The organism is Methylophilus sp. Q8 (genome assembly GCF_000800115.1).
GTDB lineage: Bacteria > Pseudomonadota > Gammaproteobacteria > Burkholderiales > Methylophilaceae > Methylophilus.
In genome coordinates this window covers 1,782,005-2,704,750 of record NZ_JUHE01000001.1, presented here as the reverse complement: position 1 = coordinate 2,704,750, position 922,746 = coordinate 1,782,005, and the positions used below count along the sequence as shown (strand labels likewise).

Genomic DNA, 922,746 nt, shown 5'->3' with positions numbered 1-922,746 from the left:
TATGAGTTTGGCGATGATTTTGCTGCGCAGTGCATGTGTTGCCTCGGTACTTGCGGGGTGTGCTGCCAAGGCACCGGTAGTGAGCTCTGAGGCTGTGGTGTTTGATTGCCAGAATGGCGAAGTATTGCGTGTGCGCTTTGTGGCTGAGCCTGCCAGTGCGGTGCTCATGCGTGCGCAAAGTGAAATCAGCCTGCCACAGCAGCCCAGCGGTTCAGGATTTATCTACAGCAACGGGCCGAATACCATCCGCGGTAAAGGCAATGCCTTGACGGTAGAGATTGGCCGCATGCTGCCTATTCAATGCCAGGCCAGATAATCAAAGGCCTGCTCAGCAGGCCTTTGTGAGGCATTAAAAGTCTATTGTTGCTGAAAGCAGGGCCGTGCGTGGGGCACCCATGGTAATAAAGCTGCGCGATACTGAGTTCCAGTAGTTTTTATCTGCCAGGTTCATTACGTTGGCGCGTAACGTCACTTTGTTGCCCGAGAAGTGTGTGACATAACGTGCACCTGCATCAAAGGTCGTCCAGCCGGGAATGCTTTGTGTATTGGCATTATCCGCTTGTGCTTCGCTAAAGCTGGAAATTCGGCCAGTCAGCGTTAAACCGGGGAGCGCATAAATATCATATTCGCCATTGATCACCACATTGACTTTAGGTACGCCAATCGCATCTTTGCCATTGTTGATGCCGTTGAGTGTTTTTGTTTGTTCTGCATCAATAAAAGTGACGCCGCCAAGTAGGCGTAGTCCACTCAAGGGTTGACCAAAGGTTGACAGTTCCAGACCACGGTTGCGCTGTTCGCCGTCATCGACCAGACGGCCGGCTGTAGTGGTAAAGACATTGGGTTGCGTAATCTGGAAAACGGCGGCAGTGACACCAAAGGTTCCCGCATTATATTTCACTCCAACCTCATGTTGCTTGGCGACAAATGGCGGCAACTGTTCGTTAGGGTTGGACGCTGTGCTGGGTGCAATGGCTCCTTGAGATAAGCCTTCACTGTAATTGCCATACAAAGAGTAATTGCCGAGTTTAACCAGCAGCGCAGTCGTTGGTGTGACTTTGCTCTCATCATAAGCATTTACTTTAGAGCCGTTGTTAAAAATCCCGCTGTAAAGTGTTTGCTGACGTGCACCCAAGGTGAGTAACACATTGTCTTGGACAAAACCGAAGGTGTTGATGAGCCCAATGCTGTTTAATTGCAAGTCGCCGTTTTGTGGAATCACGCCAAAATTGACCGTGGGTTTAGGCAGATTAGGGCTTTGATAGATATTGCCGGTGTATGGCGCCGTGGCATGTGCGACGGCACCCCCAGCGGTACGGTTAAAGTCGTTGTAGACAAGTGCATAATTGTTGCTGACACTGCCCAGTTGCTTAAAACCACGCAAACCTACCTCGTAGGTGTCAACCTCATACCAGCCTCGATAACCACCGACACGTGCGGTGAAGTCGCCTGCACTGTTGATGATGCGGCGTCCTTGTGAGCCCGCATAAAAATATTCTTCATTGCCTTTGGCTTGCCCGTAGTTAATGTAAGCGGTGAAGGCGGGCGTGAATTCGTATTCGACTTTTGTCATCCAGTAATGCGAGTCGCCTTTAAAAAACTCCCAGTCATTGACAAAGTTTTTATCATTTTGCGGTGCACGTGGGAGTGCAAAGCCAGAACCGTAAGTGATGTTGGCTGAATAGCCTCTGGTTAAGCGATCCTGGCTTGCCAGGTCAAAGCTGGCGGTGAGTTTTTCACCGCGATAATCTACGGCCAGAGAGCCGATATGCATGCGGTCTGACTGGCGGCTGATCGGGGTATCGCCATCACGTGCCAGCAGATTCAGGCGTACGCCCCAGGCATTGTCTTCACCAAATCGGCGACCCAGATCAAGGTGTCCGCCAAACTGGCTGTCTGAAATGTAACTGGCAGTAAAACGATTAAGCGGCGTGTCGCCCGCACGCTTGGAGACCAGGTTGATATTGCCACCCGTGACGCCAAATGGGCTGCTGCCATTGAGCATGGAAGCAGGGCCTTTTAATACATCGACCCGTTCATAGAAGTCAGGCGCAATACGGCGCAGGTCGGTCATGCCATATAAACCATTAATACCCACCTGGTTGGTAAATAAAGGAAATCCGCGAATATGGTAGGTTTCACTGTCGCCATATTCCGCCATGGCGCTGCGGGTAGAAGGATCTGCAGCAATAATATCAGCCAGGCGTCTTGCTTGTTGGTCAAGCACGAATTCTTCGGTGTAGCTTTGTGTGCTAAATGGGGTATCAAAAATATCGACATTGCCAAGAATACCCATACGGCTGGCTTTTGCCACTTGGCCGCCTGCAAAGGGCTGAGACAGGGTGTTAGTGGCGCGTGAGCGGCTTGCGCTGACACTGACTTCGGGTAAGGTGTCGGTGTGTGCAGCGATTGGCCTTGGCACAATAATGATGGCGCCATTCGTGGCTTTGGCTTCTAAAGCGGTATCTTTCAGCAATTGTTGCAGGGCTTGCTCGCGCGTTAACAATTTTTTGATGGCACGCACCGTTTTGCCTTTGACCTGGTTTGCATCAAAGGTCAGGGTAATTGCTGATTGTTTTGCTAAGGCATTGAGAGCATCTTCAAGCTTGCCTGCCGGTAATTTGAAGTCAAACACCTGGTTCTCTTCGGCATAGGCCGCGTTGGAGTAGGTGGCGGTGAAACCAGCACTCACACTTGCAATCAATGCCGCATGCAAGGCGGTTGAAATATGTTTGCGGAAAAATGGTTTTTGTTGATGTGATTGCCCGGGCATTGCGTTAAACCTCTGTGTAAATGAGAGAAATAACCCTATGCCGAATAACTGGGCAAAAACCCGCAGATTTATTGGAATTATTTTTTTCTGATAAGCAATTGCCCGTGCTGCCGGGTGATGCGGATAGGCAAGGTGTGGCCCAATGTTTGTAAAGCATGTTCGGCCGGGTCATTACGATTGAGCTGAAATACGCCAGATACAACCAGGTTGCCGGTATTGTCTTCATAGCTGAGTGGCAGCGCCTGATAACGTGAGAGCTCGGTCATCAAGTGCTCCAAGCGCATTTGTTTGGCGATAATGACGCCATCTACCCAAGCCATTGGATCAGAATGCGGTGTCTCAGCTTTAATTGGTAAAGCGCTTGCCCCTTGCATGCGGTAGGTGTCATTGGCGTATGCTCTGACTTCTGGCTGCTGCGCGACATGCATGGCCACAATCCCCTCGGCCACATGCAGTTGAGTGGTATTTGCTTGCTGATATACCGAAAAGCGGGTGCCTATGGCTTCAAGTTTTGCCTGCGCCGTATTGACCCAGAAGTGGCGACGTCCAAACAACGCGTCAGTATCATGGCCCGTGATGAGATAAACTTCACCGTGGTTGAGCACAATTTCACGTTTCAACAGGGTGTAGCGCACATCTACACTGGAGTTGGTATTCAGCATGAGTTGCGTGCCATCTGCCAGTTGGAACGTCGCGCGCTGACCAATGTGGGTGGCATAGTGTATTGGCTGTTGCCATGGCGAAACTTGATTGATCAGGAAGGCGGCTGCAAGCAGTGTGACCGTCGTCATCGCCAACGCTTTGAGTTTAGGTTTGCGCGGCCTTGCCGTGATAGTTTGTGCATCAGCACGCGTAATGGTGTTCGCGACAAGCTGCCTGGCGTGTGCTGGAATAGCTGTGAAATTTTGCTCCATGGCATGCAGTGTTTGCCAGGCGTGTTCATGCATGGGATCAAAAGCCCGCCATTCCTGAAAACGCTGCTGGTCAACATCGCTTGCGGTGCCTGAATTTAACTTGACTGACCAGGCGATCAATTCATCCATAATGTCAGGGGGGATGCTGGCAGATGTACTGATTGGGCGAGCGTTGAGTGTAGACATGGGGCGTAGTTTGCTTTGGATGTATTAAGCGCGCGGCACGGTTAATAGGTGGCGTAGTGCCTCGGCCATGTAAGTTTCAACCGTACGCAAGGAAATACCGAGTCGCATTGCAATTTCAGGATAGGTCAGCCCTTCCAGTTTCGACAGTAAAAAAGCATTGCGCACATTCGGTTTTAGTCCACGGAATAAGAGATCTATCTGTAGCAGGATTTCAAGCATGGCAAGATGATCTTCTGGGGAGGGCGCCAAGGATACTGGTAAATGCCTGATCGCGTCCAGATAGGCTTGTTCTAATGCGCTTTTGCGAAATTGATCCACCATCAGCCCATGCGCCACGGTGCTCAAAAAAGCCCGTGGCTCCTGAATGTGCGTCAATGTGGATGGTTTGGCAACCAGCTTCAGGAACGTATCATGTGCAAGATCATTCGCATGATGAACGCAGCCAAGACGTCGTTTTAACCAATTGACCAGCCAAGTGTGGTGCGCATGATAAAAAGTGCGTAGCGCTTGTTGAGGAGTAGCATCCGCTGCGGGCATGAGGGCTTGTTGATGTAATGATAACTATTCTCATATGATATGCATGGAGCATACGACTGTCAACCAAGCACGGGTGACAGGCATTCTGTATGATTGGCATCTATGATGATACGCATGCTTGTTTTTCTGTGGACATTACCAACGACCTTGATAGGCCTAGCTGCTGGTCTGCTGTGGCTATTATTAGGGGCGAAGGTACGCATCAGCCATGGCGTGGTTGAGGTGCATGGTGGTCGGATGGCAACGTGTATGTTGCACCTGGGTGGATTCGCTGCCATGGCCTTGGGGCATGTGATTATCGGCTGTTCGCCTGGCGTATTGGATCAGTTGCGCACGCACGAACATGTGCATGTCAAGCAAGCTGAGCGCTGGGGGATATTGTTTATTCCAGCTTATTTGCTGGCAGGATTGTGGCAGCTATTGTGTGGCCGACATGCTTACTATGATCATCCGTTTGAGAGAGAAGCTTTTGCGGCAGAGCGCGCGGAAGGTTTTGCTTGTGATCAAAAAGGGGTTGAGTAGTGTTGTTTGACGTAATAAAAAAACGCCAGCTTGACTGGCGTTTTTTGGGTGCTAAATAAGCAACTAAATAATAGACAGGTTTAGTACAAACTTTCCCAGAATTTCCACCAGATCTTTTCATCTTCATTAATTTTACCGGTGATCATCGGATTTTCAGGGTAATTGGTTTTCAAAATACGCAGTGTGTCGCCTTTCAGGTCAGCCATATCCATCGCATCGTAGGCGCTAATCATGGTCACCAGGGCATCCTCCACCGAGCTAGAGTTCGGGTAGGTTTCCAAGACGTATCTGGAGCGGTTGAGTGCTGCGACATAGGCTTTGCGTTGCATATAGTAACGTGCCACGTGCATTTCATGCATGGCCAGCGTGTTTACCAGGTACACCATGCGCTGGGTTGAGTCTTTGGCATAACGGCTGGTCGGAAAACGCTCAACCAGTTCTTTGAATGCGTTAAATGAGACGCGCAAGGTTTTCGGGTCGCGGTCGTTGATTTCCTGCTTGGTGTATTTCTCCATAATGCCGCGCTCGTTAAATGTCGCCAGGCCTTTGAGGTAATAGGCGTAATCGAGGTTGGGGTGATTAGGATGCAGCTTGATAAAACGATCAACGGCGGATAAGCACAGCACCGGCTCAGATTTTTTATAGTAGGCATAAGCCACTTCCAGCTGCGCTTGCGTGGCATAGGCGCCATGCGGATAGCGTGCTTCCAGTTTCTGGAAATACTCAATGGCCTTGTCGTAGTTTTTGTCAGCCATTTTCTCCTGACCTGCAGCGTAGAGGCGTTGTTCTGCCCAGCCCTTGGTCTCATCTGGCGGATTCGGATTGCCGAAAATGGCACAAGCACTCAAAGCCAGCGCGGTGATCAAAATAAAAGCACGCGTGAACAGGGTGTTAAGCGGTAAAATGCGAAGCATGTTGTTTAATGTTGTTTTATCAAAGGAAACTCAGGGCATTATAACTGATGCTGTTTGAAAATATGAAAGAAAGCGCCTCCTTACATCTGGTCGTTCCTGGCAATCTTGGCGGGCAGCGTCTCGATCTGGCTTTGCAGCAAATGTTGCCGGATCATTCTCGCAGCCGATTACAGGCTTGGATCAAAGAAGGGCTGGTTTTGCTGGATGGCAAAGCACCAACGGCTAAAACCAAAGTCTGGGGCGGTGAGCAATTGCTAGTCACGCCGCCTAAAAACGCGCAGGAAAACGCGTTTGAACCTGAAGATATCCCATTGGACGTCGTTTACGAAGACGATACCCTGATTATTATTAACAAGCCAGCCGGCTTGGTGGTGCATCCGGCTGCCGGTAACTGGAGCGGCACGCTGCTCAACGCTTTGCTGTTTCACTGGCCGTCACTCAAAGAAGTGCCGCGGGCAGGTATTGTGCACAGGCTGGATAAAGATACCAGCGGCTTGCTGGTTGTTGCCAAAACGCTGGAAGCGCAAACCAGCCTGGTGCGCCAGTTGCAGGCACGTACGGTCAAGCGCGAATACCGCGCGATTGTGTGGGGGCAGTTGTGGCGCAACGGCAAGGTTGATCAGCCGGTTGGCCGTCACCCGCATCACCGTACCAAGATGGCTGTGATCCGTCGCGGCCGTCCGGCCATCACGCATTACGAAATCCTCGAGCGCTTTGGCACCAATACTTATCTGCGCTGTAACCTCGAAACCGGCCGTACGCACCAGATCCGCGTGCATTTGCAGCATCTGAAAGCACCTATGGTGGGGGATCCGATGTATGGTATCGGCAATATTATTCCGCACAAAATGATGACGCCAGAACTGCGCGAGGTGATTGGCAACTTTAAACGCCAGGCGTTACACGCTATTAAATTGGGCTTGATACACCCGGTGACCAATGAGCCGATGGAATGGCAGATTGAATTGGCCGACGATATGCGTGAGTTGCTGGAAGCCATGCGCGTGGTCAAGCCGGTGGAAGAACTGCCGCCCCCGGATTTTAATGTCGATGAAAACGGCCTGTTTGTCGGGGACGATGACGAAGATTGGGGCGACGACGACTTTGATGATGAGTCCGATGATGATATGGGCGAAGACTGGGGCGACGAGGACGAATAATGACTGGCTTAGCATTCATCACGCCTGACTGGCCCGCGCCTGCCAATGTGAAAGCCTTGCAAACTACACGCAATGGTGGGGTGAGCATGGGCGTGTATGCCAGTTTGAATTTAGGCGATCATGTCAAAGACCAGCCACAGCATGTGGCGGCCAATCGGCAATTATTGAGCGCTTATATGCCCAGCGAACCGGTATGGTTGAACCAGGTGCACGGTGTGCGGGTGATTGACGCCGCTTTGTCCTCTTGCCTGGAAAGTGCAGATGCCAGTTTTACCGGTCGCCAGCAGGTGGTGTGTGTGACCATGACCGCAGATTGCCTGCCAGTGTTGCTCTGTGACCAGGCCGGAACGGCCGTGGCGGCCATTCATGCAGGTTGGCGAAGTTTGTGCGATGGCGTGATTGAAGCGACCATCGCTGCCATGCCGGTGTCGGCTGGTCAACTCATGGCCTGGCTGGGGCCCGCCATTGGACCAGATGCGTTTGAAGTGGGCGGTGAAGTGCGGGCGCAGTTTATGGCGCAAGATACTCAAGCTGAGTCTGCGTTTAAAGCCAAAGGCGATAAGTGGCTGGGCGATTTATACACCATTGCCAAGCAGCGTTTGCAAACATTAGGCGTCACGCAGGTATATGGTGGCGGACGCTGCACATTTAGCGAGCCTGAGACTTTCTTCAGCTTCAGGCGCGATGGGGATACCGGCCGCATGGGTAGCTTTATCTGGCTCGAGTAAATTTCTTGCCACAGAGCGCACAGAGAAAAGCACTTTTACTGAAGCTGCCTAGGAGAGGCCACCATAAAGATGGTCTTTAGGTTTTCCTCTGTGTTCTCTGCGACCTCTGTGGCTAAATAATAAAAAAGTCATTCTTACGATTCACTCACAGTATTTATGAAACAGCATTTAATTTTTGATTTAGACGGCACATTGATTGATTCTGCGCCAAGCATCCTGCATTGTTTTGGCTTGGCGTTCAGCACCACCAATACGCCTTTGGCAGCACCGTTGACGCATGATGTGATCGGCCCGCCGCTGATGGAAACGCTGAAGCGGCTTTCAGGTAGCGATGATGCTACCTTATTAAACACACTGGCAACTGCTTTCAAGCAGCATTACGACAGCACGGGCTGTTTGCAGTCAGTGGTGTTTGACGGTGTGCCTGCCATGTTGCAGCAACTGAAAGCACAGGGCTACCAGTTATATATTGCGACTAATAAGCGCTTTTACCCGACCGAAAGAATCATGGCCCATCTTGGCTGGCAGGCGTTTTTCACCGGCGTGTATGCGCTGGATTATTTTAACCCGCCACTTAAATCCAAAGCTGAAATGATCGGGCGCGTGGTGGCAGACAACGGGTTGGTGGTAGACGATTGTTTGTATATTGGCGACCGTCTGGAAGACGGCATGTCAGCTGATGCGAACCAGATGGATTTTGCGCTGGTGAGCTGGGGTTATGCGGGCGATGTCGGCATGCGTAAACCACACTGGCAAAACTGCGCCAAGGTGCAGGACCTTGCTGGTTTAATCTCAACGCTATAGGTTCTGCTGATGATTAAACGATTACGTGCGCGCCGACATCCGGCAGCTGCCGGCACAGGTACGGAGACACTGTTGAGTGGTCAGCGTGCCTGGCCAAATATGTTGTTGCTGGCGATGGCCTTGGCGGCGTTAATCGCGACGGGCATTTATCTCGATTGGGATGCGCGTGTACTGGCGGGGATGGCTGTGCTGGTGGGATTGGTATCTGGGTTGTTTGTATGGCTGGTAGGCCTGATCGGCCTGGTACCACTGATTGGTCCCATTATCGTGAAAGTGTTGAGTTTCGGTTTTATCTGGTTGCTGAATGCGATGGGTTATCTGGTTTCTTATGTCGCGATCCGCCGCGGCTATTCACGTGATGTGCTGACTTATCGCGGGCTGACCATGGCCTTATTGATCGGTATTGTCATTGGCTATATCGTGGCGCAGTTTATTTAAGGCTTGATAGCCTGCTAAAACCTTGGTTCTGGTAAAGGTTAACTATTTGTTTATGCTTTGTTTTTTTGATAACTCACGTATAATGCGCGCCTTCCAGCGATAAACACTGCATGATTGCCTTGACCACATTACTTTCTGACATTTCACCCTTTACCGGCATGGTGCTGGCTTGTTTGCTGGGCGGAGTTTTAAGCGTCTGTGTCGCAGCGATCTTTGCGCTCAATGCCAAAAAACATTGGGTGCCTTTGTTGGTAAGTTACGCCATTGGTGCCTTGCTGGCTGCGGTGTTTCTCGAAATCTTGCCGCATGCGATTGAAACCAGCCCCAATATAGAAGCCATGACCGCCACCATGCTGTTTGGCGTGTTGTTGTTCTTTACCCTGGAAAAACTGGTGTTATGGCGCCATTGCCATGGTGAGCATTGTGAAATGCATGCCATGCATGATGAAGCGCATTGCCCTGAGTTGCACCCGGAACAGCAGGCGGGCAAGAAGCCACAAGGGGCGATCAAATTTAAATTGCCACAGGCTCAGCCAGCGCAGGTCGTCGGACATCATCATGCCCATGCCCACGATGGCGGCCGCAGTGGCTTGATGATCATGGTTGGCGATACCTTTCATAATTTTGTCGATGGCATCCTGATTTGTGCGGCCTTTATGGTTGATATGCAAGTCGGGTTGGTGACGGCATTGGCGATTATTGCGCATGAGATTCCACAAGAGGTGGGCGATTTCCTGATTTTGCTGCACTCCGGCTACAGCAAGAAAAAAGCATTCTTGTTTAATATAGGCTCCAGTCTGGCAACTCTGGCAGGTGGTTTGCTGGCCTATCTGGCCTTAAACCTGGTGCAGCAATGGGTGCCGTATATCCTCAGTTTGGCTGCCGCCAGCATGCTGTATGTGGCCGTGGCCGATTTGATCCCGGGCTTGCATAAACGCACAGCGTTACGCGATACCCTGAGTCAGTTATTGTTAATTGTGTTGGGTGTGGCGTCGGTCGCTGTCACCAAATGGTTGGTAGAAGGTTAAGAGAGAATCATTATGCAAAGTTCGCCTAAAGTCGGTTTTGTCTCCCTGGGTTGCCCAAAAGCAGGGTCTGATTCCGAGCGCATTTTGACCCAGCTGCGTGCTGAGGGTTATGAAATTAGTAATAGCTATGAGCAGTCTGACCTGGTGGTGGTCAACACTTGTGGCTTTATTGATTCTGCCGTGCAGGAATCACTGGATGCGATTGGTGAAGCACTCAACAAGAACGGTAAAGTGATTGTGACTGGCTGTCTGGGCGCCAAAAAAGACGTCGTCACCGGTGCGCACCCCAGCGTACTGGCGGTGACTGGCCCGCATGCGCTCGAAGAAGTCATGGGCCACGTCCACACACATCTGCCCAAGCCACATGATCCTTATGTTGACCTGGTGCCGCCACAAGGCATCCGCCTGACGCCCAAGCACTATGCTTACCTCAAGATTTCTGAGGGCTGTAACCACCGTTGCAGCTTCTGCATTATCCCGAGTATGCGTGGTGACCTGGTCAGTCGTCCGATTGGTGATGTACTCAACGAAGCCGAAAGCCTGGTCAACGCCGGTGTGTCCGAAATCCTGGTGATTTCACAAGATACGTCAGCGTATGGCGTGGATATGAAGTTCCGTAAAGGCTTCTGGAACGGCCGTCCGGTCAGGACCCATATGACTGAACTCAGTAAATCACTGGGTGAGCTGGGTGTGTGGGTGCGCTTGCATTATGTCTATCCATACCCGCATGTGGATGATGTAATTCCGCTGATGGCGGAGGGGGCGATTTTGCCGTATCTGGATGTGCCGCTGCAACACGCCAGTCCGCGCATTCTCAAGTCCATGAAACGCCCGGCCAGTAGCGAAAATAACCTGGCGCGCATCAAGGCTTGGCGCGATATCTGCCCTGAAATTGCCATCCGTAGTACTTTTATTGTTGGCTTCCCGGGTGAAACCGAAGACGACTTTAAAATGCTGCTCGACTTTATGGAAGAGGCGCAGCTGGACCGTGTGGGTTGTTTTGCCTATTCTGCCGTCGATGGTGCAGTGGCGAATGCCTTGCCGGATCAGGTGGCTGAAGAAATCAAGCAGGAACGTTTAAGCCGCTTTATGGAGGTGCAAGAGCGTATCAGCGCGGCCAAAGTGGCTGCCAAGATCGGTAGCCTGCAAACCGTGCTGGTGGATGAGCTGACTGAAGACGACGAAGGCAATGTCATTGCTATCGCGCGGACGAAAAGTGATGCGCCGGAAATTGATGGCATTGTTTACTTGCAGGATGCCGATGGCTTGAATCCAGGTGATTTTGTCGATGTGCAGATTGTCGACTCGCAAGGGCATGATTTGATCGGTGCGCCGCCAGAGGATTAATCAGCCAGGATGTTATCCGCTGAATCAAGTCGTAAAAAATGCCGCTATTGCGGCATTTTTTATTGTAGATGTCGCTTAGGCAATCACTGCCGGTCGTTCGCAATCGGCGCGCTCGGCAAATACATCTAGCGTAAACGGGCAGCGCTTGAGTTTTTGTTGCGCTGTTTTGCGTTTGCCAGCCTGTTGCAGATTGACATAAGGCGTTTGGCTTAAACGCACATAGCCGGATTGCAGCAATTTGCTGGCCGTGGTTTCAAACTGGCTCAACGGGTTATCCATATTTTGCAAGGTAATGCCTAGCTTGTGCACGGCGACCACATGATAAATCGCACTGGTCTGGCCAGGTGCGGCAGGTTTGCCATAAAGCTCGCCGACATGAATATCGTTGCTGAAAGTAGGGGATTGCGTCATGGCTGCATCATATCGCGTTTGCCTGCTGGCTTCAATCTGGTTGCGGCCATTTTGCACCAAGCTTAGGAGTCAGGCAGGAGTGCGGCTGCCATGTTAAAATGGCAGGCTTGAGCGTTCAGAGAGTCATCATGTCACCAGCTGTTAAAACCCGTTTTGCACCCAGCCCTACCGGATACCTTCATATTGGCGGCGCACGTACTGCCTTGTTTTCATGGGCATATGCCAAGCGCCATGGCGGGCAATTTATCCTGCGTATTGAAGATACCGATGTCGCGCGTTCAACGCCAGAAGCGGTGCAGGCGATTCTGGATGGCATGGCCTGGTTGCAACTGGATCATGATGAAGGTCCGTTTTACCAGATGCAGCGCATGGATACTTACAAGAAAATTATCCAGAAAATGCTGGATGAAGGCCATGCTTATTATTGCTATTGCAGCAAAGAAGAACTGGATGCCTTGCGTGAAACGCAAATGCAGCAGGGCGTAAAGCCGCGCTATGATGGCCGTTGGCGCCCGGAAACAGGCAAGGTCTTGCCTGATGCGCCCAAAGATGTGCCGCCTGTCGTGCGCTTTAAAAACCCGACTACTGGCGTGGTTGCATGGGACGATATGGTCAAAGGCCGTATCGAGATTGCCAATGCCGAGCTGGATGACCTGATTATTGCGCGTGCTGACGGCACGCCCACTTATAACTTCTGTGTGGTCGTCGATGACTGGGAAATGGGCGTGACGCAGGTGATCCGTGGTGATGACCACGTCAATAACACGCCGCGCCAGATCAATATGTTGCTGGCTTTGGGCGCGCAAGTGCCTCAATATGCGCATTTGTCCATGATCCTCGGTGATGATGGACAGAAATTATCTAAGCGCCATGGCGCCGTGAGTGTGATGCAGTATCACGAAGACGGTTATCTGCGTGAAGCGGTGCTTAACTACCTGGCACGCTTGGGCTGGTCACATGGTGATGATGAAGTATTCAGCATGGAGCAGTTCTGTGCATGGTTTGATCTTGACCATATCACGCCATCGGCTGCGCAGTTTAATACCGAAAAACTCAACTGGCTTAATGCGCACTACATTAAAAGCTTGCCACTAGCGCAAATTGCGGACGAAGTGAAGCCGCGCCTGGCTGCGCTGGGTATCACGGAAACGCAATCGCCGGATTTGCTGGCGGTGCTGAATTTATACCGTGAGCGGGCTAACAACCTGAATCAACTGGCAAAGGAAATTGCGTTCTTCTACCAGGTGCCAGCGATCAATGAAGCAGATGCGACCAAACATATCCAGGAAGAAACGTCTGCGTATATCGAAAGCTTTTTGCAAAAGACTCAAGATTCTGCCTGGACTGCCGATAACTTACACGATGCGCTAAATCAGGTCGTGGCTGAGCAACAGATTAAATTTCCCAAATTGGCCATGCCATTACGGGTGGCTTTAATCGGGATTGCACAGTCGCCCAGCATTGATCAGGTGATGTCGATATTGGGTAAAGAGGCCTGTTTGCAGCGTATTCGCGCATTATTTCCAAAAAAATAAGGTGCGGGGATTGAAATTGGAACAAATTAGTACAATCATAGTCATTATGAGGGATTGGTGTTCAAGATAATAAAACTCCAATACGATTAAAACAAACAAGGAGCAATTCTATGAATAATAAAGGCCAAATGTTACAAGACCCTTTTCTGAACGCCTTAAGAAAAGAACACGTGCAAGTGTCTATTTATCTGGTTAATGGTATCAAGTTGCAAGGTCAGGTTGACTCTTTTGACCAATATGTGATTTTGTTAAAAAATACAGTGACCCAAATGGTTTACAAGCACGCGATTTCAACCATCGTTCCAGCGCGTCCAGTCAGTTTGGCGCCACACGAAACAGCACAAGAATCTTAATGCATGTTTGATAGGCCAAGCGGCGGAGATGCCGTCGTTCTGGTCAGCGTCAATTTTGGTGATGCTGACTACGAAGAAAGTTTGCAAGAACTCCGCCACCTCGCCGGCACTGCCGGATTGAATATCTCAGCGACGCTGGAAGGCAAGCGTCAGGCACCCGATCCCAAATATTTTATCGGCTCTGGTAAGGCAGATGAGCTCAAGGCATTGTTGGCAGCGCACGATAGCAAAGTGGCTGCCTTTAACCATGATTTGAGCCCGTCGCAGCAGCGCAACCTCGAAAAACTGCTCGAAGCACGCGTTGTTGATCGCACCGGTCTCATCCTGGATATTTTTGCCCAGCGTGCGCAGTCGCACGAGGGTAAGTTGCAGGTAGAGCTGGCGCAGCTGGAGCATCTGTCTACACGGCTGGTGCGTGGCTGGACCCACCTTGAACGGCAAAAAGGTGGTATCGGTGTGCGCGGCGGTCCAGGTGAAACGCAGTTGGAGCTGGATAGACGTATGCTGCGCGTACGCGTCAAGCAACTGCGTGAAAAACTGGACAAACTCAAACAGCAGCGCGGGATGCAGCGGCGTGCACGCAAACGCTCCAACCTGATGACCGTGTCTTTGGTCGGCTATACCAACGCTGGTAAATCGACCTTGTTTAACCGTTTAACGCATTCTGGCGTCTATGCGGCAGATCAGCTATTTGCCACGCTTGATACCACTTCACGCAAAATGCATCTGCCTGATGGCTATCCCGTGGTGCTTTCAGACACGGTTGGTTTTATCAAGCATTTGCCCACCACACTGATTGAAGCATTTGGTGCGACGCTGGAAGAAGCGGCACAAGCAGATTTATTGCTGCACATTGTCGATGTCGCCAGCCCTAACCGCGATAATCAAATTGAGCAGGTCAACATTGTGCTGAACGAGATTGGTGCCGCCAATGTCCCACAGGTTCTGGTGTTGAACCAGATAGACCGCATGGGCATGGCGCCAGGAATTGATAGAGACGAGTATGGTAACATCCGTACAGTGCGCGTCTCGGCTAGAGAAGGCACTGGTATTGATGATTTACGCCAGGCGTTGTTGGAGCATCAGCAATATTTGAAAAAACTGAGCACTGAAGAGCGTGCTTATGTTTAAAAGATCAAAAAAAACACGGAGTACTAGCATGAGAAAATTCCCCGGCTTTTGGAATAAGAATAACGAAGGCCCGCCTGACCTGGATGAGGTATTCAAGGATTTGAATCAAAAGCTGAATCGTTTGTTTGGCAACAAAGGCGGACAGGGTGGCCCACGTGGCACCTCACCTGCACCGCAACCATTGCCAGTGGCGCCTATTTTAGGCCTGGTCGCGCTCATTTGGCTGGGCTCTGGCTTTTATATTGTTGATCAGGGTTCGCGTGGTGTGGTATTGCGTTTCGGCCAACATGTTGAGACCACCATGCCTGGTCCTCGCTGGCATTTGCCGTTCCCGATTGAAACCATCGAAAACGTTAACCTGGAGCAGGTGCGTACCATTGAAATGGGCTATCGCTCATTTGAAGGTGAGTCTGGCCGCAGCAAAGAGCTCAGAGAGTCTTTGATGCTGACCGATGATGAAAACATCATCGACTTGCAAGTTGCGGTGCAATATAACCTGAAGTCTGTTGAGGATTACCAGTTTAGCAACCGTTCGACTGAAGAAAGCGTACGTGGCGTAGCAGAAACCGCGATTCGTGAAATCGTCGGTAAAAGCAAAATGGACTTTGTGCTATATGAAGGCCGTGATGATGTGGCTGCTAAAGCCAAAAAGCTGATGCAGGACATGCTGGACAGGTATAAATCTGGCATCAATGTGGTTAACGTGACCATGCAGAATGCGCAACCACCAGAGCAGGTGCAAGCCGCGTTTGACGATGCAGTGAAAGCCAAACAGGATCTGGAGCGGCAGAAGAATGAAGGCCAGGCCTATGCGAATGACGTAATTCCTAAGGCGCGAGGGACTGCCTCTCGTTTGACCGAAGAGGCGGCAGGGTATAAGTTGCGTGTAGAAAACGAAGCCAAAGGTAATGCTGACCGATTCGAGCAGGTGCTGTCGCAATATAACAAAGCGCCGGAAGTGACACGCCAGCGTCTGTATCTGGATGCGCAAGAGCATATATTAGCCAATACCAGCAAAGTGCTGGTAGACCAGAAGGGTGGCAATAGCCTGCTGTATTTGCCGCTGGATAAACTCATGAGCATGAGTGGTGCAGGCAATAATGCGGCATCTGCACCTGCGACAACGGCTGACAAGCCGGTGCAGGAACCACAAGCCGACGCAAGCACCTCGGATCGCTCGCGTGATGCGATGAGAAGCCGCGATCGTGAATATCGCTAGATTGCCCTGAAGGAATATACATATGAGAAATATTGGAAGTCTGTTAATCGGGGTGTTTGTCCTGCTGGTGATCATTACCTCTTCGGCCTATACCGTTGACCAGCGTGAATACGCACTGGTGTTCCGCCTGGGTGAGATCGTGTCCGTCAAGAGCGAGCCTGGCCTCTACTTTAAGATGCCAATGGTGGAAAATATCCGCTATTACGATAAACGTATTCTGACGCTGAACTGGGAAGAGCCAGACCGCTTTATTACCAGCGAGAAGAAAAACGTCTTGGTGGATTCATTTGTAAAATGGCGCATTGTTGATCCGTCCAAATACTATGTGTCTGTGCGTGGTGACGAAGTGCAAGCTGAGCGTCGCCTGTCACAAATGGTGAATGATGGTTTGCGTGCCGAGTTTGGTAAGCGCACGATTCATGATGTGGTATCTGGCGAGCGTTCTGAAATCATGGAGATTCTGCGTCAGCGTGCCGACAAAGAAAGCCGTCAGATGGGTATCCAGATTCTGGATGTACGTTTGCGCCGTGTCGACTTGCCAAAAGAGGTGAGTGAGTCTGTGTATCAGCGTATGGAAGCCGAGCGTAAGTCGGTGGCCAACGAGTTGCGTTCACAAGGTGCCGCAGCGGCTGAAAAAATCCGTGCGGATGCCGACAGACAGCGTGAAGTGATTATTGCCGAAGCTTACCGTGATGCGCAAAAGGTCAAGGGCGAGGGCGATGCCAAGGCGTCTGAAGTCTACGCACAGGCATTCGGTAAAAATCCCGAGTTCTATGCTTTTTACCGCAGTCAGGAAGCGTATAAAAACAGCTTCAAGAGCAAGTCTGACGTGATGGTAATCGATCAAAGCTCTGACTTCTTTAAATATATGCGTAGCAGTGGCAAGAAGTAATTTCTTGCCTGTGGCTGCTTAGCTGACTTGTCGATGAACTGGTGGTGGCTGATTGGTGGGGTATTGCTGATTGAAGGCTTGATGCCACTGCTGTTTACGCGCGCATGGCGTCAAACATTTGAAAAGCTATTGCAGTTGCAAGATGGCCAGATACGCTTTGTTGGTTTTGCCTCTGCGGCGATCGGCCTGCTTATTTTGTGGCTGAACCGCTAAATACCAGCTTGAAGTAAAAAAGCACGCATGATGGCGTGCTTTTTTATTGGTTTTCTACGCAAGACCTGAAGATCGCCATTGCTAAAGCCGTGCTTTAGATAGGGGTTTGCGGGTATAATGGCGGGATGCATAATTGGTTACTTCCTGAATATATTGAAGACGTATTGCCTGCTGAAGCGGCGCGTCTTGAGTCTTATCGCCGACAATTGCTGGACTTGTTCCGCGTCCATGGTTACCAATATGTGGTGCCGCCGATGATGGAATACGTGGAGTCTTTATTGACCGGCACTGGCCATGATCTGGACATTGCGACCTTTAAAGTGGTCGACCAGTTAACCGGGCGCCTGATGGGTTTGCGCGCGGATACGACACCGCAAGCCGCGCGCATCGATGCGCATATGTTGAACCATCAAGGCGTTTCGCGCCTGTGCTATGCCGGTACGGTGCTGCGCACCAAGCCTGATGGTTTGGCACGCACACGTGAGCCACTGCAATTGGGCGCTGAGCTGTATGGTCACGCCGGGATTGAGAGCGATATTGAAGTGCAGCGACTGATGGTGAAAGCTTTGCAGTTGTTAGGCATGCGCACTTTGTTCGTAGACCTGAGTCACGCAGCGGTTTTTGCCAGCCTGTCGCATATGGCACAGTTAGGTGTACAGCAGGAGCAGGCGTTGCAGGCGGCTTTACAGGCAAAAGACATTACCCTGGTAGAGCAGCTAGTCATTAGTTTGCCTGAAAAATTCCGTCAGGCTTTTGTTGCGCTGACGCAGTTGAACGGTGGTATTGAGGTGCTGGATCAAGCGCGTGATGTGTTGCCAGAATCTGAAGAGATTGAACAGGCTTTACGTGAGTTGGAAGCCGTGGCTAAAACGCTGACCACGGATGATGTCACCGTCACCATTGATTTGAGCGAGTTGCGTGGTTATCACTATCACAGCGGCATGGTGTTTGCGGCATACGCCAAAGGCTATGCAGGCCCGATCGCATTGGGCGGGCGTTATGACGAAGTAGGCGCGGCATTTGGGCGTGCGCGTCCGGCAACCGGATTTAGCCTGGATTTGCGTGGCGCATTGCAAGCATTGGGCCCGGCAACATTGCATAAAGGGATTCTGGCGCCGGTGGCTACAGAACCCGAATTATTGTCACTGATAGATACCTTACGTTCTCAGGGGCAGATTGTGGTGGAAGCATTGCCCGATATGCCTGTGAACTATTCTGAATTGGCTTGTGACCGCACTTTGCAAAAAGTAGATGGCCACTGGCAAGTGGTGGCTGTGTAACACAGCGCACCCTTTTTTGTTTTTACAAGATATTGATTGAACATGACACAATTTAAGCAAGCAAAAAACGTCGTTGTGATTGGCACCCAATGGGGCGACGAAGGTAAAGGTAAAATCGTAGACTGGTTGACGGATCACGCCCAGGGCGTGGTGCGCTTTCAGGGCGGTCATAACGCCGGTCATACCTTGGTCGTTGGTCAGGGCGCTGCACAAAAAGTGTACAAGCTCAACCTGGTGCCTTCAGGCATTGTGCGTGATGGCGTCAATTGCTATATCGGTAATGGCGTGGTGCTCGATACTACGCATTTGCTGCATGAGATTTCTACCTTGGAGCAAGGCGGCCTGGATGTTAAAAACCGCCTGAAAGTCAGCCCTGGCTGCCCATTGATTCTGTCACATCACGTTGCTGTTGACTTGGCACGTGAAGCCAAGCGTAGCGCCGAGAAAAAGATCGGCACCACCGGTAAAGGCATCGGCCCTGCTTATGAAGACAAAGTTGCGAGACGTGCTTTGCGTGTGTACGACTTGTTCCATCCGGAACGCTTTGCCGAAAAATTACGTGAAGTCATGGACTACCATAACTTCGTATTGACTAATTACCTGGGTGCAGCGGCTGTCGACTTTCAACAGCAATATGATGCCAGTATGCAACACGCAGTCGCGTTGAAACCTATGGTGGCCGATATTTCAGCAGCTCTGTACGACGCCAATGCGCGCGGCGAACACCTGTTGTTTGAAGGTGCGCAGGGCACCTTGCTCGACGTTGACCATGGTACGTATCCTTATGTGACATCCAGTAACTGTATCGCTGGCCAAGCCTCAGCGGGTACCGGTGTCGGCGCCAATATGTTGCATTACGTATTGGGGATTACCAAAGCCTACACTACCCGTGTGGGTGGCGGTCCGTTCCCGAGTGAGCTGGATATCGATACCGAAGGCGCGCCTGGTCACCAGATGTCTAACAAAGGCCAGGAAATCGGTACCGTGACACGTCGCAAGCGTCGTTGTGGCTGGTTTGATGCCGCCGCTTTGCGTCGCTCAGCCCGTATCAACGGTTTAACCGGCTTGTGTATTACCAAGCTGGATGTGCTTGATGGCATTGAGTCACTGGATATTTGCACCGGGTACAAACTGGATGGCAAAATCGTTGACATGCTGCCAGTTGGCGCTGATGATGTCGCGCGTTGTGAGCCTATCTACGAAACTGTACCGGGCTGGACTGAAACGACTTTTGGCGCAAAAACCTGGGATGCACTGCCTAAAAATGCACAGCATTACCTCAAGCGTTTGGAAGCTGTATGCGGTGTGCCGATTGCGATTGTGTCTACCGGCCCTGAGCGTGACGAAACCATTGTCCTGCAACATCCTTTTGCTTAAGCATAAGAGTCCGTTGATATGAGTGCACAACGACTGGCCTGGGCAATTACGGGTTCTGGCCACTACTTGCGTGAATCATTGGCCATTCTGCAAACCTTGCAGGATGTGGATATCTATCTCAGTCGCGCTGCGTCTGAAATCATCCAGCAATACGGGTTCCAATCCGCGTTGGAAGCCACGGGTCACAAGGTCTATCAGGACAAAACGGCCAGCAGTGTGCCAGTCGAGCGCTTTTATGAAGGTGTGTATCACACACTGGTGGTTTCGCCAGCGACCTCTAATACCATCGCCAAAATGGCCTACGGATTTTCTGACAGCCTGGTGACCAACCTGTTCGCGCAAGCGGGTAAAACACGTGTACACAGCATTTTGTTTGCTTGTGATACTGCCCCAGAGCTGGAATCTGAAGCGCCGCGCGATCATGTCGTAAAAGTATTCCCGCGCCAGATTGACCTCGACAACGTGGCTAAGTTAAAGCAGTTTGCTGATACCACGGTGGTCGAGGATATGGCTGCTTTGCAAAATGCCATTATGCAGCGATTGGCTGCATGCCATGATCTGCATTTGCACGATGGCATACAGGTGCTAGATACGCTCACAGAGTAAACCCATGACACGGCTGCTGTTCCTCACCGGAAAACTGGCAGAACACAGTCTGCGCCAAATATTGCAGTCCATTCAGGCTGACAGTAAACAGTCTCCTTTCGAGTATGAAGTCAAACAAATTGGCGTGTCTGTTGCTGCTTTGATGACGCCGCCTTTAATTGCACGACGTCTGGCAAAAGTGGAGAATATAGACAAGGTCATTTTGCCTGGCTTATGCCAAGGCGATTTGGCACTGCTTGAGGCGCAATGGGGCGTGCCGGTGGAACGAGGACCAAAAGACTTGAAAGATTTGCCACAATACTTTGGCCAGCAAGGTAAAGCGCCAGACCTGACGCAACATAGCGTCACCATTTTTGCTGAAATTGTCGATGCACCAGACCTCACTGTTGCGCAAATTGTGGCTAAGGCCAGCCATTTTCAGCAACAGGGTGCGGACGTGATCGACCTGGGCTGTCTGCCGGGTAAAGCCTTTGCCCATATGACAGACGCAGTACAGGCACTGAAAACGCAAGGTTTTCAGGTCAGTGTAGATTCCATGCGCGATGAGGACTTACTGGCGGCGGGGAAGGCGGGTGCCGATTACCTGCTCAGTTTGCATGAAAAGAATTTGTGGATTGCTGATGAAGTCGCGGCCACGCCGATCTTAATTCCGGCAGTACCTGGCAGTTTTGCCAGCTTGCAACGTGCGATTGAGCATTGCTTAAAGCGCGGCCGACGTTTTATTGCTGACCCGATTCTGGATCCTATTCATTTTGGTCTGACTGACTCCATTGTGCGCTATCACAAATTGCGCAAAAAATACCCTGATATTGCCATCATGATGGGGGTTGGTAACCTCACCGAGTTGACCGATGCCGATACTACCGGCGTCAATGCCTTGTTGTTTGGCATGATCAGTGAGTTGAATATCAACGCCGTACTGGCAACGTCAGTGAGTCCACATGCCAGCGAAGCAGTGGCTGAGGCAGATGTGGCGCGCCGCGTCATGTATCGTGCCAGCCAGGATAAGCGCCTGCCGCGCGGCTATTCGAATGGTTTGCTTGGCTTACATGACCGCAAGCCGTTCCCTTATAGTGCTGAAGAAATCATGGCAATGGCGAGCCAGATCAAAGACCCCAGCTTTCGCATTATGGTGAGCGAGCAGGGCGTGCATGTTTATAATCGGGATGGCATTCAGCACGACACGGATCCATACCGTTTTTACCCGACATTAAACGTGCAGGATGACGCATCGCACGCGTTTTACCTGGGCGTTGAACTGGCGCGCGCGCAAATCGCCTGGCAGTTGAAAAAGCGCTATGTACAAGACGAATTGCTGGAATGGGGCGTGGCCTCGTTGCAACAAAACAAGAAAGCCAAAGTAGCCCACCGCGAGGCCTCTATCCAGGAACGTCTGGAGAACGCGCGCCCCAAATCTAATGACAATACAACGCCTGATAGCCCTACATCGGGCACGGAATAATTTTCATGATTTATGAAACGATAGTGACTAGCTGTTCGGTGGATGGTGATGTGCATGTCGCACCATTTGGTATTCAATGGCATGAGGGTAGAGTACTCATCATGCCTTTTAAACCGTCTACTACTTTGCAGAATATCTTGCAGACCGGCTTTGCCGTTTTGAATTTAACTGACGACGTACGCGTGTTTGCTGCGGCAATTGCCAGGAAAACCGCCTTTGCTACCGAGGCGATCGCTAGCGGTCAAGGCGTCAGGCTCAAAGATTGTTTGGCGCATCATGTACTCAGTTTGCAGCAGATTGAAGAGGATGATTTGCGTCCAAAACTGTGGATGCAAGTAGTGGAAAGTGTATCGCACGCACCATTTATGGGATTTAACCGCGCGCAGGCAGCGGTGATTGAGTTGGCCGTGCTGGTCAGCCGTTTGCATATGTTACCGGTTGAAAAAATCAGCCAGGAAATGCAGTACCTGCAAATCGCCATTGATAAAACGGCCGGGCCACGCGAGCAAGAAGCCTGGCAATGGCTGGTCGATTGTGTCAACAACCACTTGGCGCAACAAAGCGGCATGCAACAAGCGTGAGTCAGTCTATGCAAGTACTCGTGAGTGTGAATTCCGTTGCCGAGGCACAGCTCGTGCTGTCTGCCGGAGTGCCATTAATCGATCTCAAAGACACCAGTCATGGTGCATTGGCGGCATTGGATATAGATCGTTCAACTGCGATTATTGAGGCGATTCTCCAGCATAGGCAACAAACTGCGGCGACAGATATTGTCATCAGCGCAACGGCGGGCGATCATGGTGGCACGGTTGATGACCTTACGCAGATGATTACAAGCCGCCTGCAAATCGGGGTTGAGGTGATCAAGTTGCCAGAAGCTATCTGGGCTGAATCTCTCTATCAGCCAACAATTGTTGCCTTGCTTGCGCAGGGCCTTAAATTAATTGCTGTGATGCATCCTGACAGCCTGATGGCTGCCAATATGCAAGAGCGACTACAGACTTTGGCGCAACAAGGGTACTGGGGCGTGATGGTGGATACGACACAAAAATCACGCGCATTGCTAGAGATCGTACCTATCGCTGCGCTCGCTGATTTTGTGCAGGCCGCAAAATCAGCACGCTTATTCGTCGGCATAGCTGGCGGATTATTGCTGGCGCATATCGAGCCGCTGTCTACATTGGCGCCAGATTATCTGGGATTTCGCAGTGGTTTGTGCGAAGGCGCACAAAGAGCACAAGGCTTATTGGCAGAGCGCGTGCACAAGCTGATTGCAAGAGTGTCAGAAATTTGTTGAATAATTGGTCTCAAACCTAATAAATACGCCTTTGAGATGGCGCTTAGGGTTGCGTCTGTAGCGACCTTTGCGTATAGTTCAATTTGTAAGTTTTTTCAAAGATGTGGCAAAAAAGCCCAATAACGAAGGAGTCGATGAATGAAAAAAAGTTTTTTAGGCTTGGCAATTGCTTCTGCATTTGTGTTTGCATCGCAAGTTGCACAAGCTGAAGACATGTACCGTGGAGCTTGGTATGTTGTTCCAGGTGCAACCTACATGAACACTGACAATGATCTCGAAGCTGACAATGGCCGTGGCGGTTTTCTGTCTATCGGTAAAGAGCTGAGCGAGCACTGGGACATTCAAGGTCGTTTGGGCTACAACCGTGCTGATAATGATCTTGCCGGTGTGAGTGGTAAATACAAACAAACAGCTTTAGGTCTGGATGCATTGTATGTATTCAGCCGCGAAAAATTCCGTCCATTCCTGTTGGCAGGTCTTGGCGCAGCACGTAATGATGTTGATTACTCTGCTCCTGGTGCCGATATTGATGGTAAGAAAAATTCCTGGATGGCCAATGTAGGTTTGGGTGCTCAATACTTGTTTAACGATAAGTTCGGTATTCAAGCTGATTTGCGTCACCAGTGGAGCCGTGCAAAAGTTGATATCGCTGGCGTAGGTAGCGACACAGAAACGATTGGTAATACTTTGTTTAACTTGGGCGGTATCTTCCGCTTTGGCGCACCAGCACCAGTGGTTGCAGAGCCAACACCAGAGCCAACACCAGCACCATTGGCTGCGGTTGAGCCAGCACCGGCACCAGCGCCTGCTCCAGTGGCACCTGCTCCAGTATGTAAGCCACAAAACGAAACAGTAACCGTAAGCGCTGAAAAACTGTTTGGTTTCGACAAAGCTAACCTGCGTGAAGAAGGCCGTAAAGTTCTGGAAGAAACAGCTGCCAAGATCAAGGCTAACCCAGAAATTACTGCTGTGATCGTTACAGGCCACACAGACCGTATCGGTTCTGACGCTTACAACCAAAAGTTGTCTGAGCGTCGTGCTAAGCAAGTAGCTGATTACCTGATCGCTCAAGGTGTTGATAGCAATATCATCACTTCTGAAGGTAAAGGTAAAACTGAGCCAGTGGTTCAATGCGATGGCAAAAAAGTAAGCAAAAAATTGATTTCTTGCTTGCAACCAAACCGCCGCGTTGACATCCGCGCTGAAGGCACCAAACAAGTTGGTTGCCAATAATCAGAACTAGCTTCTGAATAAAAAGCCACGCGTCAGCGTGGCTTTTTTTATGCCGGTTGTTTTGAGTCAGCCTTTTGCATGACTGGCTCAGTTATAATTCTGCAATGGTTGATACACACTTTATTATTAAAGCACGCTGGGTGATTCCCATAGATGCGAACGTAGACGCGAACCATACCCTCTTAGAGCAGCATGCAGTGTTGGTGGAAGCCGGGCAAATTAAAGCCATTGTGCCCAAGACTGATATCCCGGCATGGGCAGCTGATTGGCCAGTGGTTGACTGCTCCCAGCATGTATTGATTCCAGGGTTGATTAATCTACACGCACACAGCAGCATGAACCTGTTAAAGGGATATGCTGACGATTATGCACTGATGCCCTGGCTCAATGAGCATATCTGGCCGGCAGAAAAGCAGTGGGTATCTAAATCGTTTGTGCATGATGGTAGCTTGCTGGCCAGTGCAGAAATGTTGAGTGGCGGTGTGACCACCTTCAATGACATGTATTTCTTCCCGCAAGCTACGATTGAGGCGGTGAAGCGAGCAGGCATGCGTGCCCATATTGGCCTGACCGTATTAGATTTTCCGACCAATTATGCAGCAACAGCTAATGATTACATCCGGCTAGGCACCGAGGTACGGGACCAATATAAAGCCGATCCGTATATCAGCTTCTCGTTTGCGCCACATGCCCCTTATACCGTGAGTGACCAGACATTTGAGCAAATCTCAACCCTGTCTGAACAGCTAAACCTCGGTATTCATACCCACTTGCACGAAACGCAGGCCGAGATCGCGCAAAGCCTGGAACAATATGGCGTGAGGCCATTGCAACGTTTGCGAGCACTGGGTGTGATTGGCCCGGCCACTGTATTGGCGCATGGTGTGCATCTTGAAACACAAGAGCTCGAATCATTATCGACATTAGGTGCACATATCGCCCATTGCCCGAGTTCAAATCTTAAATTGGCCAGCGGCATTGCGCCGGTCGCCGCTGCATTAAGGGCTGGTATCAATGTCGGTTTGGGCACGGATGGTGCCGCCAGTAATAACCGCGTCGATATGTGGCAAGAAATGCGCACGGCGGCATTACTTGCCAAAGTCGCAGATCAGAATGCAGAAGCCTTGCCTGCTTATCAGGCATTGGAAATGGCTACCCTGCATGGTGCACGTGCTTTGGGCTTGCAAGACAAGATTGGTAGTATTGCAGTCGGTAAACAGGCTGACCTGGTGGCAGTAAGGCTGGACGATTTAAACAGTTTGCCTTGCTTTGATCCCATTTCGCATTTGGTTTATGTTGCGGGGCGCGAGCAGGTTACCCACACCTGGGTAGGTGGTGCATTACGTTATCAGCGCACCGTGGACGGTCAAAGCCAGTTTGCAGGCATGGAAACTGAAGAATTACGGTCTATTGCATTGCAGTGGCAACTTAAGCTGCAATCCGCGCATAGCTAATCGCAGCAAATAAAGATCAAGCAAAAGGAGTGAGCATGGCGAATGTAGAAGCTGCAGAGGTAAACAAGTTTGCAGAGTTGGCGCATCAGTGGTGGGATATGCAAGGAGTATTCAAACCATTGCATCAACTGAATCCTTTGCGCCTGGATTATATCGATAGTCGCGCGCACCTCGCAGGTAAACAAGTACTGGATGTGGGCTGTGGCGGTGGTATTTTAAGCGAGTCTATGGCACTGCGCGGCGCACAGGTCACCGGTATCGACTTGGCAGAGAAGTCTCTGCAGGTGGCGCAACTACATGCCTTGGAAGCAGGTGTGACGCTTGAGTATCGCAATGTCGCAGTTGAAATTCTGGCGCAAGAAAAGCCGCAGGCTTTTGATGTAGTGACCTGCATGGAAATGCTGGAACATGTACCGGACCCTGCCAGTGTTGTGCGTGCCTGTGCTGCCTTGGTGAAGCCAGGTGGTCATGTTTTCTTCTCGACCTTAAACCGTAATGCCAAGGCCTATTTGATGGCGGTGGTTGGTGCAGAATATGTGCTGAATTTGCTGCCCAAAGGCACACATGATTACAGCAAGTTTATCAAACCTTCCGAATTAGCGGCATGGATGCGTCAATCCGGGCTGGAATTACAACACCAAACCGGTGTGACTTACCACCCGTTCAGCAAACAATATGCGCTGACGCTGGATACCAGCGTGAATTACATGTTGCATGCGATTAAAGAAGTCTGACAGGAAGTTAAATGCAAGCTGTTTTGTTTGATTTGGACGGGACGCTGGTTGATACCGCCCCGGATTTGGGTTACGCCCTGAATTTGCAACGGGAACGTCATGGCCTGGATTTTTTAGCGGATGCCACCATACGCCCGTATGCCTCACATGGTTCACGTGGCTTGCTTGAAATCGGCTTTGGTTTATTGCCTACCGATGCTCATTTTGAAGCCATGCGTACGGAATATCTGGACTTGTATACGCAAGTGATGACGCGTCAGCCTGTATTGTTTGACGGCATGGCCGAGGCCTTGCAGGCGATTGAGCAACGCGGCTTGCGTTGGGGCATCGTCACCAATAAACCACGCCGTTTTACCATGCCGATGGTGGCCCACATGGGGCTGGATGTCCGTGCCGGGGCCGTGATCAGTGGCGATGATGCGCCACAACCCAAACCCTCACCACAAACCCTGCTGCTGGCTTGCGAGCGTATGAATATAGATCCGCAAACCGTGTTGTATATTGGTGATGCCGAGCGTGATATACAGGCTGGCCAGGCGGCAGGCATGAAGACGCTGGTGGCCTTGTTTGGCTATTTGGCAAGCACTGACAACCCACAGGCGTGGGGTGCCGATGGCTGCATCCAGCAGCCTCAGGATTTGCTCGCGTATTTATAATCGCTGATCTGCACCTTACTTGCGTGCGCTGCTCAGCACAGCCATGGCCGCAATATTAATATCCGCGACCAGGATGCTTTCCAGCGTGCCTTGTTCATTGATAATTGGTAATGATACCGTGAGGCAGAAGTCTTCAGTCGCCGTAGACAGGTAAATGGTGGAAATATAAGGCGCATGTGACTCAGCCACTCTTTGGTAATACGCTTGCTGGCTGCGGTCTATGCCAGCACCGCCTGCCTTGATTTTTCCATACATATTCGGGTTGATCCAGTTGGCGTAACGCTGCACGCCATTCGGTTCGAGCTCAAAGATCACTTCAAAATAAGGGAATTCAGCAAAGCAGCTATCCAGATCATGTGACCCTGTTGAGCGCTGGATTTTCAATAACGATTGCAGGGCGGATAAGGCTCTCTGTTGCCAGTCAGAGTAAAACTCTTTTTTAGGTAATATGGTTTGTGGCGGGGTATCTTCTACCACTACGATACTGCCAAGATTGGCTTTGCCGATTTTCTTCAGCACGGCCGCGCGCTCGGCAGCCATGACGCTATTCTCCAGCAAGCCTTGTTTGCCATTCACCACCGCGATAGACACGCTGGCGACAGGGTGGTCTTTACCATCTTCGGTCGTGAAAAATCCACGCTCAAGATCACTGGCATCGTACAGGTGAACCGCTAAGGCCTGGAACTGGCTAATAATGTGCAGCAGGATATCGGTGAGTGTCGGGGCATTGTGATCGTAAATCAGCACAAAATCATCGCCGCCAATATGACCGACCATGACGCCGGTTTTGTCTTGAAATTCCTGGCGGATGATTTCAGACAATAATCGGATCATGGCATCGCCACGGATGAAGCCGTAGCGATCGTTGTAAGCTTTAAAGTGATCCAGGTCGATATACACTAACTGCGTATTGGGGTTGTTACGCAAGCTATTGTCCAGGGTCTGTCTTAAGGTCGGCCCGGTAGTGAGGTGGCTCAGCGGGTGTAGATTGCCGGTGGAGGCTTTACGGCTGATCAACTGGGCCATGATTTCCATGGGTTGCAGGATGCCGACATAGGCACCTTCTTCGTTCACCGTAATCCATATATCAGTATTGGCGCGATCGAGATAAAACAGTCGTGCAAGCACAGAAGAGGGGATGAGGTGATTAATCACCTTAGGCAGAGGATCGCAGCATGCGCCTAGTCCGGTGACTTTTTTGGAGAATACCTTGCCACGTCGTAATACGCCAAGTGGTGTTTTCCCATCAAGAACGACGGCGATAGCGACATCAATATGGATATTAAATAAACTTCTGGCTTCAGCGATTGAATTGCTGACATCAATGGTCAGGCCGTGACTAATGAACTCGCCAATGTGAAAGTCATCCGGCACGTGCGAGCGATGCGATTCGTCACGTGCAGGCAGCGCGGCTACCTGGTCGCTGGGGATGCTTTGCGGATGGGCAAAATAATGGCCTTGTGCGTAATGTAAGCCTAAGTCCTGGCAGTAGGTAATATCTTCTACGCGCTCCAGGCCTTCTGCAATAATGGTGCAGCCCAAACGTTGAGCCATGGAAATAATCGCTTCCAGCAGCACGGTTCTCACGCGGCTACCTTGTGCTTCATGCACAATTGCACGGTCTATTTTAATGAAATCAGCGCGGACTTCTGCCAGAATGCGCAGCCCGTTAAAGCCTGACCCCATATCGTCCAGGGCAATGCGCAGGCCATGCATGCGAATTTCATCGCAGTAGCGTGCCAGTACCTCAGGGTTGGTTTTCTCGCTTTCGACAATTTCTATGACGACATCACGTTTATCAATGTTTTGCTGTAGCAGAATTTGTAAGATGAAATCGAGCCAGCCAGGACTCATAATGGTTTGTGGCAACACATTAATAAAAATGGGTTTTTCCGCAGAAATGGATTGTGACTTACCAATCAAGGCCAGACGCTGGCAAGCCAGGTCTAACTCGTGGGTGCGCTTGACCTCGGCGGCCAATGCAAATGCTTCCATGCCGTTGAGCCACTTGCCTTCTGGTGTTTTAAGGCGGCACAACGCTTCAAAGCCGAATACTTTGCCGCCTTGGCCAAAATCGACAATCGGCTGGTAATGCATTTGCACATGCGGCTCAAGCTCAGACAATAACCACGGATATTTGTGCCGTGCGTAAAAGGTATTAAACGGCATGGTGGCCTGTAACGCTTGCATCGGGCCGATAGGCTGGTTGTCCTCAGAAACCAGCACCCAGGTGTCCTTAAGCGTATGCGCGGATTCCTCGGCAATCATCTGATCTAATATCTGCAATAGTTCAGCTTCAGTGTGATAACGCAACGATGTTTGATTCTGCCCTGAAAAGCGCGGGCTTTCCATGTTGGCATGACTGTTGGCATCGAAAATATGCAGAAATAGTTCCATGAAAAATCACTTTGCTTGTGAGAAGTTGGGTGCAGGCTTGCTTATGGCTAGACCTTACAGAGTCAGGCAAATACTGCGCTGGTTCTATGACAGGTCGCATCACTACTATAACGACAGGGGATGGAGTTTATTTGCGTGAAGAGCGGGCATAAAAGCCACGAAACAATCTAATTGTCTGCATCAAATTGGTGCGGAAAGCGCACGCGTATTAGGCCGTGTGCAGATGAAACGCTGTTGCTTGGGATGGAAACGGCTGGGTGAGTTGTTTAAGTGACTGACTTACGTTCCAGCAAAGCCGTGGATAAGGTGCCGCTGTCGACATACTCAATTTCACCACCCATCGGCAAACCGCGCGCGATACGGCTAACGCGGATGCCGCGCGATTTGAGCATCTGGCCAATGTAGTGGGCAGTGGCTTCACCCTCGGAGGTGAAGTTGGTGGCGACGATCACTTCGTGAATCGCGCTGTCTTGTGCGCGCTTGAGCAGGGTGTCGAGGTGAATATCTTTAGGGCCTATGCCATCCATGGGCGAGAGTTTGCCCATTAATACAAAATATTGGCCCTGGTAGCTGCGAGTATTTTCCAGCATCATGAGATCGGTAGGCATTTCCACCACGCATAAAATGGATTTGTCGCGGCTGCTATCCTGGCACAGGCTACATACACTATGTTCGCTAAAGTTGTTGCAGTAATCGCAATGGGCCAGTTTGTCCAAGGCTTGCTGCAAACTGGCCGCCAGTTTTTGTGCGCCTTCTCTATCCCGCTGCAACAGGTGATAGGCCATACGCGTAGACGACTTGGGGCCGACGCCCGGCAAGCAGCGCAAGGCACCAATCAGCTGTTCAAGTACGGCGGGATTGTTCAAGCGGGGTTTCCTGCGTTTAGAACGGCAGTTTGAAGCCAGCGGGCATCACGTTGCCCATTTTGGCTGTGCTGGTTGCTTCGGCCTTGGTTCTGGCATCTTTGAGTGCGATGAGAATCAGGTCTTCCAGTGTTTCTTTGTCATCCATCGCGGCGTCATCAATTTGCACGCGTTTGACATCATTGCTACAGGTCATGGTGATTTTGACCATGCCGTTACTGGCGATACCTTCGACTTCAGTGTTTGCGAGTTCGGCTTGTGCTTTCTGCATATTGGCCTGCATCATCTGGGCCTGCTTCATCATGTTGCCCATGCCACCTTTCATCATTGTCTGCTCCTAAAGTGTTGTGGTTAATGTAAGGGTTTTATTGAGTTTGGCACGATAGTCGCGCCCATTTCCTGCATCAGGCCTTGCACAAAGCGGTCAGCCATAATGGCTTCTGTGGCTTGATCCTGCAATTCGGCACGCTCAACGGCTAATTGCCTGGCAGGCGTATTCGCTTCTTGCCCAGTGACAATATTCAACTTCAGGCGGCGGCCAAAATGGCTGCTTAACGCGCTGTTAAGTTTTTCCAGGTAATTGGCACTGGCCAGATGTTTATGGGCTTCACCGATACGCAAGGTCATATTGTCTGCATCGTAGCTCACCAGTTCGCAGTTCTGCGCCAGTGCACGCACCAGCCCCAACTTGCTCAGGTGGTTTTCAACCAGCGCACGCCAGTTGCCATCCCATGCGAGTGAGGCTGAGTCACTCTGAGTGACTACCGGTTGTGAAAAGGCTTGTTGTGGAGTCTGTTCGATATCAGGTATCGCTTGCTCAGGCATGTCTGCTACATGCGTCGTCATAGCTTCTGGCGCTGCAGCGGGTACCGGAGCCGTAAACGTTTCTGCTTTCAACGCAGGCGCTGCCATATTCGGTGTAGCGGGTGTGACTGGCGGTGCAACTGCCTGAGTAGGCTCACTTGCAGCACTCATCTGGCGGCTTTGTGCCAGTGCTGCGCGGGCGCCACCGCCTGCATTGCCACGAGGCGTGCCTTCTGTGGGTGCGCTGCCGCCAGTGGCGGGTGCGGCTGATGGTGTCATGGCGTCTGCTTTAAACGCTAGCAGCCGCAGCAAGGTCATGGTAAAGCCGGCGTAAGCGTCAGGTGCCAGGCCAATGTCGCGGTGGCCTAGAATACAAATCTGGTAATACAGTTGCAGCATTTCCGCCGTGAGCTGCGAGGCCAGATCTAGCAATGTCTGGCGCTCTGGATGATCATCGGCAATGGCTTGCGGGCTGTATTGCGCCACAGCGAGTAAATGCAGCAAGGCCGCCAGGTCATTCAAGGCACTTTCAAAGCCAATGCTACGTGACTCCATCTGCTGGGCAATGCCAAGCAAACTTACCGCATCATTGGCAATCAGCGCGCGTAGCAGTTCGTATAAATAGCTCTGGTCAATTGCGCCCAGCATGCTGCGTACATCACTTTCGCGCACAGATTGATTACCGTAAGCAATCGCCTGGTCGGTGAGCGACAAGGCATCACGCATACTGCCATTGGCGGCACGTGCAATCAGTTGTAATGCTGGTGGTTCAAACGGCAGTTGCTCCTGGCCGAGAATATCCTGCAAATGTGCAGTGATCGTGCTACTAGCCATTTGGCGCAAGTTAAACTGCAAACAGCGTGACAGAATCGTGACCGGTACTTTTTGCGGATCAGTGGTCGCCAGGATAAATTTGACGTGCGCAGGTGGCTCTTCCAGCGTTTTCAGCATGGCATTAAACGCTTCCTTGGTCAGCATATGCACTTCATCAATCATATAGACTTTGAAGCGGCCGGAAGAGGGCGCATAAATCGCCTGTTCGAGCAGGCTGACCATGTCGGCAATACCGCGGTTAGACGCCGCATCCATCTCCACGTAGTCGACATAGCGGCCAATATCAATGGCACGGCAGGCTTCGCACTCACCACAGGGGGTGGCCGTGATACCAGTCACACAGTTGAGGGATTTGGCCAGGATACGTGACAGCGTGGTTTTACCGACACCTCGCGTGCCGGTAAATAAATAGGCATGGTGCAGACGTTGCTGGCTCAGGGCGTTGCTTAAGGCCTGAACCACATGGTCTTGTCCGACCAGACTACTAAAGGATTTTGGGCGCCATTTACGCGCCAATACTTGGTAAGACATCGCGCACTCTACTGATTAAATGCTATAAGGCAAACCCGTACTTTAGCTTAAATTGCCTGCTCATGCTTGACTCGATACCAACTAAATTAATGCGCGCTAAATGAATGCGTGTCTGGTGTAGGTCAATCAAAGGGCAATATGGGAAGGGGCGAGCCCAACCCCCGGCACTTGCTTGATAGTTGTGGCTGCTTGCTTCCGCACCTGACCAGGTTGGCTACCTTACAATGCGGGGAGGCCCGCGGCTGCTATTGTAACGCAAAAACTATTTGGCATAAGCTTCTTTTTAAATTGGCCATGACATGCGCTGCTTTTTCAAGCAGTGGAAATGACCAATAATCTACCTTCTTATAGTGGCATAACGCCCCGATTTTTCACTGCATAATGAGGCATATTTTTCATTCATTTATGATGTGATTCAAGGATGTGACTTAAGACTATGGCAGCCAACGGACCCTCCATGACCGCGTCGGAAATTGCCCGCGAAACCATTAAACAAATGGCCGTTCGCCGCGTAGAGCCGACCCCGGACAATTACACTCAAATTTATTTTGAGGTTGCCGGCAAGCCGGTTAAAGAAGATGCCGTTGGCGCATTGCGCAAAGCGCTTAAACAACTGCCGCATGATTCCCTGGAGCAGACCAACTGGATCAACCGTTGGGAAAAACTGCTCAAACAAGATAACTGGCAAGGGTTGGGTGAGTTGCTTACTGAGTCCATGCAGCAACAATTAAGTCATTCGACCAAATGGCCCAAAGCCATACGTACACTGCTGCAAGCCTGGGACGACAAGCGTAGCGGGGTTGATATCGCCAGAAAGCGCGAAACCCTGGAGCGCGTGCTGATCAACTTTGGTAACGACGAGTCACTGTCTGACAAACTGATCGGTATGGCGAATCACTGGCTGCCGTCTGATGCCGGCGGTGACGGCATTCCTTTAACCGATGGCACAGACACTGCGGCACCCGTAGCTGCGGTTGAGCCTGCCAGTACTGAAGGTTTGCCGAGTGATGTGCAGCAGTTTCATGGTGCATTTACCATCTTGCAAACCTCGCTAAAACAAACCTTGCAGCTCGGATTGATTCCGCGCCTGGAAGGCTATCCTGACTTGCAAACAGAGGCGGTTGCATTGCAGGAAAGCACCGAACGCGCTAAAAAGGTTAAAGAGTGGGAGGCGCTGGCCAAGTCACTCAAAGCCTTGTTGATGCGTGTGGAAGTGATTGGTGCCAAAGAGGATGATGTGCGTGGTGACATTATTGATTTGTTGCATTTGCTGCTCTCCAATATTGGTGAACTGGTGGCGGAGGATAGCTGGCTGAGCGGCCAGGTCTATGCCGTGCAATCAATTATCAGCGGCCCGCTGGATCGTGCCAAACTCAAGCAGGCAGAAAAAAGCCTGAAAGAGGTGGTCTACAAGCAGGGCCTGGTTAAGCATAGCCTGGTGGAAGCAAGAAACTCGTTTAAAACCTTGATTAGTACTTTTATTGATAAGCTGAAATACATGGGTGAGGCGAGTGAACTCTATAGCGGCAAAATTGAAAGTTATGCCCAGGAGCTTTCGCAGACCGATGACCTGATTAAAATTAATGAGCTGGTCAATCACTTGATGCGAGATACTTCTGTGATGCAGACGGATATCATGCGTTCACATGATGATTTGCTGAACCAGCAACGGGTGGCGACCGATACCCAGCAACGCATGGAGAAACTGCAGGAAGAGTTACAACAGTTAAGTGAGGTTGTCCGTATTGACCAACTCACTGGTGTACTCAACCGCCGCGGTATGGATGAGGCGTTTAGTACTGAAATTGCCCGCTATCGCCGCAGTGGCGAATTGCTGAGTATTGCTTTGCTGGATATTGATAACTTTAAAATGCTGAATGACCAACATGGGCATGCGGCAGGGGACTCTGCACTCAAACATCTGGCGGGTGTAGTCAAGCGCGCCGTCCGCCCGACCGATATCGTGACCAGGATGGGCGGGGAAGAGTTTGTCGTGATCTTGCCGAATACCAACCTGGAGGAGGCCGTCGTGACGATGAGCCGCTTACAGCGTGCGCTCACCAAAGAATATTTCCTTGGTAATAATCAGAAGTTGCTGATTACCTTTAGTGCAGGTGTGGCCTTGTTTAAAACTGAAGATGACGTTAATTCGATTCTGGCGCGCGCCGACCAGGCCATGTACCTGGCTAAAAAACGCGGTAAGAATCGCGTCATGACGGAAATCGACCTGCAAGCAAATCCTTAACGAACCTCGTGACTGGCCGGATACGCCAGTCATGACAGACATACCCAGCCTGGCGTGGGCATGATATGCTAATCGGCATCTTAAGCGAGGTGCCAAGTGTCCACTCCTGCCATCCATTCTGCTGCCGTCAGCCCCGCTGGCGCCAATTCACCTGCCGATAGTGTCAAAGATGCTTTGCATGAAAGCGAGCGCAGATTTTCTGCGATTGTGTCCAGCATCCCCGGCTTGGTGTTCCAAATGCATATGACTGCCGATGCGCAAGTGGTCTTTACTTACTTGAGTGAGGGCTGTGAGGCCTTGCTGGGTATCCCGGCAGCGGCGTTGTTAAAAGACGCACAAACGCTGTTTAATGCGATGGAAGAGCATTCAGCCAGTCAATTCAGGCATAACCTGCAAAAGTCGGCCAGGCAGCATAAACGGCTGGATTGGGAGGGCAAAATCTGGATCGCTGACTGGCAGGATATGAAGTGGGTCAATATTCGTGCCACCGTGCAGGATTTAGGCCATGGTGCCGTGCAATGGGACGGCATTATGCTGAATATTAGCCAGAGCAAACATGAGAAGCATGAAATTGAACAGGCCAGGCGTGATTTGCAGGCGCTTACGGCGCACATTCACCAGGTCAAGGAGCAAGAGCGCGTCAGTATTGCGCGCGAGATTCATGATGATCTGGGCGGCAATCTGACGGCGATGAAGCTGGGGCTGTCTACCATTATCCAGCAGATTGAAGGCGGCTTGCCCGTGAACCTGGAGCAGGCCACCATGTTACAGGCCATTATCAATCAGACCTTTGATGCCGTGCATAGAATCTCTGGTAACTTGCGCCCGAATATTCTGGACCTGGGCCTGGTGGATGCGCTGGAATGGCAAGTCAGCCAGTTTAAAAAGCAGTTGGGCGTGACAGCGAAGTTTGTCACTAACTGCCATGACCTGGAATGTGATGCCGATCAGTCCATGGCCTTGTTCCGCATTTGCCAGGAGGCCCTTTCCAATATCGCCAAATACGCGCAGGCAGATCAGGTGTCAGTCGAGTTGTCACTGGAAAAAGATGTGCTGTTGATGCGTATTGTTGATAACGGCATTGGCATTGCACCTGCGGATAAAATCAAACCGAATTCGTTCGGCCTGCGCGGTATGCAAGAGCGGGCGGCGGCATTGGGTGGAGAATGCCATATCGACGCTTCTGCCACTGGGCCAGGTACCTGCATTCATGTGCGCGCGCCATTGGTCACGGTTGCTTCGTGACAGAAGTGCGTATCCGATTTACAATCAATTAGATCATGCATGACATGACAGCCGTGCGAGCGAATTAGAGGGATCAGGGTGGATATACAAAAAATTAAAGTCATTATTGTGGATGACCATGCTATTTTACGTTCTGGGATCAAGCAGATATTGATCGCCAGTGGCGATATTGAGGTCGTTGGTGAGGCAGAAAATGTGGCGCAGGCGATTAAATGTGTCCGTGAGCTCGCGGCCGATGTCATGCTGCTCGATATCTCTTTGCCGGACAAAACAGGCATTGAGGCGCTGAAGCTGATTAAACGTGAAAATGCCGCGCTGAATATCCTTATGTTGTCCATGTATATGGAAGAACAATATGCCGTGCGTTCGATACGCTCTGGTGCTTCGGGGTATTTGTGCAAGCATACGGCTTCTGAGGAATTGCTGACCGCGATTCACACGCTGGCTAAAGGCAAAAAATACATTACACCCAACGTGGCGGAAATACTGGCGGAGCAGGTGGGGAATGACCATGCCGTGGCGCCACATGAAGCCTTGTCAGACCGTGAGTTTCAGGTCATGCGGCTGATTGCTTCCGGTAACTCTGTGAGTGAAATTGCGGATAAACTTGCTTTGTCAGTAAAAACGGTGAGTATGTATCGCACGCGTTTGCTTGAAAAAATGCACCTGAAGCACAATGCGGATATCACGCATTATGCAATTAAGAATCAGCTGGTCTAGTCGTTTAAAGCATGGTTAAAACGCAATAAAAAAAGGCCTCATTAAGAGGCCTTTTTTATTTATTAATCAAATTACTAGGATATTTTCTTCGCGTAATTGATTAAGCCGTTGGTTGAGCTGTCAAAGCTGGTCACCGCATCCGGTGTGGTCAACTGTGGCAGGATCTGGCTGGCAATTTGTTTGCCGTATTCCACGCCCCACTGGTCATAGCTGTTAATGTCCCAGATGATGCCTTGTACGAAAATTTTGTGTTCATACAGCGCGATCAGCTTACCTAAAGTGTAAGGCGTTAATTGCTTGAACACGATGGACGTCGTTGGGCGGTTACCTTCGAATACTTTGTGAGGCAGCAGATCTTCCAGCGCTTCGCCACTCAGGCCTTGTTTTTCCAACTCGGCACGAGCTTCTTCACGCGTTTTACCCAGCATCAGTGCCTGGGTTTGTGCCAGGAAGTTAGCCAGCAAAATTTTGTGGTGCTGGTCATCCGGGCTGCCAATTTTGTAATGGCTGTTAGCTGGCATCAAAAAGTCCGCTGGCACCATTTGCGTACCCTGGTGGATCAACTGGTAAAACGCGTGCTGGCCATTAGTACCTGCTTCGCCCCAGATGACCGGGCCGGTTTTGTAGCTGACACGGCTGCCATCACGGCAAATGAATTTGCCATTACTTTCCATGTCTGCCTGTTGCAGATAAGCTGCAAAGCGTGACATACCCTGGTCGTAAGGCAGGATAGCGTGTGTATCGACGTGGAAAAAGTTGTTATACCAGACACCGAGGAGGGCCATGATGACTGGCATGTTTTGTTCCAGCGGTGCAGTCTGGAAGTGCTGGTCCATGGCGTGACCACCAGCCAGTAACTGTTCAAAGTTGTCCATGCCGACATACAGCGCAATGGATAAACCAATCGCAGACCACAGGGAGTAGCGACCGCCAACCCAATCCCAGAAAGCGAACATGTTGTTGGTATCGATGCCGAAGGCTTGCACAGCGGTAGCGTTGGTAGACAGCGCCACAAAGTGCTTGGCCACGTGTTGGTCTTGTTTGGCTGCATTGAGGAACCAGCGACGTGCAGAGTGTGCATTCGTCATGGTTTCCTGGGTGGTAAAGGTTTTAGACGCCACAATAAATAGCGTGGTCTCAGGGTTGCAGTTCTCCAGCACACGCATCAGGTGCGCGCCATCAATGTTGGAGACAAAATGTGCTTTCAAGTCCGGGCTGGCATAAGGCTTCAATGCATCGCAAGCCATGACCGGGCCGAGATCTGAGCCGCCAATGCCGATATTCACCACGTCAGTGATGCGTTTGCCAGTGTAGCCAGTCCATTGACCGCCACGTACTTGCTCGGTAAAGCTGCGCATTTGTGCCAGCACGGCATTGACGTCAGGCATCACATCCTTGCCGTCGACCAATACAGGCGTGTTGCTGCGGTTGCGCAGGGCAGTGTGCAATACGGCACGGTTTTCAGTGATGTTGATTTTTTCACCACTGAACATGCGGCTTCGCCATTGCTCGATATTGGAGTCACGCGCCAACTGGAACAGTTGTGCCAGCGTTTCTTTGGTGATGCGGTGTTTCGAGTAGTCGAGCAGGATATCTTCGACGGTTAAGCTGAACTCTTCAAAGCGTTTTGGATTTTGTTTGAACAGGTCGCGCATTTGAATATCGCGCATTTCAATTTGATGCTGGTTCAGCGCGTGCCAGCTCGGGTGTGTGGTTAGTTTTGCCATGTTATGTTGTTGCTATCGTTTTCAAGTCAATTAATTTTATAGGGCGCGCAAACATTCAGTCTGCGCTGCCAAAATCTTTACTGCAAGCTTGCATTTTTAGCCAGTTTAACCAGCTATTGTAACTGAAGTATGACACCAGCCAGCGGCGGCAAGTTAAGGCTGATAGAGGCCGGATGTTCCATCCATGGGACGGAATCGCTTTGACAGCCATGACCATTACCGAAATTGCTGCCACCATAACAAGCGGCATCACTGTTTAACACTTCCTGATAGTAACCCGATTGTGGTACGCCCAAACGATATTGATGGCGCGGTACTGGTGTGAAATTTAACACTATTATAACAAAACTATGGTCATTGCCGCGTCTGATGTAGCTCAATATTGACTGGGTAGCATCCTCGCAATCTATCCACTGAAAGCCTTGCGCGTCAAAATCATGCGCATGCAGGGCAGGATGCTGGCGATAAAGTGCGTTCAGGTCGCGGTTTAATGCCTGTATGCCTCCATGCAAGGCATGGTCAGGAGTTGATGCTTCGAGCAAATGCCAATCCAGGCTCTGGTTGACGCTCCACTCGCGGCTTTGACCAAATTCGTTACCCATAAAGTTCAATTTCTTGCCTGGCATGGTCATTTGCATGGTTTGTAACAGCCGCAAATTAGAGAATTTTTGCCAGGCATCCCCGGGCATTTTCTCCAGCAAGGACTTTTTGCCATGCACCACTTCATCATGCGAGAACGGCAGCACAAAGTTCTCGGAGTAAGCATACATCTGCCCAAAAGTCAGCCGATTGTGATGATATTGGCGGTATACCGGATCCAGTTGCATATAGGTCAAGATGTCGTTCATCCAGCCCATATTCCATTTCATACTGAATCCGAGGCCGCCTGCATACACCGGGCGGGATACCGCCGGCCAGGCAGTAGACTCTTCAGCAATGGTAAGCACACCAGGAAAACGCTCGCCAACCATCATGTTGAGTTGCTTCAGGAATTCAATGACATCAAGGTTTTCGCGGCCACCATAAGCATTTGGCAACCACTCGCCGTCTTTGCGTGAGTAGTCGAGATAGAGCATGGAGGCGACTGCGTCCACGCGGAAGCCGTCAACATGGAACTCTTTTAGCCAATAGTAGGCGTTGCTGAGCAAAAAGCAGCGCACTTCATTGCGGCCATAATTGAAGATATAGGTGCCCCAGTCCATATGCTCGCCCAGCCTGGGGTCGGCATGCTCATAGAGGGCCGTACCATCAAAACGCGCCAGTGCCCAGTCATCCTTGGGGAAGTGTCCTGGCACCCAATCAAGGATGACGCCGATATTGGCCGCGTGGCAGCGATCAATAAAATATTTCAAATCATCCGGATTGCCATAGCGTTGGGTGGGGGCAAAGTATCCTGTGACTTGATAGCCCCATGATTCATTGAGTGGATGCTCGGCAATGGGCAATAATTCAATGTGGGTGTAACCCATGTCAGTTAAATGCGGAATCAGCGCATCTGCCATGGCGCGATAGCTCAGGAAGTGGCCATTGTGGTCGCGTTGCCAGCTGCCGAGATGCACCTCATAGCAGTTAAAAGGCGCATGTAACCAGTCACGCTGCTGGCGTTGTTCCTGCCAGCTGTCATCTTGCCAGGTGTAGTGGCTCTCGCAGATACGGTTGGCGGTGCCTGGCCTGGCTTCAAAGGCTTTGCCATAGGGGTCGGCCTTGACCATGATATGGCCATGTTCGCGATTGCGGATTTCAAATTTATATAAATCGTGCTCGGTCAAATGTGGAATAAATAATTCCCACACGCCACTGCTACCGAGTACGCGCATGGCATGTACGCGGCCATCCCACTGGTTAAAGCTGCCAACGACGCTGACACGCTCAGCATTCGGGGCCCATACTGCAAACCTGACGCCAGGCACAGCATTGACCGTCATGGGGATGGCGCCAAGTGTGTTGTAGGCCTCAAATAATTTGCCTTCGGCAAACAGGTGCAAGTCGTCTGCTGACAGGGTGCTGCCTAAGCTGTAGGTGTCGAACGTTTCATAGCTGGATGCCTGCTTATGCAATTGTATTTTGAGTGCAACCGGCGTATTGACAACTGTGGCTGACTTGTAAAGAAACAGGCCTTGCGGATGGCTGAGTGTCATGGCTTGCCAGGCATCATCGACCTTCACCCAAACCTTGTCGGCATTCGGCAGAAAAACACGTACATGCCATGGGCCTTGCTGGCTATCTGCATGTACACCCAAGTATTCAAAAGGGTTGTGATGTGTCGCGTCTAAAATACGTTGCAGATGCAAGGTGTCGGGATGGGGAGTGGCTGAAGGTTTGACTGTCATGCTAGCAATGTCCATTTGACTAGCCTCAATCCTATCAAAAAAAGTTAAGATTTACGTCATTTATCGCTGAAAATATCGTTGTCTTTACCCGAATTATCATGCAGACTGTGGGTGTCGGACCTGCGGTTACCAAGCGTTGTGTCGTCTCTACCGGAACGCACATCGCTGCGCATGACTTCGGGCTGATTTTCAGGATCAGAAAAACAGGAACAGCATCATGTCTCAAGCAGCAGAGTTTATCGAACGTCGTAAAAGCAACCGGCGGCAAGAACGTCCTTCTGACCGCTTTATCAGTAACCTGACAAAAAATACCGTCGCGATTATCCTGGCCGGTGGCCGTGGTAGCCGATTGAAAAACCTGACTGATTGGCGAGCGAAGCCGGCAGTGCAGTTTGGCGGCAAGTTCCGTATTATCGATTTCCCGCTATCTAATTGCATTAACTCTGGCATCCGCCGCATTAATGTCGCCACACAATACAAGGCGCAGAGCCTGATTCAGCACGTGCAGCGTGGCTGGGGCTTCTTGCGTGGCGAGTTTAACGAGTACGTCAACATCATCCCGGCACAGCAGCGCTTAGGCGAAGAGTGGTACAAAGGTACGGCAGATGCCGTATACCAAAATATCGACTTGTTGCGCGAGAATGGTGGCGAATATATTCTGGTGCTGGCTGGTGACCATATTTATAAAATGGACTACGGCAAAATGTTGGCCACACATGCGCGCAGCAATGCGGATATGACGATTGCCTGCATTAATGTGCCACTGGAGGATGCCAAAGGCTTTGGCGTGCTGGAGGTAGATAGTACGGACAGGGTGGTGGCGTTTGATGAAAAACCGGCGCATCCCAAGCCGACGCCCAATAACCCAGAGGTGGCGTTTGCCAGCATGGGTATTTATGTGTTTAACGCCAAATTCCTCTATGAACAGTTGATCCGGGATGCTTACGACCGTAAGTCCAACCACGATTTCGGCCAGGATATTATTCCCTATATCATCAAGAAATATAAAGTGCAGGCACACCGCTTTGTCGATAGTTGTGTCGGTGCGCAAAGCGATAATTATTACTGGCGCGATGTCGGTACGATCGATGCTTACTGGGAAGCCAATATGGAGCTGACCAAAGTGATTCCGGAGCTGAACCTGTATGACAGTGACTGGCCGATCTGGACTTATCAGGAGCAATTGCCACCGGCCAAGTTTGTGTTTAAAGACGAAGGACGTACTGGTAAGGCAACGGATTCACTGGTGTCTGGCGGTTGCCTGATCAGCGGCTCATGTGTCTCTAACTCGGTATTATTTTCAGGCGTGCATGTCGCTGATTATTCCGATCTGGATGGTGCGGTCGTACTACCAAAAGTCAAGATCAATGAAGGCGTGGTCATGCGTAATGCCGTGATTGACCGTGGTTGCGAGATTCCGGCCGGGATGCATATTGGCGTCGATCTTGAGCGTGACAGAAAGCGTTTTTATGTGTCTGAAAAAGGCATTGTCCTGGTAACGCCAGATATGCTGGGACAGGATTTGTACCGTGTGAAGTAATATCAATTGAGATGAGGTAACGATGGAAAAGAGGTTGAGGGATGTCCGATAAAAAATTGCTGTTGAATCTGTATTGGCACATGCATCAACCTGACTATCGCGACCTGGTCACCGGCGAGTATGTGCTGCCGTGGACCTACCTGCACGCACTCAAAGACTATAGCGATATGGCCTATCACCTGGAGCAGAATGCGGCAGCCAGAGTGAGTTTCAATTTTGTGCCGATTCTGGTTGAGCAGTTACAGGATTACGCTGACCAGTCGCGCACAGGTGAATGGCGTGACCCCTTGTTGCGCTTGCTGGCGAACCCGGATCTGGACAATATTACCGATGCCGAATGCCAGCTCATTGTAGACAGTTGCTTCAAGGCGCATCATGAAAAGATGCTGAGCCCGTTTCCGCATTACCAGCGCCTGCTGAAATTGTACGAACTGGTAGCGCCCATCATGCAAAACGGGCAGTTTCATTATCTATCAGCGCAATATAAAGCGGACTTGCTGGTCTGGTACCACCTGGCGTGGACGGGCGAGGGATTGCGGCGCAAAAACAAAACTGTGCAGGCACTGATGCAAAAGGGCTTGCTGTTTACGCTCAAAGACCGCCAGGCATTGCTGGGTGTGATCAGCGAAACCTTACAGGGCATTTTGCCGCGCTACCAGGCCTTGTTGGCAAAAGGGCAGATCGAGATGTCTACCACGCCTTACTACCATCCGATTTTGCCCTTGCTCATCGATTTGAAGAGCACACGCGATGCCATGCCGGAGGCGCCTTTGCCACATTCGGCGAATTATCCTGATGGGTATACACGGGCCATTGCCCATGTAGAGGCCGCCCAGCACTATCATGAAAAAATCTTTCACCAAAAGGCGCTTGGCATGTGGCCAGCCGAAGGCGCTGTTTCGCATGCGGCATTGTCGTTATTAGCCGAACAAGGTGTCGCTTGGGCCGCGACCGGACAGGGTGTGCTGGCCAATAGTTTGCGCAAATTGGGCCTGCCGCATGAGCAGCCGCAAGATTACCTCTATCAGCCATACAAAATCACCAATGGCCAGCAAGATATCGTCTGCTTTTTCCGCGACGATCACCTGTCTGACAAAATCGGTTTTGAGTACTCCAAGCAATATGCCAGCGAAGCTGTACATGATTTTGTGCAGTCGCTGGAGCACATTCTTGCCCACAGCGAAGATGAAACGCCGGTGGTCAGTGTGATTCTGGATGGCGAAAATGCCTGGGAGTATTACCCATACAACGGTTTTTACTTTTTGCAGGAGCTATATCACGCCCTGGCGACGCATGCTGATATCCAGATGACCACGTTTAGTGATGTGCTGGCCATGCAGCAAGCCAAGCAACTGCCGGAGCCCAAGTTGTTGAATGATATTTGTGCCGGTAGCTGGGTTTATGGCACCTTTAGCACCTGGATCGGCGAACCGGCGAAAAACCGTGCCTGGGATTTGCTGTGTGAAGCCAAACGGCAATATGACCAGCATGTGCATGAGTTATCTGCGACTGCCAAACAGAAATGCCAGCAACAATTGGCGCTTTGTGAAGGCTCTGACTGGTTTTGGTGGTTTGGCGACTACAACAATGCGCAAAGCGTGCAAAGTTTTGACCAGCTATACCGCCGCAATTTGAGCAACCTCTATCAGTTGCTGGGCCTGGTGCCGCCAGCGCATTTGTCTCAGCCCATTAGCCTGGGTGGCGGTGACGCCGAGAATGCCGGCACCATGCGTCGCGGGCAATCCTGACCGATTTTATTTTTTCTGAATGCCAATCTCATGACACAAGCTAGACAAGCAGGTGTGTTGCTGCACATCACTTCATTACCTGAAGGCAATCTTGGGCCGGATGCCTATCGTTTCGTCGATAAACTGGTGGAAATGGGGGTGGCCGTCTGGCAAACCTTGCCAGTCAACCAGCCACACGGTGACCAGTCGCCTTACCAAAGCGTGTCGGCGCATGCCGGGCATACCGGCATGATCAGTCCCAGGCAGTTGCTGCAAGAGGGCTGGTGCCAGCCTGAGGAGGCTGAGCTGCCATTACCCGCGTTAATCGCTAAAATCATGTTACGTGTGCAGTCTGGCAGCGCACCGTCTAAAGCGGATGGCCGCGGCTTTACCTGGTCGGGTTTTGCCCGGTTTTGCCAGACACAACATTACTGGCTGGAAGACTTTGCCTTGTTTTTGAGCTTGCGCGAGCAGCATGCGCAGCAAAGCTGGCAGCAATGGCCGGAGGCTTACAGGTTGCATGATGTACTGGCCCTGCAGGCCTTTACCGCTGCACACCAGGAGCAACTGACGCTGATTAAATTCACGCAATACGTGTTTTTTCAGCAATGGGCGCAACTTAAACTGTATGCCAACCAGCGCGGCATCAAGTTATTTGGCGATATCCCGATTTTTGTTGCCTACGACAGTGTCGATGTTTGGGCACATCCTGAGTGGTTCAAATTGGATGCCGAGCTGAATATGACGGTAGTGGCTGGCGTGCCGCCTGATTACTTCTCTGAAACCGGCCAGCGCTGGGGTAACCCACACTATGACTGGCAAGTGATGCAAGCCGATGGGTTTGCCTGGTGGCTGGGCCGCATTGATACCCAGGCGCAATTGTTTGATGTACTGCGTATTGACCATTTCCGTGGTTTGCAAGCCGCCTGGGAGATTCCTGCACTGGAGCCTACCGCGATCAACGGCACCTGGCAGGATGCCCCTGGGCATGCGTTGTTGCAAGCTATTACCGAGACCTTTCCACAACTTAGCCTGGTTGCTGAAGACCTGGGCATCATTACTGACGAAGTCGATGCTTTACGACATGCGTTTGAGTTGCCTGGTATGAAAATTTTGCAATTTGCTTTTGGTGGCGATGAGGATAATCCCTATTTGCCAGAGAATATCGAAGCAAACAGTGTTGCTTATACCGGCACTCACGATAACGACACCACGTTAGGCTGGTATCAGGCTGCGCCAGAACATGTACGCACCCACTTGCATCACTATTTAAGCCAGCATTTAAATCAAGAACAGCCTGACATGCCAACAGCGCTGATACAACTTACGTTTAATAGTGTGGCTAACCTGGCTATTGTGCCCATGCAGGATATTCTGGCACTAGACAGCCAGTCACGTATGAATACGCCGGGCACCATAGAGGGCAATTGGGCCTGGCGCATGCAATGGGCGCAGTTAAGCGATGATAAACTGCACTCTTTCAGACAATTAGTAGAAGAAAGTGACCGCGTGCATGCCTGAAGCAAATGCTGTGTATCGTTTGGGCTTGGATGTAGGCGGGACGAATTTACGCCTGGGCGTATTTTTTGACCTGGCGCTGGTTGAAGAAACACGCTTTCAGGCCAATTATTCTGCCATTTGCAAACAATATCCGCCAGCGCAAGCCTGGCAAACCATTTTGCAGGTGACGGCAGATGCCATTCGCCCCTTGCTAAACAAATATCCAGCCATTCAGTCCATAGGCATCGGTTTTCCCGGGTTTATTAACCCGCAAACCGGCATACTGGCGCAATCACCCAATTTGCCAGGGTTGCGGGATGTCAATCTAGGCCATGACCTGACGGACTTGCTGGGGATCAAAGTCCGCGTTGAAAACGACGCTAATGCGGCTGCCTATGGCGAGTATGGCCAATTAGGCCAACCAGCGGGTGGCCTGCTTTACATCGGCATGGGCACAGGTGTGGGCGCCGGATTGGTGGTGAATGGCAAAGTGTGGGCCGGGCATCATGGCTATGCGCTAGAGGCGGGCCATATTATTGTCGTGCCAGAGGGGCGTTTATGTGGTTGCGGTAATCAGGGCTGCGTCGAACAATATGCTTCTGCCACAGGCATCAGCCAGGCCTATGCTGACCTCACTGGCCAGACAATGACTGCCCAGGCGATTGCTGTGGCCGCTGATCAAGGCGATAGTCATGCTCAGGCAGTCTATGCAGATGCTGGCAGTAAACTGGCGCAAATGCTGGCCAGTGTGCTGAAAGTGGTCGATGTGGAAAATGTATTGATCGGTGGTGGTGTGGTGGCTGCCTGGTCATTGATGTCAGCCGCATTTCATCAACGCTTGGAACACGACTTGATTCCGGTGCTGCGCGGTAAAATCCAGATACATACTACGCGCTCGGGCGACGTTGCGGGCATGCTGGGTGCTGCATTGCTGGCGACAACACTATTGGCGGTTTAACCCGCTTTTTTCTGGTGTTGTGCCAATGCCCAGGCAACATGCTCCCTGATAAGTGCATTGCTATCGTCTTGCCGTGTCTCTAAGGCGGCAACGACGGCTGAAGAACTCGTCGCATTGCCCAGCCCGATAGCGATATTGCGCAACCATTGCACGTAGCCGATACGGTAAATGGCACTCCCCGCCATGCGCGCTTGAAATTCGGCCTCTGTCCAGGCAAAGCAATCGACCAAATCACTGCTGTCCAACCCATGTCTGACGGCAAAATCACTTTCCTGGCTCTTCACGGCAAATTTGTTCCATGGGCAAATCAGCTGGCAGTCATCACAGCCATAAACGCGGTTGCCAATCAGTGGCCGTAGTTCCAGTGGAATGCTGCCCTGGTATTCAATGGTGAGGTAAGAAATGCAGCGCCTGGCGTCCAGCTCATAAGGCGCCACAATGGCGCGGGTAGGGCAGATCTCTATGCAGGCTGAGCAACTGCCGCAATGCGCGCTCGTTGGCGGGTCGATGGGCAAGGGCAGGTTGGTATAAATTTCGCCCAGAAAGAACCATGAACCCTGTTGCCGGTTGAGCAACAAAGTATGTTTACCACGCCAGCCAACGCCAGCTTTAGTGGCCAATGCCACTTCGAGTACCGGCGCGCTGTCAGCAAACACACGGTATTCAAAACTGCCATAAGTCTCGGTGATGCGCGTACACAGTTGCTGCAACTTTTGCCGCATCACCTTATGGTAATCACGGCCCATGGCGTAGCGGGCAACATAAGCTTTGTCCGGATTCTCTAGCACCTGCCAGCCGTCAGCTGCATTTTCAGGCAAATAATTCAGGTTGACCGAGATTACCCGCAGTGTGCCAGGCACCAATTCTGCCGGACGGCTTCGCTTGGTGCCATGTTTTGCCATATAATCCATGTCGCCGTGGTATTGTTTGTCCAGCCAGTTTAAAAACTCGGGCTCAGCGGCAGATAAGTCAGTATCGGTGATGCCGATGCTGCCAAACCCCAATTCTCGCGCCCAGCCTTTGATGGTCGCTGCCATCTGTGCGGCGGCTTGATCATCAGGCAATTGAATGGGGACGGGATGTGATTGATGTGACATGACAGAAACGTATTCTACACAGATTTTAAAAGACGAAGCAGCGACTGTGCATGCCGCAGAAGTGCTGGCAACGCAATTGAGACCGGGGCAGGTGATTTACCTGCATGGCGACCTTGGTGCGGGCAAGACGACGCTGGTGCGCGGCATTTTGCACGCGCTGGGTCACATCGGCAAGGTCAAGAGTCCGACTTATACCATTGTCGAGCCATACAATCTGGCCATCGCTGCATGTTACCATTTTGACCTGTACCGCTTTCAGGACCCCGAGGAGTGGGAAGCTGCCGGATTCCGCGATTATTTCAATGCCGACAGTATTTGCCTGGTTGAGTGGCCTGAGCGTGCGGAGCAGGTATTGCCACAAGCCGATATAGAGATTCGATTTGATATTTTGCCGCACGGCCGCGTGCTGCATATCACCAGTCAGCACGCGCTGGCGTTGGAAGGACTATGCCAGTAATGCGCAAGATTTTAACCTTATGGCTGCTCACAGCCGTGTGTTCTCTTATTGGCGTGGCGCACGCCGCCGAAGTGATTCTGGCTAACCTGCAACAACATGGCAGCCAGGTGCAGGTAGAGTTACTGCTAGACCAGCAAGTCAAATACCGCGTATTCACACTGGATAACCCGTTCCGCGTGGTCATTGATATGGATGCAGTGGCGATCAGCCCCACACTCAAAGCCTTGCCATTTCAACTGGATGCGCAGCATCCTTATTTATCCAAAATCCGCATTGCACCATTTACTGAGCATACTACCCGCCTGGTATTCGATATCAAGTCCGACATCAAGCCATTGGTGACTGATATGAATGCAGGCAGCTCGCAACAACGCTTGGCCATTAGCATTGCGCCAGCAACCGGTAGCGCAGAACCTGCAGTTGCGACACCTGCGTTGACGCCCTCAAAACAGTTACAAGAGGTTCCGCCAGCCAATACTGATGAAAAGCCGGCTGAATCTACACCAGCACCATCTGCCATCAAAGAGCCTGCGAGTGAAACGTCAGCCGCTACGGCGAATAGCGAAAAGCCAGCAGACAAACCTGTTGTCGCTGATAAACCGAAACAAGCCAAGCCCGGCCAAAAGCTGATTACCATTGCTGTTGATGCCGGCCATGGTGGCGAAGACCCTGGTGCCAGGGGCGCCAATGGCAGCCATGAAAAAAACATCACGTTGGCGATTGCGCGCAAACTCAAGCAGCAGATAGACGCCGAAGACAATATGCAGGCGATTTTAATCCGTGATGGTGACTATTTCGTGCCGCTGGGTGATCGCGTGAAAAAAGCCCGTGCCGCCAAAGCTGACCTGTTTATTTCCATCCACGCCGACTCTTTCGTTAATAGCACGGCCAAAGGCTCATCGGTGTTTGCGTTATCTGAACGTGGCGCCACCAGTGCTGGTGCGCGTTATCTGGCGAAAAAGGAAAACGCGGTGGACTTGATTGGCGGTGTCTCGCTGGATACACGCGATATGGATCTGGCGCGTACGCTACTCGATTTATCACAAACCGCGACCATTCACGACAGTATCCGTATGGGCAAGGCCGTGCTGGGGCGCATTGCTAAAATTAATACGTTGCATTCCAAATACGTAGAACAAGCCGCGTTTGCGGTGTTGAAATCACCGGATATTCCGTCCATTCTGGTAGAAACGGCGTTTATCAGTAACCCAGATGAAGAGTCGAGGTTGAATGATGATGGTTACCAGGATAAGTTGGTGAATGCGATTTTATCGGGCGTGAAGTCGTACGTGGCGACGAATCCTTCGTTTGCTAAAAAGTAATTCTTGCATTGATCGGTGCTTTTTCGCCTCTAGGCGAGTCACTTTCTGATGCTTGCCCCTCAGAAAGTAACCAAAGAGGAGGGCACCCAGCCATCACGGCCTTCGGCTTCCTTGCGTTGCTCAACAAAGTGGGCGTCCATCGAAACTCGCCCTAGCGGCTTGCACACCCCGCAAGCCACCGCGGAACTCGAACAGCCGATGGCCGACTACCCCCACTTTGTCTCTGCTACTCAGCGTGATGGGATGGGATTTGTCTCGCCAAACTCACATCGTAGAAGTCTGGATGGTTCATAAAACAGATTCTTTTATTAAAACCGCTAAATGATGGCACTCATTTGGTGTTCGGGGTCCCCATCTGCCGCGCCGAGCAACGCAGGGTTGGTGGGAGCTTTCGGCCATCGGCTGTCCGAGTTCCGCAACAAGCCACGTTCTGTGTGGCTTGTCAGGGCGAGTTTCGATGGACGCCCGGCAAACCGAGTAGCACAGGAATCAAGCGGAAGCTGGGGGGCATTTCTTTTGGTTACTTATTCTTTGTGCAAGCAAAGAAAAGTAACTCGCTGTGAAAGCGAAAAGCAACCTGACAGTATGCTGCCATTTTTTAACGATACTGCGCTAACTCCGCTTCCCGCTGCGTCTTCCCATATCCCGCCTGTACCCGCAACGCTCTGCTGATATACGCATTCAGCTTTTTCCTCGCATCATCAATCAGCGCTCTATCCGGGAAAACCCGAGGATATTGATACGACAGCCAGCTATACAAACTCAAATGCTGGCAAATCAACTCAGCTTGTTCCAGGTGTTGCGCTTGCTGTCCATTCAGCCAATCCGGCATATTTGGTAATGAGCGGGGTTGCTGCGTGGCGACAGCGGTGACACATTGCATAAAATAATCCCTTGCAATCGGCACTTGTATTGCCAGCGGCGCGCACATGAGGCGGTATTTGTCGCGCATGCTGAGTGTGGGCGCGACTTCATCTATGAGTAAGGCTTGTTGATATTGCAATGCGGTGACTTGCCATTGCAAGTGCTGTTGGTCGTGTTGCCTGGCGTATTGGTTATGCAAATACTCTACACACTCAGCCAGCCGCCAAGTCGGGATTTGCTGGCTTAAAGTTTCAATATCACCACCGCCTAGCGCAATGGGTAGCGCAAACGGTGGCACGGTATCGTCGACTTGCAGCATGGCTTGCAAATGCCATTGCTCGTCATCTTCCAATACCGTTACATAGCCAGTGTCATAAAGTCCGTGACGGCCGGCACGACCCGCAATCTGGCGCATTTCGGTGGCGTTGAGCGGGCGTGGGGCGACACCGTCAAATTTATGAATATTGGCAAAGATCACGCGACGGATAGGCAGGTTGAGGCCCATGCCAATGGCGTCTGTTGCCACCAGTATTTGTGCTTCTCCATTGGCAAAGCGGGCAGATTCGCCACGACGGACTTCTGGCGATAGCGCGCCGTAAATGGTGGCGACGCTTAAGCCCCATTGACGAATGCGTACTGCGAGTGTCAGCACATCTTTGCGGCTAAAGGCGATAATCGCGTCGCCGGGTTGCAGGGCTTTATGTAATTTGGCCGCGTGGTAGCGTGCACCGCAAATGCTGTGATCTTCAATCAGCAAGGGTGTCATACGTTGCAAGTGGGTGAGGGTGTAAGGCTCATTTAAGGCGTCCAGCACACGCGTACAGCTTTCTGTCACGCTATTGGCACCACAAATAAATACCTGCTTGGCAGGCACGCCAACCAGTGCGGCCGTCCAGGCGCTGCCACGATCCGGATCCATCAGCATCTGGATTTCATCAATCACAGCGACGTCTACCGCCAGATCTGGCCGCAACATTTCAATGGTCGAGGCTGTATGTTTGGCGCCAGGCACCATCACGCGTTCTTCGCCAGTGACCAGGTTACACGGTACGCCAGCCTGCATCAGGCGGTCGCGCACTTCCATCGCCAGTAAGCGTAATGGCGCCAGGTAAACGCCAGACGCAGCCTGGCGTAAGGTCTCAAGTGCCTGGTAGGTTTTGCCGGAATTGGTCGGGCCCACGTAAAAGTGATGCTGGCGACCCAACTGGCGGGCGAGCGTAAAGCGGGATAAATATTGCTGAAATTCGTTGGCGAACATGCAGTCATTCTACCAAACGGTTTAAAATGGCAGGATGAAAATCCAACTACTGCCTGACCAACTCATTTCACAAATTGCTGCTGGAGAAGTGGTCGAGCGCCCAGCCTCGGCGCTGAAAGAATTGCTGGAAAACAGCGTTGACGCAGGCAGTACGCAAGTGCAGGTGGCCTTACAGCAAGGTGGCATGAAGTTACTCAAAGTGACCGACAATGGCCATGGTATTGCCAAAGACGAGCTAGAGCTTGCGCTGACGCGGCACGCCACCAGCAAAATTCAAAGCCTGGAAGACCTGGAGCAAGTCGGCAGTTTAGGCTTCCGCGGCGAAGCGCTGGCGAGTATCGCCTCCATTTCACGCACGGTGCTCACTAGTCGTCAGCAAGCGGCTAGCCATGCCTGGCAAATTGCCGCCGAGGGCACGCAAGGACAAACCGTGAGCCCGGCCGCACTGGATGCAGGCACGATCGTTGAGGTGCATGATTTGTACTTTAACACGCCGGCCAGGCGCAAGTTTTTGAAAACTGAAAACACTGAATTCGGTCATTGCGAAGGTGCGTTTACCCGTGTCGCTTTGTCACGGCCCAATGTCGGCTTCTTATTGCAGCATAATGGTAAGGCGATGACGCGTCTGGCGGCGAATACGCCGCAACAACGCATCACCGACGTGCTGGGCAGTGAGTTTGCCTCGCAAAGCGTCTGGCTGGAAGAAGAGAGCGGTGGCTTGCGCCTGTGGGGCATGACTGCGTCGCCGACTTACCAGCGTCACAGCCGCGATAGCCAATATGTGTTTGTGAATGGCCGTTTCGTACGCGACAAACTGATTGCCCACGCCATTAAACAAGCCTATCAGGATGTGCTGCATGGAGACAAACATCCCGCGTTTGTGCTGTTTTTAGAGCTCGATCCATCGCTGGTGGATGTCAACGTACACCCGGCCAAAACCGAAGTCCGCTTCCGCGAGTCGCAAGCCGTGCATCGTTTTATTTTCCATAGCCTGCATAAAGCCTTGGGTAAAACCTCGGCCGAAATTCAGGCTAGCCAGCCCGTGCAAGCGCCGTTTAACCCGTTTCGGCCTGGCAATGCGCCAGCTTTTAACATGCCACGTGAACAGGTTGAAATGCCTTTGCAAAGTCGCCCGGCGTTTGGTGGCAATTACCAACCAAGTGTGAGCAATGGCGCTGCGCTGGCGCAGCAGTTTTACGGCCAGCTCTATGGGGATTTAAAACCTGCAACAACAGCTGGGAATATGGAAGAAAGTCATTCTTCTGTCGGTTTGCAGGAAATGCCCATAGCCGAGTTAATTCAAGCAACAAGCGAAGCGCCACAACAATATCCTCTGGGCTTTGCGTTGGGACAGTTGCATGGCATTTATATCCTTGCTCAAAACACGCAAGGCATGGTGGTGGTTGATATGCACGCCGCACACGAGCGCATTATGTATGAGCGCCTGAAAAATGCGCTTAGTGAACAGGCGATCGCTACGCAACCCTTGCTGATTCCGATCAGCTTTTACGCTGAGAAAGTCGAAGTCGCCACCCTGCAAAGCCTGCAAGGTAGCGATACTTTGCAGCAGCTGGGTTTTGATCTAGCCACATTATCACCAACCACGATTGCGATCCGCGCCATACCGACCATGCTGCAAGGTGCAGATGCCGTGGCGTTGGCGCGCGCGGTATTGCGCGACCTGAACGAATACGGTGTCAGTCGTGTGTTGTTGGAACGTCAGAACGAGGTGCTGGGTACGATGGCCTGCCACGCAGCGGTGCGTGCAAATAGACAACTGACGATTACTGAAATGAATGCCTTACTTCGGGATATGGAAGCGACAGAGCGCAGCGGGCAGTGTAATCATGGCAGACCGACCTGGTTTCAGGTGAGTCTGAATGATTTGGACAAGATGTTTATGCGCGGGCAGTAAAATGGACTTATAGCGCTAACTTAAGCCATAGCGCATTGAGTTTTTCTTGGTAACGCTCTTTTTCTTCGGTAGGCTCTTCAGATAGTCCCTGAAGTTTCAAGTCAGATGGATTGAAAAGGTCATCCAATTGCACGTTGTTTAACTGTTTTGCATCACCGCTTTGGATTGTGAGGCTACCTTTGCTCTCAAACCAATTTAGGAATGTGATTTCGTCGTTGCTGTGTGCAAGCCTGATGTGTAGATTTTGGTTGTTGCGCGCGAGAGACACTTCACTGGCTGGAATATCTTGCCCGAGCGCTAGCGTGAGTTGTGACTGGTTATTTTGCTGTACGCTGTCTTGTCCATCACCACGGGTGAAAATGATGTGCGTTTTGCCTTTGAGGGCGATGAGATGGTCGTTGCCTCTTCCGCCAACCAGCGTATTGTTGCCTTCTTGGCCGTCGAGGATATCGTTTCCCTCTGCGCCTGTGAGTGTATTATCTCTGGCATTGCCAAAGATAATATTATCCAGTTGATTGCCGTTGCCATCTGTGCCATCTGGCAGCAATATCAGATTTTCAACGTGTTCAGGTAGCTGATATTGGTCTGTACTGCTGTAGACCGTATCATTGCCATCGTTTGCATTTTCTTTAACCATATCATGTGCATGGTCGACATAGTAGGTATCGTTACCAGCACCACCTATCATGATGTCTTCCCCCTCAGCGCCATCCAGTATGTTATTTGCCGGGTTGCCGATCAGGAGATTATCTAGTGAATTGCCATTGCCGTTGATGTGGCGGTTTCCTAATAATTGAAGCTTTTTAAACGCCTCAGGCAGTACGCAATGTTGTTCGCATGTAAAGCTCGTAGACGTTTCTGCTGTGCGGGAAGGGCCGTCCATTGAAAGCGTGACTTTTGCAGCCATGCGGTGGGATTGTTTGTACAGCAGATGGTAAATGGTTCTTGGTTTTTCTGGGTTTACAGCCTTAAGTATGTATTTGAAGTTAAAGGAAAAGTTGTTAGCGATGGTAGGCGAAAACACAATCTTGTTGTCAGATGTGAGCATAATGCTGCCTGCGTCAATATCTCCCATATTGTCCAAGCGGATTTCTTTACCATATTTGTCTGTAATGGCTTGTATTTTCAGTCGTCCAGGTTGCATGCTGAAGTCATTATTTGTCAGGCGATTCGCATCTATGACCATGACCTTGGTTGGATTGCCAAACGGTTTCATGATCTGAAAGTCACCGTCATGCAAAGTGATCGCATCCGCGACTGGGATAGGCTCAGGGATGGTCAGGTCCACCCAGCCGGTGTTCTTGAAGTACAGCGTTTCGATATTGACGAGTATATCGCTCCCGTCACGCGCATTTATTCGGTCGCTGATGCGCCAGCTGGCGTCGTTGAGTTTTTGTAAGCGGTATTCTTCCAGGTTGCCGGTAAAAGCGGCCATGTCCACTCCTTCGCTACCCTCCAGCGTATCGTCGCCAGCGCCACCTTCCAGTACATCGTTGCCTGTACTACCGTTGAGCTTATCGTCACCTTGCTGCCCAAGCAGAATATCATCTCCAGTCCCGCCGAGTAGCTGGTCCTGGCCTTCCCCGCCATATATCAGGTCATTGCCGGCGCCACCATCTACCAGGTCACTGCCCACGTCTCCGACCAGTACATCATTGGCGGCTCCGCCGATCACGATATCATCGCCTGCACCTGCGTTGATGTAGACGGAGCTTCTACCGCCGCCAATTAAAATATCATTGCCACGATGGCCAAATGCAATTTCAATGTCTGACTGTGCCAGATTCAAGACATTGCTTTGTGGTGAGGTAAAGACCACGCTATCTATGCCTTCACCGCCTTTTATATGTGACTCAGGATTTTCCACCAACAGTATGTCGTCTCCTGTGCCCGCGTCATAGCTATCAATGCCCGCAAGTCCAGCGAGCCAGTTATCGCGTTCATCTCCTGCCAGATAATCAGCCTCATGCGTGCCTATCAGCATGTATGCGGGGGAGTCTTGTATCTCCAGCGCAAGCAAAGACGGCTTTTGGGTAAATAGGATATGAGGGTTGTTGGCGGGGTTCCCGCGCCGGTTGGTTACGTAATCATAAAATAGCTGACGTTCCGGGTAGGTGGCTTGTAGCGTTTTTGCCAGAAAAGTAGACTGCTCTTCGCCCGCGATGATGGCCTGGATTAATTTGAAGGTGGTGAGGTCTTGTTTGTTGCCAACCAGGGCCAGTTGTTCAGGCGTGATGGCAATATGCCAGCCATGACCTTCTATTTCGATCAACCCTTCAGCCGCATGTCCGTTCTGGAGACAGAAAAGGGCCGTCCATACGAGCGCGTGTTGAGTTATGCGAGGATGCATCTCTGGCCTTTAATATTGATTGCGTGTAAGGATGCCACATTATTTGTGAATTTATCACCCGCTTTTATCAGGCCGTGCCTGAAAATCATATGGATGTGAGGGTGATGTTTCAATTTAACCTGTTGCAAATTAAGTTAAAATAAGTTAATAATAGTGGACTTTTATATTAATTTGGAGAGCTGAGATGAGATTGTTTAAACATGCATACAAGCGTTGCATAGCCACTGCATTATTAGCTTTGGTGATGGCGAGCGGTGTTGCCACCAGTGCACAGGCCGCGTCTGTTTCAGAAGGCGTCACGGTGATTCCGGGTACTTATTTATTCGATTTTGATACCGGGTCATTAACAACTGGTCCTGGTGCAGATGTGTGGTGGGAGCAAATTACGTCAACGAGCCGCGTATTGATGCCTTATTCAACGGCTCAACTCGCTTATGTCGGCCAAGTAGGTGTTGGTGGTTTGAGTTTTAATGCATTGACGGTGAGTGATCTTGAGGCGTTGACGTATTCTTCTACAGGGATTAGCGGTGGCGATGTCGGGAATTTGCTCACGGCTAACTCAGTATTTGCGGTTAAAACGGATGCAGGTAACTATGGCAAGGTATTAGTGACTTTTCCATTTTTTCAGGCTTATCAAAACAATGGGTTGGGCGTTTATTGGGTAACCATGACGCCAACGATACCGGTCCCCGAAGCTGACACTTTTAGCATGTTGCTGGCAGGATTTGGCCTGATGGCCTCTGTTGTTAGACGTCGCTCAGTCTGATTGATCGCTGGCTATGAAAAGCCCCGCTTGATGCGGGGCTTTTTTCTGCACTTAATTATTCATTATGCGAGTAGCAAAAACACGGTGGGTTTCTTATGCACATCCGGCAACGCTGATTTTTTCCAGTCGGCGATGGTTTTGGTCACAATCAATTCATCTTGTGCCGTTATATTGCATGCCACGCATAGCAGAGTGAGCGGTTGCAGGTTGGCAACCAGGTCTTCCAGCACATGCTGGTTGCGGTAAGGCGTTTCGATAAACAGCTGTGTGGCCTGTTGTTTTCTGGAGTCAAACTCAATGCCTTTGATGGTTTTGATACGCTCGTTTTTATCGCTGGGCAAATAGCCTAAAAACGTAAACCGCTGACCATTGAGGCCGCTGGCCATCAAGCTCAGTAACAAACTGCTAGGGCCGATTAAAGGCACTACACGTATGCCTTTGTGATGTGCAACCGCAGCTAATGCGGCGCCAGGGTCAGCAATGCCCGGGCAGCCAGCTTCGCTCATTAACCCTACGTCAGTGCCTTGCTGTATGGGTTGCAATAATTTAGCCAGGTCTTTACTCGGTGTATCTTTAGTGAGCACTGACAGGTTTAATTCGCGGATAGGCACCGGATGGCCGCTGGCGGCTAGGAACTGGCGCGCAGTTTTTTCATTTTCGACAATAAAGTGGCGCAGGCTGTGCATGCGTTGCACGACTTCTGGCGGGAGCACTTGTTGCGGGGTGGTGCCTTCAGCGAGAGGGACGGGGATAAAGTATAAAGTGCCGGCAGCCATAATATGATCGATAGGTTTTTAAAAGCCGGATTATCCCATGCAGGGCATAAAAAAAGCATTCTTTTGCAAGAATGCTTTTTCTGAGACTGCTTGGATGGCGCGAGATTAATACTTCACTTGTACACGATATTTAAGCGTCACATCACCTTCAGCAGGCACATTGACTTGCCAGGTGGCTTGGTGCGCGCTGGTTTTCTTATGCGCTTGTGATTCATTGAGGATTTTCCAGTCGCCATTGATCGGCTCTTGCACCGTCACTGTCACGGCTTCTTTTTTAGCGTTATGCAGGGTGATGGCATAAGCGCTTTCATAAAGTTGCGTCTGGTTTGGTTTGCTGAGGTTTTTAAAGTCGGTTTGCACGCGGTCGGCGGTAACATCAAACGCGTTGCCGAGTTTCAGGCGTACGGTATCGTTTTTCGGCGTATGGTCGATCTGGTCTTCCCCGACAAATTGTGCGGTGCCATCATTATCTTTTTTATACACCCGCATGGTGCCTTTAGGTAAAGGTAGGCCTAGCTTGCTGCTTTCTTTATTTTCAAACTCGACAAACACTTGCACCTTTTGTTTTTTCTCAACGTCGCGATACTGGCCCTGATAGTAATAATCGGCGCCCGTTAATACCAGCTCTTTACGTGCAGGAATACGCTGGGCAGAAAGCAGGGCGACTTGTTTGGTCTGGTTCTCGCCTATGGTCGTCGTGCGTGGTAGCGTATACAGGTGATATTCAAGCAGCCCTTGCTCGCTGGGCATGGCTGCATCAGCCATCATGGCTTCAGAGCGCATCATCATGGTTTTGGGGCGGATAGTTTCGCGCACACGGTTAACGTCACCTGCCACCAGTTGCACTTTGGCATTAGGATAAGCCGTGCCACTGGTATTGGTGAGTGTGACCCAGCCGGAGAGGTCAATGGCATCTTCTTTGCTGCTGAGTTCGGCTACGTAGTCGGCTTTCCATTGCAGGCCGCCGGTGAGGTAGCTTAATTCGAGGCTGGATTGCCCACTGTCTTTAGATTGATCGTTCCCTTTGTATTGCACCTGGGTGGTCAGGGTCGGGCGATCCTTGAGTTGCCCAGGCACGTTAGGGTAAACGAGGCGGCCAGGCATGCCGGTCTCAATACGGTTGCCTATTTTAAGCACAACGCCATCTTGTGCCGACAGTACAGTAGCGGTTTCTTGCGTCTCGGCACCTGTGCTTGGGTTAGTACGGATAATCGTGACTTGCTGGCCTACGTGTTTCTCCAGCAGTTTTTGTGGGGTGAGCAGGTCAAAGTCAAAGTTCTGCTCCAACACTTGCAGGCTGGTATTGGGCAACAGGCTACGCAACAAGGCCGTTTCGGGTTTGATTTGCGCACTGACATCACGGAATGACAAGGCAGATAAGCCATTATTCAAACTGAGTTTACGGCTATCTTTAACCAGCGCCAGGTCTTCGTTGTAGATGGTCACCGCGACGCTGGTCTGGTCTGATTGCGGACTGGTCGTCGTCATTTCTGCTTGTGCTAATGAACTGCTGCACAATGAAACACTACCCAGGGAAAAAAACAGCAGGGAGCTGAATCGCATGAATATCCTCTCGTTTTTTGTATATAAGCGTATACGCTTGAGACTGCCTTAACGCAACAGCCGTTCAAAAGTTAACACACGATTTTATTCGGCGCCAGAGGTAGCGGGGTTAAATCCTGGAGGTGGACAAGACATCAACGCCGGCTTGTTGCAGCATATTGACCAGTGCGATGACTGGCAGGCCAATCAGCGCATTGGGGTCGTCACCGCGCATATAGTCTAGCAGCGCGATGCCCATGCCCTCAGACTTCGCGCTGCCTGCGCAGTCGTAGGGTTGCTCCAGCCGCAAGTAGGTTTCAATTTGCAGGGCCGTTAATGCTTTGAATTTAACAAAGTAGGGCACATTAGTCGATTGCATGTACTGGCTGCTACTATCGTACAAACACAGCGCACTATGAAAAATCACCTCTTTACCACTAAGCATGGTCAGTTGTTTGACCGCATTCTCGTGGTTGCCAGGTTTGCCTATCTGCAAGCCATCGACTGTTGCCACCTGGTCGCAGCCAATAATCAGCGCATGAGGTTGGCTCTCGGCTACTTTGCGTGCCTTGCTCTCAGCCAGGCGTAACGAGGTGTGCTCAGGGCTTTCGCCATCAAGCGGGGTTTCATCAATTTCGGGCGAGATGCACTCAAACGGGATATGCAGCTTTTGCAGCACTTCGCGGCGGTAACGAGAAGAAGAGGCGAGAATGATAGATTTTGTCATGGCTAAAAGCAAAAATCCCTGAATTGCTTCAGGGATTTTTGTGCACTGGATTATTCCGGTTGAATTTCAATCAGTGTTTCATCCGGGGTGACGCTGTCACCTTTGGCGACATGGATCGCAACCACAGTGCCTGATTTGCTGGCCTGGATTTCGTTTTCCATTTTCATCGCCTCAATCACCAGCACGCCATCACCTGCGTTGACCTTGTCGCCGACATTGACTTTGACAGTAACAATGGTGCCTGGCATGGCGGTGGTGACGCAACCTGGGTGGCTAGGGCGTGGGCGGCCGCTGGCCGCCACAGACGCTTTTTTCTTGCCGCCAGCAGAGCCATTATTCGCACCACCACTGACTTCCATCTCGCTCAGCGTTTCTACAAACACCTCTTCCGAAATGCCATCGACTTTAACGTAGTAAGGCTTGCGCTCTTCACCAGCATGACCACTACCTGTCAGTTTGATATGGTAGGTTTCACCGTGCAGTGTGATGTTAAATTCGTTAGGCGCGTAGCGTGCGGCAGCGGTTTGCTGAGTCACGGCGTCTTTGCTCAGCAGCGGTTCTGGTGTCAATGAACCGGCATTGCGTTCTTGCAAGAAGGTCTGGCCAATATCCGGGAACATGGCGTAGGTCAGTACATCTTGCTCATTGTTGGCGAAACGCTCAGCTTCAGATTGCAGTCTTGCCAGTTCTGGTTGCAGCAAGTCTGCCGGACGGCAAGTGATGACTTCTGCATCGCCTACCGCCTGTTTGCGTACGTCTGCATTCACAGCAGCAGGCGCTTTACCATATTGGCCCAACAAGTAGTTCTTCACTTCGTTGGTGATGGACTTGTAACGGCCACCGGTCAATACGTTTAATACAGCCTGCGTACCCACGATTTGTGAGGTCGGTGTGACCAACGGAGGGTAGCCCAGGTCCTGGCGTACACGCGGAATCTCAGCCAGCACTTCATCCATACGGTTGAGTGCGCCTTGTTCTTTCAGCTGGTTAGACAGGTTGGAGATCATGCCGCCTGGCACCTGGTTAACCAGGACACGGGTATCTACGCCAGTGAATTCGCTTTCGAACTGCCAGTATTTCTTGCGTACTTCTTTAAAGTAAGCGGTGATTTCCTGCAGTTTGCCCAAATCGAGGCCGGTGTCGTACTCCGTACCTTTTAATGCGGCCACCAGGCTCTCAGTGGTCGGATGGCTGGCACCTTCAGAGAAGGATGAATTACAGGTATCAATAATATCCACGCCGTTTTCAACGCTCTTCAGCATGACCATGCTGGCCAAACCAGAGGTGGCGTGGCTATGCATGTGAACCGGTACGCTGACGGCGGCTTTCAATGCTTTTACCAGATCGCCCGCCAGGGTTGGTGTCAGCAAACCTGCCATGTCTTTGACACCAATACTGTCACAACCCAGGCCCTCAAGCTCTTTGGCCATGTTGACGAAGTAATTGATGTCATGCACCGGGCTGGTAGTAAATGAGAGGGTACCAATCGCGTGTTTTTTAACGTTTTTAACGGCTTCAATCGCTGTTTTCAGGTTGCGGATGTCGTTCATTGCATCAAAAATGCGGAACACATCTACACCAGTGTCAGCCGCCTGTTTGACGAAGGCATGCACGACATCGTCAGAGTAGTGACGGTAGCCCAGCAAGTTCTGGCCACGCAACAGCATGTTGATAGGTGTATTAGGTAATGCTTTACGCAGGCTGCGCAAGCGCTCCCATGGATCTTCTTTCAGAAAGCGCACGCAGGCGTCAAAGGTGGCACCGCCCCAGGCTTCCAGGGACCAGAAACCAATCTCATCCAGTTTGCTGGCAATCGGCAGCATATCTTCGGTACGCATGCGCGTCGCGATCAGGGATTGGTGTCCATCTCTTAAAACGAGTTCGGTGACATGTATTTTGCTCATAATCTTGTCGATCTAAATTAATATCTGCAATACGGTTAATCAAATGCCTTCGTGGGCAGCAATCGCGGCAGCAATTGCTGCGGCCATCAACTCTTTCGGTAATCCGACATCATATTCTGTCAGCTCGGGATGTTGTTCCACAAAGCTGGTATTGAAATCGGCTGCCCGGAAATCTGGGTGTAGCATGATTTGCTGGTAGTAAGGGATCGTCGTTTTGACGCCATACACCACCATGTCGTTCAGCGCACGGCGACCGCGCTCAATCACACCTTCCCAGTCCAAAGCCCAAACTGTTAGTTTGGCGCACATGGAGTCGTAGTAGGGCGGAATGACATAGCCGCTGTAAATTGCTGCATCCATACGCACACCGGGGCCGCCGGGTGCATAGTAGCGCGTGATCTTGCCAAAGCTGGGCAGAAAATCCTTTTGTGGATCTTCGGCATTGATACGGTATTCCATGGCAAAACCACGGAAAGCAATTTCGCTTTGCTTGTACTGCAGTGGCAAGCCGGCAGCGACACGAATCTGTTGTTGTACGATATCAACACCGGTAATGGTTTCAGTCACGGTATGTTCCACCTGCAAGCGGGTGTTCATTTCCATGAAGTAGAAATTATTGTCTGAATCGAGCAAGAACTCGACTGTGCCGGCATTTTCATAACCGACGGCTTTCGCGGCCTTGACGCCCAGGCCGCCAATGTAATCGCGCTGAGCTTGCGACAGTTGTGGCGAAGGTGCAATTTCAATCAGTTTCTGGTTACGGCGCTGGATAGAACAGTCGCGTTCAAACAAGTGGATGACATTGCCATGCGCATCGGCCAAAATCTGTACTTCAATATGGCGAGGATGTACGACACATTTTTCCAGGAAGACTTCAGGCTTGCCAAAGGCTTTGCTGGCTTCGGAAATGACGCGGTCGTAATTACTTAATAGTTCTTTTTCGCTATCGCAACGACGAATGCCGCGGCCACCACCACCATTGGTGGCTTTTAACATCACCGGATAGCCAATCTTTTTAGCCAGTTGCACAGCGGCATCTAGAGATTCCAGGTTGCCATCGCTACCCGGCACGCAAGGAATACCCGCATTGATCATGGCGTTACGCGCCTGAATCTTGTCACCCATCTGGCGAATCACGTCAGCTTCAGGGCCGATAAACTTAATACCGCGGCGGGCACAGACCTCAGCCAGCTCAGGATTTTCAGACAGGAAGCCATAGCCAGGATGCAAGGCATCACAGCCTGCAGCCACAGCAATGTTCACGATGTTGTGTGCGTTCAGGTAGCCTGCCACCGGGTCAGAGCCAATATTATAGGCTTCGTCAGCTTTCTTGACATGCAAGGCATGACGGTCGGCATCCGCGTAAATGGCCACCGACTTGATGCCCATTTCTGAACAGGCGCGCACAATACGTACCGCAATTTCACCGCGATTCGCGACTAAAATTTTCTTAAACACACATTACCCTTAAAGCAAGAAAAAAGGACAGAGTCTTTTAGTAACTCAACCGTTTATTTAGTTAGCAACTGCTTGTATTTAAAGCGCTTTGAGTTGGTTTGGTTGTGGTTTTGCACTAACAAGGCCGCCTGAGCGGATGGCCGATTATGCAAACCGGCACCATGAGTGCGCCCTTGATAAAGAGCGCCGCGTGATGCGACGTCATTATAACAACAAACCGAGGTCTTAAAAAGTAGAACGTCATTTTTGGCCGTGTCTGCTGCATGGCTGGTCGTCAAGATCGGCCGAGTTTGCTATAGTGTCATGCTTGTTTATATTTAGAGTTTTCTTAGCTTATGACGCGATTTCAGGAGCTGGCCCGGCAGCAAAAAAACAGTGAAGGTGAGTTGGCACTGTCATCTTTGCCGCGCTTGCAAGAAGCCTTGCAAGCATTGGGCGTCACTGATGCTGACGCATTGGGCGCGTTGCGCGTGCATTATCAATTACAAGGGTTGCCGTCGCGTTTTTTTAGCGAGACTGCCTTGCCTATGTTGTCCTTAGCGGTGCAGGCGGCGTTGCCGTTGGTGTGCCAGCGTTGTTTTGCCGCGTTGCCACAGGCGCTTGATTTGCAATTTGAGTTTGCATTGTGCGATGAGCCACCGGAAGCGCTACTTGAAGATGAGTACGTGGACTGGCTGGAAGAGGGTGACGAAACGACCATTGAGTCGTTGGTTGAGGATGAGTTGTTGATGGCTTTGCCAATTGCGGTGATGCATGAAGAAGCGTGCGTCAGTTTGCAGCAATCTGCCGGTGAAAAACCTAATCCGTTTGCGGCGCTCAAGCAGTTAAAGCTGGATAAATGATCGCTGAGCGTTTGGTTTGTGCATGCTGAAAATGCAAAAAAGCAAATCAAAAGCGATATTTGCAGGATTTATTTGCAGTTGTCTCTGGAATATTTTATAATTGCGGATTAGGTAGCATTTTAAGTTTATTTATAACTGCCCTTTAACTTCATTCTCTGAGGTGTGGCGGTTTGATTTTGGAGTATATAAATGGCAGTTCAGCAAAACAAAAAGACACCGTCCAAGCGTGGTATGCACCGTTCACACGACTTTTTGACAAACCCACCTTTGGCGATTGAGCCAACGACTGGTGAAGTACATTTGCGTCATCACGTGAGCCCTAACGGTTTTTACCGTGGCCGTAAAGTGATGCCAGCTAAAGGCGAATAATCGCTGCATTAAAGCGTCAAGCTTTAAAACACGCCGCGCACTAAAATGCGCGGCGTTTGTGTATCTGGCGTAAGCCTGCACTTGCCTGCATCTGAGTAATTGAGCACTGTGTTTTAATAACAGGTGCCGTGCATGGAAAGTAAATTTGGGAAATGACATGACAACTGGTCAACACGTGCATTCACAAGAAGTAGTGATTGCCATTGATGCCATGGGGGGAGATCACGGTCCACATGTGACTGTGCCTGCGGCAGTGCGTATTTTAAACGAAAATCCTAATCTCAATATTATTCTGGTTGGCTTGCAAGATGCGGTTGAGGCCGAATTAAAAGCATTGCATGTCTCGCCTAATCCGCGTTTGCGTGTGCACCATGCCAGCGAAGTGGTGTTGATGGATGAATCGCCGCAAAGCGCGATGAAAAATAAAAAAGATTCTTCCATGCGCGTGGCCATCAATATGGTCAAAACCGGTGAGGCGCAGGCCTGCGTCAGCGCGGGCAATACCGGCGCCCTCATGGCAACCGCACGTTTTGTGCTTAAAACCTTGCCTGGTATTGACCGTCCGGCCATTGCCTCAACTTTGCCTTCTGAAAATGGCAGTACGTTTATGCTCGACCTCGGTGCCAATGCTGACTGTACCCCAGAGCACCTGTACCAGTTTGCCATTATGGGCGCGATGGTGGTGAGCTGTATCAGCAATAAACCTAATCCTACTGTTGGCCTGCTTAATATTGGCTCTGAAGATATTAAGGGCAATGAAGTGGCCAAGCAGGCGGCGGAGTTGCTGCGTGGTAGCCATTTGAACTTTTACGGTAACGTTGAAGGCGATGATATTTTCAAAGGCACGACCGATGTCGTGGTCTGCGATGGTTTTGTCGGTAATGTGGCGTTGAAAACGACTGAGGGCCTGGCACACATGATGGGCAAGTTCCTGACGCAGGAATTCAAGCGCAACTGGTTGACCAAGTTGATGGCGCTCGGTGCTTTCCCGGTATTAAAAGCGTTCAAAAAACGCCTGGATCCGCGTCGCTATAATGGCGCCAGCTTTTTAGGCTTGCGCGGTATTGTGGTGAAAAGCCATGGTGGAGCGGACAGCGTCGGTTTTTACCATGCGATTCATGTCGCCATGGAAGAGGCGCAGAGCGGTATTTTGAAGCGTATTCAGGCACAGCTTGAGATCGAGCACCTGACGACTTCCGAGCAGTCCTGAGCTGCATTCGGCTAGGTAATTTGACCCAATTAAGGCATAATCGTACGGATGATTAACGCACGCATCGCAGGCACTGGCAGCTATCTGCCACCCACTATTTTAACCAACGCCGATCTGGAAAAGATGGTCGATACCACCGATGAGTGGATTTTTGCCCGGACCGGTATCAAGCAACGCCATCGTGTCACGGATGAGCGCACCAGTGATTTGGCTACGCATGCGGCACGCAATGCCATTGAGGCCGCAGGCATTCAGGCGCAGGATATTGACCTGATTATTGTGGCGACGACCACACCAGACAAAATCTTCCCCAGCGTAGCGACGATGGTGCAACGCAAGTTAGGCATCAGCGGCTGTCCGGCATTTGACGTGCAGGCCGTCTGTAGCGGCTTCGTCTATGCGCTGACCACCGCCCATCAATTTATCAAGTCAGGTCAGTACCGCAACGTGCTGGTCATCGGTGCAGATACGTTTACCCGCATCACTGATTACACCGATCGTAGCAACTGTATCTTATGGGGTGATGGCGCTGGTGCGGTGATTCTGCAAGCCAGCGAGCAACCAGGGGTGCTTTCTACGCATATCCATGCCGATGGTAATTACGAAACTTACCTGCATGTGCCACGTAATGCGGATGGTCCGGATACCGTGGTGATGGAAGGTAATGCTGTGTTTAAAATGGCGGTGAATACGCTGGACCAGATTGTGGATGAGACGCTGGCAGCGAACAATATGCAAAAGTCTGACATTGACTGGCTGGTGCCGCACCAGGCCAATATCCGCATTCTGCAAGCAACCGCCAAAAAACTGGATTTGCCTATGGAAAAAGTGGTGATCACGGTAGATAGACACGGTAATACTTCTGCAGCGTCTATTCCCTTGGCGCTGGACACTGCCGTGCGTGATGGCCGCATCCAACGCGGACAGATTCTGCTCATGGAGGCGTTTGGTGGTGGATTTACCTGGGGTTCGGCGCTGGTCAAGTATTAAACCAATGCAATTTCTGTGTGCAGGCGTCATGTATGTGATGACCTGCCTATTTTTTAGTCAATACGCGATCAAACATTATGTCTAAATTTGCTTTTTTCTTTCCAGGCCAGGGCTCACAGTCTGTTGGCATGATGCAGGGCTTGGAGGCACATGCCATCGTCAAGCAAACTTTTGATGAGGCTTCTTCTGTACTGGGTGTCGATTTCTGGAAAATGGCGACAGAAGCCAATGACGAAATTAACCTGACCGAAAATACGCAACCTATCATGCTCACTGCAGGGGTTGCTACCTGGCGCGTCTACCAAGCACTTGGTGGCAAGCTGCCAACAGCTATGGCTGGTCACAGTCTGGGTGAATATACTGCGTTGGTGGCTGCCGGTGCGATTTCATTTGCAGATGCCTTGCCATTGGTCAAGTTTCGCGCCCAGGTCATGCAGCAAGCAGTGCCGGAAGGTCAGGGCGCCATGGCCGCTATTTTGGGCCTGGATGATGATACTGTGCGTGCCGTGTGCACCGAAGCGGCCCAAGGCCAGGTGGTGCAGGCCGTGAATTTTAATTCACCCGGCCAGGTGGTGATTGCCGGTGACAAAGCCGCGGTTGAGCGCGGCATGGAGTTGGCCAAAGCTAAAGGTGCTAAACGTGCTTTGCCGTTACCTGTCAGCGTGCCATCGCACTGTGAGCTGATGAAGCCTGCGGCGGATAAACTGCGTGAATATTTACAAAACGTGGATGTGCAAGCGCCTGTGGTGCCAGTATTGCACAATGCGGACGTGGTGGCATATAGCGATGCCGCGCAAATTAAAGACGCACTGGTGCGCCAGTTGCATAGCCCGGTCCGCTGGGTAGAGACCGTGCAACAATTAGCCTCGCAAGAGGTGTTGAGTGCTGCCGAATGTGGCCCGGGCAAGGTGCTGGCTGGTTTAGCCAAGCGCATTGTGGCTGACATGACTTGTGTCGCACTGGTCAATGATGAATCTGTGCAAGCATTTGTTGCGCAATAAGGAGTGGATATGTTGAATCAACAAGTAGCATTGGTGACTGGCGCAAGCCGTGGCATTGGCGCAGCGATTGCGCAGACCTTGGGTAAGCAGGGCGCAACCGTGATTGGTACGGCGACTTCGGCCAGCGGGGCAGAAGCGATTACTGCCCACCTGCAGGCTGCCGGTGTGAATGGCGTTGGTTTGGCGCTGGATGTGACCCAGCCCGAACAAATCGAAGCCGTTTTAAAGCAGATAGCGGAACAGTACGGTGAAGTTTCTATTCTGGTCAACAATGCTGGCATCACCAAAGATACCTTGCTGATGCGCATGAAGGATGAAGACTGGGATGCTGTATTGAACACCAACCTGAAGTCCGTGTTCCGTATGAGCCAGGCGGTGTTGCGTCCGATGATGAAGGCGCGCCAGGGCCGCATTATCAATATTTCCAGCGTGGTCGGCCATATGGGCAATGCCGGGCAAGTGAATTATGCTGCCGCGAAAGCAGGGATGACCGGTTTTACCAAGTCCATGGCGCAAGAGGTTGGTAGCCGTGGCATTACAGTGAACTGTGTCGCGCCTGGTTTTATTGAAACCGACATGACGGCTGAACTACCAGAAGAGATTAAAGCCAAAATGCTGGAGCGCATTGCGGTTGGCCGTTTGGGTCAGGTCGATGAAATCGCCGCCACGGTTGCTTTCCTGGCGTCGCCTGCGGCTGCTTACATTACTGGTGAAACCATCCATGTCAATGGTGGGATGTACTGCGCTTAATATATAGTTTCTTTGGTATTCTGGGCAAGTTTTGCTAGAATACCGGTTTATTGAACACGACACTTATCAACAAAGGGGTATTTTAGATGTCCGACATCGAACAACGCGTAAAGAAAATCGTTTGTGAACAACTGGGTGCAAACGAAGCTGACGTTAAAAACACATCATCTTTCGTAGATGATCTGGGTGCAGATTCTCTGGACACCGTAGAATTGGTGATGGCTTTGGAAGAAGAATTCGATTGCGAAATTCCTGACGACGAAGCAGAAAAAATCACAACCGTGCAGCAAGCGATTGACTACGTCAACGCAAACCTCAAGTAATTCATTGACTTCATTCTTCAATCAGCCCTCGCAAGAGGGCTGATTTTCTATTATGACGAAACGCAGAGTAGTAGTAACTGGCTTGGGCGTGGTGTCTCCAGTAGGGATTGGTACCCAAACCGCTTGGGACAATCTGGTTGCTGGTCAATCAGGCATTACCCGCATCACCAAATTTGATCCCACACCATTCGCCTCGCAAATTGCAGGCGAAGTAAAAGGCTTTAACGCTGAAGATTTTATTCCGGCCAAAGATGCCCGCCGTATGGATACCTTTATCCAGTATGGCCTGGCAGCTGGCCTGGAAGCCTTCCGTGATTCTGGCCTGGAGGTGACTGACGCCAATGCCGAGCGCATCGGTGTCACCATCGGTTCCGGGATTGGTGGTTTGGGCTTGATTGAGTCCACTAACGACAGTTATGACGAAGGTGGCCCACGCAAGATCTCGCCATTCTTTATTCCTGGTACCATTATCAATATGATTTCTGGCAACCTGTCGATCATGCTGGGCTTAAAAGGCCCGAATATCGCCGTGGTGACGGCCTGTACCACAGGCACGCACAGCATTGGTGAAGCAGCACGCATGATTGAGTACGGCGATGCCGATGTGATGGTGGCTGGTGGCGCTGAAGCAGCGATTACCGAGCTGAGTGTTGGTGGCTTTGCCTCTGCGCGCGCCTTGTCTAATCGCAACGATGATCCGGCAACGGCCAGTCGTCCCTGGGATAAAGACCGTGATGGCTTTGTTATTGGTGAAGGTGCCGGGGTGATGGTGCTTGAGGAGTATGAGCACGCCAAAGCCCGTGGTGCCAGAATTTATGCTGAACTGGCTGGCTATGGTTTAAGTGCTGATGCCTATCACATGACCGCGCCAAATATGGATGGCCCACGTCGATCCATGGTAAACGCTCTGAAAAATGCAGGCGTTAACCCTGATCAAGTGCAGTTTATGAATGCACATGGCACATCGACGCCGTTGGGTGATGCCAACGAAACCAACGCGATTAAAGCGACGTTTGGTGACCACGCTTATAAACTGGTGGTGAACTCCACCAAGTCTATGACAGGTCACTTGTTGGGTGGCGCTGGTGGTTTGGAGTCTGTATTTACTGTATTGTCTATTTACAATCAGATTTCGCCGCCTACTATTAATTTGTTTAATCAGGATCCGGAGTGCGATCTGGATTACTGTGCCAACACCGCACGTGATCTACAGATCGAATATGCCCTGAAAAACAACTTCGGTTTTGGCGGCACTAACGGCAGCCTGTTGTTCAAGCGCGTTTAAGCGTCGTCTTAGCCAAATAAAAAAGCCAGCATCTGCTGGCTTTTTTATTGCGTGCTAATTGCTTATTTCAATACAGCCAGCGCAGCAGCATAGTTTGGCTCGTCAGCGATTTCGCCCACCAGTTCGCTATGCAATACTTGATTGTTTTCATCCAGCACTACAACCGCACGTGCAGTTAAGCCAGCCAGGCTGCTGTCAGTGATGAATACGCCGTAGTCAGTGGCAAATTTTGCAGTATCACGGAAAGTGGACAGGGTGACTACGTTTTCCAGACCTTCTGCGCCGCAGAAACGGCTTTGTGCAAACGGCAAGTCAGCAGATACACACAATACAACGGTATTGTTCACGCTGCTGGCTTCTTTGTTGAACGTGCGTACTGAAGTCGCGCAAGTTGGTGTATCAATGCTAGGGAAAATGTTCAGTACTTTACGCTTGCCGGCGTAGGCATCCAGGCCAACCAGATTGCGTTTGGCATCTGCCAGTTGAAAAGCCGGGGCAGCGTCGCCTGCAGCCAAAAATTTACCGCCAACGGCGACCGGGTTACCTTTAAGCGTTACGCTTGCCATAATCTTCTCCAAAACATGATGAATGAGTGTTAAACGAGCACTTTAACTTGTCAGCCAATGTCAATCAACCACATAAAAAGTAAGGGAATCATTTTTGCAGGGCAGCCAGGGCAGCATCGTAGTCGGGCTCACTGGTTAATTCTTTGACCAGTTCCACATGCAATACGCGGTCATGTTCGTCAGCGACCATCAGCACACGCGCAGGTAATCCGGCCAGTTTGCTGGTCATCATCAGCACACCGTAGTTCTTAAGCATGTCACGGCCACGCATGGTGGATAAATGAATGCCTGCAGACAGATTTTCTGCGCTGCAGAAACGTGTCATGGTGAAGGGTAAATCAGGCGAGATGTGCAGAATGACGGTATTCTCCAGGCTTGCTCCGATGCCGTCCAGCCTGCGTACGCTATTGGCGCTGGTAGAGGTGTCTATGCCTGGGAAAAAATGCAGGATTTTACGCTGGCCGCGAAAGGTGTCTAATGAAACATCTTCCAGCGCATGGTTCACCAGTTGAAAGAACGGCAGAGTTTGGCCAAGGCTGGGCAAGTCATCTTCAACCAGTATCGGGTCATCCAGTAAAGCGGTGGCATTAGGCATGATCAGTCATCTATTCACGAAAACGCCTGACATCATAGAGCATTATGCCTGGCGGATTAAATTTTTTATTGTTTGCGCTGCCACAGTCTTATCCTTTCCTTCGTTGGAATTTTAACGCTGTCAACCAGATTATTTGCACCCGTCATAGGTACAAAAAAGTGCGTTGGCGGTTAAAATAAAGCCATGGAAGCGTCTGAAATTCCCACCATTCAACCAGCATTTATTCATCTGCGCTGTCACAGTGAGTATTCCATTGTGGATGGCACAGTGCGCATTGACGACTATGTCAAAGCCGCCAAAAACGATGCGATGCCCGCTATCGCACTGACTGATCTCTCCAATCTGTTTGGCGCAGTCAAATTCTATAAAGCCGCCCGTGGCAAAGGCTTGAAGCCTGTGCTTGGCTGCGATGTCTGGATTGAAAATACGGTACAGCGCGATCAACCGCAGCGTTTGCTATTGCTGGTGCAAAACCAGCAAGGCTATCGCCATTTATGCGAATTACTATCCCGTGCTTATCTCGAAAACCAGTATCGCGAACGCGCAGAAATCAAGGCCGAGTGGTTGGTGGAGAAAAATGCCGGCTTGTTAGTGCTTTCAGGTTTTGCGGCAGGCGATGTTGGACTCGCCTTGCAGGCAGGCAATCAGGCGGTGGCTTTGCAATATGCGCAGCAATGGGCGCAGGTATTTGCTGGCCGCTATTATCTTGAAGTGCAGCGCGTGCATGAAGCTGGCACGCCTGAAGCTTACGCGCAAGAGCAACTGATACAGCAAACCGTGCTGGTGGCGCAGCAACTGGATCTGCCGGTGGTAGCGACGCACCCGGTGCAATTTCAAACAGCAGATGACTATATGGCGCATGAGGCGCGTACCTGTATTGCTGAAGGCTATGTGCTGGCCGATAAACGGCGTCCACGCAAGTTTGTCGCGACCCAATATGTGAAAACGCAGGCCGAGATGCAGGCCTTGTTTGCCGATATGCCATTGGCGTTACAGAACTCGGTGGAGATTGCCAAGCGTTGCAACCTGACGCTGACACTGGGTAAAAACTATTTGCCAGACTTTCCGACGCCGAATGGCGAAAGCCTGGATGCGTACCTGGTGGACCAGTCAAAACTGGGGCTGGAGCACCGCCTGGCCTATTTATATCCGGATGAGCAGCAGCGCGAAGCCAAGCGCCAGGAATACGAAGACCGCTTGCAGTTCGAGTGCAACATCATTGTGCAGATGGGCTTCCCTGGCTACTTCCTCATCGTGGCTGATTTTATTAACTGGGCCAAAAATAATGGCGTGCCAGTCGGGCCAGGCAGGGGCTCGGGTGCGGGCTCACTAGTCGCTTACAGCCTGGGGATTACCGATCTGGATCCACTCAAATACAACTTGCTGTTTGAGCGTTTTCTCAACCCTGAGCGGGTCTCCATGCCCGACTTCGATATTGACTTCTGTATGGAAGGACGAGATCGTGTCATCGATTACGTCAAGCATAAATATGGCTTGGCGTCGGTGTCGCAGATCGCCACCTTCGGTACCATGGCGGCCAAAGCGGTAATCCGCGATGTGGGCCGCGTGCTGGATTTACCGTTTAACTTCGTCGATGGCATCGCTAAGCTGATCCCGCTGGAGTTGGGCATCACGCTGGAATCAGCGTTGGAAAAAGAGCCGCAGTTACAAGAGCGACGCGAAAAAGAGGAAGAAGTCGCAGAGTTACTTTCCTTGGCGCTCCGCCTTGAGGGCCTGGTGCGTAATATCGGTATGCACGCTGGTGGCGTGTTGATTGCTCCAGGCAAGATTTCTGATTTTTCACCGGTGTATTGCCAACCGAATGGTGATAGCCTGGTCAGTCAATACGATAAAGACGATGTGGAAGCCGTTGGCCTGGTTAAGTTCGACTTTTTGGGCTTACGTACGCTGACCATTCTCAATATGGCGCTGGAAAATGCCAACGCCCAGCGCGCGCAAGAAGAGTTGCCACCGCTGAGTTTTGAGACCATCCCGCTAGACGATAAACGCAGTTACCACTTGCTGAAAACGGCCAATACCACGGCGGTATTCCAGCTGGAATCGCGCGGCATGAAAGACATGCTCAAGCAGGCCAAGCCGGACTTGTTTGAAGATATTATTGCCCTGGTAGCGTTGTACCGACCGGGTCCTATGGACCTGATTCCTGACTTCTGCCGCCGTAAACATGGTACGCAGCGTGTGGAGTATCCGCATGCGTCCACCGAGTCTATCCTGAAAGAAACCTACGGCATTGCCGTGTATCAGGAGCAGGTGATGCAGATCGCGCAGGTGGTGGCCGGTTATAGCCTGGGTGGCGCTGACTTGCTGCGGCGCGCCATGGGTAAGAAAAAGCCTGAAGAAATGGTGCAACAGCGCGAAATTTTCAACGAAGGCGCGCAGAAAAATGGCTTAACCCTGCAGCAGTCTAACGATCTGTTCGACTTGCTGGAAAAATTTGCCGGCTATGGCTTTAACAAGTCACACGCGGCGGCCTATGCGCTGGTTGCTTATCATACCGCTTACCTTAAAGCGCATTATCCGGCTGCATTCTTGGCTGCGACTATGTCGGCGGACATGAACAACACCGATAACGTGCATACGTTTTTTGATGACTGCGGGGGCAACCATGTTGATGTGCTGCCGCCGGATGTGAACGCCAGTATTTACCAGTTTAAGCCGCTGAGTGCACAGCAAGTATTGTATGGGCTGGGCGCCATTAAAGGCACTGGTTTGGCAGCGATCGAGCTGATCATGGCCTCACGCCAGGCACAAGGGCCATTCAAGGATATCTTTGATTTTTGCCAGCGTTTGGATCTGCGCAAAGTCAATCGCCGGGTGATTGAATCACTGATTCGCGCCGGGGCTTTCGACAAGCTGGAGCAAAATCGGGCCGCGTTGCTGGCCGGGCTGGATACAGCGATTAGTGTCGCCGAACAAAGTGCGGCGCATGCCGGGCAGGATTGCTTGTTTGGCGGCGTGGTTGAAACTCGTCACGCTTTGCCTGGCATCGCCCCCTGGAGCCCGGAACAGGCATTGATAGAAGAGAAAGTGGCGCTTGGTTTTTACCTGAGTGGTCACCCGTATTTGAGCTACAAACCGCAATTAGGCCCGTTTATTAAAGGTAATCTCAGCGAACTGGCACCGCAGGATCAGCCCAAATTACTGGCGGGTGTGGTGATGGGCGTGCGCGTACGCATGACCCAGCGCGGCAAGATGGCGATCGTCACGCTGGATGATGCTGTGGGTAGGGTGGATGTGGTGGTTGGCTCAGAGCTGCTCATGCAACACGCACAATGGATTAAAGATGACCAATTGCTGGTGGTAGAAGGCCGTATCAGCAATGATGAGTTCTCAGGCGGTATTCGTGTCAGTGCCAGAAAACTCTATGACCTGGCGGCCGTGCGCAACCGCTTTGCGCAAATGCTCACCCTGAATTGCAATGGCACTTCTGATGTGCAAAGGTTGATGAATGTGCTGACGCCTTACCGTTACGCGGGCGAAGAGCAAAAGCGCTGCCCGATTAAGGTGGACTACCATAACCAGTCGGCGCAAGTGAGCCTGATGCTGAGCGATGACTGGCAAGTCGTGCTGCATGACGACCTGTTGCAGAATTTGCAGGGCTGGTTGTCAAAAGAAAACGTCAAAATCCTTTATAATGCCTAAACTTTTTTTCTAAGAATTCACACTGGAATTCATTATGAGTGCAAAACGTCTCACGCCTAGTAAACTGACTTATCTCGATTTCGAGCAGCCCATTGCTGCCCTCGAAAAGCGTATTGAAGCTTTGCAAGTTTCACACGATGAACATGACTCGCTGGATATCTCCAAAGAGTTGGACTTGCTGCAAAAGAAAAATACCAAGCTGCTGCAAGATACTTACCAGAACTTGACTGCCTGGCAAATTTCCCAGGTCGCGCGTCATCCACAACGCCCTTATACCATTGATTACATCAGCGCCTTGTTTACTGACTTTCAAGAGTTGCACGGTGACCGTGCCTTTGCTGATGACCCGGCGATTGTCGGTGGCATTGCCCGTTTCAAAGGCATTCCTGTCATGGTCATGGGCCACCAAAAAGGCCGTGATATCAAAGAGCGTCAATACCGCAACTTTGGCATGCCGCGTCCTGAGGGCTATCGTAAAGCCTTGCGCTTATTCCGCCTGGCCGAAAAATTCCATCTGCCAATTATTACCTTTATCGATACCCCGGGCGCTTATCCTGGTATCGGTGCCGAAGAGCGTGGCCAATCCGAAGCGATTGCACGTAACCTATATGTGATGGCTGAGCTTAAAACGCCGATTATCGGCGTAGTCATCGGCGAGGGCGGTTCAGGTGGCGCGCTGGCTTTGGGCGTCGTGGATCATTTGAACATGCTGCAATATTCGACTTATTCAGTCATCTCGCCTGAAGGCTGTGCTTCTATTTTGTGGAAGAGTGCGAGCAGGGCACCTGACGCTGCCGAAACCTTGGGCATCACTGCAGACCGCCTGAAATCTCTGGGCCTGGTCGATAATATTATCAGTGAACCATTGGGGGGCGCCCATCGTAACTACGAAGAAGTGATGGAGCGTATTGGCCAGGCCATTGGCCAGCAACTCAAAACGTTACAAGCTAAAAAAGTACCGCAGCTGCTCGAGTCGCGCTACCAGCGTTTGATGAGTTACGGTAAATTTAAAACCAGCAGTGAAAAATAGCATGTCTTTACTATCTCAGTTAGAAAATGTCATTAAGACCTTTCTAGCTGGGGAGTCTGCCCCGCATTCTCAGCCACCCCATTTATTGCTTGCGCTTAGTGGTGGTGTAGATTCCATTGTGCTGCTGCACACCTTGTCACAACTGACGACCCCGTTATCGTTTACCTTGTCTGCCATGCATGTACACCATGGTCTCAGCCCGCATGCTGACGCCTGGCTACAGATGTGCGAACAACTTTGCGTTGATAACAGCATCCCTTTTTATAGTGAAAAAGTGCATGTTGATTTGCAAAGCGGCTTGGGCGTTGAGGCCGCTGCACGCGACGCGCGTTACCAGGCATTAGAGCGAGTACGCCAGCAATTGGCTGCGGATGCGATTGTCACGGCCCATCACATGCAAGACCAGGCAGAAACCTTATTGTTGCAGCTCATGCGTGGTGCCGGGGTAAAAGGCCTCAGCGCCATGAGCCATTGGGATGCGGAGCGTTATTTGCTCAGGCCGCTGTTAACAGTGCCCAAGGCTGAGCTACTGCAATATGCGACGATCCAACAGCTAAAATGGGTAGAAGACGAAAGCAATGCCGACATTAGCTATGACCGCAATTTCATGCGCCAAAAAGCCATGCCTGTATTGCGTGAGCGCTACCCGCAACTGGATAGCGCCTTGCTGCGTAGTGCCAGTCATCTTGCAGATGCCCAAATTTTACTAGACACGCTCGCGCAGCAAGACTTGCTGCAATGCGATGTGCGGGAGGAGTGGCTGGGACAGTCGATCGCTATCCCGCATCTGCACACGCTGGGCGACGTGCGTGCAAAAAACCTGTTGCGCTTCTGGTTTCAGCAACGCCAACTGCGTATGCCGAATACAGAACAACTGCACGATTACTGGAAACAGCTTTCCTCAGTGAAGCCGCACCGTTATTTACATTTGCCCTTACAAGGCCAGGCTGCGGATCATCGCGCTTATCTGCATCATTATCAGCAGCGCCTGTATTGTGTCGCCAAACCGGCCGCATTGCCGCAAACGCCCCTTGTTTGGCAGGGACATCAAACGCAAACCTGGGGTGACTGGCAAGTGCAGTTTAAAGTCAGTAAAGGGCGCGGGATCGCATTGGCCAGGCTGGGGATTTCTCCCGCCGCCATCACGCTAAACAAGCGTTATGGCCAGCCGATTCCATTGCCAGAGGGGCTGGCGCTGTTAGTTTCACCCAGAACGGGCGGTGAAGCGTTGCAGCCCGATGCAAAACGTCCAAGACGTGAATTAAAAGTGATTTTTCAAATGCTGGGGATTCCACCCTGGCAACGTGCTTTTTACCCCGTGGTTCAAGTCACCACTACTCAGCCTAGCACATCACAAACGCTGGTTGCTCTCGCTGCCATTGCAGTCGATGAAGCCTGGCGCCCTGGCCGTAATGCTTACGGCCTCGAAATCTTCCTTCAGCCTCGCTAAATTAAAATTGGTTGTAATAAACCAATTTAAACCATAAAATTGGTTTTAATGAACCATTTTTATGGTTTATATCCACCAAGAAACCCCTATTTAATTGATTTAAATGATCTTTTTTCAGTGGGCATAAACGGAACAGTTATTGCTGTTAATAAGTACTTTTAAGTAAAAAGTTATTCAATAAAAGTATTCTCGGGAAAAAGGATCATTCGTTATGAATAAAAATACTATCAAGCCATTGCTGCTCGCGATTGTGTCTGCCTATGCAGCGCAGGCGATGGCAGTGCATGCTGAAGACGTGAAGTTGGAAAAGGTTGAAGTGATAGGAACAACACCGTTACCTGGCGTTGGCTTACCGCTGGAAAAAGTACCTGCGAACGTGCAGCAAGTTAAACAAAAAGATTTAACTAAACAAAAAAACCTGACTTTGGGCGACTACATGAATCAAAACATGGTCGGGGTCAATGTCAATGAAACACAAAATAACCCATATCAACCCGATGTGAATTATCATGGGTTTACAGCATCTCCTTTGCTGGGAACGCCACAAGGCTTATCTGTATATGTTGATGGCGTTCGAGTGAACGAGGCATTTGGCGACGTGGTTAATTGGGATCTCATTCCAATGAATGCGATTAATCAAATGACCCTGATTCCTGGCTCCAACCCTTTGTTTGGTTTAAATACGTTAGGGGGGGCCATTTCAGTACAAACCAAGAGCGGCCGTACTAATCAGGGTGGCGCTGTCGAGGCTTACACCGGCTCTTGGGGACGTCATGTTATCAATGCTGAATATGGCGCATTGTCTGAAGATGGTTCTAAAGACTTCTTTATTTCTGGTAACAGTTTTGAGGAGGATGGCTGGCGCAGTTTTTCCGCCTCACGTGTGAAACAGCTGTTTACCAAAGCTGGCTGGCAGAATGAAAAAACCTCACTGAATTTGAGCTTGTCGCTCGCAGATAACAAAATGCGCGGCAATGGGATGCAGGCTGCAAGTTTGATTGATGGTTTAGGTTACAAGAGTAATTTTACGGTGCCTGACCAGACCAAAAATAAAATGGCTTTTTTGAACTTGAACTTAAGCCATTATTTTACTGACGATATTCAGTTAAGTGGAAATGTCTACTACAGGCATGTTCGTACTGCGACATTTAACGGCGACTTAAATGATGATTTTGACACTGCTACTGTAGATGCTGATGCAAGTGGAAACATTGACGCAGGTGAGCTGGCTGCTGCTAACGCTAACTGTCTTGCCGGCACAGATTCAGATGAGAACTGTTCAGGTGCGATTAATAGAACAAAACTCACTCAGAAGAGTTATGGCTTTACGTCTCAGCTTACCTTTTCTCAAGATATGTTTGGTTTGAAAAACCAGTTTATCAGTGGGTTGGGTTATAACCGAGGCAAAACAGATTTTTCTCAAAATACTGAATTTGGATTGTTAAACGGTTACCGCGGCATTGACGGTACTGGTGAGCTGAACGAGTTGGATGAGCAGGTTAAATTGAGTGGTACAAACCGTACCTGGAGTATATTCGCAACCGATACCTTGTCATTGAACCCATACTGGCATGTGACGGCTTCCGCGCGTTACAACACCACTAAAATTGACAACAACGACAAAATTTTACCTAGCGGTTCTGGTTCATTGAGTGGTACGCACTCCTATAACCGTTTGAACCCATCTTTGGGCATCAACTTTACACCAACCAAACTGTTGACTGCTTATGCGTCTTATAGTGAGAGCAGCCGTGCACCGACGACGGTTGAACTGGGGTGTGCCGATGAAAATAACCCTTGTAAATTGCCTAACGCAATGGCGGGAGATCCTCCGCTCAAACAAGTGGTTAGTAAAACGTATGAGGGTGGTTTGCGTGGCATGCTGACGCAAGAGATGGGCTGGAGCCTGGGGGCTTACCACACAATGAACACGGATGATATCCAGTTTATTACCTCTGCCACAGCGTTGAATAACGGCTCCGGTTTCTTCTCCAACATTGGTAAAACCCGTCGCCAGGGTATTGATGCAAGTTTGTTTGGCAAGGTTGACGCTTTTTCATGGAACCTGGGTTATAGCTACGTTCAAGCCACTTACCAGTCTTCTTTTGCGATTGCTAATGAGGTTAACACGAGTGCTGAAATAGATCCTGTCTCAGGAAACAGCTTTATTCAGGTGAAAAAAGGTGACTACCTAGCCGGTATTCCCAAGCATCAGTTCAAATTGGGCCTGGGCTACGACGTCACATCACAATGGAACGTAGGCAGTAACATTGTTGCATTTTCAAGCCAGTATTCCCGCGGCAATGAGAATAACAAAGATACCAGCTCTGGGGCCAAAGTACGCGGCTATAACGTAGTCAACCTGTTCACTAACTATCGTTTCGAAAATGGCTGGAATATTTTTGCACGAGTGAATAACGTTTTTGATCGCGAATACTATAGCCTGGGCATGCTTGGCCAGAATCCGATTGATCCAACGACTGGTGCTTTCACGGGCAACTCTGTCAATGATCCGTTCTATTCACCTGGCGCACCGCGCGCTGGCTGGATTGGTGCCCGCTATGATTTTGGTGCAAAGAAATCAGCGGTTAGCTATGACAAAGACTAAGTAAGGACAACGCGTGCTTTCACAAATTTCATCATCCACGGATAAATCGGTTTTTTTACCATTCAAGAAAAAAATTCTGTTGGTAGAAGACGAAGTGCTGTTTGCCAAGGCGGTGGTTAAACGCCTGCAAAAAGCCGGATTTGAGTGTGAGCACGCAGAGTCTTTGCATGATGCCAGATTGCTGGTGAAACAGTTTGAACCGGATATGGCGCTGCTGGATATGCGCCTGCCCGATGGCAATGGCCTGGATTTGTTATCAGACTTTGTCGCCAAGAATATCAATACCATCGTCATGACCGCTTTTGGCGATGTGACTGATGCGGTCAATGCGATCAAAATGGGTGCGATAGACTACTTGAAAAAGCCTATCGACCTTGAAGAATTACTGCTCATTATTCAAAAGAATGAGAAAACCACTGATTTACAAACCAGTCTGGACTACTCCAGGCAGCGCGATACTATCGTCAATGAGTCTGTGCAGCTAATCGGTGAAAGTGCCGCCATGCAAAGCGTGCGACAGCAGATTACCCGTATTGCGCAGTTGAGCGCACTCAGTGATGCCGTACAGCCTACGGTGTTGATTACCGGCGAAACCGGTACCGGAAAAGATGTGGTCGCGCGCTACTTGCACGCCAGTTGTGCCAATCATGACAAACCGTTTGTGCATGTCGATTGTGCTTCATTGCCAGCTGAGCTGATTGAAAGCGAGTTGTTTGGTCATGAGAAGGGCGCATTTACCAATGCTGTGGCTTCACGTCCGGGCTTGATTGAGTCTGCCGAAGATGGCACCTTGTTCCTGGATGAAATTGGCGAATTGCCACTGGGTTTGCAGGCTAAGTTGCTGAATGTGCTGGAGCGCAGAATGGTGCGACGCCTGGGTTCAACCAAAGAGCGCCCGGTGCAGGCGCGTATTATTGCGGCCACCAATCGTGATTTGTACCAGATGTCCAGTGAAGGACGTTTCCGCTCTGACCTCTATTACCGTTTAAACGTCATCACCATGCAGATGCCGCCGCTGCGTGACCGTGGCCAGGATGTGTTGCTGCTGGCAAATTACTTCAGGCAGATGACCGAGAAGCGCTATGCATTGCCACATCATGAATTTAGCGCGATGGCATTAATGGCGATACAAGGCTATCACTGGCCTGGTAATGTACGTGAAATGCGTCATCAGATCAGTCGTGCCGTGTTGATGTGTACGCAGGCGATGATTTCAGAGCATGACTTGGGCCTGCCGCAGATGGCGGCCGTCAATACAAACTCGTCAATGCAAGGCGAGGCACAAGTCACGCTGGATGATGCAGAAAAAGCCATGCTGTTGAATGCGCTGGAACAATCACGCCACAATGTTTCCAAAGCAGCCAGGCTGTTGGGCATTACCAGAATGACCATGCGTTACCGTATGGATAAGCATGGTATCTCAGTATAAGTAAGCATCCGCCTTCATCGCAGAATCCTTTTTTTGCTCAATGACTTAGTTGTCATAGCCCGGTTTTGATGGGCTATTGACAACGCTCAGGATTGAGCATAACGTCATCAAACATTTCTATAATATTTGATGAGGAGCGGGGTATGTCAGTCAGTCGATTATGTAGTGCATTGTTGCTCGCATTAACAGTTAGTCATCAGGCGTATGCAGCCACTTACAATGTGGATGCTTATGACAACAGCATTGCTCAAGGTGTAGGCAGTGGCCTGGATACGATTACCCTGAACGCAGGCGATGTGTTTAATATTTCTGTGAGTGTAGACGATTTGTGGAGTGCTGGTGCATTACCAAGATTTTCTACTGCCGATGGCTTGAATGGTAATTTGTATGCGACAGCAACAGATGATTCCGGTGAGGCGGTGGGTACGTTGATCGGAATTAACTATGGCCCAGTGACGATGGATGGCTTTACAGCCAATTTCGGCCAGCTGGTTGGCCGCATCGGCAGTACTTATATCGCGCTAGGCACCAGTTATAGTGGCGTTGCGGCTGAGAGTGGCGTGCTGAAGTTGTATTACTGGGATTCAAATTTCGGCGACAATGCCGGCAAGATTGCGGTCAATGTGACGACCGTGCCTGAGCCTGAAAATGCCGCCATGTTGTTTGCCGGTTTGGCGGCGATCAGCCTATTGGCAAAACGTAAGTCGCGTTAATGGCATGTTACTGTATTTAAAACCTCGCTTTAGCGAGGTTTTTTGTTATTGGCCTGGGCTTCGCCGCGTGACTGTCTCATGACATAAATCAATCCTGATCAGGCGCCAGCGAAATCGCCCATGGTATCATTGCACTTTTACAGTGGAGCTGAAAATGATTGGTACCCCGTTGAGCGCAAATGCGACCAAAGTCATGTTGTTAGGCAGTGGTGAGCTTGGTAAAGAGGTGATTATTGCCTTGCAGCGTTTGGGGGTGGAAGTCATTGCGGTGGATCGTTATGCACATGCACCGGGACATCAGGTTGCGCATCATGCTTATGCCATTGACATGACGGATGCCACGGCTTTGAAAGCCCTGGTGAATCAGGTGAAGCCACATTATATTGTGCCTGAAATCGAGGCATTGAATACGCAGGCATTGGCTGAAATCGAAGCGACGGGTGTGACTGTGGTGCCTACGGTGCGTGCGGTGCAATTGACCATGAACCGTGAAGGTATCCGTCGACTGGCGGCTGAAGAATTAGGTTTACCAACGTCGCCGTATGCTTTTGCACGCTCAGAAGCCGAGCTACAGGCCGCGATTGACGGCGGTATTGGCTATCCGTGTTTTATCAAACCCACCATGTCTTCATCAGGCAAAGGCCAGTCTCGCATTACGCAAGCCTCTGAGGTGAACACTGCCTGGGAATATGCCGCCAGTGGCGGCCGCGTGAATCAGGGCGTGGTGATTGTAGAAGGCCAGATTGACTTTGATTATGAAATCACCTTGTTAACGGTGCGAGCTAAAAATGTATCCGGCCAGATTGAAACACACTTCTGTGCGCCGATTGGTCATGTGCAGAAGCAGGGCGATTATGTAGAAAGCTGGCAGCCACAAGCCATGCATCCGCAAGCGTTAAAAAATGCACAAGACGTTGCCAAAAAAGTAACCGATGCTTTGGGCGGACAAGGCCTGTTTGGCGTCGAGTTGTTTGTCAAAGGGGAGCAGGTCTGGTTCTCCGAGGTTAGCCCGCGCCCGCATGACACGGGGATGGTGACTATGTGTACGCAGCGTCTGAATGAATTTGAATTGCACGCACGTGCGATTCTTGGCTTGCCGGTAGATGTGGCGCAGCGTGAAGCTGGGGCCAGCGCCGTGATTTATGGCGGTGCAGATGCACAGGCGCTGGAGTATCATGGCCTGGAAGCTGCGATGTCTGTGCCCAATAGTGAAGTTCGCCTGTTTGGCAAACCAGAGTCGTTTGTGCGCCGCCGCATGGGGGTTGCGCTGGCAACAGCAGACAATACCGAAGCGGCGCGTGAGTTGGCCAAGCAAGCGGCTGCCTTGGTGACGCCAAAAGTTGCAGGCTAATCAGCATGGCATTAGAGATACAAGAGCCTAATGCGGCCAAACAATCTTTGTTTGAATGGCTGGGCGGGGCTGAAAAGGGCGCTGAAACCATACGCAACCTGGTCGAGACCTTTTACGACACCATGGATACAGACCCTAAAGCGGCTGGTTTACGCGCCATTCATCAGCCGGATTTAACCGAGGCCAGAGAGAAGCTGTTTATGTTTTTAATGGGTTGGACCGGCGGCCCGCAGTTATATATTGAGCGCTATGGCCATCCGCGCTTGCGGGCGCGGCATATGCCATTCCCGATTGACGAGTCGGCGCGCGATCAATGGATGTACTGTATGATTAAAGCCATGCATACGCTGCAGTTTGAAGAGTCGCTCATGAAGCATATTGCCAACCAGCTCTACGGCGTGGCCGACTTTATGCGTAATCGCGAAGGCTAGCGGCCTTGATCGCCTCATCGTTATATTGCTTGCGCATTTCGTTGCACAATAAAGAAAGCCCCGCGAACGGGGCTTTTTTTACGACTGTGCGCTGATTGCTTCTACGGCTTCAGCCTGGGCAATGTCGCTAGCCTGGGCTTTCTGCCGCGGTTTATTCCCTGCGCCGCGCTTGGCCTGATTGCGTGTCTGCGGTGTGGCTTTAAAACCAAAGCCTCCTAGCAGGGCTGCAACTACTTTACGCTTGGCAGTAGAGGGCTTGGCTGGCACTTCTTTTGGTGCTGCCGCTGCCGCAGGTTGATAAGGTTGCTGGAACCAGCCTTCGTCTGCGCTTGTGGCTTTTGACGCGCGTGGTCGGCTAGCGGTGTTGATCGTGGCTTTTTCTTTTGGAATCTGCTTTTTAATCAACTTCTCGATGTCGTCGAAGTATTTGGTTTCATCTTCGTCGATCAGCGAGATGGCAATGCCTTTGGCGCCTGCGCGGCCGGTACGACCAATTCGGTGCACATAGTCTTCCGGTGCAGTCGAGATTTCATAGTTAATTACCAGTGGCAAGTCACTGATATCCAGTCCGCGTGCCGCCACATCGGTGGCAACCAGCGCGTGAATAGTGCCTGCTTTAAACGCGTCCAGGGCTTCAATACGTTCTTTTTGGGACTTATCCCCATGAATCGCACTGCATGGAATCTGGTCACGTTCAAGCGCACGCGCCAGCTTGCTGGCCGAGAGCTTAGTTTTCGTGAATACAATCACTTGCTGGTTGGCGTACTGCTTGAGTAGCTGCACCAGGAAGCGCTGTTTCTGGTCGCTATTCACCAGATACGCTTTTTGCTCGACATTGTCATTGGTCGCATTGCTGCGCGCCACTTCGATCAAGGTCGGGTTATTCAAAAAGGCATCCGCCAGTTTTTTGATTTCATCAGAAAAAGTCGCTGAGAACATCAGGTTTTGACGCTGTTTAGGCAGCAATGCCAGAATGCGTTTCAAGTCAGGCATAAAGCCCATGTCCAGCATGCGATCTGCTTCGTCCAGCACCAGAAACTGCACCTGGCTCAAAGACAAGGTTTTTTGCTCAACATGGTCCAGCAAGCGGCCAGGTGTGGCCACCAAAATTTCCACGCCTGTTTTCAGGATAGGCGTTTGTGTTTTGATATCCACGCCGCCATACACCACCAGGCTACGCAAATGCGTGTGTTTGGCGTAGGTTTTGATGTTGTCATAGACCTGTATCGCTAATTCACGCGTAGGGGCCAATACCAGCGCCCGGATAGGGTGCTTGGCAGGCGAAGTACTGCTGCTGGAAAGCGGCAGCAGGGTATGCAAAATCGGCAAAGAAAATGCTGCCGTTTTGCCGGTACCCGTTTGCGCACCTGCCATCAAGTCCATACGCTGTAAAGCCAGCGGAATGGCCTGCGCTTGAATCGGCGTTGGTGTGGTATAGCCAGACTCATCAATCGCTTTTAACAGCGGCTCGGCCAGGCCGAGCGCACGAAAATCTACTGTGGTTTGCTCAGACATAGGCGAGTCTTAGGCAAATGAACGTGGGCGTTTGGCACCACCATTGTCGCCAAATGACTTGCCTGCCGGACGTGGTTTGTTATTGCCACGGCTACCGTTAGGGTTGCCAAAACGCTCCTGGTTGTTGCCTGCCGGACGTGGACGGCGTTGACCAAATTCGTCAGCCAATGCGCGTGCAAACTGGAAGTCGGTATCTTTGTTGTAGTGCTTGCTGTTACCGTTAACTTCTTTGTCCTGTTTTGGCTCGGTTGTACGTGGTGCACGTGGCTTGTTGGCCTGTGCATCGCGATTGTTCTCGCGGTTGCCTTCTCGGGCGACGCGCTCACCAAATGATTTGTTCTGGCCTGGTCTGTCGTCACGACGGAAACCGCCTTTGCCCTGTGGTTTGCCGTTGCGTCTGCCGCCACGTTTGCCATCACCACCATCATCCATACGCGCAGCACGTTTTGGTTCAAAACCTGCAATCACTTCAGCTTGCAGCTTTTGGCCAGTGTATTGCTCAATTTTGCGCAACAGGTGACGGTCAGCGTTAGAGGCAAATGAAATCGCTACGCCAGTGTTGTTGGCGCGGCCGGTACGGCCAATACGGTGTACATAGTCTTCTGCAAATTTCGGCAGGTCGTAGTTAATGACGTGTGAGATCCCTTGAACGTCGATACCGCGTGCAGCAACATCGGTTGCAACCAGTACTTTCACGTCACCATGGCGCAGTTTGGTCAAAGTGCGGTTACGTGCACCTTGCGTCATGTCACCATGCAGGGCTGCTGTGCTGTGGCCAGCGGCATACAAATCTTCAGCCAGCAAGTCAGCGTGACGCTTGGTGCTGGTGAAAATAATGGTTTGGTTGACATCTGGTGCAATCAACAAGTGTTCCAGCAGTTTGTTTTTGTGGTTCATGTCATCCACAAAGTGCAAACGTTGCTCAATGTTGGCGTGTCTTTCTTTCTGGCCAGCCACCTGGATTGTCAGTGGGTCGCGCAAGAAGCGTTTGCCGATATCCATAATGCCATCCAGTGTCGCTGAGAACAGCAAGGTTTGGCGCTCGGCAGGCAATGCTTCACAAATGCGCTCAACATCAGGCATAAAGCCCATGTCCAGCATACGGTCAGCTTCATCCAGTACCAGCATTTGCAAACGGCTCAAATCAATACGGCCGCGTTCCAGGTGGTCAATAAAACGGCCTGGCGTTGCAACCAGAATGTCCAGTGGCTGTGACAGCAGTTTATTTTGCAATGGGTAAGGCATGCCACCAACGATGCTGATGCAACGTGCGCGCAAGAACTTACCGTATTTACGTGCAGCATCATTTACCTGGGCTGCCAGTTCGCGTGTCGGTGTCAGTACCAGAATACGTGGCCCACGGCTGCGAACAGGATGTTGTGTCGCCAGCAGGTTTAATGCTGGTAAGGTAAAGGCAGCCGTTTTACCAGTGCCGGTTTGGGCAGAGGCCATGATGTCACGGCCTTGCAAAGCTTCAGGAATGGATTGCGCCTGAATTGGTGTTGGGTTTTCATAGCCTGCGTCGGTCAATGCGCGCAAAATGGAGGGGTCGAGATTTAAATCTGCAAAAGACAAGGAATGTCCCTTTCATCAACAATTAAAAAGGGCGCAAGTAAAGCAATAAAGCAAAGCCAATGAAGCAGCATGGCACTCAAGAATGCGAGTGGTGCAATATCAACTAAGCCAAAGCAACATTTAAGATTGGATGCTTTTACCGGCGCTTGGGCATGGCCACTAACCGATAAAAGAAGATGGTGTCATTAAGACTTCATCTAAAGATGATAACCTCAAAATTTCGCGAGTTATCGACAGGTCAGGGCAATGAATTTAAAACAAATGTGGCGGGTCTAGTACCAGCCGTGTTTTAAAGTTGCTCGCAGTATAGCCACTTTATTTTAAAAGTCAAATATTTAAGTTGATTTGTGATAAAATCGCGCCCTTTCCAAACAGATGGCAGTTCACATGGCACGCAACCTTAGAAATATCGCAATTATCGCCCACGTTGACCACGGTAAAACAACCATGGTTGACAAGCTACTTCAACAGTCAGGTACTTTTGCCTCACACCAAGCGGTGACTGAGCGTGTGATGGATAGCAATGATCTGGAAAAAGAACGCGGCATTACGATTCTGGCCAAAAACACTGCCTTAACCTACGAAGGCACACATATTAATATCGTCGACACACCGGGCCACGCCGACTTCGGTGGCGAGGTAGAGCGCGTATTAGGCATGGTGGATGGCGTATTGTTGTTGGTGGATGCCGTAGATGGCCCAATGCCACAAACGCGTTTTGTGACCAAAAAAGCACTGGCCCTGGGCTTGAAGCCAATTGTGGTGATTAACAAAGTGGACCGTCCAAGTGCACGTCCTGATTGGGTGATTAACCATACGTTTGATTTGTTTGCTAACCTGGGTGCCACTGATGAGCAACTGGATTTTCCGGTGGTTTATGCCTCAGCCTTAAATGGTTTTGCCACGTTAGACATGAGCAAACCTTCAGACAACATGCGTGCTTTGTTTGACACCATTTTAAGCCATGTTGAGCCACCTAAAGGTGATAGCGACGCGCCATTGCAACTACAAATTTCTGCCTTGGATTATTCTACTTATACTGGTCGCCTGGGCGTTGGCCGTGTGACCAATGGCCGTATCAAGCCAGGCCAGGTCGTCGCCGTGATGCGCGAAGATGAACAAGTAGCACAAGGCCGTATCAACCAGGTGCTGGGTTTTAAAGGCCTGGAGCGCGTGCCGGTAGACGAGGCTGAAGCAGGTGACATTGTCATCATTTCAGGTATTGAAGAAATCGGTATCGGTTTTACGATCTGTGATCGCGACAAGCCAGTTGGTTTGCCACACTTGGGTGTAGATGAGCCAACCTTGACCATGGACTTTATGGTCAACACTTCACCATTGGCTGGTACAGAAGGTAAATTTATTACCTCACGTCAGATCCGTGACCGATTGACTAAAGAATTACTGGTTAACGTGGCTTTGCGTGTTGAAGATACTGAAGACACCGATGTATTCCGTGTTTCAGGTCGTGGTGAATTGCACCTGACAATCTTGCTGGAAAACATGCGCCGCGAAGGTTTTGAAATCGCCGTGGGTAAACCACGTGTAGTATTCAGAGAAATCAATGGTGAAAAATGTGAGCCATATGAAATCCTGACTGTGGACCTGGAAGACGAAAACCAGGGTGCAGTGATGGAGGAGTTGGGTCGTCGCCGTGGTGAGATGTCAAATATGGAATCTGACGGTAATGGCCGTACACGTTTGGAATACCGTATTCCAGCGCGTGGCCTGATCGGTTTCCAGGGCGAGTTTTTGACACTGACCCGTGGTACTGGTTTGATGGCGCATATTTTTGATGAATACGCACCATTGAAAGCCGATATGCCAGGCCGCCGTAATGGCGTGCTGATTTCAGCCGAGCAGGGTGAAGCGGTGGCTTATGCTTTATGGAAACTGCAAGACCGCGGCAAAATGTTCTCCAGCCCGGGTGACCGTTTGTATGAAGGCATGATTATCGGTATCCATAGCCGTGACAATGACCTGGTGGTTAACCCGATCAAGGGTAAACAGTTAACCAACGTGCGCGCCTCCGGTACTGATGAAGCGGTGCGTTTGGTGCCGCCTATCTCTATCAGCCTGGAAAGTGCTGTGGAATTTATTGATGATGACGAATTGGTCGAGATCACACCAAAAACAATTCGCCTGCGTAAACGCTTCCTGTTGGAGCATGAGCGTAAACGTTCCAGCAAGTAATTAGGATTGATCGGTAAAAAAGCCAGCAGAAGCTGGCTTTTTTATTGCCTGCAACATCCTGTTAGTTTTTTAATATTATTTAATTCTCACATATGTTAATAATTGATATAATTAACATATAAAATAACTAAAGTTAACACATTGGTGGCTGGCTAGCCGATCTGAGTTAACGCCGTGAAAAATTTATTTTTAATATCAATTAAGGAGAAATGTAATGGCAATGTGTGAATTAAATGTAGTTGAGGTGGATGTGGTGTCTGGTGGTTTTGGTGCTGGCATTGGTTTTTTTGGCATGCCTGAAGAAACCGTGGCTGCTGGTAATGTGTTGATTGCCGCAGTCGGCGGTATTGGCGGTGTCGCAACAACGCTGGGCCAGGTGTTAAATGGCCCGTCAGGTCCGGCCGTTGTTTCTGCGCTCTCCGGTGTATTGTCTGGTGGTGTGTTTGGGCTGCTGTTTGGCCGCAGTTAATCTTTAAGTTAAGAAATCTCCCCTAATAACAGCCTCGTCAGAGGCTGTTTTTTTATATCGGTGTTCCGGGCGGCGGTTTATCGGTTTGTTAAGCTACCTTGGTGTTTGCAATTTAACTGCGATACACTTGCCAACAAGCCATTACCAGATCATGTCTATGACCGTTACACTAGAGCAGTACCGTGTTAATCCGAAAAAATTTTCCTTAAAGCAATTCAAGCCAGACGACCGGTCTGCCCGCACAGGTGATAAAGCAAGTGATGCCAGTTTGTTGGCCGAATTAACCCATCAAATTAACCTCAGGCAGGATATTTTGCATGCAGAGGCAAAGCATAAGGTTTTGCTGATTTTGCAGGGCATGGATACCAGCGGTAAAGATGGCACGGTCAAGCATGTGTTTAGCGCCTGCGATCCTTTGGGTATTCGCCTGGCCAGCTTTAAGGCGCCCAGCGCAGATGAACTGGCGCATGATTATTTGTGGCGCGTGCATCACCAGGTGCCGACCAAGGGTGAGTTGACTATTTTTAATCGCAGTCATTATGAAGATGTATTAATTGTGAAAGTGCATGACTGGATAGACGACGCAGAATGCAAACGTCGTTACCAGCAAATCAATGACTTCGAGCGCATGCTCAGCGAAACCGGCACCACTATCATTAAATGCTTTCTGCATATCTCCAAAGACGAGCAAAAAGAGCGCTTGCAAGAGCGTCTGGATGATCCAACCAAGCATTGGAAATTTAACCCGAAGGATCTTGATGAGCGTGCCTTATGGGACCGCTATATGGACGCTTACGAACTGGCGCTGAAAGAGACGTCTACTAAATATGCGCCCTGGTATGTGATTCCTGCCGACTCTAAAACCAACCGTAATTTATTGGTTTCCCAGATTTTGCTGGAGAGTTTGAATCAATTGCCGCTGGCGTATCCAGCCAAGCCCAACGAGTGGGATCAGCTCACGATTAAAGATTAATCGTAGAGATTAGTCATAGACACGTGAATTTAATGATTTTACGCTGTGTATAGATGGCCGTATTACAGTTTAATAACGCTGGGTTTTCATTCTCGATTAAAACATGAGCTTACGCTTTCGACTCAACTTGTTAGTCACCATGCTGTCGCTGGCCTTTCTGGTGGCTGCCGCGGTGGTGTTGGTGCGCGATACCAAAGACAGCATCCGTGAACGGGTAGAGGCCGCCACGCGGGTGACGGTGCAATTGCTGGATACGGTGATTGTCAGTTCGGCGATGAATCCCAGCCTGGGCCCAACCCATTACGTGCTGCAAGATTTCCTGCGTTCGCTGGGCTATGTGCGCAGTAGCCGCATTGAGCTCTACGATTACGCCAATAACCCTTTATATATTTCGCCGACTTCAACTTTCAAGTCTGAAATCAACCCGCCGGAGTGGTTTACCAAACTGGTCGCGCCCAAGGTGGAAACCGTGACACGGCGTGTGCGCTATGGCGTGTTGACCATTAGCTCTAATGCCGAAGGCTCTATCCGCGAGGCTTGGTCAGGCTTTCTGCAGTTAATAGTGATGGGCGTTGGTTTTTTTGTCTTGCTCAACTTGTTGGTGTATGGCTTGCTCAGCCACGCTTTGCGCCCGGTCCGACATATTTTGCATGCCATTAACCGCATAGAGCAGGGCGATTTGACCACGCGACTGGAGCGTTTTTCAGTGCCAGAGTTTGACAAAATCGGCCTCAGCTTAAACCAGATGGCCTTATCGCTGGATGCCGAACGCCAGTTGGAGCAAAACCGCCAGTTGACGCAACTGATTCAGCAGCACATTGAAGACGAGCGACGCAGTCTGGCACGTGAGTTGCACGATGAACTGGGACAGTATGTGACCGCGATTAAGACCTTTGCCGTGGCCATTGTGAATAAAACCAAAGAAAGCACGCCAGATATTGCTGCGAATGCGCAAACCATCGTGGCTGCCGCCAACCATATTTACGACGGCATGCATAATATTATCCGCCAGTTGCGTCCGGCAGCCATGGATAATATGGGTTTGGTGGAAACCTTGCGTGATATGGTGTCAGGTTACCAGGTGCAACATCCTGAATTGAATATTCAGTTGCACTTATCAGGCGAATTCCAGCCCATGGGTGAAAACGTCAATATCAATATCTATCGTATGGTGCAAGAGGCCGTCAATAACGCCATCAAACATGCGCATGCGCAATGTATCAATGTGCACATGCTGACTGATGCGCAAGGCTTGCGCCTGATGATTTGTGACGACGGCGTAGGCATGCAACTGGATGCGGTGGATCAGAGCAAACATTTTGGGTTGCTCGGTATGCGCGAGCGCGTACAGGCCTTGCATGGGCAATTTAAAGTGGTTTCGCAACCAGAGGCTGGGCGTGGAACCACATTGGAAATTCGATTGCCTATACAATCAGCATAAATCAAGGGAGAAACAAGCGTGATAAGTGTAATGCTGGTAGATGACCATGCAGTGGTCAGGATGGGCTTTAAAATGCTGCTCGAGTCAGACCAGGACATTAAGGTCATTGCGGAGGCTGAAAGTGGTGAGGCCGCGATTAAGGCCTATGTCGAGCACCATCCGCAAGTAGTGGTCATGGATATCACCATGCCAGGGATTGGTGGCATGGAGGCCATAGAACGTATTCTGGCCAAAGACAATCATGCCCGCATCCTGGTGTTGTCTGCCCATGAAGATTCCGTGCATCCCAAACGCGTGCTCAATGCCGGTGCCATGGGCTATGTCACCAAGCGCAGCGCCGCTGAAGAGTTGATTAAAGCCATTCGCAGTGTGGCGCAGGGTAAAAAATACATCGAGGCCAGCGTGGCACAGCAAATGGCGATCCAGCAATTGTCCGGTGAGCAAAATCCGGTGGATGTGCTCAGTGAGCGTGAGTTTGAGGTGTTTATGTCATTGGCTCGCGGTAAGTCTACCAACGAGATTGCTGAAACCTTGTTCCTGAGCCCACGCACGGTAGGCACGCATTTGTACAATATTAAACAAAAACTCAATGCGCAAAACTCGGCGGAAATTGCGCTGATTGCCATGCGTTGTGGGCTGCTTGAGCCATAAGTTAGCTGGATGAAATAAAAAAGCCATTCTTGCAAGAATGGCTTTTTTTATTGGGATTAATCGTTTTATCTTGCACTGCGTGAGCTTAATATGCCAAACGCCACAATCAGCAACATGCCAGCAATCTCGTGTGTGCTTAGCGTCTCACCCCAAATGATGACGCCTATCAAGGTCGCAAACACTACGGTGCTATATGCCAGGCTGGCAACGGTTAAGGTGTTGCCTGTACGGTAGGCGCGCGTCAGGGCCAGTTGGCTAAAGGTGGCGGATAATCCTAATCCGCATAGTAGCGGTAAGTCTTGCCAGCGCAACACTGTCATATGGTCAATCAGCATCCAGCCACCACTGGCGATGGTGCATACCAGGGTAAAGTAAAACACGGTGCGCCAGTCAGGTTCGCCTTCAATGCCTAGTTGTTTGACGTGCACATAAGCGAAAGCGGCACCTATGCCGGACAGCAAGCCTACGCCGCCCGCCAGTAATTGATTGCTATTGAATGCGGGCTGCAACAACAGGCATACCCCGGCGAAGCCACCGATGACGCACAGGTTCAGTCTCCAGCGTTGCTGGCGGCTGAGTGGCCTTTCTGCTTTAAGCAGCCATGGCGACAGCAGTGCTAAAAACATGGGCGAGGTGTAGTTGAGCGTGATCGCGGTGGCCAGCGGTAAGTGCGCGATAGCATAGAAAAACAGCAATAGGGCCGTAAACCCAACGGCGGCACGACGCATTTGCATGGCTAATAATGGTGTTTTTAAGGGTTTGCCATGCCAGCAGACAATGGCAGCAATCATGAGCAAGCCAAAGGCTGAACGATAGAATACCAGTTCACTTGCGGTAAACCGCGCTGCCCCGGCTTTAACGCACGCGCCCATCACGGCAAAGCCCAGGCCTGCCAGCAGCATCCAGTAGCTGCCCAGCTGCCAGTGTTTGGGATGCCGGAAGGCAGCATAGTGATGTTTGAACAAAAGAAACTTGCCTAGCGCTGCAAATGTTCAGGCAGATGTGCTTCCATCTGTCTGCGATACCAGCGGTGGAAGTGTTCCAGGCCGGTTTCCATCGGGTGCTGGTAAGGGCCGCGCTCATCTTTACCTAGCATAAACAAGCCTTTGCGGCCGTCTTGCATGCGCTGACAAATTTCTTTGTCTTCAACCGCAGTTTCAAAATAAGCCGCTTGCTGTGCCTGGATATATTCACGCTCAAACAGGGCAATGTCTTCCGGGTAGTAAAATTCGACCACATTCTGGCAAGACTCTGTGCCGGTCGGGATAATGTGCGAAACGACCAGTACGTTGGGGTACCATTCGATCATGAGGAATGGGTAGAGTACAAACCAGATAGCGCCATACTTGGGTGGTGTGCCTTGCTGGTAATCGGTAACGGCTTGTTGCCATTGCTTGTAAACGGGTGACAGGCTGTAGTCCGGTAGCGGTTTGTAACCAACCGTTTGCACGCTGTAATGCTCAGCAAATTCCCAATTCAATTCGCCGCAGTCAACAAACTGGTTGAGGCCAGGGTGGAACGGGCCAACATGGTAGTCTTCCAGATAGACTTCGATAAAGGTCTTCCAGTTGAAATCGTAATGGTCAACAATGGCTGACTCAAAGTGATAGCCGGTAAAGTCAAAGTCCTGCTTGCAGCCCAGTTGCTTGAGCAGCTGGGCGATGTCCAGGCCTTTTTGTTTGGATGTCGCACTGCCTTTAAACAGCAGGCCTTGCCATGCAGTCAGGGGTTGTTTCTCCAGGTGCAGGCACGGGTTTTGTTCAAAATGCGGGGCGCCCAGTAACTGGCCGTTCAAATCATAGGTCCAGCGGTGTAGCGGGCAGACAATATGCTGCGTGTTGCCTTGGCCGTTGAGCATCACCGCTTGCCGGTGGCGGCAGATATTGCTGATCAGTTGTGGCTGGCCATGTTGATTCACCAGGGCGGTGGCATTGTGCATCCAGTCCAGGGCGCGATAGTCGCCCGGGTTGGGAACCATGCGTTCATGCCCCAGATATTGCGGCAGCAGAGAGAACAAATGCGTTTGCTCCAGCGCATACACATCCGGATGCAGATACCAGTCAGCAGGGAGTTGTGCGAAGCGAGTCTGGTTTTGTTCTTTATTTAAAGAGGTGACAGAACCCATATGCCTAACTGATTAATCACTTGCAAAAAAGGTGAATTGTGCCCGAAAAGGGGCATATTGAAAAGACGAAACAGGCAAAAGTGCCTGGTGAAGCGGCAGCAATTGTTTGATTCTAATCAATAAAACTGCATCGGCTGACGGCTGGATGCAAGCAGTGGACACGCTGGAATGTGCAAAGGACGCTTAACTAACTCGAATAAATTCAGTTATAATGTTGAAGGTTTCTATGTATAACTATACGTAAACGATTATTGCAATTTATAGGAGCAATCGCATGGCAAATTTATTAGATCAGTTGAAAGCAATCACAACCATCGTGGCTGACACTGGTGACGTTGAAGCAATCAAAAGTGTTAAACCTGTGGACGCAACCACAAACCCATCTCTGGTATTGAAGGCTAGCCAAATCCCAGAATACGCGCCATTGATTGACACTGCCATTGCTTACGCAAAAGCACAAGGTGGTTCTAAAGAGCAACAAATTGAAAACGCAGCTGACAAACTGGCTGTGTTGATTGGCGCTGAAATCACTAAAGTGGTTCCAGGCCGTATTTCTACAGAAGTAGATGCACGTCTGTCTTTCAATATCGACGCGATGGTCGCTAAAGGCCGTAAACTGATCAGCCTGTACCAAGAGTCTGGCATCAGCAAAGACCGCGTGTTGATCAAACTGGCTTCTACCTGGGAAGGTATTAAAGCCGGCGAGATCCTGGAAAAAGAAGGCGTTCAGTGTAACCTGACATTGTTGTTCGGTTTTGGCCAGGCACGTGCTTGTGCTGAAGCTGGCGTATTCCTGATTTCTCCATTCGTGGGCCGTATCCTTGACTGGTACAAAGCGAAAAACCCAGGTACTGAGTACACACAAGAAACAGACCCAGGTGTGGTTTCTGTACGCGCGATCTACCAATACTACAAAGAGCACGGTTACAAAACTGTTGTGATGGGTGCTTCTTTCCGTAACACTGGCGAGCTGATTGCTTTGGCTGGTTGTGACCGTTTGACCGTTTCTCCAAACTTGCTGCAAGACCTGGCTGCAACTGAAGGTACTTTGGTTCAAGTATTGAAAGATAGCGGCAAAACCAAAGAGTTGCCAGCTAAATTGACAGAAGAAGAGTTCCGTTTTGAACTAAATCAGGATCCAATGGCCACTGAGAAGTTGGCTGAAGGTATCCGTGGTTTCGTGGCTGACCAGAATAAACTGGAAGCTGCATTAGCCGCAAAACTGTAATATCGCCATGCGATAATGCAAACGGGCAGGGACCTGCCCGTTTGGCTTTTAAGTCAGGCATAAATCGGCCTGCAACATTGACTTATTTTGGCTGCCAGCTTACTATGAGCGACCAGCTTGAATTGGTAGTACGCTAGTAATAGCATTTAAATTTTAATTTTTGGAGAAAAACATGGCATTAACACAAATGGCATTAGACTCATTGGATTTCGACGCAACTATCGCTTTGGCAGAAAAAGTTGCTCCACACGTTGACATTCTGGAAATCGGTACACCATGCATCAAGCACAACGGTATCAAATTGCTGGAAACTTTGCGCGCTAAGTTCCCAAACAACAAGATCCTGGTTGACCTGAAAACTATGGATGCAGGCGAGTACGAGTCTGAGCCATTCTACAAAGCCGGTGCTGACATCTGCGTAGTTTTGGGCGTATCCGACATCGGTACAATCAAAGGCGTAATCAAAGCTGCTAACAAATACGGCAAAAAAGCTCAAGTTGACCTGATCAGCGTTGAAGACAAAGTTGCTAAAACTAAAGAAGTTGCTGCTGCTGGTGCTCACATCATCGGTATCCACACTGGTTTGGACCAACAAGCTGCTGGTCAAACTCCTTTTGCTGACCTGGCTGCTGTTGCTGGTTTGAACCTGGGCGTTGAGATCTCTGTTGCTGGTGGTGTTAAAGCCGCTACTGCAGGTCAAGTACGTGACGCTGGCGCGACTATCATCGTTGCTGGTGCTGCTATCTACGGCGCTGCTGACCCAGCTGCTGCTGCTGCAGAAATCACTGCTATCGCTCACGCTTAATTCAGTTAAGTATCAATAAGTAATTATTGATCAGCGAGACAAAAAACCCGACCCAGCAATGAGTCGGGTTTTTTATTAAACTTTTTGAATACAGGACAAAACATGGATCATCAACAATTTATTCTGGACAACTTAAAGCGTATTCTGGACGTGACTGACAAGTCAAAAGCGGCTGAATTGCTGAAACTGGTTGAAGAGGCTGGTTCAACATTTATCGGTGGCGCAGGTCGTTCACTGCTGGTATCACGCTTCTTTGCAATGCGTTTGGTACACTCTGGCTACAGCGTTTACATGATCGGCGAAGTGGTGACACCAGCGATCAAAAAAGGTGATCTGCTGATCCTGGTTTCAGGTTCCGGCGGTACAGCAACCTTGTTGCCATTCGTGAAAAAAGCCAAGGAAGTCGGTGCCAAACTGGTGGTTATTTCCATGAAGAAAACTTCAGCCATGGCTGATGTGGCTGACCTGGTTGTTCAAGTCGGTCAAGATGACAGCTTCCCATTGGTTAAAGGCATGCCTATGGGCGGTCAATTTGAATTGTCTACCCTGGTATTCCTGGAAGGCGCCATTTCTGAATTGATCCACGCTAAAGGCCTGACAGAAGAAGGCATGCGCGCATTGCACGCAAACCTGGAGTAAGTGTCAGTGGCATAAGTTTCTTACGAAGCTTTGCTGTCAAAAAACCGGCCATCAGGCCGGTTTTTTTATTGCGCGAATATTGCGAGGTCGCTGGCGGTGAGCTGTTTCTGGTGCAGTGCGCTGGCGATCAATACGCCATCTGCACCTGCTTGCGCCAGTGCCTGTATATCTGCGACGTGCCTGACGCCGCCTGCGGCATAGATGGCCTGTTGTGGGTGCTGGTTTTTCAAGGAACTGATTTTTTCGACCTCTGGGCCTTGATTGGCGCCTACTTTGGGTAAGCTCATCAAGATGGTCGGCTGGCTCCACAGGCTGGTTTCAGCCAGTAGGCGAGCAGGGCCATGAAAGCCATCCTGAAAGAAATCCAGCGATAAAATACTATGCGCCGTTATTTCACGCATGGCTTGATAGGTTTCGATATCCGTTAAGGTTTCACTGGCAATGATCGGGCGGATACCAGCGTCCAGCCAGGGCTTGAGTGCTTCGGTGCTATTGAGTCCGGCATCCACCCACCATTGCAGGTTCGGGAAGGCAGTCATGACCTGTTTAATCAGCGGTAGGTGATTGGGCATGTCATCCTGGCCAGTGATTGCATTTAAATCGGCAATATACACGCAGTCAAACGCATAAACTTGTAAAATAGCAGTGATGACATCGAGCAGGGCATGGCTATCGGTTAACTGCGATTGGATCGCACGGTAGTGCTGGCGTTGCCCTTGTATGGCTTGCACTACCTGGCCATGCATCAAATCGATGACGGGAATAATATGCACAATAAATCTCGCTTGAAAATCTGGGTCTGTGAATATGTCAGCGCTGGTGGCCTGGCCTCTGAAGGATTGCCTGCCAGCTTGTTGCAAGAAGGCTTACTGATGCGCGATGCCTTGCTGGCAGACTTGTCAGCGCTGGGCGTTGATTGTATCACTAGCCACGATAGCCGCGTTGCAGCTCCCCTCCATGCCCATAGCCTGCCATTACATCCCGGTGAGGATGCTGATGCGCTTTGGCGCCAGCAATTATCATCTGATGACGTAGATGCTTGCTGGGTAATTGCGCCTGAAACAGGAGGCATTTTGCAGCATATGCAGCAATTGGTACAAACCGCTGGCAAAGTCTGGATAGGCTGTCGTGCCGACGCGATCGCGCAGACCAGTGCCAAATCAATCATGGCTGAGATTTGCCAGCAGGCTGGGATTTCAGTATTGCCGCATGTGTTTTTAGCGCAAGCCGATGCCTTGGAAAGCCTGAACTGGTACCATGCGGCTGCTACGTCTGGTTGGGTGGTAAAGCCCGATGATGGCGCAGGTTGTGAATTCACTTATTACTTTAAAAATATCAATGAACTTATTGATTTTAAATTAAAAACATCAATTGAAAATCCTTTGTTGTTCGCTAAGATTTTACTGCAGCCTTATGTGCCAGGCTTGGCGCTGAGCATGTCGGTGTTATCGACACAAGAGCGTGTACAGGTGATTGCCGGGCATAGGCAACGGATAGATATCCAGCAGGGATGTTTTCATTTTGATGGCGCTGGCGTGAACGAGGCTGTCGCCTATCTGCCCGCAATGCAGACATTGGCTGAACAGATACACGGTGCGATTCCTGGCCTGCTAGGCTACTGGGGCGCAGACATGATTTTGACCCCAGACGATCAATTGATGCTGGTTGAAGTGAATCCGCGCCTCACCACGCCTTATATCGCCTTATCGCCATTACTCACAGAAAATCCTGCCGCCATGATCCTGGATGCTATTTTAGAAAATAAATTGAGTGCTGCTCAAGCACAGGCATCGTGTACTTTGTCCTTGGCGACAAAAAGCCATACCGAGGTATTGTCAGCATGAAACGCGCGGTGATAGGGTGGGATATCGGTGGTGCGCATGTGAAAGCGGTGATGCTGGATGGGCAAGGTGAGATTGTGCGCGTATTACAGCAAGCCTGCGCCTTATGGAAAGGCCTGCCGTTACTGGAAGATGCCATCAAATATGTGTTGCATCACTGGCAAATGGAGGCAGAGGCTTGTGACCATGCGGTCACCATGACCGGTGAACTGGTCGATTTGTTTGATAACCGTTTGCAGGGCGTACGAGCGATTGCCGAGACGGTGCAGGACTATTTGCCACACGCCGAGTTCTACCTGGCCTCAGCGGCGCAAGGCGCGGGCTTTACGGCCAGCGTAGCAGGGCAGGAGGCGCACATTGCCTCCATGAACTGGCATGCATCGGCCCAATGCCTGGCGACCAGCATGACAGATGCCGCTATGTTGGTGGTGGATATTGGTAGCACGACTTGTGATATCACGCTGTGTGAGCAGCGGCAGGTCGTGCCTGTGGGCTGGTCTGACGCGGAGCGTATGGCTAAGCTGGGTTTATTTTATACCGGCGTCGTGCGCACGCCGCTGATGGCGCTGGGACCGTTGATCACTTGGTTAGCGCCCGGGCAGGCGCAGCCTGAGCCGCGCCATATCGCCGCAGAATATTTTGCCACGACTGCGGATGTCTATCGTGTGCTGGGTGAGTTACCCCCTGATTATGACCTGGCCGAGACTGCGGACGGTCAAGGGCGCGCTATGGTTGACAGTATGCGCCGCCTGGCACGGATGGTTGGGCATGATGTTGAAGATCAAACGGACGATGTCTGGCAGTCGCTGGCGCTTGCGTTTAAAGCCGCGCAATTGAATCACTTGCAACAGGCCATACAATCAATCATGGCGCAGGTGCCAAGGTCACCTCAGATCATGGTCGGGCTGGGGGCGGGCAGTTTCCTGGTGGCAGCGCTGGCGCAGCGTCTGGGCCTGGCTTATCAGCCGGCCACGGCATGGATGTCCGCAGGCAATTTACAATTAAAACAAGATGCAGAGGTCTGTTTTCCAGCCTATGCGGTGGCGAGGTTATGGCAAGCATGGCATTAATTCAACTTGATTTACCTTATGCAGAGGGCATGCACTGGCTGCGGCAAGTCAGGCATCTGCCATGGCCGATGCTGCTGGAAAGCGGCCGTGTGGAAGCCAGCCAGTCCCAGCTGCAAACAAGTGTAGATGAGGAAATCAGCCTGGGTGCCCGTTTTGATATTGTGGTGGCTGCGCCCGTGGCCAAAATCATACATCGCCACCCTGATACTGAAGTACATACGCAGCAGGCCCAAACGAACCAGACCATCATAGAAAAATCGCAGCAGGATCCTTTCCAGCTTATCCAGCAATGGTTGTTGCCGCATGCGGTTGAACGTATCGCTGATATTCCATTTGCAGGCGGTGCGCTGGGTTACTTTGCCTATGATCTGGGGCGCAGTATCGAAACCTTGCCAACGTTGGCCGCTGAGGATATGCCGCTGCCTGAATTACTGGTTGGTATCTATGATTGGGCGGTGATCGTCGATCACCATTTGGGTATCAGCAAGCTGGTATCGCACGCTCGTTTCACCGACCAGCAGGCCCTGCAGGCATTGCATCAACAGCTATTACAACCATCCATTGCGCAGCACGAAGCGGCGTTTAAGGTCACTGGCGAGATTCAGCCGAATATGGATCAAGCGGCCTATGCCAGCGCCTTCCAAAAAGTAAAAGACTATATCCGCGCGGGCGATTGCTATCAGATCAATCTCGCACAGCGTTTTGCGGTGGATGTGGCAGGAGATGCTTGCGAGGCTTATGACCATTTCCGTCAATTGAGCCGCGCGCCATTTATGGCTTATCTGCAAGTAGAAGATGGCGCAGGTAAGCCCCTGGTGGTTTTGTCTATGTCGCCGGAGCGGTTCTTGCAGGTCATTGATCGCAAAGTTGAAACGCGGCCGATTAAAGGCACACGTCCACGGCACCAGGACGCCATTGCGGATGCGCAAGCCGCAGAGGAGTTAGCGCATAGCGTCAAAGATCGCGCCGAGAATCTGATGATTGTGGATTTATTGCGCAATGATATTGGCAAGGTGTGCGAAATAGGGTCGGTTAAAGTCGATGCCTTGTTTAAATTGCAGCGGTTTACCAATGTGCATCATCTGGTGAGTATTGTGCGCGGCTTGCTGGCGCCAAAGTTTCATGCGCTGGATTTATTGCGTGGTTGCTTTCCCGGCGGTTCCATTACCGGTGCACCCAAGTTGCGTGCCATGGAGATTATCGAAGAGCTGGAACCGCACCGACGTGGTATTTACTGTGGCAGCATTGGCTATATTGGTTTTGATGGTAGTATGGATACGAATATCGCAATAAGAACCGCCGTGATAGGTAACGAAAAAATGACTTTTTTTGCCGGCGGCGGTGTGGTGGCTGATTCGGATTGCGCCAGGGAATATCAGGAAACATTTGATAAAGCCTCGCAATTTTTCAAGTTGGTAGCACACTTTAAAATGACAAAATAATATTCGGGAACGTGCCTATGTGGGTGATCAAGCTAGGGGGTAGCGTGACACACTACGACAGCCTGGTACAGTGGCTGCGACTGGTTGTCCGTTGGGGCGATGGCAAAGTCATTATTGTGCCTGGCGGCGGCTTGTATGCTGATGCCGTGCGTGATTTTCAGCGTATGCGGGCAGTACACCCGGACGGCCATATCGATGATCAGCAAGCGCATGCACTGGCCATCTATGCCATGGATCAAATGGCGCGCAGCCTGGTGGCCATGGTGCCTGAGCTTGCGCTGGTACGAAATCCACTTGAAATTGCAGAAAGCGGCTGGCAGCATCGCGGACTGGTCTGGCTGCCTAGCGAGATGGCGCTAAATACCACGTTTGCCAATGAACATGTGCTGGCAGAAAGTTGGGATGTGACCTCTGATAGCCTGGCTGCATGGCTCGCCTGGCAATTGGAGGCGCAATATGTATTGCTGGTCAAATCAGACGACAGATTGCTAGATGGGCAGATGCCTCTAGGGCTGCAAGCGTTGCAGTCCATGGATATTGTTGATCAGGGCTTATCTGGCTTGCTCGCAGAGGCTAAATTCCAGACTTATGTGGTGCATCAAAGCGAGTATGCGCTGTTTGAGCAGGGGTTTGCCGGGGGAGCCTTAATGGCCAAGCTGTTAAAAGACCGCCTCTTGCAAAGCGAGTAACAAGCTCGCTTAAAGTGCTTATTTAACCACCTCAGGAGACTGTTGCATCACTTTTCTCGAAACGGCCAAAATGCAGCATGATGGTCGGTAAAATCAGCAAGTTGAGGATGGTGGAAGAAATCAGGCCACCGACAATAATCGTCGCCATCGGCCCTTCAATTTCCCGTCCCGGTTCCCCACTGCCAATCGCCAGCGGTAACAGACCCAAGGCTGTCACCAATGCCGTCATCAATACTGATGGCAAGCGCTCAGAGGCACCACGGATGCAGGTATCAAGATTCCACTCATAGCCCTCTACATCCACCAGGTGCTGAAAGTGCGACACCATCATAATGGAGTTGCGCAGCGTGATGCCGAATAAGGTCACAAAGCCCACCAGTGTGCCGACCGAAATCCAGCCACCGGTAAAGAAGGTGGCTACCACGCCGCCAATCAGCGCAAACGGCAGGTTGGCGAACGTGAGCATCAGGTTACGCAAGCGGCCGAAGGCGATATATAGCATAAGAAAAATCGCCACGCCAGCCACCAGCGAGTGAATAATCAAGTCTTGCCGCGATTGCGCATTGGCTTCTGCTTCACCAGAAAACTCGAGGTAGTTGCCGCTGTTTAATTGCAGTTTTTTATGCAAAGTACTGCGTATGTCTTCGAGCAATAAGCCCTGGTCGCGACCAACAATATTGGCCGTGATAGTTTGAATACGTTTGGCACCCGAGTGCAGAATCTTGGAGCGGCCACCTTCTTGCGCCACATAGGCGACATCGGACAATTTGAGCATTTGGCCTTCAGGGTTGAAGATCGGGATATTGCGCATGTCTGCAATATCGTCGCGCGAGGCATCATTAAGCAGTACGCTGACGCCGATGGAGCGGTTGCCCATAAACACATGATTGACCGGGACACCTTCATAACAGGCCTTGACCGTGTCCAGCACGTCCAAGGGTTGCAAACCCCATAGTGCCAGTTTTTCCTGTTTGAGGCGAATCACAATCTCAGGCGTTTCTGGCGGCGATTGCACCATGACATCGCGCACGCCACGGATGCTGCCAAGCAGGTTGGCAACTTTCTGGGCATCCCTGTCCAGCGCATCCAGGTCCTGGCCAAAAATATTAATCACCAGGCCTGCGGCGTAGCCTGAAATGGTTTCTTCAATGCGCTCGGTTAAAAAGGTATTAATGGCAAAGTTGGCACCGACAAAGCCCAGTTCGACTTTGCCATCATCATCGTCATCCTCTGTTTCGCCGGCAAGTTCTTCGCGAATATCGTGAAAAATACGCTCTTGCTCTTTGCCGGATACGGTGCCAATTTCGACTTCAAACTCACTGTAATGCGTGCCAAACGTATCGGCGGCATTAGGCGCGCGGCCTACCCATTGCGCCACACTTTTCACGCCAGGAATCTCCAGCAGTACTTTGGTGACCTGGTTGCCCAGCTTGAGTGATTGTATTTCCGAGGTGCCAGGCACCGTTGTCATATGCAGGATATAGTGGCCTTCGCGCAGCGCCGGGATAAACTGGCTTCTGAATAAAGGCAGAATCGCGAGGCCCAGCGCGATACAAACGAAGCTGGTCATCAGGATCAACTGGTAGCGATGTTCAATCTGGTGCAGCAGTTTCACGTAGCGCTGTTTCAGCCAGCGCAACACCGGTGAGTCTTCATTTTGCAATGGTGCGTTGGCCAGCAAGGCGTAGCAAAGCGCGGGCGTGAGGGTGAGGGCAACCACCAGTGAGGCCAGGATGGCTGAAATATACGCGTAGCCCAAAGGGGCAAATAATTTGCCCGCCACGCCAGACAAGGTCAGCAATGGTAAAAAGACCAGTGCCACGATAATGGTGGCATAGACCACGGAGCTGCGGACCTCCATGGAAGCACGGAACACGACTTGCGCCGCAGGCAGCGGTTGCGCCAGTAAACGGTTTTCGCGCAGGCGGCGGAAAATATTTTCCGTATCAATAATGGCATCGTCGACCACTTCGCCCAAGGCAATGGCCAGGCCGCCCAATACCATAATGTTCAGCCCAACGCCGTATTGATACAGCACCACAATCGCGGTCAGCAACGACAATGGAATCGCTGTTGCTGAAATGACTGCAGTACGCACGTTAAACAGGAATGCAAACAGCACCAGCACCACCAGGAATGAGCCGATTAAAATATCCGTGCGCAAGCTGTGTATGGCGGTTTCAATAAAGTTGGCCGGACGGAACAAGCCTTCCTGCAGGGTGATTTTTTGCGCGGTCAGGCTGGGTTTGATATCTGCCAGTTTGCGTTCCAGCAGCTTGGTCAACGCATAGACATTGGCGCCCAGTTGGCCTTGTACTGATAAATAGACCGCGGGATGGCCATTGATGGCCGCTGCGCTGATAGAAGGGGCAGCCCCTTCGGCGACCTCTGCCACATCACTGATGCGGATGGTACGGCCCAGTTTACGCAGAAGCGTGATATTAGCCAATTGCTGTGGTGTTGTCGTTTGGCCCTGGCTGTTGAGGATAATGCGCTGGTTGTCGTTTTGAATATAGCCTGCGCCACGTACGCCGGTGGCACGGCTGGCCGCATTGACGACGTCTTGCACATTCAATTGATACAACATCAGTTTACGCGGATCAATCTTGATCTGGAACTGGCGCACTTCGCCGCCGTAGACGTTGATATCAGCGACGCCGGGAATCGCCATTAAGTGTGGTGTTAAATGCCAATCCACCAGCGTGCGTAGCTGCATCAGTGACAACTTGTCCGACGTGACGCCGATGCCCATCACCGTGCTGGCCGAGGAGGTGAGCGGGGTGATATTGGGCACAATGCCGGGCGGCAACTGGCTGCCCAGCATATTCAGGTGTTCGGCGACGATTTGCCGGTTACGGTAAATGTCTGATTTATCCTGAAAAATCACCGTAATAATAGACAGACCAGGGATCGACTGCGAGCGCAGGCTTTTAATACCGATCGCTCCCGAAATGACATTTTCAATCGGCTGCGTGACCAGTTTCTCGACCAAGCTAGCCGAGAGTCCTGGCGACTCGGTTTGAATCACCACCTGCGTTGGGGCAAACTCCGGGAATACGTTGAGGTCGCTCTGTGTCAGGCTGTAGGCGCCATAAACAATGACCAGCAGGGCGAGTCCGATCATCACGCCGTAAAAGCGGATGGCAAACCTGACCAGTGCCGCCATCATGTTTGCAGGCCTCTATGGTTTATTCGCATTCTCAGCTTAGTCTTCATTTTCATTTTTGATCTGAAACTTGAATTCTTCTGACAACAATAGCTGTGCGCCACGGGTCACCACTTCAGTGCCTGGCGCGATACTGTTATCAAACCAGCCATTGTCCAGCTCAATATCAGAGGCGACTGGTTTGCGCAAAAAGGTATCCGGCTTGGTTTTAACGTAAATCCAGGCCATGCCGCCATGCCAGGCAATGGCCTGGTTAGGCACAATGACACCTTTCATGGTGGCTGAAGAAGATTGTGCTGGCACGACATTGACACGCATACCGACGCGCAAATAGTCTGCTGGCGCACTATAGAAGTAGGTTTTACCAATATTGCTGATGTCGGTCTGGATGGATTGCGACACATAATCGGCTTTAATCGGCGCAATTTCATCTTGAATAGGTGAAATATACAGGCTGGAGTTGCCCTCCGGCGCCTTGAAGTTGAGCGGGAAGCTGACCTGCACCAACACTTTCTTTTGCATTAGCAACTCATGCAGTGGGCCGGGTGACGGGTGCTGCGTCACCAGCATGGCCAGTGGTTGGCCCCATTGCGCAATAATGGTGTCGGTGAGTGCTTTCAGCTGTGCCTGTGCGGTTTTGATCTGGGTCTGGTCGTTAATCACCAATGCCTGTGCTTCCTGCACGGCTTTATCAGAGACGTTCTTGTCGTCTTCATTCAGATGTTTATAGCGTTGATATTGCAACTGGTGGTTGGGAAGCACACTTTCAGCCAGCGCCAGTTGTGATTTAAGTAATTGATATTGGCTGTTGTAGTCGACCAAGGTTTGAATTGACATCACAGAACCCAGCACTTTGATATTGCCGTGGTAATCATAGGGCTGTAATGGTTGCACACTGATGCCGCTGTTTTTTTGTGTCGCCAGATTGAGTTGCACCACTTGCAGGCCGTTTTGCTCAGTGACGCGCACCGGTCCTTCAATTTCTTCTTCGGTGTCATCTTGAATCGACTCATATTCATCGCGGCCGACAAACACGATGGCCCAAATCAGAATGACAATTAAAATAATCTGGGCCCCGATGATCCAGAGTGCTTTTTTATTCATTTTGCTGGCGCCTCTTGTTGCTGGTTGGCAGAAGCCGTTGCGCGTTGTGATAGTGCAATCGGTTTTTGCATCACATTTTCAATCTCCTGCAATGCACGCATGACATTGGCCTGTTGCGTGATCAGGCGCTGTTGTGCACTATAAAACTGAATTTCTATTTGCAGGTATTCTGTTTTATCGATCAGCCCTTGATGCCACTGTTTTTCCAGTTGCACTTTGCGACCTGATTGCTGTTCATATTCATGGGTTAATGTTACCAACAGCTTGGCAGCGTCGCGATACTTGATAAAGGTCTGCTCGGAAAGCTGGATGACCTGGTGTTGTAAGGCATAAAAGCGAACCGCTTCATTCTGTCGCACCTGCTCGGCATGTGCCCACAGGTCAGAAGATTTATTGAGCAGGTTAAGCATAGTGCCGATACCCAAAGACCAGATTTTGTCACCATACTCGTAAATCATACCCGGGTTGAGTGACAGGTCCGGGTAACGCTTGGCCATTTCCAATCGGAGTTGTGATTCTGCTTTTGCATATTGCGCCAGCCCGCGCTGGATATCCATGCGGTTGGTTAAAGCGGTATTCTGGATGGTGGACGCATCTGCGTAGGCCTGCGACTGTGCAAAGCGTGCTTTCAATATCTGCGACAACTGAAGTGGGGCGATATTAAGTGGCAGATTATGTTGCTCGGTCAGGCCGGCATCATGCAGAATCTTTTGCTCGGTTTGCCTGATTTGCAAGGTCAGTTGCTGTAATTGCCAGGCGGATTGGTCATGTTGCAGGCGGATGGGCAGTACATCTGATTTGCCCGCTACACCATAGTCCAGCCGCTTCTGGTAGGCGGCAAGCAGTGTCTGCTGGGCTTTCTGCAATCTGCTCAGGTTGCCTTGCATGGCTTGTTGCTCAGCCAGCAAAATTAAGTCCAGGCTCAGTTGCTGCCGTAAAGTCCAGGCAGTTTCCGAAATCATTATTTTGGCAATGTCGGCCTGGTATTGTGCAATGTCGATATTGATCTGCCGCTTGTTGGCGGTAATCACCGGGAGATCCACCTGCAAACCGTAAGACCAAGGATTAATATCACCATTGGCACGGTTGCTGTGCGATAACTGGCCATTCAGGCCGACTTGCGGGCGCAAACCAGCGCTGGTAATCCCTGCCAAGGCCACGGCATAGTCAGATTTGGCGACTTTGAGGGCAGGGTGAAAGTAGAGCGCTGACAGCGTCAGGCTATCCAGATCCCACGCATTAATCGGCCACGGCATGGGTGGCGATTGAGATTCAATAAAGGTTTTAAAACCATCTGCAGCAGGCGTTGCCTGTTGAATGGCATCAATATTCTGTTGCTGTGGAATAGGCTTGGCCTGAAAGGCAATGCCGCACGCCGTTAACAGCAGCGGGGAAAGGTAGGCGAGCAGACGCATGGCGTTTGCAGGGCTGGTGCACACACACCAGCACCCGGCGAGAATTTATTCGACGATGGTCGCGTGGACAGCATCCAGCGCGTCTTGCAACAGTTCTTCTGGCAACTGATTGATGGTGGTTGCCAGCAAATCCGCTGCTTCGACTGTGCGAATCGGTAAGTCGGTTGTATTGAGTTCTGCGATTAAACCGGCAGCCACACCAGTAATTTTGAGCAAAATCTCACGCTCTCGCATTAAAAGCTCAAGTTCCGCTCTAAGCATATTTTCTTCGGCTGAATGCATATCCTGTCCCATCAACAACTTCTTTATGATCTTTAATCCAGCATCTTGCAGTTGAACGTCAGGCTTGTCAATGTGAACGCCCCAAGTTTGTGGAATCGCTTAAAAATGGGCTATAATAGCGAATTGTCGGTGTTGGCTGGCAAGATGCGAAAGTGGCGGAATTGGTAGACGCACTGGATTTAGGTTCCAGCGCCGCGAGGCGTGAGAGTTCGAGTCTCTCCTTTCGCACCACCTTATATAATCGGGTGGTGCATGAACGAAATAACAGGCTTCCGTTGCAGGAGGCCTTTATTGTTTTTAGCGTTGGATAATGAGCAGAAAGAGATGACATATGAATATTGTACAAACACCAAATGCACCCGCTGCGATTGGCCCTTATGCGCAAGGGGTTGTCGTCGGTAATATTCTTTATACCTCTGGCCAGATTGCATTGCGTCCGGACGGCAGTTTGAATGATGGTGACATCGTGACACAAACCCGCCAGGTGTTGGCAAATCTGCAAGCAATTATTGAAGCCGCGGGCGGTAGCTTGCAGCAAGTGGTTAAAACAACGGTGTTTCTTAAAAATCTGGATGATTTTGCTGCGATGAACCAGATTTACGCTGAAGCGTTTGTGACACATACGCCTGCGCGCTCTACTGTGCAAGTGGCCAAGTTGCCACGCGATGTATTGGTGGAAATTGAAGCTATTGTTGCTTTAAAATAATGCTGGCAAGTGGTGCTTGAAGTCTGTTTTTCTGGCGCCATATAACACTTAAACACAGGCTTTTTGGCGAGCTTCGTTCTATTTGATGAAGCGAAGTGATACGCTTATTGCATAGGCATCGGCTTGAAGTTTATTTCAATTGAGACTTGTGTTATATTTTTAGGCTCTTTTTTCATAATTTGATCGCCATTAAAAGCCTTTAGAGTGTGGTCAGGTTGTGTTTAAACATTTATTAAGACGCACAAGCAGGCGTCTACTTACATAACCCATCGTTATTAAAACGATTTTTACAGGAAGTTCAGCATGGCAGCAGTATCTGTTGAAACAGTCAGCAACTTGGAACGTCGCATGACTATCAAAGTCCCTTTAGCTCCGCTGGAAGGGCAAATCAGACAACGTTTACAGCAAATTTCTCGTACAGCCAAATTTTCTGGTTTCCGTCCGGGCAAAGCGCCTATTGGCCTGGTTAATCAGCACTATGGTGATCAGGTGCGTGACGAGGTTTACTCCAAAGCGGTTGAGACCAGCTTTGGCGATGCTGTTGAGCAGAACAAGCTGCGTGTTGCTGGCTTCCCGAATATTGAACACCTGCCATTTAAAGATGCTGCAGAAGAGTTTGAATACATCGCTACTTTTGAGATTTTCCCGGAAGTAGCCGTGGGTGATCTGAGCAAAGTGAAAATCGAGCGCCCGGCACTGGAATTGTCTGATGCTGACGTAGAAAAAACACTGGATGTATTGGTGAAGCAGCGCGTCAGTTACGAGCCTGTGAAACGTGCGTCTAAAAAAGCGGATCGTATTAATATCACATTGGCGGCTTCTATCGATGGTCAACAGGTTGAAAGCACAGGCGATCGTGGTATTGACCTGGTGATTGGTGAGCCAGGCCGCGTCAAAGAGTTTGATGATGCCTTGATCGGTGGTAAAGCTGGTACTGAGAAATCATTCGATATTACTTACCCGGCTGATCACAATCCTGCACAATTGGCAGGTAAAACAGTGACTTATGACGTGAAGTTTGTGTCCGTGTCACAACCGGTTTATCCTGAAATCGACGCTGAGTTTGCTAAAAACCTGGGCGTGGAAGACGGTAACCTTGACACCATGAAGTCTGAAATCAAACAAAGTCTGGAGCAAGAAGTTGACAAGCGTATCAAAGCGCGTGTCAAAGAGTCTGTATTCCAGGCCCTGGTGGATGAAACCAGCTTCGAATTGCCAAAAGCGATTGTGTCCGCTGAAACCAACCGCCTGATGCAAGTAGCGGCACAAAACCTGCGCCAACGTGGTGTAGATCCAGCGCAAGTGCCGATGGAGCCTTCTGTGTTTGAAACACAGGCGCAACGTAACGCCAAATTGCGCATGGTATTGACTGAGTTGGTGAATACTAATAACTTGCAAGCGTCAGCTGATCAAGTACGTGCGATGGTTGATAGCTTTGCGCAAAGCTTTGAGAAGCCTGATGAGCTGGTCAGCTGGTATTATGCAGATGTTAAACGTCTGGATGAGCCTGCAGCCTTGGCAACAGAAGAGAATGTAGTGGCTTGGGTGCTGGATAAAGCCAAAGTCACTAACAAAAAAATTAAATTTGATGAATTGATGATGGCAGGTGCTTAAACCATGAATTATATGAACGCGAACGAGGGCATGATGCAACAAAGAATGGAGCCGCAAGGGCTTGGCTATATCCCAATGGTCATTGAGCAAAGTGGCCGCGGTGAGCGTTCGTATGACATCTATTCAAGATTACTCAAAGAGCGCGTCATTTTCCTGGTGGGTCCTGTCAATGATATGACAGCCAACCTGGTAGTGGCGCAGCTGTTGTTCCTTGAGGCAGAAAATCCAGACAAGGATATTTCCTTATACATTAACTCTCCAGGCGGCTCTGTGACTGCCGGTATGTCAATTTATGACACCATGCAGTTTATCAAGCCGGACGTGAGCACTTTGTGTATTGGCCAGGCGGCCAGCATGGGTGCATTTTTGCTGACTGCAGGCGCCAAGGGCAAGCGTTTTTGCCTGCCTAACTCTCGCGTGATGATTCACCAGCCACTGGGCGGTTTCCAGGGCCAGGCGTCTGATATCGCGATTCACGCCAAAGAGATTTTGTACCTCAAAGACAAATTGAATGGCATCATGGCTCATCATACGGGTCAAAATATTGAAACTATTGCCAACGATACCGATCGTGACAATTTTATGAGTGCTGACGCTGCCAAGGCTTATGGTCTGGTAGACCAGGTGATTGCCGCACGTAGCGCTGTTTAATCAGCGAGCAACCAGCAGGGGAATAGCATGGCAAACAAATCTGATAGCGAAAAGCTTTTATATTGCTCGTTTTGTGGCAAAAGCCAGCACGAAGTCAAAAAACTGATTGCTGGCCCCTCTGTATTCATTTGCGATGAATGCGTTGATTTGTGCAACGACATTATCCGCGAAGAAATCCAGAGCCTGAACGAAATCAAGTCCGCAGATAAAAAACTGCCGACACCACAAGAAATCTGCCTGATTCTGGATCAATACGTTATTGGTCAGGTACAGGCGAAAAAGAATCTGGCCGTGGCGGTATACAACCACTACAAGCGCCTGGGTTACAACCCGTTGTCTGACGCCAATCAGACCGGTAAAGATGACATCGAAGTGCAAAAAAGCAATATTTTGCTGATCGGGCCAACGGGTTCAGGTAAAACTTTGCTGGCACAAACGTTAGCACGCCTGCTGGATGTGCCATTCGTCATGGCCGATGCCACCACGTTGACTGAAGCTGGTTATGTGGGTGAAGACGTTGAAAACATCATGCAGAAATTGCTGCAAAAGTGTGACTACGACGTTGAGAAAGCGCAGCGCGGTATTGTCTATATCGATGAAGTTGACAAGATTTCCCGTAAATCTGACAACCCATCTATTACGCGTGATGTGTCAGGTGAAGGCGTGCAGCAGGCCTTGCTGAAACTGATCGAAGGCACGATTGCTTCTGTACCACCACAAGGTGGCCGCAAACATCCTAACCAGGAATTTGTGCAACTGGACACGACTAACATCCTGTTCATTTGCGGCGGTGCATTTGATGGTCTGGAAAAAGTCATTCGTCATCGCTCGGAAAAAGGCGGCATTGGTTTTGGCGCTGAAGTGAAGAGTAAAGAAGATGTGCGTGCTGTTGGCGAAGTCCTGCGCGAAGTTGAGCCAGAAGATCTGATCAAGTTTGGCCTGATTCCTGAGTTTATTGGTCGTTTGCCAGTGGTGGCAACGCTGGAGTCTCTGGATGAGGCGGCTTTGATGACGATTTTGGTTGAGCCGAAAAATGCATTGACCAAACAGTATATGAAGTTGTTCAAGATGGAAGGTGTGGAGCTGGAGTTTGAAGATTCCGCACTGCTTTTGATCGCTAAAAAAGCGCTTGAGCGTAAAACCGGTGCACGTGGTTTGCGTTCTATCATGGAACATTCATTACTTGACCTCATGTATGAATTGCCATCACTCAAGGGCCTGGCTAAGGTGATTGTAGATGCTGGCGTGATTGAACACACTTCCGAACCAATTCTGATTTATCAGGATGCGCAAAAACGCGTTGAAAACGCAAACTAAATCCCCCTTGCAATAGCCACCCGGCTATTGCAAGATAGCATCTACAACATTAGATGCCTGCTCTCTTGAATTCTCAAAGAATGTTCCCATCTAAATGCAAAGGACTGGCTCCTTTGACACTTTTTGAAAGACGCTATGACAGAACACACTTTGCTTGACTCCGAGATACCCGAAGAAAACGCTTTAATCCCGTTATTGCCATTGCGCGATGTCGTTGTCTACCCGCATTTAGTGATTCCGCTGTTTGTTGGCCGCACCAAGTCGGTTAAAGCGCTGGAACGCGCCTCAGAAGGCGATAAAAAGATTTTGCTGGTGGCCCAGAAATCGGCCAACAAAGACGATCCGACGGCAGAAGACCTGTACGAAATCGGGACGCTGGCAACCGTATTACAAATGCTGAAGTTGCCTGACGGTACCGTGAAAGTGTTGGTTGAAGGTCTGCATCGTGTGCGTGTTTCCGACTTTATGGAAACCGATGATTGCTTCATGGCATTAGGCGTAGAGGTTGAGCAAACCGACCAGGACGACAAAGAGGCTGAAGCCTTGATGCGTACCGTTATGACCCAGTTTGACCAATACGTCAAACTGAACAAAAAGATTCCCCCTGAAATCCTGACCTCATTGGCGACGATTAACGAGCCAGGCCGCTTGGCGGACACCATTTCTGCACATCTGACCCTCAAGCTCGAGGAAAAGCAAAAAGTGCTGGAAATGCTCAGTGTCATCGAGCGTTTAGAGCACTTGCTGTTCCTGATGGAGTCTGAAATTGACATCTTGCAGGTAGAGAAACGCATCCGTGGCCGTGTGAAACGCCAAATGGAGAAAAGCCAGCGTGAGTACTATCTGAATGAGCAAGTCAAAGCGATTCAGAAAGAGTTGGGCGAGCAAGACGAAAATGCCGAGATGGAAGAGCTTGAGCAGCGCATCAAAAATGCGGCCATGCCTAAAGAAGCCTTGGCTAAGGTCAGTGCCGAGTTCAAGAAACTCAAATTGATGTCCCCGATGTCAGCTGAAGCTTCTGTGGTGCGCAACTATATTGATACCTTGCTCAACCTGCCTTGGAAAAAGAAAACCAAAATCAGCAAAGACCTGCAAACCGCAGAAGAGATTCTGGATGCAGACCATTACGGCCTGGATAAAGTCAAAGAGCGGATTGTGGAGTATCTGGCGGTACAACAACGCGTAGGCAAGCTCAAGGCCCCCATCTTGTGCCTGGTGGGCCCGCCAGGGGTAGGTAAAACCTCGCTGGGGCAGAGCATCGCTAAAGCCGTGAACCGCAAGTTTGTGCGTATGGCCTTGGGCGGCGTGCGTGATGAAGCCGAAATTCGAGGCCACCGTCGTACCTACATTGGCTCCATGCCAGGTAAAGTGCTGCAGAGCATGACCAAGGTTGGCGTGAAAAACCCTTTATTCCTGCTCGACGAAGTCGACAAGATGGGGCAAGACATGCGTGGTGATCCATCCTCAGCGTTGCTGGAGGTGTTGGACCCAGAGCAAAACCATACTTTTGCCGATCACTATGTTGAAGTGGACTATGACCTGAGCGATGTCATGTTTGTGGCAACGGCTAACAGTATGAATATTCCTGAGCCATTGCTGGATCGTATGGAAATCATTCGCCTGTCCGGCTACACCGAAGACGAAAAGATCAATATCGCTCAGCGTTATCTGCTGCCTAAGCAATTAAAAGCGCACGCGCTGAAAACCACAGATATTTCTGTGGCCGAGAGTGTATTGCGCGATATCGTGCGTTATTACACGCGTGAGGCCGGTGTGCGCCGTCTGGAGCAAGAGATCGCCAAAATTTGCCGTAAAGCCGTTAAGGAGCAATTGCTGGCTAAAGGTAAAAGCAAAACGGTTAAGAAGGTCAATATCACCAGCAAAAACATTGAGCAATATCTGGGCGTGAAGCGCTACGACTTTGGCGTTGCTGCCAAAGAAAACCAGGTAGGGCAGGTGACAGGGCTGGCCTGGACTTCAGTCGGTGGCGAGCTGCTGACCATTGAAGCGGTGACTTTGCCAGGTAAAGGCAAAACCATTACCACTGGTAAGCTGGGTGATGTGATGCAAGAGTCTGTGACCGCTGCGATGAGCGTTGTGCGTAGCCGTTCAGAAGGTTTGGGCATCCCCACCGACTTCTACGAGAAGAAGGACATCCATATTCACTTGCCAGAAGGGGCGACCCCTAAAGATGGCCCAAGTGCTGGTATTGGCCTCACCACAGCGATTGTATCGGTGCTCACTGGCATTCCAGCGCGTGCTGATGTCGCGATGACAGGTGAAATTACGCTACGTGGCGAAGTCTTGCCGATTGGCGGATTGAAAGAGAAACTGTTAGCCGCCCATAGAGGTGGGATTAAAACAGTGCTAATTCCTTCTGCCAACGAAAAAGATCTGGTCGAAATTCCGGCCAATATCAAGAAGGATCTGGAGATTCATTGCGTAAAATGGATCGATCAGGTGCTGGATTTGGCTCTCGAAAGTGCGCCGCAACCTTTGGTGGTCGATGCGCCAGCTGTTGAGATTGTCGCTTCTGGCGACGCGAATTCGGAGCAAGCTGTCACGCATTAGTAAAATTGATGCGAATTATTGTCAAAAGGCCGGATTAGCGCTTGACAGCTCGTTTTGCGGCTTGATATAAAGACGGTACAGGATGTACCTGTCTTTTTAACTAGTTATTAGGGGAAACACGTGAATAAATCAGAATTGATAGATCATATTGCAAGTGCTGCTGGTATTTCTAAAGCCGCTGCGGCTCGTGCTCTGGATGCAACAACTGAGGCTATTTCCGGCGCATTGAAAAAAGGTGATCTGGTAACCTTGATTGGTTTTGGTACATTCTATGTAGGTGAGCGTTCTGCCCGTTCTGGCCGTAATCCTCGTACCGGCGCAACAATTAATATCAAAGCTGCAAAATCTCCTAAATTTAGGGCTGGTAAAGGCCTTAAAGATGCTGTAAACTAGCATTCTTTGGTTGAGCAGCGTTAGTTGCTCTGCCAGCAGTAGCAACACAAGTGGTTGTTACGGGTGCTTAGCTCAGTTGGTAGAGCGTCGCCCTTACAAGGCGAATGTCAGCGGTTCGACCCCGTTAGCACCCACCAAACAATTAAAATTAAGAGTGCGAAGTATGCGCTCTTAATTTTTTGAGTGACGCAGTACTTGAGAAGTTACTTTAATTAGTGAAGCTAAGTACTGATTAATAATTAAAAAATAGTTGTTGATTTTATAAAAAACGATGTTATAATTTCAGCTTAACGATTACCGGGAGCGGTAGTTCAGTTGGTTAGAATACCGGCCTGTCACGCCGGGGGTCGCGGGTTCGAGTCCCGTCCGCTCCGCCAAATAAAAAGCCCTGATTATTCAGGGCTTTTTTCTTTTCTGCATTTCTGTCATCTCTTTGCTATTCATATCCGCCTTTCAGCTTTGCATTTCAATTTAGATTGAATATTTAAATCGATATTTTTTGCATTGCGTCATGCATGGATCTCAAGCTTTCGGCATGCACATTTAATAATGCTTCACTCTAAGCATCCCGTACTGATGCGCCCACTTGTTTCCTGCCAATAAGGCAGCTGTCAAAGTATGAACACCGTGCTGGAATCCGGCTATATTGGCGGGTTTATGGTATAGTTTACCGTTGCAAAAATCAGGTAATGGAAACTATAAAATGTTGGAAGCACTAAGAAAACATACACAAGGATGGATGGCAAAAATCATTCTGGCGCTGATTGTGGTGCCATTTGCATTGTTTGGGATCGACTCCTATTTAAATCAGGCCGGTGGTCAAGTCGCTGTGGCCAAAGTAGATGGCCAAAAGATCTCTTTACAGGAGTTCTCTAACGCCGTTGAGAATGCACGTAACTACATGCAATCACAAGGGCAAAAAGTTGATCCAGCCATGCTGGAAAGCCCGGCATTCAAGCAGTCCGTGCTGGATGGCATTATTACCCGCCGTTTGGTAGAAGGCGCAGTTCAGGACTATCGCTTCAAAATCAGTGATGAGCAATTGAGCCAACACGTATTAGGGATGCCAGAATTTCAGAGCAACGGTAAGTTTTCTGAAGAGACTTATAATCAGCTGCTGACGCAAAATAAACTGACCCCAGCCAAGTTTGAACAAAGCGTACGTAAGGACCTGGCTGTACAGCAGGTGCGTGATGGTTTGACTAACCTGGTGTTTATGCCGAAAAAAGTGGCTGAGCAATCACTCATGTCAGAGTTTGAGCAACGTGAAGTCACTGTGGTTGACGTTAAAGTGTCTGATTTCGTCAATCAGGTCAACGTCACACCAGAGCAAGTGCAAGCCTATTACAATCAGCATAAAACCAAGTTCATCGCGCCAGCCAAGGTGAAGCTGCAATTTGCTTTGCTGACGGCCGCTGGCTTGATGGGGCAGGTAAGTGTGACGGATGCAGAGTTGAAGCAGTTCTACGACGAAAATGCGGCTAAATTGCAAGGCGACGAACAGCGTCAAGCCAGTCATATCCTGATTGGCTTCAGCAGCACAGCAACGCCAGCTGAAAAAGCAGCCGCCAAAGAGAAAGCAGAGACTATTCTTAAACAAGTCAAAGCCAACCCCAAGAGCTTTGAAAAGCTGGCAATTGAAAACTCACAAGACACTGGTTCTGCCGGTAAGGGTGGCGACCTGGGTAGCTTTGGTCGTGGCGCCATGGTGAAACCGTTTGAAGACGCAGCCTTCTCGATGAAGGTCGGCGATATCAGTGACCTGGTTGAGTCCGAGTTTGGTTACCACATTATCAAGCTGACTGGCATTACTGGTGAGTCTTCTGACTTTGACTCTGTCAAACTCAAACTGAAAGCAGAATTGCTGTTCCAGAAAGCACAAGCCAAATATGCAGAACTGGCCGATGACTTCGGTAACACTGTCTACGAGCAATCCGGCAGCCTGGACCCGGTCGCCAAGAAGTTTAATGTACAAGTACAAACCTCTCCGGCGATGAGCAAAGACGAAATCTCTAAATTCTTTAAGAGTGATCGTTTTGCAACCTTGGTATTTTCTGATGAAGTACTGAAAGAAAAGCGCAATACCGAAGCGGTTGAAGTGTCGCCAAACAACTTGATCGCCGGACGTGTGGTCGAGTATGCGCCAGAAGCACCACGTAGCTTTGATGAAGTAAAAGGCGGTATTGAGGCACTGTTGAAAGCAGAAGCCGCAGGCAAACTTGCACAACAAAAAGGTGAGGCACTGCTGGCAGACCTTAAAGCAGGTAAAGCGGCGGACACTGACTGGATTACCCCGGTGACGATTGATCGCAGAAATGCACAAGGTTTAAGCGATGGCGTGATGAGGAATGTGTTTAAGGTGAATACGCATGCCTTGCCAGCCTACTATGGTTTTAATGAAGCGAATAAGGGCTACACCGTGATTAAAGTGATTGCGGTTAACCAGAAGCTCAAAGACCAGCCAGACGTGGCTGACAGAGCGTTTAAAGCCTATCAGGCGGCATTGGGCGATGAGATGTCCCACGCTTATGTCGGCTCACTCAAAGCCAAGAAAGATATTCAGTTCAATGCGAAAGTATTGTTATCAAAAGGTAACGAATAATTTAGCGAGCTGAAGTAAAGAAAGGAGGGCGTTGCCCTCCTTTTTTATTTTGTATAGAGAGGTTTTTATTGCGAACTGGCAAGAAAACTCAAAGCGGTTGTACTACCAGATGAAAGCAACCAGGCAAGCGCGGCACAGTTAAGAGTAATCGTCATCCAGAATAAGCGTTGGAAAGAAAGCTTTTTCGATTTGTGGCGAAACCACCTTTGTGCCAGGATTGCGCCCGGCCAGCCACCAATCAATGCCAGTATATGTAATGTAGTTTCTGGTGTGCGTCTCAGATTTCGCTTGGCTGCTGATTTATCTCGCTGATAGACGATCAGCGACAAAAGGCTTGCTGCGATATAAAGGTAAAAGATAAGTGGCTGTAGTTTGCTCAAAAAAACCGCGGTAGCCATGCAGGCAAGAAAAACAATGGCAAAAAGTAACAGAAAGGTACCATCTTTGGATGGTACTGCATCATCAATGTATTTAACGCGTTCAGCCTGCAGTTTTCCATTTGCAGCCTTTTTGACTGTGTAAGTCACAATGTCATTATTCATCGGTCGGCGATAACGGTTCGTAAAAGCCGTAATATGAACAAACATCTGGTTGCCACCACCATGCGGCGTGATAAAACCAAAACCTTGTTCGTCTTTCCAAGAGGTGACTCTGCCTTGATAGCGCATAACACGATTACCTAACATTTTTAAATCTATGGCTCGTCTGTCAAATTAACTTTGGCTATTTTGACAGTGGAGCGCTTGTGAATACTATAGTGGATCTTATGTTCGCATCTAGTTTGGTAAGGTTTGGTTGCGAAGTGCGCTTTAGCGCGTTCCCTTGATGGATGGGTTAGGTCGATTTGCTATCATTTTTAACAACTATCGTGGACGCAATGACGTCGCCTAGTCTGCGATGTGCGCCAAAAAATATTAGTGCCCAATCAAGGATGCCTAGCGGAAACGTAGCGTTTCGTAGAAATGATTGAAACAAAGAGCAGGGAAGCTTCGTTTCCTTGTGAATTACCCGAATATTTAGAAGCCGTTTACCAACACTTTGACCATTAGGTAAAGCGTCTGATAACAGGAAGTACAAGAAACCAACAGCAAAGCCAAAATATACGGCGGGCTCTCTGCTGATAAAGAAATCAGATACGTAGAACACTATTATTCCGAGCAAATAAGAAACCAGCCCATCTATGAATTGCCCTTGAAACCGTTTTCCTGGGTGGGCCAGCTTAATTGATGATTCTATTTGTTGTGAGCTCATGAGCTAATTGCCTAACGTTTGAGATAAGGGGCTGCGAGTCCCTGTTGAATGATGGGTTATGCCCTAAATGTACCAAATTAGAACAGCTTGATTGTTTTTTGCAGCATTTGAATAAAAAGACTGGAGCTGTAGAAAATTTGGTAAACGTAAGTTTCCATGAGGTCACGCCCTTCTTCAAGCCACTGTCCTGGAAATATATTTTATTTTGGGGTTGTAGTGCTGTTCGAGGTTTTCTTTTGTAAGAGATGCCAAGGCGTCGTTTAGCACCATCACTTCTTCGGGAGAAAATACAGCAGCAGCCCTAATCCGAAATCGAATCGTTCGTCACGCTTTTCGGTTCTACCCTCAATCGCAATAAGTGGTGCATCAAGAGGTAACTCCTCAATTTTTTTTGCAAGCCGTGGTTCTTGAATTGTTTCAGGTTTTTTTGCAAAAAATCCTGCGACCCTTGATAATAATGAAGGTTTTGGTGCGTGTTGTTTATGCAAATATTCTTGCATCATTAAGGCATTATGTTCGTCTTCTGCTCGTTTGCATGGAGAAAGTAACCATGCCATTGGCTCGTATGAACGGTCTATATCAATTACTTCAGCACCTGCAAGATGACCAGTAGATCCAGTGGACAATGCTTCAGGCGTGGCAGCACATTCTTCTATCTGGGTAGGTGTAAACGACCGTAGTAAGCCACAATACTCATGCATTTCTCCTTAGTGCATAACGTTTATATAAGGAGCGCTTAAGCCCATCCCGCTTGAATGATAGGTTAGATGCCATGAGTTTCAAATCCTAAAATAAGTGGGATAAAAAAACACACAAAAACACCTAGTGATGTAACAACAAACAATATGAATGCCTTGGCTAGGTATGCCCAAAAGATTGTTTTGGTGTTTTTAGCACAGAGCCAAACTAAAGATGTGATGGTGATTGTTATAAAAAATGCAACAACAAGAAACAGGACTAAAAAGGCCTTTAAATTAAACTGTGGATATATGTCGGTATTAAACAAAAGCCACAGAACTGAGGCACATAAAGCTACATAGCCTAATAAAACTGGGGAGTAAAGCAGCCAAAAAACTTTCCAAAGTTGCAATTTCCCAGAATAGGCAGACTTAAGAAATTGATTTTGTGAGATGGATGGTAAGTCGGTCATTTGGCATCTAACGTTGGAGTTAAGGGGCCAGCTTTAGCTGGTCCCGCTTGAATGATGGGTTAGGCTGAAGCTGCCTCATTTATTATTTCTTTACCTTGAACTTGTTTAAGTTATTTCCTAGCGAATCATCGCCTAGATTCCATTCGAAAATTGCAGCATCATTTTTGCGTACGGCATAGTACCCAACAAGGTCACTTCCAACCCAATCTCTTGGCACGTCAAAGTGGTAATGCAATTGAAAAACAAAATATTTTTTTGAAGTGGAATAGAGCCAACAATAGTATTTGCCTTCTGGGTCTTCCATGGCTGAAAGGTGCTTTTTCTTGGCAGCATCAGTCAACACGGTGCATGCTTCGGTTTCAGATTTGATTGCGGCATTTGCAGTACATGCAAACATCATTAGAACAAAGATGGCTGACTTACCTCTGTGCATATAGAAGCCTAACGTCGGAATTGAGGGGCTTTGGTATGAACATTGCCATGAAATAAGTCAGTGACCAAGCAGCTTTCGCCCATGGGCCAGTTTCTGTGAATTGGCTAATCCCAAAAATGCCGATAAAAGGGAGCGCAACGATTGAGGCAAGAATAATCTTCTCAGCTGCTGTGCCATACAACGAGCGCAATGGGGAGAGAACCGGTGTAAGAATGAGCAGAATTATGGGGCAAGCCAATAGTGAAATTAGCAGGGCTTGACGCTTTGGTGTTGCTTGCTGTTGCAACGTATTTCTCCCTGAGCCCTAACGTTTGACATAAGGGGCGCGCTTTAGCGCGTCCCACTTGATGGATAGGTTAGGCAATGTGTATATCACTTAGCTCTCCATTGATATTTCTTCAACTTGCCCAGACTCATCAAAGCGCACGCTAATGACATAATCCGTTACGTCTTCAGGTAACGTAAAGTCAAATGTTTCAATTTCATCATCGCCTCCCCAATGTTCACGAAGTACAAGTATGCCGAGTACGTTAATTGGTTCAGGTTTTGCAGTGCCAAGGTGTGTTTGCCAATATTCGCCTTCGATTTCTTCTAAGTGATGTTCAACGAATAATGTGGCGCCAGATTCATCTTCTTCTGTGCCAAATGCAGCTCGTATAGCAGTAATAGCTGCCTTCTCTCGTTTTTCAATTTCATTTTGCATATTTCTTTCCCCTTGTTAATTGCCTAACGTTTGAAGTAAGGGGCGCCGTTAGGCGTCCCGCTTGAATGATTGGTTAGAGCGAAACTTAAATAGCAGCAACCCAATAACCAAAATATTAAATAATGCTAAGCCAGAAACAAACCAAACACCAGGCAACTGATTTAATACTTGTGAGCGACCAAAAGTAGCAGCTTGAATGAGAGCACTCTGAACTTCGGGCTGTGAGCAGCTAGAACAGGATATGTCTTTGGGAACAACTTGAGCCCAAGTAACAAACCCAGCACCAACAGATGCAACCACCCAAACCAAATTGGAAATTACAGCTAGCAGAAATAAACCCCAGCGAATCATATTTAGCTCTAACGTTAATTAGACACCAAAAGCGAACTTAATATTTTATTGGGGATAGTGTATATAAACATAAAGTTATTCATTATTTTTTAATAATCATATAGTTACTATTTTTTCGTGCACCACTTTTAATTCTATTTATATTTTAGTGCACCTTGTCTTTGCTTACCGTTTTGATAGCAACGAATAAGCTCTAAGTAATTTACTGCATTATTGTTAAATCATGCAAGTGCTCAGCATTGAGCTGTAAAAAAACGCCTGACTTTTTACAGTGCAGGCGTTTTTTGTTTGTTGGCGATTTAGTCGATTTGACCCGCTGCGGTAATATTCATACCACCATCAACATAAGTGATTTCACCAGTCACACCAGATGCCAGGTCGCTGGATAAGAAGGCGGCAACGTTACCGACTTCTTCAATCGTGACGTTGCGGCGCAGGGCGGCGTGTTTTTCGTTAAAGCCGATCATTTTGTCGAAGTCGGCGATGCCTGAAGCAGCCAGCGTTTTGATCGGGCCGGCAGAGACTGCGTTAACGCGGATGCCACGTGGGCCCAGGCTTTGTGCTAGGTAGCGGACGTTGGCTTCCAGGCTGGCTTTAGCCACGCCCATGACGTTGTAGTTAGGCATGGTGCGCTCTGCGCCCAGGTAGCTCAGTGTGAGCAGGCTGCCGTTGCGGCCTTGCATCATTGGGTACGCTGCTTTAGCCATGGCGGAGAAGCTGTAGGAGCTGATATCGTGCGCGATATGAAAGTATTCGCGGCTGATATTGTCCAGGTAGTCACCATCAAGGGCGACTTTAGGCACGAAGGCGATAGAGTGTATCAAGCCATCGAGGCCGTCCCAGACTTTGGCCAGCTCTACGAACAGGTTGTCGATTTGCGCATCTTCAGCCACGTCACAGGGTAAAACGATGTCGGACTCGAAGTCAGCAGCCAGGTCGCGCACACGCTTTTCGTGTTTGTCGACCTGATAGGTAAAGGCCAGCTCAGCGCCTTCACGCTTCATTGCGGCTGCAATGCCATAAGCGATTGAACGATTGCTCAGCAAACCGGCAATCAGAATTTTTTTTCCAGCAAGAAATGCCATGCTTGTTCCTGTTTGGTAATTTGGTTCAGTTAATTGGGTTAGCGGGTGTGAGAACGCGGGTCAAACACATCACGCAAACCTTCGCCGAGCAGATTATACCCTAACACGGTAATTAATATGGCAAGTCCGGGGTAGAGCGAGAGCCACCAGGCAAACTGGATATACTCTTTGCCATCGGTGAGAATGTTGCCCCATGACGCTTGTGGCGGTTGCACACCGAGGCCCAGAAAGCTCAGGCCAGATTCGAGCAATACCGCACTGGCAATGCCTAACACCACACTGACTAAAACAGGCGTGAGGCTATTAGGCAGGCAATGTTTAAAAATGACACGCCAGTCTTGTGCGCCTAAGGCGGTTGAAGCGGTGACGAATTCGCGCTGGGTCAGACTCAGGAACTCGGCCCTGACCAGGCGTGTGACGCTCATCCATGAGGTGAGGCCAATCACGATCATGACGTTGGTAATCGAAGGACTTAAAAAGGCAATCACCGCCAGAATCAGGAAAAAACTGGGGATGGAGAGCATGATGTCGACTAGGCGCATGATGGCGGTGTCTACCCAGCCGCGGTAGTAACCAGCCAGGGCGCCGAGAATGACGCCAATCACGGTCGAAATACCCACGGCAACTAAGCCGACCAGTAAAGATACGCGGCCGCCAAACAGCATGCGGCTCCAGACATCACGGCCAAGGCCGTCGGTGCCCATCCAGTGTTCGGCTGAAGGCGCAACCAGGATTTGTTTGACTTGGATCGCGTCCGGGTCATAGGGCGCGATGAATGGCGCGAGCAGCGCAAGCAGCAGAATGGCGCCGATTAAGCAGAGCCCGGTCAGCGCCAACGGATTTTGCAGGATTCTTTGCATTGTATGTTCTCTGCTTATCGTTCTCTATTTTAGCGTTGCGGCATGACGCCTCTACGCAAGCGTGGATCTGCCCAGGCGTAAGCGAGGTCGGCTAGCAAATTGCCCATCAGGGTGAGGGCGGAGCCTATGGTCAAAATACCCATGACAACGGGAAAGTCACGCATCATGACGGCTTCATAAAATAATTTACCCATGCCGGGGATGGCGAAAATGGTTTCGGCAATCACCGAGCCGCCAATCAGGCCGGGCAGGGATAAGCCGATCAGGGTAATCAGCGGCAATAGCGCGTTGCGCAAGGCATGGCGGTAAGTGACGGTACGATCACTGAGGCCTTTTGCCCTCGCGGTGGTGACGAAATCCTGGCTGAGTACATCCAGCATACCGTTTTTAACAAACATGGTGACACCGGCGAGGCCTGTGATGGCTGGAATCACCACGGGCAGAAATAAATGCATAAACAGATCCTGGCATTTTTGCCAGGCGTCGAGCTGGGCGTAGTTGAGGCTATGCAGGCCAGAAATGGGAAACCATGGGTGAATCACGCCTAGCCAATACATCAATAATAAAGACAGCCAAAAACCGGGAATAGAGAAACCAATAAAGTTAAATAGTGTGATGCTACGGTCTGGCCACTGCCCATACTTCTTGGCCGCAATGACGCCCAGCGGCACGGCCAGTGTCAGAGTCAACAACAAGCCGACGATATTCATCAGCAGCGTGATAGGTAACGCCTCTTGAATCATGCCAGGCGTGGTGTTTCCTTCTTTATCGGTTTCTGCCCAAAACACTGGTTTTTGATGGCTGGCAAACGAGTGGCCAAAGTCCAGATGCACCATGCGCTCCAGCCACAAGCCATATTGCACGATGATGGGTTTGTCTAAATGATACAGTTCGCGCAGCTTTTGGCGCGATTCTTCAGATGATTTGGGATCAAACGCCGCTTCGCTGCTGGTGATATCGCCAGGTGCCAGGTGCATGATAAAAAAGGAAATCAGGCTGATGCCGATCAACATCGGAATCATCCACAATACGCGCCTGATCAAATAATTAAGCATGCTTATTCTGCCTGTATTTGCGTGCGCCTAAGTGGCTCAGGGAGATACCATTTTTGTGAGTCGTAGCCGACGCCTGCAGGTGGTACCGGATTCATAATACCTTGTATGCGCTTATGGATGGCCGTCAGGCCGTAGCCTGCAGATAAATACACCAGTGGGCTATCATCATAAAGCACCTTGGCAAAATCATGATAAATCTGCATGCGCTTTTCCGGGTCAAACTCCAGGCGACCTTGCTCTAGTAATTTATCCACGGCTGGATTGTTATAGCCAATAAAGTTGAATTGCCCAGGCTTTTGCTGGCTGGAGTGCCAGATGGTGTATTGATCCGGATCTAACCCCAAGCCCCAGCCCATGACGACCGCGTCAAAGTCGCCTGGTTTAATAAAGTTGGTCAGCAGGCTGGCCCATTCCAGGGTGCGGATATGCGTTTCAATGCCGACTTCTTTCAAGCGGCGCTGGATAATCACCGCTGTTTTTTCACGCTGTTTATTGCCGAGGTTAGTCAGCACTTCAAACGATAATTTTTTGCCGTTGCGTTCCACAATGCCGTCACCGTCACTGTCTTGGTAGCCTGCTTCTGCCAGCAGTTGTTTTGCTTTCGCTGGGTCAAATGGGTAGGGCGTCAGTTGTGGATTGCTCCAGCGGGTGCCGGGCTTGTAAGGGGAGGCAATGGCAATGCCCAAGCCTAAGTAAACGCCGTCAATAATTTCTTGCTTGTCTATGGCGTAATTGATTGCTTTACGGACGCGTACATCATCAAATGGTTTGCGTTTAAGGTTAAAGCCAAGATAGGTGTAGCTATTGCCCAGCTCTTTATACTGATTTAGCCTGGCTTGCAAAGCCGGGCGCGATGGAATGATGCGCGCATAGGTAATCGGGTCCATATTCATGCTGTCAATGTTATCCGCCATCAACTCCAGAAATTGTGCCGCCGGGTCGGGGATAATGCGCTCAATCAAATGGTCAATGTTGGCCGGGCCTAACACGGATTTAGGATTCTTTTCCAGTTTGATATATTCACCATGTCGCCATTCTTTTAACTGGTAATAATGGCTGCTTAACGGTTTTTGCGCAAAACTGGTGGTGCGGATATCCTGTCCTGCCAGTTTATGTTTGGGCAATACTTGCAAGCTGGCCCAACTCTCGAGTGCTGGCGCAAACGATTGTGAATAATGCACGATAAACGTGCGTGCATCCGGTGCTTCGGCTTTGGTCACGAGCTGGTAGTCTGAGGCATACGGACTATGCGTATTTTCATCCGTAATCAGTTGCCAGGTGAAGAGGATATCCGCGCTAGTAAGTGGTTTGCCATCCGCCCATTGCAAGCCCGGTTTCAATTTAAAGGTAATGGTTTTCTTGTCATCGGCCACTTGCCATGACTCAGCCAGCTCACCGGTTAGATCCAGATTCTGGTCATACTTGAGCACTGAGTTAAACAGGTAAGCGCCAATCGCCAGAGAGGCAGATTCACCTGCAACCATACCTATCATACTGCTCGGGTCTGAGGGCATGGCGCTGATCATGGTGCCGCCAGGCTGCGCCGGGTAAGTCTGGTTAAGGGTTGGGGTGTTTTTATCCGGTTGATCTGAACTGCAAGCGATCAGCCAGCTACACAATAGGCTAACTGCAAATCGTTGACCTGTAGACCCATGCCGCTTGGTGCGAATGTCATGCATGCCGGACAATGGTTGATTTGTCATGGTTTGGGGCCGTGTCAGTGTGTCGATTTAGTTTTTTTACTATGGGTTGTGGTCGTTTTTTTATGTGCGGCAGAGGATGTACTCGTGCGCGTTTTAGTAGAGGCCGTTGTTTTTTTGTGACTAGGTTTCCCGCTTGTTTTTGACCCGCGTGACTGGCTAGTAGTGTTATTTGTTTTCTCTTCCTGCTTTTCGAACTGCAATACCTGGCCAACGGCCAGATTTTTCGATTTCAGGTGGTTTTGTTGCATGATTTGTTTGCTAGTGATGCCATAACGTTTGGCTAGTTTTGCCAATGTATCACCTTGTTTCACCTTATGCGAGATGGATACGGATTTGCTTGAAGATTCTCTTTCAACTGGTATCTCAATCGGTAATTGTGCCATCGCGGCGACATCAATGGGGCGCGTCAGGCCGGATTGCACACTGGCAGGGACCAACAGTGGTCTGCGCACAATCAGGTTGCGGTTAGGCTTTAGGTTATTGGTGGCGCTCAACTCATAAATGCTGATACCAAACTGGCTGGCAATCGCGCCTAGTCGCTCGCCGCGCTTAGGCTGGTAGCTGTGCCAGTTAGATAATGGCCGATTGTAACCACTGAGGTTGTTGGTGAAATTGCTGGCAGCCCAGGTAGGTAACAATAGTTTTTGATGGCTGTTTTCAGTAATCAGCACCGGGCGCGTAAAACTGGGATTCAACGCGTTAAATTCTTCCAGTGAAATCCCTGCCAGTTCAGCCGCCAGCTTGGCATCGATTTTGTTAGGGGCTTGCACCGTGGTGAAATATGGTTTGTTGGGGATTTCATTAAGCGTTAAACCATAGTTTTCAGGGCGGAAAATAATGTTTTTAATCGCCTGCAATTTTGGTACGTAATTACGCGTTTCGTCAGGCAAAGACAAATGCTGGTAGTCGGTTGGCAAGCCTAACTGGCGGTTGCGTTCAATCGCACGTGCCACCGTGCCTTCGCCAGCATTGTAAGCAGCAAGCGCCAGGTCCCAGGCGCCAAACATGGTGTAGAGTTTTTGCAGGTAGTTAAGCGCAGCCTGGGTCGCAGCGGTGACGTCTTTACGTGAATCTTTCCAGTAGTTTTGCTTGAGGCCAAAGTCTTTGCCGGTAGAGGGGATAAATTGCCAGATACCCGAGGCTTTGCTGGTAGAGAGCGCTTTCGGGTTAAAGCCGCTTTCAATCATGGGCAATAGCGCGATTTCAGTCGGCATGCCTCTTTTTTCGACTTCAACCACAATATGGTAAAGGTACTTCTTGCTGCGCTCCAGCATGCGTGACACATAGTCCGGGCGTGAGGCATACCACTGCTCGTGCTTGTTGGTATAGGTGGAATCTATGTCAGGCATGTTAAAGCCATCACGTACGCGATCCCACAGGCTATCTTGCAGGGTTAACGAGTCTTCAAACTGGTAACTGGAATTATAGTTTTCTGATTCCGGGCCGCCATAACTTTCATCATAACTGCCGTTGTCATCCGACATGCTGGCTGGCTCTACGTATTCAGCCAATGCCAATAATGGAAAGGCTGAAAGGGCGGCACATAGCAGTAATTTTTTAAAACGCATGACGGTAATACTTAATCCTGAGACTGTCGCGCAAGCGGATACACGAAAAAACTTGCGCATGCATTGATGAAACCGGGCGGCCAGGTGGCCATGCCAACCAGCACGTGATTGACGTAACGCATACAAGCGCTTTAAGGAGGACATCATTCTACGTTAATTTTTCAGTGAGACAAGTCTTTATGTCTGCACAGACGATCTGCATCAGAAGTGGTTGCGCCGGGCGCGCAGTTCGGTAAACACATCAATCGGCGACCAGTGCTGAAAGGCTATTTGTTTTGACAAGGCTTCGCAGCGCAGAAACGGGTTGGTCGCTAATTCCAGGGCTAGCGTAGTCGGTAAGGTAGGCAAGTTTTGCGCGCGTAAATTCGCGGTATTTTGCGCACGTTGCTGTAAGTCCGGATTGTCGGGGTCCACTGTTTGTGCAAAAGCGATATTGTGGGCCGTATATTCATGCGCCGGATAAATCAGCGTGTCTGCTGGCAGTGCCGCGATATGTTGCAGTGAGGCATACATTTGTGCAGGAGTCCCTTCAAACAACCGGCCACAGCCTGCGCCAAACAATACGTCGCCACTAAACAGGTGCTGGTGGTTGAGGTAGTAAGCTACATGGTCCAGGGTATGCCCTGGCAAGGCCAGCACATCGCAAGTTAATGTGCCAGTGCCAGTTAAGTTGCCAAAGTGTGCAAATGTGAGGTGATCACCTTGTTTAACACGCTTGGCCTGCAATGACTGATAAGCCGGGTGGTCGCTGTCCGGTGCATAGACCGGGCATTGCCAGCGCTGCTGTAGCGCTGCGGCCCCACCAACATGATCTGCATGGTGGTGGGTCAGCAAGATACCATCAAGCTGCAACTGGCGAGCCTGTAGCGCTTGTGCTACGACCTCGGCATCACCAGGGTCGACCACCAGCGCATGTTGACCACAGTGAATCAGCCATAAATAATTATCGCTAAAAGCGGGCAGTGCGGTGATCTCTATGCTTGCAGAAGTGACGTGCATCCCGCATCATTGAAAAAATGGTCATGATTGTCAAGGCACAATCGTGTTTAAGCGCTTATTTGTTCGCTTTGTTTTAACTCTGGCATTTTGGGGAGTCTACCTTGCAATCCAGCCAGCCTGCTACTTTGAATACAACGGCTTTTGAAGCCATGGCTTTGGGCAGCTACATCGCGCAGCGTGAGATTCCGCTCTATGCGCAAACGGTCGCTGATGTGTTTGGCTTTCATGCCTTGCAGATCGGCTGGCCGACGCATGACTTGCTTGAGCAATGTCGCATCCCCTACAAACATTCTTTACAGCTCGCTGCGACACCAACGGCTTCATTGCTGTGTGAAAGTGAGTTTTTGCCTTTTGCCGAACAGTCAGTAGACCTGGTGTGTATGCCGCATGTGCTGGAACAGTGTGCCGACCCGCAACAGACGCTACGTGAAGTATTCCGCGTGTTGGTACCTGAAGGCTCGCTGATACTGACGGGCATCACACCGCTGAGTGGGTTAGGGCTGCGCGCCCGGGTCGGCCAGTTTAAGCAGGCTGGACGATTTCAGCGCTTGTTCACTGCCTGGCGTATACGCGATTGGCTCAACGTGCTGGGATTTGAAGTGGTGCATAGCGGTAGCCTGGTGCATGCCTTGCCGGTGAATGACCCGTTGTGGCTGGCGCGGCAATCTTGCCTTGAGCGCTGGGGGCGGCACACTTGTGGCATGACAGGTGGTGTGTATTTCCTGATTGCCAAAAAAAGGGTATTGAATGTGCGCTTGCTGAAACCTGAATGGAAAAAATCTCCGCTCAACCATGCTTTGCAAGTGCGAAAAGGCCAGTCCAGCATACAAAAACAGGCACAAAAACAGTTAGAATGCGCGGATGTCGACACAACAATGGATAGAAATGTACGCTGATGGTGCCTGCAAAGGCAATCCTGGCGTCGGGGGCTGGGGCGTATGGCTCAAAGCAGGTGAGCATGAAAAGTCACTGTTTGGGGGCGAAGCGCTGACCACGAATAACCGCATGGAGATGATGGCGGTGATTCAAGGGCTGCAAGCATTGAAAAAGCCCTCTCAGGTGAAGGTGTATACCGACTCCAGCTATGTGCAAAAAGGCATGACAGAGTGGCTGGCAGGCTGGAAAAAGAAACAGTGGCGAACAGCAGATAAAAAGCCGGTCAAAAATGCCGACTTGTGGCAAATGCTGGACGCGCTGGCAGTTCCGCACCAGATCGAGTGGATCTGGGTCAAAGGACATGCCGGTAATGAAGGCAATGAGCGCGCAGATGCACTGGCCAATCAGGGCGTGCTGACGGTTGCAGCGGGTTAACAGGGGGATTGCATGAGACAGATTTTTCTCGATACGGAAACCACCGGTTTATATCCGGACCAGGGCCATCGCATTATTGAAATTGCGGCAGTAGAAATCTTTAACCGCAGGCCGACCCAGCGCCATTTCCACATCTACATCAATCCAGAACGCGAGATCGATCCAGGCGCGCAAGAAGTGCATGGTATTTCTCTGGAGTTCTTGCAGGACAAACCTTTGTTCGAAAGTATTGCTGCAGAGTTTGTCGAGTTTATCCGGGGTGCCGAGTTAATTATCCATAATGCGCCGTTCGATATTGGCTTTCTTAATATGGAGCTCGCTAAACTCGGCCAGGACAAGCTGGAGACCTATGTCAGCGGCATTATCGACACCTTGAAAATGGCCAAGGAAATGCGGCCAGGGCAGCGTAATAACCTGGATGCCTTGTGTCGCCACTTTGGCATTGATAACTCGCAGCGTACCTTACACGGCGCTTTGCTGGATGCGGAGTTGCTGGCTGAAGTCTATATTGCCATGACGCGTGGCCAGGAAAGCTTGCTGATGGAGTTATCCAGCCCGGTAGAGCAAACGACGCATACGCATCTGGCAGTAGATTTTTCTGCATTAAAGCTGGTCACGGCAGATGCAGAAGAGTTGGACGCGCATCAACAATACATCACCGGTCTTGCCAAGGCCGGTGCAACTTCATGGTAGCGACAGCATTAACAAGATGTCATGGCTGCTTATCGGGCATTTGAGATAAGACGCCATAAGCTAATATGTAGTAGGTATCAATTGGTAAAACTCTTCTGGATTTAGGTCTTTTATGCTTACAGAAACAATCGTAGTTACCGGCGGCGCCGGTTTTATTGGCAGCAACTTTGTCAATGCCTGGGTCAGGCACAAGTTGGGGACAGTGATCAATCTGGATAAGTTGACCTATGCCGGCAATATGGAAAACCTGGCCGGTATCAGCCAAAATCCTCACCATATTTTTGTGCATGCGGATATTGGCGATCGTGTGGCGGTTAAAGCGTTGCTGGAAACGCATCGGCCGCGTGCGGTACTCAATTTCGCGGCCGAGAGCCACGTGGACCGTTCTATCCATGGGCCGGATGCTTTTATTCAAACCAATGTCGTGGGTACTTTTAATTTGCTGGAGGAAGTACGCGCCTACTGGCAAGCGTTGCCGGTGGATGAGCAACAGCAGTTCCGCTTCCTGCATGTGTCCACTGACGAAGTCTACGGTTCGCTAGGGCCAAATGATCCGGCGTTTAAGGAAACCAATACTTATCAGCCGAATAGCCCATACTCAGCTTCAAAAGCGGCCTCTGACCACCTGGTGCGTGCCTATCACCACACTTATGGCTTACCGACGCTGACCACCAACTGTTCCAACAATTATGGTCCGTATCACTTTCCGGAAAAACTGATTCCGCTGGTGATACACAATGCCTTGTCTGGTAAATCATTACCTATTTATGGTAACGGCAGCAATATTCGCGACTGGTTGTATGTCGAAGACCATTGCAGTGCGATTCGCGAGGTATTGGCCAAAGGCAAAGTAGGGGAAACCTATAACATCGGTGGCTGGAATGAAAAAACCAACCTCGATGTGGTGCATACCTTGTGCGATATCCTCGATCAGGAGCGACCAAAAGCGCAAGGCAGTTACCGTGACCAGATGACTTTTGTCAAAGACCGGCCGGGCCATGATGCGCGTTACGCGATTGATGCCAGCAAGATTGAGCAAGAGCTGGGCTGGAAGCCAGAGGAAACCTTTGAAACCGGCATCCGTAAAACCGTGCGCTGGTATTTGGAGCATCATGCGTGGGTGGCGCGTGTCACCAGCGGTGAATACCAGCATTGGCTGAACAAGAATTACCACGAACGTGGAGAGGAGCTCGCATAATGGCAAGAAAAGGCATTGTACTGGCCGGTGGCTCCGGCACACGCTTGTACCCGGTAACGCAAGTGGTTTCCAAGCAGCTGTTGCCCGTGTATGACAAGCCCATGATTTACTATCCTTTGTCGGCCCTGATGCTGGCAGGCATACGCGAGGTGCTGATTATTTCCACGCCTATGGACACGCCGCGTTTTAAAGAACTGCTGGGTGATGGCAGCCAGTGGGGCATGCGTATTGAATATCAGGTGCAGTCGTCTCCAGATGGCCTGGCGCAGGCGTTTATCCTTGGTGAGTCCTTCATCGGCAACGATACCAGTGCGCTGGTACTAGGCGACAACATTTTTTATGGGCACGAGTTAGGTGAAATGGCCATGGCCGCTGGTCAGCGCGAGCAGGGCGCGACTGTGTTTGCTTACCCGGTGAATGATCCCGAGCGTTATGGCGTAGTGGAATTCGATGCTGATGGAACGGCGATTAGCCTGGAAGAAAAACCGGCACAGCCGAAATCCCGCTATGCAGTGACGGGTTTGTATTTTTACGATCAGCGCGTGGTCGAAATTGCCAAAAACCTCAAACCCTCGCCACGCGGTGAGCTTGAAATTACCGATGTCAATAAGCAATACCTGGCCTGGGGTGAGCTCAACGTTGAAGTCATGGGCCGTGGCATGGCCTGGCTGGATACCGGCACGCATGAGTCTCTGCTTGAAGCCAGTGGCTTTATTCAAACCATTGAAAAGCGCCAGGGCTTGAAAATCTCCTGCCTGGAAGAAATTGCCTACCGCCAGGATTTTATCAATGCCGAGCAATTGGATAAATTGGCTGATAAATATGCCAAGAACGGCTATGGCCAATATCTGAAACAAATACTTAAAGAGCAGGTGTTTTAATGCAAGTGGTGGCAACAAACATTCCAGAAGTATTGATTCTGGAGCCTAAAGTATTTGGCGATGCCCGTGGCTTTTTCCTGGAAAGCTTTAACGCCAACACCTTTAAAGACTGCACCGGGCTGGATGTGCAATTTGTACAAGATAACCACTCACGCTCAGGTAAGGGTGTGTTACGCGGCCTGCATTATCAGATACAGCAACCGCAGGGCAAGCTGGTGCGGGTGGTGCAGGGCGAGGTATTTGATGTCGCGGTGGATATGCGCAGTGACTCGCCGACCTTTGGCCAATGGGCTGGCGTTCATTTAAGTGCAGAAAATCACCGTCAATTTTGGGTGCCTGCCGGGTTTGCGCATGGCTTTGTCGTGTTGTCTGAGACGGCAGACTTTTTGTATAAAACCACCGACTATTATGCGCCTCAGCATGAGGCTTGCCTGAGATGGGATGATGCCACTGTGGGCGTAGACTGGCCCTTGGCTCAGGCGCCTAGCCTGTCGGCCAAAGACCAGCAGGGCTTATCCTGGGCAGATGCACCTAAATTTGATGCCATTTGACCAGTTGATTGAGCTATGAAAAAAATTCTGTTAACCGGTGTCAGCGGTCAAGTGGGTCACGCATTACAGCAACAATTGGCTTTAGAGTTAGCCAATGAGTGGCAGGTGGTGGCCTGTGATCGCCAACAGCTGGATTTAACACAGCCTGATCATATCAGGGGCATCGTGCGGGAAATTGCACCAGATTTGATCATTAATCCGGCGGCGTATACGGCGGTGGATAAAGCGGAGTCTGAGCGTGAATTGGCCTATGCCATTAATGCGATTGCGCCAGGTGTATTGGCGGAAGAAGCCGCCAGGCTCAACGCTGGGCTGATTCATTTTTCAACCGATTATGTCTATGACGGCACAAAGCACTCTGCTTATGTAGAAAGCGATACCGTTAACCCGGTCAGCATCTATGGCGCTAGCAAACTGGCCGGTGAAGAGGCGATTCGCCAAGTTGGGCTGCCGCACCTGGTTTTACGTACCAGCTGGGTTTATGGCAGCTATGGTAAAAACTTTCTAAAAACCATTATTCGCTTAGCCAAAGAGCGCGAAAACTTGCGCATTGTGGCAGACCAGTACGGCGCACCGACATCAGATGCTGCCATTGCCAAAGCAGTGACAGAATTAGTCACACGCTGGCATCAGGAAGATATGACACAAAGTGGTGTGTATCATCTGGTGAATAGCGGAGAAACATCCTGGTTTGGTTTTGCCAGTGAAATCGTGGCGCAGTATCACGCATTAGAGAGTGTACGCGGCTGGCCAGCTTTAGCCGTGAAAGCGGTGCAGCCTATTGCCACAGCCGAATATCCTACGCCAGCTAAACGCCCGGCAAACTCAAGGCTCTCAACCGCCAAGCTTGAGCAAACGTTTGGTGTGACCTTGCCGGAATGGTCAATCGCCTTAAATCAGGTGATGGCTGAGTTGGCCGTCGGCGCGACTGATTAACCTGTTTTGAATGACTAATTCGATTTAACCTAGGGCGTTTGAACCTGGTTAAACCAGGTCAAACGCATCGGTCCAGCTATTCGGCGTTTCGTAGAGCCTGACTTTCATCAGTTTCAGATGGTTGCCAAAAGTGTCCCTGTATTGCGCTTTGAGCAATCTGAAGGCCTCTGCAGCCATATTCTCGGCCGTTGGAATAGTCGGGAATACAATGGTTTTGTGATTTGGCAGGCTGTTGAGAAAGTCCAGAACGGTGGCATCTCCCTGGTAGACGAGGAAGGCATGGTCCCAGCGGTCAACGATGGTTTCACGGGCAATGCGTTTGACGTCGGCAAAGTCCATCACCATTCCGTTTTCTGAAGCGTGTTCAGCGTGGATGATGTCCCCCGAGAGGGTAATCTCTATGGCGTAACGGTGGCCGTGCAGATTGCGGCATTGACTTTTATGATCAGGAATACGATGTCCGGCATCGAATTCCAAGCGTGTAGTAATTTCCATCCCGGCATTATATCAGGCAACTATAATCAGTAACCACCGTGATATCAGTCAGCAATGGTGCACGCTGTGCGTGATGATTGATCAGGCATTAGCGCCTGCATTCATGCTTCGGGCAGATTAATACAGATCGTCAATATTCATTAAAGCATCTTCGTCAGCAGAGTAGTGCTTGTGGCTCTTCTCATAGCTGCCATAGCTAGACTCGAAATCATCGACTTCATCGCCGGCAAAATCTTCCAGCATTTGATCAATTTTTTTAAATTTGTCGGTAGGCGTTGCTTTTTGTAACATGGTGGTCTCCCAGTACATCGTTAATTTACTCAAACATGTCAGTCCTTACTGTTCTTAATAATGCATTAGCATAGACTATGCCAATGATCATTTTTGTTCCTTACAATTTTATTAACGGCAACTATTAAAAAAAGTAAAATATGCGCCATTCATACAGAACAATCAAGCTAACTGACTGTCTGTAAAGGCATAACATAAACAAAAGTTTCAGGAGAGATGCAATGCGAGGTGTGATATTCATGTTGTTGGGCTTGGGAGGCTATTCATTGGCGCAGGCTGACTGTCTGCCAATATATCAACACCAATTTAAGACCCTGCAAGGGCAAACTGTCGATTTTTGTCAATTCCAGGACAAACCTATCCTGATTGTGAACACGGCCAGCAAGTGCGGCTTCACGCCACAATTTGAAGCACTGGAGTCTTTATATGACCAATATAAGGACAAAGGCCTGGTCATCATTGGCTTTCCGTCTAACGACTTCAGGCAAGAGCCAGGCAATAACAAGCAAATTGGTGACTTTTGTAAGCTGACTTATTCTGTCAAATTCCCCATGGTTGAAAAATCCAGCGTCACCGGCAGTAGTGCTAATTCTTTGTATCAACAGTTAATCAAGCAAACCGGGCAGGCACCGCAATGGAATTTTTATAAATATGTCATTCTGCCTGGTGGCCAAAAAGTGTATTCATTTAATAGCATGACGCGGCCAGAGAGCGAAGAGATCATGAGCAAGATCAAGCCCTACCTCAAATAGTTTCCGTCATCGCGGGCTGATTTGCTGATTTTTTCAGCAGGTCAGCGCTGTAAACAAAACGATATGCAGTTTTTTTAAAGATTTATGTTGAAAGCCGTTGACAAGACTTCTAGCCATCATTAATATGGCGCCTTCTTTGAATTGCACTGCAAAACAAAGAACTGCAATACCAGAGATTCGGGGGTATAGCTCAGCTGGGAGAGCGCTTGCATGGCATGCAAGAGGTCAGCGGTTCGATCCCGCTTATCTCCACCAAGTGATTGAAAATATTGAATTTTTTTAAAAATAAATATTTCAATTATTTGAAAAACTGGTATAATGCGCAGGTTGTTAAATTTCTTAGGTCCCCATCGTCTAGAGGCCTAGGACACCTCCCTTTCACGGAGGCGACCGGGGTTCGAATCCCCGTGGGGACGCCAAAAATCACTTAGTGATTTCTAGCAGTAAATTCAATTATGTAGAAAATCCATATGTGCTGATGTATCGCACATATGCGAAAAATCTGTTTTATTTCTTAATACACTCTCACTAGCAAGATCATACGAAAAATCCTCAGGATTTCTACGTGCGAGATAAATTATTCGTACTGCGCTGTCAGGGTAAGTTATATCTCAAGCTGGCCCCCAGAAAATCATTGAATCGGCGCTAAAGATTTAAGGCTTATCGAACGTTAATGCTATTAACGTGCACCCATGATGGGATTCGGCATTCATAAAAATAGAAGGAAATAAATATGCTATCGAAAATAACCTTACTTGCGGGGCTGCTGATTTCAACGGTGGCTTATGCAGCCTCTGAGCCACTCTCTGTACCAGAACCCGAAAGCATGAGCTTAATTGCCATGGGTTTAGGGCTGATTGGCGTGATCGTGGCTAGAAAAAAATAGTCCTGAGTTGTCCGCTGAAATAAAAGGCCTCACTTAATGTGGGGCTTTTTTATGCGTATTAGTGTTGCGAAGATACGCCTGAACGCATAAAAGAGATGTGAGATTCTTGTGTGATATCACATGGCGATAAAAAACCCGGCAGGCCGGGCTTGAGATTTTTTCGCTTTAGCTTTTATCCGCGAATATTACTTTGCGCAGAAAATTGCGATAACTCTACATATGGCTGAGGCTGCCAGCCCGCTGCGCGGTGTTCTGCCACCACATTGGTGAAAATTCCGCCACGCACATAAAACTTGGCAGTCACGCGCATGAATTTCGGATCGATCGCGCTGACCAGGTCATCCAGAATCTGGTTGGTAACGGCTTCATGAAAACAGCCTTCGTCACGGAATGACCACATATACAGTTTGAGGCTCTTTAATTCCACGCACAATTTGTTAGGAATATAGTCCAGGTAAATCACCGCGAAGTCAGGCTGGCCGGTTTTCGGGCACAGGCAGGTAAATTCCGGCACTTCCATATGAATATGAAAATCGCGGTTAGGATTCGGATTATCAAAAGTCTCCAGCGTCTTTGCCGCTTGGGCTGTTGGCTTGCCACCGAGTAAATGTTCATTCATTGCACTCATGTTTGTTGATTGTTTCTTGATAAAAATAGGTATTATACCGCTTAAGCAACCATTCAAATTCTTATAAGCGGTTTTCTTACTTTGCGTCTGACTCATTTAAAACTGGCGGGGTTCAAGTCTTTTGTCGATCCGACCACCATACATCTGCATGGGCAACGCGTGGGCGTGGTTGGCCCCAATGGCTGTGGCAAATCGAATGTCATGGAGTCGGTGCGCTGGGTGCTGGGAGAGTCGTCTGCCAAGGAGATGCGTGCCGACGCCATGGATGCCGTTATTTTTAATGGATCGTCCAATCGAAAACCGATCTCTCGGGCCAGTGTTGAGTTGATTTTTGACAATAGCCTGGGTGGCGCCAATGGCGAATGGAGCCAATATGCCGAAATCTCCGTCAAACGGGTGATTGAGCGCGATAAGGGCTCGACCTATTACATCAATAATATTGCGGTGCGTCGACGCGATGTCGCTGATTTGTTTTTAGGCACTGGCCTGGGCGGGCGTGCTTATGCCATTATCGGTCAAAACACCATTTCACGGATTGTAGAAGCCAGGCCAGAAGAGTTGCGTGTATTTCTGGAAGAGGCCGCCGGCATCAGCAAATATAAAGAGCGCCGGCGTGAGACTGAGCTGCGTTTGCGGGATACGCGTGAAAATCTTGAACGCGTAGAAGATATTTCGCGTGAAATGAACAAGCAAATTATCAAGCTGGAAGCGCAGGCGTTAGTGACGCAAAAATTTCAGGCTTTGCAACAGGCACATCAATTAGCCGAGGCGCAATGGTGGTGGCTACGTAAACGCGACGCCGTGTTAGCACATGAAACGGCCTCACAAGCGGTTGAGCAAGCCGTGAATGCCTTAGAGGCGCAAATGGCCAGCTTGCGCAATCACGAGCTGCAGCTTGAGCAGTTACGCCAGCAACATCAGGAAACTTCCAATCAGTTACATACCGCACAAGCCGCATTTTATGAGGCGAATTCGCAGGTCTCCACCCTTGGACTGCAGGTGAAGCAATCTGAAGAGGCGCGGGATCGCTTATTGCAAGAACAGCAGCAATTATTGCGGCAGATGGAGCACAGGGCGCAGCAGCACAAACAGCTGCAAATGCAGCTGGTAGAAAAAAATAGTGCACTGACCACAAGCGAAAGCTCGGTAGCGCAGCATGCACTTGATTTGAACAGCATGCAGCAAGGCTTGCCAGAGCAAGCGAGCCAATTGCAGGTGGTTCAGCAAGCTGCAAATCAGGCACAGCAAGCCGTACAGCAAAGCCGCCAGCACATGCAACTGGAACAAAATAATGTGAATTTTATCCAGCGTAACCTGGCTGAAGTCGCACAACGTTTACAGCAGTTGCAGAATGAACTGGGGCAGTGGGCCTTGCCGGACATGCAGGCCTTGGGCGCGCATCAGCAGCAGTTGGCTGAGCAGCAAGCTGCCTTGCAGCACGACGATCTGCAATTGGCGCATTTGCGTACAGAAGAAAATACGCAGCAACAGGCCTTGCAGCAGGCGCGCCATGACTGGCAACAGGCCCAACGCGCGCTGCATCAATTAGAAGCCGAGATTCAGTCGCTGCAAAAATTGCAGCAAAGTATGAAGCAGGATCAGCAATTAGGACCGTGGCTGCAAAAAACAGGCATGCAATCAGCGCCGCGCTTGTGGCAGGCGATACAGCTTGATAGCCAGTGGCAGCCCGCCCTGGAGGTATTCCTGGGGCATAAATTAAATGCGGTATTACCGGAAAATCACCCTGACTGGTCGCAATTGCCGCATCCGCAAGCGGCTTTGGCAGTTGCCCAAGCGGCGATCGCGACTGAAATATTGCCAGAGCAATGGCATGGTTTGCCTAGTCTGTATAGTTTATTGACGATCAAGCAAGCAGAAGCCTCTGCGGCCTTGCAGCACTGGCTGGCTGGGGTTTATGTGCTAGATGACGTGCAGCAACTTTCGCATTATCAAGCCAGATTGCCAGCAGGGGTAAGCTTGCTGACCAAAAATGGCGATGTTTACCAGCGATATAGTGCCGTTTTTCATGGACGCCAAAATCAAATGCAAGGCGTGCTAGAGCGTCAGCAGCAATTGGATACATTGCAGGCAGGTTTGGGCCAGTCGCAAGACGACGTCACAGCTGCGCAGCAGCAAGTGCAATTGCTGGAAACCAGTTTGCAGACAACGCGCCAGCAACAACAGCAAAGCCACCAGCGTATTAAGCAGCTAACGAGCAGTATGCATGAAGCGCAACTGCAGGTATCACGCCTGCAACAGGCGCATGATAATGCCTTGCGCCGCCAGACCGCCTTGCAACAAGATATTGCACAGGCTGAAAGCCGCCAGGCTGGACTGAATGCTGAAGTTGCACAGACGCAGGCAACGATTGCCAAACATCAAGCACAATTTGCCGAGCTAGAGCAAACCGCGCGTGAAACGCAGGCACAAAAACAGCAGGCCGAGCAAACTTATTTTAATTTGCGTGATACTGTACAGCAGGCTGAAAAAGCACATCAGTCACAAGTGTTTGAGCAAACACTGCTTAAAAATGCTGTGGGTGATTTACAACAGCGATTGACGCAGAACGAACAGGAAAGCCAGCACTTGCAGCATCGCCTGCTTGAGACTGAGCAGGCATTGGCGATTAGCAATATGGAAGCGCTCAAGGCCAATCTGGCCCACGCGTTGACGCAGCAGCACACGTGTGAACAGGCACTTGCGCAAGCGCGAAACCAGTCTGCAGAGCAGGAAAGTGCATTGCAGGCGCAAGAGCGACATCGCTTGCAAATCGAGCAGCAATTGCATCCGCTACGGGATGCCGTAGAGCAACGCCGCCTTAAGCAGCAGGAGTGCCGCCTGCAAGTGGAGCAATGCCAGTCCGCCTTGGCTGAAAGCGGGCTGGATGAGGCGCTGATTCAGCAAGGCCTGGACTTGGATAGCCAGGTGCAGGCCTTGGCGCAAAATACCCAGAAGCTACAGCAACAGATACAGCAACTGGGGCCAGTGAATATGGCGGCGATTGAAGAGCTATCGGTGGAGAAAGAGCGCAAAGGTTACCTGGATAGCCAGTTAAAAGATTTGCTGACTGCCAGTGAAACGCTGGAAGAGGCCATTCAGAAAATCGACAGGGAAACGCGCGGCAAGCTGCGTGCGACCTTCGATGAAGCCAACCGCAATTTTGGCGAATTGTTCCAGACCTTGTTCAATGGCGGCAATGCCAAACTTGAATTACTTGGTGACGAGATCCTGGATACTGGTGTACAGGTGTTTGCGCAGCCGCCAGGCAAAAAAAACACGACGATACAACTACTTTCCGGCGGCGAAAAAGCGCTGACGGCGATGGCGCTGGTGTTTGCTTTATTCAGATTAAATCCGGCCCCATTTTGCCTGATGGATGAAGTGGATGCGCCGCTGGATGACAGTAATACCGAGCGTTTTTGCCAGCTGGTACGTGTGATGTCAGAAAAAACGCAATTCCTGTTTGTGTCGCACAACAAAATCACGATGGAGATGTCACAACAGTTGATTGGGGTCACGATGCAGGAGTCTGGTGTATCGCGAATTGTCGATGTTGATATCGATGAAGCGATACGCATGCATGCGGCTTAATGCCAGTTTTGTTGTATTATTATGCAAGCGTTATTAAGGATTGTAAGGTCACATGTCTGATTTGTGGATGATATTGGTGTTGCTTGGGGTCAGCATCGTTCTGGCAGTGGTAGTTTTTAACTGGTGGCAGGAAAAAAAATATCGTAGAGATGTTGAATATCGTTTTAGCCATACCCGTGGTGATGTGCTGGATAGCGACACTTCTTCTGTGAAAACCAGTGATGCTGCTAAAGCAGATGGCTTGAAAAAAGAGCCACTTAAAAAAGCCAACACGGATAAACATGTGGTTTCAGAAGACGTCGAAGGCTGGATGTCTGAGCCACGCGTGCGCCAGTCTGCCAAAGTTGAACCTGACTTCACGGTAGGTGAGTCCGCTAAAGCCAGAATTAATGCAGCGACAACGGCAAGTTTCGATAAAAATGGCTTGAATTTAAACAAGCAGCCTGGTGAAGCAGCAGTCGCTGCGTCGTCAAAAGTGACGCCAGCCAAGACAGAGCCTGCCAGGGTTGAGCCTGTGAAGGTAGAACCCGTTATTTCAGCCAAGCCTGAGGCAAGCGCCCCCGTCGCGCAATCTTTTGATGACATCCAGCCACCAGCCTTTGAACAGCCCACTTTAGATTTTCCTGAAGAGTCTTCAGTAGACGATGAAGATGACTCAGTCCTGACTGCGCACATTGAAGAGTCTGTGCTGCCAGCAGCCGTACACACTTCCATGGATTGGGTTGGGCTGATCGATGCACCGCTGGGCGTGATGCTGGCAGAGCTCGAAGACATGCAAGCTGAAGTCAGGACCTTTCCGCAGCATGCAACGTTGTGGGCACAAAGCTCGACTACTGGCGACTGGCAAGATGTGCTGGCACTGGATGCTAAAGCTCTGCAAGACCAGACACCCGCCAGCCAGGTTGCCTGTAGTTTGCAGTTGGCCGACCGCGGTGGCCCGGTGGATGAAGAAACCCTTAAACGATTCCAGAAGTCCATGGAAACCCTGGCGCGTGCGCTGGGGCTCACTGTGCACTGGCAAGGCGGTTACGAGCCGTCACAACAATCGCAATCTATTGACACATTTTGTATTGAAGTTGATAAAGCAGTCGAATTTCATGTGCTGGCTAATCAGGGCATGTTCCACGCGACCAAGTTACGCGGCCTGGCCGAGGCTTGTGGTATGCAACTGAGTGTCGATGGCCGCTTTGAGTCATTCAACACAGAAGGCCAGCTGGAGTTTTCTGTGCGTAACTATGAAGGTAAACCGTTTTCAGCGGATATGCTGAAAACCGCCGTCATGACTGGTGTCACCTTCCAGCTGGATATCCCGACCACGCCAAATAGCTTGCGTGTGTTTGACCATATGGTGGATATTGCTGCAAGCATGGCGAGCAGTTTAAGTGCCAGCATGATTGATGTGAATCGTAAGGCCATCGGCGATGCACAACTGGATAAAATCCGCCAGCAACTGAAAAATATCTCCAATGCCATGGCTGCGCAGGGGATCACTCCTGGCAGCAGCCACGCCAAACGCCTGTTCTCTTAATATGCCAGCTCAAGAAGCTGCGCTGCTTTTACAACAGCTTAAGCAGCGCATTGCCGAATACGATTATCACTACTATGTGCTTGATGCGCCGCTGGTCAGTGATAATGAATATGATGGCATTTATCGACAGCTGCTTGATCTCGAGCAGCAATATCCCGAACTGATTACGGCAGATTCGCCCAGCCAGCGTGTAGGTGGTCTGGCGCTGTCTGCATTCGACAGTGTGCAGCACCGGCAGGCCATGCTGTCGCTCAATAACGCCTTTAGTGACGAAGAGCTAGAGGCATTTGACCGGCGTGTACGTGAAGGCGCAGACCAGTCGCAAGTAGACTACGCAGTGGAACCCAAATTCGATGGTCTGGCGATCACGCTGACTTACGAACATGGCGTGTTTGTACAAGGTGCGACGCGTGGCGATGGGTATACCGGCGAGAATGTGACACATAACCTGAAAACCATCCGTGCCATCCCCAGTCGCCTGAATATTGCGCATCCACCGGCATTGCTTGAAGTGCGTGGTGAAGTGCTCATGCTGAAAAAAGACTTCGAAAAGCTAAACCAGCAACAAGCGTCTGCCGGTGGCAAACTATTTGCCAATCCGCGCAATGCCGCGGCAGGTAGCCTGCGCCAGCTGGACTCTAATATTGCAGCTAAACGGCCATTGCATTTCTTTGCTTATGGCCTGGGGGCTAGTGAAGGCGTACCTGCGTTGCATTCGCATGCCGAGGCCATGCAATACCTGGCTGATTTACGCTTCCCGGTCTCTGAGTTGCGTGGCGTTAAAACTGGTGCGCAAGGCCTACGTGACTATTATGCCGAGATTGGCACCAAACGCAGTAGCCTGCCATTTGATATTGATGGCGTGGTCTACAAGGTGAACGCTTTTAGCCTGCAGGATGCGCTCGGTTTTGTCTCACGTGCACCACGCTGGGCAATCGCCCATAAATTTCCCGCCGAAGAGGCTGTCACGGTGGTGGAAGATATTACCGTGCAAGTAGGGCGCACTGGCGCGATTACACCAGTGGCGCGCCTGAAGCCTGTATTTGTCGGTGGCGTCACCGTGACTAATGCCACTTTGCATAATGAGGACGAGTTACGCCGTAAAGATATTCATATCGGCGACACAGTGATTGTGCGGCGGGCAGGTGATGTGATTCCTGAAGTGGTGGCTGCCAAGCCTGAATTACGACCGGCAGACGCACGCGTGTTTATCATGCCATCCATATGCCCGGAGTGCGGGTCACACGTCGTACGGCCGCAAGACGAAGCCGTGGCACGTTGTACCGGCGGCCTGATTTGCCCGGCGCAGCGCAAGCAGGCGATTACGCACTTTGCCTCCCGCCGCGCCATGGATATTGAAGGCCTGGGTGAAAAACTGGTGGATCAATTAGTTGAACGCGACCTGGTGCATCATCTCGACGATGTTTATCGCCTGAACTTGCCCGTATTGAGCGAATTGGAGCGCATGGCCGAGAAGTCTGCGCAGAATGTGCTGGCAGCCATTGAAAAAAGCAAACAGGCCACGTTGCCACGTTTTATTTACGCGCTAGGCATACGCAATGTCGGTGAAGCGACAGCCAAGGATCTGGCGCAGCATTTCGGTAATCTTGAAGCCTTGATGGCCGCTGATGTGGAAGCGTTGATGCAGGTCAACGATGTCGGCCCGATTGTGGCTGAAGCCGCTTACCAGTTTTTCCAGGAACCACACAACCGGGAAGTCATTGCCGAGATGCGTGCACTTGGCGTGCAGTGGGCCGATATTGCTAAAACAACCACATCAGCCACATTTGCCGGAAAAACCTTTGTACTCACCGGCACCTTGCCCACGCTCAAACGCGATCAGGCGCAGGCGATGATTGAAGCGGTTGGCGGTAAAGTTAGCGGTAGCGTTTCAGCCAAAACCAGTTATGTGGTGGCTGGCGCCGAGGCAGGCAGTAAGCTGGAAAAGGCGCAGCAGCTGAATATCCCCGTGCTGGATGAATCTGCTTTACTTGCGATGTTGCAACCCTCTGCAACGCCGACAGACTTAATTGAAGCACCTGCGTTAACACTCTCAGAAACCTCACTCACACAATCGGATTTGTTTTGATATGAATTCAAAATTAACTTTAATAGTATTGTTTAATTTATTGATTATTAATGAATCAATGGCTAAAGATGCTGCGTTGGAAACTTGCGATAGCGCAGTAAAAAAACAGCAGTATGCGCAAGCCATCCAGGTCGCCGAGCAACACGCCAGCCAGGCAGAGTTCTGGCTGTGTAAAGGCCGTGCACAATCCGGGCTGGCCCAAAATGCCGCTGCGCAACAAAGCTTTAAACAAGCCATCAGTCTGAAGCCGACTGGGCTGGACTTGATTTCTGCTCATATGTTGCTTGGTAACGCACAGCTTGAAGCTAAAGTGCATGACGCCGCGCTCGAAAGCTACCAGCAAGCCCTCAAATTCAGCGAGCAGCAAAATATGCGCCGCTATGCACGTATTGCACACAACCTGATTGGCGAAGCTTATTTCGAGATTGGCCAATACGCTGAATCACTCAAGTCATTTGAAGTCGGCGAAAAACTCGCCATGAACGACGACGAGCGCGCTGATAGTTTCATCCACGAAGCCATGGCCTACCAGCAACTGCAACAAGTAGATAAAGCCATCGAGCATCAACTAAAAGGCGTCATGATGCTGCGCAAGTCCGGCACTCCTGACCAATACGCAGAAGCCAGCCTGGCGCTAGGTAAACTGTTTGCCGCCAAAAAAGACTATGCAAGCGCAGATAAAACCTATCAACGCCTGATGGAGTATGCTCATGACAATGGTGGCGAGTTTTATGAAGCGAAAACGGCGATTTATTGGGCAGAAAACAAACGTGCGCAAGGCGATGTGGCTGGCGCGCAGCAATTAATACAACAGGCTGAGACGATTGCTGCCAAGTTTAAAGATGCTGAATTGGATGAATTGCTGGCGAAAACCAAATAGGTTACGCGTAACAATCAACGCCGTGATGTCTGCATCTTGATCCATGAGCAATGACTAAAGATGACCTAGTCTGAGTGTCACTCGACATTGCCATTAAAATGCACTAGCATTTCGCCGGCATCAATTTAATTAATGTATATATAAGGGGAGATTTTCAATGAAAGCGATCGCTATGAAAAGCATCGTAGGTGCGGCATTGTCTGCATTTATGCTGGCAGGCACAAACATGGTACATGCCGCCACATACAACTTTAATTTTCCAAGCTACACTTCCAATGTGGTGAGTTCTGTCGGCTCTCTGTCTGCAACAGATATCGGCTATTTCTGGTCTGTTTCACGTGGTGATCAAGTGAGTGAAACGTTTAGCGGATCCGGCCTGTTCGGCGCGACCAGCCTGGAACTGGAATTGAATGTCACTCAGAATGTGCTGTCACAAGGCGCGTCAGTAGATTGGGATGTACTGGTCAATGGTGTTGATGTAGGCGATTGGTCATGGACAAGCACCAGTGGTACCGGCCTGACATATTTGAGCTATACCTTTGCTGCGATCTCTGGCGAATTCAATTCGCTGGCACTGGTTGTGAAAAATGAAGTGCCGGGCGGTCTGGGTTCTATTGCATTAGGTGTGAATACAGAGGCGAGTGTGAGCAACAGTGTCGTGCCTGAACCAGATACTTTAGGCTTTTTGCTGGCAGGCCTGGCAGTTGTTTCTTTAGTGCAACGCAAGCGCGCTTAATTCGCTTAGCTACGCAGTGAAAAAGGCGCTTTAGGCGCCTTTTTTGTTTTTGAAAGCCCGTTCTCTCGTCCTAGCGCCTCACTTGCAAAAGATTTACCTTTTTGCTGGAATCCCCTGTAAGGTTTCCCTGTCATATGCGACAAATAAGCATACACAATCAGGCAGACAGGAAATTTTATGCTACTGGATAACAATCGCCGCAATCCTAGCGGTATTTTGCCTTCAGAAATCACGCCACAAGCCGTGTTTGAGCAGCGCCGTACTGTATTAAAAGCGGCGGGCGTGGCGGCAGCCAGTCTTTTACTCCCTACGCAGGCGCACGCGGCACAAACGCTGGATTTCCATAAAACAGCTTACGGCAAAGAAGAGAAGCTGACCAGCGTTGAAGATGTGACCAGCTATAACAATTATTACGAGTTTGGCACAGGCAAGGAAGACCCGGCCCGCGAGGCGGTGTTGTTTAAACCGACGCCGTGGACGATCAGGATTGAAGGCGCGGTGAAGCAGGCGAAGACCATCAGTATTGAGCAACTGATGAAACTGGCACCACTGGAGGAGCGCATTTACCGTATGCGTTGCGTGGAAGGTTGGTCTATGGTGATTCCGTGGGTCGGGTTGCCGCTCAAAGCGCTTATCGACTGGGCGCAGCCAACCGGCAATGCCAAATATATTGAGTTTATTTCTTATAACGATCCACGCCATATGCCTGGAGCACGTATTCCGGTGCTGGATTGGCCTTATAACGAGGGTTTGCGCATGGATGAAGCCATGCAGCCATTAACGATTCTGGCGGTTGGTTTGTATGGCAAAGTGTTGCCTAACCAGAATGGGGCGCCTGTGCGCCTGGTGGTGCCATGGAAGTATGGTTTTAAAGGGGCCAAGGCCATTAGTACGATTCGTTTTGTTGAGCAGATGCCGAATACCTCCTGGATGAAGGCGAGTGCACGCGAGTATGGTTTTTACGCCAATGTGAATCCGCAGGTGGATCATCCGCGCTGGACACAGTCTTCCGAAAAGCGCATCGGCGCAGGCTTGTTTGCCGGGCGCATTAAAACCAGATTGTTTAATGGCTATGATGAAGTAGGGCAGTTATATGCCGGTATGGATTTACAGAAAAATTTCTAGCATGACTATGCCGCAATGGTTCTCTGCATGGTCAGCAAAGGCAGCAATCAAATATCTTAAATGCCTGATCTGGCTGGGTGCACTTATCCCTGTTTCGCGCTTGATTTACCTGGGTGTTACCGATGGTCTTGGCGCCAACCCGGTCGAGTTTATTGAGCGCTCTACCGGCACCTGGGCATTGGTGTTTTTACTGCTCTCGCTCAGCATCACGCCGCTCAGGCATCTCACGCAACAAGCCTGGCTGATTGCGGTGCGTCGCTTGCTGGGGCTATGGATGTTTGCTTATGCCTGCCTGCACGTGACGACATATCTCTGGTTGGATTACCAGTTTGACTGGGCCGATATTGTGAAAGATATCGTCAAGCACCCTTACGTGCTGGTGGGGGCTGCTGCTTTGTTGCTGACCTTGCCCCTGGCAGCAACGTCTAACCAGCGCGCGATAAAAGCACTCAAGCAACGCTGGAAAATCTTGCATAAGCTGGTGTATGTGATTGGCGTACTGGTGTTGCTACACTTTTGGTGGCTGGTGAAAAAAGATGTGACTGAGCCTGTGATTTACAGTCTGGTATTTGCGCTGTTGATAGCACTTCGTTGGCTACCTTTCTCAAATAATAGAAAAAGTTAGCGGTAATATGTAAGGTGTTTTCTAGATTGAAGACTAAGTAATACTACTTCAATCCTAGAAAGGCAGCCGCTCATGTTTCAATATTTCATTCGTCAATATCAATCCCTGATTTTAACGCTCCACACGGTGAATGACTGGCTACCGGGTTTGCTCTTACGCCTGATCTTGGCCTGGGAGTTCGGTGAAGCAGGGTGGGCCAAGCTGCACGGTCAAAACTGGTTTGCAGACTTGCAATTTCCTTTCCCGTTTGATTTGTTGCCCGCGGAGGTCAATTGGAATATTGCCATGACCTTTGAATTAGTCGGCGCTGCTGCACTATTACTGGGGCTGTTTACGCGTTTTTTCAGCCTCAGCCTGATGGTGTTGACCGTGGTAGCGATTGCCAGCGTGCATTGGCCAGAGCATTGGAGCAGTATGGCGGATTTATTCAACGGTTACCGTTTTGAGGACGTGGAAGGGGATGGTTTTGGTAACTACAAACTGCCGCTGATTTACCTGTTAATGCTGTTGCCTCTGGTGACGCAAGGGGCCGGAAAATGGAGTTTTGACCGCTTGTTGTCACATCTATGTGACGGTCGCCGATGACAGTTGTTAATGTCTGGCCTTAGCCATGAATTTGTCTTGACATCAATTTGCTTTTTGACACATCATCGTAAATATAAAAGGGAGCAATCAATGCTGGATTGACTCCCAACTAAAATTCTTCGGGGGTGTGTCATCTTAACAACCGACGGGCAGAGGGTGCCTAGTTGTCGGCAGTTAGATTTTGCACTGCGGTTGTGAAAGTATGCGATGTCTATAGTAAATATCGAGCCAAATGCAGTGGTATTGGCAGGTCAGGTCTTGAGTGCGTCACGCAGTTCGGAGGCTTCAGCGCGCTTGAACGCTTCTTTTGGCCTTGGCGCTTCTTTTGGCGTAAGTCACGCCTTTGATCAGTGGCGCTCACTGGTCGATTATTCCGGTTTTTATATTGCAGCAGAGACCGATTCTCTCGGCAATTGCCGCTCGGTTATGGTCTGCCATACACTTGAGTCGGGTTGTGACTTGTGGGCTTGCCTGCCACTGATCACACATGACCCGATTAAATCCATCCTGGCGCAGCCTGCGCCAGAAATTACTCAGCGTACGATACAGATTGCCTGCCATGACAGCCAAAACCGCTGGCTGGAATGCAGTGCCCATTACTTTAGCCTGGAGACTGGTGAACCGCGCAGCCTGTTGCTGGTGCGGGAGATTACCAATGAACAGCAGTCTGCTTTGGCGTTTCAACAAGAGAAGTTACGCGCGATTGCCTATGAACGCTTTCAATTTTCTATTCTGGAGTTGATCCTAAAAGAGCAGGATGCGGTCAGGATTTTAGAAAAAATGGTGCGTGATATTGAAGCGATGCACGCCGATGTGTATTGCGCGCTGGTGCTGACAAAAAATCTGGGCAAACTGGTACAAACCGTGATTGCCCCCTCCTTACCGCAAGCCTTGTTGCAAACCTTGCGCCAGTTGCAGCTTGAAGCCGGTAATGGCTCGCTGGCAACTGCCATCGCAATCAAGCAGCGGGTGATTGTCGAAAATGTGATGACGCACCCTTATTGGGGCAATCACCGGGAGGCTGCATTGGCCTCAGGCGTGCAGGCAGGGTGGTCTGAGCCTATTTTAAATGCAGATGGTGAGGTACTGGGGGCGTTTGCCATCTATTATCGCCAGCCACAAACGCCAAGTGCGCTTGAGCAGTCCATGATAGAGCAGGCGACCAAACTGATGAGCCTGGTGGTTGATCGCCACTTGTCACAAGAGTCGATTCAAAGCCTGGCCTACCTGGAGCCTGTCACTGGTTTGCCCAACCGCAAAAGGGCTTATGAGGTGCTGCAGCAATTACGTGCGCAGCCTGCTACCGATGCGCATTGGGGCGTGGTATATATCGACCTCGATCACTTTAAATGGATTAATGAGGCGCATGGCCATGCCGCAGGCAATAGCTTGTTACAGCAAGTAGCAGAACGGTTGCAAAAAGTAGCCGAGCCGCACTTTACTGCTTGCATGGGTGGCGACGAGTTTCTGGTCTTGCTTTCAGGCCTGGCGGCATCCGCGGATAAAGCGTTGCAGCAGCTATTATCGATGCAGCGTAAACTGCAAAAGGTGTTTGAACGCCCGTTTAAAGTCAGTGGCCAAAAATTGCCGATTACGGCCAGCATGGGCTTATGCAGCTTTAACGATATCAGCACGGGCGACACCGATTATGTGAAAGCCGCCGATATTGCTATGCATAAAGCCAAGCAGGGCGGACGTAACCATGCCTGTGTGTATCAGCCAGGCATGCAGACTGAAATTGCGACGCAGGTCATGCTTGAAACAGAGCTGCGTGAAGCCATCGCCCAGCAACAGTTGCGCTTGCATTACCAGGTGCAGGTCGATCATACCGGTCGCCCGTTTGGTGCAGAAGTCTTGTTAAGGTGGCTGCATCCGCAGCGGGGCTTGATTTCACCATTGCAATTTATTGCTGTGGCCGAAACCAGCGGCCTGATTATCGAAATCGGCATGTGGGTGCTAGACCAGGCTTGCGCCCAAGTTGCGCTCTGGCAACGGTCATTAAATACCCGCGAGCTGAGTTTATCGGTCAATATCAGCGCGCGCCAATTTTGCCAGGCCAATTTTGTGGCGATGGTCAAAGCCTGTATTCAGCGCCATCAGATTAACCCCAATGCATTGCGCCTGGAGCTCACAGAAAGCGTCTTGCTGGAAAACGTGGATGACGCCGTGCGTATCATGGCCGAACTGAGCCAACTGGGGATTCAATTTTCGCTGGATGACTTTGGTACTGGTTATTCGTCGCTACAGTATTTGAAGAAGTTACCGCTGTATCAACTTAAAATCGACCGCTCGTTTGTGAATGATATTGTCACCGATAGCCATGATCGTACGATTGTGCGGACGATTATTGCCATGGCACAAAGTATGTACCTCAGTGTGATCGCTGAGGGCGTAGAAACACAAGAGCAGATGGAGTTGCTATTGAATAACGGCTGCCGCCGCTATCAGGGCTTTTTATTCGGTAGGCCGATGCCGATTGAACAGTTTAACGACTGGTTGCAGGAAGCGCTGATTTAGCGGACCGATGGTGTTGCTGCGCTGGTTGTTGTCTCTTGGCTTGTTTCTTGTGCCGGTGCTGAAATAGGCGCGGCTTCTGTTGACGGCGATGTGGCATCCACTGCACCAGCCTGTATCTCTTGCCTGTTAGCCACATTGCTGGTTTGCTGGGCACTGCTTTCAGCCGTTAAAATACGGATAGTCATGCGCGTATTCATTGCTTGTGCCAGCGCATTGTCACTGCTCGACACAGGTTTGGTCTCTGCCATGCCGATGGCGGTCAGTTGTTTGCTGGCAATGCCTTGCGCGACCAGGCTGGCGGTGATATGCGCGGCTTGTGCTGCCGTTAATTCCCAACGCTTGGTTTCTGCATCTGCCTGACCACTAAACAGTTGTTTATCGCTATGGCCTTCGACCTGTATGGTGCGGTATTCGTTTTTTAGCTGCGCACTCAGTGCATTCAAGATCGCTGGTGCTTGTGCGCTATAGCTCGTCTGATTGTTGTTAAACAGCAGGTTGCTTTGAATATCAACCTCAATCCCGAGTTCAGACTGGTACACCGTGATCAGTTTCTGTTCTATCCATGGCGTGAGTGCATTCGCCACTTGCTGGCCGATCGCGCGTACCTTCTCCTGGTCGCGCAGCTTTTTCTCTTGATATAAATAGCTTAATGGTAAGGGCTTGAGCACGGAGCTCTGGTTCTGCAACGTGGTTTGTGTCTGTGCTTCAGGCGCATCCGTTTGCCCCGGTTTGCCTTGAAACGCAGTGACCACGGCACTGGAGAGTGCGCGGTATTTATTCAGGTTGATGGTCGAGGTCGCGTACATCACCACAAAAAAGGCAAATAGCAGGGTGATAAAATCGGCGTAAGAAATCAGCCAGCGTTCGTGGCTTTCATCATCCTCGTCCAGCTTCTGGCGTCTGTACATCAAGACTCCCGCAGGTGCAGGTAGGACTCAAGGCGCTCAGTGACCAGTTTAGGGTTATCACCGCGGGCAATCGATACCCAGGCATTGAGCAACATCTCACGCCTGGACATTTCGTGCTGGACATGGCCTTTTAATTTATTTGAAATCGGCAAAAATACCAGGTTAGCCAGGGCCACACCATAAATGGTGGCCACAAAGGCAACCGCAATGCCACTACCAATCTTGGCCGGGTCAGACAGGTTTTCCATGACGTGAATCAGGCCCAGTACAGCGCCCAGAATGCCGACTGTTGGCGCATAACCGCCAGCAGCCGACCAGATTTTGACGGCTTCGCGTTCCTGTAATTCATAGTAATACATATCAATGGCACACACTTCGCGAATACGGTCAGCGGGCGTACCGTCAACCAGCAATTGCAAGCCTTTGCGTACGAAAGGATCTTGCTCGCGCTTGATATAACTTTCCAGCGACAACACGCTTTCCTTGCGCGCCTGCAAGCTCCATTGATTGATTTTAATGGCGAGTTTTTTTCTATCGTCCTGTGGGTGCACAAACACCAGGCGTAGCATGCGCATGCCTTTGAGGAATTGCTTGAATTCGGTTTGCAGCAACACCGCGCCAGTCGTGCCGAGAATGACGACGACAAACGCTGCGGGCTGCATCAGCGAGTTAAGGTGGCCGCCGTCGATGACTTGACCAACTACCAGTCCGGCGAGGGCGATGACCAGCCCGGCGATACTGCCCCAATCCATTAGGCCACTCCGGTCCAGGATTTATCGCGCATAGACGCACGCAAGCGCGCCACTGCCTGGCTATGCAACTGGCAGACGCGTGATTCTGAAACGCTCATAATGGCGCCGATCTCTTTCAGGTTGAGCTCTTGCTCGTAATACAAGCCCATGAGCATTTTTTCGCGCTCGGGCAAGTGGTCGATCGAGTCGATCAATGCTTCGCGGAAATCACTCTCCAGCAATGATTTGACTGGGTCACTGGTATCGTCATCGACATAACGGTCAAGAAAGTGCTCGCCGCCATCGTCGTCCTGAAAATCTTCGTAGTAAATCAGCTGGTGGCCCTGGCAATCGCTCAAGACATCATAGTAGTCATCCAGCGTGAAGTTCATATGCTTGGCAATCTCAGACTCGGTCGGCGGACGGCCAAACTTTTGTTCCAGTTGCTGTACGGCGACTTCGATATCGCGCATATTTTTGCGAATGCCGCGTGGCAGCCAGTCAGCACCGCGCAACTCATCCAGCATGGCACCGCGCACGCGCTGTGACGCATAGGTTTCAAATTGTGCGCCGTGATTATCTTCGTAACGCTGAATCGCATCCATCAGGCCGATCATGCCAGCTTGCACCAAGTCATCGAGCTCGACACAGGAGGGCAGCTTGGCTTTTAACTGATAAGCCATTTTTTTGACCAAGCCGCTATGCTGTTTCAGCATTTGATCTGTATTTTGAGTCTTGCCTTTAGCGGTATACATGTTTTTCCTCTTTTTACTTTAGGCAACAGCCAGCGATGGCGTGGTGATCCGTTGTTTTTCGAGACGATGTGCCACTGATTTAAACGCCAATGCGGTCTGTCCAGCCTTGGCGACCTCTGTCTTGGCATTGCCTGTTTTTTTCTGCACGGCACCCGCTGGCTCTTCTAGCGGCATCGCGCCGATAAAGTCCAGGGTGACGCCCAGAAACTGTTTGCATACCTGGTTCAAACGCATAAAGTATTGTTGACCCTGATCATGATTGGCCCCTGTGACAACCACACCCAAAGGAATCTGGCCATATTGCTGGCTGATATGCTTGATCGTCGTATAGGCGGCTTTAATGGCCGCTTCAGATCTGTCCATTTGAATCACCAGTTCATGCTCGGCAATCAATGGCATCATCAAGCTGTGGTCTTGTGTATCCAGCTGTGCTTCTATCATGACGGTATCGTAATCGTACGAAAGTTGCTTCACTATACCGTCCAGTTGCACTTTTAAATCTTGAGATAAAGGCGAGGTTAACAGGTCATTTTCAGCCAAACAGGTCAGGTCATAGCCTTGCGGATGTTTGAGAATGGCGCGTTTGAGTGCACTGTTGTGCGTCACAATCGACTGTAATGAGTGCGCGAGTGCTGGCTGGCGGTTCGCGTGTATCAACAGCAAGCGTTGCTCAGGGGCAAGCATGCCCAGTGCCAGATTGCGCATCCATGGCGTGGCTGGCTGGCCATTGGCGCCGATCACACTGATAATCCGTGCCGACGTCTTGGCCATAATGCGGCGCAAACCATCTGCCTGGTCGCGGTAATTAAACATGTTGCTGCTCCTGGCCAGCCGTTTGCATCATGCTGGAAATCACCAGCGGCAACTCTTCGTCCAGGTACTGGTAAGGCAAACTGGCCTGATGCGGCGTCAGCACGCGTTCGATCAGTGCTGGTTTGTCAGCCACTTCAATATCTTCAGGCACGCGTTGGCCACTGGTGGTGTAGAACAAGCGCATGCGTTCGCGGATCAATACATCCAGCACGTTGCCAATCGCCGCGGCTTCGTCCAGCTTGGTGACGATACAACCGGCGATATCATGTTTTTTGTAGCTACGCATCACATCGGTCAGCGTGTCACCGGTAGAGGTGGCATTCAGGCACAACAATTTCTGAATTGGGCTATCGGCACGGCTCAGCATGGAAAGCTGCTCAGTCACGGCTTGATCACGCTGGCTGACACCCACCGTGTCTACCAGGATCATATGTTTGTTTTTCAGCTCATTCAGTGCAATTTTCAGGTCTTCTTCGTCTTTGACGGCATGCACCATCACGCCCAGGATCTTGCCGTAGATACGCAGTTGTTCGTAACCGCCGATACGGTAACTGTCGGTGGTGATCAGGCCCAGGTTCTGGGTGCCGTGTTTCATCACATAACGTGCGGCCAGTTTGGCTGTGGTGGTGGTTTTACCCACACCTGTCGGGCCAACCAGCGCATAGATGCCACCGCGATCCAGCAATGCATCTTCGTCGTCCAGTGTATGCAGGTTACGGCTAATCACTTCTTTGGCCCACATTGGTGCTTTGTTGACATCAATATGCTGGGGCATTTTTTCAGCAATCTGGCGCGACAGTGAGGCGCTGAAGTTTGCTGAGAGCAGGGTGCTCAGCACTTTCGATTTGGCTGGGCTGTGTTGCAAGTGATGCTGCCAGGTCATCGCGCTCATCTGGGTTTCAAAATGGCTACGCATCTGACGCATTTCCTGCATCATGCCCATCATTTTGTCTTCCAGTGTTTGCGTCGCCACCTGATAAGCCTGTTCTTGTTGCTCGCTATGCAGTTTCAGCATATCCATGATGGCACCTTCATTGGCGGTGGGCTCTTCAGCCACTGGCGTGTTATTTTGCACGCCAGGTGCAGACATCGCCGCTTGCGGCGCTGCCTGGCGAGTCGGCTGGCCTTGTGCATTCACAAAGTCCAGCAAGCTGCGAGATTGATCCGTGCCCATATCGGTAGGCGCTGAGCTGGCGTTGGATGCAATATCCGTTTCCAGCATAGCCATGATTTCGGTGCCGCCATTGACACTACGGTTCGCGACAATAATGGCATCGTCCCCTAATGCCTGTTTGACTTGCGCCAATGCTTCACGTGCATTTTTGCCAAAAAATCTTCTGATGTTCATATTATTGCGCTCCGATTAAACTGGTGACACGAATGGATTTGTTATCTGGCAGCTCGTCATGCGACAGCACTCTGAGATGCGGGACGGTTCTTCTTAAAAATCTGGATAAAGCCTGGCGTAGCGGGGCAGCGACCAGCAGAACGGGTGTCAGGCCCATTTGCTCTTGTTGTCTGGCAGCGACTTCAGTTTGTTGCGACAGTCTTTCTGCAATGCCAGGCTCAATCACGCTCTGGTTGGACTGATTGTTTTGCAAGGCTTGCAACAACAGTCTTTCCAGTTGGCCATCCAGCGTCATGGCGGTAATTTCATTACTGTATGGGAACAGGTCCTGCACAATGGCGCGGCCGAGTTTGATACGCACCATGGACGTCAGGTCATTGGTGTCCTGGGTGTATTGTGCATGGTCAGCCAGTGTTTCAAGGATGGAGCGCATATCGCGGATATGCACGCCTTCGTTAAGCAGGTTTTGCAATACTTTTTGCAGGCTGGACAGCGTAATCATTTTTGGCACGATTTCTTCAATCAGCTTGCTGGAATCTTTGCCCATATGGTCCAGCAACTGTTGTACTTCCTGACGGCCCAGCAGTTCGCCTGCATTCAGTGAAATAATATGGTTGAGGTGGGTGGCAATCACCGTGCCTGCGTCGACCACGGTATAGCCCAGGCTTTGGGCATATTCTTTACGGTCTGGCTCAATCCATACCGCTGGCAGGCCAAATGCCGGGTCGGTTGTTTTCGCGCCATCAAGCTCGCCGGTGACAGCACCTGGGTCAATCGCCAGCATCTGGCTGAAGTTAGACTCACCACTGGCCATTTCTACACCTTTCATAGTGATGCGATAGGCGTTTGGTTTCAGGGTCAGGTTGTCGCGGATATGCACCGTTGGCGCCAAAAAGCCAATTTCCTGGGCAAATTTCTTGCGGATGCCTTTGATACGCTTGAGCAGTTCGCCGCCCTGGCCTTTATCCACCAGAGGAATCAGTCTGTAACCGACTTCCAAGCCGATGGTGTCGACTGGCAGTACATCATTCCATGTCGCTTCTTCAGCCTCGCTGGCTGGCGCCAGTTTGTCTTCTGGCTGTGGTTCCAGCACCGCTTGTTGTTTGGCTTTTTCCTGCTTTTGTTTCACGTTATAAGCCAGGCCACCCAGCAAACCACCCAGACCCAGGAAAGCCAGGTGTGGCATGCCTGGGATCAGGCCGATACCGCCGATAATGCCGGCGGTCACGGTCAGCACGCGTGGATTTTCAAACAGTTGGCTAATCAGTTGGCCGCCAATATCTTCGTTGTTGGCCACGCGGGAAACCACCACACCGGCAGCGATTGAGATCACCAGTGAAGGGATCTGTGCCACCAGGCCATCACCAATCGCCAGCATGGTGTAGTTTTTAACCGCTTCATCAAAGGCGAGGTCATGTTGCACCATGCCGACAATCAGGCCGCCAACAATATTGATGATGATGATCAAAATACCGGCAATGGCATCACCACGCACATATTTACTGGCACCGTCCATCGCGCCGTAGAATTCTGATTCCTGGCCAACTTCTTTACGGCGGCGGCGGGCTTCGTCTTCGCCAATCAGGCCTGCGTTCAGGTCGGCGTCAATCGCCATTTGTTTACCAGGCATCGCATCCAAGGTGAAACGGGCGCCGACTTCAGCAATACGGCCAGCACCTTTGGTGATGACGGTAAAGTTAATAATAGTCAGGATCACAAACACCACAATACCGACAGCGTAGTTACCGCCAATCAAAAAGTGGCCAAAGGCTTCAATCACTTTACCGGCCGCATCCGGGCCAGCATGGCCTTCCGTCAGTACGACGCGGGTAGAGGCCACGTTAAGCGCCAGGCGCAGCATGGTGGTCATCAGCAGCACGGTAGGGAAGGCGATAAAGTCCAGCGGCTTGGTGGTTTGCAGGCCTATCATCAAGACCAGAATAGACAGTGCAATATTAAAGGTGAAGAATACATCGAGCATGATGGCCGGTAACGGCAGGATCATCATGGCCAGCAGCAATACAATAATGAGTGGCGCGGCGATTGCTCGTCCGTCCATTTTTCCCATCCATTGTTGCCAATTGTTCATCGTAAACTCCTAAGCCTGCAATTATTCAATTTCTGCCGCACTTGCTGGCGCGGCATTTAACGCATGTGGATCCAGCGCGTCTGGTACTGGCACGTTGGCTGGCATCGCAGGACGCACGCCACCATGCTGTTTAAACACACGCAGTTGGAACACGTAAGCCAGAATCTCGGCCACTGCGGCATAAAGCGTTTGTGGAATCTCGCGCTCCAGTTCGGCATGTGCATATAAGGCACGTGCCAGTTTTGGCGATTCCAAGGTCATGACTTCATGTTCCGCGGCGATTTCCTTGATCTTTTGTGCAATCACATCTGCACCTTTAGCGACCACAATCGGTGCGCCGTTTTCACCTTCTTTATAGCGAATCGCCACCGCATAGTGGGTTGGGTTGGTAATCACCACATCTGCCTGCGGCACATTGCTCATCATTCTTCTGCGTGCCATCTCACGTTGTTGCTGACGGATACGGCCTTTAATCTCAGGACTACCTTCTGACTCTTTAGCTTCATCCTTCAGCTCTTGTTTGGTCATTTTGTGTTTCTGCGCATATTGATAGAGCTGGTAGGGCACATCAATCACGGCAATCAACACCAGCGCAGAGGCAATGGTCAGAAAGCCGGTCACCATATAGTCACTCACAGTGCTGATCCCGGCGGCAAGAGGCATCTGCGACAAGCTCAGCATAGGCTGCAAATCTTTTTTAACGATGGTGTAGCCCACAGACGCCACCAGAATTGTTTTGGCAATCGATTTCAGTAACTCGACCAGCGAGTTTTTGGAAAACAGATTAGCCAGGCCTTTAATCGGATTGAGCTTGCCAAAATTAGGCACCAGTGATTTTTGTGACATCACCCAGCCACCGACCAGGATCGGTGCCGCCACGGCTACTGAGACAATAATCACGGCCAGTGGCAAAAATGCCCACAAGGCTTGCTCAACCACTTTCATCATGTGCACGATCAACAGTTGCGGCTCAAAGGCCATGGCATGGTCAATGCTCAAGCCTTGTCTCAACACATTCTTCATGGCTTCACCCAGCGGGCGGCTCAACATCATGATGGCCATACCAGTGGTAAACAGCACCGCACACGCAGCCAGTTCGCGAGAGCGGGGAATATCGCCGTCTTCGCGTGCCTTCTCCAATCGCTTGGGGGACGCGTCTTCGGTTTTTTCCATATCGCTGTCTTCAGCTGCCATGTCCTCGACTCTTTCGTTTCACAGATACAACACACAAGTTGTATTTCCTGTGAGTGATTATTGGCTAGAAAAACGCTTTTTTATGTCTGGAATAAAAGGGCTTATTGACCGCTTTCTATCAGTTGCGGCTTGCTGGATGTTAAGGAGTGCAAATAATAAAATTATTATTCTTTTTAAAACAATATGTTATGAGGTTTGTTGGGTTTTTTTGAGGCGTAACCCTAAAGTTTTAGTTTGTGCTGTCGTTAACCGGGATAGCACAAATAGTTTTTATGAAAGCTTGAAAAGCAGACTAAACAGACAAAAAACAGTTGTTTACGGAATACAACAGGAAAACTTTAATTATTTTTTGAATTGGAATCAGAACAATGCTGCGAACATAGACGTAAACTTGTTGCGGTGTAACATTAAAATTACGCCATAACTCATTGATATTTATAGTTGTGGTGATTGCCATGTAGGGGTTTGTAAGACAAACACCTACGTGGCTGTTTTCGTCTGTCTTACAAAAGAAACCGACAAACCCTGATTGTTGCTCTTCATGATTGCGCGCAAAGTACGCCTAACGCTCAGGCGGACTTAAATTAACGCTAAAAAAACGGAGACAAGATCATGAACATGCAAAACGATTTACTCGCTGAAATCAAAGATGCCAACCTGAACTATCTGATGTTGGCCCAACAACTGATCCGCGCTGACAAAGCCACTGCGATTTTCCGCCTTGGTATTAATAAGGAAATTGCAGACCTGCTGGAAAACCTGACCAACCTGCAATTGCTGAAACTCTGTAATACCAATATGTTGCTGACTCGCTTCCGTTTTGATGACAGCGAAATCCTGGGCATGTTGACCAGCTACTCCAAAGACCCAGCGCAAGCACATCTGCATACTGCAGTACTGATGTCTGCCCAGGCTGCCGACTCCACTGTATAACAGTGTAGACGTTTCCATCTGTCGATAAGAAATAGAAAAGAGGGTTATCATGCAAAAGAAGAGTGTAGTAAACGAAGCAGAACAAATTCAACTGGCAATGCAAATGATCTCGCTGGGCGCACGCCTGCAATTGCTGGAATCCCAAACGACGTTGTCACGCGAGCGTTTGATCAAGTTGTACAAGGAAATGAAAGGCGTTTCTCCTCCTAAAGGCATGTTGCCATTCTCTACCGACTGGTTCTTGACCTGGCAGCCAAACATTCATTCTTCCATTTTCTATAATATCTACCGCTTTATGGTGGATTATGCTGGCGTAGATGGTATCCAGGCGATTATCAAAGCCTATACGCTCTACATGCAGCAAGTTCAAAATCCGGATGCTGCACAACAAGATGAGCCAGTCTTGTCATTGACTCGTGCCTGGACACTGGTGCGTTTCATCGAAAGCAAAATGCTGACAACTAAAGTTTGCCATTGCTGCGGTGGTCAATACATCGTCAACAGCTACGATTTGAACCAGAATTATGTATGTAACCTGTGCCACGTGCCTTCACGTGCCGGTAAAACCAAAAAAGCCAAAGAACTCAGCTACAAACTGGTTTCAATGACTGCTTAACTGGTTGCAAACAGGTGTTTGATATTGCCTGTGAAATGAAGGATTTAGCATGCACTCGATAAAATTGCCGGCAGAGGCGTTGCCATCCCAACCTTGGGTACAGCGTCTCTTGCCAAAACGATTATGGTGTCAGGCATTGCTAATCCAGTGTGTGAGTATGCTGTTGATGACGGGCCTCGCGCCTGGCGTGATCAACAGTGTATTTGCGTTTGAATTGCGTAGTCTGGGTATTCAGCTGGATTCCATCTGGTTCTGGTTATTGCCGCATTTATGCGTCGTCAGCGTATTGGCGAGAGCCGCGCGCATGCCTGTCTGGTGGCGCTGGATACATGTCGCTTTCCCGGTGGCCGTTGTTTTCATGCAGCAGGTTGCGTTACCGGCCAGTGTTTATTTTGCCGGATTTGTGATGACATTGGCGCTTTACTGGTCTGTGTACAATACGCGCGTCCCGTTTTACCCCTCTTTTCCTGCGACTTGGCGTGCTCTGCAACGCATTCTCGAGCAACATGCCGGTGACCAATCATTGAAAGTGCTCGATATCGGTAGCGGTATCGGTGATATTGCAATGTTTTTAGCCAAACAGCGCATACACGATGAAGTGTCCGGCATTGAAATTGCCCCGTTACCCTGGGCGGTGAGCGCCGTGCGCGCCTTGTTTTCCGGCACCAGTGTCAAATTTACCCTCGGTGATTACCGCGCCATTGATTTTGCCAGTTTAGACGTGATATTTGCCTATCTGTCTCCAGCTGTGATGCAAGACGTCTGGCAAAAAGTGCAACAGGAAATGCGACCAGGCTGCCTGTTTGTCACCTCGGAGTTTCCGGTGCCTGACATTCAAGCCGAGCATATTGTGTTCCCCAGTGCCAATTCGCCAGCCTTGTACGTTTATCTCAAAAAATAGTGTTATCACGCTGTCACTTTGCCTCGACCGCCATCGCTGATGGCCTTATTCGGTATTAACCCCATTGAAACGACAGACGTTTCCATTGTCACCGGTGTGATTTAACTGGCTAAATGCCTTTTATTTAAAAAAATGAATCGGGGCGTGCATTGTTATGCTTTCCACAGTTAACTGCTAAAAGTGGAGTCAAAGCATGTTTGTGATCATTGGGTATGTAGTCGTTTGTGGCATGGTCTTTGGGGGCTATGCACTCGCTGGCGGCCATTTGGGCGCCTTATGGCAGCCACTGGAAGTCATGATGATTTTTGGCGGCGCATTTGGGGCCTTTATTGTGGGTAATGATACCAAGGCCATTAAAGCTACTATGAAAGCTGTGCCCACCTTGTTTAAGGGGTCTAAGTACAACAAGCAGTTGTATATGGACTTGCTGGCCTTGTTGTTTGAAATTCTCACCAAAATCCGCAAAGACGGCCTGATGTCGATTGAAAAAGACATTGAAGACCCTGAGTCCAGTGCCTTATTCACTAAGTATCCCTCCATTGTGCACGACCATCACCTGGTCGAGTTTATCTGCGATTACCTGCGCCTGATGGTGTCCGGCAATATGGATGCTTTTCAGGTCGAGAACCTGATGGATAACGAGCTGGAAACCCACCATATGGAAGGCCACGTGCCTGCACATTGTATTGCCAAACTAGGCGACGGCTTGCCGGCGTTTGGTATTGTGGCGGCGGTGATGGGCGTGGTGCACACCATGGAAAACGTGGCTTTGCCACCGGCTGAGCTGGGGATCCTGATTGCGCACGCGCTGGTGGGGACTTTTCTCGGTATTTTGCTGGCGTATGGCTTTGTTGGCCCGCTCTCAGGTTTGCTGGAGCAAAAGCTGGAAGAATCCAGCAAGAGCTTTCAAACCGTCAAAGTGGTGTTGCTGGCTAGCCTGAATGGTTATGCACCGCCGATTGCGGTTGAGTTCGGCCGTAAAGTCCTGTATTCGACCGAGCGTCCTGGCTTTACCGAGCTGGAAGAGCACGTCAAACAGGCTAAATCCAAATAAGTGCAAGATTAAGACCGCCGGGAGAGCGTCATGGCAGAAGAACATATTGCCCCGATTATTGTTAAAAAGATCAAAAAGGGTGGCGGTGGCCATCACGGTGGTGCCTGGAAAATTGCTTATGCTGACTTTGTGACAGCGATGATGGCGTTTTTCCTGTTGATGTGGTTGCTGGGGTCTACCTCGAAAGCGCAAAAAGAAGGCATTGCCGAGTATTTTCAAACGCCTTTGCATATGGTGTTGATGGGGCCTTCACTCGGCCAGAGTGATTCGGCCTTGAAAAATACCGGAGGTAAAGATGTCACCAAAAAACAGGGTCAGGTCAAGCCGGTAGAAGGCGATCCAGGCAAGCTGAAGACGGTCAAGCTGGAAGATGTTAAAGAAGTCTTGAAACAGGCCGAAAAAGTCAAACTGGAGGCATTAAAAGCCAAGATTGAGCAGGCCATCGAAGACAACCCGACGCTGCAACAATTTAAGTCTCAGCTCAAGCTGGATATTACCAGTGAAGGCCTGAGGGTGCAGATTATTGATGAACAGAACCGGCCCATGTTTGAAAATGCCAAAGCCGAGTTACAGCCTTATGCCAAAACGATTTTGCGTGAGATTGGCAAAACGCTGAATGGCGTGGATAACAAAATCAGTTTATCCGGCCATACCGATGCCGCGGGTTATGCCAATGGCGATCATGGTTACAGTAACTGGGAGTTGTCTGCTGACCGCGCCAATGCTTCACGGCGTGAGCTAATTGCGGGGGGTATGGATGAAACCAAGCTGATGCGCGTGGTGGGCCTGGGCTCTGCCATCATGATGGATAAAGAGAATCCGTTTAATCCGATTAACCGCCGCATCAGTTTAATTGTGATGAACAAGGAAACCGAAGAGGATTTACTCAAGGATAACGAACAGATTTCTGTCAGTGAGCATGATAAAACGCAAGTAGAAGCATTGCAGAATAAAGCGGAAAAGCCTGCGCCCTGAAGAAGGACAGGGAAAATGGGTGAAGAGGTTGGCGGTTAAAGCGTACAAGAAATAAGTCATTTTTACATTGTTTATTTCTTGATTGAAAAACAGGGAAATCAGGCAAGATAGGACCACTATGAAAACATTGCCCATAGAAGAGTTAAGAGAATTACTGGCCGCGGTCTCGCGTCACGGTGACTGGCATCTGCTCGAAATCGAAACCGATTTGCAGCAAACCGCCTTTTTACTGAATGAAGCGATTGAAAAGCTGGGTGCCAGTTTTATGACGGTATATGCCCAGTTAATGGAGCAGCAGGCAGCGGTGCAGTTGCTGGTTGAGGCTGGTAAGTTGCAGCCTGAAGAGATGCAGCAATTGCAGGTGTTTCAGGACAACATTGGCCAGGAAGTGAACAAAGTAGTGACTGGCATGCAGTTTCAGGACATGACCAACCAGTTGTTGCAGCGCACCATCAACCGCGTGCATGGCTTAAAAGATTTGTTACATGAGCTGTCCAGTCATCAGTTTCCGATGGCTGCTGATGACGAGCATGAAGAAATCAGACGCTTCATCATGCAGCTTAACCAGAATTTTGATCAGGGTAGCCAGCATCTGACCGGCAATTTACGCAAGTCAGTGGATCAGAAAAATTTGGCTACCGGTGACATAGACTTATTTTAATACAGCGGCGTTTAACGAAATTAGTGAAAAAGGCGAATCAAACATGGCGAAAACAATTTTAACAGTAGACGACTCCGGATCATTGCGTCAGATGGTGGCTTTTAGTCTGAAAGCTGCTGGCTATGATGTCGTGCAGGCCGTAGATGGTCAAGACGGCCTTAATAAAGCCAAAGAGAAAACGGTGGATCTGGTATTGACCGATCAAAACATGCCGGTGATGGATGGCCTGACACTGATCACCAATTTGCGTACGCTTGCTTCCTATCAAAGAGTGCCTATTCTGATGTTGACGACAGAGTCTTCTGACGAAATGAAAGCAAAAGGTAAAGCCGCAGGTGCCAATGGCTGGCTGGTGAAGCCTTTTGATCCAAAGCGCCTGATTGAAGTTGTCCAAAAAGTAATCGGTGCCTAAGCGCCGCTGGTAAAGGAACTGGAGTAAACAATGACAGTGGATATGAGCCAGTTTTACGAGGTGTTCTTTGACGAAGCCGAGGAGTTGTTGGCTGAAGCAGAGCACCTGTTGCTTGGTATCGATGTGGAATCGCCAGATGTTGAGCAATTAAACGCTATTTTCAGGGCGGCACACTCTATTAAAGGCGGTGCTGCGACCTTTGGTTTTATGGACATGACAGAAATTACGCATGTGCTGGAAAACCTGCTCGATAAAATTCGCAAAAACGAGATGGCGTTGACGACCGAACACGTCGATGCGTTTTTGGCTGCGAAGGATGTGATCAAGATGCAAGTCGATGGTCATCGCCATGGTTCAGATGTGAATGCTGAGCAAGTGAGCGATGTGGCCATGATGCTGAAATCACTTTCAGAAGGTAAAGCCGCCGTCGCGGCTGAGCCTGTGGTGGCCGCTGCCAGCGCTGAGGCTGCACCTGCTGCAACGCCAGCCGCTACGGCTGCCGCAGAAGTGGCGAAAACTGCATTGACGATTACCGCTGAAGAAAAAGCAAAAGGCATGACCCTGTATGACGTTGGTTTGCCAACCGTCACTGAAAAAGACCTGGCTAACCTGAAAGATGAGCTGGCCTTGTTGGGTGACGTCGAGGTTTATCAGCGCAGCGAGAATGTACATGCTGTGTTGATTAAAACGGACTCCAGTGCCGATGACATTGTGTCTATCTGTTCATTTATTGTTGACGCCGATGCCCTGGTCATCCAGGTAGCGGGCGATGCTGCCAGTGAACCAGCCGCTAAGCCAGCCGAAGCTGCAACAGCGGCTGCGCCAGTTGAGGCAGCACCTGCGGCAGAGGCGGGTTATGGTTTCTTTGATAATGATCCGATTATCAAAACTGAAACAAAAGCTGACGATGGCAGGGTGCAAGTCGCTGAAGAAATGGGCTATGGCCTGTTCGCCAGCAACGGAGAAGAGCAGCAGGAAGAGGGTTACGGTTTCTTTGCACCGTTTAAACCACATCCGGATGCGCCTAAAGCACAAATGATCGGTGATGATAATGCTGCCGCTGCAATGGCAAAAGCCAAAGCAGAGGCCGCTGCAACCGCTGTTGCCACGCCTGCCGAGGCCGCACCTAAAGAAGAGCGTCGTCAACAGGGGCGTCGTGAGACTGATAAACCTGCTGCCGCACAAAGCGCAGAAAGCACTTCGATTCGTGTTGGCATCGAGAAGGTTGATCAGTTGATTAACCTGGTTGGCGAGCTGGTCATTACACAAGCCATGATTGAGCAGCGTGTGAATGCCCTCGACCCGGTGGATAACGAAGCCTTAATTAATAGCGTCAGCCAGTTGACCCGCAACACGCGCGACCTGCAAGAGTCCGTGATGTCGATTCGTATGATGCCGATGGACTTTGTGTTCTCGCGCTTCCCACGTATGGTACGTGACCTGGCTGGCAAGTTGGGCAAAAAAGTAGAATTTGTCACCAGTGGTGCCACCACTGAGCTTGATAAGAGTTTGATTGAGCGTATTGTCGATCCATTGACCCATTTGGTACGTAACAGTGTTGACCATGGTATTGAAAAGCCTGAAGTCCGCCGTGAAATGGGCAAGCCGGAAAGCGGTACTTTAACCTTGTCTGCTGCACATAAAGGCGGCAGCATCGTGATTGAAGTGACTGATGATGGCGGTGGCTTGAACCGTGACAGAATTCTGGCCAAAGCGGCCTCAAATGGTTTGCCAGTGAATGAAAGCATGACCGATAACGAAGTGTTTAGCCTGATTTTTGCACCAGGCTTCTCTACGGCTGAAGTGGTCACCGATGTGTCTGGCCGCGGTGTGGGCATGGACGTGGTGAAACGGAATATTACCTCCATGGGCGGTCATATCGAGATTCGCTCTGCATTAGGCTATGGCACAACGATTTCGATTTCACTGCCACTCACCCTGGCGATTTTGGACGGCATGTCTGTGTCGTTGGGCAAGAGCGTTTATGTAGTGCCATTGAACCTGATTGTAGAAACACTGCAACCCCGTGCCGAAGACCTGAAAACAGTGACCGGCGAAGGATTGATGGTGCATGTGCGTGGCGAATATCTGCCGATTATCGCCTTGCATGCCTTGTTTAACCATCCGACCCAGATCACCACCCCGACTGACGGTGTGTTATTGATCCTGGAAGCCGATGGTAAGAAATCCGCTTTGTTTGTCGACCGTTTGGTTGGCCAGCAGCAAGTGGTGATCAAGAGCCTGGAAACCAACTTCAAGCGCATTCCTGGCGTCTCTGGCGCCACCATTATGGGCGACGGGTCGGTGGCATTGATTCTGGATGTGCCAGCCATTATCCAAATGGGGCAAACCACAAACTACGTGACTGGTGGCATGGCGTTTTCCAACCAGAATTATTTAACTTCACAAAATACCATCAATGCATAAGGAGCATATGCAATGAGTACAAGCACAGAAATGAGCAATTCCTTAAGCGGCAACGCAGGCAATGGCTTGAAAACAGCGGCGGGTGAATACCTGACCTTTGTCTTGGGCAGCGAGCAATACGGCATCGAGATTCTTAAGGTGCAGGAAATTCGCGGCTATGACGCGGTGACCCAAATTGCCAACATGCCATCCTTTATTAAAGGGGTGATTAACCTGCGTGGCAAGATCGTGCCTATCGTCGATTTGCGCATCAAATTCAACCTGGGCAAGGTCGAATATAACGAATTCACCGTGGTGATTATTCTCAACCTCAACGGGCGTATTGTCGGCATTGTGGTCGATGGCGTGTCTGATGTGCGTGAGCTGCGTGAAGAGCACCTGCGTGAAGTGCCATCATTGGTGACCCGCATTGACACCAAATATATCGTCGGCCTGGCGACCATTGAGCAAGAAATGCTGATCCTGGTGGACATCGATAAACTGATGACCAGCGATGAGATGCAATTGATGGAAGCGGCTGTACATTAACTAACATTATAAAAACGTGCACAACAGCAAAAACATAAGCGCGATTACTCTAAACAGAGATATTTTCCAAGGATAAAATTATGTTTTCTACCATCGTGAACAAGCTGGCGGCAGGGACTCGGGATTATCGTAACAATCTGGATCAGGTGGCTGAATTCAGCGCGCTGAAGTCTGAAATCAACAAAGCAAGAGCGATTGTTGAGCTGAATGCCAAGGGGGATATCAGCCAGGTCAACGACAATTTGTGCCAATCGCTAGGCTACAGCGCAAAAGAGCTGGTCGGCCAGCATCACCGTGCTTTACTGACGCGTGAAGACGCTGGCAAGCCGGACTACGAACAGTTCTGGAATGCTTTGCAGGGCGGTAAATCTCAAGGTGGTAGCTTCAAACTGAATAACAAAGAGGGGCATGAGGTTTGGTTCCAGGGCTATTACGCGCCTGTGATGCAAGGCTCGCAACTACGTAAAGTGGTGGCTTATCTGACTGATGTGACGGCGGATAAAAAGCGTAATCTGGCGCTGCAAGAAGAAGAAAAAGCCTTGAATCAGTCTTTTGGGGTGATGGAATGTGACCTGAAAGGCAATATTCTTGAATGCAACGATGTGTTCCTGAAGCCGCTGGGTTATCAACACAGTGAAGTGATTGGTAAGCATATTTCGATACTGTTAAAAGCAAATACAGCCCAAAGTGCTGAATATAAGCAACTTTGGGAGAAGTTGAATAAAGGCGAGAACGCCAAGCTCGAAATCTGTCGCGTCGCCAAAAATGGTAACGAATACTGGTTTAGCACCAGCTATGTGCCGATTGTCGGCGCAGATGGCTCAGTGCTTAAAGTAAAAGTCTACTCTTATTGCATTACCCAGGAAAAACAGCGTCAACTGGACTTTGAAGGCCAGATATTCGCTGTGAATAACTCACAAGGCGTCATTCAGCTGGATATGAGTGGCCATGTGCTGACCGCCAACAAAAACTTTCTTGATCTCACCGGCTATGCGCTGGATGAAATTCAAGGAAAGCATCACAGTATGTTTGTCAGTGAACGTTTTAAAAATAGCCAGGAATACAAAGAGTTTTGGGCTAAGTTGAACCGCGGCGAGTCAGATGTCGGTGTTTATCATCGCTATGGTAAACAAGGTAAGGATATTTACTTGCAGGCTTCTTATAACCCGATTATCGGCCTGGATGGCAAGCCGGTGAAAGTGGTTAAATTCGCTACAGACATTACCAGTGCGGTATTGGCGGATCAGGCGCAGAAGGTGAAAACCCGTGAAGCGACCATGATCAAAAATGCTTTGGAGGCTTCATCGAATAGTTTGATGATGGCCGACAAAGACGGCGTCATTACTTATATGAACCCGGCTGCGCTGGAGTTGATGCGCGAATCCAGCAAAACATTCAAACAGTTATTTCCGCACTTTGATGCAGAGAAACTGATTGGTCAAAGCTATGATGTATTTCATAAAAATCCGTCGCATCAGCGTAACCTGCTAGGTGGACTGACTGGCAAACATCAAACCGAAATTGGTGTCGGCGATATGTTCTTCCGCCTGACAGCAAACCCGATTTTCGATAATGATGGCGAACGTCTGGGCACCGTGATTGAATGGGTAGACCAAACGCAAGACAAGCGCGTAGAAAATCAGATCAAAGAAGCCCTGAAATCAGCCGTTGACGGTGATGTGACCTATCGACTGGACAGCTCGATTGCCAAAGGCGCTGCAGTTGAGACCATGAACTCCATCAACCAGTTGCTGGATATCATGAACGATATTCTGGTGAACGTGCGTGAAGCAGGCGAAACCATTAATACAGCCGCACATGAAATCTCCAGCGGTAACAACGATTTGTCCAGCCGCACCGAGCAACAGGCGTCTAACCTGGAAGAAACTGCCTCCAGCATGGAGCAACTGGCGTCTACCGTGAAACAAAATGCCGAAAATGCACGCCAGGCCAATCAAATGGCTGAAGCCGCGTCACAAGTGGCGATTCGTGGTGGTGAAGTCGTTGGTAACGTGGTGACCACCATGAGTGCGATCAATGAAAGCGCCCGTAAGATTGAAGATATTATTTCTGTCATTGATGGCATTGCTTTCCAAACCAATATTCTGGCACTGAACGCGGCGGTAGAAGCTGCGCGTGCAGGTGAGCAGGGTAGAGGCTTTGCGGTGGTGGCAGGTGAGGTACGTAACCTGGCACAACGTTCAGCCAGTGCTGCAAAAGAAATTAAAGAACTGATCACTGACTCTGTGAATAAAACCGCTGATGGCACTAAACTGGTAGAAACTGCTGGTGAAACCATGCATGAAGTGGTGACCTCGGTGCAGCGTGTGACTGATATCATGAGTGAAATTACAGCGGCTTCTGCTGAACAGAGCTCAGGCATTAACCAGGTCAACGATGCCGTTAACCATATGGATGAAGTGACCCAGCAAAACGCCGCGCTGGTGGAAGAAGCTGCGGCCGCTGCTGAGTCATTGGTTGAGCAGGCTTCTAACCTGATGGATACCGTGAACAGATTTAAAGTGCGTGGCGGTGCAACACAAGCCACTCGTTCTGCGGCGCCACGTGTTGCAGTTGCCAGCCGTCCGGCGGCGTCTGCGCCAGTGAGCAAGCCTAAACCAGCTGCTGCACATACCAATAGTTATCAACCAGGCAAAGCTGCTAAAACCGGCACGGATGATACTGAGTGGGAAGAGTTTTAACGCAATGATTTAACAATGTGTCTGCTTGTTTCTGTGAGAGGAAAAGCCCATGACAAATGTCTTTCTGAAAGTGGTGAGTGCCCTGGTTGAAGGTTTTTTGTTGTGGGCATCGGCGGTGATTGGTTATCCGCTGTGAAGTATGATGAATCCAAGCTAGGCCAGTCGCGATAAGACCTGGTGCGTACGTTGCAAAAAAGCTGACCTTGTGTCAGCTTTTTTGCGTTTACAGTTGGCCGTAACAGTTTTAAAAAGAGAGGGCTTTGGGGCTTTTATTCTCGCATCCAGACAAGTGTTAACTGTCATGATAATCATGTAAACACTTATTAATTAAATATAAGTTTTAGATTGGGCGCTGTCTCGCAAGAGACGCATGATTTCAGGGTAGACAGAGGATAAAAATGAAAAAAATGCTAATCGAGTTTTACAAACTCAAATTAAAGACGCAACTGATATTGTTGCTGGCGGTGATGACCATAGGCTTTGTACTGGCAGGGGCGCTGGCTTATCAGAGTTATCAGCGCGTGATCGTCAAGGGCAGTGTGTATGAAGAACTGGTTGATCATAAAGATCTGGCAGCAGATATCTTGCCACCGCCATTTTACCTGATTGAGTCATGGCAATTGGCTTTGCAAATGGCTGCGATCAAAAACCAGCCATTACAGCCTTTGATAGACAAAGGTAATCAACTGGCCAAAGATTTCAACGCGCGCGGTGCGTTCTGGCTTAAGCAAAAGCCTGCACTGCGCACTGTGGTGAACGATAAGCTGCTGCGTAGCGGCCAGGCATTCATTGACAGCCGTGATCAAGAGTTTATCCCGGCCATTTTGTCACAGGACGAAGCCAGAATCGGCCGTGCATTAGCACATTTGCAAGGCTACTATCAGCAGCACAGAGCCGCGGTAGATGAATTGGTCGCCGTAAATGACGCCGCTTATCAGCAAACCGAGGGCAAGGTCTCTGGCATGGTTGCTGCAGCGCAAACCCAAACACTGTTATTTGCATTAGTGGCACTGGTGCTGACCTTAGTTGCGTTGACGGCGGTGGTCGGCCGCGTGATCCGGCAGTTAGGCGGTGAAGCCTCACAGGCATCAAAGGTGGCGACACAAATTGCCGAAGGTGACTTTACGCAAGTTCATCAACTGCGCAATATTGAGGATAGCAGTGTAATTGGGGCGCTATATCTGGCGGTTGAACGGCTTAAACAGATCGACAGTGAAATGGCACGCATGGAAGCTGCGCACAAAGCCGGTGAGATTGACGTCAAGATGGATGTCAGCCAATTTACAGGCGCTTACCGCGAGATGGCCACAGGCATTAATCGTATGGTTGCACACCATATTGAGGTGATCACCAAGTCCACGCAGTGCATCAACGCGCTGGCTGAAGGCGATATGAGCGCAACACTGGAGCCGTTTCCAGGTAAGTTTGCACTGGTTAATGCCGGTGTGGAGGGGCTGCGTTACAACGTCGGCACCTTAATTGCTGATATGCGTTTGATGGCAGAGTCGCATCAATCCGGCCAGATAGGCGTGTTTATGGCGCCTGGCAAATTTGCGGGGGACTATCAGTTATTAGCGCACGGCGTGAATGAGATGGTCAAAGAGTATATCGACGAGAACAAAACGGTCACCGATTGTATCCTGCAGTTTGGCCACGGTGATTTTTCTGCCACGATCAAGGACTATCCTGGAGAAAAAGCCTTTATCAACAAGAGTGTCAAAAACATTGGCGACAACTTGAAAGGCTTGATTGATGCCATCCACGCGGTGAGTCATGCGCATCAGCAGGGGGAAATTGAAACCTTGCTGCGTCATGAGACGTTCAAGGGGGATTTCAGTACGCTGGCTAAGTCTGTGAATGGCATGGTGAGTGGCTTGCTGGAGATGAATCAACAGTCTATGGCCGTCGTGAAAGGCTTCGGCGAGGGGAATTTTGATCTTCCACTTGCGCGCTGGCCTGGCAAAAAAGCTGAGATAAACGATATCGTGGAGCAGGTCCGGCACAATCTGAAAACCCTGATTGCGGATGTGAATGCTTTAACCAAAGCGTCTAAAGAAGGCCGCATTACGGTGCGAGCTGATGTTGATAAACACAATGGTGATTTCCGCAAGATTATCGAAGGTGTGAACAACACCCTGGATATGATCGTAGAACCGATTATTGCGGTATCAGAAGCGGTTGAAACGATTACCACCGCAGCGAATGAAATCTCCAGTGGTAACTCTGACTTGTCAGCGCGTACCGAGCAACAGGCATCCAGCCTGGAGCAAACCGCGGCGAGCATGGAAGAGTTAGCCTCTACCGTGAAACAAAACGCTGAGAACGCCAAACAGGCGAACCAGCTGGCACTGACTGCTTCAGGTGTTGCTGTCAAAGGCGGTGAAGTAGTGAACGAAGTGGTCGCCACCATGAGTGCGATCAACGAAAGTGCTAAAAAGATCGAGGACATCATCTCGGTGATTGACGGTATTGCGTTCCAGACCAACATCCTGGCACTGAACGCAGCGGTAGAAGCCGCAAGAGCGGGTGAGCAGGGCCGTGGCTTTGCGGTAGTCGCGGGTGAAGTACGTAACCTTGCCCAACGCTCAGCGAGTGCAGCGAAAGAGATTAAAGAGCTGATCACAGACTCTGTGAATAAAACCACAGAAGGCACCAAGCTGGTAGAGAATGCAGGTAACACCATGGATGAAGTAGTATCTTCAGTACAACGTGTGGCCGACATCATCAGCGAGATCTCCGCGGCATCTACCGAGCAAACGACGGGTATTGATCAAGTGAACCAGGCCGTGACCAGCATGGATGAAACCACGCAGCAGAATGCGGCCTTGGTAGAAGAGGCAGCGGCAGCAGCTGAATCCCTGGTCGATCAGGCCAACCAATTGGCCGATGCGATTAGCCAGTTTAAACTCGAGGGCCGTGTTGGCGGTGGTTTTGGCCACAGCAGTCAATCGGGCGGGTTTAAAGCCAGCACCCATACCCATGCGGCACCACCGCCAGTGTCCAGTAGCTTCGGCGGCGGATCGTCCGGGCGACCGGTGGCGGCCCCCAAACCGCATGCGACGCCAGCGCCTAAGATCTCTGCCAAAACCGGTACCGATGATAGTGATTGGGAAGAGTTTTAACTAGCTTTAATATAAAAAACCGGCTGCTTATTCAGCCGGTTTTTTTATGGTGTAAGCATGAATAAGACAGTAATTCCCCGTTTTATTTCCACATATCATTTGAACCGTTTTTGCCATAATCAGAGCGTGAAAAAGTAATTTTTAAATCTATATTTATCCAGCTGTATTTATCTAGGAATCCATGATGACAATTGCAAAACGCATGTATCTTTTGATTGCCACTTGCGCGTTAGCGATGGTGGTTCTTATCGGGGTCACTTTAAATGAAATCGTTAAAGTGTATGACACGACCAATCAGGCCAACGTCAATACCATCCCCAGTATTCTTGAACTGTCCAAAGCGCAGAATTACTATCAAAGATTGCGCCTGAATGTGTTGCGCCACGTGAGCGTGACCACGCCTGCCGAGAAAGACAAACTGGCCGCGCAAATTCAGGACCGTAAAAAGATTGTCGAGGAATCCCTGACGCATTACCAGGACCTGGTGTCTAGCGACCAAGACCAGGCATTGCTCTCCGCTGAAAAAGAGATGCTGAACCGCTACTTTGTACAAATGACAGCGGTATTGCGTTTGTCAGAAGTGAGTGCCCCTGAAGCACCAGAGGCCTTAAAACAGGCTGATAAATTGGCGATTGAAGTCGCCGATAAACTAGACGAGCATATGGTTTACAACCAGAAAACCAGTCTGGAGCTTGCTGCGCATGCCGCCAGCATCAAACAGAGTGCTGTATGGCAATCCTCAGCGATCGCTTTACTGTGTTTGGCTGCGATTGTGGCATTTGGCATGTTGATTACTAAACGCCTGCGTGCACAACTTGGCGTAGAGCCGGGTGAGTTAAGTCAGATTGCCCACAATCTGGTCGAAGGGAACTTGAACCAGAAAATCAAGCTGGCAGAAAACGATAAGTCCAGTGTTGCCTATTCTATTGTCGGTCTGCAACGCACACTGGATGGCCTGGTGCAATCCTTGAATTACGTCAGCCAGCAGCATGATGAAGGTGATATTGATTGCAATGTTGATCAAACACGCTTTAAAGGCGGTTACTCTGAAATGGCCGCAGGCATCAATAAAATGGTGGCTGGCCATATTGCGATGAACCGTAGCGCGATTGAAGTGGTAAAAGCGTTTGGTGAAGGTAATCTGGACGTACCACTACAGAAATTCCCAGGCAAAAAAGCCTTTGTGAATGAAGCGATTGAGCAAGTCAGAACGAATATCAAGGCATTGGTGAGTGATGTGGATGCATTGGCACATGGCGCGGTTGAAGGCAATTTGTCTGCTCGCGCGGATGCCAGCAAATACCATGGTGATTTCCGCACCATTGTCGAAGGCATGAACAACACACTGGATGCGTTGATTACGCCATTGAACATGACTGCACGTTATATTGCAGATATTTCAAAAGGCGAAATTCCGGCCAAAATCAGTGACCATTACAATGGTGATTTCAATACGATTAAAAACAACCTGAATCAATGTATCGATGCCATCAATACATTGATTTCAGAAATGAGCCATATGAGTTCAGAGCACGATATTGGTGAAATTGACGTGCGGATTAATGCTGCCAAATTCGATGGTGCCTATCGTGTGATGGCTGAAGGCGTGAATGAAATGGTTGAAGAACATATCAACACCAAGAAAAAAGCGATTGCTTGTGTCAGTGGCTTGGGTGAAGGTAATTTTGATACGCCATTAGAGCAGTTCCCACGCAAGAAAGCCTTTATTAATGTGGCGATTGAGCAGATCCGTAGCAATTTGAAGGCGTTGAATGACGATACTTTGATGCTGGCTGATGCTGCAAAAGATGGCCGTATTACAGTGCGCGCTGATGCCAGCCGCCATCCGGGTGGCTTTAGCGATATCATTCATGGCATCAACAGTACCCTCGATCTGATTGTCGAACCGATTATGGCAGTGTCAGAAGCGGTTGAAACGATTACCACTGCAGCGAATGAAATCTCCAGTGGTAACTCTGACTTGTCAGCGCGTACCGAGCAACAGGCATCCAGCCTGGAGCAAACCGCGGCGAGCATGGAAGAGTTAGCCTCTACCGTGAAACAAAACGCTGAGAACGCCAAACAGGCGAACCAGCTGGCACTGACTGCTTCAGGTGTTGCTGTCAAAGGCGGTGAAGTAGTGAACGAAGTGGTCGCCACCATGAGTGCGATCAACGAAAGTGCTAAAAAGATCGAGGACATCATCTCGGTGATTGACGGTATTGCGTTCCAGACCAACATCCTGGCACTGAACGCAGCGGTAGAAGCAGCAAGAGCGGGTGAGCAGGGCCGTGGCTTTGCGGTAGTCGCGGGTGAAGTACGTAACCTTGCCCAACGCTCAGCGAGTGCAGCGAAAGAGATTAAAGAGCTGATCACAGACTCTGTGAATAAAACCACAGAAGGCACCAAGCTGGTAGAGAATGCAGGTAACACCATGGATGAAGTAGTATCTTCAGTACAACGTGTGGCCGACATCATCAGCGAGATCTCCGCGGCATCTACCGAGCAAACGACGGGTATTGATCAAGTGAACCAGGCTGTGACCAGCATGGATGAAACCACGCAGCAGAATGCGGCCTTGGTAGAGGAGGCTGCTGCGGCAGCTGAATCCCTGGTCGATCAGGCCAACCAGCTCACTGCGGCCATCAGCCAGTTTAAACTGGAAGGACGTGGTGCAAGTAGCCATTCAAGAAGTACAGCCCAGCATTACCATGCACCAGCAAAATCAGTCACAAGTTTCCCCGGTGCCCATGGAGGAGCCGTCGCAAAAAAGTTCTCTTTGGATGACGCCAATAAGGCGCATGCACAATGGAAAACCCGGCTGATAGACTATATGAATGGGCGACAAAAAGAGCCTATTAACCATGCTGATGCGGCCAGTGATCATAAATGCGACTTGGGTAAATGGATATACGGCAAAGGCAAGCAACACAGCCACCGCAAGGAATATCGAGATTTGAAAGATGCGCACGCGCACTTTCACCAGAGTGTCGGTGACATTGTAGCGTCGGTCGCAGCGAAAAATATGGATAAGGCCAAGTTCTTGCTAGGCGGTGACTTCTCCAGGCGGTCGAAAGACACACATACCGCGATTGAGAGTTTGTCCAGAGTCCTCTCCGGAGGTGGCGGTAACGCCCCGCCAGCGGCCAGGCATACCATGGCCAGTACCTTTAAGAAAACGGGTACCGATGATGGTGATTGGGAAGAGTTTTAGCGAAGATTGAATGAAAAAAAGCCGACTGTAAATCAGTTGGCTTTTTTATTGTAACTAAACTGTTAAAACGTCTGTTTGTCGCTAAAGAAACGGCTGGAAGCGTCGTAAAAGTAACTAAGTGGTAAAGAATAACCACTGTTATTCCCTGTTAAATTGTATGGAGACTTTATGAAAAAAACTTTGAACACAGCCCTGACTATCGTTGCGTTATCCGCGTTCTCGGCGCCGATTTTTGCCGCTGAAGTATGTACCGTTTCGATGATGGGTCGCGTTTGTTATGAAGAAGGCAGTGCTGAACTGACTTCTTCACATATGAAAGGCGACGCAGTTGCAGAGGCCGGTGCTGCCAAGAAAAAAGTAGAAGTTGCAGACGCTTCAAAAGCGAAGAAATAATCGACTTTTTTCAGTCAGCGAATCCCCCTGAACGTAGGGGGATTTTTTATGATTTTTCATACTGGATACTCGGCAGAACAGGTGAAAACTTGAGCGAAAACAGAGAGATGAAAAGCTTCTTTATTAATGTTTAGTTTGCCAGATTGATAACCGAAAATATAAGAAAGCCAAAAAGGTTATAAAGTTTAAAAATGGATTTAGGAGTCTAAATTATGAGTGTTGCTAAGAGAATGTACATTCTGATTGCCGTCGCAGCTTTGGGGTTGTTCCTGCTGGCGGGAGTGAGTTATTTCCAAACAGACAAGGTGTTTAAATACACTAATTACGCCAATGAAGTGGCTGCACCGAGTATCGAAATACTAGACGATACATTGGGCGAGTTTGAAAAATTGAATAGCCTGATTTGGCAGCACATGCTGAATACAGACAATGCCAGAATGCAGGTCATCGAAAAAGAAGTGGCTGAAACTCATGGCAAACTGATGGCAGCATTAAAGCGCTATGACAATTTTGTCAGCGATGAGCAGGACAAACAGTTTCTGAAAAAAGACTATGACGCGATCAAAGCGTACGATGTATTAGGTAGCAATACTTTGACCTTGTCCCTTTCTAACAAGAAAACTGAGGCGAGAGATGCTTTGCTGGCAAATCAGGCTGTGATCGAAGGCGTGCAAAAGGCCATTCGCGAACATAGACTGTTTAACAATACACAAGCCAAAGATAGCGCCAAGCAAGCGGCAGCCGTCAAACAAAGTGCAATCTTTATGTTGATTGCCATTGCTGTCGCCGCCTTAGCCGTAGTGGTTTCCATTGGGATTTACATCAAGCGTAATATGTTCAAGCAATTGGGCATGGAACCGTCTGAGTTAACCGTGATTGCGCGTAACTTTGTGGAAGGCAATTTGAACCAGAAAATCACCCTGCCTGAAGATGACAAGTCCAGCGTGGCTTATTCTATCCGTGTGCTGCAACGCACACTGGATGGCCTGGTGCAATCCTTGAATTACGTCAGCCAGCAGCATGATGAAGGCGATATTGATTGCAATGTTGATCAAACACGCTTTAAAGGTGGCTACTCTGAAATGGCCGCAGGCATCAATAAAATGGTGGCTGGCCATATTGCAATGAACCGCAGTGCCATTGAAGTAGTAAAAGCATTTGGTGAAGGTAATCTGGACGTACCACTACAGAAATTCCCAGGTAAAAAAGCGTTTGTGAATGAAGCGATTGAGCAAGTGCGTAGCAACATCAAACGCCTGGTGAGCGATGCTGACGAACTGGCACATGCTGCAGTTGAAGGTAATTTGTCTACCCGCGCTGATGCGAGCAAACATCAAGGTGATTTCCGTGCGATTGTCGAAGGCATGAACAGCACATTAGATGCGGTGGTGAAACCGTTGAATGTGACTTCAAGTTACCTGGACAACATTGCCAAAGGCGTGATTCCAGCGCGTATTCAAGAGCAATATCAGGGTGATTACAGCCTGATCATTAACAACCTCAATACGTGTATTGGTGCAGTGAACGCCTTGGTGGCCGATGCCAATAAACTGGCACAAGCCGCGCAAGATGGCCAGTTGTCTACCCGTGCTGATACGCATCAGCATAATGGTGACTTCCGTAAAGTGATTGAAGGCCTGAATAGCACACTGGATGCAGTGGTCAAACCACTGACAGTGACTTCAGAGTACCTGGACAATATCGCTAAAGGCCATATTCCAGCCACGATTTCTGAACATTATCCAGGCGATTACAGCCAGATCATTACCAACCTGAACACCAGCATTGAAGCGGTGAACGCGTTGGTAGCCGACACCAGCATGCTGGCAGAGGCATCTAAAGAAGGCCGCATTACGGTGCGGGCTGATGTGGATAAACACAATGGTGATTTCCGCAAGATTATCGAAGGGGTGAACAACACCCTGGATATGATCGTAGAACCGATTATTGCGGTATCAGAAGCGGTTGAAACGATTACCACCGCAGCGAATGAAATCTCCAGTGGTAACTCTGACTTGTCAGCGCGTACTGAGCAACAGGCATCCAGCCTGGAGCAAACGGCGGCGAGCATGGAAGAGTTAGCCTCTACCGTGAAACAAAACGCTGAGAACGCCAAACAGGCGAACCAGCTGGCACTGACTGCTTCAGGTGTTGCTGTCAAAGGCGGTGAAGTAGTGAACGAAGTGGTCGCCACCATGAGTGCGATCAACGAAAGTGCTAAAAAGATCGAGGACATCATCTCGGTGATTGACGGTATTGCGTTCCAGACCAACATCCTGGCACTGAACGCAGCGGTAGAAGCAGCAAGAGCGGGTGAGCAGGGCCGTGGCTTTGCGGTAGTCGCGGGTGAAGTACGTAACCTTGCCCAACGCTCAGCGAGTGCAGCGAAAGAGATTAAAGAGCTGATCACAGACTCTGTGAATAAAACCACAGAAGGCACCAAGCTGGTAGAGAATGCAGGTAACACCATGGATGAAGTGGTATCTTCAGTACAACGTGTGGCCGACATCATCAGCGAGATCTCTGCAGCATCTACCGAGCAAACGACGGGTATTGATCAAGTGAACCAGGCTGTGACCAGCATGGATGAAACCACGCAGCAGAATGCGGCCTTGGTAGAGGAGGCTGCTGCGGCAGCTGAATCCCTGGTCGATCAGGCCAACCAATTGGCCGATGCGATCAGCCAGTTTAAACTCGAAGGCCGTGTCGGCGGTGGTTTTGGCCACAGCAGTCAATCGGGCGGGTTTAAAGCTAGCACCCATACCCATGCGGCACCAGCGCCAGTGTCCAGTAGCTTCGGCGGTGGATCGTCCGGGCGACCGGTGGCGGCCCCCAAACCGCATGCGACGCCAGCGCCTAAGATCTCTGCCAAAACCGGCACCGATGATAGTGATTGGGAAGAGTTTTAACTAGCTTCAACATAAAAAACCGGCTGCTTATTCAGCCGGTTTTTTTACACCTGCTTTCAGGCATCTTGCTGTCAGCCCTTGTAATACGCCGTTCTGGCCATTACGCACATTTGAATTTCTTTAGGGCTGCAATTACAGCAAAAGAGCCGAGATTCCCCTTTTTACAGGCAATTCAATTCGGGCCTGCATGCTTAATAATCACCAACATAGGCCAAGAAACAAAACAAACAGGCCAGTAACCGGGATTTGGAATCAATTAAGGAGTGGCAAGCATGTCCTCACCATCGTTAAATGGATTGACGTTGAGTACATTGGCGGGAAAATTTTCTCACATGAAACTAAAGTCACAGCTGGGCTTGATGCTGGCTGTCCTTGGTTCAGGCATTGTCACGACCAGTTACCTGGATAATTTAGGCGATCGCGAATTAGCGATTCATGGCGCGCATTATCAGCAAATCATTAATCATAAAGACTTGATCGCCGATGTATTGCCCCCGCCTGAATATCTGATCGAATCCTGGCTCACCGTGCTTGAAATGGTGTCTTTAAACAACCAGCCTTTGCAAACGCTGGTGGATAAAGGCAACACACTGAAAAAATCCTTTGAAGAGCGCCACACTTATTGGCAAACCCAACTGCCGGAATCTACTTTGAAAAGCAGTGTGATTGGCCCTTTGTTTGAGAGTGGCAATCAATTTTTCAACGTGCGCGATAATGAAGTGATTCCTGCTATCCGTAGTGGTGACAAAAAGCAGATTGATCAGGCACTGGAAAGATTGCAGGCTGCGTATCAAAAGCATAGACTGGCAGTTGACGCTGTAGTCAAACAGGCCAGTGATGGTGCGTTACGTATAGAGCAACAAACGCCGGTATTGATTAACCACAATGAGTGGGTTAATTATGGCCTGAATATTGGCCTGATTCTGTTCACTGTGGCGGTGGGTTCGTTATTGATAGGATCTATCAGACGCAATGTGGGTGGTGAAACTTACGAAGCGTTAGAGGCGGCCAAAGGCATTGCCAACGGCGACTTTAGTAGCAGTTCAGAGTTGCACGCGAACAGCGATGATAATGTGATTCACGCTTTAAACCAGGCAAAAGCGACCTTGCGCACATTGGACCAGCAAATGACTTATGTCGTGGCTGAGCATGCCAAAGGCAACATCAAGGCAGTGATTGATGTTGACAAGTTTAGCGGTGAATATTGCAATATGGCGCAGGATATTAATCGCATGCTGACGATGCATGCCGATATTCTGCACAAAACCAGCCAGTCCATGCACTTGCTGGGGCAAGGTAATTTTGGCGCCCAGCTGGAGTCGCTGCCAGGCGATTTAAATGCCTTGAATGTCAGTTTTGACAGCTTGAAGAATAACGTTAAAACACTGATTTCAGATATGGCGCAGGTTTCTGCGGCCCATGCACAAGGTGAGATTGATGCCTTGCTGGATATCAGCCAGTTTGATGGCGACTTTAAAGCAGTGGCAGAAGGCGTGAACCACATGGTGACGGCCTATGTCCGCGATACAGAGAAGTTTATTGCGGTGATGGACAATATTGGCCGTGGCGACCTGACAGTACAACTGGAAGCCATGCCTGGCCAGAAAGCCGCCATGAACAAGAGCGTAGACCGCATCCGCGGCAACCTGAAAGGCATCGTCGACTCCGTTAACTGGGTCAATGCCGAGCATGAAAAGGGCAATATTGACATGACCTTGCGTGCAGATATGTTTAAAGGCCAGTTCTCGGTGCTCGCTGCCAGCATCAACCAGATTGTGGCCGGACACATTGAATTGAACCAAAAAGCCATGGCCTGTGTGCAGGCGTTTGGCGATGGCGACTTTGACGCGCCATTAGAGCGTTTTCCTGGCCAAAAAGCCCAAATTAATCAAACCATTGAACAAGTACGCAGTAATTTGAAAGCATTGAATGCCGATGCGCAAATGCTGGCAGAAGCTGCCCGTGAAGGCCGTGTGACTGTGCGCGCCAATGCCGCGAAACACCCTGGCGATTATCGCAAAATTGTTGAGGGCATGAACCAGACGCTGGATATGATTGTTGAGCCAGTGCTGACCGTGAAAGCGGCTGCCGAGTCTATCAATATTGCTGCCAAGGAAATCGCACAAGGCAATGCCGATCTCAGCCGTCGTACTGAAGACCAGGCCGCTAACCTGGAGAAAACAGCTTCCAGCATGGATGAACTGGCTTCAACCGTAAAACAGAATGCTGATAACGCCAAACAGGCCAATCATCTGGCCGCACAAGCCTCAGAAGTGGCGGTGAAGGGCGGTGAGGTGGTCAATGCGGTGGTAAATACCATGAGTGATATCAACGAAAGCGCACGCAAGATTGAAGACATTATTTCTGTCATCGACAGCATTGCTTTCCAGACCAATATCCTGGCGCTGAATGCGGCCGTGGAAGCAGCGCGTGCCGGTGAGCAAGGACGTGGCTTTGCGGTGGTAGCCAACGAGGTGGGTAATTTGGCCCAGCGTTCATCAGTCGCCGCACGTGAAATTAAAGAGTTGATTAACGATTCCGTTAACAAAACGGCAGAGGGTAGTCGCCAGGTAGAAGAAGCCGGCAACACCATGCATGAAATTGTGGATTCTGTGAAACGCGTCAGCGTCATTATCGGTGAGATCGCTTCGGCGTCTAACGAGCAAAGTGCAGGCATTGCCCTGGTAAACGATGCCGTGATCCGCATGGATGATGTGACCCAGCAGAATACTGCGTTGGTAGAACAAGCTGCCGCAGCGGCTGAATCGCTCATGGATCATTCAAATGAGCTGGCAACGGCTGTCGGTGTATTTATTGTGGATGGGCACGCAAAAGTGTCCGGCCATCAAGTTGGAAATGCGGGCTGGGGCGAATCATATCGCCAGGTCAGCAACGGTTAGGGCGGTTGCTATCGTCCTTTAATAAGTAGTACTTTTTATCAGGAGTTAAAAAAATGGCTGTGATTGATCGAGTGTTAATTGGTGAAGGTTTGGTTATCGAGGATCGCCCAGAGGGTGGCCTGGATTTGAAAAATGTGGCGCACATTGACTTAATTATGGGCCCACGCGGTAGCGCTGCAGAAGACGCATTTTGTCGTACGCTCACCGACCAAAAACAAGGGGTAAACGGTTTATTGGCGATTGCAGCGCCAAACATGATGGTAAAACCAAACACAGTGATGTTTAACAAAGTGACCATCAAAGATGGCCGTCAGGCAACACAAATGTTTGGCCCGGCGCAACGTGGCGTCGCGATGGCAGTGATGGATTGCGTTGCTGATGGCACGATTCCACTGGAAGAAGCAGATGACGTGTTTATTTGCGTTGGCGTATTCATTGACAGCAAAGCTGACATGGATGACCGTATCCAGGACTGGAACTATCGCGCAACCAAAATCGCGATTAAAGCCGCTGTTGCCCGTGAGCCTAAAGCCGCTGATGTGGTGAAACAATACAAAGAAGCCTTGCATCCATTTGCAGCGCAAACACCAGAAGCACAAAACCGTCGTGCTGATGACCAGTCTGCTGCATTGGCGATCTCTCAAATGCAAGAGCGCAGCAAATATGCACGCACCAGCGCTGAAGCCAAAGCCAAAGAAGAAAAGCAGGTTGAATTGGCTATTGCACAAATGAAAGATCGTATCGATACAACAAAGGCTTAATTTCCGGCCAATGTTAACCCAACGGATTTGCATAGGATAACGAAGTGAGTGCATTGAAAAAACAAGAACAGGAAGAGCGCGAGTTTTTGTTTACGCGCGATGATTTCGTCAGAATTAAAAGCCTGATTTATCGCCATGCAGGCATTTCATTATCCGATGCAAAGACCGATATGGTGTACAGCCGTATTGGTCGGCGTTTGCGTGCATTGGATATGCTCAGCTTCAAACAGTATCTGGACACGTTGGAAAAACATAACAATGCAGATGAGTGGCAGGCATTTACCAATGCACTGACCACGAATCTGACCTCATTCTTTCGGGAAGAGCATCACTTTCCGATATTAGCAGAACATTTGACCAAGCTTGCCGCACGCAAGCTGGCAAAACCGATCCGCATCTGGTGTTCAGCCGCATCGACCGGGGAGGAACCCTATTCGATCGCCATCACTGCATGCGAAGCGTTTAATACACTCAAGCCACCGGTTGAAATTATTGCCACTGACATTGACACCAATGTGCTGGCAACCGCCGCGGCGGGGGTTTACCCTCTGGATCGTATCAAGAAAATGGATGATGCCAGAGTACGCAAGTTTTTTGAAAGAGGCACCGGCAAGCACGATGGACTGGTGCGTATGAAGAAGGGCCTGCGTGAGTTGATTCATTTCCATCAGCTCAATTTGCTGGATACACAATGGCCATTTAACGATGGTTTTGACATCATCTTTTGTCGTAACGTCATGATTTATTTTGACAAGCCGACACAAGGCAAAATTATTGATAAGTTTGTCACCCTCATGCATGAAGACAGCTTGTTGCTGGCCGGACATTCGGAAAACTTTTTATATGTTTCCGATCACCTGCAACTGTTAGGAAAAACCGTCTATAAATTAAAAACCAGTGGCGCGGCACGTTCCAGCCTGTTTACGCATCGGAAATCGACATGAGTGTCATGCAAGAAGAAATTTCAAACACCCTGTATTTTGACAGGACGTTTAACACCAACGCCGCCAAAATATCACCAGGGGAGTATTACTACACCGATAAAGACATGCTGATCGTCACCGTGCTTGGCTCGTGTGTGTCTGCCTGTATCCGTGACAGCCGGACCGGCATTGGCGGCATGAATCACTTTATGTTGCCGGAAGGTGGCAGTGCGGATAAAGACAGCCCGGTATCAGAATCTATGCGTTATGGCACTTATGCCATGGAGGTGTTGATTAACCAGCTATTGCGTAATGGCGCCAAGCGTGAAAATCTCGAAGCCAAAATTTTTGGCGGCGGCAATGTCTTGCGCAGCTTTACCACCAATAACGTCGGTGACCGCAATGCGGCCTTCGTGAAAAAATATCTCAAGGAAGAGGGCATTAAAGTGACCGGCGAAGACTTGCTGGATATTTATCCGCGCAAGGTCTATTTTTTTCCAAAAACCGGCAAGGTGTTGGTTAAAAAACTGAAACAACTGAACAACTACACATTGGTCAAACGCGAACAAGCTTACTCAAGCAAGTTGCAGACAAACGATGTGGGTGGGGATATCGATTTGTTTTAATAATAATTAAAAAAAGAGGACATGCCATGAAAACAAAAGTACTCGTCATTGATGACTCTGCGTTAATACGCAGCCTGCTGAGCGAAATTATCAATGACACCAAGGATCTGGAAGTGGTGGGCACTGCCCCGGATCCGCTGGTTGCGCGAGAAATGATCAAGCAACTGAATCCGGACGTGCTGACGCTGGATGTGGAAATGCCACGTATGGACGGCCTGGATTTTCTGGAAAAGCTCATGCGTTTGCGCCCGATGCCAGTGCTGATGGTCTCTACGCTGACTGAAAAGGGCTCAGAGATCACATTGCGCGCGTTGGAGCTGGGTGCAACAGATTTTGTGACCAAGCCTAAAATGGGGATTTCGCAAGGCATGCAACAGTATGCTGATGAAATTACAGACAAAATCCGTACGGCCTCCAGAGCGAAAGTCAGTACCTTGCAAAGTATTGCCAAAGCCTCTAATACACAGGTGCAGCAAAATGCGATCCGCAACCCACTTATCAGTAGTGAAAAGTTATTGATTATTGGCGCCTCTACCGGCGGTACAGAGGCGATTAAGTCAGTGTTGATGCAAATGCCATCTGATTGCCCGGGTATTTTGATTACCCAGCATATGCCGGCAGGATTTACTAAGTCTTTTGCCGAGCGCTTAAATACCTTGTGCAAAATTGCGGTTAAAGAGGCGGTGGATGGCGAACGTGTGCTGCCAGGCCATGCCTATATTGCACCAGGTGATAAACATCTGTTGCTGGGCAGAAGCGGCGCCAACTATGTGACCAAGCTGTCAGACAGTGAGCCCGTGAATAGACATAAGCCTTCAGTCGATGTATTGTTTGATTCTGCAGCGACCAATGCGGGTAAGAACGCAGTGGGGATTATCCTGACCGGCATGGGCAAGGATGGGGCGGCAGGGATGCTGCGCATGAAAAATGCCGGTGCCTATAATTTCTCGCAAAATGAAGAAAGCTGCGTAGTGTATGGCATGCCGCGCGAGGCAGTCGCGCACGGTGGCGTCCATGAGGTGGGTCATTTAAAAGACCTGCCACGAATGGTGCTACATTATTTAGCTACTAATAGTGAACGTGCCCTGCGTGTTTAACGTAGTGGTGAACAAACAGACAATTCCCGGTTTTATCGACAATAGCATTGTGCATCACATATCAGATAATCAATGCTACGGGATAGGTAACTAATGATAGTGGAGTAACAAATGGGCAACCCTAATACAAAATTTCTGGTAGTGGACGACTTTTCCACCATGCGTAGAATCGTACGTAACCTGCTCAAGGAGTTGGGTTATAACAATGTGGAAGAGGCCGAAGATGGCGCGGATGCATTGAACAAATTGCGTAATGGTGATTTTGAGTTTGTAGTGTCTGACTGGAATATGCCGAACATGGATGGTTTAACCATGTTGCAGAATATTCGTGCAGACAACAAATTATCCAAGCTGCCGGTATTGATGGTCACGGCCGAAGCGAAGAAAGAAAACATTATTGCGGCGGCACAAGCGAAAGCCAATGGTTATGTGGTGAAACCATTTACGGCCGCTACCCTGGAAGAGAAATTATCCAAAATCTTTGAAAAATTGGAAAAAGGCGAGGTGTAACCATGACCGAAGCTGTCAATCCGAATCAGGACAATCTTGTCGTGGACATTGCTTCCACCATGATGCAAGAGCTGAACGGAAATCAACAAGAAGAAATGATCAGCCGTATTGGCCACATGACACGCTCATTGCATGACAATTTGAGCGGATTGGGCTACGACAAGGTGCTGGAGCAGGTGGCTCAGGAGATTCCTGATGCGCGTGACCGCTTGAGTTATGTCGCAAAAATGACAGAGCAGGCCGCAGAGCGTGTGTTAAATGCCACAGACCAGGCGACACCGCTGCAGTCTGAATTGGCGGACCGTGCGACGGCGTTAAAACAGCGCTGGGAAGAGGTAATGCAACGCGCATCGCTGAAATCAGAATATGATGCCGTGGTGCAAGAAACATTGGCTTATTTATCACTGGCCAACGAGCATACCACCACGACTAAATCGTTGTTGATGGATATTATGATGGCGCAGGACTTCCAGGATCTGACTGGCCAGGTGATTAAAAAAGTCACTAGCCTGGCACAAGATCTGGAAAGACAGTTGGTGCAAGTGCTGGTGGACTTTGCACCGCCAGTCAAAAAAGATGATGATTCCTTGCTGAATGGCCCACAAATCGACCCGCATAATACCGTCGACGTCGTGGCTAACCAGGAGCAGGTGGATGACCTGTTGGACAGCCTTGGCTTTTAAGTGCTACAGACCATGGTCTACAAAAAAGGCATCTCACGATGCCTTTTTTATTTATTGAAATCCAATGCGCTGTTCTGGCTGAAGTGCGGCTAATTCGTCATCGGAATACAAGCGGCCACGCGTAATAAAAGCCATACCGCTACCACAATCAAGCGAAAATGAACCACTGGAACCCGGCATGGCATCCAGAATGGTATGCGTGCTGTGCATAAAGCTGAAATGGCTATCGCTCATATAAAAAATAGCGCCGCCTGGTAACTCACCCAGCTTGACGTCTGCCGGACTAGGCCGGAACTCTGCGGCTGGCAGGCACATAGGCCCACTGCCTTCGCAGCAGCCACCAGACTGAAAAAACACGATAGGGCCATGTTGTGCGGTGAGTTGCTCAATCAGCGCCACTGCGGACGGTGTTGCAGAAACACGCTCTGTCATTATTCTTCCCCCGTTAATATTTGCATGATGTGATTATAGATAAAAAAAGGAGCGAAAAATTCGCTCCTTTTTCTAAGCCGTTATATTCGTCAGGCATTTACCCGGCAATTAGAAGAATCCTAATTTTTTCGGGCTGTAGCTGACCAGCATGTTTTTGGTTTGCTGATAATGATCCAGCATCATTTTGTGCGTTTCACGGCCGATGCCAGACTCTTTGTAGCCACCAAATGCCGCATGCGCTGGATATGCATGGTAACAGTTGGTCCATACACGGCCAGCCTTAATACCACGACCCATACGGTAAGCACGGCTGCCATCACGCGTCCATACTCCTGAGCCCAGGCCAAAGATGGTGTCGTTCGCAATGCTCAAGGCTTCTGCTTCATCTTTAAATGTCGTCACTGCCAATACCGGCCCAAAAATTTCTTCCTGGAAGATACGCATTTTGTTGTGGCCTTTGAACAGTGTTGGCTTGACGTAGTAGCCTTCAGCCAAATCGCCGCCCAACACATTACGCTCACCGCCACACAGCAGTTGCGCGCCTTCCTGGCGACCGATGTCCATGTAAGACAAGATCTTGTTCACTTGATCCTGGGAGGCTTGTGCGCCGATCATGGTGTTTGGATCCAGCGGGTTGCCTTGCTTGATGGCGGCCACGCGTGGCAATACACGCTCCATAAACTTGTCGTAAATGGATTCTTGAATCAATGCACGGGAAGGGCAGGTACAGACTTCGCCCTGGTTGAAGGCAAACAGCACCAGGCCTTCAACGGCTTTATCCAGGAAGTCATCGTCAGCTGCCATGATGTCTTCAAAGAATACGTTAGGCGATTTACCGCCCAATTCTAGCGTTGCCGGGATCAGGTTGCTCGCCGCGGCTTGCGCAATGTAGCGGCCAGTGGCGGTAGAGCCAGTAAAGGCGATTTTGGCGATACGCTTGCTGGTAGACAATGGTGCGCCCACTTCGCGGCCAAAACCGTTGACGACGTTGATCACACCAGGCGGCAGCAAATCTGCAATCACTTCCATCAAAATCAGCAAGCTGATCGGGGTGAACTCTGCTGGCTTCATGACCACCACGTTACCCGCTGCAACGGCCGGTGCCAGTTTCCAGGCGGCCATCAGGATAGGGAAGTTCCAAGGAATAATTTGACCGACAACGCCCAGTGGCTCGTGGAAGTGGTAAGCCACGGTATTTTCATCCAGCTCACTGATGCTGCCTTCTTGTGCGCGCAAAGCACCGGCAAAGTAGCGGAAGTGGTCTGCGGCCAATGGAATATCGGCATTCAGTGTTTCGCGGATAGGTTTGCCGTTATCTACGGTTTCTGCAGTCGCAATCAGCTCAAGATTCTGCTCAATGCGGTCAGCAATCTTCAACAATAAGTTAGAACGTTCAACCACAGAGGTTTTACCCCATTTGTCCGCCGCCGCGTGTGCAGCGTCCAACGCCAGTTCCACATCTTCAGCACTGGAACGTGCAGCTTGGGTATATGGCTTGCCGGTAATTGGTGAAATCGCATCAAAATACTCACCTTTAACCGGTGCTACCCATTTGCCACCGATAAAGTTGTCATACTTGGCTTTGTATGGGACTTTTACGCCCATCGCTTTTAAAAGGTCCAAACTCATAGTTACTCCTGTACTTTTTGTATTAGTGTCGTAGCAGAACTGCTCTCCAAACCGCTTACATCAAATCGCAACTAGATATCGCGATAAACATCCGTTAACACCTTATTTTACAAGGCTTAGGCGTCTGTTTGTGTGCTAAACATTAAACCTTCATAGTAACAAAAGCAAGCCTTTTCAGATAACTTTTTTATGATTTATAAGATAGAAGAGTGCGGTTATCACACACGGTTTCATGGCCAGTTTGTGTGGGTATTCACATGAAAATAATCGATTAAATTATTTGGCGGCGACGAGTTTTATGGGCTATAATCGCGCCTTCTTTCGGAGAGATGGATGAGCGGTTTAAGTCACCACCCTGGAAAGGTGGCATAGGGGCAACTCTATCGAGGGTTCGAATCCCTCTCTCTCCGCCAAATATAAAAAGCACCCCTCGGGGTGCTTTTTTATTTTCAGAGCTATTATCCAGAGCAGTGCTATTTCTTTTTATCGCCTTTAAGCGTTTCCGTGGGGAGTGGCTTTTTACCGCTAATGCTGACATCTTTTTTCAGGTTGGCTAATGTTGCCTGGCCAATGCCTGGAACCTGATCCAATTCATCTACAGATTTAAAGCCGCCGCTCTTTTTGCGATATTCAATGATGGCTTGTGCTTTTGCCGGGCCGATGCCATTCAGGCTTTCTAATTCGGCCTGGCTGGCGGTATTGATATCGACAACGGCATAAGCGGCTGGTAACAGAATGAAATACATTAAATAAGCCAGTATGGTTTGCTTCATATATCCTCCGTAGGGTCAAAAATAAAAAACAGGCTCAATGGCCTGTTTTTTATTGTACTGACTCGCTATAGATACAAATGCACGTGCGGCTTAATATTGTTAATTTATATTAAATATTTTTAATTATCGTGTTTAGTGCAACAAGCGGGTCAGGCGCTTGTGTAATGGGGCGACCAATCACCAGGTAGTGTGCGCCTAGTGTTAATGCTTGTTCTGGTGTGACGATTCTGGTTTGATCGTCCTGGTTCGCGTCAAGTGGGCGAATGCCAGGCGTTACCAGGCAGAAAGCAGCACCTAAAGCTTCTTTAAGCATCTGCGCCTCTTGTGCCGAGCAGACCACGCCATTCAAACCCGCTTGTTGTGTCATGGTGGCCAGTGCTAGCACATGTTCATTTAAAGAACGTTGTATGCCCAGGCTATGCAAGGTGGCTTCATCCATGCTGGTTAATACAGTGACGGCAATTAACAGTGGGGCATTGCTGCCAAAGGCTTTGTCCAGGCCTTCACGTGCCGCTTGCATCATGGGTAAGCCGCCACTGGCATGGACATTTAACATCCAGACGCCAAGGTTGGCCGCTGCCTGACAGGCTTTGGCGACAGTATTGGGAATGTCGTGGAATTTTAAATCCAGAAAAACATCGTATTCGCGTTTGACCAGTGACTCCACAAACGCCGGACCGGCGGCCGTAAATAACTCTTTGCCGACTTTGAGTTTGCAGAGTGTTGGGTCCAGGCGGTCGACGAGGGCGGTGGCAGACGCAGCATCTGCGTAGTCCAGGGCGACAATAATTTTGCTATCAGTCATAGGTGGTGAATGTGTTCCGGTTAGTGAAAGCTACTTGCGTTTGAGCAGTTTGATATCTCTGATGGTCGCCTCAGTCGGCTCTGGTGGCAGTGATTCCCAGGCGTTACAGGCCGGGCATTGCCAGTGATATTGCTTGGCGCGGAAACCGCACTGGTCGCAATAGTATGCGGCGCGGTCACCAATGGCATTGCGCACGGTCTGTTGCATCAGTTGCAAGTCGTGCTGTTCGTCCTCCAGCATGGCACGCGCTTGCAGCAACTGATCCAGCGACTTCAGGCTGGGTTTGCGAATTAGCTCATTACGTGCCAGTTTGGCGGCTTTGTCAGCGCCCTCTGCTTGCAGTGTCGCTTCATAGAGTACGGACATCATGCTGCTGATTTGATAGGTTTCCAGGTATTGATGTAATTGGTTCAGGCCTTCGCTGAGACCTTTGCTTATCTTGTTGGATTCAGCGTCACTTTCGCCATAAAGCAGTGAGTAGCTTTTGAGCATTTTTTGCGCCACAAGGCCCAAGTGCTCCGGTGCCTGCATTTCAATGCGCTTCCAGAGCGCGATGGCGTCTGTATGATGGCCTTGCTGCGCGGCGATGTCACCTAGCAACACATTGGCGCGTACACAGTTTTTATTAGCGTCCAGCGCTTGTTCCAGCTGTGTTTTGGCATGCGCCCAATCCTGGCGAATCATGGCATTGGCGGCCAGTTCACAGTAATATTGTGCGACCTCTTTGCGGTAAGAAATGCCAGAAGAGCGTTCCAACTCTATAGCAATGGCAATGGCTTGTGACCACTCGCGCTCTTTGACATAGATTTCAAGCAAATGGCGCAAGGCAGCTTGTTCATAGCGTGTATGACGCAAGGTTTTGAAAATCTCTTCAGCGCGGTCATACAAACCAGCTTTAAAGTAATCCTGTGCTAACTCGACCTTGATCGAGGTCGATTGTTGTTCGGTGAGTTCATAGTTCTCGAGCAAGTTCATGTGCAGGTGGATGGCGCGGTCTGTTTCCCCGGTGCGGCGGAACAGGCTACCGAGCACAAAGTGCAGCTCCAGAGAGTCTTTGTTGAGATAGAGCGCTTCACTAAATGCATCAACGGCTTTATGGTACTGGTCTGCAATCAGCAGGTTCAGGCCTTTAAAATAGGTGGCTGGCAGTGAGGTGGATTCAGCAATCAATTGCTTGATATCGACACGGGCGGCAATCCAGCCCAGCGTAAAAAACAGCGGCAGAATCAATAGCCACCAATATTCAAATTCAACCAGCATAGGAAGTCTCTTTTCAGGTCAGGCTTTATTTTACCCAAGCAGTGGTCGATGCGCTATGAATAGCGTTGATCACAGGTAAAAAAAACGGTATCCGAAGATACCGTTTTTTGCTTACTACTTAATCAAAAAATTAAGATTCGATAGCGTCTACGCGGTCACGCAGCTCTTTACCCGCTTTAAAGTGCGGCACGTACTTGGCCGGAACTTGTACTTTTGTACCAGTTTTCGGGTTACGTCCCAGACGAGGCGGGCGGTAGTTGAGGCTAAAGCTGCCAAAACCGCGTATTTCGATACGCTCACCCGTCGCCAGGTTTTCCGTCATCGCATCGAGGATGGTTTTGACGGATAACTCGGCATCTTTAAGCACTAATTGCGGAAAGCGCTGGGCAAGTAAGTCTATCAGTTCAGATCTTGTCATGATCTAAAACCTTCTTACTTTTTGCTGTCCAGCTTGGCTTTCAACAAAGCACCCAAGTTGGTTGTGCCAGCAGAAGCTTCGTCGATCATTACATCGTCAGCTTTTGCTTTCTTGGCTTTTGGTTTGCCAGATTTGTCGTCACCAATCGGAGCGCTGTTGCCGCTAGGATCTTCGGTCAATTGTTTCACGCCCAGAGAGATACGCTCTTTCTCAACGTCAATGCCCAGGATAACTGCTTGCAGCTCGTCACCTTTTTTGAAGTTGCGGATCGCTTCTTCACCGGATTGTGTCCAGGACAGGTCAGACAAGTGAACCAAGCCATCGATGCCGCCTGGCAGACCGATAAATACACCAAAGTCAGTAATAGACTTAATTTGGCCTGATACTTTGTCGCCTTTAGCGTGCGTTGCAGCGAAATCATCCCATGGGTTTGGTTTGCACTGCTTCATACCCAGTGACAAACGACGACGGTCTTCGTCGATTTCCAGGATCATGACTTCAACTTCGTCGCCCAATTGAGCGATTTTGCCCGGGTGGATGTTCTTGTTAGTCCAGTCCATCTCAGACACGTGTACCAAACCTTCAATGCCTGGTTCCACTTCAACAAACGCGCCGTAGTCAGTCAGGTTAGATACTTTACCGAACAGGCGTGTACCTACTGGGTAACGGCGGCTCAATGCCACCCATGGGTCGTCGCCCAATTGTTTGATGCCCAGAGAAACACGGTTTTTCTCTTGGTCGAACTTCAGGATCTTGGCTTCAACTTCTTCACCAACTGTCAGCACTTCAGATGGGTGCTTCACACGGCGCCATGCCAAGTCAGTGATGTGCAACAGGCCATCGATACCACCCAGATCCACGAACGCGCCGTAGTCGGTGATGTTTTTAACGATACCTTTGATCACTGCGCCTTCAGTCAGGCTGCCCAACAGTGCTTCACGGTCGGCACCCAGGGTGTCTTCCATCACTGCGCGGCGGGAAACCACAATGTTGTTACGCTTACGGTCCAGTTTGATGACTTTGAAGTCCCACTCTTTGTTTTCGTAAGGAGTAGTATCTTTTACTGGACGAATGTCTACCAGTGAACCTGGCAAGAATGCCATGATGCCGCTGACAGAAACACGCAGACCGCCTTTAACACGGCTGCTGACAAAACCTTTGACCACGCGGCCTTCGTTCATGGCTTCTTCCAGATCCAGCCATGCTTGCATTTTCTTCGCTTTTTCGCGAGACAGTTGTGTAGAACCAAAACCATCTTCCAGCTTTTCGATCGCTACTTTAACGAAGTCGCCAACGGCAACTTCCAGCTCGCCTTGAGCATTTTTAAATTCGCTAGCGTTTATCACGCTCTCGGATTTCAGGCCAGCGTTAACGATAACGAAATCATTGTCTACAGAAACTACTTCGGCGGTGATCACTTCACCTGCGCGCATTTCCTGGCGAGCCAGGCTTTCTTCGAAGAGGGCTGCAAAAGATTCCATGGAAGAGGATGTATTAGAAATAGAAGCCATTAAAAAATTGTCCAATTTTTACTCGCATGAACGACAGACATCCTTCAGCGAGCCACTGTCACGCAGGTGCGCAAACAATGGAAAAGGTTAAAAAATATTGCCCAAGCATGACTTGAGCAATCCGAATCCAAAACTATACACAAAAAAATTATTGAGTTCAATGACTTATGCGGTTTTTTATGCTGTTTGGCTGGCTTTTTTAAAGGCTTCGATAATGATGTTCACGGCTTGCTCGATATTCTTGTCTGTTGTATCAAGCAAAATGGCATCTGGCAATTGTTTCAACGGGGCGGCGGCGCGCTGGCTATCGCGTAAGTCGCGCTGTTGCAAATCTTCCAGAATAAGTGCGTAGTCGGCAGACTCACCACGTTGCAGTAATTGTTCATAACGGCGTTTGGCACGCGTTTCGACGGCAGCAGTCAGGAAAATTTTCAACCCGGCATCCGGGAAAATCACCGAGCCAATGTCGCGGCCATCGCCTACCAGCCCCGGCGCTTTCCTGAAGTTGCGTTGTGTTTGCAGCAATGCTGTACGCACGTCTGGATGTACGGCCACTTCAGACGCGCCTTTGCCCATTTGCTCGGTGCGGATATGGGCACTGACTTGTTGACCATCCAGATAAGCCTCACCGTTCTCAAACTTAATATCCAGTTTGCCAGCAATCGCCGCCAGCTTGCTGGCATCAGACCAGGCGACGTTTTGTTGATAGGCAGCATACGCTAGCAGCCGGTAAATGGCCCCGGAATCCAGGTAGTGGAAGCCAAAATGCTTGGCCACGCGCTCGGCGACGCTGCCTTTACCAGAAGCGGAGGGGCCATCAATAGCGATGACTGGCAGAAGAGAGATATTCGTCATAAATTTTACTTATCAAATGCTTTAAAACAATGAATTGGATTTTGATTTTGCGCTTTTGTAACATGTAACCATCGTATTCAAGGAGCCTACCATGATTAAAACCGCCTCATTCGCCATGCTGCATTTCAGCGTTGCTTTTACCGTTGCCTATCTGCTAACTGGCAGCATGCTGGTGGGCGGGCTCATGGCACTGGTAGAGCCGGCTTGTAATACCGTCGTGTTCTATTTTCACGAACGTGCCTGGCAGCGTCATCAGCATGGCCATGCTGTTACACCGGCAGAGCCGGATGAGCATGAGTGGGCGTATGCGGCTTGAGCAGCTTAACGCGCAATGCTGGCAAATACTTTAAAGTATTCTGGAAACGTTTTGCCCACGCACTTTGGATCATTAATGGTAATCGGCACACCAGCCAGGCTGATCAGTGAAAAACACATGGCCATGCGGTGATCATCGTAGGTATCGATCACTGCATTCGGCGTCAGTTGTGCCGGTGGCGTAACTTGAATGTAGTCAGCGCCTTCCACGACAGTGGCACCTACTTTGCGTAATTCTGTGGCCATGGCAGCAATACGGTCTGTTTCCTTTACGCGCCAGCTGGCGATATTGCGTAAAGTAGTTGTACCTTCGGCAAACATCGCCATTACACCCAATGTCATGGCAGCATCCGGGATATGGTTACAATCGAGGTCAATCGCTTTTAATGAGGGTGTTTTTTCGGCGCGCACATGGTTTTCGCCGTAGCTGATACGGCCGCCCATCAAGTTGGCGGCTTCTGCAAAACGGATATCGCCCTGGATACTCTGCTCGCCAACGCCGTTAACAGTGACATCGCCAGCCAAAATACCTGCTGCAATAAAGTAAGAGGCGCTTGAAGCATCGCCTTCAACATAAATCTCGCCCGGCGATTGATAACGCGCCGCTGCCGGAATGTGAAAACGCTCCCAGCCATCACGTTGCACGGTGACACCAAAACGCTGCATCAGGTTAAGCGTGATTTCAATATAAGGCTTTGAGATGAGTTCGCCGACGACCTCAATGCTGGCCGCTTGACCAGTTAATGGCAGTGCCATCAGCAACGCGGTTAGAAATTGGCTGGATACATCGCCGCGGATTTTGATCGCCTGGCTGACATCCAGCTGGGCAGGGGAAATCTGCAGGGGAGGGTAGCCATCGTTTGCCTGGTATGCTACTTGGGCACCGGCTTGCCTTAATGCATCGACCAGATCGCCGATCGGGCGTTCGTGCATGCGCGCAATGCCGTGCAAGTGATAGTCGCCGCCAGAAAAAGCCAGCGCAGCCGTGAGTGGCCTGAACGCCGTGCCTGCATTGCCTAAAAATAAATCGGCCTGTTTGTTGGGAAAATTGCCACCACAACCGGTGACTTGCCAGGCATTTTCGCCAATGTTTTCCAGTTTAATGCCTAAAGCCGTTAAGGCTTCCAGCATCCTGGCCGTGTCGTCTGAGGCCAATAAATCGCGAATGACTGTTACGCCATCGGCAAGTGCCGCCAGCAACAAGGTGCGGTTAGAGATACTTTTGGAGCCTGGCAGCGTAATCGCGCCTTGTGCCTGGTGTGCAGCGGGTAAATGCAGTTGTTCCATAATTGTAGACTAATTATTGAGTTTTAGACTTGGCCCAGTCGTTGCGCGCACGGCTGGCATGATCAAACAGGGCTTGTAGCGCATTGCCGTTACCTTGCTCCAGCAAGCTGGTCATCTCGCTCAGCGCTTGCTGGTAAGCATTTAGTTCACGTAATAATGCGTCTTTGTTGGCCAGTGCAATATCGCGCCACATTTCAGGATGACTGCCCGCAATGCGTGTAAAGTCACGGAAACCACTGGCAGCAAATTTAAACAGTAATTCGGCGTTATCGCGTTTGGCCAGATCCTCTACCAAGGCGAACGCCAATAAATGCGGCAAATGGCTGACTGCGGCAAACACACTATCGTGTTCCTGCGCAGTCATGCTCGAAACGATGGCGCCACATTGTTGCCACAGCGTGGTCACTTTGGCGAGCGCGTCAGCATCTGTGTCTGCATTGGGTGTCAGAATGACGTTTTTGCCGATATATAAATCTGCCATTGCGGCTGATGGGCCACTCTTTTCAGCGCCGGCAATGGGGTGGCCGCCGACAAACTGGCCGACTTTATCGCCTAACTCAGCCTTCGCATAAGCCATGACGTCGGATTTTGTACTGCCTGCATCTGTAATGACAGTGGTATCACTTAAATGTGGATAAATGGCACGCAAAATAAGCGGTGTTTGTGCAACTGGCGTTGCAAGCAATACCAGGTCGGCACCTTGTAACGCCTTGCCGATATCGGTTTCTACCGTGTCAATCAAGCCAAGTTGCAGCGCTTCTTGTAAACTCTGGCCAGAACGACCGACGCCGGTGATTTGTGGTGAGTGGGGCTGTTTTTTCAGTGCAAGTGCTACTGAGCCCCCGATCAAACCTACCCCGAAAATCACAATTTTTTTGAACATAAGCGAATTGTACCATGTCATATAAATGCGCTTGAAGTTTGGTTCACCAGCTTTTCAAGCGTATAATCCCAAGATTGCATTGGGGCTGACCCGGTTTCGACGTGGGTTGCAAAGCAGTGCAGGGCATACCGAGGATTCAGGTTCCCTCGTAAATCCATCTGAACAAGTATAGTCGCAAACGACGAAACTTACGCTTTAGCCGCTTAATCCCGGCTGAACGCTGCACCGAAGAGCTTCTCGGTCGGGCTGGGTAACCGGCAGCAGCGTCATTTAGAGAAGATCGTGGTGTATTGGGTTACTTAATACATCATTAAATCCAAGGTGACTCGCTTTACAGTTGCTTGCTCGTTGGTGAGTGTACGGTTAAATTAAACAACACAGCTAAGTATGTAGAACTGTCTGTGGAGGGCTTGCGGACGGGGGTTCGATTCCCCCCAGCTCCACCAAACAAAGTAGTTGAAGAAATGCTTTTAAGATATTGTTTTAAAATATCTTTCAAGTGATATAAATAGGGTGATATAAAAAAAGCCAGTCCAATGTGACTGGCTTTTTTACGCCTGTTCCCAGTCGATAAAATGGTATTTTAATTATCCTAGCAACAGTTCCTTTTTTAAACGCTTGCAATAACGTCGCTTGGTGAGCGTGTTCATCTCATCAAACAGCATCATTTTCCATAAATACTTGGTTTCAACTAATTCTGCATCCAGCGTGGTTTCATCGGCATAGCTTTTTAATACTCTTTGACGGTGGCCGATACGATAGGGTGCAAATGCCCGCCTCTTAATGATGTTCAATTTGATATCAGGCGCAGTTTGTTTTCCGGATAGCCATCGATCGATCACATCTGATTTGACATCCAGTAGCTGCCTGAGCTCAGCGATGGACAGCGTTCCCAGATATTCACCAATCTTGAGGCACCAAATTAAGCTGTATTGTGTATGTAATTTCTTTAAGCGTTTTCTGTCTTGCATAGCAACTCCCGTAAAACCTTGCAAACCACATCTGGATATTAACACTTGTTTTGCCTATGTTAATTAAACTGATGCGACTATTGTTAAATCATTTGAGTATGCATTTACGGCAATGGCATTGATACAGTTGTATTAATATTCGTATAATGTATATTATGTTAAATTATTGGTTCAGCTGTTTACCCTGTTGCTTGAACAGAAAAAGCACGTTGTTGAAATCTGGTGAATGCTTAATCTGCATCATCTGCGTGCTCGTCGAAGATCTCTCTGAAACGATTGGCGAGTTTTTTGAATGCGTTGAGTATGACGGGGTCAAAATGCGCTGGCTGTGTTCGGCCATCACCTTGCATGATGATTTGCAACGTGAGTTCATGCGTAAATGCGGATTTATATGGGCGCTTGCTGCGTAGCGCATCATATACATCACTCATCATCATGATGCGTGCGGATAATGGGATTTCCTCGCCTTTTAAGCCATTGGGGTAACCACTGCCATCCCAGCGCTCGTGATGGTTCAAGGCGATTTCTGCACCCATGATGGTAAATGGCGAGGTGCTTTTACCGTGTCCCAGAATACTGTTACCTAATACGGTATGTGTTTTCATGACTTCCCATTCTTCATCAGTGTGCGGGCCTGGCTTGAGCAAAATATGGTCCGGAATACCAATTTTTCCGACATCATGTAATGGGCTGGCATGATAAATGGTGTCAATAAAATTTGAGTCCATGCCTAAATCGGCAGCCAGTTCCTTACAGTAAAAGGCAATGCGGTGAATATGGTCGCCGGTTTCTTTGTCCCTGAATTCGGCGGCACGCATAATGCTGAACATGGAGTCAAAATAACTGGTGAGCAATTGCGCGGTTCGCTCTTCTACCTGTATCTCCAGTGTATGGCTATAGTCGGTCAGAAAGTCATTATATTCTTTCAGGCGCAGCAAGTTACGCACCCTGATCCAAAGCTCGGCCCGGTCTACAGGTTTGGTGACAAACTCTTCAACACCGCATTGCAAGGCACGCATTCTCGAGGTGCGGTCTATCAGCGCCGTGAGCATAATAATCGGGATGATTTTCGTCGCTTCATTATTTTTCAATTGCTCAGCCAGCTCGAAGCCGTTCAATACCGGCATCATGGCATCCAGCAGAATCAGGTCTGGTTGATGGCTTAAGGTCATTTCCAGCGCCATTTTGCCATCGTGGGCTTGCAGCGTGGCGTAGCCTTCAGCGGTGAGCAAGGCCTCCAGATAGGCGCGATTATTTTCTTCATCATCGACAATCAGAATGGTCTTGCGCGTGACTTTCATATCCATGTGCCGGGTCCCCTGCGAGCTTATTTTCTGGTGAAGTCTGCGTTAAAGTAAGGCATCCACTGTTTGCAGAAACTCTTTATAGCGGATAGGTTTGGCGATATAGCTGTCGCACCCTGCCTGGCGCATTTTTTCTTCATCCCCCTTCATGGCAAAGGCGGTGAGCGCGATAATCTTGATATGACTGGTTTGACTGTCCTCTTTAAGCAGTCGTGTCGCTGTCAGGCCATCCATGCCTGGGAGCTGAATATCCATGAGGATTACTTCGGGTAACAAGCTGCGTGCAATACCAAGGCCATCCAGGGCGTTAACGGCCTGCAATACCTCGTGCCCTGCGCTTTCAAGCAACAGCTGCGCCAGTTTCATATTGTTAGGATTGTCTTCAACAATAAGTATTCTTGCCATGCTCGCCCCTATGTTTTTTATATTATGACTGCTTGGCCTGGCCAGCCAATGCGCGATGCACTTCACTTAAAAAATTACCGTGATTAAATTCAGACTTTTCGAGAACGGCTAATACATGGCCCTTGAGAATGTGGTGTTCTTCAGGTGCCAGGAATTTTGAGGTGACAATAATGATCGGAATTTTTGCCGTGCGTTTGTCCTGTTTTAGCTCTTCGACTACCTCAAAACCATTGGCTTCAGGCATCATCAAATCGAGGATAATCAGGTCAGGCTTCTGTTGCTTGGCTATTTGAGTGGCCTCATGGCCGCCATAAGCGCGCATCACCGAGTATCGGGCATGCTCAAGGTAAGATGAAATGATTTCTACAGCTTTAGGGTCATCGTCGACAACCAGTACTTTCACGCTTGCTTGATCGTTGGCCGGGGATGTAAACCCCAGTTTGCCAAGCGCAGTTTGCAAATCATCGGCAGAGACCGGTTTTTGCAATACCTGTGCGGCACCGAGTGATAAGCCTCGATTACTGTCAGCGACAATAGACAGGATAACCACCGGAATATGGGCCAGTTTCTGATTGGCCTTGAGTTTAGCCAAAAATTCCCAGCCATCCATGCCCGGCAGCAAAATATCCAGCGTAATTAAATCGGGCGGTGCAGCATCTGCCAAAATGGCCAGGGCAATTTCGGCCGTGGCCGCGCGCGTCACACGGCAATGGTCAGACTCCAGTTGCAACCTGATCAAGTCGGCGGCACGGTCATCATCCTCCAGGACCAGCACATGCGGTGATTCTTTATTTAATAACTGACTGGCGGTTTCTTTTGCCTGGTTAATGGGGTTTGCAGGGGCCAGCAGATTGACCTTATATTGCAGCCAGACAGTGAACGTACTGCCCTCCCCTGGCGTGCTGCGGACTGCGACTGCTCCGCCATGCAGCTCTGCCAGTTTGCGCACGAGCGCTAACCCCAGTCCTGTGCCTTCAAAACGCCTGGAAAGCGTGCTTTCCAGTTGAACAAAGGGTTGGAACAGGCGCTCAATGTCCTGCGCCTCAATGCCTATCCCGGTATCAGTAATGGATATCTGGATGAATTGTTGCGCGTTACCTATGGACGCTATCTGGTGCTGCGGAATATCTTTGATTTGCTCAAGGACGGCTGCGCGTTCAAGCAGCCTGGCTTGCAAGGTAATCTGCCCGCCTTCGGGCGTAAATTTTACGGCATTGGACAACAGGTTATAAATAATCTGTTTCACTTTACGTGCATCCAGCCACGCATTGCCCAAGTCTTCGGATAAATCCGCTTGCAGTTTGATATGTTGCGTTGCTGCTTTTTCCTTAATAATAGAGAGGCTGTTTTGCAACAGCACTTGAACGTCGGCGATCTCCGGCTCAAGCTCCATGCGGCCTGCTTCAATTTTTGACAGATCCAGTACATCATTAATTAATGACAGCAGGTGTTGCCCGCTTTCAAAAATATCACTGACGTATTCTTTTTGCTTATCGGCCAACGGCCCAACGAAGCCATCCCGCAATATCTCGGAGAAGCCGATAATTGCATTGAGTGGTGTGCGTAGCTCATGCGACATCGTGGCGAGGAATTCAGATTTCATGCGGTCTGCTTCGAGTAGCTGCTCATTTTTCGAGCCGATTTCTTCGCTGCGCAGGTGCAATTGCTCGGCCAGTAACTTGAGGTCACCATATTGTTGAATATTATGCAGCGCGACACCAAGCTGCGCAGCCAAGCGCTCGATAAAGGTTTGGTCGCGCTCGGTAATGACCTGGCTGGCGGCAAGCACCAGCACGGCCAGGCGCTTCTCCTGATAAGTGACCGGGCAGATGATGATGCCGGCCGGCTTGATCGACACCAGCCCTGCCTCAATGGTCAACGATGGCAGCACATCAATATCGCTCAGTATCAGTGTCTGGTTCTTTTGAATAGCCTCGCCGATCACGCCATGGCCCAATTTAAACTCGTTGAGAATGTCTATCGGGGCCGCATGTGTGCTTTCAATGCGATAGCATCCACTCCATTCGTCATAGCCATAAATGGCCGAGACTGGCAGCGCATGATTGTTGGCCAGGATATCCAGCATGCCTGACAAAATCTTCGAGCGGTCATAATTAGCATTAAATAACCTTAAGACCTTACTATGCGTTTGGTCATAAGTCGCAGCATGGGTCAGATCAACTTCAATCTGTTTAAAGTCACTGACATTGCGTGCAACCATGGATAAATGTGTTGGCACGCCATCGGCATCCTTGTGCACCACAATCACCTGCGAGACCGGAATTTCTATGCCAGTACGGGTAATGTATGCCGATTCCCCGCTCCAGACACCAGTACTCAATGCAGCAGGAATCGCCTTGTGCTGGATTAAGTCTGCCGCCCACTCTGGCCGCATATGTGCAATGCCCTGAAATGCGATGTCTTCATTCTCACCAATGCCCAGCAGCTTGCGCCCGCCTCTGTTCAGGTAAAAGTAATCCCCCTGCAGGTTCGCATTGGCGATGAGGTCCGGTGAAGCATCAAGGATATCCGTGAGTCGCCTTTGTTCTGCAGAGGCTTGCTTGCGAATATGGAGGTCGCGCTGAATACGCCAGATCAGCAGTGGGAAAAAAATCAAAATGGCGATAGACATCACCGCAAACAGCGTCAGCAGGTCTTTGGCGTGGCTCTGTTCAGATAGTGTGCGGTCGGTGAGCAGGTTCTGTTCTTCAAGTGACATCGCACTAAAGACCCCACGAATTTCAAGCATATCTTCGCGGCGGATATAGTCTTTGCGTAGAATCTCTTTTAATTTATCGGCCGAAGTGGTACGTGCAGTCTCAATAATGTGATTAAAGTAAATAATCCGCTTATCAATTAATTGCCTTAATTGGGTGATTTGCTGCTGCTGGAAATAATTGTCTTTGGTCAGTACGGCAAGTTCTGTGACATCTTTTTGCAAGTCGGCCAACGCAGCATCGCGGCGTGTAATAGAACTATCATCAGCCGTGAGCAGAAAGCCTCGTTGTGAAACTTCCAGTTGATTGAATAGCACCAGGCCTTTATCCAGCTTGGAGATGACTTCGTTGGTGTGGCTGACCCAGCGGTTATTTTCAGCAAAGCGCTGCAGGTAAACCATGCTGGTAATGCCAAGCAACACGAGTAATGCGAAGAAACTGATGAATCCATAAATAATGACGGATTCCAGCGCCCACACTTCTTTTTTTTGCGAACTCATACTGATGAAACCTTGCGACTAAGCATTATGACTCCCTTCTTGTTTTTAACATCAAGGATCAATCAGTTTCGGTACTTGCGCTGCAAGAGCTATTAAATACTAAATTAAGAAAACACGTAAGTATTTTATTTGTATCAATTAAATTGTGTGAGGATGGTAAAGAGCACGCTGTTTATAAACGTGCGCTGAATAGCGGTCAGGTGTGTTTTATCATTGAATAAAAAAAAGGGCGCTAAGCGCCCTTTTTTGCTTACCAAATAAGTGGAAACTTATTTAGCTTTACGACGGCTTACCAAACCCATCAAACCTAAGCCAGCCAGCATCAAAGCATATGAATCAGCTTCTGGTACTGGAGTCAGTGGGTTGATGTTGAAGCTGACATTGAAGTCACCGCCCAAAGAACCAGACAGTTTGCCGGTAGCAGTCAGGAAATAAGTACCAGCTGCCAGGCTAGTCAATGTGGTCACAGCTTCGCCGTTCGCATCGTAAAAACCATAGTTCATAAATGTCACGTCATACTGTGCATTGTTGCCTGTGGTGATTTCTGTGATGCTGTATGAAAAATCAGACACTTGAGTCAGGTTGATTTCATAAATATCTTCAAAGTATGGGCCTCTGGTATTCAAAGCGCCATTTGTTTTGGTGAAATCTGCATCAGCGATCAGGCGAATAAAATCCAGGCTTTGGCTGGTTGTGTAAGCGCCAAAGTCTTGCGCTTGTGCTGCAGACATAGATGCAATGCCGAATACGCCAGCGACTGCCATTTTTTTCAGGGTTTGAAACATTACGACTTCTCCAAGGATTAATGCTAACTAAAAAACTATACTCATTATTTGTGACAACCGTTAGATACACAATAGTACTAACGGGCTACTCCACGGCTTATTTTTATAATCATAAAACTGCAATTTCAAAATCGCAGTTATTCTAACTGTTTACGCGATATTCTGTAAACCTAACAATCTGTTTTTCAAGAAAAAAATGCCATTTTTAGCCATTAAGCAAATGCATAGCAATCAATCTAATTGGTTGGAATTTTAAAAAAGGATTAATGCTTTGACGGTAATTTAAATGTCAAAATACGGTCGCCTTGTTTAAACCCAAACAGAGAGTTACCGCCACTCACTACCGCAATATATTGTTCGCCATTGATTTGATAGGTGATTGGTGGTGCATTGACGCCATATTCAGATGCAAATTGCCATAGTGATTGGCCAGTTTGACTATCATAGGCCGCAAACTTTCCATCGCCCTCCCCGCAAAATAATAAACCGCCCGCTGTGGCTAGCACGCCGCCTACCAATGGCTGGCTGGTTTTGTGCTGCCAGGCAATCTGCCCGGATTTAAGGTCAATGGCACTTAATAAACCCCAGCGCGCATCATCTGTTGGCTCGCTGGCGGCATAGCGAATAGGCTTTTCACCCGCGTTGACTTCGGTTTCATGTACGCTGTATTTGATCGGGCTGTGCATGGCCGCGACATACACCTTTTGTTGGTGCTCATCAACGCTGACCGGTGACCAGTTCGCACCACCCAGTATGCCCGGGTAGACAATCGTGCCTTCAGGGCTCGGCTTTTTAAATAGATTATGTTGTGGCACAAATGGCACTGATTTGGCCAGGAACTGCCCATTGGTGCGGTCATGAATATAGAACCAGCCCGTTTTACTGGCCTGGCCGACGGCGGCGATGATTTTTCCCTGGTGGTTGTAGTTAAACAATACCGGCGGGCTCGCCAAATCATATCCCCATAAGTCATGTGGCACTTGCTGGTAGTGCCATTTGTATTTGCCGGTTTCTGTATCCAGTGCGACCAGCGAAACGGTGTAAAGATTGTCGCCAGGCCGGGAAACATCATTCATTTGTGGTGAAGGGTTACCCGTGCCAAAATACAGGGTATGGCTGGCGGTATCAATGGCTGGCGTGCTCCACGCTGAGCCGCCACCAAAGCGCGCAGCGTCCGGATAGTCTTTCAGGGCGGCTTGTTCTGCCGCAATATCACGATCGAATTGACTGCCATCAGCCGTTTTTGTTGCAAACTGCCCTTCCCAGCCTTGCTTGGGAATCGTGTCGAATTGCCATACCTGATGACCGTCATTGACATCAAACGCCGCCAGAAAACCTGGGCGGCCATAGCGCCCGGTGACGCCTATCACCGCGCCCAATGGCGCATCACTGCGCGGGTTGTCGATATGCAGGCCGTAACCGACGCCGGTAATGCCAATGATGACTTTATGCTGATAAACCACTGGTGCCATGGCGATGCCAACGCCGGTGCCGCCGGTGACTTTACGTGTTTTATTCGGGTCAGTGCCGCTTAAGGCATCCTGGTGTTCGGTATTCACCTGATTGGCTGCCACATCAATATCCCACAATTTTTGGCCGCTCTGGGCATCAAGAGCGATCAGCCTGGCATCTACCGTGCCGATAAACACCTTGCCTTCTGCCACTGCGACACCGCGATTGGCCGGGCCACAGCACATTTGCCAGTCTGCTTTGCGCGCGTGCGTGTATTTCCATAATTGCTTGCCGCTGGCAGCGTCCAGGGCTATCACATGATTAAACGGCAGGCTGACATACATGATGCCATTCACGACGATAGGCGTGGCTTGAAATGTCGCTTTCACCCCTGTTTCTGCAGACCATGCCGCTTGTAACTGGGCAACATTGTGCTGATTGATCTGCGACAACGCTGAAAAACGCTGCGATGACATATTCAAGCCATAACTAGGCCAGTCAACATGATCTTTGCTCTGGGCAACAGGTTTTGTGTGGTGTGTGCATGCCAATAACAGGCATGAAAAGCCAATCGTGGCATAACGGAAAATACGTTTTTGTGGCGCAGTTTTCATATAAGATGTCCTGAACTATACAGGTTAGTATACATCTAAACGCGAGCCTGTTGCCAAGAGCAAAACGTTAAAAAAATATTTAAAGGATGAAACTAAATATGGCAAAGAATAGACCTATACTATAGAAATTAATTTGCACACTAATAATAATCATGACAATTAAATCCGCGAAAACATCGATTGCACTCACGCTTGCTGAAAAAGGATCGTTGCCTGATGCATTGATTCGCAAAGGCATCAGAATGCTTTGTAAAACCAGGCTGCAAGAAATTGTTGACGGCGATTGTGCGCATACGCAAGCCAGCCTGATTGCGTTTATTGAGCAGATGCAGTTAGCGGATATCGCCCCACTCCCTGAAAAAGCAAATGCGCAGCATTATGAAATTCCAGCCGCTTTTTATCAGTATTGTTTAGGCATGAACCGCAAATACAGTAGCTGCTTTTGGCTGCCGGATACGCATACCCTTGATGAAGCGGAACACCTGTCACTCGCGCAAACCTGTGCGCATGCTTGCCTGGGCGGTCCTTTGAAAATACTGGAGCTCGGTTGTGGTTGGGGCTCTCTGACGTTATGGATGGCCAGCCATTATCCTAACGCGCAGATTACGGCAGTCTCCAATTCGGCGTCGCAACGTGAATATATATTGCAGCAAGCACAAGCCCGTGGATTATCCAATATTCATATCATCACAGCAGACATGAATGTATTTGATACTGACCAGACCTTTGACCGTGTGGTGTCTGTCGAAATGTTCGAGCACATGCGTAATTACCAGGTGCTCTATGCCAAAGTCGCACGTTGGCTCAAACCTGATGGGTTGTTCTTTAAACATATCTTTGTACATCGCACCGCGGCTTATCCCTTTGACGTCAAAGCCGAAGATGACTGGATGAGCCAGTATTTTTTTAGTGGCGGCATGATGCCAAGCGATGACTTGCCGCTTTACTTTCAGGATGACCTCAAAATCATCAATAAATGGCGTTGGAGTGGCACGCATTATGAAAAAACAGCTAATGCCTGGCTGGCGAACATGGATCAGCACCATGATGCACTCACCCCCGTTTTGCAGTCAATTTATGGTGATGCGGATGCCGAGATCTGGCGTCAACGCTGGCGCATTTTCTTTATGGCATGTGCCGAATTGTTTGGCTACAACCAGGGACAAACCTGGTGGGTCAGTCATTACTTGTTCTCGAAAAGATAATGCCAAAGATAAAACATGGCTTCTAAAAAGTGGCTTGTATTTAATTTTGTGAGCTTCCAGCTATGGTGGTGGGCTTGCATATTATCTGCCAAGCCTGGCTTAGGTTGGGCGGTCTTGCTGTTAGTGATTGCGGCCTGCTGTGTGCATTTGCAATGGATAGAAAGCTGGCGGCATGCCTTGCCCCTGCTGATCACAACCTTGTTAGGCTGCATATTGGACCAAATTGCTTACACGCTAGGTTGGTTAAGCTTTGAGCACCATCACACATGGCCAGCATTTATCCCGCTGTGGATGATTGCGTTATGGCTGGCCTTTTCCATGACGCTTAATGTCAGTATGCGTTGGTTACAAGGCAGAATAATACTGGCGGCCATATTGGGGGGGGTGTTTGGTCCTTTGGCTTACCTTGGTGCACAGCAATTAAAGGTCATCGATTTGCCATTCTCTTCATGGAGCCTGCTTTGGGTGACGGTCGAATGGGCGGTAGCCATGCCCTTACTGCTCTGGATACGTCGCAGATTTAATGAAACATTATCGACAGGGCCTACATGATTTACCAGTATGCATTGATTGCCATTGTGGTGTTTGCCCTCAGCGGCTGGTTACTGAGTTTTGCCACGCATCATTACAGCCATGTAGACAGCATGTGGAGCTGGTTTATGGCCATCACCGCCTATACCAGCGCCCTGTTTGCCCTTGATTTATCGTCACGCGCAGTATTAGCCCTTGTGGCGGTGACGCTATGGGCGCTTCGTCTCAGTATTTTTCTCACCTGGCGCAACTGGGGAGCAGAAGACCATCGCTATCAGACAATACGCCAAAATAACGAACCACACTTCTGGTTCAAGAGCCTCTATATCATTTTTGCCTTTCAGGCCTTATTGGCCTGGGTGATCTCTTATCCACTTTATGCCGCAGTGATTAACCAGACGGCATTAAACCGGTTTGATCTGGCGGGAGCCCTGTTATTTTTGCTCGGCTTTTACTGGGAAGTCGTCGCTGATTGGCAACTGATGCAATTTCGTCGCCAGCCAGACAACCAGGGGGCCGTGTTGCAAACCGGGCTCTGGCGTTATAGTCGCCATCCCAACTATTTTGGAGAATGCCTGATCTGGTGGGGTTTTGGCCTGCTTGGCGTTGCCAGTGGCCATCCTTGGAGCTGGTTATCTCCAGTCATCATGACGTTTTTGCTACTGAAAGTCAGTGGTGTCAGCCTGATGGAGAAAACCATATACAGCCGTCGCCCAGGCTATGCAGACTATGTCCGCAATACCAATACGTTTATTCCTGGGCTGCCTAAAAAGGATAGCTCGAATGCATAAAACGCTCGGTATTGTGCCGCTCACGGCGTGGATGCTGGCAATGCCAATTGCCGAGGCAAAAGAATGGTCTTTTGATGTTTGGCTCGACAAGCAGAAGATTGGCACGCATACCTTCTCTCTTGACCAGAACCGCTTGCAAAGCCGGGCTCGTTTTAAAGTCAAAGTGTTGTTTATTAATGCCTACCACTACCAGCACCAGGCTGACGAAATCTGGCAGGGCCAATGCCTGAGTCAATTGACCGCGCATACTGAAGAGAACAAAGAGATTACTGATGTCAGAGGCCAGCAGCAAGATGATCAATTTGTGATTGAACAAAAAACTGGCAGGCAGTCGCTGCCTGCTTGTGTCATGACATTTGCTTACTGGAATCCAGAGATACTCAAGCAGACCCGTTTGCTTAACCCGCAAAATGCAGAATACCTGGACGTAACGGTCACCGATGAAGGCAGGCAGACCATACAGGTAAAAGAGCAACATATTGTGGCGCACCAATACCGTTTAAATGGCAAATATCAGGGCAAGGAAAAACTGAAGATCACGGTGTGGTATGACGAGCAACAGGATTGGGTGGCCCTGGAATCCATCACGCCTGAGGGTTATAGAATAATATATAAACTTATTTAATCAATATGTTAAAAATTTTATTTAAAGTGATTTGTATGATTAGTGTGTTTGGATTGACGGCATGCCAGAACTTGCCACCCATCAAGACCGTGCAACATGTGGACCTAGCACGTTTTATGGGGGATTGGTATGTCATTGCAGCGATACCAACATTCATTGAACGCGACCCTTACAATCCGATTGAGCAGTATCGCCAGCATGCAGATGGTTCAATTGCCACAACGTTTACCTTTAACAAAGGTGGCTTTGACGGACCGCTCAAAAGCTATCATCCAACGGGCTATGTGCTACCCGGGAGCGGTAATGCAGAGTGGCGCATGCAATTTGTCTGGCCATTTAAATCTGAATACCTGATTGCTTATTTGAGTGAGGATTACCAGCACACGGTGATTGCCAGAACCAAGCGCGATTATGTCTGGCTAATGTCACGTCAACCACGTATCGATCCAAAAACCTATGGCGAGCTGGTCGCCAAGATCAAAGCCATGGGCTATGACACCAGCAAATTACAGGTTTTTCCACATCAAAAATAAAAAATAGCGGATGCATTAGTTTTGCGAGAGGGTGTGACATGCAACATAGATTTTCAGGCTTGCTATGGCGGCTGGTTGGCTGGTTAGATAATCACCGCTACCAACCGCCAAAAACAGCCAGTGCCGAGAGCATTGACTGGTGGCGCGTGCTGCCTTTTGTCGCCCTGCATCTTGCCTTGGTGGCATTGTTCTGGGTCGGCTGGAGCCCTTTTGCGGTGATATTTGCCATCCTGATGTATGTGGTGCGCATGTTTGCCATTACCGGCTTTTACCATCGTTATTTTGCCCACAAGACTTTTCAGACTTCACGCATCGCGCAATTTATATTCGCATTGATCGGCGCTACTGCAGTTCAACGTGGGCCATTATGGTGGGCTGCGCATCATCGTTGCCATCACATGCATGCCGACCAGCCGCTAGATGTGCATTCGCCGCACCAGCATGGCTTGCTATGGAGTCACTTAGGATGGTTTTTAAGTCACGCCAACTTTAAAACGCAGCTTGATCGGGTGCGTGAGCTTAGCCGCTACCGTGAACTTTGCTGGCTGGACCGTTTTGATAGCCTGATTCCGATTGCTTTTGCTGCCATTATTTACGGCCTTGGCGCGTTATTGCAAGCGCATGTTCCAGTCTTGCAGACCAGCGGCTGGCAGTTAATTGTCTGGGGCTTTGTGGTGTCTACCATTGCCCTTTACCATGCCACTTTCTGTGTCAACTCACTGGCGCACGTCTGGGGCAGCCGTCGTTATGCGACACGTGACCACAGCCGCAATAATTTACTCATCGCCATTTTGACCCTGGGTGAAGGTTGGCACAATAACCACCACCACTTCCCGGGATCAGCCAAGCAGGGGTTTTACTGGTGGGAAATTGACCTGACCTACTACGGGCTCAAGTTACTCGCTGCCCTCGGCATCATCTGGCAACTCAAGCAGGTTCCTCTAGAGATTCGGGCGCAGCATGCTAGCAAAGAGGATCGTGCATGAAGATCGCCATCATAGGTGGCGGCATTGCTGGCAATACCCTCGCCTACTCGCTGCACAAACAACACCAGATCACGCTGTTTGAAGCCAATGATTACCTGGGCGGCCATACCCATACGCATCAGGTCGACATCGCTGGTGAAAGTCATGCGGTGGATACCGGGTTTATCGTATTTAACGATAAAACCTATCCTGAGTTTGAGCGCCTGTTGCGTGAAACGGGGGGCACCTGGCGAGACAGCGAAATGAGCTTTAGTGTGCGTAACGAAGTCAGCGGCCTCGAATATAACGGAACTTCACTCAACAGCCTGTTTGCCCAACGGCGCAACCTGTTGTCTCCGCGTTTCTATCGTATGGTCAAAGACATTTTACGTTTTAACAAACAATCACTGGCTTTGCTGGCCCCAGGCAACGAAATACGCCTGGGTGACTATTTGCATCAGCATGGCTACTCCACGCAATTTATCCGCGACTACATTATTCCCATGGGGGCGGCCATCTGGTCTACTGATGCAGAGCAGATGCTGCAATTCCCGGCACGCTTTTTTGTGCGTTTTTTCCACCATCATGGCATGCTTAGCATAGACCAGCGCCCGCAATGGCGAACCATTGTCGGTGGTTCAGCGCGCTATCTTGAAGCCTTGTCTTCAGGTTATCAGGATCGTATTCAGCTTAAAACCCCTGTCAGTGCCGTGAAACGTCATACGCAAGGGGTCACCGTGATTACAAAAAACGGGCAATCCCAGTCGTTTGATTATGTGTTTTTTGCCTGTCATAGTGATGAAGCCTTACAGATACTAGGCACTGAAGCCACTGATAAAGAGCGAGACGTGCTCGGCGCCATCCCTTATCAGAACAACACGGTTTTCCTGCATACGGATGCCAGGCTGATGCCAAAGCGCAAGCTGGCGTGGGCCGCGTGGAACTATCATGTGACAGCGACGCCGGTTGATAAAGTACAAGTGACTTATAACATGAACATCTTGCAGGGTATCCGCTCCGCCGAGCCTTTACTGGTCACGCTGAACTACACAGAGGCCATTGATCCGGCAAAAGTGATCAAAAAGTTGCATTACCGTCATCCTTTATACACGCTGGCAGGCGCCAGGGCACAAAGTAGGCATGCCGAGATCAGCGGACCTCAACGCACAGCTTACGCCGGTGCCTATTGGCGCAACGGTTTTCATGAAGATGGCGTCGTCAGCGCATTAAGCGCGATTGAGCACTTTAAAGCGGCGACGACATGACCGAAGCCCGTACACCTGCTTTACACAGTGCGATTTATACCGGATGGGTCAGTCATCAGCGATTGCAACCTACATTACATGGTTTTCGCTACCAGCTGTTTATGCTGTATATCGATCTTGAAGAGCTGCCAACTTTATTCAAGAACACCCGTCTATGGTCTTACCTGACACCCAATCTGGCGTATTTCAGTCGCAAGGACTACCTGGGCTCGCCTGAAATACCGCTGGAAGTTTGTGTGCGTGACCTGGTCGAGCAAGAGACCGGGCAGCGGCCGCTGGGCCGCATCGGGCTGCTGACACATTGTCGCTACTGGGGTGTTTGCTTTAACCCGGTCAGTTTTTATTATTGCCATAACAGCGAAGGTGAATTACAAGCCATCGTCAGCCATATTACCAATACGCCATGGAAGGAGCGCTTTGCCTATGTGCATACGGTGCAGCAAGGCGCGCCCCTGTTGTTCCAGTTTAAAAAAAACTTTCATGTCTCGCCTTTTATGCCTATGCAGATTGACTACCAATGGCAATTTTCGATACCTGGTGAGGCGCTCGGTGTGCATATGCAAAACTGGCAGCAGGATCAGGCCATGTTCTTCGCTACCTTGAAAATGCAGCGCCAGCCGTGGCAGGCCAGCGCGCTGAACCGCATGTTACTCAGCTACCCCTGGATGACCTTGAAAGTGATCTGGGGCATATATTGGCAAGCACTGCGCTTATGGTTTAAAAAAATACCGTTTTATCCACACCCAGACCAGCGTACTCAACGCGGAGATTGATCATGACCACAGCCCCCTCCCCCCTTGCAGTATCCGCCGATACTTTAACCAAGCCATTAAAATCCAAAAGTCGCGCAAAATGGGTGGCGCAGCTGGCAAAATCGCAAGTACTCAAGCGATTGGCTGGCTTGGCAATAGGTCAGTTAACTTTGATTGACGGTGATGAGCACCATGTGTTCGGCCAAGCGAATACAGGTGGTCTACAGGCGACGATTACCGTGCATGATGCTCGCTTTTACGGTGAAATTGCCTTTGGCGGCAGCATCGGGGCCGGAGAAGCTTATATGCTCGGCTATTGGCAGGCAGACACATTAAGCAATGTTATTCGCCTGATGGTACTTAACCAGTCTGTGATGGATACCCTGGAGGGCGGCTATCAGTGGTTGACCAAGCCTGTGTTGAAAGTATTTCACTGGTTAAACAGTAACAGCGAAGCTGGCAGCCAGAAAAATATCGCGGCCCATTATGATTTAGGTAACGACTTGTTCAAGTTATTCCTGGACCCCACCATGATGTATTCGTCGGCCATGTTTGACGCTGATATCACCGACTTGCAAGCCGCTTCAGAGCGAAAATTACAAGTGATTTGTGATAAGTTGCAGCTTTCTCCTGGTGATCACGTTGTTGAAATTGGGACTGGCTGGGGTGGTTTTGCCATTTATGCGGCTAAACATTACGGCTGCCAGGTGACGACGACCACCATTTCCCAACAGCAGTACCTGCTGGCGCAAGCGAGGGTGCGTGAAGAAGGTCTGCAAGAGCAGATCACAGTGCTGAAACAGGACTACCGTCACTTGCAAGGCCAGTTTGATAAACTTGTGTCCATCGAAATGATAGAAGCCGTTGGTCATCAGTATTACGATACCTATTTCAACAAAGTGAGCCATCTGCTCAAAGCTGACGGTGTTGCGCTGATTCAGGCGATTACCATTGCCGACCAGCGCTATGCCAGTGCTATCGGTTCAGTGGATTTTATTCAACGCTATATATTCCCGGGGTCGAACATTCCTTCCAATACGGCCATGCTTACCAGCATGACGCGGGCGAGTGATTTACGGCTGGTGGATTTGCAAGACATAGGTTTGCATTACGCCACGACTTTACGCTTATGGCGCGAAAATTTTTTCGCGCAAATCGACGCTGTTCGGCAATTAGGCTATAGCGACACGTTTATCCGCATGTGGGACTTTTACCTGAGCTATTGCGAAGGGGGCTTTGCCGAATGTGCCTTGGGGGATGTGCATCTGTTGCTGGCCAAACCTGGCTACCGGGCCGCCAAGCGGGTTTAATGGGCCCGTGCGGCGTGATACACTTGCCAGCCTATGAGTACGCATGCAGTTTTAGAGTGGCGCGACGGCTTACCCTACTCTACACAATTCGATGATGTTTATTTTTCAGTCAACCCGGATCATCCACAGCATGGGCTGGCTGAAACGCGCCATGTCTTTCTGCAGCACAACCAGTTAGAGGCAAGATGGCAGCAACTGCCGACTGACTGCCCCAGCCATTTTGTGATTATTGAAACCGGTTTTGGCAGCGGCCTCAATTTTCTGGCTACTCTGCAATTGTGGCGTGCTACTGCGCCAGCCAACGCGCACTTGCATTTTGTCAGCATAGAAATCGCCCCGTTTACCTTGCAAGACTTGCAGATGGCACATGCACATTTCCCTGAACTGGCCGATATCAGCCAGGCTTTATGCCAACAATATCATTTATTGCAACCTGGGATTAACCAGCTGGAGCTATCGTCATTCTCTACCAGTTTGACCTTGTATATTGGGGACAGCGAGCAGATTCTACCGCAGTTGCAACTGCAGGCGGATGCCTGGTTTCTAGATGGATTCGCGCCAGCCAAAAATCCACAAATGTGGCAGCCTTATCTATTTGAATGTATGGCCAGATGTGCGCATGCCGGGACAACATTTGCCACGTTTACCAGCGCCGGGCTGGTTAAGCGCGGTTTGCAGACGGTTGGGTTCCAGGTTGAAAAAGCACGTGGGTTTGGCAAAAAACGTGAAATGTTATGCGGCGTATGGCCGCTATCTGAACAATGCCCCTCTTCTACTTCGTTGCCTAAAGTGGCAATCATTGGTGCCGGTATTGCGGGTTGCAGTACCGCCTGGCATCTGGCCAGCTTAGGCTGCGAGGTACATGTGTTTGAACGTGCAGATCAACTTGCCAGTGGCGCCTCCGGCAATCCCAGGGGCATGCTCTACCCACGGTTGAATGCCGAAAAACCGCAAAATGATCAACTGGCGTGGCGTAGTTATAGTTTTAGCCTGCGTCACTATGCCAGCCTGAATTTGGGTGAGGATGGCTTTCAAAGCTGTGGTTTGTTACAACTGGGCAGCAATCCTCGCGAGCATAAACGGGTACAGAAAGTGGCCAGCCGATATGCGCATTTAGGCATGCTACAACAGCTAGATGCAACACAGGCCAGTGCACAGGCCGGGGTTAACCTGGCGCATGAGTGCCTGTATTTTGCAGCTGGCGCCTGGGTAAATCCGACCGCAGCATGTGCACGCATGATAGCCCATCCCAATATCACGTTGCATCTTCAGCAAGATATTTGCCAATTGACCTCCCAAAAGCAAGGCTGGCAGCTAGCAGATCAGGCAGGAACAATTAATGATTATTTTGATGCCGTGATTGTCTGTAATGCCGCAGAAGCCGCCAGCTTATTGCCAGAAAGCGGCATGTGGCTAAATCCGGTGCGTGGCCAGATGGGCATGATTGCCGGGCAGGTGTCTATGCAATCGCTCAAGGTGATTTTATGCGGGGATGGTTACCTGACCCCACTTTCTCAAGGCCAGCATGCCATGGGAGCTACTTTTGCACCAGGTGATAGTAGTACTGACGTTCGCGAACAGGATAATCTGAGCAACCTCGATATGGTGAGCAGGTTGAGCCCGCAATTCGATCATGCAAGCAGCGCGGAAGTGACTTTTGCGCGCGCATCGTCCAGGTGTGGTTCTCCGGATTATTTGCCTTATGTCGGGCCTGTGCTGGCGACAACAACGTTTCATGCTCAATGTGCACCGATCAACGATTTTGCCGCGCTACCCGCGCCACAAGGCCTATATGTGCATGTTGCGCATGGCAGCAAAGGTTTGATGACCGCGCCTTATTGTGCAGCCATACTGGCCAGACGCTTGTTAAGCGACTTTGGCACCAGATTGCCACAATTGACCAAAGACAGTTTCTGGCACGGTTTGCATCCGCAGCGTCATTTGTTTAAGCAGCTGGGTTGGAAATCTTTGCTTAATCCTTTTACTGGGCAGGCGTCAGCATGAGTGCGAGTATTCAACAGTTAAAACAGCAGTTAACGCGCACGCCGCAAGACCCTGAGTTGCATTATGAATTGGGGCGGCATTATCTGGCACTCAAGCAAGCTGAAGATGCTGAACAAGCTTTTCTTAAAGCATTACAATGGGCACCCGATCACCCGCAAATATTGATGCAACTCGGCAATACGGCCAGTTTGCGTGGAGATGAATCGGTCGCCGCGCACTATTTCAGGCAATCGCTAGCGCAAGATGCACAACAGGCTGATGTGCATTTCAACCTGGCCAATAGCCTGCGCAAACTGGGTGAGAATGCGCTGGCGATTCAACATTACCAGCAGTCACTTGCGCTGGCACCTGGCGATGCAGAGTGCCACAACAACCTGGGCAATGCCTACCGTGAGCAAGGTCAGCTAGACTTGGCCGTGGCTGCCTATGCACAGGCCATTAAACTTGATCCGCAGCTACTGCATGCCAAAGTACACTGGATTCATCAAAAACAGCATATGGCCGACTGGCAAGGTCTGGATGCCGCCATTGCCGAAGTGCGCGCTGCGTTAGCACAATCTCCACAGGCGCAGATCCCGCCATTTGCATTTTTGGCGATGCCGGGCACCACAGCGGCTGAGCAACTGGCGTGTGCAAGCAACTGGGCACAACTGCATTATGGCCATATCCAGCCCTTAGCCGCCACACAACAGTCTAGCCAGCCAGAAAATCAGCAGCGCATTAAAATTGCCTACCTTTCTTCTGATTTCCGTCGTCACCCACTGGCGTATTTAGTCACAGACGTGATTGCGGCGCACGATTATCAGCAATTCGAAGTGTTTTTATATAGCAACAGCAAAGACGATCACTCAAGCGAACGCCTAGCCTTGTTTGCCGCCGCCAATCACTGGATAGACATCACCAGCATGCCTGATGTGGCAGTCGCCGCACATATGCAACGCATGGGGATTGATGTGCTGGTAGATTTAACCGGCTATACGCAAAATAGCCGTAGCGGCATTGCCGCCTACCGCCCTGCCCGCACCCACATTAATTGGCTCGGTTATCCAGGTAGTATGGGAATGGTCAATGGTCAGCCGCTGTTTGACGCCATGATTGTGGATGGCACATTAAATGAAGTGGTTGTGGCCGAACAGCCTGTAGTGTTGCCATGCTACCAGGCAAACAATGCACAACGCCCCATGGCTGAGGCTGACACGCGCAAAGCGCATGGCCTGCCTGAGCAGGGGTTTGTGTTTTGTTGCCTGAACCAGAGTTTTAAAATCACGCCGGATGTGTTTGCCAGTTGGATGCGCATTTTGCAGCAAGTGCCAGGCAGCGTATTGTGGTTATTGCAATGTAACCAGTGGGCAACACGGCACCTGCAAGCGCAAGCAAAAGTGGCTGGCATTGCCGCCGATCGATTGATTTTTGCGCCACGCACCAGCATTGCGCAACATATTGCCAGGCAACAGCATGCCGATCTGATGCTGGATACGGCACCCTATAACGCGCACACCACCGCCAGTGATGCTTTATGGCAAGGGATTCCCCTGCTCACGGTGGCTGGCGATACCTTCCCGGCACGGGTCAGTGCCAGTTTACTCAAGCATATCGGGCTGGATGAATGCATCTGCGCCGATTGGACGGCGCTTGAACAGCGCGCTATCACTTTAGCGCATGATGCAAGCGCACTGGCATTGCTCAAGTCCAAAGTGAAAAGCCAGGCCGGTGTGCTGTTTGAGCCGCACACATTCTGCCTGCAATTGGAGCAGGCTTATCGGCAATTGCTGTCTCGCGCTTAGTCAGACTCGCCAACGCTGACCGACAAGATGCCTGCGGCAATAATGCAACAGCCGCCTATCATTTCCATCACCGACATGGTTTCCTGCGCCAGAAAATAAGCGGCAATCGCGGCCACAATCAACTCGGACATAAACAACACTGACGCCTGGATAGCGGGTATTTTGGTCACGCCATATTGCACCAGCAAAGTCGCTGAAACCAGCAATAAGGCAATCACCAAGAAAGTGATGGTCACATAGGAGGTGAAGGTTGATGCCGTGATAAACGCCATGCCAGCGATGCCAGATTGCCAAAGTAATACCGCGAATGACAAGCCAAAGACACCCAGCCATACCAGCATGCCTTTGGCTGCAATCGTTAAATGTGTGGAAAAACGGGTCATGACATTGGTTAAAGAAAAGCCAATGCCGGCAGAGAGTGCCAGCCAGTCTGAGGTGGATTGTGGCCACGGCCATGCCCATTGACCGTCGGTAAGCATTAAGACCGCGCCTAATAAAGATAGTCCTATAGCCAGTAGTTGCGGTTTATGCCAGGGCTCATGCAGCCAGACTCTTGCCAGCAATAAGGTCCATAGCGGCGACAGGTAGAACAGCAGCATCACGCGCATGACTTCACCATCAATAATCGCCAGTACATAAGCCAGGTTGGTCCAGCCCGCGATCAGGCTTAGCCAATAGGCCGAGGCAGGGACGTGCAGTATGTCGTTGAATCGCCGCCAAAACAGCATGCCACCTATCAACAACGCCAGGCTATAACTCAATAAACTGGATTGCACGCCAGACAAGCCGATATCGTTGAGCAAGCGGTAGGGATACCAGATAACGCCCCAGCATAATGCACCATAGATCAATGCCGCTGAGGCCGTATATTTTTGCCCGGAAGCTTTTTGTTTATGTGGCAGGCTCACTTATAATACACACCTATGAATCCAAATTTAAACCTACTTCAGCCCTATCCGTTTCAACGCTTGCGCGATCTGTTTCAAGGCCTGACGCCTAACCCGGCGTTTAGTCCTGTCAACTTGTCGATCGGTGAGCCTAAACACGCCACGCCGAGTATCATTAGTGACGCACTCGCCAGCAACCTGGGAGGATTGGCCAGCTATCCTACCACAATCGGTGTACCGGCCTTGCGAGAAGCGATTAATCAGTGGCTGCAACGTCGCTACAACATTCCCGCCCTCAATGTCGATAAAGCGATTTTGCCGGTGAATGGCAGCCGCGAGGCCTTGTTTGCCTTTGCGCAGGCAGTCATTGATACCAGCGTTGCACAACAGCCAGTAGTGATTTCACCCAACCCGTTTTACCAGATTTATGAAGGTGCGGCCTTTTTAGCCGGTGCGCAGCCCTACTTTATCAACACCACGCCAGACAATGACTTTGTCATGGACCTGACACAAGTACCGGTCGATATCCTCAAGCGTACCCAATTGGTGTTTGTATGTAGCCCAGGTAACCCATCCGGTAAGGTCATGGATATTCAGGCCTGGAAAACCCTGTTTGAGCTGTCCGACCAATACGGTTTTGTGATTGCGTCAGATGAGTGTTATTCAGAGATCTATTTTGATGAGAATAATCCACCGGTTGGCGCATTGCAGGCAGCACATCAGCTAGGTCGCGACTTTAGCCGTGTCGTCATGTTCAGCTCACTTTCCAAACGCTCGAATGTGCCTGGCATGCGTTCTGGCTTTGTCGCAGGCGATGCAGATATTGTTGAGAAATTTGCCTTGTATCGTACCTACCACGGCTGCGCCATGAGCCCGGCAGTGCAAGCTGCCAGTGTAGTGGCCTGGAATGACGAAGCACATGTGATCCATAACCGTGCGTTATACAGCGAGAGGTTCAGTGCAGTGACACCACTGCTGCAACAAGTCTGGCCACACACGCAGTTGCCAGATGCCGCATTTTATTTATGGATTAACACACAAAAAGACGACACCGTTGTTGCCAGGCAGTTGTATCAGGAGTTGAATATTACGGTGTTGCCAGGCTCTTTTCTGGCGCGTGAAGCGCATGGCCTAAACCCCGGCAAAGGCTTTATTCGTATGGCGCTGGTGGCGTCGACTGAAGAAACGATTGCCGCCGCCCAAAGAATAAAGGACTACCTCAAGTAATAAACATGTATTAAAACAAAAAAGCCGGTTGCAAATGCAAACCGGCTTTTTTATGGCAAGCAAAAATTAAGCAAATTTTCTGCGAGCAATCAAACCAATGATACCCAAACCAACCAGCATCAGTGCATTAGACTCTGGTTCTGGCACTGGCACAGTTTCGTGTGCAGTGAAAGTGAGCTTATTTGCCAAGGTGACATTCAATGCACCTGGATTAAACTTGAATACATAATCATTACCAGCGGCAATATCGATAAACGTAAACGTTGTTGTCGCACCGAAGGTTAACAGTGGAATATTGTAGGATGTGATTAAAGTATTTGAAGAGTTATACAGGCTGAAAGTAGAGCCAACACCGATACCCAGCAACGCTTTAAAGTCTACAGTGACCGTAGAGTCTGAGCTCAAGTCAAAGCTGTATAGGTCTGGCAACCAAAAAGCACCAACCTGTAACAAAGACTGATCAACCACTGGACCATCATTCAGGTTACCCAGATCAGTCACGTTTGTGGTCGCAAACGCCTGATGTGAAAAACTGATGGCAGAGATTAATGCCATAGATCCCAATACATTAGATACTTTCATACCTACTCCTCAATTAAAAAAACAAGAAAACTTTATAATTAGGCAGAATGTGATTTACGCAAAGAGACCAGACCCATCATGGTCAGGCCAACCAGCATCAACAAGCCCAGATCTGGTTCAGGTACTGGAGTGGTCACATTAAAGCTCAAAAAATATTGTCCGCCGCTAAAACCATCAGCCGTGCCTGAGACACGTAATTGGTAAGCGCCAGGCGTCAGGATCGATGGCGTTGTTAACAAGTTGTTGTCAACATCGTACAGGCCATAAGTAAAAGTGCTATCCACGATATTGTAGGCAGCGTCAGGCATTTCAGTAATAAAGTAAGAAAGTGAGGCTGGTACTTGAAGGTCAAGATCAAACACATCATTAAATGTGAAGCCGCCAATCACACCTGCATCGCGGTTAACAACACCTAGCAGATCTGTGGTGCCATAACTCAAAGTCACATTGGTCGCTTGCGCATAGCCAGTGAAGGCAATCATTGCCGCGGTGACAATTGATAATTTTTTCAGCCAATGCATGAACATGGTATTTCTCCTCAGTACAGTTAATTATTAGCCATCTTATTATTTAATTCGGCTATTTTATATAGCCCATATTGGCCAATTACTTCATTTTTATTTATTTGTTGTTTATCTTTAAAGCAAAAAACAGACCAGCGCAAGTGAGATCGTTTAACAGGCTGATTTTATTAGTATTTTTACGCTTGTAACAATAAACCAACTAGGATGGATGCATGAATTGCACCACTTTTCAGAACGAAATGTTTGTAATGCACCATTTCAATGCATCTATTTTACTCGCGTCTTGGGGAAAGTAGCAAAGCAATTTGTCAGAAATATGACAATCGTGTCGATATTTCTGACCTTGGAAGCGGCTGATGGCCGATTTTATAACTGGCTAAGCTGTTTAAGGACGGTGTTTACCAATGCGTGCGAAGTGGGCGCAGCATCGGTTTCGACATAACACCTGAGCTCCGGCGCGTTACCTGAGGGGCGTAAATGAATAATGTTGCCGGATTGGCACATCACTCTCAGGCCATCTGTTGTATCAACACTAGAAGCAGCCTCATCCAGATGCAGGGCCTTTAGCATTTTATCTACTGCACCAGACCAGTTTTCAAGCAATGCCTTACTTTTTTCGGTGGCAAAATTTTGCAGGCGATCACTGGCCGTATAGCGTTGCGGTAATGCGGCCACCAAAGCGGAGAGTGGCTCATTTTGCCGTTTTGCTTGTGCCAGTAAGCACACCACAGGCAATACCGCATCACGGGTTGCTAGTGGTGCTAATGTTGGATAGGCGGGAACGGTTGTTCCCAATAAAAAACCGCCGTTGGCCTCAAAGCCGGCCACGCTGCTGGCGCCATTTTTTTGCAATGTTTCCATCCCGGCGATCACATAAGGCGAACCAATACGCGTGCGTGTAACTTGCTGAAATGCACCACTGGCCTCAATGGCGGTATTGCAACTGACAGGAACAGCCAAATGCGTGATATTGAGTGCTTTGGCCGTCAGTAGCCCAACGATATCGCCGCGCAACCACTGTCCTTGTTCATCACTCATCAACGGCCGGTCACCATCGCCATCGGTTGAAATAATCGCGTCTACGGTATATTCCCTGGCCCAGTCCAATCCCTTTTGCATATCTTCGACAGAAACTGCCTCGGTATCAATGGGGACAAAGGTATCCGAGCGCGCCAGGCAAATGACTTCTGCGCCTAACTCGCGCAGCAATTGCGGCACCAAGTCGCGGCCAACGCTTGAGTGTTGGTACACTGCCAGCTTTTGGCCAGCTAAGGCGCCCTCACCCAGCAAATCTTTATAGCGTTGGAGATAGGCATTTTTGGCCGTCGAGTTTTCTGCAGCTAATGCAGATGACGTTCCAGTAAAAGGCTGCAACTCGGATGCCAGCATCGCGCTTTCATCGGCTTTGCTGATTTCACCGTCTGGACGATAGAACTTGAGGCCATTACGGTCGAAAGGAATATGACTGCCTGTGACCATGATGCCAGGTATATGTTGCGTTTGTGCAAACAAGGCTAGCGCCGGTGTGGGGATCGCCCCACAAAAAATAACCTCCAGGCCTAGCTGTTCAAGCATGCAGGCACAAGCGGCTGCAATCTGCGGGCTGCTAGGGCGCAGGTCAATGGCAATGGCCACTTGTTTAAAGGCAAAGGTCTGCCTGACTGTCTGGATAAAGGCTTGTGTATAAGCCGCGCATACTTCGTCTGTCATGGCGCTCACGAGTCCACGGGCGCCACTGGTGCCAAAAGCCACACCACTTTGCTGCATCACTGCTTGCAAAACATTGCTACCTGACATATTAGTTGCGGCCATACGTATCTTCGTAACGCACAATATCATCCTCGCCCAGATAACTGCCGGATTGCACTTCAATCAAATGCAAAGGCAATTTACCTGGATTTTCCAGGCGATGCGTTGATCCAATCGGGATATACGTAGACTCGTTTTCGGTAAACAACTTGGTTTGACCATCGACGGTAATCATCGCCGAGCCACTCACCACCACCCAATGTTCGGCGCGGTGATGATGCATTTGCAGCGACAGTTTTTCGCCAGGTTTGACCATAATGCGCTTCACCTGGAAGCGCTCGCCAACGTCAATGCCCTCATACCAGCCCCATGGGCGATAAACACGTGGATGTACTTGGTGCTCGGTACGGCCACTGGCTTTGAGGTGGTCGACAATGTTTTTGACATCCTGTGCACAGTCTCGATGCGCTACCAGCACCGCATCGCCGGTTTCTACAATGAGCAAATCCTCTACGCCGACTGCGGCGACAAATCTATGCTCGGCACGTATCAATGTATTTTTGACATTCTTAAGAAAGACATCGCCACGGGCGGCATTGCCTACTTCGTCATTCGGCAGAACGTCTTTTAGCGCGGTCCAGGAGCCGACATCATTCCAGCCCATGCTGGCAGGCACCACTGCTGCTAGTTTGGTTTTTTCCATCACCGCATAGTCAATTGAGTCTGAGGGTGATTCAGCAAATGAGGCTTCGTGCAGGCGCACAAAATCCAGGTCTTTGTAGCTCTGCTCAACGGCTTTGGTCACCGCATTCAACATTGCCGGCGCATATTGCTGTAACTCACCCAGGAAAACTGCAGGTTTAAACAAAAACATACCGCTATTCCAGTTAAAGCTACCGGCATCCAGATATTGCTGCGCTGTTGCCGCATCTGGCTTTTCAACAAATCGGGCCACTTCATAGCAATCATCAGCAGTATTTAATGCATTGCCAGACTGAATGTAGCCATAGCCTGTTTCAGGGTGTGTGGGCGCAATGCCAAAAGTCACCAGCTTGCCCTGCTCTGCTGCGACGCTGGCTCGGCGTACTGCGGCTTCAAAAGCGGCGACATCGGTGATGACATGGTCTGCAGGCAGCACCAGCATCAAGACATTTTTTTCTTTTAACAATAAACTGGCGGCAGCGATGGCTGGCGCCGTATTTCGTGCAATCGGTTCCAGCACAATCGCTTCTGGCGTTAAGCCTACCTGACGCAATTGTTCCGCCACCAGAAAGCGATGATCATTACCGCAAACGACAATGGGTGATTCAATCTCGGCCCAGCTGGATAAACGTAACAATGTTTCTTGCAGCATGGTGTTTTCACTGACCAATGGCAATAACTGCTTAGGCAACACTGCGCGCGATAATGGCCACAATCGCGTACCAGAACCACCAGAAAGAATCACTGGAACAATTTTCATCTTTATCAACCTTATACCTAATTTTGAATGCGTTAATTTAACTGCTTGAGTTCCCACTGCCATGCATGTGAGACGATGGTGTCCAGCGCAGTATAGGTCGGTTGCCACGCCAATATGCTTCTGGCACGCTTGGCATCAGCCACCAGTCTGGCTGGATCCCCTTCACGTCTTGGGCCGTTAATCACTGTGACCTGTTTGCCTGATACCTTTTGTACGGCGTCAATCACTTCCTGTACTGAAAATCCTGAGCCATTCCCCAGGTTGAAGCGATCACTGCTGCCGTCTTTATTTAAGTATTCCAATGCGGCCAAGTGGGCAGCGCATAAATCCACAATATGGATATAGTCGCGAATGCAGGTACCATCGGGGGTGTCGTAATCACGGCCAAATACCTGGATATTGTCGCGTCGACCAGAGGCTGCCTGCAGAATTAAAGGGATCAAGTGGGTTTCCGGATCATGACGCTCCCCCAATTGCCCCTCAGGGTCGGCCCCGGCCGCATTAAAGTAACGCAAACAGACCGAGCGCAGATCAAATGCTTTGTCATAGTCGGCCAGCACTTGTTCTATCATCCACTTTGACCGCCCATAAGGATTCAATGGGCGATTAGGATGCGCTTCATCAATAGGCACGTAGTCTGGCTCGCCAAATACTGCTGCGGTCGATGAGAAAATGAATTTCTTCACTTCAAATTGCAACATGGCATCTAGCAGGTTCAGCGTATTGGTCACATTGTTGCGGTAGTAGATGTCTGGCTTGCGCACAGACTCACCCACCTGGATATAAGAGGCAAAATGCATGACCGCCTCTGGCTGATGCTGCTTAAATACTTGGGCCAGGCATGCTGGGTCTGCCAAATCACCTTCAACAAAGGTGCCACCTAGCACTGCATCGCGGTGACCACTGGACAAATTATCCAGTGTGATCACCTCGTGGCCGGCGCCCAGCAACATTTTGACCATATGTGAGCCAATATAACCTGCCCCACCTACTACTAACACTCGCATAGCGTATTCCAGAAATGATTAATCACTGCCAAACAAGTCGCGGGTATACACTTTGTCTACCACATCAGCCAACTCTTGGGCTTGCCTGTTGGCAATAATAACATCCGATATTTGTTTGAACTGGTTGAGGTCTTTAATCACTTTAGAGTGAAAGAACTCGCTTTCTTCCAGCACGGGCTCATATACGACCACCTCGATACCCTTACCTTTGATCCGCTTCATAATCCCCTGGATCGAAGAGGCCCTGAAGTTATCTGAACCAGCTTTCATGATCAAACGGTAAATCCCCACTACTTTGGGTTTCTTCTTGATAATGCTATCGGCGACGAAATCTTTACGCGTGGTATTCGCATCCACAATAGCGTTAATCAGGTTTTGTGGCACTTGTGAGTAGTTCGCCAGCAACTGCTTGGTATCTTTAGGCAAGCAGTAGCCACCATAGCCAAAGGATGGGTTGTTGTAGTGATTACCAATGCGTGGATCCATACACACACCTTCAATAATCTGGCGGGTATTCAGGCCATGCGTCTCGGCGTAGGTATCCAGCTCGTTAAAGTAAGCCACGCGCATGGCAAGAAAGGTATTGGCAAACAGCTTGATGGCTTCAGCCTCAGAGCTGTTGGTCAGCAAAATGGCCGCATCCGGTTTCAGGCAGTTGTCTTTGAGCAGGTTGGCAAATTTTTGTGCGCGCTCGGAAACTTCGCCCACCACAATGCGTGAGGGATACAGGTTATCGTAAAGGGCTTTACCTTCACGCAAAAATTCCGGTGAGAAAATCAGGTTATTACAATTGAGCTCGGCGCGAATTTTTTCTGTATAGCCAACAGGAATCGTCGATTTGATTACCATCACTGCATCAGGGTTGATGGCCATCACATCTTTAATCACCGCCTCAACAGATTTTGTATTGAAGTAATTAGTTTCAGCATCGTAATCCGTCGGCGTGGCGATGACCACAAACTCGGCATTGTTATAGGCTTCGTTTTTATCGGTGGTCGCTTTAAAATTCAATAATTTATTAGCTAAGAAATCTTCAATTTCACGGTCAACAATCGGTGATTTTTTTTGATTCAGCAGTGCCACTTTTTCCGGCACGATATCCAGTGCAACCACCTCATTTTTTTGAGCCAATAATACGGCCAATGACAATCCTACATAACCAGTACCAGCAATTGCAATCTTCACAGCGGCTCCTTCATTTCTAAACTAAATCTTTGCGCGACAACAATTATTTTTTCAACCACTCACGTATAAACAGCTTGGGGAAAATAATGGCATCGACTAAATATCTTTTTACCAGGCGCTTGGGCTCAGAGCACATTCTATGTAGCCACTCCAGGCCAAATTTGCGCATCCACATCGGGGCTCTGGGTTTGTTGCCGGCCAGAAAGTCAATGGTAGCACCGACACATAGCGCCACTTTGACAGGCAGCTTATGTGCATATTTATCAACCCATATCTCTTGCTTGGGCGCGCCCAAACCGATGACCAGCAAATCTGCTTTGGCATCCGCCACAGATTGGCAAATGCGATCACAGTACGCGCTGTCTTTTTCAAAACCAAAATCAGGGCTCAGGATGCCGACCACTTCGACCACTGGCCATTGTGACTTGATATTGGCTGCAGCAATCTCACCTACTCCAGGCATGGCACCCAGCAGGTATATTTTCAGCGGCAGATTTTTTTGCTGAAACCGCTCAAAAATATTCGGCACCAGGTCACTGCCAGGGACTGTTTCAGGCAATGGTTTACCCAGAATTTTTGAAGCCAGTACGACCGGCTTACCGTCTGCCACCACCATGGCGGCATGGTCATAAGCTTGTTTAAAAGCGGGATTTTTTTCAAGTTGTACAACGTGGTCAACGTTCGGGGTGACCACATATTTACAGTCATTGCCACCAAATTGCAGCCACTCCTGTAACACATCAATTGCGCCATTCATTGAGAACTTGTGAATGGTGATTCCAAACATTTCTATGGTATTTGACATAAACAGCCTGAGACCCAACAAGGTTAATTATGTTTGTGAACAATTACGTAGGTTTACGTAAAAAATTATGATTATTTTTTCAGTCGTACGTGAATAAAAAAACAACCTGTGTGATATGGTATAACCCATCAGGATTATGCGATATAAGACGTTTGACCTATTCCGGAAGCAACACCACTGCTTACACCTCATCTACAGCTTCAATAATAACGCTTATTTGTGAATTTTTTTAAGTGATTTAACAAAAATATGATTAGCAATTTAAATAACCTGTCCTCCGGCTCAACAATTGAAGCAGATGTCTGTATCGTCGGTGCCGGTGCTGCGGGCGTATCACTGGCGCTGTCACTGTCTGGCCGAGGATTGAAAATATTATTGTTAGAGTCCGGGTTTGAGTTTACAGACGATAAAACCCAGCATTTATATGCCGGTGAGGTGGCAGATGAAAAGCTGCATAGCCCGCCAGACAAATATCGTCAGCGTCGATTTGGCGGATCAACCACCATCTGGGGTGGCCGTTGCATGCCCTTCGACCCGATTGACTTTGAGCCGCGTGATTATGTATCACAGAGTGGCTGGCCGATCAGCTACCAGGACCTTGTCCCATATTATCAACAAGCCAATAAGCTGCTTGAAGCCGGGGTTTACGAATATGATGCAGACAAGGTCTTTGATACTGAGCAGCAAGCAGCGATTAAAGGCTTTAAAAGTGACATCCTCAAAACCAACAATTTAGAGCGATTTTCATGTCCGACCAATGTCGGCGATCGTTATAAACAACGATTAGTGCTGGCAGCAGATGTTGAGGTGTTGCTGGGCGCCAATTGCACCGGTATTCGACTCAATCCAACCGGCGCTCACGTGAATCAGTTGGACATCGCGAGTCTCGAAGGCGTAAAGGCCTCTATTGTCGCCAAAAAAGTCGTTCTGGCCACCGGCGGGATTGAAACAACCAGGCTGCTGCTGGCCTCTAATGATGTCTGCCCCAACGGGATTGGTAACGAGCATGATTTAGTCGGGCGCTATTATCAGTGTCATATTGCTGGCAACCTGGGTAAATTGACCGTGTTGGGCGCAACTAGCAATGCGCGCCATGGTTATGAGGTATCCCCTGAGGGTATTTACTGCCGCCGCCGTTTTGCGCTGACCGCTGAGACACAGAAGAAAATTCGTGCTGGTAACATGGTGGCAAGGCTGCACTTCCCAAAAATCGTTGACCCTTCACATAAAATTGGTGTGCTGTCTGGCTTATTTCTGGCTAAAAACTTTATCAGCTATGAGTATGGAAAACGCTTGAAAGATGGTCAATCCAGCCTCGGCATATATTTAAAGCATTTTGCCAACATTATTCTTGATCCTATTGATACAATTAAGTTTTTGTATCATTGGATTACCAAGAGAACCTTGGCAAAACGCAAGTTTCCCTCTGTCATTTTAAGCAATAAAAGCAACCAGTTCACCTTTGAAATCCATAGTGAACAATACCCGAACCCTGATAGTCGAATCACGTTAATAGATGACACTGACGCACTAGGCATGCGCAAGGTTAAGGTCGATTGGCGATACTTGCCAGAAGACATTGAGTCAGTACGGCGTTCACTCAAGCTGTTTGTACAAGAGATTAATCAAAGTGGCCTTGCAACTTTTGAATTTAATGACGATCAACTCGAAGAAGACCTCACCAGGTTTGGTGCCTATGGTGGACACCATATAGGTACCACCAGAATGGGCACGAACCCGGAAAACTCTGTTGTGGATGCCAATGGCAAACTCCACAATGTTGATAACTTATATATATCCAGCGCATCTGTCTTTCCAACCAGCAGTCAGGCCAACCCTACCCTGACCATTGTCGCCATGAGCTTGCGCCTGGCAGACCATATTGCAGACACTTTACACGCTGGAAAATCATCGCATTCAATCATCTAGTTAGGAAGCACGCATGAAAGTCTTAATCCTTGGCGCTACCGGGCACGTGGGCAGTCGCCTGCACGCGCACTTGCAGAATTCAAACATTTCATCGATTGCCGCCTCCAGAGGCAGAATGCGCAGCAATATCGCCAATCATGTCATTGTTGACAGCATGAATCTGGCAGACCTGACCAAACAATTGCACAATGTAGACGCTGTGGTGAATTGCGTTGCAGGTAGCAAAGACTCGATTGGCGCAGGTGCGCAAATTCTCACACAAGCCGCCTTGGCGGCAGGCAAACCGACGATTGTGCATTTAAGCACCATGTCAGTGTATGGTGCCAGTGAAGGTGTGATTACAGAAACATCCCCCTTTGACCCAGGTTACAACTGGTATGCCGCTGCCAAATGCGAGGCTGAAAGCCACATGCAAGCCTATGCGCAGGCGGGTGGCAAAGTCGTTGTTTTTCGCCCGGGCTGCATCCATGGACCAGGCAGCGTGCAATGGGTAGAGCGTATTGCCAACCTGCTTAAAAGCTATCGCCTAGGCGACTTGGGCAGTGCGGGTGATGGCTGGAGTAATCTGGTGCATGTCGATGACGTAGTGAAGGCCATTCATTTTGGCCTGGAACTGCCATTGCATGCTGGTGATATCCAACATTACAACCTGGCTGCACCAGACAGTCCAAGATGGAACCAATACTTTATTGATTTAGCACAGGCGATTGATGCCACCCCGGTCAAGCGCATCCACCCGCTACAACTCAAGCTAGATTCCAAAGCATTTAGTCCTGCAGTCAAAATCTCTCAAAAACTGCTCGCTAAAGCGAAACAAGGTCATCTGGCCAACCAGCTACCAGAGCCACTCCCCCCCTCTTTAGTTCGGCTGTTCAAGCAACATATTTTTCTGGATGCACAAAAAATCTCTGCCAACCTTTCATTCATGACTTATGAGCAAAGTTTTTTAAGTTCTGTTGAATGGTTGAAAAATGAGCAACGTTAATCACCTGACACGCTACGCCTACCTCGATGGCTGGCGGGGGCTCTCCATCCTGGCTGTGCTTATCGGCCACTTTCTTAATATCCACGGCTTCAATGCTGGCAGGTTTGGTGTGGAGATGTTTTTTGTATTAAGCGGGCGTCTGATGGCCGAGATTTTATTTATAAAACATACGCCCTTGCCCAGTTTTTTTAAAAGACGAATCTCACGCGTATGGCCAGCACTGTTTGTATTCATTATTGCCATGTGGGTCATCTTTGGCCGAACAGAAACCGATTTGCATGTCGGTTACCAAAGTGTGTTGGCGACACTGACATTCACCTATAACTACTACAGTATATATGTCAGCCATACGCCGGTACTGGATCATATCTGGTCGCTGTGCATTGAAGAGCACACTTATATATTGCTGGCATTGATTGCCTTTTTATCGAGGAAATATCAATTCGATCCAACGAAACCGCTCATTGCACTTTGTTTGATTTTTCTGGCGAATGGCGCCTTGCTCACTTTTGGACAGCACCTGGATTATTACAATGTCTATTGGCGATCAGATACCAGGAGTGCTTCGATTTTTATTGGTGTGATCAGCTTTCTGCTTTTTAACCAGTCAGACAAAAAGGTGCATCCGCTCACCTCTATCGCACTGCTTGCGCTGGCAATCGCATTAAACCTTAATCCTATTCCGGATCCGATCAAATATAGTCTGGGAACTATTTGTGTCGCTATCGCCATTTGCACGATCAAAGAATTACCAGACTATTTGATGAAATTTTTATGCCATCCATTGTTAACCAGAATTGGACTGATCTCATTCTCGCTCTACTTATGGCAACAACCCTGTTACAAAATGATTCATCAAGGACACCCTAGAGTCTTCCTGTTAGCTGCGGCCTTTATCATTGCCGCTTTTAGCTATCATTTTATAGAAGTGCCTGTCAGAAAGTTCTTAAATGAGTTGGGGACTAAAAGTAAAGCTTAGGTGATTGCCTTGTTAGCTACTCAATAACACCAGAGAGCCCGATACGGTAGAGGGCTCTCCCACCCCGCTAATTGCGATGGTGGTCGTATCGTTGTTATTAAATGACCAGGTAAAAGTGACACTCTGCCCGTCAATCAGTGACTTTGAATCGTATCGGCGTGATCCTCAGAACCCGTTGCAGGCATCATATTCGTTGGCCAATGGGGAGTAGTCCGTTCTAAAACCATCTTCTCAGCATCCCGATCATGAATCCCAGCATATCCTGGGCCGACCTTGATAGTTAATGATTTTGCAAGAGTCACACCCGGCGGCCATGCTCTGGCAACGCAATTGAAGAGCATATAACCACCGACGCGTAGAGTAAAATAATTAGGTATTTCTATACGAAGTTTGAACTACTTAACGCGCAATAATGTGCCACTTACGCTAGAGCTGGGACCAATGCCGCTGGTCGCATACAAGCTGAAGTAAAGCTCGCCAGCAGGCCACACAAAAGACGCAGATTGTCCATTGGCTAGATCGTAAGTATCAACCCTGGTTTTCCATTGTTGATCGTACATAATCAGTCTCAATTGACCGCCACCCGTTGTAATCGCGGTAAGTTTAAATTTCTCACCGGCGATAGGCTTGGCCCATGAAATTTGACTGATAGAACGACCGGATGGATTGGACTGCGAGATACGCGATGTTGTCGGACCAAAAACGACAGCCTGCTTCCAGGTGTTAAATTTTCCAACTAAGGGGTCAGCTTTATCCCATACGGTTCCACGCTTGACGCCCCAAGGTCCACGCATGGATAAGATATTCAAATTCTTTTCTGGAATAAACGCCCTGCCTGAGGCATCAATCCAAGACTTGACTGAAGTCACCATACGCAAAGACTGGCGAATTAAGTGTAATTCATTAGCGGCTTTTAAGTTGTAGCCATTTTTATGCAAGTTGAGCCCAGAACCCGTTTCTGCATAGATCACAAAAGGGGTCCCATAGTTACCATCAACGACATAGGCACCATACACCCTCAATGTATTCGCAATCTTGATTAACTCTGGCGTTTTTAGTTGAGAGACATTAAAACTCGGCGGCAGCATAACTAATGCGCCTTCTGGAATTTTGCCGGTATTGGTTGCGCTGTAGTGATCAGCCGACGTGGCTGGGTAAACATAGCCAGGCGCAGCGCCGGTTGTATCCAGTGACATCGCTAACGCGTGTGGGTAAATTGGGTCACTGCTGGTGTATTCATGTTTGCGGATAATCCCAGCACAAGCACCAATCCCAACGGCTCTTGCCCCATGATAATAATGCGACGGGTCGCCCCAACCAGAACCATTGATCGGAGACCAGGCATACAAATTAGCTGTCCATACGCCATTGATGTTTTTTAGTCTCCAAAATGAATGGATTATCCCGGTTGAAACATCATAAATATCGGCATGACCGTCGCCTCCGGCTGCTGGTACTAAGTCAGCAGGCCAATGAGAGATCTCCACCTGAGGCAGAGAGGTTTCTGCATCCGCGTCATACACACCCTTTGACCCAGGGATAGGTTTTACAACCATGGGACCGCTTGAATCATCGGCAAAAAAACAGCCGGAAGAGTATATACCAGAGTCAATTAAGGGGTTGAATTTGGCAAGAGGTATCACAAAATCTGAAAAACTTGGCGAGATTGGTCGACTATTCCAAAACGAATTCGTCGCAAAAGGCTTTGTGTAGTATTGCCCCATGCGCACTTGATCGCTAGCAGTATCTGTACGTATTTGAGCGCTCGGAACATTAGGGTCTATAGCACTGACAGCATTGATGGCAGTAAATAGCAGTAATGAGGCTAGGCAAGTCTGGGTAATAAAAGGCACTTGTGTGAATGCTTTCATCATTTACTCCTAAAGGGTAAGGTTATGATTTAAATGATCAGCAAGTTGCATGAATCAAACTCGTTGCTTTGCCTAAGTTAGATCAGAATACCAGTCAATCGGGGCCATAAAACCTGTCAGAACTTGTCACAACATTCACGCAATGTTTTTTGCAAAGTGACCAAGTTGGGAAGTTTGATGAACACCATGGTTTAAATTGCTTGATAATCTTGCTTTAATATCAATCAGCAAGATTGCTAAGCAAAAAATATACCATTCAAAAGTGAAGGAGCACGCGGTGGCGGGGGATGAACAGGTTGAGATGAGGTTTAAGGCAAACGCCGAATAACAGCTAATTGAGTCTGGCTATTCAATTGCTGATGAGATTTTTATGCCATCCATTGTTAACCAGAATCGGGCTAATTTCATTTTCGCTCTAACTATGGCAACAACCCTGTTACAAGATGATCCATCAAGGGCCCCCTAGAGTCTTCCTGGTAGCCGCAGCCTTCATCATTGCCGCTTTTAGCTATCATTTTATAGAAGTGCCTGTCAGAAAGTTCTTAAATGAGTTGGGGACTAAAAGTAAAGCTTAGGTGATTGCCTTGTTAGCTACTCAATACGCACCAGAGAGCCCGATACGGTAGAGGGCTCTCCCACTCCGCTAATGGCTATGGCTGTCGTATCGTAGTTGTCCAAAGGCCAGATAAAAGTGACACTCTGACCGTCAATCAGCGCCGTTGAGTCATAACTGACATAGTCATTTTTTTCCGGATCACGAATCACAAACCTGAGTTTTCCACCGCCAGTGGTAGCTGCAGTCAGCTGATATTTATAACCTTTCTTGGGTTTAGCCCAAGAGACATATGTCACTGAACGACCAGAAGGATTGGATTGGGTAATCTCTTCATCGGTTGTATCAAAGACAACGGCTTGTTGCATGGAGTCGAATTTGCCAAGCTGGCCGCAGTTGTTGCTGCAAACATCGCTATCTGCCTGGTAGTTATAGCCTCTCGCCCAAGGGCCTCTAAACGAAAGTACATTCAGGTTCTGATTGGCTTGAAAGCTGTTGCCATTACCATCTACCCACCCTTGTACTGAAGTCACCATACGCAACGCTTTCTGAATCAAGGTCAGCTCATACCAACCACTGCCTGTTACGCGAGTCGCAGCGCCGATCTCTGAATAAACAACATATGGCGTACCATAGTTTCGATCAATGACATACGCACCATACGTTTTTAGTGTGTTCGCTATTTTCTTGACTAAGGGAGTTTTAATCTTGGAAATATCAAAATTTGAAGGCAGCATCAATAAGGCTCCTTCTGGAATTTGTCCGGTATAGTTAGAGACATTCACATCTGTAGAAGTCGCTGGAAATACGTATGATGTTGATAGTGCATTATCGGTCAACGAAACCGCTAATGCATGCCTGAACATAGTATCTCCGTCATCGGCTTCATGAATCCTGATCATGCCAGCACAAGCTGCTACGCCTGTTGCGCGGCCTCCTTGGTAATAATGTGCCGGGTCACCCCAACCCGTGCCATTTAATGGCGACCATGCATAAAGTAGAGAAGTCCACTCACCATTAACATTTTTCAATTTATAAAAAGAATGAATCACTTTATTTGGCACGTCCAGAATGTCTGCGTGACCATCTGCACCTGTTGCAGGCATTACATTTGCAGGCCAATGTGGAATGGTGAGCTCTGAAACAAGCTTTTCCGCATCCCGGTCGTGAATTCCACCATAGCCTGGACCCACCTTAATTGTCATGGCTGCGTCAGCGGCATCGGCATAAAAGCATGAAGCAGAAAAAGCTGGCGTATTTGCTGTTGGATTGTATAGAGAGTCAGGAATGATGTAGTTTGAGAATGTGGGTGACACCGGAACACTATTCCACAATGAGTCTGCGGTGAAAGGTTGCAGATAACTCTCAAACTCTACAGCCAAAGCGCTGATGCTTGAGAACGCTAAACTGATGGCAAATGCACTTTTATATACATGGTTTAATTTCAACATTCCGGTCCCTTGCTAATAATTAATTAATACAAATACAATTTACATCAATAATTAAAAACAATGCAAGACATAAACAAACTAAAGTTAACACTTTAAGGCGGAAAACAGTGAAAAAAACCAAAAAAAGATTACAATTTTGATGATTTAGTTATGAATAGTTAATGGTTTTGGTCGTGGAAAACTCTAGAAAAGAGTATTTCCACTTGAAATGGCAGGCTAAAAGCGACGAGACTTTAGTTTTTGATATTTAAAAAGCGACGTGATTTCTCACGGAATGGCTTTTCAATGTACGAGTACATGAGTTGTGCCAGCGTGAAACAAATCATAAGGTAAATGATGCTAAGCAGTATGGATTCCCCAGTAGTGAATTGCGGGGTTGAAATGCCACGTATAACGACTTCAGGGTGATGAAAGGCAACGCGAATGACTTGGTTGTAGAACCACAACACTGCGCCATGAGACATATAAAGCGAATAGGAAACAGTACCCAGCCAGATGAGCCAGGTCTTTGAAAGATAACGCTTAAATATATTGTCTGGCGTTAGTAAAATTCCTGCAATTAATAAAGCGCTGGCTGGGTAAATAATAAGACCGTACCCATAGAACCCACTCGCTAATATAGTGACGCTCAATATTAGGACGATAGATAGCGGTATGGTAAATACAGGCAGTAAAGCGCCATCTGCGTGGCCATGCTTCAGTATGAAATATGCCACTGTGCAGCCGGTGAAAAAACCGGCCAAACAACGTAACATAAAGTTGTAGTGTTCCGGCTGATACAAGAAAAGAGCAGAAATACAAATTAAACTAATCAGAGGAAAAACAAAGGTTTTTATTTTATTCAGATATAGCGTAATGACCGCAAAAATCAGGTAGGTATAAAACTCAGCACTAATCGACCAGGCGGGGCTATTAAACGTCATCGCCGTTTCGTTGGGCCAGAAGGCTTTGACTAAAAAGAACTCTCGCAAAAACGCATAAAAATTGTTTTCCTCAAAAGGTGGTTTACTCAAACTGGCAATACCAAATTTAGTTTGCAATACGTATTTCAGGGTCTCAATCATTAGATAGATAACCAGCATCAATAAATGCACGGGATATAAGCGCCCGAATCTCAAAAACTGGAATCTGGCGACATCGCTCCAGTTTTTCAGCTTGTTCTGGTAAGCCGTGAAAATAACGAAGCCGGAGAGTACGAAGAACAGATCGACCATAAAACCGGCACCATGAATGATGGGCAAGTGGTGAATAAATGGATTCCAATTGGGAAGGTGGTATAAAACCACCAGCAGAGCGGCGATTCCGCGCACACTCTCCAACTCTTCAACTTTAAACTTCCTAGCTTGCGATGAGGCCATACTAATATTCTTTTTCTCTAATTATTTTAGTCTTTTCTGGATTTGACCCACTCGACCTGACGGTTTTTGAAGAAGTTCAGATACAGCTTGATTTTACTCAGCGCATAGACGGGCGCATATGCGAATAGGGACATTAAAGGCAAAATATTTCTACCATGCTTGAACCAGGCAATTAAAACAAAGCCTGTGAATAGTACAAACACCCCTACTCCCAATGACCATGGTTGCGCATCACCAGTCATAAACCATGCGACGGCAGAAACCAAGGCAAATAATGCGGAGAGCAAAAAGAGTAATGCCAATGGTGGAACGATCAAATCCAGCGCCATAGCAATGATTGAGAAGTTGAAAGACCTGATACCTTTAAGCAGGAGTGGCACGCCCTCTTTGACAATCATGCTGATATGACCATGCTCCCAGCGCTTTCTTTGGGATTCAGTGCCCGCATCATGTTCAGGGAACAAGCTAGTGACATAGGCTTCAGGGCAAAAGCCAGGCGCCCGATAGGCGATGGTTAAATCGATGCCCAGCTTCATATCCTCAACGATACTGCCATGCACCAGGTTAGCATTCTCAATTTGCTGCCACGGAAATGCCATGCCGGATCCCATCAGCTGCATGGGTAAGCCCAGGCGATGAAAGCCCAGTGGCCTGGTCCAGCTTTTCACGACATAGGCAAATTCGGCAATTTTGGACTTGATATCGCCACCAGGCTTGGACTGAATCAAATAAAGTGCCTGAATGGCACTTTGTCTGGAAGTTACCGCATTTGCCAGCGCGTCTATCGTCCCGGTATCAATCTGACAGTCTGCATCAAATACCATCACCATTTCTGGTGGAGATTGTTTCAGGAACTGCAGACCGAAATCGAGTGCATAACCCTTACCTCTTTTTTCCTGATCGAATCGCTCAATGGCCTCTACCCCGGCTTTTCTTGCAACTTCAGCAGTGTTATCAGTGCAGTTATCAGCCACAACCACAATCCTTGTGTTGGCAGTTGCCTGTTGTTTAATTGATTGCAAGGTATGCTCGATACCTGCCGACTCATTATGTGCCGGGATCAGGATCGCAATTCGTTCCTGGCTTGGGGCTATTGAAGTTTTACGGTACCCGGGGATGATGGCAACGAGGATTTGAAAGGAAAAGGTTAAAACCGGAATCGCCAATAGCAATAATACAAAGTAAAAGAGTGCGATGCATGCATCATAAATCATAGCGAAATCCTATTAAATCTAAATTATTTATCTGTCGCTCGCAGCAATATACCGCGCGCTGATGAAGTATCACCAACCCCACTCGTCACGACAACGATAGGGTAAAAGTTATCGACAGGCCAATCAAACGTAACCGTCTCGTTATTTTGAAGGTCCTGACTATCATAAGCCTGTTTTTTAGTGTCCTTATCAATCAGTTTGAAGCGCAATTTTGCCCCCCCACTGGTCACGGCCTTTAAGGTATAACGCTGTCCCTTTTGCGGTTTAGCCCAATCAACGGCTGGCATCGTGCGATCTGAATAATTGGTCTGTATCACTGGCGAGTCCGTATTCTGGAATACAACAGCTTGCTGGGTTGGGACAAACTTAGCCAATGGCTTTCCATTTGACGGCACCCATGGCCCTCTCATTGAGAGCAGGTTCAGGTTTTTGTTCGGCGTAAATGTTTGCCCATTGCCATCGATCCAGCTACTGGCGCTTTTCACCATGCGTAGGCCCTCTCTGATGACATGTAACTCCTGACCGGCCTTATTATCCCAGCCATTTTTATGAATTCTCAATCCAGAACCGATTTCAACATATACCAAAAATGGGGTACCGTAATTCATATCCACTACATAGGCACCATAAACCTTCAAGGTATTTGCTACCTTTCTCAACTCGGCATTAGTGATGGTGGATGTATCGAAATCTGGTGGCAACATCATTAATGCGCCTTCAGGGACTTTCCCGGTATTTCTTTTCGCACCTGCATCTGCAATTGTCGCTGGAAACATATAGGCGGGTGAAGGTGACAATGCGTTGTTAGTCAGTGAAATAGCTAAAGCATGATGGTACATATCATTACCATCGTTTAATTCATGCTTGCGGATAATCCCGGCGCAGGATGGAACACCAGATGCCCTCGACCCTTGATGGTAATGCGCTGGGTCTCCCCACCCCGTTCCATTTAACGGCATCCAGCCAATATGTGTCGTACGCCAAACATCATCCACTTTTTTCAATTGCCAAAATGAATAGATAATCCCTGTGGTCGTATCAAAAATATCGGCATGACCATCCCCGCCTTCTGCCGGCACTAAATCCGCTGGCCAATGCGGAATGGTGATTTCTTCACTGGTGCTTTCTGCATCAGCATCGTAAATGCCCTTTTTGCCGACGGGCGGCTTGACCTGCATAGGCGCATCTTTGGCTGTGGCCAGAAAGCAATGCGTGGAATACTTACCTTCTTGCATGGCTGGAAAGTAGCTGGATGTCGGAATCACAAAGTCATCAAAGACAGGGTTTACCGGCTTACTATTCCAAAGTGATTGCGCTGAAAATGGAACCTCAAACGACTCAAATTTACTTACACTCTGTGCCTGTACTATTGCAGAGCCCAAAATAAAGCACACGCATGATAAACGTATCAATGTTGAGCTAATGATGGTTGGTTTCATTGGGCACTCCGTCTAGCAACTATTCAATAAAATGTGCAGCCAACTTGTCTATTTCATGCTGTAAATTAAAGTGCTTTACAACATGAGCATAGGCGGTTGATTTTACCTTGCTACGTAATTCGTGGCTTTCCAAATACATTGAAATGGCAGTTTCAAGGCCATCAACATCTGCAGGTGGAACCACGATACCACTGACGCCATGTTCAATCAGTTCTGTGACCCCGCCGACATTGGTTCCTATCACTGGAACCCCTGTCGCCATGGCTTCCATAAAGGAAACCGGTACGCCTTCAGCAAAGCTCGGCAGAATGAAAATATCACTATCACTGAGTGTTTGCTTGACGGTTTCCTGACTTGCAAATCCGGCAAAAATGACCTTTTCACTTAATCCATTTTCTTTTGTAAGCATTTCCAGGTTATGGCGCTCAGGGCCGTCTCCCAGAAAAGTCATCTTGAAGTCGAATCCTTTTGCATGTAGCGCTGAAAGGCTCCTCAATAAAATCTGCACTCCTTTTTCAGAAGATAAACGTCCAACATAAATCATCTTGGCTGGTGTATCAGTTAATTCTCTCGACGGCGTAGGGTCATAATTGAATAAATTAAAGTCGATGCCACAATGCACGATCTTTAACTTATGCCAATCCTCAGCATTTGAAAACAACATCAACTGACTTTTGCAGTAGTGGCTGATACATGCGATAAATTTTGCGTATTTAAGTTTTAAGTCAAGTGCCCAGACCATTGGTTCAAAAAAGATGTGGGGGCCATGAATGGTAATGCTGTAATCTACGCCTGCCAGCAGGCTGGCAAGCATGGTAATGGTGCCGCTACTATCCCCGAAGTGATTGTGTACATGGTCAATCGATTGTGACTTGAGCAACTCAGCAAGAATGAGTGCTTCCTGAAAGTAAAAAAGTTGATAAATAAACCCTTTTACTCCCGGCCTGGCAGACTTTAAAGCAATCCTGAATGTGCGAAAAAACAGTTTGGGATTTTGCACGACTGATTTAATGTTCAAGCACAGTAATTTCAGCGGGTTAAATGGCAATAAATAGGTAGTCGTTTCAAATATCTGCTTGATTTCATCGCTAACCAAATGTGCTGCCTGTGGGCGATTGACTGCAATGGTTACGACTTCATGGCCCCGTTGCCTTAAGCCACTGACTTCACGCTGAATAAACGTGTCAGTAGCTCTGGGATAGATACTAGTAAAGTAAGCGATACGCATAAAGTCTTTCGAGGGTGTATTGCGGGTGAAACTACTTATTTAAGAGCGCCTGCCCATGGCATGGGTAACAGTTCTGGACATTCAGTTTTCATGATCTGTACGCCAGTGTTATCCATGGCATTTTGAATGGCCAAGGTCACTTCATTTAAATGTAATGAAAAATCAGCAGTGCTTCTTGAGTTGCGCCCATCCTTAATGGATTGCAGAATTTCATATGGGCCAAGTGCAAAGTTCATCGCGGTGGCACCTTTTCTTGGTGCCATCGGGTGTGTGGGGCCTTTTAGTTTCACTTTTTTGGCAAAAGGACTATTGACCAGGCGGCGTCTTAACACAAAGCGTTTTCTGACTTTAACTGTTGCTGCGTTATTCCAGGACTCATTTACCTCGATGACGCCATCGTCGCCAATAATGCGCAAGCCATGATTGTGCGGCGCAACAATACCACAGGTGATTCTGGCCACAATGCCTGATTTGAAAAACAGGGTCGCCGTCGAATAGTCCGGCGCAGTTTTACTTACACCTGGGATTTTGTTTTTTATGAGTTCTGCAGAAGCTGCAACGACTTTTTCAACGCTGCCAAACATCATCATCAGCCATGACAAATAATACCCGGCATGCTCTAAAGTACAGCCAACTTTAAATTCATCCTCATATGGCCATGGCGCGCCTGACTCACTCATCCACTTTTGATATGGGGCTTGTGTGACATAGTCGTCATCCAGTTCGGCATACACCAATAATGGCTGACCGATCATCTGATTGCGTAACGCTAACCATATCGTCTGTGCAACTTCACTGAGATAGCTACACGGTGCAGAAGACAGTATCAAATTCTTTTCTTTGGCCAGCGCATGTAGCTCGAATGCGTGATCCATTCTGATACTTAATGGCTTTTCACTATATACATGCAAACCAGCCTCAAGGCATGCCTTACTCACCTCGTAATGTGCATGCGGGTTCGTGAGATTAAGTACTAAGGAGGGTTTTTCAGCAGATTCTTGACCTAATACTTCAGCTAATGAGCTTGCTGGTGTGACTTGCCAATAGTCGCAAAAAACCTTTAAACGTTCAGGATTGATATCATATACCTTTAAGACCTTAATATCGCTGAATGTTTGCAGTGAGCGCATATAAAAGTCGGCGACATAACCAGTGCCTATAATTGAAACAGTGTACATAAAAAGCTCTTTAATAAACTAAATTAGATATCGTCAGCAACCAGGCCGATACATAGAGAACTATGCGATTGGTTTTAGCGTAGTGGTTTGCGCTGGCGTAGAATTCGACAAAGATACTTTACTGATTGAAATACCGATCAGAAACCACATGTACCACTCGACAATCAGATAGTCCAGCAAGTTATCCATAAATGACTGCAGCAGAATTTGAGTGAAAACAGCCGTCACTGTAAAAATTAATAGCTTATCTCTGTTGTATATCTTAAACAGCATCCGATAGAAGTTCGTGAATAATGCCAGCAGAATGAATAACCCCACTATCCCAAGTTCAAAGAACGTCTGAACGTAAATATTGTGGGCATTAATATCAAAGTCTTGTGTTTGGAATGCGTTAGCCATCGCAAATTTTTGAGAAAATTGCTGAAAGCTAGAAACACCGTATCCGAAAATGTAATGGCTATTATTCATCCAGGCGATACTATCGCCCCAGATTTTCACCCGCCAGGCAAAAGAGTTTAATCTTTCATAGCCTGTCGACCCGAAGTCATTACCTGTCGTCAAGTCAGCAATCCTGTCTTGCACCTCAGGAATGAGAAGTGCAAAAAACGGTGCAGCCACCACAACCACCAGAAATTTGCGCTCTTGTAGCAATGCATACATCAGGAAAAACAAGTAGGTTACGCCCCAGGCAGACCTTGTTTTTGTCATGAGTAGCATACCAATTAGAATCAGTATATAGATGGGCAACAGTCTTTTAACACTTGAGGAAATGCTAATGGTTTTAGCTTTGAATAAGTAAAAGCAGACTGAAATAATCAGAACTAAATAAGTTGAAAATGGATTGGCATGCGGGAAGGTGCCTTGTAGTCGCAAACCTTCATAGCGATAAAGCTTCAAGCCACCAGTACCAAGTGCAATGGAGTATATGCAGTAAAGCATCGGAATCAGTGATGATAAGGCTATCGCTTTAATCCACTTGTCAAAGTCTTCTGGCTTTTTGACCACATGCAAACCTAGTGCAAACATTGATGCATAGGACACATAGATTAAGAACACTTTTAAGCTGGGAACAAATGAAGGCGCGTAAAAAGTGGATACGAATGCCAAAACCAAGAAAAATAACCAGGATTTTTTAAGGCTATTCAGGTCAACATTTAATTTGACTGGTTTCTCAAATAAAGTCAGCAACGCGATCAAAATTACTAATGCATTTAAAACGGCGCCTAAGCCAAAACTTCCCAATTTAATTGCATTAAATGCCGAGTCTAACGACGCCCGGGTCACGATGACTAATAGGAAAAAAGCATAGCGGTCGAAGAAAAACAACAAGCCAATCACAAGTACAACTGGCGGTGCTAATAAAAACACATAATTCGTGTTGATTAACTGCACAAAGGTTAGCGAAGCCAAGCCAAAAAATAGGCTGGCAAAAATAGCCAAAAAGACCAGCAGTGCTTTTGGTTTATTTACGGTTAATTTAGCCACTTTTTTGCCTATTGTTGATGGTCACTGAGTTGACGATACAAATGAATATAGCTCTTGGCTATATTAGAAATTGAAAACTTATCACTTAGCGCTTTTACTGCGGCTTGGATATCGGCTTGTTTAGCCGTCTGTATCAAGTTGAGTGTCTGCTGCGCAAACTCTGCTGGATTGTGCGAATAGTTAATAGTACCAATCCTGTGATCTGTGATGATATCTTCAGTCACACCCTGAATATTCATGGCCGCAGTTGGCAAGCCACAAGCCATTGCCTCAATCATGACTGTACCGAAACCTTCTTGTCTTGAGCAGAAAAGGAAATAGTCAGCCGCCTTTGTAAACTCATGCACATTGTATTGCCTACCAACAAAATGAATGTTTTTTAACTGCTGCTTAGCAATAAATGCCGACAAGCTCACATAATAGCTATTAGACTCCACATTGTCTGGCCCGACTATGACAAGCTTTGCTTCTGGCATGCTTTTCTGAATGTCAGCAAAGGCCTGCAATAGCAAATCATATCCTTTGCGATGTTCAACTTTACCAACGGAGAGAAAAACCGGAGCTGTCGCTGGAATGGCTAACTTTTCACGTAGGCTTTTCTTCAGTTCAGGATCAGGAATAAAGAAGTTTTCTTCGTCAAAACCATTAAAGATTTTTTTGACTACTTGATCATCAAAGCCTGCTTGGTAAGACCGTTGCTGAAGCTCTTCTGAAATTGCAATCATGTGATTTGCTGATCTTAAACCCCACATGAAAAATGGCGACAGTAACTTTCGGCTTTTAAACGCCATGGGGTCATCAACACCGACCAGTGTCAGTTTGAGAATGACTTTTTTCCCCATCAACCTGATAATCGGGAACGTCAATAATTCCAATCCACGGATAGCATGGAAGTGGACGATTTTGAGGTCAGGTCTAAATAATAAGAACTTGATAAGCTTAATCGAGAAAATCAGCTCACGGATTTTCGAATGTAAATTTTCAGAATAGGTTTTTAAACGAGTCACGACTACGCCATCGTACTGGTCATTATATATCGTCGGTTTCGTTGCATTGTCAGATAAAAACTCAACCTGGCAGCCCTGTTTTATTAACTCTTTAGCCAGCCTCAAAGATTGCACGGAGGCACCGCCAAATGTTGGAGGGAAGAACATTGAAACCATCAAAATTTTATTCATGAAACCTAATATCTTTCGGTAGTCAATATAGATGTACTCAAGCCGTTTTGTTTTTAAATATTTTCGACAGGTAACTGTTAAAGGTTTCCCTCAGGAACAGGTAATATGCTGCGAAGTAAATAGTGATACCCAAGCTTGTCAACACCACTAACGCAGCCACATTGTTCCACCACATGCCAAGTGAATGCCAATAAATCGCTCTTAGGGCCACAGACATGATGACGGCAATAGCTAGAGGACGAATACAGGCATCAAGCATCTGTATCGCACTACAGTTAACTAAGCTACCAGCAATTCTCAAGGAAATGAGCCCGGAAATAACACTTGCATAAAAATACCATTCCGCGACACCACTGACGCCGTGTTGTGCGCCTAGCCAAAATGCAAGCAGATGCAAGACAGCATTAAACAAAGATACCCACATGAGTAGTTTTGTTTTGCCTTGCGCCATAAATACGGTTCCCGTTGTGCTGGAGATTGATTGCATAAAGCCTACGGGCGTTAACCATGCCAGAACACTTGAAACTTGCAGCCATTGCTGCCCAAACGCAACCTCAACGAACACTTCCCTGACGGAAAATATGCCTGCCATTAAAGGTGCGGTCAGAAAAGCAATAAAGCCCAATGTTTGCAAATATAATTTCCCCATTTCATCGGGTGCATTCTGCTGACGGCTCATGACTGGGAATAAAGCCCTGGAAGCGGCCCAGGTGATATTCTGCACAGGCAATAGCATCACTCTATAGGCCATTGAATATACCCCTAGAGAAACTGCGCCCAGCAATCGACCAACAACCATGCTGTCGGCGTTTCTAAAAAAATAGGTAATGACCTGAAATGCTGTCATGTGCCCTGTAAATGGCAGAATCGCTTTCAACTCGCCGATTGTTGGTTTGCCTTTTGGGCGCCAGTCTGAAGTGATCCAGATAAGTATGGAGGACAATAACGCCATTAATATGGCTTGTAACACCAGGCTGTAAACCCCTGCACCATTCAGCGCAGCAATAACGGCGACTACCATGGCAATTATCGATGAAGTGAGTTCGATAAAAGCCAGTTTCTTGAATTTAGACTCACGCTCCAGTAGTGCTTGATGCGATATTGATGAACTTGATATCGGGAATACAATTGCAAGCATCAGTAAGATATTGATGAGCTCACTATGTTTAAAGTAGCCCGCAATTAATGGCGAGCAAGCCATAATGATGATCGCAATCAACACACCAACCAATATATTGAACCAAAAAACAGTATTGATGGTGTTGTGTGCCAGGCCTTCTTTTTGAATAATGGCCGCCGATGTTCCCTGATCGCGAAGCAATAATGCAAAATTAGTCACGACCGTTGCCATGGCCATTAAGCCATAATCACTTGGCGGCAGTATCCGTGCAAGGACAAAAATGTTCGCTAGCTGTGAGACTATTCTTGCTGTTTGTGAAACAGCAACCCATTTGACGTTTGAAGCCGCAGACATGCAATCACAATTCTAATTAGTTTGGTAGGAGTAAGCCTGGCGACTGTTCTTCAACTACACTGGAAAATTCCGCAAGGAATTTCTCATGTAATTCATAAGCCTCTTTCGTTTTGGAGTCATCTGCTAATACTGATGAAACACGAACCAGAATGCCATCATCAAGGCGTCTCTTGAACAAGCCATCAGCAATGATTTTTAAACGCATTTGCAGCCCAGAGGTCATAGTGCGGTCACCGACACGAATCCAGTAACTGACTGCCTCAAAATGGTTTTGACCATAGTATAGCTGGCGCTTACCAATCACCGGAGCCGTTGTCTTGATCTGATCAAAAGAGACAATGTCTGTTTTCTGCATTTGATAGCCTTGTGCCGGATAACAGATGTCAGGTTGGTGTATTTTCACATCCTGGCGTTGCTCTTTGGCGTAGGCCAAGGCAACCATCACCTGATTGCCATCCTTGTCAGCATAAGTGCGCATCAGGGTGTCATCATATAGCTGATTAATCAGGCTTTTTTCATCACTGACAACACTTACTTGAGGGGTGGACTGTTGAACCTCGACCCAGCCATTGATCACTCTGGGAATATTTTTCTCAAAGTTACTCTCACTTTTTGCATAGTGTTCATGCGGCTTGAGGAAGCTTGCTACGCCGAGGAACACGATACTGACCAGTAATAGTTGCAACCCTGTGGCAAGTTTCACGTCCGGTAGTTTGAGGTATAAGTCTTTCATCGTAGGCACTAATCTTGGCTCAGCAAGCTATTAAGTTTGAATTTTTCGGCAACTTTTTGAATGAGTGAGTCAATCACAATAATCAAAATCAATGCAGTCAGGAAAAGTACCATGCCTGAGAAATTATGTAAGAAGCCCTGCCCTGCTTCGTCACCCATATGAAAAGTGATTAAAGCGAGCGTGCAAACGCGCAATACGTTTGAGATAAAAGAGATTGGGACGATCAATACTGCGAGCAATACATTACGCCAAAAGGCCTGATGGTTGATCACATTGATATACAACAGACCAATGGCTTCCAAGGTAAACAATGAGTTCAGGCCAGCACAGGCATCAGCCACCAACAGCTTATATTGACCAATTTGCAGGATTACCCCTGAGCGCGCAATGGGGTAATCCAGTGCATACAAGAGATGATCCGCAGCAAAAGAGACGGCAATTTTCATTGGTTGAGTCAGTGTATCAATCACTGACGTGGGCCAAGGAATCAGGAAGACAAAAAAGAACAAGGCAAACCAGTATTTAATGGCTATTTTAGCCCCAAAAATAATGCACAGCAGGCCGCATAGTATAAATACCAACGACAAGATAGAGATGATATAAACACTCTGCGAGTAACCCACGATGTATAAGCTGGCACCGAATATAATAAATGGCCAGCCAACAGTGGGTGCAGGTTTGAATGTTTGCGGCTTTTCCAGGATTTGCCTGGTCTTAAAATAGAAGAACCAGATACCGATAGCCAACACAATTGGTCCATGTGATTGGGTATCAGTATTCCAGACAGTGACGAAAAGGTCATGAAATACTGGCGTAAACAGGATCAAGATTGATAACAATATAGCGATATAGCCATACATTTTCTGATTTGACCCAGCAGGGCTTGTCACTGGTGCAACTGACATGCTAGCCCGCATTCAAAGCAACTTGAACATCAATGCCTAAGCTGCGACAGGCCTCATATGCTTCTTGAGTATCTTTTAGGGTAGTGATGTTTTGCAGTGTCGAAATCAATACGCCACCTACTTTTTTGGCGACAATTTGCGCATCTGACGACTGCAATAGTGGCGAGGTATCGATAATGATCACATCGTAGTGTTCAGCAAAGCTGTTCAGTAAATCATCCAGTGCGTCTTTATTGAGAAGCTCCTGTGGATTAGGAGGCGTTGCACCAGCTGTCAAAATGCTCAAATTCAATAAAGAAGGGATTCTGACTACAACATCTGTTGAAGCTCTGCCTACCAGGATATCAGACAAGCCATGATGGTTATTCAGCTTGAACAACTTATGCTGGGATGGGTCACGCAAGTTGGCATCAATCAACAGTGTACGCTCACCCAGTTGAGAGAATACAACTGCCAGGTTGGACGCCAGTAAATTCGCACCATCTGCTTCTCTGGCTGATGAAACTGCAATCGTTTTAAAGCCGCGTTCAAACCAGCGCAAAATTAATTGCGTGCGTAAAGAGCGCAATGATTCAACTTGTTTCGAGAACGGATCAAATGCTGCAATTAAACCTGTATTAAATGAAGCTTTATCCGGGGTGATATAAGGATAATCAAACTGATAAGACAATGCCTGATTGATATCTTCTATAGAAACAAAACCCAATGCCAAGGCAGCCTCGCCAAAACGCATTGATTTTTCTTTCTGAAACTTAAGAATACGCTCAGCATCTTTCTCAGTAATTTTCCCCATATCAAGCAACAGGTGCCCGATACTGGAAGAAACTGTTTTCAAAGGCGCTTTGTTCTCTGTTTCAATAATATTCATACGCAATCACTTTTTGCCTGATAAGTTGTTTTCTAAAGGGCCAGCTAAAAACTAGACTGGCTTGATGCTGTATTCAAAAACTGGAATTTCACCCAATGCAAGAATGTCGTCCTTGCTACGAATGCGACGATCCAGCATTTCTGCAAGCAGTGCAAACAGACATCCTAACAAAGCACCGATAATCACTGAAAATGGTGCAATCAGCCATAAGCTTGGATTGCTGGGCTCAATTGGAGGTACAGCTGTTTCAAGTACTGAAATATCGCCTTGGTTAGATTGCCCTTCTAGCGCAGTTTGGCTAAAGCGGTTATTCACAGACTCCAGAGCATTCTGGGCACTTTGTACTTCTCTCTCCAGAATCAGCAAGTCTGATCTAGATCTGTTTAGCTCAAGTACTCTCTGTTTTTGCTTTTCCAGTTGCGCCTTAACATCTCCCAAACGTTGAGAGTTGATGTTTGCATTGTTACTCAGGCTAACGACTGTGCGATCAATTTCGGTATTCAATTGGCTTCTAAGTTTATTCACTTCAGCTTCTGAGGCAATGTACATCGGGTGATTCTTGCTGTAGCGCTGCCCCATTTCAGCCAATTTAGACTCAGCAGTAGATAAGTTCATGCGAAGGTTCTGCACAATTGGGTTTTGAACCACATCAGGAGAGTCGCTCATGTTTTTTGTAGCATCATTACGGCGTGAGTTAGCCTCAATAGATTGAGACTGCATCAAACTATATTGTGATGATAAGTCTCTCAACTTTGATGTTTCTACATCATAGGCTTCCTGAATACTGGTCAAGCCATGTTTTTGCTGATATTCAGCCAGCTTGTTTTGTGCTTGTTGCACGTTCTCACGCAAGACCTTGGTTTGCTCAGACAGGTAGTGTGACGCTTTAATGGCTGGATCGATCTTTAGCTTCAGGCTCAAATTAATATAAGACTCAGCGAATGCATTTGCCATGGTTGCTGCAAAAACGGGGTCCACCCCTTTATAGCCGATGCTGATAACACTGCTTTCCTTGGATGGCAAGATGGACAGCTTTTGTTGCAGTAAATCTGCCAGCCATTGATTAATATCAGCCTGTTTGCCCTCAGTTGCTTCGGCAAACTGTTGTTGCAATGATTTAACCTCAGCCAAATGCAATTTTTTGATCACATCCAGAGTCACATTTTTACTTTGGATGATATCGACCTGGGTTGCCATATAACCTGGCATTAATTGCGCAGGCATCGCCATCCCAGTCACAGGGTCTACACCCTTGTAGTTGAGAATGACCGTCGTTGCAGCCTTATAGCTTTTAGGAAACAACAGGCTCACCAAGCTAGCGGTCAGCAAAGTGATGATCGCCACCAGTAAAATCATTTTGTAGCGTGCTTTTAAAACCAGCACTAACTGAGATAAATTCATAGTCAACCTTTAAAATTACAACAGACTTTCTTCAATAAACAATACATCTTCATCTTGCAAAGTCGCGGTAAGATCCGGAGATTGCTTCACAGTAGCGCCTTCAGAATTTTTTCTGTGTAACTTTACTGAACGCTGTGTGCCCCGCACTGTTAAACCACCTGATTTGGCAATAGCCTGCATCACAGTCATGTTTTTATCAATCTTGTACATGCCAGGACGTTGCACTTCACCATACACATATACCTGCGGTGCTTTAGGAACATATACAACGTCACCTGGCAACAACTCTTTATTTAAAGCGTTAGATGGAGACTTAAACAGCTCATCAATATTAATTTCCTGTGTCACTGGTGTACCTGAGCGCACAGAAGTAAAGAACAGTGTTTCACCGGCATTTTCAGTTGCACCGCCTGCCAATGCTACGAAGTCGCTAATTTTACGTGTGCCACCTTGAATACCGTATTTACCAGGGCGCAATACCTGACCAGCGACAGCAACGTCGCGTGTGCTGATATAAATGGTTTCCCCGCCAATTAAGCGTACATCCTGATCGTTTACGTTGCGACGCTCGATCACTTCATTTAAATCGTACTCGCTACGTTTGTCGCCTCGCACTACCGTAATAATCTCAGAGGCATCTGGCACCAATCCACCCGCTTCTGCCAGAATATCTTTCACATCTGTTGGCCTAGTCACTGGGTAACGTCCTGGTTTAGGCACGCCGCCCAGTACAGAAACTGACTTACTCATAAACTCAAGCACCAAGACGGAAACTTGCGGGTTAGCAATATAGCCGCCACGTTTTAATTGCTCGGCAATCCGCTTTTCACTCTCAATGGTCGTTAAACCACCGACTTTGACCTCTCCGATCAGCGGCATGGTCAGTACACCGTCTTCTGAGACTCGAGTTTCCCGCGTCAACTCAGCATCGCCATAGACAACGACTTTGACATAGTCTCCAGCACCTAAGGTATAGTCCGCATGGGCTATTACACTGAATAAGAACAGGAATGTAATAACAAAATAATTTTTTAAATTCATCATAAGTGATAACTCTTTAAGTAGTTAAGTCTATTGTATTACGGTGATCATTCAATAATATTAAATGAGCCTAAAAGTAAACGTTAGTCTAATGATTAACGACTTGCGACTGCTCGTTCAGTTCCGGATCCAACACATCGATCGTTGCCAGGGCCTTTAATCTTGCAATTTCCTGGGCAACAAACTCCTGCTGCTTCTGTTGATTCAACAACCTGCTAGCGAACAGATGCGCGCTTTTTTCTGGCATCGGCTGCTCAACAATATCCTCTATTGATTTTACGATAATGTTGTTATTACTATGTAAAAAAAGTAAGTCGCCTTTTTTCATCGGCTTGATTTTATTCAATACATTGTCTGGCAACCTGTCTGTAAACAGTTGACTGTCTCCAGTTTCAAAGGTGATACCTTTGGTACTTAAAATAGTCTTCAATTCAGCGAGTGTTAATACTTCTTTTTCAACACTAGGCAGATCGAGTAAGGACTGGTCGTTTGCAAAAACAACATCTTGCATCTTAAATACTTTACGGTGCCTGAATTTATCAGGGTGCGACTCAATGTACTGATTGATCTCACTTTCAGAAGCTGGCGACAGCTTTGCTATTTTTTTTGAGAGATACGCTTGAGCATAAATCTTTGCTTTAGCTGACTCAATAGCTTGAATTACCTCAGGCGCTCTTTCCAGGTCAAGTTTGAGCGCCTCTTGCACCAGTAACTGTCGATCAACTAATCCGGCAAATACTTTTTTGGCTACTGCTCGGTCATCTGCATTTTGTTGCGAAGCTTTCAATTCATTTTGCAGAGTATAGGCTGAAATCTCATCGCCATTCACTTTAGCCAATACTGGCGAGTTGATGCTTGAGTTCTGCTGCCCGCTGCAGCCAGTAAGTATTAAAAGACAGAAATTTGTAATTATATTTTTCATTCTGAAACGCTTGATTATTAAAAACCTATCGTAAGGCTTGCAGATTAAAGCTTCAGGTCCAGGTTGACACTGGTGAGCGTATCATCAAAGTCAAACTGCGATAAAGTCGAATTACGGTATGATTTGCCTGTGTTTAAAGAAAGGGAAACGTTTTTAATTGGAGACCATTTTAATGAGCCTCCAAATCCTTTTTCTTTGTCAGTACGCCCAATGGTGCCGAATTGACCGCGGCCATCAAAATCACGATCAGATACCCTGGCATTGACACTAGCTTGTATTTTGTCTGTGACATTGTAGATGAGCTCACTTTTCAGCGTGTCTGTAGATGAGTATGTACTATTCGCCTGCTCAAAAGGATAAACCGTACGCGAGAGATTAAAGTTTGCCATCATTTTACCCGTGATGAACCAGTCGTAATTGACATAACCAATATACGATTGGTAATCGCGTAGTGTTAAGTGGTCGTATTCACGTTGAATATAGGCCAGCTTTGCAGTCAAGCTGCTTTTACCAGAAGCCTTTAACACAGCATCGATTTCGAATTCGGTCTCGTCATAGCCATTGTCAAAGATAGCACTCACCGGTCTGCCACTATATTCACCTCGGCGGTTATGACCTAAAAACGCAAGACTGGAGCCTGAGGGAAATTTATATTTGGCGCCGTAATCAAACGCAAACGCGCTAAAGTCAGCTTGTGCGTTAAATTGTTGGCTGTTGGTAACATCCGTATAAGTGACACCGCCTATGACCGTCCAAACCTGGTGCGGTGAGTACTCCGCCCGAAACCTTTGTATTTTTGAGGTTCTGATGTTTTGAATAGGATTGGCGAAGTCTCTAAAATCGTTCAAGACCTGAGTTTGCTCTGAAGTGATTTTACCTGTCAGATTCGGAGTCAGTGACCACAACCAAGCTGCATTGTAGTTTTTAGCGTCATAGTCAAGAAAGTCTGTACGGTTATATTTAAAATTTGTGTAAGACGCATCTAAAGTAAACCGTTGCAATGAGTAGGTTTTATCAACCCTAAATCCCAACGTCGTAATCGTGATGACATCAGAAATGGCATTGCTACTCTGACGAAAGATGTTGTCATCATATGTCTTATTGAGTGAAGCGTTTAACTGTATCGTATCCAACTCATCAGCTACCACGCAAAAAGGAAATGCACTCAACGTTAGCGCAAGCCAGCACCGAATCGAACGTTTAATCTTTACTTTGGGGGATTGCTTGCAGGATGACATGTATTTTTAAGCAATAGTAAATATGATGTTTGATTTACATTCTAACCTGTAAACATACATTTTTTGCTACCAAAATTTAACTTTTTAGTAGATGCAATGAGAATTGTTAAATCAGCTCAACAGTATACGCAAGCTTTCAAGACGGTTTTATGACATCCAGGCTGCGTTGGCGTTGCCATTCGGCGATTGATGTTAAGCATTAATTTGGTTAAACTCGGACGGTATATAGAAATAAGTAATCTATGAAAAAAACTATCAGACCGCCAATTAGAACAATCTCCGGATTATCTTCGGGGCCTCGAAGCCCTCTTTACTTCATCGAATCCATTGTAGAGCCCCTCGTATTAGTCTTTTTTATGTGGGGCATTTTTATTTATTTCGAAGACAGAATTCCTATCTCTATCTTCTTTACCTCGATATTGCTGTTTTCGGTGACTTTTCCTAGCGGTGCAAAAATTCGCCTGGGATTTTGGAAAATGGTGCGGGATGTCATTTTTCAATGGCTTTTGCTTGCGGGCATGGTGCTTGTATTTGCTCGAATTACGGGCTACATCACGCTGTATACCCCAGAAATTATATACACCTGGTTAATAGGAACGCCGATCGCCCAGATTCTTGCGTTAACGGCGCTAAAAGAACTCTCTCCGTTCTTTATCAGCCTGCAGGGCCCTATCAAAAATGCAGTCATTATCGGCCTCAATGAACAAGGCCTGGCCGTAGCAAATAATTTGCTGGCAGATGAGTATAGCCGGGTTTCCGTATTGGGGTTCTTTGAGGATCGTGCCCCGGAGCGTGCGCCGCAAGACCATGGCTTTGAAATTCTGGGCGCCCTGACGGACATTCCTGCCTATTGCAAGAGCAACCAGATTCATACGATCTACATTGCGCTACCGATGTCTAGCCACCCGCGTATTTTGAAATTGTTGGATGATTTAAAAGACACCACCGCTTCGATCTACTTTGTGCCGGATATTTTCGTCACAGACTTGATTCAAGGCCGTGTGTCTGACGTCAATGGTATTCCGGTAGTGTCGGTATGTGAAACACCTTTTACCGGCGTGGATGGTTTAATTAAACGTACAGCGGATATTTTGTTCTCGCTGTTTGTGTTGATATTGATTTCACCTATCTTGCTGGGGGTCGCCTTAGGGGTGAAACTCACCTCCCCTGGCCCCATTATTTTCAAGCAACGGCGCTATGGTTTGGATGGTGAGGAAATTCTGGTCTATAAGTTCCGTTCAATGACTGTTACGGAAGATGGCGTTACAGTCACTCAGGCAACAAGGAATGACCAGAGAATTACTCCGCTGGGTGCCTTCCTGCGTAAATCATCATTAGATGAGTTGCCGCAGTTTATTAATGTGTTGCAAGGACGCATGAGTGTGGTTGGCCCACGCCCGCATGCCGTGGCGCATAACGAAGAGTACCGCAAGCTGATTAAAGGCTATATGGTGCGTCATAAGGTAAAACCGGGCATTACCGGCTGGGCACAGGTCAATGGCTTCCGTGGCGAAACCGACACGCTGGAAAAGATGGAGCAGCGCGTGCACTATGACCTGGAGTATTTACGCAACTGGAGCCCGCGTCTGGACATGCTGATCGTGGCTAAGACCGCATGGTTAACGATCGTCGGCCAGGATGGCGCTTATTAGTATTTGCCAAGAGGATGTGCAATAAAATAAAAACCGGACAATGTCCGGTTTTTTATGCCTGCGTTTGTTGCTGAATCAGGGTGAGAGCCTCATCCACCCAATCCGTACGCAAGCAATCCAATACCTGTACATCGTCCATGCCACGTAGCCAGGTGAGTTGGCGTTTGGCGAGCTGGCGAGTGGCGTATACGCCATGCTCACCCAAAGTAGGTAAATCGATATCACCATTCAAATATTGCAATGCTTGCCGGTAACCAACGCAGCGCATACTGGGACTATCCACAGTGAGTTGCGGATACTCGAGCAACAACCTTTTTACCTCATCCACAAAGCCATGCTTGAGCATGATCTGAAAGCGTTCGGCAATGCGCTGATGCAAGACACTGCGATCACTTGGCATTAAGGCAAGTTTAAGGATATTGAACGGTAGCGATACTTTTTGCGACTGCGCACGTAAAGCACTCATGGATTTACCGCTGATGCGATAAACCTCTAATGCGCGCTCTATGCGCTGCGAGTCTGTTGTGTGAATCTTGGCGGCAACTGCTGGGTCTATGCTAGCCAATTGCGCATGCATTGCTGGCCAGCCTAAAGCATTCGCCTCCGCTTCAATCTGGGCGCGGATGGCTAAATCAGCTTCAGGCAAATCACTCAGGCCATGTTGCAAGGCATTGAAATACAACATAGTGCCACCGACGAGTACCGGGATACGACCATGAGCAGTCGCTGTATGCATCAGTGCCAGGGCATCTTTGGCAAATTGTGCCGCGGAGTATTGTTCCAGCGGTGAAATAAGGTCAATCAACTGATGCGGCGCCTGGCGCAAGGTCTCGGCGTCGGGTTTAGCAGTGCCGATATCCATGCCACGATACACCAGCGCGGAATCGACACTGATAATTTCAACCGGAAAGTGCTGGGCTAAGGCAATGGTCGCCGCGGTTTTACCGCTAGCGGTGGGACCCATTAAAAAGATTGCCGGTGGTAAACCGGCATGATGATTGGTGCGCATACAGTTGAAACTGGGCTAACGAAAAATAGTGACGCAGAACACTGAAACTAATCGTATTTGACGTAGCTGAAGCGCAGGTCACTCTGTGGCGTACCTTCCAGTGCAGAGCCTGCTTGTAACTGCGGCTGCCATTGCACCACTTCTTCAATTTTGCGTGCCAGTTCGATGTCTTTCATCGTAATGCCTTTGGCGCTATGTGTGCACAGCTTGACGATAACGAAAGCATAGGACACGGTTAAGTCTGGATGATGCCAGGCAGCTTCGGCCAGATGACCAACGGTGTTGACCACCATCAGTGTGCCCTTCCAGCTGTTGGTTTTATATTTACGGCGGATCCAGCCATCCTCATACACCCAATGCGGTAATGATTCAGAAAAATGCTGTTGAATTTCTTGCTCGGTGAGTACCTGATCGGTCATAACGCTCTCCTGACTATAGGCCACTAAAGCGTTACAGTATACCTCAGCTCGCCGTCGAGCTTAAGCGCGGCTTTCGTCCAGTAATGAAAGCATGGCGGTGATCACCGTCAGGTCGGCACTGGTGCCTGGATTAATTTTTTCCTGCTTGAGAGCCTGATCCCATTTCAGTAAATCAGGCATGTAGTGTTTCGGGTTCTCCAGGGCAACAAAGGCCTGGTAATGCGCACTGGCGGCCTGCTGTACTTCTACTGCTCTGGCCTGGCCATATTTTCTGGCGATATGGCTATCTGGTACGCTAGCCAGCCAATATAAATAAACGGCCGTTAATGCCCAGGCAGGCCGCTGCCAGCGCTGGTAACAATCAGTGTAAAGCGGTATCGCAGCCGTAAAAATACTGGCATAGCCATCCGCATACTGGCGTGCCACCATGTCATTCGCGCTGGCTAATTGCATGGCTTGCAGCAAGGTGATTTGCGGCGCCTGTGATACGTCATGCTCGTCGCGCTGCCCCATGCCGGCCGGGCTGACCAGGCGGATGCCCTCATAGACCGAGGCTGCATCGTCCACGGTGGTTTGCTGTAACACTTGCTGCAAACCAGCTGACAGCGATAACTGTGGATATTGCAGGCAAGCTTGCACCACGGGCGCAGCCAGCAAAATAATACCCAAATTGGTATTGCAACCTACTTTGGCGTGGGTCGCCTGCAAAGCGTGCAAGATACGCTGGCCCAGTGTCCGCGTGCCGAATACCTGATCATCACACAATGCTGGCGCAGAGGCTTCGGCGCTATAGATAAAGTCCTGTACCCGCATGCCATGGCCATCGGCAAAAATATGCACATTGCCAGGCTTGAGGGCTTCCAGCTCGGCCAGGCAGGCGTTCAGATAGGCTTGCTGTACGGCTGCACTCATGGCTGGCCTTCTGCCACGTTGGCCAATTGCAGTAAATCATTCACCAATACATCGGCAATCTCAAAATGGGTAATACTTTGCAGGCCGCGCCAGGCTGGAATACTGTTCACTTCGATCACCCATAACTTGCCATGTTTATCGCGCATCACATCTACGCCTGCGTAATCAATGTCTACAGCCTGCGCAGCTTTGACGCCAATGTCAGCCACATCGACCTCATCACATGCGCTGCAGCGTGCACCACGCGCCACGTTATGCAGCCAGCTATCGCCCTGCCGCTTCATGACCGCAATGGGCTCGCCGCGCACTACAAATACGCGGTAATCATGCTGATAAGGACCGCAATCAATCTTCTCTTGCAGGTAATAAACGCCATCGACAAACTGGTCTTGCGGTAGTGCAAACTGCGCACGTGTTTCGATTAAGCGTACGCCCTTGCCTTGCGAACCGAATAGCGGCTTGATCACCAGTGTTTTTCCGGCATCCAGCGCTTGCTGCATAATGCCATGCGCCACGTCACGGTGCTCGCACACCCACGTATTAGGCGTGGCCACGCCCTGCTCAGCCAGCAATTGGCTGGTCAGGCCTTTGTCCACCGTGGTTTCAATGGCACGCGCATGGTTATAAATGGTCATCCCCTGGCGTTGCAAGGTATGCAAAAGGTTCATGCGCGTGATGATTTGCTGCGTAGTACCGGCAGCGACACCACGCACAAATGCCAATGGTGCGGGCTGACTCAAACCGGGAATATGTACAGTGACCTGCTGTTGAACAATACTGATATGGCAACTATCGAGTGACACCATATGTGCATGCCAGCCACGGCGTGCAAATGCCTGTGCGAGACTTTGGCCATGCCAGCCGCCAGCCTGGGCCACTTCGTCAGTGAAAATGGGAATAACTTGCATGATAAAAATGACTGCGTGGGCGAATAACAGCGTTACGCGGTTTTTTAGCTTCGGCGTAACCTAAAGGTTAGCCTGCACTGAAACTGCGTTTTCGAAATCCTCATGTACTCGATGTACATTCCGGTTTCTGCGTTCCGTGCGCCTTGTTCTTCATCCCACTCGTACATTTTAATTAAGAAAATACGTTATAACTACCCACCAAATGATTGATTCAAAAGGTCTTCATTGAATTTTCCGGCAAAGAATGTTTTGCCGGATTTAAGGTTGGTCACGCTTACTTTGGCTGGCGAGAACAACATCGGGTCAATCTGGTAGAAGTCCATGTTCACCGCTTTAAACACGTCGGCAAATGGGCGGCCATAGTCTTTAGAGGATGAAGAAGGTAATTGTTGTGCCAGTTGCTCGGCAGCATCATCATCAGTATTGACGAACAACTGCACAAAACCACCAAACAGAATGGCGTCATTGGTACGGCCCATGCCGACAATAAAGTCTGGCGATGGCGCAGGGATAGGCGCAACGCCATAGCCATCGACAATGGCACTCAAGTCAAAATGCAAGGTATGACATTTGTGCAATGCAACCTCCAGCACGCGCGCGGTCACTTGCAGTGAACCGGCAACGCTGCGTGTGGGCGTCAAAATAAAAGTCAGCTTGTTGGCGGGTAAACCGGTGTCCCTGGCGACTTTTTCAATTACTTGCACTGGCGGCACTTTATCGGTTTCCAGTACTAATACCGTTTGTTCGCCTTTGTCGCTGTAGTTGATATCCTTAAACACCTCTTCGCGCTGGGCAATGGCACGGGCCGGGCCGCTACCGAGTGAGAAAAACTTTTCATGCGACAACGCCCAGCCGGCATATTGACTGCCCAGACAGGCAATCACCGGCTGTTTGGCCGTCACCACGACACTCAGTGGCCAATTGGCAAACTGTGGCACATGACGCAAAGCGACGCTACCTAAGCCACCCATGCAAATTTCGGCAATAATACGGCCAGCTTCCAGCCCGCCCGGCGCCTGAATGCCGGCGTCAACGATGGTCGCGCCGCTTTCATGCGTAGATACCGCACAGCCCAGGGCTGCTGCGTTGGCAATCAGCCCGGCCACCAGCGGCGCACTATATTCTTGTACGCTAATGGATGTTGAATTCGATGTTGTCACAGACATAAGTCCCCCATAATTTTTCTAAACGTGTTTTTTTATCCAGCAAAGCCTGTTGCACTTCGCGGTCTGATTGCCCTTCTGCATAGACACTGCAAATGGGTTGCCCGGCAGTGATATTGCCACCACAAGGCCTGTCTTCCAGCCAGTCTGGAAAGCTTAACTGGCTAACATCTATCGTTTTTCTCGCATACATGATGCAATGATTGGCCGCGTTTGTTTGTTGCGGTAGCGCAGGCACAGCCTCATGCAAGAAACTGGCCATATGCGCTTGTATTAATGGCAGCGCCATATATAAACGCATACTGGCACTCAGCCTTGGATTGACTTCAATGACATGTAATGTGCCTTCATGCCAAATCGCATCAATACTATTGATGCCAACCAAACCTAATGCTGGCACCAGTGCCTGCAATACATAATTTGCGGCTTCATATAGCAACGCATCATGCAAGCGTGTGGCGCCGGCATAAGCGTAACTGCCTGCATGTTGCCTGAGTGCATGCACACCTATCAAGGTGACAGACTGCGCATGCGCTAAAAATAAGATACCTATTGCTTGCCCCGGCTGGAATGCTTGCCAGTAGCCACGCTCAACTTCATTTATCTCGGATTGCCAATGTTTTACATGGCTGCCACCACACTGCCCTGCCTGCTTATATAACCACTGCCCTGCTGCTGGTTGAGTGTCAGCAATTGACGGCGATTGCACACTATGTGCATCGCAACATGCCTTTAGCCATTGCGGGGTTTTCACACGACCAACCGTTGCGGGCAGATTAGCAAGTAAAGCGTAACGGGCAGACAACACACGGTAGCTTGCCAGATTGGCTTCCAATCCCGAGCCTATCAAGACTGCATCGGGCTGAAAAGCATCTAATGCTGCAAACAAACCTGCCATTTCATCGCCAGGCTGCTGTTCGCATAGACCTGGCCATTGATATACCGATTGTGCGGCCTGCCGCGTATCCGCATCTGCAAACGCATCCACGGCGAATACGCTAAATCCTTCTTGTTGCGCCATCTGGCTATAGATGCGCGCACTTTGAGACAAGATTGCCAACCGCAAGAATCACCTTATTCTACGTGCGCACAGGCATATTCATAGGCCTGATGGTAATCAATATGCATCGGGCTTTCGCTTTGCAGCATCTGCTCCAGCAATTTGTTCTGTGTGACATATTTCAGTTGACCAATGGCCAAAGCGCCAAACCCTGCTACTTGCGTACCCTCAATCAGGCCGCCATTAGAGAAGGTATCGACACCCTCAATCCCGGAGGGCGGCACGGCGTTGACATCAGCTACGACTTTCAGCGTTTTGGAATTGGCAAACTGGGCAACTTCCAGCACACGAATGCCTGCTGGTGTGGCACACAACGCAACGGTTGCTTCATTTAAGACGGCAATTTTGGCAGCTTCAGTGCTGCCATCAACTACTTGTAATGTCACGCCATAGCTGGAGGACAATTTATCCACATAGGCTTGCATGCTCTCTACGCCAGCATGCGCCACCATAAATACCGTTGATCCCTGGCGGGCAGCAATCAATGCGGCGGTGGAGCCAACAGTGCCACTGGCACCAAAAATAGCGATTTTTTCTTTGCCCAGGCCGCTGCCAGATTTTTGCAAATAGAAATCAACCTTGGCCAGCATGGCTGCCGCGGTGGTAAATGCACCAGAAGGATCAGAGAATGTGTGACATTCAAATGGCTTAAACATGGCACTACGCGCCTGCTTCTGCATTTCGAGGGCGACCTGGATATCGCGGCCACCAAAGAACAGCGCCTGTTGCTTTAAACCACTCGGACTGCGGGAGAAAATCGCATCTTGCGTCAGCGCAACGATTTCATTCAAGGTCACATCGGTGTAAGAAATAATTTTTTCGTAGCCGGCATCAAACGCCATATTCACATCAAATGGGCTGGCATTTTTTGCGGCTGTAAACAAATGCATAATACTGGTTTTTTTCATTATTCCCCCCGGAACCGTTCGTTAATCAAACCTACAGCCAATATACACACTTCCAGCGCAGTTCAAAATAAAGAGTAGACCGTGAAAATCATAACTTTTCAAAATTATCTTAAAAAGTTTTAATTTGCCACATCTTCTATTATCTTAATACATGCAGGCTGATTCACTGCAGCGGTGACCAGAAAACCCAGTGTGGTCTGCTCTGCATATTCTGTAAGGAGTTGCATTTGCATGGCGACCGCCGCGGCACGCGATGGGAGCAGCACAAAACCGGTCGGCCCCCAGGAGGTTTGCCCGACACCGGCATAGCCCTGCTGCTGCAATGTTTGCAAGATACCGGCAACCGCTTTGCTGGCATAGGCACCGCCTTGTGCTGGCGCAAAGTACTCAGCATTGTAGGCTTGCAGTGCACCGATAAACTGGCTGAACCCGGCAAAGTCTTGCTCGATGAGTGCTGGCAGGCCCTGACTCAATAATTGTTGCTGTATCGCTTGTGTGGCCGCCAATGATTGTGGTGCCAACTGTTTGAATGCGGTTTTCTCGCCTTGTCCGTGCAGGCCATCGCGACTGTTGTCCATAATCAGTAAAAAATGCCAGTCGGATGGAAACGCATGGCGCGCCAGCATTGGTGGCACTATCGTCTGCGCGTTGCGGCCACCATCAACCACCAAACCGCCATGTTCAAACGTGGCGATGCCGATGCCTGAACGGGCGCCACGCTGGTGAATCGCGGCAATCGCGGCGGCCTCTACTGGTCTATCTAATAAACTGTTGGCTGCTGCGCCTAACGCCAGGGCCATTTGTGTGCCTGAGCCCAGGCCGCCATGACGGGGAATCGCCTGTTGAATGGTCACGTTCAGCTCGGCTTGCATTTCGCAGGCAGCTAAATGGCGTTGCAAGATGGCAGAGGCCCATGGATCCAATGCCAGCTGTTGCGGGCCGCCACTAATACTTAATGAAGTTTGAAAGGCATCAATCGCGACGCCGACGCTGCCAAACTGACGTTGAGTCTCTCGACTCAGGTTGAAAAAACCGAGATGTAGGCGACCATAAGTGGTCACACTGACCGTGCGCTCTGCGGGAATTACTGCATTCATGGCGTTTTATTATATTGATGCTAAAAAAAATGAATTGCCACCCTTACGGCGACGTGACATTAAAACATGATTTTGGCATAATGACCGCTATAAAAGTCATTCTGTAATCAGACGATGTCCGGCAAACAGCCTCTATTTATCGAATTCAATCCGTTGCATTCCGCGATAGATTACCACCAGTTTTAAATAATTAAGGGTTTTATATGGTAAGTCATGTTATTCCATTTGAGAATCTACGAAACACTGATGTGCCGTCCGTAGGGGGCAAAAATGCTTCTTTGGGCGAAATGATTTCTCAACTCACAGCCAAGGGCGTACGCGTACCTACCGGCTTTGCGACCACCGCAGATGCTTATCGTGAGTTTTTGGCACAAGGTGGATTAAACAACAAGATCAACGACTTGCTTGATAAACTGAATGCAGACGACACCCAGGAATTGGCCCGTGTTGGTTCACAAATTCGCCAGTGGATTATGGAAGCCGAGTTTCCACAAGCGCTGCAAACAGCGATTGCTGAAAACTATGCCAAACTGATTGAAAGATCAGCACAAGGCACTACCTTCGCGGTGCGTTCATCTGCGACGGCAGAAGACTTGCCGGATGCCTCTTTCGCCGGTCAGCAAGAGTCTTTCCTGAATATCCATGGCCTGGAAAACATTAACCACGCCATTAAAGAAGTATTTGCTTCTTTGTATAACGACCGTGCGATCTCCTACCGCGTACACAAAGGCTTTGTGCATGCGGATGTGGCTTTATCCGCAGGCATACAACAAATGGTGCGTTCAGACATCGGCTGTGCCGGTGTGATGTTTACCATTGATACTGAATCTGGTCACCGTGATGTCGCGTTCATCACCTCCTCTTATGGTTTGGGTGAAACCGTGGTACAAGGTGCCGTCAATCCGGATGAGTTCTATGTACATAAGCCATTGCTGGCGCAAGGTAAACCAGCCATCGTCCGCCGTACCATGGGTTCAAAACTGATCAAAATGATCTTTTCTGATGCCACCCAGGCAGGTAAATCCACGCATACCGTGGACGTTGATGCTGCAGAAAGCAACCGTTACTCCCTGACAGACGCGGATATTCTGGAACTGGCTAGCTACGCGATGACGATTGAGCAACACTATGGCTGCCCAATGGACATTGAGTGGGGTAAAAACGGCCTGGATAACAAGCTGTACATCCTGCAAGCGCGTCCAGAGACAGTGAAATCGCAAGAAGCGGCTAAAAACATCACTGAAACCTTCAAACTGCAAAAGCACTCTTCAGTGCCTGTGGTTGCCGGCCGTGCTGTGACGCAGAAAGTAGGCGTGGGCCCGGTACGTATCGTGCTGGATCCGGCCGATATGCATGAAGTTCAACCAGGCGACGTGCTGGTTGCCGACATGACTGACCCTAACTGGGAACCCGTGATGAAACGCGCCAGTGCACTGGTGACCAACCGTGGCGGCCGCACCTGCCATGCGGCGATTATTGCGCGTGAACTGGGTATCCCGGCGATTGTCGGCTCAGTGAATGCCACAGATTTGCTGCGTGATGGCGAAATGGTGACAGTGTCTTGTGCTGAAGGTGAAACTGGTTTTGTTTACCATGGCGCCCTGGACTTCGAAGTGTCTACGCAATCTAACAGCGCACTGGCAAAACCACCTTGCAAGATCATGATGAACGTCGGCAACCCTGACATGGCATTTACCTTCGCTCAAACACCAAACGACGGTGTAGGCCTGGCACGTTTAGAGTTCGTGATTAATAACATGGTTGGCATTCACCCGAAAGCCATCTTGAATGTTGATGCCATGCCAGCGGCCATCCAGGCAACGATCAAAAACCGTGCACGTGGCTATGCCAGCCCGAAACAGTTTTATATTGATAAAGTGACAGAAGGTGTCGCGACCATTGCGGCCGCTTTCTATCCAAAACCAGTGATTGTACGTACCTCAGACTTCAAGTCTAACGAGTACAAAAAACTGGTTGGCGGTGACATTTATGAGCCGGACGAAGAAAACCCGATGATCGGCTTCCGTGGTGCGGCGCGTTATATGGCAGAAGACTTTAAAGAGTGCTTTGCCATGGAATGCCAGGCCATGAAAAAAGTGCGTGATGAACTGGGCCTGACCAACGTTGAGTTGATGATCCCATTTGTACGTACGCTGGAAGAAGCGCGCGCTGTGACTGAAATCATGGCAGAGAACGGTCTCAAACGCGGTGAAAACGGCCTGCGCCTGATCATGATGTGTGAAATCCCGGCCAATGCCTTGCTGGCAGAACAGTTCCTGGAATACTTCGATGGTTTCTCCATTGGCTCTAACGACCTGACCCAGCTGACATTAGGCATGGACCGTGACTCCGGCATTTTGGCAGACGGTTTTGACGAGCGTAACGATGCGGTGAAAGTATTGCTGAAAATGGCGATCAACACCTGTAACCGCTTGGGCAAATACGTCGGCATTTGTGGTCAGGGCCCTTCTGACCATGAAGACTTTGCCGAATGGCTGGTGGCTGAAGGCATCCAGTCTGTGTCACTCAACCCTGACACAGTGGTTGCCACCTGGCAGCGTTTGACCAAGAAGTAAACCTAGGTAGTAAACTTTAGCAATCAACTCAAGGCGTTACCATGAATCACCGTTCTGTTTTTATTATTTCTGATGGCACGGGGATTACAGCTGGCGCCTTGAGCAAATTGCTGGAGCATTTTCCTAATACCAAGTTCACCACTACTCGCCTGCCCTTCACGGACAATGACGAGAAAGTGCAAGCCGCTTTTGAGCATATCCAGAAAGTGGCTGCCCAGGATGGTATTCGCCCGATTGTGATCATGTCTGTCGGCAATGGCGAACACCGCAATCACCTCAAGCAGGCCAACGCCTACTTTATTGATTTATTCCACCGCTTTATTTACCCGCTAGGTTCGGAGCTTAATCAGGAGCCACTGACTGGTGCCAGCATTGCGTATAGCGCCATGGGCAACAGCTACTCTGAGCGCATGGAAGCCATTAATTTCACGCTCAATCATGATGACGGCATGACCAATACCGGTCTGGATGAAGCTGAAGTGATCCTGATTGGTGTGTCCCGCTGCGGTAAAACACCGACCAGCATTTACCTGGCCATGCAGTTTGGCATTAAAGCCGCCAACTACCCATTGATTCCAGAAGACTTTGAACGTGGCGCCTTACCTGCGGCTTTGCAAAAAAATATCGACAAGATTTTTGGCCTGACCATCAAGCCCGAGCGTTTGCACTCTGTGCGTAACGAACGCCGCCCTGATAGTTTTTATGCCTCACTGGATAACTGCCGCAAGGAAATTGAAATTGCTGAAGGCATGATGCGCAGTGCAGGCATTCCCTGGGCAGACTCCACCAGTCGTTCGATTGAAGAACTGTCTGCGCTGATCCTGCAAAAAATTCGCCAGCGCTAAGGCTGGCGTTTTTTAAACCCTGACGGCGGCTTCTCGCCGCCTGACTTATCATGCAAACATTACGCTGCCATCGCCATTTCACGCATTGGCGTTGCTTGTACTCTTGCAGTTTGTGGTTTCAACATATCCCCACGCCAAAAGTAATAAAACTCACGACAAACACTGAGGAAAGTGTGCTGTGAACCCAGCGCATTAAACAATGGCAGGTTTCTGTCCACCATCTGGCGGTAACTATGGGATTGTTTGTGCGAAATATGGCGTAGCGACAGCAGCAGGCATTTTGCCATGCGCATGCGTTCTTTAAATACCGCGGGTTCAAAACCGCGAACCAGCGTGACTTGTTCAAAAGCATCCATGACTTGTGTTTCGTGGAGAGTCATCGCCGTCTTATCCAAATCATACCAATGCTTGAATAATTCATCCTGCGTGACCATGGCGACAGGCGTGCTGCCATTAAATACTTTGGCCTGGCTCATGGCCGCAATGGCTTTGATATCGCGCACCCAGAATGAGAAGAATTCTCGAATCACCGGCAAGATACTTGGAATTTCGGCAGGATCAATGCTGGCAATAAAACGGTCGACCGCATGTCGGTAATGGCTGCCATCACAAGGAATATCTTTCAGGAAGGCACTGACACGAATAATGATGAACTCGCGCTGTACCAGCACACGCTCACTCACACCCTGCCCGGTCAGCAACTTGACGTAAGCTTTTTGAGCTTCTTCTTCTCTGGTCATTTCCATGATTGACTCCCTTGTCGATTCTGAATAATGTCCTGCAAGCTCGCAGGCATTGACAGCTTTATATTAAAACAGGCAGTCCTTGATCAAACATGTAATGAAATCGGTAAATGCCCCACATTTCAGGGCTTGCGCTTAACTGGCAGTCGCTGCGGCAGGCGGCTTGGGTTTGCGTGCCAACAGCAGTAACAGGCTGCTAAGCACCGTCATCCCCAGCATGGCGGTCGCCAATGTGAAGGTCGAGTGCCACACCAAGGGGACAATCAATGCCGAGCTCACGGTAGAGCACAGCATTTGCATAAATGCCTGCGCCGAGGCGGCAGTACCGCGCAGGGTCGGATAGCAATCGAGGGCGGCGATTGATAACACAGGCATGGCTGCAGCCATACCCACGTTAAACAAGGCAATCGGTAAAATGGCCAGCCACCAGTCGCTGTGCGTGGTGGTGCTCGCCCACCATTGCACACCCACATTACAACTGGCAATGAATAGCATCCAGGCAAATGCCCAGTACAGAATGCGCGCTGGCGCCACTTTACCCGCTGTATGGCGTGAGATCCATGAGCCCAGCATCATGCCAGTCACCGTAGGAATAAACAGGTAGCCGAATTGCTGGCTGTTTAAATGCAAATGCTTGACCAGGAAAACCGGGCTGGCCAGCACATAAATAAAAAATGCAGAGAAGTTCAAGCCCAGGCAAGCGATGAGACCAAGAAACACCTTATGCTTAAGCATCTTGCCATAGGTGGCGATAATCCCTTTCACCGAGAATACGATGCGTTTCTCCGGCGTCATGGTTTCCGGCAGGTAGCGCACCGCCATCCATAGCGCAATCGCAGCATAAACAGATAAGAAAATGAAAATTGCTTGCCAGTGTATGCCCAGCAATACGCCGCCTAAAATGGGGGCAACTGCGGGGGCGATGCCGAATAATAACTGTACAGTTGCCATCACCCGTTGTGCTTGTGCACCAGAAAACAGGTCGCGCACCATGGCGCGTGCCACCGTATTGCCCGCCCCGCCACTCACGCCTTGCAAGGCGCGGAACAGCCACAAGGTCTGCACGTTGGGGGCAAATGCACAGCCCAGGCTCGCTAGCGCGAAAATGGCCAGTCCCCATTTAATAGTGGTGATGCGCCCGATAGCATCTGAAATGGCGCCGTGACACAGCGTCATCACGGCATAGGGTAGCAAATACAAGGTCAGGCTCTGCTGGATCGCCAGTTCATCCGTACCAAACTCAGCGGCCATGACATGAAACGCGGGCAGATAGGTATCGATTGCAAATGGCGCTAACGCAGCCAACCCAGCCAAGACCAGCACCAGGGTAGAAGAACGGGATTTCAACATGAACAACCTTGTAAAAAAGCAAAGGTGCCCTCAGGCACCTTTAAGATTATAAGCCACAATGTCTGCCATGCGCAGCCTTAAGGCAAGGCGTGAAACTGCTCGATTCTTTCCTTGTCACCTTCGACATATTTTTTGGAGTTTTTGTCCGTTCTGAAAATGATGGGCTGCTCACGTACCAACGGATTTTGTGAGTTGATCAACGCTTCATCAATCAAATGGCGATTGGGTGATTTAGTACACACCGGATCCGCCATTTCAGCATCACCACTTAGCAAGTAGGACTGGCAACGGCAACCGCCCAGATCATTTTCTTTTTCGTCACAACTACGGCAAGGCTCTTTCATCCACTCCATACCGCGGTATTTGGTAAAGGCAGGTGACTCTTTCCAGGCCCATTCCAGGCCATTTTCGCGCACATTCGGGAACGTCATACCGGGTAAGACACGTGCCGAATGGCATGGCAAGACGTCGCCATTGGCGGTCACAATCATGAATACTTCGCCCCAGCCATTCATACATTTCTTGGGCCGGTCAGCAAAGTAGTCAGGGACCACAAAGAATACCTTCATTTTATTGCCCACGCGCTCCCTGAACGCATTGGTCGCGGCTTCCGCGCGATCTAACTGTTCGCGGGTAGGCATCAATTGGTCACGGTTGACCAAGCTCCAACCGTAATACTGCGTATTGGCCAGCTCGACATAGTCAGCGCCCAAGGCTTCAGCCATTTCCAGGATTTTTCCTACCTGATCAATGTTGTAGCGGTGTATGACCACATTCAACACCATCGGGTAGCCATGCGATTTAATCATGGCTGCGACTTTTTTCTTCAACTCGAAAGTGCGGGTATTGGTAATAAAGTTACTGATGTCTTCAGTGACATCGTGCATGGAGAGCTGGATATGGTCCAGGCCGCCTTCTTTAAACGCCTGGATGCGTTTTTCAGTCAGGCCGACACCTGAGGTGATCAGGTTGCTGTAATAGCCTAATTTATGCGCTTCGGCGACAATCTCTTCAATATCATCACGCAACAAAGGCTCGCCACCAGAAATCCCCAACTGGATGGCACCCATTTTACGGGCATCACGCAAGGCGCTGATCCATTGCTCAGTCGTTAATTCATTTTTGGTGTGCTTGTCATAATCGGTCGGGTTATAACAAAACGCGCAATGTAGCGGACAGCGATAAGTGACCTCAGCCAACAACCATAAAGGCTGTTTCTGTGTGACGCTTGCTGCAACACCATTATTTAACTGTGCCATGATGCCCTCGTTTCGGATTAATTCAGCTTGCGCAACCAGGCTTTACCAACGGCCAGGTCAAACATGCCTAAAATATCGTTCTCAATGTCTTCGGCATCGGGAAAGGTCGTTTTCAAATCAACAACAATCTCTCCGACCGTGGTTTTACCATCCACACGCTTCAGTATTTCACCGGCGCCCCCATGCAGTTTCACCATGCCCTCAGGAAACAGGATGACGTAACTTTGCTGCGCCTCTTCCCATTGAAAACGATGGTGCAAGGCGATGGCGTAGATATCTGAATGTTGAATGTTATTTTCCATAGAATTACTTTCGTCGCTTATCTAAACTTGATCACGGGTTGGCGGGTGTAGTCGCGGTCTTCCACCTTGATCTGCGTGCAGGCCAGCATAATGGCATCGGCCACTACCCATAACACATCCAGCTTGAATTGCAGGATATCCAGCGCACGCAGCTGCATATCGCGGCTCACACTGAAGTAATCCAGGGTAATGTCCAGGCCTTGCTCTACGTCGCGTCTGGCTTCTGTCAGGCGTTTTTTAAAGTAAATAAAGCCTTCTTCTTTGACCCAGGGATACATGGCTGGCCAGGAACTGATGCGTTGCTGGTGAATGTGCGGCGCAAACAGTTCAGTCAGGCTGGAGCAAACGCTTTCCTGCCAGGGGCGCTGGCGGGCAAAGTTGACATAGGCATCCACCGCAAAACGCACGCCTGGCGAAACCAGCTCCAGTGAGGTGATCTGCTCGCGAGTTAAGCCCACAGCTTCGCCCAGCTTAACCCAGGCCTCGATGCCGCCTTCGGAACCCTCGTAGCCATCATGGTCAGTAATCCGGTGTATCCAGCCTTTACGCACTTCTTTGTCCGGGCAGTTAGACATGACTGCCGCATCTTTTTGCGGGATCATGATCTGGTAGTAATAGCGATTCGCCACCCAGCACTGCAACTGCTCTTTGCTTAACTTGCCTTCATACATCAGCACATGAATCGGGTGGTAGATATGGTAACCCTTCCCTTTTTCGCGGAGCTTGGCTTCAAACTCTTCACGGGACCATGGCAAGTTGTCGTTGCTGACTGCGTTCATATTGCTCTCCTATAGAATGATGTCCATGCCGTCATACGCTACCTCAATCTTGTGTTGATCAAGTGTCGCACGTTCGGCGGAATCTTCCCTTAAAATCGGGTTGGTATTGTTGATATGAATCAGCACTTTGCGCACCGGCTTATCTGTACCAAACTTATCCAGCTCTTCTATCATGCCGCCCGGCCCGGATTGCGGATTGTGGCCGATACTGCGTGCCGTTTTGGTCATCAGGCTCATGTCCAGCATCTCAGTGTTGGTCCAGAACGTGCCATCGACCATAATGCAATCGGCCTGGTTCATCAAAGGCGGTAAATGTGGCTCAATCTCAGCCAGGCCAGGTGAGTACCAGCATTTTTTGCCGGTAGAAATTTCTTCAATCAACACGCCGATGGTGTCGCCAGGATGTGGGTCGTTACGGTGTGGTGAATATGGCGGTGCCGCACTCTTCAAGGCCACCGCCGTGAAACGCAAGTTAGGCACGCCAGGGATTTCAAAACTGTGCGCGTTACTGACATCATTGGCATCAATGGCAATTTCATGATGGTTAACGCCGCAGTAATGGCCAAGGATATTCAAAATCTGGTTACCGGTGGTCAGGTCTTCATAGACCATTTTAGTGCAATAAATCTCACGTTTGACCTGACCTTCACGTAGCATGAACAGGCCTGTGGTATGGTCGATTTGCGCATCAATCAATACAATGCCCTGAATGCCGGAATCACGGATGCCACGGCCTGGTTGCAACGGCGCAAATTCCTGAATTTGTTGCAATACATCAGGCGAAGCATTAAACAACACCCAGTCCACGCCATTGCTGGAGACACAAATCGATGATTGGGTGCGGCGTTTAGCTTTAATCGTGCCTTTGCGTAAACCATCACAGTTTTGACAGTTACAGTTCCACTGCGGAAAGCCACCGCCAGCACCAGCCCCTAATACGTGTATATGCATAATCGCTCGTTATTCAATTCTATTCGTTCATGAGAGTTGCAAGACAGTTTCAAACTTCATCATACAACAATTGTTTGTGACTACTATGTGTTCATTGCAAGTCCTGTACAAGCTGCGTTTGCAATGTCTGTTAAGTAAGACTGGCATCATACGCATGCGTTGCATGAACAGCCTGCAACAGACAATGATTCCCTGCTCATGATTTTCATGAGCAGGCGTCAAATGGGATCATAACAGGCATAAAAAAGCCGCGCTCACTGGCGCGGCCTGTATTTTGGCTGCTGATCGCTTACTCTTCCGCGGCCCGTTTTTCGCGACGCGCTTTGACCGATGCTGCCAGGGTTTCCAATACAGTCACCGAGTCATCCCAGCCCAGGCAGGCGTCTGTAATCGATTGCCCATAATTCAGGCTGCAACCTGGCGAATGATCCTGACGCCCTTCGTTCAAATGTGATTCCAGCATCACGCCAATAATGCGCGCATCACCCGCAGAAACTTGGCTGGCAACATCATCTACCACCGCGATCTGGTTTTTATATTGTTTTTGGCTGTTGCCATGACTGCAATCTACCATCAGTACAGGCGCCAAGCCAGCGTCCGCTAACTGGTCACACACCGCCGCCACACTTTGCGCATCATAATTAGGCGCTTTACCGCCACGCAAAATTACATGGCAGTCTTCGTTACCCCTGGTGGCAAAAATGGCGGATTCACCTTCTTTGGTCATGGATAAAAAGTGATGCGGGCTCGCAGCGGTTTTAATCGCATCTATCGCGACTTTGGCACCACCATCCGTGCCATTTTTAAAGCCTACCGGGCAGGATAAGCCAGAAGCCAGTTCACGGTGGATTTGCGATTCGGTGGTACGTGCGCCAATCGCGCCCCAACTGACCAGGTCAGCCGTGTATTGTGGCGACACCACATCCAGGAACTCTGTGGCTGCAGGCATGCCAATTTCATTCACATCCAGCAAGAAACGGCGTGCTTTTTCCAGGCCCAGATTAATGTCGTAAGTGCCATCCAGGTGCGGATCGTTGATCAGGCCTTTCCAGCCCACAGTGGTGCGTGGTTTCTCGAAATAGACGCGCATGACGATCAACAACTCACCTGCCAGGCGTGTGCGCACGTCCAGTAGGCGTTTAGCGTATTCCATGCCGGCTTCGGTGTCATGAATGGAGCATGGGCCCACAATGACCAGCAGGCGGTCATCGCCCTGGTGCAAGATATGATGAATCGCAGTGCGTGTCTTCAGGATATTTTGCGTGCTGACCGTGCTTTCCTGCAGGCGTGACAATAGTTCTGCCGGTTTCACCAGCGGCTTGATCTCCAGCACCCGTACATCATCGGTAGCTAATTTTTCGTATACAGTCATGACTTTAAAATTTTTTCCAGCACGTCTAAAAAGCGGGCATTTTCGCTAAACAAACCGATACTGACGCGCAAATAATCCGGCATTTCATAATTGGCCACCGGGCGCACAATCACCCCCTGTTTGAGCAATGCCTGGTTCACCGCATTGGCATTGGTCACTTTAAAGCTGACAAAGTTGCCGTAGGATGGGATATAGCTCAGGCCCAGTTGCTCCAGCCCTTGTGTGATCTGTGTCATGCCCGCCTGATTGGCAGCATAACTGCGTGCCACAAAGTCTTCATCCTGTAAGGAGACCGTGGCAGCCACCTGCGCCAAGCTATTGACGTTAAATGGCTGGCGCACGCGGTTCATTAAATCAGCCAGGGTGGCATGCATCAGGCCAAAACCCACGCGTAAGCCAGCCAGGCCATAGGCCTTGGAAAAGGTACGCGAAATAATCAGGTTTTCAAATTCTGCCAACCAGCCAATCGCCTCAGATTTGTCTACAGAAGACAAGTACTCGTCGTAGGCTTCATCCAGCACTACCAGGATGTGCTTGGGCACTTGCTGTAGAAAGGCTTTTAAATCTGTTTTGCTGATTAATGTGCCTGTTGGGTTGTTTGGGTTAGCCACAAAAATCAGCTTGGTTTTAGGCGTGATCGCCTTTAAAAAACCTTGCAGGTCATGGCCAAACTCAACCGCAGGCACAACCACGCCAGTGGCACCCACGGCTTGCGTCACCAATGGATACACCGCAAAAGCATACTGAGAATAAATCGTTTCATCGCCTGCGCTTAGAAAAGCACGTGCGGCCAGTTCCAGAATATCGTTTGAACCGTTACCGAATACAATCTGCGCCGGTTGCACGCCGTATTTATGGCTCACGGCATCGCGCAAGGCAAAGCTATTGCCATCCGGATAACGGGCAATCTCATAAATGGCTTCTTCTAATGCCATTTGTGCCTTTGGACTCATGCCCAAGGGATTCTCATTAGAGGCTAACTTGACGATATCGGCTTCATTGAGCCCCATTTCGCGGGCTAATTCACTGATAGGTTTGCCACCCTGATATGGCGCAATGGCACGAATATTGGCAGGCGCTAATTCTGATAAAGACATAGATTGAATTAAATAATAGCGGTTGGGTAAGAGCCCAACACTTTGAGTAATGTGGCGCGTTCAGCCAGATCTTTGAGCGCTGCCTGTACGGATGGTTGCTGCTGGTGCCCTTCAATATCGACGAAAAACACGTAATTCCATAGATTTTGACGAGACGGACGGGACTCCAGCTTGGTCATGCTCACGCCATGGCGTGAAAATGGTTCCAGTAACTGCAATACCGCGCCAGGTTTGTTTTGTGCGCTCATAACCAGCGAGGTTTTGTCCTGGCCGGAAGGTGCCACGGCATGATTACCCACCACCAGGAAGCGCGTGGTATTTTTCGGGTCATCTTCGATATTTTCGGCCAGGATATGCAAATCGAATAAATCGGCCGCACGTTTACTGGCAATCGCCGCCGCAAACGTGCCTTCACTCGCTACCAGCTCGTGGATCATTTGTGCTGCGCGTGCATTGCTGGTTACCGCTTCACGCGCAGCATTTGGCAGGTGTTTATTTAGCCACTCATGGCATTGCGACAATGATTGTGCGTGAGAGAATACATGGCTGATCTGACGGATATCCTGCTGTGCGGACAACAGGCAGTGATGTACAGGCAAGGTGATCTCGCCAATGACCTGTAACGGACTGGACAACAATAAATCCAGTGTAATGCCAACGGCGCCCTCGGTAGAGTTTTCTACCGGCACCACGCCGTAATCGGCCTGACCCGCTTCTACGGTACGAAACACTTCATCAATGCTCGCGCATACCACGGCCTGGCGGCCTTCACCAAACTGCTTGAGTGCCGCCTCTTCGCTGTAAGTGCCCAAGGGGCCCAGAAAAGCAATCGACAGCTCTTTTTCCAGTGCGCGACAATTGGACATCACGGCACGGAAAATATGACTCACCGCCTCAGGCGCCAATGGCCCCTGATTCTCCGACTGCAGGCGGCGAATCACTTGTGCTTCACGCTCAGGGCGATAAATCACCCCGTCATCTTTCAAGTGCCCGATTTCGCGTGCAAGCGCTGCGCGCTCATTGACAAGCGCCAGCATCTGCGTATCAATCGCATCAATTTTGTCTCTAAATTGTTTTAATAAATCAGACATTTGAAATTAATATTTAATGTAATTTATGAATGACTTTTTTCGAATTCTTGCATGAATTCGACCAAGGCTTTCACACCTTCAATCGGCATGGCATTGTAAATGCTGGCCCGCATGCCGCCTACGGAACGATGACCTTTTAATTGCAGCAAGCCACGTGCATCAGCTGCCTTTAAAAAGGCGTCATTGAGGCTTTCTTCACGTAAACGGAATGGAATATTCATGCGTGAGCGGTAAGCATGCTCGATGTTGTTGTCATAAAACTCGGTTTGATCCAGGTAGTTGTATAACAAATCAGCCTTGGCAATATTGATTTTCTCAATCGCCTCCACGCCACCTTGCGCCAGCAACCACTCAAAGACCAGGCCAGCAATATAAATGCTGTAGGTCGGCGGTGTGTTAATCATGCTCTGGTTATCCGCCTGCGTTTTCCAGTGGAATACTGCCGGTGTTAACGGAGAGGCTTGCGCCAGCAAATCTTCACGCACAATCACCAGGCATAAACCTGCCGGGCCGATATTTTTTTGCGCACCACCATAAATCACGCCATATTTGGAAACATCAATCGGGCGTGACAGGATATGTGAGGACATGTCCGCCACAATCGGCACGCCATGCGTGTCAGGGACATCCAGAAACTCGACACCGTTAATCGTTTCATTGGTGCAGTAATGCACATAGGCCGCGTCTTTATTAAGCGTCCAGTCAGCAAAAGCGGGCACCGTCGTAAAGCCACCGGCTTCAGCACTGGCGGCGATATTAATCTGACCGTAGGCTTTGGCATCCTCTACGCTGCGCTTGCTCCAGGAGCCTGTCACCACGTAATCTGCAGACTTGCCGTTAAGCAAATTCATCGGAATGATGGCATTTTCCCCAATTGCGCCACCCTGCAAAAACAAGACTTTGTAATTGGCAGGGATGGACAGCAATTGGCGCAAATCAGCTTCGGTTTTTTCCAGGATACTGGTGAATTCCTTGCCGCGATGCGACATTTCCATCACACTCATGCCAGAGCCATGCCAGTCAAGCATTTCGGCTTGCGCGCGCTCCAGCACTGGTTTAGGAAGCACGGCCGGGCCGGCAGAAAAGTTAAAGATCTGTTTCATGCGTGTGTTTATTCTTCGTTCTCGTCGCTCTCGACACCATCATCGTCAGTTTCTACAATCTTCTCCAGACCTGACAATTTCTCACCTTCACCCAGGTTGATCAGGGTGACGCCTTGTGCAGCACGACCCATATCGCGGATTTCCTTGACGCGGGTACGGATTAATACGCCACCGGTGGTAATCAGCATAATTTCATCTTCTGCCGTCACTAGTCTGGCCGCAACAGCCAAACCATTGCGCTCACTGATGGCAATCGCTTTCACACCTTGTGTGCCGCGACCAGAATGGCGGAACTCGGACAACACAGTACGCTTACCGTAACCATTTTCTGTTGCTACCAACACAGACTGTTGGTCATTCTCAGCAATCAGCAAGGACAATACTTGCTGTTTGACCGCCAGCTTCATGCCGCGTACACCACGTGTTGCGCGGCCCATTGGACGGACGTCATCTTCCGTGAACCAGACGGCTTTACCACCATTGGAAACCAGCACAATGTCGTTCTGGCCATTGGTCACTTCGGCACCGATCAGGTAATCACCTTCATCCAGGTTAATAGCAATAATGCCGGACTTACGTGGGTTAGCAAATTCCGTCAGCGCCGTTTTCTTCACAGTGCCCTTGGCTGTCGCCATAAATACGTAGTGATTCTCGTCGAACTCTTTCACCGGCAGGATGGCATTGATTTTCTCGCCCTCTTCCAACGGGAACAAGTTCACAATCGGTTTGCCACGGCTGACACGGCTGCCTTGCGGTACTTCATAAACTTTTAGCCAGTAAACACGGCCACGGCTGCTAAAACACAGGATGTAGTCATGCGTATTCGCGACAAACATCTTGTCGATAAAGTCGTCTTCTTTAGTCGCAGCTGCCTGTTTGCCACGGCCGCCACGACGCTGTGCGCGGTATTCATCCAGCGGCTGTGATTTGACATAGCCGGTGTGTGATAACGTCACCACCACATCTTGTGGCGTAATCAGGTCTTCGAGTGACAAATCTTGCGTGTTCTGCTCAATCTCGGAACGACGTTTGTCACCAAACTGTTTCTGGATTTCGTTCAGTTCTTCGACAATAATCGCGGTCACGCGCTCTGGCTTGGCCAGAATATCCAGCAAGTCGGCGATGACATCCATCACTTCTTTGTACTCGTTGACAATCTTGTCCTGTTCCAGACCTGTCAGGCGTTGCAAGCGCATTTGCAGAATTTCCTGCGCTTGTACATCAGACAATCTATAGCCTTTTGGCGTCATGCCAAAATCGACAGACAAGCCCTCTGGACGCGAAGCCTCCATGGCGGCACGTTTGAGCATTTCCTCAACTACCGGAGAGTTCCAGCTGCGCGCCATCAACTCTTTTTTCGCTTCTGGCGGTGTTGGCGCGGCTTTGATGATTGCAATCATCTCGTCCACGTTGGCCAGTGCCACCGCCAAGCCTTCCAGCACATGGCCGCGATCACGCGCCTTGCGCAACTCGAACACGGTGCGACGTGTCACCACTTCGCGACGATGGCGCAAGAATGCTTCCAGCATCTGCTTCAGGTTGAGCAAGCGTGGCTGGCCATCCATCAGCGCCACCATGTTCATACCGAATGTATCTTGCAGCTGCGTTTGTTTGTAGAGGTTGTTTAGAATCACCTCTGGCACTTCGCCACGCTTCAGCTCAATCACCACGCGCATACCTGACTTGTCAGATTCGTCACGCAGGTCAGAGATACCTTCAATTTTTTTCTCGTTAACCAGTTCGGCGATTTTTTCAATCAGCGTTTTCTTGTTAACCTGGTAGGGCAATTCATCAATAATGATGGACTGGCGCCCGCCTTTTTCCAAATCTTCAAAGTGGGTGCGGCCACGCATCACCACACGGCCACGGCCAGTACGGTAACCTTCTTTCACCCCTACCGTGCCATAAATAATACCCGCAGTCGGGAAGTCAGGTGCCGGAATCAGCTCGATCAACTCATCAATAGTGATTTCAGGATTTTTCAACAACGCGAAACAGGCATTCAGCACTTCATTCAGGTTGTGAGGCGGAATATTGGTCGCCATACCCACCGCAATACCCGAGCTGCCGTTAATCAGCAGGTTAGGAATACGCGCCGGCATAATCAGAGGCTCATGCTCGCTACCATCGTAGTTAGGGCCAAAGTCGACGGTTTCCTTGTCGATATCTGCCAGTAGCTCGTGGGCAATTTTGGACATACGGATTTCGGTATACCGCATCGCCGCTGCATTGTCGCCATCAACCGAACCGAAGTTACCCTGGCCATCGACCAGCATGTAACGCAGGGAGAAATCCTGCGCCATACGGACGATGGTGTCATACACAGCAGTATCACCATGCGGGTGGTACTTACCGATCACATCACCAACAATACGGGCGGATTTTTTGTAAGGCTTATTGTAGTCATTGGACAGTTCGTGCATGGCAAACAGCACGCGTCTGTGCACAGGTTTTAAACCATCACGCACATCGGGAAGCGCACGGCCTACAATCACGCTCATGGCGTAATCGAGATAGCTACGACGCATCTCGTCTTCTAAGCTGATAGGCAGGGTTTCTTTAGCAAATTGATCTGGAGACTGACTCATTCTTGACCCAATTTATAGTTAAAAGTTATCACGCGATTTTAGCATATTTAGCGCAATCCGGCGCGCCTAATCGCGGCTGACAAGCCAATCGGGCAAAACTGAAAGGGAGTGATGATGATGCAAACCAGAGACGCGGACAACATTGAGGATGCACTGACGAACTATTTCTGTCAGCACCAGTGAATGATGTTAAAAAAGGAATTTGGGAAAGCCGCGCAAATGAATGCGCGGCGCCATGAATTTAAAACTGGGTCAGCAATTGCAAATCAGCTTTTAAATCTTCAACATGCTCCAGGCCCACGGCAATCCGGACCAGGTTATCCTTGATGCCAGCTTCGACCCGCGCTTCGGCACTGACGCGACTATGCGTGGTGGTAGCAGGATGCGTAATCGTCGACTTGGCATCGCCTAAATTGGCGGTGATGGAAATCAGGCGTGTGGCATCAATGAGAGCCCATGCAGCTTCTTGTGCTGTTTGGCCAGCACGTGGCTTCACTTCAAAGGTCACAATACCGCCACCCAAGCGCTGCTGCTTTTGCGCGAGTGCGTATTGCGGATGCGATGGCAAGCCGGGGTAATAGACGCGCGCTACCCCAGGCTGTTGCTCCAGCCATTGCGCCAAAGCCAGGGCACGTGCGGCATGCGCTTCCATGCGCACTTGCAAGGTTTCCAGCCCTTTGACGAACACCCAGGCATTAAAGGCACTCATGGTCACGCCAGCGGTGCGCAAAAATGCATATACCGGCTCAATCAGCGCCTTGCTACCAAGCACCGCGCCTCCCAATACCCTGCCCTGACCATCGATATACTTGGTGGCAGAATGGATGACAATATCAGCTCCCAGCTTGAGCGGTCGTTGCAATGCTGGCGTGCAAAAGCAGTTATCAACCGCCAGATAGGCGCCAGCCGCATGCGCAAGCTCCGCCAGCTTGGCAATATCACCGACTTCGGTCAGCGGGTTTGAAGGTGTTTCAGCAAAAAACAGCTTGGTATTCGGCTTGGCAGCAGCTTGCCAGGCATCCACATCCGTCAGGGAAACCAGCGTCACTTCCAGACCCCAACGCTTGAGGATATTGGTGAATAATTGCACCGTTGTCCCAAAAATACTGCGCGATGCCACAATATGGTCACCTGCACTACAAATACCCATGATGCAGGCGAGAATCGCAGACATACCACTCGAGGTTGCCACACACTGTTCTGCACCTTCCAATGCGGCCAGTTTATCCTGGAACATGGTGACTGTCGGATTGGTAAAGCGTGAGTAAATATTGCCGGGCTCGGTGCCGCCAAATCGCGCTGCCGCTTGCGCTGCATTTTTAAAGCGGAAGCTGGAATTTAAAAACAGGGCCTCTGAGTTTTCGCCAAACTCGGTGGTCAAAGTGCCAGCACGCACTGCCAGCGTTTCCAAATGGTATTGATCGTTCATGATTCCTCAAACTTCTGTCCGGTGCGGACATTCCTGCACAAGCATTCTGACTTGCGCTCTGGACAATAAAAAACCCGTTTCAGCATTGCGCTAAAACGGGTCTTTGGGGCTCTCGCTTTAGCGGTATTTATAATGCGCTCGCAAGCTGAGTTTGGCTTCGTTTAAAGTTCGCCACTCAAATCAGCGCAATTTCATTAAACGCCTTTTGCTGGCGCCTGTCAACTTTTACTCGGCACCCACCAAGTCTGTAGATAACAGATTCAAATCAAGCTGCGTGGTCGAGTTAGGCGGCAATTGCTTTTTATTCATATCACTGCGCGCAGACTCAATACGGTTTAAGTAAGCCGCATCAATATCGCCAGTGACATACTTACCATCAAAACAACTACAGTCAAATTCAGTCATGTGTGGATTGGACTTGGCAATGCTTTCACGCAAGGCATCTAGGTCCTGGTAAATCAGCGCATCAGCACCGATTTCGGCACAAATCTCTTCATCGGTACGATTAGTCGCCAACAACTCATGACGGCTAGGCATATCAATGCCATATACGTTTGGATAACGCACTGGCGGCGCTGCTGAAGCAAAGTAAACCTTGTTTGCACCTGCATCACGCGCCATTTGGACGATTTGCTGCGAGGTGGTGCCACGCACAATAGAATCATCTACCAGCAATACGTTTTTTCCCTTGAACTCAATGCCGATCGGGTTCAGTTTCTGGCGCACGGATTTTTTACGCAAGGCCTGGCCCGGCATAATAAATGTGCGACCGATATAGCGGTTTTTGATAAAGCCTTCACGGTAATCTAGGCCCAAGGCAATCCCCAGTTGCAATGCACTCGGGCGGCTGGTATCCGGAATAGGGATCACCACATCAATTTTCTTATCCGCCCATTCGCGTTTAATCTTTTCAGCCAGCAAGGTACCCATGTCCAGACGGGTCTGGTAAACAGAGACGCCGTCGATCACTGAGTCAGGGCGTGCCAGATAAACATATTCAAAAATACAGGAGGTCAGTTTTGGATTCGTTGCGCATTGACGACTGAATAAGTTGCCGTCCATATCGATAAATACCGCCTCACCTGGCTCAACATCACGCACCATGGTGAAACCCAGCACATCCAGTGCGACGCTTTCAGAGGCGATAATATATTCAGCCCCCTTGTCGGTCACTTGCTTGCCAATCACCAGAGGGCGAATACCATGTGGGTCACGGAAGGCCAGCAAACCAAAGTTGGCGATCATCGCCACCACGGCATACGCCCCTTTACAACGTCTGTGCACACCAGCAACGGCATCAAACACCATATCGCTATTGAGCAAGGCGTTTTTAGAAGTGCTTTCGATTTCGTGCGCCAGCACGTTTAACAATACTTCTGAGTCGGAGTTGGTGTTGATGTGCCGCAAGTCTTGCCTGAACATTTCAGATTTAAGCTGTTCAGAGTTGGTCAGGTTGCCGTTATGGCCTAATACGATGCCGAAGGGTGAGTTTACATAGAATGGCTGTGCCTCAGCAGCACTAGACGAGCCTGCTGTCGGATAACGTACATGGGCGATACCTACATTACCGACCAGATTGCGCATATGGCGTGTATGAAATACATCTTTCACCAGGCCATTATTTTTATGCATGTGGAAAGTGTTGCCATCACAAGTGACGATACCAGCGGCATCCTGACCACGGTGCTGTAATACCAGCAATCCGTCATACAACAACTGATTCACCGGGTTCTTGCCTACAATACCGATAATTCCACACATAGCGACATCCTATCAAACACTTGATTACAAATTAAATGGCAGATTCATCTACCCGCTGATGATCCAAATGTACGTGCCTAGCAATACTAGATGGCATCCATGGCAGTAATTTCAAGACCAACGCTTCTACTGGCGCACTGAATGTTGCATTCGTCCAGCGCGGATCCTTGGGCAAATCCGTCATGGCAGCCAGCATCACCAGGATACAGACCACCAACACGCCTTTAACAATACCAGCCAAACCGCCAAGTACTCTGTTCAGCCCGCCCAAACCGACCGCCTTGATCAAGGTGGTCAGCAACAAGGCGAGCAAGGCACTGACAAACAGCACCAGTAAAAACACCACTAAAAAAGCCGCCATGGCTTTTATTGCATCACCAGGAATCTGCTCTGGCATATAGGCGATGACCTCACCGTTAAAACGATTCGCCAGGTAAAAAGCCAGCACCCACCCCACTACAGAAAACAGCTCACGGATGGCGCCGCGCATCAGCCCGACCAAAATGGAGAAGCCGATAATACCTAATACCAGATAATCAAAAACAGTCATGGCCTATATCAGGATTTGCTGGCCACAATACCGCTAAACCCGGCCGCTTCCAGTTTTTTCAATGCCGCAGCAGCATCATTACGGGTAGCATAGGTACGCGTACGCAAGCGTAGTTTCTGACCAGCCGCATCCACTTTTTCCGTGGCTGACTCGAATCCTGCCTGCTTCAGCTTGCCTTGCAGGGTTTCCAGGTTTTTCGGGTCAGAGAACACGCCAAACTGTACAAAGAACTTACCAGATTTTTTATCGGATGCAACAGGCTCTTCTTTAGCTTCAGGCTTAACCGCCGCAACTTTGGGTTCAACTTTGGGTTCAACTTTGGGTTCAACTTTGGGTTCAACTTTGGGTTCAACTTTGGGTTCAACTTTGGGTTCAACTTTGGGTTCAACGCTTGGTACGGGTTTAACTGGTGCATGCGCGGCAACAGGCTTGGCAGGCTCTGTTTTTACCTGTTTTTGTGGCGTTGCTACTACTGCGGGCGCAGAAACTGGCGCTTCTTCAATATTAGCCTCAGCCACTTCGGAAGCATTATTTTCTGATGTATTGGCCGCTGGTGCAGCTTCGTTATCCAATACAACTTCATCATCAGGTAACTCAAGGATAGGCTCACGGTTGGCCTGGCGATTGACCACCGTAATTTCAACGTTATCATGGCTGGATTCGATCACCCGGTCTTTAAGCACAAAGGGCAATACAATCAGCATCAAAACCACCAGGGTGATCGCACCTACCAGCCGCCTGCGGGCAGTTTTTTTGAGCAACAGTTCGTTGTCTGTCAAAGCATCTCTCGCCATACTGTTTTGAGGTTCACATTCAGTTCTATGTATACACGTGGCGTTTTTACGCAACCCACTGATCAGTCGTTAATTCGAGTATTGCAGCTACAGTGAAGAATGAGCCGAACACAATAATTTTATCATTTTTTGCCGCTTTTTTATAAGCCGTTCGCAATGCGGCGGGTAAATCAGCATGCAGGTGAATATGGGCCAGCGGCACTTTCTGACTTAAGCACGCTTGCAAGTAGTCAAGCGCCGCTGCACGCAGATGCTGGATGGGGGCAATATGCCACGTATCAATCACTGGATGCAGGATGTCCACCACACTGGCAATATCCTTATCAGACAACATGGAGAATACGGCAATCACCTGGCCGCCATCGGCACTCAGGCGCTGCAAGTTGTCACATAATGCGCGCGCAGCATGTGGATTATGTGCCACATCCAGAATCACATCCGGCGCGTGCTGCAAGTATTGAAAACGGCCAGTGACCTCTGTGCCGGTTAACGCCTGCAACAGTTGACCTTCCGTGACTGGCAATGTTGCTTGCAAAGCACGCACGGCAAATATCACGCTCGCGGCATTATTCCACTGGTAATGCCCAAACAAGCGCAAGTTGCCTATATCCAGCTGACCTTGTGCATCCCGATAGTGCGCGTATTGTGTATCCGAGATATCAATCTGGTAATCCACGCCAAAGCGGTTTAACTTCACTGCCAGCGTATCGGCATGCGCCAATAATGACGCTGGCGGCGCCACATCGCCGCAAATGGCAATCTGCTGCTGGCGATAAATGCCCGCTTTTTCGTGACCGATCAATTCGCGGGTATCACCCAGAAACTCCATGTGATCGAGATCGACATTGGTGACAATCGCACAATCAGCATCGACAATATTCACCGCGTCCAGGCGCCCGCCCAGACCAACCTCAAGAATAACGACGTCCAATGGCTGTTGCTCAAAGGCCCATAATGCTGCCAACGTACCCATTTCAAAATAGGTCAGCGTGATATCCCCACGTGCCTGCTCTACGGCGGCAAAGGCGTCACACAGCAAGGCATCGGCAATGACATTGGTATTGAAACGAACACGTTCCTGGTAATGCACCAGATGTGGCGAGGTATAACAGCCGACCTGGTAACCGGCAGCGCTATAAATACGTTCCAGCATGGCGCAGGTAGAGCCTTTGCCATTGGTACCACCAACGGTGATCACGGTAAACGGAAACGCTAGCTGCAGGCGTGCAGCGACTGTTTGCACCCTGCCCAAGCCCATCTCGATGGATTTGGGGTGCAGGGATTCGATGTAGCCGAGCCAATCCTCAACTGTTTGGGGAAGCTCGGGTATCACAGGTGGCATCAGGCAGCTTTGGTAATATTCAAGAAACTGGACAATACCTGGCTCAGTTTGGCACGCATTTCACGGCGATCGACAATCATATCGATGGCGCCATGCGTCAGCAGGAACTCTGCGCGCTGGAAGCCTTCAGGCAAAGTCTCGCGTACCGTTTGCTCAATCACGCGCGGGCCGGCAAAACCAATCAGCGCATTCGGTTCGGCCACAATCACATCCCCTAGCATGGCAAAACTGGCTGACACACCGCCCATGGTCGGATCCGTCAACACGGAGACATATGGCAACCCGGCTTCAGACAGCTTGGTCAACGCGGCACTGGTTTTAGCCATTTGCATCAACGACAACAGGCCTTCTTGCATACGTGCACCGCCACTGGCAGAAATACAGATAAATGCAGACTTGTGCTGGATGGCATCTTGTACACCGCGTACAAAGCGCTCACCAACCACAGAGCCCATGGAGCCGCCCATAAACTTGAATTCAAATACGGCAGCCACCACCGGCACGCCTTCAACCGTGCCACGCATCACAATCAGCGCATCTTTTTCTTTCACATCACGCTGGGCAGTTTTCATGCGCTCGGCGTAAGTTTTACTGTCTTTAAACTTTAAGGCATCCACCGGCGTGACGTCAGCGCCAATTTCAATACGGCCTTCTGCATCCAGCAATACATCCAGGCGAGCACGTGCGCCGAGTCGGTGGTGATGACCGCACTGCGGACATACTTCCAGGTTGGCATCCAGATCAGTACGGTAAAGTACTGTTTGGCAGGCATCACATTTATGCCATAAGCCTTCTGGCACATTACGTTTTTGTACCGAGCCAACAGCACGTTTAATTTTTTGTGGAATCTTGTCTAACCAACTCATAGCTTCTCCTGCTTTTATATTGCGATATGCTGAAAACCTGAATACACCGGTCTATACAGAATCAATCGCCGTACGCAATTCTTTCGTTAATGTCTGCACATTGGCAATCAGGTTGTCGGCATTAGCGCTTTCAATCGCCAATACCATACGACTACCCACCACCACCGCATCGGCAATTGCCGCTACTTCACGTGCAGTCGCCGCGTCTTTCACACCAAAACCAACACCAATCGGCAAGCTGGTTTGCTTACGAATTTCTGCCACGCGTTTTTTCACCTCGACAATATCCAGGTTAGCCGCCCCCGTCACGCCCTTGAGCGAGACATAATACAAAAAGCCTGTCGCCTGCTTCACGATCAATTCAGTACGTGATGGCTCGGTGGTAGGTGACAGCAGGAAAATACTATCAATATCCGCACCTGCCAGTTCCTGGTTAAAGACTTCACACTCTTCAGGCGGATAATCAACCGTGAGCACGCCATCGACACCAGCCTCTTTCGCCAAGGCAACGAACTGGGTACTCCCCATGGCTTCAATCGGGTTGGCGTATCCCATCAGTACGATAGGCGTTGTTTGGTTGGTTGCGCGAAACGCTTTCACCATGGCCAATACTTTACGCAAGCCCATCTTGTGTACCAATGCACGTTCACTGGCGCGCTGGATTACCGGGCCATCCGCCATTGGATCAGAAAACGGCACACCCAGCTCAATCATATCGGCACCCGCTTCTACCAACGCATGCAACAAAGGCACGGTTTGATCAGGGTGCGGATCGCCCGCTGTAATGTAGGGAATCAGTGCCTTTTTACCTTGTGCCTTGAGGGTGGCAAATACAGATTGAATGCGGGACATAAGAATGCTTTTTTAATTAATTCAAATAATGACAGTGGATCTGCAATACATGGCTGCGCTGATGCGTTTGACAAGCGCAGTCATGCAGGCAAAAGGTCACAGGGTAATATTAGCCAAACGTGCCACGGTGTTAATATCTTTGTCACCACGGCCAGAAAGATTTACCAGCACCACCTGATCCGGAGACATGGTTCTGGCCAGTTTCTCAGCATGCGCCAGGGCGTGGCTGGATTCCATCGCAGGAATAATGCCTTCAGTACGGCACAGGTTATGGAAAGCCGTCATGGCCTCCTCATCGGTAATCGCCACGTATTCAGCGCGCTTGATATCTTTTAACCAGGCATGCTCAGGGCCAACGCCAGGATAATCCAGGCCGGCAGAGATCGAGTGCGTTTCAATAATATTGCCATCTTCATCTTGCATCAGGTAAGTACGGTTACCGTGCAATACACCGATCGGGCTATTCGCGGTTAATGGCGCGGCATGCTGGCCAGTACTCAACCCATGACCGCCCGCTTCAACGCCAATCAGGCGTACGCCTTCGACGTCAATATATGGATAGAAAATACCCATGGCATTGGAGCCGCCGCCGACACAGGCGACGATAGCATCTGGCTGGCGCCCTATCATTTCCTGCATCTGATCTTTCGCTTCGATACCAATGACGGCCTGGAAGTCGCGCACCATCATCGGATAAGGATGTGGACCCGCCACAGTACCGATAATGTAGAACGTATTGGAGATATTGGTCACCCAGTCACGCATGGCTTCGTTCAATGCGTCTTTCAGGGTTTTTGAGCCACTTTCGACGGGCACCACAGTGGCGCCCAGCAGCTTCATGCGGAACACATTTGGCGCCTGGCGCTTAACATCCTCAGCCCCCATATAGACCACGCACTCCAGGCCCAGGCGAGCAGCAATCGTCGCGGTCGCTACGCCATGTTGCCCGGCACCGGTTTCCGCAATGACGCGCGGCTTACCCATGCGTTTGGCCAGCAACGCCTGGCCAATCGTATTGTTGATTTTGTGCGCGCCGGTATGGTTTAAATCTTCACGCTTAAGATAGATTTGTGCACCGCCCACTTTTTCAGACAGGCGTTTAGCATGGTAAATCGGGCTGGGACGGCCAACAAAGTGCTTGAGATCATAAGCAAATTCAGCCAGAAATTCAGGGTCGTGACGGTATTTTTCATACATCACCCGCAGTTCTTCCAAGGCTTCCACCAGGGTTTCTGCGACAAAAACGCCACCAAAAGGGCCAAAATGACCGCGCTCATCTGGCATGTCATAGACTTGCATGCGTTACTCCGTATCTCGTTTTCTACTCAAACCGCCCATTACGTGCAGCATCACACCGCACCACCTGCTGCATGAATGCAGCTATTTTTTGCGGGGATTTTATCCCCTTTTGTGCTTCTACCCCGCCACTCACATCCAATGCATAAGGCTGCACCTGACGTGTGGCTTGCAGGACATTTTCCGGATTTAAACCACCGGCCAATATCAATGGCTTTTGCAAACCCGCAGGGATTAGCGACCAGTCAAACGCCTCACCTGTACCGCCCACCGCTTTTTCAGAGTAGGTATCCAGCAACAAGGCTGAAGCTGACGCAAAATCAAGCTCGCATTGTACCAAATTTACCCCTGGTTTGACGCGGATTGCTTTGTAATATGGCAGATTAAATTGCGCGCAATAGTCTGCCGATTCATCCCCATGAAACTGTAAACAATCCAGGCCTGTGCTTGTCATCACCTGCTGCACCTCTTCAGGCGATGCATTCACAAACAAGCCGACTTTGCTTACAAAGGGCGGGAGCGCTGCCATGATTGCCCGGGCTTGTGCCGCCGAGACCGCGCGTGGGCTAGGCGCATAAAATACAAACCCCAGCGCATCTGCACCTGCGGCAATCGCCGCCAATGCATCTTCCAGGCGGGTAATCCCGCAAATCTTTACCCTGGTTCTCGTCATATTGTTTATTTACTTTCTTTAGTCCCAATGCGCTTCACACACGGGCAATTGCCAGTGGCCGTCATACTCTACCCCGGTAAAATACAAACCATCGGGCATAAACGTAGGGGGTGAAAGACGCCTGTCTTTATGTTGCAGCAAATCGGCAAACGCAGCCGGACTTAACTTGCCCTGCCCGACATAGACTAACGCGCCCACCATATTACGAATCTGGTGCTGTAAAAAGGCATTCGCCTTAAAACTGAAAATGATGTATCGCCCATGTTGTGTAATATCGGCACGATGCATCGTGCGTATTGGCGTGCTGGCCTGGCACTCACTGGCACGAAAAGCGCTGAAATCATGCTCGCCCACTAAGCCAGGCACTGCCTGTTGCATCAATGCAATATCCAGCGGCCTGTGGTACCAGCCCACACGCCCGTGCTGGCTGGCTGGCGCCACAGCATGATTATGCAACACATACTGGTAGCTGCGCGCACGGGCACTAAACCTGGCATGAAAATCCTCAGCCACTTCAACCGCCCACAATATACGTACCCAGGCTGGCAAGTGCGCATTGGTGCCACGCACCCAGGCACTCAATGGTCTGACAACTGAAGTTTCAAAATGTGCCACTTGCATCAAGGCATGCACGCCTGAGTCGGTACGTCCGGCCGCATGTAAACGTACTTTTTCACCGCCAACCTGTTCAATGGCTCGCTCAATGGCATCTTGCACGCCTGCGGCATTTGGCTGACTTTGCCATCCTTGAAAATAGGCGCCGTGATATTCAATGCCAATCGCAATTTTCATGGCGCCTAGTATAAGGGCTGTCTGTCATTACGCCAAATCAGGCCACACTGCCGGTGAGTGGCAGTAAAAATGAATAAGGCCGGGAACCCGGCCTTGATTTACGCTAATTTTGCCAGTAATTCGCTGGCTCGTTGCCGCTGGCGCTCGCCACCTTCTGCGATCACCTCATCGATCAGTTCCTTGGCGCCCACCACATCTTCCATGTCAATATAGGCTTGAATCAAATCAAGTTTGGTGTTCACTTCTTCCGGTTCATCGGCGATCTCCTCAGCACTTGCCGTACTGCTCTCGGCGACATCCAGGGATATCTCAGGGAAAGCAATACTGTCGGCTGCGTCCTCTGCGGCAGGTGTTTCATTTAATGCAGCATCGGCAGAGCCCAGGCTAATTTCCTCAATTTCCAGAGCATCGTCACTCACACGCTCGCCAATCGCATCATTCGGACCGCCCAGCTCCAGTGACAACTCAGGCAATGAGTCAAACACAGCATCCTCACTGGACAGCGTTTGCTCACCGGTGGTGGCTGACAATGGCTTGCTGCTTGCAGCCTCTGCACTTTGCGGAACATCATCCAGGTTTAGCGAAGGCAAATCCAGCGCTTTAGGTGTCAGTGCGAGATCATCATCAACATTTAAAGTATCGCTGACATCATCACTGGCTGGCTCTACACTTGCCACAGAGGCTGGTTCAACCTCAAAGCGTAGCGTATCCGCAGCGCTGGTAGCATCCTCCGAGAACGCAAGCGTTGTGTCATCTGCACGCTGAGGGGCCGGTTCGCTCGTAAACGTATCAAGCGCCAACGCATCGTCATCGCTTGTGGCAGATAACGCATCAGTATCGGATTCAATCGTCACTTCTTCTGCCGCAGGGCGTACAGAGTTTTCAGCGGAAGTCGCTGGCTCAGCACTGGCAGCGGCCACCGCCTCTGAAGCCCCATCAAACTCCAAGGCAGGCGCTTCAAAGTTAAAGTGATATGCATCTTCTTCATTTTGTGTTTCTGCGACTGGCAGCACGGTTGCATCAGCTAAAGGTGCAACATTACTGACTGCTGCTGGCGTGGCCTGATATAGCGTGTTCTCAGGATCCAGTTTCTGCCCCATGGCGCTGACTTTGGACCAGGCAGCATCTGCCGGACCAGCTTTGGCATAGACATCACTGGCCAGGGACTCAAACGCAGCTTTATTACCCGTTGTCTGATAAATTTCCAGCAACTTCAACTTGAGCTCCTGACGCTCGGGATCTTTCTGAATCGCGTCTTTCAGAATCTCCTCAGCTTGTGCATCACGACCATAGGCCATGTACACTTCTGCTTCGGCAATCGGATCCACATCGTGCGAATCTATCATGCCACCGACACCGCTTTGCGAGAAATCCGTCAGGAAAGAAGTGTCGCCAGAAGCGGCAGCTTGCGTATCCCCGAACACCGTATTGTTCTGCATTTCGGTAGCTGGGGATGTCACAATCACATCTTCAAAATTATCGATTTGTTTTTTGCGGCGAATACGGATCAATGCCCAGACACACAGCAATACCGGCAAGGCGATCAATGCCAATGGCAACACCGGGCTGATGTTTTTCAGGCGTTCCAGCAATACATGCATAAACGATGGTTGCTGCACGGTCTCAGCTGCGGGTTCCTCTACAGGCAACTCAGGCTTGGCTGGCTCGGCAGTTGGTGTCGGTTTTTCCGGCACAACCGCGGCTGGTGGCACTTTGGTTTGCTCTGCAGGCGCTTTGGCAGCTTGCTCCGTCGGTTTTGGCTCTACTTTTGCGTCAGGCTTTACTTCTGCTTTTGGCTCAGTTGCTGCCTGCGCAGCATTTTTCTCAGCCTGCGCCATGGCGCTATTCTTCATTTCCATCAGCTTTTTCATGTCTGCAACTTGTTTTTCAAGCGCTGCAGCACGAGACTGTTCCTCTTTGATGGCATTCGCTTTAGCGGTCGCATCCTCTGCTGCCGCTGATGCTTTAGCTGCGGCCTTGTCAGCTTGCGTGGTTGACTTAGCGTCACCGGCAGACAGCTTCAATACATCTTTACCTGGTTTGGCTTGAGGCGCTGGTTTCTCACCTGCTGCACCAATCTTGCCTGCAGACTGCTGTGTATTACCACCAGTTTGGCTAGCTTCGCTTTCCTTGACCACTTTTGCCAGTGAATTTTTATAGGCCTGCCAGTTGGTCGCATGCTCGGCAATCAGGCTTTTTGCCTGCGGGCGACTAACACTATCCAGCGTAGCCTGATCTGGCATGCGAATAATCTTGCCCACCTTAAGGCGATTCATGTTTTTACCATCAAACGCCTGCTGGTTAGACTGGTAAAGGGCTGCCAGCATTTGCTCCACGCTGACGTTATCAGGCTTCATTTGCCTGGCAATGGCATAAAGCGTATCACCACGCTCAGTAGTCAACGCTTGCTCGGCGTTCGCAGCCTCATCCGCTGCCACCTGTTTCGGTGCGGGCACCGCTGCAGGCTTAGATTGGCGAGGTTTACTGGGTTCGGATCTGGGCTCTTGGGCGGGCTGCTGACTTGTCTCTGGCACTCGCGCCGTATTATTGGTAGTGGCTGGTGGCACTGACTGGCCTGTCACAGGTAATCCGGCCGACTCAGAAACATAGTTAGAGTTAAAACCAGGCGGATCCAGTAACAAGGTGTATTCCTTGACCAGGCGTCCGGTCGGCCAATCTACCTGAATCAACATATCCAGGAAGGCTTCGGTAATCGGCTGTGAGCTTGTCAGCTTAAGGATAGGCTGACCTTTGGTGTTGTTACCCACTTCAATTTTAATAAACGGATAAGAAGCCGGCTTTTCCAGCATCTGGTCCTGATAGACCTGCTCGCTGGCCAGTGTCGCCTGAATGCTGTTGAGCTCGGCTGGTGTCACCGCCAACAGCTCAATTTCCGCATTGAGCGGCTCACCAAGTTTTGAGCTGGAAATCATGCTACCCAAACCGGCAGCATGCGCCGAGAGGGCCGTACTCAAACTCAAGGCAAAGGCTATTTTTTTTAATTGAAATTTACTCACCGATTAACCCTTATTCATTCATGGCGCTTGTCAAAATAGCATCATTCACACAGCCACGCAAGCACGCCCAGGCGGCTTGGGAGCAATAAATACACCGATTTGAGGCTATAGTCCCCATTAAACCGCATTATATAAAAAGCAAAAGCCCGAAAAGACCATGATTTCATTAATAAATCATGGCTTTACGGGCCGCTATTTAATCAATTACTTAAGCTTCTACCAGAATTCTCAACATTCTGCGCAAAGGCTCTGCTGCCCCCCACAATAACTGGTCGCCCACCGTGAAGGCGGACAGGTATTCGCCACCCATCGCCAGTTTGCGCAAACGGCCTACCGGCGTTGTCAGTGTGCCGGTAATGGCCGCTGGCGTGAGCTCGCGCATACTGATCTCACGCTCGTTAGGAATCACCTTGGCCCATTCGTTGGCTTCGGCCAGCATCTGGTTGATTTCATCCAGTGGCACATCTTTGCGCAGCTTGAGTGTCAACGCCTGCGAGTGGCAGCGCATGGCACCAATGCGTACACATAAACCATCGATCACGATCGGGTTGGCTTCACGGCCTAAAATCTTGTTGGTTTCAACGCCGCCCTTCCACTCTTCTTTGCTTTGGCCGTTACCCAGGTCTTTATCAATCCATGGGATCAGGCTGCCAGCCAGGGGCACACCAAAATTAGCGGTTGGCAGCGCTTCACTACGAATCGTTTCTGCCACGGTTTTGTCGATTTGCAGGATCGCAGAGGCAGGATCTGCCAGCAAGCCAGCCACAGAGGCATTCACCACGCCCATCTGGCTAATCAGCTCACGCATATTCTGAGCACCGGCACCTGAAGCCGCCTGGTAAGTCATGGATGTCGCCCACTCCACCAGATCAGCCTTAAACAGGCCGTTTAATGCCATCAGCATCAAAGACACGGTACAGTTACCGCCAACCCAGTTATTGCCGCCATTGGCTAATGCATCTTTAATCACATGCATATTAACCGGGTCTAAAATGATCACGGAGTCTTGTTCCATGCGCAAGGTTGAAGCCGCATCAATCCAGTGACCACGCCAGCCAGTCGCACGTAATTGCGAGAACACCTCACTGGTGTAATCGCCCCCCTGGCAAGTCACAACCACGTCCATCTGACGCAAGGCGTTGATATCCCTGGCATCTTTTAATGCAGGAGAATCTTTACCCACTTTAGGCGCAGCACCACCTGTTTGCGAGGTCGTGAAAAATTGCGGCTCGATATCCGCAAAATCATTTTCCTGCATCATGCGCTGCATCAGCACGGACCCAACCATGCCGCGCCAGCCTACAAACCCTACTTTTAACATAGTGACTCGATATTTCAGCCGGATCATCCGGCATTAACAATAAATTATTTGGACGATTTCTGAACAGCTTCACCCGCTTGTTCAATATCTTTACCCATGCCATTAATGGTGTTGCAGCCTGCTAACACCAACACCGTCAATACTAATGTCATCCATTTCGCCATATTATTCTCCCAATGACTAATCCCTGAAGTTACCGTATTTCAATGGGAAATCGGTAATACTTTTTTTCACAAATGCGATCGCATCTTGCAGCACATCGCGCTTGGCGCCATTGACACGTACCGTATCCCCCTGGATGCTCGCCTGTACCTTCATGCCGCTATCTTTAATCAGCTTGGTGATTTTCTTGGCCAGGTCGCTATCAATGCCATCACGCACATGCAGCTCTTGCTTCACCTTGTTTCCTGACACTTTTTGCACATCTTTGTGCTCCAGGCGTTTGGATGACTCAGGCTCTTTTTTTTCCATGGCTGGCAACAAGATGTCTTTCACCTGATCCAGCTGAAAGTCGTTGTCACCAAACAAGGTAATCACTTTGTCTTTTTCGTTAAAATCGACTTTGGCCGACGTGCCCTTGAAATCATAACGATTGGTGATCTGCTTGACAGAAGCATCAATCGAATTTTTCAAATTGACCATATCGACTTCAGACGTAATATCAAAACTTGGCATATTTTAAAACCTCACAAGCGACGGCAGGACAAGGCGCAAGCGCTCAGACAGTACATTCAGTACGGCAAGCGCTTGCAACGCGGCCCTGCCGAGCAATCACAATTACTCGAAGTGGCAGACGTAGTCTACTGTCTCCAACACTTCAATATCGAAGCTGGAGTTACCAGGCACTGTGAATTTCTCGCCGCCCTTATAGGTTGTCCAGTTATCTTCGTCTTTTTGACGGACTTTGCACACGCCATCATTAATTTCCATCAATTCTGGTGAGCCAGTGTTAAAGGTCAATGTGCTAGGGAAAATCACGCCCACGGTACAGCGTGTACCATTTGGAAACAACACCGTGTGGCTCACACATTTACCATCGAAATAAACGTTGGCTTTCTTTTTTACGCTGACATTATCAAATTGTGCCATTTTTAAATTCCTAATCAATACTAGTTACGACTATATCTTAAAATTGAACGGGCGGCATGAACAGCGCCGCCCGCAGAGCCTGCTTTACATGGCAGCGACGATCTGGTCACCCATTTCAGAGCAAGAAACTTTCTTGGTGCCCTCTTCATAGATATCACCCGTGCGGTAGCCTGCTGCCAATACTTTTTTCACTGCATTTTCAATGCGGGTCGCGGCCGCTTCATTACCAAAGCTGTAACGCAACATCATCGCCACGGACAGAATCGTCGCAATCGGGTTAGCCAGGTTCTTGCCAGCAATATCCGGCGCAGAACCATGTGAAGGCTCATACAAGCCTTTTTTGCTTTCATTCAAGGAAGCAGACGCCAGCATGCCGATAGAGCCGGTCAGCATCGAAGCTTCATCAGACAAGATGTCACCAAAAATGTTGCCGGTGACCATGACGTCAAACTGCTTAGGATTACGAATCAGCTGCATGGCGGCATTGTCGACGTACATATGGCTCAACTCCACTTCCGGATACTCTTTAGCCACATCAATGACGATCTCTTTCCAGAACTCAGTGGTTTCCAGCACGTTGGCCTTGTCCACAGAACACAACTTCTTGCCACGCTTCATGGCGATGTCAAAAGCCACATGCGCAATACGACGCACTTCAGGCTCGCTGTAAATCATGGTGTTGAAACCTTCTCGCACGCCCTGCTCGTTAGTGCGCATACCGCGTGGCTGGCCGAAATAAACGTCACCAGTCAGTTCACGCACGATCATGATATCCAGGCCTGCCACTACTTCTGGTTTCAAGGTAGAGGCATTCGCCAGCTCAGGAAACAGTACGGCAGGACGCAGGTTAGCGAACAAACCCAGGTCCTTGCGGATCGCCAACAAGCCGCGCTCAGGACGCAATGGGCGGTCCAGATTGTCGTACTGCGGACCACCGACGGCGCCCAGCAAGACGGCGTCAGCTTTACGACAGACCTCTTGCGTAAACTCAGGGTATGGATGACCGAACTGGTCATAAGCCTGGCCGCCGAGAGGCGCTTCCGTAAAGGTCATGTCCAGGCCGTCTTTTTTCAACACTTCCAGTACGCGCAAAGCTTGCGCAATAATTTCCGGGCCAATGCCATCACCTGGCAATACAGCAATATTTAATGCCATTTAAAAATTCCTTTTATTTTTTGATGCATTCTCTTTGCGAGAGAAGACACGTTCCATTAAGCAAATAACCAGGGCTGACTTTGTTTGTGCTTTTCTTCAAAAGCACGGATCTCATCCGTATGCTGTAAAGTCAGGCCGATTTCATCCAGGCCGTTCAGCAGATTGTGCTTACGGGTAGGCGTAATCTCAAAACTGAATGACTGGCCTGAAGGCGTAGTCACCGTTTGTGCGGCCAAATCGACATTCAATGTATAGCCTTCATTGGCCAGGCATTCTTTGAACAGGCTATCGACTTGCTCAGCTGAGGCCACAATCGGCAAAATGCCATTCTTATAGCAGTTATTAAAGAAAATGTCGGCAAAGCTAGGCGCAATAATTACGCGAAAGCCTTGATCCTCAATCGCCCATGGCGCGTGTTCGCGCGAAGAGCCGCAACCAAAATTATCGCGTGCCAGCAGCACTTGTGCGCCCTGATAACGTGGCTGGTTCAGGACAAACTCTGTGTTAAGCGGACGGGTACTGCAATCCATGCCAGGCTCGCCATAGTTGGTATAACGCCACTCATCAAACAAGTAAGGGCCAAATCCAGAACGTTTAATCGATTTCAAAAACTGTTTCGGGATAATGGCATCGGTATCGACGTTGGCACGATCCAGCGGACAGGCCAGCCCATTTAAAGTAGTAAATGCTTTCATGATGTTCTCCTCTTATGCGCTGCGCACGTCCACAAAGTGACCGGCAATCGCAGCAGCGGCAGCCATTTCCGGACTGACCAGGTGCGTACGACCACCCGGGCCCTGGCGGCCTTCAAAGTTACGGTTAGAGGTAGAGGCACAGCGCTCACCCGGGCTCAAACGGTCTGCGTTCATGGCCAGGCACATGGAGCAACCTGGCTCACGCCACTCAAAACCAGCCTCAATAAAAATCTTGTCCAAGCCTTCAGCCTCTGCCTGACGTTTCACCTGGCCGGAGCCTGGCACGACCATCGCCAGTTTGATATTGCTGGCCACTTTTTTACCTTTGGCGACACTGGCTGCAGCGCGCAAATCCTCAATGCGGGAATTTGTGCATGAACCAATAAAAATCTTATCCAGCTGAATTTGATCAATCGGCGTATTCGCTGACAAGCCCATGTATTTCAAGGCGTTTTCGATACTGGTGCGCTTGGTTGCATCCACTTCTTTCGCCGGATCCGGCACCGTCGAGCCGATTGGCAGCACTTGCTCAGGTGAGGTGCCCCAGGTCACTTGCGGCGCAATTTCAGCACCATTCAAGGTCACCACGGTATCAAACTCTGCATCAGCTTCAGATTTCAGTGTAGTCCAGTAAGCCACCGCTTTGGTCCAGTGGTCACCTTTAGGCGCATGCAAACGACCTTCGAGGTAGGCCGCTGTTTTCTCGTCTGGCGCCACCAAGCCGGCACGTGCACCAGCCTCGATCGCCATATTACACAGCGTCATACGGCCTTCCATGGACAAGCTACGAATCACTTCGCCACCGAACTCAATCGCATAGCCAGTACCGCCAGCAGTCCCGATTTTGCCAATAATAGCCAATGCCACATCTTTCGCGGTCACACCTTTGCCAAGCTGGCCATCAACACGCACCAGCATGCTTTTGGATTTTTTGGCCACCAGTGTTTGTGTCGCCAACACGTGTTCGACTTCTGAGGTACCAATACCATGCGCCAAGGCACCGAAAGCACCATGGGTAGAGGTATGGCTATCGCCACAGACCACGGTCATGCCTGGCAAGGTTGTACCATTTTCAGGCCCGATGACGTGGATAATGCCCTGGTCTTTGTTTTTAAACGGGAAATACACCAAAGCACCAAACTCTTTGATGTTGTTGTCCAGGGTTTCTACCTGCAGACGCGAGATCGGGTCTTCAATGCCTTTGTCCCAATCTTTGGTCGGCGTATTGTGGTCAGGGTTCGCCACAATACTGGAGTTACGCCATGGCTTGCGGCCAGCCATGCGCAAGCCTTCAAACGCCTGCGGGCTGGTGACTTCGTGTACCAGGTGACGGTCGATATAAATCAAACAGGTGCCATCAGATTCCTCATGCACCACATGCGATTCCCACAATTTGTCGTACAGCGTTTTGCCTGCCATGACTGTTCCTTTCTTACCACGCAAATATTGATAAAACTCGCGCAGAATACCTAAGTTTTAATACCCTTACAAGAAGATAGTTTATACTAGTATTAAGACTAATAGGATAAACAAATCAAATGGATACGAGAAGGCAGGAACTGGCGGAATTTCTGCAAGCCATGCGTCAGCGTGGCACCCCAGAAGAATTCGGATTCCCTTCCGGCTCACGCCGCCGTACACAAGGTTTACGCCGCGAAGAAGTCGCACAACTGGCCAGCATCAGTGCGACCTGGTACACCTGGATAGAGCAGGCACGCGAAGTCAATGTTTCGGCCGAAGCGCTGGACAGGCTGGCAACAGCCTTGAAACTCAGCAAGTCTGAACGCAGTTATTTGTTTGATATGGCCGACAGACGTGATCCACAAGCACATCAAAACGAAGTCGATACGGCCCCGGAAACACTGGTCGCCATGCTGGAGCAGATGCAGATTCCCGCGTATGTGATGGGCCGCACCTGGGATATCCTGGCCTGGAACCAGCCAGCAGAGACATTATTTACCGGACTGCTGGACGTCGCCTGGCCGAAGACCCAGCGCCCAAACCTGCTGCGCTTTGTGTTTGCAAACCCGCAAGCCCGGCAGTTTGTCGTTAATTGGGAGATGCGTGCACGCCGCCTGGTGGCTGAATTTCGCGCAGACTGCCGCTCGAGATTAGAGGAACCTGAAGTTAAGCAACTGGTCAGTGAGTTAAGTACCGCCAGTGTAGAATTTACCCAATTCTGGAAACAACACGATGTACTGGAACGACAAGGCGGACAACGTGAATTTCAACATCCAGTGGATGGATTGATTCACTTTCAACAAGTCACGCTGAAGCCTGTAGAGCAAGAACAACTGAAACTGGTGCTTTTGCAACTAACCAGCACAGCAAATTCGTGAGAAAATGTTAACTAAAAATCAGACCGCTTAAAATGTTATGAAAATATATGCACTCCTCTTCATCAGCACACTCAGCCTGCACGCAAATGCCGAAGCCGCCAGTGCAGAAACAGCAAACCCAGAATCAGCCAATACTGCAACGCAAGACAGCTGGTTTGGGCAGCTTAAAAACCACCTGACGGATGTATGGCAAAAATCCGATCAAACTGATTTATATGTACCGCTGGTGACTTATCACAACAGAAGCATGTACTCGAAAGAGAAAATCGATTCGTTTAACGAGCGTCCGTGGGGGCTGGGCATAGGCAAGTCGCACCGCGATGCTGACAGCAACTGGGATGGCTATTATGTGATGGCGTTTAAAGACTCACATGATGACTGGGAGCCAATTGTGGGCTACGGACATGTCAAAAACCTGGCGGGCCAGGCCAGTGGCTTGAATGCAGGGGTGGGATTAACCGCAGGCTTCACGGCCAGAAGTGATTACAACTATAAACCGCTACCTGTATTGTTGCCGATTGCAGCAGTGGGATACGATAAGGTGATCGTCAACGCTACCTATGTGCCGGGCACCAAAGGCAATGGCAATGTGCTGTTTATGTGGTCAACCGTCGCGTTTTAAAGAGTATTTGCCAGCGCAATTAAAGGCGAATCAGCTTATATTCCAGCGCATCCTTCAAGGCCAGCCACGAAGCTTCAATAATATCTGACGATACGCCTATGGTCGTCCAGTTGCTATGCTGATCGGTGGATTCAATGAATACCCGCACTTTGGCCGCCGTGGCCTGGTTAGAATCCAGCACACGGACCTTGTAATCGACCAGCTTGATATCTTTAATCACTGGGTAGAACTGCTCCAGCGCTTGTCGCATGGCTTTATCCAGCGCATTTACCGGACCATCTCCTTGCGCAGTGGCGCTGGACTCTTGTTCGTTCACGCAAATCTGAATTGTCGCCCTGGAATTTTTGGCATGGGCCGAAGGTTCGTCGATATTGACGTTGTAATGCTTGAGGCTAAAAAATGGCTCAAACTTACCTAGTAACTTTTGCATGAGCAAATCAAACGAGCCCTCAGCATTTTCAAACTGGTAGCCCTCATGCTCGAGTGCTTTCAACTGCTCCAGTATCTTAACCGCCGCATCAGACTCTTTGGTCAGGCTTGGGTCAATTTGCTGTAATTTGCGCAAAATCGCGCCGCGTCCCGCCACTTCTGACACCAGAATCTGGCGCTCATTACCCACCGTACCTGGGTTGATATGCTCGTAGGACTTCGGATTCTTATTCACAGCATCAATGTGCATGCCACCTTTATGGGCGAAAGCATCCTGCCCCACATAGGGTGCTTTGTCGTTAAAAGCCACATTAGCCACTTCACTGACAAAACGCGCTGCCGCGGTTAACTCAGACAACTGTGACGCTGAAATACAGTCCAGGCCCAGCTTTAATTGCACATTGGGGATAATCGACACCAGATTGGCATTACCACAGCGTTCACCGATGCCATTTATCGTGCCCTGCACCTGCGTTGCTCCTGCTTGCACAGCAGCCACTGAGTTAGCCACCGCCATTTCACAGTCATTATGGCAATGTATGCCGACTTGAACGGATGGAAACTGCTTCACCACGGTCTCTGTGATCGCAAACACTTCGTTCGGGAAAGTGCCGCCGTTTGTATCACACAATGCCAGTACATCAGCCCCAGCATCCACTGCGGCTTGCAGGGTTTGCATGGCATATTCGCGATTGGCTTTGTAACCATCGTAGAAGTGTTCAGCGTCAAATACCACCTCTTTGCCCTGCGCTTTTAAATAGGCAATGGTGTCACCTATCATCGCCAGGTTTTCCTGCAACGTGGTGCGCAGGATATCGGTGACCTGGTAATCCCAGCTTTTGCCAAAAATCGCGACCGCCTGCGTGTTAGCAGAAAGTAGCGATTGCAAATTCTTATCTTCGGCCGCGGCAATGCCGATGCGACGCGTACTGCCAAAAGCAATAATTTTGGCATGCTGCAATTGCAACTCACCGACGCGTGCGAAAAACTCAAGATCTTTAGGATTCGAACCAGGGTTGCCTGCCTCTATATACCCAATGCCCAGCTGGTCCAGGCGTTGCACGACCTTGAGTTTATCTTCCACTGAAAAAGACACGCCTTGCGCCTGCGCGCCATCACGCAACGTGGAGTCGTAAGCAATGACGCGTCGATTGGCCATAAAAATTATTTTTTACGGTTGTGCAAATTAGCCGCAATACGCATACGCAAAGCATTCAGCTTGATAAAGCCGCCGGCATCTTTTTGATCGTAAGCGCCTTTGTCATCTTCAAACGTGGCAATGGTTGAATCAAACAAGGAGTCTGTCTTGCTGTCACGGCCGACGACAATCACATTGCCTTTGTAAAGCTTGACGCGCACCCAGCCATTCACCGTCGCCTGTGTATGGTCGATCAGCGTTTGCAAGGCAACACGCTCAGGGCTCCACCAGTAACCGTTGTAAATCAGGCTGGCGTAACGTGGCATCAAGTCATCTTTCAAATGCGCCACTTCGCGGTCCAATGTGATGCTTTCAATCGCACGATGTGCTTTGAGGATAATGGTACCGCCAGGCGTTTCGTAGCAACCACGAGACTTCATGCCCACATAGCGGTTTTCCACCAGGTCCAGACGGCCCACGCCGTGCTGACCACCAATACGGTTTAATTCGGCCAGAATCTCGTGTGCTTTCATGGCTTTGCCATTCAAGGCCACGATATCGCCATGTTTGAACTCAATATCCAGGTACTCGGCAGCATCAGGTGCCTTTTCCGGTGAAACAGTCCAGCGCCACATATCTTCTTCAGCTTCAGCGGAAGGATCTTCCAGGTGACGGCCTTCATAAGAGATATGCAACAAGTTGGCATCCATGGAATATGGACTGCCGCCTTGTTTATGCTTCATTTCCACTGGGATACTGTGTTTTTCGGCATAAGCCAGCAACTTTTCACGAGACAACAAATCCCATTCACGCCATGGCGCAATAATCTGGATATTCGGATTGAGCGCATAAGCACCTAACTCAAAACGCACCTGGTCGTTGCCTTTACCGGTCGCCCCATGCGAAATGGCATCGGCTTTGGTTTCATTGGCAATTTCAATCAGACGCTTGGCAATCAACGGACGCGCAATGGAGGTACCCAGCAGGTATTCGCCTTCGTACACGGTATTGGCACGGAACATCGGGAACACAAAATCACGCACAAACTCTTCACGCAAGTCGTCGATATAAATCTCGCTCACGCCAAATTTTTTGGCCTTTTCACGTGCTGGTTCCAGCTCCTCGCCTTGACCGAGGTCAGCGGTAAACGTCACCACTTCACATTGATAGGTATCTTGTAACCACTTCAAAATCACGGAGGTGTCCAGACCACCGGAATAAGCCAACACCGCTTTTTTAATATCGCTCATCTAAATTATCCCAAACTGAATTCATCTGGCTTGTGAAATCAAGCCACTTTTCCTAACAACAAATATTCCATCAATGCTTTTTGCGTGTGCAATCTGTTTTCTGCTTCATCCCACACCACGCTTTGCTTGCCATCAATCACTTCGGCAGACACTTCTTCACCGCGGTGCGCTGGCAGGCAATGCATAAACACCGCATCGGCCTTAGCCACTTTCATCATGTCTTCATCGACTTGCCAGTCAGCAAAATCTTTACGACGCTCTTCGTTTTCGGCTTCAAAGCCCATCGATGTCCACACGTCAGTGGTCACTAAATCTGCATCACGTGCCGCTTCCATCGGATCAGCAAAAGATTCAAAGTGCGAGGTGCCATACAGATTGGCGCGCTCAGGCTCAACTTCATAGCCCGGCGGCGTAGACACGTGTACATTAAAATCGAGTACTTCTGCCGCTTGCAACCAGGTATTGCAGACGTTATTACTGTCACCAATCCAGGCCACGGTTTTGCCTTGAATCGAACCACGATGCTCGATAAAAGTGAAAATATCAGCCAGTATCTGGCACGGGTGGTATTCATTGGTCAGGCCATTGACCACAGGCACGCGTGAATTTTGCGCAAAGCGTTCAATAATGCTTTGCTCAAAAGTACGAATCATGACGATATCGCTCATGCGTGAAATGACTTGTGCCGCATCTTCTACCGGCTCACCGCGACCCAGTTGTGAGTCACGCGTATTCAGGTAAATCGCTGAGCCGCCCAATTGCTGCATACCGGCCTCAAATGACAAGCGCGTACGTGTACTGGCTTTTTCAAAGATCATGACCAGCGTGCGGTCAACCAGCGGCCAGTATTGTTTGTAGTCTTTAAACTGCGATTTAATCCATTTGGCGCGCGCAAAGATATGTTCAATCTCGTCGCGCGTCAGGTCATTAAATTGCAAAAAGTGTTTAATACTCATAATGTGTTGGGCACTTGTTCAATCAAGCGCTTGCCTTTAAAAAATTCAATATCAGTGGCGTCAGCCTGCTAACCAGTTCATCCGCCTCTTGCTTGTTCATCACCAGGGATGGCAGCAAACGAATCACTTTTTCAGAAGTCACGTTAATCAGCAACTTAGCTGCCAATGCCTGCTTGACCAACTCTGCACAAGGCCTGTCCAGCTCGATGCCTATCATCATGCCGGCATTGCGGATGTTGATCACGCCAGCCTCACCTTGGAGCGCAGCAGTAAATTGCTGGCGGATGTAATCACCCACCGTGTCTGCATTTTCGCGCAGCTTCTCTTCGGCAATAATATCCAGTGTGGCCAAACCAGCAGCTGTCGCTAAGGGGTTGCCGCCAAAAGTAGAGCCATGCTTGCCTGGGGTGAAGGTTTCAGCCGCAATGCCACGCGCCACACAGGCGCCAATCGGCACACCTGAGCCCAGACCCTTGGCCAGGGTCATGACATCCGGCACGATGCCAGTATGCTGGAACGCAAACCAGGTACCGGTTCTGGCAATGCCGGATTGCACTTCGTCGAGCATGAGCAACCAGCCATTGGCATCACAAATCTCGCGCAAGCCTTGCAAATAGGCCTTGAGGCTGGCCGGAATATGCACGCCACCTTCCCCTTGCACGGGTTCGACCAGGATGGCCACCACGTTGTTTTTGTGTGAAGCGATGGTTTTTACTGCCTCAAGATCATCAAATGGCACACGCAGGAAACCACTCACCAAGGGCTCAAAACCGGCCTGCACCTTGCGATTGCCAGTAGCAGACAAGGTTGCCATGGTCCGGCCGTGAAAGCTTTGATCCATGACAATGATTTCCGGGTGGTCTATGCCTTTGTTATGGCCATACAGACGCGCCAGCTTAATGGCCGCCTCGTTGGCTTCACAACCAGAGTTACAGAAGAACACGCGGTCCATGCCGGACAATTCAGCCAGTTTATCGGCCAGCGCAGATTGCTCGGCAATCTGGTAAATATTGGAGACATGGATCAATCTGGCAATTTGCGCATTGAGCGCAGCCACAAACTTTGGATGGGCATGGCCCAAACCATTTACTGCCACGCCGGACAGCGCATCCAGATAGCGATCACCGGCAGTGTCTGTCAGCCAGACGCCCTTGCCTTTGACAAACGTCACAGGCTGCCTACCATAGGTGTTCATTAAGTGTTCCGAATGCATTTCAAACCCTTTTTCAAAAAACAAAAACGGCGGCTTAAGCCGCCGTAAACGCCTTAAACCCGCTAAAAACCTAATACTGCGCGATGACTCAATCCATTCGCCATAAAAAACAACATTGGCAGTGAAAGCATCAAATTAGTACGCGATGCCAGCATGGCCACACGTCGCGCTTTATTTTTTGCCGCATCATCAGCGGCAACCATACCCAGAATTTTTTTCTGGTTGGGCCAAATCAGAGCCCAGACATTAAACAGCATAATCGTACCCAGCCAGGCCCCTACGCCTATCAGCTCAAATCCGTTACGCAACGCAAAGGCATCAACAAAATGCGGCCCCAGCAAAGCCGCACCGGCCAGCCAGGTCACGACAGCCGACCAGCGAAACCATAACAAGGCGCGTGGGGCAATATGTTTATTAATCCCGGCGGCTGTTCCATCCGCAGCGGCAGCCTTCAGGCCTGCCATTTGTACCAGGTTAAAATAATAAAGCAGGCCGACCCAGGTAATGCCTGCCAGAAAATGTATCCATCGCGCGAGTGCCGGTACCAGTTCCATGGATTAGCCTCCTGCCACAATGAAATTTTTAAGGAAAAAAACCAGAGCCAGGGTTAACAGCAACCCTGAAATGACGGACCCGACAACTGATTCCAGCGGATTTTTCATACGCACCCCAATCATGTGTTCCACAGTGAGCCTGACTACTTGTCACGTTTAGGGGAAACTTGCCGCATTACAACACCCGCATCAAAACACAATGACGCTTGCGAACTGTTTGCCCTAACTTCAAGTCAGGATTCGTTTTTTTCTAGTTTTAAACCATTTCTGGTGAATGTCAGAGATTACCGCAAAAGCCTTTTGTTGACAAGTTCGTGCAATCACGATTGCAGCGGCTTTGCAGGCGATTCAATGTCGTCTATGCAGCGTGTTTTTCGATTTATATTATAATGCGCGGCGGCATTATGATTGTGCGTTTGACATCCAGGCGCCTCAACACGGGGGAATCACAAACCATGGCAACAACTGATCTCGATGTATTGTTGGTTGGTGGCGGCATTATGAGCGCTACGCTGGCAGTTCTGCTACATCGACTCGACCCAACCCTGCATATTTGCATGGTAGAGCAACTCGATGATGTTGCCCTCGAAAGTTCAGATGCATTGAACAATGCCGGGACCGGTCACGCCGGTTATTGTGAGCTCAACTACACCCCCAAAGATAAACATGGCGACATTCAGATTCGCCGCGCCCTCGAAATTAATGCAGCCTTCGAGGTCTCGCTGCAATGCTGGTCTAGCCTGGTCAAAGAAGGCGTGTTAAATGCGGCTGATTTTATTCAACGCGTGCCGCATTTAAGCGCCGTTTGGGGCGAAGAAGATGCTGCATTTTTACGCAAACGCTTTGAGACATTACAGGCACATCCGCTATTTGCCGAGATGCAATGGAGTGACCAGGTCAGTCAATTAAGCGACTGGATGCCGCTGATGATGGCCGGTCGCCAGCCTGCCGGAAAAATGTCTGCTACCCGTGTCGCACATGGTTCGGATGTGAACTTTGGCGCCCTGACACGTCAATTGGTTGCCTATTTAAAAACACGCCCGAACTTCACCTTGCTGACGCAATCGCGCGTCACCAAACTCAAGCAGCAACAGCAACGTGAACAAAGCAGCTGGCAAATGCATATCCAGCATTTAGCTTCCGGACACACGCAAACCTATCAATCCAAATTTGTCTTTTTAGGTGCTGGCGGTGGTGCACTGCCTTTGCTGCAACAATCTGGCATCCCGGAAGCACATGGCTATGGCGGCTTCCCGGTCAGCGGCCAATGGCTGATTTGCAACAACACGAAACTGATCAACGCGCACCATGCAAAAGTCTATAGCCAGGCGGCTGTTGGCGCACCACCCATGTCAGTGCCGCACCTGGACACGCGCATGATACAAGGCCAGCCAGCGTTGTTGTTTGGCCCTTATGCCGGATTCACCACGCGCTTTCTCAAACAAGGCTCGCGTTTCGACCTGGCAAAATCGGTCAAACTGAAAAATATCAAAAGCTTGCTCGGAGTTAGCCGCCACAATCTTGACTTAACCAAATACCTGATTAAAGAAGTCTTTCAGAACCACGAGCAGCGCATGGAATCCTTACGCGTGTTTTTGCCCGAAGCTAACAGCAATGACTGGCAGTTAGCGCATGCCGGACAACGCGTACAAATTATCAAACGCTGCCATCAGCATTGGGGCAAGCTGGAGTTTGGCACCGAAATTGTTGCCAGCGCCGACGGTAGTCTAGCCGCCCTGCTTGGCGCTTCACCTGGTGCCTCGGTTAGCGTGAAAGCCATGCTGGATGTACTGCAACGCTGCTTCACCAGCCGCATGCAAAGCCAAGATTGGCAAGACAGCCTCAAATCACTCATTCCTTCTTTTGGCGAATCACTGATCGATGATGCCGCCTTGCTGGCACGGGTGCGCCGCGACACATTGAGTACTTTAAATCTGGGCTAATCTCTCTGAATCTGGGCTAGCCACGCGCTGGCTACTTGCAACATCAGGGTGTCACAACGGCATGACACCTCGTATAAAATGAGGATAGAAAATGAAAAAAGTTGAATTTCATCCTCGCTATTGCGGTCATGTATAAAATGATTTTTCTTGGAAGCCACTTGTTTATGCGTTCTTTTTTGTCAGATCACTCAAGCTTTAATAGCGCCATCTTTAAAAAAACAGTTGCGTTTAAAACACTGAGTGCGATGCTTGCCACCCTGTTGCTTGGTTGCCAGGCGACTGAGGCGCAAAAAAACCAGCCCATGGCGCCCGACTTTGGTCAGAATGTCCTGATCCTGGACCCCGGCATGTCATCGACGGATATCCAAGGCAAACTGGATGCGCTATTTAAACAACAGGAAAGCAACCAGTTTGGGCCTGAACGCTATGCCGTCCTGTTTAAACCTGGCGTCTACCACAACAAAGTCAAACTCGGCTTTTATACGCAACTGCTAGGCTTGGGACAGTTTCCTGATGATGTGATGCTGCAAGGTGGCATCCAGGTAGAAGCACGCTGGCACGAAGAAGATGCCACGCAAAACTTCTGGCGCAGCGTAGAAAACCTTTCGGTGACCCCGGACAATGGCACCATGCAATGGGCTGTGTCGCAAGCGGCTCCCCTGCGCCGCATTCATGTGCGCGGCAATATGCTGCTCGATGACAATGGCGGCTGGTCCAGCGGCGGCTTTATTGCGGATAGCCTGATTGACCAGCAAATCAATTCAGGCACGCAACAACAGTGGTTGACCAGAAATTCAACCGTTGGCAGCTGGACCAATGCCAACTGGAATATGGTGTTTGTGGGCGTTAAAAATGCACCCGATGGCGAGCACTGGCCTACCCCGCCTTACACGGTGGTCGAGAAAACGCCCCTCGTGCGTGAAAAACCATTTCTCACCATAGACGGCACCGGTGCTTACCAGGTATTCGTGCCTGCGTTGCATACCGACACACAAGGCATCTCCTGGCAACAAGCACACGTAGCAGGTGAAACCTTGCCGCTGTCGCAGTTTTATATTGCCAAAGCGGCGGTTGATACTGCAGACAGTATCAATACCGCGCTAAGCAGTGGCAAGCACCTGCTGCTAACACCAGGCATTTACACCCTGAACAAGCCTTTGCAAGTCACGCAACCCAATACCGTCGTCCTGGGCTTGGGCATCGCCACCCTGAAACCCGTAGCGGGTAATGTTGCCATGTCGATTGCCGATGTGGACGGCGTAAAACTGGGCGGCGTGTTATTCGAAGCCGGTGAAAAAAATTCTGACGTTTTGCTGCAAATTGGCGAGCACAAGGGTGCGGTCAGTCACGCCAACAACCCCACCACCTTACATGATGTATTTTTCAGGGTGGGCGGCGCGGCCGTTGGCAATGCCACGCACAGCGTCATCATCAACAGCAATCATGTGATTGGTGACAATTTATGGGTATGGCGCGGTGATCACGGTAACGGTATCGGCTGGGCCAGCAATAAAACCAAGCACGGCATCGTCGTCAACGGTGATGATGTGACCATGTATGGCTTGTTTGTAGAACACTTTCATGATTACCAGACAGTGTGGAACGGCGACAATGGTGCGGTCTATTTCTACCAGAGCGAGGCACCTTATGATGTGCCTGATCAGCAAAGCTGGATGAATGGGAGTGTCAATGGTTTTGCTTCTTACAAAGTGGGCGACCAGGTGACGCGCCACAAAGCGATAGGCATGGGCATATATTGTTTTTTCAATGACAATACCAGCGTCAAACTCAATAGCGCAATTGAAGCCCCCACCAACCCCAACATTCACTTTAGCCACGTCACCAGCGTTTCACTGGGCGGTACTGGGGAGATTACGCATGTGTTAAATGCGCTTGGTGAAACGGCCAAACCCGGCCACGAAGTATCGCGCATGCCATAAATAACCATGCAAAATTTACGCACTATTCATAGGCAGCTTATGTGATAAGACTATACAGTGTCATAAACGAATTTTATTTCACTCAGCCGCTAAGTTGGCGTGTTGTATTAACGCTCGTATTTATGCGCTATATCACCCAGCTAAGTAAATGACATAACGCTTAAATGAAGAATTCAACACTCGTTTACACGCCATCATTGAAATGGGTAATCAACAGTTAGGTTTAATGTGAGCGCAGTCCGTCACCACTTCGTCCCTCAAGGCTTTCTTCGCGGCTTCACTATTAATGGTGATAACTCTCGCAGCTTTGTCTGGGTATATGACAAAAGGGCTGGTCACGCACCAAGAATGAAGTCAGTAAGGTCGATAGCATGGGCGCCCGCGTATTACGCTCAAGAACGGGATGATGGCAGTACAGACCTAGATACGATCGAAACAGGACTAGCGAAGACTATAGACAATGAAATTCCTCTGATCTTGCAAAAGATCACCCCGACGGTCGGTCAATGCGTCGAACTCGCAGCTGAGGACAAGGCTGCTTTAGCTTTCTTTGTTGGCTTATCACTTACGCGTGTCCCTAGCTTTCGCGATGGCATTAACGCAATGTATTCGCGAGTTGCTCAGGCTGCTCTTTCATATCAGCTCGACAGAGATTCCCGTCTAGGTGAACTCGCAGAAAAGTACGGAGTCACGGCAGAAGCAAAACCCTGGGTTTCACTTAGGCCAATGATAGAGATGGCTCAATCCATCGCGAGCAGCGCACTCACCAAGAACTGGCAATTCTTCGTGGCTCCACCTAGCGTGCCGCTTGTAACGTCAGACAATCCGGTCGTTTTTTCGGGCGAAGCAGTCGGTTTATCTCAGTTGGGCCCAGCGCACCCGGGAGCCGAACTTGTAATGAATTTGCGCAAAGACATGGCTGTGGTATTTACGCCAAAGACAGGCTATCCAACTATGAGGACATTTTCACTCTCACCAATTGAGGCTCGTAAATTCAATCGCGGCATCGTGCGCGCCGCACGCCATCGTGTTTTCGCGGACCATCAGTCGGAGACTCTTGACGAATTTGTTAAGAAATATGCCAATGACGAACAACGAATTGTTGTCTAACCATATGCAACCTAATACGGCCTCGGAGCAACCTGCGCGAAAAGACGCGCAGGCGACTCTACTCAACTTTACTGCAAGCGTAAATGAACAAAACTATCCCTGCTGCCCATACAATCGCTGATACACACTACCCGCCTGCTGAACTAGCGTATCATGCTGTCCTTCCTCAATAATCCGCCCACCATCAAATACCAATACACGATCAGCTTCCTTGACCGCTGACAAACGGTGGGCAATCACGATAGTAGTGCGGCCACGCAAAAATGTGCGCATGGCTTGATGCAGCAAAGCTTCGGTGTGTGTATCCAGCATCGACGTCGCTTCATCCAAAATCACGATTTGTGGCTGCTTAAGCATCATACGAGCAATCGCCAACCGCTGACGCTGACCGCCAGACAGGCGTACGCCGCTGCGCCCAAGTTGGGTGTCCAACCCTTCGGGCAGATCACGGACAAACTGCGCCAACTGCGCAACCTCCAGCGCTTGCCATAAGGCATCATCCGCATAAGGCTGGTCCAGGCTCAGGTTTTGCCGCACGCTATCGTTAAACAACATGGGTTGCTGTAACACCACCCCTAAATGCTCGCGGATTTGTGCATATCCCAACTGCTCCATGGCTTGCCCGTTGAACAGAATCTGCCCACGGCTGGGCGCATATAAACCGAGCAGTAATTGCACTAGCGTGGACTTGCCTGCGCCCGACACGCCCACCAGCGCCACCTGCTCGCCCGGTGAAATATCCAGGCTCACATCCTCCAGAATCGGGCTGCCTTCACCATAGGCAAACGTGACCTGCTGCAAACGAATCGCCGCCGGACTTTGTGTAGTAAACCCATTGACCTGCGCAGGATAATGCGGCTCTTCGTCAGCGGCTAGCACCTGGTTAATCCTGCCTAGCGCGGCTTTGGCGGCGTAATAAGATACTTGCACCGACAACAGCTCTTGCACCGGCCCCATCATGAACCATAAATAACCAAACACCGCGATCATCTGCCCAACGGAAAGGTTGGAAAACACCACCATCAGCATCGCCACTGCACGAAAAATTTCAAAGCCAAACAGGAAAATGCCAAACGATAACCGTGATAAAGCATCTGATTTCCAGCCGGAAGCGGTCGCCGCAGCCCTCACCGCTTCGGCAGCCTGTTTGGCTTTATCCAGAAAGCGTTTATCGCTGTTGCTGGCACGTAATTGCTGCATGACTTCCAGCGTTTCAGTGACAGATTGTGACAGCATTTCAAAGGCACTGTTTTCACGCTGCTTCCACACTTTGACCTTTTTACCCAGCACCATCGTCAGCCCGATTACAAACGGATTCAACAGCAGGATAATTAGCGCCAGTTGCCAGTGCATCCACAGCAAAACGACGGCCACACCAATGACACTGAGGATGGCCACCAGTACTTTAGCGATGGTTTCCCCCAGAAACTTGTCCAGTGTTTCAATATCCGTCAGCAAGCGTGCCGTGATCTGGCCTGCGCCCAGGCTTTCATAAACCTGCATGCGGATACGGGAGAGCTTGTCTAACAGTGTCTGCCGCACGCCCAGCGTCACCTGCTTGGACAGGCCGACAAAAATACGCGTGGTGGCGACGCCCAGCAGCACACTGCCCAGACGCAAGCTCATGGTCAGCAGGGTCACCAGCAGAATGATGGCAATCGGCCCCAGCGAATCAGCGGGAAGCAACCAGGTCATGAGTTGCGTGAGTTTGCCTGGCTGATGCAGTAGTACTTCATCCACCAGCAAGGGCATTAGCAAGGGAATAGGCACCGCCACAACGGCGCCCATAAACGCCAGCCACTGCCCCAGCCACAAACGCCGGGATTGCAGACGCAGTTGTTGCCACAAATCACGCAAGGTCAACATCACAACGGCCGGAAATTAAGCTTTACCGCCAGCCAACACACGCTGACGACGAATCTCATATAAGGCAATACCACTGGCGACACTGACGTTCAGGCTTTGTACCGAACCGAACATCGGGATGGTGATCAGTGCATCACAAGTTTCCTGGGTCAAACGGCGCATCCCATCTCCTTCAGCGCCCATGACGAGTGCGATCGGGCCTTCCAGCTTGGTATTATGCAAGGAGCCTGGCGCGTCCATGGTGGTGCCAATGATATACACCCCAGCCTCTTTCAATTCGCGAATGGTGCGGGCAAGATTGGTGACCGAGATAAACGGCACGGTCTCTGCCGCACCACTGGCGACTTTACGTACGGTACCATTGAGGCCAACAGAACGATCTTTAGGCGCAATAATCGCGTGTACGCCCATGGCATCAGCCACGCGCAAACAGGCGCCCAGGTTATGCGGGTCCTGCACGCCATCCAGAATCAGGAAAAATGGCGGCTCATCGAGGTCTGACTCAAGCACATCATGGATGTCCTTGTACGGCATAGGCGTTTCCACCACACGGGCAATCACACCCTGATGACGGCCATGCGCGCCAATAAAGCCATCCAGACGATGACGCTCGGCCTGAATAACACGAATATTTTGCGACTTTGCCATGTCGAGTAAATCACGCATACGCGCATCGACACGGTCTTGATCAATAATAATTTCCTGAATGCTGCTGCCATGCTGACGCATGCGACTCAACACCGCATGAAAACCAAACAGAATGCGGGTTTCTGACATAGTGACTCCTAATTTTTCTTAATGACTTTTGCCAAGCTATCTGCACAAGATAACCTGTACAAAAGATAAAACACGAATCGCGCAGGCCCAGCAACATTTTAATATTGCTGCACACTGCGCGAATAAATAACAAACTAACCTCAGGCGCTATTATCGTGCTTTTGCCTTAGGTTTGCCTTTATTTTTTTGTGCCGAGTGGCGACCTTTATCTTTGGCTGAACGTGATTTTCCTGCTGTCGCTTTGCCTGTCGTGGGCTTATCGCCCTGGCTACGCGGTAATTTTGCGCCTGCACTGGCAGGTTTGGCTTTTGTAGTCGCAGACTTGGCCCAAGCCGCTGACGCTGCTTTAACAGGCGTATTCAATCCTGCCGTTTTAGCAGACCGGCCTCTTGTACCGGCCGGTTTCTCATCATCAGCAGACAATCCACCTTCCAGCTCTGCCGAGCCTTCTACGGCGCCAACCAGCGTAAAGTCTATACGCGAAGTCTCCAAATCAACCCGCACCACTTTCACGGTTAAACGATCACCCAGGCGGTAACGTACACCTGTACGCTCACCCACCATTTCGTGGCGGGCTTTATCATGAATGAAATAGTCATTGCCGAGGTCAGTCACGTGTAACAAGCCTTCAACGTAGACTTCATCCAGCGCCACAAACAAACCAAAACTGGTCACGCCAGCCACCGTACCGCTAAATACCTCGCCAACCTTATCCTGCATGTAAAAACATTTCAGCCAGTTGGTCACATCACGCGTGGCATCATCAGCACGGCGTTCGGTCATCGAGCAATGCATACCCAGCTGATGCCAGTCTTTGGCTTGATAACGCTTGCCTTCTACCACAGCCTTGATCGCACGATGCACCAGCAAGTCCGGGTAACGCCTAATTGGTGAAGTAAAGTGGGTATAAGCCTCATAAGCCAGGCCAAAGTGGCCGACATTATCCGGGCTATACACCGCTTGCTGCATAGAGCGCAACATCACGGTTTGCAACAACTGAGCATCTGGCCGTGTCTTGATACGCTGCATGAGTTTGGCATAGTCTTTGGCACTTGGATTTTCGCCACCACCTACACCAAAACCAAACTCGCCCATAAACAAGCGTAAGGCTTCCAGTTTTTCAGGCGTCGGACCTTCGTGGATGCGGAACAAACAGGTTTGTTCATTTTTCAGCAAAAAGTCGGCCGCACAGACGTTGGCCGCCAACATACATTCTTCAATCAGCTTGTGGGCGTCATTACGCACCACGGGCACGATTTTGTCGATTTTGCCATTGTCATTGAACACCATCATCGTTTCAGTCGACTCAAACTCGACTGCACCGCGCTTTTCACGCTGGGTCAGCATTAACCGGAACAGGCTATTCAAGTTTTGCACATGCGGCAATAACCAGGCATATTCTTCGGCCAGGGCAGGATCTTCACCTTGTAACAAGGCATGTACCTTGGTGTAAGTCATACGTGCTTTAGACAACATCACCGACGGGTAAAACTGGTATTGCTTGACCACGCCCTGGCCATCGATCTGCATATCGCACACCATGCACAAGCGTTCAACATCCGGGTTCAGCGAGCACAAGCCGTTAGACAACGCCTCCGGCAGCATCGGGATCACACGGCGAGGAAAATACACCGAGTTGCCGCGGTCGTAAGCGTCTTTATCCAGCGCATCACCAGGTTGCACATAAAAACTCACATCGGCAATCGCCACCACCAGGCGCCAGCCTTTGCCCTGTGGCTCAGCGAACACAGCATCATCAAAGTCACGCGCGGTTTCGCCATCAATCGTAATCAATGGTAAATCACGTAAATCTTTGCGACCTTTGTAATCCCTGGCTTGCACGGTTCTGGGGAAATCTTCGGCCTGCTTGGCCGCTGCAGGATTAAACTGATGCGGCAAATGATGTTTGCGTAACGCAATCTCGATTTCCATGCCACTGTCGGCATAATTACCCAGGATTTCCACAATTTTACCCATGGGGCTGGAGTGAGAAGATGGATACTCCGTCAACTCAACCGTCACGATCTGGCCGACCTGGGCGTCCATATCCAAATGATAAGGAATCAGCACATCCTGGCTGATGCGCTTATCTTCTGCGGCAACAATCGTCACGCCTTGCGCACGAATCACACGCCCGACCAACGTTTTGTTCGCGCGTTCCAGCACCTCGACCAGCTTGCCTTCGGGGCGACCCTTACGATCCACGCCCGCCAGGCGCACCATGGCACGATCGCCATGCATGACCAGGGTCATCTCTTTCGGCCCCAGAAAGATATCTTCCGGGTTTTTGGTTTTATCATCCGGCACTAAAAAGCCATAGCCATCGGTATGACCAAACACCGTGCCAGCAATCAGGTGGATCTTATCCGGCAGGCAAAATGCCCCCTTGCGATTACGCATTAACTGGCCATCTCGCTCCATGGCGCCCAGCCTGCGATTAAAAATGTCTCGTTCATCATGGCTAATGTCGAGTAATACATAAATCTGGTCGGCGCTCAGGGGGACTCCCTGGTCCGAGAGCAATTGCAACACCAACTCGCGACTCGGCAATGGTGTTTGATATAACTCAGCTTCACGCTGGGCCTGCGGGTCATTTGCACGCAGGGATTTTTTCGTTTTTCTGGTTGACAATATTTATTCTTCCTTTAAAATGCACAGCTTCTTTAGCCCAGATGGCGAAATTGGTAGACGCGCTAGTTTCAGGTACTAGTGTTTAACGACGTGGAGGTTCGAGTCCTCTTCTGGGCACCATCAAGCAGCTTACAAGCTGCGCCAAATACAGATTCCCAAGCACTCAATTTTTTGCGTTTTTGAATAATTGCTTTTGCTTCGTTCTGAATCACCATGGCCACAGTTTAACATCTTTCATGTTTGCGTCAGATTAAACTTTAAGGCTCTTCGGCAACAACGTTACGCCCCCTCCTTAGCTTTTAAATAGTACTTAGCAATGCTTGTCGTTTTGTGACAACCATGGCTTAGCCATCCTTGTCCAACACTTGTCTGCAGCAGACTCAGCAACATTTCTTCTGTATCTCTGCTTCGCGCGTAAATCATCACACCGACCTAATGAAAAGTCTCAGCATTACTTAACGCTGATCAAACTGATATCTCTTTGCCATGTCGTAATCACCTTAAATGTGAATAGCGCTTAAAAATTAACTTGTTTTAATTTAAGTTTATAATTAACATTAATTAACACTTCGTCCATTAAGTAACGAAGTGTAGTGCGTCAGACATCCACGCGTTTCAACTGAGCGTAAAAATGACGTTTAAAGGTAATTCTCTCAGCAATGGCAGTCAGTGAGAAACAAGCACCACTGCCAGCAGATTGAATTCATGTTAACTTTTAAAGAGATCTAATATGGCGATTAATCAACTTTCCCAATCTGAAACACAAAGCATTTCTGGCGGCTCAGAGTTTTTTCCAGGTTATGCATCCGGCCCTTATATTACGGGTAGCGTCTTTAGTTATTTCAATCAACCCGGTCTCGATTACCGCCCGATTTCCTGGTATCACCCAGGGTATACCCCCACACCAAGCCCATCACTTTAACGTTACTGAGACTGACGTCTGAAGCATGATTTGGCAAGCCAGATCGAATGAATATTAACTTTTGAAAGGTAGAATATGGCCATCAACCAACTTTCCCAATCTGAAACACAAACGGTTTCAGGCGGATCACAATTTTTTCCAGGCTATGCCTATAGCCCTTTTATCATGGGCAGCGTCTTTAGTTACTTCAATCAACCCGGCCTCAATTACGGCCCTATCTCATGGTACAACCCTGGATATCACGGTGGATGCATACCAGCACCTAGCCCATGCACACCACCGCCTCCACCGCCATGCGGCAGTTGCCAGCCAAGCAACCACGACCACGGCTAATCAACGATCGTGTCATTAAAAGCGCTTATAAGCGCTTGAGTGCTGACAGCCAACACCTGGTGCTTCACATATCAGGGAAAACAAAAAGCCCCCTGTATTTAGGGGGCTTTTTATATCACCAGCTTATATCAGGTCAATTACACGCGGCGACGTGAAAGTGCCATGAGCGCCCCTAAACCGAGCATCATCATTAAAGATGAAGAAGCCTCTGGCACCGGAGTCACTGTCAGCGAGGCATAGGAATGCCCAACCGTAATGCACAAATCGGTGGTGGCTGAAAGACTCGCAGTCCCTAACAGGCCTAATGAGTTGATACCGATATCATCCAGCGTGATGCTCAAGGCATTGGTTTGCACCGCGCAACTAAATGTGGCCGCACTGCAACTGCTGGCAAGCACGCCATCTGCCCAGTATTTACTCTCATTGGCCCAGATGGAAGCATGCCCCAGCGGCCCCAGGTCCAAATCAACGCCCCCCGAGGCTGCTGCCGCCAGATCAATCGAATGCCCCAGAATGCTCAGACTGGCACCCGTAAAAGTGCTATCCCCGTTTGCCGTGAACAAGCCAGTGCTTTCATTCACCGTGACGGTGGATATTGAACTGATTAAATCGGCTTTCAGCGCCAACGCGCTAGACACATGAAGATCCAGATTCTCTACGCTCCCAGTACCGATAGCGCTATTTGACCCAGGCACAGGATTGTTTTCAAGATAGGCCCCAGAACCTGAGAAAGTGGCAGACCCCGCTTGTGTTGGCATCAGCAGTGCCAAAATCGGGTTCAAGCTAGATAACACACCATTGCCAGCGCCACTCGTGCTCAGGCCTAGATTCAGGGTTGAATTTGTTTGCGTTGGGATTGGCGTGCCTGCGCTTGCGACACTGATATCGCCCAGCGCCACCGGTGTTGTAATGCCCACGGTTGCCTGGCCTACGGTGATAGAGCCGATTGGAAATAGATTGGCTTTTGCTGTCACCTGGGCGCTTAAATCCAGGTACATGCCATAGCCGTCTGCGGCATCTGCGCTGACAGCGACTGGCGCAGCAGATGCCGCGTGGCTAAAAGCGAATAAAATGGCGGTGGTAATCAGGGAATGCTTCATCATCAATACTCTCCTAAACAAAAATAAAAACAAACGTCAATACAAATATTAACATTTGTTTGTCTTTATGTTTACATTTTTTATCAATTAAAGGAGATTTAATGTCTTATTGTGATGAATGCACCCGGTATTCAAAGATGACAATTAATCCGCTCTGGGATGGTTTATTCTCGAGGCGAACGCTAGCCTGATGCTTTAAAGCTATTTCCTTTACGATTGCCAGGCCCAAGCCAGAGCCTGTGATCTCGGATTGCTCTACGCGATAAAAGCGATCAAATACTTTTTCCAGTGCATCCGGATCAATGCCTGGGCCACTATCTTCTACTTCAAATCGCAATCCATCCGCTAAGGCCGTGAGTGACAGATTAATCACGCCATGTACAGGCGTGTAGTGAATCGCATTGACGATAATATTATTGAGCAGGACTTCAATCTCATCTGGCAGCCCCATCATGGTCACCTCGTCGGCGCGCGTGAAGCCAATATCCAGTTGTTTCTTGCGATATAACGGACCTAAATCATTCAATACTTTGATCACCAAAGAGTTTAAATGCACAGACTGCATTTCTTGTTGCCTGGCATCAGGATCCACTTTCGCCAGCGTGAGCAGCTGGTGTACCAGACGCTCCATACGTGCAACCCCACCCTGTGCTTGCTGCAAGCAATGATCTAACTCAGCTTTGTCGCCATGCTGCATGGCACTGATTTGCAACTTGAGCGCAGTCACCGGCGTCCTGAGCTCATGTGCTGCATCACCGGTGAAGCGTTTCTGCATGGCAATGGCATTACTCACTCTTTGCATCCAGCCATTCAGCGCCTGAATAATCGGCTTCAGCTCATCAGGCGGCTGGGCGATGGTAAGCGGCGTCAGTTGATCCGCGCGTCTAATATCAATTTCAGACGATAGCGCCAGCAATGGTTTAAAGGTTTTTCGTATCACCAGCAACGCACCCAAAATCAGAAACGGCACGATCAGCAACTGCGGAATAATCAGGTGGATAGCCACTTCGCGGATGGTGCGTTGCCGCAGTTTAAAGTCCTGTGCGACCACACAGATAGTGGCGCCACGCTTAGCGACAAATACCTGCCAACGCTTTTGATTTGCCCATTGCGTGGACAACCCTAGCCGTGCCGTATCGACATCAAACGCACGCTGGTGCGACTGGTAAATCACCTTCCCCTGTTGCTGTAGTTGAATCAGGTAATCCTGCTCGCCACGCATTTTGGATGGAATACTGTGTTTTGCTGGGTCGTAACGCGCTGCAAGGCTTGCTAGTTGGTCACTGCCTATGATGGTCTCGGCCAAATGCTGTAAATTGGCATCATAAAGCTCGCCCAGTTCGTCCGCCGTTGACTGGTAAGATAAAAAGGACAGCAAACCGATAATGCACACGATAGCAATCGACAGGTAGACGGCCAGCTCGACCCTAATGGACCGCATCATGGTGTTTTTTGCCCAGGAAATGCGTAGCCTATGCCACGAACGGTTTGAATAATCTCTGCGCCAAATTTTTTGCGTATGGTATGCACATGCACTTCGACGGCATTGCTGTCGACCTCTCCGCCCCAGCCATACAATTTTTCTTCCAGTTGTGTTTTTGAAAAAATCATTCCTGGCTGTGACATGAGCGCGTGCATGATGGCAAAAGTCTTGCTAGAAAGCCGCTGACTGATATCGCCCATGGTTAAGGTATAACTGGCAATATCCAGCACCACATCATTAACCCGTATCTGGTTGGAATGCCGCTCTTCTTTACGCCTGAAAATAGCGCGTAACCGGGCCTCAATCTCTTCGACAGAAAAAGGCTTTAATACATAATCATCAGCCCCAGCATCCAGGCCTTGAATGCGGTGTTCAATCGCATCTCTGGCGGTAATAATGATCACGGGCAGTGCATTGCCTGCTTTTCTTAAAGCGGACAACAAGGCCATACCAGACTTTCCAGGCAGGCCAAGGTCAAGCAACATGGCATCAAACGTTTCACCGGCCAATGCCGCTTCAGCCTGAAAAGCATCTGGCGCCCAGTAAATCGCATGCGCCCGCATGGCCTGCTGCAGGCTCTCTGCGATCATGCGGTCGTCTTCTACCAGCAATAACTTCAACGGCTCATCCTCTCTTTGAATACTGCCATTCTAACCAAGCTAGCTTAAGGGATTCTTAAAAAATCGCTTAAGTTTGCCTTAAGAAACCGCAGGCAAGATGCAACCCTGTCATCATTCACAGGGATTTATCCATGCCCAATCAGCTCAAGCAAGCAGCAAGCATGAGTATCGCATTGCTACTGACTGCCTGCCAAACGCCACAGACGATACGGCCAGCGCAAGTCGTCGATAACATCGTCGCTGCAGACTCAACGCTGCAAGCCAACCGTAACAACGATCAAACAAGCAACGCAACGACCTTATCTGAGTATGATGCCGTGCTGTTGGCACTTCAACAGAATCCGGCCTTCAAATCGCAGCTCAGTGAGCTGGAACTGTCAAATGCGGACGTACAACAAGCCAACCAGATCGCTAATCCATCACTTTTTTACGCCTTTAGCGCCGCCAACAAACCTTACCGTTACGCAATCGAGTTTCCGATTGAAGCCTTGTTGTTGCGCCCCATGCGTCTCAAGCAAGCCCAGGCGCAGGCACAAGCCACGCAGTACCAATTGATGCAATCCGGCTTTACCCTGATTCGAGATACCCGCGTGGCCTATGCTCAGGCCGTCATTGCAGCAGAAAAACGCGAGCGCTTAAAGCAGGGACTGCAACTCAACCAGACCATCGCCAGCCTGACCAACACACGTGAACAATTAGGCGATATCAGCGCACAAGAAACCTTGCTGGCGCAAAACGAAGCCCTGCTTGCGGCCAGGGATTTGCAACTGGCCGATATGGATGCGCAACTGGCACAGACCCAACTCATGCATATGCTGGGCTGGATGGATGGACACAAGACATTATCCCTCAGCGAGCAATTGATACCAGCTTGCTCGGCCGTCGATATTGCGCAGCTTAAAAGCGTGGCACTGAGTAGCCGCCCAGACATCCTCGCCGCAGAAGCAACGATGGCCGTGGCCAAAGAAAAACACACCCTGAGCAAATTCAACTGGTTAGGCCCATCAGTCATTGCAGATGCAACCAGCGGCCAAAGCAATGGCCATGTGCTTGCCCCGGCCATCCGCATGAACTTGCCGTTATTCAACCAGAACCAGGGCCAAATCCAGCGCGCCGATGCCGAACTTGCAAAGGCCCAGCAAGATGCCGAGGCGGTCAAACTCAAAGCGTCACTGGAAATCAACACAGCGCACCTGAAGTACCAGCGCGATTGCCAGGAGTGGCAGCAACTGCATACGCAACTACAACCTAATGCGCGGCAAACCATACAGTATGCAGAAAGTGCCTACCGCGATGGCGAGATTGCCTATTTAAATGTGCTGGAAAGCAGTAAACGCTTTATCAGCCTGCAATTGCGCGAAACACAATTAAAGGCCGACCTGATCAGCAATTGGTCAGACTTGATGCGCAGTACCAGCCATGCCGCCACACGCCCCTGATTCCCTATAGAAAGTCATTCTTCATGCAGATTACTCAGCGCTTGCTTCACCGACACTTGTTTCACCTACATAAGCCCCTTCCCCTGCTCATACTGACGGCGTTCCTGGATGCTGGCACGGCCAGTCCGGTCATGGCCGCTGACACAGGCAAGCCTCAACAGACCACGATCGCTGAAAGCCAGTTAAACCAGGTCACCCTGTCGGCAGAAGCCATTAAAAAACTGGGACTGACGACCACGCAAGCCACCGTGTCACGCCAGACCGGCACACGCAACTACCCGGCACAAGCCAGCTTGGCTCCCGAAGCCATGGCAGCTTACAGCACCCCCATGAATGGCTACGTGACCTTTACTCCAGGCAAGCATTTACAGATCGGCAGCCAAGTGAAAGCCGGGCAAATTTTGTTGACGATCAACCCGGTAGTGACCCCGGAAACCCGCTTAGGCCTGATGACCAGCCTGGCAGATGCAGAAGGACAATTGCAGGCTGCAGATAAACAATTGTCGGCACATCTGTTAACCCTGGGTCGTACCCGGCAACTCTGGCAACAGCATGTCGGCAGCCAGAGGGCTGTAGATGACGCACAGGCGAATGTCGCGATGGCAGAGACTAGTCTGCGCACTGCCACACAAAAGCGCGACCTGTTAAAACAAGCGGTAGAGCAAGGCTCGGCGGGTACATATCATATTAAGGCGGCCAATGATGGCATCATCAGCAACATTTACTTCAGTGCCGGCCAGCTGCTGGTTGCCGGTGCCAAGCTGGTCGACATTGTGCAACCCGGACGTTTATGGGTCACGGCCTATGTCCCTTATGCGCAAGCAGGCCAGTTAAACCTCAATGCAGAGGCATGGCTGGCGGGTGCCGCCGGGATCTCTGCTGACTATGCACTGAAACCGGTGGTCAGCCCGCAAGAAGCAGACCCGCTGACCGGGACCCGCAAGCTGCTATATACGCTGCAATCTCAAGGTGACATTGTACCCATGCAGCGACTGACCGTGCAGATTCCACAACGTGGACAGGCACAAACACGCCTCAGCGTGCCTTGCTCGTCCACCATTGTCGATATGAATGGTAACACCTGGTTATACGTGCAGCAGGATGCAACACACTTTGCCCGCCAACTGGTCTTTGTCACCCAGTCCGGCAAACAAGGCTGTTTATTGGCTGATCAACGCCTGGTCGGCAAGGCGGTCGTCACGCAGGGCGCACAGGAACTGTTTGCCGTAGAAACCGGTTATACCCACTAAATACAACGGGATACGCTATGTTAAAAAGATTCACCATGCGCGCCATCCAGGCGCGCTACCTGGTTATTGTGCTAGCTGTGCTGCTGATGCTGGCAGGCTTTAAAACCATCCCCAATACGCCTATGGATGTGTTTCCAGAATTTGCGCCTGTCAAAGTCGAAATCCAGACCGAGGCACCGGGGCTTTCCAGTGTTGAGACTGAGCAACTGGTTTCGATCCCGATTGAGCATGCCATGAATGGCATTCCGCATATGAAAACCTTACGTTCAAAATCGGTGCTCGGCTTATCCTCCGTCGTCATGCTGTTTGAACAAGGTACTTCGCTGGCCGAAGCCAGGCAGGCGGTACAGGAAAGGCTGCTGCTGGCTGCGCAACGCTTGCCTGCCATCGTCAAACCGCCGGTCATGCTGTCCCCTTTATCCTCCATGTCACGCGTATTGAAAATTGGCTTGAGCAGTACGCAATACAACATCGCCGAACTCAGCACCAAAGCCTTATGGACCGTGCGCCCGCGCCTGATGGCCATTCCTGGCGTTGCCAATGTGGCCATTTGGGGCTTGCGTGACCAGGAACTGCATGTACGTTTTAATCCGGTCAAACTGGCGCAGCACCAACTCACAGCGACGCAGGTCAGCCAGCGTCTGACCTCAGCCATCCGTCCGGACAGTGGCGGCTACCTGGATACTGCACAGCAACGGTTGGCCGTGGCATACGACAGGCCAACGCTAGATAAAGAAGATTACCTGCAAATGACCGTCGGACTGAGCAATGGCATCCCGGTCAAACTGGGCCAGGTTGCCGACGTGGACTGGGCACATGCATTACCGATTGGCGATGCCGTGATTAACCAGGGCGATGGCTTGCTGCTGATTGTAGAAAAACACCCTGATGCCAATACTCTGAGCGTGACACGGCAAATAGATCAGGCGCTGGCTGAGTTAAAACCGGCACTACATGGCGTCAATGTCGATGCCGCCATCTTCAGGCCCGCCACGTTTATTGAACAGGCACTGCATCATCTGAACCAGGCATTGGTGCTTGGTATTGGCCTGGTAGCCATCATTTTATTCCTCTTCTTGCGTAAACCAAGGGCCGCCATCATTAGCCTGGTGGCCATCCCCTTATCTTTAGTCACCGCTATGCTGCTGCTGACCTGGCTCAATGTCAGCATCAATACCATGGTGCTGGCCGGGCTGGTGATTGCCCTGGGCGAGGTGGTGGATGACTCAATTATCGATCTGGAAAATATCCTGCGGGCCATGGCGCTAAATCAGCAACAACTGCAACCCAAGCCGCTGATCAAAGTGATTGCGCAGGCGTCCTATGAAGTCCGTGGCTCGGTGATTTATGCCACGCTGATTGTGATGTCAGTCTTTATTCCGGTGTTCTTTTTACAGGGCGTCGCTGGTGCATTTTTCAAACCACTGGCCTATGGCTATTTACTGGCTATTTCTGCGTCATTACTGGTTGCACTGATCGTGACACCTGTACTGGCCTATTGTTTTTTAAAGCAGATGCCACCGCAAACGGAGCACGCATTACGCTTGCCGCACCGGGTGGAGCAATGGCTGGCAAGTCGTTTAGCGAAACCAAAAATGGTGCTTGCCAGCGCCTGCCTGTTTTTGTTTGGCATGCTGGCTACCCTGCCCTTTTTAGGCACAGAGTTTCTGCCAGCCTTTAAAGAAACCGATTTCCTGATGCACTTTGTAGCGCGCCCCGGCACCTCGATTACCGAGATGAAAACCATGAGTTTACGCGCCAGCCATGAACTGATGCAGATTGATGGCGTACGCAACCTGGGTGCGCACATTGGGCGCGCGGAAGTTGCCGATGAAGTGGTTGGCCCTAACTTTGGCGAGCTTTGGGTCAGCATCTCGCCAACGGTCAACTATGCCGACACCATGCAGAAAATTAACCAGGCGATTGCCGGTTACAGTGGCATTTTTACCGATGTACAGACTTACCTGAAAGAACGCACCAAGGAGGTGATGTCGGGCAACAGTGCCAGCATTGTCATTCGGCTGTTTGGTGACGACCTGGATAGCCTGCGTGAAGAGGCTGAGCATATCCGGCAAACCATCGCCGATATTAATGGCCTGACCGACCTCAAGGTGGAATCCCAAGTCCTGATTCCGCGCATTCATGTCCGCCTCAAAAACACCGCCGCAGATCATTATGGCGTGACTGAAGCAGATATCAAGCAAGCGCTCGCCTTGATGACGCAAGGGCAGGTACAGGGCGAAGTGACGGTTGGCCAGGCTCGCTTTAATGTACGCCTGATCGGTGATAGCCCGGCACAAGATAGCGTGCAGGCGCTCCGGCAAATAGCCATCCAGAGCCCGGCCGGTGCCGTCATCACCCTGGCCGATGTGGCAGAAGTCTATGTGCAAGCCACGCCGAATGAGATTAAACGCGAAGGGGCTTCCAGAAAAATTGACATTTCAGCCAACGTCGCAGGCAACGATATCGGTAGCGTGGCGAAAGAAGTTGAGGCCCGCATCAACCGACTCAAGCTGCCCGAGGGCAATTACGTCAAATTCATGGGGGAATATACCGAGCAAAAAACGGCCAGCCTGACATTGGTGATATACACCTTATTAGCCTTGCTGGTGGTCTTTTTGCTGATATGGATGAGCCTGAAATCCATGCGCCTCACCGCGCTATTGTTCGCCGTGTTACCGGTCGCAGTCGCTGGCGGCTTGATCGGTATTTGGTTCATTGGCGGCGTCATGTCACTGGGCGCCATGATCGGCCTGATCGCCGTCATGGGCATTGCCGCACGCAATGGTATTTTACTGATTTCACGTTATCAGCAACTGCGGCTGACTGACGGCATCACCACGCCGCGTTTATTACTCAACGCAGTGTCAGACCGTTTCCGTGCCATCAGCATGACCACCCTGGCAACGACCATGGCCTTATTGCCTATCATTTTAAAAGGCCCGGTGTCAGGATATGAAATCGAGCACCCTTTAGCCGTGGTGGTATTTTGTGGCTTGCTGGCGGCGATGGTCGTCAATCTGGTGTTACTGCCTGCACTGATTTTGATATTTCACCCGGGAGAACACTCACACTAGCTTCAAGCGCACTGTTTTGTGATCAGGCAACACGCATCATGGCACCAAGCACCTGAATAGCCGACAGTAAAATGGCAGCGACTGCCAGGGTTGTCGGCTTTCAGCGCGTGCCCTGGCAGCCCTAGAAAAAACATGCATACTGCGTTGACAAAATGGGAGAAACACCCATTGCGAGCCGCATCCCTGCTCGAAGTTCAAAAAACGTACACTTGGCTAAAAACGCATGAAATCATAAACTTACCGTTTCTACCAAGATGCAATCCACCGTGTTATCCACAGTTTTTGTGGAAACGAAAAATCATCAAAATGAAAATAAGGCACAAAAAAAGCTGTGTATCACTACACAGCTTTTTCAACACAAGGCCAAATTAACGGTTATTGAAAAAACCGATATTCATTACGCGGTCATTGACAAAAGTCACTTCAGTTTCTTTATAAGTGTTTTTGTCATCGTATTTCACCAGGTTTTTGTAGTACCACATTTCAACCTGCACTGGCTTGGAGTTATCTTGTTGTTTGCCCATGTTGCCTATCATATTATTGGCATTGCTTGGCTTGACTGATTGCTGCTTTTTAAACGGCTGTCCCAGCTTTTCTATGACCAGTTTTTTTGATTTGCCGCTAAAGCCGCTGATAAATTCGTTTTCATCATAGGTTTTGCCAGCAAACGCGGCCGTGGCTGCAAACAGTAATGAGGTGGCAACCGTCACCGCTGAAATTCTTGCGTATAACTTCATGTTTAATTCCTGTTATCCAAAATCAAAATAGCAAATTATTTTTTGTGTAAGTATAACGCTTTATCATCGATATCGGTTGACCGTTGTCGTGCGCTGGCGGCATATCACACAATGGGCGCAGGCATTAAAAATCAAGCTTCATGCCGTCATAACCCACTTGCACATTGGCTGGCACACGCGCCTGTAAAGCCTGGTACTCCAGCTCGTGCGTCATGTGTATTAATACATTACGCTTGGCCCCTATACGCGCGATCAGTGCCAGCGATTGCTCGACACTGACATGAGTAGGATGTGGTTTTTCGCGCAAACAATCAATAAGCAATATGTCCACGCCCTGCAACAAAGCATAAGAGCTTTCGGGAATCTCCGACACATCGGTCATATACACCAGATTAGCAATCCGGTAGGCGTAAATGCGAATCTTGCCATGCATAACCGGGATAGGCGTAATCGTCTGCCCGGCTGCTTCAAACGGCGCGTCAACCACATGTGCGGCTAACACAGGCAAATCCCAATATTGTGGAATAGGATCACGTAAGGTGTAGCCAAACTTTTCCTGTATATGTGCGATCGACTCCGGGTAGCTATACAGCGGGATCTGGCAGCGGTTGATCTGGCAAAATGCGCGCAGGTCATCAATACCATGCAGGTGGTCCGCATGTGTGTGGGTATATAACACCGCATCCACGCGGTGCATGTTTTCCCGCAACGCTTGTTGGCGTAAATCCGGTGAGGTGTCGATGAGGATGACGCGGCCATCATCCAGCGTGACCATGCTGGAGCAACGCGTACGTTTATTGCGGGCATCTGTTGAGGTACACGTCGTACACGTACAGCCGACGGCAGGCGTCCCTGCGCTGGAGCCTACGCCTAGAATGGTTAATTGCATGGCTGCGCGTGTTTGAATAAGGTGAAAAAATTAACCGTCGTCGCGTCAATCACCTGCTGTAATGGCACATCACGCAAACGGGCGACTTCCTCAGCCACATGACGCACATACGCCGGCTGGTTGGTTTTGCCACGGAAAGGGATAGGCGCGAGGTAGGGAGAATCAGTCTCGACCAGTATTCTGTCTAACGGCACTTTTTGCGCCACCTCTTTGAGGGCTTGCGCATTTTTGAATGTGACAATACCCGAAAACGAGATATAAAAGCCCATGGCGATCGCCGCCTGTGCCACTTCCCAGCTTTCGGTAAAACAATGCATGACACCGCCAACCTCTGCTGCGCCCTCTTCATGCATGATGCGCAAGGTATCTTCGGCAGCATTGCGGGTATGGATAATCAGCGGTTTACCGGTGGCTTTGGCGGCGCGGATATGGGTACGGAAACGCTCGCGTTGCCACTCCAGATCACCAGTCAGGCGGAAATAATCCAGGCCGGTTTCGCCAATGGCAACTACGCGGTCATGATCGGCCAAGCTGATCAGGCCGTCTACTGTGGGTTCCTGGATATCCTCGTAATCAGGATGTACGCCGACTGAGGCATAAATATTCGGATACTGCTCGGCAATTGCCAGCACTTCGGGAAACTTGTCCAGCGTCACTGACACACACAAGGCATGGCCAACCTGATGGCTGCGCATGCTATCAAGCACCTGATCCATATTCTGGACCAGTTCAGGGAAATTAAGATGGCAATGCGAATCAACTAACATGTTTTTCAACCAAGACTAAATTCTGCGCGATTCAATAGGCGCTATATCGTATTTGAAGGGCGGCTGGATTTAAGCGCAGCGCCAAGAATCGTTTCTATGCGTTTCTTCGCCTCGGCACCACCATCTTTGTCAGTAAACTGGATACCTATGCCCTGCGGCTTGTTATTGGCTGCCTGCGGCGTAATCCAGATCACTTTACCCACGACTTTGAGCTTATTCGGATCATTGAGCAAGGTCAGCAGCATAAAAACCTCTTCGCCCATTTTAAACGGCTTGCTGGTCGGAATAAACAAACCGCCGCCTTTGACAAAAGGCATGTAAGCAGCAAACAAGGCTGCTTTTTCGCGAATCGCCAGCGACAAAACCCCGGGTTTTGCGGCGGCTGGTGGTAGTGTATCTGTCATAGCCCAGGCTCCAGAATGTTTTCCTTAATCACCATCAAACAAGCTGGCCTTAAGCAAACATTTTTTTGTACTGCAATAATAACTGCTCCAGCTGTAACTCCTGATTGAGTGGATGCTGTGCTGTCATTTTAAAACGATTTAGCTGTTGTTGAAACGCCAGTAAGCGTGACATATTGACCGCACCCGCCAATGCCTGCAATGGCGCAGCCTCACTCGGGTGATAACGCAAGGGTTGCTGGTGGCTAGAGAGCCAGACATCCAGCAGCCATTTCTGTAACACCTGGATCGCCTGCTCCATGCCCTGCTTGATTAGCACCGGCACGGCTGCGGCAATATCGATGGTCGCGCCGCCTACCAGGTGCGGGCGCAATTGCTGGTACCAGGCATGCCAGTCAAACTCATCCTGTTGGATCGTCGTTGGTGCACCACCGCTGTAATGCCAGATCCATTCAGGATTCGGCACAGACTGGGCTTGTAACCACTGCAAGCCCTGCTCGCGGCTGGGCACCGGCATTTCTACCTGCATACACCGGCTTAAAATAGTCGGTAACAAGGCCTGACGCTGATGCGAGACCAGTAAAAACTGCGTGCGCTGCGGCGGCTCTTCCAATAGTTTAAGTAAAGCGTTAGAGGCCGCTACATTCATCGCCTCCAGGGGGTGAATCAACACCACTCGAATACCATCGACGCGATGGGAGGTCAGCGACAAATAGTCATGCAAGGCGCGAATCTGGTCTATGAGGATTTGCTGCCGTTTGCGGGTTTTTTTCTTGCCACTCTCAGCAGCATCGTCATCTTCAGGCGTGATCTCCCTGAAATCGGGATGTGCGCCTTCGGATAGCCAATGACAGGACTCACATTCGCCACAGGCAAAGCCCTGTTGTGGTCGTAAACACAGCAAAGCCGCCGCCATCGTCTGCGCAAAATGCAGTTTACCAATACCGGTTTTACCATGCAGCAATAAGGCATGGTGACGCGTCTCCCCCGCTTGCATCCAATGCGAGAACAGGGAATATTGCCAGGGATAAAGCTTATTAATCATAAAGATGAAATAATTTCTTCAACTGACTTCTTCACTTCTTCAAGTGAGCGATGCGCATCTATGACATGAAAACGCTGCGGAAATTCGGCAGCCCTGGCCAGGTATTGTGCACGCAATCTGGCAAAAAATTCAGCGCCTTGCGCTTCAAATTTGTCTGGCGTCCGAGCCCCGGCCAGGCGCTGCAAACTCACTTCAACCGGCACATCAAACAACAGGGTGGCATCGGGCTGCAAATCACCCTGCACCCATTGTTCTAATTGCTGCATTTTTTGCAAAGGCAGGCCACGTGCACCGCACTGATAGGCATAAGACGCATCGGTGAAACGGTCTGACACCACAATCGCATCGCGCCGTAATGCAGGCAAAATGACTTGCTGCAAATGCTCGGCACGCGCAGCAAACATCAATAAAGACTCGGTTTCCACATGCATTTCTCTATGCAACAGGATTTCGCGCAATTCTTCCCCTAATAGGGTACCGCCAGGCTCACGTGTAGAAACCACTTCGCGACCGCGACTAGCCAGCATTTGTAAAATCGTCGGAATATGCGTGCTCTTACCGGCACCATCCATTCCTTCCAGCGTGATAAACAAGCCCGCCATTATTCAAGATTCCCCGTATGTATATCTTGGTGCATATTGTTAGTGTTTCTTTAATTGGTAGGCGCGCACCGCCTGATTGTGTGCGTCCAGCGAACTGGTAAACACATGCCTGCCCTGGCCGTTCGCCACAAAATACAAAGCATTGGTCTTGGCCGGATGCAAGGCCGCTTGTATCGAGGCCAGCCCTGGCAAAGCAATCGGCGTCGGCGGCAAACCACTGCGCGTATACGTGTTATAAGGCGTGTCCGTCAGCAAGTCTTTTTTGGTGATATTGCCCCGGTAACGCGTACCCATGCCATAAATCACTGTGGGGTCAGTCTGCAATCGCATGCCTTTACGCAGGCGGTTAATAAACACACCCGCAATTTGCGGCCGCTCTTCTTCCACCCCGGTTTCTTTTTCGACGATGGATGCCATCACCAGCGCCTCATACATGGAGCGGTAAGGCAAGCCAGCCTCACGTGCCTCCCAGGCCGCCGACAAATGCTGCGCCATTTTCTGATAAGCCCGCTTGTAGAGGTCGGCATCACTACTCTGCGCATCCAGAAAATAAGTGTCTGGAAAAAACCAGCCTTCCGGGTGCATGGCTTGCCCGCTGATTTGCTGCATCAACTCGCTATCAGACAACATCACGGTGTCATGGCGGATACCTGGCATTTGTGCCAGTTTTTGCCTGAAGTCGGCAAACGTTTTCCCCTCAATCAATTGCAGTTTAAATTGATCAAACGTGCCGTGCTTGAGGATATCTATGAGCGACATCACTTGCAATGGCGTATTCAAAGCATAATCACCGGCCTGCAATTGACCGCCACTGCCTGTCACTTTCACCGTCAACAAAAAGCTATACGGTTCAGTCAGCACACCTGCGGCGACCAGTTGATCGGCAATGCCGCGTACGCTGGCCCCGGCCGGAATCTGCAGGCCTATGGTTTCTGATGCCATGGGCAATGGCCGAATCATGAAAATTATCATCCAGACTGCCAGAGCCACAGCGCCTAATACCAAGGCGGCAACGCCGTATTTCACACACTGCTTAATGAACAACATAGTTTAAATGCGCTCTTAATTCTTTGGCCCAATCATTGCTGGCAATCACCTGGTCGTCAATCTGCGTCACCTGCAATACGCCATAGACGCTATTGGCAACCACTACGGCATCGGCCGCCAACAGGTTTTCCATAAACAAGTTGGTCGAGACCACCACCTGGCCATGCGTTTTATACCAGTCGAGGATTTTTTGCCGCATCACGCCTGACACGCCACACTGATCCAGTGCCGGAGTCATCACCAGGCCGTCTTTGCTGATAAACAGATTACCGCTGACAGCTTCAATCACCTGGTCATGGTAATCACGCAGCACGCCATCAAAAAAGCGTGGGTCTTTGAGTTCCGCACGTGCCAGCACATTTTCCAGGCGATTCATATGCTTGATACCAGCCAGCAAGGGCTGGGAGGCCAATCGCGTCTGGCAGGTATATAAAGCCACGCCCGTCGTATAGATTTCAGGCGCATATACTGGTAGCGCACTGTGTATAAATACCCGTGTCGGCTCACAGATGGCGGGCGGCGCGTAACCACGCGCACCGTCACCGCGTGTAATCATAACCTTCACAATCCCGTTTGATAACTCTTCGCCGTCAGCAGAGGCCATCAAGTGCCTGAATTCCTGCATCAGCAACTCGGCTGAGGGGCATACAATCTGGATTTTGCTGCAATCGGCCACCAGCGTCTGATAGTGTAATGGCCAGTCCTGCAATTCGCCGCCCAGCAGGCGCATGGTGCGGAAAATGCCATCGCCATAAGCAAAGCCGCGGTTGGTTGGCGCAATACCAGATACCAACTTACCGTTGACGCAATAGCGGACTGAGCTCATGTGATGCCAGAGAAAAGAGTGATGTCGAACAAGGCTGAAACCATACCATAAATCGACGCTAACTGACGCGCTATCTGACGAAAAACCAGCCACGAACAACGGCCTAAACGCTGAAATAAAGGATTTTTTAAAGTTTATTGTGGTGATGCCGTTAACAAGATTAGCAGTAATGTATCTGTATTCTTTTTGACGAGGCATGGCGATGTCAGTTTCCAATATTCAAAGCAATGTCTCAGCCCTGTTAAACAAGGCCTACAACACCGAGACCAACGCAGCGAGCGGCGGCGATGCCGTCAGTACGCTTGCCAAAGAAAGCACTGCCAACAGTGACAGCGGCACAAACGCCTCGGCCAGTGCGCAAGTGACACTAGGCAGCACCGACACGCCCCCTGAAACCTATACCGCAAAAGGCTTAATGCAGCAGTTGCGCCAATATCAGCTGAGTAATGCATCGCTAATCTTTGGCAATGGCGATGCGTCGAATGACGATAGTACGGGCTTGACCAGCTTACCAGGCACATCTTCGAGCAGTGACCTGGAAAGCATGAGCCAGGACTGGGTAAGCACCATCAGCGAAAGTCCTGGTAAAGCGTCGGTCATGGTCGAGAGCAGTAAAAATAACTCCTTAAATACGATCTTTGGCGGATAAACACCCGTAGATAAGTATTTAGACAGTACCAGCAATCGCCATAAAAACGCCCGGCTTGCCGGGCGTTTTTATTTTTGTGGCAACCATGCGACGTCGCATATACAATTGTTAAAAAATGATAACAAACAACAATTGAAGGAGTGATGCGATGAAACCAAAAATCTTTATAGGCTCTTCACGCGAGGGCCTGGATATTGCCAATGCCATACACGCCAATTTAACCCGCGATGCCGAATGCACGGTGTGGAGCAATGGCGTGTTCCAGATTTCAGGCTCTACCCTCTACAGCCTGATCAACGCCCTGCGCAACTCGGATTTTGGCGTATTTGTGTTTAGCCCGGATGACCTGACGATTATGCGCGGGCAGCAAAACCCGGTGGTACGTGACAATGTGATTTTTGAGTTAGGCCTGTTTATCGGCCGCCTGGGCGTTGAACGCTGTTTCTTTATCACCCCTGACCATGTCGCTGATTTACGGCTACCGACTGACCTCATGGGCATACTGCCCGGGCAATATGAAGCAAACCGGCACGACCAGAACTGGCTGGCCGCCACCAACCCGGTCTGCATGCAAATCCGCGCCAAGCTGATAGAGCTGAAATCGTTTCAAGATGCCACCGTGAACGCCGCAACGACGGTGGACTCAACTAGCCAGGAAATGAAGCATGCAATATCACATGATCACGCCGCAACAGATCAACACTTAGGACTGGAGCCACACGGCAAGGCCTATGCACTGACTGGCAATACGCATAAGCATAAAGACGCTATTAAACAAGCCGGGGCCAGCTGGAACAAAGGTTTAAAGAAGTGGATTATTCGCGGTAGCGATAAAATCAAGTTTGAACGCCTGATCGCAGACGTGAACGGCAGCACACATTAACAGCGTGTGCCCAAACTCAGTTACGCTTTGACAAAATGACCGCGCGCTTTGTCATTGAGGCACTGCAGCAAGTCTGCGGTACGCAATGCCAGTGCGTAGCCCAGTACACCACTGCCTATCACCACGGTGTCATAGTTGGCGACACTGTCATCGACCAATACAGTCAAGGCTTCTGGCAAAGCAATCGGCGGCACTGCACCGACCACATAGCCGGTCGCTTCCGGCACTTCGTCATACTCAGCCATGCGGCATTTGCGCTCACCCAAGTGGGCGCGCAATAACGCCCAATCTGCACGGCCGCCACCCGCAACCGCTAATAGGCAAAAACCCGTGTTTTCAGCCTTGAACACCACGCTGCGTACCACAGACTGCGGATCTAATCCTTGGGCGGAAAGTAATTCTTCCAGCTGGCGGATCGGTTTATGATCGTCACTCAGGGGAATTTCAATCACTTCAAATTGAATCTGCTGCTGGACTAGCAAATCAATCACCGGCGAGGTTAGATGCGTCGTCACGAACAAACTCCTTAATTAATCAATAGCTTTAATAAATGAATATAATTTATTGATATTCAGTGTATTTTGCATTGCTACCCTTGCATTTTTCGGCCGGGTATTTCTGTGCATTTAGCGCAATCTTGGCATTGGTGGCGGCGATCAAATCAATACCACACACCTCGGCAATCCGCATCAGGTACACAAAGGTATCCGCCAACTCCTGCCCAACCTTGTCTTTGGTTTCGGCATCCAGTTGGCGACTGTCAGACTCTGTCATCCATTGAAAATGCTCAACCACCTCAGCCGCCTCTACAATCATGGCCATGGCCAGGTTTTTAGGGGAATGAAACTGCGCCCAGTCACGCTCTTCTACAAAGGCATTCACACGTGCCCGCAATGCATCAATTGAATCAGTCATCATTTCTCCAGCACATCCGCTAACCGCGTCACGCAATTGATAGTCACAGAGATAAGCGCGAGGAAACGGATTCTCCTCTGTGCGCTCTGTGACCTCTGTGGCTTTAAATCAGATACTTTCTTCACCGCTATTTTTTTCGCGCCGATTGCTGCCTGCCACCATTTTAATCTCAAACAAACGGCATTCTAGTGGTCCGTTATACAGCAGCGTTTTCTTGCTCGGACTTAAACGCATGAGCTTAGGCATACGCAAATCATTGGTCAGGAAATAGGTATTCCAGCCGGAGAATTTCTGTTTCAGCGCTGCCGCCATTTGCGGATACAGCTCGGCCAGTGTGTCATCCTCGCCGATACGCACCCCATAAGGCGGATTCGCCACCAGCACGCCACTGTCTGCTGGCGGCGCTACCTTGGTAAATTCCCAGTGCGACAATTGCACGGCGTCCAGCCAGCCAGCCATTTCCAGATTCTGCTTGGTCACACGTACCGCGCGCAAATCCATGTCTGAGCCATAAATGCTTTGAAAACTCACTGGTTTGACGGCTTTGGCCGCTGCGTTACGCACTTTCTTGAATGTATCAGATTCAAAGTTTTTGAGTTTTTCAAAGCCAAAGTTGCGGTTCAAGCCTGGTGCAATATTGAGCGCAATCATCACGGCCTCTAGCAGAAACGTACCGCTGCCACACATCGGGTCCAGCAGCGCCTGGCCAGGTTGCCAGCCAGTCAGCTTTAAAATGCCTGCCGCCAGATTTTCACGCAATGGCGCTTCAATACTGTTTTTACGGTTGCCACGCTGATAGAGCGGATTACCGGAAGTATCCACATACAACTGGTAGCTGTCAGCCGTCAGGTATACATGCACACGCACGCCAGGCTCACGCGTATCAATATTCGGACGGCTACCCACACTTTGACGGAACCGGTCACAAATGGCGTCTTTGACGCGCAAGGTGATGAACTCCAAGCTTTTCAATGGGCTGCGCACCGCCGTGACTTTGACCATCATGCTGTGTTTGACATCAAACCAGTTCGGCCAGTTGATTTTGAGTGCGCCCTGGTAAATATCGTCTTCTGTCAGGTATTTACCACGCCCGACCTGCATCAAAATGCGTGTCGCCACGCGTGAGTGCAAGTTGGCGTGGTAGCAGACGGAAAGCTCGCCGCTAAAACTGACGCCGCCTTCGGTGGCTTTGATCTCACGCGCCCCACCCTGCTTGAGTTCATCGACGAGAATAGCTTCCAGGCCACGTGGACAGGTTGCGAAGTATTGATTCATGAAATTAGCCACCGAGGGTGAACTCCTTACCGTTGTTAGGATTCGCGCCTTGCAGGCGGTCTATCAGGTCGAGAAAATTGATATTGTGGGTTTGCATGGCCTCTTGCGCGCGTTTGCGCAAGGTAGCCAGGTCTGGCATGGCCAAAGCGGATTTAAAACCAAACACGATGATATTGCCGGGTTTACCCGTCGGCATCATGAGTACGCGCTGCTCAAAGGTTTGTTCCATACGCTGCATGTAGATATCAAATTTTTTATCTGAGCCCCACAGGTTAATGGTAAACAAGCCATCTGGCGTCAGCGCGTCTGCACAGTCATCAAAGAATGACTGGGTACAAAAGTCTGGTGGCAAGCCATTGCTGCCAAAAGCATCCATCATCAGCCAGTCACAGGCACCCGGATGCTGCTGGATATGGGCAATGCCATCGCCTTCAATAATCTGCAAGCGCTCGTCATCGTCTGGCACAAAGAAATGGCTGCGCGCGACCTGGATCACCTGCGGATTGAGTTCGATCACGGTTTGCTGAATTTGCGGACAATATTGCCACACGTATTTGGCAATGGAGCCGCCACCCAGGCCGACCAAGGTCAATTGACGGCTATCCGGCTTGAATAACAGGCTGCTCAACACGCCCCATGAATAAGCTAGCACCAGCGCGTAAGGGTCTTTGACCTTCATGCTGCTCTGTATCGTCGGCGAACCCAGATGCATGGAGCGCACGCCGTCGGTCTCTGTGACTTCTACCATCTCAAAGTCAGACACAGCCTTATGGATTTTGCGATTAAATTTAAACATTATGCACTTTCCGTCACGTCAGGCTGGGCATCATCTGCGGCCGCTGCTTCAAGGGCAATTGCTTCGTCACTGGCAGCCTCTTCACCGGCAGTAGAACTCACCTCTTCGATCACGCCCAGAAACTTGCATTCCAGCTCCATGAGTAAAGTATCTATTTTCTGTATCGCCAGGCGTACTTTACTGCCAGGCTTGGTCGCCGGCAAACTGTGTACCTTGGTCATATAAGGCAATCGTTCCAGGCGCACCAGATTTTCGCGCCACACCGTGGCATCTATTTCAGCAATGTTTTCCTGAATCAGGTATTGCAGGCACCAGTAGCGCTCCATGCGCGTCTGAAACTCGTTATAGGCATTGTAAGTTTGATCAAAATTACGCATATGGCCGACAATCTCATCGCCATTGGCTGCGTAGACCGGCGCTTGCAGGGTCAATACACTAATCAACTGGCGCTGGTTAATCAAATCCACTGCACGGCGTAAAGGCGAGGTACACCAGGCATATTGTGCCACGCCCAGCCCTTGGTGACCTTCGGCCTTGGTGGTCATATACACTTTACCGCCGTTTTGCGCACGGTAAATACCAGGCACATCGTGCTCGGCCAGCAACAAGCCCCATTGGCTATTGGCCGCAATCATCAACTCAGCGACCAGTTTATCCATCGGCGAGCCACGCTGACGATTCACAATATCAACGATGCCATCCGTCACGTAAAAATTGTAATCCACCGGCTGTGGCCGGGTCGGGTCATATTTGCCACGCGCCTTTTCCAGGCTCTCGGCAAAATGGAACAAAAACACCAGTGATGCCCACAGCGGATGACCGCTATCTTGCGCCAGAGTGGTTTCATTGAAATAAGGTTCCAACGTGTCATGACGCAGGTTTTCTGCAATCTGTACGCGCTCCAGGCAGCTATGCTGGTGCACAATGCTAAAGTCAGGCGCCACTTCCAGATACAGCGACAGAGCAGGCTTGGTTTCACCTGCATCCAGGCTGAATGGCCGAATTGCGACTTCCGGCAACATGGTAATTTTGTGCCCGGGCATATAGACCGTAGACAAACGCTTCATCACCTCGTGATCCAAGGCCTCATGTGGCGTCACGCCTAATGCAGGCGCAGCAATATGAATCCCGACTTTCATATTGCCATTGCTCAACGGTGTCACGGATAAGGCATCATCAATTTCTGTCGTGGTGCTGTCATCAATGCTAAATGCCTGTACAGCTGACAATGGCAAGTCATTAGGTATGTCAGCCAGCGAAAATGCCGGAAACTCGTTGCCATGGGCAAAATACTCACGTAAAAATGCCCCGAGGTGGTAATCATGCACTGAGACAATAGCGCCTGCTGCGTGCAAGACTTGTACTGGCAATTGTTTTAGCTCAGCCGCTGCCTGCTCCAGCGCTTTCCACTCCAGGCTGTTTTTATCGGGCGCATATAACAATGCATCCAATTTAGTCGCAAAGCTTTCAGGTAAAGCTTGCGCCTTCAGCTGCGCCACCATCTGCGCCATGAATTCGGCTTGTTGACGCTTCTTTTCCAGGCCAGCCAAAGCGGCTTTCAACGTATCTTCCGGCGCTGCTTTATAGCGGCCCTTGCCTTTGCGGTAAAAATACATGGGCGCCGCGTGCAACTTGAGCGCAATTGCTGCCGCTTGCTGGCGACTCGGTTTGCCACCGTAATATTCTTGCGCCAGGTCCTCGAAAGCAAACTCTGGCTCACCACAGCATTCCCATAAAAAGTCGGTATCCAGGGTGTCGGACTCCGCCTGCGCCGCTTCGAGAAAGCCTGACAAACCGCCGTCAAACCGCATCAATACATTGGCGGTTTTAATTTTGCTGCGCTTGCCGGTGCTGGCCTCGACTTGCATGCTGCTATCGGCCTCAGACATGATGGAAGCGACCTTAAAGCCACCGTCTTCTTCGTAAAAAACATTCATGTGGGGAAATTAAACGTGTGGAAATCACACTTGCGCGTATTAAAACGCTATTTTACCCGAGAAGCGCAGAGTTTTTTGGCAGGCACTGAACTTTAGCCGTGGATAATGACTAAAATAGCATGATGAAGCCCCTGAACTTTGACAACCGTTTTACCCGGGAACTGCCCGGCGACCCGATCTCAGACAACTATACCCGGCAAGTCAGTGACTGTTTATGGTCACCTGTGCAGCCAACACCTGTAAAAAACCCACAATTGCTTGCTTATAGCGCTGAAGTCGCCCAACTGCTTGGGCTATCAGCTGAAGACATGCAAGACCGCGACCTGATCCAGACATTGGGTGGCAATGGCGCGCTAGATGGCATGTTTACCTATGCCACCCGCTATGGCGGCCATCAATTCGGGCATTGGGCCGGGCAACTGGGGGATGGCCGCGCCATTTACCTGGGGGAATTGGTTCACGCGGGCAAACGCTATGAGCTACAGCTCAAAGGGGCAGGTGAAACACCCTACTCCCGCTCAGCCGATGGCCGGGCAGTACTCCGCTCCAGCTTGCGCGAATTTTTATGCTCGGAAGCCATGCATCATCTGGGGGTACCGACCACACGAGCGTTAAGCCTGGTGACTACCGGCAACCAGGTGGTGCGGGATATGTTTTACAACGGCAATCCGCAACTGGAGCCAGGAGCGATTGTCTGCCGTGTCGCACCTTCATTTACGCGTTTTGGCCATTTTGAAATACTGGCCAGCCGCAACGAGTTACCGTTGCTGAAACGCCTGATCGGCTTTACGCTGGACCGTGACTTTGCCGACTGGTGGCCATCCACCGGTTTGGCCTTAGACATCAACGACCCAGCACCGGCCTTGATAGAAGCATGGTTTGAAGAGGTCTGCTCACGCACGGCCGTCATGATCGCGCACTGGATGCGTGTTGGTTTTGTACATGGTGTGATGAATACCGACAATATGTCCATCCTCGGCCTGACCATCGATTATGGCCCGTATGGCTGGGTGGATAACTTTGACCCTGGCTGGACGCCGAATACCACCGATGCACAAGGCCGCCGCTACTGTTTTGGCCGCCAACCGGATATAGCGCGCTGGAACCTGGAACGGTTGGCCGAAGCGCTCGGCACCTTACTGCCGGAGACACAAGGCCTGGCGGATGGCCTGACCACTTACGACCAGACCTATATACGCGCCCTCACATCCAGCCTGGCTGACAAGTTTGGCTTTGATCACTGGCAAGACGGCGATGGCGAGCTGATTAACCATATTTTTGAGTTGATGCAACGCGCGGAAGTCGACCAAACGCTATTTTTCATACGACTGGCGAAGCTGGATATGGCGCAGCCACAACTGGCAACACTGGCAGATACTTTTTATACTGAGTCAGGGCAGCAACAATTTGGCGCCGATATCCAGGCCTGGTTGCATAACTACAGCCTGCGCATACAACAATCGACATTAACCCCTGAGCAACGTTTACAAAAAATGGCGGCGGCGAACCCGATTTATGTGTTGCGAAACTACCTGGCGCAAGAAGCGATTGACCTGGCGACCCAAGGTGACAACAGCCGCTTGCTGACATTATTGCAAGTATTGCGCCATCCATATACCGAACAAGCCGGCATGGAAGCCTTCGCGCAAAAACGCCCGGACTGGGCCAGACAAAAGGCCGGTTGCTCGATGTTGTCGTGTAGTTCATAATTTTGGCCATGCAAACTGCCGAACAACTCATCACCGATGCGGGCCTGCGTTCAACCAAAGCACGATTAGCCGTGTTGAACACCCTGCTCAACTCGCATACAGCACTCAGTCATACCGATATTTTAACCACGCTGCAAGGCGTTAAAGAAATTGACCGGGTAACGGTATACCGGGTGCTGGACTGGTTACAGGAGCATGCCCTCATCCATAAAATATCCACCGATGACCGCGCCTGGAAATTTCAACTGAACGCCCCTAAACGCAGTTACAAAGCCGCAGACGCCAGCGCAAACAGCGGTTTGTTAAGCAATCACGGTCATGCCCATTTGCAATGCCAGCGCTGCGGTACAGTCCTTTGTATTCATGAATTGGCTGCGCATATTCCGCAAGCCATTTTCGACACCTACCAAATATCCCACATCGAAATCAACCTCAAGGGCCTCTGCCCACAATGCCAACAAGCGTCGGCCTAAATAGCCGCGCTACTCTCTGCTTCACTGCCTTGCTTGTTTTGCAACTTAGTTGCAAATAACAACAACACCCTTTAAAATGCAACTTTATTGCATTGCAACAAAGTTGCTTAAATGGTTACTCACGCACAATTATTAGCGATGCCAGCGGATGCTTATATGAATGAAGCGCAACTGGCCTTCTTTCGGCAGTTGCTGCAGGCCCAGCTTCAAGCCTTGCAAGACAATATGCGCCAGACCAGTGAACATCTCTCAGATCAACACGAAACACCAGACCCGGCCGATCGCGCTACGCAAGAGGAAACACACAGCCTGGAACTGCGCACGCGGGACCGCGAACGCAAACATTTAAAAACCATTCAATCAGCTTTGCGCCGCATCCAGGATGGCAGCTATGGCTATTGCGAAGACACCGGGGAGCCAATCGGCCTCGCCAGACTATTAGCCAGGCCAACCACCAAGTTGTGCCTGGAAGCACAGGAGCGGCATGAACGCCGCGAACGGCAATTTAACCACTAAAGGATGACCTATGAAAAAACTGCCAGTCACGGTACTTTCCGGCTTTCTGGGCGCAGGTAAAACCACCCTGCTCAACCATATTCTCAATAACCGCGAAGGCAAGCGCGTCGCAGTGATTGTCAACGATATGTCCGAGGTAAATATCGATGCACAACTGCTGCGTGACGGCGGCGCAGCCTTGTCACGCCAGGAAGAAAAACTGGTTGAGATGAGCAATGGCTGCATTTGCTGCACCTTGCGCGAAGACCTGCTGATTGAAATCACACGGCTGGCCAAAGAAAACCGTTTTGATTACCTGTTGATTGAAACCACCGGCATTTCCGAGCCCTTACCCATTGCAGAAACCTTTACCTTTGCAGATGAAGACGGCGTTTCGCTGGCAGATGTCGCCCAATTGGACACCATGGTCACCGTAGTAGATGGTTATAATTTTCTCAAAGACTATGGCTCGCAAGATATGCTGGGCGACCGCGGTTTATCGCTGGGCGAAGAAGATGAACGCACAGTGGTTGACCTGCTGGTTGAACAAATCGAGTTTTGCGACGTGTTAGTGCTGAATAAAACTGACTTGTTAACCCTGGAAGAAGTCTCCAGACTGGAAAGCATCCTCAAAACCCTCAATCCACGCGCGCAAATCATACACAGCAGCTTTGGCAAAGTGCCGCTAAATCGCATCATGCATACCGGCTTGTTCGACTTTGACCAGGCCGCTGAAGCGCCGGGCTGGCTGCAAGAGCTACGTGGCGAGCATGTGCCGGAAAGTGAAGAATACAGCATCTCCAGCTTTGTTTACCGGGCACGTAAACCGTTTCATCCACAGCGTTTGTGGCAATGGTTCAACAAAGAATGGCCTGGCGTCGTCCGCTCCAAAGGCCGCTACTGGATCGCCTCACGGCCAGAGTTCTGCGCCACCTGGTCGCAAGCAGGCGCAGTCACCCGCACCGAACTGGCGGGCATGTGGTGGAGCGCAACACCGCAAGAATACTGGCCACAAGATGAAGAAAGCCTGCAACATATCCACTCGCGCATGCAGCCCCCTTATGGTGACCGTCAGCAAGAACTGGTGGTTATCGGCATGGGGATGGATAAAGCCGCACTCATTGCTGCCTTCGATGCCTGCCTACTGACAGAAGCAGAGCTGGCATCTGGCATGAATGCCTGGCGCACGCTCAGTGACCCGTTTCCGCAATGGTCAGTGAATAGGCAGGACGAGTCACCCGAGCTAGTCGCAGAGGTTTCTTAATCGATATCAGCAAACTACGTAAAATCATGAGTCGCTTTTACGGATTCGCTTCAGGGTGGTTTTGAAACACCGGCGTATAGTGACAGTCATACAAGTACATCAAGCACGATGTACTACCAAACAACCAAAGGAGACTATCATGTGGACTAAACCAGCTGCTACTGAAATGCGTTTTGGCTTTGAAGTGACAATGTACGTCATGAACAAATAATCAGGATTCATCTCAAATTTTGAGAGCTGCCTGAACAAAAAACCGCCGGATTCCGGCGGTTTTCTATTGCCTCACAACAAGGCTCCCCTCTAAAACTGCGCCCACTCACCATCATCCGTACCTGTACGTAATTTTCCTGAGCGCTGCACATTCACACTAACAGGTGCTTTAGTGGTGCGCGCATGGATATGGCTCACAGTAGAACGTTTGTCGGCACCGCTTTCATGCCCCAGTCGAAAGGCACTTACGGCACGAACCAGGCTTTCAGCCTGATCAACCAACGACTCTGATGCCGCTGCAGCCTCTTCAACCAAGGCAGCGTTTTGCTGCGTGACCTCATCCATGGTCATCACTGCCTGATTCACCTGGTTAATACCGGTGCTTTGCTCAACAGAAGCAGCAGCAATTTCACTCATAATATCCGTCACCTGTTGCACAGAAACAACTACCTCCTGAATCGTTTTTCCGGCCTCCTCCACCAACTGACTGCCTTTTGCAGTCTGGACGACAGAATCATCAATCAGCACTTTAATTTCCTTGGCAGCCTCGGCAGAGCGTTGGGCCAAATGGCGGACTTCAGCAGCCACTACCGAGAAGCCACGCCCCTGCTCGCCAGCACGGGCAGCTTCAACCGCTGCGTTCAAAGCCAGAATATTCGTTTGAAAAGCGATGCCATCAATGACCGAAGTGATATCCTCTATCCTTTTCGCGCTTTCATTCATGGCGCTCATGGTTGTCACCACCTCACCAACCACATCACCGCCTCTCACAGCAACCTCTGAAGCCGCAGTTGCCAGCTGACTGGCTTGTTTTGCATTGTCGGCATTCTGTTTAACCGTCGCTGCCAACTCTTCCATGCTGGCAGCCGTTTCCTCCAGGCTTGACGCCTGTTGCTCAGTGCGGCTGGAAAGGTCATTATTACCAACGGAAATTTCATCCGCAGCCGTATTAATCATCACCGTCGCTTCACGCACTTGCAAGATCACTTCGCTCATCTTGTCGATCAGCGCATTCACGCCATCACACAACGCAGCAATATCGCCTGTTTTACCCTCAAGCGACACGCGACTGCTTAAATCACCAGCTTTGGCGCCGTCAATAATCGCTTTGGTCTCTTGTACAGCATGGGCTAGTGCTTGTGCACTTTCATGCTGTGCAGTGATATCTGTCGCATATTTCACCACTTTAAACGGTTTGCCATTCATATCCAGAATCGGGTTGTAAATGGCCTGCATCCACACCACAGCCCCACCTTTGCGGATACGTTTCACTTGCCCGACTTGTGCCTCACCACGGCGCAAAGCATCCCAAAATGCCTTGTAATCATGGCTAGAGCGATAAGCAGACTCCACAAACATGCTGTGATTTTTACCTAAAACTTCCTGTTCGGTGTAGCCGGAGAGTTGCAAAAACAAGTCGTTTACCGATGTAATGGTGCCATCAAGGTCAAACGAAATCACGCCCTGGGTTCTGTGAATGCCAGAGATTTGACCTGCATTATCAGCGGCGATCAACTTGGATGCGGTGATGTCCATGGTGTAATTAACAATCTTGTACGGCTTGCCTTTTAAATCGTAAATCGGGTTGTAAGAAGCCTGTATCCAGACTTCTCGCCCACCTTTGGCGATCCGCTTGTACTGCCCCATATCAGAGCCGCCGTGCACAAGTTTGTTCCATAAGGCCTTATACGCTTCACTATCGGCAAAGGCCGGTTCCAGCACCTTGCTGACATGCTGCCCAAGCAACTCGTGCTCGCTATAGCCCAGCATATCCAGGTAAGTTCGGTTCACTTTAAGCACCGTGCCATCAAGGCCCAGTTCAATCACGCCCTGTGATTTTCCAATCGCAGTAATCTGGCCTTCAAAATCGGCATTTCTGAGCTTTTGCGCGGTGATATCTGCAGCATACTTCACCACTTTATAAGGCTTACCATCTGCATCTAAAATGGGGCTATAGGTCGCATCCAGCCAGATCTCCTTGCCATGCTGGCCGATACGCAAAAACTCACCGCTGACTGATTCGCCACGTGTTAACTTTTGCCAAAAGGCATGATAGTCGCCACTACTGATAAATGCTGGCTCAACCAACTGGCTATGTGACATGCCAACCAGCGCATTTCGTGTATAACCCAACACCGACAAGAAAATATCATTGACGGCTGTTATTTTGCCATCCAGGTCAAACTCTATTGACCCGGTAGAACGGTTAATCGCGGCCAATTGATTTTCAAACAATGCGGCTTGCTCGCGGGTTTCTATGGCAGACTCTTTTAAGGCATTTTCGCTGACACTGAGTAACGTCTGCATCTTTTTCAGTGCTTGCAATACTTCACTCAGCTCGTTGCTACCCTGCGCATCAATATAGGTGCTGTAGTTGCCGATGGTGATTTCTTTCACCGCACTGAGTGTTTGCGCCAGCGGCTGGGTCACTGAACGAGCAATGATCAGCGCCAAGCCTAGCAGGACAGGTAATGCCAAGCCCAGGCTGGCAAAAGACAGTGCAGTGGATTGATGAGTAAAATCCTGCCCTACTTGTACAGCCAGCAATGCAAAAGCCATAGCAGCTAAACCAACTAAGCGCTGTTTGACAGTGATGGCGCCCAATATGTTTTTTAATTTATTCGCCAAGGACACGTTCACCACTTTGCCATCTACAATTGCCAGACCTTTGGCGTTGTCTGTATTAAACAATTGGTAGGCAGCGGAGGCTTCACTGATTTGCTGGCGTGTCGGCTTTCTGCGCGCAGATAAGTAACCCACGACCTGATTGTTTTCCGTCACTGGCGTTGCATTAGCCACTACCCAATAAAAGTCACCACGCTTGGTGCGGTTTTTCACCAAGCCCGTCCATGGCTTACCGGCTTTCAAGCTGCGCCACATATCGGCAAAAGCGGCCGCAGGCATATCCGGGTGGCGCACAATATTGTGACTGCTGCCGACCAATTCAGACTCACTAAAGCCACTGACTTGAATAAAGTCTTTGTTGGCATAGGTAATCACACCCTTGAGATCTGTTCTCGTCAACATAAACTGGGCATCATCAAACTGGATTTCTGTGGCCGTCACTGGCAAATTTAATTTCATAATCAATCGCTTTCTATCCCTGAGTCATTGAGACAATTTAATGTAATAATGGAGAGTCAATTCGTCGCTGATTCTGGCTGAGCCACGGACCTAGTTTTTCCGTGTCGACCAAAAAAAGGACATATTTGACTCTGTGCTTCTCCCAGTTGGATAGCAGTCACACCGTACACGACACCTTGTCGCCTGATATCCATTTTGTCTGCTGGCCATGTCAGAATTTGTCTTACAAAAAACATGATTTTTATTTTTATATACAATAACTTAACCAACAAAACGAATATTGAGATAGATCAATAAAATGGCTGAATTATTTTTTTAGGATGCCGATGGCTGATCGTTAGCGCGTCAGGAACCTAATGCCGTTGTCGCTTACTAATCAAGCAATCAACAACGATTGATAATGACCGGTGAGTATTAAGCCCGAAGACATTTTGGCTTTATAATCGTTTTGAAATTTTGTTATGACGTTTTTATGGAGTCTCGCATGCGTTTACAGTCCCTTTCTGTTTTATTCCTGATCGCCACACTGAGCCAGCCAGTGTTTGCCCGCAATATTCTTAATGAACAAACAGATGCCGCTTCTGCACGGGATGCTGTGGGCGATGCCATGAGCAAATTGAGTGACCTTGAGCAAAGAATCAAATCTCAGGAAGCCCTGGTTGCGCAGGAGCAGGCAAAGTTAAAGCAATACCAATCCGATAAAGTGCAAGCGGAAAAAGACCTGGAAAATAAAAAAGTGATTTTCGAGCAGAAATCCAAAGTACTGGATGACGCCTGGAAGCAACGTAACGATTACTAACGGTATGTCGGCGCGTTTTATCTAAAACTGTCACACGCACAGATACTTGCGAATCCGCGGGTATCTGCCTCCTCCGCTTTACGCCTCCATTAGCCCTCGACACACATCACAAACATGTGTCGAGTTGATTTGGGTCAATACCCGCTTTAGCCAGCAAACCTACAATGGCCTCAAATCAATGCACCTAATGGAGTGATCACAATGAAAAAAACCGCAATCAGTTTAATGTTGGCAGCCTTATTGCCTGCCATGAATGCCTATGCAGAGCAAGGTGACTGGGTTGTACGTCTGCGTGCAACCAATATCAGCCCGAACGAAAGCAGCCGCTTGGGCAGCACCGTCAACAAGGCGGTGGGTGCCAATGTGATGACACCAAGCGCAGACCTGAAACTCGACAGCAACACAATTCCTGAATTAGATATCAGTTACTACTGGACCAAAAACATTGCGACCGAACTGATCCTGGCGCTGGGCAGCAAACACGATGTAAAAATCACTGGCGACAGTGCCGGTGTGGTTGGCAACCAGCATCTGGGTAGCATTGATGCGCTGCCACCTACCTTGACGGCGCAATGGCACTTTAACCCGGATCAAACCATTGACCCTTATGTGGGTGCTGGTATCAATGCGACATTTATGCTGGACCGCAATCTGCGTTTCACCTCTGGTGCAACCGCTGGCGAAAAAATCAAAATTGACCGCAATAGCATTGGCCCTGCTTTGCAGGCGGGTGTAGATATCAACCTTAAAGATGGCTGGTTATTGAACGCGGATGTGAAATATCTCTGGATTGATACCGACGTTGAAATGAAAAGCGCCACCACCGGCAACCGCTGGGCCAAAATCGACTCCCTCGACGTCAATCCATGGGTGATTAGCCTGGGTATTGGTAAGCGCTTTTAAGCGACGATCGTCAACGCTCTTCCCTGGGGCATTTAACGCGCTCCATTCACCTCTGATGCCACCCCAGTATCAGAGGTTTTTTTATATGCGGAGAGACTTAATTACTGAAAGTTGAAGCGCGCAGAAAGACTGGTCAAATTGAGTTGCTCTAGCAGTTGCTGCCCACGGTCACGCGCACTGCGTTTACGCTGGCCAGTATATTTGGCAACGATGAGTTCATTTTTCATCGAGTGCTCCCAGCCCACCAGTTCCGTCACTGTCACCTGGTAGCCATGCGCCTCCAGTTCAAGGCAACGCAACACATTGGTGACCTGGCTGCCAAACTCACGGGTATGAATTGGATGCCGCCACAACTCGCTTAAAAAGGTTTGCGCCAGTGTTTCAGCCTTATGCTGACGCATCACCTCTGCCACCTCGGCCTGGCAGCAAGGCACCAGCACCATAAACTGTGCCTGTTTTTGCAAACCAAACTGAATCGCATCATCCGTCGCCGTATTGCAGGCATGCAAGGCCGTGACAATATCCACGGTTGCAGGCAGTTGTTGTGACTGCATTGCCTCAGCCACGGTTAAATGCTCAAACTGCATGCGGTCAAACCCGCACTCTTGCGCCAGCTGGCGTGATTTCTCTATCAACTCGCCACGGCTTTCAATGCCAATGACCTGGCCGCCGGCGTGTTGCTTAAGCAAGAGGTCATAGAGGATAAATCCCAGATAAGATTTACCTGCACCATGGTCGACCAGCACAGGCTGTGACTGTTTATCCATCACCGCCTGCATCAGCGGCTCAATGAAATTGACCAGGTGATAGACTTGCTTGAGCTTGCGGCGGCTATCCTGATTCAGCTTGCCATCGCGTGTCAGAATATGCAGCGCCTGCAATAGCGGGAGAGATTGACCGGGCTTCACCTCGGGCGGTAAGTTTGTCTTGACCATGCGTATTGCTGTTTTAAAATACCAATATATCAGTTTAACATGTGCCAGCTTTATCAGGATTGCTTCTGGCAGCCACGCCGGGAGCGATCTCGGGAACTCAAAGGCTGTTTTACGAATCATGTCTATCATGGTGGTCCGTTTTATCCCGTGCATAAGCCGCACGACCACCGCTGCAGCGACGTTGGTACACGCTGCATCAATTCGCTGTTTCACAGCGCTGTTGTTCAATCGCACCAGGGAGTATGTATGCCACACAGCTTAGCCACATTGGCTTATTTATATGTAGACAAGACGGTTAAATTTGTACTATTTCCACTGACAATGCTTTCCATGCTTGCCACGCCAGTGCTTGCAGATACAATCTGGCTCAAAAATGGCGACAAGATCACAGGCACACTGGGCGTTAAAATATCAAATAAACTCACAGTCAAAACCACTTATGCAGATGAGGTGAAAATCAACTGGAGCGATATTCACAGTATCGATGCCGACAAACCTATCCTTATGCAGTTGTCTGATGGCAGTATCGTCAATGGCCGCCTGATTCATACCGATGAAGGCCAGGTGATTCTGGATGAGGAAACCAACACGCCACTGGTGGATACAGAGCTGGACGAAATTCATTACATCAACCCCAGCCGCGACCTGATTGGTGAAGGCTATGTCTGGACTGGCAACCTGAGCCTGGGCGGTGCGTTTAACAATGGCAACAGTACCAACCGCAATATGCAATTTAACGGTGAGTCGGTATTACGTGGCCTGGAAAATCGTTATACGGTACAAGGCTATTACTACTGGGCAGAAGATAACGACGAACAAACGCAGAACAACGCGCGCGTGCGCGGCCAGTATGACCACTTTTTCACCAAAAAATGGTTTAGCTACCTCAACACCATTCAGGAAAAAGACCGTTTCAGGGATATCAAGTTACGAAGTACCTACGGTGTGGGTACCGGTTACCAGATTTTTGAAGGCGAAAAGCTTAACCTGTCAGTGGAAGGTGGTGTGTCGCTGATTAAACAGGACTATTACGAAGAAAGTAATGACAGTCATGCCGCTTTGCGTTGGGCAGTCAATTACAACCAGTATTTATTTGATTCTTTTGTGCAGGCCTTTCATCGCCACGAAGTGTTATACACCGCGAGATCCCCTTCACAAATCCTGGTTTACAGCTCAACCGGCCTGCGCTTTCCGTTTATTTTCGGCTTGAGTGCGTCTACACAATTAGACTACAACTACGATAGCCGCCCGGTAGATGATCGCGTCAAAGGCGATACGCGCGCCCTGTTCACACTGGGCTATAGCTGGAAATAACGCTGGCGACGTCTGCAATATTTAAGGAGTTGCCGCTTAAATGTTAAAATGATCGCTGCATTGTTTTAATCCGTCCTGAATTTCATCATAGGCAGCATGGACAAAAACAATATGGGGTACGGCAAGGGACATTGATACCGTATTTTTTGAGTTGAAGATGGAGCAAAAATATGGCGATACAATGGTTTCCGGGACACATGACTTCTGCCCGAAAAAAGGCAGAAGAAACACTGGAACATATCGACGTCGTGATTGAGGTACTGGATGCACGCGTGCCTGCCGCCAGCCACAACCCCATGATTGAGGAAATGCGTAATTTTCGCCAGCGGCCTAACCTGAAAATTCTCAACAAAGCCGATTTGGCCGACCCGCAAGTCACCCAGGCCTGGTTGAATTACTTTAATAAGCAGCCCAATACCAAAGCCGTCGCCCTGTCGTGCAAAAAACCTGGTGACGCAAAGAAAATTCCAGGCTTGTGCCGCCAACTGGCATCACATCGCGGCACGCCGCTGAAACCTTTGCGCATGATGATCATGGGCATCCCTAACGTCGGCAAATCCACCCTGATGAACGCCCTGCTGAACCGCCGGGCAGCTAAAGTGGGCGATGAACCGGCCGTGACTAAAAGCCAGCAACGCTTTGATTTAAATGACAGCCAGAACATTACCGATACCCCGGGCATGATGTGGCCAAAAATCGAACATGAATCAGATGGCTACCTGCTGGCTGCCAGCCATGCGATTGGCCGCAATGCGGTGATCGATGAAGATGTGGCCGAGTTTTTGGGTAATGTGCTATTAAAACAATATCCAGCCCTCATGAATACACGCTATAAACTGGACGTCATGAAGCTGGATGTGACTGCTATTGACGGCATAGACCTGCTGCAAGCAATCGCTAAACGCCGCACTTACAAGCGTAACGATGGTGAGTGGGATATGGAGCGTACCGCCATGGCCTTGCTCACTGACTACCGCAGCGGCGCCATTGGCCGCGTGAGCCTGGAATCACCACAGAGCCGGGCCGAGATGATCGCGCTGGCTGCGGAACAGGCCGCGGCGGCGAAAAAAGCGAAAGAAGACCAGGCAGCGCCTGAGCCAGATACCTTATAAGACCGGCTGTTATCCTCAGGCAATCAGGCTGGCATGCCGTTTGGCTGGTTTGCCGGGCTCTGGTGGTTTATTCAGTAACTGATCAATATTGCTTGCAATGCGATTGCGGCCATTCTGCTTGGCTTTGTACAGGTTTTGATCGGCGCCAGCGAACAGACCCTCCAGCCCGTAACCAACAGTTTCGGAGCTGACTGAACCGACACTGACCGTGCATTTGATCGCCTGTGTATCGCTACTCATACTCTCCACGCCTGCAATGCTTACCGGCGTCACCTCAATAATACGGCGGATACGCTCCGCCAAGATCATTGCTTCATGTTCGCCGGTATTAGGCATTAAGATACAAAACTCTTCGCCGCCATAACGGCCAATCACATCCCCGCCACGCAAGGCCGCGCGTATCGTCCCTGCACAAGCTTTCAGCACCACATCGCCCACTAGGTGCCCATACACGTCATTGACCTTTTTAAAGTAATCCAGGTCGACAATCAGCATCCCCATCGGCAGGCGGATACGCTGCGACACCGCCTGCATACGCGTAGCCGCTTCTTGTAAGCCTCTACGGTTTAATACGCCAGTCAGGCCATCCAGTGTGGCAATGGCTTGCAGCCCGGCCTGTGCCCGCACATGCATCACCAGCAACAGCAAGCTGGTCACTGTCGTCATGGCCAGCATGGTCGCGGTCATCATATAAGCATGCATGCTCCACTGTGAAAACGTCTGCAAACTTTCCTGAGCGCCCAATATGACCTTCACCGCCAAAAAAGCCAGCATTAAACTCACCAGGGCAAACAGGCTGCAACATAACCAGAATACGTGTGCCACAAAGTCTTTGCCATGGCCGACTAGGCTGCGGCTGCCGTAGCCAAATACCCACATCAACACCAAGAGGTTGCTTAACAATATCCATCTATCCGGCGTATGCATATTCAACATCACTGCATTACACGCGAGCAAGGTGGTCACCACCAGCAAGGCCCAATAACGGTAAACACGATAACCTCTGAGCAAACGGATACCGTTAACAAACAGACTGATGCCGAGCGCAATAATGGTGACTGAAGTGGCCACATAAACGTTTTGCGGGCCATGTATCAAAGAGGTTTGTGAAAGAAAATAAATGGCGAGTCCAACACCGAATACCAACAGGCCGCGTACCCAATGCATAATCAGGCTGCGTTGCTGATGGGCGCCAAAAATCAACAAGACCAGAACCAGCGTTAAGGTGAGTCCAATTGATGATAGAATGACACTGTTGAGATCAAACACAGGGGCGGACAAAGTTTGTTTACCTGAAAAACATAATACTATGGTTGAGCGACTATACCCATATAAATGAAGGGGTTAAATAGTCCATACAGGCTAATTCATCTACCGCTTTGTTGTTTACCACAAACCTCTGAAGTCCCATGCAGCATCTTTTAAATCCCCCGCAGCGCGAAGCAATTCACTACTTGGATGGCCCCTTATTGGTGTTGGCCGGTGCCGGTAGTGGTAAAACACGTGTGATTACACAAAAAATTGCCTACCTGATTAACCAGGCCGGCTATAAAGGCAACCAGATCGCCGCCATCACCTTTACCAATAAAGCCGCCCGCGAGATGCAGGAACGCGTTACGCCATTGCTGGAAGGCAAAAGCGGCAAAGGCCTGACGGTGACTACGTTTCACTCGCTGGGGCTGCAGATACTGCGCCAGGAAGCCGCCCTGCTCGGCTATAAACCGCAATTCTCGATTCTGGATGCCTCGGACAGCTTTAAAATCCTCAGTGATATATTGGCGACGACTGACAAACAATTGTTACGCAAGACGCAATGGCAGATTTCCAGTTGGAAAAACGCCTTTGTGAGCCCAGACCAGGCCAAGTCTTTAGCTGATGAAGAAATGGCGCATGCCGCTGCCCGCGTTTACCAGCTCTACCAGCAAACCTTGCGCGCCTACCAGGCGGTAGACTTTGACGATTTGATTAAAGTGCCGGTGGAACTGTTTGAGCAACACCATGACACCCTGGATAAATGGCAGCGCAAACTGCACTACCTGCTGATTGACGAGTACCAGGATACCAACGCTTGCCAGTACAAACTGATCAAGCAACTCACCGGCCTGCGCGGCCAATTTACCGCCGTAGGTGATGATGACCAGGCCATTTACGGCTGGCGTGGCGCCGACGTGGAAAACCTGCGCCAGCTCACCACAGACTTTTCAAAACTCAAAGTCATCAAGCTGGAGCAAAACTACCGCTCCACCGTGCGCATTTTGCGTGCAGCAAACCAGGTCATCGCCAACAATCCCAAGCTGTTTGAGAAAAAGTTGTGGAGTGAACTGGGTACCGGCGACCTGTTACATGTTACCGCCACCCAAAGTGAAGAACACGAAGCCGAAACCGTCGTCATGAAGTTGCAGGCGCACAAATTCGAGCATCGCACGACCTATAAAGATTATGCGATCCTCTACCGCAGCAACCACCAGGCGCGCATTATTGAAAAATTTTTGCGCAACCACAAAATCCCCTACACAATCTCTGGCGGTTCATCCTTTTTTGACAAAGCTGAAATCAAGGACATCATCAGCTACCTGCGCCTGATCGCCAACGAAGACGATGATCCAGCGTTCATCCGTGCCGCCACCACGCCGAAAAAAGGCATAGGCAATACCACACTGGAACGCCTGGGTGAATATGCCAGCGCGCACAAAATGTCGCTGTTTGCTGCGGCCTTTGAAGGCGGCTTTCAGCACGACGTTGGTGCCAAGCAGCTCGAAGACCTGCTCACCTTCTGCCGCTATATCCAGACATTACAAGGCCGCGCCGTCAAAGACCCGGCCAATGAGGTGCTCAATGACCTGCTGACCGCCATTCAATACGAAACCTATTTGTATGATGGTGAAGAAGCACGCGCTGCCGAAACACGCTGGGGCAACGTCATGGAGTTTGTCGCTTGGCTTAGCAAAAAAGGCGAAGGCTCTACCGAGTTCGGCAATGAATCCGACGGTAAAAACCTACTCGAACTGACGCAACTGGTCGCCCTCATCACCATGCTGGAAGGTAAAGATGGCGAAGAACAGGACGCAGTCAAACTCTCTACCCTGCACGCCTCCAAAGGCCTGGAGTACGGCCACGTCTTTTTAATCGGCTGCGAAGAAGGCATCTTGCCGCATACAAACTCTATCGATGCCGACCAGATTGAAGAAGAACGCCGCCTCATGTACGTAGGCATCACCCGCGCACAAAAATCGCTCAATATCACCTGGTGCAAAAAGCGCAAGCGCGGCGGTGAAATGCAGGCATGTGAACCCAGCCGGTTTATCGGTGAGTTACCCAAAGACGACGTTAAACATTTCGGCAACCCGTTTAACGGGCCGGATCAAGTGTTGAGCAAAGACTATGGAAAGAGCAAGATGGCGAATATTAAGGCGATGCTGGCCTCAAACAAGTAAAGCATAATTAATACAGTTAATTTGTTTATAATCTCAATTTTAAAAAAAGTTCAAATTTATGAAAGCGGTCATTTTAGCTGGTGGTCTAGGCACTCGAATTAGTGAAGAAACACACTTAAAACCTAAGCCTATGATTGAAATTGGTGGTAAACCAATCTTATGGCACATCATGAAGATGTACTCTGCACATGGAATTAATGACTTTATTATATGCTGCGGATATAAAGGTTATGTTATCAAAGAGTATTTCGCCAATTACTTCTTACATATGTCTGACGTCACTTTCGACATGTCAAACAATACCATGCAGGTTCATCAAAAAAATGCTGAGCCATGGAAAGTAACACTGGTTGATACCGGTGAACAAACGCTTACTGGTGGCCGTCTAAAGCGGGTGGCTGAATATTTAAAAGATGAAGAGTCATTCTGTTTCACTTACGGCGATGGCCTGTCTGATGTAAATATAACGGAGTTGATTAGCTTTCACAAAAAACATGGAAAGCTAGCTACCGTCACAGGCGTGCAACCACCTGGCAGGTACGGAGCTCTAGAACTCAATAACAATGAAGTCAAGGGCTTTACAGAAAAGCCCAAAGGCGATGGTGGATGGATTAATGGTGGTTTTTTTGTGCTATCTCCACGTTGTATCGACTACATTGAGGGTGACTGCTCAAGCTGGGAAACCGACCCACTCATGAACCTGGCTAAAGAAGGCCAGCTCTATGCATATGAGCACCATGGCTTTTGGCAGCCGATGGACACGTTGCGTGAAAAAACATTGCTAGAGTCATTATGGGCAAATAATGAAGCTCCATGGAAAGTCTGGTAATGAGCATGACGACCTTCTGGAATAACAAGCGCGTATTTCTAACGGGACATACTGGCTTTAAAGGGAGCTGGCTTGCTTTATGGCTGCACTCATTGGGTGCCAAAGTATATGGCTACTCCCTCTCTCCCAATACATCCCCGGCACTGTTTGAAGTCGCTAATATTGCGCCCTTGTTAAATGGTCACACCGTGGCTGATATCCGCGATTCTGCCACGCTATCAAAGGCGATTGCCGAAGCACAACCAGATATCGTCTTTCATCTAGCAGCACAACCGCTGGTGCGTCGTTCCTATGTCGACCCAATTGAAACCTATTCGACCAATGTGATGGGTACTGTTAACCTGCTAGAAGCGGTCAGGCAGTCCTCCCAAGTAAAAGCGGTAATAAACATCACCACAGACAAATGCTACGAAAATAAGGAATGGATTTGGGCATATCGCGAAGATGAGCCCATGGGTGGTCATGATCCCTACTCCAGCAGTAAGGGTTGTGCCGAACTAGTCACGGCCTCTTACCGCAATTCATTTTATGAAAGTGCAGGCATCGGCTTGGCTACCGCCAGGGCTGGCAATGTCATTGGTGGTGGTGACTGGTCTGACGACAGGCTTATTCCTGACTTCTTGCGTGCCATTGATGCCGAACAATCCCTGAAGATACGCTCGCCACATGCTACCCGCCCATGGCAACATGTGCTGGAACCGCTTAAGGGCTACATGCTGCTGGCACAAGCCTTATATGAAGAGCCGCAAACTTATGCCTCGGCCTGGAATTTTGGGCCGCATGAGCAAGACGCTAAAGAAGTGGCCTGGATTGTCAACAAATTGGCAACTTACATGCCGAAAACCCAATGGCAAATAGATGCCAATCCGCAGCCGCACGAAGCCAACTTATTGAAACTAGACAGTAGTAAGGCGCGACAGTATCTAAAATGGCAAACCGCGTGGGACCTGGAAATAGCATTGCAGAAAATTGCCGAATGGCACCTTGCGTGGCATGCCCAGCAAGATATGCAAGCGGTTTGCCTTGCCCAAATTGCTGCACATCAAGCATAACTCGAGAATATCGTGGAACGTTTCCGCTTTCATCCCACCCCGCTTTCAGGCCTGACTGTCATTGAGCGCACAAGCATAGAAGACGGCAGAGGCTTTCTGAGTCGCTTCTTTTGCCAGCAAACCATGGCCGTGCTGGGCATGAAGCCTATCCAACAAATCAATCACACGCTGACCAGAAAAGCCGGTGCGATTCGTGGTATGCATTTTCAGCACCCGCCAGCAGCCGAGATAAAACTTGTCAGTTGCCTCCAAGGCCACATTCTGGATGTTGCCGTGGATTTACGAGCTGGCTCGCCTACTTTCTTACAATGGTTTTCTGCTGAATTAAGTGCAGAAAACAAGCGAAGCATGTTCATTCCCGAAGGTTTTGCTCATGGATTCCAAACACTTACAGATGACTGTGAGTTGGTTTACCTGCATACAGAAAATTACTCTCCCGAACACGAGTCAGCCCTCAATCCACTCGACCCCAAGCTCTCAATTCACTGGCCAATCCCAATCACAGAGATTTCGAATAGGGACTCAAATCATCCTATGTTAGACCCTGGCTTTAAAGGAATATTAATATGAAGTGCCGCCATTGCAACAATGAAGTTACCCACGCTTTCCTGGATTTAGGTAGCTCCCCTCCCTCAAATGCTTACCTAACAGAAAAAACCCTATTTAAACCAGAAAAATGGTTTCCACTCAAAGTAATGGTCTGTGACAATTGCTGGCTAGTCCAAACAGAGGACTTTACCGATGCGCATGAACTGTTTGATGCTGACTACGCTTACTTCAGTTCATTCTCAAGCTCATGGCTCAGTCATGCTCAAAAATATGTTGAAACCATGGTGGACCGATTTGGTCTCAATCAAACCTCTCATGTGATAGAGATAGCAGCCAATGATGGATACCTATTGCAATACGTAAAAGCAAAAAATATACCTTGTTTGGGTATCGAACCAACACACAGTACAGCCGAAGCGGCCAGAGAAAAAGGCATAGAGATTGTAGAGGAGTTTTTTGGCGTAGCACTTGCAGAAAGGTTAGTATCCCAAGGCTATCAAGCTGATTTGACGGCTGCCAACAACGTACTTGCACATGTGCCTGATATCAATGATTTTGCCAAGGGATTTTCGATATTACTCAAAGAAAATGGCGTAGCCACATTTGAGTTTCCACACTTGTTAAATCTGGTACAAAAAAATCAATTTGACACAATTTATCACGAGCATTTTTCCTACCTATCGCTCACTAGTGTGAAGTCTATTTTTGAGAAAAATGGTTTACAAATATTCGATGTAGAAGAAATTCCAACTCATGGTGGTAGCTTGCGCATATTTGCGCAACGCCAAAATACCGGCACGCACAAAATTAGCGACAGACTCATCACATTAATTGAGAAAGAAAATAGTGAAGGCGTTGGGAATCTGAACTTTTATCAAGATTACCAGAGCAAGGTCGAGAAAATTAAAAATGATTTGGTTGGCTTTTTAATCGAGGCAAAAAAATCCGGTAAAAAAGTTGTTGCCTACGGCGCAGCCGCAAAAGGAAATACACTGCTAAATTACGCTGGCATCAGATCAGATCTGATTTCATTTGTTGTTGATAAGAACCCAGCGAAACAAAACAAATTTATGCCTGGCAGCAGAATCCCTATTTTAGCTGAAATCAATCTCAAACAAACTCAGCCTGATTACGTAGTAATATTGCCATGGAATCTAAAAGATGAAGTGACTGATCAACTAAGTTATATCAAAGCATGGGGTGGCAGATTTGTGACTGCAATTCCATCATTAGAGGTCTCATCTTGAAAAGTAATAAAATTATCATAGAGGCCGGTAGAATTGAGACTGCATACTGGAAAGACATCTGGAAATACAGAGAATTATTCTACTTTCTGGCATGGCGAGATGTTCTGGTTAGATATAAACAAACTGCAATAGGTATCATTTGGACATTAATCCGCCCACTGCTGACTATGCTTGTATTTGTATTCATATTTGGGAAGCTTGCAAAATTACCTTCTGATGATATTCCATACCCTCTGCTGGTTTTAAGTGGTATGTTACCTTGGCTATTTTTTGCCAATGCATTCTCAGAAGCTGGAAATAGTTTGGTAAATAATAGAAACATTATTTCAAAAATCTACTTTCCAAGGTTGATAGTGCCCCTTAGCTCAGTGATTGTGTCTTTGGTAGAATTCATCATATCAAGCGCGATACTCATTGGCATTATGATTTATTACAAATCAATTCCAAGCGTTCATATATTAGCGCTTCCCATTTTCATCCTGATGCTCTTTGCAGCAGCGATTGGAGCTGGTCTTTGGGTCGCAGCCTTAAATGTGAAATACCGTGACTTCAGTTATGTGGTCCCTTTTGTGATTCAATTTGGGTTATACATCTCTCCAGTAGCATTTACTGCCACACTTGTTCCAGAAAAATGGAAACTTTTATATGCCTTGAATCCGATGGTAGGTGTCATTAATGGCTTTCGATGGTCATTATTACAAACAAGCATGCCACTCGATTTCTTTTCTATAGCGGTTTCTTCAACTGTAATAGTATTTCTACTCATCACAGGCATCTATCACTTTAGATCTGTTGAAAAAAGCTTTGCAGATATTATTTAATCAAAATGACAAACACAGCAATTAGCATAGAAAACTTACACAAGAAATATCTGCTTAAACACACAACTAATAAGCGATACGGGTCTTTACGCGATGACATTTCAGATGCAACAAGAAAAATCCTTAATAAAATTCGCCACCCCTCCATGGCGAATTCGAATGCAGTGAATATCGAAGAATTCTGGGCCCTCAATGGCATTAATCTTGAAATTAAAGAGGGTGAGAAGCTCGGCATCATTGGCAGAAATGGTGCAGGTAAATCCACTTTACTTAAGGTAATTTCACGGATTATTGAACCAACTAAAGGACGAATTAGCCTGAACGGCCGAGTTTCAAGCTTGTTAGAAGTTGGTACGGGATTTCATCCTGAACTCAGTGGCCGGGAAAACATTTTTCTCAATGGGGCTATCCTTGGCATGAGTAAGAAAGAGATTCGTCAGAAGTTTGATGAAATAGTAGACTTTGCTGAAGTGGAAAAATTTCTTGATACTCCCGTTAAGCATTATTCCAGCGGAATGTACGTGAGACTAGCTTTTGCAGTCGCATCAAGTTTAGACCCTGAAATACTGATAATTGATGAGGTTTTAGCTGTTGGAGATGCTAGATTCCAAAAAAAATGTCTTGGAAAAATGGGGGATGCTAGTAAATCCGGCAAAACTATTCTGTTTGTAAGTCATAGCATGCCTACTATTGCGTCTTTATGTGATAGGGCTATTTTATTAGATCGAGGAAAGATTGTTTCAGATGGCTTACCCTCTGAAACAATCTTAAATTATTACAACAATGGTTTAACCACTCCAGGCATGGTCACTTACCTCGACAAAGGGCCAGGTGATGAATTAGTTAGGCTTCGCTCTGCACGTGTAAAAAGGAATGACGGGCTCAACCAAGCAACTAACGACATTATGGTTAACGAAGATGTGTTGCTAGAAATGACCTTTGAGGTTTTGCAAGATTCCGATGTCGATTTTGTACCAAATTACAACTGCTTTACCGCTAGTGGTGAATGTGCATTCTACTGTCACGACACTGCTAAGCAAAAGCTTAAAAAGGGAACTTACATTTCCACCTGCTTAATACCAGCAAACTTTCTAAATGCAACTACGTACTTCATTGGCTTTGCCATCTCGTCATATTATCCAAACATTAGAGTGCACTTTTATGACGAAAACTGCTTATCGTTCAATGTTGAAGATCCCATTGAAGGTGTAATTACAAGGCCTAACACTGGTATCCCAATTCCCGGAGCAATAAGGCCTAACCTTCAATGGACCTTCGAGAAACAATAATATCCACTCATGAAAATATTACTTATTGGCAAATCCGGGCAGTTAGGCAGTAGCATTTTACAAGCGAATAAAGATTTTGATATTTTAGCCCCAGACAGAGCAGTATTAGATATCGATAATTTCGATTCCGTAGAAAATATCATCAATAACTTCCGCCCTAAAGTTGTAATTAACACAGCAGCATTTCACAATGTTCCACTTTGTGAAACACAGCCATTAAATGCTTTTAACACAAATTGTGTTTCCGTGGGTAATTTAGCAAAAATTTGCAAAAAATATGACACGAAACTGATAACTTTTAGTACAGATTATGTATTCGACGGAGAAAAAAAGAAACCTTATGTCGAAGATGACCAGCCTAAACCATTGCAATATTATGGAGTTACTAGATTAGCTGGAGAGCAGATTGCGCTAGGAATTAATCCGCAAACTCTGATCATTAGAACCTGCGGACTGTATGGTTTTAACGGTGCACAATCAAAAGGTGGGAACTTTGTTGATCAGAGAATAAATGATGCTCGCAATTTAAGAACAATTGAAATGGGGTGTGACCAGACAGTATCTCCAACCAATGCTCTCGATTTAGCTGAAGCAACTCTAAAACTAATCAAACACTATAAGTCTTGCACAGGCATTTATCACCTCGCAAACGCCGGGAGCTGTACATGGTATGAGTTTACATTGGCTATTTATCAAGCTCTCCAGCTCAATTTAGAAGTAATACCAATCAATCGAAATGGGCTTTCTGGCGAAATGAAGAGGCCCCTCTATTCAGCTCTTGCTAATACAAGAGCAAATGCACTTGGAATAACGATGCGAAATTGGGAATTAGCTTTAAAAGACTACATTGAAAGAAAATATGGTTAGTTTATTTAAAAAGATAATTCGTTTTTTTATAAACTTAGTATCACCTACATATTGGAATTCATTACAAGAACGCCAAAAGACTTTATCTAGAGATCGTCCATGGTTTGAAATCAAAGAGTTAAAAGAAATTCCATATGTAACAATTGGACGTTTTACATATGGTCTAAATAAAGAATCCATTATCAGACCTACAGTTGAAGCGCCTGTTTCAATAGGTAACTTTTGCTCATTCGCACCGAACGTAGTTATTTTGGCCCACGCGGATCATCCAACAAACTTCGTTACAACTTATCCTTTTAAAACGTTATATCTAAATTACTTGAGTGAACCCCTCGATACGGACTGGACAAACAAAGATGCAACTACTAAAGGACCCATCAATATTGGGAATGACGTTTGGGTTGGTCAAAATGTAACCATCTTATCAGGCGTGAATATTGGGAATGGTGCCATTATTGGGGCTGGCGCAGTCGTAACAAAAAGTATTCCGCCATATGCTATTGCTGTTGGAAATCCGGCTAGAGTCGTTAAGTATCGATTTGAAAATACAATAATCGCTAAACTAAATGAAACAATGTGGTGGGACTTGCCAGATGAGGAATTAATCACTATTACTGATTTACTTTATGGCCAGCCCAGTGCCTTAATAAGCTACTTTGAATCTAAGAAAAAATGAACAATTTAGTGTGTGTTGTTTATTTAGCAAGGTTTGGCAATCCGTTACAACTACTTGACTCCTTCATACGCTCATACCAATCGCATATCGCAGGGATTGACCATAAGTTATTGGTTATTTTCAAAGGATTTAACAGTGACTCCACCGAACTAGCTCTGAGCAAACAATTATTAAAGAACGTAGAATATACGCAATTTGACATCTCCGATGATGGGCTAGACATAACCGCTTATCAAAAAGTATTGAGCAACCCGTCTTTTTCGCATTTTGAACGATTTTGCTTTTTCAACTCTCATTCAAATATATGCTCAAATGATTGGCTGCTTAAACTGAATCTCGCACTTAATCAGAAAAATGTGGGTTTGGTAGGGGCAACCGGATCTTTATATTCTTTTTTTTCAGATCATATAAATCGCCTGCCAAAATTACCCCCTCTTGAATTTAACACTGGCCAAGCCTTGTTACGCAGCATACTAAAAACTGGTACTTGGTCATTGGCATGGCTTAATCAATTTTTTTGTTATGTGCTTGTATACTCAATACAATTTGATAGATTTCCCAACCCTCACATAAGAACTAACGGCATAATGGCAAAAAGAGAGGTGTTAGAAAAAGTCAGTTTTGGTCATATAAAAAACAAATCTGACGCCTACAGGTTTGAAAGTGGTAAGAATAGTCTGACAAAACAGGTTTTAAGAATGGGACTACAAGTGATGATTGTAGGTAAAAATGGACAGTTTTTTAGCATTGATGATTGGAATGTGAGTCACACATTCTGGCAAGGCAATCAAAGTAATCTATTAATATCTGACAATCAAACCCGCTACTATGAGACCCTCAGCATCGAGGAAAAAAAGACTTTCGAACAGTATGCATGGGGAAAAGATGACAATCTCCAAACTTAGCTTACCAACTTTTACCATTATTATTCCTGTGAGGAACGGCGGGAACTATCTAAAACAATGCGTTGAGAGCATTTTGGCTCAAACTTATACCAATTTCGAGCTAGTGCTTCTTGACAATGCCAGTAACGACACTTCCGTCGAGTATATTTCCTATCTCGAACAGTCTCAAGAAAAAGTAAAAGTATTTCGTTCACTGAAGTTCTTAACAATAGAAAAAAACTGGGCGAGGATTCTAACTATTCCCAAAAAAGAATTTCTAACCATCATCGGGCATGACGATAAATTTCACCCACACTTTCTCTCAGATGTTGCAACTTTAATTAGCGACTTTCCTGAAGGCGCTCTTTATTCGACGCACTTTAATTTGATTGACTCGGAGGGAAGTACTATCAGACCTTGCAAACCAATTCCAAAATTTGAAGCTGCCCACGAGTATCTTGCTTCCAGGCTCTGTGATCTTAGAGACTCATTTGGTACAGGGTTTGTCATGCGCTCAAAAGACTACGATGAGGTAGGAGGTATCCCCTTATTTCCTAACTTACTTTATGCTGATGACAGCCTTTGGCTGAAACTCGTAAAAGATGGTGTAAAGATAACATCCTCAAATATAAGCTTCTCTTATCGGCTACATGAAAGCAGCACATCCGGCAAGCCAAACAAAGCGCTTTTATTCAATGCACTGGTCACATATTTAGAGTTTCTACGCGACGAGGCTGTACACAACAATAAAATAGATCAAGTGATCAAGAGGTACTCAGATAAATATATATCTGCGAGATGCGAGGAATATTTCTTTAGTTTGGATACTCAGCATAAAGAATATAGCATCGAGGTTGGTAAAATAAAGTCAACAATGAAAATGTATGACTGCTCTGAAAAACTTGAATCCTGGCAAGCAATACAAAATTCATATATGCATGTATTAAAAGCACGGATAAACCGGATACTTAAGCGCATAAAAACAAAAGCCTAACCACCGAATAAAGAAAACTAAAATGAGAATTGCACTAAATGGTACAGCCTTACTATCGCCACTGACTGGCGTTGGTAGATACACACACCAACTTGCTGAGGGTATAAGACAACATGTCAAGCTAGATATATTCTACGGCAGTAATTGGTCGGAAAATACTGAAAGCACCACACATATCAGAAACACCCCTGTTAAAAACATTGCAACGTATAAGAAAATTGCAGGACTACTTATACCCCAAGCTAGAACAGTGAGTCGCATCGCTCAACAATACAAATTTACTAAAGGCCAAAAGAAACTTAAAAGCGAGTTGTACCATGAGCCAAATTTTTTGGCATTCAAATTTAAAGGGCCAACCGTACTCACCGTACACGATCTCTCATGGATTCGCTACCCTGAAACTCATCCCAAAGATCGTATAGCGATGATGGATCGATATTTCATACCAAGTCTTGAAAGAGCTCAGAAAATTATTACCGATTCAGAGTTTATCAAAACTGAAATCATGGCAACATTCAACATCGCCCCTAAAAAAATTCAATCTATAGGATTAGGCGTAGAAAATGACTTCAAACCTAAATCGGATGCAGAAACAGCAAGTACTTTAATAGAGTATGGTCTTGGTTTTAAAAACTACATTTTGGCACTTGGCACACTTGAGCCAAGAAAGAATTTGCAACTAGCGCTTGAGTCATTCCTGTCACTACCTCAGGCCATCCGAAAACAATATCCACTGGTATTGGTAGGCATGATTGGCTGGAAAACATCCAGTTTGGAAAAGTTAATTGAGCCCATGCTTAAAACTGGTGAAGTTCGTCAACTAGGATATGTTTCAAGGGAAGATCTTATTGATATTACGGCATCAGCAAAAATGCTCATATACCCTTCAATTTATGAGGGCTTTGGCTTACCTCCATTAGAGGCTATGGCATGTGGTACACCTGTGATTGCCTCTAACGTAAGCTCTATCCCCGAAGTTGTGGGTGATGCAGGCCTATTAATCGATCCGAATGACAGTAACCAACTGAAAGAAGCCATTCTTGCAATAATTGATGATGATGATTTAAACGCAAGGTTATCAACAGCCGGTTTAGCCCAGAGTAAAAAATTTTCTTGGGAACAATGCACTCATAATACAATAGCGATTTATAAAGAAGTGTTAAATACGAACTGATGGGATAACTCATCAAGCACCTTAAAGAAATAAGAATCAATCTGGAAATCTAAACATGAAAACAGCATTTATAACAGGCATCACAGGTCAAGATGGTGCCTATTTAACCAAGTTGCTCCTAAATAAGAACTACAAAGTATATGGCACATACAGAAGAACTAGCTCTGTAAACTTCTGGAGACTTGAAGAGTTAGGCTTAAAAAACAATCCTAATCTTGAGCTTGTTGAATATGACTTAACTGATCTTGGTTCAACCATAAACTTAATTCAACGGATACAACCAGACGAAATTTATAATCTAGCGGCACAGAGCTTCGTAGGCGTTAGCTTTGAACAACCAAGTACAACAGCCCAAATTACTGGCATCGGAGCATTGCACCTTCTCGAGGCAATCAGGCTGATTGATAAAAAAATTAAATTTTACCAAGCAAGTACCAGTGAGATGTTTGGCAAGGTACAAGCCGTACCACAAAAAGAAGATACGCCTTTTTATCCGAGAAGCCCGTATGGCGTTGCAAAGCTCTATGCACATTGGATGACAATTAACTACAGGGAAAGCTATGGTATCTTCGCATCAAGTGGCATCCTTTTTAACCACGAGTCCCCCTTGCGTGGTCAAGAGTTTGTGACACGTAAAATCACAGATTCAATCGCAAAAATCAAACTTGGTAAACTTGATGTGCTAGAACTTGGCAATCTTGACGCCAAACGTGACTGGGGTTATGCGGAAGAATATGTTGAAGGAATGTGGAGAATGCTACAGGCAGATACTCCAGATACCTATGTACTTGCTACAAATAGGACTGAAACGGTGCGTGATTTTGTCGCAATGGCTGCAAAAGCTGCTGGCATTCAACTTAATTTCCATGGTATAGGAGAGAGTGAAATTGGTATTGACGCTGCTTCAGGTAAAACGATTGTACGTGTGAACCCTAAATTTTACAGACCTGCAGAAGTGGACTTGCTAATCGGTAGTGCAGAAAAAGCCAAGAATGATTTAGGCTGGGAACCAAAAACGACACTTGAGCAACTTTGCGCGATGATGGTGGAAGCTGATATACGTCGAAATCAGGTGGGTGCCAGTTTCTAATGGACTCAAAACCTCGCGCACTTATTACAGGAATTAATGGCTTTACGGGACGTTACGTCGCAGAGGAGCTCATTCTTGCTGGTTATGAAGTTTATGGCTTGGGTAACCAAGCCTCTAATGTTCCCAACTATCATCAGGTAAACTTATTAAATCCTGAGGCACTTTCTATTGTCATCAACGAAATAAAGCCACAGGTTGTTGTTCATTTGGCAGCAATTGCTTTTGTTGCGCATGGCAACGCTGATGACTTTTATCATGTCAATATCATTGGCACACGTAATTTACTTGCTGCACTAGCAAAATACGCCCCTACAATTGAAGCTGTCCTAATCGCAAGCAGTGCAAACGTATATGGTAACCAGGCAGAAGGAAAACTTTCAGAGATTAAAACACCTAATCCGAGTAATGACTATGCTGTTAGCAAGCTGGCCATGGAGTACATGGCCAAAACCTGGTCAGAACAGCTTCCAATCTTCATCACACGCCCATTCAATTACACGGGACATGGTCAGTCACCACAATTTCTGATCCCCAAAATCGTTAGTCACTTTAAAAACAGGCAACCAGTGATAGAACTGGGAAATATTGATATCTGGCGCGATTTTAACGATGTCAGAAATGTAGCAAAAGCTTACAAAGAACTCATTCAAAAGAGACCTATAGGCGAAACCATCAATATATGCACAGGCACCTCTACATCTCTACGAGAGATAATTGAAATGGCTGAAAGCATCAGTGATCACAAGATTCGTGTCGTGGTGAATTCGGATTTTGTCCGCAGTAATGAAGTGAAGGTCTTGTGTGGCTCCCCCGATAAGCTACTGAGAATTACAAATATGCAATACAAATACTCTCTAGAAGAAACCTTGCACTGGATGCTTGAAAATACAGAGTGATATTTGAATATTAATTCTCGAAGCTTAATGACTAAAATAAAAGTCATTGAGACCTTAATCTATGCATAACACATGCAGATAACTTGATCTATGAAAACATTAAACGTTTACCGCACTTACTTTCCTGATCCTCCAGGTGGGTTGCAAGAGGCGATCCGACAAATTTGTCTATCAACTCAAAAGTTTGACATACAAAACGAAATATTTACCTTATCCAAAACACCTACGCCAAGACTCATTCAAGCGCCGGAAGCAACGATTTACCGGGAAAAGTCCTGGATAGCTCCAGCATCATGTGACATAGGTGGTATCAAAGCGTTTATGGAATTCAAGAAGCTGTCTGCATCCGCAGACCTGATTCATTTATTCCATCCATGGCCATTTGCAGAGCTTTTAAATTTAGTTGCAAACAAAGGTAAACCAAGGTTGTTGACTTATATTTCCGACATAGTTAGACAAAAGAAACTAGGAAAAATCTATCTCCCCTTGATGAATAAAACTCTCGATAACGTTGATTTAATAGTCGCAAACTGTCCAAATTATGTGAAAACCAGCCCGGTTTTGAGCAAGACAAAATTCGAGCATAAAATTAAAATTATTCCCCTTGGGATTGATCAAGCAAGTTATCCTGTAATCGACAACCCGATAGAGTCCTTACATAGATTTCACTTTGACAAAAAGAAGCCTTTTTTTCTTTTTGTTGGTGTTTTGAGATACTACAAGGGTTTACACACATTATTAGAGGCTGCAAAAAATACAACTCAAGCGATTGTGATTGCAGGTAGCGGTCCTGAAGAAGCTCGATTAAAGCAAATGGCTGAAGAGTTGCAACTATCGAATGTTTTTTTTATTGGTTCGATAACGAATGAAGAGAAGGTTGCCTTACTTAAGCTTTGTACTGCATTAATTCTGCCATCTCACTTACGCTCGGAAGCTTACGGAATGGTGCTAGTTGAAGCCTCAATGTACGGAAGGCCTATGATTAGTTGCGAAATAGGAACAGGAACCTCATTTGTTAATTTGCATCATCAAACAGGATTTGTCGTTGCCCCTGAAAATCCTAAACAACTATCAGATGCGATTCATCAACTTGCCGATGTTTCAACTTCAACAACTTTCGGCAGACAGGCGCGTAATAGATATGATGAGTTGTTCTCAAGTGAGGCTTTAGGCAAAGCATACTCCGATGCTTACCGAATATTATTATGAATATATATGTCACTGGAGCCAGTGGCTTTGTTGGTCGGTCTTTAATTAAGCACCTTATTGATTCAAACCATCTAACACTATCCTTACATCGCAATTCCGTCACAAATAGCATTATTGCGATCGAAAAAGGAATGCCAGTAGACTGTATTATCCATTTGGCTGGTCGAGCCCATGTCATGCATGAAACTGCCAGTGATATTTATTCGGCCTATAGGGAAGTGAACGTAGGCTATACGCTCAAGGTAGCAGCACTAGCAAAGCTTTGGGGAGTTAAAAGATTTGTTTTTTTGAGCTCCGTCAAAGTGAATGGCGAAGCAACGAGGCAACCATTCACAGAACAAGGTACACCAGCCCCTTTAGATGCATATGGTCAAACAAAATTAGAAGCTGAGCTTTTATTAAAAGACTTTTGCGAAAAAAATGACATGGAGTTGGTGATCATACGCCCTCCTCTAATCTATGGGCCAGGTGTCAAAGCCAATTTCAAATCACTAATCAATCTGTGTAGAAAACCCATTCCATTGCCGTTTGGGAGCATTTCAAACAAACGAAGTCTAATTAGTTTAGATAACTTGAGTAACTTTATTGAATTATGCTGCCATCATCCGGCAGCTGCGAATCAAACCTTTCTAATCTCTGATGACTATGACGTCTCTACAACAGAGTTAATTCGCACGATTAGAGCTGCGATGGAGCACAGATCCTTTTTACTGCCAATTCCTTCGACTATTCTAAAATTTGCATTCAATATTATTGGAAAAGAGAACTTGAGCGACAGGTTATTGAATAACCTTCAAGTGGATACGTCTAAAGCGAAACGACTGTTAGGCTGGAAACCAATGATTAGTTTTGAAGAAGGTATTAAACAAACGGTTAATGAGTATGTTGCTTAAAAGAATTTTGGATATTTTATTGAGCTTGATAGCTTTGGTGTTATTGAGCCCATTTTTATTGTTCACTTACTTAATCGTGAAGTTCAGCTCAGAAGGCCCAGCGTTATACTGGAGTCAGCGCGTGGGCCAAAATAACCAGCTATTCAGCATGCCGAAATTTAGATCCATGCAAATTGGTACGCCACAAATTGCCACACATGTAATGAATCAGAAAAGCAATCCTAATAGTTATCTCACGCCTGTTGGGAGCTTTATCCGCAAAACCAGTTTGGATGAGTTACCGCAATTATGGAGTGTATTAAAAGGTGATATGTCAGTTGTTGGGCCCCGCCCTGCGCTATTTAATCAGGACGACTTAATTGGATTGCGCACCAAAAAAGGCGTGCATGTATTAAAACCTGGCATTACTGGCTGGGCACAAATCAATGGACGTGATGAAATTCCAATCCTACAAAAAGTAGATTTGGACGCCTATTATTTGGCGCACCAATCAACGTGGCTGGATTTGAAGATTATTGCGCTGACTGCGATCAAAGTGATCAAGCGTGATAACATCACACACTGACCCTATGTTTCACAAACATGCATAAACTTCCTATCAAGCTTTTATCATTTCTGGCCTTTTTTCATGACGCAGTTGTCGTCATGGCTGCTTGGTGGCTAGCGTTTGCATTACGTTTTAACTTTCACATTCCATCTGGATTTAGTCAATTTATTTGGCAAACCTTACCCATCATTTTTCTATTCCACGCGACTTCGTTCTATACATTTGGCTTATACAAAGGCGTGTGGCGGTTTGCCAGTCTGCCCGATTTGAAGCGTATTGTGCGTGCAATTGGTTTCGCTGCATTGATGAGTGCATCGTATGCCTTGTTAGTGCATCCTTCGATCATCATTCCGCGCTCAGTACTGATTATTAACCCAATGTTATTAGTTTTAGCCATGGGTGGCAGCCGCTTTATTTACCGTGCCTGGAAAGAGCGCCGCCTGTTTAACAGCATTGCGCTACAGGGTAAACCTGTAATTGTGATAGGCGTAGAAGACACATCGTTTAACCTGATTAAAGAACTAAGCAAAAACCCTGAATGGCGCGTGGTGGCAATGATAGACCCCAGTAATAAACTGATTGGCCGTGAAATCATGCATACCAAGGTCGAAGGCGGCCTGGAGGATATGGCGCAGATTGCAGCGCGCCATGATTGCCAGCATTGCATGATTGCGATGCCGGGTAGCCGACATGAAAAGCGTCGCTTGGCGGTTGAAGCCGCACGTAAGGTAGAAGGCATGGAAGTATTGACCTTACCTGCCATGTCAGACCTGATCAGTGGCCGCGTCAGTTTGTCACAGATTCGCAAGATTGATGTGGAAGACTTGCTAGGGCGTGACGTGGTGCAGCTGGATACACACGGATTAAGCAGTATGCTGGCGAATAAAGTAGTACTGGTCTCGGGTGCCGCGGGCTCGATTGGTTCTGAGCTTTGTCGCCAGATACTCAGCTTCCATCCTGCACAATTGATTTGCCTGGATATTTCAGAGTATGCGTTGTATACGCTGCAGCAGGAGTTTAGCCAGTGGGTGACAGATACCGAGCTGGTGTACCTGGTGGCAGATGTGAAAAACCAGACGCGTATCCAGCGCATTTTGCAAAGCCATCAACCTGACGTGGTATTACATGCTGGCGCTTACAAACATGTGCCGATGATGGAACATTTTAATGTGGTCGAGGCCTTGCAAAACAATGCACATGGCACTTACCAGGTTGCTGCAGCTTGCCAGGCGGCCGGTGTGCCAACGTTTGTCTTGGTTTCAACCGACAAAGCGGTGAATCCGACCAATGTGATGGGTGCCAGTAAACGGCTGGCCGAATTGATTTGCCAGGGATTGCAGCATGCTGACAACAGCAACACGCGTTTTATCACGGTGCGTTTTGGTAATGTGTTGGGCAGCAGTGGCAGTGTGATTCCCAAGTTCCGCGAACAGATTGCCCATGGCGGCCCAATTACCATTACCCATCCTGAAATTACACGCTACTTTATGTCCATCCCCGAGGCGGCACAATTGGTATTACAGGCTGCGACCATGGGCAACGGTGGCGAGGTATTTGTGCTGGACATGGGCACACCGGTCAGGATTATCGACCTGGCGCGCGATATGATTAAATTATCAGGCCTGCAAGAGCAGGATATCCGCATTGAGTTTACCGGCTTGAGACCAGGTGAAAAACTGTATGAAGAGCTATTGGCAGATGATGAAAACACCCTGCCCACCAGCCATGAAAAATTACGCATCGCACAGGCACGTAGTGCAGATGCACGCTGGTTGGCTAATTTGCTGGAATGGTTAAGCAATATTCCACATTTGCAAGAAACACAAATCAAGCAAGACTTGCAGCGCTGGGTGGAAGAATATCAACCCGATACCCGCCCGGCACCTGATGTTTCCCTGCGCGGTGGTGCATTGTCGCTAGACACCCTGCCCTCGCCTTCACAACAGATACACTGATAGATTCTTTTATTTACGCATTAAGCTTAGTGTATGGTTTGATGTCGTTTACAATATCGAATCGATTCAACAACCTCTGCCACATCCCCCTTTATGCCTCATATTACGCTTGATAATGCCAGCCTGGCATTTGGTCATCATGCCTTGCTTGCCCAAGCCTCATTTCAGTTAGACCCAGGTGAACGCGTCGGTTTGATTGGCCGCAATGGTGCCGGTAAATCCAGTCTACTGAAAGCCATTGCCGGTACCATCAAACTGGATGACGGCACTGTATGGCGCGCACCGAACGTACGCGTGGTCTATGTGCCACAAGAACCTGAACTGGATAATGCGCACACCGTATTTGAAGCAGTGGCAGAAGGTTTGGGCAGCTTGCAGCAAACCATCATTGACTACCATCAGGTCACGCATGATATGGGCATGCCGGATGCCAATATTGAGGCGCTGATGGAGCGCATGCAGGCATTACAGCATGAAATGGATGCGCAAAATGGATGGGTAGCGCAATCACGTGTCGAAACCGTGCTTAGCCGCTTAAAGCTGGATGCGGATGTATTGGTCTCAACACTTTCTGGTGGCTGGCGTAAACGCGTTGCGCTTGGGCGGGCGCTGGTGGCAGAGCCTGAAGTACTATTGCTGGATGAGCCGACCAACCATCTGGATCTGGAAGCGATCGAGTGGCTGGAAGATTTGTTACTGGGATTTAATGGCAGCGTGTTGTTTATTACCCACGACCGTCGCTTTTTAGACAAATTGGCCACACGCATTACCGAACTTGACCGTGGCAATCTGACAGACTTTGTTGGCAACTTTTCACAATATCAAATTAAAAAAGAAGAGTTACTCGCCGTTGAAGAAACGCATGCGGCTAAGTTCGATAAATTTTTGGCACAGGAAGAAGTCTGGATCCGCCAAGGGATTAAAGCACGCCGTACACGTAATGAAGGGCGCGTAAGAAGACTGGAAGCGCTACGTTTAGACCGTGCAGCCAGACGTGAGCGCCAGGGCGATGTCAAACTCAACCTGGATGCTGGCGAACGTAGTGGGAAACTAGTGGCAGAGCTTGATCAGGTCTATAAGTCCTATGGTGACAAAACCTTAATCAAAGGCTTCAGTACCCGTATTTTGCGTGGCGATAAAATCGGTTTATTAGGACCAAACGGGATTGGAAAATCTACGCTATTGAAACTTATTTTAGGGGACATTGAAGCAGATAGTGGTGACATTCAGCGCGGCACAAAAATCAATGTTGCTTATTTTGACCAGATGCGTGAGCAGTTAGATGAAGAGGCCACCTTGGCCGATACCATTAGCCCAGGTTCAGACTTTGTTGAAATCGGCAATGAGCGTAAACATGTGATCAGTTACCTGGAAGACTTCCTGTTTCCGCCACAACGCTCACGCTCACCAGTGAAATCACTTTCTGGTGGTGAACGCAACCGTTTACTGTTGGCACGCCTGTTTGCACGCCCTGCCAACGTCCTGGTGCTGGATGAGCCGACCAATGACCTGGATATTGATACGCTGGAGTTATTGGAGACGCTATTACAGGATTATTCAGGGACCCTTTTCCTCGTCAGCCACGATCGGGCTTTTCTGGAAAACACCGTCACTCAGGTGATTGCGTTTGAAGGCCAAGGCAAATTAACCGAATTCGGTGGTGGTTACGATGACTGGTTAAGATTTAGCCAGGATCGCAGCAGCAAACCAACTTCTACGCCAAAAGTATCTGCTGTCGCTTCAGCATCAAATACACCCGCGCCTATAGTCACCACCCAAACGGTCACTCCCCGAAAAACGTTGAGCTTCAAGGAACAGCGTGAGCTGGAAGCATTACCCGCAGAAATTGAACAACTGGAGCAAGAGCAAGCCGAGATCCAGGCGCAATTTGCGCAAGGTGATATTTATAAACAGGCGCCTGATCGAGTGAAGCTGCTACAGGACAGGCTAAGCGAAATTGAGCTACTGGTCATGCAGAAGCTCACGCGCTGGGAAACGCTAGAAAGTTTGATGTAAGGCCATTTGCTAGCGTTAAAAGCACAACAGCCGAAGAGATGCTCTTCGGCTGTTTTTTATCGTGTGAACAGTGTCTAGACTGAAAAGCCGCTACGACTGTTGTTTGCCCGGTGGGCTTGACCATTTTTGCCATAAAACTGTGGTGCAGAACTCTTACCGTTCAATGCATCCAGCTTTTCCTGATTGCGCAAAAAGTGCTTGTTAATCAGGATACCGTTCAAGCGATTTAATTCTTTTGCCTGTGTCAGCTCTTGCTGAAAAGTGACCCACGCACTATCTAACAATTGGCTGGATTGCTTTTGTAACCAGACCGACATGCCCTGCTCATTCGGCTCAAAGCCTGCTGCGGCCAGCGCGTCATAGCGTGAGTTGGCTGCGGCACCTAATGCTTGTAGCAGCTCAACCCGCCTGTCTACCATGCGTTCAATCACGTCCAGGTCAGCAGTGACCAGGGCCGACTGCTCAGACTGCAAATCACTCAATAACTCTGATACCAGCGCGGCGTCTTTCTCAAACGTCACTGGAGAAGATAAATGATTTGCAGTCGTCATAATTGTCAGCCTTTATTCGGTTGTATCAAGTCTTTAACAGTTTGCAACAAGCCATCAGCCACTTTGGCGGTATCCACCGAAAAATCGCCACGCGCAATGGCGGCTTTGATTTCTTCGACTTTATTGGTGTCAAACACCTCACCAGAGGCCAATCCAGCTTCTAATGACTGCAACTGCACGGAGGCAGAAGATAAAGTCACATTGTCTGAAGCGGCAGTAGATGTGCTTGCTGCTTTCTCGCTGCTTTTATTCGCAGTCCCTTTTTCCAATGTCGGCTTGTCTACGCCAACACCCATTTTTTTAATCGAATCTGAAATGTTCATGCCGTACCTCTTCTGATTTTGAATTGTTTCAGGGCTTATCAAAGTCAAAACCCTCATTCGTTAACAGTACTATCGGCATAGTTTAAGCGAACTTTAGTGCTTAATACACTTTTTATCGCATGTTTATAATTTTCAGACATTTTTCAATAAAAAAACGTTGTCCATCTGACTAAAAGCGCACGTCTACCTTACCGGAAGACTGCGCGACGCCTTTTACAATCTGGCCACTGCTGACTTTCACATCAACCACTTGGCCAACATTTGCGGTTTGCATGGCAGTGCCATCAGCCGAGATCACAAAGCCATCACCACGACTATTTAACTGTACAGTTTGCCCTTGCATAATCACCGGCACCGACTTGAGCAATTCAGGTCTTAACACCGTGCCCAATGGCAAATTCAATGCTGCCTGCTTACCAGCCAACATAGACAAGTCAGTAATAATGCCTGCTGGCAATTTGCTTAAATCACCAGACTGCATGACCACGTCTGTGGGTTGCACTGGTGAACCCTGGCCAACCGGCAAACCGGTGACGGCATATTCTCCCCATACCTGCACATCGGCCTGAACATAAAGAGTCCATGGCTTAGTCTCAGATTGCAGACAACGCACGCCAATATGGGTTTTACCCCACAAACGGGCGCCTTGTACGGTAAAGCCTTCCATCAATGCGCACTCTGCAATGCGGATACGGCTGTCCAGCGGTTGAATCTCGATATTGACTTTGCCCGGATAGCCTTGTGTCTGGCTTTGTACATACTGCATCACTGTTTGATACAGACGGCTGTGCATGTCATTACCTGCAGAGGCAGCGACCGCATGCTGATTCGCAATCACCGCACGGTCTGCCGCGTACGCAGACACGCTCATCAGCCATAACAGGCTAACAATAAGCATTATCACAATCTGGGGCTGGTGTTGTTTCATGTGCCCTATTCTACGCATCACGGGCAAGTTTAATCCCGGAATTAAAGGGGATTTCCCCCGTTTAATTGCAGAATCATTGCATAGGCCGCGGCGTACACTAGGCATAGCTAGTAAAAGTCATATGCGTGAAAGCAGACCTGCTTATTCGGGTTAACGGTCGCAGAGGACAAAACTTTAGAGGTTCGAAAGCAACAGGTTTCGAACAGGGCTGGAGAAACAGCCAGGAAAGGATAAAACGATGATAAACAAACTGGACGCCGCACTGAATTTCCATCAGACGGCATTGCGCGTGCGCAATGAACGTCAAGAGCTGTTGGCATCGAATATTGCCAATGCAGATACACCGCAATATAAAGCGCGTGACATCGACTTTCAGTCTGCCATGAAGGCAGCGCTGCAACCGAATGCTTCTGCTGGTACCACAACAAGCAATGGCGCATTGCAACAAACCAATGCTGGCCATATGAATGGCACGGGTGGCAGCGGCTATGTCAGCGCAGGCGACCCGCTGTTCCGCGCGGTGGTGCAAGGCTCTGCTGACGGCAACACCGTCGATATGGATGTGGAGCGTAATGCTTATGTCGATAACGGCATCCGTTATGAGGCCAGCCTGACCATGATAGGCGGCCAGATTAAAAAAATGCTGTCCGCAATTAACGGCCAGCAATAATTAAAGGAGGTCTGTCATGTCTCTGTTTAACGTATTCAAAATTTCCGGCTCAGCCATGAGTGCGCAATCCATGCGCCTGAACACGGTGGCCAGCAACCTTGCCAACGCCGACAGCGTGGTGAGCTCCGATGGCAAGCCCTACCAGTCTAAACAAGTGGTGTTTAAGGCAGTTCAGGATGCAGCCAACCAGAGCAGCACGGTTGAAGTGGATCGTGTCATTGAAGATAACAAGCCAGGCAAAATGGTCTACGACCCCAAACACCCGATGGCAAATGCCGATGGCTACATCACCATGCCTAATGTCAACGTGACTGAGGAAATGGTGAACATGATTTCAGCCTCACGCGCTTATCAAAACAACGTGGAAACCATGAACGCGGCAAAAACCATGTTGCTTAAAACATTGAATATCGGTCAATAACCTGCAGAAAGGACTTCAGCATGACCACCGTTAATACCAACAACCAGGTGTCACAAGATTTACTGAATTCAGTGAACACACGCAACACGGCCAGCACAACAGATGAAACACAAGACCGTTTCATGACCTTGCTGGTGACGCAGATGAAAAACCAGGACCCGTTGAATCCGATGGATAACGCCCAGGTGACCAGCCAGATGGCGCAGTTGAATACCGTGACTGGCATCAACAAGCTGAATGAAACCATGAGTAGCCTGATCGGCAGCGTACAGTTGGGCCAAGCCTACCAGGCCACCAGCATGATAGGCCGCAATGTATTGGTAGAAGGCAAAACGCTGACCCATACAGAAACCGGCGGCTATTTCGGCGTCAATGTGCCTAATGGTGCAGATAGCCTGTCAGTCGCGATTAAAAACGGTTCCGGCGCCACCATCCGCACACTGACATTCGGCAAACAGGATGTGGGTGTGAACGCATTGAGCTGGGATGGCAAAATGGATGATGGTACGGTCGCGCCTAGTGGTGACTATAGCTATGAAATCACCGCAAAAACCGGTGACACCACCGTCAGCAGTACCGCCCTGAGTCTGGCACAGGTACAAAGTGTCACCACCAGCACCAGTGGCGCCAAACTGAATTTGAGCAATAACACGACAGTGTCTGCATCCGATATTTCAGAGATTTTCTAATTTTTAATACTTACATTTTTAGTCCTTACCAAGGAGAGATAACATGGCTTTTTCACAAGGCTTAAGTGGTTTAAATGCAGCATCTAAAGCGCTGGAAGTGATTGGCAACAACGTTTCTAACGCCAACACTGTTGGCTTTAAACAGTCTCGTGCAGAGTTTTCTGATGTGTTCGCGGCCTCCCTGAGTGGCGCCGGTACAACACAAATCGGTATTGGTACCAAAATTTCAGATGTGGCCCAACAGTTTACACAGGGCAACATTACCGCCACCAACAACACACTGGATGTGGCGATTAACGGCGCGGGCTTCTTCCGTTTGAGCAATAACGGTGCGGTGACCTACACCCGTAACGGCCAGTTCCAGATGGATAAAAACGGCTATATTGTCACCAGTGACGGCAAACGCCTGATGGGTAACAGTGCAGATAACCTGAACGGCTCCAGCCCGGTAGAAATCCAGATCGACACCAGTGATTTGCAACCGGTGGCCAGCTCCAAAATTAGCGGCACCTTGAACCTGAACTCAGCCAGTGCCAATATTGACCAGACAGTCACCCCATTCAGCTCTACCGACCCCACCAGTTACACTAACTCAACCGCGATTACGGTGTATGACAACCTGGGTAACTCACATAATGTACAAAACTACTATGTGAAAACCGCCGCAAACACCTGGAGCGTTTACACCACGGTAGATGGTAGTGATGTCACGCCAACACCAACGCCATCCATGGTATTCAACGCAGGTGGCTACGATTCAACGAACTCCAGCGTGCCAGCCGTCAGCTTCACACCGACGAGCGGTGGCGCCACCATGAACATCAGTTTTGACTATTCTAAAAGTACACAATATGGCTCGTCTTTCAGCGTCAACAAGCTGAGCCAGGATGGTTACTCTTCTGGCCGGATTGCCAGCTTCACTATTGGTGACGATGGCATTATTCAAGGCCGCTACACCAACGGTCAATCCAAAGACCTGGGTCGCGTCGTCCTGGCTAACTTTGTCAACCCGAATGGTTTGCAGTCCCTCGGCGGTAACCAGTGGGCATCCACCTACGAATCCGGTGATGAACTGATTGGTTCCCCAGGCAGCAGCACACTGGGCGTACTGCAGTCATCTGCGGTAGAAGATTCAAACGTAGACCTGACCGCAGAACTGGTCAACATGATTACTGCACAACGTATCTACCAGGCCAACGCGCAAACCATCAAAACGCAAGATCAGGTCATGCAGACTTTGGTCAACCTGCGTTAATACAGGTTTGATTAACTTCTTGATAGGGGCAGCTTTATGGATCGTCTGATATATACCGCAATGACTGGCGCCAAGCACATTCTGGAGCAACAGGCGACCACAGCCCATAACCTGGCAAACGCGACCACCACTGGCTTCAAAGCCCAGGTGGACAGTTTCAGGGCCGTGCCGATTTTGGGCGATGGCTTGCCAACACGCGCCTTTGTCGTCGATGCCACCGTCGGCACTGACTACAAGCCAGGCAGTATCCAGCATACCGGTCGCGACCTCGATGTTGCCGTACAAGGTGAAGGCTGGATTGCCGTACAGCGTGCGGATGGTTCAGAAGGTTATACCCGCAACGGCTCGCTCAAAATTAATGAGAACGGCCAGTTGCAAACCGAATCTGGCCTCAATGTGATGGGCGACGGCGGCCCGATCAGCATCCCGCCCAATGTGATTGTCAGCATCGGTGGTGATGGCACGATTTCCAGCGTCAACGACCTGAGCGTGCCTGGTGCGACCACGATTCTGGCTCGAATCAAACTGGCTAACCCGCCAGCAGCTTCGCTCAAACGTGCAGAAGACGGCTTATTTGTGACCAGTAATGGTCAGGCTGCACCCTTGGATCCGAATGTCAAAGTCACCGGTGGTGCCCTCGAAAGCAGCAATGTGAACGTGGTCGAAACCATGGTGAATATGATCGGCCTGGCGCGCCAATTCGAAATGCAAATGAAAATGCTGGAAAACGCGCAAAACAACGCTGGAAAAGCAGATCAGCTCTTCAGTATGAATGGTTAATGCTTGCACTACTATTGCAGTATGAAAACGGCTTTAAGCCCAAGGAGTGAACGATGATACGCTCATTATGGATTTCCAAAACCGGTCTTGATGCACAACAAATGCAGATGGACGTGATTTCAAACAACCTGGCCAACGTCAGCACCAGCGGCTTTAAAAAGTCGCGCGCAGTGTTTGAAGACCTGCTCTACCAGAACATTCGCCAGGTAGGCTCGCAAAGCTCGCAACAAAGCCAGCTGCCCAGCGGTTTGCAATTAGGCACCGGCGTCAAGCCAGTCGCCACTGAGCGTATTTTCACCCAGGGCAACCTGCAACAAACCAGTAACGACAAAGACGTTGCCATCCAGGGCCAGGGTTTCTTCCAGATTCTGATGCCAGATGGCACCACGGCGTATACCCGTGATGGCTCATTCCAGGTCGATAGCCAGGGGCAACTGGTGACCGCCAGCGGTTTCCCGGTGCAGCCCGCAATTACCATTCCTGCCAATGCGCAAAGTTTGTCTATCGGCAGAGACGGCGTCGTATCCATTACCACGCCTAACTCCACAGCCACAACGCAAATTGGCCAGATTCAGCTGGCTACCTTTATCAATCCGGCCGGTATGCAAGCCAAAGGTGAAAACCTGTTTGTAGAAACCACCGCCTCCGGCAACGCGAATACCAATACACCCGGGACCAATGGCGCCGGTTTATTGTCACAAGGCTATGTTGAAACTTCCAACGTCAATGTGGTGGAAGAGCTGGTGAGCATGATTCAAACCCAGCGCGCCTATGAAATTAACAGCAAGGCGATTACAACGTCGGACCAGATGCTGCAAAAACTGTCGCAGATGTAATCCCTGCTTGAGGGTCACTCAAATGATGAATAGAACGATCATGAGCTTACTACTTTGTTTGGCGTTTTCTCAATTACTGAACGGCTGCTCTATCACGCCGTCAACCATTGTGCAAAAACCGGAAACGCCGCGAGTAGCAATGGCACGTCCAGATGCGCGCACAGAAGGCGCCATCTTCAATAGCGCAGGCTTTCGCCCATTGTTTGAAGACCGCAGACCGCGCTATGTAGGCGATATCGTCACTGTTCGTATTGCAGAAAACACCACCGCCAACAAAGCTTCTGATAACGAGCAAACCAAAGATGGCTCAACCGCGGCTTCTGTGACCGGCCTGTTTGGACACAATGTGCCTAAAGCCGCTTTCAACGCCAGCTCAGCGCTGTCATTTAAAGACAAAGCGGCTGCAGATGCCAGCAATACCTTTAGCGGCTCTGTCACTGCCACAGTGACCGATGTGCTGCCAAATGGCTACCTGGTCATCAGTGGCGAGAAACAGATTGGCTTTGACAAAGGCACTGAATATGTCAGGTTCTCTGGCATCGTCAACCCGGACATGATTACCATCGGCAACGAAGTGGTTTCGACCAAAGTGGCGGATGCGCGTATCGAATATCGTAGCAACAGCAAAATGGATGCCGCTGAAGTGTTATCCATGTTCTCGCGCTTCTTCCTCAGCATGATTCCATTGTAGGAGAGTTGATCATGCCCATACTGACACACAGCTTAGTTCACACCGTACAGCGCGGCCAACGCGCTGTTGCCTATGGCCTGCTGGCATGCGGCCTGCTGCTGGCCACGCCTTTCGCTCAAGCGGAGCGCATCAAGGACATCAGCAATATTCAGGGCGTACGCGCCAACCAATTGATTGGTTATGGCCTGGTCGTCGGCCTTGATGGCACTGGCGATATGACCACGCAAACACCATTCACCGTGCAAAGTATTATCAGCATGATGAACCAGATGGGCATTACCCTGCCACCTGGGACCAACCTGCAGCTGAAAAACGTGGCAGCGGTGATGGTCACCAGCTCCCTGCCCGCTTTCGCACAGCCAGGGCAAACCCTGGATGTGACGGTGTCTTCTATGGGTAACGCCAAGAGCTTGCGTGGCGGTACCTTATTGATGACGCCGCTGAAAGGTGCAGACGGACAAATTTATGCCATGGGCCAAGGTAACCTGGTCGTGGGTGGTGTCGGTGCGGCGGCCAATGGCAGCCAGACCCAGATCAACCATTTAAGTGTCGGCCGCATTTCAGAAGGTGCTACCGTTGAACGCGCATTGCCGAATACCCTGCTACACCAGGATATTGTCAAACTCGAATTGAAAGAAAGTGACTTTTCAACCGCCAATAATGTGGTTGAAGCCATTAACAAGAAATTTGGCCCGATGACGGCCCAGGCCGAGAGTGGCCGCGTGATTCAGGTGCGCCCGCCTGAAAGCATGAGCCGCGTTTCTTTCCTGGCTAACCTGGAAACCATTAATGTCGCTCTGGCCGCGACACCAGCCAAGATTATCCTCAATGCACGTACCGGCTCCGTGGTGATGAACAAGGCAGTGACGCTGGATAGCTGCGCAGTCTCACACGGCAACCTGTCGGTGGTGATTAATACCTCACCGGTGATTAGCCAGCCTGGCCCATTCTCGAATGGCCAGACCATCTCCACCGCAGTGTCTGAGATTAACATCAACAAAGAACCAGGCAAGGTACTGAAGCTGAATAACGGCGCTAACTTGTCTGATGTCGTTAAAGCACTAAATGCGATTGGCACCACACCACAGGACTTACTGGCGATTTTGCAAGCCATGAAAGCCGCTGGCGCGTTAAATGCCGAGCTTGAGGTGATTTAAGCGAGAGACGACCATGCAACCACGTGTCGATCCTACTACGCAAAGCCTGGCTATTGATGCTAACTCGCTCAATAGCCTGAAGCGCGCCAATAACGATTCGCCAGAGGCGATTCGGGCAGTGGCACGCCAGTTTGAAGCCGTGCTGATGAACATGATGTTAAAAAGCATGCGTGAGACCGTGCCGCAAGATGGCATCACCGATAGCGAACAAGGCAAGATGTTCATGGGCATGCTGGACCAGCAACTGAGCACCAACCTCAGCCAGAAGGGCATGGGGCTGACTGATGTGCTGGTCAGGCAATTAAGCAAGTTCAGCCAAAAGCCGGGCGATGCGACCGATGGCAGTAAAGACAGCAAATCTTCTGGCAAACTCGATAGCAGTTCTGCCCTGCCCCACACCAGCCAAACCAACCAACTAACAAGCAATAGCAATGGTAAAGCCGTGCTGGCGCAAGCCGCACAAAAAATCCGCGAGGCTTACCAGCAGTGGGAAGCCACTGACAGTACCTCCGATAGCAATACCGATACTGCCTGGGCACGCGGGATTCCGGAACTGCCGCCACTGGTTGAAGAAACACAGGCCAATGTCCAGAGCTTTACCCTGCCGCAAGCGCCATTAGCCACGGCCATGCGTGAAGTGGCAGGTAAAACCCAACAATTCATCCAGAGCATGTTGCCACATGCACAAGCGGCCAGCAGTACTTCCGGCATTCCAGCCAAATTCATGATTGGCCAGGCCGCCCTCGAAAGCGGCTGGGGCAAACATGAAATTAAAACGGACAATGGTGTGAACAGCCATAACCTGTTTGGCATCAAGGCTGACGCCAACTGGAAAGGCAAAGTCGCAAGCAGCACTACCACCGAATACATCAATGGCGTCAAGCAGACCCGCGTAGAGAAATTCCGTGCTTACGATAGCTACAGTGATGCCTTCAAGGATTACGCCAAACTGATTTCACAGAATCCGCGCTACCAGCAAGCCATGAGTAACACCCATGATGCCAGTGCGTATGCCAATGCATTGCAACGCGCAGGCTATGCCACCGATCCGCAATATGGCAAAAAACTGACGCAAGTGATCAAGAATTTACAAGGCTAAGCAGACGCAACCCTAAAGAAACAAAAAAAACTGCCGATAGGCTACTTAACCACACTTTAAAGTCGTGTCTGACTCTCTGCAGGGGGCTGACACATGAGGAAATCACATGTCAAATGTACTCAGCATTGGTAAAAGCGCCCTCAATGCCGCGCAAATAGGCATTGCCACTGTTGGCCACAACATTGCCAACGCGTCGACCGAGGGCTACAACCGTCAAGTTGTGGTGCAAGCCGCAGCCCAAGCACAGAACTTTGGTTACGGCTATGTCGGCCAAGGGACTAATGTGGTGGGTATCCAGCGTGTGTACAATGAGACGCTGGCCAAACAGGTGATTAATGCGACCTCTACCGCCAATGCCAGTGGCGCCTATTACAGTAATATCAGCCAGATCAACGGTTTGTTGTCTGACAGCACCGCCGGTTTGAATCCGGTGATTACCAGCTTTTTCAGCGCGGTGAGTGCAGCAGCAGCCAACCCGAGCGATACGGCCACACGCCAGACCCTGATTTCATCTGCACAATCGATGGTGAATCGCTTTAATGCGGTGAATACCCAACTGGACCAGATGCGTGAGAGCATCAATACCCAGATTACCGCCAGTGTTGATGCGATTAACAGTTACTCCACGCAAATCGCCACCCTGAATGACACGATCAGCAAGGCGATTAACTCAACAGGCAACATGCCTAACGATTTGATGGACCAGCGTGACCAATTGGTCGCCAAGCTCAGTGAACAAATCAAGACCACGGTCATCAAACAGGATGATGGTTCCTACAACGTGTTTGCCGGTAGCGGCATGCCACTGGTGGTCGGCACGCAACAGTACTCCCTATATACCCGCGCCAGTGATACCGACCCTACCCGGGTGGAAGTCGCTTACGGCAATCCGGCCAGCCCAAAAATTCTGAGCACGGATACTTTGTCTGGCGGCACCCTGGGCGGTGTCTTGCAGTTCAGAAGCGAGACGCTGGATGTGGTACAAAACCAGGTAGGTCAATTGGCGGTCACGCTGGCCAGCCAGTTTAATGCCCAGCAAACCCAGGGCTACGACTTGAATGGCGTACTGGGTACTAACCTGTTCAATGTGGGCAACCCAACAGCGATCAGTAGCGCCTACAATACTGACCCGACCAAAGCGGCCTCGGCCTCCATCACCGATGCCAGCCTGCTGACCAGCAGCGACTACACGGTGAAATACAATAGTGGTCAATATACCATTACGCGCCTCAGTGATAAATCTGTCATGTGGCAAGGTGCCTCGCTGCCTGCCACAGTGGACGGCATGCAAATTGACGTGAACACCAGTACACCGACAGAAGGTGATTCTTACCTGATCAAGCCTACCCAGTACTCGGCTGGTCAACTGTCACTGGCGTTTACCAATGTCGACAAATTGGCCATGGCGGGCTCTGCCTCCACCGGCCCTAACGATAACGAAAACGGCTTGAAACTGGCGGCCTTGCAAACCGGCGCAAACGTGCGTGTGGCGGGCAGCAGCACCAATAGAAGCTACGCCCAGGCCTTTGCGCAAATGGTGAGCGCGGTGGGCACCAAAACCAATGAGCTCAGCATTACCAGCAAGTCCGATGCGACCGCGCTGGAAAATGCTACCAGTGCCATGCAATCAGAGTCAGGCGTCAACCTGGACGAAGAAGCGACAGATTTGTTGCGTTACCAGCAAGCCTACCAGGCGGCGGGCAAAATGATGCAAATCGCCAGCCAGCTGTTTGAAGTTTTGCTGCAAATGGGTCAATAAGTTTTTGAAGGATAGGCCATCATGAGAATCAGTACCAATACCATCTATCAATCTGGCACCAACCAGTTAATGAATCTGCAATCAGACTTGAATAAGCTGAGCATTCAAACTGCGACTGGTAAACGTGTGAACTCGCCAGCAGACGATCCGGTGGCGGCAGCACGGATACTCGAACTCAATACGGCCAAAGACCAGAACGCAAATTACACCAGCACGCGTAAAACAGCAGAAACCTTGCTGCAAACCTACGAAGCCAACCTGAGTAGCGTGACCGACACGATACAATCGATACAATCTTCACTGATTGCTGCCGGTAATGGTGCTTATACCGATGCCGAACGTGCCAAGCTGGCCAATGAGCTGCAAGGCAGCCTGGATACGCTGAAAGGTTTGGCGAACACCAAAGACTCTCAAGGCAACTATATGTATTCCGGCTATGCCTCGTCTACAGTGCCTTTTGATAGCAACGATGATTTTGTCGCCAGCTCAGTCCGCACCAAGTTGCAAATTGATGTGCAAAGCCAGTTGCCCGTGACCTTCACCGGTGACCAGGTATTTGGTGCCAACGGCGACAATGTGTTTACTAACTTGCAGGATATCATTTCACTGTTAAAAACACCGATCACGGACAGCACCACCCAGGCGACATTTAATACTGGCCTGGCCACCAGCATCGATAAGATGAAAGGTTCATTGAATTCGGTATTGGATGCGCGTTCAGAAATCGGTAGTAGCCTGAATTTGCTGGATACCTTGAACACCACCGGCGATAGCCTGGATCTGCAATACGATGCGTCTATTTCAACGCTGCAGGATCTGGACTATGCGCAGGCCTTGTCTGATATTTCCAAGAAAACCACCATCTTGCAGGCGGCACAAAAAGCATTTGTGGCGACGTCGAATATCTCGCTATTTAGCCTGATTTAAAAGGATTGAAGCGGTGAAGGCCTTGCAAGCACACAGGCCTGGCACGGCTAGCGCAGTACCTGCAACATCAGTTGCTGCGCATCGACCAGCCAGCGGCTGACGGGGCTGACCAGAGAAGGCAGGCTTAATAATGTCATCAAAAAGCCGACTGAAATCGTAATTGGGAAACCAATACCGAAAATATTGAATTGCGGTGCTGCCTTGGTTAACACGCCCAAGGCCATGTTGGTAATCAGCAGACTGGCAACCACCGGCAATGACAGCAACAAGCCTTGTGAAAAAATATGGCCGCCTAGGCTTGCAATGGCTTGGCTATTCAACTGCCAGTGCTCCATCCCTATCGGCATGGTTTCAAAACTTTGCAGCATGACCGCGACCACAATTAAATGACCGTCCAGACTCAAAAACACCAACAGCGCCAGCATGGTCAGAAACTGGCCGACGGCAATCGTTTGGCCATGTGCCTGCGGATCATAAAAACTGGCAAAGCCTAGCCCCATACTCATCCCCATCATAAAGCCGGCCATTTCGACTGCTGTAAACAGCAGCCGCATGACAAAGCCCATGCTGATACCAATCAGAAACTGGGCCAGTAATGACAATAAGCCTTGCCAGGAAAGCACTTCAATGGGCGGCACCTGAATCGCAGGCACAATGGCCAGCGTAACCACAAAGCCAATAGCCAGTTTGATGCGTTTGGGAATAGCTGGATGGCTGAACAGCGGAACGACAGTGAGGCAGCCTAGTACCCGTGTGAGTGGCCACAGTAGCTGAACAATCCACAATTGCAGATCTGAAGCATGGATGGTCAGCATGTGATCAGGCGCTTAGTTCACCAATTGCGGAATCATAGTGAAAATATGGTGCATATAATCCACCATGGTCATCAGCATCCAGTGGCCTGCCAGTAACAGCACCGCCATGACGCCCACCAGCTTGGGGATAAACGACAAGGTTTGTTCGTTGATTTGCGTGGCAGCCTGAAAAATACTCACAATCAAGCCGATCATCAGCGCAGTGCCCAACACCGGCGCGGCCACCATCAATGTGGTTTGCATCGCTTCACTGCCTATGGTCAATACCTGCTCCGGACTCATGGTTTACTCCTGAAAATGAATGTGTGCCTATTTAAATCAAAAGGTTAAATCACAAAGCTTTGCGCCAGCGAGCCGATGATCAGTTGCCAGCCGTCAACCAGTACAAACAGCATGAGCTTAAACGGCAGCGACACAATTGCCGGTGATACCATCATCATGCCCATGGCCATCAAGATACTGGCCACCACCATATCGATAATCAAAAACGGGATATAAATGGCAAAGCCGATCTGGAAGGCTGTTTTGAGCTCACTGGTCATAAAAGCAGGCACCAGTATCCTCAGTGGTACTTCTTCCGGCGTTTGAATCGCTTCCGTGTGTGCCATATTGGCAAACATGGCCAGGTCATTCTCGCGCGTTTGTTTGAGCATAAAGCCTTTGAGTGGCAACACGCCGCGCTCTAACGCTTCCTGCATGGTGATTTTGCTTTCAGACAAAGGCTGGTAAGCGTCGGTATAAATCTTGTCGAACACCGGACCCATAACAAAAAAGGTAATAAACAGTGCCAGACCAATCAATACCTGGTTGGAAGGAGCAGACTGGGTACCCAATGCCTGACGCAGTAAAGACAATACGATCACGATGCGCGTAAAGCCGGTCATCATCAACATCGCGGCCGGGATAAACGTCAACGAGGTAAGTAAAATCAGGGTTTGCAGGCTCAGTGTATAGTCCTGGCCACCGCCTGCTCCAGGGCTGACTGTACCAATCGGCAATCCGCCAGCCGCGCACGACAGTAGCGGGAAACCAAGCAGCAAGCCGACCGGCAGCCACAAGGACAATATAGACTTTAACACTGAAAAAACACGCATGTGTATGGCACCCGAAACTTGCTTGCAACTGCGCATGGCAGACACAAGGCTATCAATAAGTTAGGGCTATAGTACGCCCGACCAGGCTAAATCAAAGGTCGGAAATGAGCGACTCAAGGCTTGTTTTTGAGGGATTTGACTGTTTGCTGCAATGTCTCTTGCATGGCTTGTTGCAAACGCACCGCAAAAGAAGCTTGTGGATCAATACCAGAAGCCGGGGGCTGAGCAGCACTTGCGCCCTCTTCCCCTGAGGATTCCGTCGCAGGTGGGGCGACTTCGCCGAGGGCCGTCATTTGGCCTGCATTGATGCCCACTACCAGCCAGCGGCCAGCCACTTCAAGCACGACCACACGCTCCCTGGGGCTTAGCTGTAAACCACCTACTTGTTTGATCACACCGCGTTGAGCCATGGTTTGCCCAGGCATCACGCGCCGTAACAACCAGGCAATCGCTGCGATCACCAGCAAGACAATCACCGTGCCATACACCATACGGCCCAGGCTATCACTCGCACTCGGTGCTGCTGCGACAGTCGCCGCAGGCACAACGGCCCACGCCACGCCGGTAACCAGACTGCTAAACAAGGCGATCAACAACTGGCGGATAATTTTCATGACGCTCTAAATAAAAAGGGATTCAAAAAAACCATTAACGATTCAGTTTGCGAATACGCTCGGCCGGGGTAATGATATCGGTTAAGCGAATACCAAACTTGTCATTCACCACCACCACCTCACCTTGGGCAATCAGGCAGCCATTGACCAGTACATCCATCGGTTCACCCGCCATGCCGTCCAGTTCAACCACAGAGCCTTGCGCCAGTTGCAACAGGTTCTTGATCGAAATTTTGGTGCGGCCTAGCTCAACGGTCAACTGTACCGGAATATCCAGAATGAAGTCGATATCATTCTGCGTGCCTTCCAGTTTATTGTTGCTGCTAAACTCGTTAAAGACAGCCGTCTTGCTGGTTGGCTCCTGCAACGCCGAAGACTCAGCCTGGGTTTGCTCAGCCAAGGCTGCTCCCCAGTCATCTTCCGCAATCGTCTGCACATCACCGGGGTCAGACACTCCCATGGCAGCCATCGCTGCATTCATATCATCATCTGCACTATTAGTGGCGGGATCCATAGCCATTATGACTCTCCTTGCAATTGCTCCTGACTACCGTCAGCGCGAATTAACTTTTCAACCTTGAGGGCGTACTGCCCGTTAAATACTCCATAACGACACTCCATGACCGGAATGTTGTCAATTTGTCCTTCGATGCTGTCACTGATATTAATCGGGATCACATCGCCTTCTTTCAGCTCCAGCAAGTCTGCCACCGTCAATTTACGCGTGGCCAGATTAGCGACAATCTCGACTTCTGCGGCTTGAATTTGCTGCGTCATCAATTTGACCCAACGCTTATCGCCGCCCAGGTTTTCACCTTGTAATGGAGAGGTCAGCAGGTCTTTAATCGGCTCGACCATGGAATACGGCACGCAAAAATGCATTTCACCGCTATTCGGGCCCAGCTCAATATTGAAGGTAATGGCCACCACCACCTCATTCGGCGTGGCGATGTTGGCAAACTGCGTATTCATTTCTGAACGCAGGTACTCAAACTTGATCGGATATACCGGTGCCCAAGCCTTTTCATACGATTCGAACATGATGCCCAGGATGCGCTGGATAATGCGCTGTTCGGTCGCGGTAAAATCACGGCCTTCGACGCGGGTGTGAAAGCGGCCATCGCCGCCAAACATATTGTCCACCACCAAAAACACCAAGGTAGGATCTATCACGAGCACACCGGTGCCGCGTAAGGGACTAATGTGAATCAGGTTGAGGTTGGTAGGCACCACCAGGTTACGGATAAAGTCGGTATATTTGATAATCCTGACTGGCCCGACCGAGACTTCAACGGTGCGGCGCAGGAAGTTGAACAGCTCAACACGCAATAAACGCGCATAGCGCTCATTAATCATTTCCAGCGTGGCCATGCGGCCGCGCACGATCCGTTCTTGCGTGGCAAGGTTGTAGTTACGAACGCTAACATCGTCTTTACCAGACGATTCACTCTCGTCATCGCCGTCTACGCCTTTGAGCAGCGCATCAATTTCGTCTTGTGATAAAAACTTGTCAGCTGACATGATGACTCACTTTAAACTACTGGGCTCATAACATTACTGAATCACGAACGAGGTAAATAATACCTGTGTGACTTTCAGTGGCTTACCGTGTGCAGCGAGCGGTTTTTTCAGTTCAACCAGCAACTCTTGACTCAGTTGTGCTTTGCCTTCCGGTGTAGAAATATCGGAAGCTTTTTTGCTGGTGAGCAATAACAGTACGCGGTTACGCAAGGCAGGCATCTGTGCTTTCATTTTTTCTGCCAGCTCAGCGCCTTTCACTTCCATGGTCAAATCGAGCTGCAGGAACTTGTCATCCGGGTCTGGTAACAAATTCACCGTAAATGTTTCAAATGGCACATAAGTCAAAGCCGTTTTCGGATCAGCATGACCACCAGACTCTTCTGGCGCTTCCTCTTCCGCAGACTCCTCGCTAATTGCTTCGCCCTCAGCATCTTCGGCGTGCTCAGCCTTATCGCCCGCCTTGCCTTTTGCCTGATGCGCTTCTGGTTTCTTCATCAAAAAGAATGCGGCAGCACCGCCACCGGCAGCTAATGCCAGCACGACGGCCAATATCAGAATGAGTTTTTTCTTGGATTTTGGCGCCGCTTCTGCGGCACCAGCTGCTTTCGCCGGTTCTTGAGCCATGACACAAACCTTTCTTACATTAAACCTAGAGTGTTTATGGTGTCATTATGCGCAAAACAGCGCGCTGGAGATTGACGGATAAAAGGGTTAAATCAGCGTTTAATCGAAATTTATACCTACTGGCAGGCAGATTGCCTGCCCGCAGTTTAAACAAAGGTGTCAACCAGGCCACGTGCGACCGTGGTTTTAATGGCTTGAGGCGCAAGCACAGCGTCCGTTTCGCCTGCTGTGCCTGATGACTGACCACCTTGGCGTGACGTTTGTTGCTCAAAATGCTGTTGCGCCTGCTGACCATCACCAACAAAGGTTTGGCCCAACTGCAAGCCTTGTGACTGCATGCGCTCACGCAAATCCTGCATACCATCTTCCAATGCCTGACGGACCAGCGGGTTATCAGTAATAAAGCTGGTATTCACAGACTGGTTATCCACTTTCAGCACGACTTGAATGGGACCCAAGTCGGGTGGTGACAAGGTCAGGCTGGCCACATCGTCGCCACTGCCTACCATATTCATCACATGCTGGTTCATGGCGGTTTGCCAGCGCTCATTGCCAAACGGCGCCGCAATTTGCGACATCGCCACAGAGCTGCTTTGCGCCACACCAGCCGCATTCAGCCATGTGCTATTGGATAAGGCTTGCGCCGCTGGCTGCTGTGGTAAATTCAATATATCGGCTTGTGCATCCGCCCCACGCATCTCATTAAAAGCCTGCGTTGTACGTCCTGCTTCGCCTGTCGCCTCTGCCATTAATTTAGCATTGACCAAGGTTTCAGAAATACCAGGTGACTCTTTAGCCGTTTCAGCCTGTGCATTGCCAGCCAGCAATTGTTTGAAATCGGCGGCCTGATCATCCTGCTCTACATTCACAGCAGGCCCGGTCGGTATCTGTGCAAGTGTGGTTTTAGCCGTTGCCTCAGTTTCCAGTGGCAAAGCCAAGGCATTGCCATCAACAGCAGGCAATTGCTCGCTATCTACTGTCACGCTAGCACCATCGGTACTCAATTCAGCTTTAGGCTGGCTATCGGTTTGTGCTGTGGTTGGACGCATGGCAATCATGGTTTGCATCCACGGCGAAATGCCTGGTGGCAGTTGATCATTCGCGGCCAGGTCTGCCAATAAACGTTTTTTGCGCTCTTGCGCTGTTTCAATCACGTCGGCAGGGTCTTTTGTATTGCTGGTCGTTGCGGACGCAGCAGTCTCTTCAGTGCTGGCTGCTGCTTCAGCACTCGTATGTTCGTCGCTGCTATCAGCCGCGGTCTTTTGTGGACTGTCTTCTGACTTGACCGTATTGTTTGGTGCAGCAGGCGCTTTTTCTGCTGTCGCGGATTTTGTCGGCTCAGGTTTAGGTGCATCTACCTTATCAGCCGTCGCCTTATTGGCAGTTGGGATCACAGGCTTGCTACTTTGCTGCATTTGCTTGCGCAACGCCTGTGCAAACTCATCAGAACCATTGCTCTGTGCGTCTTGTGACACCTGATTGGGCGATGCTGTTTTCACGGCATCGGCCCCCATATTCAGTAAAGTTGCGGAATTCAAAAACGCCATATGACTCTCCCGGTCAACATTTGTTTTACAGACGCATGCGCTTGGCACGGCTTGCAAACTCATCCATCAGTTTCTGATCACGCTTGCCCTCTGCTTTTGCTTGCATCGTTGCTGCTCGCGTCATCAGAACTTCAAAGGACTTTTGTTTGCGCTGTTTTTCCTGCAATAGCTGTCGTTTTTGCAGGACATTCGCCTGACATTGTTCGATTTGAGCATTTTGACTGCGCACGGCCAATTCCAATTGCGAGAAAAAGCCCTGAAAATTGCGGTATAAATCGGCTTTGAGGCCTTTTTGTGATGCCAACTGCCATTGCTGCTCATACTCTTGCTGATATTGTTCCAGCATGGTGCGCTGCTGTTGTGCCTGTTCAAGCAGTTGCATGGCTTGCGCCAGGTCTTGCATGGCAGCGTCCACCTCGTCTGTCGCCAGTTGAATCAGCAGTGTCAGCGTTTGTGTCGACTGTTTGGCCATAACGTATTAAAGATTGCCTCAAGAAATGGTTTGCGCCAACTGCTGCAAACAGGCTTGCATATAGGCACTTTCATCAATGTCCTGCTGCAAAAATGCATTGATCTGGTCACGCTTTTTAATCGCCACATCCAGCATAGGATCAGAGCCTGGCTGGTAAGCGCCAACGGCAATCAGATCCTGGTTACGCAAATAACGCGAATATAACTGCTTGAGCAAACGTGCGGCCTGCTGGTGCTCTTTACTGGTGATATTGTGCATGGCACGGCTGATCGACTGTTCAATATCAATCGCCGGATAATGCCCGCTCTCAGCCAGGGTACGGTTAAGCACGATATGGCCATCGAGAATGGCACGTGCAGAATCAGCAATCGGATCCTGCTGGTCATCCCCTTCGGTCAGCACGGTATAAAAAGCGGTAATTGAGCCCTCGCCCCTGGCGCCGTTACCGGTACGCTCAACCAGCGCGGGTAATTTGGCAAACACTGAAGGTGGGTAGCCTTTGGTCGCTGGTGGCTCACCAATCGCCAAGGCGATTTCACGTTGCGCCATGGCATAGCGTGTCAGTGAATCCATGATTAACAATACGTTTTTGCCTTGCTGGCGAAAACGCTCGGCAATCGCAGTGGCGTAATTGGCCCCTTGCAAACGCATCAGTGCCGAAACGTCTGCCGGGGCAGCCACCACCACTGAGCGTGCCAGGCCTTCTGGCCCTAAAATCTGTTCAATAAACTCTTGTACTTCGCGGCCCCGCTCACCAATCAGGCCAACCACAATCACATCGGCGGTGGTATAACGCGCCATCATGCCCAGCAATACGCTTTTACCCACACCAGAACCCGCAAACAGGCCCAGGCGTTGCCCGCGACCAACGGTTAACATGGCATTGATTGCACGTACGCCTACATCCAGCGTATCTTCAATCGGTGCGCGCATCAGTGGGTTAATCACACGCCCACTTAACGGCGCCATGACTTCAGTGGAGATCGGGCCCAGGTTATCCAGCGGATTACCCGCAGCATCGACCACGCGGCCGAGCAAACCATCGCCTACCGGAAAATGACGTGCACGGTCTTGTGCACGACGGCGTGGCGGGCGACCAAATTGCGGTTTAGGCAAGGTCTCGGTGACTTCCATACTGAATACTTTGGCGCCAGGCACGACACCATCAACGGCTGACTGTGGCATTAACAGCAAGTTTTCGCCATCAAAACCGACGACTTCGGCTTCAACGCGGCCGCCATCTTGCAGCGGAATAAAACAGGCGCCGCCAATCGGCATTTTGATACCGGTTGCAACCATGATCAGGCCGGTGACTTTGACGATACGTCCAGCCACTTCCAGTGGTTCAACCAAATGAATCAGTTCTCTACAGTCTTTAAGGTAACTTTGCCAACGCTCGTTATGCACATTGGGTGGCAAGTCCTGTTCGGCAGGCGCGGCAATTTCTGCCTGGTCTGCCATGACATTGGCATCTGCGGTTGGCGTCACATCCGCATCATTAACCAAGTCTTCTGCCAACACTGGGCTGGCATCTACGGCGGTATTAGGGTCTGTCATGCTTGCATCAATCACAATCGCTGCTCAATAGGCTGCACACATTATTCATTGCTAGCGACAGGTTTATGCCAGTCATCCACGCGTGACAAGCCTTGCACCAGGCGTTTCCAGCGCATTTCATTGCTGGCATCAATCTGGTTTTCTGCGGTTTCCACCAGGCAGCCACCACGCTCAATCTGGCTATCCTCAACCAGTTGCCAGCCTTGTTCTTTCAGTTGCTCACCAATATGGGCACGCAGTACTTTGGCATCTTCATGATGCACGATCAACCTGGCAGGCTGTTTGACTTGAGGCAAGTAATGCATGGCATCGAGTACCACAGGAATCACCGCTTGCGGATCCACCTGCAATTTGGTTTTCATCATGGCTTTTGCCAGGTCCAGCGCCAGGCTCAACACAGACTCGGCCACGCTGACATCCTGCATGGCCAATGCCTGCTGAAAGCTGGCGGCCATTTGCGACAATTGCTGGCGCTCTGTGTCAATTTGCGACTGGGCGTGTGTCATACCATCGCCGTAACCGGTTTTAAAGCCCTCTTCATAAGCCTCTTGCCTGACCTGCTTCAGAATCTGGCTGACCGTACGTGCATTTTCCTCGGCCTGCTCGCGTTCACGTTTAACACGCTCACTGGAGATGGAATCATCAAAGCTGGCCATCTCCCAGCGTTGATAGGCGCTCATTTGTTCTTTTGGAATTGCAGAAGCTACCATGAGACACTTTCCTTATATCATGCGTTTATAGATATTGCTCACTGTCGCCTTTGCCAGCCAGCATGATCTGACCTTCATCTGACAAGCGACGGATAATTTGCAATATTTGTTTCTGCTGGCCTTCAACTTCTGACAGCTTGACTGGCCCACGGCTTTCCAGGTCTTCACGCATCATGTCAGCCGCACGCGACGACATATTGCGGAAGAATTTTTCTTTCATTTCATCTGAGGTGCCTTTCAGGGCCACGATCAGCATGTCTGACTGTACTTCACGCAGCAGCACCTGAATGCCTCTGTCATCGATCTCCATGATGTTGTCAAACACAAACATCTGATCCATGATTTGCTGCGCCATATTGTCATCGTAGCTTTTAAGGCCATCCATCAGTTTGGCCTCATGTTCGCCACTAATGTAGTTCATGATCTCGGCAGCGGTTTTGACGCCACCGATCGCCTGCCGCTTAATGTTGTCATTACCGGCCAGCATTTTCAGCATGCCTTCATTCAACTCTCTCAACGCAGTCGGTTTGATACTGTCCAGCGTCGCAATACGCAAAATCACGTCCTGGCGCAAACGCTCGGTAAAATGCCCTAAAATTTCTGCGGACTGTTCTGCCTCCAGATGAGACAAAATGGTGGCAATAATCTGTGGATGCTCGTTCTTGATAAAGTCCGCCACACTAAAGGCATCCATCCACTTCAGGCTTTCTATGCCCGCCGCATCTTGTGATTGCGGAATACGGTTCAGCAAGTTGGAGGCTTTGTCATCACCAAAAGCTTTGATCAGCACCGAGCGGATATAGCTGTCCGAATCGAGACCGAAATCGCTGCTGCTAGCAAAGTCCAGCATGAACTTTTCCAGCACCTGCTCAACCTCTTCGCGTGGTACTGGCTTCATCGACGCCATGACAATCCCTAGGCGCTGCACCTCTTTCGGTGACAAATGCTTCATCACTTCAGCCGCCTCGTCTTCACCGAGCGCCAGCATCAAGATTGCACTTCTGGTTAATCCCTGGTCACTCATGCACTACTTCTCCGCGGAGGTCCAGCTGGACACAACATTAGCCACCATACGTGGGTTATCTTTCGCTACCTGTTTTGCCGCTTGCAGGGTCTGGTCCAGACCACCCGGTAATGCTGTCGCATCACCACTCAAGGTCACCAAGGTATCATCCCCTTCTGCACCGGTGGCGCCTGCAATAGGCAGTCCGTCAGGGCCGGTCAGTGCGGCCGCACCTGCAGCCAGCGCTTGCTCTTTCTTGTCAGCACCGGTCAGTTTGTTGGCCATTGGTTTGAGCAGTTTTTTGTAAACCATCATCAACACAATCACCCCTGCCAGAAAACGCAAGGCATCTTTACCATACTCAATCACCAGTGGATCTTTCCACAATGGTGGCTCCACCAGCTTGTCCTGTGCTTCGGCAATAAACGGGGTGTTGACGACAGAAATCGTATCACCACGCTCTTTGTTAAAGCCCATGGCTTGCATGGCGAGGTCACTCACTTGCTGCTTCTCGGCATTGCTCAAGGCACGATAAGTCGTTTTACCAGTGCTATCAACCACAGGGATATGATTCACCACCACCGCAACGTGCAGGCGCTTGATACCGCCTTTAGCTTGCTGGATGTAGCTGACTGTTTTATCCAGCTCGTAGTTGGTCGTGTTATCTTTTTGGGTATTTTGTGGTGGTGCTGGTGCAGCAGCAGGCGGCGCATTTTCACCAGGCGCTTGCGCACCCGGGGCATTAATCGGTGCAGTAGACTCACCTGGTGGCTGGTTAGACAAAGCACCAGGTACTGCGCCATTACTGCCGCTGGCATTTTGTGACTCATGGCTTTGCGCACTGCGAATCGCCATATCATCAGGTTTGGTATTGGGTTTGTATGACTCGTTGGCTTGTTCAGTCATAGAGAAATCAATCTCTGCACTGGTTTCGGCGTGCACATTCTTGGCACCAACGATAGGGGTAATAATCGACTCCACGCGGCGGGCAATGCTGCTCTGCATATTTTCCACGTAAGCCATTTGCTCCGGATCCAGGCCGTTTTGTTTGACCTTGTTGGTCGTGTCAGACAACAAATTACCGTTCTGGTCGACCACAGTCACATGGTCTGCAGACAAGTTAGGGACGCTACTAGCGACCAGATGAACCACCGCTGCGACTTGCTGACCGTCAAGACGACGACCATTATGCAGGTTTAATAACACCGAGGCCGTTGGGTATTGTTGCTCGCGCACGAATACGCTTGGTTTTGGAATCGCTAAATGGATACGGGCGGCCTGCACAGCAGAAATGGACTGGATACTACGTTCGAGCTCGCCTTCCAGGCCACGCTGGAAGTTGACTTGCTCCACAAACTGCGACACACCAAACTTCTGGTTTTCCAGTAATTCGAAGCCGATATTGCCGCCTTTTGGCAAGCCTTGTGCGGCTAATTTCAAACGCACCTGATGCACCTGGTCAGCAGGGACCAAAATCGCATTGCCGCCTTCAGCAAACTGATAAGGGACACTTAACTTGTCGAGCTCAGCGACAATGGCGCCACCATCTTTGTCGGCAAAGTTGGAGAACAAGACGCGGTAATCCGGCTTCTGACTCCACAGCCAGAACACAATCATCACGGCAACCACGGCCGCAATACCTGCGACCAATAGCAGCTTCTGTCCGAGTTGACCAAACATATTCGGTGTACCGTTGGACTCACCAGTTGATGTAAGTAAGGCAGCGTCAGCAGCCATCTGAACCTCCATGTTTACTACCGCAGGCTTTCTGAATTTAGCGCCCGATCCGGGTTGGCTGACTCAAAAACACCTTTTTGAACTCGAATGCGTTTTAAGGACACACTCACATGGATCACATTATGCGCTTACTGTTTATTTTCAAATTGGCAAATAAGACGGATTAATGTTGCCTATTTTACAAAGCACCCGGTAGCACAGAATGCTAAAGTGTCTACCATGACAATTAAGGGCTTAATCTGCCCAGACGATGAAAGGAGCCCACCATGAACGCAGGCGGTATTGATGCACAACGCATCTCGTCCATGCTGGCACAATTGCGTGCTGCCGCTCAAAAACCTGAAGGTTTGGGTAGCGCGGCCATCGCAAATCCAGTGCAGAAAACCAATGCAGCGGCCCCGACCAGCCAGGTCAGCTTTAGCGATGCATTGAAAGCCTCACTGGACCAGGTCAACAATATGCAACTGCAATCAGAAAAACTGGGGCAGGACTTTGCCATGGGTAATGACAATGTCAGCCTGTCTGATGTCATGATTTCTGGCCAGAAAGCCAATATCGCTTTCCAGGCCACGGTGCAGGTGCGTAATAAACTGGTCACCGCCTACCAGGACATGATGAACATGCAAGTCTAAAACGGCATATCCTGCATCAACTGCCTACACAGCAGGCGGCTCCCGCGTTTCCCCCTGCTCTAATTGATATAACCATGCCAGGATCTCGGCGATCGCCTGATACAACTGCGGCGGAATATGGGCATCCAGTTCTACCTGCATCAACAGGCTCAACAAGGCCTGCGACTCATGCACATACACCTCATGTTCTTTCGCCAGCGCAATAATGCGCTCAGCCAGTAAACCATTGCCTTTGGCAACCACGCGTGGCGCCAGATCACCGGCTTCATAAGCCAGGGCGACAGCAGACTGTGTATACAGTTTATCCTGCTGCATACTGCCGCCTGTCTTGCGCCGTGTCATCCTGGCTAATCTGTAAAGACTCCAGTTTTAAACCCGCAGACTGCAAACTCATGGCCAACTGACTACGACCAGACTGCATCTCTTTCAAAGCCTTGGCATCTTCCGGTTCAACACGTACGCTGAAACGTCCGTTAACCATGGTGATCTTGACTGACACCTCACCCAGGCGCGGCAAATGCAAGGTCAGGTCGCTCTGCAAACTGTTCAACACCGGCTCGTCTGACGAATGGGCCGAGTTCTCCTGCTCATTCACTTGCCATTGCATGGTTTGCCCTGGCCACACCTCGCCATGCCACACGACGCGCTGCTGTTCCAGCACCTGTAACTGTTGCGCGACCATCTCGGGCGGCACCAGGCCGGGTTTGTTTTGTGGCTCCTGCAATAACTGGTGCCAGGGCCGGCTTCCCAGTGTCGCCTCTTTCAGGTGCGACTCATAAAACAGGCCAGAGCTATCCAGCGCATGTTTCAGGTCTTGTGCCAGTACTTGTGGTTTTTGCGGGCTATGACTGACCACGGTTTGCGCTTGCAAAGCAGTGGTTTGTTGCTGAAATTCAGAAGAGCTTAGCCAGCGTTGCAAATGCTTGGCCGGGCTACTTAGCTCAACCAGGCTGGCTTGGCCAGCCGCTGTTTTCACCATGTCCTGCAGATGTTCGCCATGATCGGACTGTGACATATCTGTCAGCAAGGCGGTCTCAGCCAAGTGTGCTGTGCCGGTGTTGGCCTGGCTATTGCCTGGCTGCACACCCCATTTCACTTGCGGCAGGATCTCTTTGCCTGCACCTTGCTGCGCCAGGCCCATAAACTGCATATGCAGGGTTTGCTGTTGTGCCAGGTGGGCAGGCAACTGCATCTGTACCGTTGTTGGTGCTTGATTAGGAAGTTGGATTTGAACCTTGAACTGTGCCAGTTCTGAGGCTTTGGCGGCCCCTGTTTCTTTTTGCAGAATCAGGCCGGTAAACTGCATGCCAGGCCGCATGCGCTCCCATAAAGGGGCTTCAGACTGCGTGCCTTCGACCGGCATGATCGAAGAAACTGCACGCAAGCTCTCTGTTTCACTCGCGATAATACGTTGTGAGAGAACTTGCGGAATCGGTAACATCTATATCACGTCCGGGGGGATGCGCGCATGTAATTGCGCATCAAAGATCATATCGGTGATGCGGTGCATCACCGGATAGAGCAAATTCCTGATTTCACCATCATCAGCCAAAATCTTCTGCACCAAGGCCTGTTTACGGGCATTGAGTTCTGGTGTCAGTGCCTGAGACTCCAGACGCATGGTTTGCTCCAGGCTTTTGACCACTTCGAGTTTAAGCATATAGGACTGCTCCAGCTCGGTGACTTTTTCCCAGGCATCCTTGCGTGCCGCAATCAACATCTGCTCCATCAGTTTTGCGGCAGATTCGTAAGTATTAATCAGTGCTTGTGACATCTTAGGCTCCGGCAGTGGCCAAACGGTTAACTTGCCCCATCTGTTGCAATTCATTTGTTTTCTGGGCGACCATCTGGCCCAAAGACATATCCGCTTGCACTGGACGCGCCATGGCTGACTTTTCCAGTGTTTCCCACGCGCTCTTTAATTCCATCAGTAAATGTTGAATTTCTTGTACTTTTTTCGCATCCTGACGCACGCTGGCTTCCATCAGCGTACGTGTCATGTATTGATAAAGCTGGTCCAGATTTTGCGCAATGTTGCCACCGGCACGCTTGTCCAGGCAGGCACGTAAGCCGCTATCGACGATAGTCACTGCTTGTGTCAGGTACTCGCCTTTTTTTGCAATATCGTGCTGTGCCATCGCTTGCTGGGCATGAATGCAGGCTGAAATTGCACCGTCATACAGCATAACGATCAGTTTCAACGGGCTGGCATCCACCACACCGGTTTCCAACCCTACGCTTGCATAAGCATTAACACCTAATTTTTTCATCCCGAACATTTTTGACTCCTGAATTCTGCTTTAAAGCGTATGGTTTACGATAATTTGCCAGCCGCTCGCTACAGACATCTACCGCTTCAACTAACTGTTAGCGCTAATCGCGGCCAGTTGTGAAGTCAGGTTACTGCTGGTGCTCTGTAAGCTACTGAGCAGTGCATCCAGTTTTGCGTACTGGGCGCGGTAACGTGCTTCAATTGCAGGCAGCTTGGCACTTATATCATCGGCCTTTTTGTTCAAATCTTTAATGGAACTTGAAATACCATCTGTTTTTGTGGTCAATGCGCCTTCGCTATCCAGCCAGCCGTCCAGCAAGCTGCTGAGCTCCCCTGCCAGGCCCTTGCTGAAGGTCACCGTGCCACGACTGCCTGTCGCAGTACCTGTGACGCTCAATTGCAGGCCATAACTGGCATTACCGCTGGCGCCAGTCAGAATAGAGCCGGTCGTAATCGCCGTCACACCATTGATCGTGCCGTTGGCATTCACCCCATTACCGCCTAATTGCGTGATATTCACCGCATAGGTACCCGAGGCCGTGTCATCCTTGCTACTGACAAAAGTCACTTGCGGATCGGTGGACGTCGCCGATGGTGAAAACAGCTTTGCCACATCACTAACGTTATTGGTGACAGCTTTTTGCAATTTAGTGCTATCCAGCGACAAGGACCCATCAGAACCCATGGTGACCCCAATGTCGGTCAACGTTTTATAGGTTGTGGCAGTGGGCGAGGATGCGGACAACATGGATTTCAATTTGACCATGATGTTGCGTGCCGTCGAATCACCGAGTAAGGCCCCATTGGAGCTAGACCCTGCCGATACGAACTTGGTCAGGTTGCGCATGCTAGTATTCAATGCGTTATAAGCATCGACAAAGCTTTGTACCGAGGCTTGTATCGTATCGGTATCGGTGCTGACACTTAGCGTATTGCTGGCCGAAGTGACCGACTTCAACGTCAGAGTCACCCCCTGGATTACATCAGACACCGTATTGCTGGATTTACTGATGCTCATGCCATCCACGGTCAGCAAGGCATTCTTCGCCGCCGTCATTTGCGTCATATTATTGCTGCTGGCCAAGGGGTCGTAGGCTAATGCAGACAGCCCGCCAGTATCCGTATTGTTACCATCATCATCTGCCACCGATATTTTGAGGCTATTCACCTCGCCGGTGTCTTTAGACGTAATCACCAGGCGATTACCGGTCCCATCATTGACAATAGAAGCCGAGACAGACGCATTTTTTGCATTGATCGCATCACGGATACCTGCCAGCGTATTGTTGCTGCTGGTGATATCGATGGTGATATCGGACTTATCGCCATTGGCTGTAAATGAAGCAGGCGTCGCGCCAGCTGCTGCCGTATAGGTACCAAAAGAGATCGTAATTTTGCCGGTGCCGACGATGTCGGTGGCACTGCTGTAAGCCGAAGTGGCCAGTTTTTGTGAAGTCGCCAGCTGGCTGACCGTCACATTGTAGTTACCGAGAACGGCTGTGCCATTCGCAGTTGCGCTGATACTGGTGCTGTCACTGGCGGTGACGGCTTGCGCATTAAACTTGGCTGCGGTAGCCAGTTTATCAACGGCCGTTTGAAAAGTGCTTAAGCCGCTTTTCAGCGTGCTGTACGCGGAGAGCTTGGTATTGTAAGACGATATTTTGGTTTTAATATCGGTAATGGGTTGCTGTTCCGCCTGCATCTGCGCCGTGACTAATGAGTCAATAGGCAGGCCAGATGCGCCAGTAGAGGATACAATCGATGCCATTTCTTAATCTCCCAACCGAATTAAAACGCAATATCAGGCTGTCTGTCGTACCACCAGCCCGCGTAATTTATCCAGCGTTTTACTGATGGCCAACACCTCTTCATTGGGAATTTGGCGTAATACCTTTTGTGTTTCGGTATCCACCACTTTCACAATGATGCGGTCGCTGTCATCATCGATAGAAAACTCTATCGTTTGTAACGCTGGTGCTACATACTCATTTAACTTTTTGACTGCACCGCTAATCGCAGCTTTGTCATTCACATCGGCCGTCACTTTATCCGCAGCTGATTCAGCATATTTCACCAGTTTCAAGCTACTGGCTGCCTGTACACCCTGCAAACTGCCACCTACACCATTTATAGATGAGTCACTCATGATGTTGCTCCTTTTACCTAGGCCAAATCCACAGGGTCTAGGCCTGTGGATTTAGCGTTACCGTGTGATGTATTAACCTCTCAGCAATGTCATCACTTGGTTAGGCAACTGGTTCGCTTGAGCCAGCATCGCAGTACCAGCTTGTTGCAGAATCTGTGCACGTGTCATCTTGGCTGTTTCTGAAGCGAAGTCAGCATCAGTGATACGTGACTTGGCAGCAGACATGTTCTCAGACGCTACGCCCAGGTTGCTTACTACTGAAGCAAAACGGTTTTGGTAAGCACCCAATGTCGCACGGCTAGTGTTTACAGCAGTCAATTGTGCGTCAATCGCAGTAATCGCATCTGATGCAGCATCTGCTGAAGACAGGGAACCAGACAGAGAAGCCGCTGAAACAGAAGACACACTAATGGTATCGCCACTGTCTGCACCAATCTGGAAGTTGTAACCTGCACCGAATGCTGCCTGGCCGTTAAACTTGGTCGCTGTACTCAAGCGAGTCAATTCTGACTTCAGTTGAGAAAATTCTGTATCCAGGTTTGCACGGTCACCAGAGCTGTAAGAACCGTTGGCTGCCTGTACAGCCAGTTCACGCATACGTTGTAATGAGTCAGTTGCGCTGCTCAAACCACCTTCTGCAGTTTGCAAGAAAGAGATCGCATCGTTAGCGTTACGTGTTGCAACATCCATACCGCGAACTTGTGAGTCCATACGTGTTGCAATCGCCATACCAGCCGCATCATCTTTAGCGCTGTTAATACGCAGACCAGAAGACAAGCGTTGAATAGAAGTATTCAGGCTGCTTTGTGAAGCGTTTAAGTTACGTTGTGCATTCAAGGATGCCAAGTTGGTGTTAATTACTGAAGCCATGTTAAATCTCCTTTAGAGTCGTATACCCAGTTAAGTGTCAAATCGTCATGTTACTTTCAACGTTGATCGCTATTTACCACTTAATGTTTGCTATCTAGCGTTGTTAGTTGTGTTATCGACCGCTTACGAAATTTCTTTAATACTTCTTGCAAATTTCTTTTTTCGATCAATCATGCACTTGAAACTATTTACGACCCCTCCACCAAAATCTTTAGCCTTCTATCAAGAACTGCACAAAATTGTTTATACCAATCTATTTTATAAAAAGATGTGCCGTGACCATTAACCGAGCTAAATAGAGAATCTGTCTTAATTCTGCTTTTAAAGCACAGCTGTTTTCCACCCCTTCCATGACCGCTGTATCACACAAGATATAAGGCCGGTTTTCCGCGTTTATCTGCAAATCATTCTTAGGCATTGCCAACGATAATCAGGCTATCCAATTCGCATACCTTATATAAGGTATCCAAAAGACTACGAAGGAGTTTTGCATGGCATCCGTTTATGTAGGTATGACCGTAGACATTCTGCACCATGGCCATATCAATATTATTGAGCAGGCCAGAAAGTACGGCGACGTCACCATCGGCCTGTTATCAGACGCAGCGGTTGCAGACCATAAACGCCTGCCCTATCTGACGTATGAGCAACGCAAACAGATCGTCGAGAATATTCGCGGCGTGGTCAATGTGGTGCCGCAAGAAGAATGGGACTATGCGCCCAACCTGCTCAAATACAAACCAGACATCATGGTGCATGGCGACGACTGGCTGGAAGGCCCGCTGGTGCCCTACCGTGACCGTGCACGTGCCGCATTGGCCGAGTATGGCGGCCACCTGATCGAGATTCCTTATACACGTGGCGTGTCTTCGAATGAAATGCTCGGCCAGATCCAGGCCCTGGGTACCACGCCGGATATCCGCCGCCGTACCTTGAAGAGATTGCTGACGGTGAAACCGATTTCACGTTTTATTGAGGCGCATAATCCGATCTCCGCCCTCATTGCCGAACATGTGACGGCGCAACGTAATGGCAAAACCTGCCAGTTCGACGGTTTCTGGTCTAGCTCACTGACCGACTCTACCGCCCGCGGCAAACCCGATATTGAAGCGGTTGAGATCAACAGCCGCCTGTCTAATATTAATGACATCTTTGATGTCACCACCAAACCTTTAATTATGGATGCCGACACCGGCGGCAAACTGGAGCACTTTGAACTCAATGTGCGCAGCATGGAACGCCTGGGTATTTCCGCCACCATTATTGAAGACAAAATTGGTTTAAAAAAGAATTCCTTATTTGGCAATGAAGTGCCGCAATTGCAGGACGAGATTGAGCCTTTCTGCGAAAAAATCATGGCAGGCCGCGCCGCACGTGTGAGTGATGACTTTATGGTGATTGCGCGTATTGAAAGCCTGATCCTAGAAAAAGGCATTGCTGATGCAGTTAAACGCGCACAAGCTTACGTAGGCGCGGGCGTCGATGGCATCATGATCCACAGCCGCCAGAAAGCACCGGACGAAGTGTTTGAGTTTGCCAAAATTTTCAAATCCGAATTCCCAACCATTCCCTTAGTCTGCGTCCCCACCAGTTACAACAAAGTGACTGAGGAAGAACTGGCCGCACACGGCTTTAACCTGGTGATTTATGCCAACCATATGATGCGTGCCGCCTATCCGGCCATGCAGAATGCCGCCATGGAAATCCTCAAAAATGGCAGGACCGCAGAAATCGAAGCCAGCCTGATGTCAATTAACGATGTGCTGGAACTGATTCCAGGCACTAAATAACCGTAACCAGATAAGCGGAGTATTCTGATGATACATGCCGAGGATTTTTTAAACGCCTTGCAAAGCGAACAAGTACAGTTTTTTGCTGGCGTGCCCGACTCACTACTCAAAGAATTGTGTGCCTGCTTTTCAGACACCCTGGCTACCGGCCAGCATGTGATTGCCGCCAATGAAGGTGGTGCGATTGGTTTGGCCATTGGCCACTACCTGGCAAGCAACCAACCGGCGCTGGTCTATATGCAAAATTCCGGCCTGGGCAATGTGGTGAACCCGATTGCGTCACTGGCGGATCCACAGGTGTATGGCATTCCTATGTTATTGGTCATTGGCTGGCGCGGAGAGCTGAATGCGCATGGCGAACAGATCCATGATGAACCGCAGCATGTCAAACAAGGCCAGATTACTCTGTCACAACTTGACGTGCTCGGCTTGCCTTACCAAGTGATGGCTGATGACATAGACAGCGCCCATGCGCAAATCCAAACATTGTTACAGCAGGCGATGACACGTCAGGGCCCCGTCGCACTGGTGGTACGCAAACAAAGCTTTGCGCCGTATAAACCAGTAAAAACAACAGCAGCCCCCGCCTCTGCCCTGGCAGGTAAATTGCCCGTGCTGGAAAGCCGTGAGCACATGATTGGGCAGATTGTGTCAGCCTTGCCACAAGACGCTGCCGTGGTGGCAACCACCGGCATGGCCTCACGTGAACTGTTTGAGCTGCGCAAAGCGCAACAGGCCGGACATGGCCGCGATTTTCTCACCGTGGGTGGCATGGGCCACGCCTCACAAATTGCCTGCGGCATTGCACTGGCACAGCCAGACCGGCAAGTGATCTGCATTGACGGTGATGGTGCCATGCTGATGCATATGGGCAGCCTGACCATCAGTGCCCAGCAATCCAATCTGCTGCATATTGTGTTGAATAATGGCGCGCACGACTCTGTGGGTGGCCAGCCAACCGTGGCCGCGCAACTCACACTCTCAGACATTGCCAGTGCTGCCGGCTATGCACAGGTCTACAGTGTGTCTGGCGCAGAATCATTAAACACAGTGTTGCAACAAACCTTAGCCAGCGGCAAAAGCAGCTTTATTGAAGTACTGTGCCGCAAAGGCGCACGGGCTGACCTGGGGCGGCCGACGCGTACCCCGGCACAAAACAAACAGGACTTTATGCAGTTTTTAACCGAGGTGGAATATGCCTGACACCACCATACACGCGCATGTCACCACGCAAAATCAACACAAGGTATTGTTTACCGCTGGCCCGGCCAGTTTACTGGAAGAAAACCTGCTTGGCCTGCGACCATGCTTTGGACGCGGTGACCAGGATTACAGCCAAGTCGAAGATGTGGTTTTGAGCGCCCTCAAGACCATGACTGACCATGCCCATATTGCACGGCTACAAGGCTCTGCCAGCCTGGCACTCGAAATTGCCAGCCTGAACTTTCTATACGGCAAGGTGTTGGTGATAGACAGTGGTTATTACGCACAACGCCTGGTCAGCTTTGCACAAATGGCTCAACGCAATGCTGGCGAGGTGTCATTAGTCACCGTCTGCGACTGGCAACAATTGGCAAACGTGACTGGCCACTATGACTGGGTCGTCGCCTGCTATACCGAAACCAGTGCCGGTTTATTGTTACCGATTGCAGACTTGCGTGCCCTGGCTGACCGTGTCGGTGCACAACTGATGCTGGATGCCACCGCTTCTATCGGCCTGGAAAATGACCATGGCCTGGCCGATGTGATTGCCTATAGCTCCTGCAAAGGCTTGTTTGGCCTGACCGGCGCCTCTTTTATTGCTTTCCACCAATCGCCCAGACACGCGGTCGATTCGTTTTATCTGAATCTGGCCACGCATCTGGAACGCCGCATGACGGGCCCTTACCATGCCATCGCCTCTTTGTATGAGGTCTTGCCCAAGCATGATGACTTGCGTGAAGCGGTGTTTATCAACAAGGCACAGATGCTGAAAAAGATTGCTGCTTATGCGACTCACCCGGTGAACTACCAACCAGTACTATGTACCTGGGTTGACGCCAAGGTCAGTAGCCAGCATGCACGTGCTGTACTGTATCAACCACGCGGCATCAGCCGCGGCAGTGTCGTTTGCCACTTGGGCGAAGCACACCTGGGCAGCACGGCACGCGGCGCCATTCTTGATTTACTGGAGCTACAGCCATGACGCAGCCACAAAAGCGCATTATGGTCGATATGTCCGCCACGCTGATCCATCACGGCCACGTGCGCCTGTTAAAAGCCGCCAGGCAATTGGGCCATGTAGTGGTGGCCTTGACCACCGACGAAGAGATTCGTGCCAAAAAAGGCTATGAGCCTGAGCTGGATTATGCCGCGCGTGCAGAAGTGCTACTAGCCATGCGTGACGTGGATGAAGTAGTGCCCAGCCCCTGGCTGCTTGATGAAGCCTTTTTACAGCAACACAATATCGACCTGCTGGTACATGGTCACGATAACAGCAACCCGATTGCCGCAGACAAATTACATATCCTGCCGCGCACCGAAGGCATCAGCAGCACTCAATTGCGTGCCCGTGTACTAAAAGCCATCAGTCAGAAAATGGAAGCGAACACATGAGTAACCTTTGGCAACAGATTTGGGAAAAGCGCACCCTGCAACCGCAACATGCCATCACACTGGATACCTTGATTGCCCTCGATGGTTTTGACAGTGGTGCAGGCAAAATCAACCCAGCAGACTGGCAGGAATATACCCGCCGCATCAGTGACAAACTAGGACTAAAGTCTGGAGATTCTGTATTTGAAGTCGGTTGTGGCGCCGGCGCGTTTTTATATGCCTTACGTCAGCAACATACCCTGACTGTGGGCGGCCTGGATTACGCTGCCGGGCTGATTGAAGCCGCACAACAAGCCATGCCTGATGGCGACTTCCAGGCACAAGCTGCACAAACCATGGCCACTGATCCGCAATATGATTTTGTGATTGCCAACAGCGTCTTTCATTATTTTGATGAAGCCATGGCCGCCGAAGTGCTCCAGGCCATGTGGCAAAAAGCCAAGGTGGGCATAGCAATCCTCGATATTCCGCATGCAGCCACCCGCGAAGCCTGCGAGCACGCACGTCGCGATGCGCTGACCATTGCCGAATATGAAGAAAAATACCGTGGCTTGCACCACACTTATTACACCCCGGAGTGGTTCAGCCAGCAATTGCCGGAAAAACCACAGCAGGTATTTGAAAGCTGTGTGCCCAATTACGCACAAAGCCAATATCGTTTCAGTGTTATTTTCACCAAACGCTTGCATGGATAGACCATCATGACAACTACCAACTCACACCAGCCCGTGTTCACTTTCTTTTATACCGACAATTGCGAGCGCCAGGCCTTGGCGCCGGTCGCCGATGAGATCGCCAGCAGAGGCTATGCCATTCAATGGAGTACCAATTCCAAGCAATATGCCGAGGTCGGTGTGTATTGCGAACATGCGTGCAAACCGAATGCCGGATTTTCAGTGATTTTGCTGCATGACCTGGCGCAGCGCCATGATATCTGGCCGCACTTCTGGCATCACGAGCCATGGTCAGCCTTTGATATCGGCGTTATACCAGGCCCAGCCTGGGTTGAGCGCTGGCAAACGCAAGCCAATTTCAAACAAGCGCAGCCAAAACTGGGCATGTTTGACCTGGGTTGGCCCAAAGCCGACCTGGTCTACCGCAATCAGGAAACCTTCAAGCAGGAAGCACAAAAGCTGCGTGAGCAACTAGGACTGAAATACGAGCATTCCATTCTCTATGCGCCATCATGGGAAAACCATGGCAAACAGGATGAGTTTGTCCAAGCACTCAAAGACTTGCCGGTCAACCTGCTGCTGAAACAGGCCCCATGGTCAGACAAATACCGCTGGGTACTGAATAACATTGACGAAATGGATGCATTGCATAGAAACTGCGCCGACAACGTGTATGTGGTCGATCGCGAAGTCAGCATCATGTATTGCCTGGGTTTGGCCGACGTCATGGTGTCAGATGAGTCCAGCGTGCTGACAGAAGCCTTGCTGCTGGATGTGCCTGGTATTGCCGTCACCGACTGGTTGATTCCGGACACTAACCCGCCGCGCCCGGCCAGTGTGCCTTATGACTATGTGATTAAAACCGTCAAAGCTGATTTACGCCGCACGGTTGAAGACGTACTGCAAAACGCCGCTGTCTATCAACAACAGATCACCGAGAACAAACAACATCAATTTGCCCACCTGGGCCAAAGCGCAACCTTGATTGCGGATAATATTCTCGCCGCACTGTCAGGCGCGACAGAATTACCTACGCCAGCCATCAAATCTCAGGTAGAAATTGACCGCAATACCTATCACTACGCCGAGAAACTGGCCGCCGAAGGGGATATGAAGTTATCGACACAAGTCATGCTGGAGCTGATTAAAAAAGAAAGTTGCTGCTGGGAGCCCTACAATGACCTGGGCACCTTGTTAGTCAGCCAAGGCCAGTTTGAAGATGCAGAACTCTTGCTGGAAAAAGCCGTGTTACTGGCGCAAGAGAATCCAGCTATTCCACTCAGCAACCTGACTGAAGTCTATTGCCTGCAACAAAAGGCTGACAAGGCCTTGTTAACGCTGGCCAAACTCAGCAAATATACGCCAAATCCGGTCGGCTCTATCCCGCATATCCGCCGTTGCATGGAAACTATGTTTTAAATAATTCAGTGTTTTAAACAATTCAACACGCTCACTTAAAAGATCCGGCCACTGTATAGTCGCCGGATTTTTATTGCCAGCCGTTTTCTATCGACAACAAAAAAGCATGCACATCGCTGTGCATGCTTTGGTATTGATACGCCCCGTGTTACGTAAACAGCTGACGTACCGGCAACTCTGCCCGGGTAAACTCGGCGGTCAAGCCATTCACTACATGCTCAGGCACGCCTTGTGTCATATTTTGCAGGCGGTTAAACACGCTGATAAACGCTTGTAACTGGTCATCGCGGTAGTGATAGCCACTCAATTCCAGCACTGCCAGCGTCAAGCTGCCAATATTAGTTGGCGTGCTGGCGTGGGGTTTGCCGCAACTACGCACACGATGCAGGGTAAGGAACAGACCTCGCAAGGCCACGAAAGCCACTGGTAATGGAATGGCAAAATCCCACTCCAGGTCAAAGAAATGGCCCTGCCCAGCTTTGTCCATCACAAAGTTGGTTGGTGTGGCATCAAAATACTGAGAAGGCAACAAGGCAGAATAGCCTGCAAACTCTGGCAAGGTTTTGCCACCGGTCAGCGCTGCGGCTTCCAGGCCTTGCAACCAGGGTGCAGCCCATGCCGCCAGGTCTTCCACGCGCCAACCAGGACGGTTCATCAACTGCGTCAGTTTATCCATCCACAACTGGCCGCCATGGTAAGGCGCATGCTCCCAATCTGCCTGCAACAATTGCGCCGTTTCGCCGGTATTACGTGTACGCGTTGCCAGCCCTTGTGCATCATGCACAAACTGGGTTTCCTTGCTAAACACGGCCTGGCGCTGGCAACCATAATGCGCTGCCAATACGTCCGGATGCAATTTGCCAGCCTGGCGCTGCGGATACGCAACAAACATAAATGAGTTGGCGACATCTTCCACCAGGTTATTACGCGCAATCACCTGCCAGGCATTTTCCAGTGAGAATGTCGGGTGACGCGGCGATTGCCTGTCATGCACCACCGAGCCTGCCGCGAGAGCGCCCACATCCCAGCCTGCCGCACGATGGGCCTGGTTAAAGCCTTCCGGGTAAATCACGCTAACGGGTGTTTTGTAATCTGGCAGCGGCACATACAACTCTGTGGTTTCAAAACCGGCACTGCGGATCAAGGCATCCAGCTCTACGCGGCCAAATGTGATCGGGCTGGTGCTGCTGTAAGAATCATTAATGCCATACATCGCCTGACCCATATGGTCTTCAGGCGCACCGCAGAAATACTTGAGGCCGAGCTGGTTTTCAATTGCCACAATCAGCATGCCGTCTTCTTTGAGGAAAGACTTGGCGGTTTGCAGCAAGAAACGCAAAGGATCGGCTTCTTTCACATAGACCTGCGCATACTCAAGCACGCCGATCAAGGTCACGACATCAAACTTCTCGTCAGTTTCAAACGCTTGGATCAGGTCAGAGTAAATCGTCACATTGTTGAGATCGGCACAACGTTGGCCGATGACACGCGCACGGTTCGGGCTGCCTTCCAATGCCACCACTTCGCCGCCCAGCTCACCGAGAAAACGCGTAATCGCGCCACAACCAGCGCCCAACTCCAGTACCTTACCGTTGGCAATTTTGTCCGCAAACGGGCGCAGCAAATTGGCGCGCTGTGAGGTCAGGTGGTAATAGCTCGGCCAGTCGGTGGCTTTGGCTGCCAGTTCGCTGGAGAATACGCTTTTGTCACGTGACTGGCGAATCATGTCATATAAACGTTGCTCGGCATTACCCACATCCTGGTAGCCAAAAGCCTCGGTCTGCGCACGCTGATAGAAGTTATCTTCAGTACGGTAGATATAAGGCCCTTTGCGCACGACATCAGCGGCAACCGCTGGCTGGCTGTATTGGCGTTGCAGTGCATCGGCATCAGCTGCGGCCAGGCCATTCTGGCGGGCAAAAGTGATCACATCCAGCACTTCATTTTTGGGCGCGGTCAGCGACAGTTCACCAATATAGGCTTGCCAGTACGCAGGCTGCTGCGGTGCCAGGATCACGGCTTGCTCCAATAGCGGTAATACCTCTTCGGCCTTGCCCGCTTGCTGCGCCAATAGTCCTAACTGGAAATACGTCGCTGCATGCTTGTCATCAATACGCAAGATTTCCTGATAAAAGCTCATTGCTTGTGCCAGGTCGCCTTTTTCCTGCATTTGCAGCGCCAGCTGAAACACTTCAGCAATCGAATCGTGCAGCGCATTAGCCTGTGCAGTTTGTGGGTTAAGTGTTGTATTCATAGAGATACCTTTATCAGAGGGTTCAGTCGCGTCCGGCGCAACAGAAGATTCTTTCAGCGTTAAAGAAGGAATAGCAAAACTGCTTGCGGCCTGCTCCTGGCACCAGCGTTGCCACATCTGGCGCATTGCCTGTGACAAAGCCTGCGCCAATGGTGCCGCTTGTGCCAGCGGTGACTGCGTAAAACGGGTGCGCATATTGGCGCGTAAATCAGCCAGTGCCGACAGGTCAGACAACACATGCGCGGCCTGTTGTAGATATTGCTGTGGGTTGGCCGCGACCCAGTCGGCCAGATCAAGATGCTGCATCAAGGCCATGGCACCGCGGCTGGCCAGGCGATCACCTGCCACGCATAGCGTAGGCACACCCATCCACAAAGCATGCGCGGTGGTGGTCACGCCATTAGACGGGAAAGTATCCAGGCAAATATCCACCAAATGATATTGCTGCAAATAGCTCAGCATATCGGTGCGGGCATAAAACGATAAGCGGTCGGCGGAGATACCTGCTTCGGCAAACCATTGCTCCACATGCGTGCATGCGCCCGCTTCTGCCATACCGCCTAATACCATGCGGCTGGCAGGCGTGGCCTGCATGACAGCAGCCCATTGCTGCACGGTAGCCTGGGTAATTTTATTGGGGCGGTTAAAGCAGCCAAAAGTCACATAACCATTGCTGAGCGCAGGCAAAGCATTGATGGCCGGTGCTTGCGGATGCGGCACAAATGGCGCATTCACCGGTAACTGCACGAGCTGCTCGGTAAACTGCTGGTCAAACTCCCCGGCAGGTAACAAGGCATTATCAGCCAGGTAATAGTCTATGGATGTCAGTCCGGTGGTATTCAAATACCCCAGCCAGCTTGCCTGCACTGGGGCAGGTTTCCGGGCAAAGGTCAGCAGGCGGTTACCGGAGGTGTGGCCGGACAAGTCGATCAGGATATCAATCTGATCTTGCCTGATAGTCTCTGCCAGCGCTTCGTCAGAAATATTGGAAACCACGCGCCATTGTTTGAAATACTGGCGCATCTCCGCCGAGACATCGTCTTCCAGCGCATAATTAGCATAAGCAAATAAAGCCAATGAGCTATCTTGGGCCAGCGCAGGTAACAAAGGCAGCAGGAAATGTGCCACTGAATGCGCACGCAAATCGCCAGAAACAAAGCCTACGCGTAACGGACGTTGTGCATCGCGCGTATTGCCATGAAGCTGCCAATGCGGTTTTAACGGTGCTTCATACAGGGCGGCATACGCGGTATGCGCTTGTAACAAGGCATCGTTATCCACCTGCGCTGCATGCGTCATGCAAAACAGCAGATTGCTGAAGCAATCGGCATATTGCGGCTGTAATATCAGCGCCTGTTTAAACTGCTTGATCGCTTCATCCACTTCGCCCAGGTCTTTGAGCACAATACCCAGATTGTTATACGCCGCAGCATAGTCAGGTTTCAGGTGTATGGCCTGGGCAAAGGCATCTGCGGCTGCCGTGAGGTCATTTTGTGCCTTGAGCACCAACCCATAGTAGCAATGCTCTTCAGCGCTTTGATTATTCAGCACCAGCGCTTTGCTGGCCGCTACGCGGGCATCTTTCTTCTGGATCATCAATACGTCAGACAACATTTTCCAGCCACTTAACCAGGCAGGATATTGCTGTAATAGCGTGTCTAGCTCACGTTCCATCTGCGCATATTGCTGTTGCTCAAACAAGGCCAGCAATGCCTGTTGTGCTTGATCTGATGGCTGCGCTGGCGCAAGCGATGGCAACTGCCAGTCTTGCATCAATGTTTGCAAGGGTTGTGTATGCTGGCCGCTGTTAACGGCTTGCGCCAATACCTGTTCCAACTCAGCTGTCGCACCACTGTGTTTGAGTGCCGTCAGGTAGCTGCTTAACAACTGCCACTGCGTTGGCGCCAGCGCATAAGCCTGCGCCAGCAAGTGCAATGCTTCTGCTGGCTGTTGGCTCTGCCAGTAAATCAAACCCAGATTATGCGTAGCGAGTGCATGCTGTGCATCTACGGCCAGAATCTCCTGGTATAGCTGTTTCGCGGTATTTAAATCGCCTTGCTGTTGCGCTTGTGAAGCCTGGTCAAATACCTCGGCCATTGCGTCCTGCAAGGCCGTGGACGCTGGCTGCTGTGGTACGCTGGCCGGCTCCCATTTCTGGCGATAGCTCAGGTATTTATCACGCCAGCGTGTGCTACCAAACGCACCACCACTCTGGTGCGTCATGCGCACTGGCCATACACCCAATTTGAGGCCTGCACGGGTGGCTGTACGGCAAAAGTCCAAGTCGTAAAAATGAAAGTCAAACTGCTGGTCAAAACGCACACCGCTTTGCAGCAAGATCTGTTTATGCGCCGCCAGGAATACGCCATCCATCAACTGGCATTCGCCAGACACATCACCATAGCTGGAGGCAGGCCCAAACGCATGCTGGCCATGGCTCACCGCGCCGCGCAAGTATCTGGCATCGTCCCAGGTGAATTGCAAATCGATAAAGCACCAGCCAGGCTGGCCAGCTTGAATCCTTGCGTTGCCCGCTATACCAATCACATCATAATGATTTAAGCCCTGCTGTATGCTATGGACAAAGGTGTTTTCGTCCAGCCAGACATCATCGTGGATCAATACCAGCAATGCCTGGTCTGGCGCAGCGGCAATTGCCTCATTAAACACTTCAGACAGGCCACGCGTATTTTCATAAGCGACTACGGGCACCAGGCGTTTATCCTGCTGCATATGGCGTTTGAGTGATCTGCCAAGTGCAGAGTCACGCCAGAAAACTTCTTCAGTCATGCGAGTGGCGCTGACCACCCAAACCGGCTGCTCGCCGGAAAAAGCATCTTGTACCGGTGACTCAGCCAACAATTGCTGTGGCGCCAATGTGGCCAGGGTTTGTTGCCATAAGCTAAACAGCAACTGTTCAAAATCCTGGGCGAACTGCTCAGCATGCATTAATGGCGAAGCCAACACTTGCTGGCGCAGTTGGGCGCGCAATGTTGCCAAGGCGCCAAGATCACTGGTCAATGCAATGGCTTTGCTCACATACTCTTCACGGCTGGTGGCCACCCAGTCAGCCAACCCCACGCAATGCATAAAGCTGGCACCCTGGCGGGCAATCAATGTGTCGCCCAGCAAGGTCAGCGTCGGTACGCCCATCCATAAGGCTTCACACGTCGTGGTGCCGCCAGTAAACGGGAAGGTATCCAGGATCACATCAATCTGGTGATGGTTACGCAGGTATTCATCTCTGGGCACCATGCCATGCAAGCTACAACGCGCAGCAGAGATGCCATATTGCTGTAATCTGGCCAATGCCTCTTCACGCACCAGGGCATCATTAAATGCTTTGCTCTGCCAGAACAATGTGGCCGTCGGTAAGGCCTGCAACACCTCGCCCCAGCAAGATAATACGTCGTTACTTACCTTGCTGTAGTTTTGAAAGCAGCCGAAGGTCACTGCACCGGTGGTGAATGCTGGCAAATCATTGACAGCGACATCACAAGGCGGCGCCGTGAAGCACATACGCGTATGTGGCAGATGCACGACCTGCTCGGTGAACTGGGTCGCCACCTGCGCATCAATACTCACCGGATCAGCGATGACATAATCCATCAGCGGCAAACCGGTGGTGCCCCAATAGCCGAGCCAGGTGGCTTGTACCGGGGCAGGTTTATGGGCAAAAATCGGCAAGCGTGTCCCACCAGACAGGCCGGATAAATCCAGCAGGATATGAATACCATCTTCACGAATCTGTTTGGCGGCTTGCGCATCCGTCAACCCGGCCAGTGAGCGCCATTGGTTGCATAAGTCTTTCAGCTCGTGCGAAAACGCATCTTCGCGACCATCGGTCGAGTAGCCATAAACCTCCAGGCGGCTGGCATCAAATGCCTGCAACCACTGGTGCAGGAAATAGCCGACCGGGTGTTTACGCAAATCAGCCGATACCAGGCCGATGCGGATACGTTGCTCTTGCGCATGGACATTCCAGCTGTCGTACGGCGTCACTTCGTGCATCATGGCGGCGCCCAGTCTATGCGCGTAATCCAGGCTTTCGGCAGGCGGCAAGCTATTGCTGTAGCTATTAGCAAACAGCAGGTTTCTAAGCGCCATCATATGGGTAGGCTCAATCTGCAATGCTTGCTTCAAGGTCGCAATCGACATTTCAATCTGCCCCATGTCCAAATAGACATTGGCCAGATTGATATACCCAGGCATGAATTCAGGCTTGATGCGCAGTGCTTTTTCCAGGCAGGCAATTGCTTCGGTATAGCGGCCCAGCATGCGCAAACTGATACTGTAATTGCTCAAGATACTTTCTGACTCAGGCAACTGCGCTAATGCCTGTTCACAATACACACACGCTTTGTCATAAGCGTTTCTGGCATTCTCAATCAAACCAAGATTGCCCAGCACATAAGGATTGTCCGGATCCAGCGCCAGCGCCTTCAGGCAATAATTCTCAGCCTCACCGTATAACTGCTGATTCAGCATCTCGGTGGCCAGGTTATTCAGCGTCTCCGCACTCACCTCTTGCGCCTGCATGATTTGATCAATATAGGCTTGGTATTCTCTGGTGCGGTGCGTCACCCGGTAAAGTTTGGCCAGATTTTTAAGCAGTGATAACTCGGTTGGATTCAATGCCATGCCCGCCAGCAACCACTGCTCAGCTTCTTCCACGTCACCATGTTTCAGGTATAAAGCACCCAGGTAACTATAGGCCTCAACATAGTCTTTTTGAATCGCAATCGTTTGCTGATAGGCAGCAATCGCTTCAGTCGTATTGCCCAGTTGATCCAGTGCCAACGCCATATTGAAAAAAATCACGGCATTATCAGGCTCAATAGACACGGCTTCGCGATAGTATTGAATCGCCTCCAGCGGTTTATCTGCCTCATGTAACAAGGTCGCCAGTTCAAAATTGACGCGGCCATCCTGTTGGTGAATATTCAATCCCCGGCGCAGTAGCTTTTCCGCCTCTTTTACTTGCCCTGCTTGCTTGAGTACACTGGCCCAATTGGCATAAGCCTGGCTAAAAACCGGGTTGAGTTTGAGCGTTTGGCGGTAATATTTGATCGCCTGCGTGGTGTCTTGCAATTGCGCATAAACGTTGGCCAAGTTATACAACACCTCAGCATCTTTCTTTAAGCGCTTGCTCGCTTGCAAGAAAGCATCGGCAGCCAGCGCCAGCGTATCTTGTTGTTGATAAAGGCTGCCTAATAACTTCCAGGCCAGGCCCTCTTCAGGAAACTCACGGGTGATTTTCTGCGCCAGGGTCAAACACTGCTCCCAAGCACCCTGTTTCCAGGCCTGGGTCAGTGCTTGCATCCAATCGCTGCAATCCTGTGCGCTCACGGCGTTGGACTGCATATGGCCTGACGAGAGTTTCATAACAAGAGAATTCCAAAAATTTTCTCTTATTATTCAAAACTCTCAGGCATTTGCATTGCTTAAAAAAAGCAACAAAAACCAGCTATCTTCGCTGTTCGCTTAATACACACCTCACGCGCATTGCCAGCCAGCCCGCATAGGCATTAGGATTGCCGCTCAATCAATGCTTTTAGCCACAATGGTCACGCCAAAATATTTATTCAAGAATCAGGAAAATGCGCCGTAAACTTTGCCCCAATAAAAAACCTCCGGGAATATCGGAGGTTTTTTTCTAGGCGACGTGCTCTTGCGGCACGACAATATCGGGGACCCAGCGCACCAGGCTATATAAATCACACTGTAAATAAGCACACAGCTTATTCAAGTGATCGGTGCTGGCATTGTAGGATTGATCTTTTAACATGCGATGCAAGGTCATGCGACTGATCCCGCTGGCATCGGCAATTTCGGTAATCGTAATGGTCCTGCCCCACTCTAATTGTTTTTTAAGAATAACCGTTTTTAACTCTACGTAAATCACACAACGTCCTGACTTCAATGGGAATGCTTGTCCGGCAAAAAAGTATCTCAACACAGCTTAGGCAGTATTGATTTGCAAGCATTGATAGACATCAAACTGCATTGATAAATACTGCGCGCCGAACATGACAGGGACATTATACAATTTTATATAGTGTTTAATATCAGTGAAATAACGCAGAAGGCATGATTTTTTGCCAAAGCAATTGGCAAATGCAAGGATATGAAAAGTCTTTGCAGGATTGTATTAATAGCTTGATCGGACTATTGGCAAACTAAAACAATATAGATAATAATCAATCAATTATTAAAAAAATGATGATTGATTGGGTGGATATCATGGGATTACTGAGTGGATATTTATACTTTTTTAGTGGTAGCAAGTCAGACGTAAAAACGGATCATGCTCTGATGCAGAAATGCTACGACGAAGGTTTGCATGCATCAACCGCTGGCTTGAAGCACACGGAGAGTCCCTACGCTGAGGGCAGTGATGAAGCTCAGGCGTGGAGTCGTGGTTTCTGGGTTTGGTAAACGCTCATCTGGCGCCAAGTTCATGTGCCGTTTGATTATTTGAGAATGCCTTCGCCAAATCCCGTGGCGTATCCTGCTGCTTGCGTGAGCCAAACAGATGGGAATATGCCCAGGTAAATTCAGCGCCCATCAGAAATATCTGCGCGGAGTAATAAATCCAGATTAACAGCGCCAGCAAAGAGCCTGCAGGCCCATAGCCACTGGCAAACGCACTTCTGCCAATATAAATACCGATCAGCCATTTACCTACCGTAAATAAAGCGGCTGTCATCGCAGCGCCAATCCAAACCTCGCTCCAGCGAATACTGACACGCGGCATGATTTTGTAGATCAACGCAAACATGCCCGTCGTCAATAAAAAGCCAAACACAACATTCACCACACTGGCAACCGCCAGCCATCCCGCAAAGACAGGCGACCACCATTTATTGATCGCAGATAAGCCTGCGCTAAAAACAAGCGAGACCATCAGCAAAAAGCCAATCCCCAGAATCATGCCAAATGACAACAATCTGGCACGCATCAAACTCCACACACCGCTGCTTATCCTCGCCGGCGCTCTCCAGATACTATCCAGCGCAGTCTGCAATTCGCCAAAAACAGTGGTTGCCCCTACCAATAACAACACAATACCAATCGTGGTCGCCGTCATCCCCTCGGTTGGCTGGTTGGTGCTTTCCAGCAGATTTTGCACCACCAGTGCGCCCTGCTCACCTACCAGATGGGTCAATTGCGTATAAATTTCACCACGTGCCGCTTCTTGTCCAAAAATAATGCCGGCAAGGGAAATCACAATCAGCAATACCGGCGCAATGGAAAACATGGTGTAGTACGCTAAAGCAGCGCCCATACTTTGCGCACGGTCATCACGCCAGGCGGTAAAGGCGGCTTTACTTAATATCCAAAGTTGTTTGATCGTCATCTTGGTGCCCTGCTTTGTGAATACTGCCACTGGCATGATGATGATCAGGGTATAGGAATGAGACTGCAGCATGCATCAGACGACACCGCACCATCCTGTCAGAAATCTCTGATGATAGGCGTTGAACTGTAAGTAGGGGTAGTTAGAAAGTGTAAAATGAAAAAACCAGCTTTTCAGCTGGTTTCTTATTTTGGTGCCCGGAGCCGGAATCGAACCGGCACAGCCGTTAAGCCGAGGGATTTTAAGTCCCTTGTGTCTACCAGTTTCACCATCCGGGCGGCAGGTCAACAAGCTTTATATTTTAACACTCTGTTCTACTTTGCGTAGCATCCAGAATGAGTGCTTGAGAGAAATTTGGAGCGGGAAACGAGTCTCGAACTCGCGACCTCAACCTTGGCAAGGTTGCGCTCTACCAACTGAGCTATTCCCGCATATTTGCTACATGAGACTGGAGGCGCGAGCCGGAGTCGAACCGGCCTAAACGGCTTTGCAGGCCGCGGCATAACCGCTTTGCTATCGCGCCAGAACCAACAACATAAAAACTTCTTATGTTAAAAAGGGAAAGCGGCGCTTTCCCCGAAATTTGGAGCGGGAAACGAGTCTCGAACTCGCGACCTCAACCTTGGCAAGGTTGCGCTCTACCAACTGAGCTATTCCCGCGTATTTCCTTACGCCATGTGTCGTAAAGAAGCTGGCATTTTAATGATTTTGAGACCGGTGTCAAGGACGATTTTGAAAATAATGTTTCTTTTTTATGATTGCTTTTTTAGATGGTTTCGCGTATTGCCGGCCAGGCTGCGCGCAGGTAGTAACCCATGGAAATCAGGGTCAGTAACGCGGCCAATACAATCAGCCACTCACCCAACCATTGAATGTCTACCCCAAACAACGGGTCATACCACAGCAATAAGGTAATGGCGGCCATTTGTGCGGCAGTTTTGACCTTACCCACCATGGCCACGGCCACGTTAGCACTTTTGCCTATGCTGGCCATCCATTCACGCAAGGCGCTGATCGCAATTTCGCGTCCGATGATAATCAGCGCCACCACAGCCCCGGCACGATTTAATTCGACCAGCACGATCAAGGCCGCAGCCACCATGAGTTTGTCAGCCACAGGGTCTAAAAACGCGCCAAATTTAGACATCTGGTGATATTTGCGCGCCCAGTAACCATCCAGCCAATCGGTGAATGCGGCGAGGATAAACACACTGGCTGCCGTTAAATTGACCCAGTGTGCTGGCAGACCGTCAGCGGTGACAGCGTTGGCAGGCAGGTAAAAGATACCGACAAACACCGGAATCATGCCGATGCGCAATAAGGTAAGTATATTTGGAATATTCCACATTTTTATTCGTCTATGGATGCATACAAAGGTCTATTTACACGCAATTAATGCAAGCGTTCATAAATGGTTTGCGCCAATACCAGGCTAATGCCTTCGACTTGGGCAATCTCGTCTATGCTAGCACTTTTTATCCCATCCAGGCCACCAAATCGCGTCAGCAAGGCTTTGCGGCGTTTGGCGCCTACGCCTTCAATCTCTTCCAGGCTAGAGGTGATTCTGGCCTTGGCGCGCTTGGCGCGATGGCCGGTAATGGCAAAACGGTGTGCTTCATCGCGGATTTGCTGTAATAAGTGCAAGCCCTGGTTATCGGTAGGCAAATTCAGCATTTCACCAGTATCAGAGAAAATCATGGTCTCAAGACCAGGTTTTCGCTCTTCACCCTTGGCAATGCCGACCAGCAGAATATCGTCCAGACCGACCTCCTGCATCACCTCAATGGCGACGCCGAGCTGGCCTTTGCCACCATCAATAAAAATCAGGTCTGGCCGCTTGCCCTCGCCTGCTGCCACTTTTTTATAGCGACGCGTCAACACATCGCGCATGGCCGCATAATCATCGCCTGGCGTGATGCCGGTGACGTTATAACGGCGGTATTCGCTATTTTGCATGTCGCCACGATCAAACACCACGCAGCTGCCCACCGTGGCTTCACCCATGGTATGGCTGATATCAAAACACTCAATGCGCTCGGTGTTTTCTGCCAGGTTGAGCGCTTCGCGTAATGACAACAAGCGTGCTTGCTGGCTGGCTGAGGTCGCCTGGCGTTGCTGCAAAGCCAACTCAGCATTGGTTTGTGCCATCTTAAGCCATACTTTTTTATCGCCGATGGCATTAGTCAGCACACGGATCTTGCGTCCGGACTGCTCGCTCAGCATGTCTTCAAATTCGGTTTTATCAATCTCGGCGCCACACACCAGCAATGGCGGCGTATTTTGCGACAGGTAATATTGGGTGATAAACGCTTCTACGGTTTCAGCCAATTCGGCATCCTGACTATTCTTCGGGAAAAAGCTCTTGTCACCCAAATGGCGGCCACCACGGATCATGACCAAGTTAATGCAATGCTGGCCCTGCACTTCTGCGCAGGCAATCACATCGGCATCACTGACGCTAAAATCACTGACAAACTGTTTGGCCTGCACCTGGCGCAGTGCCTGGATACGGTCACGCAAAATGGCCGCCTGCTCATACTCCATCGCCTCAGCCGCCACATTCATGCCATCCGCCAGTGAATCAATCACCTCACTGGTCTTACCCAACAAAAACATCGCGGCATGACGTACATCCCCGGCGTAATCCTCTTGGGAAATCAACTTCACGCAAGGCGCTGTACAGCGCGCAATCTGATATTGCAAACAAGGCCGCGAACGGTTGGCAAACACGGTGTTTTCGCAGGTGCGCAATTTGAATACTTTTTGTAGCAGTTGTATGCTCTCGCGCACGGCTGGCGAGCTGGGGAAAGGCCCGAAATACTGAGCCCCCTTGCGCTGTGTGCCGCGGTGAAACGCCAATCGAGGATAAGCATCCCCAGTCAACGCAATATAAGGGTAAGACTTATCGTCGCGGAACAACACGTTGTAACGCGGCATCAAGCCTTTAATCAGGTTATTTTCCAGCAACAATGCTTCCGCTTCGGAGCGCGTCACCGTGGTTTCGATATTGGCAATCTGCGACACCATCATTTTGGTACGCGGACTGGCCAGGTTTTTATTGAAATAGCTGGAAACCCGTTTTTTCAGGTCTTTGGCCTTGCCAACATAAATCACGGTATTTTCCGCATTCAGCATGCGATAAACACCAGGTAAGTTAGGCAGGTTTTTGAGGATGGGTTTGGGGTCAAACATGACGGCATTTTAGCACCAGATGTTTGCTCAAGTGACTCCCTGCACATGATCAAGCTTGAAAGAAACTGTCAGCCGTTACACAACTATCAATTAATCATCTAGTGGTTCCCATTTCTTTACCCATTGCTTAACGCTCTTTCCAGATTTGCTTAACGCCAGTGGATAAAATCGTCGTCGATATCTTTTGCCGTTGTATAAGACAACTTCCTTGCTCTGCGCATCTGGATATCTCTGATCTAAACTCTCTTCCAACAGTTCATGCGCTGTGAAAGGTAAAAGCCCGCGACGTTTAAGGTCTTCTTCAATGTGACGAACTTTCTCTGCCGCAGCCTTAGCTTCCGCATCCAAAGGATTAGTGCAATTGACAGAATAGGCAGCCGACCATCGCTCGGCCACCTCATCAAGCGCTGCATTTGCCTGCCTCAAGTCTTCAATGGTGTGCATCATTTATCAACTTAATTGAAAAGCTCGCTTATCAAGATTGAGCTAGCCTAAAAGCTCGCCACCAATAGCCCAGTCTTCGTATTCGACCTCTTCAAATACAATGTAGGTGTAATTCGCCGGTTTCTGGGCGTGTTTTTGCAGAGTTTCAGTGATTTCTTTTGCAATCAGTTTCTTCTGCTCTTTGGTCACAGAGCCGGCAAGTTTGACGTTGACGTAAGGCATATGGGCGCTCCTTTTAATGTATCGGACAATTAAAAAAACTAGTGATGATGGCCTGTCTTACCGCGATAGATATCGCGGATGAGATTAAGGGTCACCACCAATAACAACAACGAAATCAGAATAGACAGAATCGGGTCTATGGTCATCCAGCCAGTAAAGTAGATCACGACACCGGCGGCGACGGCAGTCACCGACCCGAGTAAATCACCCAATACATGCAAAAATGCGGCACGGTGGTTCAAACTGGCATCGCCGCCGTGATGCTCGTGCTGGTGATGCATATGCTTGGCGACGAACAGATTCACCAGCAGGCCCATCAGCGCAATCACACTGACGTAGCCCCCCGCCACAGAGACCGGATGTTTGAGACGCTCAATGGCTTCTATGACAATGCCTGCCGTTACCAGCAACATAGAGACGGCATTGACCATGGAGACGCGAAGCTCGGTTTGCTGCGACGCAGGGTGACCGGTGCGTGCTCTGTGCGCGGCCCACATGGCCAGGCCGAGTGCCAGCACGTCAAACAACATATGCCAGGCGTCACTGAGCAAAGCCAATGACTGCGTCCAGATGCCTCCCGCGAATTCTACGACGGTGAAGAGTGCAATCGCCAGAAAAGGAATCCAGAAAGGATTGCCATGTGCATGGTCATCATGCCCATGGTCGCCATGCTGGTGCTGGTCATGCGTTGTGTGGTCAGTTGTGTGATCGTGCGCGCAGCCCTCATGGGAGCCCCCATGTGAGTGGTTGTGCGCATGTGTGTGTTCAGAGTGTGTATGACTAGGTTTCATGTTTGCATGCTAATGCAAATTGCCTGGTTTTCACAAGAGCGCGCAAATTTTGTAGCTTATAATGACGGCTTATTGAGAATATATGCATGCTAAGTTACCGTCACGCCTTTCACGCTGGCAATCACGCCGACGTTTTGAAACACTGGATTTACAGCCTGGTGCTGGATTACTTTAACCAGAAAGATAAAGCTTACTGGGTGATAGACACCCACGCCGGGGCTGGTCTGTACCGCCTTGATAGTTCGGTGGCCAACAAAACAGCTGAGTATGTAGACGGTATTCAACGTTTGCAGCAAGGTCAGCCACCTGACATCTTTGATGGTTACCTGCAAGCAGTCACAGCGGCTGGTCAAGGTAATGCCACGCTTTACCCTGGCTCGCCTTGCATCGCCAGCCACTTTTTAAACTCGGTGGATAAGTTGCGTTTGTTTGAGCTGCACCCGGCAGATGCTGCCTTGCTGGAGCAACAGTTTTCAGCACAAAAAAGGCAGGTATCCATCCAGCAAAAAGATGGTTTTGAAGGCATTAAAGCCTGTTTGCCACCCCCGACCAAACGCGGCATTGTGTTGATAGACCCACCTTATGAGGTAAAAGACGATTACCTGCGGGTGGTCGATTGCATTAAAGACAGTTTAAAACGCTTTGCTACCGGCACTTACCTGATCTGGTATCCGCGCTTGCAACGGCCTGAGCCACAGCAAATGATAGACAAGCTACGCAGCCTGAATACAGATTATTTGCACGTGACGCTGGATGTGCAACAACCATCTGCCGATGGTTTTGGCATGCACGGCAGCGGCATGTGGGTGATTAACCCGCCGTGGACCTTGCGTCAGTCCGTAGAGCCGCAGCTGGACTGGCTGGCAGAGACGCTGGCGCAAGATGCCACCGCACATGCATCATGCGAAGGCCAGCAACGTTAACCAGGCATTAATAGCGGATACGTGTACGATGTTGCGGATCTAAAGTCGTGCTCACAGAAACATTAAATGCGCTCACAGCAATTGTTTGCCGGGTAGCGGTCTGGATACGCACCCGCCACTCGCCTGCGGTCAGGTTTGTTTTGTAGGTATAGCCGCGGTAGCCGCTATCGCGGCCACCAGTGAGCGAGAAGCCAGGCATGGAGACACTGACCCACTCCCCTTTCACTTTCTTCTGCCAGTCATGCAACAGTTTGGTCTGTAGGCCTTGTGGCGCAAACACCGCCGAAAAACACACCAGCTTTTGCCCGGGTTGCAGGTAAAAATGGTCTCTGTCCACGCGCCAGAACTGCCACCAGGGCGATTTCTCAACAGTCATCCAGTAACCTTCCGGTGACTTTTCCAGGTCATAAGCCACCACAACCGCTTGCTTGACCAGCGGCACCGGCGGAATCATGTCTGCACGGTAGGCAAGCATCAACAACCCTGCAATCACCCACACCGGCCAGATACGGCCTGCATGATGTGGTGCACGCTGGTATAAGACATAGGTGACCGTAGCACCCAACACCGTGCTCAAATAGAACCAGGCCGCATGCACACTGCCAAACAAAAACGGAAAAGCAAAGTTGCACCACAAAATGGTACACAGGCCAAACATGCTCCAGCACAAACTTAAGCGTCTGTATTCGCCCTCCATAAACTCATTGGCGACTAGCAATACGCCCAATACCAACGTGATGACCCATGCCAGGCCATAACTGGAACTTTTAAAATAGAGAATGAACAAGGCACTGAGCAGGCTGCCAAACAAAAACTGCAATATCCAGTAAGGCCAATCTTGCACTGGCCAGCTAGAAACCCTGTTTTGCAACCATTGCCAACGTAACAAGCGCTCCCCCATACGCCTGACGGAAGAAGAAGGCTCGGCCAACTGGTACATGAGCAACGCTGCCAGTAACAAATAGCCGGCAAAGATCGCCATATCGGACAGCGCCACTTTTTTGCCGATGGTAATGGCATCCCAGACAAAACCACCGACAAAAAAGGAAATCGGCAATATCATGCGGCTACGCGCCAGCCAGCGCGACAATCTCGAGGGTTGCTCTGTATCAATAGGGTTCGTCATGCAGATAAATCGTTAATAAGGCAAGAATATCGGCATTTTTATCACAGATGCCGTCAACCACACTATTATTTTGCGTTGTGAAAAGTAAACTTTCTTTGATAATCAAATCGAGCCTGCTAAAATTTAAGTTATCTTAAGAAAAGTCCGTTAACTATCAATATAGGTTAGATTTTCAATTAAAGATTAGATTTTCCCTGCGCAAGTATCGAGTAAGCGTATAACCCTGAAACATGATTAAGCATGCGAGATTTCGTTAGACAGTTAAAGCAGAAAGTGACAGAAATAAAGTCTATCAGTTATGAAACTGAGCAGGCTCTTATCCGTGTTGCTTTCGTCAGCTTTATCACGCTCTATCTCCTCGTCAATCACAGCAGCTTCGAGCCCGTATTACTTTGCCTGATTTATTTGTGCCTGGGCTTTTTGATGTTGTATAACATCCTGCAAAATCCACAAAAAAATGAAAAGCGCCAGTGGACAGCGATGGTGATGGACATTACGGCGACCTCACTTGAACAAATGATTTCAGGCGCCATGGCAGGCGTATTTATCGGTATTTACCTCTGGCTCATCATCGGCTATGGCCTGCGCTACGGCACCAAGTTTTTTAAAGGCTGTTACGTCTTCAGCCTGATCGGCTTTAGTCTTACCCTGTATTTAAACCCCTACTGGAACCAGCACCAGCATTTAGCCTACGGCTTTTTACTGACCCTGTTATTGATTCCACCGCATGCATTGCGTTTGCTGGTCAGCCTGGAAAAAGCGACCAAAGAGGCTGACCAAGCCAGTGAGGCGAAAACCAATTTCCTGTCGAATATCAGCCATGAAATGCGTACCCCACTTAACGGCATTATTGGTGCCAGTGAGTTAATCGCGCAAACCAAGCTGGATAGCAAGCAATCCGAACTGCTTAAAATGGTGGGCACGTCAGCCTCTAGCCTTAAAAAGCTGATCAATGACGTGCTGGACATTAGCAAAATCGAAAAAGGCAAAGTCGAACTGGAGGAGATCACCTTCTTCCTGCCTGACCTGATTCAGCGTTTGCACCTGATGTTCCAGATTGAAGTCGAACGCAAACAATTGTGGCTGAGATTCCACCTGGATCCTCTTGTCGAACGTCACTATGTCGGCAGCATGCACCACATCGAGCAGGTATTAACCAACCTGATCGCCAATGCCATTAAATTCACCCAGCATGGCGGCGTCGACGTAGTGGTCAGCGTCGTACAAGGCCATGCCGACATGAGTAAGCTCAGCTTCCGTATTCGAGATACCGGCATAGGCATTAAAAGTGATGCTTTGCCGCTGATTTTTGATAGTTTCACCCAGGCGGACAGCAGCATTACCCGACGCTATGGTGGCACTGGCCTGGGCACCTCTATTGCCAAGCAACTGGTCGAAGTCATGGGCGGTAAAATCAGTGTCGCCAGCCAGGAAAATGTCGGCACCACCTTTGTAGTGAGCCTGCCGCTGACACATGCAGTGGCACCCGCACCGCAGGCGGTGAACGAAATCAATCTGGATGGCCAGTCAAATGTGGTCCCGTTGAGCAGCCACACCAAATTCCGCAAGAAAATTCGTGTATTGATTGCTGATGATAATGTGGTCAACCGCTTGATTCTGAATGAAACACTGCAAAGAATGCACTGTGTGGTGAAAGCGGTAGACAATGGTGATGCCGCACTGGATGCGCTGGAACATCACCAGTTTGACTTGATGATTCTGGACTACAACATGCCAGAAATGAATGGCCTTGAGGTGTTTAATATCCACAACGCCCTGCCTGGCAGCAAACCGATCAGAACCGTGATCCTGACGGCAGATGCGACTAAAACCACACAAGACCGCTGTTTGCGCGCTGGGGTATATCAGGTATTGACCAAGCCAGTGGTCTCAAGACAAATTCAAAGCCTGATTGAAGCCATTGCAAGCACCATTGAAACTGAACAGGTTGCGCAAGTGGCGCCCGTCAGACGCAAAAAACCTAAAGCCACGTCGCCTGAAGTGCCATTAACGGCCGCTCCGGTGGAACCCACATTTGTAGACGCACGGTCACCACACTCACCAATGAGAACCGGGAAACCCGCGTCTGTACCCATCCCTAAAATTGCCAACATCATTCCAACGGTTGAACCATTGCTGGATGATGACCGTATGGCGCACTTGTTAAAACTGGGTGGGGGTGAAGCGTTTTTACACAAACTCATCACAGAGTTTATTGACTCGACCGATGTATTGCTACGCGCGCTCGGGACAGCAAGCCTTGATTTAAATTTCGAGCAGGTACATAAACTGGCGCATGAGCTGGCCGGTGAATCTGCCAACATGGGCTTGATTCCACTCAGTAAACTCAGCCGCCGTTTATTGGGATTGAGCATGGAAGATGCCCAGACTATTTCCGGCCTTTATCAGGCCGTTGCGGATTGTTATGAAGAGACGCGCACGCAACTGCAACAACATCGCAGCAAGCTCTCATCCAAACGCTCGCATAAATAGCCGGGCACCTGCTCTGCTGCACACTACTGATTCACTGCGATATGATGATCTGTTGGTAACACCAGCGGCTGTTGCGGTGCAACCTCACTAGCAAGCGCTTCATTTGGGAACAAACGTGACTGCGCGCGATAAAACCTATCCATCACCTTGAGATCACGCTCTGTCAGGCGTAAGGCATTTTCTACCCATACATCGACAATATCCTTAAGCTCGTCGTAGGTTAAAGGATTGATTCTGGCCTTGGCCTTTTGCGCAGACAAAAAGCCTTCTGCGCGCTTATTGTTTTTGTGAATAAAGTCTTGCACGGCCTGCTCACCCTCGCCCTCTTCGACTACGATGTCAATCAGGCCCATTTGCAGGCATTCTTCAGCCGTGTAACGCTCGCAACCCAGAATCATTTTATCGGCCACCGCCATGCCGGCTTTACGTGCAATAAAGCTGTAAGCACCCATGCCAGGAATCATGTTGAAAAATAGCTCAGGAAAGCAGAACACGGATTGCTTTTCAGCGATAAGTACATCACTGGTCATGGCCGCCTCAATACCGGCGCCTAGCACCTCGCCTTGCAGCAGCGAGATTTTGGTCACATGGTCCAGCTGGAAACGGAATGCGCGCTGTGCAACCACATCAATACTCAGCTTGGCATAGGCCTGCAATTGCGCCCGGTCTTGCAAGCGGATAGCGGCAGCCATTTTCTGCAAGTCACCGCCCATATTGAAATAGCCCGGTGTGGCTGACGCAAACACAGAGTAACGGATCGGCAGTACTGTCTCGCTGTCAGTCTGGACATAGCCACCACTGCGCTGGATATCCGCATGGTGCTGATGCAAGCTCATGAGTAACTCATGATTGATGCACGGAATGCGCTGTGGTTGATGTATATAGCTCCATAACGCCTGTTGCTCTGCATCAAAACGGCAAAATACCTGACCGTAATCATGTGACAGTAAACGTTGTTGATAATTAACCAACCCTTGTTCGAACGGTTTCATGAGTTTCTCCTTGGACATTAAAAATCTGTTGAATTGAATCAGTGGTATTGACGTGCATGTACATCGAATCGTTGACGTCAGCCAGTACATCATAATCAAAACAGAAGGTCGCGGTGAGAGAGCCTCTCAGGTTTTACAGTTGCAAGGATATGTCCTGCCTTAAAAACAACAAAGGGAGCGAATGCTCCCTTTGTTGTGTCTTAAACCATCAACTGTTAGGCGGTTTCTTGAATCGGAATGACTTTCTTCACATTCTCCAAAGAGCCTGCATATTGGGTCATCTGGTTAAAGTTGAGGTATTTGTAAATCTCTGCTGTATTGGTCAGTTTGCTACCCAGGGTGTCCAGGTACTCTTGCACCGTAGGCATACGGCCCAGCTTGGCGCACACGGCGGCCAGCTCGGCAGAGCCCAGATACACGCGCGCGTCTTTACCCATACGGTTATCAAAGTTACGCGTAGAGGTTGAGAATACTGTCGCCTTGTCAGCCACACGTGCCTGGTTACCCATACACAGCGAGCAGCCTGGCACTTCAGTCCGTGCGCCTGCCACGCCAAAAGTTGAATACACGCCTTCGGCACGCAGCTGTGCCTCGTCCATACGAGTAGGTGGCGCAATCCACAAACGGGTTGGAATACCACCAGCGCCTTCCAGCACTTTACCTGCCGCGCGGTAATGGCCGATATTAGTCATGCAGCTACCGATAAACACTTCGTCAATCTTGTCACCGACCACCGCGGTCAATGGCTTGATATCATCCGGGTCATTCGGGCAAGCCACCAATGGCTCTTTAATATCTGCAAGGTCAATTTCAATCACGTGCGCATACTCAGCATCCGCATCCGGCTGCAACAGTTCCGGTTTTTCCAGCCAGGCTTTCATGCTGGCGATACGACGTTCCAATGTGCGTGCATCGGCATAACCATTCTCGATCATATTCTGCATCAGCACGATATTGGAATTGAGGAACTCAATCACTGGCTCTTTGTTCAACAGCACGGTACATCCATTGGCAGAACGCTCGGCTGAGGCATCCGCCAACTCAAACGCCTGTTCGACTTTCAGGTCTGGCAGGCCTTCAATTTCTAGCACACGGCCGTTAAACACGTTTTTCTTGCCCTGTTTGCCCACCGTCAGCGTACCCTCCTGGATCGCCGCATAAGGAATGGCGTTGACCAGGTCACGTAAGGTGATACCAGGCTGCATTTCACCTTTAAAGCGCACCAGGACCGATTCTGGCATATCCAGCGGCATGGCACCGGTTGCCGCAGCAAATGCAACCAATCCGGAGCCCGCCGGGAAACTGATACCAATCGGGAAGCGGGTATGCGAGTCACCGCCCGTACCCACCGTATCCGGCAACACCAGGCGGTTGAGCCAGGAATGGATCACGCCGTCACCAGCACGCAGGCTCACACCACCACGGCTGGACATAAACTCAGGCAACTCATGTTGCAATTTAATATCCACTGGTTTTGGGTACGCAGCCGTATGGCAGAAACTCTGCATCACCAGGTCGGCACTGAAGCCCAGACAAGCCAGCTCTTTCAACTCGTCACGCGTCATGCCGCCAGTGGTGTCCTGTGAGCCTACCGTCGTCGCCTTGGGCTCACAGTAAGTACCTGGACGCACGCCAAAGCCTTCAGGCAAACCACAGGCACGACCCACCATTTTTTGCGCCAGCGTGTAACCCTTGCCGGTATCTTTCGCCGGGATAGACTTGATAAAGGTATCCGTGTCGCCCAAACCCAATGCCTTACGCGCATTGGCAGTCAGGCCACGGCCAATAATCAGTGGGATACGACCACCGGCACGCACTTCATCGGCCAGGGTCACTGGATTCATTTCAAATGTAGCCAGCATTTCCCCGGCTTCTGACAAGACCTTGCCTTCAAAAGGTTTGATCACGATGACATCCCCCGTGTTCAGCTTGGAAACATCGCACTGAATCGGCAAAGACCCGGAGTCTTCAGCGGTATTAAAGAAAATGGGCGCAATTTTGTTGCCAATCACCACACCGCCGGTACGTTTGTTAGGGATAAATGGAATATCGTCGCCCATCCACCACTGCACAGAGTTGATCGCCGATTTACGTGAGGAACCGGTACCAACCACATCACCGACATAGGCTAATGGCAAGCCTTTTTGCTTCAGGCTTTCAATCGTCGTCAAACCATCGGCCATGCGGTTAATCAACATGGCTTTCGCATGCAACGGGATATCCGGGCGGCTCCAGGCGTCTTGTGCCGGGCTCAGATCATCGGTGTTGGTTTCGCCATCCAGCTTGAACACCACCACTTTGATGGCCTCTGCCAGCGCAGGTTTACTGGTGAACCACTCGGCAGCTGCCCAGGACTCAATCAGCTTTTTGGCATGCGCATTACCCGCCTTCATCTTGGCGTCGACATCATGAAACGCGTCAAACATCAAAATCGTCGTCGACAGCGCTGTCACGGCATGGGCGGCCATCGGCGTATCCAGCAAAGCAACCAATGCCTGTACGTTGTAACCACCAAGCATGGTGCCTAGCAATTCAACCGCTCTTTCAGCGCTGACCAAAGGTGAATTGGCCTGGCTGTTGGCAATATCAGCCAGAAAAGCGGCTTTCACATAAGCAGCCTGGTCAACCCCCGCCGGAATACGGTTTTGTAGCAAATCGACAAGTAAAGCCTCCTGGCCCGCAGGCGGGGCTTTCAACAGTTCAACCAATGCGGCGACTTGTTCCGCATTCAGGGGCAATGGAGGCAGGTTTTGCGCGGCGCGCTCTTTTACGTGGGTTTCGTATGCTTGTAACATGATGTAGGCTCTATCAAAAAAACTAAAGTCGGGGAATGGGCTGGTGTTAACCACAGGCCGCGAGGATTCTTCTCACTTGATTATAATCCAGTCCATTCACCAGAATGTTAACTGCTTGTAACATTCCGGCAATTGATCAAAATGACCGCCGCCAACAGCAACAAAACAACACTGCTCCATGTCACCGTTATCTTGTCAGCGGTTACTGTCTCCATATAACTCTTTGGCAAATGGCGTACTGCAACTTTTTCCGTAAGCAGACGATTCCCATTTATCCAGTAATTCTTTCTGATAGCCCTTGCCGTGCTGTTTTTCCAGGTAGGCACGCACTTCAAACACATCGGCAAAACCGTTGTGATCGCTATCCATCAATGCCACCTGGTCTTCCAGCGTTGGCCCGCTATAACGGCCAGTGCTATCGGTAAAATACTCCAGGGCGGATTCGGCATGCGCAGGCAAACTAATACCTACTGCCAACCCGGCTGTGAACCAAATTACCCCAGTGTTTATTTTTATCATACTCACTCCATAATGACGCTTAGTAGTATGACGTATATTTCCCCAATTCGTGCCTGGCCTCAGTGATGTCGCTCACATTGCAGGCCTGTTATTTATACCGCATGCAAAGCAATGGTTTTTTTCCATTGTGCCGGCCCGGTCTGGTGCACAGATTCCCCATCTGCACTCACCGCCACCGTCACTGGCATATCCACCACTTCAAACTCATAGATGGCTTCCATACCTAATTCCTCAAAAGCCAATACACGTGACTTTTTAATCGCCTTGCTCACCAGATAAGCCGCGCCACCCACCGCCATCAGGTAAACCGATTTGTGCTTGGCAATTTCGACCAAAGCTTCTTCACCCCGCTCGGCTTTACCGATAGAGCCCAGCAAACCGGTGTTCAGCATCATATCGGTGTAACTATCCATGCGCGTCGCCGTGGTGGGGCCAGCAGGACCAACGGCTTCGTCACGCACGGCGTCCACTGGGCCCACGTAATAAATAAACTTATTGGTAAAATCAACAGGCAGCGGCTCACCCTTGGCCAGCATGGTTTGTATGCGTTTGTGCGCAGCATCACGCCCGGTCAGTATTTTACCGGTCAGTAACAAGGTATCACCAGTTTTCCAGGTTTGTGTTTCTGCGCGCGTGACGGTTTCAAGGTTCACGCGCTTGGCTTGTGGGCTCGGCGCCCAATGCACGTCAGGATACACATCAGGATTCGGTGGCGTCAGTTCAGCCACACCAGAGCCATCCAGCGTAAAGTGCACGTGGCGCGTTGCCGCGCAATTAGGAATAATCGCCACCGGCAGACTGGCTGCATGCGTCGGATAATCCAGGATTTTCACGTCGAGCACGGTGGTCAGGCCGCCCAGGCCTTGCGCCCCAATGCCTAATTGATTGACCTTTTCATATAGCTCCAGCCGCAGCTCTTCAATGCGGTTTTGTGCACCGCGTGCCTGCAACTCCTGAATGTCAATCGACGCCATCAGTGACTCTTTGGCCAACAACATGGCTTTTTCAGCACTGCCACCAATACCGATGCCCAGCATACCGGGCGGGCACCAACCTGCGCCCATTTCTGGCACCACTTCCAGCACCCAATCGACAATGCTTTCGTTAGGATTGAGCATCGCCAGTTTCGATTTATTTTCAGAGCCGCCACCTTTAGCCGCAATCTGGATATCGACGGTATCCCCGGCCACCATCTCAACATGGGTAATGGCTGGCGTATTATCGCGCGTATTTTTGCGTGCCCCTGCCGGGTCGTTCACAATAGAGGCTCGCAGCATATTGTCTGGATGCAGGTAAGCACGTCGTACGCCTTCATTGACCATCTCTTCCAGCGTCATATCGCCTTCAAAACGCACCTGCATGCCTACCTTGATAAAGGCCACCACAATCCCGGTATCCTGGCACAAGGGGCGCTTACCCTCGGCGCACATACGCGAATTAGTCAGAATTTGAGCAATGGCATCTTTGGCGGCAGGAGAGGCTTCTTTTTCATAGGCAGCCGCCAACGCCTGGATATAGTCTTCCGGGTGATAATAAGAGATATATTGCAGGGCATCAGCAACACTCTCGATAAAGTCTTGGGTTTTAATCAGGGCCATTGTATTTTCTTCAACCAGGCATCTTTCAGCGGGCATTGCTTTTTAAATAGGCAATGGCGGGGCTTACATCTTTACGCAAGATTTTACCATTTTTGGTGCGTGGAAACTCTTTGGCCAGATACACAGTTTTAGGCGCCTTGTAAGCGGCCAAATGCTGTTTGCCAAACGCCATCAATTCTTCCGGCGCAATCTCGGCATCCGGTTTGGGGATGACATAAATCACCACCAGCAATTTGTCTTTTTCAAGCTCTTCGCCCACAGCCGCACAATCTGCCACGGCTGGGTGGCCTTTATACACGCGCTCAATCTCGTACGGCGACACGCGATAGCCAAAACTCTTGATAATGTCATCCTTGCGGCCCAGGAACCAGATATAGCCATCTGCATCGTATTTGGCATAGTCGCCGGTAAAGAAATAGCCATCGTGTTTATATTTGGCGGTTTCTTCGGGCAGGTTCCAGTAATTAAGAAACAAGCCAGGGTCGGTGTCAGGGACGCAAATCATCCCCTCCTCGCCCTCTGCCACGGGCTCAAGTGTTTCAGGGTTCAATAACTCAATGGCGTGACCAGGCTGTGGAAAGCCCGCCGAACCGGCACGAATGGGCCGGAAAACGCTTTGCGACAGATAGTAAGAAAACTCACTCATGCCTACGGCTTCATAAATATCCAAGCCAAATCGTTCACGCCATTGCGTCAGCACTTCGTCTGACAAATGCTCACCTGCGCTCATAAAATGGCGCACGCTGGGAATATCTGCTTGGCTAGCCTTGGTTTTTTGTAACAACTGCCGGTAAATCGTTGGCACACCGATAAAAATGGTCGCCCCATGTTTCGCAATCAACTCCAGCCATTTTTGCGCATCGTTTTTACCTTCATGCACAATCACCGTTTTACCCAGGTACAAGGGATCCATCAGGCCAGTACCCAGCACATAGGTCCAGTTAAACTTGCCGGAATGCATGATACGGTCCTGGGCAGTGTCGCTATAGTTAAACCAGTATTGCGCAGCCGTTTGGCGACCCAGCAACGCGCGGTGCGCATGTAATACACCTTTGGGATACCCGGTCGTACCGGAGGTATAGACCAGGTAGGCGGCATCTTCGCCACGCGTGGCATAAGCTGGCGCAAGCTGCTGCACAGTAGCTAATGCAGCTTCCAGTGACAACACATTGAATACGGTCGAATCTTCAACCGCACCTTGCAATTGTGTCAATACAATGTGTCTCAGATTAGGCGTTTGCGAGATATTCTGCTGCATCTTGGCAGACATACTCGCCCAGGCAGCGGCATCGGTAACAAGCACCACGGCACCTGAATCCTTGGACAGGTAAGCCACCTCTTCCGCAGTCAACAATGTTGAAGTCGGCACCGAAATCGCACCGATTTTCATCGTGCCTAAAAAAGCAGTCGGATAATCCAGGCTGTTAGGTAAACGAATCAGGACACGGTCACCCGGCAGCACACCCAGCTCACGCAACACTTGGGCAAAGCGATCCGTCCTGGCTGCCAGCTCGGAAAAGGTGATAGCACTGGTGCCAAAGGTGTCATCTTCCACAATCATGGCAATTTCATCGGCTTTTGGCGTGCCCAAGTGGCGATCACTACACGCCACCCCGATATTGAAAAATTCAGGGATTTCCCATTGCCATTGTGGATAAGGGGCCAACTGTGTCATGTTCAAACCTTTCCATTCGCTCTGTGCATGCATGGTTTATGCGATGCTGATTTTGCATTTCTTTTGAAAATGCTTTTTTTAAATCTTTCAATACGCGTATCAATACGCGAGCGGGATGAAGCACAAGGCGCACGGAACACAGAAACCGGAATGTACTTAAAGTACATGAGGATTTCGAGTACCGCGCAACGCAGTGATTCGCCCGCGCAGTCATTGATCTATAACAAAATGCCGTAGGGCCAGTTTTGTCGCACTACTTGCGCCGGCATCAACTGCAATACATGCAATGCAAACTCCATGTCGCTCACTTTTAAGGTGCGCAAGGCATGCGCGCGCAACAGCGTCTGCAAGGCTTTACCAAACATGGGTGGATCCAGCATTTCACCATCGAATTTGATCGCACCACCGAGCAAGGCATCCGCCTCAATCGCCGCTTTTAAAATAGCCACTTTCTGGTTAATTTCAGTCGGCGACGGTGTATAAGCGGTTTTACACAAATGGATATGACCAGGATGTATCACCTGCTTGCCGGTCAGGCCCATGGCAGCTTCCTGGCAGGCATGTTTATAGACCACACGCGACTCGTTATCGCCATGCAAATCCAGCCAGCGGCGCACATCGTGTGGCTCAACAAACTTATCCGGCATGATGTTGCTGCCAATCAGGGTTTCCACACCGCCAATCACGCCTTTACCGGCGATCCTGGCCTCAAAAATCAACTGGTTGATAAAGTAAAACAGTTCTTCAATCCAGTGCTCGGGCGTGATATGTATGCCCAGCGCTTTGGAGAAGTCATGAATACCAAACACCACGTGTTTAACCGTGTCGTATTGCATCAACTCCGGCGCAATTTTGAGCGACTTCGGGTGCTCGATAATCGGCTGTATGGTGATATGCGGATTGATACTGAGCAAAAAGCTGGACAGATCACGCACCTCAGCCGCACCGTAGGACTCACCGGCCTTGGCCAGCATGACAACGTCGATATACTCGCCCATGTCGCGCACCAGCTTCATATCCTCTTCGTACTCGTCGGTACGGAAAGAGTTGGCACGGATGGCAATGGTCACGCGTTCATTCACCTTGCGCAGCTTGGGCAACTCCTGGCGCAGCAAAGTACGGCTCATTTCCTTCTGCCTACAGCCATCTTCCAGGTCAAAAATCAGCGTATGCGCATTGGTGAAATGCGCATGCTTGACCATGCGGTTGGCCGCCTGCTCCATGTCTTCATAAATGCCCAGGCTGGGCGCATATTTCACCGGTGGGTAATACAACTGTATCCCTGGCCAGTAATCTCCCAATGCGCTAGCATCCAGTGCAATTGGCTCTTCTCCCATGTGCTGACTCATGCGGTTTCCTGTTCTGCCGTGGGCCGGCTTGCTCTTAATTTTTCAAGAATGGCAGCGGACTGTGTTGCCGCGGGTTGCGGATTCACACCCTGGATCAAATCCCAGAACACGTTGTCTGGCAGCTCGAGCAAAGCATCCAATTGCTCCATTTCCGCCAGGGTCAGTCCGCTAAAGTGTTCGCTGACAAAACGTTGCAACACAATATCCAGCTCCAGCATGCCACGGCGGCAACGCCAGGCCAGGCGCCGCTGCTCTGCTTCCCGTAAAATCTCAGCATTCAACATACGTCGCTCCTATAACACCTTGATACCAAAGATCTTCTTGCCGGGCCCATTTTTGCCAGACTTGGCTTCGCTATGCGCCTTGGCCTTTTCAATCTTGAGATCTTTAATCGCCGCAATCGCCGCATTCGGATTGAGTTTTTTCGGGCACACATCAGTACAGTTCATAATGTTGTGGCAGCGATACAAACGATATGGATCTTCCAGGTTTTCCAGGCGTGCATCCTGTTCCTGGTCGCGACTATCGGCAATAAAGCGATAGGCCTGCATCAGGCCAGCCGGGCCGACAAACTTGTCCGGATTCCACCAAAAGCTCGGGCAAGAGGTGGTACAGGCGCCACACAAAATACACTCATACAAACCATCCAACTTGGCACGGTCTTCCGGGCTTTGCAAGCGTTCAGTGTCTGGCGGCGTGTCATGGTTTTGCAAATAGGGCATCACCGAGTGGTAGTTATCAAAAAACTGCGTCATATCGACGACCAGGTCGCGAATCACCGGCAAACCAGGCATGGGGCGCAATACTACAGGCTCCTGTAACTCACTGAGTTTGGTGATACAGGCCAGGCCATTTTTGCCATTAATGTTCATGGCATCACTGCCGCACACGCCTTCACGACAGGATTTGCGCATGCTCAGTGATTCATCCAGTTCTTTAATCCGCATCAAGGCATCCAGCAACATCTGGTCGCTGTCTTCCAGCGTGACGTCGTAGTCCTGCATATAGGGTTTTTTGTCGACATCAGGGTTAAAGCGGTAGATGGAAAAACGCATATCAATACACCCTTTTCTTTAACTCAAATGTTTCTACGGTCAATGGTTGCAGGCGCACTGGCTTGTAAGCCAGTTTTTGCTCGTGGGCAAAATACAGCGAATGACTGAGCCAGTTGGCATCGTCACGATCAGGATAATCTTCACGTGCATGGGCACCACGGCTCTCCTGACGGGCATGCGCGGCTTGCATGGTGGCCAGTGCCACTTGCATCAGGTTATCCAATTCCAACGCTTCGACGCGCGCGGTATTAAAGACTTTGCTTTTGTCGGTAATTCTTAAGTGCTGTGCTTGTTGGGCGACTTGCTGAATCGCACTGACGCCCTCCTCCAGTAACTCGGGGAAGCGGAACACACCGCAGTGCTTTTGCATGGTTTGGCGCATGGTCAGACCAACCTCGGCCACTCTCTCACCGTGACCATCACTTTCCAGCCGGTTTACACGTGCCAGCGTGGGATCAGCAACATGCGCTGGTAATGGTTTATGCGCTTTGCTGCTTGCAATATCGGTTGCCATTTTGTCACCCGCGGCTTTCCCGAATACCACCAGGTCGAGCAAAGAGTTCGAGCCCAAACGATTGGCCCCATGCACCGACACACAGGCGCACTCCCCCACTGCATACAAACCATTGACCACGCGTTCAGACTGGCCATCATGCACGACCACCTGGCCATCGAGGTTGGTTGGAATACCGCCCATCATGTAATGCGCAGTCGGCACCACAGGAATAGGATGATTGGTAGGATCAACCCCGGCAAAGGTTTTAGCGATTTCGCGGATGCCAGGTAAACGCTTGCTGATAATGTCTTCACCCAAATGATCCAGTTTCAGGTACACCGCGTCCTTGTGTTTGCCTATGCCACGGCCTTCTTTAATCTCAGTCGCCATGGCACGCGACACTACGTCGCGGCTGGCCAGATCTTTGGCGCTGGGCGCATAACGCTCCATAAAGCGTTCGCCTTCACTATTTACGAGGTAACCGCCCTCACCACGCACGCCTTCAGTAATCAGCACACCGGCATTCAATACACCGGTCGGGTGAAACTGCCAGAACTCCATATCTTGCAGTGGCAGGCCCGCGCGTGCGGCCATGCCTAGGCCATCACCAGTATTGATATAAGCATTGGTACTGGCCTGGAAAATACGGCCACCGCCACCCGTCGCCAACATTGTGGCCTTGGCATGGATGACATGAATATCACCGGTTTCAATTTCCAGGGCAATCACCCCCAGCACATCGCCGTCCGCATCACGGATCAGGTCCAATGCAAACCATTCGATCAGAAATTGCGTATTGGCTTGCACGTTACGCTGATACAGCGTGTGCAACATGGCATGTCCAGTACGGTCAGCCACGGCACAGGTGCGTGAAATCGGTTTTTCGCCGAAATTGCGGGTCATGCCACCAAACGGACGCTGGAAAATGCGACCGTTTTCCAGACGGTCAAACGGCATGCCAAAGTGCTCCAGCTCAATAATGGCTTTGGCTGCATTGCGGCACATAAACTCAATCGCATCCTGATCACCGAGGTAGTCCGAGCCTTTGATGGTGTCATACATATGCCACAGCCAATTGTCATCAGACACATTACCCAGGGCTGCCGCAATACCGCCTTGCGCCGCCACCGTATGTGAGCGCGTCGGAAATACTTTGGACAATACGGCCACATCAGCGCCCGACTCAGCCAGTTGCAGCGCGGCACGCAAGCCGGCACCGCCGCCGCCAATAATGACGGCATCCACCTGATGATGCTGGATATTGCTTGCACCTGTCATATTAGTTAGACCAGCCATGCCACTCACCTTAAAAATTCATTCCAAATAAAATCCATATCACCGCTATGGCATTGCCCCATACTGCGAAATTCACCAGCCATTGCAGCACGGCCCGGATACCTAAATGCGGCACGTAATCGCGCAACACATCACGTACGCCTAACCAGGCATGCAACAGCATGCAGGCAAAAAACCACACCGAGAGCAGACGCCACCAAAGCGGTGCAAACAAGGCCTGCCACTCGCTGTAATCCTGTGGCGACAAGCACATCACTCGCAACCATAGCAGCAACAAAACAACCGCCATCGACAGTGCACACAAGCGCTGTGTCAGCCAGCGGCGCATGCCTGGGTATTTGGCCGTCAGTAACTCAAACAACATGCTAGCCTCTCACCCAAATCGCCCAGATCACAAACACCATGGTGACTGCCACCAGCCACAACACCACCCGGCTGGAGAAGCGTGCTTTTTGTAACGTCGTCATCCAGTGCACATCCATAGCCAGGTGGCGGATGCCCGCATAAAAATGATGGAAGAAAGCACATGCCAAGGCGGTGATCAACAACTTCACCGGCCATTGCGCGAGTTGCTTAGCCACGGTGGCGTAGCCTTGCGCACTGGACAGTGACAAATACAAGGTCCATAACAACAGCGGCTGGATCAGAAACAGCACCACCCCGCTGGCGCGATGCAGAATCGACACCACCGCATTCACCGGCAAGCGGATGGTCAATAAATCCAGATTCTTTGGGCGCTGTTTTTTTTGCTTCTTTACAATCATGCTAAATAACTCTTACTCACCTGCATTGGCCGCACGCGCCACGGCACCGGCCACGTATTCCATCAAGCGTGGATCAAATGGTTTGGGGATAATGTAGTCTTTACCAAACGACAAAGACTGTAACTGATAGGCCTCCAGTACTTGTGGTGGCACAGGCTCACGTGCCAACTGGCTCAGCGCTTTGGCAGCCGCCACTTTCATCTGCTCGGTAATCTGTTTTGCCTGTGCGTCCAGTGCACCACGGAACAAGTAAGGAAAACACAAGGCATTATTGACCTGGTTAGGGAAATCACTACGGCCAGTCGCCATAATGACGTCATCACGCAAGGCAAACACCTGGCTGGGCAGGATTTCAGGATCAGGATTGGCCAGGGCAAAAATGACCGGGTTCGCGGCCATCAGTGGCACCAGTTCTGGTGGCAAACCATTTTTAGCCGAGACACCAATAAACACATCCGCCCCTTGCATGGCATCTGCCAGCGTTTTGATATTGCCAACCTCAATTGCCAACTCGCGGTTGTTATCATGTAAATCGTCGCGGCTGTAATCGAGCACCCCCTTGCGATCGACCATGGTGATGTTGGTGGCACCCATTAACTTGAGCAGCTTGGCACAGGAACAACCCGCTGCACCCGCGCCTAAAAACACAATTTTGGCGCGGGGCAACGTTTTGCCTTGGAGATCAAGCGCATTCAACAAAGCGGCTGCCACAATCACGGCCGTGCCATGCTGATCGTCATGAAATACCGGGATATCCAGGCGTTTCTTTAATTCATTTTCAATATAAAAACAGTGCGGCGCAGCAATATCTTCAAGATTGATGCCGCCAAACGTCGGCGCAATATTCACCACGGTCTGGATAAATTCATCCGGCGTCGCGGCATTGACTTCAATATCAAATACATCAATATCCGCAAAGCGCTTGAACAACACGCCCTTGCCTTCCATGACTGGCTTGCCTGCCAGCGCTCCCACATTGCCTAAACCCAGCACCGCAGTGCCATCGGTAATCACTGCCACCAGATTACCCTTATTGGTGTACTTATAGGCATTGGCCGGATCTGCCTCGATTTCACGCACTGGCTCGGCCACACCCGGCGTATAAGCCAGCGATAAATCCTGTTGCGTGGCACAAGGCTTGGACGACTCCACGCTCAGTTTCCCTGGTTTGGGAAACTGGTGGTAATCCAGCGCGCGTTGCTTTAAATCGTCCATGACTTCTCCTTGGGTTTTCTATTCTTTTGAATGATTCAAAAACTTCAACAGCAAGGCGGACAAGCGCAGACAGTGCATATGGCACGGCAAGCGCAGTCCAACGCCGCTGATGAAGATTTTTCAATCATTCTAATTCGCTCATGTAGTGGTGATCGTCAGTCAGACACAAACCCAAACGCCACTCCATCGGCTTATCGCCATAAGTAAATGACACGCGCTCTATACTCAGCAGCGGATAACCTTCTTTCAAGCCCAAAGCCTTGGCCACTTCCGCATCCGCCGCGACTGCTTTAATACGCTCCTCCGCCCGGATCATGCGCACACCAAACTGTGATTCATACATGCTATACATCGAGCCATTGCTCTCTTCTACCTTGGCGCGGTTCAATCCTTTAAATGGTGCGGCAGGCACAATAATGTGGTCATAAATCAGAGGGCGACCCGAGAACGTCAGCAAACGCTTCACATCTATGGTGGTTGCGCCAGCCTTCATTTCCAGCACCTTACCGATATGCACACTGGCTTTACCTTTAATGCAGGAGATAAACTCATTCTGCAGCATTTCTTTCTGGCCATTTTCTGCGGTCAGACGCAAGAAACGCAGCTTGACGTCATCCTGGTTGTGCGTAGCAACAAAAGTACCTTTGCCCTGGCGCCGAATCAGGATGTTTTCTGTCGCCAGGCTATCAATCGCCTTGCGCACAGTGCCCTGACTGACTTTAAACCGCTGCGCCAGGTCAATTTCGCTGGGAATCATATCTCCGGGGCGCCACTCCCCGCCGATCAGGCTTTGCGTGATCAGCACTTTAATTTGGTCATACAGCGGCCGGTAACTCGGCGACCCTAACTGCTTATCCATAGATTCGACTCCATTCATGATTGGCACCATCAATTGCACCTGAAACAAGGTTTTTAATTTATATCACAGCGCTTTTTTATTGTCCACTATTTTATATCTTATATAAGACATAAGATATTTGTTGACACAGTTTTTTTATTCATGAATAATGAATCTAATTTCTTGCCGTAACAAAGGAAAACCCATGTCATATGCGCTCAGACCCAGACGCTCGATGCTATATGTTCCTGGCTGTAATCAACATTACCTGGAACGTGCTCGCTCGCTCGCGGCAGACTCTGTCATTCTGGACCTGGGCGACCCTATTCTGGTCGATGCCAAAATTCAATCACGCCACAACGTGGTGAATGCGGTGCAGCAAGGTGGCTACGGCAAAAGAGAAGTCGTGGTGCGCGTCAATGACTTGCACTCCATCTGGGGCCATGACGACATTCAAGCGGTGGCCAATATTGGTGCAGATGCCATTTTGTTTCCTAATATAGAGTCACGCGAAGATGTATTGCAGGCGCAGCAGTTACTAGATGAGGCTGGCGGCAAAAATGTACCCATGATGGTCATGATAGAAAGCCCGCTGGCCGTATTGAATGCCAAGGAAATTGCCGCAGCCTCAGACCGCGTCATCTGTATGGTGATGGCAACCTCAGATCTGATTTCACAACTTCACGCCCGTGTGACGCACGAACGTTCAGCCATCCTGACCTCATTATCCCTGGTGGTGCTGGCCGCGCGCGCTTACGGCAAAGGCGTGATTGATGGTATTACGTCAGATTTCAAGAACATGCATTCGTTTGAATATGCCTGCCGCATAGGCCGAGACATCGGCATGGATGGCAAATCGCTGGTGCATCCGGCGCAAATTGCTTATTGCAATGACGCGTATACGCCACAACGCGCAGAAGTCGAACATGCGCGGCTGATTATCAAAGCCCTCAAAGAAGCCAACGAGGGTGGGCGCGGCACGGTGGTGGTGAATGACAAACTGGTCGAACATCACCATATCAAAGCCGCACAACGCTTGATTCAACTGGCAGAGGCCATTGCCGAGCTGGAAGAAGAGTTTATATAAAGGAGTTGAAAATGAGCACAAAAATCAACACCGGACGTTTTTTCGAACATTTTGTACTGGGTGAAACCATCCAGCACGCCACGCCGCGCACCATCACGACAGGTGACACGGCGCTGTATATTGCGCTAACGGGCGCACGCAACCCCCTACATTGCAGCACGCCGCTGGCACAGTCGTTGGGTTACCCGCAGATGCCGATTGATGACCTGCTGGCGTTTCATATTGCCTTTGGCAAGACCGTCCCAGATATCTCAGTCAATGCCGTCGCCAATCTCGGCTACGCAGATGTACGGTTTATCCAGCCCGTATACGTGGGCGACACGCTGACAACCGCCAGTGAAGTCATAGGCCTTAAACAGAATTCCAGCGGCAAAAGTGGCGTGGTCTGGGTGCGCTCAACCACGGTCAACCAGCATCAGCAACCAGTACTCAGCTGGGTACGCTGGGTGATGGTGCACAAGAAAAATCAGGAGGCGCCAGCGCCGGACACTGTCATTCCTGAGCTGCCTGAATTTGTCAGCCCCGAATCATTAGCCGTGCCAGCCCACTTCAAGCTCAATAACAGCCTGGGCACAGCCACAGCTGGTCAATACTGGTGGGACGATTACGAAGTGGGTGAATGCATGCGCCACCCTTCTGGCCTGACCATCAATGAAAGTGACCATACTATGGCCACGCACTTATATCAGAACAATGCGCGCCTGCACTTTGATGCGCACCTGATGAAAAGCACACCGCAGGGCCAGTGCCTGGTATACGGCGGCGTGGTGATTTCGGCCTGTCGTGCCCTCAGTTATGAAGGCCTGGAAAACGCCATTGCGATCCTGGCGATTAACGGTGGCACCCATGCCAATCCAAGTTATTCGGGTGACACCATTTATTGCCTGACCAAGGTATTGGATAAATGGGCCCTGCCCCATCCTGAGTTAGGCGCATTGCGCTTACGTATGGTCGGCGTCAAAAATATGCCGCCAGCCACCCTAGAAAACATCAAAACCACGCAGGGCTATCACCCGCACGTGGTGCTCGATCTCGACTATACCGTTCTTATTCCACGCAAAGGAAACTAAACATGGCTGTTCATCCAAATCAGGCACTTTTTGGCGGTGAAAAGCCGTTTCCGGTGATTCCGGCTTGTGAACATTTTGCCGGTAGCGAAAAGTTGATCCTGAAAGCCTTGTCGTTACAAGACCCGGCCACGCCTAATGCTGCAGGCCCGGTATTTGATATTACCTGTGATTGCGAAGATGGCGCCGCCAGCGGCCAGGAACAAGCACATGCAGAAATGATCGTCCGCATACTGAATTCCGAAGCCAATAAATACAAAATGGCCGGGGCACGTATTCACGACTACACGCACCCGCACTGGAAAAAGGATATCGACATCCTGGTCGGCGGCGCGGGGGAAGTGCTGAGCTATATCACGATTCCTAAATGTACCGATATCGCCCAAGCCCGTGAAATGATCACCTATATTCAGCAAGTCGCGAAGCAACACGGCATTCGCCGTGAGATTCCGGTACATATCCTGATTGAAACGCATGGCGCACTCAGACAAGTGCATGAGATTGCACAACTGCCCTGGTTGCAGGTGCTGGATTTCGGCCTGATGGACTTTGTCAGCGCCCACCACGGCGCCATTCCCGCCGCAGCCATGCGTAGCCCAGGCCAATTTGACCACCGGTTGCTGGCACGCGCCAAGACCGAAGTCGTCTCTGCCGCGCTGGCCAATGGCGTGGTGCCTGCGCACAACGTGACGCTAGACCTGAAAAATGTAGAAGTCACTTACAGCGATGCGTATCGCGCGCGTAACGAATTCGGCTTTATGCGTATGTGGAGCATCTATCCGACGCAGATTCAGGCCATTGTCGATGCCATGAAACCTAATTTTGACGAGGTGACAGACGCCGCCAATATCCTGCTGGCAGCACAAGCGGCCGATTGGGGGCCAATTCAGTATGCGGGTGAACTGCATGACCGTGCCACCTATCGTTATTTCTGGGAAGTGCTGCAAAAAGCCAAGCAAACCGGTGTTGCCATGCCGGAAGATGCTGAACACGCCTTCTTTTAATACTTAGCCACAGAGATCACAGAGCACACAGAGCACACAGAGAAAATCTGAGACATTTTTTATTCAGCTTGATGTATCTCTCTGAGACCTCTGTGTTCTCTGTGGCTTAAAGATAAGGGTTTAAATATGCAACAAATCACAACAGCAGGCGCGCGTTTCCGCGCCGCACTGGCCGCAGAAAAACCATTACAGATTATCGGTGCCATCAATGCCTATCACGCCATGCTGGCCACACAATCCGGGTTTAAAGCCATCTATTTGTCTGGCGGCGGCGTTGCTGCAGGCTCCTTAGGTCTGCCAGATTTAGGCATTTCTAGCCTCGAAGATGTATTGGTCGATGTGCGCCGGATTACCGATGCCGTCGATACGCCATTGCTGGTCGATATTGATACTGGGTTTGGCGGCGCCTTCAACATTGCGCGCACCATTAAAAGTGTCGCCAAAGCGGGGGCAGCGGCCGTGCATATTGAAGACCAGGTCAGTGCCAAACGTTGTGGCCACCGCCCCAACAAGGCGATTGTCAGCCTGGACGAAATGGTAGACCGCGTCAAAGCTGCAGTGGATGCCAAACCTGATGATGACTTTGTCGTTATGGCGCGCACCGATGCGCTGGCGGTAGAAGGTTTGCAATCCGCCATAGACCGCGCCTGTGCCTGTGTTGAAGCTGGCGCCGACATGATTTTTCCGGAGGCCATGACAGAACTTGGCATGTACCAGCAGTTTGTTGATGCAGTTAAAGTGCCGGTACTGGCAAACATCACCGAATTCGGTTCTACACCGTTGTTTAGCGTAAGCGAACTGGCAACCGCTGGCGTAGGCATGGTGCTATACCCCTTATCAGCTTTTCGCGCCATGAACCAGGCCGCGCTTAAAGTGTATCAAGGCGTGCGCCAGGATGGCACACAAAAAAATGTATTGGACCTGATGCAAACGCGTGCCGACTTGTATGAGCACCTGGGTTATCACGCTTTTGAACAGAAACTAGACGCGCTGTATAAATAATCAACACACGCGACCAGAAACAAGGAGGTTAGTTATGAACACCACCACTGATCCAACCATTGCAGCCACCGAAGCCCCGAAACGCAAAAAAGGCGTCGCGCTGGCGGGTGTGGCTGCCGGCACCACGGCCATTTGCACCGTGGGCCATAGCGGTAATGACTTGCATTACCGTGGTTACGATATCATCGAACTGGCAACACATGCGACGTTCGAAGAAGTCGCTTATTTGCTGATACACGGCGAGCTGCCCACCCAACCACAGCTCACCGCTTATCACCAAAAGCTCAAAAAGCTACGCGGCCTGCCCAGTGCACTTAAAGCCGTACTGGAACAGATTCCTGCCAATGCGCACCCTATGGATGTGATGCGCACGGGTTGCTCTATGTTGGGCACATTGGAGCCAGAAGCCATTGACCGCAATACGGCGGGCGCACAGGCATTAGGTGATCGATTAATTGCCTGTTTTGGCTCCATCCTTATTTACTGGTACCAATTTAGCCACCGTGGTGTGCGGATTGAGGTAGAAACCGATGACGATTCGATTGCCGCCCACTTCCTGCATATCTTGCATGGCAAAAAACCGTCTGCGTTGCATATCAAGGCCATGAATACTTCACTGGTGCTGTATGCCGAGCATGAGTTTAACGCATCGACTTTCGCCTCACGCGTGATTGCTGGCACCCTGTCTGACTTGTACTCCTGCATCACGGGGGCCATTGGTGCCCTGCGCGGCCCCAAGCATGGTGGCGCCAACGAAGCGGCGATGGAGATTATCGAGCGCTACAAAACAGCGGATGAGGCAGAGTCTGACATCATGGCGCGTATGGCACGCAAGGAAATCATTATTGGCTTTGGCCATCCGGTCTATACCATCGCCGACCCCCGCAATGAGTCGATTAAAGCTGTCAGCAAATCACTCTGCCAAGATGCAGGCAATATGACATTATTTGATATTTCTGCCCGCATTGAAGAAACCATGTGGCGCGAGAAAAACATGTTCCCCAACCTGGACTGGTACAGCGCCTCCAGCTATCACATGATGGGCATCCCAACTGGCATGTTCACGCCTATCTTTGTGATTTCACGTACCACCGGCTGGGTAGCTCATGCCATTGAGCAACGTATAGACAACAAGATTATTCGTCCGAATGCGGAATACAACGGCCCGGATAACAGACCGTTTGTACCTTTGGAAAAACGTTAATTTTTGCCACAGAGGACACAGAGAGCACAGAGAAAATCCTTTTCTCGACCAGCTCTGTGCTATCTCTGTCCTCTGTGGCTTAATCTTTTATTTGAAAGAAACACATTATGTCCGCCCATATTTCCAACGTTCGCCCTGACCCAGATCAGGTGATTGTTGATATTGCCAATTACGTGGCAGATTTTGAAATCAACTCGGCTGAGGCCTATGACACCGCCCGTAACTGCCTGATGGATACCTTGGGCTGTGGCTTCGAAGCCCTGGATTATCCGGCTTGCACCAAATTACTGGGGCCGGTGATTGCCGGGACTGTAGTGCCGAATGGCGCCAAAGTACCAGGGACCTCTTATCAGCTGGACCCTATCCTGGCGGCCTTCAACATCGGTGCCATGATCCGCTGGCTGGATTTTAACGATACCTGGCTGGCGGCAGAATGGGGCCACCCTTCTGATAACCTGGGCGGCATCCTGGCTTCTGCCGACTATATGTCACGCAAACACGTAGCTGAAGGCAAGGCGCCGCTGACGATGAAAGACGTACTGACCGCCATGATTAAGGCGCATGAAATTCAAGGCGTGCTGGCACTGGAAAACAGTTTTAACCGTGTGGGCCTGGACCACGTGATCCTGGTTAAAATCGCCTCAACCGCCGTGGTGACCAAACTATTGGGTGGTAACAAGCAAGACATTATCAATGCCGTGTCTAACGCCTTTGTTGATGGCCAAAGTTTGCGTACCTACCGTCATAGCCCGAATACAGGCTCACGTAAGTCCTGGGCGGCTGGCGATGCCACCTCACGTGCGGTGCGCCTGGCCTGGATGACACTGCAAGGCGAAATGGGTTACCCAAGCGCACTCACGGCCAAGACCTGGGGCTTCTATGATGTCCTGTTTAAAGGCAATGCCTTCAAGTTCCAGCGCCCTTACGGCAGTTATGTGATGGAGCAGGTATTGTTCAAAATCTCCTTCCCGGCCGAGTTCCATGCACAAACCGCGGTGGAGTCTGCATTCCAGTTAAACAAAGAGGTCGGCAATCGCCTGCAAACGCTGGAAGATATCGCCAATATTGAGAAAATCGTCATCACCACCCATGAGTCGGCGATTCGCATTATTGATAAAACCGGCCCCATGAATAACCCGGCCGACCGCGATCACTGTATTCAGTATATGGCCGCCGTGGGCTTGCTCAAAGGCAGTTTGACGGCGCTGGACTACGAAGATGCCGCAGCAGCCGACCCACGCATTGATGCCCTGCGTGACAAAATGACTTGTGTAGAGAAGTCAGAATACACACGTGACTACCTCGACCCGGAAAAACGCTCGATTGCCAACGCCATCCAGATTTTCTTTAAAGATGGTACGCAGTCCAGCAATATTGCCGTGGAATATCCGATTGGCCACCGCCGTCGCCGTGGCGAAGGCATCCCGGAGCTGGTGAAGAAATTCCAAGTCAACCTGGCGCGCCGTTTTGATTCAGCCAGACAAGCCGAGATTCTGGCTTTGTGTCAGGATCAGGCCAAACTGGAAGCTACTTCAGTCAATCAGTTTGTGGATATGCTGATGGTTTAAACACGACGTGTACGCAGTCAATTGGCTGCGTACACAACCCGCGCTTAAAAACTTTCGCGCATATAGACGATAGGTGTTTTATAAATGCCGAATGTTGCCCGCGCCACAGGATCTACGGCCCCGAACCAGGGCAACACACCACTTATCGCAGGCACTTCCAATGGTGTAGTGCAGGTCCTGTCTGCATTTGCCGCAGCCCCCAGATTGACCTCCACATCTACGCTCCCCGTATTCGGGATACCATTTTGCGCAACCCCAGGCGCACCGAGCTTCAGGTTTAGCAACCCACGACTCATGCTTGCACTGGACGACAAGGTAGTTTCACAGGCCGTTAAATTGCCTTTGTAATTTTTAAGCACCACACTTAAAGATGGGATGAGCGTACAGCTGTCTGCCTGATTTCTCACATAAGCAGTGCCATTCCAGTATTGCGCCTCTAATTGCAAAGGTAAGGGCAATAGCTCAGAACCATGCGCGTTGTGCAGCATCAGTTTACCGTAGCGATAGTCCATACTGGACGCAAGCACTGTTTGTGGCGAAGAGATCGTGACGCCCGCATCGATATATTGAGGCTGGGCGGAGATGCTCATGCTTTGTGGGCTGGCAGGCGCGGCCGGGCGAGAGATTTTATGCTTGGCCATCACCGCTGCAACACCATTACTCCAGCTGCCGGTTAAAGCTGGAGCTGCTGCACTAGGATTAAGCGTCGCCCCCACGGATGGTGACAGCGTAAAATGATAATTATTGATGTTTAAAGGATCAAAAATGGCAGCAAAAGCAGCCGTAAAATTCCACGTGGTGCCATTGGCTACATTTTGAGCGATGAGGGTGAAAGGCGTCGTCACCCCCGGGTTAGTATTGCTATCTTGATCAAAATAAGAGAAATTTCCGCAAGCATTTCTGCTCACGGCGCCTGGAATCACCTGAAAATGGTCTGGCACAAAGCGCCCGATAAATACATTTGTACTCGGCGCATAGCCAAAGGCACAGGCCTGTTTGTTATTGCTGGCAGTAAACCCTGCCACACAGTCACCAACACTGGCATCCACCTGGGTAAAGGTGTCATCATAAACACCCCGCGCGTTAAATCTAAAATAGCCAACTTCGTCATAGCTAAAATCAGTGCCTGTACTAGCACCATTACTCGCTTGCCCAAATACTCCCGACAATGCACCGGTGCGCACTGCGCCTGAGTGTGCGGTGATCAGGTTATTTTCAATTTGAGGAATGCCATTATAGTTGGACAAGCCAGTAGCAACGGTCATCTCAAACCTGCCACTGCCCGCTTTAATGACCGGGCTGTTGCTCGTGCTGGCGCCATTGACAACATCTGCATTGGCATTGCCTGAGCTTATACTGTTAAAACTAGCAGGCCGCACGGCAAAGTTATCCGTCGACAGCGAAACCTGCTGGCTAGCATTGGTATCTGTCACCTGGCACCGCAAATTTTTATAAGCATTGGTGATTGTTGTTAAAATACCCTTACGCCCTAGGTCACTACTGCTGAAAGTCACATTCTGCGTCAAGAGCGTTGTTTTGATACCGCCACAGGTTTGATTAATCAATACTGCAGGATCACCACAATCTATCCATTTCACCTCAACCGTTTTATTGGCCTCTCCTACGTCAACAAAATTGGTACTCACACTACTATCGGCCGCCAGTGCGACCACAGCGACACTAAACCCACTATTTGCTACCTGGGTGAATAAGTGGCCATTGGCTGCATTCGGATTCGCCACGGACGGATCAATACAGTTAAATTTAGCGGCTTGCGTTGTACATTTGCGTACAACATAGTTGAACGGATTAAATACACAAGAACTTTGAGAGCATGTGCCACTATTGGCACAGCAAACCCCGCCCGTGTTTGAATTGAGCTCTAGCTTGATTGCCCAAATATTATTGGCGCTGCTTTTTGCGCAACCAGTAATCCTGCCATAGTTATCAATGCCGCCAGTCACGGTGACAGAATTGTTAATGACTGATTGGCTGTCGATATAAACATTGTTGTTGATTGAGGCTGTCAGCGCATTCGTATTTGTCACCTGCACGCTGCCATTAATGGTAGAGCCGCTATATAAAGACACGACGGAGTCAATGTCAGAGCGGATATTGACGCTGCCTTGAACGACCGTCTGGTAAATGGTCATACTCGCGTGTATTAACCCGGCGGCAGTGACACTGACATCTCCCTGTACGGTCGTCCCATTACCCAGGGTAAGGTATCCAGCCTGTACATTAATAGCGCCGTAATAAGTACTATTTTGTGATGAGCCACCATCCAGGCTACCAACGCTGACATTGCCTGACACTGCATGACTTTGGCCACTCACAAACATATAACAACCATCACAATTCACCCCGTTTGTGATCGTGTTAAAGCCCGTGAGATTGATGCTGCCTGTCGTCGTGCTCAGCATGCCATTGACGGCAACCGCACGCGAGAGCGTGACCGGCCCGGTTCTGCCAGCCACATTGCCATTCACCACGGCATCTTGTGCCATAAAGATAGCGCCAAAACCACTACTGATCACATCCCCCTGTATTGTGCCAGCGGCATTAATTGAGCCATTTGAGATGAGCAGATTGCCACGAATATATGAGGCGCCATACACCGTTACCACATTGATGCCCGCATTAATCGTTGCATGTAGGATAGTCGTGTTTAGTGTGACCGGACCATTGCTATAAAACGTGACATTGGCCGATTGCGCTGCGCTGCCGATTCGATAAGCGCCGATATTCAAAGTACCATTAACGGTAATCGCGACATTACCAATATCAAGAAACTGCACCTGATCTTGAATATTAATAAAGCCAGTACACGTATACACGCCCGCACTGCCGCTACATCCTGGCGGTAGTGGCGCACTTGGCGCAGCCGGAAAGGAGTACATGGCATCGACAGAACCGCTGGCAAGTAGTAGCAAAAAACCGAGAACAATCTGGAGGATGCGTACGCGATAAATCCACTTCTGAACGCTTAAAACAAAACCTGCTAGATGCATACAAGAAAACCAAATAAAACATTAATTAACTTATTTTACCAACATTAATCAAACAAACATAAATATGTTAACAAATGTTTTTATGCCTCTTATTGCAATATGCAAGTAAATTGGCCCATAGAGAATGGGGGCCGGCTCATGATCAATAGAAAATAAAAAAGCGACCCGAAGGTCGCTTTTTTGACAGACACTGATAATTAATCAGTAATCAGTTTTTGCTGTGACAACAAGTTAGAGATAATCGCTGCATCAGAGGTCTGACCTGTGGTCAGGTCCACACCACTCAGCACGATCTGCTGGGTAGTATTACCACTGCTAAAGCTGCCAGACACATTGTGTGCATCCGTTGCGAAACCACCATTAGAGCTGATATGGATAATTGTATCGCTGCCGGATTTTTCAAAGTGCAGGTAGTTCACTAGGTTGCCCGCATTCTCGCCTTGCAGCAAGTCACGTACATCTAGGATATCGCCACCCTGGCTGACAGAGCTCTTGTTGAAATCGGTGATAGTGTCACGTGCTGGCGTACCTGCCGGGCCATCATCAGCACGATCCCACTTGAATACGTCTACGCCAGCGCCTCCAGTCAGGGTATCGTTACCTTTACCACCGATCAGGATGTCGTTGCCATCGCCGCCATTCAGCTTATCGTTACCAGCACCACCGCGCAGGATGTCATTACCAGCGCCACCATTCAAGGTATCGTTACCGGCGTAACCGTAGATAATGTCATTGCCAGACGTACCATTCACGGTATTGTCAGCGCTATCACCACCAATAATTGGCGTCCCTTTATTGCTGTTCAACAAATCAATATTGATCAGGTTAGAGGCTGATTCGCTGTCCTGCAAGCCAGTGCTGTCCACTGCAGTGATTTTGAAGTTCTGGAACAGGCTCAAATCAACGGCCTGCTCATTGGTTTTAACCGTTGACAAGAACTCATTGAGCGCAAGGTTATCCACTGTGCCACCATCAGCAGCAGTGATCACCATTTTGCCATTAGCACCGATCAAGCCGAGGAAACCACTGCTTTGCGTGTAGCTCACATTCAGGCCCAACTCATTCGCAACGGCTTGTGAATAAGTCAGATAGGCCGTGCCTAATGTCACACCAATAAAGGTGTTATAGGCAATCGTCACAGAGCTGATGTTGTTATTCACATCACTTGCAGTGAATGCCTGACGGCTTGAGAAGTTGAGCAAGTCTACATTCAACAAACCTGGCAAGGTCAACAAGCCAGCGGCCCCCATACCATTGCTGACTTCTGGCGCCACTTGTGGGATAGAGGTTATCTGCTTAGCCACATTCACAGTCAGCGTTGCAGAACTGGTATCGCCATCATTGTCGCTTAATGTGTAATTAAACGAGCTGGTGCCAGCAACGCTGGTGTTTTTCGGTGTGAATGAGAATGAACCATCATCCATATCAACCAGCAAAGTGCCTTGTGCAGTCGTGATCACCAGTTTATGGCTGGTAGCATCATACGTACTGTTATTGGTACCCGTCACGGTAATGGCACCGGTTGATGAGTTGAAGGTATAAGTAGAACCGTCAACCGCAATCGATTTCACATAACCACCATCTGCACCAAAGCCACCACCTGAGGTCAAGCTACCGGTAATTGGGCTGCTCACAGTCTCATTCAGGACAGAGTCTAACTGGTTAAACGATGTCACACGTACGCCATCTGTATTCGTACCCGTTTGGCCATCATAAGCAATCGGATTCAACTCAGTGTTTGAAGTGACGCCGGAACCGATACCAATCGAGTAAGACTTGATATGGTTGTTATTCAGGAAGTTAATCCATGTCGCCTCTTCTGCTTGCTGGATACCTCTGTCTCCATTATTGCTATTCTCTTGACCAGTCAAGCTACTATCACCACCGACACCACGGTTAGGTTGGCCATCAGTGAAGAAGTAGGACACGTTTTGTGCATTATCCAGCTTACCGGATGTACCAAACGCATTCATGGCCGTGTTCAACGCAGAGTCATAGTTGGTATTACCATCCGCTGACAGATTATTCAGGTAAGCCTTGGCTTGTGCAACGGTCAACCAGCCATTACCCAATTGTTTGGTTTGATCCAAACCTGCAAATACCACCAGTGAGACTTTCACGTCACCCATGTCGTCATATTTATCCAGCAAGTTCTTAATTGACTGAATAGCACTGGCCAAACGGGTCTGATTATTCACACCATCAGTGGTCGTCATACTGCCAGAAATATCTAGCGTAATCATGAGGTTGGTATTGGCAGAGTTGGTAGCCGTCACGGTTTGGTTAGTCGCTGTTGGCGCATCATCTGAAACATTAACAGTGATAGAGCCTTTAGTCGTCGTGTCAGCATCGTTGGCGTTCACACCAAACTTGATTGCCAAAGTATCTTCCTGACCAGCCACTGGATGATCAATCGGGCCTGACAACTGCACCGCATAGTCACCTTTGCTGTCGATCGTGACACGAATCACTTCTTTACCATTGGCAGAACCAATCAAAGTACCTGTGTTATTGCCTGACCAGGTGATAGTCGTACCACCAGAGGTGTAGGTCGTTGTTGGCTCTGTCAGGGTCACGCTCTTCAAGTCGCCATTTGGATCAGAAATACCCATGGAACCGCTAGCGATAACATTAGAAGGACCAGAGTCCAGCAAACCGTTTGGCAGACCATCTTCAGACACTGAAGCAGACGCATCCAGGGTCACAAAGACTGGTGACTGATTGAGTGTGTATGCATAGTTGTCGCTAGGCACACTGATGTTGCCTGCATTGTCAGTGGCAGTCACAGTGTAGTTGTGCAAACCTTTGGTAATGTCAGTCGTCGGCGTAAATGTCCACTTACCATCTTTATCAGCAACAGCAGTACCTACTTTGGTGGAACCATCGTAGATAGTCACGGTACTACCCGCTTCCGCCTTACCGGTTAAGGTTGGCGTTGCATCATCAGCCACACCGCCATTTCCGACATTGCCTTTCACTGCACCAAAGTCATCATAGATGTTATCGATGGTTGGTTTGTTCGGCGCAATGACATCCACTACATAAGTCAGCTGCGTGGTGGCTACACCAATATTGCCAGCGGTATCTGTTGTAGTCACTTTAGCATCAATAGTTTTGTCTACGTCGGCAACCAATTCTGAACCAGGCACACTCACAGTAAAGCCTAATTTGCCGTCAGGACGGGTAATCACTGTTGTGTTGTAATCTTTACCGTTGATAGTCACAACCACTGGGTCACCCAGTTTGGCCTCACCACCGACAGTACCAGTGACAGGCTGATTTACACCTGGTTGAGACTCGGCAATATTGATAATGCCGTCGCCACCAAAGTTGGCATCCAAAGCGATTGTCGCTACAGGCGGTGTCAAATCAAGGCTGTAAGTCAACTGAGTAGACTGGCTCGTTGTGTTACCAGCATTGTCAGTCACAGTGACCTTGGCATCGATAGTCTTGTCAGCATCAGCAGCCAGCTCGTTACCAGCCACATTGACACTGAAGCCCAGTTTGCCGTCAGGACGGGTAATCACTGTTGTGTTGTAGTCTTTGCCGTTAATAGTCACAACTACTGGGTCACCCAGTTTGGCGTCGCCACCAACTGTACCGGTTACCGGAGTGATCGAAGTCGCTTTCGCTTCTTCAATGTTGATGATGCCATCACCACCGAAGTTGGCGTCAAGCGCGATCTCGGCTTTAGGTGGCGTCAGATCCAGGCTGTAAGTCAGCTGGGTAGACTGGCTCGCGGTGTTACCAGCGTTGTCAGTCACAGTGACCTTGGCATCGATAGTCTTGTCAGCATCAGCAGCCAGCTCGTTACCAGCCACATTGACACTGAAGCCCAGTTTGCCGTCAGGACGGGTAATCACTGTTGTGTTGTAGTCTTTGCCGTTGATAGTCACAACTACTGGGTCACCCAGTTTGGCGTCGCCACCAACTGTACCGGTTACCGGAGTGATCGAAGTCGCTTTCGCTTCTTCAATGTTGATGATGCCATCACCACCGAAGTTGGCGTCAAGCGCGATTGTCGCCACTGGCGGTGTCAGGTCAACGGTATACGTCAGTTGTGTTGACTGACTCAAGCTATTGCCAGCATTGTCACTTACTGTCACTTTCGCATCGATAGTCTTGTCTGGGTCAGCAGCCAGTTCATTACCAGCGACATTCACACTGAAGCCCAGTTTGCCGTCAGGACGGGTAACCACTGTTGTGTTGTAGTCTTTACCGTTGATAGTCACAACTACTGGGTCACCCAGTTTGGCGTCGCCACCAACTGTACCCGTTACTGGCGTAATGGAAGTCGCTTTCGCTTCTTCAATGTTGATGATGCCATCACCACCGAAGTTGGCGTCAAGCGCGATCTCGGCTTTAGGTGGCGTCAGATCCAGGCTGTAAGTCAGCTGGGTAGACTGGCTCGCGGTGTTACCAGCGTTGTCAGTCACAGTGACCTTGGCATCGATAGTCTTGTCAGCATCGGCAGCCAGCTCGTTACCAGCCACATTGACACTGAAGCCCAGTTTGCCGTCAGGACGGGTAACCACTGTTGTGTTGTAGTCTTTACCGTTGATAGTCACAACTACTGGATCACCCAGTTTGGCGTCGCCGCCAACTGTACCCGTTACTGGCGTAATGGAAGTCGCTTTCGCTTCTTCAATGTTGATGATGCCATCACCACCGAAGTTGGCGTCAAGCGCGATCTCGGCTTTAGGTGGCGTCAGATCCAGGCTGTAAGTCAGCTGGGTAGACTGGCTCGCGGTGTTACCAGCATTGTCAGTCACAGTGACCTTGGCATCGATAGTCTTGTCAGCATCGGCAGCCAGCTCGTTACCAGCCACATTGACACTGAAGCCCAGTTTGCCGTCAGGACGGCTAACCACTGTTGTGTTGTAGTCTTTGCCGTTAATAGTCACAACTACTGGGTCACCCAGTTTGGCGTCGCCACCAACTGTACCGGTTACCGGAGTGATCGAAGTCGCTTTCGCTTCTTCAATGTTGATGATGCCATCACCACCGAAGTTGGCGTCAAGCGCGATCTCGGCTTTAGGTGGCGTCAGATCCAGGCTGTAAGTCAGCTGGGTAGACTGGCTCGCGGTGTTACCAGCGTTGTCAGTCACAGTGACCTTGGCATCGATAGTCTTGTCAGCATCAGCAGCCAGCTCGTTACCAGCCACATTGACACTGAAGCCCAGTTTGCCGTCAGGACGGGTAATCACTGTTGTGTTGTAGTCTTTGCCGTTGATAGTCACAACTACTGGGTCACCCAGTTTGGCGTCGCCACCAACTGTACCGGTTACCGGAGTGATCGAAGTCGCTTTCGCTTCTTCAATGTTGATGATGCCATCACCACCGAAGTTGGCGTCAAGCGCGATTGTCGCCACTGGCGGTGTCAGGTCAACGGTATACGTCAGTTGTGTTGACTGACTCAAGCTATTGCCAGCATTGTCACTTACTGTCACTTTCGCATCGATAGTCTTGTCTGGGTCAGCAGCCAGTTCATTACCAGCGACATTCACACTGAAACCCAATTTACCATCAGGACGGGTAATAGCAGTTGTGTTGTAATCTTTGCCATTGATGGTGACGACTACCGGATCACCTGCTTTAGCATCACCACCAACGGTACCAGTCACCGCAATAGTTGAGGTAGCTTTAGCTTCTTCGATATTAATAATACCGTCGCCAGCAAAGTTTGCATCCAAGGCAATTGTTGCAAACAAGTTTGGATTCACTGCCAGTTTATAGTCTTGTGTATCAGTTGCTGTCGCACTGTTACCAGCAGCATTCGTTGTTGTTACACTCGCAAATATTGTGCTGTCGGAATCCGCAGCCAAGTCTGCGCCAGGCACATTAATTGAGAACTTACCGCCAGCTTGCACTGTGCCGGTGAAGTCCTTGTTGTTGATCGTCACAGTCACAACATCACCGACTTTAAACTGGCCACTTACGGTACCAGTTACTGGAATCGCTGCCGCTGTAGATTCAGCAACGTTCACAATGCCATCACCAGCTACGTTCGCATCCAGGCTGATCGCCAATGCTGGTGGTAACAGGTTTACTGTGTAGGTCTGAGTATCCGTTGCTGTCGCACTGTTACCTGCCGCATTGGTGGTTGTGACGCTGGCGAATACCGTTGCATCAGGATCTGCTGCCAAATCTGCACCAGGCACATTGATTGAGAAAGTACCGTCCGTCGCAACTGCACCAGTAAAGTCTTTACCGTTAATCGTAACCGTCACAATGTCGCCAGTTTTGAACTGGCCACTCACAGTACCAGTCACTGGAATTGCAGCCGCTGTAGATTCAGCTACATTCACAATGCCGTCACCTGCAACGTTCGCATCCAGACTGATTGCAACTGCTGGTGGCAATACGTTCACGGTGTATGTTTGTGTATCGGTCGCTGTCGCGCTGTTGCCTGCTGCGTTTGTCGTTGTCACGCTGGCAAATACGGTGCTGTCTGAGTCAGCAGCCAAGTCGGCACCAGGCACATTGATTGAGAAGGTACCATTTGCAGCAACCGCACCAGTAAAGTCTTTACCGTTAATCGTCACCGTTACAATGTCGCCAGTTTTAAATTGGCCGCTCACTGTACCAGTTACTGGGATTGCAGCTGCTGTAGATTCAGCAACGTTCACAATGCCATCGCCAGCAACGTTTGCATCCAGGCTGATTGCAACTGCTGGCGGCAATACGTTTACAGTATAGGTCTGTGTATCCGTTGCGGTCGCACTATTACCTGCTGCGTTTGTCGTTGTCACGCTGGCAAATACGGTGCTATCTGAGTCAGCCGCCAAGTCGGCACCAGGCACATTGATTGAGAAAGTACCATCTGTCGCAACAGCACCGGTAAAGTCTTTACCGTTTATAGTGATTGTTACGATATCGCCAGTTTTGAACTGGCCACTCACGGTACCAGTCACTGGAATCGCTGCCGCTGTAGATTCAGCTGCGTTCACAATGCCGTCACCTGCAACGTTCGCATCCAGACTGATTGCAACTGCTGGCGGCAATACGTTTACAGTATAGGTCTGTGTATCCGTTGCGGTCGCACTATTACCTGCTGCGTTTGTCGTTGTCACGCTCGCAAAGATCGTACTATCTGAGTCAGCAGCCAAGTCTGCACCAGGGACATCAATTGAGAACTTACCACCAGCTTGCACTGTGCCAGTGAAGTCCTTGTTGTTGATCGTCACAGTCACGACATCACCGACTTTGAATTGACCACTTACGGTACCAGTTACTGGAATCGCTGCTGTTGTAGATTCCGCTGCATTCACAATGCCGTCACCTGCAACGTTTGCATCCAGGCTGATCGCCAAAGCTGGTGGCAACAGGTTTACTGTGTAAGTCTGTGTATCCGTTGCTGTCGCACTGTTACCTGCCGCATTGGTGGTTGTGACGCTGGCAAATACCGTGCTGTCTGCATCAGCAGCTAAATCGGCACCAGGCACATTGATTGAGAAAGTACCATCTGTCGCAACTGCGCCAGTAAAGTCTTTACCATTAATCGTAACCGTCACAATGTCGCCAGTTTTGAACTGGCCACTTACGGTACCAGTCACTGGAATCGCAGTGGCAGTAGACTCAGCCACGTTCACAATGCCATCACCAGCTACATTCGCATCCAGGCTGATCGCCAGCGCTGGTGGCAATACGTTCACAGTGTAGGTCTGTGTATCAGTCGCTGTCGCATTGTTACCAGCAGCATTAGTCGTTGTCACGCTGGCAAATACTGTACTGTCAGAGTCTGCAGCCAAATCGGCACCAGGAACATTAATTGAGAATTTACCGCCAGCTTGCACTGTACCAGTGAAGTCTTTGTTGTTGACTGTCACAGTGACTACATCACCCACTTTAAAATCACCACTGACTGTACCAGTCACTGGAATCGCTGCCGCTGTAGACTCAGCTGCGTTCACAATGCCGTCACCTGCAACGTTCGCATCCAGACTAATCGCCAATGCTGGTGGCAACAGATTAACTGTGTACGTCTGGGTATCGGTCGCCGTTGTTGTGTTACCGGCAATATCTGATGTAGTGACGCGCGCATCAATCGTTTTGTCCGCATCAGCGGCCAAATCGGCACCTGGCACATTAATTGAGAATGTACCTGTAGCAGTCACAGCGCCAGTAAAGTCTTTACCGTTAACAGTGATTGTGACGATATCGCCAGTTTTAAACTGACCACTCACGGTACCAGTCACTGGGATTGCAGCCGCTGTAGATTCAGCGACGTTCACAATGCCATCACCTGCCACGTTGGCATCCAGGCTAATAAATAGAGCTGGTGGAACAGTATCTATCGTAAAGTTCAGTGGCGTAGATGGATCGCTGGTATTGCCAGCTGGATCGGTTGCAGTCACTGTAATGCTGTGCAAACCATCGACCAACGGCGTTGTCGGCGTAAAGGTCCATTTACCATCCGGCTGAACAAGCGCTGTACCAAGCTTGGTACCATTGTCGTAAATGGTGATTGTGTCACCAGGGTTGCCATTCGAACCACGGATTTCAGGCTTGTTATCGTCAATAGTGGAATTATTGGCAATCACATTTTGGATTGGACCAACATCATCATAGCCTTCAAAAGCTGGGATGTTTGGCGCAACCGTATCCACAGTGAAGTCCAAAGGCTGCGATGGATTACTTGTGTTACCAGCCGGATCAGTCGCAGTCACTGTAATGCTGTGCAAACCATCGACCAACGGCGTTGTCGGCGTAAAGGTCCATTTACCATCCGGCTGAACAAGCGCTGTACCAAGCTTGGTACCATTGTCGTAAATGGTGATTGTGTCACCAGGGTTGCCATTCGAACCACGGATTTCAGGCTTGTTATCGTCAATAGTGGAATTATTGGCAATCACATTTTGGATTGGACCAACATCATCATAGCCTTCAAAAGCTGGGATGTTTGGCGCAACCGTATCCACAGTGAAGTCCAAAGGCTGCGATGGATTACTTGTGTTACCAGCCGGATCAGTCGCAGTCACTGTAATGCTGTGCAAACCATCGACCAACGGCGTTGTCGGCGTAAAGGTCCATTTACCATCCGGCTGAACAAGCGCTGTACCAAGCTTGGTGCCATTGTCGTAAATGGTGATTGTGTCACCAGGGTTGCCATTCGAACCACGGATTTCAGGCTTGTTATCGTCAATAGTGGAATTATTGGCAATCACATTTTGGATTGGACCAACATCATCATAGCCTTCAAAAGCTGGGATGTTTGGCGCAACCGTATCCACAGTGAAGTCCAAAGGCTGCGATGGATTACTTGTGTTACCAGCCGGATCAGTCGCAGTCACTGTAATGCTGTGCAAACCATCGACCAACGGCGTTGTCGGCGTAAAGGTCCATTTACCATCCGGCTGAACAAGCGCTGTACCAAGCTTGGTGCCATTGTCGTAAATGGTGATTGTGTCACCAGGGTTGCCATTCGAACCACGGATTTCAGGCTTGTTATCGTCAATAGTGGAATTATTGGCAATCACATTTTGGATTGGACCAACATCATCATAGCCTTCAAAAGCTGGGATGTTTGGCGCAACCGTATCCACAGTGAAGTCCAAAGGCTGCGATGGATTACTTGTGTTACCAACCGGATCAGTCGCAGTCACTGTAATGCTGTGCAAACCATCGACCAACGGCGTTGTCGGCGTAAAGGTCCATTTACCATCCGGCTGAACAAGCGCTGTACCAAGCTTGGTACCATTGTCGTAGATAGTAATTGTGTCACCAGGGTTGCCATTCGAACCACGGATTTCAGGCTTGTTATCGTCAATAGTGGAATTATTGGCGATCACACTTTGGATTGGACCAACATCATCATAGCCTTCAAAAGCTGGGATGTTTGGCGCAACCGTATCAATAATTGCAGAGTCAGAAGTAGATGGCGAAAGTTGACCAGATTGATTAGTAATACTTGCTGTCACTGTTAATGTTGAACCTTGCGCAGGAACAGGCACTTGGACATCGACAGAACCAAGTGCGATATTGGCAGCAGACAATACAACACTAATCGTACCGCTGTTATGAACAACGTTTAATGTATCCCCTGGTTCAAGACCAGCCGGCAATACCACAGTCGCTTTCGTGGTTACAGCATTAGTACCGATCTCACCCGCATTTAAATAGCCATCATCATCTTTATCATCCGCCAACGTGATAACTGGCGCACCGCTCGCAGGACTCAGATAAACATAGTTAGGGGCAATGTTACCACCTGTCGCTGCTCCACCTGCACCAGTACCACCATCATAGTTGGCGCCACCGGCATTTTGTGTCTGGATTCTGTCCAGGTTCACAAAACTGGCATTACCATCACTCCCAGCCTCACCAGCAGCTGGGCTATCCAATACTTCAGTGATATCACGGCCTTCATTTAACGCAGTCAGCACTGCGTCAAAGACAGTTTGGTTCACAGCATTCTCTGTAACGTCAGAAACATCCACCTGAGCCAGGTTATCAGTAATCTTCACTGTTTGCGCTTCGGCAAAATTCACGGTTTCACCGTTGGCAAGCTTCACGGCAACAGCAGCGCCAGAAGCAGTGATCACTTTATCGCCTGCATGAAGCACTTCGCCGACTTTCAACATATGGCGATTGCCACTGGCATCAACTACGATAGCCATACCCTGAATATTTGTAACAGTTCCGATTACTGTAGCCATGTTTATCCTCACTTAAGATTGAGACAATTCTGATAGTGTCGTATTAGACGCCAATCCAAAACAGAAATCTATTGTACTAAAGTACAATGCCTGGACCAGCCTTAGAGGCCATTACGCTTGCCAACCAACGCTAGCAGATATAAAAAAAGCGGTGCCTATTGGCACCGCTTTTTTACACTCCCGACACGCGGGAGCTAAGCTCAACATTACTGAGCGACAGACTGGAATCGAATGACCTCAACGCGACGGTTGGCATCATTACCACTCACAGGGTCATTTTCAGCGATCGGTTGCGAGAAACCGTAGCCTTTGACTGCAATGCGCTGCGCATCCAGGCCTTTTTTCACTAAGTAATCAGCAACCGCCTTAGCACGCTTCTCTGACAACAACAGGTTGTATTTCTCTTTCGAAGTATTACGCTTGTCGGTATGACCTGCAATTTCAACCTTGTCATTACCCCACTCTTTAACCACGTCATACACAATATCCAGATCCGCATAAGACTCTGGCAAGATGATGGCGCTATTTGCCTGGAACAAGATGCGAGGCGTGAACTTCATGGTCGCTTTTTCTTGTGCTTTAGGCTTAAAGGCTTCACCTTCCCAAGGTTTGGCATTGGCTAACAATGCTGCCTTATCTGGTACAACCTGCGTAGGCGCAACAGCCTTACACACATTCTCGCGATCCATGTACTCTTCACGTGGATACTCACCCACGTCAGCACGCGTCACACCCAGCTTGCTCAACAACAAACCTTGACCAGCATAGGTTCTGGCGTAAGCAGTACTGAGGTCCATTTCCGCATTGGTAAAGTTACGGCGTGACTGGAAGTATTCATTCTCCGTATCCAACAAGTCAAGCAAGGTACGTTGACCGATATCATATTGCTTACGATAGGCCAGGCGTGCATTCTCGATGGAGTCCTGATGTTGCTTGCGATACGCTACTTGCTCACTCAACTGCTTGATATTGTTGTAAGCAATAGCAACTAACTGACGTGTATCAATACACGCTTTATCGCGCAAATCATGTGAACGATTTAAAGTTTCTACAGCAGAATCCAGATTAGATTTATCTGTGAATCCATTAAAAATATTCCAGCTGGCAGTGACTTCCAAGGTATCTGCAGCTAACGTACTGTTTCTACTTGCGCCATTCACATCCAAAACTTTGCGACCCTGCAAGTCCAGACGCGGCATGAATGGTGCTTTTTTGCCTGACACAGATTTTTCCACTGCAATGATATTCTCAATGGCTGCAAGAATATTTGGGTTTTGCTTGTAAGCTGCATCCAACACCTGATCTGCGCTACCAGCCAGGCCATCACCTGTCAGCATGACTTCGTTTACGGTCTCTGGCGGCAACTCACCCACCAGACGCTGAAAACGGGCAGACACATCATATAGGTTTGTGGTTTCAGTCAGCAGGTTTGCTTCAGCCAAGGCCAAACGACCAGTGGCCTGCTCCAAATCCACCTTCTTACCTACACCGGCATCCACGCGTGATTTGATTTTGTCAAAAACCTGTTTATGCACCACAAAGTTATCTTGTGCATAAGACACCAGACGGCGATAGCGCAACAAATCAAAATAAGCAGTTGCGGTATCCAGCGCCACACCCTGCATTTGACCCTGCAGCTCATAGAAGCGAGATTTGGCCACATGATCCAGGCGGCCAACTTCAGACGGCGTTGCCAGACCATCAAAAATCATTTGACGCAAGGTCAAGGTGGATTGCTGATTGGGCGTAAAAGTGTTATTAACGTTTGGTGTCAGGCGCTCTTGGTTCCGGAACGTTTGGTCAACCGTTAAGTTCGGCAGGTATCGACCTTTGGCGGCAGATTCATCGAACTCTGCTGCTTTGAATGCATGGAAGGTGGCTTGAACCTCCGGGTTCTCGGAGACAGCCTTTTCGATAATTTTCTCTAGCGTCTCAGGACTGGCAGCCCAACCGATAGACGAGAAAGAAAATACACCCATTAATAGTGCCGAGGCGATTTTTTTTAGTTTCATGTGCAGACTCTTAACAAGTTATAAAGATTCATCCAGAACCAGTATAACCACGGAATTGTGTCGGCACAAGGGTATATGGCCTATCAAAGTAGGCACTTAGATAGGCTTTTAGTGAAAAATGTCATACATTTTGACCGTAAGACAGCAAAAATTTTGAAAAAATCTGATTAAATTCATTAATTTACAAAAATAAACATAAATTAAAAATATTAATCAATCAGGAGTTTAAGTGTAATTTATTCAAAGAATCTTTTTGCACATTATCGTCATGGGAGAAGTGTCCCTGCGCTGATTTACCTTGCAACACCAATGCCAAGTGCAAACGATCACGCACTTTTAAGGTGTCGAATACCGACGTCAGGTGTGCTTTGACTGTACGCTCGGAAATAGACAGCGTACGTGCAATTTCTTTATTGCTATTACCTCTGGCCGCCTCAAGTGCAACTTCACGCTCGCGCTTGGTCAAGCCCTCTAAAATTTCTTCCGTGGCATCGGGCTGAGGATTACCCCGTGTCGTTAGCGTGATCAGATGCTTAAGTACATCCCTGCCTAACCAGACCCCGCCATGTGAAACAACACTGTAAACTTCTTGCAGCACGTGCTGATGCGCATAAGCGTGCAAATAGCCAACGGCACCCAACTCGAGGGCCTGCATGGCTTCAGCCTGTTCAGGGTTATTTGATAACACGATCACTTTGGCCGAGGGCAAGAAGGTTAATATCTGCTGCACGTGCTTACGCCACTGCTGACCTTGTTCAATTTGCGCATGTACCCAGATGATAGAAGCCCCCGCAACATCTGCTGACACAACATCAGCGATAGTCGTTAACTGCGGAAAAGCCTTGAGCCAGGATTCTACGGATTGTTTTAATGTAGTGATAAATATATGCTTCATAGTAATTAGCGCTCAGTTAGTGCGTAAGATTTAGCTTTTAACACTGGTTTTAATAAGTAGGACAGCACTGTTTTCTTACCGGTCAAAATATCAACCTGTGCCACCATGCCCGGAATAATCGGCAAGTGGTCGCCCAGAGTATTTTGGTCTGTTCTTACCTTAACGACATAATATGCATTACCTTTATCGTCTATGGTGGAATCTGCTGCAATATCTTGCACCGAGCCATCCAAACTGCCATAAATGGTGTAGTCATAGGCCGTCAGCTTGATCACCGCGGGCTGTTGCGGGCGAATAAACGCAATATCTTTGGTTTGTACTTTGGCCTCAATCACCAGCGCATCATCTGAAGGTACCACCTCCATGACTTCTTTTCCTGGCTGAATCACGCCACCGACGGTGTTGTAATAAAGCTTGCTGACCTTGCCGTTGACCGGTGAGGTCAATGTCGATTGTTTCACTTTATCGGAAAGCGCAAGGCTGGATTGCGTCAGGCTATTGATTTTTGCTGTGGTTTCGTTCAAGTCGGTACGCACCTTGCTCATGAAAGACTGCTGCGCTTCCGACACTTTACGACGCGCTTCTGAAATAGCCGCCGTCAAGCGCCCCATTTGCGCGGACGCCTGGTCAATATCGCCTTTAGCACGGTTAGCATCACGTTCCAGCCTCAATATCTCGATTTCTGAAACCGCACCACTATTTAATAATGGTCGATTGGCAGCCAGCTCTTTACTGGTCGAATCATAGGTTTTAATAGCAACTTCTTTTTTAAACTGCACTTCTGACAGTTCGCGTTCACGTTGCGACAACTGGTCCCTGGCGATATTAATCTGTGAGTTCAGTTCGTCTCTGCCTGCATTAAACAGTTGCAACTCTTGCAAGTAGGTATCAGGCGTTTTTTGCTGTACTTCGCTAGGCGGGTTAAAACTGCCACCATTCGCCAGTGCCTTCAGGCGCGCCTCTTTGGCCTTGAGTGACAAATACTGGCTTTCGTTCTCTTTTAACGATGAAATGGCCCGTGTTTCGTCAATTTTAATCAAGGGCTGACCACGCTTAACAGTATCGCCTAGCTGCACCATGATATCGACCACAATACCGCCATCCAAAGACTGCACCACCTGAATCTGGCGGGAGGGAATCACACGACCTTCACCACGCGTCACCTCGTCGACCTTGGCCACACTGGCCCAGATAAGTAACAACAGCAGAATCGCTAAAATGCCGTACATAATCAATTTGGCATGCAGCATGGTGTCTTCTATCATCACATCATGCGCTTGCTCGGACCATGTGCGTGCTTCAGCAGTCTCGGTTTTAATGACCTTGTCTACCAGCGCATGCACAGGCTTGCCGAGGCGCACCCAGATACTGTCCGGCTTGGTGACTTCACCTAATTGATCGAATATTTTTTTTGCCATATTGTTATCTCGCCTTACCTACTTTGCCAGCGCGCAGCGCAGCAGTGACGTCCTCTTTATTACCATCTGCGACCACTTGACCAGAATCAATCACGATCAAACGCTCTGCCAGCTCTAACATGGCGTTACGGTGACTGATCACAATCATGGTTTTATCCGCAGTGGCTTCGGCGATGTTACGTTTTACAGTTTCCTCACCGGAGTGATCCATGGCACTGGTCGGTTCATCCAGCAATACAATTTGCGGCTCCGTCACAAACGCACGCGCAATGCCCACGCCCTGGCGCTGCCCCCCGGACAAGGTATCCCCGCGCTCGCCAACTTCCAGGTCAAAGCCCTTGGGATGCGCGTTCACAAACTCGGCAATACCGCCCACTTGTGCCGCCTGTAACACAGAGCGATCGTCAGCATGCGGATGGCGCAAAGTAATATTTTCACGTAACGAGCCATAAAATAAATGGTTATCTTGCTGCACATAGCCAATGCTGCGACGCAATTCAGCCGGATCAATTTGCCGCGCATCAATGCCATCAATCAGGATCGCACCTTCGGTCGGCTGATACAGCCCAAGAATCAGTTTGTTAATCGTCGTTTTGCCTGAACCCATGCGACCAATAAGGCCAACGTGCTCACCAGGACGAATCCTGAAAGAAACCCGGTTCAGAGCCAGCTCGTCAGAGCCTGGATATTTAAAGGAGACATTCTTAAACTCGATTTCGCCCTTGAATGCCGGGCGAGACAAGAAGTTAACCCCTTTATTACGCTCCACCGGTTTACCCATCACTTCATCCAGTGACTTCAGAGAGGTCGCCGCCGTATGATACTGCGTAAACAGGCCAGCGATTTGCGAAATAGGTGCCAAGCCACGGCTGGTCAACTGTGAGCAGGCAATCAAGCCACCCATGGTTAAATCGCCATTCGAGATCAAATACACGCCTAAAATCACAATGGCAACGCTAATGATCTGTTGCAAGGCATAGGTGCCATTGGTAATAGAAGATGACAGCAGCTTGAGTTTGCTTCCCACCTCAGACAGGAACAGTGCGCTTTTCTCCCACTTGCCCTGCATCTGGCCCTCAACCCCCATAGACTTGACGGTTTCCAGCCCAACCAGGCTTTCAATCAAGGTCGCATTGCGCTGGGCGCTGGCACGGTACATGGTTTCTGAAAGATCATGCATCTTGGTTTGCACGCTCAGCGAGTAAATCAACACAATGGCGCCACCAATCAATGCGGGCAACACCATATATGGACTAATCCATGCAATCACGATCAGGAAAATAATGCCGAATGGCAGGTCAATCAATGTCACTACCGTGGCCGAGGTAATAAAGTCACGCACGCTTTCAAACGAGCGTAGATTAGAAGCAAATGAACCGACCGAGGTTGGCTTGGCTTCATAGCGTGTGCCCAATACCTTTTCCATAATCTGTGCACTGAGCTTGACGTCAATACGGGCGCTGGCCCAATCCAGAAAATAGGCGCGCATGGAACGCAATAACAAATCGCCCAGGACAATCAACGCAACGCCGATACCCAATACCCACAAGGTTTCAACCGCCTTGTTAGGCACTACTCTGTCATACACGTTCATGGTAAATAACGGCATGGCCAGGGCAAAAATATTGATCAGTAATGCAGCGACCATCACATCGCGATAAATCCCTTTGTTTTCGGCCAATGTACCCCAGAACCAGTGGCGGACTTGCACCCGGCCCACTTCTGGCGTACGTGCATCAAACATAAAGGTTTGTTTGGTAATTAAGGCATAGCCAGTATATTCCGCGGCCAGATCAGCCAGACTCATGGTCACCGCATCGGGTGACAAGTCTGGAAACACTACTTGCGCGAAATGCTGGCTTTCATCGATTTTGATCAGTTGGCAAGCGCGGTGATTATTCAGCAGCAAGGTGACATCGGCCTGCGGTTGCAGCAGTGTCGCAATCGCTCCCTGCTTCACCGCCACCTCCAGCCGCAAACGTTCAGCCGAGCGTTTGAACAATTCTGGATTAAGCTTGCCCCCTTCCAGCGGCAAACCGGAAGTTAAAGCATCACGCGTTGTGGCCAGTCGATTATGGCGACAAATATAAAGGAGACACTCCAGCAGAGCATCTTTTGCGGTTTGATTAAAATATGGCGTCGTTTCCATGGCAGATGACTTATTATTATCCTTATCTGAGTTAAACCAGTGACTGATTTACCGACTGTTGATTGTATGGGGTGTTAAACCATGTCAAAACGATGAGTATATGGCATAACACCCCGAAATTACAAAAATTGACACTTTCACAGCGCACCAAACTGTAAGTTTTCCTGTACGAAGGGGCCAGTCACCGCCTCAATACCAATCGAATTCAAACTATCCAGCTCTTCCTGGCCCTGCACACCTTCTGCAATTGGCACAATCCCCATCGTGCGCACCATCATGCATAAACCGCGCATGAGTGATTGCTGCTGTGGCCGCAAATGAATATCGCGGATCAGTGACGCATCAAACTTGATGTAATCCAAGCCAAGTTCATGCAAATCACCCAATTGCGCCAGGCGGGTTGATACATGCTCCATGCCGACCATGCAACCCAGGGATTTCGCCAGGTGCACAAATTCCTTAAATTTCACAAAGTCGCTAAATGCAGCCTCTTCCGAGACTTCAAAGCTTAATCGTGCTGGCGTCGTGATGCTAAGCATCAGGGATTGCAATTTATCCTTATATTCGTCGCTGCGCATGGCAGCCGCTGAGACATTCACACTGAGGCTGGCATTATTTTTTGTCAGCATATCGACAGCGTATTCCAGCGCCAACCCATCTAGTGTTTTAATCATATCAAGCTGGCTAGCCCAATCAATAAATGCGCCTGCGGCCAACCATTGATCCCCTTCATCAATATGCAAACGCAGCGGGCACTCGTAGTGATACAGCTGCTGATCGCGCTGCATGACCGGGTAGCAGGCCAGTTTGATCTGTTTTTGCTCAATGGCTTGCAAGAATTGCTCTTTCCATTGATTGAGGTAATTTTTTCTCGACGTGACAATACTGTTGGCATTCATCACCCGCATCGGCGTTGCCGCCTGATCTTCAGCCAAGTCTAGAATAAACTGCATCACACGATGAATATCGACAAAATCATCGCCTTTTTTAGTTTTGGTATGCGTGACCACAAACTGGAACTGCAATAGCTGTTGTGCCGCATTCAGTTTTTCCAGCACCAGTTTCAGCTCGGTCGTGACAGCAAAATCATCCAGTGGCTGGCGACTGAAAATACCGAACACGCCACCAGCCAGGCGGCCACACACCACATCCTGATAATGATCCATCTGTTGCTGTACGGCATCCCCTACCTTTTTAATCAACTGGTTGGTCATGCTATAACCCAATTGCTTATCAATGTCAGGCAAGTTGCGTAGTTGCACCAAAATCAGCACGCCTTCGACAAACCCTTCATGCTTGAGGGCGACCGAAGCCGTATTGGTGAAATGTGACTGATTCATCAAACCGGTCACTTCATCGTAGTTAATTTGCTGATTAAAGGTATTCAGGCGTTCAGACTCTGCCGTGACCATGGATTTAACACGGTCAGACAGCGTATTCATGGTGCGCACCAGTTTTTGGAACTCTTCTGTCGCCGGCTCTTCGATGGTGATGTACTTGCGCTCGCCCAAGGCCTCGGCTTGTGCAATCACTTCGTCCAGCGGTCTCAGGATCTTCTTCAAGGAGAATCCAGAAACCACATAGCTCAGCAGCGCAACGATCAATGTCCACAACACAGCATGACGTGAGGTTTCCCATAGTTGGTCATAGGCCAGTGACGGTTCGCTCTCCAGCTCCAGGGTGCCATATTGCTGCCAGCCGGACTGGATATTGGCCACGCCAGGCTGGATATTGACAGAAAACACCGACTGAAACCAGGCAGGTGCGATGGAGTGCGGATGGCGGTTCACCCGCTCGATCATCAGCTTGTTGTCCGGCGAAATAATGGCAATGCGGCGATAATGGCCCATATCAAACTGGGCACTGATAATCAGCTCTACCGTGACATTGTCTTTCTGGATATTCGAAAGCGTGATCGCCAGCCCGTTGGCATTATCGTTATTTTTCTTTTGCAGTTGCTCAGCCATGTAACGGTGATCGTCATAGACACCCAAAAACAGGCATCCTGCCGCCACCATTAAAATAATGATAGAAATCGCAATGCGTATTTGTTTTACCAAAGACATTTGAAAGCCCTCTTACTTTCCTGGGGGAGACCAGATAATGGCCCGCCGCTTGTGCAGGCTTTGACCATCAGCCTAGCATTAAGCCCCCATAATAACCACACCCCTAACAGGTTTTTAATCATTCCAATCCATCCTGTCGCATACGTGTCAATACATCACGCCATTTGGAGATATTGGAAGGCGAACCTGCCCGCATATTCGGGTTATTTGCTACGAATAACCCTTTATCATTAAAGCTGAATACTGGAGACAAATCACCACGCTTGGAGGCCGGCAATAATTCAAAATTGAGGTTGTCGAGTACCAATGGATCGCTATTCGGCGTCGCATAATAGGTCAACACCATATGCGGGCGAATGGAGCCGCTAGGCATGCGCGCCCGCACATATGTCAGCCGTAACTTGTCTTGCGACACGCCCAGCTTTTTCAGCAAGGTATATTTGGCAATACTGAAGTCTTCACAGTCACCGGCGCCTTTGCCAAAGGTTTCCAGCGGACTGGCCCAGTAATCTTCCACGCCCCACAACGTGATATCATCCACAAACAACACGTGCTGATTGGTAAAATCATTCACCATATGTACCTTGGTCATCTCGCTGGCACCCGCCACCTGGGCGAACATCTCATTCATGCGCATGACATTCTGGTAAGCCTCTTCGCCATAGCGCTGCCTGACTTTTTCCAGCATGGCCAACACATAGTCATCCGCCTGTATCTGCGACCATAGCAGACACAGCCCCAGGCACAAGCCTGTCAGCAAGCGGACAAAAGATGAGTTTACGTGGCGTCTCATGTGAAATTCATTCCCAGTGAGCGATTATGTCACGGCTAAATCAAGCACAATTTACCAAACAAAGCGGTTTTAATCGACAATTTCAGTACGCCCACCCTCCCGGCTCATCACAAGCAAACCACATTCAACAAAGACAAGTGTGGCTGGATTGGGTAAAATATCGGCTTTTGAATCGATAAGTTTTTTACTCATGACGTCTCTCACCACGCTCAATGCACTGTCACCACTGGATGGTCGCTATCAATCCAAACTCGATCCTTTACGTCCTTTTTTCAGTGAATATGCACTGATTAAATACAGGGCGCTGGTTGAAGTGGCGTGGTTGAAAGCACTCAGCGCAGCGTCTGAACTGGCAGAAATCGCACCGTTCAGCCCTGAAACCATCGCCGAGCTGGATGCCGCCATTACCGCCTTCAGCGAAGCGGATGCGACGCAAGTCAAGGCGATTGAAGCACGCACCAATCATGATGTAAAAGCACTCGAATACTGGCTGAAAGAAAAGTTTGACGGTAACCCGGAGATCAAAAAGGCCAGCGAATTTATTCATTTTGCCTGCACCTCAGAAGACATTAATAACCTGTCGCATGCACTGATGCTGAAGTCAGCACGCGATGCCGTCATGCAACCTAACCTGCAAGCGGTGATTGCCCGCCTGACAGAACTCGCACATGCATTGGCTGATCAGCCAATGCTGTCTCGTACACATGGCCAAACTGCCAGCCCTTCCACCATGGGTAAAGAACTGGCCAACGTGGTCTATCGTTTACAGCGCCAATTCAAGCAACTGCAAGCCAATGAAGTGCTAGGCAAAATCAACGGTGCCGTGGGTAACTTTAATGCACACCTGTCTGCCTACCCTGAGTTTGACTGGGAAGGCTTTGCCAAACGCTTTGTCGAATCACTGGGTTTGACCTACAACCCGATGACCATCCAGATTGAGCCACACGACTATATGGCTGAAATGTATGACACCCTGTCACGCATCAATACTATTCTAATCGACCTTAACCGCGATATCTGGGGCTACATTTCTGTTGGCTATTTCAAGCAGAAGGTCAAAGCCGGTGAAATCGGCTCTTCTACCATGCCGCATAAGGTCAACCCGATTGACTTCGAAAACTCTGAGGGCAATCTTGGGCTGGCCAATGCTGTGTTGCGCCACCTGGCAGAGAAACTGCCTATCTCTCGCTGGCAGCGTGACCTGACTGACTCTACCGTACTGCGTAATATGGGCGTGGCATTTGGCTATACCTTGCTGGGTTACGACTCCTGCCTACGCGGCCTGAACAAGCTGGAAGTCAACCCACAACGTTTGGCAGAAGACCTGGACAATAGCTGGGAAGTGCTGGCTGAACCTATCCAGACCGTGATGCGTCGTTATGGCATTGAGAATCCATACGAGCAATTAAAAGAACTGACGCGCGGCAAAGGTGGCATCAACAAACAATCATTGCATGCGTTTATTGAAACCCTGCAAATTCCAGCTGAAGCCAAACAGGCATTGCTGGCCCTCACCCCTGCAACTTATACCGGCAAGGCCAGTCAACTAGTGAAGCATATTTAAACCATAGTCTTTACCAAGTCGATTTGATCCGGGATTTTCTTGCTCATCATGTAAAACATCCCGCTTATGAACAGGCAGCACACATGTTGTACCGCTGCCTGCTCTGGGCAAACGCCACGTGCAAGCAGTTAATGCACTTGGCGCTAACCTTGACAGCACTAGCTTTGATGGTGCTGAATACCACCTGTCAGGCTCAAGATAGTCCTTGGTTTGACGTCAAACCAGGCAACAGCTACCAGACACGCTTCTCACTTGCTAACGACGCAAGGGCCGAAGACACTTCGGCCTTGCGTGAGCTGCTGCAAAAACACCTGACCATACACGAAGCCATGCAAAACCCGCGCATGAACGACAGTGAATGGCGCCGGCTAGTACAAAAAACACCACAGGAAATCGCTGACCTGCTGGCAACCGAAGGCTATTTCAAAACAAAAACCATCAGTGTGCAGCCAACCGCCAATCTGGCCGAATTCCATATCAAGCTGACACCACAAGCCAAAGTCAGTCAGGTCAACGTAGCCATCACTGGCGAAATCCAGCAAGCCAGCCATCAATCAACATTGGAAGCCGCCCAGAAAAGCTGGCCACTGCCCGTCAACAGCCCCTTTACCCAGCAAGCCTGGAGTACGGCCAAACGCGAATTACTGGCGACATTGCTGCGCGCTGAATTCCCTAATGCCAGAATCACCACGTCACAAGCCATGGTCAATCCGCAAACACAAGCGGTGTTGATTACGCTGGCAATGGATTCCGGTCCTGCCGTACGCATTGGTGAAGTCCGTATTCACGGATTGAAGCACTACCAAGAGTCACTGGTGCGCCCACTCAACACGCTAAAAACCGGCACACCCTATCGTCAGGCAGATTTACTCACGTTGCAAAACAGTTTTATGGCCACCGGCAAATTTCGCTCGGTAGATGTCGTTGCCAAAACCGAAGCACTCAATGCCGATCATAGTGCCAACATAGACGTAACCGTGCACGAAATGGAACAAAATACCTTTCGCATTGGTACAGGCGCCAGCACCAACACTGGCGCCCGCATTGTGTTTAACTACACAGATCGCAACCTGTTTGACCGTGGTTTGCTGTGGGATAGCAGTTTGCGGCTGGAACAACGCCTGCAAGCTGTTACTTCCAATATCACGTTCCTCACTGATGATAAAGGCTACCGGGACAGCATCCAGAATAGCATCACCCGCACAGACCTCGAAGGCCAAATCACTACCGCCGTGCAAAACGGTGTGCGTCGCTATTGGGGGCAACCTAGTATTTTTGAACAATATATAGGGGCCAATTTACTATATGAATTCTTGACCGTGGATGGTGAATCTTCGCAATTCAACAAAGCCGCGACACTGGCCTACGGCCTGAATATGCGCAAACTCGACCACCCGCTCGCGCCCACCAAAGGCTGGATTTTAAATACCCAGTTCCAACTGGCCCCGTTGGACAAGTTGTCAGATGGTCGTTTTCTGCAATCACAAGCCCGGTTACAAGCGTTTTATCCACTGACGCAATCCACACAATGGCTGGGCCGTATCGAAGTGGGCTCGGTCACCGGTGCGCGCAGTGTGCCAGCCACTTATTTATTCAGGGCGGGTGGTGACCAATCCGTGCGTGGCTATGCCTTCCAGTCACTTGGTGTCAAAGAAGCCGATGCCATTGTTGGTGGCCGTGTACTACTCACCGGCAGCAGCGAAGTCGTGCAGTGGCTGACCTCGTCATGGGGCGCGGCCATATTTGTCGACTTCGGTCACGCCGCGAACAGCTGGAAAGACTATGACCCGGCCTTGGGCTATGGCCTGGGGGTGCGCTGGCGCAGCCCGATTGGCCCGGTAGGCGTCGATGTCGCCTATGGCGAAGAAACCAAAGAATACCGTTTGCACTTTAACCTGGGCGTGAATTTCTGATGTCACTCACTCACACTTTCAACCGACTGTTCAACATGCTGCTCATCGGCATGCTGTGCCTGTCATTGATCATCACGCCGCAAATAGTGTGGGCGGCCAATGTACTGCTGATGACTAGCTTGAAGGAGTTTGAATCTGACTTGGGTAACGCCACCCTGAAGGTAGAAGGCATAGATTCCAATATGCGCCTGGGCGTCACACCCAAAGGCGAACTGACCGTATCGCACTTCCGTGCCAGGCAGATCACCCTGCGCTTTAAACCGGCCACAGAAGTCACGCCAACGCCTAAAGCCGGGCAAGCACCGTTACCTGCACATATCCATATTCCACTGCCGTTTCACTTGTTATCCGGCCAAATTGACAGGCTTACGATTATCCAGGGTGCAAGCACGTCGGATATCACACAGATTCAATTCGACCTGGACGCCGACAACCAGGCCATGCAGTTCCGTATAGGGCAAGCGCACAGCCCCTGGGGCAAAGTCAGCACGCATTTTCAAATGCAAAATGCCGCACCATTTGCTTTAAATGGCTGGATGGACGTTCAGCAAGCACAAGGCGACACTCCCTACCATCTGCGCACCGAGCTACACGGCGACCTCACCCGGCTGGAGATTGCCGCCAATCATCATTACCAGCCACAAGCCAGGCCATTTGCCATCGTGCCTGCTGACGAGGCTACCAATGGTCAGGTCGAAGATATGCTGCAAATCAGCGCCTCGATTGGCCTTGATGAAACACGCCAGAGCCATCTGCTAGTGCATCTGCAGCAATTACAAGCCAAGCATATCCATCCGCAATTGGCTGGCCATATGGACTTAAAAATCGTCGCCGATGGCAGCCTGACCGAACAAGGCCAGATCCTGGCCACCATAGATGCTGGCGATAGTCGCTTGCAAGGCCAGCCATTGATCGTCCGTGGCACAGCCAGCCTGCAAGGATCACAACTGACAACAATGGATCTGCTCGCGCAACTGGATAAAAACACACTCACTGTGAAAGTAGACCCCGAACCTTCAGGAAAGAATCCCAGTACATTGGTTTGGCAGGCAGACCTGGCCAATCTTGCACAATTGATGCCAGGCTTTGCTGGCCGGGTCACAGGTGCAGGCAGAGTGCAACAATCACCAGACGGCTTTGCCGCGACGTATCAACTCGCTGGACAACAATTGCAGTTACCACAAGGCCTGTCACTGAGTGCCTTTGAGGCGCAAGGCCAGGCGGCCAGCCAGTCGCAGTCGCCACTGGAAAACCATATCAAACTGCGCGGGTTGTCACAGCAGAATGCACGTGGCATAGACAGTCCGCCGATTGATGCTGAACTCGATCTGAGCGGGTCGCTGGCAAAACATCACTTCGCGTTGAAAATCAATGATGCCGACCCTTTACTGCAACGCAACCTGCTATTAGCACTAGATGGTAGCTGGCAAGAAAATACCTGGCAGGCACAACTCACGCAGTTGCAAGATGCCAATGGCAAAGTATTTCAACTGGCGCACCCCGCCAATCTGAAATGGCAAAACGAACAAGGCTTCCAGTTACAAAATCTGGTTATTCATGCCCTGGCAGGACAATTGCAACTGGACCAACTGCACTACCGCCCGGCCAGAGCCGCCAACCCGCTGACACAACAAGCTGGCGAAAAAGTACAGTTCAGCAGCCAGGGCGCACTCAAGGCATTTCCATTGCAAGCCGTGATGACATGGTTGGCGCCCGCACAGCCTGAAGCCTTGCCTGCAGACCACTTGCGCGTTTCAGCACAATGGCAACTGGCGCTGGACGAACAACTCAACGGAACATTACATCTTGAGCGCGCATCAGGTGACTGGCAAGTCTACGACAGCAGCCAGGCGCAGTGGCAAGCGCTGGGCATACAGTCATTATTGGCTGATATCCAGGCGCAGAACAATCGCGTCAGCGTGCAAAGCAGCGTACGTGCAGACACTGCGATAGATCTGCAATTGACTGGCAACACCGTGGTGACACCAACACAAAGCGGAATAGTGATTCAACGCTCAGCGCCAATCTCGGCCCAACTCAAAGCCAATCTCTCAAAACTTGACTGGCTGGCCAAGCTCATGCCGGAGTTGCAGCCAGCAGGCCAATTGCTGATAGATGCCCAGGCCAGCGGTGTGATTGCCCAACCACAGCTGCAAGGGAGTATTCAAGGCCAGGCCCTTGCCATACAAATACCGTCACAAGGCTTGTGGCTAGAACAAGGCAGCTTGAATGCCAATCTGGCAGGAGACCAGGTCAATATTGAACACATCCACTTTGCTGGCAAAAGTGGCGAGCTCAATGGCAACGGCCTGTTGACCTTTAAAGAAGACCGCTGGCAACTGGATGCCGCGATGCAACTGAACAAATTACAGGCGCTGTCCAGGGTAGATCGCTGGGTGCAACTCAGCGGCAATACCAAGCTCAGCATGAACAGCGAGCAAACCACGCTCAGCGGCAAGCTCAAGATACATAAAGGCCTGTTTGAGCTGCCTAAAGCCGACAAACCCAAGCTGGACGAAGATGTCGTCATTGAATCGCCGCAAGCCAGCCAGGCTGAGCCAACGTCAAAACTGGTCTTTAACGACTTTGCGCTCGATTTTGGCGACAAACCACTGGTATTACCTTTCAAGGAATCCGAGCAATTCATGTTGCGTGGCCAAGGCCTCAATGGCGCCCTCAGTGGCAATATGCAGCTTAACGGTATGCTGGACGAGCTCACTGCGGCCGGTACACTGGAAATCACCGGCACTTATATCGCCTACGGACAGTCATTGAATATCGAAACCGGCCGCCTGATATTTAGCGGCAAACTACCCAATATCGGCCTGGATGTACTGGCAACACGACAAGTAGAAAGCACCAAAGTCGGTATTCAAATCAATGGCAGCCTGCAAACCCCGCAACTAAAACTGGTCTCAACGCCTGATACCAGCAACGAGAATAAAATCTCACTGCTGGTACTGGGGCAGCCCATGTCGCAAGTCGGCAGCAGTGATATGGCCTTGTTATCTGTTGCAGCAGGCGCGCTGCTGTCACAAGGCGACTCCGTTTCCTTGCAAACCAAGATTGCGCAAGCGGTTGGCCTGGATAGCATAGATGTACGTGGCACTGGCCCCACCAATTACGCTGTCAGCGTCGGCAAGCGAATCAGTCGCAACCTGGTAGTTGGCTACGAAAAAAGCATTGTCGGCCTGTTAAATGTTGGTAAACTCACCTACCAACTGACCAAACGCATTTCCATCGAAACCAGAACCGGCTCTGATAATGCGCTGGATATATTTTATGGTTTTAGCTTTGACTAACAACAACAGACTTAACAAGCAATGACAGAAATCCTGATTCTCTACTACTCCCAAGGCGGTGCCGTCAAAGAGATGGCACAATTGATTGCGCGTGGCGTGGAAAGTGTCACCGGGGTAACCGCGCGCGTACGCACGGTGCCTAAAGTCTCTGCCAACTGTGAGGCAACCGAAGCCGACATTCCTGCCTCTGGGGCGCCTTATGCTACGTTGCAGGATCTGGAAGACTGTGCCGGGCTGGCCTTGGGCAGCCCTACCCGTTTTGGTAATATGGCCGCACCGATGAAGTATTTTCTTGATGGCACCGCTGGCCTGTGGCTCAATGGCGCACTAATCGGTAAACCAGCGGCAGTATTCACCTCCAGTGGCTCACTGCATGGCGGTAACGAAATGACACTGATGACCATGATGATTCCGCTCATGCACCACGGCATGCTGATGTTAGGACTACCCTATTCCGAGCCGCAATTGGGTACCACCAAAACGGGCGGCACGCCTTATGGTGCCAGCCACATCGGTGGTGCCATGGATGACCAGCCAATCTCGGATGATGAGAAGAAGTTGTGCATGGCGCTGGGGAAACGCCTGGCCGAAACTGCACTCAAATTGCAATAACCGTTTTTCAGGAAAAGTACGCTATGTCTGCTGCCCTCGCCCACGAAGCCCGCCAGTTTTTGTTTTCAACCCGTCATGCCATTTTGTCGACACATTCGATGAAATATCCTGGCTTTCCATTTGGCTCGGTAGCGCCGTTTGTCTGCAACCAGCAGGCTGAGCCGATCATATTAATCAGCACGATTGCCGAGCACACTAAAAACATCCTCGAAAATCCGAAAGTCTCCTTGCTGGTATTTTCAGGCGCAGATGATTTGCAGGCCAATGCTCGGCTGACCCTGATGGGCGAAGCCGTTCATTGCGACAAACAGGACGAAGATTTGCGTGCCCGCTACCTGCGCTACTTGCCACAGGCCGCCAGTTACTTTGATATGCATGATTTCCATTTTTACCGCATCCAGGTTGAACAGGTGCGCTATATCGCCGGTTTTGGCCGCATGGGCTGGTTTGAAGGCCATGCGCTGAATGATGGCCTGGCAGAGAGTATGTTATCAGCGCAAGAAGGCGGCATCGTTGCGCATATGAACGAAGACCACAAAGACAGCTTGCTGCAATATTGCCAACATGTGCATGGGGTGGCAGCTGATCACGCAGAAATGGTTGGCCTGGATGCCGACGGCTTTGATGTGCAATATCATCAAGGCGAAGAAGTACATGGCCAGTTACGTTTTCAATTTGAACAACCCGTATTAAACGCGATGGATGCACGCAAAGCACTGGTCGCTTTATCACAAGCCTGCCGATCATGATTCTACGTATTTTATCCATCAGCCGCATCGCGGCAAGTATCAGCCTGCTTGGCCTCATTGTGTTGTGCCTGGGTTGGGAAATTTTCTGGGCGCCACTGCGGGCCGGTGGCAGCCTGTTATTCCTCAAAACCTTGCCATTACTGCTACCGCTATTTGGCATTTTGCGCGGCAAACGCTATACCTACCAATGGTCTGGCATGCTGATCCTGTTCTACTTTACCGAAGGTGCGGTCAGGACCTGGTCAGAAACAGGTTTATCGCGCTGGCTGGCAGCCAGCGAAGTCATGCTTAGCCTGATTTTCTTTGCCAGCGTCATTGCCTATGCCAAATATACAGGCCGCCGTTACCAGCTTACCTAAGATCGTTTTTGCAACGTCCATCAACAGTCTATTTTGCAGTAAATTCTTTCATGCGCAGGCGCTGACAAGCCTGGTAAACCTTATATAATATCGGGCATGAGAATTCTGTTATCCAATGATGATGGCTACCTGGCACCGGGCCTAAACGCGCTAGCCACCCACTTAAGCAAAATTGCCGATATCACGGTGGTGGCGCCGGAACGTAACCGCAGCGGTGCCAGCAACTCTTTAACACTGGATCGCCCCTTAAGTGTCAAGCAAGCGGCCAATGGCTTCTATTACGTGAATGGCACACCCACCGATTGCGTCCACATTGCCCTCACTGGCCTCATGCAGGAAATGCCGGACATGGTCATCAGCGGTATTAATGATGGCGCCAATATGGGCGACGACACCATTTATTCAGGCACCGTCGCCGCTGCAACTGAGGGCTACCTGCTGGGTATCCCTTCGTTCGCCGTCTCTATGGCGCAACACCAGCCCGCGCACTTTGAAACTGCCGCAAAAATTGTGGTTGAGCTGGTAAAACAATATAACCACAGTGAATTTACTGAGCCCACGCTACTGAATATCAACGTGCCGGATGTACCATTGCAAGATATCAAAGGGCGTCAAATTACCCGTCTGGGTAAACGCCACAAAGCCGAACCGGTGATTCAATTGCAAACCCCGCGTGGCGAAACGGTCTATTGGGTAGGCGCAGCCGGACAACCGAACGACGGCGGCGAAGGTACAGACTTTCATGCGGTGGCACAAGGCTATGTTTCCATCTCCCCTATCCAGGTAGACCTGACCCGGCACTCTCAAATTGCAACCATGCAACAATGGCTGCAAGCCAAGAATTAAGTATTATGGCGATTCCAAGAACATCAAGTAAAACCGGCATAGGCATGACTTCGTCACGCACGCGTGAACGCATGCTGACCCGCCTGCGCGAGCAAGGCATTCAGGATGAGGTGGTGATTGCGGCTATGGCCGATATTCCGCGCCACATCTTTGTCGATGAGGCACTGTCTATCCGCGCCTATGAAGATGTTTCATTGCCGATTGGTTATGGTCAAACCATTTCACAGCCCTACATTGTGGCAAAAATGACGCAAATTCTGCGTAATGGCAAACCGTTGAACAAGGTACTTGAAATCGGTACTGGCTGCGGCTATCAAACGGCCGTCTTATCACGCGTCAGTGCAGAGGTTTACTCATTAGAGCGCATTCGACCCCTGGTGATGAAGGCCAGAAACCATTTGCGTACCCTCAAATGCACCAACGTCAAGCTCGACCACGCCGATGGCAGCCTGGGTTTGAAGAGTTATGGTCCATTTGATGCCATTATGGTAACGGCCGCGGCCAGTCATGTGCCACAAGAACTGGTTGAACAACTGGCCGTTGGCGGCCGCATGGTGATCCCGGTCGGCACCAACGAGCAAGTATTACATCTGATCGAACGCACCACACAAGGTGTACAACAAATCGCGCTGGAACCAGTGAAGTTTGTTCCATTGTTGGGAGGCACGGCTTTATCATGAATTTACGCACTTTGCTAACGGTATGGGGTACAGCTTGCACACTGGCAGCTTGCGCGCTGAACTCACCCATGCCGCGTGCGCCAGTCAGCAGCAGCCCGGCCACAAGCGGCGAAAGCAAAGCAGCCGCGCCAGCAGTGTCGACGATAGGCGCCAGCCAGTATCTGGTGCAAAAAGGCGATACGCTGTACAGCATAGGCCGTAAATTTGGCATTCCATTCATGAAGCTGGCCGACATTAACCAGTTGCAGGCGCCCTATGAGATCCACGTCGGCCAAGTGTTGAACCTCAATGCCAAGGCCACCACGGTCAGCAACAAAGCCAATGAAGCAGCCAGTACCGCTGATGATGCAGAAGTTGTGACCTCCGCCATTAGCCGCCCGGACATGAACGCCGCTAGTGACACCGCAGCAACGTCAGCCACAGCCGCAAACAATCCAGCGCCCGCTTCAGCGGATGCTGGCAAAAATGTCTCCAGCGGCGATATAGAAGCGATTGCTGATGGTGATATTCAATGGCAATGGCCTTTGGCAGGCAAAGTCAGCACCAGCTTTGACGCACAAACCAACAAGGGCCTCAATATTACCGGTAACGCAGGCCAGGTAATTAATGCAGCCGGTGCAGGCAAAGTGATCTACAGTGGTATGGATGTGCGTGGATATGGCAAGCTGATTATTATCAAACATAACAGCAACCTGCTGTCAGTCTACGCACATCAAGGTAATTCTTTGGTCAAAGAAGGTGCTTTTGTGGCATCAGGCGAAAAACTTGCCAATTTACCGGCCGCGGCCAATAACAAATCACCCATGCTACATTTTGAAATCAGGCAAAAAGGCAAACCAGTTGATCCTATCAGCTATTTGCCAGCGAATCCGGCTACAATAAGCAGCAATAGTTAAGCCCGCACTGCCTGACGGGCTCGCAAAACCAGTCTTGCGCCTCTGACCTCTTGCGCATGGTTGCTGTTTGAAAGGAGTGCCGTATGGATCCAAACCGTTACAGCAAAAACCGTACGATTCGCCCCGATAGTGCCTGGCAAGTCGTACAGGCACTCGTCACCCTGGGGCTGATGCTCTGCGGCTTTATCGGCATCGCCGTACACGTGTTTGGCAGTGACCAAGGTCCGGCGGACTGGTTACAATGGGTCACGGCGACCCCCATCAATGGTGTGATCGCGTTTATCCTGCTGATAGCCGTCATCGCTTTTCACCGTTACATCACCCATATTAGCAACCAGCAACGCCGCTCTGCCAGCGAGCTGCCTGTCTACGCCATGATGCTGATTGGCGTTTATTTCATTTATACACTGATCACCACAGGTCATTGGTAATCACACCCTACCAACGTTGATGGCAGGGCGTTACGCATCAATCAAGCGGTTTTAACCAGCGCTGCAGGTTGCACAGCACATCTGTTCATGCCGCTGAAGATTGCCTTGATCGACGCCGTCACAATATTGGTATCCATGCCCACGCCGTAGCAGACCTTGCCCTGGCAGACGACCTCGACAAATGCACAAGCCATCGCCTCCCCGGCTGAACTGCTTGCCCCCAGCGAGCGCTCTTCAAAACTGCGCACCTGCACCTGAATACCGATATTTTGCAGCGCATGAATCGCAGCATCGACTGGTCCATTACCATGCCCACTGGCAATGGTTGGCACACCATCTACCGCAATATGCATGCGGATCGCCTGTCCTTGTGCGTGTGTCTCCAGTTGGTAGTCCTGAAAGTGCATAGGCACTACCGCAGCCACATAATGCGCATTAAACAGTTGCCACAACTCGGCAGGCCCAACCTCACTGCCATGTTGATCCGTATATTGCTGCACCACGCCAGAAAACTCCACCTGCATGCGTCTTGGCATCACCACCCCATAATGGCTTTCCATCAGGTAAGCCACCCCGCCCTTGCCTGACTGGCTGTTGACACGAATAATAGAGTCATAATTACGGCCCAGGTCTTTGGGGTCTATCGGCAGGTAAGGCACATTCCAGCGTGCATCAGCTTGCTGACTGGCAAAGCCCTTTTTGATCGCATCCTGGTGTGAGCCAGAAAACGCCGTGAATACCAGATCACCCGCATAAGGATGGCGCGGATGAATCTCGATCTGCGTGCACTCTTCTACCGTACGCCCAATCGCATCAATATCAGAAAAATCCAGGCCAGGATGCACGCCTTGTGTATACATATTCAGTGCCACGGTCACCAGGTCAACATTACCCGTACGCTCACCATGGCCAAACAGGCAACCTTCGACACGATCAGCACCCGCCATGATGCCAAGCTCAGTCGCTGCCACGGCTGTGCCGCGGTCATTATGCGGATGCAGGCTCAGAATGATGCTATCGCGGCGCGCCAGGTTGCGGTGCATCCACTCAATCTGGTCTGCATACACATTTGGGCTGGCGACCTCTACCGTCGCCGGACAATTGATAATCACTTTGCGCGCTGGTGTTGCCTCCCAAGCCTCGGTGACTGCATCACAGACTTCTTTGGAAAACGCAAGTTCAGTGGCAGTAAACGTTTCCGGACTATATTGCATGATGATTTCCGTTTCCGGCATATCAGCTGCCAGCACCTTAACCAGTTTCACAGAATCCACCGCCATCGCCTTCACTTCCGCCTTGCTCATATTGAATACGACCTCCCTAAACGTAGGTGAAATCGCATTGTAAATATGCACAATCACACGACGTGCGCCACGCACTGACTCCATGGTGCGACGTATCAGGTGCTCACGCGCCTGTGTCAGCACTTCTATCGTCACATCGTCGGGAATGCGTTTTTCCTCAATCAGGCTGCGCACAAAATTAAAATCAGTTTGCGAAGCCGAAGGAAACGCCACTTCAATCTCTTTAAACCCCATTTGGCACAGCATATTAAACATGCGCAGTTTTTTATCTGCATCCATCGGCTCAAACAATGACTGATTGCCGTCACGCAGATCTGTACTCATCCAGATCGGCGGCTGGGTAATCACGGCATTCGGCCATTGGCGGTCTTTGAGGCTCACGGGGGGAAAAGCCTGATATTTTTGTGCGGATTGTGTCTGCATGCTGTGCTCCATCTGTTTTGTTTTTGACAGAAGACATGATAGAGCTTTGGCAAAAAATTAAATTGCTAATTTATCTAAAATAAGCCAATTTAAAAAATATTATTTCAATATATTAATTATTTTTGTAATATTATTTCAATATTAAATTAAAGTTGAAATTTAAATGAAATTAGACCGATTCGACAAAGCCATTCTCAGCATCCTGCAAACGGATGGACATATCAGCAACCAGGAACTCGCTGACCGGATTGGCCTCTCTCCTGCGCCATGCCTGAGAAGAGTTAAAGCACTAGAACAAGCTGGCCTGATTCTAGGTTATCAGGCATTGGTCGATGCCAAAAAGCTTGGGTTGAGCCTGATGGCACTCATCGGTATTTCGATGGATCAACACACCCCCGAACGCTTTGCCAACTTTGAAAGCAGCATCGTTAATATTCCTGAGGTGCTGGAATGCCTGTTGATTACCGGCCAGCAATCGGACTATTTGCTTAAGGTTGTTGTGAGGGACATGGATGATTACCAGCATCTGTTACTGCATAAAATTACCAAAATTGCAGGGGTTACCGGCGTACATACCAGTTTTGTATTGAGGAATGTGGTGGCACGGGCGAAAGTACCAGTGGATTAGGAGTGAACAAGAAACATGAATTTAGCCAATGTTTACATAGGAATGTAGCGTTTTATTTCGCCTCTAGGCGAGTCACTTTCTGGTGCTTGTCCCCCAGAAAGTAACCAAAGAGGAAGACACCCAGCCATCACGGCCTCCGGCTCCCTTGCGTTGCTCAACAAAGTGGGCGTCCATCGAAACTCGCCCTAGCGGCTTGCACAACCCGCAAGCCACCGCGGAACTCGAACAGCCGATGGCCGAAAGCCCCCACTTCGCCTCCGCTACTCAGCGTGATGGAATGGGATTTATCTCATCTAACCTGCATCACTTCAGTTTGGACGGTTCAAAAACCGGATTCTTTTGTTAAGTCGGTCAAACGATAGCGCTCGTAGGTTTTCGGGGCCCCCATCTGCCGCGCCGAGCAACGCAGGGTTGGCGGGAGTTCTCGGCCATCGACTGTCTGAGCTCCGCAACAAGCCACGTCTTATGTGGCTTGTCAGGGCGAGTTTCGATGGACGCCCGGCAAGCCGAGTAGCGCAGGAAACAAGCGGAAGTTGGGGTGTCTTGTTCTTTGCCTTCTTTCTTATGGACAAGCATAAGAAAGAACGGTCGCCGAAAAGGCGAAAAAAAACTCTCATCACATCACTAATCGACACCCTCAAAAAGCAAAAAGCCATGCAATGCATGGCTTTTTAAATACAACAATCAGCGATTATTGCTTGGCATCTTCCGCCTTGTAATACTCCCGCACAGCTGTCATATCAAACTCACGTGCCCATTTGATAATCTCATCCAATGCCGGCGCACCAATCTCACCCACTTGCGCATGAATACCTGCGCGCTCGCGAATCACCAGCAAGCCTGGAATTTGCTTCACTTCGAAATACTCAGAAATTTCCGGGTCAGTTTCAGTATTCACCATCCCAAACACAATGTCTGGATTTTTGGCCGCAGCAGCCTCAAACGTCGGCGTGAATGCCACACAAGGATCACACCAAGGTGCCCAGAAGTCGACAACCACGAACGAATTGCTTTCGATGGTTTCTTTAAAATTATCTTTGGTCAGTGTTACAACCGCCATACTATCTCCAGTCCAAAAAATTGTTTTTTTATAGGTCTTATTTTAACAGACGAAACTGCTGCCAGAGAAATTTTCATTGGATGTTGATACACAACTGCCCACAAACAAAAAAAGCCGGCAATCGCCGACTTTTTTGTTTTACACGCTTGAGTTAAGCGTTGTATTTTCTTCTACGTACCAACACAATGGCACCCAGACCTGCCATCAACAAGCCATAAGTTTCTGGCTCTGGTACAGCAGTAATTCTGAATGCATAGTTGAGACTGGTGACACTGTTGTCTCTAATAAAAGCAGAAGCTGCTGAATTAATGTTAGCTGCCTCAAATGAATCTACCGGGCCATAGTACAAACCATTGTATTTGTTGCTGTAATCTTGTGCGAACTGCGCGCCACCATAACCAATCACGTCATACCAACCCTGAAAGTTGATGTTTAATGGATTGTTATCAATGGTGCTGATGACATAATCGGAAGCTGAGCCGCCGAATAACAGTGCAGCCGCTTCTTGTGCAGTGTAGGCTAATGGGCCATTCGTGGCATCATAAGCACTATCGCTCCACTCAGGTGCTGCATCGTTATAAACAGACCAGCTGCCAACGAAACTATAACTAGCTGCGTTTGCCAGTGACACGCCAGCGAACAAGGCGGCAGCTACCAGTGTTTTAAACAAACGTGATATCGACATCTTCTCTCTCCTCAAAGAATAGGCCTGTATTAGCAGGCATTTTTTTAATTAAACTTATAGTGATGAGCAATCCTAAATCATCAAATAAAATAACTCAACAACAATCTTATTGATTAGCAGCTTATCTACCCAAACGGGCCAATGCCGCATGTGCAAATGTGACGAATTACTGACCTTGCCATACGCCATTAAAAAACAATTCGTCCAGTGGTTTGCGGCTACGGGCAGCTACCTCACGGGCTTTATCCTCTTCCGATAATCCCTCTATGGCAGCCTGATAGCCAACCGTCACCATGGCTAAAATCTGGTAACGTTCAGGCACTTTAAAGGTGGCGCGTGCCTTGTCGGCATCAAAGCCCCCCATCTGGTGGGCCATCAAACCCAGAGCAGTGGCTTGCAAGCAGAGGTTCTCAGTAGCAGCACCGGTATCATATGCTGCCCATTTATTGGGTTTGTCATTATGGCCAAACAAGGTATCCGCACAAATCAACAACAGCACAGGCGCGTTGACGGCCCAGCCTTGATTGCCGGGAACCAGACAATCAAATGCCGCCTGCCAGGCTTGCATGTTATCTGCCTTGTTACAGAATACATAACGCCACGGTTGATCGCCAAAGCACGAAGGCGCCCAGCGGGCAGCTTCAAGCAGGCTGACGACTTGCTCCTGACTGACAGCTTTGCCCGCATCATAGGCGCGACCGCTCCAGCGGTTGGCAAGCAACTCATGGATGGCTTGTTGGGTAATAGCAGGTTTTTGCATGGTCAAATCCTCACAGTTGTTTTTTCAAAAGATACAGTAACTCTAACGCCTGCTTAGGGGTTAAGTCATCTGGCTGAATACGTTCCAATTCTGCAACCAGCGGGTGCAAAGGTGGCTCCTCTGGCACATGGCTTGCTGCAAACAGGTCATTTTGCGGCGTGGCGGCAATGGTCTGGTTTTCGAGTTGCTGCAATTTGCGCTTGGCCAATTGCACGACGGACTTGGGGATTCCAGCCAGTTGCGCGACCTGGATACCATAGCTCATGGTGGCCGCGCCCTCTTCTACCTTGTGCAAAAAGACAATGCCTTGGCCATGCTCAACCGCATCCAGATGTACATTGGCAGCATGTTTGGCCTCATCGACAATGCGCGTCAGCTCAAAGTAGTGCGTGGCAAACAAAGTCAGAGATTTGTTTTTCTCCAGTAACTGTTTAGCCACCGCCCACGCCAGACTCAAACCATCAAAAGTGCTGGTGCCGCGGCCGATCTCATCAAGCAATACCAGGCTGTTCGCACTGGCATTATTCAGGATATTGGCGGTTTCCGTCATCTCCACCATAAAGGTTGAGCGGCCACCTGCCAGGTCATCAGAAGCACCAATACGGGTGAAAATACGGTCAATATCCCCAATCACCGCAACTTGTGCTGGCACAAAACTGCCGCAATAGGCCAACAACACAATCAGCGCCGTCTGACGCATAAATGTCGACTTACCACCCATGTTGGGGCCAGTAATCAATAGCAACTGGCGATACGGATTGAGCGCCACATCGTTGGCCACATAAGGCTGGGCGATACTTTCCACCACCGGATGGCGGCCATGCTGGATATCCAGGCCGATATCTGGCCGGAATTCCGGCTGTATATAATGAAGCGCACGGGCACGCTCGGCAAAACAGGCCAATACATCTAACGTCGCCACAGCCGTGGCAATCCCTTGCAAGTTTGCGATATGCGGTAACAAGGCCTCCAGCACTTGCTCATACAGCATTTTTTCACGTGCCAGCGCCCGCTCGTTGGCACTCAACACTTTGTCTTCAAATGCTTTTAATTCAGGCGTAATAAAGCGTTCTACATTTTTCAAGGTCTGGCGACGACGATACTCGGGCGGTGCACTTTCAGCTTGCAAGCGGCTGATTTCGATATAAAAGCCATGTACGCTGTTGTATTCCACCTTGAGGTTAGCGATGCCGGTACGCGCCTTTTCGGCGGCTTCAAATTGCAGCAAAAAGTCACCATGATCAGTCTGAATCGCACGCAGTTCATCTAACTCAGCATCATAGCCAGTCGCAATCAGCCCGCCTTCGCGCAGCACTGCCGAAGGCTCGGCCTGGATTGCCTGAACCAATACCTGCAACGCATCAGCAGGTACTTGCAACTCAGCCAGCAAACCCTTTAACAAGCTGGACTCAGGCGGCGGAAGTGTGGTGACAATCGCTGGTAGTTGTAACAAGCTATCGCGCAGGCCCGACAAATCGCGTGGCCTGGCAGATTTAAGCGCCACGCGCGCAGTCATGCGCTCAATATCACCAACCGGATGCAGCACCTGCTGCAACGTGCTATCCAGAAATTGCCCCAGCAACTCAGCCACAGCCAAATGACGCTGCTGTATGGTGTGCTGATTGCGCAGAGGATGATGCAACCAATGGCGCAACAAACGTGCGCCCATGGCTGTTTGGGTCGAATTCAGCAGCGAGTATAAGGTCGGCGTCGTTTCACCGCGTATCGTTGTATCTATTTCCAGATTGCGGCGGGTCGCGGCATCCAGTTGCAGATAATGATCGCCCTGCTCCACGCGCAAACCCACAATATGCGGCAATGCGGTGCGTTGAGTATGTTTCACATACTCAAGCAAAGCACCCGCAGCAGTCACAGCCGCAGGCATTTCACCACAGCCAAAACCGCCCAGATCATGGGTATTAAACTGCTGCGTCAGGCTGCGATTAGCGGTATCCAGATCAAACTGCCATGGTGCCAGGCGTTTTTTGGCACAGCGGCATTGCTGCAGCACGTCTGAACTATGGTCTTCCGCAATCACCAACTCCGCCGGATGAATACGCTCCAGCTCCTGCGACAAATGCCCGGGCGCAATTTCACTCAACACAAACTCACCTGAAGCCAGGTTGAGCCGTGCCAGACCCAGCACACCCTCACCTTTAGCCACACACAGCAAAGTGTTATCGCGTGTTTCGTCCAGCAGCGCGGCATCCGTCAAGGTACCAGGCGTGAGGATACGCGTCACCTCACGCGCCACCGGTCCTTTAGAGGTCGCCGGATCGCCCACCTGCTCGCAAATCGCCACCGCCTCGCCCATCTTTGCCAGTTTGGCCAGATACCCCTCGGCCGCGTGATAAGGCAAGCCAGCCATTTTGATCGGCTCACCATTACTGGCACCACGACGGGTCAGTGTAATTCCAAGCAAACGCGACGCTTTTTCAGCATCCTCAAAAAACAGTTCGTAAAAATCGCCCATGCGGTAAAACAGCAGCATATCGGGATACTGTGCTTTCAACGTCAGGTATTGACGCATCATGGGGGTGTGGTTTTCGAAGGACATGCAGAGATACTTTGATTTAGAGATGTTGAAATAAATAGCCACTGCATCTTACAACAAAAGCATGGTTTTTTGCTGAGAGTGCTTTTAGAAAGACAATGATGGAAGAAAGTTATTCTTACAATTAGAGATGTGAGTTTTTAAGTTGCATTCTATTTCGCCATTAGGCGAGTCACTTTCTGGTGCTTGTCCCCCAGAAAGTAACCAAAGAAGAGGACACCCAGCCATCACGGCCTCCGGCTCCCTTGCGTTGCTCAACAAAATAAGCCGGTCACGAAACTCATCCTAGCGGGCTGCACACTACGCAGCCCACCGCGGGATTCGAACAGTCGCTCCCTCTACTCTTATTTTGTCTCCGCTACTCAGCGTGATGGAATGGGATTGATCTCACCAAACTAACATTGTCGAAATCTGAACGATTCAAAAACCGGATTCTTTTATTAAACCTGCTAAACGATGGCGCTCGCAGGTTTTCGGGGTCCCCATCTGCCGCGCCGAGCAACGCAGGATTGGCGGGAGTAGTCGGCCATCGGCTGTCCGAGTTCCGCAACAAGCCACGTCTTATGTGGCTTGTCAGGGCGAGTTTCGATGGACGCCCGGCAAGCCGAGTAGCGCAAGGAAGAAGCGGAAGTTGGGGTGCACTTTCTTTTGGTTACTTGTTCTTTGTGCAAGCAAAGAAAAGTAACTCGCCGAAAAGGCGAAAAGAAATCTCTCGTACACGCACAAACCTAAAGAATGACCTTCCCAACCAATCAGCCACAAAAAAATAAACCCGAATATCTCTATCCGGGTTCATCATTCAACATCAGAAAAAACTACATGCCCAATGTCGGCGTCTTGATCCGCTCAGTCAGATGTGGCGCAATCACCTGCAGCATTTGTCCAAACACTTTAGGATTTGCCGCTACGATATTGCCAGTACGTAACCAGCTTTCATTGCCTTCAAAGTCACCGACAATCCCGCCTGCTTCCTGTACTAACAAGGCGCCCGCTGCAATATCCCACGGTGACAGGTTGATCTCGAAAAAACCATCTGTGAAACCGGCAGCGACATAGGCCAGATCCAGCGCGGCAGAGCCAGGGCGGCGTAAACCGGCGGTTTTTTTAGCCATATCGCGGAAAATGTTGATATAGGTATCCAGGTAACTGAAATCTTTGAATGGGAACCCTGTGGAAAGCAATGCTTCTTGCAATTTGGTACGCTGGGTGACGCGAATACGGCGGTTGTTCAGAAACGCACCGCTGCCTCTGGTCGCGGTAAACAAATCATTGCGCACCGGGTCGTAAATCACGGCCTGGGTCAGCACGCCTTTTTCTTGCAGGGCAATTGAAATACAGTAAGCCGGGAAGTTATGCAAAAAGTTAGTGGTGCCATCTAGCGGGTCGATAATCCAGATATTGTCGGATTCGCTATTGGTTTTACCCGTTTCTTCGCCATAAAAACCGTGGTTTGGATAAGCTTCTTTTAAGATATTGATAATGGCTTGCTCGGCATTGCGGTCGATTTCGCTCACAAAATCGTTAGTGTCTTTTTGCTCGACTTTTAAGGCGCCGATGTCCATGGCGCCACGGTTGATGATTTTGCCTGCTTCACGCGCGGCGCGAATGGCGACATTCAGGATTGGATGCATGCTGTGGGATCTTGATTCACTGATAAAATGCTATTTTAGCTTTTTACACGCTTAGCCACAAACACAACGGTAAAATTTACCCATGTCACTCAATACTGAATCCGCCATTTTTTCAAATATCCGCGTCGTTTTATGCCAAACCAGCCATCCTGGCAACATTGGCTCCACGGCGCGCGCCATGAAAACCATGGGCTTAAGCCGTCTTTACCTGGTGCGCCCAAAACACTTTCCAGATAGCGAAGCCACCTCATTGGCAGTCAATGCCGCCGACCTGCTGGAAACAGCCGTCGTGACAGAAACCCTGGAGGAGGCGCTCGCCGACTGCCAGTTTGTGATTGGTGTCAGCGGCAAGGAGCGATCACTGTCACAACAGGTGATGACGGTGCGTGAGGCGGCGCAAGAGGTAAAGTCAGTTGCCAGCCATAGTCAGGTCGCACTGGTGTTTGGTACCGAGATGAGCGGCCTGAGTAATGCCGAGGCTGACCTTTGCCATGTGCTGGCAACGATTCCTGCAAATCCTGAGTACACCTCACTCAACCTGGCGCAAGCAGTACAAATCATGAGCTACGAAACGCGCATGGCGATCACTACCGGCGAATTACATTACGCCGAGAAGCCGATCGAGCTCGCCACACAGGATGATCTGGAGCGCTTTTACGAGCATATGCGCGAGGTACTGGAACATATCGGCTATATCAATCCACGTGCGCCGAAAAAGCTGTTTGAACGTCTGCGCCGCCTGTATGGCCGTAGCCGGTTGGAAAAAGAAGAGGTCAATTTGTTACGTGGCATTTTGACGCTGACCGTCAATCCGAAAAAACATGACAAATACTAAAATTGACCATAGGCGCGCATGCTGGCTTTAGACGTGCGCTTAACTTAATGGCATAATGCGCGCATGTTTAAGCACCTCAAAGAAGATATTTCGATTGTGTTTGACCGCGATCCGGCGGCTCGCACACATTTTGAAATTCTGACCACCTACCCTGGTGTGCATGCCTTGATTCTGCATCGTTTCAGCCATTGGTTGTGGAGTCACCGCCTGTATTGGCTAGGGCGCGCGCTCTCCCACTTCGGGCGCTGGATCACCGGCATCGAAATCCACCCTGGCGCCACCATTGGCCGCCGTGTGTTTATTGATCATGGCATGGGGGTCGTGGTGGGTGAAACCGCCATCATTGGCGATGATTGCACGCTCTACCATGGTGTCACCCTCGGCGGCACCAGCTGGAACAAAGGCAAACGCCACCCTACACTGGAGTCTGGCGTGGTGATTGGCGCAGGGGCCAAGGTGCTAGGGCCGATTACGATTGGTAAAAACGCCAAGATTGGCTCCAATGCCGTGGTGGTCAAGGATGTGCCGGACGGCGCCACCGCAGTTGGCATTCCGGCCCGCATCCTCGAAGAAGAAAAAGCCAAACAGCGCCAGGATGCCGCGCAAAAAATGGGCTTCAGCGCCTACGCGGTTGGCAATGATGAAAATGACCCCATGATTAAAGCGATTAACAGCCTGCTGGATCATGCCCACAAGCAAGAGGCAGAAATCGCCGAGCTTAAAGTGCAATTAGCCAAACTCAATGATGTTGAAACAGACAGCAACGTCGGTGAAGCCTTTGCCAAAAAGCCAGAGTAACTGCCCGCAAAGACAAGTAGCACCTACCTCAAACCATCGTCCAGCATGACTTGAACTTTTCAGTCATAATAATTGACTAAAACAGTAGGTTATTATACAATTCAACTCTGTTTTAAAAGGTCATCTCAAGATGCGATTAACCACCAAAGGACGTTTTGCTGTTACCGCGATGCTGGACATCGCGCTCTACGAAGCGGACAAGCCAGTCACCTTGGCTGGCATCAGTGAGCGTCAAAGCATTTCACTATCTTATCTTGAACAGTTATTTAGCCGCTTACGCAAACAGGGCCTGGTTTCCAGCGTGCGCGGGCCAGGCGGTGGCTACCGTATTGCCAAAGCGCACCACGAGATTTCAGTCTCTGACATTATCACCGCTGTGGACGAACAAATTGATGCGACGCAATGTGGCGGCAATGAAAACTGCCATGACGAAGGCCGTTGCATGACGCATGAGCTCTGGGCATCATTAAATAGCAAGATTCTGGATTATTTGTCCGGCGTCAGCCTGGCGGATATGGTCGAGATGCAACGCAAAAAAGGCGCTGGCACAGTGGTCTTTGCACCGAGAAAATGTGGCTCTGAAGCAACTATTGCCGCCTAACATTTGGCTATGACAACGAAAACCGTTTTCCTGGATCACAACAGCACCACGGCGTTAAAACCGCAGGTACTGGAAGCGATGCTACCCTGGTTGACCCAGGCGACTGGCAATCCGACCAGTCGCCATGTGTATGGCCGCAATGCACGTGAGGCGATGGAGCTGGCCAGAAAGCAGATTGCCGAGTGCGTCGGTGTTCAGGCGTCACAAATCGTGTTTACGTCCGGCGGCACCGAAGCGAATAATTTTGCGATTAAAGGGATCACGGCCAACCTGAGCCCGTCACAGCTACTGATCAGCGCCATTGAGCACCCATGCGTGACCCGCCCGGCACAATCGCTGGCCTGGCATGACTGGAAAGTCGCCCAGCTTGGCGTCAACAGTCAGGGCGTGATTGACCTGGCGCAGGCCGAACAAGCACTGAGCACTCGCACAGGCCTGATTTCGGCCATGTTGGCAAACAATGAAACCGGCGCCAGACAGCCAATAGCCGAGTTGGCGCAATTGGCAAAAGCACATGGTGCGTTATTGCATACCGATGCCGTACAGGCCTTCGGCAAAATCGCCGTCGACATGCATGCGCTTGGCGTGCACGCGATGACGATCTCCAGCCACAAGATTGGTGGCCCGATTGGTGTCGGCGCCTTGATTCTGGATAAACGTGTAGACATTGCACCTTTATTGCATGGCGGTGGTCAGGAACGTGGCCTGCGTAGCGGCACTGAAAATGTCGCAGGCATTGTCGGTTTTGCCCGGGCTTGCCAATTGGCGATGGAAACGCTGGACGCGCGCCAGACCGTCGTACAAGCGTTGCGTGACCAGCTGGAAACCGGGTTAAACAAGTTAGGCGCCACAATTTTTGCATCACAAACCGAGCGCCTGCCAAACACCAGTTTTTTTGCCATCACCAATATTGAAGGCGAAACCTTGGTGACAGCACTCGATAAAGCGGGGTTTGCGGTTGCCAGTGGCTCGGCCTGCTCCAGTGATAGTACAGAGCCCAGCCATGTACTACTGGCAATGAGCATCACGCCAGACCTGGCACGCGGTGCAGTGCGCGTCAGCCTGAGCGACAGCAATACCAGTGAAGAAATCACACAGTTTTTAGCAGCGTTGCAGCAACAAGTGCAGCGTCTGAAAGGATTAAATGCCGTTGCGGCATGAGACTTTAATTGAAAGAGCATGAGACATGTCTGAAAGAAAGCCGATTTATCTGGATTACTCTGCAACCACACCGGTAGACCCACGTGTGGCGCAAAAAATGATTCCTTACCTGACCGAAGACTTTGGCAACCCGGCTTCGCGTAGCCACCCGTATGGCTGGACCGCAGAGCACGCCGTAGAAAATGCGCGTGAAGAAGTCGCCAAGCTGGTCAATGCAGATCCACGCGAAATCGTGTGGACGTCAGGTGCGACGGAGTCGAATAACCTGGCGATTAAAGGTGCCGCGCACTTTTATGCAGGCAGCAAAGGCAAGCACATCATCACCGCAGCCACCGAGCACAAAGCGGTGCTGGATACCGTGCGTGAACTGGAGCGTGAAGGCTACGAAGCGACTTACCTGCAACCAGAAGCCGACGGCCTGATTTCGCTTGAGAAATTCAAAGCCGCGATTCGTCCGGATACTGTGCTGGCGTCTATCATGCTGGTCAATAACGAAATCGGCGTGATCCAGGATATTACGGCACTGGGTAATGTCTGCCGCGCCAACAATGTGATTTTCCATGTCGATGCTGCGCAAGCCACCGGTAAAGTCGCGATTGACCTGGAAACGCTGCCCGTAGATTTGATGAGCTTTTCTGCGCATAAAACCTACGGCCCTAAAGGCATAGGCGCGTTATATGTGCGTCGTAAACCTCGTATTCGTATTGAAGCGCAGATGCATGGCGGTGGCCATGAGCGCGGCATGCGTTCCGGCACCCTGGCCACGCACCAGATTGCAGGCATGGGCGAAGCTTTCCGCATCGCACGTGAGGAAATGGCCAGCGAAAACGAGCGTATCCGCGCACTGCGTGACCGCTTGCTGAACGGCCTGCTACAAATTGAAGAGACTTACGTCAATGGTGACCTGGATCATCGTGTGCCGCACAACCTCAACGTCAGCTTTAACTACGTTGAAGGCGAGTCACTGATCATGGCGATCAAGGATATTGCTGTATCCTCCGGCTCCGCATGTACCTCTGCCAGCCTGGAGCCTAGCTATGTGTTGCGTGCCTTGGGCCGCTCTGACGAACTGGCACACAGCTCGATCCGTTTCAGTATTGGCCGCTTCACTACCGAAGCCGATGTGGATTACACCATTGACCTGTTAAAGAGCAAAATTGGAAAATTGCGTGAACTGTCCCCATTATGGGAGATGTTCAAGGATGGAATTGATTTGTCCAAAGTAGAATGGGCGGAACATTAAAGTGATCTTTGATCGCCTGGCGGCGTTGTCGGACTGCTTGTTTAGATAAACTAAACGGCGCAATCCTCCGCCTTGCCAGACAGTCAAATCTGCAATTTTTACGAATTAAGGAATATTTTTTAAGAATTAAAAAGCGACACAATCCTGTTGGTCGCGATTTAATTGATAGGAGCAACAACATGGCTTATTCAGATAAAGTATTGGACCACTACGAAAATCCACGTAACGTGGGTTCTCTGGACAAAAATGACCCGAATGTGGGCACCGGCATGGTCGGCGCGCCTGCGTGTGGTGACGTGATGAAATTGCAAATCAAGGTGAATGATGCAGGCGTGATTGAAGATGCCAAATTCAAGACCTATGGTTGCGGTTCTGCGATTGCTTCCAGCTCGCTGGTGACCGAATGGTTAAAAGGCAAAACGCTGGATCAGGCGCAAGAAATCAAAAACTCTGCGATTGCTGAAGAACTGGCATTGCCACCAGTGAAAATTCACTGCTCAGTACTGGCAGAAGATGCTATCAAATCTGCGATCGCTGATTTGAAATCCAAGCAAGGCTAAGCGTATGGCAATTACCCTGACTGAAACAGCAGCTAACCGTGTCGAGAAGTTCCTGGCCAACCGTGGCAAGGGCCTTGGCTTACGCCTGGGTGTCAAAACCACCGGCTGTTCAGGCATGGCCTACACGCTGGAATTTGTGGACGAAATGCAAGCAGAAGATGTGTCATTTGAAAGCCACGGCGTCAAGGTGATTGTCGACCCGAAAAGCCTGGTGTATATCGATGGCACTGAGCTCGACTTTACCAAGGAAGGCTTGAACGAAGGCTTTAAGTTCAACAATCCAAATGTCAAAGACGAGTGCGGCTGCGGCGAGTCATTTACCGTTTAATTGTTGCTGCAAATACACGCAGCGTTCGCCTGACGCTGCGGCCAATATAGACTATGCAAAACTATTTCGCCCTCTTTCAGCTGCCGCAACAGTTTGAGCTGGACTTGACCGTACTGGATGGCCAGTACCGCAAGTTACAAGCGGAAGTACATCCGGATAAATTTGTGAATGCTTCGCCCGCCGACCGCATGCAATCCATGCAAATGGCCACACTGGTGAATGAAGCTTACCAGGCACTCAAACAGCCAACGTCACGCGCCCGCTACTTGCTGCAACTGCAGGGCATTGCCACCGATGAAGAAAATAACACCGCCATGCCTGGTGATTTTTTAATGGCGCAAATGGAGTGGCGTGAAGCCATGGATGACGCCAGGCTTGGTAAAGATATCCCAGCGCTGGATGCATTACTGAAAGAGATGCGAATACAGGCAAAAACCTTGCAGCAACAAGTGGCCAGCGAGATTGTGGCCGCCCCGACGCAAGCAGCACTGACCGTCCGCAAGCTGCGGTTTATTGATAAAGTGAGTGAAGATGTGAATCAGCTGATCGCTCAGTTGGAAGATTAGAGTTTCATGGCCTTATTACAGATTTCAGAACCTGGATTATCCCCTGCCCCACATCAGCACAAATTGGCAGTAGGCATTGACCTGGGTACCACCAACTCCCTGGTTGCCACAGTACGCAGCGGCATGAGTACGGTCTTGCATGACGAGCATGGGCACGCCTTGTTGCCTTCTGTGGTACGTTACCTGCAGGATGCCGTCATTGTCGGCCACGAAGCACAGGCAGCACAAAGCCTCGACCCAGTGAATACCATTATCTCGGTCAAACGCTTTATGGGCCGCGCCTTGCACGACATTACCGACAGAGCGCATATTCCCTATCATTTTGTTGAAAATGATAGTTCGCAAGGCATCCTCGAAATCAAAACGCGTGCTGGTTTGAAAAGCCCGGTCGAGATTTCTGCCGATATATTAAAAACCCTGAAAGCACGTGCTGAAAAAGCATTGGGCGGCGAACTGACCGGTGCGGTGATCACCGTACCCGCCTATTTTGATGATGCACAACGCCAGGCGACCAAAGACGCTGCACGCCTCGCAGGCTTGCATGTGTTACGCCTGCTCAATGAACCCACCGCCGCGGCCGTGGCTTACGGCCTGGATAACGCGGCCGAAGGCGTCTATGTCATTTATGACCTGGGCGGCGGCACATTTGATATTTCAATTTTGCGCCTGAGTAAAGGCGTGTTTGAAGTCTTGGCCACCAATGGTGACTCGGCATTAGGCGGTGACGACTTTGACCACCGCATCTTTTGCTGGGTACTGGACCAGGTACGCAGTAAAAGCAAAGACTTTAAACCACTCAACGAAGAAGATACCCGCCTGCTGCTCACCAAATCGCGCCAGGCCAAAGAATGGCTGACCGATAATCATGAAGCTAACATCGTCTGTAAATTAAGCAACGGCGCCCTGGTCGATGAAACCTTGTCGGTGGCCCAATTTGTAGCGCTCACTGAACATCTGGTGATTAAAACCTTAAGCCCTACGCGCAAAGCCATGCGCGATGCCGGGTTAAGCATAGACGAGATTAAAGGCGTGGTACTGGTCGGCGGTGCTACGCGCATGCCGCATATCCGCCATGCGGTGCAGGCATTCTTCGAGCAAGAGCCACTGACCAATCTCGATCCAGACAAAGTCGTCGCCCTTGGCGCAGCCATACAAGCCAACGTGCTCGCCGGTAACCGCAGTGGCGATGAATTACTGTTACTGGACATCACCCCGCTCTCACTTGGCTTGGAAACCATGGGTGGATTGGTAGAAAAAGTGATTCCTCGCAACTCGACTTTGCCGATTGCACGTGCACAGGACTTTACCACCTACAAAGACGGCCAAACCGCCATGGCGATTCATGTCGTGCAAGGCGAGCGTGAACTGGTCAGTGACTGTCGTTCATTGGCACGGTTTGAACTGCGTGGCATTCCGCCGATGGCAGCTGGGGCAGCCCGTATTCGCGTCACTTTTCAAGTCGATGCCGATGGCCTGTTATCTGTCAGTGCGCGCGAACAGACCAATGGCGTGGAAGCCAATATCACGGTGAAACCCTCTTATGGCCTGAACGAAGACCAGATCACTAACATGCTGAAGGATTCATTTGGTGCAGCCGAAAGCGACAAAGCCGCCCGCATGTTGCGTGAGGCCGTCGTCGACGCACAACGCCTGATAGAGGCGATTCAAGCTGCACTGCTTGAAGATGGTGACACCCTGCTGAGTGCAGACGAACGCCAACAGATACAAACCCATATCGACGCCCTGCTGGCCTTATGCCAGGGCACGGATAGCCATGCGGTTAAACAGGCGAGCGATGCACTTAACCATGCCACAGAAGACTTTGCCGCCAAGCGCATGGATGCCTCGGTACAAAAAGCCCTTGCAGGCAAAAACCTGGATTCACTGGAACTCTAAAATATGCCAAAAATTAATGTATTACCGCATCCTGAAATCTGCCCGCAAGGCGCCGTGATCGAAGCCGAAAAAGGCACGTCAATCTGCGATGCGCTGTTAAAGCACGATATTGATATTGATAATGCCTGTGGCGGCGTCTGTGCCTGTACTACCTGCCATGTGGTGGTACGTGAGGGCTTTAACAGCCTGAATGAAATTGAAGAAGATGAAGACGATATGCTGGATCGCGCCTGGGGCCTGACTCCGCAGTCCCGCTTGTCGTGCCAGGCCATTTTGCAGGAAACCGATGTCACGGTAGAGATTCCCAAATACAGCATTAACCTGGCCAAAGAAGGCCATCATTAATCACCTTCAAGCCAAATAAAAAGCCGATGCATGCATCGGCTTTTTTGTTTCACCTAGTCAGCACTTAGCCAATAAAAGTATCTTCCAGGAAATCCACTTTACCGGTAGAGATATCATAGACCGCACCGACAATGCCGATCTGCTTGCTTTGCAACATATCATCAATAATGTCACTGCATCGAATGATGGTATCGATCTGATATTTCACATTCAAGGCGCAAATCTTCTCCACAAAATCACTGTTTTTTGAATTGCGCTGGGCCGGATCGGTAATGGTCTTTTCGTGACGGATAGACGGTTTGATCAGGTTGATAATCTCGCCGATATGACCATCTTTAAAATCATCACAAGCCGCTTTCACCGCGCCGCAGGACGAATGGCCCATGACTACAATCAGTTTGCTGCCCAGGTACTTGCTACCAAACTCCAGGCTGCCGATGGCTTTATCTGAAGCAATATTACCTGCCAGGCGCACGCTGAACACATCGCCCAATGCCTGGTCAAATAACAACTCCACTGGTGCACGTGAGTCACTGCAGCTCAAAAAAGACGAAAACGGATGTTGTTTATCCTTGGTGATTTGGATCAGGCTTTTGAAATCCTTGTCCTGTTCACGGTCGTTAATAAAACGGTGATTACCTTCAACCAAGATATCCAGTGCTTCACGCGCGGTCATTTTGTCGCGGTCCAGTAATGGGTGCTTGTACATAGTGTCTATCCTCTACTAATTAATTGTTTTGCATGGCTTGTACGCCATGCTTTTTGGTTAATGCCCCAACATATGCTTGGGTGGTTTGAAATCAATGGTTTCTACATCAATATTTTTCAATTTGGCATGCTGCTGGTAGCCATAGATAAATTCCACGACATCATAGGCGATCGATTTACTATTGGTACAATCGATCACGACTTTACTATTCGGTGGAATGGCTTCCAACACTTCCAGGATACTTGCCTTGTTAAAAAACGAGACTTCTTCCGCCAGCACGAGCTCATACACTTCCTTGCCCTCTTTGGTAGAGCGCGTTTGTTTGATGTAGTGCGAATTGCGGTAGCTGTGATGCAAGGTGAAGAACACGGCGACCACCAGGCCCAGGCCAATCCCCGTCAGCAAATCGGTAAATACGATCGCGACAATGGTCACAATAAACGGAATAAACTGCTCCCAGCCTAGCTGGTACATTTGCTTGAACAGTTTAGGTTTTGCCAGTTTGTAACCCACCATAATCAGGATGGTGGCCAGGCTGGCCAAAGGAATCAGGTTGAGGAAGCTGGCAATCGTAATGGCACTAAGCAATAACCAGAAGCCATGCAAGATCGCAGATAACTTGGTTTGCGCACCAAAGGTCACGTTGGCACTGCTACGCACAATCACTTGTGTAATGGGCAAGCCACCAATCAGGCCAGAGACAATATTGCCTAAACCCTGTGCCTTGAGCTCTTTGTTGGTTGGCGTTACACGTTTATGCACATCCAGTTTGTCAGTCGCTTCGACACAAAGCAGGGTTTCCAAACTGGCGACAATGGCCATCACCAAGGCGGTTTTAATCACCAGCGGCTGCGTCACCTGGCTAAAATCAGGATGCGTAAAGAAGCTGGCAAACTCACCCAAGCTACTCGCTACTGGCAAACGTACGATCTGGTCGTCACTTAATGTGAAATTCAACCAGCCGCGCATAAATGCCACATTGAGCAGGATACCAACCAGCACCACCACAATCGGCCCTTGCAGCAATTGGAAAATCCGGTGTTTCTTGGTCAGCACCGTATCCCACAGGATCAGAATCGCAAAAGACACAGCAGCAATCAATACCGCACCTGGCGTTAACAGGTCCCATGCCTGCAAAATATCGCTGAACGTATCATGGCCGGCAAACGCGTCAAAAGACTCATCACCCTCATAGTCCGCATCGTAACCAAATGCATGGGGAATCTGCTTCAGGATAATCAACAAGCCTATGCCTGTGAGCATGCCGGTAATCACTGAGGAAGGCACAAAGTAAGCAATAAAGCCTGCCTTAAACTGCCCAAGCAAAAACTGGAATACACCAGCGAGAACCACCGCGGCCAGAAAAACCTCATAAGAGCCCAAGTTGCCAATCGCTGCCATCACAATCACGGCCAAGCCAGCGGCGGGGCCACTCACACCGAGCTGCGAGCCGCTGGCCAGGCCAACGACGATACCGCCGATAATCCCGGCAATCACGCCCGAAAATAGTGGCGCACCAGATGCCAGGGCGATACCCAAACAAAGTGGCAATGCCACAAAAAACACGACAATGGAGGCCGGTAAGTCTCGATTGATGTGCTTGAACAAGTCTAGCGGACTAGACCCCTGCACAGAGGTTGACATGGTGTATATCCTTCACAAACAAAATTATTGTTATATTGTTAATTTTTATAATTGACGTTATGACACACAAAACCCCGCAATCATGCGGGGTTATTGTTCAGAGCAGTGGTCAGCTTATGCTTAATCAGCTGAAGTGTCTGCATTAAAAGGGCGTCTACCGATAAAGTTTAAACGCATTTGATGGTGCTTATCGAAGCCTTTTTCAGGCTTGTCGGTGACGATGCCAGCACCGACCCATTTTTCATCCGGATTTTGCTTGGCAACCGGGGTTTTGGCATAAGGGCGCTTACCTAAAAAATTGTGCTGATGCATCTGGTTAACCGTGGCGTCCTGATCAATCGACTCTTCCGCCAATGCATTAGCCATTAAACCAAATGTCACCAAGAGTGCCAATAATAATTTACTCATTTTTCGCTCCTACATAATTTGTTTGTGTATACACCTGTGGCAGGTGTAAGGCCATTATGTTCCAACAACCTTACGCAACACTGACTAGTAAGCGCGCTTGCCCAGGGAGTGCATTTTCAAGACTTGCTGCTGGTTTGTCTGGTCCACTCTCAGTGTGGCACCTACCCAGGCTTGATCAGCCTCTGCCTTGGCTACCACTGGTTGCTGGTATGCACGTTTGCCCAAAAACTGTACATGATGTGTATTGTGAACAGTTTCACCGGCATTGGTTTCAACTGCTTGTGCTGGCAAAGCCAGACTTAAACCCAGAATCATTGCTGCTACGGTTGTGAATGTACGCATGGTGTATCTCCTTTAAATTGTCATTCAGACAAGTTGTTCTGTTGGTGTGAATCTTGATGCATTCACGATGGATTGCATTTTGCCCGTCTATTGTCATCAAAAAATCTACCGATATAGGTAGTTCGGTATATACTAAACGGCATATGCCGAATGACAGCCCCCCACCGACAGAAAGTGCATTTGCCTTACGCAACGCGCTGAAACAAACACAAGTGCAAATGGCACATGACCGACTGTTTGAGCGGCTTGGCCAGAAACTGTTCAACAGTGGCTGGTCAGAAGAACTGATGCAATGGTTGCTGGATGAAGTTTGCATGCAATTTGGCGCACCACATGGCCTGATTAGCCAGCAACATGCCGGCGCATTAAAGATATTGGCGCAGCGCGGCAAAACCTTCCCTATCGGTGCGCGCGTGCCCATGCTAGGCGCACTGGGGCAATGGCTCAAAGAGCCGCTACACTTTGAAGTGCATAGCCAATTTGTACCCAGCTTGTGGACGCTGCAAACCAATAATGAGCAGACGCCATTACATTGTTATCACTTGCCGATCGCCTGCCAGCAACGCGCCGTTGGTTTACTCGGCCTTATCACCGGCAACCCCTTAAGTCCGGCCAGCTTGCAAGTGTTGCATAGCGTATGCGGCTTGCTGGGGTTTGCCCTGCAAGGACAGGCGCAGTCCAATAGCGTCATTGATGACAGTTATCTGCAAAAACTTACGCCGCGTGAACGTGAGGTATTCGCCTTGCTGCCTTCTGGCCCCAGCAACGCCGCGCTGGCACAAAAACTGGGGATTTCCCCGGGCACGGTCAAAATCCATATTGAACGGATTTTAAGCAAGCTGGACCTGAATGACCGCACGCAAGCTGCAGTCAAAGCGGTTGAAGCCGGGTTTAAGAGTGACGGTTTATGATGCAGTCGCTATTTAATACCATGACCCAGCTCACCAGCCGCCTGAATCACTTGTGGCAGGATTTATCGCTGACCACCAAAGGCATCGTCCTCAATGCTTTGCCGCTCACGGTGTTACTCGGCTCGCTGGCCTTGATTTTTGAAAGCGAACAGCAGGCTGCCCTGCTGGAAAGACGCGTGCAAAACGCCCTGCAAATCCAGCAGGACATTCAAACCCTGCAAACCCTGTTACTCGAAGCCTCAACCGGTGTGCGCGATTTCCTGCTCACAGGTAACCGCCAGTTTCTGGGTGGTTATGAAAGTGCCAGGCAAAGTATGCCGCACCTGCTGAGCTCGCTTGAGCACAACCTGGATGATCGCTCGCAACAACATTTATTGCAGGTCATTCACCCGCTGGTGGCAAAAAACCTGGACGACCTGGCGATTCTCGCCAGCCATAGCGAAGACGAAGCCGATGAAGCCCTGATTGGTAAATTCAGCTCACAGGGCAATGCCTTAAATCAATTACGTGCCCACCTTGATCGCATGAGCTTGCGCGAGTCCACCATCGTCAACCAGGATAAAAAAGAAGTCATTTACGAACGCAAACGCAATTTACGCATCACGCTGATGGCCGTGATTGCGGGCGTGGTTGGCTCGCTGATTGGCGTCTGGCTGTTTACGCAAACCATTGTTGCCCGCGTCAAAACCATACGCGACAGCGCCATCCACCTGGTCAAAGGCGAGCCGCTGGCCTTGCCCAGCATCAGCCGTGATGAATTGGGTGAGCTCACCAGCGAACTGGAGCACGCCTCGCAATTGCTGACCCAAAGCGCCCAGGAAGCGCACCTGGCCCGCGTAGAAGCGGAAGAAGCCAGTGCTGCCAAGAGTAACTTTTTATCTCGTACCAGCCATGAGCTGCGCACGCCATTAAACGCGATTTTGGGCTTTGCGCAGATCCTCGAAAACGACTTGCCGGAAGGTCGGCAAAAAGACAGCGCCACGCTGATTCATAATGCCGGCCAACACTTGCTGAAGCTGATTAATGAAGTACTGGATATTTCGCGTATTGAAAGTGGCGATATCAGCATGTCTATGGAAGTCATCGCCCTGAATTTACTACTAGAAGAAGCCTATCACTACCTCAAACCGCTGGAAAAAGTACGCGATATCACCATAGAAACGCATTTTGAGCCTGATTTGAAAGTGCGCGCTGACCGTCAGCGCCTGCTGCAGGTGATTTTAAACCTGCTAGCCAATGCCTTGAAATACGGCCCGGAAAATACCAGTGTCAGCTTCACCGCTTATCGGCAGCAAGGCCAAATCCGGGTGGATGTGCAGGATCAGGGCCAGGGGATTCCCGCCGCCCTGCGCTCGCGGCTATTCACACCGTTTGATCGCCTGGGCGCAGAACGTACAGTGACGGAAGGGACTGGTTTGGGACTGGTACTCAGCAAACAGCTGATGGATGCCATGGGCGGCCAGATTGGTGTGGCCGAAGCGCAAAGCCTGTTCTGGATCAGCCTGCCGGAAACCGGGCAGGCAATTCACAATCCCCTGCCGCAAGCCGAAACAAACACAGCGCTGAACGCGCGCCCTGCTGCAACCACCAGCCATGCCAAGCGCCATATCCTGTATGTGGAAGATAACCACAGCAATCAGGCCTTGATAGAAGCCATTATGAGCAAGCATCGCCACCTCAAGCTGCACTTGGCGGCCAGCTTGCAGGAAAGCATGGTCTGGCTACGCGATATGCAGCCGGACTTGCTATTGCTGGACCTCAACTTGCCTGATGGCTCAGGAGAGTCACTGATTCAGCATATCCAGTCCAGCCGTCAGGACTTGCAAGCCATTCCCATCGTCGTGTTAAGTGCAGATGCCCTGCCGGACACCATACAGCGGCTTAACGCGCTGGGCATCACACATTACTTTACCAAGCCGTTGAATGTCGCGGCCTTTAACCAGTTACTGCTAAAACTCCTGCCCGAGACCCCATGAATATTGAACAATTACGCGCCTCCAAAATTCTGATTATTGACGACGCTGAAGCCAATCTACGCCTGCTTGAAGAGCTGCTAACCAAAGAAGGCTTTGAACAGGTGATCAGCACCACGGATTCCACCAAAACCATGGACCTGGTGAATGCTTTCCAGCCCGACCTGATTTTGCTGGATTTAATGATGCCAGTGCTGGATGGTTTTGCCGTGCTCGACCAGCTCTCTCACCATGTCGGACCACATGATTTCTTGCCGGTGCTGGTACTGACCGCGGATGCGACCATTGCCACGCGGCGCAAAGCGCTGGCATTGGGTGCCAAAGACTTTTTAACCAAGCCGTTTGATCATATGGAAGCCATGCTCAGGGTATGGAACCTGCTGGAAACGCGCTGGTTATTTAATCAACTCAAAACGCACCAACCCAACTTACACTTGCCCAGCATGCACGAGAGTTAAGCCATGCATGAAAATTAAGCGTGGATTAATCCGCGCCATGTATCGTGAATACTCAACACACAAGGAGAACACGATGCGTAAAGCCTCAAACAAATCCCTTAGCCTGCTCATGATTGCCTTGTTTTTAGGCGCGATGGCCTGCCAGCCTGCACTGGCAGACGGTGACGATGATGACGTACAAAAGATGTCTGAAAAAGCCAAAGCGTTTGGCCTGATTTCACATGAGGAGGCTCAAAGCAAAGCGCTGACAGCCAAACCCGGCGTGGTGAAAGAAGTAGAGCTGGAACGCAGGAAATTTCGCGCTGGCTGGGACTACGAAGTTGAAATCGTCGATAGCAATGGTGCCGAATGGGAAGTCACTATTGATGCCAAAAGCGGCAAGGTCAACAGTATCAACCGCGACTGGTTTTAAGCCTTAAACGCTGGAGCCTGCCAAGGTAGGTGCCAGCGTCATCTTGATGCGCAAACCACCCAATCGCTCAGAATGCGTGAGCGAAATCTGGCCGTGGTAATGGTGCACGATATCCTGCACGATTGCCAAGCCCAAGCCACTGCCTGGTTTGGATTCATCCATACGCATGCCACGCTGTAACAAAGTGTCCAAGGTCGGCGCACTGCTGCCGGGACCGTCATCTTCAACCACAATCTCAATAGTATCCTGTATGCTGTTTTGTACAGAAATATGCAGTTGTACCTGGCCGTGACACCATTTAAAAGCGTTATCCAGCACATTACCCAATAATTCCAGCATATCTTCACGGTCAACCATTAAACGTGCCTGACCATCATGTTGCCAGGCGAATGCCACGGTTTTATCACTGTAAATCTTCTGCAAAGTTGTCACCAGTTTGGGTAACTCCAGTTCCAGGTCAGTCTGCTGGCTGGTGTAGGCATCGCCCATCAGCCGCGCGCGTTTTAACTCACGCTCGACATCGTGGTGTATGTCCTCGCTACAGTGTTGTATCATCTGCCGCAACTGCATATCCCCTGCCTCGGATCCATTACCTGCCAGCAATTGCAGCTGCGCCAGGCGCGTTTTGAGCCCATGTGCCAGGTTACCTATCGCCAGGCGCGAGCGCCGGGTTTTCTGGCTGGTTGTTTTCAGGATACGGTTAAACTCGTTGACCAGCGGCATCACCTCAGCCGGGCCATTGGCACTGATCTGTTGCAACTCGCCACTGGCGACTTTTGCCAGGCTCTCCTTAATCTGTTGCAAAGGCTGCAGCGTATTGACGACAATCCAGCGCTGTAACGCCAACAATGCCAGTAAACCCAGCAGGGAAAACACCCCATACAGCCAATGAAACAGGCGCAGGCTTTGCTGTAACTCCACCAGGCTTTCTGCAATATAAATAGTGATGGTGTGTTGCTGTTTGCGGTAAGCATGCCCTAATAGCAGCAAGGGTTGCGACTCCGGGCCGGTAACATGCGTGACGCGTTCATCACCGACCTTGAGCGCGCTCACCGGCATATCGACATCCCACCAGGAACGAGACTGTATCTTGTGGCTGGCCTCCTTGTGCGCATTATCTAGCAGCACAATAAAATAGCGGCCTGAAAAAGGTCGCTGATAACTGCTTGTGATGAGTCGTGGCTCCAGCGCCAACTCACCGCGCGCATTCACTGACACGCCTGCCAGCAGGCCTTCAGCTTCCTGTTGCATACGTGCCGTCATTTGCGACTGGACTAAATGGTCTATGGTAAAGGTGACCACCGCCCATTGCAGTGTCAGCAGGCCAACCAGGCTCAGCGTCAAGCCCAGCGACAACTGTCTGCGCAGTGATTTCATGCTTCCATTCCTGGCATCAGGCCGGTAAATGCATAGCCCTGGCCGCGCTTGGTCTGGATACGGTCGGCGCCGACTTTCTGCCGCAGGCGGTTGATATAGACCTCAATCACATTGCTGTCTTTGTCTGCATCATAGGCATAAACATGCTCGGTCAACTCGGTTTTAGAAAAAATCCGACCGGGATGTAACATCAGGTAGCGCAGTAACCTGAACTCGGTACCCGTCAATGCATGTGCGGTTTCGCCCTGCCAGACCGTCTGTGTCTGCTCGTCCAGGCTTAAATCTGCCACCACCAGTGCGCTATTCACCACGCCCACGCTGCGCTTATGCACCGCACCGATACGCGCCAGCAACTCCTCCATATGAAAAGGTTTGGTCACATAATCATCGGCTCCGAGGTTAAATGCCTCGACTTTCTCTTGCCAGCTGCTGCGCGCGGTTAATACAATCACCGGCATACTGTCTGCTTGTGCACGCCAAATGGCCAGCACCTCCAGGCCAGGCTTGCCAGGCAAGCCTAAATCCAGGATCGCCAGGTCATATGGCTCAAGCACGCCTTGTATACTGGCTTCGCCGCCTTCTTGCAGCCAGTCACAGGCATAACCCGCAGCCTTGAGTGCTTGCTGCGTCTGTGCGCCAAGCACAGCATCGTCTTCTACCAGCAGCAACCGCATATTAGTCGTCTTGTTCCATTTTCAGTAACTGTCCACTCTTGGCATCCAGTTTCAGCTCCCACACCTGGCTTCCAGCATCCAGTATCTCAACCTCATAAATATAACGCCCGTGCTTTTTCTCCAGTTCGACCTCTAAAATCTCGCCGGGTTTATAGCCCTTGGCTTTTTGGGAGATTTTTTCCAGGCTCAAAATGTCGCCTTTCGCCGATAAGCGCCCGGCGTTGGCGGGGCTTTCACCCGAATCTGCGCGCGGCAGGTAAACCAGCGCAAGCAATACAAGCACTAGCGCGAAAAGCGCCATCCATATACGGCGTTGCATCCAAAACATAGGCTCAACACTCCTGAAAACCACTAAAATCGACCAAAGTTTAACAGCATTCATCTTAAACCAAGCTGAATTCCGTCCATCTGACAGTCATGCAAATGCATGACCGCATGTAAAGTACAGATTAATTGATGAGAGACACTTTAAAAAACGCACAACCGCTACAATATGAGATTGAGCCTTTAACACCGAATACGCACGCACATGCTTTTTTTATCTCATACATCCACCGCCAGATTACCTACCCAGTTTGGTGCGTTTGATATCCATGTGTTTACGGATAGCCGCAATGGCGTGGAACATATTGCCTTGGCCTGCGGTGAACTGCAGCGCGCCAGCGAGCCACTGGTAAGAGTGCATTCAGAGTGTTTAACCGGCGATGTGTTTGGCTCCACGCGTTGCGACTGCGGCGAACAACTGCATCACGCACAACGCCTGATCCAGGAAACCGGCCAGGGCTTGATCTTGTATTTAAAAAATCATGAAGGGCGCGGCATCGGCCTGACCAACAAAATGCGTGCCTATGCCTTGCAAGACCAGGGCATGGATACGGTAGAAGCCAATGTGGCACTGGGTTTACCGATTGACGCACGTACCTATGAAGCCGCTGCTGACATGCTGGGCTACTTTGAAATCAATCGCATCCGTTTGCTTTCTAATAACCAGGAAAAGCGCTCCGCCTTGCAATCGTTGGGGATCAGTATTCATCAACAAGTGCCGCTGCTGACCACACCGACCGCAGAAAATCTCAAGTACCTGCAAACCAAGTCCAGCAAACTGGGCCATATGATCCCAGACCTGGGATAAGCAGCTGCCAGCCTCATAAATACTGGTTATAAGCCGCAAAGCAAATGTTATAAACCAGCCCTCATGGCGGGGCTATACTCCTTGTTCGTCACAATAAAACCACAAGGAGAGACAGGCGATGCAGCAAGAGACCATATCCATCCATGGCGGCTATAGCCCCGACCCGACCACCAAGGCGGTGGCGGTGCCCGTGTATCAAACGACCTCTTACGCCTTTGACAACACACAGCATGGCGCAGACCTGTTTGACCTCAAGGTACAGGGCAATATTTACACGCGCATCATGAACCCGACCACCGCCGTATTGGAAGAACGCCTGGCACAACTCGAAGGCGGCATAGGCGCATTGGCACTGGCCTCAGGCATGGCTGCAATCACTTATGCCATTCAAACCATTGCCGAGGCTGGCGACAATATTGTCTCAGTCTCTACGCTCTATGGTGGCACTTATAATTTATTTGCCCACACCTTGCCCAAGCAAGGCATAGAAGTCAGGTTTTTTGATTATCGCGACCCGGCCTCGCTGGAAAAGCTCATAGACAGCCGCACCAAACTGGTGTTTGCCGAAACCATAGGTAATCCATTGGGCAATGTGGTAGACCTGGCTGCCATTAGCGCTGCTGCGCATAAACATGGCGTGCCGGTGATTGTGGACAATACCGTTGCTACGCCTATCCTGGCAAAACCATTCGCGCATGGTGTCGATATTGTCGTACATTCGCTCACCAAATACATCGGTGGTCATGGCAACTCGATAGGCGGCATCATCGTCGATAGCGGCAAATTTCCGTGGGCTGAACATGCGGACAGATTTCCTAGCCTCAATACACCGGACCCAAGTTACCACGGCGTTAACTATGTAGAAGCACTCGGCCCTGCTGCCTACATCGCCCGTGCGCGCGTAGTGCCACTGCGTAACACCGGGGCCGCCATCAGCCCATTCAACAGCTTCCTGATCCTGCAAGGGCTGGAAACACTGGCGCTGCGTATTGAGCGGCATAGTAGCAATGCCTTGGCGGTGGCCAATTACTTGCAGCAACACCCCAAGGTCAAATGGGTTAAATATGCCGGGCTGACAGACCATCCCGACCATGCCCTGGTGCAAAAATACCTGAAGGGGCAAGCTTCGGGAATATTGTCTTTTGGCGTGCAAGATGGGCTACAAGGCGGCACGCGTTTTATTGATGCACTGCAACTATTCACCCGCCTGGTGAATATCGGCGATGCCAAAAGCCTGGCCTGCCACCCGGCAACCACCACCCACCGTCAACTGAATGCTGAAGAACTCGCCCGCGCGGGAGTGAGTGAAGACATGGTAAGGCTGTCGGTAGGCATTGAGCATATTGACGACCTGATTGCTGACCTGGAGCAGGCGCTGGCCCAGGTCTAAATCATCCAGCATCACCTTGATGATTGCAGGCGGCTTGTGTCAGTCTGCAATCATCGCTAAAGTGCTACGCCATGCAACATACTTTCGTCGCAGATATTCTCACCAATCCCAATAACGCCAAAATACTGGCACGCTGGCATCACTTATCACTGCCGGATAGCTGGCTGGTGGCAGGATGCCTGTTCCAAACAGTCTGGAACCGTTTATCTGCCAAATCACCGGAAGCTGACATCAAGGATTACGATATTTTCTACTTTGACGTCACAGATGTCTCTACAGAAGCTGAACAGGCACGCCAGGAAGAAGCCAACGCCCTCTTCCATGACCTCAATATCACGGTGGAGGTGTGCAACCAGGCCAGGGTACACTTGTGGTATGAAAGCCACTTTGGCTATCCCTACACCCAGTTACACAACAGCCAGCAAGGCATAGACCGCTTCCTGATTCCATCGACTTGTGTTGGCATCAATCCTGATGCGGTATATGCACCGCATGGCTTTGAGCCGCTCTATCAAGGCATTCTGTCCATCAATCCGCTGACGCCACATCGTGACCTTTACGAAAGCAAAGCCAACTCCTACCAGCAAAGATGGCCCTGGTTACGCCGTCTTGAATCATGATTTTAAACGCCCTATTTACTGCCCCTTCAGGAAACCATCTATGAAATCGCTGCCATTACTGATCACCACGATACTGCTCTCAAGCTTGGTCACCACAGCACATGCTGCCGAAGCCTACCTCGGCCAGTTTCTTTACCAATATGACGGCGGCAGTATTTACCGGGTCACGGTCAAGGAAGCCAAATCCATGTCGTGGCTATGTATCAAGGGCGATGAAAAAGGCGCGCACGGTGTAGAAACACCTGAACGTTTTACCGTGGCCGACAAGGTTTACTTTGCAACCTGGGTAGAAAAAACAGGCATCAATGTCACCCAGGTCATCAACCTGAACACCATGAAGGTATATTCAACCATTATTGATGGCAAACAACGCTATGTGATTTCAGGCAACATCGTGCGTGAAAAATAATCACGCACTCATCATCACCCGGTTGCGGCCTGCATGCTTGGCCTGGTACAGCGCTTTATCTGCCTCGGCGATCACAGACTCATAGTCAATTTTGCCCTTGGCCAACGCGCCGCCGATACTGACGGTCAGCGCAATACTGTCGCCGCCCGGCGCCTGGATACGTGTTTGTGCGACCTTACTGCGGATATTCTCTGCCACATGCATGGCCGTGTTCGCATCAGCTTCAACCAGAATCAATAGCATTTCTTCACCGCCATACCGAAAGACAAAGTCTGACGGCCGCACAGACTCGGTCATTAAGGTCGCCACCTTCTGCAAAGCAATGTCCCCGGCAGCATGGCCATAGCTATCATTCACGGTTTTGAAGTGATCCAGATCCAGAATCAGGATGGCAAAACCGATGGCGCCTGCACGTTTTTGCAAGGCAATTTCGCGCGATAACACTGTATGGATAAACCGTCGGTTCAATAAGCGAGTCAGGCTGTCACGCGCGTTATCCAGCTCAATATGCGAATCAAAAATCTCATTAATGACAAATTTGATTTTGACCAGGTCCTGCTGAATCAACTGAAACTGGCTGCCAATCGCCGCGCGGTCATCATACTGCGTGGTTTCAAGGTTTGGCAAAATCTGCTGATCAATTTTAGCGATACATTCGGCAATATTTTGTAACTTGGGGGTGCGTTCAAACATCAGGCTGGCTTTATGCAAAAACCACATGCCAAATTCAGACTTGGCCAGTCGTGGCAAACCGATATCGGAGGGGCTATAAAACCAGGCCAGGATATTGCGCTCCCATTCGGTGAGAAATGCGCGTTGACGCTCTCTTTCCATGGCGATATTACTGCCTATTACCGCCAGCCGATAGGACTCATCAAGCCGTGTTTGATCAGAAATCGACTGCATATAGCCATGGTTGCGAATCTCGTACGACAGGCCGATCAGATGATTCACATACATCACCGACTGCATTTTTTCCTGGTCTGTCCACGCTTGCATGAGGATATGCCGCAAAATACAGGCATTGATCATGCGCAAGCTTTTCGACACCGAATGCGCCGGGTAGCCAACGCGCGACAATTTCATGCCTAGCGCATGCTGCTCCTGCACGAAGTGATCTACATCTGAAAACTGCATGCTAAACAGCTGATACACCCACTCTTCAAACACGGCCGTCCATTTGGCGCGCATCTCATCCGTATTAAGCACCTTGCTCAATATCGGGTCGGTGCTCAGATAATGCCGGTAACCGGTGAGTAACTCCTGCATATTGTCGCTGATCAAGTCATAGACTTGCTTAATCACCGCAGGCGGAGTGCCCGTGATAATAGCCTGCCATTCTTCAGTGACCAGCATTTGAGCATATTCTGGAAGATTACCAGTATCAGGGGTGTGTTCGTCGTACGTCATCGCTTTACCATTGATTTCTCATATGCACCACCATGGCTAACATAATGTTAGCAAGTATCATGGAGTGACAAGACATGATAACGTTATTCTATTTATGTCATTAAACATTGATTTAATTTAATATTTAATAACAAAAAGTCAATCATTATCATTTAAATCTGAATAAGAATAGACTAGAGTAGATAAAAAAACAGGCGAGCACGTTGCTCGCCTGCATCATTTATTTAGCAATGAACACTATTTAAAACACGCGCAGTTGTGTCGGCTTCAGATACACCGTTTCACCCTGCTGGAAATTCAACTGGTTAAACTGTTCGCGTCCAAGCTCAACATCCACATATTGCTCATTGTCTGTACGCTTGATTTCGAGACGCACCAGAGAACCGACAGAATGCACATAGGTTAAGGCACCAGGGATGCTGTTGGCTTCTGCGACGCGGCTCACGGCAATTTCATACGGGCGAACAAAGCCTTTGCCTTGTGGTGTTTCGAACGCATTCACATTGCCCAAAAACTCATACACAAAAGGCGTGGCTGGCTGGTCGTAAACACCTTGCGGTGAACCTACCTGCTCTACCTGGCCGTGATTCATGACCACAATGGTATCCGCCACTTCCAGCGCTTCTTCCTGATCGTGCGTCACAAACACACTGGTGACATGCAACTCGTCGTGCAGGCGACGCAACCAGCGGCGCAGGTCTTTACGCACTTTGGCATCCAGCGCGCCAAACGGCTCGTCCAGCAACAAGACTTTAGGTTCCACCGCCAGGGCGCGCGCAAGGGCGATACGCTGACGCTGGCCACCGGATAATTGCGGTGGATAGCGATCTGCCAGCCAGTCGAGTTGTACTAACTTGAGCAAATCATGCACACGTTTCTTGATTTCAGCATCTGACGGGCGGGTCTCTTTTGGACGCACACGCAGGCCAAAAGCCACGTTTTCGAACACCGTCATATGGCGGAACAGTGCATAGTGCTGGAATACAAACCCTACCTGGCGCTCACGCACATCACGATGTGTGGTATCCACGCCATCAAACAGCACTTGGCCGCTATCAGGGGACTCCAGGCCAGCAATAATGCGCAACAAGGTGGTTTTACCGCAACCGGAAGGGCCTAGCAATGCAACCAGCTCGCCAGACGGTACTTGCAGGTTAATGTCACGCAGCGCGCTAAACTGGCCAAAGCCTTTGTTAATGTGTTGAATGGTAATGCTCATTTTAAGCCGTCACTTCCTTTTCAATATTGGCGGCATCCCGCGAAGCCTGCCATTCGACATATGTTTTTAAAACCAGGGTCACCAGCGCCAGTAGCGTCAGCAATGAAGCAACAGCAAACGCAGCGGCATAGTTATATTCGTTGTACAAAATCTCGACATGCAGCGGCATGGTGTTGGTCAGGCCACGGATATGCCCAGACACCACAGACACGGCACCAAACTCACCCATCGCCCGCGCATTGGTCAGAATCACACCGTAAATCAGGCCCCACTTCACATTAGGCAAGGTCACGTGCCACAGCATTTTCCAGCCGGAAGCGCCTAATACTAAGGCCGCCTCTTCTTCTTCTTTGCCTTGCGCCTGCATCAGCGGAATCAACTCACGTGCCACAAACGGGAATGTTACAAAAATGGTCGCCAGTACAATGCCAGGCACCGCAAAGACCACTTTCAGGTCATGATCAATTAGCCACTCGCCAAACCAGCCTTGCAGGCCAAAAATCAGCACAAAGATCAAACCGGCAATCACCGGTGATACGGCAAACGGCAAGTCAATCAAGGTAATCAGGAAGCTTTTGCCTTTAAAATCGAATTTGGTAATTGCCCAGGCCGCGGCAACACCAAATACCAGGTTAAGCGGTACCGATATCAGGGAAGCAATCAGGGTTAGCTTCATGGCTGACAAGGCATCTGCCTCGGTAATCGCCGCCAGATAGACGCCCCAGCCTTTGCGCAAGGCCTCGGAAAACACAGCGGCCAGCGGAATCAGCAAAAACAGCCCCAAAAATGCAAGGGCCAGCCCGATCAGGCCCCAGCGTACCCAGGCAGGCTCAGAGGTCGCGCGTTTAAAAGCCACCTTGCCCTGATATTGTTGAAATTGTGTGTTATGCATAAACTTTCTATTCAATTAAATATTGAGCGATCGCCGTGATTTGCCCGCGCAGCCAATTATTTATTGCCATGGCGATGATTGCTCCACCACTGCAATAGATTGATCAGCAGCAGCAAAACGAAAGAAATCACCAGCATTACTACCGCAATCGCAGTCGCCCCGGCGTAATCGTATTGTTCCAGTTTGGTAATAATCATCAGTGGCGTAATCTCGGAGATCATAGGCATATTGCCTGCAATAAAAATCACCGAACCGTACTCACCCACAGCGCGGGCGAATGCCAGCGAAAAACCGGTGAGCAAGGCAGGCCAGATAGCTGGCAGGATAATTTTGTAAAAGGTTTGCCAGCGGTTGGCACCCAGGCTGGCAGCGGCTTCTTCAGCCTCTGCACTGAAATCCTCCAGCACAGGCTGCACCGTACGCACGACAAATGGCAGACCGATGAAGGTGAGCGCAACGACGACGCCCAGCGGCGTAAAGGCCACTTTAATACCATGTGGTTCCAGCCACTGGCCTAGCCAGCCATTCGGCGCATAAATCGCAGTCAACGCGATACCGGCAACAGCAGTGGGTAAGGCAAAGGGTAAATCGACCAGGGCATCGAGCACTTTTTTGCCAAAGAACTGGTAACGCACCAGCACCCAGGCGGTCAGTAAGCCAAACACCAGGTTAATCACGGCAGCCAGCAATGAGGCACCAAAAGTCAGTTTATAGGTAGCGACTACCCGTGGCGTGGTCACTACAGCCCAAAATTCATGCCAGCTCAGCTCAGTGGTGCGTAGAAAAACAGCCGCTAGCGGAATCAATACAATCAGGCTTAAATAAACCAGCGTGACCCCCAATGACAGCCCGAAGCCGGGAAGTAGATGTTTCTTTTTTTGTGATGCCATGTTGTGTGGTGACAAGGTTGTGTGGTGACAAGTGTAAACAGGCGCTAATGTAGCTGGATTCTTTTAAATCTCAAAAGAATAGATAATCATTAATTTATAAGCGCCTGTTATATTGAAGAAGGGATGATTACGCTACTTTAGGTGAACGGTGCTGGTATTGGTCATTAATGACCTTGGCCACTACCGGCGCCGCCAATAAATTACCTTGCAGCACGGTCGCGCCAGAAGCAATTGCAATATCCAGTTGCTGTTGTGTTTCTATGCCAAGAATCACCGGGATACTGCCCAAGTCCTGCACGGTCGCCACCAGGCCTTTGAGGGCTTTGGCTAACGCTGGTTGTTGTGCTGCCTGATGAATGACCGACACATCAAACTTGATGTAGTCATGATGGGCATTCCATAAACGGTACAACTTACTCTGATGGCCGCCCACATGGTCAAACGCAATCTGATAGCCCAGCGCACGGTAGTTCTCGATGGCAGAAATCAGGTGCTTGTCCTGCTCAATCAGGGACTCGTTAATCTCGAGCACGACACGATGCGTAGGCACTGAGTATTTATGCAGGATCTGCTCAAACACCTTGCCGTGTGCGCTGACTTCAAGCAGCAACTTGGGGTGCACGTTCAAAAACAGCAAACCATTTTCCTGATGAATCGCACGATAGTTCAACACGTGCTGCGAGCGGCAGACGCGGTCAAACTGCACCAGCTTGCCGGATTGCTCGGCGTAGGTGAATGCAAACTCAGGCGTACTGCCCAGCGTGCCAAACAAAGATGGGCGGATCAAGGCTTCGTAGCCGTAGATATCGCCTTGTTTGGCATCATAAATAGGCTGAAAAGCCGTTTTGAGATGCACCCCGATAAAGGTACTCTCATACTCACCCGAACTGGCTTCTAACAGCCCCAACTCTTCCAGATCCAGCGACAGCGCCTGCTTTAACTCGGCGCGTAACTGTACGACATGTTCTGGTTCCTGATTTGATTGACGTTGCGTCATCGTGACTCCTTCCTGCGAGACTACTTTGTACTTCTGAAAAATCTGCTTACTTCTGGTAAATCTGGTCGAAAATACCGCCATCGCTAAAATGCGTATTTTCAGCCTCGTTCCAACTACCAAACACCTGCTTGACGGTGAACGTATGTAACTTCTTGAATGCCGGTTGCGCCACTTCGCTTACTTGCGGACGCAGATAATGCTTGGCGGCCAGCGCTTGCCCTTGCGGTGAGAAATGGAACTCGAGATAAGCCTGTGCTACCTTGCGTGTACCTTTTTTATCGACCACTTTATCCACCAATGACACCGGATTCTCGGCCAATACGGTCACAGACGGATACACCACTTCATATTTGTCCTCACCCAGTTCTTTTTGCAACAGGTAGACTTCATTTTCAAACGTCACCAGCACATCGCCGATTTCACGCTGGGCAAAAGTGGTGGTCGCACCACGGCCGCCGGTATCCAGTACGGGCACATGCTTGAACAACTCTGTCACAAACTGGCGCGCTTTCACTGCATCGCCGCCTTTTTGCGTGATATAGCCCCAGGCCGCCAGATAACTATATTTACCGTTACCGGACGTCTTAGGGTTAGGAATCACCGAAGTCACGCCTGGGCGCACCAGGTCATCCCAGTCTTTGACCTGTTTAGGATTGCCTTTACGCACCAGAAATACCGTTGGTGACGCACTAGGCACGCTGTTATTGGGTAAACGTGTTTGCCAGTTGGCCGGGATCAGTTTGCCTTTTTGTGCCAGGATATCAATGTCAGCACTGCGGTTCATGGTAATCACATCTGCCGGCAAGCCGTCGACCACGGAGCGCGCCTGTTTGGTTGAGCCGCCGTGTGACTGGTTGATGGTCACCGTTTCGCCAGTTTTCTCTTTCCAGTACTGCACAAACGCCGGATTGAAATCCTTATAAAACTCCCTGGTCACATCATAAGACGCATTCAACAACTCGGCGGCTTGCAGTGACACACTGCTAAACAACACGGCCAGTAAGGCACTGCGCAACACAAACGGCATACATAACTCCCTTATTATTTTGAAACTGGCCTGAACTATACCGACAATCTCATATTTTTAAAAAGAATAAAAAATAATATATTTATAATATAAAAATATATATAAAAAGGCAGATAAGTGGCCTCTACTGCATTGCAAATGCTGATGCAGTAGAGTAATTTTATAGGGGCAAAAGGGTTGCTTAAATCAATGTTGCAGCACCTTTTGCAAGCCCGCCCACTAAATAACCAAATGGAATAAGCAAATAATCAATAATTATTTGACTTCGACCCTGTTCAATTACAGCCATTTATTTTATAGTGGGCGAATATTAAAGCTGACTAGACCACTAGAAGCCAGTTTGCACTATTCGTGCAGCTGGCTTTTTGCGTTTTTAGCAGCTAAAACGGATACTGACAGGACAAATTGACGATGCAAGAAATCGCGATTGAGCACATCGTGCAAGAACTGGCCAACATACGAGAAAGCGCGTTACAACAACGCCAGCGCTTATCACAACCACCGAAACTCCCTTCTCGCAAGGCCTTGGGTCAATGCGTAGAATGGCTGGCAGCAGCCCTATTCCCCAATCGGCTGGGCGATCCTGACATTCAGGCCAATGCCATTAATTTCTACGTCGGGACAACGCTGGATAAAGCACTGCGAGAGTTACAGCATCAGATTCGCCTGGAACTGGCCTTCAAGTCGCCCAGTGAACCGATCAACCAGTTTCGCACGCAAGCACATAATTTCACCGCCCAGTTTTCAGAGCAATTACCTCATATCCGTTTGCAACTGGATACAGATCTGGAGGCCGCCTACCAGGGCGACCCGGCAGCAGACAGTGTGGATGAAATCCTGGTCAGCTACCCCGGCATCCTGGCCTTGATTCATTACCGCATTGCTCATGTACTGCATGGCCTGGGGCTGACCATTATTGCGCGTTTAATGACCGAAATTGCCCATTCACAGACGGGGATTGATATCCATCCTGGTGCGCAAATTGGCGATCACTTTTTTATCGACCATGGCACGGGCGTCGTGATTGGTGAAACCGCCATTATTGGTAGTCATGTCCGCCTGTATCAGGCCGTGACATTGGGTGCCAAAAACTTTCCCAAAGATGCCAATGGCCATCTGGTCAAAAAGTTTGAACGTCACCCGATTCTTGAGGACTACGTGGTGGTGTATGCCGGCGCCACGATTCTGGGCCGCATCACAATCGGCAAACATTCCATTATTGGCGGCAATGTCTGGGTCACCCGCAGCGTGCCCGCCAATAGTCATGTCACACAAGCACATTCGGATGCCAAACCGATTCCGGTGGCTGCTTGATTTTTAACCACTCAGTTTTTAGCCGCTAATTAATTAGTTTAATAAGGAGAATAATCGTATGTCTGAACAACCAACCCAAAGCGCCTTAGGCGATGTCGCCGCACGAACGCTTGCCAATGCCACCAAATCGGTGCCTATGCTCAGCACCATCAGCCCACGCTGGCTGGTGCATTTGCTCAATTGGGTACCGGTAGAAGCTGGTATTTACCGCGTCAACAAGGCCAAAGATCCTAACGCCATTACGGTCGATTGCTCTAACAAAGACGAAAAAGAATTGCCAGCGACTTTTGTCGACTACGAAGAATGGGGCCGTGAATATGTGTTGAATGCCGTCAACACCGTGGTAGACGTACATACCCGCGTGTCTGACCTTTACAGCAGCCCGCACAACCAGATCAAAGAGCAATTGCGCCTGACCATTGAAGTGGTGAAAGAGCGCCAGGAAAGCGAACTGATCAATAACAAGGAATACGGCCTGCTGAACAACGTGGCCAAGTCACAAACGGTGAAAACCCGTAATGGCTTCCCTACCCCGGACGATCTGGACGAATTGTTGACCAAAGTCTGGAAAGAGCCTGCCTTCTTCCTGGCGCACCCGAAAGCGATTGCTGCCTTTGGCCGTGAGTGCACCCGTCGCGGCGTGCCACCACCAACCGTGTCCCTGTTTGGCTCACAATTCCTGACCTGGCGCGGTGTACCGCTGATTCCTAGCGACAAACTGCCTATCGCCAATGGCAAATCCAAAATCCTGTTGCTGCGCGTAGGCGAAAGCAAACAAGGCGTGATTGGTTTGTATCAACCGAACCTGCCAGGTCAACAAACCATGGGGTTGTCTGTGCGCTTCATGGGTATCAACCATAAAGCGATTGCGTCCTACCTGGTCTCCCTGTATTGCTCACTGGCAGTGCTGACCGAAGATGCGATTGCCGTACTGGAAGATGTCGGAGTTGACCATTACTATGACTACAAGTAATTCTATCGATTTAGCGAGCTTTGAGCCGGAGGCGATATTAGCCTCACTGCCGGGTGAGCATCCGAAGATGACGGCTGCGCTGGGCGTGGGTCGCGAACTGGAAAACACGGGGGTGCTGGATACCGCCACCCTGACGCAACTGGTGAATGATCTTTACGCCGAGGGTTTTCCGGCCACGGCCCCGTTTGCTGCAGCAGACTTTGCGCAATCCTTGGCCGCTGGACATACACCACAACCGTCTGTGCCAGCCACCGACTCATTGACCACGAAACTGGGCAATGCAGGGGGCAGCTCTTTGGGCGTATCGTCACCTAGCTACGTCCAGTCGCAAGTGCAGCCTGTTACGCTGGAAACACAGGCGCAGCAACTCACTTACGCGCCTGGCGTGGAAACATTGGCCAGTGATCCGCTGCATAACCATCCGGCACACCTGAATGTGTTGCAGCCTGAGGCCGCTTACCTGGCACCGGCCGCATTTGCCGGGCTGGGCATTGAGATTCCCTATCAGCAGGAGCTTGATCGCTGGTTGGGCACAGGTGCGGGCCAGTCTCCGTCATCAGCAGCATCCACGCAACCGGCCAACAAACCATCTGCGGGCAGCGCGCAATCATTCTATTTTTTGCAAGCTGAGCCAGCCGTCATCGGTAGCCTGCCCGCCTCTGCGCATCCAGCCTTTGATGTGCATGCCGTGCGCCGCGATTTCCCGATTCTGAACGAGCGCGTCAACGGCCGTCAGTTAGTCTGGTTTGATAACGCCGCAACCACGCACAAACCACAGGTAGTCATAGACCGCATCAGCTATTTCTATCAGCACGAAAACTCCAATATTCACCGCGCTGCGCATGAACTGGCGGCACGTGCGACGGATGCTTATGAAGATGCTCGTGAAACCGTGCGCCGCTTTATCAATGCACCGTCGGTGAATAACGTAATTTTTGTGCGTGGCACCACCGAAGCGATTAACCTGGTGGCCAAAACCTGGGGCAAGAAGCACCTGGGCGCTGGTGACGAGATTGTGGTCTCCAACCTTGAGCATCACGCCAATATCGTGCCTTGGCAGCAGTTATGCCAGGAAACAGGCGCGGTGATCAAGGTGATTCCGGTCGATGATAGTGGTCAGATATTGCTGGAGGAATACCAGAAATTGCTGACGGCAAAAACCAAACTGGTGTCGTTCACGCAAGTGTCGAATGCCCTAGGTACCGTGACGCCGGCGCAGGAAATGATTGCCATGGCACACCGGGTTGGCGCCAAGGTATTACTGGACGGCGCACAATCCGTCTCGCACCTGCGTACGGATGTACAAACGCTGGATGCTGACTTTTTTGTGTTCTCCGGACACAAGATTTTCGGGCCGACCGGTATTGGTGCGCTGTATGGTAAAGCAGACGTGTTGCAAGACATGCCGGCCTGGCAAGGTGGCGGTAATATGATTCAGGATGTCACCTTTGAAAAAACGGTGTATCACCCGGCGCCAGCCAAGTTTGAAGCAGGCACCGGCAACATCGCGGATGCCGTGGGTTTAGGTGCTGCACTGAAATATGTGGAACGCCTGGGCATTGAGAACATCGCTGCCTACGAGCATGCTTTGCTTGAATACGCGACCGCAGCCATGAGCCAGATCCCCAACCTGCGTTTGATTGGTACCGCCAAACACAAAGCCAGCGTGCTGTCATTTGCACTCAAAGGCTACCAGAGTGAAGAAGTCGGTGCAGCGCTGAATGAAGAAGGCATTGCGGTGCGTTCTGGTCATCATTGCGCACAACCTATCTTGCGCCGCTTTGGTGTCGAAACCACGGTGCGTCCTTCATTGGCGTTTTATAACACCTATGAAGAAGTTGACCGCATGATTGCGGTGTTGCAGCGTTTGGCGTCTTATCACGCTTAAGCGCACGTAATCTCGGCCGCAACGGGCGTACAGTGGCACATCACTGTACGCCCTTTTTGTTTGCTCCAGCACTTCTGTTGTGACATTCTGTGCAAGCCTCTGTAAAATCACTCACACCAGCCCACAGGGTTGAGGCTCCCTACAATCAGGTATCAATAAAAGCTGACCGATGAAATTTGATCCGCGCAATAACAAATTCACTTCAATTTTTACCAGAGAAATGCTGGAGGCCACACTGCCTTCAGTTCTGCTGATCTGCCTGGCCCTGTTTTTTGCCTACAAATTCATAGACCCGGCGCCACCACGCAAGATTGTGATCGCTACTGGTGAGGCCGATTTAAACTACAACGCCTATGCCGCTATCTACGGCGTCTACTTGCAAAAGGAAGGCATCACGCTGGAGTTGCGCAAAACGTCAGGCGACACGGAAAACCTGCGTTTGCTCAAAGATCCGGAGTCCGACGTCGATATTGCCTTTATCCAGGATGGCATGGCCCATAGCGAAGGTGCGGGCTCATTGCTATCCCTCGGCAGCTTGTATTATCAGCCGGTATGGATTTTTTGCCGCTGCAAAGCCACTACCTCGCATTTATCAGCGCTCAAAGGCAAACGTATTGCTATCGGCTATGCTGGTAATGGCACCCATACCCTAGTCAGTACACTACTCACAGAAAGTGGCATTAACAATAGCAATACCAAGCTCGTATCCATTGGCGGCGAAGAAGCCGCGACTGCGCTAAGACAGGGCAAACTGGATGCCGCACTGTTTGTGGATGTCGCCAATTCTGGCATGATTCACGAAATGGTGACTGACAAACGCCTGCGCTTGCTGAGCATGGATACTGCAGAAGCCTTCTCGCGGAAATTCGCCTTTATGCACCATCTGGTGCTGCCTGAAGGCGCCATGGACCTGGCGCGCAACATTCCGGGGCATGATGTGCACTTAGTAGCGCCTACGGCCACGTTAGTAGTGAAAGAAAGCATGCACCCTGCCCTGGCTTACCTGATGATGAAAGTGATTGCCGAGGTACATGGCGGCCCTAGCCTGTTTAATACCAAAGGCGAGTTTCCTTCAGCCAAAGATACCGACTTCCCGCTGAGTACGCAGGCGCTTAACTTTTACAAATCCGGCTTACCGATTATTGATAAATACCTGCCGTTCTGGGCAGCGACATTTGTGAACCGCACCTTGATCGTGATCTTGCCATTGCTGGCCTTGCTGATCCCGCTGACCAAGATTATCCCGATGGTGTATGTGTGGCTTGTTAAACGCAAACTATTCCGTTATTACGGCGAGTTGCGCTTTCTTGATACCCAATTACAAGAGATCAAGAGTGCTGCAGATGTAGAGGAATGCCTGGAAAAACTCAATGAAATTGAAGCGAAAGTGGTCAATGTGAAATTACCAGTGCCATTCTCACAATATGCTTATGAGTTACGTGCGCATATTGAGCTGGTGAGGTCAAAGCTCAATCATCACAAGTTTCAACCAGCATCCGTTTAAATGCCAGGCGACACACTTATGTGCGCCTGGCGCTGACCCACTGTTGCAATGCCTGCGCTTCCATCGGCTTGGCGTATAAATACCCTTGTACCAGATCACAGCCCAAGCTTTTCAGGTATTCAGCTTGCGCCTCGGTCTCTACGCCTTCTGCCACAATCTGGTAATGCAAGTTTTTGCCGAGCACGACAATCGCACTGGTGACGGCTTCTGAACGCTCTTTGCCTGGCACGTCATTGACAAAAGAACGATCCACTTTTAAATAATCGCCGGGGATATCACGCAAGTAAGCCAGGCATGAATAGCCAGTGCCAAAATCATCAATCGCCAGTTTGACCCCAAGCTGTTTTAGCGCCTGCAAACTATCGGTGCCCTTGCAATCAGAATGAATCAGCGCACTCTCGGTCAGCTCAATCACCAGGCGTTCTGCGGACAGGCCGGTTTCGCGCAGGACTTGCAACACATAATCGGTAAATCCCGGCGAGCGCAGTTGCATGGGAGAAACATTGACTGACACTTTGACCTTGCTCAACGCCCCCTCTTGCCAGGCAGCCACCTGCTGGCAGGCCGCTTTCAGCACCCAGGCACCCATAGGCACAATCAGGCCGGTCAGCTCTGCTACACCAATAAATTTGGCAGGCGGCACCACGCCTTGTTGCGGATGTTGCCAGCGAATCAAAGCTTCTACGCCTACCAGTTCGCCGGTCATAAAATTCAGCTGCGGCTGGTAAACCAGGTAAAACTCCTGATGTGCAATCGCAGCTTCCAGTTCACTGGCAAATGCCAGGTCTTCAGGTGGCAAGACTTGCTCATGCATCACGCCTTTGCGGTAATAAGTGAAGGTCATGATACACACGACGGAAATCAATGCCAGCGTGATGATCAAAGGTGTCAAACGGTAATCATGCTTAAAATAAACACCAACACCGCCGAGGACGATCGCGCATAAAAACAGCAAACTGACGATCCAGCGCAGATGCTTGCCGGTATCGTCCATCAATAACAGATAGCTCATTGAGGTTTGCGACACCTGCTTGGCAAGCAAGGCAGAGGCACAAAGCAAGCCGCCCAAACAAGACAGCAGAGACAGCTGGCCATAAGCATCCGGGATACCATATGCTCGCGCCAGTAAACCAGTCACCGGCATCAGCAACGCGACACTGAGTACCGCCTGGCTTGCGCGGTTACATTGAAAGTGGCATAACAAAAAGCCTGCGATCACCAGCAACGACATGCCGAAATCGGTCGCAATCTGGCCATGGCTGACCACTTGTGAAAAACTGTTGATGGAAGCAATATGACTAAAAGAGGCGTGGCTGTTTAATAGCCAATAAGTTTGCAGCATATAGCCGAGTAACACGCTGCCAATCAGCCAGCCGATCAGAGGATGCTCACGCCTGGTGTCGTAAATGACGCGCAAACTCACCGCGACAAAAATGAGGTAGCTCACACTCTGCAACACACTTAATTCAAAGGTGTGGTGCAACTCACTCAATGGGAATCCTAGCAGCACGCTCACAATGCTGGCAAGTGCCAGCCAAGGAGAGTACTTCTGTACTGTTCTAAGAAATCGATGCCGCATGTACTGGCGTTGCGTTGTACATTCCTGAACAGTTACTGTCGGCCAGTCAATGCTGGATACTGACATGTTGCCCCCTGTCGCTATCTATTATTATCGCCCGCGCTGGCAGGCAGTTTTGTTTTACTATAGGCGCAAGTACATTGAAATCAACATAAAATAAAACAGGGTTTTATCATCCTTTAAATCAAATTAAATTGATACTCATGGATGATTCGCTATGGAACAGCGTGTTTTTATAAACAAGCTCTCAGTGCAGGCTATCTCGACAACAGGCATGGCCATCGCCACTGATTAAGCGCTTGCTGATGCGGTCTCTACGGGCAGATTGTTCGCCACCCATTGTTGTAAAGCCTGGGCTTCCAGCGGCCGGGCAAACAGAAAACCTTGTGCGATATCGCAGCCTATACCTTTGAGAAAACCGGCCTGGGCTTCAGTTTCGATGCCTTCGGCAATAATACGGTAATCCAGGCTCTTGCCTAAGCTGACGATGGTCTGAATCACGGCCTCGGCCTTGTTATGGCCAGGCAATTCCATCACAAATGAACGGTCCACTTTTAAATAGTCGCCGGGAATATCGCGCAGGTAAGACAAGCACGAATATCCGGTGCCAAAATCGTCAATCGCCAGCTTGATGCCCGCCTGTTTCAGGCGATGCATGATGCGGGCATTTTCACCATCATCCTGCACGAAAGAGCTTTCGGTGAGTTCCACCACCAGCCGCTGTGGTGGGAAGCCAGTTTCAGCCAGGATTTGTAAAATATCCTCCACCAGCGTGCCTGATTTCAGCTGCAGGGCGGAGACATTCACCGCCACTTCGATTTTGCCTAACACAGGGTCATGGCTCCATTGCGCAGCCTGTGTGCAAGCCGTGCGCATGACCCATTTGCCTAAAGGCACAATCAGACCGGTCAATTCGGCCACCCTGATAAACTTTTCTGGAGAAATAATGCCTTTTTCCGGATGTCGCCAGCGTACCAGGGCCTCGACGCCTTTTAATTTGCCGGTATTGAAATCGACTTGTGGTTGATACACCATAAAGAACTGGTGACTATCCAACGCAGCTTCCAGTTGGCTGGCAAAGTCCATATCGGTCGCTGGCAACACTTGTTCATTGCTTTGCCCTTTGCGGTAATAGGTGACAGTCATCGTATAGACAATCGCTAAAATCGCTACTACAACCAAAGCAGGCAATGCGCGCATATTGTCTTCAAACTCAACACCGGCTCTGGCCAGCATAATGGCGAAAAAGCTTAAGAAAACGATACTGAAGCGTATCTGCTTGCCATTATCGTCCATCAGCAACAAGTAACTCATGGGCGGATGCGACGCGTGCCTGGCTAATAAACCAAAGGCACACAACAAACCACTTAAGGTTGCCAGCGGTGGCATCAGACCATAAGGGCGTGCAATGCCACACAGGAAACCCAACAGCGGAATCAATGGAATCATGACTGCGACGCACAAAATAGCCTGGCTGGTGGCTAGCCAGCCAGAACGCTGGAAGAGATAGGAAATGGCAATCAGACACGCCAGTAAAGCGCCTGAGGCATATTCCACCAGCCTTGAGTCTTGTTGCACTTGTATATCATTCGCAATGCGCAGCAACTGCGCAGTATCGTTAAAGTCGGCGGCGTAAGGAGAAAGTTGCACCATGAACAAACTGATGGTGACCAGTGACATGGTGAGCATGGCCAGATTGGTGCGACCATTTTCCAGCAGCAAATTGTAGCTGACCAGAATAAAGGTGAGATAAGTCAGTAATTGTGCCAGCCAGACATTGTTATCAACGTCTAACAGGTAATGCGGAAAACCCAGCAAGCCACAGACCATGCTGGCCATGGCCAAAAAATGGGTATTGTCCTGTACTTTACGCACAAGACGATGACGCATAAACTGCCGCTGCGTTATATTTTCGTTGAGTGGCGCTGCCAGTTCGCCAATCCCGGTTTGACTCATTATTTACCCTTTAACCGCTTATCACTACATCATTCTCTGCCACAAGCAAAAAAGATTCTTGAGTCAGGTCATTAAACCTTAAATCTCAATAGTGTTATCGGTTAAACAAACGGATAAATTTAGACCTAATTTAAAAAAAATTAATAATTAGGGCCAAGTCACGGTAAAGCGCATGATCAGGCCGCCTCGAGCACGCGCTGCATGCCATCCGCGCTATTGCGTGTATATACGACCTTGAGGCCACGCTTGTGTGCCACATGCTTGATGCGGTACATCATGGAATGATTGAGCCAGCCGGTGACCAACACAATCACATTGACGTTTGCCGGTAGCTCGCGTTTCACATCGCCAGGCTTCCTGCCGGTCCAGTGATCAATTTTATCGATCCCTTGTGCCTGCAATACCTGTTTGATGCCTTCTATACGGTCACCACCAATCACTAATGCTTTTGACATGAAACACTCTCCTTGTTGTAGAGAAAGAAAAAGGCATTGGGTAAATGCCTTTTTCTGTTGATCAAATCTTATTTCTGGTAAATCTCGTCAAACACGCCACCATCAGCAAAATGTGTTTTCTGAGCCTTTTGCCAGCCGCCAAACACATCGTCAATCTTGATCAAATTGACCTTTGGAAACTGTTTTTCATATTTCTTGGCGACCGACTCCAGGGTTGGGCGGTAGTAGTTCTTCGCCGCAATTTCCTGGCCTTCTTCACTATACAAATATTCCAGGTAAGCTTTTGCAACCGCTTCGGTGCCATGTCGCTTGGCATTTTTGTCAACCACCGTCACAGGCGGTTCAGCCAAAATCGACAAGGAAGGCACCACGATATCGAACTTGTCCGGACCCAGTTCTTTCAACGCCAGGAAAGCTTCGTTTTCCCAAGCCAGCAACACATCACCAATACCACGTTCTACAAAAGTGGTGGTTGAGCCACGCGCACCGCTATCCAGCACCGGCACGTTTTTAAACAGCTTTTTCAGGAAGTCCTTGGCCTTGGCATCGTCGTTATTGTTCTGCTTGAGCGCATAAGCATAAGCAGCCAGGTAGTTCCAGCGTGCACCGCCCGAGGTTTTCGGGTTAGGTGTAATCACCGAAGTCCCTGGTTTCACCAGATCATTCCAGTCCTTGATGTTTTTCGGGTTGCCTTTACGCACCAGAAACACAATGGTGGAGGTATAAGGTGAACTGTTATGCGGCAGACGTTTTTGCCAGTCTGGCCCGAACAAACGGCCTTTGCTGCCCACTTCGTCAATGTCGTAAGACAAAGCCAGTGTCACCACATCAGCCTGCAAGCCATCGATCACTGAACGCGCCTGCTTGCCTGAGCCACCGTGTGATTGCTTGATAATCACATTGTCGCCCGTTTTAGCTTTCCAGTACTTGGCAAATGCATCGTTGTAGTCTTGGTACAACTCACGGGTCGGGTCGTATGACACATTGAGCAGGTTGACATCGGCAGCCCAACTCACTAGCGGCGCAAGCAGTGTTGCCACCAATAACGCCTGTTTAATTTTATGATTTAATTTCATATCTATCCCTTTGACTAGAAGCCGTACAGTGTTAATTCTGTGTAGAAAAAGTCAGAATCCAGTGAACGGGTTGGATCATTGTTGTTTGAGGCAATCTTGATTGCATTTTTCACAAAATCCCCTGCCCAGAAGTGTGCATAACCCACATTCAACGCAGCATACTGATTCAGTGGGAAGCGAACTCTAAAATCAAACTCCTTACCCAAATCGGCACCAGATTTACCTGTAATATCAACCAAGTTATTACCTGCCCCCCAACGATCCGTTGAACTGTCGAGTCGATACCAGCTAAACCCTGTATCTACTTTCACGTTATCCAAGAATGGAACTTTAGGATCGAACTCTGCACGCACTTTGGCAGCACGAATGTTGTTCATTTGGATGTAGTCATTGTTAGACCATGGTCGAGCAAAACCGAATAAACGATCGAAGCCCTGGCTGTCGGATCTGTCGGTAGCAGTATTGCCACTGGAAACGGTGTCACCACTGGCTACACCGTAAGAACTGCTAAAACGTGGTTTCCATGCGTGCTTATTAAATGTATAGCCCACTTCGGCGTTATAGGAGTAAGCATCATGATCCACAGTGATATAACGACCATTCGCTAAAGTAAGTGTTCCGCCATTATTCACAAAGCGTTGTACATTACCCCACTGCTTGTTATAACTAACATCATAGTCCCATTGTGTACCAGGCAAGATACCAAACACACGAATACCAGCAGTATTAATCTCGCGATCAATTTGTGCTTGAGCCTGTCGCACCGCGCTATATACGCTACGATCTGTATAAGCTGTACCATTCCCGTCATATTGCACCTTGCTGCCATCCTGCTTCAGATAGAAGTAGTACGGCTGTATGGTCACGTACTCTGACCAACCACGCCAATCACCTACAAGTCCATAAAACTGTTGGGCATGATCAACCTGATCAAGCTGATTTGCAAAACGCTGCACAGGTTGTACTGCAAAGGCCTCTAACTGCCAGTCATTTTTCTTTTCACCAATATTGGCACGAATACCTTGGAAAGAGTTAGTTGTGTTACGCCATTCGTTACGGGCGATCAAACGACGATCCAGATCTTCCCAAGCCAGGCGGCCACCACGTACCCAGAATGGGCGGTTATTACCTAAATCATCCTTACCAAAAATGCTTTCTTTGAAATACAACTCCAGATAAGCCTGAATGAAGTCAGCATGATCAATATCTTTTGGGTCATTAGATAAACGACGATCAGTACTGTCATTGTAATCACTATGGTTACGGCGGGAGTCTTGCACTTCAACCGCGAAACGGAATGGATCCAAAATATTCTTCAAACCGACATAAGCACGTGTACGCAGCAAGATTGGTTCATCAATATTCTCTTGTGCGCGGCGGAAGTCATTTTGACGGCTTTCAGCACGTATGCGATGTTCAAAACCAAGGTCAAGCCAGTCAACATCAGCAAATGCATCAAAATCTTTCAGCCAGGTTTTGTTAGCCTGTTTTACATACTTTGGTGGCTCGGTTTCTTTTTGTGTGCCATAACTACGGCGCTCAACATAATAGCCACTGGCTGCCTTGGCAGCCGCTTTTTCTTCAGCCTTGATTTCTTCCAGGCGTGCTTTTACTTTCTTTTGTTGCTCAGCATCCTCTACTTGTGTCTCTGCCAGCTGTACCTCTTCTGCCGCCGAGGCCACGCCATTACCCAGCCACCACACACCTGCGGTTGCCAGTGCAAGACTTAATTTCTTTAACTGCATGTATATCTCCCGTTAATTAATGACTTCCAGCAGCCTGGTCAGTGCTCAGTAAAATCTTATCAACTACTTCTTGGGTTTTATCTGGTGATCAAAGCGCACTTTCTCACGCCGTTCAATTTGCGTCACCCGCCCATCATGTACTGTAATTTCAATAGAACCATAACCGGTATCCTTCTGCACAGCCGCAATGGCCGCCGCAACAATCGCCAACAAGGCTTCGTCAGCTTGTGTTTCCGGTTTGTTTAATACTGTAGACATGATGCCCCTCACTGCATTGAATGAAGGGCATTATTTCAGACTATTCATATTTTAAAAAATAATTATTCGTTATTTTTATATTACTTTTAACTATATGTGAAATAAAAAAAATCCCGCAAGGCTGCGGGATTTCAATTTAAGTTTTGATACGTCTGTTATTAGAAGTTGTACTGTACTTGTACGCGCAATGCATCTGCGGTAAAGCTTTGATAATCCAGCGTACCAGCACGGTTACCAGTCACCAGGTTATTACGCTTCATATGATGGTATTCAGCCATAATTTCGACCTCTGGTGCAAGTTGCCATTCAACACCTAACTCCCAATCGTTAACGTGGTTCTCAGGCGCATTGGTTTCTGCTTTGTTATAACCATCAAAGTATTGCCATTTGATAAATGGAATCAACGTACCATTCGTCTCCAGGAATTGGAAGTTATCAATCTTGTACATCGCTTGTACATAACCACCTTGCAGGCTTTTCTCTGCAATTTTATTTTGAGCAGCATCCATACCTGGTGTGGTACCCCAGTTCCATTCAGCTTGTAAACCAAATGGTTGCGGATACATCACAAAACTCACACCAACACGTTGATCTTTAAATCCTTTGGCATCTGCAGTTGCAATGGTAGGCGTACGTGTTGCACCAGTATTCGCAGATGAACTCACGTTAGCATTACCGTTGAAGTTATAACGACCTGTTGTCGGCGCATACTCACCATGATAACCCTGAATACTGGCCTCATAAATCTGGCCGGATTGCGTCTTCCAAGGGTAAGTAGCACGCGCTACCACATGGTAATTGTCGTTTACGTCACTGCGGTTTGCGCCTTGTCCGTTATACAAACCTGCACCCAACATACCGTAGTTGCCAGAATGCTTCAGGCCTTTATCGTTGATTTCTTTAAATAATGCTTGAACGTTTTCTGGTGTGTAGTAGTAAAACGCACCCGTGTCACGCTCATCACGCACCGCACTGTTCATTGCGTCTACACGATCCATCGCCAAACGGTTAGAAGACGATTGCAAGTTTTCGAAACCATAAGGGACTTTAGATTGGCCCACACGCACGCGGTGTACTTTCGCCTTATCAATATTGATATCACCATAAGCATCACGAAGCTGTGCAATGTTGTTAGTGCCACTAGCGGACGATGCAAAGTCCGGCTGAATGTAGTAGCTTAAGTGGTCACCAAAATCACCAAAAATAATGATGCGCGCACGACGAATCAAAAAGTTTTTATCCGGGTTGATTGAGTCATCGGTACCTACTGAGCGATCAGACCACAAGTCGACAGGATGGGCAGGATTATCACCATCATTACCAATCATTGCCGTGACGCGGTTCTGCACATAACCACGGATATTCACACGGCTAGTCCAGTTCTTACTTTCCTTCTTTTTCTGCACTTCAACTTCATTAGTACGGCCCTTCATCAACAAAGCGCCCTCTTCTTCAGTCAAAACGCCTTTGCTAATCAATGCCTGAACCAGGTCAGTCGTTGAATCAGCATGCGAGACAGACGTCAAACCTGTTAACAGACCACCAGCCAAGGTTGCCATCAACAAACGACGAAACTTCAAATTCATTTTTATCCCCTGTTATAAGATTACATGTGTGTATCCGGGACGTATTTTGAATTTTCAATATGACAGTTTGATGACAAACCTTACACATTTCTTACAAACAGACTACTAGTAATAAAAAAGCCACCCTTACTGGGTGGCTCTGTGTTACTTTGGTGAGTTTAGCTCTCTGCACGCATGTGTGGGAACAGAATCACATCACGTATGCTCGGGCTATCGGTAATCAGCATCACCAGGCGGTCAATGCCAATGCCGCAACCACCGGTCGGCGGCATGCCATATTCCAAAGCACGGATAAAATCCGCATCGTAGTACATGGCTTCCTGGTCACCCGCCTCTTTGGCTTTCATTTGCGCATGGAAGCGCGCTGCCTGGTCTTCAGCATCGTTCAACTCGCTAAAGCCATTGGCCATTTCGCGGCCAGTGATAAACAGCTCAAACCGTTCGGTGATTTCAGGCTGCTTATCTGAAGCGCGTGCCAAAGGTGAAACTTCCACCGGGTAATCGATAATATAAGTAGGCTGCCAAAGTTGGCTTTCCGCGGTTTCTTCAAACAGGGATAACTGCAATGAGCCCAGGCCTGCGTGAGCAAATGGTTTCACGCCAAACTTCAATAACTCTTGACGGATAAAGTCAGCGTCATTGAGTTGCGCCAGCGTATATTGCGGCGCATATTTCTGGATCGCGCCCACAATGGTCAAACGCTCAAACGGCTTGCTTAGATCCACTTCTTTGCCAGCGTAGCTCAACACCGCAGTGCCGTTCGCGGCAATCGCTGCGGCACGGATACATTGCTCGGTAAAGTCCATCAGCCATTGATAGTCTGTGTAAGCCGCGTAGAACTCCATCATGGTGAACTCAGGATTATGGCGGACGCTGAGCCCTTCATTACGGAAGTTACGGTTGATTTCAAATACGCGCTCAAAGCCGCCGACAATCAGGCGCTTTAAATAAAGCTCTGGCGCAATGCGCATAAACATCTGCATATCTAATGCATTGTGATGCGTAACAAATGGTTTGGCTGACGCACCACCAGGAATCGGGTGCAACATAGGAGTTTCTACTTCGAGAAATTCGTTGTCATTCATAAACTGACGAATCGCCGCCACCACTTTTGAGCGTGCCTTAAACGTGGCGCGTGTTTCTTCAGACGTGATCAAATCGACATAACGCTGACGATATTTGATTTCCTGATCTTGCAAACCATGGAATTTTTCCGGCAATGGGCGCAGTGACTTGGTGAGTAAACGCAACTCGGTGACATGCACAGAAAGCTCGCCAGTGCGGGTTTTAAACAAACGTCCGCGCGCACCCAGAATATCGCCCATGTCCCAGTGCTTAAAGCTCTCGTAGAGCGCTTCACCGATTTCATCACGTGCGACATACAATTGAATACGTGCGGTGCTGTCCTGAATCGTTGCAAAACTGGCTTTGCCCATCACACGTTTCAGCATCATGCGGCCAGCAACCACCACAACGATCTCTTGCGGATCCAGCGTTTCTTTCTCGCTGGCTGCATACGTTTCTTGTAAAACAGCCGCTTTATGCTCAGGCTTAAAGTCGTTAGGAAAAGTAGCCACTTGTGCTGATTGCGCTTGTTCGCGCAGCAAGCGCAACTTTTCGCGACGCTCTGCAATCACGTGGTTCTCATCAACGACTGACTCTGTCGCGTTGTCTGGGTTGGAGTGTTGTGCTGTCATAAAGTATCCGGCAATTGTCTGCGTTATTCGTAAACCCGCTATTTTAGCATTGTTACATCCAATTTTTGGACTCTTGATCGCTAGGTGCCTCATGCTTTTCAGGCAAATGGATACGTATCATAAAACCATGTGGATTAAGATTGGTTGCGTTGACAAAACCACCATGCGCCTCAACGATATGCTTGGTCATCGCCAGGCCAATGCCATGCCCATCCACTTGTGATGCGCGACGACCGCGTACAAATGGCCTGAAAATCTGCTCCAGCTCCTGCGGTTCCACGCCCTGGCCTTGATCCTGCACTTCCAGAATCACCTCCCCCGTGCGTGCGCTGTGTTGCAATTCAATCGCCACCACGCCATTCTCCGGACCATATTTCACGGCATTGCGGATCACATTATCGATCGCCCGCTGCAGCAACTCTAGCTGGCCATCTACCACTACAGCATCTTCTGGCATCTCGAGATGCAGCTTGGCTTCATGCTTCTCAAAGAGCACATCGCCCACAATACCGGTCAATAGCCCTTTTAAATCCACCTCAGTTTTTTGCAGCTTTTGCATGCCTGATTCAAAACGAAAGATTTCCAGCAACTCAGAAATCATGCGCTCCATGCGCACAGCTTCCAGCTCCACACGCTGTAAAGAGCTTTGCATTTTTTTTGGATTTTGCATCACCAGGCCTACCGACATCTGTATCCTGGCCAGTGGCGAGCGTAGCTCATGGGAAACATGGTGCAGCATTTTGGACTGGCTTTTGATCATGTTATTGAGGCGTAATGCCATCAAATCAAACGCTTCACCAAGCTCAGCAAACTCATCATGGCTGGCCTTGATTTTAGGGCTGACCCTGACTAGAAGATCGCCTTCTGCGGCACTCTTTAAATGCTCAAGCAACAACTTGATGGGATGCGAAATAGACCAGGCCAGGACGCCGGCAAAAATCGTGCTGGAGATGAGGCTGTATATCAAAACAGAGAAAGGCAAACTAAAGAGTTGCCTCTCAGTCCAGCGCTGGTCGGTCTTGGCGGAGAGTGGTTCAGCCTTTAACGCGTTTGGCGTTGTCTCACAGCTGCTTCCAGACGAACAAATCTGCGAGACTTCATGATGCTCAGGTGTTTGTTGATGGGCCTGCCACTCGATAATATTACCAACGATAAGATCGGTGGAGACGAGCGCCAGAAAAAATGCTAAAAATAACTTCCAGAACAGGCGCCCCATAACCCTCGCATTAAATCACTTACTCTCTAACAAGTTGATATCCGACGCGGTAAATGGTTTGTATCACATTCACACCGCCAGATACTTCTGATATTTTTTGACGGATACTGCTCAAATGCACGTCAATACTACGGTCATACTTCACTAGCGGACGGCCCAGTGCCTTAATGGACAAATCTTCTTTGCTGACGATAGTACCTGCATGTTTAGCCAGAATTTCAATCAGGCTAAATTCGGTGCTGGTAAACACAATCGGCTTATCCACCCAAAACACTTTTCTACGTTCACTGGAAACCACCAGTTGGCCAACCACGATATCGTTGCCTTTTGGCGTGTCACTGGTGTGACGACGCAAAATCGCACGAATTCTGGCAACCAACTCTCTTGGCAGACAAGGTTTCTGCACGTAGTCATCCGCGCCGCCTTCCAAACCTTCAATGCGGCCCTCATTGTCGTCCTTAGCCGTGAGCATCAGCACAGGAATATCAGAATGTTGTCTGACATTCCGTAACGTCTGCAATCCGTCCTGACCTGGCATCATTACATCAAGAATCACCAAGTCGAATTTACCGGCAAGCACGTATTGCTCACCTGTCAATCCGTCATGCGCAGTCGTCACCGCAAAGCCCTCTTGCGTCAGAAACTCCTTCAGCATATTGGCTAATTCAACATCATCGTCAATCAACAGCAGCTTGCTCATTTATGTCCTTTTTTAAAAGATAACACAAGGCTTATCCTAATATTTAGCCTTGGAATATTATGAACAATTAAATTGATTAACAAGCGTAAATGGCCTAACTTTACCCAAGTTTTCAAACTGTATCAAAAATGTTAAACAATTTTAAATTATACATTAAAGTTTTATGATGCTAAACGGCTAATCAGCCGTAAATGCCTCACACAACTGACTCAGCAATTGCCCAAACAGTGGCAATACATCTTCCGCGCTATGCGGGCTGTCATCATCGGTGGTCGCAATCATATAACTAATGGTCACTTTATCCAGATTTTCACGGTATTCCTGCCAATGCTCAGACTCTGCTTCGGCAATCAGTTTAAATTTATGAAAACCGGATTCGATAATCTCGGCCAGCATTTCTGGCGCAAGCCCATCAAACAAGGTTTTACCGATTGTAATTTGTGCCCTATCGTAGTCGGGCTGCAGCCCTTCCTGCGTCAGCGGCATAAACAAGAAGGCGTAGACCATCAAGCCAAAGCATTGATACACGCCTAGCATGTCAAAATCATTTTGCAATTCTTCTGCCGGGTGACGATCCGCAGACTGAATCGCTTTAAAGGTTAAAAAACTCGCCAGATAATGCACCGAGTCTTCGACATCCCCATTGGCAAAAGCGGCCACGGCTTGCGCCTCTGACTGGCCCCCAGAATGCGTCTGCGCCTGACACAGCTGATGCATGAATCTCAAACGCTCTTCATAAGTCATTTCCATGATGATCCCTTTATTAATATCGTCGTGTTACTCAATCTCAGGCAGCGCTTCCAGTTTTTCCAGCACATCCAGCCACTGCTCCTCGATCGAATCGAGTTTTTTTTGATGCTCACCTTGCGCAATCAATAAGGCCTGCAATGTTTCGCGTTGCTCGACATCGTAAATCGCGCTATCAGCCAGGCGGTGTTCAACGTCCTGCTTTTCTTGCGTGAGCTTGGTCAATTGGGTTTCCAGTGCAGCCAGCGTTTTGAGCAAAGGCCTGCGCTCTACCAGGCGTGCCTGCCTGTCAGCTTTCTGCTGATGATAGCTATTTTGCTTGACTGCCGCAGGTCGGCTCGCGGCGACTTCTGCTTGCGCTGTCTTCAGCAAAGACACTTTGTAATCTTCCAGGTCGCCATCAAACACACTGGCCTGGCCATCAGCCACTAACACAAATTTTTCGCAACAAGTGGCAAGCAGCGTGCGATCGTGCGACACCATCACCATGCCGCCCTCATACGCCTGCAAAGCCATGGACAAAGCGTGCCGCATTTCAATATCCAGATGGTTGGTCGGCTCATCCAGCAAAATCAGGTTAGGCCGCTGCCAGATCAGCATGGCCAATGCCAGGCGTGATTTTTCGCCACCAGAAAATGGCCCGCAAGGCGCTTTGGCCATTTCACCCCTGAAATCAAAACCGCCTAAAAAATCTAATAATTCCTGCTCTCTCGCAGTGGCATCCAGCCGTTGCAAATGTTGCAACGGTGAGTCGCTGGCAACCAGTTGTTCAAGCTGGTGCTGGGCAAAATAGCCTATACGTAAATCCTTGCCCTCCACGCGTTCGCCCGACAACAGGGTTGCTGACTGTGCCAGCGCTTTAATCAAGGTAGATTTACCAGCACCATTTTTACCCAGCAAGCCAATACGTTCGCCAGGACGAATTGCCAGATGCTCAAGTTTCACCAGGGTTTGTCCCGCATAACCCAGTGCGACCCGATTCATCACCAATAAGGGATCCGGCGCTGAACCCAGGTCACGAAAACTGAAGCTGAAGGGAGAGTCTACGTGCGCGGCACTGATGCGCTCCATGCGCTCAAGCGCCTTGATACGGCTTTGCGCCTGGCGTGCCTTGGTCGCCTGTGCGCGAAAACGATCAATGTATTTCTGCAAATGTGCCATTTGCTGCTGTTGCTTTTGGTAACTGGCTTGCTGCAATGTCAGCTTTTCAGCCCGCTGGCGCTCAAAATCGCTATAGCCGCCACGATACAAGGTGAGCTGCTGTTGTTCGATATGCAGGATATGATTGACGGTATTATCGAGGAATTCCCTATCATGCGAAATGAGCAGCAAGGTACCACGATAAGCGCTCAGCCAGCCTTCCAGCCAGATCACAGCTTCAATATCCAGGTGATTGGTCGGCTCATCCAGCAATAACAAATCCGAACGACACATCAACGCGCGCGCCAGGTTGAGGCGCATGCGCCAGCCACCTGAAAAATCGCTGACTGGGCGGCTCAACTGTGATTGAGAAAACCCCAGACCGGCCAATAAGGCACTGGCCCTGGCTTCTGCGCTATAGCCATCAATATCCGCCAGCCGCTGGTGCCACTCGGCGACATGTAACGGGTCATGGCTTTCACCTGCGTCGGCTTGCGCAAGCTGTGCTTGCAAGGTGCGCAACTCCTCATCGCCATCCAGGGTATATTCGAGTGCAGATTGTGCCAATGCAGGCGTTTCCTGTGCCACATGCGCAATCACCCATTGCGGCGGCATCAGCAACTCACCTACATCTGCCGTGAGCTCACCACGCAGCAAAGCAAACAAGGTCGACTTACCCGCACCATTGGCGCCGGTAAGGCCGACGCGATGCCCCGGATGCAACTGAAAACTGGCCGCTTCGACCAGCGTTTTACCTGCCCTGGAAAAAGTCAGTTGTTTAAACTGAATCACTGACAATCACTTTCATTTAAAAACTGAAGTTGCAAAAGAGTGGCATTTTAAACGAATCATTCATGCTCATGCTGAATAATTCCGCAGTCAACAGGCAGTTCTGCTGCGGCTGCGCAACTGTTTTCGAGTAAAATGGTCAGTTATCACTAAAACTTCCTCAACCCTTGTTCAACGCCCTTATGCCTCTGCAAAAAATCAAACGCTGGCTGGTTTCACTCATGATTGTTATTTTTGTCATGCTGGCAGGCATTATTGGCGTCATTCAGTTCTATGTGTTTCCACATATTGATGACTACAGAGGCCGCATTGAACAAGCGCTAAGCCAATCGCTCAAACAGCAAGTCACTATCGCCCACATTGGCATTCGCTGGCGCGGCCTGGCACCACAAGTGACACTGGGCAAAGTCACTGTATTTGATACCGAGCACCGCCCTGCGCTTGAGTTATCGCAGGTGACTACCCGCTTGTCGTGGAGCAGCCTGGTTCTGCTTTCGCCTTCATTGGTCAGCCTCAGCATAGATGCTCCCAATTTGGTGATCAGGCGTACAGCCAATGGTGAGCTGTTTCTCGCAGGCATCTCCATGTCTGGGCAAGGCAACCCGGCTTTTGCCAATTGGCTACTGGCGCAACGGCGCATCAAAATCTCTCATGCCACCATCACCTGGCTAGACGAGCAACGCCAGGCACCGCCGCTGTTGCTTGAAGATTTGAATATTGAAATATTAACGCCCGTCTGGCAGCGCCTGCTGCACCGTCATAGCATCCATATCGACAGCCTGGTCTCAACCGGGACAAAGCAGCGCATCACCCTGGAATCAGTCGTGGTCGGTCATGATGTGGCTAAACCTGAAGCATGGCATGGCGAAATTTCACTACGTTTGCCAGAAACCGATTTAGCCGCCTGGAACCCCTGGTTAGACCTGCCGCTCAAGGTGAATGCGGGCAAAGGCAACCTGACCACCACGCTGGCATTCGACGCGCTGCAATTGCAACGCCTGGCTGCGCAAGTGCAACTGAGCGATGTAGCAGTCAAACCCGCCAATGAGCCACAAACCTTTGTCGCCAAAACCGTGGCCGGCGAGTTGCGCTGGCAACGTGTTGAGCAACGCTTTATGGTCACGCTCAAGCACTTTTCTGCCAACGTCCAGCCTGGTTTGGTTCTAGAGGATACCAATGGTGAGCTGCAATGGGATGACAAAGGCCATGAAGGCACAATCACGGTTAAAAAATTCAGCCTGACCCAAGGCAATTTATTTGCGCAATGGTTACCGCCTGACTCAAAAATAGCAACATACCTGGAAAATATGGCACCCGCGGGCAATGCCTCTCAAATCAAAGCGCGCTGGCTATATCAACAAGATCAGTGGCGTGATTATGCCGTCGAGGCCAACTTCAATGCGCTGCACACGCAAGCTTATGGCAGCATTCCTGGTCTGGATAACTGGTCTGGGCAATTATCACTACACCCCAATGCAGGCAGCGTGGAACTGGATACCAGCAAGGCGACTATTGAGCTGGCTGGCCTGCTACGCTGGCCATTACCCATAGACCGTTTGCAGGGTGAAGTGGAGTGGAGTCATAACGGCCAGAAAACCTTGATCAGCACCCGCAACCTGCAGTTTAGCAATCCTCACCTGGCCTTGCGCACCAATATGGAATACCAGTTAGGCGCAGCAGGCGGCGACACCATACAGCTACAAAGCCAAATCGAGCGTGGCGATGCAAAATTTGCGCCGTTTTACTACCCCTTGATTCTGGGTGAAACGACCTTGCACTGGCTAGATAGCTCAATTCTCGGTGGCCAAATCCGGCGTGGTGAAGTAATCGTCAAAGGCCGGGTCAATGATTTTCCTTACGTCAACCAAGCGCAGCAATCTGATCCGTCCCTGGGCCTGTTCCGTGTGACGGCTCAAGTAGACCGTGCCAGTCTGGAATATGGCACTGACTGGCCAGTCATCCAAAATATCGACGCCTTTCTCAAGTTTGAGGGCAAGCGCATGGATATCGCCGTTAAAAACGGCAGTACGGTCGGCCAGCACATTACGCAAGCACAGGTCGAAATTCCGCTACTGGATGCCGACTGGCCGATGCTCAACGTCAAAGCGGCAGCCACCGGCACCGTCGAGCAAGGCGTGAAGTTCGTCAACACCAGTCCGGTAAGACAAGTCACCATGGGCTTTACCGACTTTTTGAAAACCACAGGCAATGCAGAACTTAAACTGGCATTGCAAGTGCCCCTCAACGATGTCGATGCCAGCCAGTTTCAAGGTGATTACAACATAAAAAATGGGCATATTGCCGCCAACCCGCAAATTGCCATGCCGGAAATGAGCAATATCAATGGCCATTTAAAATTCAACGAAAAAGGCCTGCAAGCGCAAGGCATACAGTTATCGATGTTTGATAATCCTGCCAGCGTCAGCCTGAGTACCCGATCTGACAAGTCCGTCATTATTCAGGGCAGTGGCCGCATCACCGATGCCGCGCTCAAAAAACTGGATAACAACCCGATTACCCGCGCTTTGCACGGTACGACGGACTGGAAAAGCAATCTGTTGATCCAGGCGCCGAATATCCGGCTGGATATCCGCTCACAGTTGATCGGCATGGCGATTGACCTGCCAGAACCCACAAAGAAAAGCGTAGAAACACCCGCCAGCCTGACGATACGTTTCCGTCAGGAAACCAACCAGCCAGACAAAATCGCTATTCATTACAACGACTGGATTCATGCCAACTTTTTGCGTAATGCGAATAACCCAGCCGCCGTCAGTGCAGGCGAAATTGCGATCAATACGCCGCCTCGTTTACCCACGGCGGATGGTATTAATTTGCGCGCAGACTTTCAAAAACTGAACGTGGATGAGTGGTTAGCCTACCTCAACCAGGGTAGTGGCAACCAGGCTGCGGAATCCTCCTCACTGGCATTGAATCAAATAGAACTGACTGCGGGCACCCTGCATGTATTCGACCGCAACTTGCATCAAATCAAGCTGAATATTGCGCCAGACAATGATCGGCTCAAGCTGGCGATACAAAGCCAGGAACTGGCAGGCGATGCAGACTGGATTTCAGGTAAACCCAGCAAACTGGTGGCCAAACTAAACTACTTGCGTATTCCGCGCAGCATGGACACCGATAACAACACCAATCCGGCAGAAGTGCGTCGCCTGGACATGACTTACCCTGAACTGGACATCACCGCGCAAGATTTTCAGTTTGGCGACAAACAATTGGGAAGCCTGGATTTAAAAGCCTACAACAGCGGTGAAAGCTGGGTCATACAGCGCATGAACATCAGCAACAGCGATAGCCAGCTCTCAGCCGACGGCACCTGGCGTAACTCGGTGCGCAGCCCGCAAACCATGCTCAAATTCAACCTGACTTCAAGCAATCTGGGGAAAACCTTGCAACGTTTTCAACCAGGTGGCGAAATGGTTAAAGGCGGCACCGGTAATATGAATGGTCAGTTGGGCTGGCCAGGCAGTCCGCATGAGTTCGCGGTGGAAAGACTGGATGGTAACTTCACCATGCAACTGGAAAAAGGCCAGATTTTGAAAGTGCAGCCAGGCGTTGGACGCTTGCTGGGCTTATTGAGCTTGCAAAGCCTGCCACGTCGTTTAACACTAGACTTCCGCGACCTCTTTAGTGAAGGCTTTGCGTTTGACAAGATCAACTCTACCGCCAATATCAAGGACGGCATTTTGCGTAGTGATGACTTGTTTATGACCGGCCCGGCCGCCGAAGCCAGAATCAAGGGTGAGACCAATTTAAAAACAGAAACGCAACGCCTGCGGGTGAGAGTCGTGCCACATATTAGCGATTCGGTTTCCCTGGCGGCGCTGGCGGGTGGGCCGATTGTCGGCGTAGCTGCGTTTGTCGCGCAAAAATTACTCAAGGACCCGCTTAACAAAATCAGTGCCAGTGAGTATATGATTACAGGCACCTGGGATAATCCGCAAGAGGCAGAGGTTGATAAAAAGGCCCCTGCACCTGCTCAACCCTTGAAAACGCTGCACTAATGACCACATTATTATTTCAACGGAAAACTTGCCATGGCAGAGAAGAAAACTAAAAAACTGAAATCAGCCGCCAATGATGACATTGTCAAAGTGGCCGCGGTTCAAATGGCGTCCAGCCCTAATGTGGCTGCCAATTTGGTAGAAGCCAAACGCCTGATTGAAATGGCCGCCAAAGCCGGTGCCAAGCTGGTCGTGCTGCCAGAGTATTTTTGCATCATGGGCCTCAAAGATTTTGACAAAGTCACTATCCGCGAAAAGCCGGATGATGGCCCGATTCAGCAGTTTTTGAGCAAAACAGCCAAGGCCTTTAAACTCTGGATTGTTGCAGGCAGTGTGCCACTCGAAAGCAACTATGCCAACAAGGTACGCAACAGTTGCCTGGTCTACAACGACAAAGGCGAGCAAGTCGCGCGCTATGACAAAATCCACTTGTTCGGTTTGGATATGGGCACCGAACATTACCATGAAGAAAACACCATAGAGCCAGGCGATACCGTAGTAACGGTGGACACGCCGTTTGGCCGCATTGGCCTCTCTATTTGCTACGATTTGCGCTTCCCGGAGCTGTTCCGTGCCATGGGCGACGTTGACATGATCGTGGTGCCATCTGCCTTTACCGAAACCACAGGCAAAGCGCACTGGGAAACACTGGTGCGTGCACGTGCGGTAGAAAACCTCAGTTATGTGATTGCCTCAGCCCAGGGCGGCTACCATTTGTCTGGCCGCGAAACGCACGGCAACAGTATGATTGTGGACCCGTGGGGCGTAGTGCTGGACCGCCTGCCACGTGGCTCTGGCATTGTGGTGGCCAACGTCAACCGCAACTATATTAAAAACCTGCGCCAGAGCTTGCCTGCGCTCAAACACAAAACCATTAAGGCGATTTAATGAAAACACTGAGCGCCATGCTGGCACTCTTTGCTTCAGATTGACTCAAACACTCACGATTAAAACAAGTGACTTAACTATGCAAACGCTACTCACCACTGCCAACGACTTACTCCTGCGCCCTGCCGGATTGGACCACAGCGCTTTAACCAATGTATTGTCCGGCATGATGACGCACAACATCGACTACGCCGACTTGTATTTTCAATACAGCCGTAGCGAATCGTGGGGGCTGGAAGAAGGCCAGGTCAAATCCGGCAGCTTCAATATCGATCAGGGCGTGGGCGTACGCGCAGTCAGTGGTGAAAAAACCGCCTTTGCCTATTCTGACGACATCCACCTCGACGCCTTGCAACAGGCGGCACAGGCCACGCGCGCCATTGCCAACCTGGGCCAGGAAAAAACTGGTCACAGCATTATCACCCGCAGCCATACGCCGCTCTACTTACCGCAAGACCCGATTGCCAGCCTGAGCGCAGATGCCAAGGTCAAACTACTGGAGAAACTCGAGCGTTATGCCAAGGCGCAAGATCCACGTATCACGCAAGTGATGGCGTCAATTGCCGCAGAATATGAAGTCGTATTAGTCGCACGCAGTGATGGCGTCATGGCTGGCGATGTCAGGCCCTTGGTGCGTTTATCCTTGCAAGTGATTGCCGAGCACAATGGCCGGCGCGAGCAAGGTTCCAGCGGTGGTGGTGGTCGTTTCGATTACAGCTACTTCACCGATGAAGTATTACAAGACTACGCCCAAAAAGCTGCGCATCAGGCGCTGGTCAACCTGGAAGCACGCCCTGCCCCGGCTGGCAGTATGACAGTTGTACTGGGCAACGGCTGGCCAGGCATTTTGTTGCACGAAGCGATTGGCCACGGCCTCGAAGGCGATTTTAACCGTAAAGGCAGCAGCGCCTTCAGTAATATGATAGGCCAGCAAGTCGCCGCCAAAGGCATCACCATCGTCGATGACGGCACGATACAGGACCGCCGTGGCTCGCTGACCATGGACGATGAAGGTAACGCGCCACAAAACACCGTGCTCATTGAAGACGGCATCCTGCGCGGCTACATACAAGACACGCTCAACGCACGCCTGATGGGCATGGGTCTCACCGGCAATGCGCGTCGCGAGAGCTATGCGCATATCCCCATGCCACGCATGACTAACACCTATATGCTCAATGGCGACAAAGACCCACAAGAGATTATCAAATCGGTGAAAAAAGGCCTCTATGCAGCTAACTTTGGTGGTGGCCAGGTCGATATCACCAGCGGCAAATTCGTGTTTAGCGCCGCCGAAGCCTACATGATCGAAGACGGCAAAATTACCTACCCGGTCAAAGGCGCCACCCTGATTGGTAATGGGCCAGATGTGCTGACCAAAGTCAGCATGATCGGTAATGATATGACACTGGATAGCGGCGTTGGCACCTGCGGCAAAGAAGGCCAGAGTGTGCCGGTAGGCGTTGGGCAGCCAACATTGAAAATTGATGGATTGACGGTAGGCGGCACGTCAGCCTAATATCTATCAGAGAGTAAAAAGCTGCCTAAAGGGCAGCTTTTTTTATTTAGTCGTTAACGGGCTTTGACATGATTCACTCCCAGCCACGCAATATAGCCATAACACAATACCGGCAACACGAACGCATGATGCAAGCCTATGCGATCGGCCAGCAACCCGGTCAACAACGGCACCACCGCGCCACCCAAAATGGCAGTGGCCAGCAGGCCTGAGCCTTTCTTCTCCTGACCGGACTTGAGGCTTTTAATACCCAGTGTAAAAATGGTCGGAAACATAATGGAGTTGCACAAACCGACCAGCACCATGCTGACGACAGCCAGCATGCCGGCCGTGTTCATGGAGTAAATAATCAAAATAATCGCCAGTATTGCATGCACACTGAGCACTTTAGCCGGGGCAAATGCCTTGAGCGTAAAAATACCAATAAAACGCCCCAGCATGGCGCCGCCCCAGTACAGCGCAATCAATGATGCGGCTTCTGCCTCCGGCATCTGTGTCAGCTCTTTAATGTAGTTGACCAGAAAACTACCAATTGCGACCTCGGCACCGACATAGCAAAAAATACCCACCATGCCTAACATCAGTCCACGGTCAGCCAGCACCTCACGCCAGAGACTCTCATCCTTTTCTGCGCTGTCCATCCCGGCCAGATTCAGGCGCGACAACACAAGGGCAATCGCCACCAGCACGCCAGCAATGAACAAATAAGGATAAACCACGCCTTCTGCATGGCTGGAATGTGCCAGTGCAGAAAGGATGAAATAAGCGCCAAAGAAAGGCGCAATAAAAGTGCCTAAAGAATTAAACGCTTGTGCCATGGTCAGGCGTGAAGAAGCTGTTTCTTTAGGGCCGATCACAGACACGCATGGGTTAGCCGCCACTTGCAGCAATACGATACCGGAGGCCAGCACAAATAAAGCGCCAAGGAACAAGGGATAAGCATGCAACGCCACTGCCGGATAAAATAGCAGACAGCCTAATGCTGCCAGTGAGAATCCAATCACCATGCCGGTTTGGTAACCGACCTTTTCAATCAGATTGCTAAACGGGATTGACGTCAGGCCATAGGCCGCAAAAAAACAAAACTGCACCAGCGCAGCCTGGCTATAACTCAAGTCGAAAACCGCTTTGAGATACGGCACCAGGATATCGTTTAGACAGGTAATAAAGCCCATCATAAAGAACAATATAATCAGTGAGGTGAGTGCTTTTTTATACATAGCGTCTTTCAAATTAAATCAGCGAGTAACTACAGCATAAATGCCGTGGCTTTGGAAGTTGCTTTTGGTGCAATGGCCTTTTTTAAGCTTGATGCGGCCAGTAATTCAACCTCAAACACAAAAATGAACCGATTGAATTTAATCCAGATCAAATCGAATACCGATTTAGGCTTGACGCTGGGCATAGCTCCCTCTTAATATAGCTTTACAGCGACCACAAGTCGACGCTATTTCATTTAACTCTAGACCACGGAGAATTATTGTATGGCAGCTACCAAAACCACGGCATCATCCGCTAAAAAAACCACCTCCGCAAAAAAAGCAGCGCCCAAGCCAGCTTCAGACAAATCAGCAAAACCGGCAGTGACACGCAAGAAAACCGTTAAACCTGCGATTATCACCAGTGAAGAACGTTACAAAATGATTGAGGTTGCGGCCTACTATATTGCCGAAAAAAAAGGCTTTGGCCATTCCCATATGGACTATTGGTTAGAGGCTGAGCAAGAGATTAATGCCAAATTGAATGCCTGATTGCCAGACTGGCTATTTATTGAGGCTGGCGCGTACGTGGCAGCAACGGTGCCGAAGTGAACTGGATATCGGCACCGCTATGCTGCGCATATTGTAAGAACCCCAGCACTTCGGGGTGGCTCAAGCGCAAACCATAGGCAATGTAAGGGTATTCGGAGAGTGGCACCTGTTTCTGGAAGAACGGCCAATGAGCACTCGGGTTGTAAAAACGCTCGACCAGGCTGGTGATCGCCAATAGTTCATATTGACCCAGGGCATTGAGTACCAGCCAGGGCCCGCCTGAGTCACCGAGCGTAGGCATGGCAATCGTATGGTCATATTGGTCCATTTCATTTAGACGATTCACGGCCAGCAAGGCTTTTTCGGCATGCACCAGTTCTTGTGTATACGCAAACTGGGTTTGCGCTTGCAAATGTAGCATCTCATCCATCTCGCGGTATGCTTTGGGTAATACCTGATAAAAGTCGGATAAATCACGCACAGGTTTGCGTTCACCGCAACGCGGATGCCGCGTATCGGCTTCGCCATACCCTCGCCCATAACCACAAATCATCAACAGATCAGGCAAGGCATCGTCAAGCCGAATGCGTAAAGGTTGTATCAGGCTGGTCACTTTTGCCTCAAACACCAGCACGGCAACGTCTTGGGTTAAATCCTCTGCAACCACCTCAAACGGCCGGTAAAAAGCCTGTGTCAGGCTAATATCTTCTATACCCAGCAGCTCAGGCTGTGCAATGGAAAGCATAGGCAAGCTCATGGCGCCGGTCAAACGCACCTCTTTCAGGCAATGCGCAGCCGTAATGAGTGTCAGTGGCTTGAGGCCCACAATCGCGGCACTACAAATCGAATCGTAATACTCCCACTTCTCTGCCGAGTGCAAAAAATGGGCATGTTGAACACTCAACTTGACGGTGGAAATGGCCATTCCCGGAAATGTCAGCCCATGAATAATGGCCTGGCTGGAATGCCCGATTGTCAGCCCCATACAGACTACTAACACGGGCATCATTCGCCTGAGCAGCTTTATGCTCACCTTCCGCATTTGCCTGGGCCAATCCGCTTCAGTGCAGACTTCTGCTCGCGTTATTTTTTAACTCAATGGGCCCAAAACAGCTTGCGAGCGAAGGGTCATCGTTATCGCAGGAAATAAAACTGCTGCCATCTGGTTTAAATAATAAAAAACTGGTTTGCTCACTATTCACTTCCGACGTTTGTCGGGTGCAATCCTGCGCTTTGTTACTGAGCGTTACTCGATGATTCAGTTTGAAGAACCCATGTTCATCGGGCTGTTGTGTCACCTCATAATGCGCTTCCAGTTGTTCATCGCCACTGGTAAACACGGCGCTGCCATCCTCTTTAAACCAATAGCTTTCCAAACAGCCAGTCTCAGGCAGTCGCGATTCCCAATAACCGATTACAGGGTGTTTGAGTGATCGTGGGTCTGCTTCAGCAATCACTTGCATGCTGGCCAACAAGGTACAACAAGCAAATAGTGATTTCAGAACAGTGTGTATTTGATTGACTCGCTGATAACGCATTGCATCCCCCAAGGTTGAAATGATGTAAAGCTGTCAGCGATTGTCATTGAAAAAAATTAACGGCAAATAGTGAATGATTCCCGACGATAGTCGCAATACTTCCCGGCCTCAAGCATCCGCCTTTACGCGCGTCATCGGCAGGCAATAAAAAACCCCGGAAAACCGGGGTTTTGGGCGCCGATACAGGCTGAATTACTTCATGACACGGTTACGGTATTCACCAGTACGGGTATCGATCTCAATTCTGTCGCCCTGGCTCACAAACAGTGGCACCGGGATTTCAAAACCAGTCGCAATCTTGGCTGGTTTCATGACTTTACCTGACGTATCGCCTTTTACAGCTGGCTCGGTGTAAGTGATTTCACGCACAACGGTGGTTGGCAATTCGATAGAAATGGCTTTACCGTCATAGAAACGCACTTCACATGGCATACCATCTTCCAGGTATGGCAGCGCATCTTCCATAAACTCGGCATCCACGTCGTACTGGTTGTACTCAGCGTCCATAAATACGTAGGTTGGATCCGCAAAGTAGGAGTAAGTCACTTCTTTCTTTTCCAGTACGATCACATCAAACTTGTCTTGGGCGCTATAAACGTTTTCGCTTGGCGCTTCAGTCAACAAGTTTTTCATTTTCATTTTCACCACAGCCGCATTACGGCCGGATTTGTTGTATTCGGTTTTTACAACTACCATCGGGTCGTTGCCAATCATCACTACGTTGCCAACGCGGAGGTCTTGAGCGATTTTCATAAATAAGCCTTAATTTGTATGCGGGATTTGAAAGCGCGGAATTATACCCGATGTGCACGACATTTCTCAATAAAAATCACCAAGTTAGTCGCCAGGTCAGCCTGCTTGGATTGGCTCACTTTAAAGGCATGGGCGTGCTGCGTAAACTGCGGCAGCGCGGCTAGCAAAGACGGCCAAACGGCGGCTTGCCAATCCCCTTGCGCCCACGCCAGCATGGCATGATGGATGACGTCGCTGAGTGCCGCATCAGCCTGCGCCAGATAATGTGCCATAAACGCGTTGAGTTTTAACAGATGCGTGTCTTCGCTTTGCTGATAAGGCAACCAGATCATCGGCTTGCCCGCCCATAAGGCACGAATCCAGCTATCTTCACCGCGCACGAAGTTAAAGTCGCACAAGCAAAGCAAACGGTCATAATCGGTTTGCGACAAAAACGGAATCACCAAAAACTCGCATTGTTCGCGCTGGATGCGATCACCCACCTGCACGTTGTTGACTCCAAGCACAGCGCCCAACATGGGGGCTACTGTCTGTGGCACCAATACACTTACGGGTACAGTTGAAACCTGCAAGCTTTCCACCAGCGCAGCCAATGGCGCATGCGCATAACAAAATAACGATACAGTGAGCTGATCAGGGGCCGGCGCCAAGCCTAAATCATGCCACGCAGCGCTGGCTTGCAATACAGGTAAACTAGCTTCACGGAGTAGCCCTCCTGTCGTCGGGGTAAAGCCAGGATAAAAGAAATGACGCACCAGGCCATTGGCTTGCGGCGAAGGTTGCGCGTGAAAACTGTCAACCCAGCTTTCTGCTGATAAATAATCAACGTTGACCCAAATCGACCGCTGGCCGAGCATGTGTTGCTGGTAAGTCTCAGGTAAACCGCAGCCAAACGTTTCTATCACCACATCGGCCGCTTGTGAAAAATCAGCACTTTCAGACCAATGCTGCAACTGGATGCGCGCATGCCCTGCCCCGGCAAACTGCTGCGCCAGCGCCAGATCATCCACCCACAAACGCATACTGATTTCGTATTCATCAGCCAGTTGGCGCGCCAGCCGCCAGCACACGCCTATATCGCCAAAGTTATCGACGACCTTGCAAAAAATATCCCACGTGAATGTTGTTTGTGCTGGACGAGTCATCTGACAAAAGCATTGATACCACTAAAAAGTCATTGATTGTATCTTAATTCATGTAGCGCATAACCATATGGCGTCATGCCCGGTGCGCCAAAGTACAAGCCTTTGTTTAAGCGACTGGCAGACGTATCCCCTGCTTAATTTCAATACACCTGTTGCAATTGATAATGATTATCATTACTATAAATAAGCGAGTGATCGCAATCCATGACGATATTAACCAGATCAAAAATAAGGCAGGAAATTGATATGAATATGTGGCAAGCACGTGCATTAACAGCAATTATCGGCAGTTTATTAAGCAGCGCAGTATGGGCGAATAGCTGTACTTACACCCCAGATGAAAAAAGCTTTAAATTCTCCTTCACCGCATTTGGTGCGCCAGACAAATCCTATGTCGTGACCAAGAATACCTTTAAAAAATATCAACTGGCCTCTGCCACCGGCAAGCTCGAAGGCGCAACCATTGAGATCGACAGCACCTCGCTGGATACCTCAAATGATTTAAATAATGGCAAGGGCGGCACCTGGGATCCAGCACTGGCAAGCATCCGCAATATGAATGTCGTGACTGGCCTGTTCAAAAACTTTGCCAACCCGGGCAAGATTACCGCCAAAATTGAGAAAATCCAGGGCAATGACTTACAGTTGGCTGTCACCATGAATGACGTGACCAAAGTGGTGCCGATGAAAATCACTGAGAAAAATGGTCATTTACTCGCCAAAGGTACGCTGGATATTATCAAGGACTTCAATGGCGGCAGTGCTTTTGAGAAGTTCGGGCGCATTTGTACCCAGGCCTTCCATCAAGGCAAGACCTGGACCGATGTCGATATTGAGTTTGAAGTAGATGCGAAGAAAAGCTGCAAGTAAAAAAGCAGAAAGCAAGCACTAAAAGACAAAGCCCCTATCGGAGATGATCAGGGGCTTTGTTGACGCGATCATAAACACTATTCAGTCAGTACAGTCGCCATTTCAGCTGTTTTTAACCAGGTCAGTTGCAACACCTTGGCGTCAGTAGAAGCTCTATGCTGCTGCAATGCAAAGGCGTCACGTATGGATTGCTTGGTTTCATGCCAGACAGCCTGTTGCTCAGGAGTCAAGGTGACACTTAAATCTTCCAGCTTAAAGCGCGGGCTGAAGCCAGCGGCCTCATACAGGCTATGTAACCAGACAAAATCCTGGTACCAGCCATCGGTATACACGGTTTGACCAGCAAACACACGGTTCAGGTGCGTTGCAATTTCCTTTGCAGTTTGACCATGTGCCTCTAATGACTGCCGGGACTGTTGGTGCAGCTTTTCAGCCTCTTTATCCCAATGCAGCCAGTCAGCATCTGGTTGCACCTGTGCACTCCATACGTCGCCATTCGCATCGACGTAGCCAATCTCGACCGGGTAACTACCCACGCCGAAACCTGATGCTTCAATATCTAATATGACTGGTGGAACCATCAATGCTGACCTGTGTGTATCTCTCTATCAATGAATCTGCTACTGCATGCAACTTAGGTTTATCTGGCTATTCAACGGCACAAAAACGCTTTGCTTTAATCAGCATTGAGATTATACGCAATTAGTCTAAACTGAGGACTGAACTTACTGTGACCTTACTGGACAAACTAAAGTCACAAATACTTGTTAGGGAGAAAAAAATGCATAAAATTATTACAGTCTCAGTGTTAACAGCGGCGATTGGCTTGTCTGGTTGCGCAAACATGAGCGAAACCCAAAAAGGCACTGCTAAAGGCGCAGGCATTGGCGCTGCTGCGGGCGGTGTCATTGGCGCCGTTGCCGGTGGTGGCAAAGGGGCAGTCATTGGTGCAGCCGTAGGCGCTGGTGCTGGTGCGATTGCTGGCAACATCTGGTCCAAAAAGATGGAGGCACAGAAACAGGAAATGGAACAGGCCACAGCCGGCACAGGGGTGGCCGTGACCAAAACGGAAAATAACCAGCTGAAACTGGAGATTCCGAGTGATATTTCATTTGATAAAGGCAAATCCAATATCAAACCGAATTTCCGCCCTATCCTGGATAAATTTGCAACTGGTTTACAAAATAATGCCGCCGCACGCGTCACCATCGTCGGTCATACTGACAGCAGTGGCTCAGATGCCATCAATGATCCATTGTCCGTAAATCGTGCTGCCAGTGCCCGTAGTTACCTGGCCGAACGCGGTATTGCCTTTAACCGCATCACCATTGATGGCCGCGGCTCACATGAGCCGTTAGCCGCAAATGACACCGAAGCGAACCGCGCGAAAAACCGTCGTGTAGAGATCTTCGTCGCTGAACCTGAACCTCAGGCAGCGCCAAAATAAGCTTTAGGTGACAAGAAAAAAGCCGACTATGCAGTCGGCTTTTTTCATGCGCAATGCGCATCTAACAAATAATTCAATCAATCAATAAAGGGGCAACAAATGCAAAAAAAGCACCAATCATAAAAATCGCCACCGAAAACCCGTAAATCCACACACTCTGGCGTCGTGTTTGCGTACATAACGCTGCCAGTTGTGGATCAGTGGGGCACGGCAACAAACGAGCGCGCCATTGCATCCACCCAGCGATCAGCAGCATCGCACCAGCCAACCCAAAGACCAGTGGCTTATGCTCACTGATCCAGATCAGTTGCGGAAAATAACTGATGAGGCTTGTGAGCGTTGCCACAGAACCGATGGCCACCAGTGTCGCAGGTAATGCGCAGCAAATCAGCGTGGAACCGCTGGTGAATAACGATAGTAGATTCAGCCGTCGGCTGGCTTGCAGAGGGTTTATTTCTGCCGCCATCACTTGCCGCCCGCCTTCTCTGCCTTAGCCACTTCGGCCTGAATGGCGTCCACGGTCTGGTTGACGCGCTCCAGCTTACCCACTGAGTATCCGGCATCCTGGATCACCTTGCTAAACGCTTCATTGGAGACATCCTGGCCGTCTTTTAATTGCAACGCGACGACACGGCTTTTCAGGTCAACAAAGGCGGCTTGTTTTTGCGGCAAGGCATTGAGTTTTTTCTCTATGCCTTTGGCACAAAACGCGCACACCATGCCGTTGACTTCGGCCTTGATCGTAGTCACAGCAAACGCAGCTGGGGTTAAAGCAGATAACATCAAAGTCACTAATAGTTTTTTCATTTCAATATCCTTTAAAAATAGCATCGGTTAAAACACAAACATGGCATTCAGGCGCGGCGCAAAGCCCTCGCCCTGCCATGGATTGGTCACACCAAATTCAAGAAAATAGTTTTTGTTAATCAGTCGCAGTGCCGGGGTGATTTGCAGGCCAGGATCATTGTTACGCATGGTCTTGGCCTCTATCACAAACCACGGTTGCGTCTGGTGAAAGCCGGTTTCATAAAATGAAAACCCGGCCTGCACAGCAGCAGTGTCGTAGTTCATATTGGGCGCACGAATCATGCGGGCCTTGGCCAAAAAATACAGCCGGGTAGATTCGACATCAAACTGCAAGCTGGGCGTGTAGGCAAAGCCGTCATACTGACCACGGGCTTCACCGACGCTGCCGTTAAACCAGACGTTGGCCTGCGCCGCAGGCATGTTCCAGCGTTTAATGAGGCCGGTGTAATTGATGCCGGAGATGGTGGTCGCCTGCTCACCTTTGCCCGACATGCGCATCTGCTCAACGCCGATGGCATGCCCGAGTGCAGGCGAGTAGTTCAACATCCATTCCTGGTTATAGCGACCGATTTCGGTCATAAGCATGGCGCTGTCTTCAAAGCCCATCAGTGCCGCTGCGTGCAGTGGCAAAGCAATCTGGCCTAGAAGGATGGCGCCGAGTGCAACAGTGCGTTGCTTAAGCATAAAGCCTCCCTATTCAATCAAACAAACAAAACGTGGACGGACTTGTCCTGTGTGTTAACTGAATATGGGTGGTTTGATGGCAGGGGGATAAGTTTGTGAATGCACGGGATCTGCCTCAAACAACGGGGCAGCAGCCGTCTGTGCAATGATGGCAACGCGCGGGAAAGTCTCTAAATGGGCAACGCCGGTACTGACCATGCAAAAGCCACATACCGTACAATGATGCTTGGCTGGAGCATGGTCATCATTAGCGTGTTGCATCTGTTGATGATCGCCTGCCATATGATGGCACGGCATCTCGGCCTGTGGCGCCTGGGCAACAGACGTCAAGGCGTGCTCGGCCAACACCATTTGCAATGACATGACGTTAGCGGCCATGACAAAGCATGGCAACCAGCAAATCAGCAACAGGCAAAGACGTTTACGCATATAAGGCTAAGATAAAGCTAAAAATGAATTAGTTCAAGTCGCGGCGGATATTTTTTAAAAGTGCTTCATTGGTAACGAATATCGATAATTTCATATTCAGTGTCTGCGCCCGGCGTCACTACGCGTATGGTGTCACCCAAATTCTTGGCCAACAGCGCTTTTGCCATCGGTGACACCCATGAAATATAGCCCTGGGTCGGGTCCAGTTCATCCTGGCCAACGATACGAATCGTCATTTCGCTGTCATCGCCCAGGTTAAACAGCGTCACCCAGGCACCAAAATACACTTTCTCGGTATTGGTCTGCGTATTGCTGTAGACAATCTCGGCGGCATCCATGCGCTTGGTCAAAAAACGAATCCGCCCATCAATCTGGCGCAAACGCTTTTTGCCATAAATATAATCACCATTTTCGCTGCGGTCACCATTACCAGCGGCCCAGCTCACCACGCGCACCACCTCGGGTCTATCCACCTTGATCAGGTATTGAAACTCTTTTTCCAGCGCGGCGTAGCCTTCCGGCGTAATGTAATTTTTTTGTTCAGCCATGTCATTCCAAGTCCATTGCGTACGTAGTTATCGCCACGTCCGATCTATTCAGCGCCTATCATACAACGTATTCCTGCGGCAGCCATCACTGCCTTTTGCTTGGCCAGCAACGTCGCTTTATGAATCTTTTGTGAAGCTTTCTTGAAAAGGCTTCATTTGCCAATTTATTTTACGTAAATGAGTTGTGCGTCACAAAGCGTGATGTGCATGGCAACGCAATGTTGCTGATTTATCCAAGAGTTATCGTAAGGAATTGCATGAAAAAATCCATCGCTCGTTTGAATGTAGGCACCCGGCTGTTTCTGGGTTACGCGCTGCTGATCCTGTTTACCACCTTTATTTTTGTCATCGCCTGGCGTGGCTTCAACCACATTCATCACACCTGGCAGCATTTTGAAAACATACAGCTGGTGAAAAGGACACAGATTGAAAACGCCAGCAAAGGCCTGGGCGATGCGGTGCATCATTTTAAAAATTATGTGCTACGTGGCGGACGTGAAGCCAGCAAATTTCAGCACAGTATGGATGATATTGATCAGGCCATGAAGGCTTATGCAGCGACAGGCGAACTCAATCAGCAAGAGAAAGAGATTCTAGGCAATATTACCCTGGCCATTACCACCTACCGCGACGCGATAGCACGCTGCGAAGCTTTGAAGAATGACGGCATGAGCGTGACTGACATTGACAGCACGGTGAAAGGTGCAGACAAGCCGTTGAGCCACTCATTGCGCTTGCTGATGGATATGAATATTGCGGGCGTGACTGATGCTTCGAGCCAGTTTGCCTCCACCATTGCCAAAGCCAATAAACAAATTGAAATTGCCTTGTTGATTGCGGTGGTGATGGCGATGGCCATCGCCTGGAAAATGACACGCTCGATTACCACGCCGCTCAAGCAGGCATTGACCTTGTCACAGCATATCGCCAACGGTGAGTTCATTAGTCAAGACGCACCGACGGGCAATGACGAAACCGGGAAATTGCTGCGTGAAATGCATCGTATGCAATCGACCATTCAAAGCATTGTGCAATCACTCAACGAGATGTCCAGCCAGCACCGCGCCGGCATGATTGATTACCGCATTGATAGCGCGCCGTTTCATGGTGCTTACCAGCAACTCACCACTGGCATTAACCAGATGGTAGAAGAACATATTCTGGCACAGACTAAATCCCTGCAAGTGGTGACGGCCTTTGGCCAGGGCGACTTCAACCAGCCACTGGAAACCTTCCCCGGCCAGCGCAGCTATATCAATCAAAGCATTGAACAGGTGCGCCAAAACTTCAACCTGTTGATGAACGACGTGCATACCCTGTCGCAGGCCGCCGAGCAGGGGCAACTGAATATTCGCGTCGATGTGTCACGCCACCAAGGTGAGTTTCAACAGATTGTGGCAGGTTTTAACCAGACCCTGGACGCCGTCGTCGTGCCCCTGCAAACCACTGCCCGCTACCTGGACCAGATGGCCACAGGTCATATTCCAACGCAGATTGAAGAGCACTTTGTGGGTGACTTTAACCTGATGCAAACCAGCCTCAAGCATTGCACAGGCGCTATTCATCAACTGATTGCGGATGTACACCACCTGGCCTCTGCAGCACAACAAGGCCAATTAAATACCCGCGTCGACGTTGAAGCGCATGCGGGTGACTTCCGCAAAATTATCCAGGGCATTAACCAGACGCTGGATGCGGTAGTCTCACCGTTGCATGTGGCCGCAGATTGCGTCAAACGTATTGCCGCCGGTGATATTCCTGCACCTATCCACAATCAATACCACGGTGACTTCAAGGTGCTGATTAACAACCTGAACACCTGCATTTTGGCGGTGAATCGCCTGGTAGAAGATACACGCCAGATTGCAGGCGAAGCACAGCAGGGGCAGTTGTATAGCCTGGTAGATGTCACGACTCACGCGGGTGACTTCAGGGAAGTGCTGCAAGGCTCACAAGAAATTCTGCAACGTATGGTGGCGCCGATACAAACCGTCAAGCAAGCGGCTGAAACCATCCATGTCGCCGCTGCTGAAATTGAAAAAGGCAACAATGACTTGTCGCGCCGCACTGAAACGCAAGCCAATGCCTTGCAGGAAACCTCAGCCAACCTGGAAACCTTGACTACCAATATCAAGCAAACCGCAGAACATGCCCAACAAGCCAGCCTGCAAGCGAACCAGGCAAACCAGATGGCTTTGCAAGGGGGTGAAGCCTTCAATGCCTTGACCACCACCATGCAAGGGATTAATGAAACCTCGGCACAAATTGCGCAAATTACCAGCGTGATTGACAGCATCGCCTTCCAGACCAATATCCTGGCACTGAATGCTGCCGTAGAAGCCGCACGCGCTGGCGAAGAAGGCCGCGGTTTTGCGGTAGTTGCCGGCGAAGTACGTAACCTGGCCAAACGCTCGGCCGCCTCAGCCAAAGAGATCAAGGAGCTGATCGCCGCCTCCGTCTCGCAAACCAACGCCAGCGCCAAGCAAGTGGGCCAGGCAGGCCACACCATGCATGAAATTGTCAACGCCGTGCAGCAAGTTTCCCACAGCATACAGGCCATTTCTGCCGCCTCTAGCCAGCAAAGCATCGGCCTGGAACAAATCTATGAGTCGATGACATCCATCGATGAAACCACGCAGCAAAATGCCGCGCTGGTAGAAGAAGCGGCGGCCGCGGCAGAAAGCATGCTGGAACAGGTACACACGCTGGTTGAGTCCGTGAACCAATTCAAAATCAATGGCGACGAGGCGAATGAATTCGACTCCTTACGCCTGATTGCTTAATTTTTCAGGCTAAACGACCATGCGCCTTCACTGGCGCATGGTCGTTTGACAGCTGACGTCACGCCATGTCTTACAAGCGTCTGGTTTCGATTAACTTGCCATCCAATGGATTAATCAACTGCAACTCTAATGCAGTATCCACCGCGCCTTGCTCCAGTGCGGTCCAATCCAGCGGGCTGAAGTTCAAGGCCACATCCGCCGGGAACTCCACGCGTTTACTCATCGCGGCTGCGGATTGATGATTGACAAACACTTTCAAGTCAAACGCCACTGGCTGGCCAGCACTTTGCAAACGTACACTGCGGCAGGCATTATCATGTTGCAATTGTATGGTTTGCTGTGCTTGTAGTTGCAGCCCACTGAGCTCATAGCGGCGCTGGTTATCGTAACTGGTGAGCGTGAGCGTCAGTTGCTTGTTGGCGGTTTGATCGCCTGCCTGAAACACAAATGATTGTTGCCGGCTACCAGCCAGAGACAAGGTGACCATATCACTGCTATTTTGTATTGAATTGGCCGTCAACATCAGCTTTGCTCCACCTGAGACAAACCCTAACTGGTAATCGCCCTGCGCTTGATTGCGTACCTTCAGTGTCAGTGCCCGTTTATTGCGCAATACCTCGCCCAACATCGCCGAACTCTGTACATGCTCGCTGACATCACGAGCGACTGTGTGTGTCGTATCGCTGGCAGCGGAGTGAGTGAGTGGCTGTGTATGAATGCCGGTTTTAAACTTGGTCGACAGTTTGCCTATACGCTGCGCAGTTGAGCTTTGTTCTGGCGCCTGCCGGGGAAATGTTCTCACCAAATCGGGGTTCACATGTAAGACCACATCGGGATACATCTTGCCGCGCACTAAAGGTTGGTTCAGATAATAGAGATTAAACTGCTGACGTTTAAACAATTGACTCAGATTGCGACTGGTTTTGATTTTGCCTACTTGTCTGGCGACATCAGAAAATGTTCTCTGCGCGTGGTGCTCAACCGGGAACAAGTTTTTAATACGCGTCACCCGATCAGTATTCAAGCTGCCATCGGCATTGATCAAGGTCTCACCTTGCTCATTGCTGACCTGCTCCAGCTCACTCGAATCGCTGGCAAAAATCAAATACATACCGCCAGTAATAAAGGTCAAAAATGCTTCCCAAAACGGTGTTCTCGGCTGCGTCGATAACTCACTAAACGGCATGGCAAACATGCGCCCGCCATTAAACAAGCCCTGCCCGCCTTTCCACGTTTTCTCTTTGCCATGCTGATAGACAAAAGTATTAGTTTTGGGGTTGATGGTAATCACCTTATCCCCGCCTTCATTACTGTTACTTTTTGGGAAAGGCGAATTGGGGTTGGCGACATAAATACGCCACTCTTCATCACTGCGTTTTTCCCAGCGATAAGGCAGCACGACATGGCCGCCCACCGGCGAGATATCTTCGGATAAACACAACAGACTATAGTTTTTCTGCTCAAACGCCGCTTGCGAAAACTCAAAGTTTTGTACCGGATCCCACATGCGGCCGCTTTTGATCGCATCAATCATGTAGCCCACCTGGCTACCGCCCAGTTGATAGCCGAACTTGATAGAAATATCCCTGGTACGCTGGGCATCAAAACCATATTGTGAAATGAATGGCCGTGAACTGGACACCCCTTTTAACGCATAAATAGCCTCCAGGCACATGCCAAAACAAGTGCCGGTTTTGGCTGCGCCTTTGTACACCGTTTCATAAAATGCCTTGTTAAACGGATGGAAAAACCAGGTATCATCGGCCTCAAGATCACTAAAGGTAGCGGCACAGGTGTCAAAACTTAGCTCGGCAAGCTTAGGATTTTTAAAACTCCAGAACAGGTTTTCCCTGAAATGGCTGCTATCGGTCGGGTCTACCACACGCTGATCTGTAAACACGGTAAAACTGGCGCGGAACTTGCCATCCGGGCCACGCGCAAACGTCCCGAGATCATTGCCTTGCAGATCTGGCAAAGAGCTATCCCATAGGGTTTCAATGCCGAATGACTTGCTGAACTGTGCAATCAGGTCATCGTTGAAGTTCAAGCCAGCGTCTACATCAAACGCCTGCATATTCACCGTCAAAATGGCATTGCCATCATTAATCGGGCAATCACAAATAAACCCTTCATCAGGGTTGCTAAAGGTTTTGGTGCCTTGATTAGAATATTCGCCAAACTGCTTTTCAAAGCGTTTTTGCTGGCCTTGCACATGATCAATCAGCACTTGCGTACGTACCAGTAAGTCATCATCGTCTTCATCCGTTTCCAGCCGGGTGACCACCAATTTGAGCCGGTTAATCAAACTGACTTGTCGATTCGCCGCCTGCCATACCAAAATGCCATGTTGAAAATTATTGAAACGGCATACATCGTTAGGCGAATTGGTTTCATCTGAGAGAGGGAAGCCCAACTCGCCCGCCGGGCCGTGATGGTGGGTTTGGTAAGCTGTCAGCAAATCCCCATGCACCTCATGCGCCCCGGTTGCAGCACTCCAGTAAATGGTGCCGGATTGAAAATGACTCACTGCACCAATTTGCTGGCTGCCATTGAATACCGGCTGCTCATCACTGATTGGGTAGCCCAGAAATGCATTGTCTGCGCCCATACTGCGGTACTTCTGCAAAATGGCACCGTGTACTTCAAACGCGCCTGTTGCTGGATGCCAGTAAATATCGGCCTGATCGCATTGCACGGCATAACCACCGCCAGCGGAAAGTCTCTGATCATTCAACGGCAAACCCAGCGCCCCCTGCAGGTCACCATGCGCACGATATGCCTGATAACACTCGCCATAGATGACCACACTGCTACCACTTGCCCTGACGACGATCATGCCGCGCTCAAAGTAGCAGGCCTCACCGCGCTCGCCCGTCGGCAGCGTATCTGAAATAGGAAACCCCATGTAATCACGGATTGCCTGCTGCGTCCCGGTCACCATATCATTGGCCAGCATGCTGGATTTCCACTTGTTTTCTACCGCCTCAGACAACACATGCGCGCCATAATCAGCATGATAGAAAATCATGCCATGTTCAAAATCCTGAAAAAAACCTAAGCCGTTAGGCGTGGCTTGCTCCTCGTTTACTGCACGGCCTAACGGCCCCTGCTCGCCTCCCAGCGCTTGATACTTCTGTTGAATCTCAGTCATGGCATTCTCCCTTTATGGTATTTTTTTGGTATCTATATGGTTCCATAACGGATTTATAAATGCAATAAATATTTACAATATAAACAATTAAGTTAACAAGTTGCCGTCGGAAATGCATGCGCATCCATTGATTTGTCGTTTTATAATGCAGAGATGATGCATGATTACGATGAATTGATTGCCAGGCTCAAGGTCAGTGAAAAGACCTCTGAACCTTACTATCAACAGCTCAAACGCAATATCCTGACGCTGATTGAAACCGGGGCCATTGAAAATGGCAGCGGCTTGCCTTCAGAGCGTATGCTGGCGGAAGCACTGAACCTCAGTAGAACAACGGTGCGCCGCTGCTATGAAGAGTTACGTGCCAGTGGACAAATCGATAGCGATGGCCGTGCAGGCACACTGGTCAAAGCAGCGCCAAAAATCTGTCCGTCCTTGGGTAAATTAAAAGGCTTTACCGAAGAAATGCGTGAAGTAGGTATTACCGCTTCCACACGCATTGTTTCGCATGAGGTAGTCACTGACCGTACCATCGCCTCTATTTTCCAGCGTCCCTCTACCTCGACATTCTTGCGCCTGATCAGAATCCGCCTGGGCAATGAAGTGCCGATGACGCGCGAAGTGGCCTGGTATGATTTAACACTGGCGCCTGGCATGGCAGACTGGGATACCTCGGGATCGGCATACAACCACCTCGAGCAGCAATGCGGCATTAAGCTGAGCTGGGCAGAGCAGTCAATAGAAGCCGTGATGAGTAGCGATGAAGAGTCCAGGGTGTTTGATTTCAGGCAAAGCAGCCCGTGCTTGCTGCTCAAACGCAAGTCTTACTCGCAACAGCAGCAACTGGTGGAGTACGTGGAGGGCACCTTCCGTGGTGATGCCTATACTTACCGGATCAAACTGGAAGTGTAGCCTGGCGCTGATACATGAATGTGCTGACCTGCGCGGCGTCTGGCAAGGCACCTAGCACGCCCGGCTGTTGGGCAACGATAGCGCCGCAAGCGTTGGCAAACTGTAATGCTTGTGGCAACGCATCTCCACGCGCCAAGGCCACGCACAGCGCCGCAGCAAAAGCATCCCCGGCCCCCAGTGTGTCGACTGCCGAGACCGCAAACGCGGGTGAAATAATCCACTCCCCGGCCTGCGTCATGGCCACGCTACCCCATGCCCCCAGCGTCACCACCAGCAAGTCACCTGACCACGTTTGGTAAAACCGGCTGATCGCTTGTTGTAATGCATTCATTGCGATCTCAGGCGTCTGCGTCATAAGCTCGGCAGGCCACGCCAGCAACTGTGCTGCCTCAGATTGATTTAATATAAGCATGCTGGTCTGCGCAAGTAGAGCAGGCGGAATTACCTGCCAGGGAGAAGGATTCAATACAGTCTGCCGCCCGGCTTGCCTGGCGAATGCAAAAGCGCTCTCAATCGCCGCCAATGAAGTCTCAAACTGTGCATAGACCAGTGTTGCCGCTTGTATAGAGGCTGCCGCATTGGCAACATGCGCTGCCGTTAACAAACGGTTAGGGCCAAGATAGACACTGACCATATTGGCGCCGTCGGCGCCGATCAAGCCTGCGCCATGGCCTGATTGTGGCGACAGCCGATAAGCGTAAATCGGCGCAATAGCGTGTTGTTGCAATACCTGTAAAGCAGCCTCTGCTGCGGCATCTTCACCGAGTGCGATGATGACCGATACTGGGGCTCCCAGTCGGCGGGCGGCCACGGCCACATTGAAGCCTTTGCCGCCAGTCTCGCTAGCCATAGCAGTCGCTGCCACCGACTCGCCTGCCCGTGGCAAACGCTCAACCGACCAGCAGCAGGCCTGAATAAAGCTGGCAACAACAAAAAGTGACACGCTACGCGTCAATCTTCTTTAATGACATCCACATCATAAACATAATGGCTGGTCTCGCCAAAGCAGCTAGAAGGCACGCCTTTATGCTCTTTGTACATCACGCGTACCCGCTCCCCGGCCAGTTGATTCACTTTGCTAATCACGGCAGGATCGCGCACAGTAAAGTAAAACTTCTCGGCCTGTGTGCCCGGCACAGTCACCAATACCAACTCGCCTTCCCAGGTTTTACACACCCAGCCTTTATGGGCCAGCTTTTGCACATAGCCGATGCGCTCGCCGTCAGAATATACCCAGCTCAGGCTGCCCCAGGTATAGAGACCAAGCAATACAACCGGCAGCAGGATTATCCAGAAAACCCATTTTAAAAATTTGGCAAAAGCCGACATGTCACTACTCCGCAAGTTTTTTATCGTTTGTTCATCGCATTATCTTATAAAATGTTGCGCTGAACATAATAATTCCTGCTGATATCTATTCATGACGCTTGCTGCCAATCCCGACATCGCACCTGTGGTTCTCTGCGCCTCGGCACGCCTGGCACAAGGCATCCGGCAATGGTTACAGCAAACCTATCAGCAACAAGGCCAGTCACAATGGCAAGCGCCACAGGTATTCCCGTTGCAAGACTGGCTCAACCAGCGCCTGGAATACGCCATCTTGTGTGGGCAAATCGACATCGCCCAAGCGCCTCTGGGCATGCTTTCCAGTACACAAGAAGCGCTGCTTTGGGAACAGGCGATTCAGCACTGTTTACGCCAGCATGCGGCTATCGATTTATTTAATACCAATGGCCTGGCCAGCGCGGCCATGGAGGCCAACCGCTACCTGATTGAGTGGAATATCAGCCTGGACATGGCGACAGTCAGCGAGGAAACACGGCAGTTTCTACAGTGGCGCCAGCAGTTCCAAACCTTATGCAAGCAAAGTGGCACTCGGGAAAGCGTGCGTTACCAGACCTGGCAGCTAGAACAGCTCAGTCAGCATGCACTGCCCTTGCCTGCCAGCATACAACTGGCTGGATTTGATCGTATCAATCCGCATGTGCAGACACTCATCACCATACTGCAATCCGCAGGCGTGCAGATCACAACATTTGACAACAGCGTGCCTGCGCAACAGACACAACGCATGACATTTGCCGAGGCCATGGACGAAATGCGCGCGGCGGTGCATTGGGCGCAGCAACAACTAGCCGCTGACCCGCAAGCAAAACTGGCCCTGGTCGTGCCCGATTTGGATAGCCAACGCGAAATCCTGGCCAACCTGCTCGACGATACCTTCCACCCGGAAGCCCTGCATCCAGCGCAGGCAGAATTACCACGCTGTTATGAGTTTTCACTCGGGCTGCCGTTGAGTCGCTGGCCGTTAGTGCATAGCGCACTGAATGTGCTGCGCCTGGCATTCCAGGCCACGCCATTGCCTCAATCCGAACTGTCTGCATTACTGGCAGATATTTACTGGTCACAAGCACTCTATGAAGCCGACGCGCGCGCCGCACTGGATGCCGAAATGCGCCGCCAGTTGCCGCTGCAAGTCAACGCCTATACCTTTGCCCGCTTTGTGGCGCGCAAGCAGCAGGATGAATACCCGATTCTGTGCCCTGCGTTACACGCAGACCTCACCAGCTTGTTAGCACAAGCCAAACAAACACCGCGCAAGCAAGTCCCTTCGGCCTGGGTGGCAAGCTTTACTGAACTGCTGACAGCCACGCACTGGCCTGGCGAGCGAAGCTTATCCAGCCATGAACATCAATGCCAGACCAAGTTTAAAGCGGTATTGACGCAACTGTCGGCACTCGATGGCTGGTTGGGGCCTATCGATGCCATGAGCGCCTTACACAGGCTGTCGCAACTGTGCCAGGCACAAATTTTCCAGCCACAAACCGTGCGACTACCGAATATCACCATCATGGGCATGCTGGAAGCCAGTGCACAGCCGCTGGATGGCGTGTGGGTGATGGGCATGAACGACCATGTATGGCCGCCATTGTCACGTACCAACGCGCTGATTCCGGCTGAATTACAGCGGCAGGCAGGCACCCCCAATGCCAGCAGCGAAGTGCAAATGGCGTTTGCCAGCCAGATTCAGCAGCGCCTGCTACGTTCGGCCAAACAAATCATTTTTTCGTCGGCTCGCCAGGATGGTGACCGTTTGCTGCGTATGAGCCCGCTGATCCAGGCCATCCCGGAAGTAACGGCCACCGTGGGGGCCGCCACGCTGGCGGAAACGCTGGCAGGCAATAGCACGCAAGACTGGCAATGGCTGGATGACCATCAGGCCCCGCCTATACTGGAAGGCGAACATATCAGCGGCGGCACAGGCTTGCTGCGCGCGCAGGCGCTCTGCCCGGCCTGGGCGTTTTATCAATACCGCCTCAAGGCACGCAAACTGGAAACGCCGCATAACGGGCTGGATGCCATGCAACGCGGCGACCTGATTCACCGCGTACTGGCGGCGTTCTGGTCGCAGCAATCGACACTAGACTGGCAGGCCGTCAATATAGAAGCTTTAAAAACCCAACTGGACCAGATTGCGGCTGAGGTCATCGCCGCGTTTAATACTGAGTTCGCGCAACCATTCTCTGTCGTGTTTTGCCAACTGGAAGCCGAGCGCCTGAGTAAGCTGGCGCTGACCTGGTTATGGGAGGTGGAACGCGAACGTCCGCAAGCGTTCGCTGTGACCTCAGTCGAACAAGTCTACAAACCGCTGATTGAAGGCATACAGGTCAAACTGGTGATTGACCGCGTCGATACGCTGGACGATGGCCGGCTGGTGGTGGTGGATTACAAAACCGGCAGCATGCCCGATTTTAAAAACTGGGCGTCAGACAAAATCAGCGAACCACAATTACCGATTTATGCCGCCTTCTTGCTACAAGATGCCGACATTGCTGCCGTCTGCTTTGGCAAGCTGCGACTGACCGATGGCGGCTTTGCCGGTGTTGCCGCCGAAGACGACATCGTGCCCGGCATCAAAGCCTTTAACCACGAGAAGAATAAATTGTTTGACCCTGCACAGTTCCCTGACTGGCCATCGGTGCTGGCGCATTGGCACACCCAAATTACGCGCACGGCGCAAGCACTCAAAGCTGGTGAAGCCGCCGTGGTATTTGAGTCGGAGCAAGACCTGGGCTATTGCGATGTGCTGCCCTTGTTACGTCTACCAGAACGGCAATTACAATTTGAGCACCTTCAGGCGGGAGGCACCGCATGAAAATGACTGAATCCGACTTTCAGCAAGCGCTGGCGCTGGATGCGGCCAACCGTGAACGTGCGCTGGATGTCGAATCCTTTATTGTCGAAGCCCCGGCCGGTGCCGGTAAGACCGAGCTGCTGACGCAGCGCTTTCTCAAGCTGCTGCAAACGGTGCAGGCACCAGAAGAAATTATCGCCATTACCTTTACCAATAAGGCTGCGTCGGAAATGCGGGCGCGTATCCTAGATAGCCTGTTGCTGGCCGCGGCTGGCGTGCCGCCGGAAGCACCACATAAACAGATCACTTACGCCCTGGGGCAACAAGCCTTGCAGCGTTCAGCTGAGTTGCAATGGCATTTGCTGGAAAGCCCGGCGCGCCTGCGCATTTACACCATCGATTCGTTGTGCGCCAACCTGGCGCGCCAAATGCCCTTATTGAGCCGTTTTGGCACACAACCAGCCGTTACCGAAGACGCATGGGCATATTACCGTGAAGCAGCTGGCCTGGCGCTGCAAACCATGGATGAAGACAGCCTGGGCGAACCTGTGCGCCGTGTGCTACGCTATATGGATAACGACCAGGCCAGGCTGGAAAGCCTGCTCATGTCCATGCTGGCCAAGCGTGAGCAATGGCTGCATTTAAGTCAGGCCAAAGACCATACGCAGGCACAAACGGCCTTGATTTACCTAATAGAAAGCGAATTGCAAGCAGCGCTGACGGCCATCCCTGCCCGCCTGCAACAAGCGCTGATGCCGATTGCGCGTTACGCGGCCAGCCAATTACCGCCTGAGCATGCGTTATCGGCTTTACTGGACTGGCAAATACCATTAACTGCCAGCATAGAAGACCTGCCTGCCTGGCGCGCGCTGACAGAATTGCTACTCACCAGTAGTGGTGGCTTGCGCAAACGGCTGGATAAAAATATGGGCTTGCCAGCAACCGACGAGGCCAAACCCTATAAAGAAGCCCTGACTGAACTGTTGGCTGGCCTGGCCCAGCACAGCGACAATGAACGTCACTTGGCACGCATCCGCCTGTTACCGGATGCTGATGGTTCAGACGACGCCATGATTCAGGCGCTGAGCCAGTTATTGAATATTGCTGCCGCGCAATTGTGGCTATGTTTCCAGGCGCAAAATGAAGTCGACTTTGTCGAAATCGCCCAACGCGCGTTTCAGGCACTGCAAGAAGGCGATGAAGCCACCGAGCTGGCCATGCGGCTGGATTACCGCATCCAGCATTTACTGGTCGATGAGTTTCAGGATACCAGCCCAATGCAGATCGACCTGCTCAAGGCGCTAACGCGCGGCTGGCAGCCGGGCGATGGCCGTACGCTGTTTGCTGTCGGCGACCCGATGCAGTCGATTTACCGTTTCCGCAAAGCTAATGTCGGGCTGTTTCTCAATGCGGCACTCCACGGCATCGCCGACATTGCGCTGACACCGCTCAAACTGTGGCGCAATAACCGCTCCTGCCCGCCTGTGGTGGAATGGATCAACCAGACCTTTGCCGGCATGCTGCCAGCGCACGATGCGCCACAGCAAGGCGCAATTGCTTACCGGCCATTTGTCGCCACGCGGGCCGAGGCCACTGGTGCGGGTGTATTTGTGCACCCCTTGATCATGCCAGTGAATAGCGAAGACGAAGAACCGGCCGATATCCGCCACCTGGAAGCCGAGCAGATTATCCGCATCATCCAGCAAACACGCGCCGATAAACCTGGCGCCAGCATTGCCGTGCTGGTACGCGCGCGCAAACATTTGCATACACTGGTGACGGAAATGCGCAGGAACCACAGCGAGTTAAGCTTCCAGGCGGTAGAAATTGAAGAATTAGCCAATCGCCAGATTGTGCAGGACCTGCTCACGCTGACGCATGCGCTGCATCAACGCGCCGACCGCGTGCACTGGCTGGCACTATTGCGTGCACCCTGGTGCGGGCTGACGCTGGCCGATATGCATGCGCTGATTGGACAGGATGGCCAACGCAGTGTGCTCAGCCTGCTGCAAAATGAACAAGTACTTGCGCGATTGAGTGAAGATGGTCAGGCACGCGCGCGCCATGTGCGCGACGTGATGCAAAGCGCACTACACTGGCGTGGCCGCACCTCGGTCAGCCGCTGGGTGCATAACACCTGGCTGCGGCTGGGCGGCGCGCATTGCCTGTGGAATGAAAGTGATGTGCAGGATGTGCAGGCCTTTTTTGCCCGTATCGCCGCATTAGAACAACACGGCCAGTTTAATCCGCAAGCACTGGCTGAAGATGTACAAAAACTCTACGCCGCACCCGACGCCAAAGCAGATGCCAGTTTGCAGTTCATGACCATCCACAAATCCAAAGGGCTAGAGTTTGACACCGTGATCCTGCCCGGCCTGGATGGCAGCAATCCGCCTGACGACGCCAAGCTGGTGATCTGGGAAGAAGTCCCCATGGAGAATGGCCATACCGAACTGGTCGCCGCACCGTTTGTGCCGACAGCGCTCAAACGCCAGCAGGCCAGCATCACCGCCTATGACTATTTAAACGACCTGGATAAAACCCGCGCCAGCTATGAAGATGCGCGCGTGCTGTATGTGGCAGCGACCCGCGCCGAGCGGCAATTGCATTTGCTGGGTGCCGCCAAGCCAGACAAAAGCGGCGAACCACAAGCACGCAAAAACAGTTTTCTGCACCTGCTCTGGCCTGCTATCCAAGCGTGGTTTGCCAGCGAACACGATATCGTCAGCCGCTATCCAAGCGCGCAGCAAGAAGCCGATATTCGCCAATTTGTACCCAAGCTGATCCGCTTACGCGAGGCCAGCACGCCAGCGATATTGCAGGCCGGCCAGCACGAAGCAAATACAGGCTACCAAGCGGAAGCCAGTGAAAGTAAAGCCAGCCGACTAGAGGCTGATATCGGTACCCTCGCCCACTTGTATTTGCAACTGGTGGCTGAACAAGGGTTAGCGGCCTGGCAAACGCATGAGAAAAATGCATTTCTGTCGCTGCATCCCCCTATGCAACGTTGGTTTAAACAACAAGGTTATACGGACAGCGAAGCAAGCCAGGGCGCGAGCCAGGTGGCGACGCTGTTAACGACCACGTTGCAATCCACAGAGGGGCGCTGGGTATTACAGCCGCATACACAAGCCGCTTCGGAATTGGCGATTGAGCAACTCAGCGCAGGTAAAAAGGTCATAGACCGGACGTTTGTCGCCAATGGCGTGCGCTGGATTGTCGACTATAAATCCATGCCAGTATCAGCCAAGGATGATCTCACCGTATTAGCCAGCACATTCAAATTGCAATTGGCTGACTATGCGCAGTTATTTCAGGCTGAAGGCCTGCCGGTTAAAACCGCAATTCTATTTTTAAGCACAGGCCAATTAGCGCCTGTTGAGATGCCCTAAGGAAACATGATGATAGAAAAACAAGCTATTTTGGACGCGTTTAACTTCCGCCATGCCTGTAAGGAGTTTGATGCCAGTAAACAGATTCCCGCCGCAGAATTTGAGTTAATTCTGGAAGCTGCCCGTCTCTCACCCAGCTCATTCGGTTTTGAACCCTGGCATTTTATCGTGGTACAAGACAAGGTACTGCGCGAAAGCCTTAAACAACATGCCTGGGGCGCACCGCTCAAGCTGGATACAGCGAGCCATTTTGTGTTGTGCCTGGCGATGAAATCGCCGTTCCTGGATGCAGATAGCCCTTACTTGCCACAATTTATGCGTGACGTGCAGCACCACCCGGAAGACATCGCCAATATGCGCCTGGGCTTTTACAAGCAGTTCCAGCAATCAGACTTTGACCTCACGGATGATAGAAAACTGTTCGACTGGGCCAGCAAGCAATGCTATCTACCATTGGCAAATATGATGACAGTGGCGGCCATGCGCGGTATAGACTCATGCCCAATTGAAGGCTTTAAACAAAAAGAAACTGACGCCCTGCTGGCCGAGCAATTTGGCGTTAATTTACAGGAATATGGTTTGGCTTATATGGTCGCCTTTGGCTACCGTAAACACGAGCCGAAAGTGAAAACGCGTAGAGTCTTGTCTCAAGTGGTCACTTGGAAATGAGTGCGCTCTGTGCCCGTTCAAATACCGACTCACAGGACGCCGCTCACCTGGGTACACCATTTAAATTGTTAAATCGTTGGCCTTAAAGAGCTATTTAAATCTCTTGCCTAGCTTTGATAGAGTCTTATTTCAATATCAATTCAGTGGGGTGATGAATGAAATCTGTATTATCAAAGGTATTCGCTTGCAGTGTACTCATGTTGGCAAGTGTGGCTGCCAACGCCACTGTAGATCCTTCGACCCCAATGCATGTGATTGTGCATGCGGACCTCAACCTGTTAGCGCTTGTAGCCGCTGCGGATGATGATCAGGCTGACAACTCAGAGGCAGAAACCATGCTCGCCTAAAAGCGGCAAGTGCTGCCATTGGTTGATGTCATAGATTAGACAGTTCAAATAAAAAGGCCGCATAACGGCCTTTTTATTTTTTTGAAGCCGACTGATTACTCAGCCTCATTTTTAAAATGCCTGCGCACATACCAGGCCACGAATACCAGACCCAATGCAGCAATCACATAATGCGACTCATGGAAGTAGACTTTTAAATCCTCCCAATGCTCGCCTGCCTTCATGCCCACATAGCCAAGTACAAAGCACCAAATCAAAGAACCAACAAAGGTATATGCCACAAAGCGCGTCATATTCATGCGCGCCACACCGGCGGGGAATGCAATAAAGGTCCGTACCGCAGGCAATAAGCGGGCAATAAAAATGATAATCTCGCCATGCTGCGCAAACCAGCGGTCAGCCATATCGAGGTCTTTTTTGCTGATCAGCACATATTTACCAAACTTCTCGACCAACGGACGGCCACCATACATGCCCAGATAATAAGCCGGGATAGAGCCCACCACACAGCCAATTGCTCCAGCCAGCGCAATCCCCCACAAAGTCATTTCACCTTTAGTCACCAAAAACCCGGCAAACGGCATGATGATTTCGGAAGGTAATGGGATGCACGCAGACTCAATCGCCATCAGCAACACAATGCCGCCGTAGCCCATGGTTGAAATGACACTAATGATCCAGGTGGCCACCGCAGCTAATAGTTTTTCCAACATTACATAAATTCCTTCAATAAAGTTTTGACTAATTCTACACGGTGATTGAGGTTACCCAGTTGTACACTCACACGTAATTTATCGGGCCCATTCATACGGCAGCGTTTATCACGTTGCAGCAGGCTGATCAGTTTCATCGGATCCAGGTCCGCTTTGACATTAAATTGTAATTGGATGGCAGCATCTGAAGCATCAATCTTGATAATGCCCAGCGGTTTAGCAGCGATACGCAAACGATGGCAGGCGATCAATGCTTCACCAGGCTCTGGCAGCAGGCCAAAGCGGTCAATCAGCTCTTCCTGCATGGCGTCGAGTGCGTCATCATCTTCACAATTGGCCAGGCGTTTATAAATCACCAGGCGCTCATGCACGTCGGGGCAGTAGTTATTTGGCAATAACGCAGGCGTATGCAGATTGATTTCCGTCGTCACGCCTAATGGCGCATCAAGGTCAGGCTCTTTACCGGCCTTGAGCTGCTTGACAGCGTGGTTGAGCATATCCGAATACAGGTTAAAACCGATTTCCTGCATCTCACCGCTCTGGCTATCGCCCAGCAGCTCCCCTGCGCCGCGAATTTCAAGGTCATGCATGGCCAGGTGGAAGCCCGCGCCCAGATCTTCCAGTAACTGGATCGCATCCAGGCGTTTTTGCGCTTGTGGCGTAATATTGCGGTCCGGGTCAGTCAGTAAATAGGTATACGCCTGATGGTGGCTGCGGCCCACACGGCCACGCAGCTGGTGCAATTGCGCCAGGCCGAACATATCGGCTTTGTTGATAATCATGGTGTTGGCGGTGGGTACGTCAATACCGGTTTCGACAATGGTGGTACACAACAACAGGTTGGCGCGCTGCTGGTAAAAATCGCGCATGACATGTTCCAGCTCGCGCTCACGCAACTGGCCATGACCGATCGCGATGCGGGCTTCGGGGACAATTTTCTCCAGTTTTTCCTTCATCACGTAGATAGTATCCACCTCGTTATGCAGGAAATATACCTGGCCACCACGCTTGAATTCACGCATCACCGCTTCGCGGATAATGCCATCGGAATATGGCGTGTGGAAAGTTTTGATCGCCAGGCGTTTTTGTGGCGGTGTCGAAATGACAGAGAATTCCCGCAAGCCTTCCATCGCCATGCTCAGGGTGCGCGGAATCGGCGTCGCCGTCAGTGTCAGCACATCAACCTCCGCGCGTAACGCTTTCATCTGCTCTTTCTGGCGTACGCCAAAACGGTGTTCTTCGTCCAAAATGGCCAAGCCCAGGTTTTTGAACTGTACATCTTTCTGGATCAACCGGTGGGTACCAATGATGATATCAATGCTGCCATCAGCCAGGCCTTTGAGTGCCTTGGCCTGCTCTTTGGCAGTCCTGAAACGTGAAATCTCGGCAATCTTGATCGGCCATTCGGCAAAGCGGTCACAAAAGTTCTGGTAATGCTGTTCGGCCAACAGCGTGGTTGGCACCAACACCGCCACCTGGCGGCCACCCATCACAGCAACAAACGCGGCACGTAACGCCACTTCGGTCTTACCGAAGCCCACATCTCCGCAGACCAGTCTATCCATGGGGCGGCCGGACTGCATGTCCTTGATGACGTTTTCAATCGCCTCCAGCTGGTCTGGCGTCTCTTCAAACGGGAAACCTTCACAGAAAGCTTCGTAATCATGCAGACTCAACGTAAAAGCATGGCCGCGGCGTGACGCACGCTGGGCGTAAAGATTCAGTAATTCTGCGGCCGTATCGCGGATTTGCTTGAGCGCTTTTTTCTTGGCTTTATCCCATTGACCGCTGCCCAAGCGATGCAATGGCGCGCTCTCTGGCGGGCCGCCAGAGTAGCGTGAAATCAGGAATAATTGCGACACTGGCACATACAATTTGTCATCGCCAAAGTATTCAATCAGCAATAACTCGGTTTCGCCTTCACCAAAATCGATATTGACCAGGCCTTTATAACGCCCTACCCCATGCTGCTCATGCACCACCGGATCGTCCAGCCGCAGCTCGGACAAGTCTTTAAGCATGCCTTCGGCATTACGCGCTTTTTCCTGGTTGCGGCGGCGCTGCTGGCGCACCGTGCTGGCATATAACTCAGCTTCGGTAATCACCGCCAAATCGCCATCGACCAGGCCTTGATGCAGTGGCGCCACACCTAGCATCACCGGGAAGTTAGACTGTGCAAATCCGGCCCAGTCTTCAGCCAATGAGAAAGTCAGGCCGTGTTCTGCAAATAATTGGGCAATGGTTTCGCGACGACCCAAGCTCTCAGCCGCGATCAACACACGTCCACCAAACTGACTGATAAAGCCCTGCAACTTATGTAACGGCTGCTCTGCACGACGGTCGACATCGACGGCAGGCAAACTCTTTTTAATATCCAGCTGCTGGTTCACCAGGGCAAATGCATGCGTTTGCTTGAAAAACTCATCGGCTTTTTGCAGCAGGCTTTCTGGCCGCATAATCGGTTTTTCGGGGTCATATGCCATCAGCTTGTAGCGGCTATTGGCATCTGTCCAAAAGGTTTGCGCGGCTTTATCGAGGTCACCATGCAGGCACAACACGGTTTGCGCAGGCAGGTAATCGAACAAGGTAGCCGTTTGTTCAAAGAACAAAGGCAGATACCACTCGACACCGCCGCTAGGCGTGCCTTTGCTGACATCCTTATAGATTTTTGCACGTTGAGGATCGCCCTCAAAATACTCGCGGAACTGGCTGCGGAAGCGTGTGATCGCGGCTTCATCCATGGGAAATTCACGCGCTGGCAGCATACGGATTTCAGGGACTGGATACACGCTGCGTTGGGTATCAATATCAAACGTACGTATGGTTTCGATTTCATCGTCGAACAGATCTATACGGTACGGGAACGCGCTGCCCATGGGATACAAATCAACCAGGCCGCCGCGTACGCTAAATTCGCCTGGCCCCATCACCTGGCTCACATGATGGTAACCCGCTTGCGCACACTGGTTGCGTAAGGCATCCACATCCAGCTTCTGGCCTTTTTTGAGCATAAAAGTATGCGCCGCCAGGTAAGCCACCGGCGGCAACCTGAGCAGCGCTGTCGCCATCGGCACAATCACGATATTGCTTTGGTTCTGGCTCAGTTGGTAGAGCGTAGCCAGGCGTTCAGAGGTCAAGTCCGGGTGGGGCGAAAACACATCGTAAGGTAAGGTTTCCCAGTCTGGCAGTAAATGTACCCGAATATCTTTGCCAAAAAATGGAATCTCGTCCATCAGGCGTTGCGCTTCAAACGCACTCGCCGTCAGCACCACCAGCGGTGTATTTGTTGCTTTTAAACCACAGGCCAGTTCGGCCAATGCCCGGCTATCCAGACCCTGACTTTGAAAAGAAAAACGCTGCGGATGCCCGATGACGGGGAGTGAAACTGCCATAAAAAGTTAGAATCTTATTGCTCAGGTTAGACGAGTATTTCTTGGCGAATCTGCCGAGTTTGCTATTATAACTGCAAGCGTCCACAGACAGTGACTGAATGACACGCAAGACGCCCGAGCGATTAGAGAGACCAGCACGGAGAATAAATGATGAACGATAAACAAGCCGTCGCGCTGGAAGCCGCCAGCTACGTTAAAAACGACATGATCGTAGGTCTGGGCACAGGATCCACAGCCAATTACTTTATCGACGCACTGGCCGAGCGCCAGCGCACCGACAACTTACGCATCACCACCATTGCCAGTTCCAATATCAGCATGATCAAGGCGCAATCCGCCGGACTCACCGTGTTGAGCTTATCGCAACTCAGCCAGATCGACCTGTATGTGGATGGTGCAGACGAAATCACACCAGACAATGCTTTACTCAAAGGCCGTGGCTATGACCTGGTGATGGAAAAGCTGCTGGCCAAGGCAGCCAAACAATTCATTGTGGTTGCAGATAAAAGCAAGCTGGTCAGCCGTATTGGTGAAAATTTTGCGATTCCGATTGAAGTGATGCCTTTTGCCTGGCAGGCGGCCAAACGCAGCCTGGAAGCGATTGGCGGCGTCGGTGAGCTGCGCCAGAATGTGGCCAAAGACGGTTTATCTATCACCAGTTACGGCAGCCTGGTGCTCGACATGCGCTTTGATGCCAGCCTGGATGCCGATCGCTTGAATGCCTTGATTAACAATATCCCCGGCGTCATTGAACACGGCATTTTTGCCAAACTGGCAAGTACTATCCTGATTGCGGACCAAGGGCAGATTGAGACTCGCGTTTAAGCGCCACTCAGGTCTTATGCAGTTCTGTTCAGGCAAGTCAACATGGTCAGTGTGGTTGAAAACCATGCTGATCACGCTATGTGTCACCTTGTTCGCCTGTAGTGACAACAATGGCCAAAAACACCTGGCACAAACCAAACCCAAGCCAGATCCGTATACCATCCGCTTTGTCACCATCAACAGCCCCAGCACTTACTTCATCGACAGCCAGAATAACTATGCCGGCCTGGAATATGACCTCGCCAAACGCTTTGTTGAGTTTCTAGGCCCTCCCTACAAACTCGAATTCATCGTCGTCGACAGTTTTGCCAAAGTGTTCCCGACGCTACTGAGGGGCGATGCTGACATTGCTGCGGCTGACATCAGCATCACACCTGCACGCAAGCGCCAGGTCTTGTTCGGCCCATCCTTTAACCAGGTGCAGGCCATGGTGGTGTATAACCGTGACAAGAATAGTGAGCCCAATAACGCCGATGCCTTATTTGAAAAGCGCATTGTGCTGCCTAAAAGCACCAGCTTCGTTGAGCGCATGCGTGAGTTGCAATCAAAAGCACCGACACTCACCTGGAAAGAAACGGACAAGCTCAGTTCTGAGCAACTGATCGAAGCTGTTGCACGTAATGAGATCGACTTTACCGTGGCAGATAATCACCTCATCGCCATCATGCAATATAACTACCCGCAACTGGATGCGGGCATGATGCTGGGCCAGGCCGATAAAATTGGCTGGGCGCTCAATAAATTACATGGCGAAGAACGACTGAAACAAGTGCAGGCCTTTTTCAAAAAAATCGAAAAAGATGGCACGTTGCGTAACCTGCTGGACCGTTACCATGGTCACACCAAACGCTTGAAACCTGTGGATGTCACCACGTTTTTAAGTAAATCACAAACGCTGCTGCCCAGGTATGTGCGCTTATTTAAAGGCGCGCAGGAAATCACCGACATAGACTGGCGCTTGCTGGCGGCATTAAGCTATCAGGAATCACACTGGGACAATTACAGCACCTCGCCAACCAATGTACGCGGCCTGATGATGCTCACCGAACAAACCTCCAACATGATGAATGTCACTGATCGGCTCGACCCCAAACAAAGCGTGATGGCGGGCGCCAAATTCCTACTATGGATGAAAGACCGTATTCCCGCCCGCATCCCCGAACCAGACCGCACCTTTATGACACTGGCCGCCTACAACAATGGCGTTGGCCACCTCGAAGATGCCCGGATTATCGCGCAAAAACTGGGCTTGAACCCTGATAGCTGGGCCGACGTAAAGCGTGGCTATCAACTGCTGAATGACCCGGCCTATTACGCCAACGCCAGACATGGTTACTGTAGCTGCGGCGCACCTGTAATTTACACCGAGCTGGTCAGAAGTTACTACCAGATCATGCAGAAATACTTCCCGATTTACGATCCGGGCGTAGACCCATACAAGATTGCAGAAATAAAAATGCCTTGGCTGTTAGCCAAGGCATCTTAAACACAGCGATTAAACTTACAAGTTTAGCAAGGTCTTGCCACCCATATAAGGCTGCAAAGCTTTAGGAATCGTCACACTACCATCGGCATTTTGGTTATTTTCCAACACTGCCACCAGCGTACGCCCCACCGCCAAACCAGACCCGTTCAGGGTATGCAACAACTCTGGTTTACCATTAGCATTGCGGAAACGTGCCTGTAACCGGCGCGCCTGGAACGCTTCGCAATTAGACACAGAAGAAATCTCACGGTAGGTATTCTGCGCAGGTAACCAGACTTCGAGATCATAAGTTTTAGCCGCGCCAAAGCCCATATCGCCAGTACATAATGAAACGACGCGGTAAGGCAATTCCAACGCCTGCAAGATGGCTTCCGCATGGCCAACCATTTCTTCCAGCGCCTGATAGCTGGTATCAGGATGCACAATCTGCACCATTTCTACCTTATCAAACTGGTGTTGGCGAATCATGCCCTTGGTATCACGGCCATAAGAACCAGCCTCTGAGCGGAAGCAAGGCGTATGTGCGGTGAGTTTAATTGGCAAACTATCCGCCGCCACAATCTCGTCGCGCACGGTATTGGTCAGCGTGACTTCTGAAGTGGGGATCAAGTACAGTTTGCTGTCATTATGCGGCGTTGCAAACAGGTCTTCTTCAAACTTGGGCAATTGGCCAGTGCCAACCAAAGTTTCGCGGTTAACCATATAAGGCGTGTAACACTCAGTATAGCCATGCTTGTCGGTTTGCGTATCCAGCATAAACTGGGCAATCGCACGATGCAGTTTGGCAATCTGGCCTTTCATCAGCGTAAAGCGTGCACCTGACAATTTGGCACCGGTATCAAAATCCAGCCCTAAAGGCGCACCAACGTCAGCGTGGTCTTTGACTTCAAAGTCAAAGCTGCGTGGTGTGCCCCAGCGACGTGCTTCCACGTTTTGGCTTTCATCCTGGCCTACAGGCACGCTGTCATGCGGCAAATTAGGTACATTCAGCATCAATGCCTGCATGCTAGCCTGAATCTCGCTCAACTGCGCTTCTGCCGCTTTTAGTTCGTCGCCTAAACCAGCCACTTCGGCCAAAATCGCACTGGCATCCTCACCTTTGGACTTGGCAATGCCTATTTGCTTGGAGGCAGTATTGCGTTTGGCTTGCAGATTCTCAGTATTGGTCTGAATGGTTTTACGTTGTGCTTCCAGTGCGGTGAACTCCGCTGCCGGAAAAGCAAACTTGCGTGCCGCCAGGCGGGCGACCACATTGTCCAAATCATTTCTCAGTTGTTGTATGTCTAACATAAGTTCTTTCTTTGTTTTAGCCACAGAGAACACAGAGTTCACAGAGAAACCCGTTTTACTCCATTGACCAATTTAGGCTCTGCAAAATTAATCAACAGGCCACGCTTGAGACCCGTTGATTTTAAATATGAAATCAATTGTGCTTGTGCAAACTCAGGCAGTTTCAATTGCGCTTTCAATTCGACAATTACTTCACCATGCACCAATAAATCAAGGCGCTGCCCTTGTATCACTACACCTTTATACAATACATCCACTGCAACCTGACGTCGGTATGCAATGCCACGCAAACCAAATTCATGGCAAAGGGCAGCTTCGTAAACACACTCCAGCAAACCTACTCCAAGCTCACGATGTACCTCAATCGCGGCCCCGATAATCTGACCAGTCAAATCATCCATAGTGGTTTTCTCTGTGAGCTCTGTGCCCTCTGTGGCCAAACTACTTCTTGGCTTTTCTATCCAGTTCTTTCAGGTGCTGCAATTTTTCGCCTATTTTACCTTCCAAACCACGTGGTGTGGGTTGGTAAAACGGCTGGGCTTCCAAATCATCTGGAAAGTAATGCTCGCCTGCCGCATAAGCGCCAGGCTCATTGTGCGCGTAACGATATTCTTTGCCGTAATCCAGCGCTTTCATCAGTTTGGTCGGCGCATTTCTGAGGTGTAGCGGCACCGGCCTGGACTTGTCTTGCGCCACAAAGGCCTTGGCCTGATTATAGGCCATATAGCCCGCATTACTTTTGGCGGCCACGGCCAGGTAAATCACCGCTTGCGCCAACGCCAGCTCACCTTCGGGGCTACCCAAGCGCTCAAATGTCAGTGCTGCGTCGTTGGCGATCTGCATGGCGCGTGGATCGGCCAGGCCGATATCTTCCCAGGCCATGCGGATAATGCGGCGCGCCAGGTACAAGGGCTCGGCACCGCCATCCAGCATACGCATCAACCAATAGAGCGCAGCATCCGGGTTGGAGCCACGCACGGACTTGTGCAAGGCAGAAATCTGGTCGTAAAAGGCTTCGCCACCTTTGTCAAATCGGCGCAACTTGCTGGCCATGGTCGACTGCAAAAAGGACTCGTCTATGCTGTCAATGTTGGCCGAGACGGCCCCATTAAACAAGCCCTCGGCAAAGTTAAGCAAGCGCCTGGCATCGCCATCAGCGTAGGCCAACACCTGCTCGGTGACAGTGTCATCCAATTTGACGGATGGCGCCACCTTTAGCCGTGCGCGCTCCAGTAGCTCGGCTAGCTCCTCCTCAGTCAATGCATTCAGCACAAATACCTGAGCACGGCTTAACAGTGCGCTGTTCACCTCAAATGAAGGATTTTCAGTGGTTGCCCCAATAAACGTAATCAGGCCACTTTCAACATACGGTAAAAAAGCATCCTGCTGGCCTTTATTAAACCGGTGCACCTCATCGACAAACAAAATGGTGTTACGCCCGGTTTGTTGCAAGGTGTGCTCAGCACGCTCTACGGCTTCGCGGATATCTTTAATGCCCGACAACACAGCGGACAAAGGCACAAACTCAGCCTCTGCGGTTTGTGCAATCAGGCGTGCCAAGGTCGTTTTACCGACACCCGGTGGCCCCCATAAAATCATGGATGGCAATTTGCCAGACTCAAACGCGCGGCGTAAAGGTTTACCTTCACCGAGTAAATGCGTTTGCCCGACGACTTCGTCCAGGGTTTTGGGGCGTAGCTGCTCTGCAAGGGGTGCAGAAGCAGGCGTTTGTGGTTCAAACAGGGAGGACATGCTAGTTTTGATGCGCAGGCGATTACTCGCCCACCACATCTACCCCTTTGGGAATCGAGAACAGGAACTGGTTGGTATTCAGGCTTGGGTTGGCCTCAACATTGGAAAACACAATATGCGTGCTTTGCCCAAAAGCATCCACCAGGCGCATTTCGGCCAATTTGCTATGGTCAAACGAGATAATCACCACCTGAAAACCGCTGTCTTTTTGCTTGGGTTTAGCCTGCACGCGCTGCAGCCCTTCAAAGTCGAGCAAACGCGAGAGGCGGAAACTTTCTTCCACATTTGGCCCACCTGCCAGCAATGCGGCAGGACTGGTACCCAACACTTTATCCACCGTGCGCACCGTGACTTGTTGCAAATCAACATCGAACAAAAACACCTGACGGCCATCGCTAATAATTTGCTGCTCGTAAGGCTTTTGATAATCCCAGCGAAACTTGTTCGGACGCTGTAACAACATGGTGCCATTGACCTCTTGCAATTTGCGCCCTTTTTGGTCAAACACCGTTTGCTTGAAGTTAGCACGCATGGATTGTGTGCTTTGATAAAACTGTTTTAAGTCATCCACGCCATCGGCTAATGCCGCTGACATCACACACCAGCCGCTAAAAACGATCAGCGCTTTGATCAATCTCTTATTCATGGTCTCCTCCAGCTTTTACCAGTACTTCACGGTTGCCATTACTTTGCATGGCAGAGACCAGTCCGGCACGTTCCATATCCTCAATTAACCTCGCGGCACGGTTGTAACCGATGCGCAGTTGGCGTTGCACCGATGAAATTGAAGCACGGCGTGTCTTCAACACAATCGCCACCGCTTCATCATACAACGGGTCTTTTTCACCGCCAGCATCACTGCCTCCCGGCAAGGCATCAAGATCGCCGCCCTCAGTCTCATTGGTGAGAATGCCTTCGATGTAGTTTGGTTCGCCCTGTGCCTTAAGGAAATTGACCACATTGTGCACTTCGCCATCACTGACAAATGCGCCATGAATACGTTGCGGGTAGCCGCTGCCTGGCGGCAAGTAGAGCATATCGCCCTGCCCCAGCAAAGTTTCTGCACCCATCTGGTCCAGAATCGTGCGCGAATCAATCTTACTCGACACCTGGAACGCCACACGTGTCGGCACGTTGGCTTTAATCAAGCCGGTAATCACATCTACCGATGGCCGCTGTGTCGCAAGCACCAGGTGGATGCCTGAAGCACGCGCCTTTTGCGCCAGGCGCGCAATCAGTTCTTCCACTTTCTTGCCCACCACCATCATCAGATCAGCCAATTCGTCGATCATCACCACGATCAATGGCATTTCTTCCAATGGCTCTGGTTCATCCGGCGTTAAGCTGAACGGATGCGGAATCGAGACGCCCTGCTTTTTCGCTTCCTGTATCTTCTGGTTATATCCGGCCAGGTTACGCACACCTAGCGTAGACATCAGTTTGTAACGACGCTCCATCTCTGCCACGCACCAGTTCAATGCGTTAGCGGCCTGGCGCATATCAGTCACCACCGGCGCCAGCAGATGCGGGATACCTTCATAGACTGAAAGCTCCAGCATTTTCGGATCGATCAGGATCATGCGCACGCGACTGGCTTCTGACTTATACAACAAGCTTAAAATGAGGGCGTTAATCGCCACCGACTTACCGGAACCGGTAGTACCTGCCACCAGCACATGTGGCATTTTCGCCAGGTCAGCCACAATCGGCTTACCGGCAATGTCTTTACCCATGGCAATCGCCAGCGGCGAGCTCTGGTCGGCATAAGCCTGGCTACCCATGATTTCAGACAGCGACACAATCTGGCGTTTAGGGTTAGGAATCTCCAGGCCCATAAAGCTTTTGCCTGGGATAGTTTCGACCACGCGCACACTGATCACAGACAGCGCCCGCGCCAGATCTTTGGCCAGGTTGGTGATCTGACTGCCTTTCACGCCAGGTGCCGGGTCCAGCTCATAGCGTGTAATCACCGGGCCAGGTTGTGCCGTGACCACTTTGACCTCAATGCCAAAGTCCATCAGCTTGCGCTCGATCAGGCGCGAGGTGAAATCCAGTGTTTCGGCAGATTGCAACTCAACCGACTGGTTAGGCGCATCCAGCAAATGCAGTGGCGGCAAGCCTTCCTGCTCAATCGCGGCAAACAACACAGCCTGCTTTTCTTTGACCACGCGCTCACTTGGCTCTATAACCACTTCTGGCACCGTAATCTCGACTGGCTTGCGGTCTTCAACCCGCTTGCGCTCGGCCTCGACAAACTCTTCGCGTGCCTGCAATGCCTGGCGACCCACTTTACGGTCCTGACTATCCTGGTATTTGAGCAGGCTCCACTGGTAAAACTGGATCACCCACTCGCCCAATTGCTCGCTCATGGCAATCAGTGACCAGCTGGTAAACAGGCTGAACGAAATGGCAAACAACACCAGCAGCAGCATGGTAGAGCCAGCAAATCCAAACATATTGCGTAGCAGATGATCAATGCCACTACCAATCACGCCACCTTGCTTGAGCGGAAAATCGGCCGGAAAACTCACCAGGTGACCGGACTCAAGCGCCGCTGACGCCAGTAGCATCAAGGCAAAGCCGACGCCATTCAACCACCAGTCATGTTTTTCAACCGGGTCCAGATGCAAGCGCTGATACATGAGCCAGACCATGTAAAAGGCCAGCACCACAAACCACCACGATGAAAAACCAAATAAGGAGAGGAAAATATCTGACACCCAGGCGCCCACAGTCCCGCCCGCATTGTGGATGATGTCATGTTCGCCAATCGCATGTGTCCAGCCTGGATCCTCATGCGAATAAGTCGCTAAAATCACCGCCAGGAACACACCCAATGCGGCCAGCGCAATCCATGACACCTCACGCAGCAATTTGGCATCACGCAGCTGTTTCTCCGTCGAAACTTTTTCAAGACGGACGTTAGCAACTTTTTTCTTATTAAAAAACAATATGTTGTCTCTTTCTTTGCAAGAGTGAACTTAAATGATTATAGCAAAATCAAATTGCAGTCAGGGAGACGAGGTTCTAAAATAAACAAATCACATCTATAAATCACACCCATGGAGAGCATATGGATATCGGAATTAACAATGAAAATCGCCAGGAAATCGCGCAGGGTTTGTCCAAACTGCTGGCTGACACCTACACTTTATATTTGAAAACGCACTATTTTCATTGGAACGTCACTGGACCAATGTTCAACACGTTGCACCTGATGTTTGAAACCCAGTACACCGAGCTGGCACTGGCGGTTGACCTGGTGGCGGAGCGTATTCGTTCATTGGGCGTGTATGCGCCTGGCACCTATGCCCAGTTTGCCAAACTGACCTCGATTGAAGAAACCATTGATGTGCCTAAAGCCAACGAAATGATCCGTGAACTGGTTGCTGGTCACGAAGCAGTCTGCCGCACGGCACGCAGTGTATTCCCGGCAGCAGAAAAAGCCTCTGACGAAGCCACGGCTGACTTGTTGACCCAACGCCTGCAACTGCATGAAAAAACAGCATGGATGTTACGGAGCTTGCTGGAATAATAGATAATCGATGCTGTTTTTCGGTGTAGGCTAACCTTCAGGTTATGCCGAAGCCAAAAAACAGCATGGATGTTACGCAGTTTGCTGGAGTAAGACGACTGCAACCTTTCTTCATAGACATTAAGTGAGATGGGCATTTAAATCACAGATGCCCATCCCCATCTACATAAAAATAATTCACCAAACACTGGAAATCCCATCATGGCAACAAAACATGCCCGTTTAATGATTCTTGGCTCAGGCCCTGCTGGCTACACCGCAGCGGTCTATGCTGCTCGCGCAAACCTCAACCCGGTGTTGATTACCGGCCTGGCCCAAGGCGGCCAGCTGATGACAACCACTGAGGTCGATAACTGGCCTGCCGATGCCAATGGCGTCATGGGTCCGGAGTTGATGGCGCGTTTTCAGCAACACGCCGAGCGTTTTAATACCGAGATGATTTTTGACCATATCCACACCACGCACCTCAAAGAAAAACCGATCCGCCTGGTGGGTGATAACGGTGAGTACACCTGCGATGCCTTGATTATTGCTACGGGTGCGTCGGCCAAATACCTGGGCTTGCCAAGTGAAGAAGCCTTTGCCGGTAAAGGCGTATCTGCCTGCGCCACATGTGATGGCTTTTTCTACCGCAACCAGGAAGTCGCCGTGATTGGCGGCGGCAATACGGCTGTTGAAGAAGCCTTGTACCTGGCTAATATTGCCAGCAAGGTGACGCTGGTACACCGTCGAGACAAATTCAAGGCCGAAGCCATCCTGGTCGATAAACTGATGGACCGCGTCAAGGAAGGCAAGATCGTCCTCGAAACCTTCCACACGCTGGATGAGGTATTAGGCGACAACACTGGCGTGACTGGTATGCGCGTGAAAGATGTCAACGCTGGCACCACCAAAGATATTGCACTCAAAGGTGTGTTTATCGCCATTGGCCACCAGCCAAATACGCAGATTTTTGAAGGCCAGCTGGAGATGGAAGGCGGTTATATTGTGACGCAAACTGGCCGTCAGGGTAATTTTACTGCCACCAGCGTACCTGGCGTATTTGCCGCCGGTGACGTGCAAGACCATATTTACCGCCAGGCTGTCACCAGTGCCGGAACCGGTTGTATGGCAGCGCTGGATGCCGAGCGCTATTTGACCAGCCTGGAGTAAATCTAGCTGCTGAAATGAAGAAGCGCACCCCGGTGCGCTTTTTTATTTTTAAATTAAACATTAAAATCAAACCATGTCACAAGAGTTGCCGGACAAAGACGAAGATGATCTGACACTGTTTCACGAAGCAGTGAAAGGCGCGCGCCCGGTCAAAACCAATCGCATTTCGCATGCGCCCAAAAAACCGAAACCGATCCCGCGGCAACTGATTAAAGACGAACAACAGGCCCTGGTGGATTCGTTGAGCGATCATTATATTCCCGCCCACGAACTAGAAAGCGGCGAAGAGTTACTGTATTTGCGCGAAGGCCAATCGCCCATGGTGCTGAGCAAACTGCGCCGTGGCCATTGGGTGGTGCAGGCACACATAGATTTGCATGGCCTGATCAGCGATGAAGCCAGGTTATATGTGTCTGAATTTATTGCTGATTGCAAAAAACGGGGTTTGCGCTGCGTGCGTATCGTGCATGGCAAAGGCCTGGGCTCGCGTAACAAAGAACCCGTGCTTAAACACAAACTGCGCAACTGGCTGATGCAAAAAGATGAAGTCATTGCCTATGCCCAGGCGCGCGCCAACGATGGCGGCAGCGGTGCCGTAATTGTACTGCTCAAAGCATAAACGCGATGCCATCGCGGGCACCGCGCTTATTAACAGCCATGCATTTACCAATATTGACGATGCTGGCGTGGACCATGTCCCCTCATTGCGGCCGGACGATATCCTGGCGCTGGCATAGGTTGAATCTGCACCACATTCGGTCTGACTAATACGGTCACATCCAATACCGGGCCTGGGTCTCTGTCCATCAGGGTTGAATATTGACGACCCTGGTATTCATAATTCACCACGTAACCGGTAGTCACGGTTTGCCATTGGTCTACCATCACACACTGCTCAACCGGGCGTGTCACGATGCGCTCGTTGCCATAGGCATTCTGGTTACCGACACGATCACCCACAATCGCACCCACACCGGCACCGACTGCCGCAGCTGCAATACGGCCGTTACCACGGCCTATCGTGCTTCCCAATAATCCACCCGCAACACCACCGACAATCGCGCCCGTGTTAGAGCGATTAGATTCATACACACTTTCACGCACATATTCGGTACGGCATTCCTGGCGTGGCTGGTTGATTTGTTGCACTTGCGGTGCGACCGACAACACCCTGGCCCGGTCAATATACTCGGCATCGGCAAACGCACTCTGGCTCGCCGCCATCATGACCACGCTGGATAAGATTAATTTACGCATGCTAGTTTCCTCTCTTGAAGCACACTGCTTAATGCAGTTATGTTGTTAACGTGCATTCAATCATGAGAGATGACGCGGGGATGTATCGAAGCCGGGAGAATTTTGTATCTGGGCAGATACAGTATTACTGGCTGCTGTTAGCCAGTTTGAGCAATTCGCCACGCTGCTGGATTTCAATCACGCCGCGCCCCATGGTCAACCAGCCTTTTTGTTCCAGGCGCTTTAACTGGCGGCTGATCACCTCACGCGCCGTACCCAATTCATCGGCAATTTGCTGGTGCGTGCGTTGAATCGTGTTATTACCCATGTCCAGCAGCCATTTAGCCAGACGTGCATCCAGCGTTTGAAAGGCGACTTCATCCAGCAACACGATCAGGTCGCTGATCAAGGCGCCATAATTTTGCATCACATATTGCCTGAATACCGGTGAATCGATCATGAGCTTATGGAAAGTCGTATCCGGCACAATCACATCCTGAATTTCCTCTTCGACAATGGTCGAAGCCGGATACTGACTATTGCCGAGCAAACAGGTCGTGGTGATGACGCAGGTTTCACCGGCGCCGACGCGGTACAACACAATCTCGCGGCCACTGGCAGACATTTTATAGACACGCGAGCGGCCTTTAAGCCGCAGCACATAACCACCGCAATGGTCGCCTTCACGATAGCCTATGGTGCCTATCGGCGCCTCCACAATACGCGCATATTGCATCAGCAGTTTTTTGGCCGCATCCTCCAGCGTTTCCAGTTCAGGAAACAAGCTGATCCATGAAAGTGATTGCATCATCCCGATAATCCCCAGTGTTTTTATTGTGATGGTGAGGGTTGCCGCAGCAGCCTCTCACTTTTAATTTGTGCGACAAACTTTACCACAGATTGATTTCAAACAATGATCACGGTCAATCACTTAAGTGTTAAAGCGTACACAATCTGTGACAACAGGTTTATGATTGAATTTCAACGTATAAATAGTATAAAAAATAAATGATGATTCTAGGGGTATTATGCAAACTTCGGATATTGCGGTGGATATTTTTGACCAGTTAAGAGCATCGGCCGATCAGGCCAGCCAGTTGATGAAAGCGATGGCAAACACTGATCGGTTGTTGCTGTTATGTCAGTTATCACAAGGCGAGAAATCGGTCAGCGAGCTGGAAAACAACCTGAATTTGAGGCAACCCAGCCTGTCGCAACAATTAACCGTGCTGCGCGAGGCGCAACTGGTGAGCACCCGCCGTGAAGGCAAAAATGTGTTTTACAGCATAGGCAGTCCGGCGGCCCTGGCGGTGATTCAGGTACTGCATCGCGAATTTTGCCAAAAGACAGCAACCGCGCAACTCAAAAGCGCATAGGAAAAAAAGATGGACATCAAAACAATTGATCAACGCTACAGTGTAAGCGACCAGTTAACGGCAACAGACCTGGATGCACTGGCAGCCAACGGTATCAAGCTGGTTGTGAATTTCCGGCCAGATGGCGAAGGCGGCGATGCGCAGCCCCTCAGCGCGACACTTGCCGCAAAAGCAGCCTCACTGGGTATCGCCTACGCGGATATCCCGGTGTTACCCAACCAGATCAGGCCTGAGCATGTGCAGCAATTGCAGGCCCTGCTGAATATGCACGCAGGCCCGGTACTCGGGTTTTGCAGGACAGGTAACCGGGCCGGCCAGGTGTATCAACAAGCATTACATAGCGGCCCGGCTTCTGCAGAAACGGGTGCCAAACCTGCCTGTTGCCAGTCTTCCGAACAGGCAGGCTTATTTCATAAAGTCAAAAGCTGGCTAAGCCCTTAACCTTACCAACGTCTTCATTATTAGAAAAAATTTTATCTCATGCAAAAAACCAATTTCGACATTGTGATTATAGGCGGCGGCTCAGCCGGTTGCGCCATTGCAGCCAGCCTGAAAAAACGCGCACCGGCACTAAGCATTGCCATCATAGAGCCTTCTGAGCAGCACTATTACCAGCCAGCCTGGACCCTGGTCGGTGCCGGTGAATTTGACGCCCAGAAAACGGTACGTCCTATGGCGTCTTGCATTCCGTCCGGTGTCACCTGGCTACAGGCTGCAGTCACCAGTTTTCAGCCGGAACAACAGCAAGTCAGCACCGACAAGCTGGGCAACATTCAATATCAGCAACTGGTGGTTGCTGCGGGCCTTAAACTCAACTGGGCAGGGATTAAAGGCTTGCCAGAAACGCTGGGCCAGCATGGCGTGACCTCTAACTACCGTTTTGACCTGGCGCCTTATACCTGGCAGTTAGTGCAACAATTGCAATCCGGTAAAGCCTTGTTTACCCAGCCACCAATGCCAATCAAATGTGCGGGCGCACCACAAAAAGCCTTGTATCTTTCCTGTGCCGAGTGGCTGAGCAAGGGACGTCTGGGCAATATCAAAGCGTCGTTCTACAGCAGTACGCCTGCGCTGTTTGGCGTCAAGGAATATGTAGAACCGCTGATGCAATATATCCGCCGCTATCAGGTAGATTTGCATTTGAACAGCACATTAGTCGAAGTGGATGGCCCCGGTAAAACAGCCTGGTTTAATGTGAAAGATGCCGACGGCAACATCAACCGTGTCAGCGAGTCGTTTGACCTATTGCATGTAGTACCGCCGCAAGTCGCGCCAGACTTTATCAAGCAAAGCCCGTTAGCCAATGCCGATGGCTGGGTGGAAGTCGATCAACACAGCTTGCAGCATGTGCGTTACCCGGAGATTTTCGGCGTCGGTGATTGTACCAATACACCGAATGCAAAAACGGCTGCCGCTGCGCGCAAGCAAGTGGTGATTGCGGCCGAGAACTTGTTAGCTGCCCGCGCGGGCCTCGCCCTGCCTTCACGTTATGATGGTTATGGCTCTTGCCCGCTCACCGTAGAAAAAGGCAAAATCATCCTGGCCGAGTTTGGTTATGGTGGCAAAATCGTGCCGACCTTTCCCTGGGACTCGACCAAGCCTCGGCGCAGTGCCTGGTGGCTAAAGAAATATATATTGCCTTCTCTGTACTGGCACCTGATGCTCAAAGGCCGCGAGTGGCTGGCACGTTGCAGCGCTTGTGGTTAACCTTCTACTTGCCTGCCATGAAAGCCTGCAACCATTGCAAGGTGAGCGCCACCCCAAAGCCGTTCACCTCGCTGGCCACAGCGCCCAAGCCCTCTTTGTGCGCATAAGACGATAAATCGACGTGGCACCAGTCCACGTCACCCTCGATAAACTTACCTAAAAAGCGAGCTGCCAGGATATGGTCGGCATCGCTATCCATGGTGCACTGCTTGATATCAGCGATGTCGCTATCGAGCTCGCTGTCATAGTCCTCAGCGTAAGGAAAAGCCACGACGCGCTCCCCGCTCACCGCACCCGCTTCCACCATCTGGTTTGCCAAGGTCTGGCGATTAGCCACAATGCCGCTCATGCGAGAACCCAGCGCCGTTTGCATACTGCCGGTCAGCGTGGCGTAATCTACCATCACATCTGGTTTGTCACGACTGGCCAAGGTCAAGGTGTCCGCCAGCACCATACGGCCTTCGGCATCCGTATGTACGATTTCGATGCTCATACCATTCAGGGCGGTGATCACATCATTCTGCTTGTAAGCGTTGGGACCAATATGGTTTTGTGCCAGAGCCAGCCAGCAATCCACATTGATAGGCAGCTGTTGCGCACTGATGGCCTGCAACACACCCACCGCCACTGCGCTGCCGTTCATATCCTGGTGCATACCCTGCATATATTTGGCTGACTTTAAATTATGGCCGCCAGTATCAAAACAAATGCCCTTCCCAACCAGTGCCAGCGTTTTTTCAGCTTGCGGATGGCGGTAAGACAGTTTGACGATGGCGGCATCTTGCGGCTCAGAGCCTTGTGCCACGGCGACAAATGCACCTGCGCCCAGTTGGCGCAGTGCCTCGGTGTCCCACTCGGCATATTGCCAGCCTTTTTCGCTGGCCATGGTCTGCAGACATTGCCGGTACAAGGCTGGCGTCAGCATATTGGGTGGCGTCATGGTCAGTGCACGGCAAACGGTATTGCCAGCCACCAATGCCATAACTTCATCAGTCCAGGCAATATCGGCAACACCAAACACGCCGATTTCACGCAGTTTCTGGCTGGCAGATTTTTGTTTCAGCACGGGCAAGGCTTGTGCATTCACCAGGGTGACATAAGCTGCCAATCTGGCGAGTGAGGCCGCATGTTTCTTAGAAAGTATTGCCAGGGCAATACGTGCCGGATGCTCGCTGAGTAAAGGTTTTATGGCCGTACGCAACAATGTAGCCACGCCGAATGCGGATGCTGTAGCCTCCACCTGGCACAGGCTGACCAGTGTGCCATCAGCCAACTCCAGCGTGACTGGTTTGTCTTTCAAATCGGCTGCGGTGAGGCCAGCACGCTGCAATTTAAGCGCCAGCGCATCTGCAAATGGCAATGACGAAAAAAACTTTTCTTCAAACACGACCAATATATGCTTGGCATAAGCTGATAATAAGGTTGAACTGACTTCAGAAGTTTGGGACCACTCGATGCGCATATCTTTAGAAAACACTCTTATATAAAACATTAAATAAACGTAGCAAATACCTGTAGTTAGGCATGATTCATTCATGCAAAACTTGACCAAAAGCGCCAAAAAAGAGACACTTACAGTTGATAGCTAGGTTGCTGAGGCTCATCACCTAAATTCAGCAACGTGTTACCATAAAAGCAGTGTCCAATTTCGGAATCCCTTCTTGGTAATCAACACTTTCCTCAGCGCTAGGCATGGCCAGGTGCGGGATACTAGGTGCTAGATTATACGCATAGCGACTAAAAACTCGGAGAATCCTCACGCATGGCAACGCATTCGCAAGCACACCTCAATGAAACCGACGCACAAGAAACGCAAGAATGGCTAGAAGCCCTCAGTGCCGTCATTGAGAATGAAGGGCCAGAACGCGCCCACTTCCTGCTGGAAGCAATGATTGATCAGGCCCGCCGTTCCGGCGGCCATTTGCCTTATAAGGCAACCACCTCTTACGTCAATACCATCCCCACCCACTTGCAGGGCAAACTGCAAGGTGACCCGGAGATGGAACGCCGTGTACGCGCCCTGATTCGCTGGAATGCGATCATGACCGTGTTGCGTGCCAACGAGAAATCGCCAGGGATTGGCGGCCATATTGCCAGCTTCCAGTCAGCAGCAACGCTATACGATGTAGGTTTTAACCACTTTTTCCGCGCTGCCAATGAAAGTTTTGGCGGCGACTGTATTTACTTCCAGGGCCACTCCTCACCGGGTGTGTATGCGCGCGCTTTCCTTGAGGGCCGTATCTCTGAAGAGCAAATGGACAACTTCCGCCAGGAAACGGGTGGCAATGGCCTGTCCAGCTACCCTCACCCTTGGTTGATGCCTGATTTCTGGCAGTTCCCAACCGTATCTATGGGCCTGGGCCCATTGGCTGGTATTTACCAAGCACGTTTCCTCAAATACCTGCATAACCGCGGCATCGCCGATACGGCTGACCGTAAGGTATGGGTATTCTGCGGTGATGGCGAGATGGACGAGCCAGAATCACAAGGCGCGATTTCACTGGCTGCACGCGAAGGCCTGGATAACCTGATTTTTGTCATTAACTGTAACTTGCAACGCCTGGATGGTCCAGTGCGCGGCAACGGCAAAATTATCCAAGAACTCGAATCCAACTTCCGCGGTGCAGGCTGGAACGCGATCAAGGTCATCTGGGGCTCCTACTGGGATCCACTGCTGGCCATGGATAAAGACGGTATTCTGCGCAAACGTATGGAAGAATGCGTGGACGGCGAGTACCAGAACTTCAAGCAAAAAGGTGGCGCGTACACACGTGAGCACTTCTTTGGCAAATATCCTGAGCTGCGTGAAATGGTCGCGGCCATGTCAGATGCTGATATCTGGCGCCTGAACCGTGGCGGCCACGATCCACACAAAGTATTTGCAGCTTACCAGTCTGCAGTGAACCACAAGGGTCAACCTACCGTTATCTTGGCTAAAACCGTTAAAGGCTATGGCATGGGTGAAGCTGGTGAAGGCCAGAACACCACGCACCAGCAAAAAAGCATGGATATCGCTTCACTGAAAGCGTTCCGTGACCGCTTTGACTTGCCATTGACTGACGAGCAAGTAGAAAATCTGTCTTACTACCGTCCGACCGAAGACAGCCCGGAAATCAAATACATGATGGAACGCCGCTCTGCTTTGGGTGGCTTTGTGCCTAGCCGTCGCCGTAAAGGTAACGAGCTGACCGTGCCTGAACTATCTGCATTTGAAAACATGCTCGGTGCAACCGGTGAGCGTGAAATTTCAACCACCATGGCATTCGTACGTATCCTGTCTACGCTGGTACGTGACAAGCAAGTGGGCAAATACGTGGTGCCTATCGTGCCAGACGAAGCGCGTACCTTCGGTATGGAAGGCATGTTCCGTCAATTGGGTATTTACTCTTCTGTCGGCCAACTGTACGAGCCACAAGATTCTGACCAGGTGATGTTCTATAAAGAATCTCAAAGTGGCCAGATTCTGGAAGAAGGCATTAACGAGGCTGGCTCTTTTGCCAGCTGGCTGGCCGCCGCGACGTCTTATAGCGTCACCGGCACGCAAATGATTCCGTTCTATATCTACTACTCCATGTTTGGTTTCCAGCGCATCGGCGACTTTGCCTGGGCCGCCGGTGACAGCCGCGCACGCGGCTTCTTGCTGGGTGCCACCGCAGGCCGTACCACGCTGAACGGTGAAGGTTTGCAACACGAAGATGGCCATAGCCACCTGATGTCTGCGACGATTCCTAACTGCGTGTCTTACGACCCGACCTTCGCTTACGAACTGGCCGTGATCATTCAGGAAGGGATGCGCCGCATGGTGCAAAATCAGGAAGATGTGTATTACTACATCACCCTGATGAACGAAAACTATACCCACCCTGCCATGCCGGAAGGCAGTGCCGAGGGCATCCTCAAAGGCATGTATAGCTTCAGCAAGTCCAAAGCCAAAGGTCCTAAGGTTCAGTTAATGGGTTCCGGCGTGATTTTGCGTGAAGTGATTGCGGCCGCTGAATTACTGGAAAAAGACTGGGGCGTGTCTGCTGACGTGTGGAGCGTGACCAGCTTTACCGAGTTGCGCCGCGATGGTATTGATGCCGAGCGTCACAACCTGCTGAACCCGGAAGCCAAGCCTAAGTTAAGCTACGTTGCTCAAGCCTTGGCAAAAGCTGAAGGTCCAGTGATTGCGTCCACTGACTATATGCGTTCGTTTGCTGACCAGATCCACAACTATGTCCCTAATCGCTTTGTCGCACTGGGCACCGATGGTTATGGGCGTTCAGATTCTCGCGAAGCACTACGCAGCTTCTTTGAAGTTGACCGCTACTACGTGGTACTCGCCGCACTGAAAGCCTTGGCGGATGACGGCAAGCTGCCAGCAAGCAAAGCGACCGAAGCGATCAAAAAATATAATATCGACATTACTCGTGCCAACCCGGCCACGATCTAAGGTCACGACATAAGGAAAGTATAGAATATGTCTATCAAAGAAGTACTGGTGCCGGATATCGGCAACTTTGACAGCGTCGACGTAATTGAAGTCCTGGTCAGCGTGGGTGACACCGTGGCCAAAGAAGACTCGCTGATTACCGTAGAGTCTGACAAAGCCTCCATGGACATCCCTTCTTCATTGGCTGGGGTGGTCAAAGAGATTCATATCAACGTTGGCGACAAAACCAAGCAAGGCGCGCTGATTCTAACGCTGGATACCACTGCCGAAGCAGCACCTGCTGAGAAAGTCGCCCCGCAACCAACGGCCACGCCAGTCGTGGCAACGGTCAAGGTTGATGAAAAAACAGTGGCTATTCCTGAGCCAACACGCCCGGTGGCCGAAGTGCCGCAAGTAGTGCAACCGCAAGCGACCCCGAACCCGGTCGCAGCCAGCAGTGTTGCCAGCAGCGGCAAACTGGCGCATGCCAGCCCTTCTGTGCGTAAGTTTGCACGTGAGCTTGGCGTTAACTTGTCACTGGTCAAAGCCAACGGCCCGAAAAACCGCATTCTACAAGCGGATGTACAAGCCTACGTTAAAGGCGAGCTGTCCAAGCCACGTTCTGAAAACATGGGCGTGGGTGGCGGTTTGAGCACCTTGCCAATGCCAGTGATCGATTTCAGCCAGTTTGGCAGCATCGAAAACAAACCACTGTCACGCATCAAGAAACTGTCTGGGGCCAACCTGCACCGTAACTGGGTCACTGCACCGCATGTGACGCAGTTCGATGAAGCTGACATTACAGACCTGGAAGACTTCCGCAAGTCCATGCTGGCCGAAGCAGAAAAACGTGGCGTAAAACTGACCTTGCTGGCTTTCCTGATGAAAGCCGTCGTCAATGCGCTGCGCACCTACCCTAACTTCAATGCCTCACTGTCTCCAGAAGGCGACAGCCTGATCCTCAAGCAGTATTACAACATCGGTTTCGCCTGCGATACGCCGGACGGCCTGGTAGTACCAGTGGTGCGCGATGTGAACCAGAAAGACGTGATGGATATCGCACGCGACCTGGCTGACCTGTCTGCCAAAGCACGCGAACGCAAGCTGAAAGTAGAAGAAATGCAAGGCGGCTGCTTTACCATTTCCAGCCTGGGCGGTATCGGCGGCACCATGTTCACGCCTATCATCAATTGCCCTGAAGTGGCGATTTTAGGCGTCTCGCGTGCGGCCATGCAGCCTGTCTACAACAAAGACACCGGCGGCTTTGACCCGCGTCTGATCATGCCATTATCGCTGTCATACGATCACCGCGTGATCGACGGTGCAGACGGTGCAAGATTCACCAGCCACCTGCGAGTGATGCTGAGTGATGTGAGACGTTTGTTACTCTAAGCTGCAATATCAAACAAAGGGCGCTGATGGCGCCCTTTGTTTTTCATATCAGCTGTTCGTGCTGCATAAAGTCACCGGATTCGATTAGTCGCTTATTGTGCAGAGGCCATTGATACAGGTAAATCCACACCTGTTCCAATACGTGACCATCTACGGCCAGTATCTGCGTGTTAAGCCGTTGATACTCCGCAGGCTGCCTATGTCGGGCACTACACTCCTCATAATCATCCAGCACAGCCAGCGTGCTTTGCGCATCATGCAAACGGTAAACCTCCCCATAGATGCGGTCATCAGCACAGTCAGAGGCAATCACACCAGGGTAATAGCTGATCTGATACATCAGGCCTTGAAACCAGCCTCCAGTGAGGAATTCAGCATGCGTAGAAAGATAAGCAGCCATTGCGTTTGCGTTACCTTGGCGCAAGGTGCCATAGACAAATAACAAGTCGCCAAATAACAAATCAAGCATGGTGATTAAAACAATGTGAGTTGCGGGCTGTTTGACGACTGCCGCCAGGCATCCGGCACCTTAAACAAATCGGTACGGAAGCCCAACCTTTCGCCTGACATGCCCAGCTTCTGGCAACTGAGTTTGAAACGATGTGCCAGCAAATCGGCAAATACGCCTTCACCACGCATGCGTTGACCAAACCCGCCTTGGTAGGTTTTGCCGCCACGACTTTGCTTCACAAGGCTCATGACATGGCTGGCTTTGAGCGGAAAATACTGTTGCAACCATTGCTCAAACAAATCGCTTAACTCATGCGGCAAGCGCAGAAATACATAACCTGCTTTTCTGGCACCGGCCTCATGTGCTTGTTGCAGAATTTGTTCCATATCGCAATCGGTCAACGCCGGAATCACTGGTGCCACCATGACACCCGTCGGAATGCCTGCCTCGCTCAAGCGGCGCACGGTTTCAAAACGGCGTTCAGGCGCTGCCGCACGTGGTTCCAGTCGGCGCGCAATTTGTCTATCTAACGTCGTGATGCTCAAGTAGATGCTGGCCAAACCTTTGGCGGCCATGGGGGCGATTAAATCGATATCTCGCTCGACCAGCGACGATTTAGTCACCAGACTGAACGGGTGATTCGCTTCAGCCAGCACTTGAATGATCTTTCGCGTCAACTGATATTCACGCTCAATCGGCTGGTAGCTATCCGTATTCATGCCGAGTGCGATGGGCGCACATTGATACTTGGCATGCGCCAGCTCTTTTTTGAGCAACTCAGCGGCATCCGCTTTCATCAGTAAGCGCGATTCGAAGTCCAGCCCGGGCGACAAGCCTAAATAGGCATGCGTAGGACGCGCGTAGCAATAAATACAGCCATGCTCACAGCCGCGGTAATGGTTGAGGGTGCGGTCAAAAGGCAAATCAGGCGACTGGATGTAGTTGATGATGGTTTTCGCTGCATCCAGCATGACTTCGGTGCGTAATGGCGGGGCATCCTCATCAAGCGTTCCCCACCCATCGTCAACGGCCACACGGGCGTGTGGGTCAAAGCGGCTGACCTGGTTGCTGTGTGCCGCCCGCCCCTTATAGATCAAGGGCTTGTCCACCTGATCAGGTGGAAAAGCGTCAGGACTTACTTGCGTTCCGATATCCATTGACATGCCAGCGCACTCCAGTACGGCAGCGATTGCAGGGCCAGCATGGACACCCATAATTGCGCATCCAGATTGCTAAAGCCTCGTGCATACAACATGGCTGCGCCCGCCATAATCAGCGATACCAGAATCAACAGTTCTTCTTTAATCGGATCTATAAGTTGCCAGTTGCTGAGCTTGGCTTTGGTTTTGTTGGTCACTACAAACACCCCAGCCTTGTGCGTCAGGCCGTTGATAATGCCTCTGGCAATCGCGTGTGACAAGCCCAGGCTAGCCAGTGAAGCGCCAAAAATATCCGTCCAGCTGCAATGCATGGTTTTGCGATACAGCACAGGCCCCAGAATCGCCTTGATCGCCAGGAAACACAGGATAGGCACAATCATGACCACCACAGGCAGGCTAAAGTATTTAGGGAACGCCAGCATGGCAATGGTCCAGCCGATAGAACCGATGGTGAATACTAGTTGCAAGGCCTCACCAAACCAGCCAAACCAGCCGGTGAGAAAGTGATAACGCTGGCTGAAATTCAGCGATGACTTGCCCAGCAATTTAGGCATATGGTGCTTAAGAATCTGCATGGCACCAAACGCCCAGCGGTTACGTTGTGATTTAAGTGCCTTGAAGTTGGCAGGTGTCAGGCCACGACCAAAAGTTTCATCAATGTAGCGCAGCTCCATATTGTTCTCGAGCAAGCGCAAACCAAGTTCAGTATCCTCACAAATACACCATTCTGACCAGCCACCCAGTGTTTGCAGTGATTCACGGCGAATCAAAGTCATGGTGCCGTGCTGAATCAAGGCATTACGTTCATGTCTATGGTGCATGCCAATACGGAAAAAGCCTTCAAACTCCCAGTTACACATGCGGTGGAAAAAGTGATTTTCCCATTCGCGGTGTGCTTGTGGCGCTTGTACTACTGCGACTTGCGACTCCTGGAAGTGTGGCACCAGGTCAGACAGCCAGTCCGGGGTCACTACGTAGTCGGCATCCACCACGCCGACCACTTTTGCATCAGGGTGCGTTTTATCCAGGGCAAAATTCAATGCACCAGCTTTAAAACCTGGCCAGGAAGGCAGATGGTAGAAATGGAAATTATCCGGCATGGTCGCCATATACGTTTCCAGCGGCCTCCACTTGGCTTCATCTTTGGTGTTGTTATCCACCACAATCACTTCATAGTGCGTGTAATTCAGGTGACGCAGGCTATCAATGGTGGCAATCACCATCTCCGGCGGTTCGTTGTAGCAGGCCAGGTGGATAGACACAAACAGTTCCTGGTCGGCAGGCAGGGCTTGCGCGCGCTTAAACAGGCGACGCCAGGCTGGTTTAAACATCACCTCGCTGAACTCGGCGGCATAAATCATCAGCACCATAGAGGTCAATGCAATGCCAAGAATCAGGCCAATCAGCACCACGAAATCACGCAGGGTGTAGTAATAATCGCCAGGCAAGTTCCAGGCAATGGTGAGGGTGGTAATACAGGCCTGGAACAACACGGCCATCGACAACACACCGCCTATGCCCCAGTGTTTGAAACGCCATGCAATTAACATCAGTGGAATAAAGGCCAGCAAGCTAGACCAGGTCGCTTTCGCAATCCAGCGCGTATTTGGCGGTACGGCACCTTGCAGCGAATATTTCTGGTGACGGTCGGCGTTATACATGCCCCAATACGCGCCAGCCCAACCTTCCAGTGCCACTTTCCAGGGTTGGTCAAACGCTTCCATCAGGTAAAAATCAAGATCTTCAATCGAGTTACGGGCCAGAAACTCGCGAATAAAGCGTGCCTGATTGACTTCACTGGCAACAGAGGCACCAATGGCCGGGCCGCGGCTAGGCCAACCCACTTCGGTAATCACAATTTTTTTACGCGGGTAGGCCTGCATGAGCTGGTTGTAACGCTCGATGGTGTATTGCACGGCTTTTTCTACTGGCACCCCTTCGTGGTATGGCAGCAAATGCACGGCGATATAATCTACATGCTTGACCAACTCTGGGTGCTTGAGCCAAACGTGCCATGGTTCAGCCGTTGAAACCGGCACATTGCTATGCTCCCTGACAAAATCCAGGTAACCCATCAGCGACTGCACTGGCAAATCATTACGCAGCAAGGCTTCGTTACCCACAATCACGCGATCGATATTGCTGTAGTTCTCCAGCTTTTCCAGCAAGGCAGAGATCTCGCGGGTGTTTTTCTGGTTATCAGTATCAATCCAGGCGCCTGCAATCACGTTCATATTGCGTCTGGCGGCCAGCGGCACAACCTCATTTAAATCCAGCGACGAATACATGCGGATATGACGCGTGTGCTTATGCATCAAATCCAGGTCCTCCGCCAACTCGGCCGTGCTTGGATGTTGGCCATCAAGCGGGCTTTGATTGCCACGGTAGCCTGAATAAGCAAACCCATTGACTGCTGGTTTCACATTGATCAGCGGCAATGCACGGTTGGCCAAGGCCCACAGCCCGAAATGCAATGCCGAAAACAGGATGGCAAACACCAACCCGGGTACCAGTTTTTTAAACCAAGAAACGATCACTTCTCACTCTTTCCATCATGTCTGATGTATTTATTTAAACTTTTATTGGCTAAGCTGCGCACTTCTGGCCGGCAACAAAAACACTGCCACACCGCATGCTGCACACCACCACCAGGCAATCACATTGCCAGGTTCCGTCATGGCCACTGCAATTGCCATATTGGCCGCAATCACCACCATCACCGTTGTCAGCCAAATGCCCACTATAGGCAAAGGTGCCTGCACGCTAGCACGCAAAGGCGTTGTGATGATAGAAATAGCGATCATCACCAATGGCAAGCCAACCAGGATCAGCGGAAAATCAAGATAACGCCCATTGATCGCCAGACCGGCACTGGTCAGCAAAAATGCCAGCGCCAGCAAGCGCAATAATGATTGTTCGATGCAAGGCTTGATGCCCAAACCCAGCCATTGCCGCAACTGCATCAGCACTAATGTCCAGCCCAGTAATACCAGGCCACCTAACATGGCATACTCGGCGCTATTGCGTGCGGCCAGCTGCACATAGCCCACCTGCAAATAAGCATGCAAGCCGACCACACCGCCAGTAAACGCCAGCAACAGCATTTGGTTTACAGGCACGCGCTTGTATTGTCCCCAGGCAAGAGCTGCCACGGCAAGGACCAAGGCCAGCAGGTAAGGTTTAAAGCCATCGGCGTGCTCTGCTACAGGGCCTTGCAGATTAAATTTAGGCTGTAAATCCGTATCCAGCACGCCCCAATAACCGCCAACTGTGCCTTCCAGCTCGCGCTTCCATGGCTGGTCAACCGCTTCAATCACGTTGTACTGCCAATGATTGACGTGCGCCGCTTGTAAAAACTCACGCATGTAACGTGCCTGGTTGATCGCACTCGGCTTGGACCAGAAGCGCTGGCGCCCTTGTGATGGCCAGCCAGTCTCGCCAATCAAAATTGGCTTTTTAAACACAGTGCCCAAGTGACCCATGACAGACGCCGTATGCGCAACCGCCTGCTCAATCGCGACTGGCTTGTCTTCCCAATAAGGCAAAATATGCACGGTCACAAAGTCGACATCCTGCTCCAGCGTAGGATGCTTGAGCCAAAACTCCCATACGTCAGCATAAGTGACGGGGGCCTTGGTATTGGCTTTGGCCCATTGCAGATATGCATGCATTTTCGGCTCGGTTTGTTCACCGCGCAGCAACACTTCATTGCCGACCACCAGGCCACGCACGGTATCAGGGTATTGGTTAGCCTGCTGCACTGCCAATTGCAACTCAGACTGGTTCAGCGCATCCACCCAGCCAATCCAAACACCAAGAATGACCTTCATGCCCAATTTTTGCGCCGCTTTTGGCACGTAATCCAGTCCCTGGCCAACCGAATAAGTACGCACACAGCGCGTGACTTTAGACAGTGCCTGCAAGTCTTGCTCAATCTGTAGCGGATCAACAAAGCTGTCTTTAATCGTCGGGTTCATGCCCGGTTTGTAGTACGGCGCATAAGAAACGCATTGTAATGGCAACGCCTCGGCGGCCACCTCTACCAGCGCTTGCGGCTGTTGCAGGCGCCAGAGATAAAAGATCGACCCGATCAGGAACAGGGTCAGCCAGACAATCGGTGAAATTCGAGATAACAAACGCTGCAACATGATCCCCTGAAACGGAATTCCTTAAAAAATAGCTTGCATTCTCTCACAAATAGTACCGGGATGCGTCCTACAAACCCTGATAAAACCTCAGAAATATTCCAAAAGAGACTTGGTAAATTAGGCAATTGGACTTATGATGAAACGTATTCAAAAGTCGCGTTAAAAACATCGGCTTTTAAAGAATTTCACGCCAAAATAATCATCTCAGAAGTCATATGAACGTTAAATCCTGCTTGACCACACTCGTGTTGCTCTCATCCTTTTCTGTGCCAGCATTTGCGGCGCCTGTTGCCAGCCTGGACTACAGCGGCGAATATCTCTGCAAAGGCAACAACGTCACCGTCGGTGACTATGAAGTAACCATTTATTTGAAAAAGAATCGACGCAACAGCACGTCGCAAGTGTCCGTATATGATCTGGCAACACATACTGAAAACAAGCAAAGCTATACCGGACAAGCCATTACACGTGGCAAACAACTAGCCATGACGTTTAAACTGTCTGATGCCAAATATGCCGAGTTCTCCACTGGCATGGGCCAATTCACCAAAGTTGGCAAAAATGGCTGGACCTTCAAAAACGATTATTACGAACCAGATGACACAGGCGGCAACTACGGCCATGAAACCTGCACCATGAAACCGGCGCCAGTCGCCCACCCTGCGAGCGGTGCAACTAGCAGACATTAGGATGTGTAGACAGCCTGAAAGTGATCTTGTTCTTTTGGTGATAAAATAGCAAAACTAATCGGAATATAAGGTTTTCATGAGTCAAATGGTTGAAATATTGGTGCCGGATATCGGCAATTTTGACAGCGTCGATGTCATCGAAGTGCTGGTGGCCGTGGGTGACACCATCGCCAAAGAGGATTCACTGATCACGGTAGAATCTGATAAAGCTTCCATGGACATCCCCTCTTCACACGCGGGTGTCGTTAAAGAGCTCAAAGTTGCAGTCGGTGACAAGGTCGCCAAAGGCAGCCTGATTTTAGTGGTAGAAAGTGCCCAGGCCGCGACAGCTGAATCGAAGCCTGCAGCCGTGGAGGCAACTGCCGCCCCAGTAGCACAAACAAGCGCACCTGTTGCACCCGCTCCAGCGGCTGCAACAGGCAACAATGACGTAAGCTGTCAGGTCATGGTCCTCGGTTCAGGCCCAGGCGGCTATACCGCTGCTTTCCGTGCGGCGGACTTGGGCTTGAAAGTCGTGCTGGTTGAGCGCTATCCAACCCTGGGCGGTGTGTGCCTGAACGTTGGCTGCATCCCATCCAAAGCCCTGTTGCATACAGCAAAAGTGATTACCGAAGCCGAAGAAACCGAACATCACGGCCTGAGTTTCGGCCAACCGAACATCGACCTAGACAAACTGCGTAACTGGAAAGCCAACGACGTGGTCGGCAAGCTCACTGGCGGCCTGGCACAAATGGCTAAAATGCGTGGTGTGACCGTCGTCAGTGGCGTTGGTCAATTCACCAGCCCTCACCAGATTGCGGTGACCGCGGCTGACGGCAAAGTCACTGTGGTTGGCTTTGAAAACGCGATTATCGCGGCCGGTTCACAAGCGACTAAATTCCCTGGCGCGCCAGAAGACGAACGCATTATGGATTCGACAGGTGCACTCGCATTGGCTGACATCCCAAAACGTATGCTGGTGATTGGCGGCGGCATTATCGGCCTGGAAATGGGCACGGTGTATGACGCACTAGGCAGCAAGGTCAGTGTGGTCGAGTTTATGGACGGCCTGATTCCAGGTGCAGACCGTGACCTGGTACGCCCATTGCAAAAGCGTATGGAAAAACGTTTCGAAAGTATTTTAGTCTCGACTAAAGTGTCTAAACTGGAAGCCAAAGCAGACGGCATTTATGTCGATTTTGAAGGCGCCAACGCGCCGAAAGAAACACAGAAATACGACCGCGTGCTGGTTTCCATTGGCCGCCGTCCAAACGGTAAGAACATCGGTGCAGAAAATGCCGGTGTAATTGTGGATGAGCGTGGCTTTATTGCCGTCGACAAACAAATGCGCACCAATGTGCCTCACATTTTCGCCATTGGCGACATTGTCGGCCAACCCATGCTGGCGCACAAAGCGACGCATGAAGCCAAAGTGGCTGCTGAAGTGATCGCCGGCCATAAAGTTGAATTTGTTGCCAGCGTGATTCCATCTGTCGCTTACACCGACCCTGAAATCGCCTGGGTGGGCTTAACCGAAACAGAAGCCAAGGCCAAAGGCATTGAGATCGAAAAAGCCAGCTTCCCATGGGCAGCCAGTGGTCGCGCATTATCGATTGCCCGCACCGAAGGTGCTACCAAGCTCATTTTTGATAAAGATACACATCGCGTTATTGGCGCAGGCATTGTCGGCATCAACGCCGGTGAATTGCTGGCTGAAGCTGTACTGGCGATTGAAATGGGCGCGGACGCGCATGACCTGGGCCTGACCATTCACGCCCACCCTACGCTGTCTGAAACTGTTTGCTTTGCCGCAGAGCTTAAAGAAGGCACCATTACCGATATGTTGCCGCCGAAAAAGCGTTAAGTTTGAAATTGCGCAGTACAACAAAAAGCCCGCAATTGCGGGCTTTTTGTTTGAGTCATTCCATGATTACTGGCAAGGAATCTCTTTTAATACACTATCCGGAAAATGCGAGCGGGATTTCTGCAAACTGGCGAACTGTTGTGGTGACACTTGCTGTAGCTTGATGACCGCCTGCCCGCCATTGCGCGTCGCCTTAATCAATAGTTTCACGCCCTTATTTTTCAGGTCGGCCATGAGTTTGTCTGCCAGTTTTTCATCACGGAATACGCCAAATGAGATGGCGTTACGCCATTTAGGATCGTCTTGCACAATAAAGAAATCTTCAACGCCCAGTTTGCGCAATTCATCAGCTTTGGTTTGTGCAGCTTCTGCGGTGGCCAAAGGTGGCTTGTAAATCCAGTAGCGCACGCTCTCCTGGCCGCTGCTGGTCATATTGGTTTGCGTTTTAATACTCATCTGCTGTGCCAAACTGGCGGCTTCAGTCACACGCGCCATATTAAAGCCGCTCCACTCGTAACACGCAGTCTGGACTACCGCATGTGTTTCCGCTGGCTTTACCAGAGGAGTTTTGTCGGCAGGCAGCTTCTCTGCAGGCTTGGTTTCGGAAGGCCTGGCTTCAGAGGACTTAGTATCCACAGGTTTGACCTCAGCGACTTTGGCTTCTGGCGCTTTGATGTCTGCTTTGGATAAATTAGACGCCATGACCGGTGAGTTGCTTGCCGCAACTGCCTCAGGCTGTAAAACAGGCTCAGGAGTAGATACCACCGCCACCGTACGCTTAGGATAAGACGCCAATGCTTGTGCACTGAGTAATTTTATCTGTTCGGGATGTATCTCAGGCTTAAGGCTGCTGACTGCCGACAGCGATGCGTCATGCTTGAAATAAGCAAACACCGCCACGTTGGCTAACAGCAATATCCAGAATAGTCTTTTCATTATTGTGCGCTTTTCATTCGTCTGTATTTTTAGCCAGGCAGGCCAACCCCTTTAAAACCAGATTATCCACAATAATCGCCTGCGCTGACAATGTGCCCGGCAAATATTGATGTAATAACTGCGCATCACCGCCAGTGAGTACCAATAAAGGCACTGAATCGACCAAAGGTAACATGCGCTCAAACTGCGCAGAGACTGAGGCTGCCAGTGCCTGCATGCAACCCATCCACATTGCCTGCCGACTTTCTTGTGCAAAGCCTGGCAGCGCATCACGTTCAAGGGGATAAGCATAATCCAGCTGCGCCGCCCCTTGCTGCAAACTTTGCCACATCAAACGCAAACCAGGTTGTATGGTACCACCAGCAAACCTGGCCCCAGCCTTATTCACCACTAGCGCATCGATTGTCATCGCCGTCCCCGCAGTAACGATCAGGGTTGGCCGACCAAACTGCTGCCAAACAGCGAGCATGCTGCACCAGCGATCACTACCCAGTTGCGAAGGCTGCTCATACGCATTTTGCACACCCAGCGCAGAAGCCTGTGATTGCACCAGATGCAATTGATCACCAAGTGCAGGTAAGCGTTGCAACCAATCTGACCCAGCCACATTACTCAGCCAGACCTGCTCGGCCTGCTCAATCGCCTGCAACAACCGTTGGGCCTCCACATCCGCCTGCAACCACTGTTGATGATCTAATGTATGCACCTGCCATACAGTGGATGCATGCGATGCATCCACTGGGCACCAGGCCCATTTGGTGCGCGTATTGCCTGCGTCAATCAATAACTTCGCGTTCAATAACTTCACGCTGCACTCCGCACACTGATTTCACCGGCATTAAAACGTTGTTGGCCAGTAGCGGTTTCTACCAGCAAACTGCCTTCTTCGGCTACCCCCAGCACCTGACCAGGAATCGTCTGGCCATTGGCCAGCAACAAATTGACCGGCTGCTGATGAAATGCATGATATGTTGTCCACTCGCGTTGAAAATAGGCAAACCCTTGTTCAGCAAACTGGTTTAAGTGTATGGCAAGCTGGCTGAGACAGCGTCCCAGCAATAGATTCGGGTCCAACGCCTGTGCAGATAACGCATTCAGACCTAACACCGGCTGATCAATATTCAGCCTCATCTCAGGCGCGACCTCCAGATTCAGGCCAATACCAATCACTGCTGCGCTTGGGCCTTCCATATCGCCTTGCAGCTCAATCAGAATACCGCCCAACTTGTGCCATTGTCCCTGATGCTGTACCAGCAAATCATTCGGCCATTTTAGCTGCACATCCGTCAGGCCAAATGAGTGCAAGGCGCGCACCAGCGCCAGACCAACCACCAGGCTAAGGCCAGACAAGCCAGCAGCACCACACTGAAAGCGCCATAACAGTGAGAAGGTCACGCTACCCCCCAACTGTGATACCCAGGTACGGCCACGACGCCCACGCCCGGCGGTCTGGATATGGGCAGCGACACAAGTGGCGTGCGCGATTCCCCGTGCGCTTTCCTGCATTAAATAACGGTTGGTTGAATCCACCTGCGCCAGCACCTGCACATGAAACCACGGCGCATATTCGCCGCAGGCCTGCACGATGGCATCCACATCCAGCAAAGTCACCGCCTTGGGCAGGCGGTAGCCGCGCCCGCGCACGGAGAATACGGTAATGCCCAATGCTTCTACTGATTGAATCGCGTTATAAACAGTCGCCCGCGTCACGCCAAAGCGTTGCGCAAGCGTCTCGCCAGAGTGAAACTTGCCATCGGCCAGTACGGCCAATATCGGGAATGCCAGTTTGTTCATCGAATGACTGTTTTAAGTGCATCAAGGGCTTTAATCATAGCCCGCAGTGTAGCATATCCGCCTTGTGCCGCCGGTCGATCAAGGCTTGAAATACAGTGCATTAAGCGTTTTGGGGCACAGCACGAAGCGTGTAAAATAGACATACTTTAGAAACTTCAAGAACCGCCATGTCGACAGAAAAAGAACCGATTCCAGCCGCCTCCAACTTTATCCGTGCCGTGATTGATAAAGACCTCGCAGAAAACAAATATGCGAGCAAAAAATGGGCGGGCTCGCCCGGTGATGCAAAACATCAGGCCAGCGGCCAGGTAGATTTTGCCAAAATCCGTACACGTTTTCCGCCCGAGCCTAACGGTTACCTGCATATTGGTCACGCCAAATCGATCTTTTTAAACTTTGGCCTGGCACGTGATTACAACGGTGTTTGCCACTTGCGCTTTGACGATACCAACCCTGAGAAAGAAAGCCAGGAGTATGTAGACAGCATCTCTGACATGGTGCAATGGCTGGGCTTTGGCTGGGACAATGCCACGCCTAACGGCAACAAAGAAACGAATCTGTACTTTGCGTCAGATTATTTCAACGTGATGTACCAAGCGGCTGAAGCGCTGATCCAGCATGGCCACGCCTATGTGGATGAACAAAGCGCCGAGGATATGCGTATTAACCGTGGCACCTTGACCGAGCCTGGTAAAGATTCGCCGTTCCGCAACCGTAGTGTTGAAGACAACCTGCGTATTTTCCGCGAAATGCGCGATGGCAAACATGCCGATGGCAGCATGATTTTACGCGCCAAAATTGATATGGCCTCGCCTAACATCAATATGCGCGATCCGGCCATTTACCGTATCCGCCGTGCGCATCACCATAACACCGGTGACCAATGGTGCATCTACCCAATGTACACCTTCGCGCACCCGATTGAAGATGCGCTGGAGCAGATCACCCACTCCATCTGTACGCTGGAATTTGAAGACCAACGCCCATTCTACGACTGGCTGATGGCACGCCTGGTCGAAGCAAACCTGCTGGCCAACCCGGTGCCTTACCAGTATGAGTTTGCGCGTTTAAACCTGACTTATGTGGTGCTCTCCAAACGTAAACTGATTCAACTGGTGGAAGAAAAACATGTATCAGGCTGGGATGACCCACGCCTGCCCACCCTGGCCGGTGCGCGTCGTCGCGGCTACACGCCAGAAGGCTTTAAGCTGTTTACTGATCGTATCGGCGTCTCCAAGGCTGACTCCTGGATTGATTACAGCATCCTCGAGGACTGCATGCGCGAAGTGCTCAACGAATCTGCACCACGCAAAATCGGCGTACTCGACCCAATCAAACTGGTCATCGACAATTATCCTGAAAGTCAGGAAGAAGACTGCTACGCGCCTAATCATCCGCAAAAACCGGATTTGGGTAAACGCGTGGTCAAACTTTCCAAAGAGTTGTGGATTGAGCGCGAAGACTTTATGGAAGAGCCAAGCAAAGGTTATTTCCGCCTGTTCCCGGGCAATATGGTGCGCCTGCGCTACGGCTACGTAGTCAAATGCATCAGCTGTGAAAAAGATGCCGCGGGCAACGTCACCACCGTGCATTGCGAATACCTGCCAGATACAAAATCCGGCACACCGGGTTCAGACAGCGTCAAGGTCAAAGGCAATATCCACTGGGTGAGCGCTGCACATGCCTACACCGCAGAAATTCGCCTGTATGACCGTCTGTTTAAAGATGCACATCCGGGTAGCGGTGACAGAGACTTTTTGGATGACATTAACCCGAACTCAGTGACCACCATTACTGCGCAATTGGAACAAGGTGCGCAAGACGCGCACGCAGGGGATATTTACCAGTTTGAACGCCACGGTTATTTTGTCGCTGACCGCAAAGACAGTATTGCTGGCAAACCGGTATTTAACAGAACAGTAACGCTAAAAGATAACTGGCAGAAGTAAGCGTTGTGATGCAACCAGTAGACTTATCAAAAGCATTTCGACTGTTAAATCACGGCCCGACCACCCTGATTACCTCAGCCCATGCTGGCCAAAACAACATTATGGCAGCAGCCTGGGTGTGTGCCCTGGACTTTAACCCGGCAAAAGTCACGGTAGTGATTGATCGTAACACCTATACGCGCGAGTTGATGGAGGCAGAAGGTACTTTTGCCATTAATCTGCCCAGCGTGCAACAGATTGAGATGGTCAAAAAAGTCGGCGCGATCAGTGGTCGCGATTTGCCTCGCACGGACAAGTTTGCCGAATATGGCATAGCAACTTTTGCTGCAAAGGAAATCAGCGCCCCGCTGGTACAAGGCTGTGTCGGCTGGCTGGAATGCAAAATCATCTCTGAGCCACACAATCAGAATACTTACGATTTATTTATCGCCGAAGTCGTGGCGGCGCATGCCGACGAGCGCGTGTTTTCTGATGGCCGCTGGCACTTTGATGGCCATGATGCATTACGCACGGTGCACCATATTGCCGGTGGCGTATTTTTTGCCACAGGCCAGCAATGCTAGCGCTGTAATCTCATCACCCCACCTTCAAAAAGCCCTGCCGTATTTGCAGGGCTTTTTCATTTTCAGACAATTCCTACAAGCAGAAAATAAACTTACCTGCCATGAAGGTGTCAGGTTTAACAGAGCTTTTTAATGTGTAAGCGTGTGACATAAGCACGGCTCAGGCAGCAAACACCGCTGTCAATCTGACTATCGCACCTTCGCATACGGTCTTTGGCAAGTAAGCCAGTGGCGTACTTGTCTGCCCTACCTTCATAAGCAGTCAGGTAACTATGCGCGCAAAACTTGAACAAAAAACAGATCAGTTATATGTACTCCTTATCAGTGTCCACGGCCTGATCAGGGGCGAAGCACTTGAACTTGGTGTCGATGCCGATACCGGCGGCCAGTGTACTTATGTGCTGGATTTAGCCAAAGCGCTGGCTGAACACCCTGAAGTGGGCAAAGTCGATTTGATGACACGCCTGATTGAAGACCCACAGGTATCGCCAGACTATACGCAGGCTGAAGAAAAACTGAGTGATCATGCCCGCATTATTCGTTTCCCATGTGGCCCCAAACGCTATATGCGCAAGGAGACCTTGTGGCCGCACCTGGACCAGATGGTGGATCGCTGCCTGCATTATTTGCGCCAGCAAGGTCGCTTGCCGGACGTGATTCACTCGCATTATGCCGATGCCGGATACGTCGGCCGCCAGCTCTCCATGTTGCTGGGTATCCCGCAAATTCACACGGGGCATTCGCTGGGTAAACCCAAACAGGAAAAATTACTCTCCAGTGGCCGCAAAGCCACCAATATTGAAAAACAGTTTAACTTTGAGCGGCGCATTGCCGAAGAGGAAGCGCTGATACAGCACGCCTCCATGATCGTGACCAGTACGCGCCAGGAGGTTGAACTGCAATATGGCATGTATGCGCAACCAGACACTAAAAAATTCAGAGTTATCCCGCCAGGCACCGACACTTCGCGCTTTTCACCACCCGGCAGGCGGCCGATTGCAGACAACGTTGAGCAAAGCATCGCACGCTTTTTAGAGCATCCTAAAAAGCCGATGATTCTATGTATTTGCCGACCCGAAATGCGTAAAAATATCCAGGGCCTGATTGCGGCTTATGGCAATCACCCTGCCCTGCAAAAACGCGCCAATCTGGTACTGGTGGCTGGTAGTCGTGACAATATCCGAAATCTCGAAAAGTCTCAGGCAGCAGTACTCAATGAGTTGCTGCTGGATATTGACACTTATGATTTGTGGGGCAAAGTGGCAATCCCCAAAAGCCATGCACAGGAAGAAGTGCCTGAACTTTATCGCCTGGCCGCCAAGAGCCGAGGTATGTTCATTAATGCCGCGTTTACTGAACCGTTTGGACTGACCTTGCTGGAAGCCGCCGCCTGTGGCTTGCCGGTAATTGCGCCTGACGATGGCGGGCCGCGTGACATTCTGGCAAATTGCCATCACGGGTTACTGGTGGATACACTCGATAGCGATGCCATTGGCGAAGCGTTGTTATCGGCGCTGACGGACAAGCCACGCTGGCGAAAATGGTCTAAGAGCGGCGTGATCAATGTCAAACGCCATTACACCTGGGCCGGCCACGTCAACAAGTACGTTAAAGAAGTCCGCGCTTTATTGCGCAAACAACGTAAAAACCTGCGCAAACAACAGATCGCGTTGCACAGCGGCAAATCTGCAATTCCATTGGCGCAGCATGCGTTTATCACCGATATTGATAATACCTTGCTCGGTCAGCGTGACGGACAGGAGGCCTTGGTGGAATGGTTAATCGACAATGTCGGCTATACCATTTTTGGCATCGCCACCGGTCGCCCGCTAGAGAGTGCTATTGATATATTGCGCAAAAATCGCATCCCGATTCCCGATGTGCTGATCACTTCGGTCGGCTCCGAAATTCACTATGGTATACGCCGTATTCCGGACATCGGCTGGGCGAATCATATCCGCCACCTGTGGCGGCGCGACGATGTGGTCAAGGCCATGCAAGAGATTCCAGGCATACGCTTGCAAACTGCTGACAATCAACGGGAATTCAAAATCTCTTACCTGGTGGACTCACAAACTATGCCCGCAGTAGAAAAAATCAGCCAGCATTTACATGCGCGTGGCTTACATGCGCAGATCATCTACTCCCACGGTGAGTTTCTCGACCTGTTACCAATACGCGCCTCCAAAGGGCACGCCATCCGCTACCTGTCATATAAATGGGGGCTGCCATTGGCCAGTTTCCTGGTCTCGGGTGATTCTGGCAATGACATCGAAATGCTGGTGGGCGATACCATGGCAGTAGTGGTTGGCAATTACAGTGAAGACCTCACCCACCTCAAAGGGGTGCCGCGCATTTATTTCGCCCAGGCCCAATATGCACATGGCATTTTAGAGGGCATGCAACATTACAAATTTGGCGTCGCCGCTAATAAAACCCCAAAACCTACGCCTGAACAAACCGCCATGGAGGATGCTTAATTATGTATGAGCAAATCTCGCATTCTTTGCTGAATGACATCCTGACACAATGTAAACAACCCAAAGGCGAAGATTGGCAGCATTTTTATACCCGGCTGGGCGCCAACTTTTATGCGATTCACTCGCTGTTTCAACACTTATATGGCCAGCGCGAAGACTTTAAAGCCCAACTGGGCAGGCTAGTGACCGTGCTAACGCAGCAATACGCGCAGCGGGCAGCGCATTTAAGAGCCAAAGATCTGGAGCGCGAAAAAAACCATGACTGGTTTATGCAACAAAAGTGGGTAGGCATGGCCATGTATTGCCAGGGCTTTGCCGGCAACCTGGCCAATATGCGCGAAAAACTACCTTACCTGCAAGAGCTGGGCATTAACCTGGTGCATATTTTGCCCATTTGTGACTGCCCGGAGCAACAGAATGATGGCGGCTACGCGGTCCGCGATTTCAGGCAAATCGACGCGCGCAACGGCAGCATGGCAGACCTCGAACAGCTAATCGCGGCGATGCAACAATCCGACATGTTGCTGACACTGGACGTGGTGGTCAACCACACCTCGGATGAACATGCCTGGGCGAAACAGGCCAAACTAGGCGATCAGCAGTATCAGGATTATTACTATATGTACCCTGACCGTACCATTCCAGATATGTTCGAGGCCGCCATGCCCGAAGTGTTTCCTGAAAATGCACCGGGCAGTTTTACCTTGAATCCTGACACCGGTAAATGGGTGATGACGGTGTTCAACCAATATCAATGGGACCTCAATTACAGCAACCCGGCGGTCCTGATCGAAATGGTAGACATCATTTTATTCTGGGCCAATAAGGGCGTGGATATTCTGCGCCTGGATGCAGTGGCTTTTCTGTGGAAGAAAATAGGCAGTAGCTGCCAGAATGAGCGCGAGGCACACCTGATTCTGCAATTGCTCAAGGACTGTTGCCAGGTCACCGCGCCCGGGGTTATTTTTATTGCCGAAGCGATTGTGGCGCCGATAGAAATCATCAAGTATTTTGGCGAAGACGCCATTAACGCCAAAGAGTGTGAGATCGCCTATAACGCCACCTTTATGGCGCTGTTATGGGACGCGGTTGCCACCAAACAAACCGTGCTACTCACCAGGGGGGTAGAAGACTTGCCAGAGAAACTGGACCGTGCGACCTGGCTCAATTACGTGCGCTGCCACGATGATATCGGCCTCGGCTTTAGCGACCGGGCCATTATTGCCGCCGGGTTTGAACCCGTCTCGCACCGCCGCTTCCTGGTGGATTATTACACTGGCCATTACCCGGAATCCAATGCGCGTGGCTTTGCTTTTGGCGTCAATAAAAAAACCGGCGATGCCAGAATTTCAGGCGCCCTCGCTTCACTGGCCGGGCTGGAATCCGCACTCGCCAATCAGGACCAAGCTGCGATAGACAACGCTGTCCTCACTATCGTCTTGCTGCACAACCTGATCATGTCGTTTGGTGGTATCCCGCTGCTTTATTATGGCGATGCCGTCGGTACCTTGAATAATGACAGCTACCTGCAAGATGAGAACAAAATGCATGATAACCGCTGGGTACACAGGCCAACGCTGGATTGGGAGGTATTGGCGCTTAAGAATGAAGCAGGCACCGTGCAACAGCGCCTGTTCAGCCGAATCAAGCAACTGATTGCTATCCGCAAGGAAATTTCGGCGTTTGCCGACTTAAACAATCGCGAACTGATCGCACTTGATAATCCACATTTATTCGCTTTTCACCGTTATGTGCAAACCGGCATGCACCCCAAAGTCGTGGTGATTGCCAATTTTGATACGGCCGCCCAAAGCGCTCCCTTGCAGGCATTCAGGCAAAAAGGCTTGTTTAAAACCCCGGTATTGACTGAGCTATATAGCGGTCAAACGCTGCCTACTGATAAAGACAGCATAGAAATCCCCCCCTTAACCGCTTACTGGTTATCGACTTAAATCAATCGAAAGGAATGTGAAACACAATGTCTTGGCTTACTTATTTAGGGATCGAAAATCCGACTGAAATGCTGGCACTGGTTAAAACCCTGCTCCGTATTTTTGTCATTGTCGGCGTTGCCTATTGCCTCAATCGCCTCAGCAAACAACTGATTGTGAAGCTCAGGGATAAATTGAACGCAAGAAGCGCAGACAATATTGAAGAGATTAAGCGCCTGAATACACTCAGCATGGTGCTGCGTTACATCGTCACCACCGTCATTCTGGCCATTACCATCGTCGAAATCTTACATGAATTAGGCATCTCCATCGCACCCGTGCTGGCGGCAGCAGGCGTGGTCGGCCTGGCGGTCGGCTTTGGTGCGCAAAGCCTGGTCAAGGATTACTTTAATGGCTTTTTTCTATTGCTGGAAAACCAGATCCGTAAAGATGATGTGGTCGAGATTGCCAATAAATCAGGCCTGGTGGAAGAAATTACACTCCGTTATATCAAGATGCGTGATTACGAAGGCAATGTACATTATGTGCCCAATGGCCAGATCACCACTGTGACTAACCGCTCACGCGATTTTGCCTATGCGGTGATGGATATCCGGGTGGGCTATGACGAAAATATCGCCAAGGTGATGCAAATCATGCACGAGGTCGGTGCCAGCATTCTGCAAGATGCGCAATTGCAGGACAAAGTACTGGATAAACTGGATATTGCCGGCGTAGACAACCTGGCGGAATCTGCCGTGATTATCCGCTGCCGCATGAAGGTTCGACCTTTGGAACAATGGACCATCAAGCGTGAATATTTAAAACGGATTAAAAACGCATTCGATGCGCAGCAGATTGAAATTCCATTTCCACACCTCACTGTCTACCAGGGCCCAGCGACTGAGCCGCTGGCTGCTTAATAAAAAAGCGGGCACGATTGGCCTACCATTACAGGGCCCGCCTTTTTATGGCCGCTGAGCTTGCCGTTTTTGCTTGTAACGGTAGGCCAGCAGAATGAGGATACCGGCCACATTCGGCCACCAGATATACCAGTGAGACCAGGGAATACCGTCCACTTTGAAGTCAGAGATCGGCCAGAACATCGGCGTGGCAAAGTATTGCAGGCTATGAAATGGAAAGTCGAGCGTAATATGGAACGGCCAGGCCAGCATGGCGAAAGCAATATCCTTGCGCCATATTGCCACCAGGCCAATCACGGCAAAGGCAATGACAAAACTATGGCCAACGGTATAGGCAGGATAAATCCAGGCGGGCAATGTAGCCAGTGCAGGCTTGCCGAAGCTGTAATTGCCTTCTATCACCCGCAATAACAATAAGGCACCGAAAGAAATCAGGTCAGGCATGGCTCCCATCAGGGCAGCGAATTTGGGGTACGTGGGTCGAGCATTCTTGCGAAAGCCAAACAGGCCATACCCCCATAAAGCGTGACTAAAGGTGTCCATGCATATCTCCGAAAAATTAAGCAGCCAGTTGGCGGATGACCTCGGCAAGCTGTTCTGCCTGTGATTGCACCAGCCCCTGGTTCAAGCCTTCAACCATGACGCGGATTTTGGGTTCGGTGCCAGAAGCGCGTAGTAACACGCGGCCTTCACCATTCAGGGTGGTTTCCGCCTGTTTAACCGCAGTTTGCACCGCAGCCTGGTTCAAATCCAGCTTTTGTTTGGTAGTGACATTAATCAGTACTTGCGGGTACAAGGTCAAATCTGCGCCCAACTGCTGTAACGTTTTACCGCTTTCGCGCACCGATTGCAGCACTTGCAACGCCGCAATAATGGCATCGCCACTGGTATGTTTATCCAGCGTGAGAATATGGCCGGAATTTTCGCCGCCCAGTTTCCAGTTTTTATCTTGCAATAACTCCAGCACATAACGATCGCCCACTTTAGCGCGGCCAAACGGAATCTGGTGTTTTTGCAGCGCATGCTCCAATGCCAGGTTGGTCATGAGCGTGCCTGCCACACCGCCCTTGAGTTTGCCTTTGGCATACAGGCCCATGGCGATGATATACAGCAACTGGTCGCCATCCAGCAGATTCCCGGCGCCATCTACCATCATCACACGGTCACCATCGCCGTCAAAGGCGATGCCAAGGTCCGCCTGGTGCTCAACCACGGCTTTTTGCAACGCCTGCGGATGCGTGGAACCCACGCCCTCATTGATATTGAGGCCATCCGGCTGGTTGCCAATAGAAATCACATCGGCGCCTAGCTCATGGAATACCGGCGGTGCCACGTGGTAAGTCGCGCCATGCGCGCAATCCAACACGATTTTGAGACCACGCAAATCGAGATGGTTAGGGAAGGTACTTTTACAGAATTCTACATAGCGGCCAGCGGCATCATCGACGCGCTTGGCCTTGCCTAGTTGCGCCGACTCCATGACTTGCATGGGTTTAGCCAATTCGGCTTCAATCGCATGCTCAATATCATCTTGCAACTTGGTGCCCTGTGCAGAGAAGAACTTGATGCCGTTATCGTAATACGGATTATGCGAAGCTGAAATCACGATGCCGGCCTGTGCACGCAAGGCACGCGTCAGGTAAGCCACGGCAGGCGTTGGCATGGGGCCGGTAAGCAACACATCCACACCCGCGGCAGACAAGCCGGCTTCAAGTGAAGCCTCCAGCATATAGCCAGAAATGCGCGTATCTTTACCAATCAGCACCGTCGGGCGTTTGCCCGCGGGCAAGTGCTCGTGGCTCGCCAGTACACGCCCAGCGGCATAGCCCAGCTTCATCACAAATTCCGGGGTGATCACGGATTCGCCCACACGACCACGAATACCATCGGTGCCAAAATACTGTTTACTCATCGCTCTTATCCTTCTCTTGCTTGTTCTTTTGTCTGTTTGTTTACTGCAACGCTGCCACGACCTTGAGTGCTTCAACGGTCGCTTTGACATCATGCACGCGTAATAAATGCGCACCTTGCATGGCACTGATCACCGCCGCTGCCACACTGGCATGCAGGCGCGCATCCACATCATTACCAGTCATTTGTCCCAAGACTGACTTACGTGACAATCCAACTAGCAAGGGGCAATGTAAATCCAGCAACTGTGGCAAGGCTTTAGCCAATGCAATATTGTGCGCCCGGGTTTTACCAAAACCAAAGCCGGGGTCCAGCATAATGCGATCCTGCGCAATGCCCGCAGTCAGGCATGCATCTCGCTGTTCGCATAAAAACTGTTTTACTTCAGCGACCACATCATCATAGTGTGGCTCTAGCTGCATAGTTTGCGGCGTACCCTGCATATGCATAATACAGACACCGGCATGGCTATTAGCCACCGCTTCCAAGGCCCCTTTTTCCTGTAATCCACGGATGTCATTCACAATGCTGGCACCAGCGGCAATCGCGGCACGCATGACCTCCGGTTTATAGGTATCTATCGAAATAGGGACAGGGATATCACGCGCAATCAATGCTTCAATCACCGGGATCACACGTTGCAGCTCTTCTGCCAGTGGTACTGGCGTCGCATTCGGCCGCGTCGATTCGCCGCCAATATCAAGTACCGCAGCGCCCTGCTCTATCAAGGCCAGGGCATGAGCAACGGCGAAATCAACCTGGTTAAACTGGCCGCCATCTGAAAAAGAGTCTGGCGTGACATTGATAATCCCCATGACCTTGGGCGTATCCAAATCGAGGCGAAAGCGGCCACAGTGAAATTGCATGTGTGATTGATTTTCCAAAAAATAAAGGCTGGCAAATGCCAGCCTTGTTATTTTAACTGAAAGCCCGGTTGCAAAATACCCGGTTAATCAATGTTAGGTATTACTTTCAGTGTCATCGCCTTTAGCCGTTGGTTGTGGCGTCGGGTTCACCATCGGACCTGTGCCGCTGCCACCGGAACTGATGGTTGGGCCATTTTTAGGCTTAGGCGCACGCACTGGCAAACCAGCCATAATGTCATTTACCTGATCTGCATCAATGGTTTCAAACTCCATCAGGGCTTTAGTCATGGCTTCAACCTTGTCGCGGTTATCTTCCAGCAATTTGCGCGCAATGCCATATTGCTCATCCAGAATGCGACGGATTTCAGCATCGACCTTTTGCTGCGTCGCTTCAGACACAGTACGGGAAGACATATTGCCCATCCATGAATCCTGCTCGCTACCGGCATACACCATGGTGCCTAAACTATCAGACATACCAAACTTGGTCACCATATCGCGTGCCATTTTAGTGGCACGTTCAAAGTCGTTTGACGCGCCCGTAGACATTTGATGCATGAAAATCTCTTCGGCAATACGGCCACCAAACAGAATCGAAATATCTTCCAGCATTTTGTCTTTGTAGTTGCTGATGCGGTCGTGCTCAGGCAACTGCCAGGTCAGGCCCAAAGCCCAGCCACGCGGCATAATTGTCACTTTATGTACAGGATCCGCTTTTGGCAACAACTTGGCCACGACAGCATGGCCGGATTCATGATAAGCCGTGTTCAAACGCTCTTCTTCACGCATCACCATAGACTTGCGCTCAGGGCCCATGAAGATTTTGTCTTTGGCATCTTCAAAGTCCTGCATATCCACCGTGCGCTTGTTGCGACGTGCTGCAAATAGCGCAGCTTCGTTGACCAGGTTAGCCAGGTCAGCACCACTAAAGCCTGGTGTACCACGGGCCAGAATATCCGCTCTGACATCTGGATCACTCGGCACTTTGCGCATATGGACGTTTAAGATCTGTTCGCGACCCTTGATGTCAGGCAGGCCAACCATCACTTGGCGGTCAAAACGACCTGGACGTAATAGCGCTTTATCCAGCACATCAGCACGGTTAGTCGCGGCAATCACAATCACGCCGGAGTTTGCCTCAAAGCCATCCATCTCAACTAGCATCTGGTTCAGGGTTTGCTCGCGCTCATCGTTACCACCACCAGTACCCGCACCACGATGGCGACCTACCGCGTCGATCTCGTCAATAAACACGATACAAGGTGAGTTTTTCTTGGCGGTTTCAAACATGTCACGCACACGCGCAGCACCCACACCGACAAACATTTCTACAAAGTCTGAACCGGAGATACTGAAGAAAGGCACTTTGGCTTCACCGGCAATCGCGCGTGCCAGCAAGGTTTTACCAGTCCCTGGCGGGCCAACCATCAATACACCACGTGGAATACGGCCGCCCAGCTTCTGGAACTTGCTAGGGTCTTTGAGGAACTCAACCAGTTCAGCAACTTCTTCTTTGGCTTCATCGCAACCAGCCACATCGGCAAAGGTAGTGCTATTGTTAGACTCGTCCAATTGACGTGCTTTGCTTTTGCCAAACGAGAATGGACCACCACCTTTGCCACCACCTTGCATCTGGCGCATAAAGAAAATCCAGACGCCAATCAGTAGCACCATCGGGAACCAGGAGACAAAAATACTCATGAGCATAGACTCATGCTCTTCCGGCTTGGCTTCAACAATCACGTTATTTTTCAGCAGATCGGACACCAGCCATGGGTCTGAAGGCGTGAAGGTATCGTAGTTTTTACCTTCATTGGTCGTCACATGCAATGAGCGACCATCAATTTGGACTTTTGCAACACGGCCATCTCTGACCTCTTGCATAAATTGTGAGTAAACCACTTGACCACTACTTCTGCCGGTGCCGGTAAATTGATTAAATACCGTCATCAGCAACAAGGCGATCGCTACCCAAATCGCGATATTTTTCAATAGATTATTCAAGGTGGTTCCTTAATTTAAAATCGAAAGGCAGGGAGGTCCCTATCTGGAACAATGGAGGCAAAACCAAACTTTTCAAGCCTTTAATGGCATTGTATACCCAATTTTTTGCTTATGCGACGAAAACTAAACGCTAAAAAGCATTGCAATTCAAGCTTTACGTTGCAAGCCCAGCAAATAAACTTCACTGCTGCGGTCACGTGAGGCTTTGGGTTTACGTGTCACTACTTTTTCAAATTGACCCCGCATTTGTTTCACAATTTCGTCAAATCCGCTGCCAATAAATACTTTGACCAGAATATTGCCGCCTGGTTTCAGCCATTGTTGACAAAAATCCAGCGCCAGTTCAGTCAGGTAGGTCGCGCCCGCCTGATCAACATCTTTCAAACCACTCATATTCGGCGCCATATCAGCAATGACCAAATCGACAGGTTTGCCATTGAGTGAAGCTTCCAACTGCTGCAGTACCTCTTGTTCACGAAAATCGCCACAAATAAACTCCACGCCAGGAATCGGATGCATTTCCAGAATATCCAGCGCAATCACGCGTCCCTGGCCTTTAATGCGCTGCACCGCCACCTGTGACCAGCTACCTGGCGTAGAACCGAGGTCTACCACCGTCATACCTGGTTTGATCAATTTGTCCTTGTCGTCGATTTCCAGCAATTTATAGGCAGCGCGTGCACGATAGCCGTCTTTTTGCGCGCGTTTCACGAACTCGTCGTTCAAGTGTTCCTGCATCCAGGCTTTACTGGTTTTAGAGGGTTTCATAGGGGGAATTCCTGCTTCATGCTAAAATACTGATTGTTTTCAAGGAAATTTTTGCATGCAATTAAACAGCAAACAAATCGCTTACTTACGTGGCCTGGCGCACAATTTAAACCCGGTGGTCATGTTAGGCAACAATGGCCTCACTGATGCCGTGTTAAAAGAAATTGATGTCAGCCTCAATGCCCACGAACTGATTAAAGTGCAAGTGGCCGGTGATGATCGCGAATTACGCAAATCATTGCTGACTGATATCGCGGATAAAACCAATGCGATTGCCGTGCACCACATTGGCAAACAGCTGGTGTTTTACCGTGCCAGCGAAACGGTGAAAGCCTCGGCCAAGATCGTGATTCCAAAGCTGTAGAATGACAGATATAAAATCACGGCTCTAAAAGGTCATCAATAAAAAAACGCGCTACTGAAAGCGCGTTTTTTATTTGCCTCTAGCTGGATTTAATCACCAGCCAGACACCTAGCAAACATTCCACCAAGTAAGCAATGCTAGCAATGCCGTGCCAGGTTTTAAAACGGCTGGCAAATACACTTTGCATCACATCATTCGGCAAAGCGCTTGCCTTCAATTGCGCCAGCAGCGGCTGAATGCCGAATTCACCAATCAGCACCAGTACCCACATCAGGAACACCACCCAGAACAAGCCTTGCTTGAACGCAGAGAAGCCATCATTCGCCAGGCGCTGTATCAGTAACCATAAGCCACTCGCCAAACCAATATAGCTGACAATGCTAAACAGTTTTCCAGCCACCAGGCCTGCCAATTGACGATCTGGAATGGTTTGGAACAAGACACTGGCGGTGATGGCCGTCATCCATAATGCGCCCACCCACGCTGTCAATAACAGCGGATTCATCCAACCTGTGAGTCCTGCTTGTTTGGCCATGGCCGTGCACTCCTAAATATAGAGTACTTCAATAATTTCGTACTCTTTGACGCCGCCTGGTGATTGTACTTCAACCACTTCGCCTTCAGACTTGCCAATCAGGCCACGCGCAATCGGTGAGCTGACAGAAATCTTGCCGTTTTTAATATCCGCTTCGTCTTCACCAACGATCTGGTAGGTTTTGGCATCGCCAGAATCCAGATCTTCAAAACGCACAGTGGCACCAAACACTACGCGGCCTTCCGCGTTCAACATGGTTGGATCAATCACTTGCAAGTTAGACAACTTGGCTTCCAGCTCGGAGATACGGCCTTCGATAAAGCTTTGACGCTCTTTGGCAGATTCGTATTCAGCATTCTCAGACAAGTCACCCTGTGCACGCGCTTCAGCAATCGCCTGAATGATATTAGGGCGATCTACCGCACGCAAACGTTGTAATTCTTCTTTGAGCAATTCTGCACCAAGCACGGTCACAGGAATTTGATGTACTGCCATGTTGAAATACCTTCAAAAAATAAGTATAAAAAAAATAAACCACACCCGAAAGAGCGTGGCTTATTTCAAATATCAATTACGTCTATGCAATTGAACTTAAGTGTAAGTTAAGCCAGGCGTTTGTGCAAGTCCTGCACTGAGTAGACATTCATGTCCTTGCTTTGCGCCATGCCGATACAAGCGGCGCGTGCACCAGCCAGGGTCGTGTAATACGTGACCTTGTTTTGCAGCGCGCTGCGACGAATCTCGTAAGAATCCGTAATGGCTTTCTTGTCCTCAGTCACATTGACAATCAAACTGATCTCATCGTTCTTGATCATGTCGACAATATGCGGGCGACCTTCGGCCACTTTGTTCACAGGAGACACGTCCAGACCTTGCTGTGACAAGGCACGTGCGGTGCCTTTAGTCGCCACCAGGGTAAAGCCAAGTTTGACCAGATCTTTGGCAATGTCGATCACTTTTGCGTGGTCTTCGTTGCGCACACTGATAAACGCCTTGCCGCCAGTAGGCATTTTCACAGAAGCACCCAGTTGCGACTTCACAAATGCTTCAGCAAACGTCGTGCCTACGCCCATGACTTCGCCAGTCGACTTCATTTCCGGCCCCAGAATAGTATCGACACCCGGGAACTTGATGAAGGGGAACACGGCTTCTTTCACTGAGTAATAAGGTGGCACGACTTCTTTGGTGACACCTTGTGATTTCAGTGATTGACCCGCCATACAACGCGCGGCAATCTTCGCCAGTTGCAAGCCACAGGCTTTGGATACGAACGGTACTGTACGCGATGCACGCGGGTTGACTTCCAGCACGTAAACCACTTCACCTTGTTCGGTATTTTGCACGGCAAACTGCACGTTCATCAGGCCTTTAACGCCCAAGGCTTTGGCCATTTGTACGGTTTGTTTGCGCAGCTCATCCTGCAGGCTGTCGCTCAGGCTATAAGGGGGCAATGAACAGGCAGAGTCACCAGAGTGTACACCGGCTTGTTCCACGTGCTGCATGATACCGCCGATCAACACGTCTTCGCCGTCGCTCAACGCATCAACGTCGACTTCAATCGCGTCATTGAGGAAACGATCCAGCAATACCGGAGATTCGTTAGAGACTTTTACCGCCTCACGCATATAGCGCTCGAGCTGGCTTTGCTCATGCACGATTTCCATGGCACGACCGCCCAATACGTAAGAAGGACGCACCACCAATGGGTAACCAATCTCCGTCGCCAGGCGAATCGCCTCTTCTGGCGCACGCGCAGTACGGTTAGGTGGCTGCTTCAGGTTGAGTTTATGCAACATTTGCTGGAACCGCTCACGGTCTTCCGCACGGTCAATCGCGTCTGGCGTGGTACCGATGATAGGCACACCGGCTTTTTCCAGGTCACGTGCCAATTTCAATGGCGTTTGACCACCGTATTGCACAATCACACCGACCGGTTTTTCGATATTGACGATCTCGAGTACATCTTCCAGGGTCACTGGCTCGAAGTACAAGCGGTCAGACGTATCGTAATCAGTAGAAACTGTCTCCGGGTTACAGTTCACCATAATGGTTTCATAACCATCTTCGCGCATGGCGAAAGCCGCGTGTACACAGCAATAGTCAAACTCAATACCCTGGCCAATACGGTTAGGACCACCGCCCAATACCATGATCTTTTTGTTATTGGTTGGCTGTGATTCGCACTCTTCTTCATAAGTGGAATACATATACGCTGTGTTGGTGGCGAACTCTGCCGCACAGGTATCCACGCGTTTGTACACTGGACGCACATTCAGTGCCTGGCGGAACGCACGCACCGCGTGCTGATCCGTGTTCAGCAATTTAGCCAAGCGGCGGTCAGAGAAGCCTTTACGCTTCAGGCTGAACAGCGTTTCCTTGTTCAAATCTGCCAATGACTTCACCGACAGCGACAGTTCCAGCTTGATGATTTCTTCAATCTGTACCAGGAACCAGCGGTCGATTTTGGTGATGTCGAAAATCTCGGCAACACTCATGCCCAGGCGGAAAGCATCTGCCACATACCATATACGCTCAGGGCCAGGCTCACCCATTTCCTTCACGATACGGTCTTTGTCATCGGTGACAGAATCCAGGCCATCGACGCCCACTTCCAGGCCACGCAAGGCTTTCTGGAAAGATTCCTGGAAGCTACGGCCCATCGCCATCACTTCACCCACAGACTTCATCTGCGTAGTTAAACGGCTGTCAGCTTGCGGGAATTTCTCGAACGCGAAACGTGGCACTTTGGTCACCACGTAGTCAATCGACGGCTCAAACGAAGCTGGCGTCTGGCCACCCGTAATTTCATTACGCAATTCATCCAGGGTAAAACCTACGGCCAGCTTGGCTGCCACTTTGGCAATCGGGAAACCGGTGGCTTTGGAAGCCAGCGCAGATGAGCGCGACACACGCGGGTTCATCTCAATCACGATCATGCGGCCATCATCAGGGTTGATGGCAAACTGCACGTTAGAACCGCCAGTATCGACGCCAATTTCACGCAGCACCGCCAATGAGGCGTTACGCATGATCTGGTATTCTTTGTCGCTCAGCGTTTGTGCTGGCGCCACCGTGATACTGTCGCCAGTATGCACACCCATCGGGTCCAGGTTTTCAATCGAACAGATGATGATGCAGTTGTCCGCTTTGTCGCGCACCACTTCCATCTCGTATTCTTTCCAACCCAGCAGTGACTCTTCAATCAGCAATTCGTTGGTAGGTGAGGCATCCAGGCCGCGTTCGCAAATGGCGATAAACTCTTCGCGGTTATAAGCAATCCCGCCGCCACTGCCACCCATGGTGAATGAAGGACGGATAATCGCAGGATAACCAATCGTTGCCTGTACTTGCAGTGCCTCTTCCAGGCTATGCGCAATCGCAGAGCGTGCAGAACCCAGGCCAATTTTGGTCATGGCTTCTTTAAATTTCTGGCGATCTTCGGCTTTATCAATCGCTTCTTTAGATGCGCCAATCAGCTCGACATTGAACTTCTGCAATACGCCGTGCTTGTCCAGATCCAGCGCACAGTTGAGCGCAGTCTGGCCGCCCATGGTAGGCAGCAATGCATCCGGACGTTCTTTTTCAATGATCTTCTCCACCATCTGCCAGGTAATTGGCTCGATGTAGGTCGCATCCGCCATTTCCGGGTCGGTCATGATGGTCGCCGGGTTAGAGTTCACCAAAATAACGCGGTAACCTTCTTCACGCAAAGCCTTACAGGCTTGCGCACCTGAATAGTCGAACTCACAGGCCTGCCCAATGACAATGGGACCGGCACCGATAATCAGAATACTTTTAATGTCAGTTCTTTTTGCCATTAGATGGACTTTCTTTCTTGCATTAACTGGATAAAGCGGTCAAACAACACGCTCATTTCTTGCGGACCCGGGCTGGCTTCAGGGTGACCCTGGAAGCTGAATGCTGGTTTGTCCGTACGCGCAATGCCTTGCAGACTGCCATCAAACAAAGACACGTGTGTCACTTTGACATTGGCTGGCAAGGTCGCAGGATCGGCGGCAAAACCATGGTTCTGGCTGGTGATATACACGCGCTTGCTTTCAACATCCTGTACCGGATGGTTAGCGCCGTGGTGACCAAATTTCATCTTCAATGTTTTGGCACCGCTGGCAAGGGCCAGCAATTGGTGACCCAGGCAAATACCAAACGTTGGGATACCAGTATCAACCAGTGTTTTAATCGCGCTAATCGCGTAATCACATGGCTCCGGGTCGCCGGGGCCGTTAGACAGGAAAATACCATCAGGCTGATAAGCTAAGGCTTGCTCTGCTGTCGCCTGTGCTGGCAACACCGTGACCTTACAGCCACGCGAGACCAGCATGCGCAGAATGTTGCGTTTCACACCGTAGTCAAACGCGACCACGTGGAATTGTGACTCAGCCTTTTTGCTGAAGCCTGAGCCTAATTGCCACTCGGCCTCAGTAAACTCGTAAGGCTGGGTACAGCTCACCACTTTGGCCAGGTCCATGCCAGCCAGGCCAGGGAAGCCATTCGCCAATGCCAGTGCCTGCGCTTCATCGACAGACTCACCAGCCATAATACAGCCAGCCTGAGCGCCTTTTTCACGCAGAATACGGGTCAGTTTGCGGGTATCGATATCAGCAAGTGCCACCACATTGTTGGCCTTGAGATAATCAGAGAGATTTTGTTCACTGCGGAAATTGCTTTCCAATAAGGGCAAGTCACGAATAATCAGACCCGCAGCATAGACCTTGCCTGACTCGACATCTTCACTATTGGTACCGTAGTTACCAATGTGCGGATAAGTCAGTGTCACAATTTGTTCGGTATAGGAAGGATCGGTAAGAATTTCCTGATAACCGGTGATGGAAGTGTTAAACACCACCTCACCGACCGTATGACCGGAAGCGCCAATGCTAATGCCCTTAAAAACAGTTCCATCTGCTAACACTAAAATCGCTGGAATTGTTTTTGACACCTTTAGCTCCTTAAGTTTGATACGAAACACATCTTTTAGAGGGTTCATCGCATCGCCAGAAACCGGGTTCAAGCTGCGGTGAATAGATGTGCAAAACGGGAAAAGCTTGTTGGACTCTTCCCGTTCAGAATTAAAGCATTATAGCGCAAATCGACTGCCCACTCAAGGGCAACTCGCAGGCAATACTGCTTTGGTGACTCAAACCAGGCAGGCCTTAGGTGCCTGCTAAAAATCAGCTTTTATCAAACCCCAGCACATCGCGCATATCAAACAAACCCTGTGGTTTATCGGCCAGAAACTTGGCCGCACGTAATGCACCCTGGGCAAAGGTAGCACGGCTAGATGCTTTGTGTGTTAACTCGACACGCTCACCCACGCCTGCCAACACCACGGTGTGATCACCGACCACATCGCCACCGCGCAAGGTCGCAAAGCCAATCGTGCCTGCCTCGCGCTCACCTGTCACGCCTTCACGTGCATATACTGCGCAATCCTTTAAGGCTTTATCAATGCCTTTGGCTGCAGCTTCACCCAAACGCAGCGCAGTACCAGAAGGCGCATCCACCTTGTGGCGGTGATGCATTTCCACCACTTCAATATCGTAGCCTTCATTGAGCACGCGTGCCGCTTGCTCAACCAGGTTAATCAACAAGGTCACACCAACACTCATATTAGGCGCAAACACTACGCCAACGTTTTTGGCAGCTGCCTCAATACTGGCTTTTTCGGTCTCATTAAAGCCGGTGGTGCCAATGACTAATTTCACATTCGCTTGCTGGCAGGCTTGCAAATATTGCATGCTAGCCTCAGGGCGGGTGAAATCCACCAGCACATCTGCACCCTGTAAGGCCGCAGCAATATCCGAGGTAATTCTGACACCGGTCTGCTTGCCGAACTGCTCACCCGCATCGCGCCCTATCATAGCGCTCTCAGCACGATCTAATGCAGCATGCAGTTGCAAACCACTGTCAGAAAAAACACCCTCTAATAAAGCATGCCCCATACGACCAGACACACCTGCAATCACAACTTTCAACATCACTCGCTCAATCATTCTTTATTTAATAATGGGTTAAAACCCGATTTGTTCCAATACACCGTCTAGATGCTCAGCGCTACCTTCAGGTGCAGTCACTTGCTGACTACCAGATGCCGCTTCAGCACCAGAAGCAGCCGTTTCACGCATAATCAACCAACGCTGGGTAGCCGCATCCAGTTGCAACTCCAAACGTTTAGACATCTCGTCACGGTAGGATTTTGCGGCGTATTTTTGCGTGAATGTCACCACCGCCGCGTCTCCTGTACGGGAAACATTGAGGTTGCTGATATCCAGGCTGATTTTACCCTGCTGCGGGGACAGGCGTTTTTTACGCTGCGCCTCCCAGGCGGCACGATTAGGCAAACCCTCTGGCACAAAAGCAGGAGAATAGGCCGCAAAATAGGCATTCGTATTCTTGCTACGCCAAGCTTGCGCCCATGCCTGCACCGCTGACTCAACGCCGCTATCTACTGTCGCAGTTGGCGCCACGGATGCTTCTGCCACCACCACTGGCTCAGAGGCGCTCACTTTCGGTAGATCCGCCACAGGCACGGCGGCTGCACCAGCCAAAGGCGTGACACGCTCACGCGTGATCAACCAGCGCTTCAGTGATGAGTCATAACGCATTTCCAAGGTTTTCGTCAGCTCATCCTTATAAGATTTAGCCGCATACTTCTGCTCAAAATGCACAGTAGCAATCGCAGCCGTGCCTTCACGTTGCACTTGAATATTATTCAATACCAGGGTGATCGCCCCCTGACCAGCCGACAAACGCTGCTTACGTTGCGCTTCCCAGGCTTTTTTGGATGGTAAGCCTTCTGGCACAAAGTCAGGCGCGTAGGCAGCCAGATAGTTTTTAATATCCTTGCTACGCCAGGCTTGCGCCCAGGCAGCCACCGCCTGATTAATTTCATCATCACCAGCAGGCACTTCCTGCGCGACCACGGGTGCAGGCTCAACGGCTTTGGCCGCTGCTTGCGGTGCTTTAGCCGCCAGAGTAGCTGTAGGCGGAACAACAGGTGCCACTTCCTTCACGATAGATTTCGCTGGCGGCGGTGGTGGCAGTTCCGGCTCAGGTTCGGGCTCTGGCAGTTGCTCGGCCACAAACGTCGGTGACGGTTCAGCCGCATGCTCAGCCTTAGGTGCAACCCCCTTCTCAGTCACCTGATGGGCTTCAGCGTCTGTCGCTGGCGCATTGGCTTCAGCCATATTGCCTTTGACCATTTCCTGCTCGGTTGGCACTACTGGCGCCACATACTCCCCTTCAGGAATATAGGGAATCACTTCATCATCTTCAACAGCAGCCACTGCAGTTGACTTGGCAACCTGGGCTTGTTTAGACTCCGCAGGTTTCACAGCAGCAGCGGCTACAGTAGCGGCGGCAGCCACGGGCGCCACCACACTCTTAGCGGCCACAGAGCCTGCCTTCACTGGCGGTGGCAACACAGGTTCGGGAGCCGCAGCTGCCGTTGGCGCGACAACAGGGGCCTCTTTAAATACGGGTGGAGGCTCTACAGTATCCGCAATTTTCGCCGCCATTTCTTGATCATTTGCAGCAGCCTTAGCTTGATACTCCCCTTCAGGAATATGCGGCACAATCTCTTCTTCTGTGACAGCTTTTTCTGCCGTCGCTTGAACAGCAGGGGCACTGCTGGCGGCTGCCTGCACTTTGGCCGCATCGGTCGCGGTCGCTTCTGCCGCTTTTTCAGCCGCAGCACCTTCTTCGGCTTTCCAGAACTTCAGCTTATCGGTCCAACCCTGCTCTTTTTCTGCTTCCACTTTTTTCTGGGGCAACTCTGCAATGGTTTTAATATCAGGATTTTCTGCAGACGGAATCACGTCGCCACGCACAGAAACCAGACTATCCTTGTCAAAATCGAGAATCACTCTGCGTTTCTCAACGACGGTGCCCTGTTTACGCAGCTCATAAAAATAATCCCAGCGGTTATCACGGAAACTATCTACAATCAGCGGAGTCCCCATAATGTAGCGCACTTGCGAACGTGTCATGCCTGGACGCAGTTGCAATAGCATTTTGGAAGTGACAACATTACCTTGCTGCACTTCCATCTTGAATGGCTTGACTGAAGGAAGTTTGGCACCGCACCCACTCTCCAGAGATGCGACAGCCAACACAAATAAGATAGAATTACGCATTGGATTCACTTTATAATCGGTATTATTGAGAATAATCATTAATATACCACGTAGTTTCGCCAATCAAGTATGGCAGGCGACTTAAGGCGTGACAAAACTTAACGACAGACAACACCAATGGACAAAACCTATGCATGATCCCAAAGAACTTAAAAATGCAGGCCTCAAAGCGACGCTACCGCGTCTGAAAATTCTGGAGCTGTTTGAAAATAGCGAGCAGCGCCACCTGTCTGCCGAGGACATTTACAAAATCATGATTACCAATGGTGAAGACGTGGGCCTGGCAACGGTTTATCGCGTTTTGACCCAGTTTGAGCAAGCGGGGCTGCTGGTACGCCACCACTTTGAAAGCGGCAAAGCCGTGTTTGAAATGAATGAAGGCAGCCATCACGACCATATTGTTTGCGTGAAATGTGGCCGCGTTGAAGAGTTTTACGACGAAGAAATCGAAAAAAGACAAAAAGCAGCAGCAGAGCAGTATGGCTTCAGCATGCAAGACCACTCACTGACCATTTATGGACTGTGCAAAAAACAACCTTGCACTGAATAATCACCACTATCATGGGTTGATGCTCTTCGGCGAGCATTGGCCCATGGCACCTCTGCTTGCCTGAACTCCCCCCTACACCAGCACATTACGCTACCGGATTTGCGCCTGTCGCTAGCCCCGATGCGCGTATTCTGATTCTGGGCACCCTGCCTGGCATCGCGTCACTCAAACAGCAACAATATTACGCACATCCGCAAAATGCTTTCTGGCGCATATTGGAGCGACTATTCGATATCCCGGCAGATGCGCCTTACCACACGCGCTGCCAATCCGCACAAGATCATGGACTAGCGATTTGGGACGTATGTCACGCAGCACAACGCGCAGGCAGCCTGGACAGTAGCATTCAGGGGCACAGCATTATTGCCAACGACATCAACGGACTATTAAAGACCTGTCCACACATCGCGCTGATTGCCTGTAATGGCCAAGCTGCTGCACAATTGTTCAAAAAACACATTCGTCTTGCACGCGCAATCAATACTGTGCTGCTGCCCTCAACCAGCCCTGCCAATGCGAGATTACGGTTTGAGGAGAAACTGGCGCAATGGCAGGTGCTGAAACAATACCAAGAAGCGCAATAGATCAAAAAAAACGGCCTGACATGTCAGGCCGCGCTGTTAACAATCGCTATTTATCTGGCGAACACTTTATTGGTGACTATGGCGACTGCCCCAAGCACAATCGAAATCACGCCCATGAACAGATTGCCCTTGTCACCACAGACGATGCAGTGCACCCCGCCCGGTGTAATCATCAACCCACCAATAACAATCACCCAGGCCCAAGCTACTAATCCTACCCATCTATACATATGAATCTCCTCAGCATTTAATGTGAACAAAGCAGCGAATCGCAGTGACGCTATTGAAAACAATAATTAATATAATTTAACAATAGGTGAAGAGATTAAAGCACGATTCCAGACAGCAATCAACGCCAAGCCATAGGAGAGAGAAAATAAACATCAGTAGAAATAAACAGGCGACTTGCAAATACATCTGCAAGTGCTATAGCCACACACCATGTGCGACTATGCATTGAAGCGATCAGGCCAGATTAGCCTGTAACATTTCCCGCGCATGATCGCGCGTGGTTTCGGTGATCTGTAAGCCGCCCAGCATGCGGGCAACTTCTTCTACACGCTCATGTGCATCCAGCGTGCGAATCCTGCTCAAGGTCGTGCCCTGCTGTACGGACTTGCTAACTTGCCAATGTTGTTGCGCCTGCGCAGCCACTTGCGCCAAATGGGTAATCACCAGTACCTGCCTGTGCTGACCCAACTGACTTAGCAGTTTGCCAACCACCTCCGCCACGCCGCCGCCGATACCGACATCGACCTCATCAAAAATCATGCAAGGCACAGTGCCCAATGAGGCCGTGGTCACCTGCAAGGCCAGGCTGATACGCGACAACTCACCACCGGAAGCGACCTTATTGAGTGGACGCGGCTCCACCCCGGCATGACCGGCGACCAGAAATTCAACCTGCTCCAGGCCATGTGCCGCAGGTTCTCCTGGGGTTAAAGCAACAGCAAACTGGCCACCTTTTAATGATAAAGCCTGCATTTGTTCGCTAATGGTTTTTGCCAGCTTGTTCGCCGCTTGCTGCCTGCTAGATGACAGCTGCGCAGCCTGCGCTTGATAGCTTTGCCAGGCGAATTGCACCTGTTTTGCCAAGGCACCATCATCCGCAAAACTTTCCAGCTCGGCCATGCGGCCCAATTGCGCGGCCAATAAATCTGGCAACTCATCTGGTTTAACGCGGAATTTACGCGCAGCACCATGAATCGCCTGTATGCGCGACTCCACTTCGGCCAGGCGCGCCGGATCCAGTTCACTTTTCTGCAAGTAACGATTCAAGGCACGGCCGGCTTCTTCCAGTTGCACTACGGCAGAATCGAGCGTTTCTAGCATAGGCTGCAAACCGATATCAATCGCCTGCAACTCCGCCAGTCTGGCTTGCGCTTGCGACAGTAAATCCAGCGCATTCACTTCATCGCCTTCACTCATCATCTGCAGACTGGCTTCCATGCCACTGAGCAGGCTGGCACCATTGCTCAGCCGGGCATGCTCTTGCTGCAAAGCTGCCCATTCTTCAATGGCAAACCCCAGTTGTTTGAGCTCACGCGTGCTATCGCGCAATACGGCCAACTCATCGGCAAACTGGCTGGCATTTTTTTCATACGCCAATTGTTGCTGATGCAGCTGCGACCACTCTTTATACAGTGCGCCAACTTGCTTGGCTAATGGCGTTGCTTGCGCATAAGCATCCAGAATCTCGCGCTGGGTAGCGACTTTCAGTAAGGAGTGGTGCGCATTCTGGCTATAGATATCAATCAGGGTTTCGCCAATGTCGCGCAATTGGCCAACGGTGGCCGACGCACCATTGATAAACGCACGGCTACGGCCATCGGCATAAATGACACGGCGTAAAATCAGGGCATCGTCGACATCGATTTCTTGCGCTTGCAGCCACTCGCGCGCTGGCAGATTATTGCGGATATCGAAGGTGGTGGAAATTTCGGCCTTTTCGCAGCCTTTGCGCGTCACATCACCTTCATTACGTGCGCCCAAGCTCAAAGACAAAGCATCAATCAGAATTGATTTCCCTGCCCCGGTCTCGCCGGTGAGCGCGGTATATCCCGCTGAGAACTCTAGTTCCAGCGTATCAACAATCACAAAATCTCGGATAGAAAGGGCTTGTAGCATGGGCTTTTTGTACGGGCCTGGTTAGCCCCAGTTTAATTTGTTACGCAACATATCAAAATAACAATAATCTTTGGGATGTACCAGTTGAATTTCTTGTGGCGCACGTTCAATGCGCACATGATCTCCCACCATCAGCGGATATTGCCCCTGCCCATCGTAACTGATTTGGGCATCGGCGGCATTCACTACAATGACCTCAATCACGCTACACGCCGGCACGGTAATCGGCCGGTAACTAAGCGTATGCGGGCTGATAGGCACAATCGAAATCGCTTCCAGATCCGGATGCATAATCGGGCCACCCGCAGACAAACCATATGCCGTGGTGCCCGTTGGGGTGGTGAGAATCAAGCCATCAGACCGCTGACGCGAGACAAACTGTCCATCCACATGTACTTCCAGCTCAATCAGACGGAAAGCACTTTTAATCACCACATCATTCAACGCAACGGTGTGTTCTATGGCCTGCCCGGCACGTGTCACCACTGATTGCAGCAGCATGCGAGACTCCAGCTGACACTCTCCTTGCAGGATTTTATCAATCTCAACCAGCATATGATCAGTTTGCAAGTCGGTCAAAAAGCCGAGGCGGCCACGATTAATACCGATGAGTGGCACGCCGGTATCACGCAAGGCGCGACCCACACTCAGCATGGTGCCATCGCCGCCCATCACAACCACCAGGTCAGCCTTGCTGCCTATATCATCCAGGCTAGCCAGTTCAAAACCTTCATCATCCACAAATTGTGCCGTGCGCTCTTCAATACAAACATGCAAGCCCTGAGACAGCAGGTGATGCGCCAAACGGGTCAAATCACTTTGCATGTGCTGCAAGGCGATGGCATCCATGTATTTTCCAACAATGGCGACGGAACGGAATGTAGATTGCATGGCCGCATTAAAGCATAGAAGCCCACAACTGAAAAGCGCAAGGGGCTGTTATCCTGAGCGTAAATGGTGCAAAATTTGAAACACGGCAACAAGGTGGTTAAAAGTGGATAAACGCGCGCAAATTTTGCTAAAAACGCTGGTGGAACATTACATCAGTGAGGGGCAGCCTATCGGCTCCCGTACCCTGCTTCAACATTCAGGCCTCGACGTCAGCCCGGCGACCATCCGCAACGTGATGAGTGACCTCGAACAATTGGGCTTTATTACCAGTCCGCATACTTCGGCTGGCAGGGTGCCCACCAAAAAAGGCTACCGCCTGTTTGTCGATTCGCTGATGACGGTGCAACCACTGGACCAGCGCGCCATGACGCAACTGAAAAGCGGCTTATCCTCGCCTAACCAGCAAGCGCTGATCAACAGTGCCGCCGATATGCTGTCGCAACTCACCCAATTTGCCGGTTTGGTGATGATCCCGAAACGCACACGTAACGTGTTGAAGCACCTGGAATTTCTGCACTTAAACGATAAGAAAATCTTGGTGATTCTGGTGACTGAAGATGGCCAGGTACAAAACCGTATTTTGCTCACCGACAAAGCGTTTAGTGCCAGCGAGCTCACCGCCGCCAGCAATTACTTTAACAGCTATTGCCGCGGGCTTTCGCTCGAAGAAGTACAAGCCAAGCTCAAACAAGAACTGCAGCAAATGCAGGTGGATATTAACCGCCTGATGTCCGCCGCACTCGAGGCCGCCAGCCAGCCTGAATCCTCAGAGCAAGAAACCGTGGTCATTGCCGGGGAACGCAATTTACTGCAAGTGGATGAGTTATCCACCAACGTTGGCAGCCTGCGCAAGCTATTTGAGATTTTTGAGCGCCGCACCGCACTCATGCAATTGCTCGATCATAGCCAGCGCGCAGATGGCGTGCAGATTTTTATTGGCGGTGAAAGTGGCTACCTGCCACTGGACGAATGCAGTCTGGTGACCTCGCCGTATGAAGTGGATGGCCAAGTTGTGGGCACCTTGGGCGTCATTGGACCGACGCGCATGGCCTATGAGCGCATTATCCCGATTGTTGATGTGACCGCCAAATTACTATCGAATGCCTTATCAAACCAGTAGCCAGCTTCTTTACATTTGTCAGAAGACTCTGACATCACTATCAGCTTTAACCTGCTACAACCTAAACGGCCACTTTTATATACTGACCACACTATTTACTTATTGTGGAGAGATCAAAATGAACAGCGTAAATCAAAAATCTTTGCATAAATCACTTATCTGGTCTGTACTGTTAGCATTGTGCCTGAGCACTACGGCCTGTGGCTCCATGAGCACACGCGGTAAAAGTACAGCCTTAGGCGCAGGGATTGGTGCAGTCGGCGGTGCTGTGTTAACCGGTGGTAGCGCCATTGGTACGGTTGGCGGTGCCGCCATCGGTGGCGTGATCGGTAACCAGATCAACAAAAAATAACTCACCCTGCGCCCCAAGCAACCGCTGACAGAGTATTAGCGGTTGCCGCACTTTTTTCACTGGCAAGCGTCACATAGGCTTTTATTCGCTTAAAATGCCTTTATGACCTATTACCAGCCAGAGCCTGCCTACACCCACGGCAGCCAACCAAAAGTGGGAATCTTGTTAGCCAACCTAGGCACACCAGAAGCGCCAACCGCCAAGGCATTACGTCCCTACCTGCAACAGTTCCTGATGGACAGACGCGTGGTCGAAATCCCGCGCCTGATCTGGTGGTGTATCCTACACGGCATTATTTTAATCGTCAGGCCCAAAAAATCTGCCGAAAAATACGCCAGCATCTGGCGCAAAGACGGCTCACCATTAATGGTCTATGCCGTGCAACAAAAAAAACTGTTGCAAGGATACCTGTCACAAAAAATCAACGCGCCATTTGCCGTCGAATTAGGCATGACCTACGGCAACCCCAGCATGCAAAGCGCGATTGAATCATTGAAAGCACAAGGCTGCGACCGCATTCTAGTGTTCCCACTCTACCCACAATATGCCGCCAGCAGCACTGCCGCCGCGTTAGACGCCGTGTGGCGCGTGCTACTTAAAATGCGCAATGTGCCTGCTATCCGCACCATCAAGCACTACCACGACCATCCGCGCTATATTCAAGCGCTGGCCGGCCATATTCAGGCCTACTGGAAACTACACGGCAAACCCGAGAAACTGGTCATGAGCTTTCACGGCGTGCCTAAATTTCACCTGCTTAAAGGCGACCCCTACCACTGCGAATGCCATAAAACCGCTCGCTTGCTGGCAGAGGCTTTAGGCTTAAGCAAAGCACAATACGAAGTCGCCTTCCAATCCCGCTTCGGCCGACAGGAATGGCTGCAACCCTACCTCGCCAACACATTGGACGCCTTGGGCAAACAGCAACTCAAACGCATAGACGTCGTCTGCCCCGGCTTTAGCAGTGACTGCCTGGAAACCCTGGAAGAAATTGCCATGGAAGGCAAACATTTATTCCAGTCTGTGGGCGGGGGCGAGTACCACTATATTCCGGCACTGAATAGTGAACCTGTGTGGATAGAAGCGATGCGCGATATTGCACTGGAGCATTTGCAGGGTTGGGTGCGTCATGACTTCAATCAGGTGCAAGCAGAAGCTGAGGCGCAAGCAAGTAAGCAACGTGCTTTAGCGATGGGCGCTGAAAAATAGCTCTCGGACATAAAGTAGACATAAAAAAAGCGTAATTAAATTACGCTTTTTTTACTACCGACAGATAGTTTAATGATCAGGCTTGTTTGCGACGAGTGGCAAAGCCTAACAATCCCAGTCCGGCTAACAGCATGCCGTAGGTTTCTGGCTCTGGTACGTTTGCAACAGTAAACTGGAACTTATCATAGCTGAAGCCAGCGCCTGTCGAGGAGTCATCAAAATACAGTTTCGTGATGTTTGAATAGGCGCTTAAATCAACCAAACCGTTTGACTCACGTGCAATGGTGCCGAGTAAAGAAGCGCCACTGAAAATGTTAATATCCAGATGGTCACCACTATCGTAACCGGCAAGCACAAACGAGAGATTATTCACTGCTGCTGTAAAGTCAACTTGCAAGTCTGCCTGGCAGTTAAAACCTGCCGTCAGAGCGCAGATTTCGCTGTCTATGCCTGACGCACCAACGTAAATATCTGAGCCGAAAGATGTGATGGTAGCCTGCGGGAATACCAGAACAGTGGAGCCTTGAGCGCCGTGTGCTAACGTTGTGAAGTCTAATGTATCAGCAAACGTATTGGTTGAAAATAAAGCAACAAAGATTGATAGAGCGATACTGCGTTGTTTCAAGAATTTCATAACACCCTCCCCATAAATTATATTTAATAATAAGAATTGCCCGGCGATTGTAAGCTTATGATAGGAACCTGTCTATAGCCCTTTGGGGCAAGGCAATTAAGGCTGAATTGACCCGGGTTTATACAGTGTCATTGCCCGCGCAAAAGCTTCCATCATCAGCTGATGGTGACCACTATTGATGAAGATGCATGAAGTATTGATACATTCAAAGCCTACCGATTCCTATGCCAGCCCTCGCCGATTACGCGCTATAATCGCGTTTTAACGTTTTTATCGTTCCCCTATGATCATTATCACCGGTGGTGCAGGCATGATTGGCTCTATCATGGCCTGGCATTTGAACAACAAACTGGGTCGGCAAGACCTGATAATTGTTGACCGCATCACACATGAAAACCAGTGGCAAAACCTGGTGCACAGGCACTACGCCGAATACTTGGACAAAGACCAGTTGTTCGACTTTCTGGAAGATAACGACGACATCACTGCGGTGATTCATATGGGTGCCATCAGCGCGACCACCGAGCGCGACTTTAACAAGCTGGTGGCGGATAATATGCATTATTCGCAGGACTTGTGGTCCTGGTGTGCGGAATATGAAGTCCCCTTCTTTTACGCCAGCTCTGCCGCGACCTATGGCGGCGGTGAGCAAGGCTACGATGATGCCAGCATTGAAAACCTGCGCCCCTTGAATGGCTATGGCTATTCGAAACACTTTTTTGACCAGTGGGTGTTGCAGCAAGTCGCGCAAAAACAGATCACACCTCCCGCATGGGCAGGATTCAAGTTTTTCAATGTCTATGGACCGAACGAATACCATAAAGAACGCATGGCCAGCGTGGCTTACCACACCTTTAACCAGTTTAAAGAAACCGGCACCATGCGTTTGTTTAAAGGTACCAAGGCGGACGTGGAAGACGGCATGCAACTGCGTGACTTTGTCTATGTGAAAGACGTCGCAGATGTGATGGGATTTTTCCTTGAGGCTGCGTTGAAAAACAAACCAGCGGCGAATGCGATTTACAATATCGGCACCGGGCAAGCACGCAGCTTTAAAGACCTAGCGACCAATGTGATGACCAGCATGGATCGCGAACCCAATATTACTTATATTGATATGCCGCAAGATCTTCAGGGCAAATATCAGTACTTTACGCAGGCCGAGATGAAAAAGCTGCGCGATGCGGGTTATAAAAAGCCATTTACCACACTGGAAGAAGGCGTGAAGGACTATGTGCAGAACTATTTGCGGCAGGATGACCCTTACGCATAACCTCCTTCAGAAATTGTGAGCGATATGAATCATATTGAATATCTTAAAGGTGAGCACGCGGCGCATGTGGCGATGTTTCAGGCATTGGAACCGCTATTTCCGCTGATTAGCGATGTTGGCAATTTGCTGCGCGACTGTATTCAGCGTGGCGGCAAGGTGTTGCTGTGCGGTAACGGCGGCAGCGCGGCGGATAGCCAGCACATTGCTGCAGAGATCGTTGGCCGCTTTAAAAAAGAACGCAAGGGCTTGCCATCCATCGCTTTGACAACGGATACGTCTATCCTGACCTCAGTCGGTAATGACTATGGCTATGACTATATTTTTGCGCGCCAGGTCGAAGCACTTTGCCGCCCCGAAGATATCCTGATTGGCTTGACCACCAGTGGTAACAGTGCCAATGTGGTGCGTGCGATTGAAGCTGCTAATGACATTGGCGCAACAACCATAGGCCTGACTGGCGGTAGCGGCGGCAAATTGAATGTGCTGTGTACACACAATATCGTCGTCCCCTCCAGCGTCACCGCCCGCATTCAGGAAGCGCATATTTTCATTGGTCACTGCCTGTGTGAAATTCTGGAATCCTGATGACTGCAACGGTATTGAATAACAACACGGCAACGCTGGTTGCCCATTTTGGCGAACAAAAACAGCATGCGCTGGTCATTGGCGATGTGATGCTGGACCGTTACCTGATGGGTGAGGTCAATCGCATTTCACCTGAAGCACCGGTGCCGGTGGTATTGATCAAATCAGAGCAACAACGCGCAGGCGGCGCGGCCAATGTCGCGGCCAACCTGGCACTGTTGGGCATCAAAACCCGTATGGTAGGCCTGGTGGGAGCGGATAACGAAGGCCAGCTATTACTGGCAGCCATGCAAGGCTGTGGCATAGATACATCGGCCATGATCAACTCAGCCACGCGCCCCACTATTGCCAAAACACGTATTCTGGGCGGGCATCAGCAAATGATGCGTCTGGATCAGGAAATCACCACTGAACTCTCAGCGGCAGAAGCAAAAACTGCAACTGAAACTATTAACACAGCCCTGGCGCAACAACCGGCGCTGGTGATTCTGTCAGACTACGCCAAGGGCTTGCTGACCGAGCCACTATGCCAGCATGTGATTCATCATTGTCGCCAACATAACATCCCGGTATTGGTCGACCCTAAAGGGCGCAACTATGACAAATATCGTAGTGCGACGGCGCTCACGCCCAACAAAAAAGAAACAGCTGAGGCCTGCGATACGCAAGTCCATGACGCAGCACTCATAGAGAAGGCCACTGCACTCAAGTCCCGTTTGGCGCTGGATTTCCTGGCCGTCACACGTGGTGAAGAAGGCATTACCCTGATTGCTGACCGTACCGATCATTTAAGCGCCACGGCCAAACAAGTGTTTGATGTATCTGGCGCTGGCGATACCGTCATTGCCACACTGGCAGCCGGACTTATGCATGGCTTGAGTGCGCTGGATAGTTTGTCACTCGCCAATATTGCTGCCGGTGTCGTTGTCGGCAAAGTAGGCACTGTGCCGATTACCAAGGCTGACCTGGTAGACGCCATTGCCACCGCACAAGGCAGCGAACAAGCACATAAAGTATGCGAATTGCCAGGCCTGCTGCAAAAAGTCGCAGCATGGAAACAACAAGGACAAAAAATCGTCTTTACCAACGGCTGCTTTGACCTATTGCACGCCGGGCATGTCACCTACCTTGAAGGCGCCAAAAAATGCGGAGACAAACTGATCCTGGGCCTGAATACTGATCGCTCAGTCTCTGCGTTAAAAGGCCCGACGCGGCCAGTGGTTAACGAACAGGATCGTGCCCGTGTCCTGGCGGCGCTAGAGTCTATTGATGCTGTCATCCTGTTTGACGAAGATACCCCGCTCGCGCTGATCAATGCCATCCAACCAGCCGTGATTGCCAAAGGTAGTGACTATACTGCTGAGCAAGTGGTAGGCGGCAAAGAAGTGCTGTCGTGGGGAGGCGAAATTGCCCTGATCGACCTGGTAGAAGGCCGCAGCACCACCAACCTGATTAAAAAACTGCACGCATGAACAAGATACTGGTGATGGGCCCGTCATGGGTGGGCGATATGGTGTTGGCGCAAAGCCTGTTCAAACAGCTCAAAATCGAGCAACCAAATTGCCAAATATCCGTTGCCGCACCAGCCTGGACCATGCCATTGCTGGACAGAATGCCGGAAGTGTCACAAGCCATTGCGCTACCGTTTAAACATGGCGACCTGGCGTTGCGCGAACGCTTTCAATTCGGCCGTTCATTGGCAGGACAAGGGTTTACGCAAGCGATTTTGCTCACTAACAGCCTTAAATCAGCGATTCTGCCGTGGGCGGCCAAGATTCCTGTCCGCACTGGCTTTAAAGGCGAAATGCGCTATGGCCTGGTGAATGATATGCGTCCACTGGATAAAACAGTGCTTAAAAAAACCGTGGAGCGCTTTGTCGCACTTAGCTTGCCAAAAAATGCTGCCCTGCCCGCACAATTACCGCAACCAGCATTACGATCTGACCCGGCACATGCCAACACATTATTAAAAACATTCAAGATTGGGAATACTGACAAACCTGTGCTCGGGCTATGCCCGGGGGCAGAGTATGGCGAAGCCAAACGCTGGCCCGCAGAGTATTACGCAGAAGTGGCAAACCATGCCCTGAACCAAGGCTGGCAAGTATGGCTGTTTGGCTCAGAAAAAGATAAGCCGGTCACGACAAATATCCAGCAACTCACGCAACAACGCTGTATCGACCTAGCTGGCAGCACCAAACTGGGGGAAGCCATTGATTTAATGTCACTGTGCCATACCGTGATCAGCAACGACTCAGGCCTCATGCATGTCGCAGCAGCGCTGGATAAAAAACTGATTGCGATTTATGGCTCGTCTGATCCCAAGCATACGCCACCCATGCACCCGGATGCAGTGGTTGAATATCTAGGGCTTTCATGCAGCCCATGTTTTGAACGCGTGTGCCCGCTGGGGCATCTCAACTGCCTGCGGCAGATCCAACCTGATACCATCCAAGCCAAACTGACGCGCACATATTTGGAGATGATAAAGTGAACCTCAGGCTTTCTTTAGGAAAAATCACGCCCCGGCAGTGGCTAGGCTTTTATCTGCTGGCTGCGTTCCTCATTGCCTGCAAGATCATGTATAACCAGCACGGCTGGGTGAACAATGACTCGCTACTTTACTTTGAGCAAGCTAGACTCATCGCCGCTGGTGAATTTCAACAAGCCTTTAGCCTGTTTACCTGGATTTTTTATCCAGGCCTGCTGGCGCTGATACATATACTAAGCGGCATTGATATCCACACTGCCGCCATTGGTTTGAACATCGCATGCTTTGTGCTGTTTGTGGCAGGCTTTCAACGCCTGTTGCTAGAAGCAGGGGCAAAAATGCGCACCTTGCATTGGGGACTTTTGTTACTGTTCTCAACGCAATACATCATCGGCGATGTATTAGGTATGCTACTCAGAGATGAAGGTTTTTGGGCGGCTTATACCTGGGGATTGGTGTATTGGCTGCGCACACTCAAGCACCAACGCTGGCATGATATCTTGATGTTCCAATGCACGATGGCTATCGCAGTATTATTCCGGATAGAAGCCTCCGCCTATTTGCTGGCCTTACCCCTGTTCTTGCTACTGCATCAGGCCATTGCCTGGCCTCAACGTATCAAACTATGGTTACAAGCTAACACCATCGCTTTAATAACGGCAACCATTCTTGGCATTGCCATTCTTGCGGGTGTCTTACATATCCAGCAACTTGGGCGTCTGCAAGAAATTATTACGCAACTGGCCAATTTATTCAGTGAGCGTATTTCTTTCATTAATCAGAAAGCAGACATTATCGGCAAACAGGTACTAGGGGATGACCTCGATGATTATAGTGTGTTCAGTTTGTGGGCCAGTCTGATTCTTATCGCATCCTTTAAAACCCTGAAAGTAGCTGGTTTACCGGCATTGCTTCTTGTCCTTTGGCCTAAACCTACCTGGTGGTTCAAACTGTCAGAACACACCAGGCACCTGGTGGTTGCAACATTATTGATCAGCTTCACGGTCAGCCTGGTGATCATTCTCAATGTGTTTGTACTCTCCAGCCGCTATGTCATCTCCTCCGGCATTATTGTCCTAACCCTCGCGGCTTTTGCCATCACTGAATTACAAAACCGCTGGCCAAAATGGGTAAGCATGGTGCTCGCTTCGCTGCTGGCCTGCTTGCTCATATATTCACTGTACGATCGTAATGCAATCGACCTCGATAGGCAGGCAGTCAATTACATTCAAAGCGTTAATACACAGCATAAACCGGTGTTCTACGATACGGAAAATGCCAGATTTTATGCAAAGCAACCTTACCTTAACAGGTTGCTTGGTTACAGCTTATTCCCGCAACTGGTCTCTGATCAAGAAATTGAAAAGTATGACTACTATATGATCACGATTAGCAAACACGAGGCTGATATAGCCTATGAACAACAGGCACAGCAAATTTTAACGCAGCATCATTTCAGCCTGGTAAAAACGCTATATGGCTGGCGAAAAAAATCAAAAGTGTTAATTTTCAGCAGGGACGCTGATTAAAACCATCACAAATAAGTTAAAATTCGTAATAAAACATTTATCTCATAATTAAAACAATAATTCTTCTCATCGCATATGATCCATCAGATCTTTAAAAACAGGCCGCTGATCACGCCTTATTGGCAATCAAACTTTAAACATTTACTCCGTTTCAGCATTGTATGGGTGATATTGTTCGCTTGTACCGCTAACGTTTGTAACAGTTTTTTCATTAAATGGGGATTTCGTGACGACTCCCGTTATGCTTCGCTGGTTGGCGTAATTGATGGTAGCGCCTATCAACCCTATGTCTACCGTTCGGCTGTACCGCGCCTGGCGGATATGGCCGTGCAACATTTACCGGCGGAAAAACAGGAGCAACTGTTTCATCGTATTATCTCTTCAGACAAACTGAAAAACCATTTTTTCCACGACATCCCTGCTGAGCAATGGACGCCTCGTGTTGCGCTTGACTATCACCTGATGTACGGGCTCACCTTGCTGAGCTTTTTAATCACATTAATCTATCTGCGCAAAATATTCCTGCACTTCTCTTCAAACTATTCTGCGTCTATATTGGCTGTGGTCCTGTTTAGCCTGATGTATCCCCTCACCTTCAAGCGTGGGGGCTATTTTTATGATTTTTTTGAATTACTGGGCATTACTGTCAGTACATTTTATTTCTTAACGAATAGAAAGTTACTGGCCTCTGTCCTGTTAATGCTGACCGCTTTTAATAAGGAGACGGCCTTTGTCGCAGCCTTTGGCTTCTTCTTTCTACATGGCAAAGATTACCCCATGCAAAAACGCGTGGCCTATTTTGCCTTGCAGTTTATTGCCTGCTTCCTGATCCGCGAATGGATCATTGCACCGTACACAGGCAATACAGATACGGCCCTGCACTTTCATTTACTGGATAACGCCAAGTTCTGGCTCAACCCGGTCAACTACTTTAAATTGAGTGATTTCTATACCCTTGGCCTATTTTCGCCAACCATCCAAAATGTATTGGTATTGCCGTGGCTGGTTTATTGGATCAGAGCAGGCTGGCAACAGATGGACGACATGCTTAAACACTATACATTAGGCATTTTCATCCCCAACCTGCTATTGTTTCTTAACTTCACCACAAAAGATGAGTTCAGAAACTTTTCACTCAGCATGATTGCCTTGTATATTGTATTGATACACGGTTTCTCACCGTTCAGACAATGGCTGGATCAAAAATAGTGCATGCCTATGAAGGTGTTACATAAACTGCATTGTGGCTTCAGGCGATTGCTGCTCGGATCGTGTTTCAAGCATCAATACAATTGCCACCCTGATTTCGACCTGCTGCGTAGTGAAACGGCATGTACTGTGCTATGGAAAAAACAGCCATTGGCGACGATTCCTTTTGCACACACACTCAGCCACACATTACATGGGCCTTGCTGGATTGTGGCCTCGGGCCCTTCTTTAGCTGATATTGATTTGCAGAAAATTGCGCCTTATCCAACGATCAGCCTGAATTGTGCCATCAAGAAGTTTCTGGAGGCGGGGCTCGCGCCTACCCACAGCATTATTGTCGATCACCGCGTATTTAAACGCCAGTGGCAATGTGTTGTCGACTCAATACGCTCCGGTGCGCACTGCTTCTTCAGCTTTGAAGGCTTAAGTATCATTGCCGAACGTGCGCCTGAGTTATTACAGCAAGGCAATATTTACTTGATTGAGTCTGCGACCAGACAATACGGCGTGGCACGTGAGAGTATCAAGCAATGCCTGCAACGCTTTCAACAGGATACGGAGATCGCTCTTGCCGCGGACCTACTGCCTTACTGCCGCGCCATTGGCTTCAGCCACAACCTGAAAAAAGGCGTTTTTGCTGGCAAAACAGTGGCCACCTGGGCGGTACAACTGGCGTTTGGCCTTGGTTACAGTGCGATTTATATTGTGGGCATGGATTTAGGCGGGACGGGTAAAACGCATTTCTATGCTGACAAAAACAACCCTGCCCCTGACTTTTTACGCTATTACGAGCCACATATCCGTGGCTGCTTTGAACTGGCGCGCCAAGCCAGTGAAAAAACCGGTGTTAAGTTATATAATCTGTCGCAGCAAAGCGCATTACCTGCGCACATTATTCCAAAAATTTCTTTTACCGAGGCTTTGCAGCAGATAGAAGAACATACATCTTCTAAGAAATGATCTTATTATGAAAATTATTATTCCACTTCAGACCTGCTCAACGCGTATTCCACATAAAAATATCCGTCCGTTTTACCAGGACGACTCCCTGTTTGACATTAAAGCCAAACAAATTCTGACCTTTGAGTCGCCAGAAAATGTCTATGTATCCTCTGAGAGCGCAGAGCTGGTGAAACCATTATGCGACAAGTATGGCTTTCACTTCATGCATCGCGATGACTCACTCACCGGCAACAAAATTTACCAGCCAGACCTGGTTAAGGCATTGACCGACCCGCTGCCTGGCGATGATGACATCATGTGGATACAAGTGACTTCACCGCTGTTTAATCAGTTTAAAGAGGCGCTGGAAGCCTGGAAGGCCGTGCGTAATGATTATGACTCGCTGGTCGCAGTCAAGCCGTTTAAAGGCCATTTACTCGACGCCAAGGGTAATCCTGTCAACTATGGCTTTGGCTACTGGCATAAAGTGTCGCAAGACCTGCCCAAGCTGTATTCAGTATTGTGGAGCCTGTTTATTCTCAAGCGTGAAACCGTTAACCGCTTTCACTATCATATCGGCGTCAACCCGTATTTATTTGAAACTAACCATATGGTGGTTGATATCGACTATCACGAAGACTTCGAACTGGCGGGCATGATTTACACCAAGCTGCACGGTACAATTTAACACTAGCGCCTCGGTACTTGAGGCGCTTAGCGACTAAGCTACATGGCTACGCCACTGCGCACCTTGCGTTGATACTTGGCATATAACCTGGCCGCCCTTGCACTGACCTGTTGCCAGATCGCACCCCGTATCTGCACTCTCCAATTCAAGGCTGGCCACGCTGCGTAGTAATACCTTAAAAAAGTTAGCCAGTCACCTCGGTTTAAACCTACATCCATGGCTGAAAAATACAAAGCTGCCAGATCCTTGATTTGCATGCGTGCAGAAGGTGGCTGATGTATTTCAACCCGATGCAGGTCTAGTACATAGAGCGGTGGCGGTAATTGCCCGCCTTCTTCACGTTTGAAGCAGAAATGGCAGATATAAAAATCCCGGTGATAAATGCCATGTGCATGCAATCTGCCGGCAATTTCAGCCACACGACGAATCAGCGTCCGCTTGTATTGCAATCGCGGAGCTTGTGTCTGCCAGATCAGCGCCAAATCTTCCAGAGTGACGATATCCCCAAGATCCTCGGTCATCACAAAAGAGCGCAGGCTCGCGGGTAAACAACCTTGCACGCCATGGGCGACATAAGGTGTCGTTGGAATATTAAGATCTGTCAGCGCTTGAATCGCCTCGACTTCATTACGCGCACTGACCACCGGACGTTTAAAGGTCATCCAGTTTTTTAAAATCTCTAACCAGCCCACGCCGTTGTGGCGCTTGATAAAATAGTAGCGCTGCCCGAACTTAACCTTGACCGTCTGCCTGGTCGCAACGGCTCTGAAGACCTGTCCGTCAATATGCATGAGGTACTCAAACAGATTAGGCCGCGCCAGAATGTCTGGTGGAAGCTGATTGCCAGCAGCAAAGTCTACCTCTTGTTTCATGGTCATCAGTCTTTAAAGCTTGCCATAAAACGTGAACAATTTTTAATCGCCTGCAACAATTGCGGCTGATGCTCAGCGGTCAGGGCAGCCTGTTGTTCGGCATCCAGCACTTCATCATTGCGCCCCGTCGGCACGTAATGCTTCATCCCGTTTTGCTGGTAGGCAATTCGATACTTCATGTCATTCGTCAACACACCGATGGTTCGCCAGTCGCTCACGACGATAAAATCGCGCTGTTGCGTATCGTAAAGATTACGGCCCAATGAGTAGCTGTTGGCATCAACAGGGGCTCCCAGGGCTTGCAGTAGCGTAGGTGAAATATCCAGATGGCTGCTCACATGATCGATCTCGGCATGCGTACGACCAGGCATCCACACGACCATAGGCACGTGCGTTTGCTCTTCAACAAAGGTGGAGTTATGACCCCAGTTGCCTTTCTCAAGAAACTCTTCGCCATGATCACCAGTAATAATGATAATCGTATTTTCTAATAAACCCTGGCTACGCAATTCTTCCAATACACGTCCAATTTGCATATCTATCCAATGCGCCGCATTAGAGTAGCGATTTTTGAACTCGCCTATCCTTGGCTGCAAAGAGGCACGTGACATCCCCCAATAATTCACATCACCCAAATAAGGCGAAGCAACGACCGCCTGGTCAGGGAAGTCATACCGGGCATGAGTAGACTCAAAAAAGAAGAAGCTCATGAACGGTTTGCTATGGTCTCGCTGTTTGAGAAAAGCAATTTGCTGGCTTGCATTCCACTCATCCCGCTGCCATGGGCTCATGCTTTCATCTGCTTCATGCAAATCTGCCAACGAAAACTTAGCGAATAAGGTTTTATTAAACTCCGGGTAAGAGAATTTTGCACTGGTGCGCAAATCAAACTGATAGCCCAGGGACTGCAATCTATCCATCAGCAAAGGCGATTGCTGAGCATGCAAGAAGCTGGACCAATAAGAGCCATATAAGCCGTAAAACATGCCAAACAGCCCTTCCCGTGTACCATTGCCACTGGAGTAATGCTGCGTGAATAAGCTACCCTGCTGACCAAGTTGCCAACTATTAGGCATGATTTCAGGCGTTAGCCTGTCCCAACGCAGGGATTCCGCAGCGAAGATCACAATATTCGGTGAATGATTTACCGATTGATAGTTGATGGCTTGCAATGGGTAATGCAGCCTTGCCGTATCCACGGACAAGCGATGATTATGGCGTCGCTCAATATCCATCCCATACCGTGCTGCCAACGAGCGCATCAACACCTGCCGATAAAAAGGATACACCTCCGCCGTGTCTAAAACGGCACCGATGTTTTTCACATCGCTAATGCCATAAATCAACCCCTGAATCACAAATAAGATGGGGGCCAATATCCAGATGACAATCGCAGAGATTCTGGCAAGCTTGAATTGTGTATAACTTACACTGATGATCCAGAAAATGGTTTGAATCACCGCCACAAGCAAGACTGAACCAGCGATCGAGACGTAAGTACCACCACTGGTGCCCAACGAAGCAAGGCCACCTTTGGTCGTCATCAGGTTCCAGATAAATCCATTAAAGTGAAAGCGATACAAGTCATAAATCATCAGATCTGATTTAATAAACATGAGCCCGGCACTACTCAGTACAATCGCCAGCGCAGCCACTAATCGCGGGTAAGCTCTAAGAAATAAGCTCGCCAGCCAGGCTGGCAATACAACGATCAAGCTATAGAGAAACGCATAAAATCCCCAGGCAGATAAATGGAAAACCCACGACAGACTGGTTGCTGCAGCGACACCTTCAGAGAGAAATCCCCAGGTCACCCACAACATATGCAAGGTAGTTAGTAATAAGAAAAGCCGAAAAATGGCATTGTTAGATGGTTTCATCGCGTAAACTTTCATCGCGTAAACATAGTAGCGAAGTTAGACAAATGCCTCGTGCGGGCGCAACTCGAGATGATGACATACCATGACTTGATGTTCCTTACAGTAAGCTTTCCAATCCGGCATATCGGTCCAATCGGCAACAAAAATAAAATCCAGCCCGGCACCTGTCGATGCCTGGTGATCAAAACGGCTATCACCAATAAACAATGCGGGGAACGCTATGCTGCCATCGGCAATCATCTGTGCCAGATGCTCGTTCTTTTTAGTGGGGCCACCGTAAATGCCAAGTTCGAACAAAGCATCCAGTCCACGCCGAGGGAAAATACTTCTGAGCTCTTCCTGATCGCCGCCCGACATCAGCATCCACTTGGCCTGTGCCGTCTTTTGCTTTAAATCCATTAACGCCGGTGCGACTTCGCACTGCATTAAGGTTTCGTCCAGAATCTCGGTAAACGTATCCATAAACGCCTGGAATAATTCGGGCGTTAGCGCTTGCTTAATGATCTCGGTAATGTAATAACGGATCTTGTCATTACGCGGGATACTCCCCAGTTTGATATGGTAATCGACAAAGGCTTGCGCTTGCTCATCGCTACCTCCCATGCGTTTGGCCGTATTGTAATAAGCATCGACTTTGGTCTGGTTGCTATTGAGAACAACGCCATCGCAATCAAGCACGATGGTTTTATAGATGGAGAGGTCTGGGCGTTGGGACATAGGCTGGATAATAAAAAAGGCTTGTATTGCTACAAGCCTTCATTATAGACGATTTGCGTCGGTGACTTGCTTATTTAGCCGCCACAATCGCTGAAGCTTCTTTCGCCAGTTTGGTGATGTGCGCCCAGTCTTTGTTCGCCACCGCATCCGCCGGTGTCAACCAGGTACCGCCACACACAACCACGTTAGGCAACGCCAGGAAGTTAGGTGCGCTTTCAACGCTCACGCCACCGGTTGGGCAGAATTTCACGTCAGCAAATGGGCCAGCAAAGCCTTTGAGCAGGTTGATACCGCCCACAGCCACGGCTGGGAACAACTTCAGGAAATAGTAATCATCGGCATTCGCCATCATGATTTCAGAGCCTGTAGACACGCCTGGCAGCAATGGCAGGCCAATTTTACGGGCAAATTGGCCTAACTCAGTGGTATAGCCTGGGCTCACTGCAAATTGGCAACCGACATCTTTAGAAGCTTGTGCATCTTTCAGGTTACGCACGGTACCGGAACCCAAAATCGCGTCAGGCACGTGCTTGGCGATTTGTTCCATGGCTTGCAGGGCGACAGGTGAACGCAAAGTCACTTCCAGTACTTTAACGCCGCCCTCCAACAAAGCTTCTGCCATTGGTACGGCATCTTCCACTTTGTTGATGACAATGACCGGAATCACCGGGCCATGATTAGCTAACTCTAATGTGCTCATGTTCTCAATCTTTACCTAAATAAATAAACTTTTTTTAATTGCCTGCTTAACAGTAAATTAAAAGTGCTAAGCAAGACTAGGTGCAGAAGCGCAGACAGTACGAATAGTACGGCAAGCGAACTGCAACGACGTATTAGGACGCAATTTTAATTTACAACCAGGTGACCGCGCCTTCTTCGGCTGACAGCACATTTCTACGCATACCACCAAACAACTCACGACCCAAGCCATGCGCATTGTGATGACGCTTGGCATCGCTCAGCTCTTCAGCTTCGCGCTCGGCCCAGGTGTCTTCATCCACTAGCACGTTCAACTGGCCAACCGTTCCGTTGAGGCGAATAATGTCGCCATTGCGAATTTTGGAAATCGCACCACCGGCACTCGCCTCTGGGCTCAGGTGAATCGCCGCTGGAATCTTGCCAGACGCGCCACTCATACGGCCGTCAGTCACAATCGCGACACGGAAACCTTTGTTTTGCAGTACAGCCAGTGGCGGTGTCAGTTTATGCAGCTCTGGCATCCCATTGGCTTTAGGGCCCTGGAAGCGAACCACCGCAATAAAGTCTCTTTCCAGCTCACCACGATCAAACGCTGACAGCAATTCCTCTTGCGCATCAAACACAATGGCTGGCGCTTCAATAATATGACGGTCTTCAGGCACTGCAGAAATTTTAATCACGCTGCGACCCAGGTTACCTTTGAGCAAGCGCAAGCCGCCAGACTCATTAAATGGGTGTGCAGCGGTACGCACAATGGTTTCATCGCCGCTTTCAGCCGGGTAGTCGGTCCACACCAGTTTATCCGCTGTTTTCTCCGGTTTTTTACCGTAATCACGCATGCCGCCACCGCTGACGGTGTACACATCGGGATACATGTAACCACCTTCGATCAGCTCGCGAATTACGAAACCAGGGCCGCCAGCGGTCTGGAATTCGTTGACATCGGCTTTGCCGTTCGGGTAAACACTGGCCAGCAAAGGCGTGGCTTTGGCCAGGTAGTGGAAGTCAGTCCAGTCAATGATAATACCGGCTGCACGTGCAACGGCTACCCAGTGGATCAAATGGTTAGTTGAACCACCAGTTGCCAGCAAGGCCACCATGGCATTCACAATCACATGTTCGTCGACCAGGCGGCCAATCGGCACGAATTTTTCTTTTTTGGTATTTTGTATCACCAGGCGCACCGCTTCGCGCGTCAAATCTTCGCGCATACCATCGTGTGGATGGATAAAAGCTGCACCAGGCACATGCAAGCCCATCGCCTCCAGCAACATCTGGTTACTGTTGGCGGTGCCGTAGAACGTACAGGTACCTGCACCGTGATACGCCGCAGACTCGCTCGCCAGCAACTCTTCACGGTCACACAAGCCTTGTGCGTATTTCTCGCGGACTTTGGATTTTGAGGTGTTATCGATACCGGTGCTCATCGGGCCAGCGGGCACGAACACACATGGCAAATGGCCAAAATGCAGCGCGCCGATCAACAGGCCAGGCACAATCTTGTCACAGACACCGAGCAATAAAGAAGCATCAAATACATCATGAGACAAAGCAACCGCAGTACTCATGGCAATGGTGTCGCGGCTGAACAGGCTCAGTTCCATGCCTGGTTCGCCCTGGGTAATGCCATCACACATGGCTGGCACACCACCTGCCACCTGCACGGTTGCACCCAATTTACGGGCTTCATCACGGATAATATCCGGATAGTCCACGTAAGGCTGATGCGCAGACAGCATTTCGTTGTAAGCCGTGACGATACCAATATGCGTTGGTTTCTCGGCATAAATCTTGAACTTGTCGTTTTGTGGCATCGCCGCAAACGCGTGCGCCACGTTGGCACAGCCCAGACGATCCGGGCCTTTTTCACGGTTCAGGTAATCATCAATACGCTGCAAATACGCCTTGCGGGTCGGACGGCTGCGCTCGATGATGCGTTCTGTTACTTCAATGTGAGATTGTTTCATTGACTATCGCTCAACTGTGTTTTAACTACCTGATGAACTATCCTGATGAACTGCTTTGAACTTGCTATTTAGTCACAGTTTAGGGTCGTAATATATATGAATCCAAACAGGTTCCCTACCTGCGATTATCGCCAAACTGGTGCAAGACGTCAAACTGAATTACCAAATTTGATTGTTTTTTTAGACGATTCAATGACTTAAAACAATATAAACCGTTTGAGGGAACCAGTTTGAAGCGCACGCGCTTCAAACCAGCCTTCAGATAGATTTGGTGACCAGAATATCTTCCAGCATCAAATACTCAAGATCGCAGCCATGGAACATATTCAAGGCATCGGTCGGACTGCAAATCATGGGTTCGCCACGGCGATTAAGCGAGGTATTAAGCACTACGCCATTACCACGCAATTGCTCCAGGTGCTCAATCAACGCGTAATAACGCGGGTTGGTTTCCTTGGTCACAATCTGCGCACGCGCCGTACCATCTTCATGCACCACTTCCGGAATGCGCGCTTTCCAGGCTGGATTCACATTAAAAGTGAACGTCATGTATGGGGCCGGATGCTCTGTTTGCAGAATATCGGCCGCCACACGGTCCAGCATACTGGGGCAGAATGGCCGCCAGCGCTCACGGTATTTAATTTGCGCATTGATACGGTCAGCCACACCCGGAAAACTCGGGTCGCCCAGGATACTGCGACAGCCTAATGAGCGCGGGCCAAACTCCATACGGCCCTGGAACCACGCCAGTGGATTACCTGCCGCCAGCAATTCAGCCGCCTTGCGCGGGCCATCTTCTACACGAGTAAAAATAGGCTTGGCCGGGTGCGCTTCACAGGCGGCGATACACTCTTCGTTGGTGAACGCCGGGCCCAGGTAGGCATGCTCCATTTTATGGATAGTTTCACCTGCTAAATGTGCAGCATAAGTTGCTGCACCCAGGCTAGTGCCGTTATCGCCAGAAGCCGGTTGCACAAACAACTCTTTCACGTGCGGCAAGGCAATAATACGTTGATTCAGTTTTACGTTTAGCGCCACACCACCTGCCATCACAATCTTGCCGGTTTCACGGATGATGTCGCCCAGGTAATACTCAATCATCTGCAATGCCAGGTCTTCCAGCAGCTTCTGCACGCTGGCCGCGTAATGGATATACGGGTCATCGATCTCGTCGCCTTTACGCTTGGGCCCCAACCATTCGATGAGCTTGGGCGTAAAGTAATAGCCTTTGGATTTACCATCGGCATCGGTCTCTTTATAACGGCGCAAGCCCACCACATTGACATATTCGGTGTTAATGATGAGTTCACCGTTTTCAAACTTGGCCAGACGACTTAAATCGTATTTATTTGGGTCGCCATACGGTGCCATGCCCATGACTTTAAATTCGCCATCCAGCATTTCAAAGCCCAGAAACTCAGTGATGGCGCCATACAGACCACCCAGCGAATCCGGGTCATAGAATTCTTTTATTTTGTGAATCTTGCCGTTTTCGCCATAGCCGAAAAAGGTAGTCGCATACTCACCTTTGCCATCAATGCCGACAATCGCCGTTTTTTCTTTAAACCCACTCAGGTGATAAGCACTGGAAGCATGCGCCAAATGGTGCTCTACCGGCACATATTTGGCTTTAGTCAGGCCCAGTTCGGCCATCAGCTTGAGTGATTTGTCACGGTTGCGACGGAAACGACGGTTACCGTTAAAAATCGCATCCAGCGCACGATCAGGCGCATACCAGTAACGCTTGGCATAATGCCAGCGCGCAGCCGAGGTCAATGGAATTTCACCGTAAGGAAAAGCGACAATATCCACCTGATCCGGCGTAATACCTGCCTGTTTCAGGCAAAATTGTGTCGCCTCGTAGGGCCAGTGATTTTTAGCGTGCTTGTCACGGATAAAACGTTCTTCTTCCGCCGCAGCGACAATCTTGCCGTCCACCAGAATGGCAGCAGAAGCGTCATGCCCCAAGGCACCGGATAAACCTAAAACAATCATGCAGAAACTCGCGTAATGATTTAATGGAAATAACTAAAGGGAAATGCCCGCCAGCCTGAGTGGCGTATGGTCCTGATAAATCAGGCTAAACGACTTAAGCAGTGCATTATACAGGGAAGTATCCTGTTTCCAATTTTGCAGCAGCCGGCGGATATCTTTGGCATGTGCACGCAAAGCCATTTGTGTACGGCGATGTTGCTGCATGCTATCGAGGTCGATGACCACAATCTCGCCCTGATCGGTGACTTGCAGGTTACTGGCTTTCAGATCGCCATGAGAGACCTTGAGCAAATACCACTGGTAGCACAGCGTCACCAGCTGGTGAATAACCCGCTCACGCATATCGCTATCGGTACACTGCTGGAAAAAGGTCAGTGCATCCGGCCATGGGCTGTAAGCTGACACAAAATAAGCGCGGCCGCGCATGCCGCAGTAGCGCTGCTCATACATCAACAATGGCTGTGGCGTCAGCATGCCGTAATATTGCAGACGATGGGCATTACGCCAGGATGCCGCGGCCCGACTGGGTCGCCAGGCGCGGCTCAGGCCATGTAGCCAGTCTTTGATGTTATACCGTTTGATCACCACGGCTTGGTCTTGCAAATGCGTATGCACCACGGTACAGGTATTGCCTGGCTTCAACACCTTGCCGACATGCATGGCCACCTCAAGTGCAGGCAAATCTGTTGCATGCAAGCCGCCTGCCGTACTCACCGCCTGCGCACTCTGGCTGGTTTGCTGCCAGGCGACATCGCTGCAAGTACGGAAAATTTTACGCGTGACATAGCGCTCAACCTCTTGCGCCTTCATTTGCTTGACCAAGGTCAGCAATGTGGATGAGAACAAAGTAGCTTGCCACCCACGCGCCTGATCATACGCTGCCAGCAGGGGCGCCACCCAGGCATGCTGATCCAACACCTGTACTTTTGAGATCAACTCAGCCAACTGCCGATAGGCCTGACGCTGGTTCAAGGTATGTTTCTGAATCCCATCACCGTCCAGCGACCATACTTTATTATCGGACAGTAGAAAGTTTTTAAGATGCAAATCCGTTTGCACCAAACCAGCCCCATGCTGTGCGGCCAGGGTTTGCACCAATTGTTTAAGTAACAGCAAGCCTTGTTCAGGGGGCAACGTCTGGTATAACACATCGGCATTATCTGCGGGCGCGATAGCGGTGTAGATCAAGATGCTGGCACGCTGGTCTGCGGAATGTCCTTGCCACAACAAGGCAGGCGTTGCCAACCCTGCTTGCGTGAGCCAACGTACGCCTTGCGCATCGCGTGAGGCATATTTTTCCGCCTGCGCACCGAGAAATACTTTGGCGAACACCGCCTTGCCAGACCATTGCGCGCGAAATACCCAGCGCCGCTGTGGCAAAACACGCACAGCGACCAGCCCGGTCAATGCAGACTGGTCAGACAGCAGGATAGCGCCCGTGGCGCTATCAACAACATCACACATGGCAGGCGCGATGATCGCGTCATGCATTGCCACCATTAGCGGGATTTCCACCATTGCGCAATTTTCTGCAGCCAGCTAGCTTGCCCGGCGAATAACTTTTTCGCCCGTTTATCGCGTTTTTTCATCATTTTTTTCACTTGCGATTTTGTCTCTGCATCATCATGCGGCCTGGCCACATACAAGGTATGGCGAGAATCTCCCTGTTCATTCGGGATAGGCAAGGCCTGGTAGTAATACAGCGCGATCGACCGACGCGTAATACCTTCCGGTGTGGTCAATGGATCAGGATGCCCATGAAAGCTGTCAGCATCGGTATTAAAAATCACGCAACGGTTAAACAAAGGCGCCACCGTTTGCTGCCTAGCCTGCATTTGCCGGTCCCATAACTCCAGATTACCGCCATACTCCGGCAGCCAGTCCTGGTTTAAATACACCAGCATATTGACGCGGCGATACAGTTGCAGGCCTTCATTGACCTGAAAGTCAGCATGGATGCCGAGCAAGCCGCCAGCAGACGTTTCGTGCAGGCCACCGCCCGCGAAATAAGGGTCTGGTAACAGGCCTTTAAAACCGGTCAGGGTTTCAATAAACTGCAACATGGCAGCAGAGTTAAACAAGGCGAACGCCGCGCGCAAGGTTTCATCGCAGTCATAGGGTGAAATTTGACGCTTATGTGTACCGCCATAGCCTTTTTCATACACCTTGTCATGCGCTTTGGGGTCTTGCGGAAAGTGATCCAGCAATAACTGTGTAAACGCGGCAGGAAAAATATTGTCGATTACCGCATGCGGAAACGGCTGCGCTTGCGCATACTCCTCAGCCAGCAAACTGCCAATATCTTTGGCTTGCTGCATATCCAGGGAAAATCCATTTCCCATTTCAATTGGCAATACCCCATCAGTCATGGTCATTTTGTTGTTTCCTGCTGTGACTGTAATTGTTTAAGCATGGCTTGTTTGCGCTGTAAACGGCGGTTTTGCGCAGTATACCCGCTCACAAGCCCAACCGTTCCTGCCTCGACATGGTCAAGGTAACGAAACAAACGCGCCGGCGACATGCGCTCAATGATATAGCCCTGCGCAACCAGCTTATCCTGCAATACATAGCCGGGAATCTGTTGCTGCATATAAAAACGGCATCCCAGCTTTTTCATCAAACCCACGTTCCACAAGGCAAAAAAGCTCTTGATATACGGCTCAATGTAAGGCCGGGCCTGGCGTGCAGGCAGGCCTAGCTGCTGCTTGATACGACGGCTGTGGTACTTGAAAAAGCCAGTGAATGCGCGCCAGAACAAACGCACATGGCCACGGTTTAACTGATGTAAACAGCCAATCGCGGCAATATTAGGCTGGCGCTGCATACGCTGCAAACAATCAAGAAAAATTTGCGGCTCGTAAATAAAGGTATCGGTATGCATCAAAAACAGGTAATCCGTATTGATCGCAGCCAGAATCAAATCCAGGCCTTCACCATGCGCAGCAAACCCCTGCTCTTTGCCTCGTGATGGGCGCTCAATTAAATGGATCCAGTCCAGGCTGCGCAAGTATGCTGTACTTTCATCCGCAGAATCATTATCCACCACCCAGACGTCGACGGCATTGGCATCCAGCGCACCGCTATCGAAATGGCTTTTGATAAAATTCAAACAGGTACGGGTCAAATCCAGCGTTTTGTAATTCACCAGCCCGATGCTGAATCTTGGTAATGTGTGTGCCATAGACATACTTATCCGTTAACGCTTGCTACGCTTGGTTATCCATTTGAGTAACTGGCGATCACACCAGCCTAACGGCCGCGTATATGTCTCGCCATACAAATAATGCTTTAAAAAATAGAGGCGATCGCGATCACTCAGCTCTGCGGCATGCCGGTGTAATGCCGCCAGGTCGAAACGCGCACGACGCCAGGCGCCTAGGTTTTGCCTGGCTTTTTCCAGGTCAATCAGCGCCACGTCAGGTGCGGCATCATCCGGCCGCACAAAAATATGCTTGGGATACAAAGCGCGATGCACCCAGCCCAGATCGTGAAAGCGGCGAATTTGCCTGGCAACTGCACGCAACAGCTGTCTACGCGCATGCTGGGGTTGATTCAGCATGCTTGGTAATAATTGCTCCAGATCGACAAAACCATGCAGGTTCTCTGTGACCAGAATGGCGCGCTGATTGCCAGCCTGCGGCGATTCGGCATACATCAGCACTTTGGGCGCAGGAATGCCCGCCTTTGCCAGCGACTGCAAGCGATGGTATTCACGGCGGAAAGTCGGCTCACCAGCAAACGGATGGCATAAGGTGCGGCGACCATGATTCTGCTGCTTTTTCACAAACAAGGTCAGTGCAGGCTGGTTTTCCCGTGGCAATACCAGCTTGCCGACACCACTCCAGCCACCACGCCGCTGATTAGGCGCCTCAAACCAGGCGATATCACGTGTCCACCAGGCGTCAAACGTATCCAGCCCATGACGCTGCAGGGCCGCTTCATAGACAGGATCTTGATAATGATTCAGGGAATGTTCCAAAATTAATTGTGCTGAAATAATTGACGCCAATGCGGGTTTTTAAACCACATTTTGTTAACATAAGAGCTAATCTCAAATTTTAACAGAATGCGTTTATAAATTAGCCTCATGTTGCTGTTTTTCTGCAAAACCATCGCCCGCCTGCCACTGTCCTGGGTACATAGACTGGGGGCATTCTTCGGCTGGGTATCTTATCTTTCTGACCACAAAAGCAATCGTATTGCGCTGGAAAATATTAAGCAAAGCGATTTGGCTGCTAGCGAAGCGCATGCAAAACAATTGGTCAAAACCAGTCGCATCGAAGCAGGCAAGGCGATTCTGGAGACATTTTTTATCTGGGGCAATCCTACGGCCAAGCTGTTGCCATTGATACAGCAAGTGTATGGCTGGCAACATATCACGGAGGCGCAAGCACAAGACAAAGGCCTGATTTTCCTCACCCCGCACCTGGGCTGTTTTGAAATCACGTCCATTTATTATGGCGAGCGTGCGCCCATCACCGTGCTTTACCGGCCTCCAAAATTGCAATGGTTGAGTGAGTTGGTTGTAAAAGGCAGGCAAAAAGGCAAAGTGGAGATGGCCCCGGCCAATGCCAGCGGCGTGAAAAAGCTGCTACAGGCATTGAAATCTGGCCAGGCCATCGGCATTTTGCCGGATCAGATCCCAAGGCAGGGCGAAGGTGAATGGGCAGATTTTTTTGGCAAACCGGCCTACACCATGGGATTAGCCAGCAAACTGGCCAGCAAGGCAGACGCTATCATTATAATGGCGTTTGGTGAGCGACTGCCCGACGGAAAAGGATTTAATATCCACCTGACACAGGTAGAGGATATTGGCACACCTGCCCTGCTCAACCAGGCGATTGAGCGCCAGGTGGCACAATGTCCCGAGCAGTATTTATGGCAATACAACCGTTTTAAGCAGCGGCGTTACGCCCTGCACAAATTAAAAAAAGCCCAACCAGGACAAGCTGAGCCTTAATCGAATCCCGTCAAACAACTAGCGCATCAGGCTGCTAGACCCTGGATCCAGCGGCTGTACACCTTATCCGCCACGCGATGCAATACTTCGCAATCAGCTTCCACCCCGGCCAGCATGGTATCGGCAGACTGTACCGCGGGGCTAGCTGCTGAGCTGGCAATGTCACTTTTCCATTGCTCGGTCCATATTTTAACCATGCTCGGTGTCATTTCGATATGGCATTGCAAACCGATATGCTTACCCATCACATAAGCCTGGTTAGCGCAATAAGCACTAGACAATACATGCGTCGCACCCTCAGGCACCGTAAAGGTTTCACCATGCCAGTGAAAACTGTTAAAGCCTTGCAAGTCACCAAACCAATCGCGTGCTACGGCATGATCTGCCACTTGCACATCTCCCCAGCCGATCTCCTTGACCGGGTTTTTGCTGACCACACCACCCAGTGCCTTGCTGATGAGCTGGCCACCCAGGCAATGGCCGAGCAAGGGTACATCGGCTTGCACGGCCTGTTGAATGAGTTGCAACAATGGCGGAATCCACGGCAAATCATCGTTCACGCTCATGGGGCCACCCATGAGTACAATGCCACTGTAATCATCGACAGAGGCAGGCACCGCCTCGCCTTTATCAATCCGTACTTCGCACCACGGAATAGCATGTTGCGCCAAAAAAGTGCCCAAATAACCAGCACCCTCGCAGCAAGCGTGCCTGAATATCACCACCGGTTTCATGATTTACCTTACTAAACTAACTTCCTGATATTGCCCAAGCAAGATTCCGTCCAACGTGTACGGTCCTATCGCATAACGAATCAAGCGCAAGGTCGGAAACCCTACGTGCGCGGTCATTCGTCGCACCTGGCGGTTCTTGCCTTCACTGATTTTAAGCTCCAGCCAGGTGGTGGGAATGTTTTTCCGCTCGCGAATCGGCGGCTCGCGCTGCCATAAATGGTCAGGTTCAGCGATGATTTTCACCTGCGCAGGCTGCGTGACAAAATCACCCAGATCAACACCCTGTTGCAATGGCATCAAATCTGCTTGTGTAGGAGCACCTTCTACTTGCGCCCAATAGGTTTTGATCTGTTTGTGTTTTGGATGACTTAAACGATGTTGCAATCCACCATCATCGGTTAAAATAAGCAATCCTTCGGAGTCAGTATCTAACCGCCCGGCTGCATATACGTTGGGAATCGGAATATAGTCTTTGAGCGTCGCGTGTTTTTCATGCGCAGTGAACTGACACACGACGTTAAAAGGTTTGTTAAACAGTAATAACATGGAAAGCGCTATGTCTAAATTCAAGGTGCCAGCCACTGGCAGCAAAATCATTGTCAATGCCGATAATACCCTAAATGTTCCCGACCAACCTATTATCCCGTTTATCGAAGGCGATGGCATTGGTATCGACATCACACCACCCATGATCAAAGTGGTAGATAGCGCGGTTGAAAAAGCCTACGACGGTAAGCGCAAGATCTCCTGGATGGAAGTCTATGCCGGTGAAAAATCCACGACCATATACGACAAAGACACCTGGTTATCTGACGAAACCATGGCAGCATTAAAAGAGTACGTCATTTCGATCAAAGGCCCATTGACCACGCCTGTTGGTGGCGGCATTCGCTCATTGAACGTGACGCTGCGTCAGGAGCTGGACTTATACGTCTGCCTGCGCCCGATTCAATACTTCACAGGCGTTCCTAGCCCGGTCAAACACCCGGAAAAAACCGACATGGTGATTTTCCGCGAAAACACTGAAGACATTTACGCCGGCATCGAGTGGGCAGCAGGCACAGAAGAAGTGAAAAAAGTCATCAACTTCTTGAGTGATATGGGTGTGCGCAAGAAAATCCGCTTCCCTGAAGCCTCTTCCATCGGCATCAAACCAGTATCTATCGACGGCAGCAAACGCCTGATCCGCAAGGCGATTCAATACGCGATTGATAACAACCGTAAATCAGTCACGATTACCCACAAAGGCAACATCATGAAGTTCACCGAGGGTGGCTTCCGCGACTGGGGTTATCAACTGGCCAAAGAAGAGTTTGGTGCAGAACTGATTGACGGTGGTCCATGGTGCAAACTGCCGAATGGCATCATCATTAAAGACTGTATCGCCGATGCATTCCTGCAGGAAATCCTGTTGCATCCGGAAGATTACGATGTCGTGGCAGCCTTGAACCTCAATGGTGACTACATGAGCGATGCGCTGGCAGCACAAGTCGGCGGCATTGGTATCGCGCCTGGTGCAAACCTGAGCGACACCATCGCCATGTTTGAAGCCACGCATGGTACGGCGCCTAAAATCGCCGGTAAAAACCTGGCCAATCCAAGCTCACTGATTTTGTCAGCCGAAATGATGTTACGCCATATGGGCTGGGTAGAAGCGGCAGACCTGGTATTGAATGGCGTGGCCAAAGCGATTGCCAGCAAGCGCGTAACTGGCGACTTCAGTAGCCAGATGGAAGGTGCAACCCAGGTCGGTAGCGCTGAATTTGGTGACGAAATCATCAAACAGATGGCATAAGTCCTGGCCACTGGCATCGATTTGAATATAAAAAAACGGCTCGCAATTGCGAGCCGTTTTGTATTTTTTACCCCTAAAACAAAATTATGCTTTTTGTATGTTTGAGGCCTGTTTCCCTTTGGGACCTTCAGTCACATCAAAGGATACACGTTGACCTTCTTTCAAGCTTTTATAACCAGATTCAACGATTGCGGAGAAGTGCGCGAACAAATCGTCACCGCCGTCATCGGGAGTAATGAATCCAAAGCCCTTAGAGTCGTTAAACCACTTTACGGTACCTGTTGCCATTTTACTTCCTTACTTTTTTACTTAACAGGGAGGCGCCCCAAAAGTTTGTCTCAAGTACTCCAGTCGCAATTAACAAGCTTTGCTTTACTTAAAGACGGCTACAAAAAACCTGAACCCAAACGCCTTAAGGATTTATAAGTTAGCATAATTTAAATGTCAAGACTAATTTTGTATCTTTTAACGAAAGCTAAAAAATACAATTAAAATTTGTATAAATGCTGCATGAGAGCCCGTCTTTTCTACGATTTGAATCTGTGATCCTCCACGTATACTAAAGTAAAAAGTATAGTGGTATCAGTACATTAACAGCCCTATTTCACTGTTTAGAAGACACGTTTAAAGACATCTATGGCAACACTGGAAAGTTCAAGAAAACTGGGAGGCATGGCGCGCATGCTGGTGCAATCTTCGCTGATGAACGAAGATGATGCCGCCGCATTGCAAGAAAAGTCCTCTGCACAAAAAGTCAGTTTTCTGGCGGCAACGTTGGCGCAAAAAAAGATTTCGGCTAAAGATATTGCGCAAACAGCCTCGAATGCTTTTGGCTTTCCCTTTCTAGACCTGGACGCGCTGGATCAAGACTCCCTGCCAGACAAAACCATAGACATAAAACTCATGCAGTCGCATCGGGTATTACTGCTGCAACAAAAAAGCAATGTTGCCTATATTGCGATCTCCGACCCGACCAATCTGCACTCGCTGGACACTATCCAGTTTCAGATGGGCGCTACGCTGTTCCCGATCGTGGTGGAAGATGACAAGCTGGGCAAATGGATCGATAAAATTGTCGACTCCAAAGATACCAGCATGTCTAACCTCAATGCCGGCAGTGACGATTTTGACCTGGGGATGGAGGAGGCTGGCGAAGAGCAGGAAGCAGAAGTCATACAAGAAGTCGACGATGCGCCTGTGGTCAAGTTCTTGCAAAAAATATTGCTGGATGCCATTAACATGGGGGCGTCCGACTTGCACTTTGAGCCTTATGAAAAGTTTTACCGTATCCGCTTCAGGGTGGACGGTGTGTTAAGGGATATGTCGCAGCCGCCATTGGCAATCAAGGAAAAACTGGCCTCGCGCATCAAGGTCATCTCCAATCTGGATATTTCCGAAAAGAGAGTCCCGCAAGATGGGCGCATGAAGTTAATTATCACCAAAACCCGTGCCATTGATTTCCGCGTCAGCACCTTGCCATTGATTCACGGTGAAAAGATTGTGATGCGGATCCTGGACCCAACCAGTGCGACACTAGGCATTGAAGCCCTGGGCTATGAAGCAGAACAGCAAGCTTCGCTACTCAAGGCGATTCACCGCCCCTATGGCCTGGTACTGGTCACCGGGCCGACCGGCTCGGGTAAAACCGTCTCACTGTATACTTGTTTAAACCTGCTCAATGACCCTGGCGTCAACATTTCTACCGCTGAAGATCCGGCAGAAATTCCTTTAGCGGGCATTAACCAGGTCAACGTGAATGATAAACAAGGCCTGACCTTTGCTGCGGCACTAAAATCCTTTTTACGCCAGGACCCAGACATCATCATGATTGGTGAAATTCGTGACCTGGAAACTGCGGACATGGCAATCAAGGCAGCTTCTACCGGCCATATGGTATTGTCTACGCTGCATACCAATGATGCGCCAACTACTTTATCTCGATTATTGAATATGGGCGTCGCCCCCTTCAATATTGCTTCTGCCGTGACGTTAATTACAGCACAACGCCTGGCCAGGCGTTTATGCAAGCACTGCAAAGTGCCCTTAAACGTGCCACAAGAGGCACTGCTCAAAGTCGGCTTTACCGCAGCCATGCTGGAAGGTGACTGGCAATTATATGGCGCGAAAGAAGGCGGCTGTGAACACTGCAATAATGGCTACAAAGGCCGTGTCGGCATTTACCAGGTAATGCCTATCACTGAAGCCATGGCGCAGATCATTATGTCCAACGGCAATGCGCTGGATATTGCCGCGCAAGCGAAAAAGGACGGTGTGAAAGATTTACGCGAATCAGGCTTACTTAAAGTAAAACAGGGCCTAACCTCGATTGAAGAAGTGGAAGCGGTCACCAATGAATAACTCAGGTGAGTCAATCAACCAATTTTAAGAAAACACTATGGCGACTGGCAATATCAAACAATCCGTATATCAATGGGAAGGCAAAGACCGCAAAGGCAAGCTGGTTAAAGGCGAAATGCGCGCCAATGGCGAAGCCGTGGTCAATGCCACGTTGCGTCGCCAGGGCATTACGATCATCAAGGTCAAAAAGCAAAGCGCCCTGGCCATCAAAGGCAAGGTCACAGACAAAGATGTCACCTTGTTCACCCGCCAGCTCGCCACCATGATGAAAGCTGGCGTGCCTTTATTGCAAGCTTTTGATATTGTCGGCAAAGGGCACCATAATCCGGCTGTGTCAAAACTGCTAGGCGATATTAAGTCCGATGTTGAAACCGGCAGCAGTTTGAGCGCGGCTTTCCGCAAATACCCGCTGCATTTTGATCAACTGTTCTGTAACCTGGTGGGCGCCGGTGAGCAGGCAGGTATTCTGGACTCTTTACTTGAGCGATTGGCGACCTATAAAGAAAAAATTCTCGCCATTAAAAGCAAAATCAAATCTGCATTGGTGTATCCAGCGTCGATTATCGTCGTAGCGTTTGTGATCACCGCCGTGATTATGATTTTCGTAGTGCCTGCATTTAAAGACCTATTCAGCAGCTTTGGGGCAGACTTACCGGGGCCAACGGTCGTAGTGATCAACTTATCCGATTTCTTTGTCAAATGGTGGTGGGCAGTCTTTGGCTCGATTGGCGGCGGCTTATGGTTCTTCTTCTACACCTGGAAGCGCTCCGAGAAACTGCAAGCGACCATGGACCGTCTCATGCTGCGGTTGCCCATTTTCGGTGAGTTGATCCGTAAAGCCACTATTGCGCGCTTTGCCCGTACACTATCGACCATGTTTGCGGCGGGTGTGCCATTGGTAGAGGCGCTGGACTCCGTCGCCGGTGCTTCTGGCAACAAAGTGTATTTTGATGCCACCAAGAAGATCCAAAGCGAAGTCAGTACCGGAACCAGCCTCACTGTATCGATGCAGAATGCCAATGTATTCCCTAATATGGTCATTCAGATGACCGCCATTGGTGAAGAATCCGGCTCTTTAGACGGCATGCTGACCAAAGTCGCTGACTTTTACGAAGGTGAAGTGGATGACGCCGTGGCAGCCATTTCCAGCCTGATGGAGCCTGTGATCATGGTGGTATTGGGGGTATTGATCGGTGGCCTGGTCGTCGCCATGTATATGCCTATCTTTAAAATGGGCAAGGTGGTCAGTGGCGGCGGTTAAAACCGTCGCATACAAAAAAGGGGCTATTCAATAGCCCCTTTTTTATTCACGCATCCACACTATTTTTTTGCTGCCTGTAACGACTTCTCAATTTCATCAGCTGGCTGCGCACCTAACATGCGCTTGCCATTTTCAAAGAACAGGGTCGGCGTGCTGTTAACCCCCACTTTATGCGCCAATTCGCCGACTTTTTCCAGCGGCACGTCACATTTAGCCGTAGAAGTTGGCAATTTGTTATTGAAAATCCAGTCCTGCCATGCTTTCACCCGATTGCTGGCACACCAGATACTGCGTGATTTATTAGCCGCATCCGGGTGCAATTGCTCAATCGGGTACAAGAAAGTGTAAATGGTCACGTCGTTAATATTGCTGAGCTCTTTCTGCTCCAGACGTTTACAGAACGGGCAATCCACATCTGAAAACACCACCAGTTTGCGGCTACCATTGCCTTTAACCACTTTAATCGCCTGATCCAGCGGTAAGCTGTTGAAGTCGATTTTAGTCAATTCATCCATGCGCTCACCGGTGATGTCTTTTTTGGTTTTTGGATCAACCAGGCGACCTTCGGCAATCAGGAAACTGAATTTGTCATCGGTATAAATAATTTGCCCACCCATAAATACTTCATACAGACCTGGGTATGGCGTTTTGGTCACACTGTCGACCTTGAATTTTGGATAAGCACCCTCTACCAGTTTCTTCAGGCTGGCTTCGTCTGCAACGCCGTTAAAAGACCATAGCGTGGCCAAGGCAATCAAGCCGCCCATCACACACTGGCCGATAGATTTTTTCATGACATACTCTTTCTCAAACATGCGCAATGGCTCACTGCCATATCAGCCCTGAGTCGCTGCGCGAATTAAAAAACGTTTAAGCATAGCACTGTTTTCCACCCCACGTAAGCCTAGCAGGGCGGCGTGTGTCCACACGGCTTGCGGACGCGCAAACAAGCCATCCAGGCCGCGTGTCAGTGCATGCATCTTCAAAGTATCCGGCTGCCGTGTACGCATGACATGCCGTAAAAAACGTGCGTCGCCTAATGGCCGGATCGCTGGCAATTGGACAACCTGCGCACAAAGTGCTTGAACATCCTGAAAACCCAGGTTGACGCCCTGCCCAGCCATCGGATGCACCTGATGCGCGGCATCGCCTAACAGCATGACCTGCGGCAGCGCCATGGTATCGGCGGTGTTCTGCATCAGCGGGAAAGCGAGCACAGGACCGCTAGGCGTTAACTGCCCGAGCACTTTTCCACTGCGCTCAGCCACCTCGGCTGAGAATGCTTCTGCGGACAATCCTTGTTTTTGCGTGGCAAGCGCATGTGGCAATGCCCATACCAGTGATACCTGTTGTTGCGGCATGGGCAACAAAGCCAAGGTCTCGTGTTCGCCGAACCACTGTCTGGCAATATTGCCATGTGGCAGCTCGGATTTAAAGTTGGTCACCAACGCCGTTTGTACAAAATCCACTTGCTGCACACCCACGTCACATTGCGACCGCACCCATGAACGTGCACCATCAGCACCTAATAACAATGACGCCTCAATCTCATGCTGCGGTAAGGATAAGCGCACGATATGACCGCAATGTTGCAATGACTGCGCCGGGGCGTCGGTGATCACAGTCACCTCAGACTCCGCTAATGCCTGCCAGCAAGCATGCATCAAGGCCCGGCTTTCAACGATGTGCCCCATCTCAGACAAGTGCGCTTCGTCAGCATTCAGGCGCAAGCTAGGCGTGGCATGGCTATGGGTGGGCGACCATAAGTGCATGGCTGCAATCGGGTTAATTCGACTGGCGGGCAGACGTGACCACACACCCAGATCGCGCAACCAGTCTACAGTTTGATTGGTGAGTGCATAGATACGGGCATCCCAATGTGCTACATCAGTGATCCAGTCCTCAGGCAGTGATTGTGCCGGCTTGGCATCAGTCAACACCACCTGTTTACCCAGACGCGACAGGGCAATCGCGGCGGTCAGGCCAACCAGGCCTGCACCCACAATCACAACATCGGTTTTAATCAACGAATGTTCAGCTGCCATAACTCATCTTGTTGACCAGGAAACGCCGCGCCATCGGCAACAGGCTGAGTGCGCCCAGTCCAGCCCCCCTTAACAGACCGACCCCGACCAGGTCATTGGAAAATACATTGACCAGAAAATCAGTGAACTGCAAGCCACGGCCGGTATCACGCTGGCGAGACTGGTGATATTCAGCCAGGCGGTGTGCGGCGCCCCATTCATTGGCTTGCGTCGCTGCCACATTTTTGGCCAGTGCCACGGCATCGCGGATGCCGACATTAAACCCCTGCCCCGCTACCGGGTGCATGGTTTGTGCCGCGTTACCGATGACCACGCAATGCGCGGCGAACGTCTGACCCAGTTTACTCAATTTGAGTGGGAACCTGAATCGTTTACCCGCATGCAAAAATCTTCCAACGCGGTCACCAAATGCCTCATGCAAGGCTTGTAGAAAAGCAGCGTCATCCAGCGCGGCGATCTCATCCAGATAGGCCTGCTCGCCCGTCCACACCAGCGAAAATTGTTGCCCGTTCGGTAATAATGCCATTGGCCCGCGTGGCGTAAACCGCTCGTAGGCAATATTGTGGTGCGGCTGCTCGGTCTGCACCAGACCAACCAACGCATCATGCCCGTAATGCTTGGTTTCGCGCACCAGGCCAGGAATGGCCTCCAGGCTGCGGCCACCATCGGCAATCACTGCCAAGGGCGTCGCTAATACCTGTATGCCACCATCAACAGGCTGATACTCAATCTCCGTCGCATGGGCATGTACATTCAGGCCGGTTACCGGCACCTGGTATTGCATGATGATGCCGGCAGGTGATTGCTCAAGTCGCGCATCCAGCGCCTGCATCAAGGCGCCATAAGAAACCACATAACCCAAAGCAGGCAAATCATGCTCTTGCGCCTTAAGCACGGTGCGGCCAAAACCTTTCTGTTGCGAAACATGGATGGTTTCAATCGCGGTAACAGCGGTTTCCAGTAAAGGCCACACGCCTAGTTGCGCCAATACCTGGCGCGTGCCATAAGACAATGCTAATGCGCGGCCATCGCCATACATGGCGCCTGGCGACTGCGCCTCCAGCACCGTCACCGGCACACCGGCTTGTTGCAACGATAGCGCCAGCACCAGCCCGACCGGGCCGCCGCCTATCACTACCGGATGGTCTATGGTTTGCATCACACTGACTGCCTTTGACTCAATCTCAATATATACTCAAATAGCTTAAACAATGACTTTTTAAACGGCTACGGCGCGCTGACGCATCATCGCCTCAATGTCGGCAACCGTCTTTACTGCCGCTGAGGTAATCACGTCATGCCCCTTGTCGGTCACCAGCACATCATCTTCAATACGGATACCGATATTCCAGAAATGTTCAGGCACATTGTCTGCCGGACGCACATAGCAGCCGGGCTCTACCGTCAGCATATTGCCGGGCTGTAGCATGACCCAGTCACCATTGGCTGTTTTATATTCACCGGCATCATGCACATCCAGCCCCAACCAGTGGCCGGTACGATGCATGTAAAACTGGCGGTAACTGCCAGTTTCCAGCACGGCATCACGGCTGCCCTGGCACAAACCATAATGGATAAAGCCATCCACCAGTACATCCAGCGCCGCCTCATGCGGCGCATTCCAGTGATGCTGCGGGCTCACGCTGGCAATAGCCGCCGCTTGTGATACCAGCACCAGTTCATACAAATCTTTTTGCGGACCACTGAAACGGCCACTCACAGGAAAAGTACGCGTAATGTCAGAAGCATAGCCATCCAGCTCACAACCGGCATCAATCAGCAGCAAATCGCCCACGTTTAGCTGGGCGTTATTAGCGTTGTAATGCAAGGTACAGGCATTGGCCCCACCTGCCACAATGCTGTTATAGGCTGGCGCCTGTGCGCCCTGGCTATAAAACGCATGTAAAAATTCCGCTTCAATTTCATACTCCCACTTGCCAGGGATCACTGCCTGCATGGCGCGGTTGTGTGCACTGGCGGCAATATTGGCCGAACGGCGCATCAGGTCGATTTCGTAAGGCGATTTAAGCAGACGCATGACATCCAGCGTTTGACGCACGTCAACCAGCTTGGATGGCGCTTGTACGCCCGTGCGGGCTTGCGCCTTGATGGCATTTAGCCAGCTACTCACTTTAGCATCCCAGCCCGCATCACTGCCCAGACTGAAAAACAACTCTGGCTGATTTGCCATCAATTTAGGCAACTGCTCATCTAATTGCGTGATGGAATACGCCTCATCAAAACCAAACTCGATTTTAGCTGCGTCTGGGCCATAGCGGAAACCGTCCCAGATTTCGCGATCGATGTCTTTATCACGGCAAAACAGAATCGTTCTTGGCGATGGCCCGGCAATCAGCACCAACACCGCTTCAGGCTCTTTAAAACCAGTCAGGTAATAAAAATAACTGTCAAAACGGTAAGGGTAGTGACTGTCACGATTGCGCGTCACTTCGGGTGCGGTTGGAATCACCGCGATACCCGCTTGCATGCTGGTGATCAGTTGCTGGCGACGACGGGAAAATTCTTGCATGGGAACACTCAAGGCACATTCTGAATAGTGAGGAATTGTAGCGTATTTGGGTGGCAATTGCTGGAATGGTTCCGGCCAAATGCGGTCAGAAGCCCATCATGTCATATAACTCAGATTGCCTGACATTTTTTTCGGCATTTTGCAGCGTGCCATCATCCTGCCATTGCTGCAGTTGGTGCGCTAGGATAGGCTGCACCTGCCCGGCGCGCATGCCGGGTTTGATCGCAGGCAAATACAGCATCTTCAACAACAAAGCATCGAGGCCGGTTAATAATGACTCCGGCGTTTTATCGTTAAATACCGAGGGATACACTTTCTCTGAGTCATTCGGCAAGCCCATGGCCTGCGTGATCTCTTCCACAATACAAGATACCAGCGAACCACGCTCATTCGCATGGTCGACAGGAATCACCACCCAGGCGCGCTTGATGGCATGTTGTGCATCGAGGGTGAGGCCGAACATACATATGGCATCGGCGGGTGGTGGCCTGCTTTTATTGCCACTTACTTGTGCAACTTCTTGATGCCACAGGGCAGACTGGCTAAACACGACTGTCATATTAGCTTCTGCTGCGCTAGCTGCAAAACTGATCGGGTGACCGGTAATTTGCGACAAATGGTGTAAATGATAGCGCGTAAGTTTCGTGTGTTTGTCAGCCTGGTCTGCATGATGCACTAACCATACCTTGACCGGCTGCTGCCATTTGCGCACGACTTGCTCGCCCGCAATATATTCACTATGCAGCGCCACCTCATTGAATGCCTGCTGTAAATACGCTGGGGATTGCCAGGCTTCTGCTGCGAATGCCGATGCTGCCAGCATGAGGCACGGCAACAGAAAAACCATCAGCCAATGCTTAATCATGAGGTTTCGCCACCTCGGCACGTAGCGGCGTTAATAGCGATGACAAGCCATTGTGGTCAATTTCACGCATGAGGTGCAACAAGCGACCTAGTTCGCCTGGCGGAAAACCCTCACGTGCAAACCAGTGCAGATAATGGCCCGGCAAGTCGGCGATCAGCCTGCCCTGATATTTGCCATAAGGCATTTTGAGGGTAACCAACTGCATCAGATCTTCTTTTTTCATGGGAACAATAGGGATGAGCAATACATTATTTTAAGCACAATCCACTATTTTTAAGCTTTATTTCACAACGGCCCTAAAAAAATCCCGCCGCCAGCCGTTATTCCCCTTGAGTACGTTTGAATACTTAACAATAAGAAGATTCTTTGCGTTGAATTTAACATCGCGAGAGGCCATGATGCAATACGAAATTACTAAAGAAAAAAGTGCAGAATATCTGCGACAAGCCATCCATCATATGTCGATGCAGGATGCGGCTTTTCATCCGGTCAGCTACGCGGTCTGGTATGAATATTCCTCGGGCGAACATGTGCGCCTGATTGAAGAAGTGAATGACTTGATTGAGAAAGAGAAAAGACTTAACGAAAAGAGCACTACCCACCTGTTTAACAAACATATTGCCGGTGCCGATGCCGATAGTGCCAAGGTACTGGTGGAGCGCTTCAACCAGGTGGTGACCAGTATCACCTCTTCCACAGAAAAAGCCGGGCAAGAGACCTCACAGTTTAGAAAGTCACTCGACGCCTGGTCTGATGAGATTCAACAACTGGATCCGCAGCTAGGGGCGCAATTAGGCTCTTTGCTGTCTGACACCCAACACATGCAAACCTCCATGCATGGTTTACAGCATCAACTAACCTCTAGCCTGGAAGAAATCGCTGACCTGAAAAACGAGATTATGAAAGCCAAGCAAGAGGCGATCTCGGATGGTCTGACCGGGCTGATGAACCGTAAAGGATTTGATAGCGCATTGCATCAATGCCTTGACACCGGGCCCGCTGAAGAAACATGCCTGATGATTGCCGATATTGATTTCTTTAAAAAAGTGAATGACAGCTACGGACATTTATTCGGCGATAAAGTAATTCAAGCCGTGGCCAGGATATTAAAAACCGTGTCTGGCAATTTATACACCGCTGCCCGCTACGGTGGTGAAGAATTTGTCCTGTTGCTGCCGCACACAAGTATGGATATTGCACACGAAATTGCAGAGAATATTCGTCGCCAGGTCGCCGCCATCACCATTAAAAACAATGTCACCCAGCGGCTGATTTCCAACATTACCATTTCCATGGGCGTCACCGCTTACCATCCTGGGGAATCTGCCGACAGCTTTATCACCCGTGCCGACCAGGCGCTGTATACCTCCAAGGCACAAGGCCGTAACCAGGTCACCCTGTTAAACGGAGAGCTTGCAGCCGCCTGATGGCTTTAAAGCAAATCGCGTTTCTGTTCAGGGATATCCTCATAGGGATAACGCGAATGCCCAAAGCGCATCACCAATACGGAAATCGCCAATATCAGAATGGCAGCAGACACCGCTAACATATGTGTCTCTGTCATTTCCTTCATATCCAGCAATAAATAGCGAGCCAAAGCCACCATGGCGATATAAATCGGATAACGCATGGGCAGTTTACCGGTGCCAAAATAACTGTTAATCATGGAGAACACTTCCAGATATAAAAACAGCTGCAGCAAATCACCGAGACCGACCATACCTGCGTCCCACATGCGCGCCAATTCGTGCGCCAGCGAGAAAAAAGTAGCGATGGTCACTAAGCCTAGCCCCAACCGCTCTATCCACATCAACGCCTGATGGGCGATTTTATCGGTACGATGTTCATAAGGCGGCTTCATTATTCCCCCTGATTTGTCTTTTTATGTAGCCAATGATCGAGCTGATCTAAACGCTCCGGTGTACCGATATCATGCCACAAACCCAAGTGATGTTGTCCGGTCACGCGTTGCTGTTGCATCGCAGCTTTTAACAACGGGGCCAATTTGGCCGCCTGCCCAGGGGGCACACTCTCGAATAGCACAGGATGATAGACACCTACGCCCGAAAAAGTGAGGCGATGCCCGGCAGATTCTAGCACCAGTCCGTTTTCCAGGCCAAAGTCACCACTCGCATGCTGCGGTGGATTATCCACCATGACCAGATGCGCCAATTTACCGGCTGGCAAATGCAGGCTGGCATAATCAATATCGGTAAACACATCCCCATTCACCACCAAAAACGGCTCATCCCCCAACAAAGACAAGGCATTCGCAATGCCACCTGCTGTCTCCAGAGCCTGCGGCTCAGCGCTATAACGGATATGCACCTGCCATTGCGCACCATCGCGCAATGCGGCTTCAATCTGCTGCCCCAAATGTGCATGATTAATCACTAACTCAGTAAAACCGGCCCGCGCCAATCGCTCGATATGCCACACAATCAGTGGCTTGCCACCGACCATTAGCAACGGTTTGGGCGTATGGTCGGTCAGTGGCCGCATCCTTTCGCCACGCCCTGCCGCCAGGATCATTGCCCGCATGATTTATGCTGCCTTTTCCAAGGCCAACAGCAACCTTAAAAATGGCCGCAGTTCGACATAGCGTTCGCACGCTGCCTGCAAATACTGCATCACTAGCGGCATATCCTTAAGATAGCCATCTTTACCATCACGATGATACAAACGGGCAAAAATACCCAGCACCTTGATATGGCGCTGCACGCCCATCCACTCAAAATCTTTATAAAATTCGCCAAAATCGGCAGTGACTGGTAAGCCAGCTTTTTTAGCAGACTGCCAGTAACGTACTACCCAGTCCATCAGTTCTTCTTCGTCCCAGCGGATATAGGCATCTTTGAACAAAGACGCCAGGTCGTAGGTAATGGCCCCGATGACGGCATCCTGAAAATCCAGCACACCCGGGTTATTATCCGTGGTCACCATCAGGTTGCGCGAGTGATAATCCCTGTGCACCGTCACTTGCGGTTGCTGCAAAATATTGTCGATCAGCAAGCCAAACGTCTTATCCATCACGGCCTGCTGCTCTGCCGTCAGCGTTTTACCTAAATGCTTGCTCACATACCACTCCGGGAACAATTGCAATTCGCGCATCAGCAAGGCTGCATCATATGCTGGCAACGCGTCTGGCTGTGTTGCCAGTTGCATCTTGATCAGGGCCTGGCAAGCATCGCCATATAAAGCCTTGGCGTTGTCACGATTCAGTTGCGACAGATAGGTGTCGTTACCGAGATCGCTTAGCAACAAAAAGCCTTGCGTAACGTCTTGCGCCACGATCTTGGGCACATTGAGCCCGGCGGCCAACAGTTGCTCAGCCACGCGCACAAACGGGCGACAGTCTTCCTGCGGCGGTGGCGCATCCATGGCAATCAGGGTTTGCGTCGGCAAATGCACGCGGAAATAACGCCTGAAACTGGCGTCTGCCGAAGCCGTAGTGAGTGTAAAAGGCTGATCGAGCACCTGCTGTAGCCATTGTTGTAGTTGCTGTGTTCTATCCACAAATGTTCCCAAATAATGAATCGGCCCATACTACCGGGCATTACTGTTAAAATGCGGCTGTCATTTTAAGTGAAAAATGACTTTTTAAGCATTTTCATGAATAATATAGCCCAATTGAAACGGGACATCTGGCCGTATGGTCCGGGATGCGTGCATACAAACGTCGGCCATTAGCAGGCCTTACCGAAACGATCACTCTTTGAATAATTTGCAAGCTCACTCATCCACTTTTCAGGAACGCGGCATCCGTCTGATTTTGGCGCTCACCGCCATCGGCACGCTGGCGCCTGTGCATGCGCGCGCGGATGATCAGGCTGAAGCACCACTTATAGTAGTGGCGGAAAACACCACCTTGCCCGGTGCGATTGAAATTGAAGGCGACACCTTGCAACTGCGCATGGACCGCCAAATGCGCGCCATAGGCAACGCGGTGATCCGCAAAGAAGGCCAGCAAGTCACCGGGGATGATATCCGCTACGACATCCAGAATGACGAACTGCAAGTGGACGGTAACGCGGTGATTACAGCCGGGCAAACCAAAATTACGGGCCCGATGTTGCGTATGCGCATGAGCGAAAATATTGGTGAAATGCGAGATGTCACTATTGAGTTTAAAAGCAGCCAACCGCCACCTAGCAACCAGGATAGCAGTCCACTATTGAGCGATCAGGCGATTTTGCTCAGTGACCCTAAAAGATACCTGGAAGACAACCAGTCTTACAGCACCCAAAAAACAACCAGCTCTTTTGATAATATTCGCGCCACCGCAAAACAAGTATTGTTTGAAGGCCAGAATATCAAACGCCTGAAAAAAGCCAGCTACACCTCGTGTGCCGCTGACGTAGATGACTGGTATATCAAAACCAACAATCTTGAACTCAATGACTACACACGGACTGGCGAAGCCACCAATGCATATGTTGAGTTCAAAGGCGTGCCTATTCTTTATACACCGTGGATGAGCTTCTCGTATAACAACCAGCGTAAAAGTGGCTTACTGGCACCACTGTGGGGAACCACTTCCAGAAGCGGCTTCGAGTTGCTCACCCCCTACTATATTAATATCCGGCCAGATATGGATGCGACGATCGCCACCCGCTTCCTCAGTAAACGTGGTGTGCAACTACAGGGCGAATTTCGCTATCTGGATGAAGATTACTCAGGCATCAACAACCTTGAGTACCTGGATAAAGACAGCCTGACGGATCAAACGCGTTTTTACGCCAGGCTATCGCACTTGCAACGCTTCAGCGACCATTGGTCAGGTGGTTATAACCTGGAAAAGGTCTCAGACAACACCTATTTCTCCGAGATGGCAACCAGAATTCAGGTCACTTCACGCGTGAATTTGCAACAAAGTGCATTTGTTAACTATAACAGTGAGCATGTGACGTTTAATGGCACGGTGCAGCGTTATCAAAACCTGGATGACGTCTCCTATGTTTACCAACGGTTGCCGCAGCTGACATTTTCATACAACGATGAATGGAAAGGTTTCAAAACCCAAACTGGCGCACAATACGTCAATTTCCAGACCATGGATGGCATGATTGACAAGCCTTCAGGTAGTCGTTTGAGCCTCTACCCATCCATTTCTTACCCGATGAAAAATGCTTATGGCTTCATCACGCCTAAAGTCGGGATTCAAACAACGCAATACAGCCTGAGTAACAATGTGCCCTTGGGATATTCGCAAGAATACAACCAGTTGAACCGCACATTGCCTATCGTCAGCCTGGACTCAGGTTTGTATTTTGACCGTGAAACCAGTTTATTTGACACGAACTATACGCATACCCTGGAGCCACGCGCTTACTATGTGTACATTCCATATCGCGACCAGAGCAAAATCCCGATTTTTGATACTTCACTCAACACCCTCAACCAGAACTCGATTTTCTATGAAAACCAGTTTAGTGGTGATGACCGCATCAATAATGCCAATCAAATGACAGTGGCCCTGACCAGTCGCCTGATTGATAGCGAAACCGGGATTGAACGTTTAAGCGCCACGTTGGGGCAGCGTTTTTATTTTGATGATCTGCAAGTCTCGCTGCCAAGCACGACCCCAAGTTCCCGCAAATCATCAGACATTCTCGCCGGATTTACAGCGCGTCTTTCGAGCCGCTTAAACCTGGACACGTTCTGGCAGTATGACCCGGACCGCGGCAACATGGAGCGTAATAACTACTTGCTACGCTACAATCCAGAGCCAGGTAAGTCATTCAGCTTTGGTTATCGATACACCGCCAACACACTCGAACAATTCGACACTTCAGCCCAATGGCCATTAGGCGCTGGTTGGTACGGTATCAGCCGCCTTAACTACTCGATCCGCGATGGCAACGCGGTGCAATTCCTGGGTGGATTAGAATATGATGCCGGTTGCTGGCAGGCCCGCGCAGTCATGCAACGTGTACAAACAGCGACGGCCAACGCGAACTATGCCATGTTTTTCCAACTCGAACTCGGTGGGTTGACCTCGATTGGTGCCAACCCGTTAAATGTGATCAAGCGCAATATTCCAACCTATATGCGCACCTATGATATCCCGGCAATTTACAGAGACCAGAACGCGCAATGATGAAACGTTTATCTAATTTCCTTATCTCCACGATGGTGTTTGCGCTGTACGCATCGCAATCAACAACACTATTTGCCGCAGAAAAACGTCCGATTGAAAAAATGGATCGCATCATTGCGGTGGTCGACCAATCCGTCATTACGGAACGGGAAATGCTGAACCGCATGGAATCAGTCAAGACACAAATGATTAAAAAAGGCGTTGAAGTGCCGCCTGACGAGGTACTGCAAAAGCAGATTCTGGAACGCCTGATCGTCGATAGCCTGCAACTGCAACTGGCCGCCCAAACCGGTATTAAAGTCGAAGATGCACAACTGGACAAAACAATTGAACGGATTGCCGAACAAAACAACCTGACCTTGCCTGCCTTTAAAAAAGCGCTGGAGGAAGACGGAACGCAGTTTTACAAGTTTCGTGAAGACATCCGCAATGACATTATTCTTGCCCGCCTGCGCGAGCGCGATGTAGACAACAAGGTGAATATTTCCGAAGCCGAAATTGACAACTATTTAACGACACAAGAGAAAGAAGGCGATCTGGATGAGTTCAATATCTCGCAAATCCTGGTTCGCCTGCCGGAAGACAGTTCGCCAGAAGACATTCAAAAAGCCAGAGCACGCACGGAACAAATTACTAAAGCGCTGGCTGAAGGCATGAGCTTTGAAAAAGCCTCTGCCAATTTTTCAGATGCGCCTAACGCGCTGGATGGCGGTAGTTTAGGCTGGCGCAGCGGTCAGCAAATGCCAGCCCAGTTTCTGGAACTGGTTAAAACATTGCAAGCGGGTGGCGTCTCACGTCCAATCCGCAGTGGTACCGGCGTACATATCCTTAAACTGAATGACAGACGCGCAGGTGCCAGCACCCTGATTGTTGAGCAAACCCATGTGCGCCACATTCTGCTAAAGCCCAATGAAGTCTTGTCTGACAAAGAAGCCAAGCAAAAAATTGACGGCATCAAGGAGCGCATAGACCATGGCACACCGTTCCAGGACATGGCACGCCAATACTCAGACGATGGCAGTGCTTCCAGTGGCGGCGACCTGGGCTGGATCAGTCCGGGTGACACCGTGCCTGTGTTTGAAAAAACCATGGCCGAGCTGGCAGTGAACGAAGTCAGTGCACCAATCCGCAGCCAGTTTGGCTGGCATGTGATTCAAGTGCTTGAACGCCGCAAACAGGATATGTCTAAAGAATCCAAACGTTTAAAAGCACGCCAGGAAATCCGTGCGCGCAAAGCCGAAGAGTCATACAACGACTGGATACACGAGCTGCGCGACAAGGCTTTCGTCGAGATGCGTCTTGAAGACAAGTTCTAAACAACCGCTGCTAAACGCATGAACCGCTTGCCACGTATTGCCATCACTGCTGGCGAACCTGCTGGTATCGGGCTGGACATCTGCGTCACACTCGCCCACACAGCCATGCCTGCCGCACTGGTGGTGTTGGCAGACCCCGTCGCACTACAGGCAAGAGCAGCGCAATTAGCGACGCCCTTAACATTGCATACATATACCGAAACGTTGCCGCCACATGCGGGCGATGGCAGCCTGTATATACTGCCGGTGCAAACGGCTGCACCCGTGGTTGCTGGTGCACTCGACCCGGCCAACAGTGCAGCGGTGTTAAGCATGCTGGACCGCGCACTGGCAGGTTGCCAATCCGGTGAATTTGATGCCATGGTCACCGCCCCCGTACACAAAGGCGTGATCAATGATGCAGGCATTGCATTTACTGGCCATACCGAATACCTGGCGGAAAAAACCCGGACGGCCCAAGTGGTGATGATGCTGGTCGGTGGTGGCATGCGCGTCGCACTGGCAACCACGCATTTACCACTGACCCAGGTCAGTGCCGCCATTACCGCCGACACACTCACCACCACCATCCGCATTCTGCATCATGACCTGGTGCATAAATTCGGCATTGCGCAACCGCGCATCTTTGTTGCCGGGCTAAACCCGCATGCAGGTGAAAACGGCTATCTGGGCATGGAAGAAATCGACACCATCAACCCGGTGCTGGATACCTTGCGTGCCGAAGGCATGCAACTCATCGGCGCCTTACCGGCCGACACTATGTTTTCACAAAAAAACCTGTCACAAGCCGATGCGTTTTTGGCCATGTACCATGACCAGGGCCTCGCTGTACTCAAACACGCCAGCTTTGGCGAAGGGGTCAATGTGACCCTGGGGCTACCCATTATCCGCACCTCTGTTGATCACGGTACCGCACTGGATATTGCAGGCAGCGGCAAAGCCGATCTCGGCAGTATGCTAAGTGCCATACAGTTGGCCATCACGCTGTCACACACACGTCACACCTCAAATACATGAAACACATCGCCAAGAAGAAATTTGGTCAGAATTTTTTAATTGACCAAGCCATTATCCAAAGCCTGATTAACGCCATCCATCCGCAGGCGGATGATCTGATGGTCGAAATTGGCCCCGGCCTGGGCGCGATGACGCAGCCCCTGATCAAGCACCTGAATCACTTGCACGTGGTTGAAATCGACCGCGACATTATTCAGTGGATGCAAGGCTTCTACCCGCCGAAGAAAATCACCATCCATAATTCAGATGTATTGAAGTTTGATTTCGCAAACATAGGCGATCGCATCCGGGTGGTTGGCAATTTGCCCTACAACATCTCCAGCCCTATCCTGTTCAAGCTGCTGGAAAACACCGCGCAAATCATCGATATGCACTTTATGTTGCAAAAAGAAGTGGTTGAGCGCATGGTGGCTGAGCCTTCCAACTCAGAATATGGCCGTTTGTCTGTCATGCTGCAATACCGCTTACAGATGGAATACATGGTCACCGTGCCGCCCGAAGCCTTCGACCCGGCGCCTAAAGTCGAATCTGCTTTTGTGCGCTGCATTCCTTATGACACCTTGCCCTATCCTGCCAGTGACGAAGCCTTATTCGCTAAAGTGGTCACGGCGGCGTTTGGTCAACGCCGCAAAACCTTGCGCAATACACTCAAAGGCTTGCTGGATGATGATGGTTTTAGCGCATTGAATATCGATTCGCAGCTACGTGCCGAGAACCTGAGCGTGGCCGAGTTTGTCGCCATCAGCAACTACCTGGCGGACCAGCATCTGGTAGGCCAGGCTTAAGCCAACTTGTGCAAAGCAGCACTGGCTTAACCTGATTTAAAGTTTAGCCTGATATAATTCTGTTTTTACTAAAACCCAAACTTTTGGAGCATGTTATGCGTTTGATTCTGCTGGGCGCCCCCGGTGCCGGTAAAGGGACACAAGCCACCTTTATTAAAGAAAAATTCAATATTCCGCAAATTTCCACTGGCGATATGTTGCGCGCAGCAGTCAAAGCAGGCACTCAATTAGGTCTGGAAGCCAAAAAATTCATGGACGCAGGCGGCCTGGTGCCAGATGAAGTGATTATCGGCCTGGTCAAAGAACGCATTAAAGATGCAGATTGTGCCAATGGTTTCCTGTTTGACGGTTTTCCTCGCACCATTCCACAAGCCGAGGCGATGAAAAACGCAGGCGTCGCCATTGATTACGTGGTGGAAATCGACGTGCCGGATGAAGCCATTGTTGAGCGCATGAGCGGCCGCCGTAGCCACCCAGCTTCTGGCCGCACTTACCATGTAAAATTCAACGCACCAAAAGTAGCAGGCAAAGACGACGTTACCGGTGAAGAACTGGTGCAGCGTGATGATGACAAAGAAGAGGTGGTACTGAAGCGTTTGCAGGTCTATCACGATCAGACCGAGCAACTGATTGGTTACTATTCTGACTGGGCAAAATCCGGTGTCAGCGGTGCGCCACAATACGTCAAGGTCAACGGCCTGGGCGAATTGAATGCGATTAAAGAAGACATTTTTAGCGCATTGAAATAACTGCGCTAAAGCAAAAAGCCCGCATGATGCGGGCTTTTTTATTGACGGTACAACAGACTAAAAATCGTAACGGATGCCACCAAAGACCTGGCGTTGACGCCCGGCCACCATGCCATCCACACGGCTGGTCAGGTACTCTTTATCTGCCAGGTTATAGGCACTGACAAAGTACGAGACACGACTGCCTACAGGCCGGTAATTCGCCGTTGCATTCAGCAACGCATAGGCCGGAATGCGCCCGGTACGGCCTGATAACACATCGGCCTCAGAACGGCCTGCACGGTAAGAAACATCCTCTTGTTGCTCGCTGACATAATCAACACCAATGCGTACATCGAATCCGACCGGATGCTCATAGCCCAGGCTCAGTGATGCCAAGTGTTTTGGCGCATACGGTAAACGATCACCACTAAACACATCTGCTGCCGCATTGGTTTTCTTGAACTTGGCCGTGATCAGATTGGTATAAGACCCGGCCAGGTAAATATTATGTGCCGAGTCATATATGTGTCCAAAGTTAATACGCCCAGCCAGCTCCACCCCGGTTTGCTGCGATTGTCCGCCATTGATAAATGAACCAGAGGTCGGGCCCGCCACCACAATATCGTCAAAAATCGTATGGAACAATGTGGTTTCAAAGGTGACGCCTTTGATATAGTTAGAGCGCGCGCCCAACTCCCAATTGGTGCTTTCCTCCGGCTTGGTATTGACCACCACGGCGGTATTGGCGCCTCCTGGCGCATGGATATCACGATCAGGGCGCGGCGGCGCAAACCCTTTGTGCACACCGGCAAACAAAGTGGTTTTTGAAATGCCATTCCAGGTTACACCGAATCCTGGCAACACTTTGCTCTGGTGATTGGTATCTTTTGACTCAACATTGTTTTGCACGGCACCTTCGGCACGCAGGATATCGGTCCTGATACGCAAATCTTCTATACGTAAACCTGGTGTAAACGTCCACTCGCCCACATAAAAAGTATTTTGTGCGTAATAGGATTTGGCCTCGACATTGGTATGAATCTGCTCGCGATGGTCGCCAAACGCCTCTGCGTATTCCTGGTTCTGGATACGGGGATCCCCACCACGGAACTGGTTGCGCTGGATATCTTCACGGTGGTAACGGAAACCAAGAACAGCATTACTTTCCACGCCGAACAGGCTATGCTGCACATCCAGCCGTGGCTCAATGCCCCAATATTCAAACTCGCGCGGACGCCAGCGTCCACCACAAAGTTCGGCATTGGCTTCGGTCGCAACACCCAGTCCTGTACAACGATCCATCACAGAGCGTCCGCCAAGGCCTCCTGGATCATTAATCTGCCGGAACGAAGCCCGCTCAGATTTTGCATAGTAGGCTTGTGTAGATAGCTTTAACTGATGGTTGATCTGGAACAGGTGCTGTAGTTGAAACGTGGTACGCTCGTGCTCAAATACATCATTTTTGCCGGTAGGCGCCTGATATTTATCTTCATGGTACTCCACCAGTCCCAGTCCGGTTTCTGTCACATGCGAGCTCTCACGGAAATAACTGGCCTTGGCAATCAAGGTATGCCGGTCAGATAAATTTAACTGCCCTTTTGCCGTGTATTCCTGAATCTCGAAATCATGATTGTCACGAATACCATCGCCTTTTTTGTGCAAGGCATCAATCATCAAACCACCGCGCTCATCACCGGCTCCGATGTTGCCATAGAGGCTGGTAAAGTCATTGTTACCCAAGGTGGCAGTGACATTGCCATGCACCTGGCCATCACTGGGTACCGGGCGCGTCACAAAATTAATCATGCCACCCACCGTTTGCGGGCCATATAGAATCTGGCCTGAGCCTTTAACTATCTCGATACGCTGCACACGCTCCAATGGCGTGGTGTAATGCGCAGCCGGATCACCATAGGGCGCCAAAAACAAAGGCATGCCGTCCTCCATCAGCAAAGTGCGGGAGGTTCGGCGCGGATCCAAGCCCCGCACGCCGATATTAACGCCCAGGCCAAAACTGTTCTCCCCCACAACATGTACCCCAGGCACATTGCTTAATGCCTCCTGAACCGAGAATGGTCGCCGTTCTTGCAGGGCTTTTTCATCAACCAGGAAATAAGACCCTGGCACCGATTCCAGGCGATCAGGCAAAATCCCTTTCACCACCACCGGTGAAATATTCAGTGTTTCATCCTGCCGTTCTTTTTCCTCGGCAAGCACTTCCATGGCGGGATTAAACGCCAGCACCGTGGCCATCAACAAACTTTTTTTCTTCATGTGTCACACCCTCTTCTGTTTCTGTTGTTATAAAAACAGGTGAAAAGGCTGCAATATTGATACCAGCATCATGACGATAAAAGTTATCCCCATGTTTTTATTGCGTAAATTATATTTATATAAATAATAATGCCATTTCCAAGGCATTGGCCAGGTACACAATAGGTTTATATCAACCCACTTTAAACGACCATGGCTGATATCAGCCAAATAGAGTTCGCATCCTACTGGCAACACCTGCCAACGCAAAACATGCCTATCAGTTCTCGGGTATAATTGTCGCTTCGTTTAGTTACTTTCAAGCCACGCACATGCAACAGCAGTATCCATTCAAAGAAGTCGAACAACAGGCACAACAACATTGGGAGTCTAACCTGAGCTTTCAGGCCAAGGCGGATAGCAACAAGCCCAAATACTACTGCTTGTCGATGTTCCCCTACCCCAGTGGCAAATTGCATATGGGGCATGTGCGCAACTACACCATTGGTGACGTCTTAAGCCGTTATCACCACATGAAAGGCTTTAACGTCTTGCAGCCTATGGGTTGGGATGCATTTGGCCTGCCAGCAGAAAATGCGGCAATTCAAAATAACGTGCCGCCTGCGCAATGGACCTACGACAACATTGCCTATATGCGCAAGCAGTTGAAATCACTGGGATTTGCCATTGACTGGGAGCGTGAGCTGGCGACTTGCCAGCCGGACTATTACAAGTGGAACCAATGGTTGTTCCTGCGTATGCTGGAAAAAGGCATTGCCTACAAAAAAACCCAGGTGGTGAACTGGGACCCGGTCGACCAGACGGTTTTGGCCAACGAGCAAGTGATTGATGGCCGCGGCTGGCGCACGGGTGCGCTTGTTGAAAAACGTGAAATCCCCGGCTATTACCTGCACATCACGGGTTATGCCCAGCAATTGCTCGATGACCTGGACAAGCTGCCAGGCTGGCCAGAGCGTGTCAAAACCATGCAAGCCAACTGGATAGGCAAGAGCGTAGGCGTGCGTTTTGCCTTTACGCATACCATCAAAAATAATGATGACCAGCTGATTGACGACGGCAAACTGTGGGTATTCACCACCCGTGCCGACACCATTATGGGCGTGACTTTCTGCGCCGTCGCTGCCGAGCATCCATTAGCGACACATGCCGCGCAAAACAATCCAGCGCTGCAAGCTTTCATTGAAAAATGCAAGCAAGGCTCCGTCATGGAAGCCGACATGGCCACCATGGAAAAAGAAGGCATGGACACCGGCCTGACCGTTGCGCACCCGATTACCGGCGAACAGGTGCCAGTGTGGGTTGGTAATTATGTACTGATGACCTACGGCGAAGGCGCCGTGATGGCTGTGCCAGCGCATGACGAGCGTGATTTTGGTTTTGCCAAAAAATATAGCCTGCCGATCAAACAAGTGATCAGTGTGGTCGACCAAAGTTTTGATTTGAGTGCCTGGCAAGAATGGTACGGCGACAAAGCCAAAGGCGTATGCATCCATTCAGGCAAATACAATGACCTGGGTTACACCCAAGCCGTGGATGCTGTGGCCGCTGACCTGGCCGAGAAGAACCTGGGCGGCAAACAAACCAACTGGCGCCTGCGCGACTGGGGTGTCTCCCGTCAGCGCTACTGGGGTTGCCCGATTCCAATCGTGCACTGCGACAGTTGTGGCGATGTACCAGTGCCGGATGACCAGCTACCGGTCAAACTTCCGGAAGACTGTGTGCCGGATGGCTCAGGCAATCCGCTCAATAAACGCGAAGACTTTCTGAACTGCGCTTGCCCTAAATGCGGCCAGCCAGCCAAGCGCGAAACCGACACCATGGATACCTTTGTCGACTCCAGCTGGTATTACGCGCGTTATGCGTCAGGCTTTAGCAATGATGCCATGGTGGACGCACAGACTAACCACTGGATGCCCGTCGACCAATATATTGGCGGCATTGAGCATGCGATTCTGCACCTGCTGTATTCACGTTTCTGGAGCAAGGTCATGCGTGACCTAGGCCTGGTGAATTATGACGAGCCGTTTGCCAACCTGCTGACGCAAGGCATGGTACTTAACCATATTTTCTCGCGCCGCACGGCCAAAGGTGGCATTGAGTACTTCGCTCCAGAAGAAGTCGAACTGGTGCAAGACACCAACGGTAAAGTGACCGGTGCCAAATTGATTAAAGATGGCTCTGCCATTGACTATCAAGGCATAGGCACTATGTCCAAATCCAAGCGCAACGGCGTCGACCCGCAATCGCTGATCGAACAATACGGCGCCGATACTGCACGCTTCTTTATGATGTTTGCCGCGCCACCGGAACAGACGCTGGAATGGTCAGATAGCGGCGTTGAAGGCTCACATCGCTTCTTGAAGCGTGTGTGGAACTTTGGCTATGCCTTATCACAAATCCAGCCAGCCGACTTGCCAAATAAACTGATCGGCGAACTGGCCAATCACAGACGCGAAATCCACACCGTGTTGAAACAAGCCAATGTTGACCTGGCAAAACTGCAATTCAACACCGTGGCATCGGCCTGTATGAAGATCCTCAACACGCTGGAAAAAGTGCAAAAAGAAGCCGAGAAAGACTGGCAAGCCGTGGCGTATGAAGGTTACAGCATCCTGTTGCGCGTGCTATCGCCGATTGCGCCACACGTGACGCAAGTTATGTGGCAAAACCTGAAACTGGGTACCGATATCCTCACAGCAAAATGGCCTGAACCAGCCAACGCAGCGCTGGTGCAAGACGAAGTCGAGTATGTGGTGCAAGTAAATGGCAAACTGCGCGGCAGCATCAGCATCCCAAAAAGCATGGCCAAAGAGCAAATTGAAGCAACTGCCGTTAATCAGGACTTTGTACAAAAATTCCTCAATGAAGGCAGCGTGAAAAAAATCATTGTGGTGCCTAACAAACTGATTAATATTGTGGTTGCCTAGCGCAAGGAGCGAACGTTGCTGCACATACTCAAGCATAGACATCTGGCTTACTGGTTTAGCGTGCTGACCCTGTCGGTCATGCTCACTGCTTGCGGCTTTCATTTACGCCAACCTTCGCCAATTGCGTTTCAAACCGTGCAAATCAAAGGCACTACCCAGATTAATACGGCACTCAAAAAAGCACTGATAGAACAAGGTATTAAAATCGTCACCGATGCTGAAGATGCCGAATTGCAACTGGAACTGCTCAAAGAAGAAAACGAACAGCGCATTCTGTCGCTGAGCGGTACCGGTGTGGTGCGAGAGTATGAACTCTACTACCGCGTGCAATACCGCACAAAACTCGCCAGCGACGCTACCTGGACCTTGCCTATCATCATGGAAGGCCGTCGCGACTATACCTACAACGATGCAAACTTGTTGGCGAAACAAGCTGAACAAAAACTACTCAGTGACAGCATGCAAACAGACGTGCTCAACGGCATTATGCGCCGCTTGTCTGCCCTGAAAAAAGCGCAATAAACATGCGCATACAGGCTGCGCAACTGGCTCAACACCTGCCGCCAAAACAGCATTTGTTTGTGTTGGCGGGTGACGAGCCACTCTCCATCACTGAAGCCATCGACCAGATTCGTGCGGCTGCCCGCCAGCACGGGGCGCAAGAACGTGCCAGCTTTACCGTAGAGCGCTATTTCAACTGGGCGCAAGTCAGCCAGTTTTTGCAAAGTTTCTCGCTGTTTGCCGAGCAACGCATTCTCGAAATCAACATTCCTACCGGCAAACCCGGCGTCGAAGGCGCTAAGGCCTTGCAGCAAGTGGCTGAATTGCCCGCTGCTGATACCACCATTATCATCACCCTGCCCGCGCCTGATCGCGACATGACCAGCAGCGCCTGGTATGAAGCCTTATTACAACACGGCGTATTGCTGGTGCTCAACCAGGTGCCACTGCCGCAACTGCCAGAATGGATTGCGCAACGCCTGGCCATGCAGCAGCAAACAGCGGATGAAACCTCACGCCGCTTTATTGCCGAGCAGGTAGAAGGTAATTTACTGGCTGCGCACCAGGAAATCCAGAAGCTGGGCTTGCTCTATCCGCCCGGCCCACTCTCTGAAGATGCCATCCGGCAATGTGTGTTAAATGTGGCACGCTTTGATGTCTCGCAACTCGGCGAAGCCATGTTGCAAGGCGACCAAAGTCGCGTGTTACGCATTATTGAAGGCCTGCGTGAAGAAGGCGAAACTGCCGTCGCCGTGATGAACCCGCTGGTGTGGTTATTCCGCCCCTTATTGCAAGTGCGGCTCGCCATGCAAAATGGCCAGGCCGTGCAGGCTGCCTTAAGCCAGGCCAGGTTATTCGGTGATCGCCAGACACTGGTTAAACGCGCATTGGAATTTTTACCGCAAAAACATATCGAAGCTGCTTTGCAGAAATTGTCAGATATAGACCGCATGGCAAAAGGCGTAGGGGATGGCGATGCCTGGCTGGAGCTGTCGCGCTTATGTAGTGGCATTGCGCGTATGGCGGCGAATAAATCCGCCAGATCTGCCGCAGCACGGTCTCGTTAAGGTTTTAAGATAGAATGATGGTTATGGACATTCAAAATTACATGAAACAACTGGGTGAGCAGGCACGTGCCGCTTCCCGTTTGATGGCAAAAGCCGACACCAACACCAAGAATCAGGCCCTGCGTAATATCGCCGCCCTGATCCGCCAGCACGAAAAAGCGCTACTGGCCGCCAACCAGCAAGACCTGGAAGCAGCCAAAGCCAACGGCATGGAAGCCGCCATGCTTGATCGTCTGGCCTTGAGTGAGAAATCAGTCGCGACCATGGCCGAAGGCCTGGAACAAATCGCCAGCCTGCCAGACCCGATTGGCGAAATGAGCAACTTCAAATACCGCCCTTCCGGCATTCAGATCGGCCAGATGCGTGTGCCACTGGGCGTCATCGGCATTATTTACGAAGCACGTCCAAATGTGACCGTCGATGCTGCTGGCTTATGCATCAAATCCGGTAACGCCTGCATTCTGCGTGGTGGCTCTGAGGCCATCCATTGCAACCAGGCGCTGGCCAAGCTCGTGCATCAAGGCCTGCAACAAGCAGGCTTGCCACAAGCCGCCGTGCTGGTGGTTGAAACCACAGACCGCGCGGCCGTGGGTGAACTCATCACCATGAAACAATATGTCGATGTCATCGTGCCACGCGGTGGCAAAGGCCTCATCGAGCGCATCAGCAACGATGCACGCATTCCAGTCATCAAACACCTGGATGGCAACTGCCACGTGTATGTGGACGACGAAGCAGATTTAGACAAAGCCGTGCGCATTCTGGAAAACTCAAAAACACAGCGCCTGGGCACCTGCAACACGGCCGAATCATTACTGGTCGCACGCAGCATTGCAAAAACCGCCCTACCAACACTGGCCGAGATGCTGATTAGCAAAGGCGTGGAAATCCGCGGCTGTGAAGAAACGCGCGCCATCGTGCCACAAGCCATTGCCGCGACTGAAGAAGACTATTACACCGAATACCTGGCTTCGATTATTTCGTGCAAGGTGGTTAGTGGCGTGGACGAAGCGATTGAACACATCAACAAATACTCCAGCCAGCACACCGAAGCGATTGTCACCGAAAACTACACCAAAGCGCGCCAGTTCCTGCGCGAGGTCGATTCCAGCAGCGTCATGGTCAACGCCTCTACCCGTTTTGCAGATGGCTTTGAATACGGCTTTGGCGCAGAAATCGGCATTTCGACCGACAAACTGCATGCACGCGGCCCGGTTGGTTTAGATGGATTAACGTCGTTAAAATATGTTGTACTAGGTGACGGCCACGTACGCGCTTAATGTCGCTTTCAGCCATTATTTGGGATGCAGCGCAAGGCGCACGGAGCGCAGGAAACGAGATAGTACACATGAGTACAGCGAGTTTTCGAGCACCGCGCAACGCCGCGATGCGCCCAAAGAATGGCTGAAATGGAACTCATAGGCATTTTTGGCGGGACTTTCAATCCTATCCACAACGGACATTTGGTGCTCGCGCAAACCGTGCTCGACACCCTGCACTGCACACAAATACGCGTTATTCCCGCTGCCGTGCCACCGCATAAAGAAACCCCCGCCGTCACAGCACAACACCGCGCCGCGATGGTGCAACTAGCGATACAAGACCGCCCGCAATTCGTGCTCGATACCTGCGAACTAGACCGCCAAGGCACTTCGTACACCATAGAAACCCTGCACCTATTGCGCCACCGCTTTCCAAGCCAGGCACTCTGCCTGATCATGGGCCAAGACAGTTACCAAAAACTACCCACCTGGCATCGCTGGTTAGAGTTATTAGACTATTGCCATATATTGGTCGTACACCGCGCAGATCGCGAAAAAACCTTATTCTTGCATCCAGAACATGAGGGTAAGTTAGTAGATATCGCAGCAGCGCTAGAGACATTTACAGCGCAAGCAAGCGGCCTGATCAGCTTTCTGCCGCTTACCCCACCAGATATTTCCTCTACGCTCATTCGTGAGCAGTTAAGTCGAAATGACGACACTATTATCACTGAAATACCGCAGCAGGTATTCAGCTACATACAGCAGAATCGTTTATATAAAACTGTCGATTAAATTCAGCAGATTGACGCATACCAATCAAATGGGTTGATAACCTATTTAAGCTGCAGACCAAGGATAGAGTGTCGTTTTGCAAGACCTGACCTCGAAGTTTTTACATCCAGCAAAACGATCTGCACCAAACATAAGTCAAAATAACGTGAATCGCATAATTTGTGGATTTGCTTCCTCTTAATAAATAACCAGACTTATTGGTTCACTTCATTAGACATTTAAAGATTCAGTAATTTCTCGTATTGACTCTTTCACAGATACTCGACTTCTAATGTTTTCTGGAAGTTTTTCAGCCGCATCAATTACTGACTGCATAAACTGTCTAATGAACGTTATCTCTTTTTCTGTGAGTACATTTTTTTTGTCATTGAAGACTTTAGAAAAAAGCCTTGATACTTTATAAGGTGCATCAGTTTTTTCTATTCGCAACTCTTTTGAAAGCAAACCTATCGCAGCAATTATATTCTCCATTATTCCAATAGAATCACTAAGGTATCTAGCCATTGTTAGATGGTAACGAGCGCTGACATTGTCTAAATGCCTAGTATGATAGTTATCACGTTTTCTTGCATGAGAGTAAGCGGCTTCAAGATAGGACTTTGCAATCCTTGCATCCTCTAAAGTATCCATCGAAAGTCTGGCAATAGCATATTGAAGCCAAAAGTGCGGATGATTTTTTGCAGACGATAAATTCTTTAATGCCTCATAAAACCTTATTAGTGACTCTCTACGCTTTTTCTCAGGAATCATGGGCTGCAACACGCTAAAAGTTACAAGATCCCTATAAATTCTGAAGTAAATTTGACCTTGCGAAGAGATATGGCTGCCAAGCTCGTGCGCTCGAATAGTTATATCAATTAAATTATCTATAACAAATGATGCATCACTAAAGTGTGTCATTGAGTACTTCGCAATAACTGAAGATCTTGGAACAACCTGCCCACCGCTTATATTTGCGATTTGAAGTACTGCATCATTATTCTTGAATTGACTCGAAAAAACAAAATTAGAATTTGTTAATTCAGAAATAATACTAGTCTTTGGGTTCTCATAGCCCAAAATTGCCAGAGTCGCCGCAGTAAGAAATACTCTTCCAACATCACTTTTCTCTTTAAAAACAGAAAAAATACTTGAGAATCTTTTTTGAATGTCTGGTGACCGAACTACATCCAGTAATAAGCTACTAAACTCTTCATTACATTGATGCCTGATATGTCTGATTTTTCTTTCATCGCCCCAAGAGTCCCTATCTCCCCATACCTTATGCGAACTTAGTAAGTTCGATATCTCTATGATGTCTTCACTCTCAATTTTATCAATTAATACCTCACTGTAATCTTGGTTCGGAAGTAGCTCAGTTAGATGATGCGTGTTTACTTCATGAAGAGTAGTTCTGGCACTGCAAATCACTTTGATGCTCTCATTAGACTTAAGCAGAAGTGTTTTTAGAGCATCAAGATGTCGAATATAGTTTTCAATAAAAATTATAGTTTTTTTCTGACTAGAAGCGACATAACTAATATCCTCGGGATGAAAGCTAACATCATCTTCGAGAAAGTAAATGTCGTATCCTTGTCGAAATAAAACACATGCGGCACCAATCATTGACATTGTCTTACCATTACCCAAATCACCTAAGACAAAAACAGCTCTGATATCCAACTGAATCAAATCAGCAATTTTTGCACACTGTTTTCTCTGGATGAAGTATGGTTCGTTAGCAATTATGGATGTATAAATTAAATTGGAGTCATAAGCGCCATATAATAGGAGTGACCAAAAGTTTGTGTCTCGAATATGATTCTGTAAAAGCTGAGGATTGAAACGGCTTAATGAAATGAGTTCATGGGAATACTCTTGCTTTTCATAGCTTTTCTCAATCTCTTTACACCTATCCCAAAAAGCTTCTGCTCCAATTGGCAACACATTGCCAAATTTAGCTTGAACAGACTTTTTTAATTTCTCTGGATCTTTTCCCTTATGTTCAATAAAAATAATCTTCTGTCTCAGTGACTCATCCTCATTCAAGATTCTAGCTATATCAATGTCATACAAAGAGTAGCCTATAAAAATTATTGTCTTAGCAGCTTCAAGCTCACGTCGAAAAATGAATGACCAATTTGACTTGCTAAACTCCTCTGTCAAGTAACTGTAGTTTGTTAATTTGAAACTAGTTTTTAATGCTTGTTTAGTTAACGACCCAATATAACCATTTATGTGAACGCAAGTAGAACTCTTTGATGTAAAGTCATTTCCGTCCAAATCGAGAGTAATTGCAGTAATTGACTTGCCCGCTTCGCGGTAAGCCATCTCAACAACATCGTCATAGTTGGTGGTAAAAATTGCTTTCCAAGGTAGCGATGCGACTGATAAGTGCTGGGGTAGTAAGTTTCTAACCTTGAAGGCTTGCTCTAACAACTCAACAGTTTTGCTTTCTCCAAAGGTTTGAATGTAAGAATCAGAAGCAATCATTAAGTCATCTGTCTCTTCTTCAGCATCAACCTTACCGGATAGTTTTTTTGCTAATGCTCTCCCAGTAGGCAACGGCTCACCAGATATTGATATTGCATCAACAGAAAAACCAGAGCCAAGAAAAAGTAGTGCATTGCCATCAATAGCATATTTGATTGCTTGTTCCAACTCCATCTCATGTACTCCTAATTATTTTTTATTAAAATTAATTGGTATTCTCAGTTATTCTAAACGATGTCATTTTTTTAAAATACTGTTAAGTGGCACTAAGCTTTTTTCCTAATATTGCACAGTTGGGGGCAAGTCTTGCAAAACAACACAAGCATCAATCCGCTTCGCTTTGCGATAATTCCACATAATTGCGGGCTGAGACGACACAGGAAACATCGAACCACGTGCTACGTGTAATTTCTCCAGACTTTATCCTTTTGACTGAAACCAGAAAATCTGCTTTGAACTACCCCATCTCTTGGTCAAATTTAGTCATCTAAAAATTCCTGCTTTAAGGCCTTTAACACAAGAGATTCTAATCTTTAAATTCGTAAAAGACGTCGCTTGTAACGATGCTTTTAGCATCTTAGTAGATAGCTATCCACAGATACAATAACCTTTTCATCGCACAAATACTTTCCATGGAAATATTTTAATAATATAATTTCCAAAAAAAATGGCGAAGATGATGACAACTGCAATCAAAGAAACAGCGATTCAACCCGATGCTGCGCATGTATTAAGCAAAGCGGTAGGCCGTGCTGCCGAGCGATTACAGCTTTCGCGGGCGATGTTGGCGACGATTCTTGGCTTGAGTCCGGCGACGATTACGCGGCTGTATGATGGCAAATACATTCTTGACCAGAAGCGTAAAGAATGGGATTTTGCGTTGTTGTTTATGCGCGTATTCCGCTCACTGGATTCGATAGTAAGCAATGATGAAACGGCGCGGGTGTGGTTGAACAACAATAACCTGGCGCTGAATGCGCGTCCGATTGAACTCATCACACAAACAGAAGGTTTGGTGCGTGTCGTACACTACCTGGACACCTCACGCGGTCTCGTCTGAGGCATTTGCCTGGCGGGGCTTGGCTTGGCGTATGGTGGAGGCACAGCATGTAGCTTCTACCATGAAGGTAGTCGATACCGCCGCTGAGCAGAATATTCTTGAAGCATTGCTCGATAACAGCAAGCCCTCTTATCCTGACACGACGGCAAAGCTGGACTATCTGTTGGCAACCCCGTTTCGTTACCCAACGCGCAAAGGCGGCTCTCGATTTAGGGGTGCAAATGACCTTGGTGTGTTTTATGGCGCGGAATCGGTAGCAACCGCAGCCGCTGAACTCGGTTACTGGCGCTGGCGGTTTCTAATGGATGCACCCGCCCTGACGCATATTGAACCTGTTGCACATACCGCATTTCAAGTGGCGCTCAAGGCGCAAGCAGTGGATTTACGCAAACCGCCCTTTGATGCAGATGCGAGTTGGTTAGATAAAACCGATTACGGCCCTACACAAGCCTTTGCACAAGTAGCGAGAGAAATTGCGTTGGGTTGCATTCTGTATCAATCCGTACGTCATCCAGAAACAGCGTGGTGTGTGGCAGTCTTAACACCAGAAGCATTCGCCGAGAATAAACCCAGGCCTGAAACACAAACCTGGTGGTTGGCAGTCGGCCAACATGAGGTTATCTGGCGCCGGGATCGTCAATCACTGACCTTCAATCCGGCTATTTGGAAGTGAACTTAGCAGGTTAATTATAGGTGTTTTATGCAAAAAACCGCTTAAATTATTGAATTAACGATATAAATACTATCTTTACAATGTATACAACCCTAAAAAACTTTGATATGTTACCGATATATCATAATAAATATGATGCGTTTGCATCAAAAATCATCGGGGTGACATTGAAAATGATGGATATGTCTGGAAAATATTTGTATACCATTCGCAGTGCGAATGGGGTGCTGGTGGAAAATCTGCAGATTTTTGGCAAGTCGCGTAACGAGGCTGACGCCAAGATTAGGCAGATGTATTGGCGCTGCGAGATTTTGAGTTGCAGCCTGGTGGCGGACTCAAGTGCGCGGGCACCGAACCTGAAAATGCAATGGTTGCGGCCTAACGCTGCGGCATGAATTAAATATGTTAAAAAAGGCGCTTGGTTTCAAGCGCCTTTTTTATTAGAACAATGGCAGGTTGCTGGCCTGCACGTTGTTTCTCACCACTCTTCTTCTCAGCAGCTTTTTCACTGGTGTATCGGCAAACGGTAAGGTTTCGTCAAACAGGGATTGCTGTGCCGGGAACATATCATCTTGCAATTGCGAGCTTTGCAAATCGAACCGGAGTTCGCAGTCTAGCCACAAATCAGACTTGGGCACGCAGCAGCATGGCAGGATTTCATCGGCGGCGATAAAGGCCAATGGCAATTCAACGTAATCGACTTCGCCATCGAGCATGCGTACGCGGCAGGCGCCACAATAACCACTCCGGCATTGGTACTCTACTTCGTGGCCGGTGCGTTCCAGGCCTTCGAGCAGGGTTTCTTGCGGGAGCAGGCTAAAGCGGCTGTGCTGGCTGCGTACGCTAATCATAAATTATAAAAAGAAATAAATGAGCGAGCGGGATAAAGTGCAAGGCGTACGGAGCGCAGAAACCGGACAACCAACGAAGTGTTGCGGTGTAGGCTAACTCGCATAGCGATGTTAAGCGAAGCGGCCGAAACCAATGTACATGTCGTACATGAGGATTTCGAGCACCGCACAACGCAGCAATTTACCCGCGCAGCCATTTATTATTACAGTTCAAAACCATTGAGGTCGTCTGCTGACACTTCAGAATCAATTTGACCAATGAGGTAGGAGCTTAATTCCACCTCTTGTGGCGCGACTTGCACCGTATCTGAAGCTAGCCAGGTGTTGATCCATGGAATCGGGTTGTTTTTGGCATTAGGGAATGCCGGTGGCAAGCCAACCGACGCCATGCGGCTATTGGTGATGTATTCCACGTATTGGCACAGGATGTCTTTATTGAGGCCAATCATGGAGCCATCTTTAAACAGGTATTCTGCCCATTGTTTTTCCTGCTCGGCGGCGGTTTTAAACATCTCAAAGCATTCTTGATGCAATTCAGTCGCAATCTCGGCGAACTCTGGGTCATCTTGCCCGGAGCGCATGATGTTGAGCATGTGCTGGGTACCGGTGAGGTGCAAGGCTTCATCACGGGCAATCAGGCGAATAATTTTGGCGTTGCCTTCCATCACCTTGCGCTCGGCAAAGGCAAATGAGCAGGCAAAGCTGACGTAAAAACGAATCGCTTCTAGGATATTGACACTCATCAGGCAACGGTAGAGCAGCTTTTTCAGCTCACGCCGTTTGACTGACTTGAGCTCGCCATTGATGATGTGCTCGCCCTCGCCCAGCTGTGAATACAGCATGGTCTGATGGATCAGCTCATCGTAATAGTGGGCAATATCGGTGGCGCGTGCGGTAATGTTTTCATTGCGCACGATGTCGTCAAACATCACGGAAGGATCATTGACGATGTTACGGATGATATGGGTATACGAACGCGAGTGGATGGTCTCGGAAAACGCCCAGGTCTCAATCCAGGTTTCAATCTCGGGCAAGGACACCAATGGTAACAGCGCGACGTTAGGACTACGGCCCTGAATCGAATCGAGCAAAGTCTGGTATTTGAGGTTGCTGATAAAAATGTGCTTTTCGTGCTCGGGCAAGCCTTGATAGTCTGCGCGATCCTGCGACACATCAACTTCTTCCGGACGCCAGAAGAAAGACAGTTGCTTCTCGATCAGCCGCTCGAATACCGGGTATTTCTGCTGGTCATAACGTGCCACGTTAACGGGCTGACCAAAGAACATGGGTTCTTTTAACTGTTCGTTGTCGATTTTGGTGAAGATGCTATAGGCCATGGCCGTGTTCCTAATGTTTAAGTATTTATTCTCAAACTGTTTTTAAAATATATTCATTACCCCACTGCAAGAAATATTGAATCAGTGAGCGAGCGGGATAAAGTGCAAGGCGTACGGCACGCAGAAACCGGAATGTACACGTAAGCACATGAGGATTCCGAGTACCGCACAACCTATTAACTTCTAAACTTGGCAATTTACCCGCGTAGCCGCTGAGTCAGTGTTTCTTTAAATTTTGCAGGCGCCGCTCGCACAACCGTCATCTTCTGCCTCTGTGCCACCTTCAGTCGCACCATCGCGCGTGTTGTGGTAGTACAGCGTTTTGATGCCCAGTTTGTAGACTTGCAGCAAGTCTTTCAACAATTGCTTCATCGGCACACGGCCACCTTCAAATCGGGTTGGGTCGTAGTTGGTGTTGGCAGAAATAGACTGGTCAACAAACTTCTGCATGATGCCCACCAGCTTGAGGTAACCCTCGTTGTTCGGCATTTTCCACAACAACTGGTACTGGTCACGCAGGCGGTCGATCTCTGGCACCACCTGGCGCAGGATGCCGTCTTTGGATTGCTTCACAGACACCAGGCCGCGCGGTGGCTCAATGCCATTGGTGGCGTTGGCAATCTGGCTGGAGGTTTCTGATGGCATCAATGCTGTCAGTGTTGAGTTGCGCAGGCCATCTTTTTGAATCTCTTGACGCAGGCTTTCCCAATCCAGCAACAGTGGCTCGCTGCATACGGCATCGAGGTCAGACTTGTAGCTATCAATCGGTAAAATACCTTTGGCGTAGGTGGTTTCATTAAACGCACCACATGGGCCAAATTCGCGCGCCAACTGCACAGAAGCTTTCAACAGGTAGAACTGAATCGCCTCGAAAGTACGGTGTGTCAGGCCTAGCGCAGTGTCGCTGGTGTAGTTCGTGCCATTTTTGGCCAGGTAATAGGCGTAGTTGATCACGCCCACGCCCAGTGAACGGCGCTTGTTAGTCGCATTCAAGGCGGCTTTCACCGGGTAATCCTGATATTCCAGCAAGGCATCCAGTGCACGTACCACTAGGTCAGCCAGGCCCTCCAGCTCATCCAGCGATTCCAGTGCGCCCAGGTTAAAGGCAGACAAGGTACACAGGGCGATTTCGCCTTCGGTGTCATTGATGTCGTTGAGTGGATTGGTCGGCAGTGCAATTTCCATGCACAGGTTAGACTGGCGCACAGGCGCCACGGCTGGGTCAAACGGGCTATGCGTGTTGCAATGGTCAACGTTCTGGATGTAGATACGGCCAGTACCGGCACGCTCCTGCATCATGAGTGAGAACAGGTCGACCGCTGGTATCGTGCGTTTGCGGATGCTGTCATCGGCTTCATATTGCGTGTACAGGCGTTCAAACTCATCCTGGTCAGCAAAGAAGGCGTCATACAGGCCTGGGGTGTCGTGCGGGGAGAACAGGGTGATGTTCTGGCTCTTGATCAGGCGTTGGTACATCAGGCGGTTTAGTTGCACGCCGTAGTCGAGGTGACGCACACGGTTTTCTTCGACGCCACGGTTGTTTTTGAGCACCAGCAATGATTCAACTTCGAGGTGCCAGATCGGGTAGAACAAGGTCGCAGCACCGCCGCGTACACCACCCTGTGAGCAGGACTTCACCGCAGACTGGAACAACTTGTAGAACGGCAGGCAACCAGTATGCTGCGCTTCGCCGCCACGAATTTCACTGCCCAGCGCGCGGATACGGCCCGCGTTGACGCCAATGCCAGCACGTTGTGACACATATTTCACAATCGCACTGGTAGTGGCATTGATGCTGTCCAGGCTGTCGCCACACTCAATCAGCACGCAAGAGCTGAACTGACGGGTCGGCGTACGCACGCCGGACATGATCGGCGTAGGCAGCGAGATCTTGAAGGTAGATACGGCATCGTAAAAGCGCTTGATGTAATCCAAACGTGCCTGGCCTTTGTAGTTGGCAAACAGGCACATGGCGACCAAAATGTACAAGAACTGTGGGCTCTCGTAGATCTTTTTGGTCACGCGGTTCTGGACCAGGTATTTACCTTCCAACTGCTTGACCGCGGCATAGGAGAAGTTCATATCGCGCCAGTGGTCAATCGTGGCATTCAGTACGTCGAACTCTTCGCGGCTGTAATCCTGCAACAGGTGCTGGTCATATTTACCCAGCGCGGTCAGGTTGGTCACATGGTTAAACAAATGCGGTGGCTCAAACTGGCCATAGGCAATTTTGCGCAGGTGAAAAATAGACAAACGCGCCGCCAGGTACTGATAATCCGGTGTTTCTTCAGAAATCAGGTCGGCTGCGGATTTGATAATCGTTTCATGAATGTCGTCAGTACGGATGCCATCATAAAACTGAATATGCGAACGTAGCTCCACCTGGGAGACCGACACATTATTCAGGCCTTGTGATGCCCAATCAATCACCCGATGAATTTTATCGAGATTGATCGGTTCCTTGCGGCCATCCCTTTTCGTGGCCTGCATGGATTCGTATTTTGACATTGATGGCTCCCAGTACAGGAAGCGAGGGGTCACAAAGCCAGGCACAATACCACCGCATCATCACGATGAAAAATGTACCCGCTCAAAGGTCAGACTAGCAATTAGTGTCGAACATTAACCAACTGCATCTGCCGAGGACACCCCGCCTCAAACGTTAACAAGAAAAAATTTCACGGCAGGTCTCCTGGCTCTCAGGTCGTCATTATTTGCTTTCGCCTTCCCGAATCTCTTCAGTGGCTTAAATGGCAGCAAACAACTCGCTAATCACAGTTGCGGGGGCAGCCCTGGCTTAATGACTCCTGCGCGGCTTCACGCACCAGGTTCCCTATTAAACGCAGAAGAAGAGTCTCTTCTGCATACCGTATGGATGCGACTATAAAACAATATCTATGGCTTTTCAATTATCCAAAACACAATATATTGATATATTTTAATTGACAGGCAGCAACTGATTGTTTTTATTAAAGAATATTTTTACAACACATTGATCGATAATTTAGCTACCATGTGAATGTTTCTCGCATAGCCGAAAAGGCCAAAAAGCCATGTGATTGGAGCGCTGTTATCGCAACACAGAATTGTCGAATTATGCGACAGTACGCCTAACGAACAAGAACAAACCTGCCATGATTGCTTTTAATATTTCTACCTTACGCATCGCAACCGCCCTCGCCTTGGTAACAACCGGGCTTGCGGCGCACGCCACCAACGGCATCAACTTGATCGGCTTCGGTGCCGAATCAACCCTGATGGGCGGTGCTGACGTGGCGGTCGCGCGTGACACCAGCGCACTCAATACCAACCCGGCCGGGCTGACGCAGATCAAAGCACCATTGCTGGATATGTTTGGCTCAGTACTGCGCACCACCGACCTGGTACACAAAGACCCCCGCAACGAAGAGCATGCGTCCAACCGCTACACCTTGCTTGGTGGTGGTGGCTATGCGCGGCCGCTGGAAAATACCCCTTGTACGGCCGGTATAGGCTTGTTCGCGCAAGGCGGCGCCGGTGGCGTGTTCGACAACCTGCGTACGCCGTTTGGCAATCGCGATGATTTGTCCTCGCTGTTTGGGATCGCCAAGATCATCCCCGGCATCGGCTGTGAAGTGACGGACAAGCTCTCTCTGGGGGCCAGCCTGAATATTGTTTATGCGAGCATAGAACAGGACTTTTTTGCGAACACTTCAGTGAGTGCTGTGCCCTTTGCTGGTTACAAACTAGAGGGCGCCTCCGCAGTGCGTACAGGCTTCAAACTAGGCATGCAATATCGTGTGACTCCAGCACTGACGCTGGCGGCCTCTTATACCGAAAAAACCGAGCTGCCAATGACCGGCGGTACACTGACAGCTGACTTCACAGACGCAGGCTTAGGCAAGGTAAAGTATGCCGATGCTTCAATCAAAGGCTTCGCCCTGCCACGCGAAGTGGCGGTAGGAATGGCGTTCAAGCCAACAGATGACTGGCTGCTGTCATTCAAACTCAACTGGCTTAACTGGGGCGATGCGATCAATGACGTCACCCTGCGCGCCACCAAACCAAATAATGCCTCAGCGCAATCTATATATGGCAGCTCGATGGGTGCCGACTGGAAAGACCAATGGGTGGTCGCGACAGGTGTCGCTTACAACTGGGATAACCGTACCACGCTTTATGCGGGTCACAATTACGGCAAAAACCCGATTCCGCGCCAGAACTCCAGCCCTTTATTGGCAGGGACCCTTGAGCATCACCTCACCTTTGGTGCCGCACGTAAGATCGACCCGCACTGGCTGATGACTGGCGGTGTCGAATGGATGCTACCTGTCAGCGTTAAATACAACAGCCAATTATTTGGCGAGTCTGAAATCCGCAATGAAGCCATTGTGCTTCACTTCATGCTGAGCCGCCGCTGGTAATGACTTAAACACAAAGCCGCCCAAGGGCGGCTTTTTCATTCGTGGCAAGGTTAAGCTGCGCGCAAGGTTTTAGCTGCTGCAACCATATTGGTCAACGCGGGTAACACTTCGGCCCATTGACGGGTTTTCAGGCCACAATCCGGGTTTACCCACAAACGCTCGGCAGGGATACGCTCGGCGGCCTTTTGCATCAACTGCACAATATGCGCCTGGGTCGGGATATTCGGCGAGTGAATGTCATAGACGCCCGGCCCGATCTCGTTCGGATAGTTGAAATCATCAAACGCATCCAGCAACTCCATGTCTGAACGTGAGGTTTCAATGGTAATCACGTCAGCATCCATGTCAGCAATCGAAGCGATGATGTCATTAAACTCCGAATAGCACATATGCGTATGAATCTGCGTTTCATCGGCAACACCATTGGCGGTGATGCGGAATGACTCTACTGCCCACTGCAAATACTCTTTCCACTGTGACTTGCGCAATGGCAAGCCCTCACGCAAGGCGGCTTCATCAATCTGGATCACATTGATACCGGCTTTTTCCAGGTCCAGCACTTCTTCACGAATCGCCAGTGCCAACTGGTAGCAGCTGACTGAACGTGGCTGGTCATCACGCACAAAAGACCAGTTGAGTATCGTCACTGGACCGGTCAACATGCCTTTCATCGGCTTGCTGGTCAGTGATTGTGCATACTTGATCCACGCTACCGTCATCGCTTGTGGACGACTGATATCCCCAAACAGGATAGGTGGTTTGACACAACGCGAGCCATACGACTGTACCCAGCCAAACTGGCTGAAGGCATATCCCTCCAACTGCTCACCAAAATATTCCACCATATCGTTACGCTCGGCTTCACCGTGCACCAGCACATCGAGGCCTAAGGCTTCCTGTTCACGTACGCTACGCTCAATTTCGGCTTTCATCGCCTGCTGGTAAGCTGCCTGATTCAACGCCCCGGCCTTGAACTGGCTGCGGGCATGGCGGATTTCTGCCGTCTGCGGGAAAGAGCCGATGGTGGTGGTCGGATACTTGGGCAAACCAAGCAAGGCGGCCTGTTTGACGGCACGTTGTACATAATGATTTTGCCGCTGACCCAGTTGCGGTGTCAGTGTTTCCAGCGCGGCTTTCACCTGCGGCTGATGGACGCGCTTCGAGGTACGGCGTGCATCAATCGCCACCTGATTTACCGCCAAAGCCACTTTCACCGCGGCACGACCATGATTCAATGCCGTCGCCAATACCTGTAACTCATCCAGTTTCTGCTTGGCAAATGCCAGCCAGGACTTGACCTCACTATCCAATTTCACCTCATTATCAAGGTCCACCGGCACATGCAACAATGAACAAGAAGGCGCCAGCCATAAACGGTCACCCAGGCGTTCAGCGATGGGCTCCAGCCAGTCCAGGGTGGCATTCAAATCGGTTTTCCAGATATTGCGGCCATTAATCACGCCCAATGAAAGTACCTTGTGCGCAGGCAACATCGCCAGCAAAGGCAAAATCTCATGGCGCGCGTTGATGGCATCAATATGCAAGCCAGCCACCGGCAAATTCGCCACCAAGTACTGGTTATCAACCAATGGGCCAAAATAAGCCGCGAGCAGAATCTTGACACGACTACTCTTGAGTTGGTGATAAGCCAGGTTGAATGCATGCTGCCATTCAGCCTCCAGTTCAGTCACCAGAATAGGCTCGTCTATTTGTACCCACTCCACGCCCTGCGCCGCCAACGCCTCGAGCAACTCGCTATACACCACCAGCAATTGCGGCAGCAAGGCCAGGCGGTCTGAAGCATCCTTGGCCTTGCCAATCGCCAGGTAAGTCACCGGCCCGACAATGATTGGTTTAGCTTTGATATTTTGCGCCTGCGCTTCTGCCAACTGCGCCAGCAAGCGTGTCGTATCCAGCTTGAACTGTGTCTCGGCGGTGAATTCCGGCACGATATAGTGGTAGTTGGTATCAAACCATTTGGTCATCTCCCCTGCCGCCACGCCGCCGCAACACTGCGTATGCTCTTCGCCAGATTCTGCAGAACGTCCACGGGCCACACGGAAATAATTATCCAGTGGGTCGCCATGAAAAGCCTGTACACGGGCAGGCAAGTGACCGAGCGTAAAGCTCATATCCAGCACCTGGTCATAAAACGCAAAGTCACCCACCGGCGCCAGGTCCAGATGCGATTGCAACGCCCAGTTGCCCTGGCGCAAGTCTTTGCCCACTTGCTTTAATGCGTCTAATGAAGACTGTCCTTTCCAATAAGCCTCTAAAGCAAATTTCAGTTCGCGTTTTGCGCCTATGCGCGGAAATCCAAGATTGTGTGTGGTGACCATGCTAGCCTCGTCAATAATCGTTTGAGAACACGCATTCTAAAAAAGGCAAACCATGAAGTAAAATGGTATTATTTCAACAATCAATTAATTTTATTCATACATAAAAACATGATTGAACGCATCCATTTAGCGATTATTCGCGAAGTCGAACGGCAAGGCTCACTGACAGCCGCCGCTGCGCATTTATTTCTCACGCAGTCGGCGCTGAGTCACTCGATAAAAAAACTGGAACAGCAACTGGGTACTGATATCTGGCTACGAGAAGGCCGCAGCCTGCGCCTGACCCAGGCCGGACAATACTTGCTGGCAGTGGCCAACCGGCTGCTACCGCAACTATCGTTAGCAGAAGAACGCTTGCGCCAGTTTGCGCAAGGCGAGCGTGGCACCTTGCGCATCGGCATGGAGTGTCACCCGTGCTACCAGTGGCTGCTCAAAGTGGTGTCACCCTACCTGGCCGCGTGGCCGGATGTGGATGTAGATGTAAAACAGAAGTTCCAGTTTGGCGGCATAGGCGCCTTGTTTGGCTATGAGATCGATATGCTGGTCACGCCTGACCCGCTATATAAACCCGGGTTGATGTTTCAACCGGTATTTGATTACGAGCAGGTGCTGGTGGTGCATGGCCAGCATGCACTGGCCCAACTGGCGTATGTGCACCCCGAACAACTCAGCAGTGAATCCTTGATCACCTACCCGGTGGATATTGATCGGCTCGATATTTACAACCAGTTTCTGCAACCGGCAGGCATCAGCCCGCAGGTGCATAAACCGATAGAAACGACTGACATCATGCTGCAAATGGTCGCCAGTGGCCGCGGTGTCGCGGCCTTACCGCGCTGGCTGGTGGAGGAGTATCAAAGCCGTTTCAATGTAGTGCCGGTCAAGTTAGGCGAGCAAGGCATTGCCAAGCAGATTTACCTGGGCATACGCGAAACGGATGTGCAGATTGATTATGTGCAAGCGTTTATTCAGTTAGCGCAAGGTGGAAACGCTGATCAGTCCTAACTACCGCGATGAGCGCTTATTGCAGCGGCATCAACTGCTCACGCAGGCTATTGATGTCATTGGGTTCGCCGCGCACAGTGAAAAAAGTGCCTTCTTCATCTGAGCGCTCGTTCAATACCTGGCAGGTGCTATAAATTTTGCCGCGTAGCTGTTGTACGGACCAAGGCAGGAAAATCTCGGTTTCAACCAAATCCTGCTGGAAAAAATCGACAATCTTCTGCCGCAGCATCGCCACTTCATCCGGACGGCGAGCACTCATGACTATGCAATCCGGATATTTTAACCGTAGTGCGGCTTCACACTCGGCTTGCGCGGTGGCATCGCCCACGTAATCTATTTTGTTAAACACGCGAATACGCGGCACGACATCGGCATCGATTTCCTCAAGTACCTTATCCGTCACCTCAAGCTGACGCTCAAAACCAGGGTCGCTGGCATCGATCACGTGCAACAACAGCGCAGCATCCAGCGCCTCATCCAGCGTGGATTTAAAAGAAGCCACCAGGCCATGTGGCAGATTCTTGATAAAGCCCACGGTATCGCTGACCAGCACGCGCGGCACGCTTTCAGGGTACAAGGCGCGCACCGTAGTATCCAGTGTGGCAAACAACTTGTTCGCCACCAACACCTCGCTGCCAGTGAGCGCCCGCATCAAGGTAGATTTACCGGCATTGGTATAACCCACCAGCGCCACACTCGCCATCGTCTGCCGCTCCTGACGTCGCGCACGTTGCGTCCGGCGCTCGCCATCCATAATCACAATCTCTTGTTGCAACTCGGCAATGCGGTCGCGAATCTTGCGTCTATCCAGCTCGGTATGCGATTCACCTGCCCCACGACCACCCGCCCCGCTACGCTGCCGCCCCTGCGGACCCGCCAGTTTTGCTGCTTCGCGCAAACGTGGCGCCATATAACCCAGGCGTGCAATCTCCACCTGTGCACGTGCCGCACGCGAGCGGGCATTGCGGTGAAAAATCTCCAATATGACCATAGTACGGTCCATCACCTCGCAACCGACTTCAACCTCAAGGTTACGCGCCTGTGACGGCGAAATTTCATGGTCCACCAGCACCGCCTCAATATCGTAGGCAAGCGTATTGAAGGGTTGCGACTCTAGCTCCTCGGACATACTCTTCACATAATCACGAATCTCTTCGCGCTTACCCACACCCAGATACCCCGTGATATCAAAGCCTGTACGCTTCTGCACAAAAGTATGCACCACCCTGTAACCCAGTGTTTTAGCCAGTTCACGCAGCTCATTCAGCGAAGCCTCAAATTCACTATCGCTCACATTGGGTAGCTGCACAGCCGCCACTACGGCATATCGGATGGTTTCTTTGACTTCACTTTGCATTAGGGGATGGTATCTCTTGAATTGGGGAAGGCAGATAGTACCTGCAAAAGCAGAAAGCACCACTATGCATGGTGAGATAAAGTGTTAAATGAGTATAACCGTAGAAACTATTGAGGAATTTAATTGCTGAGAACGCGTAAGGGCGGACTCGTTTACAGTCCACCGCATGTTCATGTTCAACATGCTTAATTTTTCGTCGGCGTACCGCAAGCGGACTGATTATATAAAATCCCAATCATCAGACTAAATATGACAACTCATATTGTTGGCATTTAATAAAAAAGCCCATCACAACGCTGATGGGCTTTTAATCTAAATCAAATACTTATGAACGACGGCGACGGGCCAAGCCTAATACCCCTAATCCAGCAAGCAGGCTAGCACTGGTGAGTGGCTCAGGCACAGGGACATAAGGTGAAAGTGAAGCAGTGACGTCTGGTCCAGTGCCTACTAACTCAAAAGACCCTTTGTATAAACCATTAGTCGTATAGGCTGTGACTGTGCCACCGATAAAATCAAGCGCTGTTGCGCCATAAGATCCGCTAATCGCTGAGTCTGGATCCCACTTGAAGCTGAATGATTCAAAAGTGTTGAAACTTGTAAAGTCAAAACCAAATACGGCGCCACTACCAAAGAACACAGCGCTACCGCCAGCTGGCGCATTCACGGAAAATGGCGAACCGTCGATCACCAAGTAACTACCATCCGCGGTAATGGTACTACTAAAATCAAATACGATTTTAGAAATCTCGTAACTTGATCCATTAAAACCACCAGTTTCGATATTGAACCCATCAGCACCTGGTTCTGTGACAAAAATGGATCCAGCAGCAAAAGCCTGTGTGCATCCAAATGCCAAAGTTATAGCAACTGCAAATTTACTTATTTGTTTCATTTGCGCCTCCACTCAGTTGGGAATTACTAATAATAAAAATTACAACAACCCTTTTAAAACTAGTCATCGCTCTGAAACTATTTATCGTAATAATTAAATTTAGGATATTACTTTTTAAAAAGATTTGCAATTTCATTAGCATTAATCTATGTAAATGATTTACATACACACTTTGAACATTTTTTTGTTTATTGAGCATAAAACAATTATCCGAAGCTTTAGCTGCCACCCAGCGCTTTATACAGCCCCACCTGATTCTGTAATGCCTGTTGTTGTATTTGCAACGCCTGCGACTGCGCATCCAGTACACTGCGCTGCGAATCGAGCAACTCGAGGTACGTCACCAGTCCTTGATCCAGCTTACGCTTAACCAGTTGCAAGCGGCTACTTTCCAATTCACTTAAACGCGCCCTGGCAGCAGACTCTTCGGCTATCGCTGAGCGTGTGCTTAATACATCCATCACTTCTTTAAACGCGGTCTGGATAGTTTTTTCGTAATTGACTACCTCGATACGCTCACGGGTTTGTGCAAGGTTGAGGTTGGCTTTGTTGCGGCCATAGTTAAAGATCGGGATGGTCAATTGCGGGCTGAAAGACCAGTAGTTGCTGCCGGTATCAGAAAACAGTTTGGAGAACTCCGAATTGACCAGGCCGACGTTGGTGGTGAGTTGCAAGCGTGGATAAAACGCGGCTCTGGCGGCGCCGATATTGGCGTTGGCGGCTTTGAGTTGGTGCTCGGCAGCACGGATATCGGCGCGTCGGGTCAACAGGCTGGAAGGCAAGCCTGGCGTAACGTCAGCCAGTTTTAAATCCGCCAGAGGTTTGATGACTAACGGTGTACGCTGTGATGACTCGCCGAGCAGTAAATACAAGGCATTTTGCGTGGTGGCCAGTTGTCGTTGCCATTGTGCATATTGTGCCTGCACTTGCTCGACCTGGATTTGGGCGGCTTTGACATCCAGCACCTGATCCAAACCGGCCTCAAAGCGACGCTGGGTGCGATGCAAGGTCTGTTTACGGTCGTCCAGCGTTTGCTGCGCCAGCTTGAGTTGTGCGTGTAAGGTCAGCAGGTTGACGTACTGCGTGGCGATCTCAGTGATCAGGGTAGCTTGTACCGCTTGCCGATTCTCAGTCACGGCCAGGTATTGTTCCAGCGCGGATTGCGTCAGGCTTTTGACGCGGCCAAATACATCGATTTCGTAGTCAGAAATACCGACACCAACGCGGTACAACTCGGCCTCAAATGCCTGGCTGGAGCTGAACACGGTGCGACTACGGTCGTACGTCAGGTTGCCCTGTATGGTCGGCAGGCGGTCGGCTTTTTGTATGCCGTAAGTGGCCTTGGCCTCATCCATGCGCAGCACGGCCGTTTTCAGGTCACGGTTATGCGCCAACCCAACTTGTATCAGTTGCTGTAAATCGGCATCAGGGAAATAAGTTTGCCAGGTGAGCGGAGGCGCTTCAGTCACCGTGTCATTCGCTGACTGGCCTGGGTAAGCCTCAGGCACCGGCGCAGCTGGCCGGAAATACTCGGGCATCAGCGAGCAACCGCTGGCCGAGAGAATAAAACCCAGTAACAATGTGAGTCGACTTAATTTCATGCAACATCCTTGGTCGCCGCCGGTTTGTGCATCCAGCGCCCGACCACCATAAAAAATAATGGGACAAAAAAGATCGCCAGCAAGGTCGCCGTGACAATGCCGCCCAGCACACTGGTGCCGATCGCAACTTGCGCGCCCGACGCAGCGCCGGTCGAGAATGCCAATGGAATCACACCTACCCCAAAGGCCAGTGAGGTCATCACGATTGGCCGCAGACGCTCTTTGGCTGCCAGCAAACTGGCTTCAAGCAAAGGCATGCCTTGCAGCACATGCTCGCGTGCAAACTCCACGATCAGGATAGCGTTTTTGGCAGACAAACCAATCGTCGCAATCAGGCCCACCTTGAAATAAATATCATTGGGCAAACCACGGATAGTCACGCCAAGCAACGCACCCAAGACGCCTAATGGCACCACCAGCATGACGGCGAACGGAATGGCCCAGCTTTCATACAAAGCCGCCAGCACCAGGAACACAATCAGGATAGACAAACCGAACAGCATAATGGCCTGACTGCCGGATTGCTTTTCTTCAAGTGACTGCCCGGCCCATTCGAAGCCTATGCCCTTGCCCAACCCTTGTACCAGTTTTTCGATCTTCTGCATGGCTTCGCCGCTGCTATAGCCAGGCCCGGCGCCGCCATTGATATTAAATGAGGGGAAACCATTGAAACGCGTGCGTTGTGGGGTACCCATGGCCCAGTCCAGCGTCATGATGGAAGACAGCGGCACCAGGCTGCCATCGGCAGCTTTGAGGCGAATTTTCTTGATATCTTCCAGCGTCTGCCGTTGTTTGCCATCGGCTTGAATCAGCACCCGGCGCACCTGGTTGCCATAGACAAAATCACCAAGATAATTAGAACCAAGCAAAGTTGCCAGCGAATCATTGATTTCATCCAGCGAGATGCCCAGCGAATTGGCCTTGCTGCGGTTAAGCTGCATATTGACCACTGGCGTATCGTATAAACCGGCAAACAAGACATTCGCCAACTCGGGATGCTTGGTCGATTCGGCAATCAGTTGATCGCGTGCCTTCATCAGGGTTTCTATGCCAACGCTGGCACGATCTACCAGTTTCATATCAAAACCGCCCACACTGCCCAGCTCAGGCAATGGCGGCGCATTCATGGCAAAAATACTTAAATTGGGTCGTCCATAAAATTGCTGGTTAACGCGATTCACAATCGCCTGCACCTGCTGCTCGGCCTTGGGCCGCTCGGACCAATCTTTCAGCGTGATAAACAGCATGCCACTATTGGTGCTGGTGCCGTAAAAACTAAAACCGCTGACTTCAAAAATGATATCGACCGGCTCGTGTTGCTGGATATAACGGCTCATATCACCCAGCACTTCGGCGGTTTCCGCCAGTGTCGCACCTTGTGGCAACGACACCATGACCATAAAGTTACCCTGGTCTTCTTCTGGCAAGAATGCACTTGGCAGGCGCATAAACAGCCAGCCGACCAAGGTCACGATGAGTGCAAACACGCCCAGCCAGCGCAGTGGCTTGTTGAGCAAACCGCCGGTCAGGCGCGTGTAACGCTCGGTCATACACTTAAAGCTACGGTTAAACCAGACAAAAAAGCGTGCTTTAGGGCTGGTTTCATGGCGCAACAGCGTGACGCACAATGCAGGTGTCAGCGACAGCGCCAGAAAGGCCGAGAAGCTGATCGACACCGACAATGCCAGTGAAAACTGGCGGTAGATATTGCCCACCGCGCCACTAAAAAAGGCCATCGGGATAAATACCGACACCAGCACAGCGGTGATACCCACCACCGCACCACTGATTTGCGACATGGCTTTAATAGTCGCTTCGCGCGCAGACAAGCCTTCATCGACTATCAGGCGTTCGACGTTTTCCACCACCACAATCGCATCATCAACCAGGATACCAATCGCCAGCACCACGCCAAACATGGTCAGCACATTGATGGAATAACCCAGCCAGTACATCACAGCAAACGTCCCCATCAGGGCAATCGGCACCACGATGGTCGGAATCAGGGTCGCGCGCAGGTTCTGCATAAACAGGTACATGACCACGAATACCAGCAACACCGCCTCAACCAGCGTTTGAATCACCTTTTTAATCGAGATAGACACAAATGCCGAGGAGTCATACGACAACTGGAACACCACGTTTGGCGGGAAATAGGGCTGCATTTGCTCCATCGCCACTTTGACCCGCTTGATGGTTTCTACTGCATTAGAGCCCGGCGACAGTTTGATCGCCATGCCGGCGGCATTCTTGCCATTGACTTTAGAGCTATAGGTATAGTCACTGCTGCCCATTTCCACGCGCGCCACGTCCTTCACCAGCAAGGCCGAGCCATCCGCCTGGCTGCGCAGTGGCACATTGGCAAAGTCTTCTACCGTTTTCAGCGTGGCTTCGGCTTCGAGCGTCACACTCAATGGCGCACCATCCGGTACGCCACTGGCACCAACCTGGCCCAAGGTCAGACGCGTATTGTAGCTACGCAAGGCATTGGAAATTTCGCTGACGCTGACATTCAGGCCCGCCATTTTCTGCAGATCAGGCCAGATACGCATGGCGTACTCCGGGCTGAATGATTGCACCTTACCCACGCCTTGCACGCGTTTGAGCGTAGGCATGACCGTGGCAGAGGACAACTCGCCGAGGTCAATCTCACTGTAACGGTTATCTTCTGAGGTCAGTGACACAATCAGCTGAAAGCTATCCGCCGACTTTTCCACCATGATGCCGCTACGGCGCACGATTTCAGGCAAACGCACTTCCACACTTTTGAGGCGGTTTTGCACATCCACGGCCGCCAGATCAGGGTTGGTGCCCTGGCGGAAAGTCACGCTAATAGAAGCCATGCCCTGATTGCTGGTGGCAGACACATACATCAGGCCTGGCATACCATTCATCTCGCGCTCGATAATCGAGGTCACAGTTTCTTCGACCACTTTGGCCGATGCGCCAGGATAGGTTGCTGCGATATTGACCACGGGCGGCGCAATATCGGGATACTGCGCAATCGGTAACTGTTTAATGGCAATCAAACCTGCCAGCACAATCAGGATGGCAATCACCCAGGCAAAAATCGGCCTATCAATAAAAAAACGACTCATGACTTTACCTTCTTCTTTATACTTTTTTATGCTTCTTCATGCTGACTGATTTAAGGCTCTTAATTTTAAGGTGCGACGGCTTGGGTGATTTTGTCTGTGGCGCTTACCTGCTTGGGCGTCACTTTTGCGCCCGCCGTTTGCGTGGCAGCATTGGTGACCACCACTTGTTCACCTGTTTGCAGTCCATGCTCAACCACCCACTGTTTATCAATCACAGCGCCGGTTTGCACTTCGCGTGACTCCAACTCCTGTTTGGCATTGACCACCCATACCCGGCTGGAGAACTGGTCACGAATCAGCGCATCACGCGGAATCAGGATGGCATGCGGATTGGTCGCCTGGCGGATTTTCAGGCGCACATAGGCGCCTGGCATCAGTTCCTGTTGCGGGTTGTCAAAAATGGCGCGCATCACGACAGAGTCTGTCGTCTGGTTCACAGACACATCAGAAAATGACAGTTTGCCTGCACTAGGATAAGTTGAACCATCCGGCAACATCAGGGCAATCTGCAATTGACCATTGCTGCCTTTTAACTGGCCGTCGCGCAAGGCTTTGCGCAGCGCGAACACCTCAGAAGAAGACTGCGCGAAATTGACATACACCGGGTTGATTTGCTCAACCGTCGTCATGTGCGTGGCCTCGTCTTTACCCACCAGCGCGCCTTCGGTCACCAGTGCACGGCGCGCCACGCCATCAATCGGCGCCGTCACATTGGCATAAGCCACATCCAGTTTGGCGCGATTGAGTTTAGCTTGCGCGGCGGCCACTTCGGCTTTAGCCAGTTGCGCTTCAGCCTGTGCCGCGCGGTAGTCGCGCTGACTCACGGACTGGTCGCCTACCAGCGCCTGGTAGCGCTGCAATTTGTCATTGGCATTCACCAGATTGGCTTCGGTTCTGGCGAGCTCAGCATCTGCTTCTAATTTACTGGCCTGCAACTGCTCCGGGTTCAGGGCAAATAACGGTGTGCCCGCCTTCACTGTTTGCCCTTCCTGATACAGCCGCTTGGAGACAATACCAGAAACGCGCGCACGCACTTCTGCAATGCGATAGGCCTCTACACGGCCAGGTAATTCAACCTCAGCGGGGATTTCGGCGGTTTGCACGGTCACCACTTCGACCTCAGGTGCGCCAGCCGCTGCCTGAGCGGCTTCCTGCGGTTTGCTACAAGCGGAGAGTTGCAATAACAAGAATGTGGCAACAGAGGCCGTGCTGAGAGAAAAACGGGACATGAACATGCCTTTTACTATATAGACGTCAATATTCTATCCGTCCTTTAATAATTAATCAATCATGACTGATTAATTATTTTTTGGTATAATCCTCGCCATTGCTTGAGGAATGATAAGCCTAGAGATCATGGCCAGAAAAACCAAAGAAGATGCGCAAAAAACCCGCGACCAGATTCTGGATGCGGCTGAACACGTGTTTTACCGCAAAGGCTTTACCCTGACCACCATGGCAGATATTGCCGAAGCAGCCGAGTTGTCACGCGGCGCCGTTTACGGCCACTATAAAGGCAAGCTGGAAGTCGCTACCGCCATGGCGGAACGCGTGATTGAAACCGTCTCCCCGTTCCAGCTCCAACCGGCCCTTGCGGCATTAGGCAACCTCAAGCAATATTGCCTGCATGAGATCCGTAGCTATATTGAACCTAGCTCCATTCAGCGCGTCCTGTTCTTTTTATATATCGGCATTGATGATTCGCCCGAATTATTGCAATTACGTTTTGCCTGGGAGAAAAAGCGCATTACACAAATAGATTGCCTGCTCAAACAGGCGATTGCGCAAACAGAACTCTCTGCCGAAGTCGATTTCGACCTGATCAGCCTGTATTGCCAGTCCATTATTGAGGGTGTGTTCAGCATTATTTATTTTGGCAGCCTCAGTGAATCACAACGCTGGCAACGTGCGGAACAACTCTGTGAATATGGACTGCAGCGCCTGTCTATGCCACTTTTCCAGCCGTAATTTAAACGTCAAGCTACTCTGCTAGCATTGACGAGCACGCCCGCCTTCCGGCAAGATAAGGGTCGGATACATTGATGACAATAAAATTGCTCAACTTTTTTGTCTGAACAAGGTCAGTATGACCACGCACGTTCATTTTTAAACGCATCACCCCGATACACACCCCTATAAAAATAACTTAAGAAAAAAATATTGCTATGGATCATAACCTGTCTCTTATTACCACCATTGCTGCCGCATTTGCGCTGGCGCTGGTGTTTGGCCTGATCGCCGAAAAACTCAAATTGCCAGCGCTGATTGGTTATCTGTTTGCTGGCATTATCATCGGCCCGGCCACCCCCGGCTTTGTGGCGGACATAGAAATCGCCTCGCAACTGTCTGAAATCGGCGTCATGCTGCTGATGTTCGGCGTTGGCCTGCACTTTTCAGTGCAAGATTTAATGTCGGTCAAACGCATCGCCCTACCCGGCGCACTGGCGCAGATGACGCTGGCGACCCTGCTCGGCATGCTGGTGGCCCATTATTGGGGCTGGAGCATGGGGCATGGCCTGGTCTTTGGCCTGTCACTCTCCTGCGCCAGTACCGTGGTGTTACTGAAAGCGCTTGAGTCCAGGCGCATCCTGGAAAGCATGAACGGCAAAATTGCTGTCGGCTGGCTGGTGGTAGAAGACATGGTGACCGTGCTGGTGCTGGTGCTGATGCCAGCCCTGGCTGGCGTCTTGGGTGGCCAAGGCGAAGCCACCAACGCCAGTGCCATTTGGGAGACCATAGGCGTGACCTTGCTTGAAATCACCGGTTTTGTAGTGGTGATGCTGGTGATAGGCAAACGCGTATTACCCTGGTTGCTATGGTATGTGGCTGGCACCGGCTCGCGCGAACTGTTTACCCTCACCGTGATTGCCGTAGCGATTGGCGTGGCCTTTTTCGCTTCATCCCTGTTTCATGTGTCATTTGCACTAGGCGCCTTTTTTGCCGGCATGATCATGCGCGAATCAGAATATAGCCATCGTGCGGCGGAAGATTCCCTGCCTTTCCGCGATGCATTTGCCGTGCTGTTTTTTGTCGCCGTCGGCATGCTGTTTGACCCTAGCATCCTGATCAAGCAACCGGTACAGGTCCTCTCTGTGGTCGCTATTATTATCTTGGGCAAATCACTGGCAGCGGTTGCGATCGTGCTGGCGCTGCGCTATCCATTGAATACAGCACTCACCGTCGCCGCCAGCCTGGGGCAAATTGGCGAGTTCTCCTTTATCCTGGCCGGGCTTGGCGTGTCGCTCAACCTATTGTCAGCAGATGGCATGAGCCTTGTGTTGGCGGGCGCACTGATTTCAATTGCCTTGAATCCGCTGGTATTTGCCTCGATCAAACCGTTGGCAAACTGGGTGGTCAATAAATCAGATGTGGCACGACGCCTGTCTTTGCGCATGGATCCCTACAGTGAGTTGCCGATGTCCACGGAACGCAAGTTTCTTGAAGGCCAGGTGGTATTGGTCGGCTATGGCCGTGTTGGCAAGCGCATTGCACAATCGCTGACAGACTCTGCGATTCCATTTGTGGTGGCCGAGCAAAATCGCGAACTGGTGGAAAAACTGCGTAAGCAAGGCCAGCCCGCCGTGTCAGGCAATGCTGCTGACCCCATGGTATTGATACAGGCACACATCGCCAATGCGGCCATGCTGATTATTGCCACACCGGACGCCATGGATATCCGTAAAATAGTCGACATTGCCAAACAGCTCAAGCCGGACATAGAAGTGGTGATTCGTACTCACCACGAAGATGAATACCAGCGCTTGCAAAAAGACCTGGGGCAAGCCGTATTTTTCGGCGAAGAGGAACTGGCCAAAGGCATGTCTGCCCATGTGTTGCAGCGTTTCGAACGTCACGTGCTCTAAAAGGCATTAAAATCTAAATCAGGGCTGCTTCGGCAGCCTTGTTTTTTGAAACAAACACCTCGCGAAAGGCTATGATGTCATTGTATCGGCAGTCGATACGTATCGTTACATTTACGCCCAATCAAACGCAGTACAATCTTGTCAGACAAGAATAACGATATCAATATTGGTACCTATGAACACCACTTCCCTTGACGATAAATCTGGCCTTTACGCTAAATCCGGTGTATGGCTACTGGGCCTTGCCAGCCTGATGCTGGCTGGCTGCTCATCCGGCAAACCGGACAACAAACCGCCCAAAAAAACGCCAGAAGTCGGCGTGATCACCGTGCAACCTGCCAGCCAGCCAATTGTGGCCGACCTACCAGGGCGCACCAATCCGTTTATGATTTCGGAGGTCCGCCCACAAGTCGGCGGCATTATCCGCCAACGCGCATTTACAGAAGGCGCACTGGTCAAAGCGGGCCAACTGCTTTATCAAATCGAGCCTGCGCCTTACCAGGCCAGTGCCCAAAGTGCCGCCGCCGCGCTACAAAAAACAGAAGCCTCGCTGACCACGCTCAAACTCAAAGCGGATCGTTATAAAGAACTGGTCAAAATCAATGCCGTGAGCAGGCAGGATAACGATGACGCGCAAGCCGCCTTGCAACAAGGTGAAGCCGATGTGGCTGCCGCCAGGGCAGCGCTGTCCACCGCAAAAATCAACCTGGATTTCACACGCGTGGTCTCGCCGATCACTGGCTTTGTGTCTACTTCTACCGTCACACCTGGCGCGTTGGTCACCGCCAGCCAGGACACTGCACTCACCACCGTACAGCAACTGGACCCGATTTATGTCGATGTGATCCAGTCCAGCAGTGACTTGCTCAAACTCAAACGTGATATTGCCAGCGGCAAACTGAGCAGCACATCGCAAAAAGAAATTCCTGTCCGTGTCGTACTCGAAGATGGCTCCACATACGCCCACGCCGGAAAACTCAAATTTAACGGCATTAGTGTCAATACCACTTCAGGGGCGGTCACACTGCGTGCGGTGGTGCCTAACCCGGAAGGCATTTTGCTGCCCGGCATGTATGTGCATGCCCTGATTGATGTCGCCGAAGAAAAGGCAGCTATTCTGGTGCCGCAACGTGCTGTGACCAGAAATACACGTGGTGAACCCACGGTGCTACTGGTGGACAATACGCAAAAAGTGATTCAGCAAACCCTGGAAACCAGTGGCGCACAAGGTGACAACTGGCGTGTCACACACGGCCTGCAAGCCGGTGACCGCGTGATTATGGATGGGCTACAAGGCATCAGCGTAGGCAGCGAAGTGAAGGCGGTGCCCTTTGCGGCGACCAGTCATCCAGATGCAGTAACACCGGCCACGGCAACAACACCGTCTACCGTGAACCCTGCCCGCTAACCAGAAGAGAATTTAACTATGGCGTCTTTTTTTATCCAACGCCCTATCTTTGCCTGGGTGATTGCAATTGTCATCATGCTGGCGGGCATAGGCGCGATTGAGTGGCTCCCGCTGGAGCAATACCCGGATATTGCACCACCACGCGTCTCTATCAATGCCACCTATACTGGCGCTGCGGCCGACACCATTGAAAACTCGGTGACGCAAGTGATTGAGCAGTACATGAAGGGCATCGATAACCTGACCTATATGTCTGCCAGCAGTACATCTTCGGGCACTGCCAATATCAGCCTGACCTTTGATGCGGGCACCAATCCTGACGTCGCACAAATGCAGGTGCAGAATAAACTGCAACAAGCCATGCCCAGGCTGCCGCAGATTGTACAAAGCCAGGGGGTGACGGTGGCCAAAACCGGCATCGACTTCCTGATGATGATTTCACTCATGTCTGACAGCCCTACAGTGCGCGCCATTGATATCGGTGATTATATTTCGAGCAACCTGATCGACCAGATCAGCCGCCTCGATGGCGTCGGCGATGTACAGACCCTGAGCGCAGGCTATGCCATGCGCATCTGGCTGGATCCGGCCCGGCTGCAAAAATACAACCTGATCCCTTCCGATATTTCAGCGGCCGTACAAGCGCAGAATACCGAAGTCTCCTCTGGCCAGTTAGGCGCCCTGCCTTCGGTAAAGGGCCAAGGCCTGAATGCGCCCATTACCGCCCGCAGCAAACTGCAAACCGTAGAGCAATTCAACCAGATTATCGTTAAATCCGGCGCAGATGGTTATGTGGTGCATTTGTCGGATGTGGCCCGCGTTGAATTAGGCGCTGAGAGCTACACACCGGTCGCCAACCTCAACGGTAAGACCTCGGCAGCCTTTGGGGTAAAACTCGCGTCCGGTGCCAATGCACTGGCCACCGCGCAGGCCGTAAAAGACAAACTCGCTGCACTGGAGCCTTATTTTCCGCCTGAACTGAAACTCAGCATCCATATCCCTTATGACACCACGCCATTTGTGCGTATTTCCATCAAGGAAGTCGTCAAGTCGCTGGTAGAGGCCATCCTGCTGGTCGTTATCATTATGTATGTGTTTTTGCAGAACCTGCGTGCGACGCTGATTCCGGCCATTGCCGTACCGGTAGTGCTACTCGGTACCTTTGGCGTACTGGCCGCGTTTGGCTTTTCGATTAACACGCTGACTATGTTTGGCCTGGTACTGGCGATTGGTTTGCTGGTAGATGATGCCATTGTGGTGGTGGAAAACGTCGAACGTGTGATGCGTGAAGAAGGCCTGAGCCCGAAAGAAGCCACGCGTAAATCCATGGGTGAAATTACCAGCGCACTAGTCGGTATTTCGCTGGTGTTATCCGCCGTGTTTATCCCCATGGCCTTTTTTGGTGGCGCCACCGGCGTGATTTACCGCCAGTTCTCTATCACTATTGTGTCTGCCATGTTGTTATCTGTGCTGGTCGCGCTGACATTGACCCCGGCCCTTTGTGCGACCATGCTCACACCGTCAAATCATAGCCATGCGGCAACAGGTGGCCTGTTCGGCTGGTTTTTCCGCTGGTTCAACCCGGCATTTGAAGCATTTGCCAACGGCTACCAGACCATCGTCGAGAAAATCCTGCGCCAGAAGCTATTCACCATGGTGCTGTATGCCAGCATTCTGGCCTTGCTGGCTTTCCTGTTCCTGCGCTTACCCAGCTCTTTCCTGCCGACAGAAGACCAGGGTATCCTCATGGCGCAGATTCAATTGCCGGTCGGTGCCACCGATAGCAGGATGCAGCGTGTGTTGCGACAAATCGAGCATTACCTGGATGGTCAGGAAGCGGTCATTGATGAATATTTAACCATTGCCGGCCTCGGCCAGGGCGGTGGCGGTAGCCAAAACACCGGCCGCGCCTTTATCCGCCTCAAGGACTGGTCACTGCGTGGCGAAGGCCAGGACGCCGCGTCACTCGCAGACCAGATGACCAAAGCCTTGTCCAAGATCCGTGATGCCAAATTGTTTGTGAACCAGCCAGCGCCAGTGCGCGGCCTGGGTCAGGGCTCAGGCTTTACACTGGAACTCAAAGATGTCGGCGGCCTCGGGCACCAGGCACTGATGGAGGCCAGAAACCAATTTGTCCAACTGGCGGCAGACAACCCCAAACTGAACCGGGTGCGCCCAAGCGGTCTGGATGATACGCCGATGTTCAGGCTCAATATTGATGACCAGAAGACCGGCATTTACAATCTGACCACCGCCAATATCAACTCCACACTGTCTATCGCCATGGGCGGCACCTATGTGAATGACTTTATCAACAAAGGCCGCGTCAAGAAAGTCTATTTGCAGGGGGATGCGCCTTACCGCATGCAGCCTGAAGACATTGATCGCTGGTATGTACGTAATAGCACCAACGACATGGTGCCCTTCTCTGCCTTTTCCAATACCCGTTGGGTATCGGGCTCGCCCTTGCTCGAACGCTATAACGGTATTTCTTCCGTAGAAATCGTCGGCGAAGCGGCCAAAGGCACCAGCACAGGCGAAGCCATGCGTATTGCTGAAGGCATTATCAAGCAACTACCGGCAGGCATCGGCTATGAGTGGAGTGCGCAGTCCTACCAGGAAAGACTGTCAGGTTCACAGGCGCCCCTTTTGTATGCGGTGTCTGTGGTGTTTGTGTTTTTGTGCCTGGCCGCGTTATATGAAAGCTGGGCGGTGCCTTTCTCCGTCATTATGGTCGTGCCTCTGGGGATTCTGGGCGCCGTGCTGGCAACCAGTTTGCGTGGCATGACAGCCGACGTTTACTTCCAGGTGGGCCTGTTGACGACCATCGGCCTGTCAGCGAAAAACGCCATTCTGATTGTAGAGTTCGCCAAGCATCTGCAAGAGCGTGGCCAGCCTTTACTGACCGCCACCCTGGAGGCCGTGAAACTGCGCTTGCGGCCTATCCTCATGACCTCGCTCGCTTTTGTTTTTGGTGTGCTGCCGCTGGCCTTCAGTGAAGGCGCAGGCGCGGTGAGCCGCCAGGCGATTGGCACCGGCGTACTCGGCGGCATGTTGATGGCCACCTTCCTCGGCATCTTTTTTGTGCCGCTGTTTTATGTGCTGATACGTTCGCTGTTCCCTTACCAGCCTGATCCAGATGCCATCGCACATGGATAACCTTATGATAAAACCAAGCACACATACATTACTTGGCACGGCAAAACTACCAATCAAATTACTGGCCCTAATGACGCTGTCACTTGGCCTGAGCAGTTGTATTGACCTGGCGCCGTTTTACACACGGCCAGCCGCGCCGGTTCCGGCAACGCTAGGCACGGTACAAAGCGATCCCAAAGCATTTACTGATCTGCCGTGGCAATCTTTTATCAGTGATGAAAAGCTGCGCCAGGTGGTTGACCTCGCCTTAAAAAATAACCGCGACCTGCAGGTAGCTGCGTTGACCATAGAACGGTCGCGCGCCCTCTACCAGGTGCAGCGCGCCGACCTGTTTCCAACTATCGCCGCGAGCGTCACTGAAACCGCCTCCAAAGGCATGGCCAGTGCTGCCAACAATACTGCAGGCAATACCTCAGGGGCGACCACTGGCACTGCGGGCAGCAGCAATAGCAGTGGCAATATCTCGCATATTTACCGTGCAACCGTAGGCTTTAGTGCATATGAGCTGGATCTGTTCGGCCGCATACGCAACCTGAACCAGCAGGCCTTGCAAACGTTTTATGCCAATGAAGATAATCGCCACAGCACACAGATCAGCCTGATTGCCGAAGTAGCGACCGCCTGGCTAACCCTGGCGGCAGACAAAAAGCGACTCGCGATTGCCCAGCAAACCCAGCAAAGTCAGCAAGCCACTTATGATATCAACCAGAAAATGTTTGAACTGGGCGTTGCCAATGCGTTGACTTTGAAACAACTGCAGACCAGTGTCGACAGTGCACGTGTCGCAGTGGCCACCTACAATATGCAAATCAAGCAGGACATCAACGCACTCAATCTGCTGGCGGGCAGCATGGTGCCTGAACAGTGGTTGCCAGCCAGCAACTTGTCCAACGTCGTCGCGACCACAGCCTTACCTGCCGGAGTTAGCTCGCAAACCTTACAGCAACGGCCGGATGTCCGTGCGGCAGAACACTTGCTGGAAGGCGCCAATGCCAATATCGGCGCATTACGCGCGGCCTTCTTCCCCACCATCAGCCTGACCACCACGGTCGGTTCAGCCAGTACCGAATTATCCGGCCTGTTTGCCAAAAATTCCGGCATCTGGACCTTTGTGCCGCAAGTCAGCGTACCGCTGTTTAACGCAGGACGTAACCGTGCCAATTTGACCTCAGCAGAGAAAAACCGCGATATTCTGCTCGCACAATACGAAAAAACCGTGCAAACTGCGTTCCGCGAAGTGGCGGACGTGTTGGTGCAGCGTGAAGGTTTGCAAGCACAACTGGACGCCCAGCACTCACTCACCGCTGCTGCGAATGCGGCATTCCAGCTGGCTGATGTCCGCTTTAAAAATGGGGTCGACAATTACCTGGTGGTGCTGGATGCACAGCGCACGCTTTATACTGCAGAGCAATCGCTGGTCACATTGCAATTAAGTGACGCCGCTAGCCAGCTGACCTTGTATAAGGTCATGGGCGGCGGTTGGCATTAGTGAGTGCATGCATGAACATCATCGTTTTAAACATTAAAGATAAAGATAACCACCAAGTCGCGCACACTTCTTGCTTGGTGCCTAGTGATGAACACAGAAATATCCCCTGCCCAAACCATTACCTTGGCCAAAATCAGACATATCGAGGAGCTGGAGCGACTCGATAGCTGTATCGCATTTGTCGAAAAAATTGGCCAGTTGATCCACCTGATCCAGGCCGAACGTGGTGCTAGCTGCCTCTATATCGCCTCCAATGGGCGACGCTTTGCACCAGAGCGCGCTGACATCATTACGCAAAACCAGGCCATGGAAGCCAGTTTTAGAGAGGCGCTGCAACAGCACTTGCATAGAAACGCGCTGGCAGATGCCAAACAATTGACGCTGACCTCGTGGATCTTGCTAGGCCTGGACCAACTGACTTCTTTGCGGCATCAGATCACTTTGCAAAAGATCAGCTTTGCAGACTGTATCGAATCGTTTAGCCGCCTGATCGGCAGCCTGATTGCACTGATCTTTGAGATCACCGACAGCTCGGTCAATAGCAAGATTTCCACCTGTTTGCTGACGCTTTACAACCTAATCCAGGGCAAGGAATTTGCCGGGCAGGAGCGTGCAGTGGGTGCCTATATGTTTGGTTCAGGCAGCCTGCAACTGCCGCATCAGCAAAAGCTGTTTGAACTCATCGCCCAGCAAGACCGCCATTTTGATTTATTCTGCCAGTTTGGCAGTGAAGAGGTACGCCAGTCATGGCTTGCGCTGCAGGCAACCAGCTGGCACCAGCAACATCAAAAATACCGCACCAAGCTGAGCGCAGCCAAAGACCAGCAGACGCTCAGCCCCAGTAGCGCAGATGTCTGGTTTGAATTGTGCAGCCAGCGTTTAAGCGCCATGTGGCAGATTCAATGTCAGCTCATCCAAACCATGCATGAGTTGTTGGCAGGGCTGGCTAGCAAAGCCAAGAGCGACTTTGAGCAAACCCGGCAATATTTGGATGCCATCCAGGCAACACCAGCCGCTGCGCTCAACAGCACCTTTTTCAACCTGGCGATTCCAGTTGAGAATGCCTTGAATTTTCAGACGCATGATACGTCGCAGGCGTATCCGATGGCCTCCATGATTACGCTGCTGCAACAGCAGTCGCGGCAAATTGCCGAGATGGAAAGTGAGTTGTCTGATACTAAAAAGGCGCTTGCCGAACGCAAGCTGATCGAACGTGCCAAAGGCCTGTTAATGAGCACGCGCGGGCTGAATGAAATGGAAGCGTATAAAACCATGCGCAGCATTGCCATGGAGCAAAACCGCAAGATTATTGATGTCGCTGAAAACATTCTGGCGCATCACGCACAACCGGGCTAAACGCCCGTCAAATTGGTGCATCCGCACACGTATGGTGCGGACAGCACCGCGCTGAAAAGGTTGCATAAAAATGCAACCATCCAAAAAAACCAATATAGAACAATCACTTAAAAATAACGCTTCAGCTGGCACGGCAATTGCTAATTTGGCTTGAGGCTTCAGCTAACGGCGGTTGAAAATCTCGTGTGATACCAGCCTGGGATGTAGCGCGGCTGGGCAGTAAACAAGTCGAATGACTTGTGCAGTAAAAGGACAAAGGCGTCCTGAGTGTAGACAAAAAACAGTCTGCATTCAGGACGCCTTTTTGTTTTTTAACTTTCCCAATTGATTGATGATTAAGGAGCAGCAATGAGCAGTTCTGACAAAAATAATGTGACACCCACTTCAACGGTCACCGAAGTATCCACCACCGAGCAAGTAGACCAGCAGCGCCGTCACTTTTTCATGAATACCCTGGCAGGTGCATTTGGCGCGGCTGCCATGATGAACATGGTGCCCTCTGCAATTCGCAGCCAGGCTTGGGCAGCAGGCTCTGATGCCCCTGAAATCACTGAGGTAAAAGTGGGCTTTATCCCGCTGACGGACTGTGCGCCGATTATTGTCGCCTCACAAATGGGCTTCGATAAAAAATACGGCATCAAAATTGTCCCCTCCAAAGAAGCCTCATGGGCGGGTGTGCGCGACAAAATGGTGAATGGTGAGTTGCATGCAGCGCACGTGTTATACGGTCTAATTTACGGTGTGCAACTAGGCATCGGCGGCCAGCAAAAAGATATGAACATCCTGATGACACTGAACCACAACGGTCAGGGCATCACACTGGCTAACCAGCTGAAAGAAAAAGGCGTGACCAGTGGCGGGACGCTCAAGCGCCTGCTGGATAACGAAAACCGCGACTTTACTTTTGCCCAGACCTTCCCGACCGGCACACACGCCATGTGGTTGTATTACTGGCTGGCCAGTTATGGCATCAATCCGATGCAAGACGTGAAAACCATTGTGGTGCCTCCGCCACAAATGGTCGCCAACATGCGCATCGGCAATATGGACGGCTACTGCGTAGGCGAACCATGGAACGCACGCGCCATCTACGACAAGATTGGTTTTACCGTCGCCACCACCCAGGACATCTGGGCCGATCACCCGGAAAAAGTACTCGGCACCACCGCTGAGTTTGCGGCCAAAAACCCGAATACCGCACTGGCACTGACCAAAGCGATTCTGGAAGCCTGCCGCTATATCGATGCGACTAAAAACCGCCCGGAAGTGGCCAAACTGATTGCAGGCAAAGCCTACGTCAATGCGCCAGAAGAAGTGATTGAAGGCCGCTTCCTCGGCCACTACGACAATGGTATCGGCAAAAAATGGGAAGACCCGAACTACATGAAATTCTTCAATGACGGCAAGGTCAACTTCCCTTACCTGTCTGATGGCATGTGGTTCCTGACACAGCACAAACGCTGGGGCTTGTTGAAGTCTGACCCTGACTACCTGGGCATCGCGAAAAAGGTCAACCGTATCGACATTTATACCGAAGCAGCCAAATCACTGGGCATTGCGGTGCCAGATGCCATGCGTAGCAGCAAGCTGATCGATGGCGTGGTCTGGGATGGTAAGGATCCGAAAGCCTATGCCAGCAGCTTCAAGGTGAAAGCCTAACCTTTAAAGGAGAATCACCATGAATGTCGTCAGCTTGAAGAAAGAAAACATCATGCAAAAAAGCGAGGAAGCTGTCACCACAGCACCTGCGCAACCAGTTGTTGCTGTGGTTACCCCTCTCTCAACCACAGCTGCAAAAGCCACCGCGCCCAAGCGCGGGGCATGGGTGGCAACGGCTAAACGAGGATTTGAATGGCTGTTGCCGCCTGTGATTGGCTTGATGGTATTCGCAGCCATCTGGGCCACGGTAGCCGCACTGACACAAGGCTTGCCAGGCCCGGTCAAAACCTGGCAATCGGCTGTCGAGCTGTTCAGCGACCCGTTTTATATCAACAACCCAAATGACATGGGCATAGGCTGGAACATTCTGAGCTCACTGCAACGTGTGGCGACGGGTTTTGGCCTGGCTGCGATTGTCGGCATCCCGATGGGCTTTGTGATTGGCCGCTATGCCTTTATGTCCAGAATGGCGGCACCGATTATCAGCCTGCTCAAACCGGTGTCACCGCTGGCCTGGCTGCCCATTGGCCTGCTGGTATTCAAGGCGGCCAACCCTGCGGCGATCTGGGTGATCTTCATCACCGCCGTGTGGCCAATGATTATCAACACCGCCGTCGGCGTGAGCAAAGTGCCGCAAGACTATATGAATGTGGCCAAAGTGCTCAACCTGTCCGAATGGAAAGTTGTGACCAAAATTCTGCTGCCTTATGTCATGCCTTACATGATGACCGGTGTCCGCCTGTCGATTGGTGCAGCCTGGCTGGTGATTGTGGCGGCAGAAATGTTGACTGGCGGCATGGGCATCGGCTTCTGGGTGTGGGATGAGTGGAACAACCTCAATGTAGAGCACATCATCATCGCCATTTTTATTGTCGGCATTGTCGGTTTGTTACTCGAACAGTTGCTGGTGCTGGTGGCAAAACGCTACAGCTACGAATAACCCGCAGGAAAAGGATTCTTATTATGACGACCAATGTAATGCAAGACCGTTATGTCCTGATTGAAAACGTCAACATGACGTTTCACACCAAAAAAGGCAGTTTTCAGGCACTGAAAGATATCAACCTGAATATCCGTGAAGGCGAGTTTATTTCCATCATCGGCCACTCTGGCTGTGGCAAGTCTACGGTACTCAACCTGATTGCCGGGTTGCTGCAACCCAGTGAAGGCTACCTGTTTTGTGCCGGCCGTGAAATCTCCAAGCCTGGCCCTGAGCGTGCCGTGGTGTTCCAAAACCACTCTCTGCTGCCATGGCTGACCTGTTTTGAAAATGTTTACCTGGCTGTAGAACGCGTATTTGGCGATAAAGAAGGTCCGACACAACTGGCTGAGCGCACCCGTGCAGCGCTGGAACTGGTGGGTTTAAGCCACGCCATTGAAAAACGCCCAAACGAAATCTCTGGCGGCATGAAGCAACGCGTCGGCATTGCGCGCGCACTGGCCATGGAGCCTAAGGTATTGCTGCTGGACGAGCCATTCGGCGCGCTGGACGCCCTCACCCGTGCCGGTTTGCAAGACGAGCTGATGGACATTATGGCACGTTCAGGTTGCACTGCCGTGATGGTCACGCACGATGTAGACGAAGCCGTGTTGCTGTCAGACCGCATCGTTATGATGACCAACGGCCCGGCAGCGACCATAGGCGAAATCCTGGAAGTCGATTTGCCTCGTCCGCGTAAACGTCTGGAGCTGGTAGAAGACCCGGCGTATACGCATCTGCGCAGCGAAGTATTGAAGTTTTTGTATGAGCGCCACGCTAAAAAGGCGGCATAGATATAAGTAGTGCTGACGGGCGGTCACCCGCCAGCACTGCATACCTCATCGAAGTATGGTTACCCCACATAGAAAAAGGAGCAACACATGAACGCTAACTCACACCCACGCTTACGTCAAGTTTCAGTCGCGCTATTGCTGGCGGCTTTTAGCATGCAGGCGATGGCTGAAGAAGAGATCATCCCTGAATACACTTTTATGGATGCGATTAAAACTGGCAAGAATATGACCAGCTTTAGACTGCGTTATGAATATGTGGACCAGGATGGTTTACAACCAGGCACATATCCTAACAACGCGGCAAACCCCACAGCCAATAAAGAGCTGAAAGCTGCTAATGCGTTAACCCTGCGCAGCCTGATCGGCTGGCAAACTGCGCCCTACCATAACTTTAGCTTTGCTGCCCAGTTGATCAATGTGTCCAAACTGGCTGATAACTTTAACGATAGCACCAACAACACCTTGATTAACAGCGTTTCTAACCAATCAAGCAATATCGAATATGCCAAGGTTGTCGACCCTGACTACACGGGTGTCAACCAATTGTTTGTCGAGTGGACCGGCATTAAAAACACCCGCGTGCGTGCTGGTCGTCAGCAGGTAAACCTCGACAACGTACGTTTTATTGGTGATATCGCTTTCCGCCAGGTGATGCAGGTATTTGATGGCGTATCCATTTTCAACAAAACCATTCCTGACACAGAAATTTTCCTGGCGCACTTTGAGGGTGTAGAACAAATCACCACCAAATACCGCTCTGATGGCGCATTGGATATCGTCAACGCCCGTTACCGCATTTCACCCACTGAATTTTTGGTGGGCTATGCCTACCTGGATGGTTTTCAGGATTTAGGCATGGGGCGTGCCTGGTTTGGTAATGGCACTACGGCTGCGGCCAATGCAGCAGGCAAAGGAGGCGCTGCCAACCAGAATGCAGACCAGGGCAACAAAATTATCGGTGTTCGCCTGGATGGTACACACCCGTTCACCCCGAATTATCGAGCACACTACACCGCAGAATACGCCAAGCAAACAGATTACAGTGGCGGTGACTCACGCATTGATGCCCACTACTACAAACTGGGCGGCGGCTTTGGTATCGATAACTTCAATATGCGCCTTGATCAGGAATTGCTGTCCAGCAATAACGGCAAGTATGCCTTCCAGACCCCGCTGGGTACTAACCACCTCTTTCAGGGCTGGGTAGACAAATTCTTGGCAACGCCGCTTGAAGGCATTAAAGATACCTTTGTTACGGCAACTTACCGCTATGGCGACTTTGTATTTTTTGCTGACTACCACCTGATTGACTCAGACAAGGATTTTTATACTACTGGTGGCGGAAGCAGCCGCAATGGCAGCCGTTATGGTACTGAATGGAACGCGGCCGTGACCTGGAATGTGGACAAAAACTGGATGACCAAACTGGAATACGGCAAGTTTAGTGAGGACGACCACTATGCTTTATTGCCCAACTTGGCCAGCAACAACGCTGCGGCCATCCGTGGCCGTGTCCGCGACACCGAAAAATTATGGCTGACTGCCATGTATACGTTTTAACTCGATAAGGAATTGCCTATGACTTCAGCCGCAAAAGTTTATTTAGTCGGCGCCGGACCCGGCGACCCAGACCTCATTACGCTCAAAGCCGTCAAGGCTTTGCAGCAAGCTGAGGTGGTGCTGGTCGATGACCTGGTCAATCCGGCCCTGCTCGCGCATTGCCCGCAGGCACGCATCGTGCCAGTAGGCAAACGCGGCGGCTGCAAGTCTACTCCGCAGCACTTTATCAACCGCATGCTGGTTGCCCTGGCCGAGCAAGGACAAGTGGTCGTTCGCCTGAAAGGCGGCGACCCGTTTGTGTTTGGGCGTGGCGGCGAAGAAATGCTGGCATTACGCGCAGCGAATATTCCTTACGAAATTATCCCGGGCATGACCAGTGGCCTGGGCGCTTGTGCCAGCATGGAAGTACCGGTGACGCACCGTGGTTTCAACCACGGCGTGACTCTGATCACCGGCCATACCCAGGACGGCGAACCGCTGCCCTGGCAAGCGCTGGTAGAAACCAATACCACACTGGTGATTTATATGGGCATGCAGCACTTGCCTGAAATCACCCGTGGCTTAATCAATGCAGGCATGTCCGCCGACATGCCTTGCATGGTGGTAGAAAACGGCACCCGTCATCACCAACGGGCTGTGACTTCGTCATTACAGGCCATTCCCTACCTGGCCCACACCGAAGGCCTGAAAAGCCCGGCGATTATTGTCGTCGGCGAAGTAGTGAAATTAGCAAGAAACAGCCAGCAAGAACAAGACTGGCAAGAAAACGTGCAAACCTGGCTTAGCGTAGCCAATGCAGCATAACTATAAAAGGAGCGATGTTGATGATAAAACAGAAACTGGTGGTCGTTGGTAACGGCATGGCCGGCATGCGGGCAGTGGAAGAGCTGCTCAAAATTGCGCCAGACATGTATGACATTACGGTGTTTGGCGATGAGCCCTACCCTAACTATAACCGCATCATGCTGTCGCCGGTGCTGGCCAATGAGCAGACCATTGATGACATTATCCTGAATACACGCGAGTGGTATGCGGAAAATGATATTGCTTTGCACACCAGCGCCCGTATCAACAAGATTGACCGTAAAGCGCGTACCGTCACTGCCGACAATGGCACCACGGTGGCCTATGACCGTTTATTGCTGGCGACGGGTTCCAAACCATTCATTTTGCCGATTCCTGGCGCGGATCTCGACGGTGTGCTGGGCTACCGCGATATCAAAGACACCAATGATATGATTGCCGCGGCCAAGACGCACAAGCATGCCGTGGTGATCGGTGGTGGCTTGCTAGGCCTGGAAGCGGCAAACGGCCTGAAAGTACAAGGCATGGACGTCACCGTGGTACATAAAAACGAGTGGTTGCTCGAACGTCAGCTGGACAAAGTTTCCGGCAAGATGCTGCAAAAATCGCTAGAAGCGCGCGGCCTCAACTTTTTACTGCAAAAAAACACTGAGCAACTGATAGGAAAAGATGGCCGCGTCGTTGCAGTGCGCTTTACAGATAGCCAGGAAATCCCGGCTGATTTGGTGGTGATGGCGGTAGGTATCCGCCCCAACTATGCCCTGGCGGAGTCGGCAGGTATCCATTGCAACCGCGGCATTGTCGTCAATGACACCATGCAAACCTATGACCCACGCGTTTATGCCGTGGGTGAATGTGTGAGCCACCGTGGCATTGCCTACGGCCTGGTGGCGCCTTTATTTGAAATGGCCAAAGTGTGCGCCACACATTTGGCCAACTTCGGCATCGGTCTATACAAAGGCTCGGTCACTTCGACAAAACTGAAAGTGACCGGCATTGATTTGTTTTCGGCCGGTGATTTCATGGGCAGTGACGATGCCGAAGAAATTTTGCTGCACGACGCGGTCGGCGGGGTTTACAAAAAACTCGTGATCAAAGATGACACAATCATCGGTGCCGTGCTGTATGGCGATACGACGGATGGGGCCTGGTATTTCCAGCTGCTGCGCGACAGGAAGCCGATACACGAAATTCGTGATCACCTCATGTTCGGGCAGGACAGTCTGGGCAATACCGGCCACCAGGGTCAGGACAAAGTCTCCACCATGACCAACGAAATGGAAGTGTGTGGTTGCAACGGTGTCTGCAAAGGCACCATCGTCAAGGCGATCCAGGAAAAAGGCCTGTTCACCATAGACGACGTGAAGAAACAAACCAAAGCCGGTTCCAGCTGCGGCAGTTGTACCGGTCTGGTCGAACAGATTCTCGCTTCTACGCTGGGCGGTGGTTATGCACCGCCTTCCAGCAGCAAAGCGGTGTGCGGATGTACTGACTTCAACCACGAAGAGGTGCGTGATGAAATCCGCAAACATAAATACCTGAGCATCCCGAGTGCCATGAAAGGCATGGGCTGGAAAACCCCTAACGGTTGTGCGACTTGCCGTCCGGCAATGAATTACTACCTGATTTCCACCTGGCCACATGAAGCCAAGGATGATCCGCAATCACGCTTTATTAACGAGCGCGTACACGCCAATATCCAGAAAGATGGCACTTACTCGGTGATTCCGCGCATGTATGGCGGCGTGACGTCATCAGACCAGTTACGCAAAATTGCTGATGTTGCTGACAAGTACAAGGTGCCGATGGTGAAAGTCACCGGCGGCCAGCGTATTGACTTGCTCGGCGTAAAAAAAGAAGACCTGACCAATATGTGGGCCGATCTGGATATGCCATCCGGTTACGCTTACGGCAAATCTATCCGTACGGTGAAAACCTGTGTCGGCTCCGAGTTCTGCCGGTTTGGCACACAAAACTCCACCCAGCTCGGCATCGATATCGAAAAAGCCTTCGACCATATGTGGGCACCGCACAAGGTGAAATTCGCCGTGTCTGGTTGTCCGCGTAACTGCGCCGAATCAGGCATTAAAGACGTGGGCGTCATTGGCGTCGACTCCGGCTGGGAAATTTATGTCGGCGGTAACGGCGGCATTAAAACCGAAGTGGCGCATTTCTTGTGCAAAGTAAAAACCGCCGAACAGGTCATTGAGTACTCGGGGGCATTTATCCAGATCTACCGCGAAGAAGCGCGTTATCTGGATCGTACCGTGCACTGGATTGAGCGCGTCGGTCTCGATTATGTCAAAAAACGCATCCTGGAAGATGCCGAAGGCCGCACTGCTGCCTACGAGCGCTTGCTGTATGCATTACAAGGGTCCGTCGACCCGTGGGCAGAACGCGTCAACAAGCGTGATGAACACAAAGAATTCGATACGATTACTGTTTAATTAATATGTGGCGTGCGACAATCGTTAACACACGCCCGGGAGATACAATATGCAAAAAAGCTTTTGGGAAGTCGGCCATAAACCGACATTATTTTCAGCCTTCTTTTATTTTGACCTGAGCTTTATGGTGTGGGTCATGCTGGGGCCATTGGCGGTGCAAATTGCTGCTGACCTGCAGTTAAACCCGGCGCAAAAAGGCCTGATGGTGGCGACACCAGTACTCACCGGCGCTATCCTGCGCATCGTCATGGGCGTATTAGTTGATCAGCTCAAGCCGAAAAAAGCCGGCCTGATTGGCCAGGTGATTGTGATCGCGGCCCTGCTCACCGCCTGGTTGCATGGCATTCACACTTATCAGCAAGCCTTGCTGCTAGGCATGTTCCTCGGCTTTGCCGGGGCCGCCTTTGCCGTGGCCTTGCCATTGGCCTCACGCTGGTATCCGCCAGAGCATCAAGGCACGGCTCTGGGCATTGCCGGTGCCGGTAACTCAGGCACGGCCTTGGCCGCCCTGTTTGCACCAGGCCTCGCCGTGGCATTTGGCTGGAGCAATGTATTTGGCCTGGCGCTGATTCCGCTACTGCTCGCGCTGGTCGTGTATTCCGTGTTTGCTAAAGATGCACCAGATGCGCCTGCGGCCAAGTCACTGTCACAATACCTGGCGGTGTTAAAAGACAAAGATGCCTGGTGGTTTATGTTTTTCTACAGCGTGACCTTTGGTGGTTTTGTTGGCATGGCTTCTTCACTCACCATTTACTTCCACGACCAGTATGGCCTGGATCCTGTGCATGCCGGTTACTTTACTGCGGCTTGTGTGTTTGCCGGTTCGCTGGTACGTCCATTCGGCGGTTTGCTGGCTGACCGTATCGGTGGCATCCGTTCCTTGAGCACCATGTATGTGCTGGCTGCCATTTTCCTGTTCATTTTAAGCTTTGGCATGCAAACACAAGCCGCTGGCCTGGCGGTAGTGGTGTTAGCCATGGCATCCCTGGGCATGGGCAACGGCGCCGTGTTCCAGTTGGTGCCACAACGTTTCCGCAAGGAAATCGGCGTAATGACTGGCCTGGTTGGCATGGCTGGCGGGGTGGGTGGTTTTTACCTGGCCTCCAGCCTGGGGTATTCTAAACAGATCACTGGCAGCTACCAGATTGGCCTGACCATTTTTGCAGGCCTGGCGATTGTGGCACTGGTTGGACTCTCTAGCGTGAAAAACCGCTGGCGTACGACCTGGGGTGCCGCCACCGTCACCAGTGCAAAAATTTAAACCTATTTGCGCAACCATCCACGGATACCAAGATGAAATTGAACTTCAGTGTAGGCGAAAGCAGTGTCACCGGGCCCAGACCTCGTAATGAGGACTATATTGGCCTGGTCACCCCTGCCGACGCCCAACTGGGGATCAAGGGCGCCTTGCTGGCCGTGGCGGATGGCATTAGTGGTGGCGCCGGTGGCGCTGAAGCGGCTGAAATGACGGTACGCACACTGTCGGCTGACTACTATGCCACGCCTGACACCTGGACCATACAGCATGCACTGGACAAGGTGATTCAGGCCGCCAATCGCTGGGTGCTGTCACAGGCGCGCAAGCATAGCCAGATGGCAGGCATGGCAACGACCTTATCGTTACTTGTATTGCGCGGGCAACGCTATGTGCTGGCGCATGTCGGTGATACGCGTATCTACCGCTTGCGAGAGCAATCGCTGCAATGCCTGACCACTGATCACGTCTGGGACAGACCAGACATGCGTCACGTGCTCAAGCGTGCAGTAGGGCTGGATGATCAGCTCAGCGTCGATTACGCCGAAGGCTTGCTGCAAACCGGTGATGTCTATGCCATTGTCAGTGATGGCGTGTGGGCCGCCCTCGGCGATGCCGATATACATAAAGTGTTGATGCTGTATCACACACCACAACTGATGGCAGAACACCTGACCAGCCAGGCGCTGGAACAAGGCGGGCAGGACAATGCTTCTGCCGTGGTGGTGCGCATTGACCAGGTCGGCCAGGATCACCTGACCGATATGCTGGCCGATGCCCTGAGCCTGCCCGTGCCGCGCAAGCTGGCGATTGGCGACCAGCTGGATGGCTTTACCATCACGCAAATCATCCATGATTCACGCGTCAGCCTGCTGTACCAGGTCAAAAATGCGGCAGGCCAATTGTTTGTGCTAAAAACACTGCAACCAGCCAGGGCAGACGATAAAACCAGCTGTGAAGCCCTGCTCAACGAAGAATGGCTGGCCAAACGCGTGGTATCGCAATGCGTGCCGCAAATCCTGCCACTGACACGTGAACAGCGCAGCGCGCTGTATTACGTCATGACCTGGCATGAAGGCGCGACGCTGCAGCAACGCCTTGAGGCCGGGCATCATTTCACCATGAATGGCGTTGCCAATATCGGCCAGGATTTATTGCGCGGCCTGAGCATGCTGCACCGTTTGAATATTGTGCACCGCGACATCAAACCAGCCAATATTCATATTGGTAGTGACAAGCGCCTGCGCATCCTCGACCTGGGGGTGGCACTGAGCAGCACATTACCGATGCCCGAGCAAATGGAGAATCCCGGCACACCAAGTTTTATGTCGCCTGAACTGTTTGATGGCAAAGTCGCTGACCGCCAGGCAGATATTTATGCCGCTGGTGTCACGTTGTATCACTTGCTGACCCGCAAATATCCTTATGGCGAGATCGAACCTTTCCAGTCACCACGTTTTGGCGAGCCTATCCGCCCTAGCCGCTACCGCCCGGAGATCCCGGCCTGGCTGGAAAACATTATTCTCAAGGCCATTGCCAGAAAGCCGGCTGACCGTTTTGAGACGGCGGAAGAAATGCTACTGGCGCTGGAACATGGCGAACTGAAACCGATTGTCATCCCGCGCACGCCACTGATCGCCCGTGCACGCCTGGTCAAATGGCAATGGCTGGCCGTGATTTCACTGTGTATTAACCTGTTATTGATTTATTTGTTACTGGTCTCTTAAGCCTTTGCGCTGTGAAAACCAGACTCCAATTGGAAAAGAGGAAATAATGAGTTGGACAAAAATTTGCCCGGTTAACGACATTCCTGCCCTGGGTGCACGCGTTGTGCGCCATGGCGAAGTGGATATTGGTGTGTTCCGCACTGAAGATGACCGTGTGTTTGCACTGAATAACAGCTGCCCGCACAAAGGCGGCCCGTTATCGCAAGGCATCGTCTATGGTGACAAAGTCGCCTGCCCATTACATAGCTGGAAAATCAGCCTGGTCGATGGCAAGGCAGAAGAACCTGATGTCGGCCACACCGCCTGCTATGCAGTGAAAGTAGAAGACGGCGACGTCTATCTGCAATTGAATAAGTAGCTTTAGCAATACAGACAATCTATGACCCAACAGCAACAACTCCAGAACACAAACAGCACGTTGACCGCGGAGCCAGTACAGTTTTATCCGCAACGGCGTGAAACACGCAGCACTTGCTGCTATTGCGGAGTGGGCTGTGGCGTCATTATTACCACGGAAGGAAAACAGATTGTCGACGTCAAAGGCGACCCTGAGCATCCGGCCAACTTTGGCCGCTTGTGTACCAAAGGTTCCACGCTACACCTGACTGCCAAACTGGATGCACGTGCCTTGTATCCGGAAATGCGTTTGTCTCGCGATGTACCCAGGGAAAAAGTAAGCTGGGATAGCGCACTTGATCACGTGGTCGACCGCTTTGCTGACATCATTCAAACCCACGGCCCGGATGCGGTGGCGTTTTATATCTCCGGCCAGTTACTCACCGAAGATTATTATGTGTTCAACAAGCTGGCCAAAGGCCTGATAGGCACTAACAACGTCGATACCAACTCGCGCCTGTGTATGAGTTCAGCCGTCGCCGGTTATAAAGTCACGCTGGGCGCCGATGCGCCTCCGGCCTGTTATGAAGATATCGACCATACACAATGCCTGTTTATCGCCGGGTCCAATACGGCGTTTGCGCACCCGATTGTGTTCCGCCGCATTGAAGATGCCAAGGCGAATAACCCGGACATGAAAATTGTCGTGGTAGACCCGCGCCGCACCGATACCGCACAACTGGCAGACTTGCATCTGGCGATTTTGCCCGGCACCGACGTTGCATTGTTCAACGGCCTGCTGCATGTCATGCTGTGGGAAGGCTTGCTGGATATGCAATATATCCGCGACCATACCGAAGGGTTTGAAGCGCTGAAGGAAACCGTACGCGAATACACGCCAAAAATGGTGGCAGATATTTGCGGCATCAGCGAAAAAGATATTATCCAGGCCGCCAAATGGTTTGGCGCTGGCCCTACCCTGTCCATGTACTGCATGGGGCTCAACCAGTCCATCCACGGTACAGAAAAAAACGCTGCCCTGATTAACCTGCACTTGGCTACTGGCCAGATCGGCAAACCAGGGGCTGGCCCGTTCTCACTTACCGGCCAGCCCAATGCCATGGGTGGCCGCGAAGTGGGCGGCATGGCTAATTTATTGTCTGGTCACCGTGACCTGGGCAATGCCGAACATCGTGCAGAAGTTGCCCGTTTATGGGGCGTGCCTGAGGTGCCAGCGACCCCGGGCAAAACTGCCGTAGAGATGTTCGACGCGGTGAAAAGTGGTGAAATCAAAGCAATCTGGATTGCCTGCACCAACCCAGCGCACTCCATGCCAGACTTGAATAATGTACTGGCCTCGTTGCGCAATGCCGAGCTGATCGTGTTGCAGGATGCATTTAACAACACCGACAGCAACCAGTACGCCGATGTATTTTTACCTGCCACCACCTGGGGCGAAAAAGAAGGCACCGTGACTAACTCCGAGCGCCGCATTACGCGTGTGCGCCCTGCTGCGCCCAAACCGGGCGAAGCGCGCCATGACTGGGAAGCCGTGGTCGACTTTGCCCAGCGACTGGAGCAAAAGCTAGGCAAAACCAAGGCGCTGTTTAACTATCCGGATACTGAAACCATTTTTAACGAACACCGTGAAAGCACACGTGGCCGTGACCTCGACATTACCGGCCTGAGCTACAGCATCCTGGAAACGCAAGGTCCACAACAATGGCCGTTTAAATCTGGCGCCTCCCAGGGCGAAGCGCGTTTATATACGGATGGCGTATTCCAGAAACCTGACGGTAAGGCGCACTTTATGAGTGCCGTCTACAAAGGCACCGCAGACAAGCCGGATGCGCGCCACCCTTTCCATCTGCTGACTGGCCGCCTGCGTGACCAGTGGCATGGCATGAGCCGCACCGGCATCGTGCCGCAACTGTTTAACCATGAAGAGCAGCCTGTGATCTGGATGCATGCAGACGATATGCAGCGCCGCGCATTCAAGCATGGCGATATCGTTAAAGTCAGCAACAAGCGTGGCAGCCTGGTGGTACGTGTGCAGGCGTCTGACGAAGTGCAACCGGCGCAGATTTTTATGCCCATGCACTGGAGCAGCCAGTTTATGCACGGTCTGGGCGTCAATGCGTTGATGCCGCCCGCTGTTGATAAATTTTCCAAGCAGCCAGAGCTCAAGCACACTGCAGTCAAAATTGAGAAGCTGGACCTGCCCTGGCAAATGGTGGTGATGCGCAATTGCGACGATGCGCAGCTCATTAGCAAAGTACGCAAGCTGCTGAAGTCGTTTGACTACGCCAGTTGCGGTCTATATGGCCGCGATGCCGGGATGGTCATGTTGCGCGCCTCACACCATGCAGCGCCAGACGCGGCACTGATTGCCGAACTGGATGCCCTGCTGGATATGGCAGAAGATGCGCCCATGCTGACTTATAACGATGCCAAACGTGGCATTAGCAAGCATATATTGGTGCAGCATAACCAGGTCACTGGCGTGCGACTGATTGGCGAAACACTGGCCGCGGATTGGCTGCGCGAAGTCATGAGCCAGGGCACCCTGACAGACGAACTGCGACGCTGGGCCCTGGCGCCACTCAGTGCACCGCCTGCCGGCCAGCATAGCCGCGGCAAAATCATCTGCAACTGCCTGGATGTATCGGAAAACGAAATCATGGAAACGCTGGAAATGGGTGCAGATCTGCCGACCTTGCAGAATAAACTCAAATGCGGGACCAGTTGTGGTTCATGCGTGCCGGAGCTTAAACGCCTGGTTAAATTGCATGGCAAAGTACACGCCTGATAAGGAAACCATGTCATCGACACAGTCGAAATTGATCTAGATCGCCCCTTAAGATCGATTCTGGTGCAATCCCCCTGATATGCATCATTATCGTGCATCATACTTATTCCACCCCACTGCCTTGATCTCTACTGAATGCATAAAACGCACATCAGGCAAGATATAAACCGCTATATAACAGTCACTTAAAGCATTTCAACCGCTTGCAGTGACACCTCCCTCGCCTCCTGGCATGCCAATTGCTTATTTGGCAATAAATCTCGTTTATTAACGATGAGTATTTGCAATAAGGGCATTTTCGCAGTCAGGAAATCCCTTTATGGACAACGGCGTCCATAGCTTATTTAAATGCTGCCAAAGGTGGTCGCTAGATAAGCTGTGGGCGCCTTTTTTCGTTTTTAAGTTTAGTAAATCGCAACGCATGCCTATGGAAAAACAACTGCCATCGTCATGCTTGCATCTGATGGGGAACACACGATGAATCAACTTACCCGCGTAGTAGTTGTCGGCAACGGCATGGTGGGACATTATTTTATGCAGGAACTGGTGAAACGCCACCCGGATCTGGCAGCCGCCAACCTGCAAGTCACCGTATTAGGCGAAGAACCACGCCCAGCTTATGATCGTGTGCACCTGTCCAGTTTTTTCTCGGGCAGCACCGCTGAAGATTTATCATTAGTCGAACCTGGCTTTTATGACCGCCCAGGCCTGGAACTGCGCCTGAACGCGCGCGTCAGCCATATTGACCGCCACCAGCATACCGTCACACTGACAGATAACACCATCCTCACCTACGACAAGCTAGTCTTGGCGACAGGCTCTTTCCCATTCGTGCCGTCTGTCGCTGGCCGTGATCGCGAAAACTGTTTTGTTTACCGCACCATTGAAGATCTGGAGGCCATGACGGCCGCAGGTAAATCCGCCAAGAGTGGCGTGGTGGTCGGCGGCGGCCTGCTCGGCCTGGAATGCGCCAAAGCCTTGCGCGATATGGGCCTGGACACCCACGTGGTGGAATTCGCGCCGCGCCTGATGGCCGTGCAAGTGGACGAGGCTGGCGGTAAAGTGCTGCGCAGCAAGATTGAAGAACTCGGTGTGCATGTACATACTAGCCGCAATACCACCGCGATCGTGGATGGTGCCACTGCACGCCACCGCATGGTGTTCTTTGATGAAACCTGGCTGGAAACCGACATGATCGTCTTCTCCGCCGGTATCCGTCCGCGCGACGAACTGGCACGCGACTCCGGGCTGGCCATAGGCGCACGTGGCGGTATCGCTATCGACGATTTCTCCCGTTCCAGCGACCACGATATTTACGCGATCGGCGAATGTGCCAGCTGGAACGATGAAATGTATGGCCTGGTGGCACCCGGCTACGATATGGCCCGCACCGCTTGCGCGCATTTGTCAGGTGAAACGACGTCTACCTTCCAGGGCGCGGACATGAGCACCAAACTCAAGCTGATGGGCGTCGATGTGGCCAGCGTCGGTGATGCGCATGGCAAAACGCATGGTTGCCGCAGCTACCAATACACCGATGAAGTGCGCAATATCTACAAAAAAATCGTCGTCAGCGAAGATGGTAAAAAACTGCTGGGCGCGGTGCTGATTGGCAATGCCGATGAATACGGCACGCTGCAACAGATGACGGTCAATGCCATGGCCTTGCCGGAAAACCCGGAGTTCCTGATTTTGCCTGCCAGTGATGGCAAAGAAAAACCTGGCCTGGGCGTAGATGCCCTGCCAGACAGCGCGGTGCTGTGTTCGTGTAATAACGTCAGCAAAGGTGCTATTGGTGAAGCAGTGGCCGCGGGTGCTTGCAGCATAGGCGAAATCAAGTCTTGCACCAAAGCGGGGACTGCCTGTGGTGGTTGCGTGCCTTTGGTGACACAAGTGATGAAAGCGCAGATGGTCAAGCTGGGCATGACTGTCAACAATCACCTGTGCGAACACTTCCCCTACTCACGCCAAGAGTTGTACCACCTGGTACGCGTAGAACAAATCAAGACCTTCGGCGAACTGTTGCACAAGCATGGCAAAGGCATGGGCTGCGATATCTGCAAACCGACCGCGGCCAGCATCCTCGCCTCTTGCTGGAACGATTTTATCCTCAAAAAAGATCTGGCTTCGCTGCAAGACTCGAACGACTACTTCCTGGGCAATATCCAGAAAGACGGCAGCTACTCAGTCGTGCCACGTATGCCAGGCGGTGAAGTCACCCCTGATGGCCTGATCGCTATCGGCCAGATTGCCAAGAAATACAACTTATATACCAAGGTCACCGGTGGTGCCCGTGTCGATATGTTCGGTGCCCGCGTCGAACAATTACCAAATATCTGGGAAGAGTTGATCGCTGCGGGTTTCGAGTCTGGCCATGCCTATGGCAAATCATTGCGTACCGTGAAAAGTTGCGTTGGCTCGACCTGGTGCCGCTATGGCGTGGACGACAGCGTCGGCCTGGCCGTGCAACTGGAAAATCGCTACAAAGGTCTGCGCGCGCCGCACAAAATCAAGTTCGGCGTCTCGGGTTGTACGCGTGAATGCGCCGAAGCCCAAGGCAAAGATGTGGGTTTAATCGCCACCGAAAATGGCTGGAACCTGTATGTATGCGGTAACGGCGGCATGAAACCGCGCCACGCCGAGCTGATCGCCAGCGACCTCAGTAAAGAAGAAGCGATCCGCATGATAGACCGCTTCCTGATGTTCTATATCCGCACTGCTGATCGCCTGCAACGCACCAGCACCTGGCGCGACAACCTGGAAGGTGGCCTGGACTACCTCAGAGACGTGGTGATCAATGATTCCTTGGGCCTGGGCGCCGAGCTGGAAGCGCAGATGCAACACGTGGTGGATAACTACCAGGACGAATGGAAAACCGCCGTCAATGACCCTGAAGTGCGCAAACGCTTCCGCAGTTTTGTGAATAGCGTGGCTGGCGACAACAATATTGTCTTCGTCAAGGAACGCGACCAGATGCGCCCGGCGACGGTAGAAGAAAAACAACAAGCGAAGGTGATTCCTATCCTCGCAACCACAGAGTAATCAACGGAGTACCCCATGAGTCAATTACAACAAGCAGCGTCATTGGATGATGCAATCAATCAAATCCCAGACAATGCAGGCGCGTGGCACCCGGTGTGTGCACTGGAAGACATCTGGCCCAATATGGGCGTATGTGCCTTGGTCGAGGGTCGCCAGATTGCCATTTTCCGCCTGCAGGATGATCTGCTGTACGCCATCGACAATCATGACCCACACAGCGACGCCAACGTGCTGTCACGCGGCATCGTCGGTGACTTAGGCGGCGAACGTGTCGTCGCCTCACCGATCTACAAACATCACTACCAGTTGCGTACCGGGGTCTGCGTTGAAGATGACAGTGTGCGCCTGAACACCTACGCGGTTGAAGTGCGAGATGGCGCAGTCTGGGTGCAGGTCTAGGTTACATCGGGATCAGGCACGATGGTCACGCAGGTAAAATCAGTCTGCCCCTACTGTGGTGTCGGGTGCGGCATTGTCATGGAGGTCGAAGATCAGGGCGTCACAAAGAATCAGCGCGTGATCAAGGTCTATGGTGACAAGCAGCATCCAACCAACTTTGGCCGCCTGTGCACCAAGGGCAATACCTGCATCCAGGCCATAGCTGAATCTGGTCGGCTGGACTATGCCTATGTACGTCCGGCACGCGGGCAAGAGTCTGTGCGTACCGGCATGGACGAAGCCATCAAGGAAACCGCACGCCGCCTGCGTGCTATTCTGGACGAACATGGCCCGGATGCGATTGCCTTGTATGTCTCCGGCCAGATGTCGATTGAGTCCCAATACCTCGCCAACAAACTGGTGAAGGGTTACCTCGGTAGCAACAACATTGAGTCTAACTCACGCCTGTGTATGGCCAGCGCAGGCAGTGGCTATAAATTATCGCTGGGTGCAGATGGCCCGCCAGGTTCCTACCAGGACTTTGACCAAACCGACCTGTTCTTCGTCATTGGCGCCAATATGGCCGATTGCCACCCGATTTTATTCCTGCGCATGATGGATAGAGTCAAAGCCGGTGCCAAATTGATCGTGGTTGATCCACGTCGCAATACCACCGCAGATAAAGCAAGTTTGTTTATGCAGATCAAGCCCGGCACTGATCTCGCTTTACTCAATGGTTTATTGCACTTGCTGGTCAAAAACGGCCATACCGATACCGCGTTTATTGCCGAGTTTACCGAAGGCTGGGAGGTCATGCCGGACTTTCTCGAAGCCTATTCGCCAGAAAAAGTGGCCGAAATCACAGGTATTAATGAACACGCCATCCGCCAGGCGGCTGAGTGGATAGGCAGCAGCAAAAACTGGATCAGTTGCTGGACCATGGGCCTCAACCAAAGCACCCATGGCACCTGGAACACCAATGCCATTTGTAACCTGCACCTGGCGACCGGCGCGATTTGCCGCCCGGGCAGCGGCCCGTTCTCACTGACCGGGCAACCGAATGCTATGGGTGGCCGTGAAATGGGCTATATGGGTCCGGGGCTACCAGGCCAGCGCTCAGTCTTGGTCGAGCAGGATAGACAATTCATCGAACAGCTGTGGAAAGTGCCGGAAGGCACGCTGCATACGCGTCTGGGTGGCGGCACCGTCGCCATGTTTGAGCAAATGATGGCCGGCGACATCAAAGCCTGCTGGGTGATTTGTACCAACCCGGTCGCCAGCATGGCCAACCGCAAAAACGTCATCGCCGGACTGGAAAAGGCCGAGCTGGTGATTGCCCAGGATGCGTTCCTTGATACTGAAACCAATCGCTATGCCGACATTTTGCTGCCGGGTGCCTTGTGGGCCGAAGCAGAAGGCGTGATGATTAACTCAGAACGCAATATGACGCTGATGCAGCATGCGGTGAACCCGCCAGGTGAAGCCATGGCAGACTGGCAAATCATTGCCAAAGTGGCTTGCGAAATGGGCTTTAGTGCCGGCTTCAGCTACCAGTCAGCCGCTGAAGTGTTTGCGGAAATCACCCAGGCCTCTAACCTGAAAACCGGCTATGACATCCGCGGTGTCAGCCATGAAAAATTACGCCAGCAATCCCTGCAATGGCCATGCGCGCCAGACAGCACAGAAGATCGCCATCCGATTCGCTATCTTAATAATGGCATCAGCCAGAAACTGACTATCCGTGAAGATGGTAGCCAGCCGCGTATTGCCTTTGCCACCGCCAGTGGCAAAGGCGTGTTTTTTGCCCGTCCACACATGGATCCGGCAGAGTTGCCCGATCCGGACTATCCATTTGTGCTGAACACCGGTCGCCTGCAGCACCAATGGCACACCATGACCAAAACCGGCAAAATTCCTACCTTAAACAAACTCAACCCGGGCCCGTTTGTAGAACTGCATCCAGAAGATGCAGCCGCGCTGGGTATACAAGATAAAGACGCGGTCGAAATTCGCTCGCGGCGTGGCCGTGCTGTATTACCTGCCGTAGTGACGGATCGCGTGCGTGCTGGCAACTGCTTTGCGCCTTTTCACTGGAATGATGTATTCGGCGACGACCTGACCATTAATGCCGTCACCAGTGATGCGATAGACGCCATCTCACAACAACCCGAATTCAAATTCTGCGCCGTGGCGATGACACGCGTCGCCGCGGCGACGCCGCCTGCGGAAGAAGATGCACTCATCACCATTACCGACGCAGGTGACTCGGTCAAGAATCACAAGGAACTCCCTATGAAAGATATCGATGCTTTAGCCAGGTTGCTGGGGCTTGATAAGCAAGCGGACATTATTCTGGATGCGCACGAACAACTCTACTTGCAAGGCTTTATCACCGGCTTGCGTACCGAAGAGTCGCGCCAGCTGGGTGGCGTGCCCACGCTGCCAGAAGGCGCCCCGCTGGCGCCGGCCAAACATGTGCTGATCAACGGCATCCTGGCTGGGCTGTTTGCACGTAGCTGGCTGCCTGACAACAGCAACCTGCCTACAGGCCTGCCGGATTTTTCGACCACACCAGCCGCCCCACCGGTGATGATTCTGTGGGCCTCACAAACCGGTAATGCTGAAGGCTTTGCCGAAAAATGTGCTGAGCGTATCAACGCCAGCGGGCTACAAGCCACAGTAAAACAACTGGACAGCATAACGGTGGCAGACCTGGCCACGAGCAGCCAGGTGCTCGTGCTCACCAGTACGTTTGGCGATGGTGACCCGCCTGATAACGGCAGCCATTTCTGGAACGCCCTCCAGGCGGATACCGCACCCACGCTGGAAAAAACCCGTTTTTCCGTGCTGGCATTCGGTGACTCCAATTATGACCAGTTCTGTGGCTTTGGCCGCAAGCTTGATGCACGCCTGGAAGCTTTGGGCGCGCAGTGCCTGACGCCACGTGTGGATTGCGAGCCGGACTTTGAGCAAGCTGCCAACGAATGGCTGGGCAAAGTGGTTTCCGCTTTGGCTAATCATGCCGCCAGCGTGACTCAACCCGCCATGGCACTGGCAGGCGATAGCGATGAAGCACTTGCAGAAACGGCGGTGGCAACGCCCTCAGGCTATACGCGCCAGCAGCCACTGCAAGCCCCATTGATCATCAACCAGCGACTGAATGCCGAAGGTGCAGAGAAAGAGATCCGCCAGTTTGGTTTTGACCTCAGCAATAGCGGCTTCAGTTACGAAGCAGGGGATGCCCTCGGCGTCTGGCCGACCAACTGCCCAGAACTGGTGGGCGATATGCTGAGTGCCCTCAAACTGTCACCCTCCACCATGGTGACCGTGAAAGATCACGGCGAAGTGGCGTTGGTAGATGCCCTCTCACACCACTATGAGATTGCCCGCATCACCCCTGACATGCTCAAGTTTGTGCAAGAACGCAGTTACAACAGTGCTGCACTGGCAGCACTAATGGCCGATGACAAAGCACTCAAAGACTGGCTGTGGGGTAAACAGATCATAGACTTGCTGCTGGCGTATCCGATCAAGGTCGAGGCGGGCGAATGGCTCAGCGTCTTAAAACGCCTGCAACCACGCCTTTACTCTATTTCGTCCAGCCCGAAGACCTATCCCAACCAGGTGCACCTGACGGTTTCTACCGTGCGTTACGGTAAAGATAAGGCGCGTGGCGGAGTGTGTTCAACTTTTATGGCCGACCGCGCAGGCGAAATCAGCGTGCCTATTTTTCTGCAACGCTCGACCCACTTCCGCCCGCCAAAAAATCCGGATGCGCCGTTGATTATGGTCGGCCCAGGCACCGGCATTGCACCATTTATCGCTTTTTTACAGGAACGCCAGGCCACAGGCGCGCAAGGTAAAAACTGGCTGTTCTTTGGCGAACAACACGCTGCTACAGACTTTTATTACCACGAAGAGCTGCAAGCCCTGCAACAAGCAGGCGTGTTACACCGACTGGATACGGCCTTCTCCCGCGACCAGTCGGAGAAAATCTACGTGCAACAGCGCATGCTGGAACAAGGCGAAATGTTATGGCAATGGCTGGAGCAAGGGGCTCACTTTTGCGTCTGTGGCGATGCCAGCCGCATGGCAAAAGATGTCGATGCTGCCTTGAAAACGATTATCCAGACGCATGGCAAGATGAGTGCCGAAGCGGCTGCAGACTACGTATCAAAGATGGCACAGGACAAACGCTATGTGCGGGATGTGTATTAAACGCCCCGCTTACAGGACTGCGTCAACGCAGTATTGCCATGTATAAAAGACTATCGGCCGACTAGCTTTTGCAGATGCTCCGGATAGCGCTCGCCTTTAAACTGCATGGCAGAGACCACTTCATTGATTCTTTGCAGTTCATCGCTACTCAACTCGACATCGACCGAACCAATATTCTCATTCAGTCGATGTGTTTTAGTAGTGCCGGGAATCGGCACTATCCAGGGCTTTTGTGCCAATAACCAGGCCAGGGCAATCTGTGCAGGGGTGACATTTTTCAATTCGGCCAGATAAGACAACAACTCAACCACCAAAATATTAGCTTTGCGATTTTCCTTTGAGAATCGTGGCACCACATTGCGGAAATCACCCTCGCCAAACTGGGTACGTTCATTAATTTTGCCGGTGAGAAATCCTTTCCCCAACGGACTAAAAGGCACAAAACCAATCCCCAGTTCCTCCAGGGTCGGCATAATCTCCTTTTCAGGCTCCCGCCAGAATAAGGAATACTCACTCTGCAAGGCAGCAACCGGCTGCACGGCATGCGCCCGACGTATGGTATTCACGCCCGCCTCAGACAGGCCAAAATGTTTCACTTTACCTTGCTGAATCAAGTCTTTCACCGCCCCTGCAACCTCCTCAATCGGCACTGTGTCATCCACCCGATGCTGATAAAACAAATCAATCGCATCAATCTTGAGACGTTTTAAAGAGGCTTCAGCCACTTTCCTGATGGTTTCCGGGCGGCTATCCAATCCCACTTGTTTGCCATCTTCAATTTTGAAACCAAATTTGGTGGCGATGACTACCTCGTTTTTAAATGGTGCCAGCGCCTCGCCAACCAGCTCTTCATTGTCAAACGGGCCATATACCTCGGCTGTATCAAAAAAGTTAACGCCTTTTCTGTAAGCCGCCCGGATCAACGCAATGCCGTCTTTTTTATCGACAGCGGCACCGTATCCAAAACTCAAGCCCATACAACCTAAACCTAGCGCGGAGACTTCCAAGCCGCTATTTCCTAATGTGCGTGTTTGCATGTTGTGCCTTTCTTATTCGTCAGTAATTAAAGTGCGTTTTTCAAGATGGTGGTCGCCACGTCTTTGGTGTAAATATCGGCGAGACCAAACCACTTGGCATTGGTGAGTACGATGTCTATAGTGGCTGGCAAGTGGGCCTCGGTAATGCCCAGTTGTGCTAAGCGTGTTGGCGTACCGATTTTGTTAAACCAGTTTTCCAGCGCAGCAATCCCTTGCTCGGCGGTTTTCAAACCAAAGATATTTTGCGCAAAGCGTTCAAACTGCAAAGGATTGCGGTCCTGGTACCACTTCATCCAGGCTGGTATCACCACAGACAGCCCCGCGCCATGCGGCACATTGAACAAGGCAGACAGTGCATGCTCAATCATGTGGTTGGGATAACTGTAACCAGCCGTCCCGGAATAAATCAAACCATTCAGCGCCTGTGTTGAAGCCCAGGCAAACTCTGCCCTGGCTGCATAGTTATCCGGATTCACCAGCAGAATTTCCGTGTTTTCAATCACGGTATTGATGATGGCCTCGACCAACCGCGAGTGAAACCGGGGCTGGTCAACAGCAGTAAAATAGCCCTCAATTGCGTGCGCAATAATGTCTGCAGCGGAGTACACCAGGTAATCGCGCGACACGGTTTTCATAAGTGCAGGATTTACGATAGACACTTTGGGGAACGTCAGGGGTGATTGAATCGCAAATTTTTCTTTGGTGTCTTCATTGGTGATAACGGCACCACTATTCATTTCACTGCCGGTGGCCGCCAGCGTCAGAATATCAAACACGGGCAACGCGCTATCAATACTGGCTTTGCCGATAAACAAATCCCAAACGTCGCCTGCATAAGGCACGCCCGCGGCAATCGCTTTGGCACTATCCAGCACCGAACCGCCACCCACACTTAAAATGGCATCGACCTGATGCAGGCGCGCCAGGCTGATCGCTTCACGCACTTTAGAAATGACAGGGTTGCTGACAATACCACCACACAGCACAAATTGAATGTTCTTCTCGGCCAGGCTTTTGGTCACCACATCAAACAAGCCATCACGTTTGATACGGTCACTGCCATAACAGAGCAATACTTTTTTGACCCTGGCTTCGGCCAGGTGCTGGCCAATCAGAGACTCTTTACCGACACCAAACTCGACTTTGGTTGGATTGTAATAAGTAAAATGATCCACGCGCGTTCCTTTCATCTATCCATGTGATGAGTCGCACTTTACGCGCCGGATATGCATTAAACTAGCGCATTATTAGTTTAATTATTTACAACTAAATAATGTAAATAGCAGAAAGAACAATGCCTTATGGCCCTGGATACCTTACGATCAATGACTACCTTTGTGCGGACTGTCGAACTAGGAAGTCTCAGTAAAGCGGCCGCTGCGCAGCAGATTACCCCGCAGGCAGCCAGTAAGGCCCTAGGCCAGCTGGAGGCACACCTTGGTGTCAGGCTGTTTCATCGCACCACACGTAGCATGTCACTCACCGAAGAAGGACAACGGCTATATGAATCGGCAAAACCCTCATTAATCGGGTTGGAACAGGCCCTGGAATCCACACGCCAAACCAGGGAAGGACTCGCAGGCCCGTTGCGTATCGTCGGACCGCGTACGGTTTTATTATCGGTACTTGGCCCGGTGTTAGATGAATACTCTCGCTTGTATCCCGAAGTACAACCCGACATACAGCTGGATGACCGCATCGGCAATTGGGTCGACGATCGTGTCGATGTCGGATTTCGCCTGGGCAACCCGCCGCAAGATGGCTTGGTCATGCGCAGGCTTTTTCCCATGCAGCTCGCCATCTGTGCAGCGCCAAGCTACCTGCGAAAATACGGCATTCCACATACGCTCAGCCAATTGGAAACACATCGCTGCAGCGCATTTCGCCGCCCCAGCGATGGTCGCGTGGTTCCCTGGCACGTGAAGGTTGGCGAAAATATTATTGAGCAACATGTACGCCCAGCCTTTTGCACCAATGATGAAGGCTTCGAACTCAGGGCTGTGTTGGCCGGTGAAGTGATTGGTCAACTGGCCGTACCCACGGCTGCAAGCTATATTCGCCAAGGGCGCCTGGTGCCCTTGTTACTGGAACATATCGTGGATAACCTGGGCTTGTATATTTATTACGGTAGCCGTACTGCGCAACCGGCCAGGGTGCGCTGCTTTATTGATCTGGTAATTGAAAGACTGGCAAACAGTCAAGAATTTGTATTGAGCGATGAAGCGCTATTAAAAGCGCATGCTCATATCCTTGAGCATTAATCTCTTGCAATTAAGCAAGTGCGCGCAGCACCGATTGCAGCACACCCGGAAACTTCTGCTCAATCTCATCTACCCTGAGCGCATTCATATGCTCCGTGCCTTCAATCAGGGTTTCCACCAGTCCGGCGGCGCGCAGAATCTTGAAATGATGCGACATGCTGGATTTAGGACGATTCAAGTCGAGTTCACCACAAGTCAGTTTACGGCCTGCATTGGCCAGTCGGCCGACAATCTCCAGGCGTGTCGGGTCTGACAGCGCATACATAATGTCTGTGAGCTCCACCTGATCCATATTGGGATGTTTAATTTGCCGCATATGTAAAATTTATCACAACGCTTGATATTATTCCATAGTTCGATTATATTCGAACTATGGAATTTAACAAAAGTGTTTAAGCTGCAATGAAAAAAGAACCATCTTCACAAGGCATCCCCCTCGCCTTATATGCCCTGATGGCCGGTGCTTTTGGCATCGGCACCACTGAATTTGTCATTATGGGTTTATTGCCAGAAGTCAGCCGCGACCTGCACGTCAGCATCCCGATGGCTGGTTTATTGATCAGCGGCTATGCACTGGGCGTGGCCGTGGGCGCGCCTATCATGTCTATCCTCATGGCCAAGTTTTCGCGCAAAAATTCGTTGCTGTGGCTCATGGGTATTTTCACGCTGGGTAATTTAATCTGCGCGGTGGCGCCCGATTACACCACGCTCATGATTGCACGCGTGGTCACCTCTTTCGCACATGGCACTTTTTTTGGCATAGGCGCAGTGGTCGCCACCAGCCTGGTGCCTAAAGACAAACGCGCGCTGGCGATTGCATTAATGTTTACCGGCCTGACGGTCGCCAATGTCATTGGCGTGCCTGCGGGTACCTGGTTAGGCCAGATGCTGGGCTGGCGATCCACCTTTTGGGCGGTGACCATGATAGGCCCGGTTGCGCTGGCCGCGCTCTATTGGCTGGTGCCCAGTGATCACCATGCAGAAAAGGTCAATGTGCGTGCTGAAATCAGTACCCTGTTGCAACCGCAAGTGATTGCCGGACTGCTGCTGACCATTATTGTAGATACGGGCCTGTTCGCCGTGCTCACCTACGTCGCGCCAATACTGACCGATGTCGCACATTTTTCACCCGCCGCCATTTCACCGGTATTTTTACTGTTTGGTGTGGGCATGGTCATCGGCAATATCATCGGCGCCAAACTCGCCGATATCCACCTGGATAAAACCCTGATAGGGGCATTGATGTTTATCATTGCCATCCTGGTCTCATTCTCCTTCTTTGCCCATCAGCAAATAGCGGTCGTCGCCCTGGTCGGACTGCTCGGCATTGCCGGTTTTGCAGCGGTGCCTTCATTGCAGATCAAAATCCTGGAAAAAGCCAGCGGCGCACCGACCTTGGCCTCAGCCATGAATATTGGTGCATTCAATATCGGCAATGCCGCAGGCGCATGGGTAGGTGGATTGGTGATTACGCATGGCCTGGGCCTGACCGCCATTGGCTGGATTGCCGGTTGCATCGTATGCGTGGGGCTGGCATTGGCAATCATAGAAATGCAGCTCCTTTCAAATAACGCCAACTCAACACTGGCATCTGTCGACAATTAATCAATAGGAAAACTTAGTAAAAGGATCATCATGGCCGATTTATTTTCTAGCTATCAATTAAAAGACGTCACCCTCAGAAACCGCATTGCGATTCCGCCGATGTGCCAATATATGGCAGAAGACGGCGTTGCCAATGACTGGCACAAAGCCCATTACGCCACGCTGGCACGCGGTGGCAGCGGACTGGTGATTGTCGAAGCCACCGGCGTCGCGCCAGAAGGCCGCATCACGCCTGGCTGCCTAGGATTATGGAACGATACGCAAACAGCACAACTACGTGAAATTGCCGCCTCTATCAAGGCAGCCGGCGCAGTCCCCGGCATCCAGATTGCCCATGCCGGACGTAAAGCCAGTGCCAATAAACCGTGGGAAGGCGATGACCATATCGCAGAGAATGACCCGCGCGCCTGGCAAACCATTGCGCCTTCTGCCATTGCCTTTGGTGGTGATTTACCACGTGTGCCCAACGCCATGTCGATTGATGACATCCAGCGCGTCAAGCAGGATTTTGTCGCTGCGGCAAAACGCGCGCTTGATGCAGGCTTCGAGTGGCTGGAAATCCACTTTGCGCACGGCTACCTGGGGCAAAGTTTTACCTCTGCACACTCTAACCAGCGTACCGATGCTTATGGCGGCAGCTTTGAAAACCGCTCGCGTTTTACCATCGAAACGCTGGAAGCCATTCGCGCAGTGTGGCCGGAAAACCTGCCACTCACCGCCAGGTTCGGCGTCATTGAATATGATGGCAAAGATGAAGAAACCCTGAGTGAATCGATTCAGCTGGTCAAAGCCTGGCGTGAACGCGGGCTGGACATGTTAAGTGTCAGTGTCGGGTTCACCATTCCGGAAACCAATATTCCCTGGGGCCCGGCGTTTTTAGGCCCGATTGCACAACGCGTGCGCAATGAAGCGGGCATCCCGGTTTCATCCGCCTGGGGTTTCGGCGCACCATCATTGGCAGATAACGCTATCCGCAAACAAGAATTGGACTTAGCCATGATAGGCCGCGCGCATCTGGAAAACCCGCACTGGCCCTATTTCGCCGCCAAGCAATTGGGTAAAGACGATGCCGCCTGGGTATTGCCTGCGCCTTATGCACATTGGCTAGCCAGATATAGAAGCCCGACTCTAGACTAAGCTTGCCCGGCGGGAAGCGACACTGACCGTGTCGCCGCCTGCCAGGCCTGGCTCTTGAGCAAACATTCACTTAAACGATGTATTACTTGAATAATGCATCGTCATTAGCCGCGCAAAAATTGTATTTAAGTCGCTACTATTGCGATACAGCATCCCCTCACATGCCTGAGAATAAGCTGCATTTTTCGCGCGACGCTTGACCGCCATATGTCATGACAACCCCTCCCGACCGCCGTTAATGAAAATCATTATCACAATTTAATGGCATCAACAATTACATTTACGCCAAACATGGTAAATGTTAGTTAAATACCAGATGTTTTAATGGGTATCTATTGCTTTTAATTTTGCAAGTTAGATACTGTAATCATTGTATTTTCGTTAATAGTTACCTAGGTAATTATTTTCACGATAGCCCAAACGGGTACTTGGAAACCTAAAAACAATACGTAAAATACAGTCATGAAATACGCAATTGAACTTGTATTTCATGTGACAAAAAATATCTTTTCGGGAGATGATGATGAGCGCAATCGTTAAATTTATGAAGGATGAAGATGGCGTTGTCGCCATCGAGTATGTCATTATTGCTGCGGCACTGGTCGGTGTATTGGCTGCCGTTTTTTCTGGGATGGGTACCACTCTGACCACCAAGCTACAGGCCATTGTGAACGGTATCACCACCTAGAAACAATGTAGCGTATCGGGTTCAGCCTATGATATCCATTAAAACCTCTTACCCCAACGGTGAGAGGTTTTTTTGTTTCTGAACATGACGACTTACGCAGCACTTGGATTATGGTTACTGGCCGGGGTATTGATCTACGCCTGTTACACCGACCTTAGATTTCGCAAAGTATATAACACACTGATTGTATTTGGCCTGATAAGCAGCTTGGGATTGTGGCTATTAAATGCCAGCGGGCCAGGCGGTGTGCAATGGTTACAAGGCGTGGGCTTAGCGTTCATGTGTTTTATGCCACTTTATTTGCTGAAAGGCATGGCAGCAGGCGATGTCAAGCTGGCCATGGTGGTCGGTGGCATTTTAGGTTCGGCGGCATGGATGCCAGTTGCGGTGTGTATCTATCTAGTTGGTGGAGTATTGGCGCTGGGAGTGGTGTTAATGCAAAAACGGGGCATGCAACTCATCAGAAATGTGAATGCAATCCTGTTTTTCAGGTTACACCATACGCATATCCAGCTAGGTATGGAGGATGGGACAGATGGCATCAACAGTGTAGGCAGAATGCCTTATGCACTGGCGATTGCGATAGGTACTTTGATGGGGGTGTACACACAACATATGTAGTCTGGCATTCGTGACCATTTCATTTGCAAGTTTTTTTCGAAAAAGAGAATAAAAATGAATATGCGTGCAATGACGATGCTGTTGTTTGCCTTGTTAGCAGCGATTGGAGCGGTGGTAGCGGCTTCCAAATGGTTGCAAACACGTTCGATGCAAACTGAAAAAGTAGTGGTGATGGTCAGCCCACTCAATATGGGTGAAAAAATCAATGTGGGCATGCTGAAACGCATCGATTGGCCCAAAACCAGTTTACCCGAGGGTTTCTTTGGCGAGGTCGAGAAGCTTGATGGTCGGGTGGTCAAATATAGCCTGCAAAATGGCGAGCCCGTGCTGGAATCCAAACTGGCACCGGTTGGCTCTAAAGGCGGCTTGTCTGCCGTGATTGCCGAAGGCAAGCGCGCAATCACTGTCAAAGTCAACGAAGTGGTGGGCGTGGCTGGTTTCGCGCTACCAGGCAATTACGTTGACATGATCGTCAATACCAATCAGGCCGAACGCAACGGCGACGAAGACAATATTTCCAAGATTGTACTCAAGCACATCCTCGTGCTGGCCGTGGGCGATGACGTCAATGCCAATGCCGACAAACCCAAAGTCGTCAATGCTGTCACCCTCGAAGTCACCCCGGAGCAGGCAGAAATGATAGACCTGGCACGCAGTGTCGGCAATCTCTCCCTGGTATTACGCAATCAGGCCGACCCCGGCGACGTTGCCACCCAGGGTATCACTAAAGAAGCCTTGTTATCATTGGTCCCTAAAAATACAGGACCGGTGATGCCGGTGATCAGCAAACCCAAGGCGAAAAAAATGATTGTTGCGGCAGCGGCGCCAATAGTGGTGACTAAGAAATGTACCAAGGTATTCACAGGGACGACTGAGTCACTTGAGTGTTTTTAACTCAAAAAGTAAGTGAACAATAACTCAAACAATATTGAAAACCTTAGGTTTTCAGAGGGGGTCGATCATGGATTTCTTCTCATTGAAGAGAACGCATATCGCATTTGATCACAAGTCAAAATATGCGTTGAAGTTGTCTCTCCTGGCCGCGGCGTTCATCACTGCCACGTTGCCTTCCTTGTTGATTTCTGCTGAAAAAACCAAAGCGGCAGTCATTGAAACCAATGATTACATTGGCAATGGCGATGCCAACTGTGACGGCGAGATTGCCCATCCCACCACCATGCACCTGCCGCTGGGCAAGTCTACCTTAATGAGTCTACCGGAGCCGCTGGCGACGCGCAGTGTGGGTGATGCGAGTGTGCTGCAAACCAAGCTGGTGTCATTAAAAACCCTGTATCTGCTTGGGGTGAATATAGGTACGACCAATATGATCATCAAAGGCAAGAGTGGCAAATGTACCTTTGTCGATGTGGTCGTCAATATGGATGCAGAAGGATTGCTGCAAACATTATCAGAACTGCTGCCAGAGGAAAAAAACATCAAGGTCACTGCCGCCGCAGATTCGCTCATCGTCTGGGGCTCGGTGGAGGATGCGCTGACGGCCAACCGGGTGATTGATATTGCACAGACCTTTGTCAGAAGAAGAACCATGCCGGTATTTGCCAGTGGCGATAACGCACAGATGCAAATGCAGATGCAGATGCAACAACAGCAACAATCACAGCAGCAGCTGAATAATCCGCTACTACAAGAGTTTGTAAACCCCCGCATTGTGAACATGCTTACGGTCTCAGCCCAGCAACAGGTCATGCTGGAGGTGAAAGTGGCCGAGGTGTCGAAAACCCTGCTGGATAAACTGGGCGCCAGTATCGCCCTCAGTAAAACCTCTGGTAGTTGGACTTACACGCTATTAGGTAATTTCCTGTCGACATCGGGCAGCGCCACTGGCGGCTCGATTGGCGGCTTTAAGTCAGCCAACAAAAATTTCACCCTGGATGCTGAAAAACGCGATGGCTTAATCAAAGTGCTGGCTGAGCCAACCATTATGGCCATTAGCGGCCAGGAAGGTAGCTTTCTGGCAGGTGGCCGCATTTTCATCCCGGTGGCGCAAAATGCCGGCGCGGGCAACACCATCACACTGGAAGAAAAAGAGTTTGGTGTAGGCGTGAAATTCACCCCTACCGTACTGGCGGGCGGACGCATCAATTTACGCGTGGCGCCAGAGGTCTCTGAGCTCAATCGTGAAGGCATAGGCGTGACTGCTACCGGGTTTAGCGGTACCGCCATTTTACCGGCCTTCACCACCAGAAAAGCCTCGACCACTGTGCAACTGTTTGACGGACAAAGCTTCGCTATTGGTGGCTTAATCAAAAACAATACGACGGCCAATATCAAGGCTTTCCCGATTCTGGGGGAGATTCCGATCATTGGCGCGTTATTCAGAAGCTCGGACTTTCAGAACGATAAAACCGAACTGGTATTTGTAGTGACACCGCACCTGGTGAAACCGGTGAACCCGGCAGACATTGACCTGCCTACCGGCCGCCATACAGACCCCAGCCGTAAAGAGTTTTTCCTGGGCGGCAAACTGGAAGGTAAACCGGACGGAGATGCGCCAGCCAAGACCAACGCTGACGAAAAACAACCTGCAAAAAAAACTGATGAACCAAGCGCAGACAATGCGACTGGATACGATCTTAAATAGGATGCCAAAATGAAACCGCTAAATCTATATATGTTGTTGGGGGTGGCCGTCGGTGTGTCAGCATGTCAAAGCACCATGCCACGATATGAACGCGAGTTTGGTGAAAGCGTCCGCAATACCTTGCAGGCGCAGATCATACACCCGGCTGCTGCCAATAATCCGGATCCCGTCAATGGGCTGGATGGCCGTGCCGCGCGTGACTCGATTAACAGTTACCAGAAGTCTTTCTCCAAACCGGTGCCGCAACCCAGTGTATTTAATTTCGGGGTAGGTGGCACGGGGTCGAATAACGGCACAGGCAACCAGTAGGCGTACCCAGGCAGCGTATCCGCATCATTGTCTGCCTATGGAGATCGATATGTTAATGACCAGACATTGCAAACAAAGTAAGCAGTCAGGTTCGATTGCGCTCATGGTATTGCTGTTTTTACCATTGCTGCTGGTAATGGGTGGCCTGGGCGCGGATTTAGGCAAACTATATGTGACTAAATCCGAACTGCAAAATGCAGCGGACGCCTGTGCGCTGGCTGGCGCGGCACAGTTTGATGGCTTGAGCAATGAGCAAACCAGGGCCTCCGCTGCCGGGCTGACCGTGGCACAGAATAACCGTGCCTATTTTCAGAAAAATGCGATTGCCACTGGCGAGGTAACCATTACCTTTCCGAGCACATCCAATGGCGTCAATGGCAAATACCTGCGCTGCAGCATTACGCGCAGCGGTATCAGCAACTGGATTACGCCACTATTGAACCGCATAGGCGGCAGTGTGAATGCCACTCAGGCAGTGACTGCGGTAGCCACCGCCACTACCCTGCCCTCACAAACGGCCTGTGCGATTCCAATCGGCATTTGCCAGCCGGATGTGGCAGGTAAAAATCCCGGAGACTGGCTGGCGGGCGTGGCTTCGCCGAATAACGGCAATAAAGATACCACGCTATCCGGCCATTTCCGCTGGGTAGACTTCACCAGTGGCGGTGGCGGTGCCAATGAACTGGCGGATATATTAAGCGGCAAACAATCGACCAATTGTTCAGTAAACGCATCGGCCAACCAGTATATCGGCACCCCTGGTTACAAAGCTTCATTGCGCGACGATTTCAATACCCGCTTTGGTATTAAGAAAAAAAATGAAGCCTCTTCCGGATATTTTCCGGATACCAGCGGCAAGGGCTATTACAACCCGGCCCAAACCAATCGTTATGCAGCTGATTTTTCACCAAACGCTGTGCCGAACAATACGCCCTACAGTGATATTTCGGGAATATCAATCAGCAACGCGTTTGCCTATATGCCCAGCACAGACCTGAAAGCCTACGGCACTAACCGGCGGGTTGCCATCGCACCTGTGGTCGATTGCACCACCATGAAGCTCAAGTCATTTGTCTGTATCTTTTTGCTACACCCGATGCCGACCACCAGTGGGGCCAATTTCAATATGTATCTTGAGTACCTGGGCAATGCCAGCACTTCTGTCACGCCTTGCAGCAAATCTGGCGGCCTGGTGGGCGGGGGTTCAGTGCTGGGGCCAAAAGTGGCTGCCTTGGTGGAGTGATCATGAACAATCGCACAACACATTCCGGAATCGCCGCCATCGAGTTGGCAGTGGTGCTGCCTTTCCTGATCATTGTCATGCTGGCCGGTGTCGACCTGGCAAAAACCATGTTCCAGTATAACGAGCTGGTCAAAAATGTGCGTGACGCGGGCAAATACCTGGCCGGACATACGCGGCCGATGAATTGCGCCTCTACCACCGACCCCGAGGTCCTGGCTTACAAAACAGTCATCACCGAGAGCAAAAACCTGGCCGTCTGTGGTTCGCTCACCAGTTGTTCAAAAGCCTCGGTCTCAGGACTATCCACCAGCAAAGTGCAAGTGCAATACCTGATGGTCGGCAGCGTGACCATGGTCAAAGTGGGCATCAACAGCATGAGTCTTTCTTATATCACCAAGCTGTTTTCCGGCTCACTGGCGCTGGGCAATATCTCCAGCACCTTTTATCAACCACAACTGGATACAGTCAGTACGAGCTGTAATCAATTGACATGAACACACGCAAATCACAACAAGGGGTCTATGCCATCGAGTTTGTACTGGTCTCGGGATTTCTGTTTCTGCTGCTGTTTTCGATTGTCGAACTGGGCAAGGTGCTGCACTACTACGATGCGGCCTCGCAGGCCACGCGCGCGGCCGCCCGCCTGGGCACGGTCTGTGCCCAGAATAGCAATGCCATCAAAACACAAGTCACCAGCCGCCTGCCCTTTGTCAGCAGTAGCAATGTAGTCGTGACCTATTTGCCTGGCGGATGCACGGTGGCCGATTGCAAGACCATTACCGTGGCCCTGAGCCAGGCCGTTTACACCTCGGCAGTGTTTGGTTTTAACGTGACCATGCCCAGTTTTACCACCACGCTCCCCAGAGAAAGCCTGGATAGTCAATATAACGCTAAGTGTAGTTAGGTGTTGATATGAAAATACTAATAATAAGTGAAAACAACCAAGTCATTCAAAGCCTGTCTGCCTTCCAGACGCTTTACCAGCGGGGCTTTGAATGTGTTGCCTATCAAACCAATCTGGTGAGCGCCAACCAGAAAATCGCCACCGAGCGGCCCGACGTGCTGATGATTGATGTCAGCCAGTCAGATGTCGCCGAGTTTGACCTGATTGAGCGCTACAAAACACAATACAGCCAGATGACCTTCATGTTGTTATCTGAGGAGGTCACCTCAGAAATGCTACTCAAAGGGATTCGGGCCGGTTTTTCTGAAGTGCTGGCGCTGCCACTGTCTGAGCAAAGCCTGATTGCAGCACTGGAACGTTATATGGCCAGGTCACGCGCCACACGGGGCGTCTCAACCAAAGTCATTAGCGTGATCTCCTGCAAAGGCGGTGCCGGCGCGACTTTCGTAGCGACAAATCTGGCTTACGTCATAGCCGAATATACCAACAAGCGCGTCTTGCTGATTGATGCAAACCCCTATTTTGGTGACGCCTGCATGTATTTGTCAGATGAACAAGCCAGCGCTTCACTGGCCGAACTTTGCCAGCAAATTCACCGGCTGGATTATGCCTTTCTTGATTCCTCACTGATCGAAATCACGCCGCGCCTGAAAGTGCTGGCAGCATCGGACAATCCTGCACATGCCTCAGATGTCAAACCTGAGCACCTGGAAAAGATCATTGAGGTAGCGGGTAATTATTACGATTTGATCATCCTGGATTTGGGCCGCCACATTGATGCATTGACGGTCAAGGCGATGGACCTGAGCCATCAGATACTGCCAGTGGTGCAGTTAGTGCTGCCCTATATCCGCGATGCCAATTATTTGTACCGGATTTTCAGCTCCCTGGGCTACGCCAAGGAAAAAATCTATTTCCTGGTCAATCGCTACGACAAGAATGACAAGTTAAAAATTTCAGATTTTGAGCAAGCGCTGGGCTTAAAAGTCAGTGATACCTTGCCCAACGAATATGCCCTGGTGAATCACTGTATTAATCAGGGCGAGGCCGTTTACAAACTGAATCCAAAATCAGACATGGCAAAAAAACTTAAACAACTGGCTGAAAAGTTCACCGGTGAAAAAGTGGCCTGTGCCGGATTTTTTTCTAACCTTTTTAAATAGCCGGAGGCTGCATCATGTCCCTTCGTGAAAAATTGCAATCTACCAATAGCAGCTTCAACACTCACCATCATTCGCTGGTTGAGGGTGGCCAGGATGCCAGCGGATATTCTGCGCTGAAAAGGCAGATACATACCCAGATTCTCGATCGCATCAACCTGGAAAAACTGGCGACCTTATCGGATGAGCAAATTAAAAAACAGATCAATGAACTGGTCAGCGTCATCGTCGACGAACAAAGTATCGCCCTCAACACGGCTGAAAGAGGTTCACTGGCCAGGGATATTCAATATGAAATGTTTGGCCTGGGGCCATTGGAGCCGCTGCTGAGCGACCCGGCAATCTCGGACATCCTGGTCAATGGCTACAACCAGGTCTATATAGAACGCAAAGGCATGCTGGAATTAACGCAGGTGCAATTCCAGGATAACCAGCACTTGCTCAACATCATTGAACGCATTGTCAGCCAGGTCGGCAGGCGGGTCGACGAATCCAGCCCGATGGTGGATGCCCGCCTTGCTGACGGCTCGCGAGTAAACGCCATTATCCCGCCGCTGGCACTAGATGGCCCAGTGATGTCGATTCGCCGCTTTTCGGTGAGCCCGCTGCTGACCGACGATCTGATCAAACTCAAAACCATGACGCCACAAATGGCGAACTTGATCAGCGCCTTCTCAAAATCCAAAATGAATGCGGTGATTTCGGGTGGTACCGGCAGCGGCAAAACCACCATGCTGAATCTGGTTTCCGGCTTTATCCCCAAAGAAGAACGTATTGTCACCATTGAGGACGCCGCCGAATTAAGAATGCAACAACCGCACGTGGTGAGGCTGGAAACCCGGCCGCCCAATATTGAAAACAAGGGCGAAGTGACGCAAACCGCCCTGGTACGCAATGCCTTGCGCATGCGGCCAGACCGGATCATTTTGGGCGAAGTGCGCGGTGCCGAAGCACTGGATATGTTGCAGGCAATGAATACCGGCCATGAAGGTTCGTTTGCCACCATCCATGCCAACAGCCCGCGCGATGCCCTGGCCAGGATGGAAAACATGGTGGGCATGGCTGGTGCTAATTTAACCTTGCTGGCGACCCGGCAACAAATCGCGGCCGCGATCAATGTGATTATCCAGGTCTCCCGCCTGGTGGATGGCACCCGCAAAATCGTCAGTATTCAGGAAATCACCGGCATGGAAGGTGAAACGATTGCCATGCAGGAGATTTATGGCTTCAGGCAAACCGGCGTCGATGAACAAGGCAAAGTCAGGGGCTATTTTTATGCCACCGGCGTTGTCCCTACCTTTATGCAACGGCTTAAATCCTATGGGGCTGCACTGTTAGAGTCCGACTTCGACCCGACAGTCAGGTACGAGGTGTAGCATATGAAAATCAATACACAACTCATGTTATTTGCAGTGCTTGGCTTCTTCGCCTGTTTTCTATTTTTTGAAGCGATTCTGCTGGTATGGAAAGAAAAGCATAGCGCAGAAGCCAGAAAGCTTGCCAGCCGCCTCAAAGGCGTCGCCAGCGACAATGTTTACCGCCATGAAATCAGTATTTTACGTAGCCGCATTCAAGACAGCCAAAGCCAACTGATCAAAATGATAGGCTGGTTCTTTGATATCCGGGAGCTGGATATCCTGTTGATGCAATCTGGCAAGCTATGGTCAGTCGAGCAGTTTACGCGCTATATTTTCCTGTTCTTTGTGTCAGGCTTTTTAATCGGTCTGCTGCTTGGCGTTAACTGGATGTGGTGCACACTATTGGGTGCCGGGGCGAGCTTGCTACCTTTAATGCATATCTACGTAGAGCGCAGCAAACGACTCAAACAGGTTGAGCAACAACTGCCAGATGCCATCGACTCCATGGCGCGCTCGCTGAAAGCAGGCCACTCCTTCCAAAGTGCCTTCAAGATTGTCAGTGACGAGTTCGCCGAACCACTGGCCGGAGAATTCCGCATCTCCCTTGAGGAAACCAATCTTGGTGTGCCACTAAGCGAGGCGATGTTAAACCTCAGTCGGCGCGTACCCATTACCGACCTCAAGTTTTTTGTGATTGCCATTCTGATTCAGCGCGAATCAGGCGGCAACCTTGCCCATGTATTGACCTCTATGAGCAAGATTATCCGTGACCGATTCCAGTTAATGCGTGACATCGACACACTCAGTGCCGAAGGCAGGACCTCGGCCTGGGTCATGTGGCTGATGCCGGTGATGATTGTGCCGCTAATGAGCGCCATTACGCCTTATTACGCCAAGCTCTTATTCGGCACAGAAGTGGGACTGACATTATTGAAAATCGGTTTTGTCTTGATGATATTTGCAGGTTTATGTATGCGCAAGATTATTCAAATCAAAGTGTGATTGGCGGTCTATCATGAACGAAATCATTGTTTACATCTGTGTCTTCGTTGCAGTTTTTGCCCTGGCAATGTTTATGTTTTCGCTGTTCTCGCATGACAAATATGCGCGAAGGTTAAAGTCGCTACAAACCACGCAACAAAGCGCGCAACTCAAATCAGACGCGGATGAAGAGTTCGCCTTTAAAGTGGTCAAGCTGGTCGAGCCGTTTGCCAAACTCACCTTGCCTAAAGATGGTTGGGAAACTTCGCCGCTCAAAGTGCAGTTCTTGCAGGCCGGCTGGCGCGGCGAATATGCGCCGAGTTTGTTCTTCGGCATCAAGACCATACTGACTTTTGCCATCCCGCTCTTGTTTTACCTGCTGTTTAAAGAGCAACTGTCACGTGACAACTCACTCAGCCTGGCCGTCATCCTGTTTTCAGGCGCGGCCATGGGCCTGGTGCTGCCAAAAATATACCTGGACTTTGTCATCAGCCAGCGCAAGGAGGAGATTCTGGGCGCGTTTCCAGATGCGCTGGACTTACTGGTGATCTGTATGGATGCAGGCCTCAGTTTTGATCAGGCACTCACACGCGTGTCACATGAAATAAAAATAAAATCAAAAATCCTGCACGATGAAATGGAACTGATTTTGCTAGAAGTACGCTCCGGTAAAAGCCGTGAGCGCGCACTCAGGCATTTTGTCTTGCGCGTCGGCATTGAAGACATCAACAGTTTTGCCTCCATGATTATTCAGGCCGAGCGTTATGGCACCAGTGTCAGTGAGTCACTCAAGGTCAGCTCTGAAGAGTTGCGTTTAAAAAGAAAGCAACGCGCAGAAGAAAGAGCGGCAAAGATTCCAGTCAAGTTACTGTTCCCTGTGGCTTTCTTTATGCTGCCAACCTTGCTTTTTATTCTGGCGGGTCCCGCAATCATGGAAATATTCAGCGCGATCCATCTTGGCCCCTAGCATATAAGGAGGAAACTGCGATGCATTTAACCTATATAGTGATTTTCTCTTCACTGCTGGCACTGGGATGCGCCCACCAGATCCGTGATGAAAAACAGGCCTCGTTCCAAATCAAGCCCACGACAAATATCGAACTGGTCTCCGCCAGCTCAGCCGCTGACTACGACCAGATAGGCTTGAATTACGAACGACTCAACAATACCGACATGGCGGTGGTCGCCTATCAAAAAGCGTTGCACCTGGAGCCGCAACATATTGCCAGCCTGCAACACTTGAGCGCCCTGCTCATGCGCCACAATCGCACCGATGAAGCGATTGCAGCGCTGGAACAACTGGTCAGCGTTGAACCGAGCGCCAAAAACGATAACAACCTGGGCTTTGCCTATATGCAGCAACAAAATTATGCAAAAGCGGAAAAAGCGCTTAAGGATGCGATTGCCCTGGATAGCCAGTACCTCAAAGCCCAAAATAACCTGGCGTTATTAGAAATGTCGGTGGCCGCCGGTAAAAATGAGCCGCAGGTCATCGCACAAGCGTCTGCCGCCAACCAACCGCCACCAGCCACCTTGCAGCAGAAAGGTAAATATTTATACGGTCTGGCATATCAAAGCAGCCAGCCCGCTGCACCAGCAGATGAAGTGGTCATCGTCGATGCGCAACCAGCCAAAAAGCAAGGGTCTAGTGCGTTAAGTGCAATATTGAAATTTCTCTCGCTGGCGCTACTACTCTGATCATTTGTAGCCAAACGCGTGAATGTACATCGTTTTGCAGTAGGTTGTGATTGGTATCACAAATATCACTCACAGCCCCAAGACGCTGCAAACAAAAGGCCTGTCATCAAAAGTGGCAGGCCTTTTTGTTGGTTCAGGCGCGTATGCAATCAGTCAGTATCACCAGGGCCGCTGATTACCCTTAAAAATATAGCGACTCCTGAGACGTGACAGATCGCTCAATCCTCACCCCCCTGCTGCCTGCGCTTTAATAATGGCAACACATGCTCGCCCAATCTGTAGGTTTCCTCCAGATGCGGATAGCCCGCCAGAAAAAACATTGAAATCCCAAGGTCTTGATACTCCTGTATGCGTTTCGCCACATTTTGATAGCTACCGACAATCGCGCAGCCAGGCGGAATGCCGATGTAGCCAAAACCAGACCACACATTGGGATGAATAAAGAAATCCTCAAAGCGCTTTTCTTCTTCACTCAAATAGTCATACTCATGACTCAAACGCCTTGCTGAGCGCAGTCCGGCATGAGCAGCCACCGACTTGGCAGCTTTGGTTTGAATCCCGTCATCAAAGAATCTTCTAGCCTCTGCAAAAGCTTCCTCTTCTGTGGCTCTTGCAATCACATCAATAGATAACCCAAAACGGATCTCTTCACGGCCATATTGTTTGGCTCTATTTTTGACATCCGCAATCAGGGCAGAAATTTCAGCTGGGGTTTCAGCACGCATCAAATAATAATCTGCATGCTTAGCGCCAAACTCACGGGCGGGAATAGACGAACCGGCGGTGCAGATCAGCGGTAAAGCCGCTTTTTTGTGCGCGCCCTTTCTGCCACCGCCATCGGCTGAATAATACTTGCCGCTAAAATGGAATGACTCATTATTCCAATAGCCTTTCACCACTTGCAAGAACTCATCTGCCCGTTCATAACGATCGTCATGTGGGGTGTTATCCCCCACTTGTTTTTGCACCACTTCAGAACCGCCATTGATAATATTCCACACCAATCTATTGCGGCTGGCACGTTGGTAGGTAGCCGCCATTTGCACCGCCGCCCAGGGTGAAAAATGATATGGCTGGAAGGCCGACACAAATTTCAAGCGACGCGTTTCTCTTGCCAGTAGTGAACACACTGTCCACGGCTCCTCACCACCAGGTGCATTCACCATCAGCACGCCATCAAAGCGGTTGATTTCGGCCGCACGTGCAATCTGCGATAAATAATCGATATAGCTAAAATCATCTTCAACATCAAACTCAGACACGGCACCTGTGCCCTCACCCGGCGCTCTATGCCAGTCACCGCGATTTCTCGGATCTCCTGGCAAATATTGCGTGTCCCCATGCAAAGGTAAACGCGTGAAATATAAAGTATCACTCATGTTTATTTTTCTATCCTGTTCGCGTTGCTTATAAACCAACCACTTTCGCTGCAGCCTGTTTGGCTACTTCCCGCTTGCGCACCTCTTCTCTGACGGCAGGAATAATGTAACGGCCATAATCAATCGCGTCATACAACGGGTCATAGCCACGATTGAGGAAAGTCGTCACCCCCAGATCGTAATAGGCCAAGAGCGATTCAATAATTGTGTCTGGTGTGCCGACGAGGGATGTCGAATCTGTACCACCACCGATGGCCGTAGAGGTCGCCATAAACAGGGCTTTATCATGTACATCACCTTTTTGTGCAATGGCAAGCTGGCGCTCAGCGCCGCCGCTATTGCCACGGGCACTGGTGAAAGGATTAGGTTGGTAATGTTGCTTTAATGAAGCCACAATATGATTGGCCTTTTCCCAGGCCAATGCTTCTGTCGCGCCAATAATCAGGCGTACCGACATACTTACCCGAGGGGCGGCGACCCCCGCTTTGCTGGCATATGCTTTCAGCTTATTGATCCGCGCATCAATATCTTGCAGCGGCTCAGCCCATAGCGCATATAAATCCGTGTGCTGAACAGCAACTTCATATGCCCCGTCTGAAGACCCGCCTAATGAAATTGGGATATATGGCTGTTGCACCGGTTTAATTGGCGAGAAGCCGCCTTTAATCTGAAAGTATTTACCATCAAAATCAAAAGGCTGTTCAGAGGTCCAGGTACGCTTCACAATCTCCAGGTACTCTCCCGCACGTTCATAACGTGCGGCCTTATCTACTAGATGCTCCCCGTGCTCAGGCTCGGGCGCATGACCGGTGACCGTATGCAGCCGGATTCTGCCACCCGTGGTGTGGTCCAAGGTGGCAAATGTCCTGGCCGCCAGTGTGGGCGGGACTAAGCCAGGACGATGAGCCAGCATAAAGCCCAGCTTTTCAGTGTGTGCTGCGGCATACGCTGCTAAAAATAAAGGATCGCCGCCGCCATTAGCGATGAGTACACGATCAAAATCTGCCTGTTCATGCGCTCTCGCGAGATCACGTAAATACTCAAGGTCAATTTTCCCTCTATTCGCGGCCACGGGGGCTAACTGATTTCTGGGGAACAGCCCGCCAACAAACTCTACCGGCATAAAACGCTCTCTTTCAATGTCTTATTTTGATGATTAAAGATTGATATTAAAGATCAACGATAGACGGTGAATCGTTGATTAACTCTTGGGTATAGGGCTGCTGTGGCTGGTCAAGCAAAGTATCAACTTCACCAGACTCCACCACGGCGCCATTTTTCAGGACCAGCACGCGGTCTGCAATCGAACGCACAATGCCCAGGTTATGGGTCACAAAAACAATGGATAATCCATTCCTTTGCAATGACTTGATCAGCTCTAGAATCGCTGCCTGCACTGAAACATCCAGGGCAGACGTGATCTCGTCACAAATCAGTAAACTGGGCTCACATACCAGCGCTCTTGCAATCGACACCCGTTGCAACTCACCACCAGATAACTCCTTGGGAAACCGGTCGGCTAAGCCAGGGTCCAGTGCTACGCGTATCAGTGCAGCGGTAATGATTTCATCACTGTCTTTTAGCTTGTCTGGAAAGTAATGGCGCACCGTATTTAACAGGGTTTGCCTCACCGTTTGCCTGGGATTCAATGACTGATAAGGATTTTGGAAAATGTACTGAATCTGATGGCTAATCGCTGCAGAGCGGCTTCTTGCGGCAAGTGCAAGCGACTGGCCTTTGAAATACAAACCGCCAGCCGCATTGGCGTTAAGCCCGGCAATTGCTCTCGAAATGGTGGTTTTACCTGACCCAGACTCACCGACCAACGCGAGGCACTCGCCTTTTTTCAAATGGAATGAAACGTCTTTTAACACCTGCTTACCATCGTAGCTGGCAAATAAATGCTTAACCTCTAAAAGTGGCGGTTGCGTACCCAACTGAATCACTCGTGATTTAAGCGTTTCGGTGTGATGGTTGAAGCTGAACGGATCCGTTTGCCTCGAGAGGTTGTGACACGCCACGACATGATCATCGCCAGTATCGATCTTGTCTAACGGGGGAACGATGGTTTTACATGTCAATGTCGCCAGCTTGCATCTGGGTTCAAATACGCAGCCCTTGGCCCGGGACTGCAGAGAAGGTGCATTGCCCACAATCGGCATGGGAATCGCCCGCAGGTGAATATCAGGGATTGCACTGATTAAGCCCTGGCTATAAGGATGCTGTGGATGCGAGAACACATCAGCCGCCGTCGCTTTTTCCGCAATGCGACCACCATATAAAACAATGACATGGTCTGCGATTTTTTTAACCACAGCCAAATCATGCGACACATAAATCGCGGCAACACCATAACTTTGGCATAGTTTTTTCACTGTCAGCAACACTTTGGCCTGAGTCGTCACATCGAGCGCCGTCGTGGGCTCATCCAGTACAATCACACGGGGCCTGGTAATGAAGGACAGCACTAACAACACCCGTTGTTGTTGTCCACCAGAGAGCTGGTGCGGATAGCGATTCAAAAATGCATGGTCGTGCGAGAGCTCTACGTCTTTTAAAGTATTGATGATTCTCGCCTGTTGCTGCGCGGCGGCCAATGTCGGCGCATGCGTTTTAAGCACATCCTCTAAATGCGTTTTGATCGTGATTAACGGATTTAACGCAGTAGATGGATTTTGCGGGACATAACTGACCTGCTTGCCCCTCACCCGGCGTAAAGCATTTTCGTCCAGTTTCAAGATATCCAGCCCGGCGACGTTCACCTCCCCCTGCGAGATCTTTGCCCCCTGACGGGTATGCGCCAGCAAGGCGGTTGCAATCGTGGTTTTGCCCGAGCCTGACTCCCCGACCAAGGCAAGTATTTGCCCTTCAAGCACAGAAAAACTGATCTCGGAGACAATGGTAGTGCCATCGATTAAACTCACACCGAGGTTGTTAACCTCGATGGCCACACTAGGGGTGGACTGCAGCTGTAGACGACTATGCATGTTTGTTTGACTCACTAATTCTTGAGAACTTTCTACCGAAGCCTTCAGCCAGCAAATTAGCCCCCAATGCAAAGAGTGCGATGAATAATATCGGGATCAAAATGGAGAAGGGTTGAATCTGCAGCCCGCCTTTATTTTCATTCACCATCAGCCCCCAGTCAGCCTCAGGCGGTGCAACGCCATAGCCCAGAAAACTCAGTCCGGAGAGCAATGCGACTGACCATGACAGCATGGTGCCCAGATGAATTAATAGTGGCGTTAAAATATTGGGTAAAATTTCCCGCAGCAGGATTTGGTGGTACGGGTAACCCATCATTTCTGCGACTTCGATGTACTCATGCTTTGAAATCGATAAAGCCAGCCCCCTGGTGAGCCGAATCACACCAGGAACAAACGCAATGGCGACAGTAATGGCAATTAACCATTTATCACGGCCTAGCATCGAAACCACCAGCAACACCAGAATCAAATGCGGGAACGCCAGGAAAATATCGGCGACCCAAATAATGACCTGGTCAATCCTGTGTTTGAAAAAGCCAGCAATCAACCCTAATATCACGCCGAGAAACAGGCCCAATAAGGAAGAGGCCAGCGACATCCAGACAATAGATATGCCGCCATGCAAAACCCTGGACAGGACATCCTGCCCCAGGTAGTCAGTCCCCAACAGGACACCAGTTTGCGGCAAGCTATATCTTGCTCCCACCATTTCCTGGGCTTGGTAAGGCGACAGCCATGGCCCCAAGATGGATAACAATAAAATAAATGTAGTGAGGAACAGCCCCAAATTAATTTGACTGTTACTGGTGGCAAAAAACTGTTTGATTGCGCGCATGGTGGGGCTCTTAAAAGGACTCGATTGTCATGAACTCAAGCGGTTCTGAGCTTGGGGGTTAATAGCACGGTCACCACATCAGCCAGCAGATTGATGGCCATCACGCCCGAGGCTAAAAATATAACCACAGCCTGGATCACGGGAATATCCCGAATATCCACCGCAGCATTTAAAGCACTGCCAATGCCTGGGTAGGCAAACACCACCTCGACGACCAACGCGCCTCCCAATAGCACACTAGAAATTAAGGCAATGGCTTGAATGGCAGGAATCACTGCATTGGGAATGGCATATTTCCAGATGATCTGTTTTTTATCGAGGCCTCTTAGGTGAGCAGAAATAATAAAGTCTGACTGCAGTACTTCAATGAGAGAGCCTCTGATCAAGCGCACCAAATAAGGCAGGCTGGATAAGACCAGCGTCAACATAGGCAACACCATAAACTGCAACTGACTCCAGAGGGGCTGATTGGCTTGAATTAAGGAAACTGCCGGAAACAGATTGAACACCAGGGTTGAAAGCAACATCACCAGGCCATAAGCGATAGCAAAACTGGGCACGGCTTTCACAAAGATAAGAAACGAGATTGTAAGGCGGTCCAATAAGGCATCTTTATGTAAGGCGAGATAGATACCGAGCGTGAATGCAGCCGGGATTAATACCAGCAACGTGAGGCCTAATAAAATCAGGGTATTTTTCACCTTGCCTGCAATCAGGTCGACCACAGGCATCTTGGAGTCGATTGAAATGCCGAAATCGCCCAACAGCGCCGGTTTTATCCAGTGGCCGTATTGCGCAGCCAACGATTGATCCAGCCCTAATTGATGATGCAGTGTTTGAATCGCCTCTTCAGAAGCTTCTGGCCCGAGAATGACGCGCGCAGGGTCAGAAGGGAGCGCCTGTGTGGCCACGAATACGAGGATGGAGATTGCAAACAAACCCAGAATGCTTGAAAGAGTGCGCTTGACGATCCACTTTAACAAGTTGGCAGAAACAATGCTTTTTTTGCGCACATGGCTGGGCGGCGGGCCGGTGTGTTCTGCTGCCTCAGCCAGCCCCAGGGCGATGGGGCCAGCTTTTGCAGGCAACGAGATCCGCGCAGGTGTGACAGATGAAAAATCTTTGAGCTCTAAATTTTGCATAGCGTGATTTACACCGATTGATTCAGCCATAACTTATCAAAACGCCAGGTGGGAAAATGTGAGCGTTCAGGCGTCAGACCGCCCACATGTTTAGCGGCCAAATCCAGCGTATTCACATAGGACCAAATAATAAGCCCACCTTTCTCATGCTGGATTTGCTGGGCTTCATGCACCAATGGCGTACGCTTCTCAAGGTCTTTGGTGGAAATCGCCTGCCTGAAGAGCGCATCAAACCGTTCATCGGCAAAGTGTGTTTTATTGGCGCTGGAAAGAAAGCTGTCGACGGTGGCCGCGGTGTGCAGAAAACTACCGCCAAGTTTGCTATTGCAACTGAGCTGCCAATCTGCACGCTTTGGTCCGCCAAAAGTAGCCGCATCGACCTGATTCACCTTAATATTGACCCCGATTTTCTTCGCTTGCGCGGCAAACACTTGTGCCACCGGGGAACCGCCCGCAACTGCAGAGAGCCCCGGCCCCACCGTTAACTCTACCGTTAAGCCTTCATAGCCCGCCTGCTTGATCAGTGACCGCGCCTGCTCTGGATCGTATTGACGCTGCGGGATCGCGCTATTAAAAGTGGGATCTAAAGGCGCGTAAAGGTCATTGGCGATCCGCCCTTGACCAGCAAGAGCACGATCAATGACTTCCTGGCGATCAATCATGAGTCTAAATGCCTGGCGGACACGATCATCCTGAAATGGCGGCAGGCTGAGATTCAAGTCTATGGATTGGAAGCCATGCGTTTGATTGGTAATGACCTGAATCGCCTCATGACGCTTCAAGGCTGTTATTTGCTCAGGCGCCACGCCATTGGCCATATCAATCTGGCCACTTAATAGTGCGGAAATACGTGCATATTCATCTTTAAAATCAATGATTTCCAACTCATCCAGATAAGGCTGTCCAGACTTATAGAAATTCTCGAATCGCGTAAAGACAGAACGCTGTCCCGGTACAAACTCTTTGAGCCTAAAGGGACCGGCGCCCACCGGATTGGTCACCGGATGATAGTCAACCGGGACAATGCCGCCGAAGTTCACCCAAGCATCTGGCAATGACAATAAGCCAGTGCCCCCTCTGATTGGAATCTGCACAGTGCGCTCATCCAGCTTGACCAGGTTGTCCCTGTCAATCCATTTCACATAACCGAGGTATGGTGAGGCGAGCTCAGGGTCAGACAACCGCCGGGTTGAGAAAATCAAATCATCTGCCGTGATGGTTTTACCGTGATGAAACTCCAGGTCTTTTTTCAGACGAATGGTCCACAATGTCGCATCATCATTGACTTCAACCTCTTCGGCCAAAGCCAGATCCGGTGTCATGTGCTCGCTCCACTCCCACAACTTGCTGTAGAGCGCGAAACCACGAATAATGGCACTTGCCGTGGTCGGCTTGTGTGCATCTAAATCGCCGGCCTTGCTGCCATCAATAATGCCCATGCGTAGCCTGCCACCATATTGAGGGGTGGTGGACTGTACAGATGCACGGTGGCCGGTGGCCGCTTTATCGTCCTGGCAACCAGAAAGCAAGCCGCCACCCAGGAGTAAGCTGCCGCCCAATGCCGCGCCTTGAATCAAAAAACCTCTTCTTGATAATTCGCTAGCCATTATGCTGCCTCCTGCTGGTTCAATTCAGCATCGCCAGTGCGATCACCTCGCAATGGGTAGCTTGATCGACGTACCGGTGATAACACCGGCACTTCAAAACCATGATCTAAATCTAAAAGCGGGAACAACAAATCTGCGACACGATGCGCCTCTTCGATCAATGGCCAACCAGATAAGATAAAGGCATGCGTACCATTTGCCTCAAACTCTTTAATTCTGGCCGCCACATTTTTTGCACTGCCGACGAGGGTGGTGCCCGACAACGGCGCAACGATGTTAAAGCCATGCAAAGCAGGCCCAGTCCACACATTAGGATAGATTTCGTAATCTTTGGCCTTTGGCAGATAACCTGCCCTGACCGCCTCAATATTTTTTTGTACCTGAGGATTGTCACTCTTGAAAGTTTCAAAGGTTTCGCCCGGCGGCAACTGCCTGATGATGCAATCTTTTGCATATTGCACTGAGGTGCGGTCGACTAAATATTGTGCATACTCCCAGGCCTCCTCTTCGGTTTCGCGTACGATAATTTGCAACCGGGTACCAAAAGTGAGTTTCCGGCCATGCTTTTCTGCCTCAGCGCCTACGCGTTTAAATTTCTCGCCTAAGGCAGGCGGTTTATCGGCAAAGCTGAGATAGACATCCAGCAATTTGGCTGCCTGCTCTACCCCTGGTGCTGAGGTGCCAGCCCCCCATAGCGGAATGCTAGGCAAGTGCTGGCTGAACTGGCCGCGGTTAGGTGTGACCAAGGGCGATGGCTTAGGCGCAATTTTGATATATTTGCCGTCATAGCCACTACTATCGCCCGCATACACTTTGCTGAAAGCATCCCAGTACTCATAACTGAATTGGTAGCGTTCATCATGTTTGATATGAAAACCCAGTGATGGCAACACACTGTCATTACCATTAATGACGTTGTAAATCAGGCGACCACCAGAGAAGCGATCTATGGTCTGCGCAATTTGAGCCAGTTTGGCGGGGGCGATCAGGCCAGGATGCACAGCAGCGACGAACTTCATGCGTTTGGTGGTCGCCAGCATCGAGGCCGTTAAGGTATGCACCTCATCCTGCCCGGTGGCAAGCAATGCCCCGTAAAACCCTAATTTATCAATGGTGCTTGCCAACTGCTGTAAGTGCTCGAACCCAGTGTTCCAGCGACCATCGGCCTCCCATGGCACGGGACCATCGGGAGCAGTGAGATACCATAAAATTTTGACTGCCATTTGTATTCCTCTTACTAAACTAATGAATCATTCACAATCAATATTGACCTTGGCGCAACCTTAAAAACGGTATGCATAGGTCGCCTGAATCGCGAAGGGGGCTGTTGGGGTAATAAACTCGGAAGTGCCGCCAGTTAAACCCGTCACATAATTCTTTTGATTGGTGATATTCAAGAAGCGGATAGAACCATCCCATTTAGGCTGGCGGTAATATACCGTCAGATTCAGGTTATATTCATTCGGCACTTTGACTGTGCGTGCAATATTGGTATACCAGCTACTGGTCCACCAGCCTGCAAGCTCAGCGCCTAAGCCAGAAGGCAGGCGATAATCCAAAAATGCATTCACAGAGTATTTGGGAATGGCAGGCGCAGTGATAGAGCCTGGGGCCGTCGCTCTCGTTAACGAGTTGCCATCGGCAAACACGGTCGCATTGTCAGCCACAAACCCGACTGGCGAGAAGAAGCCTGAAGGGTAGGAGATATTGCTATATTTGGCATTAATCACTGATAGGTTTGCACCCGAACTCAAACGATCAGTCGCCTGGAAACGTATGGCAGATTCCAAGCCTTTCACTTCCAGGTAAGTCATTTTGCCTGTGGTATCCGGACTCAGGTCACGTGTCTGGCGATAGCCGGCCAACGAGATGAATAATTTGTTAGGAATAGGCTCAGACTTAATCCCAACTTCACGCAACTCGCTTAAGCTGTGAAAAGCCAAAGGATTCAGGGTATTGCCAGAAGGCGCCCATGTCAGCACATCGGCAAAACCACCGGTATTTAATGCATAGGAGTGATCATAGGTGTAATAAATGGTGGTGTTATCCAGCGGCTTGAAATAGGCAGAAGCTTGCACGCTAGGTAGCCAGAAGTTTTGTTCATCACTACGTTCTTGCCCTGCCGCGACCACCAAAGGATTCTTGATCTTGGCATTAATATGGGTAGTGTTTAAGCCTAAGTTAAATCCGACCCGCTGATTAATGGCGATATTTTGCTGTGTAAAAAAGGAGCTGCTGGTCCAACTGCCTTCACCGGTATACACCGCACCACCACTGGCAGGAGAGCCCCCTACTTCGGCATACAAGCCATCACCAGCCGGATACATTCTTGGCAAGTTCAAATAGCCAAAATAACTAGACAGTTGAGGCACACCTGCCGTACCAATCCAGGAGCCAGAATCACCCGTCACAGGCAAACCATATAAACCGGCTGGTGTTTTAAGTGACAGTGGTGCAGTTAAGTCATAAGGTGCGACGGTAAAACTGTTATTCGCTGCCAGTGTTTTAAAGCGCTCATGACGAATCGAAAAACCGGTATTGCTGTTGTCCTGGATGTCTAAACCAAACAAGTTGAAGTTGGTTTTTCCCCGCAACTCAAAGCGGTTATCAAAGATCTTGTCTTCAAATTGCGCCAGGAAACTCCCGATGGAGTTGGTGGTGTCTTTTGAATACTGGAAGAAGCTACTATTGACAATAGACCAGTTCGGATTGAGGTCTATGGCGATCTTTAATTGTGAGGTACCACGTTTGGCGGTGTTTTCATCATCCGGGTTTGAGAAGTCATTTCTGGAGACTGAAGTAAGGCCATTACCGGCAAGCGTTGGATCATATACCCAGCCGCGTACCGTGCCTGCTTGCCCAGAGGTCGTGAATGGCGCGGCGACTGCTGCCCCGGCGATAAACTGGCCTTGCGCATTTCGTGTACGTTGCTGCCAGCCGACGACCTGTGAGTTATAGCTGCCATTGGCGTAAACGGGTGAGTAGTATTGCGTCACCCCGCCCACCACCTTGCTAATAATCGGTGTGGCTCGGCCTGCATAATACTTACCGCTATCGATTAAATCTTGTGTCGCACGGTTCCAGCCATGCGTCACATTGAAGTCATAATAGTCATCGTAACTGGCGTTCCAATCAATACGGACGTTGTCCGTAGGCTTGAAAGCTAAAGCACCATAGACTGAATTAAAGTCGTTGCTGACATTTTTGTAATAATCATTCGATCGTTGTGGCGTAATACTGACGCGGTAAGCGACCCTGTCATTGATCGGACCAGTCGTGTCATATGTCACTTTGCCGGAAAAGTAAGAATCACCACTGGGGATCAAAGTACCGAGTTGAACATTGATTTGGCTACGTTGCTTGTCAAAATCAGGTTTTTTGCTGATGTAATTTGCATAACCGCCACTGCGCGAGCTAGGGCCAAATACTTGTGAAGGCGGCCCTGCGACAATATCGACCGACTCAAATGCATTCAGGTTGAACGGATGACGGACATTGTAAGTACGCTGGCCATCCTGGAATATTTCTGAGTTTTGACCGCGGATTAACGGCGCAATAGACACATTCTGCCCACCGTTTCTGGTGATCCCTGGTGCATACTTCACCAAATCATCCGCGGTTTTGATCGGGTCTCGCTCCAGTTGTTCTGCTGAAATCTGAGACACAGAGCGTGTGGTATCCAATACGGTTGTTTCAGTACCGTAGACTGACGAGCTAGGTCGCTTTGGTAAAACGGTTTTGATCTTTTTGCGTTTCACAACCACCGCGCCCAACTCGCTATCTGATTCTGCACTCGTATTGTCTTCTTCAATACTCTCGCTATTTAATTCGACTGACTGCTTACTTGTGGCTTCATTAATATTGGTTTCTGGTTCTTGCACCTCGGCGAATGCACTGCTTGTAGCGATAAAATTAAAAATGGTTGCACTGGTAATTAACTGCTTGAATGCGATTGAACGCCTCTTCTTGACTAACATGCTCTTCCCTTATTACGTTTTATAAAACCGACGATTGCAATTTTTCCAATTGCCTTAAATTTGATAAGGGAGATGGCAATTCACGTGCCAAGCATTTTTTAAAACGATTTACAAATCAAAAAGAATGTCTCAAAAGCATGATTAATTTTCTTCCGGTTTCAACAGGGCTTTATTACGTCGTATAAAGCTATACACATACGACGTTGAAATCTTTTTCGTCAGGTATTGCTCAAGTTCTTGTTTTAAAACCTTCGCATCTATCTCATTGTTTAATGGATACTTTTCTCTAAACCGTGTAACAAACTGAACCTCTTTCTCAGCACTCATCACCACATGATGCCGCCCGCCGCGAGATGCATGTTTTAAGGGTTTTCCATGTAAAAACCGTGAGCGCAACTGTGAAACCCAATTGTTGGAAAAGCCCAACACCTTGGCTGTTTCGTCTATGGCCATCTGATGCGCTGTTGGCAAGATAAACGCTAACGCCTGCTTGATTTGATCTACATTTTTTGACTCTTTGATAATTTGATAAGCCGTTATTTTGAGTTTTTCGTATTCTTGGTCGTCCACCATGTCACCTGCGCTTTATTATTTAGTTTTGATTTGCAATTGAAATTTCTTTTAAAAAAGTAATGTTTATTCATGCGCATTTTTTTGCCTCAGTACAAACATACTGTTTGTAAATTAACAGTTAAAACATGCTGAAATTTCATTCTCTTTGAGGTCAATCAACGACAAATTGGCCCACGGATGCTTTATCGTTAAAACATCTCAGCCAAATCATTCATTGACAAGTGATTAATTCGCAATATATATGCCAGACAACCGCGACAGTCCTTGTTTTATCTAAAATCAACATGCGTTGTAGAAGTGGGGATGTTGCTGTGTAGTCACCACTTAACGGGTGACTGATATGAAGCAGTGCTACAAAAAAACATCGCAGCACGCTTGGTCATGGAGGATATTTAAACTTAAAGCAAACACCAGATAGCAAAAAGGCCCCGAACATTGGTTCAGGGCCTTTTTATTTAAAAATGCTCATAGACTGAGCGATTTATGTCGTCACACCATATAAAAGGTTAATCACCCGACACTGACGGAATCTTATGAATACTCAAATCTGCGCCGTCAAATTCTGACTCGGCATCCAGCCGAATACCTACCGTTTTTTTGATCAGGCCATACACAATGGCGCCGCCGACCAGTGCAATGACGACGCCTGTAAGTGTGCCGATAAGTTGACTGATAAAGCTGACACCGCCCATGCCGCCTAAAGCAGAACAGCCAAAAATACCGGCCGCCAAACCGCCCCAGGCGCCGCATAGGCCGTGCAGCGGCCAGACACCCAGTACATCATCAATCTTCAGGCGGTTTTGAGTCATGGTAAATGCCCACACAAACAATGTGCCGGCAACGGCGCCGGTGACTAATGCGCCTAGCGGATGCATCACGTCAGAGCCAGCACACACGGCCACCAACCCCGCCAGAGGTCCGTTATGTACAAAACCGGGGTCATTTTTACCCAGCACCAGAGCGGCCAGTGTGCCGCCGACCAGCGCCATGAGGGAATTAACCGCCACCAGGCCTGAGATGTTTTGTATGGATTGTGCAGACATGACATTAAAACCAAACCAGCCAACCGTAAGTATCCAGGCACCTAAAGCGAGGAAAGGGATATTTGATGGCGGATAGGCATGCAGACGGCCGTCTTTGGTATAACGGCCAGTACGTGCGCCGAGCAGGATAACCGCCGCCAGTGCAATCCAGCCGCCCATGGCATGCACCACGACTGAACCGGCAAAGTCATGAAAGCCTGCGCCAAAACTGGCTTTCAACCAGTCTTGAAAACCGAAATGATTATTCCAGGCGATGCCCTCAAAAAACGGGTAGACAAAACCGACGATGAGAAAGGTGGCAGCCATTTGCGGATTGAATTTGGCGCGTTCGGCAATGCCGCCAGAGACAATCGCCGGGATAGCCGCGGCAAAGGTTAACAGGAAAAAGAATTTAACCAGGTCATAACCACTTTTCGCGGCCAATACATCGGCGCCGCTGAAAAAATTAATGCCATAGGCAATGCTGTAACCGATGAAAAAATAGGCGATGGTAGACACACAAAAATCCACCATGATTTTGACCAGGGCATTGACCTGGTTTTTTTGACGTACAGTGCCGACCTCCAAAAAGGCAAATCCGGCATGCATTGCCAGCACCATAATGGCTCCAAGCAATACAAACAAGACGTCATTCGCTGACACTAATGCTTCCATTTCGCTCTCCGACTAATAGTGGTGAAAGTTGGCGTTTTGCCTGATGGCACGCCTTATATTGAATACGCACTATTAAAATGCGCACCAATTTAATGCGCATGGCTAAAGCAAATATCAGACCATTTTTATGTGATTGATTTTAAAGGAACTTACTTTGAGGACTACGCGAAATTGCACCAAAAATGAACCAACAAAAGTGCACTGCACATTTTTGGTGCAATTTTACATGATTTCTGGCGGCTGCAACTGTTTGAGCATTTCAACCGCATCAGGATGTGCCGCCCAAAAATAATAAAACTCGCGCACAGCATTTAAAAACAGGTGACGGGTATTTTTGAGGTTAAACAACGGCAAGGTTGCATCAGCAGTGATACGAAAGGCATTCTTTTCAGACAAGGGAGCTTCTCGCAGGCGTAACAACATCAGTTTCGCCATCCGCGTGCGCAGTTCAATATCCATTTCCTGCTTGTGTTCCATAGACTTGAGCGCTTTGACATAACCATTGAGCGCCCACAACTCTGAAGTCTCAAATTTTTCAGACTGCAACGCTGGCCAGACGGACTGTAAATCGATCACGGCCGGCTGCCAGCCGATAGGGTGCAACTCAAAGCCAACCGACTCTGCATATTGCATCACGGCTTTCACATCCCCGCGCCAGAATGGGTAGAACTCACGGATAATGGTGAGCAACTCAGGCCAACGTTGTGCCGGTTTATCGTTCAGGCAATCATCAACCGCCTGGCGATAGGCCGTGCTGGTACACTCCTGATCTGCCAGCAAAGGACTTAACTCGGCCAGCAAGGCATCGCGTTGCGCCATAATGGCGGCATCCGCCCCCTTGCCATGCAATAAATTATAATAGGCTTGAATAGCGTCTGCTTCGCGACTTGAACTCATGACAGGTTGCACTGATATAGGAATATGAACTTGAAACATCATACACTGAAACATATGATCGCTTTACGGGAGAACAACAATGGCTGAATGGGCTTTATTGGCCATTTTAATTGCAGGTGCATGGTTTTGGATGGACTCTGTGGCCAAACGCGAGGCGGCTTTAAAGATTGGCCGCCAACTGGCAGAACGTTGCCACTTGCAGTTTTTAGACGAAACCGTTGCCTGCTCGCGCGTGGGCTTTGCCCGGGATGGCAATGGCCGCATGCAGTTGCAGCGTACTTACACCTTTGATGTCTCCAGCCAGGGCATAGAACGCATGGCCTGCCATTTGCAACTGCGCGGCGCACAGCTGGTGGCCTGGCATATTCCACCCTACGCTGCACAGTAATCAACATGGTGGTTGGCCGCTTTGCTCCCTCGCCCACCGGGCCACTGCACTTTGGTTCACTGGTGGCCGCGGTTGCCAGCTATTGCGATGCTAAAAGTCGTGGCGGGCAATGGCTGTTGCGCATTGAGGACGTTGATCAAACCAGGCACGTGGCGGGTGCCAGTGAAGCGATTATTCATACCCTGCAACATTACGGCTTTGTGTGGGATGGCGAGGTTGTTTATCAAAGCCAACGCAGTGAATATTACCAAACGGTATTGCAGCAACTGCGCCAGCGCAGCCTGGCCTATCCCTGCACCTGCTCACGCAAAGAGATTACCGATTCCAGCACGCTGCTCGGCATAGAAGGGGCCATTTATCCCGGCACCTGTTTGCAGCATCCCACCAAACCAGGTGCGGCCGCGGCCTGGCGCATTCAAACGGATGCCCAGACCATCAGCTTTCAGGACCTCATTCAGGGCCACCAGCAACACCATATGGCGAGTGACATTGGTGATTTTGTCGTTAAACGCGCCGATGGACTGTTTAGCTATCAATTGGCGGTGGTGATAGATGACGCCTTGCAAGGCGTGACGCATGTCGTACGTGGCGCTGATTTACTCAATTCCACAACGCGGCAAATTTACCTGCAACAATTACTCGGCTACCCCACGCCAATCTACGCCCATCTTCCATTGGTATTAAATGCCGACGGACAAAAATTGAGTAAACAGACATTGGCCACGGCATTACCTGAAGACAATCTCGTGGACACACTGGTCGCCGCACTCACTTTTCTGCAACAAGCCTTGCCGAAAAATGCACAATCGCTATCGCTGGCAAATCTATGGCAATGGGCGATAACGCACTGGCAGTTGCCAAAAATTACCAGCGCTTAACAATCAGTTTTGCCTGCAAATGGTAAAATGCCGGCATGAACCAAGATCGTAACCAAGACCAATTACACCCGTTTATTTTTGAGCAGTCTGCCGTGCGTGGCAACTGTGTGCAGCTTGACCAAAGCCTGTCGACCGCGCTTGAGCACCAGTCATTACCGCCCGCCCTGAAAAAAGCCATAGGCGAATTCACCGCCGCCAGCGTGCTGCTCACCGCGACGCTCAAAATGCAGGGCAAACTGATTTTGCAATTGCAAAGCCAGGGCGCGCTGCAATTACTGGTGGTGGAATGTACCTCAGGGCTGAATATCCGTGCCACGGCCAAAGTCGGCGCCGAACTGCATGGCGACAACTTGACCGCCTGGCTCAAACAAGGGCAATTAGTGATTACGCTGATGCCAGAAGAAGGCGAGCCCTATCAAGGCATTGTGCCGCTAGAAGGTGACAACATCGCCAGCATGCTGGAGAACTACATGTTGCGCTCACAGCAAATCGATACCCGTTTATGGTTGGCCTCAGATGGCGAGCGCGCCTCAGGCCTGCTGCTGCAAAAATTGCCGCAGCAACAAGAAAGTGACCTCGATTGCTGGAACCGTGTGCAGCACCTGGCAGGCACGGTCACCGAACAGGAGTTATTAGACCTGGACACGGTCACCCTGCTGCAGCGCCTGTTTGCAGAAGAAGATGTGCGCTTGTTCAGCGGCCGTGAAGTGCAAGCATTTTGTAGTTGCTCACAAACCAGCGTCACCAATATGCTGCAAATGCTGGGCATGGCCGAAGTACGCAGTATCATTGAAGAACAAGGCAGCGTGCAGATTCAATGTGACTTCTGCAACAAGCACTACGTGGTCGACGAGCAGGAAGCGCTGGCCTTATTTGACGAAGACGATGACCACGAGGTCACGCACTAAAAACAGTTAATCCGCCAGCAAGCGTTGGCGCTGACACTCAAACAGCGCCACCGCAGTCGCTGCTGCGGCATTCAGTGATTCCAGCGCCAATGTTCCCTGATGCGCCATCGGAATAGTGATGCAGGTATTAACGGCGGATTGCAAGGCGGCAGAAATTCCCGCGCCTTCATTACCCACCGCAAACAACACCCGCTCACGCAAGGCTTGCTCATACAGACTCTCACCCTGCATGGTCAGGGCAAGCGTGTGGCCATCAAAACTGTGCACCACCTCAACAGCATCCACGCCTTCCACCACCGGCAACACAAACTGTGCACCCTGCCCGCCACGTAAAGCCTTAGGCGACCAGGCATCCGTACAGCCCTTGCTCAGGTAAGCCACCTGCACCCCGGCCGCAGCTGCCGTGCGTAATATACTGCCCAAATTACCGGGATCCTGAATATCTTCAATCAGCAAGGCAAAATCAACCTTTTCAGGCAGCACGGGTTCCGGAATATCCACCAGCGCCATCACCCCACTGCTAGACACCACAGGCGCCAGCTCGGCAAACATCAAGGTCGGCAGCAGCATGGTATCCACATCAGACAACTGCTGAATCAAACCAGTCGCTTCCACCGTACTATGGCCTTCCGGGATAATCAGCAAGCGCGGCTCACCATAGGTCTGGCAGTATGCCTCGATTAAATGTACCCCTTCGAGCAGTGTTGACGCTGTTTTCCTGCGCTCACGAGACTGATCGAGCAGTTTGCGTAGCTGTTTGAAAACGGGATTATCGCGGGAGGTGATGTGTTTGAAGGCCATAGTGGGGATTATACGTGAATTGCTTGGGTGGCTGACTTTGGGATTGGGAAGAAAGGTTATTCTTTAGGCATTCACCACTTGCACACCGCCAAAGTTCTTTTCGCCTTATTGGCGAGTTACTTTTTTTGCTTGCCCCAAAAAAGTAACCAAAAAGAGGGCACCCAGCCATCACGGCCTGCGGCTCCCTTGCGTTGCTCAACAAAATAAGCGGTCACGAAACTCGCCCTGACAAGCCACACACTTCGTGGCTTGTTGCGGAGCTCAGGCAGTCGCTCCCTCTACTCTTATTTTGTTTCCGCTACTCAGCGTGATGGGATGGGATTTGTCTCATCTAACTTGCATTGGTTTAGTTCGGACAGTTCAAAAACCAGATTCTTTTTTCTTCAATTCGCTAATGGTTGCAGTCACTTGGTGTTCGGGGTCCCCATCTGCCGCGCCGAGCAACGCAGGGTTGGCGGGAGTCTTCGGCCATCGGCTGTCCGAGTTCCGCAGTGGCTTGCGTTTTGTGCAAGCCACCAGGGCGAGTTTCGATGGACGCCCGGCAAGCCGAGTAGCGCAAGGAACAAGCGGAAGCTGGGGTGCATTTCTTTTGGTTACTTGTTCTTTGTGCAAGCAAAGAAAAGTAACTCGCCGAAAAGGCGAAAAGAAACCTTACAACCCAATACAATCGCGAGCAAAAACTTCCCTATCAGTAGTCGACCCACATAAGAATGACCTTCTAGCACATAAGAAGCCCAGTCACACCAAAGCCCACTTCCAATTCACGTATAATCCCATCATGGCAAAAACATTAGATCTAGAACGTATCCTGCACCGTCAGGGCTTTGGCACGCGCAAGATGTGCCGCATTTTAATCATCAACGAAGAAGTCACCGTCAACGGTGAAATATGCGATGACCCGGACGCCAAATTTGCCCTGGACGATACCCTACACTTCACCGTCAATGGCGAGGCCTGGCAATACCGCGAACATAGCTACCTGCTGATGCATAAACCTGCGCATTATGAATGCACGCACAAAACTCAGTTCCATCCGACTATTTACACGCTGCTGCCTGAGCCGCTGGTGGAGCGTGGCATTCAGTGCATAGGCCGTTTGGATGAAGACACCACGGGGCTGATTCTGCTGTCGGATGATGGGCAGTTTATTCATAAAGTCAGCTCTCCCAAGCACCATGTGCCTAAAGTGTATGAAGTCACTTGCAAGCACGCCTTGAGTGCAGCCGACCTTGAACATTTGCTGGCAGGTGTCAAACTGATTGATGAGGAAGAGACCATTGCGGCACTGGCGGTGACCAGCATTTCTGCAACGGTGCTACACATGACCCTGGCGGAGGGAAAATACCACCAGGTCAAACGCATGATTGCCGCGATTGGCAACCGTGTCGAGGCATTGAAACGCATCAAAATCGGTCAACTGACATTGCCTGAAACATTGGCGGCTGGCGAGTGGCGCTGGCTGTCCGCCGAGGACTTAATCGCTGTCCAGTCTTGATTTACGCTGCAGCCTTGAATCGCATCACTTAAAAAGGAAACTTTATGACGTGGCTAACCCTGGTTATTGCTGGCTTGTTTGAAACGGCCTGGGCCATAGGATTGAAATATACGGATGGCTTCACCCGCTTCTGGCCCTCATTCTGGACCATTCTTGCCATGATTATCAGTGTCTGGTTACTAGGCCTCTGCGTCAAATCGTTGCCCGTAGGCACGGCTTATGCCGTCTGGGTGGGCATCGGTGCTGTGGGGACGGTGATTGGCGGTATCTGGCTGTTTAACGAGCCGGTATCTGCCTTGCGTATCATTAGCCTGGGCTTGATTATGGCGGGCATTATCGGTTTAAAACTCGCGACCACACAAGCATAAGCGCAGCCTTACGCCTGTCAAAAACTCACCTGGAAAAACAGTTGTATTTTTTTGTATAAATCATAAAAAACGCGGTATGATCGTTACAACATCCCTGTCAAAGGATCGAGTGCTTTGCAAATACCAGCTATTCCTGCCAATGAAATAGAGCGCTTGCATGTGTTACGCGCGCTCGCCATCCTTGATACGCAGGCAGAAGAACGTTTTGACCGGTTAACCAGAATTGCGACGCGCATGTTTAATGTACCGATTGCGCTGGTCAGCCTGGTCGATACCAATCGCCAATGGTTTAAGTCCTGCATGGGGCTGCAAGTCTCAGAAACCTCACGCGACATTTCCTTTTGTGGTCATGCGATTTTAGGTAATGACACCTTCGTCATTAATGATGCCTCCAAAGACCCCAGGTTTCTTGATAACCCGCTGGTGACGGCTGCGCCACATATTCGCTTTTATGCTGGCAGGCCAATACGCACCACCCATGGGTTTAAAGTCGGCACCTTATGCCTGATTGACTCGCAACCACGGGAGTTTCCAGCCAGGGATATAGAAGACCTCAATGATCTGGCAACCATGGTAGAGAGCGAGCTGGCGGCGATTGAACTGGCGACCATGGATGAACTGACCGACCTCAGTAATCGACGCGGCTTTATCATGCTGACGGAAAAATACCTCAATTATTTCAGCCGTCACCAATTGCATGCTTCACTGGTGTTTTTAGACCTGAATGACTTTAAGATCATCAACGACACCTATGGCCATGATGAAGGCGATCGTGCCTTGCAAACGTTTGGCAAAGCACTGAAACAAATGGGCCGCAGCTCGGATATTTTTGCGCGACTGGGTGGCGATGAATTTGTGATCTTGCTCGCCTGTACCCGTGAGCAAGAAGCGCATATTGTGACGCAAAGGCTATGCAATCATTTAGACATGATCCGGCAGCAACTGCGACAACCTTATAAAATATCATTCTCACAAGGCATCGTCGAGTTTGATCCCCAGCAACCAAAATCAGTGGATCAACTGTTGCTTGAAGGGGACACCATGATGTACCAACTGAAAAAAGCCAGTGCTGCGCTGATGGGAAAATAACCTGCGATCAAATGAGCTTGTCGCAGGCGATGCATGAATTAACTGCCCAGCAACTTCTGCGCTTTGGCTGTTGCGTTATTAGCCGAACGTTTCTTTGCACTGGCTGCATGGTGAGTTTTACCGGTCCCGGCCTGCTGTGCCACACAGGCACCACCTGCACTACCTAAGCCTGCACCAAGCACGGCCAATAAACGGCCGCCACCTAATCCACGCCCAAGAATCGCACCGCCAGCACCGCCCACCGCGCCACCCAGCATGGTATGAGGTTGAGTCTTGCCGCCGTTAGCGACCACACTGCCAACGGCACCGCCCACTGCCCCGCCTAATACTTCCCCGGCGGGGCCCAGCATCACTGCGCCAATGGCCGAACCAGCCAAACCACCGACACCACTGGCGCCGACGGCTTGATTGTTGCAACTTTGTGCCTGCACGATATGACTCATGCATAACAGGCTGGCTGATAATATCCAGATTCTCATGGCAGTGACTCCAGGATTAACGCTTCACGCGGGATGACAGGGGTTTAATCATGATGATGACCACGGCCATGATGGTGGCCATGTTTTTTGCCTTTTTTACCGCGGTAACTTCTCTGATATGGATCAGGTTCATCAATCACCTTACCGACCACCGCACCACCGGCACCACCTACCCCTGCACCGACCACGGCGCCAGTCGTGGTCCCGCTGACTTTACGGCCAACCATGGCACCCGTTGCGCCGCCAGCGGCACCACCGAGAATGGCCCCTGTACGACCAGCGCGGCCAGTCGTCGCTGCCCCACCCAGGCCACCGCCTACGGCACCGCCAATGACTTCACCCGTACTGCCACCGAGTACGCTACCAACCGCAGTGCCAGCAGCTGCGCCGACGCCGCCACCGAGACCGGTTTCCAGATTATCTGCCATCGCTGTCGTCGATAACAATGCCAACACACCCCATACCTTGCATATCTTTAAAAACTTCATCATCTTCCCTTATTTGAATTAACTACTTGCTTGAATGTTGCCTTGATTGAATTTATGTTATTTTAAACTGTCTTGTCAGTCATGACGGGCTTTATATCCTTCATCTACACACTCACATCATGTTAGCTACCCGTTTATCACTACTCTGTTCACCGCTGCTTGCACTCACCTTAATCGCTTGCTCAGCGCCTTTGCCACCGCAAGCTGAACAGGCGATTGTACGCCGTTTTGACCCGACCCAATATGTGGGTACCTGGTATGAAATTGCCAGGCTAGACAACACATTTGAAAAAGGGCTGGAACAGGTGACCGCCAGCTATAGCCTGGAAGCAGATGGCACGCTCAAAGTGATTAACCGTGGATTTAGTCCCGAGAAAAACGACTGGAGTGAAGCCATAGGCAAAGCCAAGTTCGTCGATCCCGCCAATGCAGATGGCAGCCGGACTGGCCGCCTTAAAGTGTCTTTCTTCGGCCCATTTTATGGGGATTACAACATCCTCGAAGTAGACCAGCCCTATTACAACTATGCACTGGTGAGTAGCGGTCGTGACTACTTATGGATACTGTCGCGCACCCCACAACTCACTTACCCGATCAAACAGCACCTGATGGCCAAAGCCAAAGAACTTGGATTTGCCACTGATCAGCTATTGTTCATCCGCCAGTCCAACCAGGTTGAGTACGAATCCGGTCGACATGTGATGCCCCAGCATCACTAACTCCTGCCGCGTCAATCCACTGGAGATTAACGCGCGGGAGGGCTGCCCCTCCCGCTCTGTTCATTGCGCGTCTATCTGTTTGCTTTCTGGCTGCTCACTTTCAGGCCCTGCCGCGGGCGCATCCATCACAGGATCCAACCCTGCTGGCACAGGCGCTGGCACGACTTCACCCGTGCTATAGCGCAATGCGCCTAATACCGCATACACGCCATCGGCCTGCTTGGCCAGTTTGGTGACCGTTTCCACATCCTGTTTGGAGGCCACTTCACCGCTCAACTGCACCACGCCTTGCGCATCGGCATCGACCTGAATATTGGACACATCCACACCATTGGTTTGCAAGGTGTTTTTCACATTATCAACCACGGTGTCGCTAGGCAGAAAATTGTACATGGGCTCAGCTTTGGCTAGCACACCCGCAGCCAGTGCATTGGCACTACCGCCCATTAATAATGCAATCATCGTACTCATTGCCAGATATCGGTTCATCTTATTCATGATGTTTCCTTTCTGTTGCATAAGGTGGCGAGTTGTTCAAGTTGTACAGAGGATGAATCAGTCAACACATGAAGAACAACCCGCCGCAAGAAAAAAGCAAGCTACGCACTTGGGAGAGAATATGTAGCTTGCGAGGGGGTGTTTATTAGCCTTTTACCACGATAGCGTTTTTCACAGACTTGACGCCTTCAACGCTGGCCACCAGTTGCTCGGCTTTGGATTTCAGCGCAGCCTCAGACACAAAGCCACTAATCAGCACTTCACCTTTGTGTGTTTCCACGCTGATTTTGAGGGACTTCAATGACTCCTCTTCCAGCAAGCGGGCTTTTACTTTGGTGGTAATCCAGCTATCGGACATGGCGCCTTTGATCGCTTTTTGACCAGTTTGTGTTTTGAGCTCTGCATATTCGTCGTAGCTCAAACTACCATCCTTATCATGGTCAAACGCTTTGAAATCTTGTTGCTTAACCCCTTTGTCCTGTTGCAATTCGGACCAGTTCAGTGAGTTATTGGCATTCTTGTCCAGGGTGTTAAATTCTTCCAGATAGGGTTTTTCACCGTTCTGGACTTCCTGTAGATCGAATGCGAAAGCATTTAATGTGATGGTTGTCGCCAACAGGCCGCCAAAGATTGTTGCTTGTGTGTATTTTGACATTAACATGAGCGTCTCCTTTTTCACGCGTTACACAAAACAGTTCTGCTGTCTTGTGTGGCCATATTAATGAGGTGCGCGTGTCAGGTCAGTCGTCCAACGACTGAATGTCATGTCAGAATAGGCCTACAGTGAGGCTGGGGCTGCACTCAGGCAGCAGAAGGGTCACTCTTGAGATACGGCAACAGTACGCGCGTGCTGGCGCCTTGTTGCGGAGCGCTGGTGATTTCATAATGCCCGCCAATCGACTCTACACGGTTACACATACCGCTGATACCATGGGTGCTATTGGTGAGTTTTTCCGGGTCAAAGCCGATACCGTTGTCCACGATCTCTAATTTGATATGCTGATCGTCATGCATTAAATGTACAGAGACTTCGGTCGCCTTGGCATATTTGCTGCAGTTATTTAAACTCTCTTGCACCAAACGGTAAACAATCAGGCTGACGGTCTCGTTAATCGCCATTTCCTGCTCTGGCATAATAATATCCATTTGCCACTGGTTACGTGACCTGGCTTCATCAATCAGGTTCTGCAACGACGCAATCAGGCCAAAACTCTTAATCATGGCCGGGTGCAGGTTTTGTACGATTTCGCGTTTAAAATTAATACTGCGATCCAGGTACTGATTGGTCTTTTTGAGCTTCTCGGTCACCTGCGGCAACTGATCCTTCACATGCTTGATCGCCCAGGAAATATCCATCTTGATCGCAGTCAGCAAAGAACCCAGTTCATCATGTAACTCTCGGGATAATTGATAGCGCTCATGTTCAATATTGGTTTGTGCCTGCAAGGCCTGGCCCTGCACAGCAGTGGTCAGGCGCTGAATATTGCGCTCATACTCCGCGTTCTCATCGGTCAGGCGTACATATAAATTAGCCTTCTCCGCCAGTTCGCGTAACAGGCGGCGTATCACCAGCACCACCAATGATACAAAGATCAGCGGGCAGGCCATGACAAACCAGCGCATCAGCTTGCGTGTCGTATCCCGCGTATCGGCCACTTCGTCACGGTAATCCAGCACCAGCTTTTCAAACTGGCGCGACAATACTTCAATATTACGGCTTTCCTTGATCCCGGAATCCAGCTTGACTACTGCCAATGCTTTATCAAACTGGCGCTTTTTAGCAAAATCAATGGTCACGCTCATTTCAGCAGACTTCTTCACAATACTGTTCACCAGCTCGCTCATGGTGGTTTGTATCACCGGATGTTTGACCAGGTTAGTATGGTTGAGCAATTTATTGATGTTGCGTAGATGCTGACTCATTTGCTTGGTCGCATCATCATAGGGTTTAAAGTAGTTTTCTGAGCGCGTGAGCAAATACCCGCGCTGCGCACTTTCGGCAACGGCCAGGTTGGACTGGGTTTTCCAGGTTTCGAGCAGCAACTGGTCGAGCATGGCTAATACGTCGGTTTTTTCGCGGGTGGTGACAATAAAGCGGTCATTCACCACCAGCATGGCGGCCGCCAGCATCAGACTGACAGTGAGCAAAGCCACCGTGTTACCGCCAAAGGTATCACTGATTTTTTCCAGCCGATCAAGCAAGGCGATAAGGTAGGTTCTGAATTTTTGCATGGCGGTTGAGTGAAGAGATTGAAAAATCAGGCAATCCGGCGTAACGTTTTTTGCGTGTATTGTTCACAATATATCAAACGCATCATAGCGGTGTTGCGAACTAACAGCAACGTAAAGATGTGTTGCCTTGTGAATTAATGCACTGTCAGAGAATTCTGACTTTGATATCGGTGGCTGGCCGATAGGTAGATTGCATGCCAGTTGGATAAGATGGCCACATGTTGAAAACACTTTTCGTTTAATCAACTGTCCAATCAGTCATAACGGTTTATTTGTTATGTGAGTAAGACACTGAACTACGTATGTAAAACCACGATTTAAAAAGGAGTTTCAAAATGTTTAATTTTTCAAAAGACAATGTTGAGAACACGACTGATCGCTTGGCCAAACACTCTGACCAGGCCATTGAACAAATCGCTGCGCAGGTGAAATCGACTGCCAATGAGCTGCTGGATGCCGTCAATGATACTGCGGACACCACGCAGGACAAGGCAAAAGAGCTGATTCATACCCTGAAAAGCAATATTGACCGTTTAACCAGCGAAGAAAATGCGGCAGCCCTTGCCTCCAACCTGAGCTCAAAAGCGGGCCGTGTCAAAGAGCAGGTGCAACGCGAGGTGAGCGACACTTACCACTCGATCAAAGACAAGACCGCCGATACTGTGCAGGAACATCCATTGGGCACCGTGCTGGTAGCCGCTGGTGTCGGTTTGCTGATAGGATACCTGTTAGGCACCAAACGTCGTGAATAAGCAAGGAAAGCTATGTGGGTAAACCTCTTGAAATTTGTCGCTGTTTTGTTTTTAAATCGCAAAGTGAGCGCATTGAAAGGTAGTTTTTTCAATTTGCGTCATCACGTCGCCGATTACACAGAAGACCGTGCACAACAATTGAAACAGGATTTTCTGGAGGAAACTGAACGCCTGGCCACCAGCATGGTAGGCATGCTGGTGGTGTTTAGCATGTTCATTTTTACCGGTTTACTCGGCTTGATGTGGCTGTTTTCACTGTTGTGGCAACATCCACACCGCTCTTTAATTCTTGGCCTGGCAATGCTGGTGCCCACAATTATCGGTATTATTGCTTTTATTTCTGTACGCGCCATTTGGCATAAAAAACCATTGTTTGCTGACTCGCTGGCGATGATCAGCCAGGACTGGCGCTTGTTTAGAAAAGAAATGGCGCCAGATGCGCAAACAGACCCGGCAGCTGCGCCAGACAATGATGGCGAAAAATCTGCAAGCTGAGACATAAACCCTGACTAACGAGCTTAAGAGAACCGCATGAAAAGAATTCTTTTGGTAGATGATCACAGCATTGTGCGTGATGGTTTGCGTAACCTGATCGAACTGGAAAATGATCTGCAAGTGACCGGGGAAGCCTCGTCAGGGGCAGAGGCGATCCAGCTGGTGCGCAAAAATGAATATGATGCCATGGTGCTTGATATTTCGATGCCTGACAAAAACGGGGTGGATACCTTGCATGAACTCAAACATGTGTCGCCGGACTTACCGGTACTGGTGCTCAGTGGTTATGCAGAGGATCAATACGCGTTGAACTTAATGCGTAATGGCTGCAAAGGCTATTTATCCAAAAATGCGGATTCAGATGAGATTATCCTGGCCATTCGCACCGTGTCTGCAGGCAGGCGTTACATTTCAGCCGAACTGGCTGAGCTGATGACCAACGAACTCAGTCATCCCTCAGAGAAGCAGTTGCACGAAACCTTGTCTGACAGAGAATTTCAGGTATTCGTCAAACTGGCAACCGGCCAAACGCCTACCGCCATTGCGGATGAGTTATTTATCAGTATCAAAACGGTCAGTACTTACCGCAGCCGTATCCTGGAAAAAATGGCCATGAAATCGAATGCTGACTTGACCTACTATGCCATCAAATACGGTTTGCTTAATTAAGCCAATACGATTGAATGTACGCATGAATATCATCGCCAAGCAGCCTGTGTTAACCCCTTATTTGACATCAGTCACTGGTTAAACCGTCATGTATAGATTATTGTTAGTTGAAGACTCTGCCCTGATTCGCGATGTGATCGTCGAGATGTTGCACGACTGCGACCAGCTCGACGTCAGGGACATCGCTACCACCAGCGACGAAGCCATTGATTTGCTCAATGCCAGGCAGTACGACATGATTGTGCTGGATATTGAGTTAGCCAAAGGCACCGGTTTTGATGTGGTACGCCACACACGCCAGCAAGGCTATCCGTTTAAAGCCCCTGATATCGTCATGCTGACCAATCACGGCAACAGCTACTACCGTAACCTAGCGCACAATATGGGCGTTGAGTACTTTTTCGATAAATCCCTGCAATTTGACGAGTGCATGGACGTGATCCAGCAGCACGCCAGCCACGTTTCCTAAATCATCTCATCCTAATGGTGATGGTGGACGCCATGCCCACAACAATCCGCACACGCCCAGGCCTTTGCTGTCTTCATCACAGCCGTTTTATTAAAGATCTTTGCCAGCGCTGGTCACGCGCTTGCTTATACCTGTTAGGCCTATGGCTGTCTGGTTGCGCATCTATTCCCGATGCCAAGCTGGCCCTCAATGAGATCAATACGCAAACACAACCGATTGCAGTCGTCACGGCCAAACAGGCCTTGCCACCGGGCAAAGTCGAGCAGGCCTTAAAAAAACTGTCGCCCGACGAAAGCATTCGTGCAGCACTGGCTGAACACCTGCGCGTGGAGCAGGCGATTGCGGGCAATAGCTTGTATGCCGATAACAAAGTCACCTTACTGTTTAATGGTGAACTCACCTTTAGCAATATGCGTCAGGCCCTGGCAGGGGCACAACAATATATTCATCTGGAATACTTTACGTTTGAGGATGTTGACCTCGGCGGCATCACCTTACAGGCACTGCTATTGCAAAAACTGTCACAAGGAGTCAGCGTTCACTTGATCTACGACGCAATTGGCTCAGGCGATACGCCCCCTGCACTGTTTGAGACTTTGAAAAAAGCAGGCGCCAAAATCACGGTTTTTCATCCCGTACAAGCCAGCACACTGGCGCGAATCAATCAGCGCGACCATCGTAAAATCATGATCGTTGATGGCAAGCTGGCTATCGTCGGCGGCGTCAATTTAAGCAAAACCTATCAAAGCAAAGGCTCGCTCAGATTCTTTAGCAAACAAAAACTGCCAGACCTCAATCAGGCGGACTGGCGAGATACTGATGTCATGATCACTGGCCCGGTGGTGGCCAATATCCAGCAAGCGTTTCTTGACCACTGGGATGCTGCGCAGCCATTGGACACCAGCAGTTTCTTCCCACCGCTGGCCAAACAGGGAGGACAGTTCGTACGCGTGATCACCACGCCTGCCAGCAAACGCAAAAATACTGATTCGCCATACTATCTAACCCTGATCGCCGCAATACAGCATGCAGAACACCACATCATCCTGAACTCTGCCTACTTTGTACCAACCAGCGCGCAGGAAGAGGCCTTGGTCAACGCGGCTGACCGTGGCGTCAAAGTATCGCTACTGGTGCCCAGTTTCAGTGACTCTACACTCTCCATGAATGTGCAACGCTCGCATTACAGCCACTTGCTCAAACATGGCATCGAGATTTACGAGATGCAGGATCAGGTATTACATGCCAAAATGGTGTCTATTGATAGTGTCTGGTCAGTGATTGGCAGCTCCAATCTGGACTATCGCAGTGCGGGCATCAATGCCGAGATTGATGTAGTGATTTTGGGCAATGAAACGGCCAGCATGCTTGAACGCCGTTTTCAGCAAGACTTAAAGAATGCTGAAAAAATTGAACTGGAACAGTGGCAACAACGCCCGCTCTGGCAAAAATTCAAACAGCAGTCATCGCGTATTTTTGAAGGTATCCTGTAAACGGATAAAGACACTGACATGATAGACAAGGACACCTGGGAATTACTGAGTTATGTCGTCACCGTCGTCGGCTTGCCGCTGGCGATTGTGACCTTTATGCTTGAGCAACGCAAAGAGCGTGAGAACGAAGACGAAGAGGTCTACCAGTTACTGGCAGACAACTATACCGACTTTTTAAAACTGGTGATGGCGCATCCTGACCTGCAATTACGCTCGCATAGTGAGCCTTTAGTAATGACAGCCGAGCAGGAAGAACGCAAACTGGTGCTATTCGAAATCCTGATTTCACTGTTTGAACGCGCTTATTTGCTGACCTATGACCCCGATATGCGTGGCAAGCGCTTGCGGCGCTGGATGTCATGGGAAGACTATATGCGCGAGTGGTGCCTGCGTGAAGACTTTCGCCAGCACTTGCCCAGGTTGCTGGTCGGTGAAGATGCGGATTTCGTCGCCCATATTTCGCGCATTGCACAAGAGACCCGCTCAAACCACGCTTAACGCCACCTACGATTAAAACACGCCTATTTCTTTAGCGGTGTCAGCTTAAATCCTGCCTGTTTAAACGCTTGTAACAATCCACTTTGCCCCGCCAGGTGTGCGGCGCCAACCGCAATAAATACCGGGCGCTGCCTGGCCTGATCAATACTGCGTGCAGCCATTAGCACATTGCGCTCATCCAATAACTTTACCCGCATGCGCTGCCACAAGGCGGCAGGCAAGATCCCGCGCGTCATGGCGTCATCCATATTAGCCACCTGCTCGGCATCCCCGGCCAGGTAAGCCTTCATCAGCCTTTCAAAATCGCCCTCTTTTTGCTTCTGGCTACGTTTGAGCACGGCCCGCAACATCAACAATTGCTCGTCCTGCGTCATGCCATCCATGACGCCAAAATGTTCCTGCGGACTTTCCAGACCCAGTATCTGCTTATCCAGTTCCTCCGCTTTGGCTTTAAGTAGAAAATCCTGCGCGAACGGTGTTTGTGGCTTGGGCAGATCAAATATCACCGCCAGCAACCACGGTTTCATTTTAAGCACCCTATCCATCGGCATCACATGCATATCGGCCAGGCTGGCCACCTTATCCAGCTCGGCTTCAGACAAATACTGTTTCAGGCTACCTTGTGGCAATTGCAACAAAGACGCGGGCGGTGCGTCTGCCACCTCCAGCATAAATGCATCCACCTGTTTCAGTGCCTGCAACACCGCAGGGGAGAAATCCGTGACCCGATTGTCGTCCGTGTGCATGGTCCCAAACAGGTAACTGACTTGCCCGCCTGGGGATTCCAGCTGCCAAAACAGGCTTTTTTCAGCGGCATAGCCCGGCTGGCCTAACAATAAAAATACCGCCGTCCACAACCATAACCCTTGCACCACATTCTTCATATTTTTAGTCATCCACATTGGTCACTGCCCATAGCTTGCACAGGCAATCCCTATTGCCCGCCAGCCGACATCCTCTCATAGAATGACACATCGCATGCCATTTTTGCGCGCCTGCGCCGTATGGTATGCACCCAAAGGTTGTCACTTATATGATACAGCGCTACCATGTGTTAAATAATATCAACAATATGCTCAGGGAGACTGCCATGCACCCGACCGACCAGACTGAAGATACCGACCCATATAAAACGCATTCTTTTGACGCGGTACTGGATGCGGAAATTCGTGGCATGGCGCATTTGCGCCAGGACATTCATCGTGAAAACCTCATTGGCCTGGCCTTCTCTGGTGGCGGCATCCGCAGTGCCACCCTCAACCTGGGTATCCTGCAAGGCCTGGCAAAGAAAGGCCTGCTTAATCAATTTGACTATCTGTCGACAGTGTCTGGCGGTGGTTATATCGGCGCCTGGTTTTCCAGCCTGATCAAACACAGCAATCACGTCAATACCGTACAGGCCGAACTGGTGTTATCCACACAGCCGCAAAGCCCGGTTATACGCCAGCTCACTGCCACTGAAAAAGCGATTCTCTGGTTACGCAGCTATAGCAATTACCTGACGCCCAAAACCGGTTTATTCACCGGCGACACCCTGGCGGCACTGGCACAATGGATGGCCAATACCTTACTTAACCAGGTACTCCTGCTCTGCGTGTTAATTGTGTTGATGATGTCAGTGATCTTTTTCAGTCACTCGGAAATCCATGGCACTCTGTTGCCCGCATTCACTCTGGATAGCGACCTGTTGCGGCAACTGCTTGCAAATGCAGGACAAACCGTCCCCGGCAAAGCAGGCATGGCCCTGGCGCTAATCAGCTTGGCCAGCTCATTCTACTTCAGTCGTCGCGACTGCCTCAGCACAGCCCATGCGCTTTACCCTGTGCTGGCATTCTTATGCGGGGTAGCAGGATTCATCTTGCTGTTGTGGGGAATTCCCCAGTCAAGCTGGCAACAATTATTCACAACCTATGCAGTCGATCATGAGGCCAGCCATCTCCAGCCCAACTATTGGATAGGCCTGGGCGTCCCGGTGATTTCACTGCTGATTTCTGCCGGACTGGTGGCCGCCATGGGCATAGGTGGGCGCGTAATAGAGGTGAGTACGCGTGAATGGTGGCACCGCATTGGCGGCATCAATATTGGTTTTTGTGTCATCTGGCTGGCGCTGTTTGGTTGCGCGCTCTACATCCCGGTGCTCATTCACCACTGGCTGGGCAGCCTGGGGACCACCGAGAAAAGTCTGACCGGGATTGGCTCCTGGTTGCTGGCCTTTTTCACCGCCAGGCTAGGTAAAAGCCGCGTCACCGGCACAGAGTCACCCAATAGCCTGAAAGGCACATTCACCACCGCACTGCCCTATATTGTGGTCGCACTGATCCTGCTGGTATCCGGCTACCTGAGTTTCAGCCTATATCTTTCACCGCATCGCGGCCTGTGGTTTGCCGCAGCCTTGTTCGTCGTCGTTTTAGGTAGTTGGCGCATCGATATCAATGTGTTTTCCCTACACAACTTTTATCGCAACCGCCTGACGCGTTGTTATCTGGGCGCGACCAACAACCATCGCAAACCCAACAGTTTTACTGGCTTTGATAATAACGATGATGTCACCATGTCTGCTTTGCGCGGACAACGCCCTACCCATATTGTGAACACGGCGGTCAATATCAGCGATGGCTCGCAACTGGCCTGGCAACAACGTCAGGCGGCTTCGTTTATGTTTAGCCCTTATTACTGCGGTTTTAAATTACCCGATAACGAAGTCTGGTATGACACCCATCACTATACTGGCGAAGGCGGCCCGGAACTGGGTAGCCTGGTATCCACCAGCGGGGCAGCAGCCAGCCCGAATATGGGCTATCACACCAATCCGGTCATGGGCTTTATCATGACCATTTTCAATGCGCGTCTTGGGCGCTGGTTTGGCAACCCGCTGCATGAGAATTACTTTAACCGGCTGCTCATGCAATTTAACTGCAAACTGCGGCTGCGCAACCCGCCACAACGGCAATCACCCTTCTGGAACCTGTTTTACCTGATCAAAGAACTGATCACCAACACTGGCCCTACCTCTGGCTATTTGTATCTATCTGATGGCGGCCACTTTGAGAACCTGGGCATTTACGAGCTGGTACGCCGCCGCTGCAAACTGATCGTTGCCATTGATGCCGGTGCTGATGGTTGCTATGAATTTGAAGACCTTGGCAATGCCATCCGTAAATGCAAAGTCGATTTCGGCATCACCATCAAGCTGGACATCAACCCGTTGTTACCAGTGAATGATTGCAAATATGGCTTGTTTAAATGCGGTGCCCGCCATTTTGCGATTGGCAGCATTGACTACCTGGGCGATGGCGATCCGGCACATATGGGCTACCTGGTGTATATCAAAAGCTCGCTGACTGGTGATGAACCCAGTGATTTGATTAACTTCAAATTGCAGGAACCCAGTTTTCCGCATCACAGTACGGTAGACCAGTTTTTCAGTGAATCGCAGTTTGAAAGTTATCGCCGCCTGGGCGAACATATTGCGCAAAACCTTAAACTGCTTGCCAGTCATCCGGATAAAATAGTGGCCGAGCAGATACAAACGCTATTACCAGGCCTGCTGGATACTGCGACTTAAGCCATACAAACATACGGAGCACGCATGTCATCACTCAATATTGTATTAGGGCCCTTGCTAGGGCTGGAAGGTGAGCACGACCAAGCCACCATCTACAGTGTTTGCTTTCTCTCCGAAAACGACGTCAGCGCCGCTACCCTTGCCTATCGCATCGCCAAGCAAAGCTTGCGTAGTGAATTCACCTTGATCAGCAGCCTGGGGCGCGGCAAGTTCTGGCGCGCAGAAATCGCTATCCCGCTGACACCGCTAGACCAAGTCTGTCATTACCAAATTTTAATTGATGCGCAACCGGCCAGTTATGCACAAACGCGCAACAACCCGGTCACTGCCTGGTCATTTTTCTGCCCCGCAGCCAAGCAGCAGGTACAACTGGCATTTGCGTCATGCAATGGATTTTCATCAGACAAGGTGCGCACACAACATCCGGCGCCGATCGACTACCTGTGGCAACGTATGCAGCAACAGCAGGTCGCACATATGGCGGCTATGCCTTATACAGAAGTCGTCAATGCGCCTTATGCGGTCCTGATCATGGGTGGTGACCAGATTTATGCAGACGCCATCTTCAATGAAAAACAGCCCTTGTATGCCTGGTCACAAAAGCCATTGAAAGATCAATTGACCGCACCAGTATCTGACACGCTCAGGCAGCGTATCGATAATTTCTACTTCGACACGTATCTCAGAAGCTGGACGCAATCGGCGGCTTTGCGCTACTGTCTGGCCAGTATTCCCAGCGTCATGATGTGGGATGACCATGACATTATCGACGGCTGGGGCTCACAACCCTATCGCCTGGAAACCAGCCCGACTTACCAGGCCATGTTTGACAGTGCAAAAAAGTATTTCACACTGTTTCAATTGCGAGGGGCCAACAACCGCGCCTTGCAGCAACGCACTGCCGCACCTGCGCATTTTGGCATGACGCTGCGCTTTCGCGACTACGGCTTGCTGGTCATGGACAATCGCAGCCAGCGCACTTTGCACAATATTATGGGTAGTGGCAAACAAGACTTTATTCAGGGCTTGGCCGATTTACAGGCAGACTGGCAAGCTGGCCAGAAGTTGCTGATACTGAGTGGCGTGCCTTTTCTTTACCGGCACTTTTCCGAAAGTGATCACAATATCCGCCTCAGCATCCAGTTTGATGCCTATGACGATATGGCGGATCACTGGCGTTTTAGCACGCATTACGATGAAATGTGCAGCATTCTGCAACGCCTGCTGCAGTTTCAAGCCGAGCTGCAAACTCAAGCCCAGACCAAAGTATTTATTATTTCTGGAGATGTGCATGTCGCTGCCAGCGGCACCTATCGCGAGCAGCCTGGGCCTAACAACCAGTCAGGTCAGGGCAATCAAGCTGGTCTAGGCCACATCGTGCAATTGATTTCCTCAGGCATTGTGCATCCGCCGCCATTGAGCATGGAGCAATCAGTGATCCGGCTGGCCTCTAGCGTCACACAGCCGGATATTGACCTCGGCGGCGGTTGCGTATTGTCAGCCACGCTACGCAAAGACGCCGCCGGCAATCGTTTTTTACTTCATCGTAACTATGCCTGCATGCATGAAGGCAGCGACCACAAGGTGTGGGTCAACTGGCATTATGAAACCATCGATTTCCCGAATGCGAACGACCTGACCGCCCGTGCACAGAAACTTGACAGCCCGACCCTGGGTTATCAAGTATTGGGGCTGCCTTATTAGCGGCCTGCGCCAGGTTTTCTGGCTTTGTGCTTATAAGCAGGATTCTTGGTCTGGTTAAAGCCTTTAGGCATGGCCTTGGCCTGGAAACGGCTGCCGTCGGACTGCACAATTTGCTGCAATACCGCGGGCTGATACGCCGGCACCAAATGCTTTTTACCATTACCAATTAAATCGGCACGGCCCATTTTCTTGAGCGCTTCACGCAGCATGGGCCAGTTTTGCGGGTCATGGTAGCGGATAAACGCTTTTTGCAATTTGCGGATGGTACCAGTTTTGGCGACTGGCACGTTCTCAGAGTCAGGGGTGACTTTGCGCAAGGGGTTTTTTCCACTGTGATACATGGCGGTGGCCATCGCCATCGGCGTCGGCGTAAACGTCTGCACCTGGTCAAGGCGGAAATCATTGCGCTTGAGCCACAATGCCAGGTTAATCATATCGTCATCTGTGGTGCCAGGATGCGCAGCAATAAAGTATGGAATCAAATACTGTTTCTTGCCTGCCTCGGCACTGAATTTTTCAAACATGCGCTTGAATTCATCATAGGCGCCCATGCCTGGCTTCATCATTTTGCTCAGCACGTTTTCTTCTGAGTGCTCAGGCGCAATTTTCAAATAGCCGCCCACATGATGCTGCACCAGCTCCTTGACATATTCCGGCGATTTCACGGCGAGGTCATAACGCAAGCCTGAACCAATGAGGATTTTTTTCACGCCACGCAGATTACGCGCCTTGCGGTAAAGCTGGATCAGCGCTGAATGGTCAGTATTGAGGTTTTCGCAAACGCCAGGATAGACGCAAGACAACTTGCGGCAGTTTTTCTCGATCTCTTCAGACTTGCAAGACAAGCGGTACATATTGGCCGTCGGCCCGCCGAGGTCAGAAATCACGCCGGTAAAGCCATCCACTTTGTCGCGAATTTCTTCAATTTCGCGCAAAACAGAGTCTTCGGACCGGCTCTGGATAATACGGCCTTCGTGCTCGGTGATCGAGCAGAAAGTACAGCCGCCAAAACAGCCGCGCATGATATTGACCGAGAAACGAATCATTTCCCAAGCCGGAATATTGGCGTCTTTATAAGCCGGATGTGGTTTGCGCGCATAAGGCAAGTCGTAAACGTAATCCATCTCTTTGGTCGTGAGTGGAATCGGCGGCGCATTCAGCCACACTTCGCGGTTGCCGTGTCTTTGCACCAGCGCCCGCGCATTGCCTGGGTTAGCTTCCAGATGCAGCACGCGCGAAGCATGCGCATACATCACCGGGTCACTCACCACCTCTTCATACGATGGCATGCGGATGACCTGGCGGTCACGCGGCACTTTGCTGGCTTTCAGCGGTAAGGGCAGGCTGATGGTTGGCGCAGCCGCACTCGCTTCAGCGCCTTTTTCATCGGTCGCGCAGCTGGCATCGCCCTTGCCCATTTTCATGGCATAAGGGTCTTCGTGTTTTTCAACCACGCCAGGCCTATCCAAACGGGTGGAAGGCACCTCTAAAAAGTCATCCGGCACCTGTTTGCGGATAAACGCCGTACCACGGATATCCTGAATCTCATGCACAGGCTCACCGCGCGCAATACGATGCGACAGCTCAACAATGGCACGCTCAGCATTGCCATAGAGCAGAATATCGGCTTTAGAATCGATGAGAATAGAACGGCGTACTTTGTCCGACCAGTAATCGTAATGCGCAATACGGCGCAGGCTGGCTTCGATACTGCCAATCACCAGCGGTACATCTGCATAAGCCTCTTTACAACGCTGCGAATACACCAGCACCGCGCGATCCGGGCGTTTGTTGGCCTCAGCATTCGGCGTATAGGCATCATCAGAGCGAATTTTACGGTCTGCCGTGTAACGGTTGACCATGCTATCCATATTGCCAGCTGTCACGCCAAAATACAGATTGGGCTTACCCAACACTTTAAAGGCCGCCGCTGACTGCCAGTCAGGCTGCGCAATAATGCCAACGCGAAAGCCTTGCGCCTCAAGCAAACGACCAATCAACGCTGCACCAAAACTGGGGTGGTCAATATAGGCATCCCCGCTCACCAGAATAATGTCGCAACTATCCCAGCCCAGCGCATCCATTTCGGCGCGGCTCATCGGCAGCACAGGCGCGGTGCCAAAGCGTTTGGCCCAATACGGACGATAGCTGTTAACAGGTTTGGCTATAAGGGAGGTGTAGATTTCCACGCGGGTGACCAGCAATGCTTGAGAGTTGCGCATTTTACGCGTTAATTGATTGATTTGAAATCATTTTTCTTAAAAAAGTGAAGTGTTTTTGCCGTCACAATCACGCGAATGACTGAATTAGGTCTCGTCCGGAGAAAACATCACGCGCAAAACAAACTGTGTGCTGAATCAGACGCCCAACACTAAAAGACGGGCATTCGCCGTTAACAGGTGTATTTATGATTGCGGCGGCTGTTAAAGCCCTGTATAACCACTCTCAAGAGTGGGGTATTTTTTTACATAATAATTATTAAATTAACAATGAAGCATTACACGCTATTCAAGAAAATTCTATTACCTTTGGCAGCCTTTGGCCTGCTGATCGGGTTCATTTCATTTGCCTTTATTTTCAACCATCACCTGAATAATATTGAAGCCAAGGCCAACGAAGAAACACAAAAACTCGCCAACCTGTTAGTCACGGCCAGAACACTGGTCAGTGAACATGTGCTTTCCAGCATGGCTTTACTGAAACAATATGCCTCGGTAGAAGGTCCGCCCAATATTCATGGCGTCACCGACATGCTGGGCACGCAGGTACCCAACCTGCGCTTTGGCGACAGCCCGCAAACAGGCAGGACCATTATGGTCGACTCTGTCACCCGTATTGGCAGCGGCACTGCCACTATTTTTGTCAAACGTGGCCAACAGTTTTTGCGGATTGCCACCAATGTGAAAAAAGCCGATGGCAGCAACGCCTTCGGCACCGAGCTGAACCCGTATGGCAAGGTGATTGAAAAACTGCAGAAAAATGAAACGTTCTATGGCGTGGTTGATATTCTGGGCGAAGCCTATCTTTCACGTTACGAGCCCATGCACGACAACCAGAATCGTTTGATTGGTGCTTGGTATGTCGGTTATAAATTGGACTTCAATGCTATTGACCAGGCGATCCGCCAATGGGGATTTTTAGAAAAAGGCTTCGTCGCCATCACCGATGGCCACGGCAAGATTCGCTTTCTTACCGGCGGCATCAGCAAACAGCAAGCGCTAGAGGCGATGGAAGACAGCCAGCACCGCTGGAAAAGAGTCAGCAAAGAGGTGCCTGAATGGGACTTCCAGATCAATATCCTGTACCCCGTCAACGAAGCTTACTGGTCTGCGCTGGGCGCGCTTTCGCCTGTCATGATCATCGCCTTGATTCTGACCCTGGTGGTGTTAATGGCCGTGATCAGCGGCTTGCAGCGCTTTGTGTTGAACCCCTTGGGTGGCGAGCCAGAAACAGCAAAACTGCTGCTGATGCGCATTGAAAGCGGCGATTTCGCCGAAGACCATATTGCAGCCACACCAGATACCTTGATCGCCAACATGGTCAAAATGCGGCGCCGCTTGCGTGAAATGGTGAGCCAGATACAAGCCAGCGCCAACCGGCTCAAAGTGTCTGCGAGCGTGTTTGACCATGCACATGATGCGATTTTCATTACCGATGAACACGGCCTGATTGTGCAATGCAACCCGTCATTTAGCGTGGTCACCGGCTATGCGCAGGCCGAAGCCATAGGGCAGTCCCCTGCCGCCTTAGGTATTGCCTGCCAGCAGCCAGACTTCTTTCAAGACCTGTATGAAGGCGCACAGGCATTTCAAGAGTGGCAAGGCGAAGTGTGGAACCGCCATCATCAGGGCCACGATTACCTGGTTGAACTGGAACTGTCGCCGGTGATGAACCAGGCGGGCGAATTCCAGCATTATGTCGGCTTATTCTCGGATATCACCCGCGCCAAAGAACAGCAAAACATGCTGGAGCACCTGGCTTACCATGATGTATTAACGCAGTTGCCCAACCGCGTGCTGTTTTCCAGCCGTTTACAGCAAGCCTTGCTGGAGGCTGAGCGCCAGCAATCACTGGTGGCGATCTGCTATATAGACCTGGATGACTTTAAAATTGTAAATGACCAGTATGGCCACGAATTTGGCGATAAATTGCTGATGCAACTGGCCAGCCGGCTGACCAATATTCTTAAACCGCAAGACACGCTGGCGCGCCTGGGCGGCGATGAATTTGCCATGCTCTTGTGCGGCGGCCGTACACAAACCGAATACACGCGTTTACTCAAAAAACTGCTGGCGGCGATTGAAAAACCGTTTGCGATTGATAAATTCAAATTCTCGATTTCAGCCAGCATTGGCTACACGCTTTACCCTATAGACAACAACCCACCCGACACGCTGCTACGCCATGCGGACCATGCCATGTACCATGCCAAAACGCATGGCGGGCACCAGTTCCACCTGTTCGACCTGGCTTCTGCGCAGCAGTCGCAACAACAGCAACTACTGTTGCGAGACTTGCTGAACGGCATTCAAAACAGCCACATCAAACTGGTTTACCAGCCGCAAGTGTGCATGCAATCAGGCAAACTGTTTTGCTTTGAGGCCTTATTGCGCTGGCAACACCCACTGCGTGGCCTGCTTTACCCGAATGACTTTCTCAACGCGGTGGAACATACCAGCCTGATTATTGATATTGGCAACTGGGTGATTGAAGAAAGCCTGCGACAACTCACGGAATGGCAAGACCATGGCCTGCACACCCAGGTCTCGGTCAATATTGCCGCACAACATTTGATGCATAAACAGTTCAGCGACCACCTTAGCAGCCTGTTTAAAAAGTATCCAAGCATCAAACCGCAGCAGCTGCATATCGAGATCACCGAAAGCGCAGCCATCAGTGACTTCGCCCGCGTCAACCGTGTCATTCAACAGTGCCAGTCGCTGGGCGTGGCTTTTTCAATTGATGACTTTGGCTCCGGCTACTCGTCACTGATTTATTTGCGCCGGTTGCCGGTAGATATCATCAAAATCGACCAGTCCTTTATCCACAATATGCTCAGCAACCAGGAGGACCTGGCAGTGATTCGAGGCGTAGTCACACTATGCCGCGAGTTCGGGCGCAAAGTGGTGGCAGAGGGCGTGGAAAAAGCGGAGCAGGCCCAGATCCTGGCGGCATTAGGTTGCGATTACGCACAAGGCTTTGGCATTTCGCGTGGCATGCCGGGCAACAAGGTTATAGAATGGGCAGGCAAGCACGACCCTTACCAATTTAACTGACGTTTATGCACGAACACTACTACCCGCTGCCGGGCGGGCCAGTACTCATTCTGGACACAAAAACGCCTTTTCCGCCATTGCAGCAGGCATTGACCGAGCCCAATGGGCTGATTGCCATTGGCGGCGATTTGACCGCAAAGCGATTGCTAGCGGCCTACCGGCAAGGGATTTTCCCCTGGTTCAGCCCAGGCGAGCCTATCCTCTGGTGGAGTCCTGACCCACGTATGGTGTTGTTTCCCGAGGCACTGAATATCAGCCGTTCATTACGCAAGGTGATACAACAGCAGCCTTTTGATATCCGTTTCAATACTGATTTCAAGCGCGTGATACAAGCATGTGCGGCCACCCCTCGCCCAGGTCAGCCAGGCACCTGGATTACCGACGACATGATCGCCGCTTATCACCAACTACACCTGATGGGATATGCGCATAGCGTAGAAGCCTGGCAAGATGAACAGCTCGTGGGTGGCTGCTATGGTGTGAAAATTGGCCGCATGTTTTATGGCGAAAGCATGTTTCATCATGCCAGCAACGCCTCTAAAGTCGCGTTTGCCCATTTAGTGCAATGGTTAAACGCGCAACAAGTCGGTATGATTGATTGTCAGATGCATACACCGCTGCTGGCAAGCTTTGGTGCATATGAGATTCCCCGAGACCGATTTATCGCGCAATTGAACGCGCTGGTGCAATATGACGCTACCTAACGATGCTCCGCTACAAAAGCTGCAGTTTTATGTCACCACGGCCTATCCGTGTGGCTACCTGCCAAAAAAGCTGGCACAAAGCCTGATTGCCACCCCGCAAAACCTGGTCGATGGCCCGGTATATAGCGGCCTGATCCAGCAAGGGTTCAGACGCAGCGGTAAATTTGCCTACCGTCCGCACTGCGAACACTGCAACGCCTGCATTTCAGTGCGTTTGCCGGTCAACGCCTTTCAAATCACACGTAGCCAGCAACGCGCTTTTAAAAAACATGCTGACCTGCAAGTAACGATCGTCGAAGCCAGCTACGATGCTGAACATTTCGCGCTTTACCAGGCTTACCAGCAACAGCGCCATCACCACGGCCCGGACCATATTGCAGACCTTGAGGACGAGGCCGCGCAGTACCAGCAGTTTTTGTGTCAGAGCAATGTAGAAAGCATTATGGTTGAGTTCCGCGATGCCTATGGCGCACTCAAAATGGTCAGTGTGATCGACATCGTGATGGATGGCTTATCTGCGGTCTATACGTTTTACGATGCCACGGATAAAGCCAGCTACGGCACGTATAGCATCCTGTGGCAAATTGCCTGGGCCAAACAGCTGGGCCTGCCCTATTTGTATCTGGGCTACTGGATCGCCGACAGCCAGAAAATGGCCTATAAACAGCAGTTCCAGCCGCAGGAAAAACTGGTGGATGGCGAGTGGATAGCCAGCCCGCAGCCATAACATGAAATACACCGCGCAGTCGCTCGCCAAGCAGTTTTGTCTGGGGGGATATGTCAATGCTGTAGATGCCATGCTCTGGCGTGACACCTTCGACTATATGGCCAGACTCAAAGATGACTCTGTGTTTCAAAAAAGCCAGATTGCAACACTGTGGGCGCAATACGGCGGTGACCTGCGTGCCAAAATAAAAGACGACGCCCTGGTGCTAAAAGTACTCAAAAAGGCACTCCCTGGTTACCACGGCGAGGGCTTTACTTTATACCGTGGAGAAAGCTGGTTTTTATTTGACAACGACCAGATCGGCTTTTGCTGGACCACCTCTGAAGACATTGCAACCACTTATGCCAAAGGCCTTAATGCAGTAGAGTCTGGTGGCGTGCTGCTCAAGTGCTATGCGCCACCGGAGGCCATTCTGGCCATAGAAAACAATGTGTTTATATGTGACCCAACATACTTATTGCGTTTGAGCACCTTGGCGTTGTTTCCCAAGTTGTAGGCCTACTTGCCCTACTTGTCCCACTGGCCATAGCCTTTAAACTGGGCGTGCACTTCACGCATCTGCTCTGGCGTTAACAGCGCAGGCTCCCCAAGCTGCAATAAGCGCCAATACTGCTCGCATAGATTCTCCACCTCAATGGCTATCGCCAGTGCCTGTGCCAAGGTTTTACCTAAAGCGATCATGCCATGGTGCGCCAGCAAACAGGCTTTGCGCGCTTGCAAGGCGCTCACGGCGACATCAGATAGCGCCTGGGTGCCAAACAAGGCATAAGGCGCACAACGGATATCGTCACCGCCCACGGTGGCGATCATATAATGAAACGGCGGCACATCGCGTGCCATGCAGGCAATGGTGGTGGCAAACATGCTATGGCAATGCACCACCGCATTTACCTCCGGCCGTGCCTGCAAAATGTCGCGGTGAAAAAACCACTCACTAGAAGGCTTTTTACCAGCCTCGGCCTGTCCCGTCCAATCCATATACACCATGCTCTGTGTGCTGAGCTGTTCGGCAGGCACGCCTGAAGGCGTGATTAAAAAGCCGTCATCCAATCGCATGCTGGCATTGCCAGAACTGCCTTTGTTGAGTCCGGCTAGCGCCATCTGCTGGGCAGCCTGTAATAATTGCTGTGCGGGTGGAGCTGTGGTCATTGTTGGGGTCGTCATTTTAAGCTGCCAGTGTATGTAGCTGCGCAGGCGTCAATACACCGCGCTCAGTAATAATCCCCGTAACCAGCCTGGCGGGCGTCACATCAAACGCCGGGTTCAGCGCCGTGCTTTCGTGTGGAATCACGCGTATGCGTTGCACCTGGCCGTCTGCGCCCTGCCCTTGCATATAAGCCACCTCGTCTGCGTCGCGCATTTCAATTTCAATATCCGCACCACGTGCCAGTTGCCAATCGATGGTCGGCGTAGGCACGGCTGCATAAAAAGGCACCTTCTGGTCAAAAGCGGCCAGCGCCTTTAAATAAGTGCCAATCTTGTTGCACACGTCACCCTCACGCGTCACGCGATCCGCGCCCACAATCACCATATCCACCTGGCCATGCTGCATCAAATGTCCGCCGGCATTATCAGCAATCACCGTATGCGGTACACCATGTTGTGCCAGTTCCCAGGCGGTTAAACTCGCGCCCTGATTGCGCGGTCGCGTTTCATCTACCCAGACATGCACCTTCAGGCCCGCATCATGTGCCGCGTAAATTGGCGCCAGCGCGGTGCCACCATCCACAGTGGCCAGCCAGCCAGCGTTGCAATGGGTGAGAATATTCACGACCTGTTGCGGATTGACTGTGCTCTTGGCGGCAATAAGCGCCTTGCCATACTGGCCCAGCGCCAGGTTCTGTGTCACATCTTCATCGGCAATCGCTTGCGCCAGCTGCCAGGCCGCCATCGCGCGGGCAGACTCAGGTAAGGCCAGCAAGGCTTGCTGCATGCGTTGCGCCGCCCACGCCAGATTCACGGCTGTTGGCCGGGTAGCACACAATTGCGTGACCACATCCTGCACCTGCGCATCACTGGCGGTTTGCTGAACGCCCAGCGCGACGCCGTAAGCAGCGGCAGCACCAATCAAAGGTGCACCCCGCACTTGCATACTGCGAATGGCATGACACATTTGCGCCAGGGTAGTCACATTCACCGTCACAAACTCAAATGGTAAGCGGGTCTGATCAATCAGGCAGACGGCACCACTTTGTTGCCAGATGGTACGAAAATGTTGTTGTTTGATACGCATAAAAAGGAATCTGCTGACGAGTAGTCATTAATTGTAAAAGTTGTAAAAGGCCTTGCTTTTCCTGTAGGACAAACACCGTATTTTTCCATCCACAAAATCTGTGGATAACTTTGTGGATTGCTGTGTCTTAATTCCGTAACTTACCAATTTAAAAGGACTTTTTCCAAAAGTTCATTTTTTAATCTATTTTTTTATTCAATAAAATCAACAACTTACAACGCACCACTATAATTGAAACACTTTCGACACATTCTTAATGTGTCACTTTAAGTCATGTGCATAAATGGGCTAATTTCGGTAAAACTTGCGTAGAATTTTTGCCTATCATTTCAATGAGTTGCGAAGTTTCCAAGCCACGAATTAGGCACAATTCCTCCGCTATTCTTTTTAATTGAACAGGGCTGTTTCGTCCCTGGTGACCGATCCAAACCGGGGGAATATCGGGGGCATCCGTCTCCAACACCAGCAGTTCTAGTGGCAATTCGGCGGCCAGTTGCCGGATTTTTAATGCACGCGGCCAGGTCATGGCGCCACCGAAGCCTAACTTGAATCCCAACTGCCCGAATATCGACGCTTGCTGCATGCTGCCATTAAACGCATGGGCAATGCCGCCACTTACGCGATGCTTGCGCAGGTATTTGAGTATGCTGTCTATCGCGCTACGCACATGCAGGATAACGGGTAACTCAAATTGTTTGGCAATCTCTAGCTGTCCTTCAAACAAAGCAATCTGTTTGGCTTCATTGTCTCGCGTCAGGTAAAAATCAAGGCCGATCTCACCAATCGCCAGTAATTGATGCGCCTGTGGCCCTGCCAGTACCGCCGCCACGATCTCCTGCAATTGCTGCAAGGCGTCATCCGGCGCTTGCGCCACATACATGGGATGCCAACCCAGCGCAAAGCCAGCCTGCGGGTGTTGTGCGCACCACTGCATAATCGGTTGAAACGTTGCCTGCGTGACGGCGGGAATCACCACCGCACGCACGCCTTGTGCTTGCGCCTCTTGCCACACTTGGTCGCGATCTGCATCGAACTCGCTGGCATCAAGATGGCAATGGGTGTCTATCAACATAAAAGATTAAGGCTGCAGTTTGGCCTGGATACGCAGATCCTGACCAAACTGACGCACATCGAGAATATGCAAATCCCGCACCGCGGACATCTGCGTGAGCTCAGGCAAGGCAAACATGCCACGGGCAGTATGACCCATCAACTTAGGCGCGTAATACAGCAACAACTCATCCACCAGGCCGCTTTGCAAAAACGCACCACTCAACGTTGCCCCAGCCTCAATCAATATCTCATTGCACGGCAATGCCGTCAAAGCCTGCATAAGTACGGCAAGATCGACCTGTGTCTGTGCTGCGTTGGGCGCCAGCGAATCCGGCGCGTGCAAGGTGCGTACACCCATCACCTGCAACACCTCCAGCTTGGCCGCATCGCCTTGCGCGTAAGCCACCAGCGCATTGCCATCCTGCAACACCTTGGCATCAATCGGGATCCGTAACTGGCTATCGACAATCACGCGCAAAGGTTGTCTTGGGGTTTTGACTTCACGTACAGTCAGGGAAGAATCATCCTTCAATATGCTGGCAATGCCGGTGATAATGGCACAACTTTGCGCCCGCCAGTGATGCACGTCGCGACGGGCGGCAGCCGAAGTGATCCATTGGCTGTCGCCATTGGCCAACGCGGTCCGGCCGTCCAGGCTGGCCGCCACCTTGAGACGGACATAAGGCCGTTGCTGGGTCATGCGCAGGACAAAGCCAGGATTCAGTGCTAGCGCTTGCGCTTCGCATACCCCAACAGTCACCGCAATCCCTTGCGTCTGCAAGCGGGCAATGCCATTGCCTGCCACCAGCGGATTCGGATCCTGCATCGCCACCACCACCCGACTGACGCCAGCATTGACCAAGGCATCGGCACAGGGCGGCGTACGGCCAAAATGACTACACGGCTCCAGCGTCACATAGGCTGTCGCCCCACGTGCCTGCTCGCCAGCCGTGCGCAAGGCATGTACTTCGGCATGCGGTTCACCCGCTTTAAGATGTGCGCCCTCGCCGACCACCTGGCCATGATTGACAATCACGCAACCCACACGTGGGTTGGGGGTCGTTGTATATAGTCCGCGCGCCGCCAGTCGCAACGCGCGCGTCATCCATTCAATATCTTGTGAGCTCACTTGCATAGACTGCCATGATACAAAAAAACACGGCTCTGCGGTTTTTTGTCATCGCCTTGCGCCCGATTGCGCACAAACAGCTATGTAAATAACAGGTTAACTGTTGAATACCGTGGTGTTTGCCAGTTTTTTTGCCACTAACCTTCGCGCGCGATGGCGCTACACTGAGGCATGATTTATATTGCCGATCCCAATCCATGGCTGGCCCAGTATGCGCAACCGCTGCATACGCGCCTGACCCCGCCCACAGCAGACTTGCAGGACTTTCTGTCAGAGTACGGCCTCACGCACGGATTACCAGAGAAGGTGAGCCTGGACGCAAGCATAGACTGGCAGGATACCCTCGCGCAGGCGCTGGCACCACTCCCGGAGAGCCTGCTGGATACACTCGAAAAATCCATACTGGGTATTTTCTTTGCAAAAGGCCTGGATGCTTCTGGCTTTACCGATATGGTCGCACTGGGGGATGGCAGTAACAATATCGGCTTTGTGATTGTGCTCGACAGCCAGGCATTTAGCCAACCATCGGCAAACGCCTGGGCCAGCTGGAAAGAAAATTCAGCCTTCATTGCAGACCCGCAGGTGCAAATCAACGTAGAGATCGCAACGCCGGAAAACGACCATCGCATACAGGCACTGCGTTTTCTGCTATTGCATGAATTCGGCCACATCCTGGCAACCATGACTGACCTCTGTCCCCAGGACTGGTCATTCACCTTACCCAAGCTGGCAGGTCACTTTAGCAAACTGAGCTGGCAAACTAGTGGCAGCAAGGCGATCCGGCCAGAACAGAACTTCCCTCATCGTGAGAAGATTAGCTTCTATCGCCAACCGACCCTGCATGCCAGCCAGGCATTAGACTTATACCGGGACCTGGCGAGAACATCGTTTCCCACCTTATATGCCAGCATGGACGTGCAAGAGGACTTTGCCGAGTGCTTTGCCACCTACGTGCATACAGAATTACTAGGACAGCCTTACCACATGCAGGTGACGATAGACGGCAATCCGGTCTATCGCAGTGATGATTTCTGGGCGTCGGCCCGTGCCAGCGAAAAAAAGCGTTATATGCGCAACCTGCTTGAAGCATTGGCGCACAATAATGCAAGCCATACCTTTCAGGGGCTGGCACCCTTTCTGCGCATGAGCCTCAATGGCGCCGACTTGCGGTCGCATGCGCAATCACTACTGGTACAAGCCAATCAGGACCAGGAGAATGCCATTTTGTGGATGAACCTGGCCACCGGCTTTTTATGCCTCAAAATGCGTGACATGGGGCTGGCAATTCAGGAGCAGGCCTTGTCCTTGCAACGACTCTATCGCCGCCCGGCAAACTGTCAGCCGCCACGCGTCCGCCTGCTCATGATCATGACACCAGGTGATTTATCTGAAAACACACCGATTGATTGCCTGCTCGAAAACAGTCCGGTAGAACTCCTGTATTACTACGCATCCGTCGAGCAGCCCTTGCCATCCCCCATGCCAGCACACGACGCAGTGATGGTCGCACTCTCAGATAGTCAGGCCAACCGCGCCTTGCTACTGGCAGTACAAGCCAGCCTGCTTGACCACGCGCGGCCAGTGATTAATCCGCCACACCTGCTGCCCAACGTCAACCGTGACCAGTTAAGTGAGCTGCTACAAGGCATCTCCGGCCTGGATATGCCACGCACACACCGATTGACCCGTAGCCAGGTTGTTACGCGCTTAAGCATGCAACGTCCCGCAGAGGCATCCGACCACAATGCGCTGCCCAACTTGCCCTTGATTATCCGCCCGGTCGGCTCACAAGCCGGTAACGACCTGGCCAGAATCACACAGGCAACTGAACTAGCAGACTATTTAAAGCAAGTCCAAAGCACCGCGTTTTTTGTATCTCGCTTTGTCGATTACAGCAGCCAGGATGGCCAGTTCCGCAAATACCGCATTGCCATGCTGCGCGGCCAGCCGTTTATCTGTCATATGGCAATCTCCAGCGACTGGATGGTGCATTACGTCAATGCAGGCATGTATGACTCTGCCGACAAACGCGCCGAAGAAGGCGCGTTTATGCAAAATTTTGCCAGCTTTGCTGCACGCCACCAGTCAGCACTGGCCGCGATTTACCAGCATTTGCAACTCGACTATTTGTGTATCGATTGCGCAGAAACCAAAGACGGCAAATTGCTGGTGTTTGAAATCGACCACATTATGGCAGTCCATGCCATGGATTCTGCCAGCCTGTTCCCGTTTAAATCCGGGCAAATCGCCAAGCTACAACAGGCCTTTGAGCAATATTTATATGCATTACAGCCGCAACCTTTACTGGAGAGCGCATGATGAAACTGAGTGCCAATCAACTGAATTTTTCTGGCGGCCCGGGGGCGTTGCCCGAGAGCGTATTGCAACAACTGCATACCGCCATGCTCTGTGTACCAGAAGTCGGCCTATCAATTCTGGGCATCAGCCACCGCTCTGAATGGTTTGCGCAAGTGGTGCATGAGCTGGAAGATAATATGCGCCAACTCATGGGCTTGCCAGCATCCACGCGCGTGCTGATGATGCAAGGCGGTGCCACGCAGCAATTCTCCATGTTGCCAATGAATCTGCTGCGCAATGGGCAATCTGCCGATTATATTCACAGCGGTTACTGGAGCGGCAAGGCCATTCATGAGGCGGAGAAATCCGGCCAGTTACAACTGGCCTGGAGTGGTAAAGCGGACCAGTTTGGCCGCCTGCCCAGCGATGCCGAATTACAGCTATCAAAAGACGCGGCATATTTTCACTACATCTCCAACGAAACGGTAGAAGGCCTGCAATTTCATCGCGTGCCTGGCCGTGACGATGTGCCGCGCATCTGTGATATGTCCTCAGACCTGTTATCGGCGCCTGGGGACTTTAACCGCTACGCCATGATCTACGCTCATGCACAGAAAAACATCGGTCCGGCCGGGGTCACCATGGTGATTTTGCGGGATGACTTTATGAATAGCCTGCCAGATGATCTGCCTGGCTTTATCAACTATCACGCGCAAGCCGATGCGCACTCGATCTACAACACGCCCCCCGTGTTTGCGATTTATAGCGTCTTGCTGGTCACGCGCTGGTTACGGGACGAAATCGGTGGTTTGCATAACATCACCAAACGCAATCAGCAAAAAGCGGACTGTTTGTATCAGGTACTGGATGACCACGCCGACTTTTACCGCGGTCGTGCCGCCGTCGCTGACCGCTCGAAGATGAATGTGGTGTTTAACTTACCTAACGCCGAGATTGAGCAAGCGTTTTTGCAGGCCGCACAACAGGCAGGCTTTTCAGGCTTGAATGGTCACCGCAGCATAGGCGGTATCCGTGCATCAATTTATAACGGCCTGGAGAGTGCAGCCGCTGAACAATTGGCTGACTTTATGCAGACATTCCGTAAGCGTTATAAAGCGACAACACAAACTATAGCTCTGTCACCTGCTTACGCTTAACAGAATAGACGTTTAGTGGGAAGAAATCTGGCTATGGGTTAAGCGCCCATCCTGGTCAAAATAAATGCGCAGGGCATGGTAAACATGCATGCACTTACCAAGGTCGTACTCCAGCGCATTGGCATCTTCTAAACTGGGGCGACCCAGCAAGGCCATCACCGCTTCTTTTTTGGCGCCACGAATGAGGATATGATTTTTCAGGTCGTAGGCCATGTCACCACGTCTACACTCTTTTTGTACTGTGTTGGCCAGCTCCATCCAGCGCGTCTGGTCAAACTTGTCGCTGCCAAACACCGCCTGGTCTTTAAATGCCCACCAGGTAAAAAACACAATGGTGAGAATGACCGTAAATACCGCTAACGCAATTGCAGACAACTTGATCAGTTTCATACGCCCCCGCCTTCAAATGCAAACAACATATGAGAAACGAGCGCGCCGGATGAAGTGTCATTCATCCGCTTAGCCGCTTCTGTTAATTATCCAGGTCACGGATGGCGTTATGGAAATCATCCACATCCGAAAAGCTTCTATACACAGAAGCAAAACGGATATACGCCACCTGATCCATTTGTTTCAACTCTTGCATCACGGTTTCGCCCAGCAGGCGCGCAGGCACTTCACGCACGCCTAAACCAAGCACTTTTTGAATAATGCGGTCCAGCGCCTTATCGACATACTCAGTCGGCACCGGACGCTTGTGTAACGCACGTGTGAAAGACACGCGCAGTTTTTCACGCTTGAACTCTTCGCGGTTACCATTTTGCTTCACCACCTGCGGCAGATGCAACTCGGCCGTTTCATAGGTCGTAAAACGCTTATCGCAAGCCTGGCAGCGACGACGCCTGCGGATAGAATTTCCCTCCTCATTGAGTCGGGAATCCACCACCTGCGTATCGTCAGCACCGCAAAAAGGACATTTCATGGCTAAAAATGGCCGTAAAGATTATTTGCCGTAGACCGGGAATTTGTCGGCCAAAGCATGTACTTTGGCTTTGACTGCTGCAATCACTTCTGCATTTTCCGGATTATCCAGTACGTCAGCGATCAGGTTGGCCACTTGCTCGGCTTCAGCCTCTTTAAAGCCACGGGTGGTAATCGCTGGCGAACCGATACGGATACCGGAGGTCACGAATGGGCTCTCTGGGTCATTAGGAATCGCATTCTTGTTCACAGTAATGTGCGCCTGGCCCAGGAAAGCGTCAGCCGCTTTACCGGTCAAGCCTTTAGGACGCAGGTCTACCAGGAACACGTGTGACTCAGTGCGGCCAGAAATAATGCGCAAGCCGCGTGCCGCCAGGGTTTTAGCCATGGCACTGGCGTTTTTCAACACTTGCTCCTGATACACCTTGAACTCCGGTTGTGCGGCTTCCAGGAAAGCGGTCGCTTTACCGGCGATGACATGCATCAACGGACCACCTTGCAAGCTTGGGAATACGTTGGAGTTGATTGATTTTTCAAACTCGGCTTTGGCCATGATGATGCCGCCACGTGGACCACGCAATGTTTTGTGCGTAGTAGAAGTGACGAAATCAGCATGCGGTACCGGGTTCGGGTACACACCAGCCGCGATCAGGCCAGAGTAATGCGCCATATCGACCATGAAATAAGCACCGACTTTTTTAGCGATTTCAGCCATGCGTGCCCAGTCAAAACGCAGGGCGTACGCAGAGGCACCACCAATCAGCAGTTTTGGTTTGCACTCAATGGCAATGCGCTCCATTTCGTCGTAGTCAATTTCTTCTTTGTCGTTCAAGCCATAAGGCACGATGTTGAACAATTTACCGGACAAGTTGGCTGGTGAACCGTGGGTCAGGTGACCACCGTGCCCCAGGTTCATCCCCATTACGGTATCGCCTGGTTTCAGGATGGAGAAATACACCGCCTGGTTGGCCTGTGAACCGGAGTGCGGTTGCACGTTAGCATACTCAGCGCCGTACAGTGCTTTCAGGCGGTCAATCGCCAATTGTTCTACTTGATCAACAAACTCACAGCCACCGTAAAAACGCTTGCCCGGATAACCTTCCGCATACTTGTTAGTCAGTTGCGAGCCCTGCGCTTCCATCACGGCCGGGCTGGTGTAGTTCTCTGAGGCAATCAGTTCAATATGCTGATGTTGACGTTCGACTTCGGAAGAAATCATTGTGGCTAATGCCGGGTCTGCAACGCTTAAGTTTCTTGAAAAGCTAAACATGACGATCAAGTTTCCGTATCAATAACAATAAAGCGTAATTTTACCATGAGGCGACCATGGCATGCACCTTTAGCATCAGGCTCGCCAAGTCGGCCTGTTTTTCTGGGCTGATACGTGTGCTAGATGTGCATAGGGCCGATGCAAGAAGGCAACTGGTATTTATGTCAGGGATGGATGCGCCAGCATTGTACGCATTGCACCAAATCAGTGCACACAATCAAACAGTTGCTGATCGTGCAGCAGGCAAGAAAACCCTAAAATGAGACTATCTTATTGATTTAAATGTAATTATCAAACCTGGCACAGCTTATGCTTAGTAGTAACCGTAAGCGTATATCTCCAAAATCGCTCCCTAAACCCAACTTCGGTTGGGTTCTTTTTTTGTGGCCGCCCGCAACCGCCCATTAATGCTTGCGTGCTTTAAGTTGTTGCAGCGTCTGCTCGCAACCTGCATCCGTCACTTCCGGCGTACTACCCGGGTCAAGAAAAGGCAGAATCGCCGCAAATGGATTGATCAGCGCCAATAGCACACCTCCCGCAACGCGTGCAGCAATCGGCCCGGGACTGAGTGATACTTTCGGGTCGACAAACGGCCCGGTGACGAGGATGGGTGAACGCACCGTCAACGGTGAGAAGTTTTTCGGGCTGGCTTGCAACTTGAGGTTGAGTTGTTCCTGGCCCAGATTAATATCGCCAAGAATGTTCACGGTGGTCACCGGTGTGTCTATGATGGCGGCTTCTGGCGTTAGCACGCCCTGCTTGGCATGCCACCCCATGGCCGCACATTGCATGGGTAAGGGTTGATCGCCCTTGATCAGCACACCCACGGCTTGCGCAATATCCAGGCCTGCAGCTTCCACCACCAGGTGCGAGATTTCACCCTGGCGCACCATTAGCGCCAGCTGACCATCTAGCGATTTAAGTAACGCGGCCGTAGAGCGGCCATGGCCTTGCAACTTGGCTTTGCCGTTTAACTTACCCGAGATATAGGCTGGTGCCGGACTCGACGACTGTTTGGCTGGCGGCGTTTGCTTACCTGGCGCCTTGTTATCGGCAGGCGTCACTTTTAGCCATTGCTCCAGACGGATATCACGCACAGCCAACTGTATATCCCACTCAGGCGCAGGTGGTGGCGATAAATCGGCATTGCTGGAATCATGTGCATCAATACTCAGTGCACCTGTCAGTGTGCCTTGTGCGGTACTGGCCTCTAGTTCAGCCAGGCTTAATTTGTGTTTAATCAAGGTCAAACGCAATTTCAAAGGTGAAATCCGTTGCTTAAATGCATGACCTAAATCAACCGCATCCAGATGCACATCAATATCTGCATTCATCCGCCCGTAAGTCGTGAAATCCAGCGACTCGTCCGGGAACAGCTTGCCGGGATGCGCGTTGGCGGCCGGATTATCTTGTGTCGCCCCGAATGCGGGGGCCAAATCGGCCAGCATGAGTAGTGAGCCTTGCAACTTGCCACGCAGCATGGGCGTTTCAGGCGCAAAGTCATAGACAAACTGCCCGGATAAACGGCTATGCCCAATATGTGCCGAGGGAATATTCACCTGCCATTGGTCTATGCCTTTTTCAATATCGGCACTGACTTTAAACGAAGCGGTCCGTGGGAACGTCAGGTCAAGCAAATCGCCTACGTCAGCCAACGACGCGCCTTTGACTTCAACGTTGCCTTTCACGCGTTGCGTACCGAACAAGTCATACACCGCGCCACGAAATTGCGCATTAACCGCGCCATATTTCAACCAGCCTTGAGAATTAATAGGCGGAGACTTGCTCCCCTGGGTCGCCACTGGCAAGAAACCTTGTGTCACTAGCTCCCCTTGTATGGGCAGCTTGCGAAATTGACCATTCACTTTAACCCTGGATTCCGGCGTTGCCAGATGTTCGCCCTCCTCGGTAAAAAATGTCACGGCCAGTTGTGCATTAGTCACGGCATCGGCGACTTTTGCCTGGCCCTGATTCACCGCCAGTTGCTCAATCAGTGGAAAAGGCCGTGGCGAGCCACTATCATCCAGCTCAAACTCCCAACTCGCATGCCTGTCTGCACGGCGAAGCAGATAGGCATTCAGTTGATCCGCACGAATGGCTTCAATACGGTAAGGATCGGTTTCCTTGAGCGACCATAAATCACGATAACGCAACGCCAGGTCCAGCCCGTGTGCATCGACAAAGTAAGGCGCATCAAAGCCTTCTGGTGCCGCGAGCTTTAAGCCACCCACTTGCAGGCGGATGCCGCCCAGTAATTGCAAGCGAAACGGACGCTCAATCTCGACAGAGCGGTGCAATTTATCTTGCAGCAATTGTTGTAACGGTTGACGCAAAAACGGCCAGCCGGCGACTTCACACACGATCACGGCCAACACCAGCGCAAGCAAGCTTCCAATTAGCCACCTGATGATAGGTGCAGATTTTTTTGTTGTTATCTCGGTTTCATTCATAGCTTGTTATGATGACAATGATAGGCTGGACTGGCTAGTCCTGCATGGCTGACACGCGTGTAGGCCGATTCTGTCAAACCGGATGCGCACGGTCAGTTATAATGAGGGTAAAGATATCCTCAACTTAAACACTGGAGCCGATTGTAATGAAATGGACCGACAGCCAGCGGATCGCTGAAGAACTGTATGACAAACATCCTGACATAGACCCTAAAACCATCCGTTTCACGGATCTGATGCAATGGGTACTGGCGTTGGACGGCTTTGATGATGAGCCTGCCCATTGTGGCGAAAAAATCCTCGAAGCCATTCAACTGGCCTGGATAGAAGAGGCTGAGTAAATGACCACCTTCCTGCCAGCGTCCATTTTCAAAGCCTATGATATTCGCGGCATTGTCGGTGAGTCGCTGACGGAAGACATCGTGCGCCAGATCGGACTGGCACTGGGCACACTGGCACAAGAGCGCGGCGAGCACAGCCTCTGCGTGGGCTACGATGGACGCTTGTCGAGCCCAACCCTGGCCGCAGCATTAACGGCGGGCATCGCAGAAACAGGCACCAACGTGATTGCTCTGGGCATGGTCACCACCCCCATGCTGTATTTTGCGGCGCACTACCTGGCCCAGACCAGCAGCGGTGTCATGATCACCGGCAGCCACAACCCGCCACCCTACAATGGCCTTAAAATGGTGATTGCAGGTGAAACGCTCAGTAGCGAAGCCATTCAGGCACTCAAGCAACGCATTCTCCAGCAGCAGTTTGCCCAGCCACCACAGCCCGGCAAACAATCGTTTTATGATATTTATCCGGCTTACCAGGCGGCGATTGTGTCTGATATTCATCTGGCGCGCCCGATGCGGGTGGTCATAGACTGCGGCAATGGTGTCGCCGGCGCTTATGCACCGGCCTTGTTTAAAGCCCTTGGCTGCGAGGTCGAGCCCTTGTTTTGCGACGTGGATGGGCATTTCCCCAATCACCACCCGGACCCGGTTGAAGCGAAAAACCTGCAAGATGTGATACGCACATTACAAGCCGGTGAGGCTGAAATCGGCGTTGCCTTTGATGGCGATGGCGACCGCCTGGGCGTAGTCACCAAATCCGGCCAAATCATACGCAGCGACCGCCAGCTCATGCTATTTGTTGAGGATGTGCTGATAGAGCAGCCGGGCAGCAAAGTCGTATTTGACGTCAAATCTACGCGCCACTTATCCCCTTTTATACGCGAGCATGGCGGCAAACCGGTGATCTGGAAAACCGGCCACTCACTGATGAAAGCCAAAATCAAGGAAACCGGTGCCGCCATGGGCGGCGAGCTCTCAGGCCACCTGTTTTTTAACGATGCCAAAGCAGGCAAGCCACGCTGGTTTGGCTTTGATGACGGCCTCTACAGCGCCGCCAGATTACTCGAAATCGTCAGCCGCAGCCCTGATGCCAGCGCGGTGCTCGAAGCCCTGCCAGATAGCGTCAACACACCCGAACTGCAAATCGCCATGCAAGAAGGTGAGCCACATGCCTTTATTGCCAGCCTGCAACAGTCCGCACCATTTCCAGATGCACTTGAGGTGATCACGATTGATGGTCTGCGGGTGGAATATGCCGACGGTTTTGGCCTGATTCGCGCCTCAAACACGACGCCTGTCCTCACGCTACGCTTTGAAGCTGAGGATGAAACCGCGCTTATCCGCATTCAACAGGCGTTCAAACAGGTGTTAAGCAATACCAGGCCAGACTTGAAAATCCCGTTTTAAGCCACCATTGAATGAGCATGCACAATGCCACTCAAAAACGTTATTCACGCGGGCGCGGCCTGCTCTACACCCTCACCTGGCTGGCACTCGCCGCACTGGTGTGGGTGTTAGTCGATCGCGTACAACACCCCAACACCCTGGAGCAGATCGGCCAGCCAGAAGTCGTCAGCCTTAAACGCGGCCCTGACGGTCACTACAGTGCCGAAGCCCTGATTAACGGCGAACGTGTGCGCGTGCTGGTGGATACCGGCGCCACCGGCGTCGCCATCTCACAACATGTCGCAGATCGTTTGGGGCTAGCCAGTCGGGATGCGATCAATACACATACGGCCAACGGCAATGCCGTGTCTTACCTGGTGCGCTTGAAAACCGTGCAATTAGGCGGCGTGATCGCGCATGATGTGGCAGCGACGATTTCACCAGGCCTGGAAGGCGATGCCTTGCTCGGCATGAGCTTTCTGGGGAGGATGGATGTCAGGTTGTATCGGGGAGTGATGACGATACGAGATGGTGAGGCAACACAATAAGTTTGAAGGATTTACGTGGACAAGTGGCTTATCCACGTAAAATAAATACTAGGGTGCTTCAGCAGGGAGTGGCTTACCTTGTTTGACGATATTCACGGCCTGTGCAAAGCGTTTATGAAAGGTCGTTTCAGTTAAGGTCGTTGCCACGTTCACCGTTACACGGCGCTTGGTCACCACGGTGACCTTGGTGTCGTCATCTTTCACAGGCTCAACCCACGCGCCCATCACAGCCCCCCATGAAACCAAATTGACGCCACTACTCGTGAGCATATAGTGCTGATCTCTATGCTCCTCAATTGCGTCGGCTCCTTCCCATCTGAATACTGTTTTAGCAATTTCCCAGGCCTGTGCTTCGGTGACCGCATAATTCTTCGTCGTACCCTCCGCACCACTTTGTTTAACTTTGACAACATCTTGCATGGTCGAGCAACCAGAAACAGCAATCGCTAATGCCACCAAGGTGGTGCTGGCGATTTTTCTTGTGATATTCATTTTTATTCTTCCAAGTGATTAAGTAAAGATCGGTTAATCCAATCCGGCGAAACATTAGCAGATTTCAAGCAGCAAAGCCATGTTGCGCACACCTCTACTTTCTCACACCATATTCCAGTACAAAATACTGCGGATTGAGCCCAGCCAGTGGCACGCGCAGCTTGGCCAATTCAGCATCCGGGCCATGCACTTCAATACGCACCAGTGTAGAAACTTCGCCCATTTCATGCAGAATCGGGCGCAGATTGTCGAGGTGTGCCAGCAGTGCCTCCGCGTTCTCAAAGCCTTCGCGGCAATGGGCAAGATCGCCGTCAAAACTAAAGCCATAATACAAACAGCCGGGCTCACGCGATGACCACTCGACATACTTTTCACAGATGGCACGAAAAGTGGCAGTTTTGCCAGCATGGATTTCGAAGTAAGGAGAAACAGAACAGCAGGTATCTTGGGTGGCCATAACGTGATTATTATTGTTTAAAATTAATTCGCCAGCTCTGCGCCCTCAACCACGACGCGGAAAAACTGTAACGCAGCCTGGTCTTGAATCCGGATACCAGTTGCTACCGAACCGCGCTTGCCTGGCGCAATGCCGCCGGTAATCAGCATAGAGCGGGTCTGGTCCACCAAACGGCCACGGTTGTCGTATTGCAGCATGCGCACTTGCACACGCCCGACTGGCACGCTGCTATTGTTTTGTACCGCAGCGTAAACCATGCCGGTGTTATCTGCCAGCGGGCCGGAAGGCAAGTAGCGCGCCGGGTTGCGCGGCAAGTCTATGCGCATGGCGCGGCCAGCGGCTTCTTTGCCGATTTCGGAGTCTGAACTGGCGGCCAGCTGGTAATGTTGCAAGGCAAGTGCAGTTTCACCACGCCCTTCGGCAATCTGGCCTAGCAAGGCATAGCCAGGTGCAGTCGGCAGCAAGGCATTGGCTTTTTTCAAAAAAGGTTCGGCTTGCGCTTTTTTGCCATCATTAAACAAGGCAATACCGCTTTGCACATAGGGCTTGAAATAATCCGGCTGCATTTGAATCGCCTTGTCGTAAAACGCCAGCGCTTCCGTGGTGTTTTTCTTGGTCAGGGCAATATCGCCTAACAGCTCCTGAAAGCGTGCTTCATGCGGCTCAATACTGATGGCTTTTTTGGCCAGGGTTTTGGCTTTCTCGGCATCGCCTTTTTGTAGTGCCTCTTTGCCTTCATCATAGGCTTTATAGGCCTCGCGCGTGGCCATCAACTTGGCGACCTTTTGCGCATAGACGTCTTTGCCCATGTCACCGCCTGCACCCAGTTCTGCCAACGTTTTTTTGTTGTCATCCACCCGCTCTTGTGAAGGCGGATGACTGGCAAACAGGCCACTGATAAAGTCCTGCCGTTTGCCTTCACTCAGGCGCACAAACGTCTCTTGCAAGGTCACGGCTGCGGCCGGATCATAGCCGGCCAGTTTCATGTACTTCATGCCATAGTGGTCAGACTCTGATTCAGCATCGCGGCCATATTTGCTGGTAATCAGCTGACCACCCAGTTGTGCGCCACCAACAACCAGGTTGGCGTAATTAGAGTCTCTCGTGGCCAGGCCGACTGCCAGCATGGCCCCTTGCATAAACATGCCACGCTCCATGCCTTTGGCACCATGTCGCGCCGCCGCATGCACAATCTCATGGCCCAGCACGGCAGCCAGCTCTGCTTCGCTATGCAGTTCATAAAGCAAGCCACGGTTAAACGCGATTTTGCCGCCCGGCATCGCCCAGGCATTAGGCACCGAGTCATTGAGCACCACAAACTCATAGGGCAAATCGGGACGGTCTGATACGGCCGCCAGCTTTTGTCCCACCTGCTGCACATAGCGCGTCAGTTCGGCATCCAGCGTGTAATCACCACCTTGTGACTGGCGGGCAGGACTATAGTTTTGCTGACCCAGCTGAATCTCTTTGTCCTGCGAGACAAACTGGAACTCGCGCTCTTTGGTCACCGGATTGACGCCGCAGGCCAGTAGACCCACAGAAAGCAACACCGGGCAAAGAATACTTTTTTTAATCATTGTCATTCTGCTGTTTCCCCATCCAGCCGCTGCCATTCGGCCTTAAGTAATAACCGTTGGCTGCTGTCTGCCGGTGAGTTGCGGCAACTGCGAAATCTGGTGTGATACGCTGATCAGCTCCGCCAATGCCTCTTGTGCATCCAGCTGCTGCTGTGCAGCATCCTCAGTAAAGGCTTCGAGGTAAACGCGAATAGTGGCGCCTTCAGTGCCGGTGCCAGACAAACGAATCACCACACGTGAGCCGCAAGCAAACAGGATACGTAAACCCTGGCCAGTGCTGACTGAGGCGTCAACCGGATCGGTATAGCTAAAATCATCCACTGTTTTCACGGTATAGCGGCCAAACACCTGGCCTGGCAGGTTGGCAAATTGCGCCTTGATATGAGTGATGACGGCATTGGCCTGTTCGGTCGGGACGCCTTCGTAATCATGGCGCGAATAGACATTGCGGCCATACACTTGCCAGTGTTTGCGCACCAGCGATTCAACACTCTCGCCCGTCGCAGCCAGTAAATTCAGCCAACATAACACCGCCCACAAACCATCTTTTTCACGCACGTGGTCGCTACCGGTGCCAAAGCTTTCTTCACCACACAGGGTCACGCGGCCAGCATCCATCAGGTTACCGAAAAATTTCCAGCCGGTAGGTGTTTCGTAGCAGGCAATGCCGAGTTTGGCGGCCACCCTATCCACTGCACCACTGGTCGGCATGGAGCGCGCCACGCCAGACAAGCCTTTGGCGTAAGCAGGAATCAGCTTGGCATTCGCTGCAATCAGCGCCAGGCTATCAGACGGCGTGACAAAAAAATGGTTACCCAGAATCATATTGCGGTCGCCATCGCCGTCAGACGCTGCCGCAAAATCTGGCGCTTGTTCGCCATAGGCTATTTTGACCAGGTCTTCTGCATACGTCAGGTTCGGGTCCGGGTGACCTCCACCAAAGTTTTCCGACACTTCGCAATTCATCAGGCTATCCGTCGAGGCGCCCAAGCGATGAGTGAAAATTTCTTTGGCATACGGCCCGGTCACCGCATGCATGGCATCAAACTGCAAGCGATGGCCTGTCGCCAACCAGCGCTTGATGGCAGCGAAGTCAAACATGCTTTGCATGAGATCCGCGTAATCAGCCACTGAGTCAATCACCTCGACCTCAAAGCCATCCAGCGTGGTCACGCCTATGCTCGACAAATCCACTTCAGGTAAATCGATTAGTTTGTATTGTGTAATCTGTTTGCTATTGGCAAAAATGGCATCGGTGATTTTTTCCGGTGCCGGGCCGCCATTGCTGGTGTTGTATTTGATCCCGAAGTCGTCCTCTGGCCCGGCCGGGTTGTGGCTGGCCGAGAGGATGATGCCACCAAAAGTTTGGTATTTACGGATGATGTTGGACGCAGCCGGGGTGGACAGGATGCCGTGCTGGCCGACCAGCACCTTGGCAAAACCGTTGGCAGCTGCCATTTTAAGAATGACCTGGATAGCCTCTTTGTTATAGAAACGGCCGTCACCACCAAGCGTTAAGGTCGCATTGGCAGGAATCTCCAGCGTATCAAAAATACTCTGCACAAAGTTTTGCAGGTAATGGGCTTGCTGGAACACGCGTACTTTTTTACGCAAGCCGGAAGTACCAGGTTTCTGGTCAGAAAAGGGATTAGTTGCGACAGTTTGAATCGACATGCAAGCACACTCTTTTTTATTAATGGACTGCTTTGATTGTATTACAGATTCATGTCAGTTTTTTTGCTACACAGACGATTTCCTCACACTTTTTATCATTTCCCGTCCCTGCAAACTACGTAAAATCATGAGCTGCTTTTACGGATTCACTTCAGGGTGGTTTTGAAACACCGGCATATAGTGACAGTCATACAAGTACATCAAGCACGATGTACTACCAAACAACCAAAGGAGACTATCATGTGGACTAAACCAGCTGCTACTGAAATGCGTTTTGGCTTTGAAGTGACGATGTACGTCATGAACAAATAATCAGCACTTAATCTTAAGTATCAAGATTGCGCTGAACAAAAAACCGCCGGAATACGGCGGTTTTTTTATTGTCTGCCGCTGTGAGCTTAGGCAAGCTGCGACCACAACAGGTTGATACTCACTGCCATCAAGAAAACAGCAAAGATACGCTTTAACACCTTGACCGGCAAGCGCTTGGTCAACGCCACGCCTGCCGGGGCAAATAACACGCTAAGCGGTGTAATCAGCATAATAGCGGGCAAATAGAGCAGGCCAAATGTATCTGGCGCATGTGTCGCCTGTCGGGCAGCGTCTTGCAGATAACTCACCGTGCTCGCCAATGCAATCGGGAAGCCCAGTACCGCCGACGTACCAATCGCCTGTTTCACAGACACATTACGCATCGCTAGATAAGGCACCGTCAACGTGCCGCCACCGATCGACACCAGCGCAGAGATCACACCGATCAACAATGACACCAGGCTGATTTCCACCTTGCCCGGTACTTTGTGCTGGGTGGGTTTGCGATCCAGGAATAACTGGATCGCCGCAAAAAAAGTAAACGTGGCAAAAAACAGCGTCAAGTAAAACGCATCAAGGTGAATCGCCACCAGGGTTGCCAGCAAAGAGCCAATAAACGCCATCGGCACCATGGCCCAGACATACGGCCAGACGATATTCTGGTTTTTATGATGCGCCAGAATGCTGGAAAGCGAGGTAAACACAATGCAGGCCATCGAGGTCGCCAGCGCCATATGAAAAGCCGCATCAGCCGAAAAGCCCTTGGCCACCAGCATGGCATGCAACATAGGCACCAACACAATGCCGCCGCCTATCCCCAGCAAACCAGATAACACGCCAACCACCACGCCAATCAGGCAAAACAGCGCATATTGCTCAATAAAAAGTTGTATCCAGTCCATGCGACACTCATCCGTTGAAAGCGCAACAGTATAACGGCTGACTCAGCACCATTTGCATATTTTTCTTTACGCTGGCCTGCAATATTTTTTGTTACAATAATCAAATGAGCGATCAATATGTGAAAAAAGCAGGTGGCAGACGGGCGGGGGCGGGCCGTAAACCGGGCTCTGGTTTATACCAGGAAAGCACCACCGTGATGCGCGTGCCTGTCAGCCAGAAAACCGCGATTGGTGACTTGCTGGCGGTCTATGCCAAACAACAGCAACAACGGCAAAACAGGGAGAGTCTGGACAGTCCGCAAGTTTTCGCGTTTCCTGACAGTGCAGCACAACCGATGGCAGTGCCGCTCTATGCGTCCAAGGTACCCGCCGGATTTCCCTCCCCGGCCGATGACCATGTTGAGCAGCGCCTGGATCCTAGCGCATATTTGATTGACCAGGCCGACACCACTTTTTTTGTCACCATACAAGGTGAGTCGATGATAGAGGCCGGTTTGATGCCGGGCGATAAGGCGGTCGTAGATAAAGGTAAATCAGCCGTGGTCGGCGATATTGTGCTGGCAATGATAGATGGCGAGTTCACCATTAAAACGCTGGCCAAACAACAAGATGGCACACCAAAATTGTTGCCGGCAAACTCGTCTGGCCGCTATACACCCATCCTGATTCAAGCGCCCATGCAGTTTGAAGTCTGGGGTGTAGTAATAGGCTCATTCAGGCGCTTCAGGTAATAAAACAGTGCTGCGGGCAATAAAAAACCCGGCGCCTATTGAGCATGGGCAACCGGGTTTCCTGAACGCAGATGAACTTATTTGTTCATCACGTACATGGTTACTTCGAAGCCGAAACGCATTTCAGTAGCAGCTGGTTTAGTCCACATAATGATCTCCTTTTTTGATTCCCCGAACCGACCCCATGTCGGGCTCGTGTGAATGTATTATCGGCCCATGCCCCAACAATCCTGCTATTGCGGATCATGAACAACGTTTAGGGAATTTCATGAAACACCCCTCATGCAAATGAATATGCCAGCCTTGAATCAACCTGCCATCAGGGCGATGGCGCTTGTCGATGTGAATAATTTTTACGTCAGTTGCGAACGTGTGTTTAACCCCAAACTGCGTGACCGCCCGGTGGTGGTGCTCAGCAATAACGATGGTTGCATTATCTCCCGTAGCGCAGAAGCCAAAGCGCTGGACATCCCCATGGGTGCGCCGTGGTTCAAGGTACGCAAATATGCCGAGCAAGAGGGGGTGATTGCCTATTCGTCAAATTATGCTTTGTACGCAGACATGAGCAATCGTGTGATGTCGGTGCTGCGGCAGTTTAGCCCGTCACAGGAGGTATACTCAATTGACGAGTCATTTCTCGACTTGACTGCGTTTTCCAGGCGCGACCTGACCGCCTATGCACAGCAACTCAGGCAAACAGTGCTGCAATCGACGGGCTTGCCAGTGTGTGTAGGCATTGCCAGCAGCAAAACGCTGGCAAAGCTGGCGAATCATTGTGCCAAACAACACATCACGTTGAATGGCGTCTGTAACTTCAACACCATGCCAATCACATCGGTAGACGATACCTTGCGCGACATCGACGTCGGCAATGTTTGGGGCATAGGCCGCAATTTGAGCAAGCACATGCATGATGCAGACATTCATACGGCCTACGACCTCAAGGTCAGCGATGCGGCGACCATGCGCCAGCGGTTTAACGTGGTGATGGAGAAAACCGTACGCGAATTGAATGGCACGACTTGCCTTGAGTTAGAACAAATACGCGGCCCACAGCAGCAGATTCTGAGCACGCGCAGCTTTGGCCGTCCTGTGCGTGACTTGCAAAGCCTGGCTGAAGCCGTCACGCTATATACAACCCGCGCTGGCGAAAAGCTGCGCAAGCGCCGATTATATGCAGGCAGTGTCTACGTCTATATCCGCACCAGTCCGTTTCGCGATGCACAACAGCAATACGATAACAGCCTGCGCCTGCCGCTCCATATCGCCACCAACAACACCTTGCAACTAGTACAGGCAGCCCTGCTGGCGTTACGGCAGATCTACCGGCCAGGCTATGACTATATGAAAGCAGGTGTATCACTAGGCGAGTTGGTGACAGCGGAGGCGCAGCAACAAGATTTATTCCAGTCCACGGGCTCGCACGAGAAAGCAGGCCGCTTGATGCATGCCTTGGACACTATCAATCAAAAAATGGGCAGAGCCACCCTCAAACTGGCGAGCGAAGGGGTACAGCGCCAGCAACCCTGGCGCATGAAGCAGGCGCTTAAAAGCCCTGCTTACACCACCAGTTGGGACGCGCTATTAAAAGTGGACTAATCAGTCGCCAAACCTTAAGCCGTTTTGGATACAGACACCGAGCTAAAAGTGACCGCACTGATGACCAGCATGGCGCCAAGCAACTGCGCATGATTAGGGGGTACATGCTCAAACGCCGCAATAACCATGGTGGTGACCGGCACCAGGTTCATAAAAATCGCCGCTTTTGAGGGCCCAAGATGTGAAATGCTGGCATTCCAGAACAGATAAGCCAGTACTCCGCCGCCTAGCGACATCGTCAGCAGTGCAGCCCCGGCATGTATTGTCGGCACCACAACATGATCGCCATGCATGATGGCAGCAATGCTCAACGCCATCGCCCCAACGGTCATGATGCCCGCGGTATTGGCGATGCCGCCCACCTGTTTAGGCATCATTTTTTTGACCAATACGTTATAGAGCGCCCAATTTAGCGAGGCAATCAGGATATAGATATCGCCAACCGCAATCTTCAGTTGCGCGCCCGCCCCCAGCACCACGATTGCCACGCCCGCAATACCGATCGGGAATGCAAGCAGTTGCTGCGTGCTTGGCTTGTCGCGCAGAATCACATAGCCCAGCACAGCAGTGAGCAGAGGATTCAAGGCCATGATCAGGGCGCCATTGATGGCAGAAGATGTTTCCATGCCCAGAAAGAAAAACAGGTTGAATCCAAACACACCGACAACGCCCAGCGTCAGATACGCTTTCCAATGCTGCGCGGGAATCGCCTCTTTTCGCATTTGTGCAATCAAGACCATGACAGCCGCAGCCAGCACATAGCGGCTTGCGCCCGCGACATAAGGCCCCATTTCAGCAATGACCGGGCGCGCCAGATTGAAATTAGCGCCCCAGAAAATCGCTGCCATGGTGGCCATCAAATAGGTTTTGAAGTGATTCATTTAATTTTATATACCGTTCAATTTTTTTAAAGTGGCCGCATTTCAATGCCGCAACAAATCCTTATAGCCTGTGTCTGCTTCAGCCGTCAATCCCTTCCACAATAAACACCCGATATTGTGCGCCCTGGTGCCTATGCTTAACGGCCTGCTGATATTGTGGACTGTGATACCAGGCTTCGGCCGCTTTGACGGTGGGAAAGCGATGGATTAAACACCCCTCAAAGGACGGACCTTCGAGGATATTGAGCGCGCCATATTTCACCAGCGGCGTGACCGCATGCCCCTCCCTAGCGAGAGGGGCCAGGCTGGCATAAGTATCCATGGCGACCTGATCCATGGTCTGCTCACGCATCATGACCACATAGGCACTCATGATGTTTGCGCACCTTGCAGACGTTCTACAAGAGACTGTGCGGCTAAGGCAGACGACGCCGGATTTTGCCCGGTAATCAACAAACCATCCTCGACCACATAGGGTTGCCAGTCAGCGCCTTTTGAAAAAATACCGCCATGATTGGCCAGCATATCTTCGACCAGGAAAGGGACGACATTGGTTAAGCCAACGGCTTCTTCTTCAGTATTGGTGAAACCGGTGACTTTCTTGCCCGCCACCAGCGGGCGACCATCTGGCTGTTTGGCATGGCGCAACACACCAGGCGCATGACAAACCAGCGCGACAGGTTTACCTGCATGCAATGTCGACTCGATCAAGCTAATGGAGTCGCGGTCCTCTGCCAGGTCCCACAATGGCCCGTGCCCGCCTGGATAAAATACTGCATCAAAACCATTATGTGACACCGAACTTAAGGGCACGGTCGTCGCCAGGGCTTTGCCTGCTTCTGCATCGGCTTCAAAACGTTTGGTGTCCGCTGTTTGAAAAGCGGGATCATTACTTTTAGGATCCAGCGGCGGCTGGCCGCCTTTAGGCGATGCCAATGTCAATTGCGCACCCGCAGCCTTAAACGCGTAATAAGGCGCAGCCAGCTCTTCGAGCCAGAAACCAGTTTTAAGGCCAGTATTACCCAGGGTGTCATGCGAGGTGAGGACGATCAGGATGTTCATTTAAAGCTCCTTAGTGATTAAGTGATCAGGTGAGTCCATCATGAACGCTTTGATTCCATTTTTGAAATTTATTATGTATATTTTAATTATTCACCATATGAATAATTAAAATGCGCTACGACCTGAATCTATTACGAGTATTTATCGCCTTGATGGAAGAGCGCAGTGTGACACGCGCGGCTGACCGGCTTGGCATCACGCAGCCAGCATTGTCGAATGCATTGAACCGCCTGCGGGAGATACTCCAGGATCCATTATTTATCCGCGAACGTTATGGCATGCAACCGACACAGAAAGCGGAGGCATTGGCGCCAGTGATCATGGAAGCCATTGGGCAACTGGATGAAATCGTGCTGGAACAGCAAGCTTTTGACCCAGCCAGTGCCAATTTGTTATTCACCATTGCACCTAATAGTTATGTCGAATATGTGCTGATTCCGGCAGTCGTGGCCAAGCTGCGCGTACTGGCCCCTGGCATCAAGCTGCGCATTATTCCTTACGGTAATGACCTTGCTGAAACCGGGGTGATTTCAGGCAGTACAGCGCTGGTCATGGGCCGTTTTGTCGACCCGCCAGACAACCTGATTGTGCAGCACCTGATGGATGACAGGCTGGCTTGTGTGGTGCGCGCCGATCACCCGACTGTTGGCAATGAAATCACCAAGACGCAATATGAACAGCTGAAACATGTGAATGTATTGCCGCCAGGACGCATGCGCGCAGGGTTGTTTCAGGCATTAGACCGGCATGGTTTGAAACGTGAAGTGGCGGTGTCGGTCACGCATTTTCTGTCGGTACCAGAAGTGATTTCCGTCACCGATTATTGCACCACACTGCCGATCCAGATTTGCCGCCGCCTGGCAAATGACACGCGCTTAAAAATCCTGCCAACACCAGTCGACCTGGGTACTTTTCCAGTCGATATCGCCTGGCATGTCAGATACCGGCAAGATCCCGCACATCGCTGGCTGCGGTCATTAATTGAAGACGTGGCGCAAACACTTTAGCCATGCTTACGCGGCATCAATCAGGCCATGCTTCATGGCCAGCCGCACCATTTCTACGGGGCTGTTCACCGAGAGTTTTTGCTTGATCAGGGTATAGTAATTGGCCACTGTTTTCTGGCTGATTTTGAGCATATCAGCCACCTCTTCCACGCGCTTGCCTTCGGCCAACAGGCGAAACACTTCGAACTCGCGTGACGTCAATTGCTGCAAGGGATTGCTTTCGCCAATCAAGGTTTGCAAGGCGACTTTCTGCGCCACATCCTGGCTTAAAAACGTGCGGCCTTTGGCCACATCCAGCACCGCCTGCACGAGATCTTCCGCCACACCGGTTTTAGTCACATACCCTTTCACGCCGGTTTTGAGTGCCTGCGCTGCGAACGATACCGCCTCGTGCATGGAGAAAATCACGATTCTGGCTTGCGGATAGCGCTGCAAAATACGTTTTGCGGCTTCCAGGCCACCCATGCCAGGCATGGAAATATCCATCAGCATGACATCAGGCAAGATCTCGCCATAGACTTGATACGCTGATTCCCCGGTATCTGCCTCGGCCACAATCTCAATTGATTTATGGCTCTCAAGCAAGCGACGCAACCCTGAACGCACCACGGTGTGATCATCCACCAAAACCACTTTAACTGTCATGTCACTGCTTCCTGAAAACCTTCTGTTGTGTGAAAACGGACTTCGATGCGCGTCCCCTGGCCCGGTGCGCTGCTAATTTTCATACTGCCCATCAAGCCCTCAACCCGCTCTTGCATACCTGCCAGGCCATAGCCGCGACTTTGCACACTGGTATCAAACCCACGTCCATCATCCTCTATCATCAACGACAAGCCTTGCTCATCTTCCGTCACTTCTATCGTCACGCGGGTAGCAGCCGCATGCTTGCTGATATTCGTCAGGCACTCCTGCAAAATACGGTAAACCGTCACCGACACCGATTCATCATGCTGACTCAGGTGATTTGAAATCGCATTCACTACCATGATGCCGCGATTACGATCATGCCAGTGATGAATCAACTCGGCCAACGCCAGGCTCAACCCTAGCTCATCCAGCACGCGCGGGCGCAAACGCGCCAGGATATCCTGAATAGTCACCATCATTTGCCGTGTGATCTGCGCAATCGCCTGTGCGCTTTCGCGTGCCACACTGAGCTTTTTCGCCGCCACCAGCGCACTGGCATCTACATGCACCGCGGTCAGGTATTGGCCGATTTCGTCATGCAGGTCACGCGCCAGCTTTTTACGCTCTTCTTCCTGCAGATGAATAATCTGCTGCGTTAAACGGTGATTATTGCGTATGCTTTGCTCCAGCGTGCTGGCCATGCTATTGAACTTGTCACTGATTTCACTCAGCTCAATCTGCTCAAACCCAGGCAAGCGGCTTTGATATTCACCGCGCTCAATCTGGTTCAAACCATGAATAATCTGCTTCACTGGCTTAAACGTCGCGCGCACCGTCCAATAAACAAACAACAATACGCTGAGACCAAACAGGCCGACAATCGCCAGCAAACCAGAGGTGTCGTCCCAAATCTCGCGCAACTCAAAACTCGGGTCTGGTGTAATGACCAGCTCACCGATAAAGCGCCCGTTTAAAATAATATTCTTGCGTTTGGGTTCATTGAGCACGCTGGAAATATCCAGCAGGCGTACAAACCACGCCGGTGGCTCTTCACCGGTATGCTCCAATCGCGTCGAGCGGTTAGACTCACGCAAGCGGCCATTCATATCAAAAAAATCCACCTTCAAATGGCGGATATTGGTCAGCTCATCCAGCCTGAACAGATTGGTTTGACCATTTTCACTGTTATTCAACCAGCCAAAATCTGTCATGTAATGCGCAATTTCCGCATCCAGCAAATGAATCACCAGATTGGTGCTTGAATCCACCTCAGCCAATACGTCTTCGCGCGCATTCTTCACCACGGATACTGCCCAGGTCAGCAATAAGCCGAGCAATAACAAGGTAATAATCAGATTAAGTTTGAACTGAAGACTGAGAGATTTCATCATGCTGTGTGGATTTTAAAGTCGATCGCCCAAAAACTATCGGGAATTTTTCCCGATTCATACCCCTGGTATGCAGGGATACCACGCATTATAGGCGGACTAGCGAATCACCACACCCCAAGGCAAGGTGCCGACCGGGATATCCTTTAACCGCTGATTCGTTTGGGTATCAATCACAGACACGCTATGACTACGGCCATTGGCGACATACAGTTTTTTGCCATCTGGCGTCAGTGCCATATTCCACGGCCGTTGCCCCACCGCGATAGTGGCAATCACCTGACGGCTGGCAGTATCAATCACGCTGATATTATGGTCGCCGCCGTTGCTGACATAAATACGGCTGCCATCGGCATTGACCTTGACACCATTAGAGCGCAAGCCGACTTTGATATTGGCTTGCACCTTCCAGTCACTGGTGGATACAATTTCCAGCAAATTTGCCGCTTCGTTGGCGACATAAGCCCATTTGCCGTCCGGGCTGAAGCCCACGCCGCGCGGATGCTTGGTGGCAGCAATCACATGTTCGGATTTGAGTGATGTCAGATTGATCACATCCACATTATTGCTTTCTTCATTGCTCGCCAATAACCACTGCTGATCAGGCGAAAATACACAGTGCTCGGGGTTTCTGCCCTGGGTATGAATGGTGTGTTTGACCTTATTGGCCTGCAGATCTACCAGCGCCACCGCATTTTCCTCTTCCAGGCAGGCAGCCAGCAGCTTGCCATCCGGTGAAATATCTATTCCCTCAGGTTCGTCGCCGACCTTGATCAAAGCGACTTGCTTGCCTTGTTGGGTATCTACCACAGCCACCGCATTTTTATCGCGCACGACGACATACAAGTTTTGATTGCCAGGGTGTACGGCGGCTGCCTGAATTTTTTTACCGAACTGGCCCTTGGCTGGCAGGCGCTTAACCACCTCATCGGTACTGGTATCAATGACCGACACCGTGCCATCTTTTTCATTGGGCACATACGCGAAAGGTTGGGAGAACGCTGAGAAAGAGGTAGTGGCCAAAGCCGCTGTGAATAGAAGCTGTTGCAGTGCTTGTTGCATAGAGTGTCCTTCAAAAAAATCGACCAGTTGCTGCAACAACTGGCCTGAACATGGAGATATACTTTATGCAAATCAATTAAATTAAGTCATTTAAATTGATAATTGCATATTAAGCATGCTGCGACTGACCCAATAGCGGCAGCCTTCCCGATTTCATCGGGATTTACTCCCGATAAACTGACCAAACGCCCGCGGCTGCGCACCGACGGCAACCGTTGCTTTAACAAGCAGGCGTTCACTGTCGATGATGGCAATAACGTTATCCATCCAGCTGGCCACCACCACCTGCTGGTGCTCAGCATCGAAAGCAATACCTTCCGGCGTGCCCGGCACACGAATCTTGCGCATGGTTTGCCGCGTTGCCAGATCAATCACGCTCACGCTATCGTCACCCGTATTACTGACAAACAAGCGTTGCCCGTGATGGTCCGGTGTCGCGCAATACGGGTGATCGCCCGTATTCAGCGTCGCCAGTACCTGTTGAGTGCGCGTATCCATCACGCTGACCGTATTTGAATACACATTCACCACAAATAATTGCTGGCCATCTGGACTTAAACTCAAGCCAAATGGATGCTTGCCAACTTTGACCCGATGACGCGCTTTGTTGCTGTGGGTATCAATCACACTGATATCGTCACTGTCGCGATTGGCAACATACAAAGTGCTACCATCCAGACTCAATTGCAGGCCGCCCGGCGCCTGCCCGACCGGGATGTTTGCCAGTACCTGCCCGTTATCTGCAGCCACGACCAGCAAAGTATCGTGATACCAGTCAGCCACATACAAACGGTCACCCGTTTTACTCACGGCCAACCCGACTGGCGCAATCGGTAAATCAATCGTACGTATCACTTGCTGATGCTGCATATCGATGACCGACAATGAGTGGCCTTCAACATTGCTTACATACACTTTTTGCTGTTGCTGATCGACCGCCACACCAACCGGCGACTTGCCCACTGCCAGGGTATGCAGCACGGTGCGCTGCTGCATATCGACCACCGACACCGTGTGATCACCCTGGTTGGTGATATAAGCAAGCTCTGCTGCTTGCCCATGCAGAACCATACAGGCCAACCATAACCCGGCAAATATTTGAAAGTATGGGCGTGCAGACGCCATGCTGGACGCCTTCCGAAAAAACATACTTCTCCTCGCGTATGGTCTTTGAGCGATGTTCAACTATAGGTGTTTATCTGTCTTAAAACGTCAGACAGTATCCTGCAACTGGCAGGGATTTTTTCACGGAAGGGAGGCTAGGAAGCAGATACTCTTTGCGCAAAATGGGCATTAATCGCCGCCATATCCAGCGCTTGCCACATATGCAGATGATGTTTCAGCTCGTGGGCGTGCATAGCGCCATTGACCAGGTCAATCACCACGCGCTCGCGTACCACCATCAACGCTGGTACTTGTGCAACCTGAAAATTGGCCGCCAGGTCTGTGGCCACATCCATATCTACCGTAGCAAACAAGATGTGGGGCGTTTGTGCGGCTACCTCGGCAAATACCGGTGCAAAGGTCTGGCAAGGCGCACACCACTTAGCGGTAAACAGTACAACCATAAAATCATGCGCGGTTACTTGCTGGTTAAACGCGGCTTGGCTGTCTATGGGGTAAAGATTATTGACATTCATGGAGTTTCCTTGGAAGGGGCGCCTGCTGCTGGCAGGCGTTTAATCACGCTCAGGGTCCAGTGTTGCGGCCCGGCTATGCTTTGCGAACAGCCGAGTTCTGCGACCGGCACCTGCGCACTCAACACATGGCGGGTATGGTCTGCCGTTTGCACTTGCATAAACCAGCGATCCACCCACACTTCAAGCGCAACATTGCTGTGCTCAGATAAGGCCTCAGTATTAAGTTGCAGCGAAATCAGCTTGCCACCATGCGCCAGACACAAGCTATCATCACTTTCAACCAGGGCAACCGCATCTGCTTCACTGGCGGCCCGGGCCGCCACACTCCAGCAAAGCAAGCAGGCACTGAGTATCAGGCTGCTCAGGCGCACAAGGCCGATCCTATGCGTTGCAGCAAAGGTCGCACACTGGCGCATATCTTTTTGCGCCAGGCACTTTGATTGGCAGCTGCATTCTGGCGACCGTCTTTCAGGCCTTGCAAGCCGTCTTTGACAAAACTGTCGACCGCACTTTTGGCTGATTCATCATCCTGCCCGGCTGGCGGTTCATTGCCGGTAAAGGCGCGGTAATAGCGTGCTGTCCACACCACCTTGGCATTGCTGCCATCGGCCACCACCTTGATTTTGCCATTCAAGGAGCTGACAGGTAGCGCTTCCAGGTCAATGTCGCCCGACAGGCGATAAGCCACCGTCATGTCTGCGGCAGAAACCTCATCGATTTCCTGTAATAAATGCTTGCCGTTTTTGAGGGTAATTTTTTGCTGCTTGTCGTTGACTGCCTCGCAGGCCGTCACTTGTGGATGCCATTGTGCCAGTGCACAAGGCGCGCTGATACGCTTCCATACGGCATCGGCTGCCGAATTTACCTGAATGGATTCATCGGTTTTCTGCGGTGTCGGGCCATGCGCCCAGGCATTTGCACTCATTAATCCAATCAGTAATAAAGACCACTTCATTGTTGCTCCTTCTCTAAAAAACTAAACGTGTTGTTTACTTAAAATCTGTTGTTTACTTAAAATCTGTTGTTTACTTAAAATCTGTTGTTTACTTAAAACTTTTAGTGACTGCGCAGCCTGATGCCAGACCAGCGTCGCGCCAACCACTTGACCCAGCGACTACCGGAAAATGTCAGCAGCAGGTACAGCAGCCAGCAAACTATCGCCGGCACGGCCAGCCAAGGCCTGAGGTCGGTATCGGCCCAGCGCCAGGCAGTCATGCCCAAGCCAGTCGCCCAACTGCTGCTTTGCGCTGACTGCTCCAAACGCACATAATTCAGGCCAGTGGTGTTAGCCAGGCGTTGCAGGTTCTGTTCATCCAGTGCCGAGAGGTGCGCATTATTCAGCAAATCAGTCCCCGGGCCGTGACCGGCATTGCGGTCATGCTGGCCCTGCTCCATCGCCAGTACCGACAAAGTCTCAGCCATGCCAAAGTTACCGAATCGCTGTACTTCTTCCTGCTCCCAATAGCCGGAAACCGCATTCTTTTCATCCAGTTTGGGGATTTTGCTGGCGACTGGCTTGCCCATGCCGACCAGGTATCCCTGCACATCGCCAGGTTTACCGGCATAGCCGGGCATGTATTTAGGATTGGCAGGCGGCGCCTGCTGGCCATCAGTGAAAAACATCACGCGTATCTGCTTGCCTAATTCCGGTGCCTGCTCCAGAGCGTTGTACAAACCATGTGCGATAAACGAATCCGCAGCCCAGGCCATGCGCCAGTCCATGCTGGCAACCGTTTGGTCCAGCGCGGCGAAATGGGCGCAGACCTCAACCGGCTCCACCACATTCACCACATTGCGTTCGGTAAACATCCCCAGCGCCACCCGTGAACCACAAGGCAAGGCCGATAAGGTTTTGCGTATACTTTGCTTGGCTATTTGCAAACGACTGACACTTTTACCAGCCACCTGGTAATCAGGCACATTCATGCTTTGCGTGATATCCACCACGAAATACCAGTCATAGACGCGATTGGGTAGCATTAGATGTGGCCGGAACAAGATCGTGGTGAGTAATACAAACGTCACAATCAAACACACCTTGCGCCAGGCTTGCAGCCTGGAGCCTTCACCAGACCAGCCACCCGCCAACGTGTTTAAACTCGCTCGCCATGCCGTTAAAAACCACAATTGCATCAGGGCATGCCTCTAGGATTACCCGGCATGGCTGGCCAGCCACTTGGCTCTTCTTCTGCCTTGATCTGCTCATCTTCATATTGCTGCGGCCCGGACATGCCATGCGTAGTCGGCGCCAGGCGTAAGGCCAGGTGGTAGTTGTATTTCACCTCAGACCAGTCAGGCTCTACGCGCAAGGCTTTTTGGTAGCTCTCTTTGGCCAGTGCGACCAGCGGACCCGCTTCATCCCAGGCAGGCAGGCCGCGCTGTTCCAGCAAGCGGATCGCTGTGCGCAGGTAAATATTGCCGGAATTAAAATAGGCCTGTTGGCGTAACGCATCACCTTCAGGCACTTTGCTGATCAGAGCGGCAAATTCCGATAATGCCTGTTCGGGCTTAACCTGGTTGTCATAAAACACCGCATTGGCAAACAAGGCCTGCGGCGTCTGGTTTGCACCAAGCAAGGTGTTTTCAATCAATACATGCGGTTGCAGGCTGCGACGATAGACTTCAGCCTGATAGATATCTATCGCTTGCCTGATCAGCATCACCACTGAAATTAATATCAATAGCCCCGCCCATAACACGCCACGCCGCAGGACGCCTGCCAGTTTTTTATTCATGCCTGCCACCGTTTCAATTCCAATGCATACAAACACATCAAACACACCGCCGCCAGCCACGCCAGGCCATAGGCATACTGGCTTAGATCTTGCCGCGACACAGGCTCAAGATATCTGGTCGGTTTATTTTTCAGTGTAGAGATATCGCGCACCGCGGCCATCACCGCTTGCGGGTTTTCAGCTTCATACACGCGGTAAGGCACATTCAGGGTCTGGAAATATTCATGCAGGGCATACTCAGGGTAGGCATCAATATTTTCGCCTTCTGCCAGGCTTTGCTTAAGGCTGACGCCACTCTCGGAGCGTAGATAAATCCAGTACAGCGAAGCCTTCTGGCGCATAAACATGGCGCGTAACATATCCTGGGTTTTGCCATCCAGGTGCGCCCCGCCATCTGACACCAGCACCATGGCGCGTGCGCCGGTAACCGGCTGGTCAGCAAAGTAATCCAGCGCCATACCCAAACCGCGCGCCACGGCGGTAAAGCCCATACCACCGGCTTCGGTGGCATCCAGTGCCGCCTGCACAAACTCGCGGTCATTGCCCAGTGGTGCCGCCAGAATTGGGGAAGTACTGAAAGTGACCATGCCCATTAAATCATCATGCCCTTGTGCGACCAGCGTTTTAAGGACCTTGCGGGCGACTTCCATCTTGGGCACGCGTGCTTGTGCATCATCACCTTTTTTCACAAATGGCTCATTCATGCTGGCACTGCGGTCCAGCACGATCATGACATGCGCACCACGTCCTATCTTTTCGACATATTGCGATTTCAGGTAAGGTCCGGTGAGCGCCAGACTCAAGGCCAGTATCAATAGACTTAATGCCATCTTCCACAGGCGATCCAGCCAGGCTGACAGCGGGTCCCTGGGTAAACCTTGTAATGCCGGATGCGGAAAATTCATTTGTCCGCGCAATACCCATGGCAATACCGCCAAAGGCAACAACAGCAATGGCCAGAAATCCGTCAGCCCCCAGTGCTCATTAAAGCCTGAAGCCAGTAATACGGTTTGCGCGCCTTCTTCCCACATGTTCAGGAAATCTCCACCTGGCTTAAGGTTTTGGCGAGCTGTTTCAACTCACTCAGTGACAAAGTCACTGGTTGACCGGCAAAAAAAGTTTGCTGAACATTGTGGTAAAAATCCTGCAACTTGTCGCGATAAGGTGTGATGGCTGATTGGCTGGCCAGCAGCCTGGGCAAATTTTCTGCGGTGACGGCGTAACCGGCAAATTGATCGACTGCGCGACTGATCAGGCGCATGGCCTGCATACGCGTTTCATCTTGGTCTTGCTTGAACCGACGGATACCATGCCACGCCTGCCTGAACGGCATGCGTTTTTCCTGCGGAAACTGGATCCAGCCCAGATACCAGGCAAAGTAAACCAGGCCTGAACCAAACAGAAGAAACCAAGCAGCCAGTTGCCACAGTTGCTTGGAACGCGACCATTCAGGCAATGGCGCATCTGGGTAAAGTTTGACGTGCTCGGCATCAATACGCGCTGGCAGCAGACTGGAAACAATGACTTTGTCAGCAGGTATATCTATCGTCAGGCGTTGCTGGTCGCGTTTAAATTGCAGGTGCAGGTTTTTCAGCGGCAAGGTTTTCACCGTGTCACCTGCCACAAATATCTGCCAGTCGATATCGAGTTGGATCAGGCGTTCAGCTTTGCTGTCACTGTTAATCCAGTGTGCTTTCCTGAGTTCTATGGCTTCATTTTGTGCTGGCGCTGGTAGACTGGCAGGATCCAGTTCAAAGCCTGGCGGCACATGCAGCTTAATATGTTGCCGAGCAATACTGCCCAGGGTGTAATCGGCTTCACGAGTATGGCTTTCGGCGCGTGGCTTAAAATTAGCATCGTTCGCATATGATGATTGCATCACAGCCAGCCACAGCAGGCTACCTACCAGTTTCAACAACCTTTTATGTTTTTGCCCATGCATTGCATGCAATCCCATAGTCATGACATGCTCTCCATCAAATGACGACTCACTTCTTCTGCTCGCCAGCCTGGGTTTAACCACAAGGGAGCGCGCGTACCCGCGGTTAAAAATCGTGCATTGAGTGACTTTTTTTGCTGTTTTGCATGGTCGGCGATCTGCTGGTGCAACTTACGCCTCAACATCCAGCTGCGTTCTTCACCGGTTTCCATATCGCGCAGGCGTGCCCAGCCAAAGCTGGGTAAACCCGCTGTCGCGGTACGGTCGCGTAGAACAACCGGAATCACATCGTGATGCTGTCCAGCTTGCAGGGTCTGTTGCAACAAGGCATCCGGCCAGTAAAAGTCAGACAACAGGAAAACCAGCGCGCGTTGCGAACCTAGCGACATGAGCGTTTCCGGGATAGCGTTGGCACTGCGGCCATCAGCACGATTCATTGTTTCTGCCTGCTGCCAGTAACGTGTGATTTGTTGTGCCACGGCCTGCGCTGTGCCCGGTTGAAAACTGGGCAATACTTGCAATGCCAGTTGTTCGTGATCATCCGCCGCGCGCATGCCAAACGCGTCGCCTTGCCGGTTGGCAGACCAGGCCAGTGAAGAGACAAACTCTGTCACCTGCTGGCGCATATTGGCCTCGCCCTGGAAAAACATGGAGCTGGAGACATCGATAATCGCATAGACCCGTACAGCAGCGCGTTCCAGATAGGTTCTCACCAGCCATTGCCTGGGTACAGTGCGTACGCTGGCGCGGATATCGATGCGTTTCGGGTCAGGGCACGCCAGCAACGAGGCAAACCCGGCAAAGTCACTGCCATTGCCATGGTGCGTAGTGAGCGTTGCCCCGGCGTGGTATGACTTGGAGCGCCAGTTCATATTGTAAAAAAACTGGCTTGGCTCAAACGCAGCCTGAAGCTGCGACGATGATGGACTCATCTCGGAAGCATTCGCCGTGGGTACTGACAGGATAGCCATAAAGATAAAAACAGACTGCCGCCAGACTTAAGGGGCAGACACCTTGTCCAGAACCGCTTGCAATAACAGTGGCGCCAGTCGTGCGTGTTGCAGGGCATAAGCGCCATTGAAGAATACGCGATGCGTCATGACAAATGGCCACACGGCACGGATATCGTCCGGCGTTAAATAATCACGGCCTTCTATCCAGGCACGCGTGCGCGCACTGCGCATGAGCATGGCGGTACCGCGCGGGCTGGCACCGCCAGCCAGCAAGCGTGACATATCGACATCGGGTAACTGAATGCCGGCTGCTACCGGGTCTTTTAGCGCACGCCATAAATCAACGGCATACTCCTGCAATGCGATTTCGGCCCGGACTGAATTCTGTATGGTTTCCGCGACCAGGTTTAACTGGTCGTAAGGCGTTAATCCGGCGGGCAGTGTCGCAATCAGCGCATCCACATCATAAAAACGAGTATCAAACATCAATGCCCGCTGCAGGTCACGCGCATCCGGCGCCTGCACCGAAATTTCCATCAAGAAGCGATCACGTGCGGCAGCCGGGATTTCAAAGGTTTCTTCACGTTCCAGCCGGTTGCGGTCAGCAAACACGGTCAGGTGTGGGAAACGGTATTCGCGGTTAAAGGCATTCACCGAACGCTCCGCCATCAGGCGTAAAAACAGGGCATGCGCCTGCGGACGGGCACGGTTGATTTCATTAAAGAAAAATACCGCCAGGGCTTCATCGTGCTGTAATAACGGGCCCGGTTTAACCGCCGCCTGACCATGCTCATTGATATAAGCATGGTAAAGAAAATCGCTAGGCATCAAATCAATGGCGCCTTCTATCCGCTGATAACCGCCGCCCAATAGTTGGGCTGCTGCGCGTAACAGCGTGGTTTTACCTACGCCGACATCGCCTTCCAGCAACACGTGCCCACGTGAAAAAATCGCAATGGTCAGTGCGCGCGTTTGCTCCGGCATGCCCACCACCACGGTGTTAATGGCCTTTTCAAATGCTAGGGCGCGCTCACGCCAGGCGGCTAATTCAATTTTATTTTCCATACACCATCCATGATTCAGAATGAAACAGGCCACTGTCGACTGCATACAATCGACACCGGTTTGCCACATGCATTGAGGGGGCGAAACTGACACCGGAAACGATGCCAGTTTCCTAGGGGGGAATTAAGATTACTTCACGTCAAACACGAAATTACCGCTGGATTTGGCATTCGCAATGCGTTTTGCGTTGCGTGCATCCATCAATTTGATGGATTCCTCTTGCTTGTTGAGTTCTACCGGATCATGTTTCGGGTCATATTTGGAACCCGCAATTTTTTCCGGATAGCCAGGTTTGGCTTCCCAGCAGTTTCCTGGCTCTTTACAACTTTGACCGTCGTAAGCCAGCGCCTGATTTGACACCGCAAACACACTGGCAACAGCCAGTAATGCCAATACGTGTTTCATCACTTTCTCCTTAATCATAAATTAGCTGGTGTATTGTTTTCGATTAACGGATTGCCCACCAGCCTAACAATCCGATAATGGGCTTAACCGTGTGGCGCAGCGCCACCGTTTTTAAGGTTTTCTTCGGCCTGATGCCGGATCCAGGCAATCACATGCAGAATCTCGTCGACGGTCATCCTGCCTTGTTGTGGCCCCATCATGCCGGCAGCGCCACCATAAATGGTTTCAAAGATGCCTTTGTCGGTTTCGTTTTTAGGGTAAGTCCAGTAATCATCAGCCAGCGCAGGCCCTAACTTGCCTTCAGCCAGGTGACCATGGCAGCCGGAACAGGCGGTAGAGAAAATGGTGTAGCCTTTTTTAATTTCTTCCTCATTGCCACGGTACGGGTTTTCGCCGGTTGCCATGAAATGCTTGGCTTCAGGCGTGAAGGTTTCATCTTCCATCGGCGCAAGGTCCAGCACATCGCCGGACAGCGTGCCGCGGAACTCGATCGCCGGGCCATCCTTCAGTACCACTTTCGCTGGCTCAGTTTTGCTGGCACCCTGGGTTTGCGCAGAGGTGTCGTCCTTGGCGCACGCCACGGTAAAGAAAGTCGCCATGACCAGGCCGGAGAGTCCAAACGCCATCGCCAGCTGTTGTTTCACACGGCGCAACGGCATGGCCTGCGATTGAGATTGTTGAGATTCTTTCAATTCAAACTCCAAAAACTAATTAATCAAGATTGTGATTTACTGAAGGTTCAGCAGAGGAATACCTTCCTCTTTGAGAATGGCGGTGATTTCCGTCCCGTGTTTTTCAATGACGCCATTCAGGGCCTGTACCAACTCAGGGCGTTTTTTGCTCACACCCATGACCACGTCGTAATGCATGGGGATTTTTTCACCATTGGTTTTTTTGGCGTTGTCTTCCACCATCACCATGTTCAATGGCACTTCAGAGGCACGTACATAACGCGCGGCTTCCGGTGCCCACAGCATGGCCATATGCAGATGCATGTTGGCGACATCATTCACCAGGCGGGAAGGTTCAACATGCACATAGCGATTACGTGTTGACTGGAAATTCTGGATCTCGGTGAAGTAATCAAACATGTCATCAAAGCGGTTAATCTGCAGCAACATGTTTTTACCCGGGCTATCCGGCATGACGCCGATACGGAAATTCTTTTCCTTGAGGTAAGGATGGTCCCAGGAAGTGACGTCGATTTCGCGATCTACACGGGTGACAAACACGTAAGAAGAACGGTAATAAGGCTTGGTGACCAGCACACGCGGATCGTTAGGGTCAGTGCCTATCAGCACATCACATTTGCCTTCTTCCATGTCCTTTTGCAGGGTTAACGGGTTGGTCCACCAGAAATAATTGACGGGCACATTCAGTGTTTTGCCAATGACAGCGGCGATCTTGTTTTCAAAGCCTTGTTTCTGGTCATTGGAAAAAGGTAATTCGGATTTACCGGCACAGATATTCAGTGCTTCGGCAGCGAGTGTGGGCAATGCAAACACACTCAGGGTCAAGGACAAGCAAACGCTCAACCAGGTACGACTATTCTTTTTAACTTCAGCAAACATTTGTTCTCTTCTCCATTAGAGAGAACAGGATGACCGGCCATCCTTGCGTCTGACGGCCATCCTGCACACTACATCAACAGGTTTACTGTATGAATTACAGGCTAAACACCATCAGGCCACCGCCCATTTGTGTGTGGTTTTGCAGTTCTTTGAACGCACCAACCGCACCCAAACCAGCGCTAGGGTCTGTCAGGTCAAACACCAGACCAACACCTGGCCAGCCGCCTACACCGTACATGCTGCCAACGTACTGTTTACCCTTGAAGGAGTAAGTCATAGGAGATCCGATACCACCGGATGGCATTTTGAAGTTCCACAACTCTTTACCGTCTTTGTTATCCAAAGCTTTCAGGTAACCATCAAGCGTTGCGTACCAAACCAAACCGCCTTTGGTATACAAAGTACCGCCCCAAGCTGCGAATTTCTCCCACTTGGTCCATTTTGCTTTACCAGTGGTCAAGTCAAACGCACGGATCTGACCCATTTCTTTCTTGGTTGGGCCGTTAGGACCAGGGTACATCGCCAGTGTTGCACCAACGAAGAACTGACCTGCACGGTATGGCAGCATGAACGGCTCCCAATCCATACAAATGTGGTTCAGACCTGCGTACAAAGTACGGCTTTCCGGATCGTAGGAGTCAACACCCTGGTTGTGGAAGCCCATCGCTGATGGACAAATATTGGTACCTTTGTGGTCCATACGCGTTGCGAATTCAGGATCACGTACTGGTGTACCTGTTTTCAGGTCAACTTTTTTGAACACGTTTACAGCTGGGTCGACTTTTTCAGCTACTACCAGGCTACCGTTTTCGCGGTTCAGCGTGTACAAGATACCGTTACGGTCAATGTGGCTCAGCAACGGCGTCACTTTGCCGTTGACTGGTTGATCAGTCAGCACCATCTGGTTCACACCAGCAAAGTCCCACTCATCATGTGGCGTTTTTTGGTAACCCCATTTAGCCATACCGGTGTCCAGGTCACGGCCCCAGATCGTCATGGTCCACTTGTTGTCGCCAGGACGCATGGTTTCGTTCCATGGTGCCGGGTTGCCGGAACCGTAGTAGAACAGGTTCAATTTAGGGTCATAAGCATACCAACCCCAGTTTGTACCGCCACCAATTTTCCAGGCATCGCCTTCCCAGGTTTTAGTACCTAGGCCGAATTGACCGTAGTGTGGATTGTCTTTGTTGAAGTCTTTAGCCAGACGCACAGAGTCATCAGAACCGGTCGCAAATGCACGCCATTTCAGTTCACCTGTTTTCAGGTCAAAGGCGTTAACCGCGCCACGTACACCTAGCTCGGCACCTGAACAACCCATCAGGATAGTGTCTTTAGCCACGAAAGGTGCCTGTGTCAGTGTAGAACCCACTTTTGGATCACATACTTCCACTTCCCAGTTGGTTTTACCGGTTTTTGCATCCAAAGCCAGCAAATGACCATTGGCCTGTTTCTTAATAATTTGACCAGCGCCGTATGCCAGACCGCGGTCAACCACGTCACAGCACATCACTGCTTTAGTAGAAGCATCTTGCTTAGGCTTGTGTTGCCAAACAATTTTGCCTGGATCGTTCAGGTTCAGGGCGTATGTATTGTTTGGAAAAGCAGAGTGGATGTACATCATGTCACCAATGACCAATGGCGCACCTTCGTGACCATTCAGTACACCGGTGGAGAATGACCACGCAGCTTTCACATTTTTTACGTTGGATTTGTTGATTTGCGCCAGCGGGCTATTGTGTTGGCTGTAATAGCCACCAGTTGCGATTGGCCAGGCACCAGGTGTGTTAACCTGCTTGTCCAGCTCTGCATCTGCCATGGCCAGGCCAGAAAAGCTTGCAAACAAGCCCCCGACCAAAGCGCCAAGAATGGCGCTAGATGATGTTACTTTCATACTATCTCCTAATCTCTCAAGAATGAGTTTCACGTGGTGTTGCGACATCCCCCCGAATGCCGCACTGCACGACCTGAATTGTTAATAATTTGTAACAAAGGCAATAGATGAATGATTCCCTATCATTGCTTCAACAATTCATTCATGCAGACTGGTCATATACGGGAATCTTTCACGGGGCGCTGGTGCATGATGTGGTCTATAGTGGCGCAGGTTCACACAAGGCGGGAGCAAGTTGGCTACCGCCATATAGCTTCACAGCGTTTGGTCACTCAGTCATGCATTCTTATCAACGATCTATGCCAGTTATTACTGCTCTACACAAACTCGGCAAATTAAGCCGGGCCAGCCAGGACACGCTCATTGTGATGACGGGCGTGGTACTGACGTTTGTTTGTGCATCTGAATTCGACCTGGCCGAGCGCGTCAATGCCTGGTTACTGACCTATGAATATGCGCAACTGGACGAGGTCCCGCTCACCTTGTTTGTATTTGTGCTATTGAGCGTCTGGTTCAGTCAGCGCCGCATGCGGGAAATTCATGCTGAAATCCAGCGCAGAAAACACACAGAAGCCCAATTAAGCAGCAGCCAGCAACTATATAAAACGCTGTTCGATGGCGACCTGACCGGTAATGTGGTGCTGGATATTGATGGCAATATCGGCATGCACAATCGTGCATTTGACCGCATCTGCCGCCCACTGAATGATGACAAAAACGCCTGCGTACTGTTTTCATTTGATTGGCCAACCTTTGTATCGCAACTGCAATACCACCAGGAGCTCAATTTCAACAAGCTGCAAATCCGGCGACCAGATGGCCTGCCCTGCTATGTGGGCGCGCGCTTTGTCTATGTGCCGGCAGCAGAGCGCAAACCGGCACAAATTCACGGTTACCTGGTCGACATGACCGAGCAATGCCTGGTGGAACTTGACCTTGAACGCACCTTGAAAGAAAACCGTGTGCTGGCGCGTCATGCCATGCAGATGCAAGAGCAGGAGCGTAAATATATTGCCAGCGAGATTCATGACGAAACGGGTCAATATTTGACGGCGATTCGTATGGACGCACTGACCTTGCAAAAAAGTAATCCTGATCAGGCCCATGTGATTGCAGTGAGGATTGCCTCCAATACCCAGCATGTGCAGCAGTCCATACGTGCGCTGATTAAGCATCTACGGCCACCAGCACTTGATTCGTTAGGCCTGATTGGCGCGGTTGAGCGCCTGGTCAATGACTGGAAGAAACTCAATCCGTCCGTCGACTGCCACCTCACACTGGATACCAGCGAACAGACATTGAACGAAGACACCAATATTGTTGCTTTTCGCGTGGTGCAGGAAGCGCTGACCAATATTGCACGCCACGCTCATGCCAGCGAAGTGTGGATAGATATCCATATCATCAAGCGCCAAGACAAAGCCCTGCTGCAAATCGAAATCCGTGATAACGGCAAAGGCATGGATACCACGCAGGCAACCGAAGGCGTCGGCCTGGTCGGCATGCGCGAGCGCATTGAATCACTGCAAGGCAGCTTCAAACTCATGAGCGGCTTGCAGGCTGGCACCCTGATTACCGGCCTGCTGCCACTCAACACCAACAAGCAGGTGCGCCCTGCTGCATCCTTATTGTCAAACCCGGGAGTAAACGACTATGCAACCCCTTAAATGGCTAAGCCTGATTGCACTGATGATGCCGCTGGCATTGTCTGCAAAAGACCTGCAAACAGAAGAACAACCTTTTTTGCAGGCCTATAGTGGCCAGTCGCGCCAGTTTGTAGAAGAGCAACTAGGCAAACCGGTCAAAAAAGAAATGGCAGTGAAACCACACAACGCAGACCAGATTTTGCAACAACAACAGCAAGCAGCCCCTGGTGCTGGCGAACAGATTGAGATGTGGTATTACCGCGGCAAGATTCAGTATGCGCCAAACAAGTTTTTCAATACTGCCGAGCTCACCTTTGCCAACGACAAATGCGTGAACATCACCTTTGCCAATAAAAAATAAGGCGCACGCAGACCCATGGCAAAAGTAATGATCGCGGATGACCATGCCATGCTCAGGCAAGGCTTGCGCACCATGCTGGAACAGGCAAACCACCAGGTTTCTGCGGATGCGCTAAGTGGTGAAGAGGCATGCCTGCTGGTAGAGAAAAATCACCCTGACCTGCTGATCCTGGACCTGGATATGCCAGGCATCGGTGGCCTGGAAACCCTGAAGCGCATTTTGCATCGCAAACCGCAAATGCGGGTGCTGATTTTCAGCATGCATGATGACTGCATCTACGCCACGCGCGCCATTCAAGCAGGTGCACGCGGTTACGTGACCAAAACCGAACCGCCAGAAGTGGTGCTGGAAGCGGTACAGAAGATCCTCAAAGGCGGACGTTATATCAATAACGAGCTAGCGCAGAGTTTGTCCATGTATCACCTGGAAAGTCAGGAAAATCCGATCCAGAAATTATCCCCACGCGAATTTGAAGTCTTTCGTCGCATCGCCCAGGGCGAGGCGCTGGCAGCCATCGCCAAAGGCATGCATATCGGCTATAAAACAGTGGCCAATATCCAGACCAGCGTGCGGCAAAAACTGGGCGTGGAAACCACCGGCCAGGTGGTGCATATCGCCGTGCGCTTCGGCATTATCAAAGGCCTGTAATCAGGTCATTCGCCATGATTCTGATTATTGCCCGTAAAGAACTCCGCAGCCTGTTTGCCACGCCCATGGGCTGGCTGATTCTGGCCATTTTCCAGGCCATTGTCGGCACCTATTACAGCCTGAGTTTTAACCAGTATTTTGAAATCATGCGCAGTGCACAATGGCAGGTGCAGCGCATCGGCATCACCCAGTTTATGGCAGAAGGTGTGTTCGGTGTCGCCGCAATATTAATGCTGTTTGTGGTGCCACTGGTATCGATGAAACTCATTAGCGAAGAACGCAAAAACCAGACCATGGCCTTACTGATGAGCGCGCCGTTGAGCATGAGTGAGCTTATTTTAGGCAAGCTGCTGGGTATCGTCACCTATCTCAGCATATTGATTATCAGTATGGTGCTCATGATTGCCATGCTGTTACCCTGGGCAGAAATTGACCTGCCCTACTTACTCACACATGCCTTGGGACTGTGGTTGCTGGTGGTAGCCAGCAGTGCATTGGGGCTATATGTGTCCTGCCTGACGGCGAATCCGATCCTGGCAGCATTTTGCAGCATGACAGCCCTCTCCGTCTGTTTACTACTGGACAAGTTCTTTAGTGACAATCGCCAGGCGCTGTTTCATGACCTATCCCTGATGCAGCACTACCGCCAATTCTCATTGGGCATACTCAACAGCTACGACATATTATTTTTCGTGCTGTTCGCACTGTTTTTTGTGCTGCTTTCTATCCGCCGTTTACATGCTGACCGACTTTATGGCTAACCTCCGGCAACGCGCCTCAATCAAACACTGGCTGGCGAGTGCAGCACACTGGTGGCAACACCGTCTGGCGGTGCCTGCCTTGCTGCTGCTCACGCTGGCACTGGGCGCGCTCGCCTGGCAGTTCCATATCATGGCGGATACGACGCACAATCACCGCAACACCTTATCTGCAGCCAGTGTCCAGGTGCTACAACATTTACCAGGCACCATCGAAATCACCGCTTTTTGCAGTAATAGCCCTTACAAAGGGCGCTATTTCCGAAAGTCGATCACCTCGCTGCTGCAGCGTTATCAATACCTGCATGCAGACTTACGTGTGCAATTTATTGACCCAGCCACCTCGCCGAACCTGGCACGCGAGCAGCAGATCAAAAAAGAAGGCGAAATGATCATCCGCTATCGCGGCCAAGAAAAGCGCATGTATTTGCCATACACCGAAGAAGCGTTTACCAATGTATTGCTACAACTACAGCATGGTGAACGCGCCCCACTATTATTTGCCAGCGGACAGGGTGAAACCGCACTGGACAACACCTCTACCAATGGTGGCAGCCAGCTGGCACAAGCCATGCAAGCAGCCGGTTTACAGGTAGAGGCGAGCAGATCGCTGACTTATGTCGCGAGTAAAAGCAAGCCATTACCCACCCTGGTCCTGGCAGGCGCCACACAGGCTTATACACCCGCGCAGGCAGCCGCCATCAAAGCCCATCTTACTCAGGGTGGTAATCTGGTCTGGCTGGTCGACTCAGCACAAACACAAGGCCTGCAAGCGCTGGCTGATGGATTAGGCCTCGATATCAGCCCGGGCATGGTCATCGACCCGGCCAATCGCCAGTTCGATATTCCGCTGCATGCCTTGAGTACACAGCGCTATGCCGCACAAGGCCCGACCCAGGAGTTTGCCCTGCGCACCTTTTTTGAGGAGGCACATGCCATCCAGCGCATGCGCCAGCCAAATGATACATGGCGTACGCTACCACTGGTTGCGGCGGCAGAGCATGGCTGGGTCAGCGCGAGTTATCGCCCCGGGCAGTCAACAGCGCTGCCTGCGTTTAATGCCGACACAGATATGCAGGGGCCTGCCACGGTGATACTGGCCTTAGAAAAAGAACAGGCCACGGGCGAGCATCAACGTATTCTGGTCATCGGCAGCCGGCAGTTTTTTAGCAACAGTCAGTTACAGCGCGGTGGCAATCTGGCGCTCAGTATGCAAAGCCTGCAATGGGTGGTCAATAATCAGCCTAGCATCAGTTTGCCGGTCACCCCGTTAAGAGATAGCGTGATTGCCCTGCCATCGACTCAGACCTGGCTGATCTTGTTATTTAATAGCTTTCAATTTGGTTTGCCAGCCCTGTTGCTATGGGCAGGCTGGATGCGCTGGCGTAGAAAACAGCAACATTAAAGCCATCGACATGCCATTTTACGCGGATTTGGGAACAACTCGCACCCAATAAAAAACCCCGGCAAGCCGGGGTTTTCGCAAGATTGCTCGCTGAATTACAGGCCAGATAATCCTTTTTCAATCGCTTGATTATGATGTGTTGGCTGCTCAGTCGTCTCAGACACTGGCGAGGCCACGGCTGATTCCGGTTTTGCCTCAGCAGGCGCCACAGGCACTGCCGGCGCAGTCGCCGCACCACTATCCAGGGTCAGTTTGGAAAAGTCGCCGTAGAACTCCACTTTAGCGTCTTTGCGCAAGGCAGACACTTCATTCTTGATCACCGTTTGCTGATTAGAGTTCACCAGAAATTGCTGGATCACAGGTTTGGCTTTTTCCAGGTCCACCGGTTGACGGTCAACTTTGGCCAAAAACAGCAGCACCAAGGCCTGAGGGCTTTTCACCACCAGCGTATCGCCCGCTTTCAAGGTATTCAGCTTTTTCAACAGCTCCAAAGGCAGTTGCTCAGCCGCTTTACGGCTGGCATTGGCACTAAACACATAGTTATTGTCTTTTAACCATTTAGCCAAGTCATCTGCCGTTTTCGCGGCGCTAATCCCGGCCTCAATGTCGCTGGCGTGCTCATTGCCATCCTTGATGGCAAACTCCTGGATCACATACACGTTACGCTCGCTGAACAATTCAGGATGTGTGTCGTAAAACTTCTTGATGTCATCCGCAGACGGCGCTGCTTGTTTAGCCGCTACCTTTTGCATGTAAGCTTGTGCCAGCACCTGTTGTTTGGTCGCTTCCAGCACTTGCAGTACATTCGGATCACGGTCCAGTTTTTCGTCCACAGACTTCTGCTTGAGCAACTCCAGGTCGACCATTTGTTGCAATACTTTTTCAGAAGCAGCCTTGACTTGTGACTGATCCAGCTTACCCAATTTGGATAAGGCAAAATTCAATTGATGCACGGTAATTTCACTGCCGTTCACTTTGGCCACAACTTGTGACCCGGCTTTGGCCGCGTCATCATGTTTACTGCACCCGGCCATCACCAGCATCAGTGCTGGCACAATTAATGCGATTTTTTTCATCATCACCCTTTAATATTTTGGTATTTTTTGTGTTCTGTTGCGACAGTTCGCCAAACTAATTACGGCCTCCCTCAGGCCTGTCTTTAGCGGTCATTGTCAAAATTTTCAAAACACATGCTAACACACTCTTGTTACCAATATTGCCAGTGACCAGTGTATACCACCCAAACACCGAGTACGGCATTGGTGGTCACGTGGGCAAGGATTGATACCCAGAGCACCTGGAAACGACGGTATAACCAGGCATATACCAGTCCTGCCAACAGCCCGGCTAACCAGAGCTGATGTTCCACTGCAAATAATACGCTACTTACTGCAATTGCATAAGCCGTCGCGCGCGCAGGAGAGACCGACATAAAATCGGCACTATCCAGCCTGCGCATTAAATATGACCGCCAGAACAGCTCCTCAATCACCGGCACCACCAATGCCGAACCACTCCAGCGACAAATTAACCAGAAAATATCGGCGCTGCTCTGCATCGGCATGGCAACCGTATGGCTCGCCCCATGCCCACCCAGCCAGGCGGGATAAGGGGCAATCCACAGCAAAAAGACCAGCCAACCAGCCAGCAGCGCGATTAAGGCTTGGTTAAACGTGGGTGTCACACGCAGTTCGAGGTAATCGCGGCGGAAATATAACAGCAGGCACAAGGCCAATACACTGCGCAGCAAATAGGTGGGTTCTGTGCCTATACCTAACCAAGACAACGCCATTGCCAGCCACGGCTCGGCCGCCAGTAATAAGATAAACCCGGCAAACGGGTAAATACGGGCACGCTCATGCCGGGTAAACCAAGAATCAAGTAAAGCAGTCATTGCGCCAGCCGATCATCAAAAAGCACAGGCCTCGCCTAAAAAGTGGTCAAGGCGTTGCTATTGTATCAACTTTATTTTCCAGTAGCTGCGTCTGCTTACCCTGCACAATATTTTCCAGTTCTACCCGTTTGAGCTGAAAAAATGGCTCTGCGCGTAAGAAACGCTGATAAGCCCCGGCATCCGCGTACAAATTGACCAAGTCATGGCCATAGCTATACAAGCGGCCATTTTTTTCTTCACACGCTACCAATTGCTGGTGAGTAGCACTCACTTTGGTCACCAGACCTTTACGTTGTCCATCATTAGTAGCCAGATCGGCTTTCGCGACCTTGAGTTGTTGCTCAGTGGTTTCCAGGCGTTGCGCCTGCTCGGCCAACTGTGCCTGCAATTGCTGCACCTGCGCCGACAATGCATCTTTTTCCTGACCTAACTTCTGCTTATCGGACTCTAGCTGCTGGTTACGCCTGACCTGGCCCTGCAGTTTGGCCGAATGTGCTTTTTGCGAACTCTGTGCCTCACCCAGTGCTTGTGACAGGCCTTTTTTCTCCTGCTCAAACTGGGTCTGCATGGCCGATTTCTCGGTTTCCAGATCCTGCTTCATTTTCTGCATCAATATGGCCGCGCGCTTGGCGGATTTATCCTGCTTTTCGGCAGCCATGCTGTGGGTGGCATAGCCACCCATCAAACAAGCACTTACCAAGAATGACAAAATGGTTTTCATGCTGTTCCTTTAGAATCTGCCATTAAAGTCGACAAAGAACGTATCGACAGAGAATGGCAAACCAGAAATTTCGTCTGCGCTGACATATCGTGAAGACAGCCAGGCATTTTTGCCTACGCCATATTGCGCGCCCACATAAAAGCCTTTGGCATCGGTGCCCCCCAGACGGAAGTTCGAATCGGTGAACCCATCCAGCATGGCATCGGCCTCCAGGCGACGGTAGCCGCCAAACACTTGCCAATCATGCAGTTTCTTGATCATGGGGTGCCCTACCATCAGCGCAAGCTCATAACCCTCATTTTCTTTTTTGTATGTGTTACCAGTGCGGCGCTGTATTTCTTTCTCGTCAAAGCCGATGTTTTGCACATAAGCGCCATGCAAGATGACATGCACCGGATCAAACACCGCCAGATCAACCTCACCGGTGAAGTTAATCAACTGGAACTGGGAGGCCAATCCGCATAGACCGTTCGTCGAACCACATAAAGCACCATTGGTTGTGCCATCATTAATACTGAAGGTGTGGTTGCCTTTTTGCCGCCATAGCGGCACGGTACCGGCATATTGAAGGCTATCATTGACCGGATTGCGCTGACCTTCTACATTTTTAAAGTCGTAGTAAGCGACGCCCAATTTCACTTTGCTATCATTGCTGGCGGTCCACTCAATCCCGCCCTGCGCTGCATATAACCATTTGTCACCGGCCTTATTGGTATTAGAGCTCTCGACCTCTTCAATCGGGAATGCACCCACTGAGGAAAACAATTTCCAATGTCTGTTAATAGCCGGGTTCGCACGTGCCACAAAACCATCAAATGCCAGGTCAGGATCCCAAAGCAAATCTGTGCCAAATACCTGGTTACCGGTAAAGAATGGGTTAGCAAACCGCCCCCCACTCAATGTCAGCCAGTCATATGGTTTTGCTTCAAGAAAAGCGCGATCCAGCCCGAATACAAACTTGCCCTGGGAAAACCCTTCGGTCTGGTTGGGGGTGACTGGTGTTTGCAACATACCCGTGGTAAAGCGAATACCACCATCCAGCCACTCGTTAATATGTATATTCGCACCAAAAAACGCACGTACACGCTGACGCTGACGGTCCTCGGTCGTATTATTGACGACCATATTCTGCACTTCGTTATTCAAGGTACCCGGAATCGTATTGCTATCGCTAAACATATCCTCCTGATAACGTAAACGGAGGGCGCCTGTCCACTCGATGCGGTCTATCCACTCAGGAATACCTAGTCGTTCACCCGCCTTGTAATTGAGTTTTTTCATCACATCCTGCTCAATTTCAGCGCGCATTTCGTTTTTAACATGTTCAGGCACATATTGCACACGAATGGCCTTGGGCTGACCTGATACTGCCTGATCCAGTGGCTGTGGGTTCTGGGCCGCTAAGGCCTCGGCCTCTTCTTTTGCTTTTTGTCTGGCTTGCTGAGCCTGTTGCAATAAAGTATCTGCTTTTTGCTTAGAAAGCACCCCTTCTTGCACTAGCAACTCAATCAAACTCATGGTAGTTGCCCGCACCTCTTCAAGTGACTCACGTTCGCCAGCAATAACTCCTGCTGACTGTGTGCCAAATAGGCTGGCCAACACCAAAGGAATCATCCAGTTTTTTGCTTTAATATTCATTCTCTTTCCCTAATTACTAAGCGCTTTTACCGCATTGCCTGTCGCATTTTTAAGACATATTTTTTGAAGCCATACGTACGACGACTTTTCTTGGCATATCCTCAGGCGCAGATTCCTTCAAAGGCGGAATCCTGCTCAACACCTTGCGAATCAAGGCGTCTACTTCCGCGTCACCGCTGGTATCAATCAGTTCGGCATGATCAATATCTCCCTGCGCATTCAAGAACACCCTGACATCAACCTGGTACTTGATTTTGTTCAACCCATTTTCAGCATCAAGTGCCTTTTTAATCTGCGCATCGACCTTGTTGGTAAACCAGGCAAATGCAGCCATATTTTTCTTGCCCCCAATTTTTGGACCCGTGGTGACATCACCGCCTTTGTACTCATTGTTCACCGCACCAGACTGAAAAGGGCTAGGGCCATCTCCGGCCGCCCCCTCCATCTTCAGGTTTTCCGCAGGAGGCGCTTCCACAGGCTTAGGCTCTGGCTCTTTGGGCGCTTCCTTAGGTTGCTCTTTCGGCGTTTCCTTGGGCGGCTCTTTTGGCGGTGGTGGCGGTGGAGGGGGCGGCGTATCCGGCAGCAACTTCACTGTAGTGATTTGCTTTTTATGCGTAGCGCCACCTGAAAATAATTTTTTGATGCCATAAGCAGCACCCGCCAACACAGCCAGCACCAGCAACGCAATCACGATGCGTGTTGTCCATAAGCGCACGTTAGGCACTGGTGTTTCTTCTGCCACGGCATCCATTTCATGCAATGCCATGCTTATGTCCCGATCTTGCCGGTGACCAGGCCGACATTTTCAATTTGCAGGCGATTGACCAGATCAATTACACCAATCACACCGGCATAAGGTGCTTGCGCCTGGCCTTTAATCATGACGTTGAACTTTGGGTCCATGGCCTTGGCCTGGTTGAGTTGCGTTTCCAGCTCGGCCATGCTCACACCAACACCATTAATCGTCAGCGTGCCACCCTGCTGCACCTGCACGATTTTGATATCGTGTTTTTCGGTACTAGGCTTGTTAGACGGCTTGGGCAGATTCATGGTCAGGCCTTGCACGCCAGCGGTAGTCATCAGGATAAAAATCACCAGTAACACGTAAGCTAAATCCAGCATCGGCGTAATATTGATGGTGTCGTAAGGTTGGGCGTCGTTTTGTACCTGCATGGTTTACTCCACCACTTTCTTCGTCACCAGGCCAACTTCGGTGATATCCAGCCGCTTACAGATTTCCAGCACTTCGGACACCTTTTCATAATGCGCCGCAGCATCGCCTTTAAGCACCACCGGCAACTCAGGGTTGCTGCTTTTATATTCAGCCAGGCGCTGCTCCAGTTGCGCCATGTCTACCGGAAATGCATCCAGGTAGACACTGCCGTCACTGGTCACCGTGATCGCGCGCATTTGCGGCTTAGCCAATGCCGCCGAGTTCACGGTGTGTGGCATGTCGACTTTGACGCCTTGCACGGATGCGGTAGTCATGATGATAAAAATCACCAGCAATACGTACGCCAGGTCCAGCATGGGCGTAATATTGATTTCATCGTAGAGCTGGTTCTCTTCCTTGACGCCTTCTGACATCTCTCGGCCTTATTCCTTACCGTACAGTTCAGCGGTACGTGTAATGAACTCATCGACAAAAATCTGCATGGCGATGGTGATGTTTTTGACGCGGCTGGCCAGGTAGTTATAACCAAACAGGGCTGGAATCGCGACACCCAGACCGGCCACAGTGGCCAGCAACGCTGCTGCAATACCTGGCGCAATCGCGTTGACGTTGACGTCACCCGCCGCCGCAATCGCAGCAAAGGTGATCATCACACCGACGACGGTACCCAGCAGGCCGAGGAAAGGGCCTCCGGAAATCGCGATGGTGAGTAATACCATCATGCTGTTCAGGCGTTGGGTTTCACGTACCTGGTCGGCATCCACCGCTGCCTTGATGGCATCAATCGACGCGCCGCTTAACTGTACTTTGCCGTCATGTTCGCGTTTTTTAATTTCACGCAAACCGGCTTTATACAAGCCAAACAGATTGGAATTGGCATAAGTGCCGGTCTTGTCCAAGTCCAGCAGATCTTTAGCAGAGGCTTGCTGGAAGCGTTTGAGGAACAAGGCATTATCTTTATCGGTGCGGACCACCAGGCGGGCTTTGCTGATCATGACCCAGACGCTGATAGCGAACATCACCGCCAGAATGCCAATCACCACCTTGGCATCGACGGTCAGGCTATCAATCAGGATGCCCATGTAGTTGGCTTCGCCACCCTCGCCCTCTTCTTCAGCGTCGGCTGCCGTCACTTTAACGATACTGGCATCTGCCCCTTGTGATTGCGCTACCAGTGCCAACCAGGCCGCGCTACGGGCAGTGACAGCCAGTTGCAACTCGTCCACTTCGGCATTCAGATTCTGGCCCAGCGTGAAGCTAGCTGCGGCCTGTGCATCGCTGGCCGCCACTTGGCCTGCGACTTGGCCTTTGACATAAATAATGGCCTGGCCACCCTGGAACACCAGCGCAATATGCTGCCACTGGCCAGGCTTTAATTCACCCGCTTGCGTGCTGGCAGTCCCTGCCTGCAATGCCAAAGCGCTGCCTTCCAGCTTCAATGTGACGTTACCACTTTTAAAGATTTCAGCGGTTTGCGGCAGGTTGGCCGGTTTTAACCACACGGACCAAGTGCTGCCATTGGCCAACACTGGTGCCGTTGGCAAAGTGATGGTCAGCGGGCTATTGTTCAGCGTGGCACTTTCGGCAATCAGACCGGCCTTTTGCACCGTTGCATTGCCACTCGCAGTCAGCTGGCTAGGGCCGCTATCTTTAAGCAAGGCATTGTCTGAAAAAGCAAACCGCGCCAGCAGGGCCGGGTCATGGAGCGCTTGTGCATCGCTGGCTGCCTTGGCACTTTCGTTACCGGTATATAAGCTAATCGCCAGGTCTTTATTAGCGGCAGATACTTGCGGCAACACGACCCATGCCACAGCCAACTCATTCACCGCATCGTATTTTTCAAGTGAGAATTTGAGTTCCGTTTTATCATCTGCAGCGATAAAACGCAGGTCTGCGCCATCTACATTGGCACCGGTAAAATCAAAGTTGCCAGAATGCAGGCGCACCAGTACCGGTGCCTGGTTCACAGCCTCTTTAATATTGGCGGTCTCTATCGTAATTTTTTGTTGTGCAGCCCAATCTGCATTCCAGGCGGCAAACACGGATGTGGACAGGCTGAGCCCTAATAATCCAAGCAATAAACCAAGTTTTTTCTTCATAGCTTCGCTGACGAGTTAATTCGAGTGGCAAGTCTATAGAGCGAATGTTGCAGACACATTAAGATCGGACTAGTCGGACTATGCCTGCCTGACATCCTTTTTTTCGGGCATAAAAAAAGCCCGGCGAACCGGGCTTTGTCGTGCATTGCAGACGTGGATAGCCTTAAGATTGACGGCGGGCAGCGATCAAGCCAATCAGGCCCAAACCAGCCAGAATCATGCCGGATTGTGTCGGTTCTGGCACAGTGGCGGCATAGGCCAGACTACCGGTACCGGACAAACCCAACGCGGTGTCATAAGCAAAGAAAGCATCTGAAGTATCGGCATAACCAGCTACCAGGCTAAAGCCAATGGCCGGGCTGTTTGAGTCCACAGACCATTCCAGGCCAGTAAACACGCCGTCCTGGAATACGGCAGTGGCATCGGCCAATGCTGGTGTACCCAGGTTAAACAGGCTGCCACCGAAATTGAAGTTCAGGCTGCTCAGGTTGAGCAACTCAGTGCCTGATGCCAGCAAACTGGCATCATCAAAGCTGAACTGGCCCTGGTAGCTGGTGCCATTGTAATAACCGGACTCCACCTGACCTGCAAACTGCAGGGATTGAATGGCCGCCTGGGCTGGCATCACCATACTCACAGTCATTGCCAACACAGCTGCCAGCGTGATTTTTTTCATTAAATAGTTCATTGCAAAATTCCTTTAGTAAACATTAAAGTATGAAATCTCTGGCGGGTGACACTTGTTTCGCGGTCAAGCCTTTCAGGGTAACTAATGGTTTGGCGGCTGCCGGGCCTGCGGCACCGTCGGTATCAACAGTCACCTGTACGCCAGCAGTCACATCGACCAGGCCCAGGTAGCCACCGCTAAGTGCGCTATTGGCAGAAATCCCCAGTGAAGACAGCAAGGCCGTCAGCTGTAACTTGTCAGCATAAGGTGTGAAGTCAGTAATGGTGTCACCAGCGTCGCGCATGCTGCTATACACAAACACATCATTGCCAGCACCACCGGTCAGCGTATCCACACCCAGGCCACCATTGATGATGTCATCTCCGGCAGTACCTACCAGTACGTCGCGGCTGGCAGTGCCGTTGCGTGTCACGCCAGGCGTGGTCGTTGCAATCGCCAGGTCAATCAGGCGGCCGCCTTTGTCATACTGGTTCTCCAGGCCGTACAAGTTGCCGGTGATTTCATCGCCATCGGCATTGCTCAGACGACCCAGGCCACCTTCGGCTTTAGGTGACTGGATATAGTTGGCCAGGGCTTCCTGGTAGGTAATGGTGAACGGGCTATCTTCAAAGACCACGGCATTGGCTGCGAATGGGAAGCCATCGCCGCCTGCAGCAGTAAAGTCAATCGTGGTGAAAGAGAATGTGCGGCTGTTATTGACCACCACGCCACCATCAATCAGTACAGTGCCATCATCCAGCAGTACGCGTTGAATACGGTTGCCCGTGCCCTGGGTGGTTCTGGCTGTGTTACGGCTGTCATATACCACTTGCATGCCGGAGATTTGTGGGTAACGGCCATTGGCACGACCAGTCGGGCTGGTATCGCCATAGCCATGCTCCAGCAAATCTTTCAGTTGCGTGGCATTGACGGCTGGCGCGCGCTTCACCAGGTTGGTAAAAGGCAGCACATTGAAGGTATCGCCGATAGACACATTGCCCACTGTTGCAATATTGGTACGGATACCGCCACCGTTCTGGATCGCTACCTCAGTCTTGCCGGCAAAACGCATGGCGTCTGCCACCAGGTTACCGAGGCCGGTTTCAGCGTTACGTACGCCTGCCACAAAGGTACAAGGCAGTGCAGCACACGTGGTATGTGTCGGGCCGTTCAACTTCACCGCAGTGGTGCCGATGATTTGTGCGTTCAATGCAGAAATATAGTTCAGCACGGGGGTCACTACTTGCGCCTGGATCGTCGCATCGCCACCTACGCGGTCAGCATCGGCCGTCGCGCCGCTTACGCGCATCATTTTGCTCGACTCAATGCCAACAAAAGTGCCATGGGCATCATCAATGGTGAAATTCACCTGACCGACATAACGGTTACCGAAATGACTGGTGAGTACCGGCACGGTACGGCCATGTGCATCGACGGCATTCACTGGATGTGACGTATAAGTCGCTGCCACGCCACCATTGATCAGGGCATCATCAGGATCCACCATCAACTCATGGCCGCCACCGGACAACACCAGATCCACGCCGGTGAGGGCTGGGATCACCACACCGATTTCATTCGCGGCATTTTGCAAATGGCTCATCAGGATAACGGTCGTCACGCCTTGTTCGCTGCGCAGACGGTTCACTTCTGCCTGAATCAGCGGGATCAATGCTTGCAAGTTTTGCGCTTCAGTATTGCCTGCGTCATAACCAATCACATTCACGGCACCCGGGGAGGAGATATTCGGCAACAAAGGTGTGGTTGCACCCACCAGACCGATTTTATGACCGGCGGCGGTCGTGATCACTTTGGAAGGGGCAACCTTACCGCTGGCTTTTAAGGCGCTGAATTCGGCGGTGGCATTAAAGTTCAGGTTGCTGGAAAGGTAAGTGCTGCCGGATACTTTGGCAAAACGTGCAGCCACTTGCGGGCCCAGGTCGAACTCGTGATTACCAAACACCATGGCGTCAAAACCGATTTGGCGCAAGGCAATCGCATCGTAAAAATCCTGGCCGCCATCGGTGTAGCTATTGGCCAGATTGTTCAGGCTGGCGGTGAAACGCGGGCCTGGCAAGAATGCATCACCAGCATTCAACTTCAGTACAGTGCGGCCCTGGCTGGTCGCTGCGGTTTCTGCATTTTTAATCACAGACGCCAGGCGGTCGATGCCGCCGTAAAAAGAAATGGCCTGACCAGCGTTATCGCGCAGATTGCCTTGTGCAGACAGCAACCAGCTTTCCTGGTCGCCCACGTGTAACACAGTCACACCCTCGGCCCAGGCGGCACCGGCAGTCAATGCCAACGCCACGCAAGCCGTTAATTGTTTCAGTTTAAACATTACATTCTCCATGTCGTGCCGTGACGCATCACGGCACGCATTACGCTTATTGATTAACGTGATTGACGACGACGTACCAGGGCCAATACGCCCAGGCCAGCCAGCAACATGCCTACGCTGTCAGCTTCCGGCACCGGTGTCACCGCTGCGACAGTAAAAGCAGTGGTGTTAGGGATCAACGTTGCAGAAGCACTGTTATTCACGGTGTCTACGTTCCAGTTGTTAACGTTAGCCACTTGCGCTTTGTAATCAGCAAAATTGCTCAGGCCGTCACGCACACCGTTGTACTCGGCATAGTCAGGCTCGCTGGAAGCACCGGCTTTGGCAGTCAGTTCAATGGCGTTCACCCCTGCAGTCAGACCTGTGTTGGTCAAAGAACCATCTGTTGTAAATTTGCCGTTAGTAATCGCGCTCAGGAAAGTCGTTGGCGTGGTGGCGCCAGTACCCAGGTAGGCGTAAACAGTTTCGCCAGAATTGGAAATCCCCCAGTTGCTGCTGCCGCTGACAGTGACACGGGACAACACGCCGGTAGAGGCAGACAGGGTGGCTTTGTCGTAAGCGGAGAAACGCACCACAGACCCTGCGCTCACAACGTCACTGGATACCCATTGGTTGTAGCTTTCGCCTGTATTGAAAGCACTGCCTGTCCACTCGTTATCGCTGAAGTAAATAGTGGTATTGGCGGCGATATCGACAAAAGTCACAAAAGACAGGCCGTCTTCATCGGCGTTGAAGGCGGTGAACATGATGTCACCGGCATTCAGGGCCGCATTGGCTTGGCTGGACAGCAACAAAGCTGCGATTAAACTGATTTTTTTCATAAAACTATCCTCTCACTAGATATTTAAAAAACAAGGTATTGATTGATTAGGGTTTTATTGATGATTTAATTACCAGCGCACATCCCTTTGTGCATCCAGCTGGTTCACGGCTAATCCTTTCAAGGTCACCAGCGGTTTGGCAGTCGCCGCACCGGCAGTGCCGTCGGTGTCGATTTGCAATTGCACACCACCTGCCACGCTCACCCAGCGCGCCACGCCATCAGCAAATGGCTGGCTACCGGTATAAGCTATGCTTTGCAGCAATTCGCTGATCTGCAATTGATCTTCACCTGGCGTAAAGTCGGTGATGGTGTCAGTCGCATCACGCATGCTTTGATAGACAAAGGTGTCGCGTCCGGCGAGGCCGGTGATAGTGTCCGCACCCACGCCCCCCGTGATGACATCGTCACCTGACGTGCCTACCAGCGTGTCACGCTGCGCGCTACCCTGCACAGATTTCACCAGTTGCAAGCCCACAATGACCGGGTCGTGGTCAGAAGAACGGTAAGGGCTATTGCTATAGAGGTCTTGCGGTTTGAACTCGGTGTTGTAATCAATCACAAATGGTTCGTCTGCGTTGATATGCCAGTGCACCGTACCCGTGACTTGTGTGGCCAAATCGGCATTGGCCAGGGCATGGTCCAGATAGCCAGATTCGCCATCGAACACATAGGAATATCCGGCCTGCTGATTAAAGCGTGCAATCTGATCCTGCAAGCCAGCGTTTTCCAGCACCAGCACCGGGTCTTCTTTGCCATAGGCATTCAGGTCGCCAATCACCAACACATCGGGATCGTTGGCCTGGTTTTTAACGGTCTGGATAAATTGGGTTAGCTGATTGGCTTGTGCCAGGCGCTGTGGGTTATAGCAACCCTGGCCATCACCCTGATCCTGGTTTGCGCCACTGGCATCCGAGCAGCTCTTGGACTTGAGGTGATTTACCAATACCGAGAACTTCTCACCGTTGGCTGCCTGGAAAGTTTGCGCCAGCGTAGGGCGGTTATTGACGCTGTTGGCATCAGACAATGCCGCCCCTTCTGGCGTCAATCTGGCCGGTTTGTAAATCATGGCCACCTTGATCGCATCCGTACCTGTGCCGTTGGCTGGATCAGCAATCACGGCATAAGTATTGGCCCCCAACACAGCATTCAGGCCATTGACCAGGTTTTGTACCGCAGTTGTGCCGTTATTCTGGATTTCCATCAAGCCGACGACATCGGCATTTATCGCAGTCAGTGCGCGGATAATTTTTTGACGCTGGCGGTTAAACTCCACCAGGTTATTCGCGCCGCGGCAATTAGAGGCCGATACGCTATTACCCAGGCTGCATCCCTGACCGCTTTGACCACTGGCCGTGGCACCGTTGGTGAAAGTAGTGAAGTAATTGAGTACATTGAAGCTGGCCACCTTGACGTTGCCGCCTACACTGGCAGGCGCCGCTGTACGCGCATTCTCACGGCTAAACTGCACCGCTTCTGTCGGATGCAATTTGTAGTCACGCGGCCCAGGATTGGATGCAGTGATCAAGCCATGATCAATCACCCCGGTCAGGTTCTCGACAATGTCGCCAGCGCGCAAGGTATCGTCTTCGCCGATAAACGGGATCGGGTTGGGGTTTTGTACACTGCTGCCATCATCCAGCACCAGGCGGCGGCGGGCGTTTTCATCTGCCAGTTGTGCGGCAGCCGCAGAGTTGGCCGGATAAATATTGCTAGGCTTGATCATGCGGCCATCTGCAGACAAGGTCACCTGGCCATAACGTCCCTGAAAGTAATTCTGTGAAGCCGTCATTGGCGTGGTGATGCGCACCAGCATGCCCTCATAGGCCTCCAGATCGCCTTCGGTCACTTCCGGCAATGTGATGTCTGTTGGCAGAATCACATTGTTGCTGCTCAACACTTGCAAGCCGCTGATATTGATCAGCTCGGTGATGGTGTTGAATTCTGTCACGCTGGCGGTCATGCGGACTTTCTGGCCTTTGCTCACCGTCGGTGTCACACCCGAACCCAGGTAAACAAAAATACCGTCAGAGGTCTGTGGATTGCCATCGCCGCTGGCATCTTGCATGTAAAAACCATTCAAACCTGGGAATACAGCTGTCACGACACCTTCAGTGGTCACGGTCTGCCCATTGAGTGGGCTCACTGAGTCCACGCCTAAGGCGCTGCCCTGAATCTGGAAAATACGGGTAATGCTGCTGCTTTGTACATTGATGCTCACGCTACAAGTGGCTGTTTGCGCTTCGTTGTTGGCAAACTGTACGTCAACAGCATAGTTACCCGCTGGCAGGCTGCCATCCAGTTGCAAGCTCGCACTGGCTGACTGACCATCACTGCTCGCGGCGACAAAGTTGCTCAATGTAATACCGGCTGGCGCAGAGGCTGACAAGGTTGCCGCATTGACGACGCTGTCAGCATCAGACGCTTGCAGCAATACCGAACCCGCTTCACCCACTGGCAAAGTCACTGCCGGGCAAGAAGTCACAATCGGCTGATTGGTGCCCGTACCACCGCCACACACGTTCACCGCACTGCTGCTGTTACGTGGCGCAGGTGCACTTGTCACAAAATCGCTGCCGTTCTGGTTGGTATCCTGGCAGCCATTATTTTTGCGTAACAAAGCGGTGCTGCTGTTGATTGCCGAAGCAACAGCACCTTCAAAGAAATTGGCCGTGCCGTAGCCGACCAGGTCCACAATCTGTGCCAGCTGAGCCGGGCTACACACCACAGAACTACCATTACAGGCCAGGCCAGTGCTGCTATTCACCAGCACGACTTTGCCATTCGTGCCACTCATGTCGGTAGCATTATTGCCCACATCAGGCGTAGGTAATGCCAGGCCATTGGCCGCACTGCGCAAGCCCACCAGGTAATATTGACCAGGCTGTAACACGCCAGACAGCGCAGTCACACCGTTGGCAGAGAAATTACCGTTGCCAGTCGCGCTGGCATACTGCACAGACCAGCCATTGATATTCACCGCGGCTGCACCAGCATTGAATAATTCAACAAAGTCCTGGTTATAGACACTGCCCTGGCCGCCATAAAGCTGGCTAATGACCACCTCGGCATATACAGGAAGACTCAGGGAAGACAGGCCTAGCCAGGCTAGCGCCCAATGCATTTTTTTAAATTTCATTCAGGACTCCGAAGTTTTTATGACTCGATAAAATCCTGAATACTTTAGCAATCTATATTGCTGTCAATGTTAAGTTTCACACCAACACGCTAGGCAGGTCGGACTAGAAAACCACCTTAAATCAGCGGCAATTGGTACAGTTTTTGGTCAATGACCAGACCTGCCTGCTAGTCACATGCACCAAAAGCGTGCCGGATGGCTTGTCCTACATGAGATTGCGCAATGCCTGATACCGACAAAAAAGTGAGCCGCTTACAGTGTGAGCTTTAGAACCATGCATGCAAGAAAGGACACCAATGGCAAACGCTCATGAATCTTTACTCGACAAGGTCGTCGCCCTCGTGCCAAGCATTGAAGGTACAGCTCCCTTGGCGGAAATGATGCCTCCCCTCCCCGAACCACCCCAAGCAGACCCGGACATGCAATTGGTACTGGATGCATTGACCGCGCTGGGTGGCAAACCGATTGAAACCCTGTCGCCTGCTGAAGCACGCGAGCAACCGACACCGGCAGATGCCGTCAAGCGCGTGTTGCAAGAACGAGGTCAATTCCCAGCCACCGCACAGGTATCCAGCAAAGAAGTCAGCCTGCCCGGCGGGCCGCTAGGTAACATTCCTGCCCATGTCTATACCCCGGCAGGCGAAGGACCGTTTCCGGTCATTCTGTATTTTCACGGCGGTGGTTTTGTGCTTGCCGACAGCAAAACTTATGAGGCATCGATTCTTGCGCTCGCACAAGGTGTACGCGCCATCGTGGTCGCGGTCGATTATCACCTGGCACCCGAGCACCCATTCCCGACCCAGCCCGATGAAGCATTCGCAGCTTACCAATGGCTGCGACAACATGCAGGAGAATTGAATGGCGACCACCAGCGCATCGCCGTCGCCGGGGAAAGTGCTGGCGGCAATCTTGCCGTGGTGACGTCACTGATGGCGCGCGACAAGGATGTACCCCTGCCTATCCATCAATTACTGATTTATCCGCTGGTCAATAACGATACGCAGAATGCGTCCTATACGGACAATGCCCATGCCAAACCACTGAATGCCGCCATGATGCAGTGGTTTTTTCAACACGACAGCCAAGCCACAGAGGCTGATAGCGCTTATGCGTTACCAGACAAGGCAACATCCCTCAAAGCACTCCCATCCACCACCCTCATCACGGCAGAGATTGATCCTTTATATGAGGAGGGACGCGCATTTGCCGAACGGCTACAACTAGATGGTGTGCCTGTGAGTTATCGCCATTTTGATGGCGTCGCCCATGAGTTTTTTGGCATGGCCGATGTCGTCGCCAAAGCCAGGGAAGCACAAGTGTTTGCGATTGGTGAGTTACGCAAGGCCTTTGCTGGCAACGGGAAAATACATTAATGACACAGAAATAAAAACGCCCACCGGTTGGTGGGCGTTTTTACGATCAAGCGTTTAATCCTCCAAACGAATTGTTTTTACCGTCACGATAGGCGGCAACTCTTTAGGCGTGACACTTTGATTATTCATCTGATTACCCAGATTTTCAGTCATTGTATTAGCAGCCCCTGCAGAAGTACTGGAAGAGCTTAACGCTGCACCAGCCAGACTACCCGTATCTGCCACAGGAACCCCGGAAGAAGTACCTGAAACGGTAATATTGGAGCTATTCAGCACTTGTGTAGCACCTACCAACAGATTACCCGCAGCTACGCCTGCTTCACCCGCATCCAATACACCACGCGGCGCGAATAACGCAACGGTAGCATCTTCGAGTTTAGGTCCTTGCAGTGGTCCATTAGGGCCGTCAGGGTCATAAGTCTGTGCACGAATACCAGAGCCAGAAGCCACCCCTTTTACCTCGACAGTCACATCGCCGTTGGCATTGATACTGACCACACGCTCAGGCACAGACTGTGCTGCTTTTGAGCCCCGACCGGCATCAATATCACCATGATTGGACCAGATCAGAATATCGCTACCATACTGCGTAATCACTTTCGACTGGTTGACCAGGAAGTTACCGTCAGCGTAAGCGCCGATATTGCCACCTTTCTCAGTCACAACACCAATATCATGATCGAGTGAGTTGTTAGAAGCCACGCCAGCATTAATCAAGCCGCCAGGGGCAAACAGGTTAATATTGCCATTCCTGGAGGTCCTGATCTGGCTTTGATACATCAGCAGATCGCCGGAGTAGTCCTTGCCAGAGAACAAGGAGGCAATGACATCGTCACTTCTGGTGGTGCTGGCGGTCTTGATATACTCCCTACCGGCTTCCAGTAATTCAGCCTGGAATTGCCTCAAGGCAAAAATCTCTTTCCTGGTCGTATCCAGCACCAGGAATGCAGTCATGGCCTCCTGCGCAGTATACGGCTTGCCAGTCGCTGGATTTTTGCTGCCGGTGACTTCATTCATGTAAGCCTGTACACGTGCAGCGGTGGCCTGTCGATAATTAGTCAATGCAGTAGCATCGCCTTGTAGAGATGCAGGGCCGCTGCCGGTTGGGTCAATATAGGTGCTGACAAAACCATCGATATTAGTGCCCGATTTGCCCATACCTGCCAGTAAGGTAACGTTAGCGCTGTTGTCAGCCAGGTTAGGGTTCACGGTATTCGCCAAAGAGAGAATACCGCTGGTATTACCCAAATCGATAGTGCGGCCTGCCTTGATCAGTACCTCTCCTGGGCCGCTAATATCAATACGTGCCTGCTGCTTACCGTTTTCCATGACAAAATCTTTACCGGCGTGAATTTCTGACACATCATCCACATTATTATGCTGAATAGAGGCATGCAAGGTCACGTTATTACCAGCATTGATATAAACTGGTTTAGAAGATTTGATGCCATAGATATTGGTGCTACCCTTCTCAGTGGGCGTCCCAGTCATTCGAATGTCGCCATCACGTGCCACAATCACGGCTGTTGTTGAATCGTTTTGATGCACGGGTACAGCAGAAACACCAGTTTTAATACTCCCCAGGATGCTTGTAATGTTGCTGTCAATTGGACTACCTGTCGTAGGATTAAAGACGTTCAAAACAGCACTTAAATCTGCATCTGAAATCAAGATATTCGCTGTAGGGTTGATATTTCCACTTGTATTCACACCACTGACAACACTACCAGCGGCCAATAAACTCAAGTTGCCACTCGCTGCTGGGGCCAACAGCATCTTATAGGTCGTAATATCCCCTGTAAACGCAGTCACATTGACTGTACCCGGGTGGATAGCCGCCATATCATTATTGGTTAATGTCGTGTACCCCGCTGAGTTAAGGCCCGTACTCACAATCGACTGCCTGTTACTTTGCCCGACTTCAACGTTGCCTGATAAAGAAGCTACATTCAAGGCAGAGTCTGCTGAATAGGTATTAAAGAAAGTACTATTTGCAACCTGGTTCTGCGCCAATGTACTGCCTTGCACCCAAAGAGTAGGATTAAACGCGGTCTCAATCTTCAGATTGTTCTTAGCACGCACGTCCGCACTAGCATCCTGCAAGGCAATCACCGTGCCAGTCGTGCCAGATTTAAGTACGCTATCACCAGCCTCTAACGCTAATTCCCCACGACCAACGTAATACACCCCATTAGTCAAGTTACCACCTGCGGAAACAGACACATCGCCGCCGCCATTGACCAGGCTCTTACGTACCTCATTACCTTTAGCATCCAGCGTTTTGACAAACTGTGCGTTCGTTGCAGAGGAAGCTGACACGTTAGTGATATTTCCACCCGCCTGAATATTAACGTTACCACCACCTAACGCGGCAACGCCTTGCTGGAACAGGTCCGGGCGCACCCACCAGCTGGTATCCGCGCCGTTACCGCCTTGGCGCAACAACCATTGGTTGACACTTTGCGTCGTGGCCGCGCCAGTGATATTGCCAACGACATCAATGGCAATATCTCCGCCATTATTCACATAGCTGGCGGCAGTCGGTACGTTAGTGCCTACGGATGCCGGGGTAAATCCGCTCAGAGCTGCCTCCTCTTTACCCACCGTATAAATGACGGAGCCGACATTCCCCAAGGTCATATTGCCACCGGCAGCAATAATGATATTGCCCTCACCTGTACGGATGAGTTTATTACTTGCCAGCGTGAAATCACCAGTCCCTGTTTTGGTCTCAGTGATATTCGCAGCACTATAGTCAGCCCCGGCAATCAAATGAAAGTTAAACGTGTTTGCATTCGGCTGTAACACGCCTGCTGTAGTCGCGGTGTTGAAGCCATCGCTTAAAGAACCACTGAAGGTCAGATTACCATTTGAACGCAAAGTCAGGGAGCCACCGCGCCCCGGCAGCAACGCAGCAAATGAGCGCAAATTCACATCGGCTGTGCCAACCGTCATTGCGGTTGCCGTGTTGCCAGTGGTGCTACGCACCTCAATATGAGGCAACACTTTCGCGCTGCTGCCATCTTGCGTCAGTGCGTAATTGCCTGCACCAGTATTCGCATTATAGAAACTGTTGGTATCACTGATCATGCCGGCCATATTGGCAGCGGTAAATGCTGTAGCTGTATAAGTACGGCTGCCTTCAACCGTAACTTCGCTCGCGCCTTTGATCGCAGCAGTCGTGTTAAACGCCACATTCACAGTATTGGCAGTGCCCGTGGTTCCGCGCGCACCTCTTAATGTCACCGAGCCATCGTAGCCATCGACGCCCACTTTGCCATTAGCCGCGGCATCATATCCGCTAGTGTCGATCAGGGCGCCAGTATCAGCAGACACCGCATTCACAGTAGACAGACTGTTAGAGGAGAGCAGCACAGAACCACCAGACCCTGTTTGCCGGTCTCCGCTAGACTGATTGGCCTCTTGGCCACGTGCGGTGATTTGCGCAGTATTAGCCAATGTCACCAAACCATTGGCATAAATGGCCACATCACCGCCTTTGTTACCATCCGCATTAATACGTCCGGCAACTGTTGCATTACCACTATCCACACCCAGGGTAAATGTATGTGCGGTGACGGTATCCCCGGCCGCAATGGTGACATCACCACTACGCACACGAATATCACGGCTTTCATTAAAGCGGCCGCTTTCCAGCGCCTTATTCACATCACTGAAATTATCTAAACTGGCGACATCCAGCTTGAGTGAGGCGGTCTTTTGATCTTTGGCCGCCTGACCTTGCAGGGTGCCATCAGCGACCACAAAGCGACCATTCTTCGCCTCTACTTGCAAGGTACCGGCATGCCCGGCAGTGGTGCCACCTTTGAGATTCAACAACGCATTGTTTTCGATCTGAACATTGCCTTGCGCTGAGGTCAGGTGCACATTGCCTGCATCCGTCGTGGCGGAATGGGTACTATCAAAAGCAACCGTAGTCGCAGAGACATCAATCTCCCCCCCTGAAGCCACGGTCAGATTGCCGCTACGCGCCACCGCATTTACAGCACCAGCATTCAACACCAGCTTGCCACCCAATTGCATCTCGTTTGCAGACAAGTTAAGCGTTGCGCCCAAGCCTGAGATATTTACTGACTGCTGACCATTGCTCACTGTCTGCAGGCTACCAGTACTTGCAAGGAAATAGTTGGCCCCAGAGTCTGCCGTCATTACAGCACTGCTCATGGTTGTCTGGTCAGCGTTGATATTGACCGTCCCTGTACCTGTAAAACGGATATCTTTATTGGCATTCAAACTGACGCTATTAAATCCACCAATATTACTGGACACACTACCCGTGTCGCCGAAAGTAATCTGGTTGGCATTGATGGCCAGTTGCCCATTGAGGGCTACAGGTGCAGTAAATAAAGCGTTATTTGTGTTTTTAAGCACAAAATTATTGGCATTGATATTCACATTACCGGCGTCATGATGCGCAATTCCCGCAGTATTAAACGTGATATTCAGATTGTTATTGCCAAAATTAACCGCACCCAGAATATCGATGTTTTTATAGCTATTAAACGTGATCGCAGATAAGCGGCCAAAATCACCCAAGGTATCTGAGTTAATATGCGTTGCCCCGTTTACGGGCTGGTCACCAATGGCATACTGATTGGCTCCCAAAGTAACCGTCCCACCATCAGCGACCTCAATAGTGCCCGATTGATCAAAGGCATTGGTGGCATCCAGTACCATAGACCTTGCCGCAGTGACACTTGCGCCATTTTCAATGGTTAACTTGCCTGTTGTCGGCGTAGCTGTCACACCTGTTCTGGAGAAGTCGAAGTCGTTTTTGGCCGATACTGCCAACAGTGCACCATCACCACTGGTGACAAGGGTTGTAGTCCCTGTTTTGTCTTGCTTGGCGCCGGTCTTCACCACCGCACCTTGATTCACAGTGATCGCATCTTTGGAAGCAACAATCAACTCACCAGATTGCACGGCATGATCAGAGTCGTTACTGAAAGTCACATTGGAAGCAGTCGTTGTAATGGTCTGCGTCTTACCGCTTACAGAGCGGCTGCCGCCCAACAGGATAGAGTCCGCATTGATTTTACTGAGTTGATCTGCTGAGATCTGCAACACCCCGGCTTGCAGCGGATCAACCGTTGAAACCACACGAATATCGTTAGAAGAAATATCCACCAACGCCCCTTTGGCGCCTGCCACATTGCTGGTATTAATGTCCCCTTCCAGGTTAAGACCATTCCCTGCCGCTAATACTAATTGGCCAGCATCGTTTGTCAGCCTTGGGACTTCCTTACCATCCCTGATGGCATTCTTGGTTAACAAGGCATTGCCAGAACTCACCAGATACTCAGCCAGGCCTTTATAGTTTTTGGTACCGTAATCTTTGTAAAAACTATTGCCATTAACGATATTAAAACTCGTATATTGGCCGCGGCTAGTGCCATCAATCTTGGTTAAATAGCCTGAAGATAAACCGGTCCCGTCAGCTTGGGTGAGCTGCGTATTGACCTGGACATTGGCGCCGTTGGCACTGACCAGGAAAGCCCCAGGCAACAGTGCATAGTGCGCAGGCAGGAGGGTATATTTACCTGCTGCCAAGCCATTGCCCCCAGACAAGTAAATGGCCTGACCAATACCTACATCGGAGCCTGCGCTCATTAGGTAATCATAAGGTGCGTACTGATTGCCCAGCGATGGCAAGACGGCATAATAGCCAGCTTGCGACAATACGTCGACAGAGCCGCCTATACCTTGGATCCACTCATAGGCCATGGTATCGCCATTGCCAGAAATATCTACGCGTGAACCTGTCTGCAAATTCAGGTTATTGGCATTCAGCGTGACTTTTTTCTTGTCAACTGCATTCATGAAGTTGTTGATGGCGCCTTTGGTATCGGCCAGTTCACTACCACCAAGTACAGTCACAGCATAAGGAATCAAGCTACCCTCTGCAGACACTGAGGTCAGGCTACCTGGTGCCAGTGTTAAATCATGGCTAGCATTCAGGGTAATTTGCCCCAACGGCGCACGTAACACACCTGCCTGCAGAATAGAATCTGCATTTAAGGCCAAACTACCCACCGCAGATAAAGGCACAGAACTTGCGGTTTTAGCCTGGTTGCTCACTTCAATCCTGCTGCCAGCACCGGTGGCTGTGACCGTAAAATCAACAGCGGTCGCCGGATAAATTTGCGCAGCATCCAGCTGAATCAGGCCAGGTGATGAAAGCGATGCGGTGCCCTGCAATGAAGAAATCAGCCCACGCGCCCGAATATCGGATTGACTGTATAAACTCGTTTGGGCAACCTGATTGATGGCGACTGCCCCTTGTATCTCAATAAAATTTGCCCGGGCCTTGAAGATGTCTGCTCCGACAGCTAGTTGACTATTATCCATATTAACGCTGCTCTTGTTCGCCAGCACTAATGTAGAGGCACTGAGATTTGCCGAACCTGAGAAAGTCGTGGCATCCAGTGTCAGTAGCGATGGCACACTCATCGTAGTATTGGCGAAATGTATCGCATCGCCAGTCGTAGTACTGACGTTCTCCACGGTCAAGGCGACATTATTAAATCCGCCTTGGCGAATTTGTTCAGCTGAAATTTGGCCGACACCTTGCGCGGTGGTCAAAGGCATTGTAGATGAGTTCGAAGTGTTAATGAGATTGGCATTATTACCACCCGCAGTATTATTCGCAGCCATTAACTCCTTGTTGTTTGTCACGGTCAGCACCCGTGTGCCATTAACAAAATACAACGGGGGCTCGCCACCTTCTACAGCGCCGCCATCAACACCACCTAACGTAATATTCAGTGTGCCGCCCTCACCTTGACCTGACGGGGTGCCCAATAACGTTCCATCCAGCGCAACACCGTCACGTCCGCTCAATGAGATAACACCGGCACCGCCTGCCACAGACTGACGTGCATAGCCACCGGGCACAGACAAATCAACGTTACCACTGGTTCCAGACACATCGATAACTGAACCTTCTTTTGCAATCAATACCCCATTACCGGCAGCTAAAGAGATGTTGCCAGCTTTAGTCACAAAAGCTGTGCGTAAGTTGCCGTCACTGGTAGGCGGCTTGACATATTGTGCCCGCGCGCTCAGCGTGGCATTTTCACCCAGAAACAGACTCAATGTTGGATCAAAGCTCTTATTAGGCAGCGTGAAGTCACCTTTATCAGGGACGATGTTATCAATCGCCAGCTTGATATCACCACCAGGCGCGGTAATATCCCCGAGGATGGTCATCTGGCCTTTAGACGTGAGGCTGACATTACCTCTGGGCCCGGATTGGCTAGCAGGAGTATCCGTCACGATACTGGCATTCGACTGCAGCGTCAGGTCATCCCCTGCCACGACCACCATGCTGGCCGGTGTACGCATGCTACCAGCGAGTGATGTCTTCCTGACTAGTGCGTTTAAGTCACTACCGCTTTGTGCCACGCGCGCAGCGGATCCCAGAACACGAGAATGTTGCTCAGGGCGTATCGTCACCAGGCTATTGGCCTGGTCACCGATGATCACATCACCGTTCAGGCGGTCCGCATTGCTGATGGTGTAGTTTGAAAAACCACCCTGCTGGAAAAAGCCTTCTGATAGCCACAGTGTATTTTCTTGCTGCGGATTGATGCCACCCAACTGGATGTGATCCACCACCCCCGTCGCCTGCTCACCCTGTAACCTCACCGTTAAATGGCCACCCTGCGTTTGCTGCCCGTCGACCATCATGCCATAACTGTTAAAGCTGCCAGCCCCGATCTTGTTATCTGCCATGGTCACTGTAATGTCACCACCGTGTCCGGCAGTGAGTTGCCCGCGTTGATTGAGCCATGCCCCAGATGAGGCATCCATGCTAGCACCTTGCCCCATATGCAAACCACTATAAAGGGTAATGGTGTCTTGGGTGATGCTGTCATCGGTAATGATGTCACCAGTATCCTTATGAACGACAATGCTGCCAACGGTAATGTTGCCGCCATTGAGCGCAACCTTGCCCAGCATTGCACCATTGACGCCTGGTAAATCATTCGTAAACAAGCCCGCAACATCGATCTTTACGTTATTAGCCACGTTCACGTCGGCACTTTGACTGGCTGACAGTGCTACTGTGCCGGAAGGCAAACGAATATCGTTATTCACGTTTACCCCGCCACTCCCTAACACATGCAGGCTACCATTCGCCTGCATATTGAGGTCTGTATTGAGGTTGACCTGCCCAGTGGCTTTGATCACTACATGGTTGACCCCATTTGCCAGCATGGCTGTGCTTAACTCGGACGTTTGCTTTTGCTCTGTGCTCAGCTGGCTGTCTTCATTAAAGCTATCAGACAGCGGGGCAGCAGATGAGACGATATTCAAGGCGCCGGAGTTGTTATAGGTCAACTTGAAGGTGCCACCCAATGGTGTACTATGCGCCCCAGTCTCTCCGCGCTGATAAAGACCACTCACTGTGCTGGCAAGCACATCGCCCTGCAGTGCCATATTGGTTGTCGATACATTGAGGGCGCCTGCATTACCGCCCTGTTGGTAGCCCGGTTGCAAATAGCCGCTCACTGAAGCACTTTTAGCTGCGTTTTCGGTAGAGGCGCCTGCCAAACCATTTAAAGCATTGGCTGTCAGTGCCCATCGGCGGGTCTGACCCCAGCGTCCACTAGAGACAGAGTAGTAATCACTTATGCCCTGGTATGGCGTATTAGGGAGCGCCTCTGAAGCCAGCACCCATTTACCATTGATAAGTAAGCTGCTTTCACGAATCGTACCTTCAGTATAAGTAGTACTGCCTGCTGACAGGTCAATTTTGGACCCGGCTTTGCTGACCATATTCACCGCAGAAAAATTCACTTGCCCACCATTTGTAGAACGCTCAGCCACCGTTCTCGTAATGCCAGCCTTGGCTTGATCAATGACACTCTGGCTCAGCAGCTTGGTGCCTTTCCGAGCATCAAGGAACAATATTTCGCCAAACAGGGCGCCGCCCCTTAATACAGGTGAATCCCTTAACTGGTCAGAGTAAAGTTGAATCGCCAGTTGGTTGCGGCTCATGGGTGCGGTCGCATCTACACCTGACACATCAATTAACGCGTTATCCCCCAGATAAATACTGCCGCCATTGTTGTTTTGGATATCTGTTGCAGTCACGAATACATGCCCGCTGTTAGCTGTCACAGCGCCATCAATAACAATGTCCTTACCTTGAATATTGATCACTGAACCATCAAGCTCTGTTTGGGTTGTCTGCGTACCATCCAGCTTGTAAAGAGATACTGGCAGCTTCTGTGCATCCGTAATTTCCTCCTTATCATCAACGTCAATCGCCACAACAGTTTGACTATTTTTACCTAAGGTCAGCTTGCCATATTGCGGATTGATATTAAGCTCGCCACTTTTAGAGCCGATTTGTTCAGCTTTGAGGAAAATAGAGCCATTGGCTCGTACAGAGGTCTTCGCAGAAATACTACCCTGTTGGTTTACCGCTAGGCCAATCAAGCTGGCATTCCCATGATTAACAATAATGTCACCCAAGTTCGTCGCATTGCCACCAGAGCTGACCTCCACCAACAAACCTGCAAATTTGTCTAGCGTACTGAGGTAAACCGTCTTGCCTGCAGCCAAGATGGTTTGACCATCAGGTGTTTTAATCACGCCGCTGTTAGTCACATCAGGCGCCAGCAACATGACTCGGCCGCCAGTGGTAGTCGTAATGTTTGCGCCTTTGGCCACATCAATGACACCAACGGCATCGGCAAAGGAAAATACGGGCTCGGTCTTATTAGACAAAATGCCGTTCTGGTAAATCGTTTCGATATTATTGTTCTTTAAATTATCCAGTGTAGTCGCTGTCAACGAACCCACGTTGACTTGTGAACCAGCGCCGAAATATATGCCATTCTGATTGGCAATATACACATGCCCATTCGAGGTGAGTGTGCCATTAATAAAGCTTGCCCCACTACCCATGACGCGGTTTAACACACTCGAAGATGCGTTAGGCATATTGAAGTTGACCGCGGCTTGCGAACCAATATTAAAGCTATCCCAACGAATCACGGCATTCTGAATCGTTGTGTTGATATTCATGGTGTTGTTCACTGGTGTCGGGATACTCACACCGGCCGGTAAGTTATAACCGGGTTGCTGAACTGGCAATGTACTTGCATCGACCGCCAGAACAGGCGCAGATGCCCAGCTCAGACAGCCCGCTATCAGCAGCACAACACTCCTCGTTGATATGCGCCATAAAGGACGAAGCATGACTTCTACGCTGGCATCACAATCAACCACACCCGCTAAAGTCACTGTTTTTTGATGAGTACGCGCAATCTCGGCAATGGGTACCAACATGCCCAAGCGTTTGCTAAATACCAATTTGAATCGTAACTTGTTCATCATTTCACCTCGTTTACTTCAGCTAAGCGCTTATTACCAGTCAAAACCCACTTTAAAATGCAGGCGCGTATCACCACTTTCAGCCATCCCTGCTGGCTTGAGTGGCGCAGTGTGTCCATTTTCCAATGTCCAGCTTGATTGCAAGACACGCGCAAAATCCAGGCGCATAAACAAGCCGTGCGTAGCCTTCACATCCCAACCCAATCCGTATGAGGACAGGATGTATTGCTGGATTTGTGAGAACCGGTCATCGGCAAACGTCGCTGGATCACGCGTTTTAGCGTAGCCGTAATCGTAAAAAGCCAGCAGGCGCATTTCCTTCACCCATGAGCCTGCATACTTTTGCAAAGGTGGGGAGCGCAACTCCATCGTCAGGTTGGTACCCGTATCCCCCAGCGCACTGGACTCGAGGAAGCCGCGCACCGTATCCAAACCACCAATAAAGAATTGTTCGTTGGAAACCAGTGAATCGCCAGTCACTTGCCCGCCTAAAGAGCCATACCATTGCCATTGATAAGGCAAGGTATACGTGTGCTCAAGCTGCCCTCTCAAGTAAGAAAAATTCGACCGTGCCAGGTAACGTCTCTGGGCAAACTCAGCGTCATCGTTAACCAGCGCTTTGGTTGAAAAGACAAAGTTCAGGTCTAACTTGGTGGTACTCTCAGGCGTGACCAGATTACCGGTATACCCAATCAGGAAAGGCAGATAAGTAATCGGGTTATTACCCAAGTCAGCCCCCAGTCTGCGCGTACTTTCTTTAAAGTCTTTGTAATCGGCGCCCAGAGTTAAATTGTGATTGAAGGATTTAACCGGGCTGGGCATAGGGTGAATATAGCGCAGGCCATAAATGTTACCGTTACCGACCACATTCAAATCGCCTACCGCACTGATATCACTTTGAGAAACCACGCCATACATGGCCCAGTAATCTCCAGCGTAAGGAATCACATAGGTGCCTGAAAATACTTTCACCTCGTTAGCATCTTCCGGTGTCACCTGAAAACCTAGACCAATGCTGTGATCGCTTTGCCAGAGATTGTCGTATCTCAGGTTGCCGGAAAGGCGTGTCTTTGTCGTGTTCGGCGTGTACCGGTTGTTGTATTCCATGCTGGCGTGTAACGGAAACTTGTCATCCACCTTCAAATCCACCTCGACCATGCCCGGTGACTTGCCTGGACGCAGCACCGGCGCTACCACACGGTCCTGATTAATATTGACCGAGGCAATTTGTTTTTGCACCGTTGGAAAGTGCGGGACATGGCCCTCTTGGAACTCTGTGACGTTTTGCTTGATTTTGCCCAAGGAGTAATAGCGGGAGCCGACCACACTTAAACGCTCAACCTTCCCTTCCAGCACATCCAGCTTCACAACCCCACCGTTTACCTCTTGTTCTGGAATACTCACGAACACCGTCAGGTAGCCAGCCTCATGAAAGCTTTGTTCCAACGCACTACGCGCTTTTTCTACATCATCAATTGAGCGATGCTCACCGAGATAGGGATAAACAGCTTTTTCAATCTCTGTCACGCTGAGCACGGAGTTGCCATTGACCACGTATTCAAAAATATCGAACTGGTCTTTGGCGGGCACTTCTGCAGCCGCTTGTCCGGGAACCTCTGTCCCCCAACCATTCACAGGGTGCTGGGCGGACTCTGAAGCCTCCTCTGCATGCAATGCAAAAGACCACAGAACACACATACAACTCATCACACGCAGCAACAATCGCAACACCTTTCTTTTTTGGTTCAATCGCCTAAGGCACTTCCTGAGGCTTGCCATTTTGAAAGCGCCGCGTGTCACAAAGATGAAATGCGGACTAGTCCGCGGACTTGTTTGTATAGCCCATGTGAGCCATTGCAGGAGGCACTCAGATATTTGCGTATGACAACTGGTTTTTGATTGAATCAGGCAATAAAAAAGCACACCCGGTTCGGGTGTGCTTTTAATCAAACGTCGCAGCTTTTGACTGCTAGTGCTTGGAATTAGAACAATTGTTGTGCTTGGCAGTTGTTACCATTGCGTGAGCCTTTAGCAACCACTGTACCGACCGTGCAAGATGAACCGGCAAATGGGTTCAGTGTCAAACCACGTGGTACTTCAGCACAATCCAGACCAGCAAAAGCACCAACGATTTCGTTGATCACAGTCTCGCCGAATGTACCGGAAGCTGAGTTAGCAACAAAAGATTTCATTTCCATGTGGAAATCGTACAAACCTTGAGCAGCTGTGTAACGTGCGTTAGCATCTGTTGTCTGACCGGAGCCAGCTACTGGCGCTTCAGGGTGAGTGTTATCCAGCTTGATGTAACGATAGCCGTTGGATGATGTATCTGTACGCCAGTTGTTTTCCAGAGACAACACACCGATCGCAAAGCCAGCTGTAGACAACGCAGTTTTTGCGTTACCTGTACCAGAACCTTCGGTGATGATCAAGGTAGGTGTAGAGTCAGCCAAGCCTACAGGTGCCAAAGCACCGGCAATCGCAGCATCACCGTTACATGGATTACGCAGGAAAGTCGCATTGGAAGACGCTTGAGTACCTGAAGTTGGCACACGACGTGCCAGATTCAAGGCAGCTGTAGAACCTGGTACCAAGATACCCGCATCAGCAGCGGTACCACTCACGATAGAAGCATACTGCACGTGAGAAATGCTCGGTGCATTGGCTGGCAAGTAATCAGGATCAGCAGAGTTCGCTGCGGCTACGCTCGCATAGATACCTTGTGCAACTTGCATCGCACGATACAAGGAAGTTGAAGTAGCGATACCAAATGCTTGACCAACGTTAGCGTTTGACTCAACACCGTAACCATCAACGGATACACCGAACAATGCAGCTTCAACGTCAGAGAAACCACCTGCTGGTTTAACAGTTGCGCCATCAGCAGCAGTTGCTGGAGTCACAATCGCACATGAGCGGTAGCTTGCAATTGCAGTTTGACCTGGCAGAGACAAAGAACCCGTTTGAGCAACACAACCAGCGTTAGCACCCAGTTTGCCAATACGGCGCAAATTAGCAGTACCCACTGTACCGTCACCGTCAACATCGTTTGGGATATGTGGTGCGTAAGCGTTAAAAGAACCGCCATCAATCGTGTGATAAACCACAGACACTTTACCACCACGTGTACAAGCATAAGCCAGGAAGTTGCTTGCAGCTGAGTTACCTGGTCTTACTGCGGCTGTTGCTGAGCCGTTGTTGAACACGGACAGTGTGTTTGCATCACAACCAGCAGCAAAGCCTTGGAAAACGTTGTAAGTTGGTGCTGAAGCGCCAGAAATCCAGGTTTCATTCAATGCGCTATTACCACGCGCAGTATTGATTTGTGCTTGAGTGACAGGCGCAGCAAAAGCTTGACCTGCAAACAGAGTAGCGGCTACAGCCAAGCATACTTTATTAAATTTAAACATTTTTCGCTTCCTTCGATAAAAGATTTGATTAGCGGCCAGCTTGTAAACCGGCCGTTTTTCATGGCTTTTTTAATGTTGTATTAAGCCTTGCGACGACGAGCTACCAAGCCAACTACACCCAGGCCAGCCAGCAACATTGCATAGCTGTCAGCTTCTGGAACTGGCACTACGAATTCCAACAGACCACCGGATGTCATTTTGAATTGGAAGTTACCATTTAAGCCCAGTGTATTGAATGCCACTGGAGAAGCCGCTGTTGCACCTGTCAGTTGTTGCACAACAGTCATAGAGCTATCCAGGCTATCCATAGATACATGGCCTTGGCCGTTGATACGACCTGTAGAGCCGTAAGCCACAGCACGGCCAGCATAGGCCTGTGACAGGTTTGAAGTCACTAAGCTTGCACCATTGTCTACAGCGTTGTGGTTGTCCAACGCGTTGTTGTTGGTCATGTAGCTATTGAAGTTTGCAACTGAAGTCTGCAACTGGTTAGAGTTTGTCAGGTTAGCACCTGATTTATAGGTAGAAATAATGCCACGTGCGCCTGCACCAGTACCGGTACCATCAGCAGCATAAATCGCCCACTTGGTAGTTGAAGCTGAAGCCGTGTTCCAGAAAGAACTCCATGCATTAGCATAGTCACCACCAGCCACATCAAAAGCAAAGGTTTTAGACAAACCATCTGCAGAAATTGTGCCGTTAGTATGTGCATCAACAACCAGGCTTTGGAAGCTATCGTAACCGTAGCCCAAATCGAATGTTGCTGATGTGTTGCTGTTAAAGTCCAGCAAAGTCAGAATCAGGCTTGAGCTGCCGCTTGTTGCGAACGTCATAGCCGCGTGTGCTGGAATAGTTGCAGCGGACAGAGCCAATGCAGCAACCAATGCTTTTACTTGAAATTTCATAAACTTCTCCTTAATTTTTTGAGCAAACCGAATAGAAAGAGCAAACTACTAATACCTGAGCGAATACGATGAAACTCATCCCAAAAAATTATGCAGTCGCTACATGACAGCCTTACTTTGTAAACCTAGTCCATGTGGACTAGTCTGGCCGCGCAAAATAGCCGCATAAAAATCCTAAGTAGTTTAGAAACTCAAAATGACAGGCTTAAAGTAAAAACTAGTCCGTTCGGACTAGTTGGAGTCATTGCATGAAAGCGCTAAAAATGCGGTGGGTAATCTTTATTGCTTGCGGGTGATCAGGCCCAATTTGAGTGCTTTGCTGGCCGCCTGGCCGCGATTCTCTACATCCAGTTTGCGCAGGATGTTTTGCACGTGATTTTTAATCGTGAGCGGGCTGACTTGCATGATGTTGCCAATCTCCCAATTGGTTTTGCCTGCTTGCAGCCATTCCAGCACTTCCAGCTCTCGCTTGCTTAAAGGCTTAATACGGCCATTGCGCGCGGTGGTGGATAACACGGAAGGACATTTATTAGCAGTGACTTTAACGATCGCGCAATGCAGGTGCGGCATCAATAACTCGAGCAAATGGGCAGTTTGCGCATTCGCCGGTGAGCTTAAACGGCCAAACATGACCATGGTGGCAATGCGGCTGTGCTCGTTGCCAAAGCCATGCACGACAAAGCGCTTCAGCTCAGACGACAGCATACGTTCAGCATCGACATGCTCAACGGCATAATGGTTATATTGCTGCGCGGCGAGCTCAGTATGGTAAAACACGGGCATACCCAGCTTACTCCAGCGCGTAAAGGCTTCGCTGACCAGGCCATCTTCATCGTTGAGCACCTGGTCAAACTGGGTGTCGCCAAAATAGCGGCTGGAGGTCAGATACTCATAGTCATAACTGGCACGCTCCAAGCTACGCACACCAATAATCACCACCTCATGCGCCAACAAACACTGAAACCCTCGCTGTAGCCAGTTAAAAAGGTGTGAGCGATGCTGCAGACGCAACGACTCCTCAATCACCTCCATAAATAGCGCGCGTTGCTCTTCATTCAGTGCCAACGTCCACTGGTCGCTGGCCTGATCCATCCCTGTTATTGTTGTATCCATGTGTTAACCACATTTATATAAATGCAGCAAGTTTGCTCAGAATTTGTGACAGAAAAATGATTGGCACGTGTCAGTTGATTGATAAATTGATGACAGTGGATTAGCGGTATGACTAGAAAGGGAAATCGGCACTTTACCAACGGCCGGTTTTATTGGCACAGCTCTGTACCCACATGACAATCACATGAATGTCCAGGTAAAGCATGCCTGACAGCGCAGGGCCGATTGTCTTTGCCATGTCACATGGTTGTGGCACAATCAGTCTTATCATGAATGCGCCCGCTCACCCCTTGCGTCAAATCAGACTGGCAGCGTTGCTGGCAACTGTGATCGTGTGTGGCGTAGCGCATGCGGAGGCGCTCCCTGTTGGCACAGCCTCAACGACGCAGACATTAGCCGAACATATCCTGCTGGATAACTCCAGTGACATGGAATTAGTGATCAGTAATATTGACGCGTCGGAGACAGAAAACGAGCCTTTCGCGCCATCACCCGCCAGCCAGCCGTCCAAATGGAAAAGCGGTGCAGTCCCTTACCAAGCCGAGGTGCAAGCCGCAGCTGAGGCGACGCAGATAGATCCGGCACTGATCCATGCCGTGATTGCCACCGAATCCGGCTACAACCCCAAAGCGCTGTCACGTAAAGGCGCTTACGGCCTGATGCAAGTGCTACCAGCCACCGCACAAACCATGACCGCCATTCCTGTCAAACAATGGTCGGTGCCGCAGCAAATATTATGGGGTTCGCATTATTTAAGACGCATGCTGGATATGTTTGAAGGCAATGTTCCGCTGGCACTAGCCGCTTATAATGCCGGGCCACAAGCGGTAAAAACCCACCAGCACGCCGTGCCGCCTTTTGCCGAAACCAGACAATATATTCCCAAGGTGCTTGGCTACTATCAGGCGTTTAAAACCCGGCTCGCACCCACAGGTTACGCCAGCCAGCTCAGTAACTGATCCGCTCTAACGATTTACCCAGGCCTGCTCCAGGTCCGCCAGGGTATTAGGCTCATACACAAACAACCACTCGCGATAATGCTTGGCGCCATGAAAGCCTGATTGGGACTCCTGGTAGCCACTGCTGCGTATGGGAGCCAACAGCGACTGGCTGTGCACGCCAACAATACGGCCATCCCTGATAACTAGGGTCATACCCTGTTTGACCGCAAACGGGTCTGCATACAATTTGCGTAAATGCCGCTTGGGCACCGGAAAGCGTTTGTCTTCTATCAACGCATCCAAGCGCACCGGGTATTGCTTGACCGGCTGCGGTGTAGATTCATAATAGCGCCCAATTGCCAGCCGGTAGGCTTCGCCGGTCTCCAGCAATTGTGCCTCGTGGCTGCGCTGGGATTGCTGTTGCCACATCACTGCCGCCCCCTGCATGCCTATAGCCGCAATCACCAGCGTCACCATCACGCCGATGTAAGAAAAACCGTCTTGCCTGAACATACCCGTCGTTTACCAGTCGGTATAGGCAGAGCCATCGGCAGCCTGCCCGACTGCACTGCTGTGCAAGGTATACACCGCACCTACCACAGGCAACTCCGGCGGCGTAATCACCCAGACATCATTACGCTCGGCAATCGGATCCCAGGGTAATTTGTCCAGATAATGTTTGTCGACCAACTCCTGCAAAGTGTCCGGATACTGTCCCTGATCGGCATAATATTCGTCCAGCGCTTTGCGGGTAGTTGCCAGTTGCTGCTTGAGTGCCTGCTCCTTGGCCCGCTGCACGCCATAAAAATAACGCGGTACCGCCAGTGATAGCAGCAAGGCCAGAATCGATAGTACCACCAGCAGCTCTACCAGTGTAAAACCGCGTTGCTTACCATTGCGCATAAGCGACTCCATTGATACCGGTCTGCGTGCTTAATGAATACACATCGTAGACATCCTGGCTATAACGTGGCTGTTCCGGCGGGCTATCATAACTGCGCAGTCCCCATTGGCTGGCGGACTGCGTCAATCCCTTGTTCGCCTGGCCATTCAGCATGGGGTCTGTCGGGATACGTCGTAAAAAACGCAAACGTTCATGCTTGGGATTTTTGGCATCTTCCACGCCATCTACCAACACCTGCAAATTGGGTGGATAACCACTGGCATCGGCACTCTTTTTCACCCTGCCCTCATCCGCGGCCTTTTTGTAGGCATCAATCGCACGCCGCATCTCGCGCAAATGCTCACGTAATTGCTGCTCTTTTTGCCGCTGCACCGTCAGTTGTATCATGGGCGTGGCCACACTGGCCATGATGGCGATAATCGCCAGCGACACCATCAGTTCAATCAAGGTAAATCCGGCCGTGCGTTTCACTATATAGACCATCAAGGAATGACCTTGGGTGCCGGTAAGGTGGTCGTGCCCTGCTCGGAAATACCATTGACGTTATTAGACAAGCCCGGCATGGCTGGCGCAGGCTGCATAGACTCAGTATTGGCCGGTTGTGCATCTGGCGCAGGTAATGCAGCAGGTTCAGGCGCCGGTGCGGATTCGGGCGTGTCATTGACTGGCACATCTGCGGCATCATTCAACTCGCGCTGACGTTGCAACTGCTGTTCACGTGCCTGCTGGCCACGCGCCGGTGCATTGCTCGGCGTACTGTTTAACAAGGGTTTGTCAGAAATCACGGTATCAGTACCGCTCCAGTACTCAGAGAAGGTCGCTTCCGGCAAGGTCACATTACTGATCACTTTTGGCGTAATTGCCAACACAATTTCAGTTTTATTTTTTTCATCAATATGTCGTGAGAACAAGCGGCCCAGAATCGGGATTTCACCCAAGCCCGGCAATTTGTCGGCATTCTTACGCTCTGAATCCTGAATCAGACCCGCCAGAATCTGGGTTTCCCCGTGCTTCAGGCGCAGCATAGTAGTCGCGTTGCGGGTACCGATGTTATAGACCTTGGAGTTATTGCTCAGCGTAATCGCTTCGCCCAGTGAACTCACTTCCAGGTTAATTTTAATACTGACAAAATCGTCCAGCATCACCCGTGGTTCAACCTCTAGTTTGAGGCCAACATCAACATAAGATACGCTCTCGGACGTCCCTACATTCGCAGTGGTATTGGTAGTAATCACCGGCACCTTGTTACCCACCAGCACTTTGGCTTTCTCGTTATTTTTAACGCGGATACGCGGGTTGGACAACAGGTTCAGATCACTGTCTGTGGTCTTGAATTGCAGACTGGGGTTAGGGCTGACACCGATATCAGAAGACTTGATACGCTTGAGCGCTTCCAGCGTCAATTGACTGTCGAGAACGGTGAGTGACGAAGGATAAACGATGCCCAACTGGTTCATTTTGCCGCGCGTGATTTCCATCACCTCTATTTCCAGCATCACTTCCGGGTCGGCAATATCCTGTGCCTTGATCATTTTTTCCGCCAGCGCCAGCACTTCCGGTCTATCCCTGAGTACCAGCATGTTCAAACGCTCATCCACATAGACATCACGGACCTTCAAAATGGTGCGCAACATATCGGCGCATTGCTTGGCGCTGGTGTTGGCAAAGTAAAAATTGCGGATGAGTAAATCCTGATAATCTTTGTTCTTTTGCTGCGTGGCCGGATAAACCAGCATACTGGTCGGCGATAACACTTTTTTCTGCAAACCGTTGCTGGCCAGCACCATGTCTATGGCCTCTTCAATCGGCATTTTTTTGACGAATACCGAGGCCTTGGTTTCCGGCTTGATGTCTTTATCCAATACAAAGTTCACGCCGGTGGCACGGGACAAGGCCTCAAATACCACCTTGATATTGGCATCGCGTAGCTCCAGCGTCACTGGCTTGCTGAGTCCGGTTTGCAATTGTGGCAAGGCCGCACGCGCACGCGGCTCCATCGCAATCAGCTGTTTTTCCAGCGCCTGTGCTTCGGCATTGGTCGGCTGTTCCAGCAATATATCGCGCACCTCTTTTAAGGCCTGCTTAGGATGATCCATATGCTGCTTGACGGCTTCGAGCTGCTTGCGCAAGGCGATTTCACGCGCACTGGCATTCTCATAGGCCAATGCTTTAATATGGTGCGGATCCAGGGTCAGAATACGTGCATATACCTGCTTGGCCGTCGTAATATCCCCTCTGGCATCGGCGGCTTCTGCCTCGGCAGACAGCGCATTAATTGCCTGCTCACGCTCGCGGAACCAGCGATTACGCAGCACGGCATCAGATGGATGTTCGGCCACTTGCTGTGCCAGCTCATGCACTTTACCTTCTGGGGTGGTAGCGGTCAGCTTGGGTGGGAACAGTCCGCAAGAAGACAACACCCATGCCGACAAGCTAATCGCCACAAAGCGCGGCATCGCCGTCTGTAAAGAGGATCTCAAGTTAAAGACATTCATTGGTTTAACATTTCATCTTGATTATTATCGGTGAGCGCCTGACGTTGGCCAGCACCTGACGTTGTTTTCGTTTTACTCAACACCACCACTTTATTGAGTGGTACATAAGTGAAATAAACAGACTGCGCATCCTCCCGGTCCAGACGCCATTGCGCATTGATATTGCTTCCCAGCTTCGGTAACAACATCTTTTTCTGCTGCATTAAAATCACTGTATCGCCACCCGGCACATCCTGCATGCTGCCAACATAGGTATAAGGCAAGGGTGGCACCTCGGGCGGCGGTGGCGGTTGTGGCTTTGGCGGTGGCGGTAACCATTCATGCGCAGCAAACAAGGCATGACTCAGTTTTGCGGCTGGCAGTTGTCTCGTGAAGTACGTATTGTCGGGCGTAGATGCTAATGGGCTAATGGACGATGATGTGACCACCGGCGGCGCCAACGTCTGGCTGACTGGCGCTTGTGGTACAGGGTTTGCTGGCGTTTCTGACGCAGATCGTGCGCCATTCGTATTTGCAGCTACCACCGTCACATCAGCCGTTTCTTCTTGCGACCACTGCCAGTAGACCAAGCCTAGCGTGAGCAGCAAGGCCAGCCATAACAAAGGCTGTGGTGCCGCTTTAGACTCAAGCGCCATGTGCACGCCCTCCACGGATAAACACCGAGAATGTCAGTGTGGCATCGACGACTGGCTGTACCGTTTCATTTTTACGTAACTCCAGCCCGGTCAACGCCATCGACGGATATTGTTTCAACACATCCATCATAAATTGGCGGCAGGTCGCGTAGTCCGCCTGGATGGTAAAGCGCATATCAAACTGCTGAATGTCTTGTGTCGCGCTGCTAGCCTGGGTTGCGCTAGTAGCTTGGTGTGCCTGCCATTGATAATCCCCCACATTCAATGCAATCTGCCGCTTTTGCGCCAAGCTGGCGATATGCATCATGCGCGGAGACAAGTCAGCAAATGCAGGCAATTGCTGCCAAAGTGCCGCCAACTCCACTGGCTCGTCTGGCGCCGTTTTAACATCGATGGCCAATGTTTTTTCAGGCTTGGCTGGCGTCACCCGGTCTTGATGCAAAGGCTGAGCAACCAGCTGCCGAATCTCTTGTTCCAGTGCATCCAGCTGCGCCAGCTGACCAGATTGCTGCTGCGACAAGACTAGCCACATCACCAGCAATGCCACAGACAACAGCATGGGCACCCAGCCTAAATACCAGGCACAACGGCGCAGCAGCCATATCACGGTCATGGGTGTCACAAGACGCAATGCAGTCATGGTTGCCATCCACCCTGTATCTCGAAACTGACCGGGCGTTGCGGATGACTTTCGTTCACCTGGTGCTTTTGCAGATGCACCTGGTTGAGCGTTGGCACCGCCTGTAACTGGCTCACATATTTAAGCAAGTCCTGGTAGCTCTTGGCTTCGCCTGACAGCACAAACTGGCCGCGATTGGCATCTGGCAATAATTGCAACAAGGCGATGTCTGGCACCTGGCGCGATTCCAAGGCTTGCAACAGATCAAACCAGCGCACATTTAACTGCTGCACAATTTTTTCGGCGACCTTCTGCTGTGGCTGGCTTAATACCGCGACAGGCTGCTTGACTGCCACTTTAGTGGCTGGCTGATGTTCTGTGGCTGTCGCTCCGGCCTGTTGTTGCGTCAACTGCTGCTGGCGTTGCGCAAGGCGCTGCAACTGCGCCTCGGTCTCTGTCAGTCCCGTATACTTCACGGCGACTAACACACCCAATAGCACAACCAGCAATCCACCTGGCCAGCGCAATGCCTGCCAGGCAAACGCTGGCTGCGCAAATTCAAATTGATAGTTAGGATTAGGCCACATGCATGACCTCCGGCCACAGCGAAGTCACTTGATTCGCAGCATAGAGCAGTTGCCATGGCAACTGCCCTGCCAATTGCTGTGACAGCCGACGCCCGGTGGCAGCCACAGGCGCGCAGGCCGGTTCACTCACCCAATAGCACGGACTCGCCTGCACACCCAGCAAGGTACGTTCACGCAACAACCAGGCAGCCATGGCTTCCACCTCAGTCATGTCTGTTGTCAGGCTGGCAACATGGGTCACCTGGCCTTGTTCCAGCTGCAATAGCCTCAGCATATGTGGTTCCGCAGTCAGCACCGTGCCGCTCGCAGGCAGACGCGTGTGCGCCCATAAGGCACACACATAGGGTAGCACCGACCATTGCATGGCCTTGCTTGCCAACAGCGCATTTAAATTCAACGTTTGCAAAGCAGGCATCGCCACCAGCAAGCTGTCTTGTGGCTGCTGGATATCGGCTAACCGGAACGGCCATGCCCGTGCGGCTTCGCCATAGGTTTGCATCAATACCGCCCGCGCATAGGCCTGCTGCTCCTGCCCGGAGATATCCAGCGTTTGCAGGGATTGTGTCATGGCAGGCAGGCGCAACAGATGCACATGTTTGTCAGCAAGGTAAATTTCAATACGCTGCCAGCGGCTGGCGGGCAGTTGTGCCAGCAATGCCGGCAGCGCAGCTTGCAAGTCTGCCCCGGTCCAGCTGCTTTCTGCCGTCAGCCTGCGTGTGTGCAAGCCTGCAGGCCTGTGCTCAGCCAGTAAACGGTCTGCGGTGATCAGCACCCGCGTTAAACCTAACCAACGGAAATCAGGCAATAAACGTGACACGATTGATCTCCTGTAAACTGGTCATGCCTTCTGCCACCGCAGTGATCGCGGCTTCCCTGATGGTGCGCATGCCATTTCTGGCTGCAGCCTCCTTAAGTTGCCGGATCGGTTGCCTGGCGATAATCATCTCGCGCAGCTCATCATTGAGCACCAGCATTTCTGCCACGGCCTTACGCCCTTTATAACCCGTGCCACGACAATGGCCGCACCCTTGCGCGTGTTTGAACTGCATGCCAGCCGCCTGTGCGGAGGTCAGCCCGGAAGCCTTTAACATGTCCTCGTCCGGCACAAAAGGCTCAGCACAATGTGGGCACAAGGCACGTACCAGGCGCTGGGCAATAATGCCATTCACCGCAGATACAAAGTGATAGGGATCTACCCCCATATGCATAAAGCGGCCGATCACATCCAGCACACTGTTGGCGTGCACGGTGGAGAACACCAGGTGACCAGTCAATGCCGCCTGCACGGCAATTTGCGCCGTTTCGGCATCACGGATTTCACCGACCATGATTTTATCGGGGTCGTGGCGCAGGATGGAGCGCAGGCCACGCGCAAAGGTCAGGCCTTTTTTCTCATTGACGGGGATTTGCAGCACGCCTGGTAACTGATACTCCACCGGGTCTTCAATGGTGATGATTTTGTCAAAGCCGGTATTCACTTCAGAAATGGCGGCATAAAGAGACGTCGTTTTGCCACTGCCGGTCGGGCCGGTCACCAGTACCATGCCATACGGCTCACTGGCCAGTTTCCTGAAGCCGGCAATAACCTGCGGATCAAAGCCCAGGGCCTTGAGGCTTAGGCCCTGCGCCTGCTCGGTCAATGCCTTACGGTCCAATACGCGTAAGACGGCATCTTCACCAAAGGCACTGGGCATGATGGAGACACGGAAGTCGATCAGCCGCCCCATGGCATGCACTTTAAAGCGGCCATCCTGTGGAATCCGCCGTTCGGCAATATCCAGCTGCGCCATGACCTTGATACGTGAAATGGCCTGTTCTGCGCTGTCCAGCCCCGGGCTGTTGGCAATGCTGGCCATGACGCCGTCAATGCGGTATTTCACGGCCAGGCCGCCAGGATGCGTTTCCAGGTGGATATCACTGGCGCCGGTTTTAAGCGCGTCATATAAGGTGGAGTTGATCAGCTTGACGATGGGGTTGGCGTCTTCATGGATAGACTTGAGCGACAACTGCATGACGACTTCTTCGTCACCCTCTTGCGCCTGCTCGGTAGACAAGCCGACACCATCCATGGCACGCATGGTTTCTTCTTCACCGGCCAGGTAAGCACTGATTTCCAACCTGTGCGCCAGCCGCCATTCAAACGGCACTTGCACCGCATGCTGCACCCATAGCGGCAACTGGCGGTTAAACGGGTCAGCAAACACCAGAATCAGGGTTTGTTGCGCATCGTAAAACGCCAGGCACTCTTTCTGCTGGGCGGTGTTATAGCTGATGACATCAAAGGCTACCTGCCACTCGCGCATCTCACGCATGGTGGCCACCGGGTAATGCAACAGGCTACCCAATTGTGTGATCAGCGCTTCGTTCTCTAAAGAAAGCAACTCTTCCAGCACTTCAATCACACGGCGTTGCTGTTGTTGTGCCAGTGTTTGCGCCTGGGCAAACAGGTCTGCCGGCAAGGCGGATAAGGCGTGGTTGGGCACAGGCTGGTTCATTGGATTTGTCCCGCCAGTTCAAAGATAGGCATATAGAGCAGTAGCACCACAACCCCAATCACCAGGCCGATAAACAGCATTAACAAAGGCTCAAACAATTTGGTAAACCAGTCTATCCAGCGTGCCAGTTCTTCATCATAAAAGCTGGCGATTCTATCCATCATCTGCGCGACGTTACCGCCACGTTCGCCGACCAGCAGCATGCGCTCTCCGATCGGAGTGGTCATGCCCGCAGTTTGAAAGGCCTGTGACAGTGGCTGGCCCTCGCTGATCATGGTTTGTGCCTGTTGCAGGCTCAGGGCCAGGCTGCTGTCGAGCAAGCCGCCCAGCGAATCAATTGCGGTCATAATCGGTGTACCGCCGGCCAGCAGCATGCCCAGGGTGCGGTAAAAACGGGCCAGTTGATAAAGATGTAACTTGTCACCAATGGCGGGGATACGCCACAGCATCCGCAACATGGACTGGCGCATGGCAGGCGTTTTGAATAGCAATACCAGGCCAATCATCATGCCTGCCAGTATCACCAGCATGGTCTCGCCATGCTGTGAAATCAGCGTACCCCACTGCAACATCATTTTCGACATCCACGGCAAGTCAGCCCCGGTGCCTTCATAGACACTGCTGAACTTCGGCACCACAAACCCCATCAGAAACGCAATCACCAGGCCACCCACCACAATCAGCAGCAGGGGATAGATAGAGGCACTGATGATTTTCTTTTTAAGCAGTGAGACCTGGTTGTCGTAAGCAATATAGCGCGACAAGGCATTGCCCAGGTCACCGGTGCGCTCGGCGGCTTTGACGGTGGCGATATACAGCGGTGGGAATACGGCAGGCTGGCGCTCGAGTGCGGCAGAGAATGACTTGCCTTGCTGCAAGGACTGCAGAATGCTTTGTAATACGCTACGCGTGTGGTCCTGGCGCAAAGACAGCGCATCAATCGCTTCCACCAGGTTGAGGCCAGAATCCAGCAAAGCCAGTAACTCCTGGCTGAACAATGCTAGGGGAAATGTTTCGCGCCGGGATACTTTGGCTGCCTTTTGCGCATGCAATGACACTGGCATCAAGCCTTTGGATTTCAGTTGCGCGTACGCGTCCTGCTCATCGTCAGCCTGCAGCTCCACCATCGTGAGCGTAGAACCATTGAGCACTTTTGCCTGATAATGCATGGCAGTTTACCAGTTGGTAATATCCTGTGCTTCGTCACTACCGCCTACCTGGCCGTCCTTGCCCAGGCTGAACAAATCGTACTCGCCATGCTGACCCGGCATACGGTACTGGTACGCTTTGCCCCACGGGTCATTCGGTACTTCTTTTTTTAAATAAGGGCCGCTCCAGTGCGTGTTGTTATCGGCATTGGTCATCAATGCCTGCAAACCCTGCTCAGTGGCCGGATAGTGACCAACATCCAATCGATACTGATCCAGTGCCTGCTCCAGCGCTGCAATCTGTGCCTTCGCCGTCTTCACTTCTGATTTGCCTATCTGCTGGAAATACTTCGGCCCAACATAACCAGCAAGCAGGCCAATAATAACCATCACCACTAATAATTCTAGTAAGGTAAAACCGCGACTGTTCCGGACAGAACGACAAGGCATCGCTAACACTCCATGAAAATTTGATGACAATACTAAGCAGATTAGATTGCAGAAAAGTGGCGGCAATATGACAATCTGTCACAGTTGTAATGTTGGATTAACATCACCAGGCTGCCAGACAATGAGGTGAGCGCTCTGCCTGGGCGCTCAACACCCAGAAGAGGATAACATTTATTGAAATGTTTTTAAATTAATTAAAATATCAGCAAAGAAAAGCCGTGGCAAGCGTGAAAGCTTATTCGCCCAAAAAACCGCCGCTTTGGTGCGTCCACAATTTGGCGTAGATGCCATCGTGCGCCAGCAATTGATGGTGTGTACCTGTTTCAACAATACGGCCTTGATCAAGCACAATCAGCCTGTCCATGGCAGCAATGGTGGATAAACGATGGGCAATGGCAATCACGGTTTTACCTTCCATCAATTGTGCGAGATGATGTTGAATGGCTAATTCCACCTCGGAGTCCAGCGCGCTGGTCGCTTCGTCCAACACCAGTATTGGTGCGTTTTTCAGCATGACACGGGCAATGGCAATACGCTGGCGTTGACCGCCTGATAACTTCACACCACGCTCACCGACATGTGCATCGTAGCCGGTACGTCCCTTGGCATCGCGCAGGCTCAGAATGAAATCATGCGCCTCGGCACGCTTGGCGGCCATGATCATCTCATCATCAGTCGCATCCGGGCGGCCGTACAAAATATTCTCGCGCACAGAGCGATGCAACAAAGAAGTATCTTGTGTCACCATACCGATTTGCTGACGTAAAGAATCCTGTTTAACGCTATCAATCGCCTGCCCATCTATGCGGATATGCCCGGCCTGAATATCGTAAAAACGCATAAGCAAATTAACAATAGACGATTTACCGGCACCTGAACGCCCCACCAGTCCAACACGCTCGCCCGGTTGGATATGCAGGTCAAAATCCTGCAGTAACGGCGCTTGTTTGTCATAGGCGAAATCCACTTGCTGAAACAAGACCTCCCCTTTGGGTACACTCAGCGTGACTGCATCCGGTACATCAACCACGCGATTCTCCACTGACAAGGTATTCATGCCATCTTGCACCGTGCCGATTTGCTCATACAGCGAAGTCAGCTCCCACATTACCCAGTGCGAAATCCCGTTGAGGCGCAAGCCCATGGCCATCACGGCGGCCACTGCCCCGGCGGCGACCAGGCTTTGTGACCACAACCACAACACCATGCTGCCGCTGGCAATAATCAGGCACATGTTCAAAAAGTGATTAATGCTTTCGACACAACTCACCATACGCATTTGCCCATGGACGGTATCCAGGAACTCTTGCATGGCCGATTGCGCATAGCTCGCCTCGCGTCCTGCGTGCGAAAATAATTTCACGGTAGAAATATTGGTATAGGCATCCGTAATACGGCCAGTCATCAGCGCGCGCGCGTCAGCCTGATGCTGTGACACCTTGGCCAGTCGTGGAATAAAATAGACCAGGGCGCAAGCATAGAGCAACAGCCAGCCGAGGAAAGGCAGCACCATCCATGGATGAAAGCTACCGACGACGGTCACAATCGTGGTGAAATACAACAGCACATAGACCATGATATCAGCGAGGATAAACCAGACTTCACGTACGGCCAGCGCCGTTTGCATGACCTTGGCCGAGACGCGACCAGCAAATTCATCCTGGTAAAAACCCATGCTCTGGTTGAGCATATGCTGATGAAACTGCCAGCGCAAACGCATGGGGAAATTACCTGCCAGCGTCTGGTGCTTGATCAATGTTTGCAACACAATAACCAGCGTACTACCCATTAAAATCGACGCCACCAGCCACAAAGTGTCATGATGGGTGGTCCATAGCTGGCCAGGCGCAATCGCAGTCAACTTATCGACCACTTTGCCCATCAGTGCAAACAATAACGCTTCAAACGAACCAATACAGGCAGTGAGTATCGTCATCGCCAGGATATAGCGGCGCATGCCATATGAGCATGCCCACATAAAAGGCCAGAAACGGGTGGGGAGCTGATGCAGTATCTCGCGCGGAAATGGGGACACCAATGCTTCAAAACGGCTGAATAATCGCATGATCACTACTTGGAATAAATGGTACAAACGGCTTCGGCAACGATGCCTTCACTGCGGCCAGTAAAGCCGAGTTTTTCTGTGGTGGTTGCTTTCACATTCACCTGGTCAACCGCAACGTGACAATCAGCCGCAATATTGCTGCACATCTGTGCCGTATGCCTGCTTAATCTGGGGGCTTCACAAATCACCGTCGCATCAATATTACCAACCTGATAGCCTTTGTCATTCAGCAAAGCCACCACATGCCGCAACAACGTGCGGGAGTCGATTCCTTTAAATTGCATATCTGTCGGTGGAAAATGCTTGCCGATATCGCCCAAAGCAGCCGCGCCTAACAAAGCATCACAAATCGCATGTAGCAATACATCCGCATCAGAATGTCCGTCCAGGCCATGACTATGAGGAATATGCACGCCGCCGATAATACAGTCACGGCCAGTCACCAGCGCGTGTACATCAAAGCCGTGGCCAATTCTAAAGGGGATCATTCTGCATCCTGTTCGCTCTGCGTAGCCTGCATCAGTGCCGAGACAACGGCAACATCATGCGGATACGTAATTTTTAAATTTTTCAAACCACCCAGCACCAGCTTGGGTGCATGGCCTGCCCACTCCATTGCCTGCGCTTCGTCAGTCGGCTGGCGGTGTAAATGTGTGGCCAGCGCCTGCTGTAACATGCCGGCTTTAAACATTTGCGGCGTTTGTGCCTGCCACAATGCTTCACGCGGAACAGTCTCAGCGACATGCTGAGTCACATCAGCACGCTTCAAAGTGTCTGCCAGAGGCAAAGCCAGCAGACCACCAACGTCTGTCGGTCTAATGGCGTCAATTAAACGCTGCACCATCTCAGCATCGACACCAGGGCGTGCGGCATCATGGACTAACACCCAATCTTCGCGATCAATATATGACGCCATCGCCTGCAAACCTTGATAGACAGAAGCAGCGCGACTATCGCCACCGCAAGACAATACCTGAGTCTTATGACAGCCTTGCAACAAGTCATCCGACCAATAAGCATCTTCAGGTGCAGTCACAATAAAAATACGGCTGATGGCAGGTATCGCCTCAAAGGTATCGATAGCGTGACGCAAGATTGGTTTCCCGTTGAGTGGTAAATATTGCTTGGGCGCAACACTTTGCATACGCGAACCACTGCCGGCACTGGGAATCAGAACATGATATTGAGTCATCTTGTCATTTTATCATGCAGCCATGCACTTCTTTGGCACACCTGAAATCAAGCGGCTGATATTGCAACAAAACGTCATCCTCATGACTGCTTACCTGCTTTTGTTTAAGACGACTTAAACACTTGTTAAAAAGTCATTCTATAATCAAGCAGCGGTACCCATCATAACAATAGATCCTCGGGAGCGAATCATGAACAATACCAAGGTAATCATTAGCAGCGTCTTATTCTCCCTGTGCGCAACATTAGGCACCAGCTACGCGGACCCGCCTGCCCACGCGCCGGCACATGGCTGGAGAAAAAAACATGACCCGTACTATCGTGGCTATTCGGGCTACCAGTGGCAGCGTGACTATGGTGTGATCAGTGGAGAATGTCAGTGGCAAACCGTCGGCACGGTCACTGGTGGTGTCATCGGCGGCGCAGTAGGCGCCAGCGTCGGTGAAGGCTCAAATAAGCCGATTGCAATTATTCTCGGTTCTGTTATCGGCGCAGTCATTGGCAACCAGATCGGCAAAGCCATTGATAATAATGACAGGGGCTGTATAGGCCACGCCCTCGAACTCGGACGCATAGGGCAACGGGTTCATTGGGTAAATCCTGATAGCCGTATTGAATACAACCTCACGCCAACCGCAGACTTCATGCAAAGCAATCAAAAATGTAAATCTTACCGGCTTGAATGGATAGAACAGGGAAAACGTCAGCAAGCCAGCAATCGAGCCTGCCTAGCAGAACAAGGCCAATGGCAAACCATCAATTAAACGATCCTCTAAGCAAAAAAGCCTCTTGTTAAGAGGTTTTTTTATATTTAAGGAGGCATTTCTAATGTCCAACCCCATTTTTGTGCAATAAAAAAGGCCTCAACACGCGAGTGCTGAGGCCTTTTTAGAATAGGAGCTTGGGGATGACCTACTTTCGCATACGAAGAGTACACTATCATTGGCGCAAGTTCGTTTCACGGCCCTGTTCGAGATGGGAAGGGGTGGTTCCAAACCGCTATTGTCCCCAAACATAACTGGTAATGTTATGCATGGTGCTGAGTTTTTGCTCAGCCTGCTTTAACAAATTGGAAGAAGTAAAGGATGCAAGCGTTTTACGCTTGTTTTCAATGGGATTAGGGTATGAAACAACTTGTGTTTCTTATTTCTAGATGATTGCCAAATCATATTGCTTTGAACTACACCTTGCTTAGATTTTAGTCTAAGTTTTAAGGTTATAGGATCAAGCCTCACGAGCAATTAGTATCAGTTAGCTTAATGCATTACTGCACTTCCACACCTGACCTATCAACGTCCTGGTCTTGAACGACTCTTTAGCTGGCTTAAAGCCAGAGGCAAGTCTCATCTCGAGGCGAGTTTCACGCTTAGATGCTTTCAGCGTTTATCTCTTCCGCACTTAGCTACCCAGCTATACCATTGGCATGATAACTGGTCCACCAGAGGTGCGTCCACTCCGGTCCTCTCGTACTAGGAGCAGGTCCCCTCAAACTTGCAGCGCCCACGGCAGATAGGGACCAAACTGTCTCACGACGTTTTAAACCCAGCTCACGTACCACTTTAAATGGCGAACAGCCATACCCTTGGGACCGGCTACAGCCCCAGGATGTGATGAGCCGACATCGAGGTGCCAAACTCCCCCGTCGATATGAACTCTTGGGAGGAATCAGCCTGTTATCCCCAGAGTACCTTTTATCCGTTGAGCGATGGCCCTTCCATACAGAACCACCGGATCACTATGACCTGCTTTCGCACCTGCTCGACCTGTCCGTCTCGCAGTCAAGCAACCTTATGCCATTGCACTATCAGTACGATTTCCGACCGTACCTAGGTTACCTTCGCACTCCTCCGTTACTCTTTGGGAGGAGACCGCCCCAGTCAAACTGCCTACCATACACGGTCCCCAGTCCGGATTACGGACCTAGGTTAGAACCTCAACAACATCAGGGTGGTATTTCAAGGTTGACTCCACGAAATCTAGCGACTCCGCTTCAACGTCTCCCACCTATCCTACACAAATCTTGTCAAAGTCCAATGTAAAGCTGCAGTAAAGGTTCATGGGGTCTTTCCGTCTAGCCGCGGGGAGATTGCATCTTCACAAACATTTCAACTTCGCTGAGTCCCGAGAGGAGACAGTGTGGCCATCGTTACGCCATTCGTGCGGGTCGGAACTTACCCGACAAGGAATTTCGCTACCTTAGGACCGTTATAGTTACGGCCGCCGTTTACTGGGACTTCAATCAAGAGCTTGCACCCCATCATTTAATCTTCCAGCACCGGGCAGGCGTCACACCCTATACGTCCACTTTCGTGTTTGCAGAGTGCTGTGTTTTTATTAAACAGTCGCAGCCACCTTTTCACTGCAACCCCATCGTGCTTCGAGAGTAAATCTCTACACACTACCGGGGCGCACCTTCTCCCGAAGTTACGGTGCTAATTTGCCGAGTTCCTTCTCCCGGGTTCTCTCAAGCGCCTTAGAATTCTCATCCTGCCCACCTGTGTCGGTTTGCGGTACGGTCTTATACAACTGAAGCTTAGTGGCTTTTCTTGGAAGCATGGTATCAATCACTTCGTCTGCAAGCAGACTCGTTATCACGTCTCAGTCTTAGCTCTCCGGATTTGCCTAAAGAACCAACCTACACGCTTGAACCGGGACATCCAACACCCGGCTGACCTAACCTTCTCCGTCCCCACATCGCATTGTATAGAGGTACAGGAATATTAACCTGTTTCCCATCAGCTACGCATCTCTGCCTCACCTTAGGGGCCGACTCACCCTGCGCCGATGAACGTTGCGCAGGAAACCTTGGGCTTTCGGCGAGGGAGCTTTTCACTCCCTTTATCGCTACTCATGTCAGCATTCGCACTTCTGATACCTCCAGCATGCCTCACAGCACACCTTCGCAGGCCTACAGAACGCTCTCCTACCATGCCATATAAATATGGCATCCGAAGCTTCGGTTACGTGCTTAGCCCCGTTACATCTTCCGCGCAGGACGACTCGACCAGTGAGCTATTACGCTTTCTTTAAATGATGGCTGCTTCTAAGCCAACATCCTGGCTGTCTATGCCTTCCCACTTCGTTTTCCACTTAGCACGTCATTTGGGACCTTAGCTGTCGGTCTGGGTTGTTTCCCTCTTGACCACGGACGTTAGCACCCATGGTCTGTCTCCCGTAATTGCATTTCTCAGTATTCGGAGTTTGCAATGGTTTGGTAAGTTCTTATGAACCCCCTAGCCATAACAGTGCTCTACCCCCGAGAATGATATACGAGGCACTACCTAAATAGTTTTCGGAGAGAACCAGCTATCTCCAAGTTTGTTTAGCCTTTCACCCCTATCCACAGCTCATCCCCAAATTTTTCAACATTTGTGGGTTCGGACCTCCAGTACCTGTTACGGCACCTTCATCCTGGCCATGGATAGATCACTTGGTTTCGGGTCTACACCCAGCGACTGATTCGCCCTATTCGGACTCGATTTCTCTACGCCTCCCCTATCGGTTAAGCTTGCCACTGAATGTAAGTCGCTGACCCATTATACAAAAGGTACGCAGTCACCCCTTACGAGGCTCCCACTGTTTGTATGCATACGGTTTCAGGATCTATTTCACTCCCCTCCCGGGGTTCTTTTCGCCTTTCCCTCACGGTACTTGTTCACTATCGGTCGATATCGAGTATTTAGCCTTGGAGGATGGTCCCCCCATGTTCAGACAAGGTTTCTCGTGCCCCGCCCTACTTTTCGTTACCCTAGTTCCACAAACGGGATTTCGTATACGGGACTATCACCCACTACGGTCGGACTTTCCATTCCGTTCTACTATCGCGTCTGCTAAAAATAACAGGCTGTTCCATGTTCGCTCGCCACTACTTACGGAATCTCGGTTGATTTCTTTTCCTCGAGTTACTTAGATGTTTCAGTTCACTCGGTTCGCTTTACTCTTCCTATATATTCAGAAGAGAATGACCTTACGGCCGGGTTTCCCCATTCGGACATCTCCGGATCAAAGCTTATTTGCCAGCTCCCCGAAGCTTTTCGCAGGCTATCACGTCCTTCATCGCCTGATATCGCCAAGGCATCCACCATATGCACTTATTCACTTGACCCTATAACGTTAAAACCTAAACCCTTTTTAAATCTAGATTTCGTCGTGCATGAGACACGCGTTACAGGTAATTCTAAAGCACTATCAAACCTCGTTAGATTCGCTTAAATTATCAATCACTCAATAACCTAAACTTCTCAACTTGCGTTTAATATTTATGATTTTGCAATCAATCGATATTATTTCCGGTTAAAAAATAATATCGCCCATTGAATATAAGTTGTCATCACACAACCTATATTCCTTTACTTCTTCCATTTTGTTAAAGAGCAGTCTTAGTAGTTAAACTAATGTTTAAAAACCAGAAGCAAACATTTAATCAAACTTCAATTAATAACGCTTGCTTCTAATCTCTAATTCACAACAAAGCTTTATATATCCAAACCACAATCGGTGGTGGAGGATAACGGGATCGAACCGTTGACCCCCTGCTTGCAAAGCAGGTGCTCTCCCAGCTGAGCTAATCCCCCAATATTCGGTGGTGGGTCTGGTTGGGCTCGAACCAACGACCCCCGCCTTATCAAGACGGTGCTCTAACCAGCTGAGCTACAGACCCTAAGGCGGTTTGCCTAAATCTTTGTTGCTGCTTAATTTTAGATGACTGATAAGAGTGAATGCTTGAAGCCGAGTGATCTTCTCTAGAAAGGAGGTGATCCAGCCGCACCTTCCGATACGGCTACCTTGTTACGACTTCACCCCAGTCATGAATACTACCGTGGTAATCGTCCCCCTTGCGGTTAGACTAACTACTTCTGGTAAAACCCACTCCCATGGTGTGACGGGCGGTGTGTACAAGGCCCGGGAACGTATTCACCGCGACATGCTGATCCGCGATTACTAGCGATTCCGACTTCATGCTCTCGAGTTGCAGAGAACAATCCGGACTACGATCGGCTTTCTGAGATTAGCTCCCCCTCGCGGGTTGGCAACTCTCTGTACCGACCATTGTATTACGTGTGAAGCCCTGGCCATAAGGGCCATGAGGACTTGACGTCATCCCCACCTTCCTCCGGTTTGTCACCGGCAGTCCCATTAAAGTGCCCAACTAAATGATGGCAATTAATGGCAAGGGTTGCGCTCGTTGCGGGACTTAACCCAACATCTCACGACACGAGCTGACGACAGCCATGCAGCACCTGTGTCCACTTTCCCTTTCGGGCACCTAATGCATCTCTGCTTCGTTAGTGGCATGTCAAGGCCAGGTAAGGTTTTTCGCGTTGCATCGAATTAATCCACATAATCCACCGCTTGTGCGGGCCCCCGTCAATTCCTTTGAGTTTTAATCTTGCGACCGTACTCCCCAGGCGGTCTACTTCACGCGTTAGCTGCGTTACTCATGGATTTTACTCCACCAACAACTAGTAGACATCGTTTAGGGCGTGGACTACCAGGGTATCTAATCCTGTTTGCTCCCCACGCTTTCGTGCATGAGCGTCAATATTATCCCAGGGGGCTGCCTTCGCCATTGGTATTCCTCCACATCTCTACGCATTTCACTGCTACACGTGGAATTCTACCCCCCTCTGACATATTCTAGTCTTGTAGTTTCAAACGCAGTTCCCAAGTTGAGCTCGGGGATTTCACATCTGACTTACAAAACCGCCTGCGCACGCTTTACGCCCAGTAATTCCGATTAACGCTCGCACCCTACGTATTACCGCGGCTGCTGGCACGTAGTTAGCCGGTGCTTCTTATCAAGGTACCGTCAGCCTCACACTTTATTAGAATGTAAGTTTTCTTCCCTTGCGAAAGAGCTTTACAACCCGAAGGCCTTCTTCACTCACGCGGAATGGCTGGATCAGGCTTTCGCCCATTGTCCAAAATTCCCCACTGCTGCCTCCCGTAGGAGTCTGGACCGTGTCTCAGTTCCAGTGTGGCTGGTCGTCCTCTCAGACCAGCTACTGATCGTCGCCTTGGTAGGCCATTACCCCACCAACTAGCTAATCAGATATCGGCCGCTCTTATAACGTAAGGTCCGAAGATCCCCTACTTTCCCCCTCAGGGCGTATGCGGTATTAGCTAATCTTTCGACTAGTTATCCCCCATTACAAGGTACGTTCCGATATATTACTCACCCGTTCGCCACTAATCCCCCTAGCAAGCTAAGGTTCATCGTTCGACTTGCATGTGTAAAGCATTCCGCCAGCGTTCAATCTGAGCCAGGATCAAACTCTTCAGTTTAATTCCTAACTATTACTTTTTACCTCAATTAAGAGGCGGTATTCGATTCGCTTATATCTCAAATTCATTTCAAGGTATGTGTGTAAAAAACACTGTACATACTTGTCATAAATCTAAGTGTAAAGCATTTGTATTTTCTGAGTTTCTACGCATTAAATGCGCTTCACTCAACTACAAACACCCACACTTATCAGTCATCCTAATTTTTAAAGAACAGTCAGCTTCTAAGCCGTTTTCGTTACCGTTATTTCGTAACGAGGTGCGCATTATACAGAGGTTTTTCGTTCGGTCAAGCATCAAAATCATTTAATTTCTAAACTCATTTTTGCTTGGTTGCGGGAACAGGATTTGAACCTGTGACCTTCGGGTTATGAGCCCGACGAGCTGCCAGACTGCTCCATCCCGCGTCCGAATCGACTAGTAAAACTTGTGTTGCGTCGAGAGGTGAGACTATAGCAAACTTACAAAAACAGTGTCAACAGTTATTTGCTAAATATATTGTAGAGCGAGGCATATTTGCCGCCAGACTGCATCAACTGTTCATGCACGCCCTCTTCAACGATTTGACCTTGGTCCATCACAATAATTCGACTGGCGTGCTGTATGGTGCTCAGGCGGTGGGCAATCATGATCGTGGTCTTGCCTAACATGAGCTGGTTGAGCGCGGCTTGCACTTTATGCTCGGACTCGTTATCCAGCGCTGAGGTCGCCTCATCCAGAATGAGGATAGGGGCATTCTTGAGCATGGCACGTGCAATCGACAGGCGCTGGCGCTGGCCACCTGACAAACGCAGGCCGCGGTCGCCGATATGCGTATCCAGCTGCTGTGGTAATTTTTCGATGAATTCCCAGGCATGCGCGGCTTTGGCAGCGGCAATCACTTCTGCTTTAGACACGCCGCGCAAGCTGCCATAAGCGATATTGTTATAAATAGTGTCGTTAAACAGCACGGTCTCCTGGCTCACCAGTGCAAACTGCTGGCGCAAATACGGCAACCCCAGTTGCTGAATCTTGATGCCATTGATGGTAATGCTGCCTTGCTGTACCTCATGAAAGCGTGGCAACAGATGCACCAGCGTAGATTTGCCGCCACCAGACATGCCTACCAGCGCAATACTTTCGCCTGCCTGAATAGTCAAGTTAAGGTTTTTCAATGCCGCATGCTGGCCATAGGGATACTTAAAAGCGACATTGTGGAATTGAATCTCTTTAACAGGCTGCTCTAGCGCTAACTCGCCCTGATTTATTTCGGCCGGCGTATCCAGCACGGCAAAAACGCTCTGGCAAGCAGTCACTGCAATTTGCACATCCTCATTCACAGAAGCAATCGCCTTCACCGGCCCAATCAGCATAAGCAAAGCACCAATAAACGCCGCGAACTCACCGGCAGTGAATTGACCTGCGGAATAATAGATGACCATGCCCAAGGCAATCGCCGCCAGCATTTCGACAAACATACTATTGAGACCGGAAATGCGTCCCAGCCTGACCATCATCTGCCGGTTGGTGGCTACAATGCGGCTAAACCGCTGGTATTCATAAGCTTCACCATTGAATACCTTGACGACACGCTGACCACTGGCGGCTTCTTCAATCACTTGCGTCATGTCTGACATACTCGCCTGCACCTGCTTGCCAGAGTTACGTAACTTGGGCGTCATTTTTTTCAGGTAGCGGGTAATGACAGGGGCCAGCATCAAGAAGACCAGCGTGAGTTTCCAATCCAGGTAGAGCATATAAGCCACAATGCCGAGAATCGTCAGGCTGTCACGAATAGATGAAATAATGACTTTGGTGACGGCACTATATAGCTGCTCGCAATCAAAGGTCATTTTAGTGGTGATGTTGGCGATGGCATGCTGGTCAAAGAAACTGGCAGGCAGTTTTAACATATGGTCAAACACATGATTGCGTACATCTTCAATCACACGCCGTCCGACAATACGCACCAGGTAATTAGACCCAAAACCGGCCAATGCCCGCACAAACAGCAAGCCGCACAGCGTGGCGGCCAGATAGATGCGCGAACTGTTTTCTGCATGACCAGCAAAACCTTCGTCAGTCACATGTTTAATAGTACTCAGAAAACCGGTATTGCTGGCAGAGAGGATGACCAGGCAACACAGCGCCGCAGCAAAGGTCAGCCAATAGGGTTTGATATAGGCCATCAGCCTGCTCAGGTATGTGTAAGTGCTGTGTGTATTATTCATTATGGTTGTTTATACCTGTCATAGCTCCACATATATTGCAGCGGGAATTGGGTGACCAATGTCTCTAACACCTGGTTAAGTTTGGTCGGTGAAGAAACCGCTTCGGGACTCACCGCTTTTAAATGTAAATCGTAGCCCTGCCCATCCGCTAGCCTTTCCGCCACCACCACAATCACGCGCGTATCGACGCGACTCAATAATTGGCTGACCAGAGTCATGGTGTACATGGGTTTACCAAAAAAACCTACCCACTCACCCTGCCCCTTGCTGGCGATTTGGTCAGGCAGAATCCCGACGGCCTGATTGGCGTACAAGGCTTTCAGCATTTGCCTGACACCTTTTAGGTTGGCGGGCGCCAGTCTCACCGCACCTTTTTGACGCCCGGCTTGCATAAACACACGCACCCACGACTGTCGGGAATCGCGATTAAGTACGGTAATCGGTTGCATGCTGGCGTAATAAATAGAGGTAATTTCAAAGCAGCCAATATGTGGTGTCAAAAACAGGATACCTTTGCCATGCGCCATGGCTTCGTCCAGGCAGGCTTTGCCATGCACATGACGTACCCATTGCAGCACCTGCGCCTGTGAACGCGACCAAATGGCTAAAGATTCAAGGATAAATTTGCCCATCTCTCGCTGATTCTGGCGTACTGCCTGTTGTAAGGCCTGCTCAGAAGGGAACAGGCCACTTTGCCTGAGGTTGCTGATTAACAGTTGATTTTGTTTAGTCGCGACGACATAAAACAAACGGCCCAGACAAGCACCCAGACGGTGTATCCACTTCAGGGATAACCAGTCCAGCAGGCTGCAGATGGCTTTTAAAAGATACTGAGTCATGCGGGCATCATCCTGCCGAAACCAGCAACGACTGCAATTTAGCCACCACAGACTGCACTGTGATGCCCAGAATATCCTGCTGCGGATCTTGAATCACGCTGGCTCGCGGTGACCATGGCCGGTAGCGCACGGGTGAGCCCGGACCAAACAGCGTGAGTGTAGTCAAACCTACAGCCGCAGCCATATGTCCAAGACCGGAGTCATTGCCGAGATAAAAATGACATTGCCTCAACAACGCATACGATTGTGGCAGCGTTAAACCACCGCAGGCGTTATACACAGGCAATGTGGCCTGCGCGATAAATTGCGTTGCAAGCGCCTGGTCAGCGCGGCCTCCCAATAACACAACGCCATCAAAATCTGCCTTGAGTGCATTAGCGACTGCCGCATAGCGCGCCACCGGCCAGATTTTGCCTGCAAAATTGGCACCGGGGCCGATCGCAAGCCAGCGCCCACTCAGTGGGAATTGTGCAGCGACGACTTGAGCATCCTGCTCACTTGCCCACAACTCAGCATTGGGCACGCAATGACCGACCAGTGTGTGCACGGCCAATAAATGCTTTTCTACTGAGTGCATATGCAGCGTGCTTGCATTGGGATACTTCTTGAATCGCCGCCTCGCGCGCAGTAAATAAACCAGAAAATCCGTGCGTAAATCCACAACGATGTCGTAACGCGTTTTCCGCAAGGCGATAATCAATTGCAGATAACCACGCCAGCCACTTTGCTTGTCGCGAACAAACAATTGTCCAATATAAGGACAAGGCGCAAACAAGGCAGAAGAACGAGGATCACAGACCAGGTCTATGCATACATCCGGGTACTGCGCATGCAGGGCGGCCAGGACCGGGGTGGTCATCACGGCGTCACCAATATTAGAGAGCGTGATCACGAGGATGCGCTTGGCGGTCATCGTCATCATCAATGGTCGGGGATCACACATGCCCCAACCCCATAGCGTGCAGTGCTGCCTGCAATTGCTGTTGCAACTGCAGTGGAGAAAAATAGCGCGTATATAAGGTATGCGCGGCCTGGCCTTGCTCACTCGCACAATGCGACCATTGCACCACCGCTTCTGATAACGCTTTTGGATTGGCTGCTTCAATTTGCCATAAGCCATGCTGCTTACTGATGTCTGCTGGATACGCAGCGCTGGCACGCGTGATCACTGGCCGCCCGCACGCCAATGCCTGAAATACCTTATTAGGCATCACCTGTGAAGCCTTTTCCGAATCACTAAACACCCCCAGCACAAGATCTGCCTGCGCAATGCGCTGCGGCAACTGGCGATAAGGCATGCTAGCCTCAAAATCCACATTATCCAAACCGACAGCCTGCTGTTGAGCGCTGGCCCTGGCAGGGCCGTCACCCAGCAACACCCAGCGGATATGCGTATGCTGGCGCGTCAATCTTGCGGCTTCTATGACGGTTTGCACCCCATGCAAGGCAATAAAGCTGCCATAAAACAACACCTCAATTGCCGCCGGGGAGCGTTCGGCTGCAATAGGCGTAAACAAGGGTTGCTCGGCGCCGACATAGACGCAGGCGGTTTTTGCAGCGGACAGCTTGAATCGCTGCATAAACATCTGCCGCTGCGGTTCGGTATCCAGCAAGACCATGTCTGCAGATTGCAGCCATTGGCTTTCGCGGTCAAGCAAGCGACGCGCTGCCAGGCCATCCGCCCTGATTTTTTGCCGCTCATAAACCTGCTTCTGCCAGGCGCTAATCAAGGGGTCGAACAACAACGGGATATTTTTTTTACGTGCCCAACGCGCAGCAGCGGCCACATCGCGGTGCCGGAAACAAGGCACCCACACCAGGTCTGCGCTGAGGCCTTTCAACTGTGCCTCAATATCTGCCAGGGCACTGATGCGCGGTGAGAAATCAATCAGTTGATAACCCAAGGCTTGCAGCAACTGCCTGCAAATGCGGTTACGCGAATAATCCAGGTCTGAACGACCCCACCAAATCACTTTAGGCATGCTTAGGTTCTGCCAAATAAGGAACCAAGCGCTGTGGGGTGAGTTGCTGCATGCAGCTGTGGTGGCTACATTGCTTGGCGTAACAGTTCTTGCATGACACCTCCAGTTGTAGCGCTAGCACTTGCTGCCCCAGTGGCTTCACGCGTAACGGGTTGGTCGGGCCACAGATCACAGTCATCGGTGTGCTGGTCGCTGCCGCCAAATGGGCGGTGCCAGTATCATTGGCAACAATGGCGGCCGCCTGTGCGCAGATGACCGGCACCTCAAGCAAACTGGTTTGCCCACATAGGTTCACCACGTGCTGTGGATGTTGGCTGGCAATGGCCAGGCACTCCTCAGCCTCATCCCGCCCGCCGAGTAAGACCACACGCATGCCCTGCTGATCATAATGCGCAACCAAATCAGCATAATGTTTAGCACCCCAGCGCTTGGTCTGGCCACTGGCATGGCTGCCGCATAAAAAAACCACAAACGATTTGTGCTGCAACGCATGCCCTGCCAACAGTTGCCCGGCAGACGCGACTGACGACGGTGGAGTATGCAACTTGGGCGCAGGTGTGCGCAAAGGGATACCCGCACAAAGCAAGGTTTGCTGCATGATTTGGAAACCGTGTGCCTGTAGCAGGCGCTGCCGCTGGTGTATGGTGTAAGGAAAACGCGGGTGATTACCCAATAACAAGGCCGGCGCCTTACCCATCAGCCTGAGCATGGTCAGCAAACCACGACTTTTATCGTTGGTTTGCAAATCGATAATCAGGTCATACTGCATCGCAGCCACTTCAGCCAGCCATTGCCGGTAGGCACGCCAGCGACCCGGCTGTTGCTGCAGGTTGACGCACCAGACCCGGCTAAACCTTGGATCATGTGTAAACAGCGATTGCCAGGCGGGCATGGTGTTCAGGTGCAACTCCGCTTGCGGAAACGCTAGCCGAATATCTTCCATGATGGCGGTACTGATGACGATATCGCCCATACCACCCCATTTGATAATAAGGATGCGCTTGATGGCCGGGTCACGCGGCAAATCGCGCACAATGGTGTGATCCAGCGTTGCGCCAAAACAATCAGCATCCCGGTATTGCATCAGTTTAGCTTGCGCCGTCATTGTTGCTCCGCTCCAGACTGGCGATAAAAGCGCAAGCCAGCAACATTAGTACCGGAAACCACCAAGGCACCAGCATAGGTTGGGTAGTATTGACCGGGAAGTAAATCACCATTAATGGCAAGGTATAAGGCCAGGCCTGATGTTGATCAGTGACTGTTGCCTGCCTGAACCAGCGGACACATAACCCCACAATCGCCACCAACCCCAAACCGCCAACCAATCCGGTTTCCGCCAGCCATTCGACATAGATGTTATGGCTATGTGTAGGATTGTGGGCAAAAGGATCATCGGCACGGCTGGCGTATTGTGCATAGGCACGCTTGTAGTTATTACTGCCTATACCGGTGACTGGATTGGCTTGCCACATATGCAAACCGGTTTCCCACAAGTTCAGTCGATAACTGAGTGCATGATTCACCCGGTCAAAGATGGATTGCTCAGCGGCAGCAATGGCCTGTGTATTCTGCAATTTATATTTGGCTAACTCTGGATTTAGAAAGCTGGAACATAGCGTCACCACTAGCGGCACTGCCAATACGGCCAGCCAGACCTTCCAGCCAGGCTGGCTGCGCCATAGCCCCAGCAGCAGCATCAGAAGATAAATATAGACATAACCACGCGCACCAGACAGCGCCACTACCACCCCGGCCCCCAGCAACATGACCCACGCCAGCCAGGCACGTTTGGCTTGCAAGTGATAAAAAATCAACGGCAGCACGGCCAGCATCAAGATTCCCTGATGCAAATCGCTAAACATGCCCGTTATACGGCCCTCCGGCGTTTTAGGCATACCCAGCACATCCACCCCAAACAGGTATTGAATAGCACTATCCAGTATCCACAGGGCAATGACCCAACTCAGCCAGCGCGCAAGTAATTGCCTGATCGCAGCCTGCTGCAATAGCATAATCAGGGCAAGTCCTGCCAGATACATCAGGCTAAACCAGGCAATAGCCGCTAATGTGGCTTTGACATCAAACGCATGCAGCAATGATAGCCACATAGGCAGCCATAGCAACAGAAACACCGCTGTCCAGCGGCACGCTGCGCGCTGCTTGCGTAAATCTGAGAACCTCGCCAGCAACAACCCCGCACCAACAATAGTCAGTAACAAGGTAGGCAGCCTTGCACCGCCGGAAAAAGGACTCCAGGCAATAATCATCACAGCCAGCAATAAGCATATGTGTGCTAAAGCCTGTGGCATGACGAGGGGCTTATTCTGATGTAAAGACGCAATGGCATGCATGGTCAACTCCCTTGTCCGGCATCGGCCATCACATCGTGATAAACCGCCAGCGTTTCCTGTTGCATCACCTGTAATGAAAAATGCGTGTTTGGCTGCACTGTTGGCGGATGAGCAAGCCAGCTCAGTGTCAGCATGGCGACTTCAGCCACGTTGCCCACCGGCACCGCCCCTTCCGGCAATAGCGCTGCCAACTGCTCCGCCACGCCACCATGCTGGTAGCCAATCACCGGCACGCCCAAACTCAATGCTTCCACTGTCGTACGCCCAAAGGCCTCTGGCTCGGTAGATAAGGAATAAACAATACTGGCCATGGCCATGATCTGTTTCACATCCTGGCGGTAGCCGGTCAAGGTGACGCACTCGGACAATCCAGCTGCGTGTATCTTCTGCTGCAAACAAGCGGCAAAGGCCTGTTTATCAGCAGCCACCTCGCCCACCAGCAAAGCGTGTACATCCCGATGTTGCTGGCAAACAATGCGCAACATATCGACAAAGTCTGCGGCGCCCTTCCAGCGTGAGACCCTGGCGGGCAACACCAGCAAACGCTTGCCACGCGTCTGCGGATATTCGGCAAACCATTCTTGTTGCCAGTTCAGATCTGGCGTACAGCCTGGCGTGTATTGCGCGGTATCCACCCCACGGTAAATCAGCTGCAATTTGCGTGCATCTACTTGGTATTCCCGCTGCGCATACGCCTGTATCGTTTTAGAAATGACAATCACCCGTTCACCACAGGTCATGATGCGGCTATACCAGCCGGGGCGATAATAACCATGCACCGTCGTCACCAGGTGCGGCCGTTGCTCAGAGGGCATGCCTTTCCAGGCCAGATACACGACCCAGGCCGGAAAGCGCGAACGCACGTGCACAATATCCACTTGTTCACGCCGCCATAGTGCACGCAATTTAGGAATCAGTAAAAAAGTCAGCAGCGATTTGCGCCCGATGGGAAAGGTAAAATGCGTACTGCCTGCGGCCTCCAGCTCAGCTACCATGCGCCCGCCCGCCGACATCACCAGCGAGCGGTGACCTTGCGAAACCAGATGCGCAGCGACCTCCAAGGTGCCCCGCTCTACCCCGCCCGATTGCAAGGCAGGTAATACTTGTAAAACCGTCAGTGTGCGCAAAACAGGAATTCAACCACTAGCTTAATCGTGATACCAGGCGACGCCTTGTAGAAGTGCTGTTGAAATAAGCCAGCAAGGCATCACTGCAACGGCTGGCTTCATTAAAACCAAGCACTGGCCGCATATATTGGCGATACAAACCATAAGGGTCATACCTGGTGACCAGTTGGCGGTCTACCAACTTTTCGATGCCACGGCTAACGCGGCCGCTGCTTTTTGCAGAGAGGCTAATCAGCCCTACCGCCACTTGTGCCGTAAGCGCTTCATATACCATGGAGACAGAATCTTCAGTCACCCAGGCGGTAGAAACACGTGCTAGGGTAGTTTGCACCCAGTCTTTGCCGGTTTCGGCAATCGGGATAATCGTCAGGTTGGTCAACCTGACGCGCTGCATGGCAGAAACAAAGCTGGCTGGCGTGCGTCTGGAGGTGGTCAGGACGAAATTGACTTCGGTATGCTTGCGTACCAAGTCATAGACTTGCGCGATCACACCCAGCTCATCCCAGTGGAAATGCTTACAAGGGCCGCCAATCATGATTAGCACATCACTGCTCTCTTTTTTAACGGGAGCAGGCTGGATATGATTGATGACACCACGCGTCTCGATAAAACTGGAGAAACCGCGGTACTGGTCGTGTTCCGGGATCAAACAGACATCGAACAATTCGGCAGGGAGGCTGGGTTGCATCATGCACACCGTTTGCCCGCCATAAACGCGCTTGGCGGCCAACATATGGCCGTGCGTGGCATGGCCAGCACCAATAATCATATCCGGTTTGGGCAAGTGTTTACCGGCGGGCCACACACCTGCAGCCAGATATAACCAGCCTGCGCCACCGCGGCCTACGGATACATCGACGACATGAACCGGCAAACGCTGCTGCATGGCATTGACCAGGCCTAAAGACTGATGCTCATGACCGGGCTTGCCGTCTAAAAGACGCCAAACCACTAGGGCATTGCTTGAACCTAGAGAATTGTTTGAACGATTTTGACTGATCATGGGCACCACCTGCATATGCCGTGCAGGTTAGAGGTGCATCATGACAAAAAGATTAAATTAAAAAGAAGGAATTATGTCGATGCACCCGCGACATAGCACGGGTGCAATATAGAAACTTATGAAAATCAGCTACTTGGCCGCGCCGAATACCTTTTTGAGCAGGCTACTGGCCTGGCCCATCGGGTCCTGACGAATCGCCGCCTCTTCTTTGGCAATCATCAGGTAAACCCCGTCGAGTGCTTTTTGCGTGACATATTGATTGATGTTGGCATCTTCTTTCTTAATCACGCCAAACTTGCTGCCCATCTCGGCATATTTGTTATAGGTATCTGCTAATTGCACATTGGCGGTGGCTTTTTGCACGATGGGCAAGAACTTAGCCGCCATATCTGTCGAAGTCGTTTTCTTGAAATATTGTGTGGCCGCATCTTGCGGGCCAGTGAGGATATTCTTGGCATCTGTCACACTCATTTGCTTGACCGAGTTGACCAATAGCGTTTTAGCTTCAGGCACGGCTTGTTCGGCTGCCCGGTTCATCTTGAGAATCAGTTCATCCGCCTGGCTGCCCATACCGACCAGTCGCATGCCTTTTTCGATTTTCTTTAATGACTCCGGCAATGGGATTTTGACCTCTTTATTCCCCATAAAACCGTCTGTGGCACCTAGCAGGCCCACTGCTTTGCTCACGCCCTGGTTAAGGGCAAGTTTCAGCCCATCGCTGGTTTCCTGTTCGCTCAGATTGCTGACCGCACTACTATTACTGCTACTACTGGTCGAGCTACCACCGACTTTTTCAACAATATCGCCCAAGCCTTTGAGGTCCAACGCTTGTGCATCTGTGATTAATAAACCGGCCAACAATACCCACGCTGTATTTTTCATGATTACGCTCTTTAACAAGTTAAATGCAGTGTACCCATAAAGCACAAAGCAAGTCCAGATGGACTTGCTTTGTATTGAGGCCTGCAGAAAAAAGATCAGGCTTTAAACGGTGAAACTTGCCAGATACGCTGCGCATAGTCAGCAATGGTGCGGTCACTGGAGAATTTCGCCATACGCGCCACATTCAAAATCGCCATACGTGACCAGGCCTCGTCATCCTGATATAAGGCAGCCACTTTTTCTTGTGTGGTGACATAAGCAGCATAATCCGCCAGTAACAAGTACTGATCCCCCTTGTGTAACAAGGTATCCACAATCGCCTGGTAGCGGCCAGGCTCTTCTACGGAGAAGAAGCCGTTACCTATCATATCTATGACTTGTTTCAGCTCATGGTTGCCATGGTAATAATCCCATGGGTTGTAGTTGCTGGCTTTCAGTTGCGCGACTTCTGGCGTAGTGAGGCCAAAAATAAAGATATTCTCGTCGCCCACTTCTTCCATAATCTCAACGTTGGCTCCATCCAGCGTACCGATGGTCAGCGCGCCATTGAGCGCCATTTTCATATTACCAGTGCCGCTGGCCTCAGTGCCTGCGGTTGAAATTTGCTCGGACAAATCAGCCCCCGGAAACAGGATTTCTGCTGCGCTCACCTCATAGTTAGGATAGAACACGACTTTCAGCTGATCATTGACTGCTGGGTCATTATTAATCATCACCGCCACATCGTTAATCAAACGGATGATCTGCTTGGCCAGCCAGTAGCCAGGCGCGGCTTTACCGGCAAAAATCACTACACGCGGCGTATGCTGGCTCACCTGCCCGCTGCGGATACGGTTATACAAGGTGATCACGTGCAGCACATTCAGCAATTGGCGCTTGTATTCATGAATACGCTTGATTTGCACATCGAACAGCGCATTGGTACTAATGGCGATGCCCGTTTTTTGCAGGATTTTGTCGGCTAGGCGCTGCTTATTGGCTTTTTTCACCTCACGGAAGGCTTTTCTAAACGCAGCATTATCGGCAAACGGCTCGATCTTTTTAATCAGGCTCAGGTCTTTCTGAAAGCCAGTACCTATATGTTTGGTTAACAAATTGGTGAGCAATGGGTTAGCCTGGTTTAGCCAGCGACGTGGCGTAATGCCATTAGTGACATTGGTAAACTTGCCCGGATAGATTTTATTAAAATCGGCAAACAAAGTGGTTTTTAACAGTTCGCTATGCAACTCGGCTACCCCGTTCACAGTATGGCTGCCGACAATCGCCAGGTGCGCCATACGCACGCGGCGGCCATGCGTCTCATCAATAATGGAGACACGTTGCAACAAGGCAGTATCGCCCGGGAAGTGCTGATTGACCATTTGCAGGAACTGATGATTAATTTCGTAAATAATCTCCAGGTGGCGTGGCAATAACTGCGCGAACAAATCTACCGACCAGGTTTCCAGCGCCTCCGGCATCAGCGTATGGTTGGTGTACGCAAACATTTTGGTGATCAATTTCCAGGCTTTGTCCCATGGCAAGTGGTAATGATCAAGCAGTTGATGCATCATTTCAGCAACAGCAATGGCAGGGTGCGTATCGTTGAGCTGAATCGCCACCTTCTCCGGCAGGGTATTCCAGTCAGCGTTATAGTTGGTAAACCGATGCAGAATATCCTGCGTAGATGCCGAGACAAAAAAGTATTGTTGTTTCAGGCGTAGCGCCTTGCCAGATTCTGACGTGTCATTCGGATACAGCACTTGCGAAATGGTCTCCGCACTATGGCGCCCTTCAACCGATTTCTCATAATTACCTTCATTAAAGTATGCCAGGTCAAACTCATTGGTTGCCTTGGCTGACCACAAACGCAGATTGTTCACCGTTTGCGTGCCATAGCCAGGCACCGGCACATCATAGGGCATGGCCACCACAGTTTCATGATCTACCCAGTGATGCTCAATACCGTGTTCGGTATGCACATGCAACACGCGGCCATAAAACTTCACCTCACACGTATGCTCTGGACGCTGCACTTCCCAAATATTTTGGTAGCGTAACCAGTTATCCGGATTTTCTTTTTGCTGGCCGTTTTCTATGGTTTGCCTGAACATGCCATAGTCATAACGGATACCGTAACCCGTCGCCGGAATATCCATGGTCGCCATGGAGTCGACAAAACACGCCGCCAAACGACCCAGGCCACCGTTACCCAAGGCAGCATCAGGCTCCAGTTCGGCCACGCCTTCCAGCCGCTGGCCAATTTCCTGCAAACCATCGCTTAGTTCCGGTGCAATGCCCAAATTAAGTGCGGCATTAGACAGCATGCGACCGATCAAAAACTCAAGTGAGAGGTAATAGACACGCTTGGTATTGGCATCACGATAGGCATCGCGCGTATTCACCCAGCGGCTCATCAAATGGTCACGTACAGTAAAGGCTGCGGTCTGGTACCAATCGCGCGTCGTCGCCCATGAATTGGACTTGCCGATGGAAAAAGTCAGGTGATTACGCAACGCCTGCGGAATCGGCAGTTGCTCAAGCAAGAACTCATCGACCGCTTGCGCTGTGTCAGATTTATCAGCTTTTTTAGGTGTTTTTTTCACATTGGCAGTCATACATCTTCCCCTGAGGTGTTGATCACAAATTTGCTTTAAATGAGCCAAAAGCAAAAAACAAGCCTACAACAAGAATATGTCAGACATAAAAAAAGCCACGAAATTCATGTTGTGGCTTTTGATTATAACGCCCGAAGATGGCGAAAATAAAAGAGTTTTACAATTTCCAGGTATAGGCCACCCCTAATGCATCCTGATACATCTTCAGGTTTGCCTCGCCGCCGCCAAAGGCAGCCGGGATCGAACCACTGCCATTGACACTGTTTTCAAAGGCATGCGTATAGGAGAACGACAGCTCGGATTGCGGGCCCAACACCCAGGTCGCACCGAGTGACACGTGATCTTTTACCACACCCGGCGCCAGGATATTGAGCAAGGTATCACCGCGGCGGATAGGCTGATCAACATGGTTAAAGCCGGCACGCAAGGTTAAAGCGGGGCTATATTGATACAGCGCTCCGACTTTATACACCTTGGCATCCTGCCAGTTAAAACCGGCCCCATTGTCATTGCCGAGGCCATTAAACAAATTCGCCTGTGAGGCATTGCCTACGGCATCTACCTCACCGTAATTAATGCGTTGAAAATCTGCCGCCAACGTCAATGCCGGCGTCACCTTCACCGCCACACCAACGCCATAAGTAGACGGGATATCAAAGTCACCCTGCTCGGCAAACAAACCTTTATATTTATCAAACTTGCTCATATAGGTGCGGCTTTGATAAGTCGCCCCCAGCGTGACAGCATCGGTGATTTCACCCAACCAGCCAATATGGACGCCTGCCCCATACGAATTGTCGTGGCCATTGTTAGTCACACGCCCTGGTGCGGCGCTGAATGTTGCATTATCAAAACCCTGCAGTCCTTTGGCTTCAAAACGCTGGTAAGCCAGGTTTAATGACGCGCCGATAATATGTTTTTCAGAAACCTTCCAGGTTGCCGTTGGCGCCACAAATACCTGAATCAAGTCTACCCCGGCACTGCCCTGGCTTTGAAACAATGGAATACCGTTTTTGTAATCGGTATTCATGCCACCATTGCCATACACACTCACGCCGAGTGTCACATCTTCAGAATACTGCTTGTTATAGCCAAACTCAGGGATTAGAAAATTCTGCGTATCGTTACCTTTGTAGGCGCCATTTGCACCTGGTGAAGGACTACCTTCCAGCTCAGACTCTCGTACTGGCCTAAACCAGGTCACACCCGCATCAATGCGGTCACCTACTTTGCCCATGCCAGCCGGGTTGGCCGCGGCAGCTAATGCATCCTGCGGCAAGGCAATGCCCACACCAGCCACGCCCTGTGAACGCACGCCATACCCATGTGCAAAATAGCCGTCGGTTGCCCAGGCGCTACCAAACGAAAACGACACCAATAACGGAAACACTGTTGCCAGACGACGTATCATGACTTTCACCTCGATTTATATGAGTTGTAGCCATAAACTCTAGCAAAGCTCCTAAATATCAATAAATAATAAATAACAATATATTTATAACTTTAAAATATAAAAAAGTCCGCCTAAGCGGACTTTTTTGAAACGACCTGATGCATTACAAAATCAGGCTGTTCATCCGCTTCACAAAACTGGCTGGATCTTCCAATTGGCCGCCTTCTGCCAACAAAGCCTGGTCAAACAACACATGCGCATAATCGGCAAACTTGGCATCGTCAGTTTCCGCGCCCAGTTTTTCTACCAGCCTATGCGTCGGGTTGATTTCCAAAACGGGTTTGCTATCCGGGGCTTTTTGTCCGGCCGCTTTTAAGATACGCGCCAGGTTACCCGACAAATCATGCTCACCAGCCACCAGGCAGGCAGGTGAATCGGTCAGGCGATGGGTCACTTTGACTTCTTTCACCGTGTCACCCAACGCAGCTTTCAGTCGCTCAACCAGGTCTTTGGCATTTTCTTCCACCTGCTTCTGCGCTTCTTTATCAGCATCATCTTCCAGCTTGCCGAGGTCCAGATCGCCTTTGGCAATCGACTGCAATTTCTTGCCGTCAAACTCAGTCAGGCTACCCAGCAACCATTCATCTACCTTGTCCGACATCAGCAACACTTCAATGCCTTTTTTGCGGAAGATTTCCAGGTGCGGTGAGTTTTTGGCAGCAGCAAACGTATCGGCCGTGATGTAGTAAATCGCCTCTTGCTCCGGCTTCATGCGGCCAATGTAATCGTTCAGCGACACGTTTTGCGTCTCAGTGTCCGCATACGTAGAGGCAAAGCGCAACAAGCCGGCGATTTTGTCTTTATTGGCAAAATCTTCGCCCGGACCTTCTTTCAATACACGGCCAAACTCGTTCCAGAACTTGGCGTAGTCTTCCGGTTTGTTTTCGGCTACGTCTTCAAGCAGGCTCAATACTTTTTTCACTGAGCCATTTTTAATCGCTTCCACATCGCGGCTGTCTTGCAGAATCTCGCGCGACACGTTCAACGGCAAATCGGCTGAGTCAATCACGCCGCGCACAAAGCGCAGGTATTGCGGCATCAGCTTTTCCGCATCTTCCAGAATAAATACACGCTTCACATACAACTTGATGCCCTGGCGGCGATCACGGTCATACAAGTCAAACGGCGCTTTGCCTGGTACATACAGCAATGAAATGTACTCTTGCTTGCCCTCTACGCGGCTATGCGTATACGCCAGCGGATTTTCGTAATCATGCGAAACGTGTTTATAAAACTCGTTATATTCCTCTTCAGTGATGTCGCTCTTGCTACGCGCCCACAACGCCGAGGCTTTATTGATGGTTTCATCTTCATCGGTAGTCACCATCTGGCCGCCTTCGCCATTCTCGCCATCTTTCCATTCGGATTTCTTCATGACGATAGGCAAAGTGATATGGTCGGAATATTTGCGGATAATGGTTTTCAGTTTCCAGTCATTGAGGAACTCATCTTCGCCTTCACGCAGATGCAAAACAACCTCAGTACCGCGACCGGCTTTTTCAGTGGTTTCAATGGTGAAATCCCCTTCACCGCCGGACTCCCATTTAATGGCTTCGGCTTCACCGGCACGGCGTGTAATCAGCGTCACTTTGTCGGCAATGATAAAGCTGGAGTAAAAGCCCACGCCAAACTGGCCAATCAGGTTGGCATCTTTGGCTTGATCACCGGTCAGGTTCTGGAAGAACTCTTTGGTACCAGATTTGGCAATGGTGCCGATGTTGTTAATCACCTCTTCGCGGCGCATGCCGATACCGTTATCGGCAATGGTCAGCGTACCTGCGTCTTTATCAAACGTGATGTTGATCTTTAACTCGCTGTCGTTTTCATACAGGCTGCCGTTAGAGATAGCCTCAAAACGCAACTTATCAGCCGCGTCCGATGCGTTGGAAATCAACTCGCGCAACACGATCTCTTTGTTGCTATAGAGCGAGTGAATCATCAATTGTAGTAATTGTTTGACCTCGGCCTGAAAGCCCATGGTCTGTTTAGATTGCGATTCTGCTGTCGCTGTCGTCATGACAATTTCTCCAAAAACGGGTTGAACACAAAAATTTACGTTTAGATGGGGAAATAAAAACCGTTTTTCAAGAGGGGAATTGTGAAAGCTGCGTCATCCGCCAACCAATCCATTATTTAAGTCCTGAATCAGCCGCCTGCGTCTGGCAGACAGTCATTAAAATCCATGCTTTTTCAGGCATTTGAGATGCATTTATTTGCATGCTTTTTGCTAGGGATTGATTAAAGCAGCATTCTTTGTTCAAAGACCCGGTCAGGAGAGCAATGTATGAATCTCTTTCACACCTTAATCGAGCAAATGCAGGTCATGAAACTGCCCCTATACGCAGTCACCCTGACCGCCGTCCCGCGTGCAGATACGCCTTTGCTACTCATGTTGCATTGGCATGGTTTTCGCAAACAGCCCACACCCGCCCTGCCGATGCTCAAACCCATCCTGCAGCCAGTCCCAGGCTCAGCCTTGCAGATCAATGACCGCTGGCGGCAGCCTGAAGTGGTCGAAGAAGCCGTACTCGACGCCGCCTGGCAATTAGGCGCCTGGGACGTGCAACGCGAAGAACATCGCGCCTGCACCTATGTCGGCGCCAGTGAACATGAAGCCCTAGCCTGCAAACAGGCGTTTGGCAAATATGACGAAGAACTCGAAAGTGAGTTGCTGGTGAGCGAAGCACCGGACCGTGACGAAATGTTGCAGTTGGGTGCCAAAGTCGGGTACATCCACTGGCAATTCCGGCCAGTCAATGGCGGTGTTTGGCAATCGACGGCAGAAGATGACACTTTGCTGGAAGATGGGCGGCGTATCCCGCCCTGCCCGATTCGGCCACTAGCACTAAAAGGGGGCAAATTGACTAAGACGGCGTTTAGATTGGGGCAGATTAATCGGATTATTTTGTTGAAGTAGATTTTGATCGGTGGATTGAAGCGTTGATAACTCTAGGCAACGTTTTGTTTCGCCTCTAGGCGAGTCACTTTCTGATGCTTGCCCCTCAGAAAGTAACCAAAGAGGAGGGCACCCAGCCATCACGGCCTTCGGCTCCCTTGCGTTGCTCAACAAAATAAGCGGTCACGAAACTCGCCCTAGCAGCTTGCACACCCCGCAAGCTGCCGCGGAGCTCAAACAGTCGATCCCTTCTCCCTTATTTTGTCTCCGCTACTCAGCGTGATGGGATGGGATTTATCTCGCCAAACTCACATTGTAGAACTCTGAACAGTTCAAAAAACAGATTGGTTTGTTAAGAGCACTAATGCTGGCACTCACTAGGTGTTCGGGGTCCCCATCTGCCGCGCCGAGCAACGCAGGGTTGGCGGGAGTTTTCGGCCATCGGCTGTTTGAGCTCCGCAACAAGCCACGTCTTGTGTGGCTTGTCAGGGCGAGTTTCGATGGACGCCCGGCAATTCGAGTAGCGCAGGATACAAGCGGAAGTTGGGGTGCATTTCTTTTGGTTACTTATTCTTTGTGCAAGCAAAGAAAAGTAACTCGCCGAAAAGGCGAAACAAAACGCCTAAATAGCACAACCACCGAAAAGAATTACCTTCTACTCTAAATCCATAAAACCACCCCCTATGGTGTCCACCTAACCCCAATAGACAACCACTGCGTCCGACTATCCCCATTAACTTGCTGCCCGACCGTGCCATCAATCTGAAACACCTCCGGCACCAGCGAGTAACGCAAGCCCATTTGGTAGAAGGGATTTTGCGTATGGTCACCAAACACTTCAGCCACGCCTTTGAATTTTCCACCCAATTTAAACTCGGAGCCGACACCCATATTAACTTTGTTACGATCTTCCTGCCGGTCGCGCAGCATGCCGACGTTGACATGCACAATCACGTCGTCGTCACGCAGTGAAAAAGAGACCGGGATATAGAAGTAAGTATTACCGAGCTGGTTGGGCCCAGGCTGAATATCCGGATGCATGACACGCCCGGCAGCAAAGCCGATGCCCCAGCCATTGGTTTCCAGCGGTTTAAATAGCGTTTTGAATTGAGCAACCCAGTCTTCAGTATGGTAGTTATCGTCATTGTTACGATAGCTGCCCCCACCCAGGGTAATTTCAAAATTCTCACCGAGGTTGCAGGCTGGCAGTGCCCATAACTCTTGTCCACCCTGATAGCTGCGCATCCAGCTTTCGAGCTGGCAACCATGGGCATTGGTCAAACGGGCATCATCGGTCACCAGCGGGCGGGCGGCATGCGCACACGGGGCGATCAAAAGTGAAAGTATCAGGAAAAATAAGCTACGCATGTAGGGTGTCTAGGGTATATTGAGTGTTGTTTTATCTTATTTTTGTGGCATGACGGTTTGATGAAATCAACCATACTCATGCGGTTTCATTTTCATATTAGTTTCACTGGCCTCTGCCAACATAACAATTTATACTGTTTGCAGCAATTGTCTGGGGAGGCAAGCATGGCGAATATTGAGGTGATTGAAACCAGTCCGAACTCGTTTTCTGTCACCGTACATGGATCGCACATCACCACGCATCAAGTCAGTGTCAAACCTGATTATGCAGGCCAGTTGCTCGATGCCACGCACAACGCTTCCGAGCTGGTGGCGGCCTCTTTCCAGTTCTTGCTCGACCGTGAATCCAATACCAGTATTTTGAGAAGCTTTGATTTAAGCGTGATTGAACGCTATTTTCCAGAATACCCCAAGGCCATTAACCGCTACCTAAAGTAACCTACCCCGTATTATCGCATGCTAAATATTACTCAAGACACCCAACTCGCTGCCGTAGATTTGGGTTCCAACAGTTTTCGTCTCGAAATCGGGCGCGTCGTTGACGGCCAGATTCTGCGCGTCGACTACTTAAAAGAAGCCGTGCGCCAAGGCGGTGACCTGGATGAAGACCGTAACCTGAAACTGCAGGCGTTTGAGCGCGGACTGAAGTGCCTGGCGCGCTTTGGCGAGCGCCTGAAAGGGTTTCCACCTGAGCACGTACGTGCCGTGGCCACGCAAACCTTGCGTGAGGCAGCCAACAGCGAAGAGTTTATCAGGCAGGCACAAAAAGTACTCGGCTATCCGATCGAGATTATTTCGGGTGTAGAAGAAGCGCGCCTGATTTATCAAGGCGTGAGCCGCATGTTGCCGCAATCAGATGAAAAGCGGCTGGTGGTGGATATCGGTGGACGCTCGACCGAGTTTATCCTCGGCCAGCATTTCAAGGCCAATGTCACGGAGTCTTTACGCTTAGGCTCTGTTGGCTGGTCGCAAAAGTATTTTTCCGATGGCCAGTTTAGCGAGCGCAACTTTGAACGCGCGGAAATTGCTGCCGAATCCATTATCGACATGATTGCCAGCCGTTACGTCGGCCAATCCGAAGTGGCGTATGGCGCTTCTGGCACGGTAGGCGCAGTAGCGGATGTATTGGCCGGTGCCGGGTTTGCCACAGATCGCATTGAACGTGCACAACTGGACTGGCTGAAACAAATACTGATCAAGGCCAAATCCGCCGACCGCCTCAATATGGAAGGCCTTAAGGACGACAGACGTGCCGTGATTGGTGGCGGGCTGGCCGTCTTGACCGCTGTGTTTGACACGCTAAAAATTGACACGCTGATGGTGGCTAATGGCGCCCTACGCCATGGCGTGCTGTACGATATGCTGAGCTCAGACAATGCCACCGAAGATTTGCGCACGGCATCGATTGTGCGACTATGCAAACGCTTTGGCGTCGAGATGGATCACGCCAACAATGTGAGCAAACTGGCTTTGTATTTTTATGGTGCCATGCAGGCCTGCGATAGCCAAAAATCGCTATTGCACTGGGCGGCGCTATGCCATGAAGTTGGCTGGGCTATTTCGCATACGGATTGCAACAAACACGGCGCGTATATTCTGGATAACACCGAACTGATGGGGTTCGCTCAAAGTGAACTACATACCATCAGCCTGCTCGTGCTCGGGCACCAGGGTAAATTACGCAAACTAGCCGCAGACTTTGATAACCAGGACCTGGTCTGTCAGTTGATGGCATTACGGTTAGCGGTGATTTTCTGCCACTCGCGCCGACTGCCAGCACTCAAACACTTGCAACTGGAACGGCATAAACAGCAATTTATACTGGCACTGTCATCACAGTGGGCCAGCCAGCACCCGCAAACGCACTACCTGTTGGAAGAAGAATGCCTGTTATGGCAAAAACTGGGCTGGCAGCTGGAAATCCGGCACAGCTAAATCAAAATGGCCAAATAAAAAAACGGGCACTTATGCCCGTTTTTTTATTGCGTTGATTACGACTCAGTCTTTTTTCTTCTTATCGCGCTTTTCATCTTCTTCGCGCAGTTTGACAACTTTATCGCGCCACTCTTGCAATTGTTCATCTTCGATTTCCAGCTGCAAAGCCAGCGCTTCTTCCTGGCTCAATTTTTCCTTGATAAATCGCTTAGGCAACTTGCCGCCCATGCGAGACAAAATACGCTCTGCCTCATCCGCGTTCAATTGTTTTACTTTATCCAGGTACACTGGATTGACCTTGTCTTTCATAGCACTCCCTTTGATTCCCTGTTTGTCACAGGCTCGCTTTAACTGTTTTGCAAAATCCAGTCTGTGACCGGATTCCACTGCGCAATGTCGACCTCTTTCAAGCTGTTCGACAATTCAAAAATACTTAAGCCTTCCTCTGCTGCTGTCACATAAATTTGCGATGAGCGCAGCATGGAAAGCACGGCAAAGCCTGATTCATCCATAAATGCCAGCAGGCGCTCGGCTGAACGTGTGCGTGGCATCACGCGCATGCCGACCAGACCAACAAAGGTCTTATGCTTGCGCACGGCTTTCTCTTCGGCCAGCAACTCTAAAAAGTCTTGCGTGGCGCCTATATCAAACGCGGATGGCGCGATGGGCACCAACACCAGATCGGCTTCGGTCACGGCATCAGAAATCTTTTTATCCCGCAGCCCGCCTGGCGAATCAGTAATCACCCAGTCGGCTTTCTGCAAGGCAGATTTACCCAGGTCTTCGGCATTAAACACCGTCGCGACATGAGAGGGTCGGCGTGCCAACCAGTCAGCGGAAGATTGCTGCCGGTCAATATCTTCCAGCACAATTTTGTGCCCCAGTTGCGCCAGATAGCCAGCAAGATTGGTGGCCAGAGTGGTTTTGCCGCAACCGCCTTTGGTATTTGCCACCAATACCCTGCGCATCTCATACTCCCCGATTAAAGGTGTTGCATTTTGTCATGAAAAACAGCCTCTATAACACCATATTAATATGAAATATTTATGACAATTGACGTCAACAAAAAACGGTATAAACTGTTTTCACAATATCAATTCAGGAGAAACACATGGCCAGCAAACCAGTCGCCAAACCCTTGAGCGCTAACAAACCAGCTACAGCCAAAGCAGCAAGCCCAGCCAAGCCAGTCGCCACTAAAGCAGTTGCGACAACACCTGCTGCAAAACCAACGACAGCTGTAAAACCGGCAACAGCCAAACCTGCGGTCAAACCAATTGCAAAAGCAGTCGCAAAAACAGCGGTAGCTGCAAAAAAAGTGACGCCCGCTTCTGCGATTAAAGTTGTGAATAAAACCGCGACAGCCGTTGAAAAAGACAAACCTAAAGCCAGCAAGGTCAAAATGGAGCGCGACAGCTTCACCATGCCTAAAGAAGAGTACGCACAAATCGCTGCCTTGAAAAAACGCCTGGAAGGCCTGGCCAAACCAGCGAAGAAAAGCGAGCTATTAAGAGCCGGGCTTAAGTTATTATCGGCCATGGACGACGCTACCTTAAAAGCCACCCTGGCAACCGTGCCGACGATTAAAACTGGCAGGCCAAAGAAATAGCTCACACTGAATTTGGCTTAAGCCAGATCACAGCACTCAGCTTATTCAATCAAATCGGGGCTTTGCACACTATATAGTTTGTAGGGTGGCCCCGATTTTGGCAGCCGTAACCACCATACAGCACCTTTTTT

792 protein-coding genes, 14 tRNA genes, 3 rRNA genes, 2 other RNA genes and 1 riboswitch (2 of these 812 only partly in view) are annotated in these 922,746 nt (G+C 50.4%); of the genes, 374 read left to right on the top strand and 437 right to left on the bottom strand.

From position 1 onward, the window contains the following. Together GQ52_RS12740 and GQ52_RS12735 are read left to right on the top strand one after the other, a co-directional pair. Positions 1-5: the 3' end of a YnfA family protein gene (locus tag GQ52_RS12740; RefSeq protein WP_198289784.1), read on the top strand. Its footprint begins 328 nt before the window's first position; only the last 5 of its 333 coding nucleotides appear in the window; its start codon lies beyond the left edge, outside the window; the stop codon is at positions 3-5. Positions 6-13: 8 nt separating this feature from the next. Next, positions 14-316, top strand: coding sequence for an MliC family protein (locus GQ52_RS12735; protein WP_235273337.1), 303 nt, complete (start codon positions 14-16; stop codon positions 314-316). A gap of 33 nt (positions 317-349) precedes the next feature. On the opposite strand, the gene GQ52_RS12730 is transcribed toward GQ52_RS12735, so the two are convergent. From GQ52_RS12730 to GQ52_RS12720, 3 genes are all read right to left on the bottom strand, one after another. Continuing rightward, positions 350-2,773: a TonB-dependent receptor gene (locus GQ52_RS12730; protein WP_047518208.1), complete on the bottom strand. Its 2,424-nt coding sequence runs from the start codon at positions 2,771-2,773 to the stop codon at positions 350-352. A 77-nt stretch (positions 2,774-2,850) separates the two neighbouring features. Further along, complete coding sequence (locus GQ52_RS12725; protein WP_235273335.1) at positions 2,851-3,873, bottom strand: FecR domain-containing protein; 1,023 nt, start codon at positions 3,871-3,873, stop codon at positions 2,851-2,853. 24 nt (positions 3,874-3,897) lie between these two features. Further along, complete coding sequence (locus GQ52_RS12720; protein WP_047518205.1) at positions 3,898-4,410, bottom strand: sigma-70 family RNA polymerase sigma factor; 513 nt, start codon at positions 4,408-4,410, stop codon at positions 3,898-3,900. Between the two features lie 114 nt (positions 4,411-4,524). Here GQ52_RS12720 and GQ52_RS12715 point away from each other — a divergent pair, with 114 nt between their 5' ends. After that, positions 4,525-4,932, top strand: a complete 408-nt coding sequence (locus GQ52_RS12715) for a hypothetical protein (protein WP_235273314.1) — start codon at positions 4,525-4,527, stop codon at positions 4,930-4,932. A gap of 80 nt (positions 4,933-5,012) precedes the next feature. Here GQ52_RS12715 and GQ52_RS12710 read toward each other — a convergent pair whose 3' ends face one another. After that, positions 5,013-5,846, bottom strand: a complete 834-nt coding sequence (locus tag GQ52_RS12710; protein ID WP_047518203.1) for an outer membrane protein assembly factor BamD — start codon at positions 5,844-5,846, stop codon at positions 5,013-5,015. 47 nt (positions 5,847-5,893) lie between these two features. Between GQ52_RS12710 and rluD the strand changes: the two genes are divergently transcribed. From rluD to rimO, 6 genes are all read left to right on the top strand, one after another. Then, positions 5,894-7,006, top strand: coding sequence for a 23S rRNA pseudouridine(1911/1915/1917) synthase RluD (gene rluD / locus GQ52_RS12705; RefSeq protein WP_047518201.1), 1,113 nt, complete (start codon positions 5,894-5,896; stop codon positions 7,004-7,006). Beyond that, positions 7,006-7,734 carry a peptidoglycan editing factor PgeF gene (gene pgeF, locus GQ52_RS12700; protein WP_047518199.1) on the top strand — a complete coding sequence of 243 codons (729 nt, stop codon included), beginning with the start codon at positions 7,006-7,008 and terminating at the stop codon, positions 7,732-7,734. Before rluD ends, pgeF begins: the two co-directional genes overlap by 1 nt. Before the next feature lie 156 nt (positions 7,735-7,890). Then, positions 7,891-8,538 (top strand): HAD family hydrolase, encoded by a 648-nt coding sequence (locus GQ52_RS12695; RefSeq protein WP_047518194.1) that lies wholly within the window; start codon positions 7,891-7,893, stop codon positions 8,536-8,538. 9 nt (positions 8,539-8,547) lie between these two features. Next, positions 8,548-8,976: a hypothetical protein gene (locus tag GQ52_RS12690; protein ID WP_047518192.1), complete on the top strand. Its 429-nt coding sequence runs from the start codon at positions 8,548-8,550 to the stop codon at positions 8,974-8,976. Positions 8,977-9,086: 110 nt separating this feature from the next. Beyond that, on the top strand, positions 9,087-10,004 hold the full coding sequence (locus tag GQ52_RS12685; protein ID WP_047518190.1) for a ZIP family metal transporter: 918 nt from the start codon (positions 9,087-9,089) through the stop codon (positions 10,002-10,004). A gap of 12 nt (positions 10,005-10,016) precedes the next feature. Continuing rightward, positions 10,017-11,351: a 30S ribosomal protein S12 methylthiotransferase RimO gene (gene rimO, locus GQ52_RS12680; RefSeq protein WP_047518188.1), complete on the top strand. Its 1,335-nt coding sequence runs from the start codon at positions 10,017-10,019 to the stop codon at positions 11,349-11,351. A 75-nt stretch (positions 11,352-11,426) separates the two neighbouring features. Here rimO and GQ52_RS12675 read toward each other — a convergent pair whose 3' ends face one another. After that, a complete protein-coding gene (locus tag GQ52_RS12675) occupies positions 11,427-11,762 on the bottom strand; it encodes a hypothetical protein (RefSeq protein ID WP_198289763.1) in 336 nt (111 codons plus the stop codon). Positions 11,763-11,890: 128 nt separating this feature from the next. Between GQ52_RS12675 and gltX the strand changes: the two genes are divergently transcribed. The 16 genes from gltX to GQ52_RS12595 all read left to right on the top strand — a co-directional run bounded on the left by gltX (position 11,891) and on the right by GQ52_RS12595 (position 27,204). Next, positions 11,891-13,297 carry a glutamate--tRNA ligase gene (gltX, locus tag GQ52_RS12670; protein WP_047518186.1) on the top strand — a complete coding sequence of 469 codons (1,407 nt, stop codon included), beginning with the start codon at positions 11,891-11,893 and terminating at the stop codon, positions 13,295-13,297. A gap of 110 nt (positions 13,298-13,407) precedes the next feature. Further along, a complete protein-coding gene (gene hfq, locus GQ52_RS12665; protein WP_019882148.1) occupies positions 13,408-13,650 on the top strand; it encodes an RNA chaperone Hfq in 243 nt (80 codons plus the stop codon). A 3-nt stretch (positions 13,651-13,653) separates the two neighbouring features. Then, positions 13,654-14,781, top strand: a complete 1,128-nt coding sequence (hflX, locus tag GQ52_RS12660; protein ID WP_019882149.1) for a GTPase HflX — start codon at positions 13,654-13,656, stop codon at positions 14,779-14,781. A 28-nt stretch (positions 14,782-14,809) separates the two neighbouring features. Then, the gene (gene hflK, locus GQ52_RS12655; RefSeq protein ID WP_047518184.1) at positions 14,810-16,000 is read left to right on the top strand and encodes an FtsH protease activity modulator HflK; all 1,191 of its coding nucleotides are present in this window, start codon (positions 14,810-14,812) and stop codon (positions 15,998-16,000) included. Between the two features lie 22 nt (positions 16,001-16,022). Continuing rightward, entirely contained in the window at positions 16,023-16,892 is an 870-nt protein-coding gene (hflC, locus tag GQ52_RS12650) for a protease modulator HflC (protein WP_019882151.1), read from the top strand. Positions 16,893-16,925: 33 nt separating this feature from the next. Then, on the top strand, positions 16,926-17,105 hold the full coding sequence (locus tag GQ52_RS12645; protein ID WP_024930007.1) for a DUF2065 domain-containing protein: 180 nt from the start codon (positions 16,926-16,928) through the stop codon (positions 17,103-17,105). A 125-nt stretch (positions 17,106-17,230) separates the two neighbouring features. After that, positions 17,231-18,385, top strand: a complete 1,155-nt coding sequence (locus GQ52_RS12640) for an ATP phosphoribosyltransferase regulatory subunit (protein WP_047518182.1) — start codon at positions 17,231-17,233, stop codon at positions 18,383-18,385. A gap of 42 nt (positions 18,386-18,427) precedes the next feature. Continuing rightward, the gene (locus GQ52_RS12635; protein ID WP_019882155.1) at positions 18,428-19,762 is read left to right on the top strand and encodes an adenylosuccinate synthase; all 1,335 of its coding nucleotides are present in this window, start codon (positions 18,428-18,430) and stop codon (positions 19,760-19,762) included. 18 nt (positions 19,763-19,780) lie between these two features. Then, on the top strand, positions 19,781-20,368 hold the full coding sequence (locus GQ52_RS12630) for a flavoprotein (protein WP_019882156.1): 588 nt from the start codon (positions 19,781-19,783) through the stop codon (positions 20,366-20,368). A 4-nt stretch (positions 20,369-20,372) separates the two neighbouring features. Beyond that, positions 20,373-21,830 (top strand): DUF6513 domain-containing protein, encoded by a 1,458-nt coding sequence (locus GQ52_RS12625; protein WP_047518179.1) that lies wholly within the window; start codon positions 20,373-20,375, stop codon positions 21,828-21,830. Between the two features lie 5 nt (positions 21,831-21,835). After that, on the top strand, positions 21,836-22,411 hold the full coding sequence (locus GQ52_RS12620; RefSeq protein ID WP_047518177.1) for a DUF447 domain-containing protein: 576 nt from the start codon (positions 21,836-21,838) through the stop codon (positions 22,409-22,411). A gap of 8 nt (positions 22,412-22,419) precedes the next feature. Next, a complete protein-coding gene (locus tag GQ52_RS12615; protein ID WP_047518175.1) occupies positions 22,420-23,127 on the top strand; it encodes a (5-formylfuran-3-yl)methyl phosphate synthase in 708 nt (235 codons plus the stop codon). A 138-nt stretch (positions 23,128-23,265) separates the two neighbouring features. Further along, positions 23,266-24,360: an OmpA family protein gene (locus tag GQ52_RS12610; protein ID WP_047518172.1), complete on the top strand. Its 1,095-nt coding sequence runs from the start codon at positions 23,266-23,268 to the stop codon at positions 24,358-24,360. Positions 24,361-24,464: 104 nt separating this feature from the next. Next, positions 24,465-25,814 (top strand): TRZ/ATZ family hydrolase, encoded by a 1,350-nt coding sequence (locus GQ52_RS12605; protein ID WP_052179175.1) that lies wholly within the window; start codon positions 24,465-24,467, stop codon positions 25,812-25,814. A gap of 35 nt (positions 25,815-25,849) precedes the next feature. Continuing rightward, on the top strand, positions 25,850-26,548 hold the full coding sequence (gene ubiG, locus GQ52_RS12600; RefSeq protein ID WP_047518167.1) for a bifunctional 2-polyprenyl-6-hydroxyphenol methylase/3-demethylubiquinol 3-O-methyltransferase UbiG: 699 nt from the start codon (positions 25,850-25,852) through the stop codon (positions 26,546-26,548). An 11-nt stretch (positions 26,549-26,559) separates the two neighbouring features. Further along, on the top strand, positions 26,560-27,204 hold the full coding sequence (locus tag GQ52_RS12595; protein WP_047518166.1) for an HAD family hydrolase: 645 nt from the start codon (positions 26,560-26,562) through the stop codon (positions 27,202-27,204). Positions 27,205-27,219: 15 nt separating this feature from the next. Here GQ52_RS12595 and GQ52_RS12590 read toward each other — a convergent pair whose 3' ends face one another. The 5 genes from GQ52_RS12590 to ffs form a co-directional block, all read right to left on the bottom strand. Beyond that, positions 27,220-29,601, bottom strand: a complete 2,382-nt coding sequence (locus GQ52_RS12590) for an EAL domain-containing protein (RefSeq protein WP_024930015.1) — start codon at positions 29,599-29,601, stop codon at positions 27,220-27,222. Between the two features lie 266 nt (positions 29,602-29,867). Continuing rightward, positions 29,868-30,467 carry a recombination mediator RecR gene (gene recR, locus GQ52_RS12585; RefSeq protein WP_019882165.1) on the bottom strand — a complete coding sequence of 200 codons (600 nt, stop codon included), beginning with the start codon at positions 30,465-30,467 and terminating at the stop codon, positions 29,868-29,870. A gap of 16 nt (positions 30,468-30,483) precedes the next feature. Beyond that, positions 30,484-30,792 (bottom strand): YbaB/EbfC family nucleoid-associated protein, encoded by a 309-nt coding sequence (locus GQ52_RS12580; RefSeq protein WP_019882166.1) that lies wholly within the window; start codon positions 30,790-30,792, stop codon positions 30,484-30,486. 23 nt (positions 30,793-30,815) lie between these two features. Then, a complete protein-coding gene (dnaX, locus tag GQ52_RS12575) occupies positions 30,816-32,633 on the bottom strand; it encodes a DNA polymerase III subunit gamma/tau (RefSeq protein ID WP_047518164.1) in 1,818 nt (605 codons plus the stop codon). A gap of 144 nt (positions 32,634-32,777) precedes the next feature. Further along, positions 32,778-32,874, bottom strand: an RNA gene (gene ffs, locus GQ52_RS14020) — signal recognition particle sRNA small type. A 195-nt stretch (positions 32,875-33,069) separates the two neighbouring features. Between ffs and GQ52_RS12570 the strand changes: the two genes are divergently transcribed. The 3 genes from GQ52_RS12570 to GQ52_RS12560 all read left to right on the top strand — a co-directional run bounded on the left by GQ52_RS12570 (position 33,070) and on the right by GQ52_RS12560 (position 36,843). Next, a complete protein-coding gene (locus tag GQ52_RS12570; RefSeq protein WP_235273312.1) occupies positions 33,070-34,878 on the top strand; it encodes a GGDEF domain-containing protein in 1,809 nt (602 codons plus the stop codon). Between the two features lie 96 nt (positions 34,879-34,974). Then, positions 34,975-36,123, top strand: coding sequence for a sensor histidine kinase (locus GQ52_RS12565; protein ID WP_047518160.1), 1,149 nt, complete (start codon positions 34,975-34,977; stop codon positions 36,121-36,123). 78 nt (positions 36,124-36,201) lie between these two features. Continuing rightward, entirely contained in the window at positions 36,202-36,843 is a 642-nt protein-coding gene (locus GQ52_RS12560) for a response regulator transcription factor (RefSeq protein WP_019882170.1), read from the top strand. A 74-nt stretch (positions 36,844-36,917) separates the two neighbouring features. Here GQ52_RS12560 and pgi read toward each other — a convergent pair whose 3' ends face one another. Both pgi and glgB read right to left on the bottom strand, forming a co-directional pair. Further along, positions 36,918-38,570, bottom strand: a complete 1,653-nt coding sequence (gene pgi / locus GQ52_RS12555) for a glucose-6-phosphate isomerase (RefSeq protein ID WP_019882171.1) — start codon at positions 38,568-38,570, stop codon at positions 36,918-36,920. Between the two features lie 113 nt (positions 38,571-38,683). Beyond that, positions 38,684-40,900: a 1,4-alpha-glucan branching protein GlgB gene (glgB, locus tag GQ52_RS12550; protein ID WP_200884059.1), complete on the bottom strand. Its 2,217-nt coding sequence runs from the start codon at positions 40,898-40,900 to the stop codon at positions 38,684-38,686. A gap of 217 nt (positions 40,901-41,117) precedes the next feature. Between glgB and glgC the strand changes: the two genes are divergently transcribed. From glgC to GQ52_RS12530, 4 genes are read left to right on the top strand one after another with little or no spacing between them, the layout of a single operon-like run. Further along, the gene (gene glgC, locus GQ52_RS12545; RefSeq protein WP_019882173.1) at positions 41,118-42,440 is read left to right on the top strand and encodes a glucose-1-phosphate adenylyltransferase; all 1,323 of its coding nucleotides are present in this window, start codon (positions 41,118-41,120) and stop codon (positions 42,438-42,440) included. A 41-nt stretch (positions 42,441-42,481) separates the two neighbouring features. After that, positions 42,482-44,188 (top strand): glycoside hydrolase family 57 protein, encoded by a 1,707-nt coding sequence (locus GQ52_RS12540; protein ID WP_047518156.1) that lies wholly within the window; start codon positions 42,482-42,484, stop codon positions 44,186-44,188. Positions 44,189-44,218: 30 nt separating this feature from the next. Then, positions 44,219-45,688 (top strand): 4-alpha-glucanotransferase, encoded by a 1,470-nt coding sequence (gene malQ / locus GQ52_RS12535; protein WP_047518154.1) that lies wholly within the window; start codon positions 44,219-44,221, stop codon positions 45,686-45,688. Further along, positions 45,681-46,625, top strand: a complete 945-nt coding sequence (locus tag GQ52_RS12530; RefSeq protein ID WP_047518152.1) for an ROK family protein — start codon at positions 45,681-45,683, stop codon at positions 46,623-46,625. Before malQ ends, GQ52_RS12530 begins: the two co-directional genes overlap by 8 nt. Here the strand turns inward: GQ52_RS12530 and queG are convergent. Then, positions 46,622-47,722 (bottom strand): tRNA epoxyqueuosine(34) reductase QueG, encoded by a 1,101-nt coding sequence (gene queG, locus GQ52_RS12525; RefSeq protein WP_047518150.1) that lies wholly within the window; start codon positions 47,720-47,722, stop codon positions 46,622-46,624. The genes GQ52_RS12530 and queG overlap by 4 nt on opposite strands. Here queG and tsaE point away from each other — a divergent pair. Beyond that, a complete protein-coding gene (gene tsaE / locus GQ52_RS12520) occupies positions 47,721-48,179 on the top strand; it encodes a tRNA (adenosine(37)-N6)-threonylcarbamoyltransferase complex ATPase subunit type 1 TsaE (RefSeq protein WP_024930025.1) in 459 nt (152 codons plus the stop codon). The genes queG and tsaE overlap by 2 nt on opposite strands. After that, complete coding sequence (locus GQ52_RS12515; RefSeq protein ID WP_047518148.1) at positions 48,179-49,501, top strand: N-acetylmuramoyl-L-alanine amidase; 1,323 nt, start codon at positions 48,179-48,181, stop codon at positions 49,499-49,501. The genes tsaE and GQ52_RS12515 overlap by 1 nt, the downstream gene beginning before the upstream one ends. Before the next feature lie 598 nt (positions 49,502-50,099). Here GQ52_RS12515 and GQ52_RS12510 read toward each other — a convergent pair. Next, positions 50,100-51,623 (bottom strand): helicase-related protein, encoded by a 1,524-nt coding sequence (locus tag GQ52_RS12510; RefSeq protein WP_047518147.1) that lies wholly within the window; start codon positions 51,621-51,623, stop codon positions 50,100-50,102. A gap of 34 nt (positions 51,624-51,657) precedes the next feature. On the opposite strand from GQ52_RS12510, the gene mutL reads away from it, so the two are divergent. Further along, complete coding sequence (gene mutL / locus GQ52_RS12505) at positions 51,658-53,538, top strand: DNA mismatch repair endonuclease MutL (protein WP_047518145.1); 1,881 nt, start codon at positions 51,658-51,660, stop codon at positions 53,536-53,538. A 7-nt stretch (positions 53,539-53,545) separates the two neighbouring features. On the opposite strand, the gene GQ52_RS12500 is transcribed toward mutL, so the two are convergent. Next, complete coding sequence (locus tag GQ52_RS12500; RefSeq protein ID WP_235273303.1) at positions 53,546-55,810, bottom strand: calcium-binding protein; 2,265 nt, start codon at positions 55,808-55,810, stop codon at positions 53,546-53,548. A gap of 262 nt (positions 55,811-56,072) precedes the next feature. Here GQ52_RS12500 and GQ52_RS12495 point away from each other — a divergent pair, with 262 nt between their 5' ends. Continuing rightward, complete coding sequence (locus GQ52_RS12495) at positions 56,073-56,654, top strand: PEP-CTERM domain protein (protein ID WP_047518143.1); 582 nt, start codon at positions 56,073-56,075, stop codon at positions 56,652-56,654. A 62-nt stretch (positions 56,655-56,716) separates the two neighbouring features. On the opposite strand, the gene GQ52_RS12490 is transcribed toward GQ52_RS12495, so the two are convergent. The 5 genes from GQ52_RS12490 to GQ52_RS12470 all read right to left on the bottom strand — a co-directional run bounded on the left by GQ52_RS12490 (position 56,717) and on the right by GQ52_RS12470 (position 63,061). After that, positions 56,717-57,430, bottom strand: a complete 714-nt coding sequence (locus tag GQ52_RS12490; protein ID WP_019882186.1) for an SAM-dependent methyltransferase — start codon at positions 57,428-57,430, stop codon at positions 56,717-56,719. Between the two features lie 105 nt (positions 57,431-57,535). After that, positions 57,536-58,993, bottom strand: a complete 1,458-nt coding sequence (locus GQ52_RS12485; protein WP_369798333.1) for a DUF4139 domain-containing protein — start codon at positions 58,991-58,993, stop codon at positions 57,536-57,538. A 109-nt stretch (positions 58,994-59,102) separates the two neighbouring features. Then, positions 59,103-59,699, bottom strand: a complete 597-nt coding sequence (locus GQ52_RS12480) for a Maf family nucleotide pyrophosphatase (protein WP_047518141.1) — start codon at positions 59,697-59,699, stop codon at positions 59,103-59,105. Positions 59,700-59,749: 50 nt separating this feature from the next. Beyond that, positions 59,750-61,603 (bottom strand): sodium-extruding oxaloacetate decarboxylase subunit alpha, encoded by a 1,854-nt coding sequence (oadA, locus tag GQ52_RS12475; RefSeq protein ID WP_047518139.1) that lies wholly within the window; start codon positions 61,601-61,603, stop codon positions 59,750-59,752. A 39-nt stretch (positions 61,604-61,642) separates the two neighbouring features. Further along, the gene (locus GQ52_RS12470; RefSeq protein WP_019882190.1) at positions 61,643-63,061 is read right to left on the bottom strand and encodes an acetyl-CoA carboxylase biotin carboxylase subunit; all 1,419 of its coding nucleotides are present in this window, start codon (positions 63,059-63,061) and stop codon (positions 61,643-61,645) included. A gap of 335 nt (positions 63,062-63,396) precedes the next feature. Between GQ52_RS12470 and GQ52_RS12465 the strand changes: the two genes are divergently transcribed. The 8 genes from GQ52_RS12465 to fabF all read left to right on the top strand — a co-directional run bounded on the left by GQ52_RS12465 (position 63,397) and on the right by fabF (position 69,831). Continuing rightward, positions 63,397-63,903 carry a DUF177 domain-containing protein gene (locus GQ52_RS12465; RefSeq protein WP_047518137.1) on the top strand — a complete coding sequence of 169 codons (507 nt, stop codon included), beginning with the start codon at positions 63,397-63,399 and terminating at the stop codon, positions 63,901-63,903. Between the two features lie 189 nt (positions 63,904-64,092). After that, on the top strand, positions 64,093-64,272 hold the full coding sequence (gene rpmF, locus GQ52_RS12460; protein WP_018985326.1) for a 50S ribosomal protein L32: 180 nt from the start codon (positions 64,093-64,095) through the stop codon (positions 64,270-64,272). A gap of 157 nt (positions 64,273-64,429) precedes the next feature. Next, entirely contained in the window at positions 64,430-65,482 is a 1,053-nt protein-coding gene (gene plsX, locus GQ52_RS12455) for a phosphate acyltransferase PlsX (RefSeq protein ID WP_019882192.1), read from the top strand. A 48-nt stretch (positions 65,483-65,530) separates the two neighbouring features. Continuing rightward, the gene (locus tag GQ52_RS12450; RefSeq protein WP_047518135.1) at positions 65,531-66,472 is read left to right on the top strand and encodes a beta-ketoacyl-ACP synthase III; all 942 of its coding nucleotides are present in this window, start codon (positions 65,531-65,533) and stop codon (positions 66,470-66,472) included. A gap of 77 nt (positions 66,473-66,549) precedes the next feature. Next, positions 66,550-67,473, top strand: a complete 924-nt coding sequence (gene fabD / locus GQ52_RS12445) for an ACP S-malonyltransferase (protein ID WP_019882194.1) — start codon at positions 66,550-66,552, stop codon at positions 67,471-67,473. Positions 67,474-67,482: 9 nt separating this feature from the next. Further along, entirely contained in the window at positions 67,483-68,223 is a 741-nt protein-coding gene (fabG, locus tag GQ52_RS12440) for a 3-oxoacyl-ACP reductase FabG (RefSeq protein WP_019882195.1), read from the top strand. A gap of 86 nt (positions 68,224-68,309) precedes the next feature. Then, the gene (gene acpP, locus GQ52_RS12435; protein WP_019882196.1) at positions 68,310-68,546 is read left to right on the top strand and encodes an acyl carrier protein; all 237 of its coding nucleotides are present in this window, start codon (positions 68,310-68,312) and stop codon (positions 68,544-68,546) included. A gap of 52 nt (positions 68,547-68,598) precedes the next feature. Continuing rightward, positions 68,599-69,831, top strand: coding sequence for a beta-ketoacyl-ACP synthase II (fabF, locus tag GQ52_RS12430; protein ID WP_047518133.1), 1,233 nt, complete (start codon positions 68,599-68,601; stop codon positions 69,829-69,831). Positions 69,832-69,893: 62 nt separating this feature from the next. Here the strand turns inward: fabF and tpx (GQ52_RS12425) are convergent, their stop codons facing one another. Together tpx (GQ52_RS12425) and tpx (GQ52_RS12420) are read right to left on the bottom strand one after the other, a co-directional pair. Beyond that, on the bottom strand, positions 69,894-70,397 hold the full coding sequence (gene tpx / locus GQ52_RS12425) for a thiol peroxidase (RefSeq protein WP_019882198.1): 504 nt from the start codon (positions 70,395-70,397) through the stop codon (positions 69,894-69,896). 88 nt (positions 70,398-70,485) lie between these two features. After that, complete coding sequence (gene tpx / locus GQ52_RS12420; RefSeq protein ID WP_047518128.1) at positions 70,486-70,992, bottom strand: thiol peroxidase; 507 nt, start codon at positions 70,990-70,992, stop codon at positions 70,486-70,488. Positions 70,993-71,175: 183 nt separating this feature from the next. Here tpx (GQ52_RS12420) and dnaE point away from each other — a divergent pair, with 183 nt between their 5' ends. From dnaE to GQ52_RS12380, 8 genes are all read left to right on the top strand, one after another. Continuing rightward, positions 71,176-74,655 (top strand): DNA polymerase III subunit alpha, encoded by a 3,480-nt coding sequence (dnaE, locus tag GQ52_RS12415; protein ID WP_047518126.1) that lies wholly within the window; start codon positions 71,176-71,178, stop codon positions 74,653-74,655. A gap of 34 nt (positions 74,656-74,689) precedes the next feature. Then, on the top strand, positions 74,690-75,685 hold the full coding sequence (locus GQ52_RS12410) for an acetyl-CoA carboxylase carboxyltransferase subunit alpha (protein WP_047518124.1): 996 nt from the start codon (positions 74,690-74,692) through the stop codon (positions 75,683-75,685). A gap of 1 nt (position 75,686) precedes the next feature. Beyond that, on the top strand, positions 75,687-77,135 hold the full coding sequence (gene tilS / locus GQ52_RS12405; RefSeq protein WP_047518122.1) for a tRNA lysidine(34) synthetase TilS: 1,449 nt from the start codon (positions 75,687-75,689) through the stop codon (positions 77,133-77,135). A 211-nt stretch (positions 77,136-77,346) separates the two neighbouring features. After that, positions 77,347-79,743, top strand: coding sequence for a TonB-dependent receptor (locus GQ52_RS12400; RefSeq protein WP_047518120.1), 2,397 nt, complete (start codon positions 77,347-77,349; stop codon positions 79,741-79,743). 13 nt (positions 79,744-79,756) lie between these two features. After that, the gene (locus tag GQ52_RS12395) at positions 79,757-81,172 is read left to right on the top strand and encodes a sigma-54 dependent transcriptional regulator (RefSeq protein ID WP_047518118.1); all 1,416 of its coding nucleotides are present in this window, start codon (positions 79,757-79,759) and stop codon (positions 81,170-81,172) included. A gap of 143 nt (positions 81,173-81,315) precedes the next feature. Further along, positions 81,316-81,885 (top strand): PEP-CTERM sorting domain-containing protein, encoded by a 570-nt coding sequence (locus tag GQ52_RS12390; protein WP_232411379.1) that lies wholly within the window; start codon positions 81,316-81,318, stop codon positions 81,883-81,885. 154 nt (positions 81,886-82,039) lie between these two features. After that, entirely contained in the window at positions 82,040-83,236 is a 1,197-nt protein-coding gene (gene purT / locus GQ52_RS12385; protein WP_198289765.1) for a formate-dependent phosphoribosylglycinamide formyltransferase, read from the top strand. A gap of 5 nt (positions 83,237-83,241) precedes the next feature. Beyond that, on the top strand, positions 83,242-83,667 hold the full coding sequence (locus GQ52_RS12380; RefSeq protein WP_019882211.1) for a group II truncated hemoglobin: 426 nt from the start codon (positions 83,242-83,244) through the stop codon (positions 83,665-83,667). 78 nt (positions 83,668-83,745) lie between these two features. On the opposite strand, the gene GQ52_RS12375 is transcribed toward GQ52_RS12380, so the two are convergent. After that, positions 83,746-85,182: a DEAD/DEAH box helicase gene (locus tag GQ52_RS12375; protein WP_047518116.1), complete on the bottom strand. Its 1,437-nt coding sequence runs from the start codon at positions 85,180-85,182 to the stop codon at positions 83,746-83,748. 9 nt (positions 85,183-85,191) lie between these two features. After that, positions 85,192-86,757: a DEAD/DEAH box helicase gene (locus GQ52_RS12370; RefSeq protein WP_019882213.1), complete on the bottom strand. Its 1,566-nt coding sequence runs from the start codon at positions 86,755-86,757 to the stop codon at positions 85,192-85,194. 387 nt (positions 86,758-87,144) lie between these two features. Between GQ52_RS12370 and typA the strand changes: the two genes are divergently transcribed. The 5 genes from typA to GQ52_RS12345 all read left to right on the top strand — a co-directional run bounded on the left by typA (position 87,145) and on the right by GQ52_RS12345 (position 92,484). Continuing rightward, positions 87,145-88,950: a translational GTPase TypA gene (typA, locus tag GQ52_RS12365; RefSeq protein ID WP_047518114.1), complete on the top strand. Its 1,806-nt coding sequence runs from the start codon at positions 87,145-87,147 to the stop codon at positions 88,948-88,950. Positions 88,951-89,164: 214 nt separating this feature from the next. Then, on the top strand, positions 89,165-89,419 hold the full coding sequence (locus tag GQ52_RS12360) for a hypothetical protein (protein WP_047518112.1): 255 nt from the start codon (positions 89,165-89,167) through the stop codon (positions 89,417-89,419). 157 nt (positions 89,420-89,576) lie between these two features. Continuing rightward, positions 89,577-90,392 carry a polyphosphate kinase 2 family protein gene (locus GQ52_RS12355; RefSeq protein WP_235273301.1) on the top strand — a complete coding sequence of 272 codons (816 nt, stop codon included), beginning with the start codon at positions 89,577-89,579 and terminating at the stop codon, positions 90,390-90,392. 139 nt (positions 90,393-90,531) lie between these two features. Continuing rightward, a complete protein-coding gene (locus tag GQ52_RS12350; RefSeq protein WP_019882217.1) occupies positions 90,532-91,833 on the top strand; it encodes an ATP-binding protein in 1,302 nt (433 codons plus the stop codon). Between the two features lie 30 nt (positions 91,834-91,863). Further along, positions 91,864-92,484 carry a response regulator transcription factor gene (locus tag GQ52_RS12345; protein WP_019882218.1) on the top strand — a complete coding sequence of 207 codons (621 nt, stop codon included), beginning with the start codon at positions 91,864-91,866 and terminating at the stop codon, positions 92,482-92,484. Positions 92,485-92,549: 65 nt separating this feature from the next. Here the strand turns inward: GQ52_RS12345 and GQ52_RS12340 are convergent, their stop codons facing one another. Beyond that, positions 92,550-93,449, bottom strand: coding sequence for a DMT family transporter (locus tag GQ52_RS12340; RefSeq protein WP_047518108.1), 900 nt, complete (start codon positions 93,447-93,449; stop codon positions 92,550-92,552). 11 nt (positions 93,450-93,460) lie between these two features. Further along, the gene (locus tag GQ52_RS12335; RefSeq protein ID WP_047518106.1) at positions 93,461-94,609 is read right to left on the bottom strand and encodes an aromatic ring-hydroxylating dioxygenase subunit alpha; all 1,149 of its coding nucleotides are present in this window, start codon (positions 94,607-94,609) and stop codon (positions 93,461-93,463) included. 274 nt (positions 94,610-94,883) lie between these two features. On the opposite strand from GQ52_RS12335, the gene tal reads away from it, so the two are divergent. The 3 genes from tal (at position 94,884) to hxlB (ending at position 97,281) form a co-directional block, all read left to right on the top strand. Continuing rightward, entirely contained in the window at positions 94,884-95,837 is a 954-nt protein-coding gene (gene tal, locus GQ52_RS12330) for a transaldolase (RefSeq protein WP_047518104.1), read from the top strand. 172 nt (positions 95,838-96,009) lie between these two features. After that, positions 96,010-96,642, top strand: a complete 633-nt coding sequence (gene hxlA, locus GQ52_RS12325; RefSeq protein ID WP_019882222.1) for a 3-hexulose-6-phosphate synthase — start codon at positions 96,010-96,012, stop codon at positions 96,640-96,642. 102 nt (positions 96,643-96,744) lie between these two features. After that, positions 96,745-97,281, top strand: coding sequence for a 6-phospho-3-hexuloisomerase (gene hxlB / locus GQ52_RS12320; protein WP_019882223.1), 537 nt, complete (start codon positions 96,745-96,747; stop codon positions 97,279-97,281). A gap of 65 nt (positions 97,282-97,346) precedes the next feature. On the opposite strand, the gene GQ52_RS12315 is transcribed toward hxlB, so the two are convergent. After that, positions 97,347-98,054, bottom strand: coding sequence for a HisA/HisF-related TIM barrel protein (locus tag GQ52_RS12315; protein ID WP_047518102.1), 708 nt, complete (start codon positions 98,052-98,054; stop codon positions 97,347-97,349). Here GQ52_RS12315 and GQ52_RS12310 point away from each other — a divergent pair. The 4 genes from GQ52_RS12310 to GQ52_RS12295 are packed head-to-tail and all read left to right on the top strand — an operon-like array spanning position 98,049 to position 102,323. Further along, a complete protein-coding gene (locus GQ52_RS12310; protein ID WP_047518101.1) occupies positions 98,049-99,125 on the top strand; it encodes an ATP-grasp domain-containing protein in 1,077 nt (358 codons plus the stop codon). The genes GQ52_RS12315 and GQ52_RS12310 overlap by 6 nt on opposite strands. Next, complete coding sequence (locus GQ52_RS12305) at positions 99,122-100,192, top strand: hydantoinase/oxoprolinase family protein (RefSeq protein WP_047518100.1); 1,071 nt, start codon at positions 99,122-99,124, stop codon at positions 100,190-100,192. Before GQ52_RS12310 ends, GQ52_RS12305 begins: the two co-directional genes overlap by 4 nt. Next, positions 100,183-101,634 (top strand): aminodeoxychorismate synthase component I, encoded by a 1,452-nt coding sequence (gene pabB / locus GQ52_RS12300; RefSeq protein WP_047518094.1) that lies wholly within the window; start codon positions 100,183-100,185, stop codon positions 101,632-101,634. The genes GQ52_RS12305 and pabB overlap by 10 nt, the downstream gene beginning before the upstream one ends. A gap of 17 nt (positions 101,635-101,651) precedes the next feature. Then, positions 101,652-102,323, top strand: a complete 672-nt coding sequence (locus tag GQ52_RS12295; RefSeq protein ID WP_047518092.1) for a hypothetical protein — start codon at positions 101,652-101,654, stop codon at positions 102,321-102,323. Positions 102,324-102,354: 31 nt separating this feature from the next. On the opposite strand, the gene GQ52_RS12290 is transcribed toward GQ52_RS12295, so the two are convergent. Genes GQ52_RS12290 through GQ52_RS12275 form a run of 4 tightly spaced genes read right to left on the bottom strand, consistent with a single transcriptional unit; the run spans position 102,355 to position 108,290 of the window. Next, on the bottom strand, positions 102,355-105,492 hold the full coding sequence (locus GQ52_RS12290) for an efflux RND transporter permease subunit (RefSeq protein WP_047518090.1): 3,138 nt from the start codon (positions 105,490-105,492) through the stop codon (positions 102,355-102,357). A gap of 36 nt (positions 105,493-105,528) precedes the next feature. After that, positions 105,529-106,593 carry an efflux RND transporter periplasmic adaptor subunit gene (locus tag GQ52_RS12285; RefSeq protein ID WP_047518088.1) on the bottom strand — a complete coding sequence of 355 codons (1,065 nt, stop codon included), beginning with the start codon at positions 106,591-106,593 and terminating at the stop codon, positions 105,529-105,531. Further along, entirely contained in the window at positions 106,590-108,008 is a 1,419-nt protein-coding gene (locus tag GQ52_RS12280; RefSeq protein ID WP_047518086.1) for a TolC family protein, read from the bottom strand. The genes GQ52_RS12285 and GQ52_RS12280 overlap by 4 nt, the downstream gene beginning before the upstream one ends. Before the next feature lie 45 nt (positions 108,009-108,053). Further along, positions 108,054-108,290: a hypothetical protein gene (locus GQ52_RS12275; RefSeq protein ID WP_189524813.1), complete on the bottom strand. Its 237-nt coding sequence runs from the start codon at positions 108,288-108,290 to the stop codon at positions 108,054-108,056. A 146-nt stretch (positions 108,291-108,436) separates the two neighbouring features. Here GQ52_RS12275 and GQ52_RS12270 point away from each other — a divergent pair. The 10 genes from GQ52_RS12270 to GQ52_RS12225 all read left to right on the top strand — a co-directional run bounded on the left by GQ52_RS12270 (position 108,437) and on the right by GQ52_RS12225 (position 118,144). Next, positions 108,437-108,521, top strand: a tRNA-Leu gene (locus GQ52_RS12270). Positions 108,522-108,621: 100 nt separating this feature from the next. Continuing rightward, the gene (locus GQ52_RS12265; protein ID WP_019882237.1) at positions 108,622-108,996 is read left to right on the top strand and encodes a RidA family protein; all 375 of its coding nucleotides are present in this window, start codon (positions 108,622-108,624) and stop codon (positions 108,994-108,996) included. A gap of 303 nt (positions 108,997-109,299) precedes the next feature. Further along, complete coding sequence (gene tig, locus GQ52_RS12260; RefSeq protein ID WP_047518084.1) at positions 109,300-110,610, top strand: trigger factor; 1,311 nt, start codon at positions 109,300-109,302, stop codon at positions 110,608-110,610. 3 nt (positions 110,611-110,613) lie between these two features. Next, positions 110,614-111,261: an ATP-dependent Clp endopeptidase proteolytic subunit ClpP gene (gene clpP, locus GQ52_RS12255; protein WP_019882239.1), complete on the top strand. Its 648-nt coding sequence runs from the start codon at positions 110,614-110,616 to the stop codon at positions 111,259-111,261. Between the two features lie 27 nt (positions 111,262-111,288). Further along, positions 111,289-112,578 (top strand): ATP-dependent Clp protease ATP-binding subunit ClpX, encoded by a 1,290-nt coding sequence (gene clpX / locus GQ52_RS12250; protein ID WP_019882240.1) that lies wholly within the window; start codon positions 111,289-111,291, stop codon positions 112,576-112,578. A gap of 135 nt (positions 112,579-112,713) precedes the next feature. Next, complete coding sequence (lon, locus tag GQ52_RS12245) at positions 112,714-115,149, top strand: endopeptidase La (RefSeq protein WP_047518082.1); 2,436 nt, start codon at positions 112,714-112,716, stop codon at positions 115,147-115,149. Between the two features lie 120 nt (positions 115,150-115,269). Beyond that, on the top strand, positions 115,270-115,542 hold the full coding sequence (locus GQ52_RS12240; protein ID WP_019882242.1) for an HU family DNA-binding protein: 273 nt from the start codon (positions 115,270-115,272) through the stop codon (positions 115,540-115,542). Between the two features lie 61 nt (positions 115,543-115,603). After that, positions 115,604-115,679: transfer RNA gene (locus GQ52_RS12235), tRNA-Val, on the top strand. Between the two features lie 163 nt (positions 115,680-115,842). After that, a tRNA-Asp gene (locus GQ52_RS12230) sits at positions 115,843-115,919 on the top strand. Positions 115,920-116,245: 326 nt separating this feature from the next. Continuing rightward, positions 116,246-118,144: a SurA N-terminal domain-containing protein gene (locus tag GQ52_RS12225; RefSeq protein WP_047518080.1), complete on the top strand. Its 1,899-nt coding sequence runs from the start codon at positions 116,246-116,248 to the stop codon at positions 118,142-118,144. A 65-nt stretch (positions 118,145-118,209) separates the two neighbouring features. On the opposite strand, the gene GQ52_RS12220 is transcribed toward GQ52_RS12225, so the two are convergent. The 13 genes from GQ52_RS12220 to gloB form a co-directional block, all read right to left on the bottom strand. Then, positions 118,210-118,830, bottom strand: coding sequence for a cold shock and DUF1294 domain-containing protein (locus GQ52_RS12220; RefSeq protein WP_047518078.1), 621 nt, complete (start codon positions 118,828-118,830; stop codon positions 118,210-118,212). A gap of 148 nt (positions 118,831-118,978) precedes the next feature. After that, a complete protein-coding gene (locus GQ52_RS12215) occupies positions 118,979-119,395 on the bottom strand; it encodes an RDD family protein (RefSeq protein ID WP_047518076.1) in 417 nt (138 codons plus the stop codon). A gap of 269 nt (positions 119,396-119,664) precedes the next feature. After that, positions 119,665-120,096, bottom strand: coding sequence for a hypothetical protein (locus GQ52_RS12210; protein WP_047518074.1), 432 nt, complete (start codon positions 120,094-120,096; stop codon positions 119,665-119,667). Between the two features lie 62 nt (positions 120,097-120,158). Continuing rightward, the gene (locus tag GQ52_RS12205; protein WP_047518072.1) at positions 120,159-120,545 is read right to left on the bottom strand and encodes a hypothetical protein; all 387 of its coding nucleotides are present in this window, start codon (positions 120,543-120,545) and stop codon (positions 120,159-120,161) included. Between the two features lie 82 nt (positions 120,546-120,627). Then, entirely contained in the window at positions 120,628-120,978 is a 351-nt protein-coding gene (locus GQ52_RS12200) for a hypothetical protein (RefSeq protein WP_047518070.1), read from the bottom strand. A gap of 376 nt (positions 120,979-121,354) precedes the next feature. Then, the gene (locus tag GQ52_RS12190; RefSeq protein WP_047518068.1) at positions 121,355-121,681 is read right to left on the bottom strand and encodes a DUF2004 domain-containing protein; all 327 of its coding nucleotides are present in this window, start codon (positions 121,679-121,681) and stop codon (positions 121,355-121,357) included. 48 nt (positions 121,682-121,729) lie between these two features. Continuing rightward, positions 121,730-122,032, bottom strand: coding sequence for a hypothetical protein (locus GQ52_RS14135; protein WP_152604429.1), 303 nt, complete (start codon positions 122,030-122,032; stop codon positions 121,730-121,732). A 299-nt stretch (positions 122,033-122,331) separates the two neighbouring features. Continuing rightward, complete coding sequence (locus GQ52_RS12185; RefSeq protein ID WP_024930069.1) at positions 122,332-123,117, bottom strand: enoyl-ACP reductase; 786 nt, start codon at positions 123,115-123,117, stop codon at positions 122,332-122,334. A 38-nt stretch (positions 123,118-123,155) separates the two neighbouring features. After that, on the bottom strand, positions 123,156-123,977 hold the full coding sequence (locus tag GQ52_RS12180) for an ABC transporter permease (RefSeq protein WP_047518064.1): 822 nt from the start codon (positions 123,975-123,977) through the stop codon (positions 123,156-123,158). 29 nt (positions 123,978-124,006) lie between these two features. After that, entirely contained in the window at positions 124,007-125,032 is a 1,026-nt protein-coding gene (locus GQ52_RS12175) for an ABC transporter permease (RefSeq protein ID WP_047518061.1), read from the bottom strand. A 2-nt stretch (positions 125,033-125,034) separates the two neighbouring features. Then, positions 125,035-126,711, bottom strand: coding sequence for a peptide-binding protein (locus GQ52_RS12170; RefSeq protein ID WP_047518058.1), 1,677 nt, complete (start codon positions 126,709-126,711; stop codon positions 125,035-125,037). A gap of 38 nt (positions 126,712-126,749) precedes the next feature. Further along, positions 126,750-128,303, bottom strand: coding sequence for a transglycosylase SLT domain-containing protein (locus GQ52_RS12165; RefSeq protein WP_047518055.1), 1,554 nt, complete (start codon positions 128,301-128,303; stop codon positions 126,750-126,752). A 201-nt stretch (positions 128,304-128,504) separates the two neighbouring features. Then, positions 128,505-129,302: a hydroxyacylglutathione hydrolase gene (gene gloB / locus GQ52_RS12160; protein ID WP_047518052.1), complete on the bottom strand. Its 798-nt coding sequence runs from the start codon at positions 129,300-129,302 to the stop codon at positions 128,505-128,507. Positions 129,303-129,403: 101 nt separating this feature from the next. Between gloB and GQ52_RS12155 the strand changes: the two genes are divergently transcribed. The 7 genes from GQ52_RS12155 to rfbD (GQ52_RS12125) all read left to right on the top strand — a co-directional run bounded on the left by GQ52_RS12155 (position 129,404) and on the right by rfbD (GQ52_RS12125) (position 134,872). Further along, positions 129,404-130,198 carry a class I SAM-dependent methyltransferase gene (locus GQ52_RS12155; RefSeq protein WP_047518049.1) on the top strand — a complete coding sequence of 265 codons (795 nt, stop codon included), beginning with the start codon at positions 129,404-129,406 and terminating at the stop codon, positions 130,196-130,198. After that, entirely contained in the window at positions 130,188-130,613 is a 426-nt protein-coding gene (rnhA, locus tag GQ52_RS12150; protein ID WP_047518046.1) for a ribonuclease HI, read from the top strand. Before GQ52_RS12155 ends, rnhA begins: the two co-directional genes overlap by 11 nt. 12 nt (positions 130,614-130,625) lie before the next feature. Continuing rightward, a complete protein-coding gene (dnaQ, locus tag GQ52_RS12145) occupies positions 130,626-131,306 on the top strand; it encodes a DNA polymerase III subunit epsilon (RefSeq protein ID WP_047518043.1) in 681 nt (226 codons plus the stop codon). 112 nt (positions 131,307-131,418) lie between these two features. Further along, positions 131,419-132,504, top strand: coding sequence for a dTDP-glucose 4,6-dehydratase (gene rfbB, locus GQ52_RS12140; protein ID WP_047518039.1), 1,086 nt, complete (start codon positions 131,419-131,421; stop codon positions 132,502-132,504). Further along, positions 132,504-133,385, top strand: a complete 882-nt coding sequence (gene rfbA, locus GQ52_RS12135; protein ID WP_047518036.1) for a glucose-1-phosphate thymidylyltransferase RfbA — start codon at positions 132,504-132,506, stop codon at positions 133,383-133,385. The genes rfbB and rfbA overlap by 1 nt, the downstream gene beginning before the upstream one ends. Further along, complete coding sequence (gene rfbC / locus GQ52_RS12130; RefSeq protein ID WP_047518034.1) at positions 133,385-133,936, top strand: dTDP-4-dehydrorhamnose 3,5-epimerase; 552 nt, start codon at positions 133,385-133,387, stop codon at positions 133,934-133,936. The genes rfbA and rfbC overlap by 1 nt, the downstream gene beginning before the upstream one ends. Positions 133,937-133,951: 15 nt before the next feature. Continuing rightward, a complete protein-coding gene (rfbD, locus tag GQ52_RS12125; RefSeq protein ID WP_047518032.1) occupies positions 133,952-134,872 on the top strand; it encodes a dTDP-4-dehydrorhamnose reductase in 921 nt (306 codons plus the stop codon). Between the two features lie 48 nt (positions 134,873-134,920). On the opposite strand, the gene queD is transcribed toward rfbD (GQ52_RS12125), so the two are convergent. Beyond that, positions 134,921-135,367, bottom strand: coding sequence for a 6-carboxytetrahydropterin synthase QueD (gene queD, locus GQ52_RS12120; RefSeq protein WP_047518030.1), 447 nt, complete (start codon positions 135,365-135,367; stop codon positions 134,921-134,923). 117 nt (positions 135,368-135,484) lie between these two features. Next, positions 135,485-135,658: a hypothetical protein gene (locus tag GQ52_RS12115; RefSeq protein WP_228519760.1), complete on the bottom strand. Its 174-nt coding sequence runs from the start codon at positions 135,656-135,658 to the stop codon at positions 135,485-135,487. Between the two features lie 221 nt (positions 135,659-135,879). Here GQ52_RS12115 and GQ52_RS12110 point away from each other — a divergent pair, with 221 nt between their 5' ends. The 4 genes from GQ52_RS12110 (at position 135,880) to GQ52_RS14010 (ending at position 137,296) form a co-directional block, all read left to right on the top strand. Next, on the top strand, positions 135,880-136,410 hold the full coding sequence (locus GQ52_RS12110) for a glutathione peroxidase (RefSeq protein ID WP_024930083.1): 531 nt from the start codon (positions 135,880-135,882) through the stop codon (positions 136,408-136,410). 179 nt (positions 136,411-136,589) lie between these two features. Then, positions 136,590-136,665, top strand: a tRNA-Ala gene (locus tag GQ52_RS12105). 88 nt (positions 136,666-136,753) lie between these two features. After that, a tRNA-Glu gene (locus GQ52_RS12100) sits at positions 136,754-136,829 on the top strand. A 314-nt stretch (positions 136,830-137,143) separates the two neighbouring features. After that, the gene (locus GQ52_RS14010) at positions 137,144-137,296 is read left to right on the top strand and encodes a PEP-CTERM sorting domain-containing protein (RefSeq protein WP_081755130.1); all 153 of its coding nucleotides are present in this window, start codon (positions 137,144-137,146) and stop codon (positions 137,294-137,296) included. A gap of 172 nt (positions 137,297-137,468) precedes the next feature. On the opposite strand, the gene queF is transcribed toward GQ52_RS14010, so the two are convergent. Continuing rightward, the gene (gene queF, locus GQ52_RS12095) at positions 137,469-137,915 is read right to left on the bottom strand and encodes a preQ(1) synthase (RefSeq protein ID WP_019882272.1); all 447 of its coding nucleotides are present in this window, start codon (positions 137,913-137,915) and stop codon (positions 137,469-137,471) included. A 90-nt stretch (positions 137,916-138,005) separates the two neighbouring features. On the opposite strand from queF, the gene smc reads away from it, so the two are divergent. The 9 genes from smc (at position 138,006) to GQ52_RS12050 (ending at position 151,600) form a co-directional block, all read left to right on the top strand. Further along, complete coding sequence (gene smc / locus GQ52_RS12090) at positions 138,006-141,515, top strand: chromosome segregation protein SMC (RefSeq protein WP_047518027.1); 3,510 nt, start codon at positions 138,006-138,008, stop codon at positions 141,513-141,515. Between the two features lie 52 nt (positions 141,516-141,567). Continuing rightward, entirely contained in the window at positions 141,568-143,043 is a 1,476-nt protein-coding gene (locus GQ52_RS12085) for a cell division protein ZipA C-terminal FtsZ-binding domain-containing protein (RefSeq protein ID WP_047518024.1), read from the top strand. Between the two features lies 1 nt (position 143,044). Next, positions 143,045-145,132, top strand: a complete 2,088-nt coding sequence (gene ligA / locus GQ52_RS12080; protein ID WP_047518023.1) for an NAD-dependent DNA ligase LigA — start codon at positions 143,045-143,047, stop codon at positions 145,130-145,132. A 58-nt stretch (positions 145,133-145,190) separates the two neighbouring features. Further along, positions 145,191-146,012: a hypothetical protein gene (locus GQ52_RS12075; RefSeq protein ID WP_047518740.1), complete on the top strand. Its 822-nt coding sequence runs from the start codon at positions 145,191-145,193 to the stop codon at positions 146,010-146,012. A 172-nt stretch (positions 146,013-146,184) separates the two neighbouring features. Then, a complete protein-coding gene (locus tag GQ52_RS12070) occupies positions 146,185-146,748 on the top strand; it encodes a PEP-CTERM sorting domain-containing protein (RefSeq protein ID WP_235273291.1) in 564 nt (187 codons plus the stop codon). A 177-nt stretch (positions 146,749-146,925) separates the two neighbouring features. Further along, a complete protein-coding gene (msrP, locus tag GQ52_RS12065; RefSeq protein WP_047518021.1) occupies positions 146,926-147,873 on the top strand; it encodes a protein-methionine-sulfoxide reductase catalytic subunit MsrP in 948 nt (315 codons plus the stop codon). A 1-nt stretch (position 147,874) separates the two neighbouring features. Next, positions 147,875-148,498, top strand: coding sequence for a protein-methionine-sulfoxide reductase heme-binding subunit MsrQ (locus GQ52_RS12060; RefSeq protein ID WP_081979356.1), 624 nt, complete (start codon positions 147,875-147,877; stop codon positions 148,496-148,498). A 72-nt stretch (positions 148,499-148,570) separates the two neighbouring features. Further along, positions 148,571-149,083, top strand: a complete 513-nt coding sequence (locus GQ52_RS12055) for a DoxX family protein (protein ID WP_047518020.1) — start codon at positions 148,571-148,573, stop codon at positions 149,081-149,083. A 207-nt stretch (positions 149,084-149,290) separates the two neighbouring features. After that, a complete protein-coding gene (locus GQ52_RS12050) occupies positions 149,291-151,600 on the top strand; it encodes a bifunctional diguanylate cyclase/phosphodiesterase (RefSeq protein WP_047518019.1) in 2,310 nt (769 codons plus the stop codon). On the opposite strand, the gene GQ52_RS12045 is transcribed toward GQ52_RS12050, so the two are convergent. The 7 genes from GQ52_RS12045 to flhB are packed head-to-tail and all read right to left on the bottom strand — an operon-like array spanning position 151,597 to position 159,438. Further along, positions 151,597-152,508 (bottom strand): flagellar motor protein MotB, encoded by a 912-nt coding sequence (locus tag GQ52_RS12045; protein WP_047518017.1) that lies wholly within the window; start codon positions 152,506-152,508, stop codon positions 151,597-151,599. The two genes, GQ52_RS12050 and GQ52_RS12045, sit on opposite strands and share 4 nt — an antisense overlap. Next, positions 152,508-153,260: a flagellar motor protein gene (locus GQ52_RS12040; RefSeq protein ID WP_047518016.1), complete on the bottom strand. Its 753-nt coding sequence runs from the start codon at positions 153,258-153,260 to the stop codon at positions 152,508-152,510. Before GQ52_RS12040 ends, GQ52_RS12045 begins: the two co-directional genes overlap by 1 nt. Next, positions 153,260-153,994 carry an RNA polymerase sigma factor FliA gene (locus GQ52_RS12035; RefSeq protein ID WP_019882288.1) on the bottom strand — a complete coding sequence of 245 codons (735 nt, stop codon included), beginning with the start codon at positions 153,992-153,994 and terminating at the stop codon, positions 153,260-153,262. The genes GQ52_RS12040 and GQ52_RS12035 overlap by 1 nt, the downstream gene beginning before the upstream one ends. A gap of 18 nt (positions 153,995-154,012) precedes the next feature. Then, entirely contained in the window at positions 154,013-154,807 is a 795-nt protein-coding gene (locus GQ52_RS12030) for a hypothetical protein (protein ID WP_047518015.1), read from the bottom strand. Beyond that, positions 154,800-156,155 (bottom strand): flagellar biosynthesis protein FlhF, encoded by a 1,356-nt coding sequence (gene flhF / locus GQ52_RS12025; RefSeq protein ID WP_047518014.1) that lies wholly within the window; start codon positions 156,153-156,155, stop codon positions 154,800-154,802. The genes GQ52_RS12030 and flhF overlap by 8 nt, the downstream gene beginning before the upstream one ends. A 1-nt stretch (position 156,156) precedes the next feature. Beyond that, positions 156,157-158,244 carry a flagellar biosynthesis protein FlhA gene (flhA, locus tag GQ52_RS12020; RefSeq protein WP_024930095.1) on the bottom strand — a complete coding sequence of 696 codons (2,088 nt, stop codon included), beginning with the start codon at positions 158,242-158,244 and terminating at the stop codon, positions 156,157-156,159. A gap of 21 nt (positions 158,245-158,265) precedes the next feature. Beyond that, positions 158,266-159,438 carry a flagellar biosynthesis protein FlhB gene (gene flhB, locus GQ52_RS12015; protein WP_047518013.1) on the bottom strand — a complete coding sequence of 391 codons (1,173 nt, stop codon included), beginning with the start codon at positions 159,436-159,438 and terminating at the stop codon, positions 158,266-158,268. Between the two features lie 49 nt (positions 159,439-159,487). Here flhB and GQ52_RS14130 point away from each other — a divergent pair, with 49 nt between their 5' ends. The 22 genes from GQ52_RS14130 (at position 159,488) to cheZ (ending at position 187,785) form a co-directional block, all read left to right on the top strand. Beyond that, the gene (locus GQ52_RS14130) at positions 159,488-159,862 is read left to right on the top strand and encodes a hypothetical protein (protein WP_152604428.1); all 375 of its coding nucleotides are present in this window, start codon (positions 159,488-159,490) and stop codon (positions 159,860-159,862) included. Positions 159,863-160,050: 188 nt separating this feature from the next. Continuing rightward, positions 160,051-160,371: a flagellar transcriptional regulator FlhD gene (flhD, locus tag GQ52_RS12010; protein WP_019882294.1), complete on the top strand. Its 321-nt coding sequence runs from the start codon at positions 160,051-160,053 to the stop codon at positions 160,369-160,371. A gap of 49 nt (positions 160,372-160,420) precedes the next feature. After that, positions 160,421-160,987, top strand: coding sequence for a flagellar transcriptional regulator FlhC (flhC, locus tag GQ52_RS12005; protein ID WP_019882295.1), 567 nt, complete (start codon positions 160,421-160,423; stop codon positions 160,985-160,987). A 49-nt stretch (positions 160,988-161,036) separates the two neighbouring features. Further along, positions 161,037-161,888 (top strand): class I SAM-dependent methyltransferase, encoded by an 852-nt coding sequence (locus GQ52_RS12000; RefSeq protein ID WP_235273274.1) that lies wholly within the window; start codon positions 161,037-161,039, stop codon positions 161,886-161,888. A 193-nt stretch (positions 161,889-162,081) separates the two neighbouring features. Beyond that, the gene (gene motA / locus GQ52_RS11995) at positions 162,082-162,942 is read left to right on the top strand and encodes a flagellar motor stator protein MotA (protein WP_019882297.1); all 861 of its coding nucleotides are present in this window, start codon (positions 162,082-162,084) and stop codon (positions 162,940-162,942) included. 30 nt (positions 162,943-162,972) lie between these two features. Further along, positions 162,973-163,917, top strand: coding sequence for a flagellar motor protein MotB (gene motB, locus GQ52_RS11990; RefSeq protein WP_019882298.1), 945 nt, complete (start codon positions 162,973-162,975; stop codon positions 163,915-163,917). Between the two features lie 118 nt (positions 163,918-164,035). Then, on the top strand, positions 164,036-164,578 hold the full coding sequence (locus tag GQ52_RS11985) for a hypothetical protein (protein ID WP_047518011.1): 543 nt from the start codon (positions 164,036-164,038) through the stop codon (positions 164,576-164,578). Between the two features lie 43 nt (positions 164,579-164,621). After that, positions 164,622-164,990: a response regulator gene (locus tag GQ52_RS11980; protein ID WP_019882300.1), complete on the top strand. Its 369-nt coding sequence runs from the start codon at positions 164,622-164,624 to the stop codon at positions 164,988-164,990. 30 nt (positions 164,991-165,020) lie between these two features. Then, positions 165,021-167,417 (top strand): chemotaxis protein CheW, encoded by a 2,397-nt coding sequence (locus tag GQ52_RS11975; protein ID WP_047518009.1) that lies wholly within the window; start codon positions 165,021-165,023, stop codon positions 167,415-167,417. Between the two features lie 12 nt (positions 167,418-167,429). Continuing rightward, on the top strand, positions 167,430-167,945 hold the full coding sequence (locus GQ52_RS11970) for a chemotaxis protein CheW (protein ID WP_019882302.1): 516 nt from the start codon (positions 167,430-167,432) through the stop codon (positions 167,943-167,945). A gap of 80 nt (positions 167,946-168,025) precedes the next feature. Next, positions 168,026-170,647, top strand: coding sequence for a methyl-accepting chemotaxis protein (locus GQ52_RS14330; RefSeq protein WP_047518008.1), 2,622 nt, complete (start codon positions 168,026-168,028; stop codon positions 170,645-170,647). Between the two features lie 398 nt (positions 170,648-171,045). Next, positions 171,046-173,769, top strand: coding sequence for a methyl-accepting chemotaxis protein (locus GQ52_RS14325; RefSeq protein WP_304413264.1), 2,724 nt, complete (start codon positions 171,046-171,048; stop codon positions 173,767-173,769). Between the two features lie 184 nt (positions 173,770-173,953). Then, entirely contained in the window at positions 173,954-176,983 is a 3,030-nt protein-coding gene (locus tag GQ52_RS11955) for a methyl-accepting chemotaxis protein (RefSeq protein WP_052179122.1), read from the top strand. A gap of 168 nt (positions 176,984-177,151) precedes the next feature. Beyond that, positions 177,152-177,376 carry a hypothetical protein gene (locus tag GQ52_RS11950; RefSeq protein WP_019882307.1) on the top strand — a complete coding sequence of 75 codons (225 nt, stop codon included), beginning with the start codon at positions 177,152-177,154 and terminating at the stop codon, positions 177,374-177,376. 212 nt (positions 177,377-177,588) lie between these two features. Next, the gene (locus GQ52_RS11945) at positions 177,589-180,285 is read left to right on the top strand and encodes a methyl-accepting chemotaxis protein (RefSeq protein ID WP_081979355.1); all 2,697 of its coding nucleotides are present in this window, start codon (positions 177,589-177,591) and stop codon (positions 180,283-180,285) included. 332 nt (positions 180,286-180,617) lie between these two features. Next, positions 180,618-183,185: a methyl-accepting chemotaxis protein gene (locus GQ52_RS11940; protein WP_047518005.1), complete on the top strand. Its 2,568-nt coding sequence runs from the start codon at positions 180,618-180,620 to the stop codon at positions 183,183-183,185. A gap of 53 nt (positions 183,186-183,238) precedes the next feature. Then, positions 183,239-183,946 (top strand): formaldehyde-activating enzyme, encoded by a 708-nt coding sequence (fae, locus tag GQ52_RS11935; RefSeq protein ID WP_019882312.1) that lies wholly within the window; start codon positions 183,239-183,241, stop codon positions 183,944-183,946. 44 nt (positions 183,947-183,990) lie between these two features. Beyond that, a complete protein-coding gene (locus GQ52_RS11930; RefSeq protein ID WP_019882313.1) occupies positions 183,991-184,890 on the top strand; it encodes a CheR family methyltransferase in 900 nt (299 codons plus the stop codon). Further along, the gene (cheD, locus tag GQ52_RS11925; protein ID WP_019882314.1) at positions 184,887-185,495 is read left to right on the top strand and encodes a chemoreceptor glutamine deamidase CheD; all 609 of its coding nucleotides are present in this window, start codon (positions 184,887-184,889) and stop codon (positions 185,493-185,495) included. The genes GQ52_RS11930 and cheD overlap by 4 nt, the downstream gene beginning before the upstream one ends. A gap of 26 nt (positions 185,496-185,521) precedes the next feature. After that, the gene (locus GQ52_RS11920) at positions 185,522-186,592 is read left to right on the top strand and encodes a chemotaxis response regulator protein-glutamate methylesterase (protein WP_019882315.1); all 1,071 of its coding nucleotides are present in this window, start codon (positions 185,522-185,524) and stop codon (positions 186,590-186,592) included. Between the two features lie 111 nt (positions 186,593-186,703). Beyond that, positions 186,704-187,102 carry a chemotaxis response regulator CheY gene (gene cheY, locus GQ52_RS11915; protein WP_019882316.1) on the top strand — a complete coding sequence of 133 codons (399 nt, stop codon included), beginning with the start codon at positions 186,704-186,706 and terminating at the stop codon, positions 187,100-187,102. A gap of 2 nt (positions 187,103-187,104) precedes the next feature. Next, positions 187,105-187,785: a protein phosphatase CheZ gene (gene cheZ / locus GQ52_RS11910; RefSeq protein ID WP_024931256.1), complete on the top strand. Its 681-nt coding sequence runs from the start codon at positions 187,105-187,107 to the stop codon at positions 187,783-187,785. Between the two features lie 51 nt (positions 187,786-187,836). On the opposite strand, the gene GQ52_RS11905 is transcribed toward cheZ, so the two are convergent. Together GQ52_RS11905 and GQ52_RS11900 are read right to left on the bottom strand one after the other, a co-directional pair. Continuing rightward, a complete protein-coding gene (locus GQ52_RS11905; protein WP_019882318.1) occupies positions 187,837-188,217 on the bottom strand; it encodes a DUF779 domain-containing protein in 381 nt (126 codons plus the stop codon). Between the two features lie 108 nt (positions 188,218-188,325). Continuing rightward, positions 188,326-189,846 (bottom strand): aldehyde dehydrogenase family protein, encoded by a 1,521-nt coding sequence (locus GQ52_RS11900; protein ID WP_019882319.1) that lies wholly within the window; start codon positions 189,844-189,846, stop codon positions 188,326-188,328. Between the two features lie 323 nt (positions 189,847-190,169). Between GQ52_RS11900 and GQ52_RS11895 the strand changes: the two genes are divergently transcribed. Then, positions 190,170-190,259: transfer RNA gene (locus GQ52_RS11895), tRNA-Ser, on the top strand. Positions 190,260-190,319: 60 nt separating this feature from the next. Here the strand turns inward: GQ52_RS11895 and GQ52_RS11890 are convergent. The 6 genes from GQ52_RS11890 to cmk all read right to left on the bottom strand — a co-directional run bounded on the left by GQ52_RS11890 (position 190,320) and on the right by cmk (position 195,468). Next, positions 190,320-190,619, bottom strand: a complete 300-nt coding sequence (locus GQ52_RS11890) for a ComEA family DNA-binding protein (RefSeq protein WP_047518004.1) — start codon at positions 190,617-190,619, stop codon at positions 190,320-190,322. 109 nt (positions 190,620-190,728) lie between these two features. Beyond that, on the bottom strand, positions 190,729-191,424 hold the full coding sequence (gene pyrF / locus GQ52_RS11885; RefSeq protein ID WP_047518003.1) for an orotidine-5'-phosphate decarboxylase: 696 nt from the start codon (positions 191,422-191,424) through the stop codon (positions 190,729-190,731). A 30-nt stretch (positions 191,425-191,454) separates the two neighbouring features. Further along, positions 191,455-192,684, bottom strand: coding sequence for a lipopolysaccharide assembly protein LapB (gene lapB, locus GQ52_RS11880; RefSeq protein ID WP_019882323.1), 1,230 nt, complete (start codon positions 192,682-192,684; stop codon positions 191,455-191,457). 130 nt (positions 192,685-192,814) lie between these two features. Continuing rightward, positions 192,815-193,102 carry an integration host factor subunit beta gene (locus GQ52_RS11875; protein ID WP_018985241.1) on the bottom strand — a complete coding sequence of 96 codons (288 nt, stop codon included), beginning with the start codon at positions 193,100-193,102 and terminating at the stop codon, positions 192,815-192,817. A gap of 14 nt (positions 193,103-193,116) precedes the next feature. After that, entirely contained in the window at positions 193,117-194,583 is a 1,467-nt protein-coding gene (gene rpsA, locus GQ52_RS11870; protein ID WP_019882325.1) for a 30S ribosomal protein S1, read from the bottom strand. Positions 194,584-194,790: 207 nt separating this feature from the next. Further along, positions 194,791-195,468, bottom strand: coding sequence for a (d)CMP kinase (gene cmk / locus GQ52_RS11865; protein WP_047518002.1), 678 nt, complete (start codon positions 195,466-195,468; stop codon positions 194,791-194,793). A gap of 91 nt (positions 195,469-195,559) precedes the next feature. Between cmk and GQ52_RS11860 the strand changes: the two genes are divergently transcribed. Then, on the top strand, positions 195,560-195,784 hold the full coding sequence (locus GQ52_RS11860; protein WP_047517999.1) for a DUF2061 domain-containing protein: 225 nt from the start codon (positions 195,560-195,562) through the stop codon (positions 195,782-195,784). A gap of 5 nt (positions 195,785-195,789) precedes the next feature. Here the strand turns inward: GQ52_RS11860 and aroA are convergent, their stop codons facing one another. Further along, positions 195,790-197,070 carry a 3-phosphoshikimate 1-carboxyvinyltransferase gene (gene aroA, locus GQ52_RS11855; protein WP_047517998.1) on the bottom strand — a complete coding sequence of 427 codons (1,281 nt, stop codon included), beginning with the start codon at positions 197,068-197,070 and terminating at the stop codon, positions 195,790-195,792. Positions 197,071-197,083: 13 nt separating this feature from the next. Further along, positions 197,084-197,953 (bottom strand): prephenate dehydrogenase/arogenate dehydrogenase family protein, encoded by an 870-nt coding sequence (locus GQ52_RS11850; RefSeq protein ID WP_232411389.1) that lies wholly within the window; start codon positions 197,951-197,953, stop codon positions 197,084-197,086. A gap of 81 nt (positions 197,954-198,034) precedes the next feature. Here GQ52_RS11850 and ssrA point away from each other — a divergent pair. Further along, positions 198,035-198,399, top strand: a transfer-messenger RNA (tmRNA) gene (gene ssrA, locus GQ52_RS14005). Positions 198,400-198,540: 141 nt separating this feature from the next. Here ssrA and GQ52_RS11845 read toward each other — a convergent pair. From GQ52_RS11845 to GQ52_RS11820, 6 genes are all read right to left on the bottom strand, one after another. Beyond that, on the bottom strand, positions 198,541-198,924 hold the full coding sequence (locus tag GQ52_RS11845; RefSeq protein ID WP_019882357.1) for a hypothetical protein: 384 nt from the start codon (positions 198,922-198,924) through the stop codon (positions 198,541-198,543). A 230-nt stretch (positions 198,925-199,154) separates the two neighbouring features. After that, positions 199,155-200,231, bottom strand: a complete 1,077-nt coding sequence (locus tag GQ52_RS11840) for a two-component system response regulator (RefSeq protein ID WP_024931247.1) — start codon at positions 200,229-200,231, stop codon at positions 199,155-199,157. 42 nt (positions 200,232-200,273) lie between these two features. Continuing rightward, positions 200,274-200,633 (bottom strand): response regulator, encoded by a 360-nt coding sequence (locus GQ52_RS11835; protein ID WP_024931246.1) that lies wholly within the window; start codon positions 200,631-200,633, stop codon positions 200,274-200,276. A 22-nt stretch (positions 200,634-200,655) separates the two neighbouring features. Continuing rightward, positions 200,656-203,850 (bottom strand): response regulator, encoded by a 3,195-nt coding sequence (locus GQ52_RS11830; RefSeq protein ID WP_047517993.1) that lies wholly within the window; start codon positions 203,848-203,850, stop codon positions 200,656-200,658. Positions 203,851-204,119: 269 nt separating this feature from the next. Continuing rightward, complete coding sequence (locus tag GQ52_RS11825; protein WP_047517991.1) at positions 204,120-204,635, bottom strand: FxDxF family PEP-CTERM protein; 516 nt, start codon at positions 204,633-204,635, stop codon at positions 204,120-204,122. 263 nt (positions 204,636-204,898) lie between these two features. Continuing rightward, positions 204,899-206,701, bottom strand: coding sequence for a PQQ-binding-like beta-propeller repeat protein (locus tag GQ52_RS11820; RefSeq protein ID WP_047517989.1), 1,803 nt, complete (start codon positions 206,699-206,701; stop codon positions 204,899-204,901). Between the two features lie 152 nt (positions 206,702-206,853). Here GQ52_RS11820 and GQ52_RS11815 point away from each other — a divergent pair, with 152 nt between their 5' ends. Genes GQ52_RS11815 through GQ52_RS11765 form a run of 11 tightly spaced genes read left to right on the top strand, consistent with a single transcriptional unit; the run spans position 206,854 to position 218,466 of the window. Continuing rightward, positions 206,854-207,906, top strand: coding sequence for a cyclopropane-fatty-acyl-phospholipid synthase family protein (locus tag GQ52_RS11815; protein ID WP_047517987.1), 1,053 nt, complete (start codon positions 206,854-206,856; stop codon positions 207,904-207,906). Positions 207,907-207,921: 15 nt separating this feature from the next. Then, complete coding sequence (locus tag GQ52_RS11810) at positions 207,922-208,458, top strand: DUF2878 domain-containing protein (RefSeq protein ID WP_052179120.1); 537 nt, start codon at positions 207,922-207,924, stop codon at positions 208,456-208,458. Further along, a complete protein-coding gene (locus tag GQ52_RS11805; RefSeq protein WP_047517984.1) occupies positions 208,455-209,228 on the top strand; it encodes a DUF1295 domain-containing protein in 774 nt (257 codons plus the stop codon). The genes GQ52_RS11810 and GQ52_RS11805 overlap by 4 nt, the downstream gene beginning before the upstream one ends. Continuing rightward, entirely contained in the window at positions 209,221-209,853 is a 633-nt protein-coding gene (locus GQ52_RS11800; protein WP_052179117.1) for a DUF6134 family protein, read from the top strand. The genes GQ52_RS11805 and GQ52_RS11800 overlap by 8 nt, the downstream gene beginning before the upstream one ends. Positions 209,854-209,888: 35 nt before the next feature. Continuing rightward, positions 209,889-210,386 carry a lipocalin family protein gene (locus GQ52_RS11795; RefSeq protein ID WP_200884058.1) on the top strand — a complete coding sequence of 166 codons (498 nt, stop codon included), beginning with the start codon at positions 209,889-209,891 and terminating at the stop codon, positions 210,384-210,386. 38 nt (positions 210,387-210,424) lie between these two features. Further along, positions 210,425-211,372 (top strand): acyl-CoA desaturase, encoded by a 948-nt coding sequence (locus GQ52_RS11790; protein WP_047517978.1) that lies wholly within the window; start codon positions 210,425-210,427, stop codon positions 211,370-211,372. Beyond that, positions 211,369-212,616: an NAD(P)/FAD-dependent oxidoreductase gene (locus GQ52_RS11785; RefSeq protein WP_047517975.1), complete on the top strand. Its 1,248-nt coding sequence runs from the start codon at positions 211,369-211,371 to the stop codon at positions 212,614-212,616. The genes GQ52_RS11790 and GQ52_RS11785 overlap by 4 nt, the downstream gene beginning before the upstream one ends. After that, the gene (locus GQ52_RS11780) at positions 212,613-213,389 is read left to right on the top strand and encodes a DUF1365 domain-containing protein (RefSeq protein ID WP_047517972.1); all 777 of its coding nucleotides are present in this window, start codon (positions 212,613-212,615) and stop codon (positions 213,387-213,389) included. Before GQ52_RS11785 ends, GQ52_RS11780 begins: the two co-directional genes overlap by 4 nt. Before the next feature lie 2 nt (positions 213,390-213,391). After that, a complete protein-coding gene (locus GQ52_RS11775; protein ID WP_047517969.1) occupies positions 213,392-214,678 on the top strand; it encodes a cyclopropane-fatty-acyl-phospholipid synthase family protein in 1,287 nt (428 codons plus the stop codon). Between the two features lie 33 nt (positions 214,679-214,711). Next, positions 214,712-216,682, top strand: a complete 1,971-nt coding sequence (gene mnmC, locus GQ52_RS11770) for a bifunctional tRNA (5-methylaminomethyl-2-thiouridine)(34)-methyltransferase MnmD/FAD-dependent 5-carboxymethylaminomethyl-2-thiouridine(34) oxidoreductase MnmC (RefSeq protein ID WP_047517960.1) — start codon at positions 214,712-214,714, stop codon at positions 216,680-216,682. Then, on the top strand, positions 216,679-218,466 hold the full coding sequence (locus GQ52_RS11765) for a tetratricopeptide repeat protein (protein ID WP_047517959.1): 1,788 nt from the start codon (positions 216,679-216,681) through the stop codon (positions 218,464-218,466). Before mnmC ends, GQ52_RS11765 begins: the two co-directional genes overlap by 4 nt. Here GQ52_RS11765 and GQ52_RS11760 read toward each other — a convergent pair. Beyond that, positions 218,463-219,374 (bottom strand): DMT family transporter, encoded by a 912-nt coding sequence (locus tag GQ52_RS11760; protein WP_047517958.1) that lies wholly within the window; start codon positions 219,372-219,374, stop codon positions 218,463-218,465. The genes GQ52_RS11765 and GQ52_RS11760 overlap by 4 nt on opposite strands. A gap of 15 nt (positions 219,375-219,389) precedes the next feature. Here GQ52_RS11760 and dapC point away from each other — a divergent pair, with 15 nt between their 5' ends. Continuing rightward, positions 219,390-220,580 carry a succinyldiaminopimelate transaminase gene (gene dapC / locus GQ52_RS11755; RefSeq protein WP_047517957.1) on the top strand — a complete coding sequence of 397 codons (1,191 nt, stop codon included), beginning with the start codon at positions 219,390-219,392 and terminating at the stop codon, positions 220,578-220,580. Between the two features lie 66 nt (positions 220,581-220,646). Here dapC and GQ52_RS11750 read toward each other — a convergent pair whose 3' ends face one another. The 7 genes from GQ52_RS11750 to GQ52_RS11720 form a co-directional block, all read right to left on the bottom strand. Beyond that, complete coding sequence (locus tag GQ52_RS11750) at positions 220,647-221,162, bottom strand: PEP-CTERM sorting domain-containing protein (protein ID WP_047517956.1); 516 nt, start codon at positions 221,160-221,162, stop codon at positions 220,647-220,649. Positions 221,163-221,200: 38 nt separating this feature from the next. Next, on the bottom strand, positions 221,201-221,689 hold the full coding sequence (locus GQ52_RS11745) for an FxDxF family PEP-CTERM protein (protein WP_047517955.1): 489 nt from the start codon (positions 221,687-221,689) through the stop codon (positions 221,201-221,203). A 363-nt stretch (positions 221,690-222,052) separates the two neighbouring features. Then, on the bottom strand, positions 222,053-223,498 hold the full coding sequence (locus GQ52_RS11740; RefSeq protein WP_235273265.1) for a phosphomannomutase: 1,446 nt from the start codon (positions 223,496-223,498) through the stop codon (positions 222,053-222,055). Further along, positions 223,485-224,897: a mannose-1-phosphate guanylyltransferase/mannose-6-phosphate isomerase gene (locus tag GQ52_RS11735; protein ID WP_047517952.1), complete on the bottom strand. Its 1,413-nt coding sequence runs from the start codon at positions 224,895-224,897 to the stop codon at positions 223,485-223,487. The genes GQ52_RS11740 and GQ52_RS11735 overlap by 14 nt, the downstream gene beginning before the upstream one ends. A gap of 32 nt (positions 224,898-224,929) precedes the next feature. Next, on the bottom strand, positions 224,930-225,904 hold the full coding sequence (galE, locus tag GQ52_RS11730) for a UDP-glucose 4-epimerase GalE (RefSeq protein ID WP_081979354.1): 975 nt from the start codon (positions 225,902-225,904) through the stop codon (positions 224,930-224,932). An 18-nt stretch (positions 225,905-225,922) separates the two neighbouring features. Then, positions 225,923-227,089, bottom strand: coding sequence for a nucleotide sugar dehydrogenase (locus GQ52_RS11725; protein ID WP_047517951.1), 1,167 nt, complete (start codon positions 227,087-227,089; stop codon positions 225,923-225,925). Positions 227,090-227,132: 43 nt separating this feature from the next. Then, positions 227,133-227,894 (bottom strand): WecB/TagA/CpsF family glycosyltransferase, encoded by a 762-nt coding sequence (locus GQ52_RS11720; protein WP_047517950.1) that lies wholly within the window; start codon positions 227,892-227,894, stop codon positions 227,133-227,135. 249 nt (positions 227,895-228,143) lie between these two features. Between GQ52_RS11720 and GQ52_RS11715 the strand changes: the two genes are divergently transcribed. The 3 genes from GQ52_RS11715 to GQ52_RS11705 are packed head-to-tail and all read left to right on the top strand — an operon-like array spanning position 228,144 to position 231,787. Then, positions 228,144-229,823, top strand: coding sequence for an FAD-dependent oxidoreductase (locus GQ52_RS11715; RefSeq protein ID WP_047517948.1), 1,680 nt, complete (start codon positions 228,144-228,146; stop codon positions 229,821-229,823). Positions 229,824-229,836: 13 nt separating this feature from the next. Then, positions 229,837-230,808 (top strand): NAD(P)-dependent oxidoreductase, encoded by a 972-nt coding sequence (locus GQ52_RS11710; protein ID WP_047517946.1) that lies wholly within the window; start codon positions 229,837-229,839, stop codon positions 230,806-230,808. Next, positions 230,795-231,787, top strand: a complete 993-nt coding sequence (locus tag GQ52_RS11705; RefSeq protein WP_047517944.1) for an acyltransferase — start codon at positions 230,795-230,797, stop codon at positions 231,785-231,787. The genes GQ52_RS11710 and GQ52_RS11705 overlap by 14 nt, the downstream gene beginning before the upstream one ends. Positions 231,788-232,182: 395 nt before the next feature. Here the strand turns inward: GQ52_RS11705 and GQ52_RS11700 are convergent, their stop codons facing one another. From GQ52_RS11700 to epsL, 17 genes are all read right to left on the bottom strand, one after another. After that, complete coding sequence (locus tag GQ52_RS11700; protein WP_235273263.1) at positions 232,183-233,661, bottom strand: Atrophin-1 multi-domain protein; 1,479 nt, start codon at positions 233,659-233,661, stop codon at positions 232,183-232,185. A gap of 588 nt (positions 233,662-234,249) precedes the next feature. Beyond that, entirely contained in the window at positions 234,250-235,662 is a 1,413-nt protein-coding gene (locus GQ52_RS11695) for a hypothetical protein (RefSeq protein WP_047517942.1), read from the bottom strand. A 233-nt stretch (positions 235,663-235,895) separates the two neighbouring features. Next, positions 235,896-237,020, bottom strand: coding sequence for an acyltransferase (locus GQ52_RS11690; RefSeq protein ID WP_047517940.1), 1,125 nt, complete (start codon positions 237,018-237,020; stop codon positions 235,896-235,898). A 26-nt stretch (positions 237,021-237,046) separates the two neighbouring features. Further along, positions 237,047-238,234 carry a glycosyltransferase family 2 protein gene (locus GQ52_RS11685; RefSeq protein ID WP_047517938.1) on the bottom strand — a complete coding sequence of 396 codons (1,188 nt, stop codon included), beginning with the start codon at positions 238,232-238,234 and terminating at the stop codon, positions 237,047-237,049. A 23-nt stretch (positions 238,235-238,257) separates the two neighbouring features. After that, complete coding sequence (locus GQ52_RS11680) at positions 238,258-239,673, bottom strand: hypothetical protein (RefSeq protein WP_047517935.1); 1,416 nt, start codon at positions 239,671-239,673, stop codon at positions 238,258-238,260. Between the two features lie 19 nt (positions 239,674-239,692). Further along, positions 239,693-240,901, bottom strand: coding sequence for a glycosyltransferase family 4 protein (locus tag GQ52_RS11675; RefSeq protein WP_047517932.1), 1,209 nt, complete (start codon positions 240,899-240,901; stop codon positions 239,693-239,695). A gap of 35 nt (positions 240,902-240,936) precedes the next feature. Then, entirely contained in the window at positions 240,937-242,079 is a 1,143-nt protein-coding gene (locus GQ52_RS11670; protein WP_047517929.1) for a Gfo/Idh/MocA family protein, read from the bottom strand. A gap of 60 nt (positions 242,080-242,139) precedes the next feature. Next, positions 242,140-243,564: an O-antigen ligase gene (locus tag GQ52_RS11665; RefSeq protein ID WP_047517927.1), complete on the bottom strand. Its 1,425-nt coding sequence runs from the start codon at positions 243,562-243,564 to the stop codon at positions 242,140-242,142. Between the two features lie 8 nt (positions 243,565-243,572). After that, positions 243,573-244,742, bottom strand: a complete 1,170-nt coding sequence (locus tag GQ52_RS11660) for a glycosyltransferase family 4 protein (RefSeq protein ID WP_047517924.1) — start codon at positions 244,740-244,742, stop codon at positions 243,573-243,575. A gap of 37 nt (positions 244,743-244,779) precedes the next feature. Further along, complete coding sequence (locus GQ52_RS11655) at positions 244,780-246,216, bottom strand: lipopolysaccharide biosynthesis protein (protein WP_047517922.1); 1,437 nt, start codon at positions 246,214-246,216, stop codon at positions 244,780-244,782. A 16-nt stretch (positions 246,217-246,232) separates the two neighbouring features. Further along, positions 246,233-246,919 (bottom strand): exosortase C-terminal domain/associated protein EpsI, encoded by a 687-nt coding sequence (locus GQ52_RS11650; RefSeq protein ID WP_235273261.1) that lies wholly within the window; start codon positions 246,917-246,919, stop codon positions 246,233-246,235. Between the two features lie 38 nt (positions 246,920-246,957). Further along, positions 246,958-247,854, bottom strand: a complete 897-nt coding sequence (xrtB, locus tag GQ52_RS11645) for an exosortase B (RefSeq protein ID WP_200884057.1) — start codon at positions 247,852-247,854, stop codon at positions 246,958-246,960. A 1-nt stretch (position 247,855) separates the two neighbouring features. Continuing rightward, positions 247,856-248,722, bottom strand: coding sequence for a chain length determinant protein tyrosine kinase EpsG (epsG, locus tag GQ52_RS11640; RefSeq protein WP_047517913.1), 867 nt, complete (start codon positions 248,720-248,722; stop codon positions 247,856-247,858). Positions 248,723-248,773: 51 nt separating this feature from the next. After that, positions 248,774-250,123: a chain length determinant protein EpsF gene (gene epsF / locus GQ52_RS11635; RefSeq protein ID WP_047517912.1), complete on the bottom strand. Its 1,350-nt coding sequence runs from the start codon at positions 250,121-250,123 to the stop codon at positions 248,774-248,776. A 15-nt stretch (positions 250,124-250,138) separates the two neighbouring features. After that, positions 250,139-251,167: an SLBB domain-containing protein gene (locus GQ52_RS11630; protein ID WP_047517909.1), complete on the bottom strand. Its 1,029-nt coding sequence runs from the start codon at positions 251,165-251,167 to the stop codon at positions 250,139-250,141. An 85-nt stretch (positions 251,168-251,252) separates the two neighbouring features. After that, positions 251,253-252,086, bottom strand: coding sequence for an EpsD family peptidyl-prolyl cis-trans isomerase (locus tag GQ52_RS11625; protein WP_081979353.1), 834 nt, complete (start codon positions 252,084-252,086; stop codon positions 251,253-251,255). Positions 252,087-252,130: 44 nt separating this feature from the next. Further along, positions 252,131-253,255, bottom strand: coding sequence for an XrtB/PEP-CTERM-associated polysaccharide biosynthesis outer membrane protein EpsL (epsL, locus tag GQ52_RS11620; RefSeq protein ID WP_235273253.1), 1,125 nt, complete (start codon positions 253,253-253,255; stop codon positions 252,131-252,133). 425 nt (positions 253,256-253,680) lie between these two features. On the opposite strand from epsL, the gene GQ52_RS11615 reads away from it, so the two are divergent. Further along, positions 253,681-254,976: an undecaprenyl-phosphate glucose phosphotransferase gene (locus GQ52_RS11615; RefSeq protein ID WP_019882402.1), complete on the top strand. Its 1,296-nt coding sequence runs from the start codon at positions 253,681-253,683 to the stop codon at positions 254,974-254,976. 52 nt (positions 254,977-255,028) lie between these two features. Here GQ52_RS11615 and miaA read toward each other — a convergent pair whose 3' ends face one another. The 8 genes from miaA to GQ52_RS11575 all read right to left on the bottom strand — a co-directional run bounded on the left by miaA (position 255,029) and on the right by GQ52_RS11575 (position 262,452). Then, a complete protein-coding gene (gene miaA, locus GQ52_RS11610; protein WP_047517906.1) occupies positions 255,029-255,985 on the bottom strand; it encodes a tRNA (adenosine(37)-N6)-dimethylallyltransferase MiaA in 957 nt (318 codons plus the stop codon). Between the two features lie 47 nt (positions 255,986-256,032). Further along, the gene (locus GQ52_RS11605; RefSeq protein WP_024931204.1) at positions 256,033-256,404 is read right to left on the bottom strand and encodes a 4a-hydroxytetrahydrobiopterin dehydratase; all 372 of its coding nucleotides are present in this window, start codon (positions 256,402-256,404) and stop codon (positions 256,033-256,035) included. 60 nt (positions 256,405-256,464) lie between these two features. Beyond that, complete coding sequence (locus GQ52_RS11600) at positions 256,465-257,316, bottom strand: triphosphoribosyl-dephospho-CoA synthase (RefSeq protein WP_047517903.1); 852 nt, start codon at positions 257,314-257,316, stop codon at positions 256,465-256,467. Then, positions 257,313-258,224, bottom strand: a complete 912-nt coding sequence (locus tag GQ52_RS11595; RefSeq protein ID WP_047517901.1) for a RimK family alpha-L-glutamate ligase — start codon at positions 258,222-258,224, stop codon at positions 257,313-257,315. Before GQ52_RS11595 ends, GQ52_RS11600 begins: the two co-directional genes overlap by 4 nt. 191 nt (positions 258,225-258,415) lie before the next feature. Further along, on the bottom strand, positions 258,416-259,390 hold the full coding sequence (gene mch / locus GQ52_RS11590; protein WP_047517899.1) for a methenyltetrahydromethanopterin cyclohydrolase: 975 nt from the start codon (positions 259,388-259,390) through the stop codon (positions 258,416-258,418). Continuing rightward, on the bottom strand, positions 259,356-260,453 hold the full coding sequence (locus tag GQ52_RS11585; protein ID WP_235273246.1) for an ATP-grasp domain-containing protein: 1,098 nt from the start codon (positions 260,451-260,453) through the stop codon (positions 259,356-259,358). The genes mch and GQ52_RS11585 overlap by 35 nt, the downstream gene beginning before the upstream one ends. Positions 260,454-260,461: 8 nt before the next feature. Continuing rightward, entirely contained in the window at positions 260,462-261,355 is an 894-nt protein-coding gene (locus GQ52_RS11580) for an NAD(P)-dependent methylenetetrahydromethanopterin dehydrogenase (protein WP_019882412.1), read from the bottom strand. Positions 261,356-261,474: 119 nt separating this feature from the next. Continuing rightward, positions 261,475-262,452 (bottom strand): hypothetical protein, encoded by a 978-nt coding sequence (locus tag GQ52_RS11575; RefSeq protein ID WP_047517895.1) that lies wholly within the window; start codon positions 262,450-262,452, stop codon positions 261,475-261,477. A 203-nt stretch (positions 262,453-262,655) separates the two neighbouring features. Here GQ52_RS11575 and ppsA point away from each other — a divergent pair, with 203 nt between their 5' ends. Continuing rightward, positions 262,656-265,028: a phosphoenolpyruvate synthase gene (ppsA, locus tag GQ52_RS11570; protein ID WP_081979351.1), complete on the top strand. Its 2,373-nt coding sequence runs from the start codon at positions 262,656-262,658 to the stop codon at positions 265,026-265,028. A 41-nt stretch (positions 265,029-265,069) separates the two neighbouring features. Next, positions 265,070-265,873: a pyruvate, water dikinase regulatory protein gene (locus GQ52_RS11565; RefSeq protein WP_019882415.1), complete on the top strand. Its 804-nt coding sequence runs from the start codon at positions 265,070-265,072 to the stop codon at positions 265,871-265,873. 59 nt (positions 265,874-265,932) lie between these two features. Here GQ52_RS11565 and GQ52_RS11560 read toward each other — a convergent pair whose 3' ends face one another. The 29 genes from GQ52_RS11560 to leuC all read right to left on the bottom strand — a co-directional run bounded on the left by GQ52_RS11560 (position 265,933) and on the right by leuC (position 297,559). Further along, entirely contained in the window at positions 265,933-266,619 is a 687-nt protein-coding gene (locus GQ52_RS11560) for a hypothetical protein (RefSeq protein ID WP_024931197.1), read from the bottom strand. 132 nt (positions 266,620-266,751) lie between these two features. After that, entirely contained in the window at positions 266,752-267,966 is a 1,215-nt protein-coding gene (locus tag GQ52_RS11555) for a multidrug effflux MFS transporter (RefSeq protein ID WP_047517890.1), read from the bottom strand. A gap of 77 nt (positions 267,967-268,043) precedes the next feature. Continuing rightward, a complete protein-coding gene (gene pqqE / locus GQ52_RS11550; RefSeq protein WP_019882418.1) occupies positions 268,044-269,225 on the bottom strand; it encodes a pyrroloquinoline quinone biosynthesis protein PqqE in 1,182 nt (393 codons plus the stop codon). A 17-nt stretch (positions 269,226-269,242) separates the two neighbouring features. Next, positions 269,243-269,527, bottom strand: a complete 285-nt coding sequence (gene pqqD, locus GQ52_RS11545; RefSeq protein ID WP_019882419.1) for a pyrroloquinoline quinone biosynthesis peptide chaperone PqqD — start codon at positions 269,525-269,527, stop codon at positions 269,243-269,245. Between the two features lie 17 nt (positions 269,528-269,544). Then, positions 269,545-270,306, bottom strand: coding sequence for a pyrroloquinoline-quinone synthase PqqC (gene pqqC / locus GQ52_RS11540; protein WP_047517888.1), 762 nt, complete (start codon positions 270,304-270,306; stop codon positions 269,545-269,547). Positions 270,307-270,315: 9 nt separating this feature from the next. Then, positions 270,316-271,257 carry a pyrroloquinoline quinone biosynthesis protein PqqB gene (gene pqqB / locus GQ52_RS11535; protein ID WP_047517886.1) on the bottom strand — a complete coding sequence of 314 codons (942 nt, stop codon included), beginning with the start codon at positions 271,255-271,257 and terminating at the stop codon, positions 270,316-270,318. Positions 271,258-271,546: 289 nt separating this feature from the next. Then, entirely contained in the window at positions 271,547-272,629 is a 1,083-nt protein-coding gene (locus tag GQ52_RS11530; protein ID WP_019882423.1) for a 3-deoxy-7-phosphoheptulonate synthase, read from the bottom strand. Continuing rightward, positions 272,626-273,726 (bottom strand): histidinol-phosphate transaminase, encoded by a 1,101-nt coding sequence (gene hisC / locus GQ52_RS11525; RefSeq protein WP_047517884.1) that lies wholly within the window; start codon positions 273,724-273,726, stop codon positions 272,626-272,628. The genes GQ52_RS11530 and hisC overlap by 4 nt, the downstream gene beginning before the upstream one ends. Positions 273,727-273,734: 8 nt before the next feature. Next, a complete protein-coding gene (gene pheA, locus GQ52_RS11520) occupies positions 273,735-274,817 on the bottom strand; it encodes a prephenate dehydratase (RefSeq protein WP_019882425.1) in 1,083 nt (360 codons plus the stop codon). Positions 274,818-274,840: 23 nt separating this feature from the next. Continuing rightward, entirely contained in the window at positions 274,841-275,920 is a 1,080-nt protein-coding gene (gene serC, locus GQ52_RS11515; RefSeq protein WP_047517882.1) for a 3-phosphoserine/phosphohydroxythreonine transaminase, read from the bottom strand. An 8-nt stretch (positions 275,921-275,928) separates the two neighbouring features. Next, entirely contained in the window at positions 275,929-278,508 is a 2,580-nt protein-coding gene (gyrA, locus tag GQ52_RS11510) for a DNA gyrase subunit A (protein WP_019882427.1), read from the bottom strand. Between the two features lie 241 nt (positions 278,509-278,749). Continuing rightward, positions 278,750-279,937, bottom strand: a complete 1,188-nt coding sequence (locus GQ52_RS11505; protein ID WP_019882428.1) for an O-succinylhomoserine sulfhydrylase — start codon at positions 279,935-279,937, stop codon at positions 278,750-278,752. A 225-nt stretch (positions 279,938-280,162) separates the two neighbouring features. Continuing rightward, complete coding sequence (purF, locus tag GQ52_RS11500; RefSeq protein WP_047517880.1) at positions 280,163-281,698, bottom strand: amidophosphoribosyltransferase; 1,536 nt, start codon at positions 281,696-281,698, stop codon at positions 280,163-280,165. A gap of 31 nt (positions 281,699-281,729) precedes the next feature. After that, positions 281,730-282,248 (bottom strand): CvpA family protein, encoded by a 519-nt coding sequence (locus GQ52_RS11495; RefSeq protein WP_047517877.1) that lies wholly within the window; start codon positions 282,246-282,248, stop codon positions 281,730-281,732. Positions 282,249-282,256: 8 nt separating this feature from the next. Further along, on the bottom strand, positions 282,257-283,027 hold the full coding sequence (locus GQ52_RS11490; protein ID WP_235273243.1) for an SPOR domain-containing protein: 771 nt from the start codon (positions 283,025-283,027) through the stop codon (positions 282,257-282,259). A gap of 61 nt (positions 283,028-283,088) precedes the next feature. Further along, complete coding sequence (gene folC, locus GQ52_RS11485) at positions 283,089-284,384, bottom strand: bifunctional tetrahydrofolate synthase/dihydrofolate synthase (RefSeq protein WP_081979350.1); 1,296 nt, start codon at positions 284,382-284,384, stop codon at positions 283,089-283,091. Beyond that, entirely contained in the window at positions 284,384-285,250 is an 867-nt protein-coding gene (gene accD / locus GQ52_RS11480) for an acetyl-CoA carboxylase, carboxyltransferase subunit beta (RefSeq protein WP_047517853.1), read from the bottom strand. Before accD ends, folC begins: the two co-directional genes overlap by 1 nt. 51 nt (positions 285,251-285,301) lie before the next feature. Then, positions 285,302-286,102, bottom strand: coding sequence for a tryptophan synthase subunit alpha (trpA, locus tag GQ52_RS11475; protein WP_047517850.1), 801 nt, complete (start codon positions 286,100-286,102; stop codon positions 285,302-285,304). Positions 286,103-286,198: 96 nt separating this feature from the next. Next, positions 286,199-287,401 (bottom strand): tryptophan synthase subunit beta, encoded by a 1,203-nt coding sequence (trpB, locus tag GQ52_RS11470; protein ID WP_019882436.1) that lies wholly within the window; start codon positions 287,399-287,401, stop codon positions 286,199-286,201. 22 nt (positions 287,402-287,423) lie between these two features. After that, positions 287,424-288,071 (bottom strand): phosphoribosylanthranilate isomerase, encoded by a 648-nt coding sequence (locus GQ52_RS11465; protein ID WP_047517847.1) that lies wholly within the window; start codon positions 288,069-288,071, stop codon positions 287,424-287,426. 18 nt (positions 288,072-288,089) lie between these two features. Further along, positions 288,090-288,863, bottom strand: coding sequence for a tRNA pseudouridine(38-40) synthase TruA (truA, locus tag GQ52_RS11460; protein WP_047517841.1), 774 nt, complete (start codon positions 288,861-288,863; stop codon positions 288,090-288,092). Positions 288,864-288,961: 98 nt separating this feature from the next. Continuing rightward, positions 288,962-291,880 (bottom strand): FimV/HubP family polar landmark protein, encoded by a 2,919-nt coding sequence (locus tag GQ52_RS11455; protein WP_047517833.1) that lies wholly within the window; start codon positions 291,878-291,880, stop codon positions 288,962-288,964. 208 nt (positions 291,881-292,088) lie between these two features. After that, on the bottom strand, positions 292,089-293,201 hold the full coding sequence (asd, locus tag GQ52_RS11450) for an aspartate-semialdehyde dehydrogenase (RefSeq protein WP_047517828.1): 1,113 nt from the start codon (positions 293,199-293,201) through the stop codon (positions 292,089-292,091). A gap of 44 nt (positions 293,202-293,245) precedes the next feature. Further along, the gene (locus GQ52_RS11445; RefSeq protein WP_019882443.1) at positions 293,246-293,353 is read right to left on the bottom strand and encodes an entericidin A/B family lipoprotein; all 108 of its coding nucleotides are present in this window, start codon (positions 293,351-293,353) and stop codon (positions 293,246-293,248) included. Between the two features lie 28 nt (positions 293,354-293,381). Beyond that, positions 293,382-293,876, bottom strand: coding sequence for a YajQ family cyclic di-GMP-binding protein (locus GQ52_RS11440; RefSeq protein ID WP_047517825.1), 495 nt, complete (start codon positions 293,874-293,876; stop codon positions 293,382-293,384). A 102-nt stretch (positions 293,877-293,978) separates the two neighbouring features. After that, entirely contained in the window at positions 293,979-294,290 is a 312-nt protein-coding gene (locus GQ52_RS11435) for a pyrimidine/purine nucleoside phosphorylase (RefSeq protein ID WP_024931180.1), read from the bottom strand. Positions 294,291-294,374: 84 nt separating this feature from the next. Continuing rightward, a complete protein-coding gene (gene leuB / locus GQ52_RS11430; RefSeq protein WP_047517822.1) occupies positions 294,375-295,445 on the bottom strand; it encodes a 3-isopropylmalate dehydrogenase in 1,071 nt (356 codons plus the stop codon). A gap of 56 nt (positions 295,446-295,501) precedes the next feature. Further along, positions 295,502-296,140, bottom strand: a complete 639-nt coding sequence (leuD, locus tag GQ52_RS11425) for a 3-isopropylmalate dehydratase small subunit (protein ID WP_019882449.1) — start codon at positions 296,138-296,140, stop codon at positions 295,502-295,504. A gap of 12 nt (positions 296,141-296,152) precedes the next feature. Next, positions 296,153-297,559 (bottom strand): 3-isopropylmalate dehydratase large subunit, encoded by a 1,407-nt coding sequence (gene leuC / locus GQ52_RS11420; RefSeq protein WP_047517819.1) that lies wholly within the window; start codon positions 297,557-297,559, stop codon positions 296,153-296,155. Between the two features lie 119 nt (positions 297,560-297,678). Between leuC and GQ52_RS11415 the strand changes: the two genes are divergently transcribed. Then, a complete protein-coding gene (locus GQ52_RS11415) occupies positions 297,679-298,479 on the top strand; it encodes a helix-turn-helix transcriptional regulator (RefSeq protein WP_047517817.1) in 801 nt (266 codons plus the stop codon). Between the two features lie 37 nt (positions 298,480-298,516). Further along, positions 298,517-299,101 carry a lipid IV(A) palmitoyltransferase PagP gene (pagP, locus tag GQ52_RS11410; RefSeq protein ID WP_047517815.1) on the top strand — a complete coding sequence of 195 codons (585 nt, stop codon included), beginning with the start codon at positions 298,517-298,519 and terminating at the stop codon, positions 299,099-299,101. 19 nt (positions 299,102-299,120) lie between these two features. Here pagP and cimA read toward each other — a convergent pair whose 3' ends face one another. The 5 genes from cimA to GQ52_RS11385 form a co-directional block, all read right to left on the bottom strand. After that, positions 299,121-300,689, bottom strand: a complete 1,569-nt coding sequence (gene cimA, locus GQ52_RS11405; protein ID WP_047517813.1) for a citramalate synthase — start codon at positions 300,687-300,689, stop codon at positions 299,121-299,123. Between the two features lie 5 nt (positions 300,690-300,694). After that, the gene (locus GQ52_RS11400; RefSeq protein WP_019882456.1) at positions 300,695-301,918 is read right to left on the bottom strand and encodes an argininosuccinate synthase; all 1,224 of its coding nucleotides are present in this window, start codon (positions 301,916-301,918) and stop codon (positions 300,695-300,697) included. A gap of 38 nt (positions 301,919-301,956) precedes the next feature. Then, entirely contained in the window at positions 301,957-302,874 is a 918-nt protein-coding gene (gene argF, locus GQ52_RS11395) for an ornithine carbamoyltransferase (protein ID WP_019882457.1), read from the bottom strand. A gap of 22 nt (positions 302,875-302,896) precedes the next feature. After that, positions 302,897-304,069 (bottom strand): aspartate aminotransferase family protein, encoded by a 1,173-nt coding sequence (locus tag GQ52_RS11390; protein WP_235273228.1) that lies wholly within the window; start codon positions 304,067-304,069, stop codon positions 302,897-302,899. An 80-nt stretch (positions 304,070-304,149) separates the two neighbouring features. Beyond that, positions 304,150-304,641, bottom strand: a complete 492-nt coding sequence (locus GQ52_RS11385) for a urate hydroxylase PuuD (RefSeq protein ID WP_024931173.1) — start codon at positions 304,639-304,641, stop codon at positions 304,150-304,152. Between the two features lie 389 nt (positions 304,642-305,030). Between GQ52_RS11385 and mqo the strand changes: the two genes are divergently transcribed. The 3 genes from mqo to GQ52_RS11370 all read left to right on the top strand — a co-directional run bounded on the left by mqo (position 305,031) and on the right by GQ52_RS11370 (position 309,634). Next, the gene (mqo, locus tag GQ52_RS11380; RefSeq protein ID WP_081979349.1) at positions 305,031-306,584 is read left to right on the top strand and encodes a malate dehydrogenase (quinone); all 1,554 of its coding nucleotides are present in this window, start codon (positions 305,031-305,033) and stop codon (positions 306,582-306,584) included. Between the two features lie 164 nt (positions 306,585-306,748). Then, the gene (locus tag GQ52_RS11375) at positions 306,749-308,524 is read left to right on the top strand and encodes an adenylyl cyclase (RefSeq protein ID WP_235273226.1); all 1,776 of its coding nucleotides are present in this window, start codon (positions 306,749-306,751) and stop codon (positions 308,522-308,524) included. A gap of 228 nt (positions 308,525-308,752) precedes the next feature. Continuing rightward, entirely contained in the window at positions 308,753-309,634 is an 882-nt protein-coding gene (locus tag GQ52_RS11370) for a DUF4238 domain-containing protein (protein ID WP_081979348.1), read from the top strand. A 93-nt stretch (positions 309,635-309,727) separates the two neighbouring features. Here the strand turns inward: GQ52_RS11370 and GQ52_RS11365 are convergent, their stop codons facing one another. The 3 genes from GQ52_RS11365 to rnr all read right to left on the bottom strand — a co-directional run bounded on the left by GQ52_RS11365 (position 309,728) and on the right by rnr (position 314,908). Next, a complete protein-coding gene (locus GQ52_RS11365) occupies positions 309,728-311,500 on the bottom strand; it encodes an ABC transporter ATP-binding protein (RefSeq protein ID WP_047517804.1) in 1,773 nt (590 codons plus the stop codon). 15 nt (positions 311,501-311,515) lie between these two features. Beyond that, positions 311,516-312,277: a 23S rRNA (guanosine(2251)-2'-O)-methyltransferase RlmB gene (gene rlmB / locus GQ52_RS11360; RefSeq protein ID WP_019882464.1), complete on the bottom strand. Its 762-nt coding sequence runs from the start codon at positions 312,275-312,277 to the stop codon at positions 311,516-311,518. 150 nt (positions 312,278-312,427) lie between these two features. After that, complete coding sequence (rnr, locus tag GQ52_RS11355; protein ID WP_052179110.1) at positions 312,428-314,908, bottom strand: ribonuclease R; 2,481 nt, start codon at positions 314,906-314,908, stop codon at positions 312,428-312,430. A gap of 35 nt (positions 314,909-314,943) precedes the next feature. Here rnr and GQ52_RS11350 point away from each other — a divergent pair. Next, positions 314,944-315,028 (top strand) — tRNA-Leu (locus tag GQ52_RS11350). Between the two features lie 610 nt (positions 315,029-315,638). After that, the gene (locus tag GQ52_RS14125) at positions 315,639-315,830 is read left to right on the top strand and encodes a hypothetical protein (protein WP_152604427.1); all 192 of its coding nucleotides are present in this window, start codon (positions 315,639-315,641) and stop codon (positions 315,828-315,830) included. 470 nt (positions 315,831-316,300) lie between these two features. Here GQ52_RS14125 and GQ52_RS11345 read toward each other — a convergent pair whose 3' ends face one another. The 3 genes from GQ52_RS11345 to GQ52_RS11335 all read right to left on the bottom strand — a co-directional run bounded on the left by GQ52_RS11345 (position 316,301) and on the right by GQ52_RS11335 (position 319,366). Beyond that, positions 316,301-317,266 (bottom strand): PEP-CTERM sorting domain-containing protein, encoded by a 966-nt coding sequence (locus tag GQ52_RS11345; protein WP_019882466.1) that lies wholly within the window; start codon positions 317,264-317,266, stop codon positions 316,301-316,303. Positions 317,267-317,369: 103 nt separating this feature from the next. Further along, positions 317,370-318,707 carry an ATP-binding protein gene (locus GQ52_RS11340; protein WP_235273224.1) on the bottom strand — a complete coding sequence of 446 codons (1,338 nt, stop codon included), beginning with the start codon at positions 318,705-318,707 and terminating at the stop codon, positions 317,370-317,372. After that, positions 318,704-319,366 (bottom strand): response regulator transcription factor, encoded by a 663-nt coding sequence (locus tag GQ52_RS11335; protein WP_024931162.1) that lies wholly within the window; start codon positions 319,364-319,366, stop codon positions 318,704-318,706. Before GQ52_RS11335 ends, GQ52_RS11340 begins: the two co-directional genes overlap by 4 nt. Before the next feature lie 161 nt (positions 319,367-319,527). Here GQ52_RS11335 and GQ52_RS11330 point away from each other — a divergent pair, with 161 nt between their 5' ends. From GQ52_RS11330 to GQ52_RS11320, 3 genes are all read left to right on the top strand, one after another. Then, positions 319,528-320,805 (top strand): TolC family protein, encoded by a 1,278-nt coding sequence (locus GQ52_RS11330; RefSeq protein WP_235273222.1) that lies wholly within the window; start codon positions 319,528-319,530, stop codon positions 320,803-320,805. Between the two features lie 131 nt (positions 320,806-320,936). Next, on the top strand, positions 320,937-322,055 hold the full coding sequence (locus GQ52_RS11325; RefSeq protein WP_047517798.1) for an efflux RND transporter periplasmic adaptor subunit: 1,119 nt from the start codon (positions 320,937-320,939) through the stop codon (positions 322,053-322,055). 17 nt (positions 322,056-322,072) lie between these two features. After that, positions 322,073-325,132, top strand: a complete 3,060-nt coding sequence (locus GQ52_RS11320; RefSeq protein WP_235273219.1) for an efflux RND transporter permease subunit — start codon at positions 322,073-322,075, stop codon at positions 325,130-325,132. Between the two features lie 368 nt (positions 325,133-325,500). On the opposite strand, the gene GQ52_RS11315 is transcribed toward GQ52_RS11320, so the two are convergent. From GQ52_RS11315 to pabC, 8 genes are all read right to left on the bottom strand, one after another. Then, positions 325,501-325,869 (bottom strand): DUF2845 domain-containing protein, encoded by a 369-nt coding sequence (locus tag GQ52_RS11315; RefSeq protein ID WP_047517792.1) that lies wholly within the window; start codon positions 325,867-325,869, stop codon positions 325,501-325,503. Positions 325,870-325,993: 124 nt separating this feature from the next. After that, on the bottom strand, positions 325,994-326,758 hold the full coding sequence (locus GQ52_RS11310; RefSeq protein ID WP_047517790.1) for an MBL fold metallo-hydrolase: 765 nt from the start codon (positions 326,756-326,758) through the stop codon (positions 325,994-325,996). After that, positions 326,749-327,525 (bottom strand): TatD family hydrolase, encoded by a 777-nt coding sequence (locus tag GQ52_RS11305; RefSeq protein ID WP_081979347.1) that lies wholly within the window; start codon positions 327,523-327,525, stop codon positions 326,749-326,751. The genes GQ52_RS11310 and GQ52_RS11305 overlap by 10 nt, the downstream gene beginning before the upstream one ends. Before the next feature lie 41 nt (positions 327,526-327,566). After that, positions 327,567-327,929 carry a PilZ domain-containing protein gene (locus GQ52_RS11300; protein ID WP_019882477.1) on the bottom strand — a complete coding sequence of 121 codons (363 nt, stop codon included), beginning with the start codon at positions 327,927-327,929 and terminating at the stop codon, positions 327,567-327,569. A 49-nt stretch (positions 327,930-327,978) separates the two neighbouring features. Further along, on the bottom strand, positions 327,979-328,971 hold the full coding sequence (gene holB, locus GQ52_RS11295; RefSeq protein WP_047517783.1) for a DNA polymerase III subunit delta': 993 nt from the start codon (positions 328,969-328,971) through the stop codon (positions 327,979-327,981). Further along, positions 328,968-329,573 (bottom strand): dTMP kinase, encoded by a 606-nt coding sequence (gene tmk, locus GQ52_RS11290; protein WP_024931153.1) that lies wholly within the window; start codon positions 329,571-329,573, stop codon positions 328,968-328,970. Before tmk ends, holB begins: the two co-directional genes overlap by 4 nt. A gap of 39 nt (positions 329,574-329,612) precedes the next feature. Further along, the gene (gene mltG / locus GQ52_RS11285; protein ID WP_047517780.1) at positions 329,613-330,620 is read right to left on the bottom strand and encodes an endolytic transglycosylase MltG; all 1,008 of its coding nucleotides are present in this window, start codon (positions 330,618-330,620) and stop codon (positions 329,613-329,615) included. Then, entirely contained in the window at positions 330,607-331,446 is an 840-nt protein-coding gene (gene pabC, locus GQ52_RS11280) for an aminodeoxychorismate lyase (protein ID WP_047517778.1), read from the bottom strand. The genes mltG and pabC overlap by 14 nt, the downstream gene beginning before the upstream one ends. A 202-nt stretch (positions 331,447-331,648) precedes the next feature. Here pabC and GQ52_RS11275 point away from each other — a divergent pair, with 202 nt between their 5' ends. Next, a complete protein-coding gene (locus GQ52_RS11275; RefSeq protein ID WP_235273214.1) occupies positions 331,649-332,095 on the top strand; it encodes a hypothetical protein in 447 nt (148 codons plus the stop codon). Between the two features lie 148 nt (positions 332,096-332,243). Continuing rightward, positions 332,244-332,978 carry a nucleotide-binding protein gene (locus GQ52_RS11270; protein ID WP_047517776.1) on the top strand — a complete coding sequence of 245 codons (735 nt, stop codon included), beginning with the start codon at positions 332,244-332,246 and terminating at the stop codon, positions 332,976-332,978. A 20-nt stretch (positions 332,979-332,998) separates the two neighbouring features. Here the strand turns inward: GQ52_RS11270 and GQ52_RS11265 are convergent, their stop codons facing one another. The 5 genes from GQ52_RS11265 to GQ52_RS11245 all read right to left on the bottom strand — a co-directional run bounded on the left by GQ52_RS11265 (position 332,999) and on the right by GQ52_RS11245 (position 337,901). Next, positions 332,999-333,493, bottom strand: coding sequence for an aminoacyl-tRNA deacylase (locus tag GQ52_RS11265; RefSeq protein ID WP_200884056.1), 495 nt, complete (start codon positions 333,491-333,493; stop codon positions 332,999-333,001). Positions 333,494-333,539: 46 nt separating this feature from the next. Then, positions 333,540-333,893 carry a nucleotide pyrophosphohydrolase gene (locus GQ52_RS11260; protein ID WP_047517773.1) on the bottom strand — a complete coding sequence of 118 codons (354 nt, stop codon included), beginning with the start codon at positions 333,891-333,893 and terminating at the stop codon, positions 333,540-333,542. A 108-nt stretch (positions 333,894-334,001) separates the two neighbouring features. Continuing rightward, positions 334,002-335,168: a class I SAM-dependent RNA methyltransferase gene (locus tag GQ52_RS11255; RefSeq protein WP_047517770.1), complete on the bottom strand. Its 1,167-nt coding sequence runs from the start codon at positions 335,166-335,168 to the stop codon at positions 334,002-334,004. Between the two features lie 4 nt (positions 335,169-335,172). Continuing rightward, positions 335,173-335,964 (bottom strand): polyamine aminopropyltransferase, encoded by a 792-nt coding sequence (locus GQ52_RS11250; RefSeq protein WP_019882490.1) that lies wholly within the window; start codon positions 335,962-335,964, stop codon positions 335,173-335,175. Further along, entirely contained in the window at positions 335,964-337,901 is a 1,938-nt protein-coding gene (locus tag GQ52_RS11245) for a ribonuclease catalytic domain-containing protein (RefSeq protein ID WP_047517767.1), read from the bottom strand. The genes GQ52_RS11250 and GQ52_RS11245 overlap by 1 nt, the downstream gene beginning before the upstream one ends. Before the next feature lie 119 nt (positions 337,902-338,020). Here GQ52_RS11245 and GQ52_RS11240 point away from each other — a divergent pair, with 119 nt between their 5' ends. From GQ52_RS11240 to pqqA (GQ52_RS14320), 5 genes are all read left to right on the top strand, one after another. Continuing rightward, positions 338,021-339,610, top strand: a complete 1,590-nt coding sequence (locus GQ52_RS11240; protein WP_047517764.1) for a YdiU family protein — start codon at positions 338,021-338,023, stop codon at positions 339,608-339,610. 8 nt (positions 339,611-339,618) lie between these two features. After that, positions 339,619-340,083, top strand: coding sequence for a Fur family transcriptional regulator (locus GQ52_RS11235; RefSeq protein ID WP_235273213.1), 465 nt, complete (start codon positions 339,619-339,621; stop codon positions 340,081-340,083). A gap of 111 nt (positions 340,084-340,194) precedes the next feature. Continuing rightward, positions 340,195-340,599, top strand: a complete 405-nt coding sequence (gene dksA, locus GQ52_RS11230; protein ID WP_047517760.1) for an RNA polymerase-binding protein DksA — start codon at positions 340,195-340,197, stop codon at positions 340,597-340,599. 10 nt (positions 340,600-340,609) lie between these two features. Then, on the top strand, positions 340,610-341,842 hold the full coding sequence (gene zigA / locus GQ52_RS11225) for a zinc metallochaperone GTPase ZigA (RefSeq protein WP_047517757.1): 1,233 nt from the start codon (positions 340,610-340,612) through the stop codon (positions 341,840-341,842). Positions 341,843-341,981: 139 nt separating this feature from the next. Further along, the gene (pqqA, locus tag GQ52_RS14320; RefSeq protein ID WP_081624291.1) at positions 341,982-342,053 is read left to right on the top strand and encodes a pyrroloquinoline quinone precursor peptide PqqA; all 72 of its coding nucleotides are present in this window, start codon (positions 341,982-341,984) and stop codon (positions 342,051-342,053) included. Between the two features lie 89 nt (positions 342,054-342,142). Here the strand turns inward: pqqA (GQ52_RS14320) and GQ52_RS11220 are convergent, their stop codons facing one another. Then, positions 342,143-345,136: a PAS domain S-box protein gene (locus GQ52_RS11220; RefSeq protein ID WP_047517754.1), complete on the bottom strand. Its 2,994-nt coding sequence runs from the start codon at positions 345,134-345,136 to the stop codon at positions 342,143-342,145. A gap of 484 nt (positions 345,137-345,620) precedes the next feature. Here GQ52_RS11220 and GQ52_RS11215 point away from each other — a divergent pair, with 484 nt between their 5' ends. After that, the gene (locus tag GQ52_RS11215; protein WP_019882501.1) at positions 345,621-345,935 is read left to right on the top strand and encodes a hypothetical protein; all 315 of its coding nucleotides are present in this window, start codon (positions 345,621-345,623) and stop codon (positions 345,933-345,935) included. 201 nt (positions 345,936-346,136) lie between these two features. Continuing rightward, positions 346,137-346,838 carry an OmpW family protein gene (locus GQ52_RS11210; RefSeq protein WP_047517751.1) on the top strand — a complete coding sequence of 234 codons (702 nt, stop codon included), beginning with the start codon at positions 346,137-346,139 and terminating at the stop codon, positions 346,836-346,838. A gap of 101 nt (positions 346,839-346,939) precedes the next feature. On the opposite strand, the gene GQ52_RS11205 is transcribed toward GQ52_RS11210, so the two are convergent. Then, positions 346,940-347,773 (bottom strand): SAM-dependent methyltransferase, encoded by an 834-nt coding sequence (locus GQ52_RS11205; RefSeq protein WP_200884055.1) that lies wholly within the window; start codon positions 347,771-347,773, stop codon positions 346,940-346,942. Between the two features lie 246 nt (positions 347,774-348,019). On the opposite strand from GQ52_RS11205, the gene GQ52_RS11200 reads away from it, so the two are divergent. Together GQ52_RS11200 and ylqF are read left to right on the top strand one after the other, a co-directional pair. After that, positions 348,020-349,087 (top strand): YdiY family protein, encoded by a 1,068-nt coding sequence (locus tag GQ52_RS11200; RefSeq protein WP_235273212.1) that lies wholly within the window; start codon positions 348,020-348,022, stop codon positions 349,085-349,087. Positions 349,088-349,257: 170 nt separating this feature from the next. Further along, positions 349,258-350,199, top strand: coding sequence for a ribosome biogenesis GTPase YlqF (ylqF, locus tag GQ52_RS11195; protein ID WP_024931132.1), 942 nt, complete (start codon positions 349,258-349,260; stop codon positions 350,197-350,199). A 15-nt stretch (positions 350,200-350,214) separates the two neighbouring features. On the opposite strand, the gene GQ52_RS11190 is transcribed toward ylqF, so the two are convergent. After that, complete coding sequence (locus tag GQ52_RS11190; protein ID WP_235273211.1) at positions 350,215-351,480, bottom strand: GGDEF domain-containing protein; 1,266 nt, start codon at positions 351,478-351,480, stop codon at positions 350,215-350,217. A gap of 128 nt (positions 351,481-351,608) precedes the next feature. On the opposite strand from GQ52_RS11190, the gene GQ52_RS11185 reads away from it, so the two are divergent. The 19 genes from GQ52_RS11185 (at position 351,609) to GQ52_RS11095 (ending at position 372,621) form a co-directional block, all read left to right on the top strand. After that, positions 351,609-353,633, top strand: a complete 2,025-nt coding sequence (locus GQ52_RS11185; RefSeq protein WP_047517745.1) for a UvrD-helicase domain-containing protein — start codon at positions 351,609-351,611, stop codon at positions 353,631-353,633. A 58-nt stretch (positions 353,634-353,691) separates the two neighbouring features. Beyond that, complete coding sequence (rfbF, locus tag GQ52_RS11180) at positions 353,692-354,462, top strand: glucose-1-phosphate cytidylyltransferase (RefSeq protein WP_047517742.1); 771 nt, start codon at positions 353,692-353,694, stop codon at positions 354,460-354,462. Beyond that, the gene (gene rfbG, locus GQ52_RS11175; protein WP_235273208.1) at positions 354,447-355,514 is read left to right on the top strand and encodes a CDP-glucose 4,6-dehydratase; all 1,068 of its coding nucleotides are present in this window, start codon (positions 354,447-354,449) and stop codon (positions 355,512-355,514) included. The genes rfbF and rfbG overlap by 16 nt, the downstream gene beginning before the upstream one ends. 12 nt (positions 355,515-355,526) lie before the next feature. After that, positions 355,527-356,084 (top strand): dTDP-4-dehydrorhamnose 3,5-epimerase family protein, encoded by a 558-nt coding sequence (locus GQ52_RS11170; RefSeq protein WP_081979346.1) that lies wholly within the window; start codon positions 355,527-355,529, stop codon positions 356,082-356,084. Next, a complete protein-coding gene (locus GQ52_RS11165; RefSeq protein WP_047517739.1) occupies positions 356,081-357,310 on the top strand; it encodes a class I SAM-dependent methyltransferase in 1,230 nt (409 codons plus the stop codon). Before GQ52_RS11170 ends, GQ52_RS11165 begins: the two co-directional genes overlap by 4 nt. Further along, complete coding sequence (locus GQ52_RS11160; RefSeq protein WP_235273204.1) at positions 357,307-358,131, top strand: ABC transporter permease; 825 nt, start codon at positions 357,307-357,309, stop codon at positions 358,129-358,131. Before GQ52_RS11165 ends, GQ52_RS11160 begins: the two co-directional genes overlap by 4 nt. Before the next feature lie 5 nt (positions 358,132-358,136). Next, positions 358,137-359,420: an ABC transporter ATP-binding protein gene (locus GQ52_RS11155; RefSeq protein WP_047517736.1), complete on the top strand. Its 1,284-nt coding sequence runs from the start codon at positions 358,137-358,139 to the stop codon at positions 359,418-359,420. Between the two features lie 9 nt (positions 359,421-359,429). Then, complete coding sequence (gene rfbD / locus GQ52_RS11150) at positions 359,430-360,287, top strand: dTDP-4-dehydrorhamnose reductase (RefSeq protein ID WP_047517733.1); 858 nt, start codon at positions 359,430-359,432, stop codon at positions 360,285-360,287. Continuing rightward, positions 360,280-360,963 carry a CatB-related O-acetyltransferase gene (locus GQ52_RS11145; protein ID WP_052179106.1) on the top strand — a complete coding sequence of 228 codons (684 nt, stop codon included), beginning with the start codon at positions 360,280-360,282 and terminating at the stop codon, positions 360,961-360,963. Before rfbD (GQ52_RS11150) ends, GQ52_RS11145 begins: the two co-directional genes overlap by 8 nt. Further along, positions 360,960-361,868: a hypothetical protein gene (locus tag GQ52_RS11140; RefSeq protein WP_047517730.1), complete on the top strand. Its 909-nt coding sequence runs from the start codon at positions 360,960-360,962 to the stop codon at positions 361,866-361,868. Before GQ52_RS11145 ends, GQ52_RS11140 begins: the two co-directional genes overlap by 4 nt. Then, entirely contained in the window at positions 361,849-362,841 is a 993-nt protein-coding gene (locus tag GQ52_RS11135) for a glycosyltransferase family A protein (protein WP_047517727.1), read from the top strand. The genes GQ52_RS11140 and GQ52_RS11135 overlap by 20 nt, the downstream gene beginning before the upstream one ends. 22 nt (positions 362,842-362,863) lie before the next feature. Beyond that, positions 362,864-364,015 (top strand): glycosyltransferase family 1 protein, encoded by a 1,152-nt coding sequence (locus GQ52_RS11130; protein ID WP_047517724.1) that lies wholly within the window; start codon positions 362,864-362,866, stop codon positions 364,013-364,015. 55 nt (positions 364,016-364,070) lie between these two features. Further along, positions 364,071-365,105, top strand: a complete 1,035-nt coding sequence (gene gmd, locus GQ52_RS11125) for a GDP-mannose 4,6-dehydratase (RefSeq protein ID WP_047517721.1) — start codon at positions 364,071-364,073, stop codon at positions 365,103-365,105. Next, a complete protein-coding gene (locus GQ52_RS11120; protein ID WP_047517718.1) occupies positions 365,105-366,001 on the top strand; it encodes a GDP-mannose 4,6-dehydratase in 897 nt (298 codons plus the stop codon). Before gmd ends, GQ52_RS11120 begins: the two co-directional genes overlap by 1 nt. Positions 366,002-366,091: 90 nt before the next feature. Then, positions 366,092-367,210, top strand: a complete 1,119-nt coding sequence (locus tag GQ52_RS11115) for a glycosyltransferase (RefSeq protein WP_047517715.1) — start codon at positions 366,092-366,094, stop codon at positions 367,208-367,210. Continuing rightward, a complete protein-coding gene (locus GQ52_RS11110; RefSeq protein ID WP_047517712.1) occupies positions 367,207-368,103 on the top strand; it encodes an NAD-dependent epimerase/dehydratase family protein in 897 nt (298 codons plus the stop codon). The genes GQ52_RS11115 and GQ52_RS11110 overlap by 4 nt, the downstream gene beginning before the upstream one ends. Next, on the top strand, positions 368,093-368,668 hold the full coding sequence (locus GQ52_RS11105) for a sugar transferase (RefSeq protein ID WP_047517709.1): 576 nt from the start codon (positions 368,093-368,095) through the stop codon (positions 368,666-368,668). The genes GQ52_RS11110 and GQ52_RS11105 overlap by 11 nt, the downstream gene beginning before the upstream one ends. A gap of 17 nt (positions 368,669-368,685) precedes the next feature. Beyond that, positions 368,686-370,605 carry a nucleoside-diphosphate sugar epimerase/dehydratase gene (locus GQ52_RS11100; RefSeq protein ID WP_047517706.1) on the top strand — a complete coding sequence of 640 codons (1,920 nt, stop codon included), beginning with the start codon at positions 368,686-368,688 and terminating at the stop codon, positions 370,603-370,605. Between the two features lie 93 nt (positions 370,606-370,698). Further along, complete coding sequence (locus GQ52_RS11095; RefSeq protein WP_047517703.1) at positions 370,699-372,621, top strand: ATP-binding cassette domain-containing protein; 1,923 nt, start codon at positions 370,699-370,701, stop codon at positions 372,619-372,621. Positions 372,622-372,695: 74 nt separating this feature from the next. Here GQ52_RS11095 and GQ52_RS11090 read toward each other — a convergent pair whose 3' ends face one another. From GQ52_RS11090 to flgA, 3 genes are all read right to left on the bottom strand, one after another. Beyond that, positions 372,696-373,172: a flagella synthesis protein FlgN gene (locus GQ52_RS11090; RefSeq protein WP_047517700.1), complete on the bottom strand. Its 477-nt coding sequence runs from the start codon at positions 373,170-373,172 to the stop codon at positions 372,696-372,698. Between the two features lie 5 nt (positions 373,173-373,177). Further along, positions 373,178-373,495 carry a flagellar biosynthesis anti-sigma factor FlgM gene (flgM, locus tag GQ52_RS11085; RefSeq protein ID WP_047517697.1) on the bottom strand — a complete coding sequence of 106 codons (318 nt, stop codon included), beginning with the start codon at positions 373,493-373,495 and terminating at the stop codon, positions 373,178-373,180. A gap of 169 nt (positions 373,496-373,664) precedes the next feature. After that, on the bottom strand, positions 373,665-374,393 hold the full coding sequence (gene flgA, locus GQ52_RS11080; RefSeq protein ID WP_235273200.1) for a flagellar basal body P-ring formation chaperone FlgA: 729 nt from the start codon (positions 374,391-374,393) through the stop codon (positions 373,665-373,667). 268 nt (positions 374,394-374,661) lie between these two features. Here flgA and flgB point away from each other — a divergent pair, with 268 nt between their 5' ends. The 11 genes from flgB to flgL all read left to right on the top strand — a co-directional run bounded on the left by flgB (position 374,662) and on the right by flgL (position 384,707). Then, positions 374,662-375,093: a flagellar basal body rod protein FlgB gene (flgB, locus tag GQ52_RS11075; RefSeq protein ID WP_047517692.1), complete on the top strand. Its 432-nt coding sequence runs from the start codon at positions 374,662-374,664 to the stop codon at positions 375,091-375,093. Positions 375,094-375,109: 16 nt separating this feature from the next. Then, positions 375,110-375,514 (top strand): flagellar basal body rod protein FlgC, encoded by a 405-nt coding sequence (flgC, locus tag GQ52_RS11070; protein ID WP_019882527.1) that lies wholly within the window; start codon positions 375,110-375,112, stop codon positions 375,512-375,514. Positions 375,515-375,534: 20 nt separating this feature from the next. Further along, a complete protein-coding gene (locus GQ52_RS11065) occupies positions 375,535-376,203 on the top strand; it encodes a flagellar hook assembly protein FlgD (RefSeq protein WP_019882528.1) in 669 nt (222 codons plus the stop codon). Positions 376,204-376,246: 43 nt separating this feature from the next. Then, positions 376,247-377,458 carry a flagellar hook protein FlgE gene (gene flgE, locus GQ52_RS11060; RefSeq protein WP_047517690.1) on the top strand — a complete coding sequence of 404 codons (1,212 nt, stop codon included), beginning with the start codon at positions 376,247-376,249 and terminating at the stop codon, positions 377,456-377,458. A 36-nt stretch (positions 377,459-377,494) separates the two neighbouring features. Beyond that, positions 377,495-378,238 carry a flagellar basal body rod protein FlgF gene (locus tag GQ52_RS11055; protein ID WP_029512381.1) on the top strand — a complete coding sequence of 248 codons (744 nt, stop codon included), beginning with the start codon at positions 377,495-377,497 and terminating at the stop codon, positions 378,236-378,238. 53 nt (positions 378,239-378,291) lie between these two features. After that, positions 378,292-379,074 (top strand): flagellar basal-body rod protein FlgG, encoded by a 783-nt coding sequence (gene flgG / locus GQ52_RS11050; RefSeq protein ID WP_019882531.1) that lies wholly within the window; start codon positions 378,292-378,294, stop codon positions 379,072-379,074. A gap of 40 nt (positions 379,075-379,114) precedes the next feature. Further along, the gene (locus GQ52_RS11045) at positions 379,115-379,765 is read left to right on the top strand and encodes a flagellar basal body L-ring protein FlgH (RefSeq protein ID WP_019882532.1); all 651 of its coding nucleotides are present in this window, start codon (positions 379,115-379,117) and stop codon (positions 379,763-379,765) included. Positions 379,766-379,776: 11 nt separating this feature from the next. After that, positions 379,777-380,922, top strand: a complete 1,146-nt coding sequence (locus GQ52_RS11040; RefSeq protein WP_019882533.1) for a flagellar basal body P-ring protein FlgI — start codon at positions 379,777-379,779, stop codon at positions 380,920-380,922. A gap of 13 nt (positions 380,923-380,935) precedes the next feature. Further along, a complete protein-coding gene (flgJ, locus tag GQ52_RS11035; protein WP_047517688.1) occupies positions 380,936-382,021 on the top strand; it encodes a flagellar assembly peptidoglycan hydrolase FlgJ in 1,086 nt (361 codons plus the stop codon). A gap of 106 nt (positions 382,022-382,127) precedes the next feature. Continuing rightward, positions 382,128-383,780: a flagellar hook-associated protein FlgK gene (gene flgK, locus GQ52_RS11030; protein ID WP_047517685.1), complete on the top strand. Its 1,653-nt coding sequence runs from the start codon at positions 382,128-382,130 to the stop codon at positions 383,778-383,780. Positions 383,781-383,801: 21 nt separating this feature from the next. Then, the gene (gene flgL, locus GQ52_RS11025) at positions 383,802-384,707 is read left to right on the top strand and encodes a flagellar hook-associated protein FlgL (RefSeq protein WP_047517682.1); all 906 of its coding nucleotides are present in this window, start codon (positions 383,802-383,804) and stop codon (positions 384,705-384,707) included. A 47-nt stretch (positions 384,708-384,754) separates the two neighbouring features. Here the strand turns inward: flgL and fliR are convergent, their stop codons facing one another. The 13 genes from fliR to fliF all read right to left on the bottom strand — a co-directional run bounded on the left by fliR (position 384,755) and on the right by fliF (position 396,401). Continuing rightward, a complete protein-coding gene (fliR, locus tag GQ52_RS11020; RefSeq protein WP_019882537.1) occupies positions 384,755-385,522 on the bottom strand; it encodes a flagellar biosynthetic protein FliR in 768 nt (255 codons plus the stop codon). Between the two features lie 12 nt (positions 385,523-385,534). Then, a complete protein-coding gene (fliQ, locus tag GQ52_RS11015; protein WP_019882538.1) occupies positions 385,535-385,804 on the bottom strand; it encodes a flagellar biosynthesis protein FliQ in 270 nt (89 codons plus the stop codon). A gap of 44 nt (positions 385,805-385,848) precedes the next feature. Continuing rightward, entirely contained in the window at positions 385,849-386,616 is a 768-nt protein-coding gene (fliP, locus tag GQ52_RS11010) for a flagellar type III secretion system pore protein FliP (protein ID WP_047517679.1), read from the bottom strand. Positions 386,617-386,729: 113 nt separating this feature from the next. Beyond that, positions 386,730-387,230 (bottom strand): flagellar biosynthetic protein FliO, encoded by a 501-nt coding sequence (gene fliO / locus GQ52_RS11005; RefSeq protein WP_047517676.1) that lies wholly within the window; start codon positions 387,228-387,230, stop codon positions 386,730-386,732. A gap of 34 nt (positions 387,231-387,264) precedes the next feature. Next, a complete protein-coding gene (gene fliN / locus GQ52_RS11000) occupies positions 387,265-387,750 on the bottom strand; it encodes a flagellar motor switch protein FliN (RefSeq protein ID WP_019882541.1) in 486 nt (161 codons plus the stop codon). After that, the gene (gene fliM, locus GQ52_RS10995) at positions 387,750-388,751 is read right to left on the bottom strand and encodes a flagellar motor switch protein FliM (protein WP_047517673.1); all 1,002 of its coding nucleotides are present in this window, start codon (positions 388,749-388,751) and stop codon (positions 387,750-387,752) included. Before fliM ends, fliN begins: the two co-directional genes overlap by 1 nt. 33 nt (positions 388,752-388,784) lie before the next feature. Further along, positions 388,785-389,375, bottom strand: a complete 591-nt coding sequence (locus GQ52_RS10990; protein WP_019882543.1) for a flagellar basal body-associated FliL family protein — start codon at positions 389,373-389,375, stop codon at positions 388,785-388,787. Between the two features lie 146 nt (positions 389,376-389,521). Continuing rightward, a complete protein-coding gene (locus GQ52_RS10985; protein ID WP_047517671.1) occupies positions 389,522-390,922 on the bottom strand; it encodes a flagellar hook-length control protein FliK in 1,401 nt (466 codons plus the stop codon). A 25-nt stretch (positions 390,923-390,947) separates the two neighbouring features. Beyond that, positions 390,948-391,394, bottom strand: coding sequence for a flagellar export protein FliJ (gene fliJ, locus GQ52_RS10980; RefSeq protein WP_047517669.1), 447 nt, complete (start codon positions 391,392-391,394; stop codon positions 390,948-390,950). A gap of 18 nt (positions 391,395-391,412) precedes the next feature. Further along, positions 391,413-392,855, bottom strand: coding sequence for a flagellar protein export ATPase FliI (gene fliI / locus GQ52_RS10975; protein ID WP_200884081.1), 1,443 nt, complete (start codon positions 392,853-392,855; stop codon positions 391,413-391,415). Between the two features lie 137 nt (positions 392,856-392,992). Continuing rightward, positions 392,993-393,661 carry a flagellar assembly protein FliH gene (locus tag GQ52_RS10970; RefSeq protein ID WP_019882547.1) on the bottom strand — a complete coding sequence of 223 codons (669 nt, stop codon included), beginning with the start codon at positions 393,659-393,661 and terminating at the stop codon, positions 392,993-392,995. Positions 393,662-393,686: 25 nt separating this feature from the next. Further along, positions 393,687-394,685 carry a flagellar motor switch protein FliG gene (gene fliG / locus GQ52_RS10965; RefSeq protein WP_024931105.1) on the bottom strand — a complete coding sequence of 333 codons (999 nt, stop codon included), beginning with the start codon at positions 394,683-394,685 and terminating at the stop codon, positions 393,687-393,689. Positions 394,686-394,688: 3 nt separating this feature from the next. Next, complete coding sequence (gene fliF / locus GQ52_RS10960; protein ID WP_047517664.1) at positions 394,689-396,401, bottom strand: flagellar basal-body MS-ring/collar protein FliF; 1,713 nt, start codon at positions 396,399-396,401, stop codon at positions 394,689-394,691. Between the two features lie 266 nt (positions 396,402-396,667). Between fliF and fliE the strand changes: the two genes are divergently transcribed. Then, positions 396,668-397,033 carry a flagellar hook-basal body complex protein FliE gene (fliE, locus tag GQ52_RS10955; RefSeq protein ID WP_019882550.1) on the top strand — a complete coding sequence of 122 codons (366 nt, stop codon included), beginning with the start codon at positions 396,668-396,670 and terminating at the stop codon, positions 397,031-397,033. Positions 397,034-397,057: 24 nt separating this feature from the next. Here fliE and GQ52_RS10950 read toward each other — a convergent pair whose 3' ends face one another. The 7 genes from GQ52_RS10950 to GQ52_RS10920 all read right to left on the bottom strand — a co-directional run bounded on the left by GQ52_RS10950 (position 397,058) and on the right by GQ52_RS10920 (position 402,321). Next, a complete protein-coding gene (locus GQ52_RS10950; protein ID WP_019882551.1) occupies positions 397,058-397,348 on the bottom strand; it encodes an EscU/YscU/HrcU family type III secretion system export apparatus switch protein in 291 nt (96 codons plus the stop codon). Next, a complete protein-coding gene (locus GQ52_RS10945) occupies positions 397,335-398,474 on the bottom strand; it encodes a flagellar hook-length control protein FliK (protein WP_047517661.1) in 1,140 nt (379 codons plus the stop codon). Before GQ52_RS10945 ends, GQ52_RS10950 begins: the two co-directional genes overlap by 14 nt. After that, the gene (locus GQ52_RS10940) at positions 398,475-398,807 is read right to left on the bottom strand and encodes a flagellar protein FliT (protein ID WP_019882553.1); all 333 of its coding nucleotides are present in this window, start codon (positions 398,805-398,807) and stop codon (positions 398,475-398,477) included. It abuts the gene before it with no gap. Position 398,808: 1 nt separating this feature from the next. Beyond that, positions 398,809-399,312, bottom strand: a complete 504-nt coding sequence (fliS, locus tag GQ52_RS10935) for a flagellar export chaperone FliS (RefSeq protein WP_024931101.1) — start codon at positions 399,310-399,312, stop codon at positions 398,809-398,811. A gap of 81 nt (positions 399,313-399,393) precedes the next feature. Further along, a complete protein-coding gene (gene fliD, locus GQ52_RS10930) occupies positions 399,394-401,073 on the bottom strand; it encodes a flagellar filament capping protein FliD (protein ID WP_024931100.1) in 1,680 nt (559 codons plus the stop codon). A gap of 33 nt (positions 401,074-401,106) precedes the next feature. Continuing rightward, positions 401,107-401,451, bottom strand: a complete 345-nt coding sequence (locus GQ52_RS10925; protein ID WP_019882556.1) for a flagellar protein FlaG — start codon at positions 401,449-401,451, stop codon at positions 401,107-401,109. 72 nt (positions 401,452-401,523) lie between these two features. Next, complete coding sequence (locus GQ52_RS10920) at positions 401,524-402,321, bottom strand: flagellin (protein WP_024931098.1); 798 nt, start codon at positions 402,319-402,321, stop codon at positions 401,524-401,526. A gap of 491 nt (positions 402,322-402,812) precedes the next feature. Here GQ52_RS10920 and aepX point away from each other — a divergent pair, with 491 nt between their 5' ends. From aepX to GQ52_RS10890, 6 genes are read left to right on the top strand one after another with little or no spacing between them, the layout of a single operon-like run. Then, entirely contained in the window at positions 402,813-404,111 is a 1,299-nt protein-coding gene (gene aepX, locus GQ52_RS10915; protein ID WP_019882558.1) for a phosphoenolpyruvate mutase, read from the top strand. 27 nt (positions 404,112-404,138) lie between these two features. Beyond that, complete coding sequence (aepY, locus tag GQ52_RS10910) at positions 404,139-405,314, top strand: phosphonopyruvate decarboxylase (protein WP_047517657.1); 1,176 nt, start codon at positions 404,139-404,141, stop codon at positions 405,312-405,314. Continuing rightward, positions 405,307-406,296, top strand: coding sequence for an aminotransferase class V-fold PLP-dependent enzyme (locus GQ52_RS10905; RefSeq protein WP_047517654.1), 990 nt, complete (start codon positions 405,307-405,309; stop codon positions 406,294-406,296). The genes aepY and GQ52_RS10905 overlap by 8 nt, the downstream gene beginning before the upstream one ends. After that, the gene (locus GQ52_RS10900; RefSeq protein WP_047517651.1) at positions 406,293-406,706 is read left to right on the top strand and encodes an adenylyltransferase/cytidyltransferase family protein; all 414 of its coding nucleotides are present in this window, start codon (positions 406,293-406,295) and stop codon (positions 406,704-406,706) included. Before GQ52_RS10905 ends, GQ52_RS10900 begins: the two co-directional genes overlap by 4 nt. Then, complete coding sequence (locus GQ52_RS10895; protein WP_019882562.1) at positions 406,703-407,401, top strand: trans-aconitate 2-methyltransferase; 699 nt, start codon at positions 406,703-406,705, stop codon at positions 407,399-407,401. Before GQ52_RS10900 ends, GQ52_RS10895 begins: the two co-directional genes overlap by 4 nt. 6 nt (positions 407,402-407,407) lie before the next feature. Further along, positions 407,408-408,799 (top strand): CDP-glycerol glycerophosphotransferase family protein, encoded by a 1,392-nt coding sequence (locus GQ52_RS10890; protein ID WP_047517648.1) that lies wholly within the window; start codon positions 407,408-407,410, stop codon positions 408,797-408,799. 148 nt (positions 408,800-408,947) lie between these two features. Here GQ52_RS10890 and GQ52_RS10885 read toward each other — a convergent pair whose 3' ends face one another. From GQ52_RS10885 to GQ52_RS10825, 12 genes are all read right to left on the bottom strand, one after another. Continuing rightward, positions 408,948-416,438 carry a tetratricopeptide repeat protein gene (locus tag GQ52_RS10885; protein WP_235273199.1) on the bottom strand — a complete coding sequence of 2,497 codons (7,491 nt, stop codon included), beginning with the start codon at positions 416,436-416,438 and terminating at the stop codon, positions 408,948-408,950. Positions 416,439-416,709: 271 nt separating this feature from the next. Further along, positions 416,710-417,012 (bottom strand): helix-turn-helix transcriptional regulator, encoded by a 303-nt coding sequence (locus GQ52_RS10880; protein ID WP_235273193.1) that lies wholly within the window; start codon positions 417,010-417,012, stop codon positions 416,710-416,712. Positions 417,013-417,495: 483 nt separating this feature from the next. Continuing rightward, positions 417,496-418,413 (bottom strand): YihY/virulence factor BrkB family protein, encoded by a 918-nt coding sequence (locus tag GQ52_RS10870; protein WP_047518708.1) that lies wholly within the window; start codon positions 418,411-418,413, stop codon positions 417,496-417,498. A gap of 191 nt (positions 418,414-418,604) precedes the next feature. Then, positions 418,605-418,691, bottom strand: a tRNA-Leu gene (locus GQ52_RS10865). A 77-nt stretch (positions 418,692-418,768) separates the two neighbouring features. After that, positions 418,769-418,844, bottom strand: a tRNA-Gly gene (locus GQ52_RS10860). An 18-nt stretch (positions 418,845-418,862) separates the two neighbouring features. Next, positions 418,863-418,936 (bottom strand) — tRNA-Cys (locus tag GQ52_RS10855). 61 nt (positions 418,937-418,997) lie between these two features. Beyond that, positions 418,998-419,073 (bottom strand) — tRNA-Gly (locus tag GQ52_RS10850). A 106-nt stretch (positions 419,074-419,179) separates the two neighbouring features. Next, complete coding sequence (pgsA, locus tag GQ52_RS10845) at positions 419,180-419,761, bottom strand: CDP-diacylglycerol--glycerol-3-phosphate 3-phosphatidyltransferase (protein ID WP_081979344.1); 582 nt, start codon at positions 419,759-419,761, stop codon at positions 419,180-419,182. A gap of 44 nt (positions 419,762-419,805) precedes the next feature. Next, positions 419,806-421,605 (bottom strand): excinuclease ABC subunit UvrC, encoded by a 1,800-nt coding sequence (gene uvrC, locus GQ52_RS10840; RefSeq protein WP_047517635.1) that lies wholly within the window; start codon positions 421,603-421,605, stop codon positions 419,806-419,808. Positions 421,606-421,695: 90 nt separating this feature from the next. After that, on the bottom strand, positions 421,696-422,052 hold the full coding sequence (locus GQ52_RS10835) for a hypothetical protein (RefSeq protein ID WP_047517633.1): 357 nt from the start codon (positions 422,050-422,052) through the stop codon (positions 421,696-421,698). Positions 422,053-422,091: 39 nt separating this feature from the next. Beyond that, positions 422,092-422,271, bottom strand: coding sequence for a 4-oxalocrotonate tautomerase family protein (locus tag GQ52_RS10830; RefSeq protein ID WP_019882571.1), 180 nt, complete (start codon positions 422,269-422,271; stop codon positions 422,092-422,094). Between the two features lie 38 nt (positions 422,272-422,309). Beyond that, a complete protein-coding gene (locus GQ52_RS10825) occupies positions 422,310-423,062 on the bottom strand; it encodes a cation diffusion facilitator family transporter (protein WP_047517630.1) in 753 nt (250 codons plus the stop codon). 86 nt (positions 423,063-423,148) lie between these two features. On the opposite strand from GQ52_RS10825, the gene GQ52_RS10820 reads away from it, so the two are divergent. After that, positions 423,149-423,985: a 23S rRNA (adenine(2030)-N(6))-methyltransferase RlmJ gene (locus GQ52_RS10820; protein ID WP_047517628.1), complete on the top strand. Its 837-nt coding sequence runs from the start codon at positions 423,149-423,151 to the stop codon at positions 423,983-423,985. A gap of 7 nt (positions 423,986-423,992) precedes the next feature. On the opposite strand, the gene GQ52_RS10815 is transcribed toward GQ52_RS10820, so the two are convergent. Beyond that, positions 423,993-425,111 (bottom strand): DUF2914 domain-containing protein, encoded by a 1,119-nt coding sequence (locus tag GQ52_RS10815; protein WP_047517626.1) that lies wholly within the window; start codon positions 425,109-425,111, stop codon positions 423,993-423,995. A gap of 240 nt (positions 425,112-425,351) precedes the next feature. Here GQ52_RS10815 and GQ52_RS10810 point away from each other — a divergent pair, with 240 nt between their 5' ends. After that, on the top strand, positions 425,352-427,604 hold the full coding sequence (locus GQ52_RS10810; protein WP_047517624.1) for an ATP-binding protein: 2,253 nt from the start codon (positions 425,352-425,354) through the stop codon (positions 427,602-427,604). 23 nt (positions 427,605-427,627) lie between these two features. Here GQ52_RS10810 and GQ52_RS10805 read toward each other — a convergent pair whose 3' ends face one another. From GQ52_RS10805 to GQ52_RS10745, 13 genes are all read right to left on the bottom strand, one after another. Then, positions 427,628-428,596, bottom strand: a complete 969-nt coding sequence (locus tag GQ52_RS10805) for a crotonase/enoyl-CoA hydratase family protein (protein ID WP_047517622.1) — start codon at positions 428,594-428,596, stop codon at positions 427,628-427,630. Between the two features lie 215 nt (positions 428,597-428,811). Next, the gene (gene acnB / locus GQ52_RS10800; protein WP_047517619.1) at positions 428,812-431,391 is read right to left on the bottom strand and encodes a bifunctional aconitate hydratase 2/2-methylisocitrate dehydratase; all 2,580 of its coding nucleotides are present in this window, start codon (positions 431,389-431,391) and stop codon (positions 428,812-428,814) included. A gap of 195 nt (positions 431,392-431,586) precedes the next feature. Further along, on the bottom strand, positions 431,587-431,910 hold the full coding sequence (locus tag GQ52_RS10795) for a hypothetical protein (RefSeq protein WP_024931063.1): 324 nt from the start codon (positions 431,908-431,910) through the stop codon (positions 431,587-431,589). Between the two features lie 92 nt (positions 431,911-432,002). Further along, a complete protein-coding gene (locus tag GQ52_RS10790; RefSeq protein ID WP_047518706.1) occupies positions 432,003-433,508 on the bottom strand; it encodes a fumarate hydratase in 1,506 nt (501 codons plus the stop codon). Between the two features lie 25 nt (positions 433,509-433,533). After that, positions 433,534-435,183 (bottom strand): acyl-CoA synthetase, encoded by a 1,650-nt coding sequence (locus GQ52_RS10785; protein WP_047518704.1) that lies wholly within the window; start codon positions 435,181-435,183, stop codon positions 433,534-433,536. A 218-nt stretch (positions 435,184-435,401) separates the two neighbouring features. Beyond that, positions 435,402-436,532, bottom strand: coding sequence for a CoA ester lyase (locus GQ52_RS10780; protein WP_047517616.1), 1,131 nt, complete (start codon positions 436,530-436,532; stop codon positions 435,402-435,404). Further along, positions 436,529-436,816, bottom strand: coding sequence for a succinate dehydrogenase assembly factor 2 (locus GQ52_RS10775; RefSeq protein WP_047517614.1), 288 nt, complete (start codon positions 436,814-436,816; stop codon positions 436,529-436,531). Before GQ52_RS10775 ends, GQ52_RS10780 begins: the two co-directional genes overlap by 4 nt. Before the next feature lie 9 nt (positions 436,817-436,825). Further along, on the bottom strand, positions 436,826-437,587 hold the full coding sequence (locus GQ52_RS10770; RefSeq protein ID WP_047517611.1) for a succinate dehydrogenase iron-sulfur subunit: 762 nt from the start codon (positions 437,585-437,587) through the stop codon (positions 436,826-436,828). Between the two features lies 1 nt (position 437,588). Further along, complete coding sequence (gene sdhA, locus GQ52_RS10765; protein ID WP_047518702.1) at positions 437,589-439,379, bottom strand: succinate dehydrogenase flavoprotein subunit; 1,791 nt, start codon at positions 439,377-439,379, stop codon at positions 437,589-437,591. 10 nt (positions 439,380-439,389) lie between these two features. Then, complete coding sequence (sdhD, locus tag GQ52_RS10760; protein WP_019882586.1) at positions 439,390-439,743, bottom strand: succinate dehydrogenase, hydrophobic membrane anchor protein; 354 nt, start codon at positions 439,741-439,743, stop codon at positions 439,390-439,392. A 1-nt stretch (position 439,744) separates the two neighbouring features. Continuing rightward, positions 439,745-440,143 carry a succinate dehydrogenase, cytochrome b556 subunit gene (sdhC, locus tag GQ52_RS10755; protein WP_047517609.1) on the bottom strand — a complete coding sequence of 133 codons (399 nt, stop codon included), beginning with the start codon at positions 440,141-440,143 and terminating at the stop codon, positions 439,745-439,747. A gap of 12 nt (positions 440,144-440,155) precedes the next feature. Continuing rightward, a complete protein-coding gene (locus GQ52_RS10750) occupies positions 440,156-441,358 on the bottom strand; it encodes a malic enzyme-like NAD(P)-binding protein (RefSeq protein ID WP_047517606.1) in 1,203 nt (400 codons plus the stop codon). A 124-nt stretch (positions 441,359-441,482) separates the two neighbouring features. After that, the gene (locus GQ52_RS10745) at positions 441,483-442,217 is read right to left on the bottom strand and encodes a GntR family transcriptional regulator (protein ID WP_019882589.1); all 735 of its coding nucleotides are present in this window, start codon (positions 442,215-442,217) and stop codon (positions 441,483-441,485) included. A gap of 184 nt (positions 442,218-442,401) precedes the next feature. Here GQ52_RS10745 and GQ52_RS10740 point away from each other — a divergent pair, with 184 nt between their 5' ends. The 6 genes from GQ52_RS10740 to GQ52_RS10715 all read left to right on the top strand — a co-directional run bounded on the left by GQ52_RS10740 (position 442,402) and on the right by GQ52_RS10715 (position 449,128). After that, entirely contained in the window at positions 442,402-443,283 is an 882-nt protein-coding gene (locus GQ52_RS10740) for a CoA ester lyase (RefSeq protein WP_024931054.1), read from the top strand. Positions 443,284-443,294: 11 nt separating this feature from the next. After that, complete coding sequence (locus GQ52_RS10735) at positions 443,295-444,353, top strand: MaoC family dehydratase (RefSeq protein WP_047517603.1); 1,059 nt, start codon at positions 443,295-443,297, stop codon at positions 444,351-444,353. Between the two features lie 2 nt (positions 444,354-444,355). Then, entirely contained in the window at positions 444,356-445,354 is a 999-nt protein-coding gene (locus tag GQ52_RS10730) for a CoA ester lyase (protein WP_047517600.1), read from the top strand. Positions 445,355-445,480: 126 nt separating this feature from the next. Continuing rightward, the gene (gene prpB, locus GQ52_RS10725; protein ID WP_047517597.1) at positions 445,481-446,356 is read left to right on the top strand and encodes a methylisocitrate lyase; all 876 of its coding nucleotides are present in this window, start codon (positions 445,481-445,483) and stop codon (positions 446,354-446,356) included. A 34-nt stretch (positions 446,357-446,390) separates the two neighbouring features. Beyond that, positions 446,391-447,560 carry a 2-methylcitrate synthase gene (prpC, locus tag GQ52_RS10720; RefSeq protein ID WP_047517594.1) on the top strand — a complete coding sequence of 390 codons (1,170 nt, stop codon included), beginning with the start codon at positions 446,391-446,393 and terminating at the stop codon, positions 447,558-447,560. 107 nt (positions 447,561-447,667) lie between these two features. Next, positions 447,668-449,128, top strand: coding sequence for a bifunctional 2-methylcitrate dehydratase/aconitate hydratase (locus GQ52_RS10715; protein WP_047517591.1), 1,461 nt, complete (start codon positions 447,668-447,670; stop codon positions 449,126-449,128). A 44-nt stretch (positions 449,129-449,172) separates the two neighbouring features. Here GQ52_RS10715 and GQ52_RS10710 read toward each other — a convergent pair whose 3' ends face one another. The 9 genes from GQ52_RS10710 to GQ52_RS14280 all read right to left on the bottom strand — a co-directional run bounded on the left by GQ52_RS10710 (position 449,173) and on the right by GQ52_RS14280 (position 472,322). Continuing rightward, a complete protein-coding gene (locus tag GQ52_RS10710) occupies positions 449,173-452,139 on the bottom strand; it encodes a DUF6701 domain-containing protein (protein ID WP_235273186.1) in 2,967 nt (988 codons plus the stop codon). Positions 452,140-452,336: 197 nt separating this feature from the next. After that, the gene (locus GQ52_RS10705) at positions 452,337-462,797 is read right to left on the bottom strand and encodes a retention module-containing protein (protein ID WP_081979343.1); all 10,461 of its coding nucleotides are present in this window, start codon (positions 462,795-462,797) and stop codon (positions 452,337-452,339) included. Positions 462,798-463,003: 206 nt separating this feature from the next. Next, on the bottom strand, positions 463,004-464,809 hold the full coding sequence (locus GQ52_RS10700; RefSeq protein ID WP_047517582.1) for a TolC family outer membrane protein: 1,806 nt from the start codon (positions 464,807-464,809) through the stop codon (positions 463,004-463,006). Positions 464,810-465,026: 217 nt separating this feature from the next. Then, positions 465,027-465,704 (bottom strand): response regulator transcription factor, encoded by a 678-nt coding sequence (locus GQ52_RS10695; RefSeq protein ID WP_019882600.1) that lies wholly within the window; start codon positions 465,702-465,704, stop codon positions 465,027-465,029. 5 nt (positions 465,705-465,709) lie between these two features. Further along, positions 465,710-467,122: an HlyD family type I secretion periplasmic adaptor subunit gene (locus tag GQ52_RS10690; protein ID WP_047517579.1), complete on the bottom strand. Its 1,413-nt coding sequence runs from the start codon at positions 467,120-467,122 to the stop codon at positions 465,710-465,712. Between the two features lie 4 nt (positions 467,123-467,126). Beyond that, positions 467,127-469,271, bottom strand: coding sequence for a type I secretion system permease/ATPase (locus tag GQ52_RS10685; RefSeq protein WP_047517576.1), 2,145 nt, complete (start codon positions 469,269-469,271; stop codon positions 467,127-467,129). A gap of 137 nt (positions 469,272-469,408) precedes the next feature. Next, positions 469,409-471,337 carry an EAL domain-containing protein gene (locus tag GQ52_RS10680; protein ID WP_047517573.1) on the bottom strand — a complete coding sequence of 643 codons (1,929 nt, stop codon included), beginning with the start codon at positions 471,335-471,337 and terminating at the stop codon, positions 469,409-469,411. Positions 471,338-471,455: 118 nt separating this feature from the next. Further along, the gene (locus GQ52_RS10675; RefSeq protein ID WP_047517571.1) at positions 471,456-472,130 is read right to left on the bottom strand and encodes a transglutaminase-like cysteine peptidase; all 675 of its coding nucleotides are present in this window, start codon (positions 472,128-472,130) and stop codon (positions 471,456-471,458) included. Positions 472,131-472,199: 69 nt separating this feature from the next. Then, positions 472,200-472,322 (bottom strand): hypothetical protein, encoded by a 123-nt coding sequence (locus GQ52_RS14280; protein WP_255360764.1) that lies wholly within the window; start codon positions 472,320-472,322, stop codon positions 472,200-472,202. Between GQ52_RS14280 and purB the strand changes: the two genes are divergently transcribed. From purB to GQ52_RS10625, 10 genes are all read left to right on the top strand, one after another. Further along, a complete protein-coding gene (gene purB, locus GQ52_RS10670; RefSeq protein ID WP_047517569.1) occupies positions 472,321-473,694 on the top strand; it encodes an adenylosuccinate lyase in 1,374 nt (457 codons plus the stop codon). The genes GQ52_RS14280 and purB overlap by 2 nt on opposite strands. 149 nt (positions 473,695-473,843) lie before the next feature. Further along, entirely contained in the window at positions 473,844-475,607 is a 1,764-nt protein-coding gene (locus GQ52_RS10665) for an autotransporter assembly complex family protein (RefSeq protein ID WP_235273177.1), read from the top strand. After that, positions 475,607-478,909, top strand: a complete 3,303-nt coding sequence (locus tag GQ52_RS10660) for a translocation/assembly module TamB domain-containing protein (RefSeq protein WP_047517563.1) — start codon at positions 475,607-475,609, stop codon at positions 478,907-478,909. Before GQ52_RS10665 ends, GQ52_RS10660 begins: the two co-directional genes overlap by 1 nt. A 21-nt stretch (positions 478,910-478,930) precedes the next feature. Continuing rightward, complete coding sequence (wrbA, locus tag GQ52_RS10655; RefSeq protein WP_047517560.1) at positions 478,931-479,521, top strand: NAD(P)H:quinone oxidoreductase; 591 nt, start codon at positions 478,931-478,933, stop codon at positions 479,519-479,521. A gap of 23 nt (positions 479,522-479,544) precedes the next feature. Beyond that, entirely contained in the window at positions 479,545-480,270 is a 726-nt protein-coding gene (locus tag GQ52_RS10650) for a HugZ family protein (RefSeq protein WP_047517557.1), read from the top strand. Continuing rightward, a complete protein-coding gene (locus GQ52_RS10645) occupies positions 480,267-480,629 on the top strand; it encodes a DUF2069 domain-containing protein (protein ID WP_047517554.1) in 363 nt (120 codons plus the stop codon). The genes GQ52_RS10650 and GQ52_RS10645 overlap by 4 nt, the downstream gene beginning before the upstream one ends. Positions 480,630-480,725: 96 nt before the next feature. Beyond that, complete coding sequence (surE, locus tag GQ52_RS10640) at positions 480,726-481,475, top strand: 5'/3'-nucleotidase SurE (protein ID WP_019882613.1); 750 nt, start codon at positions 480,726-480,728, stop codon at positions 481,473-481,475. A gap of 44 nt (positions 481,476-481,519) precedes the next feature. Further along, positions 481,520-482,155 (top strand): protein-L-isoaspartate(D-aspartate) O-methyltransferase, encoded by a 636-nt coding sequence (locus GQ52_RS10635; RefSeq protein ID WP_047517551.1) that lies wholly within the window; start codon positions 481,520-481,522, stop codon positions 482,153-482,155. Then, positions 482,152-483,051, top strand: a complete 900-nt coding sequence (locus GQ52_RS10630) for a peptidoglycan DD-metalloendopeptidase family protein (protein ID WP_047517548.1) — start codon at positions 482,152-482,154, stop codon at positions 483,049-483,051. Before GQ52_RS10635 ends, GQ52_RS10630 begins: the two co-directional genes overlap by 4 nt. 83 nt (positions 483,052-483,134) lie before the next feature. Continuing rightward, positions 483,135-483,482 (top strand): hypothetical protein, encoded by a 348-nt coding sequence (locus GQ52_RS10625; RefSeq protein WP_047517545.1) that lies wholly within the window; start codon positions 483,135-483,137, stop codon positions 483,480-483,482. Between the two features lie 41 nt (positions 483,483-483,523). Here the strand turns inward: GQ52_RS10625 and leuA are convergent, their stop codons facing one another. Then, complete coding sequence (gene leuA, locus GQ52_RS10620; protein WP_047517542.1) at positions 483,524-485,209, bottom strand: 2-isopropylmalate synthase; 1,686 nt, start codon at positions 485,207-485,209, stop codon at positions 483,524-483,526. 163 nt (positions 485,210-485,372) lie between these two features. On the opposite strand from leuA, the gene GQ52_RS10615 reads away from it, so the two are divergent. Further along, positions 485,373-485,837: an Lrp/AsnC family transcriptional regulator gene (locus tag GQ52_RS10615; protein ID WP_024931029.1), complete on the top strand. Its 465-nt coding sequence runs from the start codon at positions 485,373-485,375 to the stop codon at positions 485,835-485,837. 691 nt (positions 485,838-486,528) lie between these two features. Here the strand turns inward: GQ52_RS10615 and GQ52_RS10605 are convergent. The 5 genes from GQ52_RS10605 to GQ52_RS10585 form a co-directional block, all read right to left on the bottom strand. Next, a complete protein-coding gene (locus tag GQ52_RS10605) occupies positions 486,529-486,897 on the bottom strand; it encodes a co-chaperone YbbN (protein ID WP_047517536.1) in 369 nt (122 codons plus the stop codon). A gap of 151 nt (positions 486,898-487,048) precedes the next feature. Then, on the bottom strand, positions 487,049-487,582 hold the full coding sequence (locus tag GQ52_RS10600; RefSeq protein WP_047517534.1) for a PEP-CTERM sorting domain-containing protein: 534 nt from the start codon (positions 487,580-487,582) through the stop codon (positions 487,049-487,051). Positions 487,583-487,748: 166 nt separating this feature from the next. Continuing rightward, positions 487,749-488,342 carry a nitroreductase family protein gene (locus GQ52_RS10595; RefSeq protein WP_047517531.1) on the bottom strand — a complete coding sequence of 198 codons (594 nt, stop codon included), beginning with the start codon at positions 488,340-488,342 and terminating at the stop codon, positions 487,749-487,751. 10 nt (positions 488,343-488,352) lie between these two features. Then, positions 488,353-490,899 carry a DNA mismatch repair protein MutS gene (mutS, locus tag GQ52_RS10590; RefSeq protein WP_047517528.1) on the bottom strand — a complete coding sequence of 849 codons (2,547 nt, stop codon included), beginning with the start codon at positions 490,897-490,899 and terminating at the stop codon, positions 488,353-488,355. Positions 490,900-491,711: 812 nt separating this feature from the next. After that, positions 491,712-492,527 (bottom strand): inositol monophosphatase family protein, encoded by an 816-nt coding sequence (locus GQ52_RS10585; protein WP_019882627.1) that lies wholly within the window; start codon positions 492,525-492,527, stop codon positions 491,712-491,714. 82 nt (positions 492,528-492,609) lie between these two features. On the opposite strand from GQ52_RS10585, the gene GQ52_RS10580 reads away from it, so the two are divergent. The 10 genes from GQ52_RS10580 to fdx all read left to right on the top strand — a co-directional run bounded on the left by GQ52_RS10580 (position 492,610) and on the right by fdx (position 500,860). After that, on the top strand, positions 492,610-493,362 hold the full coding sequence (locus GQ52_RS10580; RefSeq protein WP_019882628.1) for an RNA methyltransferase: 753 nt from the start codon (positions 492,610-492,612) through the stop codon (positions 493,360-493,362). A 63-nt stretch (positions 493,363-493,425) separates the two neighbouring features. Continuing rightward, positions 493,426-494,160 carry a serine O-acetyltransferase gene (gene cysE, locus GQ52_RS10575; protein WP_019882631.1) on the top strand — a complete coding sequence of 245 codons (735 nt, stop codon included), beginning with the start codon at positions 493,426-493,428 and terminating at the stop codon, positions 494,158-494,160. A 130-nt stretch (positions 494,161-494,290) separates the two neighbouring features. Further along, positions 494,291-494,761 carry a Fe-S cluster assembly transcriptional regulator IscR gene (gene iscR, locus GQ52_RS10570; RefSeq protein ID WP_047517525.1) on the top strand — a complete coding sequence of 157 codons (471 nt, stop codon included), beginning with the start codon at positions 494,291-494,293 and terminating at the stop codon, positions 494,759-494,761. 9 nt (positions 494,762-494,770) lie between these two features. Further along, complete coding sequence (locus GQ52_RS10565) at positions 494,771-495,922, top strand: cysteine desulfurase family protein (RefSeq protein ID WP_047517523.1); 1,152 nt, start codon at positions 494,771-494,773, stop codon at positions 495,920-495,922. A gap of 25 nt (positions 495,923-495,947) precedes the next feature. Further along, positions 495,948-497,165: an IscS subfamily cysteine desulfurase gene (locus tag GQ52_RS10560; protein WP_019882634.1), complete on the top strand. Its 1,218-nt coding sequence runs from the start codon at positions 495,948-495,950 to the stop codon at positions 497,163-497,165. Positions 497,166-497,344: 179 nt separating this feature from the next. After that, a complete protein-coding gene (iscU, locus tag GQ52_RS10555) occupies positions 497,345-497,725 on the top strand; it encodes a Fe-S cluster assembly scaffold IscU (RefSeq protein WP_019882635.1) in 381 nt (126 codons plus the stop codon). A gap of 4 nt (positions 497,726-497,729) precedes the next feature. Next, positions 497,730-498,053 (top strand): iron-sulfur cluster assembly protein IscA, encoded by a 324-nt coding sequence (gene iscA / locus GQ52_RS10550; RefSeq protein ID WP_019882636.1) that lies wholly within the window; start codon positions 497,730-497,732, stop codon positions 498,051-498,053. 53 nt (positions 498,054-498,106) lie between these two features. Then, positions 498,107-498,619 carry a Fe-S protein assembly co-chaperone HscB gene (gene hscB, locus GQ52_RS10545; RefSeq protein ID WP_047517520.1) on the top strand — a complete coding sequence of 171 codons (513 nt, stop codon included), beginning with the start codon at positions 498,107-498,109 and terminating at the stop codon, positions 498,617-498,619. Positions 498,620-498,625: 6 nt separating this feature from the next. Beyond that, a complete protein-coding gene (gene hscA / locus GQ52_RS10540) occupies positions 498,626-500,515 on the top strand; it encodes a Fe-S protein assembly chaperone HscA (protein ID WP_047517518.1) in 1,890 nt (629 codons plus the stop codon). A 3-nt stretch (positions 500,516-500,518) separates the two neighbouring features. Continuing rightward, positions 500,519-500,860: an ISC system 2Fe-2S type ferredoxin gene (gene fdx, locus GQ52_RS10535; RefSeq protein ID WP_019882639.1), complete on the top strand. Its 342-nt coding sequence runs from the start codon at positions 500,519-500,521 to the stop codon at positions 500,858-500,860. Between the two features lie 64 nt (positions 500,861-500,924). Here the strand turns inward: fdx and GQ52_RS10530 are convergent, their stop codons facing one another. From GQ52_RS10530 to GQ52_RS10515, 4 genes are all read right to left on the bottom strand, one after another. Continuing rightward, the gene (locus GQ52_RS10530; RefSeq protein ID WP_047517516.1) at positions 500,925-501,569 is read right to left on the bottom strand and encodes a carbonic anhydrase; all 645 of its coding nucleotides are present in this window, start codon (positions 501,567-501,569) and stop codon (positions 500,925-500,927) included. A 57-nt stretch (positions 501,570-501,626) separates the two neighbouring features. After that, a complete protein-coding gene (locus tag GQ52_RS10525; RefSeq protein WP_019882642.1) occupies positions 501,627-503,213 on the bottom strand; it encodes a SulP family inorganic anion transporter in 1,587 nt (528 codons plus the stop codon). A 120-nt stretch (positions 503,214-503,333) separates the two neighbouring features. Then, the gene (locus GQ52_RS10520) at positions 503,334-503,621 is read right to left on the bottom strand and encodes a hypothetical protein (protein ID WP_047517513.1); all 288 of its coding nucleotides are present in this window, start codon (positions 503,619-503,621) and stop codon (positions 503,334-503,336) included. Positions 503,622-503,705: 84 nt separating this feature from the next. Next, entirely contained in the window at positions 503,706-503,963 is a 258-nt protein-coding gene (locus tag GQ52_RS10515) for a hypothetical protein (RefSeq protein ID WP_024931020.1), read from the bottom strand. A 56-nt stretch (positions 503,964-504,019) separates the two neighbouring features. Between GQ52_RS10515 and GQ52_RS10510 the strand changes: the two genes are divergently transcribed. The 4 genes from GQ52_RS10510 (at position 504,020) to GQ52_RS10495 (ending at position 507,717) form a co-directional block, all read left to right on the top strand. Continuing rightward, positions 504,020-504,874 (top strand): LuxR C-terminal-related transcriptional regulator, encoded by an 855-nt coding sequence (locus GQ52_RS10510; RefSeq protein WP_235273446.1) that lies wholly within the window; start codon positions 504,020-504,022, stop codon positions 504,872-504,874. Then, complete coding sequence (locus tag GQ52_RS10505; protein WP_047517508.1) at positions 504,871-506,850, top strand: ATP-binding protein; 1,980 nt, start codon at positions 504,871-504,873, stop codon at positions 506,848-506,850. The genes GQ52_RS10510 and GQ52_RS10505 overlap by 4 nt, the downstream gene beginning before the upstream one ends. Next, complete coding sequence (locus tag GQ52_RS10500; RefSeq protein ID WP_024931017.1) at positions 506,847-507,305, top strand: response regulator; 459 nt, start codon at positions 506,847-506,849, stop codon at positions 507,303-507,305. Before GQ52_RS10505 ends, GQ52_RS10500 begins: the two co-directional genes overlap by 4 nt. A gap of 73 nt (positions 507,306-507,378) precedes the next feature. Next, entirely contained in the window at positions 507,379-507,717 is a 339-nt protein-coding gene (locus GQ52_RS10495; RefSeq protein ID WP_047517506.1) for a PepSY domain-containing protein, read from the top strand. A gap of 3 nt (positions 507,718-507,720) precedes the next feature. On the opposite strand, the gene GQ52_RS10490 is transcribed toward GQ52_RS10495, so the two are convergent. The 3 genes from GQ52_RS10490 to GQ52_RS10480 are packed head-to-tail and all read right to left on the bottom strand — an operon-like array spanning position 507,721 to position 510,096. Continuing rightward, on the bottom strand, positions 507,721-509,094 hold the full coding sequence (locus GQ52_RS10490; RefSeq protein WP_047517503.1) for an ATP-binding protein: 1,374 nt from the start codon (positions 509,092-509,094) through the stop codon (positions 507,721-507,723). Further along, positions 509,091-509,768, bottom strand: coding sequence for a response regulator transcription factor (locus GQ52_RS10485; RefSeq protein WP_047517501.1), 678 nt, complete (start codon positions 509,766-509,768; stop codon positions 509,091-509,093). Before GQ52_RS10485 ends, GQ52_RS10490 begins: the two co-directional genes overlap by 4 nt. A gap of 1 nt (position 509,769) precedes the next feature. After that, on the bottom strand, positions 509,770-510,096 hold the full coding sequence (locus GQ52_RS10480) for a PepSY domain-containing protein (protein ID WP_047517499.1): 327 nt from the start codon (positions 510,094-510,096) through the stop codon (positions 509,770-509,772). A 201-nt stretch (positions 510,097-510,297) separates the two neighbouring features. Here GQ52_RS10480 and ribA point away from each other — a divergent pair, with 201 nt between their 5' ends. The 4 genes from ribA to GQ52_RS10460 all read left to right on the top strand — a co-directional run bounded on the left by ribA (position 510,298) and on the right by GQ52_RS10460 (position 513,319). Beyond that, positions 510,298-510,900 carry a GTP cyclohydrolase II gene (ribA, locus tag GQ52_RS10475; RefSeq protein ID WP_047517498.1) on the top strand — a complete coding sequence of 201 codons (603 nt, stop codon included), beginning with the start codon at positions 510,298-510,300 and terminating at the stop codon, positions 510,898-510,900. A gap of 118 nt (positions 510,901-511,018) precedes the next feature. Then, positions 511,019-512,290, top strand: a complete 1,272-nt coding sequence (locus tag GQ52_RS10470; RefSeq protein WP_047517496.1) for an O-acetylhomoserine aminocarboxypropyltransferase/cysteine synthase family protein — start codon at positions 511,019-511,021, stop codon at positions 512,288-512,290. A 71-nt stretch (positions 512,291-512,361) separates the two neighbouring features. Continuing rightward, entirely contained in the window at positions 512,362-512,910 is a 549-nt protein-coding gene (locus GQ52_RS10465; RefSeq protein WP_047517492.1) for a nucleotidyltransferase family protein, read from the top strand. A gap of 40 nt (positions 512,911-512,950) precedes the next feature. After that, the gene (locus tag GQ52_RS10460) at positions 512,951-513,319 is read left to right on the top strand and encodes a MoaF C-terminal domain-containing protein (protein ID WP_047517491.1); all 369 of its coding nucleotides are present in this window, start codon (positions 512,951-512,953) and stop codon (positions 513,317-513,319) included. Here GQ52_RS10460 and GQ52_RS10455 read toward each other — a convergent pair whose 3' ends face one another. The 6 genes from GQ52_RS10455 to GQ52_RS10430 form a co-directional block, all read right to left on the bottom strand. Then, positions 513,320-514,729 (bottom strand): GGDEF domain-containing protein, encoded by a 1,410-nt coding sequence (locus tag GQ52_RS10455; RefSeq protein WP_235273175.1) that lies wholly within the window; start codon positions 514,727-514,729, stop codon positions 513,320-513,322. Between the two features lie 241 nt (positions 514,730-514,970). Next, positions 514,971-515,948, bottom strand: coding sequence for a sulfate/molybdate ABC transporter ATP-binding protein (locus GQ52_RS10450; RefSeq protein WP_019882661.1), 978 nt, complete (start codon positions 515,946-515,948; stop codon positions 514,971-514,973). Between the two features lies 1 nt (position 515,949). Beyond that, the gene (gene cysW / locus GQ52_RS10445; RefSeq protein WP_019882662.1) at positions 515,950-516,840 is read right to left on the bottom strand and encodes a sulfate ABC transporter permease subunit CysW; all 891 of its coding nucleotides are present in this window, start codon (positions 516,838-516,840) and stop codon (positions 515,950-515,952) included. Positions 516,841-516,896: 56 nt separating this feature from the next. Then, positions 516,897-517,730, bottom strand: coding sequence for a sulfate ABC transporter permease subunit CysT (gene cysT / locus GQ52_RS10440; protein ID WP_024931006.1), 834 nt, complete (start codon positions 517,728-517,730; stop codon positions 516,897-516,899). Positions 517,731-517,857: 127 nt separating this feature from the next. After that, positions 517,858-518,727: an EAL domain-containing protein gene (locus GQ52_RS10435; RefSeq protein WP_019882664.1), complete on the bottom strand. Its 870-nt coding sequence runs from the start codon at positions 518,725-518,727 to the stop codon at positions 517,858-517,860. Between the two features lie 46 nt (positions 518,728-518,773). Beyond that, complete coding sequence (locus tag GQ52_RS10430; RefSeq protein ID WP_019882665.1) at positions 518,774-519,754, bottom strand: sulfate ABC transporter substrate-binding protein; 981 nt, start codon at positions 519,752-519,754, stop codon at positions 518,774-518,776. A gap of 411 nt (positions 519,755-520,165) precedes the next feature. Here GQ52_RS10430 and epsC point away from each other — a divergent pair, with 411 nt between their 5' ends. The 4 genes from epsC (at position 520,166) to GQ52_RS10410 (ending at position 525,433) form a co-directional block, all read left to right on the top strand. Beyond that, positions 520,166-521,068, top strand: a complete 903-nt coding sequence (epsC, locus tag GQ52_RS10425) for a serine O-acetyltransferase EpsC (protein ID WP_047517485.1) — start codon at positions 520,166-520,168, stop codon at positions 521,066-521,068. Between the two features lie 58 nt (positions 521,069-521,126). Continuing rightward, on the top strand, positions 521,127-522,041 hold the full coding sequence (locus tag GQ52_RS10420) for a family 2A encapsulin nanocompartment shell protein (RefSeq protein WP_024931004.1): 915 nt from the start codon (positions 521,127-521,129) through the stop codon (positions 522,039-522,041). Continuing rightward, on the top strand, positions 522,028-523,929 hold the full coding sequence (locus GQ52_RS10415; protein ID WP_047517482.1) for a family 2A encapsulin nanocompartment cargo protein cysteine desulfurase: 1,902 nt from the start codon (positions 522,028-522,030) through the stop codon (positions 523,927-523,929). The genes GQ52_RS10420 and GQ52_RS10415 overlap by 14 nt, the downstream gene beginning before the upstream one ends. A gap of 169 nt (positions 523,930-524,098) precedes the next feature. Further along, positions 524,099-525,433 carry a TAXI family TRAP transporter solute-binding subunit gene (locus GQ52_RS10410; RefSeq protein ID WP_047517479.1) on the top strand — a complete coding sequence of 445 codons (1,335 nt, stop codon included), beginning with the start codon at positions 524,099-524,101 and terminating at the stop codon, positions 525,431-525,433. A 16-nt stretch (positions 525,434-525,449) separates the two neighbouring features. Here the strand turns inward: GQ52_RS10410 and GQ52_RS10405 are convergent, their stop codons facing one another. The 12 genes from GQ52_RS10405 to GQ52_RS10350 form a co-directional block, all read right to left on the bottom strand. Continuing rightward, positions 525,450-527,078, bottom strand: coding sequence for a bifunctional diguanylate cyclase/phosphodiesterase (locus tag GQ52_RS10405; protein WP_235273173.1), 1,629 nt, complete (start codon positions 527,076-527,078; stop codon positions 525,450-525,452). Positions 527,079-527,303: 225 nt separating this feature from the next. Next, positions 527,304-528,968, bottom strand: coding sequence for an EAL domain-containing protein (locus GQ52_RS10400; protein ID WP_047517476.1), 1,665 nt, complete (start codon positions 528,966-528,968; stop codon positions 527,304-527,306). A gap of 176 nt (positions 528,969-529,144) precedes the next feature. Further along, a complete protein-coding gene (locus tag GQ52_RS10395; protein WP_019882674.1) occupies positions 529,145-529,423 on the bottom strand; it encodes a DUF2325 domain-containing protein in 279 nt (92 codons plus the stop codon). Positions 529,424-529,491: 68 nt separating this feature from the next. After that, on the bottom strand, positions 529,492-530,499 hold the full coding sequence (locus tag GQ52_RS10390; RefSeq protein ID WP_047517473.1) for a sulfate ABC transporter substrate-binding protein: 1,008 nt from the start codon (positions 530,497-530,499) through the stop codon (positions 529,492-529,494). Positions 530,500-530,513: 14 nt separating this feature from the next. Beyond that, positions 530,514-532,244 (bottom strand): alginate export family protein, encoded by a 1,731-nt coding sequence (locus tag GQ52_RS10385; RefSeq protein WP_047517470.1) that lies wholly within the window; start codon positions 532,242-532,244, stop codon positions 530,514-530,516. Positions 532,245-532,307: 63 nt separating this feature from the next. Continuing rightward, a complete protein-coding gene (locus GQ52_RS10380; protein WP_019882677.1) occupies positions 532,308-532,502 on the bottom strand; it encodes a YezD family protein in 195 nt (64 codons plus the stop codon). Positions 532,503-532,660: 158 nt separating this feature from the next. Beyond that, positions 532,661-534,088: a porin gene (locus GQ52_RS10375; RefSeq protein ID WP_047517467.1), complete on the bottom strand. Its 1,428-nt coding sequence runs from the start codon at positions 534,086-534,088 to the stop codon at positions 532,661-532,663. Positions 534,089-534,246: 158 nt separating this feature from the next. Next, positions 534,247-535,785, bottom strand: a complete 1,539-nt coding sequence (gene lysS, locus GQ52_RS10370; protein ID WP_047517461.1) for a lysine--tRNA ligase — start codon at positions 535,783-535,785, stop codon at positions 534,247-534,249. A gap of 52 nt (positions 535,786-535,837) precedes the next feature. Further along, a complete protein-coding gene (locus GQ52_RS10365) occupies positions 535,838-536,767 on the bottom strand; it encodes a sensor histidine kinase KdpD (protein WP_235273171.1) in 930 nt (309 codons plus the stop codon). Positions 536,768-537,020: 253 nt separating this feature from the next. Beyond that, complete coding sequence (locus GQ52_RS10360; RefSeq protein ID WP_019882683.1) at positions 537,021-537,701, bottom strand: response regulator transcription factor; 681 nt, start codon at positions 537,699-537,701, stop codon at positions 537,021-537,023. Positions 537,702-537,878: 177 nt separating this feature from the next. Then, entirely contained in the window at positions 537,879-538,451 is a 573-nt protein-coding gene (locus GQ52_RS10355) for a hypothetical protein (RefSeq protein WP_047517456.1), read from the bottom strand. 27 nt (positions 538,452-538,478) lie between these two features. Next, on the bottom strand, positions 538,479-540,380 hold the full coding sequence (locus GQ52_RS10350; protein WP_047518697.1) for an ATP-binding cassette domain-containing protein: 1,902 nt from the start codon (positions 540,378-540,380) through the stop codon (positions 538,479-538,481). A 179-nt stretch (positions 540,381-540,559) separates the two neighbouring features. Here GQ52_RS10350 and GQ52_RS10345 point away from each other — a divergent pair, with 179 nt between their 5' ends. From GQ52_RS10345 to tldD, 3 genes are all read left to right on the top strand, one after another. After that, positions 540,560-544,402, top strand: coding sequence for a YhdP family protein (locus tag GQ52_RS10345; protein ID WP_047517453.1), 3,843 nt, complete (start codon positions 540,560-540,562; stop codon positions 544,400-544,402). Between the two features lie 33 nt (positions 544,403-544,435). Continuing rightward, the gene (locus tag GQ52_RS10340; protein WP_019882687.1) at positions 544,436-545,290 is read left to right on the top strand and encodes a carbon-nitrogen hydrolase family protein; all 855 of its coding nucleotides are present in this window, start codon (positions 544,436-544,438) and stop codon (positions 545,288-545,290) included. 79 nt (positions 545,291-545,369) lie between these two features. Further along, complete coding sequence (gene tldD, locus GQ52_RS10335; RefSeq protein ID WP_024930992.1) at positions 545,370-546,809, top strand: metalloprotease TldD; 1,440 nt, start codon at positions 545,370-545,372, stop codon at positions 546,807-546,809. A gap of 53 nt (positions 546,810-546,862) precedes the next feature. Here the strand turns inward: tldD and GQ52_RS10330 are convergent, their stop codons facing one another. Further along, on the bottom strand, positions 546,863-548,029 hold the full coding sequence (locus GQ52_RS10330) for a sugar MFS transporter (protein ID WP_052179099.1): 1,167 nt from the start codon (positions 548,027-548,029) through the stop codon (positions 546,863-546,865). A 264-nt stretch (positions 548,030-548,293) separates the two neighbouring features. Here GQ52_RS10330 and GQ52_RS10325 point away from each other — a divergent pair, with 264 nt between their 5' ends. After that, the gene (locus tag GQ52_RS10325) at positions 548,294-548,560 is read left to right on the top strand and encodes a DUF2934 domain-containing protein (protein WP_019882691.1); all 267 of its coding nucleotides are present in this window, start codon (positions 548,294-548,296) and stop codon (positions 548,558-548,560) included. 16 nt (positions 548,561-548,576) lie between these two features. Here the strand turns inward: GQ52_RS10325 and GQ52_RS10320 are convergent, their stop codons facing one another. From GQ52_RS10320 to earP, 4 genes are all read right to left on the bottom strand, one after another. Next, complete coding sequence (locus GQ52_RS10320; RefSeq protein WP_047517447.1) at positions 548,577-549,545, bottom strand: hypothetical protein; 969 nt, start codon at positions 549,543-549,545, stop codon at positions 548,577-548,579. A 76-nt stretch (positions 549,546-549,621) separates the two neighbouring features. Beyond that, complete coding sequence (locus GQ52_RS10315; RefSeq protein WP_235273162.1) at positions 549,622-550,023, bottom strand: hypothetical protein; 402 nt, start codon at positions 550,021-550,023, stop codon at positions 549,622-549,624. Between the two features lie 267 nt (positions 550,024-550,290). Next, entirely contained in the window at positions 550,291-550,851 is a 561-nt protein-coding gene (gene efp / locus GQ52_RS10310; RefSeq protein WP_019882696.1) for an elongation factor P, read from the bottom strand. A 41-nt stretch (positions 550,852-550,892) separates the two neighbouring features. Beyond that, positions 550,893-551,996, bottom strand: a complete 1,104-nt coding sequence (gene earP / locus GQ52_RS10305; protein WP_047517444.1) for an elongation factor P maturation arginine rhamnosyltransferase EarP — start codon at positions 551,994-551,996, stop codon at positions 550,893-550,895. 246 nt (positions 551,997-552,242) lie between these two features. On the opposite strand from earP, the gene GQ52_RS10300 reads away from it, so the two are divergent. Continuing rightward, on the top strand, positions 552,243-552,866 hold the full coding sequence (locus GQ52_RS10300) for a YceI family protein (RefSeq protein ID WP_019882699.1): 624 nt from the start codon (positions 552,243-552,245) through the stop codon (positions 552,864-552,866). A gap of 77 nt (positions 552,867-552,943) precedes the next feature. Here GQ52_RS10300 and GQ52_RS10295 read toward each other — a convergent pair whose 3' ends face one another. Further along, complete coding sequence (locus GQ52_RS10295; protein WP_019882700.1) at positions 552,944-553,447, bottom strand: hypothetical protein; 504 nt, start codon at positions 553,445-553,447, stop codon at positions 552,944-552,946. Between the two features lie 200 nt (positions 553,448-553,647). On the opposite strand from GQ52_RS10295, the gene GQ52_RS10290 reads away from it, so the two are divergent. Then, positions 553,648-554,313: an OmpA family protein gene (locus tag GQ52_RS10290; RefSeq protein ID WP_047517442.1), complete on the top strand. Its 666-nt coding sequence runs from the start codon at positions 553,648-553,650 to the stop codon at positions 554,311-554,313. Between the two features lie 73 nt (positions 554,314-554,386). Here the strand turns inward: GQ52_RS10290 and GQ52_RS10285 are convergent, their stop codons facing one another. From GQ52_RS10285 to greB, 5 genes are all read right to left on the bottom strand, one after another. Beyond that, entirely contained in the window at positions 554,387-554,779 is a 393-nt protein-coding gene (locus GQ52_RS10285; protein ID WP_047517440.1) for a hypothetical protein, read from the bottom strand. Beyond that, positions 554,779-555,120, bottom strand: a complete 342-nt coding sequence (locus GQ52_RS10280; protein WP_047517437.1) for a heavy-metal-associated domain-containing protein — start codon at positions 555,118-555,120, stop codon at positions 554,779-554,781. Before GQ52_RS10280 ends, GQ52_RS10285 begins: the two co-directional genes overlap by 1 nt. A 27-nt stretch (positions 555,121-555,147) precedes the next feature. After that, positions 555,148-555,804 (bottom strand): hypothetical protein, encoded by a 657-nt coding sequence (locus GQ52_RS10275; protein ID WP_019882704.1) that lies wholly within the window; start codon positions 555,802-555,804, stop codon positions 555,148-555,150. A 54-nt stretch (positions 555,805-555,858) separates the two neighbouring features. Continuing rightward, a complete protein-coding gene (locus GQ52_RS14190; protein WP_047517434.1) occupies positions 555,859-556,233 on the bottom strand; it encodes a DUF2946 family protein in 375 nt (124 codons plus the stop codon). A 65-nt stretch (positions 556,234-556,298) separates the two neighbouring features. Continuing rightward, a complete protein-coding gene (gene greB, locus GQ52_RS10265) occupies positions 556,299-556,781 on the bottom strand; it encodes a transcription elongation factor GreB (protein WP_024930981.1) in 483 nt (160 codons plus the stop codon). 257 nt (positions 556,782-557,038) lie between these two features. Here greB and GQ52_RS10260 point away from each other — a divergent pair, with 257 nt between their 5' ends. Beyond that, positions 557,039-559,564 (top strand): methyl-accepting chemotaxis protein, encoded by a 2,526-nt coding sequence (locus tag GQ52_RS10260; RefSeq protein ID WP_047517432.1) that lies wholly within the window; start codon positions 557,039-557,041, stop codon positions 559,562-559,564. A 70-nt stretch (positions 559,565-559,634) separates the two neighbouring features. Here the strand turns inward: GQ52_RS10260 and GQ52_RS10255 are convergent, their stop codons facing one another. Then, positions 559,635-562,715, bottom strand: a complete 3,081-nt coding sequence (locus GQ52_RS10255; RefSeq protein ID WP_047517426.1) for an LGFP repeat-containing protein — start codon at positions 562,713-562,715, stop codon at positions 559,635-559,637. 153 nt (positions 562,716-562,868) lie between these two features. On the opposite strand from GQ52_RS10255, the gene GQ52_RS10250 reads away from it, so the two are divergent. Next, positions 562,869-563,627 carry a GntR family transcriptional regulator gene (locus tag GQ52_RS10250; protein ID WP_235273160.1) on the top strand — a complete coding sequence of 253 codons (759 nt, stop codon included), beginning with the start codon at positions 562,869-562,871 and terminating at the stop codon, positions 563,625-563,627. Here the strand turns inward: GQ52_RS10250 and GQ52_RS10245 are convergent. Both GQ52_RS10245 and GQ52_RS10240 read right to left on the bottom strand, forming a co-directional pair. Then, positions 563,611-564,570 carry a PfkB family carbohydrate kinase gene (locus GQ52_RS10245; RefSeq protein ID WP_235273158.1) on the bottom strand — a complete coding sequence of 320 codons (960 nt, stop codon included), beginning with the start codon at positions 564,568-564,570 and terminating at the stop codon, positions 563,611-563,613. The genes GQ52_RS10250 and GQ52_RS10245 overlap by 17 nt on opposite strands. Before the next feature lie 8 nt (positions 564,571-564,578). Beyond that, entirely contained in the window at positions 564,579-564,956 is a 378-nt protein-coding gene (locus tag GQ52_RS10240) for a hypothetical protein (protein WP_047517420.1), read from the bottom strand. A gap of 91 nt (positions 564,957-565,047) precedes the next feature. Here GQ52_RS10240 and GQ52_RS10235 point away from each other — a divergent pair, with 91 nt between their 5' ends. The 4 genes from GQ52_RS10235 (at position 565,048) to GQ52_RS14185 (ending at position 572,170) form a co-directional block, all read left to right on the top strand. Then, on the top strand, positions 565,048-567,783 hold the full coding sequence (locus GQ52_RS10235) for a PD-(D/E)XK nuclease family protein (protein ID WP_047517417.1): 2,736 nt from the start codon (positions 565,048-565,050) through the stop codon (positions 567,781-567,783). Beyond that, a complete protein-coding gene (locus GQ52_RS10230) occupies positions 567,780-571,154 on the top strand; it encodes an exodeoxyribonuclease V subunit beta (RefSeq protein ID WP_047517414.1) in 3,375 nt (1,124 codons plus the stop codon). The genes GQ52_RS10235 and GQ52_RS10230 overlap by 4 nt, the downstream gene beginning before the upstream one ends. A gap of 6 nt (positions 571,155-571,160) precedes the next feature. Further along, positions 571,161-571,823 carry an NAD(P)H-dependent oxidoreductase gene (locus GQ52_RS10225; RefSeq protein WP_235273145.1) on the top strand — a complete coding sequence of 221 codons (663 nt, stop codon included), beginning with the start codon at positions 571,161-571,163 and terminating at the stop codon, positions 571,821-571,823. Positions 571,824-571,978: 155 nt separating this feature from the next. Beyond that, complete coding sequence (locus tag GQ52_RS14185) at positions 571,979-572,170, top strand: hypothetical protein (RefSeq protein ID WP_152604426.1); 192 nt, start codon at positions 571,979-571,981, stop codon at positions 572,168-572,170. Positions 572,171-572,265: 95 nt separating this feature from the next. Here GQ52_RS14185 and GQ52_RS10220 read toward each other — a convergent pair whose 3' ends face one another. After that, positions 572,266-572,883 carry a DedA family protein gene (locus GQ52_RS10220; protein ID WP_047517408.1) on the bottom strand — a complete coding sequence of 206 codons (618 nt, stop codon included), beginning with the start codon at positions 572,881-572,883 and terminating at the stop codon, positions 572,266-572,268. Continuing rightward, positions 572,883-576,275, bottom strand: a complete 3,393-nt coding sequence (gene mfd, locus GQ52_RS10215) for a transcription-repair coupling factor (RefSeq protein ID WP_047517405.1) — start codon at positions 576,273-576,275, stop codon at positions 572,883-572,885. Before mfd ends, GQ52_RS10220 begins: the two co-directional genes overlap by 1 nt. Positions 576,276-576,425: 150 nt before the next feature. Here mfd and rpiA point away from each other — a divergent pair, with 150 nt between their 5' ends. Both rpiA and mltF read left to right on the top strand, forming a co-directional pair. Further along, positions 576,426-577,100, top strand: a complete 675-nt coding sequence (gene rpiA, locus GQ52_RS10210) for a ribose-5-phosphate isomerase RpiA (protein ID WP_047518695.1) — start codon at positions 576,426-576,428, stop codon at positions 577,098-577,100. 64 nt (positions 577,101-577,164) lie between these two features. Beyond that, positions 577,165-578,586, top strand: a complete 1,422-nt coding sequence (gene mltF / locus GQ52_RS10205) for a membrane-bound lytic murein transglycosylase MltF (protein ID WP_235273143.1) — start codon at positions 577,165-577,167, stop codon at positions 578,584-578,586. 15 nt (positions 578,587-578,601) lie between these two features. Here mltF and serS read toward each other — a convergent pair whose 3' ends face one another. The 5 genes from serS to GQ52_RS10180 are packed head-to-tail and all read right to left on the bottom strand — an operon-like array spanning position 578,602 to position 584,579. Beyond that, a complete protein-coding gene (gene serS, locus GQ52_RS10200) occupies positions 578,602-579,876 on the bottom strand; it encodes a serine--tRNA ligase (RefSeq protein WP_047517400.1) in 1,275 nt (424 codons plus the stop codon). A 38-nt stretch (positions 579,877-579,914) separates the two neighbouring features. Then, complete coding sequence (locus GQ52_RS13770; RefSeq protein ID WP_052179160.1) at positions 579,915-580,277, bottom strand: GxxExxY protein; 363 nt, start codon at positions 580,275-580,277, stop codon at positions 579,915-579,917. 40 nt (positions 580,278-580,317) lie between these two features. Then, positions 580,318-581,628 (bottom strand): replication-associated recombination protein A, encoded by a 1,311-nt coding sequence (locus GQ52_RS10190; protein WP_047518690.1) that lies wholly within the window; start codon positions 581,626-581,628, stop codon positions 580,318-580,320. A gap of 22 nt (positions 581,629-581,650) precedes the next feature. Next, on the bottom strand, positions 581,651-582,274 hold the full coding sequence (gene lolA, locus GQ52_RS10185) for an outer membrane lipoprotein chaperone LolA (RefSeq protein WP_047517397.1): 624 nt from the start codon (positions 582,272-582,274) through the stop codon (positions 581,651-581,653). After that, the gene (locus GQ52_RS10180) at positions 582,267-584,579 is read right to left on the bottom strand and encodes a DNA translocase FtsK (RefSeq protein WP_024929112.1); all 2,313 of its coding nucleotides are present in this window, start codon (positions 584,577-584,579) and stop codon (positions 582,267-582,269) included. Before GQ52_RS10180 ends, lolA begins: the two co-directional genes overlap by 8 nt. A gap of 122 nt (positions 584,580-584,701) precedes the next feature. Here GQ52_RS10180 and GQ52_RS10175 point away from each other — a divergent pair, with 122 nt between their 5' ends. The 3 genes from GQ52_RS10175 (at position 584,702) to GQ52_RS10165 (ending at position 586,934) form a co-directional block, all read left to right on the top strand. Next, a complete protein-coding gene (locus GQ52_RS10175; protein ID WP_047517394.1) occupies positions 584,702-585,163 on the top strand; it encodes a Dps family protein in 462 nt (153 codons plus the stop codon). Between the two features lie 201 nt (positions 585,164-585,364). Continuing rightward, a complete protein-coding gene (trxB, locus tag GQ52_RS10170) occupies positions 585,365-586,315 on the top strand; it encodes a thioredoxin-disulfide reductase (RefSeq protein WP_019882732.1) in 951 nt (316 codons plus the stop codon). A 73-nt stretch (positions 586,316-586,388) separates the two neighbouring features. Further along, entirely contained in the window at positions 586,389-586,934 is a 546-nt protein-coding gene (locus GQ52_RS10165) for a Smr/MutS family protein (RefSeq protein ID WP_047517391.1), read from the top strand. A gap of 44 nt (positions 586,935-586,978) precedes the next feature. Here the strand turns inward: GQ52_RS10165 and GQ52_RS10160 are convergent, their stop codons facing one another. Both GQ52_RS10160 and GQ52_RS10155 read right to left on the bottom strand, forming a co-directional pair. Then, a complete protein-coding gene (locus GQ52_RS10160; RefSeq protein ID WP_047517389.1) occupies positions 586,979-587,572 on the bottom strand; it encodes a glycine zipper 2TM domain-containing protein in 594 nt (197 codons plus the stop codon). Between the two features lie 124 nt (positions 587,573-587,696). After that, on the bottom strand, positions 587,697-588,362 hold the full coding sequence (locus GQ52_RS10155) for a Crp/Fnr family transcriptional regulator (RefSeq protein ID WP_047517386.1): 666 nt from the start codon (positions 588,360-588,362) through the stop codon (positions 587,697-587,699). A 217-nt stretch (positions 588,363-588,579) separates the two neighbouring features. Between GQ52_RS10155 and GQ52_RS10150 the strand changes: the two genes are divergently transcribed. From GQ52_RS10150 to GQ52_RS10140, 3 genes are read left to right on the top strand one after another with little or no spacing between them, the layout of a single operon-like run. Further along, positions 588,580-588,927 carry a helix-turn-helix transcriptional regulator gene (locus GQ52_RS10150; protein WP_047517383.1) on the top strand — a complete coding sequence of 116 codons (348 nt, stop codon included), beginning with the start codon at positions 588,580-588,582 and terminating at the stop codon, positions 588,925-588,927. Between the two features lie 9 nt (positions 588,928-588,936). Further along, complete coding sequence (locus GQ52_RS14240; protein ID WP_047517381.1) at positions 588,937-589,368, top strand: TIGR01244 family sulfur transferase; 432 nt, start codon at positions 588,937-588,939, stop codon at positions 589,366-589,368. A 39-nt stretch (positions 589,369-589,407) separates the two neighbouring features. After that, positions 589,408-590,634: an FAD/NAD(P)-binding oxidoreductase gene (locus GQ52_RS10140; protein ID WP_024929116.1), complete on the top strand. Its 1,227-nt coding sequence runs from the start codon at positions 589,408-589,410 to the stop codon at positions 590,632-590,634. A gap of 4 nt (positions 590,635-590,638) precedes the next feature. On the opposite strand, the gene GQ52_RS10135 is transcribed toward GQ52_RS10140, so the two are convergent. Further along, a complete protein-coding gene (locus GQ52_RS10135; RefSeq protein ID WP_047517375.1) occupies positions 590,639-592,096 on the bottom strand; it encodes a leucyl aminopeptidase family protein in 1,458 nt (485 codons plus the stop codon). Between the two features lie 300 nt (positions 592,097-592,396). Here GQ52_RS10135 and aceE point away from each other — a divergent pair, with 300 nt between their 5' ends. Continuing rightward, positions 592,397-595,066: a pyruvate dehydrogenase (acetyl-transferring), homodimeric type gene (aceE, locus tag GQ52_RS10130; RefSeq protein ID WP_047517372.1), complete on the top strand. Its 2,670-nt coding sequence runs from the start codon at positions 592,397-592,399 to the stop codon at positions 595,064-595,066. A 27-nt stretch (positions 595,067-595,093) separates the two neighbouring features. Then, positions 595,094-596,437 (top strand): dihydrolipoyllysine-residue acetyltransferase, encoded by a 1,344-nt coding sequence (gene aceF, locus GQ52_RS10125; RefSeq protein WP_019882742.1) that lies wholly within the window; start codon positions 595,094-595,096, stop codon positions 596,435-596,437. Positions 596,438-596,480: 43 nt separating this feature from the next. Here the strand turns inward: aceF and GQ52_RS10120 are convergent, their stop codons facing one another. From GQ52_RS10120 to GQ52_RS10105, 4 genes are read right to left on the bottom strand one after another with little or no spacing between them, the layout of a single operon-like run. Beyond that, the gene (locus GQ52_RS10120; RefSeq protein WP_047517369.1) at positions 596,481-596,906 is read right to left on the bottom strand and encodes a gamma-glutamylcyclotransferase; all 426 of its coding nucleotides are present in this window, start codon (positions 596,904-596,906) and stop codon (positions 596,481-596,483) included. Between the two features lie 5 nt (positions 596,907-596,911). Then, positions 596,912-598,045, bottom strand: a complete 1,134-nt coding sequence (locus GQ52_RS10115; protein ID WP_047517366.1) for a PA0069 family radical SAM protein — start codon at positions 598,043-598,045, stop codon at positions 596,912-596,914. Continuing rightward, the gene (locus GQ52_RS10110; RefSeq protein WP_047517363.1) at positions 598,024-600,585 is read right to left on the bottom strand and encodes a glycosyltransferase; all 2,562 of its coding nucleotides are present in this window, start codon (positions 600,583-600,585) and stop codon (positions 598,024-598,026) included. The genes GQ52_RS10115 and GQ52_RS10110 overlap by 22 nt, the downstream gene beginning before the upstream one ends. A 42-nt stretch (positions 600,586-600,627) precedes the next feature. Next, entirely contained in the window at positions 600,628-602,196 is a 1,569-nt protein-coding gene (locus GQ52_RS10105) for a hypothetical protein (RefSeq protein ID WP_047517360.1), read from the bottom strand. Positions 602,197-602,411: 215 nt separating this feature from the next. Between GQ52_RS10105 and GQ52_RS10100 the strand changes: the two genes are divergently transcribed. Both GQ52_RS10100 and lpdA read left to right on the top strand, forming a co-directional pair. Beyond that, a complete protein-coding gene (locus tag GQ52_RS10100; protein ID WP_019882749.1) occupies positions 602,412-602,885 on the top strand; it encodes a hypothetical protein in 474 nt (157 codons plus the stop codon). 76 nt (positions 602,886-602,961) lie between these two features. After that, on the top strand, positions 602,962-604,728 hold the full coding sequence (gene lpdA, locus GQ52_RS10095; protein WP_047517357.1) for a dihydrolipoyl dehydrogenase: 1,767 nt from the start codon (positions 602,962-602,964) through the stop codon (positions 604,726-604,728). Positions 604,729-604,794: 66 nt separating this feature from the next. Here the strand turns inward: lpdA and GQ52_RS10090 are convergent, their stop codons facing one another. From GQ52_RS10090 to GQ52_RS10080, 3 genes are read right to left on the bottom strand one after another with little or no spacing between them, the layout of a single operon-like run. After that, positions 604,795-605,664, bottom strand: a complete 870-nt coding sequence (locus tag GQ52_RS10090; protein WP_047517355.1) for an SPOR domain-containing protein — start codon at positions 605,662-605,664, stop codon at positions 604,795-604,797. A gap of 13 nt (positions 605,665-605,677) precedes the next feature. Continuing rightward, complete coding sequence (locus GQ52_RS10085; protein WP_235273131.1) at positions 605,678-606,472, bottom strand: type III pantothenate kinase; 795 nt, start codon at positions 606,470-606,472, stop codon at positions 605,678-605,680. Beyond that, positions 606,469-607,458 carry a biotin--[acetyl-CoA-carboxylase] ligase gene (locus GQ52_RS10080; protein ID WP_047517354.1) on the bottom strand — a complete coding sequence of 330 codons (990 nt, stop codon included), beginning with the start codon at positions 607,456-607,458 and terminating at the stop codon, positions 606,469-606,471. Before GQ52_RS10080 ends, GQ52_RS10085 begins: the two co-directional genes overlap by 4 nt. A 167-nt stretch (positions 607,459-607,625) precedes the next feature. On the opposite strand from GQ52_RS10080, the gene GQ52_RS10075 reads away from it, so the two are divergent. The 5 genes from GQ52_RS10075 to GQ52_RS10055 all read left to right on the top strand — a co-directional run bounded on the left by GQ52_RS10075 (position 607,626) and on the right by GQ52_RS10055 (position 615,304). After that, the gene (locus tag GQ52_RS10075) at positions 607,626-609,407 is read left to right on the top strand and encodes a glutamine--tRNA ligase/YqeY domain fusion protein (RefSeq protein ID WP_047517351.1); all 1,782 of its coding nucleotides are present in this window, start codon (positions 607,626-607,628) and stop codon (positions 609,405-609,407) included. Between the two features lie 8 nt (positions 609,408-609,415). Further along, positions 609,416-609,970 carry a flavin reductase family protein gene (locus GQ52_RS10070; protein WP_047517348.1) on the top strand — a complete coding sequence of 185 codons (555 nt, stop codon included), beginning with the start codon at positions 609,416-609,418 and terminating at the stop codon, positions 609,968-609,970. A 272-nt stretch (positions 609,971-610,242) separates the two neighbouring features. Beyond that, complete coding sequence (locus GQ52_RS10065) at positions 610,243-612,450, top strand: HAD-IIB family hydrolase (RefSeq protein WP_047517345.1); 2,208 nt, start codon at positions 610,243-610,245, stop codon at positions 612,448-612,450. A gap of 2 nt (positions 612,451-612,452) precedes the next feature. After that, the gene (locus GQ52_RS10060; RefSeq protein ID WP_047517342.1) at positions 612,453-614,402 is read left to right on the top strand and encodes an alpha-amylase family protein; all 1,950 of its coding nucleotides are present in this window, start codon (positions 612,453-612,455) and stop codon (positions 614,400-614,402) included. A 26-nt stretch (positions 614,403-614,428) separates the two neighbouring features. Then, positions 614,429-615,304: a mechanosensitive ion channel family protein gene (locus GQ52_RS10055; RefSeq protein ID WP_047517341.1), complete on the top strand. Its 876-nt coding sequence runs from the start codon at positions 614,429-614,431 to the stop codon at positions 615,302-615,304. Between the two features lie 45 nt (positions 615,305-615,349). On the opposite strand, the gene GQ52_RS10050 is transcribed toward GQ52_RS10055, so the two are convergent. The 5 genes from GQ52_RS10050 to rlmE all read right to left on the bottom strand — a co-directional run bounded on the left by GQ52_RS10050 (position 615,350) and on the right by rlmE (position 620,853). Beyond that, a complete protein-coding gene (locus GQ52_RS10050; RefSeq protein ID WP_024929133.1) occupies positions 615,350-615,847 on the bottom strand; it encodes a hypothetical protein in 498 nt (165 codons plus the stop codon). Between the two features lie 16 nt (positions 615,848-615,863). After that, on the bottom strand, positions 615,864-617,216 hold the full coding sequence (gene glmM, locus GQ52_RS10045; RefSeq protein ID WP_047517340.1) for a phosphoglucosamine mutase: 1,353 nt from the start codon (positions 617,214-617,216) through the stop codon (positions 615,864-615,866). 40 nt (positions 617,217-617,256) lie between these two features. Further along, positions 617,257-618,081, bottom strand: a complete 825-nt coding sequence (folP, locus tag GQ52_RS10040) for a dihydropteroate synthase (protein ID WP_047517339.1) — start codon at positions 618,079-618,081, stop codon at positions 617,257-617,259. 93 nt (positions 618,082-618,174) lie between these two features. Beyond that, on the bottom strand, positions 618,175-620,085 hold the full coding sequence (gene ftsH, locus GQ52_RS10035; RefSeq protein ID WP_019882768.1) for an ATP-dependent zinc metalloprotease FtsH: 1,911 nt from the start codon (positions 620,083-620,085) through the stop codon (positions 618,175-618,177). Between the two features lie 147 nt (positions 620,086-620,232). Next, on the bottom strand, positions 620,233-620,853 hold the full coding sequence (gene rlmE, locus GQ52_RS10030) for a 23S rRNA (uridine(2552)-2'-O)-methyltransferase RlmE (RefSeq protein ID WP_019882769.1): 621 nt from the start codon (positions 620,851-620,853) through the stop codon (positions 620,233-620,235). 55 nt (positions 620,854-620,908) lie between these two features. Here rlmE and yhbY point away from each other — a divergent pair, with 55 nt between their 5' ends. Next, the gene (yhbY, locus tag GQ52_RS10025; protein WP_019882771.1) at positions 620,909-621,217 is read left to right on the top strand and encodes a ribosome assembly RNA-binding protein YhbY; all 309 of its coding nucleotides are present in this window, start codon (positions 620,909-620,911) and stop codon (positions 621,215-621,217) included. A 79-nt stretch (positions 621,218-621,296) separates the two neighbouring features. Here the strand turns inward: yhbY and GQ52_RS10020 are convergent, their stop codons facing one another. The 6 genes from GQ52_RS10020 to bamE form a co-directional block, all read right to left on the bottom strand. After that, entirely contained in the window at positions 621,297-621,752 is a 456-nt protein-coding gene (locus GQ52_RS10020; protein WP_024929137.1) for a DUF4149 domain-containing protein, read from the bottom strand. 12 nt (positions 621,753-621,764) lie between these two features. Beyond that, positions 621,765-622,247: a transcription elongation factor GreA gene (gene greA / locus GQ52_RS10015; protein ID WP_019882774.1), complete on the bottom strand. Its 483-nt coding sequence runs from the start codon at positions 622,245-622,247 to the stop codon at positions 621,765-621,767. A 107-nt stretch (positions 622,248-622,354) separates the two neighbouring features. Further along, positions 622,355-625,570 carry a carbamoyl-phosphate synthase large subunit gene (gene carB / locus GQ52_RS10010; RefSeq protein ID WP_047517332.1) on the bottom strand — a complete coding sequence of 1,072 codons (3,216 nt, stop codon included), beginning with the start codon at positions 625,568-625,570 and terminating at the stop codon, positions 622,355-622,357. Further along, positions 625,570-626,709, bottom strand: coding sequence for a glutamine-hydrolyzing carbamoyl-phosphate synthase small subunit (gene carA / locus GQ52_RS10005; protein WP_047518687.1), 1,140 nt, complete (start codon positions 626,707-626,709; stop codon positions 625,570-625,572). Before carA ends, carB begins: the two co-directional genes overlap by 1 nt. Before the next feature lie 232 nt (positions 626,710-626,941). Beyond that, positions 626,942-627,748, bottom strand: a complete 807-nt coding sequence (gene dapB / locus GQ52_RS10000; RefSeq protein WP_047517329.1) for a 4-hydroxy-tetrahydrodipicolinate reductase — start codon at positions 627,746-627,748, stop codon at positions 626,942-626,944. A 33-nt stretch (positions 627,749-627,781) separates the two neighbouring features. Beyond that, entirely contained in the window at positions 627,782-629,905 is a 2,124-nt protein-coding gene (gene bamE, locus GQ52_RS09995) for an outer membrane protein assembly factor BamE (RefSeq protein WP_235273129.1), read from the bottom strand. A 130-nt stretch (positions 629,906-630,035) separates the two neighbouring features. Between bamE and fur the strand changes: the two genes are divergently transcribed. Then, positions 630,036-630,455, top strand: a complete 420-nt coding sequence (fur, locus tag GQ52_RS09990) for a ferric iron uptake transcriptional regulator (RefSeq protein ID WP_019882779.1) — start codon at positions 630,036-630,038, stop codon at positions 630,453-630,455. Positions 630,456-630,511: 56 nt separating this feature from the next. Continuing rightward, positions 630,512-631,039 carry a DNA-deoxyinosine glycosylase gene (locus GQ52_RS09985; protein WP_047517323.1) on the top strand — a complete coding sequence of 176 codons (528 nt, stop codon included), beginning with the start codon at positions 630,512-630,514 and terminating at the stop codon, positions 631,037-631,039. A gap of 50 nt (positions 631,040-631,089) precedes the next feature. On the opposite strand, the gene GQ52_RS09980 is transcribed toward GQ52_RS09985, so the two are convergent. The 3 genes from GQ52_RS09980 to GQ52_RS09970 all read right to left on the bottom strand — a co-directional run bounded on the left by GQ52_RS09980 (position 631,090) and on the right by GQ52_RS09970 (position 634,057). Continuing rightward, positions 631,090-631,269: a hypothetical protein gene (locus tag GQ52_RS09980; RefSeq protein WP_019882781.1), complete on the bottom strand. Its 180-nt coding sequence runs from the start codon at positions 631,267-631,269 to the stop codon at positions 631,090-631,092. 235 nt (positions 631,270-631,504) lie between these two features. Then, entirely contained in the window at positions 631,505-633,166 is a 1,662-nt protein-coding gene (gene recN / locus GQ52_RS09975; RefSeq protein WP_047517320.1) for a DNA repair protein RecN, read from the bottom strand. Positions 633,167-633,187: 21 nt separating this feature from the next. Then, positions 633,188-634,057: an NAD(+) kinase gene (locus GQ52_RS09970; protein ID WP_024929144.1), complete on the bottom strand. Its 870-nt coding sequence runs from the start codon at positions 634,055-634,057 to the stop codon at positions 633,188-633,190. A 103-nt stretch (positions 634,058-634,160) separates the two neighbouring features. Between GQ52_RS09970 and hrcA the strand changes: the two genes are divergently transcribed. The 3 genes from hrcA to hemH all read left to right on the top strand — a co-directional run bounded on the left by hrcA (position 634,161) and on the right by hemH (position 636,738). Beyond that, the gene (hrcA, locus tag GQ52_RS09965) at positions 634,161-635,177 is read left to right on the top strand and encodes a heat-inducible transcriptional repressor HrcA (protein ID WP_019882784.1); all 1,017 of its coding nucleotides are present in this window, start codon (positions 634,161-634,163) and stop codon (positions 635,175-635,177) included. A gap of 118 nt (positions 635,178-635,295) precedes the next feature. Beyond that, a complete protein-coding gene (locus GQ52_RS09960; RefSeq protein WP_019882785.1) occupies positions 635,296-635,529 on the top strand; it encodes a glycine zipper 2TM domain-containing protein in 234 nt (77 codons plus the stop codon). A 102-nt stretch (positions 635,530-635,631) separates the two neighbouring features. Continuing rightward, positions 635,632-636,738: a ferrochelatase gene (hemH, locus tag GQ52_RS09955; protein ID WP_047517317.1), complete on the top strand. Its 1,107-nt coding sequence runs from the start codon at positions 635,632-635,634 to the stop codon at positions 636,736-636,738. 76 nt (positions 636,739-636,814) lie between these two features. Here the strand turns inward: hemH and GQ52_RS09950 are convergent, their stop codons facing one another. Next, the gene (locus GQ52_RS09950; protein ID WP_047517314.1) at positions 636,815-637,372 is read right to left on the bottom strand and encodes a PEP-CTERM sorting domain-containing protein; all 558 of its coding nucleotides are present in this window, start codon (positions 637,370-637,372) and stop codon (positions 636,815-636,817) included. 283 nt (positions 637,373-637,655) lie between these two features. Between GQ52_RS09950 and rfaD the strand changes: the two genes are divergently transcribed. The 8 genes from rfaD to GQ52_RS09910 all read left to right on the top strand — a co-directional run bounded on the left by rfaD (position 637,656) and on the right by GQ52_RS09910 (position 646,089). Continuing rightward, positions 637,656-638,645, top strand: coding sequence for an ADP-glyceromanno-heptose 6-epimerase (rfaD, locus tag GQ52_RS09945; protein ID WP_047517312.1), 990 nt, complete (start codon positions 637,656-637,658; stop codon positions 638,643-638,645). Positions 638,646-638,669: 24 nt separating this feature from the next. Then, entirely contained in the window at positions 638,670-639,230 is a 561-nt protein-coding gene (locus GQ52_RS09940; protein ID WP_019882790.1) for an SIS domain-containing protein, read from the top strand. Further along, on the top strand, positions 639,230-640,702 hold the full coding sequence (gene rfaE1, locus GQ52_RS09935; RefSeq protein WP_047517309.1) for a D-glycero-beta-D-manno-heptose-7-phosphate kinase: 1,473 nt from the start codon (positions 639,230-639,232) through the stop codon (positions 640,700-640,702). The genes GQ52_RS09940 and rfaE1 overlap by 1 nt, the downstream gene beginning before the upstream one ends. Continuing rightward, on the top strand, positions 640,699-641,724 hold the full coding sequence (gene waaF / locus GQ52_RS09930) for a lipopolysaccharide heptosyltransferase II (protein ID WP_047517307.1): 1,026 nt from the start codon (positions 640,699-640,701) through the stop codon (positions 641,722-641,724). Before rfaE1 ends, waaF begins: the two co-directional genes overlap by 4 nt. Next, positions 641,721-643,250, top strand: a complete 1,530-nt coding sequence (locus GQ52_RS09925) for a hypothetical protein (protein ID WP_047517305.1) — start codon at positions 641,721-641,723, stop codon at positions 643,248-643,250. Before waaF ends, GQ52_RS09925 begins: the two co-directional genes overlap by 4 nt. 171 nt (positions 643,251-643,421) lie before the next feature. Then, the gene (locus tag GQ52_RS09920) at positions 643,422-644,459 is read left to right on the top strand and encodes a hypothetical protein (RefSeq protein WP_152604425.1); all 1,038 of its coding nucleotides are present in this window, start codon (positions 643,422-643,424) and stop codon (positions 644,457-644,459) included. Between the two features lie 9 nt (positions 644,460-644,468). Beyond that, complete coding sequence (locus GQ52_RS13765; RefSeq protein WP_052179097.1) at positions 644,469-645,419, top strand: 6-hydroxymethylpterin diphosphokinase MptE-like protein; 951 nt, start codon at positions 644,469-644,471, stop codon at positions 645,417-645,419. 7 nt (positions 645,420-645,426) lie between these two features. Beyond that, positions 645,427-646,089 (top strand): CMP-N-acetylneuraminic acid synthetase, encoded by a 663-nt coding sequence (locus GQ52_RS09910; RefSeq protein ID WP_047517300.1) that lies wholly within the window; start codon positions 645,427-645,429, stop codon positions 646,087-646,089. 38 nt (positions 646,090-646,127) lie between these two features. On the opposite strand, the gene rfaP is transcribed toward GQ52_RS09910, so the two are convergent. The 10 genes from rfaP to GQ52_RS09860 all read right to left on the bottom strand — a co-directional run bounded on the left by rfaP (position 646,128) and on the right by GQ52_RS09860 (position 658,198). Further along, the gene (gene rfaP / locus GQ52_RS09905) at positions 646,128-646,961 is read right to left on the bottom strand and encodes a lipopolysaccharide core heptose(I) kinase RfaP (protein ID WP_052179157.1); all 834 of its coding nucleotides are present in this window, start codon (positions 646,959-646,961) and stop codon (positions 646,128-646,130) included. Positions 646,962-646,966: 5 nt separating this feature from the next. Continuing rightward, positions 646,967-648,841 carry a sulfatase-like hydrolase/transferase gene (locus GQ52_RS09900; RefSeq protein ID WP_161792010.1) on the bottom strand — a complete coding sequence of 625 codons (1,875 nt, stop codon included), beginning with the start codon at positions 648,839-648,841 and terminating at the stop codon, positions 646,967-646,969. Between the two features lie 36 nt (positions 648,842-648,877). Further along, positions 648,878-649,558 (bottom strand): HAD family hydrolase, encoded by a 681-nt coding sequence (locus GQ52_RS09895; protein WP_047517299.1) that lies wholly within the window; start codon positions 649,556-649,558, stop codon positions 648,878-648,880. Between the two features lie 70 nt (positions 649,559-649,628). Then, positions 649,629-650,258 carry a bifunctional 4-hydroxy-2-oxoglutarate aldolase/2-dehydro-3-deoxy-phosphogluconate aldolase gene (gene eda / locus GQ52_RS09890; protein ID WP_019882798.1) on the bottom strand — a complete coding sequence of 210 codons (630 nt, stop codon included), beginning with the start codon at positions 650,256-650,258 and terminating at the stop codon, positions 649,629-649,631. A 151-nt stretch (positions 650,259-650,409) separates the two neighbouring features. Next, entirely contained in the window at positions 650,410-652,224 is a 1,815-nt protein-coding gene (gene edd / locus GQ52_RS09885) for a phosphogluconate dehydratase (protein ID WP_019882800.1), read from the bottom strand. Between the two features lie 258 nt (positions 652,225-652,482). After that, complete coding sequence (locus tag GQ52_RS09880; protein ID WP_047517296.1) at positions 652,483-654,219, bottom strand: carbamoyltransferase; 1,737 nt, start codon at positions 654,217-654,219, stop codon at positions 652,483-652,485. Between the two features lie 33 nt (positions 654,220-654,252). Next, positions 654,253-655,710, bottom strand: a complete 1,458-nt coding sequence (locus GQ52_RS09875; RefSeq protein WP_235273123.1) for a lipopolysaccharide kinase InaA family protein — start codon at positions 655,708-655,710, stop codon at positions 654,253-654,255. Between the two features lie 8 nt (positions 655,711-655,718). After that, the gene (locus tag GQ52_RS09870; protein WP_047517292.1) at positions 655,719-656,594 is read right to left on the bottom strand and encodes a 2OG-Fe(II) oxygenase; all 876 of its coding nucleotides are present in this window, start codon (positions 656,592-656,594) and stop codon (positions 655,719-655,721) included. Next, positions 656,591-657,400 (bottom strand): glycosyltransferase, encoded by an 810-nt coding sequence (locus tag GQ52_RS09865; RefSeq protein WP_235273121.1) that lies wholly within the window; start codon positions 657,398-657,400, stop codon positions 656,591-656,593. The genes GQ52_RS09870 and GQ52_RS09865 overlap by 4 nt, the downstream gene beginning before the upstream one ends. A gap of 15 nt (positions 657,401-657,415) precedes the next feature. After that, the gene (locus tag GQ52_RS09860) at positions 657,416-658,198 is read right to left on the bottom strand and encodes a lipopolysaccharide kinase InaA family protein (protein ID WP_047517286.1); all 783 of its coding nucleotides are present in this window, start codon (positions 658,196-658,198) and stop codon (positions 657,416-657,418) included. Between the two features lie 108 nt (positions 658,199-658,306). On the opposite strand from GQ52_RS09860, the gene GQ52_RS09855 reads away from it, so the two are divergent. Next, positions 658,307-659,179 (top strand): lysophospholipid acyltransferase family protein, encoded by an 873-nt coding sequence (locus GQ52_RS09855; RefSeq protein WP_047517284.1) that lies wholly within the window; start codon positions 658,307-658,309, stop codon positions 659,177-659,179. Between the two features lie 26 nt (positions 659,180-659,205). On the opposite strand, the gene GQ52_RS09850 is transcribed toward GQ52_RS09855, so the two are convergent. Further along, positions 659,206-659,913 carry a type 1 glutamine amidotransferase gene (locus GQ52_RS09850; protein ID WP_047517282.1) on the bottom strand — a complete coding sequence of 236 codons (708 nt, stop codon included), beginning with the start codon at positions 659,911-659,913 and terminating at the stop codon, positions 659,206-659,208. A 3-nt stretch (positions 659,914-659,916) separates the two neighbouring features. Further along, positions 659,917-660,459, bottom strand: coding sequence for an rRNA large subunit pseudouridine synthase E (locus GQ52_RS09845; RefSeq protein WP_047517279.1), 543 nt, complete (start codon positions 660,457-660,459; stop codon positions 659,917-659,919). A gap of 10 nt (positions 660,460-660,469) precedes the next feature. Between GQ52_RS09845 and icd the strand changes: the two genes are divergently transcribed. Beyond that, entirely contained in the window at positions 660,470-661,708 is a 1,239-nt protein-coding gene (icd, locus tag GQ52_RS09840; protein ID WP_369798328.1) for an NADP-dependent isocitrate dehydrogenase, read from the top strand. An 84-nt stretch (positions 661,709-661,792) separates the two neighbouring features. Here icd and GQ52_RS09835 read toward each other — a convergent pair whose 3' ends face one another. Then, positions 661,793-661,996, bottom strand: a complete 204-nt coding sequence (locus GQ52_RS09835; protein WP_013441419.1) for a cold-shock protein — start codon at positions 661,994-661,996, stop codon at positions 661,793-661,795. 348 nt (positions 661,997-662,344) lie between these two features. Between GQ52_RS09835 and pilB the strand changes: the two genes are divergently transcribed. Both pilB and GQ52_RS09825 read left to right on the top strand, forming a co-directional pair. Further along, positions 662,345-664,066, top strand: a complete 1,722-nt coding sequence (pilB, locus tag GQ52_RS09830; protein WP_047517271.1) for a type IV-A pilus assembly ATPase PilB — start codon at positions 662,345-662,347, stop codon at positions 664,064-664,066. A gap of 37 nt (positions 664,067-664,103) precedes the next feature. After that, complete coding sequence (locus GQ52_RS09825; protein ID WP_047517268.1) at positions 664,104-665,327, top strand: type II secretion system F family protein; 1,224 nt, start codon at positions 664,104-664,106, stop codon at positions 665,325-665,327. 59 nt (positions 665,328-665,386) lie between these two features. Here the strand turns inward: GQ52_RS09825 and GQ52_RS09820 are convergent, their stop codons facing one another. The 6 genes from GQ52_RS09820 to GQ52_RS09795 all read right to left on the bottom strand — a co-directional run bounded on the left by GQ52_RS09820 (position 665,387) and on the right by GQ52_RS09795 (position 670,990). After that, a complete protein-coding gene (locus GQ52_RS09820) occupies positions 665,387-666,094 on the bottom strand; it encodes a DsbC family protein (protein WP_369798341.1) in 708 nt (235 codons plus the stop codon). A 69-nt stretch (positions 666,095-666,163) separates the two neighbouring features. After that, entirely contained in the window at positions 666,164-667,372 is a 1,209-nt protein-coding gene (locus tag GQ52_RS09815; protein WP_047517262.1) for an FAD-dependent monooxygenase, read from the bottom strand. Then, on the bottom strand, positions 667,362-668,531 hold the full coding sequence (locus tag GQ52_RS09810) for an FAD-dependent monooxygenase (RefSeq protein ID WP_047517259.1): 1,170 nt from the start codon (positions 668,529-668,531) through the stop codon (positions 667,362-667,364). The genes GQ52_RS09815 and GQ52_RS09810 overlap by 11 nt, the downstream gene beginning before the upstream one ends. Before the next feature lie 60 nt (positions 668,532-668,591). Further along, a complete protein-coding gene (locus GQ52_RS09805) occupies positions 668,592-669,902 on the bottom strand; it encodes an aminopeptidase P N-terminal domain-containing protein (RefSeq protein WP_047517256.1) in 1,311 nt (436 codons plus the stop codon). Positions 669,903-669,987: 85 nt separating this feature from the next. Further along, a complete protein-coding gene (locus GQ52_RS09800; protein WP_047517253.1) occupies positions 669,988-670,767 on the bottom strand; it encodes a DUF2927 domain-containing protein in 780 nt (259 codons plus the stop codon). Beyond that, positions 670,760-670,990, bottom strand: coding sequence for a DUF3820 family protein (locus GQ52_RS09795; RefSeq protein WP_047517250.1), 231 nt, complete (start codon positions 670,988-670,990; stop codon positions 670,760-670,762). Before GQ52_RS09795 ends, GQ52_RS09800 begins: the two co-directional genes overlap by 8 nt. A 172-nt stretch (positions 670,991-671,162) precedes the next feature. Here GQ52_RS09795 and GQ52_RS09790 point away from each other — a divergent pair, with 172 nt between their 5' ends. Further along, positions 671,163-672,194 carry a GGDEF domain-containing protein gene (locus GQ52_RS09790; protein ID WP_047517247.1) on the top strand — a complete coding sequence of 344 codons (1,032 nt, stop codon included), beginning with the start codon at positions 671,163-671,165 and terminating at the stop codon, positions 672,192-672,194. 5 nt (positions 672,195-672,199) lie between these two features. Here GQ52_RS09790 and GQ52_RS09785 read toward each other — a convergent pair whose 3' ends face one another. From GQ52_RS09785 to GQ52_RS09775, 3 genes are read right to left on the bottom strand one after another with little or no spacing between them, the layout of a single operon-like run. Continuing rightward, positions 672,200-672,628, bottom strand: a complete 429-nt coding sequence (locus tag GQ52_RS09785) for a phosphate-starvation-inducible protein PsiE (protein ID WP_019882820.1) — start codon at positions 672,626-672,628, stop codon at positions 672,200-672,202. Further along, entirely contained in the window at positions 672,628-673,308 is a 681-nt protein-coding gene (gene murU, locus GQ52_RS09780; RefSeq protein WP_047517244.1) for an N-acetylmuramate alpha-1-phosphate uridylyltransferase MurU, read from the bottom strand. Before murU ends, GQ52_RS09785 begins: the two co-directional genes overlap by 1 nt. Before the next feature lie 3 nt (positions 673,309-673,311). Beyond that, complete coding sequence (locus GQ52_RS09775; protein WP_047517242.1) at positions 673,312-674,283, bottom strand: aminoglycoside phosphotransferase family protein; 972 nt, start codon at positions 674,281-674,283, stop codon at positions 673,312-673,314. A gap of 199 nt (positions 674,284-674,482) precedes the next feature. On the opposite strand from GQ52_RS09775, the gene GQ52_RS09770 reads away from it, so the two are divergent. The 5 genes from GQ52_RS09770 (at position 674,483) to adk (ending at position 680,734) form a co-directional block, all read left to right on the top strand. Further along, positions 674,483-676,867, top strand: coding sequence for an LPS-assembly protein LptD (locus GQ52_RS09770; RefSeq protein ID WP_047517238.1), 2,385 nt, complete (start codon positions 674,483-674,485; stop codon positions 676,865-676,867). Further along, positions 676,864-678,183, top strand: coding sequence for a peptidylprolyl isomerase (locus GQ52_RS09765; RefSeq protein WP_369798327.1), 1,320 nt, complete (start codon positions 676,864-676,866; stop codon positions 678,181-678,183). The genes GQ52_RS09770 and GQ52_RS09765 overlap by 4 nt, the downstream gene beginning before the upstream one ends. 18 nt (positions 678,184-678,201) lie before the next feature. Then, positions 678,202-679,200: a 4-hydroxythreonine-4-phosphate dehydrogenase PdxA gene (gene pdxA, locus GQ52_RS09760; protein WP_047517232.1), complete on the top strand. Its 999-nt coding sequence runs from the start codon at positions 678,202-678,204 to the stop codon at positions 679,198-679,200. Beyond that, positions 679,197-679,985: a 16S rRNA (adenine(1518)-N(6)/adenine(1519)-N(6))-dimethyltransferase RsmA gene (gene rsmA / locus GQ52_RS09755; protein WP_047517229.1), complete on the top strand. Its 789-nt coding sequence runs from the start codon at positions 679,197-679,199 to the stop codon at positions 679,983-679,985. The genes pdxA and rsmA overlap by 4 nt, the downstream gene beginning before the upstream one ends. Positions 679,986-680,080: 95 nt before the next feature. After that, on the top strand, positions 680,081-680,734 hold the full coding sequence (adk, locus tag GQ52_RS09750; protein WP_019882827.1) for an adenylate kinase: 654 nt from the start codon (positions 680,081-680,083) through the stop codon (positions 680,732-680,734). 57 nt (positions 680,735-680,791) lie between these two features. Here the strand turns inward: adk and GQ52_RS09745 are convergent, their stop codons facing one another. Then, positions 680,792-682,990, bottom strand: coding sequence for a TonB-dependent receptor domain-containing protein (locus GQ52_RS09745; protein WP_047517226.1), 2,199 nt, complete (start codon positions 682,988-682,990; stop codon positions 680,792-680,794). A 311-nt stretch (positions 682,991-683,301) separates the two neighbouring features. Between GQ52_RS09745 and leuS the strand changes: the two genes are divergently transcribed. The 5 genes from leuS to nadD all read left to right on the top strand — a co-directional run bounded on the left by leuS (position 683,302) and on the right by nadD (position 689,542). Next, positions 683,302-685,917 carry a leucine--tRNA ligase gene (leuS, locus tag GQ52_RS09740; RefSeq protein WP_047517224.1) on the top strand — a complete coding sequence of 872 codons (2,616 nt, stop codon included), beginning with the start codon at positions 683,302-683,304 and terminating at the stop codon, positions 685,915-685,917. A gap of 15 nt (positions 685,918-685,932) precedes the next feature. After that, entirely contained in the window at positions 685,933-686,439 is a 507-nt protein-coding gene (gene lptE / locus GQ52_RS09735) for an LPS assembly lipoprotein LptE (protein ID WP_047517217.1), read from the top strand. A gap of 2 nt (positions 686,440-686,441) precedes the next feature. Further along, positions 686,442-687,485 (top strand): DNA polymerase III subunit delta, encoded by a 1,044-nt coding sequence (holA, locus tag GQ52_RS09730; RefSeq protein ID WP_047517215.1) that lies wholly within the window; start codon positions 686,442-686,444, stop codon positions 687,483-687,485. A gap of 23 nt (positions 687,486-687,508) precedes the next feature. Then, on the top strand, positions 687,509-688,765 hold the full coding sequence (locus GQ52_RS09725; protein ID WP_047517213.1) for a glutamate-5-semialdehyde dehydrogenase: 1,257 nt from the start codon (positions 687,509-687,511) through the stop codon (positions 688,763-688,765). A 129-nt stretch (positions 688,766-688,894) separates the two neighbouring features. After that, entirely contained in the window at positions 688,895-689,542 is a 648-nt protein-coding gene (gene nadD / locus GQ52_RS09720; protein ID WP_047517211.1) for a nicotinate-nucleotide adenylyltransferase, read from the top strand. Between the two features lie 210 nt (positions 689,543-689,752). On the opposite strand, the gene GQ52_RS09715 is transcribed toward nadD, so the two are convergent. Next, positions 689,753-692,188, bottom strand: a complete 2,436-nt coding sequence (locus GQ52_RS09715) for an SIR2 family protein (RefSeq protein WP_047517209.1) — start codon at positions 692,186-692,188, stop codon at positions 689,753-689,755. Positions 692,189-692,690: 502 nt separating this feature from the next. Between GQ52_RS09715 and GQ52_RS09710 the strand changes: the two genes are divergently transcribed. The 3 genes from GQ52_RS09710 to GQ52_RS09700 all read left to right on the top strand — a co-directional run bounded on the left by GQ52_RS09710 (position 692,691) and on the right by GQ52_RS09700 (position 694,142). Further along, positions 692,691-693,074: an antitoxin Xre-like helix-turn-helix domain-containing protein gene (locus GQ52_RS09710; protein WP_235273120.1), complete on the top strand. Its 384-nt coding sequence runs from the start codon at positions 692,691-692,693 to the stop codon at positions 693,072-693,074. Beyond that, positions 693,034-693,747, top strand: a complete 714-nt coding sequence (locus GQ52_RS09705) for an RES family NAD+ phosphorylase (protein WP_235273119.1) — start codon at positions 693,034-693,036, stop codon at positions 693,745-693,747. Before GQ52_RS09710 ends, GQ52_RS09705 begins: the two co-directional genes overlap by 41 nt. A 182-nt stretch (positions 693,748-693,929) precedes the next feature. Further along, positions 693,930-694,142 carry a hypothetical protein gene (locus GQ52_RS09700; RefSeq protein ID WP_235273118.1) on the top strand — a complete coding sequence of 71 codons (213 nt, stop codon included), beginning with the start codon at positions 693,930-693,932 and terminating at the stop codon, positions 694,140-694,142. 45 nt (positions 694,143-694,187) lie between these two features. Here GQ52_RS09700 and yfaE read toward each other — a convergent pair whose 3' ends face one another. The 3 genes from yfaE to nrdA form a co-directional block, all read right to left on the bottom strand. Then, on the bottom strand, positions 694,188-694,598 hold the full coding sequence (gene yfaE / locus GQ52_RS09695) for a class I ribonucleotide reductase maintenance protein YfaE (protein ID WP_047517204.1): 411 nt from the start codon (positions 694,596-694,598) through the stop codon (positions 694,188-694,190). 203 nt (positions 694,599-694,801) lie between these two features. Beyond that, entirely contained in the window at positions 694,802-695,935 is a 1,134-nt protein-coding gene (nrdB, locus tag GQ52_RS09690; protein WP_019882841.1) for a class Ia ribonucleoside-diphosphate reductase subunit beta, read from the bottom strand. Between the two features lie 228 nt (positions 695,936-696,163). Further along, positions 696,164-698,443 (bottom strand): class 1a ribonucleoside-diphosphate reductase subunit alpha, encoded by a 2,280-nt coding sequence (gene nrdA, locus GQ52_RS09685; protein ID WP_047517201.1) that lies wholly within the window; start codon positions 698,441-698,443, stop codon positions 696,164-696,166. 156 nt (positions 698,444-698,599) lie between these two features. Continuing rightward, a riboswitch (cobalamin riboswitch) is annotated at positions 698,600-698,822 on the bottom strand. Positions 698,823-699,069: 247 nt separating this feature from the next. Here nrdA and GQ52_RS09680 point away from each other — a divergent pair. Beyond that, positions 699,070-700,338 (top strand): OmpP1/FadL family transporter, encoded by a 1,269-nt coding sequence (locus tag GQ52_RS09680; protein WP_047517199.1) that lies wholly within the window; start codon positions 699,070-699,072, stop codon positions 700,336-700,338. Positions 700,339-700,388: 50 nt separating this feature from the next. Here GQ52_RS09680 and metE read toward each other — a convergent pair whose 3' ends face one another. Then, a complete protein-coding gene (gene metE, locus GQ52_RS09675) occupies positions 700,389-702,677 on the bottom strand; it encodes a 5-methyltetrahydropteroyltriglutamate--homocysteine S-methyltransferase (RefSeq protein ID WP_047517196.1) in 2,289 nt (762 codons plus the stop codon). 108 nt (positions 702,678-702,785) lie between these two features. Here metE and GQ52_RS09670 point away from each other — a divergent pair, with 108 nt between their 5' ends. Then, entirely contained in the window at positions 702,786-703,682 is an 897-nt protein-coding gene (locus GQ52_RS09670; RefSeq protein WP_047517194.1) for a LysR family transcriptional regulator, read from the top strand. A gap of 16 nt (positions 703,683-703,698) precedes the next feature. Here the strand turns inward: GQ52_RS09670 and hflX (GQ52_RS09665) are convergent, their stop codons facing one another. The 5 genes from hflX (GQ52_RS09665) to GQ52_RS09640 form a co-directional block, all read right to left on the bottom strand. Beyond that, positions 703,699-705,039 (bottom strand): GTPase HflX, encoded by a 1,341-nt coding sequence (gene hflX, locus GQ52_RS09665; RefSeq protein ID WP_047517188.1) that lies wholly within the window; start codon positions 705,037-705,039, stop codon positions 703,699-703,701. A 325-nt stretch (positions 705,040-705,364) separates the two neighbouring features. Then, positions 705,365-705,934, bottom strand: a complete 570-nt coding sequence (locus GQ52_RS09660; RefSeq protein WP_047517185.1) for a PEP-CTERM sorting domain-containing protein — start codon at positions 705,932-705,934, stop codon at positions 705,365-705,367. A 218-nt stretch (positions 705,935-706,152) separates the two neighbouring features. After that, positions 706,153-707,535: an efflux transporter outer membrane subunit gene (locus GQ52_RS09650; RefSeq protein WP_047517181.1), complete on the bottom strand. Its 1,383-nt coding sequence runs from the start codon at positions 707,533-707,535 to the stop codon at positions 706,153-706,155. Next, positions 707,532-710,633 (bottom strand): multidrug efflux RND transporter permease subunit, encoded by a 3,102-nt coding sequence (locus GQ52_RS09645; RefSeq protein ID WP_047517178.1) that lies wholly within the window; start codon positions 710,631-710,633, stop codon positions 707,532-707,534. The genes GQ52_RS09650 and GQ52_RS09645 overlap by 4 nt, the downstream gene beginning before the upstream one ends. Positions 710,634-710,698: 65 nt before the next feature. Further along, positions 710,699-711,862, bottom strand: a complete 1,164-nt coding sequence (locus GQ52_RS09640; RefSeq protein ID WP_047517175.1) for an efflux RND transporter periplasmic adaptor subunit — start codon at positions 711,860-711,862, stop codon at positions 710,699-710,701. A gap of 127 nt (positions 711,863-711,989) precedes the next feature. On the opposite strand from GQ52_RS09640, the gene GQ52_RS09635 reads away from it, so the two are divergent. From GQ52_RS09635 to GQ52_RS09545, 19 genes are all read left to right on the top strand, one after another. Continuing rightward, complete coding sequence (locus GQ52_RS09635; RefSeq protein WP_047517173.1) at positions 711,990-712,601, top strand: TetR family transcriptional regulator; 612 nt, start codon at positions 711,990-711,992, stop codon at positions 712,599-712,601. Positions 712,602-712,798: 197 nt separating this feature from the next. Continuing rightward, the gene (gene ybaL / locus GQ52_RS09630; RefSeq protein ID WP_019882901.1) at positions 712,799-714,496 is read left to right on the top strand and encodes a YbaL family putative K(+) efflux transporter; all 1,698 of its coding nucleotides are present in this window, start codon (positions 712,799-712,801) and stop codon (positions 714,494-714,496) included. Positions 714,497-714,671: 175 nt separating this feature from the next. After that, positions 714,672-715,904 (top strand): efflux RND transporter periplasmic adaptor subunit, encoded by a 1,233-nt coding sequence (locus GQ52_RS09625; protein WP_047517170.1) that lies wholly within the window; start codon positions 714,672-714,674, stop codon positions 715,902-715,904. An 18-nt stretch (positions 715,905-715,922) separates the two neighbouring features. Next, positions 715,923-719,063 (top strand): efflux RND transporter permease subunit, encoded by a 3,141-nt coding sequence (locus tag GQ52_RS09620; protein ID WP_047517167.1) that lies wholly within the window; start codon positions 715,923-715,925, stop codon positions 719,061-719,063. Further along, positions 719,056-720,552, top strand: a complete 1,497-nt coding sequence (locus tag GQ52_RS09615) for an efflux transporter outer membrane subunit (RefSeq protein ID WP_047517165.1) — start codon at positions 719,056-719,058, stop codon at positions 720,550-720,552. Before GQ52_RS09620 ends, GQ52_RS09615 begins: the two co-directional genes overlap by 8 nt. Before the next feature lie 87 nt (positions 720,553-720,639). Then, the gene (locus tag GQ52_RS09610; protein ID WP_047517162.1) at positions 720,640-721,908 is read left to right on the top strand and encodes a nitrate regulatory protein; all 1,269 of its coding nucleotides are present in this window, start codon (positions 720,640-720,642) and stop codon (positions 721,906-721,908) included. A 348-nt stretch (positions 721,909-722,256) separates the two neighbouring features. After that, the gene (locus GQ52_RS09605; protein WP_047517159.1) at positions 722,257-723,567 is read left to right on the top strand and encodes a CmpA/NrtA family ABC transporter substrate-binding protein; all 1,311 of its coding nucleotides are present in this window, start codon (positions 722,257-722,259) and stop codon (positions 723,565-723,567) included. A 19-nt stretch (positions 723,568-723,586) separates the two neighbouring features. Further along, positions 723,587-724,507 carry a nitrate ABC transporter permease gene (ntrB, locus tag GQ52_RS09600; RefSeq protein ID WP_019882908.1) on the top strand — a complete coding sequence of 307 codons (921 nt, stop codon included), beginning with the start codon at positions 723,587-723,589 and terminating at the stop codon, positions 724,505-724,507. A 23-nt stretch (positions 724,508-724,530) separates the two neighbouring features. Continuing rightward, positions 724,531-725,340 (top strand): ABC transporter ATP-binding protein, encoded by an 810-nt coding sequence (locus tag GQ52_RS09595; RefSeq protein ID WP_047517156.1) that lies wholly within the window; start codon positions 724,531-724,533, stop codon positions 725,338-725,340. An 87-nt stretch (positions 725,341-725,427) separates the two neighbouring features. Next, on the top strand, positions 725,428-726,900 hold the full coding sequence (locus GQ52_RS09590; RefSeq protein ID WP_047517153.1) for a hypothetical protein: 1,473 nt from the start codon (positions 725,428-725,430) through the stop codon (positions 726,898-726,900). 18 nt (positions 726,901-726,918) lie between these two features. Continuing rightward, positions 726,919-727,704: a uroporphyrinogen-III C-methyltransferase gene (cobA, locus tag GQ52_RS09585; protein ID WP_019882911.1), complete on the top strand. Its 786-nt coding sequence runs from the start codon at positions 726,919-726,921 to the stop codon at positions 727,702-727,704. Between the two features lie 20 nt (positions 727,705-727,724). Then, positions 727,725-730,151, top strand: coding sequence for a nitrite reductase large subunit NirB (gene nirB / locus GQ52_RS09580; RefSeq protein ID WP_047518677.1), 2,427 nt, complete (start codon positions 727,725-727,727; stop codon positions 730,149-730,151). 49 nt (positions 730,152-730,200) lie between these two features. Continuing rightward, positions 730,201-731,412 (top strand): NarK/NasA family nitrate transporter, encoded by a 1,212-nt coding sequence (locus GQ52_RS09575; protein ID WP_019882914.1) that lies wholly within the window; start codon positions 730,201-730,203, stop codon positions 731,410-731,412. Between the two features lie 32 nt (positions 731,413-731,444). Continuing rightward, entirely contained in the window at positions 731,445-733,133 is a 1,689-nt protein-coding gene (locus tag GQ52_RS09570) for a bifunctional protein-serine/threonine kinase/phosphatase (RefSeq protein WP_047517149.1), read from the top strand. A 46-nt stretch (positions 733,134-733,179) separates the two neighbouring features. Continuing rightward, positions 733,180-733,491, top strand: a complete 312-nt coding sequence (gene nirD, locus GQ52_RS09565; protein ID WP_019882916.1) for a nitrite reductase small subunit NirD — start codon at positions 733,180-733,182, stop codon at positions 733,489-733,491. 21 nt (positions 733,492-733,512) lie between these two features. Then, the gene (locus GQ52_RS09560; protein WP_047517146.1) at positions 733,513-736,278 is read left to right on the top strand and encodes a nitrate reductase; all 2,766 of its coding nucleotides are present in this window, start codon (positions 733,513-733,515) and stop codon (positions 736,276-736,278) included. Between the two features lie 477 nt (positions 736,279-736,755). Further along, complete coding sequence (nirB, locus tag GQ52_RS09555) at positions 736,756-739,320, top strand: nitrite reductase large subunit NirB (RefSeq protein ID WP_047517143.1); 2,565 nt, start codon at positions 736,756-736,758, stop codon at positions 739,318-739,320. 15 nt (positions 739,321-739,335) lie between these two features. After that, positions 739,336-739,719 carry a nitrite reductase small subunit NirD gene (gene nirD, locus GQ52_RS09550; RefSeq protein WP_047517140.1) on the top strand — a complete coding sequence of 128 codons (384 nt, stop codon included), beginning with the start codon at positions 739,336-739,338 and terminating at the stop codon, positions 739,717-739,719. Positions 739,720-739,740: 21 nt separating this feature from the next. Continuing rightward, a complete protein-coding gene (locus GQ52_RS09545) occupies positions 739,741-743,916 on the top strand; it encodes a bifunctional nitrate reductase/sulfite reductase flavoprotein subunit alpha (protein ID WP_047517137.1) in 4,176 nt (1,391 codons plus the stop codon). A gap of 50 nt (positions 743,917-743,966) precedes the next feature. On the opposite strand, the gene GQ52_RS09540 is transcribed toward GQ52_RS09545, so the two are convergent. Both GQ52_RS09540 and GQ52_RS09535 read right to left on the bottom strand, forming a co-directional pair. Beyond that, positions 743,967-744,953 (bottom strand): aldo/keto reductase, encoded by a 987-nt coding sequence (locus GQ52_RS09540; RefSeq protein ID WP_235273116.1) that lies wholly within the window; start codon positions 744,951-744,953, stop codon positions 743,967-743,969. 26 nt (positions 744,954-744,979) lie between these two features. Continuing rightward, positions 744,980-746,128: an iron-containing alcohol dehydrogenase gene (locus tag GQ52_RS09535; RefSeq protein ID WP_235273114.1), complete on the bottom strand. Its 1,149-nt coding sequence runs from the start codon at positions 746,126-746,128 to the stop codon at positions 744,980-744,982. A 150-nt stretch (positions 746,129-746,278) separates the two neighbouring features. Here GQ52_RS09535 and GQ52_RS09530 point away from each other — a divergent pair, with 150 nt between their 5' ends. Next, positions 746,279-747,214: a LysR family transcriptional regulator gene (locus tag GQ52_RS09530; RefSeq protein WP_036298463.1), complete on the top strand. Its 936-nt coding sequence runs from the start codon at positions 746,279-746,281 to the stop codon at positions 747,212-747,214. Between the two features lie 10 nt (positions 747,215-747,224). On the opposite strand, the gene GQ52_RS09525 is transcribed toward GQ52_RS09530, so the two are convergent. Then, positions 747,225-747,530 carry a helix-turn-helix transcriptional regulator gene (locus tag GQ52_RS09525; RefSeq protein ID WP_047517128.1) on the bottom strand — a complete coding sequence of 102 codons (306 nt, stop codon included), beginning with the start codon at positions 747,528-747,530 and terminating at the stop codon, positions 747,225-747,227. Positions 747,531-747,616: 86 nt separating this feature from the next. Between GQ52_RS09525 and GQ52_RS09520 the strand changes: the two genes are divergently transcribed. The 15 genes from GQ52_RS09520 to GQ52_RS09450 all read left to right on the top strand — a co-directional run bounded on the left by GQ52_RS09520 (position 747,617) and on the right by GQ52_RS09450 (position 761,520). Then, positions 747,617-748,819, top strand: coding sequence for an MFS transporter (locus GQ52_RS09520; RefSeq protein WP_047517126.1), 1,203 nt, complete (start codon positions 747,617-747,619; stop codon positions 748,817-748,819). Between the two features lie 30 nt (positions 748,820-748,849). Beyond that, a complete protein-coding gene (locus GQ52_RS09515) occupies positions 748,850-749,956 on the top strand; it encodes an NADH:flavin oxidoreductase/NADH oxidase (protein ID WP_024929264.1) in 1,107 nt (368 codons plus the stop codon). 523 nt (positions 749,957-750,479) lie between these two features. Beyond that, on the top strand, positions 750,480-750,644 hold the full coding sequence (locus GQ52_RS09510) for a Flp family type IVb pilin (protein WP_019882931.1): 165 nt from the start codon (positions 750,480-750,482) through the stop codon (positions 750,642-750,644). A gap of 84 nt (positions 750,645-750,728) precedes the next feature. Beyond that, the gene (locus tag GQ52_RS09505) at positions 750,729-751,265 is read left to right on the top strand and encodes a prepilin peptidase (protein WP_047517124.1); all 537 of its coding nucleotides are present in this window, start codon (positions 750,729-750,731) and stop codon (positions 751,263-751,265) included. Positions 751,266-751,319: 54 nt separating this feature from the next. After that, on the top strand, positions 751,320-752,159 hold the full coding sequence (gene cpaB / locus GQ52_RS09500) for a Flp pilus assembly protein CpaB (RefSeq protein ID WP_019882933.1): 840 nt from the start codon (positions 751,320-751,322) through the stop codon (positions 752,157-752,159). A 67-nt stretch (positions 752,160-752,226) separates the two neighbouring features. After that, positions 752,227-753,867 (top strand): type II and III secretion system protein family protein, encoded by a 1,641-nt coding sequence (locus GQ52_RS09495; protein WP_024929266.1) that lies wholly within the window; start codon positions 752,227-752,229, stop codon positions 753,865-753,867. Between the two features lie 9 nt (positions 753,868-753,876). After that, positions 753,877-754,176 (top strand): hypothetical protein, encoded by a 300-nt coding sequence (locus GQ52_RS09490; RefSeq protein WP_232411482.1) that lies wholly within the window; start codon positions 753,877-753,879, stop codon positions 754,174-754,176. Positions 754,177-754,225: 49 nt separating this feature from the next. Then, positions 754,226-755,419, top strand: a complete 1,194-nt coding sequence (locus GQ52_RS09485) for a pilus assembly protein TadG-related protein (RefSeq protein ID WP_047518675.1) — start codon at positions 754,226-754,228, stop codon at positions 755,417-755,419. A 2-nt stretch (positions 755,420-755,421) separates the two neighbouring features. Beyond that, entirely contained in the window at positions 755,422-755,913 is a 492-nt protein-coding gene (locus tag GQ52_RS09480) for a TadE family protein (protein WP_019882937.1), read from the top strand. After that, complete coding sequence (locus GQ52_RS09475; protein WP_024929268.1) at positions 755,910-756,323, top strand: TadE/TadG family type IV pilus assembly protein; 414 nt, start codon at positions 755,910-755,912, stop codon at positions 756,321-756,323. Before GQ52_RS09480 ends, GQ52_RS09475 begins: the two co-directional genes overlap by 4 nt. Before the next feature lie 8 nt (positions 756,324-756,331). Beyond that, positions 756,332-757,486, top strand: a complete 1,155-nt coding sequence (locus GQ52_RS09470) for an AAA family ATPase (protein ID WP_047517121.1) — start codon at positions 756,332-756,334, stop codon at positions 757,484-757,486. Between the two features lie 14 nt (positions 757,487-757,500). Further along, a complete protein-coding gene (locus tag GQ52_RS09465) occupies positions 757,501-758,859 on the top strand; it encodes a CpaF family protein (protein WP_019882941.1) in 1,359 nt (452 codons plus the stop codon). Between the two features lie 3 nt (positions 758,860-758,862). Continuing rightward, positions 758,863-759,843 carry a type II secretion system F family protein gene (locus tag GQ52_RS09460; protein WP_235273111.1) on the top strand — a complete coding sequence of 327 codons (981 nt, stop codon included), beginning with the start codon at positions 758,863-758,865 and terminating at the stop codon, positions 759,841-759,843. Positions 759,844-759,856: 13 nt separating this feature from the next. Then, the gene (locus GQ52_RS09455) at positions 759,857-760,789 is read left to right on the top strand and encodes a type II secretion system F family protein (protein ID WP_024929271.1); all 933 of its coding nucleotides are present in this window, start codon (positions 759,857-759,859) and stop codon (positions 760,787-760,789) included. Between the two features lie 20 nt (positions 760,790-760,809). Continuing rightward, the gene (locus GQ52_RS09450; RefSeq protein ID WP_047517115.1) at positions 760,810-761,520 is read left to right on the top strand and encodes a tetratricopeptide repeat protein; all 711 of its coding nucleotides are present in this window, start codon (positions 760,810-760,812) and stop codon (positions 761,518-761,520) included. 218 nt (positions 761,521-761,738) lie between these two features. Here the strand turns inward: GQ52_RS09450 and GQ52_RS09445 are convergent, their stop codons facing one another. The 11 genes from GQ52_RS09445 to GQ52_RS09395 form a co-directional block, all read right to left on the bottom strand. After that, positions 761,739-762,899, bottom strand: a complete 1,161-nt coding sequence (locus tag GQ52_RS09445; RefSeq protein ID WP_047517112.1) for an LLM class flavin-dependent oxidoreductase — start codon at positions 762,897-762,899, stop codon at positions 761,739-761,741. Between the two features lie 28 nt (positions 762,900-762,927). Then, entirely contained in the window at positions 762,928-764,022 is a 1,095-nt protein-coding gene (locus GQ52_RS09440; protein ID WP_047517109.1) for an LLM class flavin-dependent oxidoreductase, read from the bottom strand. A gap of 46 nt (positions 764,023-764,068) precedes the next feature. Continuing rightward, positions 764,069-765,886, bottom strand: coding sequence for an ABC transporter ATP-binding protein (locus tag GQ52_RS09435; RefSeq protein ID WP_052179093.1), 1,818 nt, complete (start codon positions 765,884-765,886; stop codon positions 764,069-764,071). Then, positions 765,879-766,721, bottom strand: a complete 843-nt coding sequence (locus GQ52_RS09430) for an ABC transporter permease (protein WP_047517106.1) — start codon at positions 766,719-766,721, stop codon at positions 765,879-765,881. The genes GQ52_RS09435 and GQ52_RS09430 overlap by 8 nt, the downstream gene beginning before the upstream one ends. A gap of 35 nt (positions 766,722-766,756) precedes the next feature. After that, positions 766,757-767,863: an ABC transporter permease gene (locus tag GQ52_RS09425; protein WP_161792009.1), complete on the bottom strand. Its 1,107-nt coding sequence runs from the start codon at positions 767,861-767,863 to the stop codon at positions 766,757-766,759. Between the two features lie 8 nt (positions 767,864-767,871). Further along, entirely contained in the window at positions 767,872-769,470 is a 1,599-nt protein-coding gene (locus GQ52_RS09420; protein WP_047517103.1) for an ABC transporter substrate-binding protein, read from the bottom strand. Continuing rightward, complete coding sequence (locus GQ52_RS09415) at positions 769,470-770,693, bottom strand: LLM class flavin-dependent oxidoreductase (protein WP_052179088.1); 1,224 nt, start codon at positions 770,691-770,693, stop codon at positions 769,470-769,472. Before GQ52_RS09415 ends, GQ52_RS09420 begins: the two co-directional genes overlap by 1 nt. 60 nt (positions 770,694-770,753) lie before the next feature. Next, positions 770,754-773,447 carry a TonB-dependent siderophore receptor gene (locus tag GQ52_RS09410; protein ID WP_081979335.1) on the bottom strand — a complete coding sequence of 898 codons (2,694 nt, stop codon included), beginning with the start codon at positions 773,445-773,447 and terminating at the stop codon, positions 770,754-770,756. Between the two features lie 141 nt (positions 773,448-773,588). Then, positions 773,589-774,020 (bottom strand): hypothetical protein, encoded by a 432-nt coding sequence (locus GQ52_RS09405; RefSeq protein ID WP_047517100.1) that lies wholly within the window; start codon positions 774,018-774,020, stop codon positions 773,589-773,591. A 506-nt stretch (positions 774,021-774,526) separates the two neighbouring features. Beyond that, the gene (locus tag GQ52_RS09400) at positions 774,527-775,717 is read right to left on the bottom strand and encodes an ammonium transporter (protein WP_047517097.1); all 1,191 of its coding nucleotides are present in this window, start codon (positions 775,715-775,717) and stop codon (positions 774,527-774,529) included. 222 nt (positions 775,718-775,939) lie between these two features. Continuing rightward, positions 775,940-776,614: a hypothetical protein gene (locus GQ52_RS09395; protein WP_024929274.1), complete on the bottom strand. Its 675-nt coding sequence runs from the start codon at positions 776,612-776,614 to the stop codon at positions 775,940-775,942. Positions 776,615-776,693: 79 nt separating this feature from the next. Here GQ52_RS09395 and GQ52_RS09390 point away from each other — a divergent pair, with 79 nt between their 5' ends. The 3 genes from GQ52_RS09390 to hslO are packed head-to-tail and all read left to right on the top strand — an operon-like array spanning position 776,694 to position 778,788. Continuing rightward, positions 776,694-777,002: a DUF3301 domain-containing protein gene (locus tag GQ52_RS09390; RefSeq protein WP_019882949.1), complete on the top strand. Its 309-nt coding sequence runs from the start codon at positions 776,694-776,696 to the stop codon at positions 777,000-777,002. A gap of 5 nt (positions 777,003-777,007) precedes the next feature. Further along, positions 777,008-777,880 carry a tRNA glutamyl-Q(34) synthetase GluQRS gene (gluQRS, locus tag GQ52_RS09385; RefSeq protein WP_047517094.1) on the top strand — a complete coding sequence of 291 codons (873 nt, stop codon included), beginning with the start codon at positions 777,008-777,010 and terminating at the stop codon, positions 777,878-777,880. A gap of 35 nt (positions 777,881-777,915) precedes the next feature. Then, positions 777,916-778,788: an Hsp33 family molecular chaperone HslO gene (gene hslO / locus GQ52_RS09380; protein WP_024929277.1), complete on the top strand. Its 873-nt coding sequence runs from the start codon at positions 777,916-777,918 to the stop codon at positions 778,786-778,788. A 6-nt stretch (positions 778,789-778,794) separates the two neighbouring features. Here hslO and GQ52_RS09375 read toward each other — a convergent pair whose 3' ends face one another. Further along, positions 778,795-779,589, bottom strand: a complete 795-nt coding sequence (locus tag GQ52_RS09375; RefSeq protein ID WP_047517091.1) for an RNA methyltransferase — start codon at positions 779,587-779,589, stop codon at positions 778,795-778,797. A 778-nt stretch (positions 779,590-780,367) separates the two neighbouring features. Here GQ52_RS09375 and GQ52_RS09370 point away from each other — a divergent pair. The 3 genes from GQ52_RS09370 to GQ52_RS09360 all read left to right on the top strand — a co-directional run bounded on the left by GQ52_RS09370 (position 780,368) and on the right by GQ52_RS09360 (position 782,541). Continuing rightward, entirely contained in the window at positions 780,368-781,084 is a 717-nt protein-coding gene (locus GQ52_RS09370) for a pseudouridine synthase (RefSeq protein WP_047517088.1), read from the top strand. Positions 781,085-781,128: 44 nt separating this feature from the next. Then, on the top strand, positions 781,129-781,452 hold the full coding sequence (sugE, locus tag GQ52_RS09365) for a quaternary ammonium compound efflux SMR transporter SugE (RefSeq protein WP_019882955.1): 324 nt from the start codon (positions 781,129-781,131) through the stop codon (positions 781,450-781,452). A 114-nt stretch (positions 781,453-781,566) separates the two neighbouring features. Further along, positions 781,567-782,541, top strand: coding sequence for a diguanylate cyclase (locus tag GQ52_RS09360; protein ID WP_047517085.1), 975 nt, complete (start codon positions 781,567-781,569; stop codon positions 782,539-782,541). Positions 782,542-782,579: 38 nt separating this feature from the next. On the opposite strand, the gene GQ52_RS09355 is transcribed toward GQ52_RS09360, so the two are convergent. Together GQ52_RS09355 and GQ52_RS09350 are read right to left on the bottom strand one after the other, a co-directional pair. Further along, positions 782,580-783,020, bottom strand: a complete 441-nt coding sequence (locus GQ52_RS09355; protein ID WP_235273109.1) for a bacteriocin — start codon at positions 783,018-783,020, stop codon at positions 782,580-782,582. Between the two features lie 44 nt (positions 783,021-783,064). Then, complete coding sequence (locus GQ52_RS09350; protein WP_047517079.1) at positions 783,065-783,508, bottom strand: glycine zipper domain-containing protein; 444 nt, start codon at positions 783,506-783,508, stop codon at positions 783,065-783,067. Positions 783,509-783,627: 119 nt separating this feature from the next. Here GQ52_RS09350 and GQ52_RS09345 point away from each other — a divergent pair, with 119 nt between their 5' ends. Continuing rightward, positions 783,628-784,227, top strand: coding sequence for a lipocalin family protein (locus GQ52_RS09345; RefSeq protein ID WP_369798326.1), 600 nt, complete (start codon positions 783,628-783,630; stop codon positions 784,225-784,227). A gap of 60 nt (positions 784,228-784,287) precedes the next feature. Here GQ52_RS09345 and GQ52_RS09340 read toward each other — a convergent pair whose 3' ends face one another. The 3 genes from GQ52_RS09340 to GQ52_RS09330 all read right to left on the bottom strand — a co-directional run bounded on the left by GQ52_RS09340 (position 784,288) and on the right by GQ52_RS09330 (position 786,957). Next, positions 784,288-784,725: a BON domain-containing protein gene (locus GQ52_RS09340; protein WP_047517073.1), complete on the bottom strand. Its 438-nt coding sequence runs from the start codon at positions 784,723-784,725 to the stop codon at positions 784,288-784,290. 145 nt (positions 784,726-784,870) lie between these two features. Beyond that, positions 784,871-785,386, bottom strand: a complete 516-nt coding sequence (locus tag GQ52_RS09335; protein WP_024929285.1) for a BON domain-containing protein — start codon at positions 785,384-785,386, stop codon at positions 784,871-784,873. A gap of 140 nt (positions 785,387-785,526) precedes the next feature. Then, the gene (locus tag GQ52_RS09330) at positions 785,527-786,957 is read right to left on the bottom strand and encodes a CHASE3 domain-containing protein (RefSeq protein ID WP_024929286.1); all 1,431 of its coding nucleotides are present in this window, start codon (positions 786,955-786,957) and stop codon (positions 785,527-785,529) included. 335 nt (positions 786,958-787,292) lie between these two features. Here GQ52_RS09330 and GQ52_RS09325 point away from each other — a divergent pair, with 335 nt between their 5' ends. From GQ52_RS09325 to GQ52_RS09300, 6 genes are all read left to right on the top strand, one after another. Next, on the top strand, positions 787,293-787,709 hold the full coding sequence (locus GQ52_RS09325) for a YqjD family protein (RefSeq protein ID WP_019882969.1): 417 nt from the start codon (positions 787,293-787,295) through the stop codon (positions 787,707-787,709). Positions 787,710-787,802: 93 nt separating this feature from the next. Further along, positions 787,803-788,204: a phage holin family protein gene (locus GQ52_RS09320; protein ID WP_232411489.1), complete on the top strand. Its 402-nt coding sequence runs from the start codon at positions 787,803-787,805 to the stop codon at positions 788,202-788,204. Positions 788,205-788,240: 36 nt separating this feature from the next. Beyond that, entirely contained in the window at positions 788,241-788,873 is a 633-nt protein-coding gene (locus GQ52_RS09315) for a response regulator transcription factor (protein ID WP_047517070.1), read from the top strand. Positions 788,874-788,961: 88 nt separating this feature from the next. Beyond that, positions 788,962-789,342: a response regulator gene (locus tag GQ52_RS09310; RefSeq protein ID WP_019882972.1), complete on the top strand. Its 381-nt coding sequence runs from the start codon at positions 788,962-788,964 to the stop codon at positions 789,340-789,342. Positions 789,343-789,374: 32 nt separating this feature from the next. Next, positions 789,375-790,835, top strand: a complete 1,461-nt coding sequence (locus GQ52_RS09305) for a phosphatidylserine/phosphatidylglycerophosphate/cardiolipin synthase family protein (RefSeq protein WP_235273108.1) — start codon at positions 789,375-789,377, stop codon at positions 790,833-790,835. Between the two features lie 18 nt (positions 790,836-790,853). After that, a complete protein-coding gene (locus tag GQ52_RS09300) occupies positions 790,854-791,333 on the top strand; it encodes a hypothetical protein (protein WP_019882974.1) in 480 nt (159 codons plus the stop codon). Between the two features lie 23 nt (positions 791,334-791,356). On the opposite strand, the gene GQ52_RS09295 is transcribed toward GQ52_RS09300, so the two are convergent. Next, positions 791,357-792,235, bottom strand: coding sequence for a TraB/GumN family protein (locus GQ52_RS09295; RefSeq protein ID WP_047517064.1), 879 nt, complete (start codon positions 792,233-792,235; stop codon positions 791,357-791,359). A gap of 131 nt (positions 792,236-792,366) precedes the next feature. Between GQ52_RS09295 and GQ52_RS09290 the strand changes: the two genes are divergently transcribed. Continuing rightward, the gene (locus GQ52_RS09290) at positions 792,367-794,898 is read left to right on the top strand and encodes a patatin-like phospholipase family protein (RefSeq protein WP_235273107.1); all 2,532 of its coding nucleotides are present in this window, start codon (positions 792,367-792,369) and stop codon (positions 794,896-794,898) included. Positions 794,899-794,922: 24 nt separating this feature from the next. Continuing rightward, positions 794,923-796,602 (top strand): alkaline phosphatase D family protein, encoded by a 1,680-nt coding sequence (locus GQ52_RS09285; protein ID WP_047517059.1) that lies wholly within the window; start codon positions 794,923-794,925, stop codon positions 796,600-796,602. On the opposite strand, the gene GQ52_RS09280 is transcribed toward GQ52_RS09285, so the two are convergent. Next, on the bottom strand, positions 796,599-798,824 hold the full coding sequence (locus GQ52_RS09280) for a YgiQ family radical SAM protein (RefSeq protein ID WP_019882981.1): 2,226 nt from the start codon (positions 798,822-798,824) through the stop codon (positions 796,599-796,601). The two genes, GQ52_RS09285 and GQ52_RS09280, sit on opposite strands and share 4 nt — an antisense overlap. A gap of 267 nt (positions 798,825-799,091) precedes the next feature. Between GQ52_RS09280 and GQ52_RS09275 the strand changes: the two genes are divergently transcribed. From GQ52_RS09275 to GQ52_RS09260, 4 genes are read left to right on the top strand one after another with little or no spacing between them, the layout of a single operon-like run. Beyond that, entirely contained in the window at positions 799,092-801,878 is a 2,787-nt protein-coding gene (locus GQ52_RS09275; protein ID WP_235273106.1) for an EAL domain-containing protein, read from the top strand. Between the two features lie 5 nt (positions 801,879-801,883). Beyond that, positions 801,884-802,582, top strand: a complete 699-nt coding sequence (aat, locus tag GQ52_RS09270; protein ID WP_047517054.1) for a leucyl/phenylalanyl-tRNA--protein transferase — start codon at positions 801,884-801,886, stop codon at positions 802,580-802,582. Then, positions 802,569-803,309: an arginyltransferase gene (locus GQ52_RS09265; protein ID WP_047517051.1), complete on the top strand. Its 741-nt coding sequence runs from the start codon at positions 802,569-802,571 to the stop codon at positions 803,307-803,309. The genes aat and GQ52_RS09265 overlap by 14 nt, the downstream gene beginning before the upstream one ends. Before the next feature lies 1 nt (position 803,310). After that, the gene (locus GQ52_RS09260) at positions 803,311-803,805 is read left to right on the top strand and encodes a hypothetical protein (protein ID WP_047517049.1); all 495 of its coding nucleotides are present in this window, start codon (positions 803,311-803,313) and stop codon (positions 803,803-803,805) included. Between the two features lie 11 nt (positions 803,806-803,816). On the opposite strand, the gene GQ52_RS09255 is transcribed toward GQ52_RS09260, so the two are convergent. From GQ52_RS09255 to ribD, 4 genes are all read right to left on the bottom strand, one after another. Next, positions 803,817-804,458, bottom strand: a complete 642-nt coding sequence (locus tag GQ52_RS09255; protein ID WP_047518666.1) for a class II aldolase/adducin family protein — start codon at positions 804,456-804,458, stop codon at positions 803,817-803,819. A gap of 16 nt (positions 804,459-804,474) precedes the next feature. Beyond that, the gene (mtnA, locus tag GQ52_RS09250; protein WP_019882988.1) at positions 804,475-805,542 is read right to left on the bottom strand and encodes an S-methyl-5-thioribose-1-phosphate isomerase; all 1,068 of its coding nucleotides are present in this window, start codon (positions 805,540-805,542) and stop codon (positions 804,475-804,477) included. A 271-nt stretch (positions 805,543-805,813) separates the two neighbouring features. After that, positions 805,814-806,614 (bottom strand): TatD family hydrolase, encoded by an 801-nt coding sequence (locus GQ52_RS09245; protein WP_047517047.1) that lies wholly within the window; start codon positions 806,612-806,614, stop codon positions 805,814-805,816. A 6-nt stretch (positions 806,615-806,620) separates the two neighbouring features. Continuing rightward, positions 806,621-807,730 (bottom strand): bifunctional diaminohydroxyphosphoribosylaminopyrimidine deaminase/5-amino-6-(5-phosphoribosylamino)uracil reductase RibD, encoded by a 1,110-nt coding sequence (gene ribD / locus GQ52_RS09240; protein ID WP_047517044.1) that lies wholly within the window; start codon positions 807,728-807,730, stop codon positions 806,621-806,623. Positions 807,731-807,895: 165 nt separating this feature from the next. On the opposite strand from ribD, the gene GQ52_RS09235 reads away from it, so the two are divergent. Then, positions 807,896-810,043 carry a RimK family alpha-L-glutamate ligase gene (locus tag GQ52_RS09235; protein ID WP_047517042.1) on the top strand — a complete coding sequence of 716 codons (2,148 nt, stop codon included), beginning with the start codon at positions 807,896-807,898 and terminating at the stop codon, positions 810,041-810,043. Then, on the top strand, positions 810,040-811,179 hold the full coding sequence (locus GQ52_RS09230; protein ID WP_047517040.1) for a phosphoserine transaminase: 1,140 nt from the start codon (positions 810,040-810,042) through the stop codon (positions 811,177-811,179). The genes GQ52_RS09235 and GQ52_RS09230 overlap by 4 nt, the downstream gene beginning before the upstream one ends. Before the next feature lie 12 nt (positions 811,180-811,191). Here GQ52_RS09230 and GQ52_RS09225 read toward each other — a convergent pair whose 3' ends face one another. The 4 genes from GQ52_RS09225 to GQ52_RS09205 form a co-directional block, all read right to left on the bottom strand. After that, a complete protein-coding gene (locus GQ52_RS09225; RefSeq protein ID WP_024929304.1) occupies positions 811,192-811,569 on the bottom strand; it encodes a hypothetical protein in 378 nt (125 codons plus the stop codon). An 82-nt stretch (positions 811,570-811,651) separates the two neighbouring features. Then, the gene (gene nrdR / locus GQ52_RS09220; protein ID WP_019882994.1) at positions 811,652-812,101 is read right to left on the bottom strand and encodes a transcriptional regulator NrdR; all 450 of its coding nucleotides are present in this window, start codon (positions 812,099-812,101) and stop codon (positions 811,652-811,654) included. A 21-nt stretch (positions 812,102-812,122) separates the two neighbouring features. Beyond that, a complete protein-coding gene (gene glyA / locus GQ52_RS09215; RefSeq protein ID WP_024929305.1) occupies positions 812,123-813,370 on the bottom strand; it encodes a serine hydroxymethyltransferase in 1,248 nt (415 codons plus the stop codon). Positions 813,371-813,774: 404 nt separating this feature from the next. Beyond that, positions 813,775-815,820: an AsmA family protein gene (locus GQ52_RS09205; RefSeq protein WP_047517035.1), complete on the bottom strand. Its 2,046-nt coding sequence runs from the start codon at positions 815,818-815,820 to the stop codon at positions 813,775-813,777. A gap of 146 nt (positions 815,821-815,966) precedes the next feature. Here GQ52_RS09205 and iscX point away from each other — a divergent pair, with 146 nt between their 5' ends. Genes iscX through GQ52_RS09190 form a run of 3 tightly spaced genes read left to right on the top strand, consistent with a single transcriptional unit; the run spans position 815,967 to position 818,095 of the window. Next, positions 815,967-816,161 carry a Fe-S cluster assembly protein IscX gene (iscX, locus tag GQ52_RS09200; RefSeq protein ID WP_019882999.1) on the top strand — a complete coding sequence of 65 codons (195 nt, stop codon included), beginning with the start codon at positions 815,967-815,969 and terminating at the stop codon, positions 816,159-816,161. Beyond that, positions 816,162-817,568 (top strand): phosphomannomutase/phosphoglucomutase, encoded by a 1,407-nt coding sequence (locus tag GQ52_RS09195; protein WP_047517032.1) that lies wholly within the window; start codon positions 816,162-816,164, stop codon positions 817,566-817,568. A gap of 11 nt (positions 817,569-817,579) precedes the next feature. Continuing rightward, positions 817,580-818,095, top strand: a complete 516-nt coding sequence (locus GQ52_RS09190) for a TIGR02281 family clan AA aspartic protease (protein ID WP_024929309.1) — start codon at positions 817,580-817,582, stop codon at positions 818,093-818,095. Positions 818,096-818,143: 48 nt separating this feature from the next. Here the strand turns inward: GQ52_RS09190 and GQ52_RS09185 are convergent, their stop codons facing one another. The 4 genes from GQ52_RS09185 to GQ52_RS09170 form a co-directional block, all read right to left on the bottom strand. Continuing rightward, positions 818,144-818,587, bottom strand: a complete 444-nt coding sequence (locus GQ52_RS09185; protein ID WP_019883004.1) for a hypothetical protein — start codon at positions 818,585-818,587, stop codon at positions 818,144-818,146. 94 nt (positions 818,588-818,681) lie between these two features. Beyond that, positions 818,682-819,044, bottom strand: a complete 363-nt coding sequence (locus tag GQ52_RS09180; RefSeq protein WP_047517028.1) for a putative quinol monooxygenase — start codon at positions 819,042-819,044, stop codon at positions 818,682-818,684. A 23-nt stretch (positions 819,045-819,067) separates the two neighbouring features. After that, positions 819,068-820,621: a M48 family metalloprotease gene (locus tag GQ52_RS09175; RefSeq protein ID WP_047517026.1), complete on the bottom strand. Its 1,554-nt coding sequence runs from the start codon at positions 820,619-820,621 to the stop codon at positions 819,068-819,070. Positions 820,622-820,663: 42 nt separating this feature from the next. Then, entirely contained in the window at positions 820,664-822,295 is a 1,632-nt protein-coding gene (locus tag GQ52_RS09170; protein WP_047517023.1) for an alpha-D-glucose phosphate-specific phosphoglucomutase, read from the bottom strand. Positions 822,296-822,535: 240 nt separating this feature from the next. Here GQ52_RS09170 and pqqA (GQ52_RS14315) point away from each other — a divergent pair, with 240 nt between their 5' ends. Further along, positions 822,536-822,607, top strand: coding sequence for a pyrroloquinoline quinone precursor peptide PqqA (gene pqqA / locus GQ52_RS14315; RefSeq protein ID WP_081624291.1), 72 nt, complete (start codon positions 822,536-822,538; stop codon positions 822,605-822,607). A gap of 86 nt (positions 822,608-822,693) precedes the next feature. On the opposite strand, the gene GQ52_RS09165 is transcribed toward pqqA (GQ52_RS14315), so the two are convergent. After that, positions 822,694-823,509 (bottom strand): sulfite exporter TauE/SafE family protein, encoded by an 816-nt coding sequence (locus GQ52_RS09165; protein WP_047517020.1) that lies wholly within the window; start codon positions 823,507-823,509, stop codon positions 822,694-822,696. A gap of 104 nt (positions 823,510-823,613) precedes the next feature. On the opposite strand from GQ52_RS09165, the gene GQ52_RS09160 reads away from it, so the two are divergent. Beyond that, positions 823,614-824,240: a LexA family transcriptional regulator gene (locus GQ52_RS09160; protein ID WP_047517017.1), complete on the top strand. Its 627-nt coding sequence runs from the start codon at positions 823,614-823,616 to the stop codon at positions 824,238-824,240. 77 nt (positions 824,241-824,317) lie between these two features. On the opposite strand, the gene pqqA (GQ52_RS14110) is transcribed toward GQ52_RS09160, so the two are convergent. Beyond that, positions 824,318-824,389 carry a pyrroloquinoline quinone precursor peptide PqqA gene (pqqA, locus tag GQ52_RS14110; RefSeq protein WP_081624291.1) on the bottom strand — a complete coding sequence of 24 codons (72 nt, stop codon included), beginning with the start codon at positions 824,387-824,389 and terminating at the stop codon, positions 824,318-824,320. A 133-nt stretch (positions 824,390-824,522) separates the two neighbouring features. Here pqqA (GQ52_RS14110) and GQ52_RS09155 point away from each other — a divergent pair, with 133 nt between their 5' ends. After that, a complete protein-coding gene (locus tag GQ52_RS09155; protein ID WP_081979334.1) occupies positions 824,523-825,839 on the top strand; it encodes a Y-family DNA polymerase in 1,317 nt (438 codons plus the stop codon). Positions 825,840-825,853: 14 nt separating this feature from the next. Here the strand turns inward: GQ52_RS09155 and GQ52_RS09150 are convergent, their stop codons facing one another. The 3 genes from GQ52_RS09150 to GQ52_RS09140 all read right to left on the bottom strand — a co-directional run bounded on the left by GQ52_RS09150 (position 825,854) and on the right by GQ52_RS09140 (position 827,782). Further along, positions 825,854-826,720 carry a DMT family transporter gene (locus tag GQ52_RS09150; protein WP_047517014.1) on the bottom strand — a complete coding sequence of 289 codons (867 nt, stop codon included), beginning with the start codon at positions 826,718-826,720 and terminating at the stop codon, positions 825,854-825,856. A 79-nt stretch (positions 826,721-826,799) separates the two neighbouring features. Continuing rightward, positions 826,800-827,093, bottom strand: coding sequence for a DUF1330 domain-containing protein (locus tag GQ52_RS09145; protein WP_047517011.1), 294 nt, complete (start codon positions 827,091-827,093; stop codon positions 826,800-826,802). Continuing rightward, complete coding sequence (locus GQ52_RS09140) at positions 827,090-827,782, bottom strand: type 1 glutamine amidotransferase domain-containing protein (protein ID WP_047517008.1); 693 nt, start codon at positions 827,780-827,782, stop codon at positions 827,090-827,092. Before GQ52_RS09140 ends, GQ52_RS09145 begins: the two co-directional genes overlap by 4 nt. Before the next feature lie 110 nt (positions 827,783-827,892). Between GQ52_RS09140 and GQ52_RS09135 the strand changes: the two genes are divergently transcribed. Then, positions 827,893-828,789, top strand: a complete 897-nt coding sequence (locus GQ52_RS09135; protein ID WP_047517005.1) for a LysR substrate-binding domain-containing protein — start codon at positions 827,893-827,895, stop codon at positions 828,787-828,789. A gap of 6 nt (positions 828,790-828,795) precedes the next feature. On the opposite strand, the gene GQ52_RS09130 is transcribed toward GQ52_RS09135, so the two are convergent. From GQ52_RS09130 to GQ52_RS09050, 17 genes are all read right to left on the bottom strand, one after another. Beyond that, positions 828,796-829,434 (bottom strand): response regulator transcription factor, encoded by a 639-nt coding sequence (locus GQ52_RS09130; protein WP_019883019.1) that lies wholly within the window; start codon positions 829,432-829,434, stop codon positions 828,796-828,798. Beyond that, complete coding sequence (locus GQ52_RS09125; RefSeq protein ID WP_047517002.1) at positions 829,431-830,810, bottom strand: ATP-binding protein; 1,380 nt, start codon at positions 830,808-830,810, stop codon at positions 829,431-829,433. The genes GQ52_RS09130 and GQ52_RS09125 overlap by 4 nt, the downstream gene beginning before the upstream one ends. A 96-nt stretch (positions 830,811-830,906) precedes the next feature. Next, a complete protein-coding gene (locus GQ52_RS09120) occupies positions 830,907-831,869 on the bottom strand; it encodes a beta-propeller fold lactonase family protein (RefSeq protein ID WP_200884053.1) in 963 nt (320 codons plus the stop codon). Positions 831,870-832,022: 153 nt separating this feature from the next. Then, complete coding sequence (locus GQ52_RS09115) at positions 832,023-832,994, bottom strand: YncE family protein (protein ID WP_047516996.1); 972 nt, start codon at positions 832,992-832,994, stop codon at positions 832,023-832,025. Between the two features lie 134 nt (positions 832,995-833,128). After that, on the bottom strand, positions 833,129-833,509 hold the full coding sequence (locus GQ52_RS09110; RefSeq protein ID WP_047516993.1) for a thioredoxin family protein: 381 nt from the start codon (positions 833,507-833,509) through the stop codon (positions 833,129-833,131). Further along, positions 833,506-833,880, bottom strand: a complete 375-nt coding sequence (locus tag GQ52_RS09105) for a hypothetical protein (RefSeq protein WP_235273104.1) — start codon at positions 833,878-833,880, stop codon at positions 833,506-833,508. The genes GQ52_RS09110 and GQ52_RS09105 overlap by 4 nt, the downstream gene beginning before the upstream one ends. Beyond that, a complete protein-coding gene (locus tag GQ52_RS09100; protein ID WP_047516987.1) occupies positions 833,871-834,464 on the bottom strand; it encodes an SRPBCC family protein in 594 nt (197 codons plus the stop codon). Before GQ52_RS09100 ends, GQ52_RS09105 begins: the two co-directional genes overlap by 10 nt. A gap of 101 nt (positions 834,465-834,565) precedes the next feature. Then, positions 834,566-835,642: a vWA domain-containing protein gene (locus GQ52_RS09095; RefSeq protein ID WP_047516984.1), complete on the bottom strand. Its 1,077-nt coding sequence runs from the start codon at positions 835,640-835,642 to the stop codon at positions 834,566-834,568. Further along, on the bottom strand, positions 835,642-836,244 hold the full coding sequence (locus GQ52_RS09090; protein ID WP_047516981.1) for a hypothetical protein: 603 nt from the start codon (positions 836,242-836,244) through the stop codon (positions 835,642-835,644). The genes GQ52_RS09095 and GQ52_RS09090 overlap by 1 nt, the downstream gene beginning before the upstream one ends. Further along, complete coding sequence (locus GQ52_RS09085; RefSeq protein ID WP_047516978.1) at positions 836,241-837,275, bottom strand: VWA domain-containing protein; 1,035 nt, start codon at positions 837,273-837,275, stop codon at positions 836,241-836,243. Before GQ52_RS09085 ends, GQ52_RS09090 begins: the two co-directional genes overlap by 4 nt. 2 nt (positions 837,276-837,277) lie before the next feature. Continuing rightward, entirely contained in the window at positions 837,278-838,207 is a 930-nt protein-coding gene (locus GQ52_RS09080) for a hypothetical protein (RefSeq protein ID WP_047516975.1), read from the bottom strand. Further along, positions 838,204-839,115 carry a DUF58 domain-containing protein gene (locus GQ52_RS09075; protein WP_047516973.1) on the bottom strand — a complete coding sequence of 304 codons (912 nt, stop codon included), beginning with the start codon at positions 839,113-839,115 and terminating at the stop codon, positions 838,204-838,206. Before GQ52_RS09075 ends, GQ52_RS09080 begins: the two co-directional genes overlap by 4 nt. 66 nt (positions 839,116-839,181) lie before the next feature. Further along, positions 839,182-840,201, bottom strand: a complete 1,020-nt coding sequence (locus tag GQ52_RS09070) for a MoxR family ATPase (RefSeq protein WP_047516970.1) — start codon at positions 840,199-840,201, stop codon at positions 839,182-839,184. Positions 840,202-840,330: 129 nt separating this feature from the next. Further along, the gene (locus tag GQ52_RS09065; RefSeq protein WP_019883035.1) at positions 840,331-840,606 is read right to left on the bottom strand and encodes a methanol dehydrogenase [cytochrome c] subunit; all 276 of its coding nucleotides are present in this window, start codon (positions 840,604-840,606) and stop codon (positions 840,331-840,333) included. An 83-nt stretch (positions 840,607-840,689) separates the two neighbouring features. Next, positions 840,690-841,265, bottom strand: coding sequence for a cytochrome c(L), periplasmic (gene moxG, locus GQ52_RS09060; protein WP_047516968.1), 576 nt, complete (start codon positions 841,263-841,265; stop codon positions 840,690-840,692). A gap of 69 nt (positions 841,266-841,334) precedes the next feature. Then, the gene (gene moxJ, locus GQ52_RS09055; RefSeq protein ID WP_047516966.1) at positions 841,335-842,177 is read right to left on the bottom strand and encodes a methanol oxidation system protein MoxJ; all 843 of its coding nucleotides are present in this window, start codon (positions 842,175-842,177) and stop codon (positions 841,335-841,337) included. Between the two features lie 94 nt (positions 842,178-842,271). Next, the gene (locus GQ52_RS09050; protein WP_047516965.1) at positions 842,272-844,068 is read right to left on the bottom strand and encodes a methanol/ethanol family PQQ-dependent dehydrogenase; all 1,797 of its coding nucleotides are present in this window, start codon (positions 844,066-844,068) and stop codon (positions 842,272-842,274) included. A 107-nt stretch (positions 844,069-844,175) separates the two neighbouring features. On the opposite strand from GQ52_RS09050, the gene GQ52_RS09045 reads away from it, so the two are divergent. Genes GQ52_RS09045 through GQ52_RS09025 form a run of 5 tightly spaced genes read left to right on the top strand, consistent with a single transcriptional unit; the run spans position 844,176 to position 848,886 of the window. Then, entirely contained in the window at positions 844,176-845,735 is a 1,560-nt protein-coding gene (locus GQ52_RS09045) for a sensor histidine kinase (protein ID WP_235273101.1), read from the top strand. After that, positions 845,722-846,075: a hypothetical protein gene (locus GQ52_RS09040; RefSeq protein WP_019883040.1), complete on the top strand. Its 354-nt coding sequence runs from the start codon at positions 845,722-845,724 to the stop codon at positions 846,073-846,075. Before GQ52_RS09045 ends, GQ52_RS09040 begins: the two co-directional genes overlap by 14 nt. 15 nt (positions 846,076-846,090) lie before the next feature. Continuing rightward, positions 846,091-846,723, top strand: a complete 633-nt coding sequence (locus tag GQ52_RS09035) for a response regulator transcription factor (RefSeq protein WP_019915176.1) — start codon at positions 846,091-846,093, stop codon at positions 846,721-846,723. 14 nt (positions 846,724-846,737) lie between these two features. Next, entirely contained in the window at positions 846,738-847,484 is a 747-nt protein-coding gene (locus tag GQ52_RS09030; RefSeq protein WP_024929337.1) for an ABC transporter permease, read from the top strand. After that, positions 847,477-848,886: a GldG family protein gene (locus GQ52_RS09025; RefSeq protein WP_235273100.1), complete on the top strand. Its 1,410-nt coding sequence runs from the start codon at positions 847,477-847,479 to the stop codon at positions 848,884-848,886. Before GQ52_RS09030 ends, GQ52_RS09025 begins: the two co-directional genes overlap by 8 nt. A 95-nt stretch (positions 848,887-848,981) precedes the next feature. Here GQ52_RS09025 and GQ52_RS09020 read toward each other — a convergent pair whose 3' ends face one another. The 12 genes from GQ52_RS09020 to GQ52_RS08965 all read right to left on the bottom strand — a co-directional run bounded on the left by GQ52_RS09020 (position 848,982) and on the right by GQ52_RS08965 (position 863,379). Beyond that, complete coding sequence (locus GQ52_RS09020; protein WP_235273098.1) at positions 848,982-849,965, bottom strand: EpsD family peptidyl-prolyl cis-trans isomerase; 984 nt, start codon at positions 849,963-849,965, stop codon at positions 848,982-848,984. Positions 849,966-850,093: 128 nt separating this feature from the next. Further along, positions 850,094-850,780, bottom strand: a complete 687-nt coding sequence (locus GQ52_RS09015) for a CAAX prenyl protease-related protein (protein ID WP_047516953.1) — start codon at positions 850,778-850,780, stop codon at positions 850,094-850,096. 46 nt (positions 850,781-850,826) lie between these two features. Further along, the gene (locus tag GQ52_RS09010) at positions 850,827-851,501 is read right to left on the bottom strand and encodes a hypothetical protein (RefSeq protein ID WP_047516950.1); all 675 of its coding nucleotides are present in this window, start codon (positions 851,499-851,501) and stop codon (positions 850,827-850,829) included. A gap of 9 nt (positions 851,502-851,510) precedes the next feature. Further along, on the bottom strand, positions 851,511-853,139 hold the full coding sequence (locus GQ52_RS09005) for a putative porin (RefSeq protein WP_047516947.1): 1,629 nt from the start codon (positions 853,137-853,139) through the stop codon (positions 851,511-851,513). A 49-nt stretch (positions 853,140-853,188) separates the two neighbouring features. Next, positions 853,189-853,905, bottom strand: a complete 717-nt coding sequence (locus GQ52_RS09000; RefSeq protein ID WP_047516944.1) for a TonB C-terminal domain-containing protein — start codon at positions 853,903-853,905, stop codon at positions 853,189-853,191. A 2-nt stretch (positions 853,906-853,907) separates the two neighbouring features. Next, positions 853,908-854,312: a biopolymer transporter ExbD gene (locus tag GQ52_RS08995; RefSeq protein WP_019883050.1), complete on the bottom strand. Its 405-nt coding sequence runs from the start codon at positions 854,310-854,312 to the stop codon at positions 853,908-853,910. Between the two features lie 3 nt (positions 854,313-854,315). Continuing rightward, positions 854,316-854,726, bottom strand: coding sequence for a biopolymer transporter ExbD (locus tag GQ52_RS08990; RefSeq protein WP_019883051.1), 411 nt, complete (start codon positions 854,724-854,726; stop codon positions 854,316-854,318). A gap of 9 nt (positions 854,727-854,735) precedes the next feature. Further along, on the bottom strand, positions 854,736-856,412 hold the full coding sequence (locus tag GQ52_RS08985) for a DUF2341 domain-containing protein (protein ID WP_047516942.1): 1,677 nt from the start codon (positions 856,410-856,412) through the stop codon (positions 854,736-854,738). A 163-nt stretch (positions 856,413-856,575) separates the two neighbouring features. Beyond that, positions 856,576-857,100 carry a PEP-CTERM sorting domain-containing protein gene (locus tag GQ52_RS08980; protein WP_047516939.1) on the bottom strand — a complete coding sequence of 175 codons (525 nt, stop codon included), beginning with the start codon at positions 857,098-857,100 and terminating at the stop codon, positions 856,576-856,578. A 22-nt stretch (positions 857,101-857,122) separates the two neighbouring features. Beyond that, positions 857,123-859,420 carry a 5'-nucleotidase C-terminal domain-containing protein gene (locus GQ52_RS08975; RefSeq protein ID WP_047516935.1) on the bottom strand — a complete coding sequence of 766 codons (2,298 nt, stop codon included), beginning with the start codon at positions 859,418-859,420 and terminating at the stop codon, positions 857,123-857,125. Positions 859,421-859,473: 53 nt separating this feature from the next. Further along, positions 859,474-860,241, bottom strand: a complete 768-nt coding sequence (locus tag GQ52_RS08970; RefSeq protein ID WP_019883055.1) for a PEP-CTERM sorting domain-containing protein — start codon at positions 860,239-860,241, stop codon at positions 859,474-859,476. A 69-nt stretch (positions 860,242-860,310) separates the two neighbouring features. Further along, complete coding sequence (locus tag GQ52_RS08965) at positions 860,311-863,379, bottom strand: ExeM/NucH family extracellular endonuclease (protein ID WP_047516932.1); 3,069 nt, start codon at positions 863,377-863,379, stop codon at positions 860,311-860,313. Positions 863,380-863,675: 296 nt separating this feature from the next. Here GQ52_RS08965 and GQ52_RS08960 point away from each other — a divergent pair, with 296 nt between their 5' ends. Then, positions 863,676-864,752, top strand: coding sequence for an alpha/beta hydrolase (locus tag GQ52_RS08960; protein ID WP_235273097.1), 1,077 nt, complete (start codon positions 863,676-863,678; stop codon positions 864,750-864,752). Between the two features lie 54 nt (positions 864,753-864,806). On the opposite strand, the gene GQ52_RS08955 is transcribed toward GQ52_RS08960, so the two are convergent. From GQ52_RS08955 to GQ52_RS14235, 6 genes are all read right to left on the bottom strand, one after another. Next, a complete protein-coding gene (locus tag GQ52_RS08955; RefSeq protein WP_047516926.1) occupies positions 864,807-875,123 on the bottom strand; it encodes a filamentous haemagglutinin family protein in 10,317 nt (3,438 codons plus the stop codon). Positions 875,124-875,153: 30 nt separating this feature from the next. After that, a complete protein-coding gene (locus GQ52_RS08950) occupies positions 875,154-876,818 on the bottom strand; it encodes a ShlB/FhaC/HecB family hemolysin secretion/activation protein (RefSeq protein WP_235273095.1) in 1,665 nt (554 codons plus the stop codon). Positions 876,819-877,102: 284 nt separating this feature from the next. Further along, on the bottom strand, positions 877,103-878,530 hold the full coding sequence (locus GQ52_RS08940) for a hypothetical protein (RefSeq protein WP_047516920.1): 1,428 nt from the start codon (positions 878,528-878,530) through the stop codon (positions 877,103-877,105). A gap of 80 nt (positions 878,531-878,610) precedes the next feature. Next, the gene (locus GQ52_RS08935; RefSeq protein WP_047516917.1) at positions 878,611-879,435 is read right to left on the bottom strand and encodes a PEP-CTERM sorting domain-containing protein; all 825 of its coding nucleotides are present in this window, start codon (positions 879,433-879,435) and stop codon (positions 878,611-878,613) included. Between the two features lie 279 nt (positions 879,436-879,714). Then, the gene (gene epsA, locus GQ52_RS08930) at positions 879,715-880,548 is read right to left on the bottom strand and encodes an XrtB/PEP-CTERM-associated transcriptional regulator EpsA (RefSeq protein ID WP_235273092.1); all 834 of its coding nucleotides are present in this window, start codon (positions 880,546-880,548) and stop codon (positions 879,715-879,717) included. Positions 880,549-880,681: 133 nt separating this feature from the next. After that, positions 880,682-880,819 (bottom strand): hypothetical protein, encoded by a 138-nt coding sequence (locus GQ52_RS14235; protein ID WP_235273091.1) that lies wholly within the window; start codon positions 880,817-880,819, stop codon positions 880,682-880,684. Between GQ52_RS14235 and GQ52_RS08925 the strand changes: the two genes are divergently transcribed. Continuing rightward, positions 880,818-881,507, top strand: a complete 690-nt coding sequence (locus tag GQ52_RS08925; RefSeq protein WP_235273090.1) for a lytic transglycosylase domain-containing protein — start codon at positions 880,818-880,820, stop codon at positions 881,505-881,507. The genes GQ52_RS14235 and GQ52_RS08925 overlap by 2 nt on opposite strands. 6 nt (positions 881,508-881,513) lie before the next feature. Here GQ52_RS08925 and GQ52_RS08920 read toward each other — a convergent pair whose 3' ends face one another. The 14 genes from GQ52_RS08920 to ispD all read right to left on the bottom strand — a co-directional run bounded on the left by GQ52_RS08920 (position 881,514) and on the right by ispD (position 894,079). Next, complete coding sequence (locus tag GQ52_RS08920) at positions 881,514-882,002, bottom strand: type II secretion system protein (protein WP_047516914.1); 489 nt, start codon at positions 882,000-882,002, stop codon at positions 881,514-881,516. Between the two features lie 9 nt (positions 882,003-882,011). Continuing rightward, positions 882,012-882,392, bottom strand: a complete 381-nt coding sequence (locus GQ52_RS08915) for a type II secretion system protein (RefSeq protein WP_024929357.1) — start codon at positions 882,390-882,392, stop codon at positions 882,012-882,014. After that, positions 882,379-882,876, bottom strand: coding sequence for a type II secretion system protein (locus GQ52_RS08910; RefSeq protein ID WP_047516911.1), 498 nt, complete (start codon positions 882,874-882,876; stop codon positions 882,379-882,381). Before GQ52_RS08910 ends, GQ52_RS08915 begins: the two co-directional genes overlap by 14 nt. Then, positions 882,876-884,873 (bottom strand): secretin N-terminal domain-containing protein, encoded by a 1,998-nt coding sequence (locus GQ52_RS08905; RefSeq protein WP_235273087.1) that lies wholly within the window; start codon positions 884,871-884,873, stop codon positions 882,876-882,878. The genes GQ52_RS08910 and GQ52_RS08905 overlap by 1 nt, the downstream gene beginning before the upstream one ends. A gap of 11 nt (positions 884,874-884,884) precedes the next feature. Then, positions 884,885-885,523 carry a hypothetical protein gene (locus GQ52_RS08900; protein WP_024929360.1) on the bottom strand — a complete coding sequence of 213 codons (639 nt, stop codon included), beginning with the start codon at positions 885,521-885,523 and terminating at the stop codon, positions 884,885-884,887. Beyond that, positions 885,513-886,136, bottom strand: coding sequence for a hypothetical protein (locus GQ52_RS08895; RefSeq protein ID WP_235273086.1), 624 nt, complete (start codon positions 886,134-886,136; stop codon positions 885,513-885,515). The genes GQ52_RS08900 and GQ52_RS08895 overlap by 11 nt, the downstream gene beginning before the upstream one ends. A 23-nt stretch (positions 886,137-886,159) precedes the next feature. Next, the gene (locus GQ52_RS08890; RefSeq protein ID WP_047516905.1) at positions 886,160-886,729 is read right to left on the bottom strand and encodes a PilN domain-containing protein; all 570 of its coding nucleotides are present in this window, start codon (positions 886,727-886,729) and stop codon (positions 886,160-886,162) included. Next, positions 886,719-887,546, bottom strand: coding sequence for a hypothetical protein (locus tag GQ52_RS08885; protein ID WP_047516902.1), 828 nt, complete (start codon positions 887,544-887,546; stop codon positions 886,719-886,721). The genes GQ52_RS08890 and GQ52_RS08885 overlap by 11 nt, the downstream gene beginning before the upstream one ends. Next, on the bottom strand, positions 887,527-889,224 hold the full coding sequence (locus GQ52_RS08880; protein WP_047516900.1) for a GspE/PulE family protein: 1,698 nt from the start codon (positions 889,222-889,224) through the stop codon (positions 887,527-887,529). The genes GQ52_RS08885 and GQ52_RS08880 overlap by 20 nt, the downstream gene beginning before the upstream one ends. Continuing rightward, on the bottom strand, positions 889,221-890,393 hold the full coding sequence (locus GQ52_RS08875) for a type II secretion system F family protein (RefSeq protein WP_047516897.1): 1,173 nt from the start codon (positions 890,391-890,393) through the stop codon (positions 889,221-889,223). Before GQ52_RS08875 ends, GQ52_RS08880 begins: the two co-directional genes overlap by 4 nt. Before the next feature lie 6 nt (positions 890,394-890,399). Continuing rightward, complete coding sequence (gene gspG, locus GQ52_RS08870; RefSeq protein WP_019883079.1) at positions 890,400-890,822, bottom strand: type II secretion system major pseudopilin GspG; 423 nt, start codon at positions 890,820-890,822, stop codon at positions 890,400-890,402. Positions 890,823-891,057: 235 nt separating this feature from the next. Further along, complete coding sequence (locus tag GQ52_RS08865) at positions 891,058-892,887, bottom strand: ABC transporter ATP-binding protein (protein WP_047516894.1); 1,830 nt, start codon at positions 892,885-892,887, stop codon at positions 891,058-891,060. Between the two features lie 5 nt (positions 892,888-892,892). Beyond that, on the bottom strand, positions 892,893-893,375 hold the full coding sequence (ispF, locus tag GQ52_RS08860) for a 2-C-methyl-D-erythritol 2,4-cyclodiphosphate synthase (RefSeq protein WP_047516891.1): 483 nt from the start codon (positions 893,373-893,375) through the stop codon (positions 892,893-892,895). Further along, positions 893,372-894,079 carry a 2-C-methyl-D-erythritol 4-phosphate cytidylyltransferase gene (gene ispD / locus GQ52_RS08855; protein WP_047516888.1) on the bottom strand — a complete coding sequence of 236 codons (708 nt, stop codon included), beginning with the start codon at positions 894,077-894,079 and terminating at the stop codon, positions 893,372-893,374. Before ispD ends, ispF begins: the two co-directional genes overlap by 4 nt. Before the next feature lie 190 nt (positions 894,080-894,269). Between ispD and GQ52_RS08850 the strand changes: the two genes are divergently transcribed. Then, on the top strand, positions 894,270-894,842 hold the full coding sequence (locus GQ52_RS08850) for a glycine zipper 2TM domain-containing protein (protein WP_047516885.1): 573 nt from the start codon (positions 894,270-894,272) through the stop codon (positions 894,840-894,842). Positions 894,843-894,977: 135 nt separating this feature from the next. Here the strand turns inward: GQ52_RS08850 and rrf are convergent. From rrf to htpG, 18 genes are all read right to left on the bottom strand, one after another. Beyond that, positions 894,978-895,091, bottom strand: a 5S ribosomal RNA gene (rrf, locus tag GQ52_RS08845). A gap of 207 nt (positions 895,092-895,298) precedes the next feature. Further along, a 23S ribosomal RNA gene (locus GQ52_RS08840) occupies positions 895,299-898,183 on the bottom strand. Between the two features lie 393 nt (positions 898,184-898,576). Continuing rightward, positions 898,577-898,652: transfer RNA gene (locus tag GQ52_RS08835), tRNA-Ala, on the bottom strand. A gap of 9 nt (positions 898,653-898,661) precedes the next feature. Then, positions 898,662-898,738 (bottom strand) — tRNA-Ile (locus GQ52_RS08830). An 86-nt stretch (positions 898,739-898,824) separates the two neighbouring features. Beyond that, positions 898,825-900,363: ribosomal RNA gene (locus GQ52_RS08825) — 16S ribosomal RNA — on the bottom strand. Together the 16S, 23S and 5S rRNA genes with 3 tRNA genes alongside form the textbook arrangement of a ribosomal RNA operon. Before the next feature lie 330 nt (positions 900,364-900,693). Further along, positions 900,694-900,770: transfer RNA gene (locus GQ52_RS08820), tRNA-Met, on the bottom strand. Between the two features lie 75 nt (positions 900,771-900,845). Next, positions 900,846-902,573 carry a lipid A export permease/ATP-binding protein MsbA gene (gene msbA, locus GQ52_RS08815; RefSeq protein WP_047516883.1) on the bottom strand — a complete coding sequence of 576 codons (1,728 nt, stop codon included), beginning with the start codon at positions 902,571-902,573 and terminating at the stop codon, positions 900,846-900,848. Further along, complete coding sequence (locus GQ52_RS08810; protein ID WP_047516880.1) at positions 902,573-903,412, bottom strand: lysophospholipid acyltransferase family protein; 840 nt, start codon at positions 903,410-903,412, stop codon at positions 902,573-902,575. The genes msbA and GQ52_RS08810 overlap by 1 nt, the downstream gene beginning before the upstream one ends. A gap of 7 nt (positions 903,413-903,419) precedes the next feature. Then, a complete protein-coding gene (locus GQ52_RS08805; RefSeq protein ID WP_081979333.1) occupies positions 903,420-904,355 on the bottom strand; it encodes a glycosyltransferase family 9 protein in 936 nt (311 codons plus the stop codon). Next, positions 904,348-905,394 carry a glycosyltransferase gene (locus GQ52_RS08800; protein ID WP_047516875.1) on the bottom strand — a complete coding sequence of 349 codons (1,047 nt, stop codon included), beginning with the start codon at positions 905,392-905,394 and terminating at the stop codon, positions 904,348-904,350. The genes GQ52_RS08805 and GQ52_RS08800 overlap by 8 nt, the downstream gene beginning before the upstream one ends. Then, entirely contained in the window at positions 905,387-906,499 is a 1,113-nt protein-coding gene (locus GQ52_RS08795; protein WP_047516872.1) for a glycosyltransferase family 9 protein, read from the bottom strand. Before GQ52_RS08795 ends, GQ52_RS08800 begins: the two co-directional genes overlap by 8 nt. Beyond that, positions 906,483-907,745, bottom strand: coding sequence for an O-antigen ligase (locus GQ52_RS08790; RefSeq protein WP_047516869.1), 1,263 nt, complete (start codon positions 907,743-907,745; stop codon positions 906,483-906,485). The genes GQ52_RS08795 and GQ52_RS08790 overlap by 17 nt, the downstream gene beginning before the upstream one ends. A gap of 2 nt (positions 907,746-907,747) precedes the next feature. Next, entirely contained in the window at positions 907,748-908,872 is a 1,125-nt protein-coding gene (locus GQ52_RS08785; protein ID WP_047516862.1) for a glycosyltransferase family 4 protein, read from the bottom strand. Between the two features lie 16 nt (positions 908,873-908,888). Next, positions 908,889-909,824 carry a mitochondrial fission ELM1 family protein gene (locus tag GQ52_RS08780; RefSeq protein WP_235273085.1) on the bottom strand — a complete coding sequence of 312 codons (936 nt, stop codon included), beginning with the start codon at positions 909,822-909,824 and terminating at the stop codon, positions 908,889-908,891. 180 nt (positions 909,825-910,004) lie between these two features. Further along, the gene (locus GQ52_RS08775; protein WP_047516856.1) at positions 910,005-910,757 is read right to left on the bottom strand and encodes a DUF4197 domain-containing protein; all 753 of its coding nucleotides are present in this window, start codon (positions 910,755-910,757) and stop codon (positions 910,005-910,007) included. A gap of 95 nt (positions 910,758-910,852) precedes the next feature. Continuing rightward, a complete protein-coding gene (locus tag GQ52_RS08770) occupies positions 910,853-913,354 on the bottom strand; it encodes a glycogen/starch/alpha-glucan phosphorylase (RefSeq protein WP_047516853.1) in 2,502 nt (833 codons plus the stop codon). Positions 913,355-913,511: 157 nt separating this feature from the next. Beyond that, positions 913,512-914,762: an outer membrane protein transport protein gene (locus tag GQ52_RS08765; protein ID WP_047518654.1), complete on the bottom strand. Its 1,251-nt coding sequence runs from the start codon at positions 914,760-914,762 to the stop codon at positions 913,512-913,514. Between the two features lie 148 nt (positions 914,763-914,910). Next, positions 914,911-916,824 carry a molecular chaperone HtpG gene (gene htpG / locus GQ52_RS08760; protein WP_047516850.1) on the bottom strand — a complete coding sequence of 638 codons (1,914 nt, stop codon included), beginning with the start codon at positions 916,822-916,824 and terminating at the stop codon, positions 914,911-914,913. A gap of 267 nt (positions 916,825-917,091) precedes the next feature. On the opposite strand from htpG, the gene GQ52_RS08755 reads away from it, so the two are divergent. Next, positions 917,092-917,724: a hypothetical protein gene (locus GQ52_RS08755; RefSeq protein WP_019883097.1), complete on the top strand. Its 633-nt coding sequence runs from the start codon at positions 917,092-917,094 to the stop codon at positions 917,722-917,724. Between the two features lie 660 nt (positions 917,725-918,384). Here GQ52_RS08755 and GQ52_RS08750 read toward each other — a convergent pair. Then, on the bottom strand, positions 918,385-919,071 hold the full coding sequence (locus tag GQ52_RS08750; RefSeq protein WP_047516847.1) for a hypothetical protein: 687 nt from the start codon (positions 919,069-919,071) through the stop codon (positions 918,385-918,387). 165 nt (positions 919,072-919,236) lie between these two features. Between GQ52_RS08750 and GQ52_RS08745 the strand changes: the two genes are divergently transcribed. Both GQ52_RS08745 and GQ52_RS08740 read left to right on the top strand, forming a co-directional pair. Beyond that, positions 919,237-919,509: a hypothetical protein gene (locus GQ52_RS08745; protein ID WP_024930816.1), complete on the top strand. Its 273-nt coding sequence runs from the start codon at positions 919,237-919,239 to the stop codon at positions 919,507-919,509. 18 nt (positions 919,510-919,527) lie between these two features. Continuing rightward, positions 919,528-921,006 (top strand): exopolyphosphatase, encoded by a 1,479-nt coding sequence (locus tag GQ52_RS08740; protein WP_047516845.1) that lies wholly within the window; start codon positions 919,528-919,530, stop codon positions 921,004-921,006. 63 nt (positions 921,007-921,069) lie between these two features. On the opposite strand, the gene GQ52_RS08735 is transcribed toward GQ52_RS08740, so the two are convergent. Continuing rightward, positions 921,070-921,315, bottom strand: coding sequence for a hypothetical protein (locus GQ52_RS08735; RefSeq protein ID WP_019883105.1), 246 nt, complete (start codon positions 921,313-921,315; stop codon positions 921,070-921,072). A 38-nt stretch (positions 921,316-921,353) separates the two neighbouring features. Then, the gene (locus GQ52_RS08730) at positions 921,354-921,974 is read right to left on the bottom strand and encodes a ParA family protein (protein ID WP_019883106.1); all 621 of its coding nucleotides are present in this window, start codon (positions 921,972-921,974) and stop codon (positions 921,354-921,356) included. Between the two features lie 143 nt (positions 921,975-922,117). Here GQ52_RS08730 and GQ52_RS08725 point away from each other — a divergent pair, with 143 nt between their 5' ends. Next, positions 922,118-922,615: a hypothetical protein gene (locus tag GQ52_RS08725; protein ID WP_047516842.1), complete on the top strand. Its 498-nt coding sequence runs from the start codon at positions 922,118-922,120 to the stop codon at positions 922,613-922,615. 41 nt (positions 922,616-922,656) lie between these two features. Here the strand turns inward: GQ52_RS08725 and GQ52_RS08720 are convergent, their stop codons facing one another. Beyond that, a protein-coding gene (locus GQ52_RS08720; RefSeq protein WP_019883110.1) for a histidine phosphatase family protein crosses the window boundary here: on the bottom strand, positions 922,657-922,746 show its 3' end. Its footprint extends 375 nt past the window's final position; 90 of the gene's 465 nt are visible here — the last part of the coding sequence; its start codon lies beyond the right edge, outside the window; it ends in the stop codon at positions 922,657-922,659.

Coding starts and splice junctions, on each gene's coding strand:
- rsmA (WP_047517229.1), top strand. CDS start 679,197: ATGAAACACATCGCCAAGAAGAAATTTGGTCAGAATTTTTTAATTGAC.
- GQ52_RS08935 (WP_047516917.1), bottom strand. CDS start 879,435: ATGAAATTTCAAGTAAAAGCATTGGTTGCTGCATTGGCTCTGTCCGCT.
- GQ52_RS09020 (WP_235273098.1), bottom strand. CDS start 849,965: ATGATGAAAAAAATCGCATTAATTGTGCCAGCACTGATGCTGGTGATG.
- metE (WP_047517196.1), bottom strand. CDS start 702,677: ATGGTCACCACACACAATCTTGGATTTCCGCGCATAGGCGCAAAACGC.
- GQ52_RS09265 (WP_047517051.1), top strand. CDS start 802,569: ATGACGCTACCTAACGATGCTCCGCTACAAAAGCTGCAGTTTTATGTC.
- GQ52_RS11090 (WP_047517700.1), bottom strand. CDS start 373,172: ATGACGACTGCAAATCATTTATCTTCTCCAGTGACGTTTGAGAAAGAC.
- GQ52_RS11120 (WP_047517718.1), top strand. CDS start 365,105: ATGGACTCAAAACCTCGCGCACTTATTACAGGAATTAATGGCTTTACG.
- GQ52_RS12540 (WP_047518156.1), top strand. CDS start 42,482: ATGTCCGATAAAAAATTGCTGTTGAATCTGTATTGGCACATGCATCAA.
- queD (WP_047518030.1), bottom strand. CDS start 135,367: ATGGAAATTACTACACGCTTGGAATTCGATGCCGGACATCGTATTCCT.
- GQ52_RS12215 (WP_047518076.1), bottom strand. CDS start 119,395: ATGAGCTCACAACAAATAGAATCATCAATTAAGCTGGCCCACCCAGGA.
- galE (WP_081979354.1), bottom strand. CDS start 225,904: ATGCGAGTGTTAGTAGTAGGTGGGGCAGGTTATATTGGCTCACATATG.
- serS (WP_047517400.1), bottom strand. CDS start 579,876: ATGTTAGACATACAACAACTGAGAAATGATTTGGACAATGTGGTCGCC.
- GQ52_RS11765 (WP_047517959.1), top strand. CDS start 216,679: ATGAGTGCGAGTATTCAACAGTTAAAACAGCAGTTAACGCGCACGCCG.
- GQ52_RS12185 (WP_024930069.1), bottom strand. CDS start 123,117: ATGGCATTTCTTGCTGGAAAAAAAATTCTGATTGCCGGTTTGCTGAGC.
- GQ52_RS09880 (WP_047517296.1), bottom strand. CDS start 654,219: ATGATTGTTTTAGGTTTATCCGGTGCCTTGGGGCATGACGCTTCTGCT.
- GQ52_RS11670 (WP_047517929.1), bottom strand. CDS start 242,079: ATGTACACTGTTTCAATTATAGGCACTGGTTATGTCGCCGACTTTTAT.
- GQ52_RS10120 (WP_047517369.1), bottom strand. CDS start 596,906: ATGCTTGATTTGTTATTTGGCGACTTGTTATTTGTCTATGGCACCTTG.
- GQ52_RS11580 (WP_019882412.1), bottom strand. CDS start 261,355: ATGAAAAAAACCAGTATTATGCATTTGTTTACAGCCGCAAAAAATGCC.
- GQ52_RS09295 (WP_047517064.1), bottom strand. CDS start 792,235: ATGTGGATGACTAAAAATATGAAGAATGTGGTGCAAGGGTTATGGTTG.
- leuB (WP_047517822.1), bottom strand. CDS start 295,445: ATGGCATTAAATATTGCTGTATTGCCAGGTGATGGCATTGGCCCGGAA.
- GQ52_RS10715 (WP_047517591.1), top strand. CDS start 447,668: ATGTCCGCCCATATTTCCAACGTTCGCCCTGACCCAGATCAGGTGATT.
- GQ52_RS11390 (WP_235273228.1), bottom strand. CDS start 304,069: ATGAACACCTATGGTAGGCAGCCTGTGACGTTTGTCAAAGGCAAGGGC.
- GQ52_RS11955 (WP_052179122.1), top strand. CDS start 173,954: ATGACAATTGCAAAACGCATGTATCTTTTGATTGCCACTTGCGCGTTA.
- GQ52_RS12450 (WP_047518135.1), top strand. CDS start 65,531: ATGATTAACGCACGCATCGCAGGCACTGGCAGCTATCTGCCACCCACT.
- pqqE (WP_019882418.1), bottom strand. CDS start 269,225: ATGGCACAGTTAAATAATGGTGTTGCAGCAAGCGTCACACAGAAACAG.
- GQ52_RS10515 (WP_024931020.1), bottom strand. CDS start 503,963: ATGCGTACATTCACAACCGTAGCAGCAATGATTCTGGGTTTAAGTCTG.
- GQ52_RS09100 (WP_047516987.1), bottom strand. CDS start 834,464: ATGAAGTGGTCTTTATTACTGATTGGATTAATGAGTGCAAATGCCTGG.
- GQ52_RS11555 (WP_047517890.1), bottom strand. CDS start 267,966: ATGTTGAAATCCCGTTCTTCTACCCTGGTGCTGGTCTTGGCTGGGTTG.
- GQ52_RS08790 (WP_047516869.1), bottom strand. CDS start 907,745: ATGCATGCCATTGCGTCTTTACATCAGAATAAGCCCCTCGTCATGCCA.
- GQ52_RS10830 (WP_019882571.1), bottom strand. CDS start 422,271: ATGCCTTACGTCAACGTCAAACTTGCCGGCTCTGTGACCAAAGAGCAG.
- hxlB (WP_019882223.1), top strand. CDS start 96,745: ATGGATCATCAACAATTTATTCTGGACAACTTAAAGCGTATTCTGGAC.
- GQ52_RS08725 (WP_047516842.1), top strand. CDS start 922,118: ATGGCCAGCAAACCAGTCGCCAAACCCTTGAGCGCTAACAAACCAGCT.
- GQ52_RS14125 (WP_152604427.1), top strand. CDS start 315,639: ATGGCGATTAATCAACTTTCCCAATCTGAAACACAAAGCATTTCTGGC.
- ybaL (WP_019882901.1), top strand. CDS start 712,799: ATGGATCATAACCTGTCTCTTATTACCACCATTGCTGCCGCATTTGCG.
- GQ52_RS10415 (WP_047517482.1), top strand. CDS start 522,028: ATGACTACAAGTAATTCTATCGATTTAGCGAGCTTTGAGCCGGAGGCG.
- GQ52_RS10455 (WP_235273175.1), bottom strand. CDS start 514,729: ATGACGTACGACGAACACACCCCTGATACTGGTAATCTTCCAGAATAT.
- GQ52_RS10240 (WP_047517420.1), bottom strand. CDS start 564,956: ATGTCGGCTTTTGCCAAATTTTTAAAATGGGTTTTCTGGATAATCCTG.
- flhA (WP_024930095.1), bottom strand. CDS start 158,244: ATGAACAATTGGCAACAATGGATGGGAAAAATGGACGGACGAGCAATC.
- hisC (WP_047517884.1), bottom strand. CDS start 273,726: ATGTCTTTATCAGAATTAGCGCCTGCCAATATTCGTGCCATTGCGCCA.
- GQ52_RS10730 (WP_047517600.1), top strand. CDS start 444,356: ATGGCTGTTCATCCAAATCAGGCACTTTTTGGCGGTGAAAAGCCGTTT.
- GQ52_RS09530 (WP_036298463.1), top strand. CDS start 746,279: ATGACTACCTTTGTGCGGACTGTCGAACTAGGAAGTCTCAGTAAAGCG.
- GQ52_RS10260 (WP_047517432.1), top strand. CDS start 557,039: ATGAAAAAATCCATCGCTCGTTTGAATGTAGGCACCCGGCTGTTTCTG.
- GQ52_RS09615 (WP_047517165.1), top strand. CDS start 719,056: ATGGATAACCTTATGATAAAACCAAGCACACATACATTACTTGGCACG.
- GQ52_RS09015 (WP_047516953.1), bottom strand. CDS start 850,780: ATGACTGCTTTACTTGATTCTTGGTTTACCCGGCATGAGCGTGCCCGT.
- GQ52_RS12210 (WP_047518074.1), bottom strand. CDS start 120,096: ATGCATGAGTATTGTGGCTTACTACGGTCGTTTACACCTACCCAGATA.
- cysE (WP_019882631.1), top strand. CDS start 493,426: ATGTTTAAGCACCTCAAAGAAGATATTTCGATTGTGTTTGACCGCGAT.
- GQ52_RS12490 (WP_019882186.1), bottom strand. CDS start 57,430: ATGGCTGCCGGCACTTTATACTTTATCCCCGTCCCTCTCGCTGAAGGC.
- GQ52_RS09700 (WP_235273118.1), top strand. CDS start 693,930: ATGTCTGGAAAATATTTGTATACCATTCGCAGTGCGAATGGGGTGCTG.
- rluD (WP_047518201.1), top strand. CDS start 5,894: ATGCTGTTTGAAAATATGAAAGAAAGCGCCTCCTTACATCTGGTCGTT.
- rfbG (WP_235273208.1), top strand. CDS start 354,447: ATGGAAAGTCTGGTAATGAGCATGACGACCTTCTGGAATAACAAGCGC.
- ylqF (WP_024931132.1), top strand. CDS start 349,258: ATGGCGATACAATGGTTTCCGGGACACATGACTTCTGCCCGAAAAAAG.
- GQ52_RS12275 (WP_189524813.1), bottom strand. CDS start 108,290: ATGCATTCAGCCGAAGAAAATATGCTTAGAGCGGAACTTGAGCTTTTA.
- GQ52_RS09640 (WP_047517175.1), bottom strand. CDS start 711,862: ATGTCCCGTTTTTCTCTCAGCACGGCCTCTGTTGCCACATTCTTGTTA.
- GQ52_RS09185 (WP_019883004.1), bottom strand. CDS start 818,587: ATGAATATCACAAGAAAAATCGCCAGCACCACCTTGGTGGCATTAGCG.
- GQ52_RS10360 (WP_019882683.1), bottom strand. CDS start 537,701: ATGAGCAAGCTGCTGTTGATTGACGATGATGTTGAATTAGCCAATATG.
- GQ52_RS11325 (WP_047517798.1), top strand. CDS start 320,937: ATGGCCGCTGACACAGGCAAGCCTCAACAGACCACGATCGCTGAAAGC.
- oadA (WP_047518139.1), bottom strand. CDS start 61,603: ATGAGCAAAATACATGTCACCGAACTCGTTTTAAGAGATGGACACCAA.
- GQ52_RS12375 (WP_047518116.1), bottom strand. CDS start 85,182: ATGTCTGAGCAAACCACAGTAGATTTTCGTGCGCTCGGCCTGGCCGAG.
- GQ52_RS10625 (WP_047517545.1), top strand. CDS start 483,135: ATGGATCCAAACCGTTACAGCAAAAACCGTACGATTCGCCCCGATAGT.
- GQ52_RS12595 (WP_047518166.1), top strand. CDS start 26,560: ATGCAAGCTGTTTTGTTTGATTTGGACGGGACGCTGGTTGATACCGCC.
- GQ52_RS10895 (WP_019882562.1), top strand. CDS start 406,703: ATGAGTAACCTTTGGCAACAGATTTGGGAAAAGCGCACCCTGCAACCG.
- GQ52_RS09050 (WP_047516965.1), bottom strand. CDS start 844,068: ATGAAAGTAACATCATCTAGCGCCATTCTTGGCGCTTTGGTCGGGGGC.
- GQ52_RS09575 (WP_019882914.1), top strand. CDS start 730,201: ATGCAAAAAAGCTTTTGGGAAGTCGGCCATAAACCGACATTATTTTCA.
- pqqB (WP_047517886.1), bottom strand. CDS start 271,257: ATGCATATACACGTATTAGGGGCTGGTGCTGGCGGTGGCTTTCCGCAG.
- GQ52_RS11345 (WP_019882466.1), bottom strand. CDS start 317,266: ATGATGAAGCATTCCCTGATTACCACCGCCATTTTATTCGCTTTTAGC.
- GQ52_RS11985 (WP_047518011.1), top strand. CDS start 164,036: ATGAAAACATTGCCCATAGAAGAGTTAAGAGAATTACTGGCCGCGGTC.
- GQ52_RS10160 (WP_047517389.1), bottom strand. CDS start 587,572: ATGCGTAAATTAATCTTATCCAGCGTGGTCATGATGGCGGCGAGCCAG.
- GQ52_RS09465 (WP_019882941.1), top strand. CDS start 757,501: ATGTCCCTTCGTGAAAAATTGCAATCTACCAATAGCAGCTTCAACACT.
- GQ52_RS10460 (WP_047517491.1), top strand. CDS start 512,951: ATGAAATCGCTGCCATTACTGATCACCACGATACTGCTCTCAAGCTTG.
- GQ52_RS10190 (WP_047518690.1), bottom strand. CDS start 581,628: ATGTCCTCCCTGTTTGAACCACAAACGCCTGCTTCTGCACCCCTTGCA.
- GQ52_RS11365 (WP_047517804.1), bottom strand. CDS start 311,500: ATGTTGACCTTGCGTGATTTGTGGCAACAACTGCGTCTGCAATCCCGG.
- GQ52_RS11710 (WP_047517946.1), top strand. CDS start 229,837: ATGAAAGTCTTAATCCTTGGCGCTACCGGGCACGTGGGCAGTCGCCTG.
- dnaQ (WP_047518043.1), top strand. CDS start 130,626: ATGAGACAGATTTTTCTCGATACGGAAACCACCGGTTTATATCCGGAC.
- GQ52_RS11775 (WP_047517969.1), top strand. CDS start 213,392: ATGACCACAGCCCCCTCCCCCCTTGCAGTATCCGCCGATACTTTAACC.
- GQ52_RS08735 (WP_019883105.1), bottom strand. CDS start 921,315: ATGAAAGACAAGGTCAATCCAGTGTACCTGGATAAAGTAAAACAATTG.
- GQ52_RS12115 (WP_228519760.1), bottom strand. CDS start 135,658: ATGTTACAAAAAGCAACGCCTACCGACAAATTTAAAAAAATTGATCAA.
- greB (WP_024930981.1), bottom strand. CDS start 556,781: ATGGCTGAACAAAAAAATTACATTACGCCGGAAGGCTACGCCGCGCTG.
- GQ52_RS11805 (WP_047517984.1), top strand. CDS start 208,455: ATGATTTACCAGTATGCATTGATTGCCATTGTGGTGTTTGCCCTCAGC.
- leuA (WP_047517542.1), bottom strand. CDS start 485,209: ATGCAGACACAATCCGCACAAAAATATCAGGCTTTTCCCCCCGTGAGC.
- GQ52_RS10250 (WP_235273160.1), top strand. CDS start 562,869: ATGATGCATGATTACGATGAATTGATTGCCAGGCTCAAGGTCAGTGAA.
- GQ52_RS11200 (WP_235273212.1), top strand. CDS start 348,020: ATGCCACACAGCTTAGCCACATTGGCTTATTTATATGTAGACAAGACG.
- GQ52_RS10385 (WP_047517470.1), bottom strand. CDS start 532,244: ATGCAGTTAAAGAAATTAAGTCTTGCACTGGCAACCGCAGGTGTGTGG.
- GQ52_RS09725 (WP_047517213.1), top strand. CDS start 687,509: ATGGACATTCAAAATTACATGAAACAACTGGGTGAGCAGGCACGTGCC.
- leuC (WP_047517819.1), bottom strand. CDS start 297,559: ATGGCAGGCAAAACGCTGTACGACAAATTGTGGGAATCGCATGTGGTG.
- cheY (WP_019882316.1), top strand. CDS start 186,704: ATGGGCAACCCTAATACAAAATTTCTGGTAGTGGACGACTTTTCCACC.
- GQ52_RS10510 (WP_235273446.1), top strand. CDS start 504,020: ATGCATTCACGATGGATTGCATTTTGCCCGTCTATTGTCATCAAAAAA.
- rfbD (WP_047518032.1), top strand. CDS start 133,952: ATGAAAAAAATTCTGTTAACCGGTGTCAGCGGTCAAGTGGGTCACGCA.
- GQ52_RS11140 (WP_047517730.1), top strand. CDS start 360,960: ATGAACAATTTAGTGTGTGTTGTTTATTTAGCAAGGTTTGGCAATCCG.
- GQ52_RS12735 (WP_235273337.1), top strand. CDS start 14: ATGATTTTGCTGCGCAGTGCATGTGTTGCCTCGGTACTTGCGGGGTGT.
- GQ52_RS12495 (WP_047518143.1), top strand. CDS start 56,073: ATGAGATTGTTTAAACATGCATACAAGCGTTGCATAGCCACTGCATTA.
- GQ52_RS09660 (WP_047517185.1), bottom strand. CDS start 705,934: ATGAAACAAATAAGTAAATTTGCAGTTGCTATAACTTTGGCATTTGGA.
- pgeF (WP_047518199.1), top strand. CDS start 7,006: ATGACTGGCTTAGCATTCATCACGCCTGACTGGCCCGCGCCTGCCAAT.
- hxlA (WP_019882222.1), top strand. CDS start 96,010: ATGGCATTAACACAAATGGCATTAGACTCATTGGATTTCGACGCAACT.
- rpmF (WP_018985326.1), top strand. CDS start 64,093: ATGGCAGTTCAGCAAAACAAAAAGACACCGTCCAAGCGTGGTATGCAC.
- GQ52_RS11780 (WP_047517972.1), top strand. CDS start 212,613: ATGACCGAAGCCCGTACACCTGCTTTACACAGTGCGATTTATACCGGA.
- GQ52_RS12110 (WP_024930083.1), top strand. CDS start 135,880: ATGCGAGGTGTGATATTCATGTTGTTGGGCTTGGGAGGCTATTCATTG.
- flgB (WP_047517692.1), top strand. CDS start 374,662: ATGATAAACAAACTGGACGCCGCACTGAATTTCCATCAGACGGCATTG.
- hflX (WP_047517188.1), bottom strand. CDS start 705,039: ATGCAAAGTGAAGTCAAAGAAACCATCCGATATGCCGTAGTGGCGGCT.
- GQ52_RS10750 (WP_047517606.1), bottom strand. CDS start 441,358: ATGGACGATTTAAAGCAACGCGCGCTGGATTACCACCAGTTTCCCAAA.
- GQ52_RS11890 (WP_047518004.1), bottom strand. CDS start 190,619: ATGAAGCAAACCATACTGGCTTATTTAATGTATTTCATTCTGTTACCA.
- GQ52_RS09570 (WP_047517149.1), top strand. CDS start 731,445: ATGAAATTGAACTTCAGTGTAGGCGAAAGCAGTGTCACCGGGCCCAGA.
- fliR (WP_019882537.1), bottom strand. CDS start 385,522: ATGCTGACCATCCATGCTTCAGATCTGCAATTGTGGATTGTTCAGCTA.
- GQ52_RS10775 (WP_047517614.1), bottom strand. CDS start 436,816: ATGTTGAATGCTGAGATTTTACGGGAAGCAGAGCAGCGGCGCCTGGCC.
- carB (WP_047517332.1), bottom strand. CDS start 625,570: ATGGCAAAAAGAACTGACATTAAAAGTATTCTGATTATCGGTGCCGGT.
- GQ52_RS11215 (WP_019882501.1), top strand. CDS start 345,621: ATGCGTTTACAGTCCCTTTCTGTTTTATTCCTGATCGCCACACTGAGC.
- nirB (WP_047518677.1), top strand. CDS start 727,725: ATGATAAAACAGAAACTGGTGGTCGTTGGTAACGGCATGGCCGGCATG.
- gltX (WP_047518186.1), top strand. CDS start 11,891: ATGTCACCAGCTGTTAAAACCCGTTTTGCACCCAGCCCTACCGGATAC.
- fliS (WP_024931101.1), bottom strand. CDS start 399,312: ATGTTCGGGATGAAAAAATTAGGTGTTAATGCTTATGCAAGCGTAGGG.
- GQ52_RS11820 (WP_047517989.1), bottom strand. CDS start 206,701: ATGAAAACTGCGCCACAAAAACGTATTTTCCGTTATGCCACGATTGGC.
- GQ52_RS11715 (WP_047517948.1), top strand. CDS start 228,144: ATGATTAGCAATTTAAATAACCTGTCCTCCGGCTCAACAATTGAAGCA.
- GQ52_RS10810 (WP_047517624.1), top strand. CDS start 425,352: ATGCGAGATTTCGTTAGACAGTTAAAGCAGAAAGTGACAGAAATAAAG.
- GQ52_RS12640 (WP_047518182.1), top strand. CDS start 17,231: ATGCATAATTGGTTACTTCCTGAATATATTGAAGACGTATTGCCTGCT.
- GQ52_RS09670 (WP_047517194.1), top strand. CDS start 702,786: ATGATTGAACGCATCCATTTAGCGATTATTCGCGAAGTCGAACGGCAA.
- GQ52_RS10485 (WP_047517501.1), bottom strand. CDS start 509,768: ATGCGGTTGCTGCTGGTAGAAGACGATGCTGTGCTTGGCGCACAGACG.
- GQ52_RS10090 (WP_047517355.1), bottom strand. CDS start 605,664: ATGAAAAGACTATTCTGGATATTGCTGTTAGCCAACGTGGCGGTGTTT.
- GQ52_RS12355 (WP_235273301.1), top strand. CDS start 89,577: ATGACCGTTACACTAGAGCAGTACCGTGTTAATCCGAAAAAATTTTCC.
- hflC (WP_019882151.1), top strand. CDS start 16,023: ATGAGAAATATTGGAAGTCTGTTAATCGGGGTGTTTGTCCTGCTGGTG.
- miaA (WP_047517906.1), bottom strand. CDS start 255,985: ATGCGCACCAATCATCATGCCGGTTTACCACCGGCAATCTTTTTAATG.
- GQ52_RS11800 (WP_052179117.1), top strand. CDS start 209,221: ATGCATAAAACGCTCGGTATTGTGCCGCTCACGGCGTGGATGCTGGCA.
- dapC (WP_047517957.1), top strand. CDS start 219,390: ATGAATCCAAATTTAAACCTACTTCAGCCCTATCCGTTTCAACGCTTG.
- edd (WP_019882800.1), bottom strand. CDS start 652,224: ATGAAACAATCTCACATTGAAGTAACAGAACGCATCATCGAGCGCAGC.
- cobA (WP_019882911.1), top strand. CDS start 726,919: ATGACTTCAGCCGCAAAAGTTTATTTAGTCGGCGCCGGACCCGGCGAC.
- mch (WP_047517899.1), bottom strand. CDS start 259,390: ATGTCTGTGACAACATCGAATTCAACATCCATTAGCGTACAAGAATAT.
- GQ52_RS12175 (WP_047518061.1), bottom strand. CDS start 125,032: ATGCTTAATTATTTGATCAGGCGCGTATTGTGGATGATTCCGATGTTG.
- GQ52_RS09590 (WP_047517153.1), top strand. CDS start 725,428: ATGAACGCTAACTCACACCCACGCTTACGTCAAGTTTCAGTCGCGCTA.
- GQ52_RS08775 (WP_047516856.1), bottom strand. CDS start 910,757: ATGAAAAATACAGCGTGGGTATTGTTGGCCGGTTTATTAATCACAGAT.
- GQ52_RS09745 (WP_047517226.1), bottom strand. CDS start 682,990: ATGAAGAAAAAAAGTTTGTTGATGGCCACGGTGCTGGCGTTTAATCCC.
- GQ52_RS08910 (WP_047516911.1), bottom strand. CDS start 882,876: ATGGTCTATATAGTGAAACGCACGGCCGGATTTACCTTGATTGAACTG.
- GQ52_RS12165 (WP_047518055.1), bottom strand. CDS start 128,303: ATGCGTTTTAAAAAATTACTGCTATGTGCCGCCCTTTCAGCCTTTCCA.
- ribA (WP_047517498.1), top strand. CDS start 510,298: ATGCTTTTTTTATCTCATACATCCACCGCCAGATTACCTACCCAGTTT.
- adk (WP_019882827.1), top strand. CDS start 680,081: ATGCGTTTGATTCTGCTGGGCGCCCCCGGTGCCGGTAAAGGGACACAA.
- trpB (WP_019882436.1), bottom strand. CDS start 287,401: ATGCAAGTCTATGACATGCCAGATGAGCGCGGTCATTTTGGCCCTTTT.
- moxJ (WP_047516966.1), bottom strand. CDS start 842,177: ATGTTTGCTGAAGTTAAAAAGAATAGTCGTACCTGGTTGAGCGTTTGC.
- GQ52_RS09710 (WP_235273120.1), top strand. CDS start 692,691: ATGATGACAACTGCAATCAAAGAAACAGCGATTCAACCCGATGCTGCG.
- GQ52_RS11095 (WP_047517703.1), top strand. CDS start 370,699: ATGCCTCATATTACGCTTGATAATGCCAGCCTGGCATTTGGTCATCAT.
- GQ52_RS08770 (WP_047516853.1), bottom strand. CDS start 913,354: ATGACTGCCAATGTGAAAAAAACACCTAAAAAAGCTGATAAATCTGAC.
- GQ52_RS11135 (WP_047517727.1), top strand. CDS start 361,849: ATGACAATCTCCAAACTTAGCTTACCAACTTTTACCATTATTATTCCT.
- GQ52_RS11680 (WP_047517935.1), bottom strand. CDS start 239,673: ATGAAACCAACCATCATTAGCTCAACATTGATACGTTTATCATGCGTG.
- GQ52_RS12530 (WP_047518152.1), top strand. CDS start 45,681: ATGCCTGAAGCAAATGCTGTGTATCGTTTGGGCTTGGATGTAGGCGGG.
- aceE (WP_047517372.1), top strand. CDS start 592,397: ATGGCAACGCATTCGCAAGCACACCTCAATGAAACCGACGCACAAGAA.
- GQ52_RS09290 (WP_235273107.1), top strand. CDS start 792,367: ATGATACAGCGCTACCATGTGTTAAATAATATCAACAATATGCTCAGG.
- glgB (WP_200884059.1), bottom strand. CDS start 40,900: ATGACAGTCAAACCTTCAGCCACTCCCCATCCCGACACCTTGCATCTG.
- nirB (WP_047517143.1), top strand. CDS start 736,756: ATGAATCAACTTACCCGCGTAGTAGTTGTCGGCAACGGCATGGTGGGA.
- xrtB (WP_200884057.1), bottom strand. CDS start 247,854: ATGTCAGTTGCACCAGTGACAAGCCCTGCTGGGTCAAATCAGAAAATG.
- pyrF (WP_047518003.1), bottom strand. CDS start 191,424: ATGACTGATAGCAAAATTATTGTCGCCCTGGACTACGCAGATGCTGCG.
- GQ52_RS09355 (WP_235273109.1), bottom strand. CDS start 783,020: ATGAGAATCTGGATATTATCAGCCAGCCTGTTATGCATGAGTCATATC.
- GQ52_RS10885 (WP_235273199.1), bottom strand. CDS start 416,438: ATGAAACTCTCGTCAGGCCATATGCAGTCCAACGCCGTGAGCGCACAG.
- GQ52_RS11655 (WP_047517922.1), bottom strand. CDS start 246,216: ATGTCTGCGGCTTCAAACGTCAAATGGGTTGCTGTTTCACAAACAGCA.
- motA (WP_019882297.1), top strand. CDS start 162,082: ATGTTTGTGATCATTGGGTATGTAGTCGTTTGTGGCATGGTCTTTGGG.
- GQ52_RS10705 (WP_081979343.1), bottom strand. CDS start 462,797: ATGGCTACAGTAATCGGAACTGTTACAAATATTCAGGGTATGGCTATC.
- GQ52_RS08920 (WP_047516914.1), bottom strand. CDS start 882,002: ATGTTCAGGCAAGACGGTTTTTCTTACATCGGCGTGATGGTGACGCTG.
- GQ52_RS11980 (WP_019882300.1), top strand. CDS start 164,622: ATGGCGAAAACAATTTTAACAGTAGACGACTCCGGATCATTGCGTCAG.
- GQ52_RS10020 (WP_024929137.1), bottom strand. CDS start 621,752: ATGGCCAAACAAGCAGGACTCACAGGTTGGATGAATCCGCTGTTATTG.
- murU (WP_047517244.1), bottom strand. CDS start 673,308: ATGCGGGCAATGATCCTGGCGGCAGGGCGTGGCGAAAGGATGCGGCCA.
- aat (WP_047517054.1), top strand. CDS start 801,884: ATGCACGAACACTACTACCCGCTGCCGGGCGGGCCAGTACTCATTCTG.
- GQ52_RS11310 (WP_047517790.1), bottom strand. CDS start 326,758: ATGCAATTAACCATTCTAGGCGTAGGCTCCAGCGCAGGGACGCCTGCC.
- cimA (WP_047517813.1), bottom strand. CDS start 300,689: ATGGCCAATCGACGCGTCATTGCTTACGACTCCACGTTGCGTGATGGC.
- flgJ (WP_047517688.1), top strand. CDS start 380,936: ATGCAACCACGTGTCGATCCTACTACGCAAAGCCTGGCTATTGATGCT.
- GQ52_RS11705 (WP_047517944.1), top strand. CDS start 230,795: ATGAGCAACGTTAATCACCTGACACGCTACGCCTACCTCGATGGCTGG.
- GQ52_RS09545 (WP_047517137.1), top strand. CDS start 739,741: ATGGTCACGCAGGTAAAATCAGTCTGCCCCTACTGTGGTGTCGGGTGC.
- GQ52_RS09300 (WP_019882974.1), top strand. CDS start 790,854: ATGATAGACAAGGACACCTGGGAATTACTGAGTTATGTCGTCACCGTC.
- GQ52_RS12710 (WP_047518203.1), bottom strand. CDS start 5,846: ATGCTTCGCATTTTACCGCTTAACACCCTGTTCACGCGTGCTTTTATT.
- nadD (WP_047517211.1), top strand. CDS start 688,895: ATGGAACTCATAGGCATTTTTGGCGGGACTTTCAATCCTATCCACAAC.
- GQ52_RS09260 (WP_047517049.1), top strand. CDS start 803,311: ATGAAATACACCGCGCAGTCGCTCGCCAAGCAGTTTTGTCTGGGGGGA.
- flgG (WP_019882531.1), top strand. CDS start 378,292: ATGATACGCTCATTATGGATTTCCAAAACCGGTCTTGATGCACAACAA.
- GQ52_RS12045 (WP_047518017.1), bottom strand. CDS start 152,508: ATGTACAGACGCCAGAAGCTGGACGAGGATGATGAAAGCCACGAACGC.
- aepX (WP_019882558.1), top strand. CDS start 402,813: ATGGCATCCGTTTATGTAGGTATGACCGTAGACATTCTGCACCATGGC.
- GQ52_RS11685 (WP_047517938.1), bottom strand. CDS start 238,234: ATGATTTATGATGCATGCATCGCACTCTTTTACTTTGTATTATTGCTA.
- GQ52_RS11055 (WP_029512381.1), top strand. CDS start 377,495: ATGGATCGTCTGATATATACCGCAATGACTGGCGCCAAGCACATTCTG.
- gyrA (WP_019882427.1), bottom strand. CDS start 278,508: ATGAGTCAGTCTCCAGATCAATTTGCTAAAGAAACCCTGCCTATCAGC.
- ppsA (WP_081979351.1), top strand. CDS start 262,656: ATGGTAAGTCATGTTATTCCATTTGAGAATCTACGAAACACTGATGTG.
- GQ52_RS08745 (WP_024930816.1), top strand. CDS start 919,237: ATGGCGAATATTGAGGTGATTGAAACCAGTCCGAACTCGTTTTCTGTC.
- GQ52_RS11235 (WP_235273213.1), top strand. CDS start 339,619: ATGCAAACTGCCGAACAACTCATCACCGATGCGGGCCTGCGTTCAACC.
- GQ52_RS09005 (WP_047516947.1), bottom strand. CDS start 853,139: ATGAATATTAAAGCAAAAAACTGGATGATTCCTTTGGTGTTGGCCAGC.
- GQ52_RS10070 (WP_047517348.1), top strand. CDS start 609,416: ATGCAACCAGTAGACTTATCAAAAGCATTTCGACTGTTAAATCACGGC.
- GQ52_RS09715 (WP_047517209.1), bottom strand. CDS start 692,188: ATGGAGTTGGAACAAGCAATCAAATATGCTATTGATGGCAATGCACTA.
- GQ52_RS10735 (WP_047517603.1), top strand. CDS start 443,295: ATGAGCACAAAAATCAACACCGGACGTTTTTTCGAACATTTTGTACTG.
- GQ52_RS11845 (WP_019882357.1), bottom strand. CDS start 198,924: ATGCAAGACAGAAAACGCTTAAAGAAATTACATACACAATACAGCTTA.
- GQ52_RS11625 (WP_081979353.1), bottom strand. CDS start 252,086: ATGAAAAATATAATTACAAATTTCTGTCTTTTAATACTTACTGGCTGC.
- GQ52_RS11615 (WP_019882402.1), top strand. CDS start 253,681: ATGTGGGGCATTTTTATTTATTTCGAAGACAGAATTCCTATCTCTATC.
- yfaE (WP_047517204.1), bottom strand. CDS start 694,598: ATGATTAGCGTACGCAGCCAGCACAGCCGCTTTAGCCTGCTCCCGCAA.
- GQ52_RS10920 (WP_024931098.1), bottom strand. CDS start 402,321: ATGGCTTCAGTAATTAACACCAACTTGGCATCCTTGAATGCACAACGT.
- GQ52_RS09520 (WP_047517126.1), top strand. CDS start 747,617: ATGAAAAAAGAACCATCTTCACAAGGCATCCCCCTCGCCTTATATGCC.
- GQ52_RS09330 (WP_024929286.1), bottom strand. CDS start 786,957: ATGCAAAAATTCAGAACCTACCTTATCGCCTTGCTTGATCGGCTGGAA.
- bamE (WP_235273129.1), bottom strand. CDS start 629,905: ATGCGTAATTCTATCTTATTTGTGTTGGCTGTCGCATCTCTGGAGAGT.
- icd (WP_369798328.1), top strand. CDS start 660,470: ATGTCTAAATTCAAGGTGCCAGCCACTGGCAGCAAAATCATTGTCAAT.
- GQ52_RS10495 (WP_047517506.1), top strand. CDS start 507,379: ATGCGTAAAGCCTCAAACAAATCCCTTAGCCTGCTCATGATTGCCTTG.
- GQ52_RS11100 (WP_047517706.1), top strand. CDS start 368,686: ATGCATAAACTTCCTATCAAGCTTTTATCATTTCTGGCCTTTTTTCAT.
- trxB (WP_019882732.1), top strand. CDS start 585,365: ATGGCAACAAAACATGCCCGTTTAATGATTCTTGGCTCAGGCCCTGCT.
- ispD (WP_047516888.1), bottom strand. CDS start 894,079: ATGACTCAATATCATGTTCTGATTCCCAGTGCCGGCAGTGGTTCGCGT.
- GQ52_RS09980 (WP_019882781.1), bottom strand. CDS start 631,269: ATGTATAGATGGGTAGGATTAGTAGCTTGGGCCTGGGTGATTGTTATT.
- GQ52_RS12400 (WP_047518120.1), top strand. CDS start 77,347: ATGAATAAAAATACTATCAAGCCATTGCTGCTCGCGATTGTGTCTGCC.
- GQ52_RS12075 (WP_047518740.1), top strand. CDS start 145,191: ATGGCTAAAGATGCTGCGTTGGAAACTTGCGATAGCGCAGTAAAAAAA.
- pagP (WP_047517815.1), top strand. CDS start 298,517: ATGAAAATATATGCACTCCTCTTCATCAGCACACTCAGCCTGCACGCA.
- GQ52_RS09410 (WP_081979335.1), bottom strand. CDS start 773,447: ATGTTAGTCAAGAAGAGGCGTTCAATCGCATTCAAGCAGTTAATTACC.
- GQ52_RS11815 (WP_047517987.1), top strand. CDS start 206,854: ATGACAATTAAATCCGCGAAAACATCGATTGCACTCACGCTTGCTGAA.
- GQ52_RS11905 (WP_019882318.1), bottom strand. CDS start 188,217: ATGACAGAGCGTGTTTCTGCAACACCGTCCGCAGTGGCGCTGATTGAG.
- GQ52_RS09900 (WP_161792010.1), bottom strand. CDS start 648,841: ATGAAACCATCTAACAATGCCATTTTTCGGCTTTTCTTATTACTAACT.
- GQ52_RS10890 (WP_047517648.1), top strand. CDS start 407,408: ATGACAACTACCAACTCACACCAGCCCGTGTTCACTTTCTTTTATACC.
- GQ52_RS10235 (WP_047517417.1), top strand. CDS start 565,048: ATGACGCTTGCTGCCAATCCCGACATCGCACCTGTGGTTCTCTGCGCC.
- GQ52_RS09810 (WP_047517259.1), bottom strand. CDS start 668,531: ATGCAAACCATAGACCATCCGGTAGTGATAGGCGGCGGCCCGGTCGGG.
- surE (WP_019882613.1), top strand. CDS start 480,726: ATGAGAATTCTGTTATCCAATGATGATGGCTACCTGGCACCGGGCCTA.
- rnhA (WP_047518046.1), top strand. CDS start 130,188: ATGTACGCTGATGGTGCCTGCAAAGGCAATCCTGGCGTCGGGGGCTGG.
- flhD (WP_019882294.1), top strand. CDS start 160,051: ATGAACATGCAAAACGATTTACTCGCTGAAATCAAAGATGCCAACCTG.
- GQ52_RS11630 (WP_047517909.1), bottom strand. CDS start 251,167: ATGATGAATTTAAAAAATTATTTTGTTATTACATTCCTGTTCTTATTC.
- GQ52_RS08810 (WP_047516880.1), bottom strand. CDS start 903,412: ATGACTCAGTATCTTTTAAAAGCCATCTGCAGCCTGCTGGACTGGTTA.
- fliF (WP_047517664.1), bottom strand. CDS start 396,401: ATGGCTGCTGACGCTGCCTTACTTACATCAACTGGTGAGTCCAACGGT.
- flgL (WP_047517682.1), top strand. CDS start 383,802: ATGAGAATCAGTACCAATACCATCTATCAATCTGGCACCAACCAGTTA.
- GQ52_RS09625 (WP_047517170.1), top strand. CDS start 714,672: ATGAACACCACTTCCCTTGACGATAAATCTGGCCTTTACGCTAAATCC.
- pqqC (WP_047517888.1), bottom strand. CDS start 270,306: ATGAACGCAGTCAGCAACGACAACTTGCCATGGTCCCGTGAAGAGTTT.
- GQ52_RS13765 (WP_052179097.1), top strand. CDS start 644,469: ATGAAGGTGTTACATAAACTGCATTGTGGCTTCAGGCGATTGCTGCTC.
- GQ52_RS11240 (WP_047517764.1), top strand. CDS start 338,021: ATGATGAAGCCCCTGAACTTTGACAACCGTTTTACCCGGGAACTGCCC.
- hfq (WP_019882148.1), top strand. CDS start 13,408: ATGAATAATAAAGGCCAAATGTTACAAGACCCTTTTCTGAACGCCTTA.
- GQ52_RS10985 (WP_047517671.1), bottom strand. CDS start 390,922: ATGGCGTTTTTGAATTCCGCAACTTTACTGAATATGGGGGCCGATGCC.
- moxG (WP_047516968.1), bottom strand. CDS start 841,265: ATGCCGTTGCGCCGTGTGAAACAACAGCTGGCGATGGCGTTTGGACTC.
- GQ52_RS09515 (WP_024929264.1), top strand. CDS start 748,850: ATGGCCGATTTATTTTCTAGCTATCAATTAAAAGACGTCACCCTCAGA.
- GQ52_RS08740 (WP_047516845.1), top strand. CDS start 919,528: ATGCTAAATATTACTCAAGACACCCAACTCGCTGCCGTAGATTTGGGT.
- GQ52_RS11600 (WP_047517903.1), bottom strand. CDS start 257,316: ATGAGTGCAGCCGTACAGCAAGCCTATCTGAACGCCTGCCTGGCCGAG.
- fabD (WP_019882194.1), top strand. CDS start 66,550: ATGTCTAAATTTGCTTTTTTCTTTCCAGGCCAGGGCTCACAGTCTGTT.
- GQ52_RS09510 (WP_019882931.1), top strand. CDS start 750,480: ATGAGCGCAATCGTTAAATTTATGAAGGATGAAGATGGCGTTGTCGCC.
- mqo (WP_081979349.1), top strand. CDS start 305,031: ATGCGCGGCGGCATTATGATTGTGCGTTTGACATCCAGGCGCCTCAAC.
- GQ52_RS10695 (WP_019882600.1), bottom strand. CDS start 465,704: ATGAAGCATATATTTATCACTACATTAAAACAATCCGTAGAATCCTGG.
- GQ52_RS08990 (WP_019883051.1), bottom strand. CDS start 854,726: ATGTCAGAAGGCGTCAAGGAAGAGAACCAGCTCTACGATGAAATCAAT.
- GQ52_RS10115 (WP_047517366.1), bottom strand. CDS start 598,045: ATGGATATCGGAACGCAAGTAAGTCCTGACGCTTTTCCACCTGATCAG.
- GQ52_RS12220 (WP_047518078.1), bottom strand. CDS start 118,830: ATGTTAGGTAATCGTGTTATGCGCTATCAAGGCAGAGTCACCTCTTGG.
- GQ52_RS14280 (WP_255360764.1), bottom strand. CDS start 472,322: ATGAGTAAAAAACTTATCGATTCAAAAGCCGATATTTTACCCAATCCA.
- GQ52_RS12645 (WP_024930007.1), top strand. CDS start 16,926: ATGAACTGGTGGTGGCTGATTGGTGGGGTATTGCTGATTGAAGGCTTG.
- GQ52_RS09345 (WP_369798326.1), top strand. CDS start 783,628: ATGTTAGCTACCCGTTTATCACTACTCTGTTCACCGCTGCTTGCACTC.
- GQ52_RS09805 (WP_047517256.1), bottom strand. CDS start 669,902: ATGCAAGAATTTTCCCGTCGTCGCCAGCAACTGATCACCAGCATGCAA.
- GQ52_RS09430 (WP_047517106.1), bottom strand. CDS start 766,721: ATGCGCGCAATCAAACAGTTTTTTGCCACCAGTAACAGTCAAATTAAT.
- GQ52_RS11270 (WP_047517776.1), top strand. CDS start 332,244: ATGAAACCAAAAATCTTTATAGGCTCTTCACGCGAGGGCCTGGATATT.
- tig (WP_047518084.1), top strand. CDS start 109,300: ATGGCAGCAGTATCTGTTGAAACAGTCAGCAACTTGGAACGTCGCATG.
- GQ52_RS11785 (WP_047517975.1), top strand. CDS start 211,369: ATGAAGATCGCCATCATAGGTGGCGGCATTGCTGGCAATACCCTCGCC.
- GQ52_RS09255 (WP_047518666.1), bottom strand. CDS start 804,458: ATGACCACAGCTCCACCCGCACAGCAATTATTACAGGCTGCCCAGCAG.
- msbA (WP_047516883.1), bottom strand. CDS start 902,573: ATGAATAATACACACAGCACTTACACATACCTGAGCAGGCTGATGGCC.
- GQ52_RS09175 (WP_047517026.1), bottom strand. CDS start 820,621: ATGATTAAAAAAAGTATTCTTTGCCCGGTGTTGCTTTCTGTGGGTCTA.
- GQ52_RS11795 (WP_200884058.1), top strand. CDS start 209,889: ATGATTAGTGTGTTTGGATTGACGGCATGCCAGAACTTGCCACCCATC.
- GQ52_RS10420 (WP_024931004.1), top strand. CDS start 521,127: ATGTCTGAACAACCAACCCAAAGCGCCTTAGGCGATGTCGCCGCACGA.
- GQ52_RS11565 (WP_019882415.1), top strand. CDS start 265,070: ATGAATCACCGTTCTGTTTTTATTATTTCTGATGGCACGGGGATTACA.
- GQ52_RS10390 (WP_047517473.1), bottom strand. CDS start 530,499: ATGAAATTAAATCATAAAATTAAACAGGCGTTATTGGTGGCAACACTG.
- GQ52_RS11465 (WP_047517847.1), bottom strand. CDS start 288,071: ATGACGAGAACCAGGGTAAAGATTTGCGGGATTACCCGCCTGGAAGAT.
- mnmC (WP_047517960.1), top strand. CDS start 214,712: ATGAGTACGCATGCAGTTTTAGAGTGGCGCGACGGCTTACCCTACTCT.
- GQ52_RS10900 (WP_047517651.1), top strand. CDS start 406,293: ATGACGCAGCCACAAAAGCGCATTATGGTCGATATGTCCGCCACGCTG.
- rfaD (WP_047517312.1), top strand. CDS start 637,656: ATGATCATTATCACCGGTGGTGCAGGCATGATTGGCTCTATCATGGCC.
- GQ52_RS11145 (WP_052179106.1), top strand. CDS start 360,280: ATGGTTAGTTTATTTAAAAAGATAATTCGTTTTTTTATAAACTTAGTA.
- GQ52_RS08795 (WP_047516872.1), bottom strand. CDS start 906,499: ATGACGGCGCAAGCTAAACTGATGCAATACCGGGATGCTGATTGTTTT.
- GQ52_RS09010 (WP_047516950.1), bottom strand. CDS start 851,501: ATGAAAACCATTTTGTCATTCTTGGTAAGTGCTTGTTTGATGGGTGGC.
- GQ52_RS09070 (WP_047516970.1), bottom strand. CDS start 840,201: ATGGAAAATAAAATTGAATTAGCCGCCTGGCGTGAGCGCGCCCTAGCA.
- GQ52_RS14330 (WP_047518008.1), top strand. CDS start 168,026: ATGTTTTCTACCATCGTGAACAAGCTGGCGGCAGGGACTCGGGATTAT.
- GQ52_RS09420 (WP_047517103.1), bottom strand. CDS start 769,470: ATGGCTAGCGAATTATCAAGAAGAGGTTTTTTGATTCAAGGCGCGGCA.
- GQ52_RS11505 (WP_019882428.1), bottom strand. CDS start 279,937: ATGAACGATCAATACCATTTGGAAACGCTGGCAGTGCGTGCTGGCACT.
- rfbB (WP_047518039.1), top strand. CDS start 131,419: ATGCTTACAGAAACAATCGTAGTTACCGGCGGCGCCGGTTTTATTGGC.
- GQ52_RS09560 (WP_047517146.1), top strand. CDS start 733,513: ATGACCCAACAGCAACAACTCCAGAACACAAACAGCACGTTGACCGCG.
- sugE (WP_019882955.1), top strand. CDS start 781,129: ATGACGTGGCTAACCCTGGTTATTGCTGGCTTGTTTGAAACGGCCTGG.
- GQ52_RS09125 (WP_047517002.1), bottom strand. CDS start 830,810: ATGATGAAATCTCTCAGTCTTCAGTTCAAACTTAATCTGATTATTACC.
- GQ52_RS09680 (WP_047517199.1), top strand. CDS start 699,070: ATGATTGCTTTTAATATTTCTACCTTACGCATCGCAACCGCCCTCGCC.
- clpP (WP_019882239.1), top strand. CDS start 110,614: ATGAATTATATGAACGCGAACGAGGGCATGATGCAACAAAGAATGGAG.
- GQ52_RS11875 (WP_018985241.1), bottom strand. CDS start 193,102: ATGACAAGATCTGAACTGATAGACTTACTTGCCCAGCGCTTTCCGCAA.
- GQ52_RS10680 (WP_047517573.1), bottom strand. CDS start 471,337: ATGTCTTTGGTAAAACAAATACGCATTGCGATTTCTATCATTATTTTA.
- GQ52_RS12310 (WP_047518101.1), top strand. CDS start 98,049: ATGCACAATAAATCTCGCTTGAAAATCTGGGTCTGTGAATATGTCAGC.
- gspG (WP_019883079.1), bottom strand. CDS start 890,822: ATGCCTTGTCGTTCTGTCCGGAACAGTCGCGGTTTTACCTTACTAGAA.
- purB (WP_047517569.1), top strand. CDS start 472,321: ATGACGTCTCTCACCACGCTCAATGCACTGTCACCACTGGATGGTCGC.
- GQ52_RS10580 (WP_019882628.1), top strand. CDS start 492,610: ATGTCACTCAATACTGAATCCGCCATTTTTTCAAATATCCGCGTCGTT.
- queG (WP_047518150.1), bottom strand. CDS start 47,722: ATGTCACATCAATCACATCCCGTCCCCATTCAATTGCCTGATGATCAA.
- rfbC (WP_047518034.1), top strand. CDS start 133,385: ATGCAAGTGGTGGCAACAAACATTCCAGAAGTATTGATTCTGGAGCCT.
- GQ52_RS09310 (WP_019882972.1), top strand. CDS start 788,962: ATGTATAGATTATTGTTAGTTGAAGACTCTGCCCTGATTCGCGATGTG.
- GQ52_RS11210 (WP_047517751.1), top strand. CDS start 346,137: ATGAAAAAAACCGCAATCAGTTTAATGTTGGCAGCCTTATTGCCTGCC.
- GQ52_RS09425 (WP_161792009.1), bottom strand. CDS start 767,863: ATGCAAAATTTAGAGCTCAAAGATTTTTCATCTGTCACACCTGCGCGG.
- msrP (WP_047518021.1), top strand. CDS start 146,926: ATGCTACTGGATAACAATCGCCGCAATCCTAGCGGTATTTTGCCTTCA.
- GQ52_RS10140 (WP_024929116.1), top strand. CDS start 589,408: ATGCAAAAAACCAATTTCGACATTGTGATTATAGGCGGCGGCTCAGCC.
- GQ52_RS09315 (WP_047517070.1), top strand. CDS start 788,241: ATGAAAAGAATTCTTTTGGTAGATGATCACAGCATTGTGCGTGATGGT.
- GQ52_RS10465 (WP_047517492.1), top strand. CDS start 512,362: ATGCAACATACTTTCGTCGCAGATATTCTCACCAATCCCAATAACGCC.
- fliN (WP_019882541.1), bottom strand. CDS start 387,750: ATGGCTATGGATCCCGCCACTAATAGTGCAGATGATGATATGAATGCA.
- pheA (WP_019882425.1), bottom strand. CDS start 274,817: ATGTCTGATTTATTAAAACAATTTAGAGACAAAATTGATGCGATTGAT.
- GQ52_RS09455 (WP_024929271.1), top strand. CDS start 759,857: ATGAACGAAATCATTGTTTACATCTGTGTCTTCGTTGCAGTTTTTGCC.
- GQ52_RS08965 (WP_047516932.1), bottom strand. CDS start 863,379: ATGAAATTTAAAAAAATGCATTGGGCGCTAGCCTGGCTAGGCCTGTCT.
- GQ52_RS09485 (WP_047518675.1), top strand. CDS start 754,226: ATGTTAATGACCAGACATTGCAAACAAAGTAAGCAGTCAGGTTCGATT.
- GQ52_RS12570 (WP_235273312.1), top strand. CDS start 33,070: ATGGCAGCCAACGGACCCTCCATGACCGCGTCGGAAATTGCCCGCGAA.
- fae (WP_019882312.1), top strand. CDS start 183,239: ATGGCTGTGATTGATCGAGTGTTAATTGGTGAAGGTTTGGTTATCGAG.
- GQ52_RS11375 (WP_235273226.1), top strand. CDS start 306,749: ATGCGTTCTTTTTTGTCAGATCACTCAAGCTTTAATAGCGCCATCTTT.
- GQ52_RS08995 (WP_019883050.1), bottom strand. CDS start 854,312: ATGCAGGTACAAAACGACGCCCAACCTTACGACACCATCAATATTACG.
- GQ52_RS10055 (WP_047517341.1), top strand. CDS start 614,429: ATGTCTTGGCTTACTTATTTAGGGATCGAAAATCCGACTGAAATGCTG.
- GQ52_RS09305 (WP_235273108.1), top strand. CDS start 789,375: ATGCCCACAACAATCCGCACACGCCCAGGCCTTTGCTGTCTTCATCAC.
- GQ52_RS09440 (WP_047517109.1), bottom strand. CDS start 764,022: ATGCCGGTAGAGTTTGTTGGCGGGCTGTTCCCCAGAAATCAGTTAGCC.
- GQ52_RS08880 (WP_047516900.1), bottom strand. CDS start 889,224: ATGAACCAGCCTGTGCCCAACCACGCCTTATCCGCCTTGCCGGCAGAC.
- lon (WP_047518082.1), top strand. CDS start 112,714: ATGACAGAACACACTTTGCTTGACTCCGAGATACCCGAAGAAAACGCT.
- GQ52_RS11275 (WP_235273214.1), top strand. CDS start 331,649: ATGTCAGTTTCCAATATTCAAAGCAATGTCTCAGCCCTGTTAAACAAG.
- GQ52_RS10790 (WP_047518706.1), bottom strand. CDS start 433,508: ATGGCCCTGATTAAAACCCAAGACTTTATCGAGAGTGTTGCTGATGCC.
- GQ52_RS10105 (WP_047517360.1), bottom strand. CDS start 602,196: ATGTTGCAGCGTTTGTTATCTCGAATTTCACCGATTGTCTGGCTGACC.
- glyA (WP_024929305.1), bottom strand. CDS start 813,370: ATGTTTAGCTTTTCAAGAAACTTAAGCGTTGCAGACCCGGCATTAGCC.
- fdx (WP_019882639.1), top strand. CDS start 500,519: ATGCCAAAAATTAATGTATTACCGCATCCTGAAATCTGCCCGCAAGGC.
- GQ52_RS09450 (WP_047517115.1), top strand. CDS start 760,810: ATGCATTTAACCTATATAGTGATTTTCTCTTCACTGCTGGCACTGGGA.
- GQ52_RS09815 (WP_047517262.1), bottom strand. CDS start 667,372: ATGGCAGCTGAACATTCGTTGATTAAAACCGATGTTGTGATTGTGGGT.
- GQ52_RS08865 (WP_047516894.1), bottom strand. CDS start 892,887: ATGCGATTATTCAGCCGTTTTGAAGCATTGGTGTCCCCATTTCCGCGC.
- lolA (WP_047517397.1), bottom strand. CDS start 582,274: ATGAATAAGAGATTGATCAAAGCGCTGATCGTTTTTAGCGGCTGGTGT.
- fliO (WP_047517676.1), bottom strand. CDS start 387,230: ATGAAAATTATCCGCCAGTTGTTGATCGCCTTGTTTAGCAGTCTGGTT.
- GQ52_RS09110 (WP_047516993.1), bottom strand. CDS start 833,509: ATGAATGTCAATAATCTTTACCCCATAGACAGCCAAGCCGCGTTTAAC.
- fliI (WP_200884081.1), bottom strand. CDS start 392,855: ATGGCAGACCAGGCAGAAATTGCCGCGCCTGCCGAACAGGACTTGCCA.
- GQ52_RS10615 (WP_024931029.1), top strand. CDS start 485,373: ATGAAATTAGACCGATTCGACAAAGCCATTCTCAGCATCCTGCAAACG.
- GQ52_RS08925 (WP_235273090.1), top strand. CDS start 880,818: ATGAATGCGCCCGCTCACCCCTTGCGTCAAATCAGACTGGCAGCGTTG.
- fur (WP_019882779.1), top strand. CDS start 630,036: ATGCATGATCCCAAAGAACTTAAAAATGCAGGCCTCAAAGCGACGCTA.
- GQ52_RS12035 (WP_019882288.1), bottom strand. CDS start 153,994: ATGTATACCGCTAAAGGCAAGACTCAAAATACAGATCAAATGCTGAAA.
- GQ52_RS10630 (WP_047517548.1), top strand. CDS start 482,152: ATGAATTTACGCACTTTGCTAACGGTATGGGGTACAGCTTGCACACTG.
- GQ52_RS10325 (WP_019882691.1), top strand. CDS start 548,294: ATGGCAGCTACCAAAACCACGGCATCATCCGCTAAAAAAACCACCTCC.
- GQ52_RS10945 (WP_047517661.1), bottom strand. CDS start 398,474: ATGTTACCGATTCCGCAAGTTCTCTCACAACGTATTATCGCGAGTGAA.
- sdhC (WP_047517609.1), bottom strand. CDS start 440,143: ATGATTGTAAAGAAGCAAAAAAAACAGCGCCCAAAGAATCTGGATTTA.
- GQ52_RS09350 (WP_047517079.1), bottom strand. CDS start 783,508: ATGAAGTTTTTAAAGATATGCAAGGTATGGGGTGTGTTGGCATTGTTA.
- GQ52_RS11700 (WP_235273263.1), bottom strand. CDS start 233,661: ATGATGAAAGCATTCACACAAGTGCCTTTTATTACCCAGACTTGCCTA.
- GQ52_RS11840 (WP_024931247.1), bottom strand. CDS start 200,231: ATGGATATGAAAGTCACGCGCAAGACCATTCTGATTGTCGATGATGAA.
- GQ52_RS11900 (WP_019882319.1), bottom strand. CDS start 189,846: ATGAGTTTGGACCTTTTAAAAGCGATGGGCGTAAAAGTCCCATACAAA.
- GQ52_RS10700 (WP_047517582.1), bottom strand. CDS start 464,809: ATGAAACTAAAAAAAATCGCCTCGGCACTATTAATGGGTGTATTTTCT.
- GQ52_RS09635 (WP_047517173.1), top strand. CDS start 711,990: ATGGCCAGAAAAACCAAAGAAGATGCGCAAAAAACCCGCGACCAGATT.
- GQ52_RS12305 (WP_047518100.1), top strand. CDS start 99,122: ATGAAACGCGCGGTGATAGGGTGGGATATCGGTGGTGCGCATGTGAAA.
- mltF (WP_235273143.1), top strand. CDS start 577,165: ATGCTGATCACGCTATGTGTCACCTTGTTCGCCTGTAGTGACAACAAT.
- GQ52_RS10520 (WP_047517513.1), bottom strand. CDS start 503,621: ATGAGTAAATTATTATTGGCACTCTTGGTGACATTTGGTTTAATGGCT.
- GQ52_RS11945 (WP_081979355.1), top strand. CDS start 177,589: ATGAGTGTTGCTAAGAGAATGTACATTCTGATTGCCGTCGCAGCTTTG.
- GQ52_RS11495 (WP_047517877.1), bottom strand. CDS start 282,248: ATGACTGTTTTTGATTATCTGGTATTAGGTATTATCGGCTTCTCCATT.
- GQ52_RS09605 (WP_047517159.1), top strand. CDS start 722,257: ATGAGCAGTTCTGACAAAAATAATGTGACACCCACTTCAACGGTCACC.
- GQ52_RS09785 (WP_019882820.1), bottom strand. CDS start 672,628: ATGAAGCCGCCTTATGAACATCGTACCGATAAAATCGCCCATCAGGCG.
- GQ52_RS10940 (WP_019882553.1), bottom strand. CDS start 398,807: ATGTCACAAGCACTGATTAATACTTACGAATCTGCCGCAAAACTGATG.
- iscX (WP_019882999.1), top strand. CDS start 815,967: ATGAAATGGACCGACAGCCAGCGGATCGCTGAAGAACTGTATGACAAA.
- GQ52_RS09870 (WP_047517292.1), bottom strand. CDS start 656,594: ATGACCATGACTGATGGGGTATTGCCAATTGAAATGGGAAATGGATTT.
- GQ52_RS11720 (WP_047517950.1), bottom strand. CDS start 227,894: ATGTCAAATACCATAGAAATGTTTGGAATCACCATTCACAAGTTCTCA.
- GQ52_RS10280 (WP_047517437.1), bottom strand. CDS start 555,120: ATGAAAAAACTATTAGTGACTTTGATGTTATCTGCTTTAACCCCAGCT.
- GQ52_RS12730 (WP_047518208.1), bottom strand. CDS start 2,773: ATGCCCGGGCAATCACATCAACAAAAACCATTTTTCCGCAAACATATT.
- aroA (WP_047517998.1), bottom strand. CDS start 197,070: ATGGAACAACTGCATTTACCCGCTGCACACCAGGCACAAGGCGCGATT.
- GQ52_RS10950 (WP_019882551.1), bottom strand. CDS start 397,348: ATGCAGCAGGATAAACTGTATACACAGTCTGCTGTCGCCCTGGCTTAT.
- GQ52_RS12085 (WP_047518024.1), top strand. CDS start 141,568: ATGTCTGATTTGTGGATGATATTGGTGTTGCTTGGGGTCAGCATCGTT.
- flgE (WP_047517690.1), top strand. CDS start 376,247: ATGGCTTTTTCACAAGGCTTAAGTGGTTTAAATGCAGCATCTAAAGCG.
- epsA (WP_235273092.1), bottom strand. CDS start 880,548: ATGGATACAACAATAACAGGGATGGATCAGGCCAGCGACCAGTGGACG.
- GQ52_RS10490 (WP_047517503.1), bottom strand. CDS start 509,094: ATGAAATCACTGCGCAGACAGTTGTCGCTGGGCTTGACGCTGAGCCTG.
- GQ52_RS09475 (WP_024929268.1), top strand. CDS start 755,910: ATGAACACACGCAAATCACAACAAGGGGTCTATGCCATCGAGTTTGTA.
- GQ52_RS11305 (WP_081979347.1), bottom strand. CDS start 327,525: ATGTTAGTTGATTCGCATTGCCATCTTAATTTCCCTGAACTGGTCCAG.
- GQ52_RS11300 (WP_019882477.1), bottom strand. CDS start 327,929: ATGACAGATACACTACCACCAGCCGCCGCAAAACCCGGGGTTTTGTCG.
- clpX (WP_019882240.1), top strand. CDS start 111,289: ATGGCAAACAAATCTGATAGCGAAAAGCTTTTATATTGCTCGTTTTGT.
- GQ52_RS12060 (WP_081979356.1), top strand. CDS start 147,875: ATGACTATGCCGCAATGGTTCTCTGCATGGTCAGCAAAGGCAGCAATC.
- GQ52_RS10230 (WP_047517414.1), top strand. CDS start 567,780: ATGAAAATGACTGAATCCGACTTTCAGCAAGCGCTGGCGCTGGATGCG.
- tsaE (WP_024930025.1), top strand. CDS start 47,721: ATGACAGAAACGTATTCTACACAGATTTTAAAAGACGAAGCAGCGACT.
- mutS (WP_047517528.1), bottom strand. CDS start 490,899: ATGTCCTTCGAAAACCACACCCCCATGATGCGTCAATACCTGACGTTG.
- GQ52_RS12350 (WP_019882217.1), top strand. CDS start 90,532: ATGCTGTCGCTGGCCTTTCTGGTGGCTGCCGCGGTGGTGTTGGTGCGC.
- GQ52_RS10065 (WP_047517345.1), top strand. CDS start 610,243: ATGCGCGCAAAACTTGAACAAAAAACAGATCAGTTATATGTACTCCTT.
- tldD (WP_024930992.1), top strand. CDS start 545,370: ATGCAAACGCTACTCACCACTGCCAACGACTTACTCCTGCGCCCTGCC.
- GQ52_RS11340 (WP_235273224.1), bottom strand. CDS start 318,707: ATGATGCGGTCCATTAGGGTCGAGCTGGCCGTCTACCTGTCGATTGCT.
- GQ52_RS10660 (WP_047517563.1), top strand. CDS start 475,607: ATGTCACTCACTCACACTTTCAACCGACTGTTCAACATGCTGCTCATC.
- flgM (WP_047517697.1), bottom strand. CDS start 373,495: ATGAACATTTCAGATTCGATTAAAAAAATGGGTGTTGGCGTAGACAAG.
- GQ52_RS08730 (WP_019883106.1), bottom strand. CDS start 921,974: ATGCGCAGGGTATTGGTGGCAAATACCAAAGGCGGTTGCGGCAAAACC.
- GQ52_RS09190 (WP_024929309.1), top strand. CDS start 817,580: ATGAGCATGCACAATGCCACTCAAAAACGTTATTCACGCGGGCGCGGC.
- fabG (WP_019882195.1), top strand. CDS start 67,483: ATGTTGAATCAACAAGTAGCATTGGTGACTGGCGCAAGCCGTGGCATT.
- GQ52_RS09395 (WP_024929274.1), bottom strand. CDS start 776,614: ATGAGTTCAAGTCGCGAAGCAGACGCTATTCAAGCCTATTATAATTTA.
- GQ52_RS12580 (WP_019882166.1), bottom strand. CDS start 30,792: ATGATGAAAGGTGGCATGGGCAACATGATGAAGCAGGCCCAGATGATG.
- GQ52_RS12605 (WP_052179175.1), top strand. CDS start 24,465: ATGGTTGATACACACTTTATTATTAAAGCACGCTGGGTGATTCCCATA.
- GQ52_RS11445 (WP_019882443.1), bottom strand. CDS start 293,353: ATGACATTAGTATTGACGGTGTTGGTGTTAGCAGGCTGCAACACCATT.
- GQ52_RS11790 (WP_047517978.1), top strand. CDS start 210,425: ATGCAACATAGATTTTCAGGCTTGCTATGGCGGCTGGTTGGCTGGTTA.
- GQ52_RS10290 (WP_047517442.1), top strand. CDS start 553,648: ATGCATAAAATTATTACAGTCTCAGTGTTAACAGCGGCGATTGGCTTG.
- GQ52_RS11220 (WP_047517754.1), bottom strand. CDS start 345,136: ATGAAATTAAATTTGCCAGTGACGGCCACAGAAATCCAGTTTGATGAT.
- GQ52_RS09035 (WP_019915176.1), top strand. CDS start 846,091: ATGGCAAAAGTAATGATCGCGGATGACCATGCCATGCTCAGGCAAGGC.
- GQ52_RS09090 (WP_047516981.1), bottom strand. CDS start 836,244: ATGAATAAAAAACTGGCAGGCGTCCTGCGGCGTGGCGTGTTATGGGCG.
- GQ52_RS10565 (WP_047517523.1), top strand. CDS start 494,771: ATGACAACGAAAACCGTTTTCCTGGATCACAACAGCACCACGGCGTTA.
- GQ52_RS09495 (WP_024929266.1), top strand. CDS start 752,227: ATGGATTTCTTCTCATTGAAGAGAACGCATATCGCATTTGATCACAAG.
- GQ52_RS14325 (WP_304413264.1), top strand. CDS start 171,046: ATGAAAAAAATGCTAATCGAGTTTTACAAACTCAAATTAAAGACGCAA.
- GQ52_RS12070 (WP_235273291.1), top strand. CDS start 146,185: ATGAAAAGCATCGTAGGTGCGGCATTGTCTGCATTTATGCTGGCAGGC.
- GQ52_RS08980 (WP_047516939.1), bottom strand. CDS start 857,100: ATGAACTATTTAATGAAAAAAATCACGCTGGCAGCTGTGTTGGCAATG.
- tpx (WP_047518128.1), bottom strand. CDS start 70,992: ATGCCTAATGCCACCGCTTTACTGGATGACCCGATACTGGTTGAAGAT.
- GQ52_RS10505 (WP_047517508.1), top strand. CDS start 504,871: ATGATGCAGTCGCTATTTAATACCATGACCCAGCTCACCAGCCGCCTG.
- GQ52_RS12620 (WP_047518177.1), top strand. CDS start 21,836: ATGATTTATGAAACGATAGTGACTAGCTGTTCGGTGGATGGTGATGTG.
- GQ52_RS09595 (WP_047517156.1), top strand. CDS start 724,531: ATGACGACCAATGTAATGCAAGACCGTTATGTCCTGATTGAAAACGTC.
- GQ52_RS11825 (WP_047517991.1), bottom strand. CDS start 204,635: ATGTTTCAAACCCTGAAAAAAATGGCAGTCGCTGGCGTATTCGGCATT.
- GQ52_RS12630 (WP_019882156.1), top strand. CDS start 19,781: ATGAGTGCACAACGACTGGCCTGGGCAATTACGGGTTCTGGCCACTAC.
- GQ52_RS09525 (WP_047517128.1), bottom strand. CDS start 747,530: ATGCGGCAAATTAAACATCCCAATATGGATCAGGTGGAGCTCACAGAC.
- prpC (WP_047517594.1), top strand. CDS start 446,391: ATGAACACCACCACTGATCCAACCATTGCAGCCACCGAAGCCCCGAAA.
- GQ52_RS09960 (WP_019882785.1), top strand. CDS start 635,296: ATGAACAGCGTAAATCAAAAATCTTTGCATAAATCACTTATCTGGTCT.
- GQ52_RS11920 (WP_019882315.1), top strand. CDS start 185,522: ATGAAAACAAAAGTACTCGTCATTGATGACTCTGCGTTAATACGCAGC.
- GQ52_RS10820 (WP_047517628.1), top strand. CDS start 423,149: ATGCTAAGTTACCGTCACGCCTTTCACGCTGGCAATCACGCCGACGTT.
- uvrC (WP_047517635.1), bottom strand. CDS start 421,605: ATGTTTGACCCCAAACCCATCCTCAAAAACCTGCCTAACTTACCTGGT.
- GQ52_RS11330 (WP_235273222.1), top strand. CDS start 319,528: ATGAGTATCGCATTGCTACTGACTGCCTGCCAAACGCCACAGACGATA.
- GQ52_RS09540 (WP_235273116.1), bottom strand. CDS start 744,953: ATGCAAACACGCACATTAGGAAATAGCGGCTTGGAAGTCTCCGCGCTA.
- dapB (WP_047517329.1), bottom strand. CDS start 627,748: ATGTTGAAAGTTGTGATTGCAGGTGTGTCTGGTCGTATGGGGCATGCT.
- hslO (WP_024929277.1), top strand. CDS start 777,916: ATGAACCAAGATCGTAACCAAGACCAATTACACCCGTTTATTTTTGAG.
- GQ52_RS10430 (WP_019882665.1), bottom strand. CDS start 519,754: ATGCCGTTTGTGTTGCGCAGTGCCTTACTGGCCGTGTTGTTTAGCAGT.
- GQ52_RS10795 (WP_024931063.1), bottom strand. CDS start 431,910: ATGATAAAAATAAACACTGGGGTAATTTGGTTCACAGCCGGGTTGGCA.
- pilB (WP_047517271.1), top strand. CDS start 662,345: ATGGCAACACTGGAAAGTTCAAGAAAACTGGGAGGCATGGCGCGCATG.
- eda (WP_019882798.1), bottom strand. CDS start 650,258: ATGAGCACATTAGAGTTAGCTAATCATGGCCCGGTGATTCCGGTCATT.
- GQ52_RS12510 (WP_047518147.1), bottom strand. CDS start 51,623: ATGTTCGCCAACGAATTTCAGCAATATTTATCCCGCTTTACGCTCGCC.
- GQ52_RS12610 (WP_047518172.1), top strand. CDS start 23,266: ATGAAAAAAAGTTTTTTAGGCTTGGCAATTGCTTCTGCATTTGTGTTT.
- GQ52_RS12295 (WP_047518092.1), top strand. CDS start 101,652: ATGTGGGTGATCAAGCTAGGGGGTAGCGTGACACACTACGACAGCCTG.
- GQ52_RS12410 (WP_047518124.1), top strand. CDS start 74,690: ATGAGTGCAAAACGTCTCACGCCTAGTAAACTGACTTATCTCGATTTC.
- GQ52_RS10175 (WP_047517394.1), top strand. CDS start 584,702: ATGGATATCGGAATTAACAATGAAAATCGCCAGGAAATCGCGCAGGGT.
- GQ52_RS09180 (WP_047517028.1), bottom strand. CDS start 819,044: ATGGCCACCCAAGATACCTGCTGTTCTGTTTCTCCTTACTTCGAAATC.
- fliM (WP_047517673.1), bottom strand. CDS start 388,751: ATGTCAGCTGACAAGTTTTTATCACAAGACGAAATTGATGCGCTGCTC.
- fliD (WP_024931100.1), bottom strand. CDS start 401,073: ATGGCATCGATTGTATCCTCTACTGGCGCATCTGGCCTGCCTATTGAC.
- pabC (WP_047517778.1), bottom strand. CDS start 331,446: ATGAGCTCAGTCCGCTATTGCGTCAACGGTAAGTTGGTATCTGGTATT.
- GQ52_RS11250 (WP_019882490.1), bottom strand. CDS start 335,964: ATGTTTAAATTTAATCGCAAAATCCATAAGGCTGTGTCTGACTTTGAG.
- lysS (WP_047517461.1), bottom strand. CDS start 535,785: ATGACAGCACAACACTCCAACCCAGACAACGCGACAGAGTCAGTCGTT.
- GQ52_RS09405 (WP_047517100.1), bottom strand. CDS start 774,020: ATGGTGGACGACCAAGAATACGAAAAACTCAAAATAACGGCTTATCAA.
- GQ52_RS11260 (WP_047517773.1), bottom strand. CDS start 333,893: ATGACTGATTCAATTGATGCATTGCGGGCACGTGTGAATGCCTTTGTA.
- GQ52_RS09040 (WP_019883040.1), top strand. CDS start 845,722: ATGCAACCCCTTAAATGGCTAAGCCTGATTGCACTGATGATGCCGCTG.
- GQ52_RS10905 (WP_047517654.1), top strand. CDS start 405,307: ATGCCTGACACCACCATACACGCGCATGTCACCACGCAAAATCAACAC.
- argF (WP_019882457.1), bottom strand. CDS start 302,874: ATGAGTATTAAACACTTTTTGCAATTTAATGACCTGACGCGCGACGAG.
- GQ52_RS09080 (WP_047516975.1), bottom strand. CDS start 838,207: ATGACTATGGGATTGCATGCAATGCATGGGCAAAAACATAAAAGGTTG.
- GQ52_RS09205 (WP_047517035.1), bottom strand. CDS start 815,820: ATGAATGAAACCGAGATAACAACAAAAAAATCTGCACCTATCATCAGG.
- GQ52_RS13770 (WP_052179160.1), bottom strand. CDS start 580,277: ATGGATGATTTGACTGGTCAGATTATCGGGGCCGCGATTGAGGTACAT.
- truA (WP_047517841.1), bottom strand. CDS start 288,863: ATGAAAATTGCGATTGGCATTGAATATCACGGCGCCTATTTTCAAGGA.
- GQ52_RS11255 (WP_047517770.1), bottom strand. CDS start 335,168: ATGAATCAATACTTCGCAACCTGTCCACGTGGCCTGGAAGCTATTCTC.
- GQ52_RS10645 (WP_047517554.1), top strand. CDS start 480,267: ATGATTCTACGTATTTTATCCATCAGCCGCATCGCGGCAAGTATCAGC.
- GQ52_RS10480 (WP_047517499.1), bottom strand. CDS start 510,096: ATGTTTTGGATGCAACGCCGTATATGGATGGCGCTTTTCGCGCTAGTG.
- GQ52_RS11750 (WP_047517956.1), bottom strand. CDS start 221,162: ATGAAAGTATCTAATGTATTGGGATCTATGGCATTAATCTCTGCCATC.
- GQ52_RS09030 (WP_024929337.1), top strand. CDS start 846,738: ATGATTCTGATTATTGCCCGTAAAGAACTCCGCAGCCTGTTTGCCACG.
- GQ52_RS11115 (WP_047517715.1), top strand. CDS start 366,092: ATGAAAACATTAAACGTTTACCGCACTTACTTTCCTGATCCTCCAGGT.
- GQ52_RS10835 (WP_047517633.1), bottom strand. CDS start 422,052: ATGATGCACACCATTGAAGACTTGAGGCAGGCAAATGCAGCGCTTGAT.
- GQ52_RS12465 (WP_047518137.1), top strand. CDS start 63,397: ATGACGCGATTTCAGGAGCTGGCCCGGCAGCAAAAAAACAGTGAAGGT.
- fliG (WP_024931105.1), bottom strand. CDS start 394,685: ATGAGTGACCAGGGATTAACCAGAAGTGCAATCTTGATGCTGGCGCTC.
- rlmE (WP_019882769.1), bottom strand. CDS start 620,853: ATGAAACCCTCTAAAACCAGTAAAGCCTGGATGCAGGAACACTTGAAC.
- GQ52_RS09800 (WP_047517253.1), bottom strand. CDS start 670,767: ATGATTAAGCATTGGCTGATGGTTTTTCTGTTGCCGTGCCTCATGCTG.
- GQ52_RS08915 (WP_024929357.1), bottom strand. CDS start 882,392: ATGCGCAATGGTAAGCAACGCGGTTTTACACTGGTAGAGCTGCTGGTG.
- GQ52_RS11575 (WP_047517895.1), bottom strand. CDS start 262,452: ATGAATGCAGTAATTCCCGCAGAGCGCACGGTCAGTGTGACCACTTAT.
- fliP (WP_047517679.1), bottom strand. CDS start 386,616: ATGCGTGTTTTTTCAGTGTTAAAGTCTATATTGTCCTTGTGGCTGCCG.
- sdhA (WP_047518702.1), bottom strand. CDS start 439,379: ATGGCTGGTCTAACTAATATGACAGGTGCAAGCAATATCCAGCATCAT.
- rfaP (WP_052179157.1), bottom strand. CDS start 646,961: ATGAAACAAGAGGTAGACTTTGCTGCTGGCAATCAGCTTCCACCAGAC.
- GQ52_RS12515 (WP_047518148.1), top strand. CDS start 48,179: ATGCGCAAGATTTTAACCTTATGGCTGCTCACAGCCGTGTGTTCTCTT.
- GQ52_RS11695 (WP_047517942.1), bottom strand. CDS start 235,662: ATGTTGAAATTAAACCATGTATATAAAAGTGCATTTGCCATCAGTTTA.
- GQ52_RS08890 (WP_047516905.1), bottom strand. CDS start 886,729: ATGTGGCCTAATCCTAACTATCAATTTGAATTTGCGCAGCCAGCGTTT.
- hemH (WP_047517317.1), top strand. CDS start 635,632: ATGACCTATTACCAGCCAGAGCCTGCCTACACCCACGGCAGCCAACCA.
- GQ52_RS10395 (WP_019882674.1), bottom strand. CDS start 529,423: ATGTCAAAAGCATTAGTGATTGGTGGTGACCGTATAGAAGGCATCAAA.
- GQ52_RS10165 (WP_047517391.1), top strand. CDS start 586,389: ATGTCACAAGAGTTGCCGGACAAAGACGAAGATGATCTGACACTGTTT.
- GQ52_RS10825 (WP_047517630.1), bottom strand. CDS start 423,062: ATGAAACCTAGTCATACACACTCTGAACACACACATGCGCACAACCAC.
- GQ52_RS09235 (WP_047517042.1), top strand. CDS start 807,896: ATGATTTATATTGCCGATCCCAATCCATGGCTGGCCCAGTATGCGCAA.
- GQ52_RS10740 (WP_024931054.1), top strand. CDS start 442,402: ATGTCATATGCGCTCAGACCCAGACGCTCGATGCTATATGTTCCTGGC.
- GQ52_RS10255 (WP_047517426.1), bottom strand. CDS start 562,715: ATGACTGAGATTCAACAGAAGTATCAAGCGCTGGGAGGCGAGCAGGGG.
- GQ52_RS09025 (WP_235273100.1), top strand. CDS start 847,477: ATGGCTAACCTCCGGCAACGCGCCTCAATCAAACACTGGCTGGCGAGT.
- GQ52_RS11690 (WP_047517940.1), bottom strand. CDS start 237,020: ATGGCCTCATCGCAAGCTAGGAAGTTTAAAGTTGAAGAGTTGGAGAGT.
- GQ52_RS12615 (WP_047518175.1), top strand. CDS start 22,420: ATGCAAGTACTCGTGAGTGTGAATTCCGTTGCCGAGGCACAGCTCGTG.
- GQ52_RS09505 (WP_047517124.1), top strand. CDS start 750,729: ATGACGACTTACGCAGCACTTGGATTATGGTTACTGGCCGGGGTATTG.
- flgK (WP_047517685.1), top strand. CDS start 382,128: ATGTCAAATGTACTCAGCATTGGTAAAAGCGCCCTCAATGCCGCGCAA.
- GQ52_RS12265 (WP_019882237.1), top strand. CDS start 108,622: ATGAATATTGTACAAACACCAAATGCACCCGCTGCGATTGGCCCTTAT.
- GQ52_RS12390 (WP_232411379.1), top strand. CDS start 81,316: ATGTCAGTCAGTCGATTATGTAGTGCATTGTTGCTCGCATTAACAGTT.
- GQ52_RS10410 (WP_047517479.1), top strand. CDS start 524,099: ATGAAATTTGATCCGCGCAATAACAAATTCACTTCAATTTTTACCAGA.
- GQ52_RS10685 (WP_047517576.1), bottom strand. CDS start 469,271: ATGGAAACGACGCCATATTTTAATCAAACCGCAAAAGATGCTCTGCTG.
- GQ52_RS12360 (WP_047518112.1), top strand. CDS start 89,165: ATGGCAATGTGTGAATTAAATGTAGTTGAGGTGGATGTGGTGTCTGGT.
- ntrB (WP_019882908.1), top strand. CDS start 723,587: ATGAATGTCGTCAGCTTGAAGAAAGAAAACATCATGCAAAAAAGCGAG.
- rpiA (WP_047518695.1), top strand. CDS start 576,426: ATGAACGATAAACAAGCCGTCGCGCTGGAAGCCGCCAGCTACGTTAAA.
- GQ52_RS08940 (WP_047516920.1), bottom strand. CDS start 878,530: ATGTTTAAATTTAATAAAGTATGCTTGGCTGTAGCCGCTACTCTGTTT.
- gmd (WP_047517721.1), top strand. CDS start 364,071: ATGAAAACAGCATTTATAACAGGCATCACAGGTCAAGATGGTGCCTAT.
- GQ52_RS11245 (WP_047517767.1), bottom strand. CDS start 337,901: ATGAATGTTTTTTACGAAGAAGACGGTGGCTTTAAGGTCGCTTCCATC.
- GQ52_RS10595 (WP_047517531.1), bottom strand. CDS start 488,342: ATGCAAAAACCTGCTATTACCCAACAAGCCATCCATGAGTTGCTTGCC.
- GQ52_RS10330 (WP_052179099.1), bottom strand. CDS start 548,029: ATGTATAAAAAAGCACTCACCTCACTGATTATATTGTTCTTTATGATG.
- GQ52_RS11065 (WP_019882528.1), top strand. CDS start 375,535: ATGACCACCGTTAATACCAACAACCAGGTGTCACAAGATTTACTGAAT.
- iscU (WP_019882635.1), top strand. CDS start 497,345: ATGGCTTATTCAGATAAAGTATTGGACCACTACGAAAATCCACGTAAC.
- purF (WP_047517880.1), bottom strand. CDS start 281,698: ATGTGTGGAATTATCGGTATTGTAGGCAAGAACCCGGTGAATCAGTTG.
- GQ52_RS12635 (WP_019882155.1), top strand. CDS start 18,428: ATGACACAATTTAAGCAAGCAAAAAACGTCGTTGTGATTGGCACCCAA.
- htpG (WP_047516850.1), bottom strand. CDS start 916,824: ATGACGACAGCGACAGCAGAATCGCAATCTAAACAGACCATGGGCTTT.
- GQ52_RS09045 (WP_235273101.1), top strand. CDS start 844,176: ATGAATGATTCCCTATCATTGCTTCAACAATTCATTCATGCAGACTGG.
- GQ52_RS08985 (WP_047516942.1), bottom strand. CDS start 856,412: ATGAAGAAAAAACTTGGTTTATTGCTTGGATTATTAGGGCTCAGCCTG.
- GQ52_RS08875 (WP_047516897.1), bottom strand. CDS start 890,393: ATGCATTATCAGGCAAAAGTGCTCAATGGTTCTACGCTCACGATGGTG.
- nrdB (WP_019882841.1), bottom strand. CDS start 695,935: ATGGCCTATAGCATCTTCACCAAAATCGACAACGAACAGTTAAAAGAA.
- GQ52_RS10285 (WP_047517440.1), bottom strand. CDS start 554,779: ATGGCGGCAGAAATAAACCCTCTGCAAGCCAGCCGACGGCTGAATCTA.
- GQ52_RS11970 (WP_019882302.1), top strand. CDS start 167,430: ATGAGTACAAGCACAGAAATGAGCAATTCCTTAAGCGGCAACGCAGGC.
- GQ52_RS10295 (WP_019882700.1), bottom strand. CDS start 553,447: ATGGTTCCACCAGTCATATTAGATATTGAAGCATCAGGTTTCGGCGTG.
- GQ52_RS11595 (WP_047517901.1), bottom strand. CDS start 258,224: ATGCAAGTTATTCCCATTTTCACTGACGAAGTGGCCCAGGCTGGCGGC.
- tmk (WP_024931153.1), bottom strand. CDS start 329,573: ATGGCGGGCTTGTTTATCACGCTGGAAGGAATGGATGGTGCCGGTAAG.
- mfd (WP_047517405.1), bottom strand. CDS start 576,275: ATGGCAGTTTCACTCCCCGTCATCGGGCATCCGCAGCGTTTTTCTTTT.
- GQ52_RS11560 (WP_024931197.1), bottom strand. CDS start 266,619: ATGGAAATGACCAGAGAAGAAGAAGCTCAAAAAGCTTACGTCAAGTTG.
- acpP (WP_019882196.1), top strand. CDS start 68,310: ATGTCCGACATCGAACAACGCGTAAAGAAAATCGTTTGTGAACAACTG.
- GQ52_RS14240 (WP_047517381.1), top strand. CDS start 588,937: ATGGACATCAAAACAATTGATCAACGCTACAGTGTAAGCGACCAGTTA.
- purT (WP_198289765.1), top strand. CDS start 82,040: ATGATTGGTACCCCGTTGAGCGCAAATGCGACCAAAGTCATGTTGTTA.
- fliE (WP_019882550.1), top strand. CDS start 396,668: ATGAACGCAGGCGGTATTGATGCACAACGCATCTCGTCCATGCTGGCA.
- fabF (WP_047518133.1), top strand. CDS start 68,599: ATGACGAAACGCAGAGTAGTAGTAACTGGCTTGGGCGTGGTGTCTCCA.
- GQ52_RS11835 (WP_024931246.1), bottom strand. CDS start 200,633: ATGGCAAGAATACTTATTGTTGAAGACAATCCTAACAATATGAAACTG.
- sdhD (WP_019882586.1), bottom strand. CDS start 439,743: ATGTTGTTTGAGTTACTGACGGCCAAATACCCAGGCATGCGCCGCTGG.
- GQ52_RS12725 (WP_235273335.1), bottom strand. CDS start 3,873: ATGTCTACACTCAACGCTCGCCCAATCAGTACATCTGCCAGCATCCCC.
- GQ52_RS14190 (WP_047517434.1), bottom strand. CDS start 556,233: ATGCGTAAACGTCTTTGCCTGTTGCTGATTTGCTGGTTGCCATGCTTT.
- GQ52_RS12030 (WP_047518015.1), bottom strand. CDS start 154,807: ATGTTTAATTACCGCGACCAGGCAGATGGTTTGCGCCGCATTATGGCC.
- GQ52_RS11400 (WP_019882456.1), bottom strand. CDS start 301,918: ATGAGCGATATTAAAAAAGCGGTGTTGGCTTATTCCGGTGGTCTGGAC.
- GQ52_RS11810 (WP_052179120.1), top strand. CDS start 207,922: ATGGCTTCTAAAAAGTGGCTTGTATTTAATTTTGTGAGCTTCCAGCTA.
- GQ52_RS12480 (WP_047518141.1), bottom strand. CDS start 59,699: ATGACAAAATCTATCATTCTCGCCTCTTCTTCTCGTTACCGCCGCGAA.
- nrdA (WP_047517201.1), bottom strand. CDS start 698,443: ATGTCAAAATACGAATCCATGCAGGCCACGAAAAGGGATGGCCGCAAG.
- holA (WP_047517215.1), top strand. CDS start 686,442: ATGCGCATACAGGCTGCGCAACTGGCTCAACACCTGCCGCCAAAACAG.
- GQ52_RS10970 (WP_019882547.1), bottom strand. CDS start 393,661: ATGGTAGCTTCTGCAATTCCAAAAGAACAAATGAGCGCCTATCAACGC.
- GQ52_RS10060 (WP_047517342.1), top strand. CDS start 612,453: ATGTATGAGCAAATCTCGCATTCTTTGCTGAATGACATCCTGACACAA.
- GQ52_RS09445 (WP_047517112.1), bottom strand. CDS start 762,899: ATGAGTGATACTTTATATTTCACGCGTTTACCTTTGCATGGGGACACG.
- GQ52_RS12380 (WP_019882211.1), top strand. CDS start 83,242: ATGGCATTAGAGATACAAGAGCCTAATGCGGCCAAACAATCTTTGTTT.
- motB (WP_019882298.1), top strand. CDS start 162,973: ATGGCAGAAGAACATATTGCCCCGATTATTGTTAAAAAGATCAAAAAG.
- GQ52_RS09765 (WP_369798327.1), top strand. CDS start 676,864: ATGATGAAACGTTTATCTAATTTCCTTATCTCCACGATGGTGTTTGCG.
- flhB (WP_047518013.1), bottom strand. CDS start 159,438: ATGGCAGCTGAAGACAGCGATATGGAAAAAACCGAAGACGCGTCCCCC.
- pqqD (WP_019882419.1), bottom strand. CDS start 269,527: ATGGAAAATAACATTCAACATTCAGATATCTACGCCATCGCCTTGCAC.
- GQ52_RS09490 (WP_232411482.1), top strand. CDS start 753,877: ATGAAACCGCTAAATCTATATATGTTGTTGGGGGTGGCCGTCGGTGTG.
- GQ52_RS09970 (WP_024929144.1), bottom strand. CDS start 634,057: ATGCAATCTACATTCCGTTCCGTCGCCATTGTTGGAAAATACATGGAT.
- dksA (WP_047517760.1), top strand. CDS start 340,195: ATGGTTACTCACGCACAATTATTAGCGATGCCAGCGGATGCTTATATG.
- GQ52_RS12715 (WP_235273314.1), top strand. CDS start 4,525: ATGCTTGTTTTTCTGTGGACATTACCAACGACCTTGATAGGCCTAGCT.
- cheD (WP_019882314.1), top strand. CDS start 184,887: ATGAGTGTCATGCAAGAAGAAATTTCAAACACCCTGTATTTTGACAGG.
- GQ52_RS10100 (WP_019882749.1), top strand. CDS start 602,412: ATGAACGTTAAATCCTGCTTGACCACACTCGTGTTGCTCTCATCCTTT.
- GQ52_RS12180 (WP_047518064.1), bottom strand. CDS start 123,977: ATGCAAAGAATCCTGCAAAATCCGTTGGCGCTGACCGGGCTCTGCTTA.
- GQ52_RS09230 (WP_047517040.1), top strand. CDS start 810,040: ATGATGAAACTGAGTGCCAATCAACTGAATTTTTCTGGCGGCCCGGGG.
- GQ52_RS14135 (WP_152604429.1), bottom strand. CDS start 122,032: ATGATTCGCTGGGGTTTATTTCTGCTAGCTGTAATTTCCAATTTGGTT.
- GQ52_RS10815 (WP_047517626.1), bottom strand. CDS start 425,111: ATGACGAACCCTATTGATACAGAGCAACCCTCGAGATTGTCGCGCTGG.
- GQ52_RS12290 (WP_047518090.1), bottom strand. CDS start 105,492: ATGATGGCGGCACTGGTCAGGTTTGCCATCCGCTTTTACGGCGTGATG.
- dnaE (WP_047518126.1), top strand. CDS start 71,176: ATGGAAGCGTCTGAAATTCCCACCATTCAACCAGCATTTATTCATCTG.
- GQ52_RS12050 (WP_047518019.1), top strand. CDS start 149,291: ATGTCTATAGTAAATATCGAGCCAAATGCAGTGGTATTGGCAGGTCAG.
- GQ52_RS09790 (WP_047517247.1), top strand. CDS start 671,163: ATGATGCAATACGAAATTACTAAAGAAAAAAGTGCAGAATATCTGCGA.
- GQ52_RS08955 (WP_047516926.1), bottom strand. CDS start 875,123: ATGATGAACAAGTTACGATTCAAATTGGTATTTAGCAAACGCTTGGGC.
- mtnA (WP_019882988.1), bottom strand. CDS start 805,542: ATGCGTATCAAACAACAACATTTTCGTACCATCTGGCAACAAAGTGGT.
- rpsA (WP_019882325.1), bottom strand. CDS start 194,583: ATGGAATCTTTTGCAGCCCTCTTCGAAGAAAGCCTGGCTCGCCAGGAA.
- GQ52_RS11320 (WP_235273219.1), top strand. CDS start 322,073: ATGTTAAAAAGATTCACCATGCGCGCCATCCAGGCGCGCTACCTGGTT.
- GQ52_RS10050 (WP_024929133.1), bottom strand. CDS start 615,847: ATGGACACCTTTAGTCACGCTTTATGGGGGTATGGCCTGTTTGGCTTT.
- GQ52_RS11185 (WP_047517745.1), top strand. CDS start 351,609: ATGCAGCATCTTTTAAATCCCCCGCAGCGCGAAGCAATTCACTACTTG.
- GQ52_RS11315 (WP_047517792.1), bottom strand. CDS start 325,869: ATGAAGTTATACGCAAGAATTTCAGCGGTGACGGTTGCCACCTCATTA.
- GQ52_RS12200 (WP_047518070.1), bottom strand. CDS start 120,978: ATGCACAGAGGTAAGTCAGCCATCTTTGTTCTAATGATGTTTGCATGT.
- GQ52_RS09245 (WP_047517047.1), bottom strand. CDS start 806,614: ATGTTGATAGACACCCATTGCCATCTTGATGCCAGCGAGTTCGATGCA.
- rfaE1 (WP_047517309.1), top strand. CDS start 639,230: ATGACTGCAACGGTATTGAATAACAACACGGCAACGCTGGTTGCCCAT.
- GQ52_RS11435 (WP_024931180.1), bottom strand. CDS start 294,290: ATGGCACAATTTGATAATGTCAGCGTAAAAAAGAAAGCCAACGTTTAT.
- GQ52_RS10435 (WP_019882664.1), bottom strand. CDS start 518,727: ATGACGCAACGTCAATCAAATCAGGAACCAGAACATGTCGTACAGTTA.
- GQ52_RS09140 (WP_047517008.1), bottom strand. CDS start 827,782: ATGAACATCCTGATCGTCCTCACCTCGCATGACACCCTGGGTAATACT.
- acnB (WP_047517619.1), bottom strand. CDS start 431,391: ATGTTACAAGCATACGAAACCCACGTAAAAGAGCGCGCCGCGCAAAAC.
- flgC (WP_019882527.1), top strand. CDS start 375,110: ATGTCTCTGTTTAACGTATTCAAAATTTCCGGCTCAGCCATGAGTGCG.
- GQ52_RS10150 (WP_047517383.1), top strand. CDS start 588,580: ATGCAAACTTCGGATATTGCGGTGGATATTTTTGACCAGTTAAGAGCA.
- tpx (WP_019882198.1), bottom strand. CDS start 70,397: ATGGCAAGCGTAACGCTTAAAGGTAACCCGGTCGCCGTTGGCGGTAAA.
- GQ52_RS09130 (WP_019883019.1), bottom strand. CDS start 829,434: ATGACAGTTAAAGTGGTTTTGGTGGATGATCACACCGTGGTGCGTTCA.
- rfbD (WP_047517733.1), top strand. CDS start 359,430: ATGAAAATATTACTTATTGGCAAATCCGGGCAGTTAGGCAGTAGCATT.
- GQ52_RS09390 (WP_019882949.1), top strand. CDS start 776,694: ATGGCTGAATGGGCTTTATTGGCCATTTTAATTGCAGGTGCATGGTTT.
- GQ52_RS14185 (WP_152604426.1), top strand. CDS start 571,979: ATGAAATCTGTATTATCAAAGGTATTCGCTTGCAGTGTACTCATGTTG.
- GQ52_RS10450 (WP_019882661.1), bottom strand. CDS start 515,948: ATGAGCATTACCATTCAACACATTAACAAAGGCTTTGGCCAGTTTAGC.
- GQ52_RS09155 (WP_081979334.1), top strand. CDS start 824,523: ATGCAAATGAATATGCCAGCCTTGAATCAACCTGCCATCAGGGCGATG.
- cysT (WP_024931006.1), bottom strand. CDS start 517,730: ATGGCATCACAAAAAAAGAAACATCTACTTCCCGGCTTCGGGCTGTCA.
- hscB (WP_047517520.1), top strand. CDS start 498,107: ATGCAAAACTATTTCGCCCTCTTTCAGCTGCCGCAACAGTTTGAGCTG.
- GQ52_RS09835 (WP_013441419.1), bottom strand. CDS start 661,996: ATGGCAACAGGTACCGTAAAGTGGTTTAACGACTCTAAGGGCTTTGGA.
- GQ52_RS09645 (WP_047517178.1), bottom strand. CDS start 710,633: ATGAGTCGTTTTTTTATTGATAGGCCGATTTTTGCCTGGGTGATTGCC.
- GQ52_RS10990 (WP_019882543.1), bottom strand. CDS start 389,375: ATGGCTCAAGAACCGGCGAAAGCAGCTGGTGCCGCAGAAGCGGCGCCA.
- GQ52_RS09895 (WP_047517299.1), bottom strand. CDS start 649,558: ATGTCCCAACGCCCAGACCTCTCCATCTATAAAACCATCGTGCTTGAT.
- tilS (WP_047518122.1), top strand. CDS start 75,687: ATGTCTTTACTATCTCAGTTAGAAAATGTCATTAAGACCTTTCTAGCT.
- lpdA (WP_047517357.1), top strand. CDS start 602,962: ATGAGTCAAATGGTTGAAATATTGGTGCCGGATATCGGCAATTTTGAC.
- GQ52_RS12040 (WP_047518016.1), bottom strand. CDS start 153,260: ATGGATTGGGGCAGTATCGCCGGGCTGGTCATCGCCCTCGCCGGACTG.
- GQ52_RS09115 (WP_047516996.1), bottom strand. CDS start 832,994: ATGGCGTCTGCACGCCCATACTTTCAAATATTTGCCGGGTTATGGTTG.
- GQ52_RS10605 (WP_047517536.1), bottom strand. CDS start 486,897: ATGGCGGTTGTAACACTGACCAAAGATAATTTTAAAGAAACCATCGAA.
- GQ52_RS09400 (WP_047517097.1), bottom strand. CDS start 775,717: ATGGAAGCATTAGTGTCAGCGAATGACGTCTTGTTTGTATTGCTTGGA.
- hscA (WP_047517518.1), top strand. CDS start 498,626: ATGGCCTTATTACAGATTTCAGAACCTGGATTATCCCCTGCCCCACAT.
- GQ52_RS10375 (WP_047517467.1), bottom strand. CDS start 534,088: ATGAATTTGAAGTTTCGTCGTTTGTTGATGGCAACCTTGGCTGGTGGT.
- GQ52_RS09135 (WP_047517005.1), top strand. CDS start 827,893: ATGCGCTACGACCTGAATCTATTACGAGTATTTATCGCCTTGATGGAA.
- GQ52_RS12335 (WP_047518106.1), bottom strand. CDS start 94,609: ATGGGTTCTGTCACCTCTTTAAATAAAGAACAAAACCAGACTCGCTTC.
- mutL (WP_047518145.1), top strand. CDS start 51,658: ATGAAAATCCAACTACTGCCTGACCAACTCATTTCACAAATTGCTGCT.
- GQ52_RS11830 (WP_047517993.1), bottom strand. CDS start 203,850: ATGAGTTCGCAAAAAAAAGAAGTGTGGGCGCTGGAATCCGTCATTATT.
- tal (WP_047518104.1), top strand. CDS start 94,884: ATGGCAAATTTATTAGATCAGTTGAAAGCAATCACAACCATCGTGGCT.
- GQ52_RS11415 (WP_047517817.1), top strand. CDS start 297,679: ATGGATACGAGAAGGCAGGAACTGGCGGAATTTCTGCAAGCCATGCGT.
- malQ (WP_047518154.1), top strand. CDS start 44,219: ATGACACAAGCTAGACAAGCAGGTGTGTTGCTGCACATCACTTCATTA.
- serC (WP_047517882.1), bottom strand. CDS start 275,920: ATGAAACAGATCTTTAACTTTTCTGCCGGCCCGGCCGTGCTTCCTAAA.
- GQ52_RS08755 (WP_019883097.1), top strand. CDS start 917,092: ATGAATCTCTTTCACACCTTAATCGAGCAAATGCAGGTCATGAAACTG.
- GQ52_RS12345 (WP_019882218.1), top strand. CDS start 91,864: ATGCTGGTAGATGACCATGCAGTGGTCAGGATGGGCTTTAAAATGCTG.
- mltG (WP_047517780.1), bottom strand. CDS start 330,620: ATGTTGTTCATTAAGCAGTGTGTGAAATACGGCGTTGCCGCCTTGGTA.
- GQ52_RS12485 (WP_369798333.1), bottom strand. CDS start 58,993: ATGCGATTCAGCTCCCTGCTGTTTTTTTCCCTGGGTAGTGTTTCATTG.
- waaF (WP_047517307.1), top strand. CDS start 640,699: ATGAACAAGATACTGGTGATGGGCCCGTCATGGGTGGGCGATATGGTG.
- leuS (WP_047517224.1), top strand. CDS start 683,302: ATGCAACAGCAGTATCCATTCAAAGAAGTCGAACAACAGGCACAACAA.
- GQ52_RS09340 (WP_047517073.1), bottom strand. CDS start 784,725: ATGAATAAGATGAACCGATATCTGGCAATGAGTACGATGATTGCATTA.
- GQ52_RS09285 (WP_047517059.1), top strand. CDS start 794,923: ATGTCATCACTCAATATTGTATTAGGGCCCTTGCTAGGGCTGGAAGGT.
- GQ52_RS11745 (WP_047517955.1), bottom strand. CDS start 221,689: ATGTTCATGCATTGGCTGAAAAAATTATCAATTGTCACCGCGGCAATG.
- GQ52_RS09085 (WP_047516978.1), bottom strand. CDS start 837,275: ATGTGGGAAGAAGGCGCGCAAACCGTATTACTGGCTTCAGGCTTTAAT.
- GQ52_RS10400 (WP_047517476.1), bottom strand. CDS start 528,968: ATGAGTCAAACCGGGATTGGCGAACTGGCAGCGCCACTCAACGAAAAT.
- GQ52_RS11130 (WP_047517724.1), top strand. CDS start 362,864: ATGAGAATTGCACTAAATGGTACAGCCTTACTATCGCCACTGACTGGC.
- GQ52_RS09620 (WP_047517167.1), top strand. CDS start 715,923: ATGGCGTCTTTTTTTATCCAACGCCCTATCTTTGCCTGGGTGATTGCA.
- GQ52_RS08950 (WP_235273095.1), bottom strand. CDS start 876,818: ATGTGTGTTCTGTGGTCTTTTGCATTGCATGCAGAGGAGGCTTCAGAG.
- pgi (WP_019882171.1), bottom strand. CDS start 38,570: ATGGCAAAACTAACCACACACCCGAGCTGGCACGCGCTGAACCAGCAT.
- pgsA (WP_081979344.1), bottom strand. CDS start 419,761: ATGTGGAATATTCCAAATATACTTACCTTATTGCGCATCGGCATGATT.
- GQ52_RS10340 (WP_019882687.1), top strand. CDS start 544,436: ATGGCAGAGAAGAAAACTAAAAAACTGAAATCAGCCGCCAATGATGAC.
- GQ52_RS09470 (WP_047517121.1), top strand. CDS start 756,332: ATGAAAATACTAATAATAAGTGAAAACAACCAAGTCATTCAAAGCCTG.
- GQ52_RS09845 (WP_047517279.1), bottom strand. CDS start 660,459: ATGTTATTACTGTTTAACAAACCTTTTAACGTCGTGTGTCAGTTCACT.
- flhC (WP_019882295.1), top strand. CDS start 160,421: ATGCAAAAGAAGAGTGTAGTAAACGAAGCAGAACAAATTCAACTGGCA.
- accD (WP_047517853.1), bottom strand. CDS start 285,250: ATGAGTTGGTTAGACAAGATTCCACAAAAAATTAAACGTGCTGTTGGC.
- epsF (WP_047517912.1), bottom strand. CDS start 250,123: ATGAATTTATCTCAGTTAGTGCTGGTTTTAAAAGCACGCTACAAAATG.
- pdxA (WP_047517232.1), top strand. CDS start 678,202: ATGAACCGCTTGCCACGTATTGCCATCACTGCTGGCGAACCTGCTGGT.
- greA (WP_019882774.1), bottom strand. CDS start 622,247: ATGGCAGTACATCAAATTCCTGTGACCGTGCTTGGTGCAGAATTGCTC.
- GQ52_RS12280 (WP_047518086.1), bottom strand. CDS start 108,008: ATGCGTCTGCTCGCCTACCTTTCCCCGCTGCTGTTAACGGCGTGCGGC.
- GQ52_RS12695 (WP_047518194.1), top strand. CDS start 7,891: ATGAAACAGCATTTAATTTTTGATTTAGACGGCACATTGATTGATTCT.
- GQ52_RS10405 (WP_235273173.1), bottom strand. CDS start 527,078: ATGTCAGTATCCAGCATTGACTGGCCGACAGTAACTGTTCAGGAATGT.
- GQ52_RS12590 (WP_024930015.1), bottom strand. CDS start 29,601: ATGGAACTATTTCTGCATATTTTCGATGCCAACAGTCATGCCAACATG.
- GQ52_RS09650 (WP_047517181.1), bottom strand. CDS start 707,535: ATGAAATTAAGTCGACTCACATTGTTACTGGGTTTTATTCTCTCGGCC.
- GQ52_RS09150 (WP_047517014.1), bottom strand. CDS start 826,720: ATGAATCACTTCAAAACCTATTTGATGGCCACCATGGCAGCGATTTTC.
- GQ52_RS11205 (WP_200884055.1), bottom strand. CDS start 347,773: ATGGTCAAGACAAACTTACCGCCCGAGGTGAAGCCCGGTCAATCTCTC.
- GQ52_RS09165 (WP_047517020.1), bottom strand. CDS start 823,509: ATGGACTGGATACAACTTTTTATTGAGCAATATGCGCTGTTTTGCCTG.
- GQ52_RS10300 (WP_019882699.1), top strand. CDS start 552,243: ATGAATATGTGGCAAGCACGTGCATTAACAGCAATTATCGGCAGTTTA.
- GQ52_RS12685 (WP_047518190.1), top strand. CDS start 9,087: ATGATTGCCTTGACCACATTACTTTCTGACATTTCACCCTTTACCGGC.
- efp (WP_019882696.1), bottom strand. CDS start 550,851: ATGAAAATCGCTCAAGACCTCCGCGTTGGCAACGTAGTGATGATTGGC.
- GQ52_RS09460 (WP_235273111.1), top strand. CDS start 758,863: ATGAAAATCAATACACAACTCATGTTATTTGCAGTGCTTGGCTTCTTC.
- GQ52_RS10380 (WP_019882677.1), bottom strand. CDS start 532,502: ATGTCTACAGTATTAAACAAACCGGAAACACAAGCTGACGAAGCCTTG.
- GQ52_RS10745 (WP_019882589.1), bottom strand. CDS start 442,217: ATGGATAAGCAGTTAGGGTCGCCGAGTTACCGGCCGCTGTATGACCAA.
- GQ52_RS11735 (WP_047517952.1), bottom strand. CDS start 224,897: ATGAAAATTGTTCCAGTGATTCTTTCTGGTGGTTCTGGTACGCGATTG.
- GQ52_RS11105 (WP_047517709.1), top strand. CDS start 368,093: ATGTTGCTTAAAAGAATTTTGGATATTTTATTGAGCTTGATAGCTTTG.
- GQ52_RS09195 (WP_047517032.1), top strand. CDS start 816,162: ATGACCACCTTCCTGCCAGCGTCCATTTTCAAAGCCTATGATATTCGC.
- GQ52_RS11155 (WP_047517736.1), top strand. CDS start 358,137: ATGACAAACACAGCAATTAGCATAGAAAACTTACACAAGAAATATCTG.
- GQ52_RS09910 (WP_047517300.1), top strand. CDS start 645,427: ATGAAAATTATTATTCCACTTCAGACCTGCTCAACGCGTATTCCACAT.
- GQ52_RS12205 (WP_047518072.1), bottom strand. CDS start 120,545: ATGACCGACTTACCATCCATCTCACAAAATCAATTTCTTAAGTCTGCC.
- cheZ (WP_024931256.1), top strand. CDS start 187,105: ATGACCGAAGCTGTCAATCCGAATCAGGACAATCTTGTCGTGGACATT.
- GQ52_RS08800 (WP_047516875.1), bottom strand. CDS start 905,394: ATGCCTAAAGTGATTTGGTGGGGTCGTTCAGACCTGGATTATTCGCGT.
- GQ52_RS09610 (WP_047517162.1), top strand. CDS start 720,640: ATGAACACAGAAATATCCCCTGCCCAAACCATTACCTTGGCCAAAATC.
- GQ52_RS12225 (WP_047518080.1), top strand. CDS start 116,246: ATGTTGGAAGCACTAAGAAAACATACACAAGGATGGATGGCAAAAATC.
- GQ52_RS11740 (WP_235273265.1), bottom strand. CDS start 223,498: ATGGCCGCAACTAATATGTCAGGTAGCAATGTTTTGCAAGCAGTGATG.
- GQ52_RS10315 (WP_235273162.1), bottom strand. CDS start 550,023: ATGCAAGTGATTGCTGAAGCAGACCCACGATCACTCAAACACCCTGTA.
- iscA (WP_019882636.1), top strand. CDS start 497,730: ATGGCAATTACCCTGACTGAAACAGCAGCTAACCGTGTCGAGAAGTTC.
- GQ52_RS08805 (WP_081979333.1), bottom strand. CDS start 904,355: ATGTGTGATCCCCGACCATTGATGATGACGATGACCGCCAAGCGCATC.
- GQ52_RS09145 (WP_047517011.1), bottom strand. CDS start 827,093: ATGAGTGCCTATGTGGTCATGATGCGTGAGCAGACCATGGATCAGGTC.
- gluQRS (WP_047517094.1), top strand. CDS start 777,008: ATGGTGGTTGGCCGCTTTGCTCCCTCGCCCACCGGGCCACTGCACTTT.
- GQ52_RS10355 (WP_047517456.1), bottom strand. CDS start 538,451: ATGGAAATGACTTATGAAGAGCGTTTGAGATTCATGCATCAGCTGTGT.
- GQ52_RS09375 (WP_047517091.1), bottom strand. CDS start 779,589: ATGGCCTTCAAACACATCACCTCCCGCGATAATCCCGTTTTCAAACAG.
- GQ52_RS09065 (WP_019883035.1), bottom strand. CDS start 840,606: ATGAAACACGTATTGGCATTACTGGCTGTTGCCAGTGTGTTTGCGGTG.
- GQ52_RS11975 (WP_047518009.1), top strand. CDS start 165,021: ATGACAGTGGATATGAGCCAGTTTTACGAGGTGTTCTTTGACGAAGCC.
- GQ52_RS09095 (WP_047516984.1), bottom strand. CDS start 835,642: ATGCAATTGTGGTTTTTAACGGCATGGCGAGCGAGTTTAAACACGTTG.
- yhbY (WP_019882771.1), top strand. CDS start 620,909: ATGCAATTAAACAGCAAACAAATCGCTTACTTACGTGGCCTGGCGCAC.
- GQ52_RS09370 (WP_047517088.1), top strand. CDS start 780,368: ATGGCAAAAACATTAGATCTAGAACGTATCCTGCACCGTCAGGGCTTT.
- rlmB (WP_019882464.1), bottom strand. CDS start 312,277: ATGTCAGAAACCCGCATTCTGTTTGGTTTTCATGCGGTGTTGAGTCGC.
- GQ52_RS09855 (WP_047517284.1), top strand. CDS start 658,307: ATGTTGCTGTTTTTCTGCAAAACCATCGCCCGCCTGCCACTGTCCTGG.
- GQ52_RS12690 (WP_047518192.1), top strand. CDS start 8,548: ATGATTAAACGATTACGTGCGCGCCGACATCCGGCAGCTGCCGGCACA.
- GQ52_RS12000 (WP_235273274.1), top strand. CDS start 161,037: ATGCACTCGATAAAATTGCCGGCAGAGGCGTTGCCATCCCAACCTTGG.
- glmM (WP_047517340.1), bottom strand. CDS start 617,216: ATGAGTAAACAGTATTTTGGCACCGATGGTATTCGTGGTCGTGTGGGC.
- flgA (WP_235273200.1), bottom strand. CDS start 374,393: ATGCTTATTGTTAGCCTGTTATGGCTGATGAGCGTGTCTGCGTACGCG.
- GQ52_RS10500 (WP_024931017.1), top strand. CDS start 506,847: ATGAATATTGAACAATTACGCGCCTCCAAAATTCTGATTATTGACGAC.
- GQ52_RS08970 (WP_019883055.1), bottom strand. CDS start 860,241: ATGAAAAAAATCAGTTTAATCGCAGCTTTGTTGCTGTCCAGCCAAGCC.
- GQ52_RS12190 (WP_047518068.1), bottom strand. CDS start 121,681: ATGCAAAATGAAATTGAAAAACGAGAGAAGGCAGCTATTACTGCTATA.
- earP (WP_047517444.1), bottom strand. CDS start 551,996: ATGACTCGTCCAGCACAAACAACATTCACGTGGGATATTTTTTGCAAG.
- GQ52_RS09850 (WP_047517282.1), bottom strand. CDS start 659,913: ATGAAACCGGTGGTGATATTCAGGCACGCTTGCTGCGAGGGTGCTGGT.
- GQ52_RS09415 (WP_052179088.1), bottom strand. CDS start 770,693: ATGGCAGTCAAAATTTTATGGTATCTCACTGCTCCCGATGGTCCCGTG.
- cmk (WP_047518002.1), bottom strand. CDS start 195,468: ATGACGAATATCTCTCTTCTGCCAGTCATCGCTATTGATGGCCCCTCC.
- GQ52_RS10650 (WP_047517557.1), top strand. CDS start 479,545: ATGTCTGCTGCCCTCGCCCACGAAGCCCGCCAGTTTTTGTTTTCAACC.
- GQ52_RS08975 (WP_047516935.1), bottom strand. CDS start 859,420: ATGTTTAAACTGAAACAATTAACGGCTTGCGTGGCGTTGGCATTGACT.
- GQ52_RS09160 (WP_047517017.1), top strand. CDS start 823,614: ATGAGCGATCAATATGTGAAAAAAGCAGGTGGCAGACGGGCGGGGGCG.
- GQ52_RS09335 (WP_024929285.1), bottom strand. CDS start 785,386: ATGTTAATGTCAAAATACACACAAGCAACAATCTTTGGCGGCCTGTTG.
- GQ52_RS09940 (WP_019882790.1), top strand. CDS start 638,670: ATGAATCATATTGAATATCTTAAAGGTGAGCACGCGGCGCATGTGGCG.
- GQ52_RS11045 (WP_019882532.1), top strand. CDS start 379,115: ATGAGCTTACTACTTTGTTTGGCGTTTTCTCAATTACTGAACGGCTGC.
- GQ52_RS10710 (WP_235273186.1), bottom strand. CDS start 452,139: ATGCATCTAGCAGGTTTTGTTTTAAGCGTTCAGAAGTGGATTTATCGC.
- GQ52_RS11860 (WP_047517999.1), top strand. CDS start 195,560: ATGATTAAAACCGCCTCATTCGCCATGCTGCATTTCAGCGTTGCTTTT.
- GQ52_RS11675 (WP_047517932.1), bottom strand. CDS start 240,901: ATGCGTATCGCTTACTTTACTAGTATCTATCCCAGAGCTACTGACACG.
- GQ52_RS08750 (WP_047516847.1), bottom strand. CDS start 919,071: ATGCGTAGCTTATTTTTCCTGATACTTTCACTTTTGATCGCCCCGTGT.
- nrdR (WP_019882994.1), bottom strand. CDS start 812,101: ATGAAATGTCCTTTTTGCGGTGCTGACGATACGCAGGTGGTGGATTCC.
- cpaB (WP_019882933.1), top strand. CDS start 751,320: ATGAATATGCGTGCAATGACGATGCTGTTGTTTGCCTTGTTAGCAGCG.
- trpA (WP_047517850.1), bottom strand. CDS start 286,102: ATGTCCCGCATTCAATCTGTATTTGCCACCCTCAAGGCACAAGGTAAA.
- GQ52_RS09225 (WP_024929304.1), bottom strand. CDS start 811,569: ATGAAACTGATCAAGTTGTCTGCAATTGCGTTAGCGGTATTTACGGTC.
- GQ52_RS14235 (WP_235273091.1), bottom strand. CDS start 880,819: ATGATAAGACTGATTGTGCCACAACCATGTGACATGGCAAAGACAATC.
- GQ52_RS12720 (WP_047518205.1), bottom strand. CDS start 4,410: ATGCCCGCAGCGGATGCTACTCCTCAACAAGCGCTACGCACTTTTTAT.
- GQ52_RS11385 (WP_024931173.1), bottom strand. CDS start 304,641: ATGGAACTGGTACCGGCACTCGCGCGATGGATACATTTTCTGGCAGGC.
- GQ52_RS10585 (WP_019882627.1), bottom strand. CDS start 492,527: ATGCATCCAATCCTGAATGTCGCCATTCGCGCCGCGCGTGAAGCAGGC.
- GQ52_RS12625 (WP_047518179.1), top strand. CDS start 20,373: ATGACACGGCTGCTGTTCCTCACCGGAAAACTGGCAGAACACAGTCTG.
- GQ52_RS12170 (WP_047518058.1), bottom strand. CDS start 126,711: ATGCATGACATTCGCACCAAGCGGCATGGGTCTACAGGTCAACGATTT.
- GQ52_RS11660 (WP_047517924.1), bottom strand. CDS start 244,742: ATGAATAAAATTTTGATGGTTTCAATGTTCTTCCCTCCAACATTTGGC.
- GQ52_RS10925 (WP_019882556.1), bottom strand. CDS start 401,451: ATGAGTGACTCATCTATAAATGGTGTAGGTGGCAGTTTGCAGGGTGTA.
- GQ52_RS10600 (WP_047517534.1), bottom strand. CDS start 487,582: ATGTCGATATCACGTTTGTTTAAAACACTGGTAGCTGCCGCCTTGTTC.
- GQ52_RS10075 (WP_047517351.1), top strand. CDS start 607,626: ATGTCGACAGAAAAAGAACCGATTCCAGCCGCCTCCAACTTTATCCGT.
- GQ52_RS08900 (WP_024929360.1), bottom strand. CDS start 885,523: ATGGCGCTTGAGTCTAAAGCGGCACCACAGCCTTTGTTATGGCTGGCC.
- GQ52_RS11850 (WP_232411389.1), bottom strand. CDS start 197,953: ATGTTCAAAAAAATTGTGATTTTCGGGGTAGGTTTGATCGGGGGCTCA.
- GQ52_RS08850 (WP_047516885.1), top strand. CDS start 894,270: ATGAACAATACCAAGGTAATCATTAGCAGCGTCTTATTCTCCCTGTGC.
- fliJ (WP_047517669.1), bottom strand. CDS start 391,394: ATGGCCAAACAGTCGACACAAACGCTGACACTGCTGATTCAACTGGCG.
- rfbA (WP_047518036.1), top strand. CDS start 132,504: ATGGCAAGAAAAGGCATTGTACTGGCCGGTGGCTCCGGCACACGCTTG.
- GQ52_RS11440 (WP_047517825.1), bottom strand. CDS start 293,876: ATGCCAAGTTTTGATATTACGTCTGAAGTCGATATGGTCAATTTGAAA.
- GQ52_RS11110 (WP_047517712.1), top strand. CDS start 367,207: ATGAATATATATGTCACTGGAGCCAGTGGCTTTGTTGGTCGGTCTTTA.
- GQ52_RS09000 (WP_047516944.1), bottom strand. CDS start 853,905: ATGGCATTGCATGAAATGGATGCCGTGGCAGAAGAAACACCAGTGCCT.
- GQ52_RS11040 (WP_019882533.1), top strand. CDS start 379,777: ATGCCCATACTGACACACAGCTTAGTTCACACCGTACAGCGCGGCCAA.
- ubiG (WP_047518167.1), top strand. CDS start 25,850: ATGGCGAATGTAGAAGCTGCAGAGGTAAACAAGTTTGCAGAGTTGGCG.
- GQ52_RS10560 (WP_019882634.1), top strand. CDS start 495,948: ATGTCTGAAAGAAAGCCGATTTATCTGGATTACTCTGCAACCACACCG.
- nirD (WP_019882916.1), top strand. CDS start 733,180: ATGAGTTGGACAAAAATTTGCCCGGTTAACGACATTCCTGCCCTGGGT.
- GQ52_RS10870 (WP_047518708.1), bottom strand. CDS start 418,413: ATGACGATCAAACAACTTTGGATATTAAGTAAAGCCGCCTTTACCGCC.
- aepY (WP_047517657.1), top strand. CDS start 404,139: ATGATACATGCCGAGGATTTTTTAAACGCCTTGCAAAGCGAACAAGTA.
- GQ52_RS09280 (WP_019882981.1), bottom strand. CDS start 798,824: ATGCGCAACTCTCAAGCATTGCTGGTCACCCGCGTGGAAATCTACACC.
- GQ52_RS12675 (WP_198289763.1), bottom strand. CDS start 11,762: ATGACGCAATCCCCTACTTTCAGCAACGATATTCATGTCGGCGAGCTT.
- GQ52_RS10770 (WP_047517611.1), bottom strand. CDS start 437,587: ATGCGTTTTTCCATCTACCGCTTTAACCCTGATGTCGACAAAAAACCC.
- GQ52_RS11165 (WP_047517739.1), top strand. CDS start 356,081: ATGAAGTGCCGCCATTGCAACAATGAAGTTACCCACGCTTTCCTGGAT.
- GQ52_RS09275 (WP_235273106.1), top strand. CDS start 799,092: ATGAAGCATTACACGCTATTCAAGAAAATTCTATTACCTTTGGCAGCC.
- GQ52_RS10530 (WP_047517516.1), bottom strand. CDS start 501,569: ATGTACAAGCACCCATTACTGGACCGCGACAAAATGACCGCGCGTGAA.
- fliQ (WP_019882538.1), bottom strand. CDS start 385,804: ATGAGTCCGGAGCAGGTATTGACCATAGGCAGTGAAGCGATGCAAACC.
- recN (WP_047517320.1), bottom strand. CDS start 633,166: ATGCTACAAGCCCTTTCTATCCGAGATTTTGTGATTGTTGATACGCTG.
- ligA (WP_047518023.1), top strand. CDS start 143,045: ATGCCAGCTCAAGAAGCTGCGCTGCTTTTACAACAGCTTAAGCAGCGC.
- GQ52_RS09875 (WP_235273123.1), bottom strand. CDS start 655,710: ATGCATGACGCGATCATCGCGCCTGCCATGTGTGATGTTGTTGATAGC.
- GQ52_RS10080 (WP_047517354.1), bottom strand. CDS start 607,458: ATGAACAAACTGGCATTCCCGATATTGGCCGTACTGGCCGATGGCAAG.
- GQ52_RS10275 (WP_019882704.1), bottom strand. CDS start 555,804: ATGCTTAAGCAACGCACTGTTGCACTCGGCGCCATCCTTCTAGGCCAG.
- GQ52_RS12285 (WP_047518088.1), bottom strand. CDS start 106,593: ATGAATAAAAAAGCACTCTGGATCATCGGGGCCCAGATTATTTTAATT.
- GQ52_RS10155 (WP_047517386.1), bottom strand. CDS start 588,362: ATGATGCAATCACTTTCATGGATCAGCTTGTTTCCTGAACTGGAAACG.
- GQ52_RS10345 (WP_047517453.1), top strand. CDS start 540,560: ATGCCTCTGCAAAAAATCAAACGCTGGCTGGTTTCACTCATGATTGTT.
- GQ52_RS10785 (WP_047518704.1), bottom strand. CDS start 435,183: ATGACACAGTTGGCCCCTTATCCACAATGGCAATGGGAAATCCCTGAA.
- rfbF (WP_047517742.1), top strand. CDS start 353,692: ATGAAAGCGGTCATTTTAGCTGGTGGTCTAGGCACTCGAATTAGTGAA.
- GQ52_RS10780 (WP_047517616.1), bottom strand. CDS start 436,532: ATGAGTCAGCACATGGGAGAAGAGCCAATTGCACTGGATGCTAGCGCA.
- hflX (WP_019882149.1), top strand. CDS start 13,654: ATGTTTGATAGGCCAAGCGGCGGAGATGCCGTCGTTCTGGTCAGCGTC.
- queF (WP_019882272.1), bottom strand. CDS start 137,915: ATGAATGAACATTTACTCGGTGGCAAGCCAACAGCCCAAGCGGCAAAG.
- GQ52_RS10225 (WP_235273145.1), top strand. CDS start 571,161: ATGATGATAGAAAAACAAGCTATTTTGGACGCGTTTAACTTCCGCCAT.
- folP (WP_047517339.1), bottom strand. CDS start 618,081: ATGCAATTTCACTGTGGCCGCTTTCGCCTCGATTTGGATACGCCCAAG.
- GQ52_RS09170 (WP_047517023.1), bottom strand. CDS start 822,295: ATGTCGATTCAAACTGTCGCAACTAATCCCTTTTCTGACCAGAAACCT.
- holB (WP_047517783.1), bottom strand. CDS start 328,971: ATGATTAATAAGCTTTATCCCTGGCAATATTCCCTGTTCTCGCATTGG.
- zigA (WP_047517757.1), top strand. CDS start 340,610: ATGAAAAAACTGCCAGTCACGGTACTTTCCGGCTTTCTGGGCGCAGGT.
- asd (WP_047517828.1), bottom strand. CDS start 293,201: ATGTTAAAAGTAGGGTTTGTAGGCTGGCGCGGCATGGTTGGGTCCGTG.
- GQ52_RS09825 (WP_047517268.1), top strand. CDS start 664,104: ATGGCGACTGGCAATATCAAACAATCCGTATATCAATGGGAAGGCAAA.
- rimO (WP_047518188.1), top strand. CDS start 10,017: ATGCAAAGTTCGCCTAAAGTCGGTTTTGTCTCCCTGGGTTGCCCAAAA.
- GQ52_RS09435 (WP_052179093.1), bottom strand. CDS start 765,886: ATGCATAGTCGTCTACAGCTGCAGTCCACCCCTAGTGTGGCCATCGAG.
- GQ52_RS09325 (WP_019882969.1), top strand. CDS start 787,293: ATGTTTAATTTTTCAAAAGACAATGTTGAGAACACGACTGATCGCTTG.
- GQ52_RS11530 (WP_019882423.1), bottom strand. CDS start 272,629: ATGACTGTATACGAAAAATTAGCTACCGATGATGTACGGGTGCTGGAG.
- leuD (WP_019882449.1), bottom strand. CDS start 296,140: ATGAAAGCATTTACTACTTTAAATGGGCTGGCCTGTCCGCTGGATCGT.
- GQ52_RS11950 (WP_019882307.1), top strand. CDS start 177,152: ATGAAAAAAACTTTGAACACAGCCCTGACTATCGTTGCGTTATCCGCG.
- hflK (WP_047518184.1), top strand. CDS start 14,810: ATGAGAAAATTCCCCGGCTTTTGGAATAAGAATAACGAAGGCCCGCCT.
- GQ52_RS09820 (WP_369798341.1), bottom strand. CDS start 666,094: ATGGGCGGCTTGATTGCCTTGGCCACGCTATGGTCTTTTAACGGCGTT.
- GQ52_RS10690 (WP_047517579.1), bottom strand. CDS start 467,122: ATGGCAAAAAAAATATTCGATCAATTAGGTGAAGTCACCAAGCCGGAC.
- GQ52_RS11605 (WP_024931204.1), bottom strand. CDS start 256,404: ATGACCGATCAGGTACTCACCGAGCAAGAAATTCAACAGCATTTTTCT.
- plsX (WP_019882192.1), top strand. CDS start 64,430: ATGACAACTGGTCAACACGTGCATTCACAAGAAGTAGTGATTGCCATT.
- epsG (WP_047517913.1), bottom strand. CDS start 248,722: ATGAATATTATTGAAACAGAGAACAAAGCGCCTTTGAAAACAGTTTCT.
- GQ52_RS10525 (WP_019882642.1), bottom strand. CDS start 503,213: ATGTCAACCTCTGTGCAGGGGTCTAGTCCGCTAGACTTGTTCAAGCAC.
- GQ52_RS10135 (WP_047517375.1), bottom strand. CDS start 592,096: ATGCGCATCGAGTGGTCCCAAACTTCTGAAGTCAGTTCAACCTTATTA.
- folC (WP_081979350.1), bottom strand. CDS start 284,384: ATGCCACCTGTGATACCCGAGCTTCCCCAAACAGTTGAGGATTGGCTC.
- glgC (WP_019882173.1), top strand. CDS start 41,118: ATGTCTCAAGCAGCAGAGTTTATCGAACGTCGTAAAAGCAACCGGCGG.
- iscR (WP_047517525.1), top strand. CDS start 494,291: ATGCGATTAACCACCAAAGGACGTTTTGCTGTTACCGCGATGCTGGAC.
- ribD (WP_047517044.1), bottom strand. CDS start 807,730: ATGCAAGTGAGCTCACAAGATATTGAATGGATGACGCGCGCGTTGCGA.
- GQ52_RS10675 (WP_047517571.1), bottom strand. CDS start 472,130: ATGAGACGCCACGTAAACTCATCTTTTGTCCGCTTGCTGACAGGCTTG.
- GQ52_RS14010 (WP_081755130.1), top strand. CDS start 137,144: ATGCTATCGAAAATAACCTTACTTGCGGGGCTGCTGATTTCAACGGTG.
- epsC (WP_047517485.1), top strand. CDS start 520,166: ATGCAAGAAATCGCGATTGAGCACATCGTGCAAGAACTGGCCAACATA.
- GQ52_RS10320 (WP_047517447.1), bottom strand. CDS start 549,545: ATGGGGCTGACAATCGGGCATTCCAGCCAGGCCATTATTCATGGGCTG.
- pabB (WP_047518094.1), top strand. CDS start 100,183: ATGGCATTAATTCAACTTGATTTACCTTATGCAGAGGGCATGCACTGG.
- GQ52_RS12055 (WP_047518020.1), top strand. CDS start 148,571: ATGTTTCAATATTTCATTCGTCAATATCAATCCCTGATTTTAACGCTC.
- GQ52_RS09120 (WP_200884053.1), bottom strand. CDS start 831,869: ATGCAACAAGCACTGCAACAGCTTCTATTCACAGCGGCTTTGGCCACT.
- GQ52_RS08895 (WP_235273086.1), bottom strand. CDS start 886,136: ATGACCGTGATATGGCTGCTGCGCCGTTGTGCCTGGTATTTAGGCTGG.
- GQ52_RS10805 (WP_047517622.1), bottom strand. CDS start 428,596: ATGAAACCGTTCGAACAAGGGTTGGTTAATTATCAACAACGTTTACTG.
- GQ52_RS09795 (WP_047517250.1), bottom strand. CDS start 670,990: ATGAAAAAAGAAGATCTGATGCAGTTGGTTACCCTCAAAATGCCTTAT.
- typA (WP_047518114.1), top strand. CDS start 87,145: ATGGCACGCAACCTTAGAAATATCGCAATTATCGCCCACGTTGACCAC.
- dnaX (WP_047518164.1), bottom strand. CDS start 32,633: ATGTCTTACCAAGTATTGGCGCGTAAATGGCGCCCAAAATCCTTTAGT.
- GQ52_RS09480 (WP_019882937.1), top strand. CDS start 755,422: ATGAACAATCGCACAACACATTCCGGAATCGCCGCCATCGAGTTGGCA.
- GQ52_RS09950 (WP_047517314.1), bottom strand. CDS start 637,372: ATGAAATTCTTGAAACAACGCAGTATCGCTCTATCAATCTTTGTTGCT.
- GQ52_RS11940 (WP_047518005.1), top strand. CDS start 180,618: ATGAAACTAAAGTCACAGCTGGGCTTGATGCTGGCTGTCCTTGGTTCA.
- nirD (WP_047517140.1), top strand. CDS start 739,336: ATGAGTCAATTACAACAAGCAGCGTCATTGGATGATGCAATCAATCAA.
- GQ52_RS08960 (WP_235273097.1), top strand. CDS start 863,676: ATGGCAAACGCTCATGAATCTTTACTCGACAAGGTCGTCGCCCTCGTG.
- prpB (WP_047517597.1), top strand. CDS start 445,481: ATGCAACAAATCACAACAGCAGGCGCGCGTTTCCGCGCCGCACTGGCC.
- lapB (WP_019882323.1), bottom strand. CDS start 192,684: ATGCTGGTTGAATTTGAATATTGGTGGCTATTGATTCTGCCGCTGTTT.
- aceF (WP_019882742.1), top strand. CDS start 595,094: ATGTCTATCAAAGAAGTACTGGTGCCGGATATCGGCAACTTTGACAGC.
- ispF (WP_047516891.1), bottom strand. CDS start 893,375: ATGATCCCCTTTAGAATTGGCCACGGCTTTGATGTACACGCGCTGGTG.
- GQ52_RS10470 (WP_047517496.1), top strand. CDS start 511,019: ATGCAGCAAGAGACCATATCCATCCATGGCGGCTATAGCCCCGACCCG.
- wrbA (WP_047517560.1), top strand. CDS start 478,931: ATGACAGAAATCCTGATTCTCTACTACTCCCAAGGCGGTGCCGTCAAA.
- cysW (WP_019882662.1), bottom strand. CDS start 516,840: ATGCATAACACACAATTTCAACAATATCAGGGCAAGGTGGCTTTTAAA.
- flhF (WP_047518014.1), bottom strand. CDS start 156,155: ATGAACATCAGAAGATTTTTTGGCAAAAATGCACGTGAAGCATTGGCG.
- GQ52_RS10220 (WP_047517408.1), bottom strand. CDS start 572,883: ATGTTGGAAAAACTATTAGCTGCGGTGGCCACCTGGATCATTAGTGTC.
- GQ52_RS10635 (WP_047517551.1), top strand. CDS start 481,520: ATGACTTCGTCACGCACGCGTGAACGCATGCTGACCCGCCTGCGCGAG.
- gloB (WP_047518052.1), bottom strand. CDS start 129,302: ATGCACGTCACTTCTGCAAGCATAGAGATCACCGCACTGCCCGCTTTT.
- GQ52_RS09075 (WP_047516973.1), bottom strand. CDS start 839,115: ATGAGTCCATCATCGTCGCAGCTTCAGGCTGCGTTTGAGCCAAGCCAG.
- GQ52_RS09865 (WP_235273121.1), bottom strand. CDS start 657,400: ATGGCACACACATTACCAAGATTCAGCATCGGGCTGGTGAATTACAAA.